A 922746-nucleotide genomic window follows, 5' to 3' on the forward strand; every position below is an offset into this window, starting at 1 on the left:
AGCGCGCGAGGTGGTGGCGCCACCGATCAGCAGCGGGATCTCCAGGCCCTCGCGTTCCATCTCGACCGCGAAGTTGGCCATCTCGTCCAGGGACGGCGTGATCAGGCCTGACAGCCCGATGATGTCGGCGTCGTGCTCCTTCGCCGCGTCCAAGATCTTCTGGGCGGGCACCATCACCCCGAGGTCGATCACTTCGAAGTTGTTGCACTGCAGGACGACTCCGACGATGTTTTTCCCGATGTCGTGGACGTCGCCCTTCACGGTCGCCATGATGATCGTGCCGTTGGTGTCCTTACCCGCCGCAGCGCCGGACGCTTCCTTCTCCGCCTCGATGAACGGCAGCAGGTACGCAACGGCCTTCTTCATCACCCGCGCCGACTTCACGACCTGGGGCAGGAACATCTTGCCCGAGCCGAAGAGGTCGCCGACGACGTTCATGCCGTCCATCAGCGGGCCCTCGATCACCTCGATCGGGCGACCACCGGCATCGGCGATCTCGGCCCGCAACTCCTCGGTGTCGGCGTCGACGTGGGCGTCGATACCCTTGACCAGAGCGTGCGTGATCCGTTCGCGGACCGGGAGGCTGCGCCATTCGGCCGCCGCCGGATCCTCGGACTTCTCCGACCTGTTGAACCGCTCGGCGATCTCCAGCAGCCGTTCGGCCGCATCCTCTCGACGGTTCAGGACGACGTCCTCGATGCGTTCGCGCAGCTCGGGGTCGATCGAGTCGTAGGGCACCAGCGCGCCGGCGTTGACGATGCCCATGTCGAGGCCGGCCTTGATCGCGTGGAACAGGAACACCGAGTGGATCGCCTCGCGGACGGGGTTGTTGCCCCGAAACGAGAACGAGACGTTGGAGATACCGCCCGAGATGTGCACTCCCGGAAGGTTTTCCTTGATCCAGGCGCAGGCCTCGATGAAGTCGATCCCGTACGTCGCGTGCTCCTCGATGCCGGTCGCCAGAGCGAAGCAGTTCGGGTCGAAGATGATGTCCTCGGGCGGGAAGCCGACCTCTTCGGTCAGGATCCGATAGGCGCGTCCGCAGATCTCCTTGCGGCGCTCCAGGTTGTCGGCCTGGCCCTGCTCGTCGAAGGCCATCACGACGACGGCGGCACCGTACTTGCGGCACAGCCGAGCCTCGCGGACGAACTTCTCCTCGCCCTCCTTCATGGAGATCGAGTTGACGATCGGCTTGCCCTGCACGTTCTTCAGGCCCGCCTCGATGACCTCCCACTTGGACGAGTCGATCATCACCGGGACGCGGCTGATGTCCGGCTCGGCCGCGATCAGCTTGGTGAACCGGTCCATCGCGGCGACGCCGTCGATCATGCCCTCGTCCATGTTGATGTCGATGACCTGCGCACCGACCTCGACCTGCTGCAGGGCGACCGACAACGCGCTGTCGTAGTCCTCGGCCTTGATCAGGTTGCGGAACCGGGCGGAGCCGGTGATGTTGGTGCGCTCACCGATGTTCACGAACAGGGAGTCGTCGGTGATGTTGAGCGGCTCCAGGCCCGAGAGCCGGGTGGCCACCTCGACCTTCGGCAGCTCGCGCGGCGATTTGCCCTCGACGACCTTGGCGATCTCGGCGATGTGCGGCGGTGCGGTTCCGCAGCAACCACCGACGAGGTTGACCAGGCCGGCCTCGGCGAAGTCGGCGATATAGCCGGCCTGACGCTCCGGGGTCTCGTCGTATTCGCCGAAGGCGTTGGGCAGGCCGGCGTTCGGGTAGCAGGAGACGAAGGTGTCCGCGATCCGCGACATCTCGGCGATGTAAGGCCTCATCTCGGGCGCACCCAGGGCGCAGTTGAGGCCCACCGCGATCGGCTTCGCGTGCCTGATCGCGTTCCAGAATGCCTCGGTGACCTGACCGGACAACGTCCGCCCAGACGCATCGGTGATGGTGCCCGAGATGATGACCGGCCAGCGCCGTCCGCGGTCCTCGAACAGCGTCTCGACGGCGAACACCGCCGCCTTGGCGTTCAGCGAGTCGAAGATCGTCTCGATGATGAGCAGGTCGGCACCACCGTCGACCAGGCCGTTGGCGGATTCGAGGTAGGCGGCGACGAGCTGGTCGTAGGAGACGTTGCGGGCCCCGGGGTCGTTGACGTCCGGCGAGATCGACGCGGTGCGCGTGGTCGGCCCGATGGCGCCGGCGACGTAGCGGGGCTTCTCCGGGGTGCTGAATTCGTCGGCCGCCTTGCGGGCCAGGGCGGCGCCGGCGTAGTTCAACTCGTAGGCCAGGTCCGCCATGTCGTAATCGGAGAGCGAGATCGCGTTCGCGTTGAACGTGTTTGTCTCCAGGATGTCGGCGCCCGCCTCGAGGTACTCGCGGTGGATACCCTCGATGATTTGCGGCTGCGTCAGGGTGAGCAGGTCGTTGTTGCCCTGAAGAGCGGTCGGCCACTCCGTGAACCGGTCGCCGCGGTAGCCGGCCTCGTCCGGCCGGTCGCGCTGGATCGCCGTGCCCATCGCGCCGTCGATCACCATGATCCGCCGGCGCAGAGTCGCCGTCAGTTCGTCGGTGCAGTCGGGGCGGATGTTCGGCGCGAAGGTGTTCGACGCCGAGATGGTCGGCTCAGAGGCGGTCACGTGCGTTCCTTCCGTAGCGGAAGGCGTCCTTGACTCTGCCGAGCGTGGCGGATATGGCGGAGGACCCGTATCCGTTGCAACGCCTCTCGACCAGAAAAGTCTACGTCGTCACCCGATCGACGTTTGGACGCCCAACTCATCGCCGCTATCGACAGCCCGTGGGCCCTGTCGGCGACGAAATAGTTACCAAGGTTAACGAGATTGCAGCCGAACCTATTTCGTCTCGACGGCGTCGACGCCGGTTATTCAAGTCGTCTCGGGTCAGGTCAGCGGCCTGCAAATGCGTACCCATCGCGCCGTCGCCGACGACCACCCGCTGCGCCAGAGTGTTGAAGATGCCAGTGTCGTCGCGGTGTTCGTCAACGGCAGTCACGCCATAAGAATAGTCGTCCTATGCAAAGCCGCCGGTTGAGCCTGAATCGGCCGACAATCCACGGCCACCGCGCCCCGAACATATGGCCGTGAGGCCGTACGCTAATTCTGTGACCCCGCCCGACGGCCCCCCCTTTGGCAAAGCCCAATTGCCCGAACTGCACCACACCGTCGTCGTGGCTGCGTTCGAGGGCTGGAACGACGCCGGCGACGCGGCCAGCGACGCGCTCGAACACCTCGAGGCCATCTGGGAAGCCGACCCAATCTTGGAGATCGACGACGAGGCGTACTACGACTACCAGGTGAATCGCCCGGTGATCCGGCAGGTTGACGGGGTGACCCGCGAACTGGTGTGGCCGGCGATGCGGATCTCGCACTGCCGGCCCCCGGGCAGCGACCGCGACGTCGTGCTGATGCACGGGGTGGAACCCAATATGCGCTGGCGCACCTTCTGCGCCGAGCTGGTGGCCATCGCCGACAAGCTCAACGTGGACACCGTGGTGATCCTGGGCGCGCTCTTGGCCGATACCCCCCACACCCGGCCGGTCCCGGTGTCGGGCGCGGCCTACTCCCCCGAGTCGGCGAAACGTTTCGGCCTCGAGGAAAGCCGCTACGAGGGTCCGACCGGCATCGCCGGGGTGTTTCAGGACTCCTGCGTGGCCGCCGGGATCCCGGCGGTGACGTTCTGGGCGGCGGTTCCGCACTACGTCTCGCAGCCGCCGAACCCGAAGGCGACGGTGGCCCTGCTGCGCCGCGTCGAGGACGTGCTCGACATCGAGGTGCCGCTGGCTGACCTGCCGACGGACGCCGAGGACTGGGAGCAGGCCGTCACCGAGATGACCGCCGAGGACGAGGACCTCGCCGAGTACGTGCTGTCGCTCGAGCAACGCGGCGACGCCGAGGTCGACATGAACGATGCCCTGGGCAAGATCGACGGCGACGCGCTGGCCGCCGAGTTCGAGCGCTATCTGCGCCGCCGTCGCCCCGGCTTCGGGCGCTGACCGCGCAGCTCCTGTCAACTCGGTCGAACTTGCCGTCGGCCGACCAAGTACGGAAGCATCCCTCGCGACCTACCGATTGGACATTTCATGGCCGCGTTGCCTGGTGATGGCAACCCAAATCCCGTCGCCGGGCCAAATCCCGTCGCCGGACCAAATCCTGTAGCTGGCGCAGTCGGCGAAGACGCCGGTTACCGCAAGGGTCTCAAGCCCCGGCAGGTGCAGATGATCGGCATCGGCGGCGCGATCGGCTCCGGACTCTTCCTGGGCGCGGGCGGCCGGCTGGCCAAGGCGGGGCCCGGGATGTTCCTGGTCTACGCCGTGTGCGGCGTCTTCGTATTCCTGATTCTGCGAGCGCTGGGCGAGTTAGTCTTGCATCGCCCGTCGTCGGGTTCGTTCGTGTCGTATTCGCGGGAGTTCTTCGGCGAGAAGGCCGCCTACGCGATCGGCTGGATGTACTTCCTGGGCTGGTCGATGACGGCCATCGTCGACACCACCGCGATCGCCACCTACCTGCGGCGGTGGACTGCCTTCGAATCGATCCCACAGTGGGTGTTGGCGCTGCTCGCCCTGATCGTCGTGCTGTCGATGAACCTGATCTCGGTGGAGTGGTTCGGTGAGCTCGAATTCTGGGCGGCGCTGGTCAAGGTTCTGGCGCTGGTCGCCTTCCTGGTGGTCGGGATCGTCTTCCTGGCGGGCCGGTATCGCATCGACGGCCACAGCACCGGGCTGAGTCTGTGGACCGATCACGGCGGACTGTTTCCCTCCGGCGTGCTGGCGGTCCTGCTGACCACCTCGGGCGTGGTATTCGCCTATGCCGCCATCGAATTGGTGGGGACGGCCGCCGGGGAGACCGCCGAGCCGGAGAAGGTCATGCCCCGCGCGATCAACGCGGTGATCGCGCGCATCGCGATCTTTTATGTCGGCTCGGTGGCGCTGCTGGCGTTGCTGTTGCCCTACGCGTCGTACAAGGCGACCGAAAGTCCTTTCGTCACTTTCTTTTCCAAGATCGGCTTCCACGGCGCCGGGGACCTGATGAACATCGTGGTGCTCAGCGCGGCCCTGTCGAGCCTGAACGCGGGACTGTATTCGACCGGCCGGATCATGCACTCGATGGCGTCCAGCGGCAGCGCACCCAGGTTCGCGACCCGGATGTCCAAGAACGGGGTGCCGTTCGTCGGCATCGCGATGGCGGCGGCCATCTGCCTGCTCGGCATCGCCCTGAATGCCGTCAACCCCGGCGAAGCCTTCGAGATCGTGCTCAACATCGTGGCGCCCGGCATCATCGCCTCCTGGGCGACCATCGTGCTGTGTCAGCTGCGCTTCTACCGGCTGGCCAAGGCCGGGCTCATCGAACGGCCGCGGTTCCGGATGCCGTGGGCCCCGTACTCGGGGTACCTCACCCTGGCGTTCCTGGCCGGCGTCCTGGTCATGATGGCGTTCGACAAGGAGACCGGCACCTGGACCATCGCGACGGTGGTGTTCGTCGTCCCGGCGCTGAGCGCCGGATGGTTCCTGGTGCGCAACCGGGTGGCGGCTGTCGCGTCGCAGCGCGCGGCCAAGACCGGCTAGGACCTACCGAGGTCGCGGTTGTAGGCGCTGGTGGAGCGGCCCAGCGCGGCAACCTGGGCGTCCAGCTGGGGCAGCAGCTCAGCGGTGGATTTGTGCAGCGGCATCTCGCCCACCGGGCTGGACAGTACCGGCTTGACCCAGCGGAACAGCACCACCCAGCGCGGGCAGTACACGCGGGTGCGCCGGCGCTCGATGCCCTTGACGAAAGCGGCGGCGCACTTGTCGACCGTCGTCGTCTTGCTCAGCGGCCACGGGAAGCTGGCCAGCAACTGGTTGAACGCCGGCAGGTCGGACTGGGTGTCGCGGACCAGCGCGGTGTTGATCCAGGACATGTGCGCTGAGCCGACGGTGACGCCCTGGTGGGCCACCTCCAGCCGCAGCGCGTTGGCCAGCAGCTCGACGCCCGCCTTGGAGGCGTTGTACGGCGCCAGCCCGGGGCAGGCGGTGTAGGCGGCCAGCGACGAGACGATCAGTACATAGCCGCGGCGCTCGATCAGCGCGGGCAGCGTGGCGCGCACGCTGTGGAAGACGCCGAGCACGTTGATGTCGAGCACCCGCTTGAAGGCGTCGGGGTCCACTTGCAACACCGAGCCGTAACTGGCGATGCCGGCGTTGGCGACCACCACGTCGATGCCGCCGAATCGCTCGACGGCGCGGGCGGCGGCGGCCTCCATCGCGGACAGGTCGCGCACGTCGGCGACGGCCGTCAGCACCCGTTCCTCGCCGAGTTCGGCGGCCAGCGCCTTGAGGTCGGCCTCGTTGAGATCGGTCAGCACGAGCCTGGCGCCCTTGGCGCTCAGCCGGCGCGCGGTCTCGGCCCCGATCCCCCGGGCACCGCCGGTGATGAAAACGACTTTGTCCTGCAGCGATGTCATGATCGCCAACGTACCGTGCGGCGTATCCGAGGGAAGGCGCCCGCCCGCGACGCCGACGCGTGTGCGTCGGCGAGCCACGGGTCCGCGGTGGATCGGCAGGCGGATGGATTATTCAAGAATGGCAACAGCGCACCGACGAAATTGACATCACCGAAAGGGCGCCGTATTTAGCCCACGTCTTACAAATTTCGCGTGCTAGCGCTATGGGCGTCGTTTATCTTCGCCCGTTCTGACCCCACTCTTTCGCCCAGTGATGCGCTGGGCTGGATCGACCTGCGCGGGATTTTCGGTGTTAACACTACGCTAACTGGGCGCTCCCACTACTCTATTTGGCTCGCACCTGACCCGGCGGCACCAGAGCCGACCATAGGCTCGCGGCATGACACGCAATTGCGCATGTCGCCGGGGGCCCACCAGATGACAATCGACAACTTGGACCCACCGCCGGCGACGTTGGCAGACCGTTTGCGACGTGACGCCGAACGTTATCAAAACAGGTCGAATTCGGCCATGTTCGCTAAGCCACCGGCGCGCGGCGGCATCGCCTACCCAGCCACCGCGCGCCGGACCCACAGCGCTCGCCATTGCGTGCTCCTTGCACAGGAGTTGTCGCAGGCCACGGGTGTGCGACCGGAATCAGCCGCCTTCGGTCTGGTCGGCTCCAGGTTTTAAAAGGGAGACATGATGCACAAGAAATCGACTCCTCCTGATTTTCCAATGTGGAAATTTGTGTCACATGCCAGCTTGGGTGATCTTGACACGTATCTCTGGCATCGTCAGGGCAGCAACCTATTCTGCTGGCGTCCGGTGGGAAAGTCCTGGGGCGCAGCGAAAAAGAAGGACGGCGCCGAATGACGGGTGTGACTGGAATTGGCCCGCTGAAGGGCAAAGAAAACAGCTGAATCGAGCTGTTTCGGTAGCACGAGCGGATCACCAAGAACTTCTGCGCGCCTCGACCGGAAGGTCTGGAGCAGCGACGAGCATCAATCCGTTCGGCGATGACAATTTCAACTTCTTCGTCTTGGTCAACGACGGCGAGAAACACAGCCTGTGGCCGGTTTTCGCGACATACCAGCCGGGCTGGCGGACGGCTTACGGCGAATCGGACCGAGCTGCCTGCCTGGACCACATCGAACAGAAAACCTCGCCCGTGGTAACGCCTAAGCGTTCAGGCGGGCGAACTGACCTTGCCGGTATTGCTCGACGCACGCCGCCCGCCGAACCTTGCCACTCGTGGTGATCGGTATCGAACCGGGCGTCACCAGGACCAGATCTGCGACGCCGACGCCGTGCGAGTTGGAGACCGCCGAGGTGACCTCGCGCTCGACGACGGCGAGCTTGTCCGCTCCCTCTTCGTGGGACGCACCCTTTTTCTTGACTTCGATGATGACGACAAGCTTCTCCATGCCCCCATGCGGAACCGCTATCGCAGCACACCGTCCCCGGGTGATCTCCTGAACCGTCGCTTCGATGTCGTCGGGTGAATGGTTACGCCCGTAGACGATCAACAGATCCTTGATGCGGCCGATGATGAACAGCTCGCCTTCGAAGAAGAACCCCGAGTCACCGCTGCGCAGCCACGGCGCTTCGGGTGTGCCGGCCGATGGTGCGACAAGCCGATCGCCGAACGTGCGTTCAGTCTCTCCGGACTTCTCCCAGTAGCCCATAGCAACGTTGTCACCGTGAATCCAGATCTCGCCGACGGTTCCGTCCGCGCACTCAATCCTGGTGTCGGGATCGACGATGCGGATCACCGGTGACCGCGGCACCCCGTAGCTGACCAGCGGTGTGCCGGTTGGGCTTTCGCAGCGCTCCGCAGTGCCGGTGGCCAGCTTCTCGGATTCGAAGTGCACGATCTCGGGCGGCTGCGACGGTGTGCGGGTCAACGCGTACACCGTTGCCTCGGCGAGCCCATAGGCCGGCCGGACCGCTTTGCCGGGCAGATTGAAGTGGGCGAACCGCTCGGTGAAACGCCGCAACGTCGCAGGATGCACACGTTCGCTGCCGCTGAGGATGACCAGCACATCCCCCAGATCCCGTCCGGCCATGTCCGCGCCGGATGTTTTGCGTGCCGCCAATTCGAAAGCGAAGTTCGGCGCCGCCGAAAATGCGTGACTTTCCTCGGCCAGCAATTGCATCCACCGGGCCGGTCGCTGCAGGAACGACACCGGACTCGTCAGCACAGCGCGAATTCCGCCCAGAACCGGCGCGCACGCTCCCAGTATCAAACCCATGTCGTGATAAAACGGCAGCCAGGAGACGATGGTCGTGTCAGGGGGAGCGACGCCTCCGTACTCCGCGCAAAAGTCGGACATGACCTGGCCGAAATTTGCCAGCAAGTTGCGATGCGAGACCATCACCCCGGCCGGTTGACGGGTCGATCCGGACGTGTACTGCAAATACGCCAGCTCCTGGTGATCAGAGCACCCAGCACCGGATCCCGTCCGGGCGTCCAGGTCCAGCAGGTCGACCTCGACGACGGATGGATTGGGTCCGCCAGATTGCGACTTGACGTATCCGGCAACGGTTTCCGCGGCGGAGGACGTCGTGAGAACGACAGTCGGCGACGAGTCACGCAGCACCGAACTGACGCGCTCGTCGCTGACGCCGCCTAGCGGAAGGGCAAGCGGAACCGCGACCTGTCCCGCATGCAATGCGCCGAGGAACGCCACAATGTAATCCAGCCCCTGCGGCGCCATTATCACGGCGCGGTCACCCGTCGACCCGCAATGCTGGAGTTCCCGCGCGACGTTCACCGTGCGCCGATACAGCTGCGACCACGTCAGGCTTTCGGCAACCCCGTTCCAATCCTGCTCGTAATCAATAAAAGTGAACGCCGTGTCGTTGGGCTGCAAACTGGCGCGTTCACACAGCAGGTCCGAAATGGATGTCTCAACCATGATTACTCCATGCCGATTCGGCCGGGGGTCCAAAAGGGTTTGGTGCGTATCTGGCGTCGGTCCCAGGCGCGTTCGGTGATCAATATCTTGCGCAAGGTTTGTATGGTTCGGGCCTCGCCGGCAAGGTAGGCGACGCCGGGATGGTCGGGCAGTGGGAGGCTGCGCAGCGCGTCGGCGAGCACGGAAGAGTTCGCGGCTGGGGCGTCACCGCGCTCGACCCGGGTTAGCGGCGCGGCCAGGGGAAGGTGGTCGGTGTCGGTCGCGGCCTCGATTACTCCGTAAACCTTCGCAGTTGGGCGGATAGATCGAAGCATCGCGGCGAACGCGACCGACGCGGTTTCTTCGCCGGCGAACAGGTGGTAGCGCGCGTCGTGGCGTATGACGAAGTTGCCCTGGGGCCGGGTCATACTGGCGGGATCTCCGACGGAGGCGGCCGTCGCCCAGCGTCTGGCGGGTGTCGCGTCCTTCGGGTCACCGTCGTGGTCGACCATCACGATGTCGAGTGCGCCGATACCGGGGTCTACGTCGTAGATGGAATACGTGCGTAGCACGGGGTATGGGTGCAGCCGTAGAACGGATTCACGCAGACTCTCGACCTGCAGCCGGACATGCTGGCCTGGAGTCCAGGTCAGTCCCCGCAGGCGCGGCCCGATGAACCGGATGCGGCGCATTCTTGGTGTCAGCCTTTCGATCTCGCCGACGGTTGCAGAGAGGAACACCGCGTCGCGCAGCCTACTGATGAGCGGGAAACCTTCGATGAGGGTAGCCACGGAGAACTCCACAAGGTTAGCGGTGGTCGGGGGTAGGTGCTGATCTGCTCAATAGTTGCTGCAGGTGTTGAAGACTCGCTGGACGAGTCCAAACTCCTGGTCGGCCCCTGGCTGACTCGCCACCATCTGCGCCATCTGCTGGCGTTGACTCGGCGGCGCGGCGAGAAACTGACGCAAAAAGGAGACGCTCTCGGGCGACGAGTTGAATTGCGCGGCGGCTTGGGGATCCGCGGCCTGCAACGCCGACATCACTTGCCCGTAATTGCAGGTTGTGTTGACAAACGGAGTCAGATCCCGATCGGCGGACGCGAGCCCGGCCCCTGCGGTCAACGACAACAACAGGCCGCAGACCCCGACAGCCAATCTAGTCAACGCTGGCATGGCCATTTTTGGATACCTCCTGAACCGGAGTGAACTCGAGGTGCAATTCCTTGAGGCGCCTGAACAATAGGGTGCGGTCCCATTTGAGCCGACGAGCGCCTGGGGGCCCGTGCTCGGCCTCTGAAAGCCGGATGTCGGCCATCCGGTCAAGAATTCGTTCCAAGCTCACCCGCACTTCGGCGCGCGCAATCGGGGCGCCCGGACAAGTGTGGACACCACGGCCGAATGCCATGTGATGCAGAATGTTTGGGCGGCCGAGGCGGAATTCGTCAGGCTCGTCGAACCGTCGTGGATCGCGGTTTGCCGCACCGTTCATCACCAGTACGCTGGTACCGGCCGGCACATCGAGGTCGCCGATCCTGGTGCTACGCCGCGCCAGGCGGAAATTCGATTTGATAGGGCTTTCGAAGCGCAGCATTTCCTCGATGAAGGCGGGGATCATTGAATTGTCCTCGCGCAGCTGCTCTTGCAAGTCCGGTCGCTCCGCCAGCATTAGCATCGAGAGACTCAGCAGATCGATCGTCGTGCCGTGACCCGCGGCGTACATGAAGGTGGCAACGCGGGCCACGTCAATGGCGTCGGGTGTCGTGCCGTCGGGAAACTTCGCCAACGCAAGCTCGGTGAGGACGTCGTCGCGCGGGTTACGCCGCCGCTCCTCGATATATTCGACGAACCATTCCTCTTTCACGCCGACAAAGCCGCTGCGATCGCCTTCGAGCCTGCTGGCTCTCGCGGCGCTGCGGAATCGCTCACGGTCGGCCTCGGGTACATCCAGCAGGTCGGTGATCGCGTCGAGAGTGTACGGAAAGTTGTAGTCGAACACCATCTCGCACTTGCCCTTTGCGACGAAGCGGTTGAGTTGCTCGTCGGCAAGACGCCACAGGAAGTCCTCATTGTTCTTGAGCTGCTTGGGCGTGAACAATCGGCTCAACAGCGAGCGGTGCGCGGTGTGCTTCGGAGGATCAAACGTCAGGAAGTAGTCGCCGAAGGTAACCCCGTGGCGGTGCCGTTCGATCAGATCCGAGATGTCATCGCTGTCGGTTTTGGTCGGAATTCCCGACCACGGTCCGCTGACGATATTGCATACCGAGAAGGTCTTTTCGGCGTCGCGTTGCACGGCGATGGCCTCGTCGTACCCTGAGACCAGCACCACGCCGTGGGCCGGCTCGCGCCATGCCGGGCATCGACGGATCGCGTCGTAGTAGTCGTACGGGTCGTCGACGAGCGACTTCTCGGTGAAGAAGTCGAGGTTCTCGGGTCCGCTCGGAGCGGACTTTCCTGTGGTCATGTGGTCAGATGCCATGATTCAAACCCTTTCAGCCTCAAGCGGCGTCGGCGGGCGCTAGCTTTCCGCACAGCAGTTCCGCCAAACCGCGAATGGTGCCAATGGTGGCGATGTCGGCGGGCGTCACGCGGACGCCCGTTTCGGTCTGGATGCGGGTAAGTAGTTCCAGGCCGCCCAGCGAGTCGAGGCCGTACTCGGACAGCGGACGGTCGGGATCGATGTTGCGGCGCAGGATCAGAGTGACCTGGTCGGAGATCAGGCGTCGCAGCCGGGTGGGCCACTCGTCCAGGGTCAGCTCGTCGAGCTCGGCACGCAGTTTGCTTGTGCCCGTTGAGCTTTGCCCGTTGGAGCGGAACGCTTCGGCGAACGGGCTGCGCTGGGCGAAAGCAGCCAACCACGGCGTGTTCGTCAGCGGCGCGTAGCCGGTGCAGGCACGGTCGTGGCGCAGCAGCACTTCCAGCGCATACGCGCCTTCGTCGGGAGCTATGGCGACGTCGGCGCCTTCGGCCAACGCGGTGCCGCGTCCTATCTGCGCCCAGGCGCCCCATGCGATCGCGGTGGCCGGCAGACCCCGGGCCCGGCGCCAGCGGGTGAACGCGTCCAGCCAGCTGTTGGCCGCGGCGTAGGCACCCTGCCCGGGCGCCCCCACCAGTGCGGCGGCCGAGGAGAACGAGCAGAACCAGTCCAACGGCTGCTCAGCCGTGGCGGTGTGCAAATTCCATGCACCGTAGACCTTTGGCGCCCAATCACGCTCGATGAGATCGTCGGTGATATTGGTCAGCGTGGCATCCTCGATCACCGCCGCCAGATGCAGCACACCGCGCACCGGAAGTCCGGTGGCGGTCGCCGTGGCCACCAATCGCCGAGCCGTACCGGCCTCGGTTATGTCGCCGCACTCCACCACGACGTCGGCACCGGTCTCGCGGATGCGCTCGATCATTTCCAGCGCCCTGGGATCTGGTTGCGAGCGCGAGGACAACACGATACGTCCACAGCCGGCCCCCGAACCAGGAGACGCCATCTTCTCGGCCAAGAACAGCCCCAGGCCTCCCAGCCCGCCGGTGATGATGTAGGCGCCGTCGCTGCGGAAGACGCCCACCTGCGCCGGCGGCACCACTACACGGCTGCGGCCGGTGTGCGGGACATCGAGCACGAGTTTGCCGGTGTGCTGGGCGCCGCTCATCACCCGAATCGCGGTGGCGGCGTCGGCAAGCGGATAGTGCGTGCTTTCCGGCATCGGCAACGAGCCGTCCGCGGTGAGCCGGTACACCGTGTCCAGCAGGCCTCGCAACCTGTCCGGGTGGCTGAATGACATCAACGCCAGGTCGAGGGCGTAGAACGTCAGGTTGCGCCGGAACGGCAAGAGCCCCAATCGGGTGTCGCCGTAGATGTCCCGTTTGCCGATCTCGACGAATCGTCCACCGAACGCTAACAATTCGACGCCCACGCGCTGGGCGGCGCCGACGACCGAGTTGAGCACAATGTCTACGCCATAGCCGCCGGTGTCACGGCGGATCAGGTCGGCGAACTCCACACTTCGCGAATCGTAAACGTGCTCAATACCCATGTCGCGCAATAGTTGTCGACGCCCATCGCTACCGGCGGTAGCGAAGATCTCGGCGCCCGCGGCCCGGGCGATGGCGATTGCCGCCTGTCCAACCCCACCGGTCGCCGAGTGGATCAGCACGCGATCGCCCGCCCCGATCCGGGCCAGCTCATGCAGGCCGTAATAGGCGGTGGCGTGCGCGGTCGTCACCGCCGCCGCCTGGTCGTCGGCCAGACCGGCCGGCAGCGTGACGGCCAGGCGCGCGTCGCAGGTGAGGAAGGTCCCCCAACAACCGTTGGCGCTCAGTCCCCCAACATGATCCCCCACCTTGTGGTCGGTCACGTCTGGTCCGACCGCGGTCACCACGCCGGCGAAGTCGGTGCCCAGCTCCGGTAGCCGCCCCTCGAAAGCGGGGTAACGGCCGAAGGCGACGAGCACGTCGGCGAAGTTGATGCTGGACGCGCTGACCGCGACCTCGATTTGTCCCGGTCCCGGTGGAACGCGGTCGCAGGCAACGAGTTCGAGCGACTCCAGATCACCGGGCGTACGGATCTGCAGGCGCATCCCGTCGCACTCGTGGTTGGCGACAGCGGTTTGCCGCTCCTCTGGCAGGAGTGGAGCAGGGCACAGCCGCGCGTTGTACCACGCGCCATTTCGCCAGGCGGTCTCGTCCTCCTCCGACCCGGCGAGCAGTTGCCGTGCCAGCTGTTCGGCGTCGGTGGATTCGTCCACATCGATCTGGCTGACGCCCAGATGCGGGTGTTCCATGCCGATTACCCGGATCAGCCCCCGCAGCCCGGCCTGCCCGAGGTTGGGCACGTCGTTGGACACCACACTTTGGGCGTTGCGGGTCACGACATACAAGCGCGGCGGTTCGCCGGGAAGGTCCACCAACTCACGCGCAATGCGCACCAGATGTTGCACATAGTCCCGGCCGAGCAGCGCAGACTGCTCGTCAGCGTCGCCATTTTTCGGTCCGGTGAGGATCACCACACCGGTGAATCCACCGCCGCGCAAATGATTTCCCAGCTGTTCCACGTTCGAGACGTGGTCGGCCTGCTGCGGCCAGGACATCGTGGTGCAGTGCACCCCTTGGTTTTTCAGGGCGTCGGCCAACGTGCTGGCCACCACGTCCGCGGTGGTGGCAGTGCCGATCAGCAGCCAGCTTCCGGTGTCGGTGTGGTCCGGCTCGGGCAGTTCTCGTTGCCGCCATTCGATGGTCAACAGCCGCTCGGCCATCACACGATCTTTATTGCCGCTCTCGGATGCGCTGGTGCCCACTCGCAGGCCCTGCACAATCAGCAGGACGGCCCCGTGCTCGTCGAGTACGTCGATGTCGGCCTCGACCCCGGAGGTGTCTGCTTTGGTCACCCGCGTGTAGCAGTAGTGAGCGTTGCGGGCGGCGCCGTAGGAGCGCAGGCGACGGATGCCCAACACCAGGCCGAGCGCACCTTCACCCAGGGCCTGGACGTCCGGATGTGCTTCGACGGACTGGAAACAGGCATCCAGCAGCGCGGGGTGAACGCCGTAAGCCGCTTGTTGCGAGCGGATTTGGCGCGGCAGCGCCACCTCGGCCAGGACGCTGTCGGTCGCCTCATCGCCGGTGTGGACGTCGCCCAGACCGGCGAACGCGGGACCGTACTGAACGCCACGTCGGTCCATACGCGTGCGCACCTCGGCGCCGTCATCGCAACTCGCATGCGCGGCGAGTAGCACGGACACGTCATACGCGGGTGGCTGCTCATCCTCGGCGGCACGGAGGACCGCGGAGGCATGCCGCGCCTGTTCGCCGCCCTGATTCGACTCAACGGTGAAGTCGACGACGCCCGGGGAGGACAACGACGCCGAGGCGCCGATCGTGGTCTGCTCATCGAGCAGGAGCGCCTGCTCGAAGCGGATGTCATGAACCTCAGCCGTCTCGCCCAGCACGGTACGCGCGGCCGCTAACGCCATCTCGCAGTACGCGGCTCCCGGAAGCACGACCACATTGCGGATCTGGTGGTCGGCGAGCCAGGGCTGGGCGGCGGTGCCGACCTCGGCCTGCCACAAGTGGCGCTCAGGTTCCTCCTGCAAGTGCACGTGCGAGCCCAGCAGCGGATGTACCGAAACGGTGCAGCCACCATGTGTCGGGGATTCCTGGCCGCCGCCGCTCAACCACAGCCGACGGTGCGTCCAGGTCGGCAGCGGCGCGTCCACCAGCCGCCCGCTCGGGTAGAGCACGGAGAAATCGACCGCGGCCCCCGCGCTGTGTAGATCCGCCACAAAGCCACGCAGCCCGTGCGGAAGCGCTTGTTCGCGGCGCATACCGGCCAGTGCGGCCATCGGCATCTCGCGACCACGGGCGGTCTGCTCCAGGGCGCGGACAAGTAGTGGGTGGGGTGCCAGTTCGGCGAAGACCCGATAGCCGTCCTCCAAAGCGGCCTGCACGGCCGTGGCGAACCGCACCATGCGGCGCATGTTGTTCGCCCAATAGCGGGCATCACACACCGGCTGCTCGCGTGGGTCGAACAGGGTCGCCGAGTAGAAGGGAACTTCCGGTGTCATCGGGCTGATCTCTGCGAGTGCCTCGGTCAGCTCGTCCATGATCGGATCGACTTGAGGCGAATGAAAGGCGACATCGGTGGGGACCTCGCGGGCCATCACATCACGCTGCTCCCACGCCGCGACCAGCTCGCGAACCGTCTGCGCGGCGCCGGCAATCACCGTGGACTGCGGCGAGGCCACCACCGCCACCACGACGTCGCTGATACCGCGTGCCGTCAGCTCTGAAAGCACTTGCTGCGCAGGCAGTTCCACCGATGCCGTGGCACCGGTGCCGGCGACGCGGAACATCAGCCGCGAGCGGCGGCAGATAACACGCAGCCCGTCTTCCAGCGACAGCGCACCCGCGACGACAGCCGCGGCGGCCTCGCCGAGGGAGTGCCCGATGACCGCGCCCGGGCGGACTCCGTAGGAACTCATGGTGGCCGCCAGCGCGACCTGCATCGTGAACAGCGTCGGCTGAATCCGGTCCTGACCCGTCACGACCTGGGGCGCCGATATCGCCTCGGTCACCGAGAACCCGGACTCCTGGGCGATCACCGGTTCGGCCTGCGCGACGGTGGCGGCAAACACCGGTTCGGTCGCCAACAGGTCTGCGCCCATCGCAGCCCATTGCGAACCCTGCCCGGAGAACACCCACACCGGTCCGCGATCGTCCTGCCCGACCGCGGCCGGATAGGGAGTATCGCCGTCGGCAACCTCACGCAAAGCCTCTGCAAGCTCGGGCCGGTTGGCGGCAATGACGGCCGTGCGTACCGGGCGGTGCACGCGCCGACGCGCCAGGGTGTAGGCCAGATCGGGCAACGCCAGATCGTCATGTACTCGCACCCAGTCGGCGAGCCGGCCGGCGGTGCGGCGCAGTTCGTCGGCCGAGGTGGACGACAGCGTGAACAGCAGTGGCGCCGTCGTCGACGGTTCGGCTGAGATAGATTCGGGCACAGCGACTTCGGGAGCCGGTTGAGGCGCTTGTTCGACGATGGCGTGCACGTTGGTTCCCGACAGCCCGTACGACGAGACCGCCGCCCTTCGTGGGTGATGCCCGTTGCTGACCCACGGTGTAGTCTCCTGCGGCACAAAGAGGTTCGTATCGATCCGGGCAAGGTCATCGGGTAGCCGGGTGAAGTGCAGATTCCGGGGAACCACACCGTGCTGCAGCGCCAGGATCGCCTTCATCATCCCGAGCGCTCCGGAGGCCGCCTGCGCATGGCCGAAGTTGGTCTTCACCGACGCCAGCGCGCAGGGGCCGTCGATGCCGTAGACGTTGGCCAGGCTTGCGTATTCGATCGGGTCACCCACCGGGGTGCCGGGCCCGTGCGCCTCGACCATGCCGACCGTGCGGGCGTCCACACCCGCGGCGGCCAACGCGGCCTGATACACGGCGGTCTGCGCGGTCTTCGACGGTGTCGCGATATTCACCGTATGACCGTCCTGATTGGCGGCCGTCCCGCGGACCACAGCCAGAATCCGATCACCCTCTCGTAGCGCGTCGGACAGTCGCTTGAGCAGCAGCATGACGCTGCCCTCGCCGCCCACGAACCCGTCGGCCGCGACGTCGAAGGCGTGGCAGCGCCCGGTCGGCGACAGCATTCCCTCGGCTGAGCCCGCAGAGAATTTCCTCGGGTCCAGCGCCAGCGTGGCGCCGCCGGCCAGGGCGAGGTCGCTCTCGCCCTCGTGCAGGCTGCGGCAGGCCAGGTGTATCGCGGTCAGGCCCGAAGAACATGCGGTGTCCACCGTCAACGCGGGACCGTGGACGCCCAGGGCATACGCGATGCGCCCGGAAGCCAGGCTGAAGTTGCTGCCGGAAAACCCATACGCCCCCTCCACGGAGTGCGCGTCCGCGGCCAGCAATTGGTAGTCGCCATGCGTCAATCCCATGAACACCCCGGTCCGGGTGTCGGCGATGCGCTCCCGCGTGAGACCGGCGTGTTCCATGGCCTCCCATGAGGTCTCCAATAGCAACCGGTGTTGCGGATCCATCGCGGTCGCTTCCCGCTCGTTGATCCCGAAGAACTCGGGATCGAAGCCGGCGACGTCGTCGATGAATGCGCCCCACCGCGATACCGACCGCCCCGGCACACCCGGCTCGGGATCGTAGTATTCATCGGCGTCCCAACGGTCGGGCGGGATTTCGGTAACCAGGTCATCGCCACGCAGCAACGCCTCCCACAACTGCTCCGGGGAGTCGATGGCTCCGGGCAGCCGGCAAGCCATGCCGATCACCGCAATAGGAGTGACGGGCGTGGTGCCGATCGGGGGCGAAGAATCGGTCGAAGGCTGGCGCTGCATAATGTCGTCGATCTGGTGTGTAGTCATTTCGCCTCCTTGGAGCAACGACGAAGTAGCTTGTCCGTCGCGCGCACACCGTCAGGTTCTGATAGAGCTTCGAGTCGTTGGCCGCACAGGAGCGACTGGCGGCCCGTGTCGTCGTCGAACGGGTTGCTACTCACCAGTCCTCCAAATTTCGCTATGGCATGAAACCGAACAGTTCGGTGCACTAGCTGTCGCTGACCGGACGCCCGAGAACTGTCTCGACGAAGTGCATGATCCAGAGCGTCGTGGGTTTCAATCCTGTTGTCAGGCTTATCAAGTGGGTAGCGTAGTCAGGAGCTGCACATAGAGTGGTGGGCGCTGGCCGACAGAGTGGTGGCCCTCAGCGACAGGAAGTTTCGCAACCGTAAATGAGTGTGCCAGTGCGGATTGCATTCTGCGACAGCATTTTTCGTCGAAGGCGCTGACTTCGGTCCCACGTGGCGACACGGCCCCACCCGGGGACGGCGTCCCCGCGAACCAGCCGGCGGTCAGCCGCCGTAGCCCACGACGGGTTACATCTCCCCCGCGTCGACGGATTCCTTGACCTCCTGCGCGCGGGCCACCTGCGCGGCGGTGTACCCGATCAGCAGCGCCACCCCACCGAGCAGCACGACGACACCGGCCAGCCAGAGCAGGCCATAGGTATAGCCGCGGTCCAGCGCATGCAACTGGGCGGCATCCATGAGCTTCACCGGCCCGAGGGTGCCGCCCAGGGCTAGCGTGCGCGACGTGATGGCGGCCTGGATGATGACCAGCACCAGCGGCCCGCCCAAGGTCTGCAGCATCAGTGCAATCGCCGACGTGGGTCCGATGCGGTCGAAACCGACGCCGGCGATCACCGATAACGTGAGCGTGACGAAGACCCCGCCGACGCCAATAGCGGCAATGACCAGCGGCAAAACGAGATTCGGGAAGTAGGGCACGCCACGGTGGAAGGTCGAGCCGTACAGCGTCGCGACCAGAATCAGGCTGCCACTGGCCATCACCAGCACCCGCGGCGGGAACCGCACCACCAGCTTCGACGCCACGCCGACCCCGATGGCCATCGCGATGCCGAACGGGATGAAGGCGATGCCGGCGCGCAGCGGACTGTAGCCCATGATGGTCTGCACATATAGGCCGACCAGCACGGTCAGGGTGAAAAATATCCCACCGGCAAGGAACATGGCCGCGAACGTGGCCAGCCGGTTGCGGTCGAAGAACAGGCTGAACGGCACGACGGGGTTCGCGGCCTTGCGCTCCACCACGACGAACGCCGCGAAAGCGGCCAGAGCCACCGCGCCTGAACCGAGCGTGATGGCTGACAGCCACCCCTTTTCCGGGCCCATCGAGAGACCGAACACCGCGGCGATACAGGTCAACGTGGCCAGCACAGCCCCGGCGGCGTCGAGCTTCATCCGCTCCTTCTGAGTCTCCTCCAGCGTGATGACGGCCAGGTAGATCACCGCCAGCCCGATCGGCACGTTCACCAAAAACGCCAGCCGCCACGACACGTCGGTCAGCGCCCCGCCCACCGCCAGGCCCAGCACCCCGCCGAGACCGGACGTCGCGCCGAACACCGCCGTCGCAAAATTACGTTCCGGCCCCTTCGGAAACGTGGTCGCTATCAGCGCCAAAATCGTCGGTGTGGTGATCGCGGCGGCCGCACCGTGCAGCAGCCGCGCGGATATCAGCATGCCCCCGTCCCAGGCGATGCCGCACAAGGTCGAGGCGAAAGTGAACAGCGCGACCCCGACGATGAAAGCTCGCTTGCGGCCGATGGTGTCGCCCAGACGGCCACCCAGCAGCATCAGGCCACCAAAGGTCAGCATGTAGGCGGTGATCACCCAGCTGCGCGCGGCATCCGACAAACCCAGCTCGTTCTGGATCCTGGGAAGCGCGAAGACCGCGACGGGGCCGTCCATCGACACCATCAGCTGTATCCCGCCGATCGCGACAACTACGCCGACAAACCGGCGAGACCGCAGCAAAGCCGGAAAGCGCCTCTTCGTGGGGCGCAGCAGGGTCGGTTCGACGGCCATCTTGAACCGCTACTTCGCCGCGGCGCGTCGATTGACGACGGCCTCGAAACGCTCTTTGTCGCCGTGCGTCGAGGCCCGCCCAAGAAATCCCCGCGGCTGCGTATCGCTCACCACAACGTTGCCGAACAAATCGTGGTCGATTCTTTGCATGGAACCTGGCCTCTCTTTAAGATGTCGATCTTGTCCAAATCCAGGAAGGCGCGTCGGTGCAATCATTCTGTGCGCGCACCTTCAGGCTCTAATAGAATTTTGAGTTGTTCGCCATACAGGACGAGCGATTCCGGACTCATCATTTCTTGGTGCCCACAGTCGACCGGGTAGCTGTTTATGTCGCCAGTGACGTAAGGGCGCCAGCTTTGCAGAGGAGGCAAACTCTGATCGCCTTCATCCCCCGCAGCGGAAAATATGGTCACATCGCCATCGAAGACACCGGGTTCGTGGCCCACAGACAACGTCCGGTTACTGTCAATGTTTTGAACACCCAGATCCAGAAGCTGTTTGTATCGAGCAAATTCGACAATTCCTCGTTCGCGAAGTAGTCCTTCAACCCGGTCATAAGTAAGCGGCTCATCCCGGTCGGGAATGTCTATGCCACAGAACCGCAAAACCTCTTCTAGCACGTCCTGCTCGGCCAGGGTCGGTAGAGCTGCACTGCTATCGATAAATAGCAGAGCGTCGAGCAGGATAAGGTGTGCGATTGAGCATCCGCGTCGCTGGAGCTCGATGGCAATCTCATGGGCGACAACGCCTCCAAACGACCAGCCGAGAAGGTTGTACGGCCCGGTAGGATCAACCGCTTGGATCCGATCGGCATAGTTTTTCGCCATATCGCGGATTGACGTAGCTTCCGCCTCGCCGTTTTGCGGGATTTGTTGAATTCCAATGATCGGGCAGTCCAGGTAATTACCTAGAGCGTGATACGGCCAGACCAGGCCGCCCCCGGGATGAATGCAGAACAGCGGATCACCGTTGCCGTCCTTGAGGAACTCAACCGGGACCACTTCGATCTCGCTGGCCTCTTGGCCCAACTGCTGACTCAAACTCTTAACGGTCGGCGCGTGGAACAAGGTGCGCACCGCAAGGTTCGCGTCCAGGCTGGTGTTGATCGCGGCGATCAGGCGCATCGCCAGCAGCGAATCCCCGCCTAGGTCGAAGAAGGAGTCATCGACTCCGACCCGCTCGAGCCCGAGGACTTGGGCGAAGATGCCGGCCAGGATCTCCTCGGTGAGGGTGGCCGGCGCGCGATACCGATCGACATCGGTGTATTCCGGTGCAGGCAAGGCGCGTCTGTCCAGTTTTCCGTTGGGGGTCAACGGCAACGTGTCAAGTGCCACGACCGCCGCCGGCACCATGTAGGCAGGCAGCAGCTCGGCCAGGCCGGCGCGCGTCTCGGCCGGGTCTGCTGTCCCGGTGACATAGCCGATCAGGCGCTTATCGCCTGGGCGGTCCTCGCGAGCGATCACTACCGCCTGCTCGACACCGTCGAGTGCGGCCAGCGCCGCGCGCACCTCACCGAGCTCGATGCGGTACCCGCGGATCTTGACCTGTTCATCGGCGCGACCCAGATACCGCAGCTCACCATCGGTCCCCCAACTCACGAGGTCGCCGGTGCGATACATCCGGGTTCCCTGCGCCCCGAATGGGCAGGCGACAAACCGCGACGACGTCAACCCGGCCCGGCCCACATAGCCAAGCCCGACTCCGGTGCCGGCTACGTACAACTCCCCGACCACGCCCGCCGGCACCGGACGCAACCACCTATCCAGCACAAAAAAGCCGAGATGGGCCAGCGGCACCCCGACGGGACTGGCAGCACTTCCGACGTCGCCCTCGACGATCTCGCGGAACGAGGCATGCACCGTCGTCTCGGTGGTGCCGTACAGGTTGAACAGGCGCGGTGCTCCCGGGTGGTGGTGCAGCCACGTCCCGAGACGCTGGGGTTCCAGCGCTTCACCGGCGAACACCACGGCCTCGAGTTTCAGTTGACGTCCCAGCTCGGGCTGCAGCGCGTCTGCGGTTTGCAGCGCATAAAACGCAGACGGGGTCTGGCTTAACACGCTGACCTGTTCGGCGACCAGCAAGGCGTGGAAGTCTTCCGGCGAACGGGCCACCGACTCGGGCACCACCGCCAGCCGCCCGCCGTACAACAGCGCACCCCAGATCTCGCACACCGAGACGTCAAAGGCCAGGGAATGCCACTGCGACCACACCTGTCCCGCCAGATCTATCCCGCCATTCAGTGCCTCCAACAGCTGGGTGACGTTCTGATGGGTGATGGCCACACCTTTGGGCACTCCGGTGGTGCCCGAGGTGTAGATGAGGTAGGCGATGTCCTCGGGCGCCGGCGCCCACAATGCTGTGCTGGGTTGACTGTCCACAGCGGGGTCGTTGACATCGATGACCAGCAGGTCGCGCCCGTCCAGCCGGTCGGCCAGCCCGGCGGTGCTGATCGCGGCGATCGGCGCGGCATCGGCAAGCAGGAATTCGATCCGCGCGTCGGGATGCGCCGGGTCGATCGGCAGATAGGCCGCTCCGGTCTTGAGCACGGCCACAATCGCCACGATGGCGTCGGCCGAACGTGACAACAGCAGCGCCACACGCTCACCCGGGCCCACTCCGTGACCGGCCAACAGGTGCGCCAACCGGTTCGACGCCTCGTCGAGCTCGCGGTAGGTCATCGACTGGCCTTCAAAGGTGATCGCCACCGCCTCCGGCGTGCGGGCCACCTGAGCAGCGAACGACACCGGAATCGACACTTCTGTCGCCGGCTGGGTCAACATCGCCCGGTTACCCCACTCATCCAGGCGGGCGTGCTCAGCCTCATCGAGCAGATCCATCGACGAGAGCCGCCGTCTCGGGTCGGCGGTCATCGCTGCCAACATCCGCTCCAACTGCGTGATGAGCGCCTGGATGCTGGCCGCATCGAACACATCGGTGCGGAACTCCACCAACCCGCCGATCCCCGCGGGCTCACCGGCCTGGTTCAAGCGTTCGCCCAGGGTGAATGTCAGGTCCATGCGGGCGGTTTGGGTGTCCGCCGACAGCGGCGTGACCTTCAGATCACCCGAGGTCAGTCCGGCACGGTCATTGTCTTGCCCGGCGAAGCTTTGCCAGGCCAACAACACCTGCACCAGCGGGTGATGATTCAGGGCCCGGGTCGGGTTGAGCCGCTCCACCAGTACCTCAAAGGGCACGTCCTGGTGCTCGTAGGCGGCCAGGCTGCGCTGACGCACCTGGGCCAGCAGCTCGGCCACCGTGGGATCCCCGGCCACCTGCATCCGCAGCACCAAGGTGTTGACGAAACAACCCACCAGCTGATCGAGTGCGGGATCCCCGCGCCCGGCGATCGGGAACCCCACGGCGACATCGCTGCTGGCGCTGAGCTTGGCCAGCAGCACCGCCAGGGCGGCCTGGATCACCATGAAGCTGGTCGCGTTGTGCTCGCGGGCCACCTGAGCAACCTGCTGCTGCAGCTCGGCAGGCCAGTCCACCACCACACTGGCGCCGCGGTAATCGGCCACCGGCGGGTAGGGCCGATCGGTGGGCAACGCCAGCCGCTCGGGAAGCCCGGCCAGCTCTCGCTCCCAATAGGCCAGCTGCGCAGCGATCGGGCTGTCGGCATCGGCCACATCACCCAGCTGGGCACGCTGCCACAGCGTGTAATCGGCATACTGCACCGGCAACGGCGCCCAACCGGGCGCGTGACCCGCGCACCGGCTGGCATAGGCCACCCCAAGGTCAGCCACCAGCGGGGCCATCGACACGCCGTCGCCGGCGATATGGTGCATCACGGCCACCAGCACGTGTTCGTCGTCGGCGACGCGGAAAAGCCGTGCCCGCAACGGGATCTCGTTGGCCAAATCAAACGAGTGACGCACCGCGGCACCGATGGCTTCGCGCAACCGGCTTTCCGACCAGCCGGTGGCATCAATGATCTGCCAGCCGAAGTCGGCCCGCTCGGCGGGGATTACCACCTGCTGGGGTATCCCCTCGACCGCGGGGAACAGGGTGCGCAGGCTTTCCTGGCGGGCCACCACATCGGCCAACGCCGCCCCCAACGCCTTGGCATCCAGGCTTCCACTGAGCCGCAACGCCGCCACCATGTTGTAAATCGGTGAAGGCCCCAGCAACTGGTCGATAAACCACAACCGTTGCTGGGCAAACGACAACGGAACCACCGCGGGCCGCTCCACCGCCACCAACGGCTCCCGCCGACCGACATCGGCACCGACACGCAGCGCCAACTGGGTAACCGTGGGCGCCTCGAACACCGCACGCACCGAAAGATCGGCATCCAGACCCGTCTCGATTGCGGCGATCAGTCGCATCGCCAACAGCGAATCGCCACCCAAATCGAAGAAGGAGTCGTCAACACCGACCCGCTCGAGCCCGAGCACCTCGGCGAACACGCCGGCCAGGATCTCCTCGACCGGGCTTACCGGAGCGCGATAACCGGAACTCTGGTACCCGGGTGCCGGCAGGGCGCGGGTATCGAGTTTGCCGTTGGGGGTTAGCGGCAGCGCCGCCAACACCACCACCGCGGCCGGCACCATATACTCCGGCAGCCGCTCGATCAGCTGAGTGCGTATCGCCGCGGGGTCGGCGGTCCCGGTGACATAGCCCACCAGGCGCTTGTCTCCGGGACGGTCCTCGCGCGCGATCACGACGGCCTGCTCCACCCCGTTCAGGGCGGTCAGTGCGGCCTGAATCTCCCCCAGTTCGATGCGATACCCGCGGATCTTGACCTGCTCATCGGCACGGCCCACATACCGCAGCTGCCCATCAGCACCCCACCACACCAGATCCCCGGTGCGATACATCCGTTGTCCCGGCGCTCCCGCACCGGCGAACGGGCACGCCACAAACCGCGACCCGGTCAAACCCGACCGGCCCACATACCCACACGCCAGCCCGCCGCCGGCCACATACAACTCACCGACCACCCCGGCGGGCACCGGGCGCAACCATCCATCGAGCACGAACAATGCCGCCCCGGCCACCGGCGCACCGATCGGCACCGCTCCCGATCCCGCCGCCAGCGGCGCGCTCATCGCCGCATATATCGTGACCTCGGTCGGGCCATAGGCGTTGACCATCACGCGCCCCGGCGCCCACCGATCCACCACCTCGGCCGAACACGCCTCGCCACCGACCAGCAGCGCCGCCGACTCCAACCCCTCAACCGGCAACGCCGCCACCGCCGACGGTGTCTGGGTCAACACGCTGACCTGCTCAGCCACCAGCAAGGCGTGAAAGTCTTGCGGTGAACCGGTCACCGGCTCGGGCACCACCACCAGGCGCCCACCATGCAACAACGCGCCCCAGATCTCCCACACCGAGAAGTCAAAGACATAGGGGTGGCACTGCGTCCACACCCGTCCCGGCGGTAGACCGGCGTTCAATGAGTCCAAATGCTGGGTGAGGTTGTGATGGGTGATCGCCACTCCCTTGGGCGTCCCGGTGGTGCCCGAGGTGTAGATCAGGTAGGCGATGTCCTCGGGGGCCGGCGCCGGCAAGCCCGTGGTGGGTTGGTCGTCCACAGCGGGATCGTTGACGTCGATGACCACCACGTCATGCCCGTCGAGCCGCTCGGCCAACCCGGCCGTGGTGATCGCGGCGACCGGCGCGGCGTCGGCGAGGAGGAATTCGATCCGCTCCGCCGGCGCCGCCGGGTCGATCGGCAGATACGCCGCCCCGGCCTTGAGCACCGCCAGGATCGCCACGACCGCCTCGACCGAACGAGAAAACAGCAGCGCCACACACGCCCCTGGGCCCACCTGCCGGCCGGCCAGCAGGTGCGCCAACCGATTCGCGGCCTCATCCATCTCCCGATACGTCATGGAGCGGCCTTCGCAGGTCACCGCCACCACATCCGGGGTGCGGGTCATCTGCGCGGCGAACAATGCCGGGATCGACACCGGCGTCGCGGGCCGGGTCAACGCCGCCCGGTTACCGATCTCATCCAACCGGGCATGCTCACCCGCATCGAGCAGATCCACCGACGACAGCCGCCGGGTGGGATCGGCGGTCATCGCCACCAACACCCGCTCCAACCGCTCGACCAACGCCTGGATGGTTTCGGTGTCGAACACGTCGGTGCGGAACTCCACTGTCCCGGAAATCCCGGCCGGCTCACCGGCGTCGGTCCAGCGTTCTTTGAGGAAAAAGACCACATCCATTTTCGCCGTCTGGGTGTTCCCGTGCAGCGGCGTGACCTGAAGATCATCCAAACTCAGCCCGGTCGCGGAGTCGTTGGCTTGCCCGGGGAAATTGTTCCAGGCGAACACCACTTGGATCAGCGGGTGATGGGCCAACGATCGGGCGGGGTTGAGCCGATCCACGAGCACCTCGAAGGGCACGTCTTGGTGCTCGTAGGCGGCCAGGCCGCGTGCTCGCACCTGGGCCAGCAACTCTGCGACGGTGGGATCGCCGGCCAGATCGACACGCAGCACCAAGGTGTTGACGAAAAATCCCACCAACTCATCCAGCGCGGGATCGCGTCGCCCGGCGATCGGGAATCCCACTGCCACATCGGAACTCGCGCTGAGCTTGGCCAGCAGCACCGCCAGGGCGGCCTGCGTGACCATGAAACCGGTCGCGTTGTGCTCGCGGGCCACCCGGGCGACCTGCTGCTGCAACTGCGCCGGCCACTCCAGCGCCACCCTGGCGCCGCGGTGATCGGCCACCGGCGGGTAGGGCCGATCGGTGGGCAGCTGCAGCCGCTCGGGCATCCCGGCGAGCGTCTGCTCCCAGTAGGCCAGCTGCGCAGCGATGCGGCTGTCCTTATCCTCGAGATCGCCAAATTGCGCGCGCTGCCACAGCGTGTAATCGACATACTGCACCGGCAGTGGCGCCCAGTCGGGCGTTCGTCCCGCGCACCGGCTGGTATAGGCCACAGTCATGTCACGCACCAGCCGGGTCGTCGACCAGCCGTCGGCGGCGATCTCGTGCACGACGGCCACCAGCACGTGTTCGTCGTCGGTGACGCGGAAAAGCCATGCCCGCAACGGGATTTCGGTGGCCAGGTCAAACGTGTGGCGCACCGCGGCGCCAATGGCTTCCTCCAGCCGGCCTGCCGACCACCCGGTGGCATCAATGACGTCCCAACCGATATCGGCCCGCTCCACGGGGATAACCACCTGCTGGGGTATCCCGTCGATCGCCGGGAACAGGGTGCGCAGGCTCTCGTGGCGGCCTACCACATCGGCCACTGCCGCACCTAGCGCGTCCGCATCCAGGCGCCCACTCAGCCGCAGCGGCACCACGACGTTGTAAAGCGGTGACGGCCCCTGCAACTGGTCGATAAACCACAACCGGCTCTGGGCAAACGACAACGGCACCACCGACGGCCGCTCAACGGGCACCAGCGGCTCGAGGCCCCCTCCCTGACCGATACGGGGCGCCAATTGGGCCACCGTGGGCGCCTCGAACACCGCACGCACCGAAAGATCGGCATCCAGAGCGGTGTTGACCGCGGCGATCAGACGCATCGCCGACAGCGAATCCCCACCCAGATCGAAAAACGAGTCGTCGACCCCGACCTTGTCGATCCCCAGCACCTCGGCGTAGATGCCGGCGACGATTTTTTCGGTCTCGGTCTGCGGCGCCCGGAAGGCTGTGGTGGTAAACACCGGTTCCGGCAAGGCCTTTCGGTCGAGCTTGCCCGAGGAGGTCAACGGGAATTCGTCGAGCACCACTATGTGCGCCGGCACCATGTATTCCGGCAACCACCCGCTCAATTGCTGACGCACCGCGGTGATCTTGGTGTTGGTTTGGGGGTCATTGGCGTGACTGCTGCATTGGTGAGCCCCGTCAGGTGGCAGATACACATCGGTCAGCGCCGCGGTCTGCTCAGCGTCAGCTGCAGCGATGAACACCGCATCCACGGTGCCCGGTTGTGCGCCCCAGGTGACCGCGACGTGATATCCGGCGGTCTCACCAAGCCCGTGTAATTGTTCGGGGACAACGGCTTCGGCGCCGTCGGCGTGGGACAGTGCGTCGGCCAGGGGCAGCCCGTCGGCGAGGGCGTGTTCGACGTGGACGTCGCTGATCAGTCCGGCGCGGGGGATCTCCGTGACGCGGACAGCGTTGGGACGTTCGGATACCAACCGGTCGAGCAGCCCGTCCAGGCCCGCACATTCGGTCCACGCCCAGCTGTCCGCGGTGGCCAATGAGCGCACCGGGGCCGGGGTTTTGTGGATGCTGACGTCGTAGCGGTACCGGTTAAGTTCGTTGTCCGCCACTCCGCGTTTGACTTCAATGTCGAGGCCGGCCACCGACGGCTGGTCGTCCGCCCAGGTGGTGAAAAACTCTGGGGCGAGCAGCAATTCGGCTTCGCCGAGCATGGCGTGGTGAAGTCGTTGGCGAATCTCGGCGGCGTCGATGGCGTCGTCCGTTGTACGGGCCAGCGCGACGCCGGTCTGAAACGCGCCCTGCAGGCTGTGGTTGCGCACGTCGCCGATGAACAGTGCCCCGCCTGGTGCCAGCAATCGCATCGCGACCGCCAGCACATCAGTCAGATACCGCGCACTCGGGAAGTACTGGACCACCGAGTTGAGCACCACCAGATCGAAATGGCCCTCCGGCAACGCATCGTCTACATCGGCGGGCTGCACCTGCAACCGCACCCGATCCCCCCACGGCCGCTCAGCCACTGCGGCCTGCAGCCGCTGGATCGTCGGCGCGGAGAAGTCCGTCGCCCAGTACTCATCGCACACCGGAGCCAACTGGGAAAGCAATAGCCCCGAACCCACGCCGATCTCCAGCACCCGCGCGGGATGCAACTTGAGGATCCGATCCACCGTGGCCGAACGCCACTCCATCATCTCCTCAAGCGGGATCGGCTCGTCGGTGTAGCTGCTGTTCCAGCCGCGGAAATCCATGCCGAACTCCGGCGACTCCGCGTCAGCGCCATACGCCTCGTCATACAGGTTTTGCCACGCCTCGACGGTTTCGGCGTCGTCCTCGGCGGTGGTGGTCTGCTCGAGCGTGACATAGGCGACCAGATGCGAGCCGGTTTTGCTCTCATACACAGTGGCGGCCGCCCGGGAGACCTGCGGGCAACCCAGCAAGGTGTTTTCGATTTCGCCCAGTTCGATGCGGTGTCCGCGCAGCTTGATCTGGGCGTCGGCACGGCCGAGATAGTCCAGGGTTCCGTCGAGCGTCCAGCGCACCAGGTCGCCGGTGCGATAGAGCCGCGCGCCCAAGGGCCCGAAGGGATCTGCCACGAACCGTTCCGCGGTCAAATCCGGCCGGCCCAGATACCCGCGCGCCAGCGCCGGTCCGCCCAGATACAACTCACCGACCACCCCGATCGGGGCGGGGTTCAGCCGCGCGTCGAGCACCAGTGCGCGCATCCCGGGGAGCGGGGTGCCGATGCGGACCGGCTGCCCCGCCAACAGCGGCGCAGTGGTGGCCCAGATAGTGGCCTCGGTGGGGCCGTAGCCGTTGAACATGCGCCGCCCCGGCGCCCACGCGGTCACCAACTCGTCCGGGCAGGCCTCACCGCCGACGATCAGGGTGGACAACTCATCCAACCGGGTCCGATCCAGCGACGACAGCAACGTCGGGGTCATCACCGCCGCGGTGACCCGTTGCTCCTGCAGCAATGCGGTCAAAGCCTCACCGGCATACACCTCCGGCGGCGCCACCACCAGCGCCCCCTGCGATCCCACCGCAACCAATAACTCGCCGAGCGCGGCGTCAAATGTCGGGGAGAGCACCGCCAGCATCCGGGTATCCGCGCCCAGGCCGAACGCCTCGCGCGCCGCGGCTACCCCGGGCAGACCGCCGTGGGTGACCGCCACCCCTTTGGGGGTACCGGTGGACCCCGACGTGAAGATCACATACGCGGTGTTATCCGGTCCCAGCGGCGCGAGTCGGTCAGCATCGGTGATCGCCTCGGCGCACCACCCGGACAGGTCCAGACCGTCGACGCGCAGCACCGGGCGCGTCCCGGCCCCGGCCACCGTGTCGGCATCCCAGGTCAACACGCACATCGCGCCCACCGAGTCCAACACCGTTGCGATCCGCTCGACAGGGTGAGCGGGATCCACCGGCACATACACACCGCCGGCTTTCTGCACCGCCCACCACGCAACCACCAGCTCCGTGGACCGGCCCATCGCAACGCCCACCGCGCGTTCCGGGCCCACCCCGGCCTCGATCAGCACCCGCCCCAGCTGCGTCGACCACTCGTCGAGCTCGCGATAGGACACGCTCCGCGCACGATCGACAATCGCCACCGCGTCCGGGGCGGCGGCCACCGCCGCGGCCAATAACTCCGACGCCACGCCTGCCGGTGCCCCAACTCCGGCGTCAGACCACCGCGACAGCACCAGATCGCGCTCGCCGTGATCCAGCAACGCCAGGTCGCCCACCACCACCGACGCATCCGATACCACCGCTTCGATCACCCGCCCGAACCAGGTGACGAAGCGCTCGATGGTCGCCCGGTCATACAGATCCGTGGCATAAGTCACGACCCCGGCGGCCATCGGCGCGGTCGGGTCCTCGGAGGGCACCTCCCGCAGATCGACATCCAGATCGAACTTGGCGGTGCGGCTGTCCACGGCAAGTGGCTCGACGCTGAGTCCGTCGAGCGCCACGTCGGGGCGCACATTGTTCTGGAAAGCCAAGGCCACCTGAAATACCGGATGATGCGCCGTGGAGCGCACCGGGTTGAGCTGCTCGACCAGCCGCTCGAACGGCACGTCCTGGTTGCTGTAGGCGTCCAGCGCCTTCTGACGCACGCACGCAAGCACCTCGCTGAACCGGTGCGCAGGTGTCAACCCAACGCGCAACACCCAGGTGTTGACGAAGAACCCGACCAGCTCATCCAGCGCCGCATCCATCCGCCCGGCGATCGGAGTGCCCATCGCCACGTCCTCGCCGGCCCCGGCTCGGTGCAACACCACCACCATGGCCGCCTGCAACACCATCGAGGCGGTCGCGTTGTGCGCCGCCGCCAACGCCTTGATCCCCGCCCACAGCTCCGGGTCGAGGTCCATGTCCACCGCGTCACCGCGGTAACTGGGCACCGGCGGGCGCGCCCGATCCGCCGGCAGCGACACCACCTCGGGCAGATCAGCCAACTCCTGCCGCCAATAAGCCAACTGCCCGGCGATCACACTGTCGGGATCAGACTCGGCGCCCAACCACTCCCGTTGCCACAGCGTGTAATCGGCATACTGCACCGGCAACGGCGCCAACTGCGGGGCCTGGCCCTGCCGCCGCGCTCGATAGGCCTCGAAGATATCCCTGGCCATCGGAGCCAGTGACCACCCGTCACAAGCGATGTGGTGCACCACAATCCCCACGACATGCTGCTCGGGGCCCACCGCATAGATCTGCGCACGAATCGGGATCTCGGTTGCCAAATCAAACCGATACCCCGCCAGCGCCACCAACTCGCCGATCAATTCCTGCTCCGGCAACGACACCACTGGCACGCCATCGCGCCGCCACATCCCCGCCTCTGCCGGGAGCACCTGCTGGAACGGCACACCGTCGACGTCGGGAAAGATGGTGCGCAGCGCCTCATGGCGGGCGATCACGTCATCGACAGCCGCCGTCAACGCCTCGACATCCAGCGCCCCGCTGATCCGAAACGCGGTCGGCATGTTGTAGGTCGCCACCCCGCCCTCGAACCGGTCGAGGAACCACAACCGGCTCTGCGCATACGACAACGGCACCAACGCCGGCCGCGCGCCGGCCACCAGCGGCTTACGCGTACCACCCTCCCCGCCGATACGGGGCGCCAACTGGGCAACGGTGGGCGACTCGAACACGGTGCGCACCGCAAGGCCTGCGTCCAACGACTTGTTGATCGCGGCGATGACCCGCATCGCCGACAGCGAATCCCCGCCCAGGTCGAAGAAGGAGTCGTCGACCCCGACCCGCTCGAGCCCGAGGACTTGGGCGTAGATGCCGGCGAGGATCTCCTCGGTAGGAGTACCCGGGGCGCGGTAGCCATCGCCCTCGGTGTACTCGGGTGCCGGCAAGGCGCGGGTATCCAGTTTGCCGTTGACCGTCAGCGGCAGCGCGTCGATCGCCACCACCGCGGCCGGGACCATGTAGGCGGGGAGCCGCTGACCCAACCGAGCCCGAATATCGGCTGGGTCAGCGGCTCCAGTGACATAGCCGACCAGGCGCTTGTCACCGGGGCTGTCCTCGCGAGCAATCACTACCGCCTGCTCGACACCGTCGAGTGCGGCCAGCGCCGCCCGGATCTCACCGAGTTCGATGCGATACCCGCGGATCTTGACCTGCTCATCGGCGCGACCCAGATAGTCCAGCTGACCATCGGTCCCCCAGCACACCAGGTCCCCGGTGCGATACATCCGCGCCCCGGAATCCCCGAACGGGCAAGCCACGAACCGCGATCCGGTCAAAGCAGCCCGGCCCAAATATCCGTATGCCAGGCCGCCGCCGGCCACGTACAACTCCCCGACCACACCGGCCGGCACCGGACGCAACGACGCATCCAGCACAAAAAAGCCAAGGTGCACCAGCGGTACCCCGATGGGGCTGACGCTGCTGTCGACGTCGGCCACGCTGATCTCGCGGAACGAGGCATGCACCGTCGTCTCGGTGATGCCATACATGTTGATAAGCCGCGGTGATCGCCGGTGGCGGTCCAACCAGGTTCCAAGACGCTGGGGTTCTAGCGCCTCGCCGCCGAACACCACCGTCTCCAGCTTCAGCTGAGATCCCGACTCGGGTGTGCGCGCATCGACGGTTTGCAGCGCATAAAACGCCGACGGCGTCTGACTCAATACGCTGACCTGTTCGGCAATCAGCAACGCGTGCAGGTCTTCTGGTGAGCGTGTCACGGATTCCGGTACCACCACCAGCCGCCCGCCGTGCAGCAACGCACCGAAGATCTCCCACACCGAGTAGTCGAAGGCCAGCGAATGGCACTGCGTCCACACCTGCTCTGGCGACAGTTCCAGATCGGCATTCAGCGCCGTCAGCAGCCGGGTCACGTTGTGGTGGGGGATGGCCACCCCCTTGGGAACCCCGGTGGTGCCCGAGGTGTAGATCAGGTAAGCGATCTCCTCGGGAGCCGGCGCCGGCAAGTCCGTGCACGGGCAGCCGAGCATGCGCGGGTCTTCGACATCGATGACCGGCAGCCCAAGGCCGTCGAACCGGTCGGCCAGCCCACTGGTGGTGATCGCCGCGATCGGACCGGCATCGGCAACCATGAACTCCGTCCGCGCGGTCGGATGCGCTGGATCGATCGGCAGATACGCCGCTCCGGTCTTGAGCACCGCCATTACCGCCAGGACCGCCTCGGCCGACCGCGGCAACAGCACCGCCACGCACTCTCCCGGGGCCGCGCCCAAGGCGGCCAACAGATGCGCCAACCGGTTCGACGCCTCGTCGAGCTCCCGGTAGGTCGTCGAGTGGCCTTCGAAGGTGATGGCCGCCGCCTCCGGCGTGCGCGCGACCTGAGCGGCGAACACCGCCGGAATCGACGCCGCGGTCGGCACCGCCCGGGCCAACACCGCCCGGTTACCGATCTTGTCCAGATGGGCGTGCTCATCGGCATCCATCAGGTCCACCGACGACAACCGCTGGCTGGGATCGGCGGTCATGGCCGCCAACACTCGCCGGAGTCGGTCGATCAGCGCCTCGATGCTGGCCGCGTCGAACACATCGGTGCGAAATTCCACGTCCCCGGCAATCCCGGCGGGATCGCCGGCCTGGTTGAAACGTTCGGCCAGGGTGAATGTCAGATCCATCCGCGCCGACTGAGTGTCCGCCGGCAAACGCGTGACGTGGAGGTCTCCCAAGTCCAGCCCGGCGGCGGGGTCGTTGGTGTGCCCAGGGAAGTTCTGCCAGGCCAACACCACCTGCACCAGCGGTGAGTGGGCGAGGCTTCGGGTCGGGTTGAGTCGATCAACGAGTACCTCAAAGGGCACGTCTTGGTGCTCGTAGGCGGCTACGCTGCGCGCCCGGACCTGGGCTAGCAGCTCGGCCACGGTGGGATCCCCGGCCATATCAACCCGCAGCACGAGGGTGTTGATGAAAAATCCCACCAACTCATCCAGCGCTGGGTCGCGCCGCCCGGCGATCGCGAAGCCGACCGCGACATCGCTGCTGGCGCTGAGCTTGGCCAGCAGCACCGCCAGGGCGGCCTGGATCACCATGAACTTGGTCGCGTTGTGCTCGCGGGCCACCTGAGCAATCTGTTGCTGCAGCTCGGCTGGCCAGTCCACCACCACACTGGCGCCGCGGTAATCGGCCACCGGCGGGTAGGGCCGATCGGTGGGCAACGCCAGCCGCTCGGGAAGCCCGGCCAGCTCTCGCTCCCAATAGGCCAGCTGCGCAGCGATCGGGCTGTCGGCATCGGCCACATCACCCAGCTGGGCACGCTGCCACAGCGTGTAATCGGCATACTGCACCGGCAACGGCGCCCAACCGGGCGCGTGACCCGCGCACCGGCTGGCATAGGCCAGTCCCATATCACGCACCAGCGCGGTGATCGACCAGCCATCCGAAGCGATGTGGTGCACCACTGCCACCAGCACGTGTTCGTCGTCGGCGACGCGGAAAAGCCGTGCCCGCAACGGGATCTCGTTGGCCAGATCGAAGGTATAGCGCGCTGCGGCGTTAACGGCCTCACTCAGCCGGCTTTCCGACCAGCCGCTGGCATCAACGATCTGCCAGCCGAAATCGACTTGTTCCCTAGGGATAACCACCTGCTGCGGTGTTCCCGTGGGCGCCGCAAACACCGTACGCAGGGTCTCATGGCGGCCCACCACATCCGCGAGGGCCGCCCCCAACGCCTCGGCGTCCAGCCGACCACTTAGCCGCAACACCGCCGGTATGTTGTAGACCGGTGAGAGGCCCTGCAACTGGTCCAGGAACCACAACCGTTGCTGGGCAAACGACAACGGCACCTCGGCGGGCCGCTCGAGGGCCACCATCGGCTCAAGCCGACCTGCGCCCGCACCGATACGGACCGCCAACTGGGCCACTGTGCGCGCCTCGAACAAGGCGGGTACCGAGAGATCGGCATCCAGGCTGGTGTTGATCAGGGCGACGAGGCGCGTCGCCAGCAGCGAATCACCGCCGAGGTCGAAGAACGAGTCGTCGACCCCGACGCGCTCCATGCCGAGCACGTCGGCGTAGATGCCGGCCAGGATCTCCTCGACCGCGCTAGCCGGAGCGCGATAACCGGAACTCTGGTACCCGGGTGCCGGCAGGGCGCGGGTATCGAGTTTGCCGTTGGGGGTTAGCGGCAGCGCCGCCAACACCACCACCGCGGCCGGCACCATGTATTCCGGAAGTCGCTCGGCCAGCGCGCTACGCAGCTCGCCCGGATCGACTGTCCCCGTGCTCGATTCGGTGACATAGCCGACCAGGCGCTTGTCGCCTGGGCGGTCCTCACGGGCAATCACCACCGCCTGCGCTACCCCGTCCAGCGCGGTCAGTGCGGCCTGAATCTCCCCCAGTTCGATGCGATACCCGCGGATCTTGACCTGCTCATCGGCACGGCCCACATATCGCAGCTGCCCATCAGCACCCCACCACACCAGATCGCCGGTGCGATACATCCGTTGTCCCGGCGCTCCCGCACCGCCGAATGGGCACGCCACAAACCGCGACCCGGTCAAACCCGACCGGCCCACATACCCACACGCCACGCCGCGTCCGGCCACATACAACTCACCGACCACCCCGGCGGGCACCGGGCGCAGCCACTCGTCGAGCACGAACAATGCCGCCCCGGCCACCGGCGCACCGATCGGCACCGCTCCGGATCCCGCCGCCAGCGGCGCGCTGATCGCCACACACATCGTGGTCTCGGTCGGGCCATAGGCGTTGACCATCACGCGCCCCGGCGCCCACCGATCTACCACCTCGGCCGGGCAGGCCTCACCGACCACAGCCAACGCCGCCGACTCCAACCCCTCAACCGGCAACGCCGCCACCGCCGACGGTGTCTGAGTGAGCACATCGACCCGTTCAGCGACGAGCACGCGGTGCAAGTCTTGCGGTGAACCGGTCACCGGCTCGGGCACCACCACCAGCCGCCCACCGCGCAACAGCGCACCAAAGATCTCCCACACCGAAACGTCGAAAGCCAACGAATGACACAGCGCCCACACGCCCGCGCTCGGCAGGCCGGCATCCAACGACCCCAACAGCTGGGTTACGTTGCGATGGGTGATCGCCACTCCCTTGGGCGTCCCGGTGGTGCCCGAGGTGTAGATCAGGTAGGCGATATCGTCGGGGGCCGGCGCCGGCAAGCCCGTGGTGGGTTGGTCGTCCACAGCGGGATCGTTGACGTCGATGACCACCACGTCATGCCCGTCGAGCCGCTCGGCCAACCCGGCCGTGGTGATCGCCGCGATCGGCGCGGCGTCGCCAAGCACGAACCCAATCCGCTCCGCGGGCAGCCCCGGGTCGATCGGCAGATACGCCGCCCCCGTCTTGAGCACCGCCAGGATCGCCACGACCGCCTCGGCCGAACGGGAAAACAGCAGCGCAACACACTCACCCGGGCCCGCCCCCTGGCCGGCCAGCAGGTGCGCCAACCGATTCGAGGCCTCATCGAGCTCTCGGTACGTCATGGAGCGGCCTTCGCAGGTCACCGCCACCGCATCCGGCGTCCCGGCCACCCGGTCAGTGAACAGCACCGGAATCGACGTCGGCGTGATCACCGACTCGGTCAACATCGCCCGGTTACCGATCTCATCCAACCGGGCATGCTCACCCGCATCGAGCAGATCCAGCGACGAGAGCCGCCGGGTGGGGTCGGCGGTCATCGCCACCAACACCCGCTCCAACCGCTCGATCAAATCGCGGACGTCACAATCAGAAAGCCATTGCCCAGCGCCCCCGAACCCACCGGTCGTCGCGCCGGGCTGCATGCCGAGAAAAAGCCGATCATGGTCGCTGAAAAAGTCCAGTCCGAGCTGATCGACGAGATTGGTATGGGTCAGGGTCCCCGAAACCGTAGCACCGGCAATATTCGCCAGATTTGTAGTCGGAATGAAATTGAGAATTATGCGGTTCGACGTCGTGGAGCCGCGGAGACGCTTGTTCTCGATAAGGTGCACCGGGAACCGCTGATGGTGCAGCGCTTCTTGCAGTCGCGTGTCGACATGTTTACAAAAACTGTCAACCGCGGACTCCGGCGAAGCCTTCACCACCAGTGGGACGAACCCGGTGATCATTCCGGGCACTGTCTGTGTCTCCGGACGAACCCGCCTACTTACCGGAAATTCGAACACCACCTCCGAGCTCTCGACGTCACACCCGCCCACCAGCAGCGCGCACGCCGCAGCAATCACCGACGAGCGACGCACCCCCAATGTCTGCGACAACTCCTGGATCCCGGCGACAACGACGGGGTCCAATTCAACCGGTGGAGAGGATTCATATGGTTCGCGCCTGTCCGCGGGTGGCGCGGACCGATAACGCGATTCGGTTTCCGCCGGCAGGTTCTTGGTCCAATAGGCCCGATCATCGAGATAATCGGTGGACGCTTCGTATTCTGCCTCGCAAGCGATCAGGTCACTCAGCGATCCAAAAAAAGCGGGCGGAATCGGCGCGCCCGAAGCCAGGGCACTATAGACATCTCCGATCCGATGACAAACAAGAGCAAGGCCGATTCCGTCCGCCACTATGTGGTGACAGCACACGAAAAGATAGGATTCATCGGCCCGCGTCCGCAACAAAGCAAATTTGAACAGTGGGCCGCTGAGCGGCATCACCGTGCGCTGAATCGAGGCTGCTAACCGATAGGCTTCCTGGACGGGATCCTGCGAGCCCATCCGCTCATAGCAAGCAAGCTCGACATCCGGGTAATCCACCGCCTTTTGGAAAACCTGGCCATCGACCTGGAAGAAGACAGCTCTAAGTGGTTCGGCCTCGCGTACCACTTGACGGATCGTGTGCTCAAGCAACCAAGGGTCGACTGAGCCCTCGATTCGCAGAAGATAGCCCAGCTGCCACCTCGCACCTTGGCGATCGGTTTCCTGCGCAAGCCATATATCCAGCTGTCCGCGCGTCAGCGGGAATGGCCCGCCATCAAGTTCCGTCAGTTGTTCGCGCGCAACCGTCAGCGCCCGGTCATCAATCGTCATCGGATTCCCTTTGCGGTTTAGTTGCCAGAACCCCGGCGACCTGCCGCCAGCCTGTTCCGTAGAGTCTTCGGCCGGATATCGGGCCAGTTCTGTTCGATGTACTCCAGGCACGCGGTCCGATCCGCTTCGCCGTAAACCATCTGCCAGCCGGCCGGGATTTCGGCGAACGCCGGCCACAGGCTGTGCTGCTCTTCGTCGTTGATCAGGACACAAAAGCTGCCATTGTCGTCGTCGAACGGGTTGGTACTCACAAGTCCTCCAAAACTCGCTTTAGCATGAGCTGAACAGTTCGCTGCACTTGCCGTTTCTGACCCGGCGCTGTGGGGCGGGGCCCGGAGACGGTCTCGACGAACTGCATGACCCGAGCGTCGTGGGTTTCAATCCTGTTGTCAGGCTTATGAAGTCGATCGCGTAGTCAGGACCCGCACATAGAGTGGTAGGCGCAGGCCGACAGAGTGGTGGCTCCGGCTGCGACGGAAAATACTCGCCCCATAACGTGCCGGTGGTCACGAATTGCATTCTGCAACAGTATTTTTCGGCGCATCAACTGAATTTCAGCTCTTACGCGACAAGCCCCGCGAGGCGGCAGAGTCGTGACGCGAGTTCGCGACTATCTTGTACAAGTGTCCCACAACCTCCGGACCGAGGGGAGCAACTAGTCGACATGGGGCGCTCACCGCCGTCCGCGCGGCGGTCCATGCATCTCTTGTGTCCTGGACAAATTCGGGCTTAGCAGCCCGGCGAGGTGAGTTCCCTCCAGTCAGCCCCGCCCCATGCCCGGAAAACCTGTTCCCTCACGACGCATCTTGGCTGATCAGATGGATGAGTTGGTCACGGTTGTTGATGCCGAGTTTGGTGAAAAGGCGATAGAGGTGTCCCTCCACCGTGCGTACCGAAATGACCAGCCGGTCGGCGATCTCGCGGTTGGACAGCCCGGCCGCGACCAGATTCACGATCTGACGTTCACGTCCGCTGAAGGGAAGGGGGTGCGCCGCGGCCTCCAGCGCCGGTGTGCGGGATCCGCATTGGTTGGCCAACGCATGCGCCCACGTCGACGACTCGACCTCCTTGCGACGCTCGCCCCGGCGGGCGTGTTCTCCGGCCGCCTGCGCCGCTGCGTCGGCGGCGAAAGCCAAGGCGCCGAGATCGGCGAATCGATGGGCTGCGGCATCGAGCAGGTCGCCGTCGTGTTGTGCCAGACCGCGGGCGTGGTCGGCCACCGCTGGGGCCGACGCGGAGTTCAAGGTTCGGGCGAGCTCATCCACTCGCGTTGCCTGCGAACGATCGCCGAAGCGAATGGCCGCATGGCGTGCCCGCATCTCGGCCACGTGCATCCCGGCTGTCCGCGCGATCTGCGCGGCTTGCGCTGCATGTGTCTGGGCTCCCGCCGTGTCGCCGGCCGCTGCCCGCTCCCAGGCACGGGCGAGCTCGAGTTCCGGCAAGAACACCGCGACATGTGGCCCGTATGCCTCCTCCGCATGCCGCAACGCCGCGGCGGCCGCCGCATTGTCCCCGCGTGTCCCCTCGGCCTGGGCCAGCAGGGCGGCCACCACCAGCAACCAAGGTGACGGAAAGCCTTGGGACAGTTGGGAGATGGACCGGGCGAGAGTGGCGCACGCTGCCGGGAGCTCACCGCGGGTAACCTGCACGAGCCCGAGCATCGCGTCAACCATGGCCTCCGCTGCGGGAAGGCCGGTAGCAAGTGCGGCGTAACGCTTGTGGATTCGGTCGGCCGCCTGATAGTCACCGGCGGCGGTCGCAACCATTAACTCGGCCAATCCGATGGCGAACCGCTGCGCTCCGGCCCTGCAGAGCGCCGTCGCGCGCACACCGGCAGCGGCTATGGGGCTGACTTCGGAAAAACGTCCGGCCGCCATCAGGGCACCGCATGTCGCGACAGCCGCCCACACGGTCGCCATCGGCACTACACCGGGCTCACACAGTCCGGGCCCGAGCTCGATCGTCTTCTCAATATCGCCGCGGAAGAACCCGATCGAAACCTCCAACGCATTGATCAGCTCGAGGCCACCCTCGGTCACGAGGCGTTGTTTCACCTCGGTGAGTACGCGCATCGCGGTTTCGGCGTCACCGCATCCCCACGCCAGATTCGCAGCGCGCAGACAACCCCACCGCGCGATCGACCACTCGTCGGCGTCATCGACGTCGACGTCTAAGAGGATGGACTCGGCCTCGTCGCCACGGCCCTGCCAGCTCACCGCCTCGGCGAGCACCAACGACGCCAACAGCCCACCACCACGATCGACCGCAAACCTCGCCAGTTGCTCGCCCAGCACCACATTCGACAACGCCAACGCATCCGCCGCCGCCTTGACAGTCACATCGAGGTCGGGCTCCAAGTCGCTGCGCATCATGAACTGCGCCAGGTGGATACGGCCGCGGGGATCAGAGATCTGCGAGCGCCGCCCCACCGCCCGCAGATGCCGTCGAAGAGCTTTCGCCAATATGCCGTTGAGTTGCCGCGAGCGCACCACTCCGGCATGGCGGATCGCGGCTTCGCCGAGCATCGGGTGATTCAGTTGCGCCACGGTGTGGGATCCGTCGGCAACCAACTGGATCAGACCACGGCGCTCCAGGTTTGCCATTGCGTCCGCATTGCAGATGTCACGCAGGATTTCCAACTCCAGCAATTCGGCGGTGGCCAAGAGCTCCACCACCTCACGTTCCTCAGAGCTCAGCGATTGCAGCCGGAACTCCAAGGCATCGTGAAGTTCGCGATCCGCGCGCAGTGGCCCCTGAAGGTGCCAGCCTTCCTCCGTGTGCACCAATGCACCGCTGTCCCGGCCCGCGGTGAGAAAACCTCGCAGCAGCAACAGATTTCCCGCACTGCGCTCAAACAACTCATCAACCAACCCCGGCTCGACCGGACCACCCAGTACAGCGTCGGCCAATAGGGCGGTCTGCTCGCGGGTGAAGGGATCGATGTGAACAGTCAGCAGCAGGCGCTCTTTCAACAACGCAGTCACCGCATCCAAGACCGGATCGCCGGACCGGATCGTGACGATCAACCGCGCACTACGGCCGGCCGCAAGCTGATTGATCAACGTGGCAGACAAGGGATCGAGCAGCTGCGCCTCGTCGACCATCACCACAAGGTTCTTGTCCTGGCCCAGGGTGTTATGTGCAGCCGCCAGCATTATCGCCGGTTCGTGTCCGACTCCGAGGCTTACCACCCGAGAAAATGCGCCCAGCGGCACAGCACAACCCGTTTGAGTGCCCAGCGCGAATCGCACCGTGCGCCCTGCCGACTCAACCGTCTTGGCCAGCATGCGGGCCAGGGTGGACTTGCCCACCCCGCTGTCCCCGACCAACGCCACCCCGCTGTAGTCCCCGTTGTTGAGCGCCGCGAGCGAGCGCCGGAACTCCAAATCGCGTCCCACGATGGGCCACGTGGACCCATTAACCCGTTGCGTCAAGTGATGTATCTCCCCACTCCCGCCGAGCTGCCGACATGGCAACCGGACTGTTGCTGGGCCGCTCACCGTCTGCCACAAGACATTGCAGTTCGCATCCGCCGGACGACCCGTCGAGCTCGCAGCGCTACATAACGCCTGAACGCGCCGCTGCCAGATAGAGCCCGAAGAAGTCATCGGAACCTGAGGTGGTGTCCGAGCAGGGCGACGGGATCGCGTCCTCGACTACCTGAAATCCCCTCGGCGGAGCCGTATCTGCGGGTCCGGACGGGTCGCCATCGTAACCAGCGGTCGCGATGGCGTGCTTTCGACTACCTATCATGCGCCGGAGCCTATGGCCGCTCGAGAGAGCGTCGCCGGAATCTTTTGCGAAGTCGAGTGGTGTGCGCGCCCAGTTAGAGTAGCGGTCCCTAAAACTCCATAGGGTACCTATAAAAACTTAGCCTGCATGGGGGTGAATATCGTCCTCGCGGCCAAGCGCAGGGCCGCTGCCGCCGTCCAACAACGGGCGTACTGCAGACGGCTCTCGGGTTGTCAGCAATGCGAGTTGGTCGCGACTGTTGACGCCGAGCTTGGTGAAAAGGCGATACAGGTGTCCCTCCACCGTGCGTACCGAGATGACCAACCGCTCGGCGATTTCACGGTTCGACAAACCGGCCGCGACCAAACTCACGATCTGGCGCTCACGATCACTGAAGGGCAGGGGGCACATCGCGGCCTCGAGCGCCGGTGTGCGCAACTCGCAACGGCTGGCCAAAGCGTGCGCCCAGGAAGACGACTCGAATCTCTTGCCGCGGTCGCCCCGGCCGGCATGTTCGCCGGCCGCCTGTGCCGCTGCGTCGGCGGCGCAAGCCAAGACGCCGAGATCGGCGAACAGATGTGCCGCGGCATCGAGCAGATCGCCGTCGCGTTGCGCCAAACCGCGAGCATGATCAGCGACCGCCCCCGCCAGCGCCGTGTCCAAGATACTGGCAAGCTTCTCCAGCCTCGTGGCCTGAGAACGGTCGCCGAAGCGGACCGCTGCATGGCGTGCCCGCATCTCCATCACGTGCGCCCCCGCGGCGCGCGCGATCTCCGCCGCTTGCATGGCATGCGTCTGAGCGGCCTTCGCATCGTCGGCCGCTGCCCGCTCCCAGGCGCGGGCAAGCTCGAGTTCTGGCACAAACACCGCAACATGCGGTCCATAGGCTTTGTCCGCGCGCCGCAACGCCGCGGCGGCAGCCGCACTGTCACCGCGCGCCCCCTCCGCCTGGGCTTGCCAGGCACCCACCACCACCAACCAAGGTGATGCAAAACCCTTCGCGAACACAGCGATTGAAGCGGCGAACAAAGCGCATGCCGAGGTTAGCTCTCCGCGGGTCAGTCGAACGAGCCCCCGCATCGCGTCAACCATGGCCTCCGCCGCCGGAAGACCGCCAGTCATCGCGGCGTAACGCTTCGAGATTCGCTCGGCCGCGCGATCATCCCCTGCCGCCGTCGCGGCCATGATCTCGGTCATCCCTATGTTGAATCGATGCGGCCCCAATCCGCACAGCGCAGCCGCGCGCACCCCGACGTCCGCTATGCGGCCGACTTCGGAAAAACGCCCGGCCGCCGCCAAGGCACTGCAGGTCGGGAACACCGCCCAGACGGTCGCCACCGGCATTACACCGGACTCGCACAGGCCCGGCCCGAGCTCGATCGTCGTCTCGACGTCCCCGTGGAAGTAGCCGATGGACAGCTCCAACGCGTTGATGAGGCCCAAGCCGGCCTCGGAGGAAACACGCTTCTTCACGTCGTCGAGTGCCCGAGTGGCGGCTTCGACGTCGCCGCAGCCCCAGAAGAAGTTGGCGGCGCGCAGGCAGCCCCATCGCGCGATCGGCCAGTCGTCGCCGTCGTCGGGTTCGGCATCGGCCAGCACCGAGTCCGCCTCGTCGCCGCGGCCTTGCCAACTCACCGCCTCGGCAAGCACCAACGCGGCCTGCAGCCCACCACCACGATCGACCGCAAACCTCGCCAGTTCCTCACCCAGCACCACATTCGAGATCGTCAGCGCGTCCTGCGCCGCTTCGATGATCACATCGAGGTCCGGCTCCACGTCGCTGTGGATCATGAACTGCGCCAACCGGATCCGGCCTTGCAGGCCGGGCTGCCTCCGCGGCCGGCCCCCGGCCCGTTCATGCTTCTGTAGGGCTTGCGCGATTTTGCCGTTGAGTTGCCGGGCGCGCACCATTCCAGCGTGCCGGGTCGCGGCTTCACCGAGCATCGGGTGACTCAACTGCGCCACCGTGTGGGATCCGTCGGCAACCAACTGGATCAGACCACGACGCTCCAGACTTGCGACGGTCTCTGCATCGCAGATGTCACGCAGGATCTCCCACTTCAGCCGCTCGGCGGTGGCCAAGAGTTCCACCACCTCCAAGTCCTCTGGGCTCAGCGCTTGCAGCCGAAACCCCAGAACATCGTGAAGTTCGCGGTCCGCGCGCAGCGGGCCCCGCAGCTGCCAGCCTTCCTCCGTGTGAACCAATGCACCGCTTTCCCGGCCGGCGGTGAGAAAACCCCGCAGCAGCAACGGATTTCCCGCACTGCGCTCAAACAGCTCATCAACCAACCCCGACTCGACCGGACCACCCAGAACAGCGCCAGCCAAAAGACCCGTCTGCTCGCGGCTGAACGCTTCGACATGGACGGTTAGCAACAGGCGTTCTTTCAACAACGCGGTTACCGCATCCAGCACCGGCTCACGCGACCGGATCGTCACGATCAACCGCGCACTACGGCCGGCCGCGAGCTGATTGATCAACGTGGCAGACAAGGGATCGAGCAACTGCGCGTCATCCACCACCACCACCAGGTTCTTGTCCTGACCCAGGGTGGTATGCGCGGCGGCCAGCAAGACCGCAGGTTCGTGCGCCGTCTGAAGGCCCACCACGCGGGAAAATGCGCCCAGCGGCACTGCGCAACCCGTTTGAGTGCCCAGCGCGAATCGCACTGTGCGCCCTGCCGACTCAACCGTCTTGGCCAGCACGCGGGCCAGGGTGGACTTGCCCACCCCGCTGTCCCCGACCAACGCCACCCCGTGGAACTCCGAGTTATTCAGCGCCGCCAGCGACCGCCGCAGCTCCACATCGCGACCCACTAGCGGCCACGCCGACCCGACTTCCCCTGGCACCTTGAACCCTAGATTTACTGAGGCGGCTTATGCGCCGAGGCGTTTCGCAAAGCCAAGCACACGCCCGGTGGGCGGCGTCTTGAATCGCGAACGGCCCCTCGACAAGCCCCGGCGACCGCAGTCCAGCGACGAGCTGCCGGCCGATTGTGATTGCGTCCCGGCGGTCGACGCAGCGGCCTGTCCAAAGACGGCCGCGCCAACTCGCTCTTAGTACGCACCGGGACCCAACTCCTTCTGCAGCCCAGTATTTGCCAGAAATATACCCCTAAATTGGCGCGACAGCAAAGGCTGCTCCGCCGCCGGGATTCGACACGAGTGTAAATTAATGTGCGGGTTATACAGGTGTTTCATAGATTCGCACCGGCCTTAAGGAGGGGTACCCAGCAAACAAACAAATACAATGCGCCACCTCGGATGTGCATGCCGACGGAAACGATGCCCAAGAACTCCGGGTGTTGGATTACAACGCTGGCTAACAACGCCGACGGTGTCGGCCAGCTCGGGGAATTCAGCTTTTAGTCGCGCCTCGGTATCTGAGTCGGGTGCCATTTAGACAACCCCGGGAGTGGTTCATGACGGGCTTCGGGCCTCGGTTCGACTTTGCTATGAAATCGTGCGACCTGCGGCCATGCTGGCCCAATTCGTTGTGCGTTGCTTCGCCGGCAAGGAACACGCCACTGCTCAGAATGTGAAACGCCAAAGCATCGGGGTCCAATGACCGACGGTCGATCCCCCACGATCGCCTTGCTCCCATGCCGCTCGCCAGCAAAGTCGGTCACCCGCCCACGGCAATTGGGACGTCGATCGGCGATTCGAGGCGCGGACCCCTACTGGCTATCTGTATACAGCAGTACACGTCACGCATTCAACCGTACGTTGATGAAAATGTAAAACCGAATGACCGCCCCTGTGGATAACTTCGGAGAAGTGCTTCACGTGACACAGACGTCGAGGTCACAGTCGTGCGCCAGAGAAAACTCAGTATCGCGACCGCGGGCCGTGGTCACGAGTGAGCCTGTAACATGGGTACACAAAACTGGCGTCCGCATGAAATGAGAGTGCATTGAAAGTCGATGGCATCCGGGCCAAAAGCCCAGATGACAACGGGTTGGCGGCACGCCTGAACAAGCTCTTCGAGCTGATGCGCAAGGCCGGCACCCCCCCGCTTTCCAACGCCGCGGCCGCGGCGGCGATCACCGATAAAACCGGCGTCCCCATCAGCCCGGCTTACCTTTGGCAACTCAGAAGCGGCCTCAAAACAAACCCCACGGTCGCCCACTTACGGGCCATCGCCGACTTTTTCGGAGTGCCGCCGTCGTATCTGATAGATAGTGGCACCGACCCGGCGATCGAGGCGCAATTGAATCTTTTGCAGGCGTTGCGTGACAACGGCGTGCGCGATCTGGCGGCTCGTGCATCCGGCTTGACTCCCCAGGCCCTCAACAGCCTGTCGGCGATCGTCGATCACCTTCGCGAACTCGAACGATTGCCACCCATCTCATCCAGGCGAGATGACCAGGCCAATGGCGGCATCGAACGCTGACATACTCGCGCTGACGCGCAAGCTCCCGATCCCGGTGCCCTGGGACCGGAACGTTTTCATCGAGAACCTGGCCCAAATGCGCGGTCGCGCCATCAGGCTGATCCCGATCGACACCGCGGCGCTGGCCGACAGCCCCTGCGGACTGTGGTTGGCCTGCGCCGACGAAGACCTGATCCTGCATGAGGTCGGAACGACCGAATATCACATCGACCAGATTGTCGGGCACGAGATTGGCCACATCCTGCTGGGTCATGGTCGAAGCGCCAGTCACGCCTGGGATGAGATGCAAGAACGCACAGTGTGCCGCCAGGCGCTGCCCGACCTCGATCCCGGTACGGTGCGCGCGGTACTGGGCCGCGCCGATTATGCCAGCGGTCAGGAGCGCGATGCCGAAATGTTCGCTTCTCTGTTGCTGGTCGCGGCCGCCGAGGCCGCCGACCGTCGCTCGATGATGCGCAGCGCCTTCTTCCGCCGCCAGTGACCTCCCCCGTCCCCGGCATCATCGCGTGGCCCGTGATCACGATCATGGCGATGGTTCTTGCGGCGCGGTTCCGGTGGTGCAGGGCCAATCTCTACGAGATTTACTTCAACAACGTGATGGCCTGGCTGCTACTGGGCCAGCTCTTGCGTGAGTGCCAAATAGAAACAGTGTTGTCCAGAAGCGCCCTGATGACTTTTACGACCGCCCAGCAATTGTCCCGCGTTGCAATGATTCTGGCGTGTAGTGAATTCATCGGGTTCACCATGCTGTGGAACCGGAGGTCGCCGGAGCGTACGCGCCACAGTCATCGCTATTATCGCTTGGCCGCTGTCGCGTTATCCGTGGCATTCGTGGCCGCGGGTACCCGTGCCCGCGTTGCGGGGCAGACGTTTGAGGTGTCCGGGGGCTGGGACGCCGTCTTGGCCCTGAGCTTGTACCTGACCATGATCGTCATCTTGGTGATGCGGTTGTTGTGGATGTTCGTCGCCGAGCTGATAAGAGCCGCCGAGCGTCGCGAAGTGCTGCTCGCCGCCGCCGGAATCCTCGCGGTTGCCGCGACGGCGGCGGCCTGCCTGGAGGCGCTGGTGTTGGCGGTGAGCGACCAACTCGGCTGGACGCACACCGTCGGGTTCCGGGAACGGGTTCACGGATCGGAATTCCTATGGATGGCCGTCGTCGTCTACCTCTTCGGCGCTGTGCCGCTGGCCGTCAGGCTGCATTCGTGCCTTGGCCTGGACGGCATCAGCCGCACCTGGAATGGTCTGCAGCCACTGCGTCTCAGCATGACCGCCGTGGTGCCGGAAAGCAGCTTCGAGATCGAGCATGACGACCGGCGATTTCAGAAAACCACCCCTCCAGCCGCACCAAACCGTCATCGAGACCCGCGACGCGATCCTGCAGCTGCGCCATTACGTCCGTGACGCGGCTCCGCAGGAGCTGGCCCAATTCCTCCAGGCCCACGCCGTGCCGCCCAGCGAACATGGCTCTGCGACAAACGCTTTCGAGCTGGCACACGCCGCGAAGGCCAAGGCCGCGGGCCATGGGCCGAAGACACCCGATCAGGCCTTGTTCGTGACCTCCCGATCAACAAGCCTGCGTGAAGAAGCCGCCGATCTGTTGGCGCTGGCGAAATGGTGGACACCGCCTGGGCGGCGACCGAAACGGCTCACCCCTGACGGCCGGCCGGCGCGACCGAGGAGATACCGCGGCACGGTTAGACGGCCACTCCCAGGAGCGCATCGATGGCGGTCGCCACCAGCTTGGGCGCCTCGGTGTCGTGGCCGCCGTATTCCAGCGCGTCGGTGGTCCAGCCATCAAGCGCGGCAAGCGCTTTGGGAGTGTTGAGGTCATCGGCCAGGTATTGGCGCACCCGCGCGATCAGGTCGGCGGCGTCCGGGCCGGCCGGCAACGCGGCGGCGGTGCGCCAGCGCTGCAGCCGGGCGATGGCTTCGTCGAGCACCTGATCGCTCCAATACCGGTCCCCGCGGTAGTGCCCGGCCAGCAGCCCCAACCGGATCGCCGCAGGCTCGACACCCCGGGCGCGCAGCTGCGACACCAGCACCAGGTTGCCGCGGCTCTTGGACATCTTGTGCCCGTCCCAACCGATCATCCCGGCGTGCACGTAGTGGCGCGCGAATCTCCGCTCGCCGCGCACACATTCGGCGTGCGCGGCGGTGAATTCGTGATGCGGGAAGATCAGGTCGCTGCCGCCCCCCTGAATGTCCAGGCCGCTGCCGATGCGGCTGAGCGCGATCGCCGCACATTCGACGTGCCAGCCCGGGCGGCCGGGGCCGAACGGTGAGGGCCAGCTGGGCTCCCCCGGTCGCGCGGCCCGCCAGAGCAGGGCATCCAGTTGGTCGGTCTTGCCGGGCCGTTGCGGGTCACCACCGCGCTCGGCGAACAGCCGCAGCATGGTCTCGCGGTCGTAGCCGGATTCGTAGCCGAACTGCGGAGTCGCGTCGGCGCGGTAGTAGACATCCGGGTATTCGCCGTCGACGACGTAGGCCGCACCGGAGGCCAGCATCTTCTCGACGAGTTCGACCACCTCGGCGACGGCCTCGGTCACCCCGACGTATTCGCTGGGCGCCAGGATGCGCAGTGCGGCCATGTCTTCGCGGTACAGCGACACCTCACGCTCGGCCAGGTCGCGCCAGTCGATGCCGTCGCGCTCGGCGCGCTCCAGCAGCGGATCGTCGACGTCGGTGACGTTCTGGACGTAGTGGACGTCGTGGCCGAGATCCAGCCACTGCCGGTAGACCAGATCGAACGCCAGATATGTCGCCGCGTGGCCCAGATGGGTGGCGTCGTACGGGGTGATGCCGCAGACATACATCGTGGCGGTCGAGCCGGCCGCCACGGGACGCACCTGCCGGTCAGACGTGTCATACAGCCGAAGCTCCGGACCGCGTCCCGGCAACACGGGGACCTGTGGGGACGACCACGACTGCATGGCAATCAGCCTAGGCGCGCCGACGATGCGGCCCGCGCGGCGGGCCGAGAAGGGGGGCGTGCTCTGAGCGAAAGGCCGGCGGCGCCGGCTCGCGCTAGCGTTGCCCGCCGCGGATGGCGCTCAACAGGATGGGTGCCAGCTCGGCGCGGCACATCACGAAGTCGGGCAGATACGGGTCGAGTTGGTTGTAGCGCATCGGTGATCCGTCGAGCCGCGATGCGTGCATCCCGGCGGCCATCACCACACCGGCCGGGGCCGCGGAGTCCCACTCCCACTGGCCGCCCGCGTGCACGTAGGCGTCGACGTGCCCGTCGATGATGGCCATCGCCTTCGCGCCCGCCGAGCCGATGGCGACGGGCTGGATGGGCAGCGTCTGCCGCATCCGGTGCAGCACCGCCGGAGGGCGGGTCGCGCTGACGGCGATGCGGATGGTGTCGGTGACGCCAACGCGCGCGGCGTCGGCAGTCACGGTGTCGCTGCGGTAGACGATGTTCCCACGGGCGGGCAACGACACCGCCGCGTCGGTGATTTCGCGCTCGCCGTTGCTGGAGTCGCCGGTGGGTCGCTGCCACAGCGCGATGTGCACCGCCCAGTCGTCGCGCCCCGGCGTGGAGAACTCGCGGGTGCCGTCCAGGGGGTCGATGATCCACACCCGGTCGTGCTTGAGGCGGGACAGGTCGTCGTAGGCCTCCTCGCTGAGCACCGCGTCGTCGGGCCGTTCCTCGTGCAGGCGCCGCAAGATCAGCGCGTTCGCCAGACTGTCGCCCGCATCGCCCAGCGCCCAGGGATATCCGAAGCCGACTTCGTCGCGGACCTTCAGCAGCAGCTCCCCCGCGTCGGCGGCGAGATCGGCGGCCAGGGCGGCATCGGTTATCTCGTCGGCGGCGGAGGTCACCGCTTCAGTATCGCCGACGCCATAGGGCGCCCTTCACCGATGGCGGCGCCGCGCGCGCGGTCACCGCTAGAAAGCCGGCCACGGAATGGGGCGATGCCGGTTGGGTCCGGGCATCACCGGGTTGTCCAGCAGCGCGTGCGCGCGCTTGCGCAGCGCGGCGATCTCGGCCCGGGTGATGTGCTCGGCCAGTTCGTCGCCGAACTGATCGTCCAGCGCCTCGAGCAGGCCGGCGATGGCCTTGCACATCTGATCGTCGATCGGCTTGCCGGCCCATCCCCACAGCACCGTGCGCAGTTTGTCCTCGACGTGCAGGCACACGCCGTGGTCGACCCCGAAGATGTGGCCGTCGAGGTCGCGCAGCACGTGGCCGCCCTTGCGGTCGGCGTTGTTGACCAACACGTCGAACACCGCCATGCGCCACAGGCGAATGTCGTCGGCGTGCATCAGGACGACCTCGTCGCCCGCGTAGTCCAGGGCGCGCAGCACCGGCAGGTAGCCCGGCTGTCTGGTGCCGGCGGGAAACAGGTCGACCAGATCCGGCCCCGGCCGCGGCTCGGTATCCACCGCGTCGCCGGGTTGCTGCACCCACCGCTGCAGCATGCCCGGGCCCGCCGGCCCGTGCCGAATGATCGTGTAGGGCACGATGTTCCAGCCCAACTTCGCGGAAACCAGATACGCGGCCCGCTCGCGGCCGGCCAGCGTCCCGTCCGGGAAATCCCACAGCGGCGCCTCACCAGCGACCGGCTTGTAGACGCAGTGCACGCTGGACTCGCCCAGCGTCGATTCGCATAAGAAGGTGCCGTTGCTGGCCGAGCGGATCCGTCCGATGACCGTCAGCTCGCCGTCGCGCAACACCTCACGGTCGTCAGACCTCGGGGTCATCGTCAGGCCCGAGCAGCGCACTGCGCCGATATCCGTTGGCGCGCGCGCAGATATGGCCCTCCGGGTCCAGCGGTTCGTCGCACAACGGACACGGTGGACGTCCCGCGGAGATGACTCGATTGGAGCGGGTGGCGAATTGGCGCGCCGACTCCGGCGTCAGGAACACCCGGACCGCGTCGGGACCCTCTTCGGTGTCGTCGAGCACCACCGACGCGTCGAACTCGGCGTCGGTGACCGCGAGCAGCTCGACCACCACCGTCTGGGCCTCCGAATCCCAACCCAGACCCATGGTTCCGACCCGGAACTCGGCGTCCACGGGGGTGACCAACGGATCGAGGTCCTCGATCTCGGCGGGCTCCGGCGGGACGGGCGTGCCGAACCTGCGGTTCACCTCGAGCAGCAGCGCACCGATGCGTTCGGACAGCACCGCCACCTGCTGCTTCTCCAAAATCACCGACACCACTCGAGCGTCGTGCACAGCCTGGATGTAGAACGTGCGGTTTCCGGGCTGGCCGACGGTCCCGGCCACGAAGCGGTCGGGTGTGCGGAAGACATGAATTGCGCGGGCCATGGCACTTCCCAAAATACCGGCTGTTGCCACCGCCGTGCGATCCGACGGAGGTAGTCGCCGAATTAATCCGTGGAACCACCGACCACCGCGTCGCTGGACGGTACCGCGGCGGCCGATTCCTGCGGCTCTCCGTTGGACTTGGGGTCGGTTTCCGGCTTCGCCTCGTCCTTCGCCGGGGGTCCGGCGCGCAGGCTGGCGGACAGCCGCGCGCCGGTGTGGTTGACGTGCAACACAAACGGGCGCAGCTCGGTGTAGCGGATCACACTCACCGAGGCCGGGTCGGCGGTGACGCGCTGGAACCCGTCCAGGTGGATGCCGTACGCGTCGGCGATGACCGCCTTGATGACATCCCCGTGAGTGCAAGCGACCCACAACACGTCACCGCCGTGCTCGGCGGCCAGCCGGCGGTCGTGTTCGCGCACAGCGGACACCGCCCGCGCCTGCACCTGTGCCAGGCCCTCGCCGCCGGGGAACACCGCCGCGCTGGGATGCGCCTGAACGACCTTCCACAGCGGCTCGCTGACCAACTCGCCGAGTTTGCGGCCCGTCCACTCGCCGTAGTCCACCTCGGCGAGCCGATCATCGACGAGCGGCGTCAGGCACAGCGCGTCGGCCAACGGCTCGAGGGTGCGACGGCAGCGCAGCAGCGGCGAACTGACCAGCTCCCGGATCGGCAGATCACCGATCCGATCGATCAGGCCATCCGACTGTTCACGGCCCTTGTCATCGAGGTCGACACCCTCGGAGCGACCGGCGAGTACGCCCGCCGTGTTCGAACTCGAGCGGCCGTGCCGTAACAGGATGACGGTCATATCGACCACGACGGTACCCGGTGGACGGGTCCGGCAAGGACTAGCGCGATGGTGGCGACCCGCCGCGCCCGGCTACGCCGCGCTTGCGATCGCCACTAGCGCGATGGTGGCGACCCGCCGCGCCCGGCTACGCCGCGCTTGCGATCGCCACTAGCGGGAAACCGGCTCCGCGTGCGCCACGGAGTCGCGCACCGCAGCGCCCAGACTGCGCTCGTCGGTGAGGTCGATGTCGACCAGGCTGCGGACCGCCCTGGCGACCACCTCATCGGCCTGCGGAACGGGCCCGGCCAGGCGCGGCCGGTAAACCTCTACGACAAGGGATCGATTCTCGATGTGGAACGAAAAACTCCGTCCATCACCGACTTGTCCGTATCCGCTAGCGGAAATGCCTGTCGACATGTCCTCAACAGCAAACTCATTCTGCGCCAAATGACGGTCAGCGGTGACGGCCATGAGCCGACCATACCTCGCCGGTAGGGAGGATTGCAGGCAGCATGGCCCTGTTAGATGCGAAAGCGTTCCTTAGAATTTGTGTTCCACCGCCGAACCACGAGGAAAAGAATTGCTGTCACGGCACGTTCGTCACAAACTGGCAGCTCAAGGCCGTGCATTGGGGCTCGCGGTTTTGCTCAGCGCCGCAGCGGGATGTTCATCGAATCCGCTCGACACGGCGCCGCGCACCATCGAACCGGCGCACGCCGCCGTGTCGCCGCCGGCCTCGCAACGGCCGCCCGGAGCCGTACGGCCGCTGGCCGGTCACGCCGCGGCGGCGATCTTCGACGGCGGCACCCGTCAGCTGGCGGTCCTGACGCCGGGCACCGACCCGGCCGCACCCGCCAGCGTCACCGTTTTCGGCGATCCCCAGGCCCCGCCGCGCGTCGTCGAGCTGCCGGGACCGGTGACCGCTTTGGCCGCCGACGGCCACGGAACCGCGTACCTGGCCGGCCGCGGCGGGTACCTCGCGGTGGAGTTGCGTACCGGTCGCGTGACCCAGGTGGCCGTCGCCGGCGCCGCCCAGACCGAATTCACCGCGGTGGCGCAGCGCGCCGACGGCAGTCTGGTGCTGGGCAGCGCCGACGGCGCCGTCTACACCCTTGCCTCCCAGACACCGGGCACCGTGACCGGTGCGACCGTCACCAACCGCAACAAGATCTTCGCACGCGTCGATTGCCTTGCCACACAAGGCAATACGACGGTGGTGCTGGACCGTGGGCAGACGTCGGTGACGACGATCGACGCCGACGGCCATGCCCAGCAGGCGCTGCGGGCGGGCCGGGGCGCCACCACGATGGCCGCCGATCCGGCGGGCCGCGTGCTGGTCGCAGACACCCGCGGCGGCCAGCTGCTGGTGTACGGCGTGGACCCGCTGATCCTGCGTCAGGCCTACCCGGTTCCGCAGGCGCCGTACGGCCTGGCCGGCTCCCGCGCGTTAGCCTGGGTTTCGCAGACCGTTTCCAATATCGTCATTGGTTACGATCTATCCACCGGAATTCCCGTCGAAAAGGTGCGTTACCCGACCGTGCAGCAACCGAACTCACTGGCCTTCGACGAGGCGTCAGACACCCTGTACGTGGTGTCGGGCTCGGGTGCGGGAGTTCAGGTCATCGACCACGCGGCGGGAACGCGTTGACCGCCGCGCGGCGCAGCCGCCTGCCCGCGGGCTGGGACACCGAGATGTCCGACGAATACGAATGGGCGCCGTTGCGCCTGCCACCGGAAGTGACCCGGGTCAGCGCATCCACCCGATTGTCGATCGAGGCCGAATACCGCGGCTGGGAGTTGACCAGGGTGCGGCTTTACACCGACGGCAGTAGACGAGTGCTGTTGCGCCGCAAAAAATCTCGTTTGGACGGTGCCGGCTCCGAGGGGCGACGGCCCGACCAGCCGGAACTGTGACGCCGGCCCAGCGACGCGAGGGCGGACGCCGGATGTACGGCCTGCTGCGACAGCTGTTTTTCGTCATCCCGCCCGAGCGGATCCACACGCTGGTATTCGCCTTGCTGCGCGCTGTCACCGCGGTCGGGTGGACGCGGCGGGTGCTGCACCGGCTGTTGGCCCCGACCGATCCCGCACTGGCCAGCACGGTATTCGGGGTGCGCTTCCCCGGGCCGCTGGGACTGGCGGCCGGCTTCGACAAGGACGGCCTCGGCCTGCTCACCTGGGGCGCGCTGGGCTTCGGGCACGCCGAGGTCGGGACGGTCACCGCCAACCCGCAACCCGGCAATCCCGCCCCGCGCATGTTCCGGCTGCCGGCCGACCGGGCGCTGCTGAACCGGATGGGCTTCAACAATTTCGGTGCGGGCGCACTGGCGATGCGGCTCTCCCGGCAGCGGCCCGAGGTTCCGATCGGGGTCAACATCGGCAAGACGAAGGTGACGCCGGCCGCGCAGGCCGTCGACGATTACCGGGCGAGCGCCCGGCTGGTCGGCCCGCTGGCGTCCTACCTGGTGGTCAATGTCAGCTCGCCGAACACGCCGGGGCTGCGTGATCTGCAGGCGGTCGAGTCGCTGCGGCCCATCCTGTCGGCCGTGCTCGCCGAGACGTCCACCCCGGTGCTGGTGAAGATCGCGCCGGACCTTTCCGATTCCGATGTGGACGAGATCGCGGACCTGGCAGTCGAACTGGGCCTGGCCGGCATCGTCGCCACCAACACCACCGTGTCGCGGCAGGGCTTGAACACACCAGGGGTCGAGGAGCTGGGACCGGGTGGCATCTCCGGTCCGCCGGTGGCGCGCCGCGCCATCGAAGTGCTGCGCAGGCTGTACGGCCGTGTCGGCGACCGCCTGGTGTTGATCAGCGTCGGGGGCATCGAGACCGCGGACGACGCATGGGAACGGATCACCGCGGGCGCATCGCTGCTGCAGGGCTATACGGGCTTCATCTACGGAGGAGGCCTGTGGGCCAAGCGGATTCACCAGGGCATCGCACAGCGGCTGCACGACGGTGGCTTCGCTTCGCTCGGTGATGCCGTCGGCTCGGCGGCCCGCACACCTGATTGAGTCAAGCCGCGCCGGCCCGCTTGACTCCTGGTTAGGCTGGCTACCAGTTCGGCATTAGGAGCGGCTGGTGATCACGTTGGACCGCCTGGTGAATGTGCTGGGTGGTTACGGAGTCCGCTTGCGTTGGTCGTCGGTGCCCAGGTCGACTGAACTGCGCAGCGTTGTGATCCACGAAGCCGCGCCGGACCGTGTGGTGGTAGGCGATGTATTGCTGGCCATCGGTGCCGGCTCCCTTACCGAAGCGGCGCAGTGGGCAACTTCGGCGCGTGCTGTCGTGGTGTTGGTACGCGACGGTGAGGAGCCAGTCGCGTTTGACGGCGACGCCGGGGTCGGCGCGGTCATGGTGGTCGACGATTCGGTCACCTGGAGCGAGGTGGGTACGGTCGTCTACGGGCTGGTGCTGGAGGGCCGTGAGACTGAATCCGGTCGTGGCCCAACGGATCTGTTCGCGCTTGCCGATAGCCTGGCGGACGCTATCGGCAGTTCGGTTGTCATTCACGATCGGCTGTTGCGCGTATTGGCGTATTCGAGACTGCAGCAACATGCCGATCCGGCGCGGGTTCAGACGATCCTGGAACGACAGACCCCAGAGCAGCTGCGGGCATTGTTCGAGACGCGGGGCGTATTCGCACACCTGCGGGTCTCCGACGAGCCGCTATTTGTCCCCGAACACTCCGAACTTGGCTTGATCGGGCGCATGGTGGTGGCGGTGCGTTCCGGAGGAGAGCTGATCGGGTCGGTATGGGTGGCGTGTTCGGCGCCGCTGGGCGAAGCGGCGCGCAGCGCCTTGGCCGAGGGTGCGCACACGGTGGCCCTGCATCTTCTGCGGTCACGAGCAAGCGCGGACTTGGAGCGCCAAGTCGAATCCGAACTGGTGATCCGGTTGCTGGAGGGCACGGCTGATGCCGCCATGGTGGCGAGCAGGCTGGGTCTGCCGCACGACGGTTTGAGGGTTATCGCGCTGCAGGCGTTCATCGGCGATGAACGCGATGCAGCTCTGTTGTTGGCGTTCGAGCGCGCCACCACCGGCTTCGGCTGGTCTCGGCCAGGCCGGAGTGCTTTGGCGGGCAATATCGTTTACACGCTGCTACCGGGCGGGCAGGCGGCGGCGGCGCTCCGCTGGGTAACCGGTCTGCGGGCGGCCCTTCCCGAACAGGTAACGGTGTTGGCCGGCGTAAGTGGCGCGGCCGACGTGACAGACCTCGCCGCTGCACGTCAGGAAGCCGAGGAATGTCTGGCGCTACATGAGATGTCACCCGCGGCCACGCCTCCGGTTTATGACGAGTCATGGGCTGACATCCTGCTGCAGCGGTTGCGCACGGCGGCGCGCTCGGGCCGGTCCCCCTCCCGTGGCCCGGTGGCCGAGCTAGGCCGCCACGACCGCGCCAACGGGACCGACTACGTGGCCACGCTGCGAGCATGGCTGGAGGCCCAGGGCGACCCGGCCGAGGCCGGTGAACGGCTGGGAGTGCACGAAAACACCGTGCGGTACCGGCTGCGCAAGATGGCCGAGATCACCAATCTGCCGTTAGACGATGCCAGAAAGCGGCTGGCGATGATGATCGAACTCGCGGCCATCGACACTGATTGACCGAGGGCGCTGTCGGAACCCGACAAAGCGCGGCAGCGTCGTTGTGTGGCTGCGGCAAAGCGTTGGGCAGCCGTCCGCACCATCATGAAGGTTGCCACCTCAGACGCCCAGGTTTGAGTGACGGGCTGGTTTCGGCCCGCCTCGCGATACCGCATGCCCCCGCGGACCTTCCGATAGGAAATTCGATGTCCACCTCAGAGTCCGATCATCAACGGATAACCGACCGCCGACCAGACGATGACGCCGAGATGGAGGCATTTACCGTGCCCGTGCCGCGAAGGCTGCTCGTGCGGCTGTTCGGTCGTAACCCACTGATACGCAACACAGACCGGTTGGAGGCGCTGATTTTGGTGTTTGCCGTTGCGATGTCGGTGATCGCCGTGCCGATCGGTGCCGCCGTGGGCACCGCGGTCCATGATTCTCGAAGCCGTCTCTATGCCGAGCAGGTCCAGACTCGCCGCCCGGTGACCGCGACGGTCACCGGAGAGAGTCACCCCCGCCGCAACCTTGAAAGCCCAGCAGTGACGGCTCCTGCCCGATGGTTTGCCGCCGGGGCCGAACGCACCGGCGACGTTGCCGCGCCGCTGACAGCCGAAATTGGCGACGATATCGAGATCTGGGTAGATGACCGAGGCCTTCCGGTTGCCCGACCGCTAGACACCGCCCGCGAAGAGGCGCTGGCCTTCGCAGTAGCGACCTGGTGGGGCGTGAGCCTTTTGGCAGTGGCTCTTTTCGCCCGTGCACGCATCACCCTTGACCGACTCCGCTACAACCGATGGCAACAAAGCTTCGACCGCCTGGTCGAGCGACGATAAGCAGTACGGCCACCCTTAATCCGCACCCAGTCGCTGCGGTGAGCGTCCGCGGGGACTGAGTTTTCGTGTCTATGAAATGCTCTCGCCGCTCCGGTTGTGTTGCGTCCGGGCGCCCGCGGCAACAGCGTTGTCGGGGCGTGACAATGCCGCGCACCGCCGTTGTCGGTTTTCGGCAAACACCATCGTGCCGGCGCAGGCCACAATGGAATTAGCGCCACACGAAAAACTTTGAACCGCCTCGAATTTCGCCCACTATGGGCGTCCGAGTCGTCAGTGGCGGCTGCCCACTTCGGCCCGCCCCTGACGACGCTCCCCGGCAAACGAAAGGACACCATTCAAAATGACCAGCACCAAACCCATCTGGATGACACGACAGCAGTACGCCCGCTTGCGCAACAAACTCAACGCGCTGCGATCGGGGCTCATCGTTGAAACTCCTGACGACGCAATGGACTTCGACGCGAATCGGGTAGCGCTACAACGACGCATCCGTGAGATTCAGAAGTTGTTGTCCAAGGCAATTATTGGCGAGAATCCCGCCGGTGACTCCATCGCCGGACCGGGCATGGTCTTGACCATCCGCTACGACGTCACCGGCGAGACCGAAACTTTTCTACTCGGCAGACGCGGCAGCGAAGGCGCCGACATCAAGGTCTACTCGATGGCGTCGCCCTTGGGCCGCGCGATAGCCGGCGCGCGGCCCGGCGACCAGCGCATCTACTCAATTCCCGATGAGACGGGACGACTGGTGACGCTGCTTGAGGCCGTGCCCTATGAAATGCACCTGACGAAACGCAACCGGTCACAGACAGCCGCGACCCAACGGTAACAGCGACCCGAATGCCCAACTGACCCAGAGCGTCCCGGAAACTCACCGCGCCAACGACCTTCGCGTCGCGCCGGCGTCGTGGCCTTACACCACTAAGGAGAACAGTGAACACCACCAGCGGGCAACCCGTGTGGATTTCGCCGCGCGGCTATGAGCGGCTACAAAGGGAACTGGCCAGGTTACGTGGGTCGCACACCGGCGCAGCCGCTGACGGTCAGCCGGACGACAGCGCCATCGCTGCCCAATGCGCGTGGCAGGCCAGGATCAAACGAATTCATGATTTGTTGTTCAACGCCGTCGTCGGCGAGGATCCACCCGATGACGGGATCGCCGAGCCTGGCATGGTTTTGACCATCCGCTACGACGAAACCGGCGACACCGAAACCTTCTTGCTGGGTGTGCGCGTTGCCGAATACAGTGACGTCGAGGTCTACTCCGGCGAATCACCGCTCGGCGCCGCGATCACGGGCGCACGCCTCGGCGAAAGACGCACTTATACCCTGCCCAGTGGTACGAGCCAGACCGTCACCCTGCTTGAGGCCGTGCCGTACGGGGTCCACACTGCCGCTTTGAAGTAATGGCTGAGTATATGATTCCGATTCATCGCGCGGTGCCCAGATATAGTGAACCACAACCACATACAACAGTCGCTGGGCATAAATCAGGCACTCAGTCGTCTATCGCTGACGATCCTGCCCACCCAGGGGTGATCACTTGATCTTCGAAGTAATCGACCCGGTGACGATAATGTTTCTCCTGCTAGCGGGTTTGGGTCTAATCATGGCCCTCGCATACGGACGCATGTGAGTCGCCGCAGAACTTGATAGTCCGCAGTGTCCAGCCGCGCCGCTCGATCAGCTGCCGTCGGGATTGAGGCAGTCCATCAGGCGGCGGGCCAGCTTGGCGAGCGATCGGGGCCAAATTCGGTCGCCCTGGCCGCCAGTTGCTTCTCGGCGTGCTGACACGTCTCGATGTCGACGGACTCGGGCAGCTGGTGGAAAAGCCGCCGGATCACCGCCACGTGGTCGGCACCGATCACCCCGTCGCGCTGGGCCGCCGCGGTCGCCGGCAACACGGGCGGTAACGGTTTGCCGGAAAGCGCCCGGCACGGACTCAGGTCGGCCGCCTCGGCGATCCGGCGACCGGCCTCGGCCCGACCAGCCGGAACTGTGACGCCGGCTCAGCGACGCGAGGGCGGACGCCGGATGTACGGCCTGCTGCGACAGCTGTTTTTCGTCATCCCGCAGTACGCTCAACCAGTGCCGGAAACGTCATACGCAGCGTGTGGCGATCTCAGCCTGGCGTATCAGATCTTCGGCGACGGGCCTGTCGAGCTCGTCGTCGTCGGGCCGTTCGTCAGCCACATCGAGCTGGCCTGGACCCTCCCCCAATTCAAAGCGTTCATGGAGCAGCTGGCCACGTTCTGTCGCGTCCTCGTGTTCGACAAAGCCGGGATCGGGCTTTCGGACCCGGTGCCGAAAGTTCGCACACTGGATGATCGGGTGGCCGAGATCGAGGCCGTCATGGACGCCGTCGGCTTCGGACGGGCCGTCATTTCCGGTCTGAGCGATGGTGGACCGGCGTCCATGATGTTCGCGGCAGCACGGCCGGAGCGAGTGCGGGCGCTGATCCTTTGCGCCACATACTCGTTTCACCCGTGCGGGTGGGACGACATGGATCGTGACCCGGCCGAGCTGCGGGCGCGCTTCCTTTCCGAGCTGGGTGAGAACTACACGCCGTCGGTTGAACAGCTCGCCCGCTGGCTGGAAGGCGGCCGCGCCGTGCGCTCCCGGTGGGGCAGCGGTGCGGCAGCCAGCATCAGCGCGCCGTCGGTCCGGTCGATACGCCAGCTCGCAATGTTGGAGCGCATGAGCGCGAGCCCGGGTATGGCGCGGGCGTCATTCGAAGCGGCCTTTCTCACTGACGTGCGCCCGATCCTGCCCACGATCAGCGTGCCAACGCTGGTCATCCATGCCCGTGAGGACCCCGCGGTTCCGGTGCAGGGCGGCCGGTATCTCGCCGACCACATCCCCGGCGCGCGGTACCTCGAGGTCGAGGGGGTGGACCATGCACCCTTCTTAACCGACCCCGACAAGATCCTGACCGGTATCGAGGAGTTCCTCACCGGCAGCCATGCCGCGCCTGCACAGTCACATCGCGCGCTGCGCACCGTGTTGTTCACCGACATGGTCGCCTCGACTCAACACGCCGCGGCAGCAGGCGATGAGCGGTGGCGCGCGGTGTTGCACCGCTTCGGTGAGATCACCGCCGAGCTCACCCAACGGTTCGGCGGCACGGTGGTCAAGAGCACCGGCGACGGGCACCTCACCACGTTCGACGGCCCGACGCAGGCAATCCGCTGCGCCGAGGCGTTGCGCGGTGACGCCGAGATCCTGGGCGTCCAGATCCGCGTTGGCATCCACACCGGAGAATGCGAACTACTGGACAACGACATCGGCGGACTCGCGGTACACATCGCGGCGCGAATCCTCGGGCACGCAGGGGCGGGCGACATTCTCGTGTCCCGCACCGTGTGCGACCTGGTCGTCGGCTCGGGCACTGGCTTCGAGGACCGTGGCAGCGTCGAACTGCGTGGCGTGCCCGGCCATTGGCAATTGCTGGCGGTCGATCGCAACGGCCCGCGGGCGGGATCGCCTGAGGCGCAACTGGTGTCGACACCGACTCCCGGCCGTCGGACCGCGATGCGCCGCTCGGACCGCGCCGTGGAGCTGATCGCGACGCGCGCACCGTGGGTTCTCCGCGGGATGGCGCACCTAGCCCCGGCCACCGGACGCCGGTGAAACGGCCGGAGCCCTACTTCTGTTCGTAGGTGGCGTGGATGACCGCCCGCGCGATGGCGTGCTGGAACAGGTTGAACCCGAGGAAGGCCGGGCTGGCGTCCGCGGGAAGATCCAGCTTCTCGGTGTCCACGGCGTGCACGGCGATGTAGTACCGGTGCGGGCCGTGACCCGCCGGGGGCGCGGCACCGATATAGCGACGCTGACCGGCGTCGTTCACCAGCGTCAGCGCGTCCCCGGGCAGGTTGCTGCCATCGCCGGCGCCCGCGGGCAGCTCGGTGACGTCGGCCGGCAGGTTGGCCACGGCCCAGTGCCAGAAACCGGATGCCGTCGGGGCGTCAGGGTCGTAGACGGTGACGGCGAAGCTGCGCGTCTCCTCGGGGAATCCCGACCAGCTCAGCTGGGGGCTGACGTCTTCGCCGCCCGCCCCCATGATTCCGCTGACCTGCGGATTGGCCAGCGGCTGGCCGTCGGTAACCGATTGCGAGGTCAGCGTGAAGGTCGGCAGCTTCGGCAACGATGCGTACGGGTCAGGAGCAGTGCTCATGGCGGTCCTCTCGTGTGATCGGCGTGCGTTTGTCGTCTAGCAGTGGGTCAGGAAGTGGGCCAGCACGTCGGTGCCGAACCGCAGCGCATCGATGGGTACCCGCTCATCGACACCGTGGAACAGAGCGGTGAAATCAAGGTCCGGCGGCAACCGCAGCGGGCTGAACCCGAAACAGCGAATGCCTAAGCGCGCGAACGACTTCGCGTCCGTACCACCGGAAAGCATATACGGCACCGTCCGGGCGCCCGGGTCGTGCGCCAGCACCGCCTCGTTCATGGCATCGACCAGGTCGCCGTCGAAGCTCGTCTCATACGACGAGAAATCCTTGATCCACTCGCGCGTCACGTCCAGGCCGAGCAGCTCGTCGATCTCGGCCTCGAACGCCTCCTTGCGCCCCGGCAGGATCCGGCAGTCCACCACCGCCTCCGCGATCGCCGGCACGACGTTGGCCTTGTATCCGGCCTTGAGCATGGTGGGATTCGCGGTGTCGTGCAGCACCGCCTTGAGCATGCGGGCCATCGGGCCCAGCTTTTCGATCGCCCCGCGCAGGTCGCCCGATTCGGTGTCGAAGGTCAACCCGGTCTCCTCGCTGACGGCGGCGAGGAACTGCGCGACGGTGTCGGTCAGCACGAGCGGAAACTGGTGGCGGCCCAGGCGGCTGACGGCCTCGGCGACGGCGGTGACGGCGTTCTGGTCGTGCACCATCGACCCGTGTCCGGCCGGGCCCCGGGCGGTGAGCTTCATCCAGGACAGCCCCTTTTCGGCCGTCTCGATCAGGTAGAGCCGACGCTCTCCCCCGTCCCGGCGCGGCACCGTCAGCGAAAAGCCGCCCACCTCACCGATCGCCTCGGTGACGCCGGTGAAGAGCTCCGGCCGGTGATCGACCAGCCACTGCGCTCCGAAGGTTCCGCCGTGTTCTTCGTCGGCGAGGAACGCGAAGATCAGGTCGCGCGGCGGCACGATGCCCGCGCGCTTCAACTGGCGGGCCACCACGATCATCATGCCGACCATGTCCTTCATGTCGACCGCGCCGCGGCCCCAGACGAAGCCGTCTTTGATCGCGCCGGAGAACGGGTGCACGCTCCACTCGGTCGGCTCGGCCGGCACCACGTCGAGATGCCCGTGAATCAGCAGCGCACCGCGCGACCGGTCGGCTCCCGCGAGGCGGGCGAACACGTTCCCGCGGCCCGGGGCGCCGGACTCGACGTACTGCGGCGCGTAGCCGACCTCGGCGAGCTGCTCGGCGACCCACTGCGCGCAGTCGGCCTCGCCCTTGGTCGTCTCGGGTTCGCCGGTGTTGGTGGTGTCGAACCGGATCAACTTGCTGACAACCTCGACCACGTCGTCGCTCGGGTTGGTTGGCACCTCGGTCGCCCCGCTCTGAATGGTCACAACCACCTTTCCTACCATTGCCGAGGCCGCACGGCTCGATGCCGATCCCGAGACGTCTCGAGGAGCTGGATTGGGTTCGCGGCGACCGATCCGATAGCCTTAGCTGCCAACCCATGCTGGTTTGGCCTTGTCCGAGTGGCGGAATGGCAGACGCGCTAGCTTGAGGTGCTAGTGCCCTACTAATGGGCGTGGGGGTTCAAGTCCCCCCTCGGACACACGACTGAGGCGAGCGAAATGGACGCTTGCGTTCATTTCCGAGCCGATGGAGTGTGTTGAGCGGCGAAGCCGCGATCACACCCGTATTTATTGCCGAATATGGCGCTTCGGCGGCGGGTAGACGCCCCGGGCGATCGTCGCCGACAGCCACCCGATCGCCCACCCGCCGCACACCAGCAGGAACGTATGCCGCGAGGCGGCGTCGCCAGCCATCGAAACCACCGCCAAAATGACCGCCCAGACGATCGCGCAGGCGATGCTGTAGGCCGTGTAGGTGCCGTAACGCCGTCTCATCTCGCGGATCCTCTCCGTCGTGCTGACACAGCAGCCAACCCGAACTCTGCCACCGCACTCAGCCTGACGCACGTAGCCTGGAAGGAAGCCCATCAGCCGGGAGCGTTGACGAATGAACCCATCGAGTGGCTTTATCCGGCGGACCGCACCGAAGACGTTCGTGGACCGGCGCGAGGCCGGACGCGCGCTGGCGCAGCAGCTGGCGGTCTATCGCGGCCGGGACGATGTGCTGGTATTCGGGCTGGCCCGCGGCGGTGTGCCGGTGGCCTGGGAGATCGCCGCCGCCCTGGGGGCGCCGCTGGACGTCTTCCTGGTGCGCAAGCTCGGGGTACCGCAGTGGTCGGAGTTGGCGATGGGCGCACTGGCCAGCGGCGGTGGCGTGGTGATGAACGAGGACGTGGTGGCCGGCCTGCGCATCACCGACAAGCAGGTGCGCGAGGTGATCGACAGCGAGACGGCCGAGCTGCTCCGGCGCGAGCACGCGTACCGGGGCGGTCGCCCGATCGCTGACCTGCGTGACCGGATCGTCATCGTAGCCGACGACGGAATCGCAACGGGCGCAAGCATGCTCGCCGCCGTGCGGGCCATCCGGGCCGCCGGGCCGAAATCGATCGTGGTCGCCGTTCCGGTGGGGCCGGAGACGACCTGCCACGAGCTGGCGCGCGAGGCCGACGACGTGGTGTGCGCGACCACGCCGCCCGGATTCGAAGCGGTCGGGCAGGTCTACGACGACTTCCACCAGATCAGTGACGACGAGGTCCGCGAGCTGCTCACCACGCCGACCGGCTGAGGTCGACGGGCGCGTAAAGAATTACTTGGCGGGCTCGTCGCCGCGGCCCTCGGCCACGACCTTGGAGTCCTCGGTCGGCGCGGTCTCGCCCGTCGTCGTGGGTTCGCCCTCACCCGGGGCTTCGTCGGGGTAGTCGACGTAGTCGCCCTCGTCGGCCTGGGCCTCGTCGGCATCCTGGGCCTCGTCGCCGCCCAGGTCACGCCGCTGGCGTTCGCGTAGCGCGTCCAGGATCAACAGCACCACGCCCACCACGCTTGCCGCGATGCACACCCAGGCCACCAGCTCGTTGCTGGTGACGACCGCGAACACCAACGCGACGAGCCCGATCAGGGCCAATACCAGCGCAATGATGAGCATCAGTCATCCTCCAAGCGACGAGCGGGACCGCGGTTTCAAGACCTAGTGTGCCAACCCCGAAGCTCGGCGAGTGACCGGCACGTCGAAAGGCTAGTTGCTGCCCCGGTTGAACTGGTCGAAGCTGCCCGCATCCGCGCTGGAGTCCACGGGTGCCGCGGATCCGCGCTGCCCGAGTTCCTCCAGCTGAGACTCCAGGTAGGTCTTGAGCCGGGTGCGGTATTCGCGCTCGAACGTGCGGAGCTGCTCGAGGCGGCCTTCCAGAACGGTGCGCTGCTGGTTGATGGTGCCCATGATCTCGGAGTGCTTGCGTTCGGCGTCTGCCTGAAGTGCGTCGGCCTTCTCTTGGGCCTGCCGCAGCTGGGTCTCGGAGCGGGTCTGCGCATCCGCGAGCATGGCGTCGGCGCGCTGCCGGGCCTCGGTGACCGTCGTCTCGGCGGTGCTGCGGGCCTCGCTGAGGATCTGGTCGGCGTTGGCGCGGGCGTCGGCCAGCATCTTTTCCGACTCGGTCTTGGCCGTGGTGGTCAGGCGGTCGGCGGTGTCCTGTGCCAGCGTCAGCACCCGAGCGGCCTTCATGGCCTGTTCCTCGTTGTTGACCGCGGCGGCCGGGGCTGCGGCAGGCGCCGGCTTGACCGGTTCCGGTTCGGGGGCGGGCTCGCGTACGGGGATGGCCTGGGTGGGCGCGGCTGCCGCGGCCGGAGCGGCCGAGCCACCACCGGAGGCCAGCTCGTGGTCCAGCTCTTCGATCCGCTGGCGCAGATCGCTGTTCTCTTCGATGAGCCGCGTCAGCTCGGCTTCCACCAGATCGAGGAAGGCATCCACCTCGTCTTCGTTGTAGCCCCGCTTGCCGATCGGTGGCTTACTGAACGCCACATTGTGGACGTCGGCTGGTGTAAGCGGCATTGTTTCGTCCCCTCAAGTTCCTCGAACGTTCTGGAAAGTGTAGAACGCAGTGGTAGCCGTAGTGCAACTGCCGTCCATCCTGTCACACCAGGCGCGACCGTTGCTGATTAGCCCAATAAATAAGAACCAATTTCAAACTCAGGGGCCAATAAAATCCGAAACCTTAGAAATTTTAAATCGCGGGAACCAAACCGACGCTAAAACGTGTCCGAACCGTCTCCGGGGCCGGAATGGGATCGAACGAACGGGCCCCGGCGCGGCCCCCGCGCGGCCCAACGAACTAAGTCGCGGCGCCGAACGCCAGCTGCATGCCGATGAACGCGACGAGCAACAGCACCATGATCGACAGATCGAAGCGGACCGCCCCGATGGTGAGTTGCGGGATCAGCCTGCGGAGCAGTTTCACCGGCGGATCGGTGATCGACAGGATGATCTCCAGCGCCACCACGGTGATGCCGGTGGGATGCCAGTCCCGGCTGAACGAGCGGATGAACTCGACGACGACCCGAGCGATGAGCAGCAGCCAGAAAATGAATAGCGCAAACCCAAGGATCTGAAAGAACAACACCAACTGAAGTGCCCCGACCTTACCCGTGAGAAGTCAAGCGATGCCAAGCGCCGCGGACCAGCGCGGCGCCTGCCAGCGTACCGACTCCGGGTAAGAGGCCTTATCTCACGTCGCCGCGGGGCCCGTCGACGATGCGAGCCGCCCGCCGGGAAGCGGGCGGCGGATGCGTCTATTGGTAAGCGTAGAAACCGGTTTCGGCGATCCGGCGGCGCTCCTCCGGGGACACGTCCACGTCGGCGGGCGACAGCAGGAACACCTTGGTCGCGACCTTGTCGAAGGAGCCGCGCAGTGCGAAGGCCAGGCCGGCCGCGAAGTCGACGAGTCGCTTGGCGTCGGCGTTGTCCATCGACACCAGGTCCATGATGACCGGCGTGCCGTCGCGGAAACGCTCGCCGATGGTGCGGGCCTCGCTGTAGTCCTTGGGCCGCAGCGTGGTGATCTTCGACAGCGGGTGGCCCTCTTCGAACATCATCGCCATCCGGCGCGGGTCCATCGCCAGCGCTCCGCGGGTGGAGTTGCGCAACCACGAGCCGAAGCGCGGGCCGCCGCGCTCGCCACGGTCGAACTCGCGGGGGTGGACGGCGCCGTAGCGGGGCTCGTCGCCGTAGCCGCCGCGGTAGCCGGCGGGCGGCGGGTAGTCGGCGGGCTCGCGGCGCGGGTCGTCGTAGTCGTCTTGCTCGTAGCGACCGTATGCGTCGTCAAATCGCGGGCGCGGAAAACCACGGGAGGGAGCGTGGTCGTCGTAATACTCGTCTTCGTAGTCGTCCATTGGGGCCATACCGAAATAGGCCTTGACTTTGTGCAGTGTGCTCATTGCGTTGACCCTTCTAGCCCCTGGGAGTACTGGTGTTAGTGATAAAGCTGTTACTGCAGTGACTACTTACGGTGACGGTAACCGCCGTGGACCCAATAGCGCGGTACCGACACGCACACATGTCGAACCGTGTTTGACGGCAATTTCGAAGTCGTTGGACATCCCGGCGGACAGCCCGACGGCGTTGCGATGCGACTCGAGAACCCGGCGGTGCTCGGATCGGAGCCGGTCAAAGGCCTCGTCGGGGTCCGAGTCCAGCGGCGGAATCCCCATCAGCCCGAGCAGGTCCAGGTTCTTGGCGTCCTCGACCTGGTCGCACACCTGGTCGACAGCCCCCGGCCGGGATATGTCGACGCCGCCGCGCGATTCGTCGCCGTCGAGGCTGACCTGAACGTAGATCCGCATCGGGGCGGTGCGGCGGCCGTCGTTCAGCGCCGCCGCCACACCCTTGTCGAGCGCGGTCACCAGGTGCGCGCTGTCGACCGAGTGCGCGGTATGCGCCCAACGCGCCACAGACCGGGCCTTATTTCGCTGGATATGACCCACCATGTGCCAGCGCGGATTTCCCACATCCGCCCGCCCGGACGCCGCCAGCAATCGGGTGACCTCGGCCACTTTCGCCGTCGCTTCCTGATCCCGCGATTCGCCGACGACACGACAACCCAATCGGGACAAAGTCACAACATCGGTTGCTGGGAAGTATTTGGTAATCGGCAGAACTTCGATTTCGCCGACATTGCGGCCCACCGCTTCCGCCGCCGCCGCAAGGCGAGAACGCACCGACGCCAACGCGTGCGTCAATTCCGATTCGCGGTCTCCCCCGGCAGGTATCCCTACCGCCATCGCGGTCACTCCATCCAGATCAGTGAGGCCATCCGGCCGGTCGGCGCATCCCGGCGATGACTGAACAGCGCAGCGTCGTCCACCGTGCATCGCGGATCGATGTCGATTGCCTTCACACCCAAAGCCGTTAGCTGACAGGCGATTCCGGCGCGCAGGTCGAGTCCGGGGGTTCCCGCGGCGGTGGTGGTCCGGCTGCCAGGCAGCGCCGCCTCGACTTCGTCGGCCATGGCCGCGGGCACTTCGTAGTTGCGGCCGCTGACCGCCGGGCCCAACAGCACCGAAATGTCTTCGGGTCGCGCGCCGAGCTCCCGCATCTTCTCCACCGTGCGCGCCACTATCCCGCGCTGGGCGCCGACCCGGCCGGCGTGCACCGCCGCGGCCACGCCGGCGCGCGCGTCGGCCATCAGCACCGGGACGCAGTCGGCGGTGACCACCGCCAAGGCGAGGCGCGCGGTGCGGGTCACCAGCGCATCGGTGTCGTCGAGCGCGGTGTCACGTGCCCCGTTGACCACCTCCACCCGAACACCGTGGACCTGGTTCATCCACACCACGCGGCCAGGGCGCAGGCCGACGGTGGCCGCCAGCCGGGCCCGGTTCTCGGCGACCGCCGCCGGATCGTCCCCGACGTGGTCGCCCAGGTTGAAGGTGTCGAACGGCGGCTTCGAGACACCACCGGCGCGGGTGGTGGTCACCCGCCGGATGCGAACGCTCACGTGACCAGTATCCGAGATTCCCTGTCGGCCATGCGCCCCCGACGGTCGCGGTCGGGGATCCAGGGTTACCGGCATGTTCTCAGCGGCGCATGAACGGCGGCACATCGACGTCATCGTCATCGCCGCCAATATTCAAGGTCGAGCCGTTGGTGTGAACCGGCACGCTGACCGCGTCGACCGGTTCGAACAGCGTCGAGGTGAGCTTGCCCGCCTTTGCCGACTCGATCCGGTGCGCACCGCCCTTGTCCTCCTTGTCGGCGCTGCTGCCGATCACGGGTTTGCGGCCGGCGCCGGCGGCGTCGAAGCCCGCGGCGATGACGGTGACGCGCACCTCGTCGCCCAGCGAGTCGTCGATCACGGTGCCGAAGATGATGTTGGCGTCCTGGTGGGCGGCGTCCTGCACCAGCGAGGCCGCCTCGTTGATCTCGAACAGGCCCAGGTCGCTGCCGCCGGCGATCGACATCAGTACGCCGTGGGCGCCCTCCATCGAGGCTTCCAGCAGCGGCGAGTTGATGGCGATCTCGGCGGCCTTGAGCGAGCGGCCCTCGCCGCGGGCCGAACCGATACCCATCAGGGCCGTGCCCGCGCCGGACATGATGCCCTTGACGTCGGCGAAGTCCACGTTGATCAGGCCGGGGGTGGTGATCAGGTCGGTGATGCCCTGCACGCCGTTGAGCAGCACCTCGTCGGCGCTGCGGAAGGCGTCCATCAGCGACACCGCGGCGTCGCCCATCTGCAGCAGCCGGTCGTTGGGGATCACGATCAGGGTGTCGCAGCTTTCGCGCAGCGATGAGATGCCGGTCTCGGCCTGGTTGCCGCGCCGCTTGCCCTCGAACGAGAACGGCCGGGTGACCACGCCGACCGTCAGCGCGCCCAGCTTGCGTGCGATGCTGGCGACGACCGGCGCCCCGCCGGTCCCGGTCCCGCCACCCTCGCCTGCGGTGACGAACACCATGTCCGCGCCGCGCAGCAGCTCCTCGATCTCGTCCTTGGCGTCCTCGGCGGCCTTGCGGCCGACCTCCGGGTCGGCCCCGGCTCCCAGGCCACGCGTGGACTCGCGCCCGACGTCGAGTTTGACGTCGGCATCGCTCATCAACAGCGCCTGCGCGTCGGTGTTGATCGCGATGAACTCCACGCCTTTGAGGCCTTGTTCGATCATCCGGTTGACGGCGTTGACGCCGCCGCCACCGATACCCACGACCTTGATGACGGCCAGGTAGTTATGCGGGGGGGTCATCATTCGTCTTCCTCCCTGATGGGGCTTGGTCTCCCGGCGGTGGGCTCCTCCGGACGTTCGCGGACCTTCCTGGCAAACTCTCAACCTCAACCATAGAGTTAGAGTTATGTCAAGTAGTTCCGCGCAACCAGAACGGTATGGGTATGGCGCGCCCTAACCCCGCAGGCGCGCCGACACGCGCCCCGCAAATTTTGCGCAATTTTCCCGGGTCGGGCGGCGTGCCCGCTGCTCGACGGCGCATCGCGCGGCGCGACGTGATGAAGATCGCTACTTGACCGTCGGCAGGTCCGGGCTGGACACGTCGTAGGTCTTGCCGGGCTGGGTCAGCAGCGCGGCCAGCTTCTCGGCCTTCTCATCGGTGCGGTCGGTGGTCCCCCAGATCACCACCCGGCCGTCGCCCAGCGTCAGGGTGATCGAGGCCACCGACGGCGCGGCGATGCGGCCGACCTGGCCCTCGACTTCGGGACGCAGCGCGGTCAGCACCTGCAGGGCGGCCTTGGTCGCCGCGTCGTTCGGCCCCGGGTCGGCGACGTCGAGGTACGGCAGCGCCGGCGGCGGCGGCCCGGTCGCGAAGTCCACGCCGTCGCGGTCGAAGAGATGCGGGCCGTCGGGAAAGTCCTTGACCGCCACCGGAATTCGCTCGACGATGGTGATCCGCAGCGCCGACGGATACTGGCGCTGCACCCGCGCGCTGGCCACCCGCCGGATCGCCGCCACCCGGTCGGCGACCTGGTTGGTGTTGATCTGAAGCAGCGGCGTTCCGATCCGCACCCGCGCCGCATCCAGGACCTCTTCCCGGGTCACCGTCCCGGTGCCGACGACGACGATGTTGCGGGCCGACATCGCGGGGGTGAAGTAGAGGATCAGGGCCAGCCCGATGCCGACGATCACCAGCAGGACCGTCGCCAGCAGCATCTTGAGGCCCCGAACCACGCCCCGCGCAACGGGTTTGGGCTCGTTGACCAGTCGTCCGCTGGCCCGGCGCTTCGCCTCGCGACGGGCCTCTTCGATGGCGGTGGCGCGGGCCTGCGCGGCACGGCGCTCGGCGCGCTCCCGCCGCGCGCGCCGGCGGGGCCCCTCCACCTCGGCCTGGTCGGGCTCCTGCCCTTCGCCCGCGTCGGCCCCCGGCCGGCCCCCGCCCATTCCGGTGGCGACCGGTTCGGTGACCGCGTTGTCGTCGGCGTCGTCGTCCGCGTCGCCGGCGGGCCGGCCCTCGGCCGGTTCGCCGACCACGTCGGCCGGGACGGGGGGGTCGGGCTCCGTCATCGCAACGCCCCGGGAGCGCTGCGATTTGCGCGCACCCGCAACGCCGTGACGATCTCGGGCCCCAGCAGGGTCACGTCGCCGGCTCCCATGGTGACGATGACGTCGCCGGGCCCGGCGGCCGCCGCCACCTGCTCGGCGGCCGCGGCGAAGTGTGGGAGATAGCGCACCGGCACGCTGACGTGCTCTGCGACGCTGGCCCCGCTGATACCGGCCAGCGGTTGTTCGCGGGCGCCGTAGACGTCGAGAACGAAAACCTCGTCCGCCGCGTCCAGGGCTTGCCCGAATTCCTCGGCGAAAGCCTTTGTCCGCGAATACAAATGAGGCTGGAACACGGCGATGCTGCGTCCGTCACCGCTCTGCTCGAGCAGGGTGCGGACGGCCGCCAGCGTGGCGACGATCTCCGTGGGGTGGTGGGCGTAGTCGTCGAACACCCGCACCGAGGCCGCGCTGCCGACCAGTTCGAACCGGCGGCGCACGCCCTCGAAGCCGGCCAGGCCGTCCAGCACCGCATCGATCGGGGCGCCGATCTGGATCGCCGCCAGCAGCGCGCCCATCGCGTTGAGCGCCATATGGCGGCCGGGCACCGACAACCGCATCACCCGCGGGTGCTGCTGCGGGTCCAATTCGGGGGCCAGCTGGATCTGCGCGACGGCCTCGGTGCCCTGCTGTTGCCACGACAACAAGGTGGCGGCCAGTTCGTCGCCGGCGCGCGGCGACCCGTACCGCAATACCCGGATGCCCAGCTCGGCCGTCCGCCGTGCCAGCGCCTCGGCCCCCGGGTCGTCGACGCACACCACCAGCGCCCCGCCGGGCGCCAGCCGCTCCACGAAGGCGTCGAACACCGCGACATAGGCGTCGGCGCTGCCGTAGAAGTCCAGGTGATCGGTCTCGATGTTGGTGACCACGGCGACGTTGGGCGTGTACTCCAGCAGCGAGCCGTCGCTTTCGTCGGCCTCCGCGACGAAGCAGTCGCCGCTGCCGTGGTGGGCGTTGGTGCCGGCCTCGCCCATCTCGCCGCCGACCGCGAACGACGGGTCGCGCCCGCAGTGCTGCAGCGCCACGATCAGCATCGACGTCGTCGTGGTCTTGCCGTGTGTGCCGGTGATCATCAGCGTGGTGCGGCCGTGCATCAGCTTGGCCAACACGGCGGGCCGCAGGATCACCGGGATGCCGCGCCGCCGGGCCTCGACGAGCTCGGGGTTGGTCTTGGGGATGGCGGCGTGGGTGGTGATGACCGCGGTGGGGCCGCCGGGCAGCAGATCCAGCGACGACGCGTCATGCCCGATGTTGATCTGCGCGCCCCGGGCCCGCAGCGCGTGAATGCCGCGGGACTCCTTGGCATCCGAGCCGGATACCAGCCCGCCGCGGTCGAGCAGGATGCGGGCGATGCCCGACATGCCGGCTCCCCCGATGCCGACCATGTGCACCCGCTGCAGCTCGGGCGGCAGCTGTTCGGTGTTCACCGGGTTCCCCCGGTCCCCCGGCCGCTCGGGCGGCCGAGCTGCGCCTTCCTGGCGATGTCCAGCGCCGCCTGGGCGACCTGGCGCGCGGCGTCGGGATGTCCGACCCGCGCGGCGGCGGTGGTCATGGCGGCAAGGCGCGGCGGGTCGCCCACCAGCCCCGCCACTTCCCGGGCCACCAGCTCGGGCGTCAGGTCGGCGTCGGCGACGATCATGCCGCCGCCGGCGTTGACCACCGGCAGCGCATTGAGCCGCTGCTCGCCGTTGCCGATCGGCAGCGGCACGTAGATGGCCGGCAGGCCCACCGCCGAAACCTCGGCGACCGTCATCGCACCCGACCGGCAGATCACCAGGTCGGCGGCCGAATAGGCCAGGTCCATCCGGTCGAGGTAGGGCACCGCTACGTAGGGCGGGTCGCCCGGCTGGGGCTCGCGCAGGTCGAGCGTGTTCTTGGGGCCGTGCGCGTGCAGGACGGCCACCCCGGCGGCGGCCAGCCCGCCGGCCGCCCCCGAGACGGCCCGGTTCAGCGAGGCCGCGCCCTGCGAGCCCCCGAAGACCAGCAACACCCGCGCGTCGGCGGCGAAACCGAAGTAGCGGCGCGCCTCGTCGCGCAGCGCCGCGCGGTCCAGCGAGGTGATGGTCTCGCGCACCGGCACCCCGACCACCTCGGCGCGCGGCAGCCCGCAGTCGGCCACCGCGGAGAGCACCCGCTCGGCGGTGCGGGCGCCCACCCGGTTGGCCAGCCCGGCGCTGGCGTTGGCTTCGTGAATCAGCACCGGGACCCGCGGCTTGCGCGGCGAGACTCCGCGCGCGGCCAGGTAGGCCGGCAGCGCCACGTACCCACCGAAACCGATCACCACGTCGGCGTCGACCGCTCTGAGCACGGCGCGGGTTTCCCGGACAGCCCGCCACACCCGCGAGGGCAGCCGGGCCAGGTCGCCGCTGGGCTTGCGCGGCAGCGGCACCGGCGTGATCAGCTCGAGGTCATAGCCGCGCTCGGGCACCAGCCGGGTCTCCAGCCCCCGGGCGGTGCCCAGTGCGGTGATCCTGACCTGCGGATCGAGGGCGCTCAGCGCGTCGGCGACGGCCATTGCCGGCTCGACGTGACCGGCGGTTCCCCCGCCGGCGAGCACCACCGACAGTGGCTTAAAAGACGACAACGCGGCACCGGCGGGCGAAGGGTTTACCCCCCGCCCGCCGGTCGGCTTGTTGACCGTGTCGTTCACCCGTAACGCTGACCTTCCAGTGCGCGAGCGCGTCGTGGCTGACGCTGGCCGGCCGCCTGGCTGACGCGACGCTGGCCAGATCCATGATGCCTCGCCCGTGATCGAGCGGTACCCCCAGTCTGGCGAGCCGGCCGCCCGCCCGTTCGAGGTAGCGCCGGGCGCAGTGGCGCGTCGGCCTTGTGCGAGGCCTTGCGGGGAGCCTTGCGCCCCGCCGCGCCGGCGCCCTTGCCCGACGGCTCAGCCGACTTCGGCCGGGCACGCTTGCGATCGCGGAACGCCTCCAGACGCGTGGGCGAGTAGGGCTCCGGCAGCGGCAGCCGCAGTATCCGGTTCACCTTGTCGTCACGGCCGGCCCGCAGCGCGGCCACCGCCTCGGGTTCGTGACGAGCCGCGTTGGCCATGATGCCGATCATGAAAAGCGTTGCGGCCGTTGATGTGCCACCGGCAGAAATGAGCGGCAGCTGAATACCGGTGACGGGCAGGATTCCGATCACGTAGCCGATGTTGATGAAGGCCTGGCCCAGCACCCACATGGTCGTGGTGGCGGTCAGCAGCCGCAGGAACGGGTCGGCCGAGCGGCGGGCGATCCGCATCCCGGTGTAGGCGAACATCCCGAACAACACCAGCAGCGCGAACGCACCGATGAATCCGAGCTCCTCACCGATGATCGCGAAGATGAAGTCGTTGTGCGCGTTGGGCAGGTAGTTCCATTTGGCGACGCCCTGGCCCAGGCCGTCGCCGAAGATGCCGCCGTGCGCCAGCGCGAATTTGGCCTGCCGGGCCTGGTAGCCGGTGTCCTGCGGGTCGTTCTCGGGGTTGATCCAGGACCGCACCCGGTCCGACCGGTATCCGGCCGACATGGCCAGGACCGCGCCCGCCACGAAGACGGCCAGCAACGAGGTGACGAACACGCGCAGCGGCAGGCCCGCGTACCACAGCAGGGCCAGCAGGATGATGCCCAGCGACACCGTCTGCCCGAGGTCGGGCTGCGCCACGATCAGCGCCAGCGCGATCACCGCCGCGGGCACCAGCGGAATCAGCAGTTCGCGCAGGCTGGCCCGCTCCAGGCGGCGGGCTGCCAGCATGTGCGCGCCCCAGATGGCGAAGGCGATCTTGGCCAGCTCGGAGGGCTGCATCGATAAGCCGGCGACCACGAACCACTTACGAGATCCGTTGGCCAGGTTGCCGATACCGGGAACGAGAACCAACACCAGCAGAATCACCGTGACGACGTAGCCGGTGAACGCGACGCGGCGGATGAATCGCACCGACATCCGCAACGAGGCGTAGCAGGCGATGAGCCCGATCACTGTCCACAGCACCTGCTTGCCGAAGATCACCCAGGCCGATCCGTCGGCGTCGTAGGACCGCACGCCGGACGCCGACAGCACCATGATCAACCCGAGCGTGGTCAGCAACCCGGCTACGGCGATGATCAGGTGAAACGACGTCATGGGCCGGCCCAGCCAGGCGCCGAACCGGCCGTGCGAACCGCCCTCGCCGGCGGTGGCCTTGTCTTTCTTCTGCGGCTTGTCGGCCTTCTTCTCGGCCTTGGCTTCCCGCTCGGTTCTGGCTTCCCCAGTGTCGGCGTCGGCGTCGTCGGCCGGCCCCGGCTCGGCCGTGGCGGTTCCGGTGGCGTCTTTCCCCCGGCCCAGCAGCCGGGTCAGTGCGTTACCCACGCCCGCCCTACCGGAGCGCCGCGTGCACGGCGGCCGCGAATGCGTCGCCACGGTCGGCGTAACCCGCGAATTGGTCGAACGATGCGCCCGCCGGTGCCAGCAGGACGGTGTCACCGGGCTGCGCGACGATACGCGCCGCGGCCACCGCGGCCTTCATCACCGCCGAGCCCAGATTGTCACCCGATTGTTTCACTTCTGTCACATCTGCCCCAAAGACCACAGCAGTCGCATCCATACCAGCATCCTCGCCTGTCACAACGTGCAGGACGGGGACATCCGGCGCGTGTCGCGATAACGCCTCTGCAACCTCGTGCCGATCTCGGCCGATCAACACCGCCCCGACCAGCCGCGACGCCATCCTGGCGACCTCGGCATCGACCGATGCGCCCTTCAGCAGGCCGCCGGCGATCCAGACGACGCGGGGGTAGGCCAGCACCGACGCCTCGGCGGCGTGGGGGTTGGTGGCCTTGGAGTCGTCGACGTAGGTGATGCCGTCGGCGACGGCCACGACTTCGGCCCGGTGCCGGCCCACCCGGAAGGAGGCGATCGCAGCCGCGATCGCCTCGGCCGGCACGTCGACGCAGCGCGCCAGCGCCGCGGCGGCCAGGGCGTCGAGCACCCCGACCGGGCCCGGCACCGGGATGGACTCGACCGGCAGTAGGGCCAGGTCCTCGGCGAAGGCGCGGTCAACCAGGTGACCGTCGCGCACGCCCAGCTCCCCCGCCGCCGGTTTGCCCAGCCGGAAGCCGACCCGCACCGGCGCCTTGGCGGTGGCCAGCAGCGCCGCCGCCCGGCCGTCGTCCAGGCCCACCACCGCTACCCGGCCATCGAGCACCCGCGCCTTCGCCGCGGCGTAGGCGGCCAGGCTGCCGTGCCAGTCCAGGTGGTCTTCGGCGATGTTGAGCACCGCACCGGCCTCCGGCTGCAGCGAAGGCGCCCAATACAACTGGAAGCTGGACAGCTCGACGGCCAGCAGCTCGGCGGGTTCGTCCAGGACGTCGAGCACCGGGTCGCCGATGTTGCCGCAGAGCAGGCTGCGCCGGCCGCCGGCGGTCAGCATGGCGTGCAGCATCGACGTGGTGGTCGTCTTGCCGTTGGTTCCGGTCACCACCAGCCAGCGCCGCGGCGGCCCGTAGTGGCCCGCGGCGTCGAGCCGCCAGGCCAGCTCCACGTCACCCCAGATCGGCACCCCGGCCGCCGCCGCGGCGACCAGCAGCGGCGTGGTCGGCGCGAAGCCTGGACTGGTAATTACCAGCGCGAACCGGGAGATCTCGTCGGTGGCGGTCGAGGTGGACGCGGTCGCCACCCCAGCGTCGGCGTAACCGCGCAGCCTGGCCGGGTCGTCATCACACAATGTCGGTGCCGCACCGAATCTCCTCAGCGCCGCCAGCGCCGCCTTGCCCGTCACCCCGCCGCCGGCCACCAGCACCTGCGCGCCGGGCACCAGGGGTTCAAGACCGCTCATCAGGCACCTATCGCGCCCAGCCACTCACCGTAGAAAAGGGCCACGCCCAGGCCGCAGGCGATCGCGGTGAGCAGCCAGAAGCGGATGATGACCGTGGTCTCGGCCCAGCCGGCCAGCTCGAAATGGTGGTGAAAGGGCGCCATCCGGAACACCCGGCGCCCGGTGGTGCGAAAGGTCAAGATCTGCAACACAACCGAGCTGACCTCGGCGACGAACAGCGAACCCAGCACGACGGCGAGGATCTCGGTGCGGCTGGTGACCGAGAGGCCCGCGATGATGCCGCCCAGGGCCAGGGATCCGGTGTCGCCCATGAAGATCTTGGCGGGCGCGGCGTTCCACCACAAAAACCCGATGCAGGCGCCCGCGGTGGCGGCCGCGACCAGCGCCAGGTCCAGCGGGTCGCGCACGTTGTAGCAGCCCAGCCCGGGGGCGGTGACGCAGGCGTTGCGGTACTGCCAGAAGGTGATCAACACGTAGGCGGCGGTGACCATCGCCATGCTCCCGGCGGCCAGCCCGTCCAGGCCGTCGGTGAAGTTGACCGCGTTGGACCAGGCGCTGACGACGACCACGCAGAACAACACGAACAGGCCCGGGGCCAGTGTGACGGTGGCGATCTCACGCACGTAGGACAGGTCGGCGCTGGCCGGTGTCAGGCCGTTGTTGTTGTGGAACTGCAGCGCCAGCACGCCGAACAGCACCGCGGCGGCGACCTGCCCGATGGTCTTGGCCGTCTTGTTCAGGCCGAGGTTGCGCGACCTGCGGATCTTGATGATGTCGTCGAGGAATCCGACGCCGCCGAGCACGGTGGCCAGGCCCAGCACCAACAGACCCGACACCGTGACACCCTCGCCGTCGAAGGCCATCCCGGCCAGGTGCGTGCCCAGGTAGCCCGCCCAGATGCCGGCCAGGATGGCCACGCCGCCCATCGACGGCGTGCCCCGTTTGGCGTGGTGGGTCGGCGGGCCGTCCTCGCGGGTGTGGTGGCCGAAGCCCTGCCGGGTGAACAACCGGATCAGCGCCGGGGTCAGCAGGATGGACACGGTCAGCGCGACGGCGACGGCGATCAGGATCTGCCTCATGCGCGCGTCCCGCCCACAGATCCTTCCGAGTTTTCTGCGGCCAGCGCGTCGGCCAGCGCACCGAGCCCGGCGGAGTTCGACGCCTTGACCAGGACGACGTCGCCAGGTTGCAGCTCGGCCCGCAGTAGCGCCAGGGCGGCGTCGCGGTCGGCGACGTTGACGGCCCCCTTGTCGGCTGAGCCCCAGGAACCCTCCATGACCGCTCCGTGGTGCATGGCGCTCATCGACCTCCCACTTCCCACGACAACGAGTCGAGACACATCTAAGCGCACGGCCAGCCGGCCGATGCGATCGTGCTCGGCTATGGCGTCCTCACCCAGCTCAGCCATCTCACCGAGCACCGCCCAGCTGCGCCTTGGTTGAGCGCCCCCTTCGCCCCCGCCGTGGGCGATCCAGGCCAGCGCCTGCAACCCGGCCCGCATCGAATCGGGGTTGGCGTTGTAGGCATCGTCGATCACGGTAACCCCGTCGGCGCGGGTGGTGACCTGCATGCGGTGCCGCGACACCGGACCCGTTCCGGCGAGCGCGGCCGCGACCTGTTCGAGGCCGGCGCCGCATTCCAGCGCGACCGCGGCCGCGCACAGCGCGTTGCTCACCTGGTGATCGCCGTAGACGCCGAGTTGCACCTGCACCTGCGTCACCCCCCCGGGCGCCTCGCGCCGGTGCAGCGTGAACCGCGGCCTGGCCAGCTCGTCGAGCGACACCCGCCCGGCCCACAGGTCGGTGGGGCCGGCGGCGGTGCGCTCGGCGCGGCCGACCCGGATCACCCGGGCGGCGGTCACGTTCGCCATGGCCGCCACGGCCGGATCATCGGCGTTGAGGATCACCGCGCCCGACTCCGGAACGGATTGCGGCAGTTCGGATTTCGTTTGAGCGATGGCTTCGCGCGAGCCGAATTCACCCAGGTGCGCGGTGCCGACGTTGAGCACCACCCCGACGGACGGTGTGGCGATGTCGGCGAGCGCGGCGATGTTGCCGCGATGGCGTGCCGACATCTCCAGGACCAGGTAGTCGGTGTCGGCCGTCGCGCGCAGCACCGTCCACGGATGTCCTAGCTCGTTGTTGAACGACCCGGGCGGGGCCACCACCTCGCCCAGCGGCGCCAGCACGGCGGCCACCAGGTCCTTGGTCGACGTCTTTCCCGACGATCCGGTGATGCCGACGATGGTCAGCCCGCCGGCCACCAGTTCGGCGGCCACCGCCCGGGCCAGCTTGGCCAGCGCGGCCAGCACCGCGGCCCCCGAGCCGTCCGGGTCGTGCTCGAGCACCCCGGCCCGCGATCCCGAAGCCCCCTCGGGCGCGACGACGATGGCGGGAACCCCGACCGGCCGCGCGGCCAGCACCGCGACCGCGCCGGCCGCCACGGCCGAGGCCGCGTGATCATGCCCGTCCGAGCGCGCCCCCGGCAGGGCCAGGAACAGTCCACCGGGACCCACGGCCCGCGAGTCGAATTCGACGGTGCCGGTGACGTGCAGTGCCGCGGCGTCCTGCGGCGAGATATCGGCCAGCGTGCCGCCGACGATCTCGGCGATCTGCGCGACGGTCAGGTCGATCATGCGCGACCCTCCAACGCCTGCGCCAACTCGACGCGGTCGTCGAACGGACGGACCACGTCGCCGGCGCGCTGCCCGGTTTCGTGACCCTTGCCTGCGATCAGCACCACGTCACCGGCGCCCGCCCAGGCGACCGCGTGCCTGATCGCATCGCGCCGGTCGGCGACCTCGACAACCTCTGCCGGGTAACCACTTTCGATCGCACCGGTCAGGATTTCGCGGCGAATCGAGGCAGGGTCCTCACCACGCGGATTGTCGTCGGTGACTACGACCAGGTCGGCCAGCTCGGCGGCCGTCGCGCCCATCGGCCCCCGCTTGCCCGGATCGCGCTCGCCGCCGGCGCCGAACACCACCGCCACCCGGCGGCCCGGCCGCGCCAGTGTGGTCAGCACCGCGCGCAGGGCGCCCGGCTTGTGGGCGTAGTCGACCAGCGCCAAAAAGTCCTGCCCGGCGTCGATCTCTTCCATGCGCCCCGGCACGCGCGTCTGCCGCAGTCCCGGCGCCGCCCGCTCGGGTGACACCCCCACCGCGTCCAGAAGGGCCAGTGCCACAAGGCAATTGGCGATGTTGTAGTGCCCGGGCAGCGGGACCCCGACCTGATGCTTGGCGCCGGCGGGGTCGACGACGGTGAACTGCTGTCCCCCGGCGCCCATCGGGGTCACGTCGACGGCGCGCCAATTCGCGGGCCGGCCCTCGGCGCTGACGGTGACCGCCTCGCCGGCCCGGGCCGCCATGGCCCGCCCGGCCTCGTCGTCGATGCACACCACGACGCGGCGCGCCCGCAGCGGCGAATTCGGGTCGAACAGCAGGGCTTTGGTGTCGAAGTAATCCTCCATGGTCGGGTGGAAGTCGAGGTGATCGCGCGAGAGGTTGGTGAAACCGCCGACCGCGAAGCCGGTTCCGTCCACCCGGCCCAACGCCAGCGCGTGGCTGGAGACCTCCATGACGACGGTGTCGACGCCCTGTTCGGCCATCGCCGCCAGCATCGCCTGCAGCGCGGGGGCCTCGGGAGTGGTGAGTGCGCTGGGGATGTCGGCGCCGTCGATCCGAATGCCGATGGTGCCGATCAGCCCGGCCGTGCGGCCGGCGGCCCGCAGACCGGACTCGACCAGATAGGTGGTGGTGGTCTTGCCGGAGGTGCCGGTGATGCCGATGACGGCCATCCGCTCGGACGGGCGCCCGTACACCGAGGCGGCCAGGCCGCCGAGCACGGCGCGGGGATCGGGGTGCACCAGCGTCGGCACGGCCGGGGCGCCGGTCGCGGTCATCTCGGCGACCCCGGCGGGGTCGGTGAGCACGGCGGCCGCGCCGCGTTCGATCGCGTCGGCGGCGTGGCGGGCCCCGTGGGTGGTCCGGCCGGGCAGCGCGGCGAACAGGTCACCGGGCTGCACGTCCTGGGCGCGCAGGGTCACGCCGGTGATGGTCACGTCAGGCACAGCGGGGCGCTGACCTGGGGCGTCGGCCGGCACCGCGCCAGCCTGGCCGGCGAGCGCGGGCAGCCGCGCGCCCGCGGTGGCGCTGGGGCGCAACCCAGTGGGCACCGGCACCACTTCAGTCACACCTCCCTCCGACGCCGCCTGATCCTCATGATCGGCCATGACACCCTACCTAGCCGCGACCGGCCGGGCGGCGCTCCGCTGCGCCCGGCTTATGCAGATTGTGGCGACCCGCTTCACCCGGCTGCGCAGATTGTGGCGACCCGCTGCGCCCGGCTGCGCCGCGCTTGCGATCGCCACGGCCGCGCTTGCGATCGCCACGGCCGCGCCGGCGATCGCCGCTAGGTGGCCTGCAGCGTCAGCGGCGGGCCCGGGTCCGGCGACAGCGGCACGTTCTCGCGCTGCATGAGCCAGCCGGCGATGTTGTGGAACAGCGGGGCTGCCGAGTGGCCGGGCGTGCCGTCGGCGTTGCGCTCCGGGTTGTCCATCATGATGCCGATGACGTACCGGGGGTTGTCGACGGTGGCCATCCCGGCGAAGGTGATCCAGTAGACGTTGTCGAAGTAGCAGCCGCAGGCCGGGTTGATCTGCTGCGCGGTGCCCGTCTTGCCGGCCATCTGGTAGCCCGTCACCGCGCCGGCCGAGCCGGTGCCCTGCTGGTAACCCATCGGATCCTTTTGCACGACGGCACGCAACATGTTGCGCACGGTCTGCGCCGTCTGCGGCGAGACCACCCGCACTCCCTCCGGACGCGGCTCCTCGGTACGCGTGCCGTCGGGGGCGATGGTGGCCTTGATGATCCGCGGCGGCATCCGCAGCCCGTCGTTGGCGATCGCCTGGTACATTCCGGTCATCTGCAGCAGCGTCATCGAAAGGCCCTGGCCGATGGGCAGGTTCGAGAAGGTGCTGCCCGACCACTGGTCGATCGGCGGCACCAGCCCGGCGCTCTCACCGGGCAGACCGACGTTGGTGCGTTGCCCCAGACCGAATTTGCGGACCATGTCGTAAAAGCGCTCCGGGCCGACGCGCTGGGCGAGCATCAAAGTGCCGACGTTGGAGGATTTCCCGAACACGCCGGTGGTGGTGTAGGGCATCACGCCGTGATCCCACGCGTCGTGAATGGACACCCCGCCCATCTGGATCGTGCCGGGGACCTGCAACACCTCGTCGGGATTGGACAGGCCGTACTCGATGACCGACGACGCGGTGATCACCTTGTTCACCGAGCCGGGCTCGAACGGCGAGGACACCGCCAGGTTGCCCAGCTGTTTGTCGCCCTGCCGCCCGATGTCCTGCGAGGGGTCGAAGGTGTTGTCGTTGGCCATGGCCAGCACTTCGCCGGTCTTCGCGTCGAGCACGACGGCCGAAACATTGTGCGCGCCAGACACATTCTTGGCCTGCTGAACCTGCTGCTGCACGTAGAACTGGATGTCGTCGTCGAGGGTCAGCTGGACCATCGATCCGTTGACCGCCCGATGCCGGTTGCGGTAACTGCCGGGGATGACTACGCCGTCGGATCCGCGGTCATAGGTGACCGCGCCGTCGGTGCCCGACAGCACCGAGTCCATGGCCTCCTCCAGCCCCAGCAGGCCGTGACCGTCCCAGTCGATGCCACCGACGATATTGGCCGCCAGCGATCCGCCCGGATACTGGCGCAGATCCTGGCGTTCGGAACCGACCTCGGGATACTTGTCCGAGATCGCGCTGGCGACAGCGGGATCCACGGCGCGCGCCAGGTAGACGAAGTTGTCGTCGGTTTGCAGCTTCTTCAAGACGGTCGCCGAGTCCGGCCTGTTGCCCAGGCGGCCGGAGACCTCCTTGGCGATATCGCGCAGCCGCTGTTGCGGTTCGGGGGCGGTCGAGTTCTTGGCCTTGGCTTCTTCCAGCTGCTTGCGAATTCGTTTGGGCTGAAACGTCAGCGCACGCGACTCGATCGTGAAAGCAAGCTGGTCTTTGCGGCGGTCGATGATGCTGCCGCGCACCGCCTTTTCCACATCGGTGACCTTGAGCTGGCCGGCGGCCTGGGCGCGCAGCGATGGGGCGCTGGTCACCTGCAGGACGAACAGCTGGGCGGCGGCCACCAGCATGAGCACCAGGATGACCACGTTGCCGGCCCGGTGCCGGAAGACGAATGAGCCACCACGGCTGGTCAACTCGACGATCTGGCGGGTGCGACGCTCCCGCGCCGAATGTCCGCCGGTCACGGCCTCAGACCGCTGCGCCGCCGCGGCGCTCTTAGCCCGCTTGGCCTTCCGGAATCGCTTCGGCTCCCGCACGTCTCGGCCAACCTCGGCTTGCGGCTTCACGCGACGCTTGGGTTGCCGTACGCCCTTGCCCGCCAAGTCCTTACGGGGACCACGTGTCGGCCGTGCCGACTGCGATCGGCGTGCCCGCGGGGACTCTCCGCGGCTCACCTGGGCGCACCTGGCGGCCCGGCGACCGCCGGCCCGGGCAGGCCGTTAGCGGGCGCGGCGGGGACCAAAGGTTGAGCCGGCGCCGCCGGACGGCCCAGCTGCAGCGGGACCGGAATCTCGGCGGGCAACGGCGCGGGCATCTGGCCAGGAGCGGGAATGGGCAGCCCGCCCAAGGGAATCGGTACCTCGGCCGGTGCTGGAGCGGTCGCAGGCCCGGCCGGCATCGGCAGTCCCGGCGTCGGCAATCCCGGCAGCACACCGGGTGCGCGTCCGGTGACCGGGCCGGCGGCCGTACCGGGCAGGGCACCGGTGGCCGGGGCAGCGGGCATACCGGGCAATGCACCCGTCGCCGGTCCGCCTGGCATGCCGGGCAGCGTACCCGGCACCGGCACGACGGGTGCGGCAGGCGCGCCGGGCGCCGGGGGCACCACGGGCGGCAGGTGCTGACCGCCCACCGTCGACGCGCCGTCGGGAGCCCGCAGCAGCGCTTCGGGGCCGGACCGGGCCGGGGCGGGGCCGCCGGGGGCAGGTTCCACCCGCATCGAGACCTCCGGCGGAGCGGCCGGCGGCTTGGGGGGCTGCGGCGCCTCGTCGGGGAGCTTGTTGTTCAGCGGGGGCGGCGGCACACCGTCGGCCGGCTTGGGGGTGCCGACCACCACCCAGTTCCCGGATGCGTCCTGGACCAAGTGCGCGGTGTCCCTGCTCGGGATCATGCCCTGTTTGCGGGCGGCCTCCGCCAGCGCCGGGGCGGCCTCGGCCTCGCGCACATCGCGCTCCAGCGCTTCCTTCTGCTGCTGCAGCAGCCGGGTCCGCTCCCGGGCGTGGCTCAACTTGTAGGAACGCTCGGCGGAGTCGGTGGACAGCCACAGCGTGAGCCCGAGCCCGATGCCCAGCGCACCGATGATCAGCACGACGAACGGAACCTTGCTGGCCAACGTCCGCGGCCGCAGGTCGATTGCCGCCAGCCGCGCGGCCAGCCGCTCGGTCAGACGAGGGCGAACGACCTTGGGCGCCTTGGCTTTCCGCGCCTTGGCCCGCGCCTTGGCCTGGCTGGTGCTCTTGGGCCGGGCCGGCCGATCGACCGGCCGGGCGATGGGGCTGGTCTGCGGCCCGGACTTGGGCGCACGGGCTTCGCGGGCGGGCGCCGAGCTCCGGCCGTTCCGGGTGCGTCGCGCCGAGCCGGATTCGGCCGCGGTCCGGCCGCTGCGCCGGGCAGAACCGTCGCGTCCACCCCGACGGTCGCTGCCGCCGCGCCGTTTGGACGTCTCGCGCTCTGCTCTCATGCGTCGCCTTTCCCGCTTGCCTGCTGTGATTCCATTCGTTGCAGCGCCCGCAATCGCACTGCGGCACTGCGCGGATTGCGTTCGACCTCGGTGGCGTCGGCGCGGCCGGCGCCGTGCGTCAGGGCCCGGAATCGCGGCTCGTGGCCGGGAAGCTCGACCGGCAGATCCACCGGGGTGCGCGACGCGACCGCCTGGGCGAAGAGCCGCTTGACGATTCGGTCCTCCAGCGATTGGTAGGCCATCACCACGATGCGCCCGCCGACGTCCAGGGCGTCCAGGGCGGCCGGGAGCGCACGGCGCAGCGTGTCCAGCTCGTCGTTGACCGCGACGCGCAGCGCCTGGAACGTGCGCTTGGCCGGATGCCCGCCGGTGCGCCGGGCCGCGGCCGGAATCGCTTCGTAGAGCAGGGCTACCAGGTCCGAGGTCGACGTGAACGGCTCGCGGGCGCGCCGGCGCACGATGTGCGCGGCGATGCGACGCGCGAACCGCTCCTCGCCGTAGCGGTGCAAGATGTTCGCCAGCTCGGCCTCGTCGTAGGTGTTGACGATGTCGGCCGCGGTCAGCGGCGCCGAGGGGTCCATCCGCATGTCCAGTGGCGCGTCCTGGGCGTAGGCGAAACCCCGCTCGGCGCGATCGAGCTGCATGGACGACACCCCGAGGTCGAAGAGCATTCCGTCCACTGATTCCGTTGCCGGATAACCTGATTCGCCCAGTGCCGCGGCGATGCCGTCGTAGCGCGTGTGCACCAGCGTGACCCGGTCGGCGAAGCGCGCAAGTCGGGCCCCGGCGATGTCCAGCGCGCTGGGATCGCGGTCCAGTCCGATCAGCCGCAGGCCCGGCAGGTCGGTGAGGAAGCGTTCCGCGTGGCCGCCGGCGCCCAGGGTGGCGTCCAGCAGCGTCGCCCCCGACCCGTCGGGATCGTGACGGGTCAGTGCGGGCGTGAGCAGTTCGACGCAGCGTTCCAGTAGGACGGGGACGTGCCCGTAATCGTCGGAATTCGAATTGTCAGCCACCGCAACGCCTCCACGGATCTGCCGGCACCCGTCGGCCGCTCGGGCCCCCGAGAGACGGGCCCTCGCGCCGCTTCGGGTCTGCGCCGCCCGGACTGGCCTTACCAGGTGCTCGGGACGATGGGCAGCCCCTGCATCGAGGTCTCTGACCGAAATCGCGAACCTGGCGTTGGGGAAGTACGCCAGGGTCGGTTCGGTCAGAGGCCACGTTGCACGGGCATGCGCCTCAGATGATGTCGCCGAGTGCTTCATCGCTGGCCGCGGAGAAGTTCTCTTCGTGGGTCTGTTGGTAGTCCTGCCAGGCCTGTGCATCCCAGATCTCGAGGTTGTCGATCGCGCCGATGACCACGCAGTCCTTCGTGAGGTTCGCGTAGCGCCGGTGATCGGCCGACAACGTGATCCGGCCCTGGGCGTCGGGATGCTGCTCGTCGGTGCCGGCGGCGAGGTTGCGGAGAAACGCCCGGGCCTCGGGGTTGCTCCGCGAGGCCTTGCTCGCACGGCGGGCCAGTTGCTCGAATTCCGCCCGCGGGTAGACGGCGAGGCTGTGGTCCTGGCTCTTGGTGACCATCAACCCCCCTGCCAGCGCGTCGCGGAACTTGGCGGGCAGCGTCAGCCGCCCCTTGTCGTCGAGTTTGGGCGTGTAGGTGCCGAGAAACACCAGCTCACCTCCCCTATGGGGTCACCCAAACACTGCAGCCACCATACCCCACAATCCCCCACTACGCCCCATTCTTTGAGTGTCGTCGTGGCGTTTTCAGGGTTATCCGTCGTCAGGACGCCGGCAACGCCCGATATGGGGTGTGTCGGGCCCAACCCGGGGCGTGTTCCGGGTGGGCGGGCAAAGCGGGTCTACCAGGCGAAATGCCCGGGGTGGGGCGTAGTGGGGAACTCTAGTGGGGCGCGGTGGGGCGCAATTGCCGCGACGCGCCTCGGTTGGGGCTCGATTGGGCTGCAAAACGGCATCGACGGTTGCGCAGGCATCGGACACACGGCCGGCCGCACCGGATCCCGGAAAAACAAAACGGGGCAGCCGATTGGCTACCCCGAGTGTGTGGACACGCTCAGTCGTCGAAGCGGCGGCGGAACCGGTCCTCCATGCGGCTGGTGAACGAACCGCCGCCCTTGTTGCGGCGCTGACGCAGCGAGGTCGGCGCCGGGCCGGAATGATCGGACCTGCCGGACAATCGCGGGCCGGTGATCGCGAAGATCACGCCGCCAAACATGACGATGAACCCGAAGACGCTGAGGATCGGGAAGTTTCCGATCATTGTCGCCTTGAACGCCACTCCGGAGACCAGCATCGCCAGACCGATGACGAACAACGCGACGCCCTGCAGCCGCCGGCGGGCGGTGGGTGCGCGGAACCCTCCGCCGCGGACACTGGACGCGAATTTGGGGTCCTCGGCGTAGAGAGCGCTCTCGATCTGATCGAGCATCCGCTGCTCATGATCGGAGAGTGGCATTCGTCCCTCCTTGCCGACTGTTTGGCACGTGACTATCGGTAGCACGCGGATGCCCGTTGCGAGGGCAACTAATTCAAATGATACGAGGTCAATCTGCCCCATACCACTGGTTCGGCGCCGATTCTATCCCGGCCGCCTCCCGACCCACCGCCAGACCGCAACGACCGTGCGCTACAACCGGCTTCCCGAACCGGACGGTTCCTCGGTCCGGTGCCACGACCGCCCGTCGGCCCGTCCCACACGGGTCCGATAATGGGCAATGGCGGCCCGGTCCACAGCGAACACATAATGCCGAGGCGCCGCGCGAGCCGGAATCACCACGAGGAGGAGACCGCGAGTTGGCGATATTCCTCATCGATCTGTTTCCCGACGATATGGAGCGGCGCCTGGGTGACGCCCTGGCGGTGTATGTCGATGCGATGCGCTACCCGCGGGGTACCGAGAACCAGCGCGCCGCGATGTGGCTCGAACACATTCGGCGACGGGGCTGGCAAGGCGCCGGCGTCGTCGAGACTCAGGAGGCCGAAGCCGCAGGCGCACAACCGCCGTCGGCGGAGGACCTGGCCAGCGCCCCGCTGCTCGGGGTGGCCTACGGCTACCCCGGCGCGCCCGGGCAATGGTGGCAGCAGCAGGTCGTGCTGGGCATGCAACGCGGCGGCTCGCCGCCCCAGGAGATCTCCCGGCTGATGGACAGCTACTTCGAGCTGACCGAGCTGCACATCCATCCCCGCGCCCAGGGCCGCGGCCTCGGCGAGGCGCTGGCCCGACGTCTGCTCGCCGGTCGCGCCGAACGGAATGTGCTGCTCTCGACGCCGGAAACCAATGGTGAGCCCAACCGCGCCTGGCGGTTGTACCGGCGTTTGGGTTTCACCGACGTCATCCGCGGCTATCACTTCGCCGGCGATCCGCGGGCGTTTGCGATTTTGGGCCGCAAGCTGCCTCTGTAACACCCCAACCCGGCGCACATCGAAAGACTCCACACTTATTTAAGTGGCACATCGGATCTGGCACGATGACCTGGTGCGAGCCAGCTCTCCCCCGCCCCGCAGCCGAGGATCCCGAGCGTTTCGAGTTCGGCGGCGCCGCTTGACGGCCATCGCGATGCTGCTGCTGGTGGTGCCGCTGGCCAGCGGATGCCTGCGGGTCAGGGCCTCGCTCACCATCTCCCCCGACGACCTGGTGTCCGGCGAGATCGTCGCCGCCGCCAAACCCAAGACCTCCAAAGACACCGGTCCCCAACTGGACAGCAACAACCTGCCGTTCAGCCAGAAGGTGGCGGTCTCGAATTACGACAGCGACGGCTACGTCGGCTCGCAGGCGGTGTTCTCCGATCTGACCTTCGCGGAGTTGCCCCAACTGGCCAACATGAACTCCGACGCCTCCGGGGTGAACCTGACGCTGCGCCGCAACGGCAACCTGGTGATCCTGGAAGGTCGGGCGGATCTGACCCCGCTGACCGACCCCGAGGCAGACGTCGAGCTGACGGTGGCCTTCCCCGGCGTCGTGACCTCCACCAACGGCGACCGGGTCGAACCCGACGTGGTGTCGTGGAAGCTGAAACCGGGCGTGGTGACCACCATGACCGCCCAGGCCCGCTACACCGACCCCAACACCCGGTCCTTCACCGGGGCGGTGGTGTGGCTTTGCATCGCGTCGTTCGCGGCCGCGGGCGTGGTGGGCCTGCTGGCCTGGGTCAGCCGGGACAGGTCACCGCGGTTGACCGCGCCGCGCGACCAACCGCCGCCCGATTAACCGGCGGTCGGTGACCAGTAGGCGAGCATCTCCGCGAACGTCTGGAAGGCCGGCCCGGAGTTCCCGTAGGTCGCCTCGAGGTGGATGCTCAGCGGGAAGCCGAGCTCGGCGACCCCGTCGATGACGCGTTTGTAGAGGTCGAGCATCTGCCGGCGCTTATGCGCCGGTTCGCCGGCGGCCAGCTTCCTGACGAACTCCTGCTCCGCGGCCACCGCCGGATTGCCCGGGTCCTGAATCAGCCAGTTGATCAGGCCGACCCGGCTCTCCATCTTCGGTACGAAGCCGAACGACAGCAGGATCTCCGGTCGATGATCGGTCTGGCGGGCGAACTCGGTCAGGAAGCCCACGATCGCATCGGAGTACAACAGTTGGGTCATGCCGTAGGTGGCGCCCTGGTCGCACTTGAAGTTGAACCGGCCCTGTTCGCCGTCGCGGGTGGGGATCAGGATGACGCCGCGGTTGGTCAGCAGCTCGCGGTAGATGGACAGGGCGTCGGTAGGAGCGACGCCGGCCCCCTCGCCGTCGTTCATGGTGCGCGGCACGCCGACGAAGACCACACCTTCCATGCCGGCCGATGTCAGCTCGGTCAGCCGGGTGCGCAGCGAGCGCTCGTCCATGAAGGCGGTCACCTGCGTGCAGAGGCCCTTGATCCCCGGCAGTTCCGGCTTGACGACTGACCAGAAGTCGAGCACGTCCAACTTGGGCTTCATCTGGATGGGACGGTCGTCGTCCTCGGCGATGATCCCCGGAATCATCACGTGCCGGATCCGGCCGTCCAGACCGGCCTCGGCCGAATTCCGCACCACTTTCTGCGCCTCTTCCAGTGCCCGTTCCCGACCGTCGTCGGCGTTCGGCGGCACCAGCTCGAGCGCAATGGTGTTGAGGGTCACGCGGCTTCTCTCCATCTGACGACTATTGGCCCGGGGGCGTCTGGTGGCCGCGCAGTATCCGCACGAGCGCCAGCGCACCCGCCAGCATAGGGGCGGGTTACTGAGGCAGGCGAAGCAACTGGGTCCACCCGCCCGGGTCATGTGCGGAGCGGCGCGGGTGGCGCGGCGAATACACTGGTCGGGCCTGGAACACCCAGCCAGCCGAGCAGAAAGGGGCGCCGCGCTGAGCCTAGGAGCTTCAGAAGCAGCGGCAACCGTCGAGTTGACCGGCGCCATCACCGACCAGTTGCGGCGGTACATGCATGACCGGCGCACCGAAACCGCGTACATCGGTGACGACTACAGCGGTCTGATCGCCGCGCTGGAAGATTTCGTACTCAACGGGGGCAAGCGGTTACGGCCCGCGTTCGCCTATTGGGGCTGGCGCGCCGTGACCACCGAAGCCCCCGATGAGCAAGCGCTGCTGCTGTTTTCAGCACTCGAGCTGCTCCATGCGTGCGCGCTGGTGCACGACGACGTGATCGACGACTCCTCGACCCGCCGGGGCCGGCCGACAACGCATGTCCGGTTCGCGACGCTGCATCGCGACAGGCACTGGCAGGGCTCGCCGGAGCAGTTCGGCAGATCGGCCGCCATCCTGCTCGGTGATCTCGCGCTGGCCTGGGCCGACGACATCGTCTTCGGTGTCGAGTTGACGCCGCAGGCTTTTAGGCGGGTCCGGCGGGTGTGGGCCAACATTCGCACCGAGGTGCTCGGCGGGCAGTACCTCGACATCGTCGCCGAGGCCAGCGCGGCCGCCTCGATCGCCTCGGCGATGAACGTCGACACCTTCAAAACCGCCTGCTACACCGTGTCCCGGCCGCTGCAGCTCGGGGCGGCCGCCGCGGCCGACCGGCCCGACGTCCATGACGTCTTCAGCCAGTTCGGCACGGACCTGGGGGTGGCGTTCCAGTTGCGCGACGACGTGCTTGGGGTTTTCGGTGATCCCGCGGTCACCGGCAAGCCGTCCGGGGATGATCTGCGAGCCGGCAAGCGAACCGTGCTGCTGGCCGAGGCGGTGGAGTTGGCGGAGAAGTCGGACCCGGTGGCGGCCAACCTGTTACGCACCTCGATCGGGGCTGAGCTGACCGACGCGCAAGTGGCTCAGCTGCGCGACGTCATCGAGTCGGTGGGCGCCCTGGCCGCGGCCGAACAACGGATCGCCGCGCTGACCCAGCGGGCGCTGGCCACGCTGGCGGCCGCACCCATCAACACCGCGGCCAAAGCGGGGTTGTCCGAATTGGCCAAGCTGGCCACGAACCGGTCCGCCTGAACCGATGACGACGCCCACGGACGCCCCGGCGGCGGATTCGCCGGCCGCCAAACCCTCTCGCGGCGAATGGTTTTCCCAGCTGAGGGCGTTCGCCGCGTCCGGCGACTCCGGTCCGGCGAAGCTGGGCATGCTGGGATCGGTGCTGATCACGCTCGGCGGGCTCGGCGCGGGCAGCACTCGCCAGCACGACCCGCTGCTCGAGTCAATGCACATGTCCTGGTTGCGTTTTGGCCACGGCCTGGTGTTGTCGTCGATCGTGTTGTGGACCGGTGTCGCCCTGATGCTGATCGCGTGGCTGGCCTTGGGCCGTCGGGTACTGGCCGGCGAGGCGAGCGAGTTCGTCATGAAAGCCACCACCGGCTTCTGGCTGGCGCCGTTGCTGGTGTCGGTGCCGGTCTTCAGCCGGGACACCTACTCGTATCTGGCGCAGGGCGCGCTGCTGCGCGATGGTCTGGACCCCTACGCGGTGGGGCCGGTCGCCAACCCAAACAGCCTGCTGGACAACGTCAGTCCCATCTGGTCGATCACGACCGCACCCTATGGCCCGGTGTTCATCCTGGTGGCGAAGGTCATCACCATGATCGTGGGCAACAACGTGGTGGCCGGCACCGCGTTGCTGCGGCTGTGCATGCTGCCCGGGCTGATGCTGCTGGTCTGGGCGACGCCCCGGGTGGCGCGGCATCTGGGCACCGACGGTTCGACGGCACTGTGGATCTGTGTGCTCAACCCGCTGGTGCTCATCCATCTGATGGGCGGGGTGCACAACGAGATGCTGATGGTGGGCCTGATGGCCGCCGGCATTGCGCTGACGTTGGCCGGTCGCCACGTCGCGGGCGTCACGCTGATCACCGTCGCCATCGCGGTCAAGGCCACCGCCGGCATCGCGCTGCCCTTCCTGGTGTGGGTGTGGATGCGCCACCTGCGCGATCGCCGGGGATATCGGCCCGTGCCAGCGTTTTTCGCCGCCACGGCGTGGTCGCTGCTGATCTTCGCCGTGGTCTTCGCGATCCTGTCCGCGGTCGCCGGCGTCGGCCTGGGCTGGCTGACCGCGCTGGCCGGATCGGTGAAGATCATCAACTGGCTCACCGTGCCGACCGCCGCCGCCAATCTGATCCACGCGATTGGCGGCGGGTTCTTCCCGGTGAGCTTCTACCCGATCTTGCGCGTCACCCGGTTGGTCGGCATCGCGATCATCGCAATCTCGCTGCCGCTGTTGTGGTGGCGGTTCCGCCGCGACGACCGGGCCGCGCTGACCGGCATCGCGTGGTCGATGGTGATCGTGGTGCTGTTCGTGCCGGCCGCCCTGCCCTGGTACTACTCGTGGCCGCTGGCGATCGTGGCCCCGCTGGCGCAGTCGCGGCGGGCGGTCGCGATCATCGGCGGCTTGTCGACCTGGGTGATGGTGATCTTCAAACCCGATGGCTCGCACGGCATGTACTCGTGGCTGCACTTCTCGCTGGCCACGGCGTGCGCGCTGATCGCCGGGTACAGCCTGTACCGGGCTCCCGCGCGGGAAGCCGAGCGGGCCGACGCCACCGCCGGATGAGCGCGCAGGCTCAGTAGGCCATCGCCTGCGCCCGGCGCACGATTTCCCGGGCCTGGTGGGCGTGCAGGGCATCGACGGGACGGGCGTTGTTGAGGGCATCCCGGCTACCGTCGCGGGTGACGATCAACGAAGGGTCCCTGGTGAACAACCAGCGCACGATCTCGGTGTCGTGATAGCCGCCGTCGTGCAGGATCGTCAACAATCCCGGCAGGCTCTTGACCACCTCACCGGACTTGGTGAAGAACACCTGCGGTACCACGAGTCCCTCGTCGCGGCGGACCGCGACCAGGTGCCCCTCCCGGAGTTGCTGGTGCACCTTGGTGACCGACACCCCCATCAATTCGGCGACCCGCTTCAGGTCATAGATCGGCTCGTCGGGTTCGAGCACATCGTCGCCGGCAGGAATACTGCTCATCCGGGCAAGTGTAGGCCTAGATCCCCGCGTTGAGCCCGTGTTCTACCGGCCAATCAAGGCCGCACACCTACGATGGCCCGGTGGCCCAAGCTGAATCGCCCGGCCCTCCCCCGCGACCGGGCGGGACCCCCGCCGCGGGCCGGCCCGGCCCGCATCGTCGGCGACCCGGGGCCGGGTCGGCCGATCCGCTGGACAACACTTTGCTGGACGGCCGCTACCTGGTTGAGTCCAGGATCGCCAGCGGCGGCACGTCGACGGTGTATCGCGGACTGGATACCCGGCTGGACCGTCCCGTCGCGGTGAAGGTGATGGATTCCCGCTACGCCGGCGACGAGCAGTTCCTGACCCGCTTCCAGCGCGAGGCGCAGACGGTGGCCCGGCTGAAGGATCCCGGGCTGGTGGCGGTGTACGACCAGGGCCTGGACGCTCGGCACCCGTTTCTGGTGATGGAGCTCATCGAGGGTGGCACGCTGCGCGAACTGCTGGGCGAACGCGGACCGATGCCGCCGTACGCCGTGGCGGCGGTGCTTCGGCCGGTGCTCGGCGGGCTGGCCGCCGCCCACCGGGCCGGCCTGGTGCATCGCGACGTCAAGCCCGAGAACGTGCTGATTTCCGACGACGGCGAGGTGAAAATCGCCGACTTCGGTTTGGTCCGGGCCGTTGCGGCCGCTGGAATCACTTCCACCAGCGTGATTTTGGGCACCGCGGCCTACCTGTCGCCCGAGCAGGTGCGCGACGGCGACGCCACCCCGCGCAGCGATGTCTACTCCGCGGGGATCATGACCTATGAGCTGCTGACCGGGCGCACCCCGTTCACCGGCGACTCGGCGTTGTCGCTCGCCTACCAGCGGCTGGACACCGACGTGCCGCCGCCCAGCGCGGTCATCGACGGTGTGCCCGCGCAGTTCGACGGATTCGTCGAGCGCGCGACGTCCCGCGACCCGGCCGAACGGTATGCCGACGCGATCGAGATGCGCGCCGACCTCGACGCGATCGCTGAAGAGCTTGCGCTGCCTAACTTTCGGGTGCCGGCGCCGCGCAATTCCGCACAACACCGGTCGGCGGCGCTGCAGCGGAGCCTGGCCACCCAGCGGCCGCCTGCCGCGCAGCAGCCCGAGCTCCCCGGCCCGGCGCCGGTGCGTCGGCCCACTCGCCAGATGACGCGCGGCCCCGAGGACTGGCCGGAGCCGGCACGGCCGGCGCAGACCGACAACGAGGACGAGGACGATTACGAATATGAGTCGGTCACAGGCGAATTCGCCGGGATACCGATCAGCGAATTCGTCTGGGCGCGCCAGCACGGCCGGCGCATGGTGCTGGTCTGGGTGGCGCTGGTGCTTGCGATCACCGGGCTGATCGCCACCGCGGCGTGGACGATCGGAAGCAACCTGAACGGACTGCTGTAGCGAGCCGGGCGCCGGCATTACCGCGACCGCGCTGGCGACACGGATCTTAAAGTAATCATAAAGTTCTCTTATTTTTCTTAATTTTGGTGTACCGTACTTCTGCATGGGTCCGACAATGCATAGCGTCGACTCGCCGAACCGGCTCGGCGAGCACGCAGTCGTACTGGGTGCCGGAATGGCGGGTTTGCTTGCCGCGCGCGTACTTTCGGAGTTCTACGATTCGGTCAGTGTGGTCGAGCGGGACCGGTTGCCCGATCACCCGTGCCACCGCAGGGGCATCCCCCAGGGCCGCCACGCGCACAACTTCCACAGCCGCGGCTTGCAGGTGCTGGACGAATTGTTTCCCGGGATGCTCGAGGACCTGTCCAGGGCAGGGGCCGTTGTCGTCGACGACGGTGATCTGTCGCGCTTCTACGTGCGCTTCGGCCGCTACGAGCTGAAACACTCGGGCACGTTCATCGATCCGGACGCGTTGGCGCTGCACATGACGACCCGGCCGTTCATGGAGTTTCACCTGCGCCGCCGGGTCAAGGCCCTGCCGAATGTGACATTCCTCGACGGACACGACGTGTCCGGACTTCTCACCACCGCCAACATCGTCAACGGTGTACGAATCACCCGGCGCTACAACGGTTTCCTTACCGCGCTGGACGCTGATCTGGTGGTAGACGCCATGGGCCGCGGGGCGCGCACCCCGGCGTTTTTGGAGAGCCTGGGGTACGAACGGCCACCCGAGCACCGGGCGGTGGCCAGATACGGCTATGCGAGCCAACAGCTGAGCATGCCCGAGGGATCGATCGCCCAGCGCCTGGTCATGTTCAACCCCGGGGGCGGCAGGCCGGGGGGTCTGTTACTTGCCAACGAGCACGACACGTTCATGCTGGCGATCGGCGTGCCGACCGAAGGTGGCGAGCCACCAACCGATTTCGACGCGATGCTCGCGATGGCCGAGCCGTCGCTACCCCCGGCGATCATCGAGGGCCTGCGCGGTGCGTATCCCATCGGGGAAGCCGTGACCTATCAACACACCGCCGCGATCTGGCGGCGCTACGACCAGGTAGCCGAATTCCCGACAGGCTTGCTGGTGATCGGCGACGCGCTGTGCAGTCTCGATCCGACCTACGGCCAGGGCATGACGATCGCCGCGCTGGAGGCGTTGACCCTGCGCGATTGCCTGCGCGCGGGAGATGCGCGCCTGGCACAGCGCTTTTTCCTGGCGACGGCCCAGTACATCGGCGAGACGTGGGCCGCCAATCAGGCCAGAGACCGGGCCACCTCCGGCGCCTACCGGCCGCGCGGGATCCGGCAACGACTGCGGGGCTGGATGTCCAGAGCGGCACTGAACGCCTCAACCCGGGACGTCGTCCTGACCGAGCGCTTCTTCCGGGTGTCCAACTTCATCGATCCGCCGTCGCGGCTGCAAGATCCCGCCCTGCTACCGCGCATCGTGTGGGGGAACCTACGAGCCCGGTTCACGCAGAAGCGAAGCCGCGCAGCCGCGGCCCCGGTCGCGCCGCAGAGCCTACGGAGGGAGCGGCTTTCGGTGCGCCGCTAGTCGCGCAGCATCTCGGCGACGAGGAAGGCCAACTCCAGCGACTGCTGGGTGTTCAGCCGTGGGTCGCAGGCGGTTTCATAACGGCCGACCAAGTCGGTGTCCGAAATGTCTTGCGCCCCACCCAGACACTCGGTGACGTTGTCGCCGGTGATCTCGACGTGGATGCCACCCGGGTGGGTGCCCAGCGCACGGTGCACCTCGAAGAAGCCCTGCACCTCGTCGACGATGCGGTCGAAGTGGCGGGTCTTGTAGCCGTTGGACGATTCGTGGGTGTTGCCGTGCATCGGGTCGCACTGCCAGATCACCTGGTGACCGGTGGCCTGGACCTTCTCCACGATCGGGGGCAGCAGATCGCGCACCTTGCTGTTGCCCATCCTGCTCACCAAGGTCAGCCGGCCGGGCTTGTTGTGCGGGTCGAGCCGCTCGACGTATTCGACGGCCAGCTCCGGGGTGATCGTCGGGCCGATCTTGACGCCGATCGGGTTGGCGATCACCTCGGCGAACGCGACGTGCGCGCCGTCGAGCTGACGGGTCCGCTCACCGATCCACACGGTGTGTGCCGACAGGTCGTACAGCTGCGGTTCGCCACTGTCGCTTTCGGACAGGCGCAGCATGGACCGCTCGTAGTCGAGCACCAAGGCCTCGTGGCTGGCGTAGATCTCGGCGGTCTGCAGGTTGCGGTCGGCCACCCCGCAGGCGCTCATGAAGCGCAGGCCGCGGTCGATCTCGGTGGCCAGCGCCTCATATCGGGCGCCGGCCGGCGAGGTCCGGACGAATTCGCGGTTCCAGTCGTGCACGAGGTGCAGCGAGGCCAATCCCGAAGACGTCAGCGCCCGAACCAGGTTCATCGCCGCGCTGGCGTTGGCGTAGGCGCGCACCAACCGCGACGGGTCGTGCTCGCGTACGGCGGCGTCCGGGGCGAAGCCGTTGATCATGTCGCCGCGATAGGACTTCAACCCCAGCGCGTCGATGTCGGCCGATCGCGGCTTGGCGTATTGCCCGGCGATGCGGGCGACCTTGACCACCGGCAGGCTCGAGCCGTAGGTCAGCACCACCGCCATCTGCAGCAGGGTGCGCACATTACCGCGAATGTGGTGTTCGGTGTTCTCGGTGAATGTCTCCGCGCAGTCACCGCCCTGCAGCAGGAACGCCTCACCCCGCGCCACCTGGGCCAGCTGCTCTTGCAACAGCACAACCTCCGACGGCACCGTCACCGGCGGCACGCTCTCCAGGACCGCGCGCATCGCCGTCGCCCGGTCGGCCGGCCAGCTCGGCTGCTGGGCGGCCGGTTTGGCCAGTGCGGCATCCAACCGCGCCCGCAGATCGGTCGGCAGCGGCGGCAGCGGCGGCAGCTGATCGATCGGTATGTCGACGGTCCAGTTCATCGGTTCATCTTAGCTGGGGTGCGGGCGCCCCTGGTCAGAGTTGAGCTGCGCGAACTCGGCTCGGCGGGCCCGCCCCTGCCGTCTCAGTCCCCGGATGTGATGAGCCGGTATCGGCGAAGCTGATCGCGCGCGTCGACCAGGGCGTCGTGCGCGTCGGACGACCGCGGCGGCATCCGCGGGCTTCCCCGGTCTTCCCACAGCTGCCGCAGCTCGCGGGTGAAACGGGGGATGGACCGCGGCAACTCCGGCATCGTCCCCCACAGCTGGCACAAGGCCACGTGGTCGTAGGCCGCCACCCACGCCCACAGTTCGACCGGCTCGGGGACCGCCAGGCCAGAATTCAGGCCGAAGAATTCCTCCAGGTCTTCACGGATCTGGCGCCGCGAACGCCATAGCTGCGACGCCGGCGGCGGCAACTTCGGCAGCACGTTGGCGCGCACCCAGGGCCCGGCGCGCTCGGGGTCGAATTCCGTGGATACCGCGTAGTACTCGCGGCCGTCTTCGGCGGCCACCCCGATCGAGATCAGCTCGATGGTGCGGCCGTCCTCGATGAATTCGGTGTCGTAGAAATACCGCACCGGAGACAGCTTAGACCGGCGACGATGAGTGCCGGCACGGCACGAAGAGGAGCCGGTCCATCGACCGAGGATGCGGGCTATCGGCCGATCAGGATGGGCCCGGTGGGCGCCGGCGCGGGATGGATCTCGTCGTCGAGCGTGGCGTCGACCGTGCGTTCGTCGGGCAACCGCGGTGTGCCGGCGATGGCGCACTGCAGATACAGCTTGGCCCGCACTACCGGGCGGCGCAGCCTCCGCTCGCGTTGCAGCGCGCGGCGCATCTTGTCCGGCTGGGTGGAGTATCGCCAGCGGGCCCAGGGCGCGTGCGGCCGCGACAACCGGATGGCGCCGATGACCAGCAGAACGACCAGGAACATGCCCAACAGTCCGGTCCACACCTTGCCCTTGAGCACCACGATGACGGCGAGCGGCAACGTCAACGCCATCGCGCTTGCCACCACGGCCCGCAGCGGAGTCGACTCGGCGTTGTGCCAGATCGGCAGGAAGAACATCAGCGGGTGTAGCCCCATGATCAGCAGCCCGGCCACCGCCACCGCGGCGAACACCGCGTCCACCGAGGTGCGGCCGTCCTCGGACCAGTAGACGTCGGACAAATGCAGGATCAACGCATACTCGTCCAGGACCAGGGCGGCGCCGATCCCGAAAAGTGTTGAAGCAATGATGAACTCGGGCTCATGACCGTCCATGGACAAAGTGACGAGCATCAGGCCGGAGAGCAGGGTCAGCACCACCCCGAAGGTGACGTGGTGGATATGCACTCCTCCGACGTGGACGTTGCGCGGGTGCCACCACCGGCTGGGCCGGCCGTTGTCGGCGCGGTGACGGATGAACCGCACGAACGTTCGGGTGACAAAAAACGTCAGGATGAACGCGACAAGGCAGCACAGCAGCGGCAGGTGGCCGCTGTCGTGAACATCATGTGCGAACCATCGGGTCACCCCGGTCACGAACGCGTGGAGCACCCTTGAAACGTACGCCTGTCTGCGCCTGGGCCGTGGGACCCGCGCTGCACCAGGCGGGTCGGGGCCCGGGCACCCATTACGCTGATGTGCGACATGAGTACACGGCAGGCGCCCGGCGTGGGCAATCGACCCGGGTGGGCGCTGTGGTGGGGGCTGGCTTGGCTGGTGGCCGCCGCGGGGCTGAGCTATGCGGCGTGGCAGCTGTTCGGGCACACGCCGTATCGCATCGACATCGACGTCTATCAAATGGGCGCGCGGGCCTGGATGGACGGCCACCCGCTGTACCGCGGGGACGTGCTGTTCCACACACCGATCGTGGATCTGCCGTTCACCTATCCCCCGCTGGCGGCGATCGTGTTCTGCCCGTTCGCCTGGATGCACATGCCCACCGCCAGCGTCGCGATCACCGCGTTGACGCTGTTGCTGCTGGTCGTGTCGACCGCGATCGTGCTGACCCGCCTCGACGTCTGGAGCACGTCGGCGACCCTGCCCGGCCCGGCCTGGCTGCGCCGGTGGTGGCTGGCGATCGTCGCCGCGGCAGCGGCGACGATCTGGCTGGAGCCGATCAGCTCGAACTTCGCCTTCGGCCAGATCAACGTCGTGCTGATGACGCTGGTGATCGCCGACTGCGTGCCGCGGCGCACGCCGTGGCCGCGCGGGCTGTTGCTGGGGCTCGGCATGGCGCTGAAGCTGACCCCGGCCGTGTTCCTGCTCTATTTCCTGCTGCGGCGAGACAGCCGCGCGGCGCTGACCGCGCTGGCGTCTTTCGTGGGGGCGACGTTGATGGGCTTCGTGCTGGCCTGGAACGACTCGTGGGAGTACTGGACGCACACCGTGTTGCACACCGACCGGATCGGTTCCGCGTCGTTGAACACTGACCAGAACATCGCCGGCGCCCTGGCCCGGCTGGGGCTGGGACAACAGGAACGCTCCCTGCTCTGGGTGGCCGCGTCACTGCTGGTGCTGGCGGTGACGGTCTGGGCGATGCGACGGGTGCTGCACGCCGGCGAGCCGACGCTCGCGCTGGTTTGCGTCGCGCTGTTCGGGTTGGTGGTGTCGCCGGTGTCCTGGTCGCACCACTGGGTCTGGGTGCTGCCGGCGGTGCTGGTGACGGGGATCTTGGGCTGGCGGCGCCGCAACGCGGCGCTGATGGTGCTCAGTGTTATCGGAGTGGCGCTGATGCGCTGGTCGCCGATCGACCTGCTGCCCAAGCATCACGAGGCGAGCGCGGTCTGGTGGCGTCAGCTGGCCGGGATGTCCTACGTCTGGTGGGCGCTGGCGGTCATCGTCGCGGTGGGAGTCACCGTCGCCGCCCGCGGTCTCGCGCGGGATGCCGCGCCGCAACAGTTGGCGGCGCCGGTTACCGCCGTCGGCTAACCGGCGGCCGTCTCGGGAATCCGCGTGGCCTCGTCGTCGGCCGCGTCGCTACCGCCCTTTTTTAGGCTCGCCGCGTAGATGTCGACGTATTCCTGCCCGGACAGCCCCATCAGCTCGTAGATCACCTCGTCGGTGACGGCCCGCTCGATGAAGCGGTTGCCGGCCAGCCCGTCGAACCGGGAGAAGTCCATCGGCTTGCCGAAGCGGACGGTGACCCGGCCGAACCGCAGCATGTTCGTCCCGGGCGGGTTGACGACGTTGGTGCCGATCATCGCGACCGGGATCACCGGGACACCGGTTTCCAGGGCCAGCCGCGCCAGCCCCGTCTTGCCCTTGTAGAGCCGCCCGTCCGGCGACCGGGTGCCCTCGGGATACATGCCCAGTAACTTGCCCTGGCTCAGCACCTGCTGCGCGGTGTTCAACGCGGCCTGGGCGCTGTCGGCGTCCGTGCGGTCGATCGGCACCTGGCCGACGGCGGTGAAGAACCACCGCTGGAACCAGCCCTTCAAACCGGTGCCGGTGAAATATTCCGACTTGGCCAGGAACGTGATTCGGCGCCGCACCACCAACGGAAGGTAGAAGCTGTCCATCACGGCCAGGTGGTTGCTGGCCAGTATCACCGGCCCGGAACTCGGAACGTGTTCTAAGCCTTCAACTTTCGGCCGGCCCAGCAATGACAGCAGCGGGCCGAGGAGCACGTACTTGAATAGCCAGTACCACATGGCCCTCCCTCTCGGCTATACCGCTGATGTTCTGCGCCAACTGTACCCATCCCCACCCGAACCGACCACCTGCGGCGCGGCGCGCTCACTCCTCGAGCGTGACCGGGATGGGGTGATAGCGGGTCCGCGACGCGGCGTCTTGGGTATCGCCCGGCGCACCCGGCCCGCCGCCGGGTGGACCGTCCGGCGGTTCCGGCGTCGGCTTGGCGGAGCGGTCCATGTCGTTGACGATGTCGCGGATCACCTCGAGCAGGGCGATGCTGTGGTCGGCGATCGCGGTGAGCAACGGGTGCTGATCGCCGGTGGCCAACGCGGCCAGCGCGCACACCGGGCACCACACCTGCTGGCACTTGCCGGTGCCGACGCCGGCGCCGGCCGCCAGCGCCGCCGCGGCGCGCACCGCGGGGTCGATGCCATCCAGGATCGTCTGGGCGAGCCTGCGCAATTCCGGACCGATGTCGGAATGAGCCCCACTCATTTCGGCCACACCTCCGGATCTGGTCGAAAACGCACCGTCAGTTCGCTACCCCGCAGATGTGCGTCCAGCACGGTGCACCGCCGAAGTACTGATGCCAACCTAACCCGGCGCCGCAAACCCCCGGCGCTGATGATCAGATCGTCATCGACGCGGCCCAACGTCAGGGCCGACGGATCGAGTTGCGGCAACGCTAGCCGCATTCGGTAGATGGACCCCAGTCCCGTCCCGGATTCGAGGTCGACAATGGGCCGCAGCGGGCCGGGCGGCGCCGTGCCGCCGCGCCGCCGAGCGGCGTCGAGCAGCCCGCTCAGCGCCTTGGGGCCGATCGGCTCACCGGACAGGTGCGGTGTCATCACCAGCGCCAGCTCACCGATGGTGGCGTCGAGCTCGTTGAGCACCCCCTGCTGCTCGGCGATGCGCTCGGTGTACCAATAAAAGGCGGGGTGATCGGGCAGGTTGCGATACTCGTACGAGTCATCCTGCAGCAGAACCTGATTCACGATCAGCTCTTCGACCCGCACCCCCATCAGGGCCAGCGAGCCCAGCGTTCGGGCCGCCTCGGCCGCGACCACCCGCTCGGGGGTCAGCACCAGGTGCGCGCTGACCAGATCGCCGTCGGTGAGCAACGAGCTGAGCGACTCCACGGTGGAACTGATCCGCTCGAGCAGTGCGACCGCCGCCGCAGACCGGGCGTCGTCGGCGGTGACGGACAGTCGGCGATGCCGCGGCCACGCCCGCTCGACATACAGCCCGAAGGTGGCGGGCAACGTCAACATCCGCAGGGCATCGGCGGTCGACGCGCAGTCGACCACCACGCGATCCCATGCGCCCGAGCGCGCCAGCTCGCCGACGGCGTACAGACCGAGCACCTCCTGAACACCAGGTAGGGCCGAAAGTTCTTCGGGCGCAATGGTACTCAGCTCCGAATCGGGAAAGCGGCGGTCCAGCGTGGCGACGACGTCGCGCCACCGGGCCTCGAGCAACGCCAGCGTGTCCAATGCCAGCGCGTCGAGAACTCCGCCGCCGGCCTCGGCCCGGCCGGTTTCGAGGTCGGCGAGCACCCGCACCGGTTCGTCCTGACTGGGCGAGACGGCGACGCCCAGGACGTCACCGAGCGAGTGCGCCTGGTCGGTGGAGACCACCAGCACTCGCTGCCCGGCGCTCGCGGCGCCGACAGCGGTGGCGCAAGCCAGGGTGGATTTCCCTACCCCGCCTTTGCCGACGAAAAGGCTGATCCGGGCCGGGGCAGGCGCAGCGGACTCACTCAGCCTCGACTCGTTTCTTGAGATCTTTCAGCGCGGTGTCGGTCAACCGGCGCTCAGCCTTGCGCTTGAGCAGGCCGATCATCGGCATGGCCAGGTCGACGGAGAGTTCGTAGGTGACCTCGGTGCCAGAGCCCTTCGCCGCCAACCGATATGAGCCTTCGAGCGAGCGCAGCAGCGAGCTCGACACCAGCGTCCAGCTCACCGATTGGCGATCCTTGGGCCACTCGTAGGACATCACCATCGTGTCCTTGATAACCGTGGCGTCCATGACGATCCGGGCAACTTTGGGGTAGCCGTCCGCGTCCTTCTCCTGAACCTCGGCTTCCTTGTACTCCGAGATCCACTGCGGGTAGGAATCGATATCCGCGATCACCTGCATCACGGTGGCCGGGTCGGCTTCGATGTAGATGGTTTGCGTCGTCTTCTCCGCCACCTGGTTGCTGCCCTCTCTCCCGCGAACGGATCGACCCCTCCGATGTGGGGGACCCCGCGGGTCTCGGTCCGACACGGTACTCTCTGCGCGGACCCGACCCGGCTAAACTACCGGAGAAACTCCCACCGGACGTGACCGTTCCAGTGTCGTCTTGACCTCGAACGCCATTTTCTTGCCCGCCACCCGACGGCGGTGCGTCATCTTCGCCAGATTCAGCTTGGCCAGCTGCCAGGCCGCCACCCCGGTCGGCTCGGCGTGCAGGAAGTAGTGCAGCACGACGCCGTCCAGCGATGGTTCCAGCCAGATCTCCATGGTGCCGGTCACCGCGCCGGTGACCGCCCACCGGATGCCCTTCTCCCCGCGATCCTCGACGACTTGCAGCCGCAGATCCGGCCACCAGCGACGCCAGCTCGATCGATCGGCGACCGCGGCGCCCACCCGCGCGCCGTCGGCGGCGACAAACGTCTCATCCGCGATCTGGATGCTGCTCATGATCACAGCTTCACACACCGGTCCGCCGCGCCCCGCCGAGGGCGGCCCCGAGTCGCGGCAGGCAACAGAGCCTGGGCTGACCCACTCCGGCCGTGCTGGATCAACGCGCGGATTAGGCTGGTGACCAGCAACCCGGCTCCCGGGAATCTTTACGAGGTCAATCGAGGTCAGAAGAGTGCGTGAGTACAGCGTCCCCGCCCGCTTTTCCGTCGGCGAACAGGACAACATCGCCGCGATGGTCTTCGAACACGAGCGCGACGACCCCAACTTCGTCATCTACCAACGTCAGGTCGACGGCGAGTGGACCGACGTCACCTGCGCCGAGGCGGCCGATCAGATCCGCTCCGCCGCACTCGGTTTGATCGCCCTGGGTGTGCAGGCCGGCGACCGGGTGTCGATCTTCTGTGCCACCTGCTACGAATGGGCGATCCTCGACCTGGCGATCCTGTCGGTGGGCGCGGTCACCGTGCCGATCTATGAGACGTCCTCGGCCGAGCAGGTGCGCTGGGTGCTGCAGGACTCCGAGGCAGTGCTGGCGTTCGCCGAGAGTGACGAGCACGCAGCGATGGTCACCGAGCTGACCGCCGAACTGCCCGCGCTGCGCCGGGTGCTGCACATCGACGGTTCGGGCCCCAAGGCGCTCGACCAGCTGGTGGAGGCCGGCGCATCGGTGGAGCCGGCGGAGCTGACCGCCCGCCTCGACGGACTGCGTGCCGAGGATCCGGCGACGCTCATCTACACCTCGGGCACGACCGGGCGGCCCAAGGGCTGCCAGCTGACGCATTCGAATCTGCTGTACGAGACCAGGGGCGCCAAGGAGAGCCTGCCGACGCTGCTCGACGAGGGGCAGCGGCTGCTGGTCTTCTTGCCGCTGGCGCACGTGCTGGCGCGCTCGCTGACGTTGTCCGCCTTCGCCAACAAGGTCACCGTCGGGTTCACCAGCGACATCAAGAACCTGGTACCGCTGTTCGCGGTGTTCAAACCGACCGTGGTGGTGTCGGTCCCGCGGGTATTCGAAAAGGTTTACAACACCGCCGAGCAGAACGCCTCCAACGACGGGAAGGGCCGCATCTTCGCGGCAGCCGTGCAGACCGCCGTCGACTGGAGCGAGGCGCAGGACCGCGGCCGCCGCGGGCCGGTGCTGCGCGCCAAGCACGCCTTGTTCGACCGGCTGGTGTACACCAAACTGCGCGCCGCGCTGGGCGGCGACTGCCACGCGGCCGTTTCCGGCGGCGCGCCGCTGGGCTCGCGGCTGGGGCACTTCTACCGCGGCGTGGGCCTGACCATCCACGAGGGCTACGGACTGACCGAGACCAGCTCGGCGATCACCGTCAACCAGGTCGGCAACGTCAAGATCGGCACCGTGGGGACGCTGGTGCCCGGCAACAGCATGCGCATCGCCGAGGACGGCGAACTGCTGGTGCGCGGCGGCGTGGTGTTCGGCGGCTACTGGCGCAACGAACAGGCCACCGAGGACGCCTTCACCGATGGTTGGTTCAGGACCGGCGACCTGGGCGCGCTCGACGAAGACGGCTTCCTGAAGATCACCGGGCGCAAGAAGGAGATCATCGTGACCGCGGGCGGCAAGAACGTCGCGCCGGCGGTCCTGGAGGACCGGCTGCGGGCCCATCCGCTGATCAGCCAGGCGATGGTCGTCGGGGACAACAAGCCGTTCATCGGCGCGTTGATCACCATCGACCCCGAAGCGTTCGACGGCTGGAAGCAGCGCAACCAGAAAGGTGCCGGCGCGTCGGTGAGCGATCTGACTACCGATCCCGATCTGGTCGCCGAGGTAGACGCGGCCATCAAGGACGCCAATCAGGCTGTGTCGCACGCGGAGTCGATCCGCAAGTTCCGCATCCTGCCGGTCGATTTCACCGAGGACACCGGTGAGCTGACGCCGACGATGAAGGTCAAGCGCAACGTGGTGGCCGAGAAGTTCGCCTCCGATATCGAGGCCATCTACGAGAAGGACTAGCGGGGCCGGGTTCACGACCTCAGCCGAGGAGCGCACCCAACCGTGCCGCCAGGGTGTCCCAGTGCCACTGGGCCGTCACCCAGTCGCGCCCGGCCGCGCCCATCGCGGCGGCGCGGTCGCGATCGGTCAGCAAGTCGGCGACGGCGTCGGCGATCTCGTCCACCTCGCTGCCGTCGACGACCAGCCCGGTCTTGTTGTGCTGCACCGTTTCTGGAGCTCCCCCGGATCTGCCGGCGATGACCGGCACGCCGCTCGCCGACGCCTCTAGGAACACGATGCCCAGCCCCTCGACGTCCAGCCCCGCGCCGCGGGTGCGGCACGGCATCGCGAACACGTCGGCCAGCGCGTGATGCGTGGGCAGCTCCGCGGCCGGTACGCCGCCGGTGAAGGTGACATCATCGGCCACCCCGCATCCTTGGGCCAGTGCGCGCAGCGAGTCCTCATAGGGGCCGCCGCCGACGATCACCAGGGCGGCGCCGTCCACGCGTCGACGGATCGACCGCATCGCTTTGATGAGCATGTCCTGGCCTTTGCGCGGCACCAGCCGGGACACGCACACCACGGTGGGCCGCTCCCCCAACCCGTAGCGCTCACGTAGCTGCGCCCGGCCCGCCGGATCGGGCCGGAACCGGTCGATGTCCACCCCGGACGGCAGGTATTCCAGCGACGCCTTGGGACCGAAGGCCGGCGCGAACCGGGAATGGGTGTAGCGGCTGACGAAGGTGACGACGTCGGTGTCGTCACCGATGCGGCGCAGCACCGAGCGTGCGACCGGGAGCATCGACCATCCGACCTCGTGGCCGTGCGTGCTGGCCAGCACCCGGCTCGCCCCGGCCCCGCGGGCGCGCTGAGCCAGTAGCGCCAGCGGCGCGGCCGCGCCGAACCAGACGGTGTCGATGCCCTCGTCGGCGATCAGCCGCCGCATCCGGGTGTCGACCGCCGGGCCGGGCAGCATCAGCGTGCCCGGGTGACGCACCACCCGATAGCGGGCGGCCTCGTCGTAAGCCTCGGCGCCCTTCCATTGCGGCGCGTACACCGTCACCGAATGCGGTCCGGCGTCGACCAGCCTTCCGACGAACTCACCGAGATACGACTGGATTCCGCCCGGGCGGGGCGGAAAGTCGTTGGTTACCAGCAGGACCCGACTCACCTGCGTCAGGCTAGCTTGGCGACGATGCGGACCGTGCACACGGCCTGAACCGGGCGAGCCGGCCCTAGTGGGTCAGCCACTGCTGCCAGAGGGTGAGCAGGCCCGCCGGACTGGCGCCCAGCACGTCCTGGCCGGCGGCGGCCATATCGGCGTGCCTGATGCCGCAGGTGGCCAGGTAGAGGTCGCGCAACTTGGGCGGTCCGAAGGTGTCGGCGACGAAGCGGGCGAACCACCAGGCGCGGTCGTAGGCCAGCGAGCGCTGCGCCCCGGCCACATCCAGGTCGGCGTCGGTGGGCAGCGTCATGGGTAACAACGTCTCGGTGGGCACCGGCGTCGGTGGGCGGCCAACGAAGTCGGCCACCCCCTCCGTGAGCCAGCGCGGTGCGTCCGCGACGGTATCGGCACGCGCGGCATAGTGAAAAAGCTCGTGGGCCAACACTATTCGCAGCGATGCGGCGCTCATGTTGGTCGCGCCCGGCGCGAACACAATCCGCTGGCCGACGGCAACCCGACGCACGGGATCGACACGGTCGACGACCGTCACGGCAGCGATATCGGCCCACTGGGATGCCGGTCCGCCACCGGCGGCGGCGCGAAACCCCTCGTCGGTGCCGGCCGCGACCACCGAGATCTCGTGCGGCCAGTCGACGCCCCAGAACGACTCCACCGCCGCGATCGCCGCGCCCATGGTCGACGCCACCCGGGACAGCAACCGGTCGCTGGCGGCCCCGCCGAGCCCCAGCAGCCGGACGGTGCGGTCACCGACGGTGATCGACTTCGTCGACGCACTGACTTGGCTGCGGGCTGGCGTGACCAGCTGGGCGGGCCGGATCCGGCTTTCCCGCACGGCATCGAACGGCACGGCCGCGGCCACCAGCAGCTCGACGACGAATATCCAGGCCAGCAGTATCGGGAGCCGCCGGCGCCGCGGTCGGGGGAGGTTAGTAACGGCGAGCGTCGTAGATCGGGCCGCCGGCGCTCATCGGCGCCACTCGGACCGGCACGCCATAGGTGGAGGAGTGGATCATCATGCCGTCACCGATGTAGATGCCGGTGTGCGAGGCGTCGGAGTAGAAGGTCAGCACGTCACCGGGCTGCAGATCCCCCATCGAGACGGGCTGGCCGCCGTGGGCCAACGCCTGGCTGGAGTGCGGCAGCGAGATGCCGGCCTGCTGGAACGCCCACATCACCAGGCCGGAGCAGTCGAATCCGCCGGGCGCGGAGCCACCCCACACATAGGGCGACCCGACCTGGGTCAGCGCGGCCTGCACGACGGTGGCGCGGTCGCCGCCGCCGACCCCGCCGGGAGCCATTCCGGGCAATCCGGGCATTCCGCCAGCGGGCGGCGCCTCACCCGGCGCCTGCGCGGGCGGCGCGCCGGGGGGCAACGCTTCCGGTGCCGGAGCACCGGGAGGCGGCGCGGGATTGGCCAGCGCGGTGCGCTGATCCGCAGTTAACGAAAGGTATTGCGACTTGACCACCGCGATCTGCACCTGCAGCTGGCTCTGCTTGGACTGCAGGCTGGCCCGGACCGCGGCGGCCTGCTCCGCCGCGCTCTTGGCGTCGGCGGCCGACTTGGCGGACTCCCTCTCGGCCTTGGCGGCCTGCTCGCCGGCGATCTGGTAGCTCTTCATCTGGCTGGCCATCTGCGTGGCCATCACCCGCTGCACCGCCAGTTTGTCGATCAGGCCCTGCGGCGAGCCCGCGGTCAGGATGGCCTCCATGCCGTCGACGTGACCGCCCATGTAGGTCGCGGCGGCCAGCTTGTTGACCGAGTCCTGATACGACGACAGGTGCGCCTTGGCCGCATCGACCGCGGCCTGGTCGTCGGTGTGCTTCTTGTCCGCGGCGCGCTGGGCGACCAGCTTGTCGTTCAGATCGAGCTGGGCACTGTGCATGGCCTCGGTGGTCTGCTCAGCCTGCCGCGACAGTTGGTTGAGTTTTGCCGTGGCGTCCTCGGCCGGGTCCGCCCAAGCGGGGGCGGTCATGACACCGGACAAGATCGCGAAGCCAGCTAGTGCCCCTATGGCCGTACGTGTCAGGACACGCGCAACCGGGTACCTAGAGTCAAGCCTCAAGATTTGCATCCTTAAACGGCCATCGACGGAAAAAGGTCGTCGAGCTGGTTTAGGTCTCAAACAGGTTACGAAACGATATCGGCGTTTGTCCAAAGCAAGCGGTTAAGAAATTAGAAAGAATCCTGTCATTTCTATGTGAAGCGTTTCGTGTGGTCCGAGGACCTTTGTGGGACAAGGCGATTAGGCTACACCAGAACCTTGATCCCGACGAATCGGGACGAGACGTAGTCGCGGCGCCAAGCCGACCTCGGCAAGAACTTCCAAAGCCGCTCGTTCATCTTGCAATAAAGTATCCGGGACCCCGAGTATCACGCTGACGACACAGTCGCGGCAGCCGGGACCGCGCACCGCGCACTCGTCGCAGTCGATCACCACCGGCGTCCCCGGTTCCGGCGGTGTCATACCGACGTCGGTAAATCCAGTTCTTGGTGCCATCGGGATCGGTCCTCTCGGTCTGGCTTCGGCGAACATCACGCCGAACTGCCCGAACGGTAACCGCGGGCACCGACAGGTATCCGTTCCCGCATTCCGGCCCTGCGCCCGGCGTGGGAGCCGCGCGGGTGTCGGTCGTCGGCCTTAACGTCACCGCCGTGGCTTCCAGGGGTGCGACTCAACTGAGCTTCGCCGACGTGGGGTCACCGTTCACGCCCGACGAGCTCTCGCTGCGCGAGACCACCTTCGTCGTGGTCGACTTGGAGACCACCGGCGGGCGCACCAAGAGCACCGCGGGCGCCGTTCCCGACGCCATCACCGAAATCGGGGCGGTCAAAGTGCGTGGCGGGGTGGTGCTCGGCGAGTTCGCCACCCTGGTGGATCCGCAGCGCAGCATCCCGCCGCAGATCGTGCAGCTGACCGGCATCACCACCGCGATGATCTCCGATGCACCGACCATCGACTCCGTCCTGCCCATGTTCCTGGAGTTCGCCGGCGGGGCGGTGCTCGTCGCGCACAACGCCGGGTTCGACATCGGCTTCCTGCGTGGCGCCGCGCAGCAGTGCGACATCGCCTGGCCGCGCCCGCCGGTGCTGTGCACGGTCCGGCTGGCCCGCCGGGTGCTCAGCCGCGAGGAGGCCCCCAGCGTGCGGCTGGCCTCGCTGGCGCGGCTGTTCGCCGTCGCCACCCAGCCCACCCACCGCGCCCTGGACGATGCGCGCGCCACCGTGGACGTCTTGCACGCCCTCATCGAGCGAGTGGGCAACCAGGGTGTGCACACCTACGCCGACCTGCGCGCCTACCTGCCCGACGTGACACCCACCCAGCGCCGCAAGCGGGTGCTCGCCGAGGGCCTGCCGCGCCGGCCCGGCGTGTACCTGTTCCGCGGCCCGTCGGGCGAGGTGCTCTACATCGGCACCGCCGTCGACCTGCGACGGCGGGTCAGCCAGTACTTCACCGGTGCCGATCCCCGGGGCCGCATGAAGGAGATGGTCGCGCTGGCCGTCGCGGTCGACCACGTCGAGTGCTCGCACGCGCTGGAGGCCGGCGTGCGCGAGCTGCGGCTGCTGGCCGCGCACGCCCCGCCGTACAACCGGCGGTCCCGGTTTCCGCACCGCTGGTGGTGGGTGGCGCTCACCGAGGAGGCCTTCCCCCGTCTCGCCGTGGTGCGGGCGCCGCGCCACGACCGCGCCGTCGGACCGTTCCGGGCCCGCGCCGACGCCGCCGACACGGCCGCCCTGCTGGCGCGGTTCACCGGACTACGCACCTGCACCAACCGGCTGGGCCGCTCGGCGCTGCACGGACCGCTGTGCGCCGAGGCGGAGGTGTCGCCGTGTCCGGCCGCGCGCGGTGTCACCGCCACCCAGTACGCCGCCGCCGTGGCGCGGGTCGCGGCGCTGGTCGACGGCGTGGACAACGGCGCGCTGGGGTCGGCCGTGGACCAGGTCGGTGCGCTCGCCGAGCGGCATCACTTCGAGAGCGCCGCGCGCCTGCGCGACCGCACCGTCACCGCGGTCGAGACGCTGTGGCGCGGTCAGCGGCTGCGCGCCCTGGCCGCGCTGCCCGAGCTGATCGCCGCAGCGCCCGACGGCGAGGGCGGCTATCACCTGGCCGTAATCCGCCACGGCCAGCTCGCCGCGGCGGGCAGCGCCAGGCGCGGGGTGCCGCCGATGCCGGTCGTCGACGCGATTGTTGCTGGGGCACAAGCGATTCTGCCCGCGCCCGCCCCACTGGGCGGCGCACTGGTCGAGGAGACCGCGCTCATCGCGCGCTGGTTGACGGCGCCCGGGGTGCGCATCGTCCGGGTCGCCGAGGACGGCTGGGCTAGCCCGCTGCGGTCGGCCGGCGTCTGGTCGGCGTGGGCCGCGGCGGCGCGCTCGGCGCGACTGGCCAGTGAGCAGGCGCTGCGGGAATCAGACCTGCTGGCCGAACCGCACCCATCGCGCGAGCAGTTGTTCGGCCGCGCCGGAATCGATGGCCTTACAGGCGCGGGCCAGCCCGTCCTCCCACGCCGGCAACCATTCAGCGCGGCTGGATAACCCGGCGTGGGCGACGATCGCCCCGGCGGCATTGAGGACGACGGCGTCTCGCACCGGACCCTTGCCGCCGGCCAGCACCGCGCGGACCTCCGCCGCGTTGGCCTGGGCGTCACCGCCCAACAAGTCGTCGAGATCGGCTCGGGGGAAACCGAATCCGGCCGGATCGAAGGTCAGCTTGTCCACGGTGCCGGCCTGCACCCGCCAGATCGTGCTGGTGGTGGTGGTCGTCAGCTCGTCGAGCCCGTCGTCACCGTGCACCACCAGCACACTGGACCGGCGGGCGGCGAACACCCCGGCCATCACCTCGGAGAGCTCGGCGAACGCGCAGCCGATCAGTCCGGCCCGCGGCCTGGCCGGATTGGTAAGCGGCCCAAGGAGATTGAACACCGTCGGCACGCCGATCTCGCGGCGTACCGCGGACGTGTGCCGGTAGGACGGATGGAACAGCGGCGCGAAGCAGAAGCCGATGCCGACCTCGGCGAGGCTGCGTGCGACCTGCTCGGGCCCGAGGTCGATGCGGATGCCGAGCGCCTCGAGCGTGTCGGCGCCGCCGGACAACGACGAGGCCGCCCGGTTGCCGTGTTTGACCACCGGCACGCCCGCGGCCGCGGCCACGAGAGCCGCCATCGTGGACAGGTTCACGGTGTTGACGCCGTCGCCACCGGTGCCGACGATGTCGACGGTGTCGTCGCGGATGGCACCGGGGGGCATCCGCAGCGCGTGGTCGAGCATGACGTCGGCCAGCTCGATGACTTCGGCCGAGGTGGGGACCTTCACCTGCATCGCCACCGCGAAGGCCGCGATCTGGGCGGGGCTCGCGTCGCCGGCCATGATCCGGTCCATCGCCCAGGCGGCCTGTCCGCGCGTCAGGTCCTGACCGCCGGTCAGACGGGACAGGATCCGCGGCCACGAGGTTGCGGGTGCGCCGGACGGCGAAGCCTTAGATGACAAAGCCACGCGCCGATGGTCCCACGAGGACCACACCTGGCCCCAACCTCTGACAAACTCGGCCGCGAGCTGCCCACCGCGCACCCGCGCGCGACGCGCCAGACACCAAATGCCGCCCCGGGTGGAGTTCAACAACTACAAAGCGTCATACTTGCGGATGTGACCAGCGCTGCCGGGACTTCGGGTACTGCAATTACGTCGCGGGTGCATTCGCTGAACCGACCCAACATGGTCAGCGTCGGCACCATCGTTTGGCTTTCCAGCGAGCTGATGTTCTTTGCTGGCCTCTTCGCGATGTACTTCACCGCTCGCGCCCAATCGGGCGGGAAGTGGCCGCCGCCGCCGACCGAGCTGAACCTGTACCAGGCCGTGCCGGTCACGTTGGTGCTGATCGCGTCGTCGTTCACCTGCCAGATGGGCGTGTTCGCGGCCGAGCGAGGCGACGTGTTCGGCCTGCGCCGCTGGTACGTGCTCACCTTCCTGATGGGCCTGTTCTTCGTTTGCGGCCAGGGCTACGAGTACTACCACCTGATGACGCACGGGACGACCATCCCCGGGAGCGCCTACGGCAGCGTGTTCTACCTGGCGACCGGGTTCCACGGCCTGCACGTCACCGGCGGCCTGATCGCCTTCATCTTCTTGCTGGCCCGCACCGCGATGAGCAAGTTCACGCCGGCGCAGGCCACGGCCAGCATCGTCGTCTCGTACTACTGGCATTTCGTGGACATCGTGTGGATCGCGCTGTTCGCCGTGATCTATTTCATCCGATGAGCAGGCGCTGGACGAACAGGAGTGCTCGGTTGAAGAAGCTGGGGTCTACCCGATCCGGTGCGGCCAAGCCGCCACAGGGGCAGCGTGACCGTTCGCGACGGCGGCTTCGCCGCCGGCTGTCCGGCGGTCTGCTGCTGCTGATCGCGCTGACCATTGCCGGCGGCCTGGCCGCCATCCTGACCCCGCGGCCGCAGGTGGCCGTCGCCGACGAGTCGAACTCGGCGCTACTGCGCACCGGCAAGCAGCTGTTCGACACGTCGTGCGTGTCCTGCCACGGTGCCAATCTGCAGGGTGTCCACGACCGCGGGCCGAGCCTGATCGGCGTCGGCGAGGAAGCCGTCTACTTCCAGGTGTCGACGGGCCGGATGCCGGCGATGACCGGCGAGGCTCAGGCGCCCCGCAAGGAACCGATCTTCGACGAGGGCCAGGTCGACGCCTTGGGCGCCTACGTCCAGGCCAACGGCGGCGGCCCGACCACGGTGCGCAACCCGGACGGCAGCCTCGCGATGCGCTCGCTGCGCGGCGAGGACCTGGGCCGCGGTGGCGACCTGTTCCGGCTGAACTGCTCTTCCTGCCACAACTTCACCGGTAAGGGCGGGGCGCTGTCGTCCGGCAAGTTCGCGCCGGACCTGGAGCCCGCCAACGAGCAGCAGATCCTGGCGGCCATGCGGACCGGTCCGCAGAACATGCCGAAGTTCTCCGACCGTCAGCTGTCGTTCGAGGCCAAGAAGGACATCATCGGCTACATCAAGGCGGTGACCGAGGAGCGCCAGCCGGGCGGCTACGGCCTGGGCGGATTCGGGCCCGCACCCGAGGGCATGGCCGCCTGGATCATCGGGATGGTCGCGGCCATCGGGCTGGCGCTGTGGATTGGGTCACGAGCATGAGCCGCAGCGAGACGATGCAGACCAGCAGGGCGATGTGGGGGCACCTCCCGCTTGCGGGGGAAAGGAGCGGCGCAAAATGAGCGAGGCGGACGTTCGCGGCTCTGACACCGGCGGGAACCCGCACGGCGCCGGTGAGAGGGAACCCGACGACGCGGCGCTGGCCGCCATGTCGCAGCAGGAACTGGTGGCGCTGGGCGGCAAACTGGACGGCGTCGACACGGTGTTCAAGGAACCCCGTTGGCCGATCGAGGGCACCAAAGCCGAAAAGCGCGCCGAGCGCGGCGTGGCCCTCTGGCTTTTGCTGGGCGGTTTCTTCGGGCTGGCGCTGCTGCTCATCTTCTTGTTCTGGCCCTGGGAGTACAAGCCCAGGGAGAGCGCCGGAAGCTTTTTGTACGACATGGCCACCCCGCTGTACGGCCTGACCTTCGGGATGTCGATCCTGTCGATCGGGATCGGCGTCATCCTCTACCAGAAACGCTTTATCCCCGAAGAGATTTCGATTCAGGACCGCCACGACGGCGCCTCGCGCGACGTCGACCGCAAGACGGTGGTGGCGAACCTGGCCGACGCGTATCAGGGTTCGACGGTCGGGCGGCGCAAGCTGATCGGCCTGTCGCTGGGAATGGGGCTGGGAGCCTTCGGCCTTTCCACCCTGGTCGCGTTTGCCGGCGGGTTGATCAAGAACCCGTGGAAGCCGGTCGTGCCCACCGCCGACGGGAAGAAGGCCGTGCTGTGGACATCCGGGTGGAGCCCGCGCTACCACGGCGAGACCATCTTCCTGGCGCGCGCCACCGGCTCCGCCTCCACGTCGCCGTTCGTCAAGATGCGCCCCGAGGACCTCGACGCCGGTGGCATGGAAACCGTCTTCCCGTGGCGGGAGTCCGACGGCGATGGCACCACACCGGAATCGCAGGAAAAGCTGCGGGCCATCAACCAGGGTGTGCGAAACCCGGTGATGCTCATCCGTGTCCGGCCCACCGACATGAACCGCGTGGTCAAACGGCAGGGCCAGGAGAGCTTCAACTTCGGCGAGTTCTTCGCCTACACCAAGGTCTGCTCGCACCTGGGCTGCCCCGCCTCGCTCTACGAGGAGCAGTCCTACCGGATCTTGTGCCCTTGCCACCAGTCGCAGTTCGACGCGCTGCACTTCGCCAAGCCGATTTTCGGGCCGGCCGCGCGTGCGTTGGCGCAACTGCCGATCACCATCGACTCCAACGGGTATCTGGTCGCCAACGGTGACTTCGTCGAGCCGGTCGGACCGGCATTCTGGGAGAGGACGACGACATGAGTCCGAAATTGAGTCCCCCGAAGATCGGCGATGTCCTGGCCCGTCAAGGCGAGGACATCGACACGCGCTACCACCCGTCCGGGGCGGTCCGTAGACAGCTCAACAAGGTCTTCCCCACCCACTGGTCGTTCCTGCTCGGTGAGATCGCGATGTACAGCTTCATCGTGTTGCTGCTCACCGGCGTGTATCTGACGCTGTTCTTCGATCCGTCCATGGCCGAGATCACCTACAACGGCGCCTACCAGCCGCTGCGCGGCGTGGACATGTCGAAGGCCTTCGCATCGACCCTCGACATCTCCTTCGAGGTGCGCGGCGGCCTGTTCGTGCGTCAGGTCCACCACTGGGCGGCATTGATCTTCTCCGCGTCGATCATGGTGCACCTGGCCCGCATCTTCTTCACCGGCGCCTTCCGGCGGCCGCGTGAGGCCAACTGGGTCATCGGTTCGCTGCTGCTGATCCTGGCCATGTTCGAGGGCTACTTCGGCTACTCGCTGCCCGACGACCTGCTGTCCGGCATCGGCTTGCGTGCCGCGCTGTCCTCGATCACGTTGGGCATGCCGGTGATCGGCACCTGGCTGCACTGGGCCCTGTTCGGCGGTGACTTCCCCTGCGGCGGCATCGGAAACGAATGCGCCACAGCGGGTTACATCATCCCGCGGATGTACGCCCTGCACATCCTGCTACTGCCCGGGATCATCCTGGCGCTGATCGGGCTGCACCTGGCCATGGTGTGGTTCCAGAAGCACACCCAGTTCCCCGGCCCCGGTCGCACCGAGCACAACGTGGTCGGCGTGCGAGTGATGCCGGTGTTCGCCGTCAAGTCCGGGGCGTTCTTCGCCGCGATCGTCGGCGTGCTGGGCCTGCTGGGTGGTCTGCTACAGATCAACCCGATCTGGAACCTGGGCCCCTACAAGCCATCTCACGTCTCGGCCGGTTCGCAGCCGGACTTCTACATGATGTGGACCGAGGGCCTGGCCCGTATCTGGCCGCCGTGGGAGTTCTACTTCTGGCACCACACCATCCCGGCGCCGGTCTGGGTGGCCCTGATCATGGGTGGGATCTTCGGCCTGCTGATCGTCTACCCGTTCCTGGAGAAGCGATTCAGCGGCGACTACGCGCACCACAACCTGCTGCAGCGCCCGCGCGACGTGCCGGTGCGCACGTCGATCGGTGCGATGGCGATCGCGTTCTACATGTTGCTGACGCTGGCGGCGATGAACGACATCATCGCGTTCAAGTTCGACATCTCGCTGAATGCGACGACGTGGATCGGGCGCATCGGCATGGTGATCGTTCCGCCGGTGGTCTACTTCATCACCTACCGGTGGTGCATCGGACTGCAACGCAGTGACCGCGCGGTGCTCGAGCACGGCATCGAAACCGGCATCATCAAGCGGCTGCCGCATGGCGCCTACGTCGAGCTGCACCAGCCGCTGGGCCCGGTCGACGACCATGGTCACCCGCTGCCGCTCGAGTACCAGGGTGCGGCACTGCCCAAGAAGATGAACAAGCTGGGCTCGGCCGGATCTCCGGGCAGCGGCAGCTTCCTGTTCGCCGACCCGGCGTCCGAGGATGCGGCGCTACGCGAGGCCGCCCACGGCTCGGAGCTGCGCGCCCTGACCGCGCTGCGCGAACACCAGGACGGCCTCAACGGCTCCACGAACGGTTCGACAAACGGCGAGGGCGGCGAGCACTAGCTCGCTCCCCCACCGGTTTTCGTCGGTGCCCGCCCCTGCGGTTGGGCGCAGGCCCGTGGCCGCTGGGCGGCCCGCAGGATCTGCCGTGACGACCACCCGCTTGCCTATGTCTGTCGGGCGCTTCGACGCGGAGCCCGGCGACACAGCGCGACACCATCAAGGGCCGGCGCGCGTGCGGCGGCTACTGCTCGGCGACGACCTGGCGGAGCTGACGAATGTGCAGCCACTCCACCACCGGCATGGCCGCGGTGATGACGCCGGCGAACCCATATCCTACCCACGACCCGCCATCGTGGCCGATCGCCATCAGGTAGGTCGCCGTCGCGACCGCGATCAGCGCCGCGCCCATGGTGCCGGTCAGAATCACCGTGCCGCGCAACCAGACTCGGTCTACCGCCTCGCCCGACCACTCGGCGGCGCCGGGGGCCGGCGAGGCTGACTGCACGGTGGCGGTCCGCTCGGTCCCGGGGCGCAGGGCGCCGGTCCCCAGCCGCGCCGAAGGCCTTGCCGGGCCGCGCGCCGGCGCGGTCATCGCCTGGGCGGCCGGCTCGGCCTGCGACAGCCGGCGGGCGCGCAACAGGATGGGGATCGCGCCCGCGATGATCAGCGCCGAAACGATGATGACGGCGTACAGCACCCAGGTGGTGTGCGGGCTGCTGGCCGCCTTGTGAAAGCCCCTGCCCAGGTCCGCCAGCGCGACGGCGGCCGCCACGCTGACGCCCAGCAGCACCAGATAGATGGCGGCGCACGCGCCGATTAGGATGCGGTCGATGACCTCGGGCGCAATGGTGTCGTCGCCCACGCCTCGCCGGTATGCCGAATACCTGCTGACCATCAGCAGCTCGTCTGCGGCGAGTCGTTGCTGTTCGACGAAAGCACCGTTCCGTCGCTGGTCGTGATCGAGCAATTGAGCCTGCTGACCCGGAACAGGCTGGAAGCCTCGACCGAGCCCACGTCGGATTGCGAGATCGGCGTGACGGTCATCGACCACGGGATGTAGACGTTGTGCTGCGTGCGGCGCCGGCCGGACGCGTCGACGTAGGTCACCGAGATGATGTCGCCGGGGGCTTTGGTGCCGGTCACCGAGTAGGTGACCTGGCGCGGACCCGCCGGCGTGGTGGGCGGCGGCGGCGCGGCCGCCGTGGACGTCGCCGGCGGCGGCGCCGGAGCGGGGGCGGGCGGGGGCGGGGGCGCCGGTGCCGGAGAAGGCGTCACCGTCACAGTCTGGGTCTCCGTTGCTGTCGGGGGCGGCGGTTCGGTCGTGGGTGGCGGTGGAGGCGGTGGCTTGGTGGTCGTGATCTCGTCCTGCAGCGGCGGCGTGGACGGGGCGGTGGTGGTGGCGGGGTTGGCGAGCTTGGTGGTGTCGGTGCGTGCGAACAGCAGCGATACCGACACGACGAGCGCGACCGCGGCCACGATCGCGGCGACCCCCACCACCCACGGCCAGCGCGCGGTGCTGCGCTCGTCGTCAGCATCGGCGGACTCGTCGAAGTCGTCGTAATCGTAGAGCCGCAGGTCGGCCGGCAGGTAGGGGCCGGTGGTGAAGTGTTCGGACTCCGGAGCCGAGTAGGCCCGCGAGTAGGCGTCCGTCTCGTCGGTCTCGTTCGCCGCCGGTTCGGCGCTGTCCTCGAAGGGTTCCGCCTCGGCCCCCCCATCGGCGTCGGCGTCGCGTTCCAGATCATCGTCCGGTTCGTGGTCGGGGTCCGGTTCGTGGCTGATCGGGTCGGCAGGGTCGGGTTCGTCAGGATCCCATCCCGGGGGTCTCGACCCGCTCATCGTTGCCTTTGCCTACCCTGTCCGACGGCCTCACCTGAGCACAAGACTCCGCGATCACATCGTTGCGGGCGCGCTGGGAAGCTTCTCGTTTGCCTGGGCAAAACACTACCGAACCCAAAAGGGGCAAAGCTGTCGTGGCGAACGGCCCACCAATCACGTGATCTGATTGTGACCTTTATGCCGCGAATCAGTGCTTCTCGGGACCGATGTAGTACTCGAAGACCAGTCCGGCCACCGACGTCAGGACGAACATCACACCGGCGACGATCAGCCACGGCAACCACAGCGCGATGCCCACCGCGATCACCGAGCCCGACAGCGCGACCAGAATCGGCCACCAGCTGTGCGGGCTGAAGAAGCCCAATTCGCCTGCTCCGTCACTGATCTCAGCGCCCTCGTAATCCTCGGGCCGGGTGTCCAGCCGGCGCGCCACGAAGCGGAAGAACGTCGCCGTGATCATCGCCAGGCCACCGGTCAGCACCAGCGCGGTGGTGCCCGCCCACTCCACGCCTCCGGTGGCGAAAACGGCGGTCAGCACCGCGTAGAGCGCGGCAACCACAATGAAAAACCCGGCAATGACTTCGAATAGCCTGGCTTCGATATGCATTTGGCGTCCTAACCTATTGGCTTCCGGCCAATTGTCCGCGCTTGGTGTCGAACGGGTGAGTGGTCACCGCGACCGGGGGCTGCCCGATCGCCTGCAACGCCTCGGCGTTGCTCTTTCCGCCCATCCGCTGCTGCAGGTAGGCCTTGAAGTCGTTGGGCGCCACCACCCGAACCTCGAAGTTCATCATCGAGTGATACGTGCCGCAGAACTCGGCGCAGTGGCCCACGAACGCACCGGGCGTCAGGATCTCTTCGGTCTGGAAGACGTGCACCGAGTTGTTCGCGTCGGCGTTCGGGATCACGTCGCGCTTGAACAGGAACTCCGGCACCCAGAACGTGTGGACCACGTCCGCGGACGCCAGGTCGAATTCGATGCGCTTGCCGGTGGGCAGCACCAGCACCGGGATCTCCTCACTGGAGCCCAGCGTCTCGACCTTGTCGAAGTTCAGGTACTGGCGGTCCGAGGTGTTGAGCCCGCGGACGGCGCCGACGCGCTCCTCGCCGTGGGCGTCCTTGCCCTCCGGCTTGGACAGCATCGCCTTCTTGCGCGCGGGGTCGGTGCCGTCGTAGGTCAGCGTGCCGTCTTTGAAGTTGACCTTCTGATAGCCGAACTTCCAGTTCCACTGGAAGGCCGTGACATCGATCACAACCTCGGGGTTCTTGTCCAGGTGCAGCATCTTCTCCTGCACCACGACGGTGAAGTAGAACAGCACCGAGATGATGAGGAACGGCGTCACCGTGAGCACCAGCTCCAGCGGCATGTTGTAGCCGAACTGCCGGGGCAGCACGGTGTCGGTCGCCTTCTTGCGGTGGAAGGCCGACGCCCAGAAAATCAGGCCGAACACGATGCCGCCGACGACCAGCGACGCGATCACCGCGCCGATCCACAGTTCCCGGTTCAGGTGGGCCTCCGGCGTGATGCCCCGCGGCCAGCCCAATGCCAGCGCGTCCGCCCAGCTGCTGCATCCGCTCAGGAACAACGCCAGCACGCCCAGCACCAACGCCAGCGCGAAGGGCCGAAGACGACGGGAAAGACCCTTCGCTTGGCGCCCGGAGCCCCCGGAATGGCGCCGAAACCTGCCCTGCGACAAACGTTGCGAACGGTCTTGCTCGCGAGGGGTCACGTTAGCGCCTCCTGCTCGGATATCGAATACTACGCAGCGTAGACCACGCGCCTGAGCCGGGCGACGAAACCCCGGCCCGCCGCTGCGCCCGGCCATTCACGACGTGCCGGGTGCGAGGTCCACGCACGCCCGGCAAGTGCGGCATACTGGGGCGCCGTGTGTGGTCTGCTGGCGTTCGTTGCCGCCCCGGGGGGCTCCGATAAGGAAGCGGCCGCCGCCCGCGCCGACGATGCCATCGCGCGCGCGTCGCATTCGATGCGCCACCGTGGACCCGACGAGCCGGGCACCTGGGTGGACCCCGGCACCGACGGCTCCGTCGTCTTCGGCTTCAACCGGCTCTCCATCATCGACATCGCGCATTCGCATCAGCCGCTGCGCTGGGGGCCGCCCGAGGCACCCGACCGCTACGTGCTGGTGTTCAACGGCGAGATCTACAACTACCTCGAGCTGCGCGAGGAACTGGCCGGCCGGCATGGCGCCGTCTTCGCCACCGACGGTGACGGCGAGGCCGTCGTCGCCGGATATCACTACTGGGGCACCGACGTCTTGACGCGGCTGCGCGGCATGTTCGCGTTCGCACTATGGGACACCGTCACCCGCGATTTGTTTTGCGCCCGTGATCCTTTCGGCATCAAACCGCTGTTCATGGCGACCGGCACCGGCGGCACGGCGGTGGCAAGTGAGAAGAAGTGCCTGCTCGACCTCACCAAGCTGATCGGGTTCGACACCGGGATCGACGAGCGGGCCGTGCAGCACTACACCGTCCTGCAGTACGTACCCGAGCCCGAGACGCTGCACCGCGGGGTGCGCCGGCTGGAATCGGGCTGCTACGCCCGGATCCGCCCCGACCTCCTGCAACCGGAGGTCACCCGGTATTTCGTGCCGCGGTTCGCCGCGGTGCCGATCACCCGCGACACCGAACAGGCCCGCTACGACGAGATCACCGCGGTGCTCGAGGACTCGGTGGCCAAGCACATGCGCGCCGACGTCACCGTCGGGGCGTTCCTGTCCGGCGGAATCGACTCGACCGCCATCGCGGCGCTGGCGATCCGGCACAACCCACGGCTGATCACGTTCACCACCGGCTTCGAGCGGGAGGGTTTCTCCGAGATCGACGTCGCGGTGGCCTCGGCAGAGGCGATCGGCGCCCGCCACATCGCCAAGGTGGTCAAGCCCGACGAATTCGTCGCCGCCCTGCCCGAGATCGTCTGGTATCTCGACGAGCCGGTGGCCGACCCGGCGCTGGTGCCGCTGTTCTTCGTCGCCCGGGAGGCGCGCAAGCACGTCAAGGTGGTGCTGTCCGGCGAGGGCGCCGACGAGCTCTTCGGTGGCTACACGATCTATCGAGAGCCGTTATCGCTCAAGCCCTTTGACTATCTGCCGCGGCCACTGCGGCGATCGGTCGGCAAGATGAGCAAGCCGCTGCCCGACGGCATGCGGGGCAAGAGCCTGCTGCATCGCGGCTCCCTGACGCTCGAAGAGCGTTACTACGGCAACGCCCGCAGCTTCTCCGACGCGCAGCTACGCGACGTACTGCCCGGGTTCCGCGAGGAATGGACCCACACCGACGTCACCGCGCCGGTGTACGCCGAATCGGCGGGCTGGGATCCGGTGGCCCGCATGCAGCACATCGACCTGTTCACCTGGCTGCGCGGCGACATCCTGGTCAAGGCCGACAAGATGACGATGGCCAACTCGCTGGAGCTCCGGGTGCCGTTCCTGGATCCCGAGGTGTTCGCCGTCGCCTCCCGGTTGCCCGTCGAGGCGAAGATCACCCGCACGACGACGAAGTACGCGCTGCGCCGCGCGCTGGAGCCGATCGTTCCGGCGCACGTGCTGCACCGGCCCAAGCTCGGGTTTCCGGTGCCGATCCGGCACTGGCTGCGCGCAGGCGAGCTGCTGGAGTGGGCCTACGCGACGGTGGACGCCTCGCAGGCCGATCACCTGGTCGACCTGGCCACCGTGCGCCGGATGCTCGATGACCACCGCAACGGCGTCAGCGATCACAGCCGGCGGCTGTGGACCCTGCTGATCTTCATGCTCTGGCACGCGATCTTCGTCGAGCACAGCGTGGTGCCCCAGATCAGCGAGCCGGTCTACCCGGTCGAGTTGTAACCGCGAGCACTACTAGGCCAGGACGGCGGCGATCTCGGCGGCCGCCTCGTCGCCATAGGCGTCGGCCAACCGGGCCTTGGCGACCGCGGGGTCCCACGTCCACTCCTGGGTACCGGTGGACTCCAGCACCAGCACGGCGACCAGCGAGCCCAGCTGCGCGGACCGCTCGAGGCTCAGCCCGGCGGTGCGGCCGGTGAGGAAACCGGCCCGGAACGCGTCGCCGACGCCGGTGGGGTCGGTCTGGCTGGTCTCGGGCACCACGCCGACGTGGGTGGTGGTCCCGTCGCGCTCGACGATGTCGACGCCCTTGGCGCCCAGCGTGGTCACCCGCAGGTCGACCTTCTTCTGCACGTCGGCCTCGGACCAACCGGTCTTGGAGAGCAGCAGTTCCCACTCGTAGTCGTTGGTGAACAGGTAGGCCGCGCCGTCGACCAGCTTGTCGATCTCCTGGCCGGACAGCCGGGGCAGCTGCTGGGAAGGGTCGGCGGCGAACGCCAGGCCGAGCTTGCGGCACTCCTCGGTGTGCACCACCATCGCGTCCGGGTCATTGGCCCCGATGATCACCAGGTCCGGCTTGCCGGCGGACGCGACGTCGGCGAGCTTGATGTTGCGGGCCTCCGACATGGCGCCGGGATAGAAGGATGCGATCTGGGCCATGTCCTCGTCGGTGGTGCAGACGAATCGTGCGGTTTTCGCGGTTTGCGAGATCAGCACGTGGTCGCAGTTGACGCCGTGCGACTGCAGCCACTCGCGGTACTCGCCGAAGTCGTCGCCGGCCGCCCCCACCAACGCCACGTCGCCGCCCAGCACGCCGATGGCAAAGGCGATGTTGCCCGCCACGCCGCCGCGGTGAATCACCAGGTCGTCAACCAGAAAACTCAGGGACACCTTTTGCAGGTGCTCGGCCAGCAGGTGCTCGGAAAACCGGCCGGGGAACCGCATCAGATTGTCGGTCGCAATCGAACCTGTCACCGCGATCGTCACGAAAACTCCATCCTTCGTTAGTAAGGTTATCTAGCTTACTCACGGGCCTCGACCGTCGCTGTGCGCACTCCTCGGCGCGAGAGCGTGCGCTAGCCTCCCTAGGGAACTCACTCAAGTCGCCGGGATCACATTGCTCGGGCCGCAACCCGATTGCAGTCCCGTCTACCACCGTAGGAGAACCACGATGGCAGGTCCGCACTCGCCGAACCACACCGTCGGCGGAGGCAGCGGCGGACCGAGCGGACATGAGCCGCCAAACGAATCCCAGCCACTCGAGTTCCCCGATGACCCCAACGCCGGTGGCCCGGGCTTCGGCCCAGGTCCTCAGGCAGGACCTGGTTCAGCCAATTATGCCGGGCAGCCTCCCGCCGCGATCCCGTACCCGCAGCAACGGTCCAAGCGAGGGCTGATCGTCGGCGTCGTGCTGGCCATCGCGCTCGTCGCGGTGCTGACGGTGGCCATCGTCTACGGGGTGCGCACCAACGGGGCCAACACCGGCGCCACGTTCTCCGAGGGGGCGGCGAAGACGGCCATCCAGGGCTACCTGGACGCGCTCGAGCGCCGCGACATCGACGAGATCGCCCGCAACGCGCTGTGCGGGCTGTACGACGGCGTCCAGGACAAACGATCCGACCAGGCCCTGGCCAAGCTCAGCAGTGACGCGTTCCGCAAGCAGTTCTCCGAGGTCGAGCTGACCTCGATCGACAAGATCGTCTACCTGTCGCAGTACCAGGCCCAGGCGTTGTTCACGATGCGGGTGTCCCCGGTGAGCGGCGGTCCGATGCACGGGCAGGTCCAGGGCATCGCGCAGTTGCTGTTCCAGCGCGGGCAGATCATGGTCTGCTCGTACGTGCTGCGCACCGGCGGCTCGTACTGAACGCACGCCGTCAGCCGGACTGCACAGCCCGGCTGACGGATTCGCGGGATTTAACCGATCAGTTGAACGAGTCGCCGCAGGCGCACGAGCCGGTGGCGTTGGGGTTGTCGATGGTGAAGCCCTGCTTCTCGATGGTGTCCACGAAGTCGATGGACGCGCCTTCGACGTAGGGCGCACTCATCCGGTCCACCGTCAGCTTCACACCGCCGAACTCCGCGGTCAGGTCGCCGTCCAGCGCCCGGTCGTCGAAGAAGAGGTTGTAGCGCAGGCCGGCGCAGCCGCCCGGCTGCACCGCGATACGCAGCGCCAGGTCGTCGCGGCCCTCCTGGTCCAGCAGGGACTTTGCCTTGGTGGCGGCGGCGTCGGTCAGGATCACGCCGTGGGTCGTCGTGGCGTTCGACTCGTTTTGCACCGTCATTGCTTCTCCTACATGCCTCATCGTTGGGTGGGGTCGATCAAGCCCGGAATAGCCGGCTTGCGCCGGGCGATCCGGACCGCCCGAAAGTCCACCCCATCAACGGTACCTTGCAGGACCGCTATTCCCGAGTCGCGCCGCAACTACGGATGCCAGCCCCATGAGCTGGTTGGCCGCGTCGGCCTGGGCCAGCCGCACCGATCCGGCGTGCTCGGCGATGGATAACGCCGCCATGATGCCCGACGAGCGCACCGTCGCGTTGTCCAAGTCGACCTGACCGGCCAGCACGACCACCGGAATCCCCCGCGGCCGGGCCGCGTCGGCGAGAAAGCCCACCACCTTGCCGTGCAGGGACTGCTCGTCGAACCGGCCCTCACCGGTGACGATCATGTCCGCCGTGTCCAGGTCGTCGGACAGCCGGGTGTGCTCGGCGATGATGGCCGCCCCGGACTCGCAGCGGCCGCCGAGAGCCAGCAGCCCGGCGCCGATGCCGCCTGCGGCGGCGGCGCCCGGCTCCGCACTCACGTCGCGTCCGGCTACCGCTTCGAGGATCAGCGCCCATGCCTGCAGGCGAACTTCCAGCGCCGCGACGGTGGCCGTGTCGGCGCCCTTCTGCGGCCCGAACACCCGGGCCGCCCCCCACGGGCCCAGCAGCGGGTATTCGGTGTCGGATGCGGCGATCAACTCTACGTTGCCCAGTTGGCGGCGGGCGGTGTCCAGGCCGCCGAGTTCGGCGATCATGCCCTGCCCGCCGTCGGTGGAGGCGCTGCCGCCCAGACCGACCACGATGCGTGTCGCCCCGATCCGCAGCGCCTCGGCGATCAGCTGCCCTACGCCTTTGCTGTGCGACGCCATGGCGGTCTCCGGGGTGGGCGGTCCGCCGACCAGCGCCAGGCCGCACGCCTGCGCGCACTCCAGGTAGGCGGTGGCCGAGCCGCGGTCGAACACCCAATCGGCTTCGACCATTGCTTTCAGCGGTCCGGACACCCGCAGGCGCCGCGTCTCCCCCAGCCGGCTGGCGAGCACCTCGACGAAGCCGGGGCCGCCGTCGGATTGCGGGGCGACGATGAATCGGTCGCCGGGGCGTGACCGCGTCCAGCCGGTCGCGATGGCGGCGGAGGCTTCGAGGGCCGACATGCTGTCGGCGTAGCAATCCGGGGCCACCAGGAGTTGCATGGCGGGCAATTGAAGGCGGCCGGGGGCCAGACCGGGACCATCATCATCCGAGGCCATCGACCCGTCGTCCATCAAAGGCTGCCGTTCATCACGTGTAAGAGTAGGGCCAAGTGCGGTACTAACGCAGGTCTAATAGCAAGGCATTCCAGGCGAATTCCGGCGCGCGTCGCCCGCGAAGTAACCTGGCCCCTGTGAAGCTGTTGGGCCGTAAGAAGGGTCAGGACACCGACCTCGACGAGAACGCCGCCACTGCGGGTAGCTCCGGCGTTGCTGGCGCCGTGGGCGACGCGACCCGCGAGGCGCAGCGTACGGGCCCCAAGGGACGCCCCACGCCCAAGCGCAACGAGGCCCGCCGCAGCGCCAGGAAGGGACCGGTCGCGCCCGCGCCGATGACCGCCTCCGAGGCGCGGGCCCGGCGCAAGTCACTGGCCGGTCCCAAGCTCAGCCGCGAGGAGCGCCGAGCGGACAAGGCGGCCAGCCGCGCCAGCATGTCGGATCGCCGGCAAAAGATGATGGCCGGCGAAGAAGGCTACCTGTTGCCACGCGACCAGGGCCCCATCCGCCGCTACGTTCGCGACGTGGTGGACTCGCGGCGCAATCTGCTGGGCCTGTTCATGCCGTCGACCCTGTTCTTGATGTTCGTCATGTTCGGCGTGCCGCAGCTGCAGCTGTGGGTGTCGCCGGCAATGCTGGTGCTGATGGTCGTGATGAGCGTCGACGGCCTGATCCTGGGCCGCAAGGTCAGCAGGCTGGTCGACGCGAAGTTCTCAAACAACACCGAAAGCCGTTGGAAGCTAGGCCTTTACGCCGCCGGCCGGGCGTCTCAGATGCGCCGGTTGCGCGCGCCGCGGCCCCAGGTCAAGCACGGCGCCAGTGTCGATTAAAGTTCGCCAGAAGGCGGGCTGACACCGGTGCGCACCCTGGTGCTCGGCGGGATCAGGTCAGGCAAATCGCAGTGGGCGGAGCAAGCCATCGCCGACGGGTTACCGGCCGGGCAGGCGGTTCACTACCTGGCGCCCGGGCCGACCGGTCACGACGATGCGGCCTGGGCGCACCGGATCGCCCAGCATCGCGGCCGCCGGCCCGAACACTGGTCCACGATCGAAACCGACGACATCGCAACGCAATTGCGCCGGTCGCCGGGCACCCCCACGCTGGTCGACGACTTGGGCACCTGGCTGACCGGCGCGCTGGACCGCGCCAATGCCTGGGATGGCGGCTCGGTGGCGGCTCCCGTCGATGACGTACTGGCCGCGGTGGGCGACTTCCCTTCCCCGCTGGTGCTGGTCAGCCCGGAGGTCGGGCTGACCGTCGTGCCCGCCACCGCCGCCGGACGCCGGTTCGCCGACGAACTTGGCAGCCTCAACCAGCGCCTCGCCCGGTTGTGCGACCGGGTGGTGCTGGTGGTGGCCGGGCAGCCGGTGCCGATCAAACCGCCGGGGGCCTGATGGAATTCGCCACCGTCTCGCCGCCCGACGCCGGCGTCGCCGCCGCCGCCCGCGCCCGCCAGGACACCCTGACCAAACCCCGGGGCGCGCTGGGCCGCCTCGAGGATTTGTCGGTGTGGGTCGCGTCGTGTCAAGGGCAGTGTCCGCCAAAGCAATTCGAACGCGCCCGGGTGGTGGTGTTCGCCGGCGACCACGGCGTCGCCCACTCGGGGGTGTCGGCCTACCCGCCGGAGGTGACGGCGCAAATGGTCGCCAACTTCGATGCCGGCGGGGCGGCGATCAACGCCCTGGCCGACATCGCCGGGGCGACGGTGCGGGTCGCGGACCTCGCGGTCGACGCGGACCCGCTGACCGAACGGATCGGCGCGCACAAGGTGCGGCGCTCCAGTGGCGACATCCGGGTCGAGGATGCGTTGAGCGACGACGAGACCGCGCGGGCGCTCGCCGCAGGCGCCGCCATCGCCGACGAGGAGGTCGACGCCGGCGCCGACCTGCTGATCGCCGGCGACATGGGGATCGGAAACACTACGGCCGCAACGGTATTGGTGGCGGCGCTGACGAACGTCGAGCCGGTCGTGGCGGTGGGCTTCGGGACCGGGATCGATGACGCCGGGTGGGCCCGCAAGACGGCCGCGGTACGCGACGCCCTGTTTCGCGCGCGGCCGGTGCTGCCCGATCCGGTCGCGCTGCTGCGCCGCGCCGGCGGCGCGGACCTGGCCGCGATGGCCGGGTTCTGCGCGCAGGCCGCGGTGCGGCGCACGCCGCTGCTGCTCGACGGCATGGCGGTGACGGCGGCCGCCCTGGTCGCCGAGCACCTGGCGCCGGGCGCGCGGCTGTGGTGGCAGGCCGGTCACCGGTCCACCGAGCCCGCCCACGGGTTGGCGCTGACGGCGCTGGACCTGGAGCCGATCCTCGACCTGCGGATGCGGCTGGGTGAGGGCACCGGCGCCGCGCTCGCGCTGCCGGTGCTACGCGCCGCGGTGGCCGCCCTGTCGTCGATGGCGACCTTCACTCAGGCCGGTGTGTCCGACCGCGCCGATCAGCCCCTTCCTCCCTCGTGATCCGTTCGCTGGCAACGGCTTTCGCCTTCGGTACGGTGCTGCCCGTCCCGGGGGACGCGCCGATGGGCCGCGGCGCCATGACCGCGCTGCCGGTGGTGGGCGCGGCGTTGGGGGCGCTGGCCGCGGCCGTGACCTGGGGTGGGGCTTACGTGTTCGGCCGGTCCAGCCCGTTGCCCGGCCTGCTCGCGGTCGCGGTGTTGCTGCTGCTGACGCGCGGCCTGCATGTCGACGGCGTCGCCGACACCGCCGACGGCCTGGGCTGTTATGGACCGCCGCAGCGGGCGCTGGCGGTGATGCGTGAGGGGTCGACCGGGCCGTTCGGCGTCGCCGCCGTCGTCGTGGTGATCATGCTGCAGGCACTGGCGTTTTCGGCGCTGGGGGCCACCGGCCGGGTCTTCCCCGGGGTGGCCGCGGTGGCCGTGGCGGTTTTCGCGGGCCGGGTGACCGCTGTGCTGGCCTGCCACCGGTCGGTGCCGGCCGCCGAGGGCAGCGTCCTGGGCGTCCGCGTCGCCGGCAGCCAGGCGACGTCGGTGGTGGCGGCCTGGGTCGCGGTGCTGCTGGCCGCCTCGCTGCCGGCCGGACCGCGGCCCTGGCAGGGGACGGTGGCGGTGCTGCTGGGCCTGGGCTGCGGCGCGGTCCTGGTGCGGCACTGCGTGCGCCGATTCGGCGGCATCACCGGTGACGTGCTGGGCGCGGCGATCGAACTGACCACGACGGTGACCGCGGTGCTACTCGCGGGTGTGGTGCGGTTCTAGGCCGCCGAATGTGCGGCAGGGCGCACACACGCGTGCGAATGTGAAGCTGGCCGCACATTCGTCGGGCGGCCTAGCCCAGCCGGGCCATCCAGCCGTGGGTGTCGGCGAAGGTGCCGCGCTGGATCCCGGTCAGCGTGTCCCGCAATGCCATCGTCACCTCGCCGGGCTGGCCATCGGCGACGGTGAATTCGGCGTCGCCGTATTTCACGTGCGCGACGGGCGTGATGACCGCGGCGGTGCCGCAGGCGAACACTTCGGTGATCTCCCCGGCGGCGGCCTTCTTCTGCCATTCGTCGATATCGATCTTGCGTTCCTCGACGGAGAATCCGGCGTCAATGGCCAATTGCAGCAAGGAGTTCCGGGTGATGCCGGGCAACAGCGAGCCGGACAGTTCCGGTGTGACCAGCCGCGCCGATCCGCCGCTGCCGAACACGAAGAAGATGTTCATCCCGCCCATCTCTTCGACGAAGCGCCGCTCGACGGCGTCCAGCCACACCACCTGGTCGCAGTCGTTGGCGGCGGCCTCGGCCTGGGCCGACAGCGAGGCCGCGTAGTTGCCGCCGAACTTGGCCGCGCCGGTTCCGCCGGGGCTGGCCCGCACGTACTCCGTCGACACCCAGACGGTGACCGGGCTGATGCCGCCCTTGAAATAGGCGCCGGCCGGCGAGGCGATCAGCAGGTAGCGGTACCGCTTGGACGGCCGCACGCCCAGCCCGGGCTCGGTGGCGATGACGAACGGGCGCAGATACAGCGCCTCCTCGCCGCCGGCCGCCGGAACCCAGGCGTTGTCGACGGCGATCAGCTGGCGCAGCGACTCCATGAACAGCTCTTCGGGCAGCTCCGGGATGGCGAGCCGCCGCGCCGAGGACCGCAGCCGGGCGGCGTTGGCCTCGGCGCGAAACGACACGATCGAGCCGTCGGCCCAGCGGTACGCCTTGAGCCCCTCGAAGATCTCCTGCGCGTAGTGCAGCACGATCGCGGACGGGTCCAGCTCGATGGGGCCGTACGGGATGACGCGAGTGTTGTGCCAGCCTTCGCCGGCGTCGTCGTAGTCGATCGACACCATGTGATCGGTGAAGTACTTGCCGAAACCCGGCTCGGCCAGGATGGTTTCGCGCTCGGCGTCGGTTGCCGGACTCGCCGAGCGCGAAACCGTGAACTCGAGGGAGCCACTGGTCATTGGCCGATTGTATATCCGGCTACCGAATCGGATTTCGCCCGCGCAAGCGGCGCGGCTAGCGGGTTTTCACCGCGACGAACGGCGGGCGCACCACTTCGCATGCGGCCGGACGCCCGCGGACGTCGACGGTGATCTCCTGACCGTCCTCGACTCCGGCGTCGGCGTCGATGAGCGCCAGAGCGATCCCGGCCTGCAGCGTCGGGGAGAACGTGCCCGAGGTGGTGACCCCCACCGGCGTGTCGCCGGCGAGCACCGTCAGCCCGGGGCGCAGCACGCCGCGGCCCACCATCCGCAGCCCGCGCAGCAGCCGCACCGGGCCGGCCTTCTTCTCGGCCAGCAGGGCGTCGCGGCCGAAGAACGCGTCCTTCTTCCAGCCGATCGCCCAGCCGCAGCGGGCCTGCAGCGGGGAGATGTCGAGCGCGAGTTCGTGGCCGTGCAACGGGTAGCCCATCTCGGTGCGCAGGGTGTCGCGGGCGCCGAGGCCGGCCGGCTCGCCGCCGGCCGCGCTGACGGCCTCGGCCAGGGCGTCGAACACCACACCGGCGGAGTCCCACGGCGGCAGCAGCTCGTAGCCGTGCTCGCCGGTGTAGCCGGTGCGGCAGACCCGCACCGGTACGCCGGAGAACGAGGTGTCGGCGTACGCCATGTAGTCCATCTCGGTGGGCAGGCCCAGCTGCCCGAGCACGTCCGCGGACCGCGGTCCCTGCACGGCCAGCACCGCGAACGAGCGGTGCTGATTGGTGATGGTCAACCCGGCCGGGGCGGCCTCCCGCAGCGCCTCGACCACGGCGGCGGTGTTGGCGGCGTTGGGCACCAGAAACATCTCGTCGTCGTCGACGTAGTAGGCGATCAGGTCGTCGATGACGCCGCCGGATTCGGTGCAGCACAACGTGTATTGCGCCTTGCCGGGCCCGATCCGGTTCAAGTCGTTGGTGAGCGCGGAGTTGACGAACTTCGCCGCCCCCGGCCCGCGGACCAACGCCTTGCCCAGGTGGCTGACGTCGAAGAGGCCGACCGCGTTGCGCGTCGCGTTGTGCTCGCTGACGGTGCCGGCATACGACACCGGCATCAGCCAGCCCCCGAACTCGGCGAAACTGGCCCCCAAGCTCCGGTGACGGTCTTCCAATGGTCCACGCAGCAGGTCGGCTTCAGTGCTCACGACTATTCACCCTAATCAGCTGTGCGGGGTGGACCGTTAGGGTGATGCGGATGAGCACAGAACCCGGTTACGCCTCCCCCGCTGTCACCGTCGCCTCCTCGCTGCCACGGCGCGCCGCCGCGTCCACCGTGCTGATCGTGCCCGTCGTCTCGACCGGCGAGGACGACAAGCCGGGCGCCGCCGTTGCGGCGGCCGAGCCGTTCCTGTCCTCCGACGCGGTCGCCGAGATCGAGTCCGGTTTGCAGGCGCTGGAGGCCACGGGTAGCGCCGAGCAGGTGCACCGGCTGGTGGTGGGATCGCTGCCGGTGTCCAGCGTGCTGACGATCGGCCTGGGCAAACCGCGATCCGACTGGCCGGCCGACACCATCCGTCGCGCCGCCGGTGTGGCCGCGCGATCGCTCGGCAAGACCGAATCGGTCATCACCACGCTCGCCGAACTGCCCGGTGAGGGCGTCGCCTCGGCCGCCGTCGAGGGCCTGATCCTGGGCAGCTACCGGTTCACCGAATTTCGCAGCGACAAGACGGCTCCCAAAGACCAAGGGCTGCGCAAAATCACGGTGCTCGCCACCGCGAAGGACGCCAAGAACGACGCCGCCCACGGCGCCGCTGTGGCAACCGCCGTCGCCACCGCACGCGACTTCGTCAACACCCCGCCCAGCCACCTGTTCCCCGCCGAATTCGCCAAGCGCGCAAGGGCTTTGGGTGAATCCGTCGGCCTCGAGGTGGAAGTGCTGGACGACAAGGCGCTGCAGAAGGGCGGCTACGGCGGGATCATCGGCGTCGGCCAGGGCTCGTCGCGGCCGCCGCGGCTGGTGCGCCTGATCCACCGCGGTTCCAAGCTGGCCAAGAAATCCAAACAGGCCAAGCGAGTGGCTCTGGTCGGCAAGGGCGTCACCTTCGATACCGGCGGCATCTCGATCAAGCCGGCCGCGGGCATGCACCACATGACCTCGGACATGGGCGGGGCCGCCGCGGTGATCGCGACCGTCGCGCTGGCCGCGCAACTGAAGCTTCCGATCGACGTGATCGCCACCGTGCCGATGGCCGAGAACATGCCGTCGGCGACCGCGCAGCGCCCGGGTGACGTGCTGACGCAGTACGGCGGCATCACGGTCGAGGTGCAGAACACCGACGCGGAGGGCCGGCTGATCCTGGCCGACGCAATCGTGCGGGCGTGCGAGGACAACCCCGATTACCTGATCGAGACGTCCACCCTGACCGGCGCGCAGACGGTGGCGCTGGGCGCCCGGATCCCCGGGGTGATGGGCAGCGACGAATTCCGCGACCGCGTCGCGTCCATCTCCCAGCAGGTCGGTGAGAACGGCTGGCCGATGCCGCTGCCCGACGAGCTCAAGGAAGACCTGAAGTCCACGGTGGCCGACCTGTCCAACATCAGCGGGCAGCGCTTCGCAGGCATGCTGGTGGCCGGGGTGTTCCTGCGTGAGTTCGTCGCCGACGGCGTGAGTTGGGCGCACATCGACGTGGCCGGACCGGCCTACAACACCGGCAGCCCATGGGGTTATTCGCCGAAGGGTTCCACCGGCGTGCCGACCCGGACCATGTTCGCGGTCCTGGAGGACATCGCCGAAAACGGCTAGCCGGTCAGCCGTTTGAGCACGGCCCGGCCCAACTTGCGGCGCGGCCAGCCGGTCGCGCCGTCGGCGGCCAGCGCGGCGTTGGCCGCGTTGCGCCCGCACGCCCCGTGCACCGAGCCACCCGGCGTCGCCGACGCGCTGCCCAAATAGAGCCGCTCGACCGGTGTTTCGGCTCGGCCCATGCCGGGCGCGGGGCGAAAGACCAACATCTGTTGCAGCTGCGCGGTTCCGCCGTTCAGCGCCCCGAGATGCAGGTTAGCGTCGTTGGCCTCCAGATCCGACGGCCGTTGCACGAATCGGCCGATCACCGCCGACCCGAAGCCCGGTGCATGCTCTTCGATGACCCGGTCCACCGCCGACGCCAATCGGTCCGCAGACGCGTCGTCGGACACATTCCGCGGCAAATGCGTGTAGGCCCAGACACTTTCGGTGCCGGCCGGCGATCTGCTCGGATCCGCCGTGGTGGTCTGGCCCAACAACATGAACGGATGCTCGGGTATCACCCGGGTGTTCAGGTCCGCCATCCAGCGGATCAGTCCATCGCCGTCGGCCCCCAGGTGCACGGTGCCCACCGAACGCAGGTTTTTCGCCCGCCACGGAATCGGCTCTGCCAGTGCGTAGTTGACCTTCACCACCGGCGGGTCCCACTCGTAATGCCGGAGGTCGCGACGCAGCGCTTCGGGCACCGCGTCGGCGGGCAGCATGTCACAGAACAAGCGCGGCGCGGTCACGTCGGCCACCACCGCGCGGCGGGCGGCCACCGATCGCCCCTCGGAGGTGGCCACGCCGACAGCGCGGCCGGCGTGCACGTGGATGTGAGAAACGTTCTGATTGCATTCGATTCGCGCCCCGGCCGAGCTGGCGCGTTTCACCAGCGCCGCGGTGAGCTGGCCCGATCCGCCGACCGGCACCGGCCAGCCGCCATCCTGGGCGAGCATCGTCATCAGGAAGCCCATGGCGCCGCTGATCGGCGCGTCCGGGGGGACGTCGGCGTGCATTGCATTGCCCAACAACAACACTCGCGGCGCCTCGCCGTCGAACAGTTGGTTCGCCATCGCGTTGGCCGGCTGCACCAGCAGACGGGCGACCCGGACCGCTTCCGGCGTGCCGAGTCTGCGCAGCAGGCCCAGCAGGGGACGCACCGGCGGGAAGGGGGCCAGCATCGCGTCGAGCAGTGGGCCCTTGATGGTGTTCCACAGCTCCACCAGGCGCCACCAGTTGTCGCCGTCGGCGGGCGTTCGCCGCGCGAATTCCGCTGCCGTCTGCGCGGGGTCGTGGTACACGATGGGCGGGTCGTCGTCGGCGGCGTTGCGCGGGTGCCCGACCACCGTCGGCGCATGCGACCACCGCAGCCCGTGATCCTCCAACCGCAGCGCCGCCATCGCCGGGGACGCCACCGTCATCGGGTAGTAGGAGCTGAACAGGTCGGTGATGTAGCCCGGCGTCAGCTCGGCACTGCGCACCGCCCCGCCCGGTTCGGGCTGGGCTTCCAGCACCAACACGTCCCAACCGGCGTCGGCCAGAATCGACGCCGCCACCAGGCCGTGGTGCCCCGCGCCGATCACGACGGCATCGGCGCTGTCACGAACGGTCACTTCACCTGGCTCGGCTCCAGGCGCTCCGACAACGCCGCCAGCCGCCACAGGCACTCCTTGTTGCGCGGGTAAGCCGCCGCCAGCGCAAGGGAATCGGGAACGGCCGCCATCGGGCCCTCAGCGGGCACCTCGATCATCTCGATCCGGCAGCCCTGCGGAATCTCGTGCAGCAGCATGGTGATTCGCGCGGCACCCAGCGGGCCCAGCCGGGCGCGCAGCACCAGCTTGTGTGGCGGTTCGCTCTCCTCCACGATGGTCGCGTCGTTGATCACCAACGGCCAGATCCCGATCGAGTGCCTGATCGAGGAACCCGGCTCCGGCCAGTTCGGATCGACGGCCCGCATCCGGCTGTTTCCCACCACCCACTGGGTGTAGGTCCACCCCTGGGCCAGTACCTCCCACACCCGCTCACACGACTCGGGCACCTCACGTGTTGCAGTGATCACCTCAAAAACCCTCCATGTCCTTGGTTACCGCGGCGGATACCCGGCAATCGGGGGGTTATTCGGCCTGCGCTCGGGTTTACCGGGGATGGCCCGCGGTTAATCTCCCTAGCGGTCGAAATGCCCGACGACGAAAGGCGAAACCCATGACGATGCGACGGTTGATCATCGGTGTGGGCGCCGTGCTGCTATTGGCCGGAATCATCGGACTGCTGGCGCCGGTATCGGTGTCCGACAGCAACGGCCATTCGGTCGGCTGCGGAAACGCCGTGGCGACGGACCTTTCCGCGGCCCAAAGCGCGAACAACAGCAACGGGGCGAACATCCCGATCCTGAATCAGATCGTCCCGCACACCGACTATGTCGCGCAGTGCCAGTCGTCGGTGGGCGGCCGGCGCGCGTGGGCGATACCGCTGGCGGTGCTCGGGGTCATCGCGATCGGCGCGACCTTGTTGACGGGACGTCGCGGGGCGGCACCGGGCGTTTAACCCGCCTCAGATCACCCGCATCCGCGCGGCGTTGCGCAGCCCCTGCGGCACCAGGCGTGAAAGTCCATACAGCGCATAGGCTTCCGGCGCCACCGGGCGGATCGGCTTCTTCTTTTTGACCGACGACAGGATCGCGTTGGCTACCTTGTCGGGGCCGTAGTGCCGCAGCGCGAACATCTTGCCCAGCTGCCCGCGGCGGCCGTCGACGTCGTCGGGCTGCTTTCCCGCGGGCGCGTCGAACCGGGTGGTGTTGATGATGTTCGTATCGATGACGCCGGGGCAGATCGTGGTGAGTCCCACCCCCGCGGCGTCGAGCTCGGCGCGCAGGCAGTCGGAGAACATGTAGGTCGCCGCCTTGGACGTGCAGTAGGCGTTCAGCGACTGCAGCGGGGCGTAGGCCGCCATCGAGGACACGTTGACGATGTAGCCGCCGGTGCCGCGCTCCACCATCCGCCGGGCGAACGAGCGGCACCCGTTGACCACGCCGCCCAGATTCACGTCGAGCACCCGGTCGAACTGCTCGGGCGGGGTGTCCAGAAATCCGCCCGCCTGCCCGATGCCGGCGTTGTTGACGACGATGTCCGGGACGCCGTGCTCGCTGCTGACCCGCTCGGCGAACGCCTCCACCGCCTGCGCGTCCGACACGTCGAGCACGTAGGCGTGCGCGACGCCGCCCCGGGTGGCGATCTCGGCCGCGGTGGCCTTCACCGCCGCCTCGTCGATATCGCTGATGACCAGCTCGGCGCCTTCGCGCGCGAAGGCGAAGGCGGTCTCGCGCCCGATCCCGCTGCCGGCTCCGGTGACCGACACCAGCGTGTCGCCGAACGACCCGCGGGGACGCCCCACCTGCGCGCGCAGCAGCGCGCGGCTCGGTTGCCTGCCCTCGGCCAGGTCGGCGAACTCGTGCACGGCCGCCGCCATCACCTGCGGATGCGACATCGGCGAGAAGTGACCAGCCTGGATGTCGCGGCGCCACAGCCGCGGCACGAAGCGCGGGGTGTGGTCGTAGCCGTAGGGCCGCACGTACTTGTCTTTGGTGTTGACGATGAGCTGCACCGGTACGTCGATGACCGCGACACCCTGCTTGCGGCCGGAGAACGACCGAAAATAGTTGGCGGGATAGGTTTTCACCGAATGGGCCGCGTCGGAGGCCAGCTTCGCGGAGTGATGGATCTGCTCGACGGGGATGTTGTCGACCGCGTTGCGCCGCAGCGCCGGGATCGACATGGTCAGCCGGAGGAACAACGGCGCGAGCACCGGGATCGACAAGAAGATCATGTAGGTCAGCCGCAGCGCCTGGCTGATCGCCCGGACGAACGTCCGCGGCTTCCACGGGGCCCGCAGGCCGCTGAAGATGTAATCGACCAGCTGGTCCTGGGCGGGTCCGGACACCGAGGTGAACGTGGCGACCCGGTCATGGGCGCCGGGACGCTTCAGGTAGTGCCACACCCCCACCGAGCCCCAGTCGTGGGCCAGCACGTGCACGGGACGGCCCGGGCTCAGCTCGCCGGTCACGGCGGCGAAGTCGTCGGCGAAGCGGTCCATGCTGTAGGCCGACACCGGCTTGGGCACCGAGGACAGGCCGACGCCGCGGTTGTCGTAGCGGATGATTCGGAACCGCTCGGCCAGCAACGGGACGACCCCGTCCCACAGCACGTGCGAGTCGGGGAAGCCGTGCACCAGCACGACGGTGGGGCCCTCAGGGTTGCCCTCTTCGTAGACCGCGATGCGGGCGCCGTCGGCGCTGTCGACGAAATGCTGGGTTGCTTGTTGTGATGGCGGCATCGGGACCTCCCCGCTCTGGCTGCAGTGGCCACACCGTAGCAAGCGTGATCGGCGTCACCCGCCCGGCGCGGGGTATCTGCCCTGGATGCGTGCCGACAAGGGCGCAGTGACAGGATAGTTTTGGATTGCTGCTTCGCCTTCCGCAAGAGCTGATCGACCCGCCCCGACCCACGAGCGATCGAGGAGTCAAAAAGATGGCCTTCTCCGTCCAGATGCCGGCACTCGGTGAGAGCGTCACCGAGGGGACGGTCACCCGCTGGCTCAAACAGGAAGGCGACACGGTCGAACTCGACGAACCGCTCGTCGAGGTGTCCACCGACAAGGTCGATACCGAAATTCCGTCGCCGGCCGCCGGTGTGCTGACCAAGATCGTCGCCCAGGAGGACGACACCGTCGAGGTCGGCGGCGAGCTGGCCGTCATCGGCGACGCCTCCGAGGGTGGCGGGGCAGGTGGCGACTCGCAGCCGGCCGCGCCTGCGCCGAGCCAGCCGGAGCCGCAGGCGCAGCCCCCGGCTCCCGAGCAGCCCGAGCCCGAACCGGAGCCGCAACCCCAGGCCCAGCCGCAGCCCGCGCCCGCGCCAGTCCAGCAGAGTTCCGGTGGCGGCGACGCGACCCCGGTGTTGATGCCCGAGCTCGGCGAGTCGGTGACCGAGGGCACCGTGACCCGCTGGCTCAAGCGGGTCGGCGACTCGGTGCAGGTCGACGACGCGCTGGTCGAGGTGTCCACCGACAAGGTCGACACCGAGATCCCGTCGCCGGTGGCCGGTGTCCTGATCAGCATCACCGCCGAGGAAGACGCCACCGTGCCGGTCGGCGGCGAGCTGGCGCGCATCGGCGCCGGATCCGAGGCCGCCGCGCCCGCGGCTCCCGCCGCTCCCCAACCCCCGCCCCCTCCCGCGCCCGAGCCCAAGCCGGAGCCGGCGCCCCAGCCCCAGCCCCAGGCGCAGCCCAAGCCCGAACCCACGCCGGCCCCCGCGCCGCAGCCCAAGCCCGCGCCGCAGCCGAAAGCCCAACCGGCGCAGGCCCAGCCGGCCGGCCCGGCTGCCGACGGGGCGCCGTACGTGACGCCGCTGGTGCGAAAGCTGGCCGCCGAAAACAACATCGACCTGAACTCGATCACGGGCACCGGTGTGGGCGGGCGCATCCGCAAGCAAGACGTGCTAGCCGCCGCCGAGCAGAAGCAACAGGCCGCCAAGGCGCCCGCCGCCGCGCCGGCCCCCGCGGCCGCGGCCCCCAAGGCCGCCGCGGCGCCCTCCCCGGCTCCCGCACTGGCGCACCTGCGGGGCACCACCCAGAAGGCCAGCCGGATCCGTCAGATCACCGCGAACAAGACCCGCGAATCCCTTCAGGCCACAGCCCAACTCACCCAGACCCACGAGGTCGACATGACCAGGCTGGTCGGGTTGCGGGCCAGGGCCAAGGCGGCGTTCGCCGAGCGCGAGGGGGTGAACCTGACCTTCCTGCCGTTCATCGCCCGCGCGGTGATCGACGCGCTGAAGATCCATCCCAACGTCAACGCGAGCTACAACGAGGACACCAAGGAGATCACCTACTACGACGCCGAGCACCTCGGCTTCGCGGTCGACACCGAACAGGGCCTGCTCTCGCCCGTCGTGCACAACGCGGGCGACCTGTCCCTGGCCGGGCTGGCCAGGGCGATCGCCGACATCGCCGCGCGCGCCCGGTCGGGCAACCTGAAGCCCGACGAGCTGTCCGGCGGCACCTTTACCATCACCAACATCGGCAGCCAGGGTGCGCTGTTCGACACCCCGATCCTGGTTCCGCCGCAGGCCGCCATGCTGGGCACCGGCGCGATCGTCAAGCGGCCGCGGGTCGTGGTCGACGACAGCGGCAACGAATCGATCGGCGTCCGGTCGATCTGCTATCTCCCACTGACCTATGACCACCGGCTGATCGACGGCGCGGACGCCGGCCGCTTCCTGACCACCATCAAGCACCGGCTGGAAGAGGGAGCCTTCGAGGCCGACCTCGGCCTGTAAAGAAGGACATGCGAACGTGGCTCGCGCTGGTCAGAATTCCGTCATCGCGATTGCGGGTTCGTCCGGACTGATCGGCTCGGCCCTGGCCGCGGCGCTGCGCGCCGCCGATCACCGGGTGCTGCGCATCGTGCGCCGGGCCCCAGCGAACGCCGATGAGCTGCACTGGAATCCCGAGACCGGCGATCTCGATCCCGACACGCTCGTCGACGTCGACGCCGTCGTCAACCTGTGCGGCGTCAACATCGGCAAGCGGCGGTGGTCGGGCGCCTTCAAGCAGAGCTTGCGCGACAGTCGCATTGCCCCCACCGAAGTCCTCGCGCATGCGGTCGCCGACGCGGGTGTGGCGACCATGGTCAACGCCAGTGCGGTGGGCTTTTACGGCAACACCAAGGACCGCGTGGTCGATGAAAACGACCGTGCGGGAACGGGTTTCCTGGCCCGGCTGTGCGAGGACTGGGAAGCGGCCACGCTGCCCGCCCAGTACGGCGGCGTCCGGGTGGTGCTGGCCCGCACCGGGCTGGTGTTCTCCCCCGCCGGCGGCGCGTTGGGCCGGTTGCGACCGGTGTTCCGCGCCGGCCTCGGCGCCCGGCTGGGTGGCGGGCGGCAATACATGTCGTGGATCACGCTGGAAGACGAAGTGCGCGCGTTGTTGTTCGCGATTTTCGACCCCGAGCTGTCCGGCCCGGTGAACATGACGGGGCCCGCGCCGGTTACCAACGCCGAATTCACCACGGCCTTCGGGCGGGCGGTCAACCGGCCGACCCCGTTGATGATGCCCGGTTTCGCCCTCCGGGCCGCGCTGGGCGAGTTCGCCGACGAGGGCCTGCTGATGGGGCAGCGCGCCATCCCGTCCGCGCTCGAGCGCGCCGGTTTCGTCTTCCACCACAACACCGTTGGCGAGGCGCTCGCCTACGCCACGGCCCGGCGCGACCACGACTAGCGGCAATCGCCACGCGATCGCACAGACCGCGGCGTCGCCCGGCCGGCCCGAGCCGAGTACCGTCGCGAACGTGATCGATTCCATCCGGTCGAGCCAAGCCCTGATCGACGTCCGCCAGCTCGGCATCGTCGACTACCGCGTGGCCTGGCAGCAACAACGCGACCTGGCCGACGCCCGGGTGGCCGGTGGCAGCGACACGCTACTGCTGCTGGAGCACCCCGCGGTGTACACGGCGGGCCGGCGCACCGAGCCGCACGAACGGCCGGTCGACGGCACACCCGTCGTCGACACCGACCGCGGCGGCAAGATCACCTGGCATGGTCCCGGCCAGCTGGTCGGGTATCCGATCATCGGCCTGGTCGAACCGCTCGACGTGGTGAACTACGTGCGGCGGCTGGAAGAGGCGCTGCTCAAGGTCTGCGCCGACCTGGGTGTGGACGCGGTCCGGGTGCCGGGCCGGTCCGGGGTGTGGGTGCCGGGCACCGGCGGCCGCCCCGACCGCAAGGTCGCGGCGATCGGCGTCCGGGTGTCGCGGGCGACCACCCTGCACGGGTTCGCCCTCAACTGCGACTGCGACCTGGACGCCTTCGGCGCGATCGTGCCGTGCGGCATCAGTGACGCCGGCGTGACGTCGCTGTCGGCCGAGCTGCGCCGCCAGGTGTCGGTCGAGGACGTCCAGACTTCGGTCGGCGACGCCGTCTGCGACGCCCTGGACGGCGTGCTCCCGGTGCAGGATCACGCGGCCGCCGCCCGCGTAGCATCAGCGATGTGACTGTCGCACCGGAAGGACGCAAGCTGTTGCGCCTGGAAGTGCGCAACGCCGAAACCCCGATCGAGCGCAAACCGCCGTGGATCAGGGTGCGGGCCAAGATGGGCCCGGAGTACACCCAGCTCAAGAGCCTGGTCCGGCGCGAGGGGCTGCACACGGTCTGCGAAGAAGCCGGCTGCCCCAACATCTTCGAATGCTGGGAGGACCGCGAGGCCACCTTCCTGATCGGTGGCGACCAGTGCACCCGCCGCTGCGACTTCTGCCAGATCGACACGGGGAAGCCCGCCGAGCTGGATCGCGACGAGCCGCGACGGGTCGCCGACAGCGTGCGCACGATGGGACTGCGCTACGCCACGGTCACCGGGGTGGCCCGCGACGACCTGCCCGACGGCGGTGCGTGGCTGTACGCCGAGACCGTGCGCGCCATCAAGGAACTCAACCCGTCGACCGGCGTCGAGCTGTTGATCCCCGACTTCAACGGCAAGCCCACCCGGCTGGCCGAGGTGTTCGAGTCGCGCCCGGAAGTGTTGGCGCACAACGTCGAAACCGTGCCGCGCATCTTCAAACGGATCCGGCCCGCCTTCACCTACCAGCGCAGCCTCGACGTGCTGACCGCCGCGCGCGACTTCGGGCTCGTCACCAAGAGCAACCTCATCCTCGGCATGGGCGAGACCCCCGACGAGGTACGCACCGCCCTGGCCGACCTGCACGACGCCGGCTGCGACATCATCACCATCACCCAGTACCTGCGCCCCTCGGCGCGTCACCACCCCGTCGAGCGCTGGGTGAAGCCGGAGGAATTCGTCGAGTTCGCCCAGCATGCCGAACAGCTGGGCTTCGCCGGGGTGCTGGCCGGACCGCTGGTGCGCTCGTCCTATCGCGCGGGACGGCTCTACGAGCAGGCCGCCCGCAGCCGGCTCGATGATGCCGCGGCACGGTAGCGGCGCTCGGCCCGTCGCGACCCTACGTATTCTTTGACTATGGCTAAACCCCGCAATGCCGCCGAGAACAAGGCCGCCCGAGCGCAGGCGCAGGCCGCCCGCAAGGCCGCCGCGCGGGAGCGGCGCACCCAGTTGTGGCAGGCGTTCAACATTCAGCGCCGGGAGGACAAGCGCCTCCTGCCGTACATGATCGGCGCCTTCGTGCTGATCGTGGGCATATCGGTGGGGGTCGGTGTTTGGGCCGGCGGGCTGACGATGATCACCCTGATCCCGCTCAGCGTGGTGTTGGGCGGCCTGGTGGCCTTCATCGTGTTCGGCCGCCGCGCCCAGAAGTCGGTGTACCGCAAGGCCGAAGGCCAAACCGGCGCCGCCGCATGGGCTTTGGACAACCTGCGCGGCAAGTGGCGGGTGACCCCGGGGGTGGCTGCGACCGGCCACTTCGACGCCGTGCACCGGGTGATCGGCCGGCCCGGCGTGATCCTGGTCGGCGAGGGGGCGGCCACCCGGGTCCGACCGCTGCTGGCGCAGGAGAAGAAGCGCACCGCGCGCCTGATCGGCGACGTGCCGATCTACGACATCATCGTCGGCAACGGCGAGGACGAGGTGTCCCTGGCCAAGCTGGAGCGTCACCTCACCCGGCTGCCGGCCAACATCACCGTCAAGCAGATGGACACCCTGGAGTCGCGGCTGGCCGCGCTGGGATCGCGGGCCGGAGCCGCCGTCATGCCCAAGGGGCCGCTGCCCAACTCGGGCAAGATGCGCGGTGTGCAGCGCACCGTGCGCCGCAAGTAGTCGCCTTCACCGCGTCGCCGCGATCGATTCAGCGGCGGACCACGGCCGTCGCGGTCAGGCGATCCTGCATCCCGCGGCCGTCGAAGTCGGTGAACAACGCCGGCACCACCGTCCCGACCAGCACGCCACGCACCACCGCCCGGCCCAGGCCGACCAGCCCGCGGCCGTCCACCGTCACCACCTGCAGGCGTAGCGCCAGCTGGCCGGGCGTGAACCCGAACAGTCGCAAAAACACCACGCCCAGCACGAACCAGATCACCAGGACCGCGGTGGCCAGCGCCGGCTGGGACCACCAACCGAAGCGCATGGCCAGCGCGGCCAGGCCGTACGAGATCAGCCAGTCGATCATCAGCGCGCCCAGCCGGCGCCCCATCGGCGCCAGCGACCCCGGCCCGCTCTGCGGAAATCCGAGCTTCTCCCCGGGATATGCGGATCGTGATTCCGCCATCATCGGCGCGGACCGCGATCCGAATAACCGGCCGGCACGGCCTGGTAAGGAGGGCAGACGGTGCGGGCGGCCACCGGAAAAGATACGATCTTGCGATCCATGGCCCCACAATAGAACCCGCCGCCGACGCGGCCACTTTTTGCGTGTGGCATGGTCACTTAACGTGTGCGCAACATCGGGTTGACTGACGGGCAACATCTGCTCCCTAGCGTCAGGCCGCGGATCTCACCAAGTAAAGGAGCATTCTGTGACGGAAACGACGCCCGACGACGTCTTCAAACTCGCCAAGGACGAAAACGTCGAATTTGTCGACGTCCGGTTCTGTGACCTGCCCGGCATCATGCAGCACTTCACAATCCCGATTTCGTTCTTCGACGAGAGCGTTTTTGAGGACGGCCTGGCTTTCGACGGCTCGTCGATTCGCGGATTCCAGTCCATTCACGAATCCGACATGTTGCTGCTCCCCGATCCCGCGACCGCGCAGATCGACCTGTTCCGCGAAGCCAAGACGCTGAATCTGAACTTCTTCGTGCACGACCCCTTCACCCTCGAGCCCTACTCGCGCGACCCGCGCAACATCGCCCGTAAGGCCGAGAACTACCTGATCAGCACCGGCGTGGCCGACACCGCCTACTTCGGCGCCGAGGCCGAGTTCTACATCTTCGACTCGATCAGCTTCGACTCGCGTACCAACGGCTCGTTCTACGAGATCGACGCAATCTCGGGCTGGTGGAACACCGGCTCGCCCAACGAGCTCGACGGCAGCCCGAACCGCGGCTACAAGGTGCGCCCCAAGGGCGGTTACTTCCCGGTCGCCCCCGTCGACCACTACGTCGACCTGCGCGACAAGATGCTGACCAACCTGATCACGGCCGGCTTCAGCCTGGAGAAGGGCCACCACGAGGTGGGCACCGGCGGCCAGGCCGAGATCAACTACAAGTTCAACACTCTGCTGCACGCGGCCGACGACATGATGCTCTACAAGTACATCGTCAAGAACACGGCGTGGGCCAACGGCAAGACCGTCACGTTCATGCCCAAGCCACTGTTCGGTGACAACGGCTCCGGCATGCACACCCACCAGTCGCTGTGGAAGGACGGCACCCCGCTGATGTACGACGAGACCGGTTACGCCGGCCTGTCGGATACCGCCCGCCACTACATCGGCGGCCTGCTGCACCACGCGCCGTCGCTGCTGGCGTTCACCAACCCGACGGTGAACTCCTACAAGCGTCTGGTGCCGGGCTACGAGGCGCCGATCAACCTGGTCTACAGCCAGCGCAACCGCTCGGCGTGTGTGCGTATCCCGATCACCGGCAGCAACCCGAAGGCCAAGCGGCTCGAGTTCCGTTGCCCCGACTCGTCGGGCAACCCGTACCTGGCGTTCTCGGCCATGCTGATGGCCGGCCTGGACGGCATCAAGAACAAGATCGAGCCGCAGGCCCCGGTCGACAAGGACCTCTACGAGCTGCCGCCCGAAGAGGCCGCCAACATCCCGCAGGCGCCCACGCAGCTGTCCGCGGTGATCGACCGGCTGGAAGAAGACCACGAATACCTCACCGAGGGCGGCGTTTTCACGCCCGACCTCATCGAGACGTGGATCAACTTCAAGCGCGAGAACGAGATCCTGCCGGTTCAGATCCGGCCGCACCCTTACGAATTCGCGCTGTACTACGACGTCTGAGTCGGAGTGACGAAACCACCCGCGTGGAGATTGCCGCGCGGGTGGTTTCGCATTTTGCCGCCTCGGCTGTTATCCGCGGCGCGCGCAGTCCTTGTCGGCGGGCGCCGACGGCCACGCGCAGGCGTCGATGTCCGTCGTGCCGCCGAAGCCCCCTCCGGTGAAGACCCCGAAAGCGTTGCCATTTCTGGCGGTATACGTGGCCCCGCCGCCGCCCGGTCCACCGCGGGGGCTGTCGACGATCAGCGTCCAGTTCGTGTTCAACAGCGCGGTCTTGTAGGCACTCATCACGTCGGTCCCAGACCCGTTGACGAAGAAGTGCGAACGGATGCCGCCGTCATGAATGGGATCGGGGCCGTCGGTTCTGTTCGTGGTCGCCGGCGTCGGGATCAGCGACCGCAGATACGCGACGGCGACGGCGCTGGTGGCCTGCGACGCGATGGTCGTGACCGGGTCGGTGTGGTTGCCGCGCGTGGTCGTCGAGATGCCCACATATGGTGAACCACCGCACGCCGCCGTCAGCACTGCGACGGCCGCGGCCGCAACACAACTAGCGGGGCGCATCTGGACTCCGTTCGGGGCAAGGGTTCCCGAAACATAAGCGATGGCGAGTCACGCCAGCGTGCCTTCGCGACCGGTTAGGTGGCCCGCGGCGCCGAATTAGGTGTCGTCTAGCCGTCGAGCGCGAGGTCCTTGCGGAAGCGCTGCATGCCGTCGACCTTGTCGTCCAGGCTGGCATCGGGCCCGCCGTAGAACATCCACGGCATGGTGATGATGCCGGTGACGCCGGCGTCCTCGACGCGTTGGTAGTCGGCGGTGGTGAACGCGTCGGTCAGCGGTGTCAGAATGGTGAAATCGTCCATCGTCAAACCGTTTTCGGCGCGCATCTCGCGCAGCCGCCCGACCGCCTCGATGGCCCGCTCGGACTTGATCAGATCCCCGATCCAGCCGTCGTTGCGGGCGGCACGGCGCAGCGCGATGTCGGACAGGCCACCGACATACACCGGTATCGGTGGCGGAGTGGGTTGCATCTCCAGGCGCGGCGCTTGGTAGAACTGGCCGTCGAACTCGGTCCAGCCCGGCGACCACAGCGCCCGCATCAAGTCGATCATTTCGTCGGTGCGCTTGCCGCGGGCCTCGAATTGCTCACCCATCAAAGCGAATTCCTCGCGGCACCAGCCCACGCCGATGCCCAGCTCCACCCGGCCGGACGCCAGAACCGCGGCGGTGCCGATCGCTTTGGCCGCCGAGTACGGATTGCGCATCGCGGGGATGTAGACGGTGTTGACGAACCGCAGCCGCGTGGTGACCTGGGCCAGCGCGCCGACGAGAACCCAGGGGTCGGGCCAGTCGGTGAAGGGCTGCCAGCGCCGTTCCCCATCTTTGGTGTACGGGTACGGGGTGTCCAGGGTCTCCAGATTGACGACATGGTCGGGGATGCCGATCCCGTCGTAGCCCAGTTCGTCGGCCGCCTTGGCGAGCTCGATGATCTCGCGGGTGTTCAGGAAGGCGCTGCTGATGTAGAACTTCACTGCGCCTCCTGCGCCCAGGCCGGCTCGATGAAGACGCCGTCGGCCTCGACGGTGACGCCGTCGGCATCCGAAATGGTGCCGCGCGCAAAGACTTTGCGGCCCTCCTTGCCGTCGACCCAGGCTTCGCAGCGGAGCGGGCCCAGCGGGGTGCCGCGCAGATATTTCACGGTGATGGTGCCGGTGAAGCGCGCCTTGGACAGCCCCTCGCTGGCCGCCTCGCCGAGCATGTGGTCAAGCACCAGGGCGCTGACGCCGCCGTGCACCAGCTTGGGCGGGCCCTCGTAGGCCGCGCCGAGGACGAACTCGCTCCAGCAGCGCCCGTCGCCCTCGTGGTGCACGACGATCGGCGGGGCGATGGGGTTGCACACGCCGATCGCGGCGTTGCCCAGCGGCAGCGGGCGGCCGTTGACGCGGTAGCTCACCCCGAGCGGGCGGGTGCGTTGCCGCAACGACGCGGTGACGGCCTCGATCGCCCTCTTGGCCTCGGCGACGACGCCATCGTCGGCCTCGGTCCGGATGGTAGCGTCGACGAGCTCGCGGACCGCATCGGCCAACGGAGCATACAGCGCGGTCACGCGATCGGCCTCCGCCGCGCTGAGCACCTCGAATATGGCGTCCAACGCGCCGGCCTCCTGACTCAACTTCCAAACACCTTGCGCACCACCGCTTTTGCGCGCCGCGTCACCCGTAAATAGTTGTCCAGGAACTCGCCGCCCTCGTCGGTCGGCCAGCCCGCGGCCACGGCGACCGCGTTCAGCTGGCGTCCGGGACCCGGCAGCTGGTCGGTCGGCTTACCACGGACCAGCACCAGCGCGTTGCGGGCCCGGGTCGCGGTCAGCCAGGCCTGCCGCAGCAGATCCACCTCGTCCGCCGGAACCAGGTCGGCCGCGGCAATCGCGTCCAGGCACTCCAGCGTCGACGTGGTGTGCAGCGCGGGTATCTCGTGTGCGTATCGCAGCTGCAGCAGCTGCACGGTCCATTCGATGTCGGACAGGCCCCCGCGGCCCAGCTTGGTGTGCGTGTTGGGATCGGCGCCGCGCGGCAGTCGCTCGGACTCCACCCGGGCCTTGATGCGGCGAATCTCGCGTATCGCGTCCGACGACATCGCGGCGGGTGGATAGCGAGTCTTGTCGGCCATCAGCAGGAACCGCTGCCCCAGCTCCGCGTCGCCGGCGACCGCGTGCGCGCGCAGCAGCGCCTGGATCTCCCACGGCTGCGCCCATTGCTCGTAGTAGGCGGCGTAGGAGGCCAGGGTGCGCACCAGTGGACCCTGGCGGCCCTCGGGCCGCAGGTTGGCGTCGACCTCCAGAGGCGGGTCGACGCTGGCAGTCCCCAGCAGCGTCCGGACCTGCTCGGCGAGCGTCGTTGCCCAGCGCACCGCCGCGGAATCCTCGACACCGGGCGCCGGCTCGCAGACGAACATCACGTCGGCGTCGGATCCATAGCCCAACTCGGCGCCGCCCAGCCGGCCCATGCCGATGACCGCGATCGCCGCCGGTGCCTTCCCGTCCCCGGGCAGATTGGTCCGGATCATCGCGTCCAGCGCGGCCTGCAGCACCGCCACCCACACCGAGGTCAGGGCCTTACAGACGTCGGTGACCTCGAGCATGCCGAGCAGGTCGGCGGACGCGATGCGGGCCAGCTCGCGACGGCGCAGAGTGCGTGCCGCGGCGATCGCCCGGACCGGGTCGGAGTAGCGGCCGGCCGAGGCGACCAGCGCGCGGGCTACCGCGGCGGGCTCGGTCCCGAGCAGCCGCGGGCCGGACGGGCTGTCGCCGTAGTCCTGAATCACCCGAGGCGCGCGCATCAGCAGGTCCGGCACGTAGGCCGACGTGCCCAGCACGTGCATCAGCCGGCGGGCCACCGCGGGCTTGTCGCGCAGCGTGGCCAGGTACCAGCTCTCCCCGGACAGCGCCTCGGACAGCCGCCGGTAGGCCAGCAGGCCGCCGTCGGGGTCCGGCGTGTACGACATCCAGTTCAGCAGCCTGGGCAACAGCACCGACTGCACGCGGCCGCGCCGGCCGCTCAGGTTGACCAGGGCCGACATGTGCTTCAGCGCGGTCTGCGGACCCTCATAGCCCAGCGCCGCCAGCTGGCGCTCGGCGGCTTCGGAGGTCATGCCGCGGGCGATCTCCAGCCCGGGCGGCCCGATCGATTCCAGCAGCGGCTGATAGAAGAGCTTGGCGTGCAGCTGGGACACCCGCAGGTTCTGGTGCCGCAACTCCTCGCGCAACACCCCGGCCGCGTCATGGCGCCCGTCCGGCCGGATGTGGGCGGCCCGCGCCAGCCACCGCACCGCCTCCTCGTCGTCGGCCTCGGGCAGCAGGTGGGTGCGCTTGAGCCGCTGCAGCTGCAACCGGTGCTCGAGCAGCCGCAGGAACTCGTAGGAGGCGGTCAGGTTGGCCGCGTCCTCACGGCCGATGTAGCCGCCCTGGCCCAGCGCGGCCAGCGCGGCCACCGTCGACGCCACGTGCAGCGAGTCATCGCCGCGGCCGTGCACCAGCTGCAGGAGTTGCACGGCGAATTCCACGTCGCGCAATCCGCCGCTGCCGAGCTTGATCTCGCGGCCGCGGACGTCGGCGGGCACCAGCTTCTCGACCCGGCGGCGCATCGCCTGCACCTCGACCACGAAATCCTCACGCTCGCAGGCGACCCAGACCATCGGCATCAGCGCTTCCAGGTAGCGCTGCCCGAGCTCCGCGTCGCCCACCGCCGCACGGGCTTTCAGCAGCGCCTGGAACTCCCACGTCTTCGCCCAGCGCTGGTAGTAGGCGACGTGCGACTCGACTGTGCGCACCAGTTCACCGCTGCGCCCCTCCGGCCGCAACCCCGCATCGACCTGAAAGAAGGCCTCGGAGGCCAGCCGCATCATCTCGCCGGCCACTCGGGTGGTGAGCGGGTCGGCCTGCTCGCCGACGAAGATGACGTCGACGTCGCTGACGTAGTTCAGTTCGCGCGCACCGCATTTGCCCATCGCGATGACCGCTAGCCGTGGCGGGGTCTTGCCGCCGCACACGCTGTTCTCGGCCACCCGCAGGGCGGCGGCCAGCGCGGCGTCCGCCAGGTCCGACAGATGGGCCGCCACCACGGTGAACGGAACCACCGGTTCGTCCTCGACCGTCGCGGCCAGGTCCAGCGCGGCTAGCACCAGCAGCCGGTCGCGGTACAGCGTGCGAAGGCGCACCATCGCCGAACCCGGCGCCGCCAGCGCCTCGTCGACGCATTCGGTGAATATGTCGCACAGCCGGTCGTGGGTGGGCAGTGTGACGTTGCCGCGCAAGAGTTTCCAGGACTCCGGCTGGGCGATCAGGTGATCGCCCAGGGCCAGCGACGAGCCGAGCACGCCGAACAGCCGGCCGCGCAGCGGACGTTCGGTCAGCAGGGCCGCGTTGAGCTGATCCCATCCGGCGTCGGGATTCTCCGACAGCCGGACCAGGGCGAGCAATGCGGCGTCGGGATCCGCCGCGCGCGACAGCGACCAGAGCAGGTCCACGTGGGCCTGGTCGTCGTGGTCGTACCAACCCAGCTGCGCCATGCGTTCGGCCGCTTGCGGATCGACCAATCCGAGCCGGCCGACGCTGGGCAGCCTGGGGCGCTGCGTCGCGGGTTTGGTCACGCCCACGACCGTAGCGCAAGCCGACGGCGTTCAACCTGATCGGCGCTCGATCCGGGTTAGAGCGACAGGTAGGTGCTCAGCTCGTACGGGGTGACGTGGCTGCGGTAGTTGGCCCACTCCGTGCGCTTGTTGCGCAGGAAGAAGTCAAAGACGTGCTCCCCCAAGGTTTCCGCAACCAACTCGGAGGATTCCATGGCGCGCAGCGCGCTGTCCAGGCTCGTCGGCAGCTCGCGGTATCCCATCGCGATGCGTTCCTCGGCGGTCAGGTCCCACACGTTGTCCTCGGCCTGGGGCCCCAGCACGTAGCCCTTTTCCACCCCGCGCAGCCCGGCGGCCAGCAGCACCGCGAATGTCAGGTACGGGTTGCACGCCGAGTCGGGGCTGCGGACCTCGACGCGCCGCGACGATGTCTTGTGCGGCGTGTACATGGGCACTCGCACCAGGGCGGAGCGGTTGGCCGCACCCCACGACGCGGCGGTGGGCGCCTCGCCGCCGCCGACCAGTCGCTTGTAGGAGTTGACCCATTGGTTGGTGACTGCGCTGATCTCCGAGGCGTGCTCGAGGATCCCGGCGATGAAGGACTTGCCCACGTCGGATAGCTGCAGCGGGTCGTCGGGGCTGTGGAACGCGTTGACGTCGCCCTCGAACAGGCTCATGTGGGTGTGCATCGCAGAGCCGGGGTGCTGCCCGAACGGCTTGGGCATGAAGGTCGCACGAGCGCCGTTCTCGATCGCGACCTCCTTGATGACGTAGCGGAACGTCATCACGTTGTCGGCCATCGACAGCGCGTCGGCGAAGCGCAGGTCGATCTCCTGCTGGCCGGGCGCGCCCTCGTGATGGCTGAACTCCACCGAGATGCCCATGAATTCCAGGGCTTCGATCGCGTGGCGGCGGAAGTTGGAGGCGGAGTCGTGGACGGCCTGGTCGAAGTAGCCGGCGTTGTCGACGGGGAGCGGCGGCGTGCCGTCGTCGGGGCCCGGCTTGAGCAGGAAGAATTCGATCTCGGGGTGCACGTAGCAGGAGAAACCCAGGTCGTTGGCCTTCTGCAGCTGGCGGCGCAGCACGTGCCGCGGGTCCGCCCAGGACGGCGATCCGTCCGGCATGGTGATGTCGCAGAACATCCGCGCCGAGTGGTGGTGGCCGTTGGGCGAGGCCCACGGCAGCACCTGGAAGGTGGACGGGTCAGGGTTGGCCACGGTGTCGGATTCCGAGACCCGCGAGAAGCCCTCGATGGAGGAGCCGTCGAAGCCGATGCCCTCCTCGAAGGCGCCCTCGAGCTCGGCCGGGGCGATGGCGACCGACTTGAGGAAACCGAGCACGTCGGTGAACCACAGCCGAACGAAGCGGATGTCTCGTTCCTCGAGGGTGCGGAGGACGAATTCCTTCTGTCGATCCATAACTCGAACAGTATGCAACTGCTGTTAATTCTGTGTTACTGATGCCCGCTCAGAACCATTGCCGACGTTGCGGGCGGAACGCCGTGTGCTGGCGGCGCGCACGAAGGGAGTCGGCGTTACGGCAGCTCGCCTTGATGGTTTGGGCAATAGACGTCCACCGATGCGGTGACGAATTTGACTGCGGTGCGCGTGACGCGGTCGGCCACGATGCGCAGGGACGGATTTTCCCTGTATGCCGTGTTCACCTCCTCATCCACGGCGGCCTGGACCGAGGAGCCGCGATCGAGTTCGCCACAGATCTCACGGGCCCGGTAGACGAGCCCCGGCACGTTATCGGTGGCCGGAATCTGTTGCTGCGCGAGCAACGCCACGAACTGCGCGTCCTGATTCGGGTCGGCCCCCGCGCCGCCGGCGCAGCTGACTGCGGCGGCAAGCAGCACCGAGGTGTGGACCAGAGCGTCTGCGAGGCGAGCGATTTGGATGCGCACGGCGAAATTTTCGTTTCTTCGTGTTACCGGCTCGGCAGATCTCATCTAATGGATACCGAGTGGTAACAGTGGAGGTGGCTGGCGCCTGCAATGATCGACATCGTAACCGGTTGGCATCGTGAATCACCACAGCGCTTTCGCGCGAACCCGCAGCTGAGCGGCGTGGCGCGACGGCTTCATCGGCGTATGACCGCATCCGGCCGCTGCGCGAGCGCGCCCGTTCAGACGGCGGCCGCGAGCAGGCGGCCGACACCCGCTGCGTATGCGGTGATCGCCGCGTTGATAAGCACGGCCCCGGCCGTGGTCGGCGCCGCGCAGTGGCCGGTGACTCGGGCATCCGGTGCACCAGACATGGCGCTCACCGCGCTGAGCACGCCGGCTCCGGTGGGCGAGCTCACGCCCGATCCGCCGCAGATCCCGCCACCGCCGACGGTAAAGCCGCTCGAACCACCCGTCCCGGCCCCGCAACCCCGGGCCGAGCAGCCGCTGTCCCCGCCGCGACAACAGCAAGGCCCCGCACCGCAGGACGGGCCGCCGCCCGCGCCGCCGCCTCCGCCCCAGCCTCCACCGCCGCCCCCACCGAGGGGCCATGTCCAGCTATCACCGTGAGCGAAAAGCGGTGAGCCAAAAGCCCTGACGTGCTCGCTCCGACCGGCAGGGCGGGGCGGCCCACTGGTCAGGCCTGGCAGCGGTAGGACGCCGGCGGCGTGCCAGCGACCAGATACCGCACCACGACGGTGTCCACGCATTGGTTGCCGTTGAACACCGCGGTGTGCTGCGTCCCGTCGTAGGTGATCAGCGGACCGCCGAGCTGGTGGGCCAGGTTCACCCCGGCCTGATACGGCGTGGCCGGGTCGTGCGTGGTCGACACGACGATGACCTTGCCTGCGGCCTGGGGCGGCGCGGCGTGCGGCGCCGACGTGGCGGGCACCGGCCACAGCGCGCACAAATCGCGCGGAGCATTTCCGGTGAACTGCCCGTAACTGAGGAACGGCGCGGCCTGCCGGATGCGCTGATCGGCACTCACCCAGCTGGCCTGGTCCGTCGGATTCGGCGCGTCGACGCAGCGGATCGCGTTGAACGCATCCTGGTCGTTGGCGTAGTGCCCGTTCTTGTCGCGCCCGTCGTAGTCGTCGGCGAGCAACAGCAGGTCGCCGGCGTCGGTGCCGCGCGCCAGGCCGAGCAGGCCGCTGGTCAGGTATTTCCAGTGCGCCGGCGTGTAGAGCGCATTGATGGTGCCGGTGGTCGCATCGGCGTAGCTCAGGCCGCGCGGGTCCGCGGTGCGGCCCGGCTTGGTCGCCAGCGGGTTGACCAGCGCGTGGTACCGGTTGACGAATTGGGTCGGGTCGGTGCCCAGCGGGCAGCCCGCCGAGCGGGCGCAGTCCGTGGCGTAGTCGTTGAAAGCGGTTTGGAATCCCGCCATTTGGTTGACGTTCTCGTCGATCGGCCCGACGGTCGGGTCGATCGCGCCGTCGAGCACCATCGCGCGCACGTGGTTACCGAACTTCTCCAGGTAGGCGGTGCCCAGCTCGGTACCGTAGCTGTACCCCAGGTAGTTGATCTGGTCGTCGCCCAGCGCCTGACGGACGGCGTCCATGTCGCGGGCGACCGATGCGGTGCCGGTGTTGGCCAGGAACGCCGTGCCCATCCGACTGACACACTGCTGGGCCAGCTGCCGGTAGAGCTGCTCGATATGCGCTACCCCGCCCGGGCTGTAGTCGACCATCGGCTCACGCCGGTACGCGTCGAACTCGGCGTCGGTGCGGCAGCGCAGCGCAGGTGTCGAGTGACCGACTCCCCTGGGGTCGAAGCCGACCAGATCGAAGTTGCGCCGGACCGGAGAGTCCTCCAGGTTCGACGCCATCGCGGCCACCATGTCGACCGCCGAACCGCCCGGACCGCCGGGATTGACCAGAAGGGATCCGATCCGTTGACCCGACGCGGGAATCCGGATCACCGCCAGCTTGGCCTGCCCGGCGCCGGGGTTGCCGTAGTCGATCGGCACCGACACGGTGGTGCACTGTGCGGTGGGGATATCGCTTGTGTCATCGACGAATTGGCCGCAGCTTCCCCATCCCTGCGGCACCGCGGCCGACGGTGGATTCGGGCCCGGGGTCTGCCCGGCGCCGGGTTCGGGCGTGGCGACGGCCGTGGGCGGCGCGACGACGCAGGGTCCACTGAACAGCAGCCCGAATGAAAACAGCGCCGAGCTCAGGGATCTCAGGCGCGACATGGCTGTCATCGTTGCAGCCCCGGGTTCCCGTGACAGCGCGAAACGGTTACGCCTTGGTCTCGGCTACCGCCCTCGCCGAGCGTGCAAGCACGGCGAAGAATCGACGAAAATCTCGCCGTGAGTGCACGTTCGGCGTCAGCGGGGGGTCAGCACTTGGCGCCGTCGGGCGGGATGGACCCGCTCACCAGATACGCCGTGATGTAGTTGTCGATGCAGCCGTCGCCTTGGAAGACCACGGTGTGCTGGGTGCCGTCGTAGGTGAGCAGCGAGCTGCGCAGCTCGTTGGCCAGATCCACGCCGGCCTTATACGGGGTGGCCGGGTCGTGGGTCGTCGACACCACCACCGTGGGAGCCAGCCCCGGCGCGGAAATGGTGTGCGGCTTGCTCGTTGGCGGCACCGGCCAGAACGCGCAGGTGCCCAGCGGCGCGTTGCCGGTGAATTGGCCGTAGCTCATGAACGGCGCGACCTCGCGGGAGCGCCGGTCCTCGTCAACCACCTTGGCGCGGTCGGTGATCGGCGGCTGGTCCACGCAGTTGACCGCCACCCGCGCGTCGGTGGCGTTGCTGTAGTGGCCGTGCGAGTCGCGGCGCATGTACATGTCGGCCAGCGCGAGCAGGGTGTCGCCGTGGTGGTCGACGAGTTCGGACAGGCCGTCGGTCAGGTGATGCCACAGGTTCGGCGAGTACAGCGCCATGATGGTCCCGATGATCGCGTCGGAGTAGCCCAGTCCGCGTGGGTCGTTCGTCGGGACCGGATGGCTGACCATGGGGTTGTTCGGGTCGACCATCGGGTCGATCAGGCTGTGGTAGACATCCACCGCCTTGGCCGGGTCGGTGCCCAGCGGGCAGGTCGGCTGCTTGGCGCATTCGGCGGCGTAGTCGTTGAACGCGTCCTGGAAGCCCTTGGCCTGACGAAGGTCGGCTTCGATCTGATCGGCGTTGGGGTCGACGGCGCCGTCGAGGATCATCGCCCGCACGTTGTGCGGAAAGGCCTCGGCGTACGCCGAGCCGATCCGGGTGCCGTAGGAGTAGCCGAGGTAGGTGAGCTTCTCGTCGCCGAGCGCCGCGCGGATGGCGTCGAGATCCCGTGCGACGTTGACGGTCCCGACGTTGGCCAGGAAGTCCTTGCCCATCTTGTCGATGCAGCGGCCGACGAACTGCTTGGTTTCGTCCTCCATGTGGGCAACGCCGGCCGGGCTGTAGTCGACGTTGGGCTCCGTGCGCAGCCGGTCGTTGTCGGCGTCGGAGTTACACCAGACCGCCGGGCGCGAGGCCCCCACCCCGCGGGGGTCGAAGCCGACGAGGTCGAATCGTTCGCGCACCTTCTTGGGCAATGACTGAACGACCCCGAGCGCGGCCTCGATGCCGGACTCCCCCGGCCCGCCGGGGTTGATCACCAGCGAGCCGACCTTGTCCCCGGTCGCGGGAAACCGAATCATGGCCAACGTCGCCACGTCGCCGTCGAGGTGGTCGTAGTCGACCGGCACCGCCAGTTTGCCGCACAATGCGCCGGCCGGGAGTTTGACCTTCGGGTTCGCGGCCCGGCAGGGCGTCCACTCCACCGCCTGGCCCAGCTTCGGCCCGGACATGACGGCGCGTCCCACCACGACCCGGACGCATCCCGCCAGCAGTAGCGCGACGGCAGCCATCGACGTCCAGATCAGCAGCGTGCGCGCGATCTTGGCGCGGCGAGACAGGCCCATGCCAACCTATGCTGCCAGAGGAAACCTGAGATCATGATTAGCGGCACCGCCGCCGAAGCTACCGCGCGTGCGCGAGCAGCTCCTCGTCCCCACCGCGAACTCGTCGGCCATCTCCCTGAGTTCGGCCGCAGATCCGGGCAGCCGACAAGCCCGATGGCGAGTTTGCCCCGTAGCGACATCGCGGTGATGTTGAGGGCGTAGATCGGCATCGCGATGCCGAAAACCGCCGGGGCGGCCGAATTGCGACCAATCCTGCGGCAGCGACGCGCCGATACCTGATTGCGGCCGGGCCGGTCGGATTCGCCGTGCACCGAAACCGGGACGGACGCCACCAGCGACGAATCCGGCAATTCATTTCTTTGACGCCGAAATGGTTCTTCACCGCTTTGATGTCGTCGGGATCCAATTCGGCATAAGCGATGTGCCATGGCGAGGCCTTCGCGCGCCCGTGCACCGTGGCGAGCACCGACGAGACGGTGTCGGGCACCACGTTGGCCAGGTGCAGCGCATGGTGTGTCTCACACCACCGCGGCGGTGCAACCGCGCAAAAGAAATGGCAGAATGGCACCCGTCCGACGAACCCGGGGACCCGTAGTGGCCACGAGGATCGAACCGACCACCACTAGGGACAATGATGTCTGAGCACAACGTTTACGGTGCCAACTCGCCCGCGCAGCCCGAAAAGCCGCGGACCAAAATTCGCACCCACCACCTGCAGAAGATGAAGGCCGAAGGCCACAAGTGGGCCATGCTCACGGCCTACGACTATTCGACCGCCCGCATTTTCGACGAGGCCGGCATCCCCGTGCTGCTGGTCGGCGACTCGGCGGCCAACGTCGTCTACGGCTACGACACCACCGTGCCCGTCTCGATCGACGAGTTGATCCCGCTGGTGCGCGGCGTCGTGCGGGGTGCCCCGCACGCGCTCGTCGTCGCCGATCTGCCGTTCGGCAGCTACGAGGCCGGGCCCGCCGCCGCGCTGGCCGCCGCCATCCGGTTCATGAAGGAGGGCGGCGCGCATGCGGTCAAGCTCGAGGGCGGTGAGCGGGTGGCCGAGCAGATCGCCTGCCTGACCGCCGCCGGCATCCCGGTGATGGCGCACATCGGGTTCACCCCGCAGAGCGTCAACAGCCTGGGCGGCTTCCGGGTGCAGGGCCGCGGCGACGCGGCGGAGCAGACGGTGCACGACGCGATCGCCGTCGCCGAGGCCGGCGCGTTCTCCGTCGTCATGGAGATGGTGCCGGCCGAACTGGCCACCCAGATCACCGGCAAGCTGACCATCCCGACCGTCGGCATCGGCGCCGGACCCAACTGCGACGGCCAGGTGCTGGTTTGGCAGGACATGGCCGGGATGAGCAGCGGCAAGGCCGCCCGCTTCGTCAAGCGGTTCGCGGACATCGGCGGGGAATTGCGCCGGGCCGCAACGCAATATGCGCAAGAGGTGGCGGGCGGCGTCTTTCCCGCCGATGAGCACTGCTTCTGATTCACCCCTCGCGGAGCCGCGCCGCTGTTTTGCGCACTCAGGTCGCCGGTCTGAGGCTCGGGCCTGGTCGACGCGTTAAACCCGTCAGCATGAAACCGCTGAAAAGCGTTGCGGTACAGGAATGTACGATGGTTCGCAGAGACGATCTGAACTCTGACGAGCAGGGGTGGACCACATCGACCGCGGAAATCGCGGTGCCTTCGTGCACCGTAGAACGGTGTTGGCATTGTCGCTGTTAGCGGCGGGAGGCATGGCATTGGCCCAGACACCACGCGCGTCGGCAAGACCGCCCAACACCTCGCCGCAGGCAAGCCGGTGGTCGCCCGAACGGGCCAACCGCTGGTATCAGGCGCAGGGCTGGCCGGTCGGCGCGAACTACATCACCTCCAACGCCATCAATCAGCTGGAGATGTTCCAGCGCGAAACCTTCGACCCTCGGCGCATCGATACCGAGCTCGGCTGGGCGCGGACCAACGGGTTCAACGCGATACGAGTGTTCCTGCACGATCAGCTCTGGGCGCAGGACTACCGCGGGTTTCAGGGCCGGCTCGCCCAGTTCGTCGACATCGCCGCCCGCCACGGCATCAAACCGCTGTTCGTCTTGTTCGATTCCTGTTGGGACCCGTTCCCCCAGGCCGGTCCACAGCGCGCGCCGCGGCCGGGCATCCACAACTCCGGCTGGGTGCAGAGCCCGGGGGCGGCGCGCCTCGACGATCACGGCTACCTGCGCACCATGCGCGGCTACGTCACCGGGGTCCTGACGCAGTTCCGCAGCGACGACCGCATCCTGGGCTGGGACCTGTGGAACGAGCCGGACAACCCCGCCGACGCCTACGCCTCGGTCGAGCGCAAAGACAAGGTGGACCTGGTCGCCCGGCTGCTACCCCAGGTGTTCGAGTGGGCGCGGTTGGTCGATCCCTGCCAGCCGTTGACCAGTGGCGTCTGGCACGGCGAGTGGGCGGACCCGGGACGCCGCAGCGTCATCAGTGGCATCCAGCTCGACAACTCCGACGTCATCACGTTCCACTGCTACGCCGGACCGAAGGAGTTCGAGAGACGCATCGCCGAGCTCGTCGGCCTGGGCCGCCCGATCCTGTGCACCGAGTACATGGCCCGGCCGCTGGGCAGCACGGTGCAGGACATCCTGCCGATCGCGAAGCGTGCCGGCGTCGGCGCCTTCAACTGGGGATTTGTCGCCGGCAAGACGCAGACCTTCTTCCCCTGGGATTCCTGGGACCGGCCGAACCCGGACCCCGCGATGCCACAGGAATGGTTTCACGACCTGCTGGCCCCCGACGGCCGGCCATTCCGCGACACCGAGATTCAGACGGTCCTCGAGCTGAGCGACCTGGCGATGCACCTGCAACAGCCGCCACCACCACCGGCCGGCTGAGGGCGAGGGCGATCGGTCAGCGGCATCGGTTCTGGAAGTCGGTCAGCGGCTGGCGAATGCCCTCGAGGTCGGCGTGGGTCTGCGGGTTGGCGTCCATGTACTGCTTCAACTGCGCGCCCATGTCGTCGCGCGGCTGACCCTTCAAGCTGGTGAAGTACGCGTTGACGTCGGGATGGGTGAACAGATACGCCGACGTCGCCGCGGCCACGCCGGACGAGACCTGGGCAAGATCGGCCGCCGTGCAATTCGGTTGCGACGAGGGCGCCGGTTCCGGATCGTCCATCGGCCAGTCCGCGGCGGCCGAACCCGCGGTCGCGAAAAGGATTGCCACACTGACCGTGCCGGTCGCCATTGCGCCGGCAAGGATTCGGGCCGCCGGGCGAACAAAAGACTCCATGGAAACGCTCCTTCGTCTTCGCATCCGCAACCGCGGCCTCATCCGTACCGCAAACCATAAGGGGTTTTCTCGCCGCGCATGCGCTAATCACCGGCAAAGAAAATATGAGCCATTCTTCGATCTCGGCCCGTCGGTCGGGCTGCGGCGGCAGAATGCGTTACGGGTGGCAGGAAGGAGACCGCAGATGATTCGGCGCCGCTGGTTTGCCGCAGTGCTGGTGTTCTCGGGCTTGGCCGCAACTCCCGCAATTGTGATTGCCGCGCATTCCGCGGGCCGGGCGGAGGCGACCGTGTGTGTGGGCGCGGGCCGGCGCATCTCGGTCAGCGGCTGCACCAACATCGCCGACAACATCGAACGTTACGTCCCGCCGCCGGCCGCTTATGCGCCGCTGCCCGAGGACGACGCGCCGCCTCCTCCCCCGCCGCCGTAGGGGCGGCCGCGACGGGGCTTCACCCACCGGCCCCTCGTCGCTTCGGTATGGCAGGCTATGGGTGCTCATTTCCGATCCGATCTGTTCACGGCCGCGGTGACGCGCCCAACGCGCCCTCAATGGAGCCGAAGATGCCTGCAAAAGCGTCGCAACCCTCGCGTCATCTCGAGGTCGAGCGCAAGTTCGACGTTGTCGAATCCACCGTGTCACCATCGTTCGAGGGGATCGCCGCGGTTGCCCATGTCGAGAAGTCACCGGTGCAAACCCTGGACGCCACGTACTTCGATACGCCCATACACGATTTGGCGCGCAACAAGATAACCCTGCGCCGCCGTACCGGCGGCTCCGACGCGGGATGGCACCTGAAGCTGCCGTCCGGTCCCGACGCCCGCACCGAGGTCCGCCTACCGCTTGACGCATCGGGCGGAAGCGACTCCGTGCCCGACGAGTTGACGGACGTGGTGCTGGCGATCGTCCGCGACCGCCCGCTGCAGCCCGTCGCGCGCATCACCACCCGCCGCGAGAGCCAGGTGCTCTACGACGCCGCGGGCACCGCGCTGGCCGAGTTCAGCAACGACCACGTCACCGCGTGGTCGACGCGGGGGTCCGAGGACACCGACTCGCCGCCGACCGAACAGGAGTGGCGCGAGTGGGAATTGGAGCTCCTCGAGGCGAGTGGGCTCTCCAACGGGACGGCCGGCGTCGAGCTGTTGAACCGGTTGAGCAATCGGCTGCTGGACGCCGGGGCCGCGCCGGCGGGTCACGGGTCCAAGCTGGCGAGGGTGCTCGGCACGCCCTCCAACGGCGCTGCGCGGTCCGGGGATCCGCTGCAGCGCGCGATCGCCGAGCAGGTTCGCGAGCTGGTGGTGTGGGACCGTGCGGTGCGCGCCGACGCCTATGACTCCATCCACCAGATGCGGGTGACCACCCGCAAATTGCGCAGCCTGCTGCGCGACTACCAGGAGTCGTTCGGGTTGCCCGAGGAGGGGTGGGTCCTGGACGAGTTGCGTGAGCTCGCCGGAATTCTGGGCGTGGCGCGCGACGCCGAGGTGCTCGCCGAGCGATACGAGCGCGACTTGGACGGGCTCGCACCGGAATTGGTGCGCGGACCGGTGCGCGAACGTCTGGTCGGGGGCGCCCAGCGGCGCTACCAGACCGGGCTGCGGCGGTCATTGATCGCCATGCGCTCGCAGCGGTACTTCCGACTGCTGGACTCCCTCGACCTGATAGCGGCCGAAACCCCCGGCATGGCCACGGCCGAGGAACAGGCGCCGGTGACCATCGAGGCCGCCTACAAGAAGGTCCGCAAGGCCCAGAAGGCCGCCGCCCAAGTCGACCGCGAGCACCCCGACGATCAACACCAGCGCGACGAGGCGATCCATCGGATCCGCAAGCGCGCCAAGCGCCTTCGCTACACCGCCTCCGCTACCGGCGCCGCGAAGGTGTCCGAACAGGCCAAGGCGGTTCAGTCGCTGCTCGGTGATCACCAAGACAGCGTGGTCAGCCGCGAGCATCTGCGTCAGGAGGCCGAGATCGCGCACGCCGCGGGCGAGGACACCTTCACCTACGGGCTGCTGTATCAGCGCGAGGCCGACCTGGCCGACCGCTGCCGCGACGAACTCGACGACACCCTGCGCGAACTCGCCAAGGCGGTCCGCAAAGCGGGGCATTAGAAGGCGGACGAGTTGACCTGTAAGCCGGATTCTGTTCCCCGCCGCCGCGCATAAGCAACGGCGGCGCGGCGGCGACCATCCATCTGGACACACCGTCACCGGGTGCCTCGAGCGGCCTACCCGCAGGCTCGGGCGAGCAACCCTCGAACGCCTGCGCGGCCGCACCTTGCGGTGCGGCCTTCTTGGCCTTGCTTCGGGTGGGGTTTGCCTAGCCACCCCGGTCACCCGGGGTGCTGGTGCGCTCTTACCGCACCGTTTCACCCTTACCACCGCGAGGGTGGCGGTCTGTTTTCTGTGGCACTTTCCCGCGAGTCACCTCGGATTGCCGTTAGCAATCACCCTGCTCTGTGAAGTCCGGACTTTCCTCGAACCGCTTGCGACGGTCCGCGGCCGCCCGGCCAACTCGTCCGCGACAAACCACGGTACTACCTGCGGCATGTTGGGGCCAGCAACCATGGCTCGGGCGGCTCTATCGTGGACCTGATGGACCGATGGAAAAAGCGTGTCGACACCGGCGATTGGGACGCCATCGCCACCGCGGTCGGCGAGTACGGCGGCGCGCTGCTGCCGCGGCTGGTCACGCCCGGCGAAGCGGCCCGGCTGCGTAAGCTCTACGCCGACGACCACCTGTTCCGGTCGACCATCGACATGGCGCCCAAACGCTATGGCGCCGGGCAATACCGCTATTTTCACGCGCCCTACCCCGAACCGATCGAGGAGCTCAAGCAGGCGCTCTATCCCCGGCTGCTGCCGATAGCGCGCGACTGGTGGGGCAAGCTCGGCCGGGACGCGCCCTGGCCGGACCGCCTCGACGATTGGCTGGCGGCCTGTCACGCTGCCGGTCAGGGCAGGTCGACTGCCCTGATGCTGAAATACGGTGCGGGCGACTGGAATGCGTTGCACCGGGATCTGTACGGCGACTTGGTCTTCCCGCTGCAGGTGGTCATCAACCTGAGCAGCCCCGACACCGACTACACCGGCGGCGAATTCCTGCTCGTCGAACAACGGCTGCGGGCCCAATCCCGGGGCATGGCAACGCAACTGCCGCAGGGACACGGCTATGCCTTCACCACCCGGGAGCGGCCGGTGCGTTCGGCCCTGGGATGGTCCGCGGCGCCGGTGCGCCACGGCGTCTCGGTCGTTCGGTCCGGCGAGCGCTACGCGATGGGGCTGATCTTTCACGACGCGGCGTAGGGGGCTATCCCGTTCGCCGCAAGACCATGATGTTGTCGGACATGGTTCCGACTTCCCCGTTCGGGCCCACCATTTCGCGGTCGACGGTCTCGGTCCGCAGCCGCGTCCACCGCGGCGCCGTGAGGTCCAGCGACCCGAGAACCTCCTCGATACCGGCGAAGTGGTGATCGTGATGCTCCGCCCACGGCGGGGGCGCCCCGTGGTCGACGATCAACAGCACCCCACCACGATCCACCCGCTCGGCCGCCCGCTGCAGCACCCCATCGCGTTCCAGTCGCGCCGGGGAGTGCAGATACTGCGCGGACACCAGGTCGAAGGCCCCGTCGGGGAAGCTCTCGTTGAGATCGTGTCGCTGAAAGTCGATGTATGCGAGCATGTTCCGCTCCGAGGCGGCCTCGGTAGCGCGCCGCAGCGCGGTGGCCGAGATGTCGACGGCCACCACTCGCCACCCGCGCTCGGCCAGCCAGAGCGCGTCGGCACCCTCGCCGCAGCCCAGGTCGAGCGACCGACCCGGCGGCAGGCCGGCGGCCACCTCGGCCAGGCGGGGATTGACCCGTCCGCTCCACGCTCGCTCCACCGAGCGGTAGCGCTCCTCCCAGAACCGCTGGGCGTCATCGGGTTTGCATGATTTGTCCACACCGAGAGCTTGCCTACCGGTACAGCTTTTGCCAAGCTGAATTGCCATGCAGGCAAAAACCACTCCGGACATCGACCTCGTGGTGCGCCGGCGACTGCGCGAACTGCGGGTGCAGCGCGGCTTGACGCTGCAGGAGGTCGGCGAGCGCGCCGGCATCGACGTCTCGACGCTCAGCCGCCTCGAGTCCGGCAAACGCCGCCTGGCATTGGATCACCTGCCCCGGCTGGCCGGGGCCCTGGCGGTCAGCACCGACGAGCTGTTGCAGACGCCGCCCACCCCCGACCCGCGGGTGCGCGGCACGGCGCACACCCACCACGGCGTCACCTATTGGCCGCTGACCCGCCAGGGCCCCGCCGGCGGCCTGCACGCCTTCAAGGTCCGGGTCAGCGCGCGTCGCCGCACCCCGCCCACCGACCTTCCCGTGCACGAGGGCCAGGACTGGATGTATGTGCTTTCCGGCCGGATGCGGCTCATCCTGGGCGAGCGCGACTTCACCATCGACCCCGGCCAAGCCGTCGAGTTCTCGACGTGGACGCCGCACTGGTTCGGCGTGGTCGACGGGCCGGTGGAGGCCATCATGATCTTCGGAGCGCACGGCGAGCGGCTTCACCTGCATAGTTGACCGGTGCCGTGGCTGCGCGGCCCGCTCATCTTCGACCTTCGCGTTCGCCCGGGCGCGGCGTTACCGTGGCGTTGTGGACCAGGCTTGGGAATACACCGTGGCGGCGCCGCGCACCGCGCCCGGGGTTATCTCCATGGTCGGATACCGGGCCCTCAACGTTCCCGACGGCGTGCACCGTGGCATGCCGTCCCCGATGTTGACGTTCATCGTCAGCCTCGATGACGGGGTGGAAGCCGGCGACACCGCCGACGCGCTCGCCGTTGCCCGCCCCAACCCGTTGCTGCTCGGTGGCCTGCACCTGCGGGCTAGTCACGTGCGGCAGCGGCGCGGCCAGGCCGGAGTGCAGCTGGCGGTTCATCCGCTTGCAGCACGGGCACTGTTCGGCGTGCCGAGCGCCGAGCTTCCCGTCGCCGAATACGACGCGACGGCCGTGTTGGATCGTGGTGCCCTCGAACTGCATCATCGGGTGAGCGAAGCGTGCCGGTGGCCGGACGTGTTCGCGCTGGTGGCCGGCCACCTCATCGATGCACCACGGCGCCGGGACGGCGCGACTGTGCGCGCCGAGGTCACGTATGCCTGGTACCTGTTAGAGCGCAGCCAGGGCCGGGTACCCGTTGCCGGGCTGGCGGACACGGTCGGGGTGACCACGCGACACCTGACGACCCTGTTCCGTCAGGAGGTCGGTCACTCGCCGAAAACGGTGGCGATGCTCATGCGGTTCCAGCACGCGACGGCGCGGATCGCTGAGTCGGCACGCCGGTACGGACGTGTCGATCTCGCCCAGGTGGCGGCCGGCACCGGGTATTGCGACCAGGCGCACATGACCCGTGAATTCGTCCGGTTCGCCGGTGTGCCGCCACGACAGTGGCTGGCCGAGGAGTTCCGAAACATTCAAGACGGCGGGCACTCATTCACAGCACAGTGGGAGCATGACCGCTTCGAATCCGACCGTCTGGTTGACATTGCAGGCCCATAACGCACCCAAGCTGATCGACTACTACATCGACACATTCGGCTTCGTCCTCGCAGCGCGCTACGGCCACGGTGAAACGGTCGATCATGCACAACTGAACTGGCCGCAGGGATGTGGGGGCATCATGCTCGGCAGCCACAAGCCCGACGCACAATGGTGCCGCGAACCCGGCACCGCCGGCGGCTACATCGTCACCGCCGATCCCGGCGTGGTCTACCAGCGCGTCCTGCGACACAAGGCCGACATTGTGCGTCCTCTCGCCGAAACCGATTACGGTGCACGCGAATTCACCGTGCGCGACCCAGAAGGCAACCTATGGTCCTTTGGTGACTACTCCGGTGAACCACCGCCGGCATGACCCTGTGGTGGGCCGCCGGCCGAGCTTGTCCGGCGAGCTCGAAACGCAGACCGTCACGGCCGAACGGAACTGCCCGGAAAGCGCCATCACGTTGGCTCGTTGAACACCGGACCGGCGACATACCGCGGCCATCGATTCGCGCTAGAACACGCCGTCCGGGGGTAACCCCGGGGTATGGCCATGAACGTCGCTCACAAGCTGATCAGCTCGCACCTGGACTCCGGGGAGATGTCCCCGGGAGAAGAGATCGCGATCCGCATCGATCAGACCCTGACCCAGGATGCGACCGGCACGCTGGTGATGCAGGAACTCGAGGCGCTCGAGCTCGATCGCGCCCGCACCGAGGTGAGCGTGCAGTACGTCGACCACAACCTGCTGCAGGGCGACGAGAAGAACGCCGAGGATCACGAGTACCTGCGCACCGCGGCGCAACGCTTCGGCCTGTGGTTCTCCAAACCGGGAAACGGCGTCTCGCACCCAACCCACATGCAGCGCTTCGGCATCCCCGGCAAGACGATGGTGGGCTCCGACTCGCACACTCCGGCAGCCGGATCGCTGGGCATGCTCGCGATCGGCGTCGGTGGTCTCGAGGTTGCGCTGGCGATAACGGGGCGGCCACTGCACATCCGGATGCCCGAGGTATGGGGCGTGCGGCTCGACGGTGAGCTGCCCCAGTGGTGTTCGGCCAAAGACGTGATCCTGGAGATGCTGCGGCGCCACGACGTCAAGGGTGGGGTGAACCGGATCATCGAGTATCACGGTCCCGGCGTGGCGACGCTGACGGCGATGGACCGCCACGTGATCGCCAACATGGGAGCCGAACTCGGCGCCACGACGACGGTGTTTCCCAGCGACGAAGCCGTGCGCGAATTCCTGCGTGCCGAGGACCGCGAGGACGACTGGATGGAGTTGCTGGCCGACGAAGACGCGGCCTACGACGTCGAGGACACCATCGACCTGTCGCAGATCGAGCCGCTGATCGCCAAACCGTCATCACCGGGCAACGTGGTACCGGTTCGCGAGGTGAGCGGCGAGGAGATCGCCCAGGCGGTGATCGGTTCCAGCGCAAACCCCGGGCTGCGCGATTTCGCGATCGCGGCCGCGATGGTGGCGGGGCGCCAGACCGCCCCGCAGGTCAGCTTCGACATCAACCCGACGTCGCGCGAGATCCTGGCCGACCTGACCAAGATGGGCGCGACGCTCGATCTGGTGGTGGCCGGCGCGCGCATCCACCAGGCGGGCTGCATGGGGTGCATCGGCATGGGCCAGGCCCCCGCGGTCGGCCGCAACTCGCTGCGCACGATGCCGCGCAACTTCCCCGGCCGGTCCGGCACCAAGGAGGACGCGGTGTGGCTGTGCTCGCCCGAGACTGCCGCGGCATCCGCGCTGACGGGAGTGATCACCGATCCGCGGGACTGGGCCAGCCAGGAGCAGATGAACTATCCGAAACTCGACCTGCCCGAGCGCAACTCGGTCAACATCGCAATGCTGGTGCCTCCGCCGGACGCCGAGGAGGCACAACGTGTCGAACCCGTGAAGGGGCCCAACATCTCCAGCCTGCCCGAGTTGTCGCCGCTGCCAGACGAAATCGAGGCGCCGGTGCTGCTCAAGGTCGGCGACAACATCTCCACCGACGACATCTCACCGGCCGGCGTGCAGGCCCTTCCGCTTCGGTCCAACATCCCCAAGCTCGCGATGTTCAGCTTCACCCGGGTCGACGACTCCTACCCCCAGCGGGCTCAAAAGGCCGGCGACGGTGGGCACATCATTGTCGCCGGGGACAACTACGGCCAAGGCTCCTCGCGCGAGCACGCCGCGATCGCGCCGCGCTACCTCGGGTTGCGTGTGGTTATCGCCAAGTCCTTCGCACGCATCCATTGGCAAAACCTGGCCAACTACGGAATTCTGGCGCTCGAGTTCGAGGATCCCGATGACTACGATTCGATCGACCAAGACGACACCCTCCGCATCCAAAATCTGCACGCGATCGACAAAGAGGATGTCCTGCAGGTCGAGAATGCCGGCAAGGAATCGTCATTCGCGGCACGGCATCGACTCTCGCCACGACAAGTCAAAGATGTCTTGGCCGGCGGCCTGATCCCACGACTCAACCAGGAGCAGGAGTGACGTTTACAGATAGGCCGTCTGGTTGACCAACCGCACCGAAGACGCTCCGTCGGAATAGAACTCGGCGATGCTCAACGACGCCAGGTCGAGGTGCAGGCGGTACAGGATGCCGGGCCCGGCGTCCAGTGCTTCGCGCAGCAGCATCTTGATGGGTGTCACATGCGACACCAACAGCACCGTGGTGCCCTGGTGGGCGGCGACGATCCGGTCACGAACCTTCGATACCCGCTCGGCCACCGCGTCGAAGCTCTCCCCGCCCGGCGGGGCGGTGCTGGTGTCGCGCAGCCAGCTGCCGTGCAGTTCGGGATCACGCTCGGCGGCCTCGGCGAACGTCAGCCCCTCCCAAGCCCCGAAGTCGGTCTCGATCAGGTCGTCGTCGACGGTCACGTCCAGGCCGAGCGCCTTGGCGGCGGCCGCCGCGGTGTCGTAAGCCCGTTGCAGCGGTGAGGCGAAGACCGCCGAGATCCCGCCGCGCTGAGCCAGATAGCGCGCCGCCGCGTCGGCCTGCCGCCGCCCCACCTCGGTGAGCGCCGGGTTGCCGCGGCCCGAATAGCGGCGATGCACCGACAACTCGGTCTGGCCGTGGCGCAGCAGCAGCAGCCGGGTCGGGGTGCCGCGTGCGCCGGTCCAGCCCGGCGCCGACGGGGACGGGGCAGGGGCAGCGGCGGTCGCAGGTTCGGGTTTTTGCACCGGGGCGGATTGTTGCGCCGGTTCAGGCTTTTCGGTCGCGCCGTTGGCCTCGGCCGCGGCGTCCATCGCCTCGTTGGCCAACCGATCGGCGTGCGTGTTGCGCTCCCGCGGAATCCATGAGTAGCTGATCCGCTCGAACCGTCGCGCCCGGTTTCGGGCCTCGGCGTGCAGTTCGATCAGGTCGGGGTGCTTGACCTTCCACCGCCCGGACATCTGCTCCACCAGCAGCTTGGAATCCAGGTAGACTGCCGCCTCGGTCGCGCCCAGGTTCAGGGCGTCGTCCAACCCGGCTATCAGGCCCCGATATTCGGCAACATTGTTGGTTGCCCGGCCGATTGCCTGTTTGGCCTCCGCCAGCACGGTGGCGCGGTCCTCTGTCCACACCACCGCACCGTATCCGGCCGGCCCGGGGTTGCCGCGTGATCCGCCGTCGGCCTCGATGACGACTTTCACTGATCGAACCCCTTGACCCGCAACAGAATCGCTCCGCATTCCGGGCAGCGCACCACATCGTCTTCGGCGGCCGCCGAGATGCGGGACAACTCGCCGCGGTCGATCTCGAGCCGGCAGGCCCCACACCGACGGCCCAGCAGCTGCGCGGCACCCGCGCCTCCCCCCGCGCGCTGACGTTCGTAGAGCGCGGAGAGTGCCGGATCCAATGCGGCGCTCAACGATTCACGCCGTGAGGACTGCAGCTCGCGGGCCGCATTGATCTCGGCGACCGCGGCGTCGAGCGCCTCACACGCGGCCGCCATCTCGGCCTCCAGCGACGTGAGGGTCTGCTGCTCGCCGTCCAGCTGGGATTGCAGCTCCTCGCGATGCTCCATCACCTCGAGCAGCGAGTCCTCCAGGCTGGTCTGACGACGCTGCAGGGTCTCCAGCTCATGCTGAAGATCCGACAGTTGCTTGGCGTCGGTCGCCCCCGACTGCAGCAGCGAGCGGTCGCGGTCCTCGCGCTGGCGCACCGCCTCGATCTCCGCCTCGAGCCGCGCCACATGGGCGTCGATGTCCTCCACCGCGATGCGCACCGTGGCCAGCCGGTCACCGGCGGCCTCGAATTCCACCCGCAGCCGCTCGCAGGCCTCTTGCTCGGGCAGGTGCGTGGACCGGTGCGTGATGCGGGACAGCTCGGCGTCCAATTTCGACAACTCGAGCAGCGAACGCTGCTGTGCCACATCGGCCTTCATGACTCGTCACCCCCGGACTCGTTGCCAACCTGCTCGACATTCCAAGGGTCGGTCCGAATCGAGCTCACCCGCACCGGGAGCTCAGCCCCGAAACGCGACCGCAGCACGCCGGCGGCCTGCTCACACCAAGGGAATTCACTTGCCCAATGTGCCACATCGATCAGAGCCACCTCGGAGGCGCGGCGATGTTCGTCGGCCGGGTGGTGGCGCAGGTCGGCCGTGACGTAGGCCTGCACACCGGCACCGGCCGCGGCGGCCAGCAGCGAATCCCCGGCGCCGCCGCATACGGCGACCCGCGTCACCGGCATGTCAGGGTCGCCCGCCGCCCGCACTCCCCAGGACGTCCGCGGCAAGGCCGCGTTGACGCGGGAGACGAAGCTGCGCAACGGTTCCGGGCGTGCCAGCGTCGCGACGCGGCCCAATCCGGCGTCGCCGGGCGGGGGCACCATCGCGAAGATGTCGAAGGCGGGCTCTTCGTAGGGATGGGCGGCGCGCATCGCCGCCAGCACCTCGGCCCGGGAGCGCGCGGGCGCGACGACCTCGAACCGGTCTTCGGCCACCCGTTCGACATTCCCGACGCTGCCCACCGCGGGCGAGGCGCCTTCGTGCGGCAGGAACTGCCCGATGCCGCTGACGGTCCAGCTGCAGTGCGAATAGTCCCCGATATGACCGGCCCCGGCTGCAAACACCGCCGCCTGCACCGCTTCCGCGTGCTCGCCGGGCACGTAGACGACCCACTTGTCGATGTCGGGTGTGCCCGATGCCGGTTCGAGCACGGCGTCGACGGTGAGGCCCAGCGCCTCGGCCAGCGCATCGGACACGCCCGGGCGGGCCGCGTCGGCATTGGTGTGCGCGGTGAACAGCGCACGCCCGGTCCGGATCAACCGGTGCACCAACGCACCCTTGGGGGTGCTGGCCGCCACGGTGTCCACCCCGCGCAACAGCAGCGGATGATGGGCCAGCAGCAAGCTCGCCCGGGGAACCTCGTCGATAACCGCCGCCGTCGCGTCGACCGCCACGGTCACCGACTCGAGCTCGTCGTCGGGGTCACCGCACACCAGGCCCACCGAATCCCAGGCTTCGGCGAGCCGCGGCGGGTAGGCCTCGTCGAGCACCGCGATGACGTCGGCCAGCTTCACGCTCACCGCTGTCCCCCGATACTGTCCGGCGTGATCGCCTCCGCAATCGCCCGCACCAACTGCGGCCACTCGCGGCGCACCGCGGCCCGCAGATACCGCTGGTCCAGGCCGACGAAAGTATCACAGCGCCGAATGGCAATTCCCCTGTCGTGCAGAGTCTTTCGTATATGGACCGCATCGGGCATGCGGAACAGCACGAACGGTGCCCGGCCGTCGACCACCTCGGCGCCCACCGATGCCAAGCCGGTCACCATCTCGGCGCGCAGCCGGGCCAATCGCTCCGCGCCGGCCGCCGCGTCGGCGACGGCCTGGCGGCCGCAGCAATCCGCGATGGCCGTCAGTTGCAGCGTCCCCACCGGCCAGTGCGGCCGCCGCGCGGTCAGCCGCGCCAGCACCTCCGGGCAACCCAGCGCGTAGCCCACCCGCAGCCCGGCCAGCGCCCACGTCTTGGTCAGGCTGCGCAGCACCAGCACGTCGGGCAGCGCGTCGCCGGCCAGCGAGTGTGGCTCACCGGGAATCGAGTCGGCGAACGCCTCGTCCACCACGAGGATGCGTCCGGACCGACGCAACGCCAGCAGTTGTTCGCGGGTGTGCAGCACCGAGGTGGGGTTGTTCGGGTTACCCACCACGACGAGGTCGGCGTCGTCGGGGACGGCCGCCCCGGCCAGGCCGAACGGCGGGTCCAGCACGACGTGGTGCACCGACACCCCGGCCGCGGTCAGCGCGACGGCCGGCTCGGTGAACGCCGGCGCGATGATCGCCGCCCGCCGCGGACGCAGGTTGCCCAGCAGGGCGAACGCCTCGGCCACCCCGGCCAGCGGCAGCACCTCGTCGCGGGTCCGGCCGTGTCGCTCGGCGGCGGCATCCTGCGCCCGGCGGACGTCGTCGGCGCTGGGATAGCGCGCCAGGTCGGGCAGCCGCTCGGCCAGCCGTCGCAGCAGCCACTCCGGCGGTTGGCCGTGCCGGACGTTGACGGCGAAATCCAGCATCCCGGGCGCGACGGCCTGATCACCGTGGTAGCGCGCCGCAGGCGGGCTCAGGTTCAGACTCGCCATCCGTGAAACACTAGTGCGCCCCGCGGGCCGCGCGGAGCGACACCGTCACACCCGGCCGCAACCATCGAGGACAATGGTGAGGTGACAGGCACAACGTCAGCCGATCGCCAGGCCCCGGACGCGACCGCCCCGGGTGCGGCGCAGCTGGTGATCTTCGATCTCGATGGCACGCTGACCGACTCCGCGGAGGGCATCGTCGCCAGCTTCCTGCACGCGCTCGAGCACATCGGCGCCCCGGTGCCGCCCGGCGACCTCGTCGCGCAGATCGTCGGGCCGCCGATGGACGACACCTTCCGGGCCATGGAACTCGGCGACGAAGCCGAGGAGGCCATCACGGCCTTTCGCGCCGAGTACGGCGCCCGGGGCTGGGCGATGAACGCGCTCTTCGACGGCATCGAGGCGCTGCTGACCGACCTGCGCGCCGCCGGTGTCCGGCTGGCGGTCGCCACCTCCAAGCTCGAGCCGACCGCGCGGCGCATCCTTGCCCACTTCGGGCTCGACCAGCACTTCGAGGTCATCGCAGGCGCGAGCCCCGACGGTTCGCGCAAGGCCAAGGTCGAGGTGCTGGCGCACGCCCTGTCGCAGCTGGAACCGCTGCCCGACCGGGTGCTGATGGTCGGTGACCGCAGCCACGACGTGCACGGCGCGGCGGCCCACGGCATCGACACCGTGGTGGTCGGCTGGGGCTATGGCAAGGCCGACTTTCCCGACCGCGCCGCCAGCGGCAACGCGGCGGCGTCCGGCGTGACGCACGCCGCGACCATCGACGAATTACGGAGGGCGCTGGGTGTCTAGCCGCGAGCCGCTACACGTCACGTTCGTGTGCACCGGCAACATCTGCCGTTCGGTGATGGCCGAGAAGATGTTCGCCGACCAGCTGCGCCGGCGCGGTCTGGCCGACGCGGTTCGGGTGAGCAGTGCCGGTACCGGCAACTGGCATGTCGGTGAGGGCGCCGACGAGCGGGCCGCCGGCGTGCTGCGCGCCCACGGCTACGCATGCGAGCACCGCGCCACCCAGGTCGACGCCGAGCATCTCGGCGCCGACCTGGTCGTGGCGCTGGACCGCAACCACGCCAGAATGCTGCGGCACCTGGGCGCCGATGAGGACCGCGTCCGGATGCTGCGGTCCTTCGATCCGCGCACCGGCGCGCACACCCCGGACGTCGACGACCCCTACTACGGCGACGCAAAAGACTTCGAGCGCGTGTACACCGTCATCGAGGCCGCGCTGCCGGGCCTGCACGACTGGGTCGACGACCGGCTCGCGCAGAACGGGTCCACGTGATGCGCCGCCTGCCCTTTCTGTTGCGCCCGGGCTGGATCGTGTTGGCCCTGGTGGTCGTCGCCTTCGCCTATCTGTGCTTCACGGTGCTCGCGCCCTGGCAACTCGGCAAGCACAGCAGGACCTCGCAGGAGAACCGCCAGATCGAATCCTCGCTGAACACCGCGCCCGTCCCGCTGAAAACGCTGCTGCCGCAGCAGAATTCAGCAGCTCCCGGCGAGCAGTGGCGCCAGGTCACCGCCACCGGGCACTACCTGCCCGACGTGCAGGTGCTGGCCCGGTTGCGGGTGATCGATTCGAAGCCGGCGTTCGAGGTGCTGGCGCCGTTCGCCGTCGACGGCGGGCCGACCGTCCTGGTCGACCGCGGCTACGTGCGGCCCCTGGAGGGGTCCCATGTCCCGCCCATCCCCCGCCCGCCGACGCAGGCGGTGACCATCACGGCGCGGCTGCGAAACTCCGAGACCGCCGCGGTCAACAAGGATCCCTTTGTGGGAGACGGTGTGCAGCAGGTGTATTCGATCGACACCGAACAGGTCGCGGTGCTGACCAAGGTCCCGCTGGCCGGGTCCTACCTGCAACTGATCGACGGTCAGCCCGGCGGCCTCGGCGTGGTCGGCGTTCCGCAGCTGGATGCCGGCCCGTTCCTGTCCTACGGCATCCAGTGGATCGCGTTCGGCATCCTCGCACCCATCGGGTTGGGCTACTTCGCCTACTCGGAGATCCGCGCCCGCCGCCAGGAGAAGCAACAGCGGCCGGCGCCCGAGGCGGCGCCCACGCCCGAGGTGCCGGAGGTGCCGCAGTCCGTGGAAGCCAAACTGGCCGACCGCTACGGCCGGCGGCGGTAGCCGGACAGGTAAATCGCCAGCCCCGCCGACACCGCGGCGCCCGCTTGCACCACCGACGACAGGGCCACCGCGCGCCGCAGATCGGTCACCGCCGGCGCCCGCCCGTCGCCAAGGGTGGGCCGGATCTGCAGCCCATGGCGGTATTGCGTGGGCCCGCCCAGGCGCACGCCCAGCGCCCCGGCGAAGGCCGCCTCGACCACGCCGGCGTTGGGGCTGGGATGACGGGCGGCATCGCGGCGCCAGGCCCGCGCCGCACCAGACGGTGATCCGCCCACCAGCGGCGCCAGCAGCACCGTCAGCACCGCGGTCACCCGAGCGGCGGCGTAGTTGACGATGTCATCCAATCTCGCTGCGGCCCAACCGAATCGGAGATAACGCGGCGAGCGATAACCCACCATCGAGTCCAGCGTGTTGATGCCGCGATACACCAAAACCCCGGTCGCGCCACCGGCCGCCGCGCAAAGCAGCGGCGCCACCTGCGCGTCCGAGGTGTTCTCGGCGATCGATTCCAGCGAAGCGCGGGCCAGCCCGGCACCGTCCAGCGATGCCGGATCACGTCCACACAGCGACGGCAGCAAGTCGCGCGCCGCCTCAAGGTCGCCGCGGTCCAGCAGCTCCGACATGTCCAGGCCGGTGCGCGCCAACGACGTTCCGCCCAGCGCGACCCAGGTGGCCGCGCCGGTCGCCGCGATCGACCACGCCCGGCCGCGCCGCGTGGCGGCCCGTTGCACCGCCAGGCCCGACAGGACCAGCGCCCCGATCAGCGCGCCGACGTGGACCGCGCCGGCGACCCGGCTGTCGCGGTAGGTCACGTTCTCCAGCGCGGCCGCGGCCCGGCCGAACAGCGCGACCGGGTGACCCCGTCGCGGGTCGCCCAGGGCGCGGTCGGCCAGATAGCCGATCGCCACGCCCGCGATCCGGGTCTGCCGCGCAACCACCTCGGCAGCGTCTCATACTGGAATCCATGAGGCCCACGAGGCAAGGTCCGCGGTGAAGCGGCCCGTGACCCGGGTCGCCGACCTGTTGAACCCGGCGGCGACGTTGTTGCCCGCCGCGAACGTCATCATGCAGTTGTCGCTGCCGGGCGTCGGATACGGCGTGCTGGAAAGCCCGGTGGACAGTGGCAATGTCTACAGGCATCCGTTCAAGCGCGCCCGCACCACCGGCACCTATCTGGCGGCCGCGACTATCGGGACCGAATACGACCGGGCGTTGATCTGCGCGGCCGTCGACGTCGCCCACCGGCAGGTCCGGTCGACGGCGTCGAGCCCGGTGTCCTACAACGCTTTTGATCCCAAGCTGCAGCTGTGGGTGGCCGCATGCCTCTACCGGTACTTCGTCGACCAGCACGAGTTCCTGCACGGCCCGCTGGATGACGCGACCGCCGACGCGGTCTATACCGACGCCAGCCGGCTGGGCACGACACTGCAAGTGCCCGAGTGGATGTGGCCGCCGGACCGGGCCGCGTTCGACGAGTACTGGAAACGCTCCCTCAACGAGCTGCGCATCGACCCTGCGGTGCGCGAACACCTGCACGGCGTGGCGGGGTTGGCTTTCCTGCCGTGGCCATTGCGGGTGCTGGCGGGGCCGTTCAATCTGTTCGCGACGACGGGGTTTCTGGCTCCCGAGTTCCGGGAGTTGATGCGGCTGGACTGGTCGCCGAGCCAGCAGCGCCGCTTCGACCGGCTGCTGACGGCACTGCGGCTGGCGGACCGGCTGATCCCGCACCGGGCCTGGATCTTCGGTTACCGGCTCTACCTGTGGGACATGCGATCCCGTGCGCGCCAGGGCCGGCGGATCGTCTAGATGGCACAGGATCGTCTCGCGGGCAAGGTCGCCATCATCACGGGCGCGGGCTCCGGTATCGGGTGGGCAGCGGCCCGCCGATTCGCCGACGAGGGAGCTCGCGTCGTCTGCGCCGACGTCAGCGGGCAGGAGCGCGAGATCGCCGCCCGCCTCGGCGATGTCGCTGTGCCGGTGCACGTCGACGTCACCGACGCCGCCGATGTCCAACGCATGGTCGCCACCGCCGTCGACCGCTTCGGCCGGGTGGATGTGCTGCTGAACAACGCGGGATTCGGTGGGCCGCACGCGGCCCTGGCCGACACCGACGAAGAAATGTTCGACAAGATCCTGGCCATCAATCTCAAAGGCGTGTTTCTCGGCATGAAATATGCGATCCCCGCGATGCTCGAGTCGGGGGGCGGCGCCATCGTCAACACCGCATCGGCGTCCGGGCTGGTCGGCTGGAAAGGCTTGTCCTGCTACGCCGCAGCCAAGGCCGCAGTGGTGCAGATGACGAAATCCGCCGCGCTGGATTACGCCAAGACGAACGTGCGCATCAACGCGATCTGCCCGGGCATGACTTACACGGGACTGGCCGGGGCCAAACCCGACGACGACGTGCCGCCGGGTGGTTACCTGCCGACGCCGATGGCGCGGTGGGGCGAGCCGGCCGAATTGGCCGCCGCCGCATTGTTTCTCGCCAGCGACGAGGCATCGTTCGTCACCGGCGCCGCGCTGGCCGTGGACGGTGGCTACTCGGCCGGCGGCCCTATGGTCGGCAAACCGCGCAGAGCGGACTAGCGTGGCAAGGCATGACCTTTCCAGCGCTCAACCACGTCGCGGTCACGGTGCGCAACCTCGAAGTCAGCGGGCCGTGGTACCGCAATCTGCTCGGCGCGGACCCGATCCTCGACGAGCACACTGACGGGGGCTTTCACCACCAGGTGTGGGTGCTCGACGGCAGCACCATATTCGGCATTCATCAGCACGACCGCCCGGCCCCCGACGAAAAGTTCAGCGAACACCGCGTCGGCCTGGACCACGTCGGCTTCGGCTGCGCCAACCGCGGCGAGCTGGAGAAGTGGGTCACCCGGCTGGGCGAACTGGGCATCGAGCACGGCGGCATCGTGGATGCGCCCTACGGCTCGGGATTGAGTTTCCGCGACCCCGACGGCGTCGCCTTGGAGTTCTTCGCCCCGCCCGGCTGATCGCTCAGCGCACGGTCGAGAAGAACGCGCGCAGGTCCTCGACGAACAGCTCCGGTTGTTCGAATGCCGCGAAATGCCCGCCGCGCGGCATATCCGTCCAGTGCGTGATGTTGTAGACCGGCTCGCACCAGCTGCGCGGTGCCTTGAGCAGCTCGCCGGGGAAAGCCGCGACGCCCGTGGGCAATTCGACGCGGTCCGCGCCGCCCCACACCGCAAAGCTCTCCCAGTACAGGCGGGCCGAGGACGCGGCGGTGTTGGTGACCCAGTAGACCATCACGTTGTCGAGTAGCTCGTCGCGGCTGACCGCGTTCTCGGGATGCCCGTCGCAATCGGCCCAGTCCCAGAACTTTTCGACGATCCAGGCCAGCTGCCCCACAGGCGAATCGGCCAGGCCGTAGCCCAGTGTCTGCGGCCGGGTGGACTGTTGCTTGGAATAGCCGGTGCCCCACTTGCGGTGGTTGGCCAACCCGGCCAGCGCTCGTTGCTCCTCCTCGGTCGGGTTCGTCAGCGAGTCCTTGGTGGGCCGGCCGACCGGCATGTTCAGGTGGATCGCCACGCAGTGGCCGACATTGCGGCCGATCTGTGTCGTGACCGCGGCGCCCCAGTCGCCGCCCTGGGCGCCGTAGCGGTCGTAGCCCAGGCGCAGCATGAGCGCTTCCCACGCCTCGGCGATCTTTTCCACTCCCCAGCCGGTATGGGCGGGCTTGGCCGAGAAGCCGTAGCCGGGCAGCGACGGACACACGACGTGGAAGGCGTCTTCGGCGCGGCCGGACGCAGGGTTGGTCAATGGCTCGATCACCTTGTGGAACTCCACGATTGAGCCCGGCCAGCCGTGTGTGATCACCAGCGGGAAGGCGTCGGCGTGCGGGGATCGCTGGTGGATGAAATGGATGTCCAGCCCGTCGATTTCGGTGGTGAACTGATCGAAGCGGTTGAGCGCGGCCTCCCGCGATCGCCAGTCGTAGCTGTTGGCCCAGTAGTCGGCCAGCTCGCGGGTGTAGGCCAGCGGCACGCCCTGGCTCCAGTCGTTAACGCACTCGGCCTCGGGCCAACGCGTGCGCGCCAGCCGCGATCGCAGATCGTCGAGAACGTCGTCGGGAACGTCGATGCGGAACGGTTTCACGGCTTCATAGTGCTCCCGGACGCGTGACCGGCGGCACGCACCCCGACGCGCCGGCCCCTAGGCCTTCGCCGAGGCGGCGCCCGAACCCTCAAAGTGCGCGCAGGCCATGCAGGGTTCTGCTTATCAGTTCACGTCGTTGGTCGGTCGTCATCGAGTCACCGAGGGGGGCGTGCACCCGCAAATAACCTTGTGTCACGAGTTCGCCGACCAGGAACCGCGTCGCGCCGAGCGGCAAGGACAGACGAGCCGCGATCTCTGCGACCGAGGGGCTCTGCACGCAGCACGTCAGGATCTGGCCCCGCACATCATTTTTCGGCCAGCGCGGCGGCTTCGATGTGGTGTCGAGCGCTTCGACCGGAGCCTCGAGCGGCAGTTCGACACCGGAGTCGGTACGGCCTCCCGTCAGCGTGTATGGCCGGACCAGGCTCGCCTCGCTCGCGGTTTCCCGTTCTGTGCCCACGTCCTGCGACTGCTGATGCGCGCCGGAATGTTTTCCCCCAGCATGCGGCGAACTACGCAGCCCCTTGCGGTGCTGCAAGAACCACAAGGTCTGGTCGGCGTGCACGGATGCCCGCAGCTCGCTGCCGACGACCTTGAGTACGGTGCGATCGGTGTCGATGACGAATGTGGTCCGTCTGACCGGCAGCAGCCTGGCCAGCAGGCCGCGGCGCCGAGTGTGCCGGCCTCGCCGGTCCGCCTCACGCGCCACGACGGATCCGCGAAGCTTGGCGAGCCTGCCCCGGCGCACGCCGAACAGCTCGGACACCACGCCATCCGCGTCGGAAAGCAGCGGATAGTCGAACGAGCGCTGTTGGGCGAAGTGGGCCTGTTTGTCGACGGTGTCGGTGCTGATGCCGACCCGCTGGGCGCCCACCGCGACGAATTCGTTGCTCAAGTCCCGAAAATGACAAGCCTGGGCTGTACAGATCGGTGAGGACGCCAGTGGGAAGAAAAACAGCACAACCGGCCCGTCGGCAAGGAGCGCCGACAACACCCGTGGCCGACCGGTGTGATCGTAAAGAGTGAAGTCAGGCGCCTTCTCGCCCGCGATCATCGGCAAAGATTAACTCCGGGAAGCCCGGCGCGACCACACTCGAATAATTCGGTCAAGGCCGGACAACCTACGAACGCCCTCGACACCGCCCTGGAGGGCAAACGGGGGTTGCCCGCCAAACCCGGTTAAATCGAGCTGCGATGCTGACCCGCATAAACGTTGGTGGGCGCGGACGGTATCGAACCGCCGACCGCTGGTGTGTAAAACCAGAGCTCTACCACTGAGCTACGCGCCCGTGCCCCGGGCAGGCTACCCGTCCGAAGGCCAAGTTCCCAAAATTTTCGGCCCTCCTCAGGCCCGCAACGCCGCCAGCGCGTCGGTCCAGAGCCGCTGGTCGCGGGACTCGCCAGGCTGTTTCATCTCGGCGAAGCGGATGATCCCGGACCGATCTATGACGAACGTCCCGCGGTTGGAGTAGCCGGCGTCCTCGTTGAACACGCCGTAGCTCTGGCTGACCGCGCCGTGTGGCCAGAAGTCCGACAACACCGGAAAGGTGAAACCGCTGTCCAGCGACCAGACCCGGTGCGTTGGCGGCGGGCCCACCGAGATGGCCAGCGCCGCGCTGTCGTCGTTCTCGAACTCGGGCAGGTGGTCACGCAACAGATCCAGCTCGCCCTGGCAGATCCCAGTGAAGGCCAGCGGAAAGAACACCAGCAGGACGTTCTTGGCGTCCCGATAGGAACTCAGCGTGACGGGCTGCTGGTTCTGGTCGCGCAAAGTGAAATCCGGGGCGGTTGTGCCGACGGGCAGCATCAACGCTTCCCGGCACGGGATTTGGGCTGCACCAGCCGGCTGGCGCTCCAGTCCCCCAGGTTGACCGACGAGGTCGGCATCAAACCGGCGGTGGGGGCGGCCTCGGCGATTTCGGCCGGCAGAACGTGACCCGGCTTGCCGGTCTTGGGCGTCAGCACCCAGATCACGCCGTCTTCGGCCAGCGGGCCGATCGCGTCCATCAGGGTGTCCACCAGGTCGCCGTCGCTATCGCGCCACCACAGCAGCACAACGTCGACCACCTCGTCGGTGTCTTCGTCGAGCAACTCACTGCCGCAGGCTTCCTCGACCGCGGCGCGGATCTCGTCATCGGTGTCTTCGTCCCAGCCCCACTCTTGGACAACTTGGTCCCGTTGGATGCCCAATTTGCGGGCGTAGCTCGGGGCGTCATCCGCCGCGACCACCGTGGAGCCTCCTTAACGTCCGCGCGCTATGCGATTGGGGATTATCGTCGCACAGCCAGAACCTGGTCCATACTTCCGCATCATCACGTCGCCAGGCACAGTTTCACCGCGTTCTTTTTTGTGTCGTTGAGTTGATCGACCCGCTTGTTGAATTCCCCGGTCCCGGCGTGGGTACCGATGGCGTTGGCCACCGCGCGGGCCGCGTCGATGTAGGCGTTGAAGGCGTCCTTGATCTGCTGCGACATCGCATCGCTGAAGCTGTTGCCCACCGTGGTCGCGCTGTCGTTGAGGGCGTCGATGGCCGGCCCTTCGGTCGGGCCGGTGCCGCCGCCGGAGTTGAACGCCTTGACGAATTCGTTGGTCTTGTCGATCGCGTTCTTGCTGGTGGTGATCAGCGTGGCGCAGGCGGTGCGCACCGCCTTGGTGGTCAGCGACTGCTGCCGCTGAGACTCGCGGACGCTCGAGGTCACCGACGACGCGGATACCGACGCCGACACCGACTGCCGGTAGGCCGGCGCCACTTTGGTGTCCGGCGTTGCGGTGCCGTTGGTGACCGAGGTGCACCCGACGATGCCCATCAGCGTCACGGCGACGCACCCGAGGGCCAGGGCCCCGCGCCGGGGCAAAGCCTTCACCTGCATCTGAGGGACAGCACCCGACCGGATGAGCACAAGCCTGACGTTACCGGGTGGGTTGCGCACCTGCCCCATACACGCCGAGTTGGTGTTCGCCAGGTGGAGCTGGGCCGGCTACCCGACGTCGGCTCTCCACCCGAAACGCCGGTGCGGCACGATGGTGGACAGGGTGCGACCCACCCGTTACGGCACACATTCCGCCACACAACAGGAGTAGTGCGTTGACAACTGAGTTCGTGCGCCACGATCTGGCCACAAACCCCACCGGCGCAACCGAACCCGACCGCGTTCGGGTGATCCGCGAGGGGGTGGCCTCCTACCTACCCGACATCGATCCGGAAGAGACGTCGGAGTGGCTGGAGTCCTTCGACGAATTGCTGGAGCGCTCCGGCCCGTCGCGGGCGCGCTATCTGATGCTGCGATTGCTGGAGCGGGCCGGCGAGCAGCGAGTCGCCATCCCGTCGCTGACGTCCACCGACTACGTCAACACCATTCCGACCGAACTCGAGCCGTGGTTCCCCGGCGACGAGGACGTCGAACGGCGCTACCGAGCGTGGATCCGGTGGAACGCCGCCATCATGGTGCACCGCGCCCAGCGCCCGGGAGTCGGTGTGGGCGGCCATATTTCGACCTACGCCTCGTCGGCGGCGCTGTACGAGGTCGGCTTCAACCACTTCTTCCGCGGCAAGTCGCACCCCGGCGGCGGGGACCAGATATTCATCCAGGGCCACGCGTCGCCTGGCATCTATGCGCGCGCATTCCTGGAGGGTCGGCTCACCGCCGACCGGATGGACGGCTTCCGACAGGAGCACAGCCACGCCGGCGGCGGACTGCCCTCCTACCCGCACCCGCGGCTGATGCCCGACTTTTGGGAATTCCCGACGGTGTCGATGGGGCTGGGCCCGATGAACGCCATCTACCAGGCCCGGTTCAACCACTACCTGCATGACCGCGGCATCAAGGACACCTCCGACCAGCACGTGTGGTGCTTTTTGGGCGACGGCGAGATGGACGAGCCGGAAAGCCGCGGACTGCTGCACGTCGGTGCACTCGAGGGCCTGGACAACCTGACCTTCGTGATCAACTGCAACCTGCAGCGCCTCGACGGCCCGGTGCGCGGCAACGGCAAGATCATCCAGGAGCTGGAGTCGTTCTTCCGCGGCGCCGGCTGGAACGTCATCAAGGTGGTCTGGGGCCGCGAATGGGACGCCCTGCTGCACGCCGACCGCGACGGCGCGCTGGTGAACCTGATGAACACCACCCCGGACGGCGACTACCAGACATACAAGGCCAACGACGGCGCGTACGTGCGTGACCACTTCTTCGGCCGCGATCCGCGCACCAAGGCCCTCGTGGAGAACATGAGCGATTCCGAGATCTGGAACCTCAAGCGCGGCGGCCACGACTACCGCAAGGTCTATGCGGCCTACCGCGCCGCCGTCGACCACAAGGGTCAGCCCACGGTGATCCTGGCCAAGACCATCAAGGGCTACTCGCTGGGTGCGCATTTCCAGGGCCGCAACGCCACGCACCAGATGAAAAAGCTTGCGCTGCAAGATCTTAAGGACTTCCGCGATGCGATCCGGATTCCGATCAGCGATGCCCAGCTGGAAGAGGATCCCTACCTGCCGCCCTACTACCACCCCGGCTCCGACGCCGAGGAGATCCGCTACATGGTCGATCGCCGGCGCACCCTCGGCGGCTTCCTGCCCGAGCGGCGGACCAAGGCGAAGGCGCTGCGGCTGCCCGGCCGCGACATCTATGCCGCGCTGAAGAAGGGGTCGGGGACCCAGGAGGTCGCCACCACCATGGCGACGGTGCGCACCTTCAAGGAAGTGTTGCGGGACAAGGAGATCGGACCGCGCATCGTGCCGATCATTCCCGACGAGGCGCGCACCTTCGGCATGGACTCGTGGTTCCCGTCGCTGAAGATCTACAACCGCAACGGTCAGCTGTATACCGCCGTGGACGCCGAGTTGATGCTGGCCTACAAGGAAAGCGAAGGCGGCCACATCCTGCACGAGGGCATCAATGAGGCCGGGTCGGTCGGTTCGTTCATCGCGGCGGGCACCTCATATGCGACGCACAACGAGCCGATGATCCCGATCTACATCTTCTATTCGATGTTCGGCTTCCAGCGCACCGGTGACGGCCTGTGGGCCGCCGCCGACCAGATGACGCGCGGCTTTCTGCTCGGCGCCACCGCCGGCCGCACCACGCTGACCGGCGAGGGCCTGCAGCACGCCGACGGCCACTCGCTGCTGCTGGCCAGCACCAACCCGGCGGTGGTCGCCTACGACCCCGCATTCGCCTTCGAGATCGCCTACATCGTCGAGAGCGGGCTGGCGCGGATGTTCGGGGAGAACCCCGAGGACGTCTACTTCTACATCACCATCTACAACGAGCCGTACGTGCAGCCGCCCGAGCCGGAGAACTTCGACCCCGAGGGCGTGCTGCGGGGCCTGTATCGCTATCACGTCGCCACCGAACAACGGGCCAACAAGGCTCAGATCCTGGCGTCGGGGGTGGCCATGCCGTCGGCGCTGAAGGCCGCGCAGATGCTGGCCGCGGAGTGGGACGTCGCCGCCGACGTGTGGTCGGTGACCAGCTGGGGCGAGTTGAACCGCGACGGCGTGGCCGTCGACCGGGCGCGCCTGCGCCACCCGGACCGGCCGGCCGGCGTCCCGTACGTCGCCCAGGCCCTGTCGAACGCCACCGGGCCCGTGGTCGCCGTGTCCGACTGGATGCGTGCGGTGCCCGAGCAGATCCGGCCGTGGGTGCCGGGCACCTACGTCACCCTGGGCACCGACGGGTTCGGCTTCTCCGACACCCGGCCCGCGGCGCGGCGGTACTTCAACACCGACGCCGAGTCGCAGGTTGTCGCGGTGCTGGAGGCGCTGGCCCGCGACGGTGAGATCGACCCGTCGGTGCCGATCGCTGCCGCCCGCCAGTACAAGATCGACGACGTGCTGGCGGCCCCGGAGCAGACGTCGGACCCCGGCGTGGCCTGACCCGTAGGCCTTACCCCGGCTCGGCGCAAGACCTACCCGCCCCGCTGAGCGTGAAGTTAGTTTCACGCTGGGCGCCGAGTGTGAAACTAACTTCACGCTCGCGGCCCGAAACACGCCGCGGTGGGCACCCAAGTTGCCCGCGACCCGCTACCTTGAGGCATTCTTAAGAACGCCACGCGGCATCTTTGGCGGAAACTTCCAGAAAAGACGCGTAGGTTTTAGGAGTGAATGACAATCCCTTCGCCGGTCCGTTCGCCAAGCAGCCCCGCTCTCCCCTCGAGCTGTTGGACACGGTGCCGGAGTCGGTTCTTCGGCGGCTGAAGCAGTACTCAGGTCGGCTGGCCACCGAGGCGGTCTCGGTGATGGGCGATCGGTTGCCGTTCTTCTCCGACCTGGAAGCGTCGCAGCGGGCCAGCATGGCGTTGGTGGTGCAGACGGCCATCAACAACTTCGCCGAGTGGATGCAGGACCCGCACAGCAACGTCAGCCACACCGCGCAGGCCTTCGAGCTGGTGCCCCAGGACCTCGCCCGCCGCATCGCGCTGCGCCACAGCGTGGACATGGCGCGCGTGACCATGGACTTCTTCGAGGAGGTCGTCCCGCTGCTGGCCCGCTCCGAGGACCAGCTGACCGCGCTGACGGTGGGCATCCTCAAGTACAGCCGCGACCTGGCGTTCACCGCCGCGACCGCCTACGCGAACGCGGCCGAGGCCCGCGGGACCTGGGACAGCCGGATGGAGGCCAGCGTCGTCGACGCGGTGGTCCGCGGCGACACCGGCCCCGAGCTGCTGTCCCGCGCCGCGGCGCTGAACTGGGACACCACCGCCCCGGCGACGGTCGTGGTCGGCACCCCGGCCCCCGGCCGCGACGGGTCGACCGGCCCCGATGACAGCGAGCGCGCGAGCCAGCACGTCCGCGATATCGCCGCACAGCACGGGCGCGCGGCCCTCACCGACGTGCACGGCACCTGGCTGGTCGCGATCGTGTCCGGCCAACTGTCACCAACCGACAAATTCCTGGGCGATCTGCTGGCCGCGTTCGCCGACGGGCCCGTCGTCGTCGGACCCACCGCGCCCATGCTGACGGCGGCCTACCACAGCGCCAGCGAGGCGATATCAGGCATGAACGCCGTCGGCGGCTGGCGCGGAGCGCCACGTCCGGTGCCGGCCCGCGAACTGCTGCCGGAACGGGCCCTGATGGGCGATGCATCGGCGATCGTGGCGCTGCATACCGACGTGATGGGCCCCCTGGCCGACGCGGGTCCCACGCTGATCGAGACTCTTGACGCTTACTTAGATTGTGGCGGCGCCATTGAGGCTTGTGCCAGAAAGTTGTTCGTTCATCCAAACACCGTGCGCTACCGACTCAAGCGGATCACCGACTTCACCGGCCGCGATCCCATGCAGCCCCGCGACGCATATGTCCTGCGAGTGGCGGCGACGGTCGGACAGCTCAACTACCCGACCACTCCATCTAGCGCCGCCAACAACGCCATGCCACCGGTTCCGCTGCCGGTCAAAGCGCCTGTTGCGGGGCAATTCGTGGGATAGTGACCCAGGCAACAGATCGCGGCACGATATCAAACCCGTAGCTTACGGGGCCGTTTTGTAGGGTCTGCACAAAAACCTAAGACGAGGTTCATAATCTGTTACACCCGCCAAAACCGTTTCCACAGTGTTCTCTTAAACACGTGATTGCATTGCTTGCGCCCGGACAGGGTTCGCAGACCGAGGGGATGCTCTCGCCATGGCTGGAGCTCGCCGGCGCCGCTGACCAGTTGGCGCTGTGGTCCAAGGCCAGTGGCGTCGACCTCGTGCGCCTGGGCACCACCGCATCGACCGAAGAGATCACCGACACCGCCGTCACCCAGCCGCTGGTGGTGGCCGCCACGCTGCTGGCCCACCAGGAGCTGACCAAGCGCGGCCTGCTATCGGACGCCGAGCTGGTCGTGGCCGGCCATTCCGTCGGAGAGATTGCCGCCTACGCGATCGCCGGCGTGATCGCCGCCGACGATGCCGTCGCGCTGGCCGCCACCCGCGGCGCCGAGATGGCCAAGGCATGTGCCGTCGAGCCGACCGGCATGTCCGCGGTGCTCGGCGGCGACGAGGGCGACGTCCTGGCCCGCCTCGAGCAGCTCGACCTGTTCCCGGCCAACCGCAACGCCGCCGGGCAGATCGTCGCGGCCGGCCCGCTGACCGCGCTGGAGAAGCTGGCCGAAGACCCGCCGGAGAAGGCCCGGGTGCGCGCCCTCGGTGTGGCCGGAGCGTTCCACACCAAGTACATGGCGTCGGCGCTCGACGGCTACGCCGCTGCTGCGGCCGCCGTTCAGACGTCCGAGCCCACCGCCAAGCTGCTGTCCAACCGCGACGGCAAGCCGGTCACATCGGCGGCCGCGGCGATGGAGGCGCTGGTCGCTCAGCTGACCCAACCCGTCCGCTGGGACCTGTGCACCGCGACGCTGCGTGACCTGGAAGTCACTGCGGCCGTGGAGTTCCCGCCCGCGGGCACTCTCACCGGCATCGCCAAACGAGAACTTCGGGGGGTTACGGCTCGTGCCGTCAAGTCGCCCGCAGACCTGGACGCTTTGGCCGAGCTCTAAAGCCAGCTCGACCAGTTGCATAACCAGTACAACCGCATATCACGTCAATTCGACTAACACGCAACACATTACGAAGGGAAGAACGCCGTGGCCGTCAGCCAGGAAGAAATCATCGCCGGTATCGCCGAGATCATCGAAGAGGTGACCGGTATCGAGCCCTCCGAGGTCACCCCGGAGAAGTCCTTCGTCGACGACCTGGACATCGACTCGCTGTCGATGGTCGAGATCGCCGTTCAGACCGAGGACAAGTACGGCGTCAAGATCCCCGACGAGGACCTCGCTGGTCTGCGTACCGTCGGTGACGTCGTCTCCTACATCCAGAAGCTCGAGGAAGAGAACCCCGAGGCCGCCGAGGCGCTGCGCGCCAAGCTGGAGACCGAGAACCCCGACGCGGTCGCCAACGTCAAGTCGAGGCTGGAAGCAGACAGCAAGTGAGCAAGCCTTCCACTGCTAATGGCGGTTACCCCAATGTTGTGGTAACCGCCGTCACGGCGACGACATCGATCGCGCCGGACATCGAGAGCACGTGGAAGGGCTTGTTGGCCGGCGAAAGCGGCATCCACGTCCTCGAAGACGAGTTCGTCACCAAGTGGGATCTGCCCGTCAAGATCGGCGGTCACCTCAAGGAGCCCATCGACGAAAACATGAGCAGGCTGGACATGCGGCGCATGTCGTATGTCCAGCGGTTGGCCAAGGTGCTCAGCACTCAGCTGTGGGAGTCCGCCGGTAGCCCCGAGGTCGACCCCGACCGGTTCTCGGTCGTGGTCGGCACCGGGCTCGGCGGCGCCGAGCGGATCGTTGAGACCTACGACCTGATGAACGAGGGTGGCCCCCGCAAGGTGTCGCCGCTCGCCGTTCAGATGATCATGCCCAACGGCGCCGCGGCGGTGGTGGGCCTGCAGCTCGGCGCCCGCGCCGGGGTCATCACCCCGGTCTCGGCCTGCTCGTCGGGGTCGGAGGCGATCGCCCACGCGTGGCGTCAGATCGTCATGGGTGACGCGGACTTCGCTGTCTGCGGCGGGGTCGAGGGCCCCATCGAAGCGCTGCCCATCGCGGCGTTCTCGATGATGCGGGCCATGTCGACACGCAACGATGAGCCCGAGCGCGCATCGCGGCCATTCGACAAGGACCGCGACGGCTTCGTGTTCGGTGAAGCCGGTGCGCTGATGATCATCGAGACCGAAGAGCACGCCAAGGCTCGTGGCGCCAAGCCACTGGCCCGGTTGATGGGTGCAGGCATCACCTCGGACGCGTTCCACATGGTGGCACCGGCGGCGGACGGCGTGCGCGCCGGTCGCGCCATGACCCGATCGCTGGAGCTCGCAGGGTTGTCCCCCAAGGACGTCGACCACGTCAACGCCCACGGGACGGCAACGCCGATCGGTGACACGGCCGAGGCCAACGCCATTCGCGTCGCGGGTTGCCAAGAGGCGGCCGTGTACGCACCGAAGTCGGCTCTGGGGCACTCCATCGGTGCCGTCGGGGCTCTGGAATCTGTTCTCACGGTATTGAGCCTTCGGGACGGCGTGATACCGCCAACACTCAACTACGAAACCCCCGATCCCGAGATCGCTTTGGACGTTGTCGCGGGCGAACCCCGCTACGGCGACTTCCGTTATGCAATCAACAACTCATTCGGGTTCGGTGGCCACAACGTGGCCCTCGCCTTCGGGCGTTACTGAGCACGGAAGGAACGTTCGCAAGACCCATGACAGAGCTGGTTACCGGGAAAGCGCTCCCAAACGTGGTCGTCACTGGCGTCGCCATGACGACCGCGCTGGCGACTGATGCCGAAACCACTTGGAAGCTGTTGCTGGACAGCCAAAGTGGAATCCGGGTCCTCGAAGACCCCTTCGTCGAGGAATTCGACCTGCCGGTGCGTATCGGCGGGCATCTGCTGGAGGAATTCGACAGCCAGATGACCCGCATCGAGTTGCGCCGGACGGGCTACTTGCAGCGGATGTCCACCATTCTGGGCCGCCGGGTCTGGGAGAACGCCGGCTCCCCCGAGGTCGACAGCAATCGGCTGATGGTGTCCATCGGCACCGGCCTGGGGTCCTCGGAGGAGTTGGTTTACAGCTACGACGACATGCGCCAGCGTGGCATGAAGGCCGTCTCGCCGCTCGGGGTGCAGAAGTACATGCCCAACGGCGCCTCGGCAGCGGTGGGACTGGAACGGCACGCCAAGGCCGGGGTGATCACGCCCATATCGGCGTGCGCGTCGGGTTCTGAGGGTGTGGCGCAGGCCTGGCGCAACATCGTGTTCGGCGAGGCCGACATCGCCATCTGCGGTGGCGTCGAGACCAAGATCGAGGCGGTGCCGATCGCGGCGTTCGCCCAGATGCGCATCGTGATGTCGACCAAGAACGACGACCCGGTGGGCGCCTGTCGCCCGTTCGACCGCGACCGCACCGGCTTCGTGTTCGGCGAGGCCGGCGCGCTGATGGTCATCGAGACCGAGGAACACGCCAAAGCCCGCGGCGCCAACATCTTGGCCCGCATCATGGGCGCCAGCATCACCTCCGACGGCTACCACATGGTGGCCCCGGACCCCAACGGCGAACGCGCCGGACACGCCATGAGCCGCGCCATCCAGCTCGCCGGGCTCAGCCCCTCCGACATCGGCCACGTCAACGCCCACGCCACCGGCACCTCGGTCGGAGACGTCGCCGAGGCCAAGGCCATCAACAACGCGTTGGGCAGCAACAAACCGGCCGTCTATGCCCCCAAGGCCGCACTCGGCCACTCAGTGGGTGCGGTCGGTGCCGTGGAATCCATCCTGACCGTGCTCGCCCTACGCGACCAGGTAGTCCCGCCCACGCTCAACCTGGAAAACCTCGACCCCGAAATCGACCTCGACGTCGTGGCAGGCAAACCCCGCCCCGGCAACTACGAGTACGCGATCAACAACTCGTTCGGCTTCGGCGGACACAACGTGTCCATCGCCTTCGGGCGGTACTGAACCAAGCAACACCGAACATCAGGAGACCTGCGATGACTATCACGGCCCCCGAGACGGTTGGCGAGTCGCTCGACCCTCGCGACCCGCTGTTGCGCTTGAGCAATTTCTTCGACGATGACACCGTCGAGCTGCTGCACGAGCGCGACCGTTCCGGCGTCCTTGCCGCCGCGGGGACCGTGAACGGTGTGCGCGCCATCGCGTTCTGCACCGACGGCACCGTCATGGGCGGCGCGATGGGCATCGAGGGCTGCACGCACATCGTCAACGCCTACGACACCGCCATCGAGGAGCAGAGCCCGATCGTGGGTATCTGGCACTCCGGCGGTGCGCGGCTGGCCGAGGGTGTCAAGGCGCTCCACGCGGTGGGCCTGGTCTTCGAGGCGATGATCCGGGCATCCGGCTACATCCCGCAGATCTCGGTGGTCGTCGGCTTCGCGGCCGGCGGCGCCGCCTACGGGCCGGCCCTGACCGACGTGATCGTGATGGCCCCGGAGAGCCGGGTGTTCGTCACCGGGCCCGACGTGGTGCGCAGCGTCACCGGCGAGGACGTGGACATGTGCTCGCTCGGCGGCCCTGAGACCCACCACAAGAAGTCCGGGGTGTGCCACATCGTCGCCGACGACGAGCTCGACGCTTTTGAGCGTGGTCGCCGGTTGGTCGGGTTGTTCTGCCAGCAGGGGCATTTCGACCGCAACAAGGCCGAGGCCGGTGACACCGACATCCACGCGCTGCTGCCCGAGTCGGCGCGGCGGGCCTACGACGTCCGCCCGATCGTGACCGCGATCCTCGACGACGAGACGCCGTTCGACGAGTTCCAGGCCAACTGGGCGCCGTCGATGGTGATCGGTCTGGGCCGGTTGTCCGGGCGCACGGTCGGCGTGCTGGCCAACAACCCGCTGCGTCTGGGCGGTTGTCTGAACTCCGAAAGCGCCGAGAAGGCAGCACGTTTCGTGCGGCTGTGTGACGCGTTCGGTATTCCGCTGGTCGTGATCGTCGACGTGCCCGGCTATCTGCCCGGTGTCGACCAGGAGTGGGGCGGCGTGGTGCGCCGCGGCGCCAAGCTGCTGCACGCGTTCGGCGAGTGCACGGTTCCGCGTGTCACGCTGGTCACCCGAAAGACCTACGGCGGGGCCTACATTGCGATGAACTCCCGGTCGCTGAACGCGACCAAGGTGTACGCGTGGCCGGACGCCGAGGTTGCGGTGATGGGCGCCAAGGCCGCCGTCGGCATTCTGCACAAGAAGAAGCTGGCCGCCGCGGCGGATCACGAGCGCGAAGCGCTGCACGACCAGCTGGCCGCCGAGCACGAGCGGATCGCGGGCGGCGTAGACAGCGCCATCGAGATCGGCGTGGTCGACGAGAAGATCGACCCGTCGCACACCCGCAGCAAGCTCACCGAGGCGCTGGCCCAGGCGCCCGCGCGCCGCGGCCGCCACAAGAACATCCCGCTGTAATTATTCGGCCCGCGGAGTTAACGGGCCAGAATCGCCGAAAGCGCTTGCCGTAGCACCCCTTCGGGGTCGGCGGGAAATTCGTCGGCGCGCCACCCGACGAAGTCGTCCGGGCGGATCAGCAGCGCCCCCTCCGGGGGCAGTCCGGTAACCGCTCCCCACTCGTCGCTGTAGAACCGATGCGCGGCCAGCGACACCGAAGCGGCCGCAGCGCACCATCGCTCGTCCCCGGACAGCACGGTGAATCGGGGTCCAAGCAGATCGAGTGTCGAGACGCCGTCGCGCACCCAGACGTGCGGCACCCGGGTGCCGGGCTGGGCGCACAGCTCGTCCACCAGGCCATCGCCGTCCGCATCGCGTGTGACGACTGCGGCCGAGCGGTATCGGTATCCGATGAGCAAGGAAAACATCGAGCACTCTTCGTCGGCCGGCAACTGCGGCACGTCGCCACCCGCCCGCAGCAGCGCCACCGACGGCCCGGTGAGGGACTGGCGCGCAGTGAATCGGCCCACCGGATGACGCTCAGCATGGTAGGTCGCCAGCAGCTCGGGCGCGGCCGTGCCGTGCAGGACGGCGGCGAGTTTCCACGCCAGGTTGTGCGCGCTTTGAATGGCGGTGTTGGCTCCCCCGGCCTTGAACGGAGGCATGGTGTGCGCCGAATCGCCGACGAGAAATGCGCGCCCACAACTGAATTGGTCGGCCACCAGCTCGTAGGGTTGCCACGCAGCTACCTCGATGATGTCGATGTCGATCTGCTCGCCGATCGCCTTGGTGAGCACCTCGCGGCAGCGCTGCGGGGTGAACTGCTCGGCCGATTCGCCCGCGCCGGGCAGGTAGGTGGTGATGAACATGCCGAGATCGCCTTGGGCGACCAGGAAGATGCCGTCCACGTCGTCGTTCTTGACCTGTACGCCATCGCCGTCGTGCAACTCCGGGATGAACCGTCGCCACGGCGCCCGGAAGTAGATGAAGACGACATAGATCGGCAGCGCGCCATATCCGGATGCGCTGATGCCCAGCCAGCTACGGATCGGGCTGTGCACGCCGTCGGCGCCGATGAGATAGTCGGCGCGGATGGTCTCCGACTCCCCCGACTCCGCGTCGCGCACCACCGCGGTGACCCCGGTGTCGTCCATCTGGATCGAGGACACCTCCGTGCCGTAGCGCACGTCGTTGCCGCCTCGTCGGGCGGCATCGCGCAGGATCGGCTCGAGCCGGCTCTGCGGGCAATATTGTGCCGCCGGCTCGGGGCTCAACTTGTCCAGGCCGGCGAAGATCGCTTTGACGTCGAGCGCCGGTTCTTCCACGGCGCTGTTCAGCGTGGGCCTGACCACCATCGCCGAGACGTGCTCGGCGACCGCGCGCACCTCGTCGCGAAGCCCCAGGCCGCGCAGCACTTCCGAGCTGCGGAAACTCAGATTGCGGGCCTTCGGATAGAGGAAGAATTCTCGTCGCTTCTCGACCAGTAGCGCGCGGACCCCGTATTGGGCCAGCAGCGCCGACGTCGCCAGCCCGCCGACGCCGGCTCCGACAATGAGCACCGGAACACGGGTAACCATCGCATTCACCTCCGGGCCTAGCACCAGACTACAATTATGACAGCGACTACCATTATGCATTAACTGTCATAATATGCCCGGTTTGCTACCGGAAATGCCAGCCAAGGGCCGTTGCGCGTCAGCAAGAGTGGGTAAACAACGCACCAGGGCAGCGTCAGTGCAATCAGGTATCAGACAGAAGGCGGCATCGGATGGTTCGTGAAGAGGGGGGCCGGTGGGACGTCGGCATCCAAAGCAACGCGGTTTACGTTGCGCGCATCTCAGAAAGCGACAAACGGATATTCGACGATTCGATATCAGCTGAAGAGGCCCGTGACCTCGCTGGCCTGTTGACGAAGTTCGCAGCCAAGCTCGAAGAGTCCGCGGATTCCGACACGAAGGACGATTCCGAGGACTCCGATAAGTCCGAGAAGTCCGGGAACGGCAAAGACACCAAAGACACCAAGAAGTCCGAGGACACCTCTGACTCCGAGGACTCCGACGACTCCGAGGACTCCGAGGACAGCGACGACACCAAAGACACCGACAAGTCCGAGGACAGCAAGGACTCCGAGGACAGCGAGGACTCCAAAGACAGCGAGGACTCCGAGGACTCCGATAAGTCCGAGGACTCCGATAAGTCGTCGAACTAGGTGCGGTCTCCACGCGCCGACGGTCGCTAGCCGAAGCGCGCCAGGAACTCCTCGGCGACAGCCACGGCCCGCTCCCGATCGCGCGCGACCAAGCCGATCCGGGTCCGCCGGTCCAGGATGTCGGAGGCATTCAGCGCGCCCTCATGGGTTATCGCATACGCGAATTCCGCTCTGCTGACATCGATTCCGTCTACGACCGGCTCGGTCGGCCGGTCGCAGGCCGCGACGGCGACAACCTTGGGCGCCTCGGCGCCGTACCGCTGCACCAGCGACACCGGCAGCTCGGTATCCGGCGCTGCGATCACCCCGGGATTGGCCGGAGCTCCGATCAACGGCAGGTTGCGGGTCCGGCATTTTCCGGCGCGCAGGCGCCGCACCCGAATCGCGCGATCCAGCACATCCTGTGCCATATAGCGGTATTCGGTCAGCTTGCCGCCGATCACGCTGATCACCCCGGACGCCGATTCCACGACGGCGTGTTCGCGGGACACGTCGGCGGTGCGTCCTTCGCCGGTATCGATCAGCGGCCGCAGCCCGGCGTAGGCGCCGATCACGTCGGTGGCGGTGAGCCCGGTGCCCAATGCGGTGTTCACCGTGTCCAGCAGGAACGTGATCTCTTCGACCGACGGTTCGGGCACGTCGGGAATGGGGCCGGGAGCCGCTTCGTCGGTCAGCCCCAGATAAACCCGGCCCAATTGTTCGGGCATGGCGAACACGAAGCGGTTGAGCTCACCCGGAATCGGAATCGTCAGCGCCGCAGTCGGATTGCCGAAGGCCTGGGCATCGAAGACCAGATGCGTGCCCCGGCTGGGCCGCAACCGCAACGATCCGTCGATCTCGCCTGCCCACACCCCGGCCGCGTTGATGACCGCGCCCGCCGACACGTCGAACGACTCCCCGCAGTGCAGGTCGGTCAGCCGCACCGAGGTGCCGCTGGCCAGCGATGCCGACACCTTGGTCAGGATCCGCGCGCCGTGCTGCGCCGCGGTGCGCGCGACCGCGGTGACCAGTCGGGCGTCGTCGATCAATTGACCGTCGTAGGCCAGGAAGCCGCCATCCAGGCCGTCGCGCCGCACGGTCGGCGCCATCTCCACGACGCGCTGGGCCGAAACCCGGCGCGAGCGAGGCAGGGTCGACGCCGGGGTGCCGGCGAGGAACCGCAGCGCGTCACCGGCCATGAAGCCGCCGCGCACCAGCGCACGCTTACCCGGGCTCATCGACGGCAGCAGCGGCACTAACTGGGGCATCGCATGAACCAGGTGGGGGGCGTTGCGCGTCATCAAGATTCCGCGCTCGATGGCGCTGCGTCGGGCGATGCCCAGGTTGCCGGTCGCCAGGTAGCGCAGCCCGCCGTGCACGAGCTTGGAACTCCAGCGGCTGGTGCCGAACGCCAGATCGTGTTTGTCCACCAGCGCCACCCGCAGGCCACGCGCGGCGGCATCCAACGCGATGCCGGCGCCGGTGATGCCGCCGCCGATCACCACGACGTCCAGCGTTTCACCCTCGGCGAGTGCGGTCAGGTCGGCGGCGCGGCGGGCGGCGTTCAGGGCGGTCGGATCGGGTATCACGACAGGTATCCGTTCAGCGAGTAGGCCAGCTCGGTGGCCAGCGCGTCGGCGTCGAGCATCGGTTCGACGATCCGCGCCGACTGGATGGTCGACTGCGCGATCAGCAACACCATGGTCGCCATCTGGACGGGGTCCCCGAGCCGGACGCTGCCGTGCCGCTGAGCCACCCGCACCCGGGCGGCGAGCGCGTCGATCAACATGCGCTGGCTGGTCCCCAGGCGTTCGGTGATGTACGTCGACGCGAGATCCGAGCGCAGCACCGACATCACCAATCGGTCCGCCCGTAACAGATCGGTTACCGTAACTATCTGTCGCACAAGCGATTCCCGATCGTTCCCAAGCAGCGGAGCGTCCCGCATCGCCTCGGTGATGTGCTGGGTCAACAGCGCCGCCACGATCGACGGCGTGTCCGGCCACCGCCGGTACACCGTCGGCCTGCTGACACCCGCGCGCCGGGCTATCTCGGCGAGGGTCACCCGGTCCACGCCGAAATCCACCACGCAGCTGGCGGCCGCCGCGAGGATGCGCTCGCCGGTATCCAACTCGGTGTTACGGATTGACAACATATGTAATACTGTAACGCATGACCGATCCTCAGGGGCTATTGCCGCCGATGAAATGGAACGCGTGGGGAGATCCCGCCGCGGCCAAGCCGCTCTCGGAGGGCATCCGGTCATTGCTGCAGCAGGCCGTGGGGGTCGAGGGGTCCCGCACGGCCGAACCGCGATCCGACCAAGTGCAATTGCGCCCGTCGGCGTTGTCGCAGTCCGATCGGGACGCACTGGCCGCGATCGTCGGCGCCGAATACTGCCGCACGGCGGACCCCGATCGGTTGCTGCATGCGGGCGGCAAATCGACCATCGACCTGCTGCGTCGCAACGACCGCGGGGTCCAGGATGCGCCCGACGCCGTGTTGCTTCCCGGCGATGACGAAGCGGTGGCCGAGATCCTGCGCCACTGCTCGCAGCATCGCATCGCCGTCGTGCCCTTCGGTGGGGGCACCAGCGTGGTCGGTGGGCTCGATCCCGACCGCGGGGAGTTCTCCGCCGTCGTCTCTCTTGATTTACGCCGCTTCGATCAACTGATCTCGCTGGACGAGGTGTCCGGCCAGGCCGTTTTCGGGGCCGGGGTCACCGGACCGGAGGCCGAACGACTCCTTGGCGCGCAAGGTTTTTCGCTCGGCCATTTTCCGCAGAGCTTTGAGTACGCCACCATCGGCGGCTTCGCCGCGACCCGCTCCTCCGGTCAGGACTCGGCGGGCTACGGCCGGTTCAACGACATGGTGCGCGGTCTGCGCGTGGTCACCCCGGTTGGCACCCTGGATCTGGGTCGCGCACCGGAATCCGCCGCGGGCCCCGATCTGCGCCAGCTGTTGATCGGCTCGGAGGGCACCCTGGGCGTCATCACGCAGGTGCGGCTGCGCGTGCACCGCGCGCCGGAAGCCGTCCGCTACGAGGCGTGGTCGTTCCCCGATTTCGAGACCGGGGCCGCGGCCCTGCGCGCCGTCACCCAGAATGCCACCGGCCCCACCGTCATTCGGCTCTCCGACGAGGCCGAGACCGGAGTCAACCTGGCCACCACCGAGGCGATCGGCGAATCTCAGATCACCGGCGGATGCCTGGCCATCACCATGTTCGAGGGCACCGCGGAACACGTCGAAAGCCGGCACGCCGAAACCAGCGCGCTGCTGGCGGCCCAGGGCGGAACCTCGCTGGGCGACGGTCCGGCCCAGGCCTGGGAGCACGGCCGGTTCGGCGCTCCGTACCTGCGCGATTCGCTGCTGGCGGCGGGAGCGCTGTGCGAAACGCTGGAGACCGCCACCGACTGGGCAGGCGTCCCCGGGCTGAAAGCCGCTGTCACACAGTCACTTACCGACGCGCTCGCCGCGACTGGCACGCCCGCCCTGGTGATGTGTCACATCTCCCACGTCTACCCCACCGGCGCATCGTTGTACTTCACCGTCGTCGCCGGGCAACGGGGCAACCCGATCGAGCAATGGAAAGCCGCCAAAAAGGCCGCGTCGGATGCCATCATGGCCACCGGCGGGACCATCACCCACCACCATGCGGTCGGCGTCGACCACCGGCCGTGGATGCGCGACGAGATAGGCGAGCTGGGAGTGCAGGTATTACGCGCGGTCAAGGCGACGCTGGATCCGGCCGGAATTCTCAATCCCGGCAAGCTGATTCCGTGACGGCCGAGCTGCACCGCCGAGAGATCGGCAAGGTGATCGCGCTGACCAACCCGGTATCGGGCCACGGCGCCGCGATCCACGCGGCCCAGCTCGCGATTGCCCGGCTGCACCGCCGCGGCGTGGAGGTCGTCGAAATCATCGGCGACGATGCGCAAGACGCGCGCCACCTGGTGGGCGCGGCCTTGGAGAACGGCACCGATGCGGTCATGGTGACCGGAGGCGACGGCGTTGTCTCCAACGCCCTGCAGGTGTTGGCCGGCACCGACATTCCGCTGGGCGTGATTCCGGCCGGCACCGGCAACGACCACGCCCGCGAATTCGGCATCCCCACCAAGGACGCCGAGACCGCCGCGGACATCGTCGTCGACGGCTGCACGGAATCCATTGACCTGGGCCTGATTCGGGACAGCAGCGGGGCCGAGAAATGGTTCGGCACCGTGGCGGCCGCCGGCTTCGATTCGCTGGTCACCGATCGCGCCAACCGGATGAGCTGGCCGCACGGCCGGCTGCGCTATTACGTCGCGATGCTCGCCGAGCTGTCACAGCTGCGGCTCCTGCCATTTCGCATGGTGCTCGACGGGACCAAAGAGATCGACGCGGATATCACGCTCGCGGCCTTCGGCAACACCCGCAGCTACGGCGGCGGGCTGCAGATCTGCCCCGGCGCCGACCACACCGACGGCCTGCTCGACATCACCATGGTGCATGAGGCATCGCGCACCAAGCTGGTCCGCCTGTTCCCCACCGTGATGAAGGGCACCCACGTCAACCTCGACGAGGTGAGCACGGCGCGGGCCAAATCCATCCATGTCGAGTGCCCCGGCATCAACGTCTACGCCGACGGCGACTTCGCCTGCGCGCTACCGGCTGAGATCTCGGTGGTTGCGGGCGCTCTGCAGATTCTGCGCCCGGGCGTACCAGCAGACCGAGAGCGGTGAGCTGGATTTGCTGACTATCACTGGCAGACGTGAAAGACTTCCAGCTACGGGAAAGCAAGGCCGTGGGGTGTCAACGATGGACTTCTACGCGGTGCTCGACGAGGTGGTCGCGCTGGTCCGCAGCCGTCGGCGGGTGTCATATCAGGCGCTGAAGCTGAACTTCGGCCTGGATGATAAGCACCTCCAAGCGCTTAAGGAAGAGGTGCTCTACTCGCACGGAGCAACGATTCGTGACGAGGGCTCCGGTTTTGTGTGGGCCGAAGAACCAACGGTCGCTCCCACCGCGCTGCAGTCGCAACCTCCGGAGCCCGAACGCCGCCACCTCACAATGATGTTCTGTGACCTTGTGGGTTCCACGCCGCTCGCCAGCCAATTCGATCCCGAAGAGTGGCGGGAGATCATGCGGGCCTATTACGACACCTGCGGCAAGGTGATCGCACGCTTTGATGGTCACATCGCCCAATACCTCGGCGACGGCCTGCTCGTCTACTTCGGTTATCCCCTCGCTCACGAAGACGATGCGCAACGGGCTGTTCGCGCGGGGCTGGGCATCCTGGAAGCGGTCGGACAGCTCAACGCCGGCCTCACTGAAAAGCACGGTGTGTCACTGGCTGTGCGTCTGGGGTGCCACACCGGGCTCGTGGTAGTCGGCGAGCTGGGCGGCACGGGTCACGACGATATGGCGCTGGGCGAAACGCCCAATATTGCGGCTCGGCTGCAGGGCATCGCGGAACCAAACACGTTGGTAGTCGGCGCCTTAACGCACCAACTCCTGAGTGGCCTGTTCACCTGCCGGTCGTTGGGGAGCCCGCCCCTGAAAGGCGTCGCCACGCCTCTGGAGGTGTACCAGGTGCTCTCTGAAAGCACCGCCCGCAGTCGACTGGAAGCGATTGGCAGCGCCGGCCTCACCCCGCTGGTAGGGCGTCAAACCGAGGTGCAACGGCTCGACGAAAACTGGGCCGAGGTGGTCAATGGCCACGGACGGGTGGTGTTGCTCAGTGGTGAGGCGGGAATCGGCAAATCCCGGCTCGTCCGCCACATCAGCGAACGCGCCGCCGACACCGCGTGGCTGATCCCGTTCCAGTGTTCGCCCTTCTATCAAGACACCGCTTTGTATCCGGTGATCGACGCGCTCCAACGGGTGGCGTTGGGCTTCCAGCCCGAGGATTCCGCCACACAGAAGCTGCGCAAGCTCGAGGGTTGGCTAGTCCAGTACGGACAATCCCTAACTGATGCGGTACCGCTTTTTGCCTCCCTGTTGTCGATTCCCTTGACGCCGGAATACAACCCAGTGACCGCGCCCCCGGATCAGCTGAAACAGCAAACCTTGCAAGCGATCGCGTCGCTCATACGTAACAGAGCGGCCCGGCAGCCACTGCTGTTTGTCATGGAAGATCTGCAATGGGTGGATCCCACGACAATCGAGCTCCTCAGTCTGATCATCGAGCAGGCGGCCACCGCTCGAATCATGATGCTGTTGACGTACCGACCGACCTTCGAACCGCCGTGGGCGCCGCTCGCACACCTCTCCGCGGTCACGCTCGGTCGTTTGCCAGCCGATGAGGCCGCCGAACTGACCAGCCGAGTCGCCGGCGAAAAGACCCTGCCGGTAGACGTTATGGACCAGGTGATAGCCAAGACCGACGGCGTACCGCTGTTCGTCGAAGAGCTGACCAAGATGCTGCTCGAGTCCGGGCTACTCATCGAGCACGCCGAATGCTATGAGCTGACCGGACCGTTGCCCGCATTGGCGATTCCCAACACGCTGCACGACTCGCTGACCGCGCGCCTGGACCGGTTATCACCGGTGAAATCGCTTGCCCAGCTAGCCGCGACATTGGGGCGTGACTTCAGCTATGCGTTGCTGCGGGCCGTCGCGCCGTGGGACGAAGACACGCTGCGACGGGGACTGCACCAGCTGAAGGAATCCGAGCTGTTATACGAGCAGGGGGTGCCGCCAACGGCAAGCTACCGGTTCAAGCATGCGTTGATCCAGGACGCCGCTTACCAGTCGCTTCTGAGAAGCACTCGCCAACATCACCATCAGCGCATCGCTCAAACGCTCGAATCCTGTTTCCCTGAAACGGCTTCCACACAACCCGAACTGCTGGCGCACCACTACACCGAAGCCGGCTTGACTGCGCTGGCCATTCCCTATTGGCAAGCCGCCGGGCAACGGGCATTGCAGCGCTATGCCAACCGGGAAGCCGCCACCCACGCATCGCGGGGCTTGGAGTTGCTCAGCGCTTTGCCTGACACACCACAACGCGCCAAGCAAGAACTCTCGTTGCAGATCGTGCTCGGCCCAGCCTTGAGTTTCGTGCGCGGCCCGCAATCGGGAGAACACATCTACGCCCGAGCCTGCGAGTTGGCGCGGCAGGTCGGCGCTGCCCCAGAACTCTTCCCGGCGCTGTCCGGCTTGCAATACGCAGAAATAGTGCGCGGGCATATGCATAAGGCGCGGGCTCTGGCGGAGGAGTATCTGGGGCTAGCCGAGCCGAAACAGGACCCGCTCATCTTGGCGGTGGGACACCGGATGCTGGCCTATACGGCGTGGTGGCAGGGCGACTTCACCGATGCGCGGGACCACAGCGCTCAAGGCCTCGCCTTCTATAGCCGCGACCAGCACCGGGAATGCGTTATGAGCTACACACAGGATTCTGGAGTCCTATGCGGATATCTCAGCGGACTAGCGGACTGGGTCTTGGGCTACCCAACACGGGCGGTGCAGGCCATGGATCGGACGGTGGCGCACGCGCGCGAGCTCGCACATCCTTACAGCATCGCGATAACACTTCTGTTCGCTGCCCAACTAGCTCAACTGCGCCGGGATCCCGAGTCCGCACGAAAGCAGGCGGAAGAAGCAATTGCGATTTCTCGGGAGCATGGCCTTGACGCCGTGGAGCTCTGGTGCCTCCTGCCCCGAGGGTGGGCGTTCGCCGAGCAGGGTGAGGTGACCAAAGGCATCTCGGACATCCGCGAAGCGATGGAACGCCGTCGAGTCCATGGCATCGGTGCCGTGTGGCCGTGGTTCTTCGCCTTGTTGGGAGAGGCATATGGCAAGGCAGGACAGCTTGAGGATGGGTTAGAGGCGCTGCAGGAAGCGCTTGACTGGGTGAACCGTAACGACGAGCGACTCTACGAAGCCGAGGCATACCGGATCCGGGGCGAGCTACTGCTCAAACAGGAGGCATCGAATTCTGCTGGGGCAGAACAGTGTTTCTCCCAGGCATTGCAGGTCGCCCGCCAACAACAAGCGAGGTCTTGGGAGCTGCGCGCGGCCATCAGCTTGGCTCGCCTGCGGCAGCAGGAGGGAAGGCGCGAGGATGCCCGCGAGTTACTGCTGCCAATATATTCCTGGTTCACGGAGGGTTTTGATACCGCCGACTTGCAAGACGCCCGCACGCTCGCAGACCGCTTGTCGTAATGCTTTAACGTGCGCCGGCCACAGGGTGGTGCCTTGCGCTCTGCAGATTCTGCGCCCCGCTCAAACGCGCTAGCGGATGGGCTAGCGCGTTACCGAGTCGCTCATTGCTTCCAGAGCGGCGGCCCGAACTGGCCGCCGAGCGAAAAATCTAACCGACGCCCCGGCTGAGCCAGGTCACCTCGCCGGCGTCGCCACCGTCGCGGTAGGCCTCGAGCGCCTCGTCCCAGGCCGTGCCCAGCACCGAGTCCAACTCCGCGGCCAGGGTGTCGGCGCCCTGGGCCATCATCGCCCGCAGCCGCATCTCCCCGACCATGATGTCGCCGTTGGCGCTCATCGCCCCGCTCCACAGGCCGAGCTGCGGGGTGTGGCTGAACCGGTGGCCGTCGACGCCGGGGCTGGGGTCCTCGGTGACCTCGAACCGCAACACGGACCAGGACCGCAGCGCGTTGGCCAGTTTGGCGCCGGTGCCCACCGGCCCGACCCAGTTGGTGACCGCGCGCAGCTGTCCGGGCATTGCCGGCTGGGGCGTCCAGTTCAGGTTCGCCTTGGCACCAAGGGACGACGACAACGCCCACTCGACATGCGGGCAAACCGCCGCGGGCGACGCGTGCACGTACACCACGCCGGTCGTCACGTCGGCGAATTGATTCGACGCTCGCATTTCCTGCTCCTTCGGTTCCACGAGGGACGTCTTCCCCAACGACCTGCGGACCCGACAAACAGGGCAGCTTGCTTGAAATCTTCGATTTTTTGTGTGTCGTGCGTGTCTATTGTGCCTTGTGATACCCCTGTTGCGCTAGTGTTCATTTCCCGCTAGCTGTAATCGGCGATCACGGCGTCCGAAAGCGCCGGCCACGGCCGCAGCGCCCACTCCCCGAAATCCCGGTCCGTCAGGACCACCAGCGCCAGCTCATTTTCGGGATCTGCCCAGATGAAACCGCCTGCCTGGCCAAAATGGCCATACGTGCGCGCCGAATTCTGCGCGCCCGTCCAGTGCGGCGATTTTGTGTCTCGCAGCTCGAAACCCAGCCCCCAATCGTTGGGGCGCTGTACCCCGTAACCCGGCAGCACGCCGTCCAGACCGGGAAACTGCACCGTCGTCGCCTCGGCGTGCAGGCCCTGCGAGACCGTCGACGGGCGCAGCAGGTCCCCGGCGAACGCCGCCAGGTCGGCCACTGTCGACCTCGCCCCGAATCCGGCGGCCACCGCGCCGCCGTGCAGCTCGGTCGCCGCCATGCCCAGCGGCTCGCACACCGCCTCGGTCAGGTAGCGCGCAAACTCGATGCCGGTCTCGTGCTCCACGGTCTGGCCCAGCACGGTGAAGCCCTGATTCGAGTAGATCCGCCGGGCGCCGGGCACGGCCAGCACCCGGTCGTCGTGCATCGATAGACCCGAGGTGTGGGCAAGCAGGTGGCGGACGGTCGCGCCGGGTGGGCCGGCCGCCGTGTCGAGATCGACCGCGCCTTCCTCGATGGCGACCTGCACGGCCCGCGCCGCCAGCGGCTTGGTCACCGAAGCCAGCTCGAACACCCGCTCGGTGTCGCCGTGGCTGGCCAGCACGCCGCCCGGACCAACCACCGCTGCTGCGGCGGCCCCGACCGGCCAGTCGTTCAGGGCGTCCAGAGCCGCCATCACTTCCGGGCGATGTAGTAGTTGTTGATCGGGTCCGACTCGATCTCGGCCACGCTCACGTCGTCGAAGCCGGCATCGCCCAGCATCGAGACGGCCAGTTGCGTCCCCCACGCGGTGCCCAGTCCGGCGCCGTCCAGCGCCAGCGACACCGTCATGCAGTGCATCAGCGAGGTCGTGTACAGGTAGGTGCTCATCGGGACGCCGACGTTCTCCTCGAGCCGGCTCGACGCCTTGATGTCGGCCATCAGCAGCACACCGCCGGGGCGCAGCGCCCGGTAGATGTTTTGCAGGACCTGCGCCGGCTGCGCCTGATCGTGGATGGCGTCAAAGACGGTGATGACGTCGTAGGCGTCCGCCTTGTCCAGATCAGCGAGATTGTGGCTTTCGAAGGCCGCATTGGACAGGCCCCGTTCGGCGGCCTCTGCGATCCCGGTGGCGATGGCCTGCTCGGAAAAGTCGATGCCGGTGAAGCGGCTGGCCGGAAACGCTTGTGCCATCACGTTGATGGCGTGTCCGCTGCCGCAGCCGAAATCCGCCACGTCGGCTCCGGACCTCAGCCGCTCCACGAGGCCGTCCACCAACGGCAGCACCACGTCGACCAACGCGGTGTCGTACACCACGCCGCTCTGCTCGGCCATCAACGCGTGGAAACGGGGAAACTCGCTGTACGGCAGCCCGCCCCCGGCGCGGAAGCACCCGATGATCTTTTGTTCGACTTCGGCGAGCACCGGAACGAGCAGGGTCACCAGGGCCAGATTGTCCGGTCCGGCCTGGCGGGTCAGCACCCTGGCTCGCTGCGCGGGCAACGAGTAGGTCGCGGTGTCGGGGTCGTAGTCGACGACGCGTCCGGTGGTCATGCCGGCCAGCCACTCCCGGACGTAGCGTTCGTTGAGGCCGGCCGCCGCGGCGATCTGCTCGCTGGTGACGGGAGCCAACCCGGACATCGTGTCCAGCAGCCCGGTCTGATGCCCGATGCTGAGCAACAGCGTCAGGCTGGCGCCGTCGATGGCCGCGGTGATTCGTTCGGTGAATTCTTCGGTGGTTTCCAAAGCCGTCACGCCCAGGGACGCTACACCCGGTTGATGGCCCGCCGGTTGCCGACAGCGAATGGGTGGACAGGCCGCCGCGAGATGTATGGCGGCGGTCAGTAGGTTGGAGCCCATGAGTCAGACAGTGCGCGGCGTGATTTCACGCAAGAAGGGCGAACCCGTCGAATTGGTGGACATCGTCGTCCCGGATCCCGGACCCGGCGAGGCTCTGGTCGACGTCATCGCCTGCGGGGTGTGCCACACCGACCTGACCTACCGCGAGGGCGGCATCAACGACGAGTATCCGTTCCTGCTCGGCCACGAGGCCGCCGGCCGGGTCGAGGCCGTCGGCCCCGACGTGACCGCCGTCGCGCCGGGCGACTTCGTCATCCTGAACTGGCGCGCGGTGTGCGGGCAATGCCGGGCCTGCAAGCGCGGCCGCCCGCACCTGTGCTTCGACACCTTCAATGCCACCCAGAAGATGACACTGACCGACGGCACCGAGCTCACGCCCGCGCTGGGCATCGGCGCGTTCGCCGACAAGACGCTGGTGGCAGCCGGCCAGTGCACCAAGGTCAATCCCGAGGCCGACCCCGCGGTCGCGGGTCTGCTGGGCTGCGGGGTGATGGCGGGGCTGGGTGCGGCGATCAACACCGGCGCCATCACCCGGGACGACACCGTCGCCGTGATCGGTTGCGGCGGCGTGGGCGACGCCGCGATCGCCGGTGCGGCGCTGGTGGGCGCGCGGCGGATCATCGCCGTCGACACCGACAACACCAAACTGGACTGGGCCCGCAAGTTCGGCGCCACCCACACCGTCAACGCCCGCGAACTCGACGTCGTCAAAACGATTCAGGACCTCACCGACGGCTTCGGGGCCAACGTGGTGATAGACGCCGTCGGCCGGCCGGAGACCTGGAAGCAGGCGTTCTACGCCCGCGACCTCGCCGGAACCGTTGTGCTGGTTGGTGTTCCGACCCCCGACATGCGCCTGGACATGCCGCTGGTGGACTTCTTCAGCCACGGCGGTTCGTTGAAGTCGTCGTGGTACGGCGATTGCCTGCCCGAACGCGACTTCCCCACCTTGATCGACCTGTATCTGCAGGGCCGGCTGCCGCTGGAGCAGTTCGTCTCCGAGCGCATCGGGCTCGGTGATGTGGAAGAGGCGTTCCACCGGATGCACGGCGGCGAGGTGCTGCGCTCGGTGGTGGTGCTCTGATGGCGGACATCGAACGGCTGGTCACCCACGGCACCTTCGAACTCGACGGTGGCAGTTGGGAAGTCGACAACAACATCTGGATCGTGGGCGACGATTCCGACGTGGTGGTGTTCGACGCCGCGCATTCCGCCGAGCCGATCCTGGCGGCGGTGGGTAAGCGCAATGTGGTCGCGGTGGTGTGCACCCACGGCCACAACGACCACGTCACCGTGGCACCCGAACTGGGCGTGGCCCTGGACGCCCCCGTGCTGCTGCATCCCGGCGACGACGTGCTGTGGCGAATGACGCACCCCGACAAAGACTTCCGCGCGATCGCCGACGGTGACACGCTCGACGTCGCCGGCACCGAGCTGCTGGCGCTGCACACGCCGGGCCACTCCCCCGGATCGGTGTGCTGGTACGCCCCGGAGGTGGGCCCCAAAGGCGTGGTGTTCAGCGGGGACACCCTGTTCTCCGGGGGCCCCGGCGCCACCGGGCGCTCCTATTCGGACTTCCCGACCATCCTGCAGTCGATTTCCGGCCGGCTCGGCACCTTGCCCGGCGACACCGTCGTGCATACCGGCCACGGCGACAGCACCACCATCGGCGACGAAATCGTGCACTACGAGGAATGGGTGGCCCGCGGCCACTGATTCGTCCACGCCGAACTGTCAACCGGATCGGCCTCTATCGTTGACCCATGCCGCCTGAACCCCGGATGCCCGAATCGAGCATTGTGGTGCGGCCCGAGCCTGCCTACACCGAGGCGTCGCGGCTGCGGGCCGCGGGGTTGGCGCAGGCGATCGCGGCGTTCGAGCGGGCCGCCGAACAGGTGGCGCTGCCAAGGGCTCCGCAGCCGATCGTCGTCGCCGACTACGGCGCGGCCAACGGCCACAATTCGCTCAAGCCGCTGTCGGCGGCCATCGCGGTGCTGCGCCGCCGCACCCGCCACGATCACGCAATCCTGGTGGCGCACACCGATGTACCGGGCAATGACTTCGCCGCGCTGTTCGAGACGGTGGCCGACGACCCGGAGAGCTACCTGCACTCCGACACGGCGACGTTCACCTCGGCGGTCGGCCGTTCGTTTTATGACCAGATCGTGCCGTCCAAGACGGTCAACCTGGGCTGGACGTCGTGGGCGACGCAGTGGCTGAGCCGAACTCCCTGCGAGGTGCACGATCACGTGCACGCCTCGCGCAGCAAGGACGACGCCGTGCACTCGGCCTATGCCGACCAGGCGGCTCTGGACTGGCATAACTTCGTCGCCTTCCGTGGCCGGGAATTGGCCCCCGAGGGCCGTCTGGTGGCACTGACGCTGGCCGCCGACGAAGACGACACCGCGGGCTTCGGCCCGCTGCTCGACGCCATCGTCGAGGCGCTGGACGATCAGGCGCGCGACGGCCTGCTGAAGCCAGATGAGTTGCGGCGCATGGCAGTTCCCACCTTCGCCCGTGCCGAGAAGGATTTTCGCGCCCCGTTCGCGCCGAAGGGCCGGTTCGAAGGCCTGATGATCGAGCACCTCGAGATGTTCAACGCCGAGGACCGGTTCTGGGCTCGCTACCAGTTAGACCACGACGCAGAGGCTTTCGGCGAGCAGTGGGCGGCCTTCGCCCGGTTCGTGCTGTTCCCCTCCCTGGTGGCCGCGCTCGACGGTGGGGTCCACGACGAGCGGGCGGCGCATTTCGTCGAGCAGCTGACGGGCGCGGTGGCCGAGCGGCTGTCCAGCGCGCCCGAGCCGATGCGGATTCCGCAGGCCGTGGTCGTGCTGGTCAAGCGCGACGCATCGCGCTGATGAGAGTTTCGGCACAACAGCGCAGCGGGTAACCCCTAGCAATCGTCAACCTGCGACTGCAAGGGGGTAGACGCATGAGCGTGCAGGACGATAAAGGGACTGAGGACGACAAGGGAACTAAGGACGATAGAAAGAGCGATCGAGCCGAACAAGCTGATCAAACTGGTGGAAAGGATGATGAGCAACGGCTGACCGAGAAGCCCGAGCCGGACGAGGATGCCAAAAAGAAGGCCGCCGAGATGATGGAGGCCTACAAGGAAAAGCCCACGATCGTCCTGCCGGGCACCGGCGGAAGCGTGTCCGGCACCGCGGTCAACGATTGGCTGGACGAAGACGGCAATCCCAGGCACGAAGAACCCGAGGGCTCGGATGCCCAGCGCTCGGATACCCAGGATTCGGATTCTCAGAGCTCGGATGCCCAGGACTCTGATACCCAAGGTTCGGATGCCGACGAGAAGGGCGATGGCCAGCGCGACGAAGAGGCGCTGAAGGAGCAAATCGAAAAGGACAAGGCCCTCAACGAGAAGCTGAAAGAAGCCGCCCAGGAGGAGAACAAGGGCGAAAAAGGCAAGAAGGGCGAAAAGGGCGAAAAGGACGAAAAGGACGAAAAGGGCGAAACGGACGAAAAGGGCGAAACGGACGAAAAGGGCGAAAAGGGTTGAGCTGAACCAGAATTGCCTAGATAGGACTCAGTGAGCGGGTATCGGTCCCAACGCGCTGATGCCCAGATTTCCCTCTATCTCCTGAATGATCTGGTTGACGCGGTCGAGCCCGGGAATGGGCTCGTTGACGCCCGGAACGGGCGGGATCGGCGGGGTCGCCACTTTGCGCGGAGCCGCCGGACGGGCGGGCACGGCCGGCGGGGCCGCTTGAGGAGTGGCCCGCGGCGTGGTGGTCATCGGCGTCTCGGTCTCGGCGGGCGGGGTGGTGTCCGAGGTTGACGGCACCGGAACGTCCGGTGGCGGCGGAGCGGGCTCGGCAGTTGCGCTGCGGGGCGCCGGCGGCGGGGCCGCCGGGGCGGTGCTCAACGCTGGCGCCGGCGTGGTCGCCGACTTGTTCTGTGCGGTCAGCCCGATCGCCACGGCGGTTCCCACCAGCAGCACCGCCGCGACGGTGATGATGACCGCCGCCGCCGGCAGCAGATGCCAGCGCGATATCAGCCGCTTGCGCTTGGCGGTTTCGCGCGTGGCCTCGGCCGGCCCGGCCGCGGCCGCTCCGGTCGCCGCGTCGGGGTCCAGCCCTGAATACCCGGTCGCGCCCGCGCCGGTGATCCGCGAGTTGTGCCCGGTGGCCGACCAGGCCCGAGCTGTCGCGGGCGCGGCGGGCGCGGCCGGCGCGGCCGGCGCGGCCTGCGCGGCGGGCGCGGCCGGCGCCGAGAGCGTCGCGCCGGCATCGCCGGGGCCGTGCGCAACCCGCAACGCAGCACCTACCGCGGCCGTGAGTTGCGGCCGCGGCGTCGTGGCAACGGGAACGCGGAAGTGCCGCGACAGCGCAGTGGTGACCGTCGGCAGGTTCGCCCCGCCGCCTGTCGAGACCACCGCGACGAGATCACGGATCCCGTTGCGCGCCAAGGCTTCATCCAATGCCGAGATCGCGCTGTTCAGCGAGGGACGGATCGCGTCGTCAAGTTCGTGTCTGGTGAGCCGGATTTCGCCGCGCGTCCCGGTCAGCCCGTCGGTCAGCGTGGCGACCGTGCCCGAGGAGAGCTGTTCCTTGGCGATCCGGCAGGCGCTGCGCAGCCGGCTCAGCGAGCCGATCGCCGCGTCGCCGGACGGGAACGCACCGGTGGTCGGCATGTTGGCGATTACGGCGCCCAGCAGCGCCTGGTCGATCAGGTCCCCGGAGAAATCGCGGTGCCGGACGGTCGGGGCCAACGCCCGGTAGTCACCGTCGGCGTGCATCAGGGTGATGCTGGTGCCGCTGCCGCCGAAATCGCAGACCGCGACGGTTCCGCGCGGAGGGATGCCCGGGCTGGTCCGCACGGCGAGCAGCGTGGCCGCGGCGTCGGGGATCAGCAGGATCGGGCGCGCACGTCCCGACCATTCGGGGATCTCGCTCAGGGCGGCGCCGAGGGCCTCCACCGCGTCTGACTCCCAGTGGGCCGGATAGGTGACCGCGATGTCGTCGGGCAGGGCGCGACCACCGGTGGCGGCGTAGGCGAGCGCCCGCAACCCGTCGGCGACCAAGACCTCACTGCGGTGCACCGAGCCGTCCACCGCTACGACGCCACGCGGGTCGCCGACGCGGTTGACGAAGCCGGTGATCACCACTCCGGGCCCCTGCAATCGTGGGTTCTCCGCGGGGACACCGATCTCGGCGGGACGATCCGGATACAGCGTCAGAACGGGTTTGCGAGTGATGGCGTTGTCGGCGGTGACGGCCGCCAGGTTGGTGGCACCTATCGATAAGCCCAGCGCGGTCCCGACTCCATTGGCCATATCCCGATCCCCGTATCCGCAGCACCGACTCGCATCCGGCTAGCCGTTATTGTGTCGCCAAAACCTGTATTCCGCGTCAGCGACGGCTATGCGCCCGCTGTGCGCCGGTCACCGGATGCTGCCTTCGCCGGCGATCAGCGGGAGGTCGAGCGGTGTGACCCAGCCCGGCCGCAGGTCGTTGACGGCCGGAACGGCGTTGAGCGCCCGCAGGCCGGTCGCCAGGCATCCGGCCGCCGCCGCGTCCCGGCCCGAGCCGTCGGTGAACCGGAACGCGGTCTCCTGGAAGATGCTCGGGGTCCCCTCAATGTCCACGCGGTAGACGTCGTTGTCGTGGCCGGTCGGCCAGTCCGGGGCGGCGTCCAGCCCGATCCGGTTGACGTGTTCGAGCTGGATGCGGGTCTCGCCCTGGTAGACGCCGTTGATGGTGAACCGGACGGCAGCCACATGCCCTGGCTTGATCACGCCCCTGGCGGAGTTGCGCTCCGTCGGGGTCACCCACTTGTCCCAGGTGGTGGTGATTTCGTCGAGCATGATGCCGGCGGCGTGCGCGATCATCGGGACCGTGGCCCCCCACGCGAAAATCAGCATGTCCCGGTCTTCCAGCATCGGCTTGAACTCCGGCTCGCGGCCGATGCCCATCTCGAATTCGTAGTCACCCTCGTAGTTGGTGTAATCCAGCAGCTCGGACGCCCGGACCCGGCGCACCTCGGAGCACAGCCCCATCAGCGTCATCGGGAACAGGTCGTTGGCGAATCCGGGGTCGATGCCGGTGGTGAAACAGGACGACTCCCCCAGCTCGCAGGCCTCCGTAATCGGCTGGATCCAGTTCGGCGGGTTGAGGCTCATGGTCGGCCAGACCCACGGGGTCATCGCGGTCGAACACACGTCGATGCCGGCCCGCAGGAAGCGGGTGATCAACAAGATGTTCTCCTTGGCGTGCATCGCCGTCGGGCCGTAGTGCACCAGCGCGTCGGGTTTCAATGCGATCAGGGCGTCGACGTCGTCGGTGGCGGTGATGCCGACCGGCTCGGGCAGCCCGCAGATCTCGCCGACGTCGCGGCCGACCTTGGCGGGATTGCTCACGCCGACGCCGACCAACTCGAACAACGGATGCTTCACGATCTCGGCGATCACCATCTTGCCGACGAAGCCGGTTCCGTACACCACCACACGCTTCGAGCCGTGTCCCGCCATTGCTTTGACGCCACCTTTCCACCTCACCAGCCCCCGCTTCGGGCTTCACCATAAGCTTCCCTACCGTCGCTCGTGGTGACACGATGCAATTCATGACGAAGCACCTCGCCGGGCCTGCGGTCCTATTGGCCGTCGGTTTCGGGTTCGCGAACGCATGCGGCGTAGCGCACGCCCTTCCCCAGATGCCGAAGGTCCGCTACGAGATCAACGGGCCCGCTGTCGCCGAGTTCATCTACTACCAGACCGACACCGGGCAGCTGCATCAGGTGAATGCGCCGCTGCCCTGGTCGACGGAGTTCACCGGCTATGGCGGCGAGGTATTCACTGTCAGCGCGCAGGGACCGGGCCCCATCTCCTGCAAGATCTTGCTCGACGGCAACGTGGTGAGTGCCGCGACGGCCACCACCGGCGCGCCCGCCAGGACCGTCTGCACGCACTGACCCAGCACTCCCCTTTTTAACGACGAAGGAGGTCTCGGTGAGCCTCAAGACGGGTCAAAAGAAAGGCCTCGCGCCGCGGACGAACGGGACGCCACCGCCCGAAATTGCGCTCGCCGACATCCATCTCGAGTCGCTGGACTTCTGGGCGTTGGACGACGACGTCCGCGACGGCTCCTTCGCCACCCTGCGCCGCGAGGCGCCGATCTCGTTCTGGCCCGCGGTCGAGTACGAGGGTTTCGAGCCCGGCGGCGGGCATTGGGCGCTGACCAAACACGACGACGTGCACTTCGCGAGCCGTCACCCGGACATCTTCAGCTCCAGCCCCAACATCACGATCAACGACAACACGCCGGAGATCAGCGAGTACTTCGGCTCGATGATCGTGCTCGACGATCCGCGGCACCAGCGCCTGCGCTCGATCGTCAGCCGCGCGTTCACCCCCAAGGTCGTGGCCCGCATCGAGGCTTCGGTCCGCGAGCGGGCCCGCAGGCTCGTCGCGTCGCTGATCGCCAATCATCCCGACGGCGAGGCCGAGCTGGTCAGCGAGCTCGCCGGCCCGCTGCCGTTGCAGGTCATCTGCGACATGATGGGCATCCCCGAAGAGGACCACCAGCGCATATTCCATTGGACCAACGTCATTCTCGGGTTCGGCGACCCGGATCTGGCGACGGATTTCGGTGAGTTCCTTCAGGTCTCGATGGACATCGGCGCCTACGCCAGCGCGCTCGCCGAGGACCGGCGATCCAATCACCACGACGACCTGACCACCAGCCTGGTGGAGGCCGAGGTCGACGGGGAACGGCTGTCGTCGACGGAGATCGCGTCGTTCTTCATCCTGCTGGTGGTGGCCGGAAACGAGACGACCCGCAATGCGATCAGCCACGGTGTGCTGGCGCTGTCGCGCTACCCCGCCGAGCGGGAGAAGTGGTGGTCGAACTTCGACCGCCTGACCCCTACCGCCGTCGAGGAGATCGTGCGGTGGGCGTCCCCGGTGGTCTACATGCGGCGCACCCTGACCCGGGACTTCAAGCTCAGCGGCACCAAGATGAAGGCCGGCGATAAGGCCACGCTGTGGTACAACTCGGCCAATCGCGACGAGTCGACGTTTGAGAATCCCTGGGTTTTCGACGTGGCGCGCACCCCCAACCCGCACTTCGGGTTCGGCGGCGGCGGCGCCCATTTCTGCCTGGGCGCCAACCTCGCTCGTCGCGAGATCAGGGTCGTCTTCGACGAATTGCGCCGCGAGATACCCGACATCGTCGCGACGGACGAACCCGCGCGGCTGCTGTCGCAGTTCATCCACGGGATCAAAACCCTGCCGGTGGCCTGGACACCGCCTCGGTGACCATTCCCGCGTTTCCCGCCCCTGAGGTGCTGACCGCCCGTCAGAAACTCGTGCTCGACCACTTCCAAGATGAGGTCCGCCAAGCCTGGGATGACGTCCTGTCGACCTTTCCGCATCCGCGCTACGAGCTGATCCCGCAGATGCTCGTGCACGACGGTGACACGGCCGTGCGCGACTACTACGCCTACACCCGGACGGCATTTCCCGACCAGGACCACGAGATCATCGCGTTGCGCCACAGCGCCGACGCGGTGATCGTCGAATTCTGGCTGATGGGCACGCACCGCGGCTACCTGGGCAAGGTCCCGCCCACCGGCAGCCGGTTCCGCGTCCGCATGACCGCCTACTTCGTCTTCGACGACACCGAAACCCTTGTCTGCGAACGTATTTACTTCGACACACTCACCATGATCAAACAACTCCTGGGCGGGCTGGACATGAAGAGGCCCACGAACTGGTGGCTGGCTGCGCGGTGCCTCCGCGGATTTTTGTCGATGTCGTCGGAAAAACCGGACCCAGCGCTGACCAACACCCCCTAAACTCCACCCCTAAGGGACGGACCAAGGGGGCTGCGATGCGGTTTTCAAGCCTTCACACCATGTGCGCGCTCACCGCGGTGGCGATGTCGGGTTCCTACGCGACGGCCACCGCCGCGCCATTACAGCCAGGGTCACACTCCGAGAAATGGATCGACCTGCGGGCCGGTGAATGCGTGACCGATCTGCCGCCCGCCGACGGGAGCCGCGTCAACGTCACCGTAGTCGATTGCGCGACAGCGCATTTAGCCGAGGTGTATCTGCGCGCTCCGATGGCCGTCGACGCCGCCATCGCCAGCGTCGCCAATCGCGATTGCGCGGCCGGATTCAGTCCTTACACGGGCCAATCCGTTGAGGGCAGCCGGTTTTCGATCACCTATCTCATCGACTCGAACCAAGACCGCACTGGCGCCACCCCCACCCCAAGCACTGTCATCTGCCTGCTGCAGTCCGCCAACGGGCAACCGTTGAGCGGTTCCGCGCACCGCTGAGATGTCTAGGCGATGACGTAGTCGCTGAACGGGAAGGCCCCTGCTTCTCGCACGGAGTTGAGTGTTGACGTCGGCCGCAACAACGACGCCTCACCGCTGGGGCTGAAGTAGTACGAACGGGACGTGGCGCAGTTACCGGCGTAGAACACCGAATTGTCCAGCCGTTTGGTCATCCGCTCCATGAACCGGTCGTTGGCCTGCTCGGTCACCTCGAAGGTCGTCGCGCCACGGCGCTTGACCTCGCCGAGCAGCCGGCCCATGTGCCGCATCTGGTATTCGATGGTGTGGAAGAACGACAGTCCGGAGAAGGCAAACGGACTGGCCAGGCTCAGGTAGTTGGGGAAGTAGGGCATGGAGATGCCCTGGTAGGCCTGGAACCTGGTCTCTCGCCACCACTTTCCGAGGTTGCGTCCCTTTCGGCCGACCACCTCGATGGCCGGGAAGTTGGCTTCCCACAAGTCGAATCCCGTCGCGAGGACCAGGGTGTCGATGACGGTCTTACGTCCATCCGCGGTGACGATGCCGTCCGCCGTGAACCGCTCGATCGTGTTCGTCTCGAGGTGCACGTGCGGCTTTGTGAAAGCGCGGTAGAAGCTGTTGGAAAAGGTCGGCCGCTTGCAGCCGAGATCGTAGTCCGGCGTCAATTTGGCGCGCAGTTCCTTGTCGCGGATCCACCGGAATCGGTTGATCTTGGCCAGGTCGGAGGCGGAAATGTTCCCCCGCCCCCGCGACTCCCGAAAATGCAGCGCCATGACGACCATGATGATCTCGAGGATGACGTCGCTCACCCACCGCAGGGCCCGCTGCGCCGCCGGCACCCGCGCGAACAGGCGTCGCGCCCACGGGGAGATGGGGAAATCAAACTTGGGAATCACGTGGGTGGCGGTGCGCTGGTAGACGGTCAGGTCCGCCGCGTCTCTGGCCAGCTCGGGAATGACCTGCACCGCGGACGCCCCTGTCCCGATGACCGCGATGCGGCGGCCTTTGTAGTTGTAGCTGTGGTCCCACGCGGTGGTGTGGACCACCTTGCCCTCGAAGCTGGCGATTCCCGGAATCTCCGGGGTGCGCGGCTGGGAGAGGAATCCGGTCGCGGTGATCAGGAAGCGGCAGGTCAGGCTTTCGCCGCCGGCCAGCGCGACCCGCCAACCCTTGGCGTCCTCGTCCCACTGGGCGCCTTCGACGGTCGTGTTGAATCGCATGTGGCGGCGCACGTCGTACTTGGTGGCCACGTCCTGGGCGTACGTCTTGACCTCAGCGCCCGGCGCAAAGAGCCGTGACCAGTCAGGCTTGGGCTCAAACCAATACGAGTAGGTGGTGGAAGGGATGTCGACGGCGATGCCGGGGTAATGGTTGACGTGCCACGTGCCGCCCAGGTCGTCCTCGCGTTCGAGGATGACGAAGTTGTCAAAGCCGAGGCGCTTGAGCTGGATGGCGGCGCCGATGCCCCCGAAACCTGCACCCACGATGATGGCGTCAAAACGGGATGTATCCACAGCCTGTCTCCGTGCTACCTGTTTCCGTACTTAATGAATCATAAGCCTTCGCTAAGATACGCAACTCTAATAGGCCGCGGCGGCAGGCGCATCCGAGCTTTGCCAGGATGTGACCTGGTTGACACAGGTGCGGTAACTCATCGAGAGGTCTATCAGACCTTGCTGTCCGGCCATCAACAGTGCAAATGTACGAGAACCGACCGTTACGCGACTCCTGGTCGCGATTCGCCCGTCGGACTTAGCTCAGAGCGAAACCGCCAGTAGTGCCAGACTCTTATCTTTGGGGCCAACCGACGCCACGCTGGTCCACGAACTCCTCGCATCGTCGGGCGCTCGGAGTCCCGAGCCCATCTCCGCCGACAAGGGACGCGACCGTATCCAAACCCGCGTCCCTCGCGCCGCGCGCGTATTGGCGTAATCGCGCCCCCGCTTCACCGAGTGGTCTTGGAGGGGAATAAGATCAAAGGCGACGTCGTCCAAACCCGTTTCACGCGTTGCCATGTCGCCACCGCTCAGATCGAAGAGGCCCCAATCTGATACTCGCGGTTCCGGCTACCCTGAATGGACAACACAAAACGACGACTTAAAGTGTTTTGGTAGCAACTCGACACGCAATGGCTGGGTCGGTCCGATGGCGGCGACGTCGCCGCTATCCACCGCATGTCGCTGCGCCCCGGTACACAGGAAAACATCACCAAATCGTTGGTAACTTGACAGTTTTGGGAGGGGCTTGCATGGGCACTTTGGACGGCATGATCACACGTCACATCGTTCGTTCCCTTGGTCCGGCAGTGGTTATCGCGGCATCGGGCGTAGCGGCTTCGGCCCTGACTACCGCCGTCATTCCCAGCGCCTCGGCTCAGTGTCCGGATGTGCAAGTGGTGTTCGCCCGCGGCACCGGTGAAGCGCCGGGTGTGGGCCCCACCGGTCAGGCCTTCGTCGACGCGCTACACCAACGCGTCGGCGGACGCTCGTTCGACGTCTACCCGGTCAACTACCCCGCCAGTGACCAGTGGGACACCGGCCTCGACGGCATCAGAGACGCCAGCGCCCACGTGACTTCGATGGCCCACGACTGCCCCAACACCAAGATGGTGCTCGGCGGCTACTCCCAGGGCGCGGCCGTTATGGGCTTTGTCACCTCGGCCGCGGTGCCCGACGGCATCGACCCCAACACCGTTCCCAAGCCGCTGTCTCCCGACATCGCCAACCACGTCTCCTCGGTGGTGCTGTTCGGCATGCCCAACGTGCGGGCGATGAACTTCCTCAACGAACCACCCGTGGTCATCGGCCCGGCGTACCAGGACAAGACCGTCAAGGTGTGCGCCACCGAGGACCCGGTCTGCTCGGACGGGATGAACTTCGCCGCGCACGACACCTACGCCGACGACAGCGCCATGATCGACAAGGGAGTCGCCTTCGCCTCCAGCCACCTGAGTACAGGCGGGCCGGCTCCGGTCGCGGCGCCGACCGGCAGCGGCTTCGGCAGCTGAGTAGCCGACCGGCTAGCCGGGGACCCTGCCCAGGATGTAATTGGTGATGGCCAGCGTGGCCTGTCGGCTGGCGTCGGTCTTGCCAGAGGTACACGTCTGCACGTCGACAACCACGTTGGCCTTTGCGGCGACCGAGTGAACGCAGAGAATCGATATCGGCGTTTGCGGCACCACGTCAATGGCAGTGATGCCGTTGCCGGCGTCAGCCGGCGGCCTGATGGCCACCGGGTAGGTTTTCCCGTTGGGCCAGGTCGCGTGCAAATTGGAGCCGCCACATTGGCGGAAGGCCGATAGCAATTTCTCCAGCATTCCCTGAGCTGCGGGCGCGTCAGGAAACGCCGTGGCCCCCTGCCCGGTGGACCACTGGCGGTTGGGATTGCTGTCAAGGATCTCCGTCGCGGAAAATCCCGTGAAGCCCGAGCCGTCATAGGCCTCCGGAGCGCTGGACTCGATAACGGCCCAGCAATCCGGACGGTCCATATTGCCTCTGGCGGGATCCGGTGTGGGCTGGTGGAGTGTTCGCTCAACCTTCATGGCGTCGTCTGTCGTGATGTTTTCGACGTCCTTAAGGCTGGGCAGCAAGCCGTCTAGATCTGCCGGCGCGACGGTGGGCGGTGGAGGCGACGAGGACGTGGTCGTGGTGGGGGTGCGCGCGGTGGTCGTGGTGGTCGCGGGTGCCGCGACGTGAGTCGCGGTCGTGTCGGGCAGCGTTGCGCGGACGATCAGTGCGATCACCGCCGCGGTGATGAACACATACGACAGCGTTACGCCCACCAAGGCGCGATCGCGACCGCGCTCACCGCTGCGGCGGATCTGCGCTAACGCCAAGTGCCCCAAGATGAGTCCCGCCGGGGCGAAGACGAACGCAAACACCACCGACAACGTCGCCAACACATTGGCCTCGTCACCCGGCGGGGCCAGAGGTGGTGGCGGCTGGTGTTGTGGGCCGGGCGGTGTCGCACCGAAGGGATTCGGCTGAAACGGGCTGGCGCCAAAGGGATTTGTCATGTGCTCAGCCCGGAATCTTGTTGAGAATGAAGTTGGCGATCGCCAGAGCGGCTTGCCGGCTTCGGTCGGCACTGATTGTGGACCACACTCCAACGTCAATGAACACATTGTCCTTGGCGGCGATGGCACGGACGCCGTAAATGCGTGGCGGTGTTTCGGCCACGGTTTCCATGGTGGTTATGCCGTTGCCCGCATCGAGGGGTGGCTTCATGGACACCGGGAACGTCTGCCCGCCCGGATAGGTCTTGTTGGCGGTCGAGCCGCCGCATTGGCGCAGGATTGAGAGCAGTTTCGACAGTTGCGCCTGGGCGGCCGTCGCGTCGTGAAACGACGAGGCCCCTCCACCGAGGCTCCACTGGTTATAGAGATCGTGGGTGTCGCCAAAGTCCGAATCGGAGTACCCGGCGACGGCAGCGGTATCGTAAGCCTCTGGGGCGCCGAACTCGAACGCACCCCAGCAGTCCGGGCGGTCGATGATTTTCCTGTTCGGATCGGCAGTGATTTGGTGATGTGTCGAGTCAACGGTCAAAGCGCTGTCGCCCGTGAAGTTTTTGACGTCGTCCAGGCTAGGCAACAGACTATCCAGATCGGCTGGCGCCACGGTGCGCGGCGGGAGCGGCGTCCCGGTGGTTGGTGGAGCGACGGCCTGAATTGACCGCGCGTCAGGCATGACCGCCCCGACGATCAACGCGACCACCAATGCGGTGATGAACACATACGACAGCGTCACCCCGACCAAGGCGCGATCGCGACCACGCTGCCCGGTCTGGCGAATCTGCGCTAATCCCAAGTAGCCCAGGATAAGTCCCGCTGGGGCGAACACGAACGCAAACACCACCGACAACGTCGCCAACACATTGGCCTCGTCACGCGGCGGCGGTGGAGGCGGTGGCGGTTGCGGACCGGGAGCACCTCCACCGAACGGATTCGGCTGAAACGGGCTGGGGCCGCCAAAGGGGTTAGTCATCAGCTCAACTCGGGATCTTGCCCAGGATGTAATTGGCGATGTCTAACGCGGCCTGCTGGCCGCGGTCGGTGTCCACCAGCACGACGTTGATGTCGACAACCACATTGTTTTTGGCGACGATCGCACGATCGTTGCGCGACCGTAGCACCGGGCCCTGCGCAGTCAAAACCATGGCGGTGATGCCGTTTCCGGCGTCGGAGGGGACACCCATCGACACTGCGACCGGTGGCGACTGCTTGCCCGGCGGCGGAAGAATGTTCATCGTCGACCCGCCACATTTCCGCCAGATCGACACCAGATTCGCCAACTGCCGCTGCGCGCCCGGCGGGTCCCGGAAGGCCATGAGCACCTGCCCCGCTTCCTTGAGGGCGGGAATGTCGTGGTCGTCGATCAGCACCAACCCGTAGTAACCGACCAGGGCCTGCATATCGGTGTTCGGAGCGCCGCCACCCATGACCGCCCAGCATTCGGGGCGATCGACGGATGCGCTGTCGGCGTCCGGGCCCGGCTTGAACGTCGGCGGCAGGGCCACGAGGTTGGGGTCCCCCATGAACCTCTTGACGTCATCGATAGTCGGCAGCAGTCCGGGCAGACCCGTCGGCGTGACCATGGACGAGGGCGGCACTGAGCTGGCACCGGTTGGGGACGCCGCAGTGCCCCGTGACGCCGTTCGAGACGAGCCGCCGTCGACCTGCGTCGCCCAAGCCACCACGGCCACCACCGTCAGCGTGATCACCGCATATGACAGCATCAGTCCCACGATCGCCCGGTCACGGCCTCGCTCACCGGTCCGGCGGATCTGCGCCAGGCCCAGATGCCCCAGCACCGCCCCGGCGGGCGCGAAGACGAACGCGAACACCACCGACAGCGTTGCGAACACGTTGGTGCGTCGTTGCTGCGGTGGTGGCGCCGTGTAGACCGGCGGGCCCGGCGGCATTCCGCCGTAGGGAGGACCGCCGTAAGGATTCCCGAAGGCATTGGGCCCGAACGGTTCCTGTGGATTCGTCATAGTTCAGCCCGGAATCTTGTTGAGGATCTGGTTGGCGACCGCCGACGCGGTTTGCCGGGCGCCGTCCACGCCATTGCCGGTGTAGGAGACCAACAGATCGATGACGACGTTGGCTTTGGCGGCGATCGCGTGCACGGAGAGGTCATCGCGAGCCGCGGCTTCGATGGTGATGATGCCGTTGCCGGCATCAATCGGCTCATTGAGTGAGAACGCCACCGTGCTCTTATTGAGGAATGTGATCTTCACCGGCAATCCGCCGCACTGGCGCCACGCCGACGACATTTTCGTCAGTTGCGCTTGCGCTGCCGCTGGGTCCGGAAACGCCGCGATGGCAGCGTCAATCGACCTCGTGTTGGCCGGGTTGTCCCGGTCAGCGAATACCGGCATGTAGTAATTGACCAGGGCTCCGGCGTTGTACAGGTCCGGCACGCCGGCGTACAGAACGCCCCGGCATTCAGGACGGTCCGTGGTTTGTCCACCGGCTGCGAGATCTTCGGGCCGGCGCAAGATCACCGCCTGTATCAACTTGTCGTCACCGGTGATGGCTTTGGCGTCGGCGAGGGTGGGCACCAGCCGGGCCAGGTCGGACGGGGTGACGACAGGCGCGGACGGAGTCTTGGCGGGTTCGGCACTGCGGGCGGCGGGGCTGTCGGGCCGGGTGAGCCACACCACCGAAACGCCCACCACGACAACGATCACCGCATACGAGAGCACCGTCCCCACCAGCGCACGATCACGACCGCGCTGGCCGGTGCGCCGAATCTGCCGAAGCCCCAAGTGCCCCAGCACCGCCCCGACAGGCGCGAACACCAACGCGAACACCACCGACCACGTCGCCAAGGCATTGACCGGTCGGCGATCCGGCGGCGGCACGGGCGGCGCCGAATACACCGGAGGCCCGGGTGGGATGCTCCCGAACGGGGTGCCGCCAAACGGATTGTGCTCGAACGGATTCTGAGGTGGGATCGTCATATTCGCCGCACGGAAGCCTAGAGCACACCGAAACTCGAGGTGACCCAACGGACCGGGTCGACACAACGGAACGGGGCGATGCCCCGGGCGTGTAGCCGCTGGCCGCTGGGCGGCTGCCCGAGGGCGGAGACGACGAAGAAGCGATGCCTCAACCGTCTTGGTGTGGAGGGGTTTTCGACACCCGCGATGATCGAGCCGGCGTTGAGCCGGGTGAGCAGGCTGCGCACCTCTTCGTGTAGCAATTGACCATCGTTGTCGTCGTAGAGCACCGAATCCGAGGGATCACGCAGATACGCGGCTCCGGCGTTGGACATCACCATGCTCCATTCGGAGCCGTCTACATCGCGCAGCGCACGCAGAGCGTCGAACTTCGACAGGATGATCGCCAGCCGCGGCTCGCCGGAACCGATGGCCATCATCACGTTGTTGAGCACGCCGCGCGGGTCTCCCCCGCTGACCATCTGAGGCGGCAGCAGATCCTGCAACTGATCCCGAATCGATTGCACCCGAAGCGGATCGAACATGAAGAACACGGCCTCGGCGTTGCTGAAGAACCGAAACGGCGGTGAATGGAGGTTCCCGGACTCCATGTCCTCACCGGCGACGTCGCGCAGTACCAGGTAACGCTGCACCCCGTGCCAGGTGCCCAGGCTGAAAATCAGTGGCTCGCGCTGGGTCGAGGTTTGGGTCATCATCGTGGGCGTCGGCGGAATCAACCCGCGCTGCACGAACAGCGGTGTCTCGTAATGAGTGGCATACGCGACCGCGGTCGAGCGCGTCGCGGGCGCCATCGCGAACCCGAGGTGTTCGCACAACAGCTGCAGTTGCCGGACCAGCACCGCGATGTAGAGGCTTTTGCCGGTGGCGCGGGCACCCGCCATCGCGATGCAATAGGCCTGACCCTCGCGCCACCGGTCGGGCAGGGTGAAGTGGCAGACGGGGCAGATCTCGTGGACCGGACCGCGAAGTGCCTGCGCGGCGATGTTCGGCGGCGGCGGACCGTTGTACCCGGGAGGACGATCCCACCGGAACATCGGCCCGATCTCGGCCTTGGCGCCCAAGAACGCCGAGCCGACCTCGTCGTGGTAGCGGGGCGCACCGCTGGTCGGCGCGAGCGTCCACAGATGATGATCGGGATCCAGAAGCGCAAAGCAGCGTGGACATTTCGTCAAGATCGCCTGGGCTGTCGGGGCGCTCATGTGAGGGCCCGAACAAGCCCGGCGGTGATCTCGTCCAGCACCTGCGGATGCGCTAGCAGTTCGGCGGAGGCGTCTTGCCCCGATCGCGGGGCCGGCAGCCGCGGGCCGGCCAGACGGCGGTCATCGGACAGGGTGATCAACGCGAATCCGCGGTGCACGCCGCTGGCCGGGAAGTCCGAGCAGGCCACGGTGGCGATGTCGGTCCGCAGGCGCGACCAGCGCGCGCCCGCCGACCATCGCGGCTGCACCTTGCGTACGGCTTCGGCGAGCCCGATCCCGGGTCCGGGGGCATGGCTGTCCACCGGGACCTTGGTGACGTCCGCACCGACGAGAACCGCGGCCACGTTATGGATACCGAGGGCGTCGGCCACCCCGACGGCCACGTCGGTGGCGGCAGCCGCGCTACCATCGGCGAACCAGGGCCGCATCGACGCCGAACTGTTAAGGGCAACAACAAGTTCAGCGTGGGCCAGCTTGCGGTCTCGGCCGATGAGACGCCGCGCCGAGGTGCGCGCCGCGGCGGCCAGCGGGCTCAGCGCCGTGTCGGCGGCCGCGGTGACGGCTACTTCGATGTGGTGGCCGGCCGGACGCAGCTCGGCGAACACCACCGCGGCGTCGCCGCTGACGTCCACCGGATCGAACAGCACCTGGACCGGATCGGCTTCGTTGGGCACATCGTGCGCGATCGCCAGGTGCACGACGGTGCCGGCGCCGAATTGCGTTGTGAACGCAGGTCGGACGGCGATGGTGACGGGACCGGTCAGCGAGGGCAACACGACGTGTTGGGGGCTGGAGCGCACCACGGGTTGGCCCGGTGCGCCCTGGATGTCGAGCGCGGCGTCCTTGACCGCACCGCTGATGGAGATCGAAAGCGGCCCAACGGGTATGTTCGCGCGCTGATTACGTGCGGTCAGGGCATAGATCGGCATCAGTGGTTCCTCCACATCTGTGCCGGCGGGGCAGTCAGCGGCGCCCGCCTGTCAGCGCGGCGAGCCAGCATCGTGCTCACCAGCTTCCGGTATCGCCGTGGTGGCGATCCCTCGCTGCTGCCGGCCATCCGCATCATCATCGCGAGCACACCCTCCTGGTCGTCGTCGCTGAATTGCCGACTCGCGGTCAGCGCGGCGGCGGCCCCGGCCAGCACACCGTCGATGGAATCGCCGGGCTCCGCGGCGTCGGCGCGTAGCAGGCTGGCCGCCAAAACCTCTGTGGCCGTGACGATGTTGTTGTCGACCAGTGCCAGCACCTGCTCGCCGGCGGCGGTGGCCACCGCCCGATCGCCGGCCAGTTGTCCGGCCAGGACGGGTCGCGGTTGTCCCGCGATCAGGCCCAGGACCGCCACCACCGCCACCCGCACCGCGCAGTCAGCATGCACTCGCCCAGGGCCGATTTCGCTCAACCCCGCGTCCCACAGCCCGGCATACGCCTTTTGATGAGTGTTGATGTAGCCGCGCTGCACCCAGGACGCCGGAGCGACCATGCGTAACGCCGCGCATGCCACCGCGAGGTCATCGTTGTTCGCACCGGTGATCTCGTCGGCCAACCGGGCCAACGATTCACCGTCGGGCGCCCCGAGCAAGGTCGGCAACAGCGCTGCCGTGCTCAGGGCGGGCCCGCCCACCGCCAGTAGTTCGGCGGGGTCCCAGATCCGGCGGGCCGCCAGCTCGTCGCGGCGCGGCGATCCATTGACTGCGAGCCACCACAACTCGGCGAAGGGATCCGCCTCACCGGGGTTACGTTCGGCACGCATGCCGCACACCGCCGCTCGGGTCCAGGTCGCATCCCACGGTTGTGCGTCCAGCAGTTCGCTCGGCAGGGGCATGGCGGATCCATCGGCGAACCAATCCAGCACGGCTTCGCTGATCGGCGTGCCGCTTTCGCAACTCAGACGCAGGGTTGCGGCGGCGGCGGCGATCCGGGTCTCGGGGCCGAGCCGGTGCGTCAACCGGCGGGCCAGCGTTGGCCCGGTGTGCGGGTCGGCCAGCTGGGCCGCGACCCGTTCGGTGAGGGCCTGGGTCAGACGGTCATCGTCGACGCCCGCCCGCAGCAGCAGATCGATCAGCTTGAGCAGCCGTTGCGGATCACCGGTGGCCCCGGCGCGCTGCAGCGCCGGGCCGAGCGCCGCCGCCAGCGGCTCGGGAACCGGACGGCCGTGATAGGTGTTGGCGCTCAACGGGATCAGTCCTAGTTGGCCCAGCCAGGTGTCGTCGCCGATGGCGCGGCACAGGTAGGTCAGCGCGGCGTGTTCACCGGCGAAGCCGGGCAGGTTCTGTTCAGCGGCCTTCCAGGCGTCAGGCGTGGTGCGGCCGACGAGGGCCGAAAGTGCCTCGTCGACAAGGCGTTCGGTCGGCGACCCGGGGGCGATGCCAGCCGGCGAATGCGCGGTGATGATCGCGTTCGCCTCGGGATGTGCGGCGGCGAAATCCTCGTCGGCGGCGATCGTTACCGCCAGCGGCCAGGCCGGGTGCAGGTCACGATCCTCGGTTTGCGCGGCGCGGTGGTCGAGTTCGTCCAGCACCGCGAGTGCCGCCTGTGGATCGAGCAGCACTTCTTGTGCCATCACCGACCAGGCGGTGACGTCGATGACCTGTCCGGCCGCGGTCCGATGCGGTTCGCCACCCAACTCCCCCAGCGACAGTGTCGCGGTCTCGTCGATGACGACCAAACCGGCTGGCAGCGTGTCCAAGTCACCGATGGGCACCGCGGTCAGGTGCGCGATGGGGTGCTGCGCCGGGCCGAGTTGGTCGGCGCGGTCGAAGGTGCTGAAGTTCAGGGTGGCGGCGGTCCCCGGTGACATGAGGAAACTCACCAGGCCGATCCACTGCGCGGCCGAGTCGACGGACGCGACGCCCAAGACGACGGGCGCGCCCCCGTCGAGCGCGGCCGCGACCGCGTCCAGCAATCCGAGCAGGGTGCCGACCCGCCAGGTGCTGGTGTCCAGCGCGAAGGCGATCGCACTTTCTCGGGTGACGACGCCCGCGACGTCCGGCGGTTCGGCGGGCAACGCGGCGCGTGCCACGGCCGCGGCGCCGAACGGACGTAACCAGCCCGGCGAGCCCCATCGTTGGATGGGGCGCAGCCGCGGCGCGGAATCCGGTGCGCGGTCGAGCAATACGTGGGCGAACACGTTGCCCGGTCGCCCGGTGCTGTCGGCGCCGGCGGCAACGGTGTGCCAGTATCCGGCCGCATCACCGGCCCAGCGTCGGTACTCCAGCCGGCGCGGCGCCGCATCCAACTGCTCCGGAGTCGGATAGTCGGGCAGCGGCGTGACGGGCCGAAGCGCGGTGCGCACCCCCGACGCCAGGCGTTGCTTCTCCTCGGGCGACAGATCACCGGTGGTCTGCTTGACCTGCCAGCCCCCCGCGCCGCCCGGCTGGTCGAAACTCGTGTAGGCGAGTTGACCGTAGCGCGGGGTCACGGCGCGCCCACGCTCAACCGGAGGCTGTGCACCGGCGGGTCCAAGAGCGCGATGGTGCGCAGGCGCGCCGCCGAAGGCGTGTTGACGAACAATCGGATCCATCCGCGCCGGCCGCGCAGGTCGACGGCCCAGGGTTCGGCGGTACCGGCGGTGGTCAGGGCCGACCACCGCAGTTCCTTGGATGGCGTGGCCGCCAGCCCGCCCTGTGTGTCCAGCGGCGCCGCGTCGAGCGCTTCTCCGTCGGTGGGCGACAACGGAATTCGGTCCGGATGGTTGACCAACACGAATGCCGGCGATCCCGGCACTTCGTATTCGGAGCGCATGTAGATGGTGGCGTGCGACGGCTGCCCCATCGGGTCGCGGCTCAACTGCACCGCATACTGCAACCGCAGCAGGCCCGCGTATTCGATGCTGCGCACGGCCCCGATGGCGCGGCGGCCGGCAGAAAACGCCACCGGCGCCAGATGCAGGGAACACCCGCTCACCGGCAGCTTGCCGTTGGGCAATTGCAGGCCGCCGTACTTCTCGTACTGCTCGACGGTGATTTCGTACGATGTGCCGGTCAAACCGTTGCGGGGGTCGTAACCCTTGGGCGCCAGGTACACCACGACGACGGCGGCACCCTGCGGCCAATCGAACGTCAGGACCTGCTTGTTGCAGTATTCGGCCAGTTCGACATCCCGGATGACACCGGTGCGCACCGAACAGAACGTCTTGCCCAGCAACGCACGACCGGCCAGCACGGTGACCGGGGTGAAGTAGGCGCGGCTCCAGTCCGTTGGCCAGGACACTCCCGACATCACAGAGCGCGGCCGTCCGTCGGGTCCGGGCTGCTCCGAGATCGGTTGCGTCAAGCGCAGATCCGGGGTCAGCCCGACCTGCTCGAGCGCCGCCTCGGGCAAGTCGTTGGCCTCGGCGCCGGCTGCCGGGCCGGTCTGGCTTCGATAGATCACCACCTCGCCGGCCGACGGTGCCTTCCAGGTGAGCTCGAAGCCGTCCGCGACCCCCGGCGCCGACGTCACCATCAGGTCGGTGACGGGCGTTAGTACGGCGGCGATTTCGACATCGGCGTCCACCGGTGCGGCCAGCCGCAGTACACCGTTGACCGGGACCGCGGCCCGAATCCGATACAGGTAGTGCCGTCCGGGCGCCGGGTCGGAGTCGACGAATCCGGCGCGGTTGTCGCGGTCCAGCAAAATCCGGTGCTGGGGCCCCTCGCGGCCGGCTTCCTCGGCCGGCATCCGGGACACGAACACGGTGCTGACTGCCGACGGCACCGTCCAGCTGCCGATGACCTTGCCGTTGTCCTGGCGAACCACGCAATCGCGCACCGGGCTGACCGCCACGCCTTCGGCGTGCTTGATCGGTTGCGCTGCAAGAGCTTCGGCGCGGGTACCACCGACGTTGACCCAGACCTGGTAGTAGCGCACCGCCGCGGTCGACGGCGCCTGGTCGGCCGCGGTGGTCGTCGCGGTGGCCGCCACCAGCCGGGCCCGATCCGGGGAGTACGGCGCGTTGTCCTCTTGAGCGACCAGCCGGTAAATCACCACGGCGTCGCCGCTCGGCAGGTACGGGGTCCAGGCCAGCTCGTGACCACCGGTCTCGTCGCGTGACGGTCTCACGGTGACGGCGGCTAGCGGGCCGGTCTGTTCGCCGAAGGTGTATGCCGCGAAATCGCTTGCATCCAGCGGCGATTGGTGATCGGTGGCGCCGTCTGACAGCGGCGCGGTGCCGGTCGGTTCACCGTCGGCTTCCACCGCCGAGAGTGGTGCCGAGCGGTGATGCCGGCCCGGCGACGACTCCGACTCCACCTCGGCCAGAAGGGCTGCCAGCTCCTCGGCGTACTCCGCTACGGAGCCGGGCAGCATCGCCCGAATCTGTTCCACGTCGGTGCGCCCGGACCGCAGTATCAGTCGCAGATGGGTTTCTTTGAAGCCCGCCTTGGACACCGCCCCGGAGTCGATCAGGCGCTGGCGCCAGGCGATCAGGGCGTTGAGGCGGGGGTCGTCGGCGTCGCCGGCGTGCTGCGGATCGGGCATGGCTAGAACACCAAATCCCCGCCGGGCGGCGCGTCGCGGTGTTCGGTGTGGGTGATCACTGCGGTCTTCTCCATTTCGACGCCCGACGCGGCCGCCAGCGGTACCTCGAACAGGGTGAAGTCATAGCGCGCCAGCCCGTCGCTGGCCTGCACCACCGCGGCCCGAAAACCCAGACCGGGCCGGGCGAGCGCGGCCGTATCGATGGCTACCGCGCAGCGTCCCGCGGTCATCGCCGCGTCGGTGAACACCGACCCGTCGAATGGAGCCGCCTGCCCCGGCCGATGGTCGACGACACCGGCGGCGAATTGTTCGGAGGCGACGTGTTGCCCCAGCGCCGGGGCCAATACCGCACCGGTCAGCGCGGTGCCCACGCGGTCGTCCTCGGCGAACATCTGCTCGACGCGCTGCCACAGCGCTTCGGCACCGGTGGAGTGCACTTGCCCGGACGCCACCGCCGCCGACCATTGGTCGAGACCAGAAGAGGTCCGGAAACCCGGCATGCGATACAGCATTTCGGGCTCCTCACGCAGTCGGCCCGCGGCGTGGGCGACCATCTCCTGCCACGGCTTGGTCAGCCAGCCGAGCGCGTAGAGGCGGCGCTGGATGGCATGTGCGGCGTCGTCGGCACGCTCGGCGCCGGGATCGGCCACGCCGACCTGAGCGCAGCGGGGCAGACCGTCGGAAATCAGTGGCGCCGCCGAGCGACCGGCAGGCGCGGGCCCGAACGGTGCGCGCAACACCGGCCCCAGCACGCGACACCACGACAAATACTGGCCGTACGCGGTGGACAGGCGGCTCACATCCTGCAGTGCGGTCTGCAGATTCGCCTGCATCATGTCGAGCTGATTCTGTTGAGACTTCCGCAGATTCATCAGAGTGAACATGTCGCGCTGGGCGAACAGGAACAGCGTCAACGACACCAGGATGTAGAGGCCGAGCAGTATCCCGCCAGTGATCAACGTGTATTTCCAGCCGGTGAAGCCGACCACCGCAAGGCCGGCCAGCACGACGAGGACTCCCAGCGTCGCCCAGGTCAGCGTCGCCAGGATGGTGCTGATGGCCTGTTGGCGGGCGCGCACCCGCTCGTCGATCGAGAGCTCGCTGGCCGCCCGCTGAATCTGTTCGGCGATTTGCGCGACATCGGTGCGGGCCCGCCCCAAGAAGTCGGCCAGGATCGACCCTGCCTGCCAGGCATAGCTTTTCGACGCGTGCTGCTGCCAGCGCTCCAATTCGGTCGACGCCCCACGCGCCTCGACGCCGGCGGCGGGGTCGGAGTAGGCGCGTTGCAACCGCTGGCGCAGGTCGGCCGTGCCGAGCACGTCGGCCGGCTCCAGGTCGCTGACTCCGATCACGGCGGCCAGCGACGTCGGGATGGCGGTGAACCGGTCCGCGCGACTGGGGACGACGTCGGCGGCGCTGGCCACGACACCGACGCCCGCGCCCACTTGAATCGGGTCGAGTCCCTTCGCACGGCGTCCGCCGTCGGCCAGGGTGAGTGCGCCGTTGACGAAGTCGGTCCACAGCGAGCTCAGATCCTGTTGGGCCAGCTGCCCGTTGGCCCCCGACCCGCCGATGGCCGCATTGAGCGTATCGGCGCTGCGGCCAAGGTCCTGCCAGTCGGCGAGCTGGCTGCTGGTCACCACCGAGAACGCCGATTCGCGGCCGCCGAACACGGTGCCCTGCACCGTCGAGGCCAACACCGCCGACACCGATCCCTTGACCGCCGACAGCCACGCCGACGGCGCGTTGCGCAGGGCCCCGCCCATGAAGCGCAGGAACATCTTCAGCGCCGCCCAGATCGAGATAGCCTGCGTGGCAACATCGTCTGCGCCCATCCGCGGGCCGCGCAGCACATCGCGATGTTTGGTCCACAGCGCGCGGGCCATCGTCTGGGTGGCCGCGGACACGTCCTCGAGGTACAGCACCGGCACCTGGCCGCCATGCGGGAGCGGCAACCGCCCGGCCGGATCGAACAGCCGCGCCCGCAACCGGCGTTCCACCTCCGCGGTGTCCAGGCTGCGGTAGAACGCGCGCACCGCACGCAGTGTCTGCCCCGGCAGGATCTCCACGCTGTCGAAGGGGGTCTGCTGCACGTCGGCCCACAAACCGGCCACCGCGGCGACCACCGGCGCGGCGCGCTGGGCTAGATCGAGCGGCTCGGCGAGGTGTCCCCACGGCACCGCACCCAACCCGGGTGCCGGCGAATCCTCCGGCGCGATCAGCAAGTTGTGCCAGCCCTCCACCACGACGGACGAACTGAGCTGACTGGCGCCGGCCCGCCCGCTGGTGAGCAGCATCCGCAGCAGGGTCATCCCTGCTCCCCGGGCGGTGCTGCGCACCACCTGCTCGACGAACTGCTCGGCGGCCAGTGGCGCCCGTTGATCGGCCGGAGCGTCGAGCGGAACCAATATCGCAACCCGGACCCGGTCATAGCGCTTGGCGGTCAACACCTGTTGCAGCACAACACTTTCCGACCTGCCGTCGCGCACCATCGTCGCCGTCGTCGCCGGCCCCCGCGCATCCCCGGCATCCACCCAGGCGAAGACGCCCAGCAATCCCGCGGCGGAGTAATCGCACAGGACGCCGAGGAGCTCGTCGGTATGCAGATGGGGAGCCACGACCACGGTGAGGGCGGTGTCGCTGGATGCAACCATGATCAGAACGTCCCGCCCTCGGGAATCACCACGGGCGCACCGCCATCGAGCACCGGCCCGCCCGCCGCCGCGCCGGCCGCCAGCGCCTCGGCCTCGTGCTGGATCAGGTTGATCAGCGCACCCGTGGCTGCGTATACATCGGGTGCCAGGTCGCGGAACATGGGCGTGTTCGACGCCGTGGTCCGGGTCGGCACCGTGGTGAACGCCCCACCCGGGGTGGCCCCCGCCATGTCCGCCGGAAGGTACTGCGCCGCAACATCGCGGATGGTGGTCAACCACTCGACGGCTGCCGTGGCGCGCTCATCGGGGGTCTGGGCTTCGGCGATCCCCGGCACCCGAGACTGCACACCGGGTGTGCTCGCGATCCCTTGCAGGAATTCGCGAAGGAGTCCCTGTGCCGACAACGCGACGATGCCGCTGGCGGGATCTTGCGAGTGCGCGTCGTAGAGCTCACGCAGCACGCTGTAGGGCCGAAGCGATCGCATCACCGGCGGCTCGTGCGACTGCGCGATGGCCAGCAGGATGGATTCCAGCACCGCGGGCAGCCAGTCGTAGGGGGCGTGGAACGCCGACGGCGGCGTCAGCAGTGGGTTCGGGAAGTTCAGCCATTGCCCGCTGTCGGCGTCGTAGATCCGCACCGGCTCGGTGAACGGGGACGCCGGGATCTGGATGCGGCCCAGCAGTTGCCCGACGAACCAGCCGCCGGTCATGGTGCGCCGCTGTTCGTCGGTCATCGGCAGCGACGCCGAAAGTGGCCGGGAGCGACGATATTTCCAGAAGGCGCCGCGCCCGGGCCCCGCGGTCTGCGCCCACTGCTGGGCGGCGGGCTTGAGCACCGAGTCGAACGCCAGCGGCGAATAGTTGGGATAGGAGCCGAAGATGTCGATGCGGGTCACGCTGTCCTCGTCGGACAGCGACCGCCCGTAGTTGTCCTTCGTCGCTTGATCGATGCGCGGATTGTTCCGGATGACTTCGAACAGTTCCCGGTCCACCGGTTGACCGGCGAACGGAATCTCGGAGAACTTGTAGCGGTACTCGGTCTGCTGGCCGGGGTGGACTCGCTGCAACGCCTGGTCGTTGACGCTGGCCAGCGGTCGCGCCAGCGACAGCGCCTCGGCGAACTTGGTGGCGATGTCGCGGCGGCGCGCCACCAGCTCCGACTCCGACGCTCCGGCGCCCTGCACGTAGTCGCGCAGCGACACCTTGCAGAATTCCGCGAATGACTCCCCGGGCCGCTCGACGTAGAGCCGCGCCCTGCGCAGCAATTCCACTGGGCGGGTGTGGATGTCGAACTGCGCGATCGACGGCACCCGCGCGCGGCCCGTCTCCGGGTCGGTGCCCAGCGCCCGGGTTACCCACGTGGCGGTGCGTTCGATCAGCCCGCCGGGTGCGGCCACGCCGCCGGTGGTCTGCCACTCCCCCAGGATCACCCGCGTGGTCGCCTCCTCGATAGCCGACTGCAACGGGATCATCGCGTTGGTACCGGCCACCGCTTTCGGCAGGTCGGCCTCGTAGCGACCCTTGAAGGCGGTCGAATTGATCAGCAGGACTTCGTTGTTCGCCTCCGCGAACCGGCTGGGCACCAGTTCGTCGGCGTCCGCCGGCCAGGCCGCGTACTGATCGGTGGCCAGGCGCGCCAGGCCCACGTCGGTCGGCGGCTCCGAGCGGGCGATCTCCAGCTGAACCATCGCCTCGCTGAGGCGATCACGCAGCGGCACCAGCAGTTCCACGCCCAGCACCCGCATCACGTCGGCGATACGGGCGGCCGCGTCGGCGAACAGCTGACGACGCACCGTCGCGCGGAACCCGTCGACCACCGCCGCCACGATCTGGTCGGTGTTGGTCATCACCCCGTGCAGTGATTTCAGGCCGGCGTCCACCTGCGGCGAGATCGCCACGATGTCGGGCGGGCCCATGTTGCCCAGCTGCGCGACCCCCGCGGTGAGCTGGTCATCGATGTGCCTGCGCAGCTGGTCGACAACCTCCCGCGCGAACGGCAATCCCAGCGAGGCGACGGCCGCGCCGACCACCTTTTCGAGCCGGTTGGCGAAATCATGGTGCCACTGAAAAGCCATGGCGTAGGCGGCATCCGCGCAGGCCCGGGTCAACTCGGCACGTCGATTGTGCACGGCCTGCCGCATGGTCGGCACCCACTGTTCGGCGGCGACGCCTTCGGGGTTGGGCAGGTGGTTGCGCAGCTGCCGGTCGATGAGGCCGTTGACCGTGGCGGCGACGGTGTCGGCCGTGAAGGCCTCGGTGCCGATCCAGCGACCGAGCTGGCTCACCCGGGTCTGCTCGTCGCCGGCGCTGGGCGGCAGCCCCAAGTCGCCGCAGAGCGCGCCCCATTGGCTGGACAGCAGCGAGTCCAACTGCTCGGTGCTCGATGCCGGGTTGCCCTTCTGCATGTGCCCGTCGAGCAGCTTGTCCACGCAGCTGCGGGCCAGCCGCTGGGCGGCGTATTCGGCGTAGCGGTCACGGCCCATGCTCAGGCTGGAGAATCCATAGGTGCCCCAGGGCAACACATCCCACGACGAGATGCCCCAGCCCAGCAGATCGCGATCGCCCACCGGCGACGCGGTGTTGCCCAGGTCGTAGGCGACGAACTGGTCGCTGGCCCGGCCGCTCATCATCAGCCCCGCCAGCCCACGCGCCAATCCCCGGTACACCGCATACTGCGAGCCGTCGCCGAACAGGGTGCGGTCGGCGCCGATGTAGCGGCCCACCGGGAACACCCGCGCGAACGGAATCGGTTCTCCCTCACCGTGATGGTGGCCCAGCGCGCGCAAGATCCGCACGTCGTGTTCGCGGGCCGCACCGGATTGGCTGGCCACGATCTCGCCGAGCATCGCCAACGCGTTGGCCCGCACTCCGATGATGGCGCTCTGCGGAAGCGAATCGAAAATGTCGGGCGTCACCATGAATACGCCCATCAACCGGGGATCCAGACCGGTGACCAACGTCAACAGGCGGCATACGTCCAGCGCCATCGACGCGCCCGCACCGCCGGCCATCGAGGACACCACTAACACCAGGGGTGGTTCGTTCGGGTCGAAGCGACCCATGCCGGGCACGTCGACCGTCGACATCTCCGAAACGGTCTCGACGCGAAACAGCGTGTCCCACGCGGCCTGTAGCCGGGCGTGAATCTCGGCGGCCTTGCTCAGCGTGATCATGCGCCCGATCGCCCGGTACTGGCCCGCACCGGCCGAGATCGGGATCGACACCTCTTGCGGGCTGCGCGGTGCCCAGGTGGCGATGGTGTCCAACGCCGATTCGGCCGCCAGCCGTTGCGACAGCGCACCGTCGAGAACGGCGTAGCTGCTGCCTTGCGGTCCGCACCCGACGTAGCTGCCGCCCTGGGCGGGGACGTTCGCCAGCCCCTCCGGGCCCGACTCGGCGGCGCTCGGCACGTCGATGTGGACGAATTGCCAACCCGCTAATAGCTTTTCGATTCCAGCGGTGTGCAGTTCGGAGCGCAGCTGGTCCATCATCAGGGACAGCGTGGCACCGCCGGAACCGCCGCAGCCCACTACCAGGAATCGTCGCATCAGGTGCCCTCTCCGAACGGGTCGAATGGTTCTGGGTCAAATCGATAGGAGGGTTGTGTCGCCTCGGTCGGCGGGAGCGCGGGCGGCCCGCCCTCATGACCCTCGTCGCGTTCTTCGCGCTGACTGTGCTCGTCGCCGTGCCGGTAGCCGGCGGCCATCGTGTCGTCATGGCGCGGTATCGGCTCGGGGATCGGCCGCTCTTGGGTCTCCGCCTCATTGAAGCCGGGCGGCACCGGCCCTGTCGTCGCGGGCGGGGGCGTCGCCCTCGGAGCCGGGGCGGCCGCCGAAGGAGCGAGCGCGCCCCCGAACGGCGAATCAGCCCCGCCGCCAAACGGATCGTCTCCGGTCGGGCCGGCCACGACGCCGGCGGGCGTGTCACCGAACGGAGAGGCCGTCTCGCCCGGCGCCGCGAACGGCGCCGTCATGCCGGCCTGCACGGCACGCAGCCGCAACCCGGTGAGCAGGTCGGGCAGCCGCTGCGCGACATCTTCGTAGAGCCGCTCTCGCGCGTTGGTGTCGGTGGTTCCGGCCACCAACAGCAGTACCTCGGCGGCGTTGTCGGGCCCGTACGGGTTGTGCAGCAGCACCCAGGTGTTGTGCACCGCCAGCGGCAGCACCGCGCGCAGGCCGGTCTTGTCGGATCCGGGCAGCTTCGACCCGACGCTGACCAGCCCCTCGGCGTTGACGACCACATGGCCGGATCCGAACGGGCTGCGCCCCATCACAACGGAGAGGCTCACCCCTGCCACGGACAGTTGACGGGTGCCGCCGGGCGGCAGCCCGGTCACCGGTTGCACCAGATCGGTGTCGGCCATCGCGAATGGTTCACCGCCGCGCAGCACCGCGTCGTGCTCGACCGTCACCGGGATGCGTTCGGCCAGTAGCGGATTGTCGGGGATCTTGCTGACCCACCACTTCGATGCGTACAGCAGCGCCAGCGGGATCCCCGGACCCAGCAGCAGCGCGGCGATGAGCACCAGGATGAAGTTGGTGGTGTTGAGCGGATTGATCATCGACGCCGTGAAGGTCACGGGTACGGTCTGCGCGTCGTCCGGGTTGTCCAGCGTCGAAACATGGACGGGCACAGTGCCGTTGAGCCCGCCGTGGCCATTGTGGTCGGTGCGCAGGGTGACCGACAGTTGTGCCGTCTCCCCGGCTTGCACCTTCAGGCAGTGCTGGCCCGAATTCGTCGGCGAACCGACATGCGGCGCGCCGATGCCGTCGGGTGCGCCCGACACCGTTGCGGTATCGGTGTCACTGATCCAGGCGCAGCCCGGGCCGGTGATGTTCAGCATCGCGGTCGCTCCCTTGGCTCCCTCGACGGTGCCGAAGTCGATGCGCTCACCAGGGGTCGGCAGGCCGACCTTGGGCAGGATCTGCACTGGCACATCGACTTCCTGCGGCGACAACTGGGTGCCCGCGATGGGTCCGCCGTTCAAGTCGGTGGTGTTCGCGGTGGTGATCACCAGCGACATCCGCAGCGTCGCGTGCCCCGGGGCGACCTTGGTCAGGTCGGCGTCGACGGGTTTGGCGATGTCATCCTTGCCCGCCGCCGTCAGCAGTGGAACCGGCGCGGCGCCATCGGGACCCAGGGATGCCGACATGGTGGCCGAGCCGGCCAGGTCGGCCGGGACCATCGGCTTGCCTTGGCCGTCAACCAAACCGAAGACCAGGCCCTTGAGCGTCTGACCGCTGTGCCACGCGACCTTGTCGCCGCCCGTCAGCGCCGGGAAGATGTTGGTGGTGATGTGAATGCTGACCTTGGACACCGCGTCCGGGTGCTGGCCGGTGGTGTCGACGTAGACGATCGCCCACTGCCCGGTCCAGTGCGGGGCGTTGCCGTTCTGCAGCGAGATCGTCTGCGCCGATTCAGATTGCCATTGATAGTTCACCGATACGCCGTCGACGTTGACGTTCTGGGCGCCGTCCTTCTTGGGCAGCGGCAGGGTCTGCCCGGTCGGCGAGACGAGGTAGGGCTCGACGCCGGGCATGCCGCCCGAGCCCAGGATGTTGACCTCTTTGATGGATCGGTCCAGCACGAAGTTGTGCCGCGCCTCCGGGCACACCTTGATCTGGCACACCCCGCCCTGGTCGGTCACGCCGGGATCGGGGTTGAGGGCGTCGAACGCGAACAACATGTCGTCGATGTTGGCGACGGGAAAGAAGTCGCCCGGCACGGGATCCGTGATGGCGCCGCACGCCATGCCCTGCAGTCCCTTGCCGGTGCTGATCGCCGACATCACGTTGAAGTCACCGGGGGTCTGCTTGGCGCCCAAGCCGATTCCCAGCATGATGATGTTGCTTGACCGCAGCTGATCGGCCAGACCGCTGGGACGGCAGATCGATTGCACGGCCTTCTGGGTGGTGTCGGGGATTCCGTTCGGTGAGTCCAGCGGCACCCCGTCCGCGTACGGCTTGGTAACCGGACGGGCCGTGAAGTCGATCATGCCGTCGGAGAACCAGGCGATGGCCTGGCAGCGCTGCCCCTTGTCGGCCGCCCCGCCGTGCTTGGTCAGCGCCTGCCGGGCGCCGTCGAGGGCCAGCCAGTAGTCGGTGTCGATGCCGGTGTTCTTCTTGGCGATGGGATCCAGCGACGCGCCGACGCTGTCTGCGGTCGAGCCGGTCAGCTGGGTCCAATCATGCTCGGGGACATAGTTATCTGAGAAGCCGGCCACCGCGACGTCGAGCTTTGCGCTTACCCGGTCGGCGTACTTGCCCAGCGTCTGCACCAGGTAGCGCGCGGCCTGCACCCGCGCGGCCTGTGGGTCGGTTTGCTGCAGGCTGCTCGACTCGTCGAACAACAGCAGCAGATCGCCTGCCTTCTGCGAGGCCAGGCAGGCCCCGAAGCGGCTCGCGCCCGGCGAGCCGGTCGCCGACGCAACGGGCGCCCACCCGACCAGGTTCAGCATCACCACCAGGAAAGCGGCCACGACCAGACGCACCAGCACCGCAATGCCGTTGCAGCCGCGAGGTATTCGAGAAGAGTGGGCCACTACAGCGTTCCCGCCCACAGCGCGATCTGCCAGGCCCCCACGGCAATTCCCACCAGGCAGACGGCCAGCACCACCCAGTAGAGCGTCGGCGTCCAGGTGGGCGCCGAATAGATGGCCTCGGTGCGGCGCCTGGTGTCGACCCGGCTGAAGACCGCCAGCGCGCCGATCGCCAGCGGCCCGGCCAACAGCCACCCGCCGACCGCGGCCGCAATCATCGGGCCGCCCAGCGCGCTCGCGCCGGCCAGGGCGATGCCGGCAATCCCCAGCGCCAAGGCCACCGCGAACCACACCAGCGGCGGGCCCGCCGTCGTCAGTGCCCCGATGCCCGCGGGACTCGCGGTGAGTTGCCCGAACGCGTCACGTCCGCCCGTCGGGTCGAAAGCCGGTGCGCCTGGGCCTGGAAACGCATCCGGGCGCCCCGGCGTGGGGCGTTGGTTGGCCCAGGGATCGAAGCCGTCCGAAAGACCCCCGCCCTGCTGCCCGTGCACCGGCGGCCGGCCGCCCCCGGGCGGAGTCTGCTTGCCCGGCCCGAAGTCGCTGAAGTCGAACGGATTTGGTGCGTTCATTGTCCGGTTCTCAATACGGGTTCAGGCACAGGGCGAAGGAGCGGTCGGGCGGCGCGGCCACGTACACCGAGTTGCATTGGTTGCTCGAGCGCACCCGCGCGGCAACCGTGTATATCCCGTCGCGGTGGTCGCAGTCGATGCCGAACAAGTCCAGCGCGTCGTTGCCCGTGCTGTTGCGCAGTTGCAATTCCACGCAGGTGCCTATCGGCACGGTCGCCAGGTCGAGCTTCGGACCGCGCGGCACCGTGGTGCCAGGCGCGACCGACGTGATGGTTCGCGGCGGCAAGGGCCGGGGCAGAGCGGAACTGGACGCGGTCGCCGGCGTCGAATTGCTGGGGCGGGTGCCCCAATACACGCCGCCGAGGATCAGCAGGACGCACATCAGGTAGCCGATCACCAGGCCGGCGATCGCGGCCGGGCGTCCCCGCTCACCGCTGCGATTGATTTGCGGCAACGCGAGATGGCCCATCACGATGCCGGCGGGCGGAACAAGCACGCCGAACACGGGCGAAAGCACCGCCAGCGTGTTGTAGTCGGCGGGTGGTGGCTGTGCGCCGAACGGCGCACCCGGGTAGCCGACCGGAGTCGTCGGCGCGCCCCCGTATGACACGGTGGGCGGCGTTGCGCCGAACGGGTCGCCGGACTGCGGCGCAAAGGGATCATCGCTGGGATACATCTGGTTCAACCCTTGAAGTCGACGATGCAGGCATACATGGTCTTGGTGTGGTTCCACAGCGTCGTGGGGGTCTTGCAGGAGTCGTTCGACAGCAACTGGGTCACCTGCAGCACGCCTTCGCGCACCTCACACGTGACGGGGTAGATGGTGATGAAGTCCGCCTTCTCCGAGGGGTCCGGCTTGTTCTGCTGGACCTCGATGCAGTCACCCACCTTCAGGTCGCTGACGGAGACGCTCGGGCGCTGCGCCGGCGGCGGCGTGATGACCGTCGTGCGCGGCGGCGTCGGCGGCACGTACGGGCTGGGCGCCGCCGTCTTAACCGTGTGCGAGTCGGATCCGCTGGTCGCCAACCACACCGCCAGGGCGCCGACCGCCAGCACGATGATCAGATACGAGGCGGTCAGCCCGAAGATGGCGCGGTCGCGGCCACGCTGGTGGCGCTGGCGGATCTGGGACAGGGCCACGTGCCCCAGCGCGGCACCGGCCGGCGCGAAGACGAACGCGAAGACGGCCGACAGCGTGGCCAACGGGTTGACCTCGGGCTTCGCCCCCGGAAAGCCCCCGGATCCCGCGGGCGCATGATGCGGCGGGGTGTGACCGAATGCCGGCCCCTGACCGCTGGGCTGTCCCCCGAAAGGGTCGCCGCCGAACGGATCCTGATAACCACCGCTATACGTCACCGGTGCCCCTCGATGCAGGGCCGGAGCTGGTCACCCATACCCCTCATCAACCGCCATCCCATTCCCCGTCAACGCGCCAGTCGGCGGCGTTCACCCTCACCACATGCCCTGAAACTCGTGACGTCCCACCGCAAAAATCAACATAGTCGGTGCAGGCACGCCGCACTCTTTTTCCACCAGAAGCACCTTTCGGTACTGCTACATATAGTGCTGCGCCGCGCACACGCGCAATTTAGGTTGCGGCCCAACATTCGCCAACCGGCTGGCCCGGACGTTAACTGTAACGTTAGAAGGCCAGGCCGACCATGACGTAGAAGTTAGCCGACCAGCGGCCGAAACGCGCCGAGCAATTAGCTCAGTCACGCTAGCCGGTCACGGCTTTGGAGTTCAGAAAAGCGACAATCCCCTGAGTGACGGCCGCCGCATATTTCGCCCGGCCGTCCGGATTTTCCATTCGCGCGAGGTCACCCGCGTTTTTCATATTGCCCAGTTCGACCAGGACCGCGGGGTACTGAGCCAGGTTCAGCCCGGCCAGATCGTCGCGGCCGTACAGCCCGTCCGAGCCGATGTAGTTGGCCGGCTGTAAACCCGACTGGACCAAGGCATCCCGCATCGCGTGCGCCAGCTGTACCGCGGGTCCCGATTGGACGTCGCCCAGCGGCGGGCTGGAGTAGTTGACGTGGAATCCGCTGCCGGACGGTGGCCCGCCGTCGGCATGGATGCTGACGATCGCGTCCGGGCGCATGGCGTTGGCCGCCGCCGCGCGTTGGTCGATGCACGGGCCGACGCCGCCGTCGCTGTCGCGCGACAGCTGGGTGTGAACACCCATCTGGTTCAGCGAGTCGTTGATCAACCCCACCACAGCCCAGGTGAACGCGTGCTCAGGATAGCCGTCGTCGGCAACCGCCCCCGACGTCTGGCAGGGCTTGGTGCCACCGCGGCCGTTGGGCACCTGCTGGTTGATCGACGCGTCGTTCACGGCGTTGTGGCCCGGGTCGAGGAAGACCGACATCCCGGCCACCCCGGCTTTTGCCCGCGCAGTGGGCAGCAACGTGGCGACGGTGAAGATCGCCGGCATGACACCGGCGATCTTCAGGACGTCACGGCGCGCAATGGATCGCAGCCCACCCGGGCGATCGCTCACCGCGCGAGGGTAGCAACCGGCATCGCGAGACCGCCCCGACGGTGACTAAAACCGATGGCGCCGAGAGCCATTCGCAACCGCGCAACCGCCCGGATGCAGCCATACTAAAAAGTATGTTACGGTCTGGCGCATGTCCGCGGTTGAAAGCCGTCCGCTGCACGGCGTTACCGACGAATTCGTTGCGCGGCTGGCCGATCGCGCAGAGGAGGCCGAGCGATTGCGGCGCTTACCCGCGGCGACGATCAGCGACTTCCGGCAGACGGATCTGTTCCGGTTGCTACTGCCCGCCCGGTTCGGCGGGCTTCAGGCCTCGTTTCCTGAACTGCTGCAACCGATTCGGCGGATGGCGCACGGGTGTGCGTCGAGCGCCTGGACGCTGGGTTTCTACGCGCTGCACAACTGGATGCTGTCGCTGTTCGATCCGCGCGTGCAGGACGAGGTTTTCGCGTCCGGTCCGGTGCTGGCGCCGGCTCCTCTGGCCCCCACCGGCCGTGGCGTGCCGGCCGACGGCGGGGTGCGGCTGACCGGCAGGTGGTCGTGGGCGACCGGGGCAATGGATGCCGATTGGATGATCGTCGGTGCGCTCGTCGAACGTCGAGACGGCATCGATCCGGTGCTCGTCGTGGTGCCCGCCGAGCAGGTCGAGGTCGTCGATACCTGGCACACGGCCGGCATGCGCGGCACCGGCTCGCACGATCTCGCCATCACCGATGTCTTCGTTCCGGAGCATCGAGTGGTCGCCGTGGCCGACATCTACGGCGGGACGGCGCCGGGCGCACGCGAGCACGGGGTGGCGACGTACCGGTGGCCGATGGTTCCGGCGCTGGCGCTGACGGCGTCGATGCCAGTGCTGGGGACCGCGGAGCGGGTGACCGAACTCTTTGCCGAACGGCTCGGCGAGCGCGTGCTGGCCTACAGCGGGGTGGCGCAGAAAGATCAGCCGGCCGCGCAGATCAGGCTGGGCGAGGCCCGGGTGCGGCTGAGCGCACTGCGGGCGCTGGTGGCACAGACCGCGGGCGACATCGAGGCGATCGTTGTCAGCGGCGAACGGGTGAGCCGCTCGGTGCGGGCCGACGCGCGGCTGGCGGCCGCGCGCACCGTGCACGAAAGCCGGGCGGTCATCGCCGATCTGATGGAGGCCGCCGGTGCCAGCGCCCACTTCTTGTCGAGCCCTCTACAGCGGGCCAAGCGCGACGTGGACATCGCCGCGGGGCATGTCGTGTTCGACTACGACACGAGTCGAGAGTTGGCCGGGGCGTTGGCAATTGGCGCGAAGATTTCACCCATCGCCATGATCTGAGTGTGCTTGGGGCGTCCCCGAGTCGCCCAGCATCACGGCCAGGAATCGTTCCCGCTGAGCCACCGATTGGGCCTGCTCGGCCGAGCTGGTCAGATGCAGCAAACCGATTCCCGCGGCGAAGGTCAATTCGGCCCGCAGTTTGGCGTCCTCGAAGCTGAAACCGTAGTCGCAGTAGGCCTTTATCACGGTGCGGAGCAGGAGCCGGTCGGCCGCGCGGATATTTTCGGCGGCCACCGGGTCCAAACGAGCCCATTCGCGCATTGCCCGCTCGAGCACCCAGTATTTGGGGCTGACCAGCGTGAGCGTCAGGGCCGACAATCGTTCCCGGGGTGGCAGCCCGTCGAGCTCCGACAGCGCCTGACGGTCACGTTCCAGGAATTTATTCCACGACTCGACCAGTGCGGCCCGATACCGCTCGATGTCCTCAAAGTGCCAGTAGAAGCTGCCGCGGGTGACACCCGCCTGCTGGCAAAGGCGTTCGACTTTGAGTGCACGCACTCCCTCATGGGCAAGCACGGTGTAACCCACCTCGAGCCAGTCCTCGGCCGACAGGCGGGTCGACGGCTGCTTTCGCACCACCACACCACGGACATTACGGGAGGCGTTTATGGCCGGAGGGAAGATTAGGCAATCTCGCTAATCTTCACCTCGTCGGCGGAACGGGGAGTCGGGCGGTGTCGTCGAGGTCCACGTCGAGCGCGTTGAGCATCAGCGCCAGGCCGGCATAGCGGCCGATCACCATCAGCGCCTCCATGGTGGCCTCCGACCCGAGGGCCGTGTGCACCCGGTCGAAAAGCGGGGCCGCGACGCAGCGGGTGCGCACCAGTTCGGTGGTCAGCTCTAGCACTGCCAGCTCGGTGGGGTCGAATTGGCCGGTTTGCCAGTCGGACTCGGAGGTGACGGCGTCGATGGTGACGACGTCGACTCCGACCGTTTGTGCGACGTCCTTGTGTTGGCCGAGTTCGTAGCCGCAGTCCATCAGGTAGGCGGTGCGCAGCACGATCAGTTCGCGAAGCCTTCTGGGCAGCACCGGGCTGCTCAGGGCGGCGTCGCCGGCCATCATCCAGCCGGTGAACACGTTCTCGGCGTTGGCCAGTGCGCGGTAGACGTTGAGATTGCCGCGCCGCGCGGTCAATTCGCGGGCGAGTTCGGTCATGTCTTCGGGCCGGCGATACGGGATGCGGGTCACTTCGCCAGTTCCTCGTCGGGGCTGGAAAAGCTCGGGGTGTCGATCTCGAGGTCGACGGCGTTGAGCACCAGCGCCAGGCCGTAGTAGCAGCTGACGATCATCAACAGTTCGGTGAGCGCCTCGTCGCCGAGCAGGGCTTGGGCGGTGGCGAAGGTGCCGTCGCCGAGCCGGCGGGTGGTGCACAACTCGGTGACGGTGTCGATGACAGTCCGCTCGTCGCGGCTTAATCCGGCCGCATCCAGATCCCCCTTGCCGAGCAGCGCGTCGATCTGCGGGTCGGTGAGCCCCGCGGTGCGGCCGAAGATCACATGCTGGGCGAGCTCGTAGGGCGAGTCCTGCAGATGTCCCACGCGCAGAATGATCACCTCGCGCATGCGCGGGGTAAACGTCGGGCTCTTGAATAGTTCGCCCGTCATCTGTGCCCATCCGTCAAAGATGTTGGGGGCGTTGGCGAGCAGTCGAATCACGTTAAGCGTGTCGGGGCGTGCGATGGGCTGCGTGATCCCCTCGGGTTGCCGGTCGGTGCTGACCAGGGGCATTCGCGTCATCGCCGACTCCTTTCTTGTGCGCACGGTTCCTCGACTGTAGTGAACACTGCTGGCCGGAGGTATAGAGCGTTGCCGAAAACCGCTAGCTCATGTGCTATCGCTTTCGGGCTCTACCCGCGGACCCGGCTTGATCTCTCGCCTGACACGCAACCGCAATTCTTCGATTGCGTTCGATTGCAAGTTATTTCGCTTTCGGGTCGCCGACTCATCCCTTGGTCACGATAGCCGAGTTGTAGTTAGGGGCCCACGCCTGTTCGAAGACAGCGATGGGAACCTGCTCGTCGCGCCCAGTACTGATGCCACTGTCGTTGAGATGCACCACGCCGGCCTTGCTGTCAACGCCGGTGACCACCACGAAGTGGTTCCCAGAGTTCCGCTTCCCGGGCCGGTTCCAGATTGTTTCGGCATTGAGGATGACGATGACCTTGTGGTTGCCCGCCAGCTTGCGCGCCACGGCGGCGGTATCGGTCTGAATGTTCTCGGCTCTGATCCAGTAGTGCCACAGCAGTACCGGAAGGTCGGCGATATCGGTGGTGCCCGTTGGTTTCCAAATCGGCTTGTGACCCGCTGTGCTCGGTGTGTTTTCGGCCAAAGTGATCATCTGCTGTTCGGTTGGCTCGCGTCCCGTAATCTGGCCGACCACATCGGCCACCGCCATTTCCCCACAATCGGAAGCGTGTTGTTCGCGCCAGTAGGGCGCGGCGGCGACGGGATCGCCATACATTCCCAATTCATGGTCCGCGTCGGGGACGGGAGCGCCCGGGTTGGCGTGCACCCCAGCGGCCAATATCACCGGCGACGCTGCAATCGTGGCGGACAACAAAACGACCCGGCCGAGCGTTCGTGCGGTGCTGGCGACCTTTGCCCGCGAATTGCTCGTCATGGGTGTCCGCTCCGGGGCCGCCGCGACGGCGTATAGATGTGACGAAAAGAGGTTCAGGTTGTGGCCCTGGACGCAGATTTAACAGAAACTCGGCGAAGATACCGCACCGACACGCGGGTAGTTATTGTCATGAAATCAAGCTGGTAGCCGTAAGGCCACAAGCTCCGTCGGGCACGATCAGTATCCAAACGGCCAGTGCAAGCTCACACGGCCTGCGGCGCATCGACTTCCGGCGCGGAGCGTTGGCGAGTAGTCGAAGCACGTTGGCCTCTCGGGACGTGTCGGCAGCCGCCGGATCTATACGGTTGCTCGACTGCTTCGGCCAGAGGCATCCGCGTCATCCGCCCGAGTCCATTTCACGTCCAGGAACGATTCCTCGACTGTAGTGAACAGGCCGGTTCGGACACACAATGCGTTGCCGAAACTGCTAGCTCATGTGCTAGCGCTTTCGGGGTTCACCCACGTACCTGGCGAACCAGAAACAGCCCACGTGTAGCGATCAATACGAAATGGAGTATCGCGTGCGACGGATCGACCAGCCTTTAGATAGCCGTTGACAGCACCCGCCGGGGAGAGCGGATCGGTCGTAACGCCCACCCGACGAGGCGTCGCATAAATTCGAAGCTTCCTGGGAATACTCCTGCGCACGATACCCCCTCGTCGGATACTGACCGGAGCGAATGACAGAGGAGGGGCGCCATGAAGTCGCTGGTCGGTACCCCGTTCGGCCATTACGAGATCAGGCGGCTCATCGGCAAGGGCGGCATGGGTGAGGTGTACGAGGCATACGACACCAACAAGGGCAGAACCGTTGCCTTGAAGTTGCTCACCGACAGATACACCGATGACAAAACATTTCGTGCCCGGTTCCTGCGCGAGTCTCGCGCCGCCGCAATCCTGCAGGAGCCGCATGTCATTCCCATCCATGACTGGGGCGAGATCAACAACGTTCTCTACATCGATATGCGACTCGTCCAGGGCCAGACATTGCATGAAATTCTCCAAAAGGGTGCTCTCGAACCACAGCGCGCGACCGACATCATCCGGCAAGTCGCATCAGCTCTAGACGCCGCCCACGCAGCAGGCCTGATCCATCGCGACGTAAAGCCTCAGAACATCATCGTCACGCCTGACGATTTCGCATATCTGGTCGACTTCGGCATCGCCGAAGCCAGAGGTGACACCCACCTGACCATGGCGGGATTTACGGTTGGCAGCTTCGACTACATGGCTCCTGAACGGTTCGGGGACGAGGAAGCAACGTCAGCTGTGGATGTCTACTCGCTGGCGTGCGTCCTTTACGAGGCGCTCACGGGCGCGAAACCGTTTCCGGTTCACAGCGCCGAGCAGGCGATCCGTTCCCACGTGGCATCGCCGCCACCGCGGCCAAGTGCTGTGAATGCGCGTGTTCCGCGATCCTTTGACGAGGTCATCGCGCGCGGCATGGCAAAACACCCTGATGACCGTTACGGCAGTGCCGGAGCGCTGGGGCGCGCGGCGAAGCGTGCAATCGCACCAGATGCGGCTGCCTCTGTCGGCACCGACACACTGCTCGCCCCCCAGTACATCAGTGCACCCCCGAGCTACCCACCGTTCAACGCCCAATATCCTTACCCCGCAATAGGTCCGACCGGCCCAGCTGGTGCGGAGCAAGGCAATTCGAAGAAGTTGATGGTGGTGACCGTTGTCGGGATCACGGTGGCGCTTTTAGTCGGCGGGCTAGGACTAGTCATTACTCTTCTAGCCCAACATAATTCAAGCAACTCGGACGGCTCTACAGCGGCTCCTCCAGTTCCTTACACCAATCCTGTCACCACGTATCAGACCGAGTCGACACCCACGGCTACCCAGCCAGCTCGAGCACCCAGCGAGGTGACACCTGCACCGCAAGACCCCGTGCAGCGGCTACACCAGATCGCAAATGACGACCGCTCATACGTGAGCGCGCAACTCGCCGATCGCTGGGTCCCGCAACTCAGCTCCAAGCGTCCCGGCGTCGTCGACAACGGTGTGGTGTGGGACAACTCGATGACGCTGCGGGAGCATCTGCAGCTGAGACAGCGCTATCCCAACGTGAGATTGCTGTGGTCAGGTGACTGGTCAACGTTTTCCGGGTCGGACTTTTGGGTCACCGTGGCCGGCATAACCTTCGTCGATTCTTCCGGCCCACTGGCCTGGTGCAGATCCCAAGGATTCGATCGAGATCACTGCGCCGCCAAGCTCATCAGCACCACGCATCCCGAATCGGGAAGTACGGCATACAACTGATTAGTTGTCACCGCCGATGTAGTGATTAGTTGTCACCCGCCGATATCGCACGGATAGGCATTGGCTTGAACCCCATGTAACGGTTGAGTCGTCGCCTTCAGTTCTGACCTCTAATTAACGGTTCACCACAACATGACGACGGCAGCAGTGCCACCGCCGCCCCGCACACCCGGCACATCCTGATCGTCGCCTCTGGTGACAGTGCCCGGCTCACACAGCATGTCGTAATCCTGATCGGTGACCGGACTGTGCACCGTAATCTCGACGGGCCTATCACGACTCGGCTGAGGGATATAGTCGGCACGCACGTTCTCGGCGAACGGGCAGGGCCAGGGCTGAGTTGCACCGCGCTCCGACACGAGACGCGGATGAGCGCGAAGGAGCAGGTGTCAGCGGAGGTGTGACGTGTCAACGGGCATCGACGCCACAAAGGTCGCCCATCGGCTCAAGGTTCGACGATCGATGCTGCGCGGACGACGTCCCACCATGTCGCCACAATTGGCGCCCCGTCACGGACCTTCGATGTCAGAAGCTTGAGGTCGATCGAGTCGGCCCACGCGGGCAGATGTTCGACGAACTCGATGTCGGCCACGAAGTAGATATCACCGCGAGGGCCGGGATACCCAGTGGCCAACAAGTCGCCTGCCGTCGCCGGCCGCCAGCGCGCTATTTTTGCAGCGCGGGCCACATGGAGGGAGCCGTTCCGGTTCTCGTACAAGAGAAGAAGCGTGGCGCCGAGCTCTCGCCCGCCGATTTCGACAGCGCCAACCCGATCTCCGGCACGAATGTTGTACTGCCGCAACCGTTCTATCCATTGAAGGTGCTCAACATTTCGGACGAAACCGAGAAGCACATCCGTATCCGCGGGAGGTTCGTCCAGAAAGTCCGTTGTCAGTGATGACGTGAGGGTGGGCTCACCAGGTCGATGCACAGTCGCGGTCCAGAAGCGATGTCGCTCATCGCGCGTGACTTGACTAGCGACATGTGCGAGCACATCGCTCAAGAAGTGGTCGAGGGCCTCCGATGACGATGACAGGCCCTCACTACTCGGCCTGAGCGGGAAGGCGCCGAGGCCGGGCAACACTTCTTTGAAGCCCGGATGTCTTCTGATGTCCTTGACCTCTGATCCCGGATACAGCACGTACGCTCCTGCCGTTCGCGAGATCGCGTCTCGGTACGCGTGCATCTTGAGCAGGTCGTCGCGCTTAGCACCGCTAGAGGTCATCGATTCGCCAGCCAACTCATCCGAATCAGGAGTTGATGTCAGCTGCGCGAGGAGATCGTCAACACGGTACTTCGCATCGAAGTGGAGCCAGATCTCGAGCTCTTGCATGGGGACGCGCGAAGGCGTGCTGCCTTCTGGTCGAATGCGCACCGAGCAGTCAGGACGCATCGCTTGGCTCCATGAGCCCTGTCGACCATCTCTTGCGGCGAACGTCCGATTAAAGAAGACCTCCACACGAAGTGGACGGCCTCCTCGTCTGACAGACCACGATAACTTCGACGCGCGGCCTGATCGCATAGTCATGGAGGTCCCATCGGCTGCGACAGTGAAGGCGCGTGCCGTCCGGTCTTGCCCGCACACTCGCCCGAGCGAATTGACTACCGCAAGAAAGCACCAAAACTCATAGAGTGTCGCGATGTTGCGCTGCGAAGCCGCGAAGACGTCGGTCATGTCGCCGCGATCAATGCGCAGGGTGGGACCCGACTCAGTGATGGCAAACGTACGGAAAACTTCGCGGTAGCCCGCGCGCTTGAGCAACACCTGGTTTGAAAAAGGCATTCTCCTTAAGGAGCTAACCTCCCGGAAGAGCGGGTGCGCTAGATATTCGTCGAGTTGGGCACCGACGTCAGCGGCGATTTGCTGACCGCGACGCAGCGGTCCTGATTCGACCTTCTGCGAGGCCTGAGATAGCGCATCGAGCAATTCCAACGCGACGGCTCGCCAACGCTGTAAGGCAAACTTGACGAACTGATTAGCCGAGTTGTCGACGCTCGCTTCGGTGCGATCACGGATTAGAGCAGCCGGCAACGATGCGAGTTTAGCCGTGCCACCAGCCCAAGGCACCCGCGGACCGGGCGCGCAAACCGCGCGACGAAAAGTTGCCCCCGCTGGAAACGGTGATCCAATCGGACGGATCTCTTGGTCAGACACCCATGTATGGTGTGGCTGCGAGATGACATGCGCGATCGCGACCTCGAACGCTGGATCTTGCAAATATGCCGCGATCATCGCGAAGCGGAGATACAGCAGTTCGGCGGGCAACTCACTTGGCGCAAGATCCAACAAGCTTGGCGCAAATCCCTGCAACACTGCCTCAGCGGCGAAAGTGGAGATATCAGTCAGCATCTGGCGATACTCAGTCTCGTGGTCCAGCTTGACGGCCAGAACGTCGACATCGGTCGCCCCCGTTAGGCCTGTCGTGCGATCAACGACTTGGATCCGGAGACGCCCAACGGCTTGACCAGGACGTAGCCGCCCTCTCTTGCAACTCGCATCGTCAGGATCGAACAACTCGCCCGGTTCAACGCCTACTTCCGTTGCACCGGTCGAAATTTCGATTTCGTAGAGGTAGGTCGCAGCTTCACGCAGCGCGACGTCACCGCGCGCCGAGAACGTCATGTCCTGCCGACCCGGAAGACTGGCGACCCGGAGCGTACCGACAACGTGGCCCTCCGCATTACGAAGCGGCAACTGCACCGATTCCTGCGGCATGACTACTCAGCGAAACTGACGAACTGATTCGCGCGAACAGACTCGATCATGCGGATGAGTTTGGAGTGCGTAACAGGTAGCCGCGCGCCCGAACCTGCCCCCAGGGCAAGCGACTTCAGCTCATTAAGGACCGGCTCGACTCGCCGTCGCGACCCATGCACCTTTGGCAGAATCTTTTGCATCATCGCGAGGTCAAGCGCGGCATGGATATCGGTATCTCCCGTCGCCGCGAAGTACGCGCAGAATCGCAGGATCTCGTAAAGCGTTCGGTGCCCGAACTCTTGGTTGGCGCTACCCAAGATCGTGTGCGCTTCTCGAAGTGTCGACACAATCTCATCCCGACCCGGATGAGGATGCTCTCGCTGCCAATCGTCGCTTTCCGCCAGCGACGCGAAAGCGCGAACTCGCTGATCCTCGCCCGCCTGCGCAGCAATGGGCCGCTGCAGCTCGGCGTCAAGCTCGTCAGAGGTCACCCGAAATTCGAAGGTGAACGCCCTGTCGAGAACCTTCGGCGAGAACATGTATGTCGTCTCGTCCACGTTGATCGTGCCGACAACGAAAAGGTTTCGTGGCAATGGCAGCCGTTGCGCTTCCGCGTCGCGCAGGACCCACTGACGAGATTCTTCATCGAGCACCAGATCCGGTAAGACCGGACGTCGCGATTCGACTCCGGAGAGAAAGTCCGAGAAGTATCGCTCGACATGAGCCAAGTTCATCTCGTCCAGGATCAGCAGGTACGGGTGCTCGGGATCGTTCGCCGCGCGAAGAACAAACTCGAACGCTTCCGGAACAAACCACACTGGCGCCCCAGATGCGGACGTACGCAGCGCATCCTCGTACCCAAAGATCGATTCTGGGCCCGTCCAGTCAGGCCGCACCGGTACGACGACATGGCGATGACGTCCGTGTTCATCTGTGCCGAACCATTCACCGAGTTTCATCGCGAGTTGAGTCTTGCCCGAACCGGCAAGTCCCGTCAGGATCGCGAAGGGTTTGGCGAGCAGACTACTCACGAACGATCGAACGAGGTTCGAGCCTGCTGGGAAACGGAGTCCCGAAGCTTCCACCGCGTGGGCGAAGTCACTAAAAAGTTCAGCTGGCGTCGCAGCCTTCGGCAAGGTTGAGTTTGAAGGCGAAGTGGCCGAAACCAAAGGGAGGTGCTCCGCAAGCTCCGGGAATCGCAGCGCCAATTCGTTCACGAAGTCTGGCTGAAGGCGAACGAGATAGACCTGCTGGACGGATCCAGTGACCGTGAAAGGCGAGCCCTGCCTTATTCGGGCACCCTCGTCGATAGCCGCAAGTGCGACAGGCTCATTCAGCTCTTGATACTGCGTCTCGACGAGTCGGCCGGCATCCTCCCAGGCTTGGCCCCCGAGCGGATTCGCAGCAGGCCTCGCGGCTGCGCTTACATGGCTCGCGGCTCGCAACGAGCCATTGCTGTAGTGCAGAACAACGTCACCTTCGCGAACGGCATGCATCGTTTCCCAGTGGTGTTGAGTTCGGCCCGTCTTGTCGCGCATCGGCGCCCACAGGAACCCCCCATCGCGGCACTTCGTATAGGAGGCGCCTTGATTCACCCACCAGACTGAAGCTTGCCGTCCAAGAAAAGAGGCCCCTTGCTCGGTTAGTTCACCGCTTCTACTGATAAGCCCACTCTCTGTGAGGAGTTCTCGGTAGCGTGCGCCTTGCGATTCGAAGGTTCGCTCCGATTGCCACTGGTCGGAATTCGAATGCTCTGCTAGCGCGCGCCCGAGATCGTCGTTGGACCAGCTGGCGGTCATGTCACGAACAATCTGAAGAGCGATTCGGGCGTCGCCCGCCAGCTCAGCGCTACCAGATAGCCGGTCACGAAGGATGCCAGCCTGGGTCTCATCGACAATCCATGGATTGCCGGGATCAACGTTTGCGGCATACGTAATACCCGACGCGGTCAGCTTGAACCTGCGCTCTTCCTCTACCACCAGATCAAGCATTCGCGCGAACCGAAGACAATCACTAGCGCGCACTTTCGGGTTCTCAATTGACTCCCCAGACTTGAAGAGTCGCGTTGCACGGTCGCCGAGGAGTTCTTCGATATTGGCCGAGCCAAGCTCGCGAAGGCGCGCGAGCAGCAGATTGCCATAGCTGAACTTGAGGGTTGGGATGGCCAGCACGGTCTCAGGCTAGTCGGGAAGGCCAGCGGCACCCAGCATCCGAGATGCATCTGCCTTCGTGTCCCCTACGAGGGACGAAGGATAAAACCATGAGGATTAAGGCGATTCTTGTGGGGCTGGGCATCGCCTCCGCGACGGTGGTCTGCGCCCCGGCCGTGCAGGCCGTGCCTTCGATGGTGGACGGCACCTACTGCGAAGCGAACGGGATCACCACAGTCCTGTTCTGCGACAAACCAATGCAACCAGACGGATCATGGATCCGGTGCTTCGGTTTTATCATTTGCATCTTATGGCGACTACAGATCTATCGGCGTGCGGAACGATTGCTTCCGCTACGACCCGGCCGCGCCACCGTCTTTGCCAATCGGCCAGCCGAATCACCACATCGACTCCTATGCAAATCTGCGAGGTGTGCTGGCCGCGCTGAGACGCCGTCAGTCGGTCGGCTACGCATTAATGCTGCATTTTAAGGCTTCGCCGCTCTGTAGACAAACGTTTGGTCGGGAAATCGGCCACGGACACGATCGTGGTGTCTTAGTCTTTCGCCATGCGGGGGTACATCCGGTGGGCGACAGCGCGTGTCGCCGTCCCTTGGCTTCACAACAGATCTTTTACGGCTGTGGCGCCGCCGGAATGAATTCAAAGCCAAAGACATCGGCGGGCCGACGAAGAGGCCAGACCCGAAAAGGAGCACGACCATGACAATTCGTAGACCTTTGGTGGCGGTGAGCATCGCGGCAGCCGCCGCACTCAGCGCCTGCGTCCCGACAACCGACAAGAACTACCACGGTTCCGTGGGAGGCACCGAGGCACCCAGCAGCACCGCGTCTGTGCCGGCCTACCCGGTCACCGTCAGCGGCACCGGTGAGCAAGTCAAAACAGCAGACCTCGTAGCTCACGGTTACACCGTCACCTACCAGGCATCGAGCAACTGCCTGATCGTGGCGCCGGTGCAGTCCGACGGCGGTGACGGTAGCTCCGTGGTCAACCAGTGTGCTCAGGGTGATGGCCCCGTCAGCGGGACCACCACTTACCGGGGCACCGGGCGCACCACGCTTCACGTATACAACACCCAGGGGCCGTGGAGCCTGACCTTCACGCCGCTGTCATGAGCGCCGTCCGAGTCGCCCAGACCCGGCGGACACGACCAGCACTATTGGGGTTGCTCGGGATCAGCACTGCTGCGGTCCTTTTCGCTAGCCCGGCCTCCGCCGATGACGGCCAATATCTGGCCGACCTCAAGCAGGTGACTCATCCGGCGATGTCCGATCAGGACTTGCTAGTCGAGGGGCGGCAGGTTTGCTTCGAGGTCGGCAAGATCGGGATCAGCGCCGACGCCGCGAAGGAGTGGGTATCGAACGACCTGAGTTCGCGGGGCCTGCAATCCGACTACGCCACCGCTGGGACATTGGTGCATGTCGCGCTGCACGATCTGTGCCCGAATGTGCCAAACCCCAGTGGGATCTGAACCGCTGCTGGCGCTATCTCGGGGTGTCGTGCGGGTGGGGTGGACCGTCTCGGCTTTTGTGTACGTAGTGCGTGCGGGCAACAGCGCATCCAGCTCTTCGAAACTCATGCGTTGTGGTTAGACAGGCTGATTCGCGATTACCACCCCGGGCAGCGCTACCCGTAGCCAGCATCTCTGCGCAGGCGGTGAAAACGCCACCTCCATGGGCCAAGGTGATGTTTAGGAGGCCGGCTCCCAGCGCCAGCCGTTGTTGTCCGCACAAATTATGCTTTCGCCATTACCGGCCACCCCAGATGCTCCGTGGTCGCTACGACGACAGAATTGGCCGGGCTCGTAGCAGTTGCCCTTGTTGCTTTGCGGATAGCAGCCTGAGGGCGTGGAGGGTGCAGTTGTCGAGAGTGGCGGTCCCGGAGCCGAGGCGGAGTTTGCAACGACACTCGGTGAGCCGATGGCGAGCAGGATCATGAAGCCTAGGACGGTTAGACCGTGCTTGCCTTGTTGCTTCACTTATCTCGACCTTTCCACGTAATCCGGTGTTTGACGCGTGTTGAACGCGAAAGCTATCAGATGCGGGATGATCGTCGACCGGTTTGCGAAAACCGGTGATAGCTGCGCCTCCGAACGCCGGGACGAGAACTTGCTTGGACGCGTCATCTGGTGCGAGTCTCAGGACTAAAGAATTGATACAGCTAGTAGTTAGCCCTCAGTGCGTTTTTCTCTTCGGAGGGCCATCGCTAATGACTGTTGGGCGTTAGTGGAAACGCACTCTTTAGCAGGCATTACGCCAACACTGCCGTCACCAACCCACACCAGCTATCCGGCCTGCTCGCCTTCGTTCGGGACGAAGAGCCCACACCTTTGCGGACGATTTCTTGGCCTGATGTTCAACACCGTCGGCCATCATGGGCTTGCGAGCTCAGCAGGTGAGTCGTATGACGCCGCCCGCAGATCCCCCTGACATGGGCGCGGGGCAGCGACACGATTAAGACCGCGGCGGCAGCACCTTCAACCACCCCTCCGAAAGCAACTCGAGCAACTGCCCATCCGGATCCCGAATCATCGCCGCCCCAGCCGACACTGACGAATCGACCACCGCTCCCCCGAACTCCGCCACCCGAGCCAACACGCCGGGAAGATCCGACACCGAAAACGAGATGTGCGTCAGCCCGATCTGATCCATCACCCGTTCGGAGCCGGCGTGTACCTGACGCTTCGAGTAGTCCATCAGTTCAAGCACAAACCCATCCCGCACCAGATACGTCGCATGCACGCCGAGCGGCTCGGGCAACCCCACCAGCTGAGACGTCGCACCATCGGGCGGGTCGAGCTCCCACCAGAACTGGAACCCCAGCAGGCCCTCGTAGAACCGGCGCGACCGCTCCCGGTCCGCGACGCATAACCCAACGTGATTGAAAACCGTTCGATGACTACTCAACACAACCTCCGCAGCAAGTCAGACCCCAAACGAAAGCGATTCCTACCGGCCTTCGACCGCGCTTCACCCCACAGCTCCGACGCGTAATAATGCAAAGATAAGCCAATAGCCGCCAGCTAAGCAGATCCCCTTCCGTTGGAGAGCTTGTCGATGGTCACACGCCCGAAGGTCCGCCGCGACGCCACAGTCGATTTCGACCATCATTCCGACGCGTTCAACCTCAACGAGCTGGCCGTCAATGCCGAACTGCGGCAACGATGTCCGGTCGCCTGGAACGAGAACTACGACGGCTTCTGGTACCTCAGCAGCTACGACGCCGTCAGCCACACCGCCCGCGACGGCGACACGTTCGCCCACAAATACGAACCCAACGCACCAGACGGCGTCGACTACCAGGGCGAGATGGGCGTCCCGCGCCCAGACGGCCAACCGGCCCTGGGCATCGGCGAGGTCGACGGCCCCTACCACCAAGCTCTGCGGCACGCGCTAGCCCCGTTCTTCTCGCCCGGCGCCGTCGAGAAACTCAAGCCGTTCATGGAGCAATCCGCGCACTGGTTCCTCGACCAGCGCATCGCCGACGGACACATGGACCTGGTGCTCGACTACGCCAGCCCGGTCCCGGCCATCCTGACCATGAAGCTGATGGGCCTGCCCTACGACAATTGGCACCTGTACGCCAACCTCTTTCACTCCGTCATGGCGGTCCCGCAGGACAGCGACGAGTACGCCAGCGCCATCGCCAAAGTGCCGGCCATGATGGAAGAAGTGCTCGAGTTCGCGGCCAACCGACGATCCGACGCGCAAGAAGACCTGACCAGCTTCCTCATTCAATTCGAATTCGACGGACGCCGCCTCACCGACGAACAGCTGCTCAATATCCTGTGGAACCTCATCGGCGGCGGCGTCGATACCACCACCTCCCAGACCGCGCTCACGCTCAAACACCTGGGCACCCACCCCGACCTCAGGCAGCAGCTCATCGACCACCCCGAGCTCTACCGCACCGCCACCGACGAATTCCTGCGCTACTTCTCGGTCAACCAAACCCTCAGCCGCACAGTCACTCACGACGTCGTCCTCGGCGGCCAATGCCTCAAGAAGAACGACCGCGTCGTCATCAGCTGGCTATCGGCCAACCACGACGAAAACGAATTCGACCGGCCCGACGAGATCATCCTCGACCGCGCACCCAACCGCCACGTCGCCTTCGGGCTGGGGCCGCACCGCTGCATCGGCTCGCACCTGGCCCGGCTGATGTCGGCCGTGATGGTCAAGGTCGTCCTCGACCGCATCCCCGACTACCAGGTCGACATCGACAACGTCCACCAATACCTGGGCAACCCGAGCATGACCGGGTTGGGCACGCTCCCGATCACCTTCACGCCCGGGACAACCCGGGAAACAGCACGACCGTGGTAACCGCTCAAAGCACTTGAGCCACAACGCCTGCGATCAATTCGTCGGGCGCTTGAACAATCCCGACAGCGGTCAGTTGGCCCCCGATGGCAAGTGACGCGATGCCGTGCACCAGCGACCAGAGCGGCGCGGCAACGTCTCGCGGATCCCGACCCTCGACGATCCCCGCCTCCTGACATGCGGTGATCGCGTCGAGCAGGTCGCCAAACGCCTGCTCGCCGGCGACCGCCATGCCCGGCTGCTCGGCCTTGAGCGACTCTGCCCCGAACATCACCTGATAGTGGTCGGGATGGGCGACGGCCCATTGCACATACGCACGACCGAGCTCGACAACCCGCTCCTTCGGATCCGATGCGCGCTCGGCGGCCGCGGCCAAAGCGGCGTGCAGTGCGTGGAATCCCTGTTCGGCGACGGCGGCCAGCAGCTCGGCCTTGTCGGCGAAATGCCGGTAGGGAGCCGCGGCGCTGACGCCGGCGCGGCGCGCCGCTTCCGTGAGGGTGAATCCTTTCGGCCCCTTCTCGGCCACCAGCGAGAGCGCGGCGCTGGTCAGGGCGCGTTTGAGATCACCGTGGTGATAGCTCTGACGCTGCGCTCGCTTCACTGCCATGTTGACGACATTAACATTAAGGTCTATGTTAATGCTATTCACATCGGCGAACCCAGGGAGATGAAATGTCGAATCTGCTTGAAACCACGTCCACGCTCGCCGGCACCCGCGACCGGGAGAAGACCGCCGACCTGCTCGGTCAGGCGCTCGCCCAGGGCTACCTGCAGGTGGGCGAGTACGACCAACGGCTGCAAACGGCGTTCCAGACGCACACGGCCCAAGAGCTACGTGAACTCGTCGCGGACCTGCCGCTGGATCGCATCCGGCGTCACGACCCCCGCCGGCGTGCCGCTCGCATCGCCGCGGCCCGGCGCGGGGTGCGGGCTCACCTGGCCGCGTATCTCGCCATGGTCGTCATCGTGCTCACCGTCTGGGCAGCCGTCGCCCTGACGACGGACGCCACCTACTTCTGGCCGATCTGGCCCATCCTCGGCGCGGGAATCGGGCTCGTCAGCCACGCCGTGTCGACACCGCGCGGCAAGCAAAGCCGTTGAGAACCAGCACTACTCGCGAGGAGGAGTCATGACGTACACGGCAGTGGTTACCGGCGCCAGCTCAGGGCTGGGCGCGATCTTCGCCGAACAACTGGCGCAGCGGGGTTTCTCGTTGGTGTTGGCCGGGCGGGACCAGGCCCGGCTCGAGGCCGTCAAGCAACGGATCGGGCAGGGCACCGACGTCGAACTGGTCGCCGGCGACCTCGGCACCGACGACGGCGTCGAGGATCTGATCGCCCGCTTGAAGGGACGGGTGATCGACGTGTTGGTCAACAACGCGGGCTTCGGCACCTACGGCCCGTTCGCGGAAATCGACGCCGATCGCGAACGCGAACTGGTCACCGTCAACGTCGACGCACCGGTCCGCCTGACCCACGCGGTGCTTCCCGGGATGCTGGCCCGCGGCCGCGGCGGGATCTTGAATGTCGCCTCCACCATCGCCTTTCAGCCCGGCACCTATCAAGCCACCTATGGCGCCTCGAAAGCGTTCGTGCTGTCGCTGAGCCAGGCGTTGTGGGCCGAGACCCGCGGCTCTGGTGTCACCGTGACCGCGCTCTGCCCGGGGCCCACCCACACCGGATTCGTCGATGCACTCGGGTCGGACGTCTCGCACACCGCCGTCTACCGACACCTCGCCGCACCCGGACCCGTCGTGGCCGCCGGGCTGCGCGGTCTCGACCGCGGCCGCGCGGTGGTCGTGCCCGGCTGGCGCCACCGGATGATGGTGACGGGCGGACGACTCGCGCCCGGATGGCTGTCGGCGCTTATGAGCGGGCGGATGTTGCGGCCCGCGGCGGCACCGGCAAAGACGGCGTGATCACCTCGCGCCCGCAGCTTTTCGCCGTGGCGTTACACGCGCGACGTGCTGGCGCCGGACCTATAAGCCAATTTCAAAAGCGCTATCTTCATGGCCGGCAAGCCGTTTAACAAAGTGACCTTTGTGGCTATGTAGCCGTGGCGTATTGCAGCACGGGTTCGGACGAATCGACGTGCCCAAAGCTGATGATCCGCAGGCGGTTCGGCCGCACCTCGTAGACGACGCCATCGACCGGATTGGTGACGTCGAATCCGTTCTCGACCTGCTCGGCATTGGAGAGTTCGAGGTGTGCGCCGTCGCGGATACGCTCGCCGCGGTAATAGTAAGTCCCACTGAGGTTCTTACACACCACCGCCAGTGACTTGGCAGTTCGCACCACCAAGGCCGGCGGGTTGCCCGGATCGCAGCGGGCCGTCTCGCCCACGAACCCTAGCCCGTCGGCGCCCTTCACCGGACGCGACAACGTCGGCGTCAGCGGCGGCGGGGTCGTCGAGGACGGGGGTGCCGCCACCTGTGCAGACGAAAGCGGCGGCGAGGCCGGACCGTTGTGATGAGTCCCACCAACCAAATTCACCGACAACAGCAGCCCCGCGATCAACACCACCGCCGCCACGACGCCCACCACGAGCGGTGTGCGGCCGATCGCCGGCCACCGCCAGTTGCGTTTGGGCGCCGGAGGCGGCTCGGGGCTGTCGGTGGGCTCGTCGAGTTCTGCGAGGGAGACGGTCGGCAGCGGGCGCGTCCGGGGAGGAGGACCGCTTCGACCGGCCGCGGCACCCACCGGCTCGTACGCCGCGAACACCGCCTCACTGGCGGCTCGGGCGAGTTCACCCGCGGAACCGAACCGCGCGGCGCCCTGTTTGGCCATACCGCGGGTGATGATGTCGTCGTACTCCCGGCCGACGCCGCGGCGCATGATGCTCGGCCGGGGCGCCGGCGCCAGCAGGTGCTCGCGCTTCAGCTCCCCCGCGTCGTCGCCCTCGAACGGCGGCTGGCCGGTGAGGCACTCGTAGAGCACGCACGCCAGCGAGTAGATGTCGGTCTGCGGCCCGATGCGGCCCGTGGTGAATCGTTCGGGCGCCATGTAGGTGCGCGAGAGGTTCTCGTCGCCGGCGGCCTGGGCAATGCCGAAGTCCGCGAGGTAGGTGAAGTGGTCGTGGGTGAGCAGGATGTTCTCGGGCTTGACGTCGAGGTGCACCAGCCCGGCGGCGTGCGCGGCGTCCAGGGCGCGCGCCACCTGCGCGGTGATCGACGCCGCGCGCGACGGCTCCAATCCACCCTGCTCACGCAGCAGATCCTTGAGGCTGCCCCCGTCGTCGACCAGGTGCATGTCGATGAAGGGCACCCCGTCGATCTCGCCGAAGTCGTGCAGCGGCAGGACGTGGGGCTCCTGCAATCGCGTCACCTTGCGGCACTCGCGCCAAAGACGTTGCTGGAAGCCAGGGTCCGCGGCCGTCTCGCCACGTAATAGCTTGAGCGCGACCATCCGGTCCTTAACCGTGTCGTACGCGCGGTAGACCTCGCCCGTTGCCCCGGTGCCGATCACTGATCGCAGCTCGTACGGCCCGAACCGGGTACCGAGCCGCGAACCGCGGGACGAGGAGGTCAAGTCAGCAATCCTTTCTCAAAACAGTCCAGCCCGCGAATTCCCGAATCGGACGTCGACATAACGTGCGGAGCCTCACGCGTGTCGCTACTCCGAGACACCGCTGGTGACCGCTATTGTTTGGCGGCCGGCTCGCGCTCGCATCACCAACGGCACCGGCCTGCGCGATACCGCGCCAGTCCCACCCTAGCGGCAGCGGTGCTGCCGACGCATAGCGCACGAGTCGCAAGCGCATCACCTCTGATCGGCTATGAGTCTCTGAGCCGACAAAGCTCGTCGAGAATGCGCCAATGCACTTCGCGGTGGGGCGGGTGTCGACTTCTGGCCCACAGCCATGTCTTGCTCAACGTGGCACAGCTGAACGATTGCGTTATTCCTTGCTTGCAAGCGACTCTGCTACTTGTTCGCCCTTGGGTGTCAGTTGGAGCCATATCGTCAAATCCCACAGCGCAGGTTCGTCATAGTGGGTGACAAAGAGGTCATAAACGCGGTCCATAGCGGCGTCGATCGAAAGATCCCAGGGAACCACTCGTTCGTCGGAAGCGCCGAGTATGTCGCCGATCTTCATAAGGCCATCGTCAAGCAGAGATCGTATCGTGCGCAGTACCACGTCCTGCTGGTCAGCAACAGTCTCGGCCAGCTGTTCGCGTCTTATTACCGACGTGACGTGCGCCATCGGGAGGCAGTTTCCCACGGCATCAGACAACAGCCGAACACGCAGGCGATCCTGAGCGCTGCACTTGGCGTCACCATATTCGGGATGCCGATCATTGGGTCGAGTCATGGTTGCTCCATTGTCCCAGTCCGTAGCTTGCTAGCCCCGGGCGTCATTCTTGTGGGCCTTCGAATTCTTCTGGAATCTCACCCAGTAGCGGCCATTTGTGGTCCAGAGTGTGCGGAATGTGGATCGGGTGAGGACCCGTGGCAGGTGAGTTGGGAGGCAGGCCGCCGAAACCTGGCATTGCCCCTCCGCCTGCTGTCGCACCGGCCGAAGGTTTGGGCGGCGGTGGTGCTTCGATTGGGCCACGCACCGGCGTTTGCGGGGTCACTGCAGGTTCGCCAGCCACGGGTGTCCCTCCTGGCCGCGGCGCACCGGGCGCCGGTATCTCCGGGACGCCCCCTCGGGGGTTGACGTGAACCTTCGTGTAGCCACCTTGATCGGGGATGTTGATGTCCAATGCGGGTTTTCCGTTGGACTCGGCGGTCCAGCGCTGCCCTATCGTCGTTCCGTCGGGTAGCCGGTACTGAGTCCCCTTGCTGGGGTCGCCGTACCCATTCGGAGTTTCGACCCCATGCTGTTTGGCCCACTTCCACAGATTCTGAAGATCTTCCACTGACCGCACTTCTTTGACGAACGGTTGGTTGCCGACGGGCAGTCCGTCAAGTACCCCGCGGATATCACCGCCACTCGGGCCGCCGATAGACCCGGCGTTCGATTGACCGTCGCCACCATCTTGTTTCCAAGTGCGGTCGACAGCTTGGACATGACCGTTGCGCGCCGGTAAAGAGCCGACATGCGCCGGGCTTGGCGGGAAGGTGTCGCGGATTCCAGCTACGGCGGCGATTATCTTGCCGGCGACTTGTTGATCCAGGCCCACCAGTTGTGCGGCGCGCTGACGGATGTCGCCGGCCAAGGCTTGTGCTGCGGATTGCCGGGCGGCTCGCTGCCCGGCTGTACCGCCCCTGATACGGTCAGCGACCGAAAGGTCTTCGCCCACTTCAAACCCCGCAGCGCGTGCGTCCTTGACGGCGTAGCGCAGGCGGGAACGGGCCGCATACAGATCCGAGGCCGCGCTTCGCGCGACGCGGGCTGCAGCCTGTAGCTGGTCGACTGCTGCACTGGTGGTTTGCAGGTCGGCATGCGTCGCTCTACGCAGCGCATCGGCGGCTTCGCCGCGCCAATCGACCGATGCGGCATCTCGCCAGACCTGGTGGGCTACTCCATAGTTGCGCTCGCCGACGATCTCCCAGTGGACGGCCGCCTCGGTGAGATGCTCCGTCGGCCAGGCCAATAGCGTCGACAGGCCAGGCACCCCAGCAACCGCTGCCATTGCTACACGCTGATAACCGACTGGCCTACCGCAGCAAGGTCGGTGGCCGACTCAGATTCGTTGGCGACATAACCCGTATCGGCTTGGTCCACGCCGGCGACCCGCGCACTCACCTGTGCGGCCAGCCCCGCGGTGAAGGCGGCAATATCGACCTGGGCACCGTTCACGGCGGCCACGCTAGGCTGCCACGACGACCCCAGCGCCGTGGTGGCGACGGTATCGTCCAGACCGTCCATCAAAGCCGCCCACCGGGTCGCCATGGCCTGGATACCCGCGGTATCGACACGCATCGTTTGGCCCACAAGCGGAAGCGTAGGCCGCACGTCACACGCCTGCCAGTCACTAAAGCTGCGCCCTCTACCCCCGTCACGCCGATCCACCGAAATGCGGTAGTTACCCGCCGCCGGATGAAGAGTAAGAATGAACCGGGCTGTATGAGAAACACGGTAGAGATCGCTACTACGGCGATTCTCCACGATCCGTACATAAGCACTGCCCGGCCAGAGATCTGCCGTCCGGCACGTAAGAAGGTGAGGCCTTCGATGACCGACATGGCGGCGCGGTTCGCGGAGATCGTCGGCGCGCACAACCTGCTTACGGGCGACGCCATTTCCGACGACTACTCGCACGACGAGGTGCTGACCAAGCCGCCGCAAAAGCCGGCATACCTGGCCAAGCCCGCGACCGCCGACGAGGTCGCGCGACTGCTCAAGTGCTCCACGGAAAACCACGTACCGGTGACGGCCCGCGGATCGGGCACCGGCCTGTCGGGCGCGGCGATCCCCCGCGCCGACGGGCTGCTGATCTCCTTCGAGCGCATGAACGCCGTGCTGGAGGTCGACGTCACCAACCAGGTCGCCGTCGTGCAACCTGGCGTGACGCTCTCCGAACTGGACGACGCGACCGCCGGCACCGGGCTGCGGTACATGGTCCACCCGGGCGAGCTGTCGTCCAGCGTCGGCGGCAACGTTGGCACCAACGCCGGCGGCATGCGCGCGGTCAAGTACGGCGTCGCCCGCCACAACGTGCTCGGGCTACAGGCCGCGCTGCCCACAGGCGAGCTCATCCGCACCGGCGGAAAGATCGCCAAGGTCTCCACCGGCTACGACCTGACCCAGCTCATCGTCGGCTCCGAAGGCACCCTGGCCCTGGCCACCGAGGTGATCGTCAAGCTGCACCCGCGCCTCGATCACAGCGCCACCGTGCTCGCCCCGTTCGCCGACTTCGACCAGGTCATGGCGGCAGTGCCCAAGATCCTCGCCAGCGGCCTGGCGCCCTACATCCTCGAGTACATCGACAACGTGACGATGGCCGCGCTGGGGCACACCCAGAATCTTGATCTGGGCGTCCCGGACAGCATCCGCGACAGCTGTCAGGCCTATCTCGTTGTGGCGCTTGAGAATCGGACCAGCGACCGGCTAGGCGAGGACGTCGAGAAGACCGGCGAACTACTCGCCGAGCTGGGCGCGGTCGACGCCTACGTGCTCGAGGGCGGCTCGGCGCGCAAGCTCATCGAGGCGCGCGAGAAGGCGTTCTGGACGCTCAAGGCGCTCAACGCCGACGACCTCATCGACACGGTCGTGCCGCGCGGCGCGATGCCGAAGTTCCTCTCCGGCGCAAGGGGTCTGGCGGCGGCGGCCGGTGCTGCCGCGGCGGGCTGCGGGCACGCCGGTGACGGCAACGTGCACCTGGCCATCTTCTGCCCGGACCCGGCGATCCGGAAGAAGCTGTTGACCGACATCTTCGTGCTGGCAATGGAATTGGGCGGCGCGATCTCCGGAGAGCACGGCCTGGGCCGCGCCAAGGCCCCGTACTTCGTGGAGCTCGAGGACCCGGTCAAGGTCGACCTGATGCGCCGCATCAAGGCGAGCTTCGACCCAGCGGGCATCCTCAACCCCGACGTCGCGTTCGCTAGCTAGGCCCCGTAACCATCGGCATCAAGTAGTTGCGCACGTACTCGCGGGTGTCATCGATCGTCGCCAGGTTGATGCTGGTATGGGGAGTCACGATGAACGACAACGTAAGCCGGGTGTGCAGCTCCGCGACGGTGCGCAGGTGACGCTCTTGGGCCTTCGTGGTTTTTGACGTGCCGTACAGCTCGGTGCGCAACAGCCCCACCGTGTGCTCGGTCGCGTAATCGAGGATGGCGCCTGCGTCGATGGTCAGGCTGGGCAGGATCATCTCCGGCTCGGTGCGCAGCAATTTCTTGAGCAGAGCGTGTTCCCGCATGAACGTCACCGAGAACACCGTGCTGTAGACCATGCGCTCTTCGAACGTCGCGCCTCGCGCCCAGGCCTGCGCGTCGCCCTCGAGGTAACGCCGCGCTTCGGCGAGCACGACGGCATCGATGAGCGCCGCCTTGGTCGGGAAGCGCCGGTACAGGGTGGCGCGGCCGACGCCGCTGCGCCGCGCGACGTCTTCCATGGTGATCCGGCGTATGCCGACGAGTTCGGCCTGCTCGATGGTGGCGGCCAGGATGCGGGCGGTGATCTCGTCGGGGTTGACGACCTGAGCAAGCACGACGGGGTCGGGCTCGGTGAGGCGACGGACGAACTCCGCCGTTCGCGTCGTTGTCATCGATCCCTCCTTGCCGGTTCGTCGCGGCCGTCGTATCGTAGCCATCGAAGCGTGCGAGACATTGAGAGTCTCATTGTATCGCATGTTGCATCTCCGGCAGGCCTTTCGGGAGGGATCGTTATGCGAGTCGGACTCAGGGCCCGGTGGGCGGCCATGCACGGAGTGCCGCGGGCGTACTTCGCCGTTCAGGCCCGCCGCGGCGACCCATTAGCCCGGCTACTCCGCACCAGCACCTCGGGCGACGACCGCTACGCGCTCATGGAGGAGATTAGGGCGCGCGGACCGGTGGTGCGTTCCCCGTTCGTGTGGGCCAGCGTCGACCACGCGGTATGCCGACAGATTCTGCGCGACAAGCGCTTTGGCGTCACCGCGCCCACCGAGATGGAGCTACCCGGGCCGTTGAAGAAGCTCATCGCCAAAACCGATCCCGGCGTGGCCAATCCGGTGGAGCCGCCCGCCATGGTGATCGTGAATCCCCCCGATCACACCCGCTACCGGCAACTGGTGGCTCAGAGTTTCACTCCGCGCGCCATCGACTCGTTGGATACCCGGGTCGTCGAGGTGACCATGGACCTGATCGAACGCATCGCCGCCACACCACAGCCCGATTTGATCGCCGACTTCGCGACACAACTGCCGGTCGCCATCATCGCCGAAATCCTTGGCCTGCCGACCGATTCCTACCCTCGCATGCTGGCGTGGGGCCGCAGCGGCTCCCCGCTGCTCGATATCGGGATCGGCTGGAAGACGTACCGCGACGCCATCGACGGCCTGCGCGGCGTCGACGACTACCTGCTGGAGCACTTCCACAAGCTGCGCGCCGACCCACGAAGTGACAATCCGTTCGGCCGCATGGTCGCCGACGGCTCGCTGAGCGACCGCGAGCTCACCGCCAACGCCGCGCTGATTATCGGCGCGGGCTTCGAGACGACGGTGAACCTAATCGGGAACGGCATCGTCCTGTTGTTGCACCATCCCGAGCAATTGGCGCTGCTGCACGACAATCCGGATCTGTGGCCGAGCGCCGTCGAGGAGATCCTGCGGCTTGCCAGCCCCGTGCAAATGACCGCGCGCACCCCGAGTTGCGACGTCGAAATCGCCGGAACCCACATTGCGGCCGGCGACATGGTCGGCCTGTTCCTCGGTGGCGCCAACCGGGATCCAAAAATCTTCACGGACCCAACCAGGTTCGACATCACCCGGCCCAACGCGCGCGACCACCTGGCGTTCGCGTCCGGCATCCACGCCTGCCTCGGTGCCGCCCTGGCCCGCATCGAGGGCGCGACCGCGCTGCGCGCGCTCTTCGAAAGCTTTCCCGATCTGCGCCTCACCGCTCCCCCACAGCGGCGGGGGCTGATCAACCTGCACGGCTACACCCGGCTGCCGGCCCAACTCGGCGGTCGCAGAACAACTTCCGCCAAACTTCCCGTCTAAAACTCAGCTACGCAACGGCTCTCGGCGGATCGCCGGTGTGACGGAGGCGTCCACGTCGGTTTCTTCATTGTCGGCGAGCCATCGTTCGGCGTCGATGGCGGCCGCGCAGCCGCTGCCGGCGGCGGTGATGGCCTGGCGGTAGGTGCGGTCCACCAGGTCCCCGGAAGCGAACACCCCCTCAATCGAGGTAGCGGTGGTGCGGCCCTGGACCAGCACGTAACCCTCGGGGTCGGTCTCGAGCACCTCGCGCACCAACTCCGAGCGCGGGTCATGCCCGATCGCCACGAACACCCCGGTCACCGCCAACGTCGACACCTTCCCGGTGATGGTGTCACGCAGCCGCACACCGGTCACGGTCTGCTCACCCTCGACCGCCTCGACCGCCTTATTCGTCACGATGGTGATCTTGTCATTGGCCTTCGCGCGCTCCAGCATGATCCGCGAGGCCCGAAACTCCTCACGCCGGTGCACCAACGTCACACTGCGAGCAAACCGGGTCAAAAACGTGGCCTCCTCCATCGCCGAGTCCCCACCCCCGATCACCGCAATATCCTGACCCTTGAAAAAGAACCCATCACAGGTCGCACACGAACTCACCCCACGCCCCAGCAACTCCTGCTCACCAGGCACCCCCAAATACCGCGCCGCAGCACCCATCGCCAAGATCACCGACCGCGCCCGCACCGTCTCACCCTCAGCGGTCGTCACCGTCTTGACCCGACCCCGCAACGACACCGATTCGACGTCTTCCATCCGCAGATCCGCCCCGAACCGCAACGCCTGCTCACGCATCTGATCCATCAACTCCGGACCCGTGATCCCCTCCCGAAACCCCGGGAAATTCTCCACCTCAGTGGTCGTCATCAACGCCCCACCAAACGACGTCCCCTCAAACACCACCGGCGCCAACTGCGCCCGCGCCGCATACAACGCCGCGGTATACCCAGCAGGACCCGAACCAATAACGATCACATCGTGGACGTCGGAGGAGCTCATAGGCGGCCACACTACTGCGAATCCGCCCAATCCCTCTGGCCGCCAAGGCAAAGGCGTGAAGCAGCGCACACAACGCCCAGTTGTGCCTTCACAACACATGACCTCTACTGACGCCGCCGCAACTGGTGCACCATGGAACTCGCGACCCGTGGGTCCAACGACGAACTTGCGGGTGCCTACAGACCCAACATCATCGCGATGCCGCGGCCCGCCAGCCCGCCTTGCGGCCGCACCACGGCCGATCTGAGGCCCACTCGGGCGCCACGAGGAATGAGAACGCCACATGACCACCGCACGTCCCGCCAAGACCCGCAACGACGGACAGTGGGCGCTGGGCGATCGCGAGCCGCTCAACCACGCCGAGCAGTTCAAGAGCGACGACGCGCCGCTCAACGTGCGCGACCGCATCATCAACATCTATTCCACGCAGGGCTTCGACAGCATCGCCAAGGACGATCTGCGCGGGCGGTTCCGCTGGATGGGCCTCTACACCCAGCGTGAGCAGGGTTACGACGGCAGCTGGACCGGCGACGAGAACACCGACAAGATCGAAGCCAAGTACTTCATGATGCGGGTCCGCTCCGACGGCAAGGCGATGACCGCGCACACGATGCGCACCCTGGGCCAGATCTCGACCGAATTCGCCCGCGACACCGCCGACATCAGCGACCGGGAAAACCTGCAGCTGCACTGGGTCCGCATCGAGGACGTCCCCGAGATCTGGCGGCGGCTCGAGTCCGTGGGCCTGCAGACCACCGAAGCCTGCGGCGACTGCCCCCGCGGCATCCACGGTTCGCCGCTGGCCGGCGACTCGCTCGACGAAATCCTCGATCCGTCACCCGCGATCGACGAGATCGTCCGGCGCTCGCTGAACAACCCCGAGTACGCCAACCTGCCGCGCAAGTACAAGACCGCGGTCTCTGGCCTGCAGGACGTCTCGCACGAGACACATGACATCGCGTTCGTCGGCGTCAACCACCCCGACCACGGCCCCGGGCTGGACCTGTGGGTGGGCGGCGGCCTGTCGACCAACCCGATGCTGGCCCAGCGGTTGGGCGTGTGGGTACCGCTGGACGAGGTCGCCGACGTCTGGGAAGGCGTCACTCAGCTGTTCCGCGATTACGGCTACCGCCGGTTGCGCGCCAAGGCCAGGCTGAAGTTCCTGGTCAAGGACTGGGGAGTGGAAAAATTCCGCGAAGTTCTCGAACAGGAATACCTCAACCGCCGGCTGATCGATGGACCGGCGCCCGCGCCGGTCAAGCACACCATCGACCACGTCGGCGTGCAGAGGATCAAGAACGGCCTTAACGCCGTCGGCGTCGCGCCGATCGTCGGGCGCGTATCGGGCAGCACCCTGTCGGCGGTGGCCGACCTGATGGAGAAGGCCGGCTCCGACCGGGCGCGGTGGACCCCGTTCCAGAAGCTGGTCATCCTCGACGTCGCCGACGACAAGGTCGACGAGCTGGTCGCGGGCCTGGAAGCGCTGGGCCTGCCGTCGCGGCCGTCGTCCTGGCGCAAGAACACCATGGCCTGCACCGGAATTGAGTACTGCAAGCTCTCGTTCGCCGAAACCCGGGTCCGGGCACAGACTTTGGTGCCCGAACTGGAACAGCGCCTGGCCGACGTCGACTCCAGGCTCAACCTGCCGATCAGCGTGCACCTCAACGGATGCCCGAACTCGTGCGCCCGAATCCAGGTGGCCGACATCGGGTTCAAGGGTCAGTGGATCGACGACGGCGACGGCAACTCGGTCGAGGGTTTCCAGGTGCACCTCGGTGGCGGCCTGGGCGAGCAGAGCGGTTTCGGCCGAAAACTGCGCCAGCACAAGGTCACCAGCGCCGAACTGGGCGACTACATCGACCGGGTGACGCGCAAGTACCTCGACGGACGTCAGGACGGCGAGACGTTCGCGTCCTGGGCGCTGCGCGCCGACGAGGAAGAGCTGCGCTGAGGCCGAGATGAACACCCTCGTACTCACCGCGCACGGCAGCCGCGACCCAAGGTCGGGCGCCAACGCCGAGGCCGTGGCCGACCGGCTGGCGCTGATGCGGCCCGACCTCGACGTGCGGCTGGCGTTTCTCGAGCTCAACACGCCGAAGTTCGTCGACGTGCTGGCCGGGTTGCCGGACGCCCGCCGCGTGGTGGTCGCCCCGTTGCTGCTGGCCAGCGCCTATCACGCGCGCCTGGACATCCCCAAGCAGATCGCCGACGCCGGCGCCCACGGCATCCGGCAGTCCGACGTGCTCGGTGAAGACGAGCGGTTGGTGTCGGTGCTGCGCGAACGTCTCGTCGAGGCCGGGGTCTCCCCGCGCGACGACGATCTCGGCGTCATGGTGGTGGCGATCGGATCGTCGAACCTCGCCGCGAACGCACGCACCGCGAAGGTGGCGACCAGGCTGGCCGCCAGCACCCAATGGGTAGGGGCCACAACGGCGTTCGCCACCCGGCCCGAGGCTTCGGTGGCCCGCGCCGCCGACCAGTTGCGCCGCCGCGGCGCGCGTCGGCTCGTGATCGCGCCGTGGTTCCTGGCGCCGGGTTTCATCACCGATGGGGTGTCAAAGTTCGCCCGCGACAACGGCATTCCGATGGCCGCCCCGCTGGGGGCACACCGGCTGGTGGCCGAGACCGTGCTGGACCGCTACGACGAGGCACTCGCCGAGGACGCCGCGGCCTAGCTTTTCGACGCCGCCGTGCTGAGGATGTGGCTGAGCAGGTCGCGGATCGCCCCGGGCGGCGGGGTCTTTCCGCCGACCCAGATGGCCCGAAACTTGCGGCGCAGGTCCAACTTCGGGATCTCGACCGCGTGTAACCGGCCGAACGCCAGGTCGTCGGCGACGGCCAGCCGGCTCATAGTCGCCGGGCCCGCCCCGGCGAGCACGGCGGCGCGCATCGCCGCCGCGGAGGTCAATTCCAGCACGGGCGCGGCCTGTTGCATGTCCTCTCCGAGCACCTTGCGCAACGCGGCCGTCAGCGAATCGCGGATGCCGGAATGGAGTTCGCGGGCCACCAGCGGCGTCTGCGCGACTTCGCGCGCGGTCACCACCCGCCCCCGTCGCGCCCACTTGTGGTCCGGCGGAACCACGATCACCAGCTCGTCTTCCCCCACCACGCAGCTACCCAAACCCTTTGGCGTGCCGGGGTTTTCGATGAACCCCAGGTCGGCGCTGCCGTCGCGGACCGCGGCGATGGCGTGGTCGCTGTTGGTGGCGGTCAGGATCACCTGAGGCGCGGTGTCGCCGCGCCGCGTCGCCTCGGCCTGCAGGGACAGCAGCCAGTGCGGCATGAGTTGTTCGGAGATCGTCTGACTGGCCGCCACCCGGATGCGTTCGCGGCCCTCCTTTCGCAGCGAGCCCAGGCCAGCATCGATCTCGCCCGCGACCTCGAGCAACCGGGTCGCCCAGTCCGCCACGATCAGGCCCGCGGGCGTCAGTTGCGAGCCGCGCGTCGTCCGGATGGCCAGGGTGACGCCGATCTGGGCCTCCATGGTGGCAAGCCGCCGGGATATCGCCTGCTGGGTCAGCCCGAGCTCGCGCGCGGCCCGGCCCAGGCTGCCGGTCTCGGCGATCGCCAAAAACGCCTCGAACGACGCGAGTTCGGGCAACCGGGGGCTGAGGGGCATGGGCGGCAGCTCACAATCAAATCGTGTGACACAACTATAGCTTGTGACACCACAACGCCAAACCTCTACTCACGTCCCGCACGAGCCGGAACGATGGACAGATGAGGCGTGCAGGCCGGTAGCCCGCGCGGGCGCCCTCGCGCTAAATTAGCCAGCCAGACCGCATTTTGACGGCCCGCAGCCGGCTGACCCCGATAGCCAGAAGGAAGGACAACACTCGTGGCCTACGTGATCGCCGAGCCCTGTGTCGACATCAAAGACAAGGCGTGCATCGAGGAATGCCCCGTCGACTGCATCTACGAGGGTGCCCGGATGCTCTACATCCATCCCGACGAGTGCGTCGACTGCGGTGCCTGCGAGCCGGTGTGCCCGGTCGAGTCCATCTTCTACGAGGACGATCTGCCGGACGAGCACAGCCAATACCTGCAGATCAACGCCGATTTCTTCACTGAGCTCGGCTCGCCCGGCGGCGCGTCGAAGGTCGGCCTGACCGAGAACGACCCCGCCCCGGTCAAGGAACTGGAGAGCCGAGCCGAGGCGTCATAGCCTCCGCGCGCCGCTAGTCCCATCCGGAGAGCCCGAACGTATCGCTGGGCCGTCGTCCGGCGAGCTTCTGAACCACCCACTGGTTCATCGAAACCTGCTGTTCTGCGGCTTCGATGGCCAGGCGGCTGTGCAGTTCGGCGGACGGTTCACGCCGGGTTGGTAGCGCATGCGCTAGCGGATCCGAGAGCCATCTACCCATTTCGTAAGGTGAGGCAATGCGGACAGCTCGAATCATCCACATCATCCGGCAAATTGGGTCAGCCGCGGTCACCGCCGTGACCGCGGCGTCCACCCTCAACGCCTACCGGCCGCTGGCGCGCGCCGGATTCCCCTCGCTGTACTCGTGGATGTTTGGGCTCGCAGTCACCGAATTACCGCTGCAAACGCTGCTGGCCCAGCTCGGTGGGCTGGCGCTGACCGGCCGTCGCCTGACCCGGCCCGTGCGGATAACCGCGTGGGTGGTCGCCGGCCTCTCGGCGCTGGGCCTGCTCAACCTCAGCCGCGCGGGCCATCGGGCCAATGTCCCCCTGGCCGAGGCGTTGGACAGCGGACTGGGTGGCGACCGGCTCACCGAATCGGCGAACCTGTGGCGCCGTCCGGCCGGCAGTGGCACCGCCAAGACCCCGGGGCTGCTGCGGATGCTGCGCATCTACCGTGATTACGCCCACGACTCCGACATCAGCTACGGCGAATACGGCAGCGCCAACCACCTGGATATCTGGCGGCGCCCCGACCTCGACCCGGCCGGCAAGGCGCCGGTGCTCTTCCAGATTCCCGGCGGCGCGTGGACGACGGGAAACAAACGCGGGCAAGCCCATCCGTTGATGAGCCACCTCGCCGAGCTCGGCTGGATCTGTGTGGCGATCAACTACCGGCACAGCCCGCGCAACACCTGGCCCGACCACATCGTCGACGTCAAGCGGGCGCTGGCCTGGGTCAAAGAGCACATCGCCGAATACGGCGGCGACCCCGACTTCGTCGTCATCACCGGCGGTTCGGCCGGCGGCCACCTGACGGCGCTGGCCGCGCTGACACAGAATGACCCGCAATTTCAGCCGGGATTCGAAGACGCCGACACCAGCGTCCAAGCGGCGGTGCCGTTCTACGGCATCTACGACTTCACCCGGTTCGACCAATCCCTGCACCCGATGATGCCGGGGCTGCTGATTAAGTCGATCATCAAACAAAAGCCCTCGACACACCTGAAGACGTTCGAGGCCGCATCACCGGTCAACCATGTCGGCCCCGACGCTCCCCCGTTCTTCGTCCTGCACGGCACCAACGACTCGCTGGCCTACGTCGAGCAAGCCCGCGCGTTCGCCGAGCAACTGCGGAAGGTCAGCACCCAGCCGGTGGTGTACGCCGAATTACCGCTCACCCAACACGCTTTCGACATCTTCGGCTCGGTCCGCGCAGCGCACACCGCGGTGGCCGTCGAGCAATTCCTCGCCGAGATCTACGCGGCGCACCTGCGGGCCGACGTCGTCGCGGCCCCCGGGGCGTCCTAAACGCTAGGACTTCGGGCGGACCCCGGCGGCGCGATACACGAACACCGGGTCCACCGGAAAACGCAACGTCGTCCTGGGTAGGGCCGCCAGCACCTCGCCGGGAATCTTCTTCTTGTAGTTGAGCCTCATCGAGCCGCTGAAAGCGGCGTCGACTCTGTGCAGGTCGATGTCGATGCCGAGGCCCTTGTCGGTGATGGTGACCCGGCCCGGCCCTTGATCGGTGTCCCAGGAGCAGTCGATGGAGCGTAGGTCGGCGTCGCCGCGCGCGGGAAAGGTAACGACGATCCGGGCGGCACTGAGCGCGAACCCCCCGGTATACCGCGAGACGCCGGAGGCCGAATACACCCCGGGCACATGGCCACTGAAGTGCCGGACCACCCCGACCCGGCCCGCGCTGAAGATGATTCCCTCGACTTCGAGTCCCTCGCGCAGCGCCCCGGGCAACTGGCCGACCTGGGACAGATTGCGAAGAAATCCGAACACGTCCGAACCGTAGCCCGACGTTTGACCGGCCCGCAGGCTTATTGCACCGTCACGGTCAGCGTGTAGGTGCACGCCGGCTTGGCGTCCTTGCCGACGAAGCTGGTGTAGGCCGTGCTGACGGTGGTGGTCCCCGGCTTCAGGGCGCTGAACGTCCACTCTTCTACGCCCGGTGCGCCCAGCGCGTCCGAGGTCGGCTGGACGAATTGGTGGCTGAGCTGCTTGATGACGGATGAATCGCCGATCTTGGTGTCGGGATTCCACCGATACGGAGTGGTGTAGTTCGAGCCCAACTCCACAACCAGGGTGTTGCCGACGGCGAGGGTGATGTTCTGAGTGATCTCGCTCTGCGTCAGCACATCGGCCATGGGGACGTGGAGCGATTTGGTCGACGGAGGGTTCCTGGAGGCGAAGTGGCAACCCACCACTGTCGACAACATCAGCACGGCGACTGTGACCAGCAGCCTGACCTTCACCAGATCCCCCTTCGATTCCGCTCCGGAGCCTATAGGTCTCGATCCAGACCGAAGATAGGCGACGACGACGCCTACCGTCGCGTCCGGCAGGATGGGCTGGTGTTTGGCCTCGAACTGATCGTCGCCCTGGTATCCACCGTCATCGTCGGGACGGTCATAGGCCGGCGCTATCGCGTCGGGCCTCCGGTGTTACTCATCTTCCTGGGCGTCCTGCTAGGGCTGATCCCCCATTTCGCGCACATCAAGGTCAACGGCGAGATCGTGCTGCTGCTCTTTCTTCCGGCGATCCTCTACTGGGAGGGCCTGAACACCAGCTTCCGTGAGATCCGGGCCAACGCACGCATCATCGTGTTCCTCAGCATCGTCCTGGTGATCGCCACCGCGGTCGCGGTGTCGTGGACGGCGCGGGCGCTGGGCATGAATCCGCACGCCGCCGGCGTTTTGGGCGCGGTGCTTTCGCCCACCGACGCGGCCGCGGTGGCCGGTCTCGCGAAGAAGCTGCCACGCCGGTCGCTGACCGTGCTGAAGGCGGAGAGTCTCATCAACGACGGCACCGCCCTGGTGCTGTTCGCCGTCAGCGTCAACGTCGCGATCGGTGGGTCGTCGATCACACCGCCCGAGGTGACCGTTCGGTTCATCGTCTCCTACGTCGGCGGAATCGCCGCCGGTCTGCTCGTCGGCGGAGCGGTGACCCTCCTGCGCAAGCGAATCGACGCCCCCCAGGAGGAAGGGGCATTGAGCCTGGCAACCCCGTTCGCGGCCTTCCTGCTGGCCCAATCGCTGGACTGCAGCGGAGTCGTCGCGGTGATGGTGTCGGCGCTGGTCCTTGCCTACGCCAGCCCGCTGGTGATCCGGGCCCGTTCCCGGCTGCAGTCCTTCGCCTTCTGGGACATCGCGACATTCCTGCTCAACGGCTCGCTGTGGGTGTTCGTCGGCATCCAGATCCCGGGCGCGCTGCGCGGCATCGTGGGCGTCGACGGCGGCATTCGGCACGCCCTGTTCGTCGCGCTCGTCGTGACCGGTGTGGTGATCGTGTCCCGCATCTTCTGGGGCGAAATCACCACGCTGCTGATCCGGCTCATCGACCGCCGCCAGGTACAACGCGAACGTCGCGTCAGCTGGCGCCAGCGCTTCGTTACCGTCTGGGCGGGATTCCGCGGGGCCGTGTCGCTAGCGGCGGCGTTGGCCGTGCCGATGACAACGCTGAGCGGCGCACCCTTCCCCGACCGCAGCCTGCTGATCTTCATCGTGACCGTCGTCATCCTGGTGACCGTCCTGGTCCAGGGCAGCACGCTGCCCGCCGTGGTTCGCTGGGCGAACATGCCCGAAGATCCGACCCACGCCAAGGAACTACATCTGGCTCGTTGTCGGGGGGCTCGAGCCGCCCTGGCCGCGCTGCCCACGGTCGCCGACGAAGTCGGCATCGGCGACGACCTGCGGCGGCGGTTGCAAAAGGAGTACGAGGAAAAGGCCGCGCTGGTGCTGGCCACCGAGGACGGTTCGCCAAACACCCGCATACTCAAGGGCCGCGAGAAGGTGCGGCGGGTACGTCTGGGCGTGCTCGAACACAAGCGCCGGGAAATCACTTCGCTGCGCAACCAGAACCTCATCGACGACATCGTGCTGCGCGAATTGCAGAACGAGATGGATCTCGAGGAAGTGCAGCTGCTCGCCGCCGCTGCAGACGACGACGAGGACGAGGAATAGGGCCCGTCGGTGGCCGACCGTACAGTCGGCCCCATGCTGCACACCGTCGCGATCCGCGGGTATCGCTCGCTGCGCGAGGTGATCCTGCCCCTGGGTCGTCTGTCGGTGATCACCGGCGCCAACGGCGCCGGCAAGTCCTCGCTGTATCGTGCGCTGCGCCTGCTGGCCGACTGCGGCCGCGGCGAGGTGATCGGGTCGCTGGCCCGCGAGGGTGGGCTGCAATCGGTGCTATGGGCCGGTCCCGAGCAGCCGGCCGGCGCGCGACGCACCGGGAAGACCGAGGGCACGGCACGCACGCGCCCGGTGTCACTCGAATTAGGCTTCGCCGCAGACGATTTCGGTTATCTGGTGGATCTGGGCATCCCGCAGTCGGCCGGCAAGTCGGTGTTCGCCCGCGACCCGGAGATCAAGCGGGAGGTGTTGTTCGCCGGCCCGGTGCTGCGGCCGAGTTCGACGCTGGTGCGCCGGTCCCGTGGCTTTGCCGAGGCCAGCGCGGACTCCGGCAGCGGCTTCGACGAGCTGTCCCGATCCCTGCCGTCCTACCACAGCGTGCTCGCCGAATACGCGCACCCGCATGCGCTTCCCGAACTGGCGGCCGTGCGAGAACGGTTGCGCGGCTGGCGGTTCTACGACGGCTTCCGGGTCGACGCGGGAGCACCCGCGCGGCATCCACAGGTGGGCACCCGCACCCCCGTGCTCGCCGACGACGGCAGCGACCTGGCGGCCGCGATCCAGACGATTCTCGAGTCGGGGTTCGACGACCTGAACCGCGCTGTCGCCGAGGCGTTCGATGGTGCCACGGTCTCGGTGGCCATTCACGACGGCTTGTTCGACCTCCAACTGCGGCAGCGCGGCATGCTGCGCGCGTTGAGCGCCGCCGAATTATCCGACGGCACACTACGTTTCCTGCTGTGGGCCGCCGCACTGCTGAGCCCACAACCGCCCTCGCTGATGGTGCTCAACGAGCCGGAGACCTCACTGCACCCCGACCTGGTGGCCCCGCTGGCATCGCTGATCCGCACCACCGCCGCTCAGACACAGGTCGTGGTGGTCACCCACTCCCGCTCGCTACTGGAATTCCTGGACACGACGCCGGTGGCCGATATGGAGGACGCCACCGATGGACAGGGCATCGAGATCGAGCTCTACAAGGACTGGGGCGAAACACGGATCAGCGGCCAGACTTTGGTGACGACGCCCCGGTGGGATTGGGGCACGCGCTAGCCGCGGTTCGACACTCAGCGCAAACTTGCCCGCAAGGCAATATTGCCCACTAGGCAAGTTTAGCGTACGTTGGTCGCTATGCCCGGACTCCGTGAGCGCAAGAAGGCCGACACCCGGCGCGCGCTCAGCGATGCCGCGTTGCGGCTGGCTTTCGAGCGCGGCCTGGAAAACGTGACGCGCGAAGATGTCGCGAACATGGCGGGCGTCTCGCTGCGCACGTTCAACAACTACTTCAGCGGCAAATACGAGGCGCTCGCCTACCGGCAAGCCGAACGCGTACGGCGCAGCGTTGTCGTGCTGCGACAGCGCCCCGCCGACGAACCGCTGTGGACGGCGCTCACCCATGCGGTGCTCGAACCGTTGGAGGCCGACTTCGGTGACGTGCACGGCGAAGAGAACCGCGCTCCCAGCCGCCAAGAGCTTGTCGAGGTCCGCAAACTCGTCATGCACCCGCAGGTACGAAACTCGGTGCCGCACGACCTGTTCGACGAATTACTCCACGTGATCGCCGAACGTACGGGGACCGATCCCGAACGCGACCTCTATCCACGATTGGTGATGTCCGTCGTGCGCGCTGTCGGCGATGCCGCGGCCGACGCCTACGTGCGGGCCGACCCGCCGGTGGCCATCACCGCACTGATCCGCGAGGGCTTCGCCGCCGTCAGCGCGGGGCTACCCGAACCTCGTAGAAAGAAGACACGCCATGACTGACGAACACGCCGACGTCGTCATCGCCGGCGCCGGCCCCAACGGGCTGCTGCTGGCCTGCGAGCTCGCGCTGGCCGGTGTCCGGCCTGTCGTGTTGGACGCCCTGCCCGGTCCCAGCCCCGAGCCGAAGGCCAACGGCCTTGTCGGACAAGTCGTTCGAATGCTCGACATGCGCGGCCTGTATCAGGCCTTCACCGGTGACGACGCGCCACCGCGACCCAACCCCGGGTGGATTTTCGCGGCCATGGGACTGAACTTCTCTGAGGTGCCCGACAACCCGATGTATGCGCTGCCTATGCAGCAGCCACGACTGGTACGGCTGCTGGAAAAACAAGCCCGCGACCTAGGGGTGGATCTGCGCTGGGGCCACGAACTCGTCGATATCGAGCAGGACACGGAATCCGTTGCGCTGACGGTCTCGTCGCCCGAGCGCGATTACGCCCTCACCGCCGACTATGCCGTCGGCGCCGACGGCGGGCGCAGCCTGGTCCGCAAAACGCTCGGCGTCGACTTTCCCGGCTTCACCTCGCCGATGGTCGCCCGATTGGCTCACGTCCATATCCCCGACGAGCTGCGCCGACCCCACAGCTGCATCGAGATTCCGGGGTTCGGCGTGCTGCCCTTCGGGCACAACCGGTTTGACCGGGGCGGGATCATCTACGCCGAATTCGAGCCGGGCCGCTCGCTACTCGGGACCCTCGAGTTCGGCCCACCGGTCCCCGACATACCCATGAACCTGACCGAGCTGCGCGAGAGCGCACACCGTGTGCTGGGCGTGGACATCCCGTTCGAGGAGCCGAAAGACGCAGGGCCGCATGCCCTTCGGCGGATCAACGGGCAGAATACCCGGCAGGTTGAGCGCTACCGCGATGGCCGGGTACTGCTGCTCGGGGATGCCGCGCACGTGCACAGTCCGCTGGGCGGTCCGGGTTTGAACCTGGGCCTGCAAGACACGATGAACCTGGGCTGGAAGCTGGCCGCCGAGATCAACGGCACGGCGCGGGCCGGATTGCTCGACACCTATCAGTCCGAGCGCTACCCGGTGGGCCGGCGCGTCATGATGCACTCGCTGGCCCAGATCGCGCTCATGGCGCCGGGCCCAGAAGTCGGCGCGCTGCGAACGCTGATGGGCGAGCTCTTCACCTTCCCCGACGCGCAACAGCACATGGCGGCGCTCCTCGCCGGCGCCGATGTCCGGTATGACGTGGGCGACGGCCATCCGCTGTCGGGTCAACTGGTGCCCGATTTGACGTTCGACGACGGCCGACGGGTCGCCGAACTGCTGCACGAGGCCCGCCCGATTCTGCTCGACCTCGGCGGAGGAGTCGCGGACGCGGCGCTTGGCTGGGCCGATCGTGTCGACGCCGTCAGCGCGAGCATGGCTGACCGCCCCGCCGCGGGGATGCTGATCCGGCCGGACGGCTATGTCGCCTGGGCGGCCGACGAATTCGGGCCTGCCGACGAAGCCGCCCTTGGCGCGGCGCTGCGGCGCTGGTTCGGGCCGCCGACCGGCGGATAGCGGCGCCCGGACGCGAAGTTCACAGAGAGTTCAGGCACGCGTCGGTTCAGCATTGATGAGTGCACACGCGCGCCGCGTGTCCTCACGTTATGCGTGTTGTACAGGTCGCCAATTTCTATGGCCCTCGCTCCGGCGGCCTTCGCACCGCGATCGACCGGCTGGGTGCGGAATATTGCGCCAGCGGGCACGAGGTCTTCTTGATCGTTCCCGGCCAGCGCGCCGAGCGCGCGCAGTTGTACACCGGCGTGACTCGAATTACCCTGCCCGCCCGCCTGATTCCCTTCACTGGCGGCTACCGCGCGGTGATGCCGGGCCCGGTCAAGGCGCTCTTGGCAGCGCTGCGCCCCGACGCGCTCGAGGTTTCGGACCGCCTCACCCTGCGGTCGCTGGGCCGTTGGGGCCGCGACTACGGTGCCACTACGGTGATGATCTCCCATGAGCGCCTGGATCGCCTTGTCGGACAAATCCTTCCGCGTCGGGCCGCGCGGAAGTTCGCCGACGTGGCCAACGCGCGCACCGCCGCGAACTACGACACCGTGGTGTGCACCACCGGTTTCGCACGCGAAGAATTCGACCGGATCGGCGCCGATAACACCGTCACGGTCCCGCTCGGCGTGGACCTGCAGACGTTTCATCCGCGCCACCACTCCTATCTGGTGCGCGAGCAATGGGCCGCGCCGACGCAGATGCTGCTGGTGCACTGCGGGCGGCTGTCGGTGGAAAAGCGCGTCGACCGCAGCATCGACGCCCTGGGCGCGCTGTGCCATGCCGGGGTCGACGCGCGCCTGGTCGTCGTGGGCGAGGGCCCGTTGCGGTCCAGGCTGGAGAGGCAGGCCGCGCGGCTACCGATCGACTTCACCGGTTTCGTCTCCGATCGCAACGCCGTGGCGCAGCTGCTGGCGTCGGCCGACGTGACGCTGGCGCCGGGGCCGCACGAGACATTCGGGCTGGCCGCGCTGGAGTCGCTGGCGTGCGGAACGCCGGCCGTCGTCTCGCGCACATCGGCGCTGACCGAGATCGTCACCCCCGACAGCGGCGCCTCCGCCGACAACGATCCGGCTGCCATCGCAAGAGCGGTCAGCGCCATCGTCAGCCGCCCCGAACGGCAACGCCGCATTTCGGCGCGGCGCCGCGCCGAAGACTTCACCTGGCACCGCGCCGCAACCGGCATGCTGGCCTCGTTGGGCGCGTCGGTCTTCGACGACCCGGGCGACGATTCCGAACAGACCGCCTAGGTCTCCGGGCCCTACGCGGCTTCGGTTGACCGGGCGGCAGTTTGCTCGCTGCGCTGGCTAAGCTCGCTGGAGACCGATAAGGAGGATCCGGTGGGAGCTCGCAATCAGGTCCTGATCGCCGCCACCGAGTTGGCGGACATAATCTCCGCTGGTGACCCGGTGACCATCCTGGACGTGCGGTGGAGAATCGACGCACCCGACGGGCGAACGGCCTACCTGGACGGGCACATTCCGGGCGCCGTCTACGTCTCACTTGACGATGACCTCAGCGACCACACGGTTCCTGGCAAGGGCCGCCATCCGCTGCCGTCGGGGCGCAGCCTTGAGACGGCCGCGCGTCGCTGGGGAATCCGGCAGGACGCGTTGGTGGTGGTGTACGACGACTGGAATCGCGCCGGTTCCGCACGAGCGTGGTGGGTGCTGACCACCGCCGGACTGGACAACGTCCGCATCCTGGACGGCGGGTTGGCGGCGTGGCGCTCGGCCGGGCAACGGCTCGAGAGTGGGCCCGTCGATCCAACGCCCGGGAATGTGACTGTGCCGCACCATGACCTGTATGCGGGAAGCCGCCCCACGCTGACGGCCGAGCGTGTCGCGGAAGACACCGTGACGCTGCTCGATGCCCGCGCACCGGAACGCTACCGCGGCGACGTCGAACCCCTCGACCCCGTCGCCGGCCACATTCCCGGCGCGAAGAATCTCCCCAGCACCTCGGTCCTGGCGGCGGACGGCACCTTCCTCGATGACGACTCACTCGCACAACTGTTGTCCGATCGCGCAATCGAGCGTCACGACGCGGTGGGCGCCTACTGCGGCTCTGGCGTCACCGCTGCGGTCACGATCGCCGCGCTCGCCGCGGCGGGCCGGGAGGCGGCGTTGTATCCGGGGTCATGGTCGGAGTGGAGTTCGGTTCCCGACCATCCGGTGGAACGCGGCGGCGCCTCGTAGCCATTCGTTGCCGGGTGACCGACCATAGGACAGTTCTCAAAAGCGCTAGCACATGCGCTAGCGGATCTGCGAAACCCCTCATGTTCGGAGAGCCCCTACAAGCGCGAGAGACCTTGCGGCCCAAAGAACGCGGATCTTTGTTAGCCTGTCATCGATAGCGCCTAGGGTTCCGACGTCAAGTGCCTGGTCCGAGCGGCGCCACCGCATCCCCCGACGGGACGCGGTCATCTGAACGGACAAAAGCCTGGAGGACCCCGGCCGGTGCGCCTCGCGCCGGCCAGAAGGTCCTTTCATGCTGGCTCTTTTCGTCCTCTTCGTCATCGCGTTGGCCGCCGGCGCGCTCGGCGGCCTGGTGGGCACCGGATCGTCCCTGGTGCTGCTGCCCGCGCTGGTCATGATGTACGGGCCCCGAATTGCGGTGCCCGTCATGGGGATTGCGGCGGTCATGGCCAATGTCGCTCGTGTTGCCGCCTGGTGGCGGCAGATTCGCTGGCGTCCGGTGCTCGCCTACGCGCTGCCCGGAACTCCCGCGGCCGTGCTCGGCGCCAACACCCTGCTGAGCATCCCGCAAGCCGTGGTCGACGGGCTGCTCGGCGTGTTTTTTCTCGCGATGATCCCGGTGCGCAGGCTCGCCCACGCCCGGCAATGGCGGGTACGACTCTGGCACCTCGCCATCGCGGGCGTCGTCGTCGGCTTCCTCACCGGCTTGGTGCTGTCGACGGGGCCGCTGAGCGTTCCAATCTTCACCGGCTACGGGCTCACCGGCGGCGCCTTCCTCGGGTCCGAGGCCGCCAGCGCGCTGGTGCTCTACGTCGGCAAGATCAGCACCTTCGGGCAGTTGGGTGCGCTGAACGTCGCCGTCGTGGCTCGCGGGATGGTCATCGGCGCCGCCTTGATGATCGGCCCCTTCGTGACGCGTTCGATCGTGCGCCGGGCCCACCCGCGCCACTACGCGATTCTGATCGACCTGGTGCTCGTCGTCGCCGCAACCGGCATGTTCATCGCGACGGCCACTTCCTGAATCACGTTGGCGCTAGAATCTGCCCGGCATGAATCCGCCTGGGAAGACGACGTTATGACCGGCCGACTCGACGGCAAGGTCGCGATCATCACTGGGGCCAGCACCGGCCTGGGACCGGTGCTGGGCTCGCTATTCGTCCGTGAAGGCGCCAAGGTCTTGCTGGCCGCACGGCGTGACGAGTTGGTCCGCGCGGCCGCCGAGGCGGCGGGTCCCGGCGCCATCGCCATGCGCGCCGACGTGACCGACGAGAACGACGTCGCGGCCATGGTGGCGCGGGCCGTCGACGAGTTCGGCCAGGTCGACATCCTGTGCAACAACGCCGCCGCGCCCGGGCAGGACCGCTGGATCTGGGAGCAGACGCTGGACAACTGGAACGCCACCATCGCCATCGACGTCACCGCCGCGATGCTGTGCACCCGTGAAGTGCTCAACCAGTCGATGCTGCGGCGCCGCCACGGCGTCATCCTGAACTTCTCCTCCACCGTCAGCTACACCGGTATGGTCCGCAAAACGCACTACGTCACCGCGAAGGCGTCACTGCGGGCGTTCACCAAGGCCGTCGCGCTCGAGGTCGGCCCGCACGGCATCCGGTGCAATTGCATTGTGCCTGGAGCCATCGACACCGAGCTGTGGCGGAAATGGGTGCAACGCACCGCGGACGAGCAGGGTGTCGACGTCGAAACCGTTCGCAAGAAGCAACTCAAAGGCGTTGCTTTGCAAGACATCTCCTCGACAGAGGACATCGCCAACCTGGCGTTGTTCCTCGCCAGCGACGAAAGCCGTACCATCACGGGGCAATCGATTCCCGTCGATGCCGGAGGGTACATGCAGGGATGAGCGGACACGCCAAACTGTCGGTGGCCACCCCGGTGGTGACGATGTTTCCCGGTAGCAGCGGTGAGTGGGAGAAGACCGCCACCATCGAGGATCTGGCCCAGATCGCCGAGGCCGCAGACCGGCTCGGCTACCACCATCTGACCTGCAGCGAGCACATCGCGCTGCCCGCGGCCGAGCGGGGCCGCCGCGGCACCCGCTATTGGGATCCGCTGGCCACTTTCGCATATCTGGCCGCCCGCACACAACGAATTCGGTTGGCCACCAACGTGCTGGTGCTCGCCTATCACCATCCGCTCGAAATCGCCAAGCGCTACGGCACTCTGGACCAGATCAGCGGCGGGAGGCTGATTCTGGGGGTCGGCGTCGGCAGCCTCAAGGAAGAATTCGATCTCATCGGCGCACCCTTCGACGACCGCGGCCCGCGTGGCGACGACGCGCTACGGGCGCTGCGCGCGTCGCTGTCGGTCGACGAACCCGCCTACCATGGCGAGTTCTATTCGTTCGACGGCCTGGTCGTCGATCCCTGCGCGGCCCAGGAGCACGTGCCCATCTGGATCGGCGGGCGGACGCTGCGATCCCTGCGCCGCGCCGCGACGCTGGCCGACGGCTGGGCCCCCTTCAATGTGAGCCTGCAGCAGGCCCGGGATTGGCTGGGCCGCTTCGAGCTTCGTTCCGGATTCGACGTCGTCCTGCCCGCCCCCGCATTTTTGGACCCCATCGGCGAGCCGGAACGAACCCGCAATCTGCTGGGCGAGACCTCCGCGCACGGCGCGACCATCGTCAGCGCCGCATTCCGCCACACCTCGCTGCAGCATTACCTGGAGAACCTTCAGGCGCTCGCCGAGCTCTATCCCCCCGCCGGCGGTCCCGCGTGATCCGGGTCAGGGCAGGCATTTTCAGCCTCACGGCCGCACCGCCCGAGGACGACGACGGCAGTTATCTGCGCTGGCACCTGATGGATCACATGCCGGAGCAATACCAGCTGCCTGGCATCGTGCAGGGGTTGCGCTGGATCGCCGACGGCGATTACCCCGACCACCGTCTGGTCGCCGATGGCCCGCTGGCCGAAGTCGGCAACGTGGTGCACTACCTGGTCGGCGATCCCGTCGAGAAGACCTTCGACGACTTCGTCACCCTCGGCCGAGCGTTGCGCGACAGCGGTCGCTTCCCCGTCTGGCGACCGTCGCTGCAAGTGGCCGGCCTGCGCCTGCTGCACTGGCAATCCTCGCCGCACGCCCTTGTTTCCCCCGAGGTGGTGCCGTTTCGGCCGCACCGCGGCATCGTGCTGATCGTCGAAGAGCCCACCGACGGCCGGCCGGATGACTGGCTGCAAATGTTGCCTGCCGAGCATTACCCGGCCCTGCTCTCGACGCCGGGCACGGCCGGCGTGTGGACGTTCGGGTCCAGCGCCGGGTGGAGCCAACTACCGGACGGCTGGCGAACCGATCACCAGTACATCACGGTCGTCTACCTCGACGAGGATCCTCTGACGACCATCGGGGCGCTCGCCCCCATCATCGAAGAGCGTTGGCATTCAAGCGCGGTGCGGCCGGTGTTCGCCGGCCCGTTGCGCAGCATGATCAGTTGGGAAGCCTGGCCGTAGACCACAACCGCCGCCTACGAGGCGCAGCAGGTGCACTCCGATTGGTCGTCAGGTCCGAACGTCTCGGAATCGGCCTTCACCGTGTAGATTTCCCAACGTTCACCGCCCGGACCGCTGACCCAGACTTTGTCCTGGGTGGCGAAGCAACACGTCGTGTCGATCTCGTCGTCGGTCAGCAGACCCGCCCCGGCGAGCCGTTGGCTTTCGTTGTGCACGGTGTCGCTGGAGCCAACCTCGACGCCGAGGTGGTTCAGGGTCCCGCCGTGGCCGGGGTTCTCCAGCAATACCAATTTCAGCGGCGGCTCGTCGACAGCGAAGTTGGCGTAGCCGGGCTTGACCTTGGCCGGTTCGACGCCGAAAAGCTTGGCGTAGAACGTGATTGCCTCGTCGATGTTGTCGACGTTGAGGGCGAGTTGAACACGCGACATGGTTACCCTCCTTTGCTGCCGGTTTCCTGCATCGTCTTCGTAGTCCCGAGCAGTTCCTCGATGAGTGCCCGGACATGCCCGGCGATGTCCTCGCGAATTGCCCGCACCGTCTCCACGGGCTGACCAACGGGATCGCGCAGCGGCCAATCTCGGTACGAGACGCCCGGGAAATACGGGCAGGTATCGCCGCAGCCCATCGTGATCACGACGTCACTGCTCTGCACCGCGTCGGCGGTGAGAACTTTCGGGACGTCGGTGATGTCGATCCCCCACTCGGCCATCACCGCCACCGCGGCCGGATTGATCTGATCGGCGGGCTCCGTTCCGGCCGAGCGGACTTCGATGTGGTCGCCGGCAAGATGGTTCAGCAATGCAGCGGCCATCTGCGAGCGACCGGCGTTGTGCACGCAGACGAACAGCACACTGGGTCTCCCGGCGCCGGCCGAGCCGGCGTCACCAAAGAGCCGCGGCCGCAACGCCAGCGAGACGTAGACCAGCGCGACCAGAACCGGGACTTCGATAAGCGGTCCCACCACACCGGCCAACGCCTGGCCGGACGCCGCGCCGTAGGTGGCGATCGCCACCGCGATCGCGAGTTCAAAGTTGTTGCCGGCGGCGGTGAACGCCAAGGTGGTGGTGCGGGCGTATCCGAGTCGCAGGACAATTCCCAACCCGTATCCCCCGGCCCACATGATCGCGAAATACACCAGCAGCGGCAGCGCGATCCGTGCCACATCCCAAGGCCGGGAGGTGATCTGATGACCTTGCAGCGCGAAGAGGATGACGATGGTGAACAGCAACCCGTATAGGGCCCACGGCCCGATCCGGGGCAGGAAGCGACTCTCGTACCAGTCGCGGCCTCTGGCGCGTTCACCGAGGCGCCGCGACAAGTATCCGGCAAGCAGCGGGATGCCCAGGAAGATGAGCACGGATTTCGCGATCTGCCAGGCCGATACGTCGATGCCGGTCGTGCTCAACCCCAGCCAACCGGGCAGCACCGCCAGGTAGAACCAGCCCAGGGCGGCGAACATGACGACCTGGAAGATCGAATTCAGCGCGACCAGTACGGCGGCGGCTTCGCGGTCCCCGCACGCGAGGTCGTTCCAGATGATGACCATGGCGATGCAGCGTGCCAAACCCACGATGATCAGCCCGGTGCGGTATTCCGGCAGATCCGGCAGCATCAGCCAGGCCAGCGCGAACATCACCGCGGGTCCGACCAGCCAGTTCAGCACCACCGACGCCACCATGAGCTTGCGGTCGCCGGTGACGCTGTCGAGCTGGTCGTAGCGCACTTTGGCCAGCACCGGGTACATCATCACCAGCAGGCCGATCGCGATGGGCAACGAGATGCCGTCGACCTCAACGGCGCTGACCGCCCGCCCCACGCCGGGCACCAACCGGCCGAGCAGCAGCCCCGCGACCATGGCGATCGCGATCCATCCCGGCAGGAACCGATCCAACGTTGAAAGCCGGGCGCCCACCGCCGTGTCGATCGAGTTCATGATCCACATTCCGCGGTCAGGCGGTCATTGACGCTCAACACCGACGAAAGTTGTTGCAATGCAGCAGGAACCACCCAGTAGTACACCCACGTGCCACGCCGTTCGCAGTCCAACAGCCCCGCCGAGCGCAGAGTCTTCAGATGGTGGGAGATCGTCGGCTGCGACACGTCGAATGTCTGGGAGATCTCGCACACGCAGGCCTGGCCGCCGGGGTGGCTGGCGACCAGGCTCAGCAGTCGCAACCGCACCGGATCGCTGAGCGCCTTGAACATCGTCGCCAGCTCAGCGGCTTGCGGCTCGGCCAACGCGGCCGCCCCCAACGCCGGGCAACACTCCGTTAACGACTGATTCGACATCCATCTATATAAGCACTTATCGAATCAACTCGCCAGCGGTGGAGTTTTTCGCGTGCTCCGGCTTTAGTCAGGCGTGGGAAACGAACGGGACCTATAGTCCTCGTGACGACCTAGCTCAAGGGGGTGCCATGACCAATACCGGCAATCGCCGCAGCCAGCGGTGGGTCGTTCGCGCGGGCGCCGCACTCGGCCTGGTTGCGTTGGCGGCCGGCCTGCCTGCCTGTTCCAGCAAGGGGGATCGCCCGGCCGCCGCCCCGAGTTCGGGCCCGCCGTTGGCAAGCACGACCGTCATGATCGATGGGAACAAGCACACGATGATCGCCGCGGTGGACTGCACCCGCTCGGCGGCGCAGCCGAGCGCGTCTCCCCCGGAATCGGGTGACCTCACCACCCGGATCAGCGTGCACGACGATTCCGCATCGGTGTCCCTGGCCGTCTCCGACGAGCAGCCGCCCAACATCGACGGCTTCGCCATCTCGCTCAAGCTGGACAGCGGCCTGTACCAATTGCCTTATCAGGGAACCAAATCACCGAATCAGGTCCAAGCCACCAAGGACGGCAAGAGCTACACGGTCACCGGGACCGGCCAGGCGACCACGCCCGGCCAAAGTGGCTTGCGGGATGTGACTTTCGGCGTCCACGTGACGTGCCCGTAAGCGCGTATTGTCTGCCGCGACCACCTCTGCGATGCTGACAGCTTGGACATCTTCGAGCAGTGGCAAGCCGGCGGCACCGAGCTTCGTTGGCGCTCGACAACCGCCGCCAACGACGGGCAAGAGGTCGCGGTGTTCAGTCGCCGGTGCGGCACTCCCGGCGCACCCGCATTGGTGTTGGTGCATGGCTTTCCCACCAGCAGCATCGACTATTTCGCCTTGACGAATGAACTGAGCGCGGAGTTCGACATCTACCTGCTGGACTTTCCCGGCTACGGACTCTCCGACAAACCACCCGAGCCCTACGTGTACTCGCTCTACGACGACGCGCGCCTGCTCGTCCACGCGATCACTCAGGTGTGGGGGCTCACCCAATACCGCATGCTCACCCACGACCGCGGCAGCAGCGTCGGCATGATCGCGGTGGGCATGCTGGCCGCGCAGGACCCGCCGGCCGCACCCGTCGACCTGATTGTGACCAACGCCAACATCTACCTTCCGCTTTCCAACCTCACCGCCTTTCAGACCGCGCTGCTCGACCCCGCGACCGCGCGGGCCACCGCGGTGGCCACGACGCCGGAGATGCTGGCCGCCGGCATGGGCGCGAGCACGTTCATGCCGCGACGCACTCTGGAAGATCCGGAGATCGCCGCGCTGGCCAGAAGCTTCGCCCACAACGACGGCGTCCGCGTGCTGCCCGACACCATCCAATACCTACACGAGCGGGCGGCCGACGAAACCGGTTGGCTGGAAGCCCTTTCCACCAGCCACGTCAACACGACGGTGGTATGGGGCGTCCACGACAACGTGGCACCGTTGCGAGTCCCCAACCACGTCTGGCAGACGTATCTGAAGAACAAACCGGGCCGCAACCGCTACTGGGTGGTGCCCGGAGCCGACCACTATCTGCAGTGCGACGCGCCCGGGCAACTAGCCCAGATCGTGCGCCTCACCGCCCAGGGCGACGATATTCCGTTGCAGACGTTGGGAAATCAGCCCGACGGTGCGGTCTTGGTGGACAAGAGCGACGCCTAGTCTTCTCGGCCGACTGTGCGGCTGGCCGCACGTTCGAGCTCGACTGTGCGGCGGGCCGCACAGTCGAGCGAAACCCGCCGCCCCCCGGCTTCAGGCGGTGACGACGGGCAGGCGCGCCCAGCCGCGCACGCTCGCGGTGTGCGCCCGTTGGGCGTTCGCATAGTCGACTTCCCAGTCGGGCCAGCGCTTCAAGACCTCTTCGAAGGCCACCCGCGCCTCGAGCCGCGCCAGCGCCGAGCCCAGGCAGAAATGCAGACCCTGCCCGAAGCTGAGATGGCTTCCCCGGCGGTGGATGTCGTAGCGATCCGCGTCCGGGAAGTGGCTTTCGTCCCGATTGGCCGAGGCGTTCAGCAGCAGCATGAATGCCCCCTCGGGCACCTTGCGGCCATAGTGCTCGGCCTCGCGCGCGACGTAGCGGGCCTGCACCGGTGACGGCGGCTCGTACCGCAGCGTCTCCTCGATCGCGCCGGGGATCAGCGACGGGTCCGCGACGAGTTCGCGGCGTTGGTCCGGGTGATCCGACAACAGTTGGCCCATGAAACCGATTAAGCGAGCCGTGGTTTCGTTGCCGGCCCCGGCGATCATCGCGGTGTAGGCCAACACCTCGGTCCGCGTCAGCGGGCGCCGCGTCCCGTCCGGCTCGTCGATCTCGGCCCGCAACAGCTCGGTCATGAGGTCATCGGAGGGATGACTGGCCCGCCATTCGATGTACTCGGCGAACAGGGCGATGGAATTCGCGAAGACGTTCGCATCGACCGCGGCCGGGTCGCTGTCCCTGGACAATTCGATGTTGGCGACGCTGCGGTCCCGGATCTTTTCTTGATCGGCCTCGGGAATACCCAACAAGTATCCGATGGTCCTCATCGGCATCATCGCGCCCAGGTCCGCGATGAAATCGAAGCCGCTCCCGCCGACCAGCGGGTCGAGCTCGCGGACACAGAACCCACGCACCAGGTCCTCGACCGCCAGCATCCGCCGGGGCGTGAAGACGCGGGACAGCAGTTTGCGATGCAGATCATGCAATGGTGGATCCTCGAACAGCAGAATGCCCGGGGGCACTTCGATGTTCGCGAACAGAATGTCCGCGGTGGTGCCCTTGCCGGAGCGGTAAGTCTCCCAGTTCGGCAGTTCGCGCACCACGTCGTCGTATCGGCTCAGAGCGAAGAAGTTGTACTTCTCGTTGTAATACAACGGCGCTTCTTCGCGCATCCGCTTCCACACCGGATATGGATTCGAGTCGATCTCGACATCGAATGGGTCGTAATACAACTCAACGGCGCTGGGGGTTGTCATAGTCGGATCCCTAACTCAGTCGTTGCGGTGCAAGAAGCCATGCAAGAGGGCTTGAACGAGTTCCTCAACGATCACCTCCCGGGGCGGTGGATTGTTCCCGAAGTAGGTCGAACGCAGTGCGGCCATGCCCGCGATCATCGAGACTGTCGAGTGGGCCGGCAGGTCCGGGTGGTCAGAACGCAACCCCCGCAATTGCATGCCCTCGACGCTGATTTGGCCCAGCACCGTGACCGCCCTGCGGATCTCGGCGATGCCGGCGTCCACCTTCTCCTCGTCGCTCAGATTTTCGGCGGCCATCAACGTCAACAGCAGGCCCTGGTGTTCGACGAACACGTCGTAGAGTTGCGACACGAAAAGCCGGGCCAGCTCCTGCTCGTCGGTCTCCTCGGGAATCACCGACTGCCAGGTCCGGCCGAATTCGTCGACGAAGCTCACGAAGGGCACGACGAGCGCCTCGCGGAACAGCGCGGCCTTCGAACCGAAGTTGCGGAAGAGCAGATGTTCGGTGACCCCGGCGGCCTGGGCGATTTCACGCGTCGTGGTGCTGCGATAGTCCTGCCCGGCGAAGAGCTCCCGGGCAGCGTCGAGCAGAAGCCGGCGCGGCTCGCCACGGGGCCGACGCGCCACCGTCGTCGGCGTCGGCTGCTTAATTGCTCGCTGGGGCACCGATCTCCACTCCTCCGAACGGCCTTGGGGCGACCACCTTGGGGATAGTATCCGCTATCCCCATAGGATAGTATCCACTACCTTAAAGGCGAAACCATCGGAAGGGTGGCACCGTGGGCGCTGTCATCATGCTCGGCACGCTGTTCGGCCTGATCGTCCTGATATTCGGGCTGGTACTCCGCTTCGATCCCGAGGCGCGGCGCGCGCCGAGCGACGCGGACCGCCAGTGAACACCCAAATGACGCCCGTGATGGCCGGCGCTCAGTACTTCTCCTACGCCGCGAGCATCGCCTTCCTGATCGCGGGGATCTACCTGAGCTACCGGCGCCGCCGCATTCACCCACTTTTGCTTCTCGCCATTTCGGCGATCTCGTTCTCCTGGATCGAGTCACCCTACGACTGGGCGATGTACGCACAGTTTCCGCCCGGGCTGCCTCGGATGCCGTCCTGGTGGCCGCTGAACGTGACATGGGGCGGGTTGCCGTTAGCGGTACCGATCGGCTACGTCTCCTACTTCATCATTCCCGCTGTGACCGGGGCCGCCCTCGGGCGCTGGCTGAGCGCAAAGTTCAACTGGCGCAGACCGATTACCCTGCTCGTGGTCGGCCTCGTCGTCGGTATCTGCTGGGCATTGTTCTTCAACGCCTACACCGGGGCCCAGCTCGGCAACTTCTATTACGGCTACGTGATTCCCGGCCTCGCGATCTTCGAGGGCACCAAGCACCAGTACCCGCTGTACGACTCGCTGGCCATGGGCATCCAGATGATGCTGTTCACGTATCTGCTCGGACGCACCGATGCCGAAGGGCGAAACGTCATCGAGATGTGGGCGGACAAGAGGTCGAAGAGCCGCGGCCAGTCTGCCGTGCTCTCCATCGTGGCCGTCATCGTCGTCGGACACCTCGTGTACGGCGCCGTCTTTGCGCCGCACCTGATTACGAAGTTGGGCGGCTACGTCACCGCAGGACCGACGGAGCAGCTGTATCCCGGCGTCCCCAACCAACCCAGATAAGGCAGCGATCACATGGGCTACGAGAGTACCGCCGAGCCGATCAAGATCGGCTACCTGATGGACCTCCTACTGCCGGAGGGCTTTCCGCAAACATACTTCGAGGACCTGACGCAACCCTTCGATCTGGTCTTCAAGAAGGCGTCGAGCAAGGGTTGATCGATCGCCCACGCTGCTGCGCGCGCTCACCGACGCCCACCCGTTGGGCCCGCGCGCCGTGAAGGAGGCGCTCGAACGCGTCAAGATGATGCCGGCCGCATCAGGCGCCCCGGGAACCCGGGTGTCGTTCGGCAACTGGTCTCACCGCGCCTGGATGGGTGCGGGCTACCTGGTGGCGCGGCGACTGGATGCCGACGGGGTCAACTCGCACCTCGTCGATCGGGTCGGCGAGGAGTAGCGGTCAGCCGAGAGCCTCGGGCAGCACCACTTCGCCGACGCGCTTGAGGTACGGCCAGGCGATGTCGGGCGGCAGCCCGCCGCACAGCGGTGACAGATTCAGCACCTGGCCGGCTTTCACCCGCGAAATCGCTTCCGGCACCGAGATAATCACGTGTGACGTCCCCGTCTCACGCAGCTCGTCGATGGTGTTGACGTGGCTGAAGCCCGCCGTCGTCTCGTCCCCGGGATTCCACGCGGCGTAGGTGCGCACGTCGTGCAGCAGATGCTCGCCGATCTCTTTCCACGCTTGATCCACGTCCTCGGCGACGAACACGACCGAGGGCGTGTTGCGGTCGGGGAACATCGTCGGCCCGGGCGTATGCCCGTGCTCGCGGCACGCGTCCTCGTAGGCCTCCTGCATGCCCGGCGCGTTGGCGTTACCCAGCATGCCCAGGCCGTACCGGCCGGCCCGTCGGGCCGCGGCGACCGTTCCCCCACCCCACATCAGTCCCGGTCCGCCGGGAGTCAGCGGGCGGGGCGTCACGCTGATCCGCCGTCCGTCTTCGACGACGGTTTCCCCGGCAAGCAGTCGCCGCAACAGCGCAAGTTTCTCGTCGCAGAGGCGACCGCGCCTCTTGATCGGCAAGCCGAAGTGCTCGAACTCCTCGGGCCGATAGCCCAGGGCCAGGATGTAGGAGGCCCGCCCGTTGCTGATGATGTCGAGCACCGCCATGTCCTCGGCGAGCCGCACGGTTTCATAGAACGGCAGGATGAGGATCAGGCTCAGCGCCAGCCGCTGCGTCCGCGCGGCCACCGCCGAGGCCAGCAAGAACGGGGACGGCAGGTAACCGTCCTCGGAGCCGTGGTGTTCGCACAAGACGGCGGCCAGACCACCGTGTTCCTCGGCCCACGCGGACATTTCGGGCGCCGCGGCGTACAGATCGGCTGGGGGCGCGGCCCATTCGGGATCGCGCATGTCGAAGCGTAGTGTGTACACGGCGAACTCCTAGCTGCCCTAATCTTTGCGACGTACGTTACACGTTCAGTCGAAGGCGTAAAGCGGCAACGTGGTCGGGAGATCCAGCGAGCTCAGCAGGCCCGGGGGCGCGTCGACGACATACGGGATCGCGTTGACGACGCGCATCGCCGTGGACGCCATCGCGGCTCGCCCCGCCCCGTGACCCGCACTCTCGCCCAGTGTCATCTCGCAGTGGATGTCGGGATCTCCTTCGATGTCGACTCGATAGGTGGCGTCGCAGTCCGAGGTGGGCCAATCGGGCGCGACGTCGCGGGCCATCCGGATGACATGCTCGATCACGATGGCCTCGCGGCCGTTGACCACCCCCGCCGCCCGGGTCCGCACGGCGCCGCAGGTGCCTGCTTTGACGGTGCCGAAAGCCACCTCGATGTCGCGGTCCGTCAGCTCCCGGTCGAGCGAACCGCGCATTTCCTGCACCTCGACACCGAGCCCCTCCGCCATGAGGTAGATCGGTGCTTTCCAAGCCATTTCGATGAACCCGGGCGTCTTCAGCATCGGCTCGAAATCCAGCGGCCGGCCAAAGCCCATCCCGTCCATCATCACGTCGGCCACCGGGTAGTGATCGTTGAGCGCTACCTCGCTGGCCGTGATCCGGCGGATGCTCTTGGACTGGGTCGTCATGAGCAGCGCCAGCTGATCGGAAGCGAAGCCGGGGAAGATGCCCGATGCGTAGAACGACGCGCCGCCGGCGGTGGCCGCCGCGTCCAGCTCGTCGCGCCAGTTGGGCGCGAAATAGGACGGCGGGTACACCAGGCTCGTCGACGACGTCGACACCACGTTGATGCCCGCCGCTAGCAGGCGCACGTAGTCGGGCACGGCCGCACCATCGCGGTCGGGGCCGCTGGCGGCGTAGACCACGCAATCGGGCTTGAGTCCGATCAGCGCCTCGGCGTCGTCGGTGGCAGTGACGCCCACCGGCTCCCCACCGGCAAGCTCGCCGGCGTCCTTGCCGACCTTGTCGGGTGAATGTACCCACACGCCAACGAGTTCCAGGTCCGGCCGTCGCCGGAGGGCATCGATCGCATTCGAGCCGACTCCCCCGGTCGACCATACGACGACACGCATAGGCACTCTCCTCACTGGTCGTGGGCAAAGGCGGCCGCGGCACGCTCGAGATAGGGCCACGCCACGTCCGGTGCGACGCCGCCGCACAGCGGGTGCAATGGCAGCAGCTGCCCACCGCGCACGCAATCGACCGCCTCCCCGGGGGTGAAGATGCGGTACGGGCCGCCACCCTCCCGCAGCTCCGCCACGCTGTCCGCGCGGGTGATGCTGGCTACCGACTCGTCGTGCGGCCGGTAGGACGCCGCCGTTTTCGCGTCGTGCAGCAGGTGTGGCCCCAGCTGATCCCAGGCCTCGTCGACGTCGTCCGCCACGAAAACCGCTGTCGGAGCGCCTGGTTGGGGAAACTGGATGATTCCGGGTTGGTGCCCGTGCGCGCGGCATTGCTCCTCGTAGTACTCCTTCAAGCCGGGCGACGCGGTCTGCGAGATGAACCCCAGCCCGTGGCGGCCGGCCCGCCGCGCCGCGGCCTTGCTGCCGCCGGCAATCAGCACCATCGGCCCGTTGGGCGAGCCGCACGGCGGGGTGACGCGGACCGTGCGCCCGCGATACTCGACGGGCTCACCGCGCACCAGCGGCCCAAGGACGTCGAGCATCTCGTCGGCCGCGCGACCGCGCGTGCTCATGTCGATACCGAAGTGCTCGTATTCCTCGCGTCGATGCCCCACCCCGAACGCGTAGGACACCCGTCCGCGGCTTATCAGGTCCAGCACGCTGATCTCCTCGGCGAGCCGGACGGGATCCCACAACGGAATCGGCACCGCGGCCAGCAGGATCGCCAACGTGCGCGTCCTGGCCGCTATCGCCGACGCCAAGGTGAGCGGTACCGGCAGATGACCGTCGTCGGCACCGTGGTGCTCGGAGAGCACCGCCAGCACGGCGCCCCGCGTTTCAGCCCAGTCGCACATGTCGATGGCCGCGGCGTACAGATCGGTGGCGGCTGCGCCCCCGCCAGGGGCGCGCATGTCGAACCTGAGCGTGAACATCAGCAGCCGCGGGCGTGAAGTGTCGCTCGGAGGCAGGCAAAACGCCGGTCTACCCTCACACCCCGCAGATTAACCTAAGATTTGTTCATTAGGATAGTACTTACTCTCTTAAACCCTTGACCGTGCGGCATAGCGGCTGTTAGCTTCCGAGTCGAACATTGGGTGACTGTCGGCGTAAGGGCAACGGCCGCCTCAGCTTTCAGAGCGCACGCGCCTGAGGAGGTACAAATGACGGCTCATCGAGTGGTGGTGTGGGCGACAGGTGGCATCGGTTCGATCGCCATCCGCGCTATTCCGCGGCGCCCCAATCTGGACCTGGTCGGCGTGTGGGTGCACTCGGAAGACAAGGTCGGCAAGGACGCGGGCGAGCTGGCCGGCGGCGAGCCTATCGGTCTGAAGGCCACCAACGACGCCGACGCGCTGATCGCGCTCAAGCCCGACTGCGTCATCTATGCGGCCAGCGGTCCGGAGCGGGACGCGCTGGCCATCCCGGATTACGTCAAGCTGCTCGAAGCCGGGATCAACGTCGTGACCACCAGCACCACCCGATTGGTCAACCCGCACGCTTACGAGCCCGTCGAGTGGCGCGACCAGCTGGTCGCCGCGGCCAAGCAGGGCCAGGTGTCGCTGTACGCCTCCGGGATCGAGCCGGGCTTCGCCGCCGACTACCTGCCGCTGGTGCTGTCCACCCAGTCGTCGTCGATCGACAAGATCCACTCCTTCGAGATCGGCCTGTACGACGACTACGGGGTTCCCGACATCATGAGCGACGCGCTGGGCTTCGGCCGTCCGCTCGACTACCAGCCCTGGATCGGCTACCCGGGCGCCATCGCCGGCGAATGGCAGGGGCAGATCCGGTTGATCGCAGACGCGTTGGGCGTCGAAGTCCAGGAAGTGCGCGAGGGTCTCGACCGCGCCGTCACCAACCGGACGCTGGAGGTCGCGATGGGCACCGTCGAGGCCGGGACGTGCGGCGCGCTGCGCATGCAGGCGATCGGCGTGGTCGACGGCCGGGAAGCCATCGTCATCGAGCACGTCACCCGGCTCGCGCACGACGTCGCCCCCGACTGGCCCACCGGGATCGGCGATTTGTCCTACCGCGTCATGATTTCCGGCGATCCGGACATCGACTGCACGCTGGCCGCGACGCTGAAGGATCCCGCCAAGGCCGGCATCGGCGGGATGACCTCCGGGGCGGGCGCCATGGTCGCCACCGCGATGCGCGTCGTCAACGCCGTGCCGTATGTCGTTGCCGCCCAGCCGGGATTGCTGAGCTCGGTGGACCTTCCGCTGACCATCCCGCAGAAAGCGTTTGTCGGGGGGTAGGTCGCGCCGGTTACTCTGCGGGCGTGACGGTTAATCCGCTCGAGGAATTGACGCTGCAGCAACTGCGGGTCCGCACCAGCATGAAATGGGGCGCGCACCCCGCCGACGTCCTGCCGCTGTGGGTCGCCGAGATGGACGTCAACCTGGCACCGACGGTGGCCGATGCGCTGCGGAAGGCCATCGACAACGGCGACACCGGGTACCCCTGCGGGACCGCGCTGGCGGAGGCGGTCAGCCAATTCGCGGCGCGGCGCTGGCAGTGGCACGACCTGGAAGTGAGCCGCACCGCGCTGGTTCCCGACGTCATGCTCGGTGTCCTCGAGGTGTTGCGCCTGCTCACCGATCGCGGCGACGCCGTCGTGGTCAACCCGCCGGTCTATGCGCCGTTCTACGCATTCGTCGCGCACGACGGACGCCGCGTCATCGAGGCGCCCCTCGCCGATGGGCGAATTGACTTGAACGCCTTGGAGAATGCCTTCGTTCGGGCTCGCGCAGGCGCCGGAAACGACGCGAAGGTCGCGTACCTGCTGTGCAATCCGCACAACCCGACCGGATCGGTGCACACCGCCGACGAACTGCGTGCGGTCGCCGAGCTCTCCCGGCGGTTCGGCGTGCGGGTGGTGTCCGATGAGATTCACGCCCCCGTCATTCTGCCGGGATCGCGGTTCACTCCCTTCCTCACCGTCCCGGGCGCCGAGAACGCCTTCGCCCTGACGTCGGCGTCGAAGGCCTGGAATCTGTCCGGCTTGAAAGCCGCGCTGGCCATCGCCGGACCCGAGGCGGCCGCCGACCTGAACCGGATGCCGGAGGAGGTCAGCCACGGACCCAGTCACCTCGGCGTCATCGCCCACGCCGAGGCGTTTCGGAGTGGCGGCGACTGGCTCGACGCGACCCTGCAGGGTCTGGACGAGAATCGGACACTGCTGGGCGAGTTGGTCGCCGAGCACCTCCCCGGCGTGAAATACCAATGGCCGCAAGGCACTTACCTGGCGTGGCTGGATTGCCGGAAGCTGGGCTTCGACGAAGCAGGCACGGATGGCCTTGCCGTGGTTGCCGATCTGTCCGGGCCGGCACGCTGGTTCCTCGATCACGCCCGGGTGGCGCTCAGCTCCGGCCACGTGTTCGGCACCGGCGGCACCGGACACGTGCGATTGAACTTCGCCACCTCGCGAGCCATTCTCGCCGAGGCGGTCTCGCGAATGGGACGGGCCCTGGCCGACGCTTGATCGTGGACCGGCGCTGCGCCACAGGGATTTTCGGCTACGCGGAGACTTCTTCGGCGCCCCGGCCCAAGTTGCGGAACCCCTGGGCGGGCTCCTTCATGCCGAGCGTGAAGGGCAGGCTGTCGATTTCGAACCTCGTCGTCGCGCCGAGCCGGCGGAAAAAGCTGCGCCGCGGCGCCGCGACGGGAACCTGCACCGTCGAAAGGTCGATGTAGTGCGTCGGCGTTTCTCCGATGCCGTCGAAGACGTGCACCAACGGCATGCAAAGCTCGCGCATAGGCTGGTCGAGGCATGCCGCGACGGGATCGGTCATCAGCACGTATTCGGCAACCGGCACCATGTTTTTCAGCATTCGGTGTACCAGAATGACGTCGAAGCCGGCCAGCTCGACGTGTCGTTTCACCTTCTGATCCGCCACCTCGCCCACGTGCACGACGAATTTGAGTGACAGTTTGTCCAGCTGTTCGCAACTCGCGCACTCGCAGGCGATGTCAGCTTTCATCCGCTCGCGCCGCGCCAGGAACGACGCGCGCATCCGTGACAGGCGGTCGCACACCACCTCTTTGGCGTGGCTGTCCGGGGCCCAGAAGAACGCCGCGTCGCCCTCGAGCTTGGCCAGCTTCAAACCCTTGCCCGCGTTGATGACAGCCTCCAGCAAGCCTGCAACGGTCAGCTGGGCGTGGGCAAGGTGCATCCGGTTCCACTGCATGTAATGCGTGTACCCGCCGATGTCGGCTATGAGCAGAACCGCGCGCCGAATTGCCATGAACAAGCCAGTTTAGTAGGCATTGGGGCCCAGCTCAATGAATCTGCTACTGGACGAATTCGCGCCGGCGCGAGAGGCTAGCAGAGGTGTTGGGTTCACCGGAGGAGCTGATATGCATGTGCTGCGAACCCCGGACTTCCGATTCGAAAACCTGGAGGATTACCCGTTCGTCGGGCACTACCTTGACGTAACCGCAAGCGACACCCGGCCGCTTCGCATGCACTACCTCGATGAGGGCACGATCGAAGGGCCGCCGATCGTTCTGCTGCACGGCGAGCCCACGTGGAGCTATCTCTACCGCACAATGATTCCGCCCCTGACCGACGCCGGGAACCGCGTGCTCGCGCCGGATCTGATCGGTTTCGGCCGTTCGGACAAGCCCAGTCGGGTCGAGGATTACACCTACCAGCGCCACGTGGAGTGGGTGATCTCGTGGTTCGAGCACCTCAACCTCAGGGACGTCACGCTGTTCGTGCAGGACTGGGGATCGCTGATCGGGCTGCGCATCGCCGCCGAGCAGTCCGACCGGGTCGGGCGGCTGGTGGTGGCCAATGGTTTCCTCCCGACGGCGCAACGGCGCACCCCGCCGGCCTTCTACGCGTGGCGCGCCTTCGCGCACTACTCCCCCGTCCTGCCCGCCGGCCGCATCGTCAGCGCCGGAACCGTTCGCCGGGTGCCGGCGAAAGTCCGGGCGGGCTACGACGCGCCGTTCCCCGACAAGACCTATCAGGCCGGGGCCCGCGCGTTTCCTCAGCTGGTGCCCACCTCACCCACCGATCCGGCGATTCCGGCCAATAGGAAAGCGTGGGATGCGCTCGGCCGCTGGGAAAAGCCCTTCCTGGCCATCTTCGGAGCCCGCGATCCCATCCTCGGTAAGGCGGACAGCGCCCTGATCAAGCACATCCCCGGCGCCGCGGGCCAGCCACACGCCCGCATCAATGCCAGCCACTTCATTCAAGAGGACCGCGGACCCGAACTGGCCGAACGCATCCAGTCTTGGCAGCAGGCCTGGCTTTGAGCGCCCGTCAGCGGGTGTTGACCACCCGTACGACCCCACGCATAATCGCCGCGACGCACTTAGTCGAGCGCCGGGCCGGGCTTGGACGGCGCGGCCGCGCCCCGTAGTCAAAGGCGTTGGGCCGCGGCCGGACCGATTTGACAATGCGCGGCTCGCTGTATGGTTGGTGGCTAAATGCGTTGAACGGGGTGAGGTCTTTTCGCATGGGCAGGAAAGGGTGGGGCGGCGCGCCTCCAGCCGATGACGAGGAGGCGCGCAAGCGCATCGTCGATGCGGCCATCCACAGCATGGAGCGCCGGGGTCCCAAGGGAACGAGCCTGTCCATCATCGCCGGCGACCTGGGCATCACCCGTCCCACGGTCTATCGCTATTTCGCCACGATCGACGAACTCGTGACGGCCGCCGGCGACGTCGCCCTGGGCGGGTGGACCGCCCGGATCGCCGATCTGACGTCGGGCATCGACGACCCGGTGGATCTGCTCGTCGAGGCGGTCGCCTACCTGGTCGAGCGGCTGCCTCAGGAACCCCTGTTGACGTCGTTGCTGGAAACCGACCTGACCCGGCTGCTGAGTCGGCAGATGGTGATGGGCGAATCGATCGCGCGTTCCCGAATTCTGTTGCAGCACACCGGCATCGACTGGGACGCGCTGGGGTATCGCGGTAGTGACTTCGACGATCTGGTCGAGTATCTGCTGCGCATCATTCAGTCCATGGTGCTGGTCCCGCCACACCCGCCGCGTACCGCGAGCGAGCTGCGGGCGATGCTGCGGCACTGGATCGGACCGGTGGTGATGACACCGCCCTGCAAGGCCGGCCGGAAACCTCGCTAGCCGCAGTTTCAGGTCAGTTCACGCGGCGCGTCGCCGACGGCGACGACGGCTTTGGCCGGCTGCTCGCAGTTCATTCCAATTCTCAACAGCATGCGCGTGAGCGTCCACCATGTGGACGTGAAAACGGTTGCGGAATACTGGATCACACGTATCGATGAGCTGCTCGGCGCGTGCATGCGCGATCACGACCGGTTTCCCGTCGACCGCTGAGTTATCGCGCAATCCAGTCGTTTCCGCGAATCAATGCTGGTCCATTTCCCGAAAAGACGATAATACAGCGTTACAAACGGTGTAATATGTGGCTGTCGCCGCCTCATGAGGATGAGTCGAGGCCTCATGCGGCGGCACACACAGACCGATGAGACCCGCTGGACCGGGCGGTGACGTCAGCGGGTAACCGCGAGTACAGCTTCCGCCAGTTCGGGCCGGCAGACCACGAGATCGGGCAGCTTCGGGTCGGGTTGGTTGTAGGCCAGCGCCGACCCGTCAATGCGAGACGTGTGCAGCCCGGCGGCGCGTGCCACCGCCACCGGCGCGGCGGAATCCCATTCGAACTGGCCGCCGGCATGCACGTACACGTCTGAGAGTCCTTGGACGATCGAGGCGACTTTGGCTCCGGCCGAGCCCATTTCCACCAGGACGCCGTCCAGCGCATCCTTGACATTCAGAGCGATGGCGGGCGGACGGGTGCGCGACACCACGATGCGCGGCTTGCCCGGCGCGGCGGGAGGCGAGTCCATCTCGGGAGTCGCCAGCGTGATGCCCTGGGCCGGTAGCGCCACGGCGCCGGCGACCAACTCACCGGCCTCCCACAGTGCGACATGCACCGCCCAGTCGTCGCGTCCCAGCTCGGAGAATTCCCGCGTGCCGTCCAGCGGATCGACGATCCAGACGCGGTCCGAGCGCAATCGCACCGGGTCGTCGGCGCCCTCTTCGGACAGCACCGCATCACCGGGCCGCTCGGCCGTGAGCGCCTCCATCAAAAAGTCGTGGGATCGCTTGTCCCCCGCGGCTTTCCGATCGCTCGCTTCCGCGTCGGCGAACTCTTCCCGAACCCCGAGCAATAGCCGACCGGCCTCGGTGGCCAACCGTGCGGCCAGATCATGGTCATTCATCGGCAGTTCCACGGAATCCTTAATATGTTGGTAGCGATGACCAACTTTACCCTGTCATACACGTCAGCGGGCACCACCCCAGCGGAAAAGTTTCACCCGTAATCTGGTGACCGTGAGCGGCAGCGCCAACGTCCCGTTATCGAAGCGGTTGCGGCACACCTCGCGGGGGCGATTGATCGGGGCCGGCATTGTGACGGCAGTGGTGCTGGTCGGTGTCCTCACCGTGGTGGGCCTGCAGCTGACCCATGGCCAGCAGAGCGCGACGGCGCCCCGCACCCAGCCGTCGCCGTCAGCGCCGGAGAGCTTCGCCATCCCGGGCTGCTACAACCCGTCCGTCCCGCCCGTCGCGCGGCCGAAGCGGCTCAACGTGTTGGGCTGCGCCAGCGTGGCCGTTGCGCTGCAGGACATGTCGTGGAGTTCCTGGGGACCGCAGGGCGCCGACGGGACGGGCACGGCGGTGTTCAAGCTCTGTGACCCGAATTGCGCGGCGGGATCTCAGCTGACCGAACCGGTGGTCGTGCACGCGTGGAATCCACAGCAGCCGCGGCGCGAGGCCATCTGCCAGGTCGGCCTGGAGATCTTCGCCGATATGATTCTGGCCTTCCCCAAAGGCACTCCACCGCCGAACGTGCAGAAGATGAACACTCAGTACAACGGCGCGCCGGCCGTGCACTTCGCCAATTACTCGAGCGGCGACACGCGCGGCACCGAATTCATCGGCTACACATTCTGCAACTAGCCGGTGCGAAAGCCCTCGCGATCGCCGCTAGACCTCGATGACGACAGCGCCACCCTGGCCGCCACCGGCACACATCGCGGCCACGCCGATGCCGCCGCCGCGGCGGGCGAGCTCATAGACCAAAGTAGTCACCATGCGCGCACCCGAGGCCGCGATCGGGTGACCCAGGCTGCAGCCGCTACCGGAGAAGTTCACCTTCTCCTCGTCGATGCCGTATTCGCGGCACGCCGCGATCGGGACGGACGCGAACGCCTCGTTGATCTCCCATAACGCCACGTCGCCGGGCGACAGACCGGCTCGCTGCAGCACCTTACCGATGACCTTGACAGCGCCGAGGCCACAATCGCGGGCCGGTACGCCGGCGGCGGCCCACGCCTTGACGGTGCCCATGACGTTGAGGTTGTTGGCCGCGGCGTAGTCCCGATCGACCAGGGCCACCCCGGCGGCGGCGTCGTTGGTGCCACTGCTGTTGCCCGCCGTGATCGAGAAGCCCTCGATTTCGGGGTGCAGCACCTTGAGGCCGGCGAGCTTCTCGACGGTGGTGTCGCGACGCGGATGCTCGTCCACCGCGAACTCGGTGACCGAGCCGTCGAACTGGGTGATCTTCAGCGGCAGGATCTCGTCGGTGAACTTGCCGGCGTCCTGGGCCGCGACGGCGCGCTGATGCGAGCGGGCCGCCCAGGCGTCCATCTCCTCGCGCGTGATCCCGACCGCCTGCGCGGTGTTCCAGCCCACCGTGATGGACATGTCCTTGGCGGGCGCGTCCGGCGTCTCGACGTGCGTCGGCGGCATCCAGCGCTCCTCGAACTTCAGCTCGGGACCCGGGATCCGCCAGTTGGTCAACGGCGTCATTGACAGCGACTGCACACCGCCGGCGATGAGCACGCGCTCCATGCCGGAGCCGATCTGCGCCGCGGCGTTGCCGATGGCGGTGAGGCTGCCCGCGCAGTGCCGGTTGACCGACTGCCCCGGAACGTGCTCCAGGCCCGTCGCGGTCGCCGCGTAACGTGCGAGATCTCCACCGCCGTAATGGGATTCGGCGAAGATGATGTCATCGACATCCGCGGGGTCGACGCCCGACCTGCGGACCACCTCGGGCAGCACGGCCGTGATCAGGGTCTCGGGCGGCGTGTTGACCAGCGTGCCCTTAAACGAACGGCCGATCGCGGTCCGTGCGGCTCCGACGATGACGGGTGTTCCCATGTTCTCAACCTCGTTGTTGTGGGCGGTCAGACGCCGCGAATCGTATCAAATACTGTATAGGCAATAGTAATGGTCTAAATTCAGTAGGCCGGGCTCCTGTGACGGCGCTAACAATTAAGCGGTTCGGGTAAACACGGAGGCCAAGCCGTTGAAGACCAAAGGTGCGCTGGTCTGGGAACTGAACGAGCCATGGTCGATCGACGAGATCGAAATCGGCGACCCCCGCCACGGCGAGGTGACCGTTCAGCTGGAAACGGCCGGACTGTGCCACTCCGACCACCATCTGATGACGGGCGACTTCCCCATCCCGAGCTATCCGGTGCTGGGCGGGCACGAGGGCGCCGGCATCATCACCGAGATCGGCGAGGGCGTCGAACACCTGGCCGTCGGCGATCATGTCGTCATGTCCTTCATCCCGTCCTGCGGGAAATGCACACCGTGCCAGACGGGATTGCGCAATCTGTGCGACCTCGGCATGGGCCTGCTGTCGGGTCAATCGGTCTCCGACGGATCGTTTCGCGTCACCGCCGGGGGCCGCGACGTCATCCCGATGTCGCTGCTGGGAACCTTCGCGCCTTACGTGGTGGTGCACCACACCTCGGTGGTCAAGATCGACCCGTCGATCCCGTTCGATGTGGCCTGCCTGGTGGGCTGCGGGGTGACCACCGGCTACGGCTCGGCGGTGCGCAGCGCGGCAGTCGCGCCGGGTGAGGACGTCGCGGTCATCGGCATCGGCGGCGTCGGGGTCGCGGCGCTGCAGGGTGCCCGCATCGCCGGGGCGCGGCGCATATTTGCCGTCGACCCGTATGAATGGAAGCGCGAGCAGTCGCTCAAGTTCGGCGCCACAGCGGCTTTCGCGGACGTGGGCAGCGCTGCGGCCGGCATCGCCGAGGCGACGCGAGGTTTCATGTGCCACAGGGTGATCGTCACCGTGGGTCATGTGGCGGGCAAAGACGTCGAATCGTGGATGGGGCTGACGGCCAAGGGCGGGGTGTGCTGCCTCACCGGCATGGCCAGCGTTATGGCCAACGATGTCACCCTCAACCTCGCGGGCCTCTCGCTGTTGCAGAAGAGCTTGCAGGGCAGCATCTTTGGTGGCGGCAACCCCCAGTACGACATCCCCGCGATTCTCGAGCTGTACAAGCTGGGGCAGCTCAACCTCGATGACATGGTCACGCGCGAATACACACTCGAGCAGATCAACGACGGCTATCGCGATATGCTCGAGGGCCGCAACATTCGCGGCATCATCCGCTATACCGACGCCGACCGCGCGTAATCGGTGGGCACAATGACCTGATGACCATCAGACCCCTCGCTGTCCGTGACACCACCCCGCGACTCGCCTACCGGGTCGCGGCGATGCTGCTCGGCGTCGGCACCCTGCACTTCGTCGCGCCCAAACCGTTCGACTCCATCATCCCGGTCGAGCTGCCGGGGAGCCCCCGGCTCTACACCTACGCGTCGGGGGTGGCCGAGCTGGCGGTCGGAGCACTGCTGGTGCCGCAGCGCACCCGGCGGGCCGCCGCGCTGGCCGCCGTCGCGCTGTTCGTCGGCGTCTTCCCGGGCAACGTCAACATGTGCCGGTTGTGGTGGGAGAAGCCGTGGCCGATGCGGATCGTCGCCCTGGCCCGGCTGCCGCTGCAGATTCCCATGATCACCACCGCGCTCAAGATCCGGCGCAACAGCTGACGTTAACCGGGCCGGCGTTGGCAGCGGTTTGACCGGCGCGCGCGACGGTGACGCAAAGCGGTTGCTTCCCAAGCGGAATTCTCAGCCAAGGGCATAGGAGGTCTCGTGCGCAGAACGGCCATCGCCGCAATGCTCGCGATGGCGGCCGCGCTGATGGTCGGCGCCGGCGACGTCGTCCAGCAGCGATCCGCTCAACAGGTCACCGATAAGCCCGTCGGCACCTTCACCCTGTTCCGCCGGCTGTTGCGCGACCGGCAATGGTGGACAGGCAGCCTGGTGGCCGGCGCCGGGTTCGGCTTCCAGGCCGCGGCGCTGGGCCTGGGCTCGGTGGTGCTGGTGCAGGCGCTGCTGGTGACGTCGTTGCTGTTCGCATTGCTCATCAGCGCGAGGGTGAACCACCGCAGAATCACACGCCGGCAAGGCATTTGGGCGGTTTTGCTTGCCGCGGCGGTCGCGGTGGTGGTGACGGTCGGTAACCCCCAGCAGGGTGCCCCGCGCGGGTCGGTGCAGACATGGACCATCGTGGCGTTGGTCATGGGACCCGCGCTGATCCTGTGCGTGATCGGCGCGCGGATGTTCCCCGGTTCGGTCGGTGCACTGTTGCTCGGCCTGATGTCCGGCTCGCTGTGGGGACTGTTTTCGGTGCTGACCAAGGGCGTGGTGGACCAACTCGACCGCGGCATCCCGGCGTTGTTGCGCGCACCCGAGTTGTACGTGTGGGTGGTGCTGGCGATCGCGGCCACCGCCTGGGAGCAATCGGCCTTTCGGGCCGGCCCGCTCACCGCGTCGCTGCCGGCGGTCACCGTCGCCGAGCCCATCGTCGGATCGGTGCTCGGTGTGTCGGTGCTGGGCGAGACGCTGCAGACCAACGACATCGGCTGGGTGATCTTGGGCTTGTCGGTGTGCCTGATGGCGGCGGCGACGGTGGCGCTGGCCCACAGCCAGGCCAGCTATGCCCCATCCCCTGACGAAAAGCCCTCTCCCGCAACGGATAAGGCCTGAGGTCAACTCAGCCGCGAGCCGACCCGGTGCGCGGTGCCGTCGGGATCGATGTAGGCGAATTCGCGTAAGCCATACGGCGTGTCCTGCGGGGCGACGAGGCGACCGTCGAGATTTTCCAGTGCCGCCCACTCCGCGTACAGGCCGTCGGCGTCACTGACGTAGAAGTACACGCTGGCGGCCGTGCGCAGGGGATCGTGCTCGGCCCATTCGGTGAGGTGGATCGACACCTGCCCGCGATCGGCGAATCCGTACCGTTCTGGGCCTTCGTATGCGCGGGCGTCGAAGCCGAGCCGGCGGTACCGGCCGAGTGCAACGTCCAGGTCCCGAACCGGGACGATCGGGGATACCGAGGTGAAGTCGACTGCGGACACACAACGAACATAACGGTTAAATCCGATCTCGCTCGCGACCGTTGGATGCCGTCGTAAGCTCCATGCGCATGAGGAGCCAGCTGACCGCGGCTGTCGTCGTTGCCGCCGCCGCAATACTGGTCGCCGGGTGCGGCGGTGACAACAAGGGCGGCAGCGCTTCGTCGTCGGCCACCACCACGACGGCTTCGTCCAAGACTCCCCTGGCGCAGGCAGCGTTGCCCGATCTGATGCTCTCGCCGAACGACATCGACACCGTGCTGGGTGCCACGGGAACCTCGAGCGATCCACCGATCACCACGTTGTTGGAAGATCCGTTCAAGCGCGAGGACTACACATTCCCCGCTGAATGCCGGTACACCGTGCATGCGGCGTTGGCGTCCGTTTACGCCGACAGCGGGAGCACCGCGGTTTACGGCTATCACGACGAGGCGCCCGCGCCCGTAGGTGCGGAACAAATGGAAAGCCCTGAGGTGTATCAGCTCGTAGTGCTGTTCCCGTCCCCCGAACAGGCGAGCTCGTTCTTCACAACGTCGGCCCAGCGCTGGCCCGCCTGCGCCAACCGTCAGGACACCGTTCCCGCCGCCGACGGCAAACCGGCACTTCAGTGGAAGGTGGGCCAGGTTTCCAACGCCAATGGAGTTTTGAGCGTTCCGGTGACCTTGGCCATCGTCGGAAACGGCGCGAACGTGACGGTGCCCTGCCAGCGGGCGCTGACCGTCCGCAACAACGTCGTCATCGATATCGACGCGTGCCGTAAGGACGTCGGGGACCTCGGCGTCAGCATCGCCAACCAGATCGCCGGAAAAGTCGACAAGCAATAGGATCGCCGGGGCGCGGCAAACCCAATAGCCTTCTGCCGTTTACCTATTGGCTGTAGCCGTCTGCGGCGGCGGGAGCGTATGCTCTGGCGGCCGAGACGGTCCCACGATCGAATCCAAGCCGCACATGGCGCCGCGACGCTCAATTCGGGTACTTTGTCCGCGGGTTCGGTCGTACCGCCTTGAGGAGGGAAAATGGCCCTATCGGAGAAGGCGTCCAAGCCGCACGCCGGCCAGCAGGTCATCCATCTCTCGCAGTTGTTGCGCGCCCCCGTGTTGGCCCGTGCCGGAGAGACAGTGGGGCGCGTCGAGGACGTGATCGTGCGGCTGCGCGGTGCCGAGGAGTATCCGCTGGTGGCCGGGATCGTGGCCGGGGTCGGCGGACGCCGGGTTTTCATCGGCGACAAGTCCATCGACGAGTACTCCGCGGACCGAGTTCTGTTGACCAAGAATAAGGTTGACCTTCGCGGGTTCGAACGCCGCGAGGGTGAGGTGCTGTTGCGCACCGACGTTTTGGGCCACCGATTGATCGACGTGGCGACCGTCGAACTGGTGCGCGCCTACGACGTCGAGCTGGAACGGACCGGCGAGGGCTGGATGGTCACCCGCCTGGATACCCGCCGTCCACCACGGTTGTTCGGGCTGATCAAGCATTCGGGCGGGCACGCGTCTCGCGATTGGAAGGCGTTCGAGCCGCTGATCGGCCACGCGCGCTCCGATGCCGTCCGCCGTCTGTCGGATCGGTTCGGTGACCTCAAGGCCGCCGAGATCGCCGACCTTCTCGAGGAGGCGGACAAGGCCGAGGGCGGCGAGATTCTCGATCGGGTGCACAGCGACCCGGAGTTGGAAGCCGACGTCTTCGAAGAGTTGGACCCGGAAAAAGCCAGCCGGCTGCTCGACGACATGCCGGACAACGAGGTCGCCGCGCTATTGGGCCGGATGCGCGCCGACGATGCCGCCGACGCGATCGCCGACCTACGCCAGTCACGACGCCGCCGTGTCCTCGAGCTGATGCCCGCCCCGCAACGTACCAAGGTGATCACCTTGATGGGGTTCAACCCCGAAAGTGCCGGCGGGCTAATGAATGTCGACTCCGTGACGTGTCCGGCCACCGCCACCGCGGGCGAGGCGCTGGCGCTGATTGCCGCCTCGCGCAGCATCCAGCCGGAAGCGCTGATCAAGGTGCACGTGCTCGACGAGGACAAGCGTCTTGACGGCGTGGTTTCAGTGATCACCCTGTTGCAGGTCGATCCCGCTGAAAAGCTGGAAGCGCTAATGGATTCCGACCCGGTCCGGGTGAACGCCGTCGCGGACCTGACCGATATCGCGCTGCTGATGGCCGATTTCAACCTCTACTCCATCCCCGTTGTCGACGAGCAGGACCGCCTACTCGGCGTGGTGACCGTCGACGACGTGCTGGAGGCGACCATTCCCGAAGACTGGCGACGCCGCGAGCCCGCGCCGCGCCCCATTCGCGAAATCGCCGCCGACGACCGCGACACACCGCCCACGGGAGGATCCCCGCAGTGAGTTCTGGCGGCGAGGACACCACCCAGGCCGACGTGCAGCGCTCCGAGCCGGCACCAACGCGGCACACCGCGGTGCTGGACAACGCGCATCTGGGTGATATCGAGGGCGCGTTCGGGCGCATCAGCGTCGGGGAGACCGAGCATGCCCGGACCTGGCGGACGCGGCTGCTGACCCTGCTCGCGATCGTCGGACCCGGCATCATCGTGATGGTCGGTGACAACGACGCGGGCGGGGTCGCCACCTACGCCCAAGCCGGCCAGAACTACGGCTACTCGCTGCTGTGGGTGCTGCTGCTGCTGATCCCGGTGCTCATCGTCAACCAGGAAATGGTGGTGCGACTCGGCGCGGTCACGGGGGTCGGGCACGCCCGGCTGATCAACGAACGCTTCGGCCGCGGCTGGGGCTGGTTTTCGGTCGGCGACCTGTTCCTGCTCAACTTCTTGACCATCGTCACCGAGTTCATCGGCATCAGCCTGGCCGCCGAATACATCGGCGTCTCCAAATACGTTGCGGTACCGATCTCGGCGGTGGCGTTGGTGGCGATCATGGCCAGCGGCAGCTTCCGCCGATGGGAGCGGGCCATGTTCATTTTCATCGCCGTCACGCTGCTGCAGATCCCGATGCTGCTGATGTCACATCCGCAGTGGGGGCACGCGGCGAAGTCGTTTGTGGTGCCCGGCATTTCGGGCGGAATCAGTTCGGACGCGGTGCTGCTGATCATCGCCATCGTCGGCACCACCGTCGCGCCGTGGCAGCTGTTTTTCCAGCAGTCCAATGTCGTCGACAAGCGCATCACCCCCCGGTTCATGGGCTACGAACGCGCGGACACCGTGCTGGGCGCCCTCGTAGTGGTGGTCGGCGCCGCCGCGCTGATGATGACCGGTGAGTGGGCGGCGCGCTCCACCAACACCATTGGCGGCTTCAGCGACGCCGGCGCCACCGCGCATCTGCTGGGCGAGCACCGCCCGATACTCGGCTCGATCTTTGCCATCGTGCTGATGGACGCCTCGATCATCGGGGCCGCCGCGGTGACCCTGGCCACCAGTTATGCCTTCGGGGACGTGTTCGGTCTCAAGCATTCGCTGCACCGCGGCTTCTCCGACGCCAAGCAGTTCTACCTGTCCTACACCGCGATGGTGGTGCTGGCCGCGGCCGTCGTGCTGATTCCGGGCGCCCCGCTGGGGTTGATCACCACCGCCGTACAGGCCCTTGCCGGCCTCTTGCTGCCCAGCGCCAGCGTGTTTCTGCTGCTGCTGTGCAACGACCGAGAGGTGTTGGGGCCCTGGGTGAATCGGTCCTGGCTCAATTGGGTCGCCGCCCTGATCGTGGGTGTCCTGCTGCTGCTGTCCGGAATCTTGATGGCTACCACGCTGTTTCCCGATCTCAACGTCGTTGCGGTTGCGGGCTACCTGACGCTGGCGCTGGTCATTCTCGCGGCGGCCGCGGCGCCGGTGCTGCGTTGGGTGGCTCGCCGGCAGCCGGCGCGGCCCCAGCCACAACTTCCGGCGCGCGGCGTCGACCGCAACACCTGGCGCATGCCGCCGCTGGCACTGCTCGAGCCGGTCACCTGGTCGCCCGGAACGCGGCTCGCGATGATCGCGCTGCGCGCCTATCTGGTGGTCGGGGCGTTGCTGTTGGTGGTCAAGGCCATTCAGCTCAGCCGCTGACCGCTTGTATCCGGCGGGCTACCTCGCCGTACCGCTCGAAGCGGTCCTGATCGGCGACGGAGTTGTACATCACCAACCGCGTTGCCGCTCCGGCGTATTTCGCGGTCAGCGCATCGGCCAGCCCGTCCCAGGTCGACTCGGTGGCGAAGACCGCGATGTGATCGTCGCTGACCTGGGCCGCCATCCCGGCGAAGTCGCCGGCCTTCTGCTTCTCCCGGATCCGGGCGGTCGTGCCCTCGAAACCCGCCTCGTCCCAGATGAATGCGTAGTTGGGTGTGCTGCCGTAGAAGGCCATGCTGGCGCGCACGACCTCGCGTTGCCGATCGCGCTCTTCGTCGTTGTCGCCGACGATCGTCATGACGGGCACGATGATCGCGATGTCTGATGGTGAACGACCCGCCTTGGCCGCGCCTTCGGCGACCGTCGGCAGCACGTGCCGGACCAGGTAGCCCGGTTCGCCGATCGGGTGGACATGGACGCCGTCGGCGACTTCGCCCGCCATCCGCAGCATCCACGGATTGACCGCTGCGATATCGACTTTGGGATCCGGTGCGTCGATGGGCCCCGGGCTCCACTGCGGGGTGATGAAGTCGAGATCGTAGAAGTCGCCGTGGTGGTCCAGGATGCCGGAGCGAAACGCCGTGAAGCACGCCTTCACGGCGAGCAAGTAGTCGCGCAACCGCGGCCCGGGCCGCTCGAAGGCCGTGCCGTAACGCCGCACCACGTGGGTGCGCACCTGGGTGCCCAGGCCCAGCCGGAACCTCCCCTTGGTGGCCTCCTGCAGTTCCCACGCCGCGGCGGCCGTCACGAACGGACTGCGCGGAAACGCGACAGCGACGCCCGTCGACAACTCCAGATCCGGCGCGGCCTGCGACGCCACGGCGGCATTCAGGTATGCGGTGCGGCCCGTCTCGGTGAACAACAGACCGGAGAACCCGGCGGATTGGGTCCGCCGGGCAAGGTCACCGATTTGGCCGAGCGGCTGGGGAATCGTCATCGCGTCGACATGCATGCTGGGAGCGTACGTCCGACGTCAGAACGCGATGCGCGGCGCGGGTCTCAGCGTTTCGTTGGTCGGTGGCTCACCGGTGCGGTGAATCCTTCGGTGTCATCGAAGAATGCCCATCGCCCGTCGTCGTTGACCTCCATGCGCCAACCCAGCTCGGTATTGCCGCCAACGGAGTTGACGAACCAGGCGTACGCGGCCTCCGCGTTGGCAAAATTCTTCGTCGCCACGACCCGGCCACGTGGGTCGATAACGCGAAACGCAGGCATGGGATGTAAGTATCCCTGCCAGCGAGTTTTCAATCCCAGAAATGGCTTATTTGCGGGTAAACCCCGGGTTACACCGTGCGAGCCAACCGGGCGGCGAGGATCTCGGCAAACCTCGCCGGGTCGTCGAGCGCGCCGCCTTCGGCAAGAAGTGCTGTGCCGTAGAGCAATTCCGCGGTCTCCGCGACCTCAGCGAGCTTAGCGTCGTCGTCCGCGTTCTTTTGCGCCTGGCGCAGGCCGGTGACGAGCGGGTGGTTGGGATTGAGTTCGAGGATCCGCTTGCCCACCGGAATGTCCTGCCCGGAGGCGCGGTACATGCGCGCAAGTGCCGGTGTGATCCCGAAGGCGTCGGTGATCAGGCAGGCGGGCGAGTCCGTCAGGCGGGTGGACAGCCGGACCTCCTTGACGTGGTCGGTCAAGGTGTCCTTCAGCCAGGTGAGCAGGTCGGCGAATTCCTTCTGCTGCTCCTCGCGCTCGGCCTCGCTCTCGTCACCGTCGGCGCTGAGGTCCACCTCGCCCTTGGCGATGGACTGCAGCGGCTTGCCGTCGAATTCCGTCACGGTCCCCACCCAGACCTCGTCGACCGGGTCGGTGAGCAGGAGCACCTCGTAGCCTTTGGCTTTGAACGCCTCGAGGTGCGGCGACTTCAGGATCTGCTGACGTGACTCCCCCGTCGCGTAGAAGATCTGCGTCTGACCTTCCTTCATGCGCTCGACATATTGCGCGAGGGTGGTGGCCTCCTCCTCACTGTGCGTCGAGGCGAACGACGAGATCTGCAGCAACGTCTCCTGGTTGTCGAAGTCCGACAGCAGGCCCTCCTTGACGACTCGGCCGAATTGCGTCCAGAAGGTGCGGTAGTCCTCCGGGCGCTCGGACTGCAGATCCTTGATCGTGGAGAGCACCTTCTTGGTCAACCGCCGCCGGATGGCCTTGATCTGCCGATCCTGTTGCAGGATCTCGCGCGACACGTTGAGCGACATGTCCTGCGCGTCAACGACGCCCTTGACGAAGCGCAGGTATTCGGGCATCAGCTCGTCGCAGTCGCCCATGATGAACACGCGCTTGACGTACAGCTGGATCCCGGTCTGGCCGTCCCGGTTGAACAGGTCGAACGGGGCGTGCGACGGGATGAACAGCAGCGCCTGGTACTCGAAGGTGCCCTCGGCTCGCATCGCGATGACCTCGAGCGGGTCGTCCCACGCGTGTCCGATGTGCTTGTAGAACTCCTTGTACTCCTCCTCGGAGACCTCTTCTTTTGGCCTGGCCCACAGGGCCTTCATCGAGTTGAGGGTCTCGGTCTCGATGGTGACGGTCTCCTCGCCGCCCGCTCCCTCTTCGTCAGAGGCGGGCGGTTCACGTCTCTCGACATCCATCCGGATGGGCCACGCGATGAAGTCGGAGTACTTCTTGACCAGGCTCCTGATCTTGAACTCCGCGGTGTAGTCGTGCAGCTCGTCCTCGGCGTCTTCCGGCTTGAGGTGCAGGATGACCGACGTTCCCTGCGGGGCGTCGTCGACCGATTCGATGGTGTAGGTGCCCTCGCCGCTCGATTCCCACTTGGTGGCGTCGCTCTCGCCCGCCTTGCGGGTGAGCAGCTCGACCTTGTCGGCGACCATGAAGCTCGAATAGAAACCGATACCGAACTGACCGATGAGTTCCTCGGAGGCCGCGGCGTTCTTCGCTTCGCGCAGTTGTTTGCGCAGCTCGGCTGTGCCGGACTTGGCCAGCGTGCCGATCAGATCCACCACCTCTGCCCGGGTCATCCCGATGCCGTTGTCGCGGATGGTCAGGGTGCGCGCATCCTTGTCCACGGCGATCTCGATGTGCAGGTCAGAAGTGTCGACGTCGAGGTCCTTGTTCCGGAACGCCTCCAGCCGCAGCTTGTCCAACGCGTCGGAAGCATTGGAGATCAGCTCCCGCAGGAACGAGTCCTTATTGGAGTAGACCGAGTGGACCATCAGATCCAGCAGTTGCCGAGCTTCTGCCTGAAACTCCAACTGCTCGACGTGCGCGCTCATGAGATTCCCTTCGACAACATGACGTTTCAAATTTACCGAGCCGCCGGCCACTGGTGTTCGGTGGACCCGTCCACTTCGGGGGCGGCCGCCTCTAGGCTGAACGCATGTCTGTTGCGCAACGCGAACGTGCCGCCCTTGTGGAAACCATGCGCGGCGTCGGGCCGGACGCACCCACGCTGTGCGAGGGCTGGCAGACGCGGGACCTGGCCGCCCACCTGGTGATCCGTGAGTACCGTCTCGATGCCGCGCCCGGCATCGTGATTCCCTTCTTCGCCTCCCACACGGAGAAGGTGCAGAACCAGGTGACCGAGCAGAGCGATTGGGACGAGCTGGTCGGCAAGCTCGCCTCCGGCCCGCCGGTCTATTCGCCGCTGAAATTGCTCGACCCGGTGGCCAATGTTGCCGAGATGTTCATCCACCACGAGGACGTGCGCCGCGCGCAGCCGGACTGGCGGCCGCGCACGCTGGAGCCCGCGCTGGCCAAGATGCTGCGGCGCACCCTGCCGTTGATGGCTCGGCTCACCCTCGCAAAGGTGCCCGGCCGGGTGGCGTTGCGCACCTCGGAGGGCAAGACGGTGCTCACCACCGGTCAGGGGCCGGCGGTGACGGTGACCGGGGCGCCCGAGGAGCTACTGCTGTTCTCCGTGGGGCGACAGGCGCAGGTCGACTTCGACGGTGATGCCGCGGCGGTGCAAGCCGTCCGCGATGCGCCCAAGGGGCTATAGGGCCGCCGCTGCCGGCACCATGCCGGCGTCGTGAAACGTGCTAGCGCATGCGGTATCAAAGTTCGTGCTTACCCGAAGGCCTGGCGCAGGTCTTTCTTGATCACCTTGCCGAATTGATTGCGCGGCAGCGTATCGACGACCACCAGGTGCTCGGGGTGTTTGTAGCGGCTGAGGCCCTGTGATTGGCAGTGTCGCACAAGGGATTCCAATGACACAACGTCGGCCATCGCGGGTACCACGACGGCACAGACGCGTTCGCCGGTGCGCGGGTCGGGAATCCCGATGACCGCGACATCGGCCACGGCGGGATGGGTGGCAAGTGCATTCTCGATCTCGAGGGCCGAGATGTTCTCGGCATTGCGGATGATCGCGTCCTTGGTGCGGCCGGTGATGCGGACGTTGCCGTCGGCATCGATCAGGCCGAGATCGCCTGTGCGCAACCAGCCGTCGCTGTCGAACGCATCGGCGTCGAGTGTCGGGTCGGCGTAGCCGAGGAAGCACTGGGGTCCCTTGAGCCGCAGCTCCCCTTCCTGTCCAGGACCCAGCTCGACGCCGTGGCTGTCGACCGCGCGGACCTGGACTCCGGGCACCGGCGGCCCGACGGTATGGTCGAGCACCTCGGGCGCGGCGGTCAGCGGGGGCGAAGTCGCGCAGGGGAACTCGGTCATCCCCCAGGCGTTGGCGATTCCGGCCAGGCCGAAGGTTTCGCGGACCTGGCGCCCCAGTTCGGCGGTGATGGGTGCGCCTCCGGCCAGGCAGCCCCGGAGCGAGGGAAACAGCGGCCGATCCCCTTCGGCGCGTTGGGCTTCGAGGAAGGCGACGAAGAACGGGGTCGCGGTGCCCAGGAACGTCGGATTGTGCGCGGCGATGGCCCACGGCGTGGTGGCCGGATCGAAGGCCTCGAACAGGGCCAATCGCATGCCGGTCAGCAACGCGGTGGCCAGCATCGCGGCCCCACCGATATGTGCTATCGGGAAGGCGATCGGATCCACGTCGCTGCTGTTGGCCCCGACCATGCCCACCACGCCCGCCGAGCCGGCGATGACCGACGTGTCGGTATGACGGATCCCCTTGGGGGCCGCGGTGGTTCCCGAGGAGTAGTAGATCCAGCGGGCGTCGTCGGCGGATGTCGGTGGCGCCGGGAGGGCCTCGGCGCCCGCGCCGGGCAGCCGCAGCTCGCCGGCGGCCGGGGGTGTTGCCAGGTCGAGGGTGATGACCTCGAAGCCCCTGTCCGCCGATAATCCCCGCGCCAGCCCGCCGTGATCGAACCCGCGCCAAAACTCCGGCACCACAAAAAATTCCGTGTCCAGCTGGCCGGTGATGAAGCCGACCTCGCTTTCCCGCAGGATGGGGATGATCGGGTTCTGCACCGCACCGAGTCGCGTGAGTGCGGCCGTCACCACCATGGTTTCCAGCGTGGTGGGCAGCTGCCAGGACACGACGGTGCCCGCGCCAACGCCACGTTCGGCCAGGGCGGCCGCGGTTGCACACGCGGCATCGTGTAGCTGACGCGCGGTCAGGCTGCGTCCGTGCTCATCGGCAAGAAGTGGCCGGCTCGATCCCCGCTGCGCCGCATCGGCGATCAGTGCCCAGAACGTCACCGTGCCTACCCTTCCGACCTCACCCGGCGGACGGATCGGCGGAGGGCGGACGAAATCCCGAGTGCGCGATCGCGACGGACACGCCGGTGCCGATTGGCCCCTTCGCGTCCACCAGGACCGCCGAGCCGTTGGCCACCCCGTCGTGACTGTGATGCGTCAGCGAGGCGAGCCCGATATGGTCGCCCTCGGGCAGCCGGCTGAGCGTGAGCGTGTAGTCGACATTGATGAACTGCAGGGAGTTGGTGCCCCAGTTGGCAATCGAGGCCGTGATGTCACCGGCCATCGCCACGCGGGTGAAGGGGGTGAGCGGTTCGTCGTCGATCAACGGGCGCGTCTCGTGTATCCAGGTGTACTTCGGGCCATCGGTCTGGGGCCAGTCCGGATCGGGGTTCTGCACGTCGGATCCCCAGCCATAGGTTCGCATGAACAGCGTCGAGTAGGCCTCGTCCAGCGGGATCGGGGGCATCTGCACCGGCGGTGACCAGACGTGGCCGTCGGGCTGCGCGCCGCGCCGCAGAAACAGTGCGCTCGCCTGTGCCACCGGGGCGCCGTCCTGGATGATCACGGTCTCGACCAGCCGCAACCGACGTCGGTCCTGTCGCACCTGCGTGTGCACCTCAAGCGGCGCCAACGCCGTTGGCCGGGGCAGATCGACGGTCAACCGCGCGGGTTGCAGTTGCGGATCGTGAACCGCATCCTCGACCGCCCACGCCAGGAGTCCGCCGACGACATGGCCGCTGAGGGACGGGCCCCATCCGCCGCGCGCGATTTTGGTTGGCACGAAATATTTTTCGTCGCGCTCGAAATACGGCGCCGGTCCCGCCCATTGAGCTTCATCCGGCACGATATGGGGTTCGGCCACTGCATGACCCTCCGCGTGATGGGATTGCGGGCTCTGCTGAGGACCGCAACTGTCGATGTTACAGTTGCGCTTCCAGTCGCCGGACGCGCACCGCACCGCGACCACCAGGTCAGCCGATGGCGGCGCCTACCAGATGACCGATCGCGTACGTGATCGCCAACGCGACACTGCCGCCGACGGCGTTGCGCAGCACCGCGCGGCTTTTCGGCGCCCCGCCCAAACCGGCCGAGACCGCTCCGGTGATCACCAGTGCAATCATTACCGCGGCGACGGTGACCGGGACCCGCCACGTCGTAGGCGGGACCAGGATCGCGATCAACGGCAACAACGCCCCAATCGCAAACGAGAGCGCCGACGACGATGCCGCCTGCCACGGGTTCGTCAGCTCCTCGGGGTTGATGCCCAACTCGACCTCGGCGTGGGCGAGCAGCGGATTGTGGTCGGTGAGTTCCTCGGCCACCGTGCGCGCGGTCGCCGGCGTCAGGCCCTTCGCCTCGTACAGCGTGGCGAGCTCATCCAATTCGGCGACGGGATCGTCGCGCAGTTCGCGACGCTCCTGGCTCAACAACGCCTTCTCGGTGTCGCGCTGAGTGCTGACGGAGACGTATTCGCCCAGCGCCATCGACACCGCCCCAGCGACCAGTCCCGCGGTGCCGGCGGTCAATATGGGGGCGCGGTCGGCGGTGGCGGCCGCGACCCCCACGACGATGCCCGCGGTGGAGACGATCCCGTCATTGGCGCCCAGGACGCCCGCGCGCAGCCAGTTCAACTTCGACGACACCGAACCGACGTGGGGTTCGTGCGGGTGTGACGCGCTCGGCACGGCCGCAACCATATAGAGGAAAACCCTGGCCGACTAGCCAACATAGCCTTTCCAAACCAGCCCGCACGCCGGCTGACAACGCCTCGATCCGCGCTCATAACGCCTGGTGCCGACGGGCGCGGCGGTCGCTGCGCGCTGGCGGAGTTGTGTGCCGAACCACCGTAGGGCCGGAGCGTCCGACCAAAAGTTCTGCATCGGCGAGTCACAGCCAGTCCATAGGAAAGCTATCTAGCGTCGGGGTTGTAACGGGGGGTGTTCCAAGGAACTTCCTTGCAAAATCCCTAGTGGATAGGTGAAGCATCATGAAGTTGAAGCAACTTGTCGGAGGGGTGACCGTCGCCGGAGCGCTCAGCGCTGCGGCCCTGGGCATGGGCGCCGGGTTTGCCAACGCTGCTCCCGGAGCGCCACAGCCTCCGGGTAATCACGGCGGGCAGGCGCCCGGTGGCGTCCACCCGCCCACTGGCCCCAACGATCCGGGGGGTCCCGGCGGCCCGGGTGGTCCCGGCGGCCCCGGTGATCACCCCGGCGGTCCCGGCGGACCGCCGCCTGGTGGACCCGGTCACCCGGGTGGCCCGGGCGGTCCTGGTGGCCCCGGCGGCCCCGGCCCCGATCACCCTGGCGGCCCCGGCGGCCCCGGCGATCACCCCGGCGGCCCAGGCGATCACCCCGGCGGTCCGGGCGGACCCGGTGGGCCCGGCGGGCCGTGGCATGGGGACGACCACCGTGGCTACTTCCGCGGCGCACCGTGGGGCGATGGGCCTGGCCCCTGGGGGCCCGGCGAGCCGCCGCGGCCGGCATGGGATCGACCGCTCCCTCCGCCGGGCGGGCACTGGGATTACGGCCCGATCAACTACTGGGGCTACCAGGAAACACCTGTCTGGGATCCCGGTTTCAACCAGTGGGGCTTCTGGCTCTTCGGAGTGTGGATCCCGCTGTGATCGATAGCTGACAAGACGCCCGCTTCGCCGATTGGCGAAGCGGGCGTCATCGCTTGCATACGCTGCCGCTGAGCGGTTTTCGCACCCAGCGCTGTATTCAGCTTTTGGTGCCGACAGTCAACAGGTCGGACACCAGCGCCGTCCACACCGGTCGCGGGATCCGGTGTTGATCGGTGATCACGAACCCGGCGTCTTCGAACAACGTCCGCATCTCGGGCGCGGACGCGTTGTGTTGCGGCTTCCACCGAGAGGCCGCAGATGACTGCAGCCGCGGTTGCCGCGTACTCAGCGCCGAGACGGCTACCAGGCCGCCGGGCGCCAGCACGCGATGGAATTCACGCAACGCCGCCGGCTGGTCGAAGAAGTGGAAGGCCGAGGTCGTCACGACGGCATCGAGAGCGCCGTCGCCGAACGGAAGCTGCTCGGCCGGGCCGCGCATCCACTGCACCCGATCCGACCTGGCACGAGCCTGACCGAGCATGCCGTCGGACATGTCGACGCCATAGATCTCGTCGGGCTGCAGTTCACGCTGGATCCGGTCGCTCAAAATGCCGGTACCGCAAGCGATGTCGGCAATCTTGCGTGCGCCGTGGTTGCGCAGCTGGGCTATCACCTCGTTGTGCGGAGGTCGGTACACCCACTGCTGCAGGAAGGGCAGATCGTATGCCGGCGCGAGGAAACTCCACATCCGCGTGACGGCCTCGTTGAGCCCTCGCCGCTGCGGTGTTGTCATTTGCTCAGTACCGAGCTGTAGTAGATGGTGTCCGCCACCGACACCGAGTCGTTGGTCTGCGGGATCGCGTCAAAACCGGAGTCGGCCAACAACTCAGTCATCCTAATACCGTCCGACTGCCATCCCAGGTTGTCCAGGTAAACGGCGACATCATTGCGCTCGCCCTGGTAGCCGAGCTCGCCGAATTCCAGGTCGAAGCCGTGCTTACGCCATTTCGCGGTGGCCCGTTGCATCATCTCCTGGGCTTTCTCGGTGTCTACCTCTGACATGTCCGGAATAGCTTCGCACGCCAGCCGACTCCCGTCAGCGCTGAGTGCGGTGATGTTGTCCAGCAGGCGATCTTGCGCCTCTGGCGGCAGGTACCCGAAGAGCCCCTCCGCGATCCAGGCGGTGGGCTGGCTCTTGTCGAAGCCGGCTCCTACCAATGCCTTTGGCCAGTCATCGCGCAGGTCGACGGCGACCGTGCGAAGCTCGGCCTGCGGGGAGGCGCCCAGCTGGGCCAGCGTGGCAGCCTTGAATTCGATCACCTGCGGCTGGTCGATCTCGAACAAAGTCATGTCGGCCGGCCACGCCAACCGGTAGGCGCGCGCGTCGAGGCCCGACGCCAGAATCACGGCCTGCCGGATCCCGGCCTGCGTCGCGGCCTGGAAAAACGAGTCGAAGAATCGGGTCCGGGCGGCCATCGCGGCGGGCATGTGTTCGAGCTTCCAGCCCGATTCGTGGTCGTCGACGTCGGCGGCCACCAGGTCGCCGGAGACCCAGCGGGTGAAGAAGTCCACCCCGACGGCACGAACCAGCGGCTCGGCGAAGCGGTCTTCGATCAGCGGGTTGTCGGCGTTGGTCGCGATCGCTCGCGCGGCTGCGACCATCGTCGCGGTCGCGCCCACACTGGTCGCCAAGTCCCAGGTGTCGTTGTCTGTGCGTGGCATGCGGCTGTTGTCCCCCTCGGAATCACAGGTTACTTAGCTGGTATAACGACTGGCGGACACGTGGAGTTCCCACGCCCCGCCGTCCAGCCGGTTCGCCCGTCCGAGCGTCGCGTTGCCGCTGCTAGACGAGGTTTTCTAGTGTGGCCCGGGACGCCCGGGGCCGCCGGGCAGGCCAGGTCCGCCCGGTCCCCCGGGCCCACCGGGGCCGCCGGGCCCGCCAGGCCCACCGGGTCCATTGGCGGCCGGGAGCAAGAACACGCATTGATTCAGATCGACGCTCCAGCCCCAACCTGGGGCGCATTCACCGTCGGCGCGGCCGATCGCCCGCGTGGCGATCACCGTCACCGACAACCCGGCCAACACGAAAGCGACCGCGCCGGTCACGCATCGCCGCAAGTAATGTCTCATCGCCGACCTCACTTCGTCCTTCGGGCAAGGCGGGCGGTGAAGACCGGTCGCATCCGACCAAACCCGCGTCCGTCATTGTGCGGCAATCGGCCCGTTGACGTGCCGAATCTGCGAGCTTGAATCCCGTTTGCCAGCCCGTGCCGTCAGTCGGTCATCAATTCGAAGACCGGAATCAGCCGATCGGTGCGTTGCTGGTATTCGCCGAACCCGGGGGCGCGCTCGACCACCACCGGATAGATCGAATCCCTTTCGTCGCGAGGTAATTCGCGTGCCGTCGCGGGCTTGGCAGGCTCCGAGCCGATCTCGATCGACACCCGGGGGTTGGCGCGAATGTTGTGCACCCATGCAGGATTGTTGTCTCGGCCCGCCGCGGAGCCGACGACATAGATTTTGTCGTCGATATCGAAGTAGGCGATCGGATTGACCCGCTGGGCGCCGCTTCGCGCACCGGTCGACGTCAGGAGCAACAGCGGAAAACCTTCGAATTGCCCGCCAACCTTGCCGCCATTGCGGCGAAACTCCTCGATGTTCTGCTCGTTGAATTCCCGTTCCGAGTTCAGCGCGTCGTCAGCCATTACTCCATCGTGGCATCCGGCGCGGGGCCTCGGCCAGGGGCCACCGCAGTTACGCTGTGCCGCAACATATTCAGCGTGTCCGAATCGGTGTCACTGCCCCGCCGTCGGAGGCGCGGCTTGAACGCTAGTCAGTTCGCTGAGGCCGCTGATTCGCAGCACGGACATCAGGATCGGGTTGGCCAGCAGTTCGATGCGGTCGGCGTGGGCGGCCAGAGCGCTGATCGCGGCGCTGTCCAGGTACTCGACCGCGCTGATGTCTACGAGTAGCGCGTCCTCGCTGCCGGTGACTTGAGTGGCGGCGCCGGCCAACGCCTGGTTGAACGCGTCGATATTGCTCAGGTCGATTTCACCCTCAACGACCAGCACGAATTTCCCGTCGCTGCCGCGCGCGGTGTCGAGCGTGAGCGGGGTGGTCATCAGGTGATCCTCGAAGATAGGTGCACCGTGGTGCCGTCGTTGTCGGGCCGGATGTCGACATCTTGCATGAGGCTTCGCATGAGGGGGATGCCCCGACCGCGGTGCGGGTAGGACGCGGGTTGTGGAGCCTTCCACGAGCCAGTGTCGGTGATGGTCAACTGGACCGCGTCACCGGTTGCGATCGCACCGAGGCGAATAACGCCTTGCGGTCTATGCCGATGGCCGTGCTCGATGGCATTTGCCACGGCTTCCCCGGCGGCCACGAGCACGTTCATTGTCTGATCTGGGCCCAACCGGGCCTTATTCAGCCAGTCGCGCAAGGCGTTGCGGGTGGGCGCAAGCTGGCTGACGTCGGCGGGGAACTTCAGCTCCAACGGAGCCGGGTGGCGATAGAGCAACAGGACAACGTCGTCCTGGTACCCGCCGATGGGCGCGACACAGGACATGACCTGGTTGGCCAGATCGTCCAGTGTCAACGCGCGCGCGTCCTGAGCGACGTCGGCCACACGGGAAATGCCGTGGTCGAGCGGGACACGGCGACGCTCGACCAAGCCGTCGGTGTAGAGCAGCAGCGTCGAACGCGCCGGGATGGTCACGCGGGCTTCCGGGCGGGGCCAGTCACCCTTGACCCCCAAAGCGATGGTGTGGCCGTCGACGAGCATCTGGGTGCTGCCGTCGCTGTGCACCAGGATGGGCGGCGGATGGCCGGCGCTGGAGTAGACCAGTTCACCGGTCTCGGGAGTGAGCACCGCACAGACCGCGGTGGTGCATTGCGCGCCGGGCAGCCGCGCGGCAAAGCGGTCCATCCCCGCCAGAGCCGCACCGGGACTTGGGTTTTCGAGCAACAGCGCGCGACAGGCGCTGCGCACTTGGCCCATCACGGTGGCCGCGGCCAGGCCATGGCCGACACAATCGCCGACGATCAAGGCGATGCGCCCGTCTTCCAGGTCGACGATGTCGTACCAGTCACCACCGACCTGCAAAGGCCGTGTTGCGGCCTGATACCGCACCGCAAACCCGGCCGGCAGATCGGCAGGGCCGAGGATCGCGTGCTGCAGGGCCAGTGCGGTTTCGCGTTGCTGGTCGACCTGGTGCACCCGCTGCAGCCCCTGGCCGAGGCGGCCCGCCAGGACCGTGAGCAAGGTCTGGTCCTCGAGGGTGAACGGCCGCTGCGCGGTCAGATCGATCCAGACGACGAGCACGCCGTCGGGGTGCTGCAGTGCGATGCCCGCCGTCCCGGGTTGCGTCGCGTTGGAGGTGAGCAGGTCGCCGTCGCGTAATGAGCTGAGCGCTTGCTGGGTATGCGGTGGCAGGTCGGCCCACTGTGCCGGCTCGCCGACCGACACGACTTGGGGTTCACCGAACGCCGCTTCGGTGGACGAGCTGTGTGCGGGAAAGGTGACGGCCAGCACCCGGCGTGCCCGCCATAGCCGGCGCAGTTCCTCGGCGGCGGCGCGCAGCGCGTCTTCCACGGTGTCGGCTTGGGCCAATTCCTGGTTGAGCGCGTGTTCGCGACCCGCGGCCAGCGCCAGTGCGATGGCCGCGTGCCGGGCGAAATCGCTGACGAGATCGAGGTAATCGTTGCCGAAGGCGGGCTGGTGCGGGTCGCGTGCGACGGCGATGACGCCGAGCACGGCACCGTCGGCGATCAGCGGCATTACGATCGCCGAGCGTTCGCCGACATCGGTGAATCCCTCGATCGGGTATTCGAAGGACTCAGTGATCAGCGGCAGGCCCCGGCGCGCCACACCGCCAGTGGTCGAGCCGTCCATCGGAACCTGCCGACCAATCACCGCCGAGGAGTACCGGCCCGCCGTCGCGGCAACGACCAGGGTGTCGACCTCCTCGACCGGCCGTTCGGGCTCCTTGGGCACCAGCAAGATCGCCTGCTCGGCACCGGCCAGCTCCAGCGCCCGATTCACGATGAGCTGCAGTGGCCCCGTCTGCGGGTCGCCGGACAACAGCGCGGTCGTGATCTCGCGGCTGGCCTTCGTCCATCTCGCCGATTCGCGCTCTCGCTCGAAGAGTCGGGCGTTGTCGATGGCGGCCGCCGCCGCGGTGGCCATCGCTCGTACGGCGCCTTCCTGAGAGTCGGAGAAGACGCGGCCCGGACGGTCGTCGGCCAGATACAGGGTGCCGAAGTTGGCCGCCCGCACGGTAATCGGGATACCGAGCAGCGCATGCATCAGCGGTTCGTGTCCCGCCAGCTCCGCCGTGTCGGGATGGGTATTCAGATCATCAATGCGCAAACCATCGCCGACCGGCAGGTCGCCGAGCCGCCGCGCGGTATCAACGTCGATTCCCGCATACACGAAAGAAACGAGCGCACCATCGGCGGCGCGTATGCCTAGGGCGGCGTAGCGGGCGCCGGTCAGCTCCATCGCGGCGTTGAGGACCCGCTGCAGCGTCACGTCTAGGTCCAGATCCGAGCCGATCTCGACGATGACCTGCACGAGTTGTTCCATTTGGTCACGCGCCGCCACCAACTCATCGAGCTGGTCATGCATGCGGTTCACCAGTTCGCGCCGGCCCTGCCAGGTGAAGGCGGAGTCACTCCGGTCGCTGCCCATGGACACCAACGGTAGTGGGTCGGGTCTACGGCGATGTCTGGAAGGCAACACTTCGGCTCCCCGCTGGGTTTCCTCGTGCACGAGTTGGCGAGTACCCGCCAGTAGCTGGCCCAACATACTTCGCGCTCCCTCAGATTGTGACCATTCAACGAACTGCAGGCAGCGCGGCTTTACCCGATCTTGACCGAGTATTGAATTGTCCCGCCGAAGATAGCTGACATGAGTACGCTTTCACCGGTGGAACTGGGGGTTTTGGGACCTCTCCAGGTCCGGCAAGACGGAGCGTTCGTCGTCATACCGGGCGCGAAACCGCGCGCCATCCTCACGATGCTCGGACTGCACTGCGGGTCCGTCGTGCCCGCCGACACCCTGGTCGAGCTGCTCTGGGGCCAAGACCCGCCGCGCACCGCCGCCAAAGCCCTGCAGACCCACATCTCTTCCCTGCGTCGCACCCTCGGCGACGGATTTGTCTTGACCCAGGGGGCGGGCTGGGCCCTCGCCGAAAGCGAGGTCGACGCTTCGCGCTACAAATCGGCGGCTCGACTCGGACGCGATGCCGCCGCCGCCGGAGACACCAGCGAGGCGCTGGCCCGCTTCGAGGAGGCTCTTGCCCTGTGGCGCGGGGTCCCCGAACTGCCCGATGGCCGGCGCGGAACGTCCGAAAAGACGCGGTGGATCGAGGGCCACGCCGCGCTGGTCGAGGACCGCGCGGACGCGCTGCTGGCAACGGGCCGCGCCGCGGAGGTAATCGGTGATCTCGAGGCCGCGGTGGGCGAGGCCCCGTTGCGGGAGCGGCGATGGGGCCAGCTGATGCTCGCCCTGTACCGCGCCGGCCGGCAAGGTGAGGCCCTCGGCGCTTATCAACGGGCCCGATCGCTGCTTGCCGACGACCTGGGGGTCGATCCGGGTCCGGAACTTCGCCGGCTCGAGGCGGCGATCGTCGCACAGGACGCCTCGCTGGATGTCGCTGTGGCACAACACGCTTCGTCGGTGACGCGAGCCGTGACTTTTTTGCTCACGGACATCGAGGGGTCGACGGCCGCGTGGGAGGCCGACGCCGATGCCATGGCGGTCGCGCTCGCACGCCACGATGAGCTGGTCGAACAGGTCGTCACGTCACGGGGCGGTCGACTGATCAAGACGCGCGGCGAGGGCGACGCGACATTTTCGGTCTTCGACCGTCCTTCGGCGGGCGCCGCCGCGGCAATTGAGCTGCAGGACGCGATCACTCACGAGCCGTGGACATCGCGGAACCCCATCCGTGTCCGCATGGCGCTGCACACCGGCGAGGTCGAGCTGCGCGACGGCGACTACTTCGGTCGGGCCGTCAACCGCGTTGCGCGGTTGCGGTCCCTGGCCGAGGGGGGCCAAATCCTGTGCTCCGGTGCGACCGCCGAGCTCGTGATCGACTCGTTGGCCGACGATGTCATGCTGACCGACCTCGGGATGCGTCAGCTCAAAAACCTTGCTCGGCCCGAGCATGTTTTCGAGCTGCGGCTGGAAACCGATGTCGGGCAACCGGAATCGCAGGCGCCCGAAGCGGCCCCCTTGGAGCGTCCCGGCCTTCCCGCGGTACTTGTCGGCCCGGGGCCATTCGTCGGACGCGGCAGCGAACTCGACGGGCTGCTGTCGGCATGGCAGACCGCGCTGGCCGGCGGTGTCCGCACGGTGCTGATCGCCGGCGAGCCCGGTGTCGGCAAGACACGTCTGGCCGGCGAATGGTCCCAGCGGGCGTATCAGCTTGGAGCCGTCGTGCTGTACGGCCGTTGCGACGAGGACCTTGGCGCGCCCTATCAACCGTTCGCGGAAGCGTTGCGTTCGCTGGTGCCCTGCATGGGACCCGACCGGCTGAGAGGGCTGCGCGGCGTCGAGGCGTTGCTGTCACTCGTGCCCGGGCTGGCCGACGTCATGCCCGATCTCATTCGCCCCGCACACTCTGACCCCGACACGGAGCGCTACGCGCTTTTCGATGCCGTTGTCGCGCTGCTGGCAACCGCGTCGACGAGCGCGCCGGTCCTTCTTGTTCTCGACGACCTGCACTGGGCGGCCAAGCCGACGCTGCTGCTGCTGCGGCATTTGCTGCGCTTCGGCGACCACGCCCGCGTCCAGATCGTTGGTACCTACCGCAGCACCGACCTGGACCGCGCCCACCCTCTGGCGGCGATGCTCGCCGACCTGCACCGGGATGGCACGGCCAATCGGCTCAGCCTCGGCGGACTCGACGAGGACGACGTGACCACCTACGTCGCCGAGGCGGGCTACGACGACGAGGAACTCGCTCACGCGCTGGCCTCGGTCACGGGTGGCAACCCCTTCTTCCTCATCGAGGCCCTGCGCCATGTCGATGAGAGTGGCGGCGTGTGGGACCAGAGCACCCTGCCCCAGGGCGTGCGGGAAGCCGTGAGCCGCAGGCTTTCTCGGCTGCCGGGCGAGACCAACAAAGCCCTTGCTGCCGCCGCGGTGGTCGGCAGCCGTTTTGCGCTGGAGCTGGTCGAACAGGTAGTCGGTACCGACCTCGTCGACGCGTTCGACGAAGCGCGCCAAGCCGGCATCGTGATCGAAGAGCCGGGCGGGTTCTACCGGTTCAACCACGCCATCGTCCGGCAGTCTCTGCTGGCCGAGCTGGCGTCGGTGCGGCGCATGCGATTGCACCAGCGCATCGCCACCACGCTGGAGACGTTGCCCGGCGCCGAGGACGAGCTGCTGGCCGAACTGGCTCATCACTATTTCGAATGTGCTTGGGCGGGAAACGCGGCCAAGGCCGTCTTCTACTGCCGGCGCGCCGCCGACCAGGCGATGGCACGACTCGCCTACGAGGGTGCCGCCGACCTTTACCACCGTGCCCTGAACGCGTTGGAGGAGATCGACGACGAGCTGCCCGACCGCGACGATCAGGCCGTGGAACTATTGGTCGCGCGTTGCGAAGCTCTGTTGGCCGCGGGTGATGTGGCCTCCGCAGCCGGTGCGGTCTCTCAATTGCAAGCCGCGACAGTGGATTCGGCTCGGCTGGCGGCCTGGGCGACGTGCTTCGACGGACAGCTCACCATGCTGATTCACCCCGAGCGGCTCGACGAGGTCGAAGCCGCGTTAGGCGCCGCCGCCGCCAAACTTGCCGAACTGGACGACTCCGCCGGAGAAGCCAAGGCGCACACCGTGCGGGCCGGGTGCCTCGCCCGTCTAGGCCGTATCGGCGACTGCGAAGTCGCCCTGGACGACGCCCTGACCGCAGCGCGGCGGGCACGTGAACACCGCCGGGTGAATGCCGTTTTGGCGGGCGCGCCCCTGGCGGCGTTGTGGGGTCCGAATCCGGTTCCGCGCGCTGGCGGCCGGTGCCTGGATGTGGTGCGGCTGCTTCGGATCACGACCGACTCCCCCGCCGTCGAGGCCACCTCGACGCGATGCCAGGCCGTCCTCGAGGCGTTCCGCGGCCGCACCGCCGCGGCCCGGCGGATGATCGATTCGGCCCGGCGCACGGTCACCGAGCTGGGTCTGCGCCACGCACTGCTGGAAGTTGAGCAGTTCGCCGGCATCGTCGAACTCATCGGCAATGATCCCGTCGCAGCGGAGACGCATCTTCGTAAGGCCTACAACGGTTTTCGTCGTATGGGTCTGGACGCCGACACCGCAGAGACCGCCGCGCTATTGGGCCGCGCATGTCTTGCTCTTGACCGCGAGTCCGAGGCCGCCGAATTGTGCGCGGAAAGCGAGCGTCTGGCCGGCCACGCTCTGAAGGCCTCGATCGCGTGGCGCACGCTTCGGGCGCACCTGCTGGCCCGCGACAACGACTACGATGCGGCTCGCCATGTTGCCGAGGCCGCAGTGGCTTTGGCCGAGCGCACCGACGCCCTGGTCGATCACGGCGACGCATGCCTGACGCTGGCAACGGTTCTGGGCCGCGGCGGCGACGTCGTTGCGGCGCGAGCCGCCGCCGAGCAAGCGGTCGAGCTGTACGAGCGGAAAGGCGCTGCGGCGCTTGCGGACATGGCGCGGGCCGTTCTCGGTGAGAGAACACCACCGGCTACCCCGGCGTCTCCGGCTTCTCCGGCTGCGCCGGTTGTCGAGCTGGACAGCGAATGCGTGCGAGTGGGCGAACGGGTGATGGCCGCTGTTCATCGCGAGGACTGGGATGAGTTCGAGCGCTTGTTCGCACCCAACGTCTCAATCGAGAATCGCCGGAGGATCGTCGGTGTTCCGCTCTCATCGGACGCGGCGCGACGTGAGATGAGGCGCGATCTCGAGAGAGGCGCCACGCGTATCGACTATGTAATGATCGCCGCGCGAGGCGAGCGGCTGGCGCTCTCTCGATTGATTACGAGTTTTGTCGACGAGAGCCCTGGAGCGCCGCAGGACGAGCTCCTCCAGCTATACGCCATCGACGACAACGGTCAAGTCGTGCGGCAGGTGAGGTTCGACGTCGAAGACATGGACGCCGCGCTGGCCGAGCTCGACGCTGCCTATGCCTTACTCAAGGCAGAGCAGCCGCCTGCGCGGCGGCTCAAAAATGCGGCGACCCGGGTATACGAGCGCCTGCACGCGCATTTCGCGGCCCGGGACTGGGACGCGATAACCGAGCTCCTCACCGACGACTACCACGGTGACGATCGTCGTTCGGTGGTAGGCGCCGGGATCCGACGCGGCCCGGCTGCTGCGATTGAAGACTACCGGTCGGCCGCCGACATCGAGGTGACGGACGCGACGTCAGACGCCGTCGCAACCCGTGGAGGGCGCCTCGCCCTCACTCGTGCCCGCTACTCGCGAAGCGGCCCGGAACCAGACGCATTCCACGTCGATTTCCTGCAGATAGTCGAAATCGACACCGCCGAGCGAATTGCGGCGATGGTCGCGTTCGACCTCGACGACTTCGACGCCGCTATCGCCGAACTCGACCGCCGGTATCTCGTTGGCGAGGCCGCATCACACGCGCACACTTGGTCTGCCGTCGCGGGAACATTTGCGTCGATCAGGAAGCACGAATTCCCTAAGCTGACAAGCGATTGTGCGAGTATCGACCATCGCCGCGCTGCCGCCTTCGCGCGTGGGGAGTTAGGTGCGTACATCCGCGCCTGTTGGGACCTCGCCCAGACCATCAGACCCTACGTCGAGGTTGTGCACAGACTCAGTGATACGGGCGCAGTGTGCTCTTATGCGGCACACGGCGCCTCGAACGAGGGCTTCGGCGCCGAGCGGCGCGAGGTTGCCGTCGTGACAGTCCAAGGCGACATGGTCAACCGTTGTGAATTATTCGACGGGGCAGAGCTCGATGCCGCGATCGCACGGTTCGAACAGCTTGGCCGGCCGGCACTCCGGCCTGGACACACGGCTAGCCAAGTGGCCGAGCGCTTTCTGGCGCGGTTCGCGGCGCACGACTGGGAGGCGTTGGCGAACATGCTGGCCGAAGACTTCTCCACCGAGGATCGCCGTCGGGTGGTGGGCGTGGAAGCGCGACACGGTCGAGACGCCGAGATCGCCAGCATGCGCGTCGTTGCCGACCTTGGGGGTACCAACATGACGTCGACCGTCGTTGCGACGCGTGGCGCCCGCCTCATCCTCACCCGTCTGAGCTACGCGGATTGGGATCAAGCACCCGGTGCCTTCCGTACCGATGTTCTCGACGTCATTGAGATCGACTCGGACGAGCGGCTCCTGGCGCGAATCGTCTTCGATCCCGACGACTTCCACTCCGCCATCTCCGAACTCGACGCCCGATACGCAGCCGGCGAAGCAGCCCAGCACGCACGCACCTGGTCAGCCGTAGCACGAAGTTACAACGCGCTCAACCGACATGAGCCGCCGCTGACCTCGCCGGACTGCGTCAATGTCGACCATCGACATGAGACGGCATTCGGGCCTGGCGACGTGACCGCATACATCAACGCCGGTTGGGATGCTCAGCAGGACCTCACCATCTATGCCGAGCAAGTGCATCGGCTGAGCGACACCGGAGCAGTCATCACTTATGCGGCGCACGAGTTTTCGCAAGAGGGTTTGGACGCGGAGTGGCGCGGAATCGCGGTTTTCGCGGTCGACGAAGGCGTGATTCACCGGACCGAGGTCTTCGACGAGGCGGACATTGAGGCCGCGATCACGCGGTTCGAGGAGCTCGACCGACCGACGCCGCAGCTGGAAAACGCGGCCTCGCGCGTATTCAAGCATGTCTGGTCGCACTTCGCGGCTGGTGACTGGAACGCCATGGCTGAAACGGTGGCCGACGACTATGTCGGCATTGATCACCGGCGGGTCGTGGGTGCCGAGATCCAACATGGTCGGGACGACGTGATCAGAGACTTGCAGGCAGCCGCTGAAGTCGGGTTCACGATCTCGATGGTGAGCGCCATTGCGATCCGTGGAGAACGTCTCGTCCTCGCGCGGAGTCGCGCAGCCGGCCGCGATCCCGGCGCGGTCCAAAACGATGCCCTTAACATTGTCGAGGTCGACGCCGACGCCCGAATCGCGAGGGTCGTCTCGTACGACCTTGAAGACTTCGACGCAGCCATCGCCGAACTCGACGCCCAGTACCTCGCCGACGAAGCGGCAGCCTATTCGCGGCCGTGGTCGGTCATCACTCGAGCCATCTCTGCGCTCAACCAGCGCGAGATGCTTCCCACCACGGCAGATTGGGTCAACGTCGACCACAGGCGTGGACCGTCGTTCGCGCCTGGCGAATTGCACGCATTACTCACCTCGTGGAACCTCACGCACAGGTTGAGCAGCTTCATTGAGGCCGTCCATCGGTTGAACGGTCTCGGAGCGGTGGTCACCACCGTGTCGCATGAGACCTCACGAGAGGGTCTCGACGCCGAGTGGCGGGCCGTCAGTGTTCTCACAATCGCGGGCGACCTGATCGACCGCTCGGAGTTCTTCGACGAGTCTGGCCTCGATGCTGCGATCACGCGGTTCGAGCAGCTCACCCGACCGGTGCAGCAACCCGAAAACGCGGCAAGCCGTGCCAACAAACGCTTCCAGGCGTGGTTCGCAGCCCGCGACTGGGCTTCGCTCGCTGAAGGATTGGCACACAACGTTTTCCACGACGATCGCCGACGCGTGGTCGGTATGGGTCCACAGCACGGCCGCGAAGCCATGATCAGCGAGATGCGGGCGCTTGTCGCAATCGGCGTTGAGAAAGTCACCTCGGACGTCATCGCGACGCGCGGACAGCGAGTCGTCCTCAGTCGGGTCCGAACATTTGGCCGCGACCGACGGCCGGAAGCGTTCCACACCGATGCGCTAGAGGTAATCGAGATCGACTCCGCTGAAAAGATTGTGGCACGCGTGGTGTTCGACGCCGACGACGTCGACGCGGCGTTTGAGGAGATCGATGCGCGGTACGTCGCCGGCGAAGCAGCCGCTTACGCAGACACCTGGTCAGCGGTAGCCGGCGTGCACGCGATGTTCAACCGGCATGAGTATCCCCCCGAGGATTGGGCCACCGTCGACCACCGCCGAGGCACGCCGTTCACTACCGGCGACATGACTTCGGCCGTTCACACCCTCTTCGATCTCACTCCGGACTTCAAGGTTCACATCGAAGCTGCGCACGAAATCAACAGTCGTGGAGCGGTAATCACCAACTATGCGCATGGGTCCTCGCCGGATGGTCTGGGCGTCGAATGGCGCATGGTGATGCTTCAGCTCGTCGATAACGGTCGACTCACCCGTTGCGAAGTATTCGACGAGACAGACCCGGACGCCGCCATCGCGCGATTGAAGGAACTCAGCCGGCCGGTATCTCGGTTGGAGAACAGGGCGAGTCGTGCGGTTGAGCAGTTCCTGGCGCACTTTGCGGCGCGCGACTGGGATGCGATGGCCGACCTAGTAGATGAAGATTTTTGCTCGGACGACCGCCGTCGAGGCATAAACGCCGGAATCCGTCGCGGTCGGGAAGTCGAGATGGCGAATTGGCGGGCCACCGCCGAGGTTTGGATGACCGACGTGCGGGCGGTTGTCGTTGCTACTCGCGGAGAGCGGCTCGTGCTCTTGCGCTTCACGTTTGCAAGCCAAGATTCGTTGCCCGCGGCGTTCCAGGCTGCCGCAGTTTCGGTCGTACAGGTCAACGACGACGACCGATGCACGGCTACGGTCGTATTCGACCCCGAGGACATCGCCACTGCTTTCGCAGAACTCGACGCTCGGTACCTCGCCGGCGAAGCGGCCGCGCACGCGCTCACGTGGTCGACACTGCTGCGAGGTTTCGCCGCGTTCAACGAACACAAACTTCCTTCTACGACGCCAGACTGGGTAAATCTAGATCACCGACAAGGTCGAGCGTTTTCGCCGGGCGACCTGGTTCCGTACATCCATGCCACTTGGCAGGTGGCGCCGCAGGCCGCGATCTACGTCTCTGCGGTACATCGGCTGAGCGATCTCGGAGCCGTCGTCACCCAGTCGACGCATGGGACCTCGCCGGACGGCTTCGACGCCGAGTGGCTGGAGATCAACCTTCTGACTCTGGACGGTGACCTGATCAACCGCTGCGAGGTCTTCGACGAGTCAGACCTCGAGGCGGCGCTAACTCGCTTTGATGAATTGCAAGCGCGGGCGATGCAATTGGAAAACGCGGCAAGCCAAGCGTACGAGCGTATTTGTGAGTATGTGAGCGCCCGTGACTGGGACGCCCTCGCCGAGTTAACCGCCGAAAACATCTCCGTCGACGACCGTAGGCGAGTGGTGAATGCCGGGGTCATCAGCGGCCGGAAAGGCAATATCGAAAGCACGCGGGCGCTCGCAGAGGTCGGGTTCACCTTGAAGATGCTGGGCGTCATAGCGACTCGTGGCGCACGCCTCGCGCTGCTCCGTGTTCGGGTTTCGGGTCACGACCCCGAAGCGATTGCAAACGATGCATTGATCATCGTCGAGGTCGATTCCGACCGACGAGTCGCGAAGGACATCATCTTCGATCTCGAAGACGCCGACGCTGCGTTCGCCGAGCTCGACACTCGCTACCTTGCTGGCGAAGCGACAAATCACGCCGACACGTGGTCGGTGGTGATAGGCGCCAACGCCCAATTCAATCGCCACCAACTTCCCGCGACGACACCGGATCCGGTTTACATCGATCATCGACCTCTCGTATCGATCGACGACGTCGATCTGGCCAGATCCGTCGGTGCCATGTGGGACCTCACTTCGGATACCAACGCCTACATCGAAGCCGTGCACCAGCTGAGCGAACTCGGAGCCGTCATCACCCAAGTGCTGAAAATGCGATCGCAAGAGGGTTTCGACGCGGAATTGCGGTTGACCTACATGATTACGGTCGAGGGCGACCTGCTCAGCCACATCGAGGTCTTCGACGAGACAGACGTCGAGACAGCGCTGACGCGGTTTGACGAGCTAGACCGCCCGGCGAAGCGATTAGAGAATGCAGCAAGCCGCGCGGAACACCTACTGTTTGCGCACTCGGAGGCTGGCGAGTGGGGGGCCGTAGCCGAGATCCTGGCCGACAACACCTTCGTCGAGGACCGGCGCCGAGTGGTTAACGTCGGATTCTGGGGCGGTCGCGATGTCGTGATTGCAAACAGGCGAGCGTTAGAAGAGGGCCTCGCCCATGTAGCTCTGACGGTTATTGCCACCCGCGGCGAGCGCCTCGCCCTCATTCATGTCCGATCCTTTGACGCCGACTTGCGGCCGGGAGAGTTCGCCGTCGAGATGCTCGGAGTCGCCGAGACCGATTCCGAGGGTCGGATTGCGGCCCACGTCTTTTTCGACATCGACGATATCGATGCCGGGTTTGAGGAACTTGATGCGCGTTACCTCGCCGGCGAGGCGGCCGCGCACGCGCAGACATGGTCAGCGGTCACACGCAGCTATGCCGGAGTCAACCGGCACGAAATACTAGGCATCACGACGAATTCGGTGTTTATCGACCATCGAGCGGCCTTAACGAGCGAGCAGGAGGACCTGGGCGCATACGTTCCGGCCGTGTGGGACCTCATGCCGGACATCGGCGTCTACATCGAGGCTGTGCATCGGCTGAGCGACACAGGAGCGGTCATTACCCATGTTGCCCGCGGAGCCTCGCAAGACGGCTTCGAGGCCGAGTGGCGCACGATCAACGTTGGGACAGTCGAATGCGACCTGGTGAACCGCATCGAGGTATTCGACGAGTCAGATCTCGACGCCGCACTCGCCCGCTTCGACGAGCTCACCGGCGAAGAACAACCGAAGTGACTGCGCCACAACCTCAACCGCTCTACCTGCTGGCGGACAGCCAGCTGCTGTTCTGGAAGCGTCACGACCGACTGCTTCTCGAAGAAGCCCTCGACGGATTGGCGTCCGACAAGCTGCTGAGCGCGGCCTACATCGGCGCCTCCAACGGTGATCGCGCGGAGTTCTACGAAATCTTCGAAGCGGCAATGGATGCCGTGGGAATCACCGATCGCAGCATGGTCGCCTCGTCGTTCCGCCCGGACGACCGCGCCTTCCTCGAGCGTGCTCAGTTGATCGTCCTCGCGGGCGGCGATGTGCGCCTGGGCTGGAACACATTCGAGAGAACCGGCATGAAGGGCGTGATTCTGGACCGGCATGCCAAAGGGGCTGTCCTGGTGGGTGTTTCGGCCGGTGCGGTCCATCTCGGACGCTACGGAATCGTCGAGACAGGGACTGCCGAGGCGACGGAGTTGCTCGACATGTTCGATCTCGTCCCCCTCGTTATCGACGCGCACGATGAGCGAGCCGAGTGGAGGCGGCTGTCGCGGGCGATGAAGAGGCTTGACGGATCCGTCACCGGCCTCGGAATACCCGCCGGCGGTGGAGTCATCGCGCACCCGGATGGCACGATCGAGGCCGTGCGTCATCCCGCGCACAAATTGACCTTCGATGGCGTGGGCGTCACGCATTCGCTGGTGCCCGCCCCCACGTTCGGCCAGAATACGAAAACCCTTGACGGCTACCCAAACCGCCTGCAATCGTTCGGCCAGACAATGACGCACGCCTTCGACCCAGCCGGACCCGACGGCCACCCACGGATCGTGGCCGATTTGCTGCGACCCGATGCCTACGACCCGCCGGCCGACGACGTACGCCTCCACGAGACGCACAGCTCGTGGGTCCTGCTCGCCGGCCCCTATGCCTACAAACTGAAGAAGCCGGTGAACCTTGGCTTCCTCGACTTCACCACTATCGAGCGGCGCCGCGCCGACTGCGAAGAGGAGCTGCGACTCAATCGGCGGTTCAGCCCGCAGATGTATCTGGGAGTCGTCGAAGTCACCGAGCGGGATGGCCGTTACCGCATCGGCGGCGAACCCGGGTTGGGCGAACCGGCCGTGTGGATGCGGCGCCTGCCCGAAGAGGGCATGCTGCCGGCCAGGCTGGCGCGCGGCGACGTCGACATGCGGCTCGCGCGACGAATCGGCCGTACCCTGGCCAAGCTGCACAGCCGGGCCGAAACCGGCCCCGACATCGACGCGTACGGCACCCCTTCAAGCGTCATCGCGAACTGGCGGGAGAACTTCGACCAGATTGGCCCCTTCGTCGGTCGAACCATTTCGAGCGACGTCAACAAAGACATCCGAACCTACGTCGACCAGTTCGTGCAGGAACATGCGTCGTTGCTGAAGCGGCGCGTGGCCGACGGGCACGTACGGGACGGCCACGGCGACCTGCACGCCGCCAGCATCTGCATCGACGACGGCCAGATCCTACTGTTCGACAGCTTGCAGTTCGCACCACGCTATCGGTGCGCCGACGTGGCCTCGGAAGTGGCTTTTCTGGCAATGGATTTCGAGTACCACGGTCGCACGGACCTGGCATGGGGATTCGTCGATTCCTATGTGCGCGCCAGCGGCGACGACGGACTGGTCAGCCTGCTCGACTTCTATACCTGCTACCGGGCCTACGTGCGCGGCAAGGTCCGCAGCCTGCGTCTGGCACAAGCCGAACAGGCACCCGGTGGTGAGGCGCGTCAGCTCGTCACCGAATCGCGGGCGTATTTCGATTTGGCGTGGGCGCACGCGGGTGGCCTGCCCCCCGCGCCGATGGTGGTCACCATGGGACTGCCGGCAAGCGGCAAGACCACCCTGGCGCGCGCGCTCGCCGGCCGACTTGGGCTGGTGCACCTCTCGTCAGACGTGGCGCGCAAGAGAATGGCGGGCATTGAGCCCACCTTGCGCGGTAGCGATGAATTCGGCTCGGGGCTCTACGATCCGGCCATGACGCGGAGCACCTATGCCGCGCTGCGTCGCGACGCCGCGCGCTGGTTACGCCGCGGGCGCGGCGTAATTGTCGATGCGACGTTCGGCAATCCGCGCGAGCGGTCCCAGATGCAGCAACTGGCGCACCGGCTCGGAGCCGACCTCCACGTCGTGCTGTGCGAGGCGGACGACGCCACCCTGATCGCACGGCTCGAGCGGCGTGCCACCGAGCAAGGCGTTGTCTCGGATGCGCGGATCGAGCTGTGGCCCGAGCTGCGGGCCGCGTTCAAGCCTCCCGATGAGCTGCCGTCCCTCCTGCGGGTTGACGCGACGCGGGATATGGAGGAGACCGTCGAGCAGGCGCTGACACTGCTGCGTGCCGCATACCGCTGAGGGCCGTGGTCCGCCACCAAAATGATTTGCGCGCCTATGGTTTGGGCGATCCGGTCGGTCAGCGCTTGGGTGCGGCGCCTCGTCGCCGCGGCGTACGGTGCGCTTCCAGAACGTCGCCGTTGGCCAGGCTCTGCGCCTGAGCGGCCAGCGTCGATGCCCTGTTGGCATACGCAATGGCGTCGCTGTCGTTGCTCGTCTCCACGCCGCGCGCTGCTGCCAGGTGCCGTTTCGCGTCGTCGAGCCGCGCCTGGGCCTCGGAACCGATGTTGGAGCGATACCTGCCCACATAGTCGGAGATTTGACGCACTCGGGCCTCCGCGATGGACAACGCCTGCTGCACCGGATGATCTCCCCCGTCGATGCCCGGCTGTCCACCACTGCGGGCGGCGCGCCGGCGGCGGCGTGCGCGCAGCAGCAACAGAAGCAGTGCGACCAAAAGCACGACCACGACGACGCCGACCGCGATCAGCGGCCAGATCGGCTTCGACGAGCTTGCCGGCGTTGACGAGCCTGTCGATTTGTCCAACCCGTCGGCCGCGGCGACCGCGGCGCCGCCCCAATTCTTCGCGCCCAGCACCGGCTCAATCTGGTTGGTTTGCAAGCTGTTCTGCTCGGCCGGCGTCAGGCCCTGCACCTGTGGTGGCACATTGAACGCGTACAGCTTGGTGTTCGTGGCCACGGCCAGCAGCGCGTCGTGATCGCCCAACCCGCTGAGACTGCGGGTCCGGTCGGCCCAGTTGTCGGGTTTGAACCTGTTGAAGTTGTCGACGTAGACCACCCACAGTTGTATATGGCGGTCGCGGTTGAGCCGGTCGATGGCCGCGCTGACCGCTGCCCGGTCGGAGGCCGACAAAACCCCAGTGCTGTCAGTGATGTGATCGGTGAGCTTGGATGGCGGCTGCGCACCGGCGGGAGATGCCCACAGCAGACCCGCTGTGAGAATTGCCAGGACTACGCCGAAGAGGCGAAAAACCCGCATATGGGTAATCTAGCCGCCAATTCCTGCTGACGCGGGCTGGGTTCAGACCGGCAACCAACAAATCGCCGATCCGGGGTCGGCACCCCGGTGACCAGCACAATCCGCCCGGATCTGACGCCCCGCGTGGCGCGCACGCGTACTGGACACCCTATGGTTAAGCGCGTAACCTCTGTCGCGCGACGACAGCATTTCCCGGCGAGCGAAGGACCATGAGGAACATTGAGTAACACCATTGCGGTCTTCAACCCGTCCACCGAGGACCAGATCGCGGAGGTCCCCGATTCGGACCAGGCGACCGTCGACGCGGCGGTGGCCCGGGCACGCGAGACCTTCGAGTCGGGCGTGTGGCGCAAGGCCCCCGCGTCGCACCGCGCCAACGTCCTCTTCCGCGCCGCACGCATTATCGAGGAACGCACCGAGGAACTCGCCGCGCTCGAAGCCCAAGACAACGGCATGAACACGACGGCCGCGCGCCACATCATCCCGGTGTCGGTCGACATGCTGAAGTACTACGCCGGCTGGGTCGGCAAGATCCACGGCGAGTCGGCAAATCTCGTCTCCGACGGCCTGCTCGGCACCTGGGAGACCTACCACACCTTCACCCAGCTTGAACCGGTCGGCGTCGTCGGGCTCATCATCCCTTGGAATGGGCCGTTTTTCGTCGCGATGCTCAAGGTCGCGCCCGCACTCGCGGCCGGGTGCAGCGCCGTCCTCAAACCCGCCGAAGAGACGCCGCTGACCGCACTGAAATTGGAAGAGATCTTCCGCGAGGCGGGCCTGCCCGACGGCGTCCTGAACGTCATCACGGGCTACGGCGAGACGACGGGTGCCGCTCTCACCGCGCATCCGGACGTCGACAAGATCTCGTTCACCGGGTCGACGGAGGTCGGGCGGCTGATCGTAAAGGCGGCCGCGGGCAACCTCAAGCGGCTGACGCTCGAGCTCGGCGGTAAGTCGCCGCTGATCATGTTCGACGACGCCAACCTCGATAAGGCCATCATGGGGGCCGGCATGGGTCTGCTCGCCGGTTCAGGCCAGAACTGCTCGTGTACCTCGCGCATGTATGTCCAACGCGGCATCTACGACCGGGTGGTCGAGGGTCTCGCGGGGTTCGCGCAGATGCTGCCGATGGGCGGCAGCGACGACCCGGATTCGGTGCTGGGGCCGCTGATCAGCGAGAAGCAGCGCAAGCGCGTGGAGGGGATCGTGAACGAAGGCGTGGCCGGCGGCGCGCAGGTGATCACCGGCGGCAAGCCGATGGACCGCAAGGGCTATTTCTACGAGGCGACGATCGTCACCAACGCCACGCCGGACATGCGGCTCATCAAGGAGGAGATCTTCGGCCCGGTCGGCTGCGTGATCCCGTTCGACGACGAGGACGAGGTGATCGCCGCGGCGAACGACACACACTACGGGCTCGCCGGCTCGATTTGGACGGAGAACCTCAGCCGCGCCCATCGCATGGTGAATGAGCTTCGCGCGGGGCAGATTTGGGTGAACTCCTCACTCGCGGCCGACCCGTCGATGCCGATCAGCGGACACAAGCAGTCGGGGTGGGGCGGCGAGCGGGGCCGCAAGGGCATCGAGGCTTACTTCAACACCAAGGCCGTCTACATCGGCCTCTGATCGATTCGGCGCGCAGCCGATCGACGAAATGATCGGGCCGAGTAAAAGACTGGGCTATAGCTGCGTTCGCTGGCATGGTTGCGAGTTGTGCGGGTGTGGCTGAGTGGTTAGGCAGCGGCCTGCAAAGCCGTACACACGGGTTCAAATCCCGTCACTCGCTCCAAGGCAGACCGAGTGGAGCGCCGCTACGGATCGTCCGCGACGGCGCCGAGGTAGAACCATCGGCCGGCGCGGCGTTCGAAGCGGCTGCGCTCATGCAGGCTGCGAGCGCGGCCCGCGGACTCGTAGCGGGCCGTGAATTCCACTTCCCCGGCATCATCGCCCGGCCCGCCGGCCAGGGTGTCGATCACCTGTAAACCGGTCCAGACGATGTCCGGGTCGACGGTCACGTCGGCCGGACGGGTCCGAGGGTGCCACGTGCGGAACAGGTAGTCGGCGTCGCCGTAGGCGAATGCCGAGTACCGTGACCGCATCAATTCCTCGGCCGTCCGGGCCTGTAACTCGCCCTCGTGGAGAGGCCCGCAACAGGCGCGATAGCTTTTGTCGCCGCCGCAGGGGCACGGTTCGTTCATACCAAGAGCCTGGCAGAGCGTTACGGTGACGCGGCGTCCTGCAGCACCTGCTGCAGCTTGTCGAGCGGATCGCCTCCTGCGGGATCGAGCCGACGGGGTGGGATCTCACGGCCGTCGGGCGCGACGGTGGCGACCGGCGGCGGTACGGGCGGCGGCTCCGGTGGAGGTGGTGGCGGGGGCGGTGGCGTTGCCGGGGGCGGAGCGTTGAGCGCAGTCCTCTTGGCCGCCAATCGGTTTGCGGCGCCGTCTCGGACGGCGTGCCGCTGTGGGTCCGGGTCGGTGTTGCCGACGAAGCATGCTTGCGGTGCGGCGTCGACGACGGCCAGCGCGCTCGCGTAGCGCTCGTCGGCGCGTGCACCGTCCCCTGCCGCCGCGGCCCGATCGCCCTGGGTTTCGCGGACGAGTTCGAGGTTGACGCGCACCGGGCACGAGCCCGCCGCGTCGGTTCGGGCTAGTGCGTCGGCGAAGTGGGCGTCGGCATCCTCGAGCCGGCCGTCGAGCACGGCGGCTGCGCCCGCGGCGAACGGCGCCCTCGCCGGTTCCACCACGTTGGCGAAGCCGAGGATCGCCGCGTCAGCCGCCACCGCGTCTCCGTCGCGGCCCCCGAAGGCGTCGGCCGCCGAATTGCCGACCAGCACAACCGAAAACAGCTTGATTGCGACCAGCAGCGCGATGGCGACCAAGGGAGCCGAGTAGACGAGGAGACGCCGTCGCAACTGCAATCGAGCCGGTCTGCGCGTCATGATGCCAGGTCCCGTCGGGCAATGCGGCCACGCCGGAATTCTCGGACCGACAGGTAGATTTCGGCGAGCAGCAGCCCCGCCGCGAGCAGCGCGGGCAGCCAATACAGCTCGGTCCGGTCGGCGATATTCCTTCCGCTACCCGGCGCGTCGGGCAGTCCAACCTGGAAGGGCTGACCGAGCTGGCGGTGTAGGTACGGGACGTCGAGTTGTGCTGCGATTCTGTGCAATTCGGCTTCATCGATGGCGTCGCCGCTGCCGTAACCGAGCACCGCTCCCCCGGCCACCGTGCCCCGCATCAAGTTGAAGTCGCCCTGGGGCGCGCGCGATCCCGGCGCACCGGAGCCGAAGTAGAGCACCACGTTCCGCGAACCCGGGTATTGCTGCGTCGCCTCGATCAGCTGGTATCGCAGCACGTTGTCCGCCGCGCCTGCGTTCGCGTCAGAAGCCGGGTTTTGCGAGCCGAGCGCGGCGACGGTTGGTCGCAGGCTCCAAACATCCTCAGACAGCGGCCAATCCAGGGAGGCTTTCGAGGCGAAGCCGATGAGCGCGTATCGTGCCGCCGGGTATTGCTTGATCAGCGCCGCGATGTCGTCGCGCATGCCCGCGATCCGCGGTTCGCCGTAGTCCTCGGCGTTTACGTCTGCCGAACGGTCGACCACCAGGAACACGTTGAGATTGGCGCCGGCGGCCGCCGTTGCGCCCTGACCGTTTCCGTGGTCCACAAGCGCCGGGCGGGTGGTCGCCGCGATGAGCAGCAGGACCGCCAACGTCACGCCATTCCAGCGCAGTACCGCGCGACCCCGCCGGTGTCCCGCCGAGAGCAGCACCTGGCGCAGCGCCACCACGCGCGCCAGCAACAGCGCGCCGGCCACGACCGCAAGGATCGGCCAGGGCAGTACGGGTTGAAACGTCATCGGCGCAGCACCAAGAGAGCCACCGACAGCACGGCCGCCGACAGTAAGGCGATCACCAGCGGTGCCACCGGCGCGTCGCGGAAGTCCGCGGTCACGACGGTACCGTCGGCACGGCGCGAAGGTGGGGCGTGCGCGCGAATCTCGTTGAGCGCTGCGGTCACCGATTTGGCTCCGGGGGCGACGTACCGACCACCGGTCTGCTTGGCGAGCGTGACCAACGCAGCGCTCGCGGGTGAGGCGGCAATGTCAATCACATTGACTTGGGCCCCGACCCGCTCGACCAAAGCCCGGACGCTGCCATCGGTGAACAATGCGGGACGCTGCTCCCCCGCGGCTCGCAGGTCCGACGGTCCAAGATAGATCACCGAGCGTCGGTGCGTCGAACGCTGCTCGGCGGGAGGAAAGCCTGAGAGGCACAACGCGAGAACGTCATTCACGCTTGTGGCGTAGTCGGTATACGGCACCGCAGGGGCGAACGACGCCGAAGCCGCCTCGCGGGCGCCGGTATAGTCGCCGAACCGGCCTGCGGCGTACTGATGGTCGCGCGTCAGCGGCACCAGGCGGCGGTTGGCCGATGTCAGGCCGATGCGTTGCGCCTGAGGGGAATTCGTGGTCTGGCGCGCAAAGTAGTCGAGCAGTTCCGCCGTCGACGCATCGGCAACCGGCTGCCCGACGCACAACATGATGTCCTCGGGGTGCGCGGCGTCGAAATCGTTGGCCGCCACCCTCGGACGGGCCGCCGCCCATGTCGCGGCGCCGAACATGACCGTCAGCACCACCAACGTCACAATCGTCGACAGCGAACGCAGCCGGGCCACTTTCGCGTACTCGGGCAACCGGGTCAGTCGCGCGACGTTGGCCAGCGGGCGCAGCTTCCGGCGAGTAGCGGTCATCGACAGCAACGCCGCCAGCGCGACAACTGCGACGAAGCAGGCCAATCCGAAGAGCGCGACCGGCCACCACATCAGGTCCACGAGCGGATCAACTCCTGCGCCCGGGCACTCACGTCGTCGACGTCGACCTGGGTCTCCGCGTTGAACTGCCCGTCGCCGAGCCGGGCGATCAGCGGCGCGGCCGCGGCCAGGTCTCCGTCGGCCATGACGGCGACCTGCAGATACTGCGCCCGCGTGCCGGTCGCTTGATGCAGGAAACTGCGCAGCGTCCGGCTGATCGCCATGCACGCCGCCGGAGCCGACATCCGCCCGGCGGTGTGCTCGTCGGCGATACCCTGCACGCGACGGGCGAACCGGTTGCGGATCAGCCAGGCATGCACTCGTCGCGCAACCGGGATGCGCCGCAACCGATCCGACGGCAGCGTCCACACGAAAACACCCGCATACCAACCGAACACAGCAAGGACCAGGAGCACGGCCAGCCACAGCCACCCCGCCGAGTACGGCTGGGGACCGAACACATGGCGCAGCAGGTCATCCGGCACGGGCGGCCACCTCGGTCAGGCGGACGAGCTCGCGCCGAATGTCCTTGCTGCCGGCGAGAGTCGCGTACGGGATGGCATGGGCGGTCAGGAACGCATCGAGGCGGTTGCGACGCGTCTGCTCGGCGCGGCGGTACGCGGTGACCACACGGGGCCCGAGATCGGCTCCGTTCAGGACGAAGCGACCGGTGGCGACGTCGTAACCGTCGGTGTTATCGGGACCCACCGCGGGCATGTCCGACACCATCGCCCACATAATGTCGTGGCGACCGGTCAGTCTGGTGAGCACTTCGCTGAGCCGGTCATCGACCTCCGGTTCATCGGAGATGACCATGATCAGCATGGTGTGTCGGTAATGCGTTGCGACGTAGTCGAGTTGAGCAGTCACGTCGCTGCGGCCGGGGCCGCTCGCGGTGTGTTGGTACCAGCGGTGCAGCAGTCCCTCGATGTGCGACTCGCCGCGCCGCTGCGGGATGTTCACGCAGCCGCGGCGGTCGCCGTAGACCATGCCGATCTGATCGGACCGACGCAGGCCGATCAACCCCACCGCGCCCATGATGTGCGCGGCGACGTCGCGTTTGCACTCACCGCTCGGGGCGAGCGCCGACATGTTGCGACCGGCGTCGGCGACGAGCAGGATCTTGTGGTGCTTTTCGGACACGAACCGTTTGATGAGCACGCCGCCCGAGCGTGCGGAAGCCTTCCAGTCGATATCCCGGACGTCGTCGCCGGGAACGTACGGGCGCAGATCGTCGAATTCCATGCTGCGCGTATGCAATAGCGCATAGCGGCCGCCTTCGAGCAGGCCGCGGGTGTCGGTGCCGAAGTGCGCCTTGGCCCGGTTGAGGTGCTTACCCACGATGACCTCAGGGCACGCGAACGGCCCGCAGCGCGGCGTCGACCACGACCTCGGGAGTGATGTCGGCGCTTGCCGCCTCGAAACCGAGGATTAGCCGGTGCCGCAGCACCCGGTGCGCGAGCTTCGCGATGTCCTCGGGAAGCACGTGCGCGCGCCCGGCCAGCACCGCCCGCGCCCGTGCCGCCTTGCAGAACGCGATCGTGGCTCGTGGGCTGGCACCGTACTCGACCAGGCGCGCGATCTGCTTGGGCAGCGCCTGCCCGGGGTGACGGGTCACGTCGACCAGTTGGCTGGCATAGAGCATCAGCGCGCGGTCCATGTGGACGTGACGCACCACCTCCTGCAGGCGCAACACGTCGTCGAGGCTGACCACCGGCGCCGTCTGCTGCCCCCTGTCGTAGATGCCGGCGTCGATCCGCGACATGACTTCCACTTCCTCCTGCGGGGAGGGGTAGCGCACGATCTCCTTGAGCAGGAAACGGTCGGTCTGCGCCTCGGAGAGCGGATATGTGCCTTCCTGGTCGACGGGGTTCTGGGTGGCGATGACCAGAAACGGATCCGCAAGGGGGTGGACCTGTCCGGCGATCGTGGTCTGCCGCTCCTCCATCGCCTCGAGCATCGCGCTCTGCGTCTTGGCGCTGGACCGGTTGATTTCGTCGAGCAGCACGATGTTGGCGTGCACCGGACCCAGTTGGGTGACGAAGGAGCTGGTCGCCGAGTCGTAGATCTGGGTGCCGATGATGTCGCTGGGCAGCAGGTCGGGGGTGCACTGAATGCGTTGGAAGCGGCCATGAATCGACTCGGCGAGTACCTTGGCGGCGGTGGTCTTGGCCAGGCCGGGCATGCTTTCGAGCAGGACGTGGCCGCCCGCGAGCAGACCGATCAGCAGCGACTCCCGAAGGTCACGCTGCCCGACGATCTTGGCGGCGAACGCCTGGGAGATGGCGTCGACGATCCGTTGGACGCCGTCGAGTTCGCGCTGATCCGGTTGTGTCCGTGCTGTAGACATACGCCCGCTGGGATACCCAGGCGCCGATTTTCCACACTTCGGGCGGATGTGACACGGCGCGCATCGCCAGCGTGTCCGCGAGACGCCGGACCACCTGCTACGGCTGGTTCCCTCGCGGAGGCCGCTTGTTCTTGCCTTCGGCCTCAAGCCGCAGCCGGATTGCCTTCGCCCGTGCCTCGGCGGCCCGAGCTTGCGCTTCGGCGGCTTCTGCTCCCGCCCAAACCTCGGCGGCCCGAGCGCGAGTTTCGGCGGCTTCCGCGCGGGCGCGCGCCTCGGCGGCGAGGGCCTCGGCTTCGGCGGCTTCCGCGCGTGCCCGCTCCCGCGCCCTTGCCTCGGCGGCCAGGGCCTGGGTTTCGGCGGCTTCGGCACTCGCCAGCGCCTCGGCCACCAGCGCTTCTGCTTCGGCGGCCTTTGCCCGTTTCCGAGCTTCGGCCGCAACGGCCTCGATTTCGGCAGCTTCTGCCCGCTTCCTCGCTGCGGCGGCCAAGGCTTGCGCTTCGGCGGCTTCCGCCTGCTTCCGCGCCTCAATGGCCAACACCTCGGCTTCGGCAGCCTTTGCGCGTGCCCGTTCCCGTTCCCGCGCCTCGGCGATCAGGGCTTGAGTTTCGGTGGCTTCTGCCTGCGCCCGCGCCTCGGCAGCCAAAGCTTCGGGTTGGGCGGCTTTTGCCCGTTTTCGGGCTTCGGCGGCCACGGCGTGCGCTTCGGCGGCTTTGGCCTGCTTCCGGGCTTCGGCGGCCCGGGCGTGCGCTTCGGCGGCTTCTGCCCGCTTGTGCGCCTCGGCGGCCTGCGCTTCGGCGGCCGCGGCTTCCGCGCGCGCCCGCTCTCGCGCCCGCGCCTCCGCGGCCAGCGCTTCCGCCGCGGCGACCTCGGCCTGCGCCTGCGCCTCGGCGGCCACCGCTTCGGGCTCGGCGGCCAGCGCTTCGGCCGCGGCGGCTTCGTCCCGCGCCCGCGCCTCGGCGGCCAGCGCTTCGGCTTCCGCAGCCAGCGCTTCCGCTTCCGCCGCCAGGGCTTCGGCCGCGGCCGCGTCTGCCCGCGCCCGCGCTGCGGCGGCCACCGCTTCGGCTTCAGCGGCCAGCGCCTGGGCGGCGGCGGCTTCTGCCTGCGCCCCCGCGTCAGCGTCCGGCTTGAGTCGCGGCGGCTTCTGCTGGGACGGCGGCTTCTGCTGGGACGGCGGCCTGGGCTGATTGACGAGCGGCTGACGGTTCCGCATCGGGGCGCCGGCCGCGGCCCGCGCCTTCTGCTCAGCCTCTCTGTAGGGGCCCGCAAGGAAATCGGTCAATACCAAGACCACGCCGACCAGCAGTACCAGCGGCAGGGCCAAGGATGGGCGAGTGACCATTCCCCAGATCCCGGCGACTGTCAGCGGTGCCGCGAGCAACACTGCGGCCCCCGGATACCGACCACCTAGGTCGAGGATCGCTGCAGGCACCGCGGACGCGCGAGCGGCCAACGGGAGCCGATCCGGCCGACTTACGACGACTCTCTGAGACCCCACGATCCCGCTCCTTCACGGAGATGCTGGCACATAAGAGTACTGCGCAATCGGCCGTTGCGGTGGATCAAATGTTCGTGTCTGAGTAGCAATATCGCCGCGATACCGTAGCCGGGCCGGGCGACTTGGAAGATGACGGTAGTTCGCGGCCATCGCGAGCATCGGTGTGGCCGTCGAGCGCCGGGATCTGCACTATCCAGCACCGGTGTCGATGGGATCTCACAATCCGTCGTGAATGAGCTGCCAAGCCTCTACGCTGCCGGTAATCATGCTGCGTCTTCCGGCGAGGAGGTTGAGCGCATGGAGTCGTCGATGGCGTCGGATTACCCGTGTAGCAACGGATTCAATTGGGCACAATTGGTGAAAATGCCGATCGTGAGCGATGAATGGCATCATGGGCATCAAATTCTTAACTTCTACCCGATGGATAAGGACTTTCGAGAATCGCCGGCAGCGCGGACGATGGTCGCCGAGAACTTCGGCGATGCCAAGGCTCTCGACACCGATGCGGAATTGCTCAGATTCGGCTCTGACCACGTTACGTTGCGAGGCGCGTATTTGGAGATGGGCGTATGTACCGGAAGAACCATCAACTTCATTGCCGCGCTCAATCCCCGCCAACGTATCTGGGGATTCGATTCCTTCGACGGCCTTCCTGAACGATGGGCTCGCACCGATATCACGGTCCCCCAAGGCACTTTTCGGGCTAACGTCGAGGGGTGGATGCCACCGGTGCTCCATAACGTAGCCTTGGTGAAGGGCATGTTCCATGAAACCCTTCCGCAGTTCAAAAAGCGAGTTCTGGAATCCACTCCCATCGCTTTCCTACACGTCGATTGCGACATTTATGCATCGACGAAAGAGATTTTTTGCCAGCTGGCCGACAACATCGTGTCAGGTACCGTAATCGTATTTGATGAATTTTATAACTATCCGGGCGCCGAGGAACAGGAGTTCAGGGCATTCCAGGAGTTTCTCGACCGGACCGGTAAGAAACCGGTCTACCTTGCCTACAACCAGTACTTCGAACAAGCGGTTGTCCAGATTGCCTGACTCGATTTGCGACGCGCCTAAGCCGGTAAGCAGTCGGCGCGGGCCAACCGCTTCGCCAGATACGGCGCCGTGCGGCTGCGTTTCGCACGTGCCACCGTTGCCGGCGGGCCTGCCGCAACGACCCGTCCGCCGTCGCTGCCGGCTCCCGGCCCCAGGTCGATCACCCAGTCCGCACCCGCGACCATCCGCATGTCGTGTTCAGCCACCACTACGGTATTGCCCGCGTCGACCAGGCGGTGCAGTTGACGGTCGAGCAGATCCACATCGGCGGGGTGAAGCCCGGTGGTCGGCTCGTCGAGCACGTACAGGGTGTGCCCCCGCCGGGGTCGCTGCAGTTCGGCGGCGAGCTTGATCCGCTGCGCCTCGCCACCCGACAGCTCGGTCGCCGGCTGTCCCAGACGCAGATAACCCAGTCCGACCTCTTGCAGCGTGGTCAGGCTTCGCGCTGCGCTGGCGACGTCGGCAAAGAACTCCGCGGCCTCATCGACGGTCATCGCGAGGACGTCGGCGATCGTACGGTCGCGATAGCGCACCTCGAGCGTCTCGTCGGAGTAGCGCGCTCCTTGACATGCCGGGCACGTGGCGTACGTGCCTGGCAAGAACAACAATTCGACGGAGACGAACCCCTCCCCCTGACAGGTGGGGCAGCGACCTTCCGCCACGTTGAACGAGAACCTGCCCGCTGTCCAACCGCGGCGACGCGCCTTGGAGGTCGCGGCGAATTCACGGCGCACGGCGTCGAACAAGCCGGTGTAGGTCGCCAGCGTCGAGCGCGGCGTGCGTCCGATCGGGCGCTGGTCGACGGATACCAGCCGGTTGATCACCTCGACCCCCTCTGCCGTCACACCGATACTCGCGTCGTGATCGAGATCGACCATCCCACTATCGGTTTCGTCGTCCTCTGACTCGGCCGGCTCGGCTGCTCGCCCGGTGCCCAGATGGCTGTGCACGACATCGCCGAGGACCTTGACGACGAGCGTCGACTTGCCTGAACCGGACACTCCGGTGACCGCGGTGTACACACCGAGTGGCACGTCCACGTCGAGGTCTCTCAAATTGTGGAAGCAGATTCCGCGCAGCCGCAGCCGCCCGGACTGCGTGCGCGGTTGACGAGGCGGCGGCCCGGCCTCCTCGAAAAGGTATTTACGAGTGACCGACCCCTCGACGTCGGCGAGACCCGGCACCGGCCCGCTGTAGAGCACGCCCCCGCCAAGCTCTCCGGCCCCGGGACCCACGTCGACGATCCAGTCAGCACGGCGTACGACGTCCATGTCGTGCTCGACCACGAATAACGAATTGCCCGCGCGCCGCAGGCGATCGAGCACCTCGAGTAGCGGTTCGGCGTCGGCGGGGTGCAGTCCCGCCGACGGCTCGTCCAATACATAGAGCACGCCGAACAAGCCGGCGCGCAGTTGGGTGGCCAGCCGCAACCGCTGCAGTTCGCCGGGTGACACCGTCGGAGTGCGGCGACTCAGCGTGAGATAGCCGAGGCCGAGCTCGATGAGTACCTGCAGGCGTGCGACGAGGTCGGCGGCGATCATGGTCGCCACCTCCGTCAGCTCACCGGATTTCGTGGACTCGTACGCGGCGGCGGCATCGGTCCGAGAAGCCGTCGGGCGCAACGCCTCAGCGAGGTCGGCTAACGGCATCGCCGTGTAGTCCGCGATGCTGCGCCCGGCGAATGTCACCTTCAGCGCCTCCGGCCGCAACCCGGAACCCTCGCACACCGGGCACTCGACGCTGTCGACGAATTGCAGTACGCGGCGACGCATCATCGCGCTATGGGAGTTGGCCAACGTGTGGCGGACGTGACGTTCGGCGCTGGAGAAGGTGCCGTTGTAGTAGTAATCGGCCTGCACGGGGTGCTGGCTCGGATCGATTTCGACTGTCGGTTGCTCATCGGTGAACAGAATCCAATTGCGTTGCCGCTTAGGGAGTTTTCGCCATGGCTTGTCGATGTCGTACCCCAGCGTGACGAGGATGTCGCGGAGGTTTTGGCCCTGCCACGCGCCCGGCCATGCGGCAACGGCGCCTTCGCGGATGGTCAGCGAGGGGTCTGGTACCAGTGTCTCTTCGGTCACCCGGTGGATTCGTCCCAGCCCGTGGCATTCAGGGCACGCCCCCACCGCGGTGTTAGGCGAGAACGCATCGGAGTCCAGTCGTTCCGTGGCTCCTCGCGGGTAGGTGCCGGCGCGGGAGAACAGCATCCTCAGCAGGTTCGACAGGGTGGTGACGGTGCCGACCGTCGACCGTGACGTCGCCGAACCCCGGCGCTGCTGCAGGGCGACGGCAGGCGGTAGCCCCGTGATGTCATCCACCTTCGGTGCGCCGGTTGGCAATAGCAGCCGTCGAGCGTACGGAGCGACCGATTCGAAGTAGCGGCGCTGGGCCTCGGCATAGACCGTTCCGAAGGCCAACGACGATTTACCGGATCCGGAGATTCCGGTGAACGCGACCAGCGCATCGCGCGGCGCGACGACGTCGACACCCCTCAGGTTGTGGACCCGCGCCCCGTAAACGCGCACGCAGGGGTCGATTTCATCCGTGCTCCGATCGGGCATTTGCGTCATCTTCTCAGCCGAGTACCCATGTGGGGGCCGCACAAAGCAGATTCGCGGGCCCCGCGCGTCATCCTGGTCGGGGCAAAGCCCACCAGCGTCGCTGGGCCATCGATAAGGACATTAGATGACGATTTGTATGATCTTGCTTGCCCTCTGGACCGTAGAGCTGGGTATATTTCGGTAAGTCTTGACGATCTCGTGCGATGGTCATACGCTCTGAACATATATGTCCGTATGCCTGTCTAGGCGCCCGCTGAAGTTGGGACATTCATGAACGCGCGCAGCACCGCCCCCAGCGTCTTCGACGCTGGTCTCCCCACGTTCGATTACGGCCTCACGGCCACTCCACACGACATCCTCGAAGATCTCCGAAAGGCCCAATCGCGCGCGCCCATCGCCATCGGGCCCCTCGGCCCGGAGATCCTGTCTTACGAATTGGCTCGCGACATATTGCGCGACAACAGATTCCGCTTGCCACCCGGTATCACTTTGGCGGCGCAGGGCATCACGTCGGGTCCGTTGTTCGACAAGATGGCGAACAGCCTCCTGGGCCTCGACGGTGCGCCACATGTGCGGTTGCGCAAACTGGTTTCCAAAGCGTTCACTCCCCGCGCGACATCACGTCTCCAGGACACGATCCACGAGGTGGTGAACGGGCTGATCGACCGTGTGGTGGACGCCGGAAGGTGCGACGTCGTGACCGACATCGCGCGGCCCTACCCCACCCCGATCATGTGTGCGTTGCTGGGCGCACCTCGCGAGGACTGGCATTTGTTCGCCGCTTGGACCGAGGATGTCTTCAAAGCCCTCAACTTTCAGCCGGATGCCAATTTCGACGAGGCCGAGATCATGCGCGCATGGGGCGAACTCGACGCCTACGTCGATGACATGGTCGCCGCCCGTCGGGACCGTCTGACCGATGATCTGCTTTCGGAACTCATTCGCGCCGAGAGTGACGGCGACCGGCTGAATCTCGAGGAACTACGCAGTCTGGTGGCCGGTTTCTTGATGGCGGGAACCGACACCACGCGAAACCAATTGGCGGCGTCGGTGCAGGTGCTCTGCGAGCATCCCGACCAATGGGCGAAGCTGCGCGACAATCCTGACCTTGCGATGCAGGCGGTCGAGGAAAGCATGCGCCACTCGCCCGCGGCCTGCATCGTGCCGCGCGCCGCGGTTGAGGACGCTGAGATCGGTGGCTACCTGTTCCCGGCCGGGACCTTCGTACTCGTGAACAGCTTTGCAGCCAACCGAGATCCAGCGATCTATGACGATGCTGACCGCTTTGACATCGCACGCAAGGACGTACCCGCAATTCTGACCTTCGGCGGCGGCGCGCACTACTGCCTGGGGGCAAACCTAGCACGCCGGGAGCTGGCGGAAGCACTCATAGTCCTCGCCCGCCGTCTCCCTGCCCCGCATCGCGTCGGTCCGGCCCCATGGAAATCCCTGCTGGGAATGACCGGCCCGACAACTCTTCCAATTGAATTCACCAGCGAAAGGCTTGTGACGGCGGGTGCGTAGTCGTGGCTGGGCGGGTTTGACACCCTCGTCGGACGAGGAGGCGATTTCGCGAATCCTGACTGCGGTAGACGAAGAGGTCGCCGAGCATGGGCCGGGGATACGCCTTGCCGACGTCGCCCGCAGGCTCGGTGTCACTCGCCAGACGGTGTACCGCTACTTTCCCAATGCTGATGCGCTGCTCATCGCCAGCGCAATGCGTGCTGTCGACGGCTTCATCGACCAAGTTGCAGAACACGTTCGCGGACTCAACGACCCAGTGACCGCAATCGTCGAAAGCGTGTCGTTTGGAATCGACAATCTCGCCGGCGATCCACAGCTGGAAAACTTGCTGACCCGGCGGAATGAGGGCGACCCCGTCACCTCGCTGACCTCCGACACGGCCATCACTATCTGTTTGTCCGTCTTTCACCGCTTCGATGTGGATTGGAGGCTTCACGGTTACGACGGCACCGCGCTCGGTGAACTCGCCGAAATGACCCTGCGCACAGTTCAGTCCATCTTGACCGATCCTGCACAGCCACCCCGCGAGGGAATCGAATTACGCCGGTTCATTACTCGATGGCTCGGTCCAGCAATCCTCTATCCAAGAATGGCGTCGCTGTCGATTTACGGACAAGACGCAACATTCGATAGGGGGACGTACGCCACTCGGCACCCCTCCTGACCGCTTCGTGCGATCGGCCGACGAGACGCCGAACCTCCTCATATTTTAAACCTGGGGGATGCGCCGGTGCTCAGATTGCGCCAGTCGAACGAAGGCGCTCCATTCCGGCCGCGTCGTAGCCTGCCAGGGCGTTGAGTAACTCTTCCGTATGCTGCCCAACGTGCGGCGCTGCCGGCGGCCCAAATCCTACGTCGGGTTTGGTCTTGATGCACGTTCCCATCAATCGCTGCGACGTCCCGTCCGGCTGGGCCTGCTCGTAGACGAGTCGGCGAGCCTTTGCATGGTCGTCGTCGAAGAGGTCCGCACCCAAAAACGCCGGGGCACCGGCGATGTCGGTCGCAATGAAGAAGTCTGTCCATTCCTTGCGTGTTCGGCTCTCGAAAATTGCTGTTAGTTCCTTGCGCAGCCGGGCGTCCGCCGCTGGGTCCTCGCCCGGTTGTTGACGCCCCGGTTCGTAGAGATCCATCCTGTCGAGCGACTCGCAGAACCTCAGCCAGAACTTGTCCTCCAACGCATTGAACACCACATAGTTACCGTCGCGAGTTCGGTAGTACTGGTAGCGAAGCGACGCGCGGATGCCCTCACCGTAGGAGCGTTGACCGTTCGCCAATGCCGTGAGGTGCTGAAAGTTCCAGTTGATCGCCGCATCTACCTGCGCTACTTCGATGTACTGCGGCTCGCCGTCGCGCCCGGCGGCGTGCAGTGCGGCGAGCACGCCCATCGCTGCGTACAGCGGTCCCGCCAGAACGCCCGTCGTACCTGTGGCCGCCCCCGAAAGGCGCGGTGTTCCATCCGCATCGATGATCGGCGGACTCAAGCCTGCGAAACAATCGAAGGACAGCCCGTGTGTGGCTAGTCGGGTGTAGGGCCCATAGCTGCCCATGCCATTCAGCACGCAGTAGACAACTGTCGGGTTGACGGCGACGATGTCGTCGTAGCTGAAGGCGAGCCGGTGCGCGGTTCCGTAACGTAGTCCGTCGATCACAACCGCCGATTTGGCGGCCAGGCGGCGAAACGCCTCCTGCCCTTCAGGAGTTTTCAAGTTGATCGCGACGCTCTTCTTGCCGCGATTCCAGTGTGAATCTTGCAGCTCGCCGCCGGAAACGGCAGGACCGCGGAACCCACCGCCGCCGGGCGGCTCGACCTTGATCACTTCTGCGCCGAGGTCAGCCAGATGTCCGCCCAGTGCATCCGCGGAGAAGAGTGACACCTCGAGGACGCGGACATCCTTGAGAAGTTCCATTTCGCAACCTTTCCGCTCAGAGACGCGGCGCGTCCTCAATAGTGCAGGGCGGTTACATCATGGTGATGGATTTCAGCTCGGTGTATTCCTCGAAGCCCCAGCGACCCTGCTCTCGGCCGAGTCCGCTTTGCTTGAAGCCGCCGAAGGGGCCCCCACCGTTGAACATGCCGCGTGCCGGCAAAGACCAGCCGGGGCCCTGCCCGCCACCGGGATCGGCTCCCAAGTTGGCACCAGGTGCGAGCGTCTGCACCATGATGGTGCCGGTTCTGACCTGCCTGGCGACGTTGAAACCCCTTGCAGCATTGCGCGTTACCACCAGGCCTGCCAGACCGTAGATGGAGTCGTTCGCGATGCGGATGGCTTCGTCTTCGGTGCGATAGGTGATCACCGCCAGGACTGGCCCGAATACCTCTTCCTGGCATAAGCGCATGTCGCTGCGGCAGTTGACCAGTGCCGTTGGTTCGTAGTAGAAGCCGCGTTTAAGGTGTTCGGGACGTTTGCCGCCGACCACCAGCTGCGCGCCTTCCTGCAGGCCCGACTGAACGAAGGTCTCGACTTTTTGACGTTGCTGATCCCTGATCAGCGGACCCACGACAGTAGCGGGATCACGCGGGTCCCCGACCGTGATCATCGGAGCCATGGCTTTGAGGCCTTCGACATACGCTTCGAGCAGGTGCTCGGGCAACAGAAGTCGTGACGTGACGGTGCACGCTTGCCCGGCATGCATCAACACCTGTCCGAATCCTATTCCAGCAACGTCACTTTCGGTGACATCGTCGAGGACGATGTGCGCACTCTTGCCGCCTAGTTCGAGTTGTGCGCGTTTCATCGTTGCCGCCGATAGTTCGCGGATGCGTCGACCGGTGACGGTCGAACCGGTGAACCCGATCATGTCGACGCCCGGATGGGTACACAGCTCCTCGCCGACACCAGCACCTCCCACGACCACGTTGAATACTCCGGGCGGGAGGCCCGCTTCTTCACCGACCTTGGCCAGCTCCAAAGCGTTCATCGGGGTCCACGGGTGGGGTTTGAGTACCACTGTGCAACCGACGGCCAATGCGGCCAAGCACTTTTGAATGTTGATCGAAAAAGGGAAGTTGAACGGCGTGATGACTCCAACTACCCCGACCGGTTCGCGGACCACTGTTACGCCGCCGACGCCAGTCGGTGAAACTACGGGGCCGCCCGGTGTTTCCACCCATGTCACATCGTGTTCGACGAACTCGCCGTAGTAGTGGGCCGCCTCGATAGCGCCCCCGACCTGAATCATGTCGGTGATGAAGCCGGTCGAGCCGATCTCGGCGACGACCAGCTCCCTAAGTTCCGCCGTGCGCTCGTCAAGTATTTCAGCGAACCGCTTGATGACCTTTGCCCGTTCCCGAACGGACATCCACGGCCACGGCCCTTCGTCGAAAGCTCGCCGGGCGGCTTCGATCGCCATGGTCGCCTGCTTAGGTCCACCATTGACGACTCGCCCGATCAGTTCCTCGGTGGCCGGATCGATGATGTCGATGGTGCCGAGGGCGTTGTCGCTTGACCACTGACCGTCGATGAAGCTCTGATAGTCCCGCATCATACGAATCCGTATGCGTCGACTAGATCAGCGTCGGATACGGGGCCGGCTCGAAGTCGAAGACCCGGCGGGCATTACCCTGCAGCACTTTGTACTTGTCGAGGTCGGACCGGCCGTCGAGTGCCTTCTGGGCGGCCTGGAGGGAATGGGGCCAGAGGCTGTCGGTGTGCGGATAATCCGTTTCGATCATCACGTTGTCGATACCGATGGAGTCGAGATTCGCTGCGCCGAAGTCGTCTTCGATAAAGCAGCCGTACATGTGGTCGCGGAAGAGCTGACGCGGCGATTCCGGGAAAATCGCGGGATCGGTGGGTACCGGGGTCAAGCGCATCGTGGCCGGGTCAACCGCCCAGTTGTTGGCGCGCAGGTATTGGTAATCGGCGGCGACATGTTCAGCACGCTCGATCAGGTATGGAATCCAGCCGATGCCGCCCTCGGCCAGCACGATCTTCAGGTCGGGGTACTTCTGCAGCTTGCCCGAGAACAGCCAATCGGTAGTTGAGTTGGCCAGGTTGAGGTTGATGTTCACGGCCTGAACACCAAAGGGTGCGTCGGGCGACGTGGTGGGACTAACCGAGGAAGATCCGATGTGTGTGCACAGCGGCATCTTCGTCTCGTTCACGACCGCGAAGAAATCGTCCCATGCGCCCGAGTGGATGGACGGAAATCCTAGCGGGTGCAGGTTCTCCGAGAAGGCAATGGCTTTGGCGCCCTTGCCGGCGCACCGTAGTGTCTCCTCGACGGCCAATCGGGTATCCCACAACGGAATGATGACCATCGGGATGTAGCGGCCGGGCGCCGCCGCGCACCACTCATCGATGACAAAGTCGTTGTAGGCCCGCACGCACTTGAGACCTAGGTCGCGGTCGCCGAGGTGGGCGAACATCTGGCCACAGAACCGGGGAAAAAACGGAAAGTTCAGTCCCGCGATTACATGGTCCTCGTCCATGTCAGCGATGCGGGCCGCCGGGTCGAAGTATGCGCGCGGCATTTCGTCGTAATTTACTGGCAGCGGGGAGTACTCGGCCGGGCGTTGGTGAGCCGCGACCAAGATTCCCATCACCGACGCGCGCGCTTGGTCGTAGATCCACGTATCGACGCCGTCGATGCGTTCGACGTGTGGCACTCGATCGCGGTCGGCGGCCGAGGCGCGGTCGACCCATAGGTTCGGTGGCTCGATGATGTGGTCATCGACGGAGATCATCCACTGAAGATCTTGCTTGTCCACGACTTCCTCCCTGATCTCACCGAACCGGTTGAGCGGGCGCGGAGCGCGAGCAATAGGGCGGCTTCACGCAAGACGGATGCCAAACCACCGGCTGACTTGATGCTAAGAGCGGCTCTGGCGCACTGTCAAGTGGCACTCGATAACTTGTGAGGCGTTCTGCGTCGAGTCTGTTATTGCGCTGGCCGACAGCTGATATGGGCGATTGCCCGCCACTCCTCACTGGGCGACGCGGGCACCTGGCGTGAACACGACGGGCAGGGCGCGGTAGCCCCGGGTGACCGAGTTCCCGTGAAAATCAATTTTTGCCCCAGGGGGGATGGCGTAGTCGGGTATCCGTTTCAGGGCCTGTTCGACGCCCACCCGAAACTCGAGTCGGGCGAGGTTGGAACCTAGGCAGCGATGGACGCCGGCTCCGAATCCGAGATGGCGATTTGTCTGCCGGTCGAGAATGCACTTGTTCGGCTCGTCGAACTCGGCCGCGTCCCGGTTGGCGGCCGCATAGTTCACGACGACCGTCTCACCGGGACAGAACTTGTGGCCGCTTAGTTCAACCCCTTCCGCGACTGAGCGATGCAGTCCGTGGACCGAACCGGCGAACCGGATGAATTCCTCTATCGCCGTGGGCACCAACTCGGCTTCGCGTACGAGGCGGTCGCGCTCCGAAGCATGGGTACCCAGATAGAAGAAAGCGAACGACATTGCACTAGAGGTTGTTTCGAGCCCCGCTTGCACCAGCAGCATCACATTCGCGACAACGTCATCGAAGCTCAATTTTTCGCCGTCGATCTCGGCGGCGAGCAAGACATCGATCAGGTCGTCACGCGGCGGCTCACCACGACGCTTGTCGATCTCCTCGCGTACGCGGACGTAGAGATTCGTCATCGACCCGTTTCGGACCTCTTCGCTCTCACCATTGATCGCGAGGTCGGCTGTCTCAATGTAGAGCGGCACGTCCTCAACGGGCATGCCGAGTAGATACCGGAAGAACACGATCCCAGGTTGCTGCCATGCGACGTCGGCGAGATCGCCGCGGCCCAATTCGATGAAGTTGTCGATCAACCCGTCGGTAACCACGCGCACCTGGGGCTCCAGCTCCTTCATCCGACCCGGAGAAAAATACGGGTTGAGAACTTTGCGAAGCTGCTGCTGCCGTGGAGGATCCAACGTGATCACGATGTCGCCAAATGACATCGGGGAGCCTTCCATCCCAAGGGGTTTGCTGGAGAAGCTGCGCCAATCACGCAAGATCTCGTAACAGTCGTCGTAGCGGGTGGCGACCCACGCGCCGCCCGGCGTAGGGCCCAGAAAGGGGACATCCTGGTGACTGAACGGTCCGCTCTCCCGCATCACTGCGTAGACCTCGTAGAGGAATTCTTGGTCGTTGAAATCGTCGTGACGAAGATCGAGGTTCCGCGCATGTTCCTCCGGTGATTTGCTCACCATGGGTAGTCCTTTCCGCCCCGGATACGGGCATGCCGACCTCGGAACAACGCCAGCGCCAGCGGTCAACCTGGACAGACAGTCCCGAACGAGGGGCGTCCACATTCCAGCTACACCGCAATTGCGCCACCGTCCATGTGCCACCTGCGCCGGCCCTCGGGTTTCTAGCGCACGCAGAAATTCGCTTCGGAAGCACAGTAAATCGTCGGCTACATGGAGTCAAGTCGCACTCGATAACCACCTGCGCCCACCTATGATCCGCGCGCCTCAGTGCGCGCGAACAAATAGGATGAGGCCGAAGAAGGCTGGGACGGGCGTGGGGCGGCACGCGTGCGAGCTTCCCCCCAGCCGACGGGTGCTCGCTAAAGTATGTGTGATGACCACAGGCGCGCGGCGGCGAGTTCGCGACAAGGACGGCAAACAACGAGCCCTCCTCGAAGCGGCCGCTGAGGTCTTTGCCGAAGCGGGATACGCGGCCGCGGCGACGAAGGAGATCGCCCGTCGCGCCGACTGCTCGGAGGCCATGCTGTTCCACTACTTCGGGGACAAACGAGGCATCTTCGAGCAAGTTGTTTCTCGACAGATCGCGGACCTCGTCAGTGAGGCCGAAGAGCAGGTCGTGGCGGCCCTGCCTGCGCGCGTCGAGGACTATATCGAGCAGCTTTTCTTTGCCAGATTAAGGATCGATGACCGGGACAGCGGTGTTCCCGGCTGGGACATTTCCGGTCGGGCGTTATCGGATCCGGACTTCTCGCTGCGCGTGCTGCAACCCAATCACGCGCGCCGTTCGGCCGTTATTGCCGAAGGCGTTCGCCACTACCAGGCCGCGGGGCAGATCAGGGCCGACGTCGACGCCGACCTGTTCGCCGAGCTGCTGGCTAATTTCATCATCTTCACAACGAGCCTCGGACCCCGCTGGTTTGGTACGGGCGAGTCAGACATCCGCGCGCAGATCGAACTGGGTTCGCAGATCCTCGCCAAAGGCGTAAGCACATCGACTGCGAAGCCTCCCGCCAAGCGACGCGGACGGGTTCAACGGGCCCCTAAGGTGCGCGCGACCGACTAAAGGTTCCAACGGAACTCAACCGCGGCCATGGTTATCGAGTCACACTTGACACCGTAGCTTTCCCGTCGCTAGCGTCGTTGCCAGCCAGGCCGCAGCGATGCGGATGCAAAACACCCTGCTCGATCGACACGAGCGTGAGGACAGGAAGTGGCGTGTGTGCACTCATCGGCGCGAGTAACTCACTTCCGAAAACATTGACGCGGAAAGTCGTACGGCGATGAACGCTCTGCGTGGGGTTCGTGTTGTCGAATGGGCGACGGAAATCGCCGGCCCGTACTGCACCAAGTTGTTCGCCGACCTCGGAGCAGAGGTCATCAAGATAGAAGCCCCAGACGGGGATCCGTTCCGCCGCAGAGTGTCTGGTGATCGAAATGACGCCGACGCGCTGTTCAAATTCCTGAACGCCGGCAAGCGTTCGGTCGTTGGCACTGCGCTGCCCGACCTGGAGACGCTCATCGTTTCCGCCGATGTGTTCGTCGAGTCTTTGGGCCCTGGGGCACTCGACCACGAGGCCCTCCTCCGGCGTGCGCCACACCTGGTGATCGTGGCGTTGTCTCCGTACGGATTGACCGGACCGTACCGGGACCGGCCCTCAACGGAGTTCACGATCCAGGCCGAGAGCGGAACCCTCGCGCTGCGAGGTCGTCCGGACCAACCGCCCATTCAAGCGGGTGGTCGAGTCTTCGAATGGGTCATGGCCAGTTATGCCGCCGTCGGGGCGCTTGGCGCACTGCGTCGGGCTCAACTCGGCGGACCGGGTGAAATCGTTGACTGCTCGTTGTTGGAGGCCTGTCATCTCAGCGCCGGCGGATTCGCTGACCTCTATCACGAGCTGGCCGGTCGTCCGCCCCTGCCGGTGCCGGCCCGACAGGTTGAAATCCCATCAATCGAACCGACCGCCGACGGATGGGTGGGTTTCAACACCAATACGCGTCAACAATTCGAGTCGTTCCTGGCAATGATCGAGCGACTGGACCTGCTCGACGAGGACCCAGCCTGGGCAGTCGCCACGACGCGGTGGGAACGCCGGGAGGAGTGGAATCAGATTGTGCGGGAATGGACTACGAGACGTTCCACCGAAGAGATCGTCGCGTTGGCCTCCGATCTGCGGATCCCCGTCTCACCCGTCAACGATGGCCAGACCGTGCTGGACCACCCCCAATTCGCGGCGCGCGGCGTGTGGGGCACGTATGCCGACGGCAGCTTCACCCACCCGTTGGCGCCCTACCGGATCGATGGCCGGCGACCCGTCCCAACAGCCGGCGCTCCCCCGCTCGGCGAAATGGCAAAAGTACCCGCCCACAGCAGGATTGCGACCGCTGCCGACCGTGCACCGGGACTTCCGCTGGACGGCGTACGAATTCTCGACGCGACAGCGTGGTGGGCGGGCCCCTCCTCCACCCACATTCTCGCCGCACTGGGCGCTGAGGTCATTCACTTGGAGTCGACGCGCCACCCTGACGGCGCACGGATGGCGGCCGCGGCGTTCGCCGATCGGTCTCAGTGGTGGGAGCGGTCGGGGATGTATTTGGCGACCAACACCAATAAGCGCGGGCTCACCCTCGACCTGTCCTCGGCCGAAGGGCAGGAGCTGTTGTTCGGACTCGTCAGATGCTCCGACATTCTGGTCGAGAACTTCTCGCCACGCGTCTTCGACAATTTCGCCATCACGTGGGAAGCCGTCAGTGGGCAGAACCCTCGAATAGTGATGGTCCGGATGCCCGCGTTCGGGCTCGACGGACCATGGCGCAACAATGTGGGTTTTGCGCAAACGATGGAACAGATGACCGGAATGGCTTGGGTGACCGGCCACGAGTACGACCAGCCGCGAATCCCCCGCGGCCCGTGTGACCCACTGGCAGGGATGCACTCCGCATTCGCCATGCTGACAGGACTCCGGCGACGCGACGAGACTGGCCAAGGGTCGCTCATCGAAGTATCGATGGTTGAGGCCGCACTCAACGCAGCCGCCGAACAGGTTGTCGAATTTACCGCCTACGGAAACCTGATCTCGCGACTGGGAAATCGCAGCCGTGACGCCGCCCCACAAGGGCTCTACCCATGCGCAGGGACCGAGCGGTGGCTGGCGATTTCGGTCGCCACGGACGAACAGTGGCGCCTATTGAAGTCGGCTATGCGTGAACCGGATTGGGCGAATGACCCCGCGCTGGACACTCACGAAGGGCGGCTGCGGGCACATGATGTGATCGATAAGCATCTCGAGCAGTGGGCTAGACAGCACGATTCCTCGGCCGCCGCCGAGTTACTCGTCGAACATGGTGTTCCGGCCGCGGATTTGGCAGACGCCAGGGTCGGTTCGATGCACCCTCAGCTGGCCGCACGAGGCTTTTTTGAAAGCCTCGTCCATCCCATCGTGGGACGGCATCACGTGCCGGCGATTCCCTTCAAGTACCGCAGTGTTGACAAGTGGTATCGGTCAACGGCGCCGACGTTGGGGCAGCACAACGCGAGCATCCTCGGCGACCTACTCGGCCTCGACGCCGCATCGATTGCAGCGCTGACAGAAAAAGGAGTCATCGGGACTAGACCAGGCGGATTGGACTAGACCGATCTGCTGTAGGTCCGGCCAGCGGATGTGCTAGGGAGAAGAGACAGCGTGAAACTTCATGTCGACAGGGAAATGTGCCAAGGCCACAGCCGTTGTCACGCAACGTTTCCCGAGTTGTTCGAGATCGACGACGAAGGGACCGCCTTCGTCATCGTGGAAAACATTCCTCCCGGATGGGAAGACCGGGCACACAACGCGATCGCGAACTGCCCCGAGCGTGCCATACATATCAAGGAGTCGCCGTGAAGACCAATGGAGCAGTTCTGTGGGGGCTGAACGAGAAGTGGTCGGTGGAAGAGATCGAACTCGATCCGCCGCAAGAAGGCGAGCTACTCGTCGAGTTCGCAGCCACCGGTCTATGCCATTCCGACCACCATATCCGCACCGGCGACATGTTCGGGGTGAGTTTTCCCTTGATAGGTGGACACGAAGGGGCGGGCATCGTTCAAGAGGTCGGTCCGGGAGTGCGCGATGTAGCGGTGGGCGACCATGTGGTCACCTCTTTCCTGCCGGCGTGCGGTCGCTGCCGCTGGTGCGCCACGGGGCATCAGAACCTCTGCGATTACGGCGCGACCATACTCGCGGGAGTCCAGGCCGACGGCACCTTCCGACGCCGGGCCAGGGGGCAGGGCATCGGAGCCCTCTCAGGCGTCGGCAGTTTCGCGCAATGGGGCGTGTTGTCGGAAGCCTCCGTGGTCAAGATCGACAACGATGTGCCGCTGTCGCGCGCGTGTCTTCTCGGCTGCGGCGTAACCACCGGCTGGGGCTCGGCCGTCAACACCGCGAACATCAGTCCCGGCGACGTGGTGCTTGTGATGGGCTGCGGAGGCATCGGCAGCGGTGCGATTCAGGGCGCGCGGCTGGCGGGTGCGGAGCAAATCGTCGTGGTCGATATTGAGCCGGGCAAGCGCGACAGAGCAATTCAGTTCGGAGCCACGCACTTTGCCACCTCGATGGAGGAAGCAACCCAGTTGGTTGGCGAGATTACGCGCGGAGTCATGGCAGACTCGGCCATCCTCACGCCGGGCGTGCTCGAAGGCGCGATGATCAACGACGCGCTCAATGCCGTGCGGAAGGGCGGTGCGGTGGTGGTCACCGCCCTGGCATCGATGTCCGACGTGACGCCGACGCTGCCGCTGACGTTGTTCACGCTGTTCCAAAAACGCCTCCTGGGCAGCCTTTACGGCGAAGCCAACCCGCGGGCCGATATCCCTCGACTGATAAGCCTCTATCGAAGCGGCAAGCTGTTGCTCGACGAAACCGTCACCACCGAATACAAGCTCAACGACATCAATGAGGCCTACGACGACATGCTCGCCGGCCGCAACATCCGTGGGGTGATAATCCACGACCATTGAGTCTTTGGGGAACGACGGATCCGCATCATTTTCCAGCCCGCTCAAGTTAATTCACTCACTCGCCATGAAGGGATTTCACTAATGTCTTCACCCGCCGATGTCGTCCGCGACTTCTGTGCCTTGATGGAGCAGCGCGACGCCGAAGCGTTGCGTCCCCTGCTCGCCGAAGGAGCCGTTTATCAGAACGTGGGAATGCCCGCCTTCACCGGACCAGAAGCCATCGTGGCGAACATGGCCGCTCAGTTCGCGATGTTCCCGGACGCCTACGCCTTCCAAATCGTCAACCTCGCCAGCGACGGTTCCGTGGTGCTCACTGAACGCCTGGACTACATCCAGGCTCCCGACGGAAGCAAGCCGGCCATCCCGGTAATGGGGACCTTCGTCGTCGATGGCAATGGAAGGATCACTCGCTGGACCGACTATTTCGACCTGAATCTGATCATGAAGCTCATGCAAGGCGAAGACATCAGCGCCCTGGTGCCCGCGACCGCATGAGTTGGGACGTCACCACCGATCTGGGGTCAACGGCCCTTGCTGTCGCTGCTCAACGGGCAGCAGAAACAGCACAAGACGACCCGTTGATCCACGACGAGTTTGCGGCGGTGCTGGTGGCGGCGGCCAAGGAACCGGGTTGGCAACGGATAGCCTGTGGCGACCTTTCGTGGATGGGCGCAGAGGACGATGTTGGGCGGCGGGTTGCGCGAACGGGCCGCGAGTACGTGGCCACACGGACGGTCTTCTTCGACGAGTTCTGTGCTCACGCAGCGGGTTTAGGGATGAGCCAATTCGTCATCCTCGCGGCCGGCCTTGACGCCCGCGCCTATCGCCTCGTCCATCTCACCGACAAGCGTGTGTACGAAATCGACCAGCCCGCGGTCCAGGCGTTCAAAGACACCGCCTTAACAGCGCATGGAGCTACTCCGCTAGCCGACCTGTGCGCGGTTCCTGTCGACTTGCGCGATGAGCGTTGGCCGCTGATGTTGATGGAAGCGGGATGGGACAAGTCCCTGCCGACCGCCTGGCTCATCGAGGGACTGCTGCCCTACCTATCGTCAACCGAGCACAACGCGCTCTTCGACGCGCTCACTGCGCTAAGCGCACCGAGTAGCCGGCTCGCCGCTGAGGTTTCTCACCACTCGACAATGCATTTCGGCGACGAACGGCTGAGCGCATGGCGCGACGGAGCAGCCGAGATCGACGACGCGCTAGGCGTAGACGTGGATGTGACGGCCTTCATCAAAAACCACGATGCCAGCGATACGGCATCATGGCTGTCCCAGCACGGATGGAGGGTGGATTCCCTAGGCAGCCGCGAAACGATGTCGCGCCTCGGCAGGCCGATCCCACCGGACCTCTGCGACCTTGCGCCAGCTAGCTCCCTGGTAACAGCGATCCGCTACGGCCCGTAGCGTTCCAACGGATACTGCTCATTTTCGGGCTTGGTTGTGAAGGAGGGGGATCCATGCGGGTGCCAAGGGCCGTCGCAAACTTCAATAAGCGAGTCACCAATCCAACGGCTCGGTCGATCACGCCATGGCTTCCAGGCCAAGGGACCCTCGAACACGTCGGACGCAAATCAGGCAAGCATTTTCGAACGCCGCTGTTGGTTTTTCCCACCCACGACGGCTTCGTCGTTCTCATCGGGTACGGGCTGAAATCGGACTGGCTGAAGAATGTATTCGCCGGTGGACAGGCGGTGCTGCACAAGCGCGGCAAGAGTATCTCGCTCGCCAATCCCCGCCTCCTGAGCAAGGCCGAGGCCGCAACGCTCGTTACAGGGCCATCTGGTGTGTTCTACCGCCTCTTTCCGTACAACGAAGCGGCGCTGGTGTTGACCAAAGTCAATCCCACGCAGTGACTTTGGTCAACAGAACGAAGAAATTGAACCAGTGGGGTCGCCCAAGCAGTCGATTGTCGATGTCACGCATCGCTCACGGCGAGCAGCCCGCCCGAGGACCTGCGGCACGACCGACGAGGTCAACTTCCTAGTGCCTGATCTTCACGCCAGTCATTTGCTTCCTTTATGGCGGCTCGCCTTGGCCGCCAAGCCGTGAGGATCAGCAGACCAACCGGCAGCAGCACGGCCACCGTGAGCAGAATCGTCTGCCAGACCGCGGCCTCCATCGTGAAGTGCTCCAGGTGCGTGAGATGAAAGCTCAGGTGCGCGATGGCGAACAGCAGGTACGCGCCCAGCGCGATCCGCACCATGCGGCGCTCCATCGTGATTGCAGCGACAACGAATACGAGCGCAAGCGAGAGATTCATGGCGCCGTAGTCGCGCATGAGGTGTTCGGAGTACGGCGGAATGAGATCCACCCAGGGCACGTAGTCGTAGAACGCCCGAGGGGCCAGCGCCGCGACGACCCCGACCACCACCTCCACGAATGTGAGAAACCACACCCCGGCGCGAAGCGCGGTCAGCCGGGCGTTCACCGCGACCCCTTGCGTCGGCGGTGCGGCAGGTAAGCGCGGATGGCGTCGCGGTAGGGCAGGTCGCCCGTGGCGACTTGTTCGCCGAGGTATTCCTCGAAGGTGATCGTGCCGGCGGCGTGCTCCGGGGTTAGCAGCCCGCCGGCGCGGATCCCGCCAACTACCTTGCCGGGCAATCGGACTGGGACGATGGGTCGGCGCTTACCGACGATCGCCAGGTAGCTGCGGGCAAGATCGTCGATCGCACGCGCCTGCGGGCCGCCGAAATCCGGCGCACGCCCGATCGGCTGGCCCAGCGCCAATTGGGCCAACCGTGCGCCCAGGTCGCGCACGTCGACCGGTTGGAACCGCAGGCCCGACGGCAGCGCCAGGACCGGTGGTTTCGCGAGCATGCGCAACATGAAGGCGATCAGGTCGTGAAACTGGGTCGCCCGCAGCACCGTCCACGGCAGGCCCGACTCGGCGATCAGACGTTCGTTGGCGAGCATCATGCGGTAGAGGGCGAATGGGATGCGGTCGATTCCGACGATCGAGACATAAACCAGATGCGGTGAGCCCGCCCGTTTCGCCGCCGCGACCAGCTGCTCGGTGGGATAGACGCAGTGCACGATTGTGTCGACGCCGTCCACGGCAGCGTCGAGCCCATCACCAGTCTGCACGTCCCCCACGACATGCCGAACGTCGGTGGACTGATGGGGGCGCCGCCCGCGACTTAGAACGCGGACCTCCTCCCCCGCCGCCGTCAGGCTGTCGACAACGATGCGGCCCACGGTTCCCGTGCCGCCGGTTACGAGTACAGATTTCGTCATACCCCTATGAACCGGACAGGTCCGCAGGATGTGACAACTGCTCGGCAAGAAACCGCAGTTTGTCGGGATTGGCCAGGATCCGCACGGCCGCTATCCGCTCGCCAGTGATCTCGAAGCACAAGACACCGGCCAGTGTGTCGCCGTCGAATGCGAGCATCGCCGGCTCGCCGTTGACCTCGGCGGCATCGAGACGCAGCTGTATCTGCGCTAGGTTCCTGCTGAATATCCGCGCCACGTACTGGGCCATCCGGTCGCGGCCCGAGATTGGGCGCCGGGCGGCCGCCACCTTGCCGCCGCCGTCGGCCGTGGAGGTCACATCAGCGGTCAAGATTTCGACGAGTCCGGCCACATCATCGGCGCTGGCGGCGGTGAAGAAGCGATCGACCAGGGACCGCCACTGTGCCCGATCCGGTCGGTGCACCGGCTGACGGGGTTCACCCAGTCGCTGCCTCGCTCGCCGGTACAGCTGCCGGACGTTGGCTTCCGACATCTCGAGGATCTCGGCGATCTCTAAATGGCTGTACGCGAACGCCTCTCGGAGCACGAACGCCGCCCGCTGGTTGGGCTTGAGTTGCTCCATCAAGCTCAGCAGCGCGATGGACACCGACTCGCGCTGCTCGACGGTTTCCTGCGGGCCGAGTGTCCGGTCGTCGGTGAGGACTGGCTCCGGAAGCCACGGCCCGGGGTAGACCTCCCGGCGAGCGCGGGCCGACGTGAGCCGGTTGAGGCACAGGTTCGTGACGGCCTTGGTAAGCCACGCCGGCAGCGATTCGATGAGCGCTGAGTCTGCGCCGTGTAGTCGCAGGTATGCATCCTGCACCGCGTCTTCGGCTTCGCTCGCCGACCCCAGCAGTCGGTAGGCCAGCCAGAACAGGCGTGGCCGCTGAGCCTCGAAGTCCGCCACGAGGTCGGTCACAGTGCCAAGACTGCCACCTCTCGAATGTCGCCGGAATGGCTGCGACCGCACAGTGCGTGCGGTCTCAAAAGTTGATATCGCATGTGCCATCGCTTTTGAGATCCGCTTGGCAGGGCAGACGGGCCGTCACCACCCACGCCAGCCGGTTCAAGCGACTGCTGGCCGATGCCGAGTTGGAGAAGGACGCGTTGCGGGAGTTAGCGAAGGGAAATTCTGAGCCCAGCTGCCAAGCGTCGCGCCGTGGACATGCTCATCACCGATCTATGGCTTCGGGGAACGGATGGCAATCGTCGTCGAGATGCTGTGGCACGGCTGTCTCCCTAACGATCGCCATCGAGGAAAGCAATTGCGGTATTGGTGAATTCGTCGTGGTACTGGAAGATTCCGCCGTGCCCGGAGTTGGGGTAGATGACCAGCTCGGATCCGGCGATGCGGCGGTGCATGTCCTCCGACAGCACGCTGGGGACCATGCGGTCGTGGTCGCCGTTGGCGATCAGTGTGGGTTGGGTGATCCGGGACAGGTCGGCGGGTGTGGATCGGCCCCATCGTTTGATCGCTTTGAGTTGGGTCTGGAATGCCTTGATCGAGATCTTCGCGTCCCTGTCGTCGGTGCGTTCGTCGAGGCGCTTGACGAAGGCGCGGGCGGCCGCCTTTCCGGTGTCGTCGCGGTTGAAGAACAGAAATTCCTTGGGGTCGCTTCGGGTGAGGGTGGCGCGCACCATGTCGTAGTAGGTGGTGCCGGCGACCTTGTCGATGCCCTTGCCCCCGGCGGGGCCGGTTCCGGTGAGGATCAGCTTGCGGACCAGTTCGGGATGTTTGAGGACTAGGGCTTGGGCGATCATCCCGCCGAGGGAGAAGGAGAGGATGTCGACGGTGTCGTATCCGAGTGCGGAGATGAACGTGTAGGCGTCGTCGACCATCGCTTCGACGGTGTCAGGGACGGTGCCGCTTGAGGCTCCGACGCCGCGGTTGTCGAAGGCGATGACGTGGTGGCCCTTGGCGATCGGGTCGATGACGCGGGGGTCCCAGTTATCGAGGGTGGCGGCGAGGTGGACCAGGAAGATGACCGGGATTCCGCCGGTGGGCCCCAGTTCGCGGTAGGCGTAGGTGACCCCGCCGGCGGTGAGGGTGCGCGCCGGTGCGTCGCGATATGAGGTGATGATTCTCTGGGGTTGGTTGTGGTTGGCGTTCATGGCTACTTCCTTGATTTTCGATGTGGTTAGTTGGCGAGGAATTGCAGTGCGGTGGGGACGAATTCGCGGTGGTACTGGAAGACTCCGCCGTGTCCGGAGTTCGGGTAGATCTTGAGTTCGGCGTTGGGCAGGCGCCGCGCCATGTCGCTGGAGTGTTCGCTGGCGACCATCAGGTCGTTGTCGCCGTTGGCGATCAGGACGGGCTGGGTGATGACCGACAGGTCGTCGGGCTGGCTCTGTCCGGCGTGGCGGATGGCTTTGATCTGGTTGACGCCTGCGCGCAGGGTGATCTTCTTGTCGCGGTCGCCGGCCCGTTCCTTGAGGCGGTGCAGGTAGTCGCCGGCGGCGGCCTTGCCTTCGGTGGTTCGCGGGAAGAACAGGAAGTTGCGGGGGTCGCTCCAGGTGAGGAGCGCTTTGAGGTACGCGGTTCCGACGATGGTGGCCATCTTGTCGATGCCGCCGCCGCCGCGGGGTCCGGTGCCGGCTAGGACCATCCGGCGGACCAGTTCGGGGGCTTGCAGGGCCACCACTTGGGCGACGCCGCCGCCGAGTGAGAATCCGAACAGGTCGACCTGTTCGAGTCCCAGGGCGCGGATGAAGGCGACGGCGTCGGTGCCCATCTGCTCGACGGTGGTGGGCACCGTGCCGCCGGTGGCGCCGACACCGCGGTTGTCGAAGGTGATGACACGGTGGTGTGCCGCGATGCCGTCGACGATGCGGGGGTCCCAGTCGTCGAGGACCGCGGTGAGGTGGTGCAGGAACACCACGGGAACCCCTGTGCCGGTGCCGAGTTCGCGGTAGGCGAATGGCACGCCGTCGACGTTGACGGTGCGGGTGGGGGTGTCTTTCCAGGTGGTCATGATGTGCCTTTCAGCGGGGTGTGGGTTCGTGCGTCGAGGGCTGTCGGCTTTCATCAGCCGGTTGGGCAGCACCAGCCCGCAGGGCAGCTGCAGGGGGTCGTGGGCAGTGGTCATCAGGTTTTCTCCGCTCCGCAACCGATCTTACGATCATAATATTATGAGCGTAATATCAAATGGTATGATTTGGCAAGTATCGGTTCTCATGGCAGGGAGGTGACCCGATGGCACGACACACCGGGCAGCGCAAGGCCGAGACGCGGCGCCGCATCATCGCTACGGCCAGCGAGCGGTTCAAGACCGACGGCATCGACGGTTCCGGGATCGCGACGCTGATGTCGGATGCCGGTCTGACCAATGGCGCGTTCTACGCCCACTTCGCATCCAAGGACGACCTGGTGGCCCACGCCGTGGCCGACCAGTTGCGAGGTCAGCACGACGTGTTGTCGTCGTTACCCAGCGGTCGGGCCGCGCTGAAGGACTACATCCGGGAATACCTCTCAGCTCAGCACCGCGACGATCCGGGCACCGGTTGCCCCAACGCCGCATTGCTCGACGAGATCGGCCGCTGCAGCGCCGCGGTTCGCGATTCCTACACCGAGGGGATGACGTCCATCGTTGACGTCATCGCCGCGCACCTCTCGCCGAGCGACCCCTCGGCCGCGCGCAGCACCGCGCTGGGACTGTTCACCATCCTGGTGGCCACCATGCAGCTCGCACGAGCGGTGTCCGACCCGGCGCTGTCCGACGACATCCTGGCCGCGGGGATCCACAACGCGACCGTATTGCTCGACGCCGACCAGACGCCCATCGCGCTGCGCGGAGGCTCTGCATGACACCCGAAAGTCGTGAACCGGTTTCGAGTAGTGCGACCTCCGCATCCTCGGCGACCTGGTGCGCGAGAACGTGCGAATACAACACCTTTGGCATCGACTTGCCTGCCTGCTGCCCAAGCGCCCGCGGAGGACCGCCGCAGCTAGCGCCATGTCAAAGACGCAAACGACACTCTTCTAACAGCTTCGGTTTACGCATCGCCCGACGCCCACGCGCGAGGTCGCGCCTTTAGAAGCACCCGCTTACATGGATTCGGCGGCCGGCTCCAACGCAGACATTCGCCGGCGGCGGTGGTGGCGGTGGGGGCGGAAAGTCCTGCGGCAGCGGTGCATAGTCGGCCGGTGGCGGTACATAGGCGTTGACCGTGTCGGCAACGTTGGTGCATCCGCTGACTGAAACGCGCCTGCCGACGCTCGCGCAGACGTCGGCATTGGCAATACCGGAGGGCTGCACTGCGCAATACATTTCAGGGATCGATGTGACAGCCATCGTAGCTGCGCCCGCGGCGATCCAGGAGCGCAGCCATACAGTTCGCGATCTTGTTGTGCTCACGAGGCGCCCGCGCCGAGTAGTGGGGTCCACTGGCAACGCTCCCTGATGTCGGTCATTGGCTGACGGATGCCTTCGAGGTCGGCTTGCTCTTGCGGATTGGCGTTGAAGTAGTTCTGCACGTCGTCGCGGATCTGATCTTTGGGCTGATCCTGAAGATCGGTGTAGAACCCGTTCACGTCCGGGTGGGTGAACAGGTAGGTCGAGAGCGCCGTCGCAACACCAGCCGCGACACTGGCTACGTTCGCGGCTGTGCAGTCAGGTGGCCGAGGCGTCGGATCCGCCGCGGCGGTCCCTGCGGTAGCGCATAACAGCGTTCCAGTAACCGCGCCAGCGCCGATCGCGCCGACGACCACCCGGCGCCGAATGATTTCTGGGAGGAACATAACTGGCTCCTTCATCCGGTAAGCAACCGGGCCGCAACCGATGACGGTCGTAAGCCCGGCTCAAGCTAATCAGACAAAGATAACCCTTTTTGCGATACAGCAGATTAATCCGCGGCGCAGCCCATCAGCGTGTACGCCCGGCGAGGACGCGGCAGTCGACACATAGTGTCGGCCCGCAGCGCCACATGCCACCACCCGAAGGATGTTCAACCGTTAAACCCTTGTTCCGCTCTCACTGTCGAGGGGTACCCGTGGAATTCCTGGCCGGGCTTGATGTTCGGGTATCGGTCGACACTGCGGGTGAATTCCCCGATTTCTTTGAACACCGGCAGCAACATCCAGCCCATGTCGAGCTTGTGATCCATCAGATTGAAGTCCTCGTGCGGATCGGATCCGAGGTCGAACACAATCGGCATCTGCGGCGCCACGATGGGCTTATCGATGCCCTCTGCGTAGCGCAGAACACATTTGACGTCGCGCCATTTCACCGACATGAGTTGACCGTCGGGACCGAAGAACAAGACACTGGCCCGACCGGTTTCAGAACTCTTCCGCGCAGCAGTGCGAGGCGTCGAAGCCGTCGAGCGGCCGGTCGGTGGGTATCTTGTCGGCGGCCCCAGCCAGCGAGGCAAAGGTTTTGTACCAGTCGTGGCAGGTCAGCGCCGCGGAAATGACCATTCCGGCCGGGGTCGTACCGGGCCAGGACACGATCGCGGGAACCCGCATGCTGCCCTCAGCGGGTGGGGTGAAAACGATCCCCGAAACGGGCCGCATGACCCGCCGGGCTCGGCGTTGATCCAGCCGGCGGCGTTGTCGCTGGAGAACACGATCACGGTGTTGTCCGCGATACCCGCCTCGTGCACGGCATCGATGATTTGGCCGACGCGGTAGTCCATCTCGGCGAGCAGGTCCGCATACTGCCCCAGGCGCTGCGGGGAGGTTTGGTCGAAATCAGGATGGGCCGCTTCGGGGGATGCATGTGGGACAGGCCCACATAGGTGAAAACGGCGTGCCCGCCGCGGCCTGCCGGCTGATGTATGCGGTCGTTTTTGCCACAATCATCTCGTCGAGTAACGGCCGCACCTGCAAGTTCAGCTCGCCGACGGCCTTGTGCTCGCTGCCCTTGACGCCCTGCCACAGCTGAGGCACCGGTATCCCGGCCGCTTCGGCGATCGCGTTGAAGGTTGCGTAGGACGTCCAACCGGCCTCGTCGACGCTGTTGCGGTAACCCCACCATTCGTCGAAGCCCTGATCGGTCGGCAGACGGCCTTCGACGTCGCCCAGATGCCACTTGCCGAACAGTGCCGTCGCATAGCCGGCATCGGAGAGAAGGTCGGCGATCGTGTACTCCCACGGCGTCATCCCGCCCTCCCCCATGCCGGGAAAGGGCACCGTGTAGGTTCCCGATCGCACCGACTGGCGGCCGGTCAAGATGGCCGAGCGCGTCGGGGTGCACTGCGATTCCACGTTGTAGTTGGTGAACCGCACCCCGCCTGCTGCCAGCTCGTCGATCCTCGGTGTCGGCGTTGTGCCGCCATAGCAGCCGAAATCACCCCATCCGACGTTATCCGCAAGAACGAAAACGATATTCGGCTTGACCTCGTTAACCATTGGCCATCCTCCTCGGCGCAACTTCCCGGCAATGGCTCTCCACGCGGGTCAGAGTCGGTTGACGTTGAACTACAAGTGGCAGCGTAGTTGGCCGGGGTTTGGTAACCCAGGGCATCAGAGTCGCCGGTCCGCAGCGCTATGGTTCCGCGTCGATTCGCCGTCAAGCCTGTACGCGGCGACGGCTCCTGAACTTGCGTCGATATGGTGGGGCGGGCGGGGCTCGAACCCGCGACCAACTGATTATGAGTCCTTGTCCAGCGCCGAGCCGACCAGGCAAAACCGCTAGCTGGGATGGCTCAAATCGGCTGTACCACAGTGCAATTGACCATTGTCGATACGTCTTTGGTACGGGCTCAGTACGGGCCAGATTCGCCCCTGGAGGCCGCGTTGCCGCCGCGACGGGACGAGCCGACAGGTGTTAGCTGGTTAGCTAGGGACGGACCGCCGCCAACACGCCGACCCACGCGCGAGGTGATGTGACTTTGACGCTCACTTTTGACGAGGTGGCCGATCGACCAGCACCCGCTGTCCGTCTCGCCACTGAACGACACGAATCTGATGGCCGGTTTGCACGCCGGTGACCGGGTCGACACGAAATCGACCGAACAAGGTGGTGGTGTCGAGTTGTTGTGACGCGGCCATCACCGGCAGGGATTCAATAGTGTCGGCTTCGTTGACGCAGCGCTGCCAAACGACACCTGCGGCGAAGGCCGCAGCAGCCGGATAGGGCGGCTCAGTACCGTTCGCGTCCCGGTAACGGTCTCTGAACCACTCGCTGTTGGGTCCGTCCGCGGGATCGTCTGTCCCGTCGTCGAACCACTGGCACGGTCCGTAAAACCCCTCCACGTGATCACCGATAGCATGCCGGAGCTCCCCAACCCCCGCGGCAACCAATCCAACTGCGCGCCAATGATGTTCGTTGGCCCACTGCGCGATCGCGACGTCGTCGTCGAAGGAACCGGCCGATAACAGCACATCGCCCGCCGGGACCTGCGCCAACATGTCTCTGGCCCGGCCTGGCTGAAAAGTGACCGACCGCCGCAGGAGGCCGAGTCGCCGCGCAGCCAGCGCCGCCCCTTCGGCCGCCTCGCGGCCGAATCCGGTGTCGGCGTGGACTATCAACACCTCCGACCCCTCACGGAGGCCGTCGGCGACAAGGGTTTCGAGCACTGCTGCGAGATAGCGGTAAGCGGGAGACGCCACGTTGACGACACGCGGATACGCCGGCCGCGCCAGCCGGGCGGTCGCGCCACCGTGGTTCCAGACGACCCCTGTGCAGGCGGCCGCGGCCGCGAGCGCGGGCCCCGAACCGTAGGGCCCGAACACCACGTTGGGCCGGCTAGCCTCGGCGGCCCGTATCGCGGACGCCGCGGAGGGGTAAGCGTCGATGATCTCCAGGCTTACTCCGGAACTGTCAGCCCAGAGAGCAACGGCGCTCGCCCCTGCTATCCCGAATCTGGCCAGCGGGCCCGACAGTGGGGTAACCAGGACGGCGCGCGCTGCCACGCGCACAATTTAAACAGTGTGGCGAAACCGAGCGCGAGCTTCGCGCGGCTGCAGCGTCGGAATTCAGCCACGGGCGTGGGACTACGCGCCGACCCACAAGCGCGGACTTCGTCGCCGGAAAGCTGCAGTAGTTCGAGCTTCCGTTAGGTGACGAACGCGCGCACGATGGAGGGGTCCGCAGTCTCACCAGGACGAGAAGGGGGCGGGCGATGAAGGCAAATGTCGGCGACTACCTCGTGGTAAAGGGCACAACCACGGAACGCCATGATCAACATGCTGAGATCATCGAGGTGCGCTCGCAAGACGGCTCTCCGCCATACGTCGTGCGTTGGCTGGTGACTGGGCACGAGGCGACGGTGTACCCCGGGTCTGACGCGGTGGTCGTCACCGCCGCCGAGCATACGGAGGCCGCACGACGCACTGCCGCGCGGGCCCGCCAGGCTGCCACGACCCGCACAGCGGTTCCGTGAGATTTGTTGGGCCAAGAGTAATTCGACGAGAGTCAGGGTGTGTCGGCCAACATGGCCAGCTCACCCGGGTTCGGAAACCGCAGCTCAGGTCGAGGGCACAGCGGCTTCGTCGTCCCGACTCCCGGATGCTTGCGGTGTTGCTCGTTCCAAAAACCGGAGCAGTTCGACGGGGAAGGGAAGCACCAGGGTCGAGTTCTTCTCCGCGGCGACCTCGACCACGGTTTCCAAGAGCCGCAACTGAAGCGCAGCCGGGTGCACGGCCATCGTCTCGGCCGCTTGGGCCAGTTTTTCAGACGCCTGTAGTTCACCGTCAGCGGTGATAACCCGAGCGCGCCGCTCACGCTCCGCCTCGGCTTGGCGCGCGATCGACCGCTTCATCGAATCCGGCAGTACTACATCCTTAATTTCCACGCGGTCGATGTGAATACCCCAGCCCACCGCGGGGCTGTCGATCATCAACTCCAGGCCCTGATTGAGACCCTCGCGGTTGCAGAGTAGGTCGTCCAGGTCGCTTTTGCCGATGATTGAACGCAGCGATGTCTGCGCGACCTGGCCAATAGCGGACACATAGTCCTGTACGTCGACAACCACACGCACCGGATCCGCAACCTTGAAATAGATGACAGCATCCACACGCACGGTCACGTTGTCGCGCGTGATGCCATCCTGGGCGGGCACCGGCATCGTGATGATCTGCATGTTCACCTTCTTGAGGCGATCGGCGATTGGAATCAGCATCGTGAGCCCCGGTCCACGGACCCCGGTTTGCGCACGTCCGAAACGAAAGACGACGCCTTGTTCGAATTGCTTGACGACCCGAACGTTTGTGCCCAGCAAGAGCACACCAAGGCCGAACGCTGCGGCCAATGCGTAAAGGATGATCATCATGTCCACTTCCACCCGGGCAAGACCTGTCAGTGCTTCTCGGCGAGTGCGAAGCGACTTACAGCCGATGAAACGTCGAGACTCCTCCAGTATGGGCCGATCACTGCAGACGTGCTGGGACCTCCGATCGAGGCCACCGCTGTGGCCCCCAGTGCAGGGTCAGGCTAGATCGCCAGAACCGTGCCCCCGGTCGTCGGGCAGCAATCTAATGTCGCCGGTTCGCCTGCACGGCAAGATGTTTGCGGTTGTTGAGGCGAACGCGAGTACAGTAGTTCGATGGTCGTCGCCTCATCCAATGAGCGGATGATCGCTGGGGTCGCCGCCGCGACCGTCTCGCTGGGAGTAGCCCAGCTGGTGGGCATCCCGTTCGGTGCGCGGGCCGATGCGCGTGCTGCGATCGGCTCAGTGGCCGTCGACCTGACACCGGGACCCATCAAAGAGTGGGCAATTCAGACCATGGGCTCTCTGGACAAACTCTTCGTGGCCGTCGTCGTGCTCGTGGTGATCGCTACGATCGCTGCAATCGCCGGGACCCTCGAGACTCAGCGTCGCCCGCTCGGTAGCGCCATGGTCGGCGGGGCGGGCGTCCTCGGATGCATTGCAGTGCTGTCGCGGCAGGGTGCGACAGCACTCGACACCATCCCCAGCGTCGCGGGCGCCGCCTGCGGCGTGGCGACCCTTCGCGTGCTCACCCGTCGGTTTTGGCCCGCCCTGGGAGACCCGGGAGACAGAGCCGACAGCGACGAGCCGGATGCCGGCCGGCGCAGGTTGATCATGTTGGGATTGCTCGGATTCGGAGTAGTGAGTGGCGTGGCGGGTGCGGTCATCACGCGGTTGGTGCATTCGGTGGCCGCTGACCGCAACAGCTTCATACTTCCCCGACCGCGCACATCGGCGCCACCAATACCTGCTGATGTGCAACCGAACGGCGTTGCGCTACCGAGCTTTGTCACCGCCGCCGCCGACTTTTACCGGGTGGACACCGCACTCAGTGTTCCCCAACTCAGCCACGGCGACTGGCGGCTGCGCATCCACGGCATGGTGGACCACGAAACCACCTACAGCTTCGACGACCTCGCCCACTTTGATCTGGTCGAAACGGTGACGACGTTAACCTGCGTGTCGAATCCCGTTGGGGGCAATCTGATTTCGACGGGTGTCTGGACAGGCTACCGGGTGGCTGATCTGCTTGCGGCGGCCCGTGTGCACGGAGACGCCGATATGATGCTGTCGACGTCGATCGACGGGTTCACCGCCGGAACGCCAGTGCAGGCACTCACCGATGGTCGCGACGCACTCCTGGCCGTCGGCCTCAACGGTCAGCCGCTGCCGATCGAGCATGGGTACCCGGCCCGGCTAGTGGTGCCCGGGCTCTACGGGTACGTGTCGGCCACTAAGTGGGTCGTCGAGATGGAGCTGACCCGCTTCGACAGAGCAGCGGCGTACTGGACGCGCCAGGGCTGGGCACCGCGTGCGCCCATCAAGACCGAGTCGCGGATCGACGTGCCGAAAGGTGGTCAGAAAGTGCCGATAGGGCCCGTCGTTTTTGGCGGTGTCGCGTGGGCACAGAATCGCGGCGTGCGGGCCGTAGAGGTCCTCATCGACGATGGTGTGTGGCAGCCCGCTGAACAGGGCGCGAGCTATTCCAACGAGACGTGGCGGTTGTGGAGGTTCCCCTGGCAGGCGAAAAGCCCAGGGAAACACACGATCACCGTGCGCGCCACCGACAACACCGGAGGCACCCAAACGGCAGATCAGGTTGGTAGCGTCCCCGACGGCGCCACCGGCTGGCACACGGTGGACTTCACGGTAGTGGAGACATGAAACGCTATTTTGACGAGAGTTTCCGCCAACTGAATAGCGCAATCACGACGCCGATCAGCACCGTGATCGGACCAATGATGGACCAGGTCGTGGTGTTGCTCATCGGGCTCCCACCAAGCACTCCAAATCCCTGGAGCGCCCAGATCAGACCGAACAGTGCGACAATCAACCCAACCGCGAATGTAACGACGAAAGCCCTTCGCATATAGGGATCCTACGCGCCGGAGAGGGGATGTCGCGCCCTTGACCCAGCGGACCGCGCAGGCCATGGCTGGTTTCAAGGATTTCCCAGGGTCGGCTGGATCGCCTGTACTGACCCGCCAAGCAACGGTGGCACGTTGTTGACGTGCCCCTTGCCCCCGCTGCTGGCTTCACGCGTCAACGCAAACGTGCTGTGCCCCAATCACTTCGACACTTGGGTAAAATTCGTTTCATACGACAGCCGTTGCGCCGCAACGGAGTTGCGTAGGCCGTGTAGCCGGCTGGACACCTTCAACAGCTGGCATGCGGGTGCCATGCCTCAGGGTTGTGGCCGGCCGGCTCGCGGGGAGGCCGACCGCCGCCAGGACCGGGCGTAAGACGTTTACCGCGTCGCGTCGGTCCGTAGAATGGCTGACCGCCTTTGCGCCAGCTAGCTCCCTAGTAACAGGGATCCGCGACGGCCCGGAGCGCTCCGACGGATACTGGTCATGACCCAGAGGTTGATGGCGCCTATCAGCATGAGCGTGACGGCGCAGATCAGGATTACGGCTGCGTCCCGCGATTGCCCCCCGGACTCGGCAGTAAGTCGAGGTCGCCGCAGCGGGACCAGCGTGTTTCCCGCGCGAACCGTTCGGTTGTGGAAAACTTCAGCGCGATCAGAGCAGGAGAGGCGCGTGACGACCACCCATACCGAACGGCTCCCGCTGCTGACCCGGCGCGACCGCATCATGATCACCATCACCGTGATCGCGTCCATCGCAGCAGGGGTTCTCAACTTCACCCACGCCAATGCAGTGCTGGCGTTCACCATCTCCGCACTCGCGTTGGCCACACTGGCATCTCTGGTCGGCCGTTCGGTGGAGGCGCTCGGAGACCGGCTCGGGCCCAACGCCACTGGGATACTGCAGACGGCCCTGGGAAACCTGCCCGAGTTGTTCGTCATCCTGTTCGCACTCAAGGCAGGCCTTTACGGCGTGGTGAAGGCCACCATCGTCGGCTCGATTCTCTCCAACGCCCTGCTGGTGCTCGGGCTCGCATTCGTGGCCGGCGGGATCAAGCACGGCCGCCAGCGCTTCGGCGCCGACGACGGACGCACCCTCGGACTCATGTTCACCCTCGCGGTGTTCATCCTGGCCGTTCCCTCGCTCACCGCCGCAATACACACCCCGGCGCAACAGCACGAACGGGCGGTGTCGGTCGTCGTCTCCATCGTCATGCTCGCGCTGTTCGCACTCTCGCTGCCCGCCACGCTCGGAAACCGGGCCCCCGACCCGGCGCTGCAAGCTGGTCATAAACCCTCCAGAGCGACCTCTCCCATTGTGGCCAGCCGGGATTCGGCCGAAGCCGCCAGTGCCGCGACGGCACACGGCGACTGGCCGTTGGCGATGGCCATCGGCATGCTGGCCCTCGCCGGTATCGGTGCGGCCTTCGTGTCGGAATGGTTCGTCGCCGCCCTCGAGCCAGCGATGCATGCAGCGGGCATCAACGAGGTTTTCGCCGGTCTGGTGATCGTGGCCATCGCCGGCAACGCGGTGGAGAATTTCGTCGGCGTTCAGCTGGCGGCCAAGAACCAGATGGACTACGCGGTTCAGGTGGTCCTCCAGTCGCCCGTCCAGATCGCGCTCACCGTTGCCCCGATCGTCTGCCTGGCGGCGGTATGGCTCGGCCAGCCCGGTTTCGATCTGGTGTTCTCGCCGCTGCTGTTGGCGTCGATGATTATGTCGGCGCTGGTCGCGGTACTGGTGACCTTCGACGGCGAGTCGACCTGGTTCGAAGGAGCAGTGCTCATCGCGCTCTATGTGGCGATCGCCACGTCGTTCTGGTGGGGATGAGCGGCCCCAACGGACTGATGGTCCGCCCTCCAATCACCCGAAGGCGAAACGACAAGCATCACCCGAAGTCATACATTTGGCCGGTGGGGCGGGCGGGGCTCGAACCCGCGACCAACCGCCCTCGGACGCCGGGGTGACGCCGGGGCGGGATCTGCGCGCGGCTGCTAGCTACGGCAGTTTCGGTGAGTTTTGCACGATCCAGCACCGAGTGGCGCCCGCCGTCGACGCCCGACGCGCGGTACAGCGTCTTCTGCAACCGGCCGACAGCGCTTAGCGCGGCGCCCGAGATCGTTCAATTAGCTTCGCGGATCAGACCTTCCAAGTAGGCGAGGGCTTCGGCGCCGTCGTCAGCGATGAAGACCAGATCGATGATGGGCACCGGAAGGAAACGTTCCTCGTCCATTCGCTGAAGCTGAATCGTCAAGCCGTCGTAAAACCCGGCCGTGTTCAGCAGCACGACCGGCTTGTCGTGCAGCTTGTGCTTCCTCTGCTCCAGGACGTCCGTCGCCTCGTCGAGCGTGCCGAGGCCGCCTGCCATCACGACGATCGCGTCCGCGCGCTCGAGCAGCAACGCTTTGCGCTCGGCGAGGTCCTTCGCGAACACCATCTCGTCGGCGTCCTTCCTCGCGAACTCCCGCAGCAACTCGACCGAGATGCCGACGAGCCGCCCGCCGGTCTCCCGAACGCCGTCGGCGACGACCTTCATGAGACCAGTGTCGGATCCACCCCACACCAAACCGTGTCCGCCGTTGCCGATGAGCTCGGCGAATTCTCGGGCGGGCCGCGTGTAGCGCTCGGCGAGGTCGGCGGCGGACAGGAAGACGCAGATGTTCATCCGGTCATTCGCTGTCAACGACGGTCACGATGCCCGGACGTGCGTCGATCGCTTCGAGAGTCCGAGAGGCGGCCGTATCGATGTGCACGCGTGGTGCGTTGGGACGCGACTGTTCGAAGTAGGTGCCAGGACCGTAGAGGAAGCCGTACCGGATGACGACACCGTCCCCGGCGAGCACCGCTTCTTCGAGTGCTGCGACAGCGGCGGCTTCCGCGCCGGGTTGCACGGTCCATGCAACGCTCTGGGCCACGATCTTGATGTAGCCCAAGCCTTTTGATGCCTCGATCAGATTACGGGTGCCTTCGACGCGTATTCGCGCATTGACTTTCGAATCCTCGGGTAAGTCTTTCAGATCGTCGGGAAGATCTGTCAGCTCGTGAAGTATGAGGTCGGGCGCGAACGCCTGAACGGCGGCTGTGAGCGCCTGACGGTCGAATACATCACAGACGATCGGTTGCGCGCCGGTGGCGGCCAACCGGCCGGCCTTCTCCGGCGAGCGCGTCATCGCACCGACGGTGTGACCGGCGTCCCGCAGCAACGGCACCAGTCGCTGGCCGATGACCCCGGAGGCGCCGGCGAAAAAGATGCGGCGTGAGGTCGACATCAGCGCCCTTCGAGCAGATACGGCACAAATCCGTGCGGATAGACCTCGCAGATCATCGATGGCGGAATGGGCTCGGGCGCCGCCGACCGTGCTACGGCGACCGCCGCAGCGGTGAATACCATGGGGCTGACAGTAGTCCCCTCGATTTGCATAATGGTTCTCCTTTTGTGCGGCCTCACAGCGGTGCCAACGACGCTTTTGTGATGCTGAGTACAGTATACAATACTCAGGAATCGATTGCCTTCCCGTCACCTTGTTCTAGTCGAGTACCTGTGCATGAAGGGTGAATGAAATGACTACGGTAAGAGCGGCTGCAGTACAGATGAGCCCGGTGCTATACAGCCGTGATGGCACCACTCAGAAGGTTGTCGACAAGATCGCCGAACTCGGGCGCCAGGACGTACGATTCGCTGTCTTCCCCGAGACGATCGTGCCGTACTATCCCTACTTCTCCTTTGTCCAAAGACCTTTCGAGCTGGGCGCTGAGCAACTGAGGCTGATCGATCAGGCCGTGACCATACCGTCGCCCACAGTCGACGTCATCACCGATGCGGCCAGGCAAGCGGGAATCGTGGTGTCCATCGGTGTGAATGAACGCGATGGCGGCACGCTCTACAACACGCAGCTCCTCTTCGATGCCGATGGCACCCTCATCCAGCGCCGTCGAAAGATACTGCCCACCTTCCACGAACGGATGGTGTGGGGACGGGGGGATGCCTCCGGCCTTGCGGCCGTCGACAGCGCCGTTGGGCGGATCGGCCAGTTGGCGTGCTGGGAGCATTACTACCCGCTGGCACGCTATGCCGTCATCGCTGACGGTGAGCAGATTCACGCAGCGATGTGGCCGGGCTCGTTCGGCGGTCCGCTTTTCGCGGAGCAGACCGAGTTGAGCGTCCGCAATCACGCACTCGAATCAGGCAGTTTCGTTGTCAACTCCACCGGCTGGCTGGATGCCGATCAGCAAGCGCAGATCATGGCCGACACCGGGGCGCCGATCGGCCCGATATCGGGGGGCAGCTTCACCGCGATCGTGTCACCTCTTGGCGAATTGCTAGCCACGCCCTTGCGTTCCGGCGAGGGCGTTGTGATCGCCGATCTCGACTTCTCGTTGATCGACCAGCGTAAGTCGAAGATGGATGCCATCGGCCACTACAGCAGGCCCGAACTGCTCAGTCTGTTGATCGACCGCACACCGGCTGCTCACGTCCACGAGCGAGTCGAGCCCCACAACGCCGATACGAAAACCGAGGCCGACCATGTCCACGTCTGATCCACTTGCGATCCCGTTCGGCGGTGTGCGCCTGCGGTTCGACAGCGCGAAGAGTTACGACGACCTTGTTGCCGCAGTGCTCGCCGACATCGGCGAGGAGCCCGTTCCTATCGACGACATCGCCGTGCGGTTCGACACCTGGGAATCCTATGAGCGGGAGGTGGAATCTCGCACCGGAGCAAGCGGTTTCATGCTATTTGCGACGCTGAACCATGGTGGGTGGATCAAGAAAGCCGGGATTGACAGGAAGGCGTTGCGCGTCGTGTTGGGCAACCCCCTGATTGCGATCACGATGCTGCGACACGATGTCACAGCGGGACTCTTTGCGCCCGTTGAACTTCTGATTACCGAGGAACCCGACGGCCGAAGCGGCCTGACCTATGTGATGCCGTCGTCGCTGATGGTCGTCGAACCGAATGAGCCGCTTCGCGAAGCCGCCCTTGAACTCGACGCCAAGTTGGCGGCGTTGGCCACCAAGGTGACGGCGACCTCGTAACGCAGCTAACCTCGGCTGCGGTTGACGAAGATTGTGCAGCGGCCGCCGAACAGAGAGCATTTATCCCCCAACCAAAATGAACAACGCGCCGGAGAACGGCACGCAAGTACATAAAATTTTTGCATTCCGCGACGGCCGGCTCGTCAGGCCGTTACGCTCGGGTCCCGGTCGGGCGCCCTGTTGATTTCACTACCACTGTGGGTGAGGACATGCGGGTTCAGTTTCTCATTGCCGCGGCGGTGTTCGCCGGAGTGACGCCGTGCGTCGCAGCGGCGGTCGTCGCGAGCGGGCCGACCACGGTTCTGGCTGGTCGTGGCACCTCCTACTACCAGAATTCGAGCGGGCAGTGCATCCCTGACCCGTCGTCGGGCCTGCCGCCAGGCGGTGCGCCAGGCCTTAGTGGGTAGCGCTGGACGCCTCCGGGAGCTACCGCCATCTGCCGAGACGGCGACTACTCGTTAAGCACGCACCATTCCGGTACGTGTTCCGGACACGGCGGCGTACGGCAGTGGCTCGCGAACTAAGCGCGTCGAGGCACTCAGCGGGCGACTTCGGTGAAAGCCAAAGCCAAGGTCCTCTTCAAAATCTGCCAATGCGGCTGCGGCTATAGGTAATCCGGGATTCGGGAGGCGGACATCGCGATGAAACGGGGGCTCGGCAACGCCCTCGCGCTGGGACTAGTGATCGTCGGCGCCGCGGTCTTGCTGCTGGCTTCGTTCCTACCGCTCGTCGAGCCCAACCTTGGGTTTACAGAGGGTGTACAAGCTCACCCGTCACACCAGTCACACGGTCGCCGCACCCCGGCGTGTACCCCGCGGCGGCGGTGCCCAGTTTGCTAGCGGCACACGCTCTGCACACGCTCTGCCCCCCACGCCGCGACGACGCCGCGAAAAACGGGCTCTCGATTGCACGGGGATGCCTCTGCGAGGCTCTGACCAGGGGAAATGCGGTGGGGCGGGCGGGGCTCGAACCCGCGACCAACGGATTATGAGTCCGCTGTGGCCCGCCCATTCACGACCATGCGTGACCAGGTTTCGCACTTGACCTGCGGCTTTTGCACATCAATGCCCATGCGTGTCCACGGGTGATGGACCACTAACACCGAAAACTTCCGGATGGTCCGTGCAAGCAATGATCTGCACACTTGACTTCTTGCGCCGTCGTGCTTCATGCGGACAGTACCTGGCACCATACGGCGGAGTGCTCGCCCATTGCCGTGTGTTCGGATCGCACCTGCCCGTCAATGCTGATGCGGCAGCCAACGTTTCCTCGTGCCACCTGCGCGGTGATATCGGCGCTGGCGGTCGTCAAGACGGTCGTTTCCATGTGCGTCCACGGCAAAGCCGTCAGGTCGACCGCTATGGGGTGAGAGTTGGCGTCCCAATAGCTCACCCTGCCCCAGCTGTCTAGATAACCGAAGATGTCGTAGTCGATGCGCTTGGGACTGAACTGAACTATCGCAAATTTGTTGCCTGGGCTCCGAGTACGGTCCTGGGAGCCGAAGATGCCGTGAGCGACTCAGATGGTGAAGCCCGCCACGATGACCACGACAGCCATAACCGTGGGCAGCCAAAGTCCGCTCACTAGTCGACGACTTAAGGAAACATTCATGATTGCGGCCATCCGTAGTCTGGGCTCATGCAGAACTCACGCACCCGCGGCTACGCGAGCGACCTCTGCTGAGATGATCTGGTAAACATGGGATTTCGTAGCGTCGTGGCGTCTATTACCGGTTCAACACCGCTGGCAGTCCGAAACCGTCCGTCGATGAACAGTTCGGGCTCACTGATATTCACGAAGTTCGGTCCTTCTCGGGTCATCGTCGATGGCGCCTGAACGAGTCACCTTCGTTCTGGCCGCTGTCCGAGCCAAAGCTAGGGACCTAGCGGTTGCCGGTCTACCCGAAAAGCGCGGTCGATGGCCGGAAAGCGCGGTCGGCAGACCTTCCGCGCGACTTTGGCCCCCTTGAGGGACCGCTATCCACCGCCATATGATGCCCGGCGTCAAGGGCTTCCATGTCGACACAGGGAGCAGCGATCACTTTGTCGAACTTCATGTCCGAACGAATTGCGTTGACGCTGAGGTCTATCGCGCAAGCGGAGTGCAACCGCATCGTGCGCTCCCTCATACCCAAAAAGTACTGTGTCGGGAATGTCCGCATGGCACTTGGTGTTTAGGTGGCCATGCGACTTTCCATTCTTGACTTCGTTCCCGTACGTAGCGACCAGACCACCGGCGATGCGCTCGCGGTCACCGTACAGCTGGCGCAGACCGCCGACCGTCTGGGCTTCACCCGGTACTGGGTCACCGAGCACCACAACAGGCCGAACGTGGGAGCCACCAGCCCGCCGGTACTGATCGCCTATCTTGCCGCGCAGACCTCGCAGCTGCGGCTGGGGTCGGGTGGAGTGATGCTGCCGAATCATGCGCCACTGGCAGTGGCTGAGCAGTTCGCGCTGCTGGAAGCGGCCGCTCCGGGCCGCATCGACCTGGGTATCGGGCGGGCACCGGGCACCGACCCGGTGACGTCGTCTGCGCTCCGCGGCGGTCGTGATGACCGTGACATAGAGAAATTCCCCGAATACCTCGACGACATAACGGCGTTTCTGAGCGCGCCCGGCATGGTGGTTCCGGACCGCTCGGGCGACTACCGTCTCAAGGCGACCCCGGCCGCGGTCGGCGAACCGCGGGCTGCTGGGCTCGTCGATGTATTCAGCGCATCTGGCTGCCGCCAAGGGACTGCCTTACGTCTTTGCCAATCACTTCTCCGGCAAGGGAATCGAAGAGGCGCTCGAGACCTACCGATCCCGGTTCATGCCCAGCAAGTTCGCTGCCGAGCCGGTGACGTTTATGACGGTAGACGCCACGGTGGCGGAAACCCGCGAAGAGGCAACGGCTTTGATGTTGCCCGACCAGCAGATGACGGCGCGGATGCTCACCGGTGTGCCGCTCGGCCCCGTGCCGCTCGTCGAGGAAGCAGCCGCCGCCCAGCTGACGGAACAGCAGCATCACATCGTGCAGGACAGAATGCAACGTGCTGTTCTCGGCACGCCCGCCGAGGCCGCCGAGCAGCTGCGGGCACTCACCGAACGGTTCGACGTCGACGAGGTGATGGTGATCCCGGTCGCGTCGGCGCACGCCGGTACTGACCCCGCAACCGCGCCGGGACGCGTGGCGACGCTTGAGCTACTGGCTAAAGAGTTGTTCTGACAGATCAATTGGTCACCGCCGCCTGCTCGGATGGCTTCACTCGGGACTGGGCGCATGGCACGCGAGGGTCGGCGGCCTAACCGCCGGCTCCGACCACGGCATGTTCGGCACCCTCGCGACATTGGGCGACGCGTGGGAAAGACTGGCGCGCAACCTGTGTGGGCGGTGAACACCGATTGGCATCGGTCGAGTTACGTCGCCATCCCCCTCAGCAAAAAGCGCTTCCCAGGGGCCTGCTCGGCGACGAGAGCGGCTATCAATCGTCGAGGACGCAACGCCGCCACCATATGTCCACGGCCTTATAGCTAGCTCAGCCTGTCGGGTTCAGCCTCGGATGGCGGTGCGGAATCGTTCTCGGTAGGCCTTCGGCGAGATGCCAAGGTGGTCGACGAATGTCCGCCGGAGGGTTTCGGTGCTGCCGAAGCCTGCGAGGTGCGCGGCGTCAGTGACGCTGCGGCCGGCGTCCAGCGCCGCACGGGCCGCGTCGATTCGGACCATTTCGACGTAGGCGGCCGGAGTCATCCCGAGTTCGGATCGAAACAGTCGTGTCAGCTGACGCGTGCTCAAGCAGGCGCGCCCCGCGAGGCTTTTCACGCTGTGGTTGGCCGCGGGGTCGGCGGAGATTGCATCGGTGACCTTACGCAGCGGAGACTCCGGCGGCAGGGCGGTCTCGACCAGCACCGAGAATTGCGATTGGCCGCCCGCGCGTTTGAGATAGACGACAAGCCACCGGGCAACGGCGCGGACGAGCTCGGCGCCGTGATCCATTTCGACCAACGCCAGCGCAAGGTCGATGCCTGACGACACTCCGGCTGAGGTGAATACATTGCCATCGCGAACGAAGATCGCGTCCGGCTCCACGGTGATATCCGGGAAGGCCCGAGCGAACAACCGGACGGCATGCCAGTGCGTGGTGGCGCGCCGGCCGCTTAGCAGGCCGGCCTGCGCCAGGACGAACGATCCCGTGCAAATGGACCCCAGACGCCGGGTACGTCCCGCCACGGATTTGACGGCCGTGACGAGTGTGGGATCAATCGCCCGCGATGGCAGGTTGTCACCGCCTGCGACAAGGACGGTGTCGGCGGATTCTATGGACGAGATGCTGTCGGTGACACCCAACCGAGTTCCGATCGAAGTTGTCACATCGCGCCCGTCCACCGATGCAATTTTGATGTGATAGTCGCCGCCGAATCGGTTGGCTTCGATGAAGACTTCGGCCGTTTCGGCGACATCCAACAGCGTCACCTCGTCGAAGACGACAATCACCACCACCCGCGAACTCGCATCGGTTTCTACCACAGAGCCATTGTGTCGCTTTTTGTGGGAAAGAGGACTCATAAGCCATCGGCGAATTGCGCAGCACCCGTGGAGACTTGATCGAAGTAGTTCAAGAGAGGTGCTGATCACGGTAACTCATTCGGGTGGTTGACGTGGATCGGCTCGAGCAACGGCCTCCCAACGGTGAAGACCGCGATCTGTCATGCGCGGGCTCGTCCATAAGACCTCGAACGCCGGGAGAAACGAGGCATCACCCGACGGCAGACCACCCAGGGCTCCTGGTCATCACGACCAGTAACCAAGCCCCACAGAACGATTAGGAGGAAGACGATGCGCTTCGTGGTCGCTATGACCGGCGCGACCGGCGCCCCTCTGGGCATCCGTCTGCTGGAAATTCTCGGTCACCTGGGGGTCGAAACACACCTAATCCTCAGCGACTGGGCACGGGCGACGATCAACCTCGAGACCGACACCAGCGTCAACGAAGTCCGGGCACTCGCTTCACACGCTTACAATGCCCGCGATCTGGCAGCCGGCCTCGCCAGCGGTTCGTTCCCCACAGATGGCATGGTTGTCTGCCCGTGCAGCATGAAGACGCTGAGCGCCATCCGGATCGGCTACAGCGACAACCTGATCACCCGCGCCGCGGACGTGACGCTGAAGGAACGCCGCAAGCTCGTTCTTGTCGCGCGGGAGGCTCCGTTGAGCGAAATCCACCTCGAGAATATGCACTATCTGGCGCGCGCCGGTGCCGTGATTTTCCCGCCGTCTGTCGCCTTTTACGCGCGGCCCACTTCGCTCGACGAGGTGAACGACTACGTCGTCGGCCGCGTCCTCGATCAACTCGGGATCAAACACTCCCTGATCAAGCGCTGGAAGGACGATCAGCATCCAGTCCCAGTGAACGGCCAACGAGCGGCAATCCGGTGAGGAGATCAAAGTGACAACCAATTTAAGCCTGCCGGAAACCGAGCCGACAGACCAAGAGACAGGGCCCGACCAGCGCAGCTGGTTGGCCACACTCGAAGTTGCGGGCCAGTTGCGCCGCATCACGGCGTCCGTCGATTGGGACGAAGAAATCGGCGCGATCACTCGGGCCAATCTTTCCCTCGGTGGCCCCGCGCTGCTCTTCGAGAACATCATCGGCCACGAGAACACTTGGTGCAGAAAGCTTCTGACGTCGGCAATCGGCAACCGACGCCAGGTCCAGCTGATGCTGGGTCTGCCCGAAGGCACCAGCGACGCAACTATCGTGCGTCACCTTAGGGAGGCCTTCAAGAAACCCATCCCGCCGCGTGTTGTCGACACCGGCCCAGTCAAGGAAAACATCATCGAAGGCGATGAGATCGACCTCTTTCAGTTTCCGGCCCCAAAGTGGCATGCCTCCGACGGCGGTCGCTATATCGACACGTTCTGCGGTGTGGTCACCGAGGACAAGGTGGCCGGGCGCGACAACGTTGGTTGCTACCGCGGGATGATCGTCGACCGTAACAAGATCGCCAAGCTCTTGGTGCCCAGTCAAGGTTGGGGCGGCCATATGCAGGGGTACAAGCCCGAGCCGATGCCGGTCGCCATCGTCTACGGGTGGCATGACGTGTTGGGGTTCTGCGCCGGTAGCCCGTTCCCCAAGGATGTCTGTGAATGGGACATGATGGGGGCTCTTCTCGGCCGCCCCGTCGACCTGGTGGCCTGCGAAACAGTGCCTTTGCATGTTCCGGCGAGCGCTGAGATCGTCGTCGAGGGATACATCGACCCTGATCCCGCGACCTTCGTAAAGGAGGGCCCGTTCGGAGAGTACCCGGGCTACCAAGGTGACGCCGGTACGGCGCCGGTCCTGCAGGTCACCCGGATCACCCACCGCAACGACCCGGTCCTGCGAGGCACTCTCGAGGGGATCCGGCCTGGGTTCTTCAACGAAGACAGCATCGTCAACTTCGCTCGGTCGGCGATTACCTGGAACGTGCTCGAGGGTCTAGGGATCGGTGGCATCACCGACCTTTGGATGACGGAGGTGAGCAACGGCCAAAACACTGTCGTGCAGATCCATAAGGCCTACCGCGGGCATGCCCAACAGGTGGCGGCGGCGCTGTGGGGTACCGGTGGAGCGGTGTGGATGCACAAGAACGTCACGGTCGTTGAAGAGGACATCGACATCCGCGACCCGGTCGCGCTGGAATGGGCTACGTCATACCGCGTGAATGCCGGCCTCGGTGATATTGCATTCTATGGACCTACCATGGGCTCTTCGATAGACCCTTCCACCCCGCCGGAGAAAAACGACGCCACCAAGTACGGTGCCGGCGAATGGACTCGGGTGCTTATCGATGCCACGCGGACCTGGGAATTCGGACAGCGCCCGGAGTGGGGTGGCCGCCACTACCCGCCAATCGAGAGGGTCGCCCCCGAATTGGAATCCCGAGTCGCCTCCCGGTGGGAGGAGTACGGGATCGGCATCCCCTACCTCGACGGCGAGCGGCGAGAAATGCTGACGATGGAACAGCTGAGCAAGCGGCTGTCGGAGGTGTAGTTCATCGTGCAGTCCAGGTTTCTGATAAGCAGACAATTAGGTCTCTAGAAAGGAATTCACTTGTGAGCGAGTACATCCCAGACCCGGCCATCGTCAGGCATATTGAGCGGAGACGGCTGATCGCTGCGCCCGATCATCGGATCGGTACGTTCGCTAGCCGAAGTACCCACGGCGTTTGACCCCGCTTCTCGTAGCCGCGGCAAGACCATCATCGACCCACGACTTGCGGTTGCGCTGTGAGCGATCGACTATGGATTATCGCCGCCCGAGATCAAGTCGGGCCGGATGTACGGACCTGGCTGAGTACGAGTTACATGCTGCCACGCACCGAAGAATGCGGTGCTCGGGAATCCGGCGGGCTTTAGCATGACGACCGTAAATTCCCCCGACGGAACCGTGATCGGTTATGAATCCGTCGGCGCCGGAGCGCCCTTGGTGCTTGTGCATGGCAGCACAGGCACGCTTGCTCGCTGGGGCTCGGTGACGCCGGTGCTGGCGCAGCGCTACACCGTGCACGCGATGGACCGGCGCGGACGGGGACTCAGCGCGGCCGAGGTTGAGCCCTACAGCTTGGACCGGGAAGCCGAGGATGTCGCGGCCGTTGCCGAGGCCGTCGGCGGCGACGTCTACGTCGTGGGCCATTCCTACGGGGCATTGGCGGTCTTACAAGCGGCTCTGATCACGTCAGCTTTCCGTCGGATCATGCTCTACGAACCTCCCATACTGTCGCCGGGCCTCAGCGTCGCCTCACCGGAGGCCGTGGCACAGATCAAGACAACGTCCGACCCGCGCGAAGTCCTCGAAGCGTTCTATCGCGAAACCCTGCACCTATCCGAGTCGGCGATCAAAGACCTTGCTGAGCGGGAGTTTTCGTACCTTGCCGGGTCGATCGGACACACCGCCGGACGCGAACTCGCGGAGGTCCGTGCATATCGCGCAACTGAGCGATTGGCCGCCATCACCGTGCCGGTCCGGTTGCTGCTCGGCACCGAGAGCCCGGCGTACCTGCGCGCGGCCACAGCAGCCGTCGCAGCCCGAATCCCGGGAGCCACGATCGTCGCATTGCACGGCCAAGGGCACCAGGCGATCGACTATGACCCACAACAGTTCGTTAGGGCTGTGCTGGAATTCGACTCTAGCGCGCCTCAGCGTGACGCCCGATAGTCGCGGGCGTCGACCAATAAGGCCACCTTGCAGTGACAGCCAGAAGGGTGCGGTGAAACCGTGTCGACGTATGTATTGATTCCGGGCGCCTGGCACGGCGCGTGGTCCTGGCGGCCGGTCGCGCAGCGGCTTCGCTCGACGGGTCACCGGGTGATCACGGTGACGCTGCCCGGCATGAACGACGGCGACGACCCTTCGGGCTATCGGCTCCAGGACGCGGTCGATTACATCTCCGACGAGGTGCGCCGGCTGGAATCGGGCACGGTGGTGTTGGTTGCGCACAGCTGGGGCTGCTTCCCCGCAACGGGCGCCGCGCGGTCGCTTGCCGGCCGGGTGGAGAAACTCATCTACTACAACGGCCACGTGCCGCTTCCCGGCAGGTCCCTGATGGACGAAAATCCGCGGGACAAGCGCGTGTCAGGGCTGCGGCGGATAAAGGAATCCCCGTTTAATGCAGTTCCCGCAAGCCTGGAATACCTCAAACGGGAATTGATGCAAGGCGTCTCTCCCGACCTGCAGGCGTTAGTGGCCGATCTGTTGACACTTCAGCCCGGTGGTTACTTCCTCGACGCCCTCGACTTTCACCCGCTCGATCTCGGTATCCCGATGGCATACATCACCGGCGACGACGACCTGGCGATGCCGCGGCCGGCGGTCCAGTCCGCCGCCCGGATCGGAGTCCAACCCATCGTCGTTCCGGGGACGCACAACGGGTTGCTGACCCATCCCGACGAGGTGGCGAAGGCAATCCTCGCCGCTTGACCGGCCGCTGACCTGTCAACCGAGTAACTGTCGGCGGTAGTTAGTCGGCGTAATGGCGAGCTGTCGTCGGGTCACGGCAGCCAGGTGTTGAGAGCTGGCGAACCGACATTGGTACTCCAATCACCTAGTTTTCCAGCGCTTCTGCGTCAAAATCGGGTCTAACAGCGGCTGCTCGCGCATGACGGCAAATCAGCAGGTTGCGCGACGGTTGTGGACGTCGTGTGGACACAGGGCAGGCTCGACGCGACTGCTGGCAACGTGAGACGGCCGCGTAGTCCGAACGCGCGGTGTGGACGCCAGTGCAGATGGGGGGTCGAAACCGTCTGCGGCAACGGCGACAGAATGCCGTTCTACCTGCACAAACGCTCTGTGGGGCGGGCGGGGCTCGAACCCGCGACCAACGGATTATGAGTCCGCGGCTCTAACCAACTGAGCTACCGCCCCCGACAGGGTTGTCCGTAGGAAACCGTAGCCGAAGACGGGAGTCAGGGTACGTCGGGCGGCGCCGCCGCCTCGACCTGAGCCGACACGCACGGTGGGCGCCCCATATCGGTAGCGCCCACCGGCAATGCAGCTCTATGTCCCCGCGGTCAGGCGGGCGCGGGCCCCGCCTGGGGGGCCTGGGACTTGATCTTGGGAATCATCTCGGGCGCGTAGACGAAAATCGCCGACTCCACCTCCCATTCGGCCTGGGCCTGACTCATGGGCGTCGTCCGCGTGATCATGTTGATCAGTTCCTGGCCCTCTCCGTACGGATTGGGGTTGGACCGAACCTGATCGGCGAACCACCGCCCCTCGGCGGCCTCGCTGCAGTCATTGAAGTCGGCGTTGTGCACCATCTTGTTCTGCGCAAGCAGCTTGATGTACTGGTCGTCCGCTGGGCTCATATTGCACGACGCCGACGCCTGCGGCGCCGACACCACAGCGCCGCCCAACATCGCGGCGCCCAGCGCAAGGCCGGCGGCCCCCACCGTGAGCGCCTGCAAGCGCGATCGTGTCGTTGTCACTTCTCCGGACCCCCTTATCGTGAAATTCGCTAGCTTCCCTTTCGCAGCAGAGTTCGGGTACCACCGGTCTGAAGCGTCGCAAACGACGATTCCAAGAAACAACGCGTGAACAGCAATTAGCTAAAATTACTGTGCGAGAAACTATTCGGGTCTAAATCGGTAACAGCGACGGGTCCGTCGCGGGAAATGCGCCCGCCTCGCTGACACCGCAATCCTGGGTGTCGTTGCCGCAGATTCGAGTTCGCTGGCATACCAACACGAAAACGGCCGGAGGGCAAAGCCCTCACGGCCGGTTGCGTTTGAGCGCGCTAAACCCGCTGCGCCCCAGTAAGTCTCGCTATGCCGTCGGCCAGTTTGCTTTCGCGGCCTGGTCTTTGATCTTGGGGATCATGTCGGGCGCGTAGACGTAGATCGCCGACTCGACTTCCCACTCGGCCTGGGCCTGAGTCAACGGCGTGGTGTTCGTGATCATGTTGACCAGCTCTTGGCCCTCGCCGAACGGATTGGGGTTGGACCGCACCTGGTCGGCGAACCAGCGTCCCTCGGCGGCCTCATGGCAATCGCTGTAGTCGGCGTTGTGCACCATCTTGTTCTGCGCGAGCAGGTTGATGTACTGATCGTCGGCCGGACTCAAATTGCAGGTGGCCGAGGCGAGCGGAGCCGACAGCACGGCGCCGCCGAGCATCGAGGCGCCCAGCGCGACGCCGGCAGCCCAGACCGATGACACTCGAACGCGCGAGCGTGTACGGGTGCTTGTCATTCCGAACCTCCCTTTGCGCGGGAACGCTGTCGCGTCCGGCGCAACCCAAGCTAGAAATCCTGTAAACAAACTGACCGGAAAAGCCATCCGGCTCGGGCCACGTTGCCATCTCGTTACCGTCACTTCTCGGTGTCGTATCAGTGTCGGCGAACGCGCTAAAAGTAGCGAATGACCCCCACACACAGCGGAAACGGACGCTTGCGCGTCCGTGTACGAATGGTTAACATTTCGTGCCCTCGCCCCCGGACAGGGGGGCCGCTGGACCCTCAACCCCGCGGCGAAACAACACCCGTGGCCTGCTACGACCGACCCTCGCCGCGCGGCCAGTTAAGACCGGTCCGCCGAGCGCACGTCCGCAAACGTCAGCTGAATACGGTCTGGCCGTCGGCGGCGAGCAAGTACCGCTCAGTGCCGGTCTCGACGCGCGGTGCGTCGGCGCCCAAGGACACGGCGACTTTATTGCTGGCATTTCGCATGATGTCGAACGTGAGTTCCACGGCTTCGGCCTCGGAGAACCGGGAGCGCACCTCGGCGACATCGTCGGCGACGAGGTGCGCAGGGGTCCAAATTAACGCATCGACATAGCGCAGCGCTGCTTTAGCGCGGTCGTCGAGCAAACTCGACGATTCGAAGCGCTCAATCTCCTCATACAGCGTTTCCGAACCGCCGGCATCGAGCGCGTTGCCCTCGCGGAGCGAGTTACACAACCGGCAATTGTGCTGCGCCGCCCCACGCAGCCGAACCAGTTCGGAGGTCACCGGGTCGAGCGCACGCATTCGCGCCACCGCGATTAAAAAGTCGTTGAACACCGGATCCGACGGATCGGTGGTGTGATCCCAGGCAATTGGCTGACCGACCCAGCCGAGGTATTGCGCACCGACGCCGAGCGCTTCGAGTCCGGCCCGCACCCGCGGGACGAAGTCGGCGATGTACATCTGCACGACGACGCCAAAGGTGCGGTCCCCTAACTGCTTCCACAACCGCGACCGTTGCTCGGCGGTGACCGACGAGACGTCGGCGCTGAATTGTTCGGCGAATTCGGCGACCGCGGCCTCGGCTTCCGATTCCGGCTCGCCGACCTCGACGCTCGCGGGCAGCGGCGGCAGCGACATCGTCTGCGCGCATACCTTGCGAACCAGCGCCGCCAGGCGACCGTCGCCCGGGGCTAACGACACCAACCGCGTGAGCTGGTCTTCTCGAACAGAAACCGGAGCCGCCATCCGTCACACGCTAGAACGCGCGCTGCCCTGCGGCAATGAATTACTGGGCCTGGCTCACCGATGACATGTGGAAGTCGGGTATGCGCAGCGAGGGCATGGCGGCGCGGGTGGCCCAATCTCCCCATTCGCGGGGCAGGGTCTTTTCACTGACGCCGGCTTCGGTGGCCCGTCGCAGCAGGTCCAGCGGGCTCTCGTTGAATCGGAAGTTGTTCACCGCCGCGGTCACCTGGCCGTCCTCGATGAGATAGACCCCGTCGCGGGTCAGCCCGGTGAACAACAGGGTGGTGGGGTCGACGACGCGGATGTACCACAGCGTGGTCAGCAGCAGGCCGCGTTCGGTGGCCGCGATCATGTCGTCCTGACTGGCCGTCCCGCCGGTCATCACCAGGTTGTCGGCGGCCACCGCGACGTCGACGTCGTATTTGGCGGCGGTGGCCCGCGGATAGGCCAGCGCGTTGATCACTCCGTCGCGGATCCAGTCCACCTGATTGATCTCGGCACCGTTGTCGAACACCGACACCGTCTCCGAGGAACTGCTGACCGCCACGAACGGCGTGCAGGCCAGGCCGGGCGCCATGGGATCGGAGTAGAGCGTCAGCGGCAGATCGGTGAGCCGCTCCCCCACCCGGGTTCCGCCGCCGGGCGCCGAGAACGCGGTCCGCCCCTCCTGGGCGCCCCGGCCGGCCATCGACCACGCCATGTAGATCATCATGTCGGCCACCGTCGACGGCGGCATGATCGTCTCGTAGCGTCCCGCCGGCAATTCGACGCTGCGCTGCGCCCAGCCCAGTCGCGTCGAGAGCTGCTCGAGCAGCGAATCGGTTGGCACGTCGACGAAGTCGGGCGTCCCGACGCCCGCCCAGGCGCTGGCGTCGCCGCGTTTGGCGTTGATCTCCACCGCCCCGGTGGGCTGGGTGAAACGTCGCCGCAATCCCGTCGACGAGGCCAAGAAGGTCGTCGAAACACTATGGTGGGCAAAGCCGTACAGCCGGTCTTCGCCGCGGAAGCCGCGGCTCAGCGAGTCGGCGACGTCGGAGAAGACCAAGGGCCCGGTGCCGGGCACCGGTGCGTCCCAATCGACGGGCACCCCGGTATCGCTCAGCAGCGGCGCGGCATCACCCGCCTCCGGCGCCGCGCCGGCCGCCTCCTGCGACGCGGCCACCAGCCCGGGCAGCACCCGCGGGTCGGCCTCGGCGGACACCACCGTGCCGATGCGGGCGCCGGACCCGCGACGCACCACCGAAATCACCGTCACGCTGCGGCTCACCGAAACCCCGTTGGTGGTCATCGAATTGCCCGCCCACCGCAGCGTGGCCTCGACCTTGTCGGTGACCAGCACCATGGTCTCGTCGGCGCGGCCGAGCTTGGCCGCCTCATCGAGCACGATGTTGACGACATGCTGTGCAGTGATCACTGGCGCCCCTCCTCAGCATCGCGTCGCTCTGCATCGTCGCCGGCGCGGATCACTGGCGCCCGCCCTCGGTGCGGGTGTTGAGCACGTTGACGCCACGGAACAACGCCGACGGGCAGCCGTGGCTGACCGCCGCGATCTGCCCGGGCTGGGCCTTGCCGCAGTTGAACGCACCACCCAAGCGCCAGGTCGACGCTCCCCCCACGGCCTCCATCGAATTCCAGAACTCGGTCGTGGTGGCCTGATAGGCGACGTCACGCAGCTGACCGTCCAGCCGGCCGTCGCGAATCTGGAAGAATCGCTGACCGGTGAATTGGAAGTTGTAGCGCTGCATGTCGATTGACCATGACTTGTCGCCGACGATGTAGATGCCGTCCTCGACCCGGCCAATCAAGTCGTCGGTGCTGATGTCGTCGGGCGCCGGCTGCAGCGACACGTTCGCCATCCGCTGCATCGGCACATGGTGCGGCGAGTCGGCATACGAGCAGCCGTTGGAGCGTGGCTGCCCCAGTCGCTGCGCGAACACCCGGTCGAGCTGGTAGCCGGTGAAGATGCCGTTGCGCACCAGGTCCCAGCTTTGCGCGGCCACCCCCTCGTCGTCGTAACCGATGGTGGCCAAGCCGAATTCGACGGTGCGGTCGGCGGTCACCGTCATTACCGGGGACCCATACCGCATGGTGCCCAGCTTGTCCGGCGTGGCGAACGACGTGCCGGCGTAGGCCGCCTCGTAGCCGATCGCGCGGTCGTATTCGGTTGCGTGTCCGATTGATTCATGGATCGTCAGCCACAGGTTGCTCGGGTCGATCACCAGGTCTTTGCGACCCGGAACGACGGTGGGCGCCTTGATCTTCTCGGCCAGCAACGACGGCAGCTGCGCCAGCTCGTCGGTCCAGTTCCACACCTCGTCGCCGGCCAAAACCTCCCAGCCCCGGCCCATCGGCGGCGCCAGCGTGCGCATCGAATCGAAGCTGCCGGCCGCGGGGTCGACCGTCACCGCTTCGAACGAGGGCAGCACCCGCACCCGCTGCTGCGTGATCGAGGATCCGAACGTGTCGGCATAGAACGTCTGCTCCTTGACGGCGGTGAGCACCGCCGACACGTGGTTGATGCCCTCGGCGCTCAGCAACCGCCCGGAGTAGTCCTCCAGCACGGCGATCTTGTCGGTGGTCGGAATGTCGAACGGGTCGATCCGGTAGTCCGAGACCCAGGCCGCGTCCGCGTAGACCGGTTCGGGCGCCAGCTCGACGCGCTCGCTGCTCAGGGTCGCCAAAGTGGTTGCCACGTGTACCGCACGCCGCGCCGTCTCGGCCGCCACCGACGGCACCAGCTCCGCGTGCGAGGCGAATCCCCAGGTGCCGTCGACGATCACTCGCACCGCCAGCCCGACCTCACGATTGATCACCGCCGTCTCAAGCTCACCGTCGCGCAGCTGGATGATCTCGGTGATGATGCGATGAACCCGCAGGTCGGCGTGCGTCGCCCCGGCCGCCTTGGCCGCCGCGAGCGCGGCGCCGGCCAGGTCGTGGCGCGGCAGGTCCAGGAAGTCGGCATCGATCCCCCGATTCGGTGTCACGCGTCCACCGTAACGGCCGGTCACCCCAAACCCCGGCGGCGCCCGCTTTAATTACCCCATGGCCGGCGCGGTGCTGAGGAAACAACCTCGATCCACCGCACTGGGCTACGCGCTGCTGGCGCCGAGCCTGTTCGGCGTGCTCGCCTTTCTGCTGCTGCCCATCCTGGTCGTGCTCTGGCTGAGCCTGTGCCGATGGGATCTGCTCGGCCCGCTGCACTTTGTGGGCCTGTCCAACTGGCGGTCGGTGCTGACCGACGCCGGGTTCGGCAACTCGCTGATTGTCACGGTTACCTTCGTGGCGATCGTGGTGCCGGCGCAGACCGTGCTGGGGCTGCTGGCCGCGACCATGCTGGCCCGCCAGCTGCGCGGCACCAATCTGTTTCGCACCCTGTTTGTGCTGCCGTGGATTTGCGCGCCGCTGGCCATCGCGGTGCTGTGGCGCTGGATCCTGGCTCCCACGGACGGCGTCGTGAGCACCGTGCTCGGGCACAGCATCGAGTGGCTCTCGGATCCCAGCTTTGCCTTGCCGCTCGTTTCGGCCGTGGTGGTGTGGACCAACGTCGGCTACGTCTCGTTGTCGTTTCTGGCGGGCTTGCTGGCCATTCCCGACGAAATCTACGCCGCGGCGCGCACCGACGGCGCCACCGCGTGGCAGCGGTTCTGGCGTATCACCATGCCCATGCTGCGGCCGACGACCTTCTTTGTGCTGGTGACCGGGATCGTCAGCACGGCACAGGTTTTCGACATGGTGTACGCCCTGACCGGCGGCGGACCGGCCGGCAGTACCGACCTGGTGGCCCATCGCATATATGCCGAGGCTTTCGGTTCGGCGTCTATCGGCCGGGCGTCGGTGATGGCGGTGGTGCTGTTCGTCATCCTGATCGGGGTCACCCTGGTTCAGCACCTCTACTTTCGGCGGCGGATCAGCTATGACCTCACCTAGTCGCACCAGCAACGTCGCGATTTATGCCGGGCTGTCGCTCGGCGCGCTGATCACGTTGGCGCCGTTCGCACTTGGATTGATGACGTCATTCACCTCGGCGCACCAATTCGTCACGGGCACCCCGTTGCAGCTGCCGCGGCCACCCACGCTGTCCAATTTCGCCAACCTGGCCGGGGCCGGGTTCGTCCGGGCGGCGGCGGTGACGGCCTTGGTGACGGCGGTGATCCTGGTGGGCCAGTTGACTTTTTCGGTGCTGGCCGGATACGCGTTCGCGCGCCTGCAATTTCCCGGCCGTGACGCGCTGTTCTGGGTCTACATCGCGACGCTGATGGTGCCGGGAACGGTCACGGTGGTCCCGATGTATCTGATGATGGCCCAGCTCGGCCTGCGCAACACGTTCTGGGCGTTGGTGCTGCCGTTCATGTTCGGCTCGCCCTACGCGATCTTCTTGCTGCGCGAGCACTTTCGGATGATCCCGAACGACTTGATCAACGCGGCCCGCCTGGACGGGGCGAAGACCCTGGACGTCATCGTGCACGTGGTGATCCCGTCCAGTCGCCCGGTGCTGGCCGCGCTGGCGCTGATCACGGTGGTCTCGCAATGGAACAACTTCATGTGGCCGTTGGTGATCACCAGTGGGCACAAGTGGCGAGTGCTCACCGTCGCGACCGCCGACCTGCAGTCGCGGTTCAATTCCCAGTGGACGCTGGTGATGGCGGCGACCACCGTCGCGATCGCCCCGCTGATCGCGCTGTTCGTGGTCTTCCAGCGCCACATCGTCGCGTCGATCGTCGTCTCGGGACTCAAGTGACCCGGCCCCGCTTTTCGACACTGGTCGCGGGATCGGTTGCGCTGGTGGCGGTGCTGCTGGCGGCGATGGCGGTACTGCTGGATTACTCCGGCCAGCCGCATGGCGGCAAGACCATCGTCACCGTGCGTATCTGGGGCGACCAGATCGGCGGGGCCTACCGACAATCCTTCGAGGCCTTCAGCCGTGCGCATCCCGACATCGAGGTCCACCTGAACCTGGTGGCGTACTCGACCTACTTCAACACGCTGCGCACCGACGTGGCCGGCGGCAGCGCCGACGACATCTTCTGGCTGTCCAACGCCTATCTCGCGGCGTATGCCGACAGCGGCCGGCTCCTGAACATCGGCGACCTGCTTGGGCCGATGGCGGCGTCGGACTGGGAGCGGCCGGTCGTCGAGCAGTTCACCCGCAACGGAACGCTGTGGGGCGTGCCACAGCTGACCGACGCGGGAATAGCGTTGTACTACAACACCGATCTTCTCGCCGCGGCCGGCGTCGATCCCGCCCAGCTGAACACGTTGCGGTGGAGCCCCGGCGGCGGCGACACGTTGCGTCCCCTGCTGGCCCGGCTGACCCTGGACGCCGACGGAAATCGCGGCGACACATCGCATTTCGACGCCGGTCGGGCGCGGCAGTGGGCGTACAACGCGGCCAACGACCCCCAGGGCATCTACCTGAACTACATCGGATCGGCCGGTGGCGTGTTCCAGCGGGGCGACGCGTTCGCGTTCGACAACCCCGCTGCCGTGACCGCCTTCCGGTATCTGGTCGACCTGATCAACCGCGACCACGTCGCGCCGCCCGCGGCCGACACCAACGACAACGGCGACTTCTCCCGCAACCAGTTCCTGGCCGGCAGGATGGCGCTCTTTCAGTCCGGCACCTACAACCTGGCGCCGATAGCGCGCGATGTCCGCTTCCACTGGGGTGTGGCGATGATGCCGACCGGGCCCGCGGGCCGGGTCAGCGTCACCAACGGCATTGCCGCGGCGGGCAATGCGGCGACGAAGCATCCTGACGCGGTGCGCCAGGTGCTGGCCTGGATGGGCAGCAAGCAGGGCAACGAATACCTGGGGCGTTACGGTGCGGCCATCCCTGCGGTGACCTCGGCCCAACCGGTCTACTTCCGGTACTGGGCCGCGCGGGGCGTGGACGTCACGCCGTTTTTCGCCGTGCTGAACGGTCCGCGGATCGCGGCGCCCGGCGGTGCGGGCTTTGCCGCCGGCAATGACGCCCTGCAGCCGTACTTCGACGAAATGTTCTTGGGTCGCGGCGATGTCGCGGCGACGCTGCAGCGGGCTCAGGCGGCGGCCAATACCGCGGCTTCGCGCCAGTAGGGACCCGTCACCGGGCGTCGTCCGCTGACCGCTCGACTGCCTCGTCGTTGAGCGCGCTATGGTGGCGGCCCCAGACGAAATAGAAGATCAACGCCAGCGACACCCAGCCGCTGAACGCGATCCAGGTGTACCAGTGCAGGCTGGCCAGGATGTAGCCGCAGGCCGCCACCGAAAGGATCGGCGTGACGGGATAACCCGGCACCTTGAATCCCCGAGGCAGATCGGGCTCACGCACCCGCAAGACGATCACCCCGACGGAAACCACGATAAACGCCGTGAGGGTGCCGATCGACACCATGTCGGCGAGCTTTTGCAGCGGGATGAACGCGGCCAGCGCCGAGGCGACGATCGCGACGATCACCGTGTTGTTCACCGGCGTCATGGTGCGCGCGTTCACCGTCGCGAACCTCGCGGGCAACAGCCCGTCGCGGCCCATGGCGAACAGGATGCGGGTCAGGCCGTACATCGTGACGAGCGTGACGCTGAAGATCGAAATGACCGCTCCGGCAGCCAGAATCGTGCCGGCCCAGCCGCCGTGCGTGACGTTGTCGAGGATGGTGGCCAGCCCGGCTTCCTGCTGGCCGGCGAAGTTCTGCCACGGCTGGGTGCCCAGCGCGGCCACCGCGACGAGGACGTAGACACCGGTGACGGTCAGCAGCGCGCCGATCAGCGCGCGCGGCATGGTTGTCTGCGGATTCTTCACCTCGTCACCCGCGGTGGACACGGCATCGAGGCCGATGTAGGAGAAGAAGATGGTGCCGGCGGCCGAACCGATACCGGAAACACCGAAGGGCGCGAAGTCACGGAGATGGCTCGCGTCGAACGCAGTGAAAGCGACGACGGCGAAGACGACCAATACGCCGAGCTTGATCATCACCATGATGGCGTTGACCTTCGCCGACTCGCTGGCGCCGCGGATAAGCAGCAACGCGCACATCACGATCAACAGGACCGCCGGCACGTTCACGTACCCCGGTTGGGAATCCCATGGCGCGGCCGACAAGGCCTGCGGCAGCTGGAATCCCAGGACATTGCTCAGCAGCTTGTTCAGGTAACCACTCCAGTTCACGGCGACCGCCGCGGTGGCCACCCCGTATTCCAGCAGCAGGCACGCCGCCACGCCCACGGCCACCACCTCGCCGAGCGTGGTGTAGGCATACGAATACGACGACCCCGAAACCGGCACCGCCGAGGCCAATTCGGCGTAGCAGACGGCCGCTAGCCCCGCGGCGAGGCCCGCGAGGAGGAAGGAGACGATCACGCCCGGACCGGCCTCGGGCACGGCCTCAGCCATGACGAAGAAGATGCCGGTGCCGACGGTCGAGCCGACCCCGAACATGGTGAGCTGGAAGGTTCCGATACCGCGCTTGAGGTGATCGGCGGTCCCGTGTGCGACATGCGCACCCACCACCGGGCGCCGCCGGAGCAACTGGTCTTTCAGGCTGATCGACGTGGCTGGCAAGCGCCCCTCCTGTGGCCGGATCAGCTGATTATGAAGCAGCCTCCCGCAAAACCGCAGCAAGCCGGCCAACCGCCCACTCGATCTCCTGGGCGGTGACCACCAACGGCGGGGCGAAGCGCAGCGTCGAACCGTGGGTCTCTTTCACCAGGACGCCGCGGTCGGCCAGCCGCAGGCTGATCTCCTTGCCGGTACCCAGCGACGGGTCGATGTCGACGCCGGCCCACAAGCCCAGGCCCCGTATCTCCTGGACACCGTGGCCGATCAGCTGTCGCAGCCGCCGATGCAGGTGCGCGCCCAGCGCGGTCGCCCGGGCCTGGAATTCCCCGCGCGCCAGCATGGACACCACCGTGGTGCCGATGGAGGCGGCCAGTGCGTTGCCGCCGAAGGTGGACCCATGCTCGCCGGGGTGCAACACGCCCAGGACCTCCCGGTCGGCCACCACCGCCGACAGCGGGACCACTCCGCCGCCCAGCGCCTTGCCCAGCAGGTAGACGTCGGGGACCACCCGCCACCGGTCACAGGCGAACGTGTAACCGGTGCGCGCCAGGCCCGACTGGATCTCGTCGGCGATCATCAACACGTTGTGCTCGCTGCACAGCGCGCGGACCGCCGGCAGGTAGTCGTCGGGCGGGACGATGATCCCCGCCTCGCCCTGGATGGGCTCCAACAGCACCGCGACGGTGTTGTCGTCGATCGCCTGCGCCAGCGCGGCGGCGTCACCGAATGGCACTGAACGGAATCCCGGCGTGAAGGGCCCGAACCCATTTCGCGCGGCGGAATCCGAGGAGAAGCTGACGATGCTGATCGTGCGGCCGTGAAAGTTGTTGTCCGCCACGATGATGTTAGCCTGATCCGCGGGTACCCCCTTGACGTCGGCGCCCCATTTGCGGGCGACCTTGAGGCCGCTTTCGACGGCCTCGGCGCCCGAGTTCATCGGCAGCACCATGTCCTTGTCGCACAGGTAGGCAAGTGCAGCGCAGAAGGGCCCGAGCTTGTCGGAATGAAATGCGCGGCTGACCAACGTCGCGGTGTCGAGTTGCGCATGTGCGGTGGCGGTGATTTCCGGGTTGCGGTGACCGAAGTTCACCGCGGAATAGGCGGACAGGCAATCCAGGTACCGGCGGCCGTCGATGTCGGTGATCCACGCGCCCTCGGCGCATGCGGCGACCACCGGAATCGGCGAATAGTTGTGCGCTGCACGCCTTTCCGCCAGCCTGATCGCGGCGTCGATCCGGTTGGCGGTGACCTTCTGCAACGTCTGCGCATCGAGAATCGTCATGGAAATGCCTCCAGGGTGCAGCACTTGACGGAACCGCCGCCCTTGAGCAGCTCGGACAAATCGACGCCGATCGGCTGGAAGCCGGCCCGGCGCAGCCGCGCGGCGAAACCCGTTGCCGCGCTGGGAAGTACCACGTGCAGGCCGTCGGAGACGACGTTGAGACCCAGCACGTAAGCATCGGCCGTGTCGGCGATGATGGCGTCCGGGAACAGCGCGCCCAGCTGCTCCCGGGCGTCCGCGCTGAATGCCGGCGGGTAGAACGCGATGGTGTGATCGTCGAGAACGGCCAGGGCGGTGTCGAGGTGGTAGAAGCGAGGGTCGACCAGCTCGAGCGAGATCACCGGCGCGCGCAGCGCCGCGGAGATTTCCGCATGCGCCCGCCGGGCGGTGCGAAATCCCCAGCCGGCCAACACGATGTCACCGACCTTCAGCAGGTCGCCCTGCCCTTCGTTGACGTGGCGGGTGTGCACCGGCCGGTAGCCCAGCGACGACATCCACCGGGCATAGGCGCGCGATTCGCCCGCCCGCTCGGCGTACCGGAACTTGGCGACGATCGCGACATCGCGCGCGACGAACCCGCCGTTGGCCGCGTAGACCATGTCCGGAAGCCCGGGCACGGGTTCGATGACCTCCACGTGATGCCCCAGCCGTATATAGGTGTCATGCAAGCGTTCCCACTGCGCTTGCGCGAGGCCGACATCGACGGGTGTGGTGATGTCCATCCAGGGGTTGATCGCGTATTCGACTGCGAAGAAGGCCGGCGGCGTCATCGCGTACCGACGGACGCTCGGCGTGCGACCGAGCGTGACGGGCCCGGCCGACCTCGCGGTGCCAGGCGCTAGTACATATTGTTCCGTCATGAATCAACGATATTTGGGGTGCTGTTGTTAATCAAACCACGCATATTGCGTGTCTATGGCGTATTTATTGCGCTACAGTGGCGAAATCGCCGATTTGTTGTTTAGCGCGGGGAAGGGACACCATGGACCGCTTGGACGAGACCGACGAGCGCATCCTCGCCGAATTGACCGAGCATGCGCGCGCCACCTTCGCCGAAATCGGCGAAAAGGTGAATTTGTCTGCGCCGGCGGTGAAGCGGCGGGTGGATCGGATGCTGGACACCGGTGTCATCAAGAGTTTCACCACGGTGATCGACCGCAATGCGCTGGGCTGGAACACCGAGGCTTACGTGCAGGTGTTCTGCCACGGCCGGATCGCGCCCGACGAGTTGCGAGCGGCCTGGGTGGATATCCCCGAGGTGTTCAGCGCCGCGACGGTCACCGGGACCCCCGATGCGATCCTGCATGTGCTGGCCCGCGATATGCGACATTTGGAGGCGGCTTTGGAGAAAATCCGGTCCAGTGCGGACATCGAGCGCAGTGAGAGCATCGTCGTGTTGTCCAACCTGATCGACCGGATGCGGCCCTAAAGTGCGGACCAGCTTCCACAGGTGATTTCGGTCATCTGCTCGCGCAGCCGAGTTGCCTAATGGATTTGCAGCATCGAGTCGATCACGACTCCGGTGGCGCCGGCCGCGACGGTGATGCCGAGCGTCACCCAATCCGCCAGCTTCGGTCGCGCCGGTGCGGCCGCCAGCTGCCCGATGCCGCCTCGGGCAGTGATCGCGTCGCCCATCTCGTCGGCCCGTCGCAGCGTCACAACAATTGCCGCCGTTAGCAAATCGATCATGTCGCGGGCCTGCTGCCGCCGCCGGGCCCTGCGGTTCCGCGGTTCCTGGTTGGGGCGCAGCCGCCGGGCGGCGTAGAGCACCTGGAACTCTTCGATCAACATCGGGAAGGCACGCAACGCAAGCGCCAAGGCGACGGCCCACTCGTCGCTCGGGATCCGCAGCCACCGCAGCGGTCGACCCAAAGCCGCCAGCGCCGGCCCCATTTCGGCGACATTGGTGGTCCACGACAGCATCGCGCCGAGCCCGATCAACACGATCGACAGCGCGGTGACCCGCACGAAGTGCAGCGTTCCGCCCAGCCCGATGTGCACGCCGGCTATCTCGATCACCGGACTACCGGCGCCGAGCGCGGCAGTTATGCCGCCCACCGCCAGGGCGATCCATATCCAGCGCCGCGGCGACGGCAACGCGCCGCGGGGAATGTGGGCGAGCCGGGCCGCGGTGATCAGCAAGACCAACATCAGCCCGACGGTCGCCCAGCCCGGGTAGAAGGTCAGCAGTATCGAAACACCCAGTACCACCAGCAGTTTGGTGCCGGCCCACAACTCGTGAATCTTCGACGTGCCGGGCACCGGCACCAACAACACCACCGGACGGTGCGTGCGCCGGGTGCGGGTGGGTGCCGGTTTGGTGTCCGCGGGTGCCGTCACGACATACCCCCCGCCGCGGTCGAAGCCGTTTCCAGCATGCCGTCGCGCAGGAACAACGCTCGCGGGCAGAGCTCCTCGAGCCCGACGATGTCGTGGGAGATCACCACGACCGTCAGGCCTCGTTCCTTGCGCAGGTTCTCCAGCAGCCGCAGCAGGCCGCGCTGGCTGCCGATGTCCAATCCCGCCAGCGGCTCGTCGAGGACCAGCGCTCGCGGGGAGCGCGCCAGCAGCCCGGCCAGCACCACGCGGCGCATCTGGCCGCCGCTGAGCTGATCGATCCGGCGCTTGCCCAATGCCGGGTCCAGCCCGACCGAAATCAGCGCTTCGGCCACGCGGTCCGTGTCAAGGTGCGAAAAGCCCGCTGCTGATGCAACTTCGGCGTCGACGTGATCGCGCATCAACTGCAACCGGGCGGACTGGAAAGACAGCGCGACCTCGCCCACGCGCTCGTGGGTGGGCTCGCCATCGATCAGGCAGGTACCGGACGTCGGGGTCGTCAGGCCGGCCATGATCCACGCCAGCGTCGACTTGCCCGAGCCGTTACCGCCGTGAATCAACACCCCGTCGCCCTGCTCCACTACGAAGCTGATATTGCGCAGGGCGACCTTGGACCACGGTGTGCCGCTGGCGTATTCGTGGCTGACATCAATGAGTTCCAGCACCGGCGTCCGCGAGCTGTGACCGACGGCGGTGGTCTGGGCCGGTGCGGTCGCGGTGTCGCTCGTCACGGTGTTGTCCGGTGAATCGCTGAGTTTGATGATGCGGTCGGCGGATGCGGCCTCGTTGTCGTAATGGGTGATGTGCACCAACGCCGTCTGGTGCCGCTTCGAGAGGCCGGAGAGCACGCCCAGCAAGGCATCTCGCCCCTGCTGGTCGACCATGGTGGTGACCTCGTCGGCGATCAGCAGCGCCGGATCCCGCGCCAGCGCGGCCGCGAGCGCGAGGCGCTGCAGTTCCCCGCCGGACAAACTTCCGGTGTCGCGTTCGGCCAGCCCGTCGAGGCCGACCTCGTGCAGTAGTTGGTTGACGTCGATCTCGGCGTCCGGGGGCAATCCCCACACCACGTCGTCGGCCACCCGGGTGCCCAGAACCTGGCTTTTGGGGTGCTGCAACACAATTGCCGTGCCGCCCATCTCGCCGAGTCCGACCGTTCCCGGGCGCTCGACACTGCCCGCCGTCGGTGCCCGGCCGGCCAAGATCAGCATCAACGTCGTCTTCCCCGAGCCGTTGGCGCCGGTCACCGCGATGTGTTCGCCGGCCTGGACATCGAGACTGATCTCGCGCAGCGCGTCCTGCTCGGCGCCGGGGTACCGGAACCGCACCTTGTCCAACCGCACCGGCACCGGCCCCACCGGACTGCCTTGTATCCGCGCATCATCGGAGGTGTCCAGCTTGTGGACGTCGGGGATTTTGCGCATCCGCTCCAGCAGGCGGGACAGTGCCGACCAGCTGATGAACGCAACGATGACGACCAACAGGACCATGTAGGGGAAAATCAGCAACGGCCAGTGCTGTATCCCGTCGGCGACGTACCGCTTGAGCCCCACGCCGACGCCTTGCAGGTGGACCCAATTCAGGAACGCCGCGACGCCGTTGGCGTTGGCGGTGATGACGTCGAAGAACAAGTGCCGCAGCCGGGTCAGCACCGCCAGCACAGCGACCCAGCCGGCGCCCCAGAGGACTCCGGCGGCCAACGACAACAGGGCGACCGTCGGCAAGCCGCGGCCTTTGCGTTTGACGATGCCGCACAATCCGCCGACCCAGGCGCAGTCGATCAGCATGAACAGGCTGCCCAGCCCGGCGATCAAAAAGGCGATCACCCCGCCGGCCACCGTCGCGGCCATCAGCGCCCGGGGGCGGTAGCGGTAGGCGAGCAGTCCCATCGGCACGGTGCCCAGCACGCCGAGTCCCTGAGCGAACGGGATTACGGCCGCCAGGATCTCGATCGCCGCGCAGAGGGCCCCCATGACCGCGGCCTGTGCCAACTCATTTGGCCGCAGCGCCCCTTCCTTCGATGGCCGGAAACGCAGCAAGGTCACTTAGGCGATTCTGCCAGCCGCGAGCAGGAGTGTCCGCTGAAGATGGGTTTTGCGCGGCGCGCGTCGTCTTTTCGCCTCGCTTAGCAAAGCTATGCAACCATGGAGACATGGACAACGTCGTCGATGCCGCAAAGCTCGAGGGAGTGCAGGGACTGGGAGCCGACCTGCTCGCCGTGGTCGCGCGACTCAACCGAATGGCCACCCAGCGCATCCAGATGCCCTTGCCGGCAGCACAGGCCAGGCTGCTGGCCACCATCGAAGCTCACGGCGAAGCCCGCATCGGTGACCTGGCCGCCGTCGACCACTGTTCGCAGCCGACGATGACGACGCAGGTGCGCCGCCTCGAGGAGGCGGGCCTGGTCACCCGCATGGTCGACCCGGGGGACGCGCGTGCGGTCCGGATCCGCATCACGGCCGAGGGCCGGCGCACGCTCAACGCGGTTCGGGCCGACCGTGCCGCCGCGATCGAACCGCAGTTGGCGCTGCTCGACGACGCGGACCGTCAGGTGCTGGTACACGCGGTCGACGTGTTGCGCGGGCTGCTGGACAACGCCTCGCTTGCCACGTCCCTTGCGGGCCGCCGCAACCCACTGTGAGCGGCCCGACGCCGGCGGTTCAAGCTCGGGCACGGGTAGACACTTAAACGAGCGCGGCGACCGACGCCTGAGGGCGAGGCAGTCCTGAACGCGAGACCAAATCGAGCTGACCGGTGACGAAAGGTGGCGGCCATGCCGACCGAGGCTTCGGCCCTTCCGGCCTCGCTGACCGTATGGGCCGGACCGACGCGTTATGTCTTCACCCCGGGCCGCGACGTGATCGTGGGCTACGGCCCGGGCTGTGACATCCCGCTGGCGCAGCTGGGCAATCCCCCGCAACCGCACCCGGCTCCCCGGGTGGACGTGATCCTGCGATTCACGGGGACTCACTGGGTGGCCATCGATCTGAGCCGCCGCGGCATCTTCGCCGGCGGATCGCGGGTGCCGACACTCGAGATCCGCGACGGCCTGGGAATCAGCATCGGGGATCCTCAGCACGGTCCGCGCCTGGTCTTTCAAACCGCGCCCTCGGTCGCGCCGCCCGGGCCTCCCCCGCCCGGCAGGCCGGCGTCTCCCCCGCAGGCGCCTCCGGTCCCACCCGGCGCGCCGCCGCCGGGACGTCCGAACGAGCCCGACCCGCGGGTTCCCACGCAGAGCGCCACCCAGCGCATGCCTGTGGTCACGCCCCCGCCGCCCGCCGCCCAGCGACCTGTCCAACCCAGCGCACCACCCCCGCCACCGCCACCGCCACTTGGTGCGGTTCTCCCACCCGGGGCGCCCCCCGCTCAGCCACCGGTCCCGCCGCCCGCCGCGGAACCCGAGCTGCACAAGGGCCCGAGCCTGATCGAGCGGATGGTGACCAGCAAGCTGCGCGCCCAACGCCCCTCCTTCCGCACCGAGGAACCCGACTCCACCTTTCGGCTACCGCTGCAAACCGCGTCGCGCACCACCGGGGTGACGGCCTACCAGCTGGGGCTGGCGGTCGATGGCCGCGAGACGCTGTCGGGCATCTCGTTCACCGCGCGTCCCGGCGCCATGACCGCGGTCATCGGGCCGTCGGCCGCACGCAATTCCGCCCTGCTCGCGCTGCTGGCCGGCACCAGAGAACTCAGCGCCGGGCGCGTCGTCGTGGACGGACACGACCTCCACGCCGAGCCGCAGTCCACGCGTACCCGCATCGGGGTGGTCCCGCGCAAAGACCGCCTGCACCGGCAGCTCACCGTCGCGCAGGCGGTGAAGTACGCCGCCGAACTGCGGCTGCCACCGGACACCGTGCGCGAGCAGCGCGACCGCGTGGTCAGCCAGGTTCTCGACGAACTCGAGCTGACGCCGCACCGGGACATCAGAATCCGCAAACTCCCACCCGAGCTGCGGCGCTGCGCCGCCCTGGCGGTCGAGCTCGTCAGCCGGCCGAGCCTGCTCGTGGTCGACGAACCCACCGCCGGACTCGACGCGGCCCAGCAACGCCACGTCATGGCGATGCTGCGGCACCAGGCCAACATCGGCTGCGCCGTCGTGGTCGCGATCTCGGCGCACACGTCGCTCGCCGACGTGAACGCGTGCGACCAGGTGTTGGTGCTCACCGGCGCGGGCAAAGTCGCATACCTCGGAACGCCCCTGCAGATCGAGTCCGCGATGGGCACCACCGACTGGTCGCGGGTGCTCGCTCAGGTCGGCGCCGATCCCGAGGGCGCCCACCGGGCCTTCCGCGCGCGGCCGCAGACCGCGGCACCGACCATCCCGCCCGAAGTCGCGGCACCCGGTCCGCCGCCGCGCGGGCTGTCCAGAAGCCGGCAGATCCGGTTGCTGGTCCGGCGCGAGATCCGCCTGCTGCTGGGCGATCGCATCTACCTTGCGTTCCTGGTGATCCTGCCGTTTGTGCTGGCGGGGCTCGCGCTGCTGATCCCGGGTGATTCCGGTCTGACACGTCCCGACTCAGGCAGCACCAACGCGCACGAAGCCATCGAGATCCTGGCCGCCTTCAACATCGCCGCGGTGATCATCGGCACGGCGCTGACCATCCGCGCGGTGGTGTGCGAGCGTCGCGTCTTCCGCCGCGAGCAGGAGATCGGTCTGTCCGCGCCCACCTACCTGACGGCCAAGATCACCGTGTACGGCCTGGCCGCGGCCGTCTGGACGGCCGTCGTGTTCGCGATCGTCATCGCGGTCAAGGGCGAGCCGGGACGCAGCGCCGTCTTGCTGCACAACGCCACGATCGAGCTCTACGTGAGCGTGGCCGTTACCGCGATCGTCTCCGCGGTCATCGGCCTCGCGCTGTCGTCGCTGGGCAAGTCGCTGCGGGAGGTGCTGCCGCTGGTGATTCCGGTGATCCTGGCGTCCGCGCTGTTCAACGGGAGCCTTGTGCAGCTGGTGAGCGTGTTGGGTCTGCAGCAGATCAGTTGGTTCGTCCCGGCCCAGTGGGGTTTCGCGGCCGGGGCGTCCACCGCGAATCTGCGCAGGGTCGACTCGCTGGCCGCCGACGCCGTGACATGGACCCACTACAGCGGCTGGTGGGTGTTCGACATGGGGATGCTCGTGTTGTTCGGCGTCATCGCGGCCGGCTTCACGCTCTATCGGCTACGGTCGCCCTTGGGCCAAAGCCGCCGCCCGTCCCCCGATCCCGAGCCGCACGCCGGTCATCCCGAGCGCTGAGTTTCCGGCGCCGGCGGCCGACGACCGCCGTGAAGTTTCGTTCGGCGGCATGAACTGTCGTCGATGTTCGCCGCGACGCGAACCGCCCATTACTGTCGGCTTATGGCGCCTGAAACGACTACCACTGCCGAGTATCTGCGCAACGCCTTGGACGGGCGGTGGCGCGATGTCAGAAACCGGATGCGCGACACGCTCACCGAGGACCTGTTCCGCCCGCACTACACACCGAACACCGTGATCGCCCGCACCAAGGTGGCGGAGCAGATGCGAATCATGGCGGCGTTCGGCGCGGCCGCCGACAGCTTCAAGAAGGAACACGGCGGCACCGGCGACGTCGGTGCGGCGATCACGATGATCGAGATGCTGGCGATGTCGGACCTGTCGCTGATGGTGAAGGCCGGCGTGCAGTGGGGACTATTCGGCGGGGCCGTGGAGAACCTGGGCACCGAGCGCCACCATGAGAACTACGTGCCCAAGATCATCAGCCTGGAATTGCGCGGCTGTTTCGCGATGACCGAGACGGGACACGGCAGCGACGTCCAGTCGCTGGAGACCACCGCGACCTACGACCCGCAGACCCAAGAGTTCGTCATCGACTCCCCCACGCCGTCCGCCCGCAAGGACTACATCGGCGGCGCCGCCGAAACCGCAACCATGGCAGCGGTTTTCGCGCAACTGATCACCACCGAGGACGGCAAGCCGGTCAATCACGGTGTGCACTGCGTCCTGGTCCCGATCCGCGACGAGGACGGCAACGACCTGCCCGGCGTCACCACGTCGGACTGCGAGTACAAGGGCGGGCTGCCCGGCGTCGACAACGGCCGCATCGTGTTCGACCACGTCCGCGTCCCGCGGGTCAACCTGCTGAACAAGTACGGCGACGTCGCGGCCGACGGCACGTACAGCTCGCCGATCGACAACCCGAACCGCCGGTTCTTCACCATGCTGGGCACCCTGGTCCGTGGCCGGATCACCGTGGGCGGCAGCGCGGGCGCCGCCGGCCGGGTGGCACTGGATATCGCCACCCGATATGCGTTGCAGCGCAGGCAGTTCAGCGCACCCGATGACGATTCCGAGGTGCTGATCATGGATTACCTGGTGCACCAGCGGCGACTGTTTCCGTTGATCGCGAAGTCATACGCACTGCAGTTCGCGCAGAACGAACTGGTCGGCAAGTGTCACGATGTGCAGAGCGCGGACGCCCCGGACGCCGACGAGCAGCGCGAGCTGGAGGCGCGCGCTGCCGGGCTGAAGGCCGCCAACACCTGGCATGCCAGCCGCGCGATCCAGGAGTCCCGCGAGGCGTGCGGCGGCGCGGGCTACATGGCCGAGAACCGGCTGATCGGGCTGCGGGGTGACACCGATGTCTTCACCACGTTCGAGGGCGACAACCACGTGCTGACCCAGCTGGTGGCCAAGGAGCTGCTGACCGCCTACGCCGACGACATCAAGAGCATGAGCCCGGTCGAATGGGTTCGCTTCGCCGCCAACACCGTTGGCGAACGTGTCGTCAAACGCACTGCGGCAGAAGCGATCATCCAGACGATCGTGGATGCCCGCCAGGACAGCGAGGAAGAGGGCAGCCTGTTCAACCGCGGCACCCAAATCAAGATGTTCGAAGACCGCGAGGAATATCTGTTGGCATCCGTGGCACGCCGGCTGCAGGCCAAATCCAAAGAGATGTCAGCATTCGACGCCTTCAACTCGGTGCAGGATCACGTGTTGCATGCGGCCAGCGCGCACATCGATCGAGTCATCTTGGAGGCGTTCGTCGCCGGGATCGACGCGTGCCCCGACGAGCAGGCCCGCGAACTGCTCGGCATCCTGTGCGACCTGTACGCGCTGTCGGTCATCGAGGACGACAAGGCCTGGTACATCGAGCACCGCTACCTGTCCACCGAGCGCGCCAAGGCGGTAACCCGGGGAATCAACGACCGTTGCCGCGCGCTGCGCCCGCACGCCGAAACGCTGGTAGATGGTTTCGGCATCCCGGAGCGGCTGCGTTACGTCGAGATGCTGCACCCGGAGAACCTGGCCGAGGCCGTCACGAGCTGACGGGCTGCTCGGAGATCGGCTCCGGGGCCGATCGCTGCGGCCGCACGTACCTCGTCCAGGTCAAGAATGCCGCGGCGACGTAGCAGATCATGAAGGCCCAGAATGCCGGCGTCTCGGTGCCGGTGGTGGTGTAGGACTCGCGCAGCGCCAGGTTGATCACCATGCCACCCAGCGCGCCGAACGATCCGGCGAACCCGATCAACGCCGCCGACCTGACGCGTTCCCAGTGGCGGCGCTCGGTGTTGTCGAGGTCCAGCGCGCGGCTGCGCTCGGCGAACACGGACGGGATGAGCTTGAACACCGATCCCTTCCCGACGCCGCAGAAGATGAACAGGACGATGAATCCTGCGATGTAGCCGGCGGTGGTGTAGATGGAAACCGGTGCGCCGGGGGCGCGGGTCAGGTCGTCGTGGGTGCTCACAGCGACCAGGAACCCGCCGGCGGCGATCATCGCGGCCAGCACCGTGAGCGTGACGCGGCCGCCGTCGAACCGGTCGCCCAGCTTGCCGCCGATCACCCGCGCCACCGATCCGAGCAGCGGACCGATGAAGGCGATCTCCGCGGCGTGCAGGGCCGCTTGCGCATGGGGCTGCCCGCCGGCGATCAAGTTGTGCGCGATCACCTGGCCGCACAAGGCCATTGGTCTCCCGCGAAGCCTCGGGCGCGCAAGGAAGTCATTGGGGTGGAACGTTATTGATTCGGAACCTTGCCCAGGGTTTGCAGCTTGCCGTCCGGGCCGATCCGGAACTTCACCGTTCCGATCCCGGTGGGGCAGCACAGCTGATCATTTCCCTTCTGCCACTGGTATTGAACGGTGACGGTGTCATCCGAAGGCGGTAGCACGGTTATATACGGCTTCGGGTTCGAGGTGGGGCTACCGAGCGGCGTGTTGTGGTCGAAGAACAGCAGTTGCTGCGGACTCGATTCGCTGGCGATCGTCGGAATGATCTGCACCCAGTGCAACCGGCAGTTTCGCGTGTGCCCCCGGCCCATCTCGACCCAGATGGTGCCGGGGATGGCGATGGGAACCGCGGTGATGGCCCGGCGCACCGTATCGGCCGTGGGCCCATCGGAGTCCTTGCAGGTGTCGGGCCGGGCCTGCGGGGGCGCGGTCGGCTTCCAGCCACAGCCGGAGGCCAGCAAAACCAGAAGGATCACAATGAGCTGACGCACACGGTGAGCTTAGCGAAGACTGTGAATGTCCCGTCGGTTTGGTCAAAAACCCCGTTCTGAGAAGCGTTTCGAGGGTCGTGCTGACTAACCTCAAGCGGGACGGGCGGTCAGCGGTGACCTGCGCTAACGCGATCCTGGGCCATGAATTCCCCCGGCGATTTCACACCGGCGCGTTGGCCGCTGAGAGGAAGAAGTAAACCGGGGGAAATTTCGGGCAGCGATGCCGAAACATGCCTGCTCCACAATGAACTCACCTGGTACGGAGCTAACCCGTACGCACTCGACGGAGGGACGTAAGCGTGGCGAGGGAGTCCATGGCGCGTGAGAACGCCGTGAACACCATGTGCGCTTACTGCGGCGTCGGTTGCGGAATGGTGTTGCAGATCACAACGGATCCGAAAACGGGCCGCGATCACGTCGTCAAGTCAGTTGGGAGCAAGGAACATCCGGCCAACTTCGGCCGGCTGTGCACCAAGGGCGCGACCACCGCGGACATGCTCGGCGCGCCGGGCCGGATGGACTCGGCGTATGCGCGGGCCGACCGTGGCGAACCATTCGAGCCGATCGACATGGGCCAGGCGATCACCCAGTGCGCGAAGCGGTTACGGGCGATCGTCGATGAGCACGGCGCGGACGCCTTCGCCATGTACGTGTCCGGCCAGATGTCCATCGAGGCGCAGTACCTGGCGAACAAGCTGACCAAGGGCTTCATCGGCACCAACCAGATCGAATCGAATTCGCGACTGTGCATGGCCAGCGCGGGTTCTGGTTACAAGCTGTCACTGGGCGCGGACGGACCGCCCGGGTCCTACCAGGACTTCGAGCGGGCGGACGTCTTTTTCGTCATCGGCGCCAACATGGCCGACTGCCATCCCATCCTGTTCCTGCGCATGATGGACCGGGTCAAGGCCGGCGCAAAGCTGATCGTCGTCGACCCGCGCCGCACCGCGACCGCCGACAAGGCCGATCTGTTCCTGCAGATCGCGCCGGGATCGGATCTGGCGCTGCTCAACGGACTGCTGCACCTGATCGTCGAGAACGGCCACACCGACGCCGATTTCATCGCCGACTTCACCGAAGGCTGGGAGGTGATGCCCAGTTTCCTGGAGCAGTACACCCCCGACATGGTCAGCGCGGTGACCGGCATCCCCGAACAGGACATCCGCGCGGCGGCTCAAATGATCGGTGAGGCCGAGAATTTCATGAGCTGCTGGACGATGGGCCTCAACCAGAGCACTCACGGCACCTGGAACACCAACGCCATCTGCAACCTGCACCTGGCCACCGGAGCGATCTGCAAGCCGGGCAGCGGCCCCTTCTCCCTCACCGGCCAGCCCAACGCGATGGGCGGTCGCGAGATGGGGTACATGGGGCCGGGATTGCCGGGCCAGCGTTCAGTGGCATCCGAGGAAGACCGCGAGTTCGTCGAAAACCTGTGGGGCATCCCGCGCGGAACGCTGCGCACCGAGGTGGGTGGCGGCACCATCGACATGTTCTCCCGGATGGCCGACGGGCAGATCAAGGCCTGCTGGATCATCTGCACCAATCCCGTTGCCTCCGTTGCCAACCGAAAGACCGTGCTGGCCGGACTGGAGCGCGCCGAATTGGTGATGGCCCAGGACGCGTTCTTCGAGACCGAGACGAACGAATACGCCGACGTGCTGTTGCCTGCGACCCTGTGGACGGAGTCCGAAGGGGTCATGGTCAATTCCGAGCGCAACATGACATTGTTCCAGCCCGCGGTCCAGGCGCCGAGCCACGCCCTGCCCGACTGGCAGATCATCGCCCGGATCGCCTGCGAGATGGGCTTTTCGGAGGCGTTCAGCTACAACTCCGCCGAGGAAGTCTTCGAGGAGATCAAGCGGTTCTCGAACCCGAAGACCGGTTATGACCTGCGCGGCGTCAGCTACGAACGGCTGCGTCAGACCCCGCTGCAGTGGCCATGCGCACCGGAGGGCGACGGTGACCGCAACCCGATCCGCTATCTCAACGACGGTGTCAGCCAGACGAGGTTGGTCCGCGAGGATGGCAGCGTACCGCGGCTGGCCTTTCCCACGGCGACAGGTCGCGCGGTGTTTTTCGCCCGCCCGCACCTGCTGCCCGAGGAAATGCCCGACGACGACTACCCGTTCCTGCTGAACACCGGTCGCCTGCCGCACCAATGGCACACCATGACCAAGACCGGCAAGGTCGCCAAACTCAACAAGCTCAATCCTGGGCCGTTCGTCGAGATCCACCCCGATGACGCCGCGCGCCTGCAGATCGCCGACGGCGATCAGATCGAAATCGGGTCCCGCCGAGGACGTGCCGTGCTGCCCGCTGTCATCAGCGACCGGGTGCGGCCGGGCAACTGCTTCGCGCCGTTCCACTGGAACGACGCCTTCGGCGAATACCTGTCGATCAATGCGGTCACCAACGATGCGGTCGATCCGATCTCGAGCCAGCCCGAATTCAAGGCGTGCGCCGTCGCGCTGACGAAGATCGCCGTCTCTCAACCGGTTTCGGTCACTGAGACGCCGGCGCCCACCGACACACCAGAACCCGGACCCGCGGAGGTACGAGAAATCAGCGTGTCACAAGTCGATGCCCTCAGCGAATTGCTCGGTGTGGCAACACAACCCAAGCCGGAATTCGACGAGCTCGGCCGCACCTACCTGGCCGGCATGCTGACCGGGCTTCGCTCGGACGCGGGTCGCCGCACCGGCGGGGTGCCCACCCTGCCACTGAGTGCGCCGTTCGATTCCAGCACCCGGCTCTGGGTGGACGGCCTTCTGGCGGGACTGTTCTCACGCGTCGACGGACCCCAGCCGGTGGCGCTGCCCGATGGGGCCCATCCGGTGCCGATGGAGGCCGCTGCGCAACCGCCCGCCACGCCGTCCGATGCGAAACCCGCGGCCGAGCGTGCTCCCATCGTGGTGCTGTGGGCATCGCAGACCGGGAACGCAGAGGAACTCGCCGCCGAGATCGCCGCGCAATTGGGCGCCGCCGAACTTCCGGTCACGCTGCAGAGTATGGACGACTTCCCAGCGGCGGACTTGGCGACGACGAAGGAACTGTTGTTCGTTACCAGCACCACCGGTGACGGCGAAGCGCCCGACAACGGCGCCGGCCTCTGGCGGGTGCTGACCGGCGAGGGTGCGCCGCGGTTCACCGACACCCGCTATGCCGTGCTCGCGCTGGGCGACTCCAATTACGACGATTTCTGCGGTCACGGCCGCAATCTGGACGCCCGGCTGGCCGAGTTGGGGGCGTCGCGCATCGCCGATCGGGTGGACTGCGAGCCCGACTACGACGACACCGCGGCGAAATGGGTGGGCGACGTCATCGACGCGCTGACCAAGACGCCCACGTCGGTCGGCGGCGACGGGGCCGTGGTGGCGCCGGCCCGCACTGCCCCGGTTGCGGCACCGTCTCGCCAGAATGGCCACGCGACAAGCGCTTACAGCAAGAAGCATCCCCTGATCACCGGCATGGTCCGCAACACCGTGTTGAGTCAGCCGGAATCGACAAAAGACGTGCGGCACTTGGTGTTCGACCTGCCGGAAGCATCCGCGACCTACGAGGCCGGCGACGCGCTCGGCGTGTGGCCGCGCAACAGCGACGAGTTGGTCGACGAATGGCTGTCGGTGACCGGGCTGAACGGCCAGACCCCGGTCGAGGTCGGCGAGCATGGCCTGATGTCGTTGCGCTCCGCGCTCACCGAGCGCATCGAGATCGCCCACATCAGCCGGGACCTGGTGCGGTTCGTCCAGGAGCGCACCGGTGACTCGACGCTCGCGGAAATGCTGAAGCCGGAAAACAAACGCGCACTGGCGGATTGGACGTGGGGGCGCCAGTCCATCGACTTGCTGTCCAAGCTGCCGGTGTCCGCGTCGGCCCACGAGTGGCTGCGGGTCCTCAAGCGCCTTCAGCCGCGGCTGTACTCCATCTCGTCGAGCCCCAAGGCGTGTCCCGGGGAAGTTCACCTGACGGTCTCCCCGGTGCGCTTCAACTTCCAGGGCGTGCCGCGGCGCGGGGTGTGTTCGACCTACCTGGCCGACCGCTCCCCCGGCGATCGAGTCGCTGTGTATCTGCAGCAGTCGAGCAATTTCCGGCCGCCGAGCGAGTCGGACACGCCGATGATCATGATCGGCCCCGGCACCGGCATCGCGCCCTTCCGCGGTTTTCTGCAGGAACGGCGCGCGCTGGGCCACACCGGCCCCAACTGGCTGTTCTTCGGTGAGCAGCACGCCGCGACCGACTTCTACTACCGTGACGAGCTCGAGCAGATGCGTGACGACGGGTTCCTCACCGAGTTGGATTTGGCGTTCTCCCGGGACCAGCAGCAGAAAGTCTACGTGCAGCACCTGATGCGCAACCGTGGGGCGCAGTTGTGGAGCTGGCTGCAGGACGGCGCCCAGCTGTACGTCTGTGGCACCGCCGATCCGATGGCCAAGGACGTCGACCGGGCGCTCTGCGAGATCGCGGCCGAATTCGGCAAGCTCGACCCGGAGGCGGCGAGGGACTACGTCCAGTCGTTGAGCGCCGACAAGCGCTACCACCGCGACGTCTACTAGCGCCGATCGGCTGCTGCCGCGAAAGCTGTAACACGGCGGAAACATCGCACAATCGCCACCGAAACTTCGGCGTCGCACGATGCACTCACAAGGTCGCGTACCTGAAGGAGTGACGTCATCGTGGCTCGGGAGTGTGATGGACCCGATCGGGTCATCAAGAACGGCTGCCCGCTGCAATGCCGGCTGCGGGACGGCGGGAGAGCCGACGACCTGGCCAGTGACCAGGTCGATTGGGCTGGGCTGCCCGTCAACCTGGACTTCGCGTTCTCGCGGGACCAACGCGACAAGGTCTTGGCGCAGCATCTGCTGCGCAGGCGCGGTACGCAGTTCGGGCCGTGGCGACGCGGCACCCTGGTGTGCGTCTGCGACATGGCCGACGAATCGCTCACCGGCGGATAGCACCAGAAAACTTCACGGCTCTGCGGCGCGGCACGAGCCGGCGCAAAAATCACCGTGGTTGAAACGCTTCGATGCTTCGGCGGCCGAAACGTTTTCCCGTGCCGAGCTGCGCTGACCGGCCGTTGACACGGTGAGCGTTGTATTCAAAGCTGCTCCGGCCGCCGTTCTCGCCTGCGCGACTCGCGCCGGCAACCCGCGTTCGGGGTACTAGAAGACATGCCGATTGCCGCGAGCCGAAGAACAGCACACGACGCCCACACGAGCCGACCGAGAGGTTGAAAACGATGGTGGACGTGACGATCATCGAGACCTCGGGTCTGGGCGACCGCAGCTATCTCGTCAACGACGGCACGGTCGCCGTCGCCGTGGATCCGCAACGAGACATCGACCGGGTGCTCGAGCTGGCGCAAGACCTGCGCATCACGCACGTGCTGGAGACCCACATCCACAACGACTACGTGACCGGCGGGCTGGCACTGGCCGAAGCGACCGGCGCCCAATACGTCGTTCCCGGGGGGGAAGACGTCGGCTTCGACCGCCGCGCCGTCGGGGACGGCGACCAGATCGACACCGGCGGAATTCATTTGGAAGTGCTGCTCACACCCGGACATACCCATCATCACGTCAGTTATGTGCTGCGTGACGATTCCGGCGAGGCCGTCGGCGTCTTCACGGGGGGATCGCTGCTCTTCGGCAGCACCGGCAGAACAGACCTGATCGGCGACGACCACACCGAGGAACTGGCCCGGCTGCAATACCATTCGGTGAGGCGCCTCGCCGACGAGCTGCCGCCGGAGACCGCGATCTATCCCACCCACGGATTCGGCAGCTTCTGTTCGGCGACGCCACCCGACGGTGACGCCTCCACCATCGGCGAACAACGCCGCAGCAACCCGGCGCTGACCCAGGACGAACAGCAATACGTCGACGAACTGCTGGACGGGCTTACGGCATTTCCCGCCTACTACGCACACATGGGCGTCATCAACAGGGCGGGCCCCGAAGCGCCGGACCTGTCCCCGCCCGAGCCGGTTGACGCACAGCAACTTCGGCACCGGATCGACGCCGGCGAGTGGGTGGTCGACCTGCGGAACCGCACGGCGTTCGCGGCGGGGCACCTGGCGGGCACCTATGGGTTTGAGCTGTCCGGATCGTTCGTGAACTACCTCGGGTGGCTGTACAGCTGGGGCGCACCGCTGACGTTGATCGGAGAGGACGCCCAACAGGTCGCCGACGCTCAGCGCGAGCTCGCCCGCATCGGCGTCGATCACCTCACCGGCAGCTCCACCGTCGATATACGCGCGCTGGCCGACGGGGCGGCGCTGCGCAGCTATCGGGTCGCCTCCTTCGAAGACCTCGCCGATGTGCTCGGTGACAGCGCGGTTACCGTCGTCGACGTGCGTCAGCCGCACGAATTCGACAGCGGCCACGTGCGCGATGCGGTCAACATCGCGGTGCACGAACTGCCGGAACGCCTCGGCGAACTTGCCCACGACCGCGAACTATGGATCCACTGCGCCAGCGGCTACCGGGCGTCGATAGCCGCCGCGTTGCTCGACCGGCATCAACGCCGCGTCGTGCTCATCGACGACGACTACGACAACGCGGAAAAGCTCGACATCACCTCAGGTTCACCGTGATTGAAACGGTAAGCCGTCACCGCGATAGCGGGTTGTGACTAGATGAGGCGACCACAAGGGGAGGGAATCACATGAGCGCACCGACCGCCGACGCCATCACGTCGGCCGAGCTGCGCAAGCAGCTCGAGTCTTCCGCCGCTCCGCGCATCGTCGACGTGCGGACACCCGCGGAGTTCGAAACGTCCCACATATCCGGGTCCTACAACGTGCCCCTGGACGTGCTGGGCGATCACACCCGTGAGGTCGCCCAGCTCTTGGACGGGGACCGGGAGGTCGTCCTGGTGTGCCGTTCGGGACAACGTTCCACCAAGGCCCAAACACTGTTGCGCAACGCCGGTTTGACCGGCGGGCGCGTCCTCGAGAACGGGATCGTCGACTGGGAAGGGCTGGGCTTCGCCGTCGACCGTGGCGCCCAGCGTTGGGATCTGGAACGTCAGGTGCGACTCGTCGCCGGGTCCGTCGTGCTGTCGTCGGTACTGGGCAGTGCCGCGCTCCCCTGGCTCAAATGGGTGGCAGCCGCGATCGGTGGCGGGCTGACATTCGCCGCCCTGACCGATACGTGCGCGATGGCCACGGCCCTGTCCAGACTGCCCTACAACCGCGGCGCCACATCCGACCCCGAAACGGTTCTGTCCGCGCTCAATACGGTGACCGATGCGGCAGGCTAGGCACTCACGTCTACCGCGTGGGCGGATCCGGCTGCCCGTACACCGCCACCACCACGGTGCGGTCGATGCTGTTGTCCGACCACACCCCGATGGTGTTGTTGGCGCAGTCGCGGATGATCGCCATGTCGTCCGGGTTGTAGTACCACTGGTTGACCAGTTCGAGGCTGCTGATGGCGATGGCCGGGTTGATCGCCACGGTCTCGGCGGCCCTGCCGCGAAAGCCGGCGGCGCTGGCGCGGTCTTGCGGCGTGGAACCATCGGAACCCGTGTCGCCATTGATGTTTCGGTTGTTGATCATGTCATCGGCGTGCCATTGGGCGGCCAGCGTGAGGGCGTTGTTCCTGACGACGTCGTTCGTGCAGCCCGCCTGGTGCTGAAGGGTGTAGACGGCCGAGACCACCGCGCTGTTGAGCCGCTTGTTGTCGGCGTGCGCGGCGGGCGCCACCAAGGTGGCTGCCCCCACCAGCACCACGCCGACGGGCAGTACCCGGGCGCAACGGCGTACCGATACTTCCATGACGGTTCCCCGGGTCACACGGGGTCGAAGCGCGAAACCAGCCATCGGCCGTTGACCTTGTCCAGGGTCATCCGCACGACGGGCTGGGTGTCGGTGGGAGCGCCCGCACCGATGGTCACGGTCTGATCGACGTAGACCAGGGCCACGGCGTGGTTTTCGGTCGCCGAAACCGAAGCCGCCGCATTGACTTTGGCGATTGACGAGATCTGCTTTTCTTTCGCACCGGGAACGACGACCTGGCGTGTCAGCTCGGCGTAGGCGTCCTTGAACTCGCCGGTCAGCCGTTCGCGCGCCGCGGCGAGGTCTTTGTCCACCGTGTCGGCGTGATAGGACAACAACGCGACGGCGTCTTCGCGGGCGGCCTGCACCGATTCGACTCGGGCCAGCGCAAGGTCGTCGGCTGTCCCCGCCGACCACTTGAGGTATCCCGCGCCGAGCGCCAACACCAATGCGATCCCGGGCAATATCCCGTAGGCGAACACCCGCGGCCACGCGATGCGGCGCTTTGTCCGCTCGGCCTTCGGTCGCGCCTCGACCGGCGATTCGTCCGGCTCGGTGGTCTCCGGTTCCTGGTGTGCGTCTTTGGTTGCCGAATCCGATTCCTGGTCGACGGTATCTACTTTCACATCTTCCTTCAGTGTCGTCATGGCACGAACACCACGTTCGAGACCTTGGCGTCATCGCCGACCGAGCGAACCTCGATGCGCATGCGCCATTCCCGGGGCGCCTCTTCACCGCCGGCGGTGCGCGACTTCACCGCGACCGCCACCAATACCTGGGCGGAGTCGCCGCGCTGGGATTCCAGGCCGGCATCGGTGACCGTCCCTTCCGATTTGGACTGTGCCGCCTTGACGACCTCCTCGAACGGCTTGGCCCGCTGTTCGAAGTCGTCCCGGAATGCGCCGGTGGCCACATCGAGGATGCGCTGCACGTCGGCGTCGACCTGGGTGTAGTTGATCGTGGTGAGGTTCACCGCGCCCTGGCGGGCCGCGGCAACGTACAGGTTCTGTCGGGCCTGGGCGTCGTGCTTTTGGTAGGCCCGGTATCCGAGCCAACCACTCAAGCCGGCCAGCGCGGCCACGATGACGGCGCTGGCCACCAATGCCGTCCCGACGCGAGACGGCCGCCGCCGCTGGACACGCTCGCGCCACCGCGTGAGCCGGCCCGCGGATGGGGTCTCACCCTCGCCGCCGTCTTCGGCGTGGAGTTTTTCAGCCTCCTCGGTGTCGGTCACGTCGACGTCCTCGGTGACGTCGATTGCCGTTGGCGCGTCGACGGTTTCCTCCGTCGTGGGGATGTCGGGTGTGTCCGCCATGGTGCTCCTTCACACTGTCAGGGTTGCGGGACAAGTAGTTGCTGCCAGTTCTTGGCACGCGGGTGGGCCAGGTCCGATTGGGTATAGCGGCGGCCGTCGGGCCCGATGTAGTCGCCGGTGGCCGGGTCATAGGTCGCGACCGCGGCCGGCGGGGGCGGCGCCCCTGGCGCCGCGGCGGTGCCACGCGGCGGCGGCAGTCTTGGATCTTGCCCCGGCGGATAGAGCGGCACGCCCTGACCACTGGTGGTGGCGTTCGGGTCGCCCTTCCAGTTGTAGCCGTCGTTGAGCGGCACGTACTCCTCATCGCTTTCGCACAGCTCTACCGTGGGTGCCCTCTTCCATGGCTTGCTCTCACACGGAATGTTCCGCACGCCACGGACATTGAACTCCGAATCCTGCGGTACCCGGCAGAACAGGTCCGCGGCCGGCCGGTCCGGCGCGTCGACCCTGGCCGGCGAGCGGCGCTGCTGCGGCGGCAGGTAGCCGGTGGTGCAGGGTGGCGGCAGGTTGAGGTTGAGGTTGAAGTCCAGCTGGGCGCCCCGGTACTCCTGCTTGGTGTTGGAACTGGGCACGACGATGGCCGCCATGGCCGCGATGCCCTGCGGGAGCAGGACCAGCAGTTGCTCGATGTCGTGGCGGTAGACGACGGCGATGTCGCCGAGGCTCACCAGATTGGCGAAGAGCACCGGCAGCGCCGGCGCCACCCGGTCCAGCATCGCGCGGCCCTCCTCGATGCCGGAAGTGCCCTGCGTCAACAGGTCTCGCACCGCGGCATCCTGGGCCTTGAATTGCGCCATGACGGCCGCGGTGCGGCCGGCCCACGTGGCGATGGCATCGGATGTCTGCACCTGCGAATCGAGTACCGCCGGCGACTGGTCGATGAGGGCGGCAAGTGGGTCGACGGTGCGGCCTCCGGCGATGGCCAGCGCCGTCGAGCCGTCGACGATCCGGGATAGTTCCGGCCCCAGACCACCGACCGCCCGATTGGTCTCGTCAATCACCGCGCGCAAGTTGTCGCGTGGAATCGCTTGCAGCGCACGGTTGGTCACGTCAAGCAGGTGCCCGATGTCGACGGGCACATCGACGTGTCCGGCGGTGATGACATCGCCGTCACGCAGCGTGCGGGAGCGTTCGCCGTCCTTGCCGGGGTGTGGGGTCAGTTCGATGTACTGCTCGCCGATCGCCGACCGGCTGTGCACCGACGCCTGCACGTCGGAGGGCACCTTGACTCCCGATCGCAGGGCCAGCACCGCGCGCACCCCCGTGGCGGTGACGCCGACCGATTTGACCTGACCCACGTCGGTGCCGCGGTAGGTGACGACCGAGGTCTGGTAGAGCCCACCGGATTGCGGCAGATCGACGATGACCTTGTACTCCCCGATCCCGAACAACGTAGCGGGCAGTTTCATGAAGTTGAACGCCATTGCGCCACAAGACAAGACGGTCACCAGTGTCAGGATTGACAACTGGATCCACGTCCGGCGATTCAGCCGAAGCATTCAGTATCCCCCGAAATGGTACGGATAGGTCAGCGGGTTACCCCCGGTGACCGGGCTCGGCTGCATGCCGATGGTGCGACCCCATTGCAGTTCGAGTTGGGTGAGGTTGCCTTCCCAGCGCGAGCCGGTGAACAGCCCTTGGTCGATGCGGCTCAACGTCAGATCGACGACCAGGGTGAGGTTGGCGTAGTCGCCGCGGAACCAGTTCCGCACGGTGGATGCCGGCCACGGATAGGTCACCAGGCCGTCCAGCCCCTTGGTGAGGGAGGGTCCCGCATCGGCGAGCGACCGCAGCACCGGTGCGATGTTGCGCAGGTTGTTGACCAGGGATTCGCGGCTCTGGTGGATGGTGTCGGCGGCGATCGCGCTGAATTTGCCGACCTGGTCGATTGTGTCGGCGATCTTGGTGCGCTCCTTGGCCAACACGTCCAGCGCTTTGGGGACCGACGTCAAGGCTTTGTCCACGACCGTGTCGTTCGCGGCGACCTGCCCAACCAGAGAGTTGAGATTCTCTGCGGCGGCGATGATGTCGTCGGTCTGGTCGTTGGTGCGCGCAATGAATTCGTCGATCTGGCTGAGCAGGCTTCGCATGTCGTTCTCACGTCCGGCGAATGCCCTGGCGACCGCCTGGGTGATTTGCTGCAGCTGGCCTATTCCCCCGCCGTTCAACAGGATCGACACCGAGGCCAACGTCTGCTCGGTGGTGGGGTACAGGCTCGCGCGCGACAACGGAATGACCGACCCAGCCTTGAGTTGGCCTACCGGCGCCTCCCCTTTGGGCGTCGCGAGTTCGATATGCATCGAACCGAGCAGGCTGGTCTGCCCGAGCTTGGCGGTCGAATTGGCCGGCAGGTGCACGTTGCCGTCGATCCGCATGGTGACCAGCGCATGCCAATCCTGCAGTTCGATCTTGGTGACGTTGCCGACGTTGACGTCGTCGACCCGGACCCGGGTGTTCTCCTGGATGGTGACCACATCGGGCATCTGCGCCTGAATCGTGTACGAGCCCGGTCCCCCGCCGGCGGTACCGGGCAGGCTGAAGGAGTTCAGACCGCGCCAACCACACGCCGACAGGGTGACCACGCATATCAGCCCGAGGACTGCGGCCGCTGCGCGTCTCATGGCTGCCCCGTCGCAAGCATCAGGTTCTGCAGCACCTCGATGGAGCTGGTCGTGTTCGACGGCCGCGCAGGCGGGGCTTCGGCCGGTTGCGGCTGGTCGGCCGGCGCCGGCTGCTCGGGAGGCGGTGGCGCGCCGTCCGGTGGCGCGGGTGCGTCGGGCGGTGGCGGGGGCGTGTACCCGGGCCGCAGCCAGTCCTCGCTGTAGGTGATCTCGCTGGGCCGGGCCTGCGTCCCGACGAACGGGTTGATGCCCGCCGGAATGTAGTTGTAGATGCGGTTTTTGATGATCGGGTTGAGGTATTGCAGGCACAGCTTCGACACCCGCGCCAGGCGTGCCCGCGACGCGGCCTCGATCGAGCTGCAGATGAACTGCGGAATGTCGGCGAAGTTGTTCAGGGCCAGGATGCCGGTCATCGCGCTCTGGGCCGGCTGGTAGATGTTCAGGAAGTTCTGGAACACGGTCGGGGCGATGTGCAGGATCTGCTTGATGTCGCCGCGGCTGTCGTTGAGCGCCGTTGTGATGGAACCCAACCGGTCGAAGGTGACGCCCGCCGCTTCGCGGTTCTCGGCGAGAAAATCACGCACATCGGTGAGCGCGCCGTCCAACGACTTCAACGCGTTGCCGACTTCGTTGGGGGTGTTGGACAGCAGCGTCGTCACGCCGGCAAGGTTCTGGTTGAACGAGGCCAGCAGATCGCTGCTGGAGTACAGTGCGGACACCAGCAGCTGCAGGTTACGCACCGTGCTGAAGATGTCGTCGGCGTGATCGCCGAGCGCCGAGATCGCCTCGGAAAGCTTGATCACGGTGTCGTGGGCGGTGTCCCCCTGGCCGCGGACGTTGTCCGCCGCCGAGTCGATGAACTCGCCGACGGAATTGACCCCGCCTGGGCTGGTGGGCTGCAGGGCGTCGGTCAGCTTCTCCAGCTGCTTGCGGAAGTCGTCCCATTCGACGGGAACCGCGGTGCGGCTCAAGGGGATCGAGGCGCCGGCGCTGAGTCTGGGGCCGCCGGAGTACGCCGGGACGAGCTGGATCGCCCGCGAGGTCACCAGCGACGGCGACAGGATCGCGGCGCGAGCATCGGCGGGGATCGAATACTGCTTGTCGACCGAGAACGTCACCTTCGAGCTGGCCGGCTGGGGCTCGATCTTGTCGACCACACCGACGGCGACGCCGAGGATGCGGATCTCGTCGCCGACGAACAGGCCGTTGGCCTCGGTGAAATATGCCGAGTACGTGTTTTTTTCGACGTCTTTCCACAGTTTGTTGCCAACCAGAAACGATGCCACGACCAGCGTCAGGATCAGGCTGGCGGCGGTTGCCTTCTGAAGGGTGCCCCGACTGATGTTCATGGCGAATCGAATTCGTGCGGCGAGGGCGGCGGTATGGTCCGGATTGGCGGGGTGGACGGCGGCGGCGACGGCGGCTGCGACCACAGCGGCACCGGCGCGTTCTCCGGCGGTACGGGCGGGGTTCCGGTGGGCGGGTCCACCGCCTCCGACGGCAGCTTCTGGTTGGGGTCCAGGAATCGGTCGTACATGTCCGCGTCGAGCACCGGGCCGCCGATCTGGCCGGGAACCAGGTTGGCAACGTAGGCCTTGAAAAACGGTCCGGAGCCAAGGCATTCGCCGAAGGACATCGCGTAGCGCTTGAACTTGGGCAGCGTCTTCTGGATGTCTTCCTTGCGGTTGTCCAGGATTTCCAGCACGCCGTTGAGTTTGTCCAGGGCGGGTTTCAGTTTGGTCCTGTTGTCGTTGACCAGCCCCGAGATCTGATGCGAAACCGCGGTCAGGTTGTTCATCAGGGCGTCCAGCGAATCTCTTTCGTCCAGCAGGGCGGCCAGCAGCGCGTTGGAATTCGCCACCAGTCCGGCGATCTGCTGGCTGCGCTTGCCCAGCACCGCCGACACCTTGTTGGCGTTGCCCAGCAGGCCGCGTAGCTGCGCGTCCCGGCCGTTGAGGGTGTCGGAGAAGCGGGCGACACCCTCCAATGCGGGCCTGAGGCTGGCCGGCGTCGCCTTGAGGGTGTTGGCCAACGTGCTGAGGGCCGTGGACAATTGGGCGGTGTCCAGGCCGCTGATGGTGGTCGTCAGATCGCCCAGAGCGTCGGGCAATTCATACGGCGAGGTGGTGCGCTCGAGGGGAATGGTGCCCGACAGCTTCCCGCCGCCGCGCGGCGTCAGCTCGAGCATCTTGGCGCCCAGTATGGTTTCGGTCTTGATCGCCGCCTCGGTGCGCTCCCCCAGCTCGACGCCCTTGCGCACGGTGAACCCCACCCGGACCTTGGTGCCCTCCAGGCGAAGGTCGGAGACCCGGCCCACACCCATGCCCGAAACCCGCACGGTGCTACCGGGTTTGATTCCGCCGGCTTCGGAGAAATACGCCGCGTAGTCATCGGTGTTCTTGATGAACGGCAACTTGTTGTACTGGAAGGCGACGATGGTCACGCATGCCAGGATGACGGTTCCCATCACGCCCAGCACGAAAGGGTTTCGCCGGTCGGCCGATTTGACCTTGGGGATTTTCAGCTTCATTGCGGCGTGCACCGCCCGCTGGGCTGGCCCAACAGCTTGACGAAGATGGGGTTGCCCCCCTTACCGTTCAGCTTGAGCAATACCTCGCAGAAGTAGAAGCCGAAATAGTCACCGTTGAGGCCCTGCCGGGCGAGCACCTGGTAGATGTCCGGGAGATCCTTGAGCAGTTTGTCGACGTACTCTTTGTCGGAGAGCACCTGTCCGGACACGCGATCCGTCTCGTGCACAACGTCTTTGATCGGCTGGCGGGACTGGGCGAGCAGATCGGTGATCGAACCCGCGGCCGCGTTGATGTAGGCGAGGCCCGTGGAGATGTCGTTTCTGCGCTGGGTCAGCCCGTCCACCAGTTCGGCCAGCTTGTCCACGCCGTCGGAGAACTCGCGATCGCGGGTGGCGAAGGTGTGCAGCACGGTGTTGAGGTTGGTGATCAGCTGGCCGATCAGCTCGCTGCGCCCGGCCAGGGTCGAGGTCAGTATCGAGGTTTGCGACAACACCGACGCCAGCGTGCCGCCCTGCCCCTGAAAGATCCGCAACAGTTGACCCGACAGGGCGTTGACCTGATCGGGGTCCAGGGCGCGGAACAACGGACGGAAACCACCGATCAATGCGTCGAGGTCGAGCGCGGGCGACGTCCGGGCCAGCGGGATGGTCGCGCCGGGCGGCAGCCGGCGCGGCGGCCCCGGGCCCTCCTCGAGCGCGAGATAGCGGTCACCGATCAGGTTTTCGTAACGCACGACGGCCTTGGTGCCCTCGCTGAGTCGAACGCCTTTGTCCACCTCGAAGTCGACGGTGACCGTGCCGTCACGGTGCAGGCTCAGGTCGCCGACCTTGCCGACCTCCACCCCGGCGATCCGCACGAAGTTGCCCGACTTCAGACCGGAGATGTTGGTGAAAATCGCGCGGTAGTCGGTGCGGTCCTCGAACCGCAACTGCCCAAACACCGCGATCAGCGCAAAGGTGAACAGCAGGCACACCGCCGTGAAGATCCCGACGCGCAGGATGATGCTGGATAGTTTCCTTCTCATGGCGGCGGCTGCCCCCCGCGCCAGAAGTAGCGAGGCCCTTCCGGAGGGTTCTTGGTGGTGGGGAACCAGTTGGCCCACCATGGATTACCCGCGGCCACGTTGGTGCGGATCTCATTCGGGGCCGCCCCCCAGCCGGTATCGGTGACCAGCGCCCGCACCGGGAAGTTCGCGCTGGGGTCGGGCAGCGAACCGCAGCTCGGCTTGCCGCCCGGCCCGCCGGTGGCGTTCACCTTGGGCAGGTGTTTCGGATAGCGGTACGGGTCGTCGCCGAACAGCAGTGCTGAATCGAGGATCACCGAATAACCGTTGCCGCCCAACGCGTCTCGTCCACCGTGATCGACATACCATTGCGCACCCTGGAAAAGGCAGGTATAGGTCGGCGAGTACTTCTCCAGCAGCGCCGTCGTCGGGTCGAGCAGGTTCATGGACCGCACGATGTTCGACTCGTTGCGGCCGATCACGTTGATGCCGGTCTGGCTGAAGCCGATCGCCGACAGCAACAACGAATCCAGCGAGCGCTGGTCATCCGTGATGGTCGTGCTGGTCGTCGTCGCCGAGTCCAGGACGGACAGGATGTTCTGGGCCGCATCGGAATAGATGGCGGTGGTCTTGCCGAACAGCCGCCAGTCCTTGCCGATGGTGTCCATTCGCGGGTTGACGGTGAGCAGCACGTTATTGGCGTCGGTGATTGCTTGTCCGAGCCGCTCGCCCTTGCCGCGCACCGATTGCGCGAAGGCCGACAAGATCGCGTTCAGCTTTGCCGGGTCGATCGCCTGGACGACCGACTGCAGATTCTCGAAGACGGTGTTGACCTCCACGGTGACGTTGCGCGAGTGCAGCAGCGCGCCGGGCTTCAGGGACGTGGCGCTGGGATGGTCGGGAACGATCAGATCGACGTATTTGGAGCCGAACGCGGTGGTGGACTTGATCTCGGCCTCGAGGTTGCTCGGCAGATACTTGAAGGCGTCCGGTTGGATCTTCAGTTGCAACCGAGCCGTCTTCACGTCGGTGCCGATCGAGGCGACCTGTCCCACCTGGACGCCACGCAGCTTGACCTTGGCGCCGTCTTCCATCACCAGACCGGCACGGTCCGATACCAGCGTGAGCGGCACGAAGGCCTGGAATTTGCCCGAGAACGAGGCCGCGGTCATCGCGATCAGGCTCCCGATCAGAATGAACAGGGTGGGCGCCCACCAGATCGGGTCGATCTTGCTGTGGCGGGTCCTGTTTCGCTGGAATGCCCGGTCGGCCTTGTGAGTGCTCATCCCGTCAACCCGACAGGTTGAAGTTGCCGGACTGCCCATAGACGGACAGCGAGATCATCAGGCACACGAAGGCGGTGACGATCATCGACGACCGCACCGACCGACCGACTGCTTCCCCGACACCCGCCGGACCACCCGTGGCGGTGAAGCCGTAATACGTATGCACGACCATCACCCCGGCTGCCATGGTCAGCGCCGCCAAGAACGACCAGAACAGGTCGGTGGGGCGCAAAAAGGTTGCGAAGTAATGCTCGTAGACACCCCGTGACTGGCCGTACACGTAGATCGTGAGGAACTTCGCGGCGATGAACGACATCAGCACGGCGACGGCGTACAGCGGGATGACGACCAGGATGCCGGCGATGATCCGGGTGGACGCCAGGTACGTGACGGCCCGGATGCCCATAACCTCCAGCGCGTCGATCTCCTCGTTGATGCGCATCGCGCCCAGTTGCGCCGTCGCGCCCGCGCCGATCGTGGCGGCCAGCGCCAGGCCGGCCGTGCAGGGCGCGATCATCCGGACGTTCAAAAACGCCGAGAGAAACCCGGTCAGCGCTTCGACGCCGATGTTGGACAGCGTGTCGTAACCCTGCACCGCGACGAGGGCGCCGGTGGTCAGCGTGAGAAAGCCGATGATGCCGACCGTGCCGCCGATGACGGCCAATGCGCCTGTGCCCATGCCCATCTCGGCGATCAGGCGCAACAATTCTCCCGGATAGCGCCGGACCGCATCGACGGTGGCGGTCAGGGACTGCCCGTAGAACGCGGTCTGGTCGCCCAGCTTCCGCGTGGAATCCGCGAGGCGGGGGCCAAGTGTGACGAACCACGAGGGCTCGCGCGCCGCATCGGTCATTTGGCCGTCACCTTCACGCCGAGCGCGGTGGTCAGAATGTTGATGAAGAACAAGGCCATGAACGAGAAGACCACGGTTTCGTTCACCGCGTTGCCGACGCCGGTCGGCCCACCGCCCACCGACAAACCCTTGTAGCAGGCGATCAGGCCGGCGGACAGCCCGAACAGCGTCGCCTTGATCAGTGAGATCACCACCTGCGGCAGCCCGGTGACCAAGGTCATCCCCGCGACGAACGCGCCGGGCGTGACGTGCTGGACGAACACCACGAAGATGTAGCTGCCGGTCAACCCGGTGACTGCCACCACCGAGTACAGCAGAACCGCGACGAACGTCGCCGCGATGATGCGCGGAACCACCAGCGCCTGAATCGGATTGACGCCGATGACCTTCATCGCGTCGATTTCCTCGCGGATGGTTCGCGCGCCCAAGTCCGCGCACATAGCCGTCGACCCGGCGCCCGAGACGACCATCGCCGTGACAACAGGTCCGACCTGGGTCACCGAGGCCAATCCGGCACCGGCACCGGACAGGTCGCCCGCACCGATCTCGACGAGCAAGATGTTGAGGACGAACACGATGAGCACCGTGTACGGAATCGACAACATGATGGTCGGGAAAATGGAAACCCGGGCGACAAACCAAATCTGCTCGAGGACTTCACGCCACGCCCAGGGCCCACGCACCGCGGCGACCAACGCCTCGGCGCTGAGCAGAAAGAATTGGCCCAGCGCGTTCATCGGCTTCGCGAGGGTCGTCGCGTTCACATTGCTTGCCCAACCCGATGGCGGCCCTTGACTCAAACCCGACCCCCATCTTCGTAACGGCGTTTATACCTTCGTAATTCGCTGGCCTGAAACAAACAGCACTGTTTACCTGCGCCGCGTCTGTTCGAGCGCACAGATGAGGGAATGTACGGGCAAGGCGATGCCCGGCGTCAGGTTTGTAATCAGCAAGAAGGAATGTGAGCAACGGCCGATCGGATCCGGCCGAAATTGCTATCGCCCACGGGGATCGGCAGGTCGCGAGCCTGCGTGATTGCCTGGCGTCGGCCTGTCGCGCAGCCGCGGTCGCGGCTTCCGGCAGACGGACCGATGCCCAGCCGGTGGCGCACGCAGGCGGCTGGATCGACCGAGGGGCGAGGCCGAGAGCCTGACCGAAACAGATTGTGATGAAACTCTTCTCAACGCAGCACGGCGCGCGCCGCTTACGCGGCTTTTCGTCCGCTCTGAAACCAGATGAGCGCCCACGGCCACCGTCCCGTTCGGCTGTCGTCGCCGAACGCCACAGTTCGGGTAAGTCGGATTCGGGGCAAGAGTTTCCTTCAGCCTGACCGTAATCGCCCGACCCCGGATTGAAACTGACGGTTCTGGATACACTCTGCCGGTGACAAGAAGCCCGTCGTCATATCTGGTGTTGGCGTCGCAGCGCAGCGGCAGCACGCTGCTGGTCGAGTCGCTGCGCGCCACAGGCGTGGCCGGCGAGCCACAGGAGTTCTTCCAGTACCTCCCGTCCACCAGCCAGTCCCCGCAGCCACGGGAGTGGTTCGCCGGCGTCGACGACGAGTCGATCCTGAGCCTGCTCGACCCGCTGGACGTCGGCACGCCCGACCTGGCGCCGCCCGAGGTCTGGCGCGCCTACATCCGCACGGTCGGACGGACACCCAACGGTGTGTGGGGCGGCAAGCTGATGTGGAACCAGACACCGCTGCTGCTGGACCGTGCCAAGAACCTGCCGGATCGCAGTGGAGACGGCCTGCTGGCGGCGATCACCGACGTGGTGGGCGAGCAGCCACTGCTGATCCACGTCTACCGGCCCGATGTGATTTCGCAGGCGGTGTCGTTCTGGCGGGCGGTGCAGACGCGGGTCTGGCGGGGCAGGCCCGATCCGGCACGGGACGCCCGCGCCACCTATCACGCGGGAGCGATCGCCCACGTCGTCACCATGCTGCGCGCGCAGGAAGAGGGCTGGCGCAACTGGTTCGCCGAAGAAGGCGTCGAACCTATGGACATCTCGTATCCGGTGTTGTGGCGCAACCTGACTCAGGTGGTGGGTTCCATCCTGGAGGCGTTGGGCCTGGACCCACAGCTGGCGCCGGATCCGGTGCTGGAGCGCCAGGCCGACCACCGTTCCGACGAATGGGTGGACCGCTACCGCGTCGACGCCGAGAAGCACGGCCTGCCAACCTGATCGACCGACAGAGCTAAATTCAGCCCGAGCCAATCACTTGGATGTGGCGCGCGCGCACGCCACCATTCGGAGTCGACGGGTGCGGCTGGGAGACGCCGCCATGGGCGCTTGAGGAGCGGTCATCGTGGGTAACGGCGTGCCGACTGGCGGAAAGGACCCCGACGCTTCGCGGCGGCCGGATTGGACGGCCCAGCTCGGTGGGGTGTCGGTGGACTGGTGGGCCACCGCGGTGGCCGGTGTGATCGTCGCGCTGGCCGTGGCCAACGTGCTCCCGAAGATCCCCTGGTGACCGGCGTGAGCACGGTCCAGGTGGAGCCCGACGAAACGTCGGATGAAGCCACCTTCACCAGCACCCGCCCGCTCGACTATGTGCCGGGCATCCTGCTCCTGATCGGGGTGGGGGTGTTGGGCAAGTACGCCCAGATCTGGTGGAACGCACTGGCCAAGCAGCAACACTGGACCGTGCCCGACATCGAATACGTGTTGTGGGCGATTGTGATCGGTTTGCTCATCACCAATGCCATCGGTCTGCACCCGATATTCCGCCCCGGCGTGCTGACCTACGAATTCTGGCTGAAGGTCGGGATCGTGGCGCTTGGTTCGCGATTCGTGCTGGGCGACATCGCCAAGCTCGGCGGGATCAGCCTGGTGCAGATCCTGGTGGACATGACCATTGCCGGAACGATCATCATCGTCGTGGCCCGCGCGTTCGGATTGTCGGGCAAGCTCGGCTCGCTGTTGGCGATAGGCACGTCCATCTGCGGGGTGTCGGCCATCGCCGCGGCCAAGGGCGCGATCCGGGCCCGCAACTCCGATGTCAGCTACGCGATCGCGGCGATCCTGGCGCTGGGCGCAGTGTCACTGTTCGTGCTGCCGCCACTGGGCCATGCGATCGGTCTCACCGACCACGAATTCGGTTTGTGGGCCGGGCTTTCGGTGGACAACACCGCCGAAACGACGGCCACCGGATACCTGTATTCCGACCATGCCGGCAAGATCGCGGTGCTGGTGAAGTCGACCCGCAACGCGCTGATCGGGTTCGTCGTGCTGGGCTTCGCGCTGTTTTGGGCGGGCCGGGGGCAGGCCGACGAGATCGCGCGGGGCGCCAAGGCCAAGGCCGCGTTCGTCTGGAACAAGTTCCCGAAATTCGTGCTCGGGTTCCTGGTGGTCTCGGCGATCGCCACCGCCGGCTGGCTGACCAAAGGCCAAACCGCCAACCTCGCCAACTTTTCGAAATGGGCGTTCCTGCTGACCTTCGCCGGCGTGGGACTCAACACCGACATCCGTCTGATCGCGCGCACCGGGTGGCGTCCGCTGGTGGTCGCGGTCATCGGGCTCACCGTCGTCGCCACCGTCTCCCTCGGCATCGTGCTGCTGACGTCACGCGTATTCGGGTGGGGCGCAGCGACTTAACGGTTCAAATTCCCAACCGTGTTGTCCGCGGCCCGATTCGGACTCTCAATACGCCCGGCGGTCAGCCGACACCCGCGGCACCCGCTGCGATCCGGCGCACCGCCGTCATGAGCATTCGATTTCCCCGAATGTGTGGTCGATGGCGAAGGACGGGCGCACTGTGGCCTCGAGCCCATGGCGACGAAGGGTCGGCTGCACGCCGTGATGGCCCGCGCGCCCCGCGATGCCTCTAGCGTTGAGCGCCCTGCTCACCTCGAGTGGCTGGTCCCAGGCCAGCACCAACGACGGCACGCGGCCCCACCGGCGCACACCGGGTGCTGTGGGCTTGGTCGGTGGCCCCTGATTGCGACCGCCCGCGTCTCTGGTCATTTGCCCCGCCGTCCGCCGCACCGGGTGCTCGCGCCGGGCGAAGACACAAGTAAGTCCTGGCCAGCAGGTCTAAAGCGGAGCTGGACCAAACGTCCGACCACGCCCGATGTCCTATAGTGGTGACATGCAACACTCGGTACAGCTGCGCTTTGCCCCGTCGCGCTGCCTCGTCGTGAACTGTTGTTGCTGTTGCTGGTGTTGTTGATTTCCTCAAGCGCTCTGACCTTGTAGAAATCCCGCGCTCGCCTCTCAGGGCGGTATCGCCGGATCTGCCCGGCGGAATCACACCGCCGGCTCGCGGAAAGCCTTCCAGGAAGATCAACTATCCATGACTATCCCGCTGATACTCAGCGCGAACGACGGCCACGAACTCATAGACGCGGACGGCTTCGCCGTCGCCGGGACGATCGAACCCGGCACGGGTTTCTATCGACGTCATGCGCCCAACGCTTCGGGAATAACGCTCACCGCGAAAACGGTTGGCGATCTGCATGGACGCGTGCTCACCGGGGTTTCGCTGGATAAGCGTCGCAACGCTTCACCCCGGTGGCGCTAGCCATCCCCACCGAGATGAACATAGAGTTCGATATTAGCTGGCAGGCAGAGGCCTGGTCCTACGTCGTTGGAGACAATAGGTAGATGAGCATCGCGGAGAACGTCACGGAATTGATCGGTAACACCCCGTTGGTCCGGCTGAACCGGGTCACCGAAGGTGCGGTCGCCGACGTCGTCGCCAAGCTGGAATTCTTCAACCCGGGTAACAGCGTCAAGGACCGCATCGGGGTCGCGATGATCGACGCGGCCGAACAGGCGGGCCTGATCAAACCGGACACGATCATCCTCGAGCCGACGAGCGGGAACACCGGCATCGCCCTGGCGCTGGTCGCCGCGGCCCGCGGCTATCGTTGCGTGCTGACCATGCCGGAGACCATGAGCGTCGAGCGACGAATGTTGTTGCGCGCGTTGGGCGCCGAGATCGTTCTGACGCCGGGTTCCGACGGCATGCCGGGTGCCATCGCCAAGGCCGAGGAACTGGCCAAGAGCGACCAACGGTATTTCGTGCCACAGCAATTCGAGAACAAGGCCAACCCCGCGATCCACCGCGCCACCACCGCGGAGGAAGTGTGGCGCGACACCGACGGCAAGGTCGACATCTTCGTCGCCGGCGTGGGCACCGGCGGCACCATCACCGGCGTGGCTCAGGTGATCAAGGAACGCAAGCCCTCGGCGCAATTCATCGCCGTGGAACCGGCCGGCTCCCCGGTGCTGTCCGGCGGACAGAAGGGGCCGCATCCCATCCAGGGCCTCGGCGCCGGGTTCGTCCCGCCGGTGCTCGCGATGGATCTGATCGACGAGGTGATCGCCGTCGGCAACGAGGAGTCCATCACCCTGGCCCGGCGGCTGGCCTCGGAAGAGGGACTGTTGGTCGGCATCTCCTCGGGGGCGGCGGTGGTGGCCGCCCTGCAGGTGGCCCGCCGCCCCGAGAACGCCGGAAAGCTCGTCGTCGTGGTGCTGCCCGACTTCGGCGAGCGGTACCTCAGCACGCCGTTGTTCGCCGATCTGGCCGATTAACCATGCTCGAAGCAATCCGACGCGACATACGAGCGGCCAGGGAGCGCGATCCGGCCGTTCCGACCACACTGCAGGTGATCTTCGCCTACCCGGGCGTGCACGCCATCTGGGCCCACCGCATCAATCACTGGCTCTGGCAGCGCGGCGCACGGCTGGTCGCGCGCATCACCGCCGAAATCACCCGGATCCTGACCGGCGTCGAGATCCATCCCGGTGCCGTGCTGGGCCCCGGTCTCTTCATCGACCACGCGACCGGGGTGGTGATCGGGGAGACCGCCGAGGTGGGCGAGGACGTGACCATCTACCACGGCGTCACCCTCGGCGGCAGCGGCAGGGACAGCGGGAAACGCCATCCCACCATCGGTGATCGGGTGACCATCGGCGCTGGAGCGAAGGTCCTGGGCGCGATCAAAGTTGGCGACGACAGCCGCATCGGCGCCAACGCCGTGGTGGTCAAAGAGGTTCCGTCGAGCTCGGTGGTGATCGGGGTGCCCGGGCAGGTCATCAGCCGCAGCCGACCCGGCAGCCCGGACGACTCGATGATGCCCGACCTCGTCGGTGTCAGCCTGCAGTCGTTGCTGACCCGCGTGACCAGACTCGAGGCCCGGGCGGACGGCTCGCAGACCAATCACGTCATCAGGCCGCCCGAGGCCGGCGTCTGGCACGGCGAGGACTTCTCCATCTGATCTGTGAAAGATCGTGGAGCCCAGCTGAACACGCCCTGAGCGCCGGTATTCGCCACCCTGCACCTAATCCTCATCGGCGCGTTGCGCGGGGCTGAGCTCGGCGAAGTATTACTCACGCTGAAGTTAACCCGGTCATGGAATGCATCGCCGTCCGCAGCGTTGCACAGTGGGTTATGAGCACCACGCGCGACGGTGGCACCCTCGAGGCCCACCCATGACCGAGCTGCATCTGGCGGTGGGTCTGGATGGCTATGGTTGGCACCCTCAGGCGTGGCGATACGCGTTCGCGCACAACGCGACCGGTGGCGGGCAACTCAGCGGTCGCTACTGGGCCGCGCTGGCGGGCACCGCCGAGCGCGGGCTGCTGGATTTCCTGACCATCGACGACAGCCTGGACGTGCAGCCGGGCCGCCGGGCCGAGATCTCCCCGCGGCGCCTGGCAGGGCGCGCCGATGCCACGCTGGTGGCCGCCCTAATCGCGCCGATCACCAAGCACATCGGCCTAGTCCCCGTTGCCACAGTGACCCATACCGAGCCGTTTCATGTCTCCAAAGCTATTGCGACGCTTGACCATATCTCTCATGGCCGAGGGGGCTGGCAGGTGCGGGCGAGCCCGACCGCGCACGAAGCCGCGCTGTTCGGCCGGCGGGCCGCCCCCACCGCCGACGAACTGTTCGACGAGGCCGTCGACGCCGTGGAGGTGGTGCGGCGCCTGTGGGACAGCTGGGAGGACGACGCCGTCATTCGCGATGTGGCGACCGGCCGCTACATCGACCGCGACAAGCTGCACTACATCGACTTCACCGGTGAGCACTTCTCGGTCAAGGGGCCCTCGATCACCCCGCGGCCACCCCAGGGCCAGCCGGTGGTGGCGGCGCTGGCGCACGCGCCGCGGGCTTACGAATTCGCCGCCGCCAACGCCGACCTGATCTTCGTCACCCCGCACGACGAGGGCTCGCTGCGCGCGATCCTGGCCGACGTCAGCCACGCGCGGCGCGCGGCTGGTCGCGAGATCCAGGTCTACGCAGACCTGGTGGTGTCGCTGGCCGACGATCCATTGGCACCGGCGGCGGCCATCTCATCCGATGCGCACGTATTCATCGGCAACGCAAGCGATCTGGCGGACCTTCTGCTCGCCTGGCAGGACGCCGGAGTCGACGGCGTGCGGCTGCGGCCCGCGATCAACGCCATCGACCTGCCCGCCATCGTCGACGACCTGGTGCCGCGACTGCAACACGCCGGCCGATTCCGCAACGGCTACCGCGACGGCGAGACACTGCGCGAACGCCTGGGCCTGGCGCCCGCACCGAATCGGTACGCGACGGTGCCGTCATGACCGTCACTCCCCTGTCGATACTCGACCTCGCACCCATCAGCGCCGGCAGCGACGCCGCGACGGCACTGCGCAACACCATCGACCTGGCCCAGCACGCGGAGCGCTGGGGCTACCGGCGCTACTGGCTCGCCGAGCACCACTTCGTCGCGGTAGCCAGCTCATCACCGGTGACGCTGATCGGCCAAATCGCCGCGGCCACAGAGCGAATCCACGTCGGATCGGCCGCTGTGCAGGTCGGCCACACGACGGCGCTCGCCGTAGTGGAAAGCTTCGGCATCCTCGACGCGCTCTACCCCGGCCGCATCGACATGGGGCTGGGCCGGTCCGGGCAACGCCGCCAAGAGGCGGCCGCGTCGCCTCCGGCCGTGCCCGAACGGCCGCCCACGCCGTGGCGTGAGGTGGCCGGCGTCGTCATCCCCACGCCCTTCGACCAGACGCCGCTGATGAAGAGCGATCGGATCCGGGCTCAGGCGTCGGTGCTCGCCCAGCCGTGTGCGCAACCCCCTGACTTCGCCGAGCAGATGGCCGACATCGAGGCGATGCTGACGGGCACCTACACCGTCAACGGCCATGAACTACATGCCGTTCCGGGTGAGCACGCCCAGTTGACACCATGGATCTTCGGCAGCACCAAGGGCCAAAGCGCCGAGGTGGCCGGCGCCCGCGGGCTGCCATTCGTCGCCAGTTACCACATCACCCCCGGCACGGCGCTCGACGCGATCACCGCCTACCGCAATGCGTTCCGACCGTCCGCCCGGCTCTCCGAGCCTTATGTGGTGGTGTCCGCCGACGTCGTGGTGGCCGAGGACAGCGCAACCGCACGCCACCTCGCGTCCGGCTACGGCCGCTGGGTGCATTCCATCCGCAGCGGCCACGGCGCGGTCCCGTACCCCGATCCCGACTTCTGCGAGCCGTTGACCGACGACCAGCAGGCGCTGGTAGCCGACCGCACCGCAACACAATTCGTCGGTAACCCGGACGAGGTCGCCGAACGGCTCGAGCTGCTGCGTCAGGCCACCGATGCCGACGAGCTGGTGATCACCTCCGTGACGCACCGGCACGTCGACCGGCTGCGCTCGCATGAACTGATCGCCAAGCGATGGGGATTGACCGGATGAGCGCTCGAGAAGTAGAACGCCGCAAGCAGATACATCTGGGCGCGCACTTTCCCGGGGTGAACAACACCACGGTGTGGTCCGACCCGAGCGCGGGCAGCCAGATCGCGTTCGAATCGTTTGTCCACCTTGCCAAGACCGCCGAACGGGGGTTGTTCGACTTCTTCTTCCTGGCCGAAGGTCTGCGGCTGCGTGAACACCGCGGCAAGATCCACGACCTCGACGTGGTCGGCAGGCCCGACACCTTCACCGTGCTGGCCGCGCTCGCCTCGGTCACCGACAGGCTCGGCCTCGCCGGCACCATCAACACCACCTTCAACGAACCCTACGAGGTGGCAAGGCAATTCGCGACGCTGGACCACCTCTCCGACGGGCGGTCGGCCTGGAACATGGTCACCTCCTCGGACGCGTTCACCGGCGAGAACTTTCGCCGCGGCGGCTTTCTCGCCCACGCCGACCGCTACCACCGGGCCGAGGAATTCATCACCGTGGCGCGACAGTTCTGGGACAGCTGGGCGGTCGATGCAGTTGTCGCCGACGTCGACGCCGGAATCTATGCCGATCCGGCGCGCATCCGAAGCGTCGGGCACCACGGCCCGCAATTCGGCGTCCGCGGCGTCGCGGCGCTGCCCGCCGGGCCGCAAGGCCACCCGGTGCTGCTGCAGGCCGGCGACTCCGACGACGGCCGCGACTTCGGCGCCCGGCACGCCGACGCCCTGTTCACGCTGCACGGGTCGCTCGAGGCAGGCCAGCGCTACTACGCCGACGTGAAGAGCCGCACCGCGGCCCACGGCCGCGATCCCGACCAGCTCAAGGTGCTGCCCGGTGCGACGTTCGCGCTGGGTGACACCCCCGCCGAGGCGCAGGACAACGCCCGCCACATCCGTGAGCAACAGGTCAGCGGCCCGACCGCGATCGCGTTCCTCGAACAGGTGTGGGGCGTGGACCTCTCGGCCTACGACCCCGACGGGCCGCTGCCCGACGTCGACCCCGTCGAGAACCCGAACATCACGCGGGGACGGGTCCGGCATGGCGACCCCAAGTCGGTCGCCGCAACCTGGCGGGCCCGAGCGGAAGCCGAAAACCTGTCGATCCGCGAGCTGATCATCGAAGTGACCAGCCGCCAGCAGTTCGTCGGCACTCCGCAACAGGTGGCCGAGGAGATCGACCGCTACGTGCAATCCGATGCCTGCGACGGCTTCATCCTGGTGCCGCACCTGACGCCGCACGGCCTCGACGAGTTCGTCGACAAGGTGGTGCCGCTGCTGCAGGAACGCGGTAGCTTCCGCACCGAATACCGCGGCCACACCTTGCGCGAGCATCTGGGCTTGTTGCCCACGCCGCAGTGGGCGGGAAATGCAGCCGGTATCGCGATTGGCCAATGAGAGCCGACAGAGTCGCAGCAGAGTGAATCTTGCTCCCCCGCCTGGACTCGAACCAGGAACCCTTCGGTTAACAGCCGAATGCTCTGCCAATTGAGCTACAGGGGACTAACCAGATCGCGCGACGACTCTAGCGTACTGGCACGACCGCACCCAACTAGCGTGGACCACCGCCCAGCGGCGGACTCGTGGCGATCGCCGGCGCGGCGTGGCCGGGGGCAGCGGGTCGGCGGGCGGTGAGGCAGGATGGAGCCATCGATAGTCGGGAGGAACGTTTTGATCCGGTATGTCGTGGTGCTGGGACTGGGTTATGTGCTGGGCTCGAAAGCCGGGCGTCGCCGATACGAGCAGCTCGTCGGCACTTATCGCGCGCTGACCAGCAGTCCGGTGGCCAAGTCGATGATCGAGGGTGGACGCCGCAAGGTCGCCAATCGCATCTCCCCCGACGCCGGTTTTGTCACGCTGACGGAGATCGACGACCAAACGGCCATCATGGAACGCGACGTCGAGGGCTCGGCGGACGACGTGCTCGCGCCGTCTAATCGTCGCCGCTAGCCTGCTCCAACAGGCTGCGCCGGTAGGACTCCATCGCCACCAGGTCGCCGAATAGGGCGTGATACTCGTCGCCCTGCTCGATCGGCGACATGCGTTGCAGCTTCGACTTCACCTCGGCGATCTGCCGGCCCATCCACACCTCTTGCAGCCGGGCCAGCACGCCGCCGATGTAGCGCGGCAGCTTCTCCTCGTCGACCTGGATGGACTCCACACCCAGCTCGCTGGCCAGGCCGGCCGTCAGGGCCGACGAGGCCTGGTCACGCACCGCCTCGATCCACTGCGCGCCGGTGACCCCGCTCGACGTACCCCCGGCGGTCTCGATGGCCGCGCGGATGGCCGCGTACCCGGGGTGGGTGAAGCTCTCGACGGTCAACGTGTCGAACACCGGCCCCGCGAACGCCGGGTACTGCAGGGCCGCCTTGAGCGCCTCACGTTGTGGCCACAGGGTCGGGTCACGGGGGTCGGGACGGCTGGCGGCGGCGGCCTGGGCCGCGGCGGGCGCCGACTCGGCCGCGCGGCGGGAAGCCCTGGGCGCAGAAGCGCCGCGAGCCTGGGCGCTCGAGCTCTTGGCCTGGCTGCGCACCCGGTCGATCACCTGCGCGACGTCGTCCCAGCCGACCCACCCGGCGAGCTGGCGGGCGTACTCGTCGCGCAGCGTGGGGTCCTTGATCTGGCTCACCATGGGCACGCAGCGGCGCAGAGCGCCAACGCGGCCCTCGGCGCTGTCCAGGTCGATCTCGGCGAGCGCCGAACGTATCGCGAATTCGAACAGCGGGGTTCGCCGCGCCACCAGGTCGCGCAACGCGCCGTCGCCGGACTTCAGCCGCAGATCGCACGGATCCATGCCGTCCGGCGCGACGGCCACGAACGACTGCCCCGCCAGGTTCTGCTCGCCGCCGAAGGCCTTGAGCGCGGCTGCCCGCCCGGCCGCGTCACCATCGAAAACGTAGATCAGTTCGCCGCGAAAGAAACTGTCATCCATCATCAGTCGGCGCAGCATCGACAGATGCTCATCGCCGAACGCGGTGCCGCACGAGGCCACGGCGGTGGTGACCCCGCTCAGATGCATCGCCATCACGTCGGTGTAGCCCTCGACGACGACCGCCTGGTGCCCCTTGGCGATGTCGCGTTTGGCCAAGTCGATGCCGAACATCACGTTCGACTTCTTGTACAGCAACGTCTCGGGCGTGTTGATGTACTTGGCTTCCATCGGATCGTCGTCGAACAGCCGCCGGGCACCGAAGCCGATCACCTCACCGGCCGAACTCCGGATGGGCCAGAGCAGTCGGCGGTGGAAGCGGTCCATCGGTCCGCGCCGACCCTGCCGCGACAGGCCGGCAGCTTCCAGCTCTTTGAACTCGAAACCCTTGCGCACCAAATGCTTTGTCAGCGAATCCCAGCCCGACGGTGCGAAACCGCAACCGAAGCGACGGGCCGCCTCGGCGTCGAAGTTCCGCTCGGTCAGGTACTGCCGGGCCAGTGCGGCCTCGGCGGATTCCAGCGCCGCCGCATAGAACTCCGCCGCGGCCGCGTTGGCCGCGACGAGCCGGCTGCGGCTCCCGCGGTCGCGCTGAACGCTGGTCGCCGGGCCGGAGTAATTGATGGTGTGGCCGATCCGGTCGGCGAGCAGTTCGACCGCCTCGACGAAGCTGACGTGTTCGATCTTCTGAATGAACGCGTACACGTCGCCGCCCTCACCACAGCCGAAGCAGTGAAAGTGGCCGTGGTTGGGGCGCACGTGAAACGACGGCGACTTCTCGTCGTGGAACGGACACAGGCCCTTGAGCGAATCGGCGCCGGCCCGCCGCAATTGGACGTAATCGCCGACGACTTCGTCGATGCGCACCCGTTCGCGGATGGCCGCGATGTCGCGGTCGGGAATCCGGCCGCGACCCCGGGCACGGCCATCGCCCTCCGCGCGTGAACCTGCCGGGCTTGACATCGGCTCAGTCTAAGGCGCGACGGCGAAAGCTAGCCGGTACCGATGACGCCACAGGCGACCCGGTCCATCGCGTTCTCGGTGTCCTGCGCCCCGTGCAGCATCAGCGCGGTCTTGTTGCCCGCCAGTAGGTCGTCCCGGTTGAACGAATCGGTGGTGGTGACCAGGTACGCCGAGCCGTCCTGACGGACCTCGAGCGATGCCAGATCGCCGCTCTCCGGCTTACCGGTGTGGCCGGGGGCCTGGTAGTGGCCGCCGGCGGACAGGAAGTTCCCGGGTGCGCCCCCGGTGGGAGCCACCGAGTTCGGCTCGCACTTGCCGATCTCGTGCACGTGCAGGCCATGGATGCCGGGCGTCAGGATGCCGGGCGCCGCCGTCTTCACGGTGACGGTGACGTAGTTGCCGGTGAAGTCGAAGGTCGCGGTGGCCGCCGAGCGACCATCGGGCGTCTTCAGTTCCGCGCTGAGCGAGCCGCCGGCCGGTGCCGGGGTCGTCGTCTCGCCGGACGACGTCGGAGCCGCACTCTTCACCGGCGGCGTGGTGCCCTGCTGGGTGCTCGCATGCTGCGGTGAACTGCAGGCTGTCATGGCGACGACGGGCAGTCCCATCAAGAAGGAGGCCACAAAGGGCGAGCCGCTGAATTTCTTCATGTCGGGCAGCCTAACTCGCGGCGGCCCCGCCGAGTCCCGGACCGGACGACTTGATGCCCGCCGCGACTACGGAGCGGCCCGGCGGACGTCGATCCGTTCGAGCCGGCCCTCGGTGAACGAGGCGATCTGATCGACGATGACCCGCCACCTCGCGCCGTCGTCGGCCGCGGTGTTGAAGGCTGCAGCAAAGACCGGATCGAGCGTTCGGGGTGCCCCGGCATACAGCCAGTGCGCGACCCGATGGATGCGTTCGCGCTGCCCGGCTTGGGTTTCCTGATGCCGCGGATCGGACATGATGAATTGCAGCGCCAGGATTTTCAGCAAGGCGACCTCGGCACGAACCAGGTCGGGAACCTGCAGCTCGGCCCGGTAGCGGACCAGAGGCCCGGGGCCTGCCGCCGCGCGGGTGGTGGCAATGGCGGCCGAGGCGAACCTGCCGACCAGCTCGCTGGTCAACCGCTTCAGCGCGACCGAAGCGGCGAGCGTCGCGTCGTACTTGCCGACGGCGGCGACCACCGGCAGGGCGGCGAGCCGTCGCGCGGCCGCCATGAAGTCATCGGCACGTACCCGAGAGAATTCGTTCTCGCCCAGTTTGGCCAACGCGGCGGCCTCGTCATCGTCGGCCAGCACCCGCAGGTCGATGCGTTGGGACACCACACCGTCCTCGACGTCGTGCACCGAATACGCCACGTCGTCGGCCCAGTCCATGACCTGCGCCTCCAGGCACATCCGGCCCTCCGGCGCACCCGCCCGGACCCAGGCGGCCGGCTCGCGGTCGTCGTCGTAAAATCCGAACTTGCGTTGTCCTTCGCCGCGCGGCCACGGATACTTGGTGACCGCGTCCAGCGACGCGCGAGTCAGATTCAGTCCCGCGCTATTGCCTTGTTCGTCAAGGACTTTGGGCTCAAGACTGGTCAGGATTCGGAAGTTCTGGGCGTTGCCCTCGAAACCGCCATAATCCGTTGCGACCTCGTCGAGCGCGCTTTCACCGTTGTGGCCGTAGGGCGGGTGGCCGATGTCGTGGGCCAGTCCCGCCAGCTCGACCAGGTCGAGGTCGCAGCCCAGCCCGATCGCCATCCCCCGCCCGATCTGGGCGACCTCGAGCGAGTGCGTCAGCCGGGTGCGCGGCGTGTCACCTTCTCGCGGCCCGACCACCTGGGTCTTGTCGGCCAACCGGCGCAGCGCGGCGCTGTGCAGAACCCGCGCGCGATCGCGGGCGAAGTCGGTGCGGTGCTGACCCTCGGTGCCCGGCAGACCCGCAGTCTTCGGCGCTTCGGCCACCCGTCGCTCACGGTCGAAGTCGTCGTATGGGTCGTGCTGATTCCTGGTCACCGACGCACAGTCTGCCAGGGAATGCCCGCCGAAGTCTGGCTCGACTCAGGCCTACTGGCGTGTGTCGCGGCGGGGCTAGATTGGCCCTATGCGTTGCACCGCTCGCCTGATCGCCGTGATCGCGACGATCCTCACGGTCGGCTTCGGCGGCGGCGTGCTCCTGGCACCGTCCGCCGCCGCGCAACCACCATTCCGATTGGCCGACTACATCACTGACCCCGCGGGAGCCCTGTCCGATTCCGGGCACCGCGCGGTCAGCTCCGCCCTCAACAAGCTGTACACCGACCGGCACATCCGGCTGTGGGTGGTCTACGTCGACAACTTCTCCGGGCAGACCGCAGCCGGATGGGCACAACGCACCGTGAGCAGCAGCGACCTGGGCGACTACGACGCGCTGCTGGCCGTCGGCACCACCAGCCGTGAATACGCCTTCCTGGTGCCCTCCACGATCAAGAGCATCAACGCAAACCAGGTCGACAAGTTGCGGCGCAACGAGATCGAGCCCGCCCTGCACAACGGAGATTGGAGCGGGGCCGCCGTCGCGGCGGCCAACGGGCTCGACACCTCGCCCGGTTCGTCGGGCCGGGTGGCACTGCTGGCCGTACTGGCGGGCATTCTCGTCTCGTTGGCAGTTCTGTTGCTGGTCATGCGTTATCGCGGCCGGCGCCGCCGTGCCGCGGCGTTGGCCGCGGCACGCCGGGTCGACCCCACCGACGCCGATGCGCTGGCCGCGGTGCCGCCGCAGGCACTCGACGACCTGTCCCGCGCGCTGGTGGTGGACGTCGACAATGCTGTACGCACCAGCGCCAACGAATTGGAGCTGGCGGTCAGCGAATTCGGCGAAGACCGCACCCAGCCATTCACCCAGGCCGTGACCAACGCGAAAGCGGCTCTGTCCCAGGCATTCACGATCCGCCAGCAGCTCGACGACGCGACGCCGGAGACGCCGGCGCAGCGCCGCGAGTTGCTCAACCAGGTGATCGTCTCGGCGGCGCGCGCCGACCGCGAACTGGAGTCGCAGACCGAGGCATTCGAGAAGTTGCGCGATTTGGTGATCAACGCCCCCACCCGGCTCGACTCGCTGACACAGCAGTACGTGGAACTCACCACTCGCATCGCACCTTCCGAGGAACGGCTTGCCTTGCTGTACAAGGACTTCAGCGCTGCCGCACTGACTTCGGTGTCCGGCAACGGCACGGCGGCCAAGGAGCGCCTGGCGTTCGCCGACCGCAACATCGGCAGCGCCCGCGAGCTTGCCGCCCAAGCCGTCAGCGGGCAGCAAGCCGGGCTGGTCGACGCCGTCCGCGCCGCCGAGTCGGCACTGGGCCAGGCGCGCGCGTTGCTCGACGCGGTGGACGACGTGGCCAGTGACATTCAGCACGCCATTGACCGGTACCCGTCGGCGATGACCGACATCCAGAACGACATCGAGCGCGCGGACGAACTGCTGCGGAAGACACCGAAGGTCAAAACCGAGCACACCGGTGACCTGGTTGCGGCGCGCGACGCGGCCGTCCGGGCCGTAGAGAGCGCACGAGCCGGCGCATCCGACGATCCGCTGGGCGAGTTCAGTCAGCTGACCAAGGCCGATGCCGGGCTCAACGGGCTGTTGGCCACGCTGGCCCAGGAACAGGCCGCCGCCGAACAGCTGAACCGGTCATTGGAGCAGGCGTTGTTCACCGCGCAGTCGAGGGTCCGCGCGGTGTCGGACTACGTCGACACGCGCCGGGGCAGCATCGGACCCGAGGCGCGCACCCGGCTGGCCGAGGCCAGACGACATCTCCAAGCCTCGGAGGATAAACGGTCGAGGCTGCCGACCGAGGCGATCGCCCACGCCAATGCGGCGTCGACGCTGGCGGCCACGGCGCAGTCCCTGGCCAACGACGACGTGCAACTGGCACAGCGCGCCTACCTGGGCCGCGGCGGCAGCGACATGGGCGCGATGCTCGGCGGCATCATCATCGGCAACGTCCTCAGCGGAGGCATGCGGGGCGGATTCGGCGGCTGGAGCCCGACCTCGTTCGGCGGTAGCGCGGGTTCGTCCGGCGGCGGTTTCATGGGTGGCGGCGGCCGGTTCTGAGCAGCGCCTGACGCCGGCGCTCGCCGGCGCTTCGGGTTTTCGCCGTTGTCAGCCGGCCGCTGGGGAATGCGGTATTACGCCCGGGGACCGTGGCACGGTGTCGCCGTCCCACCCGCTCCACACACCGTCGGCGACGGCTGTCGGACGGGGAACGTCGGCCATCTCTTCGGAAGCTTCGGCACTGACCTCCGGCTTCGGCGCCCAGTGGTCATACTCATCTGGTGGGACGACCACGCCCCACTTGAGTGGAACCGACAAACCACCGAGCATGCCGGACTCACCTCGAACTGCCGACACCGTGTCATCCGGCAACGGCGAACCGAGAGGCAATAGCACCCCTGCCCCCTTCCACAGCCGATAGAGCGTTCGGGCGCTGTGGCGAATCTATTTACACCAACCGGTTCACATCGTAAGACAAAGTGAAGAAAATTTGCGGGAATTGCCAATTTTTCCTTTTGGCGCGTGCTCAGCAGCGGGCCGCCCGTCGCCGGGTCGGCGACGGCAGCCGACGAGCGGGCCGCCCGCATCGACAACGTCGTGAGCCGACGCTCGACTCGGGGCGTGATGCGACGGATCGCCGAACCGATATTCGTTGGTCCGCAACGCTTTAGGGCTATCGGCGAGGTCGCACCGCGATGGGCGGACGAGATCTTGCGGCGCGTCGCGGCAGTCGGTCTCGCCGGTTCGACAGCTGAACGAGCGAGAGTCACGAGTTTTTACTAGACGCATCAGATGAATTCGCGCGTCGCGATACAACGCCCGTCGCCGTATAACCAAAAGTCTTGAATTCGCTCTCCATTGCACAATATTCACGTCTGCAACAGCAGTACCGTCGCCTCTATCCGGGGCGGTTGCGCGGAATCACCTTGGGACGAGACCTCACCACCTGAGCCCGGGTCCCGCGGTCCTCGCCCTCGGGGGTCTTGTCGCCGACCGGCATCGCGGCCATCGGCGCGCCGCTGCCCGGCCCGGTAGCCGCCGTGGCGGCCGGCGCTCCCGAGCCCACACCCGACATCGCCGGAGTGGCGATGTACGCCGGCATCGACCCTTGCCACGCTGCGGGCACCGACATCGACCCGATGAACCGCGCGCTACCCAGGCCCGCCGTCGCAACGCCCAAGGCGCCCAACCCCCCACCCGCCAATGGCTGCAGGTCGGATAGTGCGCTACCCGAACTGTGCGGCGCACTGAGGGGCGCACTGGTCGCATTGACCAGCGGCGGTGCCAGTGACGGCGCAGACACGGGCGCCGCGGCGCGGCCGGCGGGGCCGGCACTCTGGGCGAGCGTCACCATGGGCGTCATCAGCGCCGTTGCCGGGTACACCCCCGCCTGCGCGACCGTTGTCAGGGTGGCCACCGGCGTCGACGAAAGCAACGAGACGGCCGGCGACAGCGCCCCGAGTACCGACTGCAGCTCGGACGCGAACGCCGTCCCCAGTGAGGACAGGCCCTGGAAGAACTGCGCTGCGAAACTCAGGGGAGCCGTCACCAATCCGGCGAGGCCCGCCAGGCCCGCGGACGGTGCGCTGCCCCCCAGGGCCGCGGGCGGCACGCTGAACTCCGGCAACGCCTGCGCCATCGATTGAGCCCCGGCGTGATAGCCCAACATCGCCGCCACGTCCTGCGCCCACATCTCGACGTATTCGAGCTCGGTCTGTGCGATGGCCGCCGTGTTGATGCCGAAGAAGTTCGTCGCGATCAGCACGAGCAGCCGGGCCCGGTTCGCCAGCACCTGCGGCAGCGGAACCGTCGCCACCAGAGCGCCCTCGAAAGCCAGCGCGGCTATCCGGGCCTGCAGTGCCGCCACCTCTGCTTGCGCCGCAGCGATAATCAGCCATTCCACGTAGGGCGCCGCGGCAGCGGTCATCGACATCGACGACGGCCCCATCCAGGCGCCACCGGCCAAATCGGAAACCGTGGTGTGAAACGACGATGCCGAGGATGACAGCTCAGCCGCCAGTCCATCCCACGCCGAGGCCGCCTCGAACAGAGGGCCGGCCCCCGGGCCGGCAAATATCAAGGCCGAGTTGATCTCAGGAGGGAAGAACACAAACGCGGGAATCATGTGCAACCCCAACCGACCGAGTCAACGGCTCCTACCCCGAACGGCCCGAGATCCGCCCGCGGCCATTAGCTATCTACTTATGCCCCAGTGGGGATCCTAAGGCACCATCACCGCAAAAGGCCGGACTTTAAACAAACCTTATTTCGGAAATCCGGCGTCGGCGATGGCGCATCGGCGGCCACGCGAGACCGTCAGACGTGCGGCGGCGCAACGGGACAGACAATATACAAGACCGTGCCACAACTGGCCGATTAACAGCCCTTCAGGCGCGCTGCCAGATAATCGGACACGGCATTCATCGGGACGCGCTCCTGGGACATGTCGTCGCGCCGGCGCACCGTCACGGCGTTGTCCTCGAGGGAGTCGAAATCGACCGTGACGCAGAACGGCGTACCAATCTCGTCCTGGCGCCGATAACGTCGCCCGATCGCACCGGCGTCGTCGAAATCGATATTCCAAAACTTGCGCAACTCGGCGGCCAAGTCCCGCGCCTTCGGGCTCAAGTCGGCGTGACGAGACAAGGGAAGCACCGCAGCCTTGACCGGAGCCAGGCGCGGATCCAGACGCAGAACGGTGCGTTTTTCCATCTTGCCCTTGGCGTTCGGAGCTTCGTCCTCCACGTAGGCGTCGATCAAGAAGGCCATGAACGACCGCGTCAGACCGGCGGCCGGCTCGATGACATACGGCGTGTACCGGGTGTCGGTGATCTGGTCGTAGAACGACAGGTCGACGCCGGAATGCTTTGCATGCGTCGACAAGTCGAAATCCGTACGGTTGGCGACACCTTCCAACTCGCCCCACGGATTACCGGCGAAGCCGAACTTGTACTCGATGTCGACGGTGCGATCGGAGTAGTGCGACAACTTGTCGGCGGGGTGTTCGAATAACCGCAAGTTCTCCTGATCGATGCCCAGGTCGACATACCATTGCAGCCGGGTGTCGATCCAGTACTGATGCCATTCCTTCGCGGTCGACGGCTCGACGAAGAACTCCATTTCCATTTGTTCGAACTCGCGGGTGCGGAAAATGAAGTTGCCCGGGGTGATCTCGTTGCGAAAACTCTTGCCGATCTGGCCGATTCCGAAAGGTGGCTTCTTGCGGGCGGTCGTCACGACGTTGGCAAAGTTGACGAAGATGCCCTGGGCCGTCTCGGGCCGCAGGTAATGCAGGCCCTCCTCGGTCTCGATCGGACCGAGGTAGGTCTTGAGCATCATGTTGAACTCGCGCGGCTCGGTCCACTGGCCCGGCTCGCCGGTCTCCGGGTCGCGGATGTCGGCCAGCCCGTTGGGCGGCGGGTGTCCGTGCTTGGCTTCGTACGCCTCGATGAGGTGGTCGGCGCGGTAGCGCTTGTGGGTGATCAACGACTCGACGAGCGGGTCATGGAACACCTCGACGTGGCCGGAGGCCACCCACACCTGGCGCGGCAGGATGATGGAGGAATCCAGGCCCACGACGTCGTCGCGACCGCTGACCACCGAGCGCCACCACTGCCGTTTGATGTTCTCTTTGAACTCCACCCCCAGCGGGCCGTAATCCCACGCCGACCGGGTGCCGCCGTAGATCTCCCCCGAGGGAAAGACGAAGCCGCGCCGTTTGGCCAGGTTCACTACGGTGTCGATGACGGACGCCACGGGGCGGTGCACTCCCTTTCCGGGTTCGGGCGGGCACGCGCGGCGGTCAACCGCGGTGCGCAGAGCATCAGTCATGGTAGCGATCGACGCCGCGGTCTTTGACATGCGTCATCATGCATGTGACAGTGGATGGCAGCCGATAACGATATTCAATGGCGGATACTTTCCACTACCTGGCACTTCCCGAGGTGATGCCGCTCCCATGATGACGTCCCCGTCACCTTCTCCATCGATGCCGGCCGCCGACGACGGCGACTCCGACCCGGGCGTGGTCGCCCACGACCACGACGCGTTCGATGCCGCCGGGCACTCCGGAGTCACCGCATATCCGGTCCCGCCGCCGCGAGACATCCTCGATGCCGCCGGCGAGTTGTTGCGCGCGCTGGCCGCGCCCGTGCGGATCGCGATCGTGTTGCAGCTGCGCGAGTCCCACCGGTGCGTGCACGAGCTGGTGGATGCGCTGGGCGTACCCCAGCCGCTGGTCAGCCAGCACCTGAAGATTTTGAAGGCGGCCGGGGTGGTCACCGGGGAGAGGTCCGGTCGCGAGGTGCTCTACCGGCTCGCCGATCATCACCTGGCGCACATCGTGGTGGACGCTGTCGCGCACGCCAGTGAGGAGCCGCGCCAATGACCGGAACCAGCGTCCGCTCCACCCGGCAGCGTGCGGCGATCTCCACGTTGCTGGAGACGCTCGACGAGTTCCGCTCGGCCCAAGAGCTGCACGACGAGCTGCGCCGCCGCGGCGAGAACATCGGCCTGACGACCGTCTACCGGACGCTGCAGTCGATGGCCGCGGCCGGGATGATCGACACGCTGCGCACCGACACCGGTGAATCGGTGTACCGCAGGTGTTCCGAGCACCATCACCATCACCTGGTGTGCCGCAGCTGCGGCGCCACCATCGAGGTGGGTGATCACGAGGTCGAGGAATGGGCGACGGAAGTGGCTGCCAAACATGGTTTCTCCGATGTCAGCCACACCATCGAGATCTTCGGCACCTGTTCGGATTGCAGGGGCCGGTAACCGGTCAGGCCGTCAGCGCCCGACGTATCCCGGCGCCGGTGTCCAGCACCAACAGGATCAGCGTCCGCAGGGCATCATCGGTGAGGCCGCCGCCGGGGAAGTTGTAGCGCAGCATCACGTCGGCGGTTTTCGACGCACCCTTGCCCGAATTACGTTGCACGGCCTTCTCATTGACCTTCTCGATCAGGCTGATGCTTCCGAAATTGCTGTCGCGGGCCTCCTTGGCCACCTGCTCGCTGATTTTCTTGGTCAGCGGCAGATCCCACGCCAATATCTGGGTGAGCGACACCAGATCGAGGCCCTCGGCGATGTTCACCACCCGCAACGAGGCGATGGTGCCGTCGTGGCGCACCGTGACCGCACCGTCGGACTCCTCCTCGAGAGGGAGGACCTCGCTGAGTATCGACGCCAGGCGCTCCTGCAGCGATGGCACTATGCGCTCCCGAATCTGCGGTTGCGGGAGGCGTATTCCTCACACGCTGCCCACAAATCGCGGCGGTCGTAGTCGGGCCACAGCTTGTCCTGAAAGACGTATTCGGCGTACGCCGCCTGCCACAACATGAAATTGCTGGACCGGTGCTCCCCCGAGGTCCGCAGGAACAGATCCACGTCGGGAATGTCGGGCCGCTGCAGGTGATGCGCAACAGTCGACTCGGTGATGCGCTCCGGGTTCAGTCGGCCTGCGGCGGCCAGGCGTGCGATTTCCTTTGTGGCCTCCGCGATTTCGGCACGCCCACCGTAGTTGACGCAATAGTTGACGGTGATGACGTCGTTGCCCTTGGTCATGTCCTCCGCGATCGCCAATTCATTGATCACGCTGCGCCACAGGCGCGGACGTGAACCCACCCACCGGATCTTGACCCCGATCGTCTTCAGGTTCACCCGGCGCATGCGCACCACATCGCGGTTGAACCCCATCAGGAAGCGGACCTCCTCGGGGGAGCGCTTCCAGTTTTCCGTGGAGAAGGCGTACAGGCTGAGCCATTTGATGCCGAGTTCTATTGCGCCGCAGACGATGTCGATGACAACCGCCTCACCCGCCTTGTGGCCGTCGGTGCGGGTCAGCCCCTGTTGGGTGGCCCAGCGGCCGTTGCCGTCCATCACGATGGCCACATGGTTGGGCAGTCGATCGGCCTCGATCCTGGGTGCGGCCGCCTTGGAGATGTGCTGCGGCGGCCGGGACGGCCCGCCGTCGGGGGACGGCGGCAGCTCTGGAAAGACGACCGGCCAGGTCGACTTGTCGGGAAACACCGGATAGTCGTCGGGCGCGGGGGGCAGCTGCGGGAAATCGGCTGATGCCGTAGCGTGCTCGGCCTTTCGACCGGAGCCGCCGGCCCAGAGTTTAGCCACAGTCCATATCCTGCCCGATCAGCGCCGCGCGCTGGTCGGCGATGGTCCGGTCGACGTGATACGTCCGTTCCACGAGCGGCAACGTCTTGAGCTGTCGCTCCAGATGCCACTGCAGGTGCGCGGCCACCAGACCGCTGACGTAGTTGCGGTGCGATTGCGGCGTCTTCTCGGCGAAGTCCCAATCGCCGTCGTGCAGCGCGGACATCAGATCCAGCACCCCCGGCGGCGGCGTCGTCGAACCGGCCGGGCGGCAGTGTGTGCAGACGCTGCCGCCGGCGCCGACGTGGAACGCCCGATGGGGACCGGGGGTGGCGCAACGGGCGCACTCATTGAGCGCGGGCGCCCATCCGGCGATGCCCATCGCGCGCAGCAGGTAGGCGTCCAGCAGGAGGTCCCGGGACCGGCGGCCGTCGGCCACCGCCCGCAACGCGCTCACCGTGAGCCCGTGCAGGGCCGGGGCGGGCGCGCGCTCCTCACCGGCGAGGCGCTCGGCGGTTTCCAGCATGGCGCAGCCGCAGGTGTAACGGCCGTAGTCGTTGACGATGTCGGTGGCGAACGCGTCAATGGAGACGACCTGGGTGACGATGTCGAGGTTGCGGCCGGGATATAGCTGCGCGTCGATGTGCGCGAACGGCTCCAGCCGCGCACCGAATTTGCTGCGGGTACGGCGCACGCCCTTGGCCACCGCGCGGACCAGCCCGTGATCACGAGTCAGCAGGGTGACGATCCGGTCGGCTTCGCCGAGCTTGTGCTGGCGCAACACAACAGCTCGGTCTCGGTATAGCCGCATCGCAATAGTTTTGCACCCCGCCGCGACATTACGGGTATCCGCGCCGTTAGTCTCGTACCCCGTGATTGGCGCTTCTGGGTCGGGTCCCGGGTCCATTGCCGGATCCGGCCACCGGCGCCTGCCCACACTCACTGACCTGCTCTATCAGCTGGCCAGCCGCTCGGTGACATCCACCACGCTGGTGGGTCGCTCCCTGCACGCCATCCATGCCAGCCAGCCCACGCTGAACGCCTTCCGGGTGGTGCTCACCGAGTCGGCGCTGGCCGACGCGGCGGAGGCCGACCGGCGCCGCGCGGCCGGCGACACCGCCCCGCTGCTGGGGGTCCCGATCGCGGTCAAAGACGATGTCGACATCGCCGGGGTGCCCACCGCATTCGGGACCGAGGGGTCGGTCCCGCCCGCCACGCACGACGCCGAGGTGGTGCGCCGCCTCAAGGCGGCCGGCGCGGTGATCGTCGGCAAGACGAACACCTGCGAACTCGGCCAATGGCCGTTCACCAGCGGGCCCGGCTTCGGGCATACCCGCAACCCCTGGTCGCGCCGGCACACCCCCGGCGGATCGTCAGGCGGCAGCGCCGCCGCGGTGGCCGCCGGACTGGTCACGGCCGCCATCGGCTCCGACGGCGCAGGCAGCATCCGCATCCCGGCGGCGTGGACGCACCTGGTGGGCATCAAACCGCAGCGCGGACGCATCTCGACCTGGCCGTTGCCGGAGGCGTTCAACGGCATCACGGTCAACGGTGTGCTGGCCCGCACCGTGGCCGACGCGGCGCTGGTCCTCGACGCCGCATCCGGCAACGTCGAGGGCGACCGGCACAAGCCGCCCCCGATTACCGCGTCCGACTATGTGGGGAAGGCGCCAGGTCCGCTGAACATCGCGCTCTCCACCCGGTTCCCGTACACCGGCTTCCGGCCGAAGCTGCACCCGGAGATTCTGGCCGCGACGCGGGCCGTCGGCAAGCAACTCGAACTGCTCGGCCATACCGTGGTGCCCGGCAACCCCGACTACGGCATGCGGTTGTCCTGGGACTTCCTCGCCCGGTCCACCTCGGGCCTGCGGGATTGGGAGGAGCGGCTGGGCGACGGCGTCGTGCTGGATCCCCGCACGCTGTCCAACCTGCGCTTGGGCGCCGTGCTGGGACAAGCGATCCTGCGCAGCGCCCGCCGCCACGAAGAGGACGACCAACGCCGGGTGGGCTCGATCTTCGACATCGTCGACGTCGTGCTGGCGCCGACCACGGCCCAGCCCCCGCCGCTGGCGCGCGCCTTCGATCGGTTGAGTGGCTTCGGCACCGACCGCGCCATGATCGCGGCCTGCCCGCTGACATTCCCGTGGAACGTGCTGGGCTGGCCGTCGATCAACGTACCGGCGGGCTTCACCTCCGACGGCCTGCCGATCGGCGTGCAGCTGATGGGTCCGGCGAACAGCGAGGGCATGCTGATTTCGCTGGCCGCCGAGCTCGAGGCCGTCTGCGGATGGGCGAGCGAGCAGCCCCACTCGTGGTGGGACCAGACCACCGATGCGTCCGGCGCCCACGGCTGACGTCTCAGCCGCCGCCCACGCGCGTTTCGCAGCTCATAGTCGCGAATTGGGCCCGTAGCCCGACGCCACGGATCCGTCGTTGCAGACCGTCCTGGTGCTGGCCTGACGTGGCGATCCCGCGCACAAGGATGCACATGGGCCACATGCGTACCCTCTGGCTGACATATGGCCTTTTCCAAGTGCGCTAGCGCCGGCGCTAGCACACTTGAAACTCACCAATTGGTAGCGGTCGGCCGCGCAGAACGGGCTGTGACCGCTAAAAGCCCAGTCGGCCAAGCTGTTTGGGGTCGCTTTGCCAGTTCTTGGCGACCTTGACGCGCAGGTCGAGGTAAATCTTTGTGCCCAGGAGCTTCTCGATCTGGGCGCGCGCGGCGGTGCCGACTTCCCGCAGCCGGGCACCACCCTTGCCGATGACGATCCCCTTCTGGCTGTCGCGTTCGACGTAGAGCAGGGCGTGCACGTCGATCAGGTCGTCACGATCCTCCCGCGGATTGACCTCGTCGATCACCACCGCCAGCGAGTGCGGCAACTCGTCGCGAACGCCCTCCAGCGCGGCCTCCCGGATCAGCTCGGCCATCAGGACCTCTTCGGGTTCGTCGGTCAGCTCACCATCGGGGTAGTACGCCGGGCCCGGCGGCAGCGCGGCGGCCAGCACGTCGATCAAGATGCCGACCTGTGCGCCGGTCACCGCCGACACCGGCACGATTTCGGCGGAGTCACCGACCAACTCGCTGACCGCCACCAACTGCGCGGCCACCCGATCCTTGGGCGTCTTGTCGATCTTGGTGACGATCGCGACCAGGGTCGTCTTCGGTGCGGTCGCGCGGATCTGTTCGACGATCCACCGGTCTCCCGGACCGATCGCCTCATCCGCCGGGATGCACAGCCCGATCACGTCGACTTCGGAATAGGTATCGCGCACAAGGTCGTTGAGCCGCTTGCCCAGCAGGGTACGCGGGCGGTGCAGTCCGGGCGTGTCGACCAGGATGATCTGGAAGTCGTCCCGGTGCACGATGCCGCGGATGGTGTGGCGGGTGGTCTGTGGCCGCATCGAGGTGATCGCGACCTTGGTCCCGACGAGCGCATTCGTCAGCGTCGATTTCCCGGTGTTGGGACGGCCGACGAAACATACGAAACCGGAACGGAATTCAGTCATGCTACTCGGATTCCTCGCCATCGGATGAACCGTCGGATTCGGCCGGGCTGAGCAGGACGGTGTTGATCCGTACCCGGCCCCGGTGATCGGTGCCGCCTTCGGCCTGCAGCCGCAGGCCGTGTGACACCACCTCGGCGCCCGGCAGCGGAACCCGGCCCAACTCCAGCGCGAGCAGGCCGCCGACGGTGTCGACGTCGAGATCGTCGTCGAATTCCACGTCGTACAGCTCGCCCAGATCCTCGATCGGCAGCCGCGCCGACACCCGGAAGTGCTTGTCGCCCAGGTCTTCGATCGGCGCCGTCTCCGCCTGGTCGTACTCGTCGGCGATCTCGCCGACGATTTCCTCCAGCACGTCTTCGATGCTGACCAGGCCGGCGATCGCGCCGTACTCGTCGACGAGCAGAGCCATGTGGTTGCGGTCGCGCTGCATTTCCCGCAGCAGCGAGTCCAGAGGTTTGGAGTCGGGCACGAAGACCGCCGGCCGCATCACCTTCGACACCGGCGGGGTCCGGCCGCCGTCACCGGACAAAACCGTCTGCTGGACAAGGTCTTTCAAGTACACGACGCCGACGATGTCGTCGACGTTCTCACCGATCACCGGGATGCGGGAATGCCCGCTGCGCACCGCCAGGTTGATGGCCTGGCTGGCGAACTTGTCGCTTTCGATCCAGATCATCTCGGTGCGCGGCACCATCACCTCGCGGGCCGGGGTGTCACCGAGCTCGAAGACCGACTGGATCATCCGGCGCTCTTCGGCGGCGACCACGCCTCGCTGCTGGGCCAGGTCGACCACCTCACGCAATTCGATCTCGGAGGCGAACGGCCCGTTCCGCAGGCCCCGCCCTGGAGTGACCGCGTTACCCAGCACCACCAGCAACCGGCTGATCGGCATCAACAGCCACGAGATCGCCTGCAGCGGAAGCACCGTCGTCAACGCGATGGAGTAGGCGTTCTGCCGGCCAAGGGTGCGCGGCCCCACCCCCATCACGACGAAGCTGGTCACCACCATGATGGTCGCCGCGCCGAACAAACCCCAGCGCAACCCGAAGTTGTCGTAGAGGAACACCACCAACAGCACGGTCGCGGTGATCTCGCAGGTGATCCGCAGCAGCACCACCAGGTTGATGTAGCGGGGCCGTTCCGACATCACCTTGGACAACGCCACCGCGCCGGGGCGCTCGTCGCGCACCAACTCCTGAACCCGGGCCAGCGAGACCGTGCTGATGGCCGCATCGATCGCCGCGAACAGTCCGCCCAGCGCGATCAGCGCGACCGCGCCGAGCAGCTCAGACCAGCCCGTCAATTGTCGACATACCTAGGTGTCAGCGTCCTGCTCCTCGGTCCGGCTCCGGCGAGCGAGCAGCCAGGCGATCAGGCCCACCACGACCGCGAATCCACCGAAGCGCAGCGCCAACGTCCAGCCGGATTGGTTGGGCTGACCGGGCTCCTGGTGGTGGACGGCGAGCAGCACCAGGAAGCTGCCATCGTCGATCGGGCCGACGCCCGGCGTCGGCTGGGTCTTGATCACCCTGATCTGGGCGGGGGCGCTGCTGGAGGTGTCAGTCTGCCCCCAGGCCAGGGTGGAGTCGTCGAGCAGGAAGCTGTCCTGGCCACCCGCCGGTTGGCTGCCGTCGTGACCCACCACCGACACGTGGCCCACTTCGATGGTCTCGCCCTTGGCGGGGACGAACACGGTGACGTTCTCGTACAGCTTCGGGGGCGTCGGCGGCTTGTAATCGGGTGGCGGCGGGCCGTTGTACCCGTTCAGCGGTATCGAACCCCCGCCATAAAAGCTGCCGGCCGCCACATAGCTGTCACCGACCGCGGTGAACGGGACGACGCCGACGGTCGTCGCGTCGAGCACCATCCGCGCTCCGCGCGGCAGGTACGCCTGCTGGTACGCGCCGTTGTAGAAGTAGCGGAAGGTGATCGGCTGATTCAGCGGGTTGTAGATGGTCGGGCGGCGGTAGGCATCGTCGTAGTCGAGGTAGTCCCAGTGGCGCGGCCGGACGAACTTCTGGTCGTCGACCTTGAGGATGTCGACGTTGTCCCGGTGCGAACTCACCACGTTCTGCACCTGCTGGTTGAAATCGATCTGGGTGGGCGGCTTCGGCGGGTTGGCGGGGTCCACGCGGGTCACCGGCGCGGCCTTGGCCGCCGCGATCGCCAGGGACGGCGCATCCAGCCCGCGCGGCGGTGCCACCACCGGGGCGTTCCGTGGTGCGTCCGGACCCGGCGGCGGGATCTCGAGAACCGGGACGTTCTGACCCGCGTTGGGCGGCGGCAGGACCAGCGGGTTCTGCGCCGGCGGCGGCATCGGCGGGGGCTCGTACACCGGAATGGGAACTTCCGGGGCCCGCGTCGGCGCGTTGCTCGGTGGCCCCGCCACCCCGCGGTGATCCTCGTTGCACACGTTCGCGGTGTGGTAAGCGTTCACGTAGAACATGCAGTGCTGGCAGGCAACCGGGTTCGATCCCGCGCCCACACAGGGCGCCGCCTGCGCCACCGAATCGGTGGCGGTGACCAACACCGCCAACGGTGCGAATGCGATGGCGGCTGCCGCCAGAATATTGAGTGGCCTCAATTGTCGAAATACCTTGACTTGTCAAGCAATCGGCGGTCCCGCTCCTCTTGGCGGTCCTGGCGGTAGGCCTCGACCTGATCGGCGACCCATTCTTCGAGCAGCCGGTCCTGCAGGGCGAACATCTCCTTCTCCTCGTCGGGCTCGCCGTGGTCGTAGCCGATCAGGTGGAGCACGCCGTGGATGGTCAGCAGCGCCAGTTCGTGTCCCAGGCTGTGCCCCGCCGAGGCGGCCTGGCCGGCCGCGAATTCCGGGCACAGCACGATGTCGCCCAGCATCGAGGGGCCCGGCTCGGGGGCGTCCGGACGCCCGCCCGGCTCGAGCTCATCCATCGGAAAGCTCATCACGTCGGTCGGGCCGGGCAGATCCATCCAGCGCATGTGCAGGTCGGCCATCGCGGCGGTGTCCAGCAGCACCATCGACAGCTCGGCCGCCGGATTGACGTCCATCTTGGCGATGACGAACCGCGCGACGCTGATCAGTTCGGCTTCGGAGACGTCGATACCCGATTCGTTGGATACCTCAATGCTCATAAAACCCGCTCACCGCACCATCATCGACGACCGCGCGAGCCCGTCGCCCGCCGCGATGCCCGGTTCATCGTCAGACCGGGCTCTTCAAACTTCGCATAGGCGTCGACGATCTCCGAGACCAGCCGGTGGCGAACCACGTCCACGCTGGTCAACTCCGATACGTGGATGTCGTCCACGCTGTCCAGGATTTCCATCGCCGAGCGCAGGCCCGACTTCGCGCCGCCCGGCAGGTCGACCTGCGTGATGTCGCCGGTGACAACGATCTTCGAGCCGAAGCCGAGCCGGGTGAGAAACATCTTCATCTGCTCGGCGGTGGTGTTCTGCGCCTCGTCGAGGACGATGAACGCGGAATTCAACGTGCGTCCGCGCATGTACGCCAGCGGCGCCACCTCGATGACCCCGGCGGTCATCAGTTTGGGAATCAGTTCGGGATCCATCATGTCGTACAGCGCGTCATACAACGGCCGCAGATACGGATCGATCTTCTCGCTGAGCGTGCCGGGCAGAAAGCCAAGGCGCTCACCGGCTTCCACGGCCGGGCGGGTCAAGATGATGCGGCTGACCTGTTTGGTCTGCAGGGCGTTGACCGCCTTGGCCATCGCCAGATAGGTCTTGCCGGTGCCGGCCGGGCCGACCCCGAAGACGATGGTGTTGGCATCGATGGCGTCGACGTAGCGCTTCTGGTTGAGCGTCTTGGGCCGGATCGTCTTTCCCCGCCGCGACAGGATGTCCAGCGTCAGCACTTCGGCCGGTGACTCGTCGTCGGTGCCGGCCAGCATGGCGACGCTGTGCCGAACCACCTCCGGGGTCAGGGACTGCCCCCCGGCGACGATGGCGACCAGCTCGGAGATCACCCGCTCGGCGAGCGCGACGTCGGCGGGCTCACCGGCGACGGTGACCGCATTGCCGCGCACGTGCAGGTCGGCATTCAGGCTGCGCTCCAGGGCCCGCAGATTCTGGTCAGCCGAACCCAACAGGCCCATCACGACATCGGGCGGAACGTCGATGCTGCTGCGAACCTGAGCAGAGGCCGGGACGGCTCCGGCTGCGTCAGCAGCGCTGGTCTCGCGGGGCGTCACGTGGCTCTCGATGCCTGCTTTCTCGGCTTGTCGGTGGGTTGCTGGGCCGTCTCAGTCTACGCCGAGGGCCCGGGTTGGTCAGTGTTCAGCAACGTACTCGAAGGCGACCCGGTGTCGCGAACCTGCAGCTTGAGGCCATTTGCCGGGATGTCACCGCGCTGGTCCCAGCGCGGTGTCAGCACGCCGAGCGCGCCCAGGGCCACCGCCGCGGCGGTCGACGTCCGCAGCACCTGGGGACCGAGCCGCACCGCCGCCGCGCCCGCGTCGGACAGCGCCGCCATCTCGTCGTCGGCGATCCCACCTTCGGGGCCGACGACCAGCAGTAGTGATTTCGCTTGTGCCAACTCGATATCCGCAAGCCGGTCGGTGGCCGACTCGTGCAAAGCCAGCGCCGTCGCCCCGGCGGCCACCTCGTCGCGGATCCGCCGCGTCAGCTCCGCGGTGGACAGCACGCCGTCGACCGGCGGGATGTGCGCCCGACGGGATTGCCGGGCCGCCGACCGGACGACCGCGCGCCACCGGCGCAACCCCTTGTCGACCCGGTTGCCCTGCCAGTTGGCCACGCACCGCGCGGCCTGCCACGCCAGGAACGCGTCGGCGCCGGCTTCGGTCGCCAGCTCGATCGCCAGCTCCGAACGCTCCGACTTCGGCAGCGCCTGCACAACCGTCACGGCCGGGGATCCCGGCGGGACGCTCCAGCGCTCGAGCACCCGCGCGCGCAGGCCGTCGCGTCCGGCGTGCTCCACCTCGCAGTTAGCCAGGGCTCCGGCGCCGTCACCCAGCACGAGTCGCTCGCCGGGACGGATGCGCCGCACGGTGGCGGCGTGAAAGCCCTCGTCACCGCCCAGCACGACAAGCGAGCCGGGCTGCGGCAGATCGTCGAGGTAGAACAGCGTCGCGACCATGTGCGCGCCTTCGAGGCTTCCGGCTAGCGTCCGGTGAAGGTTTCGCGGAGCCGGCTGAACAGGCCGCCGCCGGCGTGGGTCGAGCGGATCTCGGGCACGTCGCGGCTGCGGCGCGTCTTGAGCTCGCGCAGCAATTCGGTGTCGCGGTGATCCAGCCGGGCCGGAACCACCACCTCGACGTGCACATGCAGATCGCCGCGGGTGCCGGACCGTAGGTGCGGCATGCCGTGGCCGCGCAGCGTGATGACCGACGCCGGCTGGGTGCCGGGCGGGATGGTGATCTCGCTGACGCCGTCCAGAATGGCGTCGACGGTGACGGTGGCGCCCAGCGCCGCGTCGACCATCGGCACCGACACCGTGCAGTGCAGGTCGTCGCCCTCGCGGACGAAGACGTCGTGGGGCTGTTCGTGCACCTCGACGTACAGGTCACCGGCCGGACCGCCGCCGGGCCCGACCTCACCCTGGGCGGCGAGCCGCACGCGCATGCCGTCGCCGACACCGGCCGGGATCTTGACGCTGATCTCGCGGCGGGCCCGCACCCGGCCGTCGCCCATGCACTGGTGGCACGGGTCGGGAATGACGACGCCGACGCCACGGCAGGTCGGGCACGGCCGTGAGGTCATCACCTGTCCCAGCAGCGAGCGCTGCACCGTCTGGACCTCGCCGCGGCCACCGCAGGTGTCGCACGGTACCGGCGCCGAATCGCCGTTGGTGCCCTTGCCCTGGCATCGGTCGCACAGCACCGCGGTGTCGACGGTGACCTGCTTGGTGACGCCGGTGGCGCACTCCTCGAGGTCGAGCCGCATCCGCAGCAGCGAGTCCGAGCCGGGCCGCACCCGCCCGATGGGGCCGCGGGAGCTCGCGCCGCCACTGAAACCGCCGCCGAAGAAGGCCTCGAACACGTCGCCCAGGCCACCGAATCCGGCGCCGAATCCGCTGCCCGCCGCGGCCGCGCCTTCCATCGGGTCACCGCCCAGGTCGACGACCCGCCGCTTCTCGGGGTCGCTCAGTACCTCGTAGGCGACGCTGATCTCCTGGAATTTCGCCTGCGCGGCCGCATCCGGGTTGACGTCCGGATGCAGTTCGCGCGCCAGCTTGCGATACGCGCGCTTGATCTCCGCGTCGCTGGCGTTTCTGCTCACGCCGAGCAGCCCGTAGTAATCGCGTGCCACGCTTGACTCTCCTATACCTGGTCTTTACCCCGCGCCAACCCACCCTGCGGTTGCGCGTTCATCGAGCACCCAGGACTTCGCCGATATAAAGGGCAACCGCAGCAACGCTGGCAATAGTTCCCGGATAGTCCATCCGGGTGGGCCCCAGCACACCCATTCCCCCGTAAACGGTGTCGGAGGTGCCGTAGGCGGTGGTGACCACGGAGGTGCCCAATATCTGCTCGGCGGCCGTCTCGTGGCCGATGCGCACCGTCACCTTACCGGCTTCCTGCTGGGCGGCCAGCAACCGCAGCACCACCACCTGCTCCTCCAGCGCTTCCAGGATGGAGCGCAACGAGCCACCGAAATCGGCCGCGTTGCGGGTCAGGTTGGCGGTACCGCCCAGCAACAGGCGCTCTTCGGTGTGTTCGACGAGGGATTCCAGCAACACCGTCGCCGACCGGCCCACGGCGTCGCCCAGGCCGTCCGGGCTGCGTAGCTGTCCGGCGAGGTCGGCCACCGCGACCGAGGCGGCCGACAGCTTCTTGCCCACCAGCGCCTGGCCGAGCATCTCCCGCAGCTGAGAAAGTTCGTGGTCGTCGATGACGTCACCGAGTTCGACGACCCGCTGATCCACCCGGCCCGAGTCGGTGATGACGACCATCAGCAGCCGCGCGGGGGTCAGGGCGATCACCTCGAGGTGGCGCACCGTCGACGACGACAGCGTGGGGTACTGCACCACGGCCACCTGCCGGGTCAGCTGCGACAGCAGCCGCACCGCCCGGCGCAGCACGTCGTCGAGGTCGACCCCGGACTCGAGGAAGCTCTGGATCGCGCGCCGTTCGGCCGAGGACAGGGGCTTGACGTCGTCGAGCCGGTCGACGAATTCGCGGTAGCCCTTCTCCGTGGGCACCCGCCCGGAACTGGTGTGCGGCTGGGCTATGTAGCCCTCGGCCTCGAGCACCGCCATGTCGTTGCGGACGGTTGCGGACGAGACGCCCAGGTTGTGGCGCTCCACCAACGCCTTGGAACCGATCGGTTCCTTGGTGGCGACGAAGTCGGCGACGATGGCGCGCAACACCTCGAACCGACGGTCATCGGCACTTCCCACCGGCCGCCACCTCCTTCGATAAGATCTTGACCGGATTCATTTTACGGGCTCGGGTGGTGCCGACCGTTACCAGCGGCGGTTCGGCGGATTCGGTGGCCGCAGAGCTTTCTTCAAAGGCATCAGTGCTGACGAACGTCGCTCCGGCTAGCCTTTCCAGAATGAACCGGTCGGGCCACAGCTATGAGTCGGGGAAGGTCGGCCGATGATCTTCAAGGGCGTACGCGACGGCAAGCCGTATCCCGAACACAACTTGTCCTACCGGGATTGGTCCCAGATACCGCCGCAGCAGATCCGGCTCGACGAATTGGTCACCACCACAACGGTGCTCGCACTGGACCGCCTGCTCTCCGAGGACTCCACCTTCTACGGCGATCTCTTCCCGCACGCGGTGCGGTGGAAGGGCATCACCTATCTCGAAGACGGCCTGCATCGCGCGGTGCGCGCCGCGCTGCGAAACCGCACCGTCTTGCACGCTCGGGTGTTCGACATGGATATGCCGCTGGGCGCGCCCGGGTAAGTGTCACGTTCGGGCCTCGCCGCGTGTCGACCTAGTAAGGACGTTGGTTAACAACACAACCTGCCAGGAGGGTCGCCATGCCAAGGCTGCAAGGAGTCTCCGACCGCGACGCCGGCCTCGGCGCCAAGATCGCGTTCTATTTCACCAAGCGCAAGCTCGCGCACATGACCGGGCTGGAAACCGCGGGGATGCTGGAACCGCTGCGGATGTATGCGCACATCCCGCGATTGCTCAACGCCTACGGCAAGTTGGAGCAGGCCGAATCGAAGCTGGACGTCCTCAGTCCCCGCCAGCGAGCGCTGGCCGAGCTGAAGGCGGCGACGACGGTGGGCTGCGAGTACTGCATCGACCTCGGCTCACAGATCGCGCGCCGCTGGGGCATGACCGACGAAGAGCTGTTGGCCCTCTCCGATTATCAGAACGCGCCGTGCTTTTCCGACGTCGACAAGCTGATCCTGCGGTATGCCACCGCGATCAGCCGCACCCCGGTCGAGGTGAGCGATGAACTGTTCGACGCGCTGCGCGCGCATTTCGATGCCGCACAGCTCGTCGGTCTGACCCACGTGATCACGCTGGGCAACCTTCGGGCCCGTTTCAACATCGCGCTCGACATCGGATCGTCGGGCTTTTCCGGTCAGCGGGTGTGCGCCCTACCGGAGACCGATCGTTCGTGACGACCGAAGCGTCATTGGCGGCACGCTTCGAGGCGGCCCGACCGCAGCTGGGCGCCATCGCCTACCGCATGCTGGGCTCGATCGACGACGCCCAGGATGCGGTGCAGGAGGCGTGGCTGCGGTTGAGCCGCGCGGCCGAGTCGGACGGCGGGGACAGCATCGCCAACCTGGACGCCTGGCTGACCACGGTGGTGGCACGCATCTGCCTGAACATGTTGCGCGACCGCCGGATTCGCGGCGGCGAGGAGCTGGTCGGTCACCTGCCGGATCCGATCGTGGAGGCAGAGGGGGAATTCGACCCCGAGCACCGCGCGATGCTGGCCGACGCGGTGGGGCTGGCGCTGTTCGTGGTGCTGGACACGTTGCCGCCGGCCGAGCGGCTGGCGTTCGTCCTGCACGACGTCTTCACCGTGCCGTTCGATCAGATCGCGACCATCGTCGACCGGACGCCGGACTCGGCCCGCAAACTCGCCAGCCGGGCCCGACGCCGAATCGAGCAGGCCGATCCGGTTCCCGACGGCACGTTGGCCGCGCAACGCGAGGTGGTCGACGCGTTCTTCGCGGCGGGGCGCAGCGGCGAGTTCGACCGCCTGGTCGCGGTGCTGGATCCCGACGTGGTGTTGCGGGGTGACTTCGGCGCCACCAGGGCCGTCTTCCGCGCCCAGGGCGCGGCCTCGGTGGCCGAGCTGGCCCGCGGTTACGCGGGCCCGGAGCGCGAGGCGCGTGCCGCGACCGTCAACGGTGCCGCCGGCGCGGTGATTTTCATCGCCGGCCGTGCGGCATCCGTCATGGGTTTCGTGGTGCGCGATGGCCGGATCCGCGCGATCGATGTGCTCGCGGATCCGGCCCGCATCGCCCGGCTAGACCTACGCGCCGTGCGCGCAGGTCACTGACCGGCGGCCTGCAGCAGCTCCATCGCCGACGCCCGCGACAGCACCCAGCCGCCTTGGTTGACGAAGGTGACGTTCTGCGTGACCGGCGACGGCAGCTTGGGGCCGGAGACCGCAACGTCGGCGGTCGCCGAACCGGCCGCGGCCGGCTGGATGTTCGTGACGTCGAACGACAGCGGCAGGTCGCCGTTCTTGGCGGCCTTCTGCAGCTTCTTGTCCGCGACGTGCGCTTCCATACCACTGATGCCACCCTGCACCAGATTGCTCTTGCTGTTGAACGACACGTTCGGGTCGGCGAGGCTGTTGAGCACGCCCGTCAGCTGATCGGGAGTCGGCACGTTGGCACCGGCGACCGGCTGTGCCGGCGGATCCTGCGGAAGCGGCGCACCGACGGTGGCGAGCCGCACCCCGGCGGCCAGCGAAGTCGGGGTCGCGACGGAGGCGATGCCGGCGGCGGCGCCCCCGACGATGGCCAGCGCTGCCACTGCGGTGGCCAGGGTCTTAACGGTCTTCATGGTTCCCCCTTCGGTGGGCACGAATTTCGACGCATTGCAATCCGCACCGCCATTCGGCGGCTCAGATCGTGTAGGTGTGCCCGTTGCGTCTGGTATTTCGTGTCTAGGCACCGATACGTTACGGCGATCCGATGTGGAAAAAACCAGAGCAAACTGTGCGCCGGCTGTGCGAGGACGCGGGTTGGTGTCCGCCGGGCGACAGGTCATGAGGGGAACTGAAACGCAAAACCCCATGCGCCGCCTTGCGGGGCGCATGGGGTCTGCTTGAATCGCTGTTGCCCGGCGAATTCGCCGAACTGTCTAGTTGGTCGCCGTCGCCGCCTGAATCAGTGCGATCGCCGCGTCGTGCTGCAGGACCCAGTTTCCGTTCTGGTTGACGAACACCAGGTGCTTGTTGACCGGCCCGGCGAACTTCGGGCCCGTGATGCCGACATCGGCCTGGGCCATGTTCGGGCCCGCCGGCGCGATGTTCGTCACGTTGAACTGCTCTGGGAAGTTCCCGTTCCGATAGGCCTTCCGCAGGTCGTGGTCGGCCACCATACCCTCGTTTTGAGGGACGCCGTTTTCAATGAAGTTGGTCTTGTCCCTGTAGTTGACGCCGGGGTCGGTTACCTGGTTGCAGAGGTTGGCCAACTGATCCGCCGTCGGCAACTGCCCCGGCGCTCCCGGCGGCGGGGGCGGAGGCGGAGGCGGCGGGTCCTGCGGCAGTGGCGCGCCGACCGCAGCCAGTTGCACCTGATCCAGGCCGATCGGTGCTGCAATGGAAGCCACACCGGCGGCGGCGCCGCCAATGGCGGTCAGTGCCGCCACCCCCGTGGCAATGGACTTCACGGATTTCACAGGTCCCCCTTCGGTGCACATGGACCGCGGCGGAAATCCTGCGGATCGCCGCACACGGTCACACGTCTTCATGGTTGAAGATGGTGTAAGTGTGCCCTGTGACTCCGCAATTTGTGTCTCAGGTCGGTCACGTTACGACGACGCTACGATCGCGACGTGCGAAAACACGCTAATTGCTCTGTGCCGCAAGCGTGTAGCGGCAAGAATCCGCCCCCGCAGACCCCGTGCTACTCCCCGGCGAGCGCCTGGATCAAGCTCTTGGGGCGGATGTCCGACCAGTTCTGTTCCACGTAGTGCAGGCAGTCCGCCCGGCTGGCTTCGCCGAACACCACCCGCCAGCCGGCCGGCGTGTCAGCGAAGGTCGGCCACAGGCTGTGCTGGTCCTCGTCGTTGACCAGCACCACAAAGGTGGCGTTGTCGTCGTCAAAGGGGTTGGCGCTCATCGTGTCTCCTTCTCACGGGATACTTGGACGGGCTGACGGTGGATCCCAACACCCGGTCGGATAGCAGTCCAAGGCAGCTCAGGTTGGGAAACCCCGGCCCCTGGGTAAGTCCCGACAGGTTCGGCAGGAACAACTTCGGTGTCACGTCTGTGACGGCCAGGTCATAACCTATCGCCTCCTGCAGCCGTTCCGAGGTCAGGGGCCCACCCAGACCGAGTTCTAGCAGATCAAGCGCGTCCTGGCTGAATAGTGGTGCGAACCAAAGCGAGTCAGCGCCGGACCCGTCGATGACGAGATCAAACCCGTGTACCGTCTCCAGGTTCTCGCTGCCGCGGTTGGTGGACAGTGTCAACCGGATCTGCCCCTCCTTGCCCACCGCGTGGGCAACGCGGCCACGCAGGTGGTGGATGCGATCGTCGGCCAGCAACGCTTCCTGCACGTTGGACGAAAAAACCCCGCGGTCGGTGCGGGCCAACGCGTCGCGGCGCTCGGCAAGCGTGAGCGCGGGCCAGTTGGTGGGATCGGAGAACAGCGAGTTCTCGAAAAACCCCTCGCCGCGGGTGAACAACGTGGCTTGCGGCGAAATCACGGTGATGCTGGAAACCCGGTGCCGGAACAGCTCATAGAGCATCGCCGCGGCCGTCTCGCCACCGCCGATCACCGCCACCCGCTCCGCATTGATCCGGTCGTGGTTGGCGGCGCGGTCCCAGAACTGGGCGATCGACAGCATGCGCGGATTGCCGGGAAGCAAAGACTTTTCGGCCTGCCCAGGGCCGGTGATCATCAACGCATCGGCGTGCACGGTGGTCTCGTGCGTGTGCAGCGCCCAGCGGTCCCCGGTGATCGCCAATCGTTCGACATCACCGTGCACCACGTTCATGCCGACGTGATGCGCGACCCAACTCAGGTACTGGCTCCATCGGCGATGCGTCGGCGCCGGCCTGCCGCGGTCGATCCACTCGGCGAACGACGCTGTCGCGATCAGATAGGACTGCCAGCTGTAACGGGTCATCCGCTCGTCGAGTTCGGCGTTACGGCGCGGCACCAGCGCCGAGCGGTAGGGAAACCCGACGTCCTTTTCAGGGCTGGTGCCCAGCCGGTGCGCGCCGTCGGTCCAGCCGCCGCTGGCCTGCCAGTTCGCCGCGACGCCGATCCGCTCCACCGCGACCACGTCGGGGACTTCGACGCCCATTTCGCGCAGCGCGAAGGCCTTGGCGGCCACGGCCACGGCCTTGGCGCCGGCACCCACGATCGCAAGTGTGCTCATTTCACCATCTCCCGCAGCGAATCAATCCAAAGTTCTTGTAGCGCGCTAATATCCGTGTCATCGAGGATGTCGGGCAGGGCGCGCCACTGCGCGGCCAGAACCCGCTCCCCGTCATAGCTCAGCACCATCGCGGCGATGGTCAGCTCGTGTCGCACCGCCAGTTCCGGCTCCGGCACCGGCGACGAGCCGGCGAGTAGCTCGCGCTCGAGCCGCAGTCCCGTGCCGCCGTCCGTGTGCGCGGCGCCGAGATAGTTCAGCAGCAGCTGCGGAGGCGCATAACGGGCGAGCCGCTCGGCGGTGTCGTCCCGCAAGTAGCGCAGCAGCCCGTAGTCGAGTCCATCGCCGGGGATCGCCGCCAACTTCTCCCCCACCTGCTGCGGATCCGTCGAGTCAATCCGCACCGGGTAGATGGAACTGAGCAACCCGACCGTGTCGCCGGTGTCGATAGTGTGTGCGCCCGGCCCGTCCACCAAACTGTCGGCGCGGCCGTGTGTTTCGAGTGCCAGCAACGGGGATGGGGTGGCCTGGCGGCGCATCTCGCGCCAGCGCGTCACCGTCGCCGCGGTCGCGGCCACCAGCAGCGTGGGCAACGACAGGCCCGAATCCAGCAGCCGGCGGGTGATGTCGGCGTCGGTGACTACGTTGCGGACGATCAGGTCGCGAGCCCGATCGCGGCTCGGATCGAGGCGGCGGGCACCGAGGTCGGGATCGTCGCCGTCCAGTTGGGACGTCCAGAATTGCACCGTGTCCAACCGACGTGCCCGCGCGGTGAGCGCGCCCGCCCAGCGCCGATAGCTGGTGTGTTCGCGGATGGGCGCCGGCGAGTGGCCGGTGGTCGAGGCCGTCAGGGCGGCACCGAGCTCACCGAGGACCACGCGCCACGACGCCGGGTCCAGCGCGACGACGTGCGCGGCCAGCAGCAGAACGCTCTCCCCCGTCGGGGGTCGCAACCACACGGCGGACAGCAGCGTTCCGCGTTCGGGGTCCAGGCGGTCGACGGCCTCGGCGACGTGGGCGGGCACCGCTGCGGCCAGATCGCCAACCACCTCAACCTCTTTGACCGCGTCGATGATGTCGGCGGCGGGCACCGGAACCAGGGTCATGGTGGAGCGGTCCACCCGGGTGCGCAGCACCTCGTGGCCCTCGACGATGCTTGCCAACGCCGCGTCCAAGTCCTCGCGGCTCAGCATCTCGGGCAACCGGATGGCTTCGGTCTGTGCGAGCCTGCGCGGGTCGCCGAATTCGTAGAGCCATCGGCCGTTGGGCAGCAACGGCATTGGTCCAGATCCCGTGTCCGCCTGCTGGGCAGTGGCCGTGGTTTCCGAGTCGATCGCCTCGGCCAGTTCGCGGATGTTGCTGCACTCGAGGATGAGCCTGGCGCGCAACGCGATTCCGCGTGAGCGCGCCGCTTGTACCACCGACAGCGCCATGATGCTGTCCACGCCCAGCTGCAGGAAGTCCGCGGTGACGTCGATGCGCGGTTGCCCGAGCAACTCGGCGAGCAGTTCGGCCAGCGCGGATTCCGTGGCGGTCTCGGGCGTCGCCGCGCCGACCTGCGATTCGGCTTCGTCGATGGCGGCCAGCGCGGTCTCGTCCAGCTTTCCGTTGGGGGTCAACGGGATTTCGTCGACCAGGATGATGCGCTGCGGAACCATGTAGCGCGGCAGCCGGGTGCTGAGCATGCCCCGCAGCTCCGACGTCGTGGGCCGGTCGGCCCCAGTGTCGGTGGCGACGTACGCGGTGAGCCGCGCGACGCCCCGGCGCTGCTGCACCAGCACCCCCGCGTGCCGCACGGCCGGGTGCGATTCGAGCGCGGCCGCGATCTCCCCGGGTTCGACGCGGTGGCCGCGGATCTTCACCTGGGCATCGGCGCGTCCCACGTATTGCAGTGAGCCGTCGGGCATCCGACGCACCAGATCGCCGGTGCGATACATCCGTTCGGCCGCCCCAAACGGGTCGGCGACAAAGCGCGCCGCGGTCTCCGGCGCGCGGCCCAGGTAACCACGGGCCAGCTGGGCGCCGCCCAGATACAGTTCGCCGGTCGCCCCGCACGGCACCGGGCGCAGCGCGGAATCCAGCACGTAGCCGCGGGTGTGCCGGGTCGGCCGCCCGATGGCTGGCTCGTCGTGCTCGGCGATGGTGGCGACCACCGCCTCCACTGTGGTCTCGGTGGGCCCGTAGCAGTTGTAGGCCGTCATCGCCGAAGTGCCGCAGGTGTTGCGGATCCGGGCCCAGGCCGCGCTGCCGAGCGCCTCGCCGCCCAGTGCAAGCACGGTCAGCGGCGCCTCGGTCAGCAACCCGAAAGCCTGCAGTTGGGCGAACATCGACGGGGTGGTGTCGATCATGTCGATGCCCTGCGCGGCGATCAGCGTGACGAGCGCTTCGGCATCGGTCTGGGTCTGCTCATCGACGACGTGTATTCCGTGTCCGTCGAGCAGGCCGACCAGCGGCTGCCACGCCGCGTCGAAGGCGAACGACCAGGCGTGGGCGATGCGCACCGGCCGGCCGAGTTTGCTTGCCGCGGGCCGCAATACGCGGTTCAGATGGTCATCGGCGTAGGCGCCCACCGCGCCGTGGGTTCCGATGACGCCCTTGGGTTCTCCCGTGGTGCCCGAGGTGAACACGACATATGCGGCCTGCGCGGGCGGAACGTCCACGGGGTTGAAGTCGTCATCGTGCGGTTCGCCGGCCGCGAGCAGCTCCTCGGTCAGCTGGTCGTCCAACACGATCGACGCGCCCGATTGGCGCAGGATCGAGTCCACCCGTTCGGGGGGCATTCCCGGCTCCATCGGCACGCACATGCCGCCGGCCTTGAGCACGGCCAGTATCGCGATGATGTAGTGCGGGCCGCGCGACAGCCTGATGCCCACCGGTGTTTCGGGCATGACCCCCTGGTGGGCGAGTCGCGCCGCCAGCCGGGTGGCATGAAGATCCAGCTCGCGGTAGCTCAGCGCGCCACCCGCCCAGCTGACCGCCGGGTCGTCCGGTGCACGGGCCGCGACGTCGGCGAACCGGGCGTGGATGCTCAACGGCGACAACGGCGTTGCCGCGCCGGCGGCCCGCAGCGGGTCGGCCTCGTCGTCCAGCAGGACGCTGACGTCGCGCAGCGGACTCTCCCAGCCCTGCAGCAGCCTCTCGGCGGCGGTCAGCACCCGCTGCCCGAATATGGTGGCCGGAATGGCGCCCAGCGCTCCGTCCATCGCCTCGATCAACACCACCAGCTCGCCGCCTTCCATGTGGGCGGCGATCGCGATCGGGAAATGCGACAGGGTTTGCAGGGCGGACGGCCGGAAAGTCGCACCGCCGGCGGTCAATTCGCCACCCGCGGTCAGCCCGTCCATCGGGAAGTTCTCGTAGACCAGCAGGGTGTCGAACAGCTCCCCGACCCCGCCGAGGGCGCGGAGCTGGGCATGCCCGAGATAGCTGTGCTCGCGCAGCAGCGCCGCGTTGCGCTGCACGGCGCGGCACTGCTCGCCGGCCGTCGCGGCCGGGTCGAGCCGCACCCGCAGCGGCACGGTGTTGATGAACAGACCGACCATGGTCTCGACGCCGGTCAGTTCGGGCGGCCGACCGGAAACCGTGACCCCGAAAACAACGTCGCGGGTGTCGGTAAGCCGCGACAACACCAGGGCCCACGCCATTTGCATCAGGGTGTTGACGGTGATGCCGCGCGATCGGGTGCCTTCGACCAGCCGCGTGGCGATGTCGGCCGGCAGTCGCAGCTTCGTGGTGCGGGGCAGCGCCGTCTGCTGCCCGTCGGTCGGATCGATGGACCCCAGCGAAGCGGCGAGCAGGGTGGGGCCCGGCAGTCCGGCCAGGTGCTCGCGCCAGACCCGTTGGCTGGTTTCCGGATCGCGGCTCGCCAGCCAACCGATGTAGTCGCGGTAGGGTCGCGGCGCCGTGGGCAGCGCCGATAGATCGCCGCCGGCCTGATAGAGGATCATCATCTCGTTGACGAACACCGGCAACGACCATCCGTCGATCACGATGTGATGGGCGGTGAGCACCAAACGCCATCGTGCGCCGGGCAATTCGATCAGCAGGAAGCGGATGGCCGGTCCGCGTTCCAGATCGAACGGTCGCCGGCGTTCGCCGGTTTCCAGCACGGGCACGTCCTCTGGCGTGGCGGCGACCTGCCGCCAGGGCAATTCGACGCGGGACGGCACGATCTGTACCGGCCGCGGGATTCCCCGGCTGAAGAAGCTGGCTCGCAGGTTCGGGTGCCGCACCAACATCTGCTCCGCGCACTCACGTAGCAGTGCGATGTCGAGTTCGCCGGAGATGTCGGCCGCTATCCCGATGACGTACGGGTCGTCCGCCGCTTCACCGTCGGCGAATTCGGCGAGCGTGGTCAGCGAATACAGGCCCTCCTGCAGCGGGCTCAGCGCCATCACATCCTCGATGTCGGGCGCGACATCGGTTCTGGCAGCTGTCATGTCGTGCCTTCGCGCGACGACGAGAAGAGTTGCGTCACTGCAGCCAGATCGGAGGGCGACAGTCCGGACGTGCTCATCGGCTCGAAACGGGTGTCGGTCGGCTGCTCGCCCTGTTCGATGACGGCTCTTCCGTCACCCAGGGCATCCAGCGCGGCGGCCAACTGCTGCACCGTCGGGTTCTCGAATATCATCCGCGGGCTCACCGCCAGGCCGGCCGCCCGGGCCCGCGAGGCGAGCTGCACGGACAGGATGCTGTCGCCGCCGAGGGCGAAGAAGTCGTCGAAGCGACCGACGTCGGGGGTCGACAGCAATTCCGCGAACACCTTGGCCAGCGCCCGTTCGGTGTCGGTGCGCGTCGGTTCTGTCTGCCCGCCGGTGCTGACGGCAGGCCGAGGCAGCCCGGGCCGGTTCAGCTTGCCCGATTCGGTTTTCGGTAGGACGTCGAGCACGGTCAGCGACGACGGCAGCATGTAGCCCGGCAGGGTCGTGGAGATCGCCGCGCGCACCTCCCCCGCGAATGTCGCCTTCGCGGCGTCATCGGTGAGCGGGCGTTGCGGCACAACATATCCGGCCAGCGAAGTGCCGCCGTGCACCTCCCAGGTGCGGGCCGCTGCGGCCGCGACGCCGTCGGCGCCTGCCAGGGCCGCCTCGACCTCGGCCAACTCGACGCGGAAACCGCGGACCTGCACCTGGTGGTCGGAACGTCCGACGAACTCCAGTCGGCCCTCCTCGGTCCACCGGGCCAGGTCGCCGCTGCGGTACAACCGCGAACCAGGCTCGGCGCCATACGGATTGGCGATGAACCGCGTCGCGGTCAGGCCCGGGCGTTTCCAGTATCCTCGAGCGAGCTGGTCACCGGCGTAGTACAACTCGCCCACCACGCCAACCGGCACGGGACGCAGCCCGTCATCGAGCAGGTAGGCCTGCGCGCCCGGGACCGGCTTGCCGACAAGCGGATTGGGCAGGCCCAGCGGCCCGCGGGACACCGCGCCGGAGGTCTCGGTGGAACCGATGTTGTTCAGCAGCTCGGTGCCGACGCCGTTCTGGTCGGCGCACACCGATACCAGCCGGTGCAGCAGCGCCGTGCTCACCGGTTCCCCACCGCAGACCAGCCGCGAGAGCGCGCGCACGGCGTCGGGCCGGCTGTCCACCAGCGCCGACACCAGGCTGGGCACCGCGGTGACCTGGGCCACCGAATACCGATTCATCAAGTCCCCGAGGGCCTCCGGGTCTCGATGCTCGGCGTCGTCGGCCAGGATCATGGTCGCGCCGGCCGCCAAGCCGGCCAGCATCTCCATGCCGCCTTCGAGGAAGGTGATCGAGGCCTGTGCCAGTCGAACGTCGTCGGTTCGCGGCGGGTAGTGCCGCAACTGCCAGTCGAGCCGCGCGGCCATCGAGCGATGCGTCCCCACCGCGCCTTTCGGCTTGCCGGTGGACCCGGAGGTGAAGACCAGGTACATCGGGTCATCGGGGTGCGGCAGTCGCACATCCCTCGACAGCGGATCCACGTCGTCGCTGTCGACCTTTGCGCGTACCTGTGGATCGTCCAGCGAGATCAGCTGGACCCCGGGCACCTGCGGCATGGTGTCCACCGCTTCGACCGTCGCGACCACGACCGGCGGTTGCACGTCATCGAGCATGAATTGCTTTCGCGCCGGCGGATATCCGGGATCGATGGGGAAGTAACCGGCGCCGGCTTTCATGATGGCCACGAGCGCCACCACCAGGTCGATGCTCCGCCGGGTCGACAGCCCGACCAGCGACCCGGGGCCCACTCCGTTGCCGACGAGCAGCGCGGCCAGGTTGTCCGAACGGCGGTGCAGCGCAGCGTAATCGATGCTCTGCTCGCCGCAGCGCACCGCGATGCGGTCGGTGCCCCACGCCCGGCTGGGTTCCAGCAGTTCCGGAATGGTACGCGGCCGGTCGTGCGGCGGCTGCTCGCCGCGGCTCCAATCCTGCAGAATGCGGTGCTGTTCCGCGGCATCGATCAGCCGGACGTCTCGCAGCGTCTGATCGACGTCATCGGCGAACTCGGTGAGTGCGCGGGCCAGCCATTCGGCCAGCCGCTCGATGGTGGGCCTGGCGTAAAGCTCGGTGCGGTAGATGACATTGCAGTTGTAGCCGATGTCGCCGGAACCGTCGGTGCCGAAGAAGTTGACGCTCAGATCGGCGTGCGCCATGTCGAAGATGGGGTCCAGCGAGGTGCATACGGTGTCCTGCTCGCCGCTGCCCGCTGCCGCGGTCTCGATGACCCGGGTGGCGGACAGGTGATCCCGGACGTGCACGACGACCTGGAACAGCGGATTGCGTGACAGCGAGCGCACCGGGCTGACGCTGTCGACGACGCGATCGAACGGCAGGTCCTGGTGGGCGTAGGCGGCCAGCGCGGTCTCCCGGGCCCGCTTGAGCAGTTCACGCAGCGTCGGGTTGCCCTCCATGTCGTTGCGCAGCACCAGGATGTTGACGAAGAATCCGATCAGTTGGTCCAACTCGGCTTCGGTGCGGCCGGCGACCGGGGTGCCCAGTGGAATGTCGGTTCCGCCACCGGCTTTGTGCAAGACCACGGCGACGGCCGTTTGCAGCAGCATGAATTCGGTGATACCGAGCTCGCGGCACAGCTCGCCGAGCTTGGCGCGGGTGGCCGAGTCGATCTGGAAGTCGACGGACTCCCCTTCGCCGCTGGGCACCGGCTGGCGCGGGAAGTCCGGGCGCAGCCCGGTGTCCTCCGGCATCCCGGCCAGTTGCCGGGTCCAGTACTCGCGCTGGTCGCCGGCGATGGCGGATTCCTGGCCGCTCGCGTCACCCAGGAACGTGCGCTGCCACGCCGCATAGTCGGCGTACTGCACGCGCAGCGGGGCCCAGGACGGCGCCTCTCCGCCACGCCGGGCCCGATAGGCCGTCATCACGTCGGAGAACAACACGCCCGCCGACCAATGGTCGGAGGCGATGTGATGCACCACCAGCGACAGCACGTGCTCGCCCGCGTCCTCGGTGCGCAGCACGGCCACCCGGAGCGGCAACTCAGCATCCAGTTCGAAGCAGTGGCACCGCTCGACATCGAGCTGCTCTTGCAGCCAGGCATCGTCCGGTCCCTCCTCGCGGCGCACAGGAACCTCGACGCCGGCCGGTTCAACCACCTGATAGGGCACGCCGTCCAGCTCGACGTAGCTGGTGCGCAGGATTTCGTGCCGGGCGACGACATCGCCGACGGCGGCGATCAACGCATCGATGTCCCACGGTCCGGTCAGCTTGGCCGCAAAAGGAATGTTGTTGACCCGGCTGGGCCCGTCCACGCGGTAGGCGAACCAACTGCGCAGCTGCGACGCCGACAGCGGCATGGGTTCGTCATGCGCGGTGGTGATCAGCTTGGGCCGCGACTGTGTCAGTTCGCCCGCACTCAGTTGGTCGATCCGCTCGGCCAACGTCCCGACCGTCGCTAGTTCGAACACGTCGCGGATGCCGATTTCCACGCCACACTCCGCGCGGATCGCGGTGACCAGTTTGGTGGCGACCAGCGAGTGGCCGCCCAGATCGAAGAACGAGTCGTCGACGCCCACCCGCTTGTGGCCGAGCAACCCGGAAAACAGTTGGGCGATGTGCCGTTCGGTGGGGGTGGTGGGGTCGCGGTATTCGGTGGCCGCCGCGATCTGCGGTTGCGGCAGCGCGGCGCGGTCGATCTTCTGGTGCGCGGTGATCGGGATCTCGTCGAGGACCACGTAGGCGGCCGGGGTCATGTAGTCCGGCAGCGCGGCGGCCACCCGGGCCCGGATGCGCTCGACGTCAACCGTTTCCGTGCCGGCGCCCTGGGCCGGGGTCACGTACCCGACCAGGCTCTTGCCCAACTGGGGCAGGTCCATGGCCAGCACGATTGCCTGCCCGACGCTGGGGTCGACCGAGATGGCGGCCGCGATTTCGCCCAGCTCGATGCGGAAGCCGCGGATCTTCACCTGCTCGTCGGCGCGGCCGACGAACTCGATGTCGCCGCTGGCGTTGCGGCGGGCCAGGTCTCCGGAGCGGTACATCCGGCCGCCGGGCGTGAACGGGTCGGCGACGAAGCGCTCGGCGGTCAACTGCGGTCTGCGGTGATATCCGTGCGCGACATGTGTTCCGGCGATGTAGATCTCGCCGATAACGCCGACGGGAACCGGTTGCAACGCGTTGTCGAGGAGATACACCTGCGTGTTGATCTTGGGCCGGCCGATCGGCACCACCCGGGTGCCCTGGGTGCCTTCGACCGGGTAGCTGGTGCAGTTCACCACCGTCTCGGTCGGTCCGTAGAAGTTGTGCAACGACGCGTCGAAGGTGGCGTGGAACTTGTCGGCGATCTCGCCGGGCAGGGCCTCCCCGCCGATGGGCACGCGGCGCAGGGTCCGCCACTGGCTGACGCCGGGCAAGGACAGGAAGAGCCCCAGCAGCGACGGCACGAAGTGCATCGACGTGATGCCCTCGCAGGCCAGCAGGTCGGTGAGGTAGCCGATGTCGCGCAGTCCGTCGGGCCGCGGAATCACCAAGCGGGCGCCCATGATCAGCGTGCCGAAGATCTCGCCCATAGACACGTCGAAGCTGGGCGAGGCGACCTGCAGCAGCCTATCGGTGTCGTCGATCCGGTATTCGTCGCCGAACCAGACGAAGTACTCGGCGATGGGCGCGTGGGGCACCGGAACACCCTTGGGCAGCCCGGTGGAACCCGAGGTGTAGATCAGGTATGCGGTGTTCTGCGGGCTCAGCGGCCGGATCAGCTCGGCGGGCGCGCTGGCCGGATAGCGCGCGGCATCGGTAATCGGCTCGCGCAGCACCAGTTTCGCGTCCGCATCCTCGAGAATGAAGCTCAGCCGGTCGTCCGGGTAGGTGGGATCCACCGGCAGATAGACCCCGCCCGCTTTGAGCACCCCGAGCGCGGTGATGACCAATTCGGGGGACTTGTCCAGCAGCACCGCGACGCGATCCTCGGTGCCGATCCCCCGCTCGATGAGCCAGTGCGCCAACCGGTTCGACTCTTCGTCGATTTCCCGGTAGGAGTAGGCGCGTCCTTCGTAGACCACGGCGACGGCATCGGGGGTGAGCCCGGCCCTCCGGCTGACCAGCTCAGGCAACGTGGCAGCCGGGGTGACGAATTCCTCGCCGGTCGACACCGCGCGCAGCCACTCGGCGTCGTCGTTGCTCATCAACGCGCACGCCGACATCTTCACGTCGGGGTCGGACAGCAGGCCGTCCAGCAGGGCGGCGTAGTGACGCAGCAATTGCTCGACCAACTGCTGATCCATCACCTCGACCAGGTACTCGGCCTCAACCAAGCCGGCTCCAGAGCCGTCCGGTGCCCGGTCCAGCTCGACCATCAGACTCAACGGCAACTGGTTGAAATGACCGCGCAATTCGCCGCGCTCGCAGCGCACGCCCGGCGGGCAGAAGCCGGCGCCGTCGGGCTCCCGTTGCCCGAAGCTCACCCGGGTCATCCGGTCCGCGCCATGCCGACGATCCGGATTCGACTCGCGCACCAGCCAGTCCAGGTCGGCGCGCGAATGGGCGAAGGCGCCCACTGCGTCCTCACGGGTTTCGGCCAGCAGCTCGCGAAACGTCTGGTGCGACCGGGGCCGCAGCCGGATCACCACGGTGTTGCCGTAATACCCGATGACATCCTCGGTGCCCACGCCGCGGTTGAGCACGGGGGCCGCCACCAGGAAGTCGGTCGACTGCGTATACCGGTGCACCAGCGCGGCGAACGCGGCCATCAACACCATGTACGGCGTGGCGCCCGTCTCGCGGGCCAGCGCCGCCGCCCGCTCGACGGTATCCGCCGACAGCGGCGCGAAGGCGCGCTGTGCGCGCCAGGTGGTGGGCACCACCGAACCGTTGGGCCCGGGCAGCTCGAGGGGCTCCGGGAGGTCAGCCATCCGCGGTCGCCAGTAGTCCAGGTCCGCCGGACGAATGGCGGTCGCATCCGCGGCGAGGTCCCTGCGCACCCGGCCATCGGCGAAACCGGCCGGGTCGGTGTATGCGCGGGTCAGATCGGCGAAGAAGGGCGCCCACGAGCCGTCGTCCCAGGCGATGTGGTGGGCGGTGATCAGCAGCATCAGTTCGTCGTCGGCCAGGCGCGCCGCCGTGACTCGCAGCGGTGAATCCTTGCTCAGGTCGAATGGCCGGCGAAAGTCCCGCTGCGCCAGCACATCCAGCCGTAGCCGGCGCGCCTGGTCGGTCAGCCCGGTCAGGTCGTGTTCGGCCCATTCGGGCCGCAGGTCCGCACGGATAACTGGGTGCGGGTCGCCCTCACTGTCGGTGGCGTACGTCGTATGCAACGCCGGGTGTCGCGCGGCGACGGCGTCGACAGCACGGTGCAACTGCGCGTTGTCAACGGCGCCGGACAGGCGGTATGAGACGCAGATGTTGAGCAGCGCGCTGTCGGGATCGACGGACTGCACGAACCACATCCGGTGCTGGCCGACCGACATGCGCGGTTCGTCGTCGGTCGCGACCGCCGCGGCCGTCGTCTTGGCCAGGCCGCGTTCAGCGAGCTTGCGGCGCAGTAATTCCAGCCGCTCATCATCGAGGCGGGTGCTGACGCCGGTGGTGTCTGTCACGCTAGGTGTCCAACCTTTCTAGCATCGCGAGCGTTGAGTGGTGCGCACCGATGGCGGCTCCGGCGCGCTCGAATGACGGCGGGGCCGCGGGCCCGCCGCTTGAATCGGCACGCAACGCGTCGATCAGCTCGGTCATCGTGATGCCGCCGAGCATGCGGGACACCGGAACCGAGTTGCCCACCGTGCGGCGCAGCCGCTTGCGTAAATCGAGTGCGAGCAACGAGTCCACGCCCAGGTCGATGAGCGGCGTGCCCGGGTCGATCGACCGCGAATCACCCAGGTGTAATGTCGCGGCCAATTCGGCCCGCACGATGTCGGCGAGGGGCTTCTCCGCCGAGACCTCGCGGTCGTCGTCCTCGCCGGCGCGTATGACGGTGAACGGCATTGGCATTCCCTGACTTTCGAAGAACACCTGCAGCCGCTCGAAGTCCGCGTCGAAAATCAGTGGATCGCCCTCGTAGCGGTACAGGCCGGCTTCGATGGCCTGTTCCGGGTCCATCGCCACCAAACCGGAGCGCTCAGTGCGGGTGATCTCGTTGCCGACCACCACCCCGGCGCCCTGCCACAGACCCCATCGGATCGCCGTGCAATCGCGACCCGTGGCGCGCAACTGGGCGGCCAACACGTCGAGCATCCGGTTGGAGGCCGCGTACGCCGCGTGGGTGTAGCCGCCCCACACGCCGAACACCGAGGAACAGGCCAGGATCCGGCAGTCCGGCCGCAGCGGCCACACGTCGGCCAGCATCGCCAACCCGCGCACCTTGGCCGCGCAGACCGCCGCCACATCCGAGCCGGTGAGCTCGGCACGCGAACGCGCCCGCGCGATGCCCGCGGTGTGGATCAGCAATGACGCGCCCGATCCCACGTAGTCGGCGGCCGCGGCGGCCAGTGCGGCGCGATCGGTGATATCGCAATGCGGCGCACGCACTTGGGCGTCGTACCGGTCGGCGAACTCACGCAGCGCCGTCGGGTCAACGCCGTTGCGGCTCAACAGGGTGACGGTCCGGGCGCCGCGCTCCAGGCAATACCGGGCGTACTGCAGTCCGATGGCTCCGCTGCCACCGGTGATCACCACGTCGTCCAGGGCGGCGGCATCGAAAGGACGCCGGGTCGCCGGTTCGCGGCGCGCGCGGAAGGTCCGGACGTGGCGTCGCGGTGATGCGGTGCCCCGCAACGCGACTTCGGCCGCCTCGCCGAGCAGCACCTCGACGACGGCTTGTGCCGTGCCGGCGTCGACGTCGCGGTGCGCGAGGTCGAGATGCCCGAATGGCTGGTCCGGAAATTCAAAGCCGACGCTGCGGTGCATGCCCGCCAGCGCCGCCTGCGCCGGAGAAACGCTGTCATCGCGGTCGACCTGTTCTGCACCGGCGGTGAGCAACCAGACGGCGCGGCATCGCGGGCCGATGAGCGCGGGGTAATCGGGTAGGCCGGCATCGGGCCGGCCGGCGATCTGCTCGATCGCGGCGGTGGCGTCGAGCTGATCGAGTGCCGGGGCGACCACCACGAGGATTTCTGCGTCCCTCGGTGACACCGCTCGGCAGTTGCCGTGTGCCGCGGCGGCATCGACGAGCCGTTGCGTCAGCGTGCCCGCGCCGACGAAGCCGATGTCAACGGGGCTCGCGCTCGGTGTGATCGGCGCCGTCGCCGGCTGCCAGTCCTCGACGGCCACGGTGAGCGCGGGCGTCGGCGCCGCTTCGGTCGGTCGTTCGGGCGCCGCCCACAGGTGCACCGCGCGCATCGGTGCGTTCGGAAATCCCCGCAGCGCAGGCCGGTCGGCCATCGGGACCGCGTCGGACCACCTGCAGCCGGGGTCAGCGGTGGCGAGGGCGGTCATGCTCGCCGACAGCGAATCGGTGATGGATCGGTCGCGGTGCCCCGAGCCGACGATGACGGTCGACTCGTCGTCGACGATGTCGCCCAACGGGTAGAGCAATGACGGGTGGGCGGAAAGCTCGACGTACGTGTCGGCCCCGCAGGCGCGGGCGTGCTGCACGGCAAGATCGAATCGCACAGTTCCACAGAGGTTTTCATACCAATAGTCAGAGAATTCGGTGGTATCACCCAATTCGGTGCCAAACGTGGAGCCGATGAACCGCACCGGCCCGTCCCGGAACGCCGACGTCGGTGTCAGCTCGGCCAGGCTCGCCCGCAACGCTCGCAGCGCACTGGTGTGGCCGGGGTAGTCGACGGACAGTTGCTGGCTGAAGATGCCCCGCTGTTGGGCCAGCTGTACCGCAGCCGCCACCGCCTCGTGATCGCCGGCGACCACGGTCGACGACGGCCCGTTGACCGCCGAAACTTCCAGCCAGCCCGGCGTCTCGGCCAGCAGCGCCTCCGTGATGTCGAGGCCGGTGCCGAGCACCGCCATCGCGTAGCGGCCGGTCAGCTGGTCGACGACGGTGGCGCGGGCAACTACCAGCGCGGCCGCGTCCGGCAGCGAGATCGCTTCCGCCACATATGCCGCCGCCACCTCACCGAGGCTGTGCCCGATGGTGATATCAGGCAGCACCCCGCAGGATCGCCATGCTTCGGCCAGGCTCACCGCGTGGGTGAACTGCGCACCCTGGATCTCGGGGCGCGACCAGTCGCGCTCCTCGTCGCCCACCAGATAGGGCAGCGGAGAAGGAAATCCACCGGATGCGAACGCTTGCGCGCACCGTTCGGCCGCGTCCCGGTAGGCCGGCAGGCACCGGTAGGCCTCGGCTCCCATCGCCTGCCACTGATTGCCCTGGCCCGGGAACACGAACGCGATGCGCGGCGGCGTCGCCTTGGCGGACTGCGAGACCAGTTCGTGTTCGTCGCCGCGAGCGATGGCGGACAGCCCCGCCACGAGTTCGGTGCGGTCAGCGGCTTGCAACACCGCGCGGTGACGTCGCAGCCGCCGCAACCGCAGCAGGGTGGAGGCGACAGCGGCGGTCGGATCTGCCGCGTCGTCGATCCGACTCAGGTAGTCGGCGATCGCCGCGGCGTCCTGGCGGATCAGATCGGGGTCGTGGGCGCTGAGCAGCACCGGCACGCGCCCGTCCGGCAGCCCATGGTTAAGCATCACGCGACCTCGGGGACGGAGACGATCAGATGGGCGTTGGTGCCGGCGATCCCGAACGCCGACGCCGCGGCCGTGCGCTGACCGTCAATGGCCGGCCACGGCGTCAACGTCTGAGCCAGCCGCAAACCCTGTTTCTCCCATTCGATTTCGGGACTGGCGTCGCCGGCGTGCAAGGTGGGTGGCACGGCGCCGTGTTCGGCGGAGACCAGCACCTTGGCCAGGCCCAGCGCACCGGCGGCGGCCAGCGAGTGGCCCACGTTGGATTTCACCGAGCCCAGCAGCGCTCCGGCGCCGGGCTCGGTATCACCGTAGGTCTGGGCCAGCGAGCGCAATTCGGTCCGGTCGCCGAGCCGGGTGCCCGTGCCGTGCCCTTCGATCATCCCCACCTCGTTGGGCTTGATCCCGGCCTGGCTGATGGCCCGCTGGAATAGCCGCACCTGCGCGTCGCCGCTGGGCGCGCTCAGACCGGCGCTGCGCCCGTCCTGATTGATGGCGGTGGCCCGCACCTCGGCCACGATCTGTCGGCCCGCGCGCAGCGCCGCCGACTTCCGTTGCAGCACAAACATCGCCGCTCCCTCGGCCCACACGGTACCGCTGGCCTGCGCGCTGTAGGGGCGGCAGTATCCGTCGTCGGAGAGCGCGTGCTGCTTGGAGAACTCGACGAAGAACCCCGGTGAGCCCAGCACGTTGACGCCACCCGCGATTGCCAGATCGCAGTCGTCGTTCTGCAGGGAGCGCACCGCGATATGGAAGGCCACCAAAGCGGACGCGCATGACGAGTCCAGGGTCAGCGCCGGTCCGGCCAATCCCAGGGTGTAGGCGATGCGGCCCGAGATCACACTGAGCGCGGTGCCGGCCAGCAGATGACCGCTGTGTTCGGAGAACTTGGCCATCTCGGGCCCGTATCCCGTCGCCGATGCGCCGACGAAACAGCCCACATCGTGTCCGGCCAGATCGTCGGGGTTGATGCCGCTGTTCTCGCACGCACGCCAGGCCACCCGGAGCGCGACCCGTTGCTGCGGATCCATCACGACGGCCTCACGGGGTGAGATGCCGAAAAACTCTGGATCGAATGTGGTTGCCCCGGTGAGAAACCCGCCGCGGTCGTGAATCTCCTTGAAACCGCTGCGGCGCGAGCCGGCGAGCAGTTCGCGCACCGCCCAACCGCGGTCGGTGGGAAAAGGGCCCAATGCCTCACGGCCGTGGGCCAGCAGATCCCAATAGCCGTGGGCGGTTTCGATGCCGCCCGGTGCTTCCACACCCATGCCCACGATCACGACCGGGTCGGCGCGCTCGGCGTCGAACCCATTCTCAGCCATTGGTATCACCCCGCATTCACCTGCGCGGCGATCGCATCGACATGGTCATAGACGTAGAAGTGGCCCCCGTCATATAGCGACACGGCGAAGGATCCGGCCGTGTGCCTTTCCCACTGCCGCAGCACGCCGGTGGCGATGCGGTGGTCGTCATGGCCGCCCAGTACGTGAATGTCGGCGCCGATGCGCACATCGGGGCTGGGGCTATACCCGTTGAAGGCCTGGTAGTCGGCGCGCACCGCTGTGGTCAGCAATTCGGAGAACTCTTCGTCGGCAAGCAATTCGGGGTCGGTACCACCCAAATCGGCGATGTCGGCCAGCAACCCGTCGTCGCTGGTCGGCAGTTCGGGCATCTCGGCCACGACGCATGGCGGCGGACCGGCCGACACCCACAGTTTCTGCACGGCCGTGCCGTGCGTTTCGGCGACGCGGGCGAACTCGAAGGCGACGACGGCGCCCATGCTGTGCCCGAACAGCTTCAGCGGCGCGACGCTGGGCCATGGCGCGGCCTGGAACAGGCTGACGGCCAGGTCGTGCACGCTGTCGTGAGCGGGCTCGCTGAGGCGATCCGCCCGCTGCGGGTACTGCACGATGTACGTGTCGCCGCCGGCGGCCAGCGCCGCTGCCAGCACCCGATAGCTCGCGGCGGCCGCGCCGGCGTGCGGAAAGACCACGGTGGCACCGGTGGATGACCCACCGTTGCGGCCCTGGGTCAGTTTGATCCAGGACGGGAATGTGGCAGACACGGTGATCAGATCATTCAATGTCATTGCGCTATCTACGATTTCGCCGTTTGCTGAGCGGCGGCCAGCACCGATTCAGAGTCCATGCCGATCACTTCGAGGTACAGCTCGGCGACCTGGTCGAGCCGGTCGGGGTCGTTCTCGCCGGCACTGAGCACCGCGGCCAGCGCCGCCACGGTTCGGTTGGCGAAGATGTCGGCGACCATGATGTCCGGCGCGTCCAACCAGGCCCGAATCCTTGCCACCGCCTGGGTGGCGAGCACCGAATCGCCGCCCAGGGCGAAGAAGTCGTCATCGACTCCGACGTTGTCCCGGCCGAGCAGGTCGCCGACGATCATTGCCAGCGCGGATTCCAACGGCGTCGATGGTGAGCGGTGGCCGGGCCGCTGTGCTTGCGAGACGGCGGTTTGCAATTCGCGTGCGACGGCCCGTCGATCGAGCTTTCCGGCATCGGTGAAGCCGATCCGCTCCACCACCGTCACGTGGCGCGGGACCATGTGCGCGGGGACCAGGTCACTGACACGCTGCCGAATCCGCTCGGCGGTCAAAGTCGTGTCATCGGTACACACCTGCGCGGCCAGCACGTCGGATTCCCCGGACGCGGCGATCAAGGCGGCCACCGCCGTCCGCACCCCGGGCACGCGCCGCAACGCGGTCTCGATCTCGCCCAGCTCGACGCGATAGCCGCTGATCTTGACGCGGTGGTCGGCACGGCCGACGAATTCGAGGGTGCCGTCCGGCCAGTAGCGCACCAGATCGCCGGTGCGGTACCAGATTCGGCCGTCATGCTCGACGAAGCGTTCCGCGGTGAGATCGGGACGTCCGCGGTAGCCGCGCGCGATGCCACGCCCGGACACCCAGAATTCGCCGGGGACCCAGTCGGGGCAGTCGGCGCCGGTGTCGTCGACGACGCGACAGGCGTTGTTGGGCAGCGGGATGCCGAAGGGCAGGGCCGTCCAGTCCTCCGGTATCGCCTCGGTAACCTCGAAAATGGTGTTGTGCACCGGGGTTTCGGTCGCACCGCCGAGTCCCGCGAAGCGCAGGTTGGGGGCCTCGGCTTGGAGGCGGCGCACCACCTCGGGTCGCACCCAGTCGCCCCCGGTGGGGATCACCCGCACCGAGGACAGCCGCCCGCGGCCGACTTCGACCAACATCTCCAGCCACCCGGGCATGAAGTGGAGCACCGTGACTTTGTGAGCGTCGATGAGCCGGGCCCAGGCGTCGGGATCGCGGCGCTGCGCTTCGTCGACCACCACGATGGCCCCTCCGGTGCGCAGGGTGACGAACACGTCCATCACCGAGATGTCGCCTTCCAGGGTCGACAGGGCAAGGCATCGATCCGTGGGGCCGATCTCGAAGTGGCGGCCGATGAATTCCACGGTGTTCATGGCCGCGTCGTGGGTGACCTCGACGCCTTTGGGCTCGCCGGTGGAACCCGAGGTGAACAACACGTAGGCCAGCTCGGCGGGATCGACTCTCGCTGCGTCGATCTCGGCGCCGGCACGAACATCGCCAAGCACCTCGGCGATGACCAGTTCGGGCACCGGCAACGACAACCGTTGTCCGCCGCACACCAGGGCCAGGCGCACCGCACCGGTGTCGAGGATGCGCTCGGCGCGATCGCGCGGCTGGTCGACGCCGATCGGCAGATACACAGCGCCGACGGACAGGATGCCCAGCAACGCCGGAATCTGCTCGGCGGTCTTGGGGCCCATGACCGCAACGGTGTCGCCGGCCGCGATGCCGGCGGTGTGCAACGCCGCGGCCACTGCCAGCGCCTGGTCGCGCAGTTGCGCGTAGCTGAGGTCGCCGGAACTCGCGAGCACCGCGGGGGCGTCCGGCCGTCGCTCGGCCTGCCGGAAGAACCCGTCGTGCAAGGCTTCTCCGCTAGGGTCGGCGGTGCGGGCGTTGGCCGCCTCGCGCACCGCGCGCTGCGCTTCCGGCAGCGCCGCGGGGCCCGGCGCGTCCCAGGAGTCGTCGGCGGAGGCCAGCCTGAGCAATTCGTCGATGTGGTAGCCGAACATGGCGTCGATGACGCCCGGCGGGAACATGCCTTCGCGCACATCCCAATTCACCAGGACACCGCCGTTGAACTCGGTGACCTGTGCGTCGAGCAGCACCTGCGGCCCCTGGGAGATGATCCATTCCGGTGCGCCGAATTGGTCGGTCACGTCGCGGCTGAACAGTTCGCCGAGCCCCAGCGCGCTGGTGTAGACCACGGGCGCGAGCACCTGGGTGCCGCGGTGACGGCTGAGGTCGCGCAGCACCGACAGCCCGGGATAGGCGGAATGGGCTGCGGCCGTGCGCATCGCGCCCTGCACTACCTGCGCCCGCGCGGCCGCACTGTCCGCGCCGACGAGATCGATGTCGAGCAGCAGCGAGGAGGTGAAGTCTCCGACCAACGAGTCGACGTCTGGATGCAGGGCCTGACGCCCGAACAGGGGCACGTTCAGCAGAAAGCGCGAGGTGGTCGACCAGCGCGCCAGGGTGTTGGCGAATCCCGCGGCCAGCGCCATCGCCGGGGTGATGCCCCGCGCCTGGGCGCGGGCAAACTGCGCGTCGCGGGTTTGCGGGTCCAGCCAGTGCCAGCGCCGGGTGCTGTGGTTCGAGCCCCGGCCACCGGTCGACGGCAACGTCGGCGGGTCGGGCAACTCCGGGAGGCGCTGCGCCCACCACGCCCGGTCGGCCTCGCGCGAGGGTTGCGGCTGCGCGTCTTCGGCCTCGATGGCTTGCCGGTACTGCCGGTAGGTGTAGCTCAGCTCCGGGAGGTGCCGACCGCCGTAGACGGCCGCCAGATCGGCCATCAGCGTGCGATAGCTCATCGCGTCGGCGGCCTGCATATCCAGATCGACGTGCAGCCGCGACCGCTCGGCCGGTAGCAGCGTCACGGCCAGTTCGAACACCGCGCCGTCGAGCTGCTGGTGTGATTTGGCGTCGCGGATCGCGGCCAGTCGCCGCTCGACCTCATCGGCGCTCATCGAGCGCAGGTCCTCGACGCTGACCGGGAAGTCGCCGCTCTCGTCGGCCGGGGTGATGCGCTGCGTGCCGTCGGGCAGGAATTGCACCCGCAGCATCGGGTGGCGACGCGCCAGCGCGGTGGCCGCCGCGCGCAGCCGTTCGGCATCGATCGGGCCACCGTCGAACTCCACGTAAAGGTGCCCGGCGACCCCACCCAGCTGCTGGTTGTCCTGGCGACCGACCCACATCGCGTGCTGCATGGGGGCCAGGGAAAACGGCTCGTCCTCGCCGGACGGCTCCGCGTCGCCGGGCGCCCCGGCGGTCGCGGTTTGCCGGTCGGCGTCTTGCCCGCCGGCGCAGACCAACCGCGCCCAGGCCTCGACCGTCGGGGTTTCGGCCAGCGTCGCGAAATCGATGGAGATGCCCTGGCGGCGCCAGCGGCCGGCCAACGTCATGATCCGGATGGAGTCCAGGCCCTGGCCGATGAGGTTGCTACCTGGCTGAACTGCGTCGACGTCGACGCCGAGCAATTCGGCCACCTCCGCCCGGATGTCCTCCGAGCGTGCCGAGGTGTGCACCACAGACCCTCCCTGAATTAGCACAGGCTGCCCTAATTTTTTGGTTACCCTATCCTTACTCCCTGCATCCCCGCTACTAGCCCCGTTCGAAGCCCCGCTGAAGGAGCCATGAGCCCGACCACACCGCAGCCGCCGGCCGAAGTTCTCGACGGGTTTGTGCCGTTCCCCGCCGATCGGGCCGCCGCCTACCGGGCGGCCGGCTACTGGACGGGACGGCCCCTGGACGCGATCCTGACCGACGCGGCCCAGCGATGGCCCGACCGAACTGCCGTCCTCGACGCCACGGGCGACACCGGCCTCAGTTATGCGGACCTCGACGACCAGGTCAACCGCGCGGCCAGTGGACTGCGGGGCGCGGGTATCGCGCCGGGCGATCGAGTGTTGCTGCAGTTGCCGAACGGCTGCCGGTTCGCGGTGGCGCTGTTCGGGCTGTTGCGCGCGGGGGTGATCCCAGTTATGTGCCTGCCTGGCCACCGGGCCGCCGAACTGGGGCATTTCGCCGCGGTGAGCGAGGCCACCGGAATGCTGATCGCCGATACCGCAGCGGGTTTCGATTACCGCACGATGGCGCAAGGGCTCGCCGAGCAACACACCGCGCTCAAGCACGTCATCGTCGACGGCGACCCGGGACCTTTCACCTCGTGGGCACAGCTGTGCGACCAGGCGAGCACCGGCATGCCACCATCGGCGCCCGACCCGGGATCGCCTGCGCTGCTGCTGGTTTCGGGCGGCACCACCGGCACACCCAAGCTCATCCCCCGCACCCACGACGATTACACCTTCAACGCGAGGGCCAGTGCCGAACTCTGCGGGCTCACCTCCGACGACGTCTATTTCGCGGTGCTGTCGGCCGGCCATAATTTCCCGCTCGCCTGCCCGGGCCTGCTCGGCGCGATGACCGTCGGTGCCACCACCGTTTTCGGTACCGATCCCAGCCCCGAGGCGGCATTTGCCGCCATCGCACGCCACGGTGTCACGGTGACCGCCCTGGTGCCGGCGCTGGCCAAGTTGTGGGCACAAGCCTGCGACTGGGAGCCAGTGACACCAAAGACATTGCGCCTCTTGCAAGTTGGCGGCGCCAAGCTGGAACCCGAGGACGCCCGCTTGGTGCGCGGCGCCCTGACCCCGGGGTTGCAGCAGGTCTTCGGGATGGCCGAGGGGCTGCTGAACTACACCCGGCCCGACGACCCCCCGGAACTCACCGAACACACGCAGGGGCGACCGATGTCGGCCGCCGACGAATTGCGCGTCGTCGATCCGGCGGGTGAACCGGTGATCCCGGGCGAGGAGGGCGAACTCCTGGTCCGCGGACCTTACACATTCAACGGCTACTTCCGCGCCGTGCGCGACAACGAACGCAGCTTCGACGGCCAAGGCTTCTTCCGCAGCGGTGACTTGGTGCGACTGCGCGAGGACGGCTATCTGGTGGTGACCGGTCGGGTCAAAGACGTGATTTGCCGTGGCGGGGAAACGATTTCCGCGGGCGATCTCGAGGAGCAGATGCACAGCCACCCGGCGATCTTCTCTGCCGCCGCGGTCGCGCTGCCCGACCCCTATCTGGGCGAGAAGATCTGTGCGGCGGTAGTTTTCAGCGGCCCCGAGCTGACGCTGGCGGAATTGAACAGCTATCTGGACGAGCGTGGCGTGGCCGTGCACGCTCGCCCCGACGTCCTGGTTGCGATGCCCTCATTGCCGACCACCCCGATCGGCAAGATCGACAAAAAAGCGATCGCCGGCCAGGTTTCGGCGCAACAAAGTCGCCCGGTCCGGGGCTGACCACGTCAGTGGCCGCTAGTTGAGGATCTCGCCAACGATCCGGGTGAGTTCGGCCGTGACCTGGTCCAGGGGTTCGATGGAGCGCTGCGCCCGACACATCGCGACCGTTCCTTCAACCGCGGCAACGATGAGGGTGGCGATGCGGCGGGTAGCAAACCGATCTTCATCTTGGACAGCTGATCGGGGTCACCGCCGAGCGCGGCCCGCGATCAGCCCATCGCCGCGTAAAGGTCGGCCAGCAGCCCCGCGGTGGTTCCGAAGTCCATGCACCGATCGGTCACGGATTGGCCATAGGTCAGCTCGCCGCCGAGCGATTGCGCGCCGGCCACCAGGAAGCTCTCCAGCATCAGACCGGCGATACCGCGCTCGCCGGCGGCCAGGCGTGCGGCGACCTCGGCCGTGACTTCGGCTTGCCGCACATGGTCTTTGGCAGAGTTGGCGTGTGAGCAGTCGAGCATGACCTGCGCGGAAAGCCCCGCCTTGCCCAGCCGTTCGATGGCGGCGGCCACCGATGCCGCATCGTAGTTGGGGCCGGCGGTGCCGCCCCGAAGGATCACGTGGCAGTCGGGATTGCCCATGGTCTGCACGACGGCCGCGCGGCCGACGTTGTCGGTGCCGAAGAAGTGGTGGGGTGCCGCAGCGGCTTTGACGCCATCGATGGCGACCTGGATGTTGCCATCGGTGCCGTTCTTGAATCCGACCGGCATCGACAGCCCGGACGCCAACTGGCGGTGCACCTGCGACTCGGTGGTCCGGGCGCCGATCGCGCCCCAGGCGACGGCGTCGGCGATGTACTGCGGACTGGTGGGCTCCAGGAATTCACAACCCACGGGGAGGCCGACGTCGATGATGTCGAGCAGCAATCCACGCGCGATGCGGATGCCGCGTTCCACGTCGAAGCTGCCGTCCATGTCGGGATCGTTGATGAGTCCCTTCCAGCCGATAGTGGTGCGCGGCTTCTCGAAGTAGACCCGCATCACGATCTTCAGCCGATCCGCGTACTCGGCGGCGAGCGGCGCGAGCCGGCGCGCGTAGTCGAGTGCGGCGGCGGGATCGTGCACCGAGCAGGGGCCGACCACCAGTAACAGCCGGTCGTCACCACCGGCGAGGATCGCCGAGATCTCGTCGCGATCGCGCTGCACGGCCTGGGCGCGCCGGGCCGTCAACGGCAGCTCGGTGCGAATCACGGCGGGAGCCGAGAGTTCACGGAACGAAACGATCCGATGATCGGACGTATCGATGGTCGCCGTCTCGCAATTGATGATGGACATGGAGGGTGTGTGCCTTTCTCTGCTGGCTCCCAGGGCACGCCCGCTGGTTCCCGATGCCCTGAAAAACGAAAAGCAGCGACCTTGTGGTCACTGCCGGGCTCCGGGTATCAGTCGTGCGGTTGCGTCAACCAGACGCTGCATCGCTGGCTCCACCCGGAGCCACGATAAAGCGCCAATACGCGCGCACGCCGATATTCACGTCGGCGAAGATACCACGCCGGGACGGCACCGCTGAAAGCGGCGTCGCGTTTACCCATGGCGCGACGCAAGTCTGGGAGCCAAAACCGTGATCGCCGAACCGAATCAGCCCAGACCAAGCGCGGCGATCTGATCGAGGAACGCGCGCGCCGGCGCCGATGCGCTGGCGGAGATGGCGAGGCCTAGGCGCCGCACGGTCTGGGGCAGCAGCGGCCGCACCGCGACACCGTTCAGTTCGGGCAGGCCGGCGCTGGGCAGGATGCTCACCCCGAGCCCGGCGCGCACGATTTCGAGCGTCGCGGCGATCTCGCGTGCTTCGAAGGCCAGGTCGAATTCGATCCCGGCGCGCAGCGCAATCGGCATGAACACTTCCGAGCAGCCACCGGTGCTACGGACGAACGGCTGGTTGGCCAAGTCGGCGTAGGTGATGGTGTCGTTGGAGGCCAGCCGGCTGTCGGCCGGCACTACCGCAACCATCTGCTGTTCGCCCAGGACCGCCGCGTCGAGGCCCTTGACGGGCAGGCTGACCACACCGGCCTCGGCGGCCCCCTGGTCGAGCCAATCCAAAATCTCGTTCTCGCTTCCCTCCAGCAGCCGGATGGTGACGGCCGGATGCCGCTGGGCGAACGCTCGTAGTTGCGGAGTGACGAGCGTGGCGGTCGCAGACGGCAGGCTCGCCAGGCTCAGTGTCCCGCTGACGTCGCCGGCCAAACCGGCGACCTCGGTACGCATCAACGTCAGCTGGCGCACCGCCTCTCGTGCGTGCTTCAGCGCCGTGGCACCGGCTTCGGTGAGGGCCAGCCCGTCTCGGCGACGGAGGAACAGCGGTAGGCCCAGCTCTTTTTCCAGCGTGGCGACGGTCCGGCTCACGGCCGGCTGAGATAACCCGAGTCGCCGGCCCGCTGCCGTGAAGCCGCCCTGATCGACCACCGCGATGAACGTTTTGAGCTGCGACAACGTCGTCATCGATCCTCCATAAGCTCAATGTGATCGCCCATATCAACAACGGTATGGGCCATTGGCTTTCCAAAACTTTTAGGTAATCATACGAATACTTTCAAAGGAGGAACACCATCACCGCGCGGCGAGTACTGATCACCGGGGCGTCGAAGGGTATCGGTCGAGCGGTCGCCGACCGAGTCGCGGCGTCCGGCGACACCCCAATCGGCATCGCACGCACCCGGCCCGACGACTTCCCGGGCGAGTTCTACGACGCGGACCTCACCGACCGGGCGGAGACCGACGCCGCGCTCAAGCGCGTCCTGACGAACGGGCGGGTCGACGCGGTGGTCAACAACGTCGCCGTCGCCCGGTTCGGCCACATCGGCTCGATCGATTTGGACGATCTGTTCACCACCTACGACCTGAACGTGCGCACCGCCGTACAGGTGGTCCAGGCGGTGCTACCCGGCATGCTTGCCAGCGGGTGGGGGCGCATCGTCAACGTCACCAGTCTCACCACACTGGGCACCGCGGAGCGCACGCCCTATGCGGCCACCAAGGCGGCGCTGGAAGCGTGCACCCGGATTTGGGCCGGCGAGCTCGCGCAGTCCGGCATCACGGTCAATGCGGTGGCGCCCGGACCCATCGAAACCGAGATGTACCGCGAACTCAGTCCAGCCGGATCCGAGCGCGAAGCTCGTATCCTGCAGACAATTCCGCTGCGCCGTGTGGGCACACCGCGCGAGATCGCACACGCCATCTGCGCCCTGCTGGACGAGGATGCCGGCTACATCACCGGCCAGATCATTCGGGTCGATGGCGGTGGAAGCATCGCCGCGTGATGAAGCTTATTGCCGCGCGGATGCCAACAAACTAGCCAACATCCCTGGCGCGCAACGCATCGATCAGCCGGTCCATCACCGCACCAGCGTCCGCGCGGGCCTGGCGAAGGTCCTTGGCGCGGGCAATGTAGAGCGTCGCCTCGCGCAGCGCCCCCATGATCGTCAGCGCTGTCGCCTCGACCGGCTGGCGTGGGATGGCGCCGGACTCGATGGCGTCTGCGAGCAGTCCGGTGACGAACCCGATGTTGTAGCGGTGCCCGATGTCGCTCCAGCGTTCCCATCCCAGCACCGCCAGCGCCTCGAGCAAGACGATGCGCTGCACCTCGGGTTCGGCGCACGCATCTAGCCACAGCCCCGCGCAGAGTCGCATGATCTCGACCGGATCCGAGTGCCCCGCGGCGGCGACGGCTTCTCCCATCCGGGCGGCCATCTCCCCCTCCACCTGTTCGAAGACCGCCGCGAACAGCTCTGTCTTGTCGGCGAAATGGTGGTACAGGGCCCCGCGTGTCACCCCAGCGTCGCGGACGATCGTTTCCAGGGACGCGTCGGCGAAACCCACCGACGCAAACAACGGCCGCGCGGCGCCCATCAGCGCATCACGCGTCTCGGCCGCGCGTTCGGCCTGCGTGCGGCGACCGCCTTTCGCCATCAACCCTTACCTTTCACACCACCCATGCATCTCATACATACCGTATGCAGGTCGTGGATTGTGGCACCGGCGAAGTGGCGTCGCGAACTGCGTCTCGTCAGAACACCCTGAGCCGGCGCACGATATCCAGCGCTGACGGGTCACCCTCGGCCTGCACACCCAAGCCCTCCCAGGCGCCGCGCTGGGTGACCCACCGCACGAAGGCCTGCGAATCGGACTTGATGCGCGCGGCGGTGCCGGAGTGGTCGCCGAGGCGCAGGGTCCGGGCACACATTCCGTCGACGCAGATCTCCGCGCCCGCGGGTAATTCGTTGAGCAGCTGGACATTCTGTTGCGGCAGAGCCGCTTCGATCCAGTCGAGCGTGGGGGCAAGCCGCAGCTCGTCGACGGGCGGCGGATCCCCCTCCAACGGCCCATCCGGGGGAAACAGGTCGTATCGAGTGTGAATGAAGGCCTCGAAGACGAACGTAGTCGGCACCACCGAAGCCGGGTAGGTGCCGACGTCGCCGAGGGGTATGTCGACGTCCTGGCCCTCGATTGCCGCGAGCACCTGAAGCCCGCGCGCGCTGACCGATTCATAGTCGGCCACAACCTCTTTGGGGGTCATCGAGCGTCGCGAGTCGACGTAGAGGTCCGCCGCGCGTTCGGCGGGCATGTCGCCGGGGCTGGGCAGCGTCGACGGATCGACCGCCAACCAGAAACTGCACGCCATGTGCGACACGAGGTCTTGCACCGACCATCCGGAGCAACCACTCTCCTTCGCCCACAACGGATCCGGCATTCGCGAGCAGAGTTCCAACACAATCCTGCGTTCTTCCGCGATGGCGTCGAGCGTGGCACTCATGAGACCCCTACCTTCTAGATACATACCGTATGTATGAACATACACACTGTATGTATGAAGTCAAGGTCGAGTCGGGTGCCGCCGGCGATGGGATTGGCGTAGCTCGGGTCAGCCGGTGCCGAGGAGGCGTTGCTTTTGTTCGGCGAATTCGGTGTCGGTCAACGCGCCGGTGGCTCGCAGTTCGGCGAGTTTGCCCAGCACGTCGGTGATTTCGCGTAGCTCGGCGGCGGTGCCGCTCGACGTGTTGCGCGAGGACTGTGCACGCTCGCGCGCAGCCGCGCCCGCCGGGATCTGGCGGCCACGCGGATCGCTCGCGTCGGCCGGTTGGCGACCCCGGGAATCAGCTGTGCCGCGGCCGGGCATCGCCATCAGTGGCGCACCGCCGAATAGCGGCATCTGGCCGCTGAACAGCCCACCCCCACGACTCGCCGGAACAGCGCCGGCGGCGCCGGGCGACTCGAGCGCGGCGAGGCGCACTTCCGGTGCCGCCGTGGACCAACCCTGCGGCACCGACATGCCGCCCAACGAGTTCGCGCGTCCCATTCCCGCGGACACCTTCGTCGCTTTTCCGGGCGAGCGCGAAACTGCCGGCCCATCGGGCTTTTCCGGCGCGGCTCTCAACTTCGCGCCCGGCTCCACAATCTTGTGTTCGGTGTCGGAAATGAACCCCGCGGCGCCCGATACCCCGATCAGCCCGGTGCCGTTGCCGAGGAATGCAGAGCCGAGCGACACCAAGTTGTAGGGGTTCATGAAGCTTGAGAGGTCGCTCAGCCCCGAGGTTGCCGTCGACGATGTTGTGAGGCTTTGCAGTGCGTTGGGCACCGCCGACATGGCATTGCTCGACAGCGCCGACTGCGCGTGCCCGGCCGAGGTAGCGGCGGCCTGCGTCGTCGCGGCGGTTTGCGCGGCCAGCCCGCCCTGATTGGTCGTCTGCTGCGGCGGGGTGAACGGTGTCACCTGTGAGGCCGCGTGCGACGCGCCCGCATAGCCATACATCGCGGCGACGTCCTGGGCCCACATTTCGCCGTAGGCGACGTCGGTGGCTGCGATCGCCGGCGTGTTCTGACCCAGCAGGTTCGTGGCGACCAGGGACGACAACTGGGAACGGTTGGCCGCGATCACCGACGGGTGCACCGTCGCCGCATACGCCGATTCATAGGCTGTCGCAGCGGCTTTGGCCTGAGCGCCGGCTTGCGTGGCCTGCGCAGCGGTGGCGTTCAGCCAGGCCACCTGCTGTGCGGCGGCGCCCGCCGTCGCCGCCGCGGACGGTCCCTGCCACGTGTCACTGGTAAGCCCCGAGATCACCGACTCGATGTTGGCCGCCGTGGTGTGCAGCTCATTGGCCAGCTCATCCCAACGCCGTCGCCGCGGCCAGCAGCGGCCCGGCGCCGGGGCCTGCATACATGCGGCCGGAATTGACCTCCGGCGGCAATACCGCGAAGTGCATCGAGTTCCTCTGGATCGTGGGGGCGTCCGTCGTCTGACCCCCGCTCACGTTCCCTTTGGTACCACGCGCCCTCAATTCTCAATCCTGGGCGCAACATCGGCACCGGGAGCCGCGGCCTCTCGTCACGGTGTCCCGATTGCTCTGCTGCGCTGGGATTTCCATGCAGCCTTCAAAGTCCTTGCCTACGGCCAGGACTGGCGGGTGGCTGGAAAGTGAACATCCTCACACCGAGGTCGGGTACCACGGCGGTAGGTCGCTTCGACAGCCGAAGTGATTACCGGTAAAGCCAGTGAGTCCGGCAAAGCGCAACCGGCGCAGATCAATTCGACTGCATCGCCAGTTACGGCTATGCGTTGCCGGCGAGCAAACGTCTGCTCGCACGGCATTCACGGCTGCCCGGACGCGGGATATTCGGGGATCCAACGCACCTGAGTGATGCGTTCGGTGAGTTCAGCGCCGCTGCGCGACGGGGCGACGCCGTCCGCGACGGCCTGCACGGCGACGGCATGCGCGATCCGCACCGCGATATCGGGCACGTCCGACCATGCGGGCAGCAGCGGCTGGTCGGGGTCGGCAAGGGCCGGCGACGCCTCACCCAGGGTCTCGGCGGCGACCCGCATCATCTCGTCGGTGATCCGGGTCGCCTGAGCTGCGGTCACGGCCAGTCCCATCGCGGGAAAGATATAGACGTTATTGCATTGGGCCACCGGACGTTCCACGCCGTTTCGGTGTAGCGGCGCGAACGGTGAGCCGGTGGCGATCAGGGCGCGCCCGTCGGTCCACTGATCCAATTCCGCGGGATGCGCCTCGGCGCGGCTCGTCGGGTTGGACAGCGGGAAGATGATCGGCCGCTCGGTCTTGCCGGCGAGCTCGCGCACGATGGTCTCGGTGAAGGCACCCGCCGCTGTCGACAGGCCGAGCAGGACACCGGTGTCGACATGGTGCACGACGTCGGCGAGCTGTGCGGGTCCTGAAAGACCCCAATCCGCAACGCGGCCGGGCGGCTGGGCGAATCCGCGCTGCGCGTCGGACAGGTCGGTCCGGTCGTCGGTGAGCAGGCCGACCACGTCCACAACCCAAATACGCTGTGAGGCTTCCTGTTCGGACAAACCCTCGGTCATCATTTGCCGTCGGATCATTTCGAGCACTCCGACACCGGCCGATCCGGCGCCCAGCATGACGACCTGTTGCTGCGAGAGCGGGCGGCCGGCGACTTTGGCGGCACCGTGCAACGCTCCCACGGTGACGGCGGCCGTCCCCTGGATGTCGTCGTTGAAGGTGAGGAGCTTGTCGCGGTAGCGCGCCAGGATCGGCAGCGCGTGCGTCGTGGCGAAGTCCTCCCACTGCAGCAGCACATTGGGCAGCTGCTTGCGCACCGCGGTGACGAACTTGTCGATGAATGCGTAGTAATCGTCGTCGGCGACACGCCGGTGCCGCCAGCCCAGGTATTGGGGGTCGTCGAGCAGTTCGCTGTTGTCGGTACCCACGTCGAGCACGATCGGAAGGGTGCGCGCGGGATCGATCCCGCCGATCAGGGTGTAGAGCGAGAGCTTTCCGATCGGGATACCCATCCCGCCGATGCCCTGATCGCCCAGGCCGAGGATGCGCCGCCCGTCGGTCACCACGATCACATCGACGTCGCGTTGCGGCCGGTTGTCCAGCACCTCGTCCAGACAGTCACCCTCGGCGTAGGAAACGAACAATCCTCGCGGCCGCCGGTAGATCTCACTGAAACGCTGGCAGGCCTCACCCACGGTGGGGGTGTAGACGATTGGCAGCGCCTCGGGGATGTGGTCGTGCAACACCCGGTAGAACAGCGTCTCGTTGCGGTCCTGCAATGCCCGCAGATAGATGTGCTTGTCGAGATCGTTGCGCCGAGTAGAGAATTCGTGCCAGCAGTGCTCGGCTTGTTGCTCCAGGGTCTTTACGGTCGTCGGAAGCAGACCCAAGAGTCCCAACCGCCGGCGCTCGGATTCGGTGAAGGCGGTGCCTTTGGTGGTCAGCGCATCGAACAGTCTGGCCGTGCCGCGAAGCTCATCGGGCATCGTCAACATCCGTTCTCTGCAGATTCACGGTGACGAGAAACGACGGGTTGTCCCGACCATCATCGACCATCGGAGGAGGCTTTGTCTGCGCGTAGACCCGTCGGGGTGGCCGGCCGCGGGGCGACGCCACCTCTGGCAACTTCGGGTCGACGGCCGGGGCGCTGGGTCCCGACGTTACCGGGGCAGTCTCCGCTCACCATGGACAGAACCAGGCGCTGAATAACCGCGTTCGCCGTTTATCCGTCTGGCGCGCAAAGATTTCCACGACGCCGGGAATTCGAGCTCGCGATTACGCGTGCTGCGGCCACGTGACAAGGTTCACCATGGCGATTCAACCGGAGCACAGTTTGCTGTCGGTGCGCAGTCGGTCACCGGACTCGTGCACCCGGGCTGGCATTAGCAGGGCCGTAGGACCCAGTGCTGCGGCCCTTTTGGGAATCGATCGGTTGTTTGCCCGGGTCATCGGCGCGAGGAATCTTTCGCTGACACTATTCCAATACGGCCATACATCACGATATGGTAACCGAGGCGCCGTTTAGGCGGGCCTGCCAGCGTATGGCGAGGTCTCCCCAAGACAGCGCTAGCTCTGTGGGTGGGAATCGACAGGTGGGGTCATCACGTCGAGATAAATGCTTGTTTGACTGGTAGTTCCGTGTTAGTGAAGCGCGAATTAAATGACCCTGCGTTGCCGCTACCTCACACGTGCACACATTTGGTTGACAGAAGTTTCCGTGCGATAGCTCAGGCCCGAAAGGGGAATTTCATGATTGCGCCGCGGGATCGCCGGCGAGTCATTTATTTGCACTGCTTGCCCACACCTGGACCGTCAACTCAAACCTCAACCAGCTCAATCACTGGCGTGCATTGCTCGCCGCTGCGCGCCGCAGGCGACGTGCTGGGCCTGCGGAACCGGACCGCGTCGGCAACCGACTTACTCAGCAATTCATGCGCGGTGCCGTTAAGGTCATCCGAACCGGCGTCGCAGCTGACGGACGAAAGGTAGCGCATGTTCTTGGGCACGGTTGAGGACTGGACGGCCGAGGGCACCGTCGTATCCTGGTACCCCACGGCCGCCACCTACCGGCGCGCTGCCGAAGCTCAGCACCACCCCGCCCCGGTGAGTTATCAGCAGGCTCAGCATCTGCGCTATTACCGACGCCAGGTCAGCCGCGGCCGTGATATCCCCCGGTTGTGCATCGGGGCATGGGAAATCAGCGGCGTCTGCGATATCGATGCGATGACCCAAGCCGTGAATAGTCACCTGCGGCGACACGACACCTACCACGACCGCTTTGCCTTCGGCGACAACGACGAGATCCTTCGCTATGTCATTCCCGACCCGGAGGTCATCACCTTGGCGCCAACGGATCTCGGGCGGATGGCGCCGAACCAGATCCGCAAACTGCTTCTCGATACGCCCGACCCGCTGCAATGGGACTGCTTTACCTTCGGCATCATTCAGGCCCAAGACCGGTTCACCATCTATATCGCCGTCGATCACTTGCGTGCCGATGGCATGTCGGCGGGGGTGATCTTCCTCGACATCCAGACGATGTACTTCGCCGCGCTGCAGGGGACGCAAAACCCGCTGCCGCCGGCCCCGAGCCATCGCGAATACAGCGCGGATCAGCACGCGTACACCAGGGGCCTGAACGAGGAGTCGCCCGAGATCCAGTCGTGGCGGGCCTTTCTCGCGGCGAATAGCGGGTGCCTACCGAAGTTCCCGCTGGAACTGGGTGAGTCCAACGCGGACACACCGGGAGCCATCGACGTATTCGACCTGATCGACGACGACCAGGGCCGACGGTTCGAAGCGGTGTGCCGTGCGGCGGGAGCGCGTTTCAGCGGCGGCGTGTTCGCCTGCGCCGCGCTGACCGAACACCGGTTGACCGGCGCCGCAATGTATTTCGGGCTTACACCATTCGACAACCGCCGGGAGCCCGCGTATGCCACAGCGGTCGGTTGGTTGGCCAGTTTCGTCCCCCTGGCGATTCCGGCCGCCGGTGCGTCATTCGATGAGGTGGTCAGCGCCGCCCAGGCATCTTTCGACGGCAACACCGCCCTGGGCGCCGTGCCGTACTACCACCTGCTCGAATCCACCGACCCGTCGAACCCCATCGAGGTCCCGGACCGTCCGGTCCCGATGCTGTCCTACATCGATATCCGCAAGTTGCCGTTCGGCGACTACTTCGATGGCCTGCGCGCCGGCGTGTGGGGCGACAACCGGCTGTCGGAGACGGTGTGCATGTGGGTCAATCGCATGCACGACAAAACGCAGTTGGTGGTCGCCTACCCGGGCACCGACGTCGCCCGCAGGTCCGTCCTGCGCTACGTCGAGACGATGCGTGCCGAGTTCGCCCGGGTGTCCGACGCCGGACCGCGCATCGATGCGTGATGTAGTTCCCATCGTGGCGGCGCCGGAGGTCTCGGTATGAGCGCCCTGGCGGCTCTCACCTTGCGCACAATGTCAGGTTCACGGCGCGACGCCGACCTGCTTTTCGCGGCGCTGGCACCGGTGGGCTGTTTCCTGGGGTTCACCCTGGTACTGGGCGGCCTCATCCACACCGGTCCGATGAGCTATCCGCAGTATGTCGTGCCGGTGGTCATCGTGCAGGCGATGCTGTTCGGGGCCATGACCACCGCCGACCGCGCCGCGCGAGACCGGTTGTCCGGCTTCGGTTCCCGGCTTCGCACCTTGCCGGTTTCCGCGGCGGTGCCGCTGGGCGCGCGGATGCTGTATTGCCTGATACGCGCGATCATCGCATTGGTCGCGGCCATCGCGGTCGGATGGTTGTTCGACTTCCGGATGGAAGGCGGCCCGGGCGCCACAGTTCTGTTCGTGATCATCGTGGTGGCGTTCGCGATGGCGGTCTGTCTCGGCGCGGATGCTCTGGGCTCCCGGGTCGGATCCGTCGAATCGTCGAGCCAGTTACTGCTTCTCCCCCAACTGGTCCTTGTCTTGTTGTCCACCGGCATCGCTCCGGCGGAATCGTTTCCGACATGGCTTGGACCGTTCATTCGCATCCAGCCGGTGTCTCAGGTCACCGAAACACTCCGAGGTCTTGCCACCGGTCACGTGACCGGCAGGGACCTGACGGTGACATTGGCGTGGTGCCTTGGCTTGCTCGCACTTTTCGGCGTTCTCGCGGTGCGGATGCAGCGACGTGTCAGCGCGGAAAGTTCGGGCGCGCCTCTGATCGTCCGCCGGGCACGTCAAGGCGAGTTGCCGGCTCGCGATGCGTCCACGGATCGGGTCCCCATGGCCGTTAGTGCCGTTGCAGGGCAAGAGATTCCGTGCGTCACATCGCTGACCGCCTTCGTCAGTCAAAGCACTTCGGAGGCGGGACGGCTGCTGCGCCGCTGGCGCCGCGACCCGATTGTCGCGGTGCAAGCGCTGTTGTTTCCTACCTTTCTCCTCATCATCTACAAACTGCTGGTCGGCAAGTCCGTCCTGGCCGCCACTGGACACGACAGCCTGTACGGGCTGGTCCCGATGTGCGCGGTGGTCGGCGCGGTGTTCGGAACCCTGGGTGCCGGTCTGGCTTTGCCGTCGGAGCGCGAGTCCGGTGTACTGACCAGGCTGTGGGTGCAGCCGGTTCATCGGGCCAGCACTGTGGCCGGCCGATTGGTCGCTGAGGCGGCCCGAACTATCGCGTCCGCCGTTGTGCTCACCGTCTTCGGGATCGCTCTGGGTCTGCGGTTCAACTACGGCTGGCTCGCAATGCTGGCTTTCGTCCTGATGCCCGTGGTGATTTCGGCTGGCATGGCGACATTAGTCATCGCCATCGCGGCCCGTGCGGACGGCAAGGCAATGGTGACCTGGCTGGGTGCGGGGTGCGTGATCCTGCTGTTCCTCAACACCGGTGTGGCGCCCGCCGCGGTGTTTCCGGGCTGGCTGCAACCAGTGGTGCGATTTTCGCCCATATCCCCGACGATCGAGGCGATGCGCGCGCTCGCGGAGGGCGGTCCAGTGCTCTCGCCGCTGTGGCAGGCGGCTCTGTGGGGCGGCGTTCTGGTCGCGGTGTTCGCGCCGGTGGCGGTGCGGGGGTATCGCGCTGCGGCCGAGGCGGGGTGCTAGTGGCGAGGCTGGCACTGCTGGACCAGGCCGCCTTCCTCCGGCTGCGCGCCACCGGCCAGGGCAGCACCGTGCAATCCACGTGGATCTACGACCGCGACGTCAACACCGACGAATTGCGGGCCTTCCATGACAATCTCGGTGCCGGCCTGCTCGGACGCCGGATCGAGCGTTCGCCGCTGCCGTTCGGGCGCCATCGCTGGGTGCTCGACAGCCGCTCGCCCGACATCGCGTGGGGACCCCGGCGATCGCGGCGCGAGATCGGTGCGTGGCTGGAAAGGCGCGCAAGGGTGGGCGTCGATCCCGAGCACGGTCCGACGTTTCACATTGGCGTGCTGCCGTTGGACGACGGCGGTGCGGCGGTCACTCTGGTGGCGTCGCACTGCGTGGTCGACGGGCTCGGGCTGGTACTGGCCGTCGCGGAAGCGGTCAAGGGAGAACGACGCAATCTTGGCTATGCACGGCCGAATTCACGCGGTCGGTGGCGTGCGGCGTCGGAGGACCTGGTCGATGTCGTTCGTGCACTGCCGGCGGCGATCCGCGCGCTCATCGCGACTCTACTGATCTTGCTCAGGGTCTCATCCGATCAGCGGGGTCAGCCGCAGCGGCCCGGGGCGCCCGCCCCGATCGACGCCGACCCGAACACCTCGCCGTCGGTGACCATCCAAACCGACGCAGCGGCCTGGGAGGCGCGCGCCCGCACCCTCAACGGAAGCGGCAACGCACTTTTCGTCGCGTTCGCCGCTCGCCTGGCTCACCGGATGGGCAGGGTGCTGCCCGACGGGAACTCCGTCACGGTGGTGCTTCCGGTCAGCGACCGCACCCCCGAGGACGACCGCGCCAATGCGCTGACCTCGATCACGCTGACCGTCGACGGTACATCGGTGACTGACGACTTGAGCGGCGTGCGCGCCGACGTCAAGAGATCGCTGACGGCCCTGGAGCACGAGCCCAACGAAATGCTCGCCGGGCTACCGCTCATTCCGTTCACGCCACGCTGGCTGGTGCGGCGCGCCGAAGGCATCGCCATGTCGTCCGGCCAGCTTCCGGTGGGGTGTTCCAACCTCGGGAGCCTCGACAGCTCCGTCAGCCGCATCGATGGCGCGGATGCGACCGAGGTCTCCATGCGGCTCGCCGAGCAGGGCATCACCCAGGCTCGCATCGCGCAGGCGCAGGGCCAATTGTTCTGCGGCACAGGCACCGTCAACGGCAGCCGGTTTCTCACCGTCGTTGCCTACCAGAGCGGCGCCGACAGGACCACGGCGACGAGCGAGCTCGCCTGTGCCGCGCTGGCCGACCTGCAGCTGTGCGCCAGCACCGTGTACGAGGGCCGGATCTGATCGTGGACCTGGGCGTCAAGGCGGATCCACGTGCCCGTAGTCGCCTTGTGGGTATCGGCGCCGCGATCGCGGTGTGGGTGGTGGCCGTGCTGTGGTTGGCGATCAAGGTCGTTCCGCTCGACGTCTACTGGATGTCGTATTACGCCGCCGATTACACGCACGGCTTCGTCCGTCGCGGGCTGGCCGGTGAGTTGGTTCATTTAATCCCGGGGCACTTCTTTGCCGCAACGATGGGCTTGCGCTGGCTGTCGACGGCTGTTTATTTGTGCGGTCTCGCGACGGTCGCGGGCGTGGTGCTCGCAAGTGGCCATCGGTCTGAGCGCCGGCTGATGGTAGCGATGGTGATTCCGTTGCTGCCCTTTGGTGTTCCGTTCGCGACGTTCTCCGCCCGCCCGGACCTGTTCGGCGGGGCGGCCCTGGCGCTGTTCAGTTCGGCGCTGGTATTTGCGCGTTCTCGTGCGACGGCGACGGGTTGGTGCGCGGCTTACGGCGTCGTGATCGCGGTGCTGACGCTGATGCACGAGGCCATCGGGCTGCAGTTCGCGCTGGGTGCGGTGCTGGCGATCACCGTCCTCGGCGGTGCGCTGGAATCCGCTCGGCGCCTCGGCGCCCTCGTGGCCGTCACGCCCGGGGTGATCGCCACGGCAGTGGTGGCGGTGTTCGGTCGGCACGACATTGCCTCGCGCCTGTGTGCGGCCGTGCCGCATCACCTGATGCCCAACCCCTTCGCGACGGTCACGTCACCGAAGACGCTGTTGCGCTTCGTGGTTGACGGGCAGTCCGATCAGACCGACTACCACGACTGGGTGTGCCGCAACGTGATGCCGAACTACGACAACGGAATCGCCGATGCCATCCGCACCGTCGGCCATATCGGAGCACTCGGCCTCACCGTCTCTCTGATCTTCGGTGCCGCTGCCGTCGCGGTGACGTTGTGGGGACTCGGCGAACTTTCCGGCGTGCCGTGGCGCGCGTTCGTCGAGGCGCTGCACGGCCGGATGGCCTGGGTGACCGCCGGCTTGCTGTTGGTAGTACCGGTCTTCCTGACCGGCTACGACTGGACCCGCTGGCTGACAATCGTGGCGTTCGACGTCGCGCTCGTGTTCATTCTCTTCGCCGCGCGTCGGCCGGAGATCGAACAAACGCCCACACCAAAAACGTTGCGATTGTTCATTCTTCTCGTCATCGCGTTCGCACTGATCCCAGTGGGCGCCGTTCCGGGCTTCGGCGGGCCGCGGATGGTCTGACCGGCGCCAAAGGCGTGGCTCGGTGGCAGCTGAGGCATTGCGGCTGGTAGCGTAACTGGCACTGTGAGTTTCGGAGTTTCAATGCCTTCACGGTGGTCGCGACGACAGTGCGCGTCTGCCATCGTTGCTGCGCTGGCCCTCCTTGCAGCTGTGCTGGGTTGCGGGCCTTTGCGAGCCGAAACGGCACCCGGCGCGTTGCAGCCACCGGTAGCAGCGTCATCGGCCAGCCCGGTTTCTGGCCCGACGCAGCTGAGTAACGACTCGGTTCCCGTTCGTCGCCTCGGCGTCGGTTCCACCGTGAACGATGACAAGGCGTTCAAAAGCGGTGGGTTAAAGCGTGATCGGGCAACTCCTTTGGCGCTTTCCACGCCACGCTCTTCTGGATCTGCGGTCCCCCCGATGGTCGGGACCGTGCGGGCTCAGCAGCGGGTCGATGCCCCCGCTCGTGCGCCCGCGTCAAGCTGCGTGGACCAGAATCTTTTGATTCGATTCTGCGTCGCCCGCTGCTGATCGAACGCGGCAGTCACGGCGCGCACATCATTTGCGACGGGGTTGAACGCTAGCCGTCAGTAGGTTCCGCCTACTCGGGGTCGGCTGAACGGCTTGCCGCGCGGCAATTTGCATCGGCGCGATCTTCGCTGTCGAGGTCGAAATCGCCCGATCTCTGCACGCCACTTTCGCCGAACCCAGAGGTCAAGCCGCGAACTGTCGGTGCCGTACTTTGCTGTGCCGCATCCGCGCGATGCTTTGCCGATTTTCATTCATTCACAACAGCAGCTGCTGACTTGATGGCGTGTGCGACGCCACCAACTTCAGCCGAGACAAGCACCAAGAAATCAGGGAAAGACATGGATTTTGGCGCATTACCCCCGGAGATCAACTCCGGTCGGATGTACCTGGGGCCCGGGCCCGCGACCTTGCTGGTCGCCGCCGCGGGATGGGAGTCGCTGGCCGCCGAGCTGACAGACGCCGCCAGCAGTTACCAGGCCGTGATCGCGAGCCTCACCGACGAGTCCTGGTCGGGACCGGCGTCGATGTCGATGGCTGCCGCGGTAATGCCCTACATCGCGTGGATGACGGCGACCGCCGAGCAATGTGGGCAGGCGGCCACGCAGGCCACGGCCGCCGCAGCGGCCTTCGACGCCGCGTACGCGATGACGGTGCCGCCGCCGCTGATCGCGGCCAACCGCACCCGGCTGCTGGCCTTGATCCAGACCAATATCTTCGGGCAGAACACCCCGGCCATCATGGCGACCGAGGCCGAGTACAGCGAGATGTGGGCCCAGGACGCCACCGCGATGTACAGCTACGCCGCTAATTCGGCTGCGGCGTCGACACTTTCGCCCGTGGCGGCGCCATCGCAGTCGACCAATCCGGCCGGCCTCGCCGGCCATATCGGCGCCGTCACCCACGCAGCAGCCCATTCCGGCAGTAGCGCACAGTCAACGGCGACGCAGTGGGCCTCGGCGGTGCCCCAGACCCTGCAAAGTATGTCGACTCCCGGCTCATCCTCGAGCACGGGTCTGTCGCAGGCGGCGATGGGCACGGGCGCGTCGCTGGGGTCGTCGGGAGCGTCCGCCCCACTCAGTTCACTGTCGGGTCTGACGGGCGCGTCAGGCAAGGGCGCGACGAAGAGTGCGAGCACCGGGGCGGGCGCGGCCTCGGGACTGGCCTCGGCGCTCGCCGCCGCACCCGCAGCGGACGGAGCCACGGCCGGTCTGGCATCCGAGGCGGCGGGGTATGGCGCCGACGGCGCCGGTTTGATCGCCGACGGCGGTGGAATCGGCATAGATCTCTACGGCCTCGATCTGGATTACCAGGGATTGGCGCTCGATGAGGCGGGCGCAGGTTCCATCTTGGGGGCCGAGGGCGCCCAAGGCATAGCCGGCATGGGTGGTGCGGCCGGTTTAGGAGGCCTCGAGCCGCTGGCGGGACTGGGGCAGGGCGCCTCGGCAAGTGTGGGCCAAGCCAGTGCGCTAAGCACGTTGTCCGTACCTCCGAGTTGGGCGACAACGGTCTCGTCGGTCGCCCCGCTGCCGGCGCTGACCGGCAGCGCCACCCCGGGTGGGTGGGCCGTACCACCCGGGGCGTCACCCGGCACTGCGGTGTCCAAGCTGCCACTGGGCGGCATGGTCGGGCGCGAGTCCGAGGGAACTGTTCAGCGCGTAGGCATGCGAGTCTCGCTGATTCCGCATTCGCCGGTGGCGGGCTAGTGCACCGAATCACTCGTCGCGACGTCAAAGGATGTATGAGCTCGTCGACTCCGAAGGAAATCGCAATGGCCAAACCCAGGTCCAACCAGTCAGGGTGGCGCGTGTCGCTGACCCGAAACCCATTGGCTCTCATCGTAAAAACAATGATGTGCGTCGCCTGGATCGTAGCGTTCGGAGCATCCCTGGCGGCGCCGGCGGGCGCCGATCCAAACCCGGGTGGCGGCGATCCCAACCCCTTTGGCGGCATCAGCTGTAGCTGCAGCCTGACCGCCCCGATCGACAGCCCGGCTTCCAAACAACAAATCAGTCAGGGGATACGGCAGGGGCTTTCCGGCCAGGGGCCGGCGAGTTGACCCGCCACCTGATAGCGGCCGCCCTGATGCGGCGACATCGCGAAATCGGTGCTGCCATAGAACTTTTCATCGAGACGCTCGAGGGTGGCAGCATGCAGACCGACCTGATCGCGGCGATGTTGGAAGCGCTGCGTCGGCACATCTATCTCGAGGAGGTCTTCCTTTTCCCGCCGATCCGCGAAGCAGGGATAGTCATGCCGATCGTTGTGATGATGCGCGAACATGGCCAGCTGTGGGCAACGATGGAGAGCCTGACGCAGCTGCTCACTGATCCAGAAGACAGCCCGCGCCTAAAGGCCACCTGCAATCAGTTGCTAGAGCAGCTCCGCAATCACAACTTCAAAGAGGAGCCGGCCATCTATTTGCATGCCAACCACGATCTTCCGGCGTCAACGAGTGCGGACCTGACCAGGTTCGTCGATACCGGCCGCATACCCGAAGGGTGGGTTTGTCAGCAGGCGAAGAGGTGAGGCTCAACGCGATTGGCTCGGGGTAGTCGTTGGGGGCTTGCTCAATGCACAGCTCACTTGGCGGGCGGGTGAGCTTTTAGTCCGCGGCAACACCGCGCCAAGATGTCCACTGTTGAGGCTGACGTCGAAGCCGTGCGTGCGGGGGTGGTGGCTCTGGGCATCGGAGAGGGGGAATCCGCAGCGCACGTCTGCGGCGTTGGGTGACACCGACCAGCTGCCACCAGTAAGCGGGGCCGCCCGCCGCCCGAAGGACTCGGACCCGGGTGATGAACTTATGTAGGCCAAGTACGTTCGGCCGAAGCGGATTAGCCGCCCATGTCCCAGTAATCCTTCCAGAGGGTGATTTTGCCGTTATGGACTTTGTGGACTGATACGAAGCGCATAACTGTTGACTGTCCACGTTGCCAGGTCCACGTTTCGGAGTGCTCAAAAATCGCATCGTCGCCGTCGGTGAGGATCAGACCGGGGTGGTTGACGTAGGCGGCGAGGGGGTCCAGCGAGATCCTCAGCTTCTTGACGATGTCATCTGGTCCTTTTGCGACAATGGTGGAGCCCACGGGGACGTCAATGAAGACGCAGTCCTCAGCGTAGAAGGTGCGCGCGGTTTCCCAATCACGTTCGGACACCGCGCTCCACATTGCCAGCACAGTCTCTTTCACCGATAACTGAGCACCCGCACAGACAGCCACTATCGTTTTCCCTTCTTGAAGCGTTGGGCCAGGCGCTTTCCTCGAGCGGGACAGCATGCTGTTCTCGCCGGACGTCACCTGCTCGTCGACTGGAAGTCACGACTGCGTCCGCCTCGGCGATTGGGCTGGAATATGAGGCGAGAGCGATCGTAGATGTGTTTGCAAATTCGGCTGTCAAGGATGCGGGAGCGGACAACCGGCACCAAGGCTTGGCGTCAGATCGTGGTGATCGTAAGGGGTTCCATGGATACCGTGGCGGGCGGCCAGTAGCCGGTTCACCTTCAGCAACGGGCCCCAGAGCGCGGTGTCGCTGTTTCGCGCAGCGGCGCGGCGCGCAGCGCCCGGCGTATGGTCGAGCACCCGGCGGACACCGATGTTTGCGTACACCACGGCCTTCGCCAGCCGCATCCATGGTTTGAGATTGACCTCAGCTAGACCGGTGGCGCGCACCAGGGCGCGGGTGATGTCTTCCCCGCCGTAGTAGGCAAACACACCGAGAAGCGGAATAAGCGCCGCTTGCTGGAGGCGCCCGCCGCGGTTCACCGCGCTCCCGACCATGACGTCAGTCCAGGTCGACGGCCCCCCGGCGTAGGCGACAATAAAGTCCATCGCTTCCAACGCCTGACTGGCGCTGCGCGGAATGAGTTCGTCGGCGACGCCGAAGACATAAGCAATGTAGCCCCAGTACATCAGTACCGCCTCGAGATCGCCTGTGCTACAGGAGCGACCATGTTGGTGATCGATCAGCAGGGGCTGCAATCCGAAGGTGATGGCGGCGTTCATCATCATCGCATTGGAGATCGGGTTCCCATGGCCGCCGAAGTGTTCGTCACCCCAGGTGCGTCGCAGTCCCGCGCGGACCTGAGCGTGCATCAAACGCACCCGAACGGTGTCCTTGAAAGGCCCCGCGAAGCGGTTGAGCGCGCAGGGGTAGGTCATGTTCCGAAACCAGGCGACCGTCTCGAGGTTTCGCCGGAAGAAATCTTTGACAAACCTCCCCGTTTCGCCTGTAGCGTAAGCGACTTCGTCACCGACGAACGTCCCGAACGTGTCGCCGACGAACATCCCGAACTTGGCGGCGAGGGAGGCGTTGTTCCACAGCTGGCGCCCTTTCTCCCACGTGTGTGCGTCATACCAATCCGGCGGGTGGTCCAGGTGGTCGAACAGCGCTACCAGCTCGGCAGGAGGGTCATCCAGCGTCTCAATACCGAAATCGAGCGCCCGGTCCAGCAGTGCTCTGCCTTCCGTCATACCGATTTCCCGGAACCGCGCCACAACGGCGTCCATCAACTCGTCGCCCTGCCATAAGTGGTCAACAAACAGGTCAGTCCAGGGCGTCGGACGAGGCACGTCCTGAAACTCCATCCATGGTGTGAGTGTGTCGCGGCGCGATTGTGTCCAAATCGGTTCGAAGCGCAACCGATCGGGGGCGGGCCGCAGCGACATGCCCGGTCGCCAGTAATAGTCGTACGGGTGGGAATCAGGGTGGCTGGAACGTAGACCATCGGTCGGTTGGCCGGTGTCAGGCGTTTGGGAAACCATGGTGCCATCGTGACACGAGCTTTCACTCGCATTCAATTCACGTTCATGGGCGTGCACGGAGAGCCTTTCTGGCGACATCAATGGCGCGCGGGCTCGGCACGCGGCCGGTCTGCGCCAGCCACCCCTTACGGGCGGTCGGGTGCCAGGCCAGCGGTGCGGGAGTCAGCAGCCAGCTTCGTGCGATGGCGGAACGGACGGTGCGGTAGGCGCGCTCGTGACGGTTGGTCCAAGTAATCCTGAAGCGGCGACGTACGATCGGCGGCAGGCCGCCGAAGATGACCAGCCGCATTGGTGGTGCCAGCGCGGCACGTACCGGCAAAGTGGGCAGCAACAGGTCGGCTAGTGGGCGCAATCGCGGGTGGGCGGGGTACTGCGAGGATGCGCTCATGTCGGGAATCGCTGGCCGCTTGATGTATTCGATGAGATAGTCCGAAGCCGGATTTGGTTGCAGCACTTCTCTGCAATAGCGGTCGACTTCAAATTCGAAAGCCGCGCGATCGCGCGGTAGAACGGAGTCGGTCATGCCGTAGCGTCGATACCATTCGCAACCTTCGTCGTAGAGCACCTCGCTGTCGTGCGCGGTGAGTGGCCGACGTTCCCAATAGTGGGCAACTCGATCTACCATGCGCTGAAACGTCGCGTGTGCCCACCAGAATGTCTCCGGGCTCAGCGCGTGGTAGTGCTGGCCGTTGGGGAGCGCTCCCTTTATGTCGCGATGAAAGTCCCGCACCTGAATGCCGGTTGCAGCAGCACTGGCGCCGTTGTAAACGGTGCCCAGAATGCCCGGCAGAGAGCGAAAGACTCGGTCAACCGGGTCATTGAAGAAGTCGGAGTGATCGACGAGGCCCTGGCCGATCGCGGGATGCATGGTTTGTAGTAGCCCGGCGGTACCGCCCTCGAACGCTATCCGCATATCGCCGGCCCACCGCCATAGCAGCGAATCCGGACCCAACTCGAGCTGGTTGCGGCCAAGGCGTGTCGGCTCGTTGGCCATCGCAGTCGCCTTTCCTTCGGTGTCGCGGCTAGAGAAACTTCTTCTCGGCATGCGCGAAGGGTTTCCCGATTCCCTCGGTCCGGGAGAGCTCGCGCGCGCTCAATGGTTGCCCCGCAGGCGCTTCGATGGAGGCCACCAAGACCCTCACCCCCAGGGGAACGAACGACCAAGCGTATGCGAGCATGAGGAGCATGCTGACACGAGCTTTAACTCACGTTCAACTCGCATTCGGATGACGCGACCTCCGCCGGCAAAGGCGCGACGCACTCCGCGGCAAGACCGGTCGCGCGCCATGGTCGAGCGCATCCTTGATGCCGCCGAGCAGGTCTTAATCCACCATGGCTACGACGGCGCCTCCACGAACCGCATCGCCGAGGTCGCCGGCATCAGTCCTGGCTCGCTGTATCAATATTTTCCAAACAAAGATGCCATCGCCGGTGCCGTCATCGACCGCTACAGCGACAGCTTGTCCGCGCGTCTCGCGGCCGCAGTCGCCGAACGGCTCAACGAGCCCGCCCCCGACTACGTGCGTAGCACGATCGCTGCACTACTCGACGCACTCGATGTCCATCCTGAATTTCTGCGTGCGGTTATAGAGCACACCCCACGGTTGGGAGCGGCCAGCAAGCTGAAAGCGTTCGAACAGCGGATCGGCGAACTGACCTTAGCTTACCTGACGCTCAACCGCCAACAACTGCGCCCCGACGTCACGTTCGGCACGGCGAGCTGGATGTTGGTGCGTATGGTCGAACACCTCACGGTCCGTTATGTCCTCGACCAACCGTCGATTAGTCGGAACGAATTCCTCGACGAGATCACGATTCTCGCCCTCAACTACCTCCGACCTCTACCGGCGCAGGACTGCTTCACCACCGAAGAGTGGCAACCCGGCGGCCGGTAAGAGAGCTGAAACGATGCGAACGTAGGTACACATCGCGGGCCGGTCGGACACAAACGCGCGAGCGGTCGGCGCCATTTGACACGAGGACTGCGCGTTAGTGTGCTCTGGTCGGCCTCAGTCGACCAAGCCGATAGAAAGTTGAGCAAATTCATGACCTCAGCAGCAGACGTGTCGACAATTGAATCGCGGGTCGGCCACTACTACCGGATGGACGACACTTACCGGGTCGGCCACGAGAAGCTACGCGAGTTCGCCCGTGCAGTGCAGGACTATCAGCCCGCGCACTGGGATGTCGCAGCAGCCACGGAGCTCGGATACTCGGGCCTGGTGGCGCCGCTGACCTTCACATCGGCCCCGGCTATGGCAGCCAATCGGCACCTGTTCGAATCGGTGGTCATTGGTTATGACATGTACCTGCAGACCGAAGAAGTCTTCGAGCAACACCGACCGATCGTGGCCGGCGACGAGCTGCAGACTGATGTCGAACTGTCGTCGGTGCGCAGGATCGCCGGCAGAGACCTGATCACTGTGACCAACACTTTCACCGACACTGCAGGCGAGCGGGTGCACACCCTGCACACCACCGTCGTCGGGATCACCGCCGAGGACGTCGATCCGGCCATCAGGACGGCCGTGCAGAAGGTGGTGATGCATGATGTGAACCTCCTCGGAAACGGGGAATCCGATGCGGCATACCAGAAGACAGTCCGCCCCGCGGGCGAGGCCCGGATCGCCCAAGGAGGCATGACCCGCACCCCGGGGACGCAGTCCTTCGATGACGTGAACGTCGGCGACGATCTACCGGTGCAGCACGTCCGACTGTCCCGCGGCGACCTGGTGAACTACTCCGGCGTGGCCGGCGACGCGAACCCGCTTCACTGGGACGAGAACATCGCCAAGCTGGCCGGACAGCCCGATGTGATCGCCCATGGAATGCTGACCATGGGGTTGGGTGCCGCATACGCTTCAGCATGGACGGGCGACCCCGGCGCGATTACTCGATACGCTGTGCGGCTGTCCCAGCCCGCCATCGTGTCTGCTACCGAGGGCGCAGACATCGAGTTCAGTGGCAGGATCAAGTCGCTGGACCCGGCGACCCGCACCGGTGTCGTCATTGTCGCCGCGAAGTCCAATGGCCGAAAGATCTTCGGCCTGGCGACGTTGAACGTCCGCTTCCGCTGAGTCGGCGGCCTGGTGACAGCGGCAGTCGACGACGTCGAGCGGCTGTGGTCGAGGCTGTTGCCCGTGCGCATTACCTCCAGGGCCGGAGATGCCACCGACCCCTAGCCGCATGGGTAACTGCCGCATCCGCCAGCTCGCCAAATATCAGCGCGCGAGCCGACATTCACACTCAAGCCGACACTTTTTCTAAAGCTGCCATTGACCAATGTCACCATTTGGTGTTGACTGCGTCCTATGACGGACGGCGTTCCGGCTCGCGGGTCGTTGCGATCCCGCGGCGCGGCAGCGATAAGTACGTACACCCTTCGGCCGATCACCAGCGTGATTCCGCCCGAACGGGCGTGGGGGCTGTGGTTATCGCGCCAGATCGTCGCCAGAATCATGGGGACGTTCGGCCCCTCGCTCGCGGGCACCCGCGTCGAATCCGTAGACACCAAGCTGCCCCACGGTCGCCGGGTCAAGGGTGAATGGGTCTATGGACCGCGAACGCCCACAAGCGAAACCGCACGATCGTCGACCAGCGAGGGTGCGATCTACTACGTGCACGGCAGCGGCTACGCCGTGTGCTCGCCAAAGACGCACCGCCGCTTGACATCCTGGCTGTCGGCCCTGACCGGCCTGCCGGTGTTCTGCATCGATTACCGCCTGGCCCCGAAGCATCGCTTCCCCACCGCGGCCGACGATGTCCGCGCGGGCTGGGATTGGCTGATCGACACCTGCGGCGTGTCACCGAAACAGATTGTGATTGCCGGGGATTCGGCAGGCGGTCACCTGTCCGTCGACTTGCTCCTGCAGTCCGAGGTCGACCACCCCGCCGCCATGGTGCTGTTCTCCCCGCTGTACGACCTCACGTTCGCACTGGCGCTGGCCCGTGAGCGAATACGTCCCGATCCCGCAACCCGGGCGGCGAACGCGGTCCGCCTCGTCGGCCTCTACCACACCGGCATCGACCTCACCCATCAACGGCTGACCCTCGACGTCACCGACGGCCCCGCGCTCCCCCCGACTCTGATCCAGGCCGGCGGAGCCGAGATGTTGCAGGAGGATGCGCGCCGGCTCGCCGCGGACATCCGAACTGCCGGTGGCAGATGCGAACTGCAGATCTGGCCCCATCAGGTGCACGTCTTTCAAGCGCTGCCACGCATGACACCGGAAGCCGCCAAGGCAATGGCCTATGTCGCTCGGTTCATCGCGCACGCCCTGCAGGATGCGCGTGCCCTCACCGAGGAGGCCCACTGACATGTTGGACAGATTCCTCAATCGGTCGAAAACCAGCCGCGGCGCCTCGGCGGTGGTCACCGGCGCAGGAAGCGGCATCGGCGCCGCCTTCGCCGTCGAACTGGGCAAGCGTGGCGGCGCGGTGGTGTGCAGCGACATCGACGAGGCGGCAGCGCAGCGGACGGCCGACACGATCGCGGAGCACGGCGCCAAGTCGGTGGGAATGCGTTGCGACGTATCGCGATTCGAGGACGTCCAGGCGCTGGCCGAACAGTCACAGTCCTGGTTCACCGCGCCACCCACTCTGGTGATCAACAACGCCGGTGTCGGCGCAGGAGGTGCCGCCATCGGCGAGGCGCCGTTGGACGACTGGCTGTGGACCTTGGGCATCAACCTGTGGGGTCCGATTCACGGCTGCCACGTGTTCGCCCCGATCCTGCGCGACGCCGAGCCATCGCACGCGCCGCGGGGCATCATCAATGTGGCCTCGGCGGCGGCGTTCGGTGCGGCTCCAGGCATGGCCGCCTATAACGTCAGCAAGGCCGGTGTGCTCTCACTCTCCGAGACCCTTGCCGCCGAACTGGCCGGCACGCCGGTGCGGGTCACCGTGCTGTGCCCGACGTTCGTCAAGACCAACATCCTCGAATCCGGGCGCATCAGCGAACAATCCAGCGAGCTGGCCGCAAAGCTGATGCGTTGGACCGGATTATCCGCGGAGAAGGTCGCGCGTGCCTGCCTGGACACCCACGACCGCGGCGAGCTCTACTGCATGCCACAGTTCGACGCCAAGATCGGCTGGAACATCAAACGCCTGGCCCCGCAGACCTATACACGTGCGGCAGGCCTGGTGTCCCGCATCAACCTGCCCTGATCACCCGACGAAAAGGAGCATCCGATGGCCATCGACATGGAAGCCATGCTCGCCAAGATCAAGGATCGCCAGTGGGCGCTCGCCGACATCGATTGGGAAGCACCCGGTGCCGAGATGATCACTGATGAACAGCGGCCACAGCTCAAGGCGTTCATGGCCGACCTGTGCTGGATCGAGAACATCGGCGCTAGGGGCTTCGCCGCGTTGGCGAAGAAGGCACCTACACCGACCATCGCCGAGATCTACCGCTACTTCCATGCCGAGGAGCAGCGCCACGCCAACGCTGAACTGGCGTTGATGAAGCGCTGGGGCATGCTCGAGGACGCTGAGATTCCCGAGCCGAACGTGAACATCCGACTGGCGATCGACTGGCTGGACCGGTGGGCCGACGACATGCCGCTGTCTCTGCTCGGCACCGTCATTCCGATGCTCGAAGTCGCACTGGATGGCGCCCTGTTGAAATTTCTCCTCGACGAGGTGCACGACCCTGTTTGTCACCAGGTCTTCGAGAAGATCAACAATGACGAATCGCGGCATCTGGTCGTCGATTTCGAAGTCCTCGACATGATCGGGCAGGCGAAGATCCGACGGTTGCTGATCGACTTCGTCGGTCACAATGCCACTCCGGGTCTCATCATCGGTGCGATCATGGGTGCCCCGCTGATCAACAGGATCCGCAACGAGATCACCGCCATGGGTATGGAGCCCGAGCGGCTTTACCGGGCTGTAAAACGATTCAAAGAGCTTGGCGACCGCGGCGAACGCACCAGGCGGGTACCGACTTATCGGTTCCTGAGGCGCTACGCCGGAGTGGTCACAAATCCACGCCACCCGTACCACCTGCTGGCGAATTCGATGGTGTGGCTGTCCGACCGATATCCGCGGCCCCTGCTGCCAGCGGTACCGACCTGGGTTAGGGAACTCACCCACGAGCCGGCGGCGTGACCATGGGTAACAACCGCGCCCACGCGGCGCTCGTCATCGGAGCCGGCTTCACCGGACTCGGGGCGGCGATCCGCCTGGCCGAGGCCGGCGTCGACGACGTCGTGCTCCTGGAGCGCGCCGACCGCGTCGGCGGAACCTGGCGCGACACAACGTATCCCGGAGCCAGTTGCGACGTCCCGTCAGTGTTGTACTCCTACTCCTTCGTCAAGAACCCGACGTGGTCACGCACCTACTCGCCCGCGCCCGAGATCTACCGGCACCTCGAGGACATGGCCAACAGGTTCGACATCCGCAGCCGCATCAAGTTCGGCCACGAGGTCAAAGACTTGACCTTCAACGAAGACGACGGTGTCTGGACCGCGACCACCAAGAACCGCAAGAAGTTTCGCGCCCGCACCGTCGTGCTGGCCGCCGGCCCGCTGTCAGACGTCAGCTTCCCCGACATCCGGGGCCTGGACAACTATCGCGGACACAAGATCCACAGTGCACGCTGGGATCACGACTACGACTTCACCGGCATGCGCGTGGCGGTCATCGGCACCGGCGCCAGCGCCATCCAGATCATCCCCGAGCTGGTCAAGCGGGCCGGGTTCGTCAAGGTATTCCAGCGCACACCGTGCTGGGTGCTGCCACGCCTGGACGTCGCCACCCCGCCGGCCGTGCAATCCCTGTTCGCCAAAGTGCCCGCCACCCAACAGCTTGCGCGCCAGGCACTGTATTGGGGCCACGAAGCCAGCGCCACGGCGCTGGTCTGGGACACACCGTTGACGTCGCTGGTCGCCCGTCTCGGCCGGGCCCACCTGCGCGCCCAGGTGAAAGATCCCTGGCTGCGGCGTCAGCTGACACCGGACTTTCGGCCCGGGTGCAAACGAATGCTGGTGTCCAGCGACTACTACCCCGCGCTGCAACGCGAAAACTGCAAGCTCATCGACTGGCCGATCGCCACGTTGAGCCCGGTCGGCATTCGCACCAGCGACGGCATCGAGCACCACCTCGACTGCATCGTCTTCGCCACCGGGTACGACGTGCACCTGACGGGTCCACCGTTCCCGGTCACCGGTCTGGGCGGCCGGTCGCTGGCCGCCGAATGGGCCGGCGGCGCACAGGCTTACAAGAGCATCAACGTGCACGGCTATCCGAATCTGTTCGTCATGACCGGACCCAACTCCGGACCGGGCCACAACTCGCTGCTGGTGTACATCGAGGGCCAGCTGGACTACGCGGTACGCGGGATCACCACCGTCCTCAACGACGATCTGCGTTACCTCGATGTCCGCGACGAGGTGCAGCGTCAGCACAACGAGGACCTCCAACGCCGGCTCACCAAGACGACCTGGATGTCGGGGTGCCGCAGTTGGTACCTCACCAAGGACGGATTCAACGGGTCGATGTACCCCGGATTCGCCACGCAGTATCTTCGCCAGATGAGGGATTTCCGGTACGAGGACTATCAGGCGGTGGCACGCCGCGCCCAGACGCAGGCCACCGCGTCGGCCTGAGAGGCCGCACCGACCATGGCCACCGAGCGCGCATCGCGGCCCGAACCCGGCACCATCGCCAGCGTGCTGCACAACGTGCGGCGCGCACCCAAGCGGGTTCGGCGCCAATCGCGGGAGTATCGCCAACTCATCGAGGGGGCGGTGTCCCAGCTTTTCGAGTCGGCCGCCCGGCACCCGCACGGCGATGCGAATTCCGGTGAGTACCGGATCGACGACCTGGCCCGGCTGGCCGGAACCACCACCCGCAACATCCGCGTCTACCGGGACCGCGGGCTGCTACCGCCCCCGCTGCGGGTAGGCCGCATCGCGCTGTTCAACGACACCCACCTGACCCGGCTGCGGCTCATCACCTCGATGCTCGACCGCGGCTACAACATCGCACACGTGCGAGAAATGCTCAGCGCGTGGGAAGAAGGCAAAAACCTCGGCGACGTGTTGGGCCTTGAAACCGCCATCGTCGGCACCTGGACCACCGAGAAGCCGGAGACGATGTCGCTGGCCGAGGCGCACCGATTGGTCGCCGACGCAGATGCGTTCGAGCGCCTGGTGGCGCTCCAGGTGATCCGGATCGACGGGACGCAGGCCACCATCACCCGCCCGAAACTCATCGAGGCGTTCAACGAAATCCGGGGCTACGGCGTCAAATTCGACAAGCTCATCGACCTCCACGAACAGATCGTCCCGGAGATCGACAAGATCAGCGACATGCTGGTGCGCGCCGGGGCCGAACACGTGCTGGACCGCATCAAGCCCGGCGCACCGCTGCCGGCAGACGCGGAAATCGCCGAGCTGATCACCATGCTGGTGCGCTTCCGCACTCAAGCGGTGGCGACAGTCACCGCCACGCTCGCATCGTCGATCGAATCGAATATCGAGTCGCTTGTCGGGCGCATCCTGGCCGACTATCTCGAATCGAGCTCTTCCGTCTGAGTCTGGGTCGGCGTGCACCCGGGCCGTGCGCGCAAGCTAGACGTTTGCCGGCGCTAAATGGGGGTGCTGACGACAGTGCAGGTTAAGCACGTGTAAGTACCCGTGCAGGCCGCAGTCGTGGGGAAAGTGAGGGCGAGCAGACGAGCGGTTTAAAGCTATTGGCGCGCAATCAGATAGGGGGCGAGCGTAGACAGCTTTTCGCAGGTCTCTTCGAATTCGCGGTCGGGTGTTGACTCTTCGATGATGCCCGCCCCGGCCCGCAGCCAGGTCTTCCCATCACGTTCGTACGCCGCCCGCAGCGTCAGCGCCGCATCAAGCCCGCCGTCAGCCGAAATCATCACCACCGCACCCGAATACAGCCCGCGCGGCCCCTCGTCGAGGCGCATGATCGCTTCGACGCCACCGGCTTTCGGGATGCCCGACGCGGTCACCGCCGGGAACAGCGCCTCGAGCGCATCCATCCGGTCGTTGGATGTGCCCAACCGGCCGCTGACGGTGGAGCCCAGGTGCTGCACGCTCCCCCGTTCCCGCACCGTCATGAAATCGGTGACGACGGCGGTGCCCGGCTCGGCGATCTCGGCCATTTCCTGCAGCGAGCTTCGTACTGAAATGGCGTGCTCGACAATCTCTTTGGAATTCGACTCCAGGTCGTCGCGAGCCTGGCGGTCGCGCACCTCGCCACGGCCGAGCGCGCGGGTGCCCGCGAGCGGTTCGGTCACCACGACGCCGTCGTGATGGACGGCCGCGACCAGTTCGGGGCTGTAACCCACGGCACGAATTCCACCGAGCCGCAGCAGGAACGACCTCACCGGGGTGTTGTGCCGACGGGCCAGCCGGTAGGTGGACGGGAAATCGAGCGCGAAAGGCACTTCGAGAGAACGGGAAAGGATCACTTTGTGGTAGCGGCCCGCGGCGATCTCCCCGACGGCCGATGCCACGCGATCACGGTAGGCGGACGGATCGGCGACCACGTCGATCGCCGAGGCGTCGCGCACATCGGGTACGCCGTCGCCGAGCACGCCCAGTACTTCGTCGCGGTGCCCGGCCGAGGTATCGAACAGCCGAACCTCGTCCCGGGTCACGACGATGCGGCCTTCCGGCCAAAACACTCGGGCCAGTGGGGTTCCCGGCGCCAGCCGCTGCTGTAAACCGTAGCGGTACACACCGAATTCGAAGGCGATCCAGCCGAAGAGCTGGTCGGTTTCCAGCAACAGCCGGTCGATGGCCTCACCGAGCACCGGGCCGGGCCTACCCGACCATTGTTGGCTCTGGGTCACTCCGTCGCGGATCACTCGCAGCTCGTCGCTGTCGAACTCGATCATTGCGCGCACACCGGTGGCCAGCACCCATTCGCCGCCGCGCTCGTAGAGCAGATACTCTTCCCCGACGCGCTCGGACAGCACCACGGCCAGCTCGGCCGCCAGGTCCGCCGGGTCGACGTGCAAGGGAAGCGGAATCGACGGCGACTCAGAGCCGGCGGAACTTGTCTTGACGCTGACCTCGGTCACGATTAGTAAATGTAGCCTAACCTATGTAGCTGTGCGCAACCGATCCCACGAACTGCGCCTCGATTGCCGCATTCAGCTAAAACTCCCGCGGAGTTAAATCGCCGGCCGGTCGCGCGTGTCCCCTCGAAGACTGGCGAGGCGCCAGCATTACCGAGCTGTTCATGCAGGTAGATCCGCTGAAACTCCGCCCTCGGGGTAGATGTCCGGCCGTCGGCCGTGAAGACCGCCACTCCAAAGGTTTCCCAACCGTTTACGTTGTGGCCGCACAACAGGCGGCTCCGGCAGCCAGACTTTTCCTAGCGCTCACTGCCCACCCCGCCCGGATCCGCCGGATTGGAGGAACACCATGTTCATAATCCGGCTTTTCAACGGCGAGGAAGTGCACGCGAGCGAAGGCGACGAACTCGAAATCAATCCGCAGACGGGTGTGCTTTCGGTTTCCCGGGTCGACGGTTTCGAGGAAATCACGACGCATTACTCGCCGTCGGCGTGGCTTTCGGTGACGCACCGCAAAAAGGGAGCCGGCGTCAGGCCCTCGCTCGTCCCGTCGGCGCGTTGACGGTCTATTGACCCCACAGTAAATGTACAGCATTTTCACATCAAACTAGCGGCAGCAATAACGGCCCCGGGTACGGAGTTTCGCTCGGGCGATCTCGTCCTGACCAGCAGTTTTCTTGGTTATCAACAGCCACGCGGGCGTCCGACACCCTGTGTGCTGCCAAGTGGCGGCGGGCCAGCGCCGGGGATAAGTTCTTGACGGTCGCCGGGATGTTTCGTGGTTGCTCCGCTTGCGGACGGTGCTTCCCCAGATCAGCGCTCTAACCAACGGAGGCATCGATGCTGCAAGAGTTCTGGCACAACTTCACCCATAACCTGTTCAAACCGCTTCTGTTGTTCTTTTACTTCGGGTTCCTGATTCCGATCCTCAAGGTGCGGTTCGAATTCCCTTACGTCATCTATCAGGGATTGACCATGTACCTGTTGCTGGCCATCGGCTGGCACGGCGGGGAAGAACTCGCGCAGGTCAGCGCGTCCAGCGTCGGGGTCATCGTGGGCTTTATGGTGCTGGGCTTCGTGCTGAACTGTCTGATCGGCGGCCTGGCCTACCTGGGCCTCGGCCGCCTGAAATCACTCCGGAAGGTCGACCGCGCAACGGTCGCCGGCTACTACGGGTCGGACTCGGCGGGAACGTTCGCGACCTGCGTTGCCGTCCTGGCCGCGGTGAACATCGCCTTCAACGCGTACATGCCGGTGATGCTGGCCGTGATGGAGATACCGGGCTGCTTGGTGGCGCTGTATCTCGTTGCCCGACTGCGGCATCGGGGCATGGACTCCGCCGGCTACATGCCCGACGAGCCCGGCTACACGCCGCCGGTCAAGGTCGGGGTCGGCCCCGGAACCGCCGCGCGGCCGCCGCACGGGCAGAGTCTCGAGAGCCACGAGGAAGCCGCCATCGAGCAGGAGCTGGAGCTCTCGCTGGAAAAGCTCGAGCACCCGGATTGGGAGCCCGAACAGAGCCCGGCGCGGCCCAAGGGCAAAAAGGTGCCCATTTTCTCCCGGGAGCTGTTCCAGGAGGTCTTCCTCAACCCCGGCCTGGTCCTGCTGATGGGCGGCATCATCATCGGCCTTGTCAGTGGGCTGCAGGGACAGAAGGTCGTCGCCGACGACGACAAATTCTTCGTCTTGGCCTTCCAGGGCGTGCTGTGTCTGTTCCTGCTCGAGATGGGGATGACGGCGTCGCGCAAGTTGAAGGACCTCCGCGCGGCCGGTCCCGGGTTCATCGTCTTCGGCCTGGTGGCGCCGAATGTCTTTGCGACACTGGGTATTATCGTCGCCTGCAGCTATGCGTCGCTGACCCACACCGACTTCAAGACCGGAACCTACGTGCTGTTCGCGGTCCTGTGCGGTGCGGCGTCCTATATCGCCGTTCCGGCGGTGCAGCGCCTGGCGATCCCCGAAGCGAGCCCGACGTTGCCGCTGGCCGCCTCACTGGGCCTGACGTTTTCCTACAACGTCACCGTGGGGATCCCGCTCTACATCGAGATCGCCCGCATCTTCGAGCGTCTGTTCGGGGTTTGACCACGCCCGGAACGCCGCTACCCCAATAGCGTTCGCACCACGGCGTCGGCCAGCAGCCGTCCGCGCGGAGTCAGCACCAGCCTGTCACCCTCGGACACCAGCAACCCGTCGGCAACCACGCCCTCGGCGCGGTCGCGCTCGGCAGGACTCAGCAATTCGACTGGGAGCCCTTGGCGCAGACGAGTTTTCAACAGCACGTCTTCCGTGTGCAAGGCGTCGGCATCCAGCTGCTCGAATCCGGCCACCGGCAGCGCCGCCGCGCTCAACCGTTCCGCATAGGCGTTGGGGTGCTTGACATTCCACCAGCGCGTGGTACCGAGATAGCCGTGCGCGCCCGGCCCCGCGCCCCACCACTGGCCACCATCCCAGTAGCCGAGATTGTGGCGGCATTCACCGCCCGGCCGCGACCAGTTGGACACCTCGTACCAGGACAATCCCGCGCGGGACAGCCGCGCGTCCACCAACTCGTAGCGGTGGGCCAGCACGTCGTCATCGGGTGCGGCCAGTTCGCCGCGCCGGACTCGCCGGGCCAGCGCGGTGCCTTCCTCGACGACCAGCGCATAGGCCGACACGTGATCCACGCCGGTCTCTATCGCGGTCTCGACCGAGCACAACAGGTCGTCGTCGGACTCCCCCGGAGTTCCGTAGATCAAATCGAGGCTGACGTGCTCGAAGCCGGCGGCCAGCGCCTCGCGGGCGGCGGCCGCGGACCGGTTCGGCGTGTGGATACGGTCGAGGACACCCAACACCCGCGGCGCCACCGACTGCATCCCCAGCGATACCCGGGTGTAGCCGGCCGCACGGATGGCGTCGAAGAAATCCGGCCATGCCGACTCGGGGTTGGCCTCGGTGGTGACCTCGGCATCGGGTGCCAGCGTGAAGTGCTGGCGCACCATCCCCAGCAGTGTCGCCATCCGCGGGCCCCCCAGCAGGGAGGGTGTCCCGCCGCCGACAAACACGGTGTTCACCGGGGGCGCCTGCAACCTCGCGGCCGCCAGTTCCAGTTCCTTCCCCAGCGCGCTGAGCCAGGCGTCCGGATTGACGCCACCCAACTCGGCCGGGGTGTAGGTGTTGAAATCGCAATAGCCGCAACGTGTTATGCAGAACGGTACATGCACATAGATGCCAAACGGTTGCCCGGCGACCGGCCGGACATCGGGCAGGTCGACCAGTTCCTCGCGAATGGCCATGCCAAATGATCCCACGACGAACGCGGCGACGCCGGGGCGCGATTCCGCCGAGAACGACGGCCCGCCGCCGAGGGTCTCATGAATTTCTCGGGCTACGCGGGTGGATCTCCCAGAGTTGCCCGGTAGTTTTAATCACCGTGAGCCAAGATTTGACCTGCTCGCCTGGCCCTTCGGCATCCGTGGCACAATGGTGGCGTGACTGTCGACCGGCCCAGCCCGCACATTGTGCTCGTGGCGCGACGGCACATTGATCTCAAGCGCGTTTGCAGCTGTATCTGTCTGCCTTGACGTGGTAGACCCAGGCCCCCTGTGTCTCCAGCTGGCCGACGGTTCCGCGCCGCCCAAAAGTGCCGGTGAACTGTGCTGGCCGCGCTGGCGATCTTTTAAAAGGAGAGAACTTCCCGATGACCACCGCCGGAGCCGCGAAGCCCCGTAACGAGGGCCAATGGGCACTGGGAAATCGTGAGCCGCTGAACCCGAACGAAGAGATGAAGCAGGCCGGCGCCCCGCTCGACGTGCGGGAGCGCATCGAGACCGTCTACGCCCAGAACGGCTTCGACAGCATCGACAAGAGCGACCTGCGCGGGCGTTTCCGCTGGTGGGGCCTGTACACCCAGCGCGAACAGGGTTATGACGGCACGTTCACCGGTGACGACAACGCCGAGTTGCTGGAAGCCAAGTACTTCATGATGCGGGTGCGGTGCGACGGCGGCGCGCTGTCGGCCGCCGCGCTGCGCACCGTGGGCCAGATTTCCACCGAATTCGGCCGCGACACCGCCGACATCACCGACCGCGAAAACGTCCAGTACCACTGGATCGAGGTGGAGAACGTCCCCGAGATCTGGCGGCGGCTGGCCGAGGTCGGCCTGCAGACGGCAGAGGCGTGCGGGGACTGCCCCCGGGTGATCCTGGGTTCACCGCTGGCCGGTGAGTCGCTCGACGAGGTACTCGACCCCACCTGGGCGATCGACGAGATCGTGCGCCGCTACATCGGCCAGCCCGACTTCGCCGACCTGCCGCGCAAGTACAAGACCGCGATCTCCGGCCTGCAGGACGTGGTGCACGAGGTCAACGACATCGCGTTCATCGGCGTGAACCACCCCGAACACGGCCCCGGGCTCGACCTATGGGTCGGTGGCGGGCTGTCGACCAACCCGATGCTGGGACAGCGGGTCGGCGCCTGGGTGCCGCTCGAAGAGGTGCCCGAAGTGTGGCACGCGGTGACGTCGATCTTCCGTGACTACGGTTATCGGCGGCTGCGGGCCAAGGCGCGGCTGAAGTTCCTGATCAAGGACTGGGGCATAGAAAAATTCCGTGAAGTTCTCGAACAGGAGTACCTCAAGCGTCCGCTGATCGACGGCCCGGCGCCCGAGCCGGTGACGCACCCGATCGACCACGTCGGCGTGCAGCGGCTCAAGAACGGCCTCAACGCGGTGGGCGTCGCCTCGATCGCGGGCCGGGTGTCGGGCACCATCCTCACCGCGGTGGCCGACCTCGCCGAGCGGGCCGGTTCGGACCGGATCCGGCTCACCCCCTATCAGAAGCTGGTCATCCTCGACGTGCCCGACGACAAGCTCGACGAGCTGATCGCCGGCCTGGAGGCGCTGGGCCTGCAGTCGCGGCCGTCGCAGTGGCGCCGGAATGTGATGGCCTGCACCGGGATCGAGTTCTGCAAGTTGTCCTTCGCCGAAACCCGGGTCAAGGCGCAGTCTTTGGTGCCCGAGCTGGAACGCCGCCTCGCGGACATCAATGAGCAGCTCGACGTGCCGCTTACCGTCAACCTCAACGGCTGTCCCAATTCATGCGCCCGCATCCAGGTCGCCGACATCGGTCTCAAGGGCCAGATGGTCGACGACGGTGCGGGCGGCTCGGTCGAGGCTTTCCAGGTGCACCTGGGCGGCAGCCTGGGCCTGGACAGCGGCTTCGGGCGAAAATTGCGCCAGCACAAAGTCACCAGCGACGAGCTCGGTGATTACATCGAGCGGGTCACACGCAACTTCCTGAAATATCGCGGCGAGGGTGAACGTTTCGCGCAGTGGGCTATGAGGGCAGACGAGGACGATTTGCGATGAGCGAACGAACGACCAAACTTTCAGAAGCCGAACTGCGTGCGCTTGCCGCCCGCGGGGCGGCCGAGCTTCAGGGTGCCAGCGCCGCCGACGTATTGCGTTGGACTGACGAGACGTTCGGCGGCATCAACGGACCGCGCGGCTGGGCCACCTGCAACTACGTGGTGGCTTCCAGCATGCAGGAGGCCGTGTTGGTCGATCTGGCGGCCAAGGTGCGTCCGGGCGTTCCGGTGGTGTTTCTGGACACGGGTTATCACTTCGTGGAGACCATCGGCACCCGGGATGCGATCGAGTCCGTATATGACATCCGGGTGCTCAACGTCACTCCGGAACACAGCGTCGCCGAGCAGGACAAACTGATGGGCAAGGACCTTTTCGCGCGGGACCCTGGTGAGTGCTGCCGGCTGCGCAAGGTCGAGCCGCTTGGCAAGACACTGCGCGGATACTCCGCGTGGGTGACCGGACTGCGCCGGTCGGAGGCGGCGACGCGGGCCAACGCGCCGGTGGTCGGCTTCGACGAGGGCTTCAGGCTGGTGAAGGTCAACCCGATGGCGACGTGGTCCGACGAGGACGTGCAGAACTACATCGACGAGCACAGCGTGCTGGTCAATCCGCTTATCTACGAAGGCTATTCATCGATCGGCTGTGAGCCCTGCACCGCCAAGCCGCTGGCGGGCGCCGACCCGCGCAGCGGACGCTGGCAGGGACGTGCCAAGACCGAATGCGGGCTGCACGCGTCGTAGCCGCGCAATAGGACGAATCCGGCCGTCAGGCCGACGTCAGCGTGCTCTGGTCCTCATCGGCCTGATCTGCGCGGCGGGCGACGGCTGCGGCCTCGAGGGCGATCGGCGGGACACGGGTGGCACGCACGTACACGGTGTCCCCCTCGCGCAGTGCCAGCGCCTCGGCGTCACCGCGTGTGATCTGGGCGGTGAAGAAGCCGCCGGTGGCGGCGTTGGTCAGCTCGACCCGCACCTCGAATCCCAGCGTGACCACCCGGTCGACGACGGCGCGCACCACCCCGACGGATTCTGCGGTGCCGTCCCCGCCGGCGATCGCCATCTCGGGATTGCGCCCCACCCGGATATCGTGCGGCCGCACCAGGGTCCCGTTCAGGGTGGAAACCGCGCCGAGGAACGACATCACGAACGCGTTCGCCGGGGCGTCGTAGACGTCGGTCGGGGATCCGATCTGCTCGATGCGCCCCTGGTTCAGCACCGCGATCCGGTCGGCGACGTCCAGTGCCTCGGCCTGGTCGTGGGTCACCAGCACCGTGGTCACGTGCACCTCGTCATGCAGGCGCCGCAGCCACGCGCGCAGGTCCTCCCGCACCTTGGCGTCCAGAGCGCCGAACGGCTCGTCGAGCAGCAACACCTGCGGATCGACGGCCAGCGCCCGCGCCAGCGCCATCCGCTGTCGCTGACCGCCGGACAGCTGGTTGGGATAGCGGGCCTGAAACCCGCTCAGCCCCACCACTTCGAGCAGATTGTCGACTTTGGCCTTGATCTCGGCTTTGGGTCGCTTGCGGACCTTGAGCCCGTAGGCCACATTGTCGCGGACCGTCAGGTGCTTGAACGCCGCATAGTGCTGGAACACGAACCCGATGCCGCGGCGCTGCGGCGGCACCCGGGTCACGTCACGACCGTAGATCGTGACGGTTCCGGTGTCGGGCTGGTCGAGCCCGGCGATGGTGCGCAGCAGTGTCGATTTGCCCGAACCGCTGGGACCCAGCAGCGCCGTCAGGGAGCCGGTGGGCACGACGAAGTCCACATGGTCCAGAGCGACGAAATCGCCATAACGCTTGTTGGCGTCACGCACGATGATGGCGAGGTCGCGATTTGTGCCGGCGTCGGTCACGGTCATTCCCCTCGTCAGGCCTGTTTAACCGCTCGTGCGCGGCGCGCGTCGAGCACCACTTGGAAAACCAACACCAGCACGGCAACTCCCATCAACAACGTGGACAGCGCGTAGGCGCCGTACTCCGCGCCGCGGTTGTAGCGGTCGGAGACAAGCAATGTCAGTGTCTGCGACTTCCCCGGCAGGTTCGACGACACCATGAGCACGGCACCGTATTCCCCCAGGGTACGTGCGATGGTCAACACGATGCCGTACGTCAGACCCCACCGGATGGACGGCAGGGTGATCCGCCAGAAGGTCTGCCACCAGCCCGAACCCAGGGTGGCCGCCGCCTCCTCCTGGTCGGTACCCAGCTCATGCAGCACCGGCTCCACTTCGCGCACCACGAATGGCAACGTGACGAAGATGCTGGCGAGCACGATTCCGGGCAGGCCGAAGATGATCTTGAATCCGAGGTCTTGCTCCACGAACCCGAGCGCGCCGGCCGACCCCCACAACACGATCAACGCGACGCCGACGATGACGGGCGAGACCGCGAACGGCAGATCGATGACCGCCTGCAGCACGCCCTTGCCACGAAACCTGTTGCGCGCGAGCACCAATGCCGTGGGAATTCCGAAGACGACGTTGAGGGGCACCACGATGGCCACCACCAGCAGCGTCAAGTTCAGCGCCGATATCGCCGCGGGGGTGCTCACCCAGGCGTAGAACTGGCCGAGCCCGGGCTGAAATGTCCGCCACAGGATCAACGCCACCGGAACGACCAGCAGCACGAAGACGTATCCGAGCGCGATGAACCGCAACCAATAGCGAACTCCCGCTGACGATGTCATGCGGACAGCTCCTCTCGCTTGGCCGCATGCCCGCCCACTATGCGCAGGATGAGCAGCACGACAAACGAAATGGCCAACAGCACAATCGAAATTGCGGCCGCACCGGTGCGGTCGTCGTTTTCGATCAGGGTGCGTATCCACTGCGACGACACTTCGGTCTTGCCCGGCACCGCACCGCCGATGAGTACCACGGATCCGAACTCGCCGATCGCCCGTGAGAACGCCAGGCCCGCACCGGATAACAACGCGGGCAGCAATGACGGCAGCACCACGGAAGTGAAGATCTTCGGGCCGCTGGCACCCAGCGACGCCGCGGCCTCCTCGGTTTCGCGATCCAATTCCAGCAGCACCGGCTGGACGGCACGCACCACGAACGGCAGCGTGACGAAGGCCAGCGCCACCGTCACACCCCATGACGTGTGCTGCAGGTGAAGGCCGACCGGGCTGTTGTTGCCGTACAACGCCAGCATCACCAGGCTTGCGACGATGGTTGGCAGCGCGAACGGCAGGTCGATGATCGCGTCGACCAGTCGCTTGCCCGGAAAGTCGTCACGCACCAGCACCCACGCGATCACCAGGCCGAACACCAGGTTGAGCACGGTGACCCCGGCCGAGATCGTCAGGGTCACCCGGAACGACTCGACCGCCGCATTGGAGGAGACCGCCAGCCAGAACGTGTGCCAGCCGCCACCCGCGGATTGCCAGGCGATCGCGGCCAGCGGCAGCAACACGATCACCGACAGCCACACCGTGGCCGCCCCGACGCGAAGGGCGGTGGTCCCGCGGCCGCGCCCGGGAAGCGGTCCCGGTGGCGCGTCACCGCTGAGCTCGGGCCGGATTGCCAGCGGATCCGGCGTGATGGCCGTCATCCGGTGGCCTTCGTGTAGATCTTGGTGATGCTGCCGGTGTTCTTGTCGAACAGCTGCGGATCCGCGGTGGCCCAGCCGCCCAAGTCGGCGATGGTCCACAGCTTCGCCGGCACCGGGTACCGGTTCCGGAAGTCGGCGGCGACGGCCGGATCGACCGGGCGGAAACCGGCCTGCGCCCAGACCTTTTGGGCCGCGGCCGTGTATTGGAAGTTCTTGAAGGCGACGGCGGCATCCAGGTGCGGGCTGGTGTTGACCACGGCAACCGGATTGTCGATCCTGAAGGTCTGCGGCAGGTTGACGTGTTCGACCGGCTTTCCCGCCCGCTCGGTGGCAATGGCCTCGTTCTCGTAGCTGATCAGTACGTCACCGCTGCCCTGCACGAAGACATCGGTGGCTTCCCGCCCCGATCCGGGACGCAGCTTGACGTGCTCGGTCACCAACTTCTTGATGAAATCCACACCGGCGTCGCTGTGGGCGCCGCCTTCACTCTTGACGGCGTACGGCGCGAGCAGATTCCACTTGGCCGATCCGGAACTCAGCGGGCTGGGCGTGATGACCTCGACGCCCGGCCGCAACAAGTCGTCCCAATCCTTGATGTTCTTCGGATTGCCCTTCCGCACCACCAGCGTAACCACCGAGCCGAACGGAATTCCCTTGGTGGCGTCGGTATTCCAGTCCTTGGAAACCTTGCCGGCCTTGACCAGTCGAGCGATGTCGGGTTCCACGGAGAAGTTCACCACGTCGGCCGGCTTGCCGTCGACGACGCCGCGGGACTGGTCGCCGGAGGCCCCATAGGAGGTGACCACCTGCACGCCCTTGCCCTCGTCGGAGGCGTTGAACGCCGGAATTATCTTGCTCCACCCCGGTTCTGGGACCGAGTAGGCGACCAGCGTGATGCTGGTGCGCGCGTCGGACAGCCCACCGCCGCCGACGGCATCGCTGGCCCCGCCGTGGCATCCGGCGGCGAGGCCGGCAATTAGGGCAAGGGTGAGGACGGGCCGCCAGTGCAATGCGGTCCTGATGTCCATTGAGGGCCTTCCGATGCAGAACGTATGGGATTTCGGTCCCGTGTCTGCGGATAGGCACCTAGAACTTCAGGAGAATTCGAAAACTCCAGACCAGACCGCGCACGGGTTTGGGAGTCAGCGACAACAGTGCACGAGGGCATAGCACCCCGGAACGCCACATGCCACGCGCATGGCGGGAAGCCTAACAGGAATCGGGGTTCCCGCCACCGCGACGGTGGCTGAGCAAACGGGCGACGTCGGCTAGTGGTGCATCAAATGGGTCACCAACCACGTGACGACCACCAGCGCCACCAGGATGGCGAGAACGAGCGTGACGTGCGACCGGGGCATGGGCGTTACTCGGGCGTCCCGTCGGCGTGGCGGGCACGGCGCATCAGCTCGATGCCCTCGCCGAGCACGCCATCCAGCACCGCCGCCGTGGCGTAGGCCACCACCAGCACGACCGGCACCACCACCATGGCCTGCAGGACGAAAGGGAGCCCCGAAAGCCACAGCTCGTTGCCGTCCCACCAGTTGAGGAACGCGTTCACGGGGCTCACCCTATTCGGCGCGGCTGGCGAAGACCAATGTGTGAAGACCGGCGCATGGCCTGGCGGACGCCGGCATCAACGTCACGGTGATCGAAAAGCAGGCCAGCCGCAGCGGATGGGCGCACGCCACGCCAGCTCGCCGAAACGTTGGACGCGGGATCGCTGAACAGCAATGATGTCCAGATGGTTCTGCATGCCCAACCCGAAGACCAGCCGGCCGACGCCATGCCCGAGGACGCTTATCAAGCCGCCTCCGCAGCGTCGATGTCGTCGTCCATCGATTTGCGCACGCCCGGGCCCCTCGCTCCCAGCGCCGCCCTACGGAACCCGTTCCCGCCGATCGCTGACTACGCGTTCCTGTCGGACTGGGAAACCACCTGCCTGATCTCCCCGGCCGGGTCGGTGGAATGGCTGTGCGTGCCCCGGCCGGACTCCCCCAGCGTGTTCGGCGCGATCTTGGACCGCAGCGCCGGTCACTTCCGGCTGGGGCCGTACGGCGTCTCGGTGCCGTCAGCCCGCCGGTACCTTCCCGGCAGCCTCATCATGGAAACCACCTGGCAGACCCACACCGGGTGGCTGATCGTGCGTGACGCGCTGGTCATGGGCCCCTGGCACGACCTGGAGCGGCGGTCGCGGACGCATCGGCGCACCCCGATGGACTGGGATGCCGAGCACATCCTGCTACGCACCGTGCGCTGCGTCAGCGGCACCGTCGAATTGATGATGAGCTGCGAGCCGGCCTTCGACTACCACCGGGTCGGCGCCACCTGGGAGTACTCCGCCAACGCGTACGGCGAGGCCGTCGCACGCGCCACCAGAGAACCCGACGCCCACCCGACGCTGCGACTCACCAGCAATCTGCGCATCGGGCTCGAAGGCCGGGAGGCACGCGCGCGCACCCGGATGAAAGAGGGCGACGACGTGTTCGTCGCCCTGAGCTGGACCAAGCACCCGGCGCCGCAGACGTACCAAGAGGCCGCCGACAAGATGTGGCAGACCACCGAGTGCTGGCGGCAGTGGATCAACATCGGCAACTTCCCCGATCATCCGTGGCGGGCGTACCTGCAGCGCAGTGCGCTGACGTTGAAGGGGCTGACCTATTCGCCCACCGGCGCGCTGCTGGCGGCCAGCACCACTTCGTTGCCGGAAACGCCGCAGGGCGAACGCAATTGGGACTACCGCTACGCCTGGGTGCGCGACTCGACGTTCGCATTGTGGGGTCTGTACACCCTGGGCCTGGACCGCGAGGCCGACGACTTCTTCGCCTTCATCGCCGACGTCTCCGGCGCCAACCACAACGAGCGGCACCCGCTGCAGGTCATGTACGGCGTGGGCGGTGAACGCAGCCTGGTCGAAGAGGAGCTGCACCACCTGTCCGGCTACGACCACGCCCGCCCGGTGCGGATCGGCAACGGCGCCTACGACCAGATCCAGCACGACATCTGGGGCTCCATCCTGGATTCCTTCTACCTGCACGCCAAGTCACGCGAGCAGGTCCCGGAGACGTTGTGGCCGGTGCTGAAGAAGCAGGTGGAAGAGGCGATCACGCACTGGCGCGAGCCCGACCGCGGCATCTGGGAGGTGCGCGGGGAACCGCAGCACTTCACGTCGTCGAAGGTGATGTGCTGGGTGGCGCTCGACCGCGGGGCCAAGCTGGCCGAACGCCAGGGCGAGAAGAGCTATGCCCGGCAGTGGCGGGGGATCGCCGAGGAGATCAAGAACGACATCCTGGCGCACGGCGTGGACTCGCGCGGGGTGTTCACCCAGCGCTACGGCAGCGACGCGCTGGACGCCTCGCTGCTGCTGGTGGTGCTGACGCGGTTCCTGCCGCCCGACGACCCGCGGGTGCGCAACACCGTCCTGGCGATCGCCGACGAACTCACGCAGGAGGGCCTGGTGCTGCGCTACCGGGTCGAGGAAACCGACGACGGGCTGTCCGGCGAGGAGGGCACCTTCACGATCTGCTCGTTCTGGCTGGTGTCGGCGCTGGTCGAGATCGGCGAGGTGCGGCGCGCCAAGCGCCTGTGTGAGCGGCTGCTGTCCTACGCCAGCCCGCTGCACCTCTACGCCGAGGAGATCGAACCGCGCACCGGCCGGCAGCTGGGCAACTTCCCGCAGGCGTTCACCCACCTGGCGCTCATCAACGCGGTGGTACACGTCATCCGCGCCGAGGAGGAAGCCGACGGCTCCGGGATGTTCCAGCCCGCGAACGCACCGATGTAGGGCGCGTCAACCGCGTGCGCTGAGTTTGTCCATGAGCGCGTGGGTGAGGTCGATGGCGGTGGTGTTGATGTCGGCGTTACCCGCATCTCCTGGACCGTAAATGGGCACGAATTCGACCGTGACCTCGACCAAGTAAGGCCCCTTGACGCCCAGGGCCCGGGCCGTCGGGATTGCGTTCAAACCCCCGTGCGGGCCGGACCCCATTGAAACCGTCGCCGCGACAACCGAATCCAGGACGCGTACGTCGGAGATGGCGTCCGAGCCCCATACATCGATGGGCTCCACGCTCAGCGTGGTCCCGTCGCACTTCTGCCACTGTGCGGCGAACTTGGCGAATAACGTGCCGGCGTCCGCGGCCGTCCGCAACGCGACGATGCCTTCCTGGACGCTGTCGATCTTCACGGAATCACCTTTGTGCACCCACATTTCGGCGGTCGTGTCTTGTAGCGGCGCGGAGCCGTACGTGGCCCGCTGCATCAGGTGAACGACTCCGATGCAGTCGGCGGGCCGCCCGTCATCCCAATTGGTGCCCAATTTGTCGATGCCCCCGAACTCCGAGTAGTGCGGGTAGGGCTGGAACGGCTGGTTGAGCAGCCTTGCCAGCGCGGTACCGTCGAACAAGGCCCGTTTGATGGCCGGTACCCGCCCCGCGTTTCGCGCCAGACTTGCTGTGCCGGCGGTGGTTTCGGTGCACCCGCTCGCCAGCAGCACCGCAATCAAAGCGGCCAGCGAGCGCCAGCTGCTTTTCACATGGCTGCTTGCCCTTCCCGGCGCCCGGCGCGACGTCAGCCCAGGGCGCTGACTTTGTCCATCAGAGCGTGCGCGACGTCGATGGCGCTGGAATTGATGTCGGCCGATCCCGGGTCGGAGGACCGCCGTCCGCCGAAGAAGACCACCTGAACCTCGACGAGGCAGTTCGACCGGATGCCGATTGCGCGCGCCTGCGGGGTGGGCCGCAGGGGCGGCATGTTGGGCAGCACCGACGTCGCGGTTTTGGTGGCCGCGATGGTGGAATCCGTGGTGCGGACATCGCTGATGACGTTCGTGGTGCTGATCGGGCCGCTCTGTTCCGACGTCGTCATGCCGTTGCACTGCTGCCACTGCTGGGAGAACTGCGCGAACAGCTCCTGGGCCTGCGCGGCCGAGGGAAGCGTGACCACTCCCTCCTCGACCACGATCACCTGCGCCGGCTGGCCGTTGTTCCACCACGATTCCGACGCAACGTCTTTCACGTCGGCGGACCGGTACACACCCTGCTGCAGCATCGCCGTCACGCCCAGGCAACCGGCCTGCGACATCGATCGCTTGACCTGATACAGCTTTTCTGGCCCGCCGAATTCGGCCGGGTCGCGCGCCACGAAGGTCTGATTGAGCATCCGCGACAGCGTCGGGCCGTCGAGCAGCACCTGTTTGACCGTCGCGCCGCTGAGCGGCCGCGGCTTCAGGTTCGGTGCCGGCTTCGCCGTGCCCGCCACGACGCCACCGCAGCCCGTCGCCAACGCGACGATCGCCATCAGCATCGTCGCCATCCCCCGTATCCGCATGGCTACTTCTTGCCCTTGTCCCCCGCGGCGTCGGTGGACAGCGCCGCGACGAACGCCTCCTGCGGCACATCGACGCGCCCGATGGTCTTCATCCGCTTCTTGCCTTCCTTCTGCTTTTCCAGAAGCTTGCGTTTACGGGTGATGTCACCGCCGTAGCACTTAGACAACACGTCCTTGCGGATCGCGCGAATGTTTTCGCGCGCAATGATTTTCGATCCGATGGCGGCCTGAACCGGAACCTCGAACTGCTGGCGCGGGATCAGCTCTTTGAGCTTGGTGGTCATCTTGTTGCCGTACGCCGATGCTCCGTCCTTGTGGACGATCGCACTGAAAGCGTCAACCGCCTCCCCCTGCAGCAGGATGTCGACCTTGACCAGTTGCGCCTCCTGCTCGCCGGCCTCCTCGTAGTCCAGGCTGGCATAGCCGCGGGTGCGCGACTTCAGCGAGTCGAAGAAGTCGAAGATGATCTCGCCCAACGGCATCGTGTAGCGCAGCTCGACCCGTTCGGGTGACAGGTAATCCATGCCGCCCAGCTCGCCGCGGCGCGACTGGCACAGTTCCATGATGGTGCCGATGAATTCGCTGGGCGCGATGATCGTGGTCTTGACCACCGGCTCGTAGACCTCGCGAACCTTGCCTTCCGGCCAGTCCGACGGGTTGGTCACCACGATCTCGGTGTTGTCCTCCTTGACCACGCGATAGACGACGTTGGGCGACGTCGAGATCAGGTCCAGGTTGAACTCGCGCTCCAGGCGCTCGCGGGTGATCTCCATGTGCAGCAGACCCAAGAAGCCGCAACGGAATCCGAAACCCAGCGCCACCGACGTCTCCGGCTCGTAAGTCAGGGCCGCGTCGTTGAGTTGCAGCCTGTCCAGGGCGTCACGCAGATCCGGGTAATCAGAGCCGTCCACCGGATACAAGCCCGAGTAGACCATCGGCCTGGGTTCGCGGTATCCGGTCAGCGCCTCGGTGGCGCCGCGGCGGGCCGCCGTCACCGTGTCACCCACCTTGGACTGGCGCACGTCCTTGACGCCGGTGATCAGGTAGCCCACCTCCCCCACGCCCAGGCCGTCGCTGGCCTTGGGCTCGGGCGAGACGATGCCGACCTCGAGCAGTTCATGGGTGGCGCCGGTGGACATCATCGCGATGCGTTCGCGCGGGGTGATCTTGCCGTCGACCACCCGGACGTAGGTCACCACACCGCGATAGATGTCGTAGACCGAGTCGAAGATCATCGCCCGCAGCGGCGCGTCAGCATCACCCTGCGGGGGCGGCACCTCGCGCACCACGTGGTCGAGCAGGTCCGCGACGCCGTCCCCGGTCTTGCCTGAAACGCGCAGCACGTCGCTCGGCTCGCAGCCGATGATGTGGGCGATCTCGGCGGCGTAGCGGTCGGGGTCGGCGGCGGGCAGGTCGATCTTGTTCAGCACCGGGATGATGCGCAGGTCGCGGTCCAGCGCCAGGTAGAGGTTGGCAAGGGTCTGCGCCTCGATGCCCTGCGCGGCGTCGACCAGCAGCACCGCGCCCTCGCAGGCCTCCAGCGCGCGCGACACCTCATAGGTGAAGTCGACGTGGCCCGGGGTGTCGATCAGGTGCAGCACGTAATCGGTCTCGCCGACCCTCCACGGCAGGCGCACGTTCTGGGCCTTGATGGTGATCCCGCGCTCGCGCTCGATGTCCATCCGGTCCAGGTACTGGGCGCGCATGGACCGCTCGTCGACGACGCCGGTGAGCTGGAGCATCCGGTCGGCCAGCGTGGACTTGCCGTGGTCGATGTGGGCGATGATGCAGAAATTCCGAATCTGCGCCGGCGCAGTGAAGGTCTTGTCGGCGAAACTGCTGATGGGAATCTCCTGGTGCGTGCAAGCTTGGTGGGGCGCGTCGCGGCCGTTTCTTGGGCGGTTCGCGGGTATGTCCAGCGTATCCAGACAGGGCCGCTGGAACCTACTTGGACACAATCGCACCCCGCCGCTCGCGTCTATGCTGCGAATATGGCGTCCCCCCGCAAATCCCAGTGGAGGACGTTCCAGCGGTTCGCGGAGAATCTCGTCTTCAACGGGGCTCCGCGCCTGGTCCGGCAGGTGCAGAATTCCCAGACCGTGCTGCGCGAGTTGCAGCAGGCCGTGCGGATCACCGCGAACGTCATCGCGGCGGTGGCGCCGCCCCCTGCCGAGGCTCCCGTCACCGGCCGGCCGGTGACCAGCGGCAGCCTCCCGACCGCGCACCGCGCCCGCAAGCTGGTGTACGCGCCGAGCCTGGACGGCCGGGCCGATCCCGGCGAGATCGTCTGGACATGGGTGGTCTACGAGGACGACCCCACCCGCGGCAAGGACCGCCCCGTCCTGGTGGTGGGACGAGACCGCGGCGTCCTGCTGGGACTGATGGTGTCCAGCCAGGAGCGCCACGCTGCGGATCACGACTGGATCGGAATCGGTTCCGGCCCTTGGGATTACGAAGGCCGGCCAAGCTGGGTCCGACTCGACCGGGTGCTCGACGTGCCCGAAGAGGGCATTCGCCGCGAGGGCGCCATCCTGGATCGCGAGATCTTCGATGCGGTTGCCGCCCGGCTGCGGGCCGACTACTCCTGGCGCTAGTGGGCGCTCGGGCAATCAGCCCTGCCCGCTGACGATGCAGGCCGTGCAGCGGCGTGCGGAGGAAGCGGGCAATCAGCCCCGCCCGCTGACGATGCAGGCCGTGCAGCGGCGTGCGGAGGAAGCGGGCAATCAGCCCTGGGTGATGTAGGACTGCAGCTGCTGCTGTTCGGCCTCGAGTTCTTCCAGCCGCGACTTCACCACGTCACCGATACTGACGATGCCGATCAGCTTCTTGCCGTCCAGCACCGGCACGTGCCGCACCCGATTCTTGGTCATCAACACGCTGATCGCGTCGACCTCGTCGGTCTTGGTGCATGTGGCCAGCATCGACGTCATGATCTTGGACACCGGGCGCGACAGCACGCTGGCGCCGTGCGTATGCAACTGGCGCACCACGTCGCGCTCGGACACGATGCCGACCACGCCCTCGTCACCGACTACGACCATGGCGCCGATGTTCTGGTCGCTCAGCCCGGCAAGCAGCTCGCGAACCGTCGCGTCCGGGTTGATGGTCACCACCGCCGCGCCCTTGTTCCGCAAGACGTCCGCTATCCGCATCGAGGCCTCCAGCCGGGTTGTGATCCGCTTCACATCAGGCTACGGCTAACTCGCGCGGCGGAAAAGCCACCAAGAGAACCTGCAAACAGATCGTGTCCAATCGGTGAAAGCCACGCGGATCGCCCGATTGACCCACTGGGGGCACCGCGGGCTTGCAAGATAGGGCCATGATCGAGGTCACGCTGCTGGGAACCGGAAGTCCGATCCCCGACCCGAACCGCGCCGGGCCGTCAACTCTGGTGCGGGCCGGCGGGCAGGTGTTCCTGGTCGACTGCGGGCGCGGCGTGCTGCAGCGCGCGGCCGCGGTCGGGGTGGGCGCCGCCGGATTGACGGCGCTGCTGCTCACCCACCTGCACAGCGACCACATCGGCGACCTCGGAGACGTCCTCATCGCGCGGTGGATCAGCACGTTCACCCCCGATCCCGCTCCGCTGCCGATCATCGGACCGCCCGGCACCGCCGAGGCGGTCGCCGCGACGCTGAACGCGTTCCGGCACGACATCGGCTACCGGATCGCCCATCACAGCGATATCAATGAGCCGCCGGCGGTGGACGTGCACGAGTACACCGAAGGCGCTGTCTGGGACCGTGACGGCGTAGCCATCCGGGTGGCGCCCACTGATCACCGGCCGGTCGCGCCGACCATCGGCTTTCGGATCGAGTACCAGGGCGCCTCGGTGGTGCTCGCGGGGGACAGCGTCCCGTGTGCCGGCCTGGACGAGCTGGCGGCGGGCGCCGGCGCGCTGGTGCACACCGTGATCCGCAAGGACATCGTCGCCAGCATCCCCCAGCAGCGGCTGCAGGACATCTGCGACTACCACTCCTCGGTTGAGGAAGCGGCGGCCACCGCCGCCCGCGCGGGGGTGGGCACCCTGGTCATGACGCACTACGTGCCGGCGCTGGTGCCCGGCCAGGAAGAACAGTGGCGGGCCCTGGCGGCCGCGCAGTTCGGTGGGCGCATCGAACTCGGTGACGACCTGCACCGGGTTCAGGTCGACGCGCCTTCGTGACGCCGCGGCTCACCGGACCGCGAATTTCGTTGCGCCGCAGGGGATAGCGCAAGCCCTGCCACCATCAGCCAGGTCAGCGCCAGTACCCGCGCGATCGGCAGGATGACGCCCAGCGCCGACCAGATCAGCACCACCGTCGTCGCTTCGGCGAGGGTGGCGGTGCCCAGACCGATCCAGGCGACCGGCCGGGGCAGCAACCCCTTGCCGGACGCCGCAATCGCGCCGACCAGCAGGCCCAGCGCCACGATGTGCCCTGGGCCGCCGGTGAGAAAGACCAACAGGTAGAGCGCCCTGACCACCGCCGCATTCGCCGCGACGTCGGGTATCGACAACGCCCAACCCAGCAGCCCGGCCAGTCCGAGCGCACCGGCGGCCAGGGCACCGCCGGTCAGCGCGACCGCGGCCGACCCCCCGACCGCCCCGAGCTGCCGCAATCGGGCAGCCGCGATCGCCGCGTAGAGCGCCAGCGGCACGGACGACGCGAACGTGGCAACCGCGATGATGCGCACGGCGGTCGGCTGGGCGCGCACGTAGCTCACGACGGCGCTTGGCGGGCCGTAGGGCAACGGCATGACGCCGCAGACGGCGACCCCGATGGCGATGCCGCCGATTAGCAGCCCGATGCAGGCCAAGGACAGCGCCGCCAGGGGCGACCCGCCACGCCTGGTCCTTTCGCGGCGGCCCGCGCCGGCGGTTGAATCGCTCATCCCTGCAACGGTATCCCCGCGTCTGCTCACCCGGCGGCGCCTCTGCGTCGTGCGACCTAGCGCGTCGAGCGGGAGGACAGCGGCACCCTCGCCAAGGGCTTAGCTGACGGATCGGCCGATCGCGACCAAGGCCGCGAGCAGCAGGAGAATCACGTTGATTGGCAACGGTTGTCGCTCGTTACGAGTCAGGTGCACGCGCATTGCGCCGATCTGCACGATGACCAGGCCGACGGCAGCGATCGGGGTCAGGATCCGGGCGATGCCGGTTGCCTCGGGCAGGATCACACCGAGTGCGCCGAGGATCTCGACCGCGCCGACGCCCTTGACGGCAGCGTCCGAGTGGTCCTTCATCCACTCGAGTCGGCCCGATGCTACGAGTTGTTCGCGCGGCCGAACCACCTTGAGGCCGCCTGCGACGAGATAGACGAATGCGAGCAGGCCCTGCACGGCCCACAGTGCGATGTTCACGATGCTTCCCAATCCTTACCATTTGTGCGTAACCACATCGTGTGTCAGCGCTGGGGCTGCCCCATAAGGCACATCGATGTATGCATCCAGGACGGAGACTTCGATATGACCAACGTCACACGGAAGGCGCCGCGGATACCCGAGGGCGGTGCGGTCCGGGAGGTTCTCGATCGCATCGGCGACAAGTGGAGCCTCCTGGCAATCGGCACGCTGCGTGACGGGCCAATGCGTTTCGGCGGGCTGGAGGCGGCGGTGGAAGGCATCTCGCAGCGGATGCTCACCCTGACGCTTAAGCATCTGGTCGAGGATGGCCTGGTCGACCGGACGGCCTACGCCGAGGTGCCACCTCGGGTCGAGTACGAATTGACCGAACTCGGGCGGACATTGCTACCGCTGGTGATCTCGCTGGCCCAGTGGGCCATGGCGCACCATGAGGAGATCAACGCCAACCGCACGTCACGCTAACGCCGCATGCCGGTCGTTCAAGGGAAAACCCGCACCCGACGACTCACCTCCCCGCGGCTAGGCGAGCCGGGTCACCTCCACGATCACGTCGAGGTCGGTGGCGCCCTCCCCGGAGTAGATGCCCTTCAACGGGGAGACGTCGGCGTAATCGCGACCCGCGCCCACGCCCACGTACTGCTCGGTGATGTCGGTGTCGTTGGTGGGGTCATAGCTCCACCACGCTCCAGTCCACGCCTCAATCCAGGCGTGGCTTCGCCCGTCCACGGTGTCCCCCACGACGGCATCAGGTTTGGGATGCAGGTAGCCCGAGACGTAGTGCGCCGGGATTCCCATGCTGCGCAACAACATCAGCGACAGGTGGACGAAGTCCTGGCAGACACCTTTGCCCTCTTTGAGCGCGTCCAGCCCCGAGGACGCCACACTGGTGGTCCCAGGAAGGTATTCGAGTTCATCGCGCACCCAATTAGCTGCAGCGACAACGGCTTCGGCAGGCTCGTGGGTCTTGCTGATCTTTTTGCCCACCGAAGCCACCCGCTTGCTGGCCGGCGTGTGCTCGGTGGGGCGCAGCAGTTCGTCGTAGCGATCGATCACGGCCTCCGATTGCAGGTCGCTCCAGCCCACATCCGTCGGGAGCGGCTCGGCCCGCTCGGTTTCGACGACCGAGGATGACATCACCGTGAGATCGGTGTGCGGAGCGTGCAGGTCGAAAGCCGTGACTGCAGTGCCCCAGTAGTCGATGTAGCGGTAGGACCGTGTCGCCGGGATGGTCTCGACGCGGTTGAGGATGACGTTCTGCCGGGTGTTCGATCGCGGGGTCAGCCGGGCCTCGTTATAGGAGGCGGTCACCGGCGACTGGTAGGCGTATCCCGTGGTGTGCACCACCCGCAGCCGCCACATCAGCCGTCCCCTTTCCTGCCGGCCACCCGGGCACGCTGGCCCGCGTCCGACCATGCCACCCAGGGCGTCACGTGGAAGTACTGCAGCGCCAACGCTTCTCCGACGTCATGGCAGGTGCTCTGCAGCCCGGCCAGGCGGCTCTCCAACGATTCCAGCAGCACGCCGGGCTGGACGAACTCCAATTCGCTGCGCGCCTGTCCGAGCAGCCGCTGCGCCTCGGCGGTGGCCCCGATCCGGCTCTGGCGGTTGCGGACCAGTTCGTCCAAGTTGTGTTCAGCCAGCCGCAGCGAGTAGAACACCGACCGTGGGAACAGCCGGTCCAGCAACATGAATTCGACCACCCGGCCGGCATCCAGCACACCGCGATAGGTGCGCAGGTAGGTGTCGTGGGCGCCCGCCGAACGCAACAGTGTCACCCACGCCGGGGACGAAGCGCTGTCCCCGACTCGCGACAGCAACAGCCGCACGGTCATGTCGACCCGTTCGATCGCGCGGCCCAGCACCATGAAACGGTAGCCGTCGTCGCGGGACAGCGTGGAGTCGGCCAACCCGGCGAACATCGCCGCGCGCCGTTCTATGAACGACAAGAAGTCGTGTGGCCCAAGGCGTTTGGCGGCACGTTCACGTTCGGGCAGAGCGTGATAGGTCGTGTTGAGGCACTCCCATATCTCGCTGGAGGTCACCTCGCGCGCGGACTTCGCGTTCTCGCGCGCCGAGGTGATGGCGTCGATGATCGAGCAGCCACCTTGGGTGTTGGTGTTATATGCCACCAAGTCGGTCAATGACCACACGTCCAGATGGTGATCGGGCGGGTCGATGCCCAGCACCCGCAGCAGCAGGCGCGACGCCTGATCGGGGTCGACGCTGGAGTCCTCAAGCAGTTGGTGCAGCGCGACGTCCAGAATTCGTGCGGTGTCGTCGGCGCGCTCGACGTAGCGACCGATCCAGTAGAGCGACTCGGCGTTACGCGCCAGCATCAGTCACCGCCCCTTGTTGTTGCTGTTGTTTGGGCTTCTCGCGCTGGGGCTGGTCGGTGGGCTGCGGCTGCTGAGAGGTCAGGGAGGTCAGCCGTGGCGAGTCTTCCAGCGGGTCCGGCATCGAGGCGGGCAACGACCGCACCACCTCCGCCGCGCCGAGCTCGTGGTCGCCGGTCGACGCCCGCGTCGCCAGCACCCAGGTGTCCTTGGAGCCACCGCCCTGACTGGAGTTGACTACCCGCGAGCCCTCGACCAGGGCCACCCGGGTCAGCCCGCCGGGCAACACGAATACGTCGTTGCCGTCATTGACGGCGAATGGCCGCAGGTCCACGTAGCGGGGCGCCAGCGTATTTCCGATCTGCGTCGGCACGGTCGACAGCTCCATCATCGGTTGCGCGATCCAGCTGCGGGGATCGACCTGAATCTTCTTGGAGACGGCTGCGAGCTCTTTCGCCGAGGCCTCCGGACCGAACACGATGCCGTAGCCGCCGGAACCCTCGACCGGCTTGATGACCAGCTCGTCGATGCGGTCCAACGCTTCTTCACGCTCGTCATCGAGCCAACAACGCAAGGTCTCCACGTTGGCCAGCAGTGGCTTCTCGCCCAGGTAGTACTCGATCATCATGGGCACGTAGGTGTAGACGAGTTTGTCGTCGCCGACGCCGTTGCCGATCGCGCTGGAGATGGAGACGTTGCCGGCGCGTGCCGCGTTGACCAACCCGGCCACCCCCAGCATCGAGTCGGCGCGGAACTGCAGCGGGTCAAGAAAGGCGTCGTCGATGCGCCGATAGATGACGTCGACCTGACGCTCGCCCTCGGTGGTGCGCATGTACACCTGGTTGTCGCGGCAGAACAGGTCACGCCCCTCGACCAACTCCACACCCATCTGGCGGGCCAGCAGCGAATGCTCGAAATACGCCGAGTTGTAGACGCCCGGGGTCAGCACCACCACCGTGGGATCGGCCTCGTTGGTGGCCGCGGAGTTGCGCAGCGCCCGCAGCAGGTGCGAGGCGTAGTCGTCGACCGCGCGCACCCGGTGGGTGGCGAACAGGTTCGGGAAGACGCGCGCCATGGTGCGCCGGTTCTCCATGACATAGGACACACCCGACGGCGAGCGGAGGTTGTCCTCGAGGACCCGCCAGACGCCCTTCTCATCGCGGATCAGATCGATGCCGGCGACGTGGATCCGGACACCGTTGGGCGGGACGATGCCCATCGCCTGGCGGTGGAAATGCTCGCACGACGTGACCAGGCGGCGCGGAATGACGCCGTCGTTCAGGATTTCCTGGTCACCATAGATGTCATCGAGGTACATCTCGAGCGCCTTGACCCGCTGGGTGATGCCGCGCTCCAGCCGGGTCCACTCAGCCGCCGAGATCACCCGCGGCACCAGGTCCAGCGGAAAGGGCCGTTCCTGACCCGATAACGAGAACGTGATCCCCTGGTCGAGGAAGGCGCGCGATAGCGCTTCAGCGCGAGCTTTCAGCTCCGAGGCGTCCGATGGCGCAAGCTCGGCGTAAATGCCCTTATATGGGCCGCGGACGGTGCCCTGGGCATCGAACATCTCGTCGAACGCCATATCGTAGGCATCCGAAGACCCGTTGTAACCGCCGAAAATGCGCTCAGAACGCGCAACGCGAAGACCCCGCTTGCTGTCGTCAAGCTGGTTCGTAAGACTCACTGTTCAGATGCTGCCTCAAGTCGACGTTCTGGCAGCCCACGTGTTCCCGTTTTGGGAGAAAACGTAACTCACTGATAACCTGGGCAATCGCTGTGGTGATATCCGGCGACCCAACAAAACGTCTAATCGAAGAAGGAACTCCAGCGTGGCCAACATCAAGTCGCAGCAGAAGCGCAACAAGACGAACGAGCGCGCTCGCCTGCGCAACAAGTCGGTGAAGTCGTCGCTGCGTACCGCTGTCCGCGCGTTCCGCGAGGCCGCCAACGCCGGCGACAAGGACAAGGCCGCCGAGTTGTTGGTGTCGACCAACCGCAAGCTGGACAAGGCCGCCAGCAAGGGCGTGATCCACAAGAACCAGGCCGCGAACAAGAAGTCGGCGCTAGCGCAGGTCCTCAACAAGGTCTGAGGCCCTGCCGGCCGACGCCGCGGGGGCCCTAGCGGCCGCGCTGGGCGGCTAGTTCTGCGACCTGCCTGACCGCGGATTCCAGGGCGTAGTCGGCGTCCACCACCGCCCCCTTGACGTTCGCGTTGAGCGCGGCGACCACCTTCATCGCCGTCGCCACCGAGTCACGAGACCAACGCCGGGCCTGTTTCTGCGCCTTCTGCACCCGCCACGGCGGCATCCCGAGCTGCGACGCCAGCCGGTAGGGGTCGCCCGACAGCGGGCCTACCCGCCCGATCGTGTGGATCGCCTCGGCCAGCGCATCGGCCAGCACCACCAACGGCTCCCCCCGCATCATCGCCCACCGCAGCGCCTCGGCGGCTCCCTCGATGTCGCCGGCCACCGCCTTGTCCGCGATGTCGAAGCCCTTCACCTCGGCTTTGCCGCTGTGGTACCGGCGCACCGCGGCGGCGTCGACCACCCCGCCGGTGTCGGCGACCAACTGGGAGCAGGCGGAGGCCAACTCCCGCAGATCGGAACCGACCGAATCCAGCATCGCGGTCACCGTCTCCTCGTCGGCCTTGACCCGCAGGCCGCGAAATTCCTTGCGGACGAAGTCGATGCGTTCGCTGAGTTTGGTGATTCGCGCGCACGTATGCACTTCGGCGCCGAGGGACTGCAGCTCGGTGGCCAGCGCCTTCGCCCGCCCACCGCCCGAGTGCACCACCACCAGCACCACGCCCGTCGGCATGTCGTTCGCGGCCGAAAGAATCACCGCGGCAGCGTCTTTGCCCGCTTCGCCCGCGGCCTCCAGCACGACGATGCGCTCGTCGGCGAACAGTGACGGACTCAGCAGCTCGGCGAGCTCATACGTGCTGACGTCGCCCGCCCGCATCCGGTTGATCGGAACGTCGTCGGTGCCGGCCCGTTTCCGCGCCGACCGCAGCACGTCGGCCACCGCCCGCTCGACCAGCAGTTCCTCGTCTCCCAGGACCAGGTGCAACGGCGAAACCTCGCTCACCCCATGATGGTGTCACGCCCCACCGACTGCGCCGCTCGGGGATCCGGCGCGGGACCACGACCCGCCCTATCCCAGCCCGGACAGTGCCCAGGCCAGCCCGGCCAGCGCCGCCACTGCCGTCGCGAGGCGGAAGGGCCGCCACCGCCACAGCACCACCGCCAGCACCGTGACACCTCCGACGATCAGCGTGCCGGGTATGCCCTCCGGGACCGGCAGGGTCGCGCCCGGCAGGTTGGCCGCCCGGCGGGCCACCCCGCCCACCCACCACAACTCGGGACCGGTGAACCGGATGAGCAGGCGCGCGGCGCCGGGCCATACCGCGCAGAGCGCCGCCGCGGCGGTGCCGAGCACCGTGATCGGCGCGATCGCGGCGGCTACCACGAGGTTCGCGAGCGCGGCAACCACGCTGAATCGGCCCGAGATCGCCGCGACCAGAGGCGCGGTCACCACCTGCGCGGCCCAGGCGACGGCGAGCGCGTCGGCGAGCGGCTTGGGCCAGCCCTTCCCCACCAGCCGCCGCGACCAGGCCGGCGCGACGACGATCAGCGCGGCGGTGGCGACGACCGACAGTGCGAACCCCACATCGACGGCCAGCGCCGGGGCGACGGCCAGCAGCACCAGCACCGTGGCGGCCAGCGCCGGAATGGCTTGGCGCCGACGGGAAGACAGCATCCCCACCAGTGCGATGGCACCCATCACCGCCGCCCGCACCACACTCGCCGTCGGCTGCACCACGATGACGAAGGCCACCAGCGCCAGCGCGGCGAGGGCGACGGCCGCGCGGGGACCGATCAACCGGGCGGAGAACAGTACGGCGGCGCACACGATCGTCACGTTGGCGCCCGACACGGCCATCAGGTGCGTCATGCCGGCCGCGCGAAAGTCGCGGCTGGTGTCGCTCGGCACCGCCGAGGTGTCACCGAGCACCAGCGCGGGCAGCATCGCCGCCTGTTCGCCGGGCAGCGTGTCGCGGACGGCGGCGGCGAACCGGCTGCGCACGCCGTGCGCGGCGCGCTGCACGGCGCTCGCGGTACCCATGGTCGGCCGGCCCGACGCGTTGAGCACCGCGACCGTCAGGTCGCGACGGGCCGGCCGGCTGATGCGCGCGGTGAACTGCACCGGCTGGCCCACCATCACGGCGGCGAAGTCCGAGGCGCGCGCGAAAACGACGACCCGGCCCGATGTTTGGGCGTCGCGCAGCCGTTGCAGCGAGGCTTTGAACATCAACCGGCCGGCGCCCAGCGACACCGGGCTCTCGGTGGGGGTGACGGTGACCGGGGCCCTGCTGCCGAAGGCCGCGGTGATCGGGTGGTGAACGACAGCGTCGGTGCGCAGCGCGACGGCGAAGCCGTATCCCGCTCCCACCACGCCGACCGCAGCCATGCCGGCGCCGATCGCCCGGAGCCGCGCCGTCCGGCCGAGCCGGTGCGCGGCGCGCCATGCCAGCACACCGGACGCGGCGACCAGCGCCAGGCAGGACCAGGCGAGGATCCGGCCGGCGGGCCACCAGATCCCGCCGGCGGTCACCGCCCAACAGGTCAACGCCGCCGGTACCAGGCGCACATCGACATGCCGGGACGGCGATTCGCCCGGCCCGGGATGGACCACCGGGGTCAGACACGGACCAGGGGGCGCAGCTTCTCCAACCGCGCCGGTCCGATGCCCTCGACGTCGGCGAGCTGGTCGACGCTGGTGAATTTGCCGTTGGATTGCCGCCACGCCACGATCGCGGCGGCGGTGACCGGACCGACGCCGGGCAGCGCGTCGAGTTCCTGAACGGTCGCGGTGTTCAGGTCGACCGCCTGGCCCTGCTTCGGCTTGCCCGGTCCCGGCGCCGGTGTCGGGGTCTTCGACGTCGGCGCCGTTCCGGTGGCCACGGAGCTGCCCAGCGCCGTCGGCTGCCCGGGCGCCGGAGCAAGACCGACCACGATCTGTTCGCCGTCATCGAGCGGTCGGGCCATGTTCAATCCAATGGTGTCCGCGCCGTTCACCGCGCCGCCTGCGGCCTGCAGCGCATCGGCGATGCGCGCGCCCGGCGCGAGGGTCACCAGGCCCGGGGTGTGCACCAAACCGACCACGCTGACCACCACCGGGCGGTCGGGGCCCGGCGACGGTGCGACACCCGGACTCGCCGACGACCTGGCGCCGGTCGTCGACACCTTCTCCACCGGCGGCAGCTTGGCCGACATCACCGGCGCCGGCCGGTCGCGCAGCAACGTGAAGACCGTGACCAGCACCGCCAGCGCCGCCACGATCGCCAGCCCGATGGCGCCGGCGCGTCCCGGGTCGGCGCGCACCCTGGCCACCCAGCCCCGGTCCCCCGACGCGTCGGGAAGCCACCGCGGCAGCAGCGAATTCGGATCGTCGTCCGGGGCGTCGTCCGTCGACCCCGACTCGGCGTCCCCGGGACCGGCGTGCGCATCGGTCTCCGGTTCAGCGTTGAGCCGTCGCTGCAGGCGCTCCGCCGGAAGTTCTGTTCGCATGGGTCGACGGTAGGTCCGCGGACCGCCACCACGGCCCGCTCAACGGCGCGACGGGGCCGATCTGTGGATTAACCCGAGGCTGTGCACGGGGCGCGCGACGGATGGGTCAAGATGGAAGTCGAGCGAACGACCGGCATCGCCAGAAACAGCTCTGGGCGCTGCGTCGTCACGGTCACCCCGAAACGACAGGAGGCTGCCATGCAACTGGCGCTCACGCCCGAGGAAGCCGCGTTCCGCGACGAGCTCCGCACCATCTACACGACCAAGATCCCCGAGGAGCTGCGCGACCGGGTGCGCCGGGGCTCGGCGGAAGTGAACCACGACGACATCGTCGCCAGCCACAAGATCCTGCACGAGCACGGCCTGGCGGTACCGAACTGGCCGGTCGAGTGGGGCGGCAAGGACTGGACGCCCACCCAGCATCAGATCTGGGCGGATGAAATGCAGCTGGCGTGCGTCCCGGAGCCGCTGAACTTCAACACCAAGATGGTGGGCCCGGTGATCGCCGAATTCGGTTCGGAGGAGGTCAAACAACGCTTCCTGCCGCCGACGGCCAGCCTCGACATCTGGTGGTGCCAGGGATTCTCCGAGCCCGAGGCCGGATCGGATTTGGCGTCGCTGCGCACCACCGCGGTCCGCGATGGCGACAGCTACGTCGTCAACGGCCAGAAGACCTGGACCACGCTCGGGCAGTACGCGGACTGGATCTTCTGCCTGGTCCGCACCGACCCGCAGGCGCCCAAGCGGCAGGCCGGCATCTCGTTCCTGCTGTTCGACATGAACACCCCGGGCATCACCCTGCGGCCCATCAAGACGATCGACGGAGGCCACGAGATCAACGAGGTCTTCTTCGAGGACGTCCGGGTGCCCGCCAATCAGCTTGTCGGAGAAGAGAACCAGGGCTGGACGTACGCGAAGTTCCTGCTGGGCAACGAGCGCACGGGCATCGCCGGAGTGGGGCGGACCAAGGTGCGCCTCGCCGAGGTGAAGAAGCACGCGGCGGCCACCGGAGTGCTCAACGACCCGCTGTTCGCGGCTCGGCTGGCCGAGGCCGAAAACGAGCTGCTGGCACTGGAACTCACGCAGTCGCGGGTGGTCACCGACTCCGCGGACGGACAACCCAACCCGGCGTCGTCGGTGCTGAAGCTGCGCGGCAGCCAACTGCAGCAGGCGGCAACCGAACTGCTCGTCGAGGTGGCCGGACCGGATGCGCTGCCGGCCAACGGCGAGGACATCTCGTCGCCGTCCTGGGCGCAACACAGTGCGCCGCACTACCTCAACTACCGCAAGACGTCGATCTACGGCGGTAGCAGCGAGGTGCAGCGCAACATCATCGCGTCGACGATTCTGGGATTGTGAGGCAGCCATGGACTTTCAATTGAGCGACGAGCAAGCCCTGCTCCGCGACACCACCCGCGATCTGTTGTCGCGCACCTATGACCCGGAGAGCCGCAACAAGATCATCGGCTCCGATCTCGGCTGGAGCCGTGAGGTGTGGAATCAGCTCGCCGACACGGGAATTCTGGGTTTGGGTTTCGAGCCGGAGGAGTCCGGCCAGATCGAGATCATGGTGGTGCTCAACGAGGTCGGTCGCCGGCTGGCCCCCGAACCGGTGCTGCACGCCGCGCTGGGGCCCGGTGCGCTGATCGCCGAACTGGGCAGCGCAGAGCAGAAGCAACTGCTCGACGAGGTCGCCGGCGGGCAGCGGCTGCTGGCGTTCGCTCACCTCGAGCCCGGCCAGCGCAAGCCGACCGCCGAGGTGAGCACCAAGGCTGAGCAGCAAGGTGATTCGTGGGTACTGAGCGGCCGGAAGAACCCGGTGCTCGCCGGGGACTGCGCCGACACCTTGGTGGTCAGCGCCGCGCTGCCGAACGGTGGCACCGGCCTGTTCCTGGTCGACGCGGCAGCGGTGACCAGGCACCCGTACCGGACTTTCGACGGACAGCGGGGCGCCCAGATCGACCTGGACTCCGCCGCCGCCGAACCCCTCGGCGAGGCGGTGGACGCCTCGGGCGCCATCCGCGACGCCCTGGTGCGCATCCAGTCCGCCCTGTGCGCCGAGGCGCTGGGGGCGATGGAGGAATCGCTGCGCCTGACCACCGATTACCTCAAGACGCGCAAGCAATTCGGGGTCACGCTCAACAAATTCCAGGCGCTCACGCAGCGCGCCGCCGACATGTACGTGTCGCTGGAATTGGCCCGCAGCATGACGCTGTACGCGGCGATGTCGATCGCCGACGGCAACATCGACCCGGTGATCGCCTCGCGAGCCAAGCTACAGATCGGCCGCTCGGGCCGGCACATCGCGCAGGAGTCGGTGCAGATGCACGGCGGCATCGGCGTGACGGCCGAATACCCGGTCAGCCACTATGCCGCGCGGCTCACCGCGATCGAAAACACCCTGGGCACCTCGGGTGAGCACCTACACAACCTGATCGATCAACTCGGCGACTACGACCTGGCCCGTCTGTAACGCATGGCCGAGCCCGCGGAGCTGACCGAGAAGGTCATCGAGTTCCTGTCGGCCGGCACCCGTACCGGGATGCTGGGCTACCTCGCCGCCGACGGCCGCCCACTGGTCGCGCCGGTGTGGTTCGTGGTCGATGACGGACAGCTGGCGTTCAACACCGGGCGTGACACGTCGAAAGGCCGTGCCCTGGGCCGTGATCCGCGGGTTGTGATCTGCGTCGACGATCCTCATCCGCCGTATTCGTTCGTCCAGGTGCAGGGCGTGGCCACGGTCAGCGAGGATCCGCAGGACGTGCTGGACATCGCCACCCGCGCCGGTCGCCGCTACATGGGCGCCGACCGCGCCGACGAATTCGGCCGCCGCAATGCCGTTCCCGGTGAATTGGTGGTTCGGGTGCGACCGACCAAGGTCAACGCCGGATTCGATATCAGCGCCTGATCATCGCGGCTCCGGCGCCGCAATCGATTCCGATTCCGAGTCCGCGTCGGGCAGCTGACCCACCAGATATTCGGCAAGCCCCCCGATGGTCGGATAGTCGAACACCGCGGTGGCGTTGATGGTGAACTTGCCGCCGAACTGACTATGCAGCCGGTTGCGGAGTTCGATCGCCATCAGCGAATCCGTCCCCAGGTCGAGGAACCGGCTGCTCGCGGCGGGTGGCGATGCCAGTCGCAGGAAGTTCTGCACCTCGCGCTGCAGGAATTCGGTCACGAAGCCGGCGCGCTGCGGGACGGGAATCTCCATCAGTGCCTTGAGCAACTCGCTGTCACCAGTCACCTCTCCGACGGCACTGGGCAACACGAGGTCCAGCATCGGTGGACGCGAACTGCCCAGTACCTTGGCGGCACGCTGCCAGTTGGCCTTGAGGACGGTGGCCTGGCCGGTTCCGTTCGCGACGACCTCGGCGAGGGCGCCCAACGCCGCTGACGGTTCCAGTGGAATCAGGCCCTGGGCACTGATATTGGCGGTCGCGGCTTCCGACGAGGCCATGCCGCCCTGAGCCCAGGGACCGAAGTTGACTCCGGTGGCAGGCAGGCCTTGCGCCCTGCGCCGCGCCACCAAGCCGTCGAGCAGCGCGTTGGCGGTCGCGTAGTTGGACTGACCGGGGGAACCGAACAAGCTCGACACCGACGAGGACACGATGAAGAAGTCCAGCTCGTCGTCCTTCGTCAGCCTGTCCAAGTGGCAGGCACCGAACGCCTTGGGCGCCAATGTTGTTCGGAACCGATCCAGGGTCTGCGCAGACAGCAGTGCATCGTCGAGCACACCAGCCAGATGTGCCACACCGGCCAGCGGCGGCAACTCCGCACGGATCCGCTTCAGCAGCCGAGCAACCTCGGACTCGTCGCCGACATCGGCGGAGAACACGTGGATGCGGCACTTGTAGCGCTCGGCAATCTCCTCGATTACCCGTTGCACCTCGACATCCGGCTCGCGCCGGCTGGTCAGTACGATGTCGCCGGCGCCAAGGTGGGCCAGATGCGACGCCGTATGCAGACCGATGGCACCGAGCCCGCCGGTGATCAGGTAACTGCGATCAGGCCGTGGCTGTAGCGGATTCGGTATCTGCACCACGATCTTTCCGATGTGGCGCGCCTGCTGCATGCGGCGGAACGCGGCTCGGGCCTCGGTCAGCGGGTAGATCTCCGCGGGCAGCGGCGTCCATTCGCCGTTGGCCAGTCCCTGCGATACCTCGGTCAGCAAACTTCGAATCCGCTCGGGTTCGGAGAAGGTCACCGTGTCCAGCGCCACGATCTCGTAAGCGATGTCCGGCCGAACTTCCGCCATCTTCTCGGGCGTCCAGATGTCGCGTTTTGCGATCTCGGCGAACCGGCCGTTCTGCGCGGTGGCACGCACGGTCGCTTCGAGGAACCCCTCGTTGGTGAGGCTGTTGAGCACCACGTCGACCCCGGCACCGTCGGTGTCGGCGAGGATCTGATCGGCGAAATCCGTTGTGCGCGAGTCGTAGACGTACTGCACACCCAGCTTGCGCAGCGTCGCGCGCTTGTAGGTGCTGGCCGTGGCGAAGACCGTGGCACCGCACTGCTGTGCCATCTGGATCGCCGCAAGGCCGACACCACCGCTGGCAGCGTGGATGAGGACGCGATCACCGGGCCGCAGCTGCGCCCAGTCGAAGGCAAGCCGAACCGTCAGCGCCGCGGCAGGAATGGTGGCCGCCTCGACGGCACTCACCCCGTCCGGGATCGGCGCCAGCAGCTGGGCCGGCACGTTGAACCGGCTGGAGAAGGCCCCCTGCATGAAGCCGTAGACGCGCTGGCCCACCGCCACGCCCGTGACGCCCGCGCCCAATTGCGTGACGACGCCGGCGAAGTCACCGCCGATCGGGCCGGGGTCACCCGGGTAGAGGCCGAGGACGTTGAGCACGTCGCGGAAGTTGAGGCCGGATGCCTCCACCCGCACCTGCACGTAACCCGCGTCCGGGGGCGCAACTTCCACGTCGGTGAGACGCAGATTGTCGATGGCGCCGCGTTCGGTGGGCGCCAGCACGTAATCGGTTCCCCGCGGCACCGTGAGGTGGCCGCTCCGCGCCCATGGCAACAGCCGCGAGGCCAGCAGCTTCCCTTGTCGCAGAGCGACTTCCGGTTCCTCGACAGGGCTGGCCAACAGCGCGGCCAGTGCCCGCACCGCTTCCGGCGATCCGTCGCAGTCGACGAGTTTGGCGCGCAGTGCCGGTTCTTCGTTGATCGTGGTGCGCCCGAATCCCCACAGCGCCGCCTGGACCGGGTCGACCGGCTCGCCGGATTCGGTGGCTACGGCCCGCTCGGTGACGATCCACAGCCCGCCAGGCAGTTTCACGTCGCCGGCCTGCACGGTGTGCACGGCGCTGAGTAGGTTGGCGATTTCGGTCTCGACCCGCGCGGCCATCTCGGCGCTCGATTCGGCGATACCCGACGCCTTACTGCGCCACACCACACCGGAAAACGGCAGCCCGCGCTCGTGGGCTTGTGTCAACTGCTGACCCAACAGCTCCGGATCGGTCGTTCGGTCGAGCGGGATGCACCCCGGCACCGTTGCCGCCAGCTCGTCGAACCCGGCGATCAACCAAGTGCCGCTGACGTTTCCGGATTCTTCACTCGATGCCGGCACCTCGTGCCAGCCCAGCGTGTACAGCAATCGGGTTGCATCGCCGCCCAGGCCACGCAACAACGCCTCACGAGGTGCTCGTTTGACCGTGAACTCGCGAATCCCGCCCAAGCGCCGGCCATCCCGATCGAGGTAATCGAGATCGAAGACCTGAGTCTCGCTGTCCAGCGGGTTGGCGTGCCACCTCGCGCGGCAGTAGAACCGTCGAGGCATCTTCTCCTGCAGCGTCACTTGCCCATATCGCAGCGGCAAGAACAGATCGTTGACGCCCTGTTCGGCGGCGAGCAGCGCTGGGAATGCCGGGAACGCGACGCCCGTGCACAGGTCCATCAGCACCGGGTGCATCGGCTCCGTTCCGAGTTGTTCGGCGAGTTCCTCGCCGACCAAGATATCGCCGATTGCCTCACCCTCACCGAGCCAGAGCGACTTCAGTGAACCCGACCAGGTTGGGCCCCATGCCAACTCAAGATCGGCGAAGGTCTCGAACAGCTCTTGCGGACGCATCCGGTTCAAGCGCTCGATCGCTTCGTCCACGGGACCATTCTCGGCCACCGGCTCGTCGTCGGCTCCGGAGACGACCGTGCCTTCGGCGTTCAGTGACCATTCGGCGCCGCGTTCGCCGTAGGGCCGGCTGTGCACTTGGAATTTCGACCCGGTACCGTCCTCGAGCGGACGCAAGCTCAGCTGTACTTCGCGAGAACTCTTCTCGGGCAGGATGATCGGCTCGTAGAAGAAGACGTCCTTCGCCCGCGCCGGTGTGCCCACCGCGGCCAACGCCATCGCTGCATACGTCGCTCCGGGAACGACGACCGTGCCGTAGATGACGTGGTCGGACAGCCACGGCTGCGACTTGACGGACAACCGGCTGGTGTAGACGACATCGCCCGAGGCGAGTTCCTTTGCGCTACCCAGAATTCCGGACACCGCAGGACCGACGCCGCCTTCTACGGCGATCCCTCCCGTCTTGGGCCAGAAGCGGCGGCGCTGGAATGGATAGGTGGGCAATTCCAGTCGGTGACTGGCCTGGCGATACAGCACAGCGAAGTCAGGACGATGGCCGCTGACATAGGCCGCGGCCAGCGCGTCGGCGATCTGGCGCCGGTCACCAACACCCTTGCGCAGTGAGACGATCGCCCGTGGTGCGGCCAGGTGTTCCGGCCAGACCTGCACCGCGGCGCCGGTAAGCACCGGTTGCGGTCCGATCTCCATCAACACCGAGCAGCCCAGCCCCGCCACGGTGCGCACACTTTCGGCGAACTGCACGGGCTGCCGCGAATGCCGTCGCCAGTACTGCGCATCGATTGGGGTTTGTCCCGTGAGCACGGCACCGGTGCGGTTGCAGACCAGCGGGATCGTCGGGGTGGCGAACTGCAATTGCGCTGCGTAAGACTCGAATTCGTCGAGCACCGGATCCAGCAGTTCCGAATGGAAGGCGTGACTGGTTTGCAGCCAGGTGCAACGGATTCCCTCGTCCGCAAACCTCTCGACGATGCGTTCCAGATCTTCACCGGGACCCGACAGTACGGTGTTGGGGCCGTTGTAGGCGCCGACCGACACTCGCGGGAATTCACCCGCGGCCTGCTCGACGTGCTTGGCGTCGGTGAAGACCGCCGCCATTCGCCCACCTTCGGGCAGGCTGCTGAACATCCGGCCACGTTCGGCCATCAGGCGTGCGCCGTCCTCGAGGCTGAAAACCCCGGCCACACAGGCCGCGGCGTACTGACCCACGCTGTGGCCAAGCACTACATCAGGCTGGATGCCCCACGATTGCCACAGCCGGGCCAGGCCCATCTCGACGGCGAACAGCGCCGGCTGCGCAAACGATGTGTCGCGCAGTGTCTCTCCAGCCTCGCCGCCGGTGGCGAACAGCACTTCCAGCAACGGTCGCGCCACGATGTCCTTGACCGCTTCCGCGCAACGGGTCACGGTTTCGGCGAAAACCGGCTCGGTCTCGAACAATTCACGCGCCATTCCCGGGTGCTGGCTGCCCTGCCCGGTGAACAGCCATGCCGTCGTCGGGTCGTGGGTGTGCTCGCCGCGCACGACGCCGGGCCGCAGGCGGTTCTCGGCCAACTCGGCCAGGGCGTTGCGCGCATCCTCGATCGAATCGACGACGAGCGCGGCGCGATGCTCGAAATGCGAACGGCCCGTGCCCGCAGTGCGGCACACGTCGGCAAAGTCGACCTCCGGATGAGCGCTCAACCACGCCTCGTAACGCTGCGCCAAGGCCACCAGCGCTTCCGGCGACCGCGCGGACAGCGCCAGCACGTCAACCTGTGCCGCCTGGGCCGGCAACGGCGCTCCCTCCGCGTCGTCGGCGGCGGGCACCGGTTGCGGTGGCGCCTCCTCGAGCAGCACGTGTGCGTTGGTGCCGGTGAATCCGAAGGAACTCACGCCGGCGCGCCGCGTCTTGCCGTTGGCCTGCCACGGAATTGCCGTGTCCACGACCCGCACCGGCAGCGAGTCCCACGGGATGTGCGGCGACGGCCGATCGAAGTGCAGGCTCTTGGGCAGCACCTCATGCTGCAGCGACAACACGACCTTGATCAAACCCGCTGCACCCGAGGCGGACTCGGTGTGGCCGATGTTGGTCTTGACCGATCCCATCAGCAGCGGCCGGGCCGCGTCACGCGAACCGCTGTAGGCGGCCGCGGCGGCCTGGACCTCGATCGGGTCCCCGAGCGGGGTGCCCGTCCCGTGCGCCTCGAGGTAGTCCACCTCACCGCCGGACAGTCCGGCGCGCGCTAGCACGGTTCCGATGAGCCGTTGCTGTGCACCACCGTTGGGGACGGTGAGCCCGCTGGACGCGCCGTCCTGATTCACCGCGCTGGCGGTGATCACGGCGCAGACGCGATCGCCATCGCGCTGCGCGTCACTCAACCTCTTGAGCACCAGCATCCCGCAGCCCTCGCTACGCACGTAGCCATCGGCGGAGGCGTCGAAGGTCTTGCATCGGCCCACCGGGGACAGCATCCGGGCGCGCGAGGCAGCGATCATCGTCACCGGGCTCAGTAGGACGTTCACACCACCGGCTACCGCCAAATCGCAATCACCGGAACGCAATGCCTGGCTGGCCTGATGGACGGCAACGAGCGACGAGCTGCATGCGGTGTCGACGGCTACCGCCGGGCCCTCGAGCCCGAGTGCGAACGCCACCCGGCCCGAGATGGCGTTGAGCGCGTTGCCGGTGATGAAGTGCGGTTCGATTTTGTCGATCGGCTCGGCGGACAACAGATGCGCGTACTCGTTGGCGGCCACACCCACGAAGACGCCCGTTCGGCTGCCCCGCAGGGCGGCCGGCGCGTATCCCGCGCGTTCCAGGCCCTCCCACACCGTCTCCAGCGTCAGCCGCTGCTGCGGCTCAATCCACACCGCCTCGCGCGGGGAGATTCCGAAGAACTCGGGATCGAACCCGTCGATCTCGTCCAGGAATCCACCAAAGCGGGTGTACGTCTTTCCGGGCGCGTCGGGATCGGGATCGTAGAACTCGTCGATGTCGAAGCGGTCCTCAGGGACCTCGCGGATCGCATCGACACCCCCCGACAGCACGTCCCAGAACGCCTCCGGATCCCGCGCACCCGGGAAACGGCACGACACCGCGACGATCGCGATCGGTTCGTCCGTGCGTGTCGCCACCGATGTCGGCTGAATCGCTGACGCGACGGGTGCCTCGCTGAGCCCGAGCACGTCGCCGAGCAGGTAGTCGGCCACGTCGGACAGCCGGGGGTGATCCATCACCAGGGTGACGGGAATCTCCCGTCCCACCCCGTGCTCGATGCGGCGCCGCATTTCGACGGCCATCAGCGAATCCATGCCCAGATCGAAGAACCCCGCGTTCTCGCGGATCTCCGTCACGTCGACCCGCGTCACCTCAGCCACCGCGTCGCGCAGGTAGTCGGTCAGCAATTTCTTGCGTTGCTGCACTGGGGCATTGGTGAGTCGCTCGACCAGCTCCGTCTTCCCGGACGGCGTCACGACCGGCACCGCATCGGGTACCTCGTGGCTCAGTTCGGTCAGGAACGCCCGCCGGCCCGCCTGTTCGTAGAGCGGTAGGAAGCGGGCCCAATCGATCCGGGCCACAACTCCTTGAGCGGGGCCGTGCGCCGAAGCGGCCGCGGCAACATCGGCCAGCCCCGCAAGTGCATCGGCCGGCGCCAACGTCCGGACCCCACGCTGGTCCAGTCGCGCACGAGATTCCGCATCCGCCATGCCCGCCGACCACGGCCCGTAATTGACGCTGACGCCGAGGATGCCCTGCTCACGCAGGTGCCAGGCGAGTCCGTCGAGGAAGGCGTTCGCCGCGCCGTAGGCGCTTTGGCCGAATCCACCCCATACCGAGGCGATCGAGGACGTGCTGATGAAGAAGTCGAGCTGCAGGTCAGCCGCCGCTTCGCTCAAATGCCATGCGCCCCAAACCTTGCCGGCGAAGACGCGATCGACCTCGGCATCCTGCAGGGCACTCACCGGGGTGGTACCGATCTCCCCGGCGGCGTGGACGATGCCGGCCAACGGCGGCAGCTCGGCCTGCACGCCTGCCAGCAGGCGCGCGACGTCGTGCGCATCGGCGACATCGGCGGTGACGACGCGGATCTGGCAGCCGTGCGCTTCGCCCAGCGCATCGATGCGCTGTCGGACGGCCTCGGTCGGCGCGCGCCGGCTGGTCAGCACCACATGCCCGGCGCCGTTCGCGGCCAGGTGACCGGCGATCTCCAATCCGATCGCACCCAGTCCTCCGGTCACCAAATACGTTGCATCCTCCCGCAATTGCGGCGATACACCGCTCGCTGGCTCAGTGCGCCGAACCAAGCGGGGAACGTAGACAACCTGATCACGCAGCGCGAGTTGGTCTTCCCTGATGGCCGCGTCGGTCGGTGTGGTGATCCGGTCGATGAGCCGAGACCATTCGTCGGCAGTGCCTGCTGACAGGTCAGCGAGTCCGCCCCATAGTTGCGGCATCTCGAGCGACGCGGCGCGACCGAATCCCCACAGGCTGCTCTGATGTGGCGCCACAGTGTCGGTGTCGGTGACGTGCTGTGCGCCGCGGGTCACGACCCAGATGGGGCTGCGCAGATCAGCGGCGACCGCGGCGCGCAAGAGCCGCCGTGTTCCACCTAGGATCCGGTGTTGCATCCGCAACAGCGAGCGCATCGATGGTGCGCCGCCGGCCTCCAGAGCCGCGGCATTCACGATGCGTAGCGTCGAATCGTCAGCTGCGGCAGCGCGTAACGCGCTTGCGAGGTTTTCCTCGTCCGCGTCGGACACCGGCAACCCGACGACTTGGTGTCGGTGGTTGCGTGCAGTCAGCACGTCGACCAACGGCTGAACCGCGTCGGTACTGTCGGCGACTACGATCCAGCTCGACTCCACGCTCAGTTCTGTCCGGGAAGGCTCGGCGGCGGATGTGTCCCATCGGATCTCGTAGCGGTCGTCCTCGATGGACCGGGTCGTGCGCTGTTGATTGTGTTGTGCCGCAAGCTTGGTGAGCACATGCAGGGTTTGATGATCGTTGCTCGCACCGTCGAGCAGGGTTGCGAGTTCCTCGATCCGGCCGTCCTCGAGAAGGCGGACGGCTTCGGTACGCGGTCCGCGAGGGTCCTGTCGTTGGTCGGGGCTTTCGCGATCATCCCGGAACCAGTACTGACGGCGCTCGAACGGATAGGTGGGCAGGTCGAGCTTTCGCGCATGCGCCTGCCGAAAGGCTGCGAAGTCGGGCAGGTGGCCCAAGACATACGCATCGGCGACCGCCTCGGTGATCTGCCGGTGATCCGTGGTGTTTCGCCGCAACGAGGTGATCACCCGCGGCGCGGTCGCCCGGTCAGGCCAGGTGGCGAGGGCTGCGGCCGTGAGCACAGGTCGCGGGCCGACCTCCAGCAACAGCTTGCAGTTGAGATCTGCAAGAGTCCGCACGCTCTTGGCGAACTCCACCGGCTGACGCGCGTGCCGGCGCCAATAAGCGCCATCGAGCTTCACGCTCCTGCCCAGCGCGACACCGGTGCGATTGTCGATCAGAATCCTTTGCGGCGCCCCGAAATCGAATTTCCCCGCATACGATTCGAATTCGTCGAGGATCGGGTCCAGCAGCGCTGAGTGGAACGCGTGGCTGGTGTCCAGCCAGTCACACCGGACACCGTCCGCCGCCAGTCCGGCCACGGCCTGCTCGAGATCCGCTGCGGGACCCGACAATACGGTGTTGGCGCCGTTGTAGGCGGCGACCGACAGACTCGGGAACTCGTCGGTCAGTCGCTCGACCCGCTCGGCGGCGGCGAACACCGCGGCCATCCGACCACCGGCAGGCAGACTGCCGAAGAGACGACCACGCTCGGCCATCAGCAGCACACCGTCTTCGAGGCTGAACATGCCTGCAACACAGGACGCTGAATACTGGCCGACGCTGTGGCCGAGCACCACGTCCGGCTCGAAGCCCCACGACTGCCAGAGCCGGGCCAGGCCCATCTCCACCGCGAACAGCGCGGGCTGTGCGTAGCTGGTTTGCTGCAGCGTCGCCTCGCTGTCCAGGCTGTCCACGTCGAAAATGACGTCCAGCAACGGCTTTTCGAGGACATCGGCGACCGCGGCAGCGCAACGGTTCAGCGTCTCGGCAAACACCGGCTCGGTGTCGAACAGTTCTCGGGCCATGCCGGGGTATTGGCTGCCTTGACCGGTGAACAGCCACGCCGTCTTCGGCGGCTCATGGGATTCCCCCCGGAACAAACCCGGGGCCGGCCGGTCTTCCGCGAGTGCGCCGAGTAGCTCCATGGCAGATTCTCGCGAGTTGACGACCAGCGCGGCCCGCTGCTCCAAGTGCGCTCGCCCCGCCCCGGCAGTGAAGCAGACGTCCCCCAGGGTCGCCTCGGGATGCGCGCTCAACCAGCCGCGGTAATCGGCTGCGAGCCGTGCCAACGCGGCGGGCGTTCGCGCCGAGAGCGGAAGGACACTGAACCGTCGATCCCCGGCGTGCTCGACCGGGACGGGTGCCGGGGGAACCGGTGCCGTTTGCTCAGGAGCTTCGGAGAGGATGACGTGAGCGTTTGTGCCGGCGAATCCAAACGAGCTGATTCCCGCAATGCGCGGCTCGCCGTTGCGTTCCCATGCGGTGGCCTCCGCGACCACCTGGACCGCAAGCCGATCCCAGGGAATGTGGGGCGACGGATTCTCAAAGTGGAGGTGTTGCGGCAGTAGCTCGTTTTCGAGCGACAGGATGACTTTGATCACCCCGGCGATACCAGCGGCTGCTTCCAGGTGTCCGATGTTCGTCTTCACCGAGCCCATCAGCAGCGGCCGGCTGGGTTCGCGTCCGGCGCCGAACACCGCGCCTGCGGCCTGGGCTTCGATGGGGTCCCCCAGCGACGTCCCGGTGCCGTGCGCTTCCAGGTACCCGACGTCGCGGGGTTCGAGGTCGGCCCGCTTCAAGGCATCGGCGATAACCCTTTGCTGAGCGACGCCGTTCGGCACCGTCAATCCGCCCGAAGCGCCGTCCTGGTTGATCGCGCTGCCGCGGATCACGGCGCGAATCCGATCACCGTCGCGGATCGCGTCCTCGAGGCGCTTGATCACGATGACGCCGCAGCCCTCGCCGCGCACATAGCCGTCCGCGGCCGCGTCGAATGTCTTGCATCGGCCGTCGGGGGCGAGCATGTGGGCGCTGGAGAACGTGATCATGGTCGCCGGGGTGAGCAGGACGTTCGCGCCGCCGGCTAACGCCAGGTCGCATTCCCCCAGGCGCAGCGCTTGGCACGCCTGATGAATTGCCACCAGCGACGAGCTGCACGCCGTGTCGACGGCGACGGCGGGACCCTGCAGCCCCAACCGATAGCTGATCCGGCCGGCGGCTGCGGCGTTCGACGTCCCGATGGCCATGTAGGCCTCGATCTCGGGGTAGGTCAGCTCGTCGGACGCCATTCCCAGGTAGTCGTGCGTGGCCAGACCGACGAAGACCCCGGTGTTGCTGTCAGCCAGATCCGTTGGCGCAGTACCTGAATGCTCCACCGCGCGCCATGCCGTTTCCAGCAAGATGCGGTGCTGGGGGTCCATCAACCTGACCTCGCGAGTCGACATACCGAAGAACGGCGCGTCGAATCCCGTTACGTCGTCGACGAAGCCGGCCCGACGGGTGACGACCTTGCCGGGTGCGCCCGGTTCCGGGTCGAAGAATTCGTCGACGTCCCATCGGTCCTGCGGCACTTCGGATATCGCATCCCGGCCCTGTCGCAATACATCCCAGAATTCGTCCGCATCTGCGGCTCCCGGGAATCGCGCCGCGTACCCGATGATCGCAAAACCCGATATGGGCTCGCCCAGACCTTCGACGGATGCCATGCGCGTGTCCTCTCTTGCCCGGTCAAGATCGATCCCCACGGGAAGCAGGTTGCGCTCGGAGAATCATTTCCGGAGGCCAACACTGCCACCGCAGCGCCCTCACCGCGCGACGGCAGCCGGCGGCTGCCGCCCTGCGTCCCGCCCGGCCGTTCGATCGCCACAACGGCCCGCCGGATCCGTGAGCGAGTGTAGGCCCTACCCCGCGCACGCCTGCGACGGCGATCACTCCGAGGGTTATCTTGGTCTCGCCGCCAGGGTGGCCGTGGTCGTTTCAAACCGAGGAGGACGAAGTTTTGCGCATCGGGAAAATTACGATCGGCGCACTCGGTGATTGGACGCTGACCCCGGGGTCGGTCATCTCCTGGCACCCGACGGCCGCGGCCAGCGAAAAGGTCCGAAAAGCGCCGGTGAGCTCTGTGCCGGTCAGCTACATGCAGGGCCAGCACCTTCGTAATTACTGCGAACGAACGGCCGCGGGGCAGAATTTCTCCCGACAGATCATCGCTACCTGCGAAGTGCCCGGGACGTGCGACGTCCCTGCCATGAACCACGCTGTCAACGCCTACCTGCGGCGGCATGACACGTTCCGCAGCTGGTTCGAGCACACCGGCAACGGCGAGTTCATCAGGCATACCGTCAGTGATCCTGTTGATATCGAATTCGCGCCGATCGAACACGGCGAGATGACGGCTGACGAAATACACGCTCACGTCGTGGCCATACCGAGCCCACTGGAGTGGGGCTGCTTCACCTTCGGAATTGTCCAGAGGGAAGGCCACTTCACTTTCTTTGCCGCAATGGATCATGTCCACGGGGACGCGACGTTGATCGGCACCACGATGATGGAAGCCAACGGCATGTATTCGGCCTTGAGCGCAGGCGGTGAGGCTCTTGTTCTTCCCGATGCCGGAAGCTTCGATGATTTCTGTACCCGCGAACGCGAGTACACGTCCACGCTGACCGTGGATTCGCCTGAGGTGCGCGCGTGGATTGACTTCGCCGAGAACAATGACGGCGGCTTTCCCGAGTTCCCGCTCCCGCTGGGCAACCCACGGGAGTCCAGTAGCAGCGACATGACCTCGGAGCTCCTGATGGACGCGGCACAGACGGAGCGATTCGAATCGGCCTGCGCGACTGCCGGCGCGCGCTTCGTGGGTGGCCTGTTCGCCTGCCTCGCGCTGGTGGAGCACGAATTCACCGGTGCTCTCACGTATTACGGACTCACTCCCAGAGATTCCCGCAAAGCCACCGACAATTTCATGACGCAGGGTTGGTTTACCGGTTTGATTCCCATCACGGTGCCCATAGCAGCGGCCTCTTTCGGTGATGCCGCGTGGGCGGCGCAGGCTTCGTTCGATTCGAATCTGGACATGGCGAAAGTTCCCTACTACCGCGTGCTGGAGCTGGCGCCGTGGTTGCGCTGGCCGGGACCGAACTTCCCCGTGTCGAATTTCTTTCATGGCGGCGCTGCTCCGCTCAACGCCATTCTTGCCGCGGCCGATCTGGGGCTTGCGAACAATATCGGCATCTACCCTGACGGCCGATATTCATATCAGCTGACAATTTATATATTCAGGTACGGGGAGGGGACGGTCATGGCGATCATGCATCCGGACAACCCCATCGCCCGAAAATCAGTTGTCCGCTACCTGCAGGCGATGAGGTCGGTCTGCGGGCGGGTCGCCGACAGCGGGAGTTGGGGACGCGTCGCGTAGCGTGGAGCACTTCGATGGTTCGTGAGGCGAAGTTGCGTGGTTTGACCGGGCTCGGGCGAGTGCGTCCGAGCGTCGTAGGCGGCCGCACCCGACCGTGCCGACCGGCGATGATGAGGGCAGTATGCGACGGCTAGCCGATTTCGTGGTGCGGTGGCCCTGGGCAGTGGTTGGGATCTGGGTCGCGATTGCGGTGGCCCTGCCGCTGACTTTTCCATCGCTGGGCGAGATGGCCGAGAAGCATCCGCTCGCTATCCTGCCCGCCGATGCGCCATCGAGCGTCACCGCTCGGAAGATGACCGAGGCGTTTCACGAATCGGGCTCAGAAAACCTCCTGTTAGTGGTCCTGACCGACGAAAAGGGGCTCGGGCCCGCCGACGACGCCGCTTACGCCAAATTGGCGGATGCACTGCGCCGGGACACGCGCGATGTGCTGATGCTGCAGGACTTCGTCAGCACGCCCGCGTTGCGCTCGGTCGTTACCAGCAAGGATCACAAAGCGTGGGTGCTGCCGGTCGGCGTTGCGGGCGAGTTGGGCACTCCCCGCTCGTACGCCGCTTTCAACCGGATCGGCGACATCGTCAACACCGCCGTCAGCGGCACGCCGCTGACGGCACACCTCACCGGCCCCGCGGCGACCGTCGCCGACCTCACGGTCTCGGGCGCGCGGGATCGGATGCCAATCGAGTTGGCGATCGCGGTTCTGGTGCTCATCGTCTTGCTGGTGATCTACCGCAGCGCGGTCACGATGCTGCTGCCGTTGCTGACGATCGGGATATCCCTGGTGATCGCGCAGGCGGTGGTAGCGGGCTACTCCCAACTGACCGGCTCGGGTGTCTCAAACCAGTCCGTCGTCTTCCTGAGCGCCATAATGGCCGGCGCCGGAACGGATTACGCGGTCTTTCTCATCAGCCGGTATCACGACTATTTGCGGTCCGGTGCGAATTCCGATGAGGCGATCAAGCGCGCAATGTTCTCGATCGGAAAAGTGATCGCCGCATCCGCCGCCACCGTCGGGGTCACTTTTCTCCTGATCAGCTTCGCCCGGATGGGAGTGTTCAAAACGGTCGGGGCCTCGGCGGCGATCGGGATCGGTGTGGCATTCCTCGCGGCGATGACGTTGCTGCCGGCGGTTTTGCTGCTTGCGGGGCGCCGCGGCTGGGTCGAGCCACGGCGCGAGCTGACCGCGCGGTTCTGGCGGCGTTCGGGCGTTCGCATAGTGCGGCGACCGAAGGTAAACCTGATTGCCAGCCTGCTTGTGTTGATCATCCTGGCCAGCTGCGCGGGCCTGGTGCGTTATAACTACGACGATCGCAAGGGCCTGCGGTCTTCCGCTCCAAGCTCCATCGGGTACACGGCGCTGGATCGCCACTTCCCGGTGAATCAGTCCATTCCGCAGTACATCCTCGTCCAATCACCGCATGACCTTCGTACGCCGAAGGCCCTCGCAGACCTTGAACAGATGGCAGACCGGGTCAGCCAATTGCCGAATGTTGCTGCAATCAGCGGTATTACGCGTCCCACCGGGAATGTGCCAGAACAATTCAGAGCCACCTATCAAGCGGGCGCCATCGGCACCCTGCTGGCCGACGGATCCACTCTGATCAAGGACCACACCAACGACCTCAACCGGCTGGTAGACGGGGCCGGCACGTTGGCCGACAACCTCGGCAATATGCGGGGGCAGGTCGTCCAACTCTCGGCCAGCGTGCAAGAAGTGGAGCAAGCCTTCTCGTCGACGAAGAATCAGTACACCGGCGACGCGCTGGTGAAAGAGGTCGACATCGCGGCCCAGCTGGTGGACCATGTCAACGCGCTCAGCAATTCCATGGGCTGGAATTTTTCAGCGGCGAAGAACTTGTTCGCCTGGATAGGGCCGGTGCTGGCGGCGCTGCAGGGCAACCCGAGATGCGATGTCGACCCGTCGTGCACCGCCACTCGCGGAACGTTCGAGCAGCTGGTTGGTGCACGCGATCAAGCAGACCTCGACGCGATCAACGATTTGGCTCACCAACTGCAGGAATACCCGGACAAACGGGACCTGAAGGCGTCGGCGGACCGCCTGCGTGCCGCATTGGCGAAGCTCACCAACGTGCTGCATTCGCTGGGGATGGACAAACCCGGTGGCCTGCAGGCGAACCTGAACACCCTGCAAGACGGTGCAAACCGATTCGCCGGTGGGAGCCGCCAAGTGGCCGACGCGGTGGCTCAAGTCGTCGACCAAGTCAAACAGCTCGGTAGCGGGCTCAACGAGTCGGCGGCGTTTCTGCTATCGCTGAAACGCGACGCGGCGCAACCGGCGATGGCCGGCTTCAATATCCCGCCCCAGCTGCTGCACTTGGCGGAGTTCCAGAAGGCCGCCAAGGCATTCATCTCGCCGGACGGCCACTCCGTGCGGTACCTGGTGCAGACCAAACTCAATCCGTTTAGCACCGAAGCGATGGATCAGGTCAACGCGATCGAAGCGGCCGCCCGGGGGGCCCAACCGAATACCGCATTGGCCGACGCCACGGTATCGATGGCGGGATACACCGTCGCTCTGAAGGACACGCGTGACTACTACCAGCACGACATCCGGTTCATCATCTCGGCAACCCTCTTGGTCGTGCTACTGACCTTGATCGCGCTGCTGCGAGCGATAGTTGCGCCGCTGTATCTGGTTACCTCCGTGGTCATTTCATATTTGTCGGCGTTGGGTATCGGCGTGCTCGTATTCCAATACATGCTCGGCCAGCAATTACATTGGAGCGTGCCGCCGCTGGCATTCGTGGTGTTGGTCGCGGTGGGAGCCGACTACAACATGCTGCTCGTCTCGCGGATGCGAGAGGAGTCTGGACACAGCATGCGTTACGGCATCATCCGAACCCTGGGTTCGACGGGCGGCGTGATCACTGCCGCAGGTCTGATCTTCGCGGCCTCGATGTGCGGTCTGCTGTTCTCCAGCATCAGCACCGTGGTCCAGGGCGGTTTCGTGATCGGGGTGGGAATTTTGCTGGACACCTTCTTGGTGCGCACCATCACGGTTCCCGCCATCGCCGCGCTGGTCGGAAGGGCGAACTGGTGGCCCTCCCGAGCGGGTGCGTCAGCGGGCGTGCGGCGGCCGGCGTTAAGGTCACCGGACGGACGCGCCGAACCACAGCCGGGTTAGCACCTGCACATGATGTATGTGAGACTACAAGCGAATTCGAGCGGTCAGGAGTAGGGATGAAGAAACTACTCGCGGGAGTTACGGCGCTGTTAACCGTAGCTGCCACAGGATGTTTCGGCGTCAATACCGCGACGGCTGACGAGGCGCCCATCGGCGGTCCGCCGACCCCGGGGGCGCCGGGCGACCAGACGGCGTTCGCCCTCGGCGGCGCTCACGTCCTGGGCATCCCCTACGACGAGTACATCCGCCAGGAGGGTGCCCAGTGGTTCCCCGGCCAGAAGCGTGAGATCGTGCGCTATCCGGCAGGGCAGGTCCAGGGTCACGTGTTGGAGCGACTCTTCCCGGGCATCGGCGCGGCCGGCGACAAGCTGTTACCAGGCCTGGGTCTGGATGGCCCCAGCGTCGGCGAGTCGGTCGACGTAGGGGTGAACAACCTCGATGCGGCGATCAAGACGGGTCGGCCCGGCACGGCGATCGGCTTGTCTGAGGGCGGGTTCGTGGTCGATGGTGAGCAGGCCCGGCTGGCAAATGACCCGACTGCTCCCCCGCCGGACAAACTGAACTTCGCCACCTTCGGCGACCCGATCGGGCGTCACGCCTTCGGTCAGAGCTTCCTGACCGCCATGTTCCCGGTCGGCAGCGTCGTTCCCGCGCTCGACTACACCATGCCACCGCCGTACGAGAGCCAGTACGACACAAACAGGTTCGTGGCTGCGTACGACTCGATCGCGGACTTCCCCGACCGGCCGGACAACATGTTCGCTCTGGCCAACACGCTCTTCGGTCTCGCCACCGGTCACACCGCGGTGGCCTTCACGAACCCGAGCATGGTGCCGCCACAGAACATCAGGACGACCATCAATTCCAGGGGCGCGAAAGACACGACGATCATGGTCCCGGAAAAGCACCTCCCGCTGGTCATGCCGCTGAAGTACGTCGGGATCGACGAAGGCACGCTGAACAAGCTCGACGCAATCCTGACTCCCCGGGTGAACGCCGGATACTCACGAAACGACGACCCGTCGACCGCTCCGGTCCAGGTGGACCCGGTGCACGGCTTCGACCCGGCGGAAGTCACCGCACCGACCAACCAGGCAACCTTCGGCGGCGGCGCCGACCCCCTCTCGCAGATCGTCAGTGGTGCGATGTCCGTGCTGTCGCACGGTGCAAGCCAAACTGACCACTGACCACGATCTGCGGATTCGACTAACTAGTACGGACGAAGTGTGACGCCAATGCCTGGATCCTCGATTCTCTCCATGCTGCACGGACGTGCGAGCCTGCGGCCCAACGACGTGGCGTACACGTTCACCGACTACGAGACCGATTCGGAGGGTGTTCCCCGGAGTCTCACGTGGTCGCAGGCGTCCCGCCGGACCTTCAACCTGGCGGGCGACCTCGGCCCGCACGGGTCGGTCGGCGACAGGGCGGTAATCCTGGCGCCACAGGGCCTTGACTACATTGCGGCGTTCCTGGGATCCATGCAGGCCGGGCTCATCGCTGTTCCGCTACCGTTGCCGCATCGCGGGTCGAGCGACGAGCGGGTAAGCGCGGTTCTCGCCGATACGTCTCCTTCGGTCGTTCTCACCACATCCGCGGTCGCCGAAGAGGTCGCCGAATATGTCGATCGGGCATGCCTGGATGATGTCCCGAAGATCGTCGAAATCGATTCGATGAATCTGGACGCCGATCGCGGAACAAGCGTTCCGGCAGCCGATTTGCCCGACATCGCGTATCTGCAATACAGCTCTGGTTCGACCCGGACTCCTGCCGGCGTGATGATTTCGCACCGCAATCTTCAGGCGAATTTCGAGCAGCTGATGCGCAGCTTCTTCGCCGACCGGCAGATGAAAGCCCCGTCGGACACCACGATTGTTTCGTGGCTGCCGTTTTACCATGACATGGGTTTGGTGCTGGGGGTCTGCGCGCCGATCCTCGGCGGCTGGCGCGGCGCGCTGATGAGCCCGGTCGCGTTCTTGGAACGGCCGGCCAGATGGGTGCGATCTTTGGCCACGAATACGTCGTCGTGGTCGGCGGCGCCCAACTTCGCCTTCGACCTGGCGGCCCGCAAAACGAGTGACCGCGATCTGGCCGGGCTCGACCTCGGCGGGGTGCTGGGCATCATCAGCGGTGCCGAACGCGTCGAACCCGCCACCTTGCACCGCTTCGCTGATCGGTTTGCTCACTTCGACTTTCGGGACCATATGATGCGTCCTTCGTACGGCTTGGCGGAGGCAACCGTCTTCGTGACCAGTGGCACCTGGAGCGACTCGTCGACGGTTCACTTTGATATCGACGAGCTTTCCGCGGGTCGCGCTGTGCCGTGCGCGGCCGGGACCGGCTCCGCGCTGGTGAGATACGAAGTGCCGCAATCACCGACACTGCGAGTCGTCGACGGCGACACCAATCGCGAGTGCCCGCCGGGTGTGGTGGGCGAGCTCTGGGTCCACGGCGCGAACGTGGCCGACGGCTACTGGCGCAAGCCGCCGGAGGAACAGCGGTGCTTCGCCGCGACGCTCGTCGACCCGTCGCCGCGTGCCCCTGAGGGACCGTGGCTGAAAACCGGTGACCTGGGTTTCGTCTATGAGGGTGGGTTGTTCATTGTCGGCCGTATCAAGGATCTGCTGATAATTCGTGGACGGAATCACCATCCCGAGGACATCGAGGCGACGGTCCAAGAGATCACCGGTGGTCGGGTCGCGGCGATATCGGTTCCGGTGAACAGTACCGAGAAGCTCGTCACCGTCATCGAGTTCAAGAAGCGAGGCGATTCCACCGAGGAGGCCATGCATTCGCTGACCTGCGTCAAACGGGACGTCACCTCGGCGATTTCCAATGCGCACGGCGTGAACGTGGGAGACCTCGTCCTGGTACCGCCCGGCTCGATTCCCACCACCACGAGTGGCAAGATCCGGCGCGCCGCCTGTGTCGAGCAGTATCGCCGGCACCAATTCGCCCGGTTGGACGCCTGAGCCGGGCGGCGGGCGCGCCTCCTACACGATGCCGATGCTGGTCACTGTCCTGGTAATGGCCATTGCCGTCAGCGTCGAACCGTTCCGAATCGGCATGACCGTGCTCATGCTGAACAGACCCAGGCCGGCGCTGCAACTGCTCGTGTTTCTGGCGGGCGGTTTCGCCATGGGAACGACGGTGGGTCTGGTGGTCTTGTTCGCCTTTCGACGTAGCGTGTCGGGCTCCACCTACTTCGCGTTACCCAAGGTGCAGATTCTGGTCGGTCTCCTGGCGCTGGCGTTCGCAGGAGTTGTGGCCGCGAATCTCCCCGCGCGGCTGGGCTCGCGGCAGACAAGGTTGGCGATGCCGGTTCAGCGATTGCTGAGCCGGCATTCGCTGTCGATTGCGGGGATCGCCGGTCTCGGGATTGCATTGCCGTCGGTCGACTACCTTGCCGCGCTGGCCGTCATTCTGACCTCCGGGACGACGGCCCTGGCGCAAGTCGCGGCGCTGTTGATGTTCAACGCCGTGGCCTTCGCGCTGATAGAAATTCCGCTGCTGGCCTATCTGCTGGCGCCCAAGGCAACTGCCATGTGGGTGGCGGCGCTGCACGAGTGGATTCGATCGCGTCGCCGCGTCGAGGTGGCACTCGTGCTGGGCGCGGTCGGCTGTACTTTCCTTGCGGTCGGCGCGGCCGGGCTTTGACCCTTTCTCAAAGGCCGCGTAACCGCTGAGGCGATAATGAGTCCAAACCGCCCACGGCAAAGGAGCCGCGATGAGCAAGGCAAGCACAGACCGTCCACTGCGGGTGATCCAGTGGACGACCGGGAACATCGGCCGGCGTTCGCTGCACGCGATCATCGGACGGCCCGACCTGGAACTGGCCGGGGTGTATGCGCATGGCGCCGACAAGGTCGGCGTCGACGCCGCCGACCTCGCGGGCTGGCCGGAACCGACCGGGGTGCGGGCGACCAACGACATCGACGCGCTGCTGGCCCTGGGCGCCGATGCGTGTTGCTATAACCCGTTGTGGCCTAACGTCGATGAGCTGGTGCGGTTGCTGGAATCGGGAGTCAACGTGTGCACCAGCGCCGCATGGATTACCGGCGGAAAGCAGACACCGCAGGACCGCAAACGCATCGAAGACGCCTGCCAGAAAGGCAATTCCACGATCTTCGGCAGCGGCGCGCACCCGGGCATGACGAACATGGTGGGCATGGTGCTGTCCGCATCGTGCGAGCGCGTCGACGAGATCCGGATCACCGAGTCGGTCGACTGCTCGACCTACGAGTCAGCGGAAACCCAGACGGCCATGGGGTTTTCGCAAGATCCCGATACTCCGGGGCTCGCCGAGAACGTCAGGCGCGAAAGTGAGGTCTTCGCCGAATCGGCCGCGATGATGGCCGACGCGATCGGGGCGAAGCTGGACAAAATGACGTTCGACGTCACGTTCACCGCGGCCACCGATGACTCCGATCTGGGCTTCATGAAGATTCCCGCCGGAACGGTCGGCAGCGTCTACGGCTACCACCGCGGCTGGGTGGGTGATCGCAACGTCGTCAGCGTCGGGTTCAACTGGACCATGGGCAATCACGTCGTCCCGCCCAAGCCCCTGGAGCACGGACACGTCATCCAGGTGTTCGGGCTGCCCAACATGCGCACCGTGTTGCACTGCCTGCCGCCCAAGGATTGGACCGAGCCCGGATTCATGGGATTGGGCATGATCTACACCGCGATGCCGGTTACCAATGCCGTCCCGGCGGTGGTGGCCGCCGAGCCCGGGATCGTGACGCTGGCGGATTTGCCGCCGGTCACCGGTCGGCTGGCCCGCTAGCGGTTATGCCGTTCGCCACAAGTGGCGGCCCCGGGAGGAACGCTTGCGTGCACTAAGGTTAGTATCCCCAACTGAGCAAATGTTCCGTTGACATTGGTGTCGTCGGCGACGGTTGGTGAGCTTGCGGAAGGCGGTCAGGTGGTGGCTAGTCCGGACTCAGGTCCCCGCCCCGGCATTGTGACCCGCGTGCTGAAACGAGGGTGGATCCCGCTGCTGCTGGTGGTCGTTCTGGCGATCTCGGCGCTGATCGTGTCGCGGCTGCACAAGATCTTCGGCTCGGAAGATCTCAACGCAAACGCCGGCAAGGGGATCGAAATCGTGCAGTTCAACCCGAAGGTCGTCGTGTACGAAATATCCGGCAACCCGGGTACCACGGCGAACATCAACTACTGGGACGAAAACGCCAACACGCACCAGATCAACAACGCCCCACTGCCCTGGACGACCACCATCTCGACCACCCTGCCCTCGGTGAGCGCCAACATCATGGCGCAAAGCGACGGCAGCACGATCAGCTGCAAGATCACCGTGGACGGCGTCGTCCGCGATAACCAGAACTCCAACGGCCATAACGCCCAGACCTTCTGCCTGGTGAAGTCCGCATGAGCAACACGAGCAACAAGACCGAGCGCGACCTGAGCGCGGCCGACACCGGTCCGATCAAAACGGTGGGTCTGTCCAAGGCCGAGCGCGGCCACCGGCCCTACCTTCCCCATGCGATCCGCATCTTCGCGATACCGATCATTTTGGGCTGGGTGGCCATCACGGTCTTGGTCAACGTCGTCGTTCCCACCCTGGAAAAGGTCGGCGAGGCGCACTCGGCGCCGATGACACCGCTGGACGCGCCGTCGATGAAGGCGATGATGCGCCTGGGCCACAACTTCCACGAGTTCGACTCCAACAGCACCGTCATGATCGTGCTCGAGGGCCAGCACCCGCTCGGCCCGGACGCGCACCAGTACTACGACAAGCTGATTCGCCAACTCCGCCAGGACCCCAAGCACATTCAGCACATCCAGGATTTCTGGGGAGACCGGCTGACCGCCGCGGGCGCTCAGAGCGCCGACGCCAAGGCCGCCTATGTCCAGGTGAACCTCGCCGGTAACCAGGGCACGACGCTGGCCAACGAGTCCGTGGACGCCGTCCGCAAGGTCATCGACGAGAACAGGGCGCCCCCCGGTGTGAAGGCCTACGTCACCGGTCCCGCTGCGCTGTCCGACGACATGCACATCATCGGTAACGCCAGCCTGGCCAAGATCACACTCTTCACCCTGGGCGCGATCGCGATCATGTTGCTGCTGGTCTACCGGTCCATCGTCACCACGCTCGTGCAGCTGTTCATGACGTTTGTCGCGCTTGCCTGTTCGCGCGGGGTCGTCGCGGTTCTCGCGTACCACAACGCATTCGGGCTCACCACCTTCGCCGCCAACATCCTCACCATGCTGGCGATCGCCGCGGGAACGGACTACGGCATCTTCCTCCTCGGCCGCTATCAGGAGGCGTTGGCCGAGGGCGAGGATCGAGAAACCGCGTACTACACCACATTCAAGGGCGTCGCCCCGGTCGTCTTGGGATCGGGCCTGACGATTGCGGGCGCGACCTATTGCCTGAGTTTTTCGCGGCTGCCGTGGTTCAACACCATGGGCGCGCCCGTGGCGATCGGCATGCTGGTCGTGGTGCTGGCCGGCCTGACGCTGGGCCCCGCGGTGGTCTTCGTCGGCAGTCGCTTCCACCTCTTCGAAAAGCAGGCCAAGCGTGGCCGGCTGTGGCGCCGGGTCGGCACCGCCGTAGTACGTTGGCCCGCAGCGATTTTGGCTGTCAGCGCGGCGGTGGTGCTGGTCGGCATGATCGCGCTGCCGAGCTTCCACACGAGCTACAACGACCGCCATTACCTGCCGTTGTCCGCCCCGTCCAACCAAGGGCAAGAGGCCGCGAATCGGCATTTCTCCGAGGCCCGGATGAACCCCGACCTGTTGATGGTCGAGTCCGACCACGACATGCGCAACCCGGCGGACATGCTGGTGTTGGACCGGGTGGCCAAGAACGAGATGCGCACGCTCGGCATCGCCATGGTCCAGGACATCACGCGGCCACTGGGCATTCCGATTCAGCACAGCTCGATTCCGTTCCAGAACAGCGTCCAAAGCCAGACGACGATGCAGAACATGGGCTTTCTCAAGGAGCGCATGAACGACATCCTGAAGATGGCCGATGACCTGCAAACCCAGATCGACACCACGCAGCGCCAATACGAGGTGTCGCTGGACCTGGCCAACGCCGCCGACGACAGCGCCAAGACCACGGCGGTGACGTCGCAGATCACCGACACCCTGCGCGACCACATCGCGGATTTCGACGACACCTTCCGGCCGGTCCGCACGTACTTCTACTGGGAGAAGCACTGCTACGACATTCCCGTGTGCATCGGGCTGCGGTCCCTCTTCGACACGTTCGACGGGTTCGACCAACTGGCCGAGCAGTTCCACTATTTGACGACCGACATCGCGCACACCGCCAAAGCCTCACGCGACCTGACCGCGCTGTTTCCCACGTTGATCACCACCCTGAAGACCACCAGGGGCATCACGCTGACGCTGTACCAGACGTTCAAGGCGATGATCGACCAGATGGAGGCGATGAGCAACACCGCCATCGTGATGGGACAAAGCTTCGACGCGTCGAAGAACGACGACTTCTTCTATCTCCCGCCGGAAGCCTTTGACAACCCCGACTTCCAGACGGGTCTTCGGATGTTCCTGTCGCCCGACGGTAAGTCGGCGCGGTTCTTCATCACCCATCAGGGCGATCCGATGTCGCCAGATGGCATTGCGCGGGTCGACGCCGAACGCACCGCCGCGCAGGAGGCGTTGAAGCAGTCCTCGCTGTCGGATGCCAGGGTGTATCTCGGCGGAACCGCCGCGACGTTCAAGGACATGGCCGACGGCGAGAAATACGACCTGATGATCGCGGTGGTGTCGGCCCTGACGCTGATCTTCATGATCATGCTGCTGCTGACCCGGAGTGTGGTGGCCGCGCTGGTGATCGTCGGCACCGCGGCCAGTTCGATCGCGGCGTCTTTCGGTCTGTCCGTGCTGATTTGGCAGGATCTGTTCGGCATCAGGATCCACTGGATCGTGATGGCGCTGTCGGTCATCATCCTGTTGGCCGTCGGATCCGACTACAACCTGCTACTGGTCTCCCGGTTCCGCGAAGAGATCCATCGCGGGCTCAAGACGGGAATCATCCGGTCGATGGCCGGCACCGGTGGTGTGGTGACGGCCGCGGGTCTGGTGTTCGCGTTCACCATGGCATCCATGCTGGGCAGCGATCTTCGCGTGCTGGGTCAATTCGGCTCGACCGTCTGCATCGGTCTGCTGCTCGACACGCTGATCGTGCGCACGTTGCTGATGCCCTCCATCGCCACCCTGCTCGGACGGTGGTTCTGGTGGCCACAGGTGGTGCACCCGCGCGGTGACCACGCGCGACGGCCGGTAGGCGCCACCCAGGTTCCAGTGCCCAGCTCCTCCTGACCCCGCGATGCGGGCTCCAACGTCGCCGGGCTAGCTGTCTGCGAGCGCCACGCTCACCGCGACCGCACCCGCACCGACATGCAGCGCGAGCACCGGCCCCAGCTCGGTGACGATCGCCGGCTCGCACGCCGGCAGGCGCTCCCCTAACGCCGTGGCCACCTCACGGGCACCGTCCGGGTTGTTGACGTGGTGCACCGCCAGGGCTGCGGCGCCGTCGCCGACGACCTGACAGACCCGGCCGATCATCGCCTCCGTCGCATGGCTGACCGTGCGCACCCGTTGGGCCAGAACGAGTTTGCCGTCGTCGATGCGCAGCAGCGGCTTGAGTGCCAGCGCGGTGCCCAGCCAGGCCTTCGCGCCGCCGATGCGTCCGCTGCGGCGCAGGTTGTCCAGGCGGTGCACCACGATGAAGGCGTGCCCGCGCTCCACGGCCGCGCGCGCGGCGTCGGCGACGGCGTCGACGTCCTTGCCGTCGGCGGCGGCGCGTGCGGCGGCCAACGCGACGAAGCCGGTGCCCATCGCGGCCGACTTGGAGTCGACGACGCGCACGTTCGGATCGAGGTCCGCGGCGGTGCGTTCGGCGGCTCGACACGTGCCCGACAGCGCCGACGAAATGTGCACGGCCACAACCCCGTCGGCGCCGCTGTCGGTCAGCGCCTGCTGGTACACGTCGGCCAGTTCGGCCGGAGTGGCCGCCGCGGTGGTGGCCGCCAGCTTGTAGATGTCACCGGGAATGTCGTCGACACCGTCACGCAGATCGTGGCCGTCGAGCAGGATGTGCAGAGGAACGACGCGTATCCCCCACTTTTCGAGTAGGTCGGCCGGCAGACGTGCCGACGAGTCGGTCACCACCACGACAGTCATGGCGCTACCCGCGGGGCTTCTCGTTCGCCACGCCGGCTTCGGCGAGCGCCTTGAGCATCAACTCCGCGACCGCCTGGTGAGCCTCGAAATTCCAGTGGATGCCGTCGGGGTTGCCGCGCCCACTCATAATCTGCTCGGCGACAGCGGCTTTGAGGTCGACCAGGGGCACCTGGTGGTTTTGCGCCCATTCGGTGATCGCGGTCACCGTCCCCGCGCGCCCGTGGTGCGCCCGGCCGTAGGTGTCGGCAATGTGCACGGACGGCAGCGAGGCCACGATCGGGATGCCGGGGCGATTGAAATCGATTGCGCCACGCGTTTGTTCGAGGTAGTCCGCACTCAGGTGCGGGGGCAGGGCCGATCGGGCCACCGGCGAGAGCCTGGGCTGCAGCCAGCCATAGCCGTCGCGAACCCAGCGCCGCAGCCCGGGCGGCCGCACGTAGCGGATCAGCTCGCGCAGCGCGGTCGGCAGCACCGACGGCAGTGAATCCATCCCACCCGTGGCGAAGATGACCGCGCCGGCCCTGGGCAGCGCCGCCCAGGCCCGCGGGTCCTGGGTCGCCGCCCACCAGATGTCGCGGCACGTCCAACCGATGCGGCCGATCAGCTCGACATCCCAGCCCAGTTGCGCCGCAACGAGATTCGGCCAGATCCGGGGATCATCGGCGGGCAGACCGCCGGTCGGACCGTAGTAGGCCAACGAGTCGGCGAAAATCAGCAGTGTGGGCTTGGGCCGTCGTTCAGAGGACATCGTTGGACACCTGCGCCGAAGCGTTCCACACATCCAGACGCCAACGGATGCTATCGAATTCGTCGGCAGGATCGTCGTTGTGTCCGGACAACTGCACCCAGCTGGCATTGCCCATGCCACCCAGAATCGGCCAGTTGCCGACGGGAAGCTTCAGCAGCGCGGCCGACAGCGCCGCGATCAGGCCGCCGTGGCCTACCAGCACCACCGGGCGATCCGGCCCGTCGGGGTCGCCCCATTCCGGCTCGCCGGACACCAGTTCGGCGACCAACGGCACGCTGCGGGCCGCGACGTCGACCCTGCTCTCGCCGCCGTGCGGCGCCCAGGTGGCGTCCTCGCGCCAGGCCAGCCGCGCGCCCGGAGCCTGCGCGTCGACCTCGGTGTGGGTTAATCCCTGCCAGTCACCAAGATGGGTTTCCCGCAATCGCCGATCCACCCGAATCGGCAGACCGGTCACCTCCCCCAGCCTGATCGCCGTGTCGTAGGCACGATGTAGATCCGACGACACGATCAGCAGCGGCTGCAGCTTGCCCAACACCTCGGCCGCGGCGATCGCCTGCGCCCGCCCGAGTTCGCTCAGTTCGGAATCCAGCTGGCCCTGCATCCGGCTGCCGGCATTGAACTCGGTTTGCCCGTGCCGCAACATGATCAGACGACGAATTCTCATTGCGCGCCCGAGCCTTCGGAGTTCCCGGGACTCTCGTCCAGCTCCACCGGCACCATCGGACAGTCGCCCCACAGCCGGTCCAGGGCATAGAAGTCGCGGTCTTCCTGGTGCTGAATGTGAACGACGATGTCGCGATAGTCCAGCAGCGTCCAGCGGCCTTCCCGGGTGCCCTCGCGGCGCGCCGGCTTGTAGCCGGCCTTGCGCATCTTCTCCTCGACCTCGTCGACGATGGCGTTGACCTGTCGCTCGTTGGACGCCGAGGCGATCACGAAGCAGTCCGTGATGGCCAGCTGGGCCGAGACGTCGATGACGACGACATCGTCGGCCAGCTTCGCGGCGGCGGCGCCTGCGGCCACCGTCGCCATGTCGATGGCCTCCTGGGTGGCGCTCATGGGTGTTCCCCTGTGCTCAGGCGTGTTTCGTTCACGATCACCGGCAGCTCCTCGTCGTCGCGGTAGAGCCGGCGCTTGGAGACGTACTGCACCACCCCGTCGGGCATCAGGTACCACAGCGGCCGGCGCTGCGCCGCGCGTTGCCGGCAATCGGTCGAGGAGATGGCCAGTGCCGGGATCTCGACCAGCGTCAGGGCGTCGTCCGGCAGCTCGCCGAGCACCCCGGTGATGTGTTCCCGGCGCAGTTCGTAGCCGGGCCTGCTGACCCCGATGAACCGCGCCAGGTCGAACACCGTCTCCCAGCCCTGCCACGACAGAATGGAGGCGAGCGCGTCGGCCCCGGTGATGAAGTAGAGCTCGGAGTCCGGGTTGAGGGCGTGCAGGTCGCGCAGCGTGTCCTTGGTGTAGGTGGGGCCGCCGCGGTCGATGTCGACCCGACTCACCGAAAAACGGGGGTTGGACGCGGTGGCGATCACCGTCATCAGATACCGGTCCTCGGCGGCGGAGACGTGCCGGTCCTTCTGCCAGGGCTGCCCGCTGGGCACGAACACCACTTGGTCGAGGTCGAACAGGTCGGCGACCTCACTGGCGGCAACCAGGTGGCCGTAATGGATGGGGTCGAACGTCCCACCCATCACTCCTAACCTGCGAAGCTGCTTTTGCACGATTTGCCAGCTTACTTGAGCCGGGGTTACGAGCCGATTTCCCAGGCGTCGGTCACATGCGCCACATCAGCCTCTGCACCGAGCGGCATGTGTTGTGCCCGCCCCATAGCGACAAATGGCTGATAAATCGGTGTCGCCGCCGCCGGGCCTCCGAGCGGCCCGTAGTTGTCGCTATGAGGCGGGCACCAGCAACACCCCCGATGACGGAGACGCGTGTGGCCGGTGTGAAACGACGCGGGGCCCGCGCCCCTACACCGGCAACAGCTGGTCGATCACCGCGGCCAGCTGTTTGGCGGACCGGCACTCGTGCATCGGGATGACCTCCTGATAGCGCGGCACCGCCGAGTCGCCGCTGCCCCACAGATGCTTCGGTTCGGGATTCAGCCAGTGCGCGTGCCGACTGGCGGTCACCATGTGGGTCAGTAACTCGATCTCCGGATTGCGGTAATTGGTGCGGCCATCCCCGAGGACCAACAGCGAGGTGCGCGGGGACAGCACATTGGGGAACGCCTGCACGAACGACGCGAACGCGTTGCCGTAATCGGAATGGCCGTCGCGGCTGTAAACGCCCGACTCCCGGGTGATCCGCTGGATGGCCACGGCCAGGTCGGCCTCCGGGCCGAACATGTGGGTGACCTCGTCGGTGGTGTCGATGAAGGCGAACACGCGAACCCGCGAGAACTGTTGGCGCAGAGCGTGCACCAGCAGCAGGGTGAAATGGCTGAAGCCGGCGACCGAACCGGACACGTCGCACAGCACCACCAGTTCCGGCCGCGCCGGGCGCGGCTTGGCCAGCACCACGTCGATCGGCACGCCGCCGGTGGACATGGACTTGCGCAGCGTCTTGCGCAGATCGATCGACCCCGCCCGGGCGCGTCGGCGCCGCGCCGCCAGGCGGGTCGCCAGCGTGCGGGCCAGTGGGGCCACCACCCGGCGCATCTGGCGCAGTTGCTCACCGGAGGCCCGCAGGAATTCCACGTTCTCGGAAAGCTGTGGAATGCCGTACATCTGGACGTGATCGCGGCCAAGTTGTTCCGCGGTGCGCCGTTTGGTCTCGGAGTCAACCAGCTTGCGTAGCTGGGAGATCCGCTGCGCAGCAAGCGCTTTGGCGATCTGCTCCTGGCTGGGGGTCGGTTCCTCGCCGTACGAGGCGAGCAGCCCGGCCAGCAGCTTGCCCTCGAGTTCGTCCAGCGCCATCGCCTTGAGCGCCTGATACGACGAGAACGACGGGCCGCGGCTGGAAGTGTATTTGCCGTAGGCCTCGACGATTTGGGCGATCATCGCCACCAGGCGTTCGTCCATCTCGGCGAGGTCGGGGTTCTCGGTCAGCAGGTCCGCCAGCATCTGGCGCATCGCCTCGACGTCGTCGGCCGGCAGCGCGTCGTCGTCCCGCGAGTCGTCGGCCTCGTCGTCGCTGACCACCGCGCGAGCGCCCAGCGCCGCGGGGAACCACAGGTCGAACATCGCGTCGTAGGTCTCGCGGTGATCCGAACGGCGCAGCACGGCGCAGGCGAGGCCCTCGCGCAGCACCTTGCGGTCGCTCAGGCCGAGCGTCGCCATCACCCGCCCGGCGTCCACCGTCTCCGACGGCCCGACCGAAATCCCTGCCCCGCGAAGCGCTTCCACAAATCCCACCAGGTGACCCGGCAGCCCGTGCGGGGCGAGCGGCCGGGAGGGACGGATACGGCGGGTGGCCATCGCAGTCGTCCTAATTCAGCCGTAGCTCGCCGGTTGCGCGCTGCTGGTCGGACTGGTGTTTGAGCACCACACCCAGCGTGGCGGCGACGACGGCGTCGTCGATGGTGTCCAGGCCCAGCGCGAGCAGCGTGCGGCCCCAGTCGATGGTCTCGGCGATGGACGGCACCTTCTTGAGCTGCATGCCGCGCAGCACGCCGATGATGCGAACGAGCTCCTCGGCCAGGTGCGCGGGCAGTTCGGGGACCCGGGACAACAGGATGCGGCGTTCCAGGTCGGGGCTGGGAAAGTCGATGTGCAAGAACAGGCACCGACGCTTAAGCGCCTCGGAGAGTTCGCGGGTGGCGTTGGAGGTCAGCACCACCAGCGGCGTGCGCTCGGCGGTGATCGTGCCCAGCTCGGGAACGGTCACGGCGAAGTCCGACAGCACCTCCAGTAGCAGGCCCTCGATCTCGATGTCGGCCTTATCGGTTTCGTCGATGAGCAGCACGGTGGGCTCGGTGCGCCGGATGGCGGTCAGCAACGGACGCTGCAGTAAGAACTCCTCGCTGAACACGTCGTCCTTGGTCTGGTCCCAGTCCCCCGAACCGGCTTGGATGCGCAGGATCTGCTTGGCGTGGTTCCACTCGTAGAGCGCGCGCGCCTCGTCGACGCCCTCGTAGCACTGCAGGCGCACCAGGCCCGAGCCGGTGGCCTGGGCGATGGCGCGGGCCAGCTCGGTCTTGCCCACGCCGGCTGGGCCTTCGACCAACAACGGCTTGCCGAGCCGGTCGGCGAGGAACACCGCCGTCGCGGTGGCGGTGTCGGGCAGGTAGCCGGTCTCGGCCAACCGCCGCGAGACGTCGTCGATGTCGTCGAACAACGGCTTGGGCCGGGCGGGCACACTCACAATCGGTTCTCCTAAAACACTTGCTCCACGGGGGATATCAGGCCGGACGAGTTTGTCCGTCTCCCCAGGCAATCCATTTGGTCGAGGTCAGTTCGGGCAGCCCCATCGGGCCACGGGCATGCAGCTTCTGGGTGGAGATGCCGATTTCGGCGCCGAAGCCGAACTGCTCACCATCGGTGAACGCCGTGGACGCGTTCACCATCACCGCGGCAGCGTCAATGCCGTCCGTAAACTTCTGCGCCGCAGCCATATTGGTGGTCACGATGGCCTCGGTGTGTCCGGTGCCGTACTCATTGATGTGAGCGATCGCGGCGTCGATGCCGTCGACCACCGCCACCGCGATGTCCATCGACAAGTACTCGCGACGCAGGTCGTCCTCGTGCGCGTCCTTGGAGAATCCACCGTGCACGGTCACGCCGGCGTCTTGCAGGGCGGTCACCAGCCGCGGCAGCGCCTCCTCGGCGATCCCGACATCGATCAGCAGTGTCTCGGCGGCGTTGCAGACACTGGGCCGACGGGTCTTGGAATTCAGCAGGATTCGCTCCGCCACATCCATGTCGGCGCCTTCATGCACGTAGACGTGACAGTTGCCGACACCGGTCTCGATGGTGGGCACCTGCGCGTCGCGAACCACCGCGTCGATCAGGCTCGCCCCGCCGCGCGGAATCACAACGTCGACCAGGCCACGGGCCTGGATCAGATGCGTCACCGTGGAGCGATCCTCGGCCGAAAGCAGTTGCACCGCATCGGCGGGCAGGTCCTCGCTGACCAGCGACGCCCGCAGTACTTGCACCAGCGCCTGGTTGGACCGCGACGCCGACGAACTTCCGCGCAGCAGTACGGCATTGCCGGACTTCAGCGCCAACCCGAAGGCGTCGACGGTTACGTTGGGCCGGCCCTCGTAGATCATGCCGACGACGCCAAGCGGAACTCGCTGCTGGCGCAGCTGCAGCCCGTTGGGCAGCGTGTAGCCGCGCAACACCTCGCCGACCGGGTCGGGCAGGCCGGCGACCTGACGCAGGCCGGCGGCGATGCCCTCGACGCGCTTGGCGTCCAAAGCCAGCCGGTCGAGCATCGCGGAAGGCGTGCCGGCGGCCCGGGCGGCATCGAGGTCTTCGGCGTTGGCCGACAGGATCAAATCGGTGTGCGCGGCTATCGCGTCGGCCGCAGAACGCAGTGCCTGATCCTTGGCAACCGTCGGCAGCAACGCCAGGACACGCGACGCAACCCGCGCGCGGCGTGCTGCGTTGTGCACCTCCTGGCGCAAGTCAGGAAGCGATGGTGCTTGCAGACTCATTGAACCAGGGTATCGGGCGGCAAAACCCCGGGTGAGCCGACCCGATTGGGGGCTTGTCCCGATGGTGGCGACCCGCATCGCCCGGCACCGCCGCGCTCGCGATCGCCACTACCCCCGATGGTGGCGACCCGCATCGCCCGGCACCGCCGCGCTCGCGATCGCCACTACCCCCGATGGTGGCGACCCGCTTCGCCCGGCACCGCCGCGCTCGCGATCGCCACTACCCCACCCGCTCACCGCGCCGCGCACTGCGCACCTTGCTGCGCCGCTCTTCGATGATGGTGCCGAAGTTTTGCAACAACAGCGGCGCCCGCGTCACCAGGTGCTCGATGTGTTCCCGGTCGATCTCCAGCGCGGTCACCTCTTCCAGCGCGTAGGCGCTGGCCAGGTTCGGTTGCCGGGTCAGCGCCGTGAGCCCCAGGAACGACCCCTCGAGCAGCGTGCTGATCGGCACCAGGGATCCGTCGTCGGCGGTCGCGGTCAGCTGCACGCGCCCAGAGACCAGGAACGTCATGGTGGTGGGCACCTGGCCGGCGTACTCCACCACCTCGTCGGCGCCGTAGCGGACGATCCGCGCCGCCGAGCGTAGCGTTCGCTGCTCCTCGGCTCCGATCCGCAACGCCGGCGCCACCACCGTGTGCAACGCGTGCTCCACCCGTTCGACGGTGGAGAAGTCGTCGTCGGCGTCGTCGAGGTGCAATTCCTCCCGGCGGGCCGCATACCAGGCCCAGCGCAGGAACGTGGCCTTGGCGGCGCCTGCGTCCGCGGGTGAGTTTAGGCCGATGCTCGTGCGGTACTCGCCCGCGCCCACCGGCACCGTGCGCGGCACGGTGCCGGCCATGAGCTGCGGCAACCCCTGCGCGATCCGCGACAGCAGCGCACACACCCGGTCCGGCGGGTCGACGCTGGAGAAAATCGTCGTCACCGCCAGCTTGTGTGCGCCGGGCGGGCGGCTGAGATTCGTGAACGCGGTGCTGGCGAGCATCGAGTTCGGCATGACCCGAATGCCGCTGCCGGTGTCGATGTGTACGGCGCGCCAATTCACCTCGACCACGCGTCCACGGGCGGTGCCGGTGTCCAGCCATTCATCGAGACGGAAGGGCTGTTCGAACAACACGAACAGGCCGGACACGATCTGGCCGACGGAGTTCTGCAGCATCAGACCGATGACGACGGACGTGACGCCCAGCGCGGTGAAGATGCCGCCGATGCGCACACCCCAGATGTAGGACGACATCACCGCCAGGCCGACACCGATCACCGCGAACCGGGCGCAGTCCAGAAAGATGGTGGGTAGCCTTTTGCGCCAACTCTTTTCGGGTGCACCTTCAAACATCGCCGCGTTGAGACCAGAGAGCACGAGCACCAGCACCAGCAGGCCGAACAGCGTGGTCAGGACGCGCACCGGAACGTTGCCGGCCGAAACCTGCGAGGCCTGGACCAGCAGGAGCAACAGCGCACCGAGCGGCAGCAGGTAATTGCGCAGCAGGCCGACCTGTCGGGCCAGCGGGCTGTTCCGGCGCAGCAGTGCGTCGTGCAGCTCAGTGAGAGTGATCAACCCGAGCGGCAGTCCGACCGCGATTCCGATCGCCCAGTAGAACCATGTCGAGTTGAAGAGGTTCATCAGCGCTCCAGCAATCGGTAGATGGCCTGATCGGCGCCGCCGACCGAGATGGTGCCGGCGGGCGTGAACTGCCGAACGTCCCGCAGCGCCTCGTACACCTGCGAACTGACGTACACGCCCGGTTGCGGTGCGCCACTGTGCATTTGATACGCCAGGCTGACCGCGCCGCCCCACATGTCATACACCAGGCTGGAGCGGCCGACCAGCCCGCTCACCACGTTGCCCGTGTTCACGCCAACCCGCAGACCCAGCTGATGGGAGGCCTGGCTGTTGAATCGGTCGATGATGCGGCCGATCTCCAGGGCGAAGTCGACGGCGCGGTGAATGCTGTCCAGCCGGGGGGTGACCATCCCGCAACTGGCCAGATAGCCGTTGTGGAACGTGCGAATCCGTTCCACGCCAAGGGCTTCGGCAGCCGAATCGAATTGCCGGAACAGATCGTCGACGGTGCCGACCAATTCGTCTTCCGGCACGTTGCTGGAAAACTCGTCAAGGCCGACGATGTCGGCATAGACGATGGCGACGTTCTGATGTTTCTGGGCGATGGTCTCCTCGCCCTCGCGGTAGCGTTGCAGCACCGATTCGGGCATCAACGCCAGAAGCAAGCGGTCGTTTTCCCGGCGTTGCTCGTTGAGCAGCTCTTCCTTGATCGCCAGGTTGCGGCTCATCTCGTTGAACGCCGCTGTCAGATCACCGATTTCGTCGCGCCGTCGGACCGGGATGTTCATCTCGTAGTCACCCGAGCTGATCTTTCGGGTGCCCTCTTCGAGACGCCGGACTGGCCGCACCGCGGCCTGCGCGACGAACAGCGAGGCCACACAGATGGCGAAGATCATTGCGGCGACCGCGACCACCAGCGTCTTGCTGAACCTGCCCAGGCGGGCGAACGCGTCGGAGTTGTCGCGTGTCGCCAGGATCGACCAGTGCAGGTCGGAATTGGGGATGCTCAGGGGGGCATAGGCTTCCAGCTCCCTGTTGCCCAGGTAATCGGTGGCGCTGACCACGCCGATCTCCCCGCGTTGGGCGGCGCGCAGCCCGGCGGTGTCGACCGGCTGCACCAGGGTGGTGGTGCCCAGCCGGATCGCGCGGTCCACCACGTCGGGCGGCGTGCCCGCATCGATCGCCGAGCGGCGGTACGCCTTCGGGTCCTCGATGAAATCTCGTGAATCGGAACGCATCAGGTCGTCGGGGCCGGCCAGATACGTCTCGGTCGCCGGTCCCATCCCGGCGGCGTCCCAGTGCTTGTCGGCGGTCATGATCTTGTTGATCTTCGCGACCGGCACCGGCAGCGCCATCACGCCTTCGAACTTGCCGTTCATGCCGATCGGTGACACCACCCACGCGGTGGGCGTATCGAGTGCCGGCTGGTACTGCTGGAAGTCGGTGATCCAGACGAAGTCGAGGTCGTTGGACGCCAAAGCTTTCTGGTATGCGTCCCGCAGCTTCGATTCGCGATAGGGGCCGGTCAGGATGTTGGTCCCGAGATCGGGGCCCTTCTGCACGCTGTAGACGACGTTGCCCTGCATGTCCAACAGCAGCGCATCCCGATAGTCGAACCGGGTGACGATGCCACGCATGTAGAAGTCGAAGCGCGCGTTGGCCGCCGACCAGGCGCTGCCGTCGCCGGCGTCCTGGACGGGCAGCGCGTCGGGGTTGGCCCGAGGCGCGGCGGTGTAATTCGCCTGAACGTACTTCTGCGCGTTGGAACTTGGCAGGACGGCCCTGATGTCGATGGTGTCCCCGGTGATTTGCTTGATCGGTTTGATCATGTCGTTGTCGTAGTAGTTGACCAGCGACTGCTGTTGGACGGGCGAGATCGTGGCATTGGCCAACTGGCCGAAGCCCGCGGCCAGGGTTGTTAGCGCCTCGTTGACGCTGAAGCCTCCGCTGTAGACGACCAGCGAATTCGACACCTCGCGGAACAGCGCCTGCACCGCGCGTTTTTGGGACTCGCGCATCTCGATCAGGCGTTCGGACTCGACCTGGCGCAGCGCGTTGCGCCCGGACACCGCCCCGATGGCGCCGATCACCGCCACGCCCAGGATGCTCGACAGCAGCATGGTGACCAGGATCTTGGACTGGATGCCGAACCGGAATCGGGCCAGGGCAGGCCGGCGCAGGCGCTTGGTCGCCGGTTGGACCGGCTCGGGATCGATATGGGGTTCAGCGTCCGTCAGCTCGCTCGTGGTCAACGCTCGCCCCTTTTCTTGGGATCCAGCACCCTTAACGCAGCAGAATATCGTGCGGACATCGAGTTATTCGGCGTTTGCCGTGACGCGATTCGGCGGCGAAAGTGCCGGTGCCCCTGGTGTGCTGTGCCATCCCGTCGCGACTAACGTCGGCGCCATGGCTGGGGTTTGTGTAGTGGGCAGCGTGAATCTCGATCTGTCGTTGGGTGTCGACGCTCTTCCGCGGCCTGGCGAAACGGTTTTGGCGTCGTCGTTGACTCAGGCCCCCGGCGGCAAGGGCGGCAACCAGGCGGTGGCAGCGGCGCGCGCGGGCGCGCAGGTGCAGTTCGTCGGGGCGGTGGGCGATGACGCGGCCGCCGAACAATTGCGCGCGCACCTCGAGGCCAACGGTGTCGGGCTCGACGGCGCCGTCGAAATTCCCGGTCCCAGCGGCACGGCCATCGTGGTGGTCGACGCGAACGCCGAGAACACCATCGTGGTCGCGCCGGGCGCCAACGGTCGTTTCACGCTGACCGACGACCGTGCGCGCGCGGTCGTCGCACGTTGCGATGTGATGTTGACCCAGCTGGAGATTCCGGTGGACACGGCTGTCGCGGCGGCGCAACACGCGCGTTCGGCGGGGGCGATCGTCGTGGTGAATGCTTCGCCTGCCGGCCAGGACCCCCAGTCGTTGGGCGAATTGGCGGCCGCGGCGGACGTGGTGATCACCAACGAAGACGAAGCCGAGGAATGGCCTTGGCGTCCAGATCATTTTGTGATCACGCTGGGCGCGCAGGGCGCCCGCTACGTCGGTGCGGACGGCGAGTACACCGTGCCGGCCCCGGCAGTGGATCCGGTGGACACCACCGGGGCCGGCGACGTGTTCGCCGGCGTGCTGGCCGCGAATTGGCCGTCCAATCCGGGCTCGTCGGATCGACGGCGGCTCGCGTTGCAGCGTGCCTGCGCAGCCGGCGCGCTGGCGACGTTGGTCACCGGCGCCGGTGATTGCGCACCCGACTCCAGGGCGATCGACAAGGCGCTGCGGGACGCGTCCTGACCTGCGGTTGGCAGCGTTTGGCAGCGCCTGGCGTCGATCTGGCAGTGGTTCGCGAGCAGCGTCGGTGGTGATCGCAATCGCCATCGAGAAAGGAACATCATGTCCGCAACCACGATTGACCGCACGGGTACCCGGGACGGCTTGCTTCGCCTTGCCATGCGGGCCGACGCCGCCATCAGCGGGCTGGTCGGCCTGGCCGGTATGCCGTTCGCCGGCTGGCTCGCCGACATCTCGGGCACCACGAAGGCGTTCGAATACGGCATGGGCGCGTTCTTGATCGCCTATGGCGTGGTCGTGTTCGGGCTGGCCACCCTGCCGTCGGTGCGGCGCGCCGGCATGGCCGTCATCATCGCGAACGTGGCGTACACGGTGGCCGCAATCGTGCTGGTGCTCGCCGACGTCTTCCCGTTGACGTCGACCGGCGTGGTGTTGAACCTGGCGGCCGGCGTGTACACGCTGGTGTTCGCCGAACTGCAGTACCAGGGCTGGCGCCGCGCCAAGGCCTGAGTCCGAATGCTCGGGGCCCGCTCGGTGCTGCCGGGCGGGCCCACGAGTGCGCGGGGCGGGCTACTCCTCGGGGACCTCGCGTTCGATCTCGTCGAGCCAGATGCGCGCCGACATGTCGGACGGCGCACGCCAATCCCCCCGCGGCGACAGCGAACCACCATGCGACACCTTGGGGCCATTGGGCAGGGCCGAACGCTTGAACTGGCTGAACGAGTAGAACCGCTGCACGAAAACCTGCAGCCAGTGCCGAATTTCCTTCAGCGAATACGACGGCCGTTTGTCCTGGGGGAAGCCGGGCGGCCAGATGCCGTGCTCGGGATCGCTCCACGCATGCCAGGCCAGGAACGCGATCTTCGACGGCCGGAATCCGTAGCGCAGCACGTGGAACAGCGAAAAGTCTTGCAGCGCAAACGGGCCCACTTTCGCCTCGCTGCTCTGCAGCTCCTCCTCCTCGCCGCTTGGAACCAGCTCCGGGGTGATCTCGGTGTCGAGCACCGACTGCAATACCTTGCTGACCTCCGGCTCGAACTGTTCGGACGAGATCACCCAGCGGATCAGGTGCTGGACCAGCGTTTTGGGCACGCCGCCGTTGACGTTGTAGTGCGACATCTGGTCGCCGACACCGTATGTCGACCAGCCCAGCCCGAGCTCGGACAGGTCGCCGGTGCCCAGCACGATGCCGCCGCGCTGGTTGGCCAGCCGGAACAGGTAGTCGGTGCGCAAACCGGCTTGGACGTTTTCGAAGGTGACGTCGTACACCTTCTCGCCGCGGGCGAACGGGTGGTCCAACTCCTTGAGCATCAGCGCCGCGGTCTCGCGGATGTCGATCTCGGAGAACGTGACACCCAGCGTGCGGCACAGCTCGGCCGCGTTGCGTTTGGTGTGGTCCCCGGTCGCAAAGCCGGGCAGCGTGAACGCCAGGATGTCACTGCGCGGCCGTTGTTCGCGATCCATCGCGCGGGCGGCGACGATCAGGGCGTGCGTCGAGTCCAGTCCGCCGGAGATCCCGATGATGATTTTCGGGAAATCCAGTGCGCGCAGCCGCTGTTCGAGACCGGCGACCTGGATGTTGTAGCCCTCGAAGCAATCCTGTTCCAGCCGTTCTGGATCGGCGGGAACGAAGGGAAAGCGCTCGATCTCGCGGCGCAGTCCGATGTCGCCGCCCGGTGGGTCCAGCCGGAACCCGATGCGCCGGTAGGTGTCCGTCGTCGTCCGGTGGTGGCGCCGGTTGTCGTCGAAGGTGCCCATCCGGAGCCGTTCCGAACGGAGCAATTCGATGTCGACGTCGGCGATGCTGAGCCGCTCGCCTTTGGGGAATCGCTCGGACTGGGCCAGCATCACGCCGTTCTCGAACACCATGGTCTGACCGTCCCAGGCCAGGTCGGTCGTCGATTCGCCTGCCCCGGCAGCCGAATACACGTAGGCGGCCAGGCAACGTGACGAGGCCGAACGGGCCAGCAGGCAGCGGTCCTCGGCGCGGCCGATGGTGATCGGACTGCCGGACAGGTTCGCCAGCACCGTGGCACCCGCCAGCGCGGCCTCCGCGCTGGGCGGGATCGGCACGAACATGTCCTCGCAAATTTCGACGTGCAGCACCAAGCCGGGGACGTCGAAAGCCTCGAAGAGCAGGTCGGGACCGAAAGGCACCTCGGCGCCGGCGACGCGGATGGTACCGCGCTCGTCGTCTCCGGGCGCGATCTGGCGACCTTCGTAGAACTCCCGATAGGTGGGCAGGTAGGACTTCGGCGCCACCCCGAGCACTGCGCCGCGATGGATGACCACGGCGGTGTTGTAGATCCGGTGCCGATGACGCAGCGGGGCCCCGACGACCAGGACCGGCAGCAATTCGGCCGAGGCCGCGACGATCTCCGCGACGGCCTTATCGACATCGTCGAGCAGCAAGTCCTGCAGCACGATGTCTTCGATGGAATACCCGGACAGCGTCAGCTCGGGGAAGACGGCCAGCGCGACGGCATCGTCGTGGCACTCCCTGGCCATCCGCAGGACCGATTCGGCGTTCGCGGCCGGGTCACCGATGACGGTGTGGTGCGTGCATGCTGCGACGCGGGCAAAGCCCTGGCTGTAAGCGTTGTAAAAGTCCATCGCCCTTCCATTGTCGTCCCATGCGTGTCAACCGTCAGCCGCCGGGTATCCCCGACGTCATGAGTGACACCGCTGTCTTAGTGGTCGACATGATCAACACGTATCAGCATCCCGACGCTGAAAATCTAGTACCCAATGTCGAGAAGATCATCGAGCCTTTGACCGATTTGGTCCGGCGGGCGCGTGAGCGCGACGACGTCGACCTGGTGTACGTCAACGATAACTATGGCGATTTTACCGCGCAGTTCTCCGACATCGTCCGTTCCGCGTGCGACGGGGCCCGGCCTGACCTAGTGAAGCCGATCCTGCCGGCCGATGAGTGCCGCGTGATGACCAAGGTGCGGCACAGCGCCTTCTATGCGACGGCGCTGGCGTATCTGCTCAACCGGCTGGAAACCAAGCGGCTGATCATCACCGGTCAGGTCACCGAGCAATGCATCCTCTACACAGCACTGGATGCCTACGTGCGGCACTTCCCCGTGGTGATCCCGACCGATGCCGTCGCACATATCGACGCCGACCTGGGCGAGGCAGCGTGCCAGATGATGAAGCAGAATATGTCCGCCGAGCTTACGATCGCGGCGGACTGCCTGGGCTGAATCTCCTACTCTTGATGAGGTGACCGTCGGCTGCGCAGAATCGCCTGAACTGGTCACGCTGCTGGCCGGTCGCCGGATCGCGGTGCTGACGGGCGCGGGCATTTCCACCGATTCGGGCATTCCCGACTACCGCGGCCCCGACTCACCGCCGAGCAATCCCATGACGATCCGCCAGTTCACCGGCGACGCGGCGTTTCGGCAGCGGTATTGGGCGCGTAACCACGTCGGTTGGCGGCATATGCACGAGACGCTGCCTAACGCCGGCCACCGGGCACTCGCCGCGCTCGAGGACGCCTCGGTGGTCACCGGCGTCATCACCCAGAACGTCGACCTACTGCACACCAAGGCCGGCAGCCGCCACGTCATCAACCTGCACGGCACCTACGCGCGGGTGATCTGCTTGGACTGCGGATCCACCATGACGCGTGCCGCATTGGGCGAGCGGCTGGAGGCGCTCAACCCCGGCTTCATCGAGCGCGCCGAAGCGATCGGTGGACTGGCGGTGGCTCCCGACGCCGACGCGGTCGTCGCCGATACCGCGTCGTTCCGCTACCTGGATTGCGAGCGCTGCGGCGGGATGCTCAAGCCGGACATCGTCTATTTCGGCGAAAGTGTTTCCAAAGACGTCGTGGCGGAAGCGTATACGTGGGTCGAGCGGGCCGACGCGCTGCTGGTCGCGGGCTCGTCGCTGACCGTGTTCTCCGGCTACCGGTTTGTGCGGCACGCCGCCGCGCTGGGCATCCCGGTGGGGATCGTCAACCGTGGCGGTACCCGCGGCGACGACCTGGCCACCGTCAAGGTCGATGGCGGCTGCTCGGAGTTGCTGGCCCTGCTTGGCGACGAGTTAGCGCCCCTGCCAACGCATTAGAAGGTGCACGGCATGCTGCGGATGGCGTGCACGAAGTTGCCCGCCAGGTAGGCGGGCTCACCCGCCCGGATGTCTGGCAGCTGACGGAACAGCTCGCCGAAGATGGCCCGCAGCTGCGCGCGGGCCACATGCGCACCAAGGCAGAAGTGCAGGCCGCCACCGCCGAAGCCGACGTGCGGATTGGGGTCGCGGCTCAGGTTCAGGCGTTCCGGGTGGTCGAAGGCTTCGGTGTCCCAGTTGCCGGACGGATAGAACATGACCACCTTCTCGCCCGCCAGGATGGGCTGACCGCCCAGCTCGATATCCGTTGCGGCCGTGCGGCGGAAGGTCATGACCGGCGTCGCCCAGCGAATGAACTCCTCGATGGCGGTGCCGATGCGATTGTCGAAATCCTCGAGCAGCCAAGCCTTCTGGTCGGGGAAATCGGTGAGGGCGCGCAACGTGTGGCTGATGGTCTGCCTGGTGGTGTCGTTGCCCGCAACGGAGAGCAGGACGAAGAACGCCGCCACCTCCGCGTCTTCCAGACGGTCGCCGTCCACCTCGGCGGTGACCAGGCTGCTGATCAGGTCTTCGCCGGGGTGCTCGCGACGTTCCGTGGCCAGGGTGCCGACGACCTGGTGCAGATACAGCTGGTTTTCCACCAGGACTTCCATCGCCGGGCGCCCGTCGAGGAATTCCGGGTCGGCCCAGGAGACCAGGGCGTCGGTGGCGTGCGCCATGCGCTCGCGCTCGGACTCCGGGATTCCCATCATGTCCGACAAGGTGCGGATGGGCAGTTCTTTGGCGCAGTGGTCGACGAAATCCGCACCGCTACCGGCGGCCCGCAGTTCGTCGACGATGGCCTTGGCGTTGGCCTTGATCGAGTCCTCGATGCGGCGGACCTGCCGGGGGCTGAGCGCGGCGTGAGCGAGCTTGCGCAGCTTGGTGTGTCGCGGCGGGTCCATCGCGAGGAATGACTGCGATGCCTCGAGCAGCTCCACCGGAATGCTCTCGAACATCACGCCCTGGCCGGACAGGAAGACGTCGTTGTTGCGGCTGACCGCGACGATGTCGGAACGCCGGGTGACCGCCCAGAAGCCCGGGTCGGTCGGATCGGGCATCAGCGAGTCTTCGACGGGCGGATGCCAGCTCACCGGGCGCTGGGCGCGCAGCACGGCGAAGGAGCGTTCCCGATCCGCCGCGGTGGTGGACCAGAACGCCCGCGAGGACAGATCGATCTCGTCGTAGGCACGACCGGACTTGTCGGTCCCAGACTTACCCGTCAGCACGGCCATGGTGGTGATCCTCCGTCTCGTATGACCCCGGTCACAGACTCCTTGCGACGATATGCCTAGACAGCATGTCTAGTCAATATGTCGATTACTGCGCTATGCTCGGCGCATGCCGTCGCTCACCCGCAAGCCGCAGGGCAACCGCAGCCTGGGGCGTGAGCAGCGACGCGAGCAAATGGAGCGCCGCCTGCTGGACGCCACCGAACGGCTGATGCGCGAGGGTGCAAGCTTCACCGAACTGAGCGTGGATCGGCTCTCCGGCGAGGCCGGCATTTCCCGGGCCAGCTTCTACATCTACTTCGAGGACAAGGGCCACCTGCTGCGCCGGCTCGCGGGCCAGGTGTTCGGCGATCTGACCGACGGCGCGCGAAGTTGGTGGAGCGTGGCCGGGCGGCATGACCCGGACGATGTGCGCACGGCGATGAGCCGCATCATCGCCACCTATCGGCGGCATCAGGCGGTGCTGGTCGCGCTCAACGAGATGGCCGCCTACGACCCGCCGACGGCGCAAACGTATCGCGAACTGCTGACCGGCATCTCCGAGCAGCTCACCCACGTCATCGAGGCCGGACAGGCCGACGGCTCGATCCGCCCCGAGCTGGCCCCGCTGACCACCGCCAGCGCGCTGACCTGGATGGTCGAGCGGGCCTGCCAGCAGAACCTGCCGGCCAAGCCGCCGGACTATGATGCCGAGCTGGCCGCAACCCTGGCCGAAATTGTTTGGGGCGCACTGTATCTCAAGCCCACCTCGGAGCGCTGACCGCCCCGTGCACACCGCGCCGACGCGCTTCTACACCGCCACCAGGTCATCGGCGTGCACCGCGGGCCGGCGCAACTCGCCCGGCAGCTCGGAGGTTGAGCGGCCCATCATGGTGGTCAGTTCGGTCGCGTCGTAGGCGACCACGCCACGGGCCACCATCACCGCGTCCGGGTCGCGCAATTCGACGACGTCGCCGGCGTAGAACCGCCCGGCCACCGCGGTGATTCCGGCGGGCAGCAGCGAGCGACGCTGTCGCACCACCGCGCGCACCGCACCCTCGTCCAGGGTCAACTCGCCGGCCACCTCGGCGGCGTAGCGCACCCAGAACCGCCGCGCCGACATTCGTACCGGACGCGCGGCGAACACCGTGCCGACCGAGGCGTCGGTGAGCGCGGTCGCGGCGTCGGCCGCGGCGGCCAGTAGCACCGGCACACCGGCGTCCGCGGCCAGCAGCGCCGACGACATCTTCGAGGTCATCCCGCCCGTACCCAAATGGCTTCCGGGCCCGGCGATTACACCGATCAGATCCGCCGAATCCGACACCTCCGAGATGAATCTGGCGCCGTCGGTCTTTCGCGGATCCGAGTCGTAGAGCCCATCGATGTCGGACAGCAACACCAACGCCTCCGCGCCGACCAGGTGGGCCACCAGCGCCGAGAGCCGGTCGTTGTCGCCGAACCGAATCTCGTTGGTGGCCACGGTGTCGTTCTCGTTGACGATCGCCACCGCGTGCAGCGCGCGCAGCCGATCCAGCGTGCGCTGGGCGTTGGTGTGCTGGGCCCGCATCGAGATGTCGTGCGCGCTCAGCAGGACCTGCCCGACCGTGCGGCCATAGCGGGCGAACGCGGCGCTCCACGAATTCACCAGCGCGACCTGACCGACGCTGGCCGCGGCCTGCTTCGTCGCCAAATCCCTGGGACGACGGGACAATCCGAGCGGCTCGATGCCTGCGGCGATGGCACCCGACGACACGATGATCACGTCGGTACCCGCCTTCATCCGCGCCTCGATCGCGTCGACGAGTCCGGCCAGCCGGCCGGCGTCGAACACTCCCGCCGGTGTGGTCAGCGCGTTGGTCCCCACCTTGACGACCAGGCTGCGCGCAGTGCGGATGACTTCGCGGTGGGCGCTCACGACTCCTCACCGTGTTCGCGCCGCTGGCGCCGCGCGGCCTTGCGTTCGGCGGCGCCGATGCGCTCGGTGCGCTCCAACCGCGCGTCGGTTCCGCGTCCAGACAGCGAAACCTGTTGTCCCGCAGGCGTTTGCGGCTCCCAATCGAAGGTCATGTCCCCGATGGTCACTTCGCAGCCCGGCCGCGCGCCCAACCGCAGCAATTCCTCTTCGACACCGAGGCGCGCCAGCCGGTCGGCGAGGTATCCGACGGCCTCGTCGTTGTCGAAATTGGTCTGGCGGATCCACCGCTCGGGGCGCGCGCCGCTGACCACGAAGGCACCCGGCTGCCGGGGATCGGGCTCGACGCTGAAACCGCTTTCGTCGACGGGAACCGGACGGATCACCGGACGGCGCGGCACGATCTCCGGCTGGGCGGCCTGGTACTCCGAGATCATTTTCCACAGCCCGAAGATCAACGGCTGCAGACCTTCTCGCGCGACCGTCGACACCAGGAACACCGGCCAGCCGCGCTCGGCGATCTCGTCATGGACGAATTCGGCGAGCTCGCGCGCCTCGGGCACGTCGATCTTGTTGAGCACCACCGCGCGGGGCCGCTCGGCCAGATCACCCAACGTCGCATCCCCTTGCAGGGTGGGCGTATACGCGGCGAGTTCGGCCTCCAGTGCGTCGATGTCGGAGATGGGGTCACGGCCGGGTTCCGCGGTGGCGCAGTCGACGACGTGCACCAGCACGGCGCATCGCTCGATGTGCCGGAGGAAGTCCAGCCCCAGGCCGCGGCCCTCGGACGCGCCCGGGATCAGGCCGGGCACGTCGGCGACGGTGAAGGTGTGCTCCCCCGCCGACACCACGCCGAGGTTGGGAACCAGCGTCGTGAACGGGTAGTCGGCGATCTTGGGCTTGGCCGCCGAGATCGTCGACACCAGCGACGATTTGCCGGCCGAGGGAAAACCGATCAACCCGGCGTCGGCGACGGTCTTGAGTTCCAGGGTCAGGTCACGGGTCTGGCCCTGCTCGCCCAGCAGCGCGAAACCGGGAGCCTTGCGCGCCCGCGACGCGAGGGCGGCGTTGCCCAGCCCACCGCGTCCGCCCGCGGCGGCTTCAAAGCGGGTGCCCGCGCCGACCAGGTCCGCCAGCAGCCGACCGTTCTCGTCGAGGACGACGGTGCCGTCGGGTACCTTGACCTCCAGGTCGGCGCCGGCGGCGCCGTCCCGGTTGTTGCCCATTCCCTGCTTGCCCGAGGGGGCGGTGACGTGCGGATGGAAATGAAAGTCGAGCAGGGTGTGCACCTGCGGATCGACGACGAAGACAATGCTGCCGCCACGTCCGCCGTTGCCGCCGTCGGGGCCGCCGAGCGGCTTGAACTTCTCGCGATGGACGGAGGCGCAGCCGTTACCCCCGGCACCGGCGCGCGCATGGATGACGACGCGGTCGACGAACCGAGGCATCGTGGGTCCTCTCACTTACCACCGGGCGCCGAGATCACCGGGCCGAGCCCGGAAACACGGGTCAGTCGGTGGCTTGTCCGGCCGCCACAATGTTGACGGTTTTGCGGCCGCGCTTGATGCCGAACTCGACGGCGCCGGCCTCCTTGGCGAACAGCGTGTCGTCCCCGCCGCGCCCAACACCCACGCCCGGGTGGAACTTGGTGCCGCGCTGCCGAACGATGATCTCGCCCGCCTTGACGACCTGGCCGCCGAATCGCTTCACGCCCAGCCGCTGCGCGGCGGAATCGCGACCGTTGCGCGAGCTGGAAGCGCCCTTCTTGTGTGCCATGTGTTGTCGCCTTCGCTACTTGATTCCGGTGACCTTCAGGACCGTCAGCTGCTGACGGTGCCCCTGACGCTTGTGGTAGCCGGTCTTGTTCCTGAACTTGTGGATACGGATCTTGGGGCCTTTGGTGTGCTCGAGCACCTCGCCGGTCACCGCGACCTTGGCCAGCGCGGCCGCGTCGGTGGTCACCTTGGCGCCGTCCACCACCAGGGCAACCGGCAGCGACACATTCGAGCCGGGCTCGGATTCGAGCTTCTCGACCTTGACCACGTCCCCGACGGCGACCTTGTACTGCTTGCCGCCCGTCTTCACGATTGCGTAGGTCGCCATCGTTGCTCTGCTCCTTCTGCTAGCCGCTGCTCCGCGCGTCACGCGCGAACCAGCCGCGGTGCGCGTGGTGGGTCTGGGTTGCGGGCCTGCGCCGATTCCCCGGGAGTCCCGCTGCCGCCGGCCAAAGTTTTCCTCGCCCGGCCGTACGACAACTGTCCAAGGGTACGTGACCAGCGGCTACAGGGTCAAACCGGACGCGACCGGCGCCTTCGGCGTCAGCCGGGTCAGTCCGCGTGGATCGGCGGTCCGGCCGGCCTGCCCGCAGCGCGTCGGCGCCTGGGGCGCCCCGAGCCGGCCTGGTCGGCCCCGGCGGAGGCCTGCCCGGCGTCGGTGTCGTCCGAATCGTCGTCCTCGGTGTCCAGCTCGTCGTCGTCGAGCTCGAGGTCCTCGTCATCGTCGCCGAGGTCCTCTTCGTCGTCGATGTCGTCGTCATCGTCGTCGAGGTCGTCGTCGTCCGAGTCCTCGTCGTCGTCCGAGTCCTCGTCGTCGTCGGAGTCCTCGTCGTCGGAGTCTTCGTCGTCGGTGTCGTCGAAGTCCTCTTGGTCGGTGTCCGTCACGTCGCCGGCGCGCCCCGCCTCCTCCTGGTCGAGCCCGTCGGTGGTCTCTTCGGTGGTCTCATCGGACTCGTCGTCCTCGGACTGCGTGGAGGTGCCGGCAGCCATCGCCTTGAACATCGGGTGCTCACCGGGAGCGTGGCTGGGCACCTTGGCCACCACCTGCTCTTCGGCCTTGTTCTTCTTGCGCCTGCCCCGGCGGCCACCCCCACCGGAATCGGACTTGCGCCCGTTGGACGGGGCCGAATCCACCGGATCGGTGTGCAGCAGGATGCCGCGCCCGGCACAGTTCGGGCACGAGGTCGAGAAGGCTTCGATGAGACCGGTGCCCAACCGCTTGCGGGTCAGCTGGACCAAACCGAGAGACGTCACCTCGGAGACCTGATGGCGGGTGCGGTCGCGGGCCAGCGCCTCCGTCAGCCGCCGGAGCACCAGATCGCGGTTGGACTCCAGCACCATGTCGATGAAGTCGATGACCACGATGCCGCCGATGTCGCGCAGCCGCAGCTGGCGCACGATCTCCTCGGCCGCCTCAAGGTTGTTCTTGGTGACCGTCTGCTCGAGGTTGCCCCCGGACCCGGTGAACTTGCCGGTGTTGACGTCGACCACGGTCATGGCCTCGGTCCGGTCGATCACCAGCGTGCCGCCCGACGGCAGCCACACCTTGCGCTCCATCGCCTTGGCCAGCTGCTCGTCGATGCGGTGCACCGCGAACACGTCCGGCCCGGCCTGACCTTCCGGCCCGGCGGGCGCCTCGTACTTGGTCAGCTTCGAAATCAGATCGGGGGCAACGGAATTCACGTAGTCGTTGATCGTGGTCCAGGCCTCGTCACCGGAGACGATGAGGCCGGCGAAATCCTCGTTGAACAGGTCGCGGATCACCTTGACCAGCACGTCGGGCTCTTCGTAGAGGGCCACCGCGGCGCCGGCGGCCTTCTCCTTGATCTCGATGGCCTTGGTCTCGATCTGTTTCCAGCGCTCCTGCAGGCGGGTGACGTCGCCGCGGATGTCGTCTTCCTTGACGCCCTCGGACGCGGTCCGAATGATCACCCCGGCGTCGGACGGCACCACTTCACGCAGGATCTCTTTGAGCCGCTGGCGCTCGGTGTCGGGCAGCTTGCGGCTGATCCCGGTCGACGACGCCCCCGGCACGTAGACCAGGTAACGGCCCGCCAGCGACACCTGCGTGGTGAGCCGCGCGCCCTTGTGCCCGACCGGGTCCTTGCTGACCTGGACGACGACGTAGTCGCCGGGCTTGAGCGCTTGCTCGATCTTGCGGTCGGAGCCGCCGAGTCCGGCGGCTTCCCAGTTGACCTCGCCGGCGTAGAGCACACCGTTGCGGCCGCGGCCGATGTCGACGAACGCCGCCTCCATCGACGGCAGCACGTTCTGCACGATGCCCAGGTAGATGTTGCCCACCAGGGAGGCCGACGCGGCCGACGTGACGAAGTGCTCGACGACGATGCCGTCCTCGAGCACCGCGATCTGGGTATAGCGCGACCCCTGATGCGGCTGCTCGGTGCGGACCCGGTCGCGCACGACCATCATCCGCTCGACGGCCTCGCGGCGGGCCAGGAATTCGGCCTCGGTCAGCACCGGGGGCCGGCGGCGCCCGGCGTCGCGGCCGTCCCGGCGACGCTGCCGCTTGGCCTCCAGCCGGGTGGAGCCGTTGATGCCCTTGATCTCGTTGTTCGAGCCGCCGGAGTCATCTCCGCCGCCCTTGCCGCTGCGGGGCGGCCGCTCGTGCACCACCGTATTGGGCGGGTCGTCCGGCGACGACCCCTCGTCGTTGTCGTCGCCCGATCCGGATTTGCGCCGCCGGCGCCGGCGGCGGCGGCGGTTGCCGCCGTCTGCCGAACCGTCATCGCCGTTGTCGGAATCATCGGAGTCGTCGGAATCGTCGGAATCTTGGCCGTCGGAGTCCTCGGAGTCGGCCTGACCACCCTTCTTGCCCCGCGGTGGCCCCTCGTCGTCGTCACCGTCGTCGCCCTGGCCGTCGGATCCGCCCTGCTCACCGCGCCCGCGGCCACGTCCGCGACGGCCGCGACGGCGCCGCCGGTTCGACGGCCGGTCGGACTGCTCGTCGTCGTCGCCGTCGGAATCGTCGTCATCGGCGCTGTCGTCGGTGCCGGTGTCCTCCTCGCGGGCATCGATCGGCTGGGGCGCGACGAACAGCGGCATGTAATGCGGACGCTCGGCGGCGTCGTTCGGGGTCTCGAGCAGCAGCCGGGATTCGGGTTCGTCGCCCTCGGCGCCGCCGGCCGCCGGTGCGCTGTCCGCGTCCTCCGCGCCCGCCGGGGGCTGCGCGGCCGCCAGCAGGTCGCGCACCCGGACCGCGTCGTCGCGGTCGACGGTGGAATGTGCGCTGCGGATTCGGCCGTCCAGCTCGCTCAGTGCGTCCAGCACCCGCTTGCTGGTGGTTCCCAGCGTTCGGGCCAGCGAATGAACTCTTAAGCGGTCCGGCAGTTCCTCGGGCCGAGTCGATTCTTTTGATTGGTCTGCAGTCGGTGCACCGTCTACCACGTATTCTCCTCAAGCCCCCGGGCGCGTCGTTGCGACGCGGCCACGCGAGGGCTTCGCTATGGGCCCGGGCCGTTTCTCCCGGGCTTGTAATGGTCTCGCCCCGAGCGACCCAGGATTAGGACCCACTCGGCGCCGTGCTGAATGACGGCCTGACATGCAGCGAACCAAGGCGACGGGGCTATGGTCGCGCTTGTCTAAGTCTTCATTCGGGTGTCTGACGCCGGTCCGGCGACGTTCACCCGAGACCAGTATCCCACATCACGTCACCTGCCCAGCCAAACCCGATGCAGCCCGCTTCAGCAAAGTCACCCGCGGCCGCGTCGCCGCAGCTCTAAGCGTTGGGAAACCAGAGCGCGATTTCACGCTTCGCGGACTCGACCGAATCCGACCCGTGCACCAGATTGAACTGGGTTTCCAGCCCGAAATCGCCGCGGATCGTGCCGGGGATCGCCTTCTCCACCGGGTCGGTACCGCCCGCGAGCTGCCGAAACGCCGCGATCGCCCGCGGCCCCTCCACGATGGCCGCCACCACCGGTCCCGAGGTGATGAACTCCAGCAGCGACTCGAAAAAGGGCTTGCCGTCGTGTTCCGCATAGTGCTTGGCGGCGAGGTCACGGCCGACGGGCCGCAGCTCCAGCGCGGCGATGGAAAGGCCCTTGCGCTCGATGCGGCCGATGATCTCCCCCACCAGCTGCCGCTGCACGCCGTCGGGCTTGATCAGTACCAATGTCCGTTCGGTCACGGCGGACAGCGTACATAACCAGGCGGCGCCGGGTCGGGCGACGGCGGCCGGGCCCCGCTCACGTGGTTATCTCCGCCCGGCTGACGGTCTACCCCTGCCTGCGCCGGACCTCGGCGCGGAAATACGCGATCAGGCCCCACAGCCCGGTGAATAGCACGCCGATGAACCCCACCCCCGGGTAGACCGCGAAGCCGGCGAGCAGGATCACCTGCACGCCGAGGTTGGCCCAGATCGCCCAGGGTTTGCGCTGCACCCCGGCCATCAGGATCAGCAGCACCGCCAACCCGATCAGGTACACCAGCGACACCGTCGTCAGGCCGCCGCCGACCTCGCCCACCACCGGGATCGCCAGCAACACCACGATCGCTTCCAGAAACAGCGTCAGGGCCATCACCGCGCCGAAGCTGCGCCACGGGTCGGCCGGCGGCGCCGGGGCCCGCTCCTCGGGGTTCTCAGGCACGTCCGTCATTGCGGATCACGACCGAACAGGGTCCGCGCCGCCCCGGCGGTCACCACCGACCCGGTGATGACGATGCCGGTGCCGGAGAAGGTGTCGGCCGGTCCGTCCACCGTGGCGTCATCGACCAGCGCGGTCGCGACGTCGATGGCGTCGCGCAGGTTCTCGGCGGTGCTCACCCGGTCGGGCCCGAACCGCTCGCGCGCCGCCAGCGCCAGCGACTCGACGTCGAGCGCCCGCGGGGATCCGTTGTGGGTCACCACGACAGCGTCGAACACCGGCTGCAGGGCGGCCAGGATGCCGTCGACGTCCTTGTCCGCGAGCACACTGAGCACCCCGACGAGATAGCGGAAGTCGAATTCGCCGGCCAGAGTCTGCGCCAGCGCGGCGGCACCGGCCGGATTGTGCGCGGCGTCGAGGAACACGGTGGGGGCGCTGCGCATCCGCTCCAGCCGGCCGGGGCTGGCAACGGCGGCGAAGCCGGCGCGCACCGCGTCGACGTCGAGCTGACGCTGCGCACCGGCACCGAAGAACGCCTCGACGGCGGCGAGGGCCAGTACGGCGTTGTGCGCCTGGTGTTCGCCGTGCAGCGGCAGGTAGACGTCGGAATACACCCCACCCAAGCCCTGCAGCTGCAACACCTGCCCGCCGATCGCGACCTGACGGCCCAGCACGGCGAACTCGGAGTCCTCGCGGGCCACCGCGGCGTCGGCTTGCACGGTCCGCGTCAACAGCACCTCCATCGCCTCGGGGGCCTGACGCCCGATGACCGCGACGGTATCGGGTGCACCCTCGGGCGCCCGGGTGATGATGCCGGCCTTCTCCCCCGCGATGGCCGCGAGATCGTCGCCCAGGTATTCGACGTGGTCGATGGAGATCGGGGTGATGACCGCGACCGGCGCGTTGATCACGTTGGTGGCGTCCCAGCGTCCCCCCATGCCCACCTCGACCACGGCGACGTCGACGGGGGCGTCGGCGAACGCGGCGAACGCCATGGCGGTCAGCACCTCGAACTTGCTCATCGCGGGTCCGCCGTCGGCCTGCGATTGCGCGTCGACGATCTGCACGAACGGCTCGATCTCGCGGTAGGTCGCCACGTATTGCGCCGGGCTGATCGGCTTGGAGTCGATCGAGATGCGTTCCACGGCCGACTGCAGGTGCGGGCTGGTGGTACGCCCGGTGCGTCGGTGCAACGCGGTGATCAGCGCGTCGATCATCCGTGCCACCGAGGTCTTGCCGTTGGTGCCCGCGACATGGATCGACGGGTAGGCCAATTGCGGCGAGCCCAGCAGGTCCATCAGCGCGCTGATCCGGGTCAGGCTCGGCTCGATCTTGGTCTCCGGCCAGCGCTGGTCCAGCAGGTGCTCAACCTGCAACAGCGACGCGATCTCGTCCGGGGTGGGCGCCGGGTCGGGGATCTCGGCGGGACCCTCTTCCTGTGGCCAGTCGGGATCCTGCGGCCAGTCGGGCGGCTCGGTCATCGAACCCTCACTGCAGCCCGGCTAGCCGCGCGTTGATCCGCTCGGTTTCCTCCTGGGCCAGGCGCTGACGATCGCGGATCTTGTCGACGACGTTTTGCGGGGCCTTGCCCAGGAATTCGTCGTTGGCCAATTTGGCAGTGGTCGATGCCAGCTCCTTGTGCGCCGCGGCCAGATCCTTTTCCAGCCGGCGACGTTCGGCGGCGACGTCGATGGTGCCCGACGTGTCGAGCTCGACGACGACGGTACCGCCGCTGAGCCGCACCTCCACCGATGCCGACGGTCGAAACTCCGGGCCGGCGGCGGTGAGCCACGCCAGCGACGTCACCGCGCTCACCTGGGTGCTCAGATCGGATTCGTCGACACCGGTCATCCGAGCCGGCACCTTCTGCCGGTCCGCCAGGCCCTGGTCGCTGCGGAACCGGCGCACCTCGGTCACCAGCTTCTGCATATCGGTAATCCGTTGTGCGGAAACCTGATCCAGGGTGATTCCGGATGACTGCGGCCACTCGGCGATCACCAGCGACTCTTGGGCCTCGTCGCCGGTCAGCGCCTGCCACAGGGCCTCGGTGATGAAGGGGATCACCGGGTGCAGCAACCGCAGCAAGGTGTCCAGCGTCGCAGCCAGCACGGCCGTGGTGTGCGTGATGCCTTCGGCCAGTTGCGTCTTGGCCAATTCGACGTACCAGTCACAGAATTCGTCCCACGCGAAGTGGTAGAGCGCCTCACAGGCGCGACTGAACTCGTAGCTGTCGAACGCCGAATCAACCTCCGCACGAACCTCTTCCAGTCGTCCGAGGATCCATCGGTCAGCGTCGGTGAGCTCGGCCGCCGCGGGCAGCGGGGCCAGCTTCGCGCCGTTGAGCAGCGCATAACGGGTGGCGTTGAACAGCTTGGTGCAGAAGTTGCGCGACGCGCGGACGTGATCCTCGCCGACCGCCAGGTCGCCGCCGGGGCTGGCGCCGCGGGCCAGGGTGAACCGCAGCGCGTCGGCACCGAACGCGTCAACCCAGTCCAGCGGATCGATGACGTTTCCCTTGGACTTGCTCATCTTGCGGCCGGACTCGTCGCGGATCAGCCCGTGCAGGAAGACATCGGTGAACGGCACCTGCGGGCCGCGGCGGCCGTCCAGGGTGATGGCCTCGTCGTCACCGACGAAGGTGCCGAACATCATCATCCTGGCCACCCAGAAAAACAGGATGTCATAACCGGTGACCAGAACGCTTGTGGGATAAAACTTTTCGAGCTCCGGCGTCCGGTCGGGCCAGCCCAGCGTAGAGAACGGCCACAGCCCCGAGGAGAACCAGGTGTCCAGCACGTCGGGGTCCTGCTCCCAGCCCTCCGGCGGGGTCTCGTCCGGACCGACGCAGCGCTGTTCACCGTTGGGGCCATACCAGATCGGGATCCGGTGGCCCCACCACAGCTGCCGCGAGATCGTCCAGTCGCGCATGTCGTCGACCCAGGCGAACCAGCGCGGCTCCAGGCTCGCGGGGTGAATCACGGTGTCGCCGTTGCGCACCGCGTCGCCCGCCGCCTTTGCCAGCGACTCGACCCGGACAAACCACTGCAGCGACAGCCGCGGCTCGATCGGTTCGCCGCTACGCTCTGAGTGTCCGACGCTGTGCAGGTACGGGCGCTTCTCCGCGACGACGCGGCCCTGGGCCGCCAGCGCCTCGCGCACCGCAACGCGGGCCTCGAAGCGGTCCATGCCGTCGAATTGCGTTGCCGTGTCGACGATCCGGCCCTTGGTATCCAGGATCGAGATCATCGGCAAGTTGTGCCGCAGCCCGATCTCGAAGTCATTGGGGTCGTGTGCCGGGGTGACTTTGACCGCGCCCGTGCCGAATTCGGGGTCGACGTGCTCGTCGGCGACGATGACGAGCTGCCGATCCACGAAGGGGTGCGCAAGGGTGGTGCCGACCAGGTCGCGGTAGCGCTCGTCGTCGGGGTGCACGGCAATCGCGGTGTCGCCCAGCATCGTCTCCACCCGGGTGGTGGCGACCACGATGTGCGGCTGCGAGTCGTCCAGGGAGCCGTACCGGAACGACACCAGCTCGCCCTCGACGTCGAGGTAGTCGACCTCGATGTCGGAGATCGCGGTCTGCAGCACCGGCGACCAGTTCACCAGCCGCTCGGCGCGGTAGATCAGCCCGGCGTCGTAGAGCCGCTTGAAGATCGTGCGCACGGCGCGGGACAGGCCCTCGTCCATGGTGAAGCGGTCGCGGCTCCAGTCCACGCCGTCGCCGAGCCGGCGCATCTGGCCGCCGATGGCGCCGCCGGACTCCCGCTTCCAATCCCAGACCTTTTCGACGAACAGCTCTCGGCCGAAGTCCTCTTTGGTCTTGCCGTCGACCGCGAGCTGCTTTTCCACCACGCTCTGGGTCGCGATGCCGGCGTGGTCCATGCCCGGCTGCCACAGCACCTCGAAACCCTGCATCCGCTTGCGCCGGGTCAGGGCGTCCATCATGGTGTGTTCGAGCGCGTGGCCCATGTGCAGGCTGCCGGTCACGTTCGGCGGCGGCAGCACAATCGAATACCCGGGCTTGGCGCTGCCGGGGTCGGCGGTGAAGTAGCCCGCGTCCAGCCACTTCTGGTAGATCGCGCTTTCGGCTGCAGCGGGATCCCACGACTTGGGCAGGTCGGTGGCGGGGCTGCGGCTGGCGGTCACCCGTCAATTCTAGGGAGCGGTGTTTACCTTCATGTAAGCGCCCAAACCCGCAGGTGGCGGGGTCGGTTGCCCGGTGATCAGGGAATGGTGAGCACTTGCCCGGGCTGAATCAGGTCCGGGTCGGAGATGCCGCTGGCGTCGGCGATCGCCTGATATCTGTTGCCGTCGCCATAGAAGCGCTCCGCAATCGCCCACAGGGTGTCGCCGGATTCGACGGTATATGTGCGGGCGGCCGGCTCTGGCTCTGGTTCAGCAGCCGCTGGTGGGGCCTGCTCCGCGACGGCTTCCGCAACGGGCGCGTCGGGCTCCTCGGCGGCGCCCTCCTGGGCGGCCTCGGGCGCCGGCGGCGTGTCGGTCTCGGTGTGCGTCGACCACGCCGGCCCGTCAGCCGCGTAGAGCACCAGGTTGCGGTCGTCTTGGAGTACGAGCTTGACGTCCTTCTTGCCCTTGGTGTCGGTGTGCCAGACCGGTTTGTCCGCCGTGTAGAGGACGAAGTTGCCGTCGGGCTGCACTTCTGCGCGCACCACATCCTGGCCGACGGTCGAGGTGGACCAGAGGGCCTGGCCGCGCGATGCGAGCACCAGGTTGCCGTCGTCTTGCAGGGTCAGGGTGTAGGCCCCGTTGTTTGAAGCGAGGGATTCCCCGCGCACCAGCTTCTGACCACCAGTAAGCGTGTCTGACATGGCATTACCTCTCTCGTACTTCTGTGATCAACGTCGCGCCCCACCGGGGCCGAACGTCGCTTGTGCCCACGTGTGGGCGGCCCGTACCTTTTGATTCTTGTTAGCTCTGGACATCCCTCCCTCGACGCGGTCGAAACCGCTCGAGAACTGCTGATCAAAACTCGGCGCCTGGTGCGGCGCCGGCTATTTCTTGCCGCCGAGCAGGCCGCCGAGGATGTCGCCCAGCGCACCGCCCTTGCCGCCCAACACATTTCCGAGGACGCCGCCAAGGGACTTGTCGCCGGAGCCCGCCCCGAGAATGCTGCCCAACACTTGGCCCAAGGCGCCACCGGAGGCGGACTGCGTTGTCCGAGTGGCGTTTTCCGGCGACCCTCCACCCCCCGCGTTCAGCTGTTTTCCGACGTATGCCAATACGATCGGGACCAGGACCGGCAGCAACTGCTTGAGCAAGTCGCTGTTGCCCGCGCCTCCCTTGGCCAGCGCCGAGGCGACCTGGTCGGCGCTGTTGACGCCGAAGACTGTCGCGATCGCCTGGTGCCCGTCCGCCTCGTCGACCTGGTCGACACCCCCACCGGGTTCGAGCAGACCACTGGCCGCATGACTTGTGGCGGCGTACTCGATCCTGTCGGCCCCCTGGGGGTCTTGCGCGTTCTGGTGAAGGCCGCTCAGCAGCACCGGCACCAGCGTGTGAACCGCGCTCGCGACTTCGCCTTCGTCGACGCCGAGCTTTGTCGCGATTTCGGACGTCGGAATCTGTGCGTAGAGATCATCAAGACCCGCCATCGGGGTGCCCGCCTTTGTCGCTGGGAAGTATCAGGCACGTCAGTTACGACATTAGACTCATGCGGCCCCGGACAGAACCCCTTGAAGGGGGCGCTCCAACACGCCGATCAGTTCAGTCGTTCGGTCTCCAATGTCACGCCCGCGGCGGGGAACCGGTCCAGCAGCGCGTCGCCCATCGCGGCCGCGGGAGTGAGAACGCCGTGCAGATCCGGGAGCTTGTCGCGGTCCACGGCCAGCGCGAGGCCGCACTCTCCCAGCAGCACCGACGTCGCCTTATAGCCGGGATCGCCGCGCTGTTCCATGCGCGCCACATAGCGGGCGCCGGTGGTTGTGGTGGTGAAGGTCTCGATCCGGTAGTGGCCGCGTTCGCGGACGGCCTCGCTCGGTCCGGTTCCGGGTTTGGGCACGATGCGCTCCACCAGTTTGCGTGGCAGCAGCCGGAAATAGCGGCTGCCCAATCCGAAGGTCGCAGCGCCGACCCCGCCCACCACCGCGGACGCCACCGGGGCCAGCGGCGACGAGCCCAGGCTCATGCTTTCGCTGTACCGCAACTGGCGTCCGTAGGCCCAGTCCAGCAATGCGTTGCTGCGCCGCACAATTCGGGTGTTGTAGGGAGCCATCAGGAAGCCCGACGTCCACAACCCGGTCAGCTCCGGCGCGATCCGACCACCACGGCGCAAGGGCAGATCCGGCTGGGGGCCGATCTCGGGTTCTGCGCCGCGGTCGGTGGTCAGCGTGTAGGGGTCGGCGAGCTGGCGGCGGGCGTCGGGATCGCGCGACGCCGTATCGAGCACTTCCAGCATCGACGCGACGGTTCCACCGGACACGCCGCCGGAGAACGAGCGGACCACCAGGTCGGTGTCGCCGAGCTCCCCGGCGCCGTCGTCCCGCGCCGCCCGGTAGAGCGCATACACGCTGAGGTCTGAGGGGACGGAATCGAATCCGCAGGCGTGCACAATCCGGGCGCCGGTGTCCGCGGCCTGCTTGTGATACAGGTCGATGCTTTCGCGGACGAACATCGCCTCGCCGGTCAGGTCGGCGTAGTCGGTGCCCGCGCCGGCGCAGGCGGCCACCAGCGGCAGCCCGTAGCGGGTGTAGGGCCCGACCGTGGTGATGACGACCTGGGTGCGGGCCGCCATCTCATTGAGCGTCGAGGGCGACGACGCGTCGGCGTTCAGGATGGGCCACGACTGCGCGCCGTCGCCCAGCGTGTCGCGGACGGCGCGCAACCGGTCGGTCGATCTGCCGGCCAGCGCGATCCGCCTGTCCGGTGCCGAGCCGGCCAGGTATTCGGCAGTGAGTTTTCCGACGAAGCCGGTGGCCCCGTACAGCACAATGTCGAATTCGCGCGGCGTTGCGGTCACGGGCCCGACGGTACCCGACGCCGGCGGTCGGACCCCCTGGAGCTAAGAAGTGCCGGGCCACAGGGCCCGGCACTTCTTATATGTATGGCGGCGAAGCGGTCGGCTGCGGCTCAGCCGCGGCGGCCGCAGACCGGCCACGCGCCTATGCCCTGCGAGTGCAGCACGTTCTCGGCGACCCGGATCTGCTCCTCGCGGCTCGCGCCGGAAGGGGAACCAGACCCACCGTTGGCGTGCCAGGTGCTAGGGGTGAACTGCAGGCCACCGGCGAACCCGTTACCGGTGCTGATCCCCCAGTTACCACCCGACTCGCACTGCGCGATGGCATCCCAGTTCACGCTGTACGCCCGGTGGGCGGGGGGCGGCGGGACGTCCGGGCCAGGCGGCGGAGCATCCGGAGCCGGCGGCGGCGGAGCATCCGGAGCCGGCGGCGGCGGAGCATCCGGGGCGGGCGGCGGCGGAGCATCCGGAGCCGGCGGCGGCGGAGCATCCGGGGCGGGCGGCGGCGGAGCATCCGGAGCCGGCGGCGGCGGAGCGTCTGGGGCGGGGCCGGCGGCCGGCGCGTTCGGGTCGAAGCCTGCCGGTACCTCCTCCGCGTGCGCGGTGGCCGACGGGATGGTCACGAGCGTGCCCGTGACGGCGGCAAGAATGAGCGTCTTTCGGACGTTCTTCAAGTTTTTTCCTTTCGCGGTGCGCGCGCCAAAGCAAGCCCACGGATGTGGGCTGAAGCTGTCTGGTTGATGCCTGCTTTGAAACGTGCCGTCTGGGTCAGGCACGGCAGCGGCGGGCCAAGTCTGCCCGGCGGGTGTTACCCACCGACCATGGTCGGGCTTTCGCCGTCCGTGGCGCCGCTCGCACGCGGGTCCGTGGATTGAATTATTTGATTACTCTTCCGTAACCCGTTGTGGGCTAACACGGACCGTAGAAGACCCCGGCGCATTCGTCATCTTCGGAGATCGGATATCTCGTTTGGATAACGGGCCGATCACGCCGTGGTATCCCGCCCATTTACGCAGGTCAATGCGGCGTTTCAGGAATCCGCCTTCCGCGGCAACCACCATACAAATGGTGAGCCGAATCACCTGTGTTTTGTGAGCTGGCGCACGTTTATTTGCCACGTCGGGGATCGTCGCGGGCCGATTGGACAGCGCTTCAACGGATCCGAACGCGCCGGGCCGCAAACCGCGATGGAGTACCGCAAGTCGTTCGCGCCGCAAGGAGCCCGCGCGACGCGGCGATCAGAAGCCACGGCTATGACGACTTCTACTGCGCACCAGCATGATTCGATCAAATCCATCGAGGGCGGCCGCGACTTGCCACCCCGACAGCCCGCACCCGGTGTATTGCCATGACCGACAATGGCTTTGGACTAAAAACCCACTGCTGCAACTGATTTCGCACGACTCTGGCAAGCCGAGGACAGCCCATCGACACCGGAGGCGGCGCCCACAACCGACTAAGGCCGACCGACGAGGCGTACGCAATGTCACACAAGACGATTTTGCTGAAAAGGATTACGCCTCTTTAGCAGAGGCCCGAGAGCGCGCTTCGCCCGTACCGACGGACGCAACTGAAATATCCCCAAATCATCGCTCCGGCAACAGATCACGATGCCCCAGCTGAGAAATATGCTGGATTGACGTAGCCCCGGTAATACCGAAACTGCACGGTGCATATTCCGAAATACCGGATACCCAACCCCGTGTTTACGCCGCGCCTTTTAGGCGCCCGGCCGTCAGCTGCGCGACTGCGCCAGAGCGAGCAGGTCGCTCTCCGTGTTGACGTTGGCCAAAAAGCGCGATTCCGGCAGCACGATCTGCTGAGCGTCCGAGGCGTCGATCAGGGCGCGCATGGAGCGGGCGCCGCCGGCCACCAGCCCCTCGATCCGCCCGGCCAGATCGGTGCGGTACACCGCGGCCAGGTAGTGGCTGCGACCGTCCCACGGCAGCACGATCTCGGCGTTGGTCTCGATGGCCAGCTGCACCAGCTCATCGATCAATTCCGCCGACAGCAGCGGCATGTCAACGGCGCAAACGAAGGCATACCGGGCACCCGCCTCGGCGGCCGCCCGCAACCCGCGTCCGGTTGCCGGCAACGGCCCCTGGCCGCGCACCTCGTCGCGGACGACTCGCGCCTGCACCGCGGGCAACGGTTGGCCCGGCGCGGCCATCACGAACACCGGTTCGCAGCGCTGCGCGATGACTCCCGCGACGTATTCGAGGAGCGTGGCAGCGCCGCCGGGGCCGGGCAGGGTGGCCTTGTCGCGGCCCATGCGCCGCGATTCACCGCCGGCCAGCACGATCCCCGCTAGCGACCCGGCCTTTTTCTCTGTGTCGGGCATCTGCTCGCCCACGTCAGTCGACGGTCCAGGTGTCGCGCCCACGCAGCAGCGATTGCAGCGCTGCGGAGTCGAACGCCTTCGCCGACTGGGCCGACTGCACCTGTGCGCGTGCCGCGTCGTCATAGGTGGGCCGGCTGATGTTGCGGAAGATGCCGAGCACTGTGTGATCGAGGTTCTGATCCGACAGCCGGGACAAGGCGAAGGCGTAGGCCGAGTTGTCGCTGTGTGCGTCGTGCACGACGATCTCGTCGACGGACACGTCGGCCGTCTTGGCCACCTCCAGGCCGAAGCCCGACTTCACCACGCAGTATTCGCCGTTGGCGCCGAACACAATTGGCTCGCCCTGGCGGACGTTGATGACCCGCTCCTCGGCGCCTTCCTTGCGCAGCGCGTCGAAGGAGCCGTCGTTGAAGATCGGGCAGTCCTGCAGGATCTCGACCACGGCGGCGCCCCGGTGCCCGGCGGCGGCGCGCAGCACCTCGGTCAGTCCATTGCGGTCGGAGTCCAGCGCGCGGCCGACGAAGGTCGCCTCGGCGCCCAGCGCCAGCGACACCGGGTTGAACGGGTGGTCCAGCGATCCCATCGGGGTCGACTTGGTGACCTTGCCGACCTCCGAGGTCGGCGAGTACTGACCCTTGGTCAGACCGTAGATCCGGTTGTTGAACAGCAGGATGGTGATGTTGACGTTGCGGCGCAGCGCATGGATCAGGTGGTTACCCCCGATCGACAACGCGTCGCCGTCACCCGTGACCACCCACACCGAGAGATCCTCGCGGGCCAGCGCCAGGCCGGTGGCGATGGCCGGTGCGCGGCCGTGGATCGAGTGGAAACCGTAGGTCTCGAGGTAGTACGGGAACCGGCTCGAGCAGCCGATGCCGCTGATGAACACGATGTTCTCGCGGCGCAGCCCGAGGTCGGGCAGGAAGTTGCGGATGGTGTTGAGGATGACGTAGTCCCCGCAGCCCGGGCACCAACGAACCTCTTGGTCACTGGTGAAGTCCTTGGACTTCTGCGGTTGGTCCTCAGGAGACAACGTGGGGACCCCGTCGTTTTTGGTCAGCTTCGCGGTCACACCGAGGTCTTTGCCCGCCAGGTTGCCGATCACGTCAGTCACGAGCGTCGCTCCTCCTCATCGCTTCGCTCTGCATTGTCGCGGTGCATGTCACGAGCACCACGCCCTCATCGCTTCGCTCTATGTTGTCGCCGGCCGGAACCACTGAGCTCATGCGCCCGCTCCGACCGTCGCTGCCGCCATCTTGGCGACCATCGTCTTGTCGTTCTCGACCTCGGCCAGCGTCCCGCCCAGCGCGGCGCGGATGACGCGGCCGATCTCGTCGGCCAGGAAGGCGACACCCTGCACCTTGCTCACCGATTGCACGTCCACCAGATATTTGCCCCGCAGCAGGAACGCCAGCTGACCCAAGTTCATTTCCGGTGCCACCACCTGCGGGTAGCGTCGCAACACCTCACCCAGGTTGGCCGGGAAGGGGTTGAGGTAGCGCAGGTGGGCGTGCGCCACCTTGATGCCTTTGCGCCGCGCGCGCCGGCAGGCCTCACCGATGGGCCCGTAGGAGCTGCCCCAGCCGATCAGTAGCAGCTCGGCGTCGCCGGTCGGGTCGTCGACCTCCAGATCGGGCACCGAGATCCCGTCGATCTTGGCCTGGCGCAACCGGACCATCAGGTCGTGGTTGACCGGCTCGTAGGAGATGTTGCCCGAGCCGTTCGCCGCTTCCAGCCCGCCGATGCGGTGCTCGAGCCCCGGGGTACCGGGCACGGCGAATTGCCGCGCCAGCGTCTCCGGGTCACGCGCGTACGGCTGGAACGGCTCGTCCGACTTGGCGAAGGTATGCGTGATGGGCTGCAGCGTGCCGACGTCCGGAATGCGCCAGGGCTCTGACCCATTGGCGATCGCGCCGTCGGACAACACGATCACCGGCGTGTGATACGACACCGCGATGCGTGCCGCCTCGAGAGCGGTGTCGAAGCAGTCCGAGGGTGAGCGCGGGGCCAGCACCGCGACCGGTGACTCGCCGTTGCGGCCGAACAACGCCTGCAGCAGGTCGGCCTGCTCGGTCTTGGTGGGCAGCCCGGTCGAGGGCCCGCCGCGCTGCACGTCGACGACGAGCAGCGGCAGCTCGGTCATCACGGCCAGCCCGAGCGCCTCGGACTTGAGCGAGATGCCCGGGCCCGAGGTGGTGGTGACGCCCAGCGCGCCGCCGTACGAGGCGCCGATGGCCGCACAGATGCCACCGATCTCGTCCTCGGCCTGGAAAGTGATCACGTTGAAGTTCTTGTGCTTGGACAGCTCGTGCAGGATGTCGGAGGCCGGCGTGATCGGGTAGCTGCCGAGCAAGACGGGGATGTTCGCCAGCCGGCCCGCCGCCACGATGCCGTACGCCAGCGCGGTGTTGCCCGAGATCTGGCGGTATTCGCCCGACGGCAAGGTCGCCCGGGACACCTCGTAGGTGGTGCCGAAGGCCTCGGTCGTTTCGCCGTAGTTCCAGCCCGCCTTCAGCGCCAGCACGTTGGTCTCGGCGACCTCGGGCTTGCGGGCGAACTTCTCCCGGATGAACTTCTCGCTGGTTTCGATCGGCCGCCCGTACATCCACGACAGCAGGCCCAGCGCGAACATGTTCTTGGCGCGCTGGCCGTCCTTCTTGGTGGCGCCGATCGTCTCGACCGCCCCGAGCGTCAGGGTTGTCATCGCGACGGAATGCACCACGTAATCCGACAACTCGTCGGTCTCGAGTGGGTTGGTGACGTAGCCGACCTTGGTCAGGTTGCGCTTGGTGAACTCATCGGAGTTCGCGATCACCATTCCACCGCGGGGCAGGTCACCGATATTGGCTTTGAGCGCAGCGGGATTCATCGCGACGAGGACGTCGGGCCGGTCGCCGGCGGTCAGGATGTCGTAGTCGGCGATCTGGATCTGGAAGGACGAGACGCCGGGCAGCGTGCCTGCAGGGGCGCGGATCTCGGCGGGATAGTTGGGCTGGGTGGCCAGGTCGTTGCCGAAAAGCGCTGCCTCGGACGTGAACCGGTCACCGGTGAGCTGCATGCCGTCACCGGAGTCCCCGGCGAAGCGGATAACGACTTGTTCGAGGCGCTGACGGGCAGATCCGTTGGGGGAAGCCCCATTCTGTGAGTCTGATCCGGCTCCGCTGCCGTTCGGATCCACGTCTTTGCCCTCCACTTTGTTCACCGGACAGACACCACGCGCAAAACTAGATTACGCCCGTGAAAGCGACTTTCCGGCCGTCTCGGTTTGATGTCACTCGAAGTATCAATTATGGCACTGATTTGCGGTCGCCATCGCCGTCTCTGAGCCGCCGTCTCGGCGGCATCGGCGACCAAAAGGCGACGTCAGCGACGTCCTACTGATGAGTAGCACAGCAAACTGTGGCATTGGTCACGTCAGCGCTGTCGCGCACGCAGCAAAACACGTCAGGCGGTCGGCAATTGCGCCCGCCGGGACGTAGGACGGACTTAGGCGCTCTTGTCCCGACGCTCGGAACGCGACGGCTTGCGCGGCACGATCGTCGGCAGCACGTTGTCCTGGACGGTCTCCTTGGTCACCACGACCTTGGCGACGTCGTCGCGGCTCGGGATGTCATACATCACCGGCAGCAGGACCTCTTCCATGATCGCCCGCAGCCCACGGGCGCCGGTGCCGCGGTGGATGGCCTGGTCGGCGATCGCTTCCAGGGCGTCGTCGGTGAACTCGAGCTCCACGTTGTCCATCTCGAAGAGCCGGGTGTACTGCTTCACCAGCGCGTTCTTCGGCTCGGACAGGATCTTGACCAACGATTCGCGATCCAGGTTGGTCACCGAGGCGACCACCGGAAGCCGGCCGATGAACTCGGGGATCAGGCCAAACTTGATCAGGTCTTCGGGCATCACTTCGGCGAAGTGATCGGTGGTGTCGATCTCGGCCTTGGAGCGCACCTCGGCGCCGAAGCCCAGGCCGCGCTTGCCGACGCGCTCGTAGATGATCTTTTCCAGACCCGCGAAGGCCCCGGCGACGATGAACAGCACGTTGGTGGTGTCGATCTGGATGAATTCTTGGTGCGGGTGCTTGCGACCACCCTGCGGGGGAACCGAGGCCTGGGTGCCTTCCAGGATCTTCAGCAGGGCCTGCTGGACGCCCTCTCCGGAGACGTCACGGGTGATCGACGGGTTTTCGCTCTTGCGGGCGATCTTGTCGACCTCGTCGATGTAGATGATGCCGGTCTCGGCGCGCTTCACGTCGTAGTCGGCGGCCTGGATCAGCTTGAGCAAGATGTTCTCGACGTCCTCACCGACATAACCGGCTTCGGTCAGGGCGGTCGCGTCGGCGATCGCGAACGGGACGTTGAGCATCTTGGCGAGCGTCTGGGCGAGGTAAGTCTTACCGCAACCGGTCGGTCCGAGCATCAAGATGTTGGACTTGGTCAGCTCGACCGGCTCGTGGCGCGAGTCGCGGCCCTTTTCACCGGCTTGGATCCGCTTGTAGTGGTTGTAGACCGCGACGGCCAGCGTCCGCTTGGCGGTGTCCTGCCCGATGACGTATCCCTCGAGGAACTCCCGGATCTCGATCGGCTTGGGAAGTTCATCAAGCTTCACGTCGTCGGCGTCGGCGAGCTCCTCTTCGATGATCTCGTTGCAGAGGTCGATGCATTCATCGCAGATGTATACGCCGGGGCCAGCAATGAGTTTCTTGACCTGCTTCTGGCTCTTCCCGCAGAACGAGCACTTCAGCAGGTCACCGCCGTCTCCGATCCGTGCCATGGTGCGTCAGCGCCTACTTCCTGTTCGCCGTTGGTCTTGCCTGTCCCCACATGTATTCACCGACGCTACCCGTTTGTTCGGGCCCGACGCGACCATAAGGGCCGAATCGCGTCGGTGGTATTCATGCGTGTCCGTATGGATGAAACATATAGCCAGACGGTGCCCGTCACTCGCGAAAGGCGCGCTTTGCGTGTCTTTGGCGTGTCGCGGTCGTAATGCGACCGAGGCCGGCCGACGTCCGACCTTGCTTCGGTGTGGAGGTGCCAACCCAACGCCAACTTTCACGCGAGGCCTGGGCGGACCCCCAAGAATTCACCCTACAGTGGCGGGGTGGGTTTGGCGGGGGGCTTTGCATGGCCCGGCGGATCCGTCCTGCTCGACGGCGGCTTGGCCACCGAGCTCGAAGCGCGCGGTCATGACCTGTCCGACCCGTTGTGGTCGGCCAGGCTGCTCGCGGACGCGCCGCAGGACATCGCCGCCGTGCACGCCGCCTACTTTCGCGCCGGGGCCACGATCGCGACGACGGCCAGCTACCAGGCGTCGTTCGAGGGGTTCGCCGCCCGTGGGTTCGACCGCCGGGAGACCGCCGGGCTGCTGCGCCGCAGCGTCGAGCTCGCCAAGGCGGCGCGGGACGAATCCGGCGGCGGTGGGCTGCTCGTCGCCGCTTCGATCGGACCGTACGGCGCGTCGCTGGCCGACGGATCGGAGTACCGCGGGCGCTACGGCCTGTCGGTCGCGGCCCTGGCGCGATGGCATCGGCCACGGCTGGAGACCCTGGCCGACGCGGGCGCGGACCTGCTGGCGTGCGAAACCGTGCCCGATGTCGACGAGGCGCAGGCCCTGGTCGAGCTGGTGCGCTCGGCCGGGAAGCCGGCCTGGCTGAGCTACACCATCGACGGCGACCGGACCCGCGCCGGGCAGCCGCTGACCGAGGCATTCGCGGTGGCGGCCGGCGTCGACGAGATCGTGGCGATCGGGGTGAACTGCTGCGCGCCCGACGACGTGTTGCCCGCGATCGCGCGCGCCACTGCTGTGGGAAAGCCGGTCATCGTCTACCCCAACAGCGGCGAACGCTGGGACGCGTTGCGGCACAGCTGGATCGGGCCGTCGCGGTTCAGTACGGACCTGGCGGCCCAGTGGACCGCGGCCGGGGCCCGCATCGTCGGCGGATGCTGCCGGGTCGGGCCCGCCGATATCGCCGACCTTCGCCGAAACCGCTAGGCGGTCTGCGCGGAAAGCTTCCGGTATTCCAGCACGGTGTCGATGATCCCGTAATCCTTGGCCTCTTCGGCGGTCAGGATCTTGTCCCGGTCGGTGTCCTTGCGGACCGTCGCGGCGTCCTTGCCGGTGTGGCGGGCCAAGGTGGTCTCCATCAGCGTGCGCATCCGCTCGATCTCGGCGGCCTGGATCTCCAGATCGGAGAACTGCCCCTGGATCACGCCCTGCAGCGAGGGCTGGTGGATGAGCACCCGGGCGTTGGGCAGCGCCATCCGCTTACCCGGCGTCCCGGCCGCCAGTAGCACCGCCGCCGCCGAGGCGGCCTGACCCAGGCACACCGTCTGGATGTCGGCGCGCACGTACTGCATCGTGTCGTAAATCGCCATCAGCGAGGTGAATCCACCGCCGGGCGAGTTGATGTACATGGTGATGTCGCGGTCGGGGTCCAGCGACTCGAGCACCAGCAGCTGCGCCATGATGTCGTTCGCCGACGCGTCGTCGACCTGGACGCCGAGGAAGATGATGCGCTCCTCGAACAGCTTGTTATAGGGGTTCGACTCCTTGACACCGAAGCTGGAGTGCTCGATGAACGAGGGCAGTATGTAGCGCGCCTGGGGCTGAGTTTCGGGGTTCACTGGGCTTCTCCATTACTGATGTGTGCGGCGCGGGTGATGATGTGGTCGACGAAGCCGTATTCCAGGGCTTCCTGCGCGGTGAACCAGCGGTCGCGATCGGAATCCGCCTCGATGCGCTCGATCGACTGGCCGGTGAATTCCGCGTTGAGCCGGAACATCTCCTTCTTGATCACCGTGAACTGCTCGGCCTGGATGGCGATGTCGGCCGCGCTTCCGGTCACCCCGCCGAGCGGCTGATGCATCAGGATGCGGGCGTGCGGCAACGCGTACCGCTTGCCCTTGGTGCCGGCGGCCAACAAGAACTCACCCATCGACGCGGCCATGCCCATCGCGTAGGTGGCGATGTCGCACGGTGCCAGCACCATGGTGTCGTAGATCGCCATCCCGGCGCTGATCGATCCGCCCGGTGAATTGATGTACAGCGAAATGTCCTTGGTGGCGTCCTCGGCGGCGAGCAGCAGAATCTGCGCGCACAGCCGATTGGCGATTTCGTCGCTCACCTCCGAACCCAGGAAGATGATGCGCTCGGACAGCAAGCGCTCATAGACCGAGTCCGTGAGGTTGAGACCCTGCGAGTTTGAACGCATGTCAGTCACGACTGGGTTACCTGCTTTCTCGAGATCCGTATCCACGACACTAACCAACCGAGCCCACTGTTTCGCGGCCACGCACCCCTGAAACGGGCACGTTCGCTCACAGCGTCATGGCACGGTCACTTCCCGGCGTCGGCCTCGTCGGATTCGCCGGCGTCGCCGGAGTCCTCGTCGGCCGTCCCATTCGAACCGTCGGCCTGCGCCGCCTCGCCAGCCGGCTCGGCTGCGTCGGCCTCGCCGCGCTTGCCGAAGAATTCACTGGTGTCGATGGCGTTTCCGGCGGTGTCGGTGACGGTCGCCGCCCGGATCACCTCGGCGATGGCCAGCGCGCGCCGCACATCGGCGAACATGGCCGGCAGCTGGTTGTTCTCCTGGAGGTAGGCCAACAGCTGCTGGGGCTCGATGCCGTATTGCCGCGACGTCGCCACCAGGCGCTCGGTCAGATCGTCTTGCCCAACCTGGACCTCCAGGTCGTCGGCCAGGGCGTCCAGCAGCAGCTGCCGCTTGACGTCCGTCTCGGCGGCCGTCCGCGTCTCGGTCTCGAACTCCTCGCGGGACTTGCCCTGCTGGGCCAGCACTTCCTCGAGCTTGGATTCGTCGTGGTCGAGGCTGTGCAGGGCGTTGTGCAACGCGCTGTCGACCTGCGCCTTCACGATGGCCTCCGGCAGCGGCACCTCGACCTGCTCGAGCAGCGTGTCGAGTGCGGCCTCGCGGATGTTCTCGGCCTGCTGGGCGCGCTTGGTTCGGCCTACCTGCTCGCGCAGGTTGGACTTGAGCTCCTCGATGGTGTCGAACTCGCTGGCCAATTGCGCAAACTCGTCGTCGGGCTCGGGAAGCTCACGTTCCTTGATCGACTTGACCGTGACGGTCACCTGCGCGTCCTTGCCGGCGTGCTCGCCGGTCGCCAGCTGCGCGGTGAACTCCTTGGGCTCGTCCACGGACAAACCGACCAGCGCCTCGTCCAGGCCAGCGATGAGCCGGCCCGAACCGACCTCGTGAGACAGGCCCTGCGCGGCGGCGCCCGGAATCTCTTCGCCGTCGATGGTGGCCGACAGGTCGATCGAGACGAAGTCGCCGTCGGCGACGGGGCGGTCCACCCCCGTCAGGGTGCCGAATCGGGCACGCAGAGACTGCAGTTCGGCGTCCACGTCCTCGTCGCTGACCTCGATCGGGTCCACGGAGACCTTGAGCGCGCCGGGATCCGGCAGGGTCAGCTTGGGGCGGACGTCGACCTCGGCGGTGAAGGCCAGCTCCTCGCCGTACTCCTTCTTGGTGACCTCGATCTCGGGCTGGCCCAGCGGGTGCACCTCTGATTCGGCGACGGCCTGCCCGTACCGCGCGGGCAGCGCCTCGTTGACAACCTGATCGAGCATCGCCTCACGACCGAAGCGCGCCTCCAGCAACTTTGCCGGCGCCTTGCCCGGCCGGAACCCGGGCAGTCGCACCTGCCGGGCAAGCTCCTTGTAGGCGCGCTGGAAGTCGGGTTCGAGTTCTGAGAAGGGGACCTCCACGTTGATCCGCACCCGGGTGGGGCTCAACTGCTCGACGGTGCTCTTCACTGGTGTGCTCCTCAGTGCTCGTTCTTTGCTCGTTGTTGTCGGTGGGTCGTGCGCAGGGCACGGGGCCGGTCGTGCTGGTCGGGGTGACAGGATTTGAACCTGCGGCCTTCCGCTCCCAAAGCGGATGCGCTACCAAGCTGCGCTACACCCCGCGCTGACCTCGATGATCCTAAGGCCCCCCAACCCCGGGGTTGGCCACGGGCTTCGCGGCGACGTCGCAGACCTCACGGAGCGATCACAAAACCGAGTCGATTAGATTTGATCTTCGTCGCCAGCTACAGTCACGCTCGATAAATACATGCGGGCGTAGCTCAATGGTAGAGCCCTAGTCTTCCAAACTAGCTACGCGGGTTCGATTCCCGTCGCCCGCTCGGGCTAACTATCTGCTCGATAGAGAGGCGCCATGAGCGACCTGACGACCGACGCGACAATCCACGGCTCATGCGCGTCGGACTTCGTCGGGGTTCGCGACGCATTCGAGCGCAATTTCACGCTGGGCGACGAAGTCGGCGCCGCCGTCGCGGTGTGGGTCGACGGATCCCTGGTGGTCAACCTGTGGGGTGGCTGGGCCGACGCGGCCCGCACCCGGCCGTGGCGGCAGAACACCCTCACCACCGTGTTGTCCGGCACCAAGGGCCTGTCGGCCACCTGCGTGCACCAACTCGCCGACCGCGGCGAGCTGGACCTGCAGGCGCCGGTCGCCCACTACTGGCCCGAGTTCGCCCAGGCGGGCAAACAAGACATCACGCTGGCGATGGTGATGAGCCACCGATCCGGGGTGATCGGCCCGCGCACCCGGATGCGATGGGAGCAGGTCGCCGACTGGGACTATGTCTGCGAGCAGCTGGCCGCCGCCGAGCCGTGGTGGGAGCCGGGTACCGCGCAGGGCTACCACATGACGACCTTCGGTTTCATCATGGGCGAGGTGTTCCGCCGGGTGACGGGCCGGACCATCGGCCAATACCTGCGCACCGAGATCGCCGAACCGTTCGGCGCCGACGTCCATATCGGGTTGCCGCTGAGCGAGCAGCACCGCTGCGCCGAGCGGGTCAACAAGCCACACGCCCGCGACCTGCTGGCCGACGCAAAGGCCCCCGGTTATCCCACCAGCCTGGCCGAACACCCCAAGGCGGGCCTGTCCATCTCGATGGGGTTCGCACCCGATGACGAACTCGGCTCACACGACCTGAACCTGTGGCGCGAACTAGAGTTCCCCGGCACCAACGGGCAGGTCTCGGCGCTGGGATTGGCGACGTTCTACAACGCGCTCGCCCAGGAGAAGGTGCTCAGCCGCGAGCACATGGACCTGGTGCGGGTCTGCCAGGGCGGGCTGGACACCGACCTGGTGCTGGGGCCGCGGGTCGCTGACCACGGCTGGGGGCTGGGCTACATGCTCAACCAGCGCTGCGTCAACGGACCCAACCCGCGCATCTTCGGCCACGGCGGGCTGGGCGGCTCGTTCGGGTTCGTCGACCTGGAGCACCGCATCGGCTACGCGTATGTGGCCAACCACTTCGACGCCACCAAGGCCAACGCTGACCCGCGCAGCCTGGTCCTGTCCAACGAGGTCTACTCCGTGCTGGGAGTGATCTAGCGCTCAACCGCAAAATGCGCCCTGCCGGTATCGGCAGGGCGCATTTGTTGCGTGGCTTATCGGATCAGGGGTGCCAGCCTGGAGGCGGCGGCGGTCCGCCTGGCCCACCAGGACCCCATCCGGGACCACCCGGGTGGTCGTGGTCCCATCCGGGACCGCCGGGGTGGTCGCGGTCCCAGCCGCCCGGCCCTGGTCCACCGCGCCAGTCGTGGCAGTTGTTCCAGTCCCAGTTGTTGCCCCAGCCCGGGTCCCACCACTCCCCCGGACACCATTGCGGGAAGGGCCCGGGGTGAGCCTGCGCCTCGGTTGCGACGCCCAAGCCCGCTAAACCCAGCCCGCCGATTGCGAGAGCCGTTGCGGCCAAACGTGGAAAAGTTTTCACGAGAAGACCTTTACCCGAATCGGTGCTTTGGCTAAACAATTGCCGCCAGTGTTTCGGGCTGAGAGTGTCCTGCCAATCCGCATCCCGGCCCCGGTTTGGGGGTTTTGGACGGCGCGGCCGGCTCACTTCTGGCAGGTCGGGCACCAGAAGACGTTTCGCCCCTCCAGCACCGTCGTGCGGATCGGATCGCCGGACACCCGGCAGGGCTCGCCGGTGCGCCGGTAGACATAGGTGCGAGGCCGATCGGGCCGATACGACGGCAGGCCGTGGTCGTGTTCGGGCCGCACCACGATGATCTTCCCGCGGCGCAATCCGACCTTCATCAGCGCCACCAGATCGGTCCAGGCGGCGTCGAACTCATCCTCGCCGACATCACGGCCGGGCCGGAAGGGGTCGATGCGGTGCCGGAAGAGCAACTCGCTGCGGTAGACGTTGCCCACGCCGGCCATCACCGTCTGATCCATCAGCAGCGCGCCAATTGGTCTGCGTGACTTGGCAATCCGCTTCCACGCCCACGACGGATCGGCGTCGCTTCGCAACGGGTCGGGGCCCAGCCTGGCCAGGACGTCGCTGACCTGGCCCTCGTCGATGACCTCGCACACCGTCGGGCCGCGCAGGTCGGTGCCGTAGCCGGCGCCGATCATGCGCATCCGTACCTGCCCGATCGCCTCGGGAAGCAAGCCGTCGCCGGGTCGCTCCCATTCGGTGAACGCGCCGTAGAGCCCCAGGTGCACGTGCACGATCGGGCCGCCGCCGTAGTGGTGGAACAGGTGTTTGCCCCATGCGCTGGTGCGCTGCAACACGCGGCCGTCGACCACCGCGGCCGAATCAGCGAAGCGGCCCTGCGGGCTGGACACCGCCACGGGGGCGCCGGCGTACCGGCGTTGGTGCAGCCGGGCCAGCCGGTGCAGGGTATGCCCCTCGGGCACGCGCAGACCTTTCCGGCGTCAACTCACCGCGCCGGGCACCGGCGGGGCTTGGTGGGTGCGTTCGTATTCGGCGAGTATGTCGATACGCCGTTGGTGGCGTTCGGCTTTCGACCACGGGGTGGTCAAGAAGGCGTCGACGATGGCCAGCGCCTCGGCCACGGTGTGCATGCGACCGCCGATACCGATCAGTTGGGCGTTGTTGTGCTCGCGGGCCAGCGACGCCGTCTCGACGCTCCAGGCCAGCGCGCATCGTGCGCCAGGAACCTTGTTGGCGGCGATCTGCTCGCCGTTGCCCGACCCGCCGAGCACGATGCCCAGGCTGTCCGGGTCGGCCACCGTGCGCGTCGCCGCTGCGATGCAGAAGGCCGGGTAATCGTCTTCGGCGTCGTAGCTGAACGCGCCGCAATCGATCGGCTCGTGCCCGGATTTCTTGAGGTGGTCGATGATCTGCTGCTTGAGCTCGAATCCGGCGTGGTCAGAGCCGAGGTAGACGCGCATGCCCGCAATCCTTACACAGCCAACCGCCGAGCCGGCGGCGGCGATCACCGAGGATCGCCGCCGACCGGTCTAGTCGAATTCGGGCTTCTCGGTGCGGCTGCGCTTGAGCTCGAAGAAGTGCGGGTAGGACGCGAAGGTGACCGAGGCGTCCCACAGCTTGCCCGCTTCCTCACCGCGCGGAATCTTGGAGAGCACCGGCCCGAAGAACGCCACGTCGTTGACGTGGATGGTCGGGGTGCCGACGTCGTCGCCCACCGCGTCCATGCCGGCGTGGTGGCTCTTGCGCAGCGCCTCGTCGTACTCCTCGCTGTTCGCGGCCTCCGCTAGTTCGGCCGGCAAGCCCACCTCCGCGAGCGACTGCTTGATGACGTCGTCGAGCTCTTTGTTGCCCTCGTTGTGGATGCGGGTGCCCATCGCGGTGTAGAGCGGCGCGAGCACCTCGGCGCCGTGGGCCTGCTCGGCGGCGATCGCCACCCGCACCGGACCGAACGCCTTCACCATCCGTTCGCGGTATTCCTCGGGCAGACCCTCGCGGTTTTCGTTGAGCACCGCCAGGCTCATCACGTGGAAGTTCACGTCGATGTCGCGGACCTTCTCCACCTCGAGGATCCAGCGCGAGGTGATCCATGCCCACGGACACAGCGGATCGAACCAGAAATCGGCTTTGTTCTTCGCGGCGGCGGTGTCAGGCATGGCGGATCCTCTCGTGAAGGTAAAAGTCTGATCTGCACAACCGTAGGCGTCTGCATCCTGTTCCCGGTTTGCCCGACCCGTAAGTTGGACACGTGGCTCTCCCCAACCTAACCCGCGAACAAGCCGTCGAGCGTGCCTCGCTGATCACCGTCACCAGTTATCAGATCGACCTCGATGTCACCGACGGCTCCGGCGCTCCCGGTGAACGGACCTTCCGCTCGATCACCACGGTGGTTTTCGACGCGCTGGCCGGCGCCGACTCGGTCATCGACATCGCCGCCGACACCATCCGCGGCGCCACGCTCAACGGGCGCGACCTGGACGTCTCCGGGTACGACGAGTCCACCGGTATCCCCCTGCGCGGACTTGCCGACCGCAACGTCGTGGTGGTCGACGCGGACTGCCTCTACTCCAACACCGGTGAGGGTCTGCATCGGTTCGTCGACCCGGTCGACAACGAGACCTACCTGTACTCGCAGTTCGAAACCGCCGACGCCAAGCGCATGTTCGCCTGCTTCGACCAGCCCGACATGAAGGCGACCTTCGACGTGCGGGTCACCGCGCCCGCGCATTGGAAGGTGATCTCCAACGGCGCGACGGTGTCGGTGAACGACGGCCTGCACACCTTCGCCACCACGCCGCGGATGAGCACCTACCTGGTCGCCCTGATCGCCGGCCCCTACGCCGAGTGGAACGACTCCTACACCGACGAGCACGGCGAGATCCCGCTGGGCATCTTCTGCCGGTCCTCGCTGGCCCAGCACATGGACGCCGACCGGCTGTTCACCCAGACCAAGCAGGGATTTGGCTTCTACCACAAGAACTTTGGCCTGCCCTACGCGTTCGGGAAATACGATCAGCTGTTCGTCCCCGAATTCAACGCCGGCGCAATGGAAAACGCGGGCGCGGTGACGTTCCTCGAGGACTACGTGTTTCGCAGCAAAGTCACCCGGGCCTCCTATGAGCGGCGCGCCGAGACCGTGCTGCACGAGATGGCGCACATGTGGTTCGGCGACCTGGTCACCATGGCGTGGTGGGATGACCTGTGGCTGAACGAGTCGTTCGCGACCTTCGCATCGGTGCTATGCCAAAGCGAGGCAACGGAATTCACCGAAGCCTGGACGACGTTCGCGACGGTCGAGAAGTCGTGGGCCTACCGCCAGGATCAGCTACCGTCCACCCATCCGATCGCCGCCGACATCCCCGACCTGGCCGCGGTCGAGGTGAACTTCGACGGCATCACCTACGCCAAGGGCGCCTCGGTGCTCAAGCAGTTGGTCGCCTACGTCGGGCTCGAGCACTTCCTGGCCGGGTTGCGCGATTACTTCCGCGCCCACGCCTTCGGCAACGCGACGTTCGACGATCTGGTCGCCGCGCTGGAGCAGGCGTCCGGGCGCGACCTGTCCGACTGGGGTCAGCAGTGGCTGAAGACGACCGGGCTGAACACGCTGCGCCCGGAGTTCGACGCCGACACCAACGGCAAGTTCACCCGGTTCGCGGTGACCCAGAGCGGCGCCGCTCCGGGCGCCGGCGAGACCCGCGTGCACCGATTGGCGGTCGGGATCTACGACGACGACGGGACCGGGAAGCTGGTGCGGGTGCACCGGGAGGAACTCGACGTCGAGGGTCCCGTCACGGAAGTTCCTGCGCTGGTTGGTGTTTCGCGGGGCCACCTGGTGCTGGTCAATGACGACGACCTGACGTATTGCTCGTTACGGCTGGACGCAGAGTCGCTGCGCACCGCGCTGGAGCGCATCGCCGACATCGCCGAGCCGCTGCCGCGCTCGCTGGTCTGGTCGGCCGCTTGGGAGATGACGCGCGAGGCTGAGCTGCGGGCCCGCGACTTCGTGGCGCTGGTGACGGGCGGCGTGCACGCCGAATCCGAGGTCGGCGTGGCGCAGCGGCTGCTGCTGCAGGCGCAGACGGCGCTGACGTCGTACGCCGAGCAGGACTGGGCGCGCGAGCACGGCTGGCCGCAGTTCGCCGACCGGCTGCTGGAGCTGGCGCGCGGCGCGCAGCCCGGCTCGGATCACCAGCTCGCCTTCGTCAACACGCTGTGCTCGTCGGTGCTGTCGGCCGGCCATATCGAAACGCTGGCGGACCTGCTGGACAGCGACCCCGCCGAGCTGGGGCTGGCCGGCCTGGAAGTCGACACGGACCTGCGGTGGCGGATCGTGACGGCGCTGGCCACCGCGGGCAGTGTCGACGCCGACGGGCCCGCGACGCCGTTCATCGATGCCGAGATTCAGCGCGACCCGACCGCCGCCGGCAAGCGTCACGGCGCCCAGGCGGCGACGGCGCGACCGCAGCTGGAGGTCAAGGAGGCGGCCTGGACGACGGTGGTCGAGGACGACACCCTGGCCAACATCACCGCCCGCTCGATCATTGCGGGCATCGCCCCGGCCGGGCAGGCCGAGTTGCTCAAGCCGTTCACCGCGCGCTATTTCGAGGCGATCTCCGGCGTCTGGGCGCGCCGGTCCAGCGAGGTGGCCCAGACGGTGGTGATCGGGCTGTACCCGCACTGGGACATCAGCGACGACAGCGTCGCCGCCGCGGACAAGTTCCTGTCCGACCCGGAGGTGCCGGCGGCGTTGCGACGCCTGGTGCTCGAGGGCCAGGCCGGGGTGAAGCGTTCGCTGCGCGCGCGCCGGTTCGACGCCGGCGAGGGCTGAGCCCGACGGCGAAGGTCAGGCGGGCGAAATCCCGGCGCTGAGCACGCGGATCGCGCTGACCAGGCCGTCGACCAGGTCGCCCCGCTCGAACGCCGACGACGGGGCGGCCACACCCAACGGTGCGGCCGACTCGGCGCCGCGGCCGCGAACCTTCGTGCCGTAGACCACCTCGATGACCTTCTGGTCGGGCGAGACGGCCAGCAGCACCGCGTTGTCCGGCGTCGGCACGTCGGCCAGGATCTCGCGGGCCCGCGCGGCGGTGTCGCTGCCCAGGTCGCCCAGGTAGATCGCGAAGCGCGTCTTGGACGCCCGGGAGCCGAACTTCAGCGCATCGTCCACGGCGACCAGGTCTTTGGTCGAAAACGGGAAATGCACGGACAGCTCGCCGGGCTCGGTAACGCCCGAGATCCGCCCGCTGGTGGTGATGACCCAGCCGGCCGGCAGCTCGGTGGGTTCCCGCGTCGCTACCTCACCACGTGCCACTGGCGCCACCTCCGACTGAGAATTCCGACGTGCCGTGCCCGCCGTGAGCGTGGCCGACGTCTTCACCGGTCGCGGCCCACAGGATCGGCGGGTGCGTCCACTTCTCGCCCAGCTTGTAGGCCGCCGGGTGCGGTCCCTTGCGGGACCAGATCAACACCGACAGCACAACCACCAGCAACAGCGGAATTCCGACGATGAACAGATGGACATGCATAGGACTCACGACGCAAACCGTATCCCACGAAGCGATCTACCGGCGCGACCGGACACCCGATTCGGCGATCAGGCCGCGCCCTCGCCGAGATATCGGGCCCAGGCCGGATCCAGTTCCTTGACGGTCGACAGCAGCCGCCAGTGCTGCCCGGTCGGCGGCAGCGGCGGCCGGCGCAGCGTCCAGCCGAGCTCGCTGAGCAGCTTGTCGCCCTTGCGGTGGTTGCAGGTCGAGCAGCACGCGACGCAGTTCTCCCAGGAATGGTCGCCGCCGCGGCTGCGGGGCAGCACGTGGTCGACGGTGTCCGCCTTCGCCCCGCAGTAGGCGCAGCAGAACCGGTCGCGGTGCATCAGCGCGGCGCGGGTCATCGGGACGCGCGCCCGGTACGGGACGCGGACGTAGGTCCGCAGCTGGATCACCGACGGCACCACGATCGAGTTGGTCGCCGAGTGGATGACGGGGCCGGCCGGATCGTGGTGGACCACATCGGCCTTCCCACAGATCACCATCACGATCGCGCGGCGCATCGGCAGCGCGGTCAGCGGCTCGTAGGTGGAATTCAGCAGCAGGACCCGCCTGCGACTCCAGATGGACGCGCCCTCGGGGCGCGCGGACGGATGGATCTCAACACTATGCAGCGACGACACGGTTGTGGGCCCGATCGACCCTGCCGCGGCTACCGGATTGCGGTGGCTGCGGCGTCTTTTGCCCTGCGCCATAGATCCTCCGTCGAACAGTCCACCATGATTCGCCGCCAATCGCACCCCTATTGCAGGTGAAACGCCGTGTCCAACCCGTGAACAGCAGGCATGGAGTCGGGCCGCCTCCGATCGGCACCGCGCAGATGCACCACAATGGATGGCGATGGATCAGGTAGCAGAGTCCTTCTACGACGCGGTCGGCGGCGCCGAGACTTTCCACGCGATCGTCGCGCGCTTTTACGCCCAGGTTCCCGAAGACGAGATCCTGCGTGAGCTGTATCCGCTGGACGACCTCGAGGGCGCCGAAGAACGCCTGCGGATGTTCCTCGAGCAGTACTGGGGCGGCCCGCGCACCTACTCCGATCGGCGCGGACACCCGCGGCTGCGGATGCGTCACGTGCCGTTCCGGATCACTCCCCTGGCGCGTGACGCGTGGCTGCGGTGCATGCACACCGCGGTCGCGTCCATCGATGCGCAGACGCTCGACGACGACCACCGTCGCGAATTGCTCAACTACCTGGAAATGGCTGCCGACTCACTGGTCAACTCGCCCTTCTAGATATCTCGCAACCGAACGGAGCACTATGAGCCCCGCAGCATGGTGGTCGAACGCGGTCTTTTACCAGGTCTATCCACGATCGTTCGCCGACAGCAATGGCGACGGCGTCGGCGACATCGACGGAATCGTTGCCCATCTGGATCACCTGGAGCGGCTGGGCGTGGACGCGATCTGGCTCAGCCCGGTCACCGTCTCGCCGATGGCCGACCATGGTTACGACGTCGCCGACCCGCGGGACATCGACCCGCTATTCGGCGGAATGCCTGCGATCGAGCGGCTGATCGCGGCGGCACACCAGCGGGGGATCAAGCTCACCATGGACGTGGTGCCCAACCACACCAGCTCTGCGCACCCTTGGTTCCAGGCTGCGCTGGCCGCCGGCCCGGGCACCGATGCACGGGAGCGTTACCACTTCCGCGACGGCAAAGGGCCCGACGGGGCGCTGCCGCCGAACAACTGGACGTCGGTGTTCGGCGGCTCGGCCTGGACGCGGGTGGTCGAGCCCGACGGCCACCCCGGCCAGTACTACCTGCACCTCTTCGACGCCGAGCAGCCGGACCTGAACTGGGAGAACCCCGAGGTCTTCGAGGACTTCGCGACTTCGCTGCGGTTTTGGCTGGACCGTGGGGTGGATGGCTTCCGCATCGACGTGGCGCACGGAATGGCCAAGCCGCCCGGCCTGCCCGACGCCAAGAACGACGTCAAGGTGTTGAGCCACACCGACGACGACCCGCGTTTCAACAATCCAGCCGTGCACGACATCCACCGCAAGATCCGCAAGATCGTCGACGAGTATCCCGGGGCGGTGACCATCGGTGAGGTGTGGGTGATGGACAACCTGCTCTGGGCCGAGTACCTGCGACCCGACGAACTGCATCTCGGCTTCAATTTCCGGCTGACCAAGATCGCCTTCGACGCCGGCCAAATCCGCGACGCCATCGAGAACTCGCTTGCGGCCACCGCCATCTATGACGCCGTCCCGACCTGGACACTGTCCAATCACGACGTGGACCGCGAGGTCACCCGCTACGGCGGCGGTGACATCGGGCTGCGCAGGGCCCGCGCCATGGCGATGGCGATGCTCGCCCTGCCCGGCACGGTGTTCATCTACAACGGTGAGGAGCTCGGGCTGCCCGACGTGCTGGACCTGCCCGAGGAGGTGCTGCAGGACCCGACGTGGGAACGGTCGGGGCACACCGAGCGGGGCCGGGACAAGTGCCGGGTGCCGATCCCGTGGTCGGGCGAGGAACCCCCGTTCGGGTTCTCGTCCTCACCAGACACCTGGTTACCGATGCCGAAGGACTGGGCGGCGCTGACCGTCGAGAAGCAGAGCGGCGATCCCGACTCCACCCTGTCGTTTTTCCAGCGGGCTCTCGAATTGCGCAACCGCCGTGTGGAATTCGATGGCGACGGGATCGAGTGGCTCGATGCGTCCGGCGATGCGGTGATCTTCCGGCGCCCCGGTGGGCTGATCTGCGCGCTCAACAGCGGCGACTCGCCGGTGCCGCTGCCGGCGGGCGAGCTGATCTTGGCCAGCGCGCCACTGCTGGAGGGCAAACTGCCACCGGATTCGGCGGCCTGGCTGGCGTAGCCGGTCCGGGTCGCGCCGCCCAGGTCCCGGTGAGCGTTTTGCGGCGGACTGCTCTATATGTTGTGCATGGCTTCCTACGAGTGGACAGTGATCGGTGCCGGACCCGCGGGCATCGCCGCGGTGGGAAGGCTGCTGGATCACGGAGTCGCGGGCGAACGGATCGCCTGGGTCGATCCGGCCTTCGCCGCCGGCGACATCGGCCAGAAATGGCGGTCGGTGTCGAGCAACACCCACGTGGCGTTGTTCCTCGAATACCTCAACGGTTCCAAGGCATTTCGTTTCTCCGAGGCACCACCGATGCCGCTCAAGGAGATCGATCCGCAAGAAACCTGTGCCCTCGGCCTGGTCGCCGAGCCCCTGGTGTGGATCACCGAGCAGCTCCGTGGACAGGTCGACGACCTCACGGCCACCGCCACCGCGCTGTTCTTGGAGAACCGGCAGTGGCGGGTCCAGACGGACCAACGCGACATCTCCTCGACGAACGTGATCCTGGCCGTCGGCGCTGATCCCAAAAAACTTTGCCACCCCGGCCTCGTCGAGATCGAAGTCCAGGTCGCCCTGGACCCCCAGAAGCTGGCCGCAGAATCACTCGAGGGCGCGACGGTCGCCGTGTTCGGCTCGTCGCACTCGTCGATGATCGTACTGCCGAATCTGCTGCGCCACCCCGTCAAACGCATCGTCAATTTCTACCAAAGCCCCCTGAAATACGCTGTCTATCTGGATGATTGGATCTTGTTTGATGACACCGGCCTGAAGGGCCAGGCGGCAGTCTGGGCGCGGGAGAACATCGACGGGGTGCTTCCCGACCGCCTGGAGAGGTGCTGGGTGTCGAGCCCGGAATTCGCCGAGAAGTTGGCGCAGTGTGACCGCGTCGTCTACACCGTCGGCTTCGAGCGCAGGAAGTTGCCCGAGACCCCGCAGTGGGGGCAGCTGGACTACAACCGGACCAACGGAATCCTGGCCCCCGGCCTGTTCGGGGTGGGCATCGCGTTCCCCCAGTACGCCGAAGACCCGTACGGGTACGGGCAGTTCCGCGTGGGCCTGAAGAAATTCATGGACCATCTGGACGCGGTGCTGCCGCTGTGGCTGCGCTACGGGCCATGATCTGGCGCGACCGAACCCGGCCGGCGAACGCTTTAAACTCAGCCCGATCCGTTTGAGAAATCGTCCGCGGCCGGCCGCGTCAGCCCAGCAGCAGCGCGGGATCGCCGCGCCGGCGATACACCGAACCGAACCGGGCGTCCAGACGCAACCACGTCGGCAGTATCCGGACCCGGATCAGTTCGTCGGCGTCGACCGCATCGGGTGACTGCGGCAGGAAACCCATCGCGGTCAACGCGAACACGCAGCGCATCGGCAGCCCGACCTGCACGTCGGGCGCGCTGACCTGAATGACCTCCTGGTCGAGCAACGACACCGGCGGGCCGTGAGAACTGCTGTGCTCCTTGGCAAGCTGCGCACCGCGTTGCGCGAGGTCGAGTATCACCCGGGCCGGGATGTCCTCGACGTGGGTGAAGCCGGATTCCGGCGGCAACGCAACCCGCCACGCCGAATCCATCGCGAAGCCGGGATCGACGTAACCCGCGGCGTCCATCGCGGACAGCCCGCGCGCCAGCGCGTCGGCGCCGACCGACAGATCGCCGGGCCGCACCTCGCCGACCACCACCCTGCTGGCCAGCACGTCGAAACCCGTTGCGACCCAGGCTGTCAGCAGCCCTGGGGATCGAGTCCGGAATCGGATGATCGCGGCGTCGTCGAGCCGCAGTGCGCGATCGACGAACGCGGCCAGATCCGTGCGGTGGGCGTCCCTGGAGTCCGCGCCCAGCCATAGTCCTCGGTCGGCTACCTGATCCACCGTTGCAGATACTCCCGATGTTGTGGCGAGAGGCGCACCAGCCGCTCCTCCTCGATGTGGACGGCGGCCAGTTGCGACTCGGCGATGACGGCGGGCTTCGACTCGGGATCCGCGGCGACCGAGCGCACCTCGTAGCCGAGCGTGAAGTCGACGGCCCGCAACCGCTTGGTCCACATGGTCACCTGCAGCGGTGAATCCACCAGCCGCAGTTGGCCTTTGTAGGTCACCTTTACTTCGGCGATGAGCAATCCGATGGTCAAGATGTCGACCTCGAACGCCTCACGCAGGAACTGGACGCGTGCCTCCTCGAGGATCGTGACCATGGTGGCGTGGTTGACGTGCTGGTACATGTCGATGTCCGACCAGCGCACTGGCACGGGCGCGACGAAGCCGACGTTCAACTTGACGATCCTCTTCCACTAGTGCGGGTCATGCGACGGATTTGTCGCGCGGCGACGGACAGCGTCGCGAGATCCTTGTCTCCGCTTTCCTGGACCTCGATGAGTGTACGGCGGGCCCGCTCGACCCTGGAGGCGCTCAGGTGTTCCCACTCGGCGATCTTCTCTTCACCACTTTCGTCCGGCTCCCCCACGGCGAGCACATCGAAGCACAGCGACCGCAGCGAAGCATAGATGTCGTCACGAATCGCCAAGCGCGCCAAGGAATGCCATCGGTCTCGGCGCGGCAGTTCGGATACCGCCGTCAGCAACCCGTCGGTGCCGAGCCGGTCCATCAGCGCGAAGTAGGTGTCGGCGACCTCGGCGGCGTCGATGTCGGTGATGTCACCGATGTCGATGATGTCGAGCAGGCTGAATCGGTAGAGGCCGGCGGCCACCGAGTAGGCGAGGTCTTCGGGCGCGCCCTGGGAGGTGAATTCGGCGGCCTCCTTTTCCACGATGGCCTTGTCGTCGCCGCGCAGCCATTCCGACATGCGTGGCGTCAGCGCCTTGACCTTGGCGGCGAACCGGTTGATCTCGGCGCCGACCGCCAGCGGCTGCGGACGGTAGTTCAGCAGCCAGCGGCCGGCGCGGTCGATCAGCCTCCGGGTGTCCAGCGTGAGCCGATCCGAGAGCGCGACAGGCAGATTCGCCGCACGGATGCGCCGCCACGTCTCTCCCACCCCGAAGATGGCGTCGGTGGCGACGTAGGTGCGCACCGCGTCGACCGACCCCACACCGACGTCCTCGACGATCCGGAACGCGTAGCTGATGCCGGCGGCGTCCACCAAGTCGTTGATCAGCATGGTGGTGACGATCTCACGGCGCAGCTGATGCGTGCGGATCTCCGGAGTGAACCGCTCCCGCAACGGTTTCGGGAAGTACAGCGGCAGCCGGGAGGCGAACACGTCCTGCTCGGTGAGCTCGGTTTCGAGCATCTCCTCCTTGAGCCCCAGCTTCACGTGCGCCATCAGGGTGCACATCTCCGGCGAGGTGAGACCGATGCCGGCCTCGGCCCGGCGCGCGATCTCCTTCTCCGAGGGCAGCGCTTCCAGGTCTCGGTGGATGCCACGCTCGTCGACCAGGTACTGAATCAGCCTGGCGTGCACCGGCAGCAGGCTCGCCGCGTTCGCCCGGCTGGTGCCGATCAGGTCGTTCTGGTCGTCGTTGTCGGTGAGCACCAGCTGCGCGACCTCGTCGGTCATCGACTCCAGCAGCGGTTTGCGCTCCTCCGGCTTGACCTTGCCGGCGGTCACCAGCGAGTCGATCAAGATCTTGATGTTGACCTCGTGGTCCGAGGTATCCACGCCGGCCGAGTTGTCCATGGCGTCGGTGTTGATCCGGCCGCCCGCCAAATCGAATTCGACGCGACCGAGCGCGGTCACCCCGAGGTTGCCGCCCTCGCCGATCACCTTGGCGCGCACCTGGCTTCCGTTGACCCGGACCGGATCGTTGGCGCGGTCGCCGACGTCGGCGTCGGATTCGGACTCCGCCTTGATGTAGGTGCCGATGCCGCCGTTGAACAGCAGGTCCACCGGTGCCTGCAGGATCGCCTTGATCATGTTGGGCGGCGTCATCTCGGCGACGTCGCCCTCGATGCCCAGCGCGTCACGGACCTGGGGGCTGACCGGAATCGCCTTGTGCTCACGGCTGTACACCCCGCCGCCCGCACTGATCAACGACGTGTCGTAGTCCTCCCAGCTGGACCGCGGCAGGGCGAACATCCGGCGGCGTTCCTCCCACGAACGCGCGGCGTCGGGGTTGGGGTCCAAGAAGATGTGCCGGTGGTCGAAGGCGGCGAGCAGCCGAATGTGCTTGCTCAGCAGCATGCCGTTGCCAAAGACGTCGCCGCTCATGTCGCCGATTCCCACCACGGTGAAGTCCTCGGTCTGCGTGTCGACGTCCATCTCCCGGAAGTGCCGTTTGACGGCCGCCCACGCGCCCCTGGCGGTGATGCCCATGGCCTTGTGGTCGTACCCGACCGACCCGCCGGACGCGAACGCGTCACCCAGCCAGAATCCGTAGGACTTCGCGACGTCGTTGGCGATGTCGGAGAAGGTGGCGGTGCCCTTGTCCGCCGCCACCACCAGGTACGCGTCGTCGCCGTCGCGCCGGACGACTTCGGGTGGCGGGCTGACCTTTCCGGTCGCATGGTCGACGTTGTCGGTGACGTCGAGCAGGCCGGAGATGAACAGCTGATAGCAGGCCACGCCCTCGGCGCGGCTGGCGTCGCGGTCGGCGGCGGCCTCGCCGGTGGGCAGCGGTGGCCGCTTGAGGACGAACCCGCCCTTGGCACCCACCGGCACGATGACGGCGTTCTTCACCGCCTGCGCCTTGACCAAGCCCAGGATCTCGGTGCGGAAGTCGTCCCGACGGTCCGACCAGCGCAGACCGCCCCGGGCCACCGGCCCGAACCGCAGGTGCACGCCCTCGACCCGGGGCGAGTAGACGAAGATCTCGTATTTGGGGCGCGGCAGCGGCAGCTCGTCGACCAGCTGGGCGTCCAGCTTGATCGCCAACACGTTTCGGGCCCGGGCCGAACCCTCGCTCGTCACAAAGTAATTGGTCCGCAGCGTGGCCTGCACCAGCGATGCGAAGGCACGCAGAATGCGGTCGGTGTCCAGGCTCACCAGCGCGTCGATGTCGGCGGCGACCGCCGCGGCGGCGGCCTGCGCATCGCGGCTCGCCGACGAATCGGTGTCGGGGTCGAACAGCGCCTCGAAGAGCGCGACGAGTGATCGTGCGGTCGAGGGATGCTCGTTGAGCACCGACTCAATGTATGACTGGCTGTAGGGAAAGTTCGCCTGCCGCAGGTACTTTGCGTACGCCCGCAACAGCACAACCTGTTGCCATCGAAGGCCCGCGCGCATCACCAGCTCGTTGAACCGGTCGATCTCGAGGCGGCCCTGCCAGATCGCGGTGACCGCGTCGGCGAACCGCTCGGCCATCGCGTCGCGCTCCTCCTGCGTCGACGCCAGCCGGATGGTCGGGTGCGGTGAGATCTTGAACTGATAGATCCACACCGGCAGCCCGTCGGACCGCTCTACGGTGAAGGGGCGCTCCTCGAGCACCACCACACCCATGCTCTGCAGCATCGGCAGCAACTGGCTCAGCGAGGCGGTGCGTCCGCCCAGGAACCAGGTCAGCTGGGCCGTTCCGTCCTCCGCCTCGGTGAACACCAGCTTGACCGAGTTGTCTTGCAGCCCATTGATGATGGCGATGTGGTCGATCGCGTCGGCCGGGGCGACGGCCTGCTTGTAGACCTCGGGGAAGGCGGCGGCGTAGTACTCGGCATCGGCGTGCCCCACGGGCCCTTCCGCGGCGGCGGTGACGAGTCGGTCGGCCCAGGTGCGCGCCGCTTCGCTCAGCAGCGCCTGAATGCGGATCCGGTTGCCTTCGGAGATATCGACCGGCGCGGCGCCGGGGCCGTCGGACGGTAGGCGAACCATGAAATGCATCAGGGCCCAAGGTGATTCGCTGACCCGCGCGGTGAATTCCAGCCGGGTACCGCCGAATTCGTGGACCAGGATGTCCTCGATCTGCAGCCGCACCGCCGTGGTGTAGCGGTCGCGGGGCAGATACACCAGGCAGGAAACGAAGTACTGCAGGCGGTCGGCGCGCAGGAACAGCAACGCGTTTCGCTGCGGTCCCAGATCCACCACCGCTTTGGCCATCGCCAGGAGTCGTTCGGCGCTGAGCGTGAACAGCTCCGAGCGGGGAACGGTCTGAATGACGTCGAGTAGCAACTGGCCCGGGTGGATCGGGTCACTGTCGGCCATCGCCAGCGCTTCCCGGACCCGGCGCGAGATCGTCGGGATTTCCAGGACATCGGCGTTCATGGCGGCCACCGTGAACAGCCCGACGAAGCGGTGCTCGACCACGGCGCCGTCGACGTATTCGCGGACCGCGATGGCATACGGGTAGGCGCCGTAGCGCAGATAGCTGCCCACCACCGATTGCGCGAGCACCAGCAATCTGTCGTCGTCGGTCAGCCGGGGACGCGAGCCGGTGCGGGTGCGCAGCACGCCGAGGCCGGGCGACCCGTCGCCGGAGACCTTGCCGTCGTGCACGTGGGCGCGCTGGTAGCCGAGCAGCAGGAAGTTGCCGTTGCCCAGCCAGCGCAGCAACGCCGCGACGTCATCACGGTCCGGCGCCGAGAAGTGGTCGTCGGCGTTGGCTTCGACCTGCGCGGCCAGATCGTTCAGCGCGGCGATCAAATCCGACGCGTCGCTGGCGACCTGTTGCACGTCGGCCAGCACCTTCGGCAGCAGTCGTTCGACTTCGGTGAGTCCCTTGCTGTCGACCGATGGCAGCAGTTGCACGTGGATCCACGCTTCGCCGGTGTATTGCGATGCGCCTTCGGTTTTCGCCTCGACGCGCAGCAGGTCGCCCTCGGGGCTGCGATGCACATCGAACACCGGCGTCATGATGGCCGTGTACGGGACACCGAGCCGGTGTAGCAGCACGGTGACGGAATCCATCAGCATGACGCCGTGATCGGTGACGACCTGCAGGGCGGGCCCGAACCCGGCGGGGTCTTCTGCCGGGTACACCGCGACACGGCTCTCGCCGTCGGGCCGGTGCAGGCCGAGGCGATAGTGCGCGCTCAGCATGGCCGGGGTCACGATCGCCGCCGGCACGGTCAGGTCGATGGGCCGGGTTTCCGCGCCACCCGACTCGTCGCTATGCGGCCCGCGATAGCTCTCTACGTAGGCCCTCGAGATCCACTCCGGGATGTCCTGCTGGCGGGTGAAGGTCGTCCACGGCTCGAGATCGTGCCTGGCTCCGGGATCGATCGTCATGCCGATAGCTCCCAACTGGCGACGGTTGTCAGTGCGCTCGGTCGCCCCGTTCCGTGGCGGTGCGGGGCAGAGCTGACACTAGTCGCGCGTCAGCTTGCGATGGGTCACTCTGTGCGGCCGTGCCGCTTCGGCGCCGAGACGTTCGATCTTGTTCTCCTCGTACGCACCGAAGTTGCCCTCGAACCAGAACCACTTGGCCTCGTTGTCGTCGTCACCCTCCCAGGCCAGGATGTGCGTGCAGGTCCGGTCCAGGAACCAGCGGTCGTGCGAAATCACCACCGCGCAGCCGGGGAATTGCTCCAGCGCGTTCTCCAGCGAACTGAGCGTCTCGACGTCGAGGTCGTTGGTGGGCTCGTCGAGCAGGATGAGGTTTCCGCCCTGCTTGAGCGTCAGCGCGAGGTTGAGCCTGTTGCGCTCGCCACCGGAGAGCACGCCGGCCGGCTTCTGCTGATCCGGTCCCTTGAATCCGAACGCCGACACATACGCCCGCGACGGCACCTCGGTCTGGCCGACGACGATGTGGTCCAGCCCGTCGGAGACGACTTCCCACACGTTCTTTTTGGGATCGATTCCGGCGCGGGTCTGGTCGACGTAGCTGAGCTTGACGGTCTCGCCGACCTTGACCGTGCCGCTGTCCGGCTCCTCGAGCCCGACGATGGTTTTGAACAGCGTGGTCTTGCCGACCCCGTTGGGGCCGATGACGCCGACGATGCCGTTGCGCGGCAGGGTGAAGGACAGGTCCTTGATCAGGGTGCGGCCGTCGTAGCCCTTGTCGAGGTGGTCGACCTCGACCACCACGCTGCCCAGCCGCGGGCCGACCGGGATCTGGATCTCCTCGAAGTCGAGCTTGCGCGTCTTCTCGGCCTCGGCGGCCATCTCCTCGTAGCGCTGCAGCCGCGCCTTGCCCTTGGCCTGACGCGCCTTGGCCCCGGAGCGCACCCACGCCAGCTCCTCGGCCAACCGCTTCTGCAGCTTGGCGTCCTTGCGGCCCTGCACCGCGATCCGCTCGCCCTTCTTCTCCAGGTAGGTGGAGTAGTTGCCCTCGTAGGGGTAGGCGCGGCCGCGGTCCAGTTCCAGGATCCATTCGGCGACGTTGTCCAGGAAGTACCGGTCGTGGGTGACCGCCAGGATCGCGCCCGCATAGGAGGCGAGGTGCTGCTCGAGCCACTGCACGCTCTCGGCGTCCAGGTGGTTGGTCGGCTCGTCGAGCAGCAGCAGGTCGGGCTTGGACAGCAGCAGCTTGCACAGCGCGACGCGGCGGCGTTCACCACCGGACAGATTGGTCACCGGCTCGTCGGGCGGCGGGCAGCGCAGCGCGTCCATGGCCTGCTCCAGCTGCGAATCGAGGTCCCACGCGTCGGCGTGGTCGAGTTCCTCCTGCAGCCGGCCCATCTCCTCCATCAACTCATCGGAGTAGTCGGTGGCCATCAACTCGGCGACCTCGTTGAAGCGGTCGAGCTTGACCTTGATCTCGCCCAGGCCTTCTTCGACGTTGCCGCGAACGGTCTTTTCCTCGTTCAGCGGGGGCTCCTGCAGCAGGATGCCGACGGTCGCGTCGTTGGCCAAGAAGGCATCACCGTTGTTCGGCTTGTCCAGGCCCGCCATGATCCGCAAGACGCTCGACTTGCCGGCGCCGTTGGGGCCGACGACACCGATCTTGGCGCCTGGATAGAAGCTCAACGTGACGTCGTCCAGGATCACCTTGTCGCCGTGCGCCTTGCGGACCTTTTTCATCGTGTAGATGAACTCAGCCATGCCGCGGTTATGCCTTTCTGGTTTGCAGAGTGCTCGCGGACCATCCTAGGCATCGCGCGGCAGCGGCAGCCCCGCCGCTAAGCGCTCAGCGGCAGCGGGCCGGTGTCAGCGGACTCGACGCCCTCGGTATCAGCGGCCTCACCAGCGGCGTCGGACACGTCCGCTGGCGGTGTGGTGGCCGCGGTGGCAGCCGGACCGGTGTAGCCCGGCCGCTCGATGCGCACAATCGCACGGGACACGTCGGGCCCGACAGAGGTGGCGCGCATCTCCAGCGACGACCGGCGGTTGCCGTCACGGTCCTCGTACTCGCTGGTGTACACGTGGCCCACCACGATGACCGGTGCACCCTTGCCCAACGCGGCTCCCACGCCGGTGACCAACTTGCCCCAGCAATTGACGTTGATGAAGAGCGAATTGCCGGGCTCCCAGCCGCCGTCGGCCGTGCGCCGCCGGGAATTGCTGGCGACGCGAAACTTGATGACCTCCTGGGCGCCGAGCTGTCGACGTTCGGGGTTGTTGACGATGTGGCCGACCACGGTAAGCGGGGTTTCGAACATTGAGTGATCCCTTCTCGATTGCTGCTCTGACTCGATGGCCACCAGTAGGCGCGGCGCCACCGACGAACGCCGCGGGAACAACCCGGAGATCGGCCGTCGCTGTGGAAGAAACCGCGACTGTGGATCAGTCGGGATCGGCGGGGGCCTGGCCGGACCGCTTGGGAGTCTCACCCTGTGCCAGCTGCGCGAGCATCGCGTTGTAGGCGACCAGCTCGGCGTCATCGTCGCGGTCGGCGGCCCGGTCCAGCCGCTTGGCGGTACGGCGATCGCTGCGCGCCCACTGGATGAGCAGCGCGAGCATCACGATCACCAGCGGGAATTCCCCCGCCGCCCAGGCGATGCCCCCGCCCAGTCGCTGATCGCCCAGCAGATCGGTGTGCCAGCTCAGGCCCAGCGAGCGGTAATAGTCGGCAGCGAGCACCTTCTTGGTGCCCATCAACACCACCCCGAAGAAGGCGTGCAGCGGCAGTGAGGCGAACACCACGGCCACCTTCGCCAGCGGCGGGATCGGTCGCGGCGTCGGGTCCACCCCGATCACCACCCAATAGAATAGGTAGCCGCTCAGCAGAAAGTGCAGGTTCATCGCCAGATGCCCGGCGTGGCTGCTCGCCGTGATATCGAACAGGTTCGACAGATACAGCCCGTAGAACCCGGCGACGAACAGCACGGTGGCCACCACCGGGTTGGTGAGGAACCGGGATAGGCGGCTGTGCAGCGCGGCCAACAGCCATTCGCGCATGCCTGGCGGGTCGTCACGGCCGGCCGCGGGCAGCGCCCGCAACGCCAGGGTGACCGGGGCGCCGAGCACCAGCAGGATCGGGATCAGCATCGACAGGCACATGTGGACCACCATGTGCATGCTGAACATCGCAGGCATGTAGCGTCCGACGCCCGAGGACGTCGCGAATAGCAACACCAGGCAGCCGAGCAGCCAGGAGACGGTGCGGCCCGGCGGCCACCTGTCGCCGCGGCGGCGCAGCCGTACCAGGCCCGCCACATACAGTGCGGCGAAGATGAGGGCCGCGGAGCCGAAGATCAGGTCGAAGCGCCAGTCGAACAGGATGCGCGCCACGGTGGGCGGCCCGTCGAAGTCGTAGCCGATCTCGGCTTCGGGGATCGACGGCAACCGCGCCGGCGGCGGGGGCGGTGGCGTGCGGCCCAGCCCGACGGCGATGCCGAAGGTGACGCTGAAAATGGCGGCCTCGATCAGCGTCAGCCGCAGCAGGGCAGCACGCGCGCGCGAAGGCCTCGGATCCGCTTGCAGCGCAGCCACACTCACGCGCCGCTGGCGCCAGCCAAGCCCGCCCAGCAGGCACAGCGCGACGAACTTGGCGGTGACCAGCCGGCCGTAGTCGGTGCCGAACAGGTCGGACGGCTGCACCCGCACCAGGGCGTTGACCACTCCGCTCACCGCCATCGCGACCCAACACCACAGCGCGATCGTCGAGAAACGCCGCGCGGCCAGCCCGAGGTGGCCGCCGCCGCGCAGGGCGTGGGCCAGCAGGGCGAGCAGACCACCGGCCCACAGGCTGGCGGCGACCAGGTGAATCAGCAGGCCGTTGGTGGCCAGGTCGTGCGAACCGCCCGCCGACGAATGTCCGGTCAGGCCCAGCGGAATCAGCGTCATCACCGCCGCGGCGGCCAGCACCGGCGTCCACGACCAGCGCAGTACCGACAGGCTCGCCAGCGTGATCACCGCGGCCATGATCGCGGTCCAGCGCCAGGCCGAGGCATTGGCGATCAGGCCCGCCAGCGACCACATCCGCATCGGAGGAATGTCGGCGACGGGATGGCCGGACACGTCGGAGATGGTCAGCGGGACCAGCAGGGCGGCACACACCGCCCATACCCCCGACGCCACCGTCCCGAGCCGAAGGGCCCGATAGCCGTCGGCGTCGAGGACGCCGTTGCGCTGCGGCGGCACCAGAAACGCGGCGAACAGGAACGACCCGACCGCGAGCACGGCGGCGATCTCACCCGCGGCGCGGACGAACGGCAGCCCCAGCGTGGTCACCTGGCCCGGGTCGGGCAGGCCCGTCACGGTCAGCGCGCTGGCCAGCGAGAGCATCCCGATGCCGGCGGCCGTGCAGCCGCCCAGCACGGCGACACCGGCCAGCACCGGCCACACCAGCGCGCGGCGCTGGGTCGAGGGCGCGGTCGGGGCCTTTCCGGCCGGCGGGGCGACGGTCATATGTCCAGGGTATGGGCGGGCCCCGCCGGCTACAGAGTCTGGCTGTCCAGAAGGCCCTGGCGCGCCTTGGCCTCGCGGGCCACGAACTGATCGCGCGCGATCTGCCCGACGTAGTTGAAGTCCTGCAGGATGTCGCGCAGCTCTTGCAGAAAAGCGCCGCGCCTGTCGACCAGGTCCGGGGCCGCCGCGATCAGGTCTTGGTCGTCGACGACCTGGCGCGCGGTGGCGAACAACAGCGTCGACACCGATTCGCTGCTGCGGATCCGGGTCTGCGCCACATACTGTCGGCCGACGCCCAACGCCAGGTCGGTCAGTTCCTTGTGTCCGATGTCGGCGGGCGCGTCACGCAGCACGTCGGCGACGATCTCGTAGGCCTCGAAGAACACCCGCAGCATCGCGTCCGCCATCAGCGGACGCTTGGCGAACAACAGCGCGTGGATCTCGTCGCCTCCCGCGGACACGTGGGCTTCCCAATTGTTGTGCCACGCCATCTCTCCGGCGATGTTGGCCCGGAAGGTCGCCGAGTCGGCGAAATAGAAGTCGAACTTCAGCAGATCGCGCAACCGAGTCGCCTGGGTCCAGAAGGCCTCCATGCGGTCGCCGTCGACGTGGCGGACGTGGGCCAGCGCGAGTTCGACGATCGAGGTCTCCAGGAACGCGTGGATCACCGAGTTGCGGTAGAACGCGGCGGCGTGCTGCTCGTCTTGCGCGATGCGCCACACCGGCTCCCGGCCGCCGTCGACCCGGGTGATGGGGTGCCCGTTGGACAGCGCGTCGACCGCCGCGCGCACCCCGTCGTGTGTACGCAGCCGCAACGCGCTGATGGACATCGGGTTTTGTTTGCGTTCCAGGTAATCCAGCGAATCCTGCAGGGTGTGGTGCAGCTGGCCGAGGGTCAACGCCGCGCCGCGGGTGGTCAGCAGCAGAGCGCACACCAGACCAGTCGCCGTCACCGGCGTCGCCTGCAGGATTCGCCAGGCGACCTCGAACGACATCTTCTGCAGCGCAAGCCTTTTGGCGTCCGGATCGTGCGCCAACGGGCCGTGCGCGGCACCCAGGTACTGGCGCATCGACACGGCTTCGGGGAATCGGACGTAGATCTTGCCGTAGTTGCGTTCCCCCTGCGCGCGGATGAAGTTGTACAGCCAGCCGACGCCTTCGGGCGTCTTCTCGCCGCCGCGGGCGTACGCGGCGTATTCGGCGGTCTCGTGCAGCTGGTCGAAGCTGATCGAGACCGGTTGCAGCAGAATGTCTTCGCTGCGTCCGTCCAGGTAGGCGTCGGCGACGTAGGCCAGCAGACCCAGCTTGGGTGGCAGCATCTTCCCGGTGCGCGAGCGGGTGCCCTCGATGGACCAGCTCAGGTTGAACCGCTTTTCAACGATGTAGCCGACGTATTCGCGCAGCACGTACTTGTAGAGCTGGTCGTTGCCGATGTTGCGGCGGATGAAGATGACACCGGAGCGCCGCAGCAGCGGGCCCATCGCGCCGAACGACAGGTTGATGCCCGCGAACACGTGCACCGGCGGTAAGCGGTTCTCCTGCATGGCGACCGGCAACACCGCGCCGTCGATGTAGGACCGGTGCGAGAACAACAGCACCGCCGGGTGCGCTTCCAGGCCGGCCCGCATCGCCGCGACCTGATAGCCGTCGTAGTCGATCTCGGGATCGAACCCGCGGCTGAGCATCCTGCCGAGAACCCCGACGAGGTCGACCGAGGCCCGGCTCCACCCGGTGGCGAGTTCGTCGAGCATCTTTCCGGCCTCGTCGACGGTGGCGCCGGGAATCTTGGCCAGACCCGCGCGAAACCGGCTGGAGGCCAATATCTCCGGCTTCACCAGCCGCGGTGACTTGTACTGCGGTCCGAGGATCCGGTACTCGACGCGTTCCATCGCCAAGATGGCGCGGCGGATCACGAATTGAGCGAAGTCGTTCCTGTCTTCCCCGACGGTGGTGTCACGCCACTGCCGGCGCAGCTCGGAGACGGTCGCCGCTTCACCGGCCACCACCCGTGCGCGCTGGGGTGCCGTCCGCACGATCTGTTCTTGCCGACGTTCGTTGGGGTGGTAGGGATCCCGGCCGGGGAGCAGTCCGGCCAGCTTGGCCACCCGGCCGCGATTCGGCTCCGGCAGCCAGAACACCCGCACCGGCACGATCGAACGGTCTTCGCCGGATTCGAGCTGTTCGGCCAGGGCCGTCATCGCTTCCGCCGGCGCGTCGAGCGCCGGCAGTTTCACCAGACCGAAGTTCGCCCCCGGATGGCCGGCGCGCTGTTGATCCATCCACGCCGTCACCAATTGCATCTCGACCGGCGAGGCCATCGACGCCAACACAAGCGAGTCTCGTTCGGCAAGAACCGCGCTGCTATCTGCGGCCGGTTCGGTCACGGATGCCCTCGGGGCGGCGATTCGGGCGGCTCGGCGTTGGCGGCCCCCGCCTCGGCGGCGGGTCGTTGCGCCTCACCGTCTCTGAGGGCGGCCTCGGATTCGTGGGGGTTTGCCTTGGGCGGCTTCGCTTTTGGAACCGCCTTCTTTGCCGGGGCCTTCTTAGCGGGTGCCTTCTTCGCCGGTGCCTTCTTGGCCGCCGCCTTCTTCGCGGGCGCCTTCTTCGCGGGCGCCTTCTTCGCCGGCGCCTTCTTCGCGGGTGCCTTCTTGGCCGGTGCCTTCTTGGCCGGTGGTTGAGCTTTTCGGCTCCGCGCCTTGTCGGCCGCCTTCTTCTCGGCAAACAGGTCGACCTCGGGCAGTTCGTCGACGGGCCAGCTGGCGAGGGTGTCCAGATAGAGCTGGCGCACCTCGGCGATGCGGTCCGGCAGCGTGTCAAGCGTCCAGTCCTGCACCGAGATCGGCGGAAAGACCGCGACGTCGACGGTGCCCGGGTTGATGACCGTCGAGTTCCGCGCGGCGACCAGCTCGGCGTTGCGGATCACGATCGGCACGATAGGGATGCCCGCGGCCATCGCGAGACGAAATGGTCCCTTCTTGAAGGGGCCGACCTCAGTGGTGTCCAGCCGGGTACCTTCCGGCGCCATCACAATGGAAAGGCCGTTCTTGGCTCTCTCTTCGACCGTGCGCATAGTCTCCAGCGCCGAGGCCGAATCGTCTCGGTCGATGAACACGCCGTCCAACGCTTTGCCGAGCAGGGCCATGATCGGATTCTTTTGCAATTCCTTCTTGGCTACGGCAACCCAGTTGTCATTCACCAGCGCACCGGCGATGACCGGGTCAACCTGATTGCGGTGGTTGTAGATGAAAACGGCCGGACGTTGGGCGGTCAGATTCTCTTTCCCGACGACATTGAGATGCACTCCCGTGGTCGCCAGCACGGTGTTGGAAAAAATGGAAGTAAAGAAGTTGGCGCCCCGCCGCCGGCTACCGGTCAGCACACCCATTGCCACTGCGCCGGCCCCGACGGGGACAATCGAGCCGAGTCCGGCAAGGGTGCGCACCTGCCGCCGCAAACCCACCGGACCCCGGCTGCTGAATCTCAGGATCGGCCAACCGCGGCGCTTGGCCACCGCCGCCATTTTCCCCTCGGGGTTCGTCGGCCTCGGATTGCCGACCAGGTACATCAGAGCGACGTCCTCGTCACCGTCGGCGTAGAAGTAGCTGTCCTTGAGATCGATGTCGTGCTCGGCGGCAAAGCGTTGCACCGCAGCGGCTTTGCCCGGGCCCCACAGGATCGGCTTCTCGACGCCACCGGTCAGCATGCCGGCCTCGGTGGTCTCGAACTTGTTGGTCAGCATGTTGGGAATGCCCAGGAACCGCGCGACGGGGTTGACCTGGATGGTCAGCGCCGACGAGCTGAGCACGACGGTGTGGCCGCGGGCCATGTGCGCGCGCACCAGCTCGCGCATCTCCGGGTAGATCCGGGATTCGATCCGCTGGACGAACAGCCGCTCGCCGATCTCTTCCAGGTCGTCGAGCAATCGACCGGTCAGCGCCGCGGCGGCTTTGCCGATGAGGTCCTCGAACTCGATACGGCCCAGGGTGTGGCTCAGGCCGGCCTGCACCATGCCGAGCAACTCCCCCACACCCATGTCGCGGCGCAGCAGCCGCTCCTGGGTCAGAATGATCGCGGTGAAGCCGGCGACCAGCGTGCCGTCCAAGTCAAAGAACGCGCCGATCTTCGGTCCGGCGGGGCTGGCCATGATCTCGGCGACGGAGCCGGGCAACCGCATGTCCTGCCCTGGAGTTTCGCCGTTGTCCCCCTGCTTTTTCGAGGCGCTCACGAGCCCGCCACCGATCGGGTGGACACGGCCGGCTCGACGAATGAGGCGGCCACCGCGCGCGGTGGTGGGTCATCGGCCAGCGCCAGGATCTCGTCGAAGCCGTCCAGCAGGCATTGGGCGAACAATGCCTCGTTCCGCACGGAGGCCTTGTCGTAGCGCACGGTGATGGTGCACCACCCGCCCCGAGAAATCAGCACCGCCATCATCGCCACACCGGGCAGCGGACCGATACCGTACTGCCGCAATATTTTTGCACCGGCGATGTAGGTGTCTCCCGGAAAGACCGGGACGTTGCTGGCCTGGACGTCGGAGCCGATCACCGAGCCGGTGATCCCTTCCAGCACCGCGGTCGGCAACACGCTGAGCACCGGGGCAAAAGAACCGATGATGTTCATCGCGGGCTCGTCGCGGCGCTGCGTCATCTGAGCGCGAATCTTCTTCATCCGGGAGACGGGGTCGGCGGTCCCGATCGGCGCCGCCAGATTGACGCCGGTGAATCTGTTGCCGCCGGCCGTATCCGCTTCGGCCCGAAGGCTGACCGGCACCGCCATCGGCAGCGTGCTGATCGGCACGCCGAACGCCTGGTGGTAGCGGCGCAAGGCGCCGCAGAGCCCGGCAAGGTAGGCGTCGTTGATCGACCCGCCGCCGGCCTTCGCGGCCTTGTGCAGGTCGGCGAGCGGGATATCGATCGCCTCGCTGCGGGTGGCCAGACTGCGCCGGCGCAGCAGCGGCGACGGCTCGGCGGCGCGGTTGAGCACCCGCATGCCCGACATCGCGTAGCCGACGATCCCGGACACGGTGGCCGTCGGTTCCAGGACCGCCCGCCCGGCCGCCGAGACCGCGCCGGACAGCGCGTTCATGACGCCGCCGACCACGGCGGAGGGCAGGTGGTTGATGCCCTGGCGCATCAGGTCATTGGACGTCAGGTCCTGCGGGACGGGCAGCGGCAGCGTCGGCTTTGCCGGCGGATTGCGCTCGAGGTCATAGATCTCGGCGAACATCTGGACTCCACCCACGCCGTCGGTGACGGCGTGACTGACATGCAGCAGCGTCGCGGCCTGGCCGTCGGCCAAACCCTCGACCAGGGTGGCCGTCCACAGCGGCCGCGAGATGTCCATCGGCGACTGCAGGATGAGCTCGGCGAGATCGAATACCTCACGCAGCGTGCCGGGTTCGGACACCCGCACGCGGCGCACGTGGAAATCCAGGTTGAAGTCGGGGTCGACCACCCAGCGCGGCGACGCGGTCGGCAGGGTTGGCACGACGACCTTTTGCCGCAGCCGCAGCACGCGTCGCGAGGCGCTTTCGAATCGGGCGCGGAATTGTTCCCAGTCCGGCGTGCGGTCCAGAAGCTCGAGCGCCATGATCCCGGACCGGGTGCGGGGGTTCGCCTCTCCCCTGTGCAGTAGGTAGTCGACCGGCCCGAGCTGGTCGGACAACTTAATCGCCTCGACGGACTCAGCCATGGTCACCAGCTCGACGCGCCAACGTTGTCACCGTCGATCAAGCCTCCTGCCTTGGACCCCACCAACCCCAATGCTCTACCCAACGCTAGTCGGGTTACCGCGCTGGTGAAAGGAGCGCCAGGTTGCGGGGCGGGGGCTCAGCTGGCCGAAGTGGCCGACAGGGGCAGCGAATCCAGCAGTGCGCTGACGCGGCGCCCGTAGACGACCCCGAGGAAATCGGCGACGGCGTCAGCGGCCAGCCGCGATCGAACCGTCGGTGTGATGTCGAAAGCGTGGTGCGCGTTGCCGAGTTCGGCGTGGACGACCGTGGCCGCCCCGGTCGCGCGCAGTGCCGCGCAGAACGCGCGAGCCTGGCCGCTGGGCACCAATTCGTCCTTCTCGCCGTGCAGCACGAAGAAGGGCGGCGCGTCGCTGTGCACATAGGAAACCGGCGACGCCGCCATGAAGCGCTCGGGCTCGTCGGCGTAGCGGGCCTTCATCACGAACTGTTCGAGGAACGGCAGCATCAGTGGGTGCATGTTCTCGAAGTCGGTGAAGTCGTAGACGCCGTAGTAGGGCGCCACCGCTTGCACGGTGGTGTCGGCGTCTTCGAAGCCCGGTTGGAAGGTGGGGTCATTCGGGGTGAGCGCCGCCAGGGAGGCCAGGTGCCCGCCCGCCGAGCCGCCGGTGATCGCGATGAAGTCAGGGTCGCCGCCGTAGTCGGCGATGTTCTCCCGCACCCAGGCGATCGCCCTTTTCACGTCGACCAGGTGTGCCGGAAAGGTGGCGCGCGGGCTCTTGCTGTAATCGATCGAGACGCAGATCCAGCCGAGTTGAACCATTCGGCTCATCAGCGTGTAGGCCTGCGGGCGCCTGCCGTTCAGCGCCCAAGCCCCGCCCGGCACCTGGATCAGCACCGGCGCCCGGCACCCGGGGGCCAGGTCATCGCGTCGCCAGATGTCGAGCAGGTGGTCACGCGCGCTCGGGCCGTAGGAGATGTCGGAAGTCTGCGCGGCGTACCGGCGGTGCGGCCCGGGGCGGCCCAACAGGCCTGTTCGCGGGGCGCACAGCGCCCCGACGGCCGCGGGGTGACAGACCTGCTCACCAAACTCGGGGCCGAAGGCCTCCTCCAGCGCCGTGGTGAGGGTCTTGTCCGCCCGCTGGGCGGCCAACGTCTTGCCGACCTGGCCGACGGACGGGTGCGAGACCCGTGACAGCGCGTGCCCGGTCAGGACGTGCGGGGGGAACTCCGTGGAAAGCCAACCGGCCAAGCAGCCCAGCGCGAACGGCCCGCCGCGCAGCACGAGATTGCCGAGCTGATAGACGTCCCGGGCTTCGGCTGCCAGGCGTGCCGCCTGGGCGCCCGCCCACGCGCAGGGCGAAGACTGATTGCTGGCCACGCTCATCGCAACGTCACCTCTCGACGTTATGCACACGCCTCGTCGCGGTTAACGGCCGATGTCCGGCCGGTTTTGTACGTGTGTCGAGGTTGTTCACGATAACCGATAAACGTGGCGCGGGAAGAGGTTTCACGCGCGTGGCGGCGTGGAATCGGATCACCCCGAAGCGGTTGGATAGACTGACCTGCGCATTGCCTCCGTAGCTCAGGTGGATAGAGCAAGGGCCTTCTAATCCCTAGGTCGCACGTTCGAGTCGTGCCGGGGGCACCGGGCTCGCGTATGACGTCGGCTGATGCTTGGCGCTCCCCAGATGAGGGAGTCGATTTTCGGTAGCGGATCGGACGCCTAACGCCTAGGTAGCCGCTACTCGCGACTACCTAGGCGGTCGGTGGGTGGGCCGACGACCAGCGGCGCTAGACGCCGGCCGAGGTTCCTCGATCACGTATTACCTGGCGGGTACTAGACCTCGATCGTCTGGCTGACGTAGTTCTCCCAGGTGGCGATCTGGCCCGCGTCGATGAGCAGGCTTTGGTAATCCGGGTCAGTACTGAGGCTCTGCTGGATTCGGCCATACGTGGCCCAGTCTTGGGCCGTCGTCATCAAGCCGATGGCGTTGGTGCCCTGGCCTCCGATCATGTTCACCAGCGCGGTGACGTTCTCCGCGCCATGTTTGCGGGCAAGCCCGGTCGCTCGCTTCAGCTGCTTCTGAACGTCGTCCCAGCTGACCCCTGGGTTGGGATGGACGATCGTGGTAGCGATGATGGTCATGGTTGAACCTTTCGCTAGAGGGGCGGGACTTCAATAGTTTCCGGCGCGGCAGATCGAGCCGTCTAGAGTAGGCGGCTACGCCATTTCTGGGGATGCGCGCACAGGATTGCCGACAGCCGGCCCGGGGTCCTCGCGAGACGTTTCCGGGGAATCTGTTCGCCGGGGTTTCAACCAGCCACGTTTGGGAACAGTGGTGGAAAGTGGCGCCTAGCTGTCATCGGAGCCAGGCAAGCGGTGCACGGAGCAGAGAAACCAATCGGGATGTTGTCTAGTACTAATAGAAGTTCGACCAGCATATTCAGGCAAAAACAAGCGTTGATGGCCTCCTGCCTGAATCCGCGACACAAATATATTCAAGAGTGTCCTGAATGCAATTCGATCCACGAAACGCAGCACCAGGACGACGAGTATTGCGTTCGCTGCAAGGAACACAGAACAGAACCCGTTTGGCAGTCGTCATAGGCCGCGCGGGAAAAGTCAAGTCTGACGACCCTCGTCCGCCTGGCAAAGGAGTTAGCGGAGAAGGCTTTTCGGTCGTGTCGGCGACCCAGGGAATACCTGGCCATGCAACAACCGGATCGACTGAGCCGAGAAGCGGTCCGGGCAGACGCGCCGGCGGTAGTGCGCTGAATTAGGCGCTGCCTTTCCGGACCCGATGTGTCAGCATTGGAGCGTGAACGCACTCCGATTAGCGCGTTTGCTGGGTGTCGCAGTGGCGACAACCTGGATGGCGCCACTGAGCCCAACGATTTCCGCGTCCGCCGCACCGTGTCCCGACGTCGAGGTGACGTTCGCCCGCGGTACCGGCGAGCCGCCCGGCGTCGGCGGGGTCGGACAGGCATTCATCGACTCGCTGCGTTCCCAGATCGGGGGCCGGTCCCTCGGGGTGTACGCGGTCAACTACCCCGCCGGCGAAGATTTCGCCCCGTCAGCGTCGGCCGGCGCCGGCGACGCGCACGCTCACGTTCAGTCCATGGTGGCGAGCTGCCCCAACACCAAGCTGGTGCTCGGCGGCTATTCGCAGGGCGCGATGGTGATCGATCTGATCACCATCGCCCAGGCCTCGATCGCGGGCTTGAATCCCCAGATACTGACGGCCGACGAGGCGGACTATGTTGCGGCGCTCGCCCTGTTCGGGAATCCGTCGGCCCGGTATCTCGGGGCGCCGGTGAGTGTGGTCAGCCCGTGGTACGGCGCGAAGGCCATCGACCTGTGCGCGCCCGGCGACCCGGTGTGCACCCCGGGCGGGCCGCTGGCGCTGCCGTCGCACGACGAGATGTTCTCGGCGGCGGACCTGTCCTACCAAGGGTCCGGAATGCCCGGTCAGGCCGCCACTTTCGTGGCCGGCCACCTCTGAGGCCGCCTAACCGAGTTCCTTCATGAACTCGCGCGCCAGCGGCCCGGCGGAGGCCGGGTTCTGGCCGGTGAACAGATTGCGGTCCTTGAGCGTGTAGGGCTTCCACATTTCGCCGCGGCTGAACTCGACGCCCATCTTCACCAGTTCGTCCTCCGCGGTCCACGGGGCCTTCTCACGCAACCCGACCCCGTCCTCCTCGTCATTGGTGAAGGCCGTGACCTTGTACCCGGCAAACGGCGAGGCACCGTTTCGTCGGGTAGCCATCATGGCGACCGGCGCGTGGCACACGATCGCCAGCGGCTTGCCGGACGCAAGAGTCGCGACCAGCAGCCGGCCGGAGTCGGCATCGCGCCACAGGTCCTCCATCGGGCCGTGCCCACCCGGGTAATAGACGGCGTCATAGTCCTCGAGGCGGGCGTCGGCCAGTTCGATGGGCCGGCGCAACTCCTCGGCGGCTCGCAGGATGTCCTCCAGCTCCCGAGCGATCTTTTCGCTGCCGGCCATCGACGGCCGCAGGCTCATCACATCCACATGCGGCACAACACCATTCGGAGTGGCCACAACGACCTCATGACCGGCGCCGGTGAGCTCGCGATAGGGCGCCGCGAACTCCTCGGCCCAGTAGCCCGTCGGATGCCGGGTGCCGTCCTTCAGGGTCCAATAGCTCGCCCCCGTGACCACGAACAGCACCTTCGCCATCGCTTTTCTCCTGGTTCGCTTCCGCAGAGGGATGCGCTCAAGCGTCGCCCATCCGGTGCCCGGGGTCAAGCGCTGCGACGCGCCGCGGGCCGGCAGGAATCGACGGGTGGTGGCGCTCGCTGGTCCTTGCCCAGTTGGATGCCCCAGGCGGCTTCGATCCGATCGAAACGCGCTGCGGCACTTGACCTGTCGAGGCTACGACGCCGACGCATACTGCCACACCAACTCCCGGTTACCCGTCGACGCGGGGCCGCACGACAATGTGAGGCCCGTGGCGTCATGCGTGGTCACGTCCGGAACGGAACACTGCCGGCCGACCAGCGGTCGATCGAGGCTGGCGACACCGACGCCAAGGCCGATCAGCCCGGCCGTCGCGACGGAGACCAGCATCAGCCGGGCGTATCCGATGCTTTGATTGCGGGTCCGCGCGTAGGCCCGGTACGCCATGGTCCCGGACCGAGTAGTCCCGTACCCCGTTGTCCGCATGAGGTGCTCCTAGCGTCGATGCCGAATCGGATGCTCTTTCGAGCTGAAATGAGCGTGCGCAGCGCGCCTTGGCGGATCCTCAACGCTTCCTTGGGCCGGGCCGCCAGACTCGACCACGAGGAGCTTCACGAACCGGCTAGCGCAGGTGCTAGCGGATGGTGAAGTCACGTCCCGATGCCCATACGATGCCCGAGTCGCGGATGCGGCGGCCGAGGGCCGGGGCTCCGCGGCGTCGCGCCAGCGACGCAGGTCACGGCCATATTTGGCGGTCGCCAACCACGGGCCGCAAAGCGCCTGCACGGAACCTCCGGTATTGCATTCCGGTCGTTTCCATACTTTTTGACGAACCCGCAAAAGTCGAAGTCACTGCCAAAAGTTTGCGGTTTAATCGTTCTGGGAACAGCGTGTCAAAACGAGCAGATGACGCTTACGGGGAGATCATTACTTAGAGCGTCTTCTCTTCGAGGGGTTGGCGAAATATGGCGTCGAATGACTGGCAGCCGGTGGTGCGCGTCGGGGAGCCGAGGTTCATAGCTGGCGTTGGCAATCGAATCAAGGTCGAGGTCAAGACGAGGGGTTGGTTGAGCCGCGACTGGCGGTGTTACTTCGGGACGCAGGTCTCTCAGCAACAACTCGATGCCCGGTACTCTTCCTATCCGTGCTGGGACGAAGTCCAGCGCATCGAGGGCTCCTGCGCAGAGAACGACGCGGAGCGATACATCGAAATGATTGATGCCGCAATCCATTACGCCAACATCAGGTTGCGTAGTGATGCGCTGCCGGGGGCCATGCTGCAGGGCGCGCGCCTCGAGCGCCGGGGGTGTGCGGTGCGTGAGCGCCAGGCCGAACTCGATGAGCTAGCGAAGAAGTTAGCGAAACCGGAACTGTAGCGGCTCGGGGCAAATCTCGACGGCTCATCCCAGTTGGCGCACCGTGTCGGCACCCGGCCGGTTTGCCGGCGTCTTATCAAACGTTTGGCCTGGTCGACCCGGGTGTGTACCCGAAGATGCCAAATGCGGCAGATCACGTTTTTATAACTACAGCGTTACTTTTAGATTCCGATATCTGCCGCACCCGCCGCAAAGGTTGCCGCGTTTGCGCTACCAGCGGTAACTACGCGAGCCCCCGTGAATGGCGTTCAGCCATCGGGCGGGCCAATGATGGCGGGAGCGCAGGTCCGCAATGCCCGCCATTCCTGCCGATTCACGCTGATCACGCTCTACACCGGCCAATCCGCCTCGGGCGGCGCGAAGTAGTCTTACCTCGCCCGTGACGCTGCCCCGGTGAGGTCGGGCGGATCGCACAGCCAATACGCGAAGCCGGAGGTGCCCGATGGCCCAGTCCGAACTCATCCTTTACAACGTCACCAGCCGCGTCGCGCTCATCACCGTCAACGATCCCGATCGCCGCAACGCGATAACGGCCGAGTCGTCCGGGCACCTGCGCCAGGCCGTCGAGCGGGCCCAAGCCGACCCCGATGTGCACGCCGTGGTGATCACCGGGGCGGGCAAGGCGTTCTGTGCGGGCGCCGATCTCAGTGCCCTCGGCGCTGCAGGCGGCGGAGCGGCCGAGACCGGCCTGCAGCAGCTTTATGACGGTTTCATGGCCGTCGGCAGTTGCCTGCTGCCCACCATCGCCGCGGTCAACGGCGCCGCGGTGGGCGCGGGTCTGAATCTGGCGCTGGCGGCCGATGTGCGCATCGCCGGACCCGCCGCCGTGTTCGACGCGCGATTCCAGAAGCTGGGGCTTCACCCCGGCGGGGGTGCGACGTGGATGCTGCAGCGCGCGGTCGGCCCGCAGGTCGCGCGGGCGGCCCTGCTGTTCGGCATGCGCTTCGACGCCGACGCCGCCGTGCGGCACGGCTTGGCATTGAGCGTGGCCGACGATCCGGTCGCCGCGGCCCTGGAGCTGGCCGCCGGCCCTGCGGCGGCTCCGCGTGAAGTGGTGCTGGCGACCAAGGCCACCATGCGCGCCACGGTCAGTCCGGGGTCGCTGGACAACGAGCAGCACGAGCTCGCGATGCGTGCCGAGCTAGGGCCGCAGTCGTATTCCATCCAATCACCGGAGTTCGCACAGCGTTTGGCGGCCGCGCAACGCCGGTAGGTGTTCCCGCACGTGCGCAGGTTCAACTGCGGCCTGTTCTAGTGCCCCGTACCGCCACACGCGTGACGCGAAAGTTACAGGTCCAGTAGTGCGGTTTCGGGCGACTCGATCAGATCCCTGAGCTCGCAGACGAATTGGGCGGCCTGGGCACCGTCGGGGATGCGATGGTCGAACACACAAGTCAACGACATCGTCGGGCGCGCGACGATCTCCGCGCCGCGGACGACGGCCCGCGGCTTGATCGCACCCATGCCGAGGATGGCGGCCTCGGGATGGTTGATCACAGGAACCCCGTCGTCCACGCCCAGCGCCCCGAAGTTCGTCACGGTGAACGTCGACCCCCGCAACTCGCCCGGCCCCAGGCTGCCCGCACGCGCACTGGCAATCAATTCGGCTGCGCGGCCGGCTAATTCGCGGGTGGTCTTGACGTGGGCGTCGGCGATTACCGGGACGAGCAGCCCACGTTCGGTGGCCGTCGCGATGCCCAGGTGCACCCGGTGGTCGACGCGGACCTGCGGCCCCTGCGGCGAATCGACCCACGTCGAGTTCAACATCTCGTTGTGGCGCAACGCGATAACCAGCAAGCGCAACACGAGCACGAACGGCGTGATCGTCTCCTCTACCGACCGAAACCGGTCGGACAGCCCGATCAGCTCAGTGCAGTCGACCTCGACACCGACCTTGGCTGCCGGAATCTCCTTGTGCGACAGAGCCATTTTCTCCGCCATCCGGGCATGCACTCCCCGGACCGGCCGGACGTCGGCGCCATTGCCGCGCCCGCGGGCCGCCGACAGCACGTCCTCCCGGGTGATGATGGCCCCGGCGCCGTGCTGCACCGAGTTGAGGTCCACCATCAGTTCCTTGGCCAGCTTGCGCACCGGAGGGGCGGCGAGCGGGCGGGTGGTGCGCCGACTGGTGTCGATGCCGGAGTCGGCGCCATAACCGACCAGCGTGGGCACCTCGGTTTCGACCGACGGTAGGTCACCGCCCAGCGGCGCCGTGTCGATCCGCAGCAGCACCGCCCCCACGTTGATCACATCGCCTTCGGCGCCGTTACGTTCGACGATCCGTCCGGCGTACGGGCTCGGGATCTCCACCTCGGCCTTGGCGGTCTCCACCGTGCACAGCACCTGATTCAGCTCGACGTCATCGCCCAGTGCCACATGCCACTTGGTCACCGTGACTTCTTCCAGCCCCTCGCCGAGGTCGGGGACCCGAAACGACTTGACCCGCTCGTCACTCATGGCTGCGCCAACACGCGCTCGACGCAATCCATCAGCCGGTCAGGACCGGGCAGCCACCACTTCTCCAACCGGGCCGGCGGATACGGGGTGTCAAACCCGCACGCGCGCAGCACCGGCGCCTCCAGCTCGTAGAACAACTCCTCCTGAATTCGGGCGGCCAACCCCGCTCCATACCCCAGGCTGCGCGGCCCCTCGTGCATCACAACGCAACGCCCGGTCCGGTGGATCGACGAGGCGACGGTATCGAAATCCAGCGGCACCAGGGACCTTAGATCGATGACCTCCAGGCTCCAACCACGTTGCCGCTGCGCCTCTTCGGCGGTATCGACTGCGGTGCTGACCAGGCTGCCGTACGTCACGACGGTCACGTCGGTGCCCGGGTGGCGCACCATAGCTTGTCCGATCGGCGGTTCGGGCCGCGCGACGTCGACCAGGCCGCGACCCTGGTACCGGCGCTTGGGTTCCAAATACATGACCGGGTCCGGGCAGGCGATCGCGTGGCGCAGCAGCCAGTACGCGTCGGCCGGGCTGGACGGCACCACCACCTTCAAGCCGGCGGTGTGGGCCCAGTACGACTCTGTGGAATCCGAATGATGCTCGGCGGCACCGATTCCCCCGAACGACGGGATGCGCACCGTCACCGGCATGTTGATCTCGCCGCGGGTGCGGGTGCGGTACTTCGCCAGGTGGCTGACCACCTGATCGAAAGCCGGATAGGAAAACCCGTCGAACTGGATCTCGGGTACCGGCACGAAGCCGCGCAGCGCCAGCCCCACCGCGATTCCGATGATGGCGGACTCCGCCAGGGGCGTGTCGAAGCAGCGGCTCTCGCCGAACGCCGAGGCCAGTCCCTCGGTCACCCGAAACACCCCGCCCTCGACCGAGACGTCCTCGCCGAATACCAGCACCCGGTCATCGGCGGCCATCGCGTCGTGCAGGGCGCGGTTGAGCGCCTGCACCATGGTCAACGACTGCGCGCCGAGTGCGACGTCCTGCACTGCCGCGGTGAGTGTTTCGTCGTGACCGGCCGGGCGATCAGCGAGCTGAGTCATGGACGCCTCTCAATCACTTCGGTCGAGTTCGGCCCGCAGCTGCCGGCGCTGCGCCTCTAGCCCCGGAGTGATCTCGGCGTACACCGACGTGAACACCTCGTCGATGTCGAAATCGGGTGCGTCGAACACCGCGTCGCGCAATTCGGCCCGCATCCGCTTCGCACGGGAGGCAACCCGTTCTTCCAACCGTTCCGACCACAGGCCCTGGCCTTGCAGGTAGTTGCGGTACCGCGCGATCGGTTCCAGCGCGGACCAGTGGTCGACTTCGTCTTGCGTCCGGTATCGGCTCGGATCATCGGACGTGGTGTGCGGGGCCAGACGGTAGGTGACCGCCTCGATCAACGTCGGGCCGCCGCCGGTGCGGGCCCGGGCGGCGGCCTCGGCGGTCACCGCATAACAGGCCAACACGTCGTTGCCGTCCACCCGTATCCCGGGCATCCCGTATCCAATTGCCTTGTGCGCCAGCGACGGTGCGGCGGTCTGCTTGGATATCGGCATCGAGATCGCCCATTGATTGTTCTGCACGAAGAACACGCAGGGGGTGGTGAACACGGCCGCGAAGTTCAGTGCCTCGTGCACGTCCCCCACGCTGGTGGCGCCGTCGCCGAGGAACGCCACCGTCACCGAATCCTCGCCCAGGCGTTGGGCGGCCATCGCCGCCCCCACGGCGTGCAGGGTCTGGGTGCCGATCGGAATCGACAGCGGGGCGCAACACTTCTTGGTGAAGTCCAGGCCGCCATGCCAGGTTCCGCGCCATGCGGCCCCCACATGGCCGGGTGGGATGCCGCGCACCAAAAATACGCCGAGTTCCCGGTATTGGGGAAACAGCCAGTCCGTCTTACGCAGGCACGCCGCGGCGCCGACCTGCGCGGCTTCCTGCCCGTGGCAGGACGCGAACAGCCCCAGCTCCCCCTGCCGCTTGAGGTTGACGAATTCGCCGTCCAACTCGCGGGTGACCACCATCATCTCGTAGAGCCAGCTCAGCGTCTCCGCGGGAAGTTCACGGCTGTAGTGGTGTTCGGGCGTGGGCGAACCATCGGGGGCGACGAGCTGCACCGGTTCGAGATCGACAGTCATCGGCACCGAAGACATCTGCGCCACACCGCCTCCCTCGCCGGGTGCCGCGTGGCGCAGTGAGCCACAGCGGATCCCGGCAACGGTCAGCCGAGACCTACCGCGAGCGGAGATCGATCGCCAGTTACCCGAAAGACTTCGCTCGCCGCGACACTGACGTACTCACCATTATGCGCTCAAATCAGAAGAGACCGGGCTGATTGCGACGACGGCGCAGCGTGTCGCGCTGCGGCACGCGAGCCCCGTCCGCGTTTCACTCGGGGACGGTCTCACCCGCCCTGCGCAACGTCATCTGCGCGTGCTTGAGCACCGGCGAGTCGACCATTTGTCCCTCGAACGCGAAGACCCCGCGCTCGGACCGGGCAGCAGTCAGCACCCGTCGTGCCCAGTCCAGCCGCTCCTCGCTTGGGCGATACGCCTGGCGCACCACCGCGATCTGGCTCGGGTGGATGCACACCGTTCCGGCGAAGCCCAGCGCGACGGCGTCCTCGGCCTCGTCCCGCAGGCCGTCGAGGTCCCGGATGTCCAGGTGCACCGCGTCGAGCGCAACCCGACCGAAGGTGGACGCCGTGAGCAGGGCCGTCGACCGGACGTGATGGGCGACGTCGCGGTAGCTGCCGTCGGCCTTGCGGCTGGAGCTGCCGCCGAGCGTGGCAACCAGATCCTCGGCGCCCCACATCAGCGCCACGGTGCCCTGGGCCGCGGCGATTTCGGTGGCGAACACCGCACCGCGCGGCGTCTCGAGCAACGCGATCACCTCGCGCGGCGCCAGCGCCGTCACCTGGGCTGCCGATTCGGTCTTGGACAGCATCACCGTGGTGTAGGCGGTGCCTGCCAGGGCCTCGAGGTCGAGGGGGTACTCCACGGTGTCGGCCGCGTTGATCCGCACCACGGTGCCCTCGGGGTCCAGCGGTGTCTCCTGCAATGCCTTGCGCGCCGCGGGCTTGTCCGCCTCGGCCACGCCGTCTTCGAGGTCGAGGATCACCACATCGGCGGCGGCCGCGGCCTTGGCGAAACGCTCGGGACGGTCTGCTGGACAGAACAGCCAGCCGGGACCGGCGGCTTGCAGGTTCATGCGGTCTCCTCGTTGCCCGGGTGCTTCTGCACCAGTGTGGTGCGCACGGCACGCGCGACGACGTCGCCGTGCTGGTTGCGCCCCGTGTGCTCGAGGGTGACGATGCCTTCGCCGGGCCGGCTCTTCGATTCGCGCTTGCCCGTGCACACGGTCTCCGCGTACAGGGTGTCGCCGTGGAACACGGGCTTGGGGAAGGACACCTCCGAGAAACCCAGGTTGGCCACGATGGTGCCGAGTGTCAGCTGCGACACCGACAGTCCAACCAGCGTGGAGAGGGTGAACATGGAGTTCACCAGCCGCTCACCGCGAAAGCCGGGCTGCTCGGCCGCCCATGCCGCGTCGAGGTGCAGCGACTGGGTGTTCATGGTCAGCGTGGTGAACAAGACGTTGTCGGCCTCGGTGACCGTCCGGCCGGGCCGGTGCAGGTAGGTGGTGCCGATCTCGAATTCCTCAAACCACAAGCCGCGCTGGACAACTGACTTGCCTTCGGTCATGACAGTCCCAGCGATCGCGCGATCAGCATCAACTGCACTTCGGTAGTCCCTTCGCCGATTTCGAGGATCTTGCTGTCGCGGTAGTGCCGCGCGACCGGATATTCGTTCATGAAGCCGTAGCCGCCGTGGATCTGGGTCGCGTCGCGGGCGTTGTCCATCGCAGCTTCCGAGGCGATCATCTTCGCGATTGCCGCCTCCTTCTTGAAGGGCTTGCCCGCCAACATCTTTGCCGCCGCATCGTAGTAGGCGGTGCGGGCCACATGGGCACGCGCCTCCATTCGCGCGATCTTGAAACTGATCGCCTGGTAGGCGCCGATAGGCTGGCCGAAGGCCTGGCGTTCCTTGGCGTACTTGACGCTTTCGTCGACGCAGCCCTGCGCCGCCCCGGTCGCCAGCGCGGCGATCGCGATGCGGCCCTCGTCCAGGATCGAAAGGAAGCCCGAGTAGCCGGTGCCGCGGGCACCTAGCAGGTTCTCCTGCGGGACTCGGGCGTCGTCGAAGCTCATCGGGTGGGTGTCCGATGCGTTCCAGCCGACCTTGCTGTACACCGGTTCGACGGTGAATCCCGGTGTGCCGCTTGGCACGATGATCGAGGAGATCTCTTTTTTACCGTTCGCGGTGGTTCCGGTGACGGCGGTGACGGTGACCAGCGAGGTGATGTCGGTACCCGAGTTGGTGATGAATTGCTTGCTGCCGTTGATCACCCAGTCGCCATTGTCGAGCCGGGCAGTGGTGCGGGTTCCCCCGGCATCCGAGCCCGCCCCGGGTTCAGTGAGCCCGAAGCCGGCGAGCGCACGGCCGGCGGTCAGGTCCGGCAGCCACTTCTGCTTTTGCTCTTCGGTGCCGAACCGGTAGATGGGCATCGCGCCGAGGCTGGCGCCGGCCTCCAGGGTGATCGCCACCGACTGGTCGACCTTGCCGAGTTCCTCGAGCGCCAGCGACAGCGCGAAGTAGTCGCCGCCCATGCCGCCGTACTCCTCGGGGAACGGCAGGCCGAACAGACCCATCTCCCCCATCTTCGCCACGACTTCGTACGGGAAGCTGTGCTCCTCATCGTGTTTCGCCGACACCGGAGCGACCACGGTGCGCGCGAACTCCGCGACCGTGTCGCGAAGATCCTGATATTCCTTGGGTAACGCCCCCGCGGTAATGGATGTGGTCATGATGCGTCCTTACTCGAATCGGCTGCCGCGCTGGACTCTTCGGGCGTAAGCCGGGCCAGCACCTGATCCACCGTCACCTGATCGCCGATGGAGACCAGCACCTCCACCTGGCCGGAAACCGGTGCGGCAAGCGAATGTTCCATTTTCATCGCCTCGACGACGACCACCACGTCGCCCTCGGAAACGTCGGTGCCCGAGGATGCCTGAACCGCGATCACGCTGCCGGGCATCGGACTGACGATCTCGGCCCGCTGCGCGCCCGCGGCGCGGTGGATCTTGTTCTCCTCGGCCTCACGCAGGTGCCAGGTTCCTCGCTCGTCGGCGATCCACAGATGCCGGTCCGCCTCGGCCCAGCGGTAGTCGCGGCGCACCCCGTCCAGTGTGACGCTCATCCGCGTCGCCTCGACTTGCACTGCGGCGGACAGTGTTTCACCATCACCGACCTGCACCGTCGCCGCCTCGGGCAAACCCCGCACCGAGACCGTCTCACTGCGCAGCGGGGTGCGCATGTCGGTGCGGACCGGGGCCGGGCTACCGCCGCTACGCCAGCCCGTGGGTGGCGCCCAGGGGCTACCCGCGAAGCGGCGCGCCCGCAGGGCCAGGGCCGATTGCCGGTAGAGGCCGCCCGCCGCGAGCACGTCATCGGGGGCCGGCAGCGGGGCGAAGTCGGCCAGTCGCTCGTCCAGCAGCGCGGTGTCCAGGTCGCCGGCCTGCACCCGCTCGTCGGCGAGCAGGAACCGGAGGAATTCGATGTTGGTCACCACACCCAGGATCGCGGTTCGGCTCAGTGCCCGGTCAAGCTTCGCCAGGGCCTCGGCGCGATCGGTCCCATAGGAGATCACCTTGCTCAACATCGGATCGTAGTCGCTTCCGACCAACGTCCCCGGCAGCAGCGAGGAGTCGACCCGCACACCGTCGCCGGACGGCTCGGACACCTGCAGCACCCGCCCACCGGTCGGCAGGAAGCCCCGTGCCGGATCCTCGGCGTACACCCGGGCCTCGATGGCGTGCCCGCGCAGTTCGATGTCGTCCTGGGCGAACCCCAGCTTTTCGCCTGCGGCCACCCGCAGCTGCCACTCGACCAGGTCCAGGCCGGTGACCGCCTCGGTGACGGGATGCTCGACCTGCAGGCGGGTGTTCATCTCCATGAAGAAGAACTCGTCGGGCCGGTCCGCGGAGACGATGAACTCGACGGTGCCCGCGCCGACGTAATCGACGCTGCGCGCGGTGTTGCAGGCGGCCGCCCCGATGCGCGCCCGCGTCGCCTCGTCGAGCAGCGGCGACGGCGCCTCCTCGATCACCTTCTGATGACGGCGCTGCAGGCTGCACTCGCGCTCGCCGAGGTGCACGATGTTGCCGTGCGTGTCGGCAAGCACCTGAACCTCGATGTGCCTGGGCCGCAACACGAATCGTTCCAGGAACAGCGTGTCGTCGCCGAAGGATGAGGCGGCCTCGCGCCGCGCGCCCACCAGCGCCTCGCGCAGCTTGCCCGGTTCCTCCACCAACCGCATGCCCTTGCCACCGCCGCCCGCCGACGGCTTGATCAGCACCGGGTATCCGACCTCGTCCGCGGCCGCGACCAGCTCGTCGTCGCTCAGCCCGGGCTTGGCGACACCGGGCACCACCGGGACGTCGAAGGCGGCGACCGCGTTCTTCGCGGTGATCTTGTCACCCATCACCTGGATCGCCCGTACTGGCGGGCCCAGGAACACCACCCCGGCCCGCTCGCAGGCGGCGGCGAAATCGGCGTTCTCGGAGAGGAATCCGTAGCCCGGGTGGATCGCTTGAGATCCGGTGCGCACGGCCGCCCCGACGACCTTGTCGATATTCAGGTAGCTCTCGCGCGCCGCGGCGGGTCCCAGCCGCACCGCTTCGTCGGCCTCGAGCACGTGCCGCGCGCCGTCGTCGGGGTCGCTGTAGACGGCGACCGAACGGATGCCGAGCCGGCGCAGGGTCCGGATCACGCGCACCGCGATCTCGCCGCGGTTGGCCACTAGTACGGTCTCGAACACTGCACTCACATCCGAAAGACGCCGTAGGAGACGGGCTCCAGCGGTGCTTGGGCACACACCGAAAGAGCCAGCCCGACAAAGGTTCTGGTGTCGGCGGGGTCGATGATCCCGTCGTCCCACAGCCGAGCCGTGGAGTAGTAGGGGTTGCCCTGCCTCTCGTACTGTTCACGAATGGGCGCCTTGAACGCCTCTTCCTCGTCGGCCGACCACGGTTTGCCCGCGCCGGCGAGTTGCTCGCCGCGCACGGTGGCCAGCACCGACGCGGCCTGTTCGCCGCCCATCACCGAGATGCGGGCGTTGGGCCACATCCACAGGAAGCGCGGCGAATACGCGCGGCCGCACATCGAATAGTTGCCCGCCCCATAGGATCCACCGATCACGACGGTCAGCTTGGGTACCCGCGCGCAGGCGACGGCGGTGACCATCTTGGCACCGTGCTTGGCGATGCCGCCGGCCTCGTAGTCGCGGCCGACCATGAAGCCGGCGATGTTCTGCAAGAACAGCAGCGGGATCTTGCGCTTGTCACACAGCTCGATGAAATGCGCACCCTTCAAAGCGGATTCGCTGAAGAGCACGCCGTTGTTGGCCACGATGCCCACCGGGTGGCCGTGAATGTGGGCGAACGCGGTCACCAGCGTCTTGCCGTAATTGGCCTTGAATTCGCTGAATTCGCCGCCGTCGACCAGTCGCATGATCACCTCGTGCACGTCGTAGGGCACCCGCGGGTCGGGCGGCACCACGTCGTAGAGCTCCGTCTGGGCGCACCTGGGCGCGACCGGAGCTCGCACCTCCCACGGGCTGGGCTCGCGCGGGCCGAACGTGGCCACGATCGCGCGGACGATCCGCAGGGCGTGCTCGTCGTCTTCGGCGAGGTGGTCGGTGACGCCGGAAACCCGGGAATGCAGGTCGCCGCCGCCGAGGTCCTCTGCCGACACGATCTCCCCGGTCGCCGCCTTGACCAGGGGCGGGCCTCCCAAAAAGATGGTGCCCTGCTCGCGGACGATGACGGCTTCGTCGCTCATGGCGGGCACGTAGGCGCCACCGGCCGTGCACGAACCGAGCACGGCGGCCACCTGCGGAATCTCGTTGGCGCTCATGGTCGCCTGGTTGTAGAAGATGCGCCCGAAGTGCTCGCGGTCGGGGAAGACCTCGTCCTGCCGGGGCAGGAACGCACCGCCGGAGTCCACCAGGTAGATGCACGGGAGCCGATTCTGCAGTGCCACCTCTTGGGCGCGCAGATGCTTTTTGACCGTCATCGGGTAGTAGGTGCCGCCCTTGACCGTCGCGTCGTTGGCGACGATCACGCACTCACGATCCGACACACGGCCGATGCCGGTGATGATCCCGGCTCCGGGAGATTCGTCGTCGTACATGCCGTCCGCGGCCAGCGGGGAGAGCTCCAGAAACGGGCTGCCCGGGTCGAGTAGGCGGTCCACCCGTTCGCGTGGCAGCAGCTTGCCGCGGCTGACGTGACGTTCCCGTGCGCGTTCGTTTCCGCCCAACGCTGCTGCCGCCAGCTTGGCGTTCAACTCGCCCACCAGCCGGCGGTGCTCATCGGAGAACGACGCCTCGGCCTTGGCGGGTGAGGTCACCACGTTGTCCATCGCCGCAGCAGCCTCCTTGCCGTCGTGCGGTCGAACATTTTGAGTTAATGCTCATTAACTCAAGGGCCGAGAATACCATTGCCGTCGTTGCCGGTCCAGGGAGGATCACAGCCGGCGCAAAGTGCGAGTTAATCGCGAATAACTCGTGCTACGTTAGGGCCAGTTGACCAGACGGAGGTCCGTCATGACAGCGTCCGCCTCCGAGGGCCAGGCCGGTCCCGCTGACGCTCCAAACCGCCGGAGCCAGTTGAAGTCCGACCGCCGGCTACAACTGCTGTCCGCCGCCGAGAGGTTGTTCGCCGAGCGCGGATTCCTCGCGGTGCGGCTGGAAGACATCGGTGCGGCCGCCGGGGTCAGCGGTCCGGCCATCTACCGGCATTTTCCGAACAAGGAGTCGCTGCTGGTCGAGTTGCTGGTGGGCATCAGCACGCGGCTGCTCGCCGGGGCCCGGCAGGTGCAGACCGACAGCGCCGACGCGGCCGCAGCCCTGGACGGGCTGATCGACTTCCACCTGGACTTCGTGTTCGACGAACCCGACCTGATTCGCATCCAGGACCGCGACCTCGCGTACCTGCCTGCAGCCGCCGAAAAGCAGGTGCGCAAATCCCAGCGCCAATACGTCGAGGTCTGGGTGGGGGTGCTGCGGGAACTGAACCCCGAGCTGGCCGAGGCCGATGCCCGGCTGGCCGCCCACGCCGTGTTCGGCCTGCTGAATTCGACACCGCACAGCATGAAGTCCCCCGATACTTCGCGCAGCAGGAGCGTCCGCGCGGCGAGGTCGCGCGCCGTCATGCGGGCGATGACGGTAGCCGCGCTCGCGGCCGGAAATCAGTGCTCCTGAGCGCTCCGTCGTAAGGTGACTCAGGGTTTTAACACCGAGCCCAGGTACCCTGCAAGCCATGAGGTGGACATGAACGATTCACGTCCCACCGAGCGGTTTCCTACATCGCAGCAGCCGGGGCCACAGCAACCGAGGTATGCGCCGCCCGCCGATCCCGCGTACGCCGACCAAATGCCCTACGCGCAGAGCTACGGCGGGACGACACCCTGGGCGCCGACCCCGAACGAGACGAACACCACCAAGCAGCTGCCGGCGTACTGGCAGCAGGATCTCCCCCCGTCTGGCGAGCTGCCGACGGGCATGGCTCCCCCACGGCCCGAAGGCCCGAAATCGCCGCGATGGTTGTGGCTCGGCGCCGGTGCGGCGGTCCTTCTGGTCGTCGCACTGGTGATTGCCCTGGTGTTGGCCAACAACGCGATCAAGACCCAGACCGCCGTCCCGCCGTTGCCGGCGATGCCCGAGCCGAGCCCGGAGACGACGACGACATCGCCCCACCGGTCGCCGTCGCTCATCCCGGCCCCGATACCGCCGACCAGCGGTCCCGAGCTGCCGCCCGAGACGACCGGACCGGCCGCGATGCAAGACGTCGTCTACACCGTCTCGGGTGAGGGTCGCGCGATCAGCATCATGTACATCGATACCGGCGGCCTCATCCAGACCGAATTCAACGTCGCGCTGCCGTGGAGCAAGGAGGTCAGCCTGTCGAAGTCGGCTAACCACCCGGCCAATGTCACCGTCGTCAACATCGGCCACAGCGTCACCTGCACGCTCACCGTGGACGGGGTTCAGGTCAGCAAGCGTGTCGGCGGGGGCCTGACGATCTGCGACTCCCGGGGCTGAGCGCTACCTCCGGCCGGCTAGGAAGGCTCGGCCGCGGGTTCGGCGACCGCGGCGCCGGGCACCGGAACCCGGACCGCCAGCATCGCCAGCAGCCCGGCGATCAGCACCAGCGAAATTCCGCCCAGGCCGGCCCGCACGGCGCCGAAGACGTCGACGAACACCGAGAACAGCCACGGCGCCACGAACGCCACCGCCCGCCCGGTCATGGTGTAAAGGCCGAACGCGACGCCTTCCCGGCCGTGCTTGGCCATCTGCAGCAGCAAGGCGCGCGACGACGACTGCGACGGCCCGATGAACATGCACAGCAGCAGCCCGCACACCCAGAAGGCCACCGGCCCGGACAGCGCCATCAGGGTCAGTCCCAGGACGACGATCGCGAACAGTGACGCCACGATGACGGGCTTCGATCCGACGCGGTGGTCGACGAACCCACCCAGCACCGCGCCCACCGCGGCGACCACGCTGGCCGCCACCCCGAAGATCAGCACGTTGGCCTGCGAGATGCCGTACACGTTGACACCGAGCACCGCGCCGAACGCGAAGATCGCCGCCAGCCCGTCCCGGAAGAGCGCGCTGGCGAACAGGAAATACACCAGGTTGCGGTCGCGCCGCCATTCCGCGGCGACCTCGGTCCACAGCTTGCGGTACCCGCCCAGCATGCTCGTCGGCTGGTACGCCTCCGACGATTCCGTCAGCCGGTGTGCGACGAACAGCAAGGGCAGCGCCAGCACCGCGAACCAGATCGCGGCCACCACCATCGCCTCGCGGACATAAAGCCCGTCCCGCAGGGGAACTCGCAGCAGGCCGCGTGTCGCTTCGGGCCCCTTGCCGGACCCGGAGATGAAGCCGGTGTAGATCACCAGCAGCAGCAGAACGCTTCCGACATAACCCGCCGCCCAGCCGAATCCGGATATCCGCCCGGCCGTCTGCGGCGTCGAGAGCTGACGCAGCATAGCGTTGTACGGGACGCTGGCCAGGTCGCCGCAGGCCGCGGTCGCCCCGAGCAGCACCAGACCCGCCCAGAGGTAGCCGGGGCGGTCGTGGATGAAGAACATCAGGCAGGTCAGCGTCACCGCCGCCGCGGTCAGCACACTCAGCGCCACCCGCCTGCGATGCGGGGACTCCACCCACACGCCGACGGCGGGCGCGAGCACGGCGACGGTCAGCCCGGCGATGGCCGCCGCGCGACCCAGCCAGCTCGCCGGCGTGGTGGCGCCGGATATCCCCACCCCAACGCTGCTGGTCAGGTAGACCGCGAAGACGAAGGTCGCCACGATGGCGTTCAGACCGGTCGAGCCGCAGTCCCAGAGCGCCCACGCCACCACCCGCGATCGAGCGGGCGTGGCGGAACGCGACTCCGGCTGACTCATGCCCGGCACTCTATAGGCGCTCGCGATCGGCTGCGGGCGGCGTTTAGCCCGCTGTCTACGATTGGCGCATGCCGCTACCCGCTCCAAGCCCCGAGGCGCGCGCCGTTGTGACCGGAGCTTCGCAGAACATCGGTGAAGCGCTGGCCACCGAACTCGCCGCACGCGGACACAACCTGATCGTCACCGCGCGCCGCGAAGACCTGCTCAAAGACCTGGCCGCGCGCCTGACGGACAAGTACGGTGTCGTCGTCGACGTGCGCCCCGCCGACCTGGCCGACCCGGGCGAACGCGCGAAGCTGTGTGACGAGCTGGCCGCCCGCCCGATCTCGATCCTGTGCGCCAACGCGGGCACCGCGACGTTCGGTCCGGTCGCCACGCTCGATCCGGCCGGCGAAAAGGCCCAGCTGCAGCTGAATGTCCTTGGGGTGCATGACCTTACGTTGGCGGTGCTGCCGGGAATGGTCGAGCGTAGGTCCGGCGGGATCCTCATTTCCGGTTCGGCGGCGGGCAATTCGCCGATCCCCTACAACGCCACCTACGCTGCCACCAAGGCCTTCGCGAACACCTTCAGCGAATCGCTGCGCGGCGAGCTGCGCGGCTCCGGTGTCAACGTGACGCTGCTGGCGCCCGGCCCGGTGCGGACCGACCTGCCCGACGAGACCGAGGCCTCGATCGTCGAGCGGCTGGTGCCGGACTTCCTGTGGATCTCGACCGAGCACACCGCGAAGGTGTCGCTGGATGCGTTGGCGCGCAACAAGATGCGCGTGGTCCCTGGCCTGACGTCGAAGGCCATGTCGGTGGCCAGCGGGTACGGCCCGCGAGCCATCGTGGCGCCCATTGTCGGCGCTTTCTACAAGAAGCTCGGCGGCGGGTAGGCGTTACTTCCGGCGCCGGCCGGAACCGAAGACGCTTTTGACCGCTTCGCGTATCGCGGTATTGATCCCGCTTTTCACCGTCGGGTTCTGCAGCACTTCCTCCCACATGGACGGCCCCTTCGGGCCCTTCGGCTCCGCCGGCTCCGGCATCGGCGGTACCGGCTCGTTCGACGGGACGGGCGGATAACCGGATTGGGTCTGCGGCGGCTGCGGAGCGGGTTGGGCCTGCGGCGGCTGCGGGGCGGCCTGGGGCTGAGCGGGCTGGGGAGCCGTCTGGCCGTACTTCGCCTGCAGCGGACTGTTTTTCGCCGCGGCCTCGATGTCCCCGGTGCCGATCGACGCCATCAGCGAGCGCGGCACCCGCATCCGGGTCCACGCGACGGGCGTCGGTGCGCCCCTCTCGGACAGCACGGTGACCACCGCCTCGCCGATTCCCAGCGACGTCAACGCCGACTCCAGGTCGTACACATCGGTTTTCGGGTAGGTGCGGACGGTCTTGGACAGCGCCTTCTGGTCGTCGGGCGTGAACGCCCGCAGCGCGTGCTGAACTCGGGCGCCCAACTGGGAGAGGATGTCGTTGGGAATGTCCGTGGGCAGCTGGGTGCAGAAGAACACCCCGACGCCCTTCGACCGGATCAGCTTGACGGTCTGTTCGACCTGTTCGAGGAAGGCCTTGGACGCGTCGGCGAACAACAGATGTGCCTCGTCGAAGAAGAACACCAGCTTCGGCCTGTCCACGTCGCCGATCTCGTCCAGTTGCGTGTACAGGTCGGCGAGCAGCCACATCAGGAAGGTGGAGAAGATGACGGGACGCACCGACTGTCCGGTGAACTCCAGCAACGAGATGATGCCCTGGCCCTGGTCGTTGGCGCGCAGCAGATCGTTCGGGTCGAGTTTGGGCTCGCCGAAGAAGGTGTCGCCGCCCTCGGCATCGAGGTTCACCAGCGCCCGCAGGATGACGCCCGCCGTCGTCGCCGACACGCCGCCAAGGGATTTCAGGTCTTCCTTGCCCGCATCGCTGGTGAGGTAACCGATGGCACTGCGCAGGTCGTCCGTGGTGACCAGCCGGCGACTTTGGTCCTTGGCCCAGTGGAAGATCAGCCCCAATGTCGACTCTTGAGTAGCGTTGAGGCCCAGCACTTTTGACAGCAGCACGGGGCCGAAGCTGCCGACGGTCGCGCGTATCGGCACGCCGATTCCCTTGGTGCCCAACGACAAGAACTCGACCGGAAACCCGGTCGGCGTCCAGTTGTCACCGGTGTCCTTGGCCCGCGCGGCGGTCTTGTCATTACCCTCGCCGGGCCTGGACAGCCCGGACAGGTCGCCCTTCACGTCGGCCATCAGCACGGGAACACCCGCGGCGCTGAGCTGCTCGGCGATCAGCTGCAGCGTCTTGGTCTTGCCGGTCCCGGTGGCCCCGGCCACCAGGCCGTGCCTGTTGATGGTGGCCAACGGGATACGGATCTGCGCGGTCGGATCGGCCGCGCCGTCGATGACGACCGTGCCCAATTCCAGTGCCTGGCCGTCGACCGCATAGCCGTCGGCGATCCGCGTCGCGGCCGTGGCCGCTGAATCAGTGCTCATCGTGCTGCGCCCCTCTTCCCCGGTGATTCGGCATGCAGTTCGACAACGCTCACCCTACTTCTCCAGCTCATCCGGGGGCGAGGTCCGGCGCGGGCGTCAGCTGGGCCTAGTCTGAGCGCTGTGCGAGACGAATTGGTGTGGATCGACTGCGAGATGACCGGGCTTGATTTGGGCTCGGACAAGCTGATTGAGATCGCGGCGCTGGTGACCGACGCCGATTTGAACATCCTCGGCGAGGGTGTCGACGTGGTGATCCATGCCGACGATGCCGCGCTCGCGGCGATGGGCGACGTGGTCACCGAAATGCACTCGCGCTCCGGGCTGACCGACGAGGTGCGAACGTCCACCGTCGACCTGGCGACCGCCGAGGCGATGGTGCTGGACTACATCGGCGAACACGTTAAACAACCCAAGACGGCGCCGCTGGCCGGCAACTCCATCGCCACCGACCGCGCCTTCATCGTCCGCGACATGCCCGCCCTGGACTCGTTCCTGCACTACCGCATGATCGATGTGAGCTCGATCAAAGAGCTCTGCAGGCGCTGGTACCCGCGGATTTACTTCGGTCAGCCCGTCAAGGGGCTGGCCCACCGGGCCCTGGCCGACATCCACGAATCCATCCGCGAGCTGCAGTTCTACCGGCGAACCGCGTTCGTTGCGCCGCCGGGGCCGTCTACCAGCGAAATCGAGGCGGTGGTCACGGACCTTGACGGTGGAAAAGACGCACCGGGGCCCAGCGATTCGGCCTCCGCGCCGCCAACCGGCTAGTATCGACGTCGCCGCTCGTTGACCCCGTCGCGCGAGGGTCGGCTTGCGGCCGTGGTGGGTGTAGTTCAGTTGGTAGAGCGTCAGGTTGTGATCCTGAATGTCGCGGGTTCGAGTCCCGTCACTCACCCCACAGGTCAGGGAGCATCACCGCTCCCTGACCTTTTATCGTTGTTACCGTCCCCGCGCAACGCCGACGCACCCGTGACTGGAAAGCAGTGAACAGACAACGCCCCGTCCCGCCCCGACACCGGCGCGTGCGCGCGCGGGCAGCGGCTGTCGCGGGCGTCGCGCTGTTCCTCGCGGGCTGCGGCGGGTCGAGCCACACCACGACGACGGTCATGTCGACACTGCCGGCCGAGACCAAAACGGTGACGAAGACCGTCGCCCCGCCACCCCCGCCGGGGCCCAAGACCTCGATCGAGAACAACGGCACCTTCATCGTCAACAAAGACATCGCAGCGGGCACCTACCGCACCGATGGCGGCAAGTACGGGTGCTACTGGGCCAGGCTGCGCAGCTTCGACACCAACGACATCATCGACAACAACGTCGGCGACGGCCCGCAGGTGGTCCGCATCTTGCCGACCGATACCGCGTTCATGACGCGCAGCTGCGGGACCTGGCACAAGATCGACTGACCGCCGTCAGGTGTTGGCGTTACCCGCTTTCCACTGCGTCCACGGGATGTTCCAATCGCCCAGCCCCTCGATGCCCGGCAGCGTCGGTCCGACCGTGTGCACCACCTCGACGATGTCGCCGCTCTTGCTGTGGTCGTAGAACCACTGCGCGTTGCTCGGACTCACGTTCAGGCACCCGTGGCTGGTGTTGGTGTGGCCCTGGGCGCCCACCGACCACGGCGCGGAGTGCACAAAGACACCGCTGTAGGACATCTGAGTGGCCCAGTCGACTTCGGTTCGATATCCGTTGGGCGAGTTGACCGGAACGCCATAGGTCGACGAATCCATGATGATGTGCTTGAACCGCGCACCAATGATGTAGACGCCGTTGGCCGTCGGGGTGCTGTCCTTGCCCATCGACGTCGGCATGGTCTTCACGACGTCACCGTTGACCCGGACGGTCACCGTCTTCGTGGTGTCGTCGGCCGTCGAGATCACCTCGTCACCGATGGTGAAGTGCGTCTTGACGTTGTCCTCCCCGAACATACCGTCGCCCAGGTCCACCCCGTAGGTGTTGACCGCCACGTCGATGGCGGTTCCCGACTTCCAGAAACGCTCTGGGCGCCAACGCACTTCGCGGTTGTTGAGCCAATAGAACGCGCCCTCGACCGGAGGGTTGGTGGTGATGTTGATGGCTTTCTGGGCTGCCGCGCGGTTCGCGATGTTCTCGTCGAAGCGAATCGCCACCGGCTCGCCGATGCCCACCACGTCGCCGTCGGCAGGGCTGATGTAGGGCATGGTCAGGTGCGCCGGTGAACTGGTCTCGAACGTCATCTGCTTGCTGGCCGCGCCGCCCAGGCCGGTCGCCTTCACGTTCAGCGTGTAGCGCCTGTTGTAGCCGAGCTGCTCGGTGGTCGACCAGCGCAACCCGTCGGAACTGAGCTGCCCACTGATCGACTTACCGTTCTCGTTGACCATGGTGACCGATGCGAGCACGCCGTCGGCGACGGTCACCGTCACCGGCGCATCCACGGTCACACCGACAGCGCCGTCGGTCACCGAGGCGGTGAGCTTGGGGACCAGCAGGTCGGCCAACGGGGTGCCCTTGTCGAAGATGACCTTCGGCGGTGCCGCCGCGTGGTTGCCGTTACACGCGGCGCCGAAGACAGCAATCGAAATTATCGCGACTACCAGCCACGATCGTCGCCTCCGCAAATGCGCCATCCAGTGACCTTCCATATGAATCTCCAGTTGGTCACCGCTGACCAGTGAGGTAGCTGCAGGCATTCTAATGGCTTGTGCCGACACTCCCATGCGCATGTGAGGCGGGGCCGCCGATCGGTGTCGCCACCGCAATGAATTCGTCATTGAGCGGGATCCGGGCCCGCGCCCCCAGGCCGGTCAGGCCGGCGAGCCGACCTCGCCGTGCAGCTGCGACTCGACCATGTCGCGGGTGTCGACGGCCTCGACCCGCGCGAGTTTGACGATGGCCGCGGTCATCACCAGTGCGGCCGCCACCAGGGCGATCATCCCGGCGCGACCGGTGTTCAGCGTTTCGCCGAGCACGACGACGCCGAGCACCGCCGCCGCCACCGGCTGCGACACCTGCAGCGTGGGCATCGATGCGGTCAGCGGCCCCGCCCGAAACGCCGCCTGGCTCCACACCACGCCTCCCAGCGCGACAAGGATGCAGGCGTAGAGCTCTGGGGCGCGGGTCACCGCGGCCAGCCCGTCGCCGAGCCGGGCGACGACCTCCTTGGTGAGCGCCGCAAACGCGCCCCACAGCGCTCCCGACACGAAGGCGAACAGCACCGCGGCCACCGCGCCGCCCCGGATGCGGCCTGCCACCACACAGCCGATCAGGAGCGGCCCCATGACGATGGCCACCACCGCCCAGGTCCTCAGCGATGCGCCACTATGACCGGCCTGCGGATTGCCGACGACGACCACCACTGTCACCGCGGCCGTCAACAGTGCGGCCCACACCCATTCGCCTCCGCTGACGGCGCGGTGCGACAACCTGGCGTTGAGGGGCAGCGCGAAGAGCACCGAAAACATCAGCAGCGCCTGGACCAGTAACACCGATCCTTCGCCCAGGGCCGCCACTTGCAACGCGATGCTCGCCGCCAACAGCAGCGTGCCCCACCACCACCGTTGACTGCGAAGCAAATTGGCGAACAATCCGACGGAGCCCACCGCCCGGTCGGTAATGCGCTGCGCCGCGCGTTGCTGCAGCACGTCGCCCGTGGCAATGCACAGCGCGGAACTCAACGCGAGGAGTACGGCGATCAGTGTGTGGGACATGAAAATCTCCGTCGGTATCCGGCGTTGCGAACTTCGCGGTATTGGAAAACCATTGGTGCACAACGCATGTCGGCATGTCAGCCGCGCTCAGCGGCGGCCCTGTCAGCCCACCTTCTGGTCAATGACCGGCCCCCGTTCGGAGCGTCGCGGGCCCAGCGGCCCCGTCCCACAGCGACTTCGCCCTCTTCCCCGGTCGTCGACCGTTCCCGCAGCCAGACCAGTGGGCGGGGAGCCCACCACGTCCAGCGACCGAGCAGGTGGATGAAGGCCGGCACCAAGACCATTCGGACTAGCGTGGCGTCGACGAGCACGCCGAGGGTCAGGCCCAGGCCCAGCATTCGCATGAACGACACATGCGCGGGGATCAACGCGGCAAACGAAATCGACATCACCACTGCGGCGGTCGTGACGACCCGGCCGATGCCGGCGATGCCCAGCGCCGTGCTCTCGTCGGTGGCGGCGCGCGCCTCGATCGCGGTCGGCGGCGTCTCCCGGTCGGCCTGCGAGGCCAGCCAGTACTCATGGATGCGCGAGACCAGGAACACCTCGTAATCCATGGCCAGCCCGAAGGCGATGCAGAACAACAGCACGGGGATGTTGGCGTTCAACGTCCCGTTGGGCGTGGTTCCCAGGGCGCCCAGGTGGCCGTCCTGGAAGATCCACACCATCGCGCCGAATGCCGCCGTCAGTGACAACACGTTGCACACCAGCGCCTGCAACGGCAGCACCGCGCTGCCGGTCAGCAGGAAGAGCAAGGCGAACGTGATAACGGCGATCAGACCGAACACGATCGGTAGTCGCTTGGTGATGGCGTCGACGCTGTCGCGGTTGACCTGTGCCAGACCGGTCAACAGCACCGAGCGCCCCGCCGGGCCGGGGATCTGATGCAGTCGGTCGAGCTGGGTGTTCGAGGCCTTCGAATAGAGCGGCGCGGTGCTCGACACCGTCAAGAACGCGGCGCCGTTGGCCATGCCGGTGGCCTCGGCGGGCGGCCCCACCCGCTTCCCGCCCACGAACGTGCCGGTCGGCGCGCTGACCGCGGAAACGTCCGCCACCCGGGACAGCTCGGCGGCGTAGGGCTGCAGGTCGGCGAGGCTCATGCCGCGGGCGTCGGGGATGACGACGGATACCCCGGTGCCCAGCCCGTTAGCGAAGTCGTTGTCCAACATGTCCGCGACCTGGCGCGCCGACGCCGCTTTGGGCAGCACCCGCTCATCAGGAAAGCCCCACTTCACCCCCAGGAACGGCGCCCCGAGCAACAGCAGCAACACCACGACACTCAGACCGACCGAGATGGCGTGGCGCAACACGTAGCGGGTCGACCGGTACCAGAACTGTGTCTCGAGCGGCTGGTGCGCGTGATCGCGGAACGGCCGCTGCCCGTGCAACACACGATGCATCACCCGACGGGCGTTCAGCGAGTCCAACCGCGGCCCCAGCAGCACGATCGCGGCCGGCGTCACTACGACAGCGGCGAGGGCCACGATGATCGCGGTGACCACGATGGTGTAGGCCGACGACTTGAGGAAGTACATCGGGAACAGCGCCATCACCGCCATTGACAGCCCGACGGTCGTGGCCGAGAACAGAACGGTCCGGCCGGCGGTGGCCATGGTGCGAAACAACGCCCGGTCCCGGTCCTCAGTCCGCGCCAGCTCTTCGCGAAAGCGGGTGATGATCAGCAGGTTGTAGTCGATCGCCAGGGCCAGACCCATCGCGATGCTCAGGTCCAATGCGTACGTCGACACGTCGGTGACGTAGGTGATCAGCCGCAACACCGACATGGTGCCGACGATGGCCAATGCGCCCAACACGATCGGCAGCGTCGCCGCCACCACACCGCCGAGCACCCACACCAGCACCGCGAAGCTCAGCGGAATCGCGATCGACTCCATCAGCATCAGGTCGCGCTGATTCTGCTGGTTGATCTGGGCGTACGCCACGGCCATCCCACCAGCGCGGACGGTGACGCCGTCACGCTCGTGGACCAGCTCACGCATGAACGTGCTGGCGTACTCCTGGGCCTTGTTCTCCCCGCCCCTCAGGTCGGCCACGATCATCCCGGACTTGTTGTCCTTGCTGACCAGCTGGGCCGCGGTCTGGGGCGGCGACGTCCACGCCGAAGAGACGTCGATGACCCATGGCGATCGTTTCAGGTGGTCGACAATGTCGGTGCCCACCTGGCGCGCCTTTTCGCTGTGGGCACCCGCGGGCGCGGTCAGCGCGATGAGCATCTTCTGGTCGGTTTGACCGAACTTGTTCCTGAGCAGTTCGGTCGCCCGCGCCGATTCCGAGGTCGGGTCTTGGAAACCGCCGGCCGACAGTTTGTTAACCACCGGAATCCCGAAGATCCCGGCGGCCACCAGGACTAAAACGGCGGCCGCAATGATGCGTCGGGGCGCCGCGATGGCAAGTCGAGCAATTCCTCGCAGCACTGCCGTCCTTTCCGTTCCCGCGCCCTCGGCCTAGCTCTATACCCAGAGAGGGCCCGTTTGACGCCCCTCGGCACTCATTTCCGCCGCTGCGTCGCAGACGGACGAGTGGCTTATGCAACAGTAAGACGGCCGCGTTCGCGCGATGATTCCGTCACACCGGTGATCCGTCTTACACTCCTGCTCCTACGATGACGGCTTGTGGGCGGCGTCACCAACGTTGTTGCGACGTTTCACGACCCCGGACTCGGGTACCGAACAAGGGCGGCTTTCCAGTAAACGAGCTTTGGTGAATTCGGTGTACCAATCACGGATTCGGCTGGGCCAGTAGCGAATTGGATGAGCGATGAATGCAAGCAACGAAGCCATCAGGATCAAGCATCCAACCGAGAAGGACTGGCAGGCCGTCTACGAGAACCAGGCGCGCGCATATGGGATTGCGGTGGACCCGCACGACGTCGCAGCCTGGACGCGCCGGGTCAACCTGCAAGACATCCTGATCGCCGAAGACATGTCCGATCCAAAAAATCCACACCTGGTCGGAACTTCGCTCTACTACCCACTGCGGCTCACCGTGCCGGGCGGCGCCAGTCTCGACGCCGCCTGGCTGTCGATGATCGCGGTCGCCGCGACGCATCAGGGAAAAGGAATCTGGCAGCAGCTCAGCATCCAGGGTTTCGGAATATTGCAGGAGCGTGGTTATCCCATTCTCTGCGGTGTTCCCACCCAGCCAACGGTTTACGAAATCCTGGGGGCCGGGGTGGCCAGCTACGCCAGGACCTACGACATCGAGCCGCGTTTCACCCAGCTCCGCAACAAACCCGACCGAAATCGGGCTCGGGAGGTCGACGCTGCCCAGGCGGCACGACTGCTGCCCCCGATTTACGAACGATGGCGCGCCATTACTCCGGGTGCGCTGAGCCGAGATGATGCGTGGTGGGACGACATCCTGGAAGACAGGATCACCCAGCGGGACAACGGATCGGCGCTCAATTTCATCGTTCATCCGGATGGTTTTGTGACCTACCGGGTGGTGGGTGCGTCGCCGCACGCCTATCGGCGGCCTTTCGGCAGCGTGATCGTCCAAGACTTCTGCGCGGTCACGAACGAAGCCCACGACGAGCTGCTGGCGACCCTGGTGGGCTCCAAAACGTTCGACAACGTCGTGATGGAGGTCCCGGTCGATGACCCGCTCCCGCTCAAACTCAAAGACCAGCTCGCCGCGAAAACGATAGGTATGAGCGATTTTCTGTGGCTGAGAATCATGGACGTGCCCGTAGCACTCGGCGCCCGCGCGTATTCGGCCGATGCCGACGTCGTCTTGGACGTCACGGACCCTCTCACCGTCGCCGGTGGACAATTCCGGCTGCGGACACGCGACGGTGTCGGCGAGTGCACGCCCCACGACGGGCCCGCGGACGTCCAGATAAGCCTCGGTGATCTAGGGACGATCTACATGGGAGCGCACCGACCATCGGAACTTCACCGGGCGAACCGCCTCACCGAGCTGCAGTCGGGCGCGGTGCGCACGCTGGACGCCCTCTTCGCCGCCGACCGGGTGCCGTATTGCGGCACGCTTTTCTGATAGCAGTTGGACCGCGAATCCGATTGCGGCGCAAACTATTTCAGAGATGTCGCGGGTGACGGGTGTCGCGATGGCCGACGACCGGTGGCGGCGGGACCGCCGCACAACTGGCCCGCCGTCACGCTGCGCCTGGTCAGCCGCTGGCGCGAGGCGACCCGGACCGTCCCGACACAACAGGTTCACTCGCGACCGGGCGGCTATCCTGGGACACGGTCGGGATTTCACTCCGTGGCGCAACGCCTGTTATTGTCGCCTACGCGGTCTCGGCCGACACCAGCGCCGTTAGCTCAGTTGGTAGAGCAGCTGACTCTTAATCAGCGGGTCCGGGGTTCGAAACCCTGACGGCGCACCAGCCCACCAGATATTTCACTGTTTGGTGGCTTCCGCACTTCTATGGGGTTCACCCGATGGGTAACAATCTCCGGCAAATCCTTTTCCCGGTAACCCCGCGGGTCCTACCATCTCTGCGTCGGGGTTTTTCAGAGGGGACTTGTGAAAACTGAGCTGAAGTGGGTCGAACCCTACGAGGGCCACTTTCATGCCAACATCGATGACCGCAGCGAGTACCGCGTCCATGCGCTCTCGACGGGCGGCTTCCGCGCCGAGCGGGTCGATGACGGCTTTGTGCACCACGACCTGGGCCGGGCCGGCACCGCCGCCGAGGCGCAAGCGATCTGCCAGGATCTGCACACCCGGACCATGCGGCGCGCCGCCTGGGAGGCCTACATGGCCGAGAACGACCCGCCCGGCTGGGAGTAAGCCGAACAACCGTCGCCACGGCGAGGCCGGGCGCGGACCATTTGCCGTCGTATCCCATCGCAAACTCCCCCGCTGCAGGTAATTTCTTGCTGGCACCGATTGGCGCCAGACGCGCCGATAGGCCCCCTTGGCACACGCTGCGTCGAAGGAGCTGCAATGGGGTTCATCCGGCCCAACCTGCCCGTCGTCGACATGGCTGAGTGGAGCGCCCGCTCACGCGCCGAGCGAATCGTGCCGATGGCGCGCCATATCGCCGAGCACGGCTTCGGCACCCCGCTGGTGATGCACGTGATGTACGGCGTGAAGATCACGCTGTACGTTCTCGGCGGCTGGCTCTTCGCCTGGTCGACCTCCGGCATCGGCGGCTTCACACAGGTCGGCGCGTGGTGGTCGGAGCCGATCGTGTTTCACAAGGCCGTGCTCTTCACGATGCTGTTCGAAGTCATCGGCCTCGGTTGCTGCTTCGGGCCGCTCGCCGGGCGCTATTTCCCCCCGATGGGGTCGATCCTGTACTGGCTGCGGCCCGGCACCATCCGGTTGCCACCCTGGCCCACTCGGGTGCCGTTGACCAACGGCAGCAACCGGACTCCGTTCGACGCGTTGCTGTACGGCGTTCTGCTGGTGCTGCTCGTGTCCGCGCTGCTGTCCGACGGCGGTGGGCCGATTCCCGCTCTGGACACGATGATCGGTGTGCTGCCGTGGTGGCGGACCGCCGCGATCCTGGCGGTGCTGGCCGTCCTCAGCCTGCGCGACAAGGTGATCTTTTTGGCTGCGCGGGGCGAGGTTTACGCGCCGCTGGCGCTGACGTTTCTGTTCGCCGGGGCGGACATCGTCGTCGGGGCCAAGGTCGTGTTCATGGTGATCTGGCTGGGCGCCGCGACCTCCAAGCTCAACAAGCACTTCCCGTTCGTGATCTCCACCATGCTGGCGAACAATCCGTTCATCCCGTCGGGCCCGCTCAAGCGGTCGATGTTCAAGCACCATCCGGACGACCTGCGGCCCAGCGCGTTGGCGGGCTGCATCGCGCATTTCTCGACCGCGGTGGAGGGTCTGGTACCGCTGGTGCTGCTCTTCTCACACGGTGGGTGGCCAACGGCGCTGGCGGCCTTCGTGATGATCGTGTTCCACCTGAACATCCTGCTGGCCTTCCCCATGGGCGTGCCGCTGGAGTGGAACGTGTTCATGATATTCGGGGTGCTGTGGCTGTTCGTCGCGCACGCGCGCCTGGGGCTGTCGGACGTCGCCCATCCGCTGCCGATCGCCGTCCTGTTCGCGGTCATCGCCGGCACCGTCGTCCTCGGGAACCTCTACCCGCGCAAGGTCTCGTTCCTGCCCGGCATGCGGTACTACGCCGGCAACTGGGACACCACGCTGTGGTGCGTGCGGCCGTCTGCCGACGAGAAGTTCCGCGTCGGCTCCCGCGCCCTGGGCCCGATGCAGCATTTGCAGCTCGAGCGGTTGTACGGCAGCAAAGAGGAAACCCTGATCCCACTGCATCTCGCCCTGGCGTTCCGCGGCATGAACACGCACGGGCGCGCGCTGCTCACCCTGGCCCACCGGGCGATGGCCGACTACGACGAGGACGATTACAACCTGTGTGAGGGCGAAGTCCTGTGCGCAATGGTTCTCGGCTGGAACTTCGGCGACGGGCACATGCACAACGAATGCCTGATCGAGGCGCTGCAGCAGCGGTGCGGGTTCGAGCCGGGCGAGGTGCGGGTCGTCATCCTCGACGCCCAGCCCATCCACCAACAGCGGCAGGAATACCGGCTGGTCGATGCGGCGACGGGCGAATTCGAACGCGGCTACTGCGAAGTCGACGACATGGCCACCAATCAACCCTGGGCCGACGACATTCCGGTGTACGTCCAGGCCGGCCGCGTCACCGATTCCTGACGCGACGCACCGCCACCACCACGACGAGGGCCCCGACCCCGGCCAGCGACGCCAGCACCCTGGGCTTCTGCACGAATCCGATCACCCGAATCTTCAGGTCGTCGGCGAGGCGCCGAGGGTTGGCCCGCTCGGCAAGTGAGTCGACGGTGGCCGCCAGCTGGTCACGGGCGACGTCGATGTCCTGCTTGATGGCTTCGGGATCCCGGTCCGCCACTGTGTCCTCCAAGTCGCCCACTATCCGCCTCGTACACCTGCCCGAACTACCCTAGATCAGCTGGCGGTAACCCCGACGCTCCGGTGAACAGAAAGGGACCACCTTGACCGAGACCACGCGGCTCGCACCGGGCGACAAAGCGCCCTCCTTCAGCCTGCCCGACGCCGACGGCAAGAAGGTATCGCTGGCCGATTACAAGGGGCGTCGCGTCGTCGTGTACTTCTACCCGGCCGCGTCGACGCCGGGTTGCACCAAGCAGGCGTGCGACTTTCGGGACAGCCTGGCCGAGCTCAACGGCGCCGGCCTCGACGTCATCGGGATCTCCCCCGACAAGCCGGAGAAGCTGGCCAAGTTCCGCGACACCGAGAAGCTGACGTTCCCGCTGCTGTCCGACCCCGAGCGCAAGGTCCTGACGGCCTACGGCACCTACGGCGAAAAGCAGATGTACGGCAAGACGGTCACCGGCGTCATCCGCTCCACGTTCGTGGTCGACGAAAAAGGCAAGATCGCCGTCGCGCAGTACAACGTGAAGGCCACCGGGCACGTCGCCAAGCTGAGGCGCGATCTGTCGGTCTAGCCGATGACGGCGGCCTCGGTGTACTCGGTGATGGGCCGCGCGATCCCCTGTTCGTCGCAGACCCGCTGCAGCTTCTCCAGCGTCTCGTCGATCCCGGGTCCGAGCGGCCTGCCGGGGGTGAAGGTGGCCGGGAGGTGCTGCATCCCCTGGATCACGCCGATCGTCGGGTAGTGCACGGCGCCCTCGGGGTCGCAGCGGTAGTCGGGCATCCGGTCGAGCACCGCCGTGAGCATCGACTTGAATACGACACGCGCGACGTTGGAGCCGATGCAGCGGTGGATGCCGAGCCCGAAGCTGAAGTGCCGGTTGTTTTTACGGCCGAGGTCTAGTCGATTCGGATCGGGGAACACCGCGGGGTCTCGGTTCGCCATCGCCCAGGACAACCACAGGCGGTCGCCCTCCTTGAACTTCGTGCCCGCTATTTCGAGGTCGGCGGCAATCGTGCGACCGTCGCCGGGAGCGGGCGTGAAGTAGCGCAGGAATTCTTCGGTCGCCGAGTCGAGCAGCGATTCCGGTTCCCGCCTCAGCAGTTCGCGCTGCTCGGGATTTTCGCCCAGCCATTCGAGTGCGTGCGCGGTCAGCGCCGTCGTCGTGTCGAAACCTCCACCGATGATCAAGCCGAGCATTCCGAGCAGTTCGGCGTCGGGCGCGGGTTCGCCGTCGATCTTCATCCTTGCCAACGCGTCCACAATGCCCGGGCGCGGATTTTCGCGGATCTCAAGAAGGTGGTTGAAAAGGTCCGCCCCCATCGCCATTGTCTGCTCCAAAACCCTTGGGGCGTCCGGGGAATCGGCGGGAGTGTAGACGTTGGCGTGGGCCGGCTCGCAGTACAGCTGCCACTTCTTCAGCGGAACGCCCATCATCGCCAGCGTCAGGACGGCGGGCACGACGTTCGCGAGATCGTCGACGAAGTCGATCCGCCCCGCTTCGATTTTCTCGTCGATGCTGGCCCGCACGATCTCGTCGACAAAGGGCTTCCAGCGCTTGACGGCCGCCGGCGACAGGTAGGGGTTGAGGATGGTGCGGTAGGCCGAGTGCTCGGGTTCGTCCATCTCGAGCATGCCGCCGCGGACGCCGGTGGCCTGCGGCAGCGTGGGAATGGTGATGCCCTTGTAGCCGGTGCCTTCGCCGGTGACGTCGTGGTCGTTGGACACGTGCGGGCACCGAGCGAGTTCGAAGACTTCCCGGTTGCCCGCGGCCACCCAATGCCCGTCGTAAGTGTCCGTCCACGCCAAAGGGCACCTGGCGTGCATGTCCTCGGTGATGGCGGTGAACCGCTCGCGGTACTCGGGGGTATGGCGATCAAAGTGGTAACGGTTGGTCTTGCCGGCGTCTCCGGTCAGGGTGTTTTCCGTACTCACGGTGGCGTCTCCTGCGGACGAGTGGCTGTATGTAGAAGCAGTATGCGACGAGACCATCGTTCTCGTTAAGCATTCTGGCGGTCGAGATTCCCCTCAGCCCAGGTTCGCCAGCAGCAGCGCCTCGGTGATGGCCGCGCGTTCCAGCACGCCCAGGTGCAGGCTCTCGTGATGCTGTGGGCCTGCGTTGCGGGGTCCTCCACCCCGGTGACGAGGATCTTCGCCTTCGGGAAGGCCTCGGCGAACTCGGCGATGAACGGGATCGACCCGCCCATGCCCATGTCGATCGGATCGCACCCCCACACCTGCCGGAACGCGGCCCGCGCGGCGTCGTAGACACTGCCGGTGGCGTCGATGGCGTAGGGCTCACCGATGTCGCCGCGGGTGACGCTCACCTGCGCGCCCCACGGCGAATGCTCTTGCAGGTGCGCGGTCAACGCGTCCAGGTGCGCGGTCGCGTCGCCACCGGGCGCGACGCGCATGCTGATCTTGGCGCGGGCCCGAGGAATCAGCGTGTTGGACGCCTTCTCGATCGGTGTGGTGTCGATGCCGATCACTGTGATCGCGGGTTTGGCCCACAGCCGCTGCGGCGCCGAGCCCGACCCGATTTCGGACACCCCGTCCAGTAACCCGGAGTCGGCACGCACCCGTTCGGGCGGGTAATCGACTGCGGCGGCAGTGCTTTCGTACAGCCCGGCGACGGCCACGTTCCCGTCGTCGTCGTGCAAACTGGCCAGCAGTCGCACCAGCACACTCAGCGCGTCGGGCACCACACCGCCCCAGATGCCGGAGTGCAGGCCGTGGTCGAGCGTGGCGACTTCGACGACGCAGTCGACCAGGCCGCGCAGCGTCACCGTCAGCGCCGGGATGTCGGTGCTCCAGTTATCCGAGTCGGCGATGACGATCACGTCGGCGGCCAGCGCATCGCGGTGGGCGGCCAGCAGCCGGCCCAAAGACGGCGATCCGGATTCCTCCTCGCCCTCGACGAACACCGTCACACCCACCGGCGGCTGCCCGCCGTGCGCCCGAAACGCCGCCAAATGCGTTGCGATGCCGGCCTTGTCGTCGGCGCTGCCGCGCCCGTACAGCCGGCCGTCGCGCTCGGTGGGTTCGAAGGGCGGCGACACCCATTGGCTGCGGTCGCCTTCGGGCTGCACGTCGTGGTGGGCGTACAGCAGCACGGTCGGCGCGCCGGGGGGCGCGGGGTGGCGCGCGATGACCGCCGGCGCTCCCCCTTCGCTGACGATCTGCACGTCGCCGAAACCGGCCTGCGACAACAGGTCCGCGACGGCCCGCGCGCTGCGGTGTACCTCGTCGCGGCGACCGGGGTCGGCCCACACCGATTCGATGCGCACCAGGTCTTTCAGATCGCGGCGCACCGACGGCAGCAGCTCGCGAACGCGCTCAACCAGATCGCTCATGGGATCGAGGCTAGTCGGCGGTGGTCTCCAGGATCGCCACCGCGGCGGCGGTATCGCCCTCGTGCGTCAGCGAGACGTGAATGATCACGTCGGCCAAGTGTTTGGCGATGTCGCCGCTCAGCCGAACCCGCGGGCGGCCCCACATGTCGGTGACCACCTCTATGTCGCGGTGGATGTCCTCGGGCAGCACCGGCCGCTGGGCGAACCGCGATCCCGACCACGCCTTGATCACGGCCTCCTTGGCGGCCCAGCGGGCCGCCAGGTGACGCGCCGCCGACGAACTCTTGTCCGACGCGTCGCGGCGCTCCCCCGGGGTGAACGTCTCGGAGAAGACGGTGCCCGGCTGGTCGACCTGCTCGGCGAAATCAGGAATGGAGACGAGATCGATCCCCACACCGACAATTCCCATGGGTCGCCAGGCTAACGGACCGACGTCATCCGGCGGAGACCTGGTAGGCGTCGCCGTCGCCCAGGCGCGAATCCGGGTTCAGCAGCATCGCCGCCTCCTGGCGCTTCTCCGACTCGTCATGGTCGAAGCGACGGTTCGGCGGCCGCTCGTACATCGGCGCGCCACCGGCGATCGCCGATGCGAGCCGCCGCTGACCGGCCAGCAGGCGTGCGTCCGCGCGCCGTTGGTAGTCCGCGCGCTGCTGCGGGTCGAGCGCGGCGACGAACGCCTGCGGGTGCACCAGCGCCACCAGCCCCGAAACGTGGCCGAACCCAAGGCTGGTCACCAGGCCGGCCTTGAGCGGGAACTTCTCCCCGAGCCGCAGCGTTTCGCGCACCCACACGAAGTGGGCCGAGCCGGCCAGCTCATCGTCGACGCAATCCAGACTGCGGTTGGGCGGGATCACCCCGTCGCGCAGCATCTGGCACAGGCCCATCATCTGGAAGACCGCCGCGCCGCCCTTGGCGTGCCCGGTGAGGCTCTTCTGGGACACCACGAACAGCGGCGCGCCCTCGGAGCGGCCGAGCGAATCGGCGAGTCGCTCGTGCAGTTCGGTCTCGTTGGGATCGTTGGCCAGGGTCGACGTGTCGTGCTTGGAGATCACCGCAATGTCGTCGGCGCCCACACCGAGCTTGCCCAGCGACCGCGCCAGCGCCGAATCCTTGCCGCCGCGACCGGCGCCCAGCGCGCCCAGTCCCGGCGCCGGGATGGACGTGTGCACGCCGTCGGCGAACGACTGCGCGTAGGCCACCACGGCCAGCACCGGCAGGCCCATCTTCAGCGCCAGGTCGCCGCGCGCCAGCAGGATGGTGCCGCCGCCCTGCGCCTCGAGGAATCCGAGCCGGCGCCGATCGTTGGGCCGGGAGAACTTCGAGTCGTGGATGCCGCGGCCGCGCATCATGGAAGTGTCGGCGGTGGCAGCCATGTCACCGAAGCCGATGATGGCTTCCAGCGTCAGGTCGTCGAATCCGCCTGCGACCACCAGCTCGGCCTTGCCGAGACGGATCTTGTCGACGCCCTCCTCGACCGACACCGCCGCGGTCGCGCAAGCGCCCACCGGGTGGATCATCGCGCCGTAGCTGCCGACATAGCTCTGAATGACGTGCGCGGCAACGACGTTCGGCAGAACTTCCTGCAGGATGTCGTTCGGCTTGTTCCGGCCGAGCAGGTTGCCGTGATACATCGTCTGCATCGACGTCATGCCGCCCATGCCGGTGCCCTGAGTGCTGGCCACCAGGCCCGGGTGCACCCACCGCATCAACTCGGCCGGGGTGAATCCCGACGACAGGAACGCGTCGACGGTCGCGACGATGTTCCACAGCGCCACCCGGTCGGTCGAGCTGGCCATGTCCTGGCTGATGCCGAACACGGTCGGGTCGAACCCGGTCGGGATCTGCGCGCCGACTGTCCGCGACAGCTTGGTCTTCCGCGGCACCCGAATCTCGGTGCCCGCCTTGCGGATGACCTGCCAGTCGCTGGAGTCGGGCACCGGCCGGATGATCGTGTGTTCCGGATCGAACTCGACGAAGGCGCGCGCGTCGGCCTCCGAGGACACCACGAACGCGAAGTCCTTATCCAGGAACACCGACACCAGCAGCGGCGACGCGTGATCGGGGTCGATCGCGCCGTCGTCGACGAATTCGCGGATGCCGCAGCGCTCGACGACCGTGTCGTGGTAGCGCTCGACCAGCTCGGACTCCTCGACCAGGTCACCGGATTGCGTGTCGTACCAACCGGGTTGGGGGTCATCCTCCCAGCGGATCAGGCCGGTGGTCCAGGCCAGCTCCAGGACGCCGGCGGCCGACAGTTCGTTGTCGACCTCCATCTCGAAGCGGGTCCGCGACGAACCGTAGGGGCCGAGTTCCGCGCCACCGACGATGACCACCAGATCGGCCGGGGCGACGTCGAGGTCCGCCCATTCCGGCGGGGGTGCCGGGGTGAAGCCGCGCGGCGGGGACGGCAGCGCGGCGATGGTGCCCTCGGCGCCGGCCTCGTCGGCCGCCACCTCACCCGAGGTGGCCTGCTCGCGGGCCTTGGCAGCCAGCTCAGCCATGTCGAGGTTCGCCTCGCCGAGCCCGCCGGTCAGGTCCGCCTTGATCGGCGCGCCTGCCGCGGCCACCTTGGACTCGATGTCGCAGAGGGACAGCAACATTGCCGCCATCTGGTCGGTCGAGTACGTGGTGACGCCGGCCTCCTCGACCGCATCCACGATGGCGTCGTTGTGGCCCATCAGCCCGGTGCCGCGGGTCCAACCGATCAGCGCGTGCGCCAGGCTGACCCGAGCCGCCCACGAAGACTCGGCGTGCCAGCGGCTCACGAGGGCGTCCAACGCCGACTTGGCCTCGCCGTAAGCGCCGTCGCCGCCGAACATTCCGCGGTTCGGCGAGCCCGGCAGCACCACGTGCAGCCGCGACGCGATGTCGCGCTCGGCGCCGATCTTCGACAGCCCGCCGATCAGCCGCTGCACGGCCCACAGCAGCACCTTCATCTCCATCTCGGAGCGCGAGCCGGCCTCGGACAGGTCGCCCGCGACCCGCGGTGCGGCGAACGGGAACAGCAGCGTCGGGGTCTGCGCGTCCTTGATGTGAATCGACTGCGGCCCAAGGCTTTCGGTCTGCTCGGTGCCCACCCACTCGACAAGCGCGTCGATGTCGGAGTAGGACGCCATGTTGGCCGCGACCACCCACAGCGCCGCGCCGAACCGGGCGTGGTCGCGGTAGAGCCCGCGGTAGAACGCCAGCCGCTCGTCGTCCAGCTTGGACGTCGTGGCGATGACGGTGGCACCGCCGTCGAGCAGTCGCCCGACGACCGACGCGGCGATCGAGCCCTTGGAAGCGCCCGTCACCACCGCGACTTCGTGGCTGTAGTGGCCCGGGTCCGGGTTCTCGGCGCCGGCCGCGATCCGCCCATACAGTGATGCGTGAATCTGCCGGCCCGCGGCCAGCGCCTTGCCCTGCCACCAGGTGGCCTGCGTCGCCACGACATGGCCTGCGCCCTCGAACCTTTCGGACAGCCCCCCCCAGCGGGCGTCGATGTCACCCTCGTCGGTCAGCCAGAGCTTGACCAGGTCTTCGCGCGCACTGGCCCACCGGTCGTCGAACAGCACGGCCTTCTTGGGCTCGAACGCCGGTGCCACCAGCCGTGGCCAGTCGGCGCCGAGTTCGGTGGTCACCAGATCGATGAGCTCGGCATCGGTGGCCGTCGGCGAAGCGCTGACCGGGTCGTCCAGGCCCAGCTGGTTGAGCACCAGGCGCGCCGCCGACGCCAGCACGCCGTCGCGGCCGGTGATCTGGTCGGTGAATTCGCTCAGCGCGGCGGCATCGATGGTCGCACCGCCGCCACCACCGCCCGACGACGGCAGCGTCACCGCGATGCCACGACGCGCGGCGACGGAAGCCACCGCGGCGTCGATCGCCTTGTCGACGGCAGCCGCGTCGGCCAGTGCGCCTTCGTGCAGGTGACCCATGGCGCCGCCCCGGACGCTGGTCCCCTCGCGGGTGCCCAGCGCGACCTCGACCGTGACGTGCTTGGCCCAGCCCTCGCCGAGTTCCCAGGTCTTCTTGACCCGCTCGGCGATGGCCCCGGGCCGCTTACCCGAGGGCCCCAGCACCGTGCGCAGCTGGTCGTTGATCGCGTCGGAAAGCACTGGGCCGTAAGGCTTGTAGGTACGCGCCAGCTTGGTGACCTGCGCGCGCAGCCCGGCCAGGTCGGCTTCGGCGGCGCCGTCGATGGCGCCCAGGTTCAGCTCCGAACCCAGGTCCACCAGCAGCTGGTTGCGCCGCGACGACGCGCCATCGGTGATGGATTCGATGGAGTCCAGCTCCTCGATCTGGTCGATGCGCATCTTGGCCGACAGCGCGATCAGCGCCAGCGTGGCGTCGGCGGCGTCGAACCGGATGTCGTCCGGTCGGGCCGCACCCGACGGCGCGGTCGGCGCGGCGGGGGCCGCCGGAGCGGCCGCGGCCACCTCCGGTGCCGACGCACTGTCGGCGGGCGCCTCCGGCTCGTCATCGGGCTCCGGCTCGGGGTCGGTGTCGGTGGCGAACAGCACCGCCGCGTCGCGCTCGGCGTTGAGCACTTCCACTGTGCTGTGGGCATATTCGGGCAGGTTGAGGGTGTTGGTGGCCAGGCCCGCGACGGTCGGCGCGGACTTCACACCGATCTCGACGAACCGCTCCACACCCAGGCCGCCTGCGGTCTCCTCGGTGAACAGCAGGTCCTGGGTTTCGATCCAGCGCACCGGGCTGGCGAATTGCCATGCCAGCAACTCGATCAGGACGATGCGGGCCATCTCGATGCGGCGCTCGGCGAGCCAGGTGTCGTAGTCGGCCAGGATCGGGTCGAGCGGCTCGGCCGGCACCAGGTCGCGGATCTCCTGGATGAAGTCGCGGTCCAGGGTGAACGGACGCGGCACCAGGTTGGGGATGTAGCGCCCGATGATGACGTCGGGATCCTTGTCGCGCGGCATGACCCGGTCGAGTGATCGCCGGAACTCCGCCACACCGACCCGCAGCACGCGCGAGTGGAATGGCACGTCGATACCGGGCACCAAGATGAACGAGCGCTTGCCGCCGGTGATCTCGCGGCGCCGCTCCACCTCTTCCTCGAGCGCCTCCAGGCCGCGCACCGTGCCGGCGATCGCGTATTGGGATCCGCGCAGGTTGAAGTTGACGATCTCAAGAAACTCGCCGGTATTCGCCGCGATTTCGGCGACAAACGCGGGAACCTCGTCGTCGGGTAGGTCGATCTGCGAGGGCCGAATGGCGGCCAACCGGTAGTTGGACCGGCCCAGCTCGTCGCGCGGCACGATGTCGTGCATCTTCGACCCGCGGTGAAACACCGTCTCCAGCAAGGCTTCCAGCTCGTAGATGCCGGTCACGCAGGCCAGCGCGGTGTACTCGCCGACGGAGTGGCCGCAGGCGATCGCATCCTCGACGAAAGCGCCCTGCTCACGCATCTCGGCGACCTGCGCCGCGGCCACCGTGGCCATCGCGACCTGGGTGAACTGCGTCAGGTACAGCACGCCCTCGGGGTGGTTGTAGTGCACACCGCTGGCGATGATGCTGGTCGGGTTGTCGCGCACCACGTGCAGAACCGAGAAGCCCAGGGTGTCGCGGGTGAACTTGTCCGCCTTGTCCCATACCTTGCGGGCCGCCTTTGACCGGGCCCGGACGTCCATGCCCATGCCCTTGTGCTGAATGCCCTGGCCGGGGAAGGCGTAGACGGTGTGCGGGGCCGCCAGGCGGGCCGTCGCCGACATCACCAGATCCGAACCGATCTTGGCGGTGACCTCCAAAACCTCGGCGCCCTGGTCGATTCCGACCCGGTCGACGCGGAACGCGACCTCGTCGCCGGGACGCACCATGCCCAGGAAGCGGGCGGTCCAACCGATCAGCCGCGCTGGCGGGCGGGCCTGCCCGTCGGTGGCGGTCACCGCATGCTGGGCGGCGGCCGACAGCCACATGCCGTGCACGATGGGCGATTCCAGGCCGGCCAGCAGCGCGGCGGCCCGATCGGTGTGGATGGGGTTGTGGTCACCGGAGACCACCGCGAACGGACGCATGTCGACCGGGGCGGTGATGGTGACATCGCGCCGGCGCCGGCGCGGGGTGTCGGTCGCGTTTTCCGAGACCGCGCCACCGGCGCGCGTCGGTTCGGTCAGTTCGGCGGCCCCGGTGCGGCCCAGGATCGCGAACCGCTCATCGAGGGTGGCGATCGCCTGACCGTCGGTGTCGGTGATGGCGACCGAGACCGGGACGACGCGCCCCATGTCCGTGTCGATCGCCGCCGAAGCCGTTGCGGTGATGGTCAATTGCGACTGGGTCGTCGGCAGCTTGCCGACCATGTGGGCGGCGTGGTCCAGATGCACCAGGCTCAGCAGGCCCTCGACGACCGGGACGCCGGCATCGGTGACGGCCGAGCCGATCGCGGAGAAGACGGCGGGCCAGCACGGCCCGACGAGCGCGTCGGGGACGGTGGTGAGGCTGGGCGCCAACGGTTCTCCGAAGGTGGCCGTGACACCGGTGTGGTCGGCGACCCGCTCGGGATCCCAGTCGACCGTGACCGTGGCCGTTCCGTCTGTGACCGCGGGCAGGAACTCCGGCCCGTCGACGCCGGCCGCGATGGCCAGCACCGCACGCATGGCCGTGGCGGCATCCTCGGTGGAGACCACCGGGGTGGCGCCGTCAACGGTGTTGGGCGGCAACGTAAACGGGATGTCGATCCACGTGCCCGACACCGGGACGCTGAGCACGACGCGGTCGCCCTCGACCTGAAGACGCGCGCCGGTGGACGAATGCGTGGCGCGGCGGCTCTCGGGTCCGTCGTGCACCAGCCAGTCGGAGGGATCGGCGATGCGGTGGACCGGGTTGGTCGCGGTGCGGCCGGCCCATTGGACATCGGGGGCGTCCAGCACGACGGCCAGCGGGCCGGTGACGTCGGCGCGGCCCAACCGGCGTGACGTGACGGCCTTGGGCTCCGCCCCGGCGGCGAGCGCCTCGTCGATGGCCGCCTGCTCGAAGCGGTCCAACAGTTCACCAACAGGCTCGTCCATCCGGGTGATGCCCGCGACGGCCGCGGTTCCCGGGATGATGCACACCTGGTCGGCGTCGTAGCGGGCGTCGTGCGCCTGCCACAGCGAATCGCTGCGCCACCAGCGCCGCACGTCTTTGTCGATCACCGGCACGAAGTTGACCGGCTTGCCCAGCAGCTTGCACAGCGTGACGAAGAACGGGACGTCGGCCGGGTGCAGCTGCACGCGTTCGGCCTCGGGGTAGTGCGCCAGCAGGGTGGCGATGGCCTCGGCAGGATTTTCCAGCAGCCGCGCGCCGTCGGCGGTGGAGCCGTCGAACAGCGTCTCGATGGGACCGAAATCCTGTGCATGCAAACGGGCTTCGGCCCGCTGCAGCATCTGCTCGAAGCGGTCGCGCCAGGTGTCGGCCAGCCACGGGCTGCCGGGCGACGCGGTGTCGGCGGTGGAATCGCCGTCCCCGATGGACAACTCGACGTAGCGCTGCAACCACTGCAGGTAGGTCATCTCACCGGCGTCGCCGAAGTACGGCTTGGCGGTGTTGGCCATCGCCGCGATGATCTCGTCGCGACGCTCCGCAACGGCGTCGGCATCCCCGGCGACCTCGTCGAGAAGCCGGCCGCACCGCGAGGCGCTGTTGTCGATCTCGTGGATGTCCGCACCGAGCTGGCTACGGCTGGAAGCCATTCCGCCCGAGGCTTTTCCGGCGCCGATCCACTGATCGGTGCCTTGGGTTTCGACCAGCATCCGCTTGACCGACGGCGACGTGGTGGACTCCTTGGCCGCCATCGCCGCGGTGCCGACCAGGATGCCGTCGATCGGCATCAGCGGGAAGCCGTATGCCTGCGCCCAACGTCCGGACAGGTATTCGGCCGCGCGCTCCGGCGTGCCGATGCCTCCGCCGACGCAGACGGTGATGTTGGACCGCGACCGCAGTTCGGAGTAGGTCGCCAGCAGCAGGTCGTCGAGGTCTTCCCAGGAGTGGTGGCCGCCGGCGCGCCCACCCTCGATGTGCGCGATTACCGGCTTGGCGGACACCTCGGTCGCGATGCGGATGACCGAGCGGATCTGCTCGACGGTGCCGGGCTTGAAGACGACGTGGCTGATGCCGACCTCGCCCAGCTCCTCGATCAGCTCGACGGCCTCCTCCAGATCCGGGATGCCGGCGCTGACCACCAGACCGTCGATGGCCGCGCCGGACTGACGCGCCTTCTGCACCAGCCGCTTGCCGCCGACCTGCAGCTTCCACAGATACGGGTCCAGGAACAGCGCGTTGAACTGGTAGGTACGACCGTCCTCGAGCAGCCCGGCAAGCTGCTCGACGCGGTCGGCGAAGATCTCCTCGGTGACCTGCCCGCCGCCGGCGAGCTCGGCCCAGTGCCCGGCGTTGGCCGCGGCGGCCACGATCTCGGCGTCAACGGTGGTCGGGGTCATGCCGGCCAGCAGGATCGGCGAGCGCCCGGTCAGCCGGGTGAACTTCGTCGAGAGCTTGACCCTGCCGTCGGGCAGGCGAACCAGGGTCGGGGCGTAGCTGGACCAGGCCCGCGCCACCTCGGGGACGGCGCCGACGGTGAAGAGGTTGCGCTGGCCGCCGCGGGTCGCCGCGGGCACGATGCCCACACCGAGGCCACGGATCACCGGCGCGGTCAGCCGGGTCAGGATGTCGCCGGGGCCCAGGTCAAGAATCCAGCGAGCGCCGGCGTCGTTGACGCGGGTGATCTCCTCCACCCAGTCGACCGGACGCACCAGGATCGATTCGGTCAGTTGCCGGGCCAGCTCGACGTCCAGGCCGACCTTCTCGGCCCAGCTGCCGACGATGTCGATGCCGTCGGCGAGGCGTGGGGTGTGGAAACCGACCTCGACCTGCACCGGATCGAAGACCGGCGAGAAGACGTCGCCGCCGCGCAGCTTGTTCTTCCGGTCGGCCTCCTCCTTCTCCGAGATCTGCTGGCAGTAGAGCTCGAAGCGGGACAGCTGTTCCGGGGTGCCGGTGATGACGACCGAACGGCGGCCGTTGCGGATGGACAACACGGGCGGCAGCACGGTGCGCACGTCCTGCGCGAACTCGTCGAGCAGCCGGCCGATGCGTTCGGGGTCGGCGTTGGTGACCGACACCATCGGCGGGCGGTCGCCAAGCACCGAGATGCCTCGCCGACGGGCCACCAGCGTCCCGGCCGCACCGATCAGCTGGGCCAGCGCCAGCAGCTCGACATCGCGGGCGCCCCCGGCCTTCAGCGCCTCGACGGCGAGCACACCTTGGGAATGTCCGGCCACGGCCACCGGGGGCGTCGCCTTGAGGTCCATGCCTTGCCGAGCCAGCGCCCGCACGGCCGCGATCTGGGTGAGCAGCACGCCCGGGATCGACACCGCGGCCGAAGTCAGGTGCTTGTCCGAGGGGACCGGATCCTCGGCCGCCAGCGCACGCACCCACGACAGCGGCTCGAACCCGATCGGACGCACCACGACGAGCTCTTTGGCCACCGGCTCGAGGAGCAGGTTGACCTCACCGACCAGCGTTGCCAGGTCGGACTCGATGCCGGCCGATGACACCAGCTCTTCGAGGGTCTCCAGCCAGGCGCTGCCCTGCCCGCCGAATGCCACGGCGTAGGGCTCGCCGGCCGTCAGGCGGTCGACAAGGGCGTGGGTGTCCCCGGTGTGTGGGGCCCTGCCTTGGCCGTCGCGGTCAGCGGACACGCGGTCGTGCTCGTGGATCGTCACCTTGTCTGTCTCCCCTGTATGCGTCTTTAGGTCTCGTTCGTCTGGCGGTCACCACCGCCGGGCGGGGTTCTGTCGATGCGGCGTGGTTCGGCGTCGAATCACAGCCGGGAAAACGGCCGGCCGGTGTGTTGTCGGCGGACCGCCCGGCTGGTGCTGAGCGGTGCGACGGACTCCATCGGCTGTACTAAGAGTGTCATAAGGATCGGCCCTCGTTTCGCGTGCTGATCGGTTACTGATGAGTTCTACGCATGGGTAACCGTGTCGTGGGTAACACGCGGTTTCACCGGCGGCCCGAACCCGATTACCAAACCCGCTGCATGAAGGTGGTTACGGTCGAGTAGCTATAACTGCGCAGATCAAGGCAGTCTTGTTATCGAATCGTTATATAAAAATTTTGGGCCGCGGAGTGCCGTCACGGCGCCGTCGGCAGCATCGGACGACGATCGCCCGCCCGGGCGCGTCCGGATAATGGGCGAACGAGTGTTTGCTGGAATTTTTAAGAGCGCGCGCCTCGACCGGGCCGGGCGACGGACTCGGGCACTAGGCCCACTGGCCGAATTGGGGCTTGAGGATCTCGTTGATGTCCACGCCGACCCCTCCGACGCTGCGTTTGTCGATCTCAACCTGGTGCAAATTGGCCGCCGGGTGGGCATAGCCCTTGGGCGAGCCCCAGTTGTGCTGCCAGAAGTAGGAGCCCAATCCGTCGTGCAGCGCCCAGTCGATGGTTTTCGAATTGGCGTACACGCCTGTGCGCTGATGACCGATTACCGACTCCCAGGAACGCAGGTAGGGCGCCACCTGGCTCTTGTACTGCTCGTAGGAGGGGTCGTCGTCGATCGAGGCATAAATGGGTGCGCTGGCGGGCCCACCGGCCGCGGCGTGCAGCTGCATCCCCCGCTGCGCGTGCTGCAGGCCGGCGTTGGCACCGCCCAGCCAGTCCGCGCTGCTGGCCTTGCCGTACTGATAGCAGGACACAATTTTGAGCCCGTTGCCGTTGAGGTCGCGCGCCTCGGCAACCTGGATCGGCTTGCCCAGCATCCAGTTGCCGCCGGGGCGACGATCCGAGACGTACCGAATCGACCCCACGGCGCCCGCGGCCCGGATCTCGCTGGCCGGAATGATGCCGGCCGCATAGTCCAGCAGGGTGCCGAGCGACGCCGATGCGGGCGCGGCGCTCAGCGACGCGCCGGCCGCGCCCAGCCCCAGCAGGGCGGGGGTTGCGGCCGCGAATTTGAGCAGATCACGCCGCGAAACGGATGACACAAGCCACAGGGTACGACACAAACCCCATATGACACGTTGATCACACCGGTAACATGTGCATCACAGTGGGGCATCGTTCGTTTGAACGGGTTGGCGCGCGGGCAGCACGATGACGCTCACGGCCTCCACTCCGCGCCGCGCGGTCTGCTGGGCGATCTCCTCGATGAAGTGGGCGGCCGCCGGACTGATCGATCCCGCCCAGGCGCGGAACCCCTGCACGATCACCGGATCGCGCTCCAGCAGTGGTTGCACGCCTCGTAGCACGCCGACCACCTCGTCGGGCAGGGGGTCGGCCAGCTGCTGGTCGATCCAGCGGCGCGCCAGTTCTGGTGCGGCAGCGTCGTCTTCGCCCAGCGCGATCACGTCGGCGGCCAGGCCGCGCAACCGATCGAACAGCACATCGTGGCCCGGGGTCTCGGCCAGTTGCGACAACAGGGTGCTCGCAGCCGTCGGAAGCACCATTTGCCCGAACAGCGCGGGAACGGGCAGGTTCCATTCGTCGAACAGGTCCGCATACATCGCGGCGACGGGCGCCGGCAGCGGATCGCTGAGCCGCCCGATCACCCCGATGCTGTCGCGGTGCGTGGTTGCCAATCGGTGCAAGATGTCCCGGTTGAGGCCCGCGTCGCCGCACTCGGTGGCCGCATCGATGGCTTGGATCAGGTGGTCGATCCGCTCCCGTTGTTGCATCAGCAGCGCGCGGTGCTCGTCGAGCAGGCCGGCCAGTGTGCTGTGCCCGCCCTCGATCAACCGCGCAATGTCATTGATACCGACGCCGAGGCTGCGCATCAGGTCGATCCGCAGCAAGTCGAGGACCTGCTCGACGTCGAAGACCCGGTAGCCGTTGGACAGGTGCTGGGCGTGTAGCAATCCGATCTTCTCGTAATGGCGAATACGGCCGGAAGCGATGCCCGTCAAGGCCGTGACGTCGCCGATCAGCAACTGCTCAGCCACCCCTTGACCTTACAACTGTGACAAGGTCTGTACTGAGCACATGGAGCACGAGCAGCTCATCGGCCTGACCCGTCGCGCGTTGAAGTTGGCGCGGGACAAGACGACCGATCTCGCTCCGGCCCAGCACACGGTCGACGCGTGTGACTACACGGGCGTCGAGCGGCACCACCGGGATCGGGCCATGCTGCTGGCCAGTCCGCAGCTGGTCGGCTACGTCTCGGAACTTCCCGCCCCGGGTGCGTATTGCACGAAGAAGGTGATGGGGCGGTCCATCCTGCTGACCCGAACCTCGCAGGGAACGGTCAAGGCGTTCAACAACGTGTGTCTGCACCGCCAATCGCAGGTGGCGTCGGGTTGCGGCACCGCCAAGTGGTTCACCTGTCCGTACCACGCCTGGACGTACGACAACACGGGGCGCTTGGTGGCCCTTCCGGGGCGCGAGGGGTTCCCGGAAGTGGCCATCAAGTTCGACGGGCTGACCGAGCTCCCGGCCACCGAATTCGCCGGATTCCTCTGGGTGGCACTGGATCCCGGAGCGACGCTGGACGTGGCGGCACACCTGGGCCCACTCGCCGACGAACTCGACTCGTGGGGCATCGGGCGCTGGTCCCCGCTGGGCGAGAAGGTGCTGGACTCCCCGATCAACTGGAAATTAGCGATCGACACCTTCGCCGAGAACTATCATTTCGCCACCGTCCATCAGCAGACCTTCGGCACGATCGCGCGCAGCAACTGCACGGTGTTCGACTCCTACGGGCCGCACCACCGGCTGATCTTTCCGCTCAACACCATCCTGGAGCTCGATGACTTGCCCGAGGATCAGTGGAGTCCGTTCTACAACGTGGTGGTGATCTACGCGCTGTTCCCCAACATCGTGCTTTCGGTCACGATTGCCAACGGTGAGCTGTTCCGGGTGTACCCCGGGGATCGGCCCGGCAGGTCAATCACCGTCCACCAGAACGCAACACCGCAGGACGTCTCCGATGACGCGGTGGCAGCCGCCGTCCAAGACGTTTTCGATTATGCGCACGCCACCGTGCGCGACGAGGATTACCGGCTGGCCGAGGGGCTGCAAGCCAATCTCGAGTCGGGCGTCCGCGACCACCTGGTGTTCGGCCGCAACGAGCCGGGCCTGCAGCATCGCCACATCACGTGGGCCCGGGCGCTGTCACAGTCAGTCGGGGTCGGCTGACAGCACCGCGATCAGATCGTCGAGAAGCTTTGCCAGTAGGTCGTTTTCGACGGGCGCCGAGCGGAACAGGAGCTCGACGGCATCCTTGCGCCGGCCGGCCGCCACCAGCGGCACGACCTGATCCACCATGGTCTGCAATGTGGGCTCCGGCGGTGCCAGGTTCGCCACGGTGGTGGACAGCACGTCGACGAGTTCCCAATCCCGGTACAACGCCAGCGAGCGTTCGTTGAACGCGAAGCCGGTCACCGGGTTTCCCCACATGGTTCCGCGGTAGCGATAGGGGCCCTCCATGTACTCGATCGGCAGGCCGTGTGCCGGGGCCGCCACCAACGGCTCGCCGATGAGGTCCAGTTGCAGTGTGGGACAGGTGATCCGGTGCCGGTCGGGCATGTACCGGGCCGGGGCGAGGGGTCGCACCAGGGGCCGCATGGCCTCGGGCCATCGCACGTAGCTGCTGACCGTGACCTCGATGTCTTCGGCGCATTCGGGCGCGATCGCGGGGTCCGGGTGGCTCGTCGTGATGCCGGTGAACGGCTGCAGCACGTTGCCGTGCGCGCGGTCGAACTGACGCCAGATGCTCAGGTCGACACCATTGTCGAAGTTGATCGTGCGCCATTCGTGCGACCTGGCCCGCGGGTCTCCCCCCGACCCCCCGCCGCCGGCGTACTTGGGAAACCACTGCCGATCGACGTGCCCGCTGGCGCCGGACACCTGCTGCACGACGTCGCCCCAGCGCAGGGTGCCGGTCATCGCCATGCCGGTCTGGAAATACGAGTAGGTGTCGCTTTGACCGAAACAGGTGATCTTTCCGTTGTACGTCGATGCGCCCACCGGTGTCGGTGCGCGCGTTGGTGTTACGGCCAGATCCAGTCGCATCGGCCGTCCGGATTGGTCCTGCCCGACCAGGCTGACCCGGTAGGTGTAGGGCAGCAGTTCGCCGTCGCCGTTTCGGCTGGTCGTCCACGACGCGGTTCCCGCGCTGCTGTGGTAGGTGATGTCGAGATGACCGGATGCCATCGTCAGTTTGGGCTGGGCGCCGGGCTCCATGTTGGCCGGCGGCATGTCGTAGTCGGTGAAGGTGCCGTAGTCGCCGGTGTCGAGGTCGAACAGCGCCATCGTGTAGAAATCCGCGACGACGGTTCCACCGGGGCGGTTCTTGTTGAAGATGGTCAGGAAGGCAAACGATCGATCGGCCTCGGCGGCGTCGAGCTGACCGGCGATGAACCAGGTGTCGGACTCCTGGCCGGGATGTTCGCCTTCGGCGGCGGGAAACTCCAACTGGCTGTCGCCGGGCACCAACTGGAACGGGTAACTGCGCCAATCGCTGGTCATATCGGGCCTCGCTGCTTTTTTCGCTATGTTAGCGTGGATAGCGAAATTGCGGTCGCGGTCCGATCCCCTGAGGAAGTGCCCCGATGACAGAGACTTCCGCCCATCGCTCCTATAACGAGCTGTTTATCGGGGGCCAGTGGCGCAAACCCGCCAATCCCCAGCAGCTCGCCGTGATCTCGCCGCACTCCGAAGAGCCGGTCGGGCACGTCCAGGTCGCAGGCCCCGAGGACGTCGAGGCCGCCGTCGCCGCCGCACGGCGCGCCTTCGATCACGGTCCGTGGCCGCGGATGAGCCATGCCGATCGGATGGCCAAGGTCGAACAGCTTGCCGGGATCTATGCCGGTCACGCCGACGAGATGGCGGATCTCATCACCGACGAGATGGGGTCGCCGCGCAGCTTCAGCCGGATGGGCCAGGGGGCGGCCGCCGCGGCGCTGATCCACCTCTCGCTGGCGGCCGCCCGCGAGTTCCCGTGGGAGGAACGCCGCCAGGGTGTGCTCGGCGAAGTCCATCTGCGCAGGGCCCCGGTCGGGGTGGTCGCAGCGATCGTGCCGTGGAACGTGCCGCAATTTCTGATCATGCCCAAGCTGATCCCTGCACTGATCGCGGGCTGCACGGTCATCATCAAGCCCGCGCCCGAAACACCTTTGGACGCTTTGTGGTTGGCCGAGATGATCGAGCAGATCGGGTTGCCCGAGGGCGTGGTGTCGGTGCTGCCCGGCGGCCCCGAGATTGGTGAGGCGTTGGTCCGCCATCCCGGGGTGGACAAGGTCGCGTTCACCGGTTCCAGTGCCGTCGGCCGCCGGATCGCCGCCCTGTGCGGCGAGCAGCTGAAACGGGTGAGTTTGGAGCTGGGCGGCAAGTCCGCGGCGATCATCCTCGACGACGCCGACATCGCCAAGACGGTGGCGGGCCTGAAGTCCGCGGGGTTGATGAACAACGGTCAGGCCTGCGTCGCGCAGACCCGGATCTTGGTCAGTGACCGTAAGCACGACGAGGTGGTCGACGCGCTGGCCGACATGATGTCGGCGTTGAATGTCGGGGACCCGGCCGACGAGTCGACGGACATCGGACCGCTTGTGGCCCAACGACAGCAGCGCCGCGTCCAGGACTACATCAGGTCGGGCCGCAGCGAAGGCGCGCGCGTTGTGCTCGGTGGCGAACAGAGCCCGTCCGAGCGCGGCTGGTATGTGCGGCCGACGCTGTTCGCCGACGCCACCAACGACATGCGCATCGCCCGGGAGGAGATTTTCGGTCCGGTGCTGACGGTGCTGCGCTACCGCGACGAGGACGACGCGATCCGCATCGCCAACGAGACCGATTACGGGCTGGCCGGTTCGGTGTGGACCGCCGACATCGAACACGGCCTGGATGTCGCGGCGGCCGTCCGCACCGGAACCTACGGCATCAACATGTACACCCTCGACATCGGCGCGCCGTTCGGCGGCTTCAAGCAGTCCGGCATCGGGCGTGAGTTCGGGCCCGAGGGGCTGCATGAGTACGTCGAGTTGCAGACGCTGATATGCAAGGGCCAGCTGCCGCCGCTATAGAGTTTCCGGTGTCCACCACGGGTCGCGGCCAAGCCGTGCCAATAGCTTTGCCTGCGCAGCGCTCTCGTCGCCGATCAGGACCGGCGCACCGAACATCCCGGATGCGGCCAAGGCCTGCGGATCCTCCGGTAGGCCCGCGCAGAACAGTTCACACCACGCGGGGTCCAGGCCGTCGTCGGCGCCCACCGCGCGGGCGAGGTCCCAGGTATGCACCAGGACGTCACGCGTTAGGTTCGGCATCAACCGGTACTCATCGAGTTGTGTCGCTCCGCCGGATCCGAGAGCCTGCGTCAGCGAATCATAGGTGAGTTGCCACCGGGCCCGAGGATCGTCGCGTGGCCGGTCGGGTTTCAATCTTATGGGACGCAACAGAAGAACGTCATGGAAGCCGATCACGTGCTCAACCACTCCCCGGGCGTCCCACGGATCACACGGCGATGGACGATCCCACTTCCCGTCCGCCACGGCGACCGCCGCACCGAAGCGACGGCACACCGCCAAGTGCAATTCGCCCACGTCATCCATCGCGGTCACCATGGGGATTCAGGCACCTGCAACGTCAGCTCGACCGGGCAGCACAGCGCGCCATGCTGATTGGTCACCTGGATTTCGACATCGACCAGGCAGCGTGGCGGTTCCACCGAGGTGTCCCGGCGCTTCGCCACCGCCCGGCCCCGGCCGATCATGGTGTCGCCGGCATACACGGGCCCGGCCAGCCGCATGGATCGGCGCACCACGCGCGACCGCGGACCCGCCCAGTCCGTTGCGATGCGGTCGGCGAACCCGGCCAGGTGCATCGTGTTGACGTAGATCGTCGGATTCCCCTGCGCTCGAGCGTAATCCGGATCGAAATGGCCGGGGAAATAGTCCCATGTCGCTCCCGCGTTCTCCACCACGCGCTGGTAGCTGATGTGGTCGGTGACTTCCGGCAGCTCCACCGGGACGGTGATCTGGCTCCAAGCCATCCCGTCGCCGCTCACGAGGAGGCTTCTGGAGTGAAGCGGAACAAGGTATTGCGGCAGGTGGCCACCACCGCCCCGTCCTGGCGGCGAAAGGTCTCCAGCGTGTCGACGAAATGGCCGACGCCCAGCCGCGTCTGCTTTTCCGGTGACACCGAGACCAGCTCGTCCACAACAGTCAACACGTCGCCCTCGACGATGGGTTGACCGAACTCAACCTCGTTGGCCGCGTTGATGAATGTGGTACCGGGCAGCGGCACCCGTAGGGCGATCAACGAAGCCGTCCCGCGACCCCCGGGTTGCCACGGCGGTGTGATCAGCCAGCCCATCAACAGCGCCGGCGGCGCCAGCAGGCCTCCCCAGTGCTGCCGGGCGAACTCTGAATCCCAATACGAGCGATTGCCGTCCCGGACCATCGCGGCGAACAACTGGATGCGTGCGGCGCTGACCGCGGTCGCCGCGGTGCGGGGCTCGCTGCTCGTGCCGACCATCCGCAGCGCATCTTCGTATGTGCCGAAGGCCAGCCGCTGACTGAAATCCTGATCCACGTATCGGAGTCGCTCACATGACGAGCGGGTGCCGACTCGGGACCGAATCCCATTCCAGCACACGGGAAGTGAAATACCAGCCACCGCGCTCGTAGATCAGCTTGTCCTTGAAGGTGCCGGTGGCCCGCAGCGTGATGTCGCCGAACATGCTGGCGAACAGCACGACGACACAATGCTGGACCGCGTCGACCCCGTCGACTTTGATCTCGTGGTCGACGGTGACCATCCGCTGTCCGTCGCCGCCATCAAAGGCCGCGCTCAGATCGTCGAACACCTCGCCATCGCGGGTGTAGCTGGCACCGGAATGGCGGAAGGTCGCGATCCAGCGCTTGCGGCTGCCGTCGGAGTAGGCCCGATTGTGCCGAGCGTTCAGGTCCAGGATGGCAGCACGGCCGGTGACGGCTTGGAGCATTTGCTGTTCCTGATAAGTCATGGTCATCGCTTTCCAGCCTCTCTCGGAAATGACTGCCAGCAATCGGCTGATGGAACATTAAGGCAACTCAACGACTATTGCGTGACATTAATGGAACCTAACGGCTAACGATATACCCCCTACTTTCACGATCCCACGTTCCCGGATTGACGCCCCGTTCGCGCAACAGGTCTTTACGGATCCGGCCGATCACGTTCTTGGGGAGTTCGCTCACGGTCTGCACGAATCGCGGCACGCAGAAGTAAGGCATGCGCGCCGCGCAGAAGTCGAGGAGCTCCGCGAAATCCAATGTGGCGCCGGGCTGCAACGCGATCACCACCAGGACGTCGTCCTCTCCCAACTCGCTTGGCACGCCGACCGCGGCGGCCTCTGCCACGGCGGGATGGCGCATGACAACGCTCTCCACTTCGACCGAAGAGATGTTTTCACCGCGGCGGCGCAACGCATCTTTCATTCGATCCACATATGTCAGATTCTGATCGCGATCGAGTCGCCCGAGATCGCCCGTGTGAAACCATTCCGGATGCGGCGTTATCTGCGAGTCCGCGCCGACGTAACCTTCGCTCATCACGTGCGGATGCCTGGGCCGACAGGCGATCTCACCCACGCTGTCGGCGGGCAGTGGGTTTCCTGATTCGTCGAGGATGCGCACGTCGAAATCGGGATTCGGCCGCCCCGAGGTTCCGGGAACCCCGTCGTCGGCCAGCGCCTTGACCGCGACGGGAAACGCCTCGGTGAGTCCGTACATCGTGACGAGGCGGCAGCCGTAACGTTTTTCGATCTCGCGGTAGGAGTCCGCGTCGATCGGCGCGGCGGAGATGAACCGCAAAGGCAGCGCTGCGTCGCCCGGACCCGCGGGCAGACTCCGCAGCATCGAAACCATCGCCCCGGCGCCGGCGAATCCGACCGCGCCGCGGGCACGTATTTCGTCCCACACCTCACCGGGGTGAAAAGCCCCGGCCAGCACCGTCGTTGCGCCGACCAGCATGGGCGCCAAAATGCTGGGCGCGGCGCTGAGGTGAAACAGCGGCATCGCCGTCCACAGCACCTCGCCCTCGCGAAATTCCCAGGCCGATGCGACGGTTGCGGCCACCGAAAACAGATAGTGCCAGGTCGTGGCGACGGCTTTGGACGGGCCGGTGGTGCCCGACGTATAGAACAGGCAGGCAAGGTCGCCGGGCTGCCCGGGATCACCGACCGGTGCATCGCCGGTGTGTCGACTCAACGTCGCGGTCAGTGAATCATCCTGTACCACAATGCTCGTCAGGGAGTCTGCTGCGTCGGCGACCTCAGCGGCGCGGGGCCGGCGTTCGGCGTCGGTCAGCATCACCTTGGCCCGCGACAGTCGCAGGGCGTACAGCAGGAAGTCGCCCTTGTTCGCGGCGTTGATCGCCGCGCTCACCGCCCCGATCCGCGCGGCGCCCAGCCAGAAGTACACCCATTCCGGACAGGTGCCGGTGAACAACGCGACGCGGTCACCGGGTCCGACACCCAAGTCGGTCAACAGGTTTGCCGCCGCGCAGGACCGCTGGCGCATCTGCTCGAAGGTCACATCGACTCCCGCGATCGACATCATCACCCGATCGGGGTGCTGCTGCGCGCGGCGATCGAGTACTGCCGGCACGGTGAAATGGTCGACGCCGTAATCGGAGGGCCGCGCGGGCCCGCTGCGGTCAGCGCACATCAGGCTGTTTGGCCTTGATCAAGCTTTGGCGGCCGCCGGGTCGGGCTCGCCGTCGGCGCTGTAACCGAAGTCGGAGGGCGACGGCTCCTCCCCCGGGTAGAAGCGGTGCGCCCACCGGCGCAGGGCCGCGTAGTCGTGCGCCTCTTCCGGCGCCAGGTTCGGCTTCTCCAGGTATTTCATGTTCTCCCAGGTGAAGAAGTCCTGTTTGATGACCTCTTGCTGCAGGGCGAGGAACCGGGCGGCCCGTCCGGTGGGCACGTCACCGCCGTCGCCCGGCTCACGTACGGACGCCTGGGTGTAGAAGTAGTCGGTGTAGTCCTCGTCGACCGGAGTCTGGCCGGTGACCTGCACGGTGGCCACCAGCTCGCTGGGAAAGCGCACCACGCCCAGGCCCAGCGAATAGTTGTCGTAGATGATCTTCGCGTCCACCGGACCGTTCGGGGTCAGCCACGTCTGGGCGCGTCCCCCGCCGAAATGGGCGTTGACGGTGGCGTGCAGGTGATACCCGGCCACCTCGAACGACGCCGTGGTAGCCGGATTGGCGGCCTTGTGCACGTACTGAACGTGGTAGGGGTCGGCGGCGTTTTCGATGATCATCTGCGGATGCACCTTGACCCGGTTGAGCATCTGGGTGTGCGGGTGCAGCGGGTAGTACTCGTTGGTCTCCAGTTCCGGCAGCACCGGCGGCTGCCAGTACGGCGCCCGGCCGTGCCGCTCGTGCCAGGCCAGGATGAAGCCGTACCACTCCATGGTCGGATAGGTCCTGATGCGGACGTTGTTCTTGCAGCCGATCTTGCTGTAGGGAATCAGCGCGTTGGTGCCGTCGCCGCGCCACTGCCAGCCGTGCCAGGGGCAGACGATGTTCTCGCCTTCCACGGTGCCGCCGACCCCGAGGTTGGCGCCGAGGTGCTGACAGTAGGCCTCCATCACGTGAACCCGGCCCGACGCGGTGCGGAACAGCACCAGCTCCTCGCCGAAGTAATGCGCGCGCCTGACCTGGCCGGGAGCCAGGTCGGTTCCGAAGGCGACGATGAACCAGCCGGTCGGGAAACGGTAGGTCGACAGCGCGATGCCGCCCGGACCGAACTCCCGTTCCGACGGGTCTGATGCTGGAATCGTATTCGTCACGAGAACTCCGTTTCCCACGCGGCCGGGCGCACTTTGGACCGCTCTTACCTCACCGCGTTTCGACGACTAAAGTCTATTTTTACTATTTTAGACATTGAACGTCAACGCGACGCCGGCCGGTGGTCGCGTGGTGCCTGAGCCAATGGGGGTTCGCATGACGGCCGCTGCAGTGGACCTTTCCGACTTCGCCTTGTGGCGTAACGGTTTTCCCGACGAGTTATTCGCCGACCTGCGGCGCACCATGCCACTTTTCAAGCACGACCTGACACCGGGTGTCGCCGATACCGTCCGGCGCCAGTTCTGGGTGGCCACCAAACACCGGCACGCGGTCCGCCTGCACCGCGACACCGAGTCGTTCACCGCGGCCGACGGCCCGCTCATCCAGCCGGTCGCCATGTTCTCGGCGTCCCCGACGATCATCACGCTGGACCCGCCGGAACTGAACAAGCGCCGCAAACTGATCTCCAACGCCTTCAACCCGCGCGCGATCGCCAAGCTGGAGAACGGCATCCGGGCGCGCGCGGCGCGGATGATCGACGGTCTGCTCGCCAAGGGCGGCGGTGACTGGATCGAGGACGTCGCCGACGCGCTACCGATGACGGTGATCGGCGACATCATCGGCATCCCGGACGACGACCGGCCGCGAATATTCGACATCTTCGACCGCATCCTCAAGGCCCTTGCGCCCGAGGCGGGCCCGAGCGGCCAGGTGGAACTCGAGCTCTTCGGCTCCGTCTTCAGCTACGCGATGGAGCTCACCGCCGAAAAGCGGCGCAACCCGACGGATGACATCTGGAGCACGCTGGCCACCGCGGTGATCACCGGCGACGACGGCGAGCAGTTCAGGCTGCCCGAGAACGAACTCGAGTTCTTCTTCTTCGTGCTGGCGTTCGCCGGCAGCGACACCACCAAGAACGCACTGGCCATCGGGCTGCAGGCGTTCGTCGCCAACCCCGAGCAGATCGAACGCTATCGCGGGGACGAATCGCTGCGGGCCGGCGCGGTCGAGGAGGTGCTGCGCTGGGCGTCGCCGGTGGCGTACTGGACGCGCACGGCGAAGGTCGACGTCGAGATGGACGGCCAGCACATCGCCAAGGGCGACCGTGTGGTGTCGACGCTGCGTTCGGCCAACCGCGACGAGGAGGTCTTCGAGTCCCCGTTCACCTTCGACATCGGCCGCACACCCAACCCGCACGTGGCGTTCGGGGGCGGCGGACCGCATCACTGTCTGGGCGCGATGCTGGCCCGCGCGGAACTCCGCGCGGTCCTCGACGAACTGTTCCTGCGCTGCGATGACATCCAGATCGGCCCGGCGAAGGTGGCCCATCCGAACCTGACCACCAACATGTCGATCTATGACGAGATGGCCATCTCGCTGACCGAGCGGCGCTGAGTCAGCGCGTTCACCGACGTCCAGCCGCGGTCCCGCCGATGGGCGGTCAGTCCAGTAGCCGCAGTGCGGCCTTGGGACATTGGTCCACCGCGGCGCGCACGTCGATTTCCAGGCGCGGCGGCACGGGGCCGTCCGCGATCTGCACCACGTCTTCGTCACCCAGCTCGAACACTTCCGCCGCGAGCGATTCGCAGAAGCCGTTGGCCTCACACAAGTTTTCGTCGACCGTTACGCGCATCAAATGCCCTCCACTTCTCTAGAGGCCCTTGGGTCGGGTCCCGATCACCCCGCCGGTCGCGAGGCGTGTCAGTTCTTCGTCGGTCAGCCCGCACCGATCGCGCAGGATCTCTTCATTGTGCTCGCCCAGCCTGGGCGGGGGCCGCAGCAGCCACTGATCCTGACCGGCGAGCCGCGCGAACGGCGGGCAGGGGTACAGGCCGAGGCCGGTACTCGCATGGTGCAACGACTCGAAAAAGCCGCGTTCGCGCAGTTGCGGGTTGTCGGTGACCAGCGACGGCGACACCACCGGGGCCACCGGCACACCCGCGCCGGCCAACCGCTCCACCGTCGGGTCAAGTGGCTGCCCGGCGAACCAGTCCGCCAGCCGGCCATCGATGTCGTCGGCTCGACCGTGCCGTCCGGCGACGGTGGACAACTCGTCGTCACCGCACCACGCCGGTCGATCCATCACGTCCACCAGCGCGCGCCACTGCACGTCGTCGCCAACGGTGATCGCGATCCAGTCGTCGGACCCGGCGCAGCGGTAGATGTTCTGGATCGCCGCGCTGTGACCGCGGTTGCCGCGGCGGCTCAGCGTCGCGCCGAAGACCTCGGACTCGATCGCCTGAATCGCGGTGGCGTTCAGCACGGTTTCGAGCATCGGCAGCTCGACCAGCTGGCCCGTGCCGGTGCGTTCGGCGAAGTTCAGCGCGGCCAGCACGGCGAAGGCGGCGTGCACACCGGCCAGCGGATCGCAGGCCCCGCGCGGTGTCACCGGTGGCGCGTCGGGCAGGCCGGTCACCCAGGCCAGGCCGGCGATCTGTTCCATGGTGGGAGCGAACCCGACGCGTTCCCGCCATGGCCCCTCGACACCGAACGCGGGCATCCGGGCGAACACCAGTTTCGGGTTGACCCCGCGCAGCACGTCGTCGGTGAGCCCGAATTGCTCCATCACCCGCGGCGAGAAGTTCTCGATCACGACGTCGGCGCCCGTGACCAACTCGGTAAACAGGCGGCGACCCTGCTCGGAGCCCAAATCCAGTGTGACCGAACGCTTGTTGGTGTTCATCGCGTGGAACACCCAGCCGTACTCCCACCAGTCGTCCACGTCGGTGCGCATCCCGCCGGAGTATCGGATGCCGTCGGGACGCTGGATCGACTCGATCTTGACGACGTCGGCGCCGAAGGCGGCCAGCAGATGGGTCGCGGCCGGCCCGGCCCAGAACGCGGTCAGGTCGACGATGCGAACACCCGCCAACGGCAGCCCATCCAGAGCTGGCTCGGCGTCGGATTCCGCTCGGCACCAAGGGGACTCGCCATCGGCCTCACCGCAAAGGGGCGTGTCACCCACGGGTGCGGGGGCGCACACCGACATCAGCCAGGGCGGCCGGGGCTGGTCGAACCCGGCGGGGTTGCGGGTGAAGACCTCACGCTCGCGCACGTATTCCAGCTCCCGGATGGTGGAGCCGTTGCCCAGCGCGGCGATCGGCAGCCGGAACAGTTGCCCGAGTTCGACGATTTGGGCGACGGTGCGTTCGGCCAGCCACGGATGGATCTGCTCGCGGATCAGGTCGCGATATTGCCACCGGCCGATCTGAAACCGCAGCTGTTCGATCTCCTCCAGTCGCGGGCATTCGACCATCGCGGCGAAGTCGAGCCACTGCTGACCGGTGACCATGGTGATGCCGACGTAGCCGTCCTTGGCGGGTTCGATCGAGGGGACCTCGGTGGTGCGCCGGATCGGTGGCACGCGCAGCAGCTGTGAGTGCAGCCATTCGCTGCTCTGCATCGTGGTCAACGCCTCCAGCATGGACAGGTCCAGGTGTTCGCCGGGCCCACCGTGCTCGACGCGACGGCGCAGCGCCAGGGCGCCGAATGCGGCGAACACGCCACCCATGTACTCGCCGAGATCGCCCCCGATCGAGATCGGCGGCCCGGCCGGATCGCCGCGGAAGCCGGGCGAACCCGCCCACGCCTGCAGGGTGAACTCGGTGGCGGCCCGCTCTGCGTAGGGTCCGGTCCAGCCGAAGTCGGAGATGCTGACGATGACGGCTCGCGGCGAGTTTTCCAGCAGCTGTTGTGGGTCGATGCCCAGCCCCGCTGCGCGGGCCCGGCCCGCCGTCACGACGACGACGTCGGCGCCGGCCAGTTCGTCGCGATAGCGCTGCGAGTCGGGTGCGAAAGTCATGCTGCGCTTGCCGGCGTTGAGGTAACTGAAAATGGGCCCGCTGTGTTCCTGGCAAATCGAGGAACCGCTGGCGGAGTAGCGCCGCAACCAATCCCCTTGCGACGGCTCGATTTTATGCACCTGCGCGCCGGCATCGCGCAGCAGCTTCCCGCAGTAGCTGCCCGCTATCCGGTCACTGATCTCGACGACACGCAAATCGTGTAGCGGTGTCGGCCGGCTTTCGGACCGCTCGCTCAATTACACCCGCCCTTCCGATCGACATGCGACCAGAGAAGCTATTTATATCATTACTGCTAAAATAGCTAAGCCAGCGAGTTGCATTTGTTTCGAGGATCGGATGACCGCCTTGGGAATTGGCCCCGACGCCCGGCGCCGGTTGTCGGCGCCGCGGATCGCCGAAATCGTAGCCGACGAGTTGCGCCGTCAGATCATCGACGGCGAGCTCGCGGACGGTGATCTCTTGCCACGCCAAGAGGTACTCGTCGAACAGTTCAACGTGAGTTTGGTGTCGCTGCGTGAAGCCCTGCGCATCCTGGAGACCGAGGGGCTGGTTTCGGTGCGGCGCGGCAACCGCGGCGGTGCCGTCGTCCACGCCCCGGCCAAAACCAGCGCCGCTTACATGCTCGGGTTGTTGTTGCAGAGCGAGTCCGTCGAGGTCGTCGACCTCGGCATGGCCCTGCAGGAACTCGAACCCGCCTGCGCCGCATTGGCCGCCCGCCGGCCGGACCGGGCGGACACCCTGGTCCCCGAGCTCACCCGAATCAACGAGTCGATGGCCGAAAACCTGGACGACGGACGGCTTTTCACCGAAATCGGACGCGAATTCCACGATCAGGTCGTCCGCGGCTGCGGCAATCACACGATCATCGCGGTCGTCGGCAGCCTGGAGACGCTGTGGACCAGTCACGAACGGCAGTGGGCCGACGAGAGCGCGTCCCGTGGCACCTATCCGTCGCTCGCTCAGCGCCGCGCGGCGCTCAACACGCACGTGAAACTGACCGAGACCATCGCCGAGGGTAACGTCGACCGGGCCCGGCGCATCGCAGGTCGCCATCTGGCCGACACACAGACCTATGTCCTCTCCGGCCAGCACGATCAACGCATCTATGCGCTCTCCCCGCAGGCGTTGTCGCGGCCGCGGGATATCCGGCACTCCTGACGAGCGGCCTGCGACGGTCATGCGAACCGCATTGGTCACCGGCGGCAGCGGCGGGATCGGAAAAGGGTGCGCCCGCAAGCTGGTTGAGCGCGGCTACGACGTGGTGATCTCGGCGCGCCGCGAGGCCCCGTTACGCGCCGCCGCCGAGGAGATCGGAGCACGCCACATCGTGGCCGACGCGTCCGACCCCAGCGGATTCCCCGCTGCGATAAGCAGATTGGAGACGATCGACCTGGTCGTCCACGCGGCCGGTGCGCTCGGCGGAACCTACGCGCGCAAACAGACCTTCGAGCAATGGCAGGCCATCATGTCGGCCAACCTGGATTCGTGCTTCGTGGTGACGTCCGCGGTGCTCCCGAAAATGACTGCGGGCTCGCGGCTGGTGTTCATCTCGTCGTCGGCGGCGCACGAGCCGATGCCGGCCCGCACCGCCTACTCCGCGTCCAAAGCCGGCATGAACGCGTTCGCGCGTGCCCTGGCGCTCGAAGTCGACCGCGACGGCATCAGCGTGCACATCGTCACACCGGGACCGGTGGCCACCGAAATGCTGCAGGACGTCCCGTTCGAGATGTACGCGATCGGAGTATCCGACGTCGCCGAGGCGGTTGCCTGGCTGGACACCGTCGATCCGTCGGTCGATCTGCCGGAGATCCGGTTGTCCGCCGTGGAGCGCGGTCCCTTCGCGCGACCGCCGGTGGTACCGACCGAGGCGCGGCGCCGCGCGCAGCGAAGTTGAGGTCTACGCCGCCGGGAAGGCTTTGATCACCGATTCGCCGAATTCGTGCAGGGACTCCGGGGCCGCGAAGTCGGCGAACCACACGTAGAACCGCTCCACCCGCTGGGCGGCCAAACCACGGAAGTGCCCGATCAGCACGTCGGCATCGCCGCAGACCAGCCCGGACCCAAGGTTGCCGAATCGACGGGTGCTCACCTCTCGCACGGTGGCGGGGTCACCGCCGGACCGCACGAAGCCGACCATCTGCTGAATCGACATCCGGGCCGTTCCCGAGGCGGGGGCGAGCTTCGGCAGCCTGTCGAGCTGGTTCGCCGGCAGATTCCACCAATCCGCGTATCTGCGAACGAGTTCCATCATCTTGGGCCCGCTTCCACCCAGGACCAGCGGTATCGGGTAGGACCGGCGCGGAGCCTGCGGGGCCGGGCCGGATTGGCCGTCGTCGTCGCCCCAGTACCGCCTGATCAGTTCCAGGTGGCGGCCGAGCTGCTCGACTCTGGCCCGCGGATCTTGTTGACCGACAGCAAATCTCGCTAATTCCGAGGGCCACGATCCCGCCCCGAGGCCCAACTCGAACCTGCCCCCGGATGCCTCCGACAACGTGACGGCCTGTTTGGCGAGCACGGCAGGATGCCGAAACGCGTCACACAGCACCAGGTGACCGATCCGCAGCCGCTGGGTCTTGGCCGCCACCCAGGTGGCAATGCTCATTGCCTCCCAGATGCTTTCGTCGGGCAGCCCGGGCGCCTCGAGGTGATCGATGAAGGCGATCCCGTCGAACCCGCTGGCCTCGGCGTGACGTGCCCGGTCCGCGATGTCGGCCGCCGACGATCGCACCTGCGGCAGGAACAGATACCACTCGGCCATGCGCCACCTCTACATCGGTTCCGTGCGATTGCGACGGCACGGCTAGTTTATTATCTTTACTATGTTAGAGGTCTTATGGATGTCGGACTGAACGCCGAGCAGCTGTCACTGCGCGACACCGTACGCGACATATTACGTACGGAGTGCCCACCCGACGCCGCACGTCAAGCGATCACCGATCCGGAGCGTTCGCGCGCCCTGTGGAAGACGGTGGTCGATCTCGGCTGGACCGAGCTCGCCGCCCCCGATACCGGCGACTACGGACCGGTCGAGCTGGCCGTGGTTCTCGAGGAATGCGGTGCGGCTATCGCGCCAATTCCGTTGCTGGGCAGCGTCGGACTGGCCGCGGGCCTGTTGCGCACCACCGGGCTCGACTCCGTGCTGACAGACATCGCCGGCGGCGTTGTGGCCACTCTGGCCGTCCACGCCCGGGGGTCCCGACTGCCCGGCGCACCGCTGACACTTCGCCAGGGACGCCTGCGCGGCACGGCAGTTGCCGTCCCCAACCTGGCGCGCGCGGAGCTCGTCGTCACCCTGGCCCGCTCCGACGACGGTGACATCGTGGCGGCCGTCGCCCGCTGCGGCGACGGCGTCACCGCGGTGCCTGCGGCCGAATCCACCGATCCCGCTCAGCCGTTGGCAAGCGTCGAGATCGACGCCGAGCCCATCGCGGTCGCGCCGGTCGACCTCGAATCGGCATTCGCGGCGCCATGGGTGGCCGCGGCCGCCGACCTCCTCGGCGTGGCGGGCGCGGCGTTGCACCGCTCGGTCGAGTACGCGAAAGCACGGCGCCAGTTCGGCCAGCCGATCGGCGCGTTCCAGGGCGTCAAACACGCACTGGCCGACAACTACGTCAGCGTCGAACGCGCCCGCAGCCTGACCTATGCGGCGGCGGCCCGGCTCGCCGACCCGGATACGCCATCCACCGATGTGTGGAGCGCCGCGGCGCTGGCCAAGGCGGCGGCCAACGACGCGGCGACCGGCTGTGCGCGCACCTCGGTCCAGGTGCACGGCGCGCTCGGGCAGACCTGGGAGCACGACGCCCACCTCTATGTCCGGCGCGCCTGGCAGGGTGCCGCCATCCTGGGCGACAGCCGCTCCCTGTACTACGAGGTTGGCCGCCGATTCTGCGGAGGTGCCGCGTGAGCGCGGTGGTGGAGGAATTCGGCGCGTGGCTGGCGGAGTTCCTGCCCGGTGACTACCACGAGAAGTACCGGCAATACCGCTGGGACCTGGGGTTGCGGCGCGACTACCAGCGGGCCTCGTTCGAGGCCGGCTGGCTGCAACCAACCTGGCCCCGGGAGCACGGCGGTCGATCGCTGGGTCTGCGCGACGCCATGGAAGTCCGTATCGAGGCGGCGCTGCGGTCGGCACCCAAGCTGCCCAACGTTCAGGGACCCGGCGTCGCCGCACCCGGAATTCGTCAGTTCGGCACACCCGCCCAGATCGAGCGTCTGCTCGTTCCGCTGTTGCGCGGCGACGAGTGGTGGGCGCTGGGCATGTCCGAGCCCGAGGCCGGATCCGACTTCGCCGGCCTGCGTACCCGCGCGGTGCGTGACGGCGACGCGTTTCGGGTCAACGGCCACAAAATCTGGACCACCCAAGCGCACCTGTCGCGGTGGTGCACCCTGTATGCCCGCACCGATCCGGAAGCACCGAAACACCGGGGCATCTCCTGCCTCATCCTCGATCTGCACTCGCCCGGGGTCAGGATCGAGCCCATCCGGATGGCGTCGATCTCCGATGAGACGTTCTGCGAGGTCTTCCTCGACGACGTCGAGGTGCCTGCCGAGAATCTGCTGGGACCGCTGAACGGCGGCTGGAATGTCGCCCTGTCGTCGCTGCACCATGAGCGCCAGATGATCTGGATCATGAACTGGGTCGAGATCAAACGCGGCCTCGACTCGGTGCGCGAGGCCGGCGCCGCGGACTCGAGCCGGGACGTGTACGCCGAACTCGGTTCCCTGCTCGCGGATGCCGAAGCGTTGCGGGCCACCGGATATCGCGCTCTGGGCAACGAACTCGCGGGACGGCCCAGCCCGGAAGCCGACACCATGAAGCTGCTCGGATCGCTTACCCTGCAACGTGTTTGGGAGCTGAGTGCGGCCGCCGCCGGCCCCGATTCGGCCACCGATCCGGATCTACTGTTCGAACGTCAAGACGCGCTGGCCGCAACGATCTACGGCGGCACCTCGGAGGTTCAGCGCAACATCATCGCCGAGCGGCTGCTCGGGTTGCCGAAGGGATGACGACAATGGATTACGACCTCGGTGACGACGCCGGGCAACTGCGCGCCCATCTGCGCGAGCTGGTTGCCAACCACATCCCCGCCGACTTTCTGGGTGCCTGCACCGAGAACCCGCAGGACCTCGCCACCACCGAGACCTTCTGCAAACTGCTGGCCACCGAGGGGCTGCTGGCGCTGGCGTGGCCGAAAGAGCACGGCGGCGGCGGTGGTTCGGTCTGGCAGCAGACGGTGCTGCGCGAGGAGATGTGGGCCCAGCACGAGCCGCGCGGCCCGCAGTACATGGGGATCAACTGGGTCGGGCCCGCGTTGATGCGATATGGGACGGCCGAACAGAAGGCCAAGCACCTGGCGGCCATCGCCTCCGGAGACGTGATCTGGTGCCAGGGCTTTTCCGAGCCGGAGGCCGGCACCGACCTGGTGTCGTTGCGTACCCGCGCCGTCGCCGACGGCGACGGATGGCGCATCACCGGCCAGAAGGTGTGGACCTCGTATGCGCTGATGGCGTCCTGGTGCGTGTTGGCGGCGTGCACCGACCCCGAGGCTCCAAAACACGAGCGGCTCACCCTGTTTCTGCTCCCGATGGACCGGGCCGGCTTCACCGTCCGGCCGATCCCGTCGATGCTGGGCCCCCACCACCTGAACGAGATGTTCCTGGACGACGTGCAGGCGTCTCCCGGCGATGTGCTCGGCGAAGTCGGCGATGGATGGCGGGTGATGCGCGAAGCCCTGGCTTTCGAGCGGGTCGGCATCGCCCGCTACGCGCGCTGTGAATCGCTGCTCGAACGCATGCGCGCCCAACTCGGCGACGAATGGAATCAGCTGCCCGAAACCATCCGCGCCCGGTGGGTGCGGGCGCTCGTCGACCTGCGGGTCGCCCGATTGCTGGCATATCGCGCGGTCGCACTGCAGGACGACCCGGCCGCGGGGGCGGCCGCCAGTGCCGCGCGCATCATCACCACGACGTGCGATCAACTCGTCGCGGAGCTGCTGTTCGACGTGCTGGGCCCGACGGCTCTGGACAGCGGAACCTCCGCGGCACTGCACGGGGCCATCGAAGACCATTGGCGCTACGCGCAAGCGGCCACCGTCGCATCGGGCACCATCGAGGTGCAGCGCATGCTGGTAGCACGAGACGTATTGGGAGAACACAGGTGAAAACCGATCTACCACAAGACATCAGCGACTTCGCCGCCGTCGCAAGCAAGCGACTGACCCGGCTGGGCGGACCGCCGGCCGCGCTGCGCGCCGAGACCGACGATGCCGTCCGGGATGCCGCGCGTGCCGCGCTGAACGAGGTCGGTGCGTTCGACCTCGACGTCCGCTCGGCGCCGGATGACCTGCTGGCCGCGGCGGTGCTGTGTCAGGCCGCCGGCGCGACCGTGCTCCCCTACCCGTTGGTGGAGGAACTGCTGGCGATTGGTGGCGCGCGCCTGGCCCTGATCAATCTGGAAGCCCCGCGCATCGACCACGGTGACCTGACGGGTGAGTGGGTCGCCGCGGACCTGGAGGGCAATCGGTACCGGCCACAGCCGGGCTCGCGGACCGGCGCCAAGCTGGGGCCGTTCCTGGTGCCGGCCACCTTGAGCGCACCCGAGGGAACCGTGCCCGCCGGCGACGTTAACCTTCATCTCGTGCTGGGATCATGGCGGATTCTGGGAGCGGTGCAGCAGTCGTTGCGGATTGTCACCGAGCATGTGCGCGCCCGAATTCAGTTCGGCAAGCCGCTCTCGGACTTTCAGGCGGTCAGATTCACCGTCGCCGACGCGGCCGTCGCGGTCCGTGGACTGCACGAACTCGCGAAGTACACCATCTGCCGTCCGGATTCACTTCCTGCGCAGATTCATTCGGCCGACGCCCTGATTTTGCGGCTCAAGGCGGCCGACACGGCACGACAGGTGATGCGCTCGTCCCACCAGCTGCTCGGAGCGCTGGGCTTCTGCGACGAGTCCGACGTCAGCGTGCTCGATCGGCACACCCAACCGCTGATGCGGCTGCCGCTAAGCACCGAGGAACTCGCCTTGCGCCTGATCCGCTGCGTGCCGGACGGGTCGTTCGAGACACTGTTCAGCCAACCGGTATCGGCATGACCGAATCCCCCGCGGCCGCGGTGACGCCCAATCCGTTCGACGAGGGAGTCCCGTTCGCGACCAAATTGCATGAGCTCGCTGAACAACGCCGCGACGACCCAGGAGTCACGATCGTCGCGCTCGATGGCACCGCGGAGTCGCTGACTTTCGGCGAACTCGATGCCGGCGCCAATCAGTGGGGACGGGCGCTCGCCGCCAGCGGCGCCGAGACGGGTTCTTTTGTCGCGCTTGCTATCCCGAATTCGCGGCACCTTGTGCTCGCCACGTTGGGGTGCTGGAAGATCGGCGCCGTTCCCGTTCCCATGCACTGGGATCTGCCCGCATGGGAGCGCGATCGGGTGCGGGCGGTGATCGACCCCGCCGTCGTCGTCGACGAACAGACCCGCTGGGAGCTCGACGCCCGCGCGGCCACCGAGTCCGCCGATGCCTTGCCGGTCGCCGTCTCCCCCACCGCCAACGGGATCTGCAGCAGCGGGTCCACCGGTGTGCCCAAGGTGATCCTCAACCTGGCGCCGTCGCTGTGGATCCCGCAGCAGGGCGAACCCTTCCTGTCGAACTGGACACCGGTGGCCCAGCCGCAGACCATCATGGTGCCCGCGCCGATGTATCACACCAACGGCTTCGCCACCTTCCTGATGATGCTGGGCGGCGACCATTTGGTCATCCTCGAAAAGTTCGACGCGGCACTGGTTCTCGATGTCATCGAACGTTTCCGGATCACCAACTTCACCGCCACTCCCACCATGCTGGCGCGCATCGCGGCCCGGCCCGACGCGCGGCAGCGGGACCTGTCCAGCATCGTCTTCGTCCTGCAGGGCGCCGCGGTGATGCCGCCGTCGCTGCTGCACACCTGGTTCGAACTGCTCAGCCCCGAGCAGATGGTGACGGCATACGGCATGACCGAAAATCTCGGCCTCACGGCGTTGCGCGGCGACGAGTGGCTCGCCCACCCGGGCAGTGTGGGCCGCGGCTTCCGCGATACCGAGATCCGGATCCTGGACGCCGACAAACGGCCGCTGGGTCCCGGCGAGGACGGGGACATCTACCTGCGGGCGCCGATGAGCGCGGGATACCGCTACCTGGGCGGGGCGCCCCCACTGCCGGCAACCGAGGACGGCTTCCGCTCGGCCGGCGACATCGGCCACCTCGACGAGGACGGCTTCCTCTACATCGTCGACCGCCGCGTCGACATGATCGTCACCGGCGGCGCCAACGTCTTTCCGGCCGAAGTCGAGTCCGCGCTCGCCGGCCACCCCGGCATCGCCGACGTCGTCGTGATCGGGCTGGCCGACAAGCAATGGGGACGCCGGGTGCACGCGGTCATTCAGCGCGCCGACGGCGAAGCGCCACTGTCCGAGCAGCAGGTGATCGACTACGCGAAGACTCGCCTCGCCCCGTACAAGGTGCCCAAGACCGTCGAATTCGTCGACGCGATTCCCCGGACCGCGGCGACCAAGGTCAACCGCTCCGCGATGATCGAGACCCGGGGCGGCTGACGCGCGGAGGCTTGTCAGAGGTTCACGCAACATTGTTCGCCTCCCTGCCACGGAAGCGGATCTTGGCCGCACGATCCCCACTCTCAGGGCGGTGCGACGCACGCATTCAACCTGAAATGCCTTTCCCGCCAACATGATTTGTGCAACCTTTACAGTGATTCCGGGAGTGCAACTAGTGTCGCCGGTTATGAGTAACTCTGACGACCCGATGGCGGCTGTACGGGCATACGTCGATGCCTTCGATAGCGGTGACACGAAGGCGATGGCCACGGCGTGCGCGGACCCGATGCAGATTCTTGACGGAATGGCGCCCCACGTGTGGCAGGGACCTACTGCCGCGCAGGACTGGTACGCGGACGCACTGGCCGAGGGCGAACACCTCGGGGTGACCGATTACTGCATCGGACTCGGCGAGCCGAAGCATGTCGATGTCACCGGCGACTACGCGTACGTGTTCGTTCCCGCGACCTTCGATTACAACCGCCAGGGCAAAGCAGTACACCAAACCGACGCGGGCTTTTCTGCGGCACTCCGCAAGGTTGACGGGAACTGGCGACTCACTGCCTGGGCGTGGTCGAAGGGCAACATTTAGCGCGAGGCCCGCGCCGACAACCGCGCGGGGTCAGTCGCCCGCGAGCGCCGGCATAACCGTGCAGCCCGCATCGCCTGCGAAACGAGTCGGGCGCGCAACCACTCACCACTCGAGGTCATCCGCCCGACCCGGAACCCCCGCCCCGTCTAGTTCCCACAGTTTGGGATCGGTAGCGGAATCAGACGCAAGACTTTTGCCAATCGTCGGCAACAACTACGGCCGGCAGCAGCGAAAGGACGTGTCGTGGCCCGCATCCACATCATGAAAAGGCTCGTTGCCGGCGCTCTGCTGTCGGGTGGTCTGGCGATGGCCGGTGCGGGGCTCGGCGCAGGAGCCGCCCAGGCCGACAACCCCGATTGGGGCCCGGCGCACCACTGGTGCCCGGGCGAGCCGCTGCCGGCGACCGGTAACCACGTCACGGACCCCTTCCGCGGCTGGGGCATGAACGTATGTCACACCTACTACTACCTCTGGCCGGGCATGGGCAATGTCTCCAACATGATCTGGGACGGCGATAACCCGCCTCCGAAGCCCCCGCCGCCGCCGGCCCTCATCACCAGGGACAACTGCCAGCAGATACTCGGGATCTTCTGCCCCAAGGCGTAAGCGCCACCTCCCGGCCGCCAGGCGCGGTAACCTCATTCTCATAGCGCGGCCAGCGCGCTCTGAAAGGGGACCAATCGCTCATGGCCGATCCCGGCGACGACGTGGAGATCACCCGCGGCGACCGCTTCATCAAGACCGCCGTGGCGATCCTGGGCGAGACGGGCCGCACCGACTTCACCGTGCAAGAGGTGGTCGCGCGCTCCAAGACGTCGCTGCGTGCCTTCTACCAACACTTCAACAGCAAGGACGAACTGCTGCTGGCGCTGTTCGACCGAACCATCGCCCAATCGGTGCAGTCGTGGCGCGCCGAAACCACAGGGCTGGACAGCACCTCGGCGCTGAAGTTGCTGATCGACCGGCTCAGCCAGCAACCGGAGTCGAGTACCCAGGACAGCCTCAATCGGGCTCTGACCCTCTACAACCAACACCTGGCCGAGACCCGGCCCCGCGAATATGCCCGGGTGCTCTCTCCCCTGCACGGCCTGATTCGCGACATCGTCGGGCAGGGCATCACCGAGGGGGTCTTCAACCCCGGCCTGGACGTCGGCGCTGCGGCCGCCATCGTCATGCAGACGATGATGGGCGCGCAGCGATTGCATTGGCTCGGTTCGGAATTGAACGGAACACCGGTCGACGTCGGCCAGCTCTATGACTTCTGCAGCCGCGCCCTGGGCATCCGCGACACCGACGAAGAATCGGCCGCCCCGTCGCTGGCCGAGCTGTTCGCCCAGATCGGCATGCGGCCCGGCACCCGCAACGGCGAATTCGCTATGACCATGCCGGTCAGCCCCGCTGTCGTCAACACGTCCGGCGCGCTGCAGGGCGGCTTGATCGCCACGCTCGTCGACGTGGCGGGCGGGCAATTCGGGCTGGACTATTTGCAACCGGGCACCACCATGACCACCGCGGATCTGTTCATCCGCTACCTGCGGCCGGTCCGCCAGGGCTCGGCCTTCGCGGTGCCCACGATGCTGCGATCCGGGCGACGAGCGATGGTGATGCAGGTAGACATCTACGGCGACGGCGACGACGACCTGCTCGCGACGGCGACCGTCAACTTCGCGGTGATCGACGGGACCACACCCAAGCTCCCAAGCTGGCCGGACGCTTGAGCCAGCCGGCGATCGCAGACCCGGTACACCTGATTACGCAAAAGTGGTAACGTCGTTACCACACAGTGAGAACTTGAGGCTTCTGCAAGGAGATCGCCATGCCCTCTCGCGAACTTTCCTTTCCCGTGTTCGACGCCGACAACCACATGTACGAGCCGCAGGAAGCGCTGACCAAGTACCTTCCGGACAAGCGCAAGAACGTCATCGACTACGTGCAGGTTCGCGGTCGCACCAAAATCGTTGTGCGCGGCCACATCAGCGAGTACATCCCCAACCCGACCTTCGAGAAGGTCGCCAAGCCAGGCGCCCAGGAGGACTACTTCCGCAACGGTGCGCAGGGCAAGACCTACCGCGAGATCCTCGGCGAGCCGATGAAGGCCATTCCCGCCTTCCGCGAACCGGGCGCGCGGCTGGAGGTCATGGACGAGCTCGGCATCGACTACGCCCTGATGTTCCCGACGCTGGCCAGCCTGGTCGAGGAGCGCATGAAGGACGACCCGGAGATGACCCACGACGTCATCCACGCGCTCAACGAGTGGATGCACGAGCAGTGGACGTTCAACTATCAGGACCGCATCTTCGCCACCCCGGTGATCACGCTGCCGATCGTTGATCGCGCGTTGGAAGAGCTTCAGTGGTGTCTCGAGCGCGGCGCGCGCACCGTGCTGGTTCGGCCCGCGCCGGTGCCCGGCTTCAAGGGCAGCCGCTCCTTCGGGCTCGAGGAGTTCGACCCGTTCTGGCAGGCCTGCATCAAGGCCGAGATCCCGGTCTCGATGCACGCTTCGGACAGCGGTTACTCCGAATTCGCGAACGTGTGGGAGCCCGGCGACGAGTTCCTGCCGTTCAAGCCGACCCCATTCCGCAGCTTCGCGATGGGCCACCGGCCGATCCTGGATGCGATGGGTGCGCTGGTGTGCCACGGCGCCCTGTCGCGCAACCCAGAGCTGCGGATCCTCTCCATCGAGAACGGCGCCGACTGGGTGCCAGACCTGTTCAAGGGCCTCAAGGGCGTCTACAAGAAGATGCCGCAGTCGTTCAGCGAGGACCCGATCGAGGCGTTCAAGCGGTGCGTCTACATCACTCCGTTCTGGGAGGACCGGTTCACCGAGATCGTCAACATGGTCGGAACCGACCGGGTGATGTTCGGCTCCGATTGGCCCCATCCCGAGGGCCTGAAAGACCCGATCAGCTTCGTCGACGAGCTCACCGACTTCTCTGAATCCGACATCGCCAAGATCATGGGCGGCAACCTGATGAAGCTCATGAAGGTGTCCGCTCCGGCCAAGAAGCCGGTCTCGGCCTGATCGCTTGACCGGTCGCTCGGTGTAGCCGGACCGTCGAAGGGTACTCGGCGACATGACCGTCGATGACTCGCGCCCAGCGGCGGATGGAGGGCAGATGAGCGTGGCACCGCATGACGGGACACCGGTCAGTATCGATGACGACCTCGCGTTCCTCACCGAGCAGATCGAAGCGCTGCAACGACTCGGGCAGCGCCACGACGTCGACGACGAAGAGATCTATGACCTGAGCATCCGGTGGGGCGCCGCGCTCGCGGGACGGCTGCCGCGCGTGGCGCACTACGGTTCGCTGGGACAACTCGGCGACGACGATCAGCGGCGCTTTCAATCGCTGTGCGACCAGTTACGCGAGTTGTCGCCTCTGATAGAGCGATTCGACCTCGCACGGCCGCAGCTCCCAGGATCCACGGACGGTCAGGCTAGCCGGGGGCGTCGCGCCCGCAAGCGTCCGAGTCGCTTCCTGCGTAGGTGAGAAAGTCGGTGTCGCGCAATCTGATCGCGGTCCGCGGCTTGGGGCAATCCGGGTTGCGACAGGTGAGCGCGACCATGTAGGCATCGGCATCCTCGTTCAAGAACAGGAAACCGAGGTACAGGGCGCCGCCGACGGCGAAATCCGTTGCGCCGCAGGCTTCGCAGTGCCCACCCTTCGCCGCGATCTGCTCGAGTACGCGATGCTGCGCCACCGCATCCAAGCTGATCAGCTCGGGGCGTATCCCGACTCCCTCGGTCACCGTGTCGGTCATCTCAGATTTCCACGTCCTTGTCGTAGTACACGCGGTCCTCGCGCCAGCCGCCGGTGCCCATGCCGATCCCGGCATAGTCCTCGACGAATTCGATCTGGTTGATCCACTTGGCCATTTTGAAGCCCACCTGAGTTTCCACCCGCAGGCGTAAGGGCGCACCGTGTTTGATCGGCAACGGCGCGCCGTTCATTTCGTAGGCAAGCAGGGTCTGCGGCTTGTCGGCGAACTCGAGGTCGAGCACCTCATAGAACTGGCCTCCGCCGTGTGACGCCGGCTCGTCGGTGCTGTTGTCCTGCATCGTCAAAAAGCAGATGTAGCGCGCCTGCGGCAGCGGTCGCACCAAGTCCACCAACTGATGCAGATGAACGCCGGTCCATTCGCCGATGCTGGTCCAGCCCTGGACGCAATTGTGCATCACGCATTGCGTTTCCGGCTCGGCAAGCGCGCGCAGCGCGCTCAGGTCCAGAATCACCGGATTTTCCACCAGCCCGCCGACCCGCAGCCGCCAGTCCACGAAGTTGTGCACCGCCATCACCTTGTATTCCGTACTGGTGGGCGGCTTTCCGTTGATGCGGTGCTGCTCGGAGATCTTGTGCTTCGGATAGTTCTGCCGGGAGTTCAGCGGCCGCAGCAGCAGCAGGCGAACCGCGGTGACGACGGCGCCCAGCACGCGCTGCACCGACCGCGGGTTGCGCAGACTCCAGATCGTCGCCGCGACATGGACGGCGATGATCGCAGCAATGATCAGCAGGGAGATCGTGGTCGCCCAATAGGTATTGCGGACGGCCCCGAAAATCATTGACGCGGTGAGCCTGCCCCAGCCCCAGAAGAAAATCATCGACAGGTGAATCACGATGAAGACCAGGAACGCGACGAGGCCCAGGAAGTGCAAGCTCCTCGCCCATTGCCGACCGCCCCACATTCGCACGTACCAGGGGAACCGCGCCTCGATCGCCGGCGACTGAGCGGCCCCGGTCAGGATCTGAAACGGCGCGAGAACAAAGACGACCCCGGCGTAGGTCAGCTTCTGCATGGCGTCCAGCGGCTCACCGGGCAACACCGGCGGCAGATTGAACGTCAGATAGGTGACGATGTCGTCCCACGCTTCGGGCAAGATCGACCACGAGGCAGGCCAGTAGCGGTGCCACTGGCCGGTGGCGAACAACAGGATGTAGTAGGACAGCCCCAGCAGAATCCAGCCGATGACCACAAAGAAGTGCCAGTGGCGGCCCACGCCGAGCTGCGCGCGGCCGGGCAACGAAATGAACGGGCTGTAGTCCTCTTCCTCATCCAGGGTGTCGTAGATCCTGTCCCGCGGCATCACCTTTCGGGTGAAGCGTGCCCACTCCGTGCCCGGCTTGCTGTCGTCGTGCCAGTACAGCTTCGGGTGGGTGGCCAGAATCTCGATACCGCTGCGCAAGATCAGGGTCACGAACAAAACGTTCAGCCAATGATCGATGCGCAGCCATACCGGATAGTCCAACGTCGTCATGCCTGGGCCCCTAGTCGTACCACTGCTGGCGTCGTGGGTAGGCCACGTTGATGCCCGACAGCACCGTCGTGTGCACGGCGATAAACGCCGCCGCGCAAGCCATCCCCAATGTTCCGGGCGCGAAGTCCCACCGGGCGGTCATCGTGCCGAGCCCGGGCAGGCTGACCCAGCGGGTGACCAGATACACGGCGAGATAGGCCGAGCAGACCAAACTGCCGAGATACCAACCGGCCTGGGGCACAGCAGGTTTGATTCCGACCACCATGGCGCCCGCCGCGGTCAGGCAGCCGGTCGCGAGCACCAGCACGTAGATGGCGAAATACCGCGGCAGGCCGGGCTCGGTGGCCAGCAGGTAGACGTGCACCGCCACCAGCCCGGTGAGCAGACCGCCGCCCAGCGCGGTCACCGCGCGCGGCAGGTTGAAGGCCACCCAGCCGTTCAAGGTCAGTACCGGAGACGACAGGAGGCGCCGCCAGAGCGCCGTCGTGCGTCGCACCACGAGATCGGCCACGAGTGCGAGGTACCCGCCCCGCACATCCGCAAACGGGCTGTTCCGCGGTTTAGCGGAGCCGCGATTTTCGCAGCCGTCAATTGCATTTGTCAGCGAATTTGCCGACACATGTGCGGCCGGTATCAAACCGTTGCAATGCGCATGCAAGAACGATTGCTAATCTGAACTCCTACGTGTGCAAATAGGTCAGCCAATTTGACCCGGTTTTCGACTCGGTTCCGCTTTGCGGGCCGCTCGGATGCTGCTAGGAGGACGGCCAGATGGTGGCCGAAAAGGACTGGGACAGAACCGTCGGTGCGGCAGACGACGTACGCCGCGTCTTCGAGCACGTTCCCGCGCTGTTGGTCGGCCTCGAGGGGCCCGACCATCGATTTGTCGCGGTCAATGCGGCTTACCGCACGCTCAGTCCGCCAATTGACTCCATTGGGTTATTTGTGCGCGACATCTATCCCGAGCTGGAGAGCCAGGAAATCCTCCAGATGTTCGACCGGGTATATCAAACAGGCGAGCCGCAGTCGGGCACGGAATGGCGAGTGCAGGCCGACTTCGAAGGCGAGGGACGCGCCCAGGAACACTTCTTCGACTTCATTGTCACGGCGCGACGCGCGGAGGATGGCTCGATCGAGGGCGTGCAGCTCGCATTCGTCGACGTCACCAGCCGGGTGCAGACACGGATGGCCGCCGAAGCTCGCCTCGAGGAGGTGTCCGAGCGGTATCGCAACGTCCGCGATTCCGCCACCGTCATGCAGCAGGCGCTATTGGCGCCGTCGGTACCCATCGTCCCCGGCGCGGACGTGACCGCGCAGTATCTCGTCGCCGCGGAGGACACCGCGGCCGGTGGTGACTGGTTCGACGCGATACCGCTCGGGGACCGGCTGGTGCTGGTCGTCGGAGACGTGGTCGGCCACGGCGTGGAAGCCGCCGCGGTGATGTCGCAGCTGCGGACCGCGCTGCGCATGCAGGTCGTCGCCGGGTATCCGATCGCCGAGGCGCTCGAGGCGGTCGACCGATTCCGCAAGCACGTCCCCGGGTCGAACACGGCCACCATCTGCGTCGGCTCGCTCGAATTCGGCACCGGCGAATTCCGGTACTGTACCGCCGGACACCCGCCGCCGCTCTTGGTCACGGCGGACGCCACCGCGCGCTATCTCGAGCCCTCGGGCGGCGGTCCGCTCGGCAGCGGCACCGGCTTTCCGGTGCGCACCGAATTCCTCGACGTGGGCGACTCGATCCTGCTGTACACCGACGGCCTGATCGAACGACCCGGCCGGCCGCTGGTGGCCAGCACCGCCGAGTTCGCCGAGCTGGCCGCGAACATCGTCGGCGGCCAGCGCGGTTTCGTCATCGAGTCATCGGTGCGACCGATCGACCGAATCTGTTCGGAGACACTGGAATTACTGCTGCGTTCGACGGGCTACAGCGACGACGTGACACTTCTTGCGGCGCAACGTCGGACACCGGCCGCACCGCTGCACCTTACGCTGGATGCGACCATCCGGACCGCACGCGCGGTACGCACCCGCCTGCGGCAATGGCTGTCGGACATCGGCGCCGACGCCGACGACATCTCCGATGTGGTGCATGCGATCTCGGAGTTCGTCGAAAACGCCGTCGAGCACGGCTATGCCACCGAGGTCCCCGACGGCGTTGTCGTCGAGGCGACGCTGTCGGGCGATGGCAACCTGCACGCCTCAGTGACCGACCGTGGACGTTGGAAGGATCACCGCGAGGGCGAGACGGGCCGCGGCCGCGGCCTCGCCATGGCCGAGGCCCTGGTGTCGCAGGCACATGTCAGTCATGGCGCCGACGGGACGACCGCCAGTGTGACGCACCAACTCTCGCGGCAGGCGAATTTCGTCACCGACTCGATTGTCGGCCGGGCAACCAATCGGCGGGCGGTCAGCGCGGAATTCGTCTCCGAGGTCAGCGAACCGGGCCGCATTGTGGTCAGCGGCGATGTCGACTCCATCACCGCATCCACCCTGGACCGTCAGATCGCGGTCGAAAGCCGTTCCGGCGTCGCACCATTGACGGTCGATCTCAGCGCTGTCACCCACCTCGGATCGGCGGGAGTCAGCGCGCTGGCCGCCGCCCGCGAGCGGGCGCGCCGACAGGGCAGCGAGTATGTACTGGTGGCCCCGCCGGGAAGCCCGGCGCACCACGTGCTGTCGCTGGTACAGATCCCTGTGGTCAGCGGCCTGGCCGAGAACGTCGTCGCCGAGGGTTAGGTCCGGTCGGCTCGGTCGCCGTGCCGCACCTGGTTGAACGGAACCCCGCGATCGGCGGCGTACTCCCGGGGCAACCCCAGCACCCGCTCGCCGATCACGTTGCGGGCCATCTCGGTTGTGCCGCCGCCGATGGCGACCGTCTGCCGGGATAGATAGCGCAGGCCCGTTTCGAGTCCGGCGCCCTGCTCCCCCACCACGCCGGCACTTCCCGCGATCGCCAGCGCTGTGTCGACGTCGGTGGTGGTCGTCTCGGAATGGAACAGCCGGATGAGCGTTCCCGCGGCGGGCGGCAGCGCGCCGTCCCTGACGCTGCGGTACACGTGACCGATCAGTTGCTCGGCCACCGCGCGGTGCACCAGGGCGCGACCGGCCATCTCGCGCACGCGTTCGTTGTCGGCTTGCCCGGTCTTCTCCGCGAGCGCCACGTAGTCAACCGGAATGGTGTTGCCGCCCTCGCTGCCGCTGCCGCTGGCGAACTCGGACCCCTGCCCCACCGCTCGGCGTTCGTGGTACAGCTGCCGGGACGCCACCGCCCAGCCGCCGTTGACCTCGCCGACGACGGCGTCATCTCCGACGTCGACACCGTCGAGGAACTCTTCGCAGAATTCGGTGGAGCCGCTCAGCATGGTGATGTGCCGCAACGTGATTCCCGGATGCGCGATGGGTACCAGGAACATCGTCAGGCCCTCGTGCTTGGGCACGTCCCAGTTGGTGCGGGCCAGACACAGGCCGTAGTCGGCGGCGAACGCGCTCGTGCTCCAGGTCTTGGCGCCGTTGATGATCCAACGGTCGCCCCGCCGCTCGGCCCGGGTGAGGACACCGGCGAGGTCCGATCCGCCGCTGGGCTCGCTCAACAACTGCACCAAAACTTCGTCACCGCGCAGCGCCGCGGCGATGTGTTGCTTCTTCTGCTCTTCGCTGCCGGTGTCGAGCAGGGTGGCGCAGCAGATGGTGAACGTCGGGGTGTTGAGAATCAACGGCATCTCGTAGTCGAGGGATTCGACGTCGAAGGCCTGCTGGTATTCGTAGTCCAGCCCGAGGCCGCCGTACTCGCGGGGGAAGCAGATGCCGGCGAATCCGCCGTCATACAAACGCTTTTGCAGTTCTCTGGCCCTCAGCCAGGACCGTTCCTCGTCACGTGGCGCGGCTGGCGGGGCCTCACTGTCGATGGCGGGCATGTTGTCCGCCAGCCATGCCCTGGCTCGTGCGGCGAACTCCGCAACGGACTCGGTCGACGTCATCGGATCTTCCTCATTTCGCCGAGCGACCCGCCTTTTCGAACTCGTATACGCGCAGATTATGCTCCTCTGGCGTCCCAAACATGCCGCGGTACAACGTGATCCGGCGAAGGTAGAGGTGCAGGTCGTGCTCCCAGGTGACGCCGATGCCGCCGTGCATCTGCACGCACGCCTGGATGATCTGACCCGCCATCTCGCCCACGTAGGACTTGGCGATGCTGGCCGACAAATTCGCTTCCGGCGCGCGGGCGGCCACGTCGGCGACCGCCGCCGAGGTGGTGGCGCGGCAGGCTTCCAGCCAGAGCTTCATGTCGGCGAACTTGTGCTTGAGGGCCTGATACGACGCCAGCGGCCGACCGAAGGTGTGCCGGTCCAGCGCCCACCGCACGGTGAGGTCGAACACCGTCTGCAGGGCACCGACCACCTCGGCGCATTGCAGCACCTGGGCGATCTGGCTTTGTCGATCGACGAGCGCGGGCGTCTCGCCGGCGGCGCCGACGGCCGCCGACCGCGGCACCACGACGCCGTCGAAGTGCACCCGGCCGTATTGCTTGACCAGATCGACCGACTGCTGGGGCTCGATCCGGACCCCCGGTGCGTCCGTCGGGACCAGGAACTGACGAATCTCGGCGCCCGCGCCGCAGCGCGCGACCACCAGCAGCAGCGCGCTCTGGGCGGCCGCCTCGACGCGGTCCTTGATGCCGTCGATGCGGTAACCGGAGTCGGTTTCGGTGGCCGTGACCGACGGATCCAGCGGTGCCCAGCCCCGACCCGGCTCACAAACCGCCCACGACGCCACCGATTCACCCGCTATCAGCGCCTCGATGGCGTCGGCGTGCTCGCCGGAGTTTGTGCACTCGACAAGCCCGGCCAGCACGGTGCTGACCGGGTACAGCGGTCCGGGCGCCACCGTCTTGCCGAGTTGCTCGGCGACCATCGCCAGATCGGCGAAGCCGTTCTCCGAGACACTTCCGCCGCCCAACTCCTCCGGCACCAGCAGGCCCGTCCAGCCAAGCTCCGCGGCGCGCTGCCACCACCCGGGGTCAAACGACGTACCCGCGGCGTGCAGCTCCCGCACCCGGCGCAGCGGCGCTTCCTTTTCCAGGAAGGCTTGGGTGGTCGAGGTGAAAAGGATCTTTTCGGGAGAGTCGAGGGTGGTCATTGTGCCGAGGGGATCCTTCTTGACATTCGATCGCTGCGGCTGCAACGGAATCGGTTTGAGTGTTTATTCATCCGCCCGATCGGTCCTCGGTTGGCTGCCGATTCTGATGTTAGCAACGCTCGATACGGTAAGAGATACCGGAGTTCAGTCGGTAAAAGCGGGGCCGAGCGCTACATGGCGAACACGCGGCGGACCGCCTGCGCGTGCAGCGCCCGATTCTCCTGGGAAACAATCCAATCGGGGACCATCGAGTCGAAGCCGTTGAAGGTCGCGGCGATCACGTGCAATTCGGTATGGACGTACGCGTGCAACAGCCGGTTGGCGTAGTCGATGGCCTCATCCCGGCACGGATCGATCTCGGAGCAGCTGACGAACGTGGGTGGCAGGCCTTCGAGATTGGCCCGGTGCGCGGGAACGTGCTGACCGCTGGCGCGGGCGTCGCCGAGATAGTGGTTCCATGCCCGGCTTACGGCCGGACCGTTGAGGCCTGGGGTGCGCTGGAACTCCCGGCGGGACGGCGTGGCATCGGAATCGAGCATCGGCTGGTGCAGGATCTGCATCAGGATCGCCGGGCCTTCCTGGTCGAACATGCGCTGGCTCAAGCTCGCGACCAGCGCCGCGCCCGCATCGCGGCCCATCACCGCGATGCGGCTCGCGTCGGCGTCCAGCTCCGCGCTGTTCGCGACGGCGTAACGGAGGGCCGCCTCGACATCGTCGAGCGCCGCCGGGCACGGATTTTCGGGCGCCAATCGGTAGTCGACCGAAACCACCAGACAACCGCCGTCACGGGCCAGCTCCACGCAGTGCGCGTGGTCGGTCTCCAGGTTCCCGGTGACGAACCCGCCACCATGCGCGTACACCACCAGCGGCGCGGCGGATTCGGTGCGGCCGCGGTACAGACGCAGGCCCAGTTGCTGACCCTCCGGACCTGCGATGGATCGTGAATCAATGGAGACGCCAGTGGTATCGGCCGCAGCGGCGCGCTGTGCGGCCAGCAGGTTGGCGTGTTCCCGCTCGGCCGGCAGTGTCTCGGCGCGGAATTCAAAGGCGCCCAACTCCACGGCGGCATCGCGCAGCACCGGATCGATGCGGCTGAGGCCGTGCGGCCGGGCCAAGTTCGTCTGTGTCATATCAACTCATTTTTCGGGCTCGTCGTGCGGGCTCATCGCCGGTCCCGGAAGGTCAGCCTCACCGTAAACCACCTTCAAGGTAGACCTGCGCTTTTAGGCGGTGACACACCAGGTGCTCAGCGCCGCGAAACGCGCCCGGCGGGCCGGTGCCGCGGTAGGAATGGGGCCATATCGAGTAGGCCCTCGACACGCCGCGAATCGATGCGCGGTTCGGCCCGGCAGGCACAGCCATTGGGCTTCGTTGCTATCTATACTATGATAGCTATTTTCCGCTCGGTACATCCGCCGTGGACATCGCGGGCACTCGTCACCCGGTCCGCGTGAACCGCCTTATCCGTTGTTTCAGGAGGAGCGCTGATGACGCTCAGCACCGACCCGAACGGTCAGCCCGTCGTACCCGCACTCGATTTCACCGGTGAAACCAGCCCTTACCCGTTTTTTCAACACATGCGTCGCACCGACCCGGTGTGGCACGGGTCCCTGAGCGATAACACCCAGTTGCCGGAAGAGCTGCGACCCAGTGACGAGTGGGTCTTGTTCGATTACAACGCTGTATCCCAAGCCTTTCGCGATGACCGGATCTTCACGTCGGCCGCCTACGACAAGACGATCGGGTTGGTGATGGGACACACCATCCTGGCGATGGGCGGCCGGGAACACCACGATCACCGCAACCTGGTGGCCAAGGCGTTCCGCGCGACCGCACTGGAACGCTGGGAACCGTCGGTCATCGGGCCGGTCTGCGATCGACTGGTCGACGAGATCAAGAACGACGGTCATGCCGATCTGGTGAAGGCGGTGACTTTCGAATTTCCCACCCGGATCATCTCGACGCTGCTCGGGCTGCCCGCCGAGGACCTGGACTTCTTCCGGCGGTTGTCCCTCGACCTGATCTCGATCCCGACCGACATCGTGGCGGGATTGAACGCCGCCGCAGAACTCTACGATTATTTCCTCAAACAGGTCGAGCAGCGCAGGCGCAAGCTCACCGATGACATCATCGGGGACCTGGTCGCCGCCGAGATCGACGGTGAGAAACTCACCGACGAGGCCATCATCGCCTTCTTGCGGTTGCTGCTCCCGGCCGGCCTGGAGACCACCTATCGCTCATCGGGCAATCTGCTGTACCTGCTGCTGACCCACCCCGAACAGCTCGCGATGGTCAACCAGGACCGGTCACTGATACCGATGGCGATCGAGGAGGGCCTGCGGTTCGAAACGCCACTGACCATGGTCATGCGGACCACGACGGAAGAGGTCGAAATCGGCGGTAAGGCAATCCCTGCCGAGGCCCAGATCGACATGTGCATGGGCTCGGCCAACCGTGACGAGACCCGCTGGACCGATCCCGATACGTTCGACATCCGCCGGCCGCGGCAATCCCACATCGCCTTCGCCGGCGGTATCCACATGTGCCTCGGCATGCACCTGGCCCGCCTGGAAACCCGGGTCATGCTGAACAGCCTGTTGGACCGCGTCGAGAATCTGGCGTTCGTGCCCGACGACGGAACCGGAGAAGAATCCAAGATCGTCGGGCTCACCTTCCGGTCGCCGAACAAGCTTCCGGTGACGTTCGCCCCCGCCGCATGAGAAGCCGCGCAGCGATCCTGCACGATGTCGGCGGCCCTTGGTCCGTCGAGGAATTCGAGCTCGATCCGCCCAAGGCCGGCGAGGTCCTGGTGCAGATGGCGGCGGCCGGCCTGTGCCACTCCGACGACCACATCCTCAAAGGTGACATGTCGGCGCCCAACGATGTGATGCGATCGATGGGGCTGCCGACCATGTTCCCGATGATCGGTGGCCACGAAGGCTCCGGCATCGTGCGCGAGGTCGGCCCGGATGTCACCGACTTCGCGCCGGGTGACCACGTGGTGATGTCGTTCGTGGCCGTGTGCGGCCAATGCCGCTGGTGCGCCAGCGGAATCGAGTACCTGTGCGACGTCGGTATCGGCACCATGATCCCGGGGATGCCGACCGACGGCACGTTCCGCCACCACACCGCCGACGGCCGCAGCCTCGGCCACATCGCCAAGATCGGCGCCTTCGCCGAACACACTGTGGTATCGACGAATTCACTGGTAAAGATCGAGCAACACCTGCCACTGACATCGAGCGCCCTGCTGTCCTGCGCCATCCCGACCGGTTACGGTTCCGTCGCCAACCGGTCCAACATGCGCGCCGGCGATACGGTCGTGGTGATCGGCGTCGGCGGGATCGGCACGGGCGCGATCCAGGGCGCCCGCATCAACGGCGCCGCGCAGATCGTCGCGGTGGATCCGGTTGACTTCAAACAGAAGTCGGCGCTGCAGTTCGGCGCGACACACAGCGCGGCGACAATTGACGAGGCGCTGGACCTGGTGCGCGGCCTGACCTACGGGGTAATGGCCGACGCGGTGGTGGTCTCGCCCTCGTTGATCACCCCGGAGGACGTCCGCGACGCGGTGAAGCTCACCCGCAAGGGCGGCACCTGCGTACTCACCGGCATGACGTCGCAGTTGACCCGGTCGGTCAAGATCGACCTGCAGGACTTCATCCTGATGAACAAGACGTTGGCGGGCACCATATTCGGCTCGTGCAACCCGAAGGCGGACATCTCCCGGCTGGCCAGACTTTATGAGACGGGCCAGCTTCAGCTGGACGAGATGATCACCAAGCGCTATCACCTCGACGAGGTCAACGACGCCTACGATGACCTGCTCAACGGCAAAATCGTTCGGGGCATCATCGATTTCGGCGTCGGCTGAAAGCTCTGCCTACATCTTGATCGCGGGGATCAGCCTGCTCAGATTCCAGAGCCGGTCTCTTCGCGCCGATAGGCAGGAGATCGCCAGTGCGACAGCCGTTATCCCAACCAGCACGATGATCGCCTGCCACAGTCGGGTGTCGATGCCGCCGAGTATCAGCTGCCGGAGCCCGTTGACGCCATAGGTCATCGGGTCGAAGCGGTGCAGAACCTGGAATGGCCGCGACGTGGTTTCCACGGGATACATGCCGCCTGCACTGACGAGCTGCAACATGAGCAGGGCCATGATCAGCACCCGGCCCACCGCCGGGCCGACGAGCGCATTGATCGCCTGCGTCCCGGCTACGAACGCGCCGGAAATCAGCATCATGAACCCCAGCATCGCCACCGGGTGCACGGCGTGCATACCGAGCGCGAACCGGACCACACAGTAGAGAATGACGGCTTGGAATACCGCGATCGCGGCGGCAGGCAGGTAGCTGGCGAGCACCACCCGGACCGCGAGCACCTCCGCGGCGATCGCGCGAGTCTGCAAGGGCCGCAGCACCATCCACAGCACCAGGGCGCCGAAGAACAAGGCGAGCGTGAGAAAGAACGGAGCCATCCCGGTGCCGAAGTTGCGCGCAGCATTCTCATGTGAAGCCTCGAGTTGCACCGGACCACCGATGGTGTCGGCGACCGCTTCCTTTTGCTGGGTTGTCCAGTTGGGCACCTGCTTGGCCCCGTCGGCGAGTTTGGTCGCCAGCTCGGCGGATCCCGTCTTGAGTTGTCGTGCGCCGTCGTCGAGCTTGGCGATGCCGCCGGCCAATTCGGCGTTGCCGGTGGCGACCTGCTGGGCTCCGTCGCGCAATTGGGTGAGCTTGTTCGTCAATTCCTGACCCTTGCTGCCGACCTGGTCGAGCGCCGACCCGAGGGGACTGCCCGGGTTACGCAACCCCGATGTCATGGCGATCGCCGCGTTCTGCGCGTCGGTGAGCTGCTGGCGGATTTGGGGCGTGAACTGGTGACCCCGGAGCTGATCTTGGATGCCGCGCAGGTTATTCGCCAGCGGATCCTGTCGTGCGGAAAGCTGATCGATCACCGACGAAAGCGAGTTTGCGGCGGCATCCTGCGCCCCGGCGATGGCACCGATCTGGTCGTTGACCTGCTGAAGCGCGGTTGCGCCCTGCTGCAGTTGCTGCGTGCTGCCGCCGATTTGCGACACCGCCTTGGTCACCGCGAGCAGCGGGTCGGTGGCCTGGTTGATTCCGTCTGCCAGTTGCTTGGCACCAGCGGAAAGCGTTGCCGAGCCGGACCGCGCGGTGTCCAGACCTGCCACCAGCTGACCGGCGCCGTCATCGAGTTGAGCGGCCCCGTCTGCGGCCTGCTTGATACCCGATCCCGACGAAACCACCACCGACAGCATCTGATTGACGGCCTGTCCCGAGATCCGGCTGGACACGGCGTTGAGGACCTGGCCGATGGCGGTACGACCGATACTCGTGGAAATGTAGTTGTTGGCGTCGTTGTAGACGGCGATCAGGTTGGCCTTCTTGGGCTGACCGGTCACCGGCGAAGCGATCGCCGCGCTGAAGTCCGGCGGCAACTCGACCATGAAGTAGTACTTGCCATGGTCTACTCCGTTGCGCGCCTCTGGTAAATCCACGACGTGCCAGTCCAGGCCGCCGTCCGCGGTCAGGCTCTTGGCGATCTCCGCGCCGGCGTTGAACTGCTGCCCGGACACGACGGCGCCACGGTCGGAGTTGACCAGTGCCACGGGCATCTTGTTGGTGTGGCCGAAGGGATCCCAGAACGCCCACAGGTACAGCGCCCCATACACCAGGGGCAGCAGCATCAGTACAACGATGGCCACGCGCGTCAATCGGCTGCGGCCGAAACGTTTGATCTCCGAGCCAAAGGCGAGTCCAGCCAACATATTCAGTCCTCTCCGGTCAGGACGCGGTGATCGTGCAGTTCGTGCTCGGGTGCGTCGGTGCCGAGCGGGTTGGTCACCCCGACGACGACGGTGCGCTGCTCCGCAATCACGCCGAGCCGGTCGGCCGCGATCGCCCGCCGGGAATTGTCGCGAACCTGCTCGAGGTCGCCGACCACCAGGATCGGACGATTCGACAGCAGCGCAAGCGTGATGCGCAGCAAAAACAGTTCCAGGTCTGACAATTCGACGATGTAGGTGTCGTGGGACGGCGGGGTCATCTCGCCGAAAACCTCGGTCAGCTCGGCCTGGCCGGCTTGCAGCGGCACAAGTGAGTACCACGGCGCCAGCCACCGCCGCTGCTCGGCGAGCACGGTCTCCACCGTCACCGATTCCTCCAGCTCGTCGATGTCGTCGAAGGCCGCGATCGCGCAGTGCCGGCGGATCGCGCGCGGGGTTGTTTGACCGAGGACGGTCAGCGTGCCGCGGCTCGGCTTAAAGCGTCCCGCGAGCGTCAGTAGCAGCGTCGTCTGCCCTGGTCCGCCCGGCATCCGAATCGCGTGAAAACCCGGTGCGAGCGCGAGATCGATATCCGAGAAGAGGGGGCCGTGCTCGCCGTCGACGCCTAAACCGCGGGCCGTGATCACCGGTTCTGCAGCGTTCGGCCCGTCATTCGTATCCATGGTGAGGCTCTCCCTGATCGGCGGAAACCGGGACCGATTCCAGCACTGCGGTGATCAGCTGCGCGAGCAGGTCGGGGTTGATGGTCCCGGGACGCAGGACCTCTTCCATCGCGATGCCGAGGTTGATCGTGACGACGAGCTGGGCGACGTCGGCCAGGTCGCGATCGGACGCCACGGAGGGGGTCGATTTGACGATGTGCACCGCTTGGTCGGCGGCGGCGGCGCGGCGGCGTTCGATGAGGCGCTCGCGCAGCTGCGGGTCACGCTGGGCGCGCAGCCAATATTCGACGAACAGCACGTAAAAGTCGGAATGGTCGCGAACCGAGTCGAGCCATGACCGGCTCAATTCGCGTGCGGCCGCACCGGCGTCGCCGCCGCTGCTGTCCAGCGCGGTGGCGATCTGCTCACCGCGGAGCTCAAACTCGCGGTCGAGCAGCGCTAAGAACAGTCCGTCCTTGGATTCGAAGTTCGAGTAGACCGCGCCTTTGGTGAAGCCCGCGGACTGGCCGATCGCGTCGATCGTGGCGCCGGCGAACCCTTCGGCGGCGAACACCTTCGACGCCGCGTCCAGGATCCGGTCACGAACCTCGCCGCGGGTGGGGCGGGTTCGGTGCGGCTTGACGGGCGACATGGCCACAGCATACTCGACGGTATCGACTGGATACTAATCAGTATCGAAGGGATGGCAGGAGATGGCCGACTTTATGTGGTTATCCGCAGCAGACGGTGTTCGACGGAACCGGCTCGACACCGATCAGCGCTGACGCCGTCGCGTCCGCCGCCATCGGCGGTGGCCAACTCGTCGACGCCGCAGACGAATTCGCGCCGAGGTTCGGTTAGGCGAGCATGGCCATCGTGTGATCCCACAATTCACGCGCGAGGACGGGATCGTCAGCGGCCCGATTGGCTTTGGCGGCCTTGCCTTTCACGTAGTACTCGCCGGCCACCCAGTCGACACCGGGCACGCTGGTCGCCAGCCAGACCAGCTGATCGGCGCCGTGATCCGCGGTCTTGATCATTCGGCTGACGGGTGTGCGTTGCATGGTGGTCAAGAACCGCGAGCCGGACGAGTGACCGATGTTGGTGTTGACGAAACCCGGGTGGACCACCGCCACCGCAAGGCCGTCGGCGAAAAAGCGCCGATGTAATTCCTTGGTGAACAGGATGTTTGCCAGCTTCGCCAACGCATACGCGGTGCTCGGCCGGCGCCGGTCGGTCGCGTCGAAATCGGCGAGCTTGACGTTGCGCAGCAGCCGCTGAGACGAACTGGACGTATTGACGATCGTGGCTCGCGAGGCGACCAGCACGTCCAGCAGCTGCGTGGTGAGCAGGAACGGCGCAAGGTAGTTGACCTGAAGGGTGATCTCATGGCCGTCGGCCGTCCGCCGTGGCTTGGAGAATACTCCGCCGGCATTGTTGCCCAGCACGTCGATCCGCGGATACTGCGACCGGATCTTGTCCGCCAGGGCCCGTACCTGGGACAGGTCGGCGAAGTCGGCGACGAAGTAGTCGGCATCGAGCTCCGCGGCCACCGCCGCGGTCTTGTTCTCCGAACGTCCCACCAGCACCACGTTGTCGCCGCCGAGGCTGATCCGGCGGGCCGCCGCCGCACCGATGCCGTCGCTGGCACCGGTGATGACGATCGTCCTACCCGCCATTGCCTCGACCTCCACGGGGAGTGTAGCGAGGACCCCGATCGAAGGGCGACAGTGCTCAGGTCAGTGAGTAGCGCACCGGCAGGTGCTTGAGGCCGCCGACGAAGGTCGTGGCGATCAACTCCGGATCTCCGGTCAGCTCAACCGATTTGAGCCTCGGCAGCAGCTCGGAGAAGAAACTGTTGACTTCCATGCGGGCCAGCGCCGCACCCATGCAGAAGTGCACGCCGTAGCCGAAGGCCAGGTGCTTGTTCGGGTCACGCCCGACGTCGAACCGGAACGGGTCGCCGAAGACCTCCTCGTCGCGGTTGGCCGAAACATAGGACAACAGCACCGAATCCCCCGCGGCGATCGGCACCCCGCGCACGGTGGTGTCCGCGGCGGCGGTCCGCATGAACTCCTTGACCGGGGTGACCCAGCGGATCATCTCCTCGGTCGCGAGCGGCATCAGGTCGAGGTTGTCGCGCAGGCGGTCGAGCTGCTCCGGATTCTCGATGAGCGCTTGCAGGCCACCGGAGATGGTCGCGCTGGTGGTGTCGTGACCGGCGGTGGCGACGATCAGGTAGTACGACACCGTGTCGATGTCGGACAGCGGTTCGCCGTCGACGGTGGCGTTGGCGATCGCCGAGGCCAGGTCCTCGGTCGGGTGCTCACGGCGCGCGGCGGTCACGCCGTTGAAGTATTGGAACATGTCGATCAGCGCGGGCAACTGATCCTCGTTCGAATCACCGCGCCTGAATTCGCTGTCTTCGCTTCCGAACAGCTCCTGGGTGAGTTGGAGCATGCGAGGAAAGTCGGCTTCCGGGATCCCCAGCAGCGACATGATCACGAACAGTGGGTAGTTCACCGCGACCTGCTGGACGAAGTCGCATTCGGGCCCGATGGCCAACATCTTGTCGACATAGATCTTGGCCAGCTCGTCGACGCGCATCTTCAACGCGCGCATCGCCTTTGGGCGGAACCAGTCCGAGCCGATCGCGCGCACCACCCGGTGTTGCGGGTCGTCCATGTGGATCAGTGTGCGGACGCCGGCGTTGGCCTGCATCTCGTCGCCCACGGTGGTGGTCAGCACCGGGCGCGGCCAGTTGGTGAACAACATGTTCTCGCGCTCGATATCCATGATGTCGGCGTGCTTGGTGATCGCCCAGAACGGCCGGTAGTTCGGAACGTCCACCCAGGACACCGGGGCTTCGGCGCGCAGGTGGGTCAGCGCCGCATGCAACCGCTGCTCGTCGGTGTACGCCAACGGGTCCGCCAATAGCTTCGCGGCCTCGTCCATCGTGGTTGCGCTCACTGCTGAGACTCCTCGATTTGGGCCGCCCCGTCGACCTCCAGACGGGCGGCGTCAGACATGCGGGTAACTTTACAGTAAGCAATCCAGTATGTGACCCTACAAATCTGCGGCGATCGCAAGCGCGGCGTAGCCGGGCGCAGCGGGTCGCCACCACAGGACTGGTCGCGCGACGAATCTCCATGAGGTAGGACATAGGCATGCCGAAAGCCCAGGATTGGGGAGAAACGCTCGAGGATCTCGAGCGGCGCCGTCAGCACGCGCGGGACATGGGCGGGCCCGAGCGACTCGACAAGCACCGCGACAAGGGCAAGCTCGACGCCCGCGCACGAATCGAGTACCTCCTCGACCCGGGCACCTTCCGCGAGCTCGGCACCCTGGTCGGTGGTGATATCGCGGCCGACGGCCTGATCGTCGGCTCCGGTGAGATCAACGGTTCACCGGTGATGCTGGGCGCCGAAGACTTCACCACCATGGCGGGCAGCATCGGGCCCGGCGGCAACTCCAAGCGATACCGCATCGCCGAACTGGCGCTGCGCGACAAGATCCCGCTGGTGATGCTGCTCGAAGGTGCGGGCTTTCGTCCCGGTGGCGGGCACTACGGCCGCACCCCCACCGACCTGCTCGCGCAGGCGCAGTGCTCGGGCCGCGTCCCGACCGTGGGTGCCGTATTCGGGCCGTCGGCTGGACACGGCGCGCTAGTGGCCCCGGTCTGCGACTTCCGGATCATGAGCAGGCAGGGGGCGATCTTCACCGCCGGACCGCCCGTCGTCAAAGAGTCCACCGGAGAAGATATTTCGAAGGAGGACCTCGGTGGGCCGGATGTCGCGTTGCCCAGCGGGGTGATCCACAACGTCGCCGAGGACGATGAGTCCGTGCTCGACGACGTCCGGCGCTACCTGTCCTACTTTCCGCCGAGCGCATGGTCGTACCCGGCATCGATGCCGCAGGACCAGGACAGCGAGCCACGTCCGACGCCGGAGCTGCTCGACATCGTGTCCCGCGACAACCGCCGCGTCTACGACATGCGCGCCGTGCTCGACGTGGTCTTCGACCGGCCCGACTGGTTCGAGGTGCAGCCCCAGTACGGCAAGGCGATCATCTGCGCGCTGGCCCATCTCGGTGGTCACCCGATCGCGGTGGTGGCCAACCAGCCCCAGGTGCTCGCCGGCTCCATCGACGCCGCGGCCGCGGACAAGGCGGCGCACTTCATCATGGTGGCCGACTCTTTCCACCTGCCCCTCGTCTTCCTCGCCGACAATCCCGGCATGCTGCCCGGCAGCCGATCCGAGCGCAGCGGTGTGCTGCGCGCCGGCGCACGAATGTTCGCCGCCCAAACCACGGCCACCACAGTGAAGCTGCACGTGACACTGCGCAAGGCATACGGGTTCGGCTCCATGGTCATGTCCCTGCTGGGTTTTGACAGCCAGACCGCGACCTTCGCCTACCCCGGCGCGACGATGGGCGCCATGAGCGCGGCCGCGCTGGGCCGGGCTACGCACGCGGGCGAGGACGTCACCGCGAAGTTGCGTGAGGCGGAGTTGCAGGCGTCCTTCCGGTCGGCCGAACACATGGGGTTCGACGAACTCATCGATCCCCGTGAGACACGCGATGTCCTGCTGGCCTCGCTGAAGCGCGGCCTGTCCAGCAGGCAAGCCGCCGCCGAGCCGGTGAGCCGGACCGTCATCATGCCCTGAGCGGCGCGCCCCCGGCCCGCAACTGAAGCTAATCCGCGCCGCGGTACGCCGCGACGATCGGCTCGAGCTCGTCAGGTGTGGCGCCGTGCATGATGACCGCGTCGGCCCCGTAGTCGAATTCCTTGCGGATGCGATCCACGCACTGCTGCGCCGACCCGGTGGCCGAGGGCTCCAGCCATTCGTCGGGAATCAGCGTCGCGATGTGCTCGATCTGCTCGGCAGTGCCCTTGTGATCGATCCCGCCGGCGATCGAGGTGACCACCGGATCTTCGCGGAACCGTTGCAGCACAGCGGGATCCCAGTTGTTGGTGTTGACCAGCAGATCGCCGTAACCCTGCAGATAGGTGGCCAGACGCGCCACGGTCTTCTTCAGCCGCAGTTCTTCGGGCAGGTGATCGCCGACGGTGGCGAAGCACGACCACACCCGCACGCTGTCCGGGTCGCGGCCGGCCTTCTCCGCCGCCGACTTCACGGTGTTGACACTGCGCTGCAAGGTCTCCGGCGTGAAATAGGTGTGCAGGATGACGTCGTCGAACACACGCCCCCCGAGCGCTAGCGTGTTCGGCCCGAAGGCCACCAGCGCCAGCCGAATGTCCTCGTTGAAGTCGGGATCGAGGAACAGGATGGGGTACTTGCCCATCGGGCCGTCGTGGTTGAAGATCAACTCGCCGTGCCACAGCCGGCGCATCACCTGGGCCCAGTCCTCCATCTGCGCCGTGGTCACCGCCGGGATGCCGAAGGCCCCGTAGATCGCCGCGATGCCGCGCCCGACGCCCAAAGTGAACCGGCCGCCCGACAGGCGATGCATCGTGGTCGCCCACGACCCGGTGATCAGGGGATGACGGGTGTTGTGATTGGTTGCGGCTGTGGCGATTTGCATCCGGTTGGTTACCGCGCACGCCGCCCCGACCAGAGACGACGCCTCTTTGACGTTCCACCGCTCGGAGATGAAGCCGGTGCCGAAGCCGAGTTCCTCGCCGCGGCGGGCCTCGTCCATCAAAGTCGCCGGGCCCTCACCGCCGGCCCCGGCCAGCAGGTAGAAACCCAATTCATCGAGCACTCGGTCACTCAATTCCAAACCCCTTGCTGGTAGCCGCAGTTCCAAACCTCGGTTATCTTGCCATCGACAACGCGGAACACTTCGATGCTGGCGATGTTGGTCTCGGTGCCGTCTTTGGTGGTGATCGTCGAGTCGTACACGATCGCCACGTGCTCGCCGTCGTCGCCCTCGATGACGATGTTGAGGTCGAAGTGCAACGAATCGGCCAGCTCCCACATGTCCACCACCCGCTGCACCGCTTCGGCGTGCGTCAGCGTGCGCACCCCACCGACCTCGTGCCGAATCACCGTGTCGGCCAACAGTTCCTCGGCCAGGTCGATGTTGCATTCGTTCCACACGACGAGGTTGTAAAGCTCCACCACCGTTCGCGCGGTCCATGTGGGTGCCATCAGTCGGGCACCACTGCTTTTCGCGCGGCCACGTCGCGCAGGAATCGGTCGGTGATGCGCTGCACGCGCCGCGAGAAGATGTGCCCGACGTGGCTACCGTCGTACCAGTACAGTTGGCCGCCCCAGCGTTCCTGCAACGCATCGGCGGGCTCGCGCATGGCCATCCGGTCATGCCACGCCCCGACGATCAACCGGCGATCCGGCGGCGGAGCCGGAATGACCGCGAGCGGATCGATCACCGAGGTCAGCTGGGTCACCACGGGCGATTCCAGCAACTCGCGGAATGCCTCGCGCGGCGAGCCCCACCGTTGCAGGTGCCGCGCGATCATCGCGTTGAGCCCGAGGATCGGCGTGTAAAGGGCGACCGCGTCGACCTGCTTCTCCAGGTGGGAAACCAGCGCGGCCACCGGGCTGCCCATCGAAATCCCTGCCACCACAACGGCGGTGGCTTGCGGCTGCACCCAGCGCACGACCGCGCGCACCTCGGAGACAACGCGCATCATGCCCGCCACATTGCCCAGCGGATCCATGTCGGGATAGGCCGGCCATTGGCCCCGCCGACACCCGTGGCCGGGCTGCACCGGCAGCGCGACATTGAAACCCAACTGGTGATGGATGCGTCCGATCCCGGACAACAACAGGTCCTCGGTGCCACCCTGGCCGGCGCCGTGCACCCAGACCAGCCACGGCCTGGGCTCGTCGCGGTGCCGGCATAGATGCACCACCGCCCGTGCCGGACCACCCAGGCCATCGGCCTTCAGCGTGGCCGGCAGCGCCGGGTCGTGCTCGAAGGCCATCCGCTCATACGCCAGACCCGGGATGCTGCGCTTTCGAATCGAGGTCGCCCGCAACGGTTTCGGATCGGCGTGCGCCCGGTCGATACCCAGCGAGGAGAGCTCCTCCGCGGCCGCGGTGCACGCATCCAGTGGCCGCATCGCGGCGGGGCTTCCGCCCAGCAGCGAAAAGGCGCTCAGCACCAGTTCGTCGAGCATCGCCTCGCCGAACTGACGCGCACCGCGTGGCGACAGCGGGGCCCAGCCGGTCGACTCCCGCAGCCCGGCCACCGTGCGCGGCGCCAGCATTCCCAATTCACGGACCACACCTTTGGCCAGGCTCAGCCCGCTCATCGATGTCGCCATGTCACTCACCTACGCCAGTTTGAAACCGGTGTATCCGCCGGCCGCGACTTCGAGCGTGACCACGACATCGGGGGTGAATACGTCACGCCACGGGCTTCCAGCTCGTCAGCCGTCTCGATCATCGCACTCCCTTGCCGCTTACGGACCTGACTGCTGAAATCTATACTGTAACGGACTAAGTATGTATCCGGAATTGAGAGGCTTCGCGTGAAAGTGCCATTCACCTGGAAAGTCACCGGCTGGTTCATGGTCGGCTGGTCTCCAGAGTTTCCCGTCGGCGAGGTCCGGCCGCTGCACTACTTCGGTGAGAATCTGGTGGCCTACCGGGATGAGCAGGGTGAGCTGCACGTCTTGGAAGCACATTGCAAACACCTGGGCGCGCACATCGGCCACGGCGGCAAGGTGGTCGGCGACTGCGTCGAGTGCCCCTTCCACGGCTGGCGCTGGGGTCCGGACGGCACCAACCGATACATCCCCTACCAACCGGACCGGCCCAACCGCGGGCTACGTCTCAAGGTGTTTCCCGTGCAGGAGCAATACGACTGTGTCTTCGTCTGGCATCACCCGGACGGCAAGGAACCGCAGTGGGAGATGCCGGACATCTTCAAAAAGTTCCCACAGTTCGAGACCGACCCGGCGGCCTATTACCGGGCCTACCCGGAGTTCTCCCGGCGCGCGGAGCGCGAACCGGTGCATCCGCAGATCGTCGCCGAGAACGCCCCCGACAGCGCGCATTTCGAGTACGTGCACCACGCCACCGTGACGCCCCGGGTGCTGGACTGGAAGATCGTCGACCAGGAATGGCAGTTCATCGCGGGCTGGCCGAACGCGCGCAGCGACAATCCCGACGACCTGGCGTTGCGGTTCCACAGCCACCTGTTCGGCCTCGGCGGAGCGATCAGCGTCTTCGAGGGCGCGCAGAATCATCGGCTGATCTTCACCTGCACACCGGTCGACGACGAATGCTCGGACCTGTTCTACTCGATCTGGTGGCCGCGTCTGCCCGGCGATACCGCGGACGTTCCCGAAGGCAAACTGCGGGACGTAATCGAGAAACAGTTCCTGTCCACCGTGTTCGACGACCTGCAGATCTGGCGCTACCAGAAGTACGTGGAACACCCCGCGTTGTCGAAAGTCGACGCGAAAGGCTATATGGCGCTGCGGAAGTGGGCGACGCAGTTCTATGACGTCGCGCCGGCGGGCGTCCCCGCATGACGGACCGACTGGCCGGGCTGGCGGCACCCGGGGACACCGCGATCGTCACCCAGGAGTGCCAGGGCGCGGTGATGGGTCCCGACGCGGGACTGGCGATGCTCGCCGAGGAGGCGCGCCGCGAGGCGCTGCCCAACATCGCGCGTCTACTGCCCGCGGCCCGGGCGGCCGGGGTCCGGGTCGTGCACTGCCTGGTGCAGCGACGGCCTGACGGGCTCGGCTCCAACCACAACGCGAAGATCTTCGCGATGGGCGGGGGCAACAAGGTGGACATCACGCCCGGCACGCCGGGTGCGGAGCTGCTGCCCGAATTAGGGCCGGAGCCTTCGGATTTGGTGTTACGCCGATGGCACGGCGTGGGCCCGATGGGCGGCACGGACCTGGACGCGGTACTGCGCAATCTCGGGGTGTCGACCATTGTCGTGGTGGGTGTTTCGCTGAACATCGCGATACCCAACCTCGTCATGGATGCCGTCAACGTCGGCTACCGGGTGGTCCTGCCCCGCGACGCGGTGGCCGGCGTACCCGCCGACTATGGTGCAGCGATGATCGCCAACACCCTGTCGCTGCTGGCCACGATCACTAGCACCGACGATCTGCTCCGGGCATGGGACGAAGGAACACGATGACCGAAACCGCGCCGGAGGTTCGAGGTGGATTCCCCGACGTCAGACCCGTCGAGGACGCGCCAGGGGAACTGGGGCCTTTCGTCGCCGCGCTGCGCCGTCTGCAGGACCTGACCGTGTCCACCAGGCCGGACCCCGCGCTGTGGGCCGCCGCGACCGCACACCTGGAGGACGCCTGCGCGCTGCTGGACGGCCACCAGGTCCCCGAGACCGAGGCGGTGGCCGGCCGGGTGCTGAGCCTGCCGGGGCTGGGCCATCCGCTGATACCACCCTGGATAGTGACCGAGTCCGGTCCCGACGGCGTGCGGATGGCCGGTCATTTCAGCACCGCCCACATCGGCGGGAACCGGGCCGTGCACGGCGGCATGATCCCGCTGTTCTACGACTGGTTGTTCGGCATGGTGGTCTCCACCGCGAACTGTCCACCCACTCGCACTGCATTTCTGCACGTTGACTACCGCAACATCACCCCCATTGACCAGCCGCTGACCGCTCAGGGCCGCATCACCGACGTCGACGGCCGAAAAGTTTTCATTGACGCTACTATGATAGCCGCCGATGGCACCTTGCTCAGCGAAGCCAACGGCCTGATGGTTCGTTTGTTACCCCACCAGCCGTGAGAGGCACGATGTCCGACACCACAACAACATTCACGGTCCCGGCCGTCGCGAAGGCCGTCGCCTCCGCGATCCCCGATCGCGAGCTGATCATCCAGGGGCAGCGGCGCTACACCTACCGACAGGTGATCGAGCGCTCCACCCGGCTGGGCGCGTATCTGCACGCGCAGGGATTGGGTTGCCACACCGAGCGCTCGGCGCTGGGCGGCCACGAGGTGGGCCAAGACCTGCTGGGCCTTTACGCCTACAACGGGAACGAATTCGTCGAGGCGTTGCTGGGCAGCTTCGACGCACGGGTCGCCCCGTTCAACGTCAACTTCCGTTATGTGAAGAGCGAGCTGCAATACCTGCTGGCGGATTCCGGTGCGACCGCGCTGCTCTACCACGCCGCGTTCGCGCCGCGGGTGGCCGAGATCCTGCCGGATCTGCCACAGCTGCGCGTGCTCATCCAGATCGCCGACGACTCCGGCAACGACTTGCTCGAGGGCGCAGTCGATTACGAGGCCGCCCTGGCGTCGGTGTCCCCGCAGCCGCCGCCGGTTCAGCACTGCGCCGACGACCTGTACGTTCTGTACACCGGTGGCACGACGGGCATGCCGAAGGGCGTGTTGTGGCGCCAGCACGACATTTTCATGACGTCCTTCGGCGGCCGGAACCTGATGACGGGCGAGCCGTCGAGCTCCATCGACGAGATCGTCGAACGCGCCGCGTCGGGTCCGGGTACCAAGCTGATGATCCTGCCCCCGCTGATCCACGGTGCCGCCCAGTGGAGCGTGATGACCGCGATAACCACGGGGCAGTCCGTCGTCTTTCCCACGGTGGTCGATCATCTGGACGCCGAAGACGTGGTGCGCACCATCGAGCGGGAAAAGGTCATGGTGGTCACCGTGGTGGGCGATGCGATGGCGCGCCCCTTGGTGGCCGCGATCGAGAAGGGGATTGCCGACGTGTCGTCGCTGGCGGTCGTCGCCAACGGCGGTGCCCTGCTGACCCCGTACGTCAAGCAACGCTTGATCGAAACGCTGCCGAACGCGGTCGTCATCGACGGCGTCGGCTCGTCGGAGACCGGGGCGCAGATGCACCACATGTCGACCTCGGGAGCGGTGGCCACCGGCACGTTCAACGCCGGGCCGGACACCTTTGTGGCCGCCGAGGACCTGACGGCAATCCTGGAACCGGGCCACGACGGGATGGGCTGGCTGGCGCAGCGGGGCTACGTTCCGCTCGGGTACAAGGGCGATGCGGCCAAGACGGCCAAGACATTTCCGGTGATCGACGGCGTTCGGTACGCCGTCCCCGGTGACCGCGCGCGCCACGGCACCGACGGCTCCATCGAATTGCTGGGCCGGGATTCGGTGACCATCAACTCCGGCGGCGAGAAGATCTTCGTCGAGGAGGTCGAGACGGCCATCGCGTCGCATCCCGCGGTGGCCGACGTGGTGGTCGCCGGTCGGCCGAGCGAGCGGTGGGGCCAGGAGGTCGTCGCCGTGGTGGCGCTCGCACCCGGAGCCGGCGCCGAGTCCGAGGAACTGGTGGCGCACGCCGCGCAGACGCTGGCGCGCTACAAGCTGCCCAAAGCGATCGTGTTCCGTTCGGTCATCGAGCGCAGCCCGTCGGGCAAGGCCGACTACCGGTGGGCGCGCGAGCAGGCGGTGAGTGGCTGACCGGTGATCCGGCAGCCCGCGCGGGAAGGCGTAGATCATGTCGTTGCTGCAAAAGGACGAGACGCTGGTTGCATCGGTCGACGTGCGTGCCGGTGCGGATCAGGTCTACGCCGTCATCTCCGACGTCACCCGCATTCCGGAGTGGAGTCCCGAGACAACGCGCGCAGAGTGGTTGGCCCCGAATCGCTTTCAGGCCTGGAACCGTCGACGCCTGGGCCGGTGGCGCACCGTTGCCAACGTTGTCGAAGCCGAACCGGGACACAGGTTCTCCTTCGTCGTTCAGGCGATGGGTGGCGACTGGACGCAATGGACGTACCTCATCGAGCCCGGTTCCACGGCCGGCACGACGCGTCTCACCGAAATGGTCCGGCTGTGCGTGCCGCTGCCATTCGGCGCGGTGGCCTTCGAGCGTCTGTTCTTGTTCATCCGCGATCGTCGCGGGGATCTGCAGAAGAACCTCGACGTCTCGGTGGACCGGATCTGCAGGATTGTCGAGGCAGGAGTGGATGCGTGAGGAACCCATGAAGTACCAAGGTCGTGTCGCTGTGGTCACGGGCGCCGGCTCCGGCATCGGCCGCGCCCTGACGCAGGCGCTTACTCGGGATGGGGCGCACGTCGCCGCATCCGACATCGACCCGGACGGCCTGGCCGAAACCCAGGCCGGGTGTCCGCCCGGGCAGGTCACGCCGTACCGGGTGGACGTCGCCGACCGCGACGCGGTATTGAGTTTCGCCGACGAGGTGCGCGAGCAGCACGGGCCCGCCTCGCTGGTGTTCAACAACGCCGGGGTCGACCTGTTCGCCGGCGTGGCGGATATGTCCTGGAAGGACTTCGACTGGCTGATGGAAATCAACGTCGGCGGCGTCGTCAACGGAACCAAAGCCTTTCTGCCACAACTGATCGAGGCGGGTACGACGCGACGCCCCTCGCGGTTGATCAACCTGTCCAGCGCCTTCGGGCTGATCGCGGTTCCGTACCAAGGAGCCTACAGCATGTCCAAATTCGCGGTGCGCGGCCTCACCGAGGCGTTGCGTCAGGAGATGATCATGGAACGCCGCCCGGTGACCGTGCACTGCGTGCACCCCGGTGTCGTGCGCACCAACTTCGGGGCGAACATGCGCACAGCGGACAACGAGGATCCCGAGATGGCGACCAAGATGTTCGATCGCGCGGCCCTGACGTCCGCCTCCAAGGCCGCCCGGCTGATTCTGCGTGGGGCGGAGAAGAACCGCGCCCGAATCCTTATCGGAGCCGACGGCCGCGTGATGGCGGCGATGCCGCGCCTACTCGGCGCGGGGTACGCGGGCCTGTTGGCTAGGGCCGGGAAACTGACCGCCTCGCGCTGAGCCGGCGGCGGTTGCGGGCCTTCGCTATTCGCATCATGACGTCGGCGTACATTCGCATCGACTTCCCGAACGGCGGCGCAGCGCTTCCGGTGATGCTGAAGGGCAGATCGTTGCCTACCACGGTGCGGTGATGACTGAACGTGTCGAAACCGGCCTTGCCGTGGTAGGCGCCCATCCCGCTTCGGCCCACTCCCCCAAACGGCGCCGCCGACGGGATCATTTGTGCGGCAAAGTCGTTACGGGCCACGCCGCCGCTTCGGGTGTTGCGCACGAAGTCGCGGAAGTCGGCATCATCGGCGCCGTACCAGTACGCCACCAGCGGGGCCGGCCGCTGATTGATGTAGTCGATCGCCTCCGTCAGTCGCGAGTACCCCTGCACCACCAGAACCGGGCCGAAGACCTCCTCGCCGGCGATCCTCATGCGGTCGTCGATATCACGGACGATGGTGGGCGCGATCTTGCGAGAGGCACGGTCCGGCAACGACTCACCTTCCGGGGCAACGGTTTCCACAGTGGCGCCCTTGTCGCGCGCATCCTCGATCAGCCCGATGACCCGGTCGAAATTGGCGTGATTGACGCTCGAGCAGTAGTCCTTGTTGGACACGATGTCGGGGAACATGTCGCGCAAGGTGCGTCTCGCGATGTCGACGAACGTGTCCAGCCGCGCCTCGGGCACGAACACGTAGTCCGGGCATACGCAGACCTGTCCCCCGTTGACCATGCGGGCCTGCGCGATCCGTGCCGCCGAACGGCGGATGTCGGCACTCGGGGCCACGACGACGGGATTCTTCCCGCCGAGCTCCAACGTCACCGGAACGAGATTCTGCGCCGCCGACCGTTGCACCAAGGCTCCGACCGACGGCGAGCCGGTGAAGAAGAGATGGTCGAACGGAAGGGCGGAGAAGGCGGCCGCCACGTCGGGACCGCCGGTGACGACGTGCAGCTCGTCGGACTCGAAGTACTCCGGCGCCAGCGACGCCATCAGGTCGGCGGTGTGCGAGGTGACCTCCGACATTTTGACCATCGCCCGGTTGCCGGCCGCGAACGCGGTCGCTGCGGGCAGCACAACGAGGTTGAGCGGAAAGTTCCATGGCCCGATGATTCCGATCACCCCGAGTGGTGAGGGCTGGACCTCGGCGCGCAGTGCGCACAGCCGCGCCGCCCGCATCAGCTTGGTTGCCCGCATCCACTGAGCGGCATGGGATCTGGTGTGCTCGATGACCGAGATCATGCCGATGACCTCGGTGAACAACGTTGCCGCCCTGGAGCGGGTGCCGAAGTCGGCGGCCATGGCGTCCACGAATGCGTCGGTGTTGTCGAGGACCAGTGCCATCAACCGGTCGATGCGATTGCGCCGCATCGCCAGGCTGGGCGGACCCTCATTCATAAATGCTCGCCGCTGCCGGTCCAGGACGGCCGCCAGCGCGGCGTCCCGCTGTTCGACTGTGCCGTGACCGCGTTCGTCGGGTGTGCTCATGAATCACTTTCCGTTGCGGATCGGCGAGCTACCTCGCATGGTCATGCCCATATTGCCTACTGTAATAATTACAGTACGATTCTACGAAGTAAGTGTTCGATCGTGCTGAGATCAAGATGCTGGAGATCAGGTGACGACCAACGTTCACACCGCCGCCGGCGCCGGCGACGAGACCGTCAGCCTGCGTGACCCCTATCCGTTCTTTGCCCGCAAGCGGCGGCAAGCCGGCGTCTTCGCCGGCACCGTGATGGACTACTCCAAGACGCCGGCGTCCCTGATGCCCAAGCAGGAATACTCGGCGATGTCGTTCGACGCGGTCAATACGGTGTTCCGGGATGGCCGGGTGTTCAGTTCCAAGCCGTACGACAAGACCATCGGTTTGTTCATGGGGCCGACGATCCTGGCGATGGGGGGCAAGAAGCACCGCGAGCACCGCAACCTGGTCTCCGCGGCGTTCAAGTCCAAGGCGCTGGCCCGCTGGGAGCCCACCATCGTGCGGCCGATCTGCAATGGCCTGATCGACGAGTTCATCGAGAGCGGTCGCGCCGACCTGATCCGGAACTTCACCTTCGAATTCCCCACCCGCGTCATCGCCGAGCTGCTGGGGCTGCCGGCCGAGGACCTGCCGGTGTTCCGCAAGCGCGCCGTCCAGTTGATCAGCTACCACATCAACTACGAAGGCGCCTTCGAGGCGTCGGCCGCGCTCAAGGACTACTTCCTCGAACAGATCGAACAGCGCAAGTCCAAGCCCACCGAAGACATCATCGGTGACCTGGTCACCGCGGAGATCGACGGCGAAAAGCTCACCGACGAAGCCATTTACTCGTTCCTGCGGCTGCTGCTACCCGCGGGCCTGGAGACCACCTATCGCTCGTCCGGAAACCTGTTGTATCTGTTACTCACCCATCCGGAGCAGTTCGCAGCGGTGCAAGCCGACCGCGAGTTGCTCGCGCCGGCCATCGAGGAAGGGCTGCGCTACGAGACGCCGCTGACCGTCGTGCAACGCTTCACGACCGAAGACACCGAGGTGGAAGGTGTGAAGATTCCGGCACGTTCGGTGATCGGAGTGTGCATCGGTTCGGCCAACCGCGACGAACGGCGCTGGGAACGCTCCGAAGAGTTCGATATCTTCCGCAAGCACGTGCCACACATCTCGTTCGCCGCCGGTGAGCACACCTGCCTGGGTCTGCATCTGGCGCGGCTGGAAACGCGCGTCGCGATGGAATGCCTGCTGAACCGGCTGACCAACGTCACCTTGCTGACCGACGATGACCCGCACATTCACGGTCAACCGTTCCGGTCACCGAATGCGCTTCCGGTGACGTTCGACGCGAAGTAGGGTCGGCGAAATGGTCAAAGTCATGGCGGGCTTTCGGGTCCTGGAGCTTGCGCAGTTCACCTTCGTTCCGGCGGCGGGAGCAATCCTGGCCGACTGGGGAGCGGACGTCATCAAAGTCGAACACCCGGCGCGCGGCGATACCCAGCGCGGCTTCCTGAATATGGGCGGCATTCAAGTCGATCCGGAACGGCACCCGCTGATGGAACATCCCAACCGCGGCAAGCGCAGCGTCGGGATCGACGTCTCCACGCCGGGCGGTCAGGAAGTGATCTACGAGCTGGCCAAGACCGCCGATGTATTCCTCACCAACTACATGCCCGCGCAGCGCCAGAAGCACAAGTTCGACGTGGAGCACATTCGCGCGGTGAACCCGAACATCGTCTACGCCCGCGGCTCGGCCTACGGCGACAAAGGGGCCGAACGTGACACCGGCGGCTACGACGGCACGGCGTTCTGGACGCGCAGCGGCATCGGCTACGCCCTGACCCCCGAGGAGCTGGGCGGCGCACTGGGACAAGGCATTCCCGCATTCGGTGATTCGATCGGAGGCATGTTCATCGCCGGCGGCATCTCGGCCGCGCTGCTACATCGCGAGCGCACCGGTGAAGCCGTCGAGCTGGACGTGTCGCTGCTGAGCACGGCCTGGTGGGCGGCGGGCGCCAGCGTGACGCAGGGCATGGAGACCGGCGAGGTCATGCGCACGCCCATGCCGGGCTCCGGCGCGCCCTCGGTTAACCCCTTCATGGGCAACTACGAAACCTCCGACGGCGGCACCATCAACCTGTGCATCATCAGCCCGACCGGGCTGATCCGCGACACGTTCGAACACCTGGGCATTCCCGAGGCGGCCGACGATCCGCGCTTTTCCGATGTGCTCCCGTTGATCCAGAACGCCGACGCGGCCGCCGAACTGATTTCAAAGGCCTTTGCCGGCAAGCCCTTTGACTACTGGCGGCAGCACCTCAAGACCATGAAGGGTCAATGGGCGCCGTTCCAGAGCCTCATCGACCTGGTCGACGACGAGCAGGCCATCGCCAACGACATGATCGCCGAGGTCGAGCTCGCGGGCGGCGGCAAGCCGTTCCGCGTGGTCCGCGGCCCCGTTCAGTTCAACCACGAGCCGTTGACGACGACGCGGGCGCCGCAGGCCAGTGAGCACACCGAGCTGGTCCTGATGGAACTCGGCATGGACTGGGACCGCATCGAGGAACTTAAGAATGCAGGAGCCATTGCGTGACCTCAAATAACGATGTCGCCATCATCGGCGTCGGTTTACACCCATTCGGGCGCTTCGAGGGCAAGTCGGCGATGCAGATGGGCGTCGACGCTATTCTCGCCGCGGTCGCGGACGCCGGTATCGCTTGGCGGGACGTCCAATTCGCCACCGGCGGTAGCTGGACGGTGGCCAATCCGGACGCGATCGTCGGCATGGTCGGCCTGACCGGCATCCCGTTCACCAACGTGTTCAACGCGTGCGCGACCGCCGCCAGCGCCGCCAAGGCGTGCGCAGACGGCATCCGGCTGGGCGACTACGACATCGGGATCGCCATCGGCCTGGACAAGCACCCGCGCGGCGCGTTCACCGAGGACCCCGCGCTGGTCGGAATGCCGCGCTGGTATGCGGAGAACGGTCAGTATCTGACGACCCAGTTCTTCGGCATGAAAGCCAACCGCTACCTGCACGATCACGGCATCTCCCAGCAGACCCTGGCCAAGGTCGCCGCCAAGAACTTCCGCAACGGGGCTATCAACCCCAACGCATTTCGCCGCAAGCCGATCGCCGAAGAAGACATCCTGAACTCGGCCATGCTGAATTACCCACTGACCCAATACATGTTCTGCGCGCCCGACGAGGGCGCCGCCGCCGTAGTCATGTGCCGAGCAGACATCGCCCACCGCTACACCTCCAAGCCCGTCTATCTGCGGGCGGTGGAGGTGCGCACCCGCCGCTATGGGGCCTACGAGGTCAACACCACCTGCGCACCGGTCGAAGAAGACATGGCCCCAACGGTTTACGCCGCCCGGACCGCGTTCGAGAAGGCCGGCATCGCGCCCGACGATGTGGACGTGATCCAGTTGCAGGACACCGACGCCGGCGCCGAGATCATCCACATGGCCGAGTGCGGGTTCTGCGAGCACGGCGATCAGGAGAAGCTCCTGGCCGACGGCGCCACCGAGATCAATGGCGCGATGCCGGTCAATACCGACGGCGGACTGATCGCCAACGGCGAGCCCATCGGCGCCTCCGGCCTGCGGCAGATCCACGAGATCGTGCGCCAACTCCGCGGTGAAGCGGGCGAGCGACAGGTGCCCGGCAACCCGAAGGTGGGATTCACCCAGTTGTACGGCGCGCCGGGCACCGCCGCGGCGACCATCCTCACGACCTGACGCAGGCCGAGCGCCGGCGGGTGAACCGGCCGGCGCTAGGAGGCTTTCTGCGCGACCGGCGCGTACGCCGGCTTGCCCAGGCCCAGCATGTATTGCGCGATCATGTTGCGGAACACCTCGAGCGTGCCGCCGTAAATCCCGACCAGCGGGGCGAATCGGTACACGTACTCCGCGGCGCCGTTGTCGGCGGCGCCGTCGGTGCCCAGCGGCAGGGTGGCCGCGGTGCCGAGGATGTCCATCAGGTCCGGGGAGATGTCACGCATCGTCTGCGCCAGGGCGACGCGCCCGAAAATGCCGGGCGCGCTCAGCGATGCTTCCATTCGCGCGGCGCTGCGCCCCAACCGATATGCCACCGCAGCGTCGTCAATCAGCCTGCGCCCGTTCGGATCCCGCTCCGCCACTTTGGCCGCGGCGTTGTCCAAAGCATCAGCCATGAAACCGGCCTGGTGCATCATGATCGACACGTCCTGCAGCCCGTCCGGGGCGGCCGCCACCGCGCCGTGCTCGGTGTTGAGGGGTTCACGCAGCACCGTCCAGCCCGCGTTCACGTCGCCCAGGCGATACTTGTCGTCGACGCGCACGTCGCTGTAGTAGACGATGTTGGTCCGGTCACCATCGACGGTGCGGATGCCCTGGATCTCGATGCCCGGGGAATTCAGCGGGACCAGGAACATGGTCAGGCTCTTGTGCTTCTGGGCGTCCGGATCGGTGTTGGTGATGAGGAAGACGTACTGGCAGTTGTGCGCTCCGGTGGTGAACATCTTGGAGCCGTTGATCACCCAGCTCGATCCATCCGCTTCCCGCACCGCGCGGGTCTTGCAGGTGGCGATGTCGGACCCGCCCTCCGGCTCGGTGTAGCCCAGGCACAGCCGGACGTGCCCGGTGAAGACGCCCGGCAGCACCTCATCCTGCAACTCGGCGGAGCCGAATCTCGCGACCGAACGGGCCACCATGGCGGTGGTACCCCAGGTCACCCAGGGCACGTGCGCGCGCCGCTTCTCCAGCTCCCAGATTCGGCGACGCAACCGGCTGAAGCCGCCGTCGGCCTCCGACTTCCATTCGCGTTCAAGATAACCGGCGGCACCCAACGCCAGGTGCACACCTTCGTCGAAGTTGTCACCCGTCTCCCGGTCCCGGCGCTTGACCTCCTCCGTCACATGCGTGCGCAGGAAGTCGCGCGCTTCTGAGAGAAAGCGCTGATCGTCGTCGGACAGCGTGACCCGTGAGAAATCCACTTAGGCGCCCTTTCCACTTTCGCGCGCGGCGACCAGCTCGCCGATGTACTTGGCGCTGGCGCCGGGGTCGCCGCCGGCCAGTGCCCAGCCGCGGGCACGCACCAGATACGCAGTCGCGGCGGCCTCCGCCGAAACACCAAGTCCACCTTGGATATGCACCGCCATGGTCGCGGCCTTCGCCGCCTCTTCCGCCATGAACACGAACGCCGAGGGCGCCAGCTCCGGTCGCTCCTGCGGCTCGTTGTCCAGGAACCAGGCCGCGCGCCGCGCCAGGTTGCGGCCGCCCTGCACGGTGATCGCGATGTTGGCCAGCGGGTGAGAGATGCCCTGCAGCGTCGAGATCGGCACACCCAGCGTGTAGCGGGTCTTGGCGAACTCGGCCGCGATGGTCATGGTCTCCTCCACCAGGCCCACCAGCGCCGAGGCGCTCAGCACCCGCCACTCGTCCAGCGCCCGTTGGTATTCCGCCAACGCGCCGGATCCGCTGGCCAGCACTGTGCGGGTGTCGGCGGTCGCCGGATCCACCCAGGCCATCGGCAACCGGCCGATGTTGTCCACCTTGGTCGGGCGGGTCCCGAAGGTCAGCGCGACGACATCTTCGTTATCGCGGACGATGATCTGGTCGGCGATCGAGCCGGTGGGCAGGAGCCGGGCACCGGACGCGCTGTCGTGCTGCGGATCGAACGCGGCGAGTCGCTTGCCGTGGACGACGTCGGGTTCGGCCGCGCCGAGCCGCGCGAGCAGGCGTGCGGTGCAGACCTGGTCGATCCACGGGACCGGCGCCAGCGACCGGCCGATCTCCTCGGCCACCAGGGTCAGGTCGACCATCGTCGCACCGTCTCCGCCCGCGGACTCCGGGACGGCCATGGTCGTTGCGCCCATGGCGCACAACCGCTCCCACAGGTTCTTATCGAAGCCGGTTTCCTCGGCGGCGCGCACGGTTTCGATCGAACAGTGTGTCTTGAAGAAATCGCGGTACGCGGCCTGCAGCGCCTCGTGATCCGACGTCAGACTGTAGTCGAGCCTACGTAGTTCATAGCGGTCCATCCTCAGCCTTCCTCCTGGCCACCGAAGAAGAATTCTTGGGCATTGTTGTAGAGATAGTTGTCGAGCACGTCGGCGGGCAGGTCCAGCCCGGCAGCTTCGGGAACGACGCGGTGCATTTTCAGCACCGGCCAGTCGGAAGCGAAGATCACCTTGTTCGGCCCGCGGGTCCGCATGTAGTGCAACAGGCTGTCCGGCAACCGCTTTGGCGACCAGGCCGACGTCATCAACCGCAGGTTGGCGTACTTGATCAACAGCCTGATCGCGATGTCCCACCACGGGTCCGCACCATGAATCATGCACAGCTTCAGTTCCGGGAATCGCACGCAGACCCGGTCCAGGTGGATCGGGTTCTGCACCTCGCCCGGGATGGGAGGCCCGGGAATCCCGGTGTTGATACACAGCGGCAGCTCGAGCTCGGCGCACTTGGTGTAAAGCGGATAGTAGACGGCGTCGCTGGGCGGGTACTGGCCGTCGCCCCAAAAGCTCGGTCCCACCGCGGCATAGGCGACGGGCAGGTCCTTGACGATGGCGGAAAGTTCGCGCAGGGACGGCATCGGGCGCAGCAGGTTCACCCCACCCACCGCGAGCGCGAAACGGTCCGGCTTCTCCTCGACGAATTTGCGCGCAGTCACCGACGGCTTGGCAATGTTGTCCATCAAGATCGCCTTGCGCACACCCTCGGCGTCCATCTCCTCGAGCAGCTTCGACAACTCGACCGGCGCGAACATGGACTCCGGACCCTTGAAGTAGTCGTCACGCACCTTGAGCATCCAGGTCGGCTGCTGCTCGGTCTCACCGAAGTGCACATTGACCAGGCAATCGATAGCTTTCATGTCGACATCGGCGCCTTTGCTGTTGCGTGACGTTTCGCCCAACGGTAATCGGCCTTGCCGTTGCCCAGCCGCTGGACCTGCTCGACGACGAGGAACTCCTTGGGCGCCTTGAACCGTGCGAGTTGCGACGTGCACAGCGTGTGCAGCTCCTCGGCGGCCGCGGCGGCTCCGTCACGGAATTCGACGAGGGCGACCAGTTCTTCGCCCCAACGCTCGCTGGGCCGGCCGACCACGAGCGCGTCGGCGATCGCCGGGTGGGCGCGCAGCACCTCTTCGACTTCCTCGACGAAAACCTTTTCGCCGCCGGTGTTGACCACCAGCGAGTCGCGGCCGTACAACCGCAGCGCCCCGTCGGGTTCCAGTCCGGCCCGGTCACCGGATATCACGACGCGCTTGCCGTCGATCTCGGGGAAGGTCTTGCGGGTGGCGTCGGGATCGTTGAAGTATCCCAACGGTATTCGTCCCTCCCTGGCGGCCCAGCCCACCTCCGATTCGCCGGGAGAGAGGAAGTGGCTGTAATCCTCGGACAGAACCAATCCGCCCTCGCGCAGCGTGAAGGTGTCGGCCTGGGTGCCACGCCTGCTGTGGCCGAACCCCATGTTCCCGGTCTCCGACGAGCCGTAACCGTTGATGATGGTGATGTGGGGTAGCAGCTCGAGTAGCGCCTGCTGATACTTCGGATTCGTTGCGGCACCGCCGGTGCCGATGGCGTACAGCGAAGGCAACTCGTAGGAGCCGCCCTGCAATTCGGCAACCAGCGGTGCGGCGTAGGCATCGCCGACCATGGTCATCATGCCGACCTTCTCGCGCTCGGCCGTTTCCCAGACCACGTGCGGGTCAAGTTTTTTCGACGTGTCATAGAGCACCACGGGCGTGCCCGCCATGATCGCCGCGAATGCTGTCCACATGCCGGCCGCGTGCATCAGGGGCGAGACGGCGAACCATGGGGCACCGGCGTCACCACGCACCTTGTCGTGGATCTCCTGGGCGCAGGCGTGGTCGGCCCCCACCATCGACGAAACGTAGATGTCGGACTGTCGCCATAGCACCCCTTTGGGCCGGCCGGTCGTGCCCCCGGTGCAGATCATCAGCAGATCGTCCGGGGACGGCGTCGTGCCGTGATCGGTATCCCCTTGCGCCAGTGCGTTATCCAGTGACACCGCGCCGGGCAACTCCGGGACGCCGCTTGCGTCGTCGACCGACAACAACAGGTCAACACCGGCGCCAGTGAGCACGTCGGCGAATTTTGCGCCCAGCCCGCGGTGGTAGATGACCGCGCGGGGTTTCACGTAATCGAACAGCTCGCCGACCTCGCGCGGCGTGTAGTAGTAGTTGATGTTCACCGGGACGGTGCGGGCCTTGAGGCAGCCGATGACCATGTCCGGGTACAAATCGTTGTGCATGACCAGCGCCACTCGGTCCTGCCCGCACTCCCAGTTCTCCAGGCCTGCGCGTTCCCGATGTGCTCCTAACCCGTTGCTTGCCAGGAAGTTCGCCAGGCGACGGGTGCGCTCCGCCGACTCGCGAAAGGTGCTGCGGCGGCCGCCGCATACCGTCATCGTCCGGTCTCCGATGACGTCGGCGATTTCGTCGAGAACCGCCCCTATGGTCCATTCGCTCACGGGCGTGGCCGGCCTTGGACGATCAAGTCGATCAGGCAGCCGAGCCGACGTGGACGCCAAGAAGGTCTAGCGCGTTGTCCCGCATGATCTTTCGAACGTCGGACTCGCTGAAGCCTTTCAGCTCCTCGGCGAACGACACCGGCGTCGCGAGGCCCTCTCCGTGCGGCCAGTCGGAACCGAACAGAATCTTGTCGACGCCGATGGCCTCGGCCAGCTCCGGCAGGTCGTCCTCGTAGTAGGGGGCGACCCACACGTTGTTGCGCAACTGCTCCACCGGGTCTTCGGGGAAGAACTGGGGTTGGGTGTTCGCCGCCTTCTTCAGGCGCTTGATCAGCCGGTGCACGAAGTAGGAACCGTTCTCGATGCTGACCGCCTTGAGTTTCGGATGACGGGTGAACACCCCGTGCACGATCATCGAGGCCATCGTGTCGTGGATGGCCCGATCGTCGAGGAGAACCTGATCCAGCGGATCCTTGGCCCCGAAGCCCTCGAACGTCGCCTTGCCGCCCCATGCCGCCGCGATGTGCAGATAACCGCTGTCGGACAGGTGGAATCCCACCGGCACCCCCGCCTCGGCCAGCCGGGCCCACACCGGATCGTGGCTGGGATCGCCCAGCGAGCGGGGCTTGACCAGGCCGGGCACCGGCGCCGGCCGCACCAGCACCAGTTTGGCGCCGCGCGCCAACACGAAGTCGACCTCTTCGACGGCCCCGGCCGGGTCGGCGAGCGAAATGATCGGCGCGGCAATGATTCGGCGGTCGGGCCGGTCGAAGCCCCAGTCCTCATCGAGCCAAAGATTGAACGCATGCACCGACGCCATCGTCGCCTCGATGTCGTGCTTGAGCGCCTCCTCGACCCCGCATCCGAAGGTCGGCAGCATGAACACCGTCTCGATGTCCTGGGTGTCCATCACCGCGATCCGGGCGTCGCGGTTCTGATACTCGGGATGCTCCGCCAGCCGTTCGACCTTCATCAGCGAGGCCGGGTCGACGCCTTCGGGAACCTCGCCGCGGAACAACAGGTCGAGGCAGCCCGGCACGATGATCGGATCGAACGTGGGGTTGGGGATGAAGTGGTTGACGCGATCCCCGATCACGGCCCACGTCCGCTTGCCCTGATTGACCATCTGGACGCCGCGCCGTTTGAACTTCTTGTCCAGGTGGCGGGTGAACGAGTCGAGCGGCTCGTAGTAGTGGTTGTCAACGTCGATCGCCTGGTAACCCAAGTCAGCCATGATCATCCTTTCCGCCATTACCGGCGAACACTAAGCGTCGGTCGAATCGAGCGAGGGGAATTGCGGCGGCCGCTTCTGGAGAAAACTGGTGATGCCCTCGATCACGTCCGGACGCGGCATGGCCTCGTGTAACAAAACTTCGGCGAGCGAATTGGCCTGTTCGACGTCGCGGGTCGCGTCGCCGTAGACCTGCCTCTTGATCACCGCCATCGCCGCCGGAGAGCAATTCGCCGCGATGTCCTCGGCGTAGTCCAGGGCACGCCTCATCAGACTGTCCGGAGCGACAACCTCTTTCACGAGGCCCAGCTCGGCCGCCTCCTCGGCGAGGAAGGTCCGCCCGCTCAGCAACAGATCGAGTGCCACTCCCCAGTTGGTCAGCCGCGGCAGTATCCAGGAAATCCCGAACTCCGCGATCAGGCCGCGGCGCGCGAACACGGCGCCGAACTTCGCGCCAGCGGCCGCGAACCGGACATCGCACATCAGCGCCTGGGTCAACCCGATGCCGACACAAGCGCCGTTGATGGCCGCGATGACGGGCTTGCGCAGCGTCGTGACGAAGTGGGGCGGGCGCTCCCCGACCAGGTCGACCAAGTTCGTCTGACCCGCCTTCTCCATCGTCTCGCCGTAGCTGGGTACCGAACTCGGTGCGCCCAAATACGCGCCCGCACAAAACCCGCGGCCCCGACCGGTCAACACGATGGCCCGGACGGCGGGGTCCTGCTCGGCGCGGTCGATCGCCGCGTAGAACCCGGCGGCGATGTCGGGGCCCCAGGCGTTGAGGCGATCCGGGCGATTGAACGTCAGAATTGCAACACCGGTTTCAGTGGTCTCATACAACACCGTCGCATCGGTGACCACACGTTCGGCGGCGCTCATCAGACCGTCCCCTCGTAGCTGCCAACAGGCGAGTTTGTACCCATACTGTATACCTATCGGTACTGCATTCCACAACCGGCGCCATTCGGCCGTGAAACCCCGACTAAACTGCGATTTCGGGCGCCGAACCGTCGCTTTGACCACCCACGGATCGACGGCCCGGCGGACAACGATTTTGACGGCGCCGTAAGCCCCGAACCGCCGAACGCCTGCAACTCATTTCCGGCGCACAAACCGGCCGCGACGTGGCAAGACTTAATCCTTGTGGTGTGGGACACGCTGGAGCCACGTTTGCATCGGTCGGGCGACCGGGAAACCCAACACAAGCCAGCCGACTATGGGAGGTAGATGCAATGGTTGACGTCAAGAGCGGCCCGGTCGAACTCGTTCGAGGCATCGTCGAAGATGCCCTGGGCAAGACCAAGCAGGTCATCGGGATCATCATCGGCAACAACGGCCTGATCGAAGAGGGTAAGGCTCAGCAGGACAAGGCGGAAGCCCAGCGCAACGCCGGTAAGAAGGAAGCCGCTGCTGAGAAGGCCCGCGGCAAGGCCAAGGCCTACGAGGAGCGGGAGCGGGCCGAGCAGAACTAGGCGGCCAGCTGATCGAGCGGGCCCGGTCACTGACCGGGCCCGCTTCGCCGTGTAACCCCTTCTACTGCAAGACTGTTTCGAGCAGGCCCAGGCGCTGGTAGGCGTTCTCGATCTGGGCCTTCGCCTCGGCGGGCAGCTCGGCCTGCGGGGGACGGGAATGCGGATACTCCCCGATGGGCAGGCCAAGCAGCGACGCGGCGTACTTGAACGCCCCGCCCCAGTGCGTGAAGTAATCCGCCCGCCCGGGGTAGCACGTCCACCAGGATCCGATGTCGAGATCGAACCGGTCCAGGCCCGACTCGCGGCCATAGTCCATGGCCTCCACGAGCTTGTCGCTTTGCACCAGATCCCAGTATTCGGAAAGCAAACGCCGCGTGGGCGTTTCGAAAAGATAACCCGCGGTGCCCAACTGCGCCGGGCAGACGATCCCGTCGCGCAGCCAGCCGGCCCGGTACACCGTCTTGTCGCATTCCCACACCGCCAGACCTGGCGCCAGTTCATGCAGCATCCGGCTGCTCGCCGGCCGGAAGGCGCCTTCTTTGGTGGCGCACACCGCGGGAATCTCGTGGTAAATCCGGGCACTTTCGGCCGGTGTCAGCACATAGCCCGACGAAGGCGAATTGAACATGCCCAACGCGATATTCGTGCGCGCCGCAACGTATTCGAAGAAGCGCAGCACGCCGTCGCCGCCGTGCGCCTCCATCATCGGCGTTTGGATGTACGCGATGTCGGCACCCGCCTGCTGGGCGTGCAGCGTCAAGTCCACGCAGTCCTTGGCCGACATGGCCGCCGTGCATGCCTGCACTACCACGCCGGGATTGATGCTGCGCGCCTCCTCGACCGCCACCTCCAGCAGGCGTTTGCGCTCATCGAGGGTCAGCGACCAGAACTCGGCGATTCCGCTGGTGCACCACAACATCGGATGGCCGAGATCACCCACGCAGTAGCGCACCAACGTCCGGTAGGCGTCCCAGTCGATGGCATCGCCGTCGGTGCCGCAGAACGGGGTGTAGAGGGAATCACCGATCCCCTGCAATGCGCCGGACGCCCACGCACGCGCCTCTGCTGCCGTAGCCATGGTCGACTCCTTTTGTCTGCCAATCGATTTCTTGAACCCGTGGTCAGGTGAAGTCCGAGCCGCCATCGACGTTGACGTTGGCTCCGGTCATGTAGGAGTTGCGTCGCGAGGCCAGGAACGCGGCGACCGGACCGATTTCGTCCGGCAGGCCCGCACGCGGCATGTGCGCGGGATGGCCGAAATGCTTGGCGATGGCCTCCATCAGGGCGTAGGGGTCGTTGCCGTCGACTCCCACCGACTTCGCCCAGCCGACCAGGGATTCCGACGCGATGCTGCCGGGCGATACCACGTTGACCAGGATCTCGTCCTTGGCCAGCAGCAGGGACAGGTTCTTCGAAACGCTGGTCAGCATCGACTTGGCCGCCGTGTAGGCCGGCAGCATGACGCTCTGCCGCTGAGTCGAGTGCGCTGAGAAGGTGACGATGCGGGCCCATTGCGCCTTGCGCAGCAGCGGAAGCGCGGCACGCACGCAGCGCACCATCCCCAGCACGCCGTCTTCGACGGACTCGCGCCACTGGTCGTCGGTCAGATCTTCGAACGTGCCCGCGGCGCCCGGCCCCACCGTGACGACCAGAGCGTTGAGTTCGCCGTCCCATCGCCGCGCGAGCTCGCCGAACACCGCGCCGACCGCGTCGTCGTCGCCGACGTCGGCGCTCAGTCCGATCGCGTCCGGACTGCCGCGTCCGGTGAGATCGGTCACCGCCGCATCGAGGGCTTCCCGGCTACGGCCGACCACCGCCACCCGGGCGCCTTCGTCGGCGAAGCAGCGTGCCGTCGCCAAACCCATACCGCGGCTACCGCCGACCACCACCGCAGTGGCATTCGCCAGCCCTAGATCCATCGCTTAATCCGTAGCTCTAGTCTGGTCATTTTCGCCTGTCCAGCCGGTTTACCAAAAAGCCTACGATAGGTATTACAGTAGCAGAGGAAGAATGCGACACGAAGGCGTATACGCAGGTCAGATGAGAAGTGCCGGTAAATTCAATAATACCGGCAGCACGGCTGCCAGACCGCATGCAGGAAACAGATTTTGATGGAGGTGCCCGTAGTGGCAAAACAGGCAACCGCCGATAAGCGCCAGCGACGCGAACGCGGGTCCATCAATCCCGATGACATCATCAGCGGCGCATTCGAACTCGCGGAGCAGGTGTCGATCGACAATCTGAGCATGCCGCTGCTCGGCAAACATCTCGGTGTCGGTGTGACGAGCATCTACTGGTACTTCCGCAAGAAGGACGACCTGCTCAACGCGATGACCGACCGCGCCCTGAGCAAGTATGTATTCGCCACTCCCTATGTCGAGGCCAGCGACTGGCGCGAGACGTTAGCCAACCACGCGCGGTTGATGCGTAAGACGTTCATGGGCAACCCAACTCTGTGCGACCTGATTCTGATTCGGGCGGCGCTTTCCCCGAAGGCGGCACGGATGGGGGCTCAGGAGATGGAAAAAGCGGTCTCCAATCTGGTGCAGGCCGGCCTGTCACCGGAGGATGCGTTCGACACCTATTCGGCGATTTCGGTTCATGTGCGCGGGTCGGTGGTGCTGCAACGGCTCTACGAAAAGAACCAGTCGTCGGACGTCGGCCCCCGGGCCATCGAGGACGCCGTGTCCATCGACCCGGAAATGACCCCGCTCCTCGCTCAGGTGACCCGGATAGGTCACCGCATCGGCGCGCCCGATGAGACCAATTTCGAGTACGGCCTGACCTGCATTCTCGACCACGCCGGCCGACTGATCGACGAAAGCAACGGGTCCAAGGCCAACAAGGCGGCGCCGTCGCGACAGCGCAAGCCCGCTACCAGCCGGAACCGGACCAAGGCGGCAGCTGCCCGCTGACCTTGCCCGAAACGGCTTGTCAGCCTTCGGGTTCCGGCACGTGGAAGTGCTCGTCGCGTAACCGAAACGCTTCCCTGGCGCCGTGCTGCGCACGCGTTTTGACGAAGTTGAATTCACCCGGTCCGAACTGCAGATTGGTGCCGTAGGCGTGGAACAGATAGCTGGCGACCTCTTCGCCCTGGTACGCCTGGCTCTGCTCGACCAGCCGGAATGCCTCCTTGGCGATGACGACCCCGTCGGCGGGCATTTTCGCCGCCTTTTCGGCCCAATATCGCGCGCGGGCAGTCACCGCGCCGGGCGCGCAGGTGTCGGTGAAGATTCCGAGGTGTTCGACCTCAGCCGCCTCGATGATGTCGCCGGTCAGCAGCAGCCGGCGGGCCAGCACCGGCCCGAGCCGGTGAAAGAACATGTGCAGGCTGCCGAGCGCGGGCCCCAGGAAACGGGTTGCCGGCATACCGATCTTGGTGTCGCGCGCGATGACCGAGATGTCGGTCATCAACGCCATCTCGAAGCCGCCGCCGAGCGCGTAGCCGGCGATCTCCCCCACCGTCACCTTCGGGAAACCCATGAAATTGTGATAGAAGCCAAAAGACTTGCGGTCCACGGTAAGTCGCCGGCGCTGGCTGGGGCGACGTTTGGCCACCCGCTCGTCGTCGGCCGCCTGGTCCTGCGGCGCGGACGAGCCATACCACCCATAGGCGTTGTTCATGTCGGCACCGGTGGAAAACACCCCCTCGGCACCGCGCAGTAGCACCACCGTCAGGTCGTCGTCTTCGGCCACCCGATCCAGACAGCGGGCGACGGCCTCACGCATCGTCGCGTCATAGGAGTTGCGTTGCTTGGGATTGTTCAGCGTGATGGTCGCGATGCGCCGATCGGGATCGACATCGAAGAGCACGCGATCGTCTGAGGTGCTCGAGGCGGTCATGAATCGGACTCCTTTCGGCGCCTGCCGAATCGCGATCCGGCAAGCTTCTCCGGCCGTGACGCCAACGTGTTGACCTCGCCGGTACACAGGACTTCGTCGTCGAGCAACAGCCGCCCGGTCGACGTGATGCCGCGTTCACCCGCGGAGCGGGTGATGTCGAATCGCAGCTCGGTCAACAGCGGTGTCGGCCGGCGGAAGGTCACGACCAGGGATCGGCTTTTGCCGGACAGGCCGGTGACACAATTGTGGTGCTGAATGACGCAGTCGAAGAAGACACCCAGGAATCCGCCATGCACCAGTCCCGGCGGTCCCTCGTACACCAGCGCGAACTCGACACTGCCCGTTGCGTTCTCGGCATCAAGTCGGTCGAACCGGTATTCGGGAAAACACGGATTGTACGCGCCGATATCGGTTGCGTGGTTGAGGTAGACGCGGCGAGGATCGTCGGGCAGTTCGCCGATGCGCGGCGCGCTGTCCGCGGGTGCCGCGGCCGACAACTCGCCCTCCCACTCGGCGAACTTCCGCAACATGGCGTCGACCGCGCGATGCGGATGCTCGAGGGATACCAGCAGCGAGCTCAGGCGCCGCATGGCGGCGGCCGCGGCGACGGTCTGGGCAAGCGGCGCCTCGCCGAACCTGGCGTCGCCGTCGCTCGTCGACGCGGGCGCGGCATGCCCCTCCGACAAGGCCATGGTTCTCTCTTTCACCCCGGGTTGTTTCGCAGGCAGCGTATCCTTGCTAACTTATACAGCGTATCAATCGTATTGCCTACTGTATGGGTAACCGTATCGGCGGAGAAAGGCCGGATTCGACGGTGAGTCAGGGGGCCGACACGGCCGGTGCCGAGGGTTCGGTAACAGTGCACCGCGACGGTGCGGTGTTGCTGGTGACGATCGACCGTCCATCTCGGCGTAATTCGTTGACGCAGTTGATGATCGGGGCTTTGGTCGAAACGCTGACCGATGCCGCCGCTGACGATTCGCTGCGAGCCGTCCACATCCGCGGCGGCGACGACTTCTGCGCCGGCGCCGACTGGGTGGCCGCTAACGATCCGGGCGGGCAACGTCCCCGCACCGGTGACCTGGTTCGACGGATCCCCCACGCCGCTCACCGGGTGATCGAGCTCGTCGCGACCATCCAGTTGCCGGTGGTGTGCAGCGTGCGGGGCTGGGCGGTGGGCTTCGGCTGCAACCTCGCGCTGGCCGCCGACTTCACCGTGGCCGCCGACGATGCGGTGTTCTGGGAACCCTTCATCGACCGCGGATTCAGCCCGGACTCCGGATCCAGCTGGCTGCTGCCCCGGCTCGTCGGCATGGCGCGGGCCCGGCGCATGCTGCTGCTCGGCGAGAAGGTGAGCGCGCCGGATGCGGCCGATTGGGGATTGATCCACCAGACGGTAGGCGGCCCCGACCTCGACCACGCCGCCGGGGAGTTGGTGCGCCGACTGGCCTCCGGGCCGACGGCCGCAATCGGCCTGGCGAAACAGGCCCTGAACTTCGGCCAGCACGCAACGCTGAGCCAATCACTGACACAGGAGCTGTTCAACCTGGAATTGTCCTGCCGAACAAGCGATTTCAAGGAGGGCCTGGAGGCCTTCCGGCAGCGACGGGATCCGAAGTTCGATGGCCGATGATCGAAGGAATGATTAATGCCCACTGATTCGTTCGACACGATCAAGTACGAAGTCGCTCGCCACACCGCGACCGTCACCCTGAACCGCCCGGATGCCCTCAACGCGCTCAGCCCGCACATGATCACTGAGCTGCGCGCCGCCTACGACGAGGCCGAAAACGACGACAACGTATGGCTGACCATCGTGACCGGCACCGGCCGCGCATTCTGCACCGGCGCCGACGTCAAAGAAATTCCCGAAGACGGCAAGGTGATCTACGAGCGGCCGTACCTGTCGACGTACGACCAATGGGAGGCGCCACAGGAGGGCACGCCGCCGTTTCGCACCATGGCCAAGCCGGTGCTGACCGCCGTGAACGGAATCTGCTGCGGCGCCGGGATGGATTGGGTCACGACGACCGACATCGTCATCGCTTCCGAACAGGCGACCTTCTTCGATCCGCACGTCAGCATCGGGTTGGTGGCCGGGCGGGAACTGGTGCGGGTGTCCCGGGTGTTGCCCCGCTCGATCGCGCTGCGAATGGCCTTGATGGGCAAGCACGAGCGGATGGGCGCGCAACGCGCCTACGAACTCGGGCTGATCAGCGAGATCGTCGAGCATGACCGGCTACTGGAGCGGGCTCACGAGATCGCCGACATCGTCAATTCCAATGCGCCGCTGGCTGTTCGGGGCACCCGACTGGCAATCCTCAAGGGTTTTAACGTGCCCCTGCACGAGGCGGAGATACTCGCCGAAACCTTCCGCGAACGCGTGCTGCGCACCGAGGACGCGGCCGAAGGTCCCAGGGCATTCGTCGAAAAACGCAAACCGAATTGGCAATGCCGATGACCTTCGAAACCATTCTGCTCGATGTCGATGCGGACAGCCGCGTCGCCACCATCACGCTGAATCGTCCCGATCAGCTGAACGCGTTCAACCGCACCATGTGCGAGGAGATGGCCCGGGCCTGGCGCACGGTCAAACTCGACGAGTCGGTGCACGCGGTGGTGCTGCGCGCCGCCGGCGACCGCGCGTTCAGCGCCGGGCTTGACATCAAGACACCGTACGGCCAGCCCGAAAACATCTGGAACCATGAGGATCCCGGGGAGCTGCTGAGCCCCAAGTGGCAGAAGATGTGGAAGCCTGTGGTGTGCGCGGTCCAGGGCATGTGCACCGCGGGCGCTTTCTACTTCGTCAACGAATCCGACGTGGTCATCTGCGCAGAAGACGCCACGTTCTTCGACTCTCACGTGTCGGCGGGCCTGGTCTGCGCATTGGAGCCGGTCGGCCTGATGCGGCGAATCGGCCTGGGCGAGACTTTGCGCATCGCCCTGATGGGCAACGACGAACGGGTCAGCGCCGACACAGCGCTGCGGATCGGACTGGTCTCCGAGGTCGTCGCCACCGACCAGCTGTGGAACCGCGCCCACGAGATCGCGGCGACCATCGCCGCCAAGCCGCCGACCGCGACCGCGGGCACCGTCAAAGCGATTTGGGAGTCGCTGGACAAGCCGTACCGCGCCGCAATGGAGCAGAACCTGATCTACACCCGGCTGGGCAATCCGCTGGGCACCGCCGAGCTGGCCGCTCGGAGCGATCCCCTAGCCCGGGGCTCCGTAAGCAGACCGAAGATTCGCTGATGCCGCGTCACACGCTGGTTCAACGAATCTCCGATGTGCTCGACCTCCAGCCGGGCGCGCACGCCATCGAGTATGGCGGCCAATGGATCTCCTGGGCCCAGGTCGCTGCATCGGCACGACGCATCGCCGCCGTCAGCGCCGGAACCGAGGTCGGGATGCTGTTGCGCAACCGGCCGGGACACGTCGCCGCGTTTCTGGGCGTGCTGCTGGGCGGCGGAACGGTCGTGGTCATCAACCCGTCTCGCGGTGACGCGCGCACCAAGGCCGACATCGCGGGCCTGCGGCTTCCCGTGATCGTCGGCGAGCGTGACGATCTGACGACGCTGGTCGCCGCGGGCACGACGACGGTCACGATTTCGGGCCTGCTGGACGACGCCGACGCGTCCGCGCCCCCGGCCCGCGACGCCGCTTCGCCATCCGGCGTCGCGGTGCGCATGCTGACCAGCGGCACCACGGGCCCGCCCAAACGAATCGATCTGGACTACGACATGCTGGCGCGCAGCGTGATGGGGCCGGATCCCGATCAGGCTGCGTCGCCTCAAGAGCTGCGCCGCGGCGTCGCGATCGTGAACTCGCCGCTGGTGCATATCGGTGGCGTATTCCGGGTGCTGCAATGCATCGCGGAGGCGCGACCGTTCGTGCTGCTGGAACGTTTCGAACTCAACGCTTGGGCCGAGGCGGTGCGCAAGCATCGGCCCCGCGCGGCGTCGCTGGTACCGGCCGCCCTGCGCACCGTCTTGCACTCCGATGTTCCGCGCGCCGACCTGGAAAGCCTCAAGGCCGTCACCTGCGGGACCGCACCGCTGTCGGCCGAGGATGCCGACGCCTTCACCGAGAAGTACGGCGTTCCGGTGTTAACCTCCTATGCGGCAACGGAATTCGGCGGTGGGGTGGCGGGCTGGACCCTTCCCGACTATCAGCGGTACTGGCAGACCAAGCGGGGCAGCGTCGGCCGGGCCAATCCGGGCGCTCAGCTCAGGGTGGTCGCCGAGGACGGAACCCTCTTGGGCCCAGACGAAGTCGGGCTGCTAGAGGTCAAGCCGGGCCAGCTGGGGCCTGCCGCCCAATGGATGCGGACCACGGACATGGCGCGGATCGACATCGACGGGTTTCTCTGGATCGTCGGCCGCGCCGACCAGGCTATCATCCGCGGCGGTTTCAAGGTGATGCCCGACGACGTTCGCGTCGCACTGGAGAGCCACCCCGCGGTGGCCGGTGCGGCCGTGATCGCCCGACCCGACGAGCGGCTCGGCGAGACACCGGTCGCTATGGTCGAGTTACGCGAACGAGCCGAGGCCGACGTCGACGCGCTGGTGGAGTATCTGCGAGAGCGGCTGGCCCGCTACGAGATACCCACCGAGATCGCGATCGTCGGCGCCATCCCCCGAACACCATCGGGGAAGGCCGATCTCGGTGCGATTCGGCGCATCTTCCGCGAGCCCGCAGCGCAGCGCGACCATGCCCGTTGATTCACTGACGGCCGCCGAGGTTCTTCGGCACCAAGCCCGCTCACGCGGCGATCACCCGCTTCTGGTCTGCGATGCTGACCGGATCAGCTATGCCGAGGCCGATGTCCTGTCGGCGGGACTTGCGCGCGGTCTGATCGGTCTCGGCGCCGGCAAGGGAACCCATGTGGGGCTGCTCTATCCGAACGGACCCGAGTTCGTCGTCGGGATGCTGGCCGCTGCGCGAATCGGTGCCGTGGTGGTCCCGTTCTCCACCTTCGCCACCGCCCGGGAGCTGCGCGAGCAACTGGTCGACAGCGATGTGGAAATCCTGTTGACTGCCGCAGCGTTTCGCTCTCACGATTACGTGCAGCGGCTGTCCGAAATCTTCTCCGGTGCCGATCTCGGTTCCCGATTGTTATGTGCCGCAGCACCACAGCTGCGCCGCGTGGCGATCACTCACGAGCCGGTGTACCGGCTGACCGACACCGTCGATCCGACATTGTTGACGGCCCTGGAAGAGGATGTCGCGGAAGGTGATCCGCTGGCGATCGTGTATACGTCGGGTTCCACCAGCGCCCCGAAGGGAGTGGTGCACACCCACGGCGGCCTGCTCGCACATCAGCGGAACCTCAATGGGATCCGGGGCTTGACGGCCGACGACAGGCTGTTCTGCAACTCTCCGTTCTTCTGGATCGGCGGGCTCGCGTTCGGCCTGCTCGCGACGCTGACGGCCGGATCGACCCTGGTGTGTTCCAACGCCACCGATGCCGGGGCGACGCTCGACCTGCTGGAAGCCGAAAAGCCGACCGTCACCAACGGGTTCGCGGCCGGAATCGCCCACCTGGCCGACCACCCGAGCTTTCGCCGACGCGACCTGTCGTCGATGCGGCGCGGCAACCTGTACCCGATCATGGCTCCCGACGCCCGCCCGGCCGACCCGGAACTCCGGCACAACATGCTTGGCATGACCGAGGCCGGCAGCGTCGTGCTGATCGGTGACGACGAATCCGACCAACCCGAGCACCGGCGCGATTCGTTCGGCAAGCCGGCACCGGGATTTGAGACCAAGGTCATCGATCCCGACACCGCGACCGTCGTGCCGGTCGGCGAGGTCGGCGAACTATGCCTTCGCGGGCCGTACCTGATGCAGCGCTACTACAAGCTCAGCCGGGAAGAGTGTTTCGATACCGACGGCTGGTTCCACAGCGGTGATCTGGTGCGCATCGATGCCGACGGATTCGTGTATTTCGTCGGCCGGCGCAGCGCGACGATCAAAACGGCGGGCGCCAATGTGTCGGCGGCCGAGGTGGAAAAGACCATCAGCAGGGTCACCGAGGGAGCGCCGGCTTATGTGATCGGCATTCCCGACGCCCGGCGCGGACAGGTCGTCGCCGCGGTGGTTGTCCAGCCTGACGGTGCCGCGGATTTCGACGAAGCCGCACTGGTCGCGCTGCTCAAACCGGAACTGTCCGCGTACAAGATTCCCAAGCGCTTCATCGCCCTACGCGGCGCCGAGGTCCCGATGCTGTCCAGTGGCAAGGTCGACATGCGTCAGCTCAGAGAGCTCTTCGATGTCTAGCACCATCGACCAGCTGGTGCGGTTGCGGGCCGACCACGACGGTGACACGCCGATGGTGATCGACCCCACCTCCCGGATCAGTTACCGCGAACTCGACTCCACCACAAGGGATCTGGCCGCGATCTTTGTCGAGGAGGGCGTGGGCAAGGGCACCCGGGTGGGACTCATCATGCCCAACAGCACCCGCTGGGTGCAGGTCGCCATCGCCCTGACCCGTATCGGCGCGGTGCTGGTACCGCTGAGCACCCTGTTGACGGCCGCGGAGCTGGCCGCACAACTGCGGGCGGCCGCGGTGCAGTTCCTGGTCGGCGTCGAAGAATTCCGCGGCCACCGCTACCTGGATGATCTCGCGACGATGCGAGAAACCGAACTTCCTGCGTTACGGCAGGTTTGGCCGGTCGAGCGGCTTGATGACGCCGTCGCGAGCGAACCGGCCCGCAACCTCGTCGACCCAATGACCACGACGGTCACGCCCGCCGACCCGCTGGTGATCATGTTCACCTCGGGCAGCAGCGGATCACCCAAGGGGGTCATCCACTCGCACGGCAACGCGTTGGGTGCCGTGCGGTCTGGCCTTGCGGCGCGGTGCATCACCGCCGATACCCGCCTGTATCTGCCGATGCCGTTCTTCTGGGTGGGCGGCTTCGGCAGCGGAATACTCTCGGCCCTGCTCGCCGGCGCCACGTTGGTGACCGAAGAAATCCCGCGGCCCGAAACGACCCTGAAACTGTTGGAAGACGAACGGGTCACACTGTTTCGGGGCTGGCCGGACCAGGCCGAGGCATTGGCACGGCACGCCGGCGAGATCGGCGTCGACCTGTCGGCGCTGCAGCCGGGGAGCCTGCAGGCCCTGCTACCGCCCGAGCAGCGCGCCCGGCCCGGCGCACGCGCCACGTTGTTCGGCATGACCGAGGCCTTCGGGCCGTACTGCGGTTACCCGGCCGATACCGACATGCCCGCATCGGCGTGGGGCAGCTGTGGAAAACCGTTCCCCGGCATGGAGGTCCGCATCGTCGACGCCGACAGCGGCGCGCCCGTCGCGGCGGGCGCCACCGGGATGATCCAGATCCGCGGACCGCACACGCTGCGCGGCATCTGCGGGCGCACCCGTGAGGATCTGTTCACCCCCGAGGGCTTCTACCCCACCGGTGACCTCGGCCACCTCGACGACGATGGATTCCTGTTCTACCACGGGAGATCCGACGACATGTTCAAAGTCAGTGGCGCGACCGTCTACCCCAGTGAAGTCGAGAGTGCGCTGCGCGCGATCGACGGAGTCGACAACGCCTTCGTCACCAATGTTCCCGACGCCGCGGGCAATCGGGTGGGCGCGGCGGTGGTATGCCGTGCGCTGAGCGCCGAGCAGCTGCGCGGCTCCGCGCGAACTCTGCTGAGCGCCTTCAAGGTCCCGACGGTGTGGCTGCTGCTGGACTCCGACGGCGACGTTCCGCGCGGCGGCACCGGAAAGGCCGACATCCGTCGACTGCGCGAGATGCTCGCGGACCAGGCTCAGGGGACCCGCGTCCAGGGCTGACAGTTCTGCGACTCGAACGCCTTCACCGATGAGTTGATGTTCGCGAACATCGGGCCGATCGAGGTGTTCGTTTGCAGTACATGGTCCTTGTTGGCATCCGGCGTGCTGTAGGTGAACCACGAGCACATCGATTCCTGCGTCGGCACGTTGTTGATCCAGACTCCGAACGCCGACCCCGACCCGCTCGTGTGGTAGAGGCCTGGCGCGATATCGGGCCCGACGACGAAAACACCATTGCCGGGAATCGGGTCGAGCGGATCGGCGGCGGCCGTCGGCGCAACGGCGATCGCCGTCACTGCCGCAACGAATAGAGCCGATGCGCGAAGCATTGCGGGCATCTTGTTCTCTCCGTCCGTTGCCCACCCTGCTGGCAGCGTATGCCCAACCTCGCGGTGCGCGCGGCCGCTACGACTTTGTCGAGCTATTCTCGTCGGCCACCACCCCGCGCGCGACGAGGTGATCGATCAACGGCACCGCACCGGCGGCAAGATGTTGGGACATCGCCGCGCGGGCGAGCCGGTCGTCGTGCTTTTTCAGTGCGGACAAAATCCGCCGATGGTCCTGCATCGATTGCTCGGGCCAGCCCTCGATGGCGGGAAACACCGATTCGGGGGCATAACGGGTGATCTGCGACATCAGCTGAGCGAGCTTGGGCGAGTCCGCCGCGACATTGATGGCGCGGTGAAATTCGTGATTCAGCCGCACCGTGCGCTCGTGTTCATCACCTGCGTACGCGTCCTCCAGCTGCGCCTGGATCTCCTTGAGCTCGTGCAGTTGGTCATCGGTGATATTGAGCGCCGCCCGCGCGGCCAACTCACCGCCGACGTGCGCCTGCACGTTGGCGACATCGGTGACGTCGCGTCCGGTGACCGGCAGCACCACGAAGCCCCGGCGCGGCTGCTGGTTGATCAGGCCTTCGGCGCACAGCGCGAACAATGCCTCACGCACCGGTGTGACACTGATACCCAGCTCCGCGGCCAATTGGTCCAACCGGACGTATGATCCGGCGGCGTACGCGCCGTCGAATATCCGCCCACGGATGATCCGCGCGACGTCCTCGGAAAGTTGAGGCCGCGCAGCGAATTCCGGCACGCTCATCTGCTCACACCTGATACTCGGCGAGCAGTCGCTTGCTGATGATGTTCTTCTGGATCTCGCTGGTGCCCTCGCCGATCAACAGGAACGGCGCGTCGCGCATCAGCCGCTCGATTTCGTATTCCTTGGAATAGCCGTAGCCGCCGTGGATCCGGAAGCTCTGCTGGGTGACCTCGGTGCAGAACTCGCTGCACAGGTACTTGGCCATCCCGGCGGCGACGTCATTGCGCTCCCCCGAGTCCTTCAGCCGCGCCGCGTTGACCATCATCAGGTGTGCCGCTTCGACTTTGGTCGCCATCTCGGCGAGCTGGAAGGCGATCGCCTGATGCTCGGCGATCGGCTTGCCGAAGGTCTCGCGTTGTTGCGCGTAACGCACCGCGAGCTCGAAGGCACGAATCCCGAGACCACAGGCACGCGCCGACACGTTGACGCGACCGACCTCGATGCCGTCCATCATCTGGAAGAAGCCCTGGCCGGTGGCGCCGCCGAGCACGTCGTCGGCACCGGCCCGGTAACCGTCGAAAATCATCTCCGTGGTTTCGATGCCCTTGTAGCCCAGCTTCTCGATCTTGCCCGGAATGCGCAGGCCGGGAACGACTTCGCCGAAGCCGACCGGCTTCTCGACGAGGAACGCGGTGAGGTTGCGGTGCGGTTTGTCCGACCCTTCGTCGGTGCGCACCAGCACCGCCACCAGCGTGGAGGTGGCGCCGTTGGTCAGCCACATCTTCTGACCGTCGATGGTGTAGGTGCCGTCGTCATTGCGCCGGGCCCGGGTGCGGATCGCGGCCACATCGGAGCCCAGCCCCGGCTCCGACATCGAGAACGCGCCGCGGGTCTCACCGGCCGCCATCCGCGGCAGGAACCGCTGCTTCTGCTCCTCGGTGCCGTGCTGCCGCAACATGTACGCCACGATGAAATGCGTGTTGAGCACGCCGGACACGCTCATCCAGCCGCGCGCCAGCTCCTCGACGCACAATGCGTACGTCAACAGTGACTCGCCGAGCCCGCCGTACTCCTCCGGAATCATCAGGCCGAACAGGCCCATCTCGCGCATCTGGTCGACGATCGCCTGCGGGTAGGTGTCACTGCGCTCCAGTTCGGCCGCGTGGGGAATGACTTCCTTCTCGACGAATTTCCTTACCGTGCCGATGATCTCGGTCTGCACCTCGGTCAATCCGAGGGTCTGGGCGAGTTTGGTCATGTGCTGTGTTTCCCTTCCGGCTGCTCAGCAGGCGATGGTCTTGGCGTCGGCCAGGCGCTCGATGTCGGCGGCGCTCAATCCCAGACGCGCGAGAACCTCGGCGGTGTCCTGGCCGAGGGCCGGCGCGGGCCCGCTGGCCGGATGCGCGCCGTCGAATGCGGCCGGCAGGCCCGGGGCGAAGTACTCTCCGAGACCGGGTTGGCGCAGCCGCGAAAACATCGGATTGCCAGTGACCTTCGGCCCCGCCGCGACCTCGGCGAAGGTGCGGTACCGCTCGAACAGCACCGTGGTCGCGGACAGCGCGGCGGTGATCTCATCGGCCGTGTGCTCGCTGAACCAGGTGGCGAACAGGCTCGACAGCACGTCGCGGTAGCGGTAGCGGTCGCCCTCGGACCCGAAATCCGCACCCAGCGCCTCGGCGAGCGCCGACACCGCGGCGCCGGTGCCCGTCACCGCGAGCAGGTCGCGAAAGTGCCGGCCGGTCAAGGTAACCACCATGAATCTGGCGCCGTCGCTGCTGACGAAGTCCTGCCCGTACTGGCCGTAGATGGCGTTACCCAGCCGTTCGCGTTGCGTCCCATTGACTTGCGGCTCGGTCAGCAATCCCAGGTTGGCCGCGGTGGCCAGGGCGACGTCCTCCAGCGCCAGGCTGATCCGCGCCCCCGCGCCGGATTGCTCGCGGTGGCGGACGGCGGTGACGACCGCCAGCGCCGCATAAAGCCCGCAGCACACGTCCCAGGCCGGTAGCACGTGATTGATCGCGCCGCCATGATCGGCCGGACCGGTGACGAGCGGGTAGCCGAGACCCGCGTTGATGGTGTAGTCCACCCCGGTGGAACCGTCTCCGCGCCCGAGTAATTGGACGTGGATCACGTCGGGGCGCTTGGCCGTGAGCACCTCGTGGCTGAGCCAGGACAAGCCCGCGGCGTTGGTCACCACGATGCCGTCACCCTCGACGATCAGCCGCTGGACCAGTTCGTGGCCCTCTCCGGACCGCAGATCGATGGTGGCCGAACGCTTTCCCTTGTTCAGGCCGGTCCAATAGATCGAGGTGCCGTCCGCCGCCAGTGGCCACCGTTGCACATCGGACGCACCGCCGATCGGGTCGACTCGGATGACTTCCGCGCCAAGCTGACTCAGCGTCATGCCGCACAGCGGCGCGGCGACGAAACTCGAAACCTCCACCACGGTGAGGCCGTGCAGCGGCAACGCCGAATCGGTCATTGCGATGCGACCCGTTCGAACACGGCCGCCAGGCCCTGGCCGCCGCCGATGCACATGGTCTCCAGGCCGTAGCGCGCCCCGCGGCGATGGAGCTCGCGCGCCAACGTGGCCAGCATCCGGCCGCCCGTCGCGCCCACCGGATGGCCCAGCGAGATCCCCGAACCGTGCACGTTGGTCCGATCGTGATCGGCTGCGCCGAAGTTCCACTCCCGCATCACCGCAAGCGCTTGCGCCGCAAAGGCTTCGTTGAGCTCGATGAGGTCGATGTCGGACAGCTGCAGGCCCGCCTTGGCCAGCGCGACCTCGGTCGCGGGCACGGGCCCGATGCCCATGACGTTGGGCGCGACTCCCGCCACCCCCCACGACAGCAGGCGCACCAACGGCTTCAGGCCGTATTCGTCGGCCTTCTCCGGCGTGGTGACCACGCACATCGACGCCGCGTCGTTCTGCCCGCTGGCGTTGCCGGCGGTCACCGTCGCCTCCGGATCGTCCTTCAACAGAACGGGTTTGAGCTTGCCCAGCGACTCGACCGACGTATCGGCGCGCGGGTGTTCGTCGGTGTCGATGAGTTCCTCGCCGCTACGGGTGCGGACCGCGACTCCGATGATCTCCTCGGCCAGGATCCCGTCTTTTTGCGCTGCGACGGCACGCTGGTGGGATCGCACCGCGAGCTCGTCCTGCTCCTGGCGTGAAATGCCGTACTGGCGGCGCAGATTCTCGGCCGTCTCCAACATTCCGCCCGGCACCGGGTAGTTCCGGCCGCCGGCGGTCGTACGTCCCCGGGCCAGCCCGTCGTGTACCTGAACGCCGTTGCGGGCGCCGCCCCAACGCATGTCGGTGGAGTAGAAGGCGACGTTGCTCATGCTCTCGCAGCCCCCGGCGACGACGAGGTCGTGGTCCCCGGCACGCACCTGCAGGCACGCTTGAATGACCGCTTGCAGGCCCGAGCCGCAACGCCGGTCCACCTGCATGCCCGGAACCGTCACCGGCAGACCGGAATCCAACGCCACCACGCGCCCGATCGCCGGCGCGTCGCTGTTGGGATAGCAGTGGCCGAGTATCACGTCCTGCACGGCCTCGGGCGCCAGCCCGGTCCGCTCGAGAAGCCCTTTGAGCGCGGTGACGCCCAGGTCGACGGCGCTGCACGCCTTGAACATTCCGCCGTAGCGGCCGATCGGGGTGCGAACGGGTTCACAGATGACGGCCTCGACACTCATAGGTGGCGGCCACCGGTGATTTCCATAACGGTGCCGGTCATGTACGACGACAGATCCGAGGCCAGGAACAGCGCCACGCTGGCGACCTCGCTGGGCTCACCGGCCCGACCCAGCGGTACCTCGGCAACCTTGGAATCCCAAATGCGCTGCGGCATGGCCTCCGTCATGGCCGAGCGGATCAGGCCGGGGGCAATCGCGTTAACCCGGACGCCCAGGTAGGCCAGCTCTTTGGCGGCGGCCTTGGTCATGCCGACGATGCCCGCCTTGGCCGCGGAGTAGTTGGTCTGGCCGATCATGCCGACCTTGCCGGACACCGAGGACATGTTGATGATGACGCCGCGCTTGTTTTCGCGCATGACGTTGGCGGCCAGCCGGGTCCCGTTCCACGTTCCCTTCAGGTGCACGTTGATCACCTGATCGAATTGCTCCTCGGTCATCTTGCGCATCGTCGCGTCCCGGGTGATCCCGGCGTTGTTGACCATGATGTCCAGGCCGCCGAAACGCTCGACCGCGGTCTGGATCAGGGTTTCGACGTCGGAGGACTGGGTGACATCGCACCGAACCGCGATCGCGACGTCATCGCCACCGAGTTGCTTCGCCACGACCTGGGTTTCCTCGAGGTTGACGTCGCCGAGCACGACCCGCGCACCCTCGGCGACGAAGCGTTCCGCGATGGCCAGACCCAGCCCCTGCGCTCCGCCCGTGATTACCGCGGTCTGACCTGTCAACAACGCCACTGTCGATCACACACCCTTCACTGTTATCGCCGCCACCGGGCACCCGTAAGGCAAATATCATATTTGATATAGGATCCTGCTCTGAACCGGGGTGCCCCGGATTCGAGAGAGGAGTGTGGAGCACATGGCCACCGCCGAAGTCGCGGAAGTCTCTGACGAGGACTTCCGCGAGATCCTCGCTCAGACAAGACAATTCGTCCGTAGCGCCGTTGTCCCCCGGGAGCAGGAGATCCTCGACACCGACCGCGTACCGGACGACCTGCGCGACGAGGCCAAGAAGATGGGCCTGTTCGGCTACGCGATTCCCCAGGAGTGGGGCGGCCTTGGCCTCAACCTGATGCAGGACGTCGAGCTGGCGATGGAGCTCGGCTACACGTCGCTGGCGCTGCGGTCGATGTTCGGCACCAACAACGGCATCGCCGGGCAGGTGCTGGTGGGGTTCGGCACCGACGAGCAGAAATCCCGCTGGCTGGAGTCGATTGCGTCCGGCGACGTCGTCGCCTCCTTCGCGCTCACCGAACCCGGGGCCGGATCGAACCCGGCCGGCTTGCGCACCAAAGCCGTTCGCGACGGCTCCGGAAAAGACGCGGCTTGGGTCATCTCCGGGCAGAAGCGCTTCATCACCAACGCGCCCGTCGCCAATCTCTTCGTGGTGTTCGCGCGTACCCGGCCGGCGGACGATCAGGGTCCGGGGATCGCCGTCTTCCTGGTCCCCGCGGACGCCGCCGGCGTCGAGGTGGGCGCCAAGGACGCCAAGATGGGCCAGGAGGGCGCCTGGACGGCCGACGTCAACTTCACCGATGTTCGCGTCGGCCCCGAGGCGCTCGTCGGCGGCAGCGAAGACCATGGATATCGGGCGGCCATGACCTCGTTGGCCCGCGGGCGGGTGCACATCGCCGCGCTCGCGGTGGGCGCCGCGCAACGCGCGCTGGACGAATCCGTGTCCTACGCCGCCACCGCGACGCAGGGCGGGGCGCCGATCGGAAGCTTCCAGTTGGTGCAGGGCATGCTCGCCGACCAGCAGACGGGGGTGATGGCCGGCCGTGCGCTGGTGCGCGAAGCCGCCCGGCTGTGGGTCGCCGACGAGGATCGCCGGATCGCACCCTCGGCCGCCAAGGTCTTCTGCACCGAAATGGCCGGCAACGTCGCGGATCTCGCGGTGCAGATTCACGGCGGCACCGGTTACATGAGAGGCGTTGCCGTCGAACGCATCTACCGCGACGTGCGCCTGCTGCGGCTGTACGAGGGCACCAGTGAAATTCAGCGGTTGATTATCGGATCGAATCTCGTCAAGGCGGCGCAGCGATAAGTGGCCGAACCCAACAGAGGAGCATCTATGAGCGGCAAGCTTGCCGGAAAAGTGGCATTCATCACCGGCGCGGCCCGCGGCCAGGGCCGGGCGCACGCGGTGCGGATGGCCTCCGAAGGCGCCGACATCATCGCCGTCGACATCGCCGGCAAGCTGCCGTCCTGCGTGCCCTACGATCCAGCGACGCCGGATGACCTGAGGGAGACCGTGCGGCTGGTTGAAGAAACCAACCGCCGTATCGTCGCGTCGGTGGTGGACACCCGCGACTTCGACGGGCTGCGCAGGGTCGTCGACGACGGTGTCGCCGCGCTGGGGCGCCTGGACATCATCGTCGCCAACGCAGGCGTCGCGGCCCCGCAGGCATGGGATGACATCACCCCGGAAGACTTCCGTGACGTCATGGACATCAACGTGACCGGCACCTGGAACACGGTGATGGCCGGTGCGGACAAAATCATCGAAGGGGGCCGCGGCGGCTCCATCATTTTGATCAGTTCTGCGGCCGGGATGAAGATGCAGCCGTTCATGATTCACTACACCGCCAGCAAGCATGCGGTCACCGGCCTGGCGCGGGCCTTCGCCGCGGAATTGGGGAAGCATTCGATCCGGGTCAACAGCGTGCACCCGGGGCCGGTGAACACCCCGATGGGATCTGTCGACATGGCCGCCGCGGTGGGCAAGACAATGGAAACCAACCCGCAGCTTTCGCACGTTCTCACGCCGTTCCTGCCCGACTGGATCGCCGAGCCGGAGGAGATCGCCGATACCGTGTGCTGGCTGGCCAGCGACGAGTCGCGCAAGGTCACCGCCGCCCAAATCCCGGTCGACCAGGGCTCGACGCAGTACTGATCATCGGTCGCACGGGAATAGCTCCGCGGCCCCCGCGTTTGCACTCGGCATGAAAGCCTTCAGCGAAACCGAGCGCCAGGAATTCCTCGCCGACAAGCATGTGGCGGTGCTGTCCGTCGCCGCCACCGAAGGCCGCCCGCCGGCCAGCGTCCCGATCTGGTACGACTACACCCCCGGGGGAGACGTCCGGATCATGACCGGGGCGTCCAGCCGCAAGGCCCGCCTGATCAAGCAGGCGGGCGCCGTGACGCTGGTGGTTCAGCGCGAGGAGCCGCCGTACCAGTACGTCGTGGTGGAAGGCACCGTCGTCGAGACCACCAACCCGGCCCCGGCGGACCTGCAGGAGTCGATCGCCATCCGCTACCTCGGCGAGGAGGGCGGGCGCGCCTTCGTGCGCAGCATGGAGGGCGTCGAGGAGGTGCTGTTCACCATCCGGCCTGACCGCTGGCTGAGCGCCGACTTCACCGGCGACCTCTGACGCCTTCAGCCGATCAGGTCCAGCGTCCCGAGCTCGCGGATCGCCTGGCAGCCGCGGCTGAGCATGGTCAGCACCATGTCGTCGCCGCGCTCGGTGGCCGCGGCGAACGCGAAACCCAGTGCCGAGATCAGCGGGGCCTGCAACACCCCGAGCCGGTAATCGCGCCAACAGATTTCGCGGTCGTAGTCGCTGACACCGCCCGCCGTCAGCGCGCGGTGGTAGTCGGCGACAAGCTCTTCTTCGATGCCGGCGCGCAGTTCCGAGTTGAGGCTGGTCGCGGTGAAGTAGGCGAGATCCCGGGCCGGCAACCCCACGCCGAGCGTCTGCCAGTCGACCACGCTGACCCTGGTGCGCTCGGGATCGAACAGCAGGTTGTCCAGCCGGTAGTCGCCGTGCAATAAGGCGAACCGGTCGTACTCGGACAGCAGCCACGGCGCGATCGAACCCATTGCCGCGCCGAAGGTCTCGCGGTCTTCCGGACTCATCCGATCGCCCAGCTTGTCCAGCGTGATGTCGGCGCTCATCTTCGCCACCTCGCCCATGCCACTCGCACCGGCCTTATCCGGCCGGCCGAACGCGATGCCCGGGAAATCGAGCCAGACGGGATCACACCAACTGGGCGCGTGCAGGCCCGCCAGCGCGGTAACCGCAAGCCGCGCTTCGGTTTCGCCGCAACCGACCAGCTGATCTCCCTGCACCGCCGGCGCCTGATCGGCGAGCAGCAAAGCGAAATCCATTGCGTCCTCGGTGATCTCGGAGTAGAAGCATCGCGGTGTGGGCACCTGGACCCGATCCACCACCGAGGAGTAGAACGCGCATTCGCTGCGGTAGCCGATGACCACCCGGTCGCGCACCGTGTCGTCCTGGGCGGGCAGCTTGATCACAAACGTCTGCGGCAGGTCACCGGGATCCGTCGCGTAGCGAGCGGTCACCCGGTAGGTCGCGCCCGTCTGTCCGGTGCCGATGGCGACCACGTCCACCTCGGCGACCTCGACGGGTGTGCCGCCGCCGGACAGCGCGGCCGACAACCACTGCGGGGTCACGTCGGCGGGGTAACGCGGTATCGACAGCACAGCACTCATAAGCAGCACGCCTCCTGTACACAGACAGCTCTGTCCGACTGACAAACTGTAAGGCATACCGCAAGAGTTGCGGTCAACCGCGGTGCGCTAGTCGGCCAGAATCCGCCATTCGGCGGCTTCGTGCTGCTGCCGCCAGAATTCGTCGAAACGGCCGCCCGCAGCGAGCAATTCGTCAACCGTTCCATCCTCGACCACGCGGCCGTTGTCGACGAACAAGACGCGGTCGGCGTGACTGATGCTGGCCAGCCGATGCGCGACGATCACCTGGGTGCGCGATTGCGGGTCGGCGGTGAGGGCGTCGACCACCGCGGCCTCGTTCTCCGTGTCCAGCGCGCTGGTCGCCTCGTCTACCAGCAGTATCGGTGCGGGCTTGAGCAACGCGCGAGCGATGCTGACCCGCTGCCGCTCACCACCGGACAGTGCCGAGCCGGCCTCGCCCACCACGGTGTCGGCGCCGTCGGGCAGCCGCCCGACGAGCTCGTCGACACGGGCGAGCGCCACCGCCCGGGTAAACCGCTCGTCGCCGGCGCCGGGATCTCCGGCGAGCACGTTGTCGCGGATCGACCCGTGAAACAGGTACGGATGCTGGAACACCACGCTGCTGGCCGCCCGCCGGGCGTCGCCGTCCAGCGTCGCCGCGTCGACCCCGTCTATCAGCACCCGGCCGCCGGTGGGCTCATGCAGCCCGGCGATCAGCGCCAGGATGGTGCTCTTGCCCGAACCGGACGGTCCGACGATCGCCGTCGTGCTGCCCGGCTCCAACGCGAAGCTCACCCCGTCGAGCACCGGCGCACCCGCGCCGTCGTAGCGGAACACCACATCGTCGAACTCAATACGAGGCGCCGCGCCGCCGGCCAGCGTGGCGGCGCCGGCATTCATCAGCGGCGCGGTGAGCACCGAACGGATGTTGTCGAGAGTGGCGCGGGTGCTCTCCAGCGCCGGCGCCAGCTCGCTGATGGTGGTGAACGGCTCCAGGTAACGCACGACGACGACGATCAACGCGATGGCCTCGGCCACCGTGAGGGTTCCGTTCACGGTCAGCGCGGTGGTCGCCCCGGCCAGCAGGATCAGTGCGAGCTGGCTGGCGAGGCTGAACAGCAGCTGCCCGGGGACCTGCATGGAAAGCAAGCGCATGGTGGCGCCATGTTGTGCGGTCAGCGCGTCGCCGACCAGGCTTCGCGCCGGCTCGACACGCCGCGCGGCCCGCAGCGCCTGCTGAGTGCGCGCGAACTCGATGATCCGCTCGGTGAGCGCGCTATTGGCGTCGGCCGCCGCGGCATCGGCGCGCCGCGCCAAGCGGGCCGACCCCCACAGCGCGCCCAACAGCAGCGGCAGGCCGCCCAGCGCGGCGGCCCCCAGCTGCCAGGAGACGGGCAGCAGCACCAGCGCGATCGCGGCGGGCAGCAGGATGGCTGAGATCAGCGGCGTGAGCAGGTTGACGACCAGGCCGACGAGTTCCGGTCCGGTGGCCGCGATCGCCTGCCGCGCCGTCGCGGTGTGCTCGGCGGTGAACCAATCCAGCCGCACGCCGGGCAGCCGATCCGCCACATCGTGCTGGCTGTGATCCAGCACCGCGAAGCCCAGGTTGAAACCGATACGCGCCGTTGCGGTGTCGATCACCCAGCCGGTCACCGTCGCCGCGGTCAGCCAGCCCAGCCAGACCAGCGCCCGCTGCGGGGCGTCACTGAACAACGCCCCGACCAGCGGGACCAACAGCACGGTGGCCACCGCGCGCACCACCACGGAGATCAAGGCCAGCACCGTGTAGGTGACGACCCGGTTGCGGCGATCCGCCGGGACCAGACTCAGCCACGTGCGGATCATCGTGCCCCCTCGCCCGTCGTGGCGGCCACCTGATCACGGCGGCCGCCCTCCCACAGCCGCCGGTACCGGCCGTCGGCGCTCAGCAACTCGTCGTGAGTGCCGCGTTCGACGATGCGGCCGTGGTCGAGCACGACGATCTGGTGGGCCCGGGTGATCGTGTGCAATCGGTGCGCTATCACCAGCACCGTGCGGTCCTGAGTCAGGCGGTTGAGCGCTTGCTGCACAAGGTATTCCGATTCGGGGTCGGCAAAGGCGGTAGCCTCGTCGAGGATGAGCACCGGGGTGTCGGCCAGGATCGCGCGGGCGATGGTGAGCCGTTGGCGCTCACCGCCGGAGAGCCCGCTTCCGGCGCCGAGCATGGTGTCGTAGCCGTCCGGCAGTCGCATGATGCGGTCGTGGATCTGTGCCTCGCGCGCCGCCTGCTCGATTTGCGCCGCGGTGGCATCGGGGACGGCCAGCGCGATGTTTTCCGCCACGGTGCCGTGCACCAATTGCGTTTCCTGCAGCACGAATCCGACCTGAGCATAGAGCTGGTCGGCGGTCATCGACCGAATATCCTGTCCCCCAACGCGGATGGCGCCCTGCCCGACGTCGTGGAACCTGGCCAGCAAGGCGGCCAGCGTCGACTTGCCGGATCCGGAGGGGCCGACCAGCGCGGTGACCGTCCCGGGCCGCAAGGTCAGCGACACGTCGTGGATGACGGGAACGTCGGGGCGGTAGCCGAAGCCGACGCTGTCGAACACCACCGTGGCGGCCGGATCCCGGTGGGCTTCGTCGTGGTCGCGCACGGCGAGGTCGGCCTCGTCGAGAGTGTTCTGCAGGCGCCGCGCGGCCAACATGCCGGCGCGAATGCCGCCGAGGCCGTACGCGATGCCGAGCAGCCGCGCGCCAAATGTGGTGCCCAGCAACAAGAACGGCAACAGATCCACCGGATTCATCCGCCCGGTGACCACCAGCAGAGTCCCCATGACGGCGATGAGCCAGAGGAACGTGGAGGGACGGGTGACCAGGTCCATGAAGGTCTTCTTACCGGCCAGCGGGCGCTGCCAGGCGACCAGGAAGCCGACGTATTCGTCTAGGCGGCGCCGGAAGCTGGATGCGGCGGCCCCGCCGAAGACGCGGATCACCGGCTGGCCTTCCAGGTATGCGCCGGCCTCGCCGCTCATCGTCTCTGCCCAGCGCTGCGACTGCGGGATCCGCGGGCCCGACTGAATCGTCAGCGATGACGTCAGCACCAGGTAAACCAGGACGGGCACGAACAACACCAGCGCCACCCGCCAGTCGACGGTGAACAGGTAGATCAGCACCGCGACCGGCGCGACGGCCGCGGCCACCGCATCGGGGATGGCGTGGGTGACCAGGTAGTGCAGGGACAGCGTGTCGTCCTGCAGCAGTTGCTTGATCGATCCCGACCCGCGTGCGGTGAACCAGCCCAGGGGTAGCCGAGACAGCTTGTGCAGCAGTCGTGATCGCAGATCGCGCGCGAATCGGGCGTCGACGACGTGAAGCCAGAGCGTGAGCGCGGCACCGAACAACGCACCCAGACCCAGCAGCGACACCGCGGCGATACCGATATCCCACAACCGAGACGCGGGTGCCCCGGAAACCAGGCGCCGGGCCAACTCGACCAGCAACACGAACGGCGCCAGTTGCACCAGCGTGATCACCGCCTGCAGCACGCCCGAGACGATCAGCGCCGACCGCAGCGGCGCGAGCAGCCTGCCGGCGCCCTGGGCTCGCCAGTTCCCGCGGGCCGCCGGGGTTGGGGCCCCGTCGGGTACCTGTGCAGCCGATTCCAGTTGCGCGGCAATGTCTTCCGTGGACACGCTGGGCAAGACGCCGTCGGATGCCTCCGGCTCGTCGCCGCGCCGGGTGCCCATCGCGCGCCCGGCGCTCCAGTAGGCCTGGGCGTGCACCTCGGATTTGGGAAAGCCGAACTCGTCGCGCAGCCGCGCTCGCACCTGCTTGAGCGTCGTGGCCTCGGGCGTCGCCCACGCGTACCAGTCCGACCAATCCCGGCTCTCGATCGCGGCGGCCAGCGACTTCTCGTCGTGGCGGGCGACCCAGTGCAGCCGCAGCCGGGGATGCTGCGCGACCGGGATCAACCTGTCGTTGTCGTCGTGCTGTTCGAGGTACATCTCGATCGGGACGTCGTCGGGGACGACCCCGATGATCCCGTTCATCCCGGGGATGGACGCCGAGTCGCCGATCAGCAGGTACCCGGCCGGCTGCTCGTCGGGCACGTCGAATCGCGACGAGCCCATCAGGGCCATGACCGCGATGGTCGCCCCGGGCTGCACGGTGCGCGCCCAAGACGACGCCGGGCCGGCGGGATCGTGCAGCACGATGTCGACCGCGAAACGCCCCGCGGGGACATCCGCCTCCGAAATCGTGTAGGCGCGCTGGAATTCAGTTTTCGATCCGTCCGGGTCCGGGAACCAGAACCGCAGCCACGCAGCCGGTTCCGCATCGACGTCTTCGAACAACGTCGGCGACGTCATGCGCACCCGCACGAAATGCGGGGCGATCCGGACGGTTTCGATCACCGTCGCGGTGTGGTCGCGCGCGCCGAAGCTGCGCAGCATCACACCGGAGAATCCGCGCGCCATTAGCGGTCCTTTCTCGCGGCGCCCCGCGCCGCTACGGCCTCGCCGATCTGACGACCCGGCGAGGCCACGGATCGATGCGGCCAGCATGGCCCGCACACACCCTGGATTCGACACCTGCCACGACCCCGCGTGGGCGCCGAGATCACCGGCCAGCTGGTCACGACTTGGTACGTTACCCCACAAACTAAGGGTTGCCTTACCATAGGTCAACCGGGGCGCCGCCCAGTAACCTGGGAGACATGAGCGGTGGATCGGCGGCACCCGTGTTGCTCTACGACGGGGTCTGTGGGGTGTGCAACCGATCGGTGCGCACAATCCTTCGGTTCGATCCCACCGGTCCGCTGCGCTTCGCGGCGTTGGAGGGCGTCTTCGCCAAAGCGATCGTCGAGCGGCACCCTGAGATCGGCAGCGTTGACTCGGTGGTGTTCGTGGATGACCCGGGCGGCCCCTCGGAACGGGTGGCAGTCCGATCCGAGGCGGTGCTGCGCGTCGCGCATTATCTGGGCGGACCGTGGCGAATGTTCGTGGTGGCGCGCGTCATCCCGGCTCCGCTGCGCGATTGGCTCTACGACAGGTTCGCCGCGATCCGCTACCGTATCGGCGGCAAGTACGACAGTTGTCCGCTGCCGGCCCCGGAGGTTCGCGCCCGCTTCGTGGCGGACTGACCGGCGTCAGTCAGTGCCTGGCAGCGCCAGACGGGTTTGGCGCCGACGTGTCGTCATGGGGTGTCAACAGTGCGGGCGGAGGGACTCGAACCCTCACGCTCTTTCGAGCACCGGCACCTAAAGCCGGCGCGTATGCCAATTTCGCCACGCCCGCGCGCGAAGCGATCGTACAGCTTTGACGCCTACACAACTTGTCGGTGAGTGGCCCGACGAATTCGTCGGGCCCAGATCGTCAGCGGTACGGTCAAGGGGTGTCCACTACGCATCGTCGCAGGCCCGCGCTCATCGCGCTGGTGATCGTCGCGGCGTGCGGCTGCCTGGCCCTGGGCTGGTGGCAGTGGACCAGGTTCAATTCCGTCTCCGGCTCCTTTCAGAACCTCGGCTATGCGTTGCAGTGGCCGCTGTTCGCCGGATTCTGCGTGTACGCCTACCGCAAATTCGTTCGGTATGAAGAGGAACCGCCACAGCCGCGCAGCACAGACACGATGACGGAGATACCCGCCGGGCTGCTGCCCGAGCGACCTAAGCCCACGCCGCAGGCTTCCGACGACCCCGCGCTGCGCGAGTACAACACCTACCTGGCCGAGCTCGCCGCGCAAGACGCCGAAAAGCAGAAGAGGACAACCGCATGACCACACCGGAGACGCCCGGATCATCAGTGCCCGCAGTGCCCGTCGACAAGATCCGCACCGCGCTGCTCGGCTACCGGATCATGGCGTGGACGACGGGTTTGTGGCTCATCGCGCTGTGCTACGAGATCGTCTCGCACCTCGCCTTCGGCCACGAGATCCGGTGGATCGAAGTGGTCCACGGCTGGGTGTATTTCATCTACGTGCTGACCGCCTTCAATTTGGCGGTCAAGGTGCGCTGGCCGCTCGGCAAGACGGTCGGCGTGCTGCTGTCCGGGACCATTCCGCTACTCGGCATCATCGTCGAGCACTTTCAAACCAGGGACGTCAAGGCACGTTTCGGGTTGTAGACCCGCGCAGCTCCCGAGGGCACGGCACCGCGAGTGCCCGCCTCCGAGCGACAACGCCGACGCACAACACGTTGTCGCTAAGAGGCGGGCAAAAGGTCAACCACCGCGATCCGGGGCTGGCGTGACGGAAGTTGCCGACCCCGGGGGCTTGGCGCCCTAACCCCCGGATCGGGCCAGCGATTCCAGCGCCGGCAACAGCAGCCGCAGCGCGCGACCGCGATGCGAGACGGCGTCCTTCTCCGACGGGCTCAGCTCCGCCGCAGTGCGGTCATGCCCCTGGGGAACGAAGACCGGGTCGTAGCCGAAGCCGCCGTCGCCGCGAGGTTCGCGGGCAATGCTGCCGGGCCACTCGCCGCGGACGACGACCTCGCCGGCGGCCGAAACGAGCGCACACGCGGACACGAACGCCGCACCGCGCCGTCCGTCGGGCACGTCGCGCAGTTGCGCCAGCAGCAACGCGGTGTTGCACGCGTCATCGCCGTGCCGACCCGACCAGCGCGCCGACAAAACACCCGGCATGCCGTTGAGCGCGGCAACCTGCAGCCCGGAATCGTCGGCGACACTTGCCAGCCCGCTCGCGGCGAACGCGTCCCGCGCCTTGGCCAACGCGTTGTCCTCGAAAATCGCGCCGGTCTCCGGCGCTTCCTCGAACGGCGCCACGTCGTCGAGCGACACCAACGCCAATCCCGTCAGGCCGGCCGCGTCGAGTACCCGCCGCAACTCGGCCAGCTTCTTCGGGTTGCGGCTGGCGACCAGGAGCCGGGTCAGCTGCCGAACGCCTTCGGCGCCGGGGCCCCCTCGGGGAGCACACCGGGGTACGGCTGCTGGAGCGCCTCGCGCTGCGCGGCGAACAGCTTGTCGCAGGCGGCCAACGCCACGTCGAGCAGCTTGTCCAGCGTCGACCGCGGGAACGTCGCCCCCTCACCGGTCCCCTGAACCTCGACGAGGGTCCCGGTGTCGGTGGCCACCACGTTCATGTCGACCTCGGCGCGGGAGTCCTCCTCGTAGGGCAGGTCGACCCGGATCCGCCCGTCGACCACGCCGACGCTGACCGCCGCGATCGCGCAGGACAACGGCCGAGGATCCGACAGCTTGCCCGCCGCCGCGAGATAGGTCACCGCGTCGGCCAACGCCACGAAGGCGCCCGTGACGGCCGCGGTGCGGGTGCCGCCGTCGGCCTGCAAGACGTCGCAGTCGACGGCGATGGTGTTCTCCCCGAGCGCCGCCAGGTCGATGCACGCCCGCAGCGACCGCCCGATCAATCGGCTGATCTCCTGGGTGCGCCCGGACAGGCGGCCCTTCACCGATTCGCGATCCGAGCGGGTGTGGGTTGCCGACGGCAGCATCGCGTACTCCGCGGTCAGCCACCCCAGGCCCGATCCCTTGCGCCAGCGCGGCACCCCTTCGGTCACGCTGGCGGTGCACATGACCTTCGTGTGGCCGAATTCGATCAATACCGAGCCGGCGGGGTGGTCAGTGAAACCGCGCGTGATGACCACGGGCCGAAGCTCGTCGTCAAGGCGGCCGTCTTCTCGTCTCGTCACGCCGCCAACATTAGCCCGCCGACGATGCGCGCCCCGCGCTGAGGAGGCGGCCAAGTCAGGCACAGTCGCGGGTGGCTCAGACCCTCTCGGAACGGCGGATGTCGAACGTCTCACCGCACACCACCGCGTGCACGGGACCGTCGAACTCCGCCTTGGCCTCACTGATCACGTCCTCGCGCGAGGTCCACGGCGGGATGTGCGTGAGCAACAGTTCGTGCACGCCGGCCGCGGCCGCGGCCCGGCCGGCCTCGGTGCCCGACAGGTGCAGCGCGGGCGGACGGTCCGGCGCATGCGTCCACGACGCCTCGCAGAGGAAGACATCGGCGTCGCGAGCCAGCTCGATGAGCTGATCGCAGGTACCGGTGTCGCCGCTGTAGACGAACGAGGCGCCGGAGGGATCGGTGATCTTCAAGCCGTAGGACTCGGTCGGATGCGCCACCACTCGCGGTGTCACCGTCAGCGCGCCGATCGTCACCGGCTCACCGTCGACCCAATGCCTAACGTCGAAAATGTCCGAACAGTCGTCGATCTCACCGCCGTAGGGGGACGACGCGGCGCCCAAGCGAGACCACGTGTCCCCCGGGCCGTAGAGCAACGCCTTACCCAGCGGACGCGTCGGGTGGTAGCGCCGCCACACGAAAAGTCCGGGCAAATCCAGACAATGGTCGGCGTGCAGATGCGACAACAGCACGTGTACGGAACCGGGGTCGGCGTAGCGCTGGAGGGCGCCGAGAACGCCCCCGCCGAAGTCGATGACCAACGGCGGAGTGTCCGGTGCCCGGAGCAGATAACCCGACGCGGGCGAATCCGGACCGACCACGCTGCCCGAGCAGCCGAGCACGGTTATTCGCACGGACACTACTGTGCCATGCCCGATAGGACCGTGACGAAAACATCGCCGCATTGGTGTGACGAGAATCTCGTCCGCAGGTCAATCAATGTGCACCTGATGAACGGGCTGGACGCCGGTGACCGCCGGACCCAGGAAGCGCGCCGCCAAAACGGTGAATGCTTCGGGGTCGCCGGTGGCTTCGAAAACCCGTGTCGCGGGGGGCGCGTCGTGAGGCCGGAGCACGTCCCGTTCGGTCAGCACCCGGAGCACCTCCTTGGCGGTTTCCTCGGCGCTGGAGACCAGCGTCACGTTGTCACCCATCGCCAACTGGATGAGCCCGGACAGCAACGGATAGTGGGTGCAACCGAGCACCAGCGTGTCCACCTGCGCGCGCTGCAACGGCTCCAAATAGCCCTCGGCCAGTCCGAGCACCTGACGGCCGCTGGTCACGCCGCGCTCCACGAAGTCGACGAAGCGCGGGCAGGCCACCGCGGTGATCTCGGTGTCGCGGGCCGCGGCGAACGCGTCCTGATAGGCGTGCGAGTTGATGGTCGCCTGGGTGCCGATGACGCCGATCCGCCCGTTGCGGGTAGTGGTGACCGCGCGGCACACCGCCGGCAGGATCACCTCGACGACGGGCACGTCATAACGTTCGCGCGCGTCCCGCAGGCAGGCAGCGGACGCCGTGTTGCAGGCGATGACCAACGCTTTGACGCCGCGGCCGACGAGGTCGTCGCCGATGGCGAGCGCGTGCGCGCGGACGTCGGGGATGGTCAGCGGGCCGTACGGACCGTGGCCGGTATCGCCGACATAGATGATGTCCTCGTCGGGCAGCTGGTCGATGATCGCCCGCGCGACGGTGAGTCCCCCGACACCGGAGTCGAAGACCCCGATGGGCGCCATTGCTGAGCTCATGTCTTGGGCCGCGAAACGGTGGTGCCGGCGTTCCTCGATGTGCGGCCCTTACGTTCCGGCGCGGACAGCAGGTAGGCGGCCACGACGCCGGCGATCGCCCCGCACAGGTGGCCCTGCCATGACACGCCACCGCACCTACCGAGCACGGGCATGGCTCCGAGCAGGACGCCGCCGTAGGCGAACATCACGATCAGCCCGATGATGATGTCGCGCATCCGGCGCACGAAGATCCCGAACACCAGCAGGAAGGCCAGCCAGCCGAAGATCAAGCCGGAGGCACCGATGTGGTCGGTGGGGCCGCAACTGCTGCCGACGTTGCCGATGAGCCAGGTGCCGAAGCCGCCCAGGATCCACACGATGGCGGTCGCCCAGACGAACCGGGACAGGCCGGCCAGCGTCATCAGGAAGCCCAGGATCAGTAGCGGCACGGTGTTGGCCATCAGGTGCTGCCAGCTCTCATGCAACACCGGGGAGAAAACGATGCCCCACAGGCCGTCGGCTTCCAGCGGCCTGATGCCGTTGGCGTCCAGCGAATGCCGGGACAGCTGGTCGATCAGCTCGACAAGGTAGAGCAACACCACGAAGGTGAGGATGGTGGCGGCGCCCACCGTCGCGGTGGACCGCTTCGTCGGCTGGGCGGCGCGCGCGCCGGGGCGTCCCCGCGGGGTCGTCTTACCCATGGCTGCCCTTCCAGCGTGTTTCCAGCATGTCAAGGCTACCGGCCGCAGCGGCCGGTCGATCTCATCGACCGAATGCCCCCGGCAGCACATCGCGGTAGCTCGGTATGCCGGCGATCGATTCCGCGGCCAGCACACCGCCCAGCACCGCTGCCGCCAGGCAATCGGCGGCAGCGATGCCCACCTCGGTGGCCAGCCGCGTCTCCGGGGAGAAGGCAGCGGGCGAATCCGCGGCGGGTGGTACCTCGACCGCCCCGGTGGCCAGCACGAACACCGTGTCACCGTCGACCGGCGTGTGCGCCGGCCGGATGCTGCGGGCCAGGCCGTCGTGAGCGCAGATCGCCACCCGTCGGCACGCCGCCGAGCTCAGGGCGGCGTCGGTGGCCACCACTGCGATGACCGTGTTGAGCGGGCTGTCCACCGGATTCGACGGGGACGGCAACCGGGCGAAAGCGTCGATCTGCTCGGCCGGCGGTGGCCGCAGGCCGAACTCCCGGGTCAGATCCGCCATCCACGGCAAACCGGTGCCCCGGTCGACGACCTCGCCCGCGGAGTTCACCACGGCCACCGCTCCGACGGTTACCCCGGACGGCAGCACCCTCGACGCGGTCCCGACGCCACCCTTCAGCGCGCCGGCGCGCGCCCCCACCCCGGCACCGACCGTCCCGACACCCATCGCCGCGCCGTCCTCGGCGGCCGCGCAGGCGGCGTAACCGAACTCGGCCGTCGGGCGGCACTCCCAGGCGCCGACCGGCAGATCGAAGATCACCGCTCCCGGCACGATGGGCACCACCCCACCGTCCATCGCCACGCCACGCTCGCGTTCCTCCAGCCAGCGCATGACACCGTCCGCGGCGGCCAGACCGTAGGCGCTGCCGCCGGCGAGCAAGACCGCGTCCACGTACCGCACGGTGTTGGCCGGGTCCAGCAGGTCGGTCTCGCGGGTACCGGGCGCGCCGCCGCGGCAATCGACGGCGCCGACGGTGCCCGGCGGGGTGAGCACGACGGTGACGCCGCAGGCCCAGCCGGCGCCCATTGACGCGTCGGGGTCCAGTCGTTGGTGGTGGCCGACGCGGATGCCCCCGACGTCGGTGATGGCGTTCATCGGTCGCGGGACCCCATCAGCACCAGGACCAGGTACTCCTGCAGCACCGTCAGCCACTGATACACATCGAAGTGCACGGCCAGCGGGTGGTCGGCCGGCAGACGCTCGGGACCCTCGGGCCCGACCTCGAGCATGACCCCCAGGGTCAGCCGGATGTCGTTGACCGCCGCGACCCAGGAGTTCGCGTCGTCCTCGGTCAGCTCGAAGCGGCCGCCGTCGTCGGGAATCGTGCTCAGTAACCGCTGTGCGGCAACGCGTTTGGCGTTGACGATGTCGGGCTCGTGCAGGCTGCGCAGCGCGGCGTTGAGGCTGTCCGCATCATCGGGCGGCGCGGTATCCTCGTCGTCGCGCCGGTAGAAGTCGGGCAGCAGCCGACGCAATGTGGGATCTGTCGGCGGATCGGCGTTGCCGGTCTTGATGCCGGTGATCTCCTCGAGTTCGTCTGCGGGCGAGGAAGAGTCACGCTCGTCGAGCAGGCCGATCATCGCGGTGGCCAGGTTCTTGAGCAGGGCGGCCTCATGCGAAGCCAGGGACGACCGAAAACGGGGACCACTCGCGGTCTCGACCCGCTTCCATTTGCGCACAGGGAATCGCCAGCGCCTCAAGCTTCAGCGGTCCTGCTGCATGGTCGCCCACAAACCGGCGGCGTGCAGCTTCGACACATCGACTTCCATGGACTCCCGGCTGCCGGCGGACACCACGGCCTTTCCTTCGTTGTGCACCTGCAGCATCAGCTTGGTGGCGTGCGGCTCGCTGTAGCCGAACAACTTCTGGAACACATACGTCACGTAGGTCATCAGGTTCACCGGGTCATCCCAGACGATCGTGACCCACGGACTCGCCGTGACCTCTACCGGAGCGGACTCTCGTTGTCCTGTAGTGCCCGGCTTAGTGGGCGCTGACATAACAACCATGGCCTACACGATACCGAGGGTCGGACGACGTTTCCGAGCCCCGATCGCAGCCGATACCTTTATGGAATGAACGACCCGGTCGTTACTGGGCTGCTGACCGACAAGTACGAGCTGACGATGTTGGCGGCGGCGCTGCGAGACGGCAGCGCCGACCGGCGGACAACGTTCGAGCTCTTCGCCCGCCGGCTCCCCGAGGGCCGCCGCTACGGTGTGGTCGCCGGGACCGGCCGGCTGCTCGAAGCGCTGCCGCAGTTCACCTTCGATGACCAGGCATGCCAATCGCTGGGGCAATTTCTCGACCCGCACACATTGCGGTACTTGCGCGAATTCCGGTTCGGCGGTGACATCGACGGCTACGCCGAAGGCGAGCTGTACTTCCCCGGCTCCCCGGTGCTGTCGGTGAGCGGGACGTTCGCCGAATGCGTGGTGCTTGAGACACTGGCGCTGTCGATTTTCAATCACGACACCGCGGTCGCGTCCGCCGCGGCGCGCATGGTCAGCGCGGCGCGGGGACGCCCGCTGATCGAGATGGGGTCGCGGCGCACGCACGAGCAGGCGGCCGTCGCCGCGGCCCGCGCCGCCTACCTAGCCGGCTTCGCGGCGTCGTCCAATCTGGAAGCCCAGCGCTGCTACGGGATACCCGCCGAGGGCACCTCCGCGCACGCGTTCACCATGCTGCATGCCCGTGCCGGCTCCCACACGGAATCGACCGAATTGGCCGCTTTCCGGGCGCAGGTCGACGCGCTCGGCGTGGACACCACCCTGCTGGTGGACACCTATGACGTGACGACGGGTGTGGCCAATGCGGTGGCCGCCGCCGGCACCGGGCTCGGTGCGGTGCGCATCGACTCCGGCGAGCTGGGTGTGCTGGCCCGCCAGGTGCGTGAACAGCTCGACAGGCTGGGGGCCACCGGTACCCGCATCGTGGTCTCCGGCGACCTCGACGAGTTCTCCATCGCCGCCCTGGCCGCCGAGCCGGTGGACAGTTACGGCGTGGGCACGTCGCTGGTGACGGGCTCGGGCGCCCCGACGGCGAACATGGTGTACAAACTCGTCGAGGTGGACGGCTTGCCGGTGCAGAAGCGCAGCAGCCATAAGGGATCTCACGGCGGGCGCAAGGAGGCGCTGCGCCTGTCGCGCGGTTCGGGCATCATCACCGAGGAGGTAGTGTATCCCGCCGGCCACCAGCCCGCCGTCTCCGATCCGGCCCGGGTGTTGACCGTCCCGCTGGTCCGCGCTGGAGAACTGGTGTCCAAACCGAACCTCGCCGCGGCGCGCGAACTGGTAACTTCCGGGCTGCGCAGTCTGCCGTGGGAGGGATTGAACTTGTCGCACGGCGATCCCGCGGTCACGACGACGCAGATTCCCGCCGGCCGGCGCTAGCACCGCCCGAAAAGATGCCGCGGCGCGAGCGCCGCCCCGAACAGCGAAGAGGGTAGCCACGTCCGACGTTTCCGTGTCCGAGCTGCTGGCCACCGCTGTGGCCGCGCTCGGCGGCAGTGAACGCGACGGCCAGCAGGAGATGGCCGCCGCGGTGGCGCGCGCCTTCGCCACCGAGGAGCACCTGGTGGTGCAGGCCGGCACCGGCACCGGCAAGTCGCTCGCGTATCTGGTGCCCGCGATCGTGCACGCCATTGAAGACGACTCCCCCGTCGTCGTGTCCACGGCCACGATCGCTCTGCAGCGCCAGCTCGTCGACCGTGACTTGCCGCGGCTGGTCGATGCGCTGGCCGATGCGCTGCCGCGCCGCCCGCAGTTCGCGTTGCTCAAGGGCAGGCGAAACTATCTGTGCTTGAACAAGATTCATAACGGCGGGGCCGCCGACGGCGATGAAGGCGACGACCGGCCGCAGGAGGAACTCTTCAGCCCGATCGCGGTCAGCGCGTTGGGCCGCGACGTGCAGCGGCTCACCGAATGGGCCTCGAGCACCGAATCGGGTGATCGCGACGACCTGAAACCCGGCGTCCCGGACCGATCCTGGTCGCAGGTCAGCGTTTCCGCGCGGGAATGCCTCGGCGTGGCACGCTGCCCGTTCGGCACCGAGTGCTTCTCCGAACGGGCCAGGGCCCAGGCCGGCCGCGCCGACGTCGTAGTCACCAACCATGCGCTGCTGGCCATCGACGCCGTCGCGGAATCGGCGGTGCTGCCCGAGCATGCGCTGCTGGTCGTCGACGAAGCACACGAGCTGGTGGACCGGGTGACATCAGTGGCCACCGCGGAGTTGACGTCGGCCTCGCTCGGGGTGGCGGCCCGGCGGATCGCCCGGCTCGTCGACCCGGAATTGGTGCAGCGCCTGGAGGCGACGACGGCGAACTTCGCCTCGCTCATCCACGACGGCACGCCGGGCCGCATCGACCGCATCGACGACGAGCTGGCGACCTACCTGACGGCGCTGCGCGACGTGGCGACCGCGGCACGTTCGGCGATCGACACCACCAACGACCCCAAGGCGGCGTCGGCGCGCGCCGAAGCCGTTGCGGCACTGAGCGAGATCTCGGACACGGCGTCGCGCGTGCTGGAGTCGTTCGGCCCGGCCATCCCCGACCGCACGGACGTGGTGTGGCTGGAGCACGAGGAGATCAGGGGTTCGTCGCGTCCGGTGTTGCGCGTGGCGCCGCTGTCGGTCGCGGGGCTGCTGCGGTCGCGGGTGTTCTCGCGTTCGACGGTGGTGCTGACGTCGGCGACGCTGACCATCGGCGGGTCGTTCGACTCCATGGCCTCGGCGTGGGGACTGGCGTCCGAGGATGACGCCGACGCGCGGTGGCGCGGCCTGGACGTCGGTTCGCCGTTCCAGCACGCCAAAGCCGGAATCCTGTATGTGGCCGCGCACCTGCCCCCACCCGGACGCGACGGCACCGGCTCGGCCGAGCAGCTGAGCGAAATCGCCGGACTCATCGCCGCCGCCGACGGGCGCACCCTGGGCTTGTTCTCGTCGATGCGCGCGGCCCGGGCGGCCGCCGAGGCCATGCGCGAACGCCTCTCGACGCCGGTGCTGTGCCAGGGCGACGACAGCACGTCGGCGCTCGTCGAGCAGTTCAGCGCCGACCCGCAGACGTCCCTGTTCGGCACGCTGTCGCTCTGGCAGGGCGTCGATGTGCCCGGGCCGTCGCTGTCGTTGGTGCTGATCGACCGCATCCCGTTTCCCCGGCCCGACGACCCCCTGCTGGGTGCGCGTCAGCGCGCGGTCGCCGCGCGGGGCGGCAACGGATTCATGGCCGTCGCGGCCAACCACGCGGCGCTGCTGCTGGCGCAGGGATCGGGGCGGCTGTTGCGCCGCGTCACCGATCGCGGGGTGGTCGCGGTGCTCGACTCACGCATGGTCACCGCCGGCTACGGCGGCTACCTGCGGGCCTCGTTGCCGCCGTTCTGGCAGACCACCGACGGGGAGCAGGTGCGCCAGGCGCTGCAGCGCCTGCGCAGCACGCCGGAGGGCCTGTCGGCCTGAGCCTCACCCCCAGCAGACCTCATAAACGCGTTGGGGATCCTGCAGGCCTTTAAGGTGTTCCTCGCGCGTTTCGCCGAACTGGAACTCGTGACTGCCTGCGACCAGGCCACGGAGCACCGCCGAGACGAGGATTCCGTTTCCATGTGCTCTCGCCCCGATGCGAGCCGCGAGGATCACCGTGTGCCCGAAGAAGTCCTCCTGCTCGCGAATCACCTCTCCGGTGTGGAGTCCGATCCGCACGCGCAGAACCTGACTACCGGACTGATCGCGGTACGCCGCCAAATCACGCTGGATTGCGATTGCGCAGCGGAGCGCGCTGCGGGCGCTGGCGAAGGCGACCATGAACCCGTCGCCCTGTGATTTGACCTCGAAGCCACTGTGGGCAGCTAGTTGGCGACGGATGACCGCGTTATGGCGGTGCAAAAGCTTCAGCCAGCGCTCGTCGCCGAGTTGCTCGGCAAGTGCCGTCGAGCCTTCGATGTCCGAGAACATAATCGTGACCGTTCCGTCAGGAGCGGCCACCTTGCTGAGGTCGGGGCGGTCCGCCTCGACGGACTCTGCAACGTCGTCAATTACCGACCACCCCTGCATCGGCCTCTGTTCCCGCTTCACCTCGTGCTCTCGGCGCAATCGCAGGAGTCGCTCGACCTCGCCCCGCATGCCGTTGCGCTGTGCGACGCCGTTTCCGTGGTCGATCAGGCCCATTGCCTTGTCCCGATTCGCCGGCTCGGATGTGAGCAGCATGCGCGCGTACTCGTAACAGATTCGAGGCGTCACGTAGTCACAGCCGATCTCCGCATTACGCGTAAGGGCCAGCTCGAAGTGATGCACCGCGTCCTCATGGCGGTCCGCCGCCGCGGCGGCGAAGGCGAGGAACGTGTGGTTGGAGCCGAGGCACCCGGCGCCGGCCAAAAACAGTGTGCAGCAGTCTTCATAGGGCACCAGCAGCTCGTAGAGTGCGTTGGCAGCTTCTCGATCACCGATCGGGATGGACGCCATCGAGAGCACGCAGACCGACGTCAACCAATCGCTGCCGCGTCGGAGCGCCTCGAAGCCGTCGGCCGTAAGCTCGGCGAACCTGGCGCGAGCCTCATCGAGCTGGCCGATTTCGGTCAGCAACCACACATACGATGCGGGCCACGCCTGCCCGTAGCGCGCGGCGGCTTCGCGGCCGACGTCACGCAGCTGTTCGAGGGTGCCATCCGCGAGCCGGGTCAGAAACGAATGCGCGCCAAAGACGACTGCTGCCACCTCGCGCTCGGCGCGCTGGCCGATCGACAGCGCTGTCCGCGCGAGACGCTCCGACTCCTTGTATCGGCCCTGCATCAGCGCTCGCATCGTGCGGAACACCGCAACCTGCCACAGATAGCGCGGCTGGCGCAGTTCGTTGGCCAGCCGGTCACACGTGGTGATCTCCTGATCGACCGCCCGGAAGTCGCCCAGCTGGGCAAGCGCAATCAGCCGCAACTGGTGGCCCTCGAACTCCATGTCGCGGTCACCTACGATCCGAGCGAGCCGCGCCATCTCCTCGCCCGACGCGATCGCCTCTTCGATTCGGTCGGGACCCAAGGTCGACCACTGCCGGCTGTGCATGGCCAGCAGCAAGATCTTGGTATCACCGACGCGTTCGGCCATCTCGATAGCCTGTGCACTGGCCCGGTCGGCTTCTGCCAGCGCGCCCTTGCAGCGAAGCTCGAGGGCCAGCCGGGAAAGGACTGTCACTCGAAGCGCGCTGTCCCGCGCGGGCAGCACCTCAAGCGACTCATCCAACATCGCCAGCAGCTGTTCGTCGGCCCGGTCGGTGATCGAGAAGCCGCCCGGACCGCCGCCGTATCCGAGCGCCGCCCGCGCGTAGTGGTCATTCAGCGCCAACTCCCGCGCGATCGTCGCCGCCTCGCCGAATGTCTTACGAGCACCTTCGGCTTCGCCGGCCCGCCACCGGGCGTCCCCGAGCGCCAGCAGCAGATCGCATCGGCGTTGCGGCACTACCTCTGAGATCGTGTCGAACAGCCGCAGCGCCGTCGCGTAGAGGCTCACCGCGTCTTCGTAGGCATACGTCGCCGCCGCCCGCTCACCCGCCCACCACGCGTAGTCGGCTGCCTTCGCAGCATCGCCGTATGGAGCCGCCTTCGCGAAGTGGAAAGCTATCGCAGACAGATGGGACTCGATCCGTTCCTCGTGGATCTCCTCGATCGCCTCGCCCGCAGCGATGTGCAGCTGGGAGCGCCGCAGCGCGGGCAGGTCGTCATACAGCGCGTCCCGAGTCGCGCCGTGCGCGAACCCGTACCGGCCCGCCTCGCTGGCAGCCTGCCGCACGATCGCCCCATCGAGAGCTGGCTGCAACTGCGCGAACACCGCGTCTGCCTCCAGCCCACTGATGTGCGTCAGGATCGGCAGATCGAACTCACGGCCGATGACCGCCGCAGTCGAGAGCAGCTCGAGCGTTTCAGTCGGCAACTTCTCCAACCGACGGGAGACCACTTCGTGGATACCCCGAGGGATGCCCAGCTCCTCGCCGTCCCGGATATTGGTAACCCACCGGCCATCGCGCCAGTCGACCACTTCCGAGTCGATCAGGTGGCGGACGATCTCTTCGGCGAAGTACGGATTGCCCTCCGACTCTCGGCAAACGGCGTCAGCAAGTGCGAGTTCGTGTCGTCGCTCGAGCGGCTGTTGCAGTACCGCCTCGAGCATCGCCTTGACATGTTGATCGGAGAGCCCCCGCAACTTGATGCGGGCGTGGCCCCGCTCCTTGCTGAGCGCGGTGAGCACTTCGTTCAAGTAGTGGTCGTCGGGAAGCTCGTCGTCGCGGTAAGTGCCCAGCACTATCACGCGTGAGTGGGCCAGCTCGCGCACGACGAACGCCAACAGCATCAGCGATGGTTGGTCGGCCTGATGCAGGTCTTCGAGGAAGATCGCTAGTGGCGCGCGGTCGGAAGCGCCGATCAGGAACCGCGACACCGAATCGAACAGCCGAAAGCGCGCCTGCTCAGCGTCCAGCGGTGGCGATTCGGAGATCTCCGGCATCCGCTCGCGTATCTCGGAGACGATTTGAGCGATCTCGAACGCGCCGGAGCCCAGGTCGGAAGCCACCGTCTCGGCGTCGTGACCCCGTGCATAATCGCGAATCACCTGCACCCACGGCCAATAGGCGGGAGCACCCGCACCCGCATAGCAGCGGCCCCACAGAACCTGCGCTCCCCGAAGGGCGGCGTATGCCGCGGCCTCCGACGCAAGCCGTGTCTTGCCGATTCCCGATTCGCCACTTATCAGCACAGTGCGGCCGCGGCGGCCCACGGCATCATCAATCGCGGCGCGGAGCTCGTGCGTCTCCCGCTCTCGCCCGAGGAATGTGCTGTCGGTGATCCGGTCGAGTGCCGCCATATCCTGGTTCGCGCTATCGCCACCGCTGGCCGCAGCGGCGATGGCCCCCAGGGCATCGCGAACCTCCGCTGCTTGCTGGGGACGGGCCTCCGGCGACTTCGCCAGCATTCTGAGCAACAACTGGTCGAGTGGTGCCGGAAGACCGGAGCGATGCCCGCTTGGCACGACCGGAGTGGCCGAAACATGCTGGGACACAATCGCCGCCGCTGACTCACCCGCGAAAGGTGTTACTCCACAAAGCAATTCGTACAGGAGAGCGCCAAGTGAGTAGATGTCCGAACGTGCGTCGGAACCGCGACCGAGGGCCTGCTCGGGCGCCATATAGGCAACGGTTCCGATCACCGTCCCCACGGCAGTCACCCGCGTTGCGCCTTCTGCGACCGCGAGCCCGAAATCTCCGATCTTGGCGGTGCCGTCGGGTGCCAGCCACACGTTTTGCGGCTTGACATCACGATGCACCACTCCATGGGCGTGTGCGTGCGCGAGCCCGCTGGCGATTTCTCCGCCGATCCGGACCACCTCTTCGACGGCGAGTCGGTGATCCGCTGCGACTGAGAGCAGACCGTAGAGGTCACCGCCTGCCATGTACTGGCTGATCAGGTATAGCTGTCCTTGCTCGTCGCCGAAGTCGTAGACGTTGACGATGTTGGCGTGTTCGCCAAGTTTCGCCATCGCCTCAGCTTCCCGGCGTGCACGGCGCATGGCGTTGTCGTCCGAGCCGCCGGCCTTGAATACTGCGGCGGCCACCTCGCGCTGCAGGCGAGTGTCGAGGGCCAGGTACACCCGCTTGCCAGCACCCTCACCGAGCAGGCGACCAAGCGTGTAACGCCCGTCTCCAAGTGTCCGGGGTACCGCCGGGCCCGCGGGCTGCGCCGGTACCGACCGGGCGCTCAGCTCGGTGCCGCACTCGTCGCAAAAACGCTGTCCGACAGGATTGCGCGCGCCGCACTCCGGGCAGGCAATCTCGACCGCAAGCGGGCTGCCACACTTGCCGCAGAACTTGGCCTGAGGCCGGTTCCCAGCCCCACACCTGCTGCACTCCACACTTGCGGGCGCACCCATCGGTTACCTCAGTGCCGCACCCGGAAGTCCGCCGACCACCAATGTTCCTGGACCGACATGCGTTGCAACAACGGGTCCGATCTCCGAGATGAACTCCGGCTCTGTGCTGAACAATTCGGCGAGACGCTCGGCCAGCCGCTTTGCCTCCTCGTGCGCAAATGCGTGCTGGACGAACCACCGATCGGCACCCGCGGCGCGCCGCTGGGCCATCAGTTCGATCAGCCGCTCGACCCCTCGCTTGTGGGTGCGTACGCGCTCGAGGGCCTTGAGCTCCGATTCGATTGTCAGGATCGGTTTGAGGTCGAGCGCCGATCCGACCCATGCGGCCACGGCTCCCACCCTGTTGCTTCGGCGGAGGTACTCGAGCGTGTCCACCAAGCCCCAGCCCTTGACTTCGTGGCGGGCTTGCCGCACCCGCTCGACAACGCCTTCGGGGTCGGCTCCCTCGCCCGCGGCACGTGCTGCCGCCAGCGCCTGGAGCCCAAGGTGCCCGCCGAAGCCAGCCGAGTCGATTACGACCACCCGCTCGCCACCCTCGCCCTTTAGCTTGGCGGCCGCCTGTCGAGCCATCGAGCAGGTCTCGGAAATGCCCGAGGAGATCAGCACCGAGACAACGGAGCTGTGCTGCTCCAGCAGCCGGTCAAAGACGGCGACGAAATCCTCGACTGCAGGCGCCGATGTCTTCGCGATGTTCTTCGAAGCGTCCAGTTCCGCATAGAACCGTCCGAAATCACCATCGAACTCCGACTCGCGCAGCGGCCCGTCACCAATGTCGTAATACTGCGACACCACCGTGATACCGAACTTGTCGACGAGCGCAGGCGGCAGGTAGCCAGTGCTGTCGGTAACCACCGCGACATCAGCCATGCGCGCACTCCAGCCGGTTCCCGAACACCCTGATTCGTGTCCAGCCACGACCTGTAACCGCACAGCGTACTGCCGCAGACTCGACGTCGGGGGCAGTCTGGCGACTTTCGTCAAATACTGGACTGCATCCTGGATCTGCGGCGAAATGCTCGCTAACCCAACGCCGCGCTGGGAAGACCGCCGACCGTCACCATCCCCGGCCCCGTATGAGTTGCCAGTACCGGTCCAACCGCGGAGATGAACTCCGGCTCGGTGCCGAACAGCCCAGCGAGACGCTCGGCCAATCGCTGCGCCTCCTCGTGCGCGTGGGCGTGTTGGACGAACCATCGATCGGCGCCCACAGCGCGGCGCTGTTGCATCAGCTCAACCAACCGCTCGACCCCGCGCTTGAACGTGCGCACGCGTTCGACGGCCTTCATCTCTGATTCCACCATCAGAATCGGCTTGAGGTCGAGGGCCGATCCGATCCATGCAGCGGCGGTGCCGACCCGGCCGCCGCGCCTCAGATATTCAAGCGTGTCGACGAGGACCCATTGCCTGACCTCCTGACGCGCCCGGCGTACCTGCTCGGTCACGCCCCGCAGGTCGGCTCCCTTGGCCGCGGCACGCGCCGCCGCCAGCGCCTGACAACCCAGATGGCCGGCCACGCCGGCCGAATCGATGACCACAATCCGCTCGCCGTCCACCCGCGCCGCTGCCTCCCGGGCGAACTCACACGTCGGGGAGAGGTTTGAGCCAAGCACGACGGCGACCACGGCCCTGTGTTGCTGCAGCAGGCGTTCATAGGCTGTGACGAAATCCTCGACCTTGGGCGGCCCGGTGGTAGCGACGGTCTTCGAGGCGTCCAGTTCGGCAAAAAACCGCGCCCAATCACCATCGAAGTCCGACTCCCGCTCCCCACGGCCAGGCAGCTCGTGGCCGCCGGTGGGCGATGCGGCACCAGTGATGTCGTAGTACAGCGACACCACCGTGATGTCCAGGCTCTCGACGAGCGCCCGCGGCAACGCACAGGTGCTGTCGGTAACCACCGCGACGTCAGCCATATGCACCTCCCAAGCCGATCCCCGCATCATCGAATCCCAACTCGCACAACGACATCCACATCATCGGCATCTCTTACCTGTGACTAACCCAACGCCGCCCCGGGAAGACCACCGGCCGATACCGTCCCCGGACCGGTGTGTGTTGCGATCACCGGTCCGACTTCGGAGATGAACAGCGGCTCGCTGCCGAACAGCACGGCGAGACGCTCTGCCAACCGCTGCGCGTCCTCGTACGCATAGGTATGGGTGACGAACCACCGGTCGGCGCCTACCGCGCGGCGCTCCCGCATCAGTTCGACCAACCGCTCAATAGCGCGCCTGCGTGTGCGCACGCGTTCGACGGCTTTGATCTCGGATTCGATCATCAAGATCGGCTTCAGATCGAGCGCCGATCCGAGCCATGCGGCCGCGGTGCCGATCCGTCCGCCGCGCCGCAGATACTCAAGCGTGTCGACAACGAACCACTGCCTGACCTCCTGGCGCGCCCGGCGCACCGCCGCGATGACCCCCGACGCGTCTTCCCCCGCGGCGGCCGCGCGCGCGCCCGCCAGCACTTGAACACCCAGGTGGCCGGCCACGCCGGCCGAGTCGATCACCACCACCCGCTCGCCGCGGCATCCAGAGTTCAGCCGTCCGGCTGCCTCGCGGGCCATCGAGCAGGTCGGATTAAGGCTTGACGAGATCAGCACCGAGACGACAGCGCCGTACCGCAGCAACAGCCGTTCATAAGCCGCGACAAAATCATCGATGGTGGGCGGCGACGTCGTCGCGATGGTCTTCGAGGCGTCCAGTTCGGCAAAGAACCGTCCGAAATCACCGTCCCACTCCGACTCGCGCAGCCCGCGGCCAGGCAGCTCGTGGCCACCCTCGGGCGAGGCGCCGCCACCAACGTCGAAATACTGCGACACCACCGTGATTTCGAGGCTGTCGACAAGCGCACCCGGTAAGCAGCAAGTGCTATCAGTGACCACCGCGACGTCAGCCATACGCACCTTCCAATGCCGCTCGGGGAAGACCTCCGGCCACCAACGTCCCCGGACCGGTGTGTGTTGCGAGCACCGGGCTGAGCTCCGAAATGAACTCCGGCTCGGTGCCGAACAATCCAGCGAGGCGCTCGGCCAACCGCTTCGCGTCCTCACTCGGGGCGGCGGAGCCTGGTGTAGCCGGGTCGCCCAGCAGCACGGCCGTCGGGGAGGGCTGCCGGCGTCGAGTGAGCGGGGCGGGGGGCCAGCCCGTCCGGGGACGTCTGCGGCTCAATCCGCTGCTTCCATTGACGACTCCGCCGGCCGGGTCATGCTCGTTCGTCGTCGCGCCCTCCGCCGGGCGCCTCAGGGGCGTCCGTGCTGTGACAGCAATTCTGTGCGTCATGGCGCACCTCCACTGTGAGGCTGTTGCGACTCTGACCGCGTCGCAATTGTCGCTCAACCGCCCGTGTTGAGTTCGAAAATCTACTTATTACTGTTGTGCAAATTAGTAAGCAGCGCCCGGTGCGCGGCTGAGCACGGCTACGATCCGGCCGGCAGCACTCCAGTACCTCACGTTGTCCTCGAAGCCACCAACAGCGCGGGCTGCGGCCAGCCGCAAAAACCATTGCGCGCGAGGGCAATTCAATAGGTCGACAGCGCTTTACCCGCTTTGGATCGCCGGCTATCGCGCGAGCGTGACCAAACCGAGCTCGTTGCCGGCCGCAAGCATTGGGTTGTGCGGCAGCACGCGCACTGTGTAGCCGACCGATCCCGCCAGCGGCAGCGGCGTCGTCGTCGAGAAGACCTGGTTGCCGCCCTCGGCGGTGCCGGTGTAGGACATCTCGACGGTGATCGGCTCCAGCAGCGCGTCGCTGGCGTCGACGCGGCCCACCACCGCCTGGACGGTGACCTCGTCGGGCGCCAGGCCGGCCAGCTGCACGGTGGCGGTCAGGGTCAGCTTGGAGCCGAGCACGGGGGTGTCCGGCAGGCCGGTGCTGTCCACGTCGGTGATGACGATCTTGGGCCAGGCCTCCTGGGCGCGCCGGCGGTAGGCCGCCAGTTCACGGGCCGCGCCGAACTCACCGCCGCCCGCCCCGTCGGCCGGTGCGATCGTCTTGCGCAGCGACTGCGCGGCGGGCGTGTAGTACTGCTCGACGTAGTCGCGAACCATGCGCGACGCCAACACTTTTGGACCGAGCGTCTGCACCGTGTGGCGCACCATCTCGATCCAGCGGGGCGGCACGCCGTGTTCATCGCGTTCGTAGAACTTCGGTGCCACGGCCTCTTCCAGCAGCGTGTAGAGCCCGCTGGATTCCAGGTCGTCGCGCCGGTCCTCGTCGGTCACACCGTCGGCAGACGGTATCTCCCAACCGTTTTCGCCGTCGTACCATTCGTCCCACCAGCCGTCGCGGATGGACAGGTTCAGCCCGCCGTTCAGTGCGCTCTTCATTCCCGAAGTGCCGCAAGCCTCCAACGGCCGCAGCGGATTGTTCAGCCACACGTCGCAGCCCCAATACAGCAGCCGCGCCATGGACATGTCGTAGTCGGGCAGAAACGCGATGCGGTGGCGCACCTCGGGCCGGTCGGCGAAGCGCACCACCTGCTGGATCAGCGCCTTGCCGCCATCGTCGGCCGGGTGCGATTTCCCGGCGACAATCACCTGAATGGGCCGTTCCGAGTCGAGCAGCAGGCGTTCCAGCCGATGCGGATCACGCAGCATCAGGGTCAGCCGCTTGTAGGTCGGCACCCGCCGGGCGAAGCCGATGGTCAGCACCTCTGGGTCGAATGCCGTTGCAATCCAACCCAATTCGGCGTCCGAGGCGCCCCGTTCCAGCCAGGAGCGACGCAGCCGCTGCCGGACGTCGTCCACGAGCAGGGACCTCAGCTGCGAGCGGATCCACCACAGGTGGCCCGCGTCGACCTGCTTGAGGCGCAGCCACACCCCCGGATCGCTGAACGAATCCGACCCGGCCAGCTCATGGCCCAGCTGCAGCCACTGCGGGGCCGCCCACGTGCGCGCGTGAACTCCGTTGGTAATCGAGCCGATCGGCACCTCACTCGCGTCGAAGCCGGGCCACAGTTCGTTGAACATCGACCGGCTCACCCGGCCGTGCAGCGACGACACACCGTTGGCGCGCTGGGCCAGCCGCAGACCCATGTGCGCCATGTTGAACTTGGTGGGGTCGTCCTCGGCGCCGAGCGCCAGGATGCGGGCCGTCGGAACGCCGGGCAGCAACACCGGCGTGGCATCGGATGTCGCGGCCTTCTCGCGGGCGTGATCGTCGAAGTACAGCCGCACCATCTCGATGGGGAACCGGTCGATGCCGGCGGGTACCGGGGTGTGGGTGGTGAACACCGTGCTGGAGCGCACCACCGTCAGCGCAGTGTCGAAGTCCAATCCCGGACCGGTCATCAGCTCGCGGATTCGTTCCGCTCCGAGGAAACCCGCGTGGCCCTCGTTCATGTGGAACACCTCGGGTGCGGGCAGGCCGTGGATGTCGGTGAAGGCACGGATCGCCCGCACCCCGCCGATGCCGGCCAGGATCTCCTGCCTCATCCGGTGTTCCTGGTCACCCCCGTACAGGCGGTCGGTCACGCTACGCAGGTCGTGCTCGTTCTCCGGGACGTCGGAATCCAGCAACAACAGCGGAACCCGGCCGACCTGCGCGACCCAGATCCGGGCGTGCAGCTGCGCGGAGTCGGGCAGCATCAGCTCGACCAGGGCGGGCTCGCCGGTCGCATCGGTCAGCAGCCGCAACGGCAGGCCCTGCGGGTCCAGCGAGGGGTAGGTCTCGTTCTGCCAGCCGTCGGCGGTCAACGACTGACGGAAGTAGCCGGACCGGTAGTAGAGCCCCACCGCGACCAGCGGCACGCCCAGATCGGACGCGGACTTCAGGTGGTCGCCGGCGAGGATTCCCAGGCCACCGGAGTAGTTGGGTAACACTTCGGCGATGCCGAACTCCATCGAGAAGTAGGCGATTGCGGCCGGCATTTCGGCGCCCTGCTCCTGCCGCTGCTGGTACCACAACGGGCGGCTCAGGTAATCGTTCAGATCCGCAGCCAGCGCGTCGAGCCGGCCCAGGAACGCCTCGTCCATCGCCAGCTCGTCGAGCCGTGCCGGGCTCACCGCGCCCAGCAACGCCACCGGATCACTGGCGCACCGCACCCAGAGCTCGGGGTCGATGGTCGCGAAAAGCTCCTGGGTGGGTTGGTCCCACGACCATCGCAGGTTGGTCGACAGCTGGTCCAGCGCGGTCAGGCGCTCCGGAAGGTGAGCACGGACGGTAAACCGGCGGAGGGCTTTCACGCGTTCCTACCTTACTGAGGTTCCCGGCCCGCGCACTGCGGCGGGAAGGGCCGCTTTCGGCCGCCGGTGTGTGACCGATGACTAGGGTGGGTATCGGGTAGTTATCGGGGTCGCAACGATGCCTCCCCATACAGAAAGTTTCCCCACGACAGGAAGTTTCCCGACGAGCGGCATTCCGCACGGAGCACACCGCGGGATCGGCCGCACACAATCGGAACGGAGTGGTGGTGCCCGGTCGTGTCGAGATCGATGATGTCCAGCCGGTCGTTTCCTGTGGCGCGTATCCCGCGAAAGCCGTGGTCGGCGAAGTCGTGCCGGTCAGCGCCGCGGTATGGCGGGAAGGCCACGAGGCGGTCGCGGCGACCCTGGTCGTGCGCTACCTCGGACCCGGCTATCCGCAGGTAACCGAGACCCGCCGCGTCAAGGCGGTTCAGGCCCCGGAAAAGCCGCTGACCGAACGCGACGGCAAGGTGGACCAGCAACGGATCAAACCGCTGCTGCTGCCGATGACGATGGGCCTGGAGCCCTACGTTTTCCACGGTCAGTTCACCCCCGATCAGGTCGGGTTGTGGACGTTCCGGGTCGACGGGTGGGGCGACCCGATCCATTCATGGCGCCACGGGGTGATCGCCAAACTGGACGCGGGCCAGGGCGAGACCGAACTATCCAACGATCTCCTGGTCGGGGCGGGGCTGTTCGAGCGCGCGGCGACGGGCGTGCCGCGCGCATTGCGCGAACCGCTGCTGGCCGCTGCCACCGCGTTGCGCAAGCCCGGCGACCCGGTGACGCGGACCGCGCTGGCGCTGGGGCCGGAGATCGAGGAAATCCTGGCCGACTATCCGTTGCGCGATCTGGTCACCCGGGGCGAGCAGTACGGCGTCTGGGTGGACCGGCCACTGGCCCGGTTCGGCTCCTGGTACGAGATGTTTCCCCGCTCGACCGGCGGGTGGGACGCCGAGGGTAATCCCGTGCACGGCACCTTCGCCACGGCCGCCGCCCAGCTTCCGCGCATCGCGGCAATGGGCTTCGACGTCGTCTACCTGCCGCCGATCCACCCGATTGGCAAGGTACATCGCAAGGGGCGCAACAACTCCCCCGCCGCCGCCCCCGGAGATGTGGGATCGCCCTGGGCGATCGGCAGTGACGAGGGCGGCCACGACGCCGTGCACCCGGATCTGGGCACCATCGAGGATTTCGACGCCTTCGTCGCCGCGACGCGCGAGCTGGGCATGGAGGTCGCGCTGGACCTGGCGCTGCAGTGCGCGCCGGATCACCCCTGGGCGCGCGACCATCGCAACTGGTTCACCGAATTGCCGGACGGAACCATCGCTTACGCGGAAAACCCGCCGAAGAAATACCAGGACATCTATCCGATCAATTTCGACAACGACCCGGCCGGCCTCTACGACGAGGTGCTGCGGGTGGTCCGGCACTGGATGGACCACGGCGTCAAGTTCTTTCGCGTCGACAATCCGCACACCAAGCCGCCGGATTTCTGGGCCTGGCTGATCGCGACGGTCAAGGCCATCGATCCCGACGTGCTGTTCTTGTCCGAGGCGTTCACCCCGCCGGCCCGGCAGTACGGCCTGGCGAAACTGGGCTTCACCCAGTCCTACAGCTACTTCACCTGGCGCACGGCGAAGTGGGAGCTGACCGAATTCGGCAACGATATCGCCAACCTCGCCGACTTCCGCCGGCCCAACCTGTTCGTCAACACCCCCGACATCCTGCACGCGATCCTGCAACACAACGGGCCCGGCATGTTCGCCATCCGCGCGGTGCTGGCGGCGACCATGGGGCCGGCGTGGGGCGTGTATTCGGGCTACGAACTGTTCGAACACCGCGCGGTGCGGGAGGGCAGCGAGGAGTACCTGGACTCGGAGAAGTACGAGTTGCGGCCCCGCGATTTCGCGGGTGCGCTCGCCGAAGGCCGGTCGCTTGAGCCGTTCATCGCGCAGCTCAACGCAATTCGCCGCCTACATCCGGCGCTGGAGCAGCTGCGCACCATCCATTTCCACAGCGTGGACAACGACGCGTTGCTCGCCTATTCCAAGTTCGACCCGGCGACCGGCGACTGCGTGTTGGTGGTGGTGACGCTCAACGCGTACGGCGCCGAGGAGGCGACGCTGTTTTTAGATATGGCCGCTTTGGGTATGGAGCCATACGAGCGTTTTTGGGTGCGCGACGAGATCACCGGCCAGGAATTCCAATGGGGACAGGCCAATTATGTCCGGCTCGACCCCGGGAGGGCGGTCGCACACATCATCAACATGCCGCTCATACCGCATGACTCACGAATGACACTGCTACGCAGGCGATGAAACGCACCGGAGGTGAAAGGGACATGAGCCAAGCCGACCAACTCGCTCGGACACACTTGGCGCCCGATCCGGCCGACTTGTCGCGCCTGGTCGCTGGCACCCACCACAACCCGCACAGCATTCTGGGCGCCCACGAATACGACGATCACACCGTCATTCGGGCATACCGGCCGCATGCGGTCGAGGTCGTCGCGCTGGTGGGTGACGACCGATTTCCGATGCAGCACATCGAATCCGGCCTCTTCGCCGTGGTGTTGCCGTTCGTCAACCTGATCGACTACCGGCTACGGATCACGTACGAGGGTGCCGAACCGTACGTCGTCGCCGACGCATACCGCTTCCTGCCGACATTGGGTGAGGTGGACCTGCACCTGTTCGGGGAGGGACGCCACGAGCGGCTCTGGGAAGTCCTTGGCGCACATCCGCGCTCGTTCACCACCGCCGACGGCGTCGTCACCGGGGTGTCGTTTGCGGTGTGGGCGCCCAACGCCAAGGGCGTCAACCTGATCGGTGAGTTCAACGGCTGGACCGGCAATGAGGCCCCGATGCGGGTACTGGGGTCATCAGGCGTCTGGGAGCTGTTCTGGCCCGGGTTCCCCCTCGAGGGGCTGTACAAGTTCCGCGTGCACGGCGCCGATGGCGTCGTGACCGACCGGGCCGACCCGATGGCGTTCGCCACCGAGGTGCCGCCGCACACCGCCTCCCGGGTCACCCGCAGCGAATACACCTGGGAAGACGCCGACTGGATGACCGAGCGCGCGCAGCGCAACCCGGTGTTCGAGCCGATGAGCACCTACGAGGTCCACCTGGGTTCCTGGCGTCCCGGACTCAACTATCGGCAATTAGCCCGTGAGCTCACCGATTACGTGGTGGAGCACGGTTTCACCCACGTCGAGTTGCTGCCGGTCGCCGAACACCCCTTCGCCGGATCGTGGGGCTACCAGGTGACGTCGTACTACGCGCCGACGTCCCGATTCGGCACACCGGACGAATTCCGGGCACTGGTCGACGCCTTGCACCAGGCCGGCATCGGCGTGCTGGTGGACTGGGTGCCGGCGCACTTCCCCAAGGATGCCTGGGCGCTGGCGCGCTTCGACGGCACGCCGCTCTACGAGCATTCCGACCCTCAGCGCGGTGAGCAACTCGACTGGGGTACCTATGTTTTCGACTTCGGTCGCCGCGAGGTGCGGAACTTCCTGGTAGCCAACGCGCTGTTCTGGCTCGAAGAGTTCCACATCGACGGCCTGCGCGTGGACGCGGTCGCCTCGATGCTCTACCTGGATTACTCGCGCCCCGAGGGTGGCTGGACCCCCAACATCTACGGCGGCCGGGAGAACCTGGAGGCCGTGCAGTTCCTGCAGGAGATGAACGCGACGGTGCACAAGAGCGCACCGGGCATCGTCACCATCGCCGAAGAGTCAACCTCGTGGCCCGGGGTGACCCGGCCGACCAACCTTGGCGGCCTCGGCTTTTCGATGAAGTGGAACATGGGCTGGATGCACGACACCCTCGACTACATCAGCCGCGATCCGATCCACCGCAGTTACCACCACCACGAGATGACGTTTTCGATGCTCTACGCGTTCAGCGAGAACTACGTGCTGCCGATCAGCCACGACGAGGTAGTCCACGGCAAGGGCACGCTATGGGGCCGGATGCCGGGCAACAACCACGTCAAGGCCGCCGGGCTGCGCAGCCTGCTCGCCTACCAGTGGGCGCACCCTGGCAAGCAATTGCTGTTCATGGGACAGGAATTCGGGCAGCGCGCCGAGTGGTCCGAGGAGCGCGGCCTGGATTGGTGGCAGCTCGACGAGCAAGGGTTCTCAAACGGGATCCTGCGCCTGGTCCGCGACATCAACGACATCTACCGCAGTCACCCGGCGTTGTGGAGCCAGGATACCGTGCCCGACGGCTACTCCTGGATCGACGCCAACGACTCGGGCAACAACGTGTTGAGCTTCCTGCGCTACGGCAAGGATGGCTCGGTGATGGCATGCGTGTTCAACTTCGCCGGCGCCGAGCACGGCGGGTACCGGCTGGGTCTGCCGTCGGCCGGCCGCTGGCGTGAGGTGCTCAACACCGACGCGACTGCGTACAACGGTTCGGGGATCGGCAATATGGGCGGCGTGGACGCCACCGAGGACCCATGGCACGGTCGGCCGGCCTCGGGGCTGTTGGTGCTGCCGCCTACGTCGGCGCTGTGGCTCGAGCCCGAGTAACGCCGGGTCAGTACAGCGCGTTGGCGAGGTTGCGCCGTCCGGCGACAACCTCGGGATCGGCCGGGTCGAAGAGTTCGAAGAGCTCGACCAGCCGGGTGCGCACCAGGGTGCGGTCATCCCCGGATGTGCTGCGCACCAAGGCAATCAGGCGATCGAAGGCGGGACCGACATCCTGATTGAGGATCTGCACGTCGGCCGCCGCCAGGGCGACTTGGATGTCACCGGGGGCGGCGTCGGCGACAGCGACGGCATCCGGGCGTTGCGCGGTTGCGCGCGTGAGGAATTCGATTTGGCGAATCGCGCCCTTGGCTTCGGCGTTGGCCGGGTTGGCGTCCAGGATCGACTGGTACGACGCCTTGGCCGCCTCGAAGTCGCCGTCTTCCAGCTGTTGGCGGGCCGCTGCCAGCTCGGGGTCGACCTCCTCGGGCTCGCCGGAACCCGTTGCGCCCCTGAGCTTCCCGGCGGTGGCCGAGAGGATTTGATCCAACCAGCCACGCAGCTGCTCGGCCGGCTGCATTCCCTGGAAACTCGATATGGGCTGACCGGCGGCCAGCGCCACCACGGTCGGGACCGCGTCGACACCGAAGATCTGCGCGACCCTGGGCGCGACATCGACGTTGACCGTCGTCAACGACCACTTACCGTTGTCCTGGGCCTCCAGGCCGGCGAATGTGTCGAGCAGTTGGACACACGCGTCGCTGCGCGGTGACCACAGCAGCACGACGACGGGCACTTCTTCGGACCGCAGCAGCACCTCAGCCTCGAAGTTGGCCTCGGTGACCGCGATGATTCCGGCGTCACCCTCGGCCGCCGGCTGTGCGGGCGCTCCGGGAGGTCCAGCGGGCTGGGGCCGCTGCTTGAGAGCGGAGAGATCGACCGCACCAGCCAGGGCGGGGCCGACAGAAGGTCGCGGACGTGTCACGCCGTCAAGTTTGTCATGCGGATGGGTTACCCATCCACCCGGTCGAGACGGCACTCAGACGGCGGCACCACAGGGCGAAAAAGGTCGCCGAACAGGGTCGTGATCGGCAAATATGACGAAGATCACAATTCGTCATCGGCGCGTCGCGCCAGCAACGTCGGCGACGGCCCGAACTTCGGCTATCCCGCGCGCAGAATCAGGGCGTCGCCCTGCCCGCCGGCCCCGCACAGCGCCGCCACGGCGTATCCGGAGCCGCGCCGCGACAACTCCAGGGCGGCATGCAGCGTGATCCGCGCCCCCGACATGCCGATGGGGTGGCCGACGGCGATCGCGCCACCGTTGACGTTAACGAGGTCGGGATTCACGCCCAGTTCCCGGGTCGACGCCAGCGCCACCGCGGAAAACGCCTCGTTGATCTCGATGACGTCGAGCTGGTCGACGGAGATGCCCTCACGGCCGATCGCCTTCTTGATCGCGTTCGCCGGCTGCGACTGCAAGGTGGAATCCGGCCCAGCCACCACTCCGTGCGCCCCGATCTCGGCCAGCCAGCTCAGCCCCATTTCCTGGGCCTTGGCCTTGCTCATCACCACGACCGCGGCCGCGCCGTCGGAGATCTGCGAGGCCGAACCCGCGGTGATGGTGCCGTCGCGGCGGAATGCCGGCTTGAGGCCGGCCAGCGACTCGGCGGTGGTGTTGGCCCGGATGCCCTCGTCCTCGGTGAACTGCAGCGGATCGCCTTTGCGCTGCGGGATGTTGACCGGCACCACTTCGTCGGTGAAGACGCCGTCCTTCCAGGCCGCGGCCGCCTTCTGGTGGGACCGCGCAGCGAACTCGTCCTGCTCGGCCCGGGTGAATTTGTCAACGTCGTTGCGCTGCTCGGTGAGCGCGCCCATCGGCTGGTCGGTGAAAACGTCGTGCAGGCCGTCGTAGGCCATGTGGTCCAGCACCGTCACGTCGCCGTACTTGTAGCCCGAGCGGCTGCCCATCAGCAAGTGCGGCGCCTTGGTCATGGACTCCTGGCCGCCGGCCACCACCACGTCGAACTCCCCGGCGCGAATGAGCTGGTCAGCCAGCGCGATGGAGTCGATGCCGGACAGACACATCTTGTTGATCGTCAGCGCCGGAACGTCCCAGCCGATGCCGGCCGCGACGGCCGCCTGGCGCGCCGGCATCTGGCCGGCCCCGGCGGTCAGCACCTGGCCCATGATCACGTAGTCGACCGCGGTGGCCGGCACATTGGCCTTTTCCAGCGCGCCCGCGATCGCGATGGCCCCCAGATCGCTGGCGGAAAAATCCTTCAGCGAACCCATCAACTTGCCGATCGGGGTCCGTGCTCCAGCAACGATCACCGACGTCGTCATGACAATCTCCTAACCCTGCGCCGACGGCCGGTTCGGCCTCCCGGGGAAGCGCAATCTTTGCCGCCAGGTTACCGTTATGTGATGACGACCGATCAAGTTGACGCCCGTCAGATCCTGGCCACCTCACTGGTGACGGCGATCGATCACGTCGGCATCGCAGTCGCCGACCTGGACGCCGCCATCGCCTGGTACCACGACACCCTCGGCATGATCCTGGTGCACGAGGAAGTCAACGAGGAGCAGGGAATCCGCGAAGCCATGCTGGCTGTGCGCGGCGCCCCGGCGGGCACCGCACAGATCCAGTTGATGGCCCCGATCGACGAGTCCTCGACGATCGCGAAGTTCATCGACAAGCGCGGTCCGGGCATTCAGCAGATGGCCGTTCGGGTGAGTGACCTCGACACCTTGGTCGAGCAGCTCCGCGAGCAGGGTGTGCGCCTGATCTACGACGCACCCCGTCGCGGCACGGCAAACTCCCGCATCAACTTCATCCACCCCAAGGACGGCGGCGGAGTTCTGATCGAACTCGTCGAACCGGCCGCCTGAGACGCCGATATTCACGACCACTTCCTGGTTGGACCGCGCGTAGCTCGGTGCGCCCAGCACGGCGCGTGCCAATGCCGACGGTCCTCGACCTGACCGGGGCCTCTCGCGAGCGTCGAATCGATCGGCCACACCACCAGATGTGCTGAGCCGGAGCGTATTTCGTGATCGCAACCGGGGCACCGATAGGTCTTGACCGCGCGCGCTGCGGGGATGGGACGGACTTCGTACTCGTGACCGTCGGGCCCGAGTTCCACCCGGCGCAGCGCCGGCGGCGGCACCAACGGCCGCTGCCGGCGTGGCGGAGTACGGCGCCGAGCCATGCGATCAGTTTAGGGGCGACCCCTCAGAACAGCCGGTATTCGTCGTTGTCCATTCCGCGCATCTTGTCGTAATCCAATGTCAGACAACGGATACCGCGATCGGTGGCCAGTGTGCGGGCCTGCGGTTTGATCTGCTGAGCGGCGAACACGCCTTTTACCGGCGCGAGCACGGTGTCGCGATTGAGCAACTCGAGGTACCGGGTGAGCTGCTCGACCCCGTCGATCTCGCCGCGTCGCTTGATCTCCACCGCCACCGAGCCGCCGAGTTCGTCGCGGCAGAGCAGATCGACGGGCCCGATGGCGGTCATGTACTCGCGGCGAACCAGGGTGTACCCCTGGCCCAGCAGCTGTACGTGCTCGGCGAGCAGCGCCTGCAGGTGCGCCTCGACGCCGTCCTTGACCAGCCCGGGGTCGACGCCGAGCTCGTGGCTGGAGTCGTGTTGGATCTCCTCGACCGTGATGCGCAGTTGTTCGCCGGCCTTGTTCTCGACGACCCACACCGGGGCCTCGTCACCGGCCTCCTCCGTCAGCCAGCACGGCGGGCTCATCCAGTTCAGCGGTTTGTAGGCGCGGTCGTCCGCGTGGACGCTGACCGATCCATCGGCCTTGAAGAGCAGCAACCTGCGGGCGGATGGCAGATGCGCGGTGAGCCTGCCGACATAATCCACGGTGCATTGAGCGATCACTAGACGCACCCGACTCACCTTAGAGCGTGCCCGACGACATAGGCTGACGCCACCATGTCGGCCAACAAGTCCATGGCACAACGAATCGGCCGGGTGCTCGAGCGCATCACCCGTCAGAGCGGCCGCCTGCCCGAGACGCCTGCGTACGGCTCCCTGCTGCTCGGGCGGGTGTCGGAAAGCCAGGGCCGGCGCCGGATACGCATCCAGATCATCATGACGGTTCTGGTCCTGGGAGCGAACCTGCTCGGAATCGGCGCGGGGCTGATCCTGGTCATAGTCGCCATCCCGGTACCGAGCATCTTCGACGACGCACCGGCGTGGCTAACCTTCGGGGTCTCACCGGCCTACATCGTCCTGGCGCTGACGGTGGGCACCGTTTGGATCACCCGCAGGACGGTCCTGGCGTTGCGCTGGGCGATCGAGGAGCGCACTCCGACTCCCGAAGATGAACGCAACACGTTCATCGCCCCGTGGCGGATCGCGCTGGTCGACCTCGTCTTGTGGGGAACCGGCGCATTGTTGTATACGGTCCTCTACGGCCTGGTCAACACGATGTTCATCCCGCGTTTCCTGGTCGGGGTGAGCTTCTGCGGCGTCCTGGTGGCCACCGGCAGTTATCTGCTCGCCGAGTTGTCATTGCGTCCGGTGGCGGCCCAGGCGCTCGAGGCGGGGCCGCCGCCACGGCGACTGGCGGCGGGAATCATGGGCCGGACCATGATTGTGTGGTTTCTCGGTTCCGGGGTGCCCATCATCGGCATCGCACTCCTGACGCTGTTCGAGATATGGCTGAAAAATCTCACCGAGACCCAGTTCGCGGTTGGTGTGCTGATCGTGTCGTCGGCCGCGCTGATTTTCGGCTGCACCCTGATGTGGATCCTGGCCTGGCTGACGGCGACGCCGGTGCGCGTGGTGCGGGCGGCGCTTCAGCGGGTCGAGAGGGGCGACTTGCGCGGCGAACTGGTCGTGTTCGACGGCACCGAACTCGGCGAGCTGCAGCGCGGTTTCAACGCGATGGTCAACGGGCTGCGGGAGCGCGAACGGGTGCGGGATCTTTTCGGCCGCCATGTCGGCCGCGAGGTGGCGCTGGCCGCCGAACGCGAGATGCCGAAGCTGGGCGGCGAGGAACGCCATGTGGCCGTCGTCTTCATCGACATCGTCGGGTCCACGCAGTTGGTGACCAACAGACCCCCGGCCGAAGTCGTCAGTGTGCTCAACCGGTTTTTCGCCATCGTCGTCGAGGAAGTGGATCGACATCACGGACTGGTCAACAAGTTCGAAGGCGATGCGTCCCTGGCCATCTTCGGCGCACCGAACCGTCTCGATTCTCCGGAGGACGAGGCGCTGGCCGCCGCCCGCTGCATTACCGAGCGACTGGACAACGAGATGTCCGAGCTCTCGGCCGGCATCGGCGTGGCGGCCGGTCAAGCCGTCGCCGGAAACATCGGCGCCAGGGAACGCTTCGAATACACCGTGATCGGTGAACCGGTCAACGAGGCGGCCCGGCTGTGCGAGTTGGCCAAGTCGCACTCGAGCCGGCTGCTCGCGACGGCCGACGCCATCGAGCGTGCAGGTGAAAACGAGCGGGCGCGTTGGTCTTTGGGCGATACCGTGACCCTGCGCGGGCATGAGCGTCCCACCCGGCTGGCGTCGCCGGTCGACTCGCTGACCCCGTGATTGGTGTCGAGTCGAAATGGGTACAGCGACAAGGAACTTGACCCCTCAGAGATTGGCTTTGACATGACCGGTAGTGGAACTGCCCGCCGTGTTTCGGTCGCCGCGGGCATCGCCGCGGCGATTGCCCTGAGTTCGTTGTCCGCGGGGTGCTCGAGCAACAACAGCAAGAGCCCCAGCACCTCGACCGTCACCACCACCGTCACGACGCCGGCGAGCGTCACGACCACGGCTCCGTCGGCACCGGGGACCGGCGGCCCGGGTGGCGGTGGACCCGGCGTCGGACCGGGGGGCGCCACCACCGCCGGGCCGGGCGGTTCGGGTGCCGGCGCGGGGCCCGGTGGGGCCAGCGCGGGTGTGCCGGGCGCCGGGGCGTCCGCGGGACCGGGCGGCGCGGGCGCGTGCGCCGGCGGCGTGTGCGTCGGCACGCCTCCCGGCTGATTCCGGGCTAGTGCAGCGGGTTGGTCACTGAGCGGTGGCCATCGATCCGGCGAGGCTGTTGGCGCGGGATCCGTTCTCCCGCACCAATAGCGCCACGAGCAGCGAGCCGGCCACCAGCAGCCCGCCGACGAACCACGCCGTCGCCGCCCAGCCGCCACCGGCATAGACGAGACCGCCCAGCGCGCCGGCCACCGACCCGCCCAGGTAGTAACTGAACAGGGAGAGCGCGGACGCCTCGGCGCGGTCCCGGTGCGCGACGGCGCCCACCCAGCCACTGGCGGCGGTGTGCGCGGCGAAGAATCCGCCGGTGAACACGCCCACGCCGATGACGAGGGAACCCCTCCGGCGCAGCGGTAACGCGGATTCGACCGTGCCCGGGCTGCCGGTATCGGCTCAGACGGCGATCTGGTGGTGGCGGGTCTGATTACCCCCACACCGCTTCGCTTCGTACATCGCGGTGTCGGCGTGGGCGACCAACTGGTGAAACGAGTGCTCGGCATAATCCGAGACGACGCCGCCCAGCGCCAGGGTGGCGATTCCGACGCTGGCGGTCACGGCCGCGTCCACCGTGGCCACGGCTTCGCAGAGCTGTCGCCCCCAGGATGGCAACTGTTCGCTCGTCACGATGTCGGCGACCAAAAATTCTTCCCCGCCGACACGACCGACGATGGAGGTCTCGCCGGACGCGGTGGTCAGGGTGCCGGCCACCGCGATCAGCGCTTCGTCGCCGGCGGCGTGCCCGCGGGTGTCGTTGAGTTCTTTGAAGCGGTCAAGGTCGACCATGGCCACCGCCAGGTGCATGTGATGGGCGCCGGCGAGCATCCGGCCCACGATCGCCCGGTCGCAGGCCCTGCGGTTCAGCAGCCCGGTCAGCGGGTCGCGGTTGGCGCGCAGCAGGTCGAGCCACAGCGCCCGTACCACGACCTGGATGGCGAGCGGAACGACCACGTTGAGTTCCAGCACCAGGAAGTAACCGGTGAACGCCAGCACCGCCTGTCCGGTAGCGGCCAGACGCACCGCCTGCCAGGCCGCGATCGCGCTGGCCATCAGGAAGTTCAGCACCATGAGCCTGGCCGTGTGGAAGAACGCGATGTAGCCGCCCGTCACCGCCATCGCCGAACATGCCATCAACCCGATGAGCGGCTGGGGTTGCCACAGGCAACCGCTGCCGATGGACACGGCACCGGTCATGATGTAGAAGACGGACTGGCGCCGGGTGGGCCACCCGCTCAACCACAGCGCCGTCATGCCCAGCCCCAGGATGGCGGCGACGACCGAAACCGTCAGCGCCACACGCGGATACATCGGGGCGGGCCCGTACAACACGTTGACCGGCACCAGCACCAGGGAGGCCGCCACCACTGCCAGAACCCTGCGGGTGGGGGTGCTGAGCCCGTGGGCCTGCAAATAGCCTGTCAGCCAATCGAAATGGTCGTCTTGGCGCCACCAAGTCGACAGCCACGTCATCCATTCGCCTTTCCCCGAACTCGCTCACCCCGTCGAGTCACATTTCCAGAGTCAGTGAGCCGGATCACAGTAAATACCATCGGGCGCGCTAAAAATCTCGAATCAACCAGAAAAGGGCGCCGGATGGCGAGCCGCCCTACGGCCCCATTCCGTCGCCTCCGGCCCGTCCCACGACGATGTCGCTTTTCCGCCAGTTTTGTCGGCGGGCGGGTGTAAGTCTGGAACCGTGCACGACGACTTCGAACGCTGCTACCGCGCCGTCCAGTCCAAGGACGCGCGATTCGACGGCTGGTTCGTCACCGCGGTGCTGACCACTGGCATCTACTGCCGGCCCAGCTGCCCGGTGCGGCCGCCGTTCGCCCGTAACGTGCGGTTTTACCCGACCGCCGCGGCCGCTCAACGTGCCGGCTTCAGAGCCTGTAAGCGGTGCCGCCCCGACGCGTCCCCGGGGTCCCCGGAATGGAACGTGCGCGGCGACGTCGTGGCGCGAACGATGCGCCTGATCGCCGACGGAACCGTGGACCGTGAAGGTGTCGGTGGCCTGGCCGCTCGCCTCGGTTACACGACCCGGCAGCTGGAGCGGCTGTTGCAGGCCGAGGTTGGCGCAGGCCCACTCGCGCTGGCCCGCGCGCAACGGGCACAGACCGCCCGGGTGTTGATCGAGACCACGGAGCTGCCATTCGGCGACGTCGCATTCGCCGCCGGCTTTTCCAGCATTCGCCAGTTCAACGACACCGTTCGCTCGGTCTTCGAGAACACTCCGAGCGCTCTGCGCCAACGCGCGGCGACACGTTCCACCTCGGCCCCGAATTCGCCTGGCACCGTGTGCCTTCGGCTCCCGGTGCGCACGCCGTTCGCCTATGCCGGTGTGTTCGGTCACTTGGCAGCGGGCACGGTGCCCGGTTGCGAGGAGGTCCGCGACGGCGCGTATCGGCGCAGTCTGCGCCTCCCGTTCGGCAACGCGATCGTCAGCCTGACCCCCGCCATCGATCACGTGCGGTGCGTCCTCGTGCTCGACGACTTCCGCGACCTGACAACGGCTATCGCGCGCTGCCGTCGACTGCTGGACCTCGATGCCGACCCGGAAGCGGTGGACGAGGCACTGGGTGGGGACGCCGAGTTCTGCGCCGTCGTGGCCAAGGCGCCGGGACAGCGGATTCCCCGTACCGTCGACGAAGCCGAACTCGCGGTGCGCGCGGTGCTGGGCCAGCAGGTGTCCACCAAGGCGGCGAGCACCCACGCGGGCCGCCTGGTCGCGGCCTACGGGCAGCCGATCAACGATCCCGAGGGCACGTTGACGCACACCTTTCCGTCCGTCGAGCAGCTCGCGGATATCGACCCCATCCACTTGGCGGTGCCCAAGTCCCGGCAACGGACGCTAAGCGCTCTGGTCGCCGGCCTCGCCAACGGCAGTGTCGTGCTGAGTCCCGGCTGCGACTGGGAAAGTGCCCGAGCGCATATGCTCGCGTTGCCCGGCGTGGGCCCCTGGACCGCGGAGGTGATCGCGATGCGCGGCCTCGGTGATCCCGACGCGTTTCCCGCGAGCGATCTGGGCCTGCGCCTGGCCGCCGACCAGCTGGGCATGCCGTCCGACGAGCGCTCCCTGATCGCGCGCAGTGCTCAGTGGCGACCCTGGCGTTCGTATGCCACCCAATACCTTTGGACCACCCTCGAGCATCCGGTAAACCAATGGCCGCCGCAGGAGGTCGCATGACCGAATACCGCACCATCGACAGCCCGATCGGGCTGCTGACCCTGGCCGGCCACGGCTCGGTGCTGACGAATCTCCGAATGGTCGACCAGACCTACGAACCGAGCCGCACCGGCTGGTCACCGAACCCGCGGGCGTTCGGCGAGGCCGTCGAACAACTCGGCGCGTATTTTGCCGGCGAGCTGACGCATTTCGATGTCGAGCTCGACCTGCGAGGCACCGAATTTCAGCGCCGAGTATGGCGGGCGCTGCTGAGCATTCCGTATGGCGAAACCCGCTCGTACGGTGAAATCGCCGCGCAGATCGCGGCACCGGGCGCCGCCCGCGCCGTCGGGCTGGCCAACGGCCACAACCCGATCGCCATCGTCGTTCCCTGCCATCGCGTCATCGGCGCCAACGGAAGTCTCACCGGCTTCGGCGGTGGGCTCGGCCGAAAGCGCACATTGCTCGAATTGGAAAAGCAACGGGAGAATCTGACACTATTCGATTAATTGCGAATGCAAAAACACCCCCGTTGCCGGGGGTGTTTTTGTGTATGTTCGGCGGTGTCCTACTTTTCCACCCGTATGGGCAGTATCATCGGCGCTGACAGGCTTAGCTTCCGGGTTCGGAATGGGACCGGGCGTTTCCCTGTCGCTGTGGCCGCCGTAACTCTATTTAAATTTGTTTGGTGGGGGGTGTGGCATTCGCGACATTACTGCCGTGAATTGGATTGTGGTTGCGATTGTGTGTTGGTAAGTTTTCGGCCGGTTAGTGCCAGTTCCCTGCACCCATTACTGGGCTTCCAGGTCTGGCCTATCGAACCCGTAGTCTGCGGGGGGCCTTATCCCTCTAAAAGGGTGAGAAACCTGATCTTGGAGAAGGTTTCCCGCTTAGATGCTTTCAGCGGTTATCCTGTCCGAACGTGGCTATCCAGCCGTGCCCCTGGTGGGACAACTGGTATACCAGAGGTTCGTCCGTCCCGGTCCTCTCGTACTAGGGACAGGTTTCCTCAAGTTTCTGACGCGCGCGGCGGATAGAGACCGAACTGTCTCACGACGTTCTAAACCCAGCTCGCGTGCCGCTTTAATGGGCGAACAGCCCAACCCTTGGGACCTGCTCCAGCCCCAGGATGCGACGAGCCGACATCGAGGTGCCAAACCATCCCGTCGATATGGACTCTTGGGGAAGATCAGCCTGTTATCCCCGGGGTACCTTTTATCCGTTGAGCGACACCCCTTCCACTCAGAGGTGCCGGATCACTAGTCCCGACTTTCGTCCCTGCTTGACTTGTAAGTCTCGCAGTCAAGCTCCCTTGTGCACTTACACTCAACACCTGATTGCCGTCCAGGTTGAGGGAACCTTTGGGCGCCTCCGTTACATTTTAGGAGGCAACCGCCCCAGTTAAACTACCCGCCAGGCACTGTCCGTGAACCCGATAAGGGTTCGACGTTAGGTGTCCAATACGATCAGAGTGGTATTTCAACAACGACTCCATACAAACTGGCGTCTGTATTTCACAGTCTCCCACCTATCCTACACAAACCGTACCGAACACCAATACCAAGTTGTAGTGAAGGTCCCGGGGTCTTTTCGTCCTGCCGCGCGTAACGAGCATCTTTACTCGTAGTGCAATTTCGCCGAGTCTATGGTTGAGACAGTTGGGAAGTCGTTACGCCATTCGTGCAGGTCGGAACTTACCCGACAAGGAATTTCGCTACCTTAGGATGGTTATAGTTACCACCGCCGTTTACTGGGGCTTAAATTCTCCGCTTCACCTTACGGTTAACGGGTCCTCTTAACCTTCCAGCACCGGGCAGGCGTCAGTCCGTATACATCGTCTTGCGACTTCGCACGGACCTGTGTTTTTAGTAAACAGTCGCTACCCACTGGTTTCTGCGGCCGAATCCCGCTCCCACCGCAAGGGTGTTCACGGTATTCCGGCCCCCCTTCTCCCGAAGTTACGGGGGCATTTTGCCGAGTTCCTTAACCATAGTTATCTCGTACGCCTTGGTATTCTCTACCTGACCACCTGTGTTGGTTTGGGGTACGGGCCGTGTATGTGCTCGCTAGAGGCTTTTCTTGGCAGCAGAGGATCACCGAATTCGCCTCAATCGGCTATGCATCACCTCTCGGGATTAATGAGCGACGGATTTGCCTATCGCTCTCCCTACAGGCTTGCCCCAGTATTACCACTGACTGGTACGGCTACCTTCCTGCGTCACCCCATCGCTTGACTACTACCAGCGAAGTTCCCACGCAGCCCCGAAACTCCATGCCCCCGAAGGGGAATGGTCGATCCGGTTTTGGGTGGTTAGTACCGCTGATTCATCAGGGACGCCTATACACGGGTACGGGAATATCAACCCGTTGTCCATCGACTACGCCTGTCGGCCTCGCCTTAGGTCCCGACTCACCCTGGGCGGACTGGCCTGGCCCAGGAACCCTTGGTCTTACGGCGGGCAAGGTTCTCACTTGCCTTATCGCTACTCATGCCTGCATTCTCACTCCCCCATCCTCCACCACCGGTTACCCGGAGGCTTCGCTGAATGAGGGACGCTCCCCTACCCACATCCACCGTACGGTGGATGTGCCGCGGCTTCGGCGGTGTGCTTGAGCCCCGCTACATTATCGGCGCATAATCACTTGACCAGTGAGCTATTACGCACTCTTTCAAGGGTGGCTGCTTCTAAGCCAACCTCCTGGTTGTCTCTGCGACTACACATCCTTTTCCACTTAGCACACGCTTAGGGGCCTTAGCCGGCGATCTGGGCTGTTTCCCTCTCGACGTACGGAGCTTATCCCCCGCCGTCTCACTGCCACGCTTTACACCACGGCATTCGGAGTTTGGCTGACGTCAGTAACCTAGTAGGGCCCATCGGCCATCCAGTAGCTCTACCTCCGTGGTGAACCACGCAACGCTGCACCTAAATGCATTTCGGGGAGAACCAGCTATCACGGAGTTTGATTGGCCTTTCACCCCTACCCACAGCTCATCCCCTCAGTCTTCAACCTAAGTGGGTTCGGGCCTCCACGCGGTCTTACCCGCGCTTCACCCTGGCCATGGGTAGATCACTCCGCTTCGGGTCCAGAACACGCCACTACACCCCAAAGGGGATGCGCCCTATTCAGACTCGCTTTCGCTGCGGCTACCCCGCACGGGTTAACCTCGCGACGTGTCCCTGACTCGCAGGCTCATTCTTCAAAAGGCACGCCATCACCCCACGAAGAGGCTTTGACGGATTGTAGGCACACGGTTTCAGGTACTATTTCACTCCCCTCCCGGGGTACTTTTCACCATTCCCTCACGGTACTAATCCGCTATCGGTCATCGAGAAGTATTTAGGCTTACCGGGTGGTCCCGGCAGATTCACAGCAGATTCCACGGGCCCGCTGCTACTCGGGAGTTGATACAAGGTAGGTGACGGGTTTTCGCGTACCGGGCTCTCACCGTCTACGGCAGGCCATCCCAGGCCATTTCTGCTAACCACGACACTTTCTGACTACCCCTCAGCCAGGTAGAGCTGAGACATATCAATCCCACAACACCGCGCACACAACCCCTACCCGGTTATACATGCGTGCGGTTTAGCCTGTTCCGCGTTCGCTCGCCACTACTGACGGAATCACAATTGTTTTCTTCTCCTACGGGTACTGAGATGTTTCACTTCCCCGCGTTACCTCCCGCACCCTATATATTCAGATACGGGTAACACGACATCACTCGTGCTGGGTTTCCCCATTCGGAAATCCTCGGATCAATGCTCGGTTGACAGCTCCCCGAGGCATATCGCAGCCTCCCACGTCCTTCATCGGCTCTCGATGCCAAGGCATCCACCATGCGCCCTTAAACACTTACTTACACACAAAAACCAAAGAAGAAATTACACATTTCGATGAACACGCCGGCCACGAAGGACCACGCGTTCATCTAGATGCTCGCAACCACTATCCAATACTCAAACACCACACCCCACCACCAAGATGGAGGGACTCCACACGGTTCGACCGAGTGTTGTCTCAGGGCCCAATAGTGTGTCTGGCAATCATTTTGCTGTTGTGCACCCGGTTTTCGTCCACTACAGACGAGAACCCCTCACGGCTCGCACTCCACCAATTGGAGTGCTTTTCGTGGTGCTCCTTAGAAAGGAGGTGATCCAGCCGCACCTTCCGGTACGGCTACCTTGTTACGACTTCGTCCCAATCGCCGATCCCACCTTCGACAGCTCCCTCCAAAAGGTTAGGCCACTGGCTTCGGGTGTTACCGACTTTCATGACGTGACGGGCGGTGTGTACAAGGCCCGGGAACGTATTCACCGCAGCGTTGCTGATCTGCGATTACTAGCGACTCCGACTTCATGGGGTCGAGTTGCAGACCCCAATCCGAACTGAGACCGGCTTTAAAAGGATTCGCTTAACCTTACGGCATCGCAGCCCTTTGTACCGGCCATTGTAGCATGTGTGAAGCCCTGGACATAAGGGGCATGATGACTTGACGTCATCCCCACCTTCCTCCGAGTTGACCCCGGCAGTCTCTCACGAGTCCCCGGCATTACCCGCTGGCAACATGAGACAAGGGTTGCGCTCGTTGCGGGACTTAACCCAACATCTCACGACACGAGCTGACGACAGCCATGCACCACCTGCACACAGGCCACAAGGGAACGCCTATCTCTAGACGCGTCCTGTGCATGTCAAACCCAGGTAAGGTTCTTCGCGTTGCATCGAATTAATCCACATGCTCCGCCGCTTGTGCGGGCCCCCGTCAATTCCTTTGAGTTTTAGCCTTGCGGCCGTACTCCCCAGGCGGGGTACTTAATGCGTTAGCTACGGCACGGATCCCAAGGAAGGAAACCCACACCTAGTACCCACCGTTTACGGCGTGGACTACCAGGGTATCTAATCCTGTTCGCTCCCCACGCTTTCGCTCCTCAGCGTCAGTTACTGCCCAGAGACCCGCCTTCGCCACCGGTGTTCCTCCTGATATCTGCGCATTCCACCGCTACACCAGGAATTCCAGTCTCCCCTGCAGTACTCTAGTCTGCCCGTATCGCCCGCACGCTCACAGTTAAGCCGTGAGATTTCACGAACAACGCGACAAACCACCTACGAGCTCTTTACGCCCAGTAATTCCGGACAACGCTCGCACCCTACGTATTACCGCGGCTGCTGGCACGTAGTTGGCCGGTGCTTCTTCTCCACCTACCGTCAATCCGAGAAAACCCGGACCTTCGTCGATGGTGAAAGAGGTTTACAACCCGAAGGCCGTCATCCCCCACGCGGCGTCGCTGCATCAGGCTTGCGCCCATTGTGCAATATTCCCCACTGCTGCCTCCCGTAGGAGTCTGGGCCGTATCTCAGTCCCAGTGTGGCCGGACACCCTCTCAGGCCGGCTACCCGTCGTCGCCTTGGTAGGCCATCACCCCACCAACAAGCTGATAGGCCGCGGGCCCATCCCACACCGCAAAAGCTTTCCACCAAAAGACATGCGTCTAAAGGTCCTATCCGGTATTAGACCCAGTTTCCCAGGCTTATCCCGAAGTGCAGGGCAGATTGCCCACGTGTTACTCACCCGTTCGCCACTCGAGTACCTCCGAAGAGGCCTTTCCGTTCGACTTGCATGTGTTAAGCACGCCGCCAGCGTTCGTCCTGAGCCAGGATCAAACTCTCCAAACAAAAACTCCTCGCAGAACGAGGTGAATTCAAATCAGAGAAAATCTGACCTAACAAAAAGACACCAAAAACTGGCATCAAAATAACGGCCATACAAACACACGGGGGGTGTTTAGGTATGGCCAAAAAAACAACAACAAAATAAAAAGACCAAACACACTATTGAGTTCTCAAACAACACTTGTTTCGCCCGTTTTGGGGCAACCCTGCCAGCTTAATACAGATCCGGCAGGTAAGTCAACTCCCAATTTTGATCTTCTAGAGACCGTGTCGGGAGCAGCCGTGCCAGGCTAGTACCAATCCAGCGAGGGAGTCAAGGCCCCGCTCTCGTCCACCTTCGCGTTGGTGACCGCGCTTGTGGGGCACTGACTTTGGTTACTGTACCCGCTCGATCTCCGCTCCCAAAATCGCCAGGTTCTCCACGAACAACGGGTAGCCGCGATCGATGTGGAAGACGTCGTGGACCTCGGTGTCTCCGTCGGCGACAAGCCCAGCCAACACCAGGCCGGCGCCGGCTCGAATGTCCGAACACCACACCGGTGCGCTCGACAATTGCGGCAACCCCCGAACGACGGCGTGATGCCCGTCGGTACGCGCGTCGGCGCCAAGACGGATCATTTCTTCAACGAACCGAAAGCGTGCCTCGAACACGTTCTCGGTGATCATCGACGTGCCGTCGGCGATCGAGGCCAGCGCGATCGCCATCGGCTGCAGGTCCGTCGGGAATCCGGGGAACGGCAGGGTCGCCACGTTGACGGCCTTCGGGCGCTCGTACTGCGCCACCCGGAAGCTGTTGTCGGTTTGGGTGACGGTGGCGCCGGCGTCGTGCAGCTTGTGCAGCACCACCTGCAGGTGTGCCGGGTCGATGCCAGTCACCGTGATGTCTCCGCGGGTTATCGCAGCGGCGATCCCCCAGGTGGCGGCGACGATGCGATCCCCGATGACGCGGTGCTCGGTCGGATGCAGCTTCGGCACGCCGGTGATGGTCATCGTCGGCGAACCCGCGCCCTCGATTTGCGCGCCCATCTGGTTCAGCATCGTGCACAGATCCACGACGTCGGGCTCGCGTGCGGCGTTGTGGATGGTGGTCACGCCCTCGGCCACGACGGCGGCCATCAGGATGTTCTCGGTGGCTCCCACCGAGGGGAACTCCAGCTGAATCTCCGCCCCGCGCAACGTATCGGCTTGTGCCACCACGCATCCGTGCTCGATGTTGCATTGCGCACCGAGTTGGCGCAGGCCGGCCTGATGCATGTCCAGCGGGCGAGATCCGATCGCATCGCCGCCCGGCAGCGCGACGCGGGCGCGCTTGCAGCGGCCGACCAGCGGTCCCAGCACACATACCGACGCGCGGAACTGTCGCACCGCGGCGAAGTCGGCGTCGTACTTGGGCTCATCCGGAGAGGTGATTCGCGCAACGTCGCCGTCCAGTTCGACGGTTGCGCCCAGGCCGCGCAGCACCTCCGCCATCAGCGGCACATCAAGGATGTCGGGGCAGTTGGTGATCGTGCTGGTGCCTTCGGCCAACAGCGTCGCGGCCATCAGCTTGAGCACACTGTTTTTTGCGCCCCCTACGGCGACTTCGCCTGACAAGCGGTTGCCGCCGGTCACCACGAATCGCTCAGCCACCCGCGTCAGTCTAGTGAAGCGGTATCGGCTTGTCAGTCGGCCAACCCACACCCGAGTACGGTTTGCTCATGGCTGTACACCTGACTCGCATCTACACCCGAACCGGCGATGACGGCACCACGGGATTGAGTGACTTCTCGCGGGTATCCAAGAACGACCCTCGCCTGGTGGCGTACGCAGATTGTGACGAAGCCAACTCGGCGATCGGCGCCGCGGTCGCCGTGGGTCAGCCCGACGAGAAGCTCACGGGTGTGCTGCGGCAGATCCAGAACGATTTGTTCGACGCCGGCGCGGATCTGTCGACTCCCGTGGTCGAAAACCCCGAATATCCGCCGCTGCGGGTCACCCAGCCCTACATCGATCGGCTCGAAAAGTGGTGTGACACTTATAACGAGCCGTTGCCGAAGTTGAATTCTTTTGTGCTGCCTGGTGGTTCGCCGTTGTCGGCGTTGCTGCACGTCGCCCGCACCGTGGTACGTCGAGCCGAGCGGTCGGCGTGGGCTGCGATCGACGCCGCGCCCGGGCAGGTCAACGTCCTGCCCGCGAAATACCTGAACCGCCTGTCGGATCTGCTGTTCATCCTGTCGCGCGTGGCCAACCCCGACGGCGACGTGCTCTGGAAACCCGGCGGCGAGAACGTCGGCACGTAGTCAGCCGGCAGCCCTGTGCGCCTACAGGCTGCGCCGGCGGGACCGGGGTGACGGACGCGACTCCAGCCAGGACAGGAATGCGGTCAATGCGCCCTTGTCGAAAGCGATCTCGTAGCCAGACCTGCGGTCCTGGGTCGTGTCACGCAGTTCGATGACGACGATCTCGTCGGTCATGATGTCGAACTCGTCGCCGCGCGGCGCACGCCGGGACACGATCTCCACGCCTCGCCGGCTCAGCCGCCGGTCCGGCCACAGTCGCAAACTGGAAAGCCGGTAGAACGCGGCTTCACCACCGCGGTAACGGATTACGCCGTGCCGCCAGCCATGGCCTCCGACCGCGGGAATGTCTCGCATGATCCCGGCCGTGCCGCCCTGACGCAGCTTCCACAACCGATAACTCAGCCCGATGACGGCGCTCGCCAGCACGACGACGAGCACGACCATGCCGACCATGGGCGCGCTCATCGGCGGTTAGTCGATCGCGCCGACGGCGCGCAATCTCGCGCGCCCTCTGGCGGCGATACGCGGATCGTCAGACTCAGCAGCCTCTCTGGCGGCGCTCTCGTCGATCTCCGACTCGAACTCGGCGGATTCGGCGAGGATCGTCACCGATTCCTCGGTCACGGACAGGAATCCGCCGTCGACCGCGATCCGCAGATCGTCTTCGCCTTCTCGTTCGACGCGCACCATTGCGTCGTCGACCAACTGCCCTACCAGCGGGATGTGCCGCGGCATGATGCCGATCTCGCCGACGGTGGTGCGGGTGAACAGGAACGTTGCTTCACCCGACCAGATCTTGCGGTCGACGGCGACTATCTCAACGTTCAATTCAGCCATGCCACGAGCCTTTCAGAGCCTGTTCGCTCACGCCTCAGGATTCCAGTTTGGCGCCAAAGCCTTCGGCCTTCTTCGCCAGGTCGTCGAGGCCACCGATCAAGAAGAACGCCTGCTCCGGGACGTGGTCGAAATCGCCCTTGGTCAGGCGGTCGAACGCCTCGATGGTCTCCTTCAGCGGCACCGTCGAGCCCGGCTGCCCGGTGAACTGCTCGGCCGCCATCATGTTCTGCGACAGGAATCGCTCGATCCGTCGTGCACGCTGAACGAGCTGCTTGTCCTCTTCGGACAACTCGTCGATACCGAGGATCGCGATGATGTCCTGCAGGTCCTTGTACCGCTGCAGGATTCGGATGACTTCCTGGGCCACCCGGTAGTGCTCGTCACCGACGACGCTCGGGTCGAGGATGGTCGAGCTAGATGCCAGCGGGTCCACCGCAGGGAAGATGCCCTTGGAGAACACCGAACGCGACAGCTCGGTGGTGGCGTCGAGGTGGGCGAACGTCGTCGCCGGCGCCGGGTCGGTGTAGTCGTCGGCGGGCACGTACACGGCCTGCATGGAGGTAATGGACTTGCCTCGCGTCGAGGTGATGCGCTCCTGCAGCTCACCCATCTCGTCGGCCAGCGTGGGCTGGTAACCCACGGCGGACGGCATACGACCGAGCAGCGTGGAGACCTCGGACCCGGCCTGGGTGAACCGGAAGATGTTGTCGATGAAGAGCAGCACGTCCTGGCCGGCCTCGTCGCGGAACCACTCCGCCATGGTCAGCGCAGAAAGAGCCACCCGCATGCGGGTGCCGGGCGGCTCGTCCATCTGACCGAACACCAGCGCGGTGTCCTTGAGCACGTCGGCTTCTTTGAGCTCGACCCACAGGTCGTTGCCCTCACGGGTGCGCTCACCGACGCCGGCGAAAACCGAAGTACCACCGAAGTTCCGGGCAATGCGGTTGATCATCTCCTGGATCAGCACCGTCTTGCCCACACCGGCGCCGCCGAACAACGCGATCTTGCCGCCACGCACGTACGGGGTGAGCAGGTCGACGACCTTCAGACCCGTCTCGAGCATCTCGGTGCGCGGCTCGAGTTCCTCGAACGGCGGCGGCTTGCGGTGAATCGACCAGTGTTCGAAGTCTTCTCCATAGCCCGGCTTGTCGAGGCAAAGCCCCAGGGCATTGAAGACGTGGCCCTTGACCTCCTGGCCGACCGGCACGGAGATCGACTTGCCGCTGTCCGTCACCTCGACCCCGCGCACCAGGCCGTCGGTGGGCTGCATGGAAATCGTGCGAACAAGATTGTCGCCGAGGTGCTGTGCGACCTCGAGCGTGAGGGTCTTCTTGAGCTCCTCGAACGTGATCTCGGCGTTCAGCGCGTTGAACAGTTCCGGCACGGAGCCGCGTGGGAACTCGACGTCAACGACGGGGCCGGTGATTCGCACCACGCGGCCGCTGGTCTCGGACTTTGTGGACTTGTCGGTCTTTTCGTCAGTAGCAGTCATTTTCTTCTTCCTCGTGTGCTACTTAGCGTCGGCCAGCGCGTTTGCGCCGCCGACGATTTCGCTGATCTCTTGGGTGATCTGAGCCTGTCGCTCGCGGTTCGCCATCAGCGTGAGCTCTTTGATCAGGTCGTCCGCGTTGTCCGTTGCCGACTTCATCGCTCGTTGTCGCGACGCGAGCTCCGATGCCGCCGATTCGAGTAGCGCCGCGTAAACCCGGGTCGTCACATACCGCGGCAGCAGCGCCTCGAAAAGCGTTGTCGCGTCAGGCTCGAACGAGTACAACGTGTGGAGTTCGTCAGTGTCCTCGACGTATTCCATCACCAACGGAGCGATGCGGTGAGCCACCGCGGCCTGCGACATCATCGACTTGAACTCGGAGTAAACGATGTGCAGTTCATCGACTCCCTGGTCGTCCTGTGAGTCGTCGTCGCCCGCGCCTGCCATGAAAGTCTCGACCAAGGTGGACGCGATCTCCACGGCGTTTTCATACGTGGGTTGCTCGGAAAAGCCCGTCCACGAATCCGAGATGTCCCAGTTGCGGAACTTGAAGTAATTCAGCGCCTTACGACCCACCGTGTAGACGACAGGCGTCTTGCCTTCCTCCCTCAGCAGGGAGAACAGCTCCTCGGAGCGACGGAAGATGCTCGAGTTGTAGGCGCCGCACAAGCCACGGTCCGAGGACACCACCAGGACGCCGGCCCGCTTCGGCTCTTCTCGCTCGACCAGCAACGGATGGTCCAACGCGGCTTCGGAGGACAACGTGGTGAGCATCGACGTGATCTGGAATGCGTAGGGCCGGGCCGATTCCAGCCGGGCCTGCGCCTTTCCGATGCGTGATGTCGCAATCATCTCCTGGGCCTTGGTGATCTTCTTGATCGACCCTGCCGAACGAATCCGGCCACGTAGTTCGCGAAGTGTCGCTGCCATCGGTAGTTACTTCTTGTCCTTGCCGGAGGCCTTGGAATCCGTGGATTCCTTCTTGTCCTTCGGCTTGTCCTTCTTGTCCTTCGGCTTCTCCTTCTTGACCTGTACTGATTCCTTTTCCAGATCGCCTTCGTCCAAGGGCTCGACGTGCTCGTCGGGCACGACCGATCCCCCGCCGGTGGCCGCGAAGCCCTTCTTGAAGTTGTTGATGATCTCGGTGAGCTGGTTCTCGCCCTCTTCGGAGAGCTTGCCGCTATCCCGGACGCCGGCCAGGAACTTCTCTTCCGAAGCCCGCATGTGGTCCAACAGCTCGGTCTCGAAGCGCCGGACGTCCTCGACGGGCACCGAGTCCAGGTGGCCGCCGGTGCCCAGGAAGATCGAAACCACCTGCTCCTCAACCGGCATGGGCTGGTACTGCGGTTGTTTCAGCAGTTCGACCAGGCGCTCACCGCGTTCCAGCTGCGCCTTGGACGTCGCGTCCAGGTCTGAAGCGAAGGCCGCGAACGATTCCAGTTCGCGGTACTGCGACAGGTCCAGACGCAGCGAGCCGGCCACCTCTTTCATGGCCTTGATCTGCGCCGCACCACCCACGCGGGACACCGACACACCGACGTTGATGGCGGGCCGCACACCCTGATTGAACAGGTCGGACTCCAGGAAGCACTGCCCGTCGGTGATGGAGATGACGTTGGTCGGGATGTAAGCCGAGATGTCGTTGGCCTTGGTCTCGATGATCGGCAGCCCTGTCAGCGAGCCACCACCGAGTTCGTCGGACAGCTTGGCGCAGCGCTCCAGCAGGCGCGAGTGCAGATAGAACACATCGCCCGGGTACGCCTCGCGACCCGGCGGCCGGCGCAGCAACAACGAGATCGCCCGGTAGGCCTCGGCCTGCTTGCTGAGGTCGTCGAAGACGATCAGCACGTGCTTGCCTTCATACATCCAGTGCTGGGCGATCGCCGAACCCGTGTAGGGCGCAAGCCATTTGAAGCCGGCGGAGTCGGATGCCGGCGCCGCGACGATGGTGGTGTAGTCCATCGCGCCACCCTCGTCCAGGGCGCGCCGCACCGACGCGATCGTGGTGCCCTTCTGGCCGATGGCCACGTACACGCAGCGCACCTGCTTGCGTTCGTCGCCGCTCTCCCAGTTCTCCCGCTGGTTGAGGATGGTGTCCACGCAGACAGCGGTCTTACCGGTCTTGCGATCGCCGATGATCAACTGGCGCTGGCCGCGGCCGATCGGGGTCATCGCGTCGATGGCCTTGATACCGGTCTGCAGGGGCTCGCTCACGCTCTGCCGATTCACCACCGACGGCGCCTGAATCTCCAGTGCGCGACGAACATCGGTCTCGATGTCGCCGCGGCCGTCGATGGGCTGGCCGAGCGGATTGACGACGCGCCCCAGGAACCCGTCACCGACGGGTACCGACAGCACTTCGCCGGTGCGCTTGACCTGCTGGCCCTCTTCGATCTTCTCGAAGTCACCCAGGATCACCGCGCCGACGCTGTGCTCGTCGAGGTTGAGCGCGACGCCGAGGACCCCGCCGGGGAACTCGAGCAGTTCCTGGGTCATGACCGAGGGCAAGCCTTCGACGTGCGCGATGCCGTCCCCAGCGTCGACGACGGTTCCGACCTCTTCTCTGGAGGTGTCGGACGTGAAAGAGCCTACGTACTCCTCGATGGCGCTCTGGATGTCATCAGCGGAGATTGTCAACTCGGCCATGGCTTTTCGTCTTCCTACTTGATCTTGGTTCGCGTGTAATTGTGATGAACGGTTGGTGTCAGTCGGGCAATTGAGCCTCGGCCGCGGCAAGGCGAGAAGCGAGTGTCCCGTCGATCACTTCATCGGCCACGGATATGAGCAGGCCACCCAGTAGTTCGGCATCGACCTGCAGCTGCACCGCCACCGTGTGACCGTAGATGCGGCCGAGCACGTCGGTGAGACGAGACCGCTGACCATCGCTGAGTTCGGCCGCCGCACTGACCGCGGCGACGATCTCGCCGCGGCGCGCCACGGCGACCTCCGTCAGGAACTGAACAGCGTCCTCGGCCGACTGGCCTCGAAGCAGTTCGACCGTCTGGGTCAGGAGGGCAACCACGATGGGGTGGACCTTGCCGCTTGCGCTGTCAAGGACCTTGCGCAACAACGCGACTCGGCCCTCGACGGGGACGGCGTAGTCGCCTAGCAGAATGGAAAGTTGCGGCTGCGCGTCGAGGATGCGGGAGAACCGGAAAAGCTGTTCTTCGACCTCGTCGACTTTGTCCTCACGTTCGGCGACTTCGAGCAACGCCTGCCGAGAGACGTGTTCGATGGCGTCGACGAGGTCGGAGTTGGCCGACCAACGCTCCGAGACCGCCGAGCGCAGCACCTCGAGTGTGGCGTCGCCGACCTTGCCGGACACCAAGCGCTCGATCAACTGGACCCTTGGAGCGCCATCCTCAGCGGGAACGGTGAGATACCGCGTGACAACGATCTCGCGGTCCAGCATCTGAGCGACCGCCACCAGTTCACTGGAGAGGGCCGAAAGCCCCTTGTTGTCAAGATCTTTGGCGATGGTGCTGAATTTGTCCGACAAATTACCCAATGCGACGCGACTAGACGAGCGCATCTTGGTCATAAACGGGTATTGCACGTCGGCCGACGCGGGCGCCATCTCGTCGAGCTCGTCGAGGAACCGGTCGACGGTGGCCGACTGTTGTTCCGCGTCGGCGACGTAGTTGCGCACCAACTCACCCGCCTGACGCACTGCCTCGTGGCCGAGTTCCAGACGGAGCTGCCGGCTCAACTGGGTACTCAACAGGTCGACCTGGCGGCTGCCCTGTACGTTGATGCGTTCGGACTCGACATCAGCCTGGGCCCGCAACTGTTCGACGATGCGGCCCGCGTCGGTCTGGGCCTCCTCGACGACCCGCTCGGCCTCGGCCTTGGCGGCGTCCACGGCCTTGCTGTGCGCAGTGGTCGACTCGGTCAGCCGATCACTTGCCGTCGCAGCATCTTTCAGCTGTTGGCGCACGGCGTCCTGCCGCGCGGCCATCAGCCGGCGCACTGGCGGCACGACATAGCGCACCACCAGGAACACGATGGCCGCAAAGCCCACCAACTGGCCGATGAAAGTCGACATACGTGATTACCGCCCGGATGACTTGGTTGCGGATGAGGTCGCGGCGGCGGGGGCGACGTCGACGCCGAGGATTCGACTGGCCAACGTCGCCGACATGGACGCCACATTGGCACGCAGATCCAGTTCCACGGCGTCCCTCTCCCGCTTCAATTGCTCGGATGCCATTTGCAACGTCGACATCACCTGTTGTTCGGCACGGGCGCGCGCGTCTTCGACCACCTTACGACCTTCGGCGCGGGCGTTGTCGCGCAATGACGACGCCTTTACCCGGGCTTCGGTCAGTACTTCTTCGTAGTCGGCCTTGGCCGCGTCGAACTGCTCTGCCGCTTTCTTGTTGTCGGCAGCCGTCTTGGCGACCATGGCGTCGCGTTCGCGCAACACCTTCATCACCGGCGGCACAACGAATGTGCCGATGACGGCCAGCACGATCAGGAAGATGGCCAGCACGAAGAAGAAGGTGCCGTTAGGAACGAGGAAGTTGTTGCCCCCCTCGGCCACCACCTGGCTGGATGCCAGAACGCTCGGGCTCGCGTCACCCATGCGAACTACTTGCCGACGGGGGTTGCGAAGACGAACAGCGCCATGAAGGCCAGGTTGATGAAGTAGGCCGCCTCAACCAGACCGACGGTGATGAAGAACGGCGTAAACAACCGGCCTTGCGCCTCGGGCTGCCGGGCGATGCCGGAAACCAGCGCGTTACCGGCGATGCCGTCACCGATACCGGCACCGATCGCGCCGCCGCCCATGATGAGTCCACCGCCGATGAGAGCTGCGGCTGCGACTTGGGGGTCCAAGCTGGGCATTGTTTTCCTCCTCTAATCTGGTAGCGGTCTACCAGGCTTCTGTAATGGTGTGTGACTCGAAGCGATTCACGACAGGCTCAGTCATGGTGATCCTCGATCTCCATGGCTTGACTGAAGTACAGGATGGTCAGGATCGAGAAGATGAAGGCCTGGATCGCCCCGACGAACAGGTCGAAGGCCTTCCAGATCGCGTTGGGCGCCCACATGATGTACGGCGGGAACAGCGCGATCAGCGCGACCAGGATGCCGCCGGCGAAGATGTTGCCGAAAAGTCGGAGAGACAACGAGATCGGCTTGGCGAGCTCTTCGACCAGGTTGATCGGCGCCAGGAACGCCACGTGGCCCTTGAGCACGGCCAGCGGGTGTCCGACGACGCCGCGTCGCCAGATGCCCGCCACGTGGTAGCAGACGAACACGAACAGAGCCAGCGCCAGAACGTAATTGATATCCGCCGCCGCCGACTTCAGCAGCTCGGTGGTGTGTCCCGACTTGTCGGTGTACTGCAGCGGCAGCACCGACAGCCAGTTGGAGATCAGGATGAACACGAAGATGGTGACGGCCAGCGGCAGCACGAAGGGTGCGATCCGCATACCGACCGCGCTCTCGATCTGATCGCGCATCTGGACCGTGATGGCCTCCCAAAACAGCTGAACGCCGCTGGGCACGCCCGTGGAGGTGATCTTCGCCCGCAGGAAGAAGGCCAGTGCCAACACGATCACCGCGGCGATCCCGGTCGCCAGAATCGTGTCGGTGTTGACGGTCAAGCCGAGCCACTTGGCTTGGGTGTGCGCGCCGACCTCGATCGCGCCCTCGGCCAGGAACGTCGTCTCAGGCATCGGTGGTGTTCCTTCCTTCCGGTCCTTCCGACCCTGCGATCACGCCGCCTTCGGCACCGTCCGACGGCTCCGCCCAGTCGCCGGCGCGCAGCTTCTTCCACACCGGAAGCGCTGTCGAGGCGACCAATAAGACTTGGAAAAGCGCCAACCCGAACACGACGCCCAAGCCGGCGGGCCGAAAGACGTAGGCGATGATCAGCCCGACGACGGTGATGATGGCCAGCCGTGACGCCGAGTTGACCGCCATCGACCTTTTCAGCGGGTGATCCTTGGCGGTAATCGATTCAACCGAGCGACGCACCAGCACCGCATTGAGCAAACCCAGGAGAAGCCCGACGCCGAAGAAGACCCCGACCATCGGGTGGCCGGACAGTCCGGCGGCGAGCACCGCCACCGCTGTGATGGCAATGCTGATCACGAAGAGCCGAACCGGACGGAAAGCAACAGAGGGAAACACCAACGGCGCGTCCTGCGCTGGTGTCGTCACTGCAGCACCTCAATCCCAGGTTGGTAAAACGGGAACCCCCCGACCGACTGATCGGTGGCCCGCCGAGCGTATCGCACGTCACAGTTGAATCACCCAAGGGGTATCCCCGAGGCCGCTCTTCAACCAGCCCGATCGGATTAGCCTCCGATGGACCGGTCCCCTGCGCGGCGTTTTGGGGTTCTACCAGCACCGTACCACACCGCGCGCCCCACTACTACTCCTCGTCGTAGTAGTCGTCCCGACGGCGCAACAACGGGATCGCCGTCGCGATGCCGGCCACCAGGATCGCCCCCAGCATCACCGCGGCGGTGTCGCGGGGACGGAAAAAGATTGTGCTGGCGGCGCCGAACGCGACGATCCCGACCCACAGATAGATCAGCAACACCACCCGCCGGTGCGAGTGACCGATCTGCAGCAACCGGTGATGCAGGTGCATCTTGTCGGGGCTGAACGCGCTGCGGCCCGCGCGGGTGCGGCGCACGATCGCCAGCAGCAAATCGAGCATCGGCACGAAGATGACCGCGGCCACCAGTAGGAACGGCGACAGCAGGACGAACACGTCACGGGCGCCGTAGGCGTTCTGCGAGACCGGGCCGGCGGCCGTCGTCGACGCGGCCGACAGCATCAGACCGATCAGCATCGAGCCGGAGTCGCCCATGAAGATCTTGGCTCGGTGGAAGTTGTGCGGGAGAAAGCCCAGACACGCCCCGGCCAGCACCACCGAGATCACCGCCGGCGGATAGAACAGGACGTCACCGCCGTGGTCGCGCAGCAACCCGACGGAGAACATGCAGATGGCGAGCGCGGTGATCAGACCGAGCCCGGCGGCCAGACCGTCGAGCCCGTCTACGAAGTTCATCGCGTTGACGACCGACACGGTCAGGGCGAGGGTCAGCAGGATCGACGAGGCCTGGTCGAGCACGATGGTGCCGACGCCGCCGATCGGGATGTAGAGGACGCTCCACGCCACGCCCATGGTGACCAGCACGCTGGCGGCCGTGATCTGTCCGGCGAACTTGGTCAAAGCATCGAGGCCCCAACGGTCGTCGATGAGGCCGATGCCCATGATGACCGCGCCGGCCACCAGGACCGCGGGCATTCCGGTGGAGTAAACGAACCCGCGGGTGAGCGCCGGAAGTTGGGACGCCAGAAAGACGGCCGTGATGACGCCGAGGAACATCGCCAGCCCGCCCATCCGGGGGGTCGGCGTGACGTGGACGTCGCGCTCGCGCGGATAGGCGACCGCGCCCAGCCGGGTGGCCAGCAGCCGGACCGGTCCGGTCGCGAAGTACGTGATGATCGCTGCGGTCAATCCCACCAGCGCCAACTCACGAAGCGGGACGCCCGCGCCTCGGGCGCCGAGCGCGACCAAACCACCCGCAAGGTTGGTTACGTCGCTGGACATCACCGAGACCGTACTGGACAAACCTGGCACCTCGACAACCACTCCAGTCAGGCCGGGGCGGTCAGGCTTTCCGGATCGACGGCGAGCACTTCCGCGATCCGCTCCGCGCTCACCGGGCCCGGCCGCAGGATCCGCGGCGTTGCACCGGTCAGGTCGACGATCGTCGAAGCGGCCCCCTGATCGGCGGGCCCGGCCTCCAGATAGACGTCCACCAGGTCGCCGAGCTGGCGGCGCGCCTCGTTGGCGTCCACGGCCGCCGGGTGGCCGGAGATGTTGGCGCTGGACACCGCGAGGGGGCCGACCTCACGCAGCAGTTCGATGGCGACGGGATGCAGCGGCATCCGCAACATCACGGTGCCGCGGGCGTCGCCGAGATCCCACTGCAACGACGGCGCTTGGCTCACCACGAGGCTCAATGCGCCCGGCCAGAAGGCGCGGATCAGGTCGCGGGCCCCGTCCGGCATGGTGTATACGAGTCCCTCGATGGTGTGCCAGGAGCCGACCAGCACGCCCACCGGCATGTCGCGCCCCCGGCCCTTTGCCGACAGCAATGCGGAGACCGCGGCGCTGTTGAACGCGTCGGCGCCGATGCCGTACACCGTGTCGGTCGGCATGACAACCAGCCGGCCGCCCTTGAGCGCTCCTGTCGCTGCGGCGATTCCCAGTGCGCGCTGGCCGGGATCCGCACAGTCGAAGACCTCAGTCACGTGCGGGCCTCTCCCCCGGTTGGCGCTCTCCTGCGGGCTGTCACGAATCGTGGCCGCCCGGTCAGGTCTTGGCGTGCCTGGACGTCGTCGAAAGCCCCTGTGCGATGGAATAATTGCACCGTCTGCGCCGAGGTGGTGTCATCGTGCTCGACACCGATCAATCCGCCCGGGCGTAGCAAGCAAGCGGCGAGGCGGAGGACAGGGGCGATCACCGCCAGCCCGCCCGGACCGCCGAAGACCGCCTGGTGCGGATCATGTTGCGCAACTTCGGGATCCAGCACGGCATCGTCGGGGACGTAGGGCGGGTTGGCCACCACCATGTCGACCCGACCCTCCAGCTCGCCGAGCAGCCCCGGCCGGCACGCCAACTCGGTGACGTCGGCGCGCAGCAGTTCGATCGCGGTGCCCTGCGCGTTGCGGCGCGCGTACTGGAGCGCGGCGTCGGAGTTGTCGATGGCGATGATTCGCGCCGCGGGCAGGTGGTGGGCCAGCGCCACAGCCAAAGCCCCCGAACCGGTGCACAAGTCGACTATGACGGGCCGCGGCGCAAGTTGTTGCGCGACAGCCCATTCCAGCAGGGCCTCGGTCTCGGGGCGGGGTATGAAGACCCCGGGTCCGACGTGCAGAGTCACGGGACCGAATGCCGCGGTTCCCAGCAGATGTTGCAACGGCACCCGTTGCGAACGCGCGGCGACGACGTCGCGGTAGCGCCCGAAGAACTCCTCGCCGAGCGAGTCCAGCAGGGTCAGGCGCCCGCGGTCGGTTCCCGCCAGGTGAGCAGCCAGTTGCTCGGCATCCCAACGCGCGGAATCGATTCCCGCTTCGGCGAGGGTGGCCGCAGCATCGTCGATCGCGCGCCGCAGACTGAGCTGGATTGTCCCGCTCTCCCCCGCAAGCGGGTGGGGGTACCTCCCGCTTGCGGGGGCGTGCCCCCACCTCATCGCTTCACTCTGCATCGTCGCAGGACGTTCATGCCTGTTGCAGCCGGGACTGCTTGTCGGCGGCGGCCAGGGCGTCGAACAGGGCGTCGAGGTCGCCGTCGAGGACCTGGTCGAGGTTGTGCGACTTGAAGTTGATGCGATGGTCCGCGATCCGGTTTTCCGGGAAGTTATAGGTGCGGATGCGTTCGCTGCGGTCCACGGTGCGGATCTGGCTGGCCCGGTCCGCCGAGGCGTCCGCCAGGGCCTGCTCCTCGGCCAGGGCCTGCAGGCGGGCGGCCAGGACCTGCAGCGCGCGGGCTTTGTTCTGCAGCTGCGAGCGTTCGTTCTGGCAGGTGACGACGATGCCGGTGGGCAGGTGCGTGATGCGCACCGCGGAGTCGGTGGTGTTGACGCCCTGGCCGCCCTTGCCCGAGGAGCGGTAGACATCGATGCGCAGGTCCGACTCGTCGATCTGCACCTCGCCGACTTCTTCGGGTTCGGGATACACCAGCACACCGGCCGCCGAAGTATGAACGCGGCCTTGGGATTCCGTCACGGGGACGCGTTGCACCCGGTGCACTCCGCCCTCGAATTTCATCCGCGACCAGACCCCGTCGGCGGTGTCGCCCTTACTGGCGATGGCCAGCGTCGCGTCCTTGTAGCCGCCGAGGTCCGAGGTGGTTTCGTCCAGCACGGTGACGGTCCAGCCGTGCCGCTCGGCGTAGCGGATGTACATCCGCGCCAGGTCAGCGGCGAACAACGCCGATTCTTCGCCGCCCTCACCGGATTTCACTTCGAGCACGATGTCGTCGGCGTCGTGCGGGTCGCGCGGCGCCAGCATGTCGGTGAGTTGGGTGTCCAACTCGGCCACTTGCGTTTCCAGATCCGTCGCCTCGGCGGCGAACGACGCGTCGTCGGCGGCCAGCTCTCGCGCCGTCTCCAGATCGTCGCGCGCGGCCACCAGCTTGCGGTAGGTGCCCACGATCGGGGCCAGCCGGGCGAACCGCCGTCCGGCCTTGCGGGCCTCGTCGGGATTGCTGTGCAATTCCGGATCCGCCAGCCTGCGCTCGAGGTCGGCGTGCTCGGCCAGCAGCACATCAATGGTCTGTACCGGCTTGGTCACCGCCACACCTCCTGCCCCGCTTCGCCTGTCACTACGCCGAACGCAAACCGACGCCCGGCCTGGGCGACGGTGCGCACAGTTCGGGCGTCGGTAACCGAGCTATTTGTCGGCAGCAGCGCCGGCGTTGCGCTTGCCGTACCGCTTCTCGAAGCGGGCCACGCGGCCGCCGCTGTCGAGGATCTTCTGCTTGCCGGTGTAGAAGGGGTGGCACTGCGAGCAGACCTCGACGACGATGTGTCCGCCGTCCTTGGTGCTGCGCGTCTGGAAGGTGTTGCCACACCCGCAGAGCACCGTGGTCTCCCCGTAGGCGGGGTGAATGTCAGCTTTCATGATGTCCTCTTCGATCGTTTGCCACCCGCCCCCGTCCAAACTCGGACGGTCGGGCGTGAACTCCGAACCTCAGCAGGTTGTCGGATAATCGAGCCCCGATTATGCCAGGTCAACCGCTATCATCCCAAACAGCGAGCTGCGCCCGCGCATTCCCGGCTAGTCGTTGTCCATCGCCCCGGGTGTCGTCTTGGACACCTGGACCAGGAACTCGTAGTTGTTCTTCGTCTTGCGCAGCTGCGACATCAGCAGGTCGATGGCCTGATGCGAGTCCAGCCCCGACAGCACGCGGCGCAGCTTGTGCACGATGCCGAACTCGTCCGGCGACAGCAGCAGCTCGTCCTTACGGGTACCCGACGGGTTCACGTCGACCGCCGGGAAGACGCGCCGCTCGGAGATCTTGCGGTCCAGCTTGAGCTCGGCGTTACCGGTGCCCTTGAACTCCTCGAAGATGACCGTGTCACCGGTGGATCCCGTCTCGACCATCGCGGTGGCGATGATGGTCAGCGACCCGCCTTCCTCGATGTTGCGGGCGGCTCCCAGGAACCGCTTGGGCGGGTACAGCGCGGTGGAGTCGACACCACCGGACAGGATCCGGCCCGACGCGGGCGACGCGTTGTTGTAGGCGCGCCCGAGGCGGGTGATGGAGTCCAGCAGCACGACGACGTCCTTGCCCTGCTCAACCAGCCGCTTGGCCCGCTCGATCGCCAGTTCGGCGACCGAGGTGTGGTCCGAGGGCGGCCGGTCGAACGTCGAGGCGATGACCTCACCCTTGACCGAGCGGGTCATGTCGGTCACCTCCTCGGGCCGCTCGTCGACGAGCACGACCATGAGGTGGCATTCCGGGTTGTTCCTGGTGATCGCGTTGGCGATGTCCTGCAGGATCGTCGTCTTACCGGCCTTGGGCGGCGACACGATCAGGGCGCGCTGGCCCTTACCGATCGGCATGATCAGGTCGATGACCCGGGTGGTCAGCCGGTCGCTGGTGGTTTCCAGACGAAGGCGCTGGTTGGGGTACAGCGGCGTCAGCTTGGAGAAATCGGGGCGCTTCTTGGCGTCCTCGACTGAGCCGCCGTTGACGCTGTCCAGGCGCACCAACGGGTTGAACTTCTGCCGCTGGTTGGGCTGTTCGCCTTCCTTGGGCACGCGGACCGCGCCGGTGACGGCGTCACCACGACGAAGGCCGTTCTTGCGCACCATGTTCATCGACACATAGACGTCGTGCGGGCCGGCCAGGTAGCCGGAGGTGCGCACGAAAGCGTAATTGTCGAGAACGTCAAGAATGCCGGCTACCGGCTGAACGACGTCGTCCTCGCGCAGCTCGGTGTCGCCACCCTCACCGGAGCGCTCACCCCGGCGGCGGCGGTCACGGAAGCGGCGTCCGCGCCGGCCCTGACGGCCCTCGCCGTCGTCGTCCTGCTGGTTCGAGCCGCCGCGGCCCTGCTGGCCGCCGGAGTTCTGATCCTGGTCGCCACCGCCGTCTTGGCCGCGGTCGTCATTCTGGTTGTCTTGCTTGGCCTTCTCGCGGCGGTCGGCCTGACCGGGAGCGGCGCCCTCACGGCTGCCCGAGCTCTCGCGGCCGGCCTCGTCGTTGCCGCGGTCCGGGGATCCCGTTTCGCGGGAAGCGCCGCGTCGTTCGCGGCGGGGCGCCTCGGTCGTACCGTTCTGGTCGCCCTTGGCCGCCGGCGCGTCGGCGCTGATGTTGTCGTTCTTGTCGTCGTCTTTTTTGTCCGACCTGCCGGTGTCCTCAGCGGGCTTGGTGCCATTGGCGGGAGCGCCGTTAGCCTGCCCACGGACTTCCTTGATCGCGGCGATCAGTTCGTTCTTACGCATACCCGACGTCCCTTTGACGCCAACTTGATTGGCCAGCGCGCGCAGCTCGGGCAGCACCATCGTGGACAGTGAACCACCCGAGACGTTGGGTTTCGCGTCTGGAGTGTCTGTGGTCACGGCATTCGAGAGTTGATTGGCGTCAGTGTTTTCGCCAGCCGTGAACAGGTCCGTATCAGTCACGGATTTCCTTTCTTTCCCCCGCTGATCAGGTCATACGGAGGGTTCGTTGCATTCAGGCAAATTGCCGAGTGCGCCCAATCATCGACATTGCAACGGTGATCGCCTGGATCGGCGGAGTAAACGGCGAACCTCGTCCACAAGAAGAATTGGTGTGTCCTAGCGGCAAGGCAGTATGGATGCAGATGCAGATGCTGCGATTGCTGGACGCGTCCGAGGATAGCCCCCATCCTTGCCGGAAGCAAGCAAACGCTCCGGCCACGCTGTAGATCAACCGACTACGGTGACTCCGGCACTCCAGCGAACTGGTTCGCCCGCTGCCATCTCGGTGATGGCAAATCCGTTGGCCTCGCCGTACTCCGCTGCTTCCGGGGGTAGCTCCGCCGCTGTGGTTAACGCGATCAGCGATGGCCCTGCCCCGGAAAACGTTGCTGCCACCCTATGACGTCGCAGCAGGCGCAAATATTCCGCCGAGGCCGGCATGGCCGACGCGCGCTGCGGCTGATGCAGCACATCTTCGGTGGCCGCCATCAGCAGGTCGGGGCGCTCGGTGAGCGCCACCACCAGCAACGCGGTGCGGCTGACATTGAAGCGCGCGTCCTCGTGGCTGACCTGCGCGGGCAGCAGCACGCGGGTCTCGGCGGTGAGCGAGCGTTCCTCGGGAATCGCTGAGTACAGGTGGATATCGGGGTGTAGCCGCAGCGGCACCGCCGCGTACTGGGGACGATCGCCGGTGCGGTCGACCCACGAGACGACCGCGCCACCCAACACGGCGGCCGCGGCGTTGTCGGGATGACCCTCGAAGTCCGAGGACAGCTGGATCAGTTGGGTTGCGTTGAGCGGCGTCCAATCCGTTTGTGCGACAAGGCCGTTTGCGGCCGCCAGGCCGCCGACTACGGCCGCTGCGGAAGAGCCGAGGCCGCGCGAATGCGGGATGGCGTTGCGGCAGCGCACCACCAGGCCCGGGGCGCGGACCCCGACGGCCCGCAGCCCGCACTCCAGTGCGCGCACCACCAGGTGTTCGGGACCCACTGGCAGCTGGCCCGCGCCTTCGCCCTCGACAAGCACGCCCAGGCCGGAATCGGTTGTCTCGACGATGATTTCGTCGTACAGGCTCAGTGCCAGACCGATGCTGTCGAAGCCGGGCCCAAGATTGGCGCTGGACGCCGATACCACGGAGCTGGCCACCAGCCCGGCGGGCAGCATCGGAGTCATCAACAGCCTTCCGCGCTTGCGGTCACCACGCGACCCACCACGCGCCGACCCGCTGCGCCCGGCTTCGCCGCGCTTGCGGTCACCACTAGGCCAGCCCCAGCTTTTCGACCACGAGGACCGGGTCCACCGGCAGCGGTGTCACGACCGGCATGTCCCGCAGCGCGGTGTCGGGGTCCTTGAGGCCGTTGCCGGTCACCGTGCACACGACCTTCGACCCGCGGGCCACCCAGCCGTCGTCGATGGCCTTGAGCAGCCCCGCGATGCTGGCCGCTGAGGCGGGTTCGACGAAGATGCCTTCGGACTCCGCCACCAGGTGATAGGCGGCGAGGATCTCTTGGTCGGTCGCGGCCAGGAAGCGGCCGTTCGATTGCTGCTGCGCGTCAACGGCCGCCGTCCACGACGCCGGTGCGCCGATACGGATCGCGGTCGCGATGGTCTCGGGATTCTTGACGGGCGCGCCGTGCACCAGCGGCGCCGCGCCGGCCGCCTGCGTGCCCAGCATGCGCGGCAACTTCTCGATCAGGCCCTCGTGGTGATACTCGGTGTATCCCTTCCAGTACGCGGTGATGTTTCCCGCGTTGCCGACCGGCAGGGCGTGCACGTCGGGCGCGGTCCCCAGCGCGTCGACGATCTCGAACGCCGCCGTCTTCTGGCCCTCGATGCGCACCGGGTTGACGGAGTTGACCAGCGCGATGGTCGGAAAGTCGGCGGCCATCTTGCGGGCGAGCTCGAGGCAGTCGTCGAAGTTGCCGTCGATCTGGATGATCTTGGCGCCGTGCATGACCGCCTGCGCCAGCTTGCCCATCGCGATTTTGCCCTGCGGTATCAGCACCGCACAGGTGATACCGGCGCGCGCCGCGTAGGCCGCCGCCGACGCCGAGGTGTTTCCGGTCGACGCGCACAACACCACCTGCTGGCCACGCGCCAGCGCATCGGTGACGGCCATCGTCATGCCCCGGTCTTTGAATGAGCCGGTGGGATTGAGGCCCTCGACCTTGAGATGAACGCTGCAGCCGGTCTTTTCCGAGATCCGGCCCGCCGCGATCAACGGGGTCCCGCCCTCGAGCAGGGTGACCGGGGTCCAGTTGTCTCCCACCGGCAAGCGGTCCCGATACGCCTCGATGAGCCCGGGCCACGGCTTGTGGACGGCGGTGCGCGGGGCGCTCATAGGGTGGTCCCTTCCAGTCGCAGCACGCTGGTGACGCTCTGCACGACATCCAAATCGGCCAGCGCGTCCACGGTTTCGGACAGCGCGGCATCCGTGGCGCTGTGGGTGACCACGACGATGCGGGCCCCGACCCGTCGGCCGCCTTCGTCCGCGACGCCTTCCTGACGGACCTCGGCGATGCTGACCTCGCGCTTGGCGAATTCGGCCGCCACCGAGGACAGCACGCCGGGCTTGTCGGCGACGTTCATGCTGACGTAGTAACGCGTGGAGATGAAACCCATTGGGGCAATGGGCAGTTGGGCGTACTTGGATTCCTTCGGCCCGCGGCTGCCCAATACCCGGTTGCGCGCGGCCATCACCATGTCGCCGGCCACCGCGGATGCGGTCGGCGCGCCACCGGCGCCCTGACCGTAGAACATCAGCCGGCCGGAGGCCTTGGCCTCGACCACCACCGCGTTGAAGGCGCCGCTGACCGTGGCCAGCGGATGTGACAACGGCACGAGTGCGGGATAGACGCGTGCCGAAACCCGCTCCTGGCCATCGGTTGTGATGCGCTCGCAGATGGACAGCAGCTTGATGGTGCACCCCAGCGCCCGGGCCGATTCGAAGTCGGCCGGGGTGACTTTGGTGATGCCTTCGCGGTAGACGTCGTCGGCGGTCACCCGGGTATGAAAGGCGATGGACGCCAGGATCGCCGCCTTGGCTGCGGCGTCGTAGCCCTCGACGTCGGCGGTGGGGTCGGCCTCGGCGTAACCTAGCGCGCCGGCTTCGGCCAGCGCGGTGTCGTAGTCGGCGCCGGTGCTGTCCATCGCCGACAGGATGTAGTTGGTGGTGCCGTTGACGATCCCGGCGACCCGCAACACCGTGTCGCCGGCCAGCGACTGCGTCAGCGGACGGATCACCGGAATGGCGCCCGCGACGGCCGCCTCGAAATACAGGTCGACATGCGCACTTTCGGCGGCCTGCGCCAGCTCGCCGGTGGAGGTGGCCAACAGCGCCTTGTTCGCCGTGACGACCGATTTCCCGTGCTCGAGTGCGCACAGGATGGCCTTGCGGGACGGCTCCACCGGCCCCATCAGTTCCACCACGATGTCGACGTCGTCGCGAGCGGCGAGTGCTTCGATGTCGTCGGTGAGCAGCTCGACGGGGACACCGCGGTCCGCCGCGACGCGGCGCACTCCGACGCCGCGCAACACCACGGGCGCGCCGACACGGGCGGCGAGGTCATCAGCGCTGTCCTCGATGATTCGGACAACTTCGCTGCCGACGTTGCCCAATCCGAGTACCGCTACACCGACCGGCTTTTCGTCACGGGGCACAGTTCACCTCACTTCCAGACTCAGTAGATCGTCGACCGTCTCACGACGCAGGACCAGGCGGGCGCGCCCGTCGCGCACCGCGACGACGGCGGGGCGGCAGATCATGTTGTAACGACTCGACAGTGAATAGCAGTAGGCACCGGTGGCGGCGACACCGATCAGGTCGCCCGGCCGTAGGTCTCCCGGCACCCAGGTGTCGCGCACCACGATGTCGCCGCTCTCGCAATGCTTTCCGACGACACGGGCCAGCTCCGCCGGCGCATCGCTGAGCCGCGAGACCAGCCGGGCGTCGTACTGCGCGTCGTAGAGCGCGGTGCGGATGTTGTCGCTCATGCCACCGTCGACGCTGACGTAGCGCCGGTGCGCGGTGGCGCTCACGTCGACATCCTTGACGGTGCCCACCTCATAGAGCGTGATGGTGCCGGGCCCGGCGATGGCCCGTCCCGGCTCGACCACCAGCCGCGGGGTCGGCAGCCCGACGGCCGCCGACTCGTTGCGCACGATCTCGCTCAGCTTGCCGGCCAGCTCGCCCATCGGCGGCGGATCGTCGGCGGTGAGATAGGAGATGCCCAGTCCGCCACCCAAATCCACGGTGGAGATCTGCGCGATCTTTTCGACACCGAATTGTTGGACGGCCTGGTGGAGCAGCCCGATGACCCGGTGCGCGGCGATCTCGAAGCCGGCGACATCGAAGATCTGCGAACCGATATGACTGTGCAGGCCCACCAGTCGCAGGTGCCGAGTCTCGAATACCTTCCCGACCGCGTCCAGAGCCGCGCCGCTGGCCAACGACAACCCGAACTTCTGGTCCTCGTGCGCGGTGGAGATGAACTCGTGGGTGTGCGCCTCGACACCGACGGTGAGGCGAACGAAGACATCCTGGACGATGCCCGCCTCCCCCGCGATGGCGTCGAGACGCTCGATCTCGAGCATCGAGTCCAACACGACGTGGCCGACACCGGCTTTGACCGCAGCCGTCAGTTCGGCGACGGATTTGTTGTTGCCGTGGAAGGTAATCCGCTCGGGCGGAAAGTTGGCGTGCAGCGCGACCGCCAGCTCGCCGCCGGTGCACACGTCCAGCGACAGACCTTCTTCGTCGATCCAGCGCGCAATCTCGCTGCACAGGAACGCCTTAGCGGCATAGTGCACGTTCTTTCCGCCGCCGAAGGCCGACGCGATCTCGCGGCAGCGGGACCGGAAGTCGTCCTCGTCGATGACGAACAGCGGGGTGCCGTACTCCTGGGCGAGGTCGGTCACCGTGACGCCAGCGATGCTGGCGACGCCGGCTTCGTCGCGAGCGACGTTGCGGGGCCATACATTTGGCGCCAACAGCAGCAACTCCTCGGGGGATTGCGGCCGCAGCGGGCTTTCGGCGTGGCGGGTCTCTTCGGCGTGCCGAGGACCGGCGGGGTGAACGTTCACATTCGCTCCGGAGCCGTGACGCCCAGTATCGCCAGGCCGTTGGCGATCACCTGGCGGGTCGCCTGGCACAGCGCCAGGCGCGCGGTGTGCAGATCGGTCGGTTGCTCGTCGCCCTGCGGCAAGACCCGGCACACGTCGTAGAACCGGTGGTAGTCGCCGGCGAGGTCTTCCAGGTACCGGCACACCCGATGCGGTTCGCGCAGCGTCGCCGCCGTGTCGAGCACCCGCGGGAATTCGCCGAGGGTGCGCAGCAGCGTCCCCTCCTTGTCGTGGCTGAGCAGCTCGAGGTGCCCGGTGTCGGGGATCAGGCCCAATTCGGCGGCGTTGCGGGCCAGCGCCGAGAGCCGGGCATGCGCGTATTGCACGTAGTAGACCGGGTTTTCATTCGACGCCGAGGACCACAGCGCGAGGTCGATGTCGATGGGGGTGTCCACCGAGGAGCGGATCAGGCTGTAGCGCGCGGCGTCCACGCCGATGGCATCGACGAGGTCGTCCAGCGTGATCACCGTTCCGGCCCGCTTGCTCATCCGGACCGGCTGGCCGTCGCGGACCAGGTTGACCATCTGACCGATGAGCACCTCGACGGTGGCGGGGTCGTCGCCGAACGCCGCCGCCACGGCCTTGAGCCGGGCGATGTAGCCGTGGTGGTCGGACCCGAGCATGTAGATGGCCAGGTCGAAGCCGCGCTGCCGCTTGTCCAGGTAGTAGGCGATGTCGCCAGCGATGTAGGCCGGCTTACCGTCGCTCTTGATGACGACGCGGTCCTTGTCATCACCAAAGGCGCTGGTGCGCAACCATGTTGCGCCGTCCTTTTCGTAAATGTTGCCCGTCTCGCGCAGCCTGCCGATGGCTTCCTCGACCAGGCCCTTGGTGTGCATCGAGTCTTCGTGGGTGTAGACGTCGAAGTCGGTGCCGAACTCGTGCAGCGACTCCTTGATGTGGGTGAACATCAGGTCGACACCGATTTCGCGGAACGTCTCGCGCATCTCGGCGTCGGGCAGGCTCAGCGCGTCGGGCGCCTTCTGCAATATCTGGGCGGCGATGTCGTTGATGTAGGCGCCCGCGTAGCCGTCTTCCGGGGCGGGCTCGCCCTTGACCGCGGCGACCAGTGAGGCGGCGAACCGATCGATCTGCGCGCCGTGGTCGTTGAAATAGTATTCGCGCACCACGTCGGCGCCCTGGGTGGACAGCAGCCGGCCCAGCGCATCGCCGACGGCGGCCCAGCGCGTCCCGCCGATGTGGATCGGTCCGGTCGGATTGGCCGACACGAACTCCAGGTTGATGTTGCGGCCGGCCAGCGCGTCGGAATGTCCGAAGCGGTCGCCGGCGTCGATGACGTTGTTGACGACGACGGCCTGTGCCGACGCCTCGAGGCGCAGGTTGATGAAGCCGGGTCCGGCCACCTCCGCCGACGCGATCCCGTCGGCCTGGGCGAGCGCCTCGGCAAGCCATCCGGCCAGCTCACGGGGGTTGGCACCGACCTTCTTGCCCAACTGCAGTGCCAGGTTGCTGGCGTAATCGCCGTGCTCGGGATTGCGGGGACGCTCCACGGTGACCGTCTGCGGCAGCGCGGCAGCATCCAGCCCGCGCTCGGCCAGCACCGCGGCGGCGGTGGTTCTGAGCAGCTCAGCCAGGTCAGCGGGGGTCACGAGCGTCCATCCTATTGGCTGGGGTGCCCGCGCCTCGAATCCATTGCGGTGGCGGAGCGGCCACCGCAATGCGTTAGTCTGTCGGTGCTTGTTCGAAAGCCCCATGGCGCAACAGGTATGTCGGTGCGCCCCCGTAGCTCAGGGGATAGAGCGTCTGCCTCCGGAGCAGAAGGCCGCAGGTTCGAATCCTGCCGGGGGCACAGGCTTGACGGGAGGTCAGAGCGTATTTCTGACCATCCTACCGAGTCGCTGGCGATCTAGTGGCTATTACGTAGGGGAGGCAACTACTGGCCACCACCCAATACAACTTCAACCGCGAGCCCGATGCGAGACCGGAGACTCGATCGAGGTCACGAACCTGTTTCGGTGGCTGCGTCATTTGAGCCGGTGGACTCTGCGGAATCGGTTTTGACGCCTGCGGCGGCCAATAACCGCTTCGCGTGCAATGCCGCATCGTGGTTCTCGTGGACCTTGGCCCCGAGCGCGATGGGGAGGAATTCCGGTCCTTTCGGCGCAGTGATGTCTTTCGCGAAGTTTTCTAGCACTCCGACCTTCACTACGACGATGCCGAGTTTGTCGAGCGCATCAAGGAGCGCCTTTGCGGCTTCCTTGTCCGCCTTGAAGGCACGGTCCCCGTAGTCTTTGAGTTCACTCCACTTAGTTTTTGGAATCTTGACCGCGTCGGCAAGTTTCTCTGCGAGCTTCTCAGTGACGGTTTCATCGTCCGCCGTCTTGTCGAGTACCTCTTCGAGCCGCTTCCTCACCTCCTGTACGGTGGGCGGCTGCGGTGTTCCCTTGAACTCACTTGTGGCCTGTTTGTAGAGCTGCTTCAAGTCGTCCCAGTTGCCGCCATGCGCCTCAACGAGTTTGGCTATCAGCCCCTCGTTATTGAGAACGTCGAGATCGGGACAACTCACGGTGCGCACCCCGAGACCGCGGAGGCGAGTGACAATCGGGGCCATGTTCTGTTTTCCGTTGCCACCAAGAAACATCACGTTGTGTGCAGCCGGTTTCGGGTCCTGTGCATCTTGGACCGAGTCGATCGATGCATGATAGAAACGCGAGTCCCTGTCGCCTTCGGTCACAATCACAGCCCCATGGAAAAGGCCGTCGAGCGCGTCACCGTATCTCAGCGTTACGTCCTTCCAAAGTTCGCCTACATCGTCGTTGCTGAGCAGCGTCGCGGTAGTTACGTCGCCCGTACGGGACAGGTGGATGATTGTGACGGGCTCTCCGCTCTCGACCAGTCCCACCAGCACATGTTTGTCGTGTGTTGCGAGAAAGACTTGTGCCTGATTTTCCTTTGCGAGAGAAGCGATTTCGCTTCCGATGATCCGCGCCTGAGGCGGATGGAGGAAAGCCTCGGGTTCATCAATGAGGGAGACCGGGTAGTCAGTTGTCATTAATGGCAGGACTAAGCCCAATGAAGATTTAATCCCATCGCCTTGCTCCAACAGTTCTGGCAGCTCCGCGACAGCGTTCGCATAGACGACATCGATCTGATCCACCTGAGGGACCGCGACGCCAGGATCACCCACGCGGAACCCGACTTTTTTACTAACGGCGTCGAAGTGGAGCATGATACCGAACATCCGCTTCGCGAACTCCTGCACCTCTTTCCGCTTCGAGAGGTCAGTGTGCAGGACTTGCATCGGATGTTGCGGAGGCGAACCGACAGGATCAAGACGTTCTGACGGAGCGCACATATAGCTGCGGCTGAGCGCATTTTGGTCATTGACAAACCAGTCAGCGATGAAGGTGGGGGTCAGATTCTTGCGCGTTGTCATCGCGTCGCCCAACGTTTGGCCGTGCCCTCCCCGCGTGATGACCAACGTCCCGTCCTGAGTGTGGCTGTGGTAGCTGTGGGCGAGCACCCACTCCTGCATGTCAGCTGCAGAGCCTCGCCACGGTTCGCTCAGCTCGGTTACAACACGCGGACCAGTTGTACGTGTGAGTGTTTGGGACTGCAGGATCTCCTTGATCTGCCGGAGCAGCGTCGATTTGCCGACGTTGTTTCCTCCGACGACCGCGATCACGTTGCCTGGGCCAGGCAGATCGAGCAGCTCGCCGTCACCTACCCTCAAACCGCGGATTTCGAAGCCAAAGTTCTCCGCCGTGCCAGCAGCGGCATTTTCGTCAGTCGGCATTTGTCTTTCCGTCCGCTCTTCGAGTTCCTCGATGAAGTCTCTGCCGGGGGATGGTAGACACAGCTCAGCGACGAAGGGAAGCGCGACCACCAGTGTGCGAGAGCTGTTGGGAGGATTAACTGGCCTCAGTTGAACGAGGACGGTCTCTGCAGCGCGTGCAGGTCAGCCTAGGCAGTAGCCCCTCGCTCGGATTGGGAGGCGTCAGGACGCTTTCTCGATTAGTTCAGCAGCGATCTCACGCTCAACCAGACCTAGGAACAAACTGGTGGCCACCATTGCGATGACGATCGCGTCCGTCTCTGATGCGTGCTCCGGTGCCAACCAGTGAGCCACGACGTGGCGCGACGGCATCGGTGGGATGGGCCTGCCAGGTTCCCAGGACTCGAACAGGGAGTGCAACGGCTGGAAGGCCAAACTGACGCGAAAGGCCCCCTTGGCGATGGCTTCCTGTCGTTTCGTCGTGATCGTTTTAGATCGGGTTCTGTTGTAGTCGAACTTTTTGCCCTCGGTCCTTCTCAACGCGGAGTCGATAACGCTGCACCCGAGTGAACAAGCGGAAGCTACGCGGCCAGTCTCTAGCACTTCGAATACCTCGACCAGCAGCGGTTCTAGCATCGCTATCGACTCTGGGATGCGGTCGTCTTCGTCCAGCACAAGCGCGGCCCGACAGTCCTCAAGGATGCGGTCTTCGACCGCAGGACAATTTCGCGGCGTTCGTCACGGTCGCGCGCCGCGACTAATTCCTCGACAATCTCGGCACGGGGCACGAACGCCAAAGGGATGCCCTCCTGCGTGATATCCCACGCCTCCTCTGGGTCAACGTCGGCAGACCAATTCGGCACCCACCGGCGAACGAAAGCAGTTATACGCGCGGTGTACTTGGTCACCGATGACATGAAGTCCGCGTAGTTCTGCACTGCTGGCAACACTGTCGCGGTTAACGCGTCGATGACGGGTTTCACCGTTTCGGCCAGCTGCTGGTTGATGACGGTCAGCTGTTGCGTAATCCGGCTACGCGTCTCCTCGTCGAGGTCTTCCCATTTCGGCGCTGACCCATGTTCGGCCCACGCCCGAGCTGAGATGTATTCCGGTTCGCGCTCCATCCATCCAGCTTAAGGTGGACAGGATGTACGCCCAGGGGCGAGCTCACGGGCCTTAAGCACCGCGGCGCCTAACCTGGGTTGGATTGCGCGGAGAAGCCACGCCGGTTCGCGACTCAGGCGTCGGTGTCCTCCCTGTGCCCCCACATGATTCTGTGCGTCCGTTCGCGCCAACCGATCTTTGCCGGCGGGGGCACATCGGGCCATAGGGGGTGGGCCGAGGTCTTATGGAAAGCGTGGTAAGCGTCGTACGCGACCATATGGTTTGCCTGGAAGGGTTTGGGCTGTCCGGTATTTGGGTCGGTGTTCAGCTCGTCGATATGTATCCGTAGTTCTTCGTGGCTCTTGCCTTCTTCGAGCAGGCTGATGATCTCGCGGTGGTACCACACTGGATTCGTCTGGGACTTCTCGTTGTAGCTGTGCTGCCATAGCGCCCTGTACACCCGGATTTCGGGAGGCGGTGTGGCAATGTTGTTGAAGGTAGAGAGTTCGCCTTTCCGGTATCGCCATGCATCCCGACGGCGGGAACGGGTCGCCCTGCGGCCAACGGCTTGCGCAGAGCCGCGCACCACCAGCCTGCGAAACTTGCGGTGCTTGAATTGATCGGGATTCCCGAGTGTTGGCCACAGGTGGTAAGACCTGGTGATGTTCTCGCCGGGGTCGAGCCGCTGGGGAGCCAGAAGGTCTACTTTCGCTGCCGGCTGGTCGTTGGGGTCGATGAAGAGCATGGGCACTACGGTGCTTCGCCATCGCCGAAACCACCGCTCGTGACCGAGGTCGAACGAGATGTTCTCGACCGAAACCGGGGTACGGCCAATGTTGGTGACCCGCACCTTCGCGTATTCGATTCCGAGGTCGATGTGGCGTTCCTTGCGCATCTTGTCGAAGTTGATTCTCTTGCGCGAACCTGTGACGCTCATCGTCGTGCCCCAGTCCGCTCGGAAACAGAAAACGAGCTGTACCTTCAATCGAGCGCCGTTGAAGCGGTAGAGGAGGTATTGCGCAACTAGGCCGCCGCCGGTGAAGGTCGCGCTACAGATCGAGACGAACAGCGAGGCGTCAGACACAGGACCTGCCCTTAGCTGTACAGCATGTGGCCGCCGGCACCTCCGAGTGCGCCGATAGCGATCTTCGACAAGGTGTCGCCCAACCACAATGCGGCTTGCTTGGCTTTGCTCCGCTCGGGGTCGTCGCGCGTCTCGTCTGCAGCCACTGCCTCCAGCGCGGCGATCAACCGTTCCAGCTGAGTTTCAGGTGTTGGCCATGCACCGGCCACCTGGTAAGCGTTACCCATCGGCGGTCCCACGGCGACGATCACGCCGCCCATCGCGGTGGAACCCTCCTCAAAAAAGGGAACTGTCTGCAGTGCGCGGAGTGCTCGCTGCACGGTGTCTTTATCGATCCCGGTTCTGCGTTCAACATCGCTTGCGCGGGTGAGGTGTCGGCCAGTCTCGTCATACGCCTGCACCACGGCACGAGAACGGGACGGTCGCGATCGGTCCAGGTGTCGTCCATATCGCGGAACCTACGCGGAGGCGCCGACAGCAATTCGGAGGACACGCGCATATGCCGCGCGCGTTATCGGACTGTGGTGCCGCAGGTGACCCACGTGATGGGTGGCGTGCCGTCCGAGGTGCAGCACCCTGGCGACGCGCGCCAACCGCAGCACGTTGAGGCTGTCGCCGATCATCGGCATGAGCGCAATCAAGCCACCGACCCGACATTGGGGATGTCTCTGTAGGCGGCAACGATTGTGGGGCACAAAGTAGAAGCCGACGGACACAGCGCTAATCGCCACGAACAGGAAAACGTGAGGAACCGAAAGGTCGCCGCTGTCGCTAAAGAATATCGCCTTGTACAGGAAAGCGGCCCACGCGGCGGCCAGTACGACGATGACCCACCCGACGACAGTGACGGCTTTCTCTATACTCATCCTCGATCTGTCCCTATCCCACGACGGTCGCTGGGCGCGGCGGACCAGCCCCCAAACTCTTGTACCAGATTTGGAAGCACCCTAAACCGAACTGTTCCGCGCCGCAGGCACTTTGGCACAATTCGCGATACGCCAGCGACGTGCTCAGATTCCATCACTGTTGGGCGCATTCGGGCACAGGTCGTGAAGCGCATAATGCACCAGTGTCCCCCCGGTGGCCATGTCGGAGGGCAGACCCCGCATGCTCAGATCATCGACCACCCACTGCTTGGCTTGGCCTGAGGTCACCTCTTGCTTGCCGACAAGAAAGCAGACGTAGCGCCCCTCGACCAGCAGGTCCTGATCGGACATCGCCGGATGCACCATGCCGGGTTGCTTCAGGTCTGCCAGGTATCGGCCGTCATCGGCGGCGGCTGGGCTGGCGAAAACGACCGCAGCAGCACTGATCCCGAGCAGCCGCACTAGTGCCGGCCGCGTCCACCGTGCATGAATTCGGCGGTGAGTATTGTCCATTGTCTGCTTTCCCCTACGTTGTTAGGCGTTTCAGTTTTGCGTCACACTGCTCGCAGACGAATGAGGACTCGCTCTGTGGAACTGTCTGCACATGTTGGCAGTGGTGGCACCTCACCTTGGTGGACTTGCCACGCGGAGTCATCGCCGTCTCGGGTTCGGGAACCGAGAAGCGGAAGCCGCAGTGCTTGCAGACGTTAGCGGCGGCAAGGATTGTTTCGGCACAGTCAGGACATTTCTTGGTCGCGGCCGGGGTAATCGGTGCTTGCGGCTCGCTGGTGTTCACCTTGCGCGGCGGCAAGTCGGCCCATTCTCTGCCATTCCAGTATCGCTGGCTGCCGCTTCCCTCGGGGTCTGGGTACCAGCCGGATGGCGGCAGGCCGGGGCCTAGCGAGCGTAGGCAAAGTTCGATGATTATGCCAATCACGCCCAGCAGGCCGCCGAGCACCAAGCCTTCGGCCCAGTTGCGATTCTTTGACCTCGCAATTGCGGCCCCGACGACTGCACAGAGTAGCCAGACGAATAGCACCGTTCCGGTGTCCACGAGCGGCCCCTTCTCGCCAACCAGTTAGGCGACGGCAAGTGGCCGACGCCGTACGGCAGTTCGGATGCCGGTCATGACAGCGGTGTGAAGGTCAGACTCCACGGTCCATCCGTGTTGCTGATGTGGAACGTGGTCCGGCCAGTGCCGCGGTAGGTGGTGGTCCCGCTGGCCGGCGCATCACCGTGAGCACATGTGTTGACCACGGCGGAGCCGTCACTACCGTCGGATTGCACCGGTGACACGATCAGGCAGTTACTAGTTGCCTGGTAGGTGACGGTGTAGCCGTGAGCCACCAGGTCGGCTGTCTTTACCTGCTCGCCGTTGCCATTGATGGTGACCGGGTAAGCCGGCACCGAAACGGTGCTGCTGGGTGCCTCACTGCCACTCACTGACCCGTGATAGTTCTTGTCGGGCACCGGAACACAGGCGCTCAGTGCGGCTGCAGCTGCCGCGATGCTCAACGCCACCGAAGGTCTGCGCAAAGTCTTGTTCCCCCTTGATTCAATTCGTCGCGATCCGCAACGCAGAATATTGCAATTGGCTCGCGCTGCGGGTGGTTTTCTCACCATTCGCCTTGTAAAAAAGCGCGCAAGCCTTACGCTCCGCAATGTGGCCCAAGACGATGAACTACCTGAATTGACTGTCTACTGCCCCATATGTGGCGTGGCTCGGGCAGTCACCCGCGAGATGGGTGAGCTTTACCTACTGGAGTGCGGTCACACCGTTCGCCCGCAGCACCTCTGAATCCACCGATCAGCTTCGCCTTAAAATCTTCCCGCGCCCATCAGGGGGCCGGTTTTCACTCGGGGGCACTTCACCCAGAAACGTCTAGACGTTCTCGCCCTCAACGTCCGCATAATCAAAGAACGCCCTCGGCTGGCTGGGTTTGCCGGCCCCTTCGCTACTTCTCCGAGTCGCCCGCATCATCGCGGCGATGCAGCGCGGTCGAGGGTTTCTGCATTGCGCAGGATGGACCGGCTGCTGACCCTCGACGATGGCGAAATAGACAACCTCGCGTGGGTGTTGCACCTGGTGGAGGGGATTCAATGACCAATGAGCGGTGGAATTACTACGCTGACGCGCGGCCGGAATACGCCACCAAGCTGGTCCGCATCGCGGTCGGCGGCGGCAAGGCAGAACGTTACACGGCCCGCAGTGGCTGGGTCGACGCGAACGGCATTCAGTCCGAGGTCAAATGGACCGGCGACTGGGACTTCATGTTGGCTGACCACCTTGACACCGCCATCGCAAACATCGATAACCCGAAGCCCCTTGAGCGGTTTGACTATTGGAGTCCATCGTGGCAACTGCGGTTGTGGTTCATCGCCTGCCTGGACGCAATCGAGGCCGGCGTGATCACCGCCGACCAGATACCGCCAGAGTCGGGGTTGAACACCGAGGTCGTCGCGGCGCTGAAAGCCGTTGAGGAGTGGGATCTTTCTGACGAATGGCACTGGTGCAACACCCCTGTCGACGAGCGGGGCGAATACCCGATCTTCCAAGCTCACCTTGCGGTGGCGACGCAATGCCGCGAGGTCGAAGCCAACGGGGCCGGAGAGTAAGAGCTAGTGACTGAGCCATTTGGCTCAGTCCCCCAAAACGTTCCCGCCTAACATCGGTCCGCCAACGCCGTCAGCCCTGAAAGCTTCTCACTCGTGATCGTCGAAGAGGTTGGCGGCTACGTCCGACAGTTCCAACCCGAATCCGCCCGGAGGTTGGTCGAGGAGACCCGCTCCGATGATGTTGCCAGTCAAGAGATCAACTAGCCGGTACAGGCCGAACGTAATAGCACGGTCGTCGCGGCGGCGCGACTTCTCCAGCCGGTACCCCCGGCGGTCGGCGACTCGACGGAGCCGGTTTTCATAAACCTTTCGTTCGACCATGGACATCGACTCAATATCCCTCCGCGACAGGATGTCTCGCGTGCCCGGAGAGATGCCGTAAGCCATGCTCAGAACTGTACTCGGAAGTTGCTCTCGGATACCCGCAGCTCAGAAGATCGCGTCGCCCGTGTGGGCGTAATTCCTGGAAAACGTACAGAGCAGAATTAGCCGTTTCGGCCATGTGCGGCGACCGGCCCCCGGTAGGGGGTGGACCCCGGGGGGCAGCCCGGCGCGGCCATCGCGCTTTCGCGCGCTGGCAGGGATTTGGGCCTGCTGCGCGTCGCCGAACCTTTCAAGTCCTGTCGGTGAGATCAGGTGTCCGACGGCGTCGATCACGACTCGCCGCGCTCCGCCGCCGACGCGACGTCGGCGTCAAGCCAGACACTTTGGTCCGCAGCACCTCCCCACCGTTACGCCCTATTGAACGGTTCCGTTGGCGCTCGATCAGGTCTGCGACATCTTCGCGCGTCATTCGCCAAGCACGTCCTGCGCGGTATTCAGACAGCTCGCCATTGTTCAAGCGACGTGAAAGCCAGCGCACGCCGTCGGCCATGTCCGGCAGGATCATCTTCGCGACCTCCGCAAAGCGAGTACGTCTTGAAATCGGCATTGTTATCGTCCATGGCTAAAACTCTGGCTCGCTTGTCGCTTCGGATGACATGAGCAATATGGCACGACCACCACTCGCTTCGAAGGCATAACGGCGGCGAGCCTTCGACCCGCAAGGCGTGTTCAAGGTGCCCATGGGTGTTGATGGGATGTTGATACATGCTCGCAAAAAGGCCGGAACCATGCACTCAGCGCGCATGGAGCTGCCCGGAATCGAACCCGTCGTAGAAATCGCGCTGACCTGCGGAAATAACGGCCTTCCCCACCCGAAACGACGCCAAATGACGCGAAATGACCTGCGGATACGCGAAAGGTGTTGATGGCATCAACACGCCCTGCCGAAAATGCATGGCGGTGTACCAGTGTTCGCCGCGCCGACGCCGAGAGCTGCGAGCGCGGCCCCGACGAACTCAGAGAAGGTGGTGCCGTCTGGTTGTGGACTGGCAGATTCTCACTGCGGGTGGGTCGCCAAATAGTCGATGACGGGGATCGGCGACGTCGCCGCGTAACCGACGGGCAAAAGCACGTCACCAACAATCGTGCGGTAGTAGATATCCCACCGGTACAACAACTGGGACCGGTACGTCCGGGCGGTCAACGCCGGCTTGCCACGGCAATTCGGATACGGTCGCCAACTAAACACCGGCCGATCCAGCGAGATGCAGTCGTCGACGATACCCAAGTTTGACTGTGCCAACTTCGGAGTAACGACCCTCCCGAAGTCCGAGTCACCCGCTCATCGAGCCCGCCGCGTTTTCGCTCTCTACCACCGCCTTGACAGTGGCCGGATACCAAGGTGCCATTCCTCGGGCGGTGAGAATCCCGTCGGCCATGAGTCCATTGGTGATCGCCTGAAATGTCCGTCCGTTGGCACGCTCAGCGAGGATCCGTTCGTCACCTCTACCGACAGGGCCGGTGCTGCACGCAGGCGCTCTCACCGAGCGCGCTTGGGCCCCAGGGCATCTCGGGTAGGTTGGCTGATCGGCCGGCGCTCATACTGTGTTGCCTCCGCGCCCGCCGCGCCTCACGGGCCCCGGAGGCTGTTGGCAGCCAAGCTGGACATACTACCCGGCGAGCGCGTAGATTTCGGTGGCTTCAGAGCGGCCCCGCAGTAGCTCGCTACCACGCGACACCCAATGCTGGCCTTCCTCTTGACTAGCGCGCTCGATGGCCGGGGCCGAAGCCAGCATGCGTTCATCGGAGGTCTTGGCGAGATCCGCAAGCCGGGCAGCCTCGTTGACCGGGTCACCGATCACCGTGTACTCGTAGCGATTCTCGGCGCCGATATTTCCCGCGAACACGGCCCCGGCTGAGACGCCGATGCCGAAGTCAGCTACCGGCAGCTTGCGCAAGTGGTCGGCTAACTCGCGTGCAGTGGCCAGCGCTGCCGACGCCGCTCCGTCGACTCGAAGAGGCGCCCCGAAGACGGCGAGAGCGGCGTCGCCTTCAAACTTGTTGATCAGCCCGTCCCGCTTATCGACCGCATCAACCACGATTCGAAAGAAGTCGTTTAGCACTTCTGCCACCTGCTGCGGCGGATGAGTGCACGCCAACTGGGTGGAGCCTACCAAGTCGATGAACAAGATCGCCGCTTCTCGCACGTCTCCTGTCAGTGATGCGCCCTGTTCAATTGCGCGGCGGGCGACGTTCGTACCGACGTGGCGGCCGAACAGGTCGCGTAAACGCTCGCGTTCGGCGAGGCCGGCGACCATCCGGTTGAAACCGCGCTGCAGCCGGCCGATTTCAGAGCGCTCGTACACCCCGACGTAGGCCCCCAAGCGCTCGTGTTCGATATCCGCCATGGCATCGACGACTTCGCAGACCGGATCCGAAATTGATCGGGCTATTAAAATCATGATCGGTAACCCCAAGAACGCCGCAGCAAGCGAAACCACCAGCACCGGAATACCAACCGGCGCAGTTTTTTCAATGACCCAGCCACGGGGCTGAACCGTGACGATTACCGCGATCACCCCGAGCGGCAGACCAGCAGACAACAACCACATGATGACGAGGCGCGCGAGCACGCCTGGTGCCGTCACGCCCTGCCCAGATCCTGCACTGGCGGCGACTATCACGGGCCGAAGCGTTCTTTGGGTGAGCAGAAGGCCCGTTCCGGCCGCCGCGCTTGCCCCCACTGCGGTACCCAGGAGGCAGGGCACTGCGAAAGCCAGGCCGCCATCGCGATTCACGAGGATGAAGGTCGCGCCAGCGACCGCCCACGTCGCTGCCATCATCACCGATTGGCGAGTGATTAGGCTCAGTGCCCCACGTCGTTGGCGAGGATTCGGTTCGCTGCCCGCGATGTACCAGCGCAGCGTCAGCGCCAAATTGGCCAGGGCGCCAAGGGCCGTGACGATAGTTCCGAGCAGCGCCAACGCCACGGCTAGGATCACGTTGCGCGGGGTGAGATAAGCCTGTGCGCCGCTGGTGGTGTGGCCGCTGAGCGGTATCAAGATGGCCGCGGACTGAGTGAGGGCGACGATGTGGGCGAGTACCAGGCCGGTCGCGTAGCGGGTCGATAGACCGCGGCTACTTGCATCCCCCGGCGGCTGCCCCGTTGTCATGGTCACCGTGCCATCGTGCGTGGGCATCAGTTGAGGATCTGCTGAGCGATGCGGCGCGCTCACGGCAGCACGCGCACCGGAACGTTCGACCATCCGGCGACGTTCTGCATGGTTACTCGTTTGCAACGGTCCCAGATCACCTCGTAGCGTGGCATCAGGTCCAGCAACTTCTCCAGCGCAATTGAGCTCTCCAGACGGGCCAGCGCGGCGCCCAGGCAACTGTGGATGCCATAGCCAAAACCCAGGTTCTGCGCCTGGTTCCGGTCCCGCTCGATGTCGAATTTGTCGGCGTCGGTGAACGCTTCGGAGTCGCGATTGGCCGAGCCGCCTACCAGGAACACCGGCTTGCCCTCGGGGATTGCGCCACCGTGCAGATGAACAGTTCGCAGCGAATAGCGCACGTTGTATTGCGCGGGCGCCTCGTAGCGCAACACCTCCTCCACCGCCGCCGGCACCTTGCTGCGATCGTCGAGCAGCTTTTGCCATTGGTCTGGGTTGCGCGCGAACTGCACGACCGCATTGCCAACCAGCTTGGTGACTGTTTCTGCGCCCGCACCACCCAAAAGGGTTAAGAATCCGGCGATCTCGACGTCATCAAGCCGGGTAGTCCCACCGTCGTCACGCTCAACCCTCGCCGCGATCAGGCCGCTGATCATATCGTCCTGCGGTCGTTCCCGCCGTTCCTGGATCAGGCCGAAATAGAACACGCCGAGCTCGGTGACGGCTTGCCAGTTTGATTCGTCCATCTCGACTTGTCCCGGTTGGCGACGCAAGGACCTGTCGACCAGGTGGCGGATTTTCTGGTGGTCTTCGGGCGGCACACCAAGCATCGTGCTGATTACTTCGACGGGAAACAACGCCGAGAAGTCGGCGACAACATCGAATTCTGCGGCGTCCACCTCGGATAGGTAGTGCTCGATCAGGTCGGTGACCGTATCTTTCAGTGCGGTGATCGCCCGCGGGGTGAAGACCTTGTTGACCAGGCTGCGCATCCGTCGATGCTCCGGGGGATCCATGAAGATGATCGACTTGGCCTCGTCTGGCAGATCGTCGTTCTTGACCATCCCCAGGTCTATTCCGCGCGCCGACGAATAGGTCTGGTGATCCTTAAACGCCGCGGCGACGTCTGTGTGGCGGGTCAGCGCATAGAAGTCGTGCTCTTCGTCGTGGTAGAGCGGTGCCTCTTCTCGCATCCGTCGGTAGGTCGGATATGGGTCGGTGAAGAATTCGTCTGAGAACGGGTCGAAGATCAACTTCGAAGTCGTCATGTCTCCTCCTCGAGGGGACCACCTGCTCAGCAGCGGGTTGGTTTGGGGTCAAGCTCGCCAGGTGGCGGGCTTACAGCGGATTCAGCTCCGGCGGGTTGACCACGATGGCCTGCGGGGTGCTGCGTGCGATCACCACTTCGGCCGGCGTGGTGGGTCCGTATCTTCTTCCCGGTGGGGCGGATATGGCCGGACGAAGATGTAGTCACTCGGCTGGATCGCGTTCCACGACTTATGGTCGCCGTCGCGAAACACGAATTCCGCGTTGCCACTTCGCACATCAATCGCTGTCTACGACTCGCCGCGATGGTGATTGGCCGACACGGTTTCGGGTGACACGTACGTCTTTCCCATCCACACCTTCTCCGCACCAACCGATCGACCGCTGATCGCGGCACACCGGCGCAGTCCCTCCGACTGCGCGGTCTCGGCGCTGATGTCCGAAGCGTTGATGTGGTGCACCCGGTTGCACGTGGCTTTGGCGCTCGCCTCGATGAAGCCGGGGTGAAAGCGCGACTTTTCCCGTTCATCGAGACGCTCATCGGATCGTATTTCCTTCGCGCCGTGGTTTGTTGTGTCTTACCTGATTGAACGGGACCCCGCGGTCCGCCGCGTATTCACGGGGCAATCCGAGCACCCGTTCGGCGATCACGTTGCGTGCCATCTCATCACTGCCGCCGCCCAGGGAGACAGTTTGTCGGGACAGGTAGCGCTTCCCCACCTTGAGAAGCCCGCGCTCGTCGTCGACAACGCCGAAGGGGCCCGCGATCTCCATCGCCGTGTCGACTTGCAGGCAGGTCACGTCGGAGTGGAAGAGCCGGATGATCGACCCGGCACTTGGCGGTAGCGCGCCCTCACGCATGGCGGCCACAACGTGCTCGACCAGGCCGTCGCGCACCATCCGACGCGCCAGTACCCGGCCGATTTTGTCCTGTGTGAAGGGATCTTCGGCCGTGCCAACCGCCGCGGCGAGGGAGAAGTAGTCGGCGAACGAGTCTTCGGAACGCTCGCGGACACGGCCGCTGGCGAACTCCGAGCCCTGCCCCACGGCGCGCCGCTCGTGAAAAAGCAGGCGCCCGGCCACGTCCCAGCCCTTGTTGACCTCGCCCACGACCGCGGATTCATCAACCCGCAGCCCGTCGAAGAACTCCTCACAGAATTCGTTGGAACCGTCGACTTGTTCGATGCGCCGCAACGTCACACCGGGTGCGTGAATGGGCACCAGGAACATGGTCAGGCCGTCGTGTTTGGGCACCGTCGGGTCGGTGCGGGCTAAAAGCAGCCCGTAGTCGGCGGCGAACGCGCTCGTGCTCCACGTCTTGGCGCCATCGATGATCCATCCGCGGCCATCGCGTTGGGCGCGGGTGGTCAGGCCGGCCAGATCCGATCCGCCGCCCGGCTCCGACAACAACTGGACCAACACCTCGTCGCCCCGTAAGGCTGCGCGGATGTGGTGGCATTTCTGGGCTTCGGTGCCGCTGTCGAGCAGGGTCGCACAGCAGATGGTGAAGGTCGGGACGTTGAGAATCAAGGGCATCTCGTAGCCGGAGGCCTCGACGTCGAAGGCCTTCTGATAGCAGACATCCAGGCCAAGGCCACCGTATTGGCGGGGAAAGCAGATCCCGGCGTACCCGCCGGCGTAGAGGCGCTGCTGCAGTTCGCGGGCGCGCTGCCAAGCCCCTTCGTCGTCGCGGCCGGCCCGGGGCGGATCGTCGGGATCCAGGCGGGGCATGTTCTCGGCCAGCCACGCGCGGGCCCGGGCCGCGAATGCCTCGACCGGTTCGACGGCGGGGCGGGGGGTCGTCGTATCGGTCATGCCGCGGACCCCACAATCCCGGCGTAGCGGCAGATGGCTTGATGATGCTCGCTGGGCGTGCCGAACAGGTTACGGTACAGCGTGACTCGCCGCAGGAATAAGTGCAGATCGTGTTCCCAAGTGACGCCGATGCCGCCGTGCAGCTGGATGCAGTCCTGCACTAACGGGCCGGCGTGCTCGCCGAGGTAGGACTTGGCGGCGCTGACCCATAGCGCAGCATTTTTAGCGCGCGCCGCGACATGATCGATGGCGGCGGCGGTGATGCCGCGGCAGGCGTGCAACCACATCGTCATATCGGCCAGACGATGCTTGAGCGCCTGATAGGACGCCAGCGGTCGACCGAAGCTGTAGCGGTCGCGAGTCCAGTCGACGGTCATCGCCAACACGGTGTCGAGGATCCCGACTATTTCAGCGCACTGCAGCACCATGGCTACCTGGTTTTGCCGGTCGACCAGTGCCGGCGCGGTGGTGGCAGATCCGACCGCTGAGGAATCGTCGACGTGCACACCGTCGAATTCGACTCGGGCGTAACGTTTCACCAGATCGATGCCGCTTTGTGGTTGTCGGATCACGCCGGGGGCGTCGGCGGGGACCAGGAACTGGCGAAGGGCGTCGCCGGCGCGGGCGGTGACCAGAAGCAGGTCGGCCTGTGCGCCCGCTTCGACGCGGTCCTTGATGCCGTCGAGGCGGTAACCGTCTGCGGTTGGCGTGGCAGTCAGCGTGGGCTGGTGCGGGTCGAAAGTCCGGCACGGTTCGTCAACCGCCCAGGCCGCCACCACCTGACCACAGACGAGCGCTCGGATGGTCTCTGCATGCTCGCCTCGGCTGTCGGCGTCGACCAGGCCGGCCAGCACGGTGCTCACCGGCTGCAGCGGTCCCGGCGCCACGGTGTGTCCGATCTGTTCGGTGATGGCCGCAAGATCGTGCAGACCACTGCCGGAGACATTTCCGCCGCCAAGCTCCTCGGGCACTAACAGACCGGCCCATCCGAGTTCGGCGGCCTGCTTCCACCACGATGGATCGACGCAACGGTCCTCGGCGTGCAGTGCCCGTTGGTGACTCAACGTCGCGTGTCGGTCCAGAAACGCGCGTGCAGTGGCGACGAAAAGCTCTGTCTCGGTGGATGACTGCGTCAAACCGTCTCGTCCTCGATGCCGAAGGTATTGACCGCCATGGCCAGCAGGCAGTAGCCGCCGATGGTGAAAACCAGGTCCATCCGTTGCTCGTCGGTGAAGTGGCGGCCCAACTCGGTCCACACATCGGCCGAGATGTCGGCGGCGTCGATGAGGTCATCGACGGCGTGCACCACCGCTTGGTCTTCCTCGCCCGGCAGCTCTCCCAAACGGATGGCGTCGATGTCGTCGGCGGTCAATCCGGCGCGCTGCGCAATAGGGAGGTGATGAAACCACAGGTACTCGCAGTCACGCCGGTACACCACGCGGAGCAGCGCCACCTCGCGTATGCGTGGGCACAACGTGGAGCCGCGCAGCAGGTAGGCGTTGAACGGCAGATAGGCCTGTGTCAGGTCAGGGTGGTGCACCAGCGTTGCTAAAACGTTGCCGACGCCAGCGGGGGTGGCGCGGTCCGGCGGTATGAGCGAGGCCACTGCCGCTCGGGTGCGGTCATCCCATTTGTCGGCCGGCAGCGGGTCAAGCCGACGGGGATGGCGCGCTGAGGTCGTCATGGCACCGGGGTGTAGCGCAGGTGCAATTCGGTCAAACCCCTCAAGATGTAGGTGGGTTCGTAGGTGTAACGGCGGCGGGACGCGGGACCATGCTTGTCTTCGTTGATGGTGATGTCGGCCATCCGGTCGAGGATGCGTTCTAGCGACACCCGGCCCTCCACCCGGGCCAGAGGAGCGCCGGGGCAGGTGTGGATGCCGCGACTAAATGCCATGTGTTCTCGAACGTTTCGGCGATCCAGCTGGAACTGGTGGGGATCCTCGAACCGCCGTGGGTCGCGGTTGAGCGCGCCAGGACAAATCATCACGATGGAGCCCGCCGCGATGTCGACACCGCCGACGTTGGTGGATTTGCGGGCCAACCGGAAGTCGCTTTTCACCGGGGCATCCATGCGCAGGGTTTCCTCAACGAAGGCCGGAATGCGGCTCCGGTCCTCACGCAGCCGTTGCTGAAGTTCGGGATGATCGCCCAGGATCCGTAGCGCTGCAGACAGCAGCTTGGTGGTGGTTTCCTGCCCGGCGGCAAACAGGAAGGTGGCTGACCGCACGACCTCGACGATCTCGGGTATGGTGCCGTCGGGGTAAGTGGCAGTGGCCAAGGCGGTCAGCACGTCGTCGCGCGGCTGGCGGCGCCGATCTGCGATATAGCTGCTGAACTTGTCATCCAGCCACTCCAACGGGTTGGACGCCAACGCTTCCCTTTGCAGCGAACCGACGTGGCCGCCTGGGCGGGCGCCCAGGACGACGCGGACCTGCTCGTGATCTTCTTCGGGTACCCCGAGCAGATCGGCGATCACGAGCAAAGAGAATGGTTTGGCGTATTCGGCGAGGAACTCGCACTGCCCGTTGGCCAGGAATTCGTCCAGCTGCCGATCGGCCAGCGCCCACATGAACTGTTCGTTCTCCTTGAGCCGACTCGGAGTGAGCAACCGGCTGAGCAGCGAGCGCGCGTCGGTGTGCTGGGGCGGATCCATGGTGACCATGTGCTCATACATCGGCAGCTTGCTGCGATTGAGTTCGATCAGGCCGCTGATGTCATCACCGCTGCATTCGAACGGCAACGGCGGGAACGGACCGCCGACGGAGACGCAGGCCGAAAAGGTGCCCGTGTCTTTGAGAATCGCCGCAGCCTCGTCGTAGCCGGTGACCGCGTATACGCCGTAGTGCGGTTCCCGGGCAATCGGGCACCTGTTGCGCAGATGGTCGAAGTAGGGGTGCGGGTCGTGCACCAGTGACTGGTCGGTGAAGTAATCCACCCTGTCGTAATCGATCACAAGTGTTTCTTCTTTCTTCCATAAACGGCCCGCGGCGGCCTCAGCAAGCGTTCCGCGGGTACATCAATCGCGCGTCCGTCAGCGCGCCACCTCGTTGACCAGGCTCAGGTAACGCATGACGGGCGGCGGCTGCGTCTCGACGCCAACCGGTTTCGACATCCGCCCCTCGGCCATCGCCGCCTTCAGATTGCGGCGGGCAGTGTCGACGTCGGCATCGATCTCGTAGAGAGTCACAAAGGACTCCCCGTCGGTCCGCCAGCGCCGAGCCGACACGAAACCGTCAACCGCTAGCATCTCCGGTATATGGATCCGATCGTGCCAACGATGATATTCCTCGACAAGATCCGATGACGCGGGCTTGCTCTCGACGAACAACAGTGATTTGGCCATTAAGCAATTCCTTCTTTGGAATTCGGTGATGTGGGCGGGGTCTACTGGATCGGCTCGTCGCCGAGCACGGTGGTGCGCAACATCTCACGCGAAGAGCTGGGGTCGTAGGGGGCGGCTCGGTGCAGCACTCCGCGGTTGTCCCAGATGACCGTGTCGCCGATCGACCAGCTGTGGCTGTACACCTTGTCGGGCTCGGTTGCGCGCTCTAAAAGCGCGTCCAGCAGCGCGCGTCCCTCATCGAGGTCCATGCCGACGACGTAATCCGCGGAGGCGCCCAACACCAGCGACTTGCGGCCGCTGCGGTGCGTCCACACCAGCGGATGCTCGTGGGTGCGCCGAGATCGCCAGCGCTGCACCTGTTCCGGCGACGGGTCGGTGTAGACGCGGCGCTGCGAGGCCTCCAGCGAGTGCACCACCCGCAGGGCGCCGAACCGCTCCTTCTCCTCGTCTGCCAGCGCGTCGTAGGCAGCGTATGAGCTGGCGAATTCGGTTTCCCCACCCCATTCGGCGACCTGCACCGCCGACAACACGGTGGCCTTCTGGGGGCATTCGTCGCCCAGCGGTGTGCAGCCGTCGATGTGCCAGCCGAAGGTGGCCTTCAGGTAGGCGGCCGAGGCGTTCTTGGACTTGTCCAGCGTGATCGGGTAGATGCCGGCCACCGGATGGTGGCCGTCGGAGGAATGATCGACCTCGCCCAGCCGACGACAGAAGCCGACCTGGGCCTCCGGCTCGAGTCGCAGGCCGCGAAAGACCAGAACCCCGTTGTCTTCCAACGCATCCAGCACCGCTTCACCGACCGAGTCGTCGCTTGCCAGTGCGCCCGGCTCCAGGCCCGCGACCTCAGCGCCGACGGACTCCGTGAGTTTGGTGACGGTGAGCAGACTCATGGTCGCTCCTTTCGGAAAAAGTGACGTAGGGTGCGCCGGCGCTGGGTGTAGCGGCTAAGGCACCGGGCCGCCGGTGCGGATCATGACGGCGTCGGCGGCGTCGACCGGGGTGGGTTGGTGCATGATCTCCACCGCCATGGCGACCATGATCAGCGAATAGATCATGTGCAGCAGGTTCAGGGCGTCGTCGGGCACATTGTCGAGGGGATACTTGTCGCAGTATTCGATCGCGTCTTCGAGGCGCGGGAAGAACGCGTCGTAGAAGTCGCGCAGCTGTGGCATCGACGCTTTCACTCGGGCGTTCCAGCGCTCGGTTTCTGTTGCCAGGCACCAGGTTTGGGCGTATTCCTCCAGCTCGGCGAATGCACTGGGCAGCATAGCAGGCATCGTCACACCCCCACCGCATCCCGCTCGCGGCGATAGGCTTCGACCCAGTCGACGGCCACCTTGTGCAGATGGCGGACCAGGATCTCCTGGTCGTTGAGGGGGAACTCGTCGACGATGCCGTATTCCAGCGCCGCTTGCGTCCCGCCGAGCATCCCGGCGTCTTGCAGCGCAAACTCTTTCAGCACCACCGAGGCGACTTCGTGCTCGATCCGCTCCCGCACGCTGCGCGCCGGATGGAAGTAGGTGTACGCCTCGAACCGGTGCGTGTTGTGCGAGGTGGGCCAGTACCGGTACAGCAGATACCACCCGCCGTAGATGAGGATCTCGGTGTTCGGGAAGATCTGGAAATTGCTGATGCCCCAGGGCTCGATCCCCCCGGGATTGAGTCCGCGCGGCAGGTCACCGATGTCGGGGGTCCGCCACGGTCCCACCAGCCCGCTGCGGGTGGCCCGCTCGATCGGGTACATGTATTCCGGTGGCAGTAGCCACCGGCGCCGTCCGGCCGTGGAGACCAGCCGGTGCGGGCCGTCGAGTTGGAAGTGCCCGCAAGTGAATCCGGCGTTGGGTTCGCGCACCTCGGCGGGCACCTGCTGGGAGTGCAGCGAGGGCACGTGGTAGTACTCCTGGAAGGCGTCGGCGAAGATCTTCCAGTTGCTGTTGTTATGGGCCACCCACTCGTAGCGTTCGGTCAGCTTGCCGAACGGATAGTCGTCGAGGCCGGTGATCATCGGACCGAGGAACTCACGCAGGCCCTGGCGGGGTTCGGGGTCGAGGTTGATGAAGACGAAGCCGTTCCACACCTCGCAGTGCACCGGACGCAACCCGTACTGCGAGAGATCGAGGTCGAAGAACTCCGACTCCTGCTGGACGAATTTCAGCGCGCCCTGCAGGTCGTAGCGCCAGCCGTGGTATTTGCAGGTGAACTGCCGACACGTCCCGCGGGTCTCCTCGCCGGGAAAGTCGTTCCACACCAGCTTGTTTCCGCGGTGGCGGCACACGTTGTAGAACGCGCGGATCTGCTCGTCCTTTCCCTTGACCAGGATCACCGATACGCCGGCGACCTCGATCTCTTTGGTGAGGTAGCTGCCCACGCGCGGCAACTCCTCCACGCGTGCAATGTTCAGCCAGGCCCGTTTGAAGATCGCCTCGCGCTCGAGTTCGTAGAACTCCCGCGACGTCGAGTCCCTGAAAGACACGGGGCCGTTACCCAATTCGGGGTAGTGCTCGGTCCAGGAGCCCTCCGGGGGCCTGCCTGCTCTGGTCATCGCATCCTCGCTCTCACATCACCGCTCCACCGTTGACGCCCAAGACCTGGCCGGTGATGTACCTTGCTTCGTCTGAACATAAAAACCCCACGGCCGCGGCGATGTCGGCGCCGGTGCCGAGGTAGCCCAACGGGATATTGCTGGCGATCTGCTCGTTGGACGGCAGATACCCAGCGGCCTGGCCCTGGTGCTGCATCGGGGTCTCGATGCCCGAGGGCGGAATGTTGTTGACCGTGATCCCGTGCGGCGCGTACTCGCGGGCCAGCGACTTGGTCAAGGTGATGACCCCACCTTTGGACGCGGCGTAGTGGGCGGCGAACGGCGAGCCGCGCTGGGCGCTCGAGGACGAGATCATCACGATCCTGCCCCAATTCGCCTCCACCATGTCCGGCAGCGCGACCTGACAGCAGTGAAAGGTGCCGGTCAGGTTGACGTCGATGATCCGCGACCAGGTGTCGGCGCTGATCTCCAAGAAGGGCGAGTAGTCGAACATGCCGGCGCTGGTCACCAGGACCGTCACCGGGCCCAACTCGCTGCGCACCTTCGCGAAGGCCTGCTCCACCGCGGACCGATCGGTGACATCGGCGCCCACCCCGAGCGCGGTCACCCCGTCAGCGCGCAGGTCGTCGGTAACGCGTTGCGCGGCATGCTCGTTGACGTCGAGGACCGCGACCTTGAGTCCGCGCCGGCCCAATTCATGGCACGTCGCCTCGCCCATACCCGAGGCGCCACCGGTCACCACCGCCACCCTGCTCATCGACTCCGCTCCACCATCGACCGCCTTTTCGCTCACTCGTAGACCACCCGCACCGTGGGGCTCGTGGGCAGGGCCTGACACGTCAACACCCAGCCCTCCTCCACCTCATCCGGATCGAGCGCGTCGTTGTTGATCATCCGGGCACTGCCCTGCGTCAGGCGCGCCATACACGTTCCGCACGAACCGATCTCACACGAGGACGGCGCGCGCAGCCCGGCCATCCGGGCCGTCTGCAACAGCGTGTTGCCCGAGTAGTACGGCGCCGTGGTGGTTGCCCCATCCAGCACGACGGTGACCTCGTCGGTGACCACTGCGGTGTCGGGTGGGGCCGCCGCGGCGATGTCGTTCACGTCGAAATGCTCCACGTGGAGACGGTCGGCCGGCAGGCCGGCCGCGGACAGGGCGCTTCGCACGATCTCCATAAATTCGTTCGGCCCGCAGATGTACACGTCGGCGTCTCCGGTGTCACCGACGAATGCCTCGATGTCGGCTTGCGTGACGAAACCGCTGTCGACGTCGAGGTGGTGATGCAGCACGAAGCGATCGGCGTGCCGCGTCCTGAGCGAGGCCAACGCCTCGTCGAAGATCACCGCGTCACGGCTTCGGTTGGCATAGAACAGCCGCGTGGCGCGCTGTCCGGACATCAGCGCCGTACGCAGCAGCGAAAACACCGGCGTGATACCGCTTCCGCCGGCGAACGCGATCAGCTCTCGATCGCTGTCGTGCAGCACGAAGCGGCCCTGCGGCGGCAAGGCGGGCAGCTCATCGCCGGGCGAAGCCTCGTCGTTGAGCCAGTTCGACACCACCCCGTCACGGTCGCGTTTGACGGTGATCTGCAGATCCTCGCCCAAAACGGGTGACGACGACATCGAGTAGCACCGTCGATACTCGTGGCCGTCGACGCTGACCAGCAGCGTCAGGAACTGTCCGGCTTGGTAACCGAACTGCTCCGCGCTGCCCGGCGGGACCTCGAAAACGATCGAGACGGCGTCGCGGGTTTCCGGGATCACCCGCTTGACCCGCAGCGGCACAAAGCCATCCGGCAACGCAGCGACGTCGACACCGGCTGCGTCAATATTGGTCGCAGCCGGCGGATCGGCGTGTGCGCCCGCGCGAGATTCGAGCATCTTGATCAGAATATCAACTACTTGCGATTATTCTCAAGTACTAGATGCTCAGGTGGTACCCTTCGGGCCCGTCAGATGGGGTAACCGCGAAGCAGGCGTGTCAGGTGTCGACGTGGTCGTTGAACAGCTCATGGCCAGTGCCCTTTTCGACGACGCGGCCCAGCAATTCGCGCAGGGTCCGCTGCTCTTGCTCGGTCAACACACCGAACACCTCCTGGTGCGCGGCGATCGCGTCACTGACCACCGTTTCGGCAACCTTGCGGCCCTCACCGGTCAGGTAGGCCCGCAGGATGCGTCCGTGCTGGGGGTCTTGCTTTCTTTCCACCAAGCCGCGACGTTCCAGGGCGGTGAGGGCGAGTTGGACGCCTTGCGGGCTGATCAGCAGGCGCCGCGCCAATTCGGCGCCGGACAAGCCTGATTCGTTGGTCAATTGGCGCAACACACCGATCTGAGCCGTGCTCACGCCATGTTCCCGCATCGCCTCGTTGATGGTGGTCAGCGAGTAATAGAAAGCCTGCTTGAGCAACCAGAGAATGTTGTCGGTGAGTTCCATGCCTGCCTCCGTGCCCAATTCCCATTGCGGGTCGCTCATGTGGCGGCTAATGCGCCATCATTCGACGTTATCGCACGGGACGGCGGTCAAGTTGCGGTTGTAGACGATCGTGATTCGCAACGGGCTGCGGGGCTTTTGTAAATCTGCCCGTTCTTCATGACAAAGCGGACGTCGAGCGTGGCGGCGATGTCGTCGAAAGGGTCTCCGGGCACGGCGATGATGTCGGCCAGATAGCCCGGTGCCAGCCTGCCCAACTCGTCGTCCGCCTCGATCAGCTCGGCGGCCACCACGGTGGCCGCGCGGATCGCTTGCGCGGGGGTCATGCCGCGTTCCACCAGCGCCCCGAGTTCCTTGGCGTTTTGCCCGTGCGGGATGGCCGGCGCATCGGTGCCGCACGCGATGCGCACGCCGGCGTCGATTGCCTTGGGCAGCATCGACTTTGCGCGCGGGAACACCTCGAGCGCCTTCTTGCGCAGCTCCGGTGCGATGCGGTCGATGGCCATGGCGTCGGTCAGATACGTCGTCGAGACCAGGAACGTGCCGTGGTCGACCATCATCTGGATGGTCTCGTCGCTGGCCAGAAAGCCGTGTTCGATGCAGTCGATCCCGGCGCGAATGCACGCCTGGATGGCGCTGTCCCCGACGGCGTGGGCGGCCACCCGGACCCCGGCCCGGTGGGCCTCGTCGGCGATCGCGGCGAACTCGGCGTCGGAATATTGCTGCGCTCCCGGCGCGGTGCTGTGTGACATCACCCCGCCCGAGGCGGATACCTTGATCAGCTTGGCGCCGTGCCGAATCTGATAGCGCACGCAGGCGATCACGTCGGGCACCCCGTTGGCGATGCCTTCGGCCACCGACAGCGGCATGATCCCGGGAGCCAACCGCTGGAACACCGTTGGGTCCAAATGCCCGCCGTACGGTGTGACGGCGTGGCCGGCGGGATAGATGCGCGGCCCGATGTGCCAGCCCTGGTCGATGGCGCGCTGCAGCGCCACGTCGAGCAGATATCCCCCGGTCTTGACCATCAAGCCGAGATTGCGCACCGTGGTGAACCCGGCCTCCAGGGTGGTGCGCGCGTTAACCGCGCCACGCAGCGTGCGATACGCGGGGTCGTCCTGCACGCCATGCATGGGCGCCGGCAGCCCCTGCGGGCCGCCCGGTCCGCCGATGAGCAGGTTGAGTTCCATGTCCATCAGGCCGGGGAGCAGCGTCACGTCCCCCAGATCGATGACGGTCGCCGAATCCGGAAGCGGCTCTTGAGGATTGATCGCGGCAATCCGTTCGCCGTCGATCACCACCTCGGCCGGGGTATGGATCTGGCCTGTCACGACGTCGGCCCATCGCGCCGCGCGCAGCACGGAGGTCACGGGACGGGCTCGGACACGCAGTCCAGGGTCGACGCGCCCGAATCGGGGACGCGCGGCTGTTTCCAGCATTCGACCGGGAACGACACCATGATCATCGAATAAAGAAGGTGCATCAGGTTCGCGACGTCGTCGGGCAGGTCGTCGAGAGAGAACTTGTCGCAGAACGCCAGCGCCTCTTCGGCCCGCGCGGTGATCGCGTCGTAAAAGGCCTTCATCTCCGTCATGGAGCTGGCCAGCCTCTTGGCGTAGCGTTGCGGCTCGCTGGGCAGACACCAGTCGGAGAACCGCTCCAGGTCGGCGAACTCGGGGGGCAGCATCGGCATCGTGTTCACACTCCTGCCGAGGCAGTCCGGCGATAGTCGTCGATCCAGGCCGCCGTCTCCTTGTGCAGGTGACGAATCAGGACCTCCTGGTCGCAGAGCAAGAACTCGTCGATCACCTGGGATTCGACCATCGTCTGCGTCGCCTCCAGCGTGTTGGCGTCCTGCAACCCGTATTCCTTGAAAGACACCGCCGCCAATTCCTGGGCCACCCGCTCGCGCGGGGTGCGCGGCGCCGGGAAGTACAGCGTGCCTTCGAAAAGGTGGCTGTTGTAGGACGTCGGCCAGTAGTGGTAGGTCAAATACCAGCCCTGGCCCCAGAACAGGATCACGAAGTTGGGGAACAGCTGGAACGAGTCCAGGCCCCACGGATCGCATTTCGCGGGGTTGAGCCCGGCGGGCATCGGCCCCAGCTCGGGCTTGTCCCAGGGGCCGAACAGCCCGCTCTGGCAGATGTCTTCCATCGGCTTGCGCATGTCGTCGGCCATTTCCCAGGCCCGCACCCCCGAGGTGCTGACCAGCCGGTGGGGCCCGTCGAGCCGGTAGTGCGGGGCTTCAAACCCCGCCTCGGCGGCCGCCTTTGAATACGCGGTCGGCGACTGGTTCGCGTGTAACACGGGGGCGTGATAGAACTCCTGGAACGCGTCCATGTAGAGCTTCCAGTTCGCCTTGACTTCCGAGCGGTAGTACCAGCGGGACGTCATCTTGTCGAAGGGGTAGCCCTCCAGCCCGGTGATCATGGGCCCCAGGAACTCTCGCAACGGCTGCTCGGGCTTTTTGGCGAAGTTGACGAAGATGAAGCCTTCCCACACGTCGCAGTGCACCGGCACCAAGCCGTAGCGACTCTTGTCGAGGTTGAAGAACTCCTCCTCCTGCTGCACGAACGTCAGGTTGCCGTCCAGGTCATAGCGCCAGGCGTGGTATTTACAGGTGAACTGCCGGCACACGCCGCGTGTTTCTTCCTGCGGCATGTCGTTCCACACCAGCTTGTTGCCGCGGTGGCGGCACACGTTGTGGTAGGCCTTGATATCGCCGGATCCGTTGCACACCAGAATGATTGACGTATTGACGACCTTCAGTTCTCGGGTGAGGTAACTGCCCTTGCGCGGAAGCTGTTCAACGCGGCCGACATTGAGCCAGGCCCGCTTGAAGATAGCCTCGCGCTCCAGCTCATAGATCTCGGGGCTGACCGAGTCCTCGTATGACACCGGGCCGGTGCCCAATTCGGGGTAATGCTGCGTCCAGCTGCCCTCCGGCGGCTTGGGGAATCGAGCCATGATCGCTCCTTACCTTTTCGGCCTGGCGCGGAATCTCCCGGGGGTCTCGAACCCACTTGTCCGATGTCGGCGCAAACAGCCACCTAGCCATCGGTTTCAGGTTCCAATAGGACTCCCTAGGACCAGACGGTATATGCTCGCTCCGGCAATCGCAAGTAGTTGATATTGATGATTGGGAGGCGCTGATGGGTCAATCCTCTTGGGTGCCGATTGCCCGAAACCGTGCGGTGCACTCGCCGGCAGGAGCCTTCCGCGTCATCTCGCCGCACACCGAGAAACCCATCGCCGAAGTCCAGGCGGCCGGACCCACCGACGTCGACGGCGCGCTCGCCGCCGCCCGAGGTGCCTTGACCTCGGCACCCTGGGGCAGCAGCGAGCCGTCAGAACGGATCGCCGCCGTCCGGCGGCTGGCCGACATCTACGACCGGCGCCGCCCCGAGATGGCCAACATCATCAGCGCCGAGATCGGGGCACCGATCAGCTTCGCCAAGCGCGCCCAGGTTGGCCTGCCCGCTTGCATGATTCGCGCGTTCTGCGATCTGGCCGAGCGCCATCCGTGGCAGGAAAGCAGGCCCGGGTTCTTCGGCAGCGACGTGCTGGTCCGCAAAGAGCCCGTCGGCGTCGTCGCGGCGATCGTGCCGTGGAACATGCCCCAGTTCCTCATCGTCGCCAAGCTGGTGCCCGCGCTGTTGGCCGGCTGCACCGTCGTGCTTAAGCCCGCACCCGAAAGTCCTTTGGATGCCCTGCTTTTGAGCGAGATGATCGACGAGGCGGGCCTGCCCCCCGGTGTGGTCAGCGTGCTGCCCGGCGATGCCGCGCTCGGCGCCTACCTGGTCGCCCACCCCGGAGTGGACAAGGTGTCCTTCACCGGCTCGACCGCGGCGGGCCGCGCCGTCGCCGCAGCCTGCGCGGCGAACCTCACCAAGGTCAGCCTCGAACTCGGCGGCAAATCTGCCGCTATCATCCTCGACGACGCGGAGCCAGATAAGGTCGCCGCCGGAGTGCGATCGGCTAGCCTGTCCAACAGCGGGCAGATCTGCAACGCGTTAACCCGCATACTGGTGCCCGACCACCGCCATTACGCATACCTCGACGCGCTGGCCACCGAAATGCACGGGCTGCGCGTCGGCGACCCCAGCGATCCAGCCACCCAGATCGGGCCTCTTGTGTCCCGCCGCCAACAACAGCGCGTCCGCGACTACATCCAGCTTGGCCAGCGCGAAGGCGCGCAACTGGTTGTCGGCGGCACCAATATGCCCGACGGACTCGAGAGCGGCTGGTACGTCCAACCCACCCTGTTCGCTGTCGCCGACAACGCCATGCGCATCGCCCGCGAAGAGATCTTCGGGCCCGTCATCACCGTCATCGCCTACCGTGACGAAGACGAGGCCGTAGCGATCGCCAACGACTCCGACTACGGCCTAGCCGGCTCGGTCTGGGGCACTGACACCGACCGCGCCCTCGCCATCGCAGCGCGGATCCACACCGGCACCGTCGGCATCAACCAGGGCTACACCATGGACCCCTTCGCGCCCTTCGGCGGCGTCAAAGCCAGCGGCTACGGCCGAGAACTCGGGCCCGAAGGCCTTGAGAGCTACCTCGACACCAAGTCCATAGCCATCGCATCTGGAGCCTGACACCCTGGCGCCGTTGACATTTGACGGCCACACCGGTGATCGATGTGGCCTCGAGACTGACCCAAATTACAGCCGACGCCTCGTCGGCGATGCGCAGGTTCGCCCCCGATGACGGCGGCTGTTGACGATGAAATCGGAGTCGATACAGTGATGGCAATATCAACCACTTGATAAGTGTGGCAGAACCACCAATGGTCGCAGTACCCCTCCCACCCGGTCCCGACGGCCGTTAAGCAAGGGTACGCACTAAACGCAGCTTCAGAGAGGCCGCGCCGCATCCGCAACCGAGGCGGTCACCATGAGTAGATGTTTTGCGTCCGACACAACCACCGCCCTAGGGACGCATTGACCATCGCGCGGTCGGTGTCACGAGGACCCGTTGGGACGTGTTGCGTGGGTTGTCCTCGGGTACCCGCATAGGAAGCTATCCAGGCTCGCCTATAAACCGCAAACGATGCTAGGCGTGCTTGGTGGCCAAGTACTTGACCGGCAACATCGAACACCGCGCGGCATCACATTCGCCAGGCCTCGTATGAGTGCCATCCCAGCCACTCGCTACCGACGCGCCCAGATCCTCAGTGAGATTGCCGCATCAGTCGACCATAACGACATGCAGGTTGGAGTCGAGCTGAGGTTCCGCTAACGAAACAGCCCTAAGCTTTAGCTTGAGAACGCTTTTCGTAGAACCTCGCACTGGCGGTCGAGGAATTCACGTGACACTCCGGCAGTTGGTGCGACGATGTCGAATCCGTGGAAAGCGCCGGTGACGATGTCAAGGTCGCAAGCGACACCCGCGTCCTTGAGGCGACGGGCATACTCGACGTTCTCGTCATGCAGCGGATCGAGGGTGCCGACGCCGATCCACGCGGGCGGTAGACCACCGAGATCGTCGTGCCGAGAGGGCACGGCGACTTGCGGATCGGCGCCGCGTAGATAAGCGGTCCATCCCAACCGATTGCTGTTGGGGCTCCAGAGCCGATAACGCTGATCTCTGATGCCGGGGCGATCGCTGGAGCGATCATCCACCATCGGATAGACCAGGAGCTGAAATAGCGGGACCAATTCGGCGCGGTCGCGAGCCAACAGCGCAAGCGCCGCCGCCAAGCCGCCGCCGGCGCTTGCGCCGCCGATGGCGACCCGCGCGGGATCGATGCCGGGCAAGCGGGTCAGCCACGCAAACGCTTCATAGCAGTCCTCCAGGGCCGCCGGGTAAGGGTGTTTAGGCGCGAGGCGGTAATCGACGGCGACCACGGGGACGCCTAGCCGGTGGGCGAAGCGGCGGCACAGCCGGTCGTCCTGCGCTGCCGATCCGATGACGTATCCGCCACCGTGAATCCAGAGCAGCGCGGCGCCCGCGTTGTCAGTGTGCCGAGGCCGGTGCAGCCGCACATTGACTCCGCTGGGCAGAGCCGTTACTTCGACATTCTTCGAGAAACGCAGTACCTGTAATCGCGTCAGCGCGCGAAGAACTGGCAGAGTGCGGCGAGTGTAGGGGCCCCCTGGCAGCACGCGCGCAATCACCCGCAAGTCGGGGTGAAACTCCTGGCTGTTGGGCATCAGACGGGGAAGGTGACGCCGGTGAGTTCCTCAGCTACGGTCCACAGTCGCTTCTGGACTGCCTCGTCGCGGGCTTTGGCACTGGCTGTCACCAGCTTCGGGTAGCCCTTGAGTTCGAATAGTCCGCGTGGACCCCAGTACTGGCCGCCGCGCACCTGCGGATCAGTGGCCGCCAGTAACTGGGGCAGTGCCCCCTTCGCCGGATCCTGTCCCACAACTGGACCGAACAGCCTCATCAACGGTACGACCGGTTTCCACACATAACGGATCAGCTCGGAGTCGGTATACCCAGGATGGGCGGCAACCGCGATGGTGGGCACATCCTCGGCTGCCAACCGCCGCTGCAGTTCATAGCAGAACATCAGGTTGGCCAGCTTCGACTGAGCATAGGCGGCCCCGCGGTTGTAGCGGCGCTCCCACTGCAGATCATCGAAATGTATTGCACCGCCGAGCTTGTGGGCGTTGCTGCTGACGACGACGATCCGTGAACCATCGACGGAAATGAGATTATTCAGCAGAAGCCCGGTGAGCGCGAAATGACCGAGATAGTTCGTGCCGAACTGCAATTCGAAGCCGTCTGGTGTCACCTGCTTCGGCGGAATCATCACTCCGGCGTTATTAATCAGTAGGTCGATGCGCGGATATGCGGCGGACAAGTCTTCAGCCGCGGCGCGCACACATCGCAAGGATCCGAGGTCGAGCTGCTGAATAGAAACGTCGGCGCGAGGCGCTGTGTTCAGGATCCGGTCCTGTGCAGCCTTCCCCTTCTCTGGGTCGCGAACTGCGAGCACCACAGAGGCTCCGCGCTCCGCTAGTACCCGAGCGGTGTCGAAGCCGAGGCCGGTGTTTGCGCCCGTGACGATCGCCACCCGACCTGTCTGGTCGGGCACATCCGCCTCGGTCCACTTGCTTACTGACATGGGAAATAATCGCTCTCTGCCGAGCGGCAATATCCTCGTCTCTAATGCTTACTCAATGGGAGAAGCGGCTCACACCGCCATGTCATCAGATTCGACGGTGCCCTACTGCGACGTCAACGATGTGGCAGGAAGTTGAAAGGCCAGCTCTGACGCTGTCCGGGACTTCCTTCGCACGCAAGCCATTTGAACAGGTGGTTTGCCGACTAGTTGAGCCAGAAATTTCTCATAGCGATAAGACAATTTTGCAGAGAGCTCGAGAAGCGCTCACTCTGAGGGGTGAAGGCGGGGATGATCGGTCGCGCCACAGCAAGCCGTGAGCGGATCTACACCGTCGCCGTCTACCAGCGGTTAATGGCGGCCTGACGACGAAAGGTCTGACTTACGTTGCAGCCGGCTCCATCTGAGCCTCCTGGTTCATGCCAAGTGTGAGCCGAATCGGATACCGACCGTTCAAGCCTTGAGGAATCGCGTTCATCGTGTTATTAAGATTATCGCAAGTACTTGATACCGTGATGTGATGACGAGTGACGGTCAGAGTGAGGCCGCTTGACGGGTACCGACACGACTAGGAATGCTCCTGCCACCGTCGAGACGGTTGCGACCGCGCCCCAATCAGGAGTAGGTAATATATTGATAGGCAACAACTCTCAGCTCGCCACGATTCGATACGATCGGCTTTCCCGCGCTAAGCCCACCCACCTGACATCATCTTCACCGTCATGATCAGCGTGATAAGGGTTGTCGAAGGACCTCCGACTCTTCCGCCGGACAGCACAGTCACTGTTGGCCGATCCAGGTTGACAATCCCAGTCGGAACCGGGCACGTCGTGCCGGCGAACTGGTACTTCCCGAGTGAACCACAATCGCCGACTCGGCTGCTCTACCTGCAACACGGTTTCCTCGCCAGCGCCCCGCTCTACAGCTACACGGCGGCAGTGCTTGCCCAGCAGACCAACAGCATCGTTGTCACCCCGTCGCTGACGTCCAACCTCTTCGCCAGTGACGCCACCTGGCTGGGCGAGATGGCGTTGCAACGCGCGGTGGCCGACCTGTTCACAGGTGAGCGGGCGTCACTTACCGCCAGCGCGACCTTGGCGGCGGGAAGCTCGGTTACGCTGCCGCGACGCTTCGTCCTCGCGGGGCATTCCATGGGCGGTGGACTCGTTGCAGGCGCCGCCGGCTTCTGTGTCGACAACGGAGCGGTCTCAGATCTGGCCGGCGTGATGCTGTTCGACGCGGTCTCGCTTAATAACGCACTGCCGACAGCTATGAAAAAACTCACCGGCCGGTGCAACCGACCGGTGCTGCTGATTACCGAACCCCTGCACTTCTGGAACCAGCTCGGCGACGTCAGTAGGTATCTAGTGCAGGCGCGACCCAACCAGTTCGTGGGAATCTCACTAGTTGGAGGGTCGCACATCGATGCCATGCAAAGCGGAAACGTCCTGATTCAGAAGGCGGCTCAACTGTTCACTGGCTTCTCGCTTCCACAGAACGTCGAGGCGATTCAGACCATTTCCGCCGGATGGATCAACGACATGTTCGCAGGGACCCGCGACGGCGTCTACGGTGCGCCTGGGCAGCCGATTCAGATTCCCACCAGTGCTGGGACTGCTACCGCCTTCGTACTTCCGGCGCCACCCAATCGAACAACGCCGATAGGCATCCTGCTGCAAACAATCCTCGACGCCGCACCCCGTGCGTTCTTCAGCTACGCGCCTCGCTTGCGCGCCTCTCGCCGGGACGCCGCGGTGTCTCGTGCGACCAAGCGCGACTACGGCGATAAGAGGGCCTCCTAGGGCAATTCGGACCTGACGTCAGTCATGGTCGCACCTCGGACTGCAACGCCGAACTTCATTGGCCCGCTCAGCCGATGTCTTCGGTCGCTACCATCCGTACATGGGGACCCAAGGATTGCTCAGGGACTACGGAAACTTGCCGGATCTGGGATACAAAGTGCGGGCCGCAATCGAAGAAGACTTAGCTCAGATGGGGCTTGACGCACCGGCTGTGCGACGACGGAATGCCGAACACGCGATGCTCCGCACTAGGCGTGAAGCCGACTTTCTGGTCGTTGAGAACAAGAGCGAAAGCGTCACGGCTGAGCAGTTCCGATTCAGCATCGAAGGGGTGTGGCCCGCCACCTACGGCGACCTCGGCGACGGAGGTAGCGAGCCGGTCTTCCTGGGATACGAGGAAGAACCCATTGACTTGCTGCCGCTCTCTGAAATGCTTTGGGGAATGACTGTTTTCATGCAGAGTCCCCCACAGCTCAGGGTGACGATGCGGTGGGTGGAGGGCGAGGCCCCACGCGAGACGAGTCAAGTCGTCGCGTTATGACCGACCGTCGACCAGAGCTATCGGGCGCTGGTGGGGGCCAGCCCTGACGACCTTCGCAAGTCTGGTCGGTGCGCAGCGGCGCTGTGGAGGCGCTGCCGCCACGGCCCGGCCGAGGGTGGGACATCAGCCGATAACTGCATTTCGCATGCGGCGGCGGAAATCACTCGGCGATTGCTGTTTCGGGAGCGCCAGCTCGCACCGCACGTATGTGTCGAAGTAAGTCGCGCAGCCCGTCGCCTGACTTGGCTCACGAGTTGTGGTCTCGGTCAGATCACCGAGCCGACGTCGTGGCGCACGATGCGCTCGAGTGCCCGCTCGACCACGGCGGCGATGGTCATTGATGGGTTGCATGCCGCGGTGGTCCCCGGGATCAGCGCGCCGTCGAGCACGTAGAGGCCTCGGTGCCCCCGCAACCGGCCATCGAGGTCGCAAACGGTGCTCATCGGGGCTCCTCCGAGGGGGTGCCAGGTGCTGTTTTTGTGCCGATTGGTGTCGGTGAGGATGCCGGCCCGGCCGGCGATCCGCTTGGCCCTGATGTGAATGTCGGCCCAGATGGCGGCGTCGCCCTTGCGCGGGAACGACAGCTTCACCTCGTCGGCGTCTCCGTGGTAGCTGAACCGGCCCCGCGCCCGGCTAACGCCATAGCCGACCAACATTGTTGAGCGGATGTCCAACCCCCCGAACGGCGGGAGGGAAGCTTGAATTAGCGTGTTGGCGCGATGAGGGTCGTCCCAATCCTTGCTGCAGTAGACGACAGGGCCACCCTGTACCCCGCCGAAGGCCTCGGCCAGGTCAGTCCACACGTAGATCCGGTCGCCGTTGGTGCCCCAGTTCTCACCCACGCCGTCGGGCAAGTCGGGGATGTGCCCCAGCGCTTCGGCCCGCACCAGCATCCGGCTGGTGTTGACGCTGCCGGCGGCCAGCACCAGCGCTGGGGTGGTCAATATCTTCGTCTCCCGCCGACGACCTTGCATGTCGAGCCGGTCCACCTCAACCTGCCAGCGGCCATCGGGCGTCAGTGCAATGCCGGTGACCTTGTGCAGTGTGTGGACGGAGACGCGGCGTGTGGCTCGAGCGGCGGCCAGGTAGGTCTTGTCGACCGAGTGCTTGCCAGCGCTGTCCACACCCAAGACGCAGTCGCCGTGGCTCAGCGACGGCCGCACCTCATCTCGCAGTTCGGCCAGCACGCAGCCCCAATCGATGGGCATGGGCACCTTTTCGACCGAATATCCCGCACGGCGGACCCGCGCAGCGAAGATGCGACTCACGCGGTAATTGCGGGTGTTGATCAGTTCGTCAGGCGCCGTTGCCAGCCGCAACATGCTGGCCACCCGCGGATAGTAGACCCGGTCCATTTCGTCGTAGTCGAGTGCCGAGGGCATGTGCGTCTCGAAGAGCTCCCTGGTGGGCTGCAGGCTCATGCCTTGGTACAGCAGCGACCCGCCGCCCACGCCCACGCCCGCAATCGACATCACGTTGTCACCGGAGAAGGCGCTGAGCAGCCCTGGGTAGGGGCTGCCGAGTGCGGGACGCCCGAACACTTCCGGATGGGAATCAAACCACAGCATCCTCTTGTCCAACGGGTTGCTGGCCGGGCGCGGGAACGTGTCGCGGTCCTCCGACACCTTCCACTCGACGCCCTGCTCCAGCACGGTGACCGGCACGCCCGCCTCGGCCAGGCGCAGTGCGGTGACTCCGCCGCCGAAACCCGAGCCGACGACGATCACCCGGTGGGTTTCGCGTGTCACCGGCACCCGAGCTGGCTGCTCTGCAATGGCGTGGCCGCGCACTGACCCGATCCACCCCCGCCCGGCTCGCGTGAGCCCCAGCATCCACCTGCCGAACTCAGTCATGCGCTGTCCTTTCGGTTCGCGCGGTGCCCACCGCTCAACTACCGAAACTCTTTGCTGCGGCGAGGGTTCGATGAGTCCGACTTTGTGCACGGGGCTCTACAGACCGGTTCGCGCTCTGGTCGGCATTGGTTAGGCGTTCTCGCTGCCGATGACGAGGCGGTTGACGACGTGGGGTTGTCGTGGCCATCTCACTCTCTCAACCGCTCTGGTGGTGCGGGTCGACAATACGTGCGCGATGGGCCTGAGCCGCGCCCACCGAGATCTGCGCCACCTCGTCAGGTCGTTCCAGCGCCGAGAAGTGCCCAGCCCGATGCAGGGTGATGCGGTGAATATCGGCTAGCGAGTTTTCTACCCGATCGCGCTCGGCGCCCCGTGACCAGTCGTCCTCGCTGGACGAGGGTGACCGGCGCTGACACGTCGGGATAGCGTTGCTGGCGTGCACGGTTGAATCCGTTGAGGCTGCGGTAGATCGCCCGGGCAACCATCGAGTAGCCCTTGCGGCGCTCACTTCTGAGGAGTTCGGTCAGGAAGTCCTCCGGCAGCCTGAGCCCTCGACGTCGGCAAGTAGCAACGTCGCCGCCACCCTTTGTCGCCTCACCCACGGTGCTTGTGGCTCGGGTGGTGCGGCCGCCAGCGGAGCGAGGCTCTGATGGGGTCTCTGCGAAGGTCACCATGAGTTTCTCGCTTTATGCGCTCTGCAGTTGACTGCGACGCGTTCGGAATGCTACCGACGGTCTTTGGACCGCCAGCCTGGTCGGTGCTTTCGTTGAACGGTGACCGCCGGCGCCGCGGCGCCAAACGGAACGCGATAGCGTGTGTTGCGGCGGCGGCAAGTGCGGGCAGCCCTGCGTACGTACGAGAATCAAGTAGCGCAGGCCAGGTATGTCGACTAGTGGGCCCATCATTCTTGGCGAGCCGATCGCCGAGCCACCACAGGCTCATCGGAACCGCAAAGGGATACAACAACAAGTGCTCCGCAAGCGGATCGCGGTGGTAGCTCACTGCGGCCCCGCCCTCGGTGTAGGACTCAACCAGCTTGTCCACATCGGCGACGTCGACGATCTTGTCATGTACTCCCTGTATGAGGAGCACAGGCATGCTCGGTGTCTTCTGGCCCAGCCGGGTCACCTTGAAGACATGCTGAAGTTCATCCAACGCGAACAATTCTTCGAAGCTCACGTCGACGTAGTCGGCGATGTCGACATTGCGGAAGCGCCGGATGGCCCGTCCAGTCGACATCCCCTCGATCGCCGCGAGCAGGGCCTTGCCGTCCTCTGTCGCGTGTTCGTCGACAACCTTCTTCGCCTCAGGGAACACGTGCACCAGCGACGCGATCATCAACGCTGCAAGGCCTGCCCAAGGCGACGCATTCAATCGGCGTGCAACGCTTTCCGGATCCACCACCGGGGAACCCAACACCGCGCCGACGATGTCAAGCTCAGGTGCATAAGTCGCGGCGGCCTCGGCGGCCCATCCGCTCGCCAGACCGCCCCCCGAATACCCCCATACCGCCATCGGAGCACTGGGTGAAAGGCCTGACTCCGCGTAGTTGACCGCGGCACGTAAACCGTCGAGAACGCGGAAGCCCGCCTCGTACGGCGCGCCCCACATGCCCTTAAGACCCTCGTGATCCGGGATGCTCACCGCCCACCCGCGTTTCAGGGCGGCGGTGATGAAAAGCAATTCCACCTGAACGGATGCCCCGACCAGGTCGGCACCCTGACGCAGGGCATATGACGGGAAGCACCGCGCCGCGACTGCGTCGATGGCGCACTGGTAGGACAGCACCGGGCACGTCGCCGGGTCCTTTCGGCGCGGAACCACCACGGTGGTCACCGCCGCTTCGGGGCACCCGTGGGCGTCGGTGCTGCGATACATCAGCTGTACCGCCGCCCCGTGCCGGAAACGACCGAAGAACGCCAGCTGCACCGGCCGTGAACGCAATACCGTCCCGGGTGCGACCTCATCTAGACCGGTAGGACTGGTGTAGAAGGGGTCGCACTCAGGCGTGGGGATGCTGGATCGGTTCCAGGACGACAAGATGTGATTCCTCTCGAGTTTTGTAGTACTACAGAGACACAGCTGTCAGGAATCATTGGTCACGAATGTCGCGGCCCCACAAGCTTTAAGGGCTGCTGGCGATCTCGACCATCTCGGCTGGGTCGGTGAACTTGACCCGCGGACGTCCGGAGGATTGACCACGGCGGCGTTCGGCTTGGTCGATGGCGTGCCAACCGTCGCCCGAAATCAGCTTCGGCTGACGCACTGCGAGCAGTTGCTGCAGCGAGCGCCGGTCCCCGTCGGGTCGGCGGAGCCTGCCGGAGATGAAGTCCTCCATGATGTTTGCGACCGTCTCGCGGGCGCAGTGCTTGTTGGTACCGATCGTGCCATTAGCACCACGCTTGATCCATCCGGCGACGTAGACGCCAGTGATCGACTGCCCATCTTCGGCGAGCACCCGGCCGCGGTCGTTGGGGATGATTGCGCGATGCTCATCGAACGGCAGGCCGGGCAGTGGCCGGCCCCGGAAGCCCACAGAGCGCAGCACCAATGATGCCTCGATATCCTCGGCCCGGTCGGTCGCGACAGCCTTGATTGCGCCGTCAATGTCGACGAGCTCGTTGGCGGTGATCCGCACTCCCTCAACGCGGTCGGTCCCTTGAATTTCGACCGGGGAAACGCAATAACGGAACACGACGCGCTTGTTGTGCGGATCCAGCGGACGGTGCGCGAACTCCTCGGCAAGCCTGACCTTGAGGGCGAGCGCCGGTTCCAGCGCGGGGTCTTCGATCTGGGCTCGGCTGGTCGGGTCGAGGTTCAACTCGCGCTCATCGAGCACGACATCCACCCCCGGCACGTGGTTGAAGGCGAGAAACTCCGATGATGAGTAAGCCGCCTGCAGTGGCCCACGTCGTCCCAGAAGCACGACCTCCCGAATGTTACTGCGCCGCAGGGCGTCCAGCGCATGGTCGGCGATGTCGGTGCTCCGCAATTCCTCGGTGTCGAGAAGCAGGATTCGCGCCACATCCAACGCGACATTGCCGTTTCCGACCACCACCGCCCGCTGCCCGGACAGATCGAATGTCATGTCGGCGTAATCGGGATGCCCGTTGTACCAGGCCACGAACTCGGATGCGGGATGGCTTCCGGGCAGATCCTCACCGGGTATGTCGAGCCGGCGCTCCTCGAATGCGCCCACCGCATAGATGACGGCGTGGTGGTGGCACATCAGCTCTTCATGCGTGAGGTGCTTGCCGACTTCGACGTTGAGGTGCAAACCCACAGCGTCTGTCACGAACCTCGCGCCGAACGTCAGGCCCACATCCTTGGTCGCGGAGTGATCCGGTGCCACACCGCCGCGAATGAGCCCGTACGGCGTGGGCAGCCTGTCCAGCAACTCGATCTCGACATCAGCCCGGGCCAACAGCTCGTCGGCCGCATAGCATGCGGCCGGTCCGGCGCCGACGATCGCCACCCGCAGGGTCCCCAGTTCCTTGGGTGGACGTGAGGGCCTCTCGTCCAATCGCCGAGGATCTGCGTGCAGCGGGTGCCGCTCGAAATAGGCGGCGTTGATGTCTTTGTATCGCTTCAACGGTTCAGGTAGATCGACCTCGTAGTCGATCGCGCCGGTCGGGCACACAGGCACGCATGCGCCGCAGTCGACGCAGGCTTTCGGATCGATGTGCAGCATCTCGGCCGTGCCGAAATCGGGGTCATCTGGAGAGGGGCGGATGCAATCGACCGGGCACACCGACACGCAGCTCGCATCGTTGCAGCACCTCTGCGTAATCACGAAAGCCATATTGGGACAACCGATTTCGGGCGAGCCAACACATCTGTCTGCCAACCGCATCGCCACGGCTGAATCGTCACGGCATAGCTGCCCGCACCGACCATCGTCTGCCGCCACCGACCGCCGAAGACAGCCTCGCGTGCACGCTGCGCCATCACCATCAACTCAGCCTCGTGAACACCAAGCTACATCGTCAACGAGACGCCACGAAGTTGAAAGCGCTTCAACCCCGGTCAGGCGCGTGCCCGAGAGCTCGTACCGACTCCACCAGCAACGATGGGCGAGAAGCCGGTACGATTTTCTCTCATGCTGCGAAGAGCAGTTGCTGACGGATTTAGACAGAGCTAGATGCCACCGAGTGCGCCTACGCGAAAGACCGCGGGGTTTCGGCTGCTTGCTCTAGCTAAACGACGGGCCAACAAAGCGTTTTACAAGCGCGTATTCGATGTCGCGGTCCTCGGCCGGCCAGTACCACAGCGCCAGGGTTACCCGCACCAGCCACTGCGCGGCCAGGGGGTCGTCGGAACCGATCACCTCCTGGGCCAGACGGCCCACGCCCGGCGACGCAGTCAACCACTCGCCCTCGTGGCTCGGCCGGATCGAACCCATCATCAGGTCACCGAGCGGCTCGGCCCGGATTTGCTCCAACGCAACCAAGATCGCCGTCACGACGCGCTCAGTACCCTGTAAACCCTTGATCGCCTCACGCACTAATTCGACGATTCGTGAGGAGGTGCGCATCATCACGGCTTCACGGATCGCAGCCTTGCCGCCGGCGTGACGATAGATCGTGGCCGGCGAACAATGCACCTTCGCGGCCAGCGCCTCGATCGTGAACGCCTCGAATCCTTCGCGTGAGACCAGTTCTGCGGCCGCGTCGTAGATCCGGTCGGCGGCTTCGCTGCCTCGGTCGCGGCCGACCAACCAATCCTCACGTGTCATGACACCTTGTCTCCTCCAGCCGACAGATAAATTCGCGTTCTCGCGTTGAGAATTATCTTGAGTGCTTCACCGGCTCACACGCCTGTCGTGAGAAATCATCACACTACCCGCCCCTGGGCCTCGCAACCTCGACCCGCGCACTTGACGGGCGCGATGCTCACAGGGCCCTACCACGCACTGAGGACATCAGACGAGCACACCGAGCCCGACTTCTCCACCGGCAAGTGCGCGCCCCAAGGATCCCGCCTCTGCATCACATGCGAACCGTTTTCCGACCGTCGAAGCAAACAGGCACTATCACTGTGAGAATCCTAGAGGGGGATTTCGACGCGAACGCGCTGGTCAGATGAGTCAGCTGCGAAAAGCTTTCCTAATAGCACCCGTAGAGGCCTTTCAACTTCGTGTCGCACCGTTGACGATGCAAGCTGCAGCGCCGAGCCTGAGGGCATGACGCTGGAGGCCCATCACTTCTCGTCGGCAAGCGCCCACCCGATCTGCATGCCCGCGCATCGGCGAGTTTGAGGAGACCCTTGCTCTGGCGCACAACGCTTTTCGCTCCGACCCGTACGGTGCCGCCTCGCTGGCCCGAGACCTTTGCGTTCTTTAGTAACGGACGAAAGGTGCAATGGTCATGGCGGTGAACAACAGCGCGCGCGGCATCGTTGCATTACTTAAACCGCTTGGCAGCGCCATAGAACTGAATCTCGCCGGGGCGATCCGCACGCACCGGCAGGGCTATCGAGGCTGGACTGGCGCGGTTAACACCGACTACGACCCGCTGGACCCCGCCACCGCGGCTCAGCCCCACGAGGCCTACCGAGCGCTGCATCGCAGCGGGCGTGTGCACTACAACCCGAAGCGCGCCACCTGGATCCTGAGCCGACTCAATGACGTCCGCGCCGCATTACGTGACACAGATCAGGTCACCAGCACCCGGGGGGTCACGCGAGTCAGAATGGCGGCTGATCTCTTAGTGCTCACAGACGGTGACGAACACGCCCGGCTACGTAAGCAAGTCCAGCCCGCCTTCACGCGTATTGCGCTGGAAAACTGGCAGGAAATTGCCGACAAGCTGGCAGCCGAACTGGTATCCGAGGTGCTCGCCGAACCTGGATGCGACGTGGTACAGAAGCTGGCCATACCGATGCCGATGCGTATGATCGCCGAGATCCTGGGCGTGCCAGACACCGACGTTGCCGACTTCCGGCGATGGTCAGAAAACAGCGTTCGCATCATTAACTTTTCACCGACACCCAAAGGTGTTATGGATATTGCGAATTCAATGCGTGCGGTCATCGCACTACGACGCTACTTCCTGCGTCATCTCGCCACCGGTGATCTCAAAGGCTCGGACACCGTGCTTGGGCGGTTACTGCAACACAGCAGCGAAGGCAACCTGAGCGACGATCAGTTGTTCTACGTTGCCCTGCTGCTGCTCATCGCCGGTAACGAGACGACTACCAATCTACTCGGCGGCATGTTCGACACGTTGGCCCACAATCCCGACCAATACGATCTCATCCGCGCCAATCCCGATCTCATTCCCATCGCCGTCGAGGAACAGCTCCGGATCTCCAGCCCGATCCAGAACCTTTACCGCTATACGCGCGAGGACTATCAGGTCGGCGAGGTAACCATTCCCGCCGGCGCACGCGTGCTCCTGTCTTTCGGTGCGGCCAACCGCGATCCGCTCGTCTTCGACGAACCTGACGAATACCGCGCAGACCGCAACCCGCGCATGCATATCGGCTTCGGCTATGGCGCACACATGTGTGTCGGCGCTCCTCTGGCCCGCATGGAGGCGCAAGCAGTGCTGCGTGAACTCGTCGAGCGCGTCACCCGTATCACTGCCGTTGGACCGACCACTTGGTCGACCAACAGCTCGCTGCGTGGGCCGACGCATTTGCCGATTCGATTGAAGAAAGCTGCCGCAGTCGCGACTAGTTGATGTCAACTCTGTAACGAAGGGGATGCCATGGAAATCCGTGAACCCGACTTCTTGAGACCTGTTGCACCGCATCGCCTGAAGGCTTACATCGTCCTGTTCACCGTCGTGGGCGTCGTGTTCGTTGGCACGACCATTGGAGTGGGTGCTGGGCTGCTGTCGCCAAGCTTCACGCTAGATGTCACGGCCAACTTGCTTTTCGGCCTGCCGGTGATAGTTCTGCCAATGGTGTTGTTCTGGAAGGCACCCGGAGAGCAGCGATCGCGTCTTCAATTGGCCGCCGAACTCACGCTGATCTACATTCCTCTGACCTTGGGTAGTCAATTGACCTACGAGTTGCCGTTTTTGATCGGGCATCCGTTCAACCTGTGGACTGCGACCTCTAACCCTGGCTGGCGCTGGTTGTGGTGGCAGTATGGGCTGGCTGACCAACGGTACGGCAGTGGTGACAACTGGATCTTCGGGTTGGAGTTCGTCTCCGTTGTAGTTGGCATTATGCTGTTCATTGTCTGGATTCGACTGCTGCGTCGCGATCTGCCCGACGAGTCGCGGATCCGCTGTTTGTGGCTGAGCTTTCTGGGCATCGCCGCTCTTCTCACCGGCACCGTGGCCTACTACGTGGCGGAGATCCGCGCCGGATTCAGCGATATAGGACAAGGCGCCTTTGGTTTGTGGTTCAAATTTGTCGGCGAGAATGTGCCTTATATGATCTTGCCCGCCTTCGTGCTCTATGCCATCTACCTTCAGATCAACTACCTGACTCGCTGGGTTGCCGTTGGTGAATTTGCTGGCAGCGGCGCAACCGTTGAGGCGGGGACTCAGGCAGGGTCGCGGGTGCCACGCTAACGGCATGCGCGCCCAGGTTCAGGTCGCCGCCTCAGGAAGTGCGGGCCTACGGCACGACGGGGTGTAGGGGCCTGAATGTGCCAGTGAGGGTGTTGAAGTGACAAAAAGATCAAGTCGATTCGGCTTGTGTGAGAGCAACGGAGTGTGCATGGCCATAATCCCCCGAAGTGTTCGATTCGACGATCAGGATTATTTGGTTGTCCTCCAGGAGGAGGTCACCCCGGAGAACGAAGACCAGGTGAAGGAAGCGGTGCGGCAGTGTCCTCGGCAGGCGGTCTCCATCGAAGACGAATGACCACTTCCGAACTCGTCTTCGATCCGTTCTCCGAGGACTTCTTCAACGGGCCGTACGAGCTCTACCGGCGGATGCGGGAAGAAGCCCCGGTCTATTAAAACGAGGAGTACGACTTCTACGCGTTCTCCCGGCACGAGGACGTCGCGATGGCCCTCAAGGACTTTGAAACGTACTCGTCGGCCTACGGCCTCGACCTGGCGATGTTGAAGTCGGACGAACCGCCTCCGGTGAAAATGATGATCATCATGGACCCGCCCGAGCACCGGCACATGCGCAGCCTCGTGAACAAGGTCTTCACGCCCCGAGCCACCGAGAACATGAGACCGAGTGTGACCCAGACGATCGACCGCTACATGCCGACGGCCGACGCCGATCACTTCGACGTGGTAAAGGATTTCGCCGCCTTGTTCCCTGTCTACGTGATCAGCCAGATGCTCGGCGTGCCGGAGGGATACCGCCAGAAAGTCAGGGAATAGGGTGACACCTCGCTACGTCGTGAGCGCGGTCAAATCGAGATGTCCGAGGAGGGCAGGCAAGCTGTCGTGGAATTGATGGGTTCTACTACAACCTCATTCAAGAACGTCGAGCCGAGCCCCAAGACGACATGTTCAGCCGGCTGATCGCCGCAGAAGTCAAGGACGCAAACAGCGAGACACGGCAGCTCGACGGCGTCGAGATCGCCGGCTTCGCAACGCTTTTAGGCGGGGCAGGTACCGAGACAGTCGCCAAGCTGGTCGGCAACGCCGCGGTGACGTTCGCGCGCTTCCCCGACCAGTGGCAGAAGTTACTCGACGACCGTAGCAAGATGCCTGGCGCAGTCGAGGAGTTGCTGCGTTGCGAGGCGCCGAGCCAGTACAACGTGCGCCGCTCGATGGAGGAGATACACCTGCACGGCGTCACGATCCCCGGTGGGCAAGCCTGTCTTCCTGCTTAGCGGTTCGGCGAACCGCGACCCTGAGGCCTTCACCGACGCCGACACCTTCGATATCGACCGCGACCGCACAGGTGCGCAGAACCTCGGCTTCGGGTACGGAGTACACAGTTGCCTCGGCGCGGCGCTGGCCCGGATGGAAAGCGCGATCGCGCTGGAGCGACTGCTCGACTTCATGGGCTGGGTGACCAACCAGTCGCCCAGGACCCGACGCGGGTTGGCTCATGCAGCGAGCCCAACGTCGGAGCGCACGCAGGATCGAGTTCGTGGATGCGCATACGCAAACGGTTGATCGTCGAGGTCCGTTGGGCGACAAGGTCTTCGCGGCGATCTACCAACAACTTCAACTCACGCGACACCGCATCATGACAGGCGACTGGCAGATCGGGTTCACGCAATACCGTCCGGGCCACCGCGAGTGCATCGATGGGATCGGACTTGCCTCGGGTGCCTGCCGAAGCCCGCGCTTGGGCCATCAACTTCGGCGCCACCCGCACCACCTTTTGGCCGGCGCTAAGCAAATCACGCTCGAGTCGAGCCGACAACGGCCGGCAGTCCTCGATTCGCGCGCCCACCGTAGCGCCTGGTGATGACCGGCCGTCGTGGCGGCCACGACTTTGTCGCCCAATGTGCGCCCGACCTCGCCGACAGCGACGAACGTGTGGGTGCGCTTGTGTACATCGGCTCCAACAACAACCATGGTGGTTGCCTCCTTCGACTCGAAGGGGTGTTAGTTGGGCCGGCCGGTGGACACATCTCAGTCGGGGCGATGCCACGCTCCTATCAAGTCACACCTGGCCGGTCTTTCACCGATGCCGACACAACGCACGAACGCCAACCGAGGGCAGCAGTGTCTGCAAGAGCCAAATACCGGGTGATCCAGAGCCAACCACCGCGAATGCGGCACTGCCACCCTGACACTGAGTATTTGCACACGACACGCCGCGGAATACATACAGTCAGCGCACTTTCGCGGGAACGTTAGCCCAAGCCGTGCAGGATGGCGCCGTTGCAGTCGGCCGCCGCCTGCCGCAGCTTCACCGCCTCCTGGTAGGCGTCGGAGTTGTACCACTCGCGCGCGGCTTCCGCCGACTCGAACTCGAGGAGGACTGTCTGGGTGCCGTGCCACTCGCCTTCGAGCGTCTCGACGTTGGGGTCGAACGACAGAAGCGTCGCACCGGCCATCGCCTTCCCGGCGAGCTTGGCGTACTCGGCCATGCCGGCCGGATCCTTCACATCTTCGGTGATGACGATGTATGCCTTCGGCACTACGGATCTCCTCGGTTCTCAGTCGGTTTCGACGATGGCTTGTTCGGGACAGCTGACGATAGCTTCCTTGGCCGAGTCCTCCAGGCCCGCGGGCACTTCCTCGGGCTCAGCCACGGCGTAACCGTCGTCGGTCATGCTGAACACATCGGGGCACAGCGTCAGGCACATACCTTGGCCTCGACAGCGGTCTACGTCGACGGTGACCTTCACGAACCACCTCCGGCGAGATCGAATTCGAGATGCAGTTCGGTCAGGCCCCGCAAAATGTACGTCGGAATGTACCGGTAGCGACGGCTTTCCGCGGAGCCGTGGTGTGCTTCGCTGATCCGGATGTCGGTCGTGCGGTCCAGCAGCCGCTCCAACCCGACGCGGGTCTCCGCACGAGCGAGCGGTGCGCCCGGGCAGCTGTGAATGCCACGACCGAATGCCAAATGCTGACGTGCGTTCTTGCGCTCGGGGTCGAAGGTATCGGGATCCTCGAAACGTCTCGGGTCACGATTGGCGGCCCCGTTGATCACCATCACGGTGCAGCCCGCACCGACTGCCTCCTCGCCGACCGTCGTCGGCACCCGCGACAGCCTGAAGTCACCCTTGACCGGGCTTTCAATGCGCAGGCACTCTTCGATGAAGTTCGGCATCAGGCTGCGGTCCTCCCGCAGCTTGACCTGGATGTCGGGTCGTTCTCCCAACACCTTCAAAGCCGTGCCCAGGAGCCGCACCGTGGTCTCCTGACCGGCAGAGAAGACGTTGGTGGCCACCCGCACGACATCGCTCACCTCGGGCACTGTCCCGTCAGGGAAAGTCGCGGCCGCCAGGCCGGTCAGCACGTCGTCACGGGGCTCGGCCCTGCGGTCCTCGATGTATGTTGCGAAAACGTCGTAGAGATACTCCAGCGGCGTCTTGGCCAGCGTCTTCGAGCCGGTACTGCCCAAGCCGCTGCCGTGGGTACCGCGGGCGAGACGCTCGAGAAGTTCCGGGCGGTCCTCCTCGGCCACCCCGAGCAGGTCGGCGATCACCCGCAGGGTGAACGGTCCGGCAAACCCGGTGATGAACTCACCCCCACCATGCGCCAGGAAGTCGTCCAGAATGTCATCGGCGATCTGCCACATGGCGTCCTCGTTCTCTTTGAGGCGCTTGGGTGTGATCAGCCGCATGAGCAGTGCGCGGTGGTTGGTATGCGTCGGCGGGTCCAGCGTTGGCAGCTGGTCGCTGAAGGGGATCTCGTCGCGGTGTGCCTTGATAATCTCGGTGACGTCGTCACCCCCGAGCGGTACGGGGAAGCCCGGGAAAGGCCCGGTCACCGAAATGCACGAGGAGAACGTGTCGGCGTCGTTGTAGACGTCGACGGCCTCCTGCCAGCCCGTCACCATCGTGACCCCGTAGTGGTTCTCGCGGCTGACCGGGCACTTGTTGCGCAGCGCCTCGTAGAACGGGTACGGGTCGTCGGTGAGACGACGGTCCCGGAAGAAGTCGACCGAGGTGAGGTCCTCCGCCATTGCTACTCCAATGATCTCGGATGAAGAGAATGTGATTCTCATCTGCGGCATTACGTTTCCATACTGGCTCTTCGCAGCGTGTCGTTGTTGAGCATCCGCGCGCTGCCGGACTCGATACGCGCCATACATGTTCCGCACGAACCGGTTTCGCATGACGACGGCGCCTGCAGGCCTGCCATGCGGGCAGTTTGCAGCAATGTGTTGCCGGCCCGGTAGGTTCTGCCCGTTGACGACGAAATGGTCGCCGTCGAACACAGCCCGCGTCTTCAGGCCCGCGAGGTCGGAGCCGGCGCCGGGCTCGCTCATGCCGAGGGAAGCAGTCATCTCGGCTTGCAGAATCGGTACCGCCCAGCGCTGCTTCTGTTCGTCGCTTCCAAACGTGAGCAGGGAGGCGGCGATGATTCCAGCACCCTGGGGGTTGAATGCGTGGTATATCCGTCGCCGCGACAACTCCTCGCGGTGGACGAACTGCTCCAGCACTCCTGCGTTGCGGCCGCCGAACTCCGGCGGGTTACCCGGAAGCAGCCAACCGTGGTCGAATTGCAGCCGCTGCCAGCGCCGGGACCATTCTGGTACGTGGGAGGTTGATCGGGAGCGCTCGGAGGCCGCCTCGGCCTCGGTGGGCAGATGTTCGTCGAGGAAGGCGACGAACTCCGCGCGGAAGGCCTCGACATCGTCATCGAATCGAAGCTTCACGAAACCCAACATATCAAGTACTTAACATCTGGTGGCCGATGCGCTATGACTGATGGGTACTCGACGGCGAGATGATCCTGATTACCGGCGCTACCCGCATTTCCGATAGCGTGGGCCCGCGCCGAGCACAACGAGGTGGGGCGCCGCTCGGCTGCGCGATCGCAGGCCGACCCGGATCGACTGACCCGATGCATGCATCACGCCGGTAGCTCTGGACATGAGCACCGGCGACTTCTCGGCACTGCCCGACGACTTAACCCTCGTTTTCCACGCCGCAGCCGACGCCGACCAAGCCGACTGGACTCGATGCATCGACACGAATGCCCAGAAATCGGGCGATCTGCTCTACGACTGCCGTACGGCGAAGGGTTTTGTGTTCGGTTCGGCCGCTACCGTTTACAGCTACCAGAGCCAACGCCCGCTGCGCGAGTCGGATCGCCCAGGCGTACTACTGCGCGCGAATTGCAGTTTTTCCCAAGATCGCGGCTGAGGCGGTGTGCACCTGGGTCGCCAAGCATCACCGCATACCGCTGACGATCATCCGCGTCTGCTCGACCTATGGGCCGAGGGCGGAGCACCGGCGGACCGGCTGGGATTGACGTCAGCACACGCGAGGGCGTCAGCTCGCCGGAGTGAGGTCGGCCGCGACCGAGGGTGTTGCCATCAGGCCGCACCGGAATGTCTCTGTGCTGGAAACGGATCCGTTTTCGGCGACGGCCGTGAGCGCCTGCCGCTTGAAGGCACGCGCCGCAGCGCTGAGCTTATGGGCGAAGGTACCGATACTGTCGTCCAGCTCCGCCGGCCAGGTGTCGCCCCATAATGTGACTTCGGTAAGGCCTTGTTCGAGCGCACCGAGTACCCCGCGCCGCACCCGCTCGTCGCTCGCGAAGAGGCTGGCTGCGACCGCGATCGTCTGCGGATGCGGCCGCGCTTCCCACAGCGCGAGTGCCGACTCGAGATCTGTGGTTTCCACTCCGAGGATCTTCAGCGGCCCCGGGTCCTCGTCCAGGGTGAGTAGAACTGTGACGGCCCAGCCTGCCATCATGCGGTCGTACATCCAACCGCCTGCGGACCGAACCACGTCGGCCACACTGGCGCCCACCACATCAAGCCGGTACCTCACATGGAGCTCCGGGGCGCCAAGTCGGCGGCCAGCGAGTCCGCATACGCCTGGAACGCTTCGGTGACCGGTATCGATGGGTCGAGCATCCATAGTGTCTCCATTCCATTGATGAAGGCGAGTATTTCGACGGCCTTGGTGGCCGCGTCACAATCGGAGCGATACTTCCGCGACGCTGACCGGATTCGATGTTGCCGGTCAGGATGTCGATAGCCGCGCGGTACCGCTTGTGCAGCCGCTCGTGCAGCGGCGCATAGGGGGCGATGTTTTCTATTAGTAGGACTGTGAACGTGCCGACCAATTCGGGCGCCCGGTCGAACCGCTCAGGCACGCGTCGGATTTCATTGATCAGGTTACCGGATTGGTAGTCGGCGTGGATCGCGTCGTCTTCGTCGCGGGCGTCGAGCACCGCGTTCAGCAGCTGTTCGTTCCTTCGAGTCGAACTGGTGCAGCCCAGCGGTGTGACGCCGGCTTCCTTCGCGATGACGGCCAGCGACGTGCTTCGCCAGCCGTTGCGTGCAAGCAGCCGTTGGGCTACGCCGAGGATGCGCTGCCTGCGATCTTCGCCTCTGGCAAGCAAGGTCTCGTACGGACGAGTGCTTGCGCGCGGTACAGACTGCCCAGGGGCCGACACCGAACTCCTTCGTTCAAACGAACCTAGTGAACACACATTAGGTAGTTTGCCCCGCTGCGACAAAGGTCTCAGCGCCAAGGGGACCCTCTGGTGGTGTAAAGCTTTTGCTTTATTTGACTTCTTAGGCTAGTAGGGGCCTCTGGTGGGCCGAGGTGATGCGGTTGGGCGGGAACGATGATCTCGTCTAGCAAGGATTTGGGTTGAAGTGCCATCCAACTGTGCTGGGGGAGTTCTGGGGTTACTTGACGGGGTCACCTTTCGGTTCGGATGCCTTGGCGGCGGTGTAGGTCGTCGCAAGCGCAACGTTGGTCCCGGGACGCTCGGGACCTCCCCTGCTTCACCTGGACAACACGAGCTGGCTTTCATGGATAACTGCTGTTACCCACGATTAGTCTCGGACCCCCGGACGGGATCGGGCGGTCAAAACTTCAATAGCCAGCGGCATAGCCGGCTAGGCCCGATTGGGTCCCAAAACAAACGGTGAGTGCGCAAATGTTCATGCAGTTGGCTGGCACTGAGACAGCCCGGGTACGAAGGATTCTCGCCGCGAACGACACTTGCGCTTCGAGAGCAAGCGACGATTACACAACCTAACCTAGCTAACGGGGTCCGATCCGGTGCATAGTCGACTGACTCGGCGGTTTCCTCCTTGGTGAAACCGGGCGACCCATTCGAGCGATGCACCATATCCAAGGATAATCGTCATTATCCATGAAGTTAGTCTGCATATTTCATTGATGAATCAGTCTCCTCTGGGTGCCGTCATTCTCTGTCATGGTGGCTGTTCCGTCCCGGGCTGGCCGTATGCCAGCAATGCAAAGCAATGTAGCGAGTGGGTGTTATCGCTCGTTACGACAAGCGTGACGCTTCGACTCACGTGCGGGCCCAGCGCGCGTAGCGCCGCCATCGCAACGACTCGATTTCATGAACAATGCGGCAATGCCCTCCCGACGAGCATCGAATGCAAATACCCTGATCTTTCGACCCACGTGGCCAAAAAGGGGCAGCCCACCACCGTAGGAGTGAGATGATCGATCAGGAGTGGTTCGGGGATTCTCTGAGCGTAGGAGAGTTGAATCCTGCCGATCTCGCAGCCTATTTGGAATCCGTTGACGATCCCGAGGTGCCGACTGCCGATTCGGCGAACGAGGCTGACGCGGCAGCGGCACTTGAGGAGCGGCTGTCTTTACAGTGGCCAGTCATCCTGCAGCCGAGGCCCTACAAGCACACCGGCAGCATGGTCGGCTACATCCAGGAAGGTGCGGGGCCGACGTATTCGATCGTCGATCCCAGGAGTGTCGCGCCGGATCGTGATCTGATCGGCGAGCGAGTCGCCATCCGACTCACCGCAGCTCTCGTGGTCTGCTACCCAGGTTTGGGAGTTCACGAGATACTTCTGCACTTCGGTGCCGGGGGAGGCAAAGACCGTGAACCGAAACACAATTTCAGTTCGACGATTCAAGCGGCCGACGGCAATCAGATGCCGGTGGGCGGACAAGTCTTGTTCAGTGGCATAGAGATCGGCGAAGACGGCTTGTCCTTGGCGATGTCTACCGTCAATGTTCACAGCCAGGGTGACGCGAAGCTGCTTGAGATTTTGCAGAGCAGTGTATTCCACAAGGGTCTAGACCTGCTCGCCTCGACCGGTCCTGCAATAGGGCTGTTGTCCACCACGCTGGATTCACTGGCCAAGTACATGGCCGGCAGCAACAAGAACAAGAGAGTCCAGACCGGCCTGATCGGCCTCGACCTCGACCAAACGCTCGTCGACACCGCCAAGTTGAACCTCGGCACCTACGTGATGGCACAGGCACCCGCCACCGTCGATGGCTCGCCGTGGGATTGGGGGTTGTACGCTTATGACCAGTCGCGTAACGCCATCGTCCACAGAGAGAACCCGGACCGCCTCATCGAGTTCAACTACGTGGCCATTGGGATCCAGCACATCTCACGTTAGGGCCTGCCGCTGACGGAGCCAAATCTGTACCAACGTTATTCCCTTGCGCGGGAGCGTTTTTACGCGAGCTGCTCCCCAGCCGACCTGGCCGTGTGTTTGTCATTGCTAGAAGGGGCGCTCGCGCAGCCAGGCCACCCGCCGGAGGTCGAAGTCGAACTGGCACTGCGTTTGATCGATCGAGTTCGGATCCCTGGCGCGTCACCGGATGTGGTCGCCGACGCTGCCAGAGCCGACGCTTTACTGAGCTGGGGCGCAGAGCGAGCGTTGGTGACGCCCCGCGGGCTGATCGATCTCGGGATAGCCCACCGCGTGGCCTACCAATCCAGCGGTGTCGCAACGCATGCCGCCCGCGCGATGCAGCTGTTCGAGCTCGCGGCGAAACGCGCCAATGAGCTCGACCCCGTGCCCTACCTGCACAGCGTGGAGCTCGCCGCTGAAGTCTGGGCGAACGAGAAGGAGCCGTTCGTACTCGATCTCGCGATCTCGGCATGCGACGCAGCACTTTTCATGGATGACGTACTGGACGCCGGCCAGCGAAAGTGGCTTGTCGATCAGAGGGCCTTTCGTCTGTTCGACCGGTACCAGGTAAGCCATCGCGAGGACGACCTGATGCGAGCCGTAAACGATAGACGCCGCCTGCTCGCCGACGCGCCACCCGACGCCGGCGATCGCCCGCATTTCGCCTACCACCTTGCGGTTTGTCTTCAGGAGGCGGCGGTCCGAAACCGGGACGGCGCGGAATATCTCGACGAGTGCCGCACGATGCTCACCCGCGAAATCGAACGGCTGCCAACGAAGGACACCGCCGCCCTGTTGAGCCTGCGGGGGATCACGGAAAGACTTGCCCGAGCGCACAACGCCGATCCGGCGCTCCTCGAGCGGGCGGTAAAGGATCAGAAGGCGGCACTGGAGGCCGGCCCCGAAAATGCCATCGCTCGAACGGTTTACGAAATCAGGCTCTCCAACGCGCTTCACGACCGCTACATTGCAAGCGGTCAGAAAAAGGACCTCGACGACGCGATCCGGCTCGCCGACAGCGCAGCCGCGTCACTTGAAAACCGTGCCAGCGATGAACTGATGGGCATCCTGGTCATGGCCTACACCGCCCAAGGCAGGGCCCGAGCCAAGCGGTACGAACTGTACGGTGACGACACCGACCTCGCGGCCACGCTGCGCGCTTTCCGTAACGGCCTTGACACCGTGCGACGCGGCGGCCTCGAGCCCGATGTGCATGTGATGTCCAACCTGGCCGATGTATTGATCCGGTTCCAATACCGGCGCACAGGAGATCCCGCAAGCCTCGACGAGGCAGTCGACCTGCTTGTCAAGGCACAACAAGCCCACCCAGATCCGCTCACGCTACCGATGGTGCTGAATACGCATGGCCTGGCACTGCTGGAGCGGTTCGAGGCCAAACACGACGCGTCGGATCTGCGTGACGCGGTGTCGCTAATCGAGACGGCGGTGGACCTGACGCCTGAGGGCGCGGCCAACAGACCGCAGCGGCTTAACAACCAGGTGCGGGCGCTGATGGCACTGGCGGACGTCGAAGGTCGCGCCGACGCGATCGAGCGGGGCGTCGCAACCGCCCGACTGGCAGTGGCAGCGGCTCCCCCGTGGACGCACGAAGGAGTGATCTACCGCGTCAACCTCGCCGGCGCGCTAGCCGTTCGGTATGAGTTCAACGGCCACATGGACGACCTCGCCGAAGCCCAACAACTCTGTGTCGGCATATCGCAGGTTGGTCCAATGGCGTCGCGGCCGGCGAATTTGAGTAACTCAGCGGTGACACTAATGGCCGTCGCAGATGCGACCGGGCGCACCGCGCCGCTAGAGGCGGCAGCGCGCCAGTTGACCGAGGCGATCAGCCTCGCCAACGCCAAAGATCCCGTATTGCCCACGCTCGCCTACAATCTCGCCGTCGCGTACCAGCTGCTGGGGCTGCGGAAGGGCCGTGCCAATCTGATATCCGCAGGGATGGATCCGCTCACTCATCTTGTTGAGAGCCTTCCCGTCGGCAACCCCACCAAGGCTTCGGCCGGAATCGCGCTGGCATGGTCCTACGCCGTGCGCGGATCGACAACGGACTCCGATGATGATCGCGCCACCTCCGTGCGGCTCGGGGAGAACGCGCTCGCAGGCCAGCCGCCGGGGACCGTCGCCTGGCACATGACCGCCTACCAGTTGGCGGTGGTCCACCATATGGCCGCTGTATCCCCACATTGCGGTGAGCGGGCCCGCGCCGAAGACCTTCTCGAACAGGTCCTTTCCGGTTCGCCCAGCCCGGATTTTCAGGTCCGGGCCGCCGACGAACTCGGCGGCCTGCGTGCCGAGCGCGGCGATGCCGACGGTGCGGCCCGTGCATATGTAGCAGGCGTGCGGGCCATGGAATCGTTGTTCGACCAACAGAGTCTGCGCAGCCACCAAGAACAGGCGCTGCGCAAAGGCGTGCAGCTGGCAACCCGTGCGGCGGCGGCACTGGCTGCGGGCGGCGATCTCCTCGGCGCTGTCGCGGTGCTGGAAACGGGGCGAACTGTTTTGGCGGCCACCAGCGCGCGTTCGGTTCGCCGCCAGTTGGACGCGTTGGCTGCCGCAGGCCACGCCGACCTGCGCGAGGAGTATTTAGCCGCCGCCGCAGCGCTGGGAAGTCTGGACGGCCACACAGGATCCGCAACGCCGCAGCACACCACGGCGACCATTCCAGCGGCGGTCGTCAAGGCCACTCGAGAACGACTTCAGACGGCGATAGGCCACATCTCGGCCATCGAAGGCTTCGAAGCGTTCCCACGACCCGCCGCACCTTCGCTCGCCGACATGGCGAGCCTTGCTGCCCCCTGCGTGTACCTCGTCCCCGGATCGCGAGCCGGAGTAGCGATCCGCGTGGACGCCACCGGACCGACGGCCTGCCGCGCGCTGCCGGACTTGACGGAGTCGGCGCTGCAGGCTCGCGCCGATGCGTGGCGCACGCTGGCCTCCGATAAGTCGGCCCGATCGGCACCGAGCTGGCCGGCTGAAGTCGCCTCGGTCGGTGCGTGGCTCTGGGACACCACGATGAGTGCGGTCACCGAGATGCTCGTCGACGCCTCGGAAGTCGTACTCATTCCGTGCGGACGGCTGGTAGATCTTCCGCTGCACGCAGCCCGGCGATCCGCCGGGAACGAAATCACCTACGCTGTTTCACAATTCACCATCCGCTACGCCCCGAGCCTGCGGACAGTTCTCGACCGGCGATCCACCACCAGCCGCGCGGCCGAGAGCCTGCTCGTCGTGGCCGATGAGACGTTGACCCACGCATCCGAGGAGGCGCAGGCGGTGGTCGCCGAGTTCGACACGGACGCACCAATCAGGCTGCGCAGTCAATTAACGCGAGCCAACCTGCTGGCTGCGCTGCCGACCATCGGCGTCGCGCATTTCGCCTGCCACGCGTCGTCGAGTCCGCTCGATGCGCTCGCCAGCCAGATAGACGCGTGCAGCGACGCGCCCGTCACCGTCGCTGACCTCCTCAGCCTGGATCTGTCGAACGCCCGCCTGGTCGTGCTTTCCGCGTGTGAGTCGGCAATGAGTGATCAAACACTCCCCGACGAGGTTCTCAGCCTCGCATCCACTCTGGCGCAATCTGGTGTTGACGGTGTCGTGGGGTCCCTCTGGTCGGTGCCCGACGCCAGCACAGCGGTGCTAATGAAGCGCTTCTACGAGCTATGGCGCCGTGACCGGCTGCCCCCAGCGGCGGCGCTCTGCCAAGCGCAGGCATGGATGGCATCAGGTGATGCGGGACCGCCATCGACCGGAGATCCAACCCGCCCGGATACCTGGGCTGGCTTCGTATACGTCGGCGTGTAGTTATACCCAACGCTTCGGCAGCTATTCGAGCTAGCTTCGACCCCCACGTTCTCCGCGAAAAGTCCCTCGCGAACGAACGTTTCGCGTTCCACCGTGAGAACATGGGCAAACTGGTCAAGGAACTCGACTGGGAGTTTTCCGTGATCCAACCACCGCGACGAGTTAGGGGCTAGCGCGCACCGCGCGGATATGCGGCTTGTCTACCGCGCTTGTGATTGGCGGTCGGAACCTACCTGCATGTCATGGGACATGAACACCTCAAAGACGCTGATATCGAAGGGTATTTGACCGAGCCCGGGCTTGGTCGTGTGATCGGTTGGACTATGACCACATCGACGGCGACGAGTCAGCTGGTCCTGCACCTGTGTCCTCGTCCAGAACCGTGAGGAGGATGCTGGACTAGCTGCCGCCAAGGAGGTTCATCACCTTGCGGCTGATCTTGACAATGTGATCGCTGGCCGGCAACAGCGGAAACCCTGAGCTGAGCAGGTACATCTGCAGTGACGCCAGCCCGTACTTGGATGCTTTGGCGCGCCAGTTCGCGATCAACCCCATCATGTCGGGATTATTGCCGTATTTCATCCCGATATCGGCCATACCTTCAAGCAATTGAACGTCAGATATCGGGACGATGCCGGGGGCGTACACCTGCGGTTGAAGATGGCCGAACGCATCGAGGCCCCGAATATTGATGTCGAACTGGGTCAGCAGCCCATTGACCACGCCGGCGTCGGGCACGACGATGAGCGGGACGAACATCGTCTTCGTGTCGACCTTCTCGTTGTCCCAGCCGCCGTGCTTCCTGACGAGGTCGATCGTAGAGAGTAGCTGACCAAACTTGCCGTCGTTAGGATCGGAGAAAATCTTCTCGACGTCAGCGCCGTACTAGTCCCAGCTCGCCAAGCCTTGTGCCACATCCTCTTTCACTGCGTGATTTGTTGCATCGATCACGATGCAGTGGGCTCCACCGAAGAGCATCCAGTCGCACACCGGCGGCTTCTTTCCCTTCGGCCCCGGCCAGGCCGCGTGCATTTCGTCTTCGCCGACGATTGCGCGCAGGTGTGGGCTCTTGTCGAAGATGCGGTGCAGAATCCCACCGGCGAAGGCTTCGAACGCGTCGCACATCGCGTTCTTGAAGCGATTCCTGAGCCCTCCAGAGCTGAAGCTGGCCCACGCCTCGAAGTAGAGTTGCCCGCCGCACAGCCGATCGAGCGCCCACTGATGGCGCAGCATAACGAACGTGTTGTCGTCGACGGGGACCCAAACAGGATCGCACGATCACATTTCGATGGCCGGCGCATAGCCCGACTAGGCCTTGGTGGCGCCTTGAAATGTGGATTGAGATAGTCCAACGCGTTTGGTCGGCTGGTACGGACACAGCCGGGCAGCCGGATTCAGCCACGAAGCAGAGCTGCGTTTCGCAGCATCACGCCTGACCGAGCCTGGGCTGTAGAGGTTCCATCCACCCTTCGGGTACATCTATCGACCGTTGGTTTACAGGACCGAACATCTGACGGAGGGCTGACGAGTTGGGTCGCCGCGGGGCCGAGAACACCTATCAACACCGCCCGCCCGAACCCGGGGCTCGGGCATGAGTAGATATGAGGTGTTGTCGTTGTCGGCCACGAGGCGAAGGCACCAGATCAAGTCACCGTCGGGGTGGTCCTCGCAGTCGGTGTCGATGATCGCGATCAGCAGAGCGGTTCTTCCGCGTCGACATCGGAGATGGGATAGGGGTTCTCGTCGTCGTCGTAGGCGGCGGTATAGACAACGTCGCCACCCCAGTACGGCTTACCCCACTCCTCCACTCGCAGATCGCAGATCTCGTCGCGGCGGCAGCGGTCGGGTCCGCATCCGACGATCCAGATCGCCTCCCACCCGGCGTTGAAGGCTCCAGGGAGGTAGATCTCGTCGATCAACTGGCGTGCACAGCCGAGGTCACTTGAACTCGGAGCATTTGGCGACCTGCTACGGTCCGCCCGGGTCGCGGACAAATACCATGTGCAGATGCGGCGGCTGGGCGATGAGAACCTGGGCGCTGGGCTCGAGTTCATCCGCCGGCCCGAGTACGTGGGTGACGCTCGTTTGATTGAATGATGCTGGATGCCAATGTGTTAAAAATATTCTCTAGTTACTATTGACTATTCTATTGACTTAGCAAATAGGATTAAGGGGCCTGGTGGGGTGGGATTCGATAAATACTTGTGTTACACCCCAAATACCCTGCGAACGCTAGACACCCTCCGAACCCTGCGCATCCTGTAAGCGCTTAATTACGCGTTCCCACATCGTTTGTCCGCGGGGGTCTGCATACCGGTCCGGGTACGCGACCACGGTCACGTCCGTGGCGATCTCGAAGTCTCCCAAGACATCGCGCGACGCCTTAGTCATGGCGGCTTTGGTCGTATTTACCACGTCGCCGATCTCGCCGATGTCACCCTCCACTAGCAGTGCATCGTGGATGGGGGCACACACAGCGACACCTTGTTCAGTGGCGAGGCAGCACGATAATCGCAACATCTCGGCCCCATTCGCTTGCATCGGGTAGTTACGCAGCGCGGTAGGTCGGGCGTTGTCGGTGATGTGGATCGGCCAGCCGAAGACGGTCGACAGCCGCCCGGTCAGGATGCCCACGTCGATCACGTGCTGGGCCCATTCCCAAAACGTTGGAAACGTGGTGGCCAACTTCCGCAGCACGTCTTGGGCTTCAATCACGCTCAATCCGGTCCGGAAGGCGAGGCCCTGCGGGCCCATCCCGTAGTTGGTTCCGAGCACCACTGTCTTGCACACTTCGCGGATGGCGGCGTGTGTTGCCTTAGTTGCGTCCGGAGGCGCCAACCCAGATCGCTTAGCGAAAGTCAGGTATGGGTCGCCGGATTCCACAGCATCGCGCATCCCCGCGTCCCCCGACAAGGCCGCGGCGATCGCCACCTCCTGACTGCTCCAGTCGATGTAGGCAAGGGCCCGCGCCGCCGGGGGCTTGATCAGGCCACGCAACCAAACCGCGGGCCCGAAGATGAACTTGGTGTTGGAAGGTGTGTTCCGCCCCGTGCGCGCGCCGAACGGCGACAGCATGGTGCGGTTACGCCCGTCGGGGCCGACCGCGACCTCTTCCAGTCGCATCTCGCTGAGCGCGTGACGAAGTTCTTTGAGGGCAGCCACCTTCGGATAGGTCTTCGCCATGTCGCGGAACGTGTCCTGGTCGAGCTGCAGGCGGCCGCTAGCGGTCAGGGGCCACGTGATTCCCTGGGCGTCGAGCCATGACGCGAAAAGGCCTACCTTAAATGTTGTGCCTTCGTAGACGCCATAGTCTTTGTCGATGTCGGCGATCAGCCCGAGCTTGATGTCTGCCCAATGCTGCCGCAGCATCTCGATAGTGGGGACGTCAATCGGGATTCCGGTGTGCTCCATGCGCGCGACCGCGGCGGTATACCGACCGCGCAGCAATGCTTGGCCGAAGCCTTGGGGCGTTCGGCGGATACCGTGAAGCATCCGTTCTAGAAGCGGCCCCAAGCAGTCGACATCAGTCACGCAATAATCGAAAATGTCGCGCCGCTCCGACTCGGTCCACGGCCCGCCGCGCAGCACCAAGTCGCGCATGCTCTTCTTCTCCTCGGAGGTGATGCTGGGGATGCCGTGATGGCTGAGCGCACCGAGCAGGCCGCGACCGATAGGCAGGGCCAGCCCGTTGGTTTCGGCGCGGAACTCTACGTACAGGTCCAGGATTCTTGCCGGAAGCGGCCAACCCAAAGCCAAAAAGCACGACAGTTCAGCGGGTGCATAGTACGCGACGAACAACGCGTCGGCGTCGGTCCGAAACGGCGGCGTATCCCCAAAATCGTCTCGCCATAACCGGATCGATCGACCGGAAATCAGTTCGTTCGCGACCAAGCACACCGGCGAGGGCCGGGCCCCCGACTTCGAAATGGTGTATTCGAAGTCGGCGGCCCAGATCTCGCTAAAGGGAAGGCCAAACATTTCAGATCTCCCCGGCGAGCTCCCGCAGCACAGGATGGTCAACGGAGTCGATCAGCAGATCACCCTTGAACCCCAGCCGAAGGAGATCGCTCAACGGTTTATTCGGCCATTGCGGTTCGCCCAGGTCGCCCTTGGCCTTAAACAGTTCATAAGCCCCGAGATCGCGTTTGCCTTGCATCTTGACCCACAAACTTTTGGCGTGCTCGGCGATCTCCAATGCGGATTCGTGCCAGCGCCGGCCAAGGCGATTATCCGAACCCGGCAACTTGGCTGGCCACAGAAATATGGTGCCGTGCTTGTTGATACAAGTGAAGATGCGCACTGGCTTGAGCTCCTCGAGGAGGTCTCCGCGGAATTCCTCGGTCACCCAATAGACCTCGCGGTCCATGTCGCCATCGCGCTCTAGGACATACCAGTCCACCGTCATCTCGGGATCAGGATGGACACGGAAGAACTCATTACGACCCGGCCGTCGGACCGGGACGGTGAGCGTGATCTTCTCGACGCCGATGTTCTCTAGCGGCGCAGATCGAAGGCGTTCGGTGTCAAACGGGTCGATTGGTTCGTTCCCGCCGTCCGGGTCATCCGAAGAGACGGCGTGGATCTTTGCAGCCATTTGTTAAACTTCTTTCTGTATTGGAGATGTTGGGGGCCACTGCCGACGCCCGGTAGTGGCCCTTGACTGTTTAGGTCGCTAAGTCGTAGTCGTCGCGGTCGTCGACCTCCTTTCCAAGCTCGATGGGGTGGAAAGAACTTCCCGGTGATGGGTTCGGGCAGCTCGGCGAACAGATGCCTTTCGGCTGGCCGCAGTTCGCACAACGGGGGCGGCATTCATAGTGGGAATCACCTTGACCGCACATCACGGGTCGGCCGCAAACATTGCACGGGCGGCGCCTCCACCGCCGAATCGGACTAGGCTGTGACATTGGTGGGCTGCATATACATTTCGACCGCGTTGCTTAAGGACTTAATGCGGTTGCGCAGAAGACGTTTCACCTCAACGGATTCCCGTGCCCCAGGCAGCTCGAACAACTTGTCCATGTCCGCGTTCAGCGTGTCCAGCCTGATCGCGATCTTCGTCGCGAACGCGACGATGTCCTGATCTTTCGGCTTCGGCTGTCGCTGCCGTATGGCCGGGTGTGACTTACCGTCGCGGCCCTGAATAGAGACTGGCGGTATTGCTTGCTCGTCCGGCAGCGGCTCGGCGTCAACATCAAGCGGTGGCATGCCGTCGCCGTAACATTCAACTGTCCCAGATGGGACAGTTGATACCGCCTTGTCAATGTCACGCTGGACAGTGCTCTTGCCCGCACCGACGAGAGGCGCAATAGCCCGTGCCGACAATCCATGACTACGAAGGGATAGAACAGCTTCCTTGCGCTTTTCACGTGGCAATGAGATTGGCGCATCGGCGAATTCCCCGTCGACGTAGTCGTCCCAATCCCTGTACTTGCGACCTTCAGTGGGGTGCTGCAGGGCCTGCCACGCTTGGCCTAAGTATGCCTGGACGATCAGTTCCCAGGTATTGTCTGAGCTTCTTTTGATTTGGTCCGTTACGTCGCGAGCTTGCCTTGCTGTCATCGGCTTCGTCCCGAAGGGAATCTCGGCGATGGCCACGGATGGTGTCGCTTTGGTTGCCATTTAGATTGTTCCTTCTTGTGGTTTTTGGTGGAGGTGATGGAGTTCTAGCCGGAGTAAAGCGTCGTTTTCACGACACCCGAACAGGAATCTTGAGTGCCTCAACGTCTTTGGCCAGAACACGGATGGGGCCGCCGGCCACGCGGAATGCGGGCAGGACGCCATCGGCAATGCGTCTGCGGATCGTCTTATGGCTTACGCCCAGGTAATTGGCGGCTTCCCTAATAGTGACGGCTTCACAATCGGCGATGATGTCTGCACGAGTGAAGACAAGTTTGTTCGATTTACCGGGCACGGGATGTCCTCTTGGGGTCCGAGTAGGGCAAGACTGTCCAACAGGTGTACTCCTGAGCCGGGTCGCCATCGTGGGGCTCGTGACCAAAGACCCAGGAAAGGGGCGGCGCGTCTGCCGTTTTCCCCTGTGGATAACTTTTGGAGTGTCCGCACTATTACGTTGCGATACAACGCAATTCAGTGTGGAAAATTAATTATCCCGGCGTGTCGGGCCAGGTTGCTCCGCCGGGCGTGTCGCTACTTTCGTGTGTCCTTGTCATGACCGGCTAAGTGAGACAATGTGTCCGCGACTTCCTCAGCCCTGCCGCTGGCGATGCCCTGATAGATCAAGCTGGCCTTGGGTGTGGAGTGGCCCAGCCTGGCCATCGTCTCTGGCAAGTTGCCGGCCCTGGCAGCCATCGTCCCTGCGAAATGCCGCAGATCATGGATCCGCATATCCTCGCGCCCGATCGTTTTCAAGGCCGGAGCAAGGTAGTCCCGGAAGACGCGGTCGTTAAGGTGGCAGCCGCGTACAGCCGGGAACAGTTGCGCAGTGGGATCTTTCCCGACGTAAGTGGCGAGATGGGCGATCAGGTCGGCCCGGATGTGCGGCGGCACGATCACCGAACGACCCTTGCCGGACTTCGGGGTGTCCACGCGGCATCCGTCGCGGTGAGTGACGGCACGGCTTATGCGAATCGCCTTGGCTCCCTCGGCTACGTCGCGGCGCTGCAGTTCGATGGCCTCGCCCCAGCGCACACCAGTCCAAGCCAGAACGAGAACGAAGGCGCGCAGCCGTTCCGGCTTGATCGCTTCGGCTAGGGCGGCGACCTCGTCCACATCAAGGATCACGGGTGTGCGTTTGGTCGGTGGGTTCATAGCTCGCGCCAGATTGGCCGGGTTGGTCGAGATGAGTTGATCGGTGACGGCCGTCGCCAAGATGGCGTGCAACAACCCGTACGCGTGGCTGTTGCGCCGGGTGTGCTCAGTGCCCAGTCCGGCATACCAGGTACGGACCGATTCGGGGGTGAGGTGAACCAGCGGCACCTTCCCTAGTGGCTTGAGATGGTTGTCCCACAGGGCCTGATAGCCGATCCGGGTGCGCGGCTTGACGTTGCGCTGCTCGATCCAGGTCTTGGCGTACTCGGCAAAAGTGATGTGCTGGGCCACCACCTCAGCGACTCGCTTTTCCGGCGAGGTCCAGTCGCCCCGCTCGATCAGCCGGCGTTCATCGCGCAGCCACCCCTCGGCGTCCATCTTGGCCGTGAATGTCTTCGGAGCGCAGTGTCGCACCAGGTCCGGCCCCACGTAGCTCGCCTGGAATTTGCCGCCGGGACGCTTGCGGATATGCCCCCATCCGCGTCTGTTCGGTATGCCTGGCACCCTTTGATTCCCCTGCCACTATGGCGATCTGTTGGCTATCTAGTAGTCCTTCGCCGTCCAATTTGTCCAACGAGTCCAGACTACGCCAGTGATGAATGTCCAGTTAGAAAGCGGTTTTTGCTGATCATACGATTATCAGCTTCGCAGTTTCGAATCCTGCCGGGGGCACCACGGATTCTTGCAGGTAAAACCTTTTTTCGGTCCCCGCCCAAAACCCTCGAATTCCCCCGGCGTGCCCTCGCAGATTTCTCCGGCGGGTGGCCAGCAAACGAGGTGGTGAAGTTCACGGGCCCGCGCCTCCAACCAAGGGGACCCCAAGAGGAACGGCGTGACGAACCACACCCTTCGACCCGACTGCGCTCGACGCGAGGTTCGGCGAGGTCTGGGAGACGGCTGGGCGAGTCATCGTTGCGCAACTGGTCATTCCCGGCATGATCAGCTGCCTCGTCAATCCCTGAGTGGAAACACCGCCGAGGGATATGGCAAAAGCCCGCCTGGGTAGCGTGATGCGGCGCGTCCTAGCAGCCGCTCAAGCTGTTCGGCTGGTGGTCACGCGGCGCATTGTTGACAGCGTTACAGAGGTCTGATTCTGTCCTTTCCGGAGGGGGCGGTGTGGGGTGCAGGGTTGCGGTTATGGTTGGGCTTGGGGGGTCCAGCGGTGCGGGGTCTGCGTTGGCCATGGCAGCGGTCAGCCCTATGACAACCATCGCCAACCCACCGGCGAGAACGGTTCTGGCGGCCAATTTTTTCAGTTTGGGCTGAGTGGTGCGGTCGAGGTGATGGGGCGTGATCATGATGATGTTTCCTTTTGTCGTCGCAGCCCCGGTGGGCCGCCCTATAGGTAGGTAGGACCAGCCCGCCAATCGGATACTTTTGACAACTCTTTCTTTTCGGGGACCGTTCAGGGCGAAGCCCGGAGATTCCAGGCAAGTGGGTGGTGCGCCCAAACCTAGATTGAGGCTATTCGAGCGGCCAGAAGACGTCTCGCTTTTGCTGAAGGATCTGTCAGGAGGATCGTGGCTCACGGCGGCCGCGTTGAGACACGCACATCGACTTCGGCGATCGTGACCACGGGCAAGCCCGTCAACCACGTTCTGCACCTACTAATAACCGTGCTCTTGTTCGGCTTCTGGTTGCCGGTGTGGATCATCATGGCGGTCAACGGCGGGGAGAAGCGCAGCACGGTCAGCGTCGCCGAGGCCGGTCGCGTGCAACATACGAACCGGCCAGCGGCGTCGCCGAACGCGAACTGGCTAGGCCGCATGTCGGAGAACCAGGCGACCCTGGTCGTCATCGGTGCCCTGATCGGCGTTTTATTGCTTGTTAGCTTCGTCGCGAACCTGTTCCACTTCCCAATCACACCAATACCGAAGGGAAGCAACACAATTGACCAACGCACCCGAATGGTGACGCCGAAGTTAAAGCGTGGCGGGCCAACGACCGCGACGCAGGGCCGCGGTTGGCGTCGCTGCCGCCCGACGAACGGCATGAAGCGCTGCAGCAGCTCGGCTATCGGGCTGGCGATTGACGACACTTGTCAGCCGGTTCGTCCGCCGAACTGGGCGGAAGATATTAAACCGCTGACGCCACGCTTGGCAATGCTGCCGAGTGCTCACAGCAAGCCGTAAGCCATTGCCGCAGGCACCGCATAATTCGTGCTTGCGAGAGTGAGCGGCGATTTCGCGCTAGTTGTGCGCGTGCGCCCGTTCGGTCAGGTCGACGACCTTCGCGGCGGGAGCACTCGTCTTGACCGACTCAATGCCTTTGTAGGCACTTTCCTTCATCTCATAGGCCTGGCTGGCGGCGACGATCTCACCGTTGGCGGCCTTGAGGTGGAACCGAAACTTGCCGGCTTTATCCTTGCTGATCTCGAACTTGGCTGCCATTGCAGTTCTCCTTGTTCGCTTCTCCGAACAGCAAGAACGCTACGCCGCGGTTGGATTCCCGAGAAGGGGGAGCAGACTCGGTTCCGTTTGCTTCAGGTTCGTCTCAGCACGAACGCCTCGATCTGTCGATCTTTCGCCCGCACCTCGTACTTCCGCCAGCCCGGATACAGCTCGAGTCCTTTGGCCCAGATCTCGTCGCGCTCGCGTGGTGTCGCAAGCCGTGCGGTGGCGAGCCAGGTGTCGCCGCCGACCGCCACCGTCGCTTGCGGATGGGCCTTCAGGTTGTGGTACCAGGCCGGGTGCCTGGTGCCCCCGAAGTTGGACGCAATCAGGGCCAGGCCGTCCGGGTGCGGGATCCCGTACACGGCGACGGTGCGCGACTCACCGGATTTGGCGCCCGTGGTGGTGAGCATGACCGCCGGGATGCCGGTCGCGACCTCGGCGAAGCTCCTCCGGCCTCCGGTGGCCTTGACGACGAGGCGGTCGAGGTGGTGCGCCGTCGGGCGAAGAAGCGCCGCACCCAGGGCGGTGGACGCGAAGCGGCGCATCGTCCGGTGAAAAGCATTCGCATCGTCGAACGACCGGCCGGGCATGGCGTCATTGTGGTCCGCTCGCCCGCGCTGGACAAGCAATCGAAAAAGCCCCCCCACGCGTCACAAACAAACATTAAGCTCCTGCTGGTGGGCGTGAAGGTGTTCGCCAAGGGCGGCGGGCGATGGCTGGCGATCGCAGCGTCGCTCGTCGTCTCCGCGGCCATGATTCACGCGCAGGGCACCAAGACACGGTGCTGCGTCGAGACGCCCGCGCCGGCTCCCACCACAAGCGCCGCCGCCGCGCCCCTGCCTGCCAGTGCGCCGCGCACCGCCAGTCCGGCCGAGGTGGAATCGCTGACGGCGTTGGCACCGCCCGCCCCGTCCGCCGGCCAGCAATTCCAACTCGCATTGCCGCACAGCGTGGGATCCGAGGACCGGTTGCAGGTCAAGACCATCTGGGCGGCCCGCGTCATCACCGTGCTCTTCCCCCAGATCAAGACCATCTACGGATACCGCGAGGATCCGTTGCCGTGGCATCCCAACGGGCTGGCGATCGACGTGATGATCCCGAACTACCACTCCCCCGAAGGCATCGAGCTCGGCAACCAGATCGCCGGCTATGCCCTGGCGAATGCCAAGCGATGGGGCATCAACCACGTGATCTGGCGGCAGAAGATCTACCCGGGCGTCGGCGGGGGGAACTGGATGGCGGACCTGGGCTCAGAGACCGCCGACCATTACGACCATGTGCATATCGCGACCGGCGGTGGCGGCTACCCGACCGGGCACGAAACCTATTACATCGCCTCGATGACCGCCGCGCCGCCGGACTGATCCGCCAAGTCATTACCCGGCAACAGCATCGGGCACCGTTCATAGGCGCATCACGGGCGGGGTCCGGCGGATCGACGCATCCGATCAGCCCAAAACACCGCCTTGCGGTGTGGTTGCCACGAAAATGGCCTTCGATTGCTGACGCAGGACATAGTTGCTCACTGACGGTTTGCCAGCTTTTACCGTTCGCCGGGCAATCCCGTGCCGCACGTCGCATACTGAGGCCGTTGTCACCACCACTGAAAAAAGGAGCCGAGCGTGAAGGGTGTTTGCGGGCTGCGCATGTTGTGTATTCCGGCTGTCGTTGCTGCCGCGTTAACGGTAGGTAGCGGGGTCGCCGCCGCCGACGATGACGGGTACTTGGGCCAATTGAAGAAGATCGGCGTGGTGTGGCAGCCGGGTGGCGAAGGCACGCTGATCTCGCTGGGGCACGCCATCTGCTCGGATCGCGCCGCGGGCAAGACTCCGGACGAGCTGGCGACCGACGTTCATTCCGGGTTGAGCAGTTCCTTCAACTACGGGGACGCCGCGGCCATCGTGAGCGCGGCGGAATCGAACTACTGCCCCTAAACAATCCTGAGGCGTCGTGACGGCGTCTCCGTCATGCCGGCCCGGCGGCGAACGCCGCCACCGGCATTTCGACGCTGCCTCTGCAGGGACCGTTGTTGATGTCGGTGTGCCAGGTCCCGCGTAGCGAACCATCGGGCTGCGGCGTGTAGAAGGCCCACGACTTCGCGGGTGCCCATACCTTCGAAACGCCTTCGCCCATATAGCAATCCCATTGGAAGTCGAAGCGCTCAACCCACTTGGTGCCGTCCCAGGTGTAGTGCGAAGGCTGGGGCAGCGTCGGGTTCTTCGGCGTGGGGCCGTTGGTGGCGGTGGCCACGCAGCTGCCCGACGAGCATGCGGTGGTGAAGACGTAATCCGCGCTGAAGGTCGGTTCGGATTGCGTGGCGGCGACGCTGGTGCCGGTTTTGTTGACCGCATACCTCACCAGTGAGTATTTGCCATTCCACGACGGTGCCAGCGCATGCACACCTATGCCGGGCGCGCCGACGATCGACGCGGCGACGGCGGCGAGCACCGCAACTACCCGAAAGCTCGGCCGCATTGCGTCAATGGTGGCCGTTCGACGACGCGGCATGATCTCGGCACGGACACATCGCGGTGTCGTCACACGATCAGTGCGCTCGCAACAGGAACAACCCATAGGCGGCGATCGACTGCGCGTCAGCGATGACTCCCCCGCGAATCATCCACTCGACCTCGGCGCGCGCGAACCACGCACTGCGCATGTCCTGTTCCTCGTGCTCGCGGTCGGCTTCTCCCTCGGCGATACCGGTGGCCAGAAACACCCAGCCGCGCTGACTGGTCATTCCCGGTGCGACGTCGAGCTGGCCGAGGGCCTCGAATGACGTTGCGCACAATCCGGTTTCCTCACGTAACTCGCGCTCGGCCAGCTCGGCCGGTTCGGCGTCGACCAGGTCGGGAGCGGTACCTTGCGGAAACTCCCAGCGTCGCTCGCCGAGCGGATAGCGATACTGCTCGACCAACCGGAACCGTCGCCCGTCATACGGCATCACGAGCGCATAGGCCGGCTTGTCGATGACGCCGTAGATGCCCTCGCTGCCGTCCGGGCGGCGGATGTCGTCCTCTCGCAGCACCATCCACGGATTTCGATAGATCTCGCGGGTCGCGAGGCGTTCGATGAAAGTCACGACGCCAGTATTGCCTTGAATACCGCAACTCATACCGGGCGAGGGCGAGGAGTAGCGTCCGAAGCTATGCCGTCCCCAGAAGCCATCACCGAGACCGTCAATCGCTACCTCGCGCTGGTCGCAACGGGTACCGCCGACGACATCGTGACCCTCTACGCCGCCGACGCCACGATCGAGGATCCGATCGGATCGGACATCCGCCGCGGGCATGACGCCATCCGCGCGTTCTATGCGGGCTTCCAAGACGCCAAGAAGGACACCGAACTCGCCGAAATACGGATCGGCGGCAGCGAAGCCGCCTTCTTTTGGCATCTGACGCTCGACGCCGGTGACAGCCGAACCCGAATCTCACCCATCTCGATGATGTCGTTCGACGGGGAGGCCAAGATCACGTCGATGCGCGCGTTCTGGTCACCTGCCGACGTTCAGGTCTTGTAGATCCGCCAATTCCGTTGGCCGACCGCTTAACTCGGAATTCGCCCGAGGATGCCCTGCACCAGGGTGGTGGCGTCGTCTCCGAGATCGCGCCCGATCACATCGACGTCGACCACGACGTTGGCCTTGGCCGCGAGCGCCCGCAGTGCGCTGGTGTGCTGGCTGCCGACGTCGGTGGTCCGCCCGTTGTCCTGCACGGTCCCCAGGGTGCAGCGCACCGATGTCACCGGACCGGTTTGCGCCGGTGTGCCGACGTTGTAGATGCCGGAAACGCCGCCGTGCGAGTAGGTCAACTGTCTCAGGGCGCAGCCGTTGATCTGATTGACCGCGCTGGTGACGAAAACCTTTGCGGCCACGGCATTGTCGAACGTAGCGACGAACTCCGAAACCCCATGCGGGAAACCGTTGGTGTGCTGGCCCAGGTCGACGCCGTAGATGGCGCGATAACCGCTGTCGCGATAGGACGCGGTCAGGCCGTTGAACACGGCTTGGGTGCACTCCGGGGGGTCGAAGCTGTCGCCGGGCTGCAGCTCGTGCGTCTGAGTCCACGTCTTGTTGACGTACATGCCGGGCGCTTTGATGAGGCCGGCGACATCTTCACCGGTGAGCACCAGCGACTGTAGGCCTTCGGTCGTCACCGAAGGTTCCGGCGGGGCGGGCGTGGTCGCACTCGGCTTCGCCGCACCCGAGGCAGTGGTCCCGCCGGAGTGCGCCGTTGATGGGCCGGCGTGGTTGTTGCCGAGCGTCGCCCACAGCACCAGCGCCACCACGGCGATGACGGTGAAGGCGTACGACAGCGTCAGCCCGACCAGCGCACGGTTGCGGCCGAGGTCGCCGCGCCGGCGGATGTCCCTAAGGGCTAAGTGCCCCAACACCGCTCCGACCGGGGCCAGCAGAAACGCGAACACGACCGACAGCGTCGCCAGCGTGTTGACTTCGTCCGACGGCGGCCGCGGGGGCGGCTGGCCCGGCGGCGGGGGCGGCGGTGCGCCGGGGTCGAAGGGGTTGGGCCAACTCGGGCCCGGCCAACTAGCCGTCATGAGAACGGGTCGTAGTCGGGGTCATTCGCCGGCGTCCTCGGAGGCGACGTGGAACCGGGCGGTTGCGAAGGCGCCGGCGGTTGCTGCGGGGCCGACGGCGCGGGAAAGGCGGCCGGTTGCGGAAAAGCTGGTGCGGCAATGGGTTCAGGCCTGCTGCCCTGACGGAAGTAGGCGCTTGACTCAGGCAGGCCGAGTAACGCGGCAGAGGCGGCCGAAATGATCATTGCCACGACGGCGCCGACATGCAGCAGCTGGCCGAACCACGCCACGGACTCCCCCAGGTCGAGAACGAAAACCGCTACGCCCGTGCACAATCCGAGGACGCAGGCGCCCCACGTCACGATTCGGGCCCAGCTGTGCCCCCGATCCGTGAGCACAGCCAGCGACACCACCAACGCCGCGACGACGATCAATCCGGCGGCCGTGGCGACCAGCAGCGGGCCCGAGGTGCTGCCGCGTGCACGGAAATCCGAAATCGCCACCAGCACAGCGATCGCCGCCGCCAACAGCAGGGCTGCGATGCCGGCGAACACATAGCTGCCGAAAAACACCGTGGCCGGGGACGTACCCGCGGCCGCCCGGGCCGGCGCCGCCGGCGGCCGGACGGGCGGCGGCAGGCCGGGTGGCGGCTGCGCTGCGGGCGGTCGCGGCGCGGCGGGTGGCGGCGGCAGGCCGGGCGAGGCCGGCGGGCCCCACGAGGGCGTCGGCGAAACGGGTTCGGGGCTAAAGGGATCGAAGAAGGGATCCTGGGAGTGGTCTGACACCGTCAGCGCCTCCCCGGCAAACCGGCCGTCCGCCTGCGCCGCCACCACAGCGCACCCCCGACACCGATCCAGGCGGCCAACGGCAACACGATCGCGGCGTACATGAGCGGACTCAGCGACGTCCCGAATACCGACTTCGGCATCGGGATGAGCACTCCCGGGTCGCCTTTCCAAACCTGGCTCATCGGTCGCGCACTGGTCAGGCCGCCCAACCACACCTGCTGCGCGGAACTCTGCTGCGGCGAAGTCTGCAGCCGCGGCCCGAACAGCGAACCGCTTGCGGTGGCGGGCAGGCTCGGATGGTCTTTGGCGAAGTCTTTGGGCGTCATGTTGACCAGCGGGATGTTGGTGAAATCGACGCCGCCGATGGTCAGCTTCCAGGTGGTGCGGTCACCGGTCTGCCAGGTGTAGGTCGCGTCGCCCTCGTAGAAGGACTTGCGGTAGCGGTTGAAGAGTTCCTGCGGGCTGAAGGGTTCCTTGGTGGTCCAGGCGTCGATGTCGCCCGAGTCAACGATTTTCGAGTAGGCGGTGGCCTTGGTGGCACTGCGTTGCCGGTACCACTCGGCGGCGATCCGGCTCGCATACACGCGGCGCAGATCGGCGTACTCGGGCGCGTGATTCACCTCGTCCACGATCTTCGGCAAAATCATCGTCCGGTACAGATCGTCGTTTTGGCGGGTGATTCCCGCGTCCTGGGCGGGGCAGCCGATGCCCGGCTTCAAGTCCATCCCCTCGATTTCGAGCTTCACATCCAGCGGAGCGTCCAGGATGTACATCGAGTCGCCCTGCGCGGACACGCTGGCCGGCAGTGGGATGATCCACTTCCGTTGCGGGGAAAAGCATTTCGAGCCCTTCAACGCATCCAAGAACTGGCGGCCGTCCGGCGTGGCGGGGTCGACGAGCTTCGCGGTGGCCTGCTTCATGGTGTAATCGGCTTCCAGCAGGATCCGTCCGGCGTCGGTGCGACCGAACTGTGCGTCGATGATGCGGTCCGGTTCGTTCGGGTTGAGGTTCACCGTGAATGCCGAGGTGGGTAGCGCAAGCCAGACGAAGAACGAGTCCGAAGCCATGTACGCGTTGGCATTACCGCCGAACGACGGCGCACCGCCGGTTTGCGTATTGGCGGCGAAGGAATACTGCACACCGTTGCCGTTGAGATCGGTGTCGGAGATGTAGCGGAGCTGCAACGTCGAGAAATCGACACCGCCCAGCACTCCACCGATCCCGCTGGAAACGGCACTGACGCCGCTCGCGACGCCGCCGCCGATCCCACTGGCCACGCCGCCGACAATTCCCCCTGTCACCGCGCCGGCGATGCCGCTGACCAGGCCACCCGTGACGTTGGCCAAAACGGTGGCAGCGCCGCCCGTAGCGGCGCCGATGATGCCGGCGACGGTATTGGCCGCCGTCACGCCCGCGAGGACTCCGGCGTCGACGATTGGGCCAACAACGGCGCCCGGATTGATCGGCATCGGGCCGGCCGCCGGCTTAGGCGCTTGCGGTGCGGGGAGTCGGGGCGCTTGCGGTGCGGGAACCGGACCGGGCGCCTGCTGTGCCGGGGCCGGTGCGGGGACCGGACCGGGCGCCTGCTGTGCCGGGGCCGGAGCCGGCGCTTGCTGGCCCGGGGCGGGCGCCGGAGCCGAACCGGGTGCTTGCTGGCCCGGGGCGGGGGCCGGCGCCGAGACGGGCACCGACTCCGGTACCGACTCGGGATCCTGGGCCGCCTGTTCAATGTCCATGTCGGCGTTGACCTGCCCTGAGACAAATGCCTGTTCGATCGCCTGGGCCGGGGAGTCCGGAGATGCGCCGGTGGTTTGATCGGCACCCCCGTTGACCGGGTTCTGCCCGCCGCTGGCGAGGACGGCTTTCCCCGACGGGTCGGGTACACCCACCGTCGGGTAATACCGGACGAATAGCCGGTCGGACGCGCCCAGGCCCTGAGCGGCAGCAAGCATTGCTTGAAGCGTCGCCGGCGGCGGCTTGTCCGGGAAGATGTACACCACCCGACGACCGGTCTGTTGCGCGATGCGTAGGAAGTCTTCGAGCTGTGCCTTGTCGACGGCCCCGGTCTTGATCTCGACGATTTCTTGATCGTTGTGGAAGTCAGGGCGGCGGTTGATCGAGGTGCCCTTGATCTTCCGGTTGCGTATGTAACCGTTTTCCGTCAACTTCAACTCTTGGTCGAGCGCGGTTTCGAAGCTGGTGCCCGTGTTGCGATTGTTGAAGGCACGAACGTATGCGTCGCGATAGTCCGCCCAGCTCAACGGATTCGCCACAGCGGGCGCGCGCTGGTTCTGGTAGACCAACCAACTCTTGTAGAGATGTTGTTCGGTGCCGGCTTTGTACTTGCCCTTGGTATTGATATCGATCAAGGCCGCGCGGCTCGGTGCGGGTAGTGCAGAGAGGCCGTTGGCTGACGGAAAGGTATAGGTGAGGGGGGTCTTGCCCACCGGCGGATCCTGGTCGGCGGAATACCCAGGCAGTTTCGGTGCGGGATCCGCAACGGCCTGGTGCGTGGGCGCCAACAGCAACGCCAACGCCAGAACCAGGGCGGTCGCGACGACGCGACGCCATATCAGCCAAACCCGAGCCATATGCGGCCCTCCCCGTCGGACTTCGCGCTCGAAGGCGAAGCACAAGATGTCGCGATCCTAAGTGAGGTTGACGGGCTTGAGAATTCAGCCGACCCATTCGTCGTAGTAGGCGCGAGGACGGCCGAGGTCGCCACGCTCGAGCATGAAGGAAAGCAGATGGAACGGCCCGGTGAAGCCGGCGTCGTCGTTCAACTGAAGTTGAAAGTTTGCGGTAATCGGGTCACCCTCGTCGCGAAACTCGCGATACACCCAACGCGACGGGCAGCCGCGCCGCAGTATCTCGCCCAAGTAGTAGCTGGCACCGTCAACGAACTCAGCGTTGCGCGGATCCCGAATCGCAGCCACAGTCGGCGTTTTCCGTGATACGAGCTCGGTCAACCGGTTAATACTGTCGGGGCTGTAATCCCAGTTGCCACCGTTGCGAGCCGCCCAGTCCGGGAAATTCTGCTCCTGTCGAGTCAGCCAGTCATCGAGCACCGTCGAGGGCGGCGGGGCGTTGAACAGGCCGTCCGCCAGCGTGCGCTCTTTGACCGGGGACCATCCAGGATGCGCCTCGGCGTAGTCCTGCACGACCTGCTTCCAGCGTCCGTAGGTGGCGGCCAAAACCTCACTCTCATCGGTCGCCAATGCTTGTAGCAGCAGGTGTGTCGGCGACAGCGCCTCCAGCCCGCAATCGGAGTCCGGACGAATGATCGGAAAGCCCGTCGCGTCGGGCTCACCCGCGCTGTCGATCCGCCAACGATGCTCGGACAGCCGCTGTCGCAGCAGAGGCTCATCGACCGTGACGCCCTCGGGCGCCTCGGCGACCCAGTCCCACCGCCCGCCACCGACCCGCATCAAGGCCTCACCCAGATACGCCACCACCCCCGCGGTGAACGACTGGTGTTCGTCGTACAGCACTTCGGTCGGATCGGCCAGGCGATTCCGCGCCGCGGCCTCGAGCGCCGACAACGATGACTCGGAATAGTCCAGCGCGACGGCCCCACCCAGATCGACATCACCCATCATGTCAATCAGCAAGTTGATCCGGTCCAACCACCAATCGAGTGGCCCACCCTCCACCGCGTTCTCCCGTCCAGTCTCAGCGCCGCCCAATAAGCGACGATGGCGTCGATTATCCCTGTTGTACCGGTAGTTGACCTGACACGATCATCGCACAGCGATCACTCGCATGACCGTCGCCTCCGCCCCGCCGAACGGAGCCACGCAGGCTACGGAAACGTAAGTCATACAACAATTTTGACTCGCAGCCGCAGGGTCCCGCGGGGTGGAATCAGCCAACCCACTCGTCGTGGTACGCGCGAGGACGGCCGTGGTCGCCACGGTCGAGCATGAACGACAGCAGATGGAAAGGCCCGGTAAAACCGGCGTCGCGCGGTGGCCTCGAGCGCCGACAACGATGACTCGGAATAGTCCAGCGTGACGGCCCCGCCCAGATCGACATCGCCCATCATGTCGATCAGCAAGTTGATGCGGTCCAACCACCAATCGAGTGGGGCCGCTCCACGGCGTCCTCCCAGTCATCTTCGAGTTTCTGACATGTCGCGCTGGCATCAATCTGCACCGTGCCCGATAGTCATAGCAACAGCTGAGCGCCAATGTCATCAGAGGTGGGGATACATGAGCACGCGCCGCCACATCATCGTCAGCGGTGACGACGCGCTCGCGACCACGATCGCCGAGGAACTGAACCGCGCGGGCGCCACGATCGTCAAGTTGCACAGCGAGGAGCTCGCCGGCGCCGACCTTGCCCGCGCACACGCCATCGTGTGCGCCGGGGATGACGACGCGAAGAATCTCGAAATCGCCTTGCTGGCAAGGAAAACGAACCCTCACGTGCGCGTAGTCGCCCGGCTGGGCAACGACGTGTTGCGGGGAGCGGTGGCCGCCGACAACGGGCCCGGCGCCATCCTGGACGTCGCCGACCTCGCGGCGCCCTCGGTGGTCGAGGCCTGCCTGTCGAGCCATACGCATCCGGTCGAGGCCGCCGGCATCAAATTTCTGGTGTCGGGGGCCGAGGCGCCCCGCGACGCGACCCTTCGCGAGATCTATGGCGACCTGGCACCGGTAGCCGTGATTCACGGCGAGAACTCCGCTACGCCCGACGAAGTGGTCCCGTGCCCGGGACGGGATCATCGCGTGCGCATCGGCGACTGGACCGCCATGATCGGCAGCGCCGATGAGCTGGCCGCGCGCGGCATCAGGACGCCACGGCCGAGCGCGACGCGCTCGCGCCAATCGTGGATGCGGCGCGTCTCGGACGCCGCGCGGGCGATGCGCGACGACGTCAATCCCATGCTCTTTCCCGCGATGCTGCTCGCGCTGAGCCTGCTGCTCGCCGCGACGGTCGTCGTGCACTTCTCCTACACGAAGCCGCGACTGTCCTGGCTGGACGCGATGTATTTCACCGCGGAGACCATCACCACCGTGGGGTATGGCGAGTTCACCTTCCTGCACCAATCCGCGTGGCTGCGAATATTCGCCGTCGCCTTGATGTTCGCCGGCGTGACCACCACCGCGTTGCTCGTCGCGTTCCTGGCGGACTTGCTGCTCTCGCGCCGCTTCCTGCAATCGGCCGGGGTCCGCCGCGCACGCCATCTGCGCAACCACATCATCGTTGTCGGGCTGGGCTCGTTCGGCAGCCGCGTCGTCGGCGATCTGACCGCCGCCGGATACGACGTCGCGGTGATCGAGCGAGACGAGAACAACCGATTCCTTTCGGCCGCAGACGAACTCGACGTGCCGGTGATCTTCGGGGACGCGACATTGCGCCAGACGCTGGAGTCGGCCCGCGTCGACCGTGCCCGCGCCGTCGCGGTGCTGACCCAGGACGACATGGTCAACATCGAGACCGGAATCGTGCTGCGCGAGATGCTCGGACCCCGGGTGATGCCCGAGGTCAACCGGCCCGACGTGCCGATAGTGCTGCGCATTTATGACCGCACCCTGGGTGACGCGGTGGCCAAGCGGTTCGGTTTCGAGAACGTCCGCTCGACCGTCGACCTCGCCGCCCCCTGGTTCATCGGCGCCGCGATGGGCCTGCAGGTGCTGGGGACGTTCTCGGTCGGGCCGCGTTCGTTCATGGTCGGCGCCATGCACGTGGCGGCCGGCAGCGAACTCGACGGGCTGCGGATGTTCGAGATGTCCACCCAGACCCGGGTCATCGCGATCACCCGGCGGGATACGCCCGTGGAGTTGCACCCTCGCCGGGATGCGTGGCTGCGCGGCGGCGACACCGTCTATCTGGTGGGGCCGTACCGCGAGCTGCTGGAGACGCTGCGTAAGGGACAGCCGCCGCAGGAGCCCGCGGTCAACGACGAGCGCCCGGCGGATAAGGCGACGACCTGAAGACGCTCAGCGCCGCATCCGGATCAGGAAGCTGACCAGCCGAGCGACCCCGGGCCGCCCGATCCGTCGGCGCGGCCGACATGCCGGGCACACCATTCGGCCAACTCGTGGCGGGCGGCGACGGTCACCGGATGCTCTTCACCGAGTACGCGCGCCTCTTCGTCGACCAGTGCCGCCCACGCGGCGACCTCGTCGGTGACGCCGGCCCGGTCCGGGGCCCAGAGCGTGAACATATGCCGGGCCATGAGCAGGTGAACGTGGTCGGCACCGAGCTTTTCGCGTAGGTCACGGATCAACGGTTCGAGCTCGGCGACGGCCGCGGGAACGTCACCCGCCCGGCCCCGCCAGATCGCCAGCATCAATCTGGTCCCCAGGGTGTCGGCGTGGCCGTCACCGAGCACGCGACGGCGCGCGGCGAGGACCTGTTCACCCTCGGCCATTGCGCCCACGACATCGCCTATCTCCCAACGCTTCTCGGCGATCTTCTCGCGGGCGACCAACACACTCTCGTGCTCGCCACCCAAGATGCGCTGTTCGTCGGCGAACAGCTGCGACCACTCGGCAAGCGACGACAGCGAAGGTTGTCGCCGGCCCGCCAACAGGTGGCGAGCGGTCAGGGTGCTGAGGTGGTCGCGACCGAGCACCTCGACGAGGTCCGGTATCAGCCGCGCGAACTCGTCGTAGGCGACGGCCTCCTCGCCGGCCCGCAGCTGCAAGGTGGCCAGCGACACCTTCAGTTCCAGGACGGTGGCATGACGCTCGCCAAGAGTCGCCCGGCAGAGGGTGACCAGCTCGTTTGCCTGCCGCGCGGCCCCGGCGTAATCACCGTGATTCGCGCACTCCGTCATCAGCCCGGTCAGTTCGGCCAGCGGGGCGGGCAACTCCTGCTGCGTCATTCGCTAATGAAATCGCCACCGCGCCGAGGCGGCAATTCACCCCGATCTACCTGCGGCGATGCCACAGGACGGCAGGTTACAGCCGCGCAGCAACGTCCGCGGCGCGACGTACTTGATCGACATCCGAGCTCGTCGGGATGAGCTGAACCTCGTCGGTGCCGATGTCCTCGAACCTGCGCAACAC

General features: G+C 66.5%; 766 protein-coding genes, 13 tRNA genes, 3 rRNA genes, 1 other RNA gene and 27 pseudogenes (2 of these 810 only partly in view). 308 read left to right on the forward strand and 502 right to left on the reverse strand.

What is annotated here, in order from left to right; all coding sequences use genetic code 11:
• Positions 1-2592: the 5' portion of a methionine synthase gene (metH, locus tag ACZYVJ_RS03710; protein WP_463829789.1), read on the reverse strand. Its footprint begins 1182 nt before the window's first position; the window shows 2592 of its 3774 coding nt (coding positions 1-2592); its start codon is at positions 2590-2592; its stop codon lies beyond the left edge, outside the window.
• A gap of 455 nt (positions 2593-3047) precedes the next feature.
• On the opposite strand from metH, the gene ACZYVJ_RS03715 reads away from it, so the two are divergent.
• Together ACZYVJ_RS03715 and ACZYVJ_RS03720 are read left to right on the forward strand one after the other, a co-directional pair.
• Positions 3048-3965 carry a PAC2 family protein gene (locus tag ACZYVJ_RS03715; protein ID WP_463829790.1) on the forward strand — a complete coding sequence of 306 codons (918 nt, stop codon included), beginning with the start codon at positions 3048-3050 and terminating at the stop codon, positions 3963-3965.
• 87 nt (positions 3966-4052) lie between these two features.
• Positions 4053-5534, forward strand: a complete 1482-nt coding sequence (locus ACZYVJ_RS03720) for an amino acid permease (RefSeq protein ID WP_463829791.1) — start codon at positions 4053-4055, stop codon at positions 5532-5534.
• On the opposite strand, the gene ACZYVJ_RS03725 is transcribed toward ACZYVJ_RS03720, so the two are convergent.
• A complete protein-coding gene (locus tag ACZYVJ_RS03725) occupies positions 5531-6409 on the reverse strand; it encodes an SDR family oxidoreductase (protein ID WP_463829792.1) in 879 nt (292 codons plus the stop codon). The genes ACZYVJ_RS03720 and ACZYVJ_RS03725 overlap by 4 nt on opposite strands.
• Before the next feature lie 982 nt (positions 6410-7391).
• Between ACZYVJ_RS03725 and ACZYVJ_RS03730 the strand changes: the two genes are divergently transcribed.
• On the forward strand, positions 7392-7649 hold the full coding sequence (locus ACZYVJ_RS03730; RefSeq protein WP_463832820.1) for an MbtH family protein: 258 nt from the start codon (positions 7392-7394) through the stop codon (positions 7647-7649).
• Here ACZYVJ_RS03730 and ACZYVJ_RS03735 read toward each other — a convergent pair.
• The 11 genes from ACZYVJ_RS03735 to ACZYVJ_RS03785 all read right to left on the reverse strand — a co-directional run bounded on the left by ACZYVJ_RS03735 (position 7570) and on the right by ACZYVJ_RS03785 (position 44813).
• The gene (locus ACZYVJ_RS03735; RefSeq protein WP_463829793.1) at positions 7570-9309 is read right to left on the reverse strand and encodes an AMP-binding protein; all 1740 of its coding nucleotides are present in this window, start codon (positions 9307-9309) and stop codon (positions 7570-7572) included. The two genes, ACZYVJ_RS03730 and ACZYVJ_RS03735, sit on opposite strands and share 80 nt — an antisense overlap.
• A gap of 2 nt (positions 9310-9311) precedes the next feature.
• Positions 9312-10079, reverse strand: coding sequence for a siderophore-interacting protein (locus ACZYVJ_RS03740; RefSeq protein ID WP_463829794.1), 768 nt, complete (start codon positions 10077-10079; stop codon positions 9312-9314).
• A gap of 48 nt (positions 10080-10127) precedes the next feature.
• Entirely contained in the window at positions 10128-10466 is a 339-nt protein-coding gene (locus ACZYVJ_RS03745; RefSeq protein WP_463829795.1) for a hemophore-related protein, read from the reverse strand.
• On the reverse strand, positions 10444-11763 hold the full coding sequence (locus ACZYVJ_RS03750) for a cytochrome P450 (RefSeq protein WP_463829796.1): 1320 nt from the start codon (positions 11761-11763) through the stop codon (positions 10444-10446). Before ACZYVJ_RS03750 ends, ACZYVJ_RS03745 begins: the two co-directional genes overlap by 23 nt.
• A gap of 19 nt (positions 11764-11782) precedes the next feature.
• Positions 11783-18145, reverse strand: coding sequence for a sulfolipid-1 biosynthesis phthioceranic/hydroxyphthioceranic acid synthase (pks2, locus tag ACZYVJ_RS03755; protein WP_463829797.1), 6363 nt, complete (start codon positions 18143-18145; stop codon positions 11783-11785).
• A 509-nt stretch (positions 18146-18654) separates the two neighbouring features.
• Positions 18655-20163 (reverse strand): MFS transporter, encoded by a 1509-nt coding sequence (locus ACZYVJ_RS03760; RefSeq protein ID WP_463829798.1) that lies wholly within the window; start codon positions 20161-20163, stop codon positions 18655-18657.
• A 9-nt stretch (positions 20164-20172) separates the two neighbouring features.
• The gene (locus ACZYVJ_RS03765) at positions 20173-20379 is read right to left on the reverse strand and encodes a hypothetical protein (RefSeq protein ID WP_463829799.1); all 207 of its coding nucleotides are present in this window, start codon (positions 20377-20379) and stop codon (positions 20173-20175) included.
• Positions 20376-38264 carry an amino acid adenylation domain-containing protein gene (locus ACZYVJ_RS03770; RefSeq protein ID WP_463829800.1) on the reverse strand — a complete coding sequence of 5963 codons (17889 nt, stop codon included), beginning with the start codon at positions 38262-38264 and terminating at the stop codon, positions 20376-20378. The genes ACZYVJ_RS03765 and ACZYVJ_RS03770 overlap by 4 nt, the downstream gene beginning before the upstream one ends.
• 17 nt (positions 38265-38281) lie before the next feature.
• Positions 38282-38515 carry an MbtH family protein gene (locus ACZYVJ_RS03775; RefSeq protein WP_463829801.1) on the reverse strand — a complete coding sequence of 78 codons (234 nt, stop codon included), beginning with the start codon at positions 38513-38515 and terminating at the stop codon, positions 38282-38284.
• A 543-nt stretch (positions 38516-39058) separates the two neighbouring features.
• Entirely contained in the window at positions 39059-41650 is a 2592-nt protein-coding gene (locus ACZYVJ_RS03780) for a helix-turn-helix transcriptional regulator (protein ID WP_463832821.1), read from the reverse strand.
• 484 nt (positions 41651-42134) lie between these two features.
• On the reverse strand, positions 42135-44813 hold the full coding sequence (locus ACZYVJ_RS03785) for a helix-turn-helix transcriptional regulator (RefSeq protein WP_463829802.1): 2679 nt from the start codon (positions 44811-44813) through the stop codon (positions 42135-42137).
• Positions 44814-45987: 1174 nt separating this feature from the next.
• On the opposite strand from ACZYVJ_RS03785, the gene ACZYVJ_RS03790 reads away from it, so the two are divergent.
• From ACZYVJ_RS03790 to ACZYVJ_RS03805, 4 genes and pseudogenes are all read left to right on the forward strand, one after another.
• Positions 45988-46389, forward strand: coding sequence for a helix-turn-helix domain-containing protein (locus ACZYVJ_RS03790; RefSeq protein WP_463832822.1), 402 nt, complete (start codon positions 45988-45990; stop codon positions 46387-46389).
• On the forward strand, positions 46370-46870 hold the full coding sequence (locus ACZYVJ_RS03795) for a hypothetical protein (protein WP_463829803.1): 501 nt from the start codon (positions 46370-46372) through the stop codon (positions 46868-46870). Before ACZYVJ_RS03790 ends, ACZYVJ_RS03795 begins: the two co-directional genes overlap by 20 nt.
• Positions 46871-46902: 32 nt before the next feature.
• Complete coding sequence (locus tag ACZYVJ_RS03800) at positions 46903-47790, forward strand: hypothetical protein (protein WP_463829804.1); 888 nt, start codon at positions 46903-46905, stop codon at positions 47788-47790.
• Positions 47693-47950, forward strand: a pseudogene (locus ACZYVJ_RS03805) (DUF6545 domain-containing protein); the annotation flags it as partial. The gene ACZYVJ_RS03800 and the pseudogene ACZYVJ_RS03805, both read left to right, overlap by 98 nt.
• Before the next feature lie 133 nt (positions 47951-48083).
• On the opposite strand, the gene mshC reads toward ACZYVJ_RS03805, so the two are convergent.
• From mshC to ACZYVJ_RS03835, 6 genes are all read right to left on the reverse strand, one after another.
• Positions 48084-49319, reverse strand: coding sequence for a cysteine--1-D-myo-inosityl 2-amino-2-deoxy-alpha-D-glucopyranoside ligase (mshC, locus tag ACZYVJ_RS03810; protein WP_463829805.1), 1236 nt, complete (start codon positions 49317-49319; stop codon positions 48084-48086).
• Positions 49320-49413: 94 nt separating this feature from the next.
• Positions 49414-50214, reverse strand: a complete 801-nt coding sequence (locus ACZYVJ_RS03815; RefSeq protein WP_463829806.1) for a 3'(2'),5'-bisphosphate nucleotidase CysQ — start codon at positions 50212-50214, stop codon at positions 49414-49416.
• 66 nt (positions 50215-50280) lie between these two features.
• Positions 50281-51096 carry an SCO1664 family protein gene (locus ACZYVJ_RS03820; RefSeq protein ID WP_463829807.1) on the reverse strand — a complete coding sequence of 272 codons (816 nt, stop codon included), beginning with the start codon at positions 51094-51096 and terminating at the stop codon, positions 50281-50283.
• Complete coding sequence (locus ACZYVJ_RS03825; protein WP_007770786.1) at positions 51080-51667, reverse strand: DUF3090 domain-containing protein; 588 nt, start codon at positions 51665-51667, stop codon at positions 51080-51082. Before ACZYVJ_RS03825 ends, ACZYVJ_RS03820 begins: the two co-directional genes overlap by 17 nt.
• A 62-nt stretch (positions 51668-51729) precedes the next feature.
• Complete coding sequence (locus ACZYVJ_RS03830; protein ID WP_463829808.1) at positions 51730-52479, reverse strand: histidine phosphatase family protein; 750 nt, start codon at positions 52477-52479, stop codon at positions 51730-51732.
• A 150-nt stretch (positions 52480-52629) separates the two neighbouring features.
• Entirely contained in the window at positions 52630-52932 is a 303-nt protein-coding gene (locus ACZYVJ_RS03835; protein ID WP_463829809.1) for a hypothetical protein, read from the reverse strand.
• 109 nt (positions 52933-53041) lie between these two features.
• Here ACZYVJ_RS03835 and ACZYVJ_RS03840 point away from each other — a divergent pair, with 109 nt between their 5' ends.
• From ACZYVJ_RS03840 to ACZYVJ_RS03860, 5 genes are all read left to right on the forward strand, one after another.
• Positions 53042-54109, forward strand: a complete 1068-nt coding sequence (locus tag ACZYVJ_RS03840; protein WP_463829810.1) for a YncE family protein — start codon at positions 53042-53044, stop codon at positions 54107-54109.
• Positions 54106-54375 (forward strand): DUF5703 family protein, encoded by a 270-nt coding sequence (locus ACZYVJ_RS03845; RefSeq protein ID WP_463829811.1) that lies wholly within the window; start codon positions 54106-54108, stop codon positions 54373-54375. The genes ACZYVJ_RS03840 and ACZYVJ_RS03845 overlap by 4 nt, the downstream gene beginning before the upstream one ends.
• A gap of 32 nt (positions 54376-54407) precedes the next feature.
• Positions 54408-55478 (forward strand): quinone-dependent dihydroorotate dehydrogenase, encoded by a 1071-nt coding sequence (locus ACZYVJ_RS03850; protein ID WP_463832823.1) that lies wholly within the window; start codon positions 54408-54410, stop codon positions 55476-55478.
• A 67-nt stretch (positions 55479-55545) separates the two neighbouring features.
• Positions 55546-57069, forward strand: coding sequence for a PucR family transcriptional regulator (locus tag ACZYVJ_RS03855; protein WP_463829813.1), 1524 nt, complete (start codon positions 55546-55548; stop codon positions 57067-57069).
• Between the two features lie 185 nt (positions 57070-57254).
• The gene (locus tag ACZYVJ_RS03860) at positions 57255-57884 is read left to right on the forward strand and encodes an Rv1733c family protein (RefSeq protein WP_463829814.1); all 630 of its coding nucleotides are present in this window, start codon (positions 57255-57257) and stop codon (positions 57882-57884) included.
• A 270-nt stretch (positions 57885-58154) separates the two neighbouring features.
• Here the strand turns inward: ACZYVJ_RS03860 and ACZYVJ_RS03865 are convergent, their stop codons facing one another.
• Positions 58155-58310: a hypothetical protein gene (locus ACZYVJ_RS03865; protein WP_463833089.1), complete on the reverse strand. Its 156-nt coding sequence runs from the start codon at positions 58308-58310 to the stop codon at positions 58155-58157.
• Between ACZYVJ_RS03865 and ACZYVJ_RS03870 the strand changes: the two genes are divergently transcribed.
• Together ACZYVJ_RS03870 and ACZYVJ_RS03875 are read left to right on the forward strand one after the other, a co-directional pair.
• A complete protein-coding gene (locus ACZYVJ_RS03870) occupies positions 58249-58713 on the forward strand; it encodes a GreA/GreB family elongation factor (protein WP_463832824.1) in 465 nt (154 codons plus the stop codon). The genes ACZYVJ_RS03865 and ACZYVJ_RS03870 overlap by 62 nt on opposite strands.
• Before the next feature lie 104 nt (positions 58714-58817).
• On the forward strand, positions 58818-59291 hold the full coding sequence (locus ACZYVJ_RS03875) for a GreA/GreB family elongation factor (protein ID WP_463829815.1): 474 nt from the start codon (positions 58818-58820) through the stop codon (positions 59289-59291).
• 282 nt (positions 59292-59573) lie between these two features.
• Here ACZYVJ_RS03875 and ACZYVJ_RS03880 read toward each other — a convergent pair.
• Positions 59574-59869 (reverse strand): annotated as a pseudogene (locus tag ACZYVJ_RS03880) (DUF222 domain-containing protein); the annotation flags it as partial.
• A gap of 103 nt (positions 59870-59972) precedes the next feature.
• Between ACZYVJ_RS03880 and ACZYVJ_RS03885 the strand changes: the two are divergent.
• Complete coding sequence (locus ACZYVJ_RS03885) at positions 59973-61514, forward strand: adenylate/guanylate cyclase domain-containing protein (protein WP_463829816.1); 1542 nt, start codon at positions 59973-59975, stop codon at positions 61512-61514.
• A gap of 13 nt (positions 61515-61527) precedes the next feature.
• On the opposite strand, the gene ACZYVJ_RS03890 is transcribed toward ACZYVJ_RS03885, so the two are convergent.
• Both ACZYVJ_RS03890 and ACZYVJ_RS03895 read right to left on the reverse strand, forming a co-directional pair.
• On the reverse strand, positions 61528-62058 hold the full coding sequence (locus ACZYVJ_RS03890; protein WP_463829817.1) for a YbhB/YbcL family Raf kinase inhibitor-like protein: 531 nt from the start codon (positions 62056-62058) through the stop codon (positions 61528-61530).
• 36 nt (positions 62059-62094) lie between these two features.
• Positions 62095-63468 carry a M20/M25/M40 family metallo-hydrolase gene (locus tag ACZYVJ_RS03895; protein WP_463829818.1) on the reverse strand — a complete coding sequence of 458 codons (1374 nt, stop codon included), beginning with the start codon at positions 63466-63468 and terminating at the stop codon, positions 62095-62097.
• Between the two features lie 111 nt (positions 63469-63579).
• Between ACZYVJ_RS03895 and ACZYVJ_RS03900 the strand changes: the two genes are divergently transcribed.
• Positions 63580-63665 (forward strand) — tRNA-Leu (locus ACZYVJ_RS03900).
• 88 nt (positions 63666-63753) lie between these two features.
• Here the strand turns inward: ACZYVJ_RS03900 and ACZYVJ_RS03905 are convergent.
• A complete protein-coding gene (locus ACZYVJ_RS03905) occupies positions 63754-63960 on the reverse strand; it encodes a hypothetical protein (protein WP_463829819.1) in 207 nt (68 codons plus the stop codon).
• 112 nt (positions 63961-64072) lie between these two features.
• Here ACZYVJ_RS03905 and ACZYVJ_RS03910 point away from each other — a divergent pair.
• A pseudogene (locus ACZYVJ_RS03910) lies at positions 64073-64750 on the forward strand (phosphoribosyltransferase); the annotation flags it as partial.
• A gap of 21 nt (positions 64751-64771) precedes the next feature.
• Here the strand turns inward: ACZYVJ_RS03910 and ACZYVJ_RS03915 are convergent.
• The 20 genes and pseudogenes from ACZYVJ_RS03915 to ACZYVJ_RS04010 form a co-directional block, all read right to left on the reverse strand.
• On the reverse strand, positions 64772-65107 hold the full coding sequence (locus ACZYVJ_RS03915; RefSeq protein ID WP_463829820.1) for a phage holin family protein: 336 nt from the start codon (positions 65105-65107) through the stop codon (positions 64772-64774).
• A gap of 90 nt (positions 65108-65197) precedes the next feature.
• The gene (wag31, locus tag ACZYVJ_RS03920) at positions 65198-66007 is read right to left on the reverse strand and encodes a DivIVA-like cell division protein Wag31 (protein ID WP_463829821.1); all 810 of its coding nucleotides are present in this window, start codon (positions 66005-66007) and stop codon (positions 65198-65200) included.
• A 280-nt stretch (positions 66008-66287) separates the two neighbouring features.
• Complete coding sequence (locus ACZYVJ_RS03925) at positions 66288-66578, reverse strand: YggT family protein (protein ID WP_463829822.1); 291 nt, start codon at positions 66576-66578, stop codon at positions 66288-66290.
• Between the two features lie 166 nt (positions 66579-66744).
• Entirely contained in the window at positions 66745-67389 is a 645-nt protein-coding gene (locus tag ACZYVJ_RS03930) for a cell division protein SepF (RefSeq protein WP_463829823.1), read from the reverse strand.
• Positions 67390-67455: 66 nt separating this feature from the next.
• Complete coding sequence (locus ACZYVJ_RS03935; protein WP_463829825.1) at positions 67456-68232, reverse strand: YggS family pyridoxal phosphate-dependent enzyme; 777 nt, start codon at positions 68230-68232, stop codon at positions 67456-67458.
• 5 nt (positions 68233-68237) lie between these two features.
• The gene (gene pgeF, locus ACZYVJ_RS03940) at positions 68238-68945 is read right to left on the reverse strand and encodes a peptidoglycan editing factor PgeF (protein ID WP_463829826.1); all 708 of its coding nucleotides are present in this window, start codon (positions 68943-68945) and stop codon (positions 68238-68240) included.
• A 79-nt stretch (positions 68946-69024) separates the two neighbouring features.
• A complete protein-coding gene (gene ftsZ, locus ACZYVJ_RS03945) occupies positions 69025-70182 on the reverse strand; it encodes a cell division protein FtsZ (protein WP_463829827.1) in 1158 nt (385 codons plus the stop codon).
• A 267-nt stretch (positions 70183-70449) separates the two neighbouring features.
• Positions 70450-71325: a cell division protein FtsQ/DivIB gene (locus ACZYVJ_RS03950; protein ID WP_463832825.1), complete on the reverse strand. Its 876-nt coding sequence runs from the start codon at positions 71323-71325 to the stop codon at positions 70450-70452.
• A 119-nt stretch (positions 71326-71444) separates the two neighbouring features.
• Positions 71445-72911 (reverse strand): UDP-N-acetylmuramate--L-alanine ligase, encoded by a 1467-nt coding sequence (gene murC / locus ACZYVJ_RS03955; protein WP_463829828.1) that lies wholly within the window; start codon positions 72909-72911, stop codon positions 71445-71447.
• Positions 72908-74134, reverse strand: coding sequence for an undecaprenyldiphospho-muramoylpentapeptide beta-N-acetylglucosaminyltransferase (gene murG, locus ACZYVJ_RS03960; RefSeq protein WP_463829829.1), 1227 nt, complete (start codon positions 74132-74134; stop codon positions 72908-72910). Before murG ends, murC begins: the two co-directional genes overlap by 4 nt.
• Positions 74131-75813: a putative lipid II flippase FtsW gene (gene ftsW / locus ACZYVJ_RS03965; protein WP_463829830.1), complete on the reverse strand. Its 1683-nt coding sequence runs from the start codon at positions 75811-75813 to the stop codon at positions 74131-74133. Before ftsW ends, murG begins: the two co-directional genes overlap by 4 nt.
• Before the next feature lie 7 nt (positions 75814-75820).
• Positions 75821-77278: a UDP-N-acetylmuramoyl-L-alanine--D-glutamate ligase gene (gene murD, locus ACZYVJ_RS03970; RefSeq protein WP_463829831.1), complete on the reverse strand. Its 1458-nt coding sequence runs from the start codon at positions 77276-77278 to the stop codon at positions 75821-75823.
• The gene (gene mraY / locus ACZYVJ_RS03975) at positions 77278-78357 is read right to left on the reverse strand and encodes a phospho-N-acetylmuramoyl-pentapeptide-transferase (RefSeq protein ID WP_463829832.1); all 1080 of its coding nucleotides are present in this window, start codon (positions 78355-78357) and stop codon (positions 77278-77280) included. The genes murD and mraY overlap by 1 nt, the downstream gene beginning before the upstream one ends.
• On the reverse strand, positions 78354-79913 hold the full coding sequence (locus ACZYVJ_RS03980) for a UDP-N-acetylmuramoyl-tripeptide--D-alanyl-D-alanine ligase (protein ID WP_463829833.1): 1560 nt from the start codon (positions 79911-79913) through the stop codon (positions 78354-78356). The genes mraY and ACZYVJ_RS03980 overlap by 4 nt, the downstream gene beginning before the upstream one ends.
• Positions 79910-81498: pseudogene (locus ACZYVJ_RS03985) on the reverse strand (UDP-N-acetylmuramoyl-L-alanyl-D-glutamate--2,6-diaminopimelate ligase). Before ACZYVJ_RS03985 ends, ACZYVJ_RS03980 begins: the two are co-directional and overlap by 4 nt.
• Positions 81499-81687: 189 nt before the next feature.
• Positions 81688-83760: a peptidoglycan D,D-transpeptidase FtsI family protein gene (locus ACZYVJ_RS03990; protein ID WP_463829834.1), complete on the reverse strand. Its 2073-nt coding sequence runs from the start codon at positions 83758-83760 to the stop codon at positions 81688-81690.
• Positions 83757-85043 (reverse strand): cell division protein FtsL, encoded by a 1287-nt coding sequence (ftsL, locus tag ACZYVJ_RS03995; RefSeq protein WP_463829835.1) that lies wholly within the window; start codon positions 85041-85043, stop codon positions 83757-83759. Before ftsL ends, ACZYVJ_RS03990 begins: the two co-directional genes overlap by 4 nt.
• Positions 85040-86305, reverse strand: coding sequence for a 16S rRNA (cytosine(1402)-N(4))-methyltransferase RsmH (gene rsmH / locus ACZYVJ_RS04000; RefSeq protein WP_463829836.1), 1266 nt, complete (start codon positions 86303-86305; stop codon positions 85040-85042). The genes ftsL and rsmH overlap by 4 nt, the downstream gene beginning before the upstream one ends.
• A complete protein-coding gene (gene mraZ / locus ACZYVJ_RS04005) occupies positions 86280-86711 on the reverse strand; it encodes a division/cell wall cluster transcriptional repressor MraZ (protein ID WP_064877499.1) in 432 nt (143 codons plus the stop codon). Before mraZ ends, rsmH begins: the two co-directional genes overlap by 26 nt.
• 403 nt (positions 86712-87114) lie before the next feature.
• Positions 87115-87516 carry a DUF3040 domain-containing protein gene (locus ACZYVJ_RS04010; protein WP_463829837.1) on the reverse strand — a complete coding sequence of 134 codons (402 nt, stop codon included), beginning with the start codon at positions 87514-87516 and terminating at the stop codon, positions 87115-87117.
• A gap of 338 nt (positions 87517-87854) precedes the next feature.
• Between ACZYVJ_RS04010 and ACZYVJ_RS04015 the strand changes: the two genes are divergently transcribed.
• Positions 87855-88463 carry a GNAT family N-acetyltransferase gene (locus ACZYVJ_RS04015; RefSeq protein ID WP_463829838.1) on the forward strand — a complete coding sequence of 203 codons (609 nt, stop codon included), beginning with the start codon at positions 87855-87857 and terminating at the stop codon, positions 88461-88463.
• 154 nt (positions 88464-88617) lie between these two features.
• Positions 88618-89268 (forward strand): lipoprotein LppM, encoded by a 651-nt coding sequence (lppM, locus tag ACZYVJ_RS04020; RefSeq protein WP_463832826.1) that lies wholly within the window; start codon positions 88618-88620, stop codon positions 89266-89268.
• Here the strand turns inward: lppM and ACZYVJ_RS04025 are convergent.
• Positions 89265-90158 carry a mycobacterial-type methylenetetrahydrofolate reductase gene (locus tag ACZYVJ_RS04025; protein WP_463832827.1) on the reverse strand — a complete coding sequence of 298 codons (894 nt, stop codon included), beginning with the start codon at positions 90156-90158 and terminating at the stop codon, positions 89265-89267. The genes lppM and ACZYVJ_RS04025 overlap by 4 nt on opposite strands.
• A 262-nt stretch (positions 90159-90420) precedes the next feature.
• Between ACZYVJ_RS04025 and idsA2 the strand changes: the two genes are divergently transcribed.
• Positions 90421-91470: a bifunctional (2E,6E)-farnesyl/geranyl diphosphate synthase gene (gene idsA2 / locus ACZYVJ_RS04030; RefSeq protein WP_463829840.1), complete on the forward strand. Its 1050-nt coding sequence runs from the start codon at positions 90421-90423 to the stop codon at positions 91468-91470.
• 4 nt (positions 91471-91474) lie between these two features.
• The gene (locus ACZYVJ_RS04035; protein WP_463829841.1) at positions 91475-93016 is read left to right on the forward strand and encodes an alpha-(1->6)-mannopyranosyltransferase A; all 1542 of its coding nucleotides are present in this window, start codon (positions 91475-91477) and stop codon (positions 93014-93016) included.
• 10 nt (positions 93017-93026) lie between these two features.
• Here the strand turns inward: ACZYVJ_RS04035 and ACZYVJ_RS04040 are convergent, their stop codons facing one another.
• Positions 93027-93431 carry an Rv2175c family DNA-binding protein gene (locus ACZYVJ_RS04040; protein WP_463829842.1) on the reverse strand — a complete coding sequence of 135 codons (405 nt, stop codon included), beginning with the start codon at positions 93429-93431 and terminating at the stop codon, positions 93027-93029.
• A gap of 188 nt (positions 93432-93619) precedes the next feature.
• On the opposite strand from ACZYVJ_RS04040, the gene ACZYVJ_RS04045 reads away from it, so the two are divergent.
• Positions 93620-94837: a protein kinase domain-containing protein gene (locus tag ACZYVJ_RS04045; RefSeq protein ID WP_463832828.1), complete on the forward strand. Its 1218-nt coding sequence runs from the start codon at positions 93620-93622 to the stop codon at positions 94835-94837.
• Positions 94838-94940: 103 nt separating this feature from the next.
• Complete coding sequence (locus tag ACZYVJ_RS04050; protein WP_463829843.1) at positions 94941-96392, forward strand: FAD-dependent oxidoreductase; 1452 nt, start codon at positions 94941-94943, stop codon at positions 96390-96392.
• On the opposite strand, the gene ACZYVJ_RS04055 is transcribed toward ACZYVJ_RS04050, so the two are convergent.
• From ACZYVJ_RS04055 to ACZYVJ_RS04065, 3 genes are all read right to left on the reverse strand, one after another.
• A complete protein-coding gene (locus ACZYVJ_RS04055) occupies positions 96389-97777 on the reverse strand; it encodes a class II 3-deoxy-7-phosphoheptulonate synthase (RefSeq protein ID WP_463829844.1) in 1389 nt (462 codons plus the stop codon). The two genes, ACZYVJ_RS04050 and ACZYVJ_RS04055, sit on opposite strands and share 4 nt — an antisense overlap.
• An 83-nt stretch (positions 97778-97860) precedes the next feature.
• A complete protein-coding gene (locus ACZYVJ_RS04060; RefSeq protein ID WP_463829845.1) occupies positions 97861-98355 on the reverse strand; it encodes a polyadenylate-specific 3'-exoribonuclease AS in 495 nt (164 codons plus the stop codon).
• 77 nt (positions 98356-98432) lie between these two features.
• Positions 98433-99317 carry a hypothetical protein gene (locus ACZYVJ_RS04065; protein WP_463829846.1) on the reverse strand — a complete coding sequence of 295 codons (885 nt, stop codon included), beginning with the start codon at positions 99315-99317 and terminating at the stop codon, positions 98433-98435.
• 93 nt (positions 99318-99410) lie between these two features.
• On the opposite strand from ACZYVJ_RS04065, the gene ACZYVJ_RS04070 reads away from it, so the two are divergent.
• Entirely contained in the window at positions 99411-100694 is a 1284-nt protein-coding gene (locus ACZYVJ_RS04070) for a glycosyltransferase 87 family protein (RefSeq protein ID WP_463829847.1), read from the forward strand.
• On the opposite strand, the gene ACZYVJ_RS04075 is transcribed toward ACZYVJ_RS04070, so the two are convergent.
• From ACZYVJ_RS04075 to ACZYVJ_RS04095, 5 genes are all read right to left on the reverse strand, one after another.
• Positions 100691-101416 carry a lysophospholipid acyltransferase family protein gene (locus ACZYVJ_RS04075; protein WP_463829848.1) on the reverse strand — a complete coding sequence of 242 codons (726 nt, stop codon included), beginning with the start codon at positions 101414-101416 and terminating at the stop codon, positions 100691-100693. The two genes, ACZYVJ_RS04070 and ACZYVJ_RS04075, sit on opposite strands and share 4 nt — an antisense overlap.
• 85 nt (positions 101417-101501) lie before the next feature.
• The gene (locus tag ACZYVJ_RS04080; protein ID WP_463829849.1) at positions 101502-101894 is read right to left on the reverse strand and encodes a hypothetical protein; all 393 of its coding nucleotides are present in this window, start codon (positions 101892-101894) and stop codon (positions 101502-101504) included.
• On the reverse strand, positions 101891-103162 hold the full coding sequence (locus ACZYVJ_RS04085) for an ArsA family ATPase (RefSeq protein ID WP_463832830.1): 1272 nt from the start codon (positions 103160-103162) through the stop codon (positions 101891-101893). The genes ACZYVJ_RS04080 and ACZYVJ_RS04085 overlap by 4 nt, the downstream gene beginning before the upstream one ends.
• A complete protein-coding gene (locus ACZYVJ_RS04090) occupies positions 103155-103592 on the reverse strand; it encodes an SRPBCC family protein (RefSeq protein ID WP_065075751.1) in 438 nt (145 codons plus the stop codon). Before ACZYVJ_RS04090 ends, ACZYVJ_RS04085 begins: the two co-directional genes overlap by 8 nt.
• 102 nt (positions 103593-103694) lie before the next feature.
• The gene (locus ACZYVJ_RS04095; RefSeq protein WP_463829851.1) at positions 103695-104084 is read right to left on the reverse strand and encodes a polyketide cyclase / dehydrase and lipid transport; all 390 of its coding nucleotides are present in this window, start codon (positions 104082-104084) and stop codon (positions 103695-103697) included.
• Between the two features lie 175 nt (positions 104085-104259).
• Between ACZYVJ_RS04095 and ACZYVJ_RS04100 the strand changes: the two genes are divergently transcribed.
• A complete protein-coding gene (locus ACZYVJ_RS04100; RefSeq protein ID WP_463829852.1) occupies positions 104260-106062 on the forward strand; it encodes an AMP-dependent synthetase/ligase in 1803 nt (600 codons plus the stop codon).
• A 19-nt stretch (positions 106063-106081) separates the two neighbouring features.
• On the opposite strand, the gene pimB is transcribed toward ACZYVJ_RS04100, so the two are convergent.
• The 4 genes from pimB to ACZYVJ_RS04120 all read right to left on the reverse strand — a co-directional run bounded on the left by pimB (position 106082) and on the right by ACZYVJ_RS04120 (position 109725).
• Complete coding sequence (gene pimB / locus ACZYVJ_RS04105; protein WP_463829853.1) at positions 106082-107212, reverse strand: GDP-mannose-dependent alpha-(1-6)-phosphatidylinositol monomannoside mannosyltransferase; 1131 nt, start codon at positions 107210-107212, stop codon at positions 106082-106084.
• A 64-nt stretch (positions 107213-107276) separates the two neighbouring features.
• Complete coding sequence (locus ACZYVJ_RS04110; protein ID WP_463832831.1) at positions 107277-108107, reverse strand: eCIS core domain-containing protein; 831 nt, start codon at positions 108105-108107, stop codon at positions 107277-107279.
• 46 nt (positions 108108-108153) lie between these two features.
• Positions 108154-109290, reverse strand: a complete 1137-nt coding sequence (gene ripC / locus ACZYVJ_RS04115) for a peptidoglycan hydrolase RipC (RefSeq protein WP_463829854.1) — start codon at positions 109288-109290, stop codon at positions 108154-108156.
• Between the two features lie 180 nt (positions 109291-109470).
• On the reverse strand, positions 109471-109725 hold the full coding sequence (locus tag ACZYVJ_RS04120) for a hypothetical protein (protein ID WP_463832832.1): 255 nt from the start codon (positions 109723-109725) through the stop codon (positions 109471-109473).
• Positions 109726-109880: 155 nt separating this feature from the next.
• Here ACZYVJ_RS04120 and ACZYVJ_RS04125 point away from each other — a divergent pair.
• Positions 109881-111698 (forward strand): annotated as a pseudogene (locus tag ACZYVJ_RS04125) (DEDD exonuclease domain-containing protein); the annotation flags it as partial.
• Here the strand turns inward: ACZYVJ_RS04125 and trpD are convergent.
• A complete protein-coding gene (trpD, locus tag ACZYVJ_RS04130; protein WP_463829855.1) occupies positions 111636-112718 on the reverse strand; it encodes an anthranilate phosphoribosyltransferase in 1083 nt (360 codons plus the stop codon). The pseudogene ACZYVJ_RS04125 and the gene trpD sit on opposite strands and share 63 nt — an antisense overlap.
• A gap of 150 nt (positions 112719-112868) precedes the next feature.
• Between trpD and ctaE the strand changes: the two genes are divergently transcribed.
• The 4 genes from ctaE to qcrB all read left to right on the forward strand — a co-directional run bounded on the left by ctaE (position 112869) and on the right by qcrB (position 117352).
• Positions 112869-113480: an aa3-type cytochrome oxidase subunit III gene (gene ctaE / locus ACZYVJ_RS04135; RefSeq protein ID WP_007770719.1), complete on the forward strand. Its 612-nt coding sequence runs from the start codon at positions 112869-112871 to the stop codon at positions 113478-113480.
• A 29-nt stretch (positions 113481-113509) separates the two neighbouring features.
• On the forward strand, positions 113510-114367 hold the full coding sequence (gene qcrC, locus ACZYVJ_RS04140; protein WP_463829856.1) for a cytochrome bc1 complex diheme cytochrome c subunit: 858 nt from the start codon (positions 113510-113512) through the stop codon (positions 114365-114367).
• Between the two features lie 76 nt (positions 114368-114443).
• Positions 114444-115655: a cytochrome bc1 complex Rieske iron-sulfur subunit gene (gene qcrA / locus ACZYVJ_RS04145; protein ID WP_463829857.1), complete on the forward strand. Its 1212-nt coding sequence runs from the start codon at positions 114444-114446 to the stop codon at positions 115653-115655.
• Positions 115652-117352 (forward strand): cytochrome bc1 complex cytochrome b subunit, encoded by a 1701-nt coding sequence (gene qcrB / locus ACZYVJ_RS04150; protein WP_463829858.1) that lies wholly within the window; start codon positions 115652-115654, stop codon positions 117350-117352. The genes qcrA and qcrB overlap by 4 nt, the downstream gene beginning before the upstream one ends.
• 181 nt (positions 117353-117533) lie before the next feature.
• Here the strand turns inward: qcrB and ACZYVJ_RS04155 are convergent, their stop codons facing one another.
• The 4 genes from ACZYVJ_RS04155 to ctaC all read right to left on the reverse strand — a co-directional run bounded on the left by ACZYVJ_RS04155 (position 117534) and on the right by ctaC (position 120858).
• Positions 117534-118187, reverse strand: a complete 654-nt coding sequence (locus tag ACZYVJ_RS04155; RefSeq protein ID WP_463829859.1) for a DUF2561 family protein — start codon at positions 118185-118187, stop codon at positions 117534-117536.
• Entirely contained in the window at positions 118187-119128 is a 942-nt protein-coding gene (locus tag ACZYVJ_RS04160) for an MmpS family transport accessory protein (RefSeq protein WP_463829860.1), read from the reverse strand. Before ACZYVJ_RS04160 ends, ACZYVJ_RS04155 begins: the two co-directional genes overlap by 1 nt.
• A gap of 187 nt (positions 119129-119315) precedes the next feature.
• A complete protein-coding gene (locus tag ACZYVJ_RS04165; RefSeq protein WP_463829861.1) occupies positions 119316-119735 on the reverse strand; it encodes a cytochrome c oxidase subunit 4 in 420 nt (139 codons plus the stop codon).
• A gap of 13 nt (positions 119736-119748) precedes the next feature.
• Positions 119749-120858, reverse strand: coding sequence for an aa3-type cytochrome oxidase subunit II (gene ctaC, locus ACZYVJ_RS04170; protein ID WP_463829862.1), 1110 nt, complete (start codon positions 120856-120858; stop codon positions 119749-119751).
• A 156-nt stretch (positions 120859-121014) separates the two neighbouring features.
• Here ctaC and asnB point away from each other — a divergent pair, with 156 nt between their 5' ends.
• A complete protein-coding gene (gene asnB, locus ACZYVJ_RS04175) occupies positions 121015-122973 on the forward strand; it encodes an asparagine synthase (glutamine-hydrolyzing) (RefSeq protein WP_463829863.1) in 1959 nt (652 codons plus the stop codon).
• A 12-nt stretch (positions 122974-122985) separates the two neighbouring features.
• Here asnB and ACZYVJ_RS04180 read toward each other — a convergent pair whose 3' ends face one another.
• Positions 122986-123957, reverse strand: a complete 972-nt coding sequence (locus ACZYVJ_RS04180) for a carbohydrate kinase family protein (protein WP_463829864.1) — start codon at positions 123955-123957, stop codon at positions 122986-122988.
• 184 nt (positions 123958-124141) lie between these two features.
• Between ACZYVJ_RS04180 and ACZYVJ_RS04185 the strand changes: the two genes are divergently transcribed.
• Entirely contained in the window at positions 124142-124834 is a 693-nt protein-coding gene (locus ACZYVJ_RS04185) for an Rv0361 family membrane protein (protein ID WP_463829865.1), read from the forward strand.
• 58 nt (positions 124835-124892) lie between these two features.
• On the opposite strand, the gene ACZYVJ_RS04190 is transcribed toward ACZYVJ_RS04185, so the two are convergent.
• Both ACZYVJ_RS04190 and ACZYVJ_RS04195 read right to left on the reverse strand, forming a co-directional pair.
• Positions 124893-125252, reverse strand: a complete 360-nt coding sequence (locus ACZYVJ_RS04190; RefSeq protein ID WP_463829866.1) for a HesB/IscA family protein — start codon at positions 125250-125252, stop codon at positions 124893-124895.
• A gap of 96 nt (positions 125253-125348) precedes the next feature.
• Positions 125349-126425, reverse strand: a complete 1077-nt coding sequence (locus ACZYVJ_RS04195; protein WP_463829867.1) for a glycerate kinase family protein — start codon at positions 126423-126425, stop codon at positions 125349-125351.
• Positions 126426-126616: 191 nt separating this feature from the next.
• Between ACZYVJ_RS04195 and ACZYVJ_RS04200 the strand changes: the two genes are divergently transcribed.
• From ACZYVJ_RS04200 to ACZYVJ_RS04215, 4 genes are read left to right on the forward strand one after another with little or no spacing between them, the layout of a single operon-like run.
• Positions 126617-127309, forward strand: coding sequence for a DUF3043 domain-containing protein (locus ACZYVJ_RS04200; protein ID WP_463829868.1), 693 nt, complete (start codon positions 126617-126619; stop codon positions 127307-127309).
• Positions 127310-127336: 27 nt separating this feature from the next.
• Positions 127337-127873 (forward strand): bifunctional adenosylcobinamide kinase/adenosylcobinamide-phosphate guanylyltransferase, encoded by a 537-nt coding sequence (locus ACZYVJ_RS04205; protein WP_463829869.1) that lies wholly within the window; start codon positions 127337-127339, stop codon positions 127871-127873.
• Positions 127870-128934 (forward strand): nicotinate-nucleotide--dimethylbenzimidazole phosphoribosyltransferase, encoded by a 1065-nt coding sequence (gene cobT, locus ACZYVJ_RS04210; protein WP_463832833.1) that lies wholly within the window; start codon positions 127870-127872, stop codon positions 128932-128934. The genes ACZYVJ_RS04205 and cobT overlap by 4 nt, the downstream gene beginning before the upstream one ends.
• A complete protein-coding gene (locus ACZYVJ_RS04215; protein WP_463829870.1) occupies positions 128931-129689 on the forward strand; it encodes an adenosylcobinamide-GDP ribazoletransferase in 759 nt (252 codons plus the stop codon). The genes cobT and ACZYVJ_RS04215 overlap by 4 nt, the downstream gene beginning before the upstream one ends.
• Positions 129690-129759: 70 nt before the next feature.
• Here ACZYVJ_RS04215 and ACZYVJ_RS04220 read toward each other — a convergent pair whose 3' ends face one another.
• Positions 129760-130869 carry a branched-chain amino acid aminotransferase gene (locus ACZYVJ_RS04220; RefSeq protein ID WP_463829871.1) on the reverse strand — a complete coding sequence of 370 codons (1110 nt, stop codon included), beginning with the start codon at positions 130867-130869 and terminating at the stop codon, positions 129760-129762.
• A 55-nt stretch (positions 130870-130924) separates the two neighbouring features.
• The gene (gene gcvT, locus ACZYVJ_RS04225) at positions 130925-132028 is read right to left on the reverse strand and encodes a glycine cleavage system aminomethyltransferase GcvT (protein WP_463829872.1); all 1104 of its coding nucleotides are present in this window, start codon (positions 132026-132028) and stop codon (positions 130925-130927) included.
• Between the two features lie 50 nt (positions 132029-132078).
• Between gcvT and ACZYVJ_RS04230 the strand changes: the two genes are divergently transcribed.
• Complete coding sequence (locus ACZYVJ_RS04230) at positions 132079-133626, forward strand: leucyl aminopeptidase (RefSeq protein ID WP_463829873.1); 1548 nt, start codon at positions 132079-132081, stop codon at positions 133624-133626.
• On the opposite strand, the gene ACZYVJ_RS04235 is transcribed toward ACZYVJ_RS04230, so the two are convergent.
• Both ACZYVJ_RS04235 and ACZYVJ_RS04240 read right to left on the reverse strand, forming a co-directional pair.
• The gene (locus tag ACZYVJ_RS04235) at positions 133623-135218 is read right to left on the reverse strand and encodes a phytoene desaturase family protein (RefSeq protein WP_463829874.1); all 1596 of its coding nucleotides are present in this window, start codon (positions 135216-135218) and stop codon (positions 133623-133625) included. The two genes, ACZYVJ_RS04230 and ACZYVJ_RS04235, sit on opposite strands and share 4 nt — an antisense overlap.
• Positions 135215-135664 (reverse strand): SRPBCC family protein, encoded by a 450-nt coding sequence (locus ACZYVJ_RS04240; protein WP_463829875.1) that lies wholly within the window; start codon positions 135662-135664, stop codon positions 135215-135217. Before ACZYVJ_RS04240 ends, ACZYVJ_RS04235 begins: the two co-directional genes overlap by 4 nt.
• A gap of 143 nt (positions 135665-135807) precedes the next feature.
• Here ACZYVJ_RS04240 and ACZYVJ_RS04245 point away from each other — a divergent pair, with 143 nt between their 5' ends.
• Positions 135808-136149, forward strand: a complete 342-nt coding sequence (locus ACZYVJ_RS04245; RefSeq protein ID WP_463829876.1) for an aminopeptidase — start codon at positions 135808-135810, stop codon at positions 136147-136149.
• A gap of 6 nt (positions 136150-136155) precedes the next feature.
• Here ACZYVJ_RS04245 and ACZYVJ_RS04250 read toward each other — a convergent pair whose 3' ends face one another.
• Positions 136156-137934, reverse strand: coding sequence for an SDR family oxidoreductase (locus tag ACZYVJ_RS04250; RefSeq protein WP_463829877.1), 1779 nt, complete (start codon positions 137932-137934; stop codon positions 136156-136158).
• Between the two features lie 194 nt (positions 137935-138128).
• On the opposite strand from ACZYVJ_RS04250, the gene sucB reads away from it, so the two are divergent.
• The 5 genes from sucB to ACZYVJ_RS04275 all read left to right on the forward strand — a co-directional run bounded on the left by sucB (position 138129) and on the right by ACZYVJ_RS04275 (position 143376).
• Positions 138129-139934 (forward strand): 2-oxoglutarate dehydrogenase, E2 component, dihydrolipoamide succinyltransferase, encoded by a 1806-nt coding sequence (gene sucB, locus ACZYVJ_RS04255; RefSeq protein WP_463829878.1) that lies wholly within the window; start codon positions 138129-138131, stop codon positions 139932-139934.
• A 16-nt stretch (positions 139935-139950) separates the two neighbouring features.
• Complete coding sequence (locus tag ACZYVJ_RS04260) at positions 139951-140874, forward strand: TIGR01777 family oxidoreductase (protein WP_463829879.1); 924 nt, start codon at positions 139951-139953, stop codon at positions 140872-140874.
• A 70-nt stretch (positions 140875-140944) separates the two neighbouring features.
• A complete protein-coding gene (gene lipB / locus ACZYVJ_RS04265) occupies positions 140945-141646 on the forward strand; it encodes a lipoyl(octanoyl) transferase LipB (RefSeq protein WP_463829880.1) in 702 nt (233 codons plus the stop codon).
• On the forward strand, positions 141643-142584 hold the full coding sequence (lipA, locus tag ACZYVJ_RS04270; RefSeq protein ID WP_463829881.1) for a lipoyl synthase: 942 nt from the start codon (positions 141643-141645) through the stop codon (positions 142582-142584). Before lipB ends, lipA begins: the two co-directional genes overlap by 4 nt.
• Positions 142585-142623: 39 nt before the next feature.
• Positions 142624-143376, forward strand: a complete 753-nt coding sequence (locus tag ACZYVJ_RS04275; RefSeq protein WP_463829882.1) for a DUF4191 domain-containing protein — start codon at positions 142624-142626, stop codon at positions 143374-143376.
• Between the two features lie 28 nt (positions 143377-143404).
• Here the strand turns inward: ACZYVJ_RS04275 and ACZYVJ_RS04280 are convergent, their stop codons facing one another.
• Positions 143405-143827 carry an RDD family protein gene (locus tag ACZYVJ_RS04280; protein WP_463829883.1) on the reverse strand — a complete coding sequence of 141 codons (423 nt, stop codon included), beginning with the start codon at positions 143825-143827 and terminating at the stop codon, positions 143405-143407.
• Between the two features lie 244 nt (positions 143828-144071).
• Here ACZYVJ_RS04280 and glnA (ACZYVJ_RS04285) point away from each other — a divergent pair, with 244 nt between their 5' ends.
• Positions 144072-145508 carry a type I glutamate--ammonia ligase gene (gene glnA, locus ACZYVJ_RS04285; RefSeq protein WP_463829884.1) on the forward strand — a complete coding sequence of 479 codons (1437 nt, stop codon included), beginning with the start codon at positions 144072-144074 and terminating at the stop codon, positions 145506-145508.
• A gap of 69 nt (positions 145509-145577) precedes the next feature.
• Here glnA (ACZYVJ_RS04285) and ACZYVJ_RS04290 read toward each other — a convergent pair whose 3' ends face one another.
• From ACZYVJ_RS04290 to ACZYVJ_RS04335, 10 genes and pseudogenes are all read right to left on the reverse strand, one after another.
• A complete protein-coding gene (locus ACZYVJ_RS04290; RefSeq protein ID WP_463829885.1) occupies positions 145578-146069 on the reverse strand; it encodes a hypothetical protein in 492 nt (163 codons plus the stop codon).
• A 107-nt stretch (positions 146070-146176) separates the two neighbouring features.
• Positions 146177-147037 carry a TIGR03619 family F420-dependent LLM class oxidoreductase gene (locus ACZYVJ_RS04295; protein ID WP_463829886.1) on the reverse strand — a complete coding sequence of 287 codons (861 nt, stop codon included), beginning with the start codon at positions 147035-147037 and terminating at the stop codon, positions 146177-146179.
• Positions 147034-147678: a PaaI family thioesterase gene (locus tag ACZYVJ_RS04300; RefSeq protein ID WP_463829887.1), complete on the reverse strand. Its 645-nt coding sequence runs from the start codon at positions 147676-147678 to the stop codon at positions 147034-147036. Before ACZYVJ_RS04300 ends, ACZYVJ_RS04295 begins: the two co-directional genes overlap by 4 nt.
• Positions 147675-150659: a bifunctional [glutamine synthetase] adenylyltransferase/[glutamine synthetase]-adenylyl-L-tyrosine phosphorylase gene (locus tag ACZYVJ_RS04305; protein WP_463829888.1), complete on the reverse strand. Its 2985-nt coding sequence runs from the start codon at positions 150657-150659 to the stop codon at positions 147675-147677. Before ACZYVJ_RS04305 ends, ACZYVJ_RS04300 begins: the two co-directional genes overlap by 4 nt.
• 50 nt (positions 150660-150709) lie before the next feature.
• Positions 150710-152050, reverse strand: coding sequence for a type I glutamate--ammonia ligase (gene glnA, locus ACZYVJ_RS04310; RefSeq protein ID WP_463829889.1), 1341 nt, complete (start codon positions 152048-152050; stop codon positions 150710-150712).
• Positions 152051-152166: 116 nt separating this feature from the next.
• Entirely contained in the window at positions 152167-152538 is a 372-nt protein-coding gene (locus ACZYVJ_RS04315; protein ID WP_463829890.1) for a DUF732 domain-containing protein, read from the reverse strand.
• Between the two features lie 221 nt (positions 152539-152759).
• Entirely contained in the window at positions 152760-152936 is a 177-nt protein-coding gene (locus ACZYVJ_RS04320) for a hypothetical protein (RefSeq protein WP_463829892.1), read from the reverse strand.
• Positions 152937-153214: 278 nt separating this feature from the next.
• Complete coding sequence (locus ACZYVJ_RS04325) at positions 153215-154780, reverse strand: alpha/beta hydrolase (protein WP_463829893.1); 1566 nt, start codon at positions 154778-154780, stop codon at positions 153215-153217.
• Between the two features lie 137 nt (positions 154781-154917).
• The gene (locus tag ACZYVJ_RS04330) at positions 154918-156474 is read right to left on the reverse strand and encodes an alpha/beta hydrolase (protein WP_463829894.1); all 1557 of its coding nucleotides are present in this window, start codon (positions 156472-156474) and stop codon (positions 154918-154920) included.
• 58 nt (positions 156475-156532) lie between these two features.
• Positions 156533-156979: pseudogene (locus tag ACZYVJ_RS04335) on the reverse strand (WS/DGAT domain-containing protein); the annotation flags it as partial.
• Positions 156980-157108: 129 nt separating this feature from the next.
• Here ACZYVJ_RS04335 and panB point away from each other — a divergent pair.
• Together panB and ACZYVJ_RS04345 are read left to right on the forward strand one after the other, a co-directional pair.
• Complete coding sequence (panB, locus tag ACZYVJ_RS04340; protein ID WP_463829895.1) at positions 157109-157957, forward strand: 3-methyl-2-oxobutanoate hydroxymethyltransferase; 849 nt, start codon at positions 157109-157111, stop codon at positions 157955-157957.
• Positions 157958-158159: 202 nt separating this feature from the next.
• Positions 158160-159350 carry a glycoside hydrolase 5 family protein gene (locus tag ACZYVJ_RS04345; protein WP_463832834.1) on the forward strand — a complete coding sequence of 397 codons (1191 nt, stop codon included), beginning with the start codon at positions 158160-158162 and terminating at the stop codon, positions 159348-159350.
• A 16-nt stretch (positions 159351-159366) separates the two neighbouring features.
• Here ACZYVJ_RS04345 and ACZYVJ_RS04350 read toward each other — a convergent pair whose 3' ends face one another.
• The gene (locus ACZYVJ_RS04350) at positions 159367-159747 is read right to left on the reverse strand and encodes a heme-binding protein (RefSeq protein WP_463829896.1); all 381 of its coding nucleotides are present in this window, start codon (positions 159745-159747) and stop codon (positions 159367-159369) included.
• Positions 159748-159931: 184 nt separating this feature from the next.
• On the opposite strand from ACZYVJ_RS04350, the gene ACZYVJ_RS04355 reads away from it, so the two are divergent.
• A complete protein-coding gene (locus ACZYVJ_RS04355; protein WP_463829898.1) occupies positions 159932-160177 on the forward strand; it encodes a hypothetical protein in 246 nt (81 codons plus the stop codon).
• A gap of 131 nt (positions 160178-160308) precedes the next feature.
• Positions 160309-161850, forward strand: coding sequence for a CYTH and CHAD domain-containing protein (locus ACZYVJ_RS04360; RefSeq protein ID WP_463829900.1), 1542 nt, complete (start codon positions 160309-160311; stop codon positions 161848-161850).
• A gap of 4 nt (positions 161851-161854) precedes the next feature.
• Here the strand turns inward: ACZYVJ_RS04360 and rnpB are convergent.
• An RNA gene (gene rnpB / locus ACZYVJ_RS04365) (RNase P RNA component class A) lies at positions 161855-162256 on the reverse strand.
• Positions 162257-162333: 77 nt separating this feature from the next.
• Here rnpB and ACZYVJ_RS04370 point away from each other — a divergent pair.
• Positions 162334-163044: a 2OG-Fe(II) oxygenase gene (locus ACZYVJ_RS04370; protein WP_463829901.1), complete on the forward strand. Its 711-nt coding sequence runs from the start codon at positions 162334-162336 to the stop codon at positions 163042-163044.
• 4 nt (positions 163045-163048) lie between these two features.
• Here ACZYVJ_RS04370 and ACZYVJ_RS04375 read toward each other — a convergent pair whose 3' ends face one another.
• Positions 163049-163681 carry a class I SAM-dependent methyltransferase gene (locus ACZYVJ_RS04375; protein ID WP_463829902.1) on the reverse strand — a complete coding sequence of 211 codons (633 nt, stop codon included), beginning with the start codon at positions 163679-163681 and terminating at the stop codon, positions 163049-163051.
• 46 nt (positions 163682-163727) lie between these two features.
• Between ACZYVJ_RS04375 and ACZYVJ_RS04380 the strand changes: the two genes are divergently transcribed.
• The 4 genes from ACZYVJ_RS04380 (at position 163728) to ACZYVJ_RS04395 (ending at position 167761) form a co-directional block, all read left to right on the forward strand.
• Entirely contained in the window at positions 163728-164303 is a 576-nt protein-coding gene (locus ACZYVJ_RS04380; RefSeq protein ID WP_463829903.1) for a helix-turn-helix domain-containing protein, read from the forward strand.
• 133 nt (positions 164304-164436) lie between these two features.
• The gene (locus ACZYVJ_RS04385; RefSeq protein WP_463832835.1) at positions 164437-165279 is read left to right on the forward strand and encodes an AraC family transcriptional regulator; all 843 of its coding nucleotides are present in this window, start codon (positions 164437-164439) and stop codon (positions 165277-165279) included.
• Positions 165233-165634 carry a VOC family protein gene (locus tag ACZYVJ_RS04390; protein WP_463829904.1) on the forward strand — a complete coding sequence of 134 codons (402 nt, stop codon included), beginning with the start codon at positions 165233-165235 and terminating at the stop codon, positions 165632-165634. The genes ACZYVJ_RS04385 and ACZYVJ_RS04390 overlap by 47 nt, the downstream gene beginning before the upstream one ends.
• Positions 165635-165808: 174 nt before the next feature.
• Positions 165809-167761, forward strand: a complete 1953-nt coding sequence (locus tag ACZYVJ_RS04395) for an aconitate hydratase (protein ID WP_463829905.1) — start codon at positions 165809-165811, stop codon at positions 167759-167761.
• Positions 167762-167764: 3 nt separating this feature from the next.
• Here ACZYVJ_RS04395 and ACZYVJ_RS04400 read toward each other — a convergent pair whose 3' ends face one another.
• Genes ACZYVJ_RS04400 through cobC form a run of 4 tightly spaced genes read right to left on the reverse strand, consistent with a single transcriptional unit; the run spans position 167765 to position 171832 of the window.
• A complete protein-coding gene (locus ACZYVJ_RS04400; protein WP_463829906.1) occupies positions 167765-168904 on the reverse strand; it encodes a bifunctional RNase H/acid phosphatase in 1140 nt (379 codons plus the stop codon).
• A complete protein-coding gene (locus ACZYVJ_RS04405) occupies positions 168901-169638 on the reverse strand; it encodes a zinc ribbon domain-containing protein (RefSeq protein ID WP_463829907.1) in 738 nt (245 codons plus the stop codon). The genes ACZYVJ_RS04400 and ACZYVJ_RS04405 overlap by 4 nt, the downstream gene beginning before the upstream one ends.
• Positions 169635-170783 (reverse strand): Nif3-like dinuclear metal center hexameric protein, encoded by a 1149-nt coding sequence (locus ACZYVJ_RS04410; RefSeq protein ID WP_463829908.1) that lies wholly within the window; start codon positions 170781-170783, stop codon positions 169635-169637. Before ACZYVJ_RS04410 ends, ACZYVJ_RS04405 begins: the two co-directional genes overlap by 4 nt.
• Positions 170780-171832, reverse strand: a complete 1053-nt coding sequence (gene cobC, locus ACZYVJ_RS04415; protein WP_463829910.1) for an Rv2231c family pyridoxal phosphate-dependent protein CobC — start codon at positions 171830-171832, stop codon at positions 170780-170782. Before cobC ends, ACZYVJ_RS04410 begins: the two co-directional genes overlap by 4 nt.
• A gap of 81 nt (positions 171833-171913) precedes the next feature.
• Here cobC and ACZYVJ_RS04420 point away from each other — a divergent pair, with 81 nt between their 5' ends.
• From ACZYVJ_RS04420 to ACZYVJ_RS04430, 3 genes are read left to right on the forward strand one after another with little or no spacing between them, the layout of a single operon-like run.
• Positions 171914-172627: an HAD-IA family hydrolase gene (locus tag ACZYVJ_RS04420; RefSeq protein ID WP_463829911.1), complete on the forward strand. Its 714-nt coding sequence runs from the start codon at positions 171914-171916 to the stop codon at positions 172625-172627.
• Positions 172620-173117: a low molecular weight protein-tyrosine-phosphatase gene (locus ACZYVJ_RS04425; protein WP_463829912.1), complete on the forward strand. Its 498-nt coding sequence runs from the start codon at positions 172620-172622 to the stop codon at positions 173115-173117. Before ACZYVJ_RS04420 ends, ACZYVJ_RS04425 begins: the two co-directional genes overlap by 8 nt.
• Complete coding sequence (locus ACZYVJ_RS04430) at positions 173117-173959, forward strand: SURF1 family cytochrome oxidase biogenesis protein (RefSeq protein WP_463829913.1); 843 nt, start codon at positions 173117-173119, stop codon at positions 173957-173959. The genes ACZYVJ_RS04425 and ACZYVJ_RS04430 overlap by 1 nt, the downstream gene beginning before the upstream one ends.
• Here ACZYVJ_RS04430 and ACZYVJ_RS04435 read toward each other — a convergent pair.
• Positions 173941-174897, reverse strand: a complete 957-nt coding sequence (locus ACZYVJ_RS04435; protein ID WP_463829914.1) for a cobalamin biosynthesis protein — start codon at positions 174895-174897, stop codon at positions 173941-173943. The two genes, ACZYVJ_RS04430 and ACZYVJ_RS04435, sit on opposite strands and share 19 nt — an antisense overlap.
• Positions 174898-174949: 52 nt before the next feature.
• Here ACZYVJ_RS04435 and ACZYVJ_RS04440 point away from each other — a divergent pair, with 52 nt between their 5' ends.
• The 3 genes from ACZYVJ_RS04440 to ACZYVJ_RS04450 are packed head-to-tail and all read left to right on the forward strand — an operon-like array spanning position 174950 to position 176952.
• A complete protein-coding gene (locus ACZYVJ_RS04440) occupies positions 174950-175765 on the forward strand; it encodes an oxygenase MpaB family protein (protein WP_463829915.1) in 816 nt (271 codons plus the stop codon).
• Positions 175766-176545: an SDR family NAD(P)-dependent oxidoreductase gene (locus tag ACZYVJ_RS04445; protein ID WP_463829917.1), complete on the forward strand. Its 780-nt coding sequence runs from the start codon at positions 175766-175768 to the stop codon at positions 176543-176545.
• An 11-nt stretch (positions 176546-176556) separates the two neighbouring features.
• Positions 176557-176952, forward strand: a complete 396-nt coding sequence (locus tag ACZYVJ_RS04450; protein WP_463829919.1) for a VOC family protein — start codon at positions 176557-176559, stop codon at positions 176950-176952.
• A gap of 4 nt (positions 176953-176956) precedes the next feature.
• Here the strand turns inward: ACZYVJ_RS04450 and ACZYVJ_RS04455 are convergent, their stop codons facing one another.
• The 6 genes from ACZYVJ_RS04455 to ACZYVJ_RS04480 all read right to left on the reverse strand — a co-directional run bounded on the left by ACZYVJ_RS04455 (position 176957) and on the right by ACZYVJ_RS04480 (position 180975).
• Positions 176957-178075: an epoxide hydrolase family protein gene (locus ACZYVJ_RS04455; protein ID WP_463829920.1), complete on the reverse strand. Its 1119-nt coding sequence runs from the start codon at positions 178073-178075 to the stop codon at positions 176957-176959.
• A gap of 88 nt (positions 178076-178163) precedes the next feature.
• Positions 178164-179129, reverse strand: coding sequence for a redoxin domain-containing protein (locus ACZYVJ_RS04460; RefSeq protein ID WP_463829922.1), 966 nt, complete (start codon positions 179127-179129; stop codon positions 178164-178166).
• Between the two features lie 160 nt (positions 179130-179289).
• Positions 179290-179364: transfer RNA gene (locus tag ACZYVJ_RS04465), tRNA-Val, on the reverse strand.
• 56 nt (positions 179365-179420) lie between these two features.
• Complete coding sequence (locus ACZYVJ_RS04470) at positions 179421-179882, reverse strand: peroxiredoxin (RefSeq protein WP_463829923.1); 462 nt, start codon at positions 179880-179882, stop codon at positions 179421-179423.
• On the reverse strand, positions 179882-180304 hold the full coding sequence (locus ACZYVJ_RS04475) for a DUF3052 domain-containing protein (protein WP_463829924.1): 423 nt from the start codon (positions 180302-180304) through the stop codon (positions 179882-179884). The genes ACZYVJ_RS04470 and ACZYVJ_RS04475 overlap by 1 nt, the downstream gene beginning before the upstream one ends.
• Before the next feature lie 83 nt (positions 180305-180387).
• Positions 180388-180975, reverse strand: coding sequence for a hypothetical protein (locus tag ACZYVJ_RS04480; protein ID WP_463829925.1), 588 nt, complete (start codon positions 180973-180975; stop codon positions 180388-180390).
• A 185-nt stretch (positions 180976-181160) separates the two neighbouring features.
• Between ACZYVJ_RS04480 and aceE the strand changes: the two genes are divergently transcribed.
• From aceE to ACZYVJ_RS04515, 7 genes are all read left to right on the forward strand, one after another.
• Positions 181161-183950, forward strand: a complete 2790-nt coding sequence (gene aceE, locus ACZYVJ_RS04485) for a pyruvate dehydrogenase (acetyl-transferring), homodimeric type (protein WP_463829926.1) — start codon at positions 181161-181163, stop codon at positions 183948-183950.
• A gap of 224 nt (positions 183951-184174) precedes the next feature.
• Positions 184175-185500 carry a PucR family transcriptional regulator gene (locus ACZYVJ_RS04490; RefSeq protein ID WP_463829927.1) on the forward strand — a complete coding sequence of 442 codons (1326 nt, stop codon included), beginning with the start codon at positions 184175-184177 and terminating at the stop codon, positions 185498-185500.
• Between the two features lie 140 nt (positions 185501-185640).
• Positions 185641-186549 carry an ACP S-malonyltransferase gene (locus ACZYVJ_RS04495; protein ID WP_463829928.1) on the forward strand — a complete coding sequence of 303 codons (909 nt, stop codon included), beginning with the start codon at positions 185641-185643 and terminating at the stop codon, positions 186547-186549.
• Positions 186550-186636: 87 nt separating this feature from the next.
• Positions 186637-186984 (forward strand): meromycolate extension acyl carrier protein AcpM, encoded by a 348-nt coding sequence (acpM, locus tag ACZYVJ_RS04500; protein ID WP_064877187.1) that lies wholly within the window; start codon positions 186637-186639, stop codon positions 186982-186984.
• Complete coding sequence (gene kasA, locus ACZYVJ_RS04505) at positions 186981-188231, forward strand: 3-oxoacyl-ACP synthase KasA (protein ID WP_463829929.1); 1251 nt, start codon at positions 186981-186983, stop codon at positions 188229-188231. Before acpM ends, kasA begins: the two co-directional genes overlap by 4 nt.
• A 26-nt stretch (positions 188232-188257) precedes the next feature.
• The gene (gene kasB / locus ACZYVJ_RS04510) at positions 188258-189511 is read left to right on the forward strand and encodes a 3-oxoacyl-ACP synthase KasB (RefSeq protein WP_463829930.1); all 1254 of its coding nucleotides are present in this window, start codon (positions 188258-188260) and stop codon (positions 189509-189511) included.
• A 32-nt stretch (positions 189512-189543) separates the two neighbouring features.
• Positions 189544-190965, forward strand: a complete 1422-nt coding sequence (locus ACZYVJ_RS04515; RefSeq protein WP_463829931.1) for an acyl-CoA carboxylase subunit beta — start codon at positions 189544-189546, stop codon at positions 190963-190965.
• Positions 190966-190982: 17 nt separating this feature from the next.
• Here ACZYVJ_RS04515 and ACZYVJ_RS04520 read toward each other — a convergent pair whose 3' ends face one another.
• Positions 190983-192521, reverse strand: a complete 1539-nt coding sequence (locus tag ACZYVJ_RS04520; protein WP_463829932.1) for an FAD-dependent monooxygenase — start codon at positions 192519-192521, stop codon at positions 190983-190985.
• Positions 192522-192712: 191 nt separating this feature from the next.
• Here ACZYVJ_RS04520 and ACZYVJ_RS04525 point away from each other — a divergent pair, with 191 nt between their 5' ends.
• Positions 192713-193153: a hypothetical protein gene (locus tag ACZYVJ_RS04525; protein WP_463829933.1), complete on the forward strand. Its 441-nt coding sequence runs from the start codon at positions 192713-192715 to the stop codon at positions 193151-193153.
• Positions 193154-193179: 26 nt separating this feature from the next.
• Here the strand turns inward: ACZYVJ_RS04525 and ACZYVJ_RS04530 are convergent, their stop codons facing one another.
• Together ACZYVJ_RS04530 and ACZYVJ_RS04535 are read right to left on the reverse strand one after the other, a co-directional pair.
• Complete coding sequence (locus ACZYVJ_RS04530; RefSeq protein ID WP_463829934.1) at positions 193180-194721, reverse strand: glycerol-3-phosphate dehydrogenase/oxidase; 1542 nt, start codon at positions 194719-194721, stop codon at positions 193180-193182.
• On the reverse strand, positions 194718-195287 hold the full coding sequence (locus ACZYVJ_RS04535; protein ID WP_463829935.1) for a TetR/AcrR family transcriptional regulator: 570 nt from the start codon (positions 195285-195287) through the stop codon (positions 194718-194720). The genes ACZYVJ_RS04530 and ACZYVJ_RS04535 overlap by 4 nt, the downstream gene beginning before the upstream one ends.
• 47 nt (positions 195288-195334) lie before the next feature.
• On the opposite strand from ACZYVJ_RS04535, the gene ACZYVJ_RS04540 reads away from it, so the two are divergent.
• The 3 genes from ACZYVJ_RS04540 to ACZYVJ_RS04550 all read left to right on the forward strand — a co-directional run bounded on the left by ACZYVJ_RS04540 (position 195335) and on the right by ACZYVJ_RS04550 (position 201280).
• Positions 195335-196915 carry an FAD-binding oxidoreductase gene (locus tag ACZYVJ_RS04540; protein WP_463832836.1) on the forward strand — a complete coding sequence of 527 codons (1581 nt, stop codon included), beginning with the start codon at positions 195335-195337 and terminating at the stop codon, positions 196913-196915.
• Entirely contained in the window at positions 196912-197853 is a 942-nt protein-coding gene (locus ACZYVJ_RS04545; RefSeq protein ID WP_463829936.1) for a diacylglycerol kinase, read from the forward strand. The genes ACZYVJ_RS04540 and ACZYVJ_RS04545 overlap by 4 nt, the downstream gene beginning before the upstream one ends.
• 76 nt (positions 197854-197929) lie before the next feature.
• Positions 197930-201280: an AAA family ATPase gene (locus ACZYVJ_RS04550; protein WP_463829937.1), complete on the forward strand. Its 3351-nt coding sequence runs from the start codon at positions 197930-197932 to the stop codon at positions 201278-201280.
• A 148-nt stretch (positions 201281-201428) separates the two neighbouring features.
• Here the strand turns inward: ACZYVJ_RS04550 and ACZYVJ_RS04555 are convergent, their stop codons facing one another.
• The 3 genes from ACZYVJ_RS04555 to ACZYVJ_RS04565 all read right to left on the reverse strand — a co-directional run bounded on the left by ACZYVJ_RS04555 (position 201429) and on the right by ACZYVJ_RS04565 (position 203970).
• Positions 201429-201941: a DUF3145 domain-containing protein gene (locus ACZYVJ_RS04555; RefSeq protein ID WP_463829938.1), complete on the reverse strand. Its 513-nt coding sequence runs from the start codon at positions 201939-201941 to the stop codon at positions 201429-201431.
• 152 nt (positions 201942-202093) lie between these two features.
• A complete protein-coding gene (locus ACZYVJ_RS04560) occupies positions 202094-202912 on the reverse strand; it encodes a serine hydrolase domain-containing protein (RefSeq protein ID WP_463829939.1) in 819 nt (272 codons plus the stop codon).
• Positions 202912-203970 (reverse strand): class I SAM-dependent methyltransferase, encoded by a 1059-nt coding sequence (locus ACZYVJ_RS04565; RefSeq protein ID WP_463829940.1) that lies wholly within the window; start codon positions 203968-203970, stop codon positions 202912-202914. The genes ACZYVJ_RS04560 and ACZYVJ_RS04565 overlap by 1 nt, the downstream gene beginning before the upstream one ends.
• A 103-nt stretch (positions 203971-204073) precedes the next feature.
• On the opposite strand from ACZYVJ_RS04565, the gene ACZYVJ_RS04570 reads away from it, so the two are divergent.
• From ACZYVJ_RS04570 to ACZYVJ_RS04585, 4 genes and pseudogenes are all read left to right on the forward strand, one after another.
• Complete coding sequence (locus ACZYVJ_RS04570; protein WP_463829941.1) at positions 204074-205159, forward strand: S-(hydroxymethyl)mycothiol dehydrogenase; 1086 nt, start codon at positions 204074-204076, stop codon at positions 205157-205159.
• Entirely contained in the window at positions 205159-205791 is a 633-nt protein-coding gene (locus tag ACZYVJ_RS04575) for an MBL fold metallo-hydrolase (protein ID WP_463829942.1), read from the forward strand. The genes ACZYVJ_RS04570 and ACZYVJ_RS04575 overlap by 1 nt, the downstream gene beginning before the upstream one ends.
• A gap of 47 nt (positions 205792-205838) precedes the next feature.
• The gene (locus ACZYVJ_RS04580) at positions 205839-206933 is read left to right on the forward strand and encodes a class I SAM-dependent methyltransferase (RefSeq protein WP_463829943.1); all 1095 of its coding nucleotides are present in this window, start codon (positions 205839-205841) and stop codon (positions 206931-206933) included.
• Positions 206934-207121: 188 nt separating this feature from the next.
• A pseudogene (locus ACZYVJ_RS04585) lies at positions 207122-207304 on the forward strand (hypothetical protein); the annotation flags it as partial.
• A 318-nt stretch (positions 207305-207622) separates the two neighbouring features.
• On the opposite strand, the gene ACZYVJ_RS04590 reads toward ACZYVJ_RS04585, so the two are convergent.
• Together ACZYVJ_RS04590 and ACZYVJ_RS04595 are read right to left on the reverse strand one after the other, a co-directional pair.
• Positions 207623-209371 (reverse strand): Hsp70 family protein, encoded by a 1749-nt coding sequence (locus tag ACZYVJ_RS04590; protein WP_463829944.1) that lies wholly within the window; start codon positions 209369-209371, stop codon positions 207623-207625.
• Positions 209372-209479: 108 nt separating this feature from the next.
• Positions 209480-210565, reverse strand: a complete 1086-nt coding sequence (locus tag ACZYVJ_RS04595; protein ID WP_463829945.1) for an NAD(P)H-dependent amine dehydrogenase family protein — start codon at positions 210563-210565, stop codon at positions 209480-209482.
• A 92-nt stretch (positions 210566-210657) separates the two neighbouring features.
• Between ACZYVJ_RS04595 and ACZYVJ_RS04600 the strand changes: the two genes are divergently transcribed.
• From ACZYVJ_RS04600 to ACZYVJ_RS04615, 4 genes are read left to right on the forward strand one after another with little or no spacing between them, the layout of a single operon-like run.
• Entirely contained in the window at positions 210658-211005 is a 348-nt protein-coding gene (locus ACZYVJ_RS04600) for an MmpS family transport accessory protein (protein ID WP_463829946.1), read from the forward strand.
• A gap of 37 nt (positions 211006-211042) precedes the next feature.
• Positions 211043-212350 (forward strand): cytochrome P450, encoded by a 1308-nt coding sequence (locus ACZYVJ_RS04605; RefSeq protein ID WP_463829947.1) that lies wholly within the window; start codon positions 211043-211045, stop codon positions 212348-212350.
• Positions 212347-212889, forward strand: a complete 543-nt coding sequence (locus ACZYVJ_RS04610; protein ID WP_463829948.1) for an ester cyclase — start codon at positions 212347-212349, stop codon at positions 212887-212889. Before ACZYVJ_RS04605 ends, ACZYVJ_RS04610 begins: the two co-directional genes overlap by 4 nt.
• Before the next feature lie 35 nt (positions 212890-212924).
• On the forward strand, positions 212925-213377 hold the full coding sequence (locus ACZYVJ_RS04615; protein WP_463829949.1) for a hypothetical protein: 453 nt from the start codon (positions 212925-212927) through the stop codon (positions 213375-213377).
• Positions 213378-213382: 5 nt separating this feature from the next.
• On the opposite strand, the gene ACZYVJ_RS04620 is transcribed toward ACZYVJ_RS04615, so the two are convergent.
• Positions 213383-214870 carry a flavin-containing monooxygenase gene (locus ACZYVJ_RS04620; RefSeq protein WP_463829950.1) on the reverse strand — a complete coding sequence of 496 codons (1488 nt, stop codon included), beginning with the start codon at positions 214868-214870 and terminating at the stop codon, positions 213383-213385.
• Positions 214871-215604: 734 nt separating this feature from the next.
• On the opposite strand from ACZYVJ_RS04620, the gene ACZYVJ_RS04625 reads away from it, so the two are divergent.
• Positions 215605-216363 carry a cutinase family protein gene (locus tag ACZYVJ_RS04625; RefSeq protein WP_463829951.1) on the forward strand — a complete coding sequence of 253 codons (759 nt, stop codon included), beginning with the start codon at positions 215605-215607 and terminating at the stop codon, positions 216361-216363.
• 12 nt (positions 216364-216375) lie between these two features.
• Here the strand turns inward: ACZYVJ_RS04625 and ACZYVJ_RS04630 are convergent, their stop codons facing one another.
• From ACZYVJ_RS04630 to ACZYVJ_RS04700, 15 genes are all read right to left on the reverse strand, one after another.
• Positions 216376-217371 carry a sensor domain-containing protein gene (locus ACZYVJ_RS04630; protein ID WP_463829952.1) on the reverse strand — a complete coding sequence of 332 codons (996 nt, stop codon included), beginning with the start codon at positions 217369-217371 and terminating at the stop codon, positions 216376-216378.
• 4 nt (positions 217372-217375) lie between these two features.
• Positions 217376-218227: a sensor domain-containing protein gene (locus tag ACZYVJ_RS04635; protein ID WP_463829953.1), complete on the reverse strand. Its 852-nt coding sequence runs from the start codon at positions 218225-218227 to the stop codon at positions 217376-217378.
• 115 nt (positions 218228-218342) lie between these two features.
• Positions 218343-219347: a sensor domain-containing protein gene (locus tag ACZYVJ_RS04640; protein ID WP_463829954.1), complete on the reverse strand. Its 1005-nt coding sequence runs from the start codon at positions 219345-219347 to the stop codon at positions 218343-218345.
• A 3-nt stretch (positions 219348-219350) separates the two neighbouring features.
• Complete coding sequence (locus tag ACZYVJ_RS04645; RefSeq protein WP_463829955.1) at positions 219351-220319, reverse strand: sensor domain-containing protein; 969 nt, start codon at positions 220317-220319, stop codon at positions 219351-219353.
• Positions 220320-220336: 17 nt separating this feature from the next.
• Positions 220337-221491, reverse strand: a complete 1155-nt coding sequence (locus ACZYVJ_RS04650) for a hypothetical protein (protein WP_463832837.1) — start codon at positions 221489-221491, stop codon at positions 220337-220339.
• A 23-nt stretch (positions 221492-221514) separates the two neighbouring features.
• A complete protein-coding gene (locus ACZYVJ_RS04655) occupies positions 221515-222447 on the reverse strand; it encodes a hypothetical protein (protein ID WP_463829956.1) in 933 nt (310 codons plus the stop codon).
• Positions 222447-224936, reverse strand: coding sequence for a GAP1-N2 domain-containing protein (locus ACZYVJ_RS04660; protein WP_463829957.1), 2490 nt, complete (start codon positions 224934-224936; stop codon positions 222447-222449). The genes ACZYVJ_RS04655 and ACZYVJ_RS04660 overlap by 1 nt, the downstream gene beginning before the upstream one ends.
• Positions 224933-226975, reverse strand: a complete 2043-nt coding sequence (locus ACZYVJ_RS04665) for a hypothetical protein (protein ID WP_463829958.1) — start codon at positions 226973-226975, stop codon at positions 224933-224935. The genes ACZYVJ_RS04660 and ACZYVJ_RS04665 overlap by 4 nt, the downstream gene beginning before the upstream one ends.
• 2 nt (positions 226976-226977) lie before the next feature.
• Positions 226978-229629, reverse strand: a complete 2652-nt coding sequence (locus ACZYVJ_RS04670; RefSeq protein WP_463829959.1) for a hypothetical protein — start codon at positions 229627-229629, stop codon at positions 226978-226980.
• A 2-nt stretch (positions 229630-229631) separates the two neighbouring features.
• On the reverse strand, positions 229632-233177 hold the full coding sequence (locus ACZYVJ_RS04675) for a tubulin-like doman-containing protein (RefSeq protein ID WP_463829960.1): 3546 nt from the start codon (positions 233175-233177) through the stop codon (positions 229632-229634).
• The gene (locus tag ACZYVJ_RS04680) at positions 233177-236170 is read right to left on the reverse strand and encodes a vWA domain-containing protein (protein ID WP_463829961.1); all 2994 of its coding nucleotides are present in this window, start codon (positions 236168-236170) and stop codon (positions 233177-233179) included. The genes ACZYVJ_RS04675 and ACZYVJ_RS04680 overlap by 1 nt, the downstream gene beginning before the upstream one ends.
• Positions 236170-236736, reverse strand: coding sequence for a hypothetical protein (locus ACZYVJ_RS04685; RefSeq protein WP_463829962.1), 567 nt, complete (start codon positions 236734-236736; stop codon positions 236170-236172). Before ACZYVJ_RS04685 ends, ACZYVJ_RS04680 begins: the two co-directional genes overlap by 1 nt.
• 10 nt (positions 236737-236746) lie before the next feature.
• Positions 236747-237412, reverse strand: a complete 666-nt coding sequence (locus ACZYVJ_RS04690) for a DUF4190 domain-containing protein (protein WP_463829963.1) — start codon at positions 237410-237412, stop codon at positions 236747-236749.
• A 5-nt stretch (positions 237413-237417) separates the two neighbouring features.
• On the reverse strand, positions 237418-238092 hold the full coding sequence (locus ACZYVJ_RS04695; protein WP_463829964.1) for a DUF4190 domain-containing protein: 675 nt from the start codon (positions 238090-238092) through the stop codon (positions 237418-237420).
• Positions 238093-238456: 364 nt separating this feature from the next.
• Positions 238457-239236, reverse strand: coding sequence for an Rv3717 family N-acetylmuramoyl-L-alanine amidase (locus tag ACZYVJ_RS04700; protein ID WP_463829965.1), 780 nt, complete (start codon positions 239234-239236; stop codon positions 238457-238459).
• A 130-nt stretch (positions 239237-239366) separates the two neighbouring features.
• Between ACZYVJ_RS04700 and ACZYVJ_RS04705 the strand changes: the two genes are divergently transcribed.
• Entirely contained in the window at positions 239367-240536 is a 1170-nt protein-coding gene (locus ACZYVJ_RS04705; protein WP_463829966.1) for an acyl-CoA dehydrogenase family protein, read from the forward strand.
• Here the strand turns inward: ACZYVJ_RS04705 and ACZYVJ_RS04710 are convergent.
• The 4 genes from ACZYVJ_RS04710 to ACZYVJ_RS04725 form a co-directional block, all read right to left on the reverse strand.
• Complete coding sequence (locus tag ACZYVJ_RS04710) at positions 240516-241064, reverse strand: TetR/AcrR family transcriptional regulator (protein WP_463832838.1); 549 nt, start codon at positions 241062-241064, stop codon at positions 240516-240518. The genes ACZYVJ_RS04705 and ACZYVJ_RS04710 overlap by 21 nt on opposite strands.
• A 115-nt stretch (positions 241065-241179) precedes the next feature.
• The gene (locus tag ACZYVJ_RS04715) at positions 241180-241725 is read right to left on the reverse strand and encodes a carboxymuconolactone decarboxylase family protein (protein ID WP_463829967.1); all 546 of its coding nucleotides are present in this window, start codon (positions 241723-241725) and stop codon (positions 241180-241182) included.
• A complete protein-coding gene (locus ACZYVJ_RS04720; protein WP_463829968.1) occupies positions 241722-242273 on the reverse strand; it encodes a carboxymuconolactone decarboxylase family protein in 552 nt (183 codons plus the stop codon). Before ACZYVJ_RS04720 ends, ACZYVJ_RS04715 begins: the two co-directional genes overlap by 4 nt.
• Positions 242274-242478: 205 nt before the next feature.
• Positions 242479-243156 carry a C39 family peptidase gene (locus ACZYVJ_RS04725; RefSeq protein ID WP_463829969.1) on the reverse strand — a complete coding sequence of 226 codons (678 nt, stop codon included), beginning with the start codon at positions 243154-243156 and terminating at the stop codon, positions 242479-242481.
• Positions 243157-243855: 699 nt separating this feature from the next.
• On the opposite strand from ACZYVJ_RS04725, the gene ACZYVJ_RS04730 reads away from it, so the two are divergent.
• A complete protein-coding gene (locus ACZYVJ_RS04730) occupies positions 243856-245424 on the forward strand; it encodes a serine/threonine-protein kinase (protein ID WP_463829970.1) in 1569 nt (522 codons plus the stop codon).
• 445 nt (positions 245425-245869) lie between these two features.
• On the opposite strand, the gene ACZYVJ_RS04735 is transcribed toward ACZYVJ_RS04730, so the two are convergent.
• Positions 245870-248140, reverse strand: coding sequence for a DUF2357 domain-containing protein (locus ACZYVJ_RS04735; protein ID WP_463829971.1), 2271 nt, complete (start codon positions 248138-248140; stop codon positions 245870-245872).
• A 2-nt stretch (positions 248141-248142) separates the two neighbouring features.
• Positions 248143-250293: an McrB family protein gene (locus ACZYVJ_RS04740; RefSeq protein ID WP_463829972.1), complete on the reverse strand. Its 2151-nt coding sequence runs from the start codon at positions 250291-250293 to the stop codon at positions 248143-248145.
• Positions 250294-250466: 173 nt separating this feature from the next.
• Here ACZYVJ_RS04740 and ACZYVJ_RS04745 point away from each other — a divergent pair, with 173 nt between their 5' ends.
• The 3 genes from ACZYVJ_RS04745 to ACZYVJ_RS04755 all read left to right on the forward strand — a co-directional run bounded on the left by ACZYVJ_RS04745 (position 250467) and on the right by ACZYVJ_RS04755 (position 251761).
• On the forward strand, positions 250467-250763 hold the full coding sequence (locus ACZYVJ_RS04745; RefSeq protein WP_463832839.1) for a CDGP domain-containing protein: 297 nt from the start codon (positions 250467-250469) through the stop codon (positions 250761-250763).
• A 228-nt stretch (positions 250764-250991) separates the two neighbouring features.
• Entirely contained in the window at positions 250992-251405 is a 414-nt protein-coding gene (locus ACZYVJ_RS04750; protein ID WP_463829973.1) for a hypothetical protein, read from the forward strand.
• Positions 251402-251761, forward strand: a complete 360-nt coding sequence (locus tag ACZYVJ_RS04755; protein WP_463829974.1) for a DUF732 domain-containing protein — start codon at positions 251402-251404, stop codon at positions 251759-251761. The genes ACZYVJ_RS04750 and ACZYVJ_RS04755 overlap by 4 nt, the downstream gene beginning before the upstream one ends.
• Before the next feature lie 982 nt (positions 251762-252743).
• Here the strand turns inward: ACZYVJ_RS04755 and ACZYVJ_RS04760 are convergent.
• The gene (locus ACZYVJ_RS04760) at positions 252744-253196 is read right to left on the reverse strand and encodes a VOC family protein (RefSeq protein ID WP_463829975.1); all 453 of its coding nucleotides are present in this window, start codon (positions 253194-253196) and stop codon (positions 252744-252746) included.
• A 150-nt stretch (positions 253197-253346) separates the two neighbouring features.
• On the opposite strand from ACZYVJ_RS04760, the gene ACZYVJ_RS04765 reads away from it, so the two are divergent.
• Positions 253347-254615, forward strand: a complete 1269-nt coding sequence (locus tag ACZYVJ_RS04765) for a cytochrome P450 (protein ID WP_463829976.1) — start codon at positions 253347-253349, stop codon at positions 254613-254615.
• 4 nt (positions 254616-254619) lie between these two features.
• On the opposite strand, the gene ACZYVJ_RS04770 is transcribed toward ACZYVJ_RS04765, so the two are convergent.
• Positions 254620-255219: a TetR/AcrR family transcriptional regulator gene (locus tag ACZYVJ_RS04770; RefSeq protein WP_463829977.1), complete on the reverse strand. Its 600-nt coding sequence runs from the start codon at positions 255217-255219 to the stop codon at positions 254620-254622.
• Positions 255220-255284: 65 nt separating this feature from the next.
• On the opposite strand from ACZYVJ_RS04770, the gene ACZYVJ_RS04775 reads away from it, so the two are divergent.
• On the forward strand, positions 255285-255713 hold the full coding sequence (locus ACZYVJ_RS04775) for a DUF1707 domain-containing protein (protein WP_463829978.1): 429 nt from the start codon (positions 255285-255287) through the stop codon (positions 255711-255713).
• A gap of 28 nt (positions 255714-255741) precedes the next feature.
• On the forward strand, positions 255742-256530 hold the full coding sequence (locus tag ACZYVJ_RS04780) for an SDR family NAD(P)-dependent oxidoreductase (RefSeq protein ID WP_463829979.1): 789 nt from the start codon (positions 255742-255744) through the stop codon (positions 256528-256530).
• Positions 256531-256657: 127 nt separating this feature from the next.
• On the opposite strand, the gene ACZYVJ_RS04785 is transcribed toward ACZYVJ_RS04780, so the two are convergent.
• The 4 genes from ACZYVJ_RS04785 to ACZYVJ_RS04800 all read right to left on the reverse strand — a co-directional run bounded on the left by ACZYVJ_RS04785 (position 256658) and on the right by ACZYVJ_RS04800 (position 260489).
• A complete protein-coding gene (locus ACZYVJ_RS04785; protein ID WP_463829980.1) occupies positions 256658-258139 on the reverse strand; it encodes a serine/threonine-protein kinase in 1482 nt (493 codons plus the stop codon).
• A gap of 367 nt (positions 258140-258506) precedes the next feature.
• Complete coding sequence (locus ACZYVJ_RS04790) at positions 258507-258920, reverse strand: hypothetical protein (protein WP_463829981.1); 414 nt, start codon at positions 258918-258920, stop codon at positions 258507-258509.
• A 43-nt stretch (positions 258921-258963) separates the two neighbouring features.
• On the reverse strand, positions 258964-260187 hold the full coding sequence (locus ACZYVJ_RS04795; RefSeq protein ID WP_463829982.1) for a hypothetical protein: 1224 nt from the start codon (positions 260185-260187) through the stop codon (positions 258964-258966).
• A gap of 2 nt (positions 260188-260189) precedes the next feature.
• The gene (locus ACZYVJ_RS04800) at positions 260190-260489 is read right to left on the reverse strand and encodes a hypothetical protein (protein WP_463829983.1); all 300 of its coding nucleotides are present in this window, start codon (positions 260487-260489) and stop codon (positions 260190-260192) included.
• A 240-nt stretch (positions 260490-260729) separates the two neighbouring features.
• On the opposite strand from ACZYVJ_RS04800, the gene ACZYVJ_RS04805 reads away from it, so the two are divergent.
• Positions 260730-262106, forward strand: coding sequence for an FAD-binding oxidoreductase (locus ACZYVJ_RS04805; RefSeq protein ID WP_463829984.1), 1377 nt, complete (start codon positions 260730-260732; stop codon positions 262104-262106).
• Here ACZYVJ_RS04805 and ACZYVJ_RS04810 read toward each other — a convergent pair.
• Positions 262099-262764 carry a TetR/AcrR family transcriptional regulator gene (locus ACZYVJ_RS04810; protein ID WP_463829985.1) on the reverse strand — a complete coding sequence of 222 codons (666 nt, stop codon included), beginning with the start codon at positions 262762-262764 and terminating at the stop codon, positions 262099-262101. The genes ACZYVJ_RS04805 and ACZYVJ_RS04810 overlap by 8 nt on opposite strands.
• Before the next feature lie 120 nt (positions 262765-262884).
• On the opposite strand from ACZYVJ_RS04810, the gene ACZYVJ_RS04815 reads away from it, so the two are divergent.
• Positions 262885-264198: a cytochrome P450 gene (locus tag ACZYVJ_RS04815; RefSeq protein WP_463829986.1), complete on the forward strand. Its 1314-nt coding sequence runs from the start codon at positions 262885-262887 to the stop codon at positions 264196-264198.
• Positions 264199-264201: 3 nt separating this feature from the next.
• Here ACZYVJ_RS04815 and trxB read toward each other — a convergent pair whose 3' ends face one another.
• Positions 264202-265194 carry a thioredoxin-disulfide reductase gene (gene trxB, locus ACZYVJ_RS04820; protein ID WP_463829987.1) on the reverse strand — a complete coding sequence of 331 codons (993 nt, stop codon included), beginning with the start codon at positions 265192-265194 and terminating at the stop codon, positions 264202-264204.
• 283 nt (positions 265195-265477) lie between these two features.
• Between trxB and ACZYVJ_RS04825 the strand changes: the two genes are divergently transcribed.
• Entirely contained in the window at positions 265478-267145 is a 1668-nt protein-coding gene (locus tag ACZYVJ_RS04825; RefSeq protein ID WP_463829988.1) for a nitrite/sulfite reductase, read from the forward strand.
• A gap of 7 nt (positions 267146-267152) precedes the next feature.
• Positions 267153-267869, forward strand: a complete 717-nt coding sequence (locus ACZYVJ_RS04830) for a sirohydrochlorin chelatase (RefSeq protein ID WP_463829989.1) — start codon at positions 267153-267155, stop codon at positions 267867-267869.
• On the opposite strand, the gene ACZYVJ_RS04835 is transcribed toward ACZYVJ_RS04830, so the two are convergent.
• On the reverse strand, positions 267866-268813 hold the full coding sequence (locus tag ACZYVJ_RS04835; protein WP_463829990.1) for a LysR family transcriptional regulator: 948 nt from the start codon (positions 268811-268813) through the stop codon (positions 267866-267868). The two genes, ACZYVJ_RS04830 and ACZYVJ_RS04835, sit on opposite strands and share 4 nt — an antisense overlap.
• 219 nt (positions 268814-269032) lie before the next feature.
• Between ACZYVJ_RS04835 and fdxA the strand changes: the two genes are divergently transcribed.
• Positions 269033-269359 (forward strand): ferredoxin, encoded by a 327-nt coding sequence (gene fdxA / locus ACZYVJ_RS04840; RefSeq protein WP_463829991.1) that lies wholly within the window; start codon positions 269033-269035, stop codon positions 269357-269359.
• A 13-nt stretch (positions 269360-269372) separates the two neighbouring features.
• On the opposite strand, the pseudogene ACZYVJ_RS04845 reads toward fdxA, so the two are convergent.
• Positions 269373-269576: pseudogene (locus tag ACZYVJ_RS04845) on the reverse strand (toxin-antitoxin system HicB family antitoxin); the annotation flags it as partial.
• On the opposite strand from ACZYVJ_RS04845, the gene ACZYVJ_RS04850 reads away from it, so the two are divergent.
• Positions 269575-270867 carry an alpha/beta hydrolase fold domain-containing protein gene (locus tag ACZYVJ_RS04850; RefSeq protein WP_463829992.1) on the forward strand — a complete coding sequence of 431 codons (1293 nt, stop codon included), beginning with the start codon at positions 269575-269577 and terminating at the stop codon, positions 270865-270867. The pseudogene ACZYVJ_RS04845 and the gene ACZYVJ_RS04850 overlap by 2 nt on opposite strands.
• Before the next feature lie 3 nt (positions 270868-270870).
• Here the strand turns inward: ACZYVJ_RS04850 and ACZYVJ_RS04855 are convergent, their stop codons facing one another.
• Positions 270871-271350 carry a hypothetical protein gene (locus tag ACZYVJ_RS04855; RefSeq protein ID WP_463829993.1) on the reverse strand — a complete coding sequence of 160 codons (480 nt, stop codon included), beginning with the start codon at positions 271348-271350 and terminating at the stop codon, positions 270871-270873.
• A gap of 38 nt (positions 271351-271388) precedes the next feature.
• A complete protein-coding gene (locus ACZYVJ_RS04860) occupies positions 271389-271823 on the reverse strand; it encodes a protease inhibitor I42 family protein (RefSeq protein WP_463829994.1) in 435 nt (144 codons plus the stop codon).
• 99 nt (positions 271824-271922) lie between these two features.
• Here ACZYVJ_RS04860 and ACZYVJ_RS04865 point away from each other — a divergent pair, with 99 nt between their 5' ends.
• The 10 genes from ACZYVJ_RS04865 to ACZYVJ_RS04910 all read left to right on the forward strand — a co-directional run bounded on the left by ACZYVJ_RS04865 (position 271923) and on the right by ACZYVJ_RS04910 (position 282625).
• Positions 271923-273530 carry a Na+/H+ antiporter gene (locus ACZYVJ_RS04865; RefSeq protein ID WP_463829995.1) on the forward strand — a complete coding sequence of 536 codons (1608 nt, stop codon included), beginning with the start codon at positions 271923-271925 and terminating at the stop codon, positions 273528-273530.
• A gap of 33 nt (positions 273531-273563) precedes the next feature.
• Complete coding sequence (locus ACZYVJ_RS04870) at positions 273564-274754, forward strand: AAA family ATPase (RefSeq protein WP_463829996.1); 1191 nt, start codon at positions 273564-273566, stop codon at positions 274752-274754.
• A 78-nt stretch (positions 274755-274832) separates the two neighbouring features.
• Positions 274833-275465, forward strand: a complete 633-nt coding sequence (locus tag ACZYVJ_RS04875; RefSeq protein ID WP_463829997.1) for a TetR/AcrR family transcriptional regulator — start codon at positions 274833-274835, stop codon at positions 275463-275465.
• A complete protein-coding gene (locus ACZYVJ_RS04880) occupies positions 275458-276981 on the forward strand; it encodes an FAD-dependent monooxygenase (RefSeq protein ID WP_463829998.1) in 1524 nt (507 codons plus the stop codon). The genes ACZYVJ_RS04875 and ACZYVJ_RS04880 overlap by 8 nt, the downstream gene beginning before the upstream one ends.
• A gap of 89 nt (positions 276982-277070) precedes the next feature.
• The gene (locus tag ACZYVJ_RS04885) at positions 277071-278216 is read left to right on the forward strand and encodes a glycosyltransferase (RefSeq protein ID WP_463829999.1); all 1146 of its coding nucleotides are present in this window, start codon (positions 277071-277073) and stop codon (positions 278214-278216) included.
• Between the two features lie 90 nt (positions 278217-278306).
• On the forward strand, positions 278307-279164 hold the full coding sequence (locus tag ACZYVJ_RS04890) for a sulfurtransferase (protein WP_463830000.1): 858 nt from the start codon (positions 278307-278309) through the stop codon (positions 279162-279164).
• A gap of 292 nt (positions 279165-279456) precedes the next feature.
• Positions 279457-280185: a TSUP family transporter gene (locus tag ACZYVJ_RS04895; protein WP_463830001.1), complete on the forward strand. Its 729-nt coding sequence runs from the start codon at positions 279457-279459 to the stop codon at positions 280183-280185.
• A gap of 54 nt (positions 280186-280239) precedes the next feature.
• Positions 280240-281022, forward strand: coding sequence for an SDR family NAD(P)-dependent oxidoreductase (locus tag ACZYVJ_RS04900; RefSeq protein WP_463830002.1), 783 nt, complete (start codon positions 280240-280242; stop codon positions 281020-281022).
• Positions 281019-281897, forward strand: a complete 879-nt coding sequence (locus ACZYVJ_RS04905) for a TIGR03619 family F420-dependent LLM class oxidoreductase (RefSeq protein ID WP_463830003.1) — start codon at positions 281019-281021, stop codon at positions 281895-281897. Before ACZYVJ_RS04900 ends, ACZYVJ_RS04905 begins: the two co-directional genes overlap by 4 nt.
• A complete protein-coding gene (locus ACZYVJ_RS04910; protein ID WP_463832841.1) occupies positions 281897-282625 on the forward strand; it encodes a hypothetical protein in 729 nt (242 codons plus the stop codon). Before ACZYVJ_RS04905 ends, ACZYVJ_RS04910 begins: the two co-directional genes overlap by 1 nt.
• A gap of 14 nt (positions 282626-282639) precedes the next feature.
• Here the strand turns inward: ACZYVJ_RS04910 and ACZYVJ_RS04915 are convergent, their stop codons facing one another.
• The 3 genes from ACZYVJ_RS04915 to ACZYVJ_RS04925 are packed head-to-tail and all read right to left on the reverse strand — an operon-like array spanning position 282640 to position 284914.
• A complete protein-coding gene (locus ACZYVJ_RS04915; protein ID WP_463830004.1) occupies positions 282640-283053 on the reverse strand; it encodes an ArsI/CadI family heavy metal resistance metalloenzyme in 414 nt (137 codons plus the stop codon).
• Positions 283054-283055: 2 nt separating this feature from the next.
• Positions 283056-284558 carry an ACR3 family arsenite efflux transporter gene (arsB, locus tag ACZYVJ_RS04920; protein ID WP_463830005.1) on the reverse strand — a complete coding sequence of 501 codons (1503 nt, stop codon included), beginning with the start codon at positions 284556-284558 and terminating at the stop codon, positions 283056-283058.
• On the reverse strand, positions 284555-284914 hold the full coding sequence (locus tag ACZYVJ_RS04925) for an ArsR/SmtB family transcription factor (RefSeq protein WP_463830006.1): 360 nt from the start codon (positions 284912-284914) through the stop codon (positions 284555-284557). The genes arsB and ACZYVJ_RS04925 overlap by 4 nt, the downstream gene beginning before the upstream one ends.
• Positions 284915-285042: 128 nt before the next feature.
• Here ACZYVJ_RS04925 and ACZYVJ_RS04930 point away from each other — a divergent pair, with 128 nt between their 5' ends.
• Both ACZYVJ_RS04930 and ACZYVJ_RS04935 read left to right on the forward strand, forming a co-directional pair.
• The gene (locus ACZYVJ_RS04930; RefSeq protein WP_463830007.1) at positions 285043-285570 is read left to right on the forward strand and encodes a lipoprotein LpqH; all 528 of its coding nucleotides are present in this window, start codon (positions 285043-285045) and stop codon (positions 285568-285570) included.
• A gap of 42 nt (positions 285571-285612) precedes the next feature.
• Positions 285613-286602, forward strand: coding sequence for an alpha/beta fold hydrolase (locus tag ACZYVJ_RS04935; RefSeq protein ID WP_463830008.1), 990 nt, complete (start codon positions 285613-285615; stop codon positions 286600-286602).
• A gap of 90 nt (positions 286603-286692) precedes the next feature.
• Here ACZYVJ_RS04935 and ACZYVJ_RS04940 read toward each other — a convergent pair whose 3' ends face one another.
• Both ACZYVJ_RS04940 and ACZYVJ_RS04945 read right to left on the reverse strand, forming a co-directional pair.
• Complete coding sequence (locus ACZYVJ_RS04940) at positions 286693-287895, reverse strand: cytochrome P450 (protein ID WP_463830009.1); 1203 nt, start codon at positions 287893-287895, stop codon at positions 286693-286695.
• Between the two features lie 15 nt (positions 287896-287910).
• On the reverse strand, positions 287911-288561 hold the full coding sequence (locus ACZYVJ_RS04945; protein WP_463830010.1) for a TetR/AcrR family transcriptional regulator: 651 nt from the start codon (positions 288559-288561) through the stop codon (positions 287911-287913).
• Between the two features lie 226 nt (positions 288562-288787).
• On the opposite strand from ACZYVJ_RS04945, the gene ACZYVJ_RS04950 reads away from it, so the two are divergent.
• The 3 genes and pseudogenes from ACZYVJ_RS04950 to ACZYVJ_RS04960 form a co-directional block, all read left to right on the forward strand.
• The gene (locus tag ACZYVJ_RS04950) at positions 288788-289573 is read left to right on the forward strand and encodes a spirocyclase AveC family protein (RefSeq protein WP_463830011.1); all 786 of its coding nucleotides are present in this window, start codon (positions 288788-288790) and stop codon (positions 289571-289573) included.
• Between the two features lie 12 nt (positions 289574-289585).
• Entirely contained in the window at positions 289586-289729 is a 144-nt protein-coding gene (locus tag ACZYVJ_RS04955; protein WP_463830012.1) for a hypothetical protein, read from the forward strand.
• A pseudogene (locus tag ACZYVJ_RS04960) lies at positions 289728-289967 on the forward strand (ABC transporter substrate-binding protein); the annotation flags it as partial. The gene ACZYVJ_RS04955 and the pseudogene ACZYVJ_RS04960, both read left to right, overlap by 2 nt.
• Positions 289968-289970: 3 nt before the next feature.
• Here ACZYVJ_RS04960 and ACZYVJ_RS04965 read toward each other — a convergent pair.
• Genes ACZYVJ_RS04965 through ACZYVJ_RS04975 form a run of 3 tightly spaced genes read right to left on the reverse strand, consistent with a single transcriptional unit; the run spans position 289971 to position 293014 of the window.
• Positions 289971-290945 carry an LLM class flavin-dependent oxidoreductase gene (locus ACZYVJ_RS04965; protein ID WP_463830013.1) on the reverse strand — a complete coding sequence of 325 codons (975 nt, stop codon included), beginning with the start codon at positions 290943-290945 and terminating at the stop codon, positions 289971-289973.
• Positions 290946-290990: 45 nt separating this feature from the next.
• Positions 290991-292052, reverse strand: a complete 1062-nt coding sequence (locus ACZYVJ_RS04970) for an NAD(P)H-dependent amine dehydrogenase family protein (RefSeq protein ID WP_463830014.1) — start codon at positions 292050-292052, stop codon at positions 290991-290993.
• A gap of 11 nt (positions 292053-292063) precedes the next feature.
• Entirely contained in the window at positions 292064-293014 is a 951-nt protein-coding gene (locus ACZYVJ_RS04975) for an LLM class flavin-dependent oxidoreductase (protein WP_463830015.1), read from the reverse strand.
• Positions 293015-293263: 249 nt separating this feature from the next.
• Here ACZYVJ_RS04975 and ACZYVJ_RS04980 point away from each other — a divergent pair, with 249 nt between their 5' ends.
• Together ACZYVJ_RS04980 and ACZYVJ_RS04985 are read left to right on the forward strand one after the other, a co-directional pair.
• A complete protein-coding gene (locus ACZYVJ_RS04980) occupies positions 293264-294361 on the forward strand; it encodes an NAD(P)H-dependent amine dehydrogenase family protein (protein ID WP_463830016.1) in 1098 nt (365 codons plus the stop codon).
• Positions 294362-294384: 23 nt separating this feature from the next.
• Positions 294385-295587 (forward strand): MalY/PatB family protein, encoded by a 1203-nt coding sequence (locus ACZYVJ_RS04985; protein WP_463830017.1) that lies wholly within the window; start codon positions 294385-294387, stop codon positions 295585-295587.
• 34 nt (positions 295588-295621) lie between these two features.
• On the opposite strand, the gene ACZYVJ_RS04990 is transcribed toward ACZYVJ_RS04985, so the two are convergent.
• Positions 295622-296350 (reverse strand): DUF2652 domain-containing protein, encoded by a 729-nt coding sequence (locus tag ACZYVJ_RS04990; RefSeq protein WP_463830018.1) that lies wholly within the window; start codon positions 296348-296350, stop codon positions 295622-295624.
• Between the two features lie 112 nt (positions 296351-296462).
• On the opposite strand from ACZYVJ_RS04990, the gene ACZYVJ_RS04995 reads away from it, so the two are divergent.
• Together ACZYVJ_RS04995 and ACZYVJ_RS05000 are read left to right on the forward strand one after the other, a co-directional pair.
• Positions 296463-297368, forward strand: a complete 906-nt coding sequence (locus tag ACZYVJ_RS04995; protein ID WP_463830019.1) for a haloalkane dehalogenase — start codon at positions 296463-296465, stop codon at positions 297366-297368.
• A 203-nt stretch (positions 297369-297571) separates the two neighbouring features.
• On the forward strand, positions 297572-298198 hold the full coding sequence (locus tag ACZYVJ_RS05000; protein ID WP_463830020.1) for a TetR/AcrR family transcriptional regulator: 627 nt from the start codon (positions 297572-297574) through the stop codon (positions 298196-298198).
• A gap of 386 nt (positions 298199-298584) precedes the next feature.
• Here the strand turns inward: ACZYVJ_RS05000 and ACZYVJ_RS05005 are convergent, their stop codons facing one another.
• Entirely contained in the window at positions 298585-299313 is a 729-nt protein-coding gene (locus tag ACZYVJ_RS05005; RefSeq protein WP_463830021.1) for a 3'(2'),5'-bisphosphate nucleotidase CysQ, read from the reverse strand.
• Positions 299314-299461: 148 nt separating this feature from the next.
• Between ACZYVJ_RS05005 and ACZYVJ_RS05010 the strand changes: the two genes are divergently transcribed.
• On the forward strand, positions 299462-300052 hold the full coding sequence (locus ACZYVJ_RS05010) for a hypothetical protein (protein WP_463832842.1): 591 nt from the start codon (positions 299462-299464) through the stop codon (positions 300050-300052).
• Positions 300053-300079: 27 nt separating this feature from the next.
• Here ACZYVJ_RS05010 and ACZYVJ_RS05015 read toward each other — a convergent pair whose 3' ends face one another.
• A complete protein-coding gene (locus ACZYVJ_RS05015) occupies positions 300080-301255 on the reverse strand; it encodes a thiolase family protein (protein ID WP_463830022.1) in 1176 nt (391 codons plus the stop codon).
• A 148-nt stretch (positions 301256-301403) separates the two neighbouring features.
• On the opposite strand from ACZYVJ_RS05015, the gene ACZYVJ_RS05020 reads away from it, so the two are divergent.
• From ACZYVJ_RS05020 to ACZYVJ_RS05030, 3 genes are all read left to right on the forward strand, one after another.
• The gene (locus ACZYVJ_RS05020; RefSeq protein WP_463830023.1) at positions 301404-302534 is read left to right on the forward strand and encodes an NDMA-dependent alcohol dehydrogenase; all 1131 of its coding nucleotides are present in this window, start codon (positions 301404-301406) and stop codon (positions 302532-302534) included.
• 20 nt (positions 302535-302554) lie between these two features.
• Positions 302555-302947, forward strand: a complete 393-nt coding sequence (locus ACZYVJ_RS05025) for a DoxX family protein (RefSeq protein ID WP_463830024.1) — start codon at positions 302555-302557, stop codon at positions 302945-302947.
• A gap of 105 nt (positions 302948-303052) precedes the next feature.
• Positions 303053-303949, forward strand: a complete 897-nt coding sequence (locus ACZYVJ_RS05030; RefSeq protein ID WP_463830025.1) for a DMT family transporter — start codon at positions 303053-303055, stop codon at positions 303947-303949.
• Between the two features lie 2 nt (positions 303950-303951).
• Here ACZYVJ_RS05030 and ACZYVJ_RS05035 read toward each other — a convergent pair whose 3' ends face one another.
• Positions 303952-304320, reverse strand: coding sequence for a bleomycin resistance protein (locus ACZYVJ_RS05035; RefSeq protein WP_463830026.1), 369 nt, complete (start codon positions 304318-304320; stop codon positions 303952-303954).
• 68 nt (positions 304321-304388) lie between these two features.
• Between ACZYVJ_RS05035 and ACZYVJ_RS05040 the strand changes: the two genes are divergently transcribed.
• From ACZYVJ_RS05040 to ACZYVJ_RS05050, 3 genes are all read left to right on the forward strand, one after another.
• Positions 304389-305141: a sensor domain-containing protein gene (locus tag ACZYVJ_RS05040; RefSeq protein ID WP_463830027.1), complete on the forward strand. Its 753-nt coding sequence runs from the start codon at positions 304389-304391 to the stop codon at positions 305139-305141.
• A gap of 192 nt (positions 305142-305333) precedes the next feature.
• Positions 305334-306668, forward strand: a complete 1335-nt coding sequence (locus ACZYVJ_RS05045) for a magnesium transporter MgtE N-terminal domain-containing protein (protein WP_463830028.1) — start codon at positions 305334-305336, stop codon at positions 306666-306668.
• A complete protein-coding gene (locus tag ACZYVJ_RS05050) occupies positions 306665-308335 on the forward strand; it encodes an NRAMP family divalent metal transporter (RefSeq protein WP_463830029.1) in 1671 nt (556 codons plus the stop codon). The genes ACZYVJ_RS05045 and ACZYVJ_RS05050 overlap by 4 nt, the downstream gene beginning before the upstream one ends.
• Here the strand turns inward: ACZYVJ_RS05050 and ACZYVJ_RS05055 are convergent.
• The 3 genes from ACZYVJ_RS05055 to htpG form a co-directional block, all read right to left on the reverse strand.
• The gene (locus tag ACZYVJ_RS05055; protein ID WP_463830030.1) at positions 308325-309347 is read right to left on the reverse strand and encodes a TIGR03617 family F420-dependent LLM class oxidoreductase; all 1023 of its coding nucleotides are present in this window, start codon (positions 309345-309347) and stop codon (positions 308325-308327) included. The two genes, ACZYVJ_RS05050 and ACZYVJ_RS05055, sit on opposite strands and share 11 nt — an antisense overlap.
• A 47-nt stretch (positions 309348-309394) precedes the next feature.
• Positions 309395-309610 (reverse strand): hypothetical protein, encoded by a 216-nt coding sequence (locus tag ACZYVJ_RS05060; RefSeq protein WP_463830031.1) that lies wholly within the window; start codon positions 309608-309610, stop codon positions 309395-309397.
• Between the two features lie 68 nt (positions 309611-309678).
• A complete protein-coding gene (htpG, locus tag ACZYVJ_RS05065; RefSeq protein WP_463830032.1) occupies positions 309679-311625 on the reverse strand; it encodes a molecular chaperone HtpG in 1947 nt (648 codons plus the stop codon).
• Between the two features lie 104 nt (positions 311626-311729).
• On the opposite strand from htpG, the gene ACZYVJ_RS05070 reads away from it, so the two are divergent.
• Complete coding sequence (locus ACZYVJ_RS05070; RefSeq protein ID WP_463830033.1) at positions 311730-312350, forward strand: TIGR03085 family metal-binding protein; 621 nt, start codon at positions 311730-311732, stop codon at positions 312348-312350.
• Between the two features lie 68 nt (positions 312351-312418).
• On the opposite strand, the gene ACZYVJ_RS05075 is transcribed toward ACZYVJ_RS05070, so the two are convergent.
• The 3 genes from ACZYVJ_RS05075 to ACZYVJ_RS05085 form a co-directional block, all read right to left on the reverse strand.
• On the reverse strand, positions 312419-313951 hold the full coding sequence (locus ACZYVJ_RS05075) for a class I adenylate-forming enzyme family protein (RefSeq protein ID WP_463830034.1): 1533 nt from the start codon (positions 313949-313951) through the stop codon (positions 312419-312421).
• Positions 313952-313970: 19 nt separating this feature from the next.
• Positions 313971-314813, reverse strand: coding sequence for a thioesterase family protein (locus tag ACZYVJ_RS05080; RefSeq protein ID WP_463832843.1), 843 nt, complete (start codon positions 314811-314813; stop codon positions 313971-313973).
• Positions 314814-314922: 109 nt separating this feature from the next.
• On the reverse strand, positions 314923-315636 hold the full coding sequence (locus ACZYVJ_RS05085) for a VIT1/CCC1 transporter family protein (RefSeq protein ID WP_463830035.1): 714 nt from the start codon (positions 315634-315636) through the stop codon (positions 314923-314925).
• A gap of 302 nt (positions 315637-315938) precedes the next feature.
• Here ACZYVJ_RS05085 and ACZYVJ_RS05090 point away from each other — a divergent pair, with 302 nt between their 5' ends.
• Positions 315939-316574: a chitin-binding protein gene (locus ACZYVJ_RS05090; RefSeq protein WP_463830036.1), complete on the forward strand. Its 636-nt coding sequence runs from the start codon at positions 315939-315941 to the stop codon at positions 316572-316574.
• A gap of 97 nt (positions 316575-316671) precedes the next feature.
• On the opposite strand, the gene ACZYVJ_RS05095 is transcribed toward ACZYVJ_RS05090, so the two are convergent.
• The 6 genes from ACZYVJ_RS05095 to ACZYVJ_RS05120 all read right to left on the reverse strand — a co-directional run bounded on the left by ACZYVJ_RS05095 (position 316672) and on the right by ACZYVJ_RS05120 (position 322206).
• Positions 316672-317307, reverse strand: a complete 636-nt coding sequence (locus ACZYVJ_RS05095; RefSeq protein ID WP_463830037.1) for a class I SAM-dependent methyltransferase — start codon at positions 317305-317307, stop codon at positions 316672-316674.
• Positions 317304-318236 carry a class I SAM-dependent methyltransferase gene (locus tag ACZYVJ_RS05100; RefSeq protein WP_463830038.1) on the reverse strand — a complete coding sequence of 311 codons (933 nt, stop codon included), beginning with the start codon at positions 318234-318236 and terminating at the stop codon, positions 317304-317306. The genes ACZYVJ_RS05095 and ACZYVJ_RS05100 overlap by 4 nt, the downstream gene beginning before the upstream one ends.
• A 135-nt stretch (positions 318237-318371) precedes the next feature.
• Positions 318372-318644 (reverse strand): hypothetical protein, encoded by a 273-nt coding sequence (locus tag ACZYVJ_RS05105; protein WP_463830039.1) that lies wholly within the window; start codon positions 318642-318644, stop codon positions 318372-318374.
• 143 nt (positions 318645-318787) lie between these two features.
• On the reverse strand, positions 318788-319219 hold the full coding sequence (locus ACZYVJ_RS05110; protein ID WP_463830040.1) for a nitroreductase family deazaflavin-dependent oxidoreductase: 432 nt from the start codon (positions 319217-319219) through the stop codon (positions 318788-318790).
• A gap of 90 nt (positions 319220-319309) precedes the next feature.
• Positions 319310-319636, reverse strand: coding sequence for an STAS domain-containing protein (locus ACZYVJ_RS05115; protein ID WP_463830041.1), 327 nt, complete (start codon positions 319634-319636; stop codon positions 319310-319312).
• A complete protein-coding gene (locus ACZYVJ_RS05120) occupies positions 319636-322206 on the reverse strand; it encodes a SpoIIE family protein phosphatase (RefSeq protein ID WP_463830042.1) in 2571 nt (856 codons plus the stop codon). Before ACZYVJ_RS05120 ends, ACZYVJ_RS05115 begins: the two co-directional genes overlap by 1 nt.
• A gap of 237 nt (positions 322207-322443) precedes the next feature.
• On the opposite strand from ACZYVJ_RS05120, the gene ACZYVJ_RS05125 reads away from it, so the two are divergent.
• Both ACZYVJ_RS05125 and ACZYVJ_RS05130 read left to right on the forward strand, forming a co-directional pair.
• Entirely contained in the window at positions 322444-332373 is a 9930-nt protein-coding gene (locus tag ACZYVJ_RS05125; protein WP_463830043.1) for a BTAD domain-containing putative transcriptional regulator, read from the forward strand.
• Positions 332370-334727: an AAA family ATPase gene (locus ACZYVJ_RS05130; RefSeq protein WP_463830044.1), complete on the forward strand. Its 2358-nt coding sequence runs from the start codon at positions 332370-332372 to the stop codon at positions 334725-334727. The genes ACZYVJ_RS05125 and ACZYVJ_RS05130 overlap by 4 nt, the downstream gene beginning before the upstream one ends.
• Before the next feature lie 58 nt (positions 334728-334785).
• On the opposite strand, the gene ACZYVJ_RS05135 is transcribed toward ACZYVJ_RS05130, so the two are convergent.
• Positions 334786-335706: a TPM domain-containing protein gene (locus ACZYVJ_RS05135; RefSeq protein WP_463830045.1), complete on the reverse strand. Its 921-nt coding sequence runs from the start codon at positions 335704-335706 to the stop codon at positions 334786-334788.
• A 219-nt stretch (positions 335707-335925) separates the two neighbouring features.
• On the opposite strand from ACZYVJ_RS05135, the gene ACZYVJ_RS05140 reads away from it, so the two are divergent.
• Positions 335926-337332, forward strand: coding sequence for an aldehyde dehydrogenase family protein (locus ACZYVJ_RS05140; protein ID WP_463830046.1), 1407 nt, complete (start codon positions 335926-335928; stop codon positions 337330-337332).
• 89 nt (positions 337333-337421) lie between these two features.
• Positions 337422-337495, forward strand: a tRNA-Cys gene (locus ACZYVJ_RS05145).
• 22 nt (positions 337496-337517) lie between these two features.
• Here the strand turns inward: ACZYVJ_RS05145 and ACZYVJ_RS05150 are convergent.
• From ACZYVJ_RS05150 to ACZYVJ_RS05185, 8 genes are all read right to left on the reverse strand, one after another.
• A complete protein-coding gene (locus tag ACZYVJ_RS05150; protein ID WP_463830047.1) occupies positions 337518-337904 on the reverse strand; it encodes a YchJ family protein in 387 nt (128 codons plus the stop codon).
• Between the two features lie 20 nt (positions 337905-337924).
• A complete protein-coding gene (locus ACZYVJ_RS05155) occupies positions 337925-338647 on the reverse strand; it encodes a hypothetical protein (protein WP_463830048.1) in 723 nt (240 codons plus the stop codon).
• Positions 338644-339519: a VWA domain-containing protein gene (locus ACZYVJ_RS05160; RefSeq protein WP_463830049.1), complete on the reverse strand. Its 876-nt coding sequence runs from the start codon at positions 339517-339519 to the stop codon at positions 338644-338646. Before ACZYVJ_RS05160 ends, ACZYVJ_RS05155 begins: the two co-directional genes overlap by 4 nt.
• 38 nt (positions 339520-339557) lie before the next feature.
• Positions 339558-340526 carry a hypothetical protein gene (locus tag ACZYVJ_RS05165; RefSeq protein WP_463832844.1) on the reverse strand — a complete coding sequence of 323 codons (969 nt, stop codon included), beginning with the start codon at positions 340524-340526 and terminating at the stop codon, positions 339558-339560.
• Positions 340526-340999 carry a hypothetical protein gene (locus tag ACZYVJ_RS05170; protein ID WP_463830050.1) on the reverse strand — a complete coding sequence of 158 codons (474 nt, stop codon included), beginning with the start codon at positions 340997-340999 and terminating at the stop codon, positions 340526-340528. Before ACZYVJ_RS05170 ends, ACZYVJ_RS05165 begins: the two co-directional genes overlap by 1 nt.
• Complete coding sequence (locus ACZYVJ_RS05175; protein ID WP_463830051.1) at positions 340989-341855, reverse strand: DUF58 domain-containing protein; 867 nt, start codon at positions 341853-341855, stop codon at positions 340989-340991. Before ACZYVJ_RS05175 ends, ACZYVJ_RS05170 begins: the two co-directional genes overlap by 11 nt.
• 7 nt (positions 341856-341862) lie before the next feature.
• The gene (locus tag ACZYVJ_RS05180) at positions 341863-342864 is read right to left on the reverse strand and encodes an AAA family ATPase (RefSeq protein WP_463830052.1); all 1002 of its coding nucleotides are present in this window, start codon (positions 342862-342864) and stop codon (positions 341863-341865) included.
• A 97-nt stretch (positions 342865-342961) separates the two neighbouring features.
• Positions 342962-344185 (reverse strand): hypothetical protein, encoded by a 1224-nt coding sequence (locus ACZYVJ_RS05185; RefSeq protein WP_463830053.1) that lies wholly within the window; start codon positions 344183-344185, stop codon positions 342962-342964.
• Between the two features lie 402 nt (positions 344186-344587).
• On the opposite strand from ACZYVJ_RS05185, the gene ACZYVJ_RS05190 reads away from it, so the two are divergent.
• Positions 344588-345409: a TylF/MycF/NovP-related O-methyltransferase gene (locus tag ACZYVJ_RS05190; RefSeq protein WP_463830054.1), complete on the forward strand. Its 822-nt coding sequence runs from the start codon at positions 344588-344590 to the stop codon at positions 345407-345409.
• Between the two features lie 17 nt (positions 345410-345426).
• Here the strand turns inward: ACZYVJ_RS05190 and ACZYVJ_RS05195 are convergent, their stop codons facing one another.
• The gene (locus tag ACZYVJ_RS05195) at positions 345427-347979 is read right to left on the reverse strand and encodes an excinuclease ABC subunit UvrA (RefSeq protein ID WP_463830055.1); all 2553 of its coding nucleotides are present in this window, start codon (positions 347977-347979) and stop codon (positions 345427-345429) included.
• Positions 347980-348240: 261 nt separating this feature from the next.
• On the opposite strand from ACZYVJ_RS05195, the gene ACZYVJ_RS05200 reads away from it, so the two are divergent.
• The gene (locus ACZYVJ_RS05200) at positions 348241-349494 is read left to right on the forward strand and encodes a cytochrome P450 (protein ID WP_463830056.1); all 1254 of its coding nucleotides are present in this window, start codon (positions 348241-348243) and stop codon (positions 349492-349494) included.
• Positions 349487-350158, forward strand: a complete 672-nt coding sequence (locus tag ACZYVJ_RS05205; protein WP_463830057.1) for a TetR/AcrR family transcriptional regulator — start codon at positions 349487-349489, stop codon at positions 350156-350158. The genes ACZYVJ_RS05200 and ACZYVJ_RS05205 overlap by 8 nt, the downstream gene beginning before the upstream one ends.
• A 70-nt stretch (positions 350159-350228) precedes the next feature.
• Here ACZYVJ_RS05205 and ACZYVJ_RS05210 read toward each other — a convergent pair whose 3' ends face one another.
• The 4 genes from ACZYVJ_RS05210 to ACZYVJ_RS05225 form a co-directional block, all read right to left on the reverse strand.
• Entirely contained in the window at positions 350229-351401 is a 1173-nt protein-coding gene (locus tag ACZYVJ_RS05210; RefSeq protein WP_463830058.1) for a CaiB/BaiF CoA transferase family protein, read from the reverse strand.
• A 52-nt stretch (positions 351402-351453) separates the two neighbouring features.
• On the reverse strand, positions 351454-352980 hold the full coding sequence (locus ACZYVJ_RS05215; protein WP_463830059.1) for an aldehyde dehydrogenase family protein: 1527 nt from the start codon (positions 352978-352980) through the stop codon (positions 351454-351456).
• Positions 352981-352999: 19 nt separating this feature from the next.
• On the reverse strand, positions 353000-354205 hold the full coding sequence (locus tag ACZYVJ_RS05220; RefSeq protein ID WP_463830060.1) for an amidohydrolase family protein: 1206 nt from the start codon (positions 354203-354205) through the stop codon (positions 353000-353002).
• Between the two features lie 216 nt (positions 354206-354421).
• The gene (locus ACZYVJ_RS05225; RefSeq protein ID WP_463830061.1) at positions 354422-355648 is read right to left on the reverse strand and encodes a cytochrome P450; all 1227 of its coding nucleotides are present in this window, start codon (positions 355646-355648) and stop codon (positions 354422-354424) included.
• Between the two features lie 373 nt (positions 355649-356021).
• Between ACZYVJ_RS05225 and ACZYVJ_RS05230 the strand changes: the two genes are divergently transcribed.
• The 7 genes from ACZYVJ_RS05230 to ACZYVJ_RS05260 all read left to right on the forward strand — a co-directional run bounded on the left by ACZYVJ_RS05230 (position 356022) and on the right by ACZYVJ_RS05260 (position 362496).
• Positions 356022-356711 carry a TetR/AcrR family transcriptional regulator gene (locus tag ACZYVJ_RS05230; protein ID WP_463830062.1) on the forward strand — a complete coding sequence of 230 codons (690 nt, stop codon included), beginning with the start codon at positions 356022-356024 and terminating at the stop codon, positions 356709-356711.
• A gap of 217 nt (positions 356712-356928) precedes the next feature.
• Entirely contained in the window at positions 356929-359277 is a 2349-nt protein-coding gene (locus ACZYVJ_RS05235) for a CaiB/BaiF CoA transferase family protein (RefSeq protein ID WP_463830063.1), read from the forward strand.
• 51 nt (positions 359278-359328) lie between these two features.
• Positions 359329-359526 carry a ferredoxin gene (locus ACZYVJ_RS05240; RefSeq protein WP_463830064.1) on the forward strand — a complete coding sequence of 66 codons (198 nt, stop codon included), beginning with the start codon at positions 359329-359331 and terminating at the stop codon, positions 359524-359526.
• Entirely contained in the window at positions 359523-360638 is a 1116-nt protein-coding gene (locus ACZYVJ_RS05245; RefSeq protein ID WP_463830065.1) for an NDMA-dependent alcohol dehydrogenase, read from the forward strand. Before ACZYVJ_RS05240 ends, ACZYVJ_RS05245 begins: the two co-directional genes overlap by 4 nt.
• A gap of 81 nt (positions 360639-360719) precedes the next feature.
• Positions 360720-361133, forward strand: a complete 414-nt coding sequence (locus ACZYVJ_RS05250) for a limonene-1,2-epoxide hydrolase family protein (protein ID WP_463830066.1) — start codon at positions 360720-360722, stop codon at positions 361131-361133.
• Positions 361130-362047, forward strand: a complete 918-nt coding sequence (locus ACZYVJ_RS05255) for an SAM-dependent methyltransferase (RefSeq protein ID WP_463830067.1) — start codon at positions 361130-361132, stop codon at positions 362045-362047. The genes ACZYVJ_RS05250 and ACZYVJ_RS05255 overlap by 4 nt, the downstream gene beginning before the upstream one ends.
• Positions 362048-362100: 53 nt before the next feature.
• Entirely contained in the window at positions 362101-362496 is a 396-nt protein-coding gene (locus ACZYVJ_RS05260) for a nitroreductase family deazaflavin-dependent oxidoreductase (protein ID WP_463830068.1), read from the forward strand.
• Positions 362497-362615: 119 nt separating this feature from the next.
• On the opposite strand, the gene ACZYVJ_RS05265 is transcribed toward ACZYVJ_RS05260, so the two are convergent.
• The 5 genes from ACZYVJ_RS05265 to ACZYVJ_RS05285 all read right to left on the reverse strand — a co-directional run bounded on the left by ACZYVJ_RS05265 (position 362616) and on the right by ACZYVJ_RS05285 (position 366846).
• Positions 362616-363071, reverse strand: a complete 456-nt coding sequence (locus ACZYVJ_RS05265; RefSeq protein ID WP_463830069.1) for a hypothetical protein — start codon at positions 363069-363071, stop codon at positions 362616-362618.
• Positions 363068-363877, reverse strand: a complete 810-nt coding sequence (locus ACZYVJ_RS05270; RefSeq protein WP_463830070.1) for an SDR family oxidoreductase — start codon at positions 363875-363877, stop codon at positions 363068-363070. Before ACZYVJ_RS05270 ends, ACZYVJ_RS05265 begins: the two co-directional genes overlap by 4 nt.
• A 4-nt stretch (positions 363878-363881) precedes the next feature.
• Positions 363882-364793 (reverse strand): RNA polymerase sigma-70 factor, encoded by a 912-nt coding sequence (locus ACZYVJ_RS05275; protein WP_463830071.1) that lies wholly within the window; start codon positions 364791-364793, stop codon positions 363882-363884.
• A gap of 320 nt (positions 364794-365113) precedes the next feature.
• Positions 365114-365986: an alpha/beta fold hydrolase gene (locus tag ACZYVJ_RS05280; protein ID WP_463830072.1), complete on the reverse strand. Its 873-nt coding sequence runs from the start codon at positions 365984-365986 to the stop codon at positions 365114-365116.
• Positions 365987-366012: 26 nt separating this feature from the next.
• Entirely contained in the window at positions 366013-366846 is an 834-nt protein-coding gene (locus ACZYVJ_RS05285) for an alpha/beta fold hydrolase (RefSeq protein ID WP_463832845.1), read from the reverse strand.
• 221 nt (positions 366847-367067) lie between these two features.
• On the opposite strand from ACZYVJ_RS05285, the gene ACZYVJ_RS05290 reads away from it, so the two are divergent.
• Entirely contained in the window at positions 367068-367679 is a 612-nt protein-coding gene (locus tag ACZYVJ_RS05290; RefSeq protein WP_463830073.1) for a TetR/AcrR family transcriptional regulator, read from the forward strand.
• A gap of 226 nt (positions 367680-367905) precedes the next feature.
• On the opposite strand, the gene ACZYVJ_RS05295 is transcribed toward ACZYVJ_RS05290, so the two are convergent.
• The 7 genes from ACZYVJ_RS05295 to ACZYVJ_RS05325 form a co-directional block, all read right to left on the reverse strand.
• A complete protein-coding gene (locus ACZYVJ_RS05295) occupies positions 367906-368166 on the reverse strand; it encodes a hypothetical protein (RefSeq protein ID WP_463830074.1) in 261 nt (86 codons plus the stop codon).
• Between the two features lie 59 nt (positions 368167-368225).
• The gene (locus tag ACZYVJ_RS05300; protein WP_463830075.1) at positions 368226-368612 is read right to left on the reverse strand and encodes a heme-binding protein; all 387 of its coding nucleotides are present in this window, start codon (positions 368610-368612) and stop codon (positions 368226-368228) included.
• A 206-nt stretch (positions 368613-368818) separates the two neighbouring features.
• Positions 368819-369100: a hypothetical protein gene (locus tag ACZYVJ_RS05305; RefSeq protein ID WP_463830076.1), complete on the reverse strand. Its 282-nt coding sequence runs from the start codon at positions 369098-369100 to the stop codon at positions 368819-368821.
• A gap of 52 nt (positions 369101-369152) precedes the next feature.
• Entirely contained in the window at positions 369153-369338 is a 186-nt protein-coding gene (locus tag ACZYVJ_RS05310) for a hypothetical protein (protein WP_463833090.1), read from the reverse strand.
• Positions 369269-369670 (reverse strand): sulfatase-like hydrolase/transferase, encoded by a 402-nt coding sequence (locus ACZYVJ_RS05315; RefSeq protein ID WP_463830077.1) that lies wholly within the window; start codon positions 369668-369670, stop codon positions 369269-369271. The genes ACZYVJ_RS05310 and ACZYVJ_RS05315 overlap by 70 nt, the downstream gene beginning before the upstream one ends.
• Entirely contained in the window at positions 369564-370223 is a 660-nt protein-coding gene (locus ACZYVJ_RS05320; RefSeq protein ID WP_463830078.1) for a sulfatase-like hydrolase/transferase, read from the reverse strand. The genes ACZYVJ_RS05315 and ACZYVJ_RS05320 overlap by 107 nt, the downstream gene beginning before the upstream one ends.
• Before the next feature lie 489 nt (positions 370224-370712).
• Positions 370713-371735 carry an ABC transporter substrate-binding protein gene (locus tag ACZYVJ_RS05325; RefSeq protein WP_463830079.1) on the reverse strand — a complete coding sequence of 341 codons (1023 nt, stop codon included), beginning with the start codon at positions 371733-371735 and terminating at the stop codon, positions 370713-370715.
• Between the two features lie 203 nt (positions 371736-371938).
• Here ACZYVJ_RS05325 and ACZYVJ_RS05330 point away from each other — a divergent pair, with 203 nt between their 5' ends.
• Positions 371939-372199, forward strand: a complete 261-nt coding sequence (locus ACZYVJ_RS05330; protein ID WP_463830080.1) for a DUF1918 domain-containing protein — start codon at positions 371939-371941, stop codon at positions 372197-372199.
• An 84-nt stretch (positions 372200-372283) separates the two neighbouring features.
• Here ACZYVJ_RS05330 and ACZYVJ_RS05335 read toward each other — a convergent pair whose 3' ends face one another.
• A complete protein-coding gene (locus tag ACZYVJ_RS05335) occupies positions 372284-373084 on the reverse strand; it encodes an SPFH domain-containing protein (RefSeq protein WP_463832846.1) in 801 nt (266 codons plus the stop codon).
• 276 nt (positions 373085-373360) lie between these two features.
• Here ACZYVJ_RS05335 and ACZYVJ_RS05340 point away from each other — a divergent pair, with 276 nt between their 5' ends.
• Entirely contained in the window at positions 373361-374908 is a 1548-nt protein-coding gene (locus tag ACZYVJ_RS05340) for a molybdopterin-dependent oxidoreductase (protein ID WP_463830081.1), read from the forward strand.
• 4 nt (positions 374909-374912) lie between these two features.
• Here ACZYVJ_RS05340 and ACZYVJ_RS05345 read toward each other — a convergent pair whose 3' ends face one another.
• The gene (locus ACZYVJ_RS05345) at positions 374913-375113 is read right to left on the reverse strand and encodes a hypothetical protein (RefSeq protein ID WP_463830082.1); all 201 of its coding nucleotides are present in this window, start codon (positions 375111-375113) and stop codon (positions 374913-374915) included.
• Between the two features lie 670 nt (positions 375114-375783).
• Here ACZYVJ_RS05345 and cax point away from each other — a divergent pair.
• Positions 375784-376941 carry a calcium/proton exchanger gene (gene cax, locus ACZYVJ_RS05350; protein WP_463830083.1) on the forward strand — a complete coding sequence of 386 codons (1158 nt, stop codon included), beginning with the start codon at positions 375784-375786 and terminating at the stop codon, positions 376939-376941.
• Between the two features lie 292 nt (positions 376942-377233).
• On the opposite strand, the gene ACZYVJ_RS05355 is transcribed toward cax, so the two are convergent.
• From ACZYVJ_RS05355 to ACZYVJ_RS05365, 3 genes are read right to left on the reverse strand one after another with little or no spacing between them, the layout of a single operon-like run.
• Positions 377234-377776: an LOG family protein gene (locus tag ACZYVJ_RS05355; protein WP_065054318.1), complete on the reverse strand. Its 543-nt coding sequence runs from the start codon at positions 377774-377776 to the stop codon at positions 377234-377236.
• 4 nt (positions 377777-377780) lie between these two features.
• Entirely contained in the window at positions 377781-378380 is a 600-nt protein-coding gene (locus ACZYVJ_RS05360) for an NAD-dependent epimerase/dehydratase family protein (protein WP_463830084.1), read from the reverse strand.
• On the reverse strand, positions 378380-378502 hold the full coding sequence (locus ACZYVJ_RS05365) for a hypothetical protein (protein WP_463830085.1): 123 nt from the start codon (positions 378500-378502) through the stop codon (positions 378380-378382). Before ACZYVJ_RS05365 ends, ACZYVJ_RS05360 begins: the two co-directional genes overlap by 1 nt.
• A gap of 170 nt (positions 378503-378672) precedes the next feature.
• Between ACZYVJ_RS05365 and ACZYVJ_RS05370 the strand changes: the two genes are divergently transcribed.
• The 3 genes and pseudogenes from ACZYVJ_RS05370 to ACZYVJ_RS05380 form a co-directional block, all read left to right on the forward strand.
• Complete coding sequence (locus tag ACZYVJ_RS05370) at positions 378673-379650, forward strand: nitrilase-related carbon-nitrogen hydrolase (RefSeq protein WP_463830086.1); 978 nt, start codon at positions 378673-378675, stop codon at positions 379648-379650.
• The gene (locus tag ACZYVJ_RS05375) at positions 379637-380146 is read left to right on the forward strand and encodes a DUF302 domain-containing protein (protein ID WP_463830087.1); all 510 of its coding nucleotides are present in this window, start codon (positions 379637-379639) and stop codon (positions 380144-380146) included. Before ACZYVJ_RS05370 ends, ACZYVJ_RS05375 begins: the two co-directional genes overlap by 14 nt.
• Positions 380147-380571: 425 nt before the next feature.
• Positions 380572-380670, forward strand: a pseudogene (locus ACZYVJ_RS05380) (DUF3761 domain-containing protein); the annotation flags it as partial.
• Between the two features lie 426 nt (positions 380671-381096).
• Here the strand turns inward: ACZYVJ_RS05380 and ACZYVJ_RS05385 are convergent.
• Together ACZYVJ_RS05385 and ACZYVJ_RS05390 are read right to left on the reverse strand one after the other, a co-directional pair.
• Positions 381097-381165 (reverse strand) — tRNA-Ile (locus ACZYVJ_RS05385).
• Between the two features lie 148 nt (positions 381166-381313).
• Positions 381314-381757 (reverse strand): annotated as a pseudogene (locus ACZYVJ_RS05390) (MmpS family transport accessory protein).
• Between the two features lie 572 nt (positions 381758-382329).
• Between ACZYVJ_RS05390 and ACZYVJ_RS05395 the strand changes: the two are divergent.
• Positions 382330-383356: pseudogene (locus ACZYVJ_RS05395) on the forward strand (LLM class flavin-dependent oxidoreductase).
• Positions 383357-383680: 324 nt separating this feature from the next.
• Here ACZYVJ_RS05395 and ACZYVJ_RS05400 read toward each other — a convergent pair.
• A complete protein-coding gene (locus tag ACZYVJ_RS05400; protein WP_463832847.1) occupies positions 383681-384694 on the reverse strand; it encodes a GlxA family transcriptional regulator in 1014 nt (337 codons plus the stop codon).
• Positions 384695-384964: 270 nt separating this feature from the next.
• Here ACZYVJ_RS05400 and ACZYVJ_RS05405 point away from each other — a divergent pair, with 270 nt between their 5' ends.
• The 4 genes from ACZYVJ_RS05405 to ACZYVJ_RS05420 all read left to right on the forward strand — a co-directional run bounded on the left by ACZYVJ_RS05405 (position 384965) and on the right by ACZYVJ_RS05420 (position 389087).
• Positions 384965-385564 carry a UbiX family flavin prenyltransferase gene (locus ACZYVJ_RS05405; protein WP_463830088.1) on the forward strand — a complete coding sequence of 200 codons (600 nt, stop codon included), beginning with the start codon at positions 384965-384967 and terminating at the stop codon, positions 385562-385564.
• A gap of 10 nt (positions 385565-385574) precedes the next feature.
• Positions 385575-387161, forward strand: a complete 1587-nt coding sequence (locus tag ACZYVJ_RS05410) for a UbiD family decarboxylase (RefSeq protein ID WP_463830089.1) — start codon at positions 385575-385577, stop codon at positions 387159-387161.
• 366 nt (positions 387162-387527) lie between these two features.
• Positions 387528-388325, forward strand: coding sequence for an alpha/beta fold hydrolase (locus tag ACZYVJ_RS05415; protein ID WP_463830090.1), 798 nt, complete (start codon positions 387528-387530; stop codon positions 388323-388325).
• A 60-nt stretch (positions 388326-388385) separates the two neighbouring features.
• Positions 388386-389087, forward strand: a complete 702-nt coding sequence (locus tag ACZYVJ_RS05420) for an alpha/beta fold hydrolase (RefSeq protein WP_463830091.1) — start codon at positions 388386-388388, stop codon at positions 389085-389087.
• Positions 389088-389457: 370 nt separating this feature from the next.
• Here the strand turns inward: ACZYVJ_RS05420 and ACZYVJ_RS05425 are convergent.
• From ACZYVJ_RS05425 to ACZYVJ_RS05450, 6 genes are all read right to left on the reverse strand, one after another.
• A tRNA-Ile gene (locus tag ACZYVJ_RS05425) sits at positions 389458-389531 on the reverse strand.
• Positions 389532-389677: 146 nt separating this feature from the next.
• Positions 389678-390058 (reverse strand): hypothetical protein, encoded by a 381-nt coding sequence (locus tag ACZYVJ_RS05430; protein WP_463832848.1) that lies wholly within the window; start codon positions 390056-390058, stop codon positions 389678-389680.
• Between the two features lie 373 nt (positions 390059-390431).
• A complete protein-coding gene (locus ACZYVJ_RS05435; RefSeq protein WP_463830092.1) occupies positions 390432-390854 on the reverse strand; it encodes a hypothetical protein in 423 nt (140 codons plus the stop codon).
• A 362-nt stretch (positions 390855-391216) separates the two neighbouring features.
• Positions 391217-392074: a carboxymuconolactone decarboxylase family protein gene (locus ACZYVJ_RS05440; RefSeq protein ID WP_463830093.1), complete on the reverse strand. Its 858-nt coding sequence runs from the start codon at positions 392072-392074 to the stop codon at positions 391217-391219.
• 40 nt (positions 392075-392114) lie between these two features.
• On the reverse strand, positions 392115-393488 hold the full coding sequence (locus tag ACZYVJ_RS05445) for a metallopeptidase TldD-related protein (RefSeq protein WP_463830094.1): 1374 nt from the start codon (positions 393486-393488) through the stop codon (positions 392115-392117).
• Positions 393489-393537: 49 nt separating this feature from the next.
• The gene (locus ACZYVJ_RS05450) at positions 393538-395058 is read right to left on the reverse strand and encodes a TldD/PmbA family protein (RefSeq protein WP_463830095.1); all 1521 of its coding nucleotides are present in this window, start codon (positions 395056-395058) and stop codon (positions 393538-393540) included.
• A 73-nt stretch (positions 395059-395131) separates the two neighbouring features.
• Here ACZYVJ_RS05450 and ACZYVJ_RS05455 point away from each other — a divergent pair, with 73 nt between their 5' ends.
• Genes ACZYVJ_RS05455 through ACZYVJ_RS05465 form a run of 3 tightly spaced genes read left to right on the forward strand, consistent with a single transcriptional unit; the run spans position 395132 to position 398149 of the window.
• Positions 395132-396001: a carbohydrate ABC transporter permease gene (locus ACZYVJ_RS05455; RefSeq protein ID WP_463832849.1), complete on the forward strand. Its 870-nt coding sequence runs from the start codon at positions 395132-395134 to the stop codon at positions 395999-396001.
• Positions 395988-396812, forward strand: coding sequence for a carbohydrate ABC transporter permease (locus ACZYVJ_RS05460; RefSeq protein WP_463830096.1), 825 nt, complete (start codon positions 395988-395990; stop codon positions 396810-396812). Before ACZYVJ_RS05455 ends, ACZYVJ_RS05460 begins: the two co-directional genes overlap by 14 nt.
• Positions 396809-398149, forward strand: a complete 1341-nt coding sequence (locus ACZYVJ_RS05465) for an ABC transporter substrate-binding protein (RefSeq protein ID WP_463830097.1) — start codon at positions 396809-396811, stop codon at positions 398147-398149. The genes ACZYVJ_RS05460 and ACZYVJ_RS05465 overlap by 4 nt, the downstream gene beginning before the upstream one ends.
• 7 nt (positions 398150-398156) lie before the next feature.
• Here ACZYVJ_RS05465 and ACZYVJ_RS05470 read toward each other — a convergent pair whose 3' ends face one another.
• From ACZYVJ_RS05470 to ddaH, 3 genes are read right to left on the reverse strand one after another with little or no spacing between them, the layout of a single operon-like run.
• Positions 398157-399611: an amino acid permease gene (locus ACZYVJ_RS05470; RefSeq protein ID WP_463830098.1), complete on the reverse strand. Its 1455-nt coding sequence runs from the start codon at positions 399609-399611 to the stop codon at positions 398157-398159.
• A 28-nt stretch (positions 399612-399639) separates the two neighbouring features.
• On the reverse strand, positions 399640-400890 hold the full coding sequence (gene rocD / locus ACZYVJ_RS05475) for an ornithine--oxo-acid transaminase (RefSeq protein ID WP_463830099.1): 1251 nt from the start codon (positions 400888-400890) through the stop codon (positions 399640-399642).
• Positions 400887-401750, reverse strand: a complete 864-nt coding sequence (ddaH, locus tag ACZYVJ_RS05480; RefSeq protein ID WP_463830100.1) for a dimethylargininase — start codon at positions 401748-401750, stop codon at positions 400887-400889. Before ddaH ends, rocD begins: the two co-directional genes overlap by 4 nt.
• Before the next feature lie 122 nt (positions 401751-401872).
• Between ddaH and ACZYVJ_RS05485 the strand changes: the two genes are divergently transcribed.
• Positions 401873-402319 carry an Lrp/AsnC family transcriptional regulator gene (locus ACZYVJ_RS05485; protein WP_463830101.1) on the forward strand — a complete coding sequence of 149 codons (447 nt, stop codon included), beginning with the start codon at positions 401873-401875 and terminating at the stop codon, positions 402317-402319.
• 56 nt (positions 402320-402375) lie between these two features.
• On the opposite strand, the gene ACZYVJ_RS05490 is transcribed toward ACZYVJ_RS05485, so the two are convergent.
• Positions 402376-403230: a CbiQ family ECF transporter T component gene (locus ACZYVJ_RS05490; protein WP_463830102.1), complete on the reverse strand. Its 855-nt coding sequence runs from the start codon at positions 403228-403230 to the stop codon at positions 402376-402378.
• The gene (locus ACZYVJ_RS05495) at positions 403227-405269 is read right to left on the reverse strand and encodes an ABC transporter ATP-binding protein (protein WP_463830103.1); all 2043 of its coding nucleotides are present in this window, start codon (positions 405267-405269) and stop codon (positions 403227-403229) included. The genes ACZYVJ_RS05490 and ACZYVJ_RS05495 overlap by 4 nt, the downstream gene beginning before the upstream one ends.
• Before the next feature lie 107 nt (positions 405270-405376).
• Here ACZYVJ_RS05495 and ACZYVJ_RS05500 point away from each other — a divergent pair, with 107 nt between their 5' ends.
• The 3 genes from ACZYVJ_RS05500 (at position 405377) to ACZYVJ_RS05510 (ending at position 410512) form a co-directional block, all read left to right on the forward strand.
• Complete coding sequence (locus tag ACZYVJ_RS05500) at positions 405377-405865, forward strand: MarR family winged helix-turn-helix transcriptional regulator (RefSeq protein WP_463830104.1); 489 nt, start codon at positions 405377-405379, stop codon at positions 405863-405865.
• A 132-nt stretch (positions 405866-405997) separates the two neighbouring features.
• Positions 405998-408457 (forward strand): ATP-binding cassette domain-containing protein, encoded by a 2460-nt coding sequence (locus tag ACZYVJ_RS05505; protein WP_463830105.1) that lies wholly within the window; start codon positions 405998-406000, stop codon positions 408455-408457.
• Positions 408458-408559: 102 nt separating this feature from the next.
• Positions 408560-410512, forward strand: a complete 1953-nt coding sequence (locus ACZYVJ_RS05510; protein WP_463830106.1) for an acyl-CoA dehydrogenase family protein — start codon at positions 408560-408562, stop codon at positions 410510-410512.
• Here ACZYVJ_RS05510 and ACZYVJ_RS05515 read toward each other — a convergent pair.
• Together ACZYVJ_RS05515 and ACZYVJ_RS05520 are read right to left on the reverse strand one after the other, a co-directional pair.
• Positions 410502-411140: pseudogene (locus ACZYVJ_RS05515) on the reverse strand (MFS transporter); the annotation flags it as partial. The gene ACZYVJ_RS05510 and the pseudogene ACZYVJ_RS05515 overlap by 11 nt on opposite strands.
• A gap of 62 nt (positions 411141-411202) precedes the next feature.
• On the reverse strand, positions 411203-411670 hold the full coding sequence (locus ACZYVJ_RS05520) for an LppP/LprE family lipoprotein (protein ID WP_463832850.1): 468 nt from the start codon (positions 411668-411670) through the stop codon (positions 411203-411205).
• Positions 411671-411999: 329 nt separating this feature from the next.
• Here ACZYVJ_RS05520 and ACZYVJ_RS05525 point away from each other — a divergent pair, with 329 nt between their 5' ends.
• The 4 genes from ACZYVJ_RS05525 to ACZYVJ_RS05540 all read left to right on the forward strand — a co-directional run bounded on the left by ACZYVJ_RS05525 (position 412000) and on the right by ACZYVJ_RS05540 (position 418948).
• Complete coding sequence (locus ACZYVJ_RS05525; protein ID WP_463830107.1) at positions 412000-416241, forward strand: molybdopterin-dependent oxidoreductase; 4242 nt, start codon at positions 412000-412002, stop codon at positions 416239-416241.
• Between the two features lie 153 nt (positions 416242-416394).
• A complete protein-coding gene (locus ACZYVJ_RS05530; protein WP_463832852.1) occupies positions 416395-416640 on the forward strand; it encodes a hypothetical protein in 246 nt (81 codons plus the stop codon).
• A 287-nt stretch (positions 416641-416927) separates the two neighbouring features.
• Positions 416928-418280, forward strand: coding sequence for an MBL fold metallo-hydrolase (locus tag ACZYVJ_RS05535; RefSeq protein ID WP_463832853.1), 1353 nt, complete (start codon positions 416928-416930; stop codon positions 418278-418280).
• 71 nt (positions 418281-418351) lie between these two features.
• Positions 418352-418948, forward strand: coding sequence for a rhodanese-like domain-containing protein (locus ACZYVJ_RS05540; protein ID WP_463830108.1), 597 nt, complete (start codon positions 418352-418354; stop codon positions 418946-418948).
• Positions 418949-418958: 10 nt separating this feature from the next.
• Here ACZYVJ_RS05540 and ACZYVJ_RS05545 read toward each other — a convergent pair whose 3' ends face one another.
• Genes ACZYVJ_RS05545 through ACZYVJ_RS05595 form a run of 11 tightly spaced genes read right to left on the reverse strand, consistent with a single transcriptional unit; the run spans position 418959 to position 429838 of the window.
• The gene (locus ACZYVJ_RS05545) at positions 418959-419465 is read right to left on the reverse strand and encodes a CAP domain-containing protein (protein WP_463830109.1); all 507 of its coding nucleotides are present in this window, start codon (positions 419463-419465) and stop codon (positions 418959-418961) included.
• Between the two features lie 14 nt (positions 419466-419479).
• Positions 419480-420112: a hypothetical protein gene (locus ACZYVJ_RS05550; RefSeq protein ID WP_463830110.1), complete on the reverse strand. Its 633-nt coding sequence runs from the start codon at positions 420110-420112 to the stop codon at positions 419480-419482.
• Entirely contained in the window at positions 420109-420780 is a 672-nt protein-coding gene (locus ACZYVJ_RS05555; protein WP_463830111.1) for an Mce protein, read from the reverse strand. The genes ACZYVJ_RS05550 and ACZYVJ_RS05555 overlap by 4 nt, the downstream gene beginning before the upstream one ends.
• Positions 420781-420797: 17 nt before the next feature.
• Positions 420798-422279 (reverse strand): MCE family protein, encoded by a 1482-nt coding sequence (locus ACZYVJ_RS05560; protein ID WP_463830112.1) that lies wholly within the window; start codon positions 422277-422279, stop codon positions 420798-420800.
• Positions 422280-423401: an MCE family protein gene (locus ACZYVJ_RS05565; RefSeq protein WP_463830113.1), complete on the reverse strand. Its 1122-nt coding sequence runs from the start codon at positions 423399-423401 to the stop codon at positions 422280-422282.
• The gene (locus tag ACZYVJ_RS05570) at positions 423398-424750 is read right to left on the reverse strand and encodes an MCE family protein (protein WP_463830114.1); all 1353 of its coding nucleotides are present in this window, start codon (positions 424748-424750) and stop codon (positions 423398-423400) included. The genes ACZYVJ_RS05565 and ACZYVJ_RS05570 overlap by 4 nt, the downstream gene beginning before the upstream one ends.
• Positions 424747-425931 (reverse strand): MCE family protein, encoded by a 1185-nt coding sequence (locus tag ACZYVJ_RS05575; RefSeq protein ID WP_463830115.1) that lies wholly within the window; start codon positions 425929-425931, stop codon positions 424747-424749. Before ACZYVJ_RS05575 ends, ACZYVJ_RS05570 begins: the two co-directional genes overlap by 4 nt.
• Entirely contained in the window at positions 425928-426956 is a 1029-nt protein-coding gene (locus tag ACZYVJ_RS05580) for an MCE family protein (protein WP_463830116.1), read from the reverse strand. The genes ACZYVJ_RS05575 and ACZYVJ_RS05580 overlap by 4 nt, the downstream gene beginning before the upstream one ends.
• Positions 426953-428221 carry an MCE family protein gene (locus ACZYVJ_RS05585; RefSeq protein WP_463830117.1) on the reverse strand — a complete coding sequence of 423 codons (1269 nt, stop codon included), beginning with the start codon at positions 428219-428221 and terminating at the stop codon, positions 426953-426955. The genes ACZYVJ_RS05580 and ACZYVJ_RS05585 overlap by 4 nt, the downstream gene beginning before the upstream one ends.
• Before the next feature lie 4 nt (positions 428222-428225).
• Positions 428226-429074, reverse strand: a complete 849-nt coding sequence (locus ACZYVJ_RS05590; RefSeq protein WP_463830118.1) for an ABC transporter permease — start codon at positions 429072-429074, stop codon at positions 428226-428228.
• Entirely contained in the window at positions 429071-429838 is a 768-nt protein-coding gene (locus ACZYVJ_RS05595; RefSeq protein WP_083095809.1) for an MlaE family ABC transporter permease, read from the reverse strand. The genes ACZYVJ_RS05590 and ACZYVJ_RS05595 overlap by 4 nt, the downstream gene beginning before the upstream one ends.
• A gap of 619 nt (positions 429839-430457) precedes the next feature.
• On the opposite strand from ACZYVJ_RS05595, the gene stf0 reads away from it, so the two are divergent.
• The 3 genes from stf0 to ACZYVJ_RS05610 all read left to right on the forward strand — a co-directional run bounded on the left by stf0 (position 430458) and on the right by ACZYVJ_RS05610 (position 432674).
• On the forward strand, positions 430458-431261 hold the full coding sequence (gene stf0, locus ACZYVJ_RS05600) for a trehalose 2-sulfotransferase (protein WP_463830119.1): 804 nt from the start codon (positions 430458-430460) through the stop codon (positions 431259-431261).
• Between the two features lie 124 nt (positions 431262-431385).
• Positions 431386-431550 (forward strand): hypothetical protein, encoded by a 165-nt coding sequence (locus tag ACZYVJ_RS05605; protein ID WP_463833091.1) that lies wholly within the window; start codon positions 431386-431388, stop codon positions 431548-431550.
• Positions 431544-432674 (forward strand): YeiH family protein, encoded by a 1131-nt coding sequence (locus ACZYVJ_RS05610; RefSeq protein ID WP_463832854.1) that lies wholly within the window; start codon positions 431544-431546, stop codon positions 432672-432674. The genes ACZYVJ_RS05605 and ACZYVJ_RS05610 overlap by 7 nt, the downstream gene beginning before the upstream one ends.
• A gap of 61 nt (positions 432675-432735) precedes the next feature.
• Here the strand turns inward: ACZYVJ_RS05610 and ACZYVJ_RS05615 are convergent.
• Positions 432736-433007: pseudogene (locus tag ACZYVJ_RS05615) on the reverse strand (aminotransferase class V-fold PLP-dependent enzyme); the annotation flags it as partial.
• Between the two features lie 364 nt (positions 433008-433371).
• Between ACZYVJ_RS05615 and ACZYVJ_RS05620 the strand changes: the two are divergent.
• From ACZYVJ_RS05620 to ACZYVJ_RS05645, 6 genes are all read left to right on the forward strand, one after another.
• Complete coding sequence (locus ACZYVJ_RS05620; protein ID WP_463830120.1) at positions 433372-433599, forward strand: hypothetical protein; 228 nt, start codon at positions 433372-433374, stop codon at positions 433597-433599.
• Positions 433600-433682: 83 nt separating this feature from the next.
• Entirely contained in the window at positions 433683-434615 is a 933-nt protein-coding gene (cysK, locus tag ACZYVJ_RS05625; protein WP_463830121.1) for a cysteine synthase A, read from the forward strand.
• Positions 434616-434617: 2 nt separating this feature from the next.
• On the forward strand, positions 434618-435301 hold the full coding sequence (gene cysE, locus ACZYVJ_RS05630) for a serine O-acetyltransferase (RefSeq protein ID WP_463830122.1): 684 nt from the start codon (positions 434618-434620) through the stop codon (positions 435299-435301).
• 214 nt (positions 435302-435515) lie between these two features.
• Positions 435516-436637: an LLM class flavin-dependent oxidoreductase gene (locus tag ACZYVJ_RS05635; protein WP_463830123.1), complete on the forward strand. Its 1122-nt coding sequence runs from the start codon at positions 435516-435518 to the stop codon at positions 436635-436637.
• Positions 436634-437755 (forward strand): LLM class flavin-dependent oxidoreductase, encoded by a 1122-nt coding sequence (locus ACZYVJ_RS05640; protein ID WP_463830124.1) that lies wholly within the window; start codon positions 436634-436636, stop codon positions 437753-437755. The genes ACZYVJ_RS05635 and ACZYVJ_RS05640 overlap by 4 nt, the downstream gene beginning before the upstream one ends.
• A complete protein-coding gene (locus tag ACZYVJ_RS05645; protein ID WP_463830125.1) occupies positions 437737-439137 on the forward strand; it encodes an NtaA/DmoA family FMN-dependent monooxygenase in 1401 nt (466 codons plus the stop codon). The genes ACZYVJ_RS05640 and ACZYVJ_RS05645 overlap by 19 nt, the downstream gene beginning before the upstream one ends.
• Positions 439138-439169: 32 nt before the next feature.
• Here ACZYVJ_RS05645 and ACZYVJ_RS05650 read toward each other — a convergent pair.
• A tRNA-Asn gene (locus ACZYVJ_RS05650) sits at positions 439170-439242 on the reverse strand.
• Positions 439243-439410: 168 nt separating this feature from the next.
• On the opposite strand from ACZYVJ_RS05650, the gene ACZYVJ_RS05655 reads away from it, so the two are divergent.
• A complete protein-coding gene (locus ACZYVJ_RS05655; protein WP_083095784.1) occupies positions 439411-439689 on the forward strand; it encodes a hypothetical protein in 279 nt (92 codons plus the stop codon).
• On the opposite strand, the gene dnaG is transcribed toward ACZYVJ_RS05655, so the two are convergent.
• From dnaG to ACZYVJ_RS05670, 3 genes are all read right to left on the reverse strand, one after another.
• The gene (dnaG, locus tag ACZYVJ_RS05660; RefSeq protein WP_463830126.1) at positions 439673-441631 is read right to left on the reverse strand and encodes a DNA primase; all 1959 of its coding nucleotides are present in this window, start codon (positions 441629-441631) and stop codon (positions 439673-439675) included. The two genes, ACZYVJ_RS05655 and dnaG, sit on opposite strands and share 17 nt — an antisense overlap.
• Before the next feature lie 29 nt (positions 441632-441660).
• Positions 441661-442278 (reverse strand): superoxide dismutase[Cu-Zn], encoded by a 618-nt coding sequence (sodC, locus tag ACZYVJ_RS05665; protein ID WP_463830127.1) that lies wholly within the window; start codon positions 442276-442278, stop codon positions 441661-441663.
• Positions 442279-442344: 66 nt separating this feature from the next.
• Positions 442345-443610, reverse strand: coding sequence for a deoxyguanosinetriphosphate triphosphohydrolase (locus ACZYVJ_RS05670; RefSeq protein ID WP_463830128.1), 1266 nt, complete (start codon positions 443608-443610; stop codon positions 442345-442347).
• An 88-nt stretch (positions 443611-443698) separates the two neighbouring features.
• Between ACZYVJ_RS05670 and ACZYVJ_RS05675 the strand changes: the two genes are divergently transcribed.
• Complete coding sequence (locus tag ACZYVJ_RS05675; protein ID WP_463830129.1) at positions 443699-445690, forward strand: TPM domain-containing protein; 1992 nt, start codon at positions 443699-443701, stop codon at positions 445688-445690.
• 176 nt (positions 445691-445866) lie between these two features.
• Here ACZYVJ_RS05675 and ACZYVJ_RS05680 read toward each other — a convergent pair.
• The 3 genes and pseudogenes from ACZYVJ_RS05680 to ACZYVJ_RS05690 form a co-directional block, all read right to left on the reverse strand.
• Positions 445867-446026: pseudogene (locus tag ACZYVJ_RS05680) on the reverse strand (hypothetical protein); the annotation flags it as partial.
• 502 nt (positions 446027-446528) lie between these two features.
• The gene (locus ACZYVJ_RS05685; protein WP_463830130.1) at positions 446529-447755 is read right to left on the reverse strand and encodes a PPE family protein; all 1227 of its coding nucleotides are present in this window, start codon (positions 447753-447755) and stop codon (positions 446529-446531) included.
• A 251-nt stretch (positions 447756-448006) separates the two neighbouring features.
• Entirely contained in the window at positions 448007-449398 is a 1392-nt protein-coding gene (locus tag ACZYVJ_RS05690) for a glycine--tRNA ligase (RefSeq protein ID WP_463832855.1), read from the reverse strand.
• A gap of 190 nt (positions 449399-449588) precedes the next feature.
• Between ACZYVJ_RS05690 and ACZYVJ_RS05695 the strand changes: the two genes are divergently transcribed.
• Entirely contained in the window at positions 449589-450017 is a 429-nt protein-coding gene (locus ACZYVJ_RS05695; RefSeq protein ID WP_463830131.1) for an ArsR/SmtB family transcription factor, read from the forward strand.
• Complete coding sequence (locus ACZYVJ_RS05700) at positions 450014-450409, forward strand: Fur family transcriptional regulator (RefSeq protein WP_463830132.1); 396 nt, start codon at positions 450014-450016, stop codon at positions 450407-450409. Before ACZYVJ_RS05695 ends, ACZYVJ_RS05700 begins: the two co-directional genes overlap by 4 nt.
• A 4-nt stretch (positions 450410-450413) precedes the next feature.
• Here the strand turns inward: ACZYVJ_RS05700 and ACZYVJ_RS05705 are convergent, their stop codons facing one another.
• The 3 genes from ACZYVJ_RS05705 to recO are packed head-to-tail and all read right to left on the reverse strand — an operon-like array spanning position 450414 to position 452549.
• Positions 450414-450842, reverse strand: coding sequence for a hypothetical protein (locus tag ACZYVJ_RS05705; RefSeq protein ID WP_463830133.1), 429 nt, complete (start codon positions 450840-450842; stop codon positions 450414-450416).
• Complete coding sequence (locus tag ACZYVJ_RS05710; protein WP_463830134.1) at positions 450842-451759, reverse strand: decaprenyl diphosphate synthase; 918 nt, start codon at positions 451757-451759, stop codon at positions 450842-450844. The genes ACZYVJ_RS05705 and ACZYVJ_RS05710 overlap by 1 nt, the downstream gene beginning before the upstream one ends.
• The gene (gene recO / locus ACZYVJ_RS05715) at positions 451752-452549 is read right to left on the reverse strand and encodes a DNA repair protein RecO (protein WP_463830135.1); all 798 of its coding nucleotides are present in this window, start codon (positions 452547-452549) and stop codon (positions 451752-451754) included. The genes ACZYVJ_RS05710 and recO overlap by 8 nt, the downstream gene beginning before the upstream one ends.
• A 61-nt stretch (positions 452550-452610) precedes the next feature.
• Here recO and ACZYVJ_RS05720 point away from each other — a divergent pair, with 61 nt between their 5' ends.
• Positions 452611-454092: an amidase gene (locus ACZYVJ_RS05720; protein WP_463830136.1), complete on the forward strand. Its 1482-nt coding sequence runs from the start codon at positions 452611-452613 to the stop codon at positions 454090-454092.
• Between the two features lie 256 nt (positions 454093-454348).
• Here ACZYVJ_RS05720 and era read toward each other — a convergent pair whose 3' ends face one another.
• The 8 genes from era to hrcA are packed head-to-tail and all read right to left on the reverse strand — an operon-like array spanning position 454349 to position 462608.
• The gene (gene era / locus ACZYVJ_RS05725) at positions 454349-455248 is read right to left on the reverse strand and encodes a GTPase Era (RefSeq protein ID WP_463830137.1); all 900 of its coding nucleotides are present in this window, start codon (positions 455246-455248) and stop codon (positions 454349-454351) included.
• A 1-nt stretch (position 455249) separates the two neighbouring features.
• The gene (locus ACZYVJ_RS05730; RefSeq protein WP_463830138.1) at positions 455250-456551 is read right to left on the reverse strand and encodes a hemolysin family protein; all 1302 of its coding nucleotides are present in this window, start codon (positions 456549-456551) and stop codon (positions 455250-455252) included.
• 12 nt (positions 456552-456563) lie between these two features.
• Positions 456564-457832 (reverse strand): hypothetical protein, encoded by a 1269-nt coding sequence (locus tag ACZYVJ_RS05735; RefSeq protein WP_463830139.1) that lies wholly within the window; start codon positions 457830-457832, stop codon positions 456564-456566.
• The gene (gene ybeY / locus ACZYVJ_RS05740) at positions 457829-458362 is read right to left on the reverse strand and encodes an rRNA maturation RNase YbeY (protein ID WP_007770263.1); all 534 of its coding nucleotides are present in this window, start codon (positions 458360-458362) and stop codon (positions 457829-457831) included. Before ybeY ends, ACZYVJ_RS05735 begins: the two co-directional genes overlap by 4 nt.
• Positions 458363-458382: 20 nt before the next feature.
• On the reverse strand, positions 458383-459441 hold the full coding sequence (locus tag ACZYVJ_RS05745) for a PhoH family protein (protein ID WP_463830140.1): 1059 nt from the start codon (positions 459439-459441) through the stop codon (positions 458383-458385).
• A gap of 56 nt (positions 459442-459497) precedes the next feature.
• Positions 459498-460346, reverse strand: a complete 849-nt coding sequence (locus tag ACZYVJ_RS05750; RefSeq protein ID WP_463830141.1) for a 16S rRNA (uracil(1498)-N(3))-methyltransferase — start codon at positions 460344-460346, stop codon at positions 459498-459500.
• Positions 460347-460369: 23 nt separating this feature from the next.
• A complete protein-coding gene (gene dnaJ / locus ACZYVJ_RS05755) occupies positions 460370-461518 on the reverse strand; it encodes a molecular chaperone DnaJ (RefSeq protein ID WP_463830142.1) in 1149 nt (382 codons plus the stop codon).
• 58 nt (positions 461519-461576) lie between these two features.
• Complete coding sequence (gene hrcA, locus ACZYVJ_RS05760; RefSeq protein ID WP_064878203.1) at positions 461577-462608, reverse strand: heat-inducible transcriptional repressor HrcA; 1032 nt, start codon at positions 462606-462608, stop codon at positions 461577-461579.
• Between the two features lie 202 nt (positions 462609-462810).
• Here hrcA and ACZYVJ_RS05765 point away from each other — a divergent pair, with 202 nt between their 5' ends.
• The 3 genes from ACZYVJ_RS05765 (at position 462811) to ACZYVJ_RS05775 (ending at position 464692) form a co-directional block, all read left to right on the forward strand.
• Complete coding sequence (locus ACZYVJ_RS05765) at positions 462811-463125, forward strand: type II toxin-antitoxin system VapB family antitoxin (protein WP_463830143.1); 315 nt, start codon at positions 462811-462813, stop codon at positions 463123-463125.
• Between the two features lie 77 nt (positions 463126-463202).
• The gene (locus ACZYVJ_RS05770; protein ID WP_463830144.1) at positions 463203-463799 is read left to right on the forward strand and encodes a carboxymuconolactone decarboxylase family protein; all 597 of its coding nucleotides are present in this window, start codon (positions 463203-463205) and stop codon (positions 463797-463799) included.
• A complete protein-coding gene (locus tag ACZYVJ_RS05775; protein WP_463830145.1) occupies positions 463796-464692 on the forward strand; it encodes a sigma-70 family RNA polymerase sigma factor in 897 nt (298 codons plus the stop codon). The genes ACZYVJ_RS05770 and ACZYVJ_RS05775 overlap by 4 nt, the downstream gene beginning before the upstream one ends.
• Here the strand turns inward: ACZYVJ_RS05775 and ACZYVJ_RS05780 are convergent.
• From ACZYVJ_RS05780 to ACZYVJ_RS05825, 10 genes are all read right to left on the reverse strand, one after another.
• Complete coding sequence (locus ACZYVJ_RS05780) at positions 464686-465204, reverse strand: MTB12 family secreted protein (RefSeq protein ID WP_463830146.1); 519 nt, start codon at positions 465202-465204, stop codon at positions 464686-464688. The two genes, ACZYVJ_RS05775 and ACZYVJ_RS05780, sit on opposite strands and share 7 nt — an antisense overlap.
• Positions 465205-465504: 300 nt before the next feature.
• Positions 465505-466044, reverse strand: a complete 540-nt coding sequence (locus ACZYVJ_RS05785; RefSeq protein WP_463830147.1) for an MTB12 family secreted protein — start codon at positions 466042-466044, stop codon at positions 465505-465507.
• A 227-nt stretch (positions 466045-466271) separates the two neighbouring features.
• The gene (locus ACZYVJ_RS05790; RefSeq protein ID WP_463830148.1) at positions 466272-466487 is read right to left on the reverse strand and encodes an MbtH family protein; all 216 of its coding nucleotides are present in this window, start codon (positions 466485-466487) and stop codon (positions 466272-466274) included.
• A complete protein-coding gene (gene mbtG, locus ACZYVJ_RS05795) occupies positions 466468-467754 on the reverse strand; it encodes an NADPH-dependent L-lysine N(6)-monooxygenase MbtG (protein ID WP_463830149.1) in 1287 nt (428 codons plus the stop codon). The genes ACZYVJ_RS05790 and mbtG overlap by 20 nt, the downstream gene beginning before the upstream one ends.
• On the reverse strand, positions 467751-472190 hold the full coding sequence (locus tag ACZYVJ_RS05800) for an amino acid adenylation domain-containing protein (RefSeq protein WP_463830150.1): 4440 nt from the start codon (positions 472188-472190) through the stop codon (positions 467751-467753). Before ACZYVJ_RS05800 ends, mbtG begins: the two co-directional genes overlap by 4 nt.
• Positions 472187-478765 carry an amino acid adenylation domain-containing protein gene (locus ACZYVJ_RS05805; protein WP_463830151.1) on the reverse strand — a complete coding sequence of 2193 codons (6579 nt, stop codon included), beginning with the start codon at positions 478763-478765 and terminating at the stop codon, positions 472187-472189. The genes ACZYVJ_RS05800 and ACZYVJ_RS05805 overlap by 4 nt, the downstream gene beginning before the upstream one ends.
• A 1-nt stretch (position 478766) precedes the next feature.
• Positions 478767-481811 (reverse strand): mycobactin polyketide synthase MbtD, encoded by a 3045-nt coding sequence (mbtD, locus tag ACZYVJ_RS05810; RefSeq protein ID WP_463830152.1) that lies wholly within the window; start codon positions 481809-481811, stop codon positions 478767-478769.
• On the reverse strand, positions 481811-483139 hold the full coding sequence (locus tag ACZYVJ_RS05815) for a beta-ketoacyl [acyl carrier protein] synthase domain-containing protein (RefSeq protein WP_463830153.1): 1329 nt from the start codon (positions 483137-483139) through the stop codon (positions 481811-481813). The genes mbtD and ACZYVJ_RS05815 overlap by 1 nt, the downstream gene beginning before the upstream one ends.
• Positions 483136-483897: a thioesterase II family protein gene (locus tag ACZYVJ_RS05820; protein ID WP_463830154.1), complete on the reverse strand. Its 762-nt coding sequence runs from the start codon at positions 483895-483897 to the stop codon at positions 483136-483138. Before ACZYVJ_RS05820 ends, ACZYVJ_RS05815 begins: the two co-directional genes overlap by 4 nt.
• Before the next feature lie 8 nt (positions 483898-483905).
• Positions 483906-487409, reverse strand: coding sequence for a non-ribosomal peptide synthetase (locus ACZYVJ_RS05825; protein ID WP_463830155.1), 3504 nt, complete (start codon positions 487407-487409; stop codon positions 483906-483908).
• A gap of 105 nt (positions 487410-487514) precedes the next feature.
• Between ACZYVJ_RS05825 and ACZYVJ_RS05830 the strand changes: the two genes are divergently transcribed.
• Positions 487515-489182: a (2,3-dihydroxybenzoyl)adenylate synthase gene (locus ACZYVJ_RS05830; RefSeq protein WP_463830156.1), complete on the forward strand. Its 1668-nt coding sequence runs from the start codon at positions 487515-487517 to the stop codon at positions 489180-489182.
• Positions 489183-489197: 15 nt separating this feature from the next.
• Here ACZYVJ_RS05830 and ACZYVJ_RS05835 read toward each other — a convergent pair whose 3' ends face one another.
• The 3 genes from ACZYVJ_RS05835 to ACZYVJ_RS05845 form a co-directional block, all read right to left on the reverse strand.
• The gene (locus ACZYVJ_RS05835; protein ID WP_463832857.1) at positions 489198-489323 is read right to left on the reverse strand and encodes an LmrA/YxaF family transcription factor; all 126 of its coding nucleotides are present in this window, start codon (positions 489321-489323) and stop codon (positions 489198-489200) included.
• Between the two features lie 68 nt (positions 489324-489391).
• Positions 489392-490453: a 3-deoxy-7-phosphoheptulonate synthase gene (locus tag ACZYVJ_RS05840; protein ID WP_463830157.1), complete on the reverse strand. Its 1062-nt coding sequence runs from the start codon at positions 490451-490453 to the stop codon at positions 489392-489394.
• Between the two features lie 303 nt (positions 490454-490756).
• Complete coding sequence (locus ACZYVJ_RS05845) at positions 490757-491617, reverse strand: LysR family transcriptional regulator (RefSeq protein WP_463830158.1); 861 nt, start codon at positions 491615-491617, stop codon at positions 490757-490759.
• A gap of 107 nt (positions 491618-491724) precedes the next feature.
• Here ACZYVJ_RS05845 and ACZYVJ_RS05850 point away from each other — a divergent pair, with 107 nt between their 5' ends.
• Positions 491725-492435, forward strand: a complete 711-nt coding sequence (locus ACZYVJ_RS05850; RefSeq protein ID WP_463832858.1) for an SDR family oxidoreductase — start codon at positions 491725-491727, stop codon at positions 492433-492435.
• Between the two features lie 31 nt (positions 492436-492466).
• On the opposite strand, the gene ACZYVJ_RS05855 is transcribed toward ACZYVJ_RS05850, so the two are convergent.
• The 5 genes from ACZYVJ_RS05855 to ACZYVJ_RS05875 all read right to left on the reverse strand — a co-directional run bounded on the left by ACZYVJ_RS05855 (position 492467) and on the right by ACZYVJ_RS05875 (position 497420).
• A complete protein-coding gene (locus tag ACZYVJ_RS05855; RefSeq protein WP_463830159.1) occupies positions 492467-493084 on the reverse strand; it encodes a TetR/AcrR family transcriptional regulator in 618 nt (205 codons plus the stop codon).
• Positions 493085-493181: 97 nt separating this feature from the next.
• Positions 493182-493928, reverse strand: a complete 747-nt coding sequence (locus ACZYVJ_RS05860; RefSeq protein WP_463830160.1) for a maleylpyruvate isomerase N-terminal domain-containing protein — start codon at positions 493926-493928, stop codon at positions 493182-493184.
• Positions 493929-494036: 108 nt separating this feature from the next.
• Positions 494037-495233, reverse strand: coding sequence for a PPE family protein, SVP subgroup (locus ACZYVJ_RS05865; protein ID WP_463830161.1), 1197 nt, complete (start codon positions 495231-495233; stop codon positions 494037-494039).
• A gap of 43 nt (positions 495234-495276) precedes the next feature.
• Positions 495277-495423, reverse strand: coding sequence for a PPE domain-containing protein (locus tag ACZYVJ_RS05870; protein WP_463830162.1), 147 nt, complete (start codon positions 495421-495423; stop codon positions 495277-495279).
• A gap of 338 nt (positions 495424-495761) precedes the next feature.
• A complete protein-coding gene (locus ACZYVJ_RS05875) occupies positions 495762-497420 on the reverse strand; it encodes an NAD-dependent malic enzyme (protein ID WP_463830163.1) in 1659 nt (552 codons plus the stop codon).
• A 1006-nt stretch (positions 497421-498426) separates the two neighbouring features.
• Between ACZYVJ_RS05875 and ACZYVJ_RS05880 the strand changes: the two genes are divergently transcribed.
• The 7 genes from ACZYVJ_RS05880 to ACZYVJ_RS05910 all read left to right on the forward strand — a co-directional run bounded on the left by ACZYVJ_RS05880 (position 498427) and on the right by ACZYVJ_RS05910 (position 507118).
• The gene (locus ACZYVJ_RS05880) at positions 498427-499815 is read left to right on the forward strand and encodes a condensation domain-containing protein (protein WP_463830164.1); all 1389 of its coding nucleotides are present in this window, start codon (positions 498427-498429) and stop codon (positions 499813-499815) included.
• Between the two features lie 36 nt (positions 499816-499851).
• Positions 499852-501498: an ABC transporter permease gene (locus ACZYVJ_RS05885; protein WP_463830165.1), complete on the forward strand. Its 1647-nt coding sequence runs from the start codon at positions 499852-499854 to the stop codon at positions 501496-501498.
• Positions 501498-502835: a hypothetical protein gene (locus tag ACZYVJ_RS05890; protein WP_463830166.1), complete on the forward strand. Its 1338-nt coding sequence runs from the start codon at positions 501498-501500 to the stop codon at positions 502833-502835. Before ACZYVJ_RS05885 ends, ACZYVJ_RS05890 begins: the two co-directional genes overlap by 1 nt.
• Positions 502835-504082, forward strand: a complete 1248-nt coding sequence (locus ACZYVJ_RS05895) for a hypothetical protein (RefSeq protein WP_463832859.1) — start codon at positions 502835-502837, stop codon at positions 504080-504082. Before ACZYVJ_RS05890 ends, ACZYVJ_RS05895 begins: the two co-directional genes overlap by 1 nt.
• A gap of 848 nt (positions 504083-504930) precedes the next feature.
• Positions 504931-506295, forward strand: a complete 1365-nt coding sequence (locus ACZYVJ_RS05900) for a PPE family protein (RefSeq protein WP_463830167.1) — start codon at positions 504931-504933, stop codon at positions 506293-506295.
• A 65-nt stretch (positions 506296-506360) separates the two neighbouring features.
• Positions 506361-506648, forward strand: coding sequence for a hypothetical protein (locus ACZYVJ_RS05905; protein ID WP_463830168.1), 288 nt, complete (start codon positions 506361-506363; stop codon positions 506646-506648).
• Positions 506649-506674: 26 nt separating this feature from the next.
• Complete coding sequence (locus tag ACZYVJ_RS05910; RefSeq protein WP_463832860.1) at positions 506675-507118, forward strand: hemerythrin domain-containing protein; 444 nt, start codon at positions 506675-506677, stop codon at positions 507116-507118.
• A gap of 305 nt (positions 507119-507423) precedes the next feature.
• On the opposite strand, the gene ACZYVJ_RS05915 is transcribed toward ACZYVJ_RS05910, so the two are convergent.
• The 3 genes from ACZYVJ_RS05915 to ACZYVJ_RS05925 form a co-directional block, all read right to left on the reverse strand.
• A complete protein-coding gene (locus tag ACZYVJ_RS05915) occupies positions 507424-507777 on the reverse strand; it encodes a nuclear transport factor 2 family protein (protein WP_463830169.1) in 354 nt (117 codons plus the stop codon).
• Between the two features lie 204 nt (positions 507778-507981).
• Complete coding sequence (locus ACZYVJ_RS05920; protein ID WP_463832861.1) at positions 507982-509253, reverse strand: oxygenase MpaB family protein; 1272 nt, start codon at positions 509251-509253, stop codon at positions 507982-507984.
• Between the two features lie 139 nt (positions 509254-509392).
• The gene (locus ACZYVJ_RS05925) at positions 509393-510343 is read right to left on the reverse strand and encodes an oxygenase MpaB family protein (RefSeq protein WP_463830170.1); all 951 of its coding nucleotides are present in this window, start codon (positions 510341-510343) and stop codon (positions 509393-509395) included.
• Between the two features lie 292 nt (positions 510344-510635).
• Between ACZYVJ_RS05925 and ACZYVJ_RS05930 the strand changes: the two genes are divergently transcribed.
• The 7 genes from ACZYVJ_RS05930 (at position 510636) to ACZYVJ_RS05960 (ending at position 517889) form a co-directional block, all read left to right on the forward strand.
• Complete coding sequence (locus ACZYVJ_RS05930; protein WP_463830171.1) at positions 510636-511244, forward strand: TetR/AcrR family transcriptional regulator; 609 nt, start codon at positions 510636-510638, stop codon at positions 511242-511244.
• A 150-nt stretch (positions 511245-511394) separates the two neighbouring features.
• On the forward strand, positions 511395-512426 hold the full coding sequence (locus ACZYVJ_RS05935) for a fused (3R)-hydroxyacyl-ACP dehydratase subunits HadA/HadB (RefSeq protein WP_463830172.1): 1032 nt from the start codon (positions 511395-511397) through the stop codon (positions 512424-512426).
• A 234-nt stretch (positions 512427-512660) separates the two neighbouring features.
• Positions 512661-513665 (forward strand): alpha/beta hydrolase, encoded by a 1005-nt coding sequence (locus ACZYVJ_RS05940; protein ID WP_463830173.1) that lies wholly within the window; start codon positions 512661-512663, stop codon positions 513663-513665.
• 1 nt (position 513666) lies between these two features.
• Complete coding sequence (locus tag ACZYVJ_RS05945) at positions 513667-514515, forward strand: SDR family NAD(P)-dependent oxidoreductase (RefSeq protein WP_463830174.1); 849 nt, start codon at positions 513667-513669, stop codon at positions 514513-514515.
• A 24-nt stretch (positions 514516-514539) separates the two neighbouring features.
• A complete protein-coding gene (locus tag ACZYVJ_RS05950; RefSeq protein WP_463830175.1) occupies positions 514540-515460 on the forward strand; it encodes a ferritin-like domain-containing protein in 921 nt (306 codons plus the stop codon).
• Between the two features lie 2 nt (positions 515461-515462).
• Entirely contained in the window at positions 515463-516959 is a 1497-nt protein-coding gene (locus ACZYVJ_RS05955; protein WP_463830176.1) for a flavin-containing monooxygenase, read from the forward strand.
• Between the two features lie 15 nt (positions 516960-516974).
• Entirely contained in the window at positions 516975-517889 is a 915-nt protein-coding gene (locus tag ACZYVJ_RS05960) for a MerR family transcriptional regulator (protein ID WP_463830177.1), read from the forward strand.
• 155 nt (positions 517890-518044) lie between these two features.
• Here the strand turns inward: ACZYVJ_RS05960 and ACZYVJ_RS05965 are convergent, their stop codons facing one another.
• A complete protein-coding gene (locus ACZYVJ_RS05965) occupies positions 518045-519397 on the reverse strand; it encodes a salicylate synthase (RefSeq protein ID WP_463830178.1) in 1353 nt (450 codons plus the stop codon).
• Positions 519398-519743: 346 nt separating this feature from the next.
• On the opposite strand from ACZYVJ_RS05965, the gene ACZYVJ_RS05970 reads away from it, so the two are divergent.
• Positions 519744-519956, forward strand: coding sequence for a hypothetical protein (locus ACZYVJ_RS05970; protein WP_007769888.1), 213 nt, complete (start codon positions 519744-519746; stop codon positions 519954-519956).
• 278 nt (positions 519957-520234) lie between these two features.
• Complete coding sequence (locus ACZYVJ_RS05975; RefSeq protein WP_463830179.1) at positions 520235-521476, forward strand: sodium-dependent bicarbonate transport family permease; 1242 nt, start codon at positions 520235-520237, stop codon at positions 521474-521476.
• 17 nt (positions 521477-521493) lie between these two features.
• Here ACZYVJ_RS05975 and hemW read toward each other — a convergent pair whose 3' ends face one another.
• Entirely contained in the window at positions 521494-522666 is a 1173-nt protein-coding gene (hemW, locus tag ACZYVJ_RS05980; protein ID WP_463830180.1) for a radical SAM family heme chaperone HemW, read from the reverse strand.
• Positions 522667-522897: 231 nt separating this feature from the next.
• Here hemW and ACZYVJ_RS05985 point away from each other — a divergent pair, with 231 nt between their 5' ends.
• The 3 genes from ACZYVJ_RS05985 (at position 522898) to ACZYVJ_RS05995 (ending at position 525478) form a co-directional block, all read left to right on the forward strand.
• A complete protein-coding gene (locus ACZYVJ_RS05985; RefSeq protein ID WP_350494663.1) occupies positions 522898-522954 on the forward strand; it encodes an Ms4527A family Cys-rich leader peptide in 57 nt (18 codons plus the stop codon).
• 116 nt (positions 522955-523070) lie between these two features.
• Complete coding sequence (locus ACZYVJ_RS05990) at positions 523071-524738, forward strand: nitrite/sulfite reductase (RefSeq protein WP_463830181.1); 1668 nt, start codon at positions 523071-523073, stop codon at positions 524736-524738.
• Entirely contained in the window at positions 524735-525478 is a 744-nt protein-coding gene (locus ACZYVJ_RS05995; RefSeq protein ID WP_463830182.1) for a phosphoadenylyl-sulfate reductase, read from the forward strand. The genes ACZYVJ_RS05990 and ACZYVJ_RS05995 overlap by 4 nt, the downstream gene beginning before the upstream one ends.
• 25 nt (positions 525479-525503) lie before the next feature.
• On the opposite strand, the gene ACZYVJ_RS06000 is transcribed toward ACZYVJ_RS05995, so the two are convergent.
• The 5 genes from ACZYVJ_RS06000 to ACZYVJ_RS06020 all read right to left on the reverse strand — a co-directional run bounded on the left by ACZYVJ_RS06000 (position 525504) and on the right by ACZYVJ_RS06020 (position 529861).
• Positions 525504-526598 (reverse strand): sulfate/molybdate ABC transporter ATP-binding protein, encoded by a 1095-nt coding sequence (locus ACZYVJ_RS06000; protein WP_463830183.1) that lies wholly within the window; start codon positions 526596-526598, stop codon positions 525504-525506.
• Between the two features lie 8 nt (positions 526599-526606).
• Entirely contained in the window at positions 526607-527425 is an 819-nt protein-coding gene (gene cysW / locus ACZYVJ_RS06005) for a sulfate ABC transporter permease subunit CysW (protein WP_463830184.1), read from the reverse strand.
• Positions 527422-528294, reverse strand: coding sequence for a sulfate ABC transporter permease subunit CysT (cysT, locus tag ACZYVJ_RS06010; protein WP_463830185.1), 873 nt, complete (start codon positions 528292-528294; stop codon positions 527422-527424). Before cysT ends, cysW begins: the two co-directional genes overlap by 4 nt.
• Positions 528291-529322: a sulfate ABC transporter substrate-binding protein gene (locus tag ACZYVJ_RS06015; protein ID WP_463830186.1), complete on the reverse strand. Its 1032-nt coding sequence runs from the start codon at positions 529320-529322 to the stop codon at positions 528291-528293. Before ACZYVJ_RS06015 ends, cysT begins: the two co-directional genes overlap by 4 nt.
• 335 nt (positions 529323-529657) lie before the next feature.
• Positions 529658-529861 carry a hypothetical protein gene (locus tag ACZYVJ_RS06020; protein ID WP_463830187.1) on the reverse strand — a complete coding sequence of 68 codons (204 nt, stop codon included), beginning with the start codon at positions 529859-529861 and terminating at the stop codon, positions 529658-529660.
• 255 nt (positions 529862-530116) lie between these two features.
• Here ACZYVJ_RS06020 and ACZYVJ_RS06025 point away from each other — a divergent pair, with 255 nt between their 5' ends.
• Positions 530117-532075, forward strand: a complete 1959-nt coding sequence (locus ACZYVJ_RS06025; RefSeq protein WP_463832862.1) for a glycoside hydrolase family 15 protein — start codon at positions 530117-530119, stop codon at positions 532073-532075.
• Positions 532076-532081: 6 nt separating this feature from the next.
• On the opposite strand, the gene ACZYVJ_RS06030 is transcribed toward ACZYVJ_RS06025, so the two are convergent.
• From ACZYVJ_RS06030 to lepA, 3 genes and pseudogenes are all read right to left on the reverse strand, one after another.
• A complete protein-coding gene (locus ACZYVJ_RS06030; RefSeq protein WP_463830188.1) occupies positions 532082-532825 on the reverse strand; it encodes a sensor domain-containing protein in 744 nt (247 codons plus the stop codon).
• A 35-nt stretch (positions 532826-532860) separates the two neighbouring features.
• A complete protein-coding gene (locus tag ACZYVJ_RS06035) occupies positions 532861-533619 on the reverse strand; it encodes a sensor domain-containing protein (RefSeq protein ID WP_463830189.1) in 759 nt (252 codons plus the stop codon).
• A gap of 2 nt (positions 533620-533621) precedes the next feature.
• Positions 533622-535629: pseudogene (gene lepA, locus ACZYVJ_RS06040) on the reverse strand (translation elongation factor 4).
• On the opposite strand from lepA, the gene ACZYVJ_RS06045 reads away from it, so the two are divergent.
• Positions 535611-536213: a type II toxin-antitoxin system PemK/MazF family toxin gene (locus ACZYVJ_RS06045; RefSeq protein WP_463830190.1), complete on the forward strand. Its 603-nt coding sequence runs from the start codon at positions 535611-535613 to the stop codon at positions 536211-536213. The pseudogene lepA and the gene ACZYVJ_RS06045 overlap by 19 nt on opposite strands.
• Before the next feature lie 129 nt (positions 536214-536342).
• On the opposite strand, the gene ACZYVJ_RS06050 is transcribed toward ACZYVJ_RS06045, so the two are convergent.
• A complete protein-coding gene (locus ACZYVJ_RS06050; protein ID WP_112630874.1) occupies positions 536343-536771 on the reverse strand; it encodes a CBS domain-containing protein in 429 nt (142 codons plus the stop codon).
• A gap of 167 nt (positions 536772-536938) precedes the next feature.
• Here ACZYVJ_RS06050 and ACZYVJ_RS06055 point away from each other — a divergent pair, with 167 nt between their 5' ends.
• A complete protein-coding gene (locus ACZYVJ_RS06055; protein WP_463830191.1) occupies positions 536939-537781 on the forward strand; it encodes a ribonuclease Z in 843 nt (280 codons plus the stop codon).
• On the opposite strand, the gene ACZYVJ_RS06060 is transcribed toward ACZYVJ_RS06055, so the two are convergent.
• Positions 537760-538488 carry a hypothetical protein gene (locus ACZYVJ_RS06060; protein WP_463830192.1) on the reverse strand — a complete coding sequence of 243 codons (729 nt, stop codon included), beginning with the start codon at positions 538486-538488 and terminating at the stop codon, positions 537760-537762. The two genes, ACZYVJ_RS06055 and ACZYVJ_RS06060, sit on opposite strands and share 22 nt — an antisense overlap.
• 99 nt (positions 538489-538587) lie before the next feature.
• The gene (locus tag ACZYVJ_RS06065; protein ID WP_463830193.1) at positions 538588-538956 is read right to left on the reverse strand and encodes a DoxX family protein; all 369 of its coding nucleotides are present in this window, start codon (positions 538954-538956) and stop codon (positions 538588-538590) included.
• Positions 538957-539061: 105 nt separating this feature from the next.
• On the opposite strand from ACZYVJ_RS06065, the gene ACZYVJ_RS06070 reads away from it, so the two are divergent.
• The gene (locus ACZYVJ_RS06070) at positions 539062-539421 is read left to right on the forward strand and encodes a winged helix-turn-helix transcriptional regulator (RefSeq protein ID WP_463830194.1); all 360 of its coding nucleotides are present in this window, start codon (positions 539062-539064) and stop codon (positions 539419-539421) included.
• Positions 539422-539478: 57 nt separating this feature from the next.
• Here ACZYVJ_RS06070 and ACZYVJ_RS06075 read toward each other — a convergent pair whose 3' ends face one another.
• From ACZYVJ_RS06075 to ACZYVJ_RS06085, 3 genes are read right to left on the reverse strand one after another with little or no spacing between them, the layout of a single operon-like run.
• On the reverse strand, positions 539479-540318 hold the full coding sequence (locus tag ACZYVJ_RS06075; RefSeq protein ID WP_463830195.1) for a transglutaminase family protein: 840 nt from the start codon (positions 540316-540318) through the stop codon (positions 539479-539481).
• Positions 540318-541295, reverse strand: coding sequence for an alpha-E domain-containing protein (locus tag ACZYVJ_RS06080; protein WP_463830196.1), 978 nt, complete (start codon positions 541293-541295; stop codon positions 540318-540320). Before ACZYVJ_RS06080 ends, ACZYVJ_RS06075 begins: the two co-directional genes overlap by 1 nt.
• Positions 541282-542976, reverse strand: coding sequence for a circularly permuted type 2 ATP-grasp protein (locus ACZYVJ_RS06085; RefSeq protein WP_463830197.1), 1695 nt, complete (start codon positions 542974-542976; stop codon positions 541282-541284). The genes ACZYVJ_RS06080 and ACZYVJ_RS06085 overlap by 14 nt, the downstream gene beginning before the upstream one ends.
• 145 nt (positions 542977-543121) lie before the next feature.
• Between ACZYVJ_RS06085 and rpsT the strand changes: the two genes are divergently transcribed.
• Positions 543122-543382 carry a 30S ribosomal protein S20 gene (rpsT, locus tag ACZYVJ_RS06090; protein ID WP_463830198.1) on the forward strand — a complete coding sequence of 87 codons (261 nt, stop codon included), beginning with the start codon at positions 543122-543124 and terminating at the stop codon, positions 543380-543382.
• A gap of 28 nt (positions 543383-543410) precedes the next feature.
• Here the strand turns inward: rpsT and holA are convergent, their stop codons facing one another.
• The 3 genes from holA to ACZYVJ_RS06105 all read right to left on the reverse strand — a co-directional run bounded on the left by holA (position 543411) and on the right by ACZYVJ_RS06105 (position 546862).
• The gene (holA, locus tag ACZYVJ_RS06095) at positions 543411-544361 is read right to left on the reverse strand and encodes a DNA polymerase III subunit delta (RefSeq protein ID WP_463832863.1); all 951 of its coding nucleotides are present in this window, start codon (positions 544359-544361) and stop codon (positions 543411-543413) included.
• Between the two features lie 84 nt (positions 544362-544445).
• The gene (locus tag ACZYVJ_RS06100) at positions 544446-545942 is read right to left on the reverse strand and encodes a ComEC/Rec2 family competence protein (protein WP_463830199.1); all 1497 of its coding nucleotides are present in this window, start codon (positions 545940-545942) and stop codon (positions 544446-544448) included.
• Between the two features lie 50 nt (positions 545943-545992).
• Positions 545993-546862, reverse strand: a complete 870-nt coding sequence (locus ACZYVJ_RS06105) for a ComEA family DNA-binding protein (protein WP_463830200.1) — start codon at positions 546860-546862, stop codon at positions 545993-545995.
• Between the two features lie 198 nt (positions 546863-547060).
• On the opposite strand from ACZYVJ_RS06105, the gene ACZYVJ_RS06110 reads away from it, so the two are divergent.
• From ACZYVJ_RS06110 to ACZYVJ_RS06120, 3 genes are read left to right on the forward strand one after another with little or no spacing between them, the layout of a single operon-like run.
• Positions 547061-548221, forward strand: coding sequence for an acyl-CoA dehydrogenase family protein (locus ACZYVJ_RS06110; RefSeq protein ID WP_463832864.1), 1161 nt, complete (start codon positions 547061-547063; stop codon positions 548219-548221).
• A gap of 7 nt (positions 548222-548228) precedes the next feature.
• Positions 548229-549335: an acyl-CoA dehydrogenase family protein gene (locus ACZYVJ_RS06115; RefSeq protein WP_463830201.1), complete on the forward strand. Its 1107-nt coding sequence runs from the start codon at positions 548229-548231 to the stop codon at positions 549333-549335.
• A 3-nt stretch (positions 549336-549338) separates the two neighbouring features.
• Positions 549339-549770 (forward strand): PPOX class F420-dependent oxidoreductase, encoded by a 432-nt coding sequence (locus ACZYVJ_RS06120; protein WP_463830202.1) that lies wholly within the window; start codon positions 549339-549341, stop codon positions 549768-549770.
• Here ACZYVJ_RS06120 and ACZYVJ_RS06125 read toward each other — a convergent pair whose 3' ends face one another.
• Entirely contained in the window at positions 549771-560753 is a 10983-nt protein-coding gene (locus tag ACZYVJ_RS06125) for an SDR family NAD(P)-dependent oxidoreductase (protein WP_463830203.1), read from the reverse strand.
• A gap of 293 nt (positions 560754-561046) precedes the next feature.
• Here ACZYVJ_RS06125 and ACZYVJ_RS06130 point away from each other — a divergent pair, with 293 nt between their 5' ends.
• From ACZYVJ_RS06130 to ACZYVJ_RS06165, 8 genes are all read left to right on the forward strand, one after another.
• Positions 561047-562468, forward strand: coding sequence for a condensation domain-containing protein (locus ACZYVJ_RS06130; protein WP_463830204.1), 1422 nt, complete (start codon positions 561047-561049; stop codon positions 562466-562468).
• 121 nt (positions 562469-562589) lie between these two features.
• Complete coding sequence (locus tag ACZYVJ_RS06135) at positions 562590-565613, forward strand: MMPL/RND family transporter (RefSeq protein WP_463830205.1); 3024 nt, start codon at positions 562590-562592, stop codon at positions 565611-565613.
• Between the two features lie 56 nt (positions 565614-565669).
• Positions 565670-566800: an acyltransferase PE gene (gene pe, locus ACZYVJ_RS06140; RefSeq protein ID WP_463830206.1), complete on the forward strand. Its 1131-nt coding sequence runs from the start codon at positions 565670-565672 to the stop codon at positions 566798-566800.
• A gap of 48 nt (positions 566801-566848) precedes the next feature.
• The gene (locus tag ACZYVJ_RS06145) at positions 566849-568585 is read left to right on the forward strand and encodes an AMP-binding protein (RefSeq protein WP_463830207.1); all 1737 of its coding nucleotides are present in this window, start codon (positions 566849-566851) and stop codon (positions 568583-568585) included.
• Positions 568586-568619: 34 nt separating this feature from the next.
• Positions 568620-569270: a GAP family protein gene (locus ACZYVJ_RS06150; RefSeq protein WP_463830208.1), complete on the forward strand. Its 651-nt coding sequence runs from the start codon at positions 568620-568622 to the stop codon at positions 569268-569270.
• A gap of 70 nt (positions 569271-569340) precedes the next feature.
• Entirely contained in the window at positions 569341-570399 is a 1059-nt protein-coding gene (locus ACZYVJ_RS06155) for an NAD(P)H-dependent amine dehydrogenase family protein (RefSeq protein WP_463830209.1), read from the forward strand.
• 177 nt (positions 570400-570576) lie between these two features.
• Positions 570577-571005, forward strand: coding sequence for an MmpS family transport accessory protein (locus ACZYVJ_RS06160; RefSeq protein ID WP_463832866.1), 429 nt, complete (start codon positions 570577-570579; stop codon positions 571003-571005).
• Positions 571002-573929: an MMPL/RND family transporter gene (locus ACZYVJ_RS06165; RefSeq protein WP_463830210.1), complete on the forward strand. Its 2928-nt coding sequence runs from the start codon at positions 571002-571004 to the stop codon at positions 573927-573929. Before ACZYVJ_RS06160 ends, ACZYVJ_RS06165 begins: the two co-directional genes overlap by 4 nt.
• A 30-nt stretch (positions 573930-573959) precedes the next feature.
• On the opposite strand, the gene ACZYVJ_RS06170 is transcribed toward ACZYVJ_RS06165, so the two are convergent.
• From ACZYVJ_RS06170 to ACZYVJ_RS06215, 10 genes are all read right to left on the reverse strand, one after another.
• A complete protein-coding gene (locus ACZYVJ_RS06170; protein WP_463830211.1) occupies positions 573960-574793 on the reverse strand; it encodes a DegV family protein in 834 nt (277 codons plus the stop codon).
• 4 nt (positions 574794-574797) lie between these two features.
• On the reverse strand, positions 574798-575541 hold the full coding sequence (gene octT, locus ACZYVJ_RS06175) for a diglucosylglycerate octanoyltransferase (protein ID WP_463830212.1): 744 nt from the start codon (positions 575539-575541) through the stop codon (positions 574798-574800).
• Positions 575531-576205, reverse strand: a complete 675-nt coding sequence (gpgP, locus tag ACZYVJ_RS06180; protein ID WP_463830213.1) for a glucosyl-3-phosphoglycerate phosphatase — start codon at positions 576203-576205, stop codon at positions 575531-575533. The genes octT and gpgP overlap by 11 nt, the downstream gene beginning before the upstream one ends.
• Complete coding sequence (rsfS, locus tag ACZYVJ_RS06185; protein WP_463830214.1) at positions 576202-576597, reverse strand: ribosome silencing factor; 396 nt, start codon at positions 576595-576597, stop codon at positions 576202-576204. The genes gpgP and rsfS overlap by 4 nt, the downstream gene beginning before the upstream one ends.
• On the reverse strand, positions 576594-577262 hold the full coding sequence (gene nadD, locus ACZYVJ_RS06190; protein WP_463830215.1) for a nicotinate-nucleotide adenylyltransferase: 669 nt from the start codon (positions 577260-577262) through the stop codon (positions 576594-576596). Before nadD ends, rsfS begins: the two co-directional genes overlap by 4 nt.
• A gap of 249 nt (positions 577263-577511) precedes the next feature.
• Positions 577512-578960, reverse strand: a complete 1449-nt coding sequence (locus tag ACZYVJ_RS06195; protein ID WP_463830216.1) for a vWA domain-containing protein — start codon at positions 578958-578960, stop codon at positions 577512-577514.
• 10 nt (positions 578961-578970) lie between these two features.
• The gene (locus ACZYVJ_RS06200; RefSeq protein WP_067829832.1) at positions 578971-579846 is read right to left on the reverse strand and encodes an AAA family ATPase; all 876 of its coding nucleotides are present in this window, start codon (positions 579844-579846) and stop codon (positions 578971-578973) included.
• 37 nt (positions 579847-579883) lie between these two features.
• Positions 579884-581143, reverse strand: coding sequence for a glutamate-5-semialdehyde dehydrogenase (locus tag ACZYVJ_RS06205; protein WP_463830217.1), 1260 nt, complete (start codon positions 581141-581143; stop codon positions 579884-579886).
• 220 nt (positions 581144-581363) lie between these two features.
• Complete coding sequence (locus ACZYVJ_RS06210) at positions 581364-582767, reverse strand: mechanosensitive ion channel domain-containing protein (RefSeq protein WP_463830218.1); 1404 nt, start codon at positions 582765-582767, stop codon at positions 581364-581366.
• Positions 582767-584959 (reverse strand): adenylate/guanylate cyclase domain-containing protein, encoded by a 2193-nt coding sequence (locus ACZYVJ_RS06215; protein WP_463830219.1) that lies wholly within the window; start codon positions 584957-584959, stop codon positions 582767-582769. The genes ACZYVJ_RS06210 and ACZYVJ_RS06215 overlap by 1 nt, the downstream gene beginning before the upstream one ends.
• A gap of 154 nt (positions 584960-585113) precedes the next feature.
• Between ACZYVJ_RS06215 and ACZYVJ_RS06220 the strand changes: the two genes are divergently transcribed.
• The gene (locus ACZYVJ_RS06220) at positions 585114-585992 is read left to right on the forward strand and encodes a ribokinase (protein WP_463830220.1); all 879 of its coding nucleotides are present in this window, start codon (positions 585114-585116) and stop codon (positions 585990-585992) included.
• Between the two features lie 99 nt (positions 585993-586091).
• Positions 586092-586499, forward strand: coding sequence for a hypothetical protein (locus tag ACZYVJ_RS06225; protein ID WP_463830221.1), 408 nt, complete (start codon positions 586092-586094; stop codon positions 586497-586499).
• Between the two features lie 60 nt (positions 586500-586559).
• Here ACZYVJ_RS06225 and ACZYVJ_RS06230 read toward each other — a convergent pair whose 3' ends face one another.
• A complete protein-coding gene (locus tag ACZYVJ_RS06230; protein ID WP_463830222.1) occupies positions 586560-588602 on the reverse strand; it encodes an NAD(+) synthase in 2043 nt (680 codons plus the stop codon).
• A gap of 59 nt (positions 588603-588661) precedes the next feature.
• On the opposite strand from ACZYVJ_RS06230, the gene ACZYVJ_RS06235 reads away from it, so the two are divergent.
• Positions 588662-589201 carry a cysteine hydrolase family protein gene (locus ACZYVJ_RS06235; RefSeq protein ID WP_463832867.1) on the forward strand — a complete coding sequence of 180 codons (540 nt, stop codon included), beginning with the start codon at positions 588662-588664 and terminating at the stop codon, positions 589199-589201.
• 82 nt (positions 589202-589283) lie between these two features.
• Positions 589284-589889, forward strand: a pseudogene (locus tag ACZYVJ_RS06240) (Sir2 family NAD-dependent protein deacetylase); the annotation flags it as partial.
• Between the two features lie 176 nt (positions 589890-590065).
• On the opposite strand, the gene ACZYVJ_RS06245 reads toward ACZYVJ_RS06240, so the two are convergent.
• The gene (locus ACZYVJ_RS06245) at positions 590066-591343 is read right to left on the reverse strand and encodes a cytochrome P450 (RefSeq protein ID WP_463830223.1); all 1278 of its coding nucleotides are present in this window, start codon (positions 591341-591343) and stop codon (positions 590066-590068) included.
• Positions 591344-591449: 106 nt separating this feature from the next.
• Between ACZYVJ_RS06245 and ACZYVJ_RS06250 the strand changes: the two genes are divergently transcribed.
• Positions 591450-592100: a TetR/AcrR family transcriptional regulator gene (locus ACZYVJ_RS06250; RefSeq protein ID WP_463830224.1), complete on the forward strand. Its 651-nt coding sequence runs from the start codon at positions 591450-591452 to the stop codon at positions 592098-592100.
• Positions 592101-592130: 30 nt separating this feature from the next.
• Here ACZYVJ_RS06250 and proB read toward each other — a convergent pair whose 3' ends face one another.
• From proB to clpX, 17 genes are all read right to left on the reverse strand, one after another.
• Positions 592131-593234 carry a glutamate 5-kinase gene (gene proB / locus ACZYVJ_RS06255; RefSeq protein WP_463830225.1) on the reverse strand — a complete coding sequence of 368 codons (1104 nt, stop codon included), beginning with the start codon at positions 593232-593234 and terminating at the stop codon, positions 592131-592133.
• Positions 593231-594679 (reverse strand): GTPase ObgE, encoded by a 1449-nt coding sequence (gene obgE / locus ACZYVJ_RS06260; RefSeq protein WP_463830226.1) that lies wholly within the window; start codon positions 594677-594679, stop codon positions 593231-593233. Before obgE ends, proB begins: the two co-directional genes overlap by 4 nt.
• A gap of 61 nt (positions 594680-594740) precedes the next feature.
• The gene (gene rpmA / locus ACZYVJ_RS06265; protein ID WP_008255217.1) at positions 594741-595007 is read right to left on the reverse strand and encodes a 50S ribosomal protein L27; all 267 of its coding nucleotides are present in this window, start codon (positions 595005-595007) and stop codon (positions 594741-594743) included.
• A 15-nt stretch (positions 595008-595022) separates the two neighbouring features.
• The gene (rplU, locus tag ACZYVJ_RS06270) at positions 595023-595334 is read right to left on the reverse strand and encodes a 50S ribosomal protein L21 (RefSeq protein WP_007769829.1); all 312 of its coding nucleotides are present in this window, start codon (positions 595332-595334) and stop codon (positions 595023-595025) included.
• A gap of 224 nt (positions 595335-595558) precedes the next feature.
• Complete coding sequence (gene rne / locus ACZYVJ_RS06275; protein WP_463830227.1) at positions 595559-598411, reverse strand: ribonuclease E; 2853 nt, start codon at positions 598409-598411, stop codon at positions 595559-595561.
• A gap of 331 nt (positions 598412-598742) precedes the next feature.
• Positions 598743-599153 carry a nucleoside-diphosphate kinase gene (gene ndk / locus ACZYVJ_RS06280; protein WP_463830228.1) on the reverse strand — a complete coding sequence of 137 codons (411 nt, stop codon included), beginning with the start codon at positions 599151-599153 and terminating at the stop codon, positions 598743-598745.
• Positions 599154-599241: 88 nt separating this feature from the next.
• Positions 599242-599622, reverse strand: a complete 381-nt coding sequence (locus ACZYVJ_RS06285; protein ID WP_463830229.1) for a DUF4233 domain-containing protein — start codon at positions 599620-599622, stop codon at positions 599242-599244.
• Complete coding sequence (gene folC / locus ACZYVJ_RS06290) at positions 599619-601091, reverse strand: bifunctional tetrahydrofolate synthase/dihydrofolate synthase (RefSeq protein WP_463830230.1); 1473 nt, start codon at positions 601089-601091, stop codon at positions 599619-599621. Before folC ends, ACZYVJ_RS06285 begins: the two co-directional genes overlap by 4 nt.
• 7 nt (positions 601092-601098) lie before the next feature.
• A complete protein-coding gene (locus tag ACZYVJ_RS06295) occupies positions 601099-603756 on the reverse strand; it encodes a valine--tRNA ligase (protein ID WP_463830231.1) in 2658 nt (885 codons plus the stop codon).
• A gap of 77 nt (positions 603757-603833) precedes the next feature.
• Positions 603834-604439 carry a LysM peptidoglycan-binding domain-containing protein gene (locus tag ACZYVJ_RS06300; RefSeq protein ID WP_463830232.1) on the reverse strand — a complete coding sequence of 202 codons (606 nt, stop codon included), beginning with the start codon at positions 604437-604439 and terminating at the stop codon, positions 603834-603836.
• Positions 604440-604622: 183 nt separating this feature from the next.
• On the reverse strand, positions 604623-605222 hold the full coding sequence (locus ACZYVJ_RS06305; protein WP_463830233.1) for a DUF937 domain-containing protein: 600 nt from the start codon (positions 605220-605222) through the stop codon (positions 604623-604625).
• A 107-nt stretch (positions 605223-605329) separates the two neighbouring features.
• Positions 605330-606586: a saccharopine dehydrogenase family protein gene (locus ACZYVJ_RS06310; protein WP_463830234.1), complete on the reverse strand. Its 1257-nt coding sequence runs from the start codon at positions 606584-606586 to the stop codon at positions 605330-605332.
• A gap of 110 nt (positions 606587-606696) precedes the next feature.
• Positions 606697-607257, reverse strand: a complete 561-nt coding sequence (locus tag ACZYVJ_RS06315; protein WP_463830235.1) for a transglycosylase family protein — start codon at positions 607255-607257, stop codon at positions 606697-606699.
• Between the two features lie 1061 nt (positions 607258-608318).
• Positions 608319-608924 (reverse strand): molybdenum cofactor guanylyltransferase, encoded by a 606-nt coding sequence (gene mobA / locus ACZYVJ_RS06320; RefSeq protein WP_463830236.1) that lies wholly within the window; start codon positions 608922-608924, stop codon positions 608319-608321.
• A 13-nt stretch (positions 608925-608937) separates the two neighbouring features.
• Complete coding sequence (locus ACZYVJ_RS06325) at positions 608938-610038, reverse strand: 2-oxoacid:ferredoxin oxidoreductase subunit beta (protein ID WP_463830237.1); 1101 nt, start codon at positions 610036-610038, stop codon at positions 608938-608940.
• 108 nt (positions 610039-610146) lie between these two features.
• Positions 610147-612102 carry a 2-oxoacid:acceptor oxidoreductase subunit alpha gene (locus ACZYVJ_RS06330; RefSeq protein WP_463832868.1) on the reverse strand — a complete coding sequence of 652 codons (1956 nt, stop codon included), beginning with the start codon at positions 612100-612102 and terminating at the stop codon, positions 610147-610149.
• 308 nt (positions 612103-612410) lie between these two features.
• Positions 612411-613691, reverse strand: coding sequence for an ATP-dependent Clp protease ATP-binding subunit ClpX (clpX, locus tag ACZYVJ_RS06335; protein WP_064953001.1), 1281 nt, complete (start codon positions 613689-613691; stop codon positions 612411-612413).
• A gap of 330 nt (positions 613692-614021) precedes the next feature.
• Here clpX and mmuM point away from each other — a divergent pair, with 330 nt between their 5' ends.
• Positions 614022-614912 (forward strand): homocysteine S-methyltransferase, encoded by an 891-nt coding sequence (mmuM, locus tag ACZYVJ_RS06340; RefSeq protein ID WP_463830238.1) that lies wholly within the window; start codon positions 614022-614024, stop codon positions 614910-614912.
• On the opposite strand, the gene clpP2 is transcribed toward mmuM, so the two are convergent.
• The 4 genes from clpP2 to ACZYVJ_RS06360 form a co-directional block, all read right to left on the reverse strand.
• The gene (gene clpP2 / locus ACZYVJ_RS06345) at positions 614909-615544 is read right to left on the reverse strand and encodes an ATP-dependent CLP protease proteolytic subunit ClpP2 (protein WP_007774151.1); all 636 of its coding nucleotides are present in this window, start codon (positions 615542-615544) and stop codon (positions 614909-614911) included. The genes mmuM and clpP2 overlap by 4 nt on opposite strands.
• Positions 615541-616131 (reverse strand): ATP-dependent CLP protease proteolytic subunit ClpP1, encoded by a 591-nt coding sequence (clpP1, locus tag ACZYVJ_RS06350; RefSeq protein ID WP_463832869.1) that lies wholly within the window; start codon positions 616129-616131, stop codon positions 615541-615543. Before clpP1 ends, clpP2 begins: the two co-directional genes overlap by 4 nt.
• Positions 616132-616256: 125 nt before the next feature.
• Complete coding sequence (gene tig / locus ACZYVJ_RS06355; RefSeq protein ID WP_463830239.1) at positions 616257-617696, reverse strand: trigger factor; 1440 nt, start codon at positions 617694-617696, stop codon at positions 616257-616259.
• A 75-nt stretch (positions 617697-617771) separates the two neighbouring features.
• Positions 617772-617848 (reverse strand) — tRNA-Pro (locus tag ACZYVJ_RS06360).
• Between the two features lie 148 nt (positions 617849-617996).
• Here ACZYVJ_RS06360 and ACZYVJ_RS06365 point away from each other — a divergent pair.
• Together ACZYVJ_RS06365 and ACZYVJ_RS06370 are read left to right on the forward strand one after the other, a co-directional pair.
• A tRNA-Gly gene (locus tag ACZYVJ_RS06365) sits at positions 617997-618067 on the forward strand.
• 32 nt (positions 618068-618099) lie between these two features.
• Positions 618100-619290 (forward strand): serine hydrolase domain-containing protein, encoded by a 1191-nt coding sequence (locus ACZYVJ_RS06370; protein ID WP_463830240.1) that lies wholly within the window; start codon positions 618100-618102, stop codon positions 619288-619290.
• A 64-nt stretch (positions 619291-619354) separates the two neighbouring features.
• Here the strand turns inward: ACZYVJ_RS06370 and ACZYVJ_RS06375 are convergent, their stop codons facing one another.
• The 4 genes from ACZYVJ_RS06375 to ACZYVJ_RS06390 all read right to left on the reverse strand — a co-directional run bounded on the left by ACZYVJ_RS06375 (position 619355) and on the right by ACZYVJ_RS06390 (position 621792).
• On the reverse strand, positions 619355-619609 hold the full coding sequence (locus ACZYVJ_RS06375) for a hypothetical protein (RefSeq protein WP_463830241.1): 255 nt from the start codon (positions 619607-619609) through the stop codon (positions 619355-619357).
• 185 nt (positions 619610-619794) lie between these two features.
• Positions 619795-620601 carry an Fpg/Nei family DNA glycosylase gene (locus ACZYVJ_RS06380; protein ID WP_463830242.1) on the reverse strand — a complete coding sequence of 269 codons (807 nt, stop codon included), beginning with the start codon at positions 620599-620601 and terminating at the stop codon, positions 619795-619797.
• A gap of 18 nt (positions 620602-620619) precedes the next feature.
• Entirely contained in the window at positions 620620-621099 is a 480-nt protein-coding gene (locus ACZYVJ_RS06385) for a ribose-5-phosphate isomerase (protein WP_463830243.1), read from the reverse strand.
• 69 nt (positions 621100-621168) lie between these two features.
• Positions 621169-621792 carry a mycothiol-dependent nitroreductase Rv2466c family protein gene (locus ACZYVJ_RS06390; RefSeq protein ID WP_463830244.1) on the reverse strand — a complete coding sequence of 208 codons (624 nt, stop codon included), beginning with the start codon at positions 621790-621792 and terminating at the stop codon, positions 621169-621171.
• 92 nt (positions 621793-621884) lie between these two features.
• Here ACZYVJ_RS06390 and pepN point away from each other — a divergent pair, with 92 nt between their 5' ends.
• On the forward strand, positions 621885-624464 hold the full coding sequence (gene pepN / locus ACZYVJ_RS06395) for an aminopeptidase N (protein WP_463830245.1): 2580 nt from the start codon (positions 621885-621887) through the stop codon (positions 624462-624464).
• A 15-nt stretch (positions 624465-624479) separates the two neighbouring features.
• Here pepN and ACZYVJ_RS06400 read toward each other — a convergent pair whose 3' ends face one another.
• From ACZYVJ_RS06400 to ACZYVJ_RS06410, 3 genes are all read right to left on the reverse strand, one after another.
• Positions 624480-624947 carry a DUF5130 domain-containing protein gene (locus tag ACZYVJ_RS06400; RefSeq protein ID WP_463830246.1) on the reverse strand — a complete coding sequence of 156 codons (468 nt, stop codon included), beginning with the start codon at positions 624945-624947 and terminating at the stop codon, positions 624480-624482.
• A complete protein-coding gene (gene ctaJ / locus ACZYVJ_RS06405) occupies positions 624934-625161 on the reverse strand; it encodes an aa3-type cytochrome oxidase subunit CtaJ (protein WP_064885731.1) in 228 nt (75 codons plus the stop codon). Before ctaJ ends, ACZYVJ_RS06400 begins: the two co-directional genes overlap by 14 nt.
• A 68-nt stretch (positions 625162-625229) precedes the next feature.
• Positions 625230-625877, reverse strand: a complete 648-nt coding sequence (locus tag ACZYVJ_RS06410; RefSeq protein WP_463830247.1) for an HNH endonuclease — start codon at positions 625875-625877, stop codon at positions 625230-625232.
• A gap of 145 nt (positions 625878-626022) precedes the next feature.
• Here ACZYVJ_RS06410 and ACZYVJ_RS06415 point away from each other — a divergent pair, with 145 nt between their 5' ends.
• The 3 genes from ACZYVJ_RS06415 to ACZYVJ_RS06425 all read left to right on the forward strand — a co-directional run bounded on the left by ACZYVJ_RS06415 (position 626023) and on the right by ACZYVJ_RS06425 (position 629113).
• The gene (locus tag ACZYVJ_RS06415) at positions 626023-626418 is read left to right on the forward strand and encodes a globin (RefSeq protein ID WP_463830248.1); all 396 of its coding nucleotides are present in this window, start codon (positions 626023-626025) and stop codon (positions 626416-626418) included.
• Between the two features lie 25 nt (positions 626419-626443).
• Entirely contained in the window at positions 626444-628009 is a 1566-nt protein-coding gene (locus ACZYVJ_RS06420) for a glycoside hydrolase family 13 protein (protein WP_463830249.1), read from the forward strand.
• A gap of 87 nt (positions 628010-628096) precedes the next feature.
• The gene (locus tag ACZYVJ_RS06425) at positions 628097-629113 is read left to right on the forward strand and encodes a pyridine nucleotide-disulfide oxidoreductase (protein ID WP_463832870.1); all 1017 of its coding nucleotides are present in this window, start codon (positions 628097-628099) and stop codon (positions 629111-629113) included.
• Between the two features lie 79 nt (positions 629114-629192).
• On the opposite strand, the gene ACZYVJ_RS06430 is transcribed toward ACZYVJ_RS06425, so the two are convergent.
• The 10 genes from ACZYVJ_RS06430 to lipQ all read right to left on the reverse strand — a co-directional run bounded on the left by ACZYVJ_RS06430 (position 629193) and on the right by lipQ (position 646682).
• Positions 629193-629864, reverse strand: a complete 672-nt coding sequence (locus ACZYVJ_RS06430; protein ID WP_463830250.1) for a DUF8185 domain-containing protein — start codon at positions 629862-629864, stop codon at positions 629193-629195.
• Positions 629852-630265: an acyl-CoA thioesterase gene (locus ACZYVJ_RS06435; protein WP_463830251.1), complete on the reverse strand. Its 414-nt coding sequence runs from the start codon at positions 630263-630265 to the stop codon at positions 629852-629854. Before ACZYVJ_RS06435 ends, ACZYVJ_RS06430 begins: the two co-directional genes overlap by 13 nt.
• Entirely contained in the window at positions 630262-635103 is a 4842-nt protein-coding gene (locus ACZYVJ_RS06440; RefSeq protein WP_463830252.1) for an NAD-glutamate dehydrogenase, read from the reverse strand. Before ACZYVJ_RS06440 ends, ACZYVJ_RS06435 begins: the two co-directional genes overlap by 4 nt.
• Positions 635104-635181: 78 nt before the next feature.
• A complete protein-coding gene (gene ettA / locus ACZYVJ_RS06445) occupies positions 635182-636858 on the reverse strand; it encodes an energy-dependent translational throttle protein EttA (protein ID WP_463830253.1) in 1677 nt (558 codons plus the stop codon).
• A 77-nt stretch (positions 636859-636935) separates the two neighbouring features.
• Complete coding sequence (locus tag ACZYVJ_RS06450) at positions 636936-637415, reverse strand: single-stranded DNA-binding protein (protein WP_463830254.1); 480 nt, start codon at positions 637413-637415, stop codon at positions 636936-636938.
• A 124-nt stretch (positions 637416-637539) separates the two neighbouring features.
• Entirely contained in the window at positions 637540-639606 is a 2067-nt protein-coding gene (locus tag ACZYVJ_RS06455; RefSeq protein WP_463830255.1) for a bifunctional copper resistance protein CopD/cytochrome c oxidase assembly protein, read from the reverse strand.
• Positions 639607-639635: 29 nt separating this feature from the next.
• On the reverse strand, positions 639636-641990 hold the full coding sequence (locus ACZYVJ_RS06460) for a glycerol-3-phosphate 1-O-acyltransferase (protein WP_463830256.1): 2355 nt from the start codon (positions 641988-641990) through the stop codon (positions 639636-639638).
• Complete coding sequence (locus ACZYVJ_RS06465) at positions 641987-643780, reverse strand: HAD-IB family hydrolase (protein WP_463832871.1); 1794 nt, start codon at positions 643778-643780, stop codon at positions 641987-641989. The genes ACZYVJ_RS06460 and ACZYVJ_RS06465 overlap by 4 nt, the downstream gene beginning before the upstream one ends.
• Positions 643781-643827: 47 nt before the next feature.
• Positions 643828-645297 carry a WS/DGAT/MGAT family O-acyltransferase gene (locus tag ACZYVJ_RS06470; RefSeq protein WP_463830257.1) on the reverse strand — a complete coding sequence of 490 codons (1470 nt, stop codon included), beginning with the start codon at positions 645295-645297 and terminating at the stop codon, positions 643828-643830.
• Between the two features lie 137 nt (positions 645298-645434).
• The gene (gene lipQ / locus ACZYVJ_RS06475; RefSeq protein ID WP_463830258.1) at positions 645435-646682 is read right to left on the reverse strand and encodes an esterase LipQ; all 1248 of its coding nucleotides are present in this window, start codon (positions 646680-646682) and stop codon (positions 645435-645437) included.
• 187 nt (positions 646683-646869) lie between these two features.
• Between lipQ and ACZYVJ_RS06480 the strand changes: the two genes are divergently transcribed.
• Positions 646870-646943, forward strand: a tRNA-Arg gene (locus tag ACZYVJ_RS06480).
• A 192-nt stretch (positions 646944-647135) separates the two neighbouring features.
• Here ACZYVJ_RS06480 and ACZYVJ_RS06485 read toward each other — a convergent pair.
• The gene (locus ACZYVJ_RS06485) at positions 647136-647444 is read right to left on the reverse strand and encodes a hypothetical protein (RefSeq protein WP_463830259.1); all 309 of its coding nucleotides are present in this window, start codon (positions 647442-647444) and stop codon (positions 647136-647138) included.
• Between the two features lie 655 nt (positions 647445-648099).
• On the opposite strand from ACZYVJ_RS06485, the gene ACZYVJ_RS06490 reads away from it, so the two are divergent.
• Entirely contained in the window at positions 648100-648801 is a 702-nt protein-coding gene (locus tag ACZYVJ_RS06490) for a cutinase family protein (RefSeq protein ID WP_463830260.1), read from the forward strand.
• 6 nt (positions 648802-648807) lie between these two features.
• Here the strand turns inward: ACZYVJ_RS06490 and ACZYVJ_RS06495 are convergent, their stop codons facing one another.
• Positions 648808-649500, reverse strand: coding sequence for a type 1 glutamine amidotransferase domain-containing protein (locus tag ACZYVJ_RS06495; RefSeq protein WP_463830261.1), 693 nt, complete (start codon positions 649498-649500; stop codon positions 648808-648810).
• A 195-nt stretch (positions 649501-649695) separates the two neighbouring features.
• Positions 649696-649986 (reverse strand): hypothetical protein, encoded by a 291-nt coding sequence (locus tag ACZYVJ_RS06500; protein WP_463830262.1) that lies wholly within the window; start codon positions 649984-649986, stop codon positions 649696-649698.
• A gap of 479 nt (positions 649987-650465) precedes the next feature.
• On the opposite strand from ACZYVJ_RS06500, the gene ACZYVJ_RS06505 reads away from it, so the two are divergent.
• Both ACZYVJ_RS06505 and ACZYVJ_RS06510 read left to right on the forward strand, forming a co-directional pair.
• Positions 650466-650876 carry a hypothetical protein gene (locus tag ACZYVJ_RS06505; RefSeq protein ID WP_463830263.1) on the forward strand — a complete coding sequence of 137 codons (411 nt, stop codon included), beginning with the start codon at positions 650466-650468 and terminating at the stop codon, positions 650874-650876.
• A 442-nt stretch (positions 650877-651318) separates the two neighbouring features.
• Complete coding sequence (locus ACZYVJ_RS06510) at positions 651319-652089, forward strand: enoyl-CoA hydratase (RefSeq protein WP_463830264.1); 771 nt, start codon at positions 651319-651321, stop codon at positions 652087-652089.
• Positions 652090-652163: 74 nt separating this feature from the next.
• Here the strand turns inward: ACZYVJ_RS06510 and ACZYVJ_RS06515 are convergent, their stop codons facing one another.
• From ACZYVJ_RS06515 to ACZYVJ_RS06550, 8 genes are all read right to left on the reverse strand, one after another.
• A complete protein-coding gene (locus tag ACZYVJ_RS06515) occupies positions 652164-653333 on the reverse strand; it encodes a dihydrolipoamide acetyltransferase family protein (RefSeq protein WP_463830265.1) in 1170 nt (389 codons plus the stop codon).
• Positions 653330-654385 carry a 3-methyl-2-oxobutanoate dehydrogenase subunit beta gene (bkdB, locus tag ACZYVJ_RS06520; protein ID WP_463830266.1) on the reverse strand — a complete coding sequence of 352 codons (1056 nt, stop codon included), beginning with the start codon at positions 654383-654385 and terminating at the stop codon, positions 653330-653332. Before bkdB ends, ACZYVJ_RS06515 begins: the two co-directional genes overlap by 4 nt.
• A 9-nt stretch (positions 654386-654394) precedes the next feature.
• Entirely contained in the window at positions 654395-655477 is a 1083-nt protein-coding gene (gene pdhA, locus ACZYVJ_RS06525; protein ID WP_463832872.1) for a pyruvate dehydrogenase (acetyl-transferring) E1 component subunit alpha, read from the reverse strand.
• A gap of 235 nt (positions 655478-655712) precedes the next feature.
• A complete protein-coding gene (locus ACZYVJ_RS06530) occupies positions 655713-656534 on the reverse strand; it encodes an HpcH/HpaI aldolase/citrate lyase family protein (protein WP_463830267.1) in 822 nt (273 codons plus the stop codon).
• Positions 656531-657028 carry a MaoC family dehydratase gene (locus ACZYVJ_RS06535; RefSeq protein WP_463830268.1) on the reverse strand — a complete coding sequence of 166 codons (498 nt, stop codon included), beginning with the start codon at positions 657026-657028 and terminating at the stop codon, positions 656531-656533. Before ACZYVJ_RS06535 ends, ACZYVJ_RS06530 begins: the two co-directional genes overlap by 4 nt.
• Complete coding sequence (locus tag ACZYVJ_RS06540; protein ID WP_463830269.1) at positions 657025-658191, reverse strand: acyl-CoA dehydrogenase family protein; 1167 nt, start codon at positions 658189-658191, stop codon at positions 657025-657027. The genes ACZYVJ_RS06535 and ACZYVJ_RS06540 overlap by 4 nt, the downstream gene beginning before the upstream one ends.
• Positions 658188-660203 carry an acetyl/propionyl/methylcrotonyl-CoA carboxylase subunit alpha gene (locus ACZYVJ_RS06545; protein WP_463830270.1) on the reverse strand — a complete coding sequence of 672 codons (2016 nt, stop codon included), beginning with the start codon at positions 660201-660203 and terminating at the stop codon, positions 658188-658190. The genes ACZYVJ_RS06540 and ACZYVJ_RS06545 overlap by 4 nt, the downstream gene beginning before the upstream one ends.
• Positions 660204-660208: 5 nt before the next feature.
• Positions 660209-661795: a carboxyl transferase domain-containing protein gene (locus ACZYVJ_RS06550; RefSeq protein ID WP_463832873.1), complete on the reverse strand. Its 1587-nt coding sequence runs from the start codon at positions 661793-661795 to the stop codon at positions 660209-660211.
• 196 nt (positions 661796-661991) lie between these two features.
• Between ACZYVJ_RS06550 and ACZYVJ_RS06555 the strand changes: the two genes are divergently transcribed.
• Positions 661992-662648, forward strand: a complete 657-nt coding sequence (locus ACZYVJ_RS06555) for an SACE_7040 family transcriptional regulator (protein WP_463830271.1) — start codon at positions 661992-661994, stop codon at positions 662646-662648.
• A gap of 63 nt (positions 662649-662711) precedes the next feature.
• A complete protein-coding gene (locus ACZYVJ_RS06560) occupies positions 662712-663488 on the forward strand; it encodes an MmpS family transport accessory protein (protein ID WP_463830272.1) in 777 nt (258 codons plus the stop codon).
• A 17-nt stretch (positions 663489-663505) separates the two neighbouring features.
• On the opposite strand, the gene ACZYVJ_RS06565 is transcribed toward ACZYVJ_RS06560, so the two are convergent.
• Complete coding sequence (locus tag ACZYVJ_RS06565) at positions 663506-664858, reverse strand: MFS transporter (protein WP_463830273.1); 1353 nt, start codon at positions 664856-664858, stop codon at positions 663506-663508.
• Positions 664859-664926: 68 nt separating this feature from the next.
• On the opposite strand from ACZYVJ_RS06565, the gene cmrA reads away from it, so the two are divergent.
• Positions 664927-665733 carry a mycolate reductase gene (gene cmrA, locus ACZYVJ_RS06570; protein WP_463830274.1) on the forward strand — a complete coding sequence of 269 codons (807 nt, stop codon included), beginning with the start codon at positions 664927-664929 and terminating at the stop codon, positions 665731-665733.
• 3 nt (positions 665734-665736) lie between these two features.
• Here cmrA and ACZYVJ_RS06575 read toward each other — a convergent pair whose 3' ends face one another.
• A complete protein-coding gene (locus tag ACZYVJ_RS06575; protein WP_463830275.1) occupies positions 665737-667317 on the reverse strand; it encodes a helicase HerA-like domain-containing protein in 1581 nt (526 codons plus the stop codon).
• Positions 667318-667437: 120 nt separating this feature from the next.
• Here ACZYVJ_RS06575 and orn point away from each other — a divergent pair, with 120 nt between their 5' ends.
• The 3 genes from orn to ACZYVJ_RS06590 all read left to right on the forward strand — a co-directional run bounded on the left by orn (position 667438) and on the right by ACZYVJ_RS06590 (position 668723).
• Entirely contained in the window at positions 667438-668085 is a 648-nt protein-coding gene (gene orn / locus ACZYVJ_RS06580; protein WP_463830276.1) for an oligoribonuclease, read from the forward strand.
• Between the two features lie 54 nt (positions 668086-668139).
• Positions 668140-668215 (forward strand) — tRNA-His (locus ACZYVJ_RS06585).
• An 85-nt stretch (positions 668216-668300) separates the two neighbouring features.
• Entirely contained in the window at positions 668301-668723 is a 423-nt protein-coding gene (locus ACZYVJ_RS06590; protein WP_463830277.1) for a hypothetical protein, read from the forward strand.
• A 6-nt stretch (positions 668724-668729) separates the two neighbouring features.
• Here ACZYVJ_RS06590 and ACZYVJ_RS06595 read toward each other — a convergent pair whose 3' ends face one another.
• The 3 genes from ACZYVJ_RS06595 to ACZYVJ_RS06605 all read right to left on the reverse strand — a co-directional run bounded on the left by ACZYVJ_RS06595 (position 668730) and on the right by ACZYVJ_RS06605 (position 673441).
• Positions 668730-669941, reverse strand: coding sequence for a L,D-transpeptidase (locus tag ACZYVJ_RS06595; RefSeq protein WP_463832875.1), 1212 nt, complete (start codon positions 669939-669941; stop codon positions 668730-668732).
• Between the two features lie 162 nt (positions 669942-670103).
• Positions 670104-671006, reverse strand: a complete 903-nt coding sequence (locus ACZYVJ_RS06600) for a DMT family transporter (RefSeq protein ID WP_463830278.1) — start codon at positions 671004-671006, stop codon at positions 670104-670106.
• 77 nt (positions 671007-671083) lie between these two features.
• Positions 671084-673441 carry an MMPL family transporter gene (locus ACZYVJ_RS06605; protein ID WP_463830279.1) on the reverse strand — a complete coding sequence of 786 codons (2358 nt, stop codon included), beginning with the start codon at positions 673439-673441 and terminating at the stop codon, positions 671084-671086.
• A 343-nt stretch (positions 673442-673784) separates the two neighbouring features.
• On the opposite strand from ACZYVJ_RS06605, the gene ACZYVJ_RS06610 reads away from it, so the two are divergent.
• From ACZYVJ_RS06610 to ACZYVJ_RS06625, 4 genes are all read left to right on the forward strand, one after another.
• A complete protein-coding gene (locus tag ACZYVJ_RS06610; protein WP_463830280.1) occupies positions 673785-675023 on the forward strand; it encodes a GNAT family N-acetyltransferase in 1239 nt (412 codons plus the stop codon).
• A 276-nt stretch (positions 675024-675299) separates the two neighbouring features.
• Positions 675300-675375, forward strand: a tRNA-Lys gene (locus tag ACZYVJ_RS06615).
• A 140-nt stretch (positions 675376-675515) separates the two neighbouring features.
• On the forward strand, positions 675516-675782 hold the full coding sequence (locus ACZYVJ_RS06620) for a hypothetical protein (protein WP_463830281.1): 267 nt from the start codon (positions 675516-675518) through the stop codon (positions 675780-675782).
• Positions 675783-675938: 156 nt separating this feature from the next.
• On the forward strand, positions 675939-677678 hold the full coding sequence (locus ACZYVJ_RS06625) for a DUF3556 domain-containing protein (protein WP_463830282.1): 1740 nt from the start codon (positions 675939-675941) through the stop codon (positions 677676-677678).
• Here ACZYVJ_RS06625 and ACZYVJ_RS06630 read toward each other — a convergent pair.
• Positions 677665-677892 (reverse strand): DUF3618 domain-containing protein, encoded by a 228-nt coding sequence (locus ACZYVJ_RS06630; RefSeq protein ID WP_463832876.1) that lies wholly within the window; start codon positions 677890-677892, stop codon positions 677665-677667. The two genes, ACZYVJ_RS06625 and ACZYVJ_RS06630, sit on opposite strands and share 14 nt — an antisense overlap.
• 103 nt (positions 677893-677995) lie before the next feature.
• On the opposite strand from ACZYVJ_RS06630, the gene bcp reads away from it, so the two are divergent.
• The gene (bcp, locus tag ACZYVJ_RS06635; RefSeq protein ID WP_463830283.1) at positions 677996-678469 is read left to right on the forward strand and encodes a thioredoxin-dependent thiol peroxidase; all 474 of its coding nucleotides are present in this window, start codon (positions 677996-677998) and stop codon (positions 678467-678469) included.
• On the opposite strand, the gene ACZYVJ_RS06640 is transcribed toward bcp, so the two are convergent.
• The 6 genes and pseudogenes from ACZYVJ_RS06640 to ACZYVJ_RS06665 form a co-directional block, all read right to left on the reverse strand.
• The gene (locus ACZYVJ_RS06640) at positions 678466-679830 is read right to left on the reverse strand and encodes a cytochrome P450 (RefSeq protein WP_463830284.1); all 1365 of its coding nucleotides are present in this window, start codon (positions 679828-679830) and stop codon (positions 678466-678468) included. The two genes, bcp and ACZYVJ_RS06640, sit on opposite strands and share 4 nt — an antisense overlap.
• Positions 679831-679923: 93 nt before the next feature.
• Positions 679924-681248 (reverse strand): annotated as a pseudogene (locus ACZYVJ_RS06645) (M20/M25/M40 family metallo-hydrolase).
• Positions 681249-681258: 10 nt separating this feature from the next.
• Positions 681259-681657, reverse strand: a complete 399-nt coding sequence (gene acpS / locus ACZYVJ_RS06650; protein ID WP_007774057.1) for a holo-ACP synthase AcpS — start codon at positions 681655-681657, stop codon at positions 681259-681261.
• Between the two features lie 25 nt (positions 681658-681682).
• Positions 681683-690943 (reverse strand): fatty acid synthase subunit beta domain-containing protein, encoded by a 9261-nt coding sequence (locus ACZYVJ_RS06655; protein ID WP_463830285.1) that lies wholly within the window; start codon positions 690941-690943, stop codon positions 681683-681685.
• Between the two features lie 540 nt (positions 690944-691483).
• Positions 691484-692206: a DUF1906 domain-containing protein gene (locus ACZYVJ_RS06660; protein ID WP_463830286.1), complete on the reverse strand. Its 723-nt coding sequence runs from the start codon at positions 692204-692206 to the stop codon at positions 691484-691486.
• 60 nt (positions 692207-692266) lie between these two features.
• Positions 692267-693160 carry a MerR family transcriptional regulator gene (locus ACZYVJ_RS06665; RefSeq protein ID WP_463830287.1) on the reverse strand — a complete coding sequence of 298 codons (894 nt, stop codon included), beginning with the start codon at positions 693158-693160 and terminating at the stop codon, positions 692267-692269.
• A gap of 40 nt (positions 693161-693200) precedes the next feature.
• Here ACZYVJ_RS06665 and ACZYVJ_RS06670 point away from each other — a divergent pair, with 40 nt between their 5' ends.
• The gene (locus ACZYVJ_RS06670) at positions 693201-694352 is read left to right on the forward strand and encodes an aromatic ring-hydroxylating oxygenase subunit alpha (protein WP_463830288.1); all 1152 of its coding nucleotides are present in this window, start codon (positions 693201-693203) and stop codon (positions 694350-694352) included.
• Here ACZYVJ_RS06670 and ACZYVJ_RS06675 read toward each other — a convergent pair.
• The gene (locus ACZYVJ_RS06675) at positions 694335-695684 is read right to left on the reverse strand and encodes a secreted hydrolase (RefSeq protein WP_463830289.1); all 1350 of its coding nucleotides are present in this window, start codon (positions 695682-695684) and stop codon (positions 694335-694337) included. The genes ACZYVJ_RS06670 and ACZYVJ_RS06675 overlap by 18 nt on opposite strands.
• An 83-nt stretch (positions 695685-695767) precedes the next feature.
• Between ACZYVJ_RS06675 and ACZYVJ_RS06680 the strand changes: the two genes are divergently transcribed.
• Complete coding sequence (locus ACZYVJ_RS06680) at positions 695768-697234, forward strand: aldehyde dehydrogenase (RefSeq protein WP_463830290.1); 1467 nt, start codon at positions 695768-695770, stop codon at positions 697232-697234.
• On the opposite strand, the gene ACZYVJ_RS06685 is transcribed toward ACZYVJ_RS06680, so the two are convergent.
• The 6 genes from ACZYVJ_RS06685 to ACZYVJ_RS06710 all read right to left on the reverse strand — a co-directional run bounded on the left by ACZYVJ_RS06685 (position 697229) and on the right by ACZYVJ_RS06710 (position 701986).
• Positions 697229-697759 (reverse strand): maleylpyruvate isomerase family mycothiol-dependent enzyme, encoded by a 531-nt coding sequence (locus tag ACZYVJ_RS06685; protein WP_463830291.1) that lies wholly within the window; start codon positions 697757-697759, stop codon positions 697229-697231. The two genes, ACZYVJ_RS06680 and ACZYVJ_RS06685, sit on opposite strands and share 6 nt — an antisense overlap.
• A gap of 5 nt (positions 697760-697764) precedes the next feature.
• Positions 697765-698199 carry a MaoC family dehydratase gene (locus ACZYVJ_RS06690; RefSeq protein WP_463832877.1) on the reverse strand — a complete coding sequence of 145 codons (435 nt, stop codon included), beginning with the start codon at positions 698197-698199 and terminating at the stop codon, positions 697765-697767.
• Between the two features lie 11 nt (positions 698200-698210).
• Entirely contained in the window at positions 698211-698741 is a 531-nt protein-coding gene (locus ACZYVJ_RS06695; RefSeq protein WP_463830292.1) for an FAS1-like dehydratase domain-containing protein, read from the reverse strand.
• A 13-nt stretch (positions 698742-698754) separates the two neighbouring features.
• Positions 698755-699180: a nuclear transport factor 2 family protein gene (locus tag ACZYVJ_RS06700; protein ID WP_463830293.1), complete on the reverse strand. Its 426-nt coding sequence runs from the start codon at positions 699178-699180 to the stop codon at positions 698755-698757.
• Positions 699181-699271: 91 nt separating this feature from the next.
• Entirely contained in the window at positions 699272-700858 is a 1587-nt protein-coding gene (locus ACZYVJ_RS06705; protein WP_463830294.1) for an AMP-binding protein, read from the reverse strand.
• A gap of 18 nt (positions 700859-700876) precedes the next feature.
• Complete coding sequence (locus ACZYVJ_RS06710) at positions 700877-701986, reverse strand: aromatic ring-hydroxylating oxygenase subunit alpha (protein WP_463830295.1); 1110 nt, start codon at positions 701984-701986, stop codon at positions 700877-700879.
• Positions 701987-702080: 94 nt separating this feature from the next.
• Between ACZYVJ_RS06710 and ACZYVJ_RS06715 the strand changes: the two genes are divergently transcribed.
• Positions 702081-703379: a cytochrome P450 gene (locus ACZYVJ_RS06715; RefSeq protein ID WP_463830296.1), complete on the forward strand. Its 1299-nt coding sequence runs from the start codon at positions 702081-702083 to the stop codon at positions 703377-703379.
• Between the two features lie 46 nt (positions 703380-703425).
• Here the strand turns inward: ACZYVJ_RS06715 and ACZYVJ_RS06720 are convergent, their stop codons facing one another.
• Together ACZYVJ_RS06720 and ACZYVJ_RS06725 are read right to left on the reverse strand one after the other, a co-directional pair.
• Positions 703426-703617: a ferredoxin gene (locus ACZYVJ_RS06720; RefSeq protein ID WP_064952371.1), complete on the reverse strand. Its 192-nt coding sequence runs from the start codon at positions 703615-703617 to the stop codon at positions 703426-703428.
• Positions 703618-703635: 18 nt separating this feature from the next.
• Positions 703636-706023 (reverse strand): CaiB/BaiF CoA-transferase family protein, encoded by a 2388-nt coding sequence (locus tag ACZYVJ_RS06725; RefSeq protein ID WP_463830297.1) that lies wholly within the window; start codon positions 706021-706023, stop codon positions 703636-703638.
• Positions 706024-706123: 100 nt separating this feature from the next.
• Here ACZYVJ_RS06725 and ACZYVJ_RS06730 point away from each other — a divergent pair, with 100 nt between their 5' ends.
• On the forward strand, positions 706124-706945 hold the full coding sequence (locus tag ACZYVJ_RS06730) for a FadR/GntR family transcriptional regulator (RefSeq protein WP_463830298.1): 822 nt from the start codon (positions 706124-706126) through the stop codon (positions 706943-706945).
• Between the two features lie 19 nt (positions 706946-706964).
• A complete protein-coding gene (locus ACZYVJ_RS06735; RefSeq protein WP_463830299.1) occupies positions 706965-707681 on the forward strand; it encodes an SDR family oxidoreductase in 717 nt (238 codons plus the stop codon).
• Between the two features lie 3 nt (positions 707682-707684).
• Here the strand turns inward: ACZYVJ_RS06735 and ACZYVJ_RS06740 are convergent, their stop codons facing one another.
• Positions 707685-708545 (reverse strand): LLM class flavin-dependent oxidoreductase, encoded by an 861-nt coding sequence (locus tag ACZYVJ_RS06740; RefSeq protein WP_463830300.1) that lies wholly within the window; start codon positions 708543-708545, stop codon positions 707685-707687.
• A 75-nt stretch (positions 708546-708620) separates the two neighbouring features.
• Between ACZYVJ_RS06740 and ACZYVJ_RS06745 the strand changes: the two genes are divergently transcribed.
• The 10 genes from ACZYVJ_RS06745 to ACZYVJ_RS06790 all read left to right on the forward strand — a co-directional run bounded on the left by ACZYVJ_RS06745 (position 708621) and on the right by ACZYVJ_RS06790 (position 718459).
• Entirely contained in the window at positions 708621-709691 is a 1071-nt protein-coding gene (locus ACZYVJ_RS06745; protein ID WP_463830301.1) for an acyl-CoA dehydrogenase family protein, read from the forward strand.
• A 5-nt stretch (positions 709692-709696) separates the two neighbouring features.
• A complete protein-coding gene (locus tag ACZYVJ_RS06750) occupies positions 709697-710794 on the forward strand; it encodes an acyl-CoA dehydrogenase family protein (RefSeq protein WP_463832878.1) in 1098 nt (365 codons plus the stop codon).
• Positions 710791-711948, forward strand: a complete 1158-nt coding sequence (locus ACZYVJ_RS06755; protein WP_463830302.1) for an acyl-CoA dehydrogenase family protein — start codon at positions 710791-710793, stop codon at positions 711946-711948. The genes ACZYVJ_RS06750 and ACZYVJ_RS06755 overlap by 4 nt, the downstream gene beginning before the upstream one ends.
• Positions 711945-712880, forward strand: a complete 936-nt coding sequence (locus ACZYVJ_RS06760) for an acyl-CoA dehydrogenase family protein (protein WP_463830303.1) — start codon at positions 711945-711947, stop codon at positions 712878-712880. Before ACZYVJ_RS06755 ends, ACZYVJ_RS06760 begins: the two co-directional genes overlap by 4 nt.
• The gene (locus ACZYVJ_RS06765; RefSeq protein WP_463830304.1) at positions 712877-714376 is read left to right on the forward strand and encodes a class I adenylate-forming enzyme family protein; all 1500 of its coding nucleotides are present in this window, start codon (positions 712877-712879) and stop codon (positions 714374-714376) included. The genes ACZYVJ_RS06760 and ACZYVJ_RS06765 overlap by 4 nt, the downstream gene beginning before the upstream one ends.
• A 187-nt stretch (positions 714377-714563) precedes the next feature.
• On the forward strand, positions 714564-714968 hold the full coding sequence (locus ACZYVJ_RS06770; protein WP_463830305.1) for a DUF4440 domain-containing protein: 405 nt from the start codon (positions 714564-714566) through the stop codon (positions 714966-714968).
• 243 nt (positions 714969-715211) lie between these two features.
• A complete protein-coding gene (locus ACZYVJ_RS06775) occupies positions 715212-715574 on the forward strand; it encodes a hypothetical protein (protein ID WP_463830306.1) in 363 nt (120 codons plus the stop codon).
• Positions 715575-715654: 80 nt separating this feature from the next.
• Positions 715655-716686 (forward strand): hotdog fold thioesterase, encoded by a 1032-nt coding sequence (locus tag ACZYVJ_RS06780; RefSeq protein WP_463830307.1) that lies wholly within the window; start codon positions 715655-715657, stop codon positions 716684-716686.
• A 98-nt stretch (positions 716687-716784) separates the two neighbouring features.
• Positions 716785-717990, forward strand: a complete 1206-nt coding sequence (locus ACZYVJ_RS06785; RefSeq protein WP_463830308.1) for an amidohydrolase family protein — start codon at positions 716785-716787, stop codon at positions 717988-717990.
• A 94-nt stretch (positions 717991-718084) separates the two neighbouring features.
• Positions 718085-718459: a hypothetical protein gene (locus tag ACZYVJ_RS06790; RefSeq protein WP_463830309.1), complete on the forward strand. Its 375-nt coding sequence runs from the start codon at positions 718085-718087 to the stop codon at positions 718457-718459.
• Here ACZYVJ_RS06790 and ACZYVJ_RS06795 read toward each other — a convergent pair.
• Genes ACZYVJ_RS06795 through ACZYVJ_RS06805 form a run of 3 tightly spaced genes read right to left on the reverse strand, consistent with a single transcriptional unit; the run spans position 718407 to position 720733 of the window.
• Positions 718407-718730, reverse strand: a complete 324-nt coding sequence (locus tag ACZYVJ_RS06795; protein WP_463830310.1) for a hypothetical protein — start codon at positions 718728-718730, stop codon at positions 718407-718409. The two genes, ACZYVJ_RS06790 and ACZYVJ_RS06795, sit on opposite strands and share 53 nt — an antisense overlap.
• 1 nt (position 718731) lies before the next feature.
• Positions 718732-720222: a molybdopterin-dependent oxidoreductase gene (locus ACZYVJ_RS06800; protein ID WP_463830311.1), complete on the reverse strand. Its 1491-nt coding sequence runs from the start codon at positions 720220-720222 to the stop codon at positions 718732-718734.
• Between the two features lie 10 nt (positions 720223-720232).
• On the reverse strand, positions 720233-720733 hold the full coding sequence (locus ACZYVJ_RS06805; RefSeq protein ID WP_463830312.1) for an oxidoreductase: 501 nt from the start codon (positions 720731-720733) through the stop codon (positions 720233-720235).
• Positions 720734-720993: 260 nt separating this feature from the next.
• On the opposite strand from ACZYVJ_RS06805, the gene ACZYVJ_RS06810 reads away from it, so the two are divergent.
• Entirely contained in the window at positions 720994-722961 is a 1968-nt protein-coding gene (locus tag ACZYVJ_RS06810; protein ID WP_463830313.1) for a SpoIIE family protein phosphatase, read from the forward strand.
• On the opposite strand, the gene ACZYVJ_RS06815 is transcribed toward ACZYVJ_RS06810, so the two are convergent.
• From ACZYVJ_RS06815 to ACZYVJ_RS06825, 3 genes are all read right to left on the reverse strand, one after another.
• The gene (locus ACZYVJ_RS06815) at positions 722958-724202 is read right to left on the reverse strand and encodes an acyl-CoA dehydrogenase family protein (protein ID WP_463830314.1); all 1245 of its coding nucleotides are present in this window, start codon (positions 724200-724202) and stop codon (positions 722958-722960) included. The two genes, ACZYVJ_RS06810 and ACZYVJ_RS06815, sit on opposite strands and share 4 nt — an antisense overlap.
• 10 nt (positions 724203-724212) lie before the next feature.
• Positions 724213-725361, reverse strand: coding sequence for an acyl-CoA dehydrogenase family protein (locus ACZYVJ_RS06820; RefSeq protein ID WP_463830315.1), 1149 nt, complete (start codon positions 725359-725361; stop codon positions 724213-724215).
• Between the two features lie 170 nt (positions 725362-725531).
• Entirely contained in the window at positions 725532-726491 is a 960-nt protein-coding gene (locus ACZYVJ_RS06825; RefSeq protein WP_463830316.1) for an alpha/beta hydrolase, read from the reverse strand.
• A 357-nt stretch (positions 726492-726848) separates the two neighbouring features.
• Here ACZYVJ_RS06825 and ACZYVJ_RS06830 point away from each other — a divergent pair, with 357 nt between their 5' ends.
• Complete coding sequence (locus tag ACZYVJ_RS06830) at positions 726849-728081, forward strand: cytochrome P450 (protein ID WP_463830317.1); 1233 nt, start codon at positions 726849-726851, stop codon at positions 728079-728081.
• Entirely contained in the window at positions 728078-729235 is a 1158-nt protein-coding gene (locus ACZYVJ_RS06835) for a Zn-dependent alcohol dehydrogenase (protein WP_463830318.1), read from the forward strand. The genes ACZYVJ_RS06830 and ACZYVJ_RS06835 overlap by 4 nt, the downstream gene beginning before the upstream one ends.
• A gap of 9 nt (positions 729236-729244) precedes the next feature.
• Here the strand turns inward: ACZYVJ_RS06835 and ACZYVJ_RS06840 are convergent, their stop codons facing one another.
• From ACZYVJ_RS06840 to ACZYVJ_RS06860, 5 genes are all read right to left on the reverse strand, one after another.
• A complete protein-coding gene (locus ACZYVJ_RS06840; protein WP_463830319.1) occupies positions 729245-731149 on the reverse strand; it encodes a YhgE/Pip family protein in 1905 nt (634 codons plus the stop codon).
• 2 nt (positions 731150-731151) lie between these two features.
• On the reverse strand, positions 731152-731829 hold the full coding sequence (locus ACZYVJ_RS06845; RefSeq protein WP_463830320.1) for a hypothetical protein: 678 nt from the start codon (positions 731827-731829) through the stop codon (positions 731152-731154).
• Positions 731816-732460, reverse strand: coding sequence for a TetR/AcrR family transcriptional regulator (locus ACZYVJ_RS06850; RefSeq protein ID WP_463830321.1), 645 nt, complete (start codon positions 732458-732460; stop codon positions 731816-731818). The genes ACZYVJ_RS06845 and ACZYVJ_RS06850 overlap by 14 nt, the downstream gene beginning before the upstream one ends.
• A 205-nt stretch (positions 732461-732665) precedes the next feature.
• On the reverse strand, positions 732666-733487 hold the full coding sequence (locus ACZYVJ_RS06855) for an SDR family NAD(P)-dependent oxidoreductase (protein ID WP_463830322.1): 822 nt from the start codon (positions 733485-733487) through the stop codon (positions 732666-732668).
• Positions 733488-733542: 55 nt separating this feature from the next.
• On the reverse strand, positions 733543-734763 hold the full coding sequence (locus ACZYVJ_RS06860) for a cytochrome P450 (protein ID WP_463832879.1): 1221 nt from the start codon (positions 734761-734763) through the stop codon (positions 733543-733545).
• Between the two features lie 212 nt (positions 734764-734975).
• Here ACZYVJ_RS06860 and ACZYVJ_RS06865 point away from each other — a divergent pair, with 212 nt between their 5' ends.
• Positions 734976-736472: an acyl-CoA carboxylase subunit beta gene (locus ACZYVJ_RS06865; protein WP_463830323.1), complete on the forward strand. Its 1497-nt coding sequence runs from the start codon at positions 734976-734978 to the stop codon at positions 736470-736472.
• A gap of 28 nt (positions 736473-736500) precedes the next feature.
• Here the strand turns inward: ACZYVJ_RS06865 and ACZYVJ_RS06870 are convergent, their stop codons facing one another.
• From ACZYVJ_RS06870 to ACZYVJ_RS06880, 3 genes are read right to left on the reverse strand one after another with little or no spacing between them, the layout of a single operon-like run.
• The gene (locus tag ACZYVJ_RS06870; protein ID WP_463830324.1) at positions 736501-737544 is read right to left on the reverse strand and encodes a TIGR03857 family LLM class F420-dependent oxidoreductase; all 1044 of its coding nucleotides are present in this window, start codon (positions 737542-737544) and stop codon (positions 736501-736503) included.
• Positions 737541-737921 carry a nuclear transport factor 2 family protein gene (locus ACZYVJ_RS06875; RefSeq protein ID WP_463830325.1) on the reverse strand — a complete coding sequence of 127 codons (381 nt, stop codon included), beginning with the start codon at positions 737919-737921 and terminating at the stop codon, positions 737541-737543. Before ACZYVJ_RS06875 ends, ACZYVJ_RS06870 begins: the two co-directional genes overlap by 4 nt.
• Entirely contained in the window at positions 737921-739060 is a 1140-nt protein-coding gene (locus tag ACZYVJ_RS06880; protein WP_463832880.1) for an alpha/beta hydrolase, read from the reverse strand. Before ACZYVJ_RS06880 ends, ACZYVJ_RS06875 begins: the two co-directional genes overlap by 1 nt.
• Positions 739061-739267: 207 nt before the next feature.
• Between ACZYVJ_RS06880 and ACZYVJ_RS06885 the strand changes: the two genes are divergently transcribed.
• Genes ACZYVJ_RS06885 through ACZYVJ_RS06910 form a run of 6 tightly spaced genes read left to right on the forward strand, consistent with a single transcriptional unit; the run spans position 739268 to position 744525 of the window.
• Positions 739268-740275 carry a Rieske 2Fe-2S domain-containing protein gene (locus ACZYVJ_RS06885; protein ID WP_463830326.1) on the forward strand — a complete coding sequence of 336 codons (1008 nt, stop codon included), beginning with the start codon at positions 739268-739270 and terminating at the stop codon, positions 740273-740275.
• On the forward strand, positions 740272-740901 hold the full coding sequence (locus ACZYVJ_RS06890; protein WP_463830327.1) for a cysteine hydrolase family protein: 630 nt from the start codon (positions 740272-740274) through the stop codon (positions 740899-740901). Before ACZYVJ_RS06885 ends, ACZYVJ_RS06890 begins: the two co-directional genes overlap by 4 nt.
• A complete protein-coding gene (locus tag ACZYVJ_RS06895; protein WP_463830328.1) occupies positions 740898-741518 on the forward strand; it encodes a PaaI family thioesterase in 621 nt (206 codons plus the stop codon). Before ACZYVJ_RS06890 ends, ACZYVJ_RS06895 begins: the two co-directional genes overlap by 4 nt.
• A gap of 8 nt (positions 741519-741526) precedes the next feature.
• Positions 741527-743179 carry an acyl-CoA synthetase gene (locus tag ACZYVJ_RS06900; protein ID WP_463830329.1) on the forward strand — a complete coding sequence of 551 codons (1653 nt, stop codon included), beginning with the start codon at positions 741527-741529 and terminating at the stop codon, positions 743177-743179.
• 37 nt (positions 743180-743216) lie between these two features.
• Positions 743217-743693, forward strand: a complete 477-nt coding sequence (locus ACZYVJ_RS06905) for an SRPBCC family protein (RefSeq protein WP_463830330.1) — start codon at positions 743217-743219, stop codon at positions 743691-743693.
• A gap of 7 nt (positions 743694-743700) precedes the next feature.
• On the forward strand, positions 743701-744525 hold the full coding sequence (locus ACZYVJ_RS06910) for an SDR family NAD(P)-dependent oxidoreductase (RefSeq protein WP_463832881.1): 825 nt from the start codon (positions 743701-743703) through the stop codon (positions 744523-744525).
• Here ACZYVJ_RS06910 and ACZYVJ_RS06915 read toward each other — a convergent pair.
• On the reverse strand, positions 744494-745912 hold the full coding sequence (locus ACZYVJ_RS06915; RefSeq protein ID WP_463832882.1) for an aldehyde dehydrogenase family protein: 1419 nt from the start codon (positions 745910-745912) through the stop codon (positions 744494-744496). The genes ACZYVJ_RS06910 and ACZYVJ_RS06915 overlap by 32 nt on opposite strands.
• 220 nt (positions 745913-746132) lie before the next feature.
• Here ACZYVJ_RS06915 and ACZYVJ_RS06920 point away from each other — a divergent pair, with 220 nt between their 5' ends.
• From ACZYVJ_RS06920 to ACZYVJ_RS06930, 3 genes are read left to right on the forward strand one after another with little or no spacing between them, the layout of a single operon-like run.
• Positions 746133-747341 carry a cytochrome P450 gene (locus ACZYVJ_RS06920; RefSeq protein ID WP_463830331.1) on the forward strand — a complete coding sequence of 403 codons (1209 nt, stop codon included), beginning with the start codon at positions 746133-746135 and terminating at the stop codon, positions 747339-747341.
• Between the two features lie 22 nt (positions 747342-747363).
• Positions 747364-748578 (forward strand): CaiB/BaiF CoA transferase family protein, encoded by a 1215-nt coding sequence (locus ACZYVJ_RS06925; RefSeq protein WP_463832883.1) that lies wholly within the window; start codon positions 747364-747366, stop codon positions 748576-748578.
• Positions 748575-749729: a thiolase family protein gene (locus tag ACZYVJ_RS06930; protein WP_463830332.1), complete on the forward strand. Its 1155-nt coding sequence runs from the start codon at positions 748575-748577 to the stop codon at positions 749727-749729. The genes ACZYVJ_RS06925 and ACZYVJ_RS06930 overlap by 4 nt, the downstream gene beginning before the upstream one ends.
• 35 nt (positions 749730-749764) lie before the next feature.
• Here the strand turns inward: ACZYVJ_RS06930 and ACZYVJ_RS06935 are convergent, their stop codons facing one another.
• From ACZYVJ_RS06935 to ACZYVJ_RS06960, 6 genes are read right to left on the reverse strand one after another with little or no spacing between them, the layout of a single operon-like run.
• On the reverse strand, positions 749765-750964 hold the full coding sequence (locus ACZYVJ_RS06935) for an acyl-CoA dehydrogenase family protein (RefSeq protein ID WP_463830333.1): 1200 nt from the start codon (positions 750962-750964) through the stop codon (positions 749765-749767).
• A complete protein-coding gene (locus ACZYVJ_RS06940; RefSeq protein WP_463830334.1) occupies positions 750965-752011 on the reverse strand; it encodes an acyl-CoA dehydrogenase family protein in 1047 nt (348 codons plus the stop codon). It abuts the gene before it with no gap.
• A 2-nt stretch (positions 752012-752013) separates the two neighbouring features.
• On the reverse strand, positions 752014-752844 hold the full coding sequence (locus ACZYVJ_RS06945) for an amidohydrolase family protein (protein ID WP_463830335.1): 831 nt from the start codon (positions 752842-752844) through the stop codon (positions 752014-752016).
• A complete protein-coding gene (locus ACZYVJ_RS06950; protein WP_463830336.1) occupies positions 752841-754466 on the reverse strand; it encodes an acyl-CoA synthetase in 1626 nt (541 codons plus the stop codon). Before ACZYVJ_RS06950 ends, ACZYVJ_RS06945 begins: the two co-directional genes overlap by 4 nt.
• Before the next feature lie 31 nt (positions 754467-754497).
• Positions 754498-755700, reverse strand: a complete 1203-nt coding sequence (locus ACZYVJ_RS06955) for an amidohydrolase family protein (protein ID WP_463830337.1) — start codon at positions 755698-755700, stop codon at positions 754498-754500.
• Positions 755701-755730: 30 nt separating this feature from the next.
• Complete coding sequence (locus ACZYVJ_RS06960) at positions 755731-756576, reverse strand: enoyl-CoA hydratase (protein WP_463830338.1); 846 nt, start codon at positions 756574-756576, stop codon at positions 755731-755733.
• A gap of 353 nt (positions 756577-756929) precedes the next feature.
• On the opposite strand from ACZYVJ_RS06960, the gene mbp1 reads away from it, so the two are divergent.
• Complete coding sequence (gene mbp1, locus ACZYVJ_RS06965) at positions 756930-757169, forward strand: microaggregate-binding protein 1 (protein WP_463830339.1); 240 nt, start codon at positions 756930-756932, stop codon at positions 757167-757169.
• Between the two features lie 61 nt (positions 757170-757230).
• Here mbp1 and ACZYVJ_RS06970 read toward each other — a convergent pair whose 3' ends face one another.
• A complete protein-coding gene (locus ACZYVJ_RS06970; RefSeq protein WP_463830340.1) occupies positions 757231-758247 on the reverse strand; it encodes a dihydrodipicolinate synthase family protein in 1017 nt (338 codons plus the stop codon).
• A 43-nt stretch (positions 758248-758290) separates the two neighbouring features.
• On the reverse strand, positions 758291-759088 hold the full coding sequence (locus ACZYVJ_RS06975) for an SDR family NAD(P)-dependent oxidoreductase (protein WP_463830341.1): 798 nt from the start codon (positions 759086-759088) through the stop codon (positions 758291-758293).
• 192 nt (positions 759089-759280) lie between these two features.
• Between ACZYVJ_RS06975 and ACZYVJ_RS06980 the strand changes: the two genes are divergently transcribed.
• Positions 759281-760084 (forward strand): TetR/AcrR family transcriptional regulator, encoded by an 804-nt coding sequence (locus tag ACZYVJ_RS06980; RefSeq protein WP_463830342.1) that lies wholly within the window; start codon positions 759281-759283, stop codon positions 760082-760084.
• A 19-nt stretch (positions 760085-760103) separates the two neighbouring features.
• On the opposite strand, the gene ACZYVJ_RS06985 is transcribed toward ACZYVJ_RS06980, so the two are convergent.
• Together ACZYVJ_RS06985 and ACZYVJ_RS06990 are read right to left on the reverse strand one after the other, a co-directional pair.
• Positions 760104-761012, reverse strand: coding sequence for an enoyl-CoA hydratase/isomerase family protein (locus ACZYVJ_RS06985; RefSeq protein WP_463830343.1), 909 nt, complete (start codon positions 761010-761012; stop codon positions 760104-760106).
• Positions 761009-761704: a hypothetical protein gene (locus ACZYVJ_RS06990; RefSeq protein WP_463830344.1), complete on the reverse strand. Its 696-nt coding sequence runs from the start codon at positions 761702-761704 to the stop codon at positions 761009-761011. Before ACZYVJ_RS06990 ends, ACZYVJ_RS06985 begins: the two co-directional genes overlap by 4 nt.
• 122 nt (positions 761705-761826) lie before the next feature.
• On the opposite strand from ACZYVJ_RS06990, the gene ACZYVJ_RS06995 reads away from it, so the two are divergent.
• The 6 genes from ACZYVJ_RS06995 to ACZYVJ_RS07020 are packed head-to-tail and all read left to right on the forward strand — an operon-like array spanning position 761827 to position 768825.
• The gene (locus ACZYVJ_RS06995) at positions 761827-762645 is read left to right on the forward strand and encodes an enoyl-CoA hydratase/isomerase family protein (protein ID WP_463830345.1); all 819 of its coding nucleotides are present in this window, start codon (positions 761827-761829) and stop codon (positions 762643-762645) included.
• A gap of 15 nt (positions 762646-762660) precedes the next feature.
• On the forward strand, positions 762661-763473 hold the full coding sequence (locus ACZYVJ_RS07000) for an enoyl-CoA hydratase/isomerase family protein (RefSeq protein WP_463830346.1): 813 nt from the start codon (positions 762661-762663) through the stop codon (positions 763471-763473).
• Complete coding sequence (locus ACZYVJ_RS07005; RefSeq protein ID WP_463830347.1) at positions 763464-764264, forward strand: enoyl-CoA hydratase/isomerase family protein; 801 nt, start codon at positions 763464-763466, stop codon at positions 764262-764264. The genes ACZYVJ_RS07000 and ACZYVJ_RS07005 overlap by 10 nt, the downstream gene beginning before the upstream one ends.
• Positions 764264-765733, forward strand: coding sequence for a class I adenylate-forming enzyme family protein (locus ACZYVJ_RS07010; protein WP_463830348.1), 1470 nt, complete (start codon positions 764264-764266; stop codon positions 765731-765733). The genes ACZYVJ_RS07005 and ACZYVJ_RS07010 overlap by 1 nt, the downstream gene beginning before the upstream one ends.
• Positions 765723-767291: a class I adenylate-forming enzyme family protein gene (locus ACZYVJ_RS07015; protein ID WP_463830349.1), complete on the forward strand. Its 1569-nt coding sequence runs from the start codon at positions 765723-765725 to the stop codon at positions 767289-767291. The genes ACZYVJ_RS07010 and ACZYVJ_RS07015 overlap by 11 nt, the downstream gene beginning before the upstream one ends.
• Positions 767284-768825, forward strand: coding sequence for a class I adenylate-forming enzyme family protein (locus tag ACZYVJ_RS07020; RefSeq protein ID WP_463830350.1), 1542 nt, complete (start codon positions 767284-767286; stop codon positions 768823-768825). The genes ACZYVJ_RS07015 and ACZYVJ_RS07020 overlap by 8 nt, the downstream gene beginning before the upstream one ends.
• On the opposite strand, the gene ACZYVJ_RS07025 is transcribed toward ACZYVJ_RS07020, so the two are convergent.
• The 6 genes from ACZYVJ_RS07025 to fabG form a co-directional block, all read right to left on the reverse strand.
• Complete coding sequence (locus tag ACZYVJ_RS07025) at positions 768801-769163, reverse strand: hypothetical protein (protein WP_463830351.1); 363 nt, start codon at positions 769161-769163, stop codon at positions 768801-768803. The genes ACZYVJ_RS07020 and ACZYVJ_RS07025 overlap by 25 nt on opposite strands.
• A gap of 67 nt (positions 769164-769230) precedes the next feature.
• The gene (locus ACZYVJ_RS07030) at positions 769231-769923 is read right to left on the reverse strand and encodes a GntR family transcriptional regulator (RefSeq protein ID WP_463830352.1); all 693 of its coding nucleotides are present in this window, start codon (positions 769921-769923) and stop codon (positions 769231-769233) included.
• 4 nt (positions 769924-769927) lie between these two features.
• Positions 769928-771121: an acyl-CoA dehydrogenase family protein gene (locus ACZYVJ_RS07035; RefSeq protein WP_463830353.1), complete on the reverse strand. Its 1194-nt coding sequence runs from the start codon at positions 771119-771121 to the stop codon at positions 769928-769930.
• Positions 771122-771145: 24 nt separating this feature from the next.
• On the reverse strand, positions 771146-772345 hold the full coding sequence (locus tag ACZYVJ_RS07040) for a CoA transferase (protein ID WP_463830354.1): 1200 nt from the start codon (positions 772343-772345) through the stop codon (positions 771146-771148).
• Positions 772342-773562, reverse strand: a complete 1221-nt coding sequence (locus tag ACZYVJ_RS07045; RefSeq protein WP_463830355.1) for an acetyl-CoA C-acetyltransferase — start codon at positions 773560-773562, stop codon at positions 772342-772344. Before ACZYVJ_RS07045 ends, ACZYVJ_RS07040 begins: the two co-directional genes overlap by 4 nt.
• A complete protein-coding gene (fabG, locus tag ACZYVJ_RS07050; RefSeq protein ID WP_463830356.1) occupies positions 773559-774299 on the reverse strand; it encodes a 3-oxoacyl-ACP reductase FabG in 741 nt (246 codons plus the stop codon). Before fabG ends, ACZYVJ_RS07045 begins: the two co-directional genes overlap by 4 nt.
• A 124-nt stretch (positions 774300-774423) precedes the next feature.
• Between fabG and ACZYVJ_RS07055 the strand changes: the two genes are divergently transcribed.
• The 3 genes from ACZYVJ_RS07055 to ACZYVJ_RS07065 are packed head-to-tail and all read left to right on the forward strand — an operon-like array spanning position 774424 to position 776935.
• Positions 774424-775608 (forward strand): acyl-CoA dehydrogenase family protein, encoded by a 1185-nt coding sequence (locus tag ACZYVJ_RS07055; protein WP_463830357.1) that lies wholly within the window; start codon positions 774424-774426, stop codon positions 775606-775608.
• 27 nt (positions 775609-775635) lie between these two features.
• A complete protein-coding gene (locus ACZYVJ_RS07060; protein WP_463830358.1) occupies positions 775636-776457 on the forward strand; it encodes a mycofactocin-coupled SDR family oxidoreductase in 822 nt (273 codons plus the stop codon).
• A 49-nt stretch (positions 776458-776506) separates the two neighbouring features.
• On the forward strand, positions 776507-776935 hold the full coding sequence (locus tag ACZYVJ_RS07065) for a pyridoxamine 5'-phosphate oxidase family protein (RefSeq protein WP_065027352.1): 429 nt from the start codon (positions 776507-776509) through the stop codon (positions 776933-776935).
• Positions 776936-776940: 5 nt separating this feature from the next.
• On the opposite strand, the gene ACZYVJ_RS07070 is transcribed toward ACZYVJ_RS07065, so the two are convergent.
• From ACZYVJ_RS07070 to ACZYVJ_RS07080, 3 genes are all read right to left on the reverse strand, one after another.
• Positions 776941-778017, reverse strand: coding sequence for a phosphotransferase family protein (locus ACZYVJ_RS07070; protein WP_463830359.1), 1077 nt, complete (start codon positions 778015-778017; stop codon positions 776941-776943).
• 87 nt (positions 778018-778104) lie between these two features.
• Positions 778105-779841: an ABC transporter ATP-binding protein gene (locus ACZYVJ_RS07075; protein ID WP_463830360.1), complete on the reverse strand. Its 1737-nt coding sequence runs from the start codon at positions 779839-779841 to the stop codon at positions 778105-778107.
• On the reverse strand, positions 779838-782450 hold the full coding sequence (locus ACZYVJ_RS07080; RefSeq protein ID WP_463830361.1) for an ABC transporter ATP-binding protein/permease: 2613 nt from the start codon (positions 782448-782450) through the stop codon (positions 779838-779840). The genes ACZYVJ_RS07075 and ACZYVJ_RS07080 overlap by 4 nt, the downstream gene beginning before the upstream one ends.
• A gap of 239 nt (positions 782451-782689) precedes the next feature.
• Here ACZYVJ_RS07080 and ACZYVJ_RS07085 point away from each other — a divergent pair, with 239 nt between their 5' ends.
• A complete protein-coding gene (locus ACZYVJ_RS07085) occupies positions 782690-783115 on the forward strand; it encodes a thiol-disulfide oxidoreductase DCC family protein (protein WP_463830362.1) in 426 nt (141 codons plus the stop codon).
• A gap of 70 nt (positions 783116-783185) precedes the next feature.
• On the opposite strand, the gene ACZYVJ_RS07090 is transcribed toward ACZYVJ_RS07085, so the two are convergent.
• Positions 783186-783269 (reverse strand) — tRNA-Leu (locus ACZYVJ_RS07090).
• 97 nt (positions 783270-783366) lie between these two features.
• Between ACZYVJ_RS07090 and ACZYVJ_RS07095 the strand changes: the two genes are divergently transcribed.
• Both ACZYVJ_RS07095 and ACZYVJ_RS07100 read left to right on the forward strand, forming a co-directional pair.
• The gene (locus ACZYVJ_RS07095) at positions 783367-783747 is read left to right on the forward strand and encodes a hypothetical protein (protein WP_463830363.1); all 381 of its coding nucleotides are present in this window, start codon (positions 783367-783369) and stop codon (positions 783745-783747) included.
• Positions 783744-784094 (forward strand): DUF3817 domain-containing protein, encoded by a 351-nt coding sequence (locus ACZYVJ_RS07100; protein WP_463830364.1) that lies wholly within the window; start codon positions 783744-783746, stop codon positions 784092-784094. Before ACZYVJ_RS07095 ends, ACZYVJ_RS07100 begins: the two co-directional genes overlap by 4 nt.
• Positions 784095-784250: 156 nt before the next feature.
• Here the strand turns inward: ACZYVJ_RS07100 and rdgB are convergent, their stop codons facing one another.
• The 8 genes from rdgB to clpS all read right to left on the reverse strand — a co-directional run bounded on the left by rdgB (position 784251) and on the right by clpS (position 790081).
• Positions 784251-784862, reverse strand: a complete 612-nt coding sequence (rdgB, locus tag ACZYVJ_RS07105; RefSeq protein ID WP_463832884.1) for an RdgB/HAM1 family non-canonical purine NTP pyrophosphatase — start codon at positions 784860-784862, stop codon at positions 784251-784253.
• Positions 784859-785638 (reverse strand): ribonuclease PH, encoded by a 780-nt coding sequence (gene rph, locus ACZYVJ_RS07110; RefSeq protein WP_463830365.1) that lies wholly within the window; start codon positions 785636-785638, stop codon positions 784859-784861. The genes rdgB and rph overlap by 4 nt, the downstream gene beginning before the upstream one ends.
• 76 nt (positions 785639-785714) lie before the next feature.
• Positions 785715-786497, reverse strand: coding sequence for a cyclic nucleotide-degrading phosphodiesterase (locus tag ACZYVJ_RS07115; RefSeq protein ID WP_463830366.1), 783 nt, complete (start codon positions 786495-786497; stop codon positions 785715-785717).
• A 72-nt stretch (positions 786498-786569) separates the two neighbouring features.
• A complete protein-coding gene (gene murI, locus ACZYVJ_RS07120; RefSeq protein ID WP_463830367.1) occupies positions 786570-787385 on the reverse strand; it encodes a glutamate racemase in 816 nt (271 codons plus the stop codon).
• Positions 787382-788065, reverse strand: a complete 684-nt coding sequence (locus ACZYVJ_RS07125) for a rhomboid family intramembrane serine protease (RefSeq protein ID WP_463830368.1) — start codon at positions 788063-788065, stop codon at positions 787382-787384. The genes murI and ACZYVJ_RS07125 overlap by 4 nt, the downstream gene beginning before the upstream one ends.
• A 61-nt stretch (positions 788066-788126) precedes the next feature.
• Positions 788127-789167, reverse strand: coding sequence for a P1 family peptidase (locus ACZYVJ_RS07130; protein ID WP_463830369.1), 1041 nt, complete (start codon positions 789165-789167; stop codon positions 788127-788129).
• Positions 789164-789751, reverse strand: coding sequence for an oxidative stress transcriptional regulator AosR (gene aosR, locus ACZYVJ_RS07135; protein WP_463830370.1), 588 nt, complete (start codon positions 789749-789751; stop codon positions 789164-789166). The genes ACZYVJ_RS07130 and aosR overlap by 4 nt, the downstream gene beginning before the upstream one ends.
• Positions 789752-789775: 24 nt before the next feature.
• A complete protein-coding gene (gene clpS, locus ACZYVJ_RS07140; protein ID WP_066993518.1) occupies positions 789776-790081 on the reverse strand; it encodes an ATP-dependent Clp protease adapter ClpS in 306 nt (101 codons plus the stop codon).
• 66 nt (positions 790082-790147) lie between these two features.
• Between clpS and ACZYVJ_RS07145 the strand changes: the two genes are divergently transcribed.
• The gene (locus ACZYVJ_RS07145) at positions 790148-791464 is read left to right on the forward strand and encodes a nicotinate phosphoribosyltransferase (protein WP_463830371.1); all 1317 of its coding nucleotides are present in this window, start codon (positions 790148-790150) and stop codon (positions 791462-791464) included.
• Positions 791465-791537: 73 nt separating this feature from the next.
• Entirely contained in the window at positions 791538-793526 is a 1989-nt protein-coding gene (locus tag ACZYVJ_RS07150) for an ATP-dependent DNA helicase (protein ID WP_463830372.1), read from the forward strand.
• A gap of 3 nt (positions 793527-793529) precedes the next feature.
• Here the strand turns inward: ACZYVJ_RS07150 and ACZYVJ_RS07155 are convergent, their stop codons facing one another.
• From ACZYVJ_RS07155 to glgP, 5 genes are all read right to left on the reverse strand, one after another.
• Positions 793530-797972 (reverse strand): protein kinase domain-containing protein, encoded by a 4443-nt coding sequence (locus ACZYVJ_RS07155; RefSeq protein ID WP_463830373.1) that lies wholly within the window; start codon positions 797970-797972, stop codon positions 793530-793532.
• 3 nt (positions 797973-797975) lie between these two features.
• Entirely contained in the window at positions 797976-798839 is an 864-nt protein-coding gene (locus ACZYVJ_RS07160) for a DegV family protein (RefSeq protein WP_463830374.1), read from the reverse strand.
• A gap of 152 nt (positions 798840-798991) precedes the next feature.
• Positions 798992-799882: a DegV family protein gene (locus ACZYVJ_RS07165; RefSeq protein ID WP_463830375.1), complete on the reverse strand. Its 891-nt coding sequence runs from the start codon at positions 799880-799882 to the stop codon at positions 798992-798994.
• Positions 799883-799965: 83 nt separating this feature from the next.
• Entirely contained in the window at positions 799966-800868 is a 903-nt protein-coding gene (locus ACZYVJ_RS07170) for a DegV family protein (RefSeq protein ID WP_463830376.1), read from the reverse strand.
• Between the two features lie 661 nt (positions 800869-801529).
• A complete protein-coding gene (glgP, locus tag ACZYVJ_RS07175) occupies positions 801530-804154 on the reverse strand; it encodes an alpha-glucan family phosphorylase (RefSeq protein WP_463830377.1) in 2625 nt (874 codons plus the stop codon).
• Between the two features lie 227 nt (positions 804155-804381).
• Between glgP and ACZYVJ_RS07180 the strand changes: the two genes are divergently transcribed.
• Both ACZYVJ_RS07180 and glgB read left to right on the forward strand, forming a co-directional pair.
• A complete protein-coding gene (locus ACZYVJ_RS07180; protein WP_463830378.1) occupies positions 804382-806475 on the forward strand; it encodes an alpha-1,4-glucan--maltose-1-phosphate maltosyltransferase in 2094 nt (697 codons plus the stop codon).
• Between the two features lie 23 nt (positions 806476-806498).
• A complete protein-coding gene (gene glgB / locus ACZYVJ_RS07185) occupies positions 806499-808694 on the forward strand; it encodes a 1,4-alpha-glucan branching protein GlgB (protein ID WP_463830379.1) in 2196 nt (731 codons plus the stop codon).
• Between the two features lie 7 nt (positions 808695-808701).
• On the opposite strand, the gene ACZYVJ_RS07190 is transcribed toward glgB, so the two are convergent.
• Positions 808702-809616, reverse strand: a complete 915-nt coding sequence (locus ACZYVJ_RS07190) for a co-chaperone YbbN (RefSeq protein WP_463830380.1) — start codon at positions 809614-809616, stop codon at positions 808702-808704.
• A gap of 179 nt (positions 809617-809795) precedes the next feature.
• Positions 809796-810977: an acetyl-CoA C-acetyltransferase gene (locus ACZYVJ_RS07195; RefSeq protein WP_463830381.1), complete on the reverse strand. Its 1182-nt coding sequence runs from the start codon at positions 810975-810977 to the stop codon at positions 809796-809798.
• Between the two features lie 78 nt (positions 810978-811055).
• Here ACZYVJ_RS07195 and mce point away from each other — a divergent pair, with 78 nt between their 5' ends.
• On the forward strand, positions 811056-811523 hold the full coding sequence (mce, locus tag ACZYVJ_RS07200) for a methylmalonyl-CoA epimerase (protein WP_463830382.1): 468 nt from the start codon (positions 811056-811058) through the stop codon (positions 811521-811523).
• Between the two features lie 11 nt (positions 811524-811534).
• On the opposite strand, the gene ACZYVJ_RS07205 is transcribed toward mce, so the two are convergent.
• Complete coding sequence (locus tag ACZYVJ_RS07205; RefSeq protein WP_463830383.1) at positions 811535-811843, reverse strand: hypothetical protein; 309 nt, start codon at positions 811841-811843, stop codon at positions 811535-811537.
• 23 nt (positions 811844-811866) lie between these two features.
• Positions 811867-812538, reverse strand: coding sequence for an endonuclease NucS (gene nucS, locus ACZYVJ_RS07210; protein ID WP_463830384.1), 672 nt, complete (start codon positions 812536-812538; stop codon positions 811867-811869).
• A 45-nt stretch (positions 812539-812583) separates the two neighbouring features.
• Here nucS and ACZYVJ_RS07215 point away from each other — a divergent pair, with 45 nt between their 5' ends.
• Complete coding sequence (locus ACZYVJ_RS07215) at positions 812584-814203, forward strand: adenylate/guanylate cyclase domain-containing protein (RefSeq protein ID WP_463830385.1); 1620 nt, start codon at positions 812584-812586, stop codon at positions 814201-814203.
• Positions 814204-814266: 63 nt separating this feature from the next.
• Positions 814267-814641 carry a hypothetical protein gene (locus ACZYVJ_RS07220; RefSeq protein WP_463830386.1) on the forward strand — a complete coding sequence of 125 codons (375 nt, stop codon included), beginning with the start codon at positions 814267-814269 and terminating at the stop codon, positions 814639-814641.
• A 24-nt stretch (positions 814642-814665) separates the two neighbouring features.
• Here ACZYVJ_RS07220 and ACZYVJ_RS07225 read toward each other — a convergent pair.
• Together ACZYVJ_RS07225 and ACZYVJ_RS07230 are read right to left on the reverse strand one after the other, a co-directional pair.
• Positions 814666-814977: pseudogene (locus ACZYVJ_RS07225) on the reverse strand (MFS transporter); the annotation flags it as partial.
• 57 nt (positions 814978-815034) lie between these two features.
• Positions 815035-816108 (reverse strand): GGDEF domain-containing protein, encoded by a 1074-nt coding sequence (locus ACZYVJ_RS07230; RefSeq protein WP_463830387.1) that lies wholly within the window; start codon positions 816106-816108, stop codon positions 815035-815037.
• Between the two features lie 226 nt (positions 816109-816334).
• Between ACZYVJ_RS07230 and ACZYVJ_RS07235 the strand changes: the two genes are divergently transcribed.
• Together ACZYVJ_RS07235 and ACZYVJ_RS07240 are read left to right on the forward strand one after the other, a co-directional pair.
• Complete coding sequence (locus tag ACZYVJ_RS07235) at positions 816335-817822, forward strand: AlkA N-terminal domain-containing protein (RefSeq protein ID WP_463830388.1); 1488 nt, start codon at positions 816335-816337, stop codon at positions 817820-817822.
• Positions 817819-818310 carry a methylated-DNA--[protein]-cysteine S-methyltransferase gene (locus ACZYVJ_RS07240; protein WP_463830389.1) on the forward strand — a complete coding sequence of 164 codons (492 nt, stop codon included), beginning with the start codon at positions 817819-817821 and terminating at the stop codon, positions 818308-818310. The genes ACZYVJ_RS07235 and ACZYVJ_RS07240 overlap by 4 nt, the downstream gene beginning before the upstream one ends.
• A gap of 46 nt (positions 818311-818356) precedes the next feature.
• Here ACZYVJ_RS07240 and rrf read toward each other — a convergent pair.
• From rrf to murA, 4 genes are all read right to left on the reverse strand, one after another.
• Positions 818357-818469, reverse strand: a 5S ribosomal RNA gene (gene rrf / locus ACZYVJ_RS07245).
• Positions 818470-818549: 80 nt separating this feature from the next.
• Positions 818550-821659: ribosomal RNA gene (locus tag ACZYVJ_RS07250) — 23S ribosomal RNA — on the reverse strand.
• Between the two features lie 284 nt (positions 821660-821943).
• Positions 821944-823474, reverse strand: a 16S ribosomal RNA gene (locus ACZYVJ_RS07255).
• The 16S, 23S and 5S rRNA genes sit together here, the layout of an rRNA operon.
• 372 nt (positions 823475-823846) lie before the next feature.
• Positions 823847-825100 carry a UDP-N-acetylglucosamine 1-carboxyvinyltransferase gene (murA, locus tag ACZYVJ_RS07260; protein ID WP_463830390.1) on the reverse strand — a complete coding sequence of 418 codons (1254 nt, stop codon included), beginning with the start codon at positions 825098-825100 and terminating at the stop codon, positions 823847-823849.
• Between the two features lie 68 nt (positions 825101-825168).
• Between murA and ACZYVJ_RS07265 the strand changes: the two genes are divergently transcribed.
• Positions 825169-825750 carry a cob(I)yrinic acid a,c-diamide adenosyltransferase gene (locus tag ACZYVJ_RS07265; RefSeq protein ID WP_463830391.1) on the forward strand — a complete coding sequence of 194 codons (582 nt, stop codon included), beginning with the start codon at positions 825169-825171 and terminating at the stop codon, positions 825748-825750.
• 21 nt (positions 825751-825771) lie between these two features.
• On the opposite strand, the gene ACZYVJ_RS07270 is transcribed toward ACZYVJ_RS07265, so the two are convergent.
• The 21 genes and pseudogenes from ACZYVJ_RS07270 to argS form a co-directional block, all read right to left on the reverse strand.
• Positions 825772-826215 (reverse strand): DUF2550 domain-containing protein, encoded by a 444-nt coding sequence (locus ACZYVJ_RS07270; RefSeq protein ID WP_463830392.1) that lies wholly within the window; start codon positions 826213-826215, stop codon positions 825772-825774.
• 6 nt (positions 826216-826221) lie between these two features.
• Positions 826222-826587 (reverse strand): F0F1 ATP synthase subunit epsilon, encoded by a 366-nt coding sequence (locus ACZYVJ_RS07275; RefSeq protein ID WP_007773895.1) that lies wholly within the window; start codon positions 826585-826587, stop codon positions 826222-826224.
• Positions 826588-826621: 34 nt separating this feature from the next.
• Entirely contained in the window at positions 826622-828079 is a 1458-nt protein-coding gene (gene atpD, locus ACZYVJ_RS07280) for a F0F1 ATP synthase subunit beta (protein WP_463830393.1), read from the reverse strand.
• Between the two features lie 18 nt (positions 828080-828097).
• Positions 828098-829006 carry a F0F1 ATP synthase subunit gamma gene (locus tag ACZYVJ_RS07285; protein WP_463830394.1) on the reverse strand — a complete coding sequence of 303 codons (909 nt, stop codon included), beginning with the start codon at positions 829004-829006 and terminating at the stop codon, positions 828098-828100.
• Positions 829007-829012: 6 nt separating this feature from the next.
• Positions 829013-830722, reverse strand: a complete 1710-nt coding sequence (gene atpA / locus ACZYVJ_RS07290) for a F0F1 ATP synthase subunit alpha (protein ID WP_463830395.1) — start codon at positions 830720-830722, stop codon at positions 829013-829015.
• A gap of 58 nt (positions 830723-830780) precedes the next feature.
• Complete coding sequence (locus tag ACZYVJ_RS07295) at positions 830781-832121, reverse strand: F0F1 ATP synthase subunit B/delta (protein ID WP_463830396.1); 1341 nt, start codon at positions 832119-832121, stop codon at positions 830781-830783.
• A gap of 6 nt (positions 832122-832127) precedes the next feature.
• The gene (locus ACZYVJ_RS07300) at positions 832128-832661 is read right to left on the reverse strand and encodes a F0F1 ATP synthase subunit B (RefSeq protein WP_463830397.1); all 534 of its coding nucleotides are present in this window, start codon (positions 832659-832661) and stop codon (positions 832128-832130) included.
• A gap of 5 nt (positions 832662-832666) precedes the next feature.
• Positions 832667-832915 carry a F0F1 ATP synthase subunit C gene (locus tag ACZYVJ_RS07305; RefSeq protein ID WP_112634346.1) on the reverse strand — a complete coding sequence of 83 codons (249 nt, stop codon included), beginning with the start codon at positions 832913-832915 and terminating at the stop codon, positions 832667-832669.
• Between the two features lie 86 nt (positions 832916-833001).
• Positions 833002-833760, reverse strand: coding sequence for a F0F1 ATP synthase subunit A (gene atpB, locus ACZYVJ_RS07310; protein WP_064884916.1), 759 nt, complete (start codon positions 833758-833760; stop codon positions 833002-833004).
• A complete protein-coding gene (locus tag ACZYVJ_RS07315; protein ID WP_463830398.1) occupies positions 833753-834247 on the reverse strand; it encodes an ATP synthase subunit I in 495 nt (164 codons plus the stop codon). Before ACZYVJ_RS07315 ends, atpB begins: the two co-directional genes overlap by 8 nt.
• Positions 834248-834461: 214 nt before the next feature.
• Positions 834462-835671 (reverse strand): annotated as a pseudogene (locus tag ACZYVJ_RS07320) (glycosyltransferase family 4 protein); the annotation flags it as partial.
• Positions 835672-835699: 28 nt separating this feature from the next.
• Positions 835700-836359, reverse strand: a complete 660-nt coding sequence (locus ACZYVJ_RS07325) for an L-threonylcarbamoyladenylate synthase (protein ID WP_463830399.1) — start codon at positions 836357-836359, stop codon at positions 835700-835702.
• Positions 836356-837300 carry a peptide chain release factor N(5)-glutamine methyltransferase gene (gene prmC / locus ACZYVJ_RS07330; protein ID WP_463830400.1) on the reverse strand — a complete coding sequence of 315 codons (945 nt, stop codon included), beginning with the start codon at positions 837298-837300 and terminating at the stop codon, positions 836356-836358. Before prmC ends, ACZYVJ_RS07325 begins: the two co-directional genes overlap by 4 nt.
• 28 nt (positions 837301-837328) lie before the next feature.
• On the reverse strand, positions 837329-838402 hold the full coding sequence (gene prfA / locus ACZYVJ_RS07335) for a peptide chain release factor 1 (RefSeq protein WP_463830401.1): 1074 nt from the start codon (positions 838400-838402) through the stop codon (positions 837329-837331).
• A 99-nt stretch (positions 838403-838501) separates the two neighbouring features.
• Positions 838502-838732, reverse strand: coding sequence for a 50S ribosomal protein L31 (rpmE, locus tag ACZYVJ_RS07340; protein ID WP_007773875.1), 231 nt, complete (start codon positions 838730-838732; stop codon positions 838502-838504).
• 156 nt (positions 838733-838888) lie between these two features.
• Positions 838889-840742 (reverse strand): transcription termination factor Rho, encoded by a 1854-nt coding sequence (rho, locus tag ACZYVJ_RS07345; RefSeq protein WP_463830402.1) that lies wholly within the window; start codon positions 840740-840742, stop codon positions 838889-838891.
• Positions 840743-841009: 267 nt separating this feature from the next.
• Positions 841010-841954: a homoserine kinase gene (thrB, locus tag ACZYVJ_RS07350; protein ID WP_463830403.1), complete on the reverse strand. Its 945-nt coding sequence runs from the start codon at positions 841952-841954 to the stop codon at positions 841010-841012.
• An 85-nt stretch (positions 841955-842039) separates the two neighbouring features.
• Positions 842040-843122 (reverse strand): threonine synthase, encoded by a 1083-nt coding sequence (gene thrC, locus ACZYVJ_RS07355; protein ID WP_463830404.1) that lies wholly within the window; start codon positions 843120-843122, stop codon positions 842040-842042.
• The gene (locus tag ACZYVJ_RS07360) at positions 843119-844441 is read right to left on the reverse strand and encodes a homoserine dehydrogenase (protein WP_463830405.1); all 1323 of its coding nucleotides are present in this window, start codon (positions 844439-844441) and stop codon (positions 843119-843121) included. Before ACZYVJ_RS07360 ends, thrC begins: the two co-directional genes overlap by 4 nt.
• Positions 844442-844444: 3 nt before the next feature.
• On the reverse strand, positions 844445-845803 hold the full coding sequence (gene lysA, locus ACZYVJ_RS07365) for a diaminopimelate decarboxylase (protein WP_463832885.1): 1359 nt from the start codon (positions 845801-845803) through the stop codon (positions 844445-844447).
• Positions 845804-845859: 56 nt separating this feature from the next.
• Positions 845860-847512 (reverse strand): arginine--tRNA ligase, encoded by a 1653-nt coding sequence (gene argS, locus ACZYVJ_RS07370; protein ID WP_463830406.1) that lies wholly within the window; start codon positions 847510-847512, stop codon positions 845860-845862.
• Positions 847513-847639: 127 nt separating this feature from the next.
• Between argS and ACZYVJ_RS07375 the strand changes: the two genes are divergently transcribed.
• A tRNA-Arg gene (locus ACZYVJ_RS07375) sits at positions 847640-847712 on the forward strand.
• A 150-nt stretch (positions 847713-847862) separates the two neighbouring features.
• Here ACZYVJ_RS07375 and ACZYVJ_RS07380 read toward each other — a convergent pair.
• The 9 genes from ACZYVJ_RS07380 to ACZYVJ_RS07420 all read right to left on the reverse strand — a co-directional run bounded on the left by ACZYVJ_RS07380 (position 847863) and on the right by ACZYVJ_RS07420 (position 854135).
• Positions 847863-849659, reverse strand: a complete 1797-nt coding sequence (locus ACZYVJ_RS07380) for an ATP-dependent nuclease (protein WP_463830407.1) — start codon at positions 849657-849659, stop codon at positions 847863-847865.
• Positions 849660-849860: 201 nt separating this feature from the next.
• On the reverse strand, positions 849861-850274 hold the full coding sequence (locus ACZYVJ_RS07385; RefSeq protein WP_463830408.1) for a hypothetical protein: 414 nt from the start codon (positions 850272-850274) through the stop codon (positions 849861-849863).
• 2 nt (positions 850275-850276) lie between these two features.
• A complete protein-coding gene (locus ACZYVJ_RS07390) occupies positions 850277-850762 on the reverse strand; it encodes a hypothetical protein (protein ID WP_463830409.1) in 486 nt (161 codons plus the stop codon).
• A gap of 113 nt (positions 850763-850875) precedes the next feature.
• A complete protein-coding gene (locus ACZYVJ_RS07395; RefSeq protein ID WP_463830410.1) occupies positions 850876-851826 on the reverse strand; it encodes a hypothetical protein in 951 nt (316 codons plus the stop codon).
• 11 nt (positions 851827-851837) lie between these two features.
• Complete coding sequence (locus ACZYVJ_RS07400; protein ID WP_463830411.1) at positions 851838-852230, reverse strand: hypothetical protein; 393 nt, start codon at positions 852228-852230, stop codon at positions 851838-851840.
• Between the two features lie 54 nt (positions 852231-852284).
• Complete coding sequence (locus ACZYVJ_RS07405; RefSeq protein ID WP_463830412.1) at positions 852285-852692, reverse strand: hypothetical protein; 408 nt, start codon at positions 852690-852692, stop codon at positions 852285-852287.
• A gap of 144 nt (positions 852693-852836) precedes the next feature.
• Positions 852837-853154 carry a hypothetical protein gene (locus ACZYVJ_RS07410; protein ID WP_463830413.1) on the reverse strand — a complete coding sequence of 106 codons (318 nt, stop codon included), beginning with the start codon at positions 853152-853154 and terminating at the stop codon, positions 852837-852839.
• 64 nt (positions 853155-853218) lie between these two features.
• On the reverse strand, positions 853219-853746 hold the full coding sequence (locus ACZYVJ_RS07415) for a DUF2510 domain-containing protein (RefSeq protein WP_463830414.1): 528 nt from the start codon (positions 853744-853746) through the stop codon (positions 853219-853221).
• Positions 853747-853817: 71 nt separating this feature from the next.
• On the reverse strand, positions 853818-854135 hold the full coding sequence (locus ACZYVJ_RS07420; RefSeq protein WP_463830415.1) for a hypothetical protein: 318 nt from the start codon (positions 854133-854135) through the stop codon (positions 853818-853820).
• 657 nt (positions 854136-854792) lie between these two features.
• On the opposite strand from ACZYVJ_RS07420, the gene ACZYVJ_RS07425 reads away from it, so the two are divergent.
• Complete coding sequence (locus ACZYVJ_RS07425) at positions 854793-855308, forward strand: hypothetical protein (RefSeq protein WP_463830416.1); 516 nt, start codon at positions 854793-854795, stop codon at positions 855306-855308.
• 87 nt (positions 855309-855395) lie between these two features.
• On the opposite strand, the gene ACZYVJ_RS07430 is transcribed toward ACZYVJ_RS07425, so the two are convergent.
• From ACZYVJ_RS07430 to ACZYVJ_RS07520, 19 genes and pseudogenes are all read right to left on the reverse strand, one after another.
• Positions 855396-855695 carry a hypothetical protein gene (locus ACZYVJ_RS07430; RefSeq protein ID WP_463830417.1) on the reverse strand — a complete coding sequence of 100 codons (300 nt, stop codon included), beginning with the start codon at positions 855693-855695 and terminating at the stop codon, positions 855396-855398.
• Between the two features lie 994 nt (positions 855696-856689).
• Positions 856690-856935, reverse strand: coding sequence for a hypothetical protein (locus ACZYVJ_RS07435; RefSeq protein ID WP_463830418.1), 246 nt, complete (start codon positions 856933-856935; stop codon positions 856690-856692).
• A gap of 367 nt (positions 856936-857302) precedes the next feature.
• On the reverse strand, positions 857303-858739 hold the full coding sequence (locus ACZYVJ_RS07440; RefSeq protein ID WP_463832887.1) for an adenylate/guanylate cyclase domain-containing protein: 1437 nt from the start codon (positions 858737-858739) through the stop codon (positions 857303-857305).
• Positions 858740-858864: 125 nt separating this feature from the next.
• Entirely contained in the window at positions 858865-860073 is a 1209-nt protein-coding gene (locus ACZYVJ_RS07445; protein ID WP_463830419.1) for a cytochrome P450, read from the reverse strand.
• 70 nt (positions 860074-860143) lie between these two features.
• Positions 860144-860622 (reverse strand): annotated as a pseudogene (locus ACZYVJ_RS07450) (cupin domain-containing protein).
• Positions 860609-861886, reverse strand: a complete 1278-nt coding sequence (locus ACZYVJ_RS07455) for an acyl-CoA dehydrogenase family protein (protein ID WP_463830420.1) — start codon at positions 861884-861886, stop codon at positions 860609-860611. Before ACZYVJ_RS07455 ends, ACZYVJ_RS07450 begins: the two are co-directional and overlap by 14 nt.
• The gene (locus ACZYVJ_RS07460; RefSeq protein ID WP_463830421.1) at positions 861883-863022 is read right to left on the reverse strand and encodes an acyl-CoA dehydrogenase family protein; all 1140 of its coding nucleotides are present in this window, start codon (positions 863020-863022) and stop codon (positions 861883-861885) included. The genes ACZYVJ_RS07455 and ACZYVJ_RS07460 overlap by 4 nt, the downstream gene beginning before the upstream one ends.
• A complete protein-coding gene (locus ACZYVJ_RS07465) occupies positions 863019-863570 on the reverse strand; it encodes a carboxymuconolactone decarboxylase family protein (RefSeq protein WP_463830422.1) in 552 nt (183 codons plus the stop codon). The genes ACZYVJ_RS07460 and ACZYVJ_RS07465 overlap by 4 nt, the downstream gene beginning before the upstream one ends.
• On the reverse strand, positions 863567-864841 hold the full coding sequence (locus ACZYVJ_RS07470; RefSeq protein ID WP_463830423.1) for a cytochrome P450: 1275 nt from the start codon (positions 864839-864841) through the stop codon (positions 863567-863569). The genes ACZYVJ_RS07465 and ACZYVJ_RS07470 overlap by 4 nt, the downstream gene beginning before the upstream one ends.
• Positions 864842-864919: 78 nt before the next feature.
• Positions 864920-865231, reverse strand: coding sequence for a hypothetical protein (locus tag ACZYVJ_RS07475; protein ID WP_463830424.1), 312 nt, complete (start codon positions 865229-865231; stop codon positions 864920-864922).
• A 41-nt stretch (positions 865232-865272) separates the two neighbouring features.
• Positions 865273-866118 carry a TauD/TfdA dioxygenase family protein gene (locus tag ACZYVJ_RS07480; RefSeq protein WP_463830425.1) on the reverse strand — a complete coding sequence of 282 codons (846 nt, stop codon included), beginning with the start codon at positions 866116-866118 and terminating at the stop codon, positions 865273-865275.
• Between the two features lie 54 nt (positions 866119-866172).
• Positions 866173-866511, reverse strand: a complete 339-nt coding sequence (locus ACZYVJ_RS07485) for a hypothetical protein (RefSeq protein ID WP_463830426.1) — start codon at positions 866509-866511, stop codon at positions 866173-866175.
• Positions 866508-867770 (reverse strand): aromatic ring-hydroxylating oxygenase subunit alpha, encoded by a 1263-nt coding sequence (locus ACZYVJ_RS07490; RefSeq protein WP_463830427.1) that lies wholly within the window; start codon positions 867768-867770, stop codon positions 866508-866510. The genes ACZYVJ_RS07485 and ACZYVJ_RS07490 overlap by 4 nt, the downstream gene beginning before the upstream one ends.
• A gap of 13 nt (positions 867771-867783) precedes the next feature.
• Positions 867784-868527, reverse strand: a complete 744-nt coding sequence (locus tag ACZYVJ_RS07495) for an SDR family NAD(P)-dependent oxidoreductase (protein ID WP_463830428.1) — start codon at positions 868525-868527, stop codon at positions 867784-867786.
• Positions 868528-868559: 32 nt separating this feature from the next.
• Positions 868560-869654 carry a 2Fe-2S iron-sulfur cluster-binding protein gene (locus ACZYVJ_RS07500; RefSeq protein ID WP_463830429.1) on the reverse strand — a complete coding sequence of 365 codons (1095 nt, stop codon included), beginning with the start codon at positions 869652-869654 and terminating at the stop codon, positions 868560-868562.
• A gap of 100 nt (positions 869655-869754) precedes the next feature.
• The gene (locus ACZYVJ_RS07505; protein ID WP_463832888.1) at positions 869755-870207 is read right to left on the reverse strand and encodes a MarR family winged helix-turn-helix transcriptional regulator; all 453 of its coding nucleotides are present in this window, start codon (positions 870205-870207) and stop codon (positions 869755-869757) included.
• Between the two features lie 86 nt (positions 870208-870293).
• A complete protein-coding gene (locus ACZYVJ_RS07510; protein ID WP_463830430.1) occupies positions 870294-871574 on the reverse strand; it encodes a metal-dependent hydrolase family protein in 1281 nt (426 codons plus the stop codon).
• The gene (locus ACZYVJ_RS07515; protein WP_463830431.1) at positions 871571-871906 is read right to left on the reverse strand and encodes a hypothetical protein; all 336 of its coding nucleotides are present in this window, start codon (positions 871904-871906) and stop codon (positions 871571-871573) included. Before ACZYVJ_RS07515 ends, ACZYVJ_RS07510 begins: the two co-directional genes overlap by 4 nt.
• Positions 871903-873171, reverse strand: a complete 1269-nt coding sequence (locus ACZYVJ_RS07520; RefSeq protein WP_463830432.1) for an aromatic ring-hydroxylating oxygenase subunit alpha — start codon at positions 873169-873171, stop codon at positions 871903-871905. The genes ACZYVJ_RS07515 and ACZYVJ_RS07520 overlap by 4 nt, the downstream gene beginning before the upstream one ends.
• A 185-nt stretch (positions 873172-873356) precedes the next feature.
• Between ACZYVJ_RS07520 and ACZYVJ_RS07525 the strand changes: the two genes are divergently transcribed.
• On the forward strand, positions 873357-874808 hold the full coding sequence (locus ACZYVJ_RS07525; RefSeq protein ID WP_463830433.1) for an aldehyde dehydrogenase: 1452 nt from the start codon (positions 873357-873359) through the stop codon (positions 874806-874808).
• Positions 874809-875468: 660 nt separating this feature from the next.
• Here ACZYVJ_RS07525 and ACZYVJ_RS07530 read toward each other — a convergent pair.
• Both ACZYVJ_RS07530 and ACZYVJ_RS07535 read right to left on the reverse strand, forming a co-directional pair.
• The gene (locus ACZYVJ_RS07530) at positions 875469-876365 is read right to left on the reverse strand and encodes an alpha/beta hydrolase (protein WP_463830434.1); all 897 of its coding nucleotides are present in this window, start codon (positions 876363-876365) and stop codon (positions 875469-875471) included.
• On the reverse strand, positions 876365-877285 hold the full coding sequence (locus ACZYVJ_RS07535; protein WP_463830435.1) for an SDR family NAD(P)-dependent oxidoreductase: 921 nt from the start codon (positions 877283-877285) through the stop codon (positions 876365-876367). The genes ACZYVJ_RS07530 and ACZYVJ_RS07535 overlap by 1 nt, the downstream gene beginning before the upstream one ends.
• An 827-nt stretch (positions 877286-878112) precedes the next feature.
• Between ACZYVJ_RS07535 and ACZYVJ_RS07540 the strand changes: the two genes are divergently transcribed.
• Entirely contained in the window at positions 878113-879084 is a 972-nt protein-coding gene (locus ACZYVJ_RS07540; RefSeq protein ID WP_463830436.1) for a hypothetical protein, read from the forward strand.
• A 100-nt stretch (positions 879085-879184) separates the two neighbouring features.
• A complete protein-coding gene (locus tag ACZYVJ_RS07545) occupies positions 879185-879625 on the forward strand; it encodes a hypothetical protein (RefSeq protein WP_463830437.1) in 441 nt (146 codons plus the stop codon).
• A 266-nt stretch (positions 879626-879891) separates the two neighbouring features.
• Here ACZYVJ_RS07545 and ACZYVJ_RS07550 read toward each other — a convergent pair whose 3' ends face one another.
• The 4 genes from ACZYVJ_RS07550 to ACZYVJ_RS07565 all read right to left on the reverse strand — a co-directional run bounded on the left by ACZYVJ_RS07550 (position 879892) and on the right by ACZYVJ_RS07565 (position 886213).
• Positions 879892-881478 carry a GMC oxidoreductase gene (locus ACZYVJ_RS07550; protein WP_463830438.1) on the reverse strand — a complete coding sequence of 529 codons (1587 nt, stop codon included), beginning with the start codon at positions 881476-881478 and terminating at the stop codon, positions 879892-879894.
• Positions 881479-882072: 594 nt separating this feature from the next.
• Positions 882073-883314 carry a lipase family protein gene (locus ACZYVJ_RS07555; protein WP_463830439.1) on the reverse strand — a complete coding sequence of 414 codons (1242 nt, stop codon included), beginning with the start codon at positions 883312-883314 and terminating at the stop codon, positions 882073-882075.
• Between the two features lie 289 nt (positions 883315-883603).
• Positions 883604-885280, reverse strand: coding sequence for an FAD-dependent oxidoreductase (locus ACZYVJ_RS07560; RefSeq protein ID WP_463832889.1), 1677 nt, complete (start codon positions 885278-885280; stop codon positions 883604-883606).
• A gap of 390 nt (positions 885281-885670) precedes the next feature.
• Entirely contained in the window at positions 885671-886213 is a 543-nt protein-coding gene (locus ACZYVJ_RS07565; protein ID WP_463830440.1) for a TetR/AcrR family transcriptional regulator, read from the reverse strand.
• Between the two features lie 631 nt (positions 886214-886844).
• Here ACZYVJ_RS07565 and ACZYVJ_RS07570 point away from each other — a divergent pair.
• From ACZYVJ_RS07570 to ACZYVJ_RS07585, 4 genes and pseudogenes are all read left to right on the forward strand, one after another.
• Positions 886845-888161: a cytochrome P450 gene (locus tag ACZYVJ_RS07570; RefSeq protein WP_463830441.1), complete on the forward strand. Its 1317-nt coding sequence runs from the start codon at positions 886845-886847 to the stop codon at positions 888159-888161.
• Between the two features lie 33 nt (positions 888162-888194).
• A complete protein-coding gene (locus tag ACZYVJ_RS07575; protein ID WP_463832890.1) occupies positions 888195-889004 on the forward strand; it encodes an emopamil-binding protein in 810 nt (269 codons plus the stop codon).
• 97 nt (positions 889005-889101) lie between these two features.
• The gene (locus tag ACZYVJ_RS07580; protein WP_463830442.1) at positions 889102-889299 is read left to right on the forward strand and encodes a ferredoxin; all 198 of its coding nucleotides are present in this window, start codon (positions 889102-889104) and stop codon (positions 889297-889299) included.
• A pseudogene (locus tag ACZYVJ_RS07585) lies at positions 889296-890408 on the forward strand (cytochrome P450); the annotation flags it as partial. The gene ACZYVJ_RS07580 and the pseudogene ACZYVJ_RS07585, both read left to right, overlap by 4 nt.
• Here ACZYVJ_RS07585 and ACZYVJ_RS07590 read toward each other — a convergent pair.
• From ACZYVJ_RS07590 to ACZYVJ_RS07615, 6 genes and pseudogenes are all read right to left on the reverse strand, one after another.
• Positions 890408-890930, reverse strand: a pseudogene (locus ACZYVJ_RS07590) (IS110 family transposase); the annotation flags it as partial. The pseudogenes ACZYVJ_RS07585 and ACZYVJ_RS07590 sit on opposite strands and share 1 nt — an antisense overlap.
• Positions 890931-891211: 281 nt before the next feature.
• Positions 891212-891499, reverse strand: a complete 288-nt coding sequence (locus ACZYVJ_RS07595; RefSeq protein ID WP_463830443.1) for a DUF1330 domain-containing protein — start codon at positions 891497-891499, stop codon at positions 891212-891214.
• An 18-nt stretch (positions 891500-891517) separates the two neighbouring features.
• The gene (locus tag ACZYVJ_RS07600) at positions 891518-891709 is read right to left on the reverse strand and encodes a ferredoxin (RefSeq protein ID WP_463830444.1); all 192 of its coding nucleotides are present in this window, start codon (positions 891707-891709) and stop codon (positions 891518-891520) included.
• Complete coding sequence (locus ACZYVJ_RS07605) at positions 891706-892995, reverse strand: cytochrome P450 (protein ID WP_463832891.1); 1290 nt, start codon at positions 892993-892995, stop codon at positions 891706-891708. Before ACZYVJ_RS07605 ends, ACZYVJ_RS07600 begins: the two co-directional genes overlap by 4 nt.
• Positions 892996-893069: 74 nt before the next feature.
• A pseudogene (locus ACZYVJ_RS07610) lies at positions 893070-893213 on the reverse strand (2Fe-2S iron-sulfur cluster-binding protein); the annotation flags it as partial.
• 121 nt (positions 893214-893334) lie between these two features.
• Positions 893335-893703: pseudogene (locus ACZYVJ_RS07615) on the reverse strand (acyl-CoA dehydrogenase family protein); the annotation flags it as partial.
• Between the two features lie 59 nt (positions 893704-893762).
• On the opposite strand from ACZYVJ_RS07615, the pseudogene ACZYVJ_RS07620 reads away from it, so the two are divergent.
• Positions 893763-894283, forward strand: a pseudogene (locus ACZYVJ_RS07620) (NAD-dependent epimerase/dehydratase family protein); the annotation flags it as partial.
• A gap of 27 nt (positions 894284-894310) precedes the next feature.
• On the opposite strand, the gene ACZYVJ_RS07625 reads toward ACZYVJ_RS07620, so the two are convergent.
• Positions 894311-894814: a hypothetical protein gene (locus ACZYVJ_RS07625; protein WP_463830445.1), complete on the reverse strand. Its 504-nt coding sequence runs from the start codon at positions 894812-894814 to the stop codon at positions 894311-894313.
• Positions 894811-895445 (reverse strand): annotated as a pseudogene (locus tag ACZYVJ_RS07630) (TetR/AcrR family transcriptional regulator). The gene ACZYVJ_RS07625 and the pseudogene ACZYVJ_RS07630 overlap by 4 nt, the downstream one beginning before the upstream one ends.
• A 1027-nt stretch (positions 895446-896472) precedes the next feature.
• On the opposite strand from ACZYVJ_RS07630, the gene ACZYVJ_RS07635 reads away from it, so the two are divergent.
• Both ACZYVJ_RS07635 and ACZYVJ_RS07640 read left to right on the forward strand, forming a co-directional pair.
• Complete coding sequence (locus ACZYVJ_RS07635; protein WP_463830446.1) at positions 896473-897402, forward strand: hypothetical protein; 930 nt, start codon at positions 896473-896475, stop codon at positions 897400-897402.
• 267 nt (positions 897403-897669) lie between these two features.
• Positions 897670-901242 (forward strand): CHAT domain-containing protein, encoded by a 3573-nt coding sequence (locus ACZYVJ_RS07640; RefSeq protein ID WP_463830447.1) that lies wholly within the window; start codon positions 897670-897672, stop codon positions 901240-901242.
• 399 nt (positions 901243-901641) lie between these two features.
• On the opposite strand, the gene ACZYVJ_RS07645 is transcribed toward ACZYVJ_RS07640, so the two are convergent.
• The 8 genes from ACZYVJ_RS07645 to ACZYVJ_RS07680 all read right to left on the reverse strand — a co-directional run bounded on the left by ACZYVJ_RS07645 (position 901642) and on the right by ACZYVJ_RS07680 (position 908514).
• Positions 901642-902001, reverse strand: a complete 360-nt coding sequence (locus ACZYVJ_RS07645; RefSeq protein WP_463830448.1) for a hypothetical protein — start codon at positions 901999-902001, stop codon at positions 901642-901644.
• A 126-nt stretch (positions 902002-902127) separates the two neighbouring features.
• A complete protein-coding gene (locus tag ACZYVJ_RS07650) occupies positions 902128-902475 on the reverse strand; it encodes a hypothetical protein (protein ID WP_463830449.1) in 348 nt (115 codons plus the stop codon).
• Positions 902476-902933: 458 nt separating this feature from the next.
• A complete protein-coding gene (locus tag ACZYVJ_RS07655; protein ID WP_463830450.1) occupies positions 902934-903161 on the reverse strand; it encodes a hypothetical protein in 228 nt (75 codons plus the stop codon).
• Between the two features lie 313 nt (positions 903162-903474).
• Positions 903475-905220: a DNA polymerase gene (locus ACZYVJ_RS07660; protein ID WP_463830451.1), complete on the reverse strand. Its 1746-nt coding sequence runs from the start codon at positions 905218-905220 to the stop codon at positions 903475-903477.
• Between the two features lies 1 nt (position 905221).
• On the reverse strand, positions 905222-905836 hold the full coding sequence (locus tag ACZYVJ_RS07665) for a hypothetical protein (RefSeq protein WP_463830452.1): 615 nt from the start codon (positions 905834-905836) through the stop codon (positions 905222-905224).
• Between the two features lie 296 nt (positions 905837-906132).
• Positions 906133-906861 (reverse strand): hypothetical protein, encoded by a 729-nt coding sequence (locus ACZYVJ_RS07670; protein ID WP_463830453.1) that lies wholly within the window; start codon positions 906859-906861, stop codon positions 906133-906135.
• 67 nt (positions 906862-906928) lie between these two features.
• Entirely contained in the window at positions 906929-907153 is a 225-nt protein-coding gene (locus ACZYVJ_RS07675) for a helix-turn-helix domain-containing protein (protein ID WP_463830454.1), read from the reverse strand.
• 236 nt (positions 907154-907389) lie between these two features.
• A complete protein-coding gene (locus ACZYVJ_RS07680; RefSeq protein ID WP_463830455.1) occupies positions 907390-908514 on the reverse strand; it encodes a tyrosine-type recombinase/integrase in 1125 nt (374 codons plus the stop codon).
• Between the two features lie 1016 nt (positions 908515-909530).
• Here ACZYVJ_RS07680 and ACZYVJ_RS07685 point away from each other — a divergent pair.
• Positions 909531-910142 carry a hypothetical protein gene (locus tag ACZYVJ_RS07685; protein ID WP_463830456.1) on the forward strand — a complete coding sequence of 204 codons (612 nt, stop codon included), beginning with the start codon at positions 909531-909533 and terminating at the stop codon, positions 910140-910142.
• 57 nt (positions 910143-910199) lie between these two features.
• Here ACZYVJ_RS07685 and ACZYVJ_RS07690 read toward each other — a convergent pair whose 3' ends face one another.
• Entirely contained in the window at positions 910200-910400 is a 201-nt protein-coding gene (locus ACZYVJ_RS07690) for a YegP family protein (protein ID WP_463830457.1), read from the reverse strand.
• Positions 910401-910492: 92 nt separating this feature from the next.
• Positions 910493-910993 (reverse strand): nitroreductase family deazaflavin-dependent oxidoreductase, encoded by a 501-nt coding sequence (locus ACZYVJ_RS07695; RefSeq protein WP_463830458.1) that lies wholly within the window; start codon positions 910991-910993, stop codon positions 910493-910495.
• 87 nt (positions 910994-911080) lie between these two features.
• On the opposite strand from ACZYVJ_RS07695, the gene ACZYVJ_RS07700 reads away from it, so the two are divergent.
• Positions 911081-911767 carry a glycoside hydrolase gene (locus ACZYVJ_RS07700; RefSeq protein WP_463830459.1) on the forward strand — a complete coding sequence of 229 codons (687 nt, stop codon included), beginning with the start codon at positions 911081-911083 and terminating at the stop codon, positions 911765-911767.
• A gap of 282 nt (positions 911768-912049) precedes the next feature.
• Positions 912050-912337: a DUF732 domain-containing protein gene (locus ACZYVJ_RS07705; RefSeq protein WP_463832892.1), complete on the forward strand. Its 288-nt coding sequence runs from the start codon at positions 912050-912052 to the stop codon at positions 912335-912337.
• Positions 912338-912368: 31 nt separating this feature from the next.
• Here the strand turns inward: ACZYVJ_RS07705 and ACZYVJ_RS07710 are convergent, their stop codons facing one another.
• Entirely contained in the window at positions 912369-912878 is a 510-nt protein-coding gene (locus tag ACZYVJ_RS07710; protein ID WP_463830460.1) for an Rv2253 family sensor-like surface protein, read from the reverse strand.
• Positions 912879-912948: 70 nt separating this feature from the next.
• A complete protein-coding gene (locus ACZYVJ_RS07715) occupies positions 912949-913518 on the reverse strand; it encodes an NUDIX domain-containing protein (protein ID WP_463830461.1) in 570 nt (189 codons plus the stop codon).
• A gap of 33 nt (positions 913519-913551) precedes the next feature.
• Between ACZYVJ_RS07715 and ACZYVJ_RS07720 the strand changes: the two genes are divergently transcribed.
• Entirely contained in the window at positions 913552-913923 is a 372-nt protein-coding gene (locus ACZYVJ_RS07720) for a nuclear transport factor 2 family protein (protein ID WP_463830462.1), read from the forward strand.
• Positions 913924-913949: 26 nt separating this feature from the next.
• Here the strand turns inward: ACZYVJ_RS07720 and ACZYVJ_RS07725 are convergent, their stop codons facing one another.
• The 4 genes from ACZYVJ_RS07725 to ACZYVJ_RS07740 all read right to left on the reverse strand — a co-directional run bounded on the left by ACZYVJ_RS07725 (position 913950) and on the right by ACZYVJ_RS07740 (position 919380).
• On the reverse strand, positions 913950-914960 hold the full coding sequence (locus ACZYVJ_RS07725; protein WP_463830463.1) for a sensor domain-containing protein: 1011 nt from the start codon (positions 914958-914960) through the stop codon (positions 913950-913952).
• Entirely contained in the window at positions 914957-915769 is an 813-nt protein-coding gene (locus ACZYVJ_RS07730) for a hypothetical protein (protein ID WP_463830464.1), read from the reverse strand. The genes ACZYVJ_RS07725 and ACZYVJ_RS07730 overlap by 4 nt, the downstream gene beginning before the upstream one ends.
• Positions 915727-918318, reverse strand: a complete 2592-nt coding sequence (locus tag ACZYVJ_RS07735) for a hypothetical protein (protein ID WP_463830465.1) — start codon at positions 918316-918318, stop codon at positions 915727-915729. The genes ACZYVJ_RS07730 and ACZYVJ_RS07735 overlap by 43 nt, the downstream gene beginning before the upstream one ends.
• 84 nt (positions 918319-918402) lie before the next feature.
• A complete protein-coding gene (locus ACZYVJ_RS07740; protein ID WP_463830466.1) occupies positions 918403-919380 on the reverse strand; it encodes a hypothetical protein in 978 nt (325 codons plus the stop codon).
• Positions 919381-919938: 558 nt separating this feature from the next.
• Here ACZYVJ_RS07740 and ACZYVJ_RS07745 point away from each other — a divergent pair.
• A complete protein-coding gene (locus ACZYVJ_RS07745) occupies positions 919939-921666 on the forward strand; it encodes an NAD-binding protein (protein ID WP_463830467.1) in 1728 nt (575 codons plus the stop codon).
• Between the two features lie 23 nt (positions 921667-921689).
• On the opposite strand, the gene ACZYVJ_RS07750 is transcribed toward ACZYVJ_RS07745, so the two are convergent.
• Positions 921690-922562: a tetratricopeptide repeat protein gene (locus ACZYVJ_RS07750; protein WP_463830468.1), complete on the reverse strand. Its 873-nt coding sequence runs from the start codon at positions 922560-922562 to the stop codon at positions 921690-921692.
• A gap of 76 nt (positions 922563-922638) precedes the next feature.
• Positions 922639-922746: the final stretch of an LLM class flavin-dependent oxidoreductase gene (locus ACZYVJ_RS07755; protein ID WP_463832893.1), read on the reverse strand. The gene runs 771 nt beyond the window's last position; only the last 108 of its 879 coding nucleotides appear in the window; its start codon lies beyond the right edge, outside the window; its stop codon occupies positions 922639-922641.

The organism is Mycobacterium sp. IDUB_3 (genome assembly GCF_055419585.1).

What these genes read in the sequence shown, in the direction of transcription:
- ACZYVJ_RS03715 (WP_463829790.1), top strand. Translation starts at nt 3,048, where the DNA reads ATGGCCGTGAGGCCGTACGCTAATTCTGTGACCCCGCCCGACGGCCCC.
- ACZYVJ_RS03720 (WP_463829791.1), top strand. Translation starts at nt 4,053, where the DNA reads ATGGCCGCGTTGCCTGGTGATGGCAACCCAAATCCCGTCGCCGGGCCA.
- ACZYVJ_RS03725 (WP_463829792.1), bottom strand. Translation starts at nt 6,409, where the DNA reads ATGACATCGCTGCAGGACAAAGTCGTTTTCATCACCGGCGGTGCCCGG.
- ACZYVJ_RS03735 (WP_463829793.1), bottom strand. Translation starts at nt 9,309, where the DNA reads ATGGTTGAGACATCCATTTCGGACCTGCTGTGTGAACGCGCCAGTTTG.
- ACZYVJ_RS03745 (WP_463829795.1), bottom strand. Translation starts at nt 10,466, where the DNA reads ATGGCCATGCCAGCGTTGACTAGATTGGCTGTCGGGGTCTGCGGCCTG.
- ACZYVJ_RS03750 (WP_463829796.1), bottom strand. Translation starts at nt 11,763, where the DNA reads ATGGCATCTGACCACATGACCACAGGAAAGTCCGCTCCGAGCGGACCC.
- pks2 (WP_463829797.1), bottom strand. Translation starts at nt 18,145, where the DNA reads ATGACTACACACCAGATCGACGACATTATGCAGCGCCAGCCTTCGACC.
- ACZYVJ_RS03760 (WP_463829798.1), bottom strand. Translation starts at nt 20,163, where the DNA reads ATGGCCGTCGAACCGACCCTGCTGCGCCCCACGAAGAGGCGCTTTCCG.
- ACZYVJ_RS03765 (WP_463829799.1), bottom strand. Translation starts at nt 20,379, where the DNA reads ATGATTGCACCGACGCGCCTTCCTGGATTTGGACAAGATCGACATCTT.
- ACZYVJ_RS03770 (WP_463829800.1), bottom strand. Translation starts at nt 38,264, where the DNA reads ATGACGATTGATGACCGGGCGCTGACGGTTGCGCGCGAACAACTGACG.
- ACZYVJ_RS03790 (WP_463832822.1), top strand. Translation starts at nt 45,988, where the DNA reads ATGCGCAAGGCCGGCACCCCCCCGCTTTCCAACGCCGCGGCCGCGGCG.
- ACZYVJ_RS03795 (WP_463829803.1), top strand. Translation starts at nt 46,370, where the DNA reads ATGGCGGCATCGAACGCTGACATACTCGCGCTGACGCGCAAGCTCCCG.
- mshC (WP_463829805.1), bottom strand. Translation starts at nt 49,319, where the DNA reads ATGCAGTCGTGGTCGTCCCCACAGGTCCCCGTGTTGCCGGGACGCGGT.
- ACZYVJ_RS03820 (WP_463829807.1), bottom strand. Translation starts at nt 51,096, where the DNA reads ATGACCCCGAGGTCTGACGACCGTGAGGTGTTGCGCGACGGCGAGCTG.
- ACZYVJ_RS03825 (WP_007770786.1), bottom strand. Translation starts at nt 51,667, where the DNA reads ATGGCCCGCGCAATTCATGTCTTCCGCACACCCGACCGCTTCGTGGCC.
- ACZYVJ_RS03830 (WP_463829808.1), bottom strand. Translation starts at nt 52,479, where the DNA reads ATGACCGTCATCCTGTTACGGCACGGCCGCTCGAGTTCGAACACGGCG.
- ACZYVJ_RS03835 (WP_463829809.1), bottom strand. Translation starts at nt 52,932, where the DNA reads ATGGCCGTCACCGCTGACCGTCATTTGGCGCAGAATGAGTTTGCTGTT.
- ACZYVJ_RS03850 (WP_463832823.1), top strand. Translation starts at nt 54,408, where the DNA reads ATGTACGGCCTGCTGCGACAGCTGTTTTTCGTCATCCCGCCCGAGCGG.
- ACZYVJ_RS03860 (WP_463829814.1), top strand. Translation starts at nt 57,255, where the DNA reads ATGTCCACCTCAGAGTCCGATCATCAACGGATAACCGACCGCCGACCA.
- ACZYVJ_RS03870 (WP_463832824.1), top strand. Translation starts at nt 58,249, where the DNA reads ATGACACGACAGCAGTACGCCCGCTTGCGCAACAAACTCAACGCGCTG.
- ACZYVJ_RS03865 (WP_463833089.1), bottom strand. Translation starts at nt 58,310, where the DNA reads ATGAGCCCCGATCGCAGCGCGTTGAGTTTGTTGCGCAAGCGGGCGTAC.
- ACZYVJ_RS03890 (WP_463829817.1), bottom strand. Translation starts at nt 62,058, where the DNA reads ATGAGCACTGCTCCTGACCCGTACGCATCGTTGCCGAAGCTGCCGACC.
- ACZYVJ_RS03895 (WP_463829818.1), bottom strand. Translation starts at nt 63,468, where the DNA reads ATGGTAGGAAAGGTGGTTGTGACCATTCAGAGCGGGGCGACCGAGGTG.
- ACZYVJ_RS03905 (WP_463829819.1), bottom strand. Translation starts at nt 63,960, where the DNA reads ATGAGACGGCGTTACGGCACCTACACGGCCTACAGCATCGCCTGCGCG.
- ACZYVJ_RS03915 (WP_463829820.1), bottom strand. Translation starts at nt 65,107, where the DNA reads ATGCTCATCATTGCGCTGGTATTGGCCCTGATCGGGCTCGTCGCGTTG.
- wag31 (WP_463829821.1), bottom strand. Translation starts at nt 66,007, where the DNA reads ATGCCGCTTACACCAGCCGACGTCCACAATGTGGCGTTCAGTAAGCCA.
- ACZYVJ_RS03930 (WP_463829823.1), bottom strand. Translation starts at nt 67,389, where the DNA reads ATGAGCACACTGCACAAAGTCAAGGCCTATTTCGGTATGGCCCCAATG.
- ACZYVJ_RS03935 (WP_463829825.1), bottom strand. Translation starts at nt 68,232, where the DNA reads ATGGCGGTAGGGATACCTGCCGGGGGAGACCGCGAATCGGAATTGACG.
- ftsZ (WP_463829827.1), bottom strand. Translation starts at nt 70,182, where the DNA reads ATGACCCCCCCGCATAACTACCTGGCCGTCATCAAGGTCGTGGGTATC.
- ACZYVJ_RS03950 (WP_463832825.1), bottom strand. Translation starts at nt 71,325, where the DNA reads ATGGGCGGGGGCCGGCCGGGGGCCGACGCGGGCGAAGGGCAGGAGCCC.
- murD (WP_463829831.1), bottom strand. Translation starts at nt 77,278, where the DNA reads ATGAGCGGTCTTGAACCCCTGGTGCCCGGCGCGCAGGTGCTGGTGGCC.
- mraY (WP_463829832.1), bottom strand. Translation starts at nt 78,357, where the DNA reads ATGAGGCAGATCCTGATCGCCGTCGCCGTCGCGCTGACCGTGTCCATC.
- ACZYVJ_RS03980 (WP_463829833.1), bottom strand. Translation starts at nt 79,913, where the DNA reads ATGATCGACCTGACCGTCGCGCAGATCGCCGAGATCGTCGGCGGCACG.
- ftsL (WP_463829835.1), bottom strand. Translation starts at nt 85,043, where the DNA reads ATGAGAGCAGAGCGCGAGACGTCCAAACGGCGCGGCGGCAGCGACCGT.
- rsmH (WP_463829836.1), bottom strand. Translation starts at nt 86,305, where the DNA reads ATGAAGCACTCGGCGACATCATCTGAGGCGCATGCCCGTGCAACGTGG.
- ACZYVJ_RS04010 (WP_463829837.1), bottom strand. Translation starts at nt 87,516, where the DNA reads ATGCCACTCTCCGATCATGAGCAGCGGATGCTCGATCAGATCGAGAGC.
- lppM (WP_463832826.1), top strand. Translation starts at nt 88,618, where the DNA reads ATGCTGCTGCTGGTGGTGCCGCTGGCCAGCGGATGCCTGCGGGTCAGG.
- ACZYVJ_RS04035 (WP_463829841.1), top strand. Translation starts at nt 91,475, where the DNA reads ATGACGACGCCCACGGACGCCCCGGCGGCGGATTCGCCGGCCGCCAAA.
- ACZYVJ_RS04040 (WP_463829842.1), bottom strand. Translation starts at nt 93,431, where the DNA reads ATGAGCAGTATTCCTGCCGGCGACGATGTGCTCGAACCCGACGAGCCG.
- ACZYVJ_RS04050 (WP_463829843.1), top strand. Translation starts at nt 94,941, where the DNA reads ATGGGTCCGACAATGCATAGCGTCGACTCGCCGAACCGGCTCGGCGAG.
- ACZYVJ_RS04055 (WP_463829844.1), bottom strand. Translation starts at nt 97,777, where the DNA reads ATGAACTGGACCGTCGACATACCGATCGATCAGCTGCCGCCGCTGCCG.
- ACZYVJ_RS04070 (WP_463829847.1), top strand. Translation starts at nt 99,411, where the DNA reads ATGAGTACACGGCAGGCGCCCGGCGTGGGCAATCGACCCGGGTGGGCG.
- ACZYVJ_RS04075 (WP_463829848.1), bottom strand. Translation starts at nt 101,416, where the DNA reads ATGTGGTACTGGCTATTCAAGTACGTGCTCCTCGGCCCGCTGCTGTCA.
- ACZYVJ_RS04080 (WP_463829849.1), bottom strand. Translation starts at nt 101,894, where the DNA reads ATGAGTGGGGCTCATTCCGACATCGGTCCGGAATTGCGCAGGCTCGCC.
- ACZYVJ_RS04095 (WP_463829851.1), bottom strand. Translation starts at nt 104,084, where the DNA reads ATGAGCAGCATCCAGATCGCGGATGAGACGTTTGTCGCCGCCGACGGC.
- ACZYVJ_RS04120 (WP_463832832.1), bottom strand. Translation starts at nt 109,725, where the DNA reads ATGGCACCAAGAACTGGATTTACCGACGTCGGTATGACACCGCCGGAA.
- qcrA (WP_463829857.1), top strand. Translation starts at nt 114,444, where the DNA reads ATGAGCGAGGCGGACGTTCGCGGCTCTGACACCGGCGGGAACCCGCAC.
- qcrB (WP_463829858.1), top strand. Translation starts at nt 115,652, where the DNA reads ATGAGTCCGAAATTGAGTCCCCCGAAGATCGGCGATGTCCTGGCCCGT.
- ACZYVJ_RS04155 (WP_463829859.1), bottom strand. Translation starts at nt 118,187, where the DNA reads ATGGTCAGCAGGTATTCGGCATACCGGCGAGGCGTGGGCGACGACACC.
- ACZYVJ_RS04160 (WP_463829860.1), bottom strand. Translation starts at nt 119,128, where the DNA reads ATGAGCGGGTCGAGACCCCCGGGATGGGATCCTGACGAACCCGACCCT.
- ACZYVJ_RS04165 (WP_463829861.1), bottom strand. Translation starts at nt 119,735, where the DNA reads ATGCATATCGAAGCCAGGCTATTCGAAGTCATTGCCGGGTTTTTCATT.
- ACZYVJ_RS04185 (WP_463829865.1), top strand. Translation starts at nt 124,142, where the DNA reads ATGGCAGGTCCGCACTCGCCGAACCACACCGTCGGCGGAGGCAGCGGC.
- ACZYVJ_RS04190 (WP_463829866.1), bottom strand. Translation starts at nt 125,252, where the DNA reads ATGACGGTGCAAAACGAGTCGAACGCCACGACGACCCACGGCGTGATC.
- ACZYVJ_RS04195 (WP_463829867.1), bottom strand. Translation starts at nt 126,425, where the DNA reads ATGCAACTCCTGGTGGCCCCGGATTGCTACGCCGACAGCATGTCGGCC.
- ACZYVJ_RS04220 (WP_463829871.1), bottom strand. Translation starts at nt 130,869, where the DNA reads ATGACCAGTGGCTCCCTCGAGTTCACGGTTTCGCGCTCGGCGAGTCCG.
- ACZYVJ_RS04230 (WP_463829873.1), top strand. Translation starts at nt 132,079, where the DNA reads ATGAGCACAGAACCCGGTTACGCCTCCCCCGCTGTCACCGTCGCCTCC.
- ACZYVJ_RS04245 (WP_463829876.1), top strand. Translation starts at nt 135,808, where the DNA reads ATGACGATGCGACGGTTGATCATCGGTGTGGGCGCCGTGCTGCTATTG.
- ACZYVJ_RS04250 (WP_463829877.1), bottom strand. Translation starts at nt 137,934, where the DNA reads ATGCCGCCATCACAACAAGCAACCCAGCATTTCGTCGACAGCGCCGAC.
- sucB (WP_463829878.1), top strand. Translation starts at nt 138,129, where the DNA reads ATGGCCTTCTCCGTCCAGATGCCGGCACTCGGTGAGAGCGTCACCGAG.
- ACZYVJ_RS04275 (WP_463829882.1), top strand. Translation starts at nt 142,624, where the DNA reads ATGGCTAAACCCCGCAATGCCGCCGAGAACAAGGCCGCCCGAGCGCAG.
- ACZYVJ_RS04280 (WP_463829883.1), bottom strand. Translation starts at nt 143,827, where the DNA reads ATGATGGCGGAATCACGATCCGCATATCCCGGGGAGAAGCTCGGATTT.
- ACZYVJ_RS04290 (WP_463829885.1), bottom strand. Translation starts at nt 146,069, where the DNA reads ATGCGCCCCGCTAGTTGTGTTGCGGCCGCGGCCGTCGCAGTGCTGACG.
- glnA (WP_463829889.1), bottom strand. Translation starts at nt 152,050, where the DNA reads ATGGATCGACAGAAGGAATTCGTCCTCCGCACCCTCGAGGAACGAGAC.
- ACZYVJ_RS04325 (WP_463829893.1), bottom strand. Translation starts at nt 154,780, where the DNA reads ATGACAGCCATGTCGCGCCTGAGATCCCTGAGCTCGGCGCTGTTTTCA.
- ACZYVJ_RS04330 (WP_463829894.1), bottom strand. Translation starts at nt 156,474, where the DNA reads ATGGGCCTGTCTCGCCGCGCCAAGATCGCGCGCACGCTGCTGATCTGG.
- panB (WP_463829895.1), top strand. Translation starts at nt 157,109, where the DNA reads ATGTCTGAGCACAACGTTTACGGTGCCAACTCGCCCGCGCAGCCCGAA.
- ACZYVJ_RS04350 (WP_463829896.1), bottom strand. Translation starts at nt 159,747, where the DNA reads ATGGAGTCTTTTGTTCGCCCGGCGGCCCGAATCCTTGCCGGCGCAATG.
- ACZYVJ_RS04355 (WP_463829898.1), top strand. Translation starts at nt 159,932, where the DNA reads ATGATTCGGCGCCGCTGGTTTGCCGCAGTGCTGGTGTTCTCGGGCTTG.
- ACZYVJ_RS04360 (WP_463829900.1), top strand. Translation starts at nt 160,309, where the DNA reads ATGCCTGCAAAAGCGTCGCAACCCTCGCGTCATCTCGAGGTCGAGCGC.
- ACZYVJ_RS04370 (WP_463829901.1), top strand. Translation starts at nt 162,334, where the DNA reads ATGGACCGATGGAAAAAGCGTGTCGACACCGGCGATTGGGACGCCATC.
- ACZYVJ_RS04380 (WP_463829903.1), top strand. Translation starts at nt 163,728, where the DNA reads ATGCAGGCAAAAACCACTCCGGACATCGACCTCGTGGTGCGCCGGCGA.
- ACZYVJ_RS04385 (WP_463832835.1), top strand. Translation starts at nt 164,437, where the DNA reads ATGGTCGGATACCGGGCCCTCAACGTTCCCGACGGCGTGCACCGTGGC.
- ACZYVJ_RS04390 (WP_463829904.1), top strand. Translation starts at nt 165,233, where the DNA reads ATGACCGCTTCGAATCCGACCGTCTGGTTGACATTGCAGGCCCATAAC.
- ACZYVJ_RS04395 (WP_463829905.1), top strand. Translation starts at nt 165,809, where the DNA reads ATGGCCATGAACGTCGCTCACAAGCTGATCAGCTCGCACCTGGACTCC.
- ACZYVJ_RS04405 (WP_463829907.1), bottom strand. Translation starts at nt 169,638, where the DNA reads ATGAAGGCCGATGTGGCACAGCAGCGTTCGCTGCTCGAGTTGTCGAAA.
- cobC (WP_463829910.1), bottom strand. Translation starts at nt 171,832, where the DNA reads ATGGCGAGTCTGAACCTGAGCCCGCCTGCGGCGCGCTACCACGGTGAT.
- ACZYVJ_RS04430 (WP_463829913.1), top strand. Translation starts at nt 173,117, where the DNA reads ATGCGCCGCCTGCCCTTTCTGTTGCGCCCGGGCTGGATCGTGTTGGCC.
- ACZYVJ_RS04445 (WP_463829917.1), top strand. Translation starts at nt 175,766, where the DNA reads ATGGCACAGGATCGTCTCGCGGGCAAGGTCGCCATCATCACGGGCGCG.
- ACZYVJ_RS04450 (WP_463829919.1), top strand. Translation starts at nt 176,557, where the DNA reads ATGACCTTTCCAGCGCTCAACCACGTCGCGGTCACGGTGCGCAACCTC.
- ACZYVJ_RS04460 (WP_463829922.1), bottom strand. Translation starts at nt 179,129, where the DNA reads ATGATCGCGGGCGAGAAGGCGCCTGACTTCACTCTTTACGATCACACC.
- ACZYVJ_RS04470 (WP_463829923.1), bottom strand. Translation starts at nt 179,882, where the DNA reads ATGCTGCCCGTCGGCACAACCGCCCCGGATTTCACTTTGCGCGACCAG.
- kasB (WP_463829930.1), top strand. Translation starts at nt 188,258, where the DNA reads ATGACAGAGCTGGTTACCGGGAAAGCGCTCCCAAACGTGGTCGTCACT.
- ACZYVJ_RS04515 (WP_463829931.1), top strand. Translation starts at nt 189,544, where the DNA reads ATGACTATCACGGCCCCCGAGACGGTTGGCGAGTCGCTCGACCCTCGC.
- ACZYVJ_RS04520 (WP_463829932.1), bottom strand. Translation starts at nt 192,521, where the DNA reads ATGGTTACCCGTGTTCCGGTGCTCATTGTCGGAGCCGGCGTCGGCGGG.
- ACZYVJ_RS04525 (WP_463829933.1), top strand. Translation starts at nt 192,713, where the DNA reads ATGGTTCGTGAAGAGGGGGGCCGGTGGGACGTCGGCATCCAAAGCAAC.
- ACZYVJ_RS04535 (WP_463829935.1), bottom strand. Translation starts at nt 195,287, where the DNA reads ATGTTGTCAATCCGTAACACCGAGTTGGATACCGGCGAGCGCATCCTC.
- ACZYVJ_RS04540 (WP_463832836.1), top strand. Translation starts at nt 195,335, where the DNA reads ATGAAATGGAACGCGTGGGGAGATCCCGCCGCGGCCAAGCCGCTCTCG.
- ACZYVJ_RS04550 (WP_463829937.1), top strand. Translation starts at nt 197,930, where the DNA reads ATGGACTTCTACGCGGTGCTCGACGAGGTGGTCGCGCTGGTCCGCAGC.
- ACZYVJ_RS04555 (WP_463829938.1), bottom strand. Translation starts at nt 201,941, where the DNA reads ATGCGAGCGTCGAATCAATTCGCCGACGTGACGACCGGCGTGGTGTAC.
- ACZYVJ_RS04560 (WP_463829939.1), bottom strand. Translation starts at nt 202,912, where the DNA reads ATGGCGGCTCTGGACGCCCTGAACGACTGGCCGGTCGGGGCCGCCGCA.
- ACZYVJ_RS04570 (WP_463829941.1), top strand. Translation starts at nt 204,074, where the DNA reads ATGAGTCAGACAGTGCGCGGCGTGATTTCACGCAAGAAGGGCGAACCC.
- ACZYVJ_RS04575 (WP_463829942.1), top strand. Translation starts at nt 205,159, where the DNA reads ATGGCGGACATCGAACGGCTGGTCACCCACGGCACCTTCGAACTCGAC.
- ACZYVJ_RS04580 (WP_463829943.1), top strand. Translation starts at nt 205,839, where the DNA reads ATGCCGCCTGAACCCCGGATGCCCGAATCGAGCATTGTGGTGCGGCCC.
- ACZYVJ_RS04590 (WP_463829944.1), bottom strand. Translation starts at nt 209,371, where the DNA reads ATGGCCAATGGAGTCGGGACCGCGCTGGGCTTATCGATAGGTGCCACC.
- ACZYVJ_RS04595 (WP_463829945.1), bottom strand. Translation starts at nt 210,565, where the DNA reads ATGGCGGGACACGGCTCGAAGCGTGTGGTGGTGTACGGAACCGGCTTC.
- ACZYVJ_RS04600 (WP_463829946.1), top strand. Translation starts at nt 210,658, where the DNA reads ATGACGAAGCACCTCGCCGGGCCTGCGGTCCTATTGGCCGTCGGTTTC.
- ACZYVJ_RS04615 (WP_463829949.1), top strand. Translation starts at nt 212,925, where the DNA reads ATGCGGTTTTCAAGCCTTCACACCATGTGCGCGCTCACCGCGGTGGCG.
- ACZYVJ_RS04625 (WP_463829951.1), top strand. Translation starts at nt 215,605, where the DNA reads ATGGGCACTTTGGACGGCATGATCACACGTCACATCGTTCGTTCCCTT.
- ACZYVJ_RS04630 (WP_463829952.1), bottom strand. Translation starts at nt 217,371, where the DNA reads ATGACAAATCCCTTTGGCGCCAGCCCGTTTCAGCCGAATCCCTTCGGT.
- ACZYVJ_RS04640 (WP_463829954.1), bottom strand. Translation starts at nt 219,347, where the DNA reads ATGACGAATCCACAGGAACCGTTCGGGCCCAATGCCTTCGGGAATCCT.
- ACZYVJ_RS04645 (WP_463829955.1), bottom strand. Translation starts at nt 220,319, where the DNA reads ATGACGATCCCACCTCAGAATCCGTTCGAGCACAATCCGTTTGGCGGC.
- ACZYVJ_RS04655 (WP_463829956.1), bottom strand. Translation starts at nt 222,447, where the DNA reads ATGCCGATCTATGCCCTGACCGCACGTAATCAGCGCGCGAACATACCC.
- ACZYVJ_RS04665 (WP_463829958.1), bottom strand. Translation starts at nt 226,975, where the DNA reads ATGCCCGATCCGCAGCACGCCGGCGACGCCGACGACCCCCGCCTCAAC.
- ACZYVJ_RS04670 (WP_463829959.1), bottom strand. Translation starts at nt 229,629, where the DNA reads ATGGTTGCATCCAGCGACACCGCCCTCACCGTGGTCGTGGCTCCCCAT.
- ACZYVJ_RS04675 (WP_463829960.1), bottom strand. Translation starts at nt 233,177, where the DNA reads ATGCGACGATTCCTGGTAGTGGGCTGCGGCGGTTCCGGCGGTGCCACG.
- ACZYVJ_RS04685 (WP_463829962.1), bottom strand. Translation starts at nt 236,736, where the DNA reads ATGAACGCACCAAATCCGTTCGACTTCAGCGACTTCGGGCCGGGCAAG.
- ACZYVJ_RS04690 (WP_463829963.1), bottom strand. Translation starts at nt 237,412, where the DNA reads ATGTATCCCAGCGATGATCCCTTTGCGCCGCAGTCCGGCGACCCGTTC.
- ACZYVJ_RS04705 (WP_463829966.1), top strand. Translation starts at nt 239,367, where the DNA reads ATGTCCGCGGTTGAAAGCCGTCCGCTGCACGGCGTTACCGACGAATTC.
- ACZYVJ_RS04720 (WP_463829968.1), bottom strand. Translation starts at nt 242,273, where the DNA reads ATGACGCGAATGCCCCTGGTCAGCACCGACCGGCAACCCGAGGGGATC.
- ACZYVJ_RS04725 (WP_463829969.1), bottom strand. Translation starts at nt 243,156, where the DNA reads ATGACGAGCAATTCGCGGGCAAAGGTCGCCAGCACCGCACGAACGCTC.
- ACZYVJ_RS04730 (WP_463829970.1), top strand. Translation starts at nt 243,856, where the DNA reads ATGAAGTCGCTGGTCGGTACCCCGTTCGGCCATTACGAGATCAGGCGG.
- ACZYVJ_RS04735 (WP_463829971.1), bottom strand. Translation starts at nt 248,140, where the DNA reads ATGCCGCAGGAATCGGTGCAGTTGCCGCTTCGTAATGCGGAGGGCCAC.
- ACZYVJ_RS04745 (WP_463832839.1), top strand. Translation starts at nt 250,467, where the DNA reads ATGGTGGACGGCACCTACTGCGAAGCGAACGGGATCACCACAGTCCTG.
- ACZYVJ_RS04750 (WP_463829973.1), top strand. Translation starts at nt 250,992, where the DNA reads ATGACAATTCGTAGACCTTTGGTGGCGGTGAGCATCGCGGCAGCCGCC.
- ACZYVJ_RS04755 (WP_463829974.1), top strand. Translation starts at nt 251,402, where the DNA reads ATGAGCGCCGTCCGAGTCGCCCAGACCCGGCGGACACGACCAGCACTA.
- ACZYVJ_RS04765 (WP_463829976.1), top strand. Translation starts at nt 253,347, where the DNA reads ATGGTCACACGCCCGAAGGTCCGCCGCGACGCCACAGTCGATTTCGAC.
- ACZYVJ_RS04770 (WP_463829977.1), bottom strand. Translation starts at nt 255,219, where the DNA reads ATGGCAGTGAAGCGAGCGCAGCGTCAGAGCTATCACCACGGTGATCTC.
- ACZYVJ_RS04775 (WP_463829978.1), top strand. Translation starts at nt 255,285, where the DNA reads ATGTCGAATCTGCTTGAAACCACGTCCACGCTCGCCGGCACCCGCGAC.
- ACZYVJ_RS04780 (WP_463829979.1), top strand. Translation starts at nt 255,742, where the DNA reads ATGACGTACACGGCAGTGGTTACCGGCGCCAGCTCAGGGCTGGGCGCG.
- ACZYVJ_RS04790 (WP_463829981.1), bottom strand. Translation starts at nt 258,920, where the DNA reads ATGACTCGACCCAATGATCGGCATCCCGAATATGGTGACGCCAAGTGC.
- ACZYVJ_RS04795 (WP_463829982.1), bottom strand. Translation starts at nt 260,187, where the DNA reads ATGGCAGCGGTTGCTGGGGTGCCTGGCCTGTCGACGCTATTGGCCTGG.
- ACZYVJ_RS04805 (WP_463829984.1), top strand. Translation starts at nt 260,730, where the DNA reads ATGACCGACATGGCGGCGCGGTTCGCGGAGATCGTCGGCGCGCACAAC.
- ACZYVJ_RS04810 (WP_463829985.1), bottom strand. Translation starts at nt 262,764, where the DNA reads ATGACAACGACGCGAACGGCGGAGTTCGTCCGTCGCCTCACCGAGCCC.
- ACZYVJ_RS04815 (WP_463829986.1), top strand. Translation starts at nt 262,885, where the DNA reads ATGCGAGTCGGACTCAGGGCCCGGTGGGCGGCCATGCACGGAGTGCCG.
- trxB (WP_463829987.1), bottom strand. Translation starts at nt 265,194, where the DNA reads ATGAGCTCCTCCGACGTCCACGATGTGATCGTTATTGGTTCGGGTCCT.
- ACZYVJ_RS04825 (WP_463829988.1), top strand. Translation starts at nt 265,478, where the DNA reads ATGACCACCGCACGTCCCGCCAAGACCCGCAACGACGGACAGTGGGCG.
- ACZYVJ_RS04830 (WP_463829989.1), top strand. Translation starts at nt 267,153, where the DNA reads ATGAACACCCTCGTACTCACCGCGCACGGCAGCCGCGACCCAAGGTCG.
- ACZYVJ_RS04835 (WP_463829990.1), bottom strand. Translation starts at nt 268,813, where the DNA reads ATGCCCCTCAGCCCCCGGTTGCCCGAACTCGCGTCGTTCGAGGCGTTT.
- ACZYVJ_RS04850 (WP_463829992.1), top strand. Translation starts at nt 269,575, where the DNA reads ATGCGGACAGCTCGAATCATCCACATCATCCGGCAAATTGGGTCAGCC.
- ACZYVJ_RS04870 (WP_463829996.1), top strand. Translation starts at nt 273,564, where the DNA reads ATGCTGCACACCGTCGCGATCCGCGGGTATCGCTCGCTGCGCGAGGTG.
- ACZYVJ_RS04875 (WP_463829997.1), top strand. Translation starts at nt 274,833, where the DNA reads ATGCCCGGACTCCGTGAGCGCAAGAAGGCCGACACCCGGCGCGCGCTC.
- ACZYVJ_RS04880 (WP_463829998.1), top strand. Translation starts at nt 275,458, where the DNA reads ATGACTGACGAACACGCCGACGTCGTCATCGCCGGCGCCGGCCCCAAC.
- ACZYVJ_RS04885 (WP_463829999.1), top strand. Translation starts at nt 277,071, where the DNA reads ATGCGTGTTGTACAGGTCGCCAATTTCTATGGCCCTCGCTCCGGCGGC.
- ACZYVJ_RS04895 (WP_463830001.1), top strand. Translation starts at nt 279,457, where the DNA reads ATGCTGGCTCTTTTCGTCCTCTTCGTCATCGCGTTGGCCGCCGGCGCG.
- ACZYVJ_RS04900 (WP_463830002.1), top strand. Translation starts at nt 280,240, where the DNA reads ATGACCGGCCGACTCGACGGCAAGGTCGCGATCATCACTGGGGCCAGC.
- ACZYVJ_RS04905 (WP_463830003.1), top strand. Translation starts at nt 281,019, where the DNA reads ATGAGCGGACACGCCAAACTGTCGGTGGCCACCCCGGTGGTGACGATG.
- ACZYVJ_RS04915 (WP_463830004.1), bottom strand. Translation starts at nt 283,053, where the DNA reads ATGTCGCGTGTTCAACTCGCCCTCAACGTCGACAACATCGACGAGGCA.
- arsB (WP_463830005.1), bottom strand. Translation starts at nt 284,558, where the DNA reads ATGAACTCGATCGACACGGCGGTGGGCGCCCGGCTTTCAACGTTGGAT.
- ACZYVJ_RS04925 (WP_463830006.1), bottom strand. Translation starts at nt 284,914, where the DNA reads ATGTCGAATCAGTCGTTAACGGAGTGTTGCCCGGCGTTGGGGGCGGCC.
- ACZYVJ_RS04930 (WP_463830007.1), top strand. Translation starts at nt 285,043, where the DNA reads ATGACCAATACCGGCAATCGCCGCAGCCAGCGGTGGGTCGTTCGCGCG.
- ACZYVJ_RS04940 (WP_463830009.1), bottom strand. Translation starts at nt 287,895, where the DNA reads ATGACAACCCCCAGCGCCGTTGAGTTGTATTACGACCCATTCGATGTC.
- ACZYVJ_RS04955 (WP_463830012.1), top strand. Translation starts at nt 289,586, where the DNA reads ATGGGCTACGAGAGTACCGCCGAGCCGATCAAGATCGGCTACCTGATG.
- ACZYVJ_RS04970 (WP_463830014.1), bottom strand. Translation starts at nt 292,052, where the DNA reads ATGCGTGTCGTCGTATGGTCGACCGGGGGAGTCGGCTCGAATGCGATC.
- ACZYVJ_RS04975 (WP_463830015.1), bottom strand. Translation starts at nt 293,014, where the DNA reads ATGCGCGCCCCTGGCGGGGGCGCAGCCGCCACCGATCTGTACGCCGCG.
- ACZYVJ_RS04980 (WP_463830016.1), top strand. Translation starts at nt 293,264, where the DNA reads ATGACGGCTCATCGAGTGGTGGTGTGGGCGACAGGTGGCATCGGTTCG.
- ACZYVJ_RS04990 (WP_463830018.1), bottom strand. Translation starts at nt 296,350, where the DNA reads ATGGCAATTCGGCGCGCGGTTCTGCTCATAGCCGACATCGGCGGGTAC.
- ACZYVJ_RS04995 (WP_463830019.1), top strand. Translation starts at nt 296,463, where the DNA reads ATGCATGTGCTGCGAACCCCGGACTTCCGATTCGAAAACCTGGAGGAT.
- ACZYVJ_RS05000 (WP_463830020.1), top strand. Translation starts at nt 297,572, where the DNA reads ATGGGCAGGAAAGGGTGGGGCGGCGCGCCTCCAGCCGATGACGAGGAG.
- ACZYVJ_RS05005 (WP_463830021.1), bottom strand. Translation starts at nt 299,313, where the DNA reads ATGAATGACCATGATCTGGCCGCACGGTTGGCCACCGAGGCCGGTCGG.
- ACZYVJ_RS05015 (WP_463830022.1), bottom strand. Translation starts at nt 301,255, where the DNA reads ATGGGAACACCCGTCATCGTCGGAGCCGCACGGACCGCGATCGGCCGT.
- ACZYVJ_RS05025 (WP_463830024.1), top strand. Translation starts at nt 302,555, where the DNA reads ATGACCATCAGACCCCTCGCTGTCCGTGACACCACCCCGCGACTCGCC.
- ACZYVJ_RS05040 (WP_463830027.1), top strand. Translation starts at nt 304,389, where the DNA reads ATGAGGAGCCAGCTGACCGCGGCTGTCGTCGTTGCCGCCGCCGCAATA.
- ACZYVJ_RS05045 (WP_463830028.1), top strand. Translation starts at nt 305,334, where the DNA reads ATGGCCCTATCGGAGAAGGCGTCCAAGCCGCACGCCGGCCAGCAGGTC.
- ACZYVJ_RS05055 (WP_463830030.1), bottom strand. Translation starts at nt 309,347, where the DNA reads ATGCATGTCGACGCGATGACGATTCCCCAGCCGCTCGGCCAAATCGGT.
- ACZYVJ_RS05060 (WP_463830031.1), bottom strand. Translation starts at nt 309,610, where the DNA reads ATGCCTGCGTTTCGCGTTATCGACCCACGTGGCCGGGTCGTGGCGACG.
- htpG (WP_463830032.1), bottom strand. Translation starts at nt 311,625, where the DNA reads ATGAGCGCGCACGTCGAGCAGTTGGAGTTTCAGGCAGAAGCTCGGCAA.
- ACZYVJ_RS05070 (WP_463830033.1), top strand. Translation starts at nt 311,730, where the DNA reads ATGTCTGTTGCGCAACGCGAACGTGCCGCCCTTGTGGAAACCATGCGC.
- ACZYVJ_RS05090 (WP_463830036.1), top strand. Translation starts at nt 315,939, where the DNA reads ATGAAGTTGAAGCAACTTGTCGGAGGGGTGACCGTCGCCGGAGCGCTC.
- ACZYVJ_RS05095 (WP_463830037.1), bottom strand. Translation starts at nt 317,307, where the DNA reads ATGACAACACCGCAGCGGCGAGGGCTCAACGAGGCCGTCACGCGGATG.
- ACZYVJ_RS05100 (WP_463830038.1), bottom strand. Translation starts at nt 318,236, where the DNA reads ATGCCACGCACAGACAACGACACCTGGGACTTGGCGACCAGTGTGGGC.
- ACZYVJ_RS05105 (WP_463830039.1), bottom strand. Translation starts at nt 318,644, where the DNA reads ATGAGACATTACTTGCGGCGATGCGTGACCGGCGCGGTCGCTTTCGTG.
- ACZYVJ_RS05110 (WP_463830040.1), bottom strand. Translation starts at nt 319,219, where the DNA reads ATGGCTGACGACGCGCTGAACTCGGAACGGGAATTCAACGAGCAGAAC.
- ACZYVJ_RS05115 (WP_463830041.1), bottom strand. Translation starts at nt 319,636, where the DNA reads ATGACCACCCCGCTCACGCTCGACACCGCGCGCGGCAGCGACGGGAAA.
- ACZYVJ_RS05120 (WP_463830042.1), bottom strand. Translation starts at nt 322,206, where the DNA reads ATGGGCAGCGACCGGAGTGACTCCGCCTTCACCTGGCAGGGCCGGCGC.
- ACZYVJ_RS05135 (WP_463830045.1), bottom strand. Translation starts at nt 335,706, where the DNA reads ATGCGGGTTTTTCGCCTCTTCGGCGTAGTCCTGGCAATTCTCACAGCG.
- ACZYVJ_RS05150 (WP_463830047.1), bottom strand. Translation starts at nt 337,904, where the DNA reads ATGAACGAACCGTGCCCCTGCGGCGGCGACAAAAGCTATCGCGCCTGT.
- ACZYVJ_RS05155 (WP_463830048.1), bottom strand. Translation starts at nt 338,647, where the DNA reads ATGACGCGCAGACCGGCTCGATTGCAGTTGCGACGGCGTCTCCTCGTC.
- ACZYVJ_RS05165 (WP_463832844.1), bottom strand. Translation starts at nt 340,526, where the DNA reads ATGTGGTGGCCGGTCGCGCTCTTCGGATTGGCCTGCTTCGTCGCAGTT.
- ACZYVJ_RS05180 (WP_463830052.1), bottom strand. Translation starts at nt 342,864, where the DNA reads ATGTCTACAGCACGGACACAACCGGATCAGCGCGAACTCGACGGCGTC.
- ACZYVJ_RS05195 (WP_463830055.1), bottom strand. Translation starts at nt 347,979, where the DNA reads ATGACGCAAATGCCCGATCGGAGCACGGATGAAATCGACCCCTGCGTG.
- ACZYVJ_RS05200 (WP_463830056.1), top strand. Translation starts at nt 348,241, where the DNA reads ATGAACGCGCGCAGCACCGCCCCCAGCGTCTTCGACGCTGGTCTCCCC.
- ACZYVJ_RS05210 (WP_463830058.1), bottom strand. Translation starts at nt 351,401, where the DNA reads ATGGAACTTCTCAAGGATGTCCGCGTCCTCGAGGTGTCACTCTTCTCC.
- ACZYVJ_RS05215 (WP_463830059.1), bottom strand. Translation starts at nt 352,980, where the DNA reads ATGATGCGGGACTATCAGAGCTTCATCGACGGTCAGTGGTCAAGCGAC.
- ACZYVJ_RS05225 (WP_463830061.1), bottom strand. Translation starts at nt 355,648, where the DNA reads ATGGTGAGCAAATCACCGGAGGAACATGCGCGGAACCTCGATCTTCGT.
- ACZYVJ_RS05230 (WP_463830062.1), top strand. Translation starts at nt 356,022, where the DNA reads ATGACCACAGGCGCGCGGCGGCGAGTTCGCGACAAGGACGGCAAACAA.
- ACZYVJ_RS05235 (WP_463830063.1), top strand. Translation starts at nt 356,929, where the DNA reads ATGAACGCTCTGCGTGGGGTTCGTGTTGTCGAATGGGCGACGGAAATC.
- ACZYVJ_RS05250 (WP_463830066.1), top strand. Translation starts at nt 360,720, where the DNA reads ATGTCTTCACCCGCCGATGTCGTCCGCGACTTCTGTGCCTTGATGGAG.
- ACZYVJ_RS05255 (WP_463830067.1), top strand. Translation starts at nt 361,130, where the DNA reads ATGAGTTGGGACGTCACCACCGATCTGGGGTCAACGGCCCTTGCTGTC.
- ACZYVJ_RS05260 (WP_463830068.1), top strand. Translation starts at nt 362,101, where the DNA reads ATGCGGGTGCCAAGGGCCGTCGCAAACTTCAATAAGCGAGTCACCAAT.
- ACZYVJ_RS05270 (WP_463830070.1), bottom strand. Translation starts at nt 363,877, where the DNA reads ATGACGAAATCTGTACTCGTAACCGGCGGCACGGGAACCGTGGGCCGC.
- ACZYVJ_RS05280 (WP_463830072.1), bottom strand. Translation starts at nt 365,986, where the DNA reads ATGAACGCCAACCACAACCAACCCCAGAGAATCATCACCTCATATCGC.
- ACZYVJ_RS05285 (WP_463832845.1), bottom strand. Translation starts at nt 366,846, where the DNA reads ATGACCACCTGGAAAGACACCCCCACCCGCACCGTCAACGTCGACGGC.
- ACZYVJ_RS05290 (WP_463830073.1), top strand. Translation starts at nt 367,068, where the DNA reads ATGGCACGACACACCGGGCAGCGCAAGGCCGAGACGCGGCGCCGCATC.
- ACZYVJ_RS05295 (WP_463830074.1), bottom strand. Translation starts at nt 368,166, where the DNA reads ATGGCTGTCACATCGATCCCTGAAATGTATTGCGCAGTGCAGCCCTCC.
- ACZYVJ_RS05300 (WP_463830075.1), bottom strand. Translation starts at nt 368,612, where the DNA reads ATGTTCCTCCCAGAAATCATTCGGCGCCGGGTGGTCGTCGGCGCGATC.
- ACZYVJ_RS05310 (WP_463833090.1), bottom strand. Translation starts at nt 369,338, where the DNA reads ATGCGGGTTCCCGCGATCGTGTCCTGGCCCGGTACGACCCCGGCCGGA.
- ACZYVJ_RS05320 (WP_463830078.1), bottom strand. Translation starts at nt 370,223, where the DNA reads ATGGTTAACGAGGTCAAGCCGAATATCGTTTTCGTTCTTGCGGATAAC.
- ACZYVJ_RS05330 (WP_463830080.1), top strand. Translation starts at nt 371,939, where the DNA reads ATGAAGGCAAATGTCGGCGACTACCTCGTGGTAAAGGGCACAACCACG.
- ACZYVJ_RS05335 (WP_463832846.1), bottom strand. Translation starts at nt 373,084, where the DNA reads ATGATCATCCTTTACGCATTGGCCGCAGCGTTCGGCCTTGGTGTGCTC.
- ACZYVJ_RS05340 (WP_463830081.1), top strand. Translation starts at nt 373,361, where the DNA reads ATGGTCGTCGCCTCATCCAATGAGCGGATGATCGCTGGGGTCGCCGCC.
- ACZYVJ_RS05345 (WP_463830082.1), bottom strand. Translation starts at nt 375,113, where the DNA reads ATGCGAAGGGCTTTCGTCGTTACATTCGCGGTTGGGTTGATTGTCGCA.
- ACZYVJ_RS05355 (WP_065054318.1), bottom strand. Translation starts at nt 377,776, where the DNA reads ATGAACATCTGCGTCTTCCTGTCCGCCGCCGACCTCGCCGAGCGCTAC.
- ACZYVJ_RS05360 (WP_463830084.1), bottom strand. Translation starts at nt 378,380, where the DNA reads ATGTCGACCTCACGCCGCATCTTTTTCGCCGGCGCCTCCGGGGTCATC.
- ACZYVJ_RS05365 (WP_463830085.1), bottom strand. Translation starts at nt 378,502, where the DNA reads ATGGTATTCACCGCTGCGGCGGTCGCCGTAGCACGGTCGGCGGCGCCC.
- ACZYVJ_RS05370 (WP_463830086.1), top strand. Translation starts at nt 378,673, where the DNA reads ATGACTACGGTAAGAGCGGCTGCAGTACAGATGAGCCCGGTGCTATAC.
- ACZYVJ_RS05375 (WP_463830087.1), top strand. Translation starts at nt 379,637, where the DNA reads ATGTCCACGTCTGATCCACTTGCGATCCCGTTCGGCGGTGTGCGCCTG.
- ACZYVJ_RS05400 (WP_463832847.1), bottom strand. Translation starts at nt 384,694, where the DNA reads ATGAGTCCTCTTTCCCACAAAAAGCGACACAATGGCTCTGTGGTAGAA.
- ACZYVJ_RS05405 (WP_463830088.1), top strand. Translation starts at nt 384,965, where the DNA reads ATGCGCTTCGTGGTCGCTATGACCGGCGCGACCGGCGCCCCTCTGGGC.
- ACZYVJ_RS05415 (WP_463830090.1), top strand. Translation starts at nt 387,528, where the DNA reads ATGACGACCGTAAATTCCCCCGACGGAACCGTGATCGGTTATGAATCC.
- ACZYVJ_RS05435 (WP_463830092.1), bottom strand. Translation starts at nt 390,854, where the DNA reads ATGACAAGCACCCGTACACGCTCGCGCGTTCGAGTGTCATCGGTCTGG.
- ACZYVJ_RS05440 (WP_463830093.1), bottom strand. Translation starts at nt 392,074, where the DNA reads ATGGCGGCTCCGGTTTCTGTTCGAGAAGACCAGCTCACGCGGTTGGTG.
- ACZYVJ_RS05460 (WP_463830096.1), top strand. Translation starts at nt 395,988, where the DNA reads ATGACCTCACCTAGTCGCACCAGCAACGTCGCGATTTATGCCGGGCTG.
- rocD (WP_463830099.1), bottom strand. Translation starts at nt 400,890, where the DNA reads ATGACGATTCTCGATGCGCAGACGTTGCAGAAGGTCACCGCCAACCGG.
- ddaH (WP_463830100.1), bottom strand. Translation starts at nt 401,750, where the DNA reads ATGACGGAACAATATGTACTAGCGCCTGGCACCGCGAGGTCGGCCGGG.
- ACZYVJ_RS05485 (WP_463830101.1), top strand. Translation starts at nt 401,873, where the DNA reads ATGGACCGCTTGGACGAGACCGACGAGCGCATCCTCGCCGAATTGACC.
- ACZYVJ_RS05500 (WP_463830104.1), top strand. Translation starts at nt 405,377, where the DNA reads ATGGACAACGTCGTCGATGCCGCAAAGCTCGAGGGAGTGCAGGGACTG.
- ACZYVJ_RS05505 (WP_463830105.1), top strand. Translation starts at nt 405,998, where the DNA reads ATGCCGACCGAGGCTTCGGCCCTTCCGGCCTCGCTGACCGTATGGGCC.
- ACZYVJ_RS05510 (WP_463830106.1), top strand. Translation starts at nt 408,560, where the DNA reads ATGGCGCCTGAAACGACTACCACTGCCGAGTATCTGCGCAACGCCTTG.
- ACZYVJ_RS05525 (WP_463830107.1), top strand. Translation starts at nt 412,000, where the DNA reads ATGGCGCGTGAGAACGCCGTGAACACCATGTGCGCTTACTGCGGCGTC.
- ACZYVJ_RS05540 (WP_463830108.1), top strand. Translation starts at nt 418,352, where the DNA reads ATGAGCGCACCGACCGCCGACGCCATCACGTCGGCCGAGCTGCGCAAG.
- ACZYVJ_RS05545 (WP_463830109.1), bottom strand. Translation starts at nt 419,465, where the DNA reads ATGGAAGTATCGGTACGCCGTTGCGCCCGGGTACTGCCCGTCGGCGTG.
- ACZYVJ_RS05550 (WP_463830110.1), bottom strand. Translation starts at nt 420,112, where the DNA reads ATGACGACACTGAAGGAAGATGTGAAAGTAGATACCGTCGACCAGGAA.
- ACZYVJ_RS05555 (WP_463830111.1), bottom strand. Translation starts at nt 420,780, where the DNA reads ATGGCGGACACACCCGACATCCCCACGACGGAGGAAACCGTCGACGCG.
- ACZYVJ_RS05560 (WP_463830112.1), bottom strand. Translation starts at nt 422,279, where the DNA reads ATGCTTCGGCTGAATCGCCGGACGTGGATCCAGTTGTCAATCCTGACA.
- ACZYVJ_RS05565 (WP_463830113.1), bottom strand. Translation starts at nt 423,401, where the DNA reads ATGAGACGCGCAGCGGCCGCAGTCCTCGGGCTGATATGCGTGGTCACC.
- ACZYVJ_RS05570 (WP_463830114.1), bottom strand. Translation starts at nt 424,750, where the DNA reads ATGAACATCAGTCGGGGCACCCTTCAGAAGGCAACCGCCGCCAGCCTG.
- ACZYVJ_RS05575 (WP_463830115.1), bottom strand. Translation starts at nt 425,931, where the DNA reads ATGAAGCTGAAAATCCCCAAGGTCAAATCGGCCGACCGGCGAAACCCT.
- ACZYVJ_RS05580 (WP_463830116.1), bottom strand. Translation starts at nt 426,956, where the DNA reads ATGAGAAGGAAACTATCCAGCATCATCCTGCGCGTCGGGATCTTCACG.
- ACZYVJ_RS05585 (WP_463830117.1), bottom strand. Translation starts at nt 428,221, where the DNA reads ATGAGCACTCACAAGGCCGACCGGGCATTCCAGCGAAACAGGACCCGC.
- ACZYVJ_RS05590 (WP_463830118.1), bottom strand. Translation starts at nt 429,074, where the DNA reads ATGACCGATGCGGCGCGCGAGCCCTCGTGGTTCGTCACACTTGGCCCC.
- ACZYVJ_RS05620 (WP_463830120.1), top strand. Translation starts at nt 433,372, where the DNA reads ATGACTATCCCGCTGATACTCAGCGCGAACGACGGCCACGAACTCATA.
- cysK (WP_463830121.1), top strand. Translation starts at nt 433,683, where the DNA reads ATGAGCATCGCGGAGAACGTCACGGAATTGATCGGTAACACCCCGTTG.
- cysE (WP_463830122.1), top strand. Translation starts at nt 434,618, where the DNA reads ATGCTCGAAGCAATCCGACGCGACATACGAGCGGCCAGGGAGCGCGAT.
- ACZYVJ_RS05635 (WP_463830123.1), top strand. Translation starts at nt 435,516, where the DNA reads ATGACCGAGCTGCATCTGGCGGTGGGTCTGGATGGCTATGGTTGGCAC.
- ACZYVJ_RS05640 (WP_463830124.1), top strand. Translation starts at nt 436,634, where the DNA reads ATGACCGTCACTCCCCTGTCGATACTCGACCTCGCACCCATCAGCGCC.
- ACZYVJ_RS05645 (WP_463830125.1), top strand. Translation starts at nt 437,737, where the DNA reads ATGGGGATTGACCGGATGAGCGCTCGAGAAGTAGAACGCCGCAAGCAG.
- dnaG (WP_463830126.1), bottom strand. Translation starts at nt 441,631, where the DNA reads ATGTCAAGCCCGGCAGGTTCACGCGCGGAGGGCGATGGCCGTGCCCGG.
- sodC (WP_463830127.1), bottom strand. Translation starts at nt 442,278, where the DNA reads ATGAAGAAATTCAGCGGCTCGCCCTTTGTGGCCTCCTTCTTGATGGGA.
- ACZYVJ_RS05675 (WP_463830129.1), top strand. Translation starts at nt 443,699, where the DNA reads ATGCGTTGCACCGCTCGCCTGATCGCCGTGATCGCGACGATCCTCACG.
- ACZYVJ_RS05685 (WP_463830130.1), bottom strand. Translation starts at nt 447,755, where the DNA reads ATGATTCCCGCGTTTGTGTTCTTCCCTCCTGAGATCAACTCGGCCTTG.
- ACZYVJ_RS05695 (WP_463830131.1), top strand. Translation starts at nt 449,589, where the DNA reads ATGATGACGTCCCCGTCACCTTCTCCATCGATGCCGGCCGCCGACGAC.
- ACZYVJ_RS05700 (WP_463830132.1), top strand. Translation starts at nt 450,014, where the DNA reads ATGACCGGAACCAGCGTCCGCTCCACCCGGCAGCGTGCGGCGATCTCC.
- recO (WP_463830135.1), bottom strand. Translation starts at nt 452,549, where the DNA reads ATGCGGCTATACCGAGACCGAGCTGTTGTGTTGCGCCAGCACAAGCTC.
- era (WP_463830137.1), bottom strand. Translation starts at nt 455,248, where the DNA reads ATGACTGAATTCCGTTCCGGTTTCGTATGTTTCGTCGGCCGTCCCAAC.
- ybeY (WP_007770263.1), bottom strand. Translation starts at nt 458,362, where the DNA reads ATGAGCATTGAGGTATCCAACGAATCGGGTATCGACGTCTCCGAAGCC.
- ACZYVJ_RS05750 (WP_463830141.1), bottom strand. Translation starts at nt 460,346, where the DNA reads ATGGTCGCGACGCTGTTCTACCTCGACGATCTGCCGCAGCCCGGCTCG.
- ACZYVJ_RS05765 (WP_463830143.1), top strand. Translation starts at nt 462,811, where the DNA reads ATGATCTTCAAGGGCGTACGCGACGGCAAGCCGTATCCCGAACACAAC.
- ACZYVJ_RS05770 (WP_463830144.1), top strand. Translation starts at nt 463,203, where the DNA reads ATGCCAAGGCTGCAAGGAGTCTCCGACCGCGACGCCGGCCTCGGCGCC.
- ACZYVJ_RS05780 (WP_463830146.1), bottom strand. Translation starts at nt 465,204, where the DNA reads ATGAAGACCGTTAAGACCCTGGCCACCGCAGTGGCAGCGCTGGCCATC.
- ACZYVJ_RS05790 (WP_463830148.1), bottom strand. Translation starts at nt 466,487, where the DNA reads ATGAGCGCCAACCCCTTTGACGACGACAACGCCACCTTTGTGGTGCTG.
- mbtG (WP_463830149.1), bottom strand. Translation starts at nt 467,754, where the DNA reads ATGAGCACACTTGCGATCGTGGGTGCCGGCGCCAAGGCCGTGGCCGTG.
- ACZYVJ_RS05800 (WP_463830150.1), bottom strand. Translation starts at nt 472,190, where the DNA reads ATGACAGCTGCCAGAACCGATGTCGCGCCCGACATCGAGGATGTGATG.
- mbtD (WP_463830152.1), bottom strand. Translation starts at nt 481,811, where the DNA reads ATGCTTAACCATGGGCTGCCGGACGGGCGCGTGCCGGTGCTGCTCAGC.
- ACZYVJ_RS05820 (WP_463830154.1), bottom strand. Translation starts at nt 483,897, where the DNA reads ATGACATTGAATGATCTGATCACCGTGTCTGCCACATTCCCGTCCTGG.
- ACZYVJ_RS05830 (WP_463830156.1), top strand. Translation starts at nt 487,515, where the DNA reads ATGAGCCCGACCACACCGCAGCCGCCGGCCGAAGTTCTCGACGGGTTT.
- ACZYVJ_RS05840 (WP_463830157.1), bottom strand. Translation starts at nt 490,453, where the DNA reads ATGTCCATCATCAATTGCGAGACGGCGACCATCGATACGTCCGATCAT.
- ACZYVJ_RS05845 (WP_463830158.1), bottom strand. Translation starts at nt 491,617, where the DNA reads ATGACGACGTTGTCGCAGCTCAAAACGTTCATCGCGGTGGTCGATCAG.
- ACZYVJ_RS05855 (WP_463830159.1), bottom strand. Translation starts at nt 493,084, where the DNA reads ATGGCGAAAGGCGGTCGCCGCACGCAGGCCGAACGCGCGGCCGAGACG.
- ACZYVJ_RS05860 (WP_463830160.1), bottom strand. Translation starts at nt 493,928, where the DNA reads ATGAGTGCCACGCTCGACGCCATCGCGGAAGAACGCAGGATTGTGTTG.
- ACZYVJ_RS05875 (WP_463830163.1), bottom strand. Translation starts at nt 497,420, where the DNA reads ATGCCCGATGAGCTTCGCGGCACGGCCAGACTGTTCGATGCGCTGACC.
- ACZYVJ_RS05880 (WP_463830164.1), top strand. Translation starts at nt 498,427, where the DNA reads ATGTTCTTGGGCACGGTTGAGGACTGGACGGCCGAGGGCACCGTCGTA.
- ACZYVJ_RS05885 (WP_463830165.1), top strand. Translation starts at nt 499,852, where the DNA reads ATGAGCGCCCTGGCGGCTCTCACCTTGCGCACAATGTCAGGTTCACGG.
- ACZYVJ_RS05900 (WP_463830167.1), top strand. Translation starts at nt 504,931, where the DNA reads ATGGATTTTGGCGCATTACCCCCGGAGATCAACTCCGGTCGGATGTAC.
- ACZYVJ_RS05905 (WP_463830168.1), top strand. Translation starts at nt 506,361, where the DNA reads ATGGCCAAACCCAGGTCCAACCAGTCAGGGTGGCGCGTGTCGCTGACC.
- ACZYVJ_RS05910 (WP_463832860.1), top strand. Translation starts at nt 506,675, where the DNA reads ATGCGGCGACATCGCGAAATCGGTGCTGCCATAGAACTTTTCATCGAG.
- ACZYVJ_RS05920 (WP_463832861.1), bottom strand. Translation starts at nt 509,253, where the DNA reads ATGTCGCTGCGGCCCGCCCCCGATCGGTTGCGCTTCGAACCGATTTGG.
- ACZYVJ_RS05925 (WP_463830170.1), bottom strand. Translation starts at nt 510,343, where the DNA reads ATGGCCAACGAGCCGACACGCCTTGGCCGCAACCAGCTCGAGTTGGGT.
- ACZYVJ_RS05930 (WP_463830171.1), top strand. Translation starts at nt 510,636, where the DNA reads ATGGTCGAGCGCATCCTTGATGCCGCCGAGCAGGTCTTAATCCACCAT.
- ACZYVJ_RS05935 (WP_463830172.1), top strand. Translation starts at nt 511,395, where the DNA reads ATGACCTCAGCAGCAGACGTGTCGACAATTGAATCGCGGGTCGGCCAC.
- ACZYVJ_RS05940 (WP_463830173.1), top strand. Translation starts at nt 512,661, where the DNA reads ATGACGGACGGCGTTCCGGCTCGCGGGTCGTTGCGATCCCGCGGCGCG.
- ACZYVJ_RS05945 (WP_463830174.1), top strand. Translation starts at nt 513,667, where the DNA reads ATGTTGGACAGATTCCTCAATCGGTCGAAAACCAGCCGCGGCGCCTCG.
- ACZYVJ_RS05950 (WP_463830175.1), top strand. Translation starts at nt 514,540, where the DNA reads ATGGCCATCGACATGGAAGCCATGCTCGCCAAGATCAAGGATCGCCAG.
- ACZYVJ_RS05955 (WP_463830176.1), top strand. Translation starts at nt 515,463, where the DNA reads ATGGGTAACAACCGCGCCCACGCGGCGCTCGTCATCGGAGCCGGCTTC.
- ACZYVJ_RS05960 (WP_463830177.1), top strand. Translation starts at nt 516,975, where the DNA reads ATGGCCACCGAGCGCGCATCGCGGCCCGAACCCGGCACCATCGCCAGC.
- ACZYVJ_RS05970 (WP_007769888.1), top strand. Translation starts at nt 519,744, where the DNA reads ATGTTCATAATCCGGCTTTTCAACGGCGAGGAAGTGCACGCGAGCGAA.
- ACZYVJ_RS05975 (WP_463830179.1), top strand. Translation starts at nt 520,235, where the DNA reads ATGCTGCAAGAGTTCTGGCACAACTTCACCCATAACCTGTTCAAACCG.
- hemW (WP_463830180.1), bottom strand. Translation starts at nt 522,666, where the DNA reads ATGGCCATTCGCGAGGAACTGGTCGACCTGCCCGATGTCCGGCCGGTC.
- ACZYVJ_RS05990 (WP_463830181.1), top strand. Translation starts at nt 523,071, where the DNA reads ATGACCACCGCCGGAGCCGCGAAGCCCCGTAACGAGGGCCAATGGGCA.
- ACZYVJ_RS05995 (WP_463830182.1), top strand. Translation starts at nt 524,735, where the DNA reads ATGAGCGAACGAACGACCAAACTTTCAGAAGCCGAACTGCGTGCGCTT.
- ACZYVJ_RS06000 (WP_463830183.1), bottom strand. Translation starts at nt 526,598, where the DNA reads ATGACCGTGACCGACGCCGGCACAAATCGCGACCTCGCCATCATCGTG.
- cysW (WP_463830184.1), bottom strand. Translation starts at nt 527,425, where the DNA reads ATGACATCGTCAGCGGGAGTTCGCTATTGGTTGCGGTTCATCGCGCTC.
- cysT (WP_463830185.1), bottom strand. Translation starts at nt 528,294, where the DNA reads ATGACGGCCATCACGCCGGATCCGCTGGCAATCCGGCCCGAGCTCAGC.
- ACZYVJ_RS06015 (WP_463830186.1), bottom strand. Translation starts at nt 529,322, where the DNA reads ATGGACATCAGGACCGCATTGCACTGGCGGCCCGTCCTCACCCTTGCC.
- ACZYVJ_RS06025 (WP_463832862.1), top strand. Translation starts at nt 530,117, where the DNA reads ATGTCGTCGTCCATCGATTTGCGCACGCCCGGGCCCCTCGCTCCCAGC.
- ACZYVJ_RS06035 (WP_463830189.1), bottom strand. Translation starts at nt 533,619, where the DNA reads ATGCGGATACGGGGGATGGCGACGATGCTGATGGCGATCGTCGCGTTG.
- ACZYVJ_RS06045 (WP_463830190.1), top strand. Translation starts at nt 535,611, where the DNA reads ATGGCGTCCCCCCGCAAATCCCAGTGGAGGACGTTCCAGCGGTTCGCG.
- ACZYVJ_RS06050 (WP_112630874.1), bottom strand. Translation starts at nt 536,771, where the DNA reads ATGCGGATAGCGGACGTCTTGCGGAACAAGGGCGCGGCGGTGGTGACC.
- ACZYVJ_RS06055 (WP_463830191.1), top strand. Translation starts at nt 536,939, where the DNA reads ATGATCGAGGTCACGCTGCTGGGAACCGGAAGTCCGATCCCCGACCCG.
- ACZYVJ_RS06060 (WP_463830192.1), bottom strand. Translation starts at nt 538,488, where the DNA reads ATGAGCGATTCAACCGCCGGCGCGGGCCGCCGCGAAAGGACCAGGCGT.
- ACZYVJ_RS06070 (WP_463830194.1), top strand. Translation starts at nt 539,062, where the DNA reads ATGACCAACGTCACACGGAAGGCGCCGCGGATACCCGAGGGCGGTGCG.
- ACZYVJ_RS06075 (WP_463830195.1), bottom strand. Translation starts at nt 540,318, where the DNA reads ATGTGGCGGCTGCGGGTGGTGCACACCACGGGATACGCCTACCAGTCG.
- ACZYVJ_RS06080 (WP_463830196.1), bottom strand. Translation starts at nt 541,295, where the DNA reads ATGCTGGCGCGTAACGCCGAGTCGCTCTACTGGATCGGTCGCTACGTC.
- ACZYVJ_RS06105 (WP_463830200.1), bottom strand. Translation starts at nt 546,862, where the DNA reads ATGCGAACAGAACTTCCGGCGGAGCGCCTGCAGCGACGGCTCAACGCT.
- ACZYVJ_RS06110 (WP_463832864.1), top strand. Translation starts at nt 547,061, where the DNA reads ATGCAACTGGCGCTCACGCCCGAGGAAGCCGCGTTCCGCGACGAGCTC.
- ACZYVJ_RS06115 (WP_463830201.1), top strand. Translation starts at nt 548,229, where the DNA reads ATGGACTTTCAATTGAGCGACGAGCAAGCCCTGCTCCGCGACACCACC.
- ACZYVJ_RS06120 (WP_463830202.1), top strand. Translation starts at nt 549,339, where the DNA reads ATGGCCGAGCCCGCGGAGCTGACCGAGAAGGTCATCGAGTTCCTGTCG.
- ACZYVJ_RS06125 (WP_463830203.1), bottom strand. Translation starts at nt 560,753, where the DNA reads ATGGCATCCGTCGAAGGTCTGGGCGAGCCCATATCGGGTTTTGCGATC.
- ACZYVJ_RS06135 (WP_463830205.1), top strand. Translation starts at nt 562,590, where the DNA reads ATGCGACGGCTAGCCGATTTCGTGGTGCGGTGGCCCTGGGCAGTGGTT.
- pe (WP_463830206.1), top strand. Translation starts at nt 565,670, where the DNA reads ATGAAGAAACTACTCGCGGGAGTTACGGCGCTGTTAACCGTAGCTGCC.
- ACZYVJ_RS06145 (WP_463830207.1), top strand. Translation starts at nt 566,849, where the DNA reads ATGCCTGGATCCTCGATTCTCTCCATGCTGCACGGACGTGCGAGCCTG.
- ACZYVJ_RS06150 (WP_463830208.1), top strand. Translation starts at nt 568,620, where the DNA reads ATGCTGGTCACTGTCCTGGTAATGGCCATTGCCGTCAGCGTCGAACCG.
- ACZYVJ_RS06155 (WP_463830209.1), top strand. Translation starts at nt 569,341, where the DNA reads ATGAGCAAGGCAAGCACAGACCGTCCACTGCGGGTGATCCAGTGGACG.
- ACZYVJ_RS06165 (WP_463830210.1), top strand. Translation starts at nt 571,002, where the DNA reads ATGAGCAACACGAGCAACAAGACCGAGCGCGACCTGAGCGCGGCCGAC.
- ACZYVJ_RS06170 (WP_463830211.1), bottom strand. Translation starts at nt 574,793, where the DNA reads ATGACTGTCGTGGTGGTGACCGACTCGTCGGCACGTCTGCCGGCCGAC.
- octT (WP_463830212.1), bottom strand. Translation starts at nt 575,541, where the DNA reads ATGTCCTCTGAACGACGGCCCAAGCCCACACTGCTGATTTTCGCCGAC.
- gpgP (WP_463830213.1), bottom strand. Translation starts at nt 576,205, where the DNA reads ATGAGAATTCGTCGTCTGATCATGTTGCGGCACGGGCAAACCGAGTTC.
- rsfS (WP_463830214.1), bottom strand. Translation starts at nt 576,597, where the DNA reads ATGAGCGCCACCCAGGAGGCCATCGACATGGCGACGGTGGCCGCAGGC.
- ACZYVJ_RS06195 (WP_463830216.1), bottom strand. Translation starts at nt 578,960, where the DNA reads ATGGCCACCCGCCGTATCCGTCCCTCCCGGCCGCTCGCCCCGCACGGG.
- ACZYVJ_RS06205 (WP_463830217.1), bottom strand. Translation starts at nt 581,143, where the DNA reads ATGAGTCTGCAAGCACCATCGCTTCCTGACTTGCGCCAGGAGGTGCAC.
- ACZYVJ_RS06210 (WP_463830218.1), bottom strand. Translation starts at nt 582,767, where the DNA reads ATGAACCTCTTCAACTCGACATGGTTCTACTGGGCGATCGGAATCGCG.
- ACZYVJ_RS06220 (WP_463830220.1), top strand. Translation starts at nt 585,114, where the DNA reads ATGGCTGGGGTTTGTGTAGTGGGCAGCGTGAATCTCGATCTGTCGTTG.
- ACZYVJ_RS06225 (WP_463830221.1), top strand. Translation starts at nt 586,092, where the DNA reads ATGTCCGCAACCACGATTGACCGCACGGGTACCCGGGACGGCTTGCTT.
- ACZYVJ_RS06230 (WP_463830222.1), bottom strand. Translation starts at nt 588,602, where the DNA reads ATGGACTTTTACAACGCTTACAGCCAGGGCTTTGCCCGCGTCGCAGCA.
- ACZYVJ_RS06235 (WP_463832867.1), top strand. Translation starts at nt 588,662, where the DNA reads ATGAGTGACACCGCTGTCTTAGTGGTCGACATGATCAACACGTATCAG.
- ACZYVJ_RS06245 (WP_463830223.1), bottom strand. Translation starts at nt 591,343, where the DNA reads ATGGCCGTGCTGACGGGTAAGTCTGGGACCGACAAGTCCGGTCGTGCC.
- ACZYVJ_RS06250 (WP_463830224.1), top strand. Translation starts at nt 591,450, where the DNA reads ATGCCGTCGCTCACCCGCAAGCCGCAGGGCAACCGCAGCCTGGGGCGT.
- obgE (WP_463830226.1), bottom strand. Translation starts at nt 594,679, where the DNA reads ATGCCTCGGTTCGTCGACCGCGTCGTCATCCATGCGCGCGCCGGTGCC.
- rpmA (WP_008255217.1), bottom strand. Translation starts at nt 595,007, where the DNA reads ATGGCACACAAGAAGGGCGCTTCCAGCTCGCGCAACGGTCGCGATTCC.
- rplU (WP_007769829.1), bottom strand. Translation starts at nt 595,334, where the DNA reads ATGGCGACCTACGCAATCGTGAAGACGGGCGGCAAGCAGTACAAGGTC.
- ACZYVJ_RS06285 (WP_463830229.1), bottom strand. Translation starts at nt 599,622, where the DNA reads ATGACGGACGTGCCTGAGAACCCCGAGGAGCGGGCCCCGGCGCCGCCG.
- folC (WP_463830230.1), bottom strand. Translation starts at nt 601,091, where the DNA reads ATGACCGAGCCGCCCGACTGGCCGCAGGATCCCGACTGGCCACAGGAA.
- ACZYVJ_RS06300 (WP_463830232.1), bottom strand. Translation starts at nt 604,439, where the DNA reads ATGTCAGACACGCTTACTGGTGGTCAGAAGCTGGTGCGCGGGGAATCC.
- ACZYVJ_RS06305 (WP_463830233.1), bottom strand. Translation starts at nt 605,222, where the DNA reads ATGGCGGGTCTTGATGATCTCTACGCACAGATTCCGACGTCCGAAATC.
- mobA (WP_463830236.1), bottom strand. Translation starts at nt 608,924, where the DNA reads ATGCCCGACACAGAGAAAAAGGCCGGGTCGCTAGCGGGGATCGTGCTG.
- clpX (WP_064953001.1), bottom strand. Translation starts at nt 613,691, where the DNA reads ATGGCACGGATCGGAGACGGCGGTGACCTGCTGAAGTGCTCGTTCTGC.
- clpP1 (WP_463832869.1), bottom strand. Translation starts at nt 616,131, where the DNA reads ATGCGTTCAAACTCGCAGGGTCTCAACCTCACGGACTCGGTCTATGAG.
- ACZYVJ_RS06370 (WP_463830240.1), top strand. Translation starts at nt 618,100, where the DNA reads ATGAGCGACCTGACGACCGACGCGACAATCCACGGCTCATGCGCGTCG.
- ACZYVJ_RS06385 (WP_463830243.1), bottom strand. Translation starts at nt 621,099, where the DNA reads ATGCGCGTCTACCTCGGCTCTGACCACGCCGGATTCGAGCTCAAGCAG.
- ACZYVJ_RS06390 (WP_463830244.1), bottom strand. Translation starts at nt 621,792, where the DNA reads ATGCCTGACACCGCCGCCGCGAAGAACAAAGCCGATTTCTGGTTCGAT.
- ctaJ (WP_064885731.1), bottom strand. Translation starts at nt 625,161, where the DNA reads ATGCATGTCCATCTGTTCATCGTCGGAATTCCGCTGTTGCTGGTGGTT.
- ACZYVJ_RS06410 (WP_463830247.1), bottom strand. Translation starts at nt 625,877, where the DNA reads ATGGCGCAGGGCAAAAGACGCCGCAGCCACCGCAATCCGGTAGCCGCG.
- ACZYVJ_RS06415 (WP_463830248.1), top strand. Translation starts at nt 626,023, where the DNA reads ATGGATCAGGTAGCAGAGTCCTTCTACGACGCGGTCGGCGGCGCCGAG.
- ACZYVJ_RS06420 (WP_463830249.1), top strand. Translation starts at nt 626,444, where the DNA reads ATGAGCCCCGCAGCATGGTGGTCGAACGCGGTCTTTTACCAGGTCTAT.
- ACZYVJ_RS06440 (WP_463830252.1), bottom strand. Translation starts at nt 635,103, where the DNA reads ATGACGATCGATCCCGGAGCCAGGCACGATCTCGAGCCGTGGACGACC.
- ettA (WP_463830253.1), bottom strand. Translation starts at nt 636,858, where the DNA reads ATGGCTGAGTTCATCTACACGATGAAAAAGGTCCGCAAGGCGCACGGC.
- ACZYVJ_RS06450 (WP_463830254.1), bottom strand. Translation starts at nt 637,415, where the DNA reads ATGTTCGAAACCCCGCTTACCGTGGTCGGCCACATCGTCAACAACCCC.
- ACZYVJ_RS06455 (WP_463830255.1), bottom strand. Translation starts at nt 639,606, where the DNA reads ATGACCGTCGCCCCGCCGGCCGGAAAGGCCCCGACCGCGCCCTCGACC.
- ACZYVJ_RS06465 (WP_463832871.1), bottom strand. Translation starts at nt 643,780, where the DNA reads ATGCGGTTGCCCGGCTCCGTCGCCGAGATCATGGCCAGCCCCGCCGGA.
- ACZYVJ_RS06470 (WP_463830257.1), bottom strand. Translation starts at nt 645,297, where the DNA reads ATGGCTGAGTCCGTCGAGGCGATTAAGTTGTCCGACCAGCTCGGGCCG.
- lipQ (WP_463830258.1), bottom strand. Translation starts at nt 646,682, where the DNA reads ATGAGCGTGGCCAGCAATCAGTCTTCGCCCTGCGCGTGGGCGGGCGCC.
- ACZYVJ_RS06485 (WP_463830259.1), bottom strand. Translation starts at nt 647,444, where the DNA reads ATGACCATCATCGCTACCACGATCGTCCATCCCAACCCAGGGGTCAGC.
- ACZYVJ_RS06490 (WP_463830260.1), top strand. Translation starts at nt 648,100, where the DNA reads ATGTGTCAGCATTGGAGCGTGAACGCACTCCGATTAGCGCGTTTGCTG.
- ACZYVJ_RS06495 (WP_463830261.1), bottom strand. Translation starts at nt 649,500, where the DNA reads ATGGCGAAGGTGCTGTTCGTGGTCACGGGGGCGAGCTATTGGACCCTG.
- ACZYVJ_RS06500 (WP_463830262.1), bottom strand. Translation starts at nt 649,986, where the DNA reads ATGCGGACAACGGGGTACGGGACTACTCGGTCCGGGACCATGGCGTAC.
- ACZYVJ_RS06505 (WP_463830263.1), top strand. Translation starts at nt 650,466, where the DNA reads ATGGCGTCGAATGACTGGCAGCCGGTGGTGCGCGTCGGGGAGCCGAGG.
- ACZYVJ_RS06510 (WP_463830264.1), top strand. Translation starts at nt 651,319, where the DNA reads ATGGCCCAGTCCGAACTCATCCTTTACAACGTCACCAGCCGCGTCGCG.
- ACZYVJ_RS06515 (WP_463830265.1), bottom strand. Translation starts at nt 653,333, where the DNA reads ATGAGTGACGAGCGGGTCAAGTCGTTTCGGGTCCCCGACCTCGGCGAG.
- bkdB (WP_463830266.1), bottom strand. Translation starts at nt 654,385, where the DNA reads ATGACTCAGCTCGCTGATCGCCCGGCCGGTCACGACGAAACACTCACC.
- pdhA (WP_463832872.1), bottom strand. Translation starts at nt 655,477, where the DNA reads ATGTCTTCGGTGCCGATGACTGTCGATCTCGAACCGGTGCAGCTCGTC.
- ACZYVJ_RS06530 (WP_463830267.1), bottom strand. Translation starts at nt 656,534, where the DNA reads ATGAACCTGCAAGCCGCCGGTCCCGGCTGGCTGTTCTGTCCAGCAGAC.
- ACZYVJ_RS06535 (WP_463830268.1), bottom strand. Translation starts at nt 657,028, where the DNA reads ATGACCGAAGGCAAGTCAGTTGTCCAGCGCGGCTTGTGGTTTGAGGAA.
- ACZYVJ_RS06540 (WP_463830269.1), bottom strand. Translation starts at nt 658,191, where the DNA reads ATGACCACATCCATTACCGCGGGGGCGTTACCCAAGGAATATCAGGAT.
- ACZYVJ_RS06555 (WP_463830271.1), top strand. Translation starts at nt 661,992, where the DNA reads ATGACAGCGTCCGCCTCCGAGGGCCAGGCCGGTCCCGCTGACGCTCCA.
- ACZYVJ_RS06565 (WP_463830273.1), bottom strand. Translation starts at nt 664,858, where the DNA reads ATGAGTCAGCCGGAGTCGCGTTCCGCCACGCCCGCTCGATCGCGGGTG.
- cmrA (WP_463830274.1), top strand. Translation starts at nt 664,927, where the DNA reads ATGCCGCTACCCGCTCCAAGCCCCGAGGCGCGCGCCGTTGTGACCGGA.
- ACZYVJ_RS06575 (WP_463830275.1), bottom strand. Translation starts at nt 667,317, where the DNA reads ATGAGCACTGATTCAGCGGCCACGGCCGCGACGCGGATCGCCGACGGC.
- ACZYVJ_RS06595 (WP_463832875.1), bottom strand. Translation starts at nt 669,941, where the DNA reads ATGGAAGGTCACTGGATGGCGCATTTGCGGAGGCGACGATCGTGGCTG.
- ACZYVJ_RS06600 (WP_463830278.1), bottom strand. Translation starts at nt 671,006, where the DNA reads ATGTCCCACACACTGATCGCCGTACTCCTCGCGTTGAGTTCCGCGCTG.
- ACZYVJ_RS06610 (WP_463830280.1), top strand. Translation starts at nt 673,785, where the DNA reads ATGAATGCAAGCAACGAAGCCATCAGGATCAAGCATCCAACCGAGAAG.
- ACZYVJ_RS06625 (WP_463830282.1), top strand. Translation starts at nt 675,939, where the DNA reads ATGGGGTTCATCCGGCCCAACCTGCCCGTCGTCGACATGGCTGAGTGG.
- acpS (WP_007774057.1), bottom strand. Translation starts at nt 681,657, where the DNA reads ATGGGAATTGTCGGTGTGGGGATCGATCTCGTCTCCATTCCTGATTTC.
- ACZYVJ_RS06670 (WP_463830288.1), top strand. Translation starts at nt 693,201, where the DNA reads ATGGAGCACGAGCAGCTCATCGGCCTGACCCGTCGCGCGTTGAAGTTG.
- ACZYVJ_RS06675 (WP_463830289.1), bottom strand. Translation starts at nt 695,684, where the DNA reads ATGACCAGCGATTGGCGCAGTTACCCGTTCCAGTTGGTGCCCGGCGAC.
- ACZYVJ_RS06680 (WP_463830290.1), top strand. Translation starts at nt 695,768, where the DNA reads ATGACAGAGACTTCCGCCCATCGCTCCTATAACGAGCTGTTTATCGGG.
- ACZYVJ_RS06685 (WP_463830291.1), bottom strand. Translation starts at nt 697,759, where the DNA reads ATGGATGACGTGGGCGAATTGCACTTGGCGGTGTGCCGTCGCTTCGGT.
- ACZYVJ_RS06690 (WP_463832877.1), bottom strand. Translation starts at nt 698,199, where the DNA reads ATGGCTTGGAGCCAGATCACCGTCCCGGTGGAGCTGCCGGAAGTCACC.
- ACZYVJ_RS06700 (WP_463830293.1), bottom strand. Translation starts at nt 699,180, where the DNA reads ATGACCATGACTTATCAGGAACAGCAAATGCTCCAAGCCGTCACCGGC.
- ACZYVJ_RS06705 (WP_463830294.1), bottom strand. Translation starts at nt 700,858, where the DNA reads ATGTGCGCTGACCGCAGCGGGCCCGCGCGGCCCTCCGATTACGGCGTC.
- ACZYVJ_RS06720 (WP_064952371.1), bottom strand. Translation starts at nt 703,617, where the DNA reads ATGCGCGTAACGGTCGACGAAAACTTGTGTGAGGCCAACGGCTTCTGC.
- ACZYVJ_RS06730 (WP_463830298.1), top strand. Translation starts at nt 706,124, where the DNA reads ATGACCGCCTTGGGAATTGGCCCCGACGCCCGGCGCCGGTTGTCGGCG.
- ACZYVJ_RS06735 (WP_463830299.1), top strand. Translation starts at nt 706,965, where the DNA reads ATGCGAACCGCATTGGTCACCGGCGGCAGCGGCGGGATCGGAAAAGGG.
- ACZYVJ_RS06740 (WP_463830300.1), bottom strand. Translation starts at nt 708,545, where the DNA reads ATGGCCGAGTGGTATCTGTTCCTGCCGCAGGTGCGATCGTCGGCGGCC.
- ACZYVJ_RS06745 (WP_463830301.1), top strand. Translation starts at nt 708,621, where the DNA reads ATGGATGTCGGACTGAACGCCGAGCAGCTGTCACTGCGCGACACCGTA.
- ACZYVJ_RS06755 (WP_463830302.1), top strand. Translation starts at nt 710,791, where the DNA reads ATGACGACAATGGATTACGACCTCGGTGACGACGCCGGGCAACTGCGC.
- ACZYVJ_RS06765 (WP_463830304.1), top strand. Translation starts at nt 712,877, where the DNA reads ATGACCGAATCCCCCGCGGCCGCGGTGACGCCCAATCCGTTCGACGAG.
- ACZYVJ_RS06770 (WP_463830305.1), top strand. Translation starts at nt 714,564, where the DNA reads ATGAGTAACTCTGACGACCCGATGGCGGCTGTACGGGCATACGTCGAT.
- ACZYVJ_RS06780 (WP_463830307.1), top strand. Translation starts at nt 715,655, where the DNA reads ATGGCCGATCCCGGCGACGACGTGGAGATCACCCGCGGCGACCGCTTC.
- ACZYVJ_RS06785 (WP_463830308.1), top strand. Translation starts at nt 716,785, where the DNA reads ATGCCCTCTCGCGAACTTTCCTTTCCCGTGTTCGACGCCGACAACCAC.
- ACZYVJ_RS06790 (WP_463830309.1), top strand. Translation starts at nt 718,085, where the DNA reads ATGAGCGTGGCACCGCATGACGGGACACCGGTCAGTATCGATGACGAC.
- ACZYVJ_RS06795 (WP_463830310.1), bottom strand. Translation starts at nt 718,730, where the DNA reads ATGACCGACACGGTGACCGAGGGAGTCGGGATACGCCCCGAGCTGATC.
- ACZYVJ_RS06800 (WP_463830311.1), bottom strand. Translation starts at nt 720,222, where the DNA reads ATGACGACGTTGGACTATCCGGTATGGCTGCGCATCGATCATTGGCTG.
- ACZYVJ_RS06810 (WP_463830313.1), top strand. Translation starts at nt 720,994, where the DNA reads ATGGTGGCCGAAAAGGACTGGGACAGAACCGTCGGTGCGGCAGACGAC.
- ACZYVJ_RS06815 (WP_463830314.1), bottom strand. Translation starts at nt 724,202, where the DNA reads ATGACGTCGACCGAGTCCGTTGCGGAGTTCGCCGCACGAGCCAGGGCA.
- ACZYVJ_RS06820 (WP_463830315.1), bottom strand. Translation starts at nt 725,361, where the DNA reads ATGACCACCCTCGACTCTCCCGAAAAGATCCTTTTCACCTCGACCACC.
- ACZYVJ_RS06825 (WP_463830316.1), bottom strand. Translation starts at nt 726,491, where the DNA reads ATGACACAGACGAACTTGGCCCGGCCGCACGGCCTCAGCCGCATCGAT.
- ACZYVJ_RS06830 (WP_463830317.1), top strand. Translation starts at nt 726,849, where the DNA reads ATGACGCTCAGCACCGACCCGAACGGTCAGCCCGTCGTACCCGCACTC.
- ACZYVJ_RS06835 (WP_463830318.1), top strand. Translation starts at nt 728,078, where the DNA reads ATGAGAAGCCGCGCAGCGATCCTGCACGATGTCGGCGGCCCTTGGTCC.
- ACZYVJ_RS06840 (WP_463830319.1), bottom strand. Translation starts at nt 731,149, where the DNA reads ATGTTGGCTGGACTCGCCTTTGGCTCGGAGATCAAACGTTTCGGCCGC.
- ACZYVJ_RS06845 (WP_463830320.1), bottom strand. Translation starts at nt 731,829, where the DNA reads ATGGATACGAATGACGGGCCGAACGCTGCAGAACCGGTGATCACGGCC.
- ACZYVJ_RS06850 (WP_463830321.1), bottom strand. Translation starts at nt 732,460, where the DNA reads ATGTCGCCCGTCAAGCCGCACCGAACCCGCCCCACCCGCGGCGAGGTT.
- ACZYVJ_RS06855 (WP_463830322.1), bottom strand. Translation starts at nt 733,487, where the DNA reads ATGGCGGGTAGGACGATCGTCATCACCGGTGCCAGCGACGGCATCGGT.
- ACZYVJ_RS06860 (WP_463832879.1), bottom strand. Translation starts at nt 734,763, where the DNA reads ATGGACGAGGCCGCGAAGCTATTGGCGGACCCGTTGGCGTACACCGAC.
- ACZYVJ_RS06865 (WP_463830323.1), top strand. Translation starts at nt 734,976, where the DNA reads ATGCCGAAAGCCCAGGATTGGGGAGAAACGCTCGAGGATCTCGAGCGG.
- ACZYVJ_RS06875 (WP_463830325.1), bottom strand. Translation starts at nt 737,921, where the DNA reads ATGGCACCCACATGGACCGCGCGAACGGTGGTGGAGCTTTACAACCTC.
- ACZYVJ_RS06880 (WP_463832880.1), bottom strand. Translation starts at nt 739,060, where the DNA reads ATGGCGACATCGATGAGCGGGCTGAGCCTGGCCAAAGGTGTGGTCCGT.
- ACZYVJ_RS06890 (WP_463830327.1), top strand. Translation starts at nt 740,272, where the DNA reads ATGACGGACCGACTGGCCGGGCTGGCGGCACCCGGGGACACCGCGATC.
- ACZYVJ_RS06895 (WP_463830328.1), top strand. Translation starts at nt 740,898, where the DNA reads ATGACCGAAACCGCGCCGGAGGTTCGAGGTGGATTCCCCGACGTCAGA.
- ACZYVJ_RS06900 (WP_463830329.1), top strand. Translation starts at nt 741,527, where the DNA reads ATGTCCGACACCACAACAACATTCACGGTCCCGGCCGTCGCGAAGGCC.
- ACZYVJ_RS06905 (WP_463830330.1), top strand. Translation starts at nt 743,217, where the DNA reads ATGTCGTTGCTGCAAAAGGACGAGACGCTGGTTGCATCGGTCGACGTG.
- ACZYVJ_RS06910 (WP_463832881.1), top strand. Translation starts at nt 743,701, where the DNA reads ATGAAGTACCAAGGTCGTGTCGCTGTGGTCACGGGCGCCGGCTCCGGC.
- ACZYVJ_RS06915 (WP_463832882.1), bottom strand. Translation starts at nt 745,912, where the DNA reads ATGAATGAGGGTCCGCCCAGCCTGGCGATGCGGCGCAATCGCATCGAC.
- ACZYVJ_RS06925 (WP_463832883.1), top strand. Translation starts at nt 747,364, where the DNA reads ATGGCGGGCTTTCGGGTCCTGGAGCTTGCGCAGTTCACCTTCGTTCCG.
- ACZYVJ_RS06940 (WP_463830334.1), bottom strand. Translation starts at nt 752,011, where the DNA reads ATGGACCGCTATGAACTACGTAGGCTCGACTACAGTCTGACGTCGGAT.
- ACZYVJ_RS06945 (WP_463830335.1), bottom strand. Translation starts at nt 752,844, where the DNA reads ATGAAAGCTATCGATTGCCTGGTCAATGTGCACTTCGGTGAGACCGAG.
- ACZYVJ_RS06955 (WP_463830337.1), bottom strand. Translation starts at nt 755,700, where the DNA reads ATGGCTGACTTGGGTTACCAGGCGATCGACGTTGACAACCACTACTAC.
- ACZYVJ_RS06960 (WP_463830338.1), bottom strand. Translation starts at nt 756,576, where the DNA reads ATGAGCGCCGCCGAACGTGTGGTCACCGATGCGACGGTGTTGTATGAG.
- mbp1 (WP_463830339.1), top strand. Translation starts at nt 756,930, where the DNA reads ATGGTTGACGTCAAGAGCGGCCCGGTCGAACTCGTTCGAGGCATCGTC.
- ACZYVJ_RS06970 (WP_463830340.1), bottom strand. Translation starts at nt 758,247, where the DNA reads ATGGCTACGGCAGCAGAGGCGCGTGCGTGGGCGTCCGGCGCATTGCAG.
- ACZYVJ_RS06975 (WP_463830341.1), bottom strand. Translation starts at nt 759,088, where the DNA reads ATGGATCTAGGGCTGGCGAATGCCACTGCGGTGGTGGTCGGCGGTAGC.
- ACZYVJ_RS06980 (WP_463830342.1), top strand. Translation starts at nt 759,281, where the DNA reads ATGGAGGTGCCCGTAGTGGCAAAACAGGCAACCGCCGATAAGCGCCAG.
- ACZYVJ_RS06985 (WP_463830343.1), bottom strand. Translation starts at nt 761,012, where the DNA reads ATGACCGCCTCGAGCACCTCAGACGATCGCGTGCTCTTCGATGTCGAT.
- ACZYVJ_RS06990 (WP_463830344.1), bottom strand. Translation starts at nt 761,704, where the DNA reads ATGGCCTTGTCGGAGGGGCATGCCGCGCCCGCGTCGACGAGCGACGGC.
- ACZYVJ_RS07000 (WP_463830346.1), top strand. Translation starts at nt 762,661, where the DNA reads ATGCCCACTGATTCGTTCGACACGATCAAGTACGAAGTCGCTCGCCAC.
- ACZYVJ_RS07005 (WP_463830347.1), top strand. Translation starts at nt 763,464, where the DNA reads ATGCCGATGACCTTCGAAACCATTCTGCTCGATGTCGATGCGGACAGC.
- ACZYVJ_RS07010 (WP_463830348.1), top strand. Translation starts at nt 764,264, where the DNA reads ATGCCGCGTCACACGCTGGTTCAACGAATCTCCGATGTGCTCGACCTC.
- ACZYVJ_RS07015 (WP_463830349.1), top strand. Translation starts at nt 765,723, where the DNA reads ATGCCCGTTGATTCACTGACGGCCGCCGAGGTTCTTCGGCACCAAGCC.
- ACZYVJ_RS07020 (WP_463830350.1), top strand. Translation starts at nt 767,284, where the DNA reads ATGTCTAGCACCATCGACCAGCTGGTGCGGTTGCGGGCCGACCACGAC.
- ACZYVJ_RS07025 (WP_463830351.1), bottom strand. Translation starts at nt 769,163, where the DNA reads ATGCCCGCAATGCTTCGCGCATCGGCTCTATTCGTTGCGGCAGTGACG.
- ACZYVJ_RS07030 (WP_463830352.1), bottom strand. Translation starts at nt 769,923, where the DNA reads ATGAGCGTGCCGGAATTCGCTGCGCGGCCTCAACTTTCCGAGGACGTC.
- ACZYVJ_RS07035 (WP_463830353.1), bottom strand. Translation starts at nt 771,121, where the DNA reads ATGACCAAACTCGCCCAGACCCTCGGATTGACCGAGGTGCAGACCGAG.
- ACZYVJ_RS07040 (WP_463830354.1), bottom strand. Translation starts at nt 772,345, where the DNA reads ATGACCGATTCGGCGTTGCCGCTGCACGGCCTCACCGTGGTGGAGGTT.
- ACZYVJ_RS07045 (WP_463830355.1), bottom strand. Translation starts at nt 773,562, where the DNA reads ATGAGTGTCGAGGCCGTCATCTGTGAACCCGTTCGCACCCCGATCGGC.
- ACZYVJ_RS07055 (WP_463830357.1), top strand. Translation starts at nt 774,424, where the DNA reads ATGGCCACCGCCGAAGTCGCGGAAGTCTCTGACGAGGACTTCCGCGAG.
- ACZYVJ_RS07060 (WP_463830358.1), top strand. Translation starts at nt 775,636, where the DNA reads ATGAGCGGCAAGCTTGCCGGAAAAGTGGCATTCATCACCGGCGCGGCC.
- ACZYVJ_RS07065 (WP_065027352.1), top strand. Translation starts at nt 776,507, where the DNA reads ATGAAAGCCTTCAGCGAAACCGAGCGCCAGGAATTCCTCGCCGACAAG.
- ACZYVJ_RS07070 (WP_463830359.1), bottom strand. Translation starts at nt 778,017, where the DNA reads ATGAGTGCTGTGCTGTCGATACCGCGTTACCCCGCCGACGTGACCCCG.
- ACZYVJ_RS07075 (WP_463830360.1), bottom strand. Translation starts at nt 779,841, where the DNA reads ATGATCCGCACGTGGCTGAGTCTGGTCCCGGCGGATCGCCGCAACCGG.
- ACZYVJ_RS07080 (WP_463830361.1), bottom strand. Translation starts at nt 782,450, where the DNA reads ATGGCGCGCGGATTCTCCGGTGTGATGCTGCGCAGCTTCGGCGCGCGC.
- ACZYVJ_RS07085 (WP_463830362.1), top strand. Translation starts at nt 782,690, where the DNA reads ATGAGCGGTGGATCGGCGGCACCCGTGTTGCTCTACGACGGGGTCTGT.
- ACZYVJ_RS07100 (WP_463830364.1), top strand. Translation starts at nt 783,744, where the DNA reads ATGACCACACCGGAGACGCCCGGATCATCAGTGCCCGCAGTGCCCGTC.
- murI (WP_463830367.1), bottom strand. Translation starts at nt 787,385, where the DNA reads ATGAGCTCAGCAATGGCGCCCATCGGGGTCTTCGACTCCGGTGTCGGG.
- ACZYVJ_RS07125 (WP_463830368.1), bottom strand. Translation starts at nt 788,065, where the DNA reads ATGGGTAAGACGACCCCGCGGGGACGCCCCGGCGCGCGCGCCGCCCAG.
- ACZYVJ_RS07130 (WP_463830369.1), bottom strand. Translation starts at nt 789,167, where the DNA reads ATGAACGCCATCACCGACGTCGGGGGCATCCGCGTCGGCCACCACCAA.
- clpS (WP_066993518.1), bottom strand. Translation starts at nt 790,081, where the DNA reads ATGGTTGTTATGTCAGCGCCCACTAAGCCGGGCACTACAGGACAACGA.
- ACZYVJ_RS07145 (WP_463830371.1), top strand. Translation starts at nt 790,148, where the DNA reads ATGAACGACCCGGTCGTTACTGGGCTGCTGACCGACAAGTACGAGCTG.
- ACZYVJ_RS07155 (WP_463830373.1), bottom strand. Translation starts at nt 797,972, where the DNA reads ATGGGTGCGCCCGCAAGTGTGGAGTGCAGCAGGTGTGGGGCTGGGAAC.
- ACZYVJ_RS07160 (WP_463830374.1), bottom strand. Translation starts at nt 798,839, where the DNA reads ATGGCTGATGTCGCGGTGGTTACCGACAGCACTGGCTACCTGCCGCCT.
- ACZYVJ_RS07165 (WP_463830375.1), bottom strand. Translation starts at nt 799,882, where the DNA reads ATGGCTGACGTCGCGGTGGTTACCGACAGCACCTGTGCGTTGCCGCGG.
- ACZYVJ_RS07170 (WP_463830376.1), bottom strand. Translation starts at nt 800,868, where the DNA reads ATGGCTGACGTCGCGGTGGTCACTGATAGCACTTGCTGCTTACCGGGT.
- glgB (WP_463830379.1), top strand. Translation starts at nt 806,499, where the DNA reads ATGAGCCAAGCCGACCAACTCGCTCGGACACACTTGGCGCCCGATCCG.
- ACZYVJ_RS07195 (WP_463830381.1), bottom strand. Translation starts at nt 810,977, where the DNA reads ATGACGACGTCGGTGATCGTTGCTGGAGCACGGACCCCGATCGGCAAG.
- ACZYVJ_RS07205 (WP_463830383.1), bottom strand. Translation starts at nt 811,843, where the DNA reads ATGGCTCGGCGCCGTACTCCGCCACGCCGGCAGCGGCCGTTGGTGCCG.
- ACZYVJ_RS07215 (WP_463830385.1), top strand. Translation starts at nt 812,584, where the DNA reads ATGTCGGCCAACAAGTCCATGGCACAACGAATCGGCCGGGTGCTCGAG.
- ACZYVJ_RS07220 (WP_463830386.1), top strand. Translation starts at nt 814,267, where the DNA reads ATGACCGGTAGTGGAACTGCCCGCCGTGTTTCGGTCGCCGCGGGCATC.
- ACZYVJ_RS07230 (WP_463830387.1), bottom strand. Translation starts at nt 816,108, where the DNA reads ATGACGTGGCTGTCGACTTGGTGGCGCCAAGACGACCATTTCGATTGG.
- ACZYVJ_RS07240 (WP_463830389.1), top strand. Translation starts at nt 817,819, where the DNA reads ATGACCGAATACCGCACCATCGACAGCCCGATCGGGCTGCTGACCCTG.
- ACZYVJ_RS07265 (WP_463830391.1), top strand. Translation starts at nt 825,169, where the DNA reads ATGGCTGTACACCTGACTCGCATCTACACCCGAACCGGCGATGACGGC.
- ACZYVJ_RS07270 (WP_463830392.1), bottom strand. Translation starts at nt 826,215, where the DNA reads ATGAGCGCGCCCATGGTCGGCATGGTCGTGCTCGTCGTCGTGCTGGCG.
- ACZYVJ_RS07275 (WP_007773895.1), bottom strand. Translation starts at nt 826,587, where the DNA reads ATGGCTGAATTGAACGTTGAGATAGTCGCCGTCGACCGCAAGATCTGG.
- atpD (WP_463830393.1), bottom strand. Translation starts at nt 828,079, where the DNA reads ATGACTGCTACTGACGAAAAGACCGACAAGTCCACAAAGTCCGAGACC.
- ACZYVJ_RS07285 (WP_463830394.1), bottom strand. Translation starts at nt 829,006, where the DNA reads ATGGCAGCGACACTTCGCGAACTACGTGGCCGGATTCGTTCGGCAGGG.
- atpA (WP_463830395.1), bottom strand. Translation starts at nt 830,722, where the DNA reads ATGGCCGAGTTGACAATCTCCGCTGATGACATCCAGAGCGCCATCGAG.
- ACZYVJ_RS07295 (WP_463830396.1), bottom strand. Translation starts at nt 832,121, where the DNA reads ATGTCGACTTTCATCGGCCAGTTGGTGGGCTTTGCGGCCATCGTGTTC.
- ACZYVJ_RS07300 (WP_463830397.1), bottom strand. Translation starts at nt 832,661, where the DNA reads ATGGGTGACGCGAGCCCGAGCGTTCTGGCATCCAGCCAGGTGGTGGCC.
- atpB (WP_064884916.1), bottom strand. Translation starts at nt 833,760, where the DNA reads ATGCCTGAGACGACGTTCCTGGCCGAGGGCGCGATCGAGGTCGGCGCG.
- prmC (WP_463830400.1), bottom strand. Translation starts at nt 837,300, where the DNA reads ATGAGGTGGGGGCACGCCCCCGCAAGCGGGAGGTACCCCCACCCGCTT.
- rpmE (WP_007773875.1), bottom strand. Translation starts at nt 838,732, where the DNA reads ATGAAAGCTGACATTCACCCCGCCTACGGGGAGACCACGGTGCTCTGC.
- thrB (WP_463830403.1), bottom strand. Translation starts at nt 841,954, where the DNA reads ATGACTCCGATGCTGCCCGCCGGGCTGGTGGCCAGCTCCGTGGTATCG.
- thrC (WP_463830404.1), bottom strand. Translation starts at nt 843,122, where the DNA reads ATGAGCGCCCCGCGCACCGCCGTCCACAAGCCGTGGCCCGGGCTCATC.
- ACZYVJ_RS07380 (WP_463830407.1), bottom strand. Translation starts at nt 849,659, where the DNA reads ATGCCGACTGACGAAAATGCCGCTGCTGGCACGGCGGAGAACTTTGGC.
- ACZYVJ_RS07385 (WP_463830408.1), bottom strand. Translation starts at nt 850,274, where the DNA reads ATGCTAGAACCGCTGCTGGTCGAGGTATTCGAAGTGCTAGAGACTGGC.
- ACZYVJ_RS07390 (WP_463830409.1), bottom strand. Translation starts at nt 850,762, where the DNA reads ATGGAGCGCGAACCGGAATACATCTCAGCTCGGGCGTGGGCCGAACAT.
- ACZYVJ_RS07405 (WP_463830412.1), bottom strand. Translation starts at nt 852,692, where the DNA reads ATGAGTATAGAGAAAGCCGTCACTGTCGTCGGGTGGGTCATCGTCGTA.
- ACZYVJ_RS07425 (WP_463830416.1), top strand. Translation starts at nt 854,793, where the DNA reads ATGACCAATGAGCGGTGGAATTACTACGCTGACGCGCGGCCGGAATAC.
- ACZYVJ_RS07430 (WP_463830417.1), bottom strand. Translation starts at nt 855,695, where the DNA reads ATGGCTTACGGCATCTCTCCGGGCACGCGAGACATCCTGTCGCGGAGG.
- ACZYVJ_RS07445 (WP_463830419.1), bottom strand. Translation starts at nt 860,073, where the DNA reads ATGACGACTTCGAAGTTGATCTTCGACCCGTTCTCAGACGAATTCTTC.
- ACZYVJ_RS07455 (WP_463830420.1), bottom strand. Translation starts at nt 861,886, where the DNA reads ATGACCGATACGACGACCCCCCGCCCCGCCGTCGAACCGGTCGAGGCA.
- ACZYVJ_RS07465 (WP_463830422.1), bottom strand. Translation starts at nt 863,570, where the DNA reads ATGACGACCTCAGCGCGCCATCCCCGTCGGCTTGACCCGCTGCCGGCC.
- ACZYVJ_RS07475 (WP_463830424.1), bottom strand. Translation starts at nt 865,231, where the DNA reads ATGGCCAAATCACTGTTGTTCGTCGAGAGCAAGCCCGCGTCATCGGAT.
- ACZYVJ_RS07480 (WP_463830425.1), bottom strand. Translation starts at nt 866,118, where the DNA reads ATGAGTCTGCTCACCGTCACCAAACTCACGGAGTCCGTCGGCGCTGAG.
- ACZYVJ_RS07490 (WP_463830427.1), bottom strand. Translation starts at nt 867,770, where the DNA reads ATGACCAGAGCAGGCAGGCCCCCGGAGGGCTCCTGGACCGAGCACTAC.
- ACZYVJ_RS07495 (WP_463830428.1), bottom strand. Translation starts at nt 868,527, where the DNA reads ATGAGCAGGGTGGCGGTGGTGACCGGTGGCGCCTCGGGTATGGGCGAG.
- ACZYVJ_RS07500 (WP_463830429.1), bottom strand. Translation starts at nt 869,654, where the DNA reads ATGCTCGAATCTCGCGCGGGCGCACACGCCGATCCGCCGGCTGCGACC.
- ACZYVJ_RS07505 (WP_463832888.1), bottom strand. Translation starts at nt 870,207, where the DNA reads ATGGAACTCACCGACAACATTCTCTGGTTGCTCAAGCAGGCTTTCTAT.
- ACZYVJ_RS07520 (WP_463830432.1), bottom strand. Translation starts at nt 873,171, where the DNA reads ATGGCTCGATTCCCCAAGCCGCCGGAGGGCAGCTGGACGCAGCATTAC.
- ACZYVJ_RS07525 (WP_463830433.1), top strand. Translation starts at nt 873,357, where the DNA reads ATGGGTCAATCCTCTTGGGTGCCGATTGCCCGAAACCGTGCGGTGCAC.
- ACZYVJ_RS07530 (WP_463830434.1), bottom strand. Translation starts at nt 876,365, where the DNA reads ATGCCCAACAGCCAGGAGTTTCACCCCGACTTGCGGGTGATTGCGCGC.
- ACZYVJ_RS07535 (WP_463830435.1), bottom strand. Translation starts at nt 877,285, where the DNA reads ATGTCAGTAAGCAAGTGGACCGAGGCGGATGTGCCCGACCAGACAGGT.
- ACZYVJ_RS07545 (WP_463830437.1), top strand. Translation starts at nt 879,185, where the DNA reads ATGGGGACCCAAGGATTGCTCAGGGACTACGGAAACTTGCCGGATCTG.
- ACZYVJ_RS07550 (WP_463830438.1), bottom strand. Translation starts at nt 881,478, where the DNA reads ATGACTGAGTTCGGCAGGTGGATGCTGGGGCTCACGCGAGCCGGGCGG.
- ACZYVJ_RS07560 (WP_463832889.1), bottom strand. Translation starts at nt 885,280, where the DNA reads ATGGCTTTCGTGATTACGCAGAGGTGCTGCAACGATGCGAGCTGCGTG.
- ACZYVJ_RS07565 (WP_463830440.1), bottom strand. Translation starts at nt 886,213, where the DNA reads ATGACACGTGAGGATTGGTTGGTCGGCCGCGACCGAGGCAGCGAAGCC.
- ACZYVJ_RS07570 (WP_463830441.1), top strand. Translation starts at nt 886,845, where the DNA reads ATGGCGGTGAACAACAGCGCGCGCGGCATCGTTGCATTACTTAAACCG.
- ACZYVJ_RS07605 (WP_463832891.1), bottom strand. Translation starts at nt 892,995, where the DNA reads ATGGCGGAGGACCTCACCTCGGTCGACTTCTTCCGGGACCGTCGTCTC.
- ACZYVJ_RS07635 (WP_463830446.1), top strand. Translation starts at nt 896,473, where the DNA reads ATGATCGATCAGGAGTGGTTCGGGGATTCTCTGAGCGTAGGAGAGTTG.
- ACZYVJ_RS07645 (WP_463830448.1), bottom strand. Translation starts at nt 902,001, where the DNA reads ATGTTCGTCCCGCTCATCGTCGTGCCCGACGCCGGCGTGGTCAATGGG.
- ACZYVJ_RS07650 (WP_463830449.1), bottom strand. Translation starts at nt 902,475, where the DNA reads ATGCTGCGCCATCAGTGGGCGCTCGATCGGCTGTGCGGCGGGCAACTC.
- ACZYVJ_RS07660 (WP_463830451.1), bottom strand. Translation starts at nt 905,220, where the DNA reads ATGTTTGGCCTTCCCTTTAGCGAGATCTGGGCCGCCGACTTCGAATAC.
- ACZYVJ_RS07665 (WP_463830452.1), bottom strand. Translation starts at nt 905,836, where the DNA reads ATGGCTGCAAAGATCCACGCCGTCTCTTCGGATGACCCGGACGGCGGG.
- ACZYVJ_RS07670 (WP_463830453.1), bottom strand. Translation starts at nt 906,861, where the DNA reads ATGGCAACCAAAGCGACACCATCCGTGGCCATCGCCGAGATTCCCTTC.
- ACZYVJ_RS07690 (WP_463830457.1), bottom strand. Translation starts at nt 910,400, where the DNA reads ATGGCAGCCAAGTTCGAGATCAGCAAGGATAAAGCCGGCAAGTTTCGG.
- ACZYVJ_RS07695 (WP_463830458.1), bottom strand. Translation starts at nt 910,993, where the DNA reads ATGCCCGGCCGGTCGTTCGACGATGCGAATGCTTTTCACCGGACGATG.
- ACZYVJ_RS07705 (WP_463832892.1), top strand. Translation starts at nt 912,050, where the DNA reads ATGTTGTGTATTCCGGCTGTCGTTGCTGCCGCGTTAACGGTAGGTAGC.
- ACZYVJ_RS07710 (WP_463830460.1), bottom strand. Translation starts at nt 912,878, where the DNA reads ATGCGGCCGAGCTTTCGGGTAGTTGCGGTGCTCGCCGCCGTCGCCGCG.
- ACZYVJ_RS07715 (WP_463830461.1), bottom strand. Translation starts at nt 913,518, where the DNA reads ATGAGTTGCGGTATTCAAGGCAATACTGGCGTCGTGACTTTCATCGAA.
- ACZYVJ_RS07720 (WP_463830462.1), top strand. Translation starts at nt 913,552, where the DNA reads ATGCCGTCCCCAGAAGCCATCACCGAGACCGTCAATCGCTACCTCGCG.
- ACZYVJ_RS07725 (WP_463830463.1), bottom strand. Translation starts at nt 914,960, where the DNA reads ATGACGGCTAGTTGGCCGGGCCCGAGTTGGCCCAACCCCTTCGACCCC.
- ACZYVJ_RS07735 (WP_463830465.1), bottom strand. Translation starts at nt 918,318, where the DNA reads ATGGCTCGGGTTTGGCTGATATGGCGTCGCGTCGTCGCGACCGCCCTG.
- ACZYVJ_RS07745 (WP_463830467.1), top strand. Translation starts at nt 919,939, where the DNA reads ATGAGCACGCGCCGCCACATCATCGTCAGCGGTGACGACGCGCTCGCG.
- ACZYVJ_RS07750 (WP_463830468.1), bottom strand. Translation starts at nt 922,562, where the DNA reads ATGACGCAGCAGGAGTTGCCCGCCCCGCTGGCCGAACTGACCGGGCTG.